837 protein-coding genes, 18 tRNA genes, 3 rRNA genes, 2 other RNA genes, 8 pseudogenes and 1 riboswitch (2 of these 869 running past the window's edge) are annotated in these 922,746 nt (G+C 68.7%); of the genes and pseudogenes, 385 read left to right on the top strand and 483 right to left on the bottom strand.

Annotated elements, in window-relative coordinates; genetic code table 11:
* The 3 genes from JS278_RS10880 to dapC form a co-directional block, all read left to right on the top strand.
* Positions 1-621, top strand: partial view of a VanW family protein gene (locus JS278_RS10880; protein ID WP_114045210.1) — the 3' portion only. Its footprint begins 1,113 nt before the window's first position; the window shows 621 of its 1,734 coding nt (coding positions 1,114-1,734); its start codon lies off the left edge, out of view; its stop codon occupies positions 619-621.
* 115 nt (positions 622-736) lie between these two features.
* Positions 737-1,057 carry a ferredoxin gene (gene fdxA / locus JS278_RS10875; protein ID WP_114045209.1) on the top strand — a complete coding sequence of 107 codons (321 nt, stop codon included), beginning with the start codon at positions 737-739 and terminating at the stop codon, positions 1,055-1,057.
* Positions 1,058-1,059: 2 nt separating this feature from the next.
* Positions 1,060-2,181 carry a succinyldiaminopimelate transaminase gene (gene dapC / locus JS278_RS10870; RefSeq protein WP_114045208.1) on the top strand — a complete coding sequence of 374 codons (1,122 nt, stop codon included), beginning with the start codon at positions 1,060-1,062 and terminating at the stop codon, positions 2,179-2,181.
* Positions 2,182-2,209: 28 nt separating this feature from the next.
* On the opposite strand, the gene JS278_RS10865 is transcribed toward dapC, so the two are convergent.
* The 3 genes from JS278_RS10865 to dapD are packed head-to-tail and all read right to left on the bottom strand — an operon-like array spanning position 2,210 to position 4,986.
* Positions 2,210-3,067 carry a serine hydrolase gene (locus JS278_RS10865; RefSeq protein WP_147243192.1) on the bottom strand — a complete coding sequence of 286 codons (858 nt, stop codon included), beginning with the start codon at positions 3,065-3,067 and terminating at the stop codon, positions 2,210-2,212.
* A gap of 45 nt (positions 3,068-3,112) precedes the next feature.
* Entirely contained in the window at positions 3,113-4,024 is a 912-nt protein-coding gene (locus JS278_RS10860; protein WP_245935088.1) for a hypothetical protein, read from the bottom strand.
* A 5-nt stretch (positions 4,025-4,029) separates the two neighbouring features.
* Positions 4,030-4,986, bottom strand: coding sequence for a 2,3,4,5-tetrahydropyridine-2,6-dicarboxylate N-succinyltransferase (gene dapD, locus JS278_RS10855; RefSeq protein WP_114045206.1), 957 nt, complete (start codon positions 4,984-4,986; stop codon positions 4,030-4,032).
* A 65-nt stretch (positions 4,987-5,051) separates the two neighbouring features.
* On the opposite strand from dapD, the gene dapE reads away from it, so the two are divergent.
* The 4 genes from dapE to JS278_RS10840 all read left to right on the top strand — a co-directional run bounded on the left by dapE (position 5,052) and on the right by JS278_RS10840 (position 6,869).
* Positions 5,052-6,137, top strand: coding sequence for a succinyl-diaminopimelate desuccinylase (dapE, locus tag JS278_RS10850; RefSeq protein ID WP_114045205.1), 1,086 nt, complete (start codon positions 5,052-5,054; stop codon positions 6,135-6,137).
* On the top strand, positions 6,134-6,298 hold the full coding sequence (locus tag JS278_RS16045) for a hypothetical protein (RefSeq protein ID WP_181833707.1): 165 nt from the start codon (positions 6,134-6,136) through the stop codon (positions 6,296-6,298). Before dapE ends, JS278_RS16045 begins: the two co-directional genes overlap by 4 nt.
* Complete coding sequence (locus JS278_RS10845) at positions 6,298-6,609, top strand: DivIVA domain-containing protein (protein WP_114046277.1); 312 nt, start codon at positions 6,298-6,300, stop codon at positions 6,607-6,609. The genes JS278_RS16045 and JS278_RS10845 overlap by 1 nt, the downstream gene beginning before the upstream one ends.
* A gap of 92 nt (positions 6,610-6,701) precedes the next feature.
* On the top strand, positions 6,702-6,869 hold the full coding sequence (locus JS278_RS10840) for a DUF3117 domain-containing protein (protein WP_114045204.1): 168 nt from the start codon (positions 6,702-6,704) through the stop codon (positions 6,867-6,869).
* A 122-nt stretch (positions 6,870-6,991) separates the two neighbouring features.
* Here JS278_RS10840 and glgA read toward each other — a convergent pair whose 3' ends face one another.
* Positions 6,992-8,182 carry a glycogen synthase gene (glgA, locus tag JS278_RS10835; protein ID WP_114046276.1) on the bottom strand — a complete coding sequence of 397 codons (1,191 nt, stop codon included), beginning with the start codon at positions 8,180-8,182 and terminating at the stop codon, positions 6,992-6,994.
* A 119-nt stretch (positions 8,183-8,301) separates the two neighbouring features.
* Here glgA and glgC point away from each other — a divergent pair, with 119 nt between their 5' ends.
* Positions 8,302-9,528, top strand: a complete 1,227-nt coding sequence (gene glgC, locus JS278_RS10830) for a glucose-1-phosphate adenylyltransferase (RefSeq protein ID WP_114045203.1) — start codon at positions 8,302-8,304, stop codon at positions 9,526-9,528.
* 163 nt (positions 9,529-9,691) lie between these two features.
* Here glgC and JS278_RS10825 read toward each other — a convergent pair whose 3' ends face one another.
* The gene (locus tag JS278_RS10825; protein ID WP_114045202.1) at positions 9,692-10,291 is read right to left on the bottom strand and encodes a vitamin K epoxide reductase family protein; all 600 of its coding nucleotides are present in this window, start codon (positions 10,289-10,291) and stop codon (positions 9,692-9,694) included.
* 147 nt (positions 10,292-10,438) lie between these two features.
* Positions 10,439-11,092, bottom strand: coding sequence for an O-methyltransferase (locus JS278_RS10820; protein ID WP_245935087.1), 654 nt, complete (start codon positions 11,090-11,092; stop codon positions 10,439-10,441).
* A gap of 100 nt (positions 11,093-11,192) precedes the next feature.
* Here JS278_RS10820 and dapA point away from each other — a divergent pair, with 100 nt between their 5' ends.
* Both dapA and JS278_RS10810 read left to right on the top strand, forming a co-directional pair.
* Positions 11,193-12,074 (top strand): 4-hydroxy-tetrahydrodipicolinate synthase, encoded by an 882-nt coding sequence (gene dapA, locus JS278_RS10815; RefSeq protein WP_114045200.1) that lies wholly within the window; start codon positions 11,193-11,195, stop codon positions 12,072-12,074.
* 21 nt (positions 12,075-12,095) lie between these two features.
* Entirely contained in the window at positions 12,096-12,542 is a 447-nt protein-coding gene (locus tag JS278_RS10810) for a sec-independent translocase (RefSeq protein ID WP_114045199.1), read from the top strand.
* Positions 12,543-12,691: 149 nt separating this feature from the next.
* On the opposite strand, the gene JS278_RS10805 is transcribed toward JS278_RS10810, so the two are convergent.
* The 3 genes from JS278_RS10805 to JS278_RS10795 form a co-directional block, all read right to left on the bottom strand.
* Positions 12,692-13,852, bottom strand: coding sequence for an Mrp/NBP35 family ATP-binding protein (locus JS278_RS10805; RefSeq protein WP_114045198.1), 1,161 nt, complete (start codon positions 13,850-13,852; stop codon positions 12,692-12,694).
* A 122-nt stretch (positions 13,853-13,974) separates the two neighbouring features.
* The gene (locus tag JS278_RS10800; RefSeq protein ID WP_114045197.1) at positions 13,975-14,508 is read right to left on the bottom strand and encodes a DUF1003 domain-containing protein; all 534 of its coding nucleotides are present in this window, start codon (positions 14,506-14,508) and stop codon (positions 13,975-13,977) included.
* Positions 14,501-15,769 (bottom strand): magnesium transporter MgtE N-terminal domain-containing protein, encoded by a 1,269-nt coding sequence (locus tag JS278_RS10795; protein WP_114045196.1) that lies wholly within the window; start codon positions 15,767-15,769, stop codon positions 14,501-14,503. The genes JS278_RS10800 and JS278_RS10795 overlap by 8 nt, the downstream gene beginning before the upstream one ends.
* Before the next feature lie 69 nt (positions 15,770-15,838).
* Here JS278_RS10795 and JS278_RS10790 point away from each other — a divergent pair, with 69 nt between their 5' ends.
* The 3 genes from JS278_RS10790 to JS278_RS10780 all read left to right on the top strand — a co-directional run bounded on the left by JS278_RS10790 (position 15,839) and on the right by JS278_RS10780 (position 17,969).
* A complete protein-coding gene (locus tag JS278_RS10790; RefSeq protein ID WP_114045195.1) occupies positions 15,839-16,342 on the top strand; it encodes a YflT domain-containing protein in 504 nt (167 codons plus the stop codon).
* Complete coding sequence (locus tag JS278_RS10785; RefSeq protein ID WP_114045194.1) at positions 16,339-16,986, top strand: class I SAM-dependent methyltransferase; 648 nt, start codon at positions 16,339-16,341, stop codon at positions 16,984-16,986. The genes JS278_RS10790 and JS278_RS10785 overlap by 4 nt, the downstream gene beginning before the upstream one ends.
* A gap of 95 nt (positions 16,987-17,081) precedes the next feature.
* The gene (locus tag JS278_RS10780; RefSeq protein ID WP_114045193.1) at positions 17,082-17,969 is read left to right on the top strand and encodes a COX15/CtaA family protein; all 888 of its coding nucleotides are present in this window, start codon (positions 17,082-17,084) and stop codon (positions 17,967-17,969) included.
* A 4-nt stretch (positions 17,970-17,973) separates the two neighbouring features.
* Here the strand turns inward: JS278_RS10780 and JS278_RS10775 are convergent, their stop codons facing one another.
* Entirely contained in the window at positions 17,974-19,476 is a 1,503-nt protein-coding gene (locus JS278_RS10775) for an aminopeptidase P family protein (RefSeq protein WP_114045192.1), read from the bottom strand.
* 99 nt (positions 19,477-19,575) lie between these two features.
* Here JS278_RS10775 and JS278_RS10770 point away from each other — a divergent pair, with 99 nt between their 5' ends.
* Positions 19,576-20,412 carry a uroporphyrinogen-III synthase gene (locus tag JS278_RS10770; RefSeq protein ID WP_181833706.1) on the top strand — a complete coding sequence of 279 codons (837 nt, stop codon included), beginning with the start codon at positions 19,576-19,578 and terminating at the stop codon, positions 20,410-20,412.
* A gap of 94 nt (positions 20,413-20,506) precedes the next feature.
* Entirely contained in the window at positions 20,507-21,838 is a 1,332-nt protein-coding gene (gabT, locus tag JS278_RS10765; RefSeq protein WP_114045190.1) for a 4-aminobutyrate--2-oxoglutarate transaminase, read from the top strand.
* Between the two features lie 70 nt (positions 21,839-21,908).
* Here the strand turns inward: gabT and JS278_RS10760 are convergent, their stop codons facing one another.
* Both JS278_RS10760 and JS278_RS10755 read right to left on the bottom strand, forming a co-directional pair.
* The gene (locus JS278_RS10760; RefSeq protein WP_114045189.1) at positions 21,909-22,781 is read right to left on the bottom strand and encodes a carbon-nitrogen hydrolase family protein; all 873 of its coding nucleotides are present in this window, start codon (positions 22,779-22,781) and stop codon (positions 21,909-21,911) included.
* Positions 22,778-24,088: an APC family permease gene (locus JS278_RS10755; RefSeq protein WP_114045188.1), complete on the bottom strand. Its 1,311-nt coding sequence runs from the start codon at positions 24,086-24,088 to the stop codon at positions 22,778-22,780. Before JS278_RS10755 ends, JS278_RS10760 begins: the two co-directional genes overlap by 4 nt.
* A 313-nt stretch (positions 24,089-24,401) precedes the next feature.
* Here JS278_RS10755 and JS278_RS10750 point away from each other — a divergent pair, with 313 nt between their 5' ends.
* The 4 genes from JS278_RS10750 to JS278_RS10740 all read left to right on the top strand — a co-directional run bounded on the left by JS278_RS10750 (position 24,402) and on the right by JS278_RS10740 (position 26,815).
* Complete coding sequence (locus JS278_RS10750) at positions 24,402-25,142, top strand: zinc ribbon domain-containing protein (protein ID WP_114045187.1); 741 nt, start codon at positions 24,402-24,404, stop codon at positions 25,140-25,142.
* A 14-nt stretch (positions 25,143-25,156) separates the two neighbouring features.
* Positions 25,157-25,536: RNase P RNA component class A (gene rnpB / locus JS278_RS10745), an RNA gene on the top strand.
* A gap of 171 nt (positions 25,537-25,707) precedes the next feature.
* A complete protein-coding gene (locus tag JS278_RS15850; protein ID WP_147243191.1) occupies positions 25,708-25,911 on the top strand; it encodes a hypothetical protein in 204 nt (67 codons plus the stop codon).
* A complete protein-coding gene (locus JS278_RS10740) occupies positions 25,904-26,815 on the top strand; it encodes a hypothetical protein (protein ID WP_114045186.1) in 912 nt (303 codons plus the stop codon). Before JS278_RS15850 ends, JS278_RS10740 begins: the two co-directional genes overlap by 8 nt.
* Before the next feature lie 298 nt (positions 26,816-27,113).
* On the opposite strand, the gene JS278_RS10735 is transcribed toward JS278_RS10740, so the two are convergent.
* From JS278_RS10735 to JS278_RS10715, 5 genes are all read right to left on the bottom strand, one after another.
* Positions 27,114-28,208 carry a magnesium and cobalt transport protein CorA gene (locus tag JS278_RS10735; RefSeq protein ID WP_114045185.1) on the bottom strand — a complete coding sequence of 365 codons (1,095 nt, stop codon included), beginning with the start codon at positions 28,206-28,208 and terminating at the stop codon, positions 27,114-27,116.
* 124 nt (positions 28,209-28,332) lie between these two features.
* Entirely contained in the window at positions 28,333-29,046 is a 714-nt protein-coding gene (gene map, locus JS278_RS10730; RefSeq protein WP_245935313.1) for a type I methionyl aminopeptidase, read from the bottom strand.
* 194 nt (positions 29,047-29,240) lie between these two features.
* Complete coding sequence (locus JS278_RS10725) at positions 29,241-29,903, bottom strand: response regulator transcription factor (RefSeq protein WP_114045184.1); 663 nt, start codon at positions 29,901-29,903, stop codon at positions 29,241-29,243.
* Positions 29,896-31,053, bottom strand: a complete 1,158-nt coding sequence (locus JS278_RS10720) for a sensor histidine kinase (RefSeq protein ID WP_114045183.1) — start codon at positions 31,051-31,053, stop codon at positions 29,896-29,898. Before JS278_RS10720 ends, JS278_RS10725 begins: the two co-directional genes overlap by 8 nt.
* A gap of 828 nt (positions 31,054-31,881) precedes the next feature.
* Positions 31,882-32,916, bottom strand: coding sequence for an IS630 family transposase (locus JS278_RS10715; protein WP_060539089.1), 1,035 nt, complete (start codon positions 32,914-32,916; stop codon positions 31,882-31,884).
* Positions 32,917-33,055: 139 nt separating this feature from the next.
* On the opposite strand from JS278_RS10715, the gene JS278_RS10710 reads away from it, so the two are divergent.
* Genes JS278_RS10710 through JS278_RS10695 form a run of 4 tightly spaced genes read left to right on the top strand, consistent with a single transcriptional unit; the run spans position 33,056 to position 37,131 of the window.
* Positions 33,056-33,715: a hypothetical protein gene (locus JS278_RS10710; RefSeq protein ID WP_147243190.1), complete on the top strand. Its 660-nt coding sequence runs from the start codon at positions 33,056-33,058 to the stop codon at positions 33,713-33,715.
* Between the two features lie 5 nt (positions 33,716-33,720).
* Positions 33,721-35,196, top strand: a complete 1,476-nt coding sequence (locus tag JS278_RS10705) for a hypothetical protein (RefSeq protein ID WP_114045181.1) — start codon at positions 33,721-33,723, stop codon at positions 35,194-35,196.
* Positions 35,193-35,882 (top strand): ABC transporter ATP-binding protein, encoded by a 690-nt coding sequence (locus tag JS278_RS10700; RefSeq protein ID WP_114045180.1) that lies wholly within the window; start codon positions 35,193-35,195, stop codon positions 35,880-35,882. Before JS278_RS10705 ends, JS278_RS10700 begins: the two co-directional genes overlap by 4 nt.
* Complete coding sequence (locus JS278_RS10695) at positions 35,869-37,131, top strand: ABC transporter permease (protein WP_114045179.1); 1,263 nt, start codon at positions 35,869-35,871, stop codon at positions 37,129-37,131. The genes JS278_RS10700 and JS278_RS10695 overlap by 14 nt, the downstream gene beginning before the upstream one ends.
* Here JS278_RS10695 and JS278_RS16670 read toward each other — a convergent pair whose 3' ends face one another.
* The gene (locus JS278_RS16670; RefSeq protein ID WP_114045178.1) at positions 37,132-37,995 is read right to left on the bottom strand and encodes a DUF2510 domain-containing protein; all 864 of its coding nucleotides are present in this window, start codon (positions 37,993-37,995) and stop codon (positions 37,132-37,134) included. It abuts the gene before it with no gap.
* A 143-nt stretch (positions 37,996-38,138) separates the two neighbouring features.
* Here JS278_RS16670 and glnA (JS278_RS10685) point away from each other — a divergent pair, with 143 nt between their 5' ends.
* Entirely contained in the window at positions 38,139-39,440 is a 1,302-nt protein-coding gene (glnA, locus tag JS278_RS10685) for a type I glutamate--ammonia ligase (protein ID WP_114046274.1), read from the top strand.
* On the opposite strand, the gene JS278_RS10680 is transcribed toward glnA (JS278_RS10685), so the two are convergent.
* Positions 39,441-40,160, bottom strand: a complete 720-nt coding sequence (locus tag JS278_RS10680) for a sterol carrier family protein (protein ID WP_114045177.1) — start codon at positions 40,158-40,160, stop codon at positions 39,441-39,443.
* 86 nt (positions 40,161-40,246) lie between these two features.
* Between JS278_RS10680 and JS278_RS10675 the strand changes: the two genes are divergently transcribed.
* The gene (locus JS278_RS10675; RefSeq protein ID WP_114045176.1) at positions 40,247-43,207 is read left to right on the top strand and encodes a bifunctional [glutamine synthetase] adenylyltransferase/[glutamine synthetase]-adenylyl-L-tyrosine phosphorylase; all 2,961 of its coding nucleotides are present in this window, start codon (positions 40,247-40,249) and stop codon (positions 43,205-43,207) included.
* Positions 43,208-43,210: 3 nt separating this feature from the next.
* Here the strand turns inward: JS278_RS10675 and JS278_RS10670 are convergent, their stop codons facing one another.
* Together JS278_RS10670 and JS278_RS10665 are read right to left on the bottom strand one after the other, a co-directional pair.
* On the bottom strand, positions 43,211-44,434 hold the full coding sequence (locus JS278_RS10670) for a threonine/serine exporter family protein (RefSeq protein ID WP_245935311.1): 1,224 nt from the start codon (positions 44,432-44,434) through the stop codon (positions 43,211-43,213).
* 78 nt (positions 44,435-44,512) lie between these two features.
* Positions 44,513-45,331, bottom strand: a complete 819-nt coding sequence (locus tag JS278_RS10665) for a Nif3-like dinuclear metal center hexameric protein (protein WP_181833704.1) — start codon at positions 45,329-45,331, stop codon at positions 44,513-44,515.
* Positions 45,332-45,467: 136 nt separating this feature from the next.
* Between JS278_RS10665 and JS278_RS10660 the strand changes: the two genes are divergently transcribed.
* Positions 45,468-46,472: a YdcF family protein gene (locus JS278_RS10660; RefSeq protein WP_114046273.1), complete on the top strand. Its 1,005-nt coding sequence runs from the start codon at positions 45,468-45,470 to the stop codon at positions 46,470-46,472.
* A gap of 27 nt (positions 46,473-46,499) precedes the next feature.
* Here JS278_RS10660 and JS278_RS10655 read toward each other — a convergent pair whose 3' ends face one another.
* Together JS278_RS10655 and glnA (JS278_RS10650) are read right to left on the bottom strand one after the other, a co-directional pair.
* Positions 46,500-46,658, bottom strand: a complete 159-nt coding sequence (locus JS278_RS10655) for a helix-turn-helix transcriptional regulator (RefSeq protein WP_181833703.1) — start codon at positions 46,656-46,658, stop codon at positions 46,500-46,502.
* A 190-nt stretch (positions 46,659-46,848) separates the two neighbouring features.
* The gene (glnA, locus tag JS278_RS10650; protein WP_114045173.1) at positions 46,849-48,270 is read right to left on the bottom strand and encodes a type I glutamate--ammonia ligase; all 1,422 of its coding nucleotides are present in this window, start codon (positions 48,268-48,270) and stop codon (positions 46,849-46,851) included.
* 211 nt (positions 48,271-48,481) lie between these two features.
* Here glnA (JS278_RS10650) and JS278_RS10645 point away from each other — a divergent pair, with 211 nt between their 5' ends.
* From JS278_RS10645 to JS278_RS10625, 5 genes are all read left to right on the top strand, one after another.
* A complete protein-coding gene (locus JS278_RS10645; protein WP_114045172.1) occupies positions 48,482-49,780 on the top strand; it encodes a hypothetical protein in 1,299 nt (432 codons plus the stop codon).
* 23 nt (positions 49,781-49,803) lie between these two features.
* On the top strand, positions 49,804-50,244 hold the full coding sequence (locus tag JS278_RS10640) for an RDD family protein (protein WP_114045171.1): 441 nt from the start codon (positions 49,804-49,806) through the stop codon (positions 50,242-50,244).
* 4 nt (positions 50,245-50,248) lie between these two features.
* The gene (locus JS278_RS10635; RefSeq protein ID WP_114045170.1) at positions 50,249-51,382 is read left to right on the top strand and encodes a glycosyltransferase; all 1,134 of its coding nucleotides are present in this window, start codon (positions 50,249-50,251) and stop codon (positions 51,380-51,382) included.
* Between the two features lie 53 nt (positions 51,383-51,435).
* Positions 51,436-52,107: a DedA family protein gene (locus JS278_RS10630; protein WP_114045169.1), complete on the top strand. Its 672-nt coding sequence runs from the start codon at positions 51,436-51,438 to the stop codon at positions 52,105-52,107.
* Between the two features lie 76 nt (positions 52,108-52,183).
* Positions 52,184-52,633 carry a CBS domain-containing protein gene (locus JS278_RS10625; protein ID WP_114045168.1) on the top strand — a complete coding sequence of 150 codons (450 nt, stop codon included), beginning with the start codon at positions 52,184-52,186 and terminating at the stop codon, positions 52,631-52,633.
* Here the strand turns inward: JS278_RS10625 and JS278_RS10620 are convergent.
* The 3 genes from JS278_RS10620 to lipA are packed head-to-tail and all read right to left on the bottom strand — an operon-like array spanning position 52,617 to position 56,241.
* Complete coding sequence (locus JS278_RS10620; protein WP_114045167.1) at positions 52,617-54,431, bottom strand: ABC-F family ATP-binding cassette domain-containing protein; 1,815 nt, start codon at positions 54,429-54,431, stop codon at positions 52,617-52,619. The genes JS278_RS10625 and JS278_RS10620 overlap by 17 nt on opposite strands.
* 3 nt (positions 54,432-54,434) lie before the next feature.
* Positions 54,435-55,202, bottom strand: a complete 768-nt coding sequence (locus JS278_RS10615) for a DUF4191 domain-containing protein (protein ID WP_114045166.1) — start codon at positions 55,200-55,202, stop codon at positions 54,435-54,437.
* Between the two features lie 49 nt (positions 55,203-55,251).
* The gene (lipA, locus tag JS278_RS10610) at positions 55,252-56,241 is read right to left on the bottom strand and encodes a lipoyl synthase (RefSeq protein ID WP_114046272.1); all 990 of its coding nucleotides are present in this window, start codon (positions 56,239-56,241) and stop codon (positions 55,252-55,254) included.
* Between the two features lie 368 nt (positions 56,242-56,609).
* Here lipA and JS278_RS10605 point away from each other — a divergent pair, with 368 nt between their 5' ends.
* Positions 56,610-57,851 carry an IS110 family RNA-guided transposase gene (locus JS278_RS10605; protein WP_114045165.1) on the top strand — a complete coding sequence of 414 codons (1,242 nt, stop codon included), beginning with the start codon at positions 56,610-56,612 and terminating at the stop codon, positions 57,849-57,851.
* 116 nt (positions 57,852-57,967) lie between these two features.
* On the opposite strand, the gene JS278_RS10600 is transcribed toward JS278_RS10605, so the two are convergent.
* From JS278_RS10600 to sucB, 4 genes are all read right to left on the bottom strand, one after another.
* A complete protein-coding gene (locus JS278_RS10600; RefSeq protein WP_114045164.1) occupies positions 57,968-60,175 on the bottom strand; it encodes a heavy metal translocating P-type ATPase in 2,208 nt (735 codons plus the stop codon).
* Positions 60,172-62,094, bottom strand: coding sequence for a cytochrome c oxidase assembly protein (locus tag JS278_RS10595; RefSeq protein WP_114046271.1), 1,923 nt, complete (start codon positions 62,092-62,094; stop codon positions 60,172-60,174). Before JS278_RS10595 ends, JS278_RS10600 begins: the two co-directional genes overlap by 4 nt.
* 88 nt (positions 62,095-62,182) lie before the next feature.
* Complete coding sequence (gene lipB, locus JS278_RS10590) at positions 62,183-63,043, bottom strand: lipoyl(octanoyl) transferase LipB (protein WP_114045163.1); 861 nt, start codon at positions 63,041-63,043, stop codon at positions 62,183-62,185.
* A gap of 91 nt (positions 63,044-63,134) precedes the next feature.
* The gene (gene sucB, locus JS278_RS10585; protein ID WP_114045162.1) at positions 63,135-64,859 is read right to left on the bottom strand and encodes a 2-oxoglutarate dehydrogenase, E2 component, dihydrolipoamide succinyltransferase; all 1,725 of its coding nucleotides are present in this window, start codon (positions 64,857-64,859) and stop codon (positions 63,135-63,137) included.
* Between the two features lie 248 nt (positions 64,860-65,107).
* On the opposite strand from sucB, the gene JS278_RS16795 reads away from it, so the two are divergent.
* Complete coding sequence (locus JS278_RS16795) at positions 65,108-65,455, top strand: hypothetical protein (RefSeq protein WP_425451438.1); 348 nt, start codon at positions 65,108-65,110, stop codon at positions 65,453-65,455.
* Positions 65,456-65,480: 25 nt separating this feature from the next.
* Here the strand turns inward: JS278_RS16795 and JS278_RS10575 are convergent, their stop codons facing one another.
* Together JS278_RS10575 and JS278_RS10570 are read right to left on the bottom strand one after the other, a co-directional pair.
* Complete coding sequence (locus tag JS278_RS10575; protein ID WP_114045160.1) at positions 65,481-65,699, bottom strand: hypothetical protein; 219 nt, start codon at positions 65,697-65,699, stop codon at positions 65,481-65,483.
* Between the two features lie 65 nt (positions 65,700-65,764).
* The gene (locus JS278_RS10570) at positions 65,765-66,436 is read right to left on the bottom strand and encodes a DUF3043 domain-containing protein (protein ID WP_114045159.1); all 672 of its coding nucleotides are present in this window, start codon (positions 66,434-66,436) and stop codon (positions 65,765-65,767) included.
* A gap of 269 nt (positions 66,437-66,705) precedes the next feature.
* On the opposite strand from JS278_RS10570, the gene JS278_RS10565 reads away from it, so the two are divergent.
* The 7 genes from JS278_RS10565 to JS278_RS10535 all read left to right on the top strand — a co-directional run bounded on the left by JS278_RS10565 (position 66,706) and on the right by JS278_RS10535 (position 72,414).
* The gene (locus JS278_RS10565) at positions 66,706-67,515 is read left to right on the top strand and encodes a PspA/IM30 family protein (protein ID WP_114045158.1); all 810 of its coding nucleotides are present in this window, start codon (positions 66,706-66,708) and stop codon (positions 67,513-67,515) included.
* The gene (pspAA, locus tag JS278_RS10560) at positions 67,512-67,802 is read left to right on the top strand and encodes a PspA-associated protein PspAA (RefSeq protein WP_114045157.1); all 291 of its coding nucleotides are present in this window, start codon (positions 67,512-67,514) and stop codon (positions 67,800-67,802) included. The genes JS278_RS10565 and pspAA overlap by 4 nt, the downstream gene beginning before the upstream one ends.
* A gap of 11 nt (positions 67,803-67,813) precedes the next feature.
* Positions 67,814-68,743 (top strand): glycerate kinase, encoded by a 930-nt coding sequence (locus tag JS278_RS10555; RefSeq protein ID WP_147243189.1) that lies wholly within the window; start codon positions 67,814-67,816, stop codon positions 68,741-68,743.
* A 146-nt stretch (positions 68,744-68,889) separates the two neighbouring features.
* A complete protein-coding gene (locus JS278_RS10550; protein WP_114045155.1) occupies positions 68,890-69,246 on the top strand; it encodes a HesB/IscA family protein in 357 nt (118 codons plus the stop codon).
* Between the two features lie 164 nt (positions 69,247-69,410).
* The gene (ctaC, locus tag JS278_RS10545) at positions 69,411-70,292 is read left to right on the top strand and encodes a cytochrome c oxidase subunit II (protein WP_483894256.1); all 882 of its coding nucleotides are present in this window, start codon (positions 69,411-69,413) and stop codon (positions 70,290-70,292) included.
* Positions 70,289-72,022: an aa3-type cytochrome oxidase subunit I gene (gene ctaD, locus JS278_RS10540; RefSeq protein ID WP_114045154.1), complete on the top strand. Its 1,734-nt coding sequence runs from the start codon at positions 70,289-70,291 to the stop codon at positions 72,020-72,022. Before ctaC ends, ctaD begins: the two co-directional genes overlap by 4 nt.
* On the top strand, positions 72,019-72,414 hold the full coding sequence (locus JS278_RS10535) for a cytochrome c oxidase subunit 4 (protein WP_114045153.1): 396 nt from the start codon (positions 72,019-72,021) through the stop codon (positions 72,412-72,414). Before ctaD ends, JS278_RS10535 begins: the two co-directional genes overlap by 4 nt.
* Before the next feature lie 18 nt (positions 72,415-72,432).
* On the opposite strand, the gene JS278_RS10530 is transcribed toward JS278_RS10535, so the two are convergent.
* Positions 72,433-73,902 (bottom strand): GuaB1 family IMP dehydrogenase-related protein, encoded by a 1,470-nt coding sequence (locus JS278_RS10530; RefSeq protein ID WP_181833702.1) that lies wholly within the window; start codon positions 73,900-73,902, stop codon positions 72,433-72,435.
* 66 nt (positions 73,903-73,968) lie between these two features.
* Here JS278_RS10530 and JS278_RS10525 point away from each other — a divergent pair, with 66 nt between their 5' ends.
* Positions 73,969-74,346 carry an MGMT family protein gene (locus tag JS278_RS10525; protein WP_114046268.1) on the top strand — a complete coding sequence of 126 codons (378 nt, stop codon included), beginning with the start codon at positions 73,969-73,971 and terminating at the stop codon, positions 74,344-74,346.
* Positions 74,347-74,383: 37 nt separating this feature from the next.
* Here JS278_RS10525 and qcrB read toward each other — a convergent pair whose 3' ends face one another.
* Genes qcrB through ctaE form a run of 4 tightly spaced genes read right to left on the bottom strand, consistent with a single transcriptional unit; the run spans position 74,384 to position 78,725 of the window.
* The gene (gene qcrB, locus JS278_RS10520; protein ID WP_114045152.1) at positions 74,384-76,120 is read right to left on the bottom strand and encodes a cytochrome bc1 complex cytochrome b subunit; all 1,737 of its coding nucleotides are present in this window, start codon (positions 76,118-76,120) and stop codon (positions 74,384-74,386) included.
* Complete coding sequence (qcrA, locus tag JS278_RS10515) at positions 76,120-77,199, bottom strand: cytochrome bc1 complex Rieske iron-sulfur subunit (RefSeq protein ID WP_425451436.1); 1,080 nt, start codon at positions 77,197-77,199, stop codon at positions 76,120-76,122. The genes qcrB and qcrA overlap by 1 nt, the downstream gene beginning before the upstream one ends.
* A complete protein-coding gene (gene qcrC / locus JS278_RS10510; RefSeq protein WP_114045150.1) occupies positions 77,166-77,969 on the bottom strand; it encodes a cytochrome bc1 complex diheme cytochrome c subunit in 804 nt (267 codons plus the stop codon). Before qcrC ends, qcrA begins: the two co-directional genes overlap by 34 nt.
* A gap of 60 nt (positions 77,970-78,029) precedes the next feature.
* Complete coding sequence (ctaE, locus tag JS278_RS10505) at positions 78,030-78,725, bottom strand: aa3-type cytochrome oxidase subunit III (protein WP_483894255.1); 696 nt, start codon at positions 78,723-78,725, stop codon at positions 78,030-78,032.
* A gap of 207 nt (positions 78,726-78,932) precedes the next feature.
* On the opposite strand from ctaE, the gene JS278_RS10500 reads away from it, so the two are divergent.
* A complete protein-coding gene (locus JS278_RS10500; protein WP_114045148.1) occupies positions 78,933-79,349 on the top strand; it encodes a response regulator transcription factor in 417 nt (138 codons plus the stop codon).
* A gap of 1 nt (position 79,350) precedes the next feature.
* Positions 79,351-80,397 (top strand): anthranilate phosphoribosyltransferase, encoded by a 1,047-nt coding sequence (gene trpD / locus JS278_RS10495; RefSeq protein ID WP_245935086.1) that lies wholly within the window; start codon positions 79,351-79,353, stop codon positions 80,395-80,397.
* A 69-nt stretch (positions 80,398-80,466) separates the two neighbouring features.
* Here the strand turns inward: trpD and JS278_RS10490 are convergent, their stop codons facing one another.
* The 3 genes from JS278_RS10490 to JS278_RS10480 form a co-directional block, all read right to left on the bottom strand.
* Positions 80,467-81,150 carry a prepilin peptidase gene (locus JS278_RS10490; protein WP_114045146.1) on the bottom strand — a complete coding sequence of 228 codons (684 nt, stop codon included), beginning with the start codon at positions 81,148-81,150 and terminating at the stop codon, positions 80,467-80,469.
* 1 nt (position 81,151) lies between these two features.
* Complete coding sequence (locus JS278_RS10485; protein WP_147243188.1) at positions 81,152-81,667, bottom strand: hypothetical protein; 516 nt, start codon at positions 81,665-81,667, stop codon at positions 81,152-81,154.
* A gap of 258 nt (positions 81,668-81,925) precedes the next feature.
* Positions 81,926-82,993, bottom strand: coding sequence for a sunset domain-containing protein (locus JS278_RS10480; RefSeq protein WP_114045144.1), 1,068 nt, complete (start codon positions 82,991-82,993; stop codon positions 81,926-81,928).
* Between the two features lie 190 nt (positions 82,994-83,183).
* On the opposite strand from JS278_RS10480, the gene JS278_RS10475 reads away from it, so the two are divergent.
* Together JS278_RS10475 and JS278_RS10470 are read left to right on the top strand one after the other, a co-directional pair.
* Positions 83,184-83,696 (top strand): peptidylprolyl isomerase, encoded by a 513-nt coding sequence (locus tag JS278_RS10475; protein ID WP_114045143.1) that lies wholly within the window; start codon positions 83,184-83,186, stop codon positions 83,694-83,696.
* A 156-nt stretch (positions 83,697-83,852) separates the two neighbouring features.
* Positions 83,853-84,431, top strand: coding sequence for a rhomboid family intramembrane serine protease (locus tag JS278_RS10470; RefSeq protein WP_114046267.1), 579 nt, complete (start codon positions 83,853-83,855; stop codon positions 84,429-84,431).
* Between the two features lie 4 nt (positions 84,432-84,435).
* Here the strand turns inward: JS278_RS10470 and JS278_RS10465 are convergent, their stop codons facing one another.
* Both JS278_RS10465 and JS278_RS10460 read right to left on the bottom strand, forming a co-directional pair.
* Positions 84,436-84,711 (bottom strand): Lrp/AsnC family transcriptional regulator, encoded by a 276-nt coding sequence (locus tag JS278_RS10465; protein WP_114045142.1) that lies wholly within the window; start codon positions 84,709-84,711, stop codon positions 84,436-84,438.
* Positions 84,662-86,602: a DEDD exonuclease domain-containing protein gene (locus JS278_RS10460; RefSeq protein ID WP_114045141.1), complete on the bottom strand. Its 1,941-nt coding sequence runs from the start codon at positions 86,600-86,602 to the stop codon at positions 84,662-84,664. Before JS278_RS10460 ends, JS278_RS10465 begins: the two co-directional genes overlap by 50 nt.
* 261 nt (positions 86,603-86,863) lie before the next feature.
* Between JS278_RS10460 and JS278_RS10455 the strand changes: the two genes are divergently transcribed.
* From JS278_RS10455 to JS278_RS10420, 8 genes are all read left to right on the top strand, one after another.
* Entirely contained in the window at positions 86,864-88,003 is a 1,140-nt protein-coding gene (locus tag JS278_RS10455) for a C40 family peptidase (protein ID WP_245935084.1), read from the top strand.
* A gap of 4 nt (positions 88,004-88,007) precedes the next feature.
* Positions 88,008-89,093, top strand: coding sequence for an ROK family glucokinase (locus JS278_RS10450; RefSeq protein WP_114045140.1), 1,086 nt, complete (start codon positions 88,008-88,010; stop codon positions 89,091-89,093).
* Positions 89,094-89,198: 105 nt separating this feature from the next.
* The gene (locus JS278_RS10445; RefSeq protein ID WP_114045139.1) at positions 89,199-89,969 is read left to right on the top strand and encodes a lysophospholipid acyltransferase family protein; all 771 of its coding nucleotides are present in this window, start codon (positions 89,199-89,201) and stop codon (positions 89,967-89,969) included.
* Positions 89,966-90,808: a lysophospholipid acyltransferase family protein gene (locus JS278_RS10440; RefSeq protein WP_114045138.1), complete on the top strand. Its 843-nt coding sequence runs from the start codon at positions 89,966-89,968 to the stop codon at positions 90,806-90,808. Before JS278_RS10445 ends, JS278_RS10440 begins: the two co-directional genes overlap by 4 nt.
* Positions 90,792-92,030 (top strand): sensor histidine kinase, encoded by a 1,239-nt coding sequence (locus tag JS278_RS10435; RefSeq protein WP_114045137.1) that lies wholly within the window; start codon positions 90,792-90,794, stop codon positions 92,028-92,030. Before JS278_RS10440 ends, JS278_RS10435 begins: the two co-directional genes overlap by 17 nt.
* A 74-nt stretch (positions 92,031-92,104) precedes the next feature.
* Positions 92,105-92,779 carry a response regulator gene (locus JS278_RS10430; protein ID WP_114045136.1) on the top strand — a complete coding sequence of 225 codons (675 nt, stop codon included), beginning with the start codon at positions 92,105-92,107 and terminating at the stop codon, positions 92,777-92,779.
* A 67-nt stretch (positions 92,780-92,846) separates the two neighbouring features.
* Positions 92,847-94,241 (top strand): class II 3-deoxy-7-phosphoheptulonate synthase, encoded by a 1,395-nt coding sequence (locus JS278_RS10425; protein ID WP_114045135.1) that lies wholly within the window; start codon positions 92,847-92,849, stop codon positions 94,239-94,241.
* A 73-nt stretch (positions 94,242-94,314) separates the two neighbouring features.
* The gene (locus JS278_RS10420) at positions 94,315-94,962 is read left to right on the top strand and encodes an MBL fold metallo-hydrolase (protein ID WP_114045134.1); all 648 of its coding nucleotides are present in this window, start codon (positions 94,315-94,317) and stop codon (positions 94,960-94,962) included.
* A gap of 12 nt (positions 94,963-94,974) precedes the next feature.
* Here JS278_RS10420 and JS278_RS10415 read toward each other — a convergent pair whose 3' ends face one another.
* From JS278_RS10415 to JS278_RS10405, 3 genes are all read right to left on the bottom strand, one after another.
* Positions 94,975-95,889, bottom strand: coding sequence for a DMT family transporter (locus JS278_RS10415; RefSeq protein ID WP_114046265.1), 915 nt, complete (start codon positions 95,887-95,889; stop codon positions 94,975-94,977).
* A gap of 144 nt (positions 95,890-96,033) precedes the next feature.
* Positions 96,034-97,440 carry a protein kinase domain-containing protein gene (locus JS278_RS10410; protein ID WP_425451435.1) on the bottom strand — a complete coding sequence of 469 codons (1,407 nt, stop codon included), beginning with the start codon at positions 97,438-97,440 and terminating at the stop codon, positions 96,034-96,036.
* A 153-nt stretch (positions 97,441-97,593) separates the two neighbouring features.
* Positions 97,594-98,004, bottom strand: a complete 411-nt coding sequence (locus tag JS278_RS10405) for a hypothetical protein (protein ID WP_114045132.1) — start codon at positions 98,002-98,004, stop codon at positions 97,594-97,596.
* 118 nt (positions 98,005-98,122) lie between these two features.
* Between JS278_RS10405 and JS278_RS10400 the strand changes: the two genes are divergently transcribed.
* Positions 98,123-98,815, top strand: a complete 693-nt coding sequence (locus tag JS278_RS10400) for a thiamine phosphate synthase (protein WP_114045131.1) — start codon at positions 98,123-98,125, stop codon at positions 98,813-98,815.
* A 9-nt stretch (positions 98,816-98,824) separates the two neighbouring features.
* On the opposite strand, the gene JS278_RS10395 is transcribed toward JS278_RS10400, so the two are convergent.
* Positions 98,825-99,925, bottom strand: coding sequence for a polyprenyl synthetase family protein (locus tag JS278_RS10395; RefSeq protein ID WP_114045130.1), 1,101 nt, complete (start codon positions 99,923-99,925; stop codon positions 98,825-98,827).
* A 61-nt stretch (positions 99,926-99,986) separates the two neighbouring features.
* On the opposite strand from JS278_RS10395, the gene JS278_RS10390 reads away from it, so the two are divergent.
* Complete coding sequence (locus JS278_RS10390) at positions 99,987-100,904, top strand: methylenetetrahydrofolate reductase (protein ID WP_181833701.1); 918 nt, start codon at positions 99,987-99,989, stop codon at positions 100,902-100,904.
* Here JS278_RS10390 and JS278_RS10385 read toward each other — a convergent pair.
* The gene (locus JS278_RS10385) at positions 100,831-103,050 is read right to left on the bottom strand and encodes a HelD family protein (RefSeq protein ID WP_181833902.1); all 2,220 of its coding nucleotides are present in this window, start codon (positions 103,048-103,050) and stop codon (positions 100,831-100,833) included. The two genes, JS278_RS10390 and JS278_RS10385, sit on opposite strands and share 74 nt — an antisense overlap.
* 1,708 nt (positions 103,051-104,758) lie before the next feature.
* Between JS278_RS10385 and JS278_RS10380 the strand changes: the two genes are divergently transcribed.
* The 5 genes from JS278_RS10380 to JS278_RS10360 all read left to right on the top strand — a co-directional run bounded on the left by JS278_RS10380 (position 104,759) and on the right by JS278_RS10360 (position 109,079).
* Positions 104,759-105,907, top strand: coding sequence for an ABC transporter substrate-binding protein (locus tag JS278_RS10380; protein ID WP_114045129.1), 1,149 nt, complete (start codon positions 104,759-104,761; stop codon positions 105,905-105,907).
* A gap of 4 nt (positions 105,908-105,911) precedes the next feature.
* A complete protein-coding gene (locus tag JS278_RS10375; RefSeq protein ID WP_114045128.1) occupies positions 105,912-107,000 on the top strand; it encodes an ABC transporter permease in 1,089 nt (362 codons plus the stop codon).
* Entirely contained in the window at positions 106,994-107,803 is an 810-nt protein-coding gene (locus JS278_RS10370; protein ID WP_114045127.1) for an ABC transporter ATP-binding protein, read from the top strand. The genes JS278_RS10375 and JS278_RS10370 overlap by 7 nt, the downstream gene beginning before the upstream one ends.
* A 35-nt stretch (positions 107,804-107,838) precedes the next feature.
* Entirely contained in the window at positions 107,839-108,522 is a 684-nt protein-coding gene (locus JS278_RS10365; protein WP_114045126.1) for an alpha/beta fold hydrolase, read from the top strand.
* A 131-nt stretch (positions 108,523-108,653) separates the two neighbouring features.
* Positions 108,654-109,079 (top strand): Hsp20/alpha crystallin family protein, encoded by a 426-nt coding sequence (locus JS278_RS10360; RefSeq protein WP_114045125.1) that lies wholly within the window; start codon positions 108,654-108,656, stop codon positions 109,077-109,079.
* Positions 109,080-109,092: 13 nt separating this feature from the next.
* On the opposite strand, the gene gnd is transcribed toward JS278_RS10360, so the two are convergent.
* The 3 genes from gnd to JS278_RS10345 are packed head-to-tail and all read right to left on the bottom strand — an operon-like array spanning position 109,093 to position 111,969.
* Positions 109,093-109,971: a phosphogluconate dehydrogenase (NAD(+)-dependent, decarboxylating) gene (gene gnd, locus JS278_RS10355; protein WP_114046262.1), complete on the bottom strand. Its 879-nt coding sequence runs from the start codon at positions 109,969-109,971 to the stop codon at positions 109,093-109,095.
* Between the two features lie 54 nt (positions 109,972-110,025).
* Positions 110,026-111,405 carry a GntT/GntP/DsdX family permease gene (locus JS278_RS10350; protein ID WP_114045124.1) on the bottom strand — a complete coding sequence of 460 codons (1,380 nt, stop codon included), beginning with the start codon at positions 111,403-111,405 and terminating at the stop codon, positions 110,026-110,028.
* Between the two features lie 30 nt (positions 111,406-111,435).
* Entirely contained in the window at positions 111,436-111,969 is a 534-nt protein-coding gene (locus JS278_RS10345) for a gluconokinase (protein ID WP_114045123.1), read from the bottom strand.
* Positions 111,970-112,102: 133 nt separating this feature from the next.
* Between JS278_RS10345 and JS278_RS10340 the strand changes: the two genes are divergently transcribed.
* Positions 112,103-112,783, top strand: a complete 681-nt coding sequence (locus JS278_RS10340) for a FadR/GntR family transcriptional regulator (protein ID WP_114045122.1) — start codon at positions 112,103-112,105, stop codon at positions 112,781-112,783.
* Positions 112,784-112,876: 93 nt separating this feature from the next.
* Here JS278_RS10340 and gcvP read toward each other — a convergent pair whose 3' ends face one another.
* The 3 genes from gcvP to gcvT all read right to left on the bottom strand — a co-directional run bounded on the left by gcvP (position 112,877) and on the right by gcvT (position 117,442).
* A complete protein-coding gene (gene gcvP / locus JS278_RS10335) occupies positions 112,877-115,843 on the bottom strand; it encodes an aminomethyl-transferring glycine dehydrogenase (RefSeq protein ID WP_114045121.1) in 2,967 nt (988 codons plus the stop codon).
* A gap of 38 nt (positions 115,844-115,881) precedes the next feature.
* Positions 115,882-116,259 (bottom strand): glycine cleavage system protein GcvH, encoded by a 378-nt coding sequence (gene gcvH / locus JS278_RS10330; protein WP_114045120.1) that lies wholly within the window; start codon positions 116,257-116,259, stop codon positions 115,882-115,884.
* A 61-nt stretch (positions 116,260-116,320) separates the two neighbouring features.
* The gene (gene gcvT, locus JS278_RS10325) at positions 116,321-117,442 is read right to left on the bottom strand and encodes a glycine cleavage system aminomethyltransferase GcvT (protein ID WP_114045119.1); all 1,122 of its coding nucleotides are present in this window, start codon (positions 117,440-117,442) and stop codon (positions 116,321-116,323) included.
* A gap of 270 nt (positions 117,443-117,712) precedes the next feature.
* Between gcvT and JS278_RS10320 the strand changes: the two genes are divergently transcribed.
* Positions 117,713-118,123 carry a DUF3040 domain-containing protein gene (locus JS278_RS10320; protein WP_114045118.1) on the top strand — a complete coding sequence of 137 codons (411 nt, stop codon included), beginning with the start codon at positions 117,713-117,715 and terminating at the stop codon, positions 118,121-118,123.
* Between the two features lie 48 nt (positions 118,124-118,171).
* Here the strand turns inward: JS278_RS10320 and JS278_RS10315 are convergent, their stop codons facing one another.
* Genes JS278_RS10315 through JS278_RS10305 form a run of 3 tightly spaced genes read right to left on the bottom strand, consistent with a single transcriptional unit; the run spans position 118,172 to position 122,608 of the window.
* Complete coding sequence (locus tag JS278_RS10315; RefSeq protein ID WP_114045117.1) at positions 118,172-120,427, bottom strand: transglutaminase TgpA family protein; 2,256 nt, start codon at positions 120,425-120,427, stop codon at positions 118,172-118,174.
* Positions 120,424-121,683: a DUF58 domain-containing protein gene (locus JS278_RS10310; protein WP_114045116.1), complete on the bottom strand. Its 1,260-nt coding sequence runs from the start codon at positions 121,681-121,683 to the stop codon at positions 120,424-120,426. The genes JS278_RS10315 and JS278_RS10310 overlap by 4 nt, the downstream gene beginning before the upstream one ends.
* Before the next feature lie 4 nt (positions 121,684-121,687).
* Positions 121,688-122,608 carry an AAA family ATPase gene (locus JS278_RS10305; RefSeq protein WP_245935310.1) on the bottom strand — a complete coding sequence of 307 codons (921 nt, stop codon included), beginning with the start codon at positions 122,606-122,608 and terminating at the stop codon, positions 121,688-121,690.
* 345 nt (positions 122,609-122,953) lie between these two features.
* Here JS278_RS10305 and mraZ point away from each other — a divergent pair, with 345 nt between their 5' ends.
* From mraZ to pyk, 21 genes are all read left to right on the top strand, one after another.
* The gene (mraZ, locus tag JS278_RS10300) at positions 122,954-123,382 is read left to right on the top strand and encodes a division/cell wall cluster transcriptional repressor MraZ (protein WP_114045115.1); all 429 of its coding nucleotides are present in this window, start codon (positions 122,954-122,956) and stop codon (positions 123,380-123,382) included.
* A 125-nt stretch (positions 123,383-123,507) separates the two neighbouring features.
* Entirely contained in the window at positions 123,508-124,497 is a 990-nt protein-coding gene (gene rsmH / locus JS278_RS10295) for a 16S rRNA (cytosine(1402)-N(4))-methyltransferase RsmH (protein WP_114045114.1), read from the top strand.
* Entirely contained in the window at positions 124,494-124,928 is a 435-nt protein-coding gene (gene ftsL, locus JS278_RS10290; RefSeq protein ID WP_114045113.1) for a cell division protein FtsL, read from the top strand. The genes rsmH and ftsL overlap by 4 nt, the downstream gene beginning before the upstream one ends.
* A gap of 104 nt (positions 124,929-125,032) precedes the next feature.
* Positions 125,033-126,820: a peptidoglycan D,D-transpeptidase FtsI family protein gene (locus tag JS278_RS10285; RefSeq protein WP_114046260.1), complete on the top strand. Its 1,788-nt coding sequence runs from the start codon at positions 125,033-125,035 to the stop codon at positions 126,818-126,820.
* The gene (locus JS278_RS10280; protein WP_114045112.1) at positions 126,817-128,397 is read left to right on the top strand and encodes a UDP-N-acetylmuramoyl-L-alanyl-D-glutamate--2,6-diaminopimelate ligase; all 1,581 of its coding nucleotides are present in this window, start codon (positions 126,817-126,819) and stop codon (positions 128,395-128,397) included. The genes JS278_RS10285 and JS278_RS10280 overlap by 4 nt, the downstream gene beginning before the upstream one ends.
* On the top strand, positions 128,394-129,857 hold the full coding sequence (locus JS278_RS10275; protein ID WP_114045111.1) for a UDP-N-acetylmuramoyl-tripeptide--D-alanyl-D-alanine ligase: 1,464 nt from the start codon (positions 128,394-128,396) through the stop codon (positions 129,855-129,857). Before JS278_RS10280 ends, JS278_RS10275 begins: the two co-directional genes overlap by 4 nt.
* The gene (gene mraY, locus JS278_RS10270; protein ID WP_114045110.1) at positions 129,854-130,918 is read left to right on the top strand and encodes a phospho-N-acetylmuramoyl-pentapeptide-transferase; all 1,065 of its coding nucleotides are present in this window, start codon (positions 129,854-129,856) and stop codon (positions 130,916-130,918) included. Before JS278_RS10275 ends, mraY begins: the two co-directional genes overlap by 4 nt.
* A complete protein-coding gene (gene murD, locus JS278_RS10265; protein ID WP_114045109.1) occupies positions 130,900-132,387 on the top strand; it encodes a UDP-N-acetylmuramoyl-L-alanine--D-glutamate ligase in 1,488 nt (495 codons plus the stop codon). The genes mraY and murD overlap by 19 nt, the downstream gene beginning before the upstream one ends.
* A 130-nt stretch (positions 132,388-132,517) precedes the next feature.
* Positions 132,518-133,714 carry a putative lipid II flippase FtsW gene (ftsW, locus tag JS278_RS10260; RefSeq protein ID WP_245935308.1) on the top strand — a complete coding sequence of 399 codons (1,197 nt, stop codon included), beginning with the start codon at positions 132,518-132,520 and terminating at the stop codon, positions 133,712-133,714.
* 75 nt (positions 133,715-133,789) lie between these two features.
* Positions 133,790-134,944 carry an undecaprenyldiphospho-muramoylpentapeptide beta-N-acetylglucosaminyltransferase gene (murG, locus tag JS278_RS10255; protein WP_114045108.1) on the top strand — a complete coding sequence of 385 codons (1,155 nt, stop codon included), beginning with the start codon at positions 133,790-133,792 and terminating at the stop codon, positions 134,942-134,944.
* The gene (gene murC / locus JS278_RS10250; RefSeq protein ID WP_114045107.1) at positions 134,931-136,373 is read left to right on the top strand and encodes a UDP-N-acetylmuramate--L-alanine ligase; all 1,443 of its coding nucleotides are present in this window, start codon (positions 134,931-134,933) and stop codon (positions 136,371-136,373) included. Before murG ends, murC begins: the two co-directional genes overlap by 14 nt.
* Positions 136,373-137,092, top strand: coding sequence for a cell division protein FtsQ/DivIB (locus tag JS278_RS10245; RefSeq protein ID WP_114045106.1), 720 nt, complete (start codon positions 136,373-136,375; stop codon positions 137,090-137,092). Before murC ends, JS278_RS10245 begins: the two co-directional genes overlap by 1 nt.
* 168 nt (positions 137,093-137,260) lie before the next feature.
* Positions 137,261-138,451 (top strand): cell division protein FtsZ, encoded by a 1,191-nt coding sequence (gene ftsZ, locus JS278_RS10240; RefSeq protein WP_114045105.1) that lies wholly within the window; start codon positions 137,261-137,263, stop codon positions 138,449-138,451.
* Positions 138,452-138,456: 5 nt separating this feature from the next.
* Positions 138,457-139,242 (top strand): purine nucleoside phosphorylase YfiH/LACC1 family protein, encoded by a 786-nt coding sequence (locus tag JS278_RS10235; RefSeq protein WP_114045104.1) that lies wholly within the window; start codon positions 138,457-138,459, stop codon positions 139,240-139,242.
* A 91-nt stretch (positions 139,243-139,333) separates the two neighbouring features.
* Positions 139,334-139,900 (top strand): cell division protein SepF, encoded by a 567-nt coding sequence (locus tag JS278_RS10230; RefSeq protein ID WP_114045103.1) that lies wholly within the window; start codon positions 139,334-139,336, stop codon positions 139,898-139,900.
* Between the two features lie 29 nt (positions 139,901-139,929).
* Positions 139,930-140,220 (top strand): YggT family protein, encoded by a 291-nt coding sequence (locus JS278_RS10225; protein WP_114045102.1) that lies wholly within the window; start codon positions 139,930-139,932, stop codon positions 140,218-140,220.
* A gap of 191 nt (positions 140,221-140,411) precedes the next feature.
* A complete protein-coding gene (locus tag JS278_RS10220; protein WP_114045101.1) occupies positions 140,412-141,506 on the top strand; it encodes a DivIVA domain-containing protein in 1,095 nt (364 codons plus the stop codon).
* A gap of 311 nt (positions 141,507-141,817) precedes the next feature.
* Positions 141,818-142,252 carry a TraR/DksA family transcriptional regulator gene (locus JS278_RS10215; RefSeq protein ID WP_114045100.1) on the top strand — a complete coding sequence of 145 codons (435 nt, stop codon included), beginning with the start codon at positions 141,818-141,820 and terminating at the stop codon, positions 142,250-142,252.
* Positions 142,249-142,836: a signal peptidase II gene (locus JS278_RS10210; protein WP_245935083.1), complete on the top strand. Its 588-nt coding sequence runs from the start codon at positions 142,249-142,251 to the stop codon at positions 142,834-142,836. Before JS278_RS10215 ends, JS278_RS10210 begins: the two co-directional genes overlap by 4 nt.
* On the top strand, positions 142,833-143,780 hold the full coding sequence (locus tag JS278_RS10205; RefSeq protein ID WP_114045098.1) for an RluA family pseudouridine synthase: 948 nt from the start codon (positions 142,833-142,835) through the stop codon (positions 143,778-143,780). Before JS278_RS10210 ends, JS278_RS10205 begins: the two co-directional genes overlap by 4 nt.
* 114 nt (positions 143,781-143,894) lie before the next feature.
* On the top strand, positions 143,895-145,325 hold the full coding sequence (gene pyk / locus JS278_RS10200; RefSeq protein ID WP_114046258.1) for a pyruvate kinase: 1,431 nt from the start codon (positions 143,895-143,897) through the stop codon (positions 145,323-145,325).
* An 86-nt stretch (positions 145,326-145,411) separates the two neighbouring features.
* On the opposite strand, the gene JS278_RS10195 is transcribed toward pyk, so the two are convergent.
* Positions 145,412-145,494, bottom strand: a tRNA-Leu gene (locus JS278_RS10195).
* Positions 145,495-145,821: 327 nt separating this feature from the next.
* On the opposite strand from JS278_RS10195, the gene JS278_RS10190 reads away from it, so the two are divergent.
* The gene (locus JS278_RS10190; RefSeq protein ID WP_425451433.1) at positions 145,822-146,508 is read left to right on the top strand and encodes an ANTAR domain-containing response regulator; all 687 of its coding nucleotides are present in this window, start codon (positions 145,822-145,824) and stop codon (positions 146,506-146,508) included.
* Between the two features lie 25 nt (positions 146,509-146,533).
* On the opposite strand, the gene JS278_RS10185 is transcribed toward JS278_RS10190, so the two are convergent.
* Positions 146,534-146,974, bottom strand: a complete 441-nt coding sequence (locus tag JS278_RS10185) for a PaaI family thioesterase (protein ID WP_114045096.1) — start codon at positions 146,972-146,974, stop codon at positions 146,534-146,536.
* A gap of 114 nt (positions 146,975-147,088) precedes the next feature.
* Here JS278_RS10185 and cobF point away from each other — a divergent pair, with 114 nt between their 5' ends.
* Together cobF and polA are read left to right on the top strand one after the other, a co-directional pair.
* Positions 147,089-147,850: a precorrin-6A synthase (deacetylating) gene (gene cobF / locus JS278_RS10180; RefSeq protein WP_114045094.1), complete on the top strand. Its 762-nt coding sequence runs from the start codon at positions 147,089-147,091 to the stop codon at positions 147,848-147,850.
* 103 nt (positions 147,851-147,953) lie between these two features.
* Positions 147,954-150,632: a DNA polymerase I gene (gene polA / locus JS278_RS10175; RefSeq protein WP_114045092.1), complete on the top strand. Its 2,679-nt coding sequence runs from the start codon at positions 147,954-147,956 to the stop codon at positions 150,630-150,632.
* 184 nt (positions 150,633-150,816) lie between these two features.
* On the opposite strand, the gene JS278_RS10170 is transcribed toward polA, so the two are convergent.
* The gene (locus tag JS278_RS10170) at positions 150,817-153,660 is read right to left on the bottom strand and encodes an FAD-binding and (Fe-S)-binding domain-containing protein (RefSeq protein ID WP_114045090.1); all 2,844 of its coding nucleotides are present in this window, start codon (positions 153,658-153,660) and stop codon (positions 150,817-150,819) included.
* A gap of 121 nt (positions 153,661-153,781) precedes the next feature.
* A complete protein-coding gene (locus tag JS278_RS10165; RefSeq protein WP_114045088.1) occupies positions 153,782-154,513 on the bottom strand; it encodes a class F sortase in 732 nt (243 codons plus the stop codon).
* Between the two features lie 321 nt (positions 154,514-154,834).
* Between JS278_RS10165 and rpsA the strand changes: the two genes are divergently transcribed.
* The 4 genes from rpsA (at position 154,835) to JS278_RS10145 (ending at position 160,428) form a co-directional block, all read left to right on the top strand.
* The gene (gene rpsA / locus JS278_RS10160; RefSeq protein ID WP_114046257.1) at positions 154,835-156,346 is read left to right on the top strand and encodes a 30S ribosomal protein S1; all 1,512 of its coding nucleotides are present in this window, start codon (positions 154,835-154,837) and stop codon (positions 156,344-156,346) included.
* Positions 156,347-156,430: 84 nt separating this feature from the next.
* Positions 156,431-157,069 (top strand): dephospho-CoA kinase, encoded by a 639-nt coding sequence (coaE, locus tag JS278_RS10155; protein WP_245935082.1) that lies wholly within the window; start codon positions 156,431-156,433, stop codon positions 157,067-157,069.
* A 60-nt stretch (positions 157,070-157,129) separates the two neighbouring features.
* Positions 157,130-159,214 (top strand): excinuclease ABC subunit UvrB, encoded by a 2,085-nt coding sequence (gene uvrB, locus JS278_RS10150; RefSeq protein ID WP_114045086.1) that lies wholly within the window; start codon positions 157,130-157,132, stop codon positions 159,212-159,214.
* A 221-nt stretch (positions 159,215-159,435) separates the two neighbouring features.
* Positions 159,436-160,428, top strand: a complete 993-nt coding sequence (locus JS278_RS10145; RefSeq protein WP_114045084.1) for a TerC/Alx family metal homeostasis membrane protein — start codon at positions 159,436-159,438, stop codon at positions 160,426-160,428.
* A gap of 37 nt (positions 160,429-160,465) precedes the next feature.
* Here JS278_RS10145 and JS278_RS10140 read toward each other — a convergent pair whose 3' ends face one another.
* Positions 160,466-161,104, bottom strand: coding sequence for a maleylpyruvate isomerase family mycothiol-dependent enzyme (locus tag JS278_RS10140; RefSeq protein ID WP_245935307.1), 639 nt, complete (start codon positions 161,102-161,104; stop codon positions 160,466-160,468).
* A 211-nt stretch (positions 161,105-161,315) separates the two neighbouring features.
* Here JS278_RS10140 and uvrA point away from each other — a divergent pair, with 211 nt between their 5' ends.
* Positions 161,316-164,330, top strand: coding sequence for an excinuclease ABC subunit UvrA (gene uvrA / locus JS278_RS10135; protein WP_114045082.1), 3,015 nt, complete (start codon positions 161,316-161,318; stop codon positions 164,328-164,330).
* An 80-nt stretch (positions 164,331-164,410) separates the two neighbouring features.
* On the opposite strand, the gene JS278_RS10130 is transcribed toward uvrA, so the two are convergent.
* Both JS278_RS10130 and JS278_RS10125 read right to left on the bottom strand, forming a co-directional pair.
* Positions 164,411-164,836 carry a Rieske (2Fe-2S) protein gene (locus JS278_RS10130; RefSeq protein WP_114045080.1) on the bottom strand — a complete coding sequence of 142 codons (426 nt, stop codon included), beginning with the start codon at positions 164,834-164,836 and terminating at the stop codon, positions 164,411-164,413.
* A gap of 57 nt (positions 164,837-164,893) precedes the next feature.
* On the bottom strand, positions 164,894-165,652 hold the full coding sequence (locus JS278_RS10125; RefSeq protein ID WP_114045078.1) for a histidine phosphatase family protein: 759 nt from the start codon (positions 165,650-165,652) through the stop codon (positions 164,894-164,896).
* A gap of 116 nt (positions 165,653-165,768) precedes the next feature.
* On the opposite strand from JS278_RS10125, the gene uvrC reads away from it, so the two are divergent.
* The 28 genes from uvrC (at position 165,769) to JS278_RS09985 (ending at position 192,960) form a co-directional block, all read left to right on the top strand.
* A complete protein-coding gene (uvrC, locus tag JS278_RS10120) occupies positions 165,769-167,796 on the top strand; it encodes an excinuclease ABC subunit UvrC (RefSeq protein ID WP_114045076.1) in 2,028 nt (675 codons plus the stop codon).
* Positions 167,793-168,668 carry an RNase adapter RapZ gene (rapZ, locus tag JS278_RS10115; RefSeq protein WP_114045073.1) on the top strand — a complete coding sequence of 292 codons (876 nt, stop codon included), beginning with the start codon at positions 167,793-167,795 and terminating at the stop codon, positions 168,666-168,668. Before uvrC ends, rapZ begins: the two co-directional genes overlap by 4 nt.
* A 95-nt stretch (positions 168,669-168,763) precedes the next feature.
* Positions 168,764-169,699 carry a gluconeogenesis factor YvcK family protein gene (locus JS278_RS10110; RefSeq protein ID WP_114046254.1) on the top strand — a complete coding sequence of 312 codons (936 nt, stop codon included), beginning with the start codon at positions 168,764-168,766 and terminating at the stop codon, positions 169,697-169,699.
* Positions 169,700-169,760: 61 nt separating this feature from the next.
* Positions 169,761-170,747: a DNA-binding protein WhiA gene (gene whiA, locus JS278_RS10105; protein WP_114045072.1), complete on the top strand. Its 987-nt coding sequence runs from the start codon at positions 169,761-169,763 to the stop codon at positions 170,745-170,747.
* Positions 170,748-170,935: 188 nt separating this feature from the next.
* Positions 170,936-171,943 carry a type I glyceraldehyde-3-phosphate dehydrogenase gene (gap, locus tag JS278_RS10100; protein WP_114045070.1) on the top strand — a complete coding sequence of 336 codons (1,008 nt, stop codon included), beginning with the start codon at positions 170,936-170,938 and terminating at the stop codon, positions 171,941-171,943.
* A gap of 126 nt (positions 171,944-172,069) precedes the next feature.
* A complete protein-coding gene (locus JS278_RS10095) occupies positions 172,070-173,278 on the top strand; it encodes a phosphoglycerate kinase (RefSeq protein ID WP_114045068.1) in 1,209 nt (402 codons plus the stop codon).
* Positions 173,278-174,057, top strand: a complete 780-nt coding sequence (tpiA, locus tag JS278_RS10090; protein ID WP_114045066.1) for a triose-phosphate isomerase — start codon at positions 173,278-173,280, stop codon at positions 174,055-174,057. Before JS278_RS10095 ends, tpiA begins: the two co-directional genes overlap by 1 nt.
* Positions 174,058-174,317: 260 nt before the next feature.
* On the top strand, positions 174,318-174,563 hold the full coding sequence (gene secG / locus JS278_RS10085) for a preprotein translocase subunit SecG (protein ID WP_114045064.1): 246 nt from the start codon (positions 174,318-174,320) through the stop codon (positions 174,561-174,563).
* Between the two features lie 172 nt (positions 174,564-174,735).
* The gene (locus JS278_RS10080; RefSeq protein WP_245935081.1) at positions 174,736-175,044 is read left to right on the top strand and encodes an RNA polymerase-binding protein RbpA; all 309 of its coding nucleotides are present in this window, start codon (positions 174,736-174,738) and stop codon (positions 175,042-175,044) included.
* A 5-nt stretch (positions 175,045-175,049) separates the two neighbouring features.
* A complete protein-coding gene (locus JS278_RS10075) occupies positions 175,050-176,522 on the top strand; it encodes a bifunctional folylpolyglutamate synthase/dihydrofolate synthase (protein WP_425451506.1) in 1,473 nt (490 codons plus the stop codon).
* A 4-nt stretch (positions 176,523-176,526) separates the two neighbouring features.
* On the top strand, positions 176,527-176,877 hold the full coding sequence (locus tag JS278_RS10070; RefSeq protein ID WP_114045057.1) for a DUF4233 domain-containing protein: 351 nt from the start codon (positions 176,527-176,529) through the stop codon (positions 176,875-176,877).
* Positions 176,878-176,952: 75 nt separating this feature from the next.
* Positions 176,953-177,390, top strand: a complete 438-nt coding sequence (gene ndk / locus JS278_RS10065; RefSeq protein ID WP_114045055.1) for a nucleoside-diphosphate kinase — start codon at positions 176,953-176,955, stop codon at positions 177,388-177,390.
* Positions 177,391-177,469: 79 nt separating this feature from the next.
* A complete protein-coding gene (locus JS278_RS10060) occupies positions 177,470-179,422 on the top strand; it encodes a TIGR03960 family B12-binding radical SAM protein (RefSeq protein WP_245935080.1) in 1,953 nt (650 codons plus the stop codon).
* A complete protein-coding gene (locus JS278_RS10055) occupies positions 179,419-181,050 on the top strand; it encodes a glycoside hydrolase family 3 protein (RefSeq protein ID WP_114045051.1) in 1,632 nt (543 codons plus the stop codon). The genes JS278_RS10060 and JS278_RS10055 overlap by 4 nt, the downstream gene beginning before the upstream one ends.
* A gap of 16 nt (positions 181,051-181,066) precedes the next feature.
* Complete coding sequence (locus JS278_RS10050) at positions 181,067-181,813, top strand: TIGR03936 family radical SAM-associated protein (RefSeq protein WP_114045050.1); 747 nt, start codon at positions 181,067-181,069, stop codon at positions 181,811-181,813.
* Positions 181,814-182,154: 341 nt separating this feature from the next.
* The gene (locus JS278_RS10045) at positions 182,155-184,854 is read left to right on the top strand and encodes an Rne/Rng family ribonuclease (RefSeq protein WP_114045048.1); all 2,700 of its coding nucleotides are present in this window, start codon (positions 182,155-182,157) and stop codon (positions 184,852-184,854) included.
* A gap of 158 nt (positions 184,855-185,012) precedes the next feature.
* Positions 185,013-185,321 carry a 50S ribosomal protein L21 gene (gene rplU, locus JS278_RS10040; RefSeq protein WP_114045047.1) on the top strand — a complete coding sequence of 103 codons (309 nt, stop codon included), beginning with the start codon at positions 185,013-185,015 and terminating at the stop codon, positions 185,319-185,321.
* A gap of 12 nt (positions 185,322-185,333) precedes the next feature.
* Entirely contained in the window at positions 185,334-185,603 is a 270-nt protein-coding gene (gene rpmA, locus JS278_RS10035) for a 50S ribosomal protein L27 (RefSeq protein ID WP_114045046.1), read from the top strand.
* 566 nt (positions 185,604-186,169) lie between these two features.
* On the top strand, positions 186,170-186,685 hold the full coding sequence (locus tag JS278_RS16035; RefSeq protein ID WP_181833699.1) for a hypothetical protein: 516 nt from the start codon (positions 186,170-186,172) through the stop codon (positions 186,683-186,685).
* Between the two features lie 67 nt (positions 186,686-186,752).
* Positions 186,753-188,273, top strand: coding sequence for a GTPase ObgE (gene obgE / locus JS278_RS10020; RefSeq protein WP_114045043.1), 1,521 nt, complete (start codon positions 186,753-186,755; stop codon positions 188,271-188,273).
* Positions 188,260-189,468, top strand: a complete 1,209-nt coding sequence (proB, locus tag JS278_RS10015; RefSeq protein WP_114045042.1) for a glutamate 5-kinase — start codon at positions 188,260-188,262, stop codon at positions 189,466-189,468. Before obgE ends, proB begins: the two co-directional genes overlap by 14 nt.
* Entirely contained in the window at positions 189,465-190,709 is a 1,245-nt protein-coding gene (locus tag JS278_RS10010; protein ID WP_114045041.1) for a glutamate-5-semialdehyde dehydrogenase, read from the top strand. Before proB ends, JS278_RS10010 begins: the two co-directional genes overlap by 4 nt.
* A gap of 9 nt (positions 190,710-190,718) precedes the next feature.
* The gene (locus JS278_RS16595; RefSeq protein WP_281269166.1) at positions 190,719-190,841 is read left to right on the top strand and encodes a hypothetical protein; all 123 of its coding nucleotides are present in this window, start codon (positions 190,719-190,721) and stop codon (positions 190,839-190,841) included.
* A 43-nt stretch (positions 190,842-190,884) separates the two neighbouring features.
* Complete coding sequence (nadD, locus tag JS278_RS10005) at positions 190,885-191,574, top strand: nicotinate-nucleotide adenylyltransferase (RefSeq protein ID WP_114045040.1); 690 nt, start codon at positions 190,885-190,887, stop codon at positions 191,572-191,574.
* The gene (gene rsfS / locus JS278_RS10000) at positions 191,571-191,972 is read left to right on the top strand and encodes a ribosome silencing factor (RefSeq protein ID WP_114045039.1); all 402 of its coding nucleotides are present in this window, start codon (positions 191,571-191,573) and stop codon (positions 191,970-191,972) included. Before nadD ends, rsfS begins: the two co-directional genes overlap by 4 nt.
* Positions 191,969-192,670 (top strand): histidine phosphatase family protein, encoded by a 702-nt coding sequence (locus JS278_RS09995; RefSeq protein ID WP_114045038.1) that lies wholly within the window; start codon positions 191,969-191,971, stop codon positions 192,668-192,670. Before rsfS ends, JS278_RS09995 begins: the two co-directional genes overlap by 4 nt.
* Positions 192,671-192,769: 99 nt before the next feature.
* Positions 192,770-192,842 (top strand) — tRNA-Ala (locus JS278_RS09990).
* A gap of 42 nt (positions 192,843-192,884) precedes the next feature.
* Positions 192,885-192,960, top strand: a tRNA-Ala gene (locus tag JS278_RS09985).
* 607 nt (positions 192,961-193,567) lie between these two features.
* Here the strand turns inward: JS278_RS09985 and JS278_RS16790 are convergent.
* The 3 genes and pseudogenes from JS278_RS16790 to JS278_RS09970 form a co-directional block, all read right to left on the bottom strand.
* A pseudogene (locus tag JS278_RS16790) lies at positions 193,568-194,593 on the bottom strand (recombinase family protein); the annotation flags it as partial.
* Between the two features lie 20 nt (positions 194,594-194,613).
* On the bottom strand, positions 194,614-194,865 hold the full coding sequence (locus JS278_RS09975; protein ID WP_147243187.1) for a hypothetical protein: 252 nt from the start codon (positions 194,863-194,865) through the stop codon (positions 194,614-194,616).
* Positions 194,866-195,025: 160 nt separating this feature from the next.
* Positions 195,026-195,508 carry a TetR/AcrR family transcriptional regulator gene (locus JS278_RS09970; protein ID WP_231860630.1) on the bottom strand — a complete coding sequence of 161 codons (483 nt, stop codon included), beginning with the start codon at positions 195,506-195,508 and terminating at the stop codon, positions 195,026-195,028.
* A 323-nt stretch (positions 195,509-195,831) separates the two neighbouring features.
* Here JS278_RS09970 and JS278_RS09965 point away from each other — a divergent pair, with 323 nt between their 5' ends.
* The 4 genes from JS278_RS09965 (at position 195,832) to JS278_RS09950 (ending at position 203,666) form a co-directional block, all read left to right on the top strand.
* On the top strand, positions 195,832-197,826 hold the full coding sequence (locus tag JS278_RS09965) for a site-specific DNA-methyltransferase (RefSeq protein WP_114045036.1): 1,995 nt from the start codon (positions 195,832-195,834) through the stop codon (positions 197,824-197,826).
* Positions 197,823-200,396 (top strand): DEAD/DEAH box helicase, encoded by a 2,574-nt coding sequence (locus tag JS278_RS09960; protein WP_114045035.1) that lies wholly within the window; start codon positions 197,823-197,825, stop codon positions 200,394-200,396. Before JS278_RS09965 ends, JS278_RS09960 begins: the two co-directional genes overlap by 4 nt.
* A 65-nt stretch (positions 200,397-200,461) precedes the next feature.
* Positions 200,462-202,225: an ATP-dependent nuclease gene (locus JS278_RS09955; protein WP_181833698.1), complete on the top strand. Its 1,764-nt coding sequence runs from the start codon at positions 200,462-200,464 to the stop codon at positions 202,223-202,225.
* The gene (locus JS278_RS09950; RefSeq protein ID WP_114045033.1) at positions 202,212-203,666 is read left to right on the top strand and encodes a UvrD-helicase domain-containing protein; all 1,455 of its coding nucleotides are present in this window, start codon (positions 202,212-202,214) and stop codon (positions 203,664-203,666) included. Before JS278_RS09955 ends, JS278_RS09950 begins: the two co-directional genes overlap by 14 nt.
* A 79-nt stretch (positions 203,667-203,745) precedes the next feature.
* Here JS278_RS09950 and JS278_RS15845 read toward each other — a convergent pair whose 3' ends face one another.
* The gene (locus tag JS278_RS15845; RefSeq protein WP_147243186.1) at positions 203,746-204,039 is read right to left on the bottom strand and encodes a hypothetical protein; all 294 of its coding nucleotides are present in this window, start codon (positions 204,037-204,039) and stop codon (positions 203,746-203,748) included.
* A gap of 177 nt (positions 204,040-204,216) precedes the next feature.
* Between JS278_RS15845 and JS278_RS09945 the strand changes: the two genes are divergently transcribed.
* Positions 204,217-204,579, top strand: coding sequence for a DUF2200 domain-containing protein (locus tag JS278_RS09945; RefSeq protein ID WP_245935079.1), 363 nt, complete (start codon positions 204,217-204,219; stop codon positions 204,577-204,579).
* Between the two features lie 166 nt (positions 204,580-204,745).
* Here JS278_RS09945 and JS278_RS09940 read toward each other — a convergent pair whose 3' ends face one another.
* The 8 genes from JS278_RS09940 to JS278_RS09910 form a co-directional block, all read right to left on the bottom strand.
* Positions 204,746-205,387, bottom strand: coding sequence for an N-acyl homoserine lactonase family protein (locus JS278_RS09940; RefSeq protein ID WP_114045032.1), 642 nt, complete (start codon positions 205,385-205,387; stop codon positions 204,746-204,748).
* 101 nt (positions 205,388-205,488) lie between these two features.
* Positions 205,489-206,229 (bottom strand): ABC transporter permease, encoded by a 741-nt coding sequence (locus tag JS278_RS09935; protein WP_114045031.1) that lies wholly within the window; start codon positions 206,227-206,229, stop codon positions 205,489-205,491.
* A 1-nt stretch (position 206,230) separates the two neighbouring features.
* Positions 206,231-206,995: an ABC transporter ATP-binding protein gene (locus JS278_RS09930; protein ID WP_114045030.1), complete on the bottom strand. Its 765-nt coding sequence runs from the start codon at positions 206,993-206,995 to the stop codon at positions 206,231-206,233.
* Between the two features lie 114 nt (positions 206,996-207,109).
* Positions 207,110-207,832, bottom strand: a complete 723-nt coding sequence (locus JS278_RS09925) for a hypothetical protein (RefSeq protein ID WP_114045029.1) — start codon at positions 207,830-207,832, stop codon at positions 207,110-207,112.
* A gap of 6 nt (positions 207,833-207,838) precedes the next feature.
* A complete protein-coding gene (locus JS278_RS16030) occupies positions 207,839-208,135 on the bottom strand; it encodes a hypothetical protein (RefSeq protein WP_181833921.1) in 297 nt (98 codons plus the stop codon).
* 181 nt (positions 208,136-208,316) lie between these two features.
* Positions 208,317-208,529, bottom strand: a complete 213-nt coding sequence (locus JS278_RS09920) for a hypothetical protein (protein WP_220149958.1) — start codon at positions 208,527-208,529, stop codon at positions 208,317-208,319.
* Positions 208,530-208,556: 27 nt separating this feature from the next.
* Positions 208,557-209,135 carry a dihydrofolate reductase family protein gene (locus tag JS278_RS09915; RefSeq protein WP_114045028.1) on the bottom strand — a complete coding sequence of 193 codons (579 nt, stop codon included), beginning with the start codon at positions 209,133-209,135 and terminating at the stop codon, positions 208,557-208,559.
* Between the two features lie 142 nt (positions 209,136-209,277).
* A complete protein-coding gene (locus JS278_RS09910; protein ID WP_114045027.1) occupies positions 209,278-209,790 on the bottom strand; it encodes a DUF1453 domain-containing protein in 513 nt (170 codons plus the stop codon).
* A 38-nt stretch (positions 209,791-209,828) separates the two neighbouring features.
* Here JS278_RS09910 and JS278_RS09905 point away from each other — a divergent pair, with 38 nt between their 5' ends.
* Positions 209,829-210,530, top strand: coding sequence for a TetR/AcrR family transcriptional regulator (locus JS278_RS09905; RefSeq protein ID WP_114045026.1), 702 nt, complete (start codon positions 209,829-209,831; stop codon positions 210,528-210,530).
* Here JS278_RS09905 and JS278_RS09900 read toward each other — a convergent pair.
* From JS278_RS09900 to JS278_RS09890, 3 genes are all read right to left on the bottom strand, one after another.
* Entirely contained in the window at positions 210,523-212,130 is a 1,608-nt protein-coding gene (locus tag JS278_RS09900) for an ABC-F family ATP-binding cassette domain-containing protein (protein ID WP_114045025.1), read from the bottom strand. The genes JS278_RS09905 and JS278_RS09900 overlap by 8 nt on opposite strands.
* A 253-nt stretch (positions 212,131-212,383) precedes the next feature.
* Positions 212,384-212,941 (bottom strand): type II toxin-antitoxin system PemK/MazF family toxin, encoded by a 558-nt coding sequence (locus JS278_RS09895; RefSeq protein WP_114045024.1) that lies wholly within the window; start codon positions 212,939-212,941, stop codon positions 212,384-212,386.
* 64 nt (positions 212,942-213,005) lie between these two features.
* Positions 213,006-213,887: a helix-turn-helix domain-containing protein gene (locus tag JS278_RS09890; RefSeq protein ID WP_181833697.1), complete on the bottom strand. Its 882-nt coding sequence runs from the start codon at positions 213,885-213,887 to the stop codon at positions 213,006-213,008.
* A 110-nt stretch (positions 213,888-213,997) separates the two neighbouring features.
* On the opposite strand from JS278_RS09890, the gene JS278_RS09885 reads away from it, so the two are divergent.
* Both JS278_RS09885 and JS278_RS09880 read left to right on the top strand, forming a co-directional pair.
* Positions 213,998-214,453 carry a hypothetical protein gene (locus JS278_RS09885; protein WP_114045022.1) on the top strand — a complete coding sequence of 152 codons (456 nt, stop codon included), beginning with the start codon at positions 213,998-214,000 and terminating at the stop codon, positions 214,451-214,453.
* Positions 214,454-214,650: 197 nt separating this feature from the next.
* A complete protein-coding gene (locus JS278_RS09880) occupies positions 214,651-214,962 on the top strand; it encodes a hypothetical protein (protein ID WP_147243185.1) in 312 nt (103 codons plus the stop codon).
* Positions 214,963-215,239: 277 nt separating this feature from the next.
* Here JS278_RS09880 and JS278_RS09875 read toward each other — a convergent pair whose 3' ends face one another.
* Both JS278_RS09875 and JS278_RS09870 read right to left on the bottom strand, forming a co-directional pair.
* A complete protein-coding gene (locus JS278_RS09875) occupies positions 215,240-216,466 on the bottom strand; it encodes a hypothetical protein (protein ID WP_114045020.1) in 1,227 nt (408 codons plus the stop codon).
* A 139-nt stretch (positions 216,467-216,605) separates the two neighbouring features.
* Positions 216,606-217,190, bottom strand: a complete 585-nt coding sequence (locus JS278_RS09870) for a TetR/AcrR family transcriptional regulator (protein WP_114045019.1) — start codon at positions 217,188-217,190, stop codon at positions 216,606-216,608.
* An 84-nt stretch (positions 217,191-217,274) separates the two neighbouring features.
* Between JS278_RS09870 and JS278_RS09865 the strand changes: the two genes are divergently transcribed.
* Positions 217,275-217,724 (top strand): DUF6069 family protein, encoded by a 450-nt coding sequence (locus JS278_RS09865; protein ID WP_114046252.1) that lies wholly within the window; start codon positions 217,275-217,277, stop codon positions 217,722-217,724.
* A 95-nt stretch (positions 217,725-217,819) separates the two neighbouring features.
* Here JS278_RS09865 and JS278_RS09860 read toward each other — a convergent pair whose 3' ends face one another.
* Positions 217,820-218,437 (bottom strand): TetR/AcrR family transcriptional regulator C-terminal domain-containing protein, encoded by a 618-nt coding sequence (locus JS278_RS09860; protein WP_220149957.1) that lies wholly within the window; start codon positions 218,435-218,437, stop codon positions 217,820-217,822.
* 63 nt (positions 218,438-218,500) lie between these two features.
* Here JS278_RS09860 and JS278_RS09855 point away from each other — a divergent pair, with 63 nt between their 5' ends.
* On the top strand, positions 218,501-219,448 hold the full coding sequence (locus JS278_RS09855) for a zinc-binding alcohol dehydrogenase family protein (protein ID WP_245935078.1): 948 nt from the start codon (positions 218,501-218,503) through the stop codon (positions 219,446-219,448).
* 18 nt (positions 219,449-219,466) lie between these two features.
* Here the strand turns inward: JS278_RS09855 and arr are convergent, their stop codons facing one another.
* From arr to JS278_RS09845, 3 genes and pseudogenes are all read right to left on the bottom strand, one after another.
* On the bottom strand, positions 219,467-219,907 hold the full coding sequence (gene arr, locus JS278_RS16590; RefSeq protein ID WP_281269221.1) for an NAD(+)--rifampin ADP-ribosyltransferase: 441 nt from the start codon (positions 219,905-219,907) through the stop codon (positions 219,467-219,469).
* A gap of 141 nt (positions 219,908-220,048) precedes the next feature.
* Positions 220,049-220,459 (bottom strand): annotated as a pseudogene (locus tag JS278_RS16585) (metallophosphoesterase family protein); the annotation flags it as partial.
* Between the two features lie 37 nt (positions 220,460-220,496).
* Positions 220,497-220,691 (bottom strand): hypothetical protein, encoded by a 195-nt coding sequence (locus JS278_RS09845; protein ID WP_114045017.1) that lies wholly within the window; start codon positions 220,689-220,691, stop codon positions 220,497-220,499.
* Between the two features lie 75 nt (positions 220,692-220,766).
* On the opposite strand from JS278_RS09845, the gene JS278_RS09840 reads away from it, so the two are divergent.
* Positions 220,767-221,468: a DsbA family oxidoreductase gene (locus tag JS278_RS09840; protein ID WP_114045016.1), complete on the top strand. Its 702-nt coding sequence runs from the start codon at positions 220,767-220,769 to the stop codon at positions 221,466-221,468.
* A gap of 26 nt (positions 221,469-221,494) precedes the next feature.
* On the opposite strand, the gene JS278_RS16025 is transcribed toward JS278_RS09840, so the two are convergent.
* Positions 221,495-221,737: a ribosomal L7/L12 family protein gene (locus tag JS278_RS16025; protein WP_181833696.1), complete on the bottom strand. Its 243-nt coding sequence runs from the start codon at positions 221,735-221,737 to the stop codon at positions 221,495-221,497.
* Between the two features lie 84 nt (positions 221,738-221,821).
* A complete protein-coding gene (locus JS278_RS16020; protein WP_181833695.1) occupies positions 221,822-222,406 on the bottom strand; it encodes a hypothetical protein in 585 nt (194 codons plus the stop codon).
* A gap of 135 nt (positions 222,407-222,541) precedes the next feature.
* On the opposite strand from JS278_RS16020, the gene JS278_RS09820 reads away from it, so the two are divergent.
* The 6 genes from JS278_RS09820 to holA all read left to right on the top strand — a co-directional run bounded on the left by JS278_RS09820 (position 222,542) and on the right by holA (position 232,551).
* Positions 222,542-223,636: a DUF4192 domain-containing protein gene (locus tag JS278_RS09820; protein WP_181833694.1), complete on the top strand. Its 1,095-nt coding sequence runs from the start codon at positions 222,542-222,544 to the stop codon at positions 223,634-223,636.
* Positions 223,637-223,753: 117 nt separating this feature from the next.
* A complete protein-coding gene (leuS, locus tag JS278_RS09815) occupies positions 223,754-226,225 on the top strand; it encodes a leucine--tRNA ligase (RefSeq protein WP_425451505.1) in 2,472 nt (823 codons plus the stop codon).
* Between the two features lie 124 nt (positions 226,226-226,349).
* Entirely contained in the window at positions 226,350-227,192 is an 843-nt protein-coding gene (locus JS278_RS09810; protein WP_114045012.1) for a ComEA family DNA-binding protein, read from the top strand.
* The gene (locus JS278_RS09805) at positions 227,179-229,542 is read left to right on the top strand and encodes a ComEC/Rec2 family competence protein (protein ID WP_114045011.1); all 2,364 of its coding nucleotides are present in this window, start codon (positions 227,179-227,181) and stop codon (positions 229,540-229,542) included. The genes JS278_RS09810 and JS278_RS09805 overlap by 14 nt, the downstream gene beginning before the upstream one ends.
* A 115-nt stretch (positions 229,543-229,657) precedes the next feature.
* On the top strand, positions 229,658-231,403 hold the full coding sequence (locus JS278_RS09800) for a DEAD/DEAH box helicase (protein ID WP_483894254.1): 1,746 nt from the start codon (positions 229,658-229,660) through the stop codon (positions 231,401-231,403).
* A gap of 119 nt (positions 231,404-231,522) precedes the next feature.
* Positions 231,523-232,551, top strand: a complete 1,029-nt coding sequence (gene holA / locus JS278_RS09795) for a DNA polymerase III subunit delta (RefSeq protein ID WP_245935077.1) — start codon at positions 231,523-231,525, stop codon at positions 232,549-232,551.
* A 100-nt stretch (positions 232,552-232,651) separates the two neighbouring features.
* On the opposite strand, the gene rpsT is transcribed toward holA, so the two are convergent.
* On the bottom strand, positions 232,652-232,918 hold the full coding sequence (gene rpsT / locus JS278_RS09790; protein WP_114045008.1) for a 30S ribosomal protein S20: 267 nt from the start codon (positions 232,916-232,918) through the stop codon (positions 232,652-232,654).
* A 163-nt stretch (positions 232,919-233,081) separates the two neighbouring features.
* Here rpsT and lepA point away from each other — a divergent pair, with 163 nt between their 5' ends.
* The gene (gene lepA, locus JS278_RS09785; RefSeq protein WP_114045007.1) at positions 233,082-234,935 is read left to right on the top strand and encodes a translation elongation factor 4; all 1,854 of its coding nucleotides are present in this window, start codon (positions 233,082-233,084) and stop codon (positions 234,933-234,935) included.
* 23 nt (positions 234,936-234,958) lie between these two features.
* On the opposite strand, the gene JS278_RS09780 is transcribed toward lepA, so the two are convergent.
* From JS278_RS09780 to JS278_RS09765, 3 genes are all read right to left on the bottom strand, one after another.
* Positions 234,959-235,273, bottom strand: coding sequence for a type II toxin-antitoxin system PemK/MazF family toxin (locus JS278_RS09780; protein WP_114045006.1), 315 nt, complete (start codon positions 235,271-235,273; stop codon positions 234,959-234,961).
* Positions 235,270-235,512, bottom strand: coding sequence for a hypothetical protein (locus tag JS278_RS09775; RefSeq protein WP_114045005.1), 243 nt, complete (start codon positions 235,510-235,512; stop codon positions 235,270-235,272). The genes JS278_RS09780 and JS278_RS09775 overlap by 4 nt, the downstream gene beginning before the upstream one ends.
* A 166-nt stretch (positions 235,513-235,678) precedes the next feature.
* Complete coding sequence (locus JS278_RS09765) at positions 235,679-236,263, bottom strand: DinB family protein (RefSeq protein ID WP_114045004.1); 585 nt, start codon at positions 236,261-236,263, stop codon at positions 235,679-235,681.
* 75 nt (positions 236,264-236,338) lie between these two features.
* Here JS278_RS09765 and JS278_RS09760 point away from each other — a divergent pair, with 75 nt between their 5' ends.
* Positions 236,339-237,337: an o-succinylbenzoate synthase gene (locus JS278_RS09760; RefSeq protein ID WP_114045003.1), complete on the top strand. Its 999-nt coding sequence runs from the start codon at positions 236,339-236,341 to the stop codon at positions 237,335-237,337.
* The gene (menD, locus tag JS278_RS09755) at positions 237,330-238,922 is read left to right on the top strand and encodes a 2-succinyl-5-enolpyruvyl-6-hydroxy-3-cyclohexene-1-carboxylic-acid synthase (protein WP_114045002.1); all 1,593 of its coding nucleotides are present in this window, start codon (positions 237,330-237,332) and stop codon (positions 238,920-238,922) included. Before JS278_RS09760 ends, menD begins: the two co-directional genes overlap by 8 nt.
* A 132-nt stretch (positions 238,923-239,054) precedes the next feature.
* Here the strand turns inward: menD and JS278_RS09750 are convergent, their stop codons facing one another.
* The 4 genes from JS278_RS09750 to JS278_RS09735 all read right to left on the bottom strand — a co-directional run bounded on the left by JS278_RS09750 (position 239,055) and on the right by JS278_RS09735 (position 243,170).
* On the bottom strand, positions 239,055-240,266 hold the full coding sequence (locus JS278_RS09750; RefSeq protein ID WP_181833900.1) for an isochorismate synthase: 1,212 nt from the start codon (positions 240,264-240,266) through the stop codon (positions 239,055-239,057).
* A 91-nt stretch (positions 240,267-240,357) separates the two neighbouring features.
* On the bottom strand, positions 240,358-241,578 hold the full coding sequence (locus JS278_RS09745) for an AMP-binding protein (protein WP_114045001.1): 1,221 nt from the start codon (positions 241,576-241,578) through the stop codon (positions 240,358-240,360).
* Between the two features lie 10 nt (positions 241,579-241,588).
* Entirely contained in the window at positions 241,589-242,518 is a 930-nt protein-coding gene (locus JS278_RS09740) for a 1,4-dihydroxy-2-naphthoyl-CoA synthase (protein WP_245935306.1), read from the bottom strand.
* Positions 242,519-242,591: 73 nt separating this feature from the next.
* Entirely contained in the window at positions 242,592-243,170 is a 579-nt protein-coding gene (locus JS278_RS09735) for a rhomboid family intramembrane serine protease (RefSeq protein ID WP_114046246.1), read from the bottom strand.
* Positions 243,171-243,439: 269 nt separating this feature from the next.
* Here JS278_RS09735 and acs (JS278_RS09730) point away from each other — a divergent pair, with 269 nt between their 5' ends.
* Positions 243,440-245,332 (top strand): acetate--CoA ligase, encoded by a 1,893-nt coding sequence (gene acs, locus JS278_RS09730; RefSeq protein WP_114044999.1) that lies wholly within the window; start codon positions 243,440-243,442, stop codon positions 245,330-245,332.
* 72 nt (positions 245,333-245,404) lie between these two features.
* Entirely contained in the window at positions 245,405-247,294 is a 1,890-nt protein-coding gene (gene acs, locus JS278_RS09725; protein ID WP_114044998.1) for an acetate--CoA ligase, read from the top strand.
* 68 nt (positions 247,295-247,362) lie between these two features.
* Here acs (JS278_RS09725) and JS278_RS09720 read toward each other — a convergent pair whose 3' ends face one another.
* Genes JS278_RS09720 through JS278_RS09710 form a run of 3 tightly spaced genes read right to left on the bottom strand, consistent with a single transcriptional unit; the run spans position 247,363 to position 250,579 of the window.
* Positions 247,363-248,964 carry an ABC transporter permease gene (locus JS278_RS09720; protein WP_114044997.1) on the bottom strand — a complete coding sequence of 534 codons (1,602 nt, stop codon included), beginning with the start codon at positions 248,962-248,964 and terminating at the stop codon, positions 247,363-247,365.
* Positions 248,961-249,926, bottom strand: a complete 966-nt coding sequence (locus JS278_RS09715; protein ID WP_114044996.1) for an ABC transporter ATP-binding protein — start codon at positions 249,924-249,926, stop codon at positions 248,961-248,963. Before JS278_RS09715 ends, JS278_RS09720 begins: the two co-directional genes overlap by 4 nt.
* Before the next feature lie 17 nt (positions 249,927-249,943).
* A complete protein-coding gene (locus JS278_RS09710) occupies positions 249,944-250,579 on the bottom strand; it encodes a TetR/AcrR family transcriptional regulator (RefSeq protein ID WP_181833693.1) in 636 nt (211 codons plus the stop codon).
* A gap of 179 nt (positions 250,580-250,758) precedes the next feature.
* Here JS278_RS09710 and JS278_RS09705 point away from each other — a divergent pair, with 179 nt between their 5' ends.
* Complete coding sequence (locus JS278_RS09705) at positions 250,759-252,096, top strand: MFS transporter (protein ID WP_114044994.1); 1,338 nt, start codon at positions 250,759-250,761, stop codon at positions 252,094-252,096.
* On the opposite strand, the gene JS278_RS16785 is transcribed toward JS278_RS09705, so the two are convergent.
* Genes JS278_RS16785 through JS278_RS09685 form a run of 4 tightly spaced genes read right to left on the bottom strand, consistent with a single transcriptional unit; the run spans position 251,991 to position 255,495 of the window.
* A complete protein-coding gene (locus JS278_RS16785; protein ID WP_425451504.1) occupies positions 251,991-252,347 on the bottom strand; it encodes a hypothetical protein in 357 nt (118 codons plus the stop codon). The genes JS278_RS09705 and JS278_RS16785 overlap by 106 nt on opposite strands.
* 39 nt (positions 252,348-252,386) lie before the next feature.
* Positions 252,387-253,247: a carbohydrate ABC transporter permease gene (locus JS278_RS09695; protein WP_114046245.1), complete on the bottom strand. Its 861-nt coding sequence runs from the start codon at positions 253,245-253,247 to the stop codon at positions 252,387-252,389.
* Entirely contained in the window at positions 253,244-254,203 is a 960-nt protein-coding gene (locus JS278_RS09690) for a carbohydrate ABC transporter permease (protein WP_114044992.1), read from the bottom strand. The genes JS278_RS09695 and JS278_RS09690 overlap by 4 nt, the downstream gene beginning before the upstream one ends.
* Entirely contained in the window at positions 254,200-255,495 is a 1,296-nt protein-coding gene (locus tag JS278_RS09685) for an ABC transporter substrate-binding protein (protein ID WP_114044991.1), read from the bottom strand. Before JS278_RS09685 ends, JS278_RS09690 begins: the two co-directional genes overlap by 4 nt.
* 24 nt (positions 255,496-255,519) lie before the next feature.
* Between JS278_RS09685 and hemW the strand changes: the two genes are divergently transcribed.
* From hemW to JS278_RS09670, 3 genes are read left to right on the top strand one after another with little or no spacing between them, the layout of a single operon-like run.
* The gene (hemW, locus tag JS278_RS09680; protein WP_245935075.1) at positions 255,520-256,713 is read left to right on the top strand and encodes a radical SAM family heme chaperone HemW; all 1,194 of its coding nucleotides are present in this window, start codon (positions 255,520-255,522) and stop codon (positions 256,711-256,713) included.
* A gap of 22 nt (positions 256,714-256,735) precedes the next feature.
* Complete coding sequence (locus JS278_RS09675; RefSeq protein WP_181833692.1) at positions 256,736-257,593, top strand: DUF3097 domain-containing protein; 858 nt, start codon at positions 256,736-256,738, stop codon at positions 257,591-257,593.
* Positions 257,590-258,381 carry an inositol monophosphatase family protein gene (locus JS278_RS09670; protein ID WP_114044988.1) on the top strand — a complete coding sequence of 264 codons (792 nt, stop codon included), beginning with the start codon at positions 257,590-257,592 and terminating at the stop codon, positions 258,379-258,381. Before JS278_RS09675 ends, JS278_RS09670 begins: the two co-directional genes overlap by 4 nt.
* Positions 258,382-258,573: 192 nt before the next feature.
* Here the strand turns inward: JS278_RS09670 and JS278_RS09665 are convergent.
* Positions 258,574-259,191, bottom strand: a pseudogene (locus JS278_RS09665) (MBL fold metallo-hydrolase); the annotation flags it as partial.
* A 128-nt stretch (positions 259,192-259,319) separates the two neighbouring features.
* Here JS278_RS09665 and hrcA point away from each other — a divergent pair.
* Genes hrcA through JS278_RS09650 form a run of 3 tightly spaced genes read left to right on the top strand, consistent with a single transcriptional unit; the run spans position 259,320 to position 262,246 of the window.
* Entirely contained in the window at positions 259,320-260,339 is a 1,020-nt protein-coding gene (gene hrcA, locus JS278_RS09660; protein ID WP_114044986.1) for a heat-inducible transcriptional repressor HrcA, read from the top strand.
* Positions 260,340-260,348: 9 nt separating this feature from the next.
* Positions 260,349-261,521: a molecular chaperone DnaJ gene (dnaJ, locus tag JS278_RS09655; RefSeq protein ID WP_114044985.1), complete on the top strand. Its 1,173-nt coding sequence runs from the start codon at positions 260,349-260,351 to the stop codon at positions 261,519-261,521.
* Positions 261,518-262,246 (top strand): 16S rRNA (uracil(1498)-N(3))-methyltransferase, encoded by a 729-nt coding sequence (locus tag JS278_RS09650; RefSeq protein WP_114044984.1) that lies wholly within the window; start codon positions 261,518-261,520, stop codon positions 262,244-262,246. The genes dnaJ and JS278_RS09650 overlap by 4 nt, the downstream gene beginning before the upstream one ends.
* Before the next feature lie 34 nt (positions 262,247-262,280).
* On the opposite strand, the gene JS278_RS09645 is transcribed toward JS278_RS09650, so the two are convergent.
* A complete protein-coding gene (locus tag JS278_RS09645; protein WP_114044983.1) occupies positions 262,281-263,411 on the bottom strand; it encodes a mannitol-1-phosphate 5-dehydrogenase in 1,131 nt (376 codons plus the stop codon).
* A 315-nt stretch (positions 263,412-263,726) separates the two neighbouring features.
* Between JS278_RS09645 and JS278_RS09640 the strand changes: the two genes are divergently transcribed.
* A complete protein-coding gene (locus JS278_RS09640) occupies positions 263,727-265,658 on the top strand; it encodes a PTS mannitol transporter subunit IICBA (RefSeq protein WP_181833691.1) in 1,932 nt (643 codons plus the stop codon).
* A 62-nt stretch (positions 265,659-265,720) separates the two neighbouring features.
* Here the strand turns inward: JS278_RS09640 and JS278_RS09635 are convergent, their stop codons facing one another.
* From JS278_RS09635 to JS278_RS09620, 4 genes are all read right to left on the bottom strand, one after another.
* Positions 265,721-266,134 (bottom strand): DoxX family protein, encoded by a 414-nt coding sequence (locus JS278_RS09635; protein ID WP_114044982.1) that lies wholly within the window; start codon positions 266,132-266,134, stop codon positions 265,721-265,723.
* Between the two features lie 111 nt (positions 266,135-266,245).
* Positions 266,246-268,390, bottom strand: a complete 2,145-nt coding sequence (locus tag JS278_RS09630; RefSeq protein WP_114044981.1) for a RecQ family ATP-dependent DNA helicase — start codon at positions 268,388-268,390, stop codon at positions 266,246-266,248.
* A gap of 29 nt (positions 268,391-268,419) precedes the next feature.
* Positions 268,420-269,622, bottom strand: coding sequence for a UDP-N-acetylglucosamine pyrophosphorylase (locus JS278_RS09625; protein WP_114044980.1), 1,203 nt, complete (start codon positions 269,620-269,622; stop codon positions 268,420-268,422).
* Between the two features lie 67 nt (positions 269,623-269,689).
* Positions 269,690-270,580, bottom strand: a complete 891-nt coding sequence (locus JS278_RS09620; protein WP_114044979.1) for an EamA family transporter — start codon at positions 270,578-270,580, stop codon at positions 269,690-269,692.
* A 100-nt stretch (positions 270,581-270,680) separates the two neighbouring features.
* On the opposite strand from JS278_RS09620, the gene tgt reads away from it, so the two are divergent.
* From tgt to JS278_RS09595, 5 genes are read left to right on the top strand one after another with little or no spacing between them, the layout of a single operon-like run.
* On the top strand, positions 270,681-271,934 hold the full coding sequence (gene tgt, locus JS278_RS09615; protein WP_114044978.1) for a tRNA guanosine(34) transglycosylase Tgt: 1,254 nt from the start codon (positions 270,681-270,683) through the stop codon (positions 271,932-271,934).
* A gap of 59 nt (positions 271,935-271,993) precedes the next feature.
* Positions 271,994-273,403: a sensor histidine kinase gene (locus JS278_RS09610; RefSeq protein WP_114044977.1), complete on the top strand. Its 1,410-nt coding sequence runs from the start codon at positions 271,994-271,996 to the stop codon at positions 273,401-273,403.
* Positions 273,400-274,050, top strand: coding sequence for a response regulator transcription factor (locus tag JS278_RS09605; RefSeq protein WP_114044976.1), 651 nt, complete (start codon positions 273,400-273,402; stop codon positions 274,048-274,050). Before JS278_RS09610 ends, JS278_RS09605 begins: the two co-directional genes overlap by 4 nt.
* A 52-nt stretch (positions 274,051-274,102) precedes the next feature.
* A complete protein-coding gene (locus JS278_RS09600) occupies positions 274,103-275,023 on the top strand; it encodes an ABC transporter ATP-binding protein (RefSeq protein ID WP_114044975.1) in 921 nt (306 codons plus the stop codon).
* Complete coding sequence (locus JS278_RS09595) at positions 275,020-276,243, top strand: ABC transporter permease (RefSeq protein WP_114044974.1); 1,224 nt, start codon at positions 275,020-275,022, stop codon at positions 276,241-276,243. The genes JS278_RS09600 and JS278_RS09595 overlap by 4 nt, the downstream gene beginning before the upstream one ends.
* 2 nt (positions 276,244-276,245) lie before the next feature.
* Here JS278_RS09595 and JS278_RS09590 read toward each other — a convergent pair whose 3' ends face one another.
* The 3 genes from JS278_RS09590 to JS278_RS09580 are packed head-to-tail and all read right to left on the bottom strand — an operon-like array spanning position 276,246 to position 277,669.
* Entirely contained in the window at positions 276,246-276,635 is a 390-nt protein-coding gene (locus tag JS278_RS09590) for a type II toxin-antitoxin system VapC family toxin (protein ID WP_114044973.1), read from the bottom strand.
* Positions 276,622-276,900 (bottom strand): AbrB/MazE/SpoVT family DNA-binding domain-containing protein, encoded by a 279-nt coding sequence (locus JS278_RS09585; protein WP_245935074.1) that lies wholly within the window; start codon positions 276,898-276,900, stop codon positions 276,622-276,624. Before JS278_RS09585 ends, JS278_RS09590 begins: the two co-directional genes overlap by 14 nt.
* Positions 276,901-276,949: 49 nt before the next feature.
* Positions 276,950-277,669 (bottom strand): queuosine precursor transporter, encoded by a 720-nt coding sequence (locus tag JS278_RS09580; RefSeq protein WP_114044972.1) that lies wholly within the window; start codon positions 277,667-277,669, stop codon positions 276,950-276,952.
* A gap of 53 nt (positions 277,670-277,722) precedes the next feature.
* Between JS278_RS09580 and pip the strand changes: the two genes are divergently transcribed.
* Positions 277,723-278,727 carry a prolyl aminopeptidase gene (gene pip, locus JS278_RS09575; protein WP_114046243.1) on the top strand — a complete coding sequence of 335 codons (1,005 nt, stop codon included), beginning with the start codon at positions 277,723-277,725 and terminating at the stop codon, positions 278,725-278,727.
* A gap of 32 nt (positions 278,728-278,759) precedes the next feature.
* Positions 278,760-279,179 carry a class I SAM-dependent methyltransferase gene (locus tag JS278_RS09570; protein WP_114044971.1) on the top strand — a complete coding sequence of 140 codons (420 nt, stop codon included), beginning with the start codon at positions 278,760-278,762 and terminating at the stop codon, positions 279,177-279,179.
* 12 nt (positions 279,180-279,191) lie between these two features.
* Here JS278_RS09570 and JS278_RS09565 read toward each other — a convergent pair whose 3' ends face one another.
* Positions 279,192-279,512, bottom strand: coding sequence for an Imm51 family immunity protein (locus JS278_RS09565; protein WP_114044970.1), 321 nt, complete (start codon positions 279,510-279,512; stop codon positions 279,192-279,194).
* A gap of 160 nt (positions 279,513-279,672) precedes the next feature.
* On the opposite strand from JS278_RS09565, the gene JS278_RS09560 reads away from it, so the two are divergent.
* A complete protein-coding gene (locus JS278_RS09560; RefSeq protein ID WP_114044969.1) occupies positions 279,673-279,903 on the top strand; it encodes a type II toxin-antitoxin system Phd/YefM family antitoxin in 231 nt (76 codons plus the stop codon).
* Positions 279,900-280,289, top strand: a complete 390-nt coding sequence (locus tag JS278_RS09555; protein ID WP_220149955.1) for a type II toxin-antitoxin system VapC family toxin — start codon at positions 279,900-279,902, stop codon at positions 280,287-280,289. The genes JS278_RS09560 and JS278_RS09555 overlap by 4 nt, the downstream gene beginning before the upstream one ends.
* A 21-nt stretch (positions 280,290-280,310) precedes the next feature.
* Here JS278_RS09555 and JS278_RS09550 read toward each other — a convergent pair whose 3' ends face one another.
* Positions 280,311-281,438 (bottom strand): aminoglycoside phosphotransferase family protein, encoded by a 1,128-nt coding sequence (locus tag JS278_RS09550; RefSeq protein ID WP_114044967.1) that lies wholly within the window; start codon positions 281,436-281,438, stop codon positions 280,311-280,313.
* Positions 281,439-281,571: 133 nt separating this feature from the next.
* Here JS278_RS09550 and JS278_RS09545 point away from each other — a divergent pair, with 133 nt between their 5' ends.
* From JS278_RS09545 to era, 4 genes are read left to right on the top strand one after another with little or no spacing between them, the layout of a single operon-like run.
* Positions 281,572-282,576, top strand: a complete 1,005-nt coding sequence (locus JS278_RS09545; RefSeq protein ID WP_114046242.1) for a PhoH family protein — start codon at positions 281,572-281,574, stop codon at positions 282,574-282,576.
* Positions 282,573-283,040 (top strand): rRNA maturation RNase YbeY, encoded by a 468-nt coding sequence (ybeY, locus tag JS278_RS09540; protein ID WP_114044966.1) that lies wholly within the window; start codon positions 282,573-282,575, stop codon positions 283,038-283,040. The genes JS278_RS09545 and ybeY overlap by 4 nt, the downstream gene beginning before the upstream one ends.
* Entirely contained in the window at positions 283,037-284,335 is a 1,299-nt protein-coding gene (locus tag JS278_RS09535; RefSeq protein ID WP_114044965.1) for a hemolysin family protein, read from the top strand. Before ybeY ends, JS278_RS09535 begins: the two co-directional genes overlap by 4 nt.
* Entirely contained in the window at positions 284,328-285,389 is a 1,062-nt protein-coding gene (gene era, locus JS278_RS09530; RefSeq protein WP_114044964.1) for a GTPase Era, read from the top strand. Before JS278_RS09535 ends, era begins: the two co-directional genes overlap by 8 nt.
* A gap of 18 nt (positions 285,390-285,407) precedes the next feature.
* On the opposite strand, the gene JS278_RS09525 is transcribed toward era, so the two are convergent.
* Entirely contained in the window at positions 285,408-286,799 is a 1,392-nt protein-coding gene (locus JS278_RS09525) for an amidohydrolase family protein (protein ID WP_114046241.1), read from the bottom strand.
* Between the two features lie 340 nt (positions 286,800-287,139).
* Between JS278_RS09525 and leuA the strand changes: the two genes are divergently transcribed.
* The 5 genes from leuA to JS278_RS09500 all read left to right on the top strand — a co-directional run bounded on the left by leuA (position 287,140) and on the right by JS278_RS09500 (position 292,403).
* Positions 287,140-288,897, top strand: coding sequence for a 2-isopropylmalate synthase (gene leuA, locus JS278_RS09520; protein ID WP_114044963.1), 1,758 nt, complete (start codon positions 287,140-287,142; stop codon positions 288,895-288,897).
* Between the two features lie 165 nt (positions 288,898-289,062).
* Positions 289,063-290,019, top strand: a complete 957-nt coding sequence (locus tag JS278_RS09515; protein ID WP_114044962.1) for a glutamate ABC transporter substrate-binding protein — start codon at positions 289,063-289,065, stop codon at positions 290,017-290,019.
* 16 nt (positions 290,020-290,035) lie between these two features.
* On the top strand, positions 290,036-290,698 hold the full coding sequence (locus JS278_RS09510) for an amino acid ABC transporter permease (RefSeq protein WP_114044961.1): 663 nt from the start codon (positions 290,036-290,038) through the stop codon (positions 290,696-290,698).
* Positions 290,695-291,588, top strand: coding sequence for an amino acid ABC transporter permease (locus tag JS278_RS09505; RefSeq protein ID WP_114044960.1), 894 nt, complete (start codon positions 290,695-290,697; stop codon positions 291,586-291,588). Before JS278_RS09510 ends, JS278_RS09505 begins: the two co-directional genes overlap by 4 nt.
* 23 nt (positions 291,589-291,611) lie before the next feature.
* Positions 291,612-292,403, top strand: coding sequence for a class II glutamine amidotransferase (locus tag JS278_RS09500; RefSeq protein ID WP_181833690.1), 792 nt, complete (start codon positions 291,612-291,614; stop codon positions 292,401-292,403).
* Between the two features lies 1 nt (position 292,404).
* Here the strand turns inward: JS278_RS09500 and JS278_RS09495 are convergent, their stop codons facing one another.
* From JS278_RS09495 to JS278_RS09485, 3 genes are all read right to left on the bottom strand, one after another.
* The gene (locus JS278_RS09495; protein ID WP_245935305.1) at positions 292,405-293,136 is read right to left on the bottom strand and encodes an isoprenyl transferase; all 732 of its coding nucleotides are present in this window, start codon (positions 293,134-293,136) and stop codon (positions 292,405-292,407) included.
* Positions 293,137-293,259: 123 nt separating this feature from the next.
* Complete coding sequence (locus tag JS278_RS09490; RefSeq protein WP_147243184.1) at positions 293,260-293,862, bottom strand: GNAT family N-acetyltransferase; 603 nt, start codon at positions 293,860-293,862, stop codon at positions 293,260-293,262.
* Positions 293,863-293,930: 68 nt separating this feature from the next.
* Complete coding sequence (locus JS278_RS09485) at positions 293,931-296,615, bottom strand: S8 family peptidase (protein WP_114044956.1); 2,685 nt, start codon at positions 296,613-296,615, stop codon at positions 293,931-293,933.
* Positions 296,616-296,818: 203 nt separating this feature from the next.
* Between JS278_RS09485 and recO the strand changes: the two genes are divergently transcribed.
* Positions 296,819-297,565, top strand: coding sequence for a DNA repair protein RecO (gene recO / locus JS278_RS09480; RefSeq protein ID WP_114044955.1), 747 nt, complete (start codon positions 296,819-296,821; stop codon positions 297,563-297,565).
* Positions 297,566-297,614: 49 nt separating this feature from the next.
* On the opposite strand, the gene JS278_RS09475 is transcribed toward recO, so the two are convergent.
* Positions 297,615-298,025: a Fur family transcriptional regulator gene (locus JS278_RS09475; protein ID WP_114044954.1), complete on the bottom strand. Its 411-nt coding sequence runs from the start codon at positions 298,023-298,025 to the stop codon at positions 297,615-297,617.
* A gap of 123 nt (positions 298,026-298,148) precedes the next feature.
* Between JS278_RS09475 and JS278_RS16015 the strand changes: the two genes are divergently transcribed.
* Complete coding sequence (locus JS278_RS16015; protein WP_181833689.1) at positions 298,149-298,457, top strand: antibiotic biosynthesis monooxygenase family protein; 309 nt, start codon at positions 298,149-298,151, stop codon at positions 298,455-298,457.
* An 87-nt stretch (positions 298,458-298,544) separates the two neighbouring features.
* Positions 298,545-299,936 carry a glycine--tRNA ligase gene (locus tag JS278_RS09465; protein WP_342767021.1) on the top strand — a complete coding sequence of 464 codons (1,392 nt, stop codon included), beginning with the start codon at positions 298,545-298,547 and terminating at the stop codon, positions 299,934-299,936.
* 108 nt (positions 299,937-300,044) lie between these two features.
* Here JS278_RS09465 and nadC read toward each other — a convergent pair whose 3' ends face one another.
* From nadC to nadA, 3 genes are read right to left on the bottom strand one after another with little or no spacing between them, the layout of a single operon-like run.
* A complete protein-coding gene (nadC, locus tag JS278_RS09460; protein WP_114044952.1) occupies positions 300,045-300,977 on the bottom strand; it encodes a carboxylating nicotinate-nucleotide diphosphorylase in 933 nt (310 codons plus the stop codon).
* On the bottom strand, positions 300,974-302,608 hold the full coding sequence (gene nadB / locus JS278_RS09455) for an L-aspartate oxidase (RefSeq protein WP_114044951.1): 1,635 nt from the start codon (positions 302,606-302,608) through the stop codon (positions 300,974-300,976). The genes nadC and nadB overlap by 4 nt, the downstream gene beginning before the upstream one ends.
* On the bottom strand, positions 302,608-303,642 hold the full coding sequence (gene nadA / locus JS278_RS09450; RefSeq protein WP_181833688.1) for a quinolinate synthase NadA: 1,035 nt from the start codon (positions 303,640-303,642) through the stop codon (positions 302,608-302,610). The genes nadB and nadA overlap by 1 nt, the downstream gene beginning before the upstream one ends.
* 91 nt (positions 303,643-303,733) lie before the next feature.
* Here nadA and JS278_RS09445 point away from each other — a divergent pair, with 91 nt between their 5' ends.
* The 5 genes from JS278_RS09445 to JS278_RS09425 all read left to right on the top strand — a co-directional run bounded on the left by JS278_RS09445 (position 303,734) and on the right by JS278_RS09425 (position 309,620).
* Entirely contained in the window at positions 303,734-304,450 is a 717-nt protein-coding gene (locus JS278_RS09445) for an NUDIX hydrolase (protein WP_181833897.1), read from the top strand.
* A 42-nt stretch (positions 304,451-304,492) separates the two neighbouring features.
* The gene (gene gad, locus JS278_RS09440) at positions 304,493-305,899 is read left to right on the top strand and encodes a glutamate decarboxylase (protein WP_114044949.1); all 1,407 of its coding nucleotides are present in this window, start codon (positions 304,493-304,495) and stop codon (positions 305,897-305,899) included.
* Positions 305,900-306,148: 249 nt separating this feature from the next.
* A complete protein-coding gene (locus JS278_RS09435; protein WP_245935304.1) occupies positions 306,149-306,808 on the top strand; it encodes a succinate dehydrogenase cytochrome b subunit in 660 nt (219 codons plus the stop codon).
* Positions 306,805-308,868 carry a fumarate reductase/succinate dehydrogenase flavoprotein subunit gene (locus tag JS278_RS09430; protein ID WP_220149954.1) on the top strand — a complete coding sequence of 688 codons (2,064 nt, stop codon included), beginning with the start codon at positions 306,805-306,807 and terminating at the stop codon, positions 308,866-308,868. The genes JS278_RS09435 and JS278_RS09430 overlap by 4 nt, the downstream gene beginning before the upstream one ends.
* Positions 308,865-309,620, top strand: a complete 756-nt coding sequence (locus JS278_RS09425; protein WP_114044947.1) for a succinate dehydrogenase/fumarate reductase iron-sulfur subunit — start codon at positions 308,865-308,867, stop codon at positions 309,618-309,620. Before JS278_RS09430 ends, JS278_RS09425 begins: the two co-directional genes overlap by 4 nt.
* Positions 309,621-309,846: 226 nt before the next feature.
* Here the strand turns inward: JS278_RS09425 and JS278_RS09420 are convergent, their stop codons facing one another.
* Positions 309,847-310,404, bottom strand: a complete 558-nt coding sequence (locus JS278_RS09420; RefSeq protein WP_147243183.1) for a hypothetical protein — start codon at positions 310,402-310,404, stop codon at positions 309,847-309,849.
* Positions 310,405-310,673: 269 nt separating this feature from the next.
* Positions 310,674-311,060 (bottom strand): hypothetical protein, encoded by a 387-nt coding sequence (locus JS278_RS15840; protein ID WP_147243182.1) that lies wholly within the window; start codon positions 311,058-311,060, stop codon positions 310,674-310,676.
* A 13-nt stretch (positions 311,061-311,073) separates the two neighbouring features.
* On the opposite strand from JS278_RS15840, the gene JS278_RS15835 reads away from it, so the two are divergent.
* Together JS278_RS15835 and dusB are read left to right on the top strand one after the other, a co-directional pair.
* Positions 311,074-311,355, top strand: a complete 282-nt coding sequence (locus JS278_RS15835) for a hypothetical protein (protein WP_147243181.1) — start codon at positions 311,074-311,076, stop codon at positions 311,353-311,355.
* A gap of 220 nt (positions 311,356-311,575) precedes the next feature.
* Positions 311,576-312,643 carry a tRNA dihydrouridine synthase DusB gene (dusB, locus tag JS278_RS09415; RefSeq protein ID WP_245935303.1) on the top strand — a complete coding sequence of 356 codons (1,068 nt, stop codon included), beginning with the start codon at positions 311,576-311,578 and terminating at the stop codon, positions 312,641-312,643.
* Between the two features lie 11 nt (positions 312,644-312,654).
* On the opposite strand, the gene JS278_RS15830 is transcribed toward dusB, so the two are convergent.
* The gene (locus JS278_RS15830) at positions 312,655-313,272 is read right to left on the bottom strand and encodes a hypothetical protein (RefSeq protein ID WP_147243180.1); all 618 of its coding nucleotides are present in this window, start codon (positions 313,270-313,272) and stop codon (positions 312,655-312,657) included.
* Positions 313,273-313,276: 4 nt separating this feature from the next.
* A complete protein-coding gene (locus JS278_RS09405; RefSeq protein ID WP_114044945.1) occupies positions 313,277-313,861 on the bottom strand; it encodes a hypothetical protein in 585 nt (194 codons plus the stop codon).
* A 128-nt stretch (positions 313,862-313,989) separates the two neighbouring features.
* Between JS278_RS09405 and JS278_RS09400 the strand changes: the two genes are divergently transcribed.
* From JS278_RS09400 to JS278_RS09370, 7 genes are all read left to right on the top strand, one after another.
* Positions 313,990-315,066 (top strand): HD domain-containing protein, encoded by a 1,077-nt coding sequence (locus JS278_RS09400; protein WP_425451503.1) that lies wholly within the window; start codon positions 313,990-313,992, stop codon positions 315,064-315,066.
* A gap of 17 nt (positions 315,067-315,083) precedes the next feature.
* Positions 315,084-316,964: a DNA primase gene (gene dnaG, locus JS278_RS09395; RefSeq protein ID WP_114044943.1), complete on the top strand. Its 1,881-nt coding sequence runs from the start codon at positions 315,084-315,086 to the stop codon at positions 316,962-316,964.
* 126 nt (positions 316,965-317,090) lie between these two features.
* Positions 317,091-317,924 (top strand): sigma-70 family RNA polymerase sigma factor, encoded by an 834-nt coding sequence (locus JS278_RS09390; RefSeq protein WP_114044942.1) that lies wholly within the window; start codon positions 317,091-317,093, stop codon positions 317,922-317,924.
* 60 nt (positions 317,925-317,984) lie between these two features.
* Complete coding sequence (locus JS278_RS09385; RefSeq protein WP_114044941.1) at positions 317,985-318,533, top strand: hypothetical protein; 549 nt, start codon at positions 317,985-317,987, stop codon at positions 318,531-318,533.
* 63 nt (positions 318,534-318,596) lie between these two features.
* A tRNA-Asn gene (locus tag JS278_RS09380) sits at positions 318,597-318,672 on the top strand.
* A 65-nt stretch (positions 318,673-318,737) separates the two neighbouring features.
* Positions 318,738-318,813 (top strand) — tRNA-Asn (locus JS278_RS09375).
* A gap of 103 nt (positions 318,814-318,916) precedes the next feature.
* Positions 318,917-320,569 carry an ABC-F family ATP-binding cassette domain-containing protein gene (locus JS278_RS09370; RefSeq protein WP_114044940.1) on the top strand — a complete coding sequence of 551 codons (1,653 nt, stop codon included), beginning with the start codon at positions 318,917-318,919 and terminating at the stop codon, positions 320,567-320,569.
* A gap of 6 nt (positions 320,570-320,575) precedes the next feature.
* Here the strand turns inward: JS278_RS09370 and JS278_RS09365 are convergent, their stop codons facing one another.
* The gene (locus JS278_RS09365) at positions 320,576-321,979 is read right to left on the bottom strand and encodes an alpha,alpha-trehalose-phosphate synthase (UDP-forming) (protein ID WP_114044939.1); all 1,404 of its coding nucleotides are present in this window, start codon (positions 321,977-321,979) and stop codon (positions 320,576-320,578) included.
* A gap of 177 nt (positions 321,980-322,156) precedes the next feature.
* Between JS278_RS09365 and otsB the strand changes: the two genes are divergently transcribed.
* The 3 genes from otsB to JS278_RS09350 all read left to right on the top strand — a co-directional run bounded on the left by otsB (position 322,157) and on the right by JS278_RS09350 (position 325,230).
* A complete protein-coding gene (gene otsB, locus JS278_RS09360) occupies positions 322,157-323,062 on the top strand; it encodes a trehalose-phosphatase (protein ID WP_181833687.1) in 906 nt (301 codons plus the stop codon).
* A gap of 414 nt (positions 323,063-323,476) precedes the next feature.
* A complete protein-coding gene (cysK, locus tag JS278_RS09355; RefSeq protein WP_114044937.1) occupies positions 323,477-324,412 on the top strand; it encodes a cysteine synthase A in 936 nt (311 codons plus the stop codon).
* A 188-nt stretch (positions 324,413-324,600) separates the two neighbouring features.
* The gene (locus JS278_RS09350; protein ID WP_147243178.1) at positions 324,601-325,230 is read left to right on the top strand and encodes a hypothetical protein; all 630 of its coding nucleotides are present in this window, start codon (positions 324,601-324,603) and stop codon (positions 325,228-325,230) included.
* Here JS278_RS09350 and pdxR read toward each other — a convergent pair.
* Positions 325,202-326,626: a MocR-like pyridoxine biosynthesis transcription factor PdxR gene (gene pdxR, locus JS278_RS09345; protein ID WP_181833686.1), complete on the bottom strand. Its 1,425-nt coding sequence runs from the start codon at positions 326,624-326,626 to the stop codon at positions 325,202-325,204. The genes JS278_RS09350 and pdxR overlap by 29 nt on opposite strands.
* Positions 326,627-326,712: 86 nt before the next feature.
* Between pdxR and pdxS the strand changes: the two genes are divergently transcribed.
* Both pdxS and pdxT read left to right on the top strand, forming a co-directional pair.
* On the top strand, positions 326,713-327,651 hold the full coding sequence (pdxS, locus tag JS278_RS09340; protein WP_220149952.1) for a pyridoxal 5'-phosphate synthase lyase subunit PdxS: 939 nt from the start codon (positions 326,713-326,715) through the stop codon (positions 327,649-327,651).
* The gene (gene pdxT, locus JS278_RS09335; RefSeq protein WP_114044934.1) at positions 327,645-328,283 is read left to right on the top strand and encodes a pyridoxal 5'-phosphate synthase glutaminase subunit PdxT; all 639 of its coding nucleotides are present in this window, start codon (positions 327,645-327,647) and stop codon (positions 328,281-328,283) included. The genes pdxS and pdxT overlap by 7 nt, the downstream gene beginning before the upstream one ends.
* On the opposite strand, the gene JS278_RS09330 is transcribed toward pdxT, so the two are convergent.
* Positions 328,284-328,886 carry a LysE/ArgO family amino acid transporter gene (locus tag JS278_RS09330; protein ID WP_114044933.1) on the bottom strand — a complete coding sequence of 201 codons (603 nt, stop codon included), beginning with the start codon at positions 328,884-328,886 and terminating at the stop codon, positions 328,284-328,286.
* Positions 328,887-328,957: 71 nt separating this feature from the next.
* On the opposite strand from JS278_RS09330, the gene JS278_RS09325 reads away from it, so the two are divergent.
* Entirely contained in the window at positions 328,958-329,812 is an 855-nt protein-coding gene (locus tag JS278_RS09325) for an ArgP/LysG family DNA-binding transcriptional regulator (RefSeq protein WP_114044932.1), read from the top strand.
* Positions 329,813-329,843: 31 nt separating this feature from the next.
* Here JS278_RS09325 and JS278_RS16580 read toward each other — a convergent pair whose 3' ends face one another.
* Both JS278_RS16580 and JS278_RS09315 read right to left on the bottom strand, forming a co-directional pair.
* On the bottom strand, positions 329,844-331,613 hold the full coding sequence (locus JS278_RS16580; RefSeq protein WP_114044931.1) for a serine/threonine-protein kinase: 1,770 nt from the start codon (positions 331,611-331,613) through the stop codon (positions 329,844-329,846).
* 60 nt (positions 331,614-331,673) lie between these two features.
* Entirely contained in the window at positions 331,674-332,312 is a 639-nt protein-coding gene (locus JS278_RS09315) for a TetR/AcrR family transcriptional regulator (RefSeq protein ID WP_114044930.1), read from the bottom strand.
* Between the two features lie 121 nt (positions 332,313-332,433).
* Here JS278_RS09315 and JS278_RS09310 point away from each other — a divergent pair, with 121 nt between their 5' ends.
* The 6 genes from JS278_RS09310 (at position 332,434) to JS278_RS09280 (ending at position 338,288) form a co-directional block, all read left to right on the top strand.
* A complete protein-coding gene (locus JS278_RS09310; RefSeq protein WP_245935071.1) occupies positions 332,434-334,194 on the top strand; it encodes an MDR family MFS transporter in 1,761 nt (586 codons plus the stop codon).
* 181 nt (positions 334,195-334,375) lie between these two features.
* A complete protein-coding gene (locus tag JS278_RS09305; RefSeq protein ID WP_114044929.1) occupies positions 334,376-334,912 on the top strand; it encodes a GNAT family N-acetyltransferase in 537 nt (178 codons plus the stop codon).
* Between the two features lie 24 nt (positions 334,913-334,936).
* Positions 334,937-335,788 (top strand): GNAT family N-acetyltransferase, encoded by an 852-nt coding sequence (locus JS278_RS09300; RefSeq protein ID WP_114044928.1) that lies wholly within the window; start codon positions 334,937-334,939, stop codon positions 335,786-335,788.
* Between the two features lie 578 nt (positions 335,789-336,366).
* Complete coding sequence (locus JS278_RS15825) at positions 336,367-337,197, top strand: DUF6037 family protein (RefSeq protein ID WP_147243177.1); 831 nt, start codon at positions 336,367-336,369, stop codon at positions 337,195-337,197.
* 163 nt (positions 337,198-337,360) lie between these two features.
* The gene (locus tag JS278_RS09285) at positions 337,361-337,792 is read left to right on the top strand and encodes a helix-turn-helix domain-containing protein (protein ID WP_220149951.1); all 432 of its coding nucleotides are present in this window, start codon (positions 337,361-337,363) and stop codon (positions 337,790-337,792) included.
* Between the two features lie 4 nt (positions 337,793-337,796).
* Positions 337,797-338,288, top strand: coding sequence for a hypothetical protein (locus tag JS278_RS09280; RefSeq protein ID WP_114044924.1), 492 nt, complete (start codon positions 337,797-337,799; stop codon positions 338,286-338,288).
* Positions 338,289-338,435: 147 nt separating this feature from the next.
* Here JS278_RS09280 and JS278_RS09275 read toward each other — a convergent pair.
* The 3 genes from JS278_RS09275 to JS278_RS09265 all read right to left on the bottom strand — a co-directional run bounded on the left by JS278_RS09275 (position 338,436) and on the right by JS278_RS09265 (position 340,343).
* Positions 338,436-338,512 (bottom strand) — tRNA-Ile (locus tag JS278_RS09275).
* Between the two features lie 27 nt (positions 338,513-338,539).
* Complete coding sequence (locus tag JS278_RS09270; RefSeq protein WP_114044923.1) at positions 338,540-339,391, bottom strand: HAD hydrolase family protein; 852 nt, start codon at positions 339,389-339,391, stop codon at positions 338,540-338,542.
* A 1-nt stretch (position 339,392) separates the two neighbouring features.
* Complete coding sequence (locus JS278_RS09265) at positions 339,393-340,343, bottom strand: hypothetical protein (protein WP_425451432.1); 951 nt, start codon at positions 340,341-340,343, stop codon at positions 339,393-339,395.
* Positions 340,344-340,723: 380 nt separating this feature from the next.
* On the opposite strand from JS278_RS09265, the gene JS278_RS09260 reads away from it, so the two are divergent.
* The 6 genes from JS278_RS09260 (at position 340,724) to JS278_RS09235 (ending at position 346,152) form a co-directional block, all read left to right on the top strand.
* Positions 340,724-341,755 (top strand): AAA family ATPase, encoded by a 1,032-nt coding sequence (locus JS278_RS09260; RefSeq protein WP_114046234.1) that lies wholly within the window; start codon positions 340,724-340,726, stop codon positions 341,753-341,755.
* 8 nt (positions 341,756-341,763) lie between these two features.
* The gene (locus JS278_RS09255; RefSeq protein WP_114044922.1) at positions 341,764-342,822 is read left to right on the top strand and encodes a DUF58 domain-containing protein; all 1,059 of its coding nucleotides are present in this window, start codon (positions 341,764-341,766) and stop codon (positions 342,820-342,822) included.
* A 5-nt stretch (positions 342,823-342,827) separates the two neighbouring features.
* On the top strand, positions 342,828-343,799 hold the full coding sequence (locus JS278_RS09250) for a VWA domain-containing protein (RefSeq protein ID WP_114044921.1): 972 nt from the start codon (positions 342,828-342,830) through the stop codon (positions 343,797-343,799).
* Positions 343,799-344,773 carry a VWA domain-containing protein gene (locus JS278_RS09245; RefSeq protein ID WP_425451502.1) on the top strand — a complete coding sequence of 325 codons (975 nt, stop codon included), beginning with the start codon at positions 343,799-343,801 and terminating at the stop codon, positions 344,771-344,773. The genes JS278_RS09250 and JS278_RS09245 overlap by 1 nt, the downstream gene beginning before the upstream one ends.
* 16 nt (positions 344,774-344,789) lie before the next feature.
* Positions 344,790-345,500, top strand: a complete 711-nt coding sequence (locus JS278_RS09240) for a YggS family pyridoxal phosphate-dependent enzyme (protein ID WP_114046232.1) — start codon at positions 344,790-344,792, stop codon at positions 345,498-345,500.
* Positions 345,501-345,639: 139 nt separating this feature from the next.
* Complete coding sequence (locus JS278_RS09235; protein WP_114044920.1) at positions 345,640-346,152, top strand: DUF3145 family protein; 513 nt, start codon at positions 345,640-345,642, stop codon at positions 346,150-346,152.
* Positions 346,153-346,260: 108 nt separating this feature from the next.
* Here the strand turns inward: JS278_RS09235 and JS278_RS09230 are convergent, their stop codons facing one another.
* The 7 genes from JS278_RS09230 to JS278_RS09200 form a co-directional block, all read right to left on the bottom strand.
* Positions 346,261-347,535 carry a beta-ketoacyl-[acyl-carrier-protein] synthase family protein gene (locus JS278_RS09230; RefSeq protein ID WP_114044919.1) on the bottom strand — a complete coding sequence of 425 codons (1,275 nt, stop codon included), beginning with the start codon at positions 347,533-347,535 and terminating at the stop codon, positions 346,261-346,263.
* Between the two features lie 49 nt (positions 347,536-347,584).
* The gene (locus tag JS278_RS09225) at positions 347,585-347,830 is read right to left on the bottom strand and encodes an acyl carrier protein (protein WP_114044918.1); all 246 of its coding nucleotides are present in this window, start codon (positions 347,828-347,830) and stop codon (positions 347,585-347,587) included.
* A 49-nt stretch (positions 347,831-347,879) separates the two neighbouring features.
* Positions 347,880-348,893, bottom strand: coding sequence for a beta-ketoacyl-ACP synthase III (locus JS278_RS09220; RefSeq protein ID WP_114044917.1), 1,014 nt, complete (start codon positions 348,891-348,893; stop codon positions 347,880-347,882).
* Complete coding sequence (locus JS278_RS09215) at positions 348,893-349,768, bottom strand: ACP S-malonyltransferase (protein ID WP_245935300.1); 876 nt, start codon at positions 349,766-349,768, stop codon at positions 348,893-348,895. Before JS278_RS09215 ends, JS278_RS09220 begins: the two co-directional genes overlap by 1 nt.
* Positions 349,769-349,927: 159 nt before the next feature.
* Entirely contained in the window at positions 349,928-350,845 is a 918-nt protein-coding gene (locus tag JS278_RS09210) for a 2-dehydropantoate 2-reductase (protein ID WP_114044915.1), read from the bottom strand.
* Positions 350,845-351,189: a NifB/NifX family molybdenum-iron cluster-binding protein gene (locus JS278_RS09205; RefSeq protein WP_114044914.1), complete on the bottom strand. Its 345-nt coding sequence runs from the start codon at positions 351,187-351,189 to the stop codon at positions 350,845-350,847. The genes JS278_RS09210 and JS278_RS09205 overlap by 1 nt, the downstream gene beginning before the upstream one ends.
* Before the next feature lie 68 nt (positions 351,190-351,257).
* Complete coding sequence (locus JS278_RS09200; protein ID WP_181833895.1) at positions 351,258-352,394, bottom strand: PucR family transcriptional regulator; 1,137 nt, start codon at positions 352,392-352,394, stop codon at positions 351,258-351,260.
* A 239-nt stretch (positions 352,395-352,633) separates the two neighbouring features.
* Here JS278_RS09200 and aceE point away from each other — a divergent pair, with 239 nt between their 5' ends.
* The 4 genes from aceE (at position 352,634) to JS278_RS09180 (ending at position 357,485) form a co-directional block, all read left to right on the top strand.
* Positions 352,634-355,387, top strand: coding sequence for a pyruvate dehydrogenase (acetyl-transferring), homodimeric type (gene aceE / locus JS278_RS09195; RefSeq protein WP_114046231.1), 2,754 nt, complete (start codon positions 352,634-352,636; stop codon positions 355,385-355,387).
* Positions 355,388-355,534: 147 nt separating this feature from the next.
* Complete coding sequence (locus JS278_RS09190; RefSeq protein ID WP_114044912.1) at positions 355,535-355,939, top strand: DUF3052 domain-containing protein; 405 nt, start codon at positions 355,535-355,537, stop codon at positions 355,937-355,939.
* Positions 355,940-355,978: 39 nt separating this feature from the next.
* On the top strand, positions 355,979-356,989 hold the full coding sequence (gene mgrA / locus JS278_RS09185; RefSeq protein ID WP_114044911.1) for an L-glyceraldehyde 3-phosphate reductase: 1,011 nt from the start codon (positions 355,979-355,981) through the stop codon (positions 356,987-356,989).
* Between the two features lie 34 nt (positions 356,990-357,023).
* Positions 357,024-357,485, top strand: coding sequence for a GatB/YqeY domain-containing protein (locus tag JS278_RS09180; protein WP_114044910.1), 462 nt, complete (start codon positions 357,024-357,026; stop codon positions 357,483-357,485).
* A gap of 13 nt (positions 357,486-357,498) precedes the next feature.
* On the opposite strand, the gene JS278_RS09175 is transcribed toward JS278_RS09180, so the two are convergent.
* Positions 357,499-358,374, bottom strand: coding sequence for a hypothetical protein (locus JS278_RS09175; RefSeq protein ID WP_114044909.1), 876 nt, complete (start codon positions 358,372-358,374; stop codon positions 357,499-357,501).
* A gap of 432 nt (positions 358,375-358,806) precedes the next feature.
* On the opposite strand from JS278_RS09175, the gene pyrR reads away from it, so the two are divergent.
* The 8 genes from pyrR to pyrE are packed head-to-tail and all read left to right on the top strand — an operon-like array spanning position 358,807 to position 368,171.
* Complete coding sequence (gene pyrR, locus JS278_RS09170) at positions 358,807-359,331, top strand: bifunctional pyr operon transcriptional regulator/uracil phosphoribosyltransferase PyrR (protein WP_114046230.1); 525 nt, start codon at positions 358,807-358,809, stop codon at positions 359,329-359,331.
* 13 nt (positions 359,332-359,344) lie between these two features.
* Positions 359,345-360,664, top strand: coding sequence for a dihydroorotase (locus JS278_RS09165; RefSeq protein ID WP_114044908.1), 1,320 nt, complete (start codon positions 359,345-359,347; stop codon positions 360,662-360,664).
* Complete coding sequence (locus tag JS278_RS09160; protein ID WP_114044907.1) at positions 360,661-361,827, top strand: carbamoyl phosphate synthase small subunit; 1,167 nt, start codon at positions 360,661-360,663, stop codon at positions 361,825-361,827. Before JS278_RS09165 ends, JS278_RS09160 begins: the two co-directional genes overlap by 4 nt.
* Positions 361,827-365,015, top strand: a complete 3,189-nt coding sequence (gene carB, locus JS278_RS09155; RefSeq protein WP_114044906.1) for a carbamoyl-phosphate synthase large subunit — start codon at positions 361,827-361,829, stop codon at positions 365,013-365,015. The genes JS278_RS09160 and carB overlap by 1 nt, the downstream gene beginning before the upstream one ends.
* Before the next feature lie 5 nt (positions 365,016-365,020).
* Positions 365,021-365,842 carry a dihydroorotate dehydrogenase electron transfer subunit gene (locus JS278_RS09150; protein ID WP_114044905.1) on the top strand — a complete coding sequence of 274 codons (822 nt, stop codon included), beginning with the start codon at positions 365,021-365,023 and terminating at the stop codon, positions 365,840-365,842.
* A complete protein-coding gene (locus JS278_RS09145; RefSeq protein WP_114044904.1) occupies positions 365,839-366,792 on the top strand; it encodes a dihydroorotate dehydrogenase in 954 nt (317 codons plus the stop codon). Before JS278_RS09150 ends, JS278_RS09145 begins: the two co-directional genes overlap by 4 nt.
* Before the next feature lie 9 nt (positions 366,793-366,801).
* On the top strand, positions 366,802-367,512 hold the full coding sequence (gene pyrF, locus JS278_RS09140; protein ID WP_114044903.1) for an orotidine-5'-phosphate decarboxylase: 711 nt from the start codon (positions 366,802-366,804) through the stop codon (positions 367,510-367,512).
* Between the two features lie 8 nt (positions 367,513-367,520).
* Positions 367,521-368,171, top strand: coding sequence for an orotate phosphoribosyltransferase (pyrE, locus tag JS278_RS09135; RefSeq protein ID WP_114044902.1), 651 nt, complete (start codon positions 367,521-367,523; stop codon positions 368,169-368,171).
* 19 nt (positions 368,172-368,190) lie between these two features.
* Here pyrE and JS278_RS09130 read toward each other — a convergent pair whose 3' ends face one another.
* Positions 368,191-368,772: a LysE family translocator gene (locus JS278_RS09130; protein ID WP_114044901.1), complete on the bottom strand. Its 582-nt coding sequence runs from the start codon at positions 368,770-368,772 to the stop codon at positions 368,191-368,193.
* Between the two features lie 71 nt (positions 368,773-368,843).
* Between JS278_RS09130 and JS278_RS09125 the strand changes: the two genes are divergently transcribed.
* On the top strand, positions 368,844-369,770 hold the full coding sequence (locus JS278_RS09125) for a LysR family transcriptional regulator (RefSeq protein WP_114044900.1): 927 nt from the start codon (positions 368,844-368,846) through the stop codon (positions 369,768-369,770).
* Between the two features lie 114 nt (positions 369,771-369,884).
* Positions 369,885-370,037 (top strand): Txe/YoeB family addiction module toxin, encoded by a 153-nt coding sequence (locus tag JS278_RS09120; RefSeq protein WP_114044899.1) that lies wholly within the window; start codon positions 369,885-369,887, stop codon positions 370,035-370,037.
* Positions 370,038-370,067: 30 nt separating this feature from the next.
* Here JS278_RS09120 and JS278_RS09115 read toward each other — a convergent pair whose 3' ends face one another.
* The gene (locus JS278_RS09115; protein ID WP_114046229.1) at positions 370,068-370,865 is read right to left on the bottom strand and encodes a fructosamine kinase family protein; all 798 of its coding nucleotides are present in this window, start codon (positions 370,863-370,865) and stop codon (positions 370,068-370,070) included.
* A gap of 60 nt (positions 370,866-370,925) precedes the next feature.
* On the opposite strand from JS278_RS09115, the gene rimO reads away from it, so the two are divergent.
* From rimO to JS278_RS09095, 4 genes are all read left to right on the top strand, one after another.
* Entirely contained in the window at positions 370,926-372,350 is a 1,425-nt protein-coding gene (rimO, locus tag JS278_RS09110; protein ID WP_114046228.1) for a 30S ribosomal protein S12 methylthiotransferase RimO, read from the top strand.
* A 60-nt stretch (positions 372,351-372,410) separates the two neighbouring features.
* A complete protein-coding gene (pgsA, locus tag JS278_RS09105) occupies positions 372,411-373,010 on the top strand; it encodes a CDP-diacylglycerol--glycerol-3-phosphate 3-phosphatidyltransferase (RefSeq protein WP_114044898.1) in 600 nt (199 codons plus the stop codon).
* Complete coding sequence (locus JS278_RS09100; RefSeq protein ID WP_114044897.1) at positions 373,000-373,479, top strand: CinA family protein; 480 nt, start codon at positions 373,000-373,002, stop codon at positions 373,477-373,479. The genes pgsA (JS278_RS09105) and JS278_RS09100 overlap by 11 nt, the downstream gene beginning before the upstream one ends.
* 85 nt (positions 373,480-373,564) lie before the next feature.
* Positions 373,565-373,840: a helix-turn-helix domain-containing protein gene (locus JS278_RS09095; protein ID WP_114044896.1), complete on the top strand. Its 276-nt coding sequence runs from the start codon at positions 373,565-373,567 to the stop codon at positions 373,838-373,840.
* A 46-nt stretch (positions 373,841-373,886) separates the two neighbouring features.
* Here the strand turns inward: JS278_RS09095 and JS278_RS09090 are convergent, their stop codons facing one another.
* Positions 373,887-374,645, bottom strand: a complete 759-nt coding sequence (locus tag JS278_RS09090; RefSeq protein WP_114044895.1) for a DeoR/GlpR family DNA-binding transcription regulator — start codon at positions 374,643-374,645, stop codon at positions 373,887-373,889.
* A 211-nt stretch (positions 374,646-374,856) separates the two neighbouring features.
* Here JS278_RS09090 and JS278_RS09085 point away from each other — a divergent pair, with 211 nt between their 5' ends.
* From JS278_RS09085 to rny, 4 genes are all read left to right on the top strand, one after another.
* Positions 374,857-375,051, top strand: a complete 195-nt coding sequence (locus JS278_RS09085) for a DUF3046 domain-containing protein (protein ID WP_114044894.1) — start codon at positions 374,857-374,859, stop codon at positions 375,049-375,051.
* Between the two features lie 169 nt (positions 375,052-375,220).
* Positions 375,221-376,270 carry a recombinase RecA gene (gene recA, locus JS278_RS09080; protein ID WP_114044893.1) on the top strand — a complete coding sequence of 350 codons (1,050 nt, stop codon included), beginning with the start codon at positions 375,221-375,223 and terminating at the stop codon, positions 376,268-376,270.
* Positions 376,271-376,353: 83 nt separating this feature from the next.
* On the top strand, positions 376,354-376,818 hold the full coding sequence (locus tag JS278_RS09075) for a regulatory protein RecX (RefSeq protein WP_245935070.1): 465 nt from the start codon (positions 376,354-376,356) through the stop codon (positions 376,816-376,818).
* A 121-nt stretch (positions 376,819-376,939) separates the two neighbouring features.
* Positions 376,940-378,433, top strand: coding sequence for a ribonuclease Y (rny, locus tag JS278_RS09070; RefSeq protein WP_425451431.1), 1,494 nt, complete (start codon positions 376,940-376,942; stop codon positions 378,431-378,433).
* 15 nt (positions 378,434-378,448) lie between these two features.
* On the opposite strand, the gene JS278_RS09065 is transcribed toward rny, so the two are convergent.
* Positions 378,449-379,366, bottom strand: coding sequence for an aldose 1-epimerase family protein (locus JS278_RS09065; protein ID WP_114044891.1), 918 nt, complete (start codon positions 379,364-379,366; stop codon positions 378,449-378,451).
* 44 nt (positions 379,367-379,410) lie between these two features.
* Between JS278_RS09065 and miaB the strand changes: the two genes are divergently transcribed.
* Positions 379,411-380,889, top strand: a complete 1,479-nt coding sequence (gene miaB / locus JS278_RS09060) for a tRNA (N6-isopentenyl adenosine(37)-C2)-methylthiotransferase MiaB (protein WP_114046226.1) — start codon at positions 379,411-379,413, stop codon at positions 380,887-380,889.
* Positions 380,890-381,047: 158 nt separating this feature from the next.
* Here the strand turns inward: miaB and JS278_RS09055 are convergent, their stop codons facing one another.
* Entirely contained in the window at positions 381,048-381,248 is a 201-nt protein-coding gene (locus JS278_RS09055) for an antitoxin (protein ID WP_114044890.1), read from the bottom strand.
* A gap of 103 nt (positions 381,249-381,351) precedes the next feature.
* On the opposite strand from JS278_RS09055, the gene miaA reads away from it, so the two are divergent.
* The 12 genes from miaA (at position 381,352) to hrpA (ending at position 398,355) form a co-directional block, all read left to right on the top strand.
* Positions 381,352-382,284, top strand: coding sequence for a tRNA (adenosine(37)-N6)-dimethylallyltransferase MiaA (gene miaA, locus JS278_RS09050; RefSeq protein WP_114044889.1), 933 nt, complete (start codon positions 381,352-381,354; stop codon positions 382,282-382,284).
* A 27-nt stretch (positions 382,285-382,311) separates the two neighbouring features.
* Positions 382,312-383,139, top strand: a complete 828-nt coding sequence (dapF, locus tag JS278_RS09045; protein ID WP_114044888.1) for a diaminopimelate epimerase — start codon at positions 382,312-382,314, stop codon at positions 383,137-383,139.
* 36 nt (positions 383,140-383,175) lie between these two features.
* Positions 383,176-384,597: a GTPase HflX gene (hflX, locus tag JS278_RS09040; RefSeq protein ID WP_114044887.1), complete on the top strand. Its 1,422-nt coding sequence runs from the start codon at positions 383,176-383,178 to the stop codon at positions 384,595-384,597.
* A complete protein-coding gene (locus JS278_RS09035; protein WP_425451430.1) occupies positions 384,590-386,647 on the top strand; it encodes an ATP-dependent DNA helicase in 2,058 nt (685 codons plus the stop codon). The genes hflX and JS278_RS09035 overlap by 8 nt, the downstream gene beginning before the upstream one ends.
* Positions 386,648-386,841: 194 nt before the next feature.
* A complete protein-coding gene (locus tag JS278_RS09030) occupies positions 386,842-387,192 on the top strand; it encodes a hypothetical protein (RefSeq protein ID WP_114044886.1) in 351 nt (116 codons plus the stop codon).
* Positions 387,193-387,397: 205 nt separating this feature from the next.
* Positions 387,398-387,913: a transcriptional regulator NrdR gene (gene nrdR, locus JS278_RS09025; RefSeq protein WP_114046224.1), complete on the top strand. Its 516-nt coding sequence runs from the start codon at positions 387,398-387,400 to the stop codon at positions 387,911-387,913.
* 124 nt (positions 387,914-388,037) lie between these two features.
* The gene (locus JS278_RS09020; protein ID WP_114044885.1) at positions 388,038-390,902 is read left to right on the top strand and encodes a vitamin B12-dependent ribonucleotide reductase; all 2,865 of its coding nucleotides are present in this window, start codon (positions 388,038-388,040) and stop codon (positions 390,900-390,902) included.
* An 85-nt stretch (positions 390,903-390,987) separates the two neighbouring features.
* The gene (gene dcd / locus JS278_RS09015; protein ID WP_114044884.1) at positions 390,988-391,569 is read left to right on the top strand and encodes a dCTP deaminase; all 582 of its coding nucleotides are present in this window, start codon (positions 390,988-390,990) and stop codon (positions 391,567-391,569) included.
* Between the two features lie 73 nt (positions 391,570-391,642).
* The gene (locus JS278_RS09010; RefSeq protein ID WP_114044883.1) at positions 391,643-392,581 is read left to right on the top strand and encodes a T3SS (YopN, CesT) and YbjN peptide-binding chaperone 1; all 939 of its coding nucleotides are present in this window, start codon (positions 391,643-391,645) and stop codon (positions 392,579-392,581) included.
* A gap of 222 nt (positions 392,582-392,803) precedes the next feature.
* On the top strand, positions 392,804-393,688 hold the full coding sequence (locus JS278_RS09005) for a universal stress protein (RefSeq protein ID WP_114044882.1): 885 nt from the start codon (positions 392,804-392,806) through the stop codon (positions 393,686-393,688).
* A gap of 65 nt (positions 393,689-393,753) precedes the next feature.
* Positions 393,754-394,413 carry a DUF1707 SHOCT-like domain-containing protein gene (locus JS278_RS09000; RefSeq protein WP_181833685.1) on the top strand — a complete coding sequence of 220 codons (660 nt, stop codon included), beginning with the start codon at positions 393,754-393,756 and terminating at the stop codon, positions 394,411-394,413.
* Positions 394,414-394,425: 12 nt separating this feature from the next.
* On the top strand, positions 394,426-398,355 hold the full coding sequence (gene hrpA, locus JS278_RS08995; RefSeq protein WP_114044880.1) for an ATP-dependent RNA helicase HrpA: 3,930 nt from the start codon (positions 394,426-394,428) through the stop codon (positions 398,353-398,355).
* A gap of 54 nt (positions 398,356-398,409) precedes the next feature.
* Here hrpA and JS278_RS08990 read toward each other — a convergent pair whose 3' ends face one another.
* Positions 398,410-399,348: a sigma-70 family RNA polymerase sigma factor gene (locus JS278_RS08990; RefSeq protein ID WP_114044879.1), complete on the bottom strand. Its 939-nt coding sequence runs from the start codon at positions 399,346-399,348 to the stop codon at positions 398,410-398,412.
* A gap of 319 nt (positions 399,349-399,667) precedes the next feature.
* Between JS278_RS08990 and JS278_RS08985 the strand changes: the two genes are divergently transcribed.
* A complete protein-coding gene (locus JS278_RS08985; protein ID WP_245935299.1) occupies positions 399,668-401,041 on the top strand; it encodes an RNA polymerase sigma factor in 1,374 nt (457 codons plus the stop codon).
* Positions 401,042-401,081: 40 nt separating this feature from the next.
* Entirely contained in the window at positions 401,082-401,633 is a 552-nt protein-coding gene (locus JS278_RS08980; RefSeq protein ID WP_114044877.1) for a GNAT family N-acetyltransferase, read from the top strand.
* 54 nt (positions 401,634-401,687) lie between these two features.
* On the opposite strand, the gene JS278_RS08975 is transcribed toward JS278_RS08980, so the two are convergent.
* Positions 401,688-401,885: a DUF7455 domain-containing protein gene (locus tag JS278_RS08975; protein WP_114044876.1), complete on the bottom strand. Its 198-nt coding sequence runs from the start codon at positions 401,883-401,885 to the stop codon at positions 401,688-401,690.
* Between the two features lie 205 nt (positions 401,886-402,090).
* Here JS278_RS08975 and JS278_RS08970 point away from each other — a divergent pair, with 205 nt between their 5' ends.
* Positions 402,091-404,211, top strand: a complete 2,121-nt coding sequence (locus JS278_RS08970) for a DNA gyrase/topoisomerase IV subunit B (RefSeq protein WP_114044875.1) — start codon at positions 402,091-402,093, stop codon at positions 404,209-404,211.
* Entirely contained in the window at positions 404,204-405,529 is a 1,326-nt protein-coding gene (locus JS278_RS08965; protein ID WP_114044874.1) for an MFS transporter, read from the top strand. Before JS278_RS08970 ends, JS278_RS08965 begins: the two co-directional genes overlap by 8 nt.
* Positions 405,530-405,617: 88 nt before the next feature.
* Here the strand turns inward: JS278_RS08965 and JS278_RS08960 are convergent, their stop codons facing one another.
* The 4 genes from JS278_RS08960 to JS278_RS08945 all read right to left on the bottom strand — a co-directional run bounded on the left by JS278_RS08960 (position 405,618) and on the right by JS278_RS08945 (position 411,119).
* A complete protein-coding gene (locus JS278_RS08960) occupies positions 405,618-407,018 on the bottom strand; it encodes a hypothetical protein (RefSeq protein ID WP_114044873.1) in 1,401 nt (466 codons plus the stop codon).
* A gap of 25 nt (positions 407,019-407,043) precedes the next feature.
* Positions 407,044-407,529, bottom strand: coding sequence for a carbonic anhydrase (locus JS278_RS08955; protein WP_114044872.1), 486 nt, complete (start codon positions 407,527-407,529; stop codon positions 407,044-407,046).
* A 68-nt stretch (positions 407,530-407,597) separates the two neighbouring features.
* On the bottom strand, positions 407,598-410,132 hold the full coding sequence (locus JS278_RS08950) for a DNA gyrase/topoisomerase IV subunit A (protein WP_114044871.1): 2,535 nt from the start codon (positions 410,130-410,132) through the stop codon (positions 407,598-407,600).
* 117 nt (positions 410,133-410,249) lie between these two features.
* Positions 410,250-411,119, bottom strand: a complete 870-nt coding sequence (locus JS278_RS08945; RefSeq protein ID WP_114046223.1) for an App1 family protein phosphatidate phosphatase — start codon at positions 411,117-411,119, stop codon at positions 410,250-410,252.
* Positions 411,120-411,451: 332 nt separating this feature from the next.
* Between JS278_RS08945 and JS278_RS08940 the strand changes: the two genes are divergently transcribed.
* Genes JS278_RS08940 through JS278_RS08930 form a run of 3 tightly spaced genes read left to right on the top strand, consistent with a single transcriptional unit; the run spans position 411,452 to position 415,225 of the window.
* Positions 411,452-413,443: an OPT family oligopeptide transporter gene (locus JS278_RS08940; RefSeq protein WP_114044870.1), complete on the top strand. Its 1,992-nt coding sequence runs from the start codon at positions 411,452-411,454 to the stop codon at positions 413,441-413,443.
* 7 nt (positions 413,444-413,450) lie between these two features.
* The gene (locus JS278_RS08935) at positions 413,451-414,080 is read left to right on the top strand and encodes a DUF5998 family protein (protein ID WP_220149950.1); all 630 of its coding nucleotides are present in this window, start codon (positions 413,451-413,453) and stop codon (positions 414,078-414,080) included.
* 5 nt (positions 414,081-414,085) lie between these two features.
* A complete protein-coding gene (locus tag JS278_RS08930) occupies positions 414,086-415,225 on the top strand; it encodes an alkaline phosphatase family protein (protein WP_425451428.1) in 1,140 nt (379 codons plus the stop codon).
* 30 nt (positions 415,226-415,255) lie between these two features.
* Here JS278_RS08930 and sepH read toward each other — a convergent pair whose 3' ends face one another.
* Positions 415,256-416,350, bottom strand: coding sequence for a septation protein SepH (sepH, locus tag JS278_RS08925; RefSeq protein ID WP_245935069.1), 1,095 nt, complete (start codon positions 416,348-416,350; stop codon positions 415,256-415,258).
* Between the two features lie 207 nt (positions 416,351-416,557).
* On the opposite strand from sepH, the gene JS278_RS08920 reads away from it, so the two are divergent.
* Positions 416,558-416,854: a DUF4193 domain-containing protein gene (locus JS278_RS08920; protein WP_015070340.1), complete on the top strand. Its 297-nt coding sequence runs from the start codon at positions 416,558-416,560 to the stop codon at positions 416,852-416,854.
* On the opposite strand, the gene JS278_RS08915 is transcribed toward JS278_RS08920, so the two are convergent.
* On the bottom strand, positions 416,833-417,099 hold the full coding sequence (locus JS278_RS08915) for a DUF4235 domain-containing protein (protein WP_114046221.1): 267 nt from the start codon (positions 417,097-417,099) through the stop codon (positions 416,833-416,835). The genes JS278_RS08920 and JS278_RS08915 overlap by 22 nt on opposite strands.
* A gap of 92 nt (positions 417,100-417,191) precedes the next feature.
* Between JS278_RS08915 and JS278_RS08910 the strand changes: the two genes are divergently transcribed.
* The 4 genes from JS278_RS08910 to JS278_RS08895 all read left to right on the top strand — a co-directional run bounded on the left by JS278_RS08910 (position 417,192) and on the right by JS278_RS08895 (position 419,386).
* Positions 417,192-417,713 (top strand): DUF3093 domain-containing protein, encoded by a 522-nt coding sequence (locus tag JS278_RS08910; RefSeq protein ID WP_114044867.1) that lies wholly within the window; start codon positions 417,192-417,194, stop codon positions 417,711-417,713.
* On the top strand, positions 417,710-418,150 hold the full coding sequence (gene dut / locus JS278_RS08905; RefSeq protein WP_114044866.1) for a dUTP diphosphatase: 441 nt from the start codon (positions 417,710-417,712) through the stop codon (positions 418,148-418,150). The genes JS278_RS08910 and dut overlap by 4 nt, the downstream gene beginning before the upstream one ends.
* A gap of 124 nt (positions 418,151-418,274) precedes the next feature.
* The gene (locus JS278_RS08900; RefSeq protein ID WP_114046220.1) at positions 418,275-418,994 is read left to right on the top strand and encodes a DUF3710 domain-containing protein; all 720 of its coding nucleotides are present in this window, start codon (positions 418,275-418,277) and stop codon (positions 418,992-418,994) included.
* Positions 418,994-419,386, top strand: coding sequence for an OB-fold nucleic acid binding domain-containing protein (locus JS278_RS08895; protein WP_114044865.1), 393 nt, complete (start codon positions 418,994-418,996; stop codon positions 419,384-419,386). Before JS278_RS08900 ends, JS278_RS08895 begins: the two co-directional genes overlap by 1 nt.
* Before the next feature lie 106 nt (positions 419,387-419,492).
* Here JS278_RS08895 and JS278_RS08890 read toward each other — a convergent pair whose 3' ends face one another.
* Complete coding sequence (locus JS278_RS08890) at positions 419,493-420,152, bottom strand: potassium channel family protein (RefSeq protein ID WP_114044864.1); 660 nt, start codon at positions 420,150-420,152, stop codon at positions 419,493-419,495.
* 19 nt (positions 420,153-420,171) lie between these two features.
* The gene (locus tag JS278_RS08885) at positions 420,172-420,819 is read right to left on the bottom strand and encodes a potassium channel family protein (protein WP_114046219.1); all 648 of its coding nucleotides are present in this window, start codon (positions 420,817-420,819) and stop codon (positions 420,172-420,174) included.
* 113 nt (positions 420,820-420,932) lie between these two features.
* Between JS278_RS08885 and JS278_RS08880 the strand changes: the two genes are divergently transcribed.
* The 4 genes from JS278_RS08880 (at position 420,933) to dxs (ending at position 428,968) form a co-directional block, all read left to right on the top strand.
* Positions 420,933-422,963 carry an APC family permease gene (locus JS278_RS08880; protein WP_114044863.1) on the top strand — a complete coding sequence of 677 codons (2,031 nt, stop codon included), beginning with the start codon at positions 420,933-420,935 and terminating at the stop codon, positions 422,961-422,963.
* An 11-nt stretch (positions 422,964-422,974) separates the two neighbouring features.
* Positions 422,975-424,207: a class I SAM-dependent RNA methyltransferase gene (locus tag JS278_RS08875; protein ID WP_114044862.1), complete on the top strand. Its 1,233-nt coding sequence runs from the start codon at positions 422,975-422,977 to the stop codon at positions 424,205-424,207.
* Positions 424,208-424,310: 103 nt separating this feature from the next.
* Positions 424,311-426,986: an aconitate hydratase AcnA gene (acnA, locus tag JS278_RS08870; RefSeq protein ID WP_114044861.1), complete on the top strand. Its 2,676-nt coding sequence runs from the start codon at positions 424,311-424,313 to the stop codon at positions 426,984-426,986.
* Positions 426,987-427,072: 86 nt separating this feature from the next.
* On the top strand, positions 427,073-428,968 hold the full coding sequence (gene dxs, locus JS278_RS08865) for a 1-deoxy-D-xylulose-5-phosphate synthase (protein ID WP_114044860.1): 1,896 nt from the start codon (positions 427,073-427,075) through the stop codon (positions 428,966-428,968).
* On the opposite strand, the gene JS278_RS08860 is transcribed toward dxs, so the two are convergent.
* The 7 genes from JS278_RS08860 to JS278_RS08830 form a co-directional block, all read right to left on the bottom strand.
* Entirely contained in the window at positions 428,942-430,198 is a 1,257-nt protein-coding gene (locus JS278_RS08860) for a ribonuclease D (protein ID WP_114044859.1), read from the bottom strand. The genes dxs and JS278_RS08860 overlap by 27 nt on opposite strands.
* Positions 430,195-430,773, bottom strand: coding sequence for a DUF3000 domain-containing protein (locus JS278_RS08855; protein WP_425451501.1), 579 nt, complete (start codon positions 430,771-430,773; stop codon positions 430,195-430,197). Before JS278_RS08855 ends, JS278_RS08860 begins: the two co-directional genes overlap by 4 nt.
* Positions 430,774-430,855: 82 nt before the next feature.
* Complete coding sequence (gene msrB, locus JS278_RS08850) at positions 430,856-431,287, bottom strand: peptide-methionine (R)-S-oxide reductase MsrB (protein WP_114044857.1); 432 nt, start codon at positions 431,285-431,287, stop codon at positions 430,856-430,858.
* A 198-nt stretch (positions 431,288-431,485) separates the two neighbouring features.
* Positions 431,486-432,238, bottom strand: coding sequence for a sirohydrochlorin chelatase (locus tag JS278_RS08845; protein WP_114044856.1), 753 nt, complete (start codon positions 432,236-432,238; stop codon positions 431,486-431,488).
* 68 nt (positions 432,239-432,306) lie between these two features.
* Positions 432,307-432,381: transfer RNA gene (locus JS278_RS08840), tRNA-Val, on the bottom strand.
* 1 nt (position 432,382) lies between these two features.
* Positions 432,383-432,453 (bottom strand) — tRNA-Cys (locus JS278_RS08835).
* 39 nt (positions 432,454-432,492) lie between these two features.
* Positions 432,493-432,565, bottom strand: a tRNA-Gly gene (locus JS278_RS08830).
* A gap of 144 nt (positions 432,566-432,709) precedes the next feature.
* On the opposite strand from JS278_RS08830, the gene JS278_RS08825 reads away from it, so the two are divergent.
* The 17 genes from JS278_RS08825 (at position 432,710) to JS278_RS08745 (ending at position 446,511) form a co-directional block, all read left to right on the top strand.
* Positions 432,710-432,784 (top strand) — tRNA-Val (locus JS278_RS08825).
* 183 nt (positions 432,785-432,967) lie between these two features.
* Positions 432,968-434,029, top strand: a complete 1,062-nt coding sequence (locus JS278_RS08820; protein ID WP_114044855.1) for an NAD(P)-dependent alcohol dehydrogenase — start codon at positions 432,968-432,970, stop codon at positions 434,027-434,029.
* A gap of 183 nt (positions 434,030-434,212) precedes the next feature.
* Complete coding sequence (gene thrS, locus JS278_RS08815; RefSeq protein WP_114046218.1) at positions 434,213-436,279, top strand: threonine--tRNA ligase; 2,067 nt, start codon at positions 434,213-434,215, stop codon at positions 436,277-436,279.
* A 3-nt stretch (positions 436,280-436,282) separates the two neighbouring features.
* The gene (locus JS278_RS08810) at positions 436,283-436,870 is read left to right on the top strand and encodes an HIT family protein (protein ID WP_114044854.1); all 588 of its coding nucleotides are present in this window, start codon (positions 436,283-436,285) and stop codon (positions 436,868-436,870) included.
* Complete coding sequence (gene pgsA, locus JS278_RS08805) at positions 436,863-437,486, top strand: phosphatidylinositol phosphate synthase (protein WP_114044853.1); 624 nt, start codon at positions 436,863-436,865, stop codon at positions 437,484-437,486. Before JS278_RS08810 ends, pgsA (JS278_RS08805) begins: the two co-directional genes overlap by 8 nt.
* Before the next feature lie 11 nt (positions 437,487-437,497).
* Positions 437,498-438,385, top strand: a complete 888-nt coding sequence (locus JS278_RS08800; RefSeq protein WP_114044852.1) for an LpxL/LpxP family acyltransferase — start codon at positions 437,498-437,500, stop codon at positions 438,383-438,385.
* Positions 438,382-439,653, top strand: coding sequence for a glycosyltransferase family 4 protein (locus JS278_RS08795; protein ID WP_114044851.1), 1,272 nt, complete (start codon positions 438,382-438,384; stop codon positions 439,651-439,653). Before JS278_RS08800 ends, JS278_RS08795 begins: the two co-directional genes overlap by 4 nt.
* Before the next feature lie 47 nt (positions 439,654-439,700).
* Complete coding sequence (clsA, locus tag JS278_RS08790; RefSeq protein ID WP_114044850.1) at positions 439,701-440,306, top strand: cardiolipin synthase ClsA; 606 nt, start codon at positions 439,701-439,703, stop codon at positions 440,304-440,306.
* The gene (locus tag JS278_RS16575; RefSeq protein WP_114044849.1) at positions 440,303-441,130 is read left to right on the top strand and encodes a DUF881 domain-containing protein; all 828 of its coding nucleotides are present in this window, start codon (positions 440,303-440,305) and stop codon (positions 441,128-441,130) included. Before clsA ends, JS278_RS16575 begins: the two co-directional genes overlap by 4 nt.
* Before the next feature lie 97 nt (positions 441,131-441,227).
* A complete protein-coding gene (locus JS278_RS08780; RefSeq protein ID WP_114044848.1) occupies positions 441,228-441,560 on the top strand; it encodes a small basic family protein in 333 nt (110 codons plus the stop codon).
* Entirely contained in the window at positions 441,553-442,311 is a 759-nt protein-coding gene (locus tag JS278_RS08775) for a DUF881 domain-containing protein (protein WP_245935068.1), read from the top strand. Before JS278_RS08780 ends, JS278_RS08775 begins: the two co-directional genes overlap by 8 nt.
* Positions 442,312-442,431: 120 nt before the next feature.
* Positions 442,432-442,821 (top strand): glycine cleavage system protein H, encoded by a 390-nt coding sequence (locus JS278_RS08770; RefSeq protein ID WP_114044847.1) that lies wholly within the window; start codon positions 442,432-442,434, stop codon positions 442,819-442,821.
* A 59-nt stretch (positions 442,822-442,880) separates the two neighbouring features.
* The gene (locus JS278_RS08765; protein ID WP_114044846.1) at positions 442,881-443,387 is read left to right on the top strand and encodes a double zinc ribbon and FHA domain-containing protein; all 507 of its coding nucleotides are present in this window, start codon (positions 442,881-442,883) and stop codon (positions 443,385-443,387) included.
* Positions 443,387-444,076 (top strand): transcriptional regulator FtsR, encoded by a 690-nt coding sequence (gene ftsR / locus JS278_RS08760; RefSeq protein ID WP_114044845.1) that lies wholly within the window; start codon positions 443,387-443,389, stop codon positions 444,074-444,076. Before JS278_RS08765 ends, ftsR begins: the two co-directional genes overlap by 1 nt.
* 67 nt (positions 444,077-444,143) lie before the next feature.
* A complete protein-coding gene (locus JS278_RS08755) occupies positions 444,144-444,605 on the top strand; it encodes a bifunctional nuclease family protein (RefSeq protein ID WP_114046216.1) in 462 nt (153 codons plus the stop codon).
* Positions 444,606-444,796: 191 nt separating this feature from the next.
* Complete coding sequence (locus tag JS278_RS08750; RefSeq protein WP_114044844.1) at positions 444,797-445,372, top strand: MerR family transcriptional regulator; 576 nt, start codon at positions 444,797-444,799, stop codon at positions 445,370-445,372.
* Between the two features lie 47 nt (positions 445,373-445,419).
* On the top strand, positions 445,420-446,511 hold the full coding sequence (locus JS278_RS08745) for a YihY/virulence factor BrkB family protein (protein WP_114044843.1): 1,092 nt from the start codon (positions 445,420-445,422) through the stop codon (positions 446,509-446,511).
* 28 nt (positions 446,512-446,539) lie between these two features.
* Here the strand turns inward: JS278_RS08745 and JS278_RS08740 are convergent, their stop codons facing one another.
* The gene (locus JS278_RS08740) at positions 446,540-447,763 is read right to left on the bottom strand and encodes a pyrophosphate--fructose-6-phosphate 1-phosphotransferase (protein ID WP_425451427.1); all 1,224 of its coding nucleotides are present in this window, start codon (positions 447,761-447,763) and stop codon (positions 446,540-446,542) included.
* Between the two features lie 165 nt (positions 447,764-447,928).
* Here JS278_RS08740 and JS278_RS08735 point away from each other — a divergent pair, with 165 nt between their 5' ends.
* From JS278_RS08735 to JS278_RS08725, 3 genes are read left to right on the top strand one after another with little or no spacing between them, the layout of a single operon-like run.
* A complete protein-coding gene (locus JS278_RS08735) occupies positions 447,929-448,363 on the top strand; it encodes a pilus assembly protein TadG-related protein (RefSeq protein ID WP_114044841.1) in 435 nt (144 codons plus the stop codon).
* 21 nt (positions 448,364-448,384) lie between these two features.
* Positions 448,385-449,005 (top strand): L-threonylcarbamoyladenylate synthase, encoded by a 621-nt coding sequence (locus JS278_RS08730; RefSeq protein WP_114044840.1) that lies wholly within the window; start codon positions 448,385-448,387, stop codon positions 449,003-449,005.
* A 10-nt stretch (positions 449,006-449,015) separates the two neighbouring features.
* A complete protein-coding gene (locus tag JS278_RS08725) occupies positions 449,016-449,756 on the top strand; it encodes a 5'-methylthioadenosine/adenosylhomocysteine nucleosidase (protein ID WP_483894253.1) in 741 nt (246 codons plus the stop codon).
* Here JS278_RS08725 and JS278_RS08720 read toward each other — a convergent pair.
* From JS278_RS08720 to JS278_RS08710, 3 genes are read right to left on the bottom strand one after another with little or no spacing between them, the layout of a single operon-like run.
* Positions 449,746-450,648 carry a diacylglycerol/lipid kinase family protein gene (locus JS278_RS08720; RefSeq protein WP_114044839.1) on the bottom strand — a complete coding sequence of 301 codons (903 nt, stop codon included), beginning with the start codon at positions 450,646-450,648 and terminating at the stop codon, positions 449,746-449,748. The genes JS278_RS08725 and JS278_RS08720 overlap by 11 nt on opposite strands.
* Positions 450,645-451,820, bottom strand: a complete 1,176-nt coding sequence (locus tag JS278_RS08715; protein WP_114044838.1) for a glycoside hydrolase family 3 N-terminal domain-containing protein — start codon at positions 451,818-451,820, stop codon at positions 450,645-450,647. The genes JS278_RS08720 and JS278_RS08715 overlap by 4 nt, the downstream gene beginning before the upstream one ends.
* Positions 451,821-451,872: 52 nt before the next feature.
* Positions 451,873-452,526 carry an IMPACT family protein gene (locus JS278_RS08710; protein ID WP_245935067.1) on the bottom strand — a complete coding sequence of 218 codons (654 nt, stop codon included), beginning with the start codon at positions 452,524-452,526 and terminating at the stop codon, positions 451,873-451,875.
* Positions 452,527-452,666: 140 nt separating this feature from the next.
* Here JS278_RS08710 and JS278_RS08705 point away from each other — a divergent pair, with 140 nt between their 5' ends.
* Complete coding sequence (locus JS278_RS08705; protein WP_425451426.1) at positions 452,667-456,068, top strand: PPi-type phosphoenolpyruvate carboxykinase family protein; 3,402 nt, start codon at positions 452,667-452,669, stop codon at positions 456,066-456,068.
* Between the two features lie 141 nt (positions 456,069-456,209).
* Here the strand turns inward: JS278_RS08705 and JS278_RS08700 are convergent, their stop codons facing one another.
* The 3 genes from JS278_RS08700 to JS278_RS08690 form a co-directional block, all read right to left on the bottom strand.
* Positions 456,210-457,715, bottom strand: a complete 1,506-nt coding sequence (locus tag JS278_RS08700) for an Hsp70 family protein (protein WP_114044836.1) — start codon at positions 457,713-457,715, stop codon at positions 456,210-456,212.
* Between the two features lie 85 nt (positions 457,716-457,800).
* A complete protein-coding gene (locus JS278_RS08695) occupies positions 457,801-458,868 on the bottom strand; it encodes a PAC2 family protein (protein ID WP_114044835.1) in 1,068 nt (355 codons plus the stop codon).
* A gap of 101 nt (positions 458,869-458,969) precedes the next feature.
* Positions 458,970-459,806: a uracil-DNA glycosylase gene (locus JS278_RS08690; RefSeq protein WP_114044834.1), complete on the bottom strand. Its 837-nt coding sequence runs from the start codon at positions 459,804-459,806 to the stop codon at positions 458,970-458,972.
* A 40-nt stretch (positions 459,807-459,846) separates the two neighbouring features.
* Between JS278_RS08690 and arfB the strand changes: the two genes are divergently transcribed.
* Positions 459,847-460,284: an alternative ribosome rescue aminoacyl-tRNA hydrolase ArfB gene (gene arfB, locus JS278_RS08685; protein WP_114044833.1), complete on the top strand. Its 438-nt coding sequence runs from the start codon at positions 459,847-459,849 to the stop codon at positions 460,282-460,284.
* A gap of 94 nt (positions 460,285-460,378) precedes the next feature.
* Here the strand turns inward: arfB and JS278_RS08680 are convergent, their stop codons facing one another.
* From JS278_RS08680 to lpdA, 5 genes are all read right to left on the bottom strand, one after another.
* The gene (locus JS278_RS08680; RefSeq protein ID WP_114044832.1) at positions 460,379-461,974 is read right to left on the bottom strand and encodes an amino acid permease; all 1,596 of its coding nucleotides are present in this window, start codon (positions 461,972-461,974) and stop codon (positions 460,379-460,381) included.
* Between the two features lie 547 nt (positions 461,975-462,521).
* Positions 462,522-463,001, bottom strand: a complete 480-nt coding sequence (locus JS278_RS08675; protein ID WP_147243176.1) for a hypothetical protein — start codon at positions 462,999-463,001, stop codon at positions 462,522-462,524.
* Between the two features lie 68 nt (positions 463,002-463,069).
* On the bottom strand, positions 463,070-463,258 hold the full coding sequence (locus JS278_RS08670) for a YbdD/YjiX family protein (protein ID WP_114044830.1): 189 nt from the start codon (positions 463,256-463,258) through the stop codon (positions 463,070-463,072).
* Complete coding sequence (locus JS278_RS08665; RefSeq protein ID WP_114044829.1) at positions 463,255-465,648, bottom strand: carbon starvation CstA family protein; 2,394 nt, start codon at positions 465,646-465,648, stop codon at positions 463,255-463,257. Before JS278_RS08665 ends, JS278_RS08670 begins: the two co-directional genes overlap by 4 nt.
* Positions 465,649-465,853: 205 nt before the next feature.
* Positions 465,854-467,257, bottom strand: a complete 1,404-nt coding sequence (gene lpdA, locus JS278_RS08660) for a dihydrolipoyl dehydrogenase (RefSeq protein ID WP_114046213.1) — start codon at positions 467,255-467,257, stop codon at positions 465,854-465,856.
* Between the two features lie 198 nt (positions 467,258-467,455).
* Between lpdA and JS278_RS08655 the strand changes: the two genes are divergently transcribed.
* Positions 467,456-468,982, top strand: coding sequence for a helix-turn-helix domain-containing protein (locus JS278_RS08655; RefSeq protein WP_114044828.1), 1,527 nt, complete (start codon positions 467,456-467,458; stop codon positions 468,980-468,982).
* An 11-nt stretch (positions 468,983-468,993) separates the two neighbouring features.
* Here JS278_RS08655 and pdxY read toward each other — a convergent pair whose 3' ends face one another.
* Positions 468,994-469,872 carry a pyridoxal kinase gene (gene pdxY / locus JS278_RS08650; protein WP_245935066.1) on the bottom strand — a complete coding sequence of 293 codons (879 nt, stop codon included), beginning with the start codon at positions 469,870-469,872 and terminating at the stop codon, positions 468,994-468,996.
* A gap of 76 nt (positions 469,873-469,948) precedes the next feature.
* Here pdxY and JS278_RS08645 point away from each other — a divergent pair, with 76 nt between their 5' ends.
* Entirely contained in the window at positions 469,949-470,722 is a 774-nt protein-coding gene (locus tag JS278_RS08645; protein WP_181833684.1) for a glycerophosphodiester phosphodiesterase family protein, read from the top strand.
* 85 nt (positions 470,723-470,807) lie between these two features.
* Positions 470,808-471,137, top strand: a complete 330-nt coding sequence (locus JS278_RS08640; RefSeq protein ID WP_114044826.1) for an RNA polymerase-binding protein RbpA — start codon at positions 470,808-470,810, stop codon at positions 471,135-471,137.
* A gap of 76 nt (positions 471,138-471,213) precedes the next feature.
* Here JS278_RS08640 and JS278_RS08635 read toward each other — a convergent pair whose 3' ends face one another.
* The 6 genes from JS278_RS08635 to JS278_RS08610 are packed head-to-tail and all read right to left on the bottom strand — an operon-like array spanning position 471,214 to position 477,281.
* The gene (locus JS278_RS08635) at positions 471,214-471,987 is read right to left on the bottom strand and encodes a polyprenol monophosphomannose synthase (RefSeq protein WP_114044825.1); all 774 of its coding nucleotides are present in this window, start codon (positions 471,985-471,987) and stop codon (positions 471,214-471,216) included.
* A gap of 45 nt (positions 471,988-472,032) precedes the next feature.
* On the bottom strand, positions 472,033-473,637 hold the full coding sequence (lnt, locus tag JS278_RS08630; RefSeq protein ID WP_114044824.1) for an apolipoprotein N-acyltransferase: 1,605 nt from the start codon (positions 473,635-473,637) through the stop codon (positions 472,033-472,035).
* A complete protein-coding gene (locus tag JS278_RS08625) occupies positions 473,634-474,089 on the bottom strand; it encodes an Lrp/AsnC family transcriptional regulator (protein WP_114044823.1) in 456 nt (151 codons plus the stop codon). Before JS278_RS08625 ends, lnt begins: the two co-directional genes overlap by 4 nt.
* A gap of 31 nt (positions 474,090-474,120) precedes the next feature.
* Positions 474,121-474,738 (bottom strand): methionine biosynthesis protein MetW, encoded by a 618-nt coding sequence (metW, locus tag JS278_RS08620; RefSeq protein WP_114044822.1) that lies wholly within the window; start codon positions 474,736-474,738, stop codon positions 474,121-474,123.
* Complete coding sequence (gene metX / locus JS278_RS08615) at positions 474,735-475,961, bottom strand: homoserine O-acetyltransferase MetX (RefSeq protein WP_181833683.1); 1,227 nt, start codon at positions 475,959-475,961, stop codon at positions 474,735-474,737. Before metX ends, metW begins: the two co-directional genes overlap by 4 nt.
* Before the next feature lie 33 nt (positions 475,962-475,994).
* A complete protein-coding gene (locus JS278_RS08610; RefSeq protein ID WP_114044820.1) occupies positions 475,995-477,281 on the bottom strand; it encodes an O-acetylhomoserine aminocarboxypropyltransferase/cysteine synthase family protein in 1,287 nt (428 codons plus the stop codon).
* 90 nt (positions 477,282-477,371) lie between these two features.
* Between JS278_RS08610 and JS278_RS08605 the strand changes: the two genes are divergently transcribed.
* Entirely contained in the window at positions 477,372-478,592 is a 1,221-nt protein-coding gene (locus tag JS278_RS08605; protein WP_114044819.1) for an acetyl-CoA hydrolase/transferase family protein, read from the top strand.
* Position 478,593: 1 nt separating this feature from the next.
* Here the strand turns inward: JS278_RS08605 and JS278_RS08600 are convergent, their stop codons facing one another.
* Entirely contained in the window at positions 478,594-479,430 is an 837-nt protein-coding gene (locus JS278_RS08600) for an aldo/keto reductase (protein WP_114044818.1), read from the bottom strand.
* A gap of 31 nt (positions 479,431-479,461) precedes the next feature.
* On the bottom strand, positions 479,462-480,259 hold the full coding sequence (locus JS278_RS16010; RefSeq protein WP_181833894.1) for an HAD-IIB family hydrolase: 798 nt from the start codon (positions 480,257-480,259) through the stop codon (positions 479,462-479,464).
* A gap of 754 nt (positions 480,260-481,013) precedes the next feature.
* Between JS278_RS16010 and JS278_RS08590 the strand changes: the two genes are divergently transcribed.
* Positions 481,014-482,210, top strand: a complete 1,197-nt coding sequence (locus tag JS278_RS08590) for an MFS transporter (RefSeq protein WP_220149949.1) — start codon at positions 481,014-481,016, stop codon at positions 482,208-482,210.
* Between the two features lie 8 nt (positions 482,211-482,218).
* On the opposite strand, the gene JS278_RS16390 is transcribed toward JS278_RS08590, so the two are convergent.
* Positions 482,219-482,311, bottom strand: a complete 93-nt coding sequence (locus JS278_RS16390; RefSeq protein WP_342767020.1) for a hypothetical protein — start codon at positions 482,309-482,311, stop codon at positions 482,219-482,221.
* A gap of 59 nt (positions 482,312-482,370) precedes the next feature.
* Positions 482,371-482,529 carry a helix-turn-helix transcriptional regulator gene (locus JS278_RS16665; RefSeq protein WP_342767019.1) on the bottom strand — a complete coding sequence of 53 codons (159 nt, stop codon included), beginning with the start codon at positions 482,527-482,529 and terminating at the stop codon, positions 482,371-482,373.
* Between the two features lie 539 nt (positions 482,530-483,068).
* Between JS278_RS16665 and JS278_RS08575 the strand changes: the two genes are divergently transcribed.
* Complete coding sequence (locus JS278_RS08575; protein ID WP_114044815.1) at positions 483,069-483,500, top strand: helix-turn-helix domain-containing protein; 432 nt, start codon at positions 483,069-483,071, stop codon at positions 483,498-483,500.
* Here the strand turns inward: JS278_RS08575 and JS278_RS08570 are convergent.
* Positions 483,433-484,380: a hypothetical protein gene (locus JS278_RS08570; RefSeq protein ID WP_147243175.1), complete on the bottom strand. Its 948-nt coding sequence runs from the start codon at positions 484,378-484,380 to the stop codon at positions 483,433-483,435. The genes JS278_RS08575 and JS278_RS08570 overlap by 68 nt on opposite strands.
* Positions 484,381-484,684: 304 nt before the next feature.
* On the opposite strand from JS278_RS08570, the gene JS278_RS08565 reads away from it, so the two are divergent.
* From JS278_RS08565 to JS278_RS08555, 3 genes are all read left to right on the top strand, one after another.
* A complete protein-coding gene (locus JS278_RS08565; protein WP_114044813.1) occupies positions 484,685-484,951 on the top strand; it encodes a helix-turn-helix transcriptional regulator in 267 nt (88 codons plus the stop codon).
* A complete protein-coding gene (locus JS278_RS08560) occupies positions 484,948-486,297 on the top strand; it encodes a type II toxin-antitoxin system HipA family toxin (protein WP_114044812.1) in 1,350 nt (449 codons plus the stop codon). The genes JS278_RS08565 and JS278_RS08560 overlap by 4 nt, the downstream gene beginning before the upstream one ends.
* A 143-nt stretch (positions 486,298-486,440) precedes the next feature.
* Positions 486,441-487,382 carry a 2-dehydropantoate 2-reductase gene (locus JS278_RS08555; RefSeq protein ID WP_114044811.1) on the top strand — a complete coding sequence of 314 codons (942 nt, stop codon included), beginning with the start codon at positions 486,441-486,443 and terminating at the stop codon, positions 487,380-487,382.
* Here the strand turns inward: JS278_RS08555 and JS278_RS08550 are convergent.
* A complete protein-coding gene (locus JS278_RS08550) occupies positions 487,337-488,122 on the bottom strand; it encodes an alpha/beta hydrolase family protein (RefSeq protein WP_114044810.1) in 786 nt (261 codons plus the stop codon). The genes JS278_RS08555 and JS278_RS08550 overlap by 46 nt on opposite strands.
* A gap of 1 nt (position 488,123) precedes the next feature.
* Complete coding sequence (gene ligD, locus JS278_RS08545) at positions 488,124-488,993, bottom strand: non-homologous end-joining DNA ligase (RefSeq protein WP_114044809.1); 870 nt, start codon at positions 488,991-488,993, stop codon at positions 488,124-488,126.
* Positions 488,994-489,138: 145 nt separating this feature from the next.
* Between ligD and JS278_RS08540 the strand changes: the two genes are divergently transcribed.
* Complete coding sequence (locus JS278_RS08540; RefSeq protein WP_114044808.1) at positions 489,139-489,768, top strand: ClpP family protease; 630 nt, start codon at positions 489,139-489,141, stop codon at positions 489,766-489,768.
* Entirely contained in the window at positions 489,765-490,352 is a 588-nt protein-coding gene (locus JS278_RS08535) for a ClpP family protease (RefSeq protein ID WP_114044807.1), read from the top strand. The genes JS278_RS08540 and JS278_RS08535 overlap by 4 nt, the downstream gene beginning before the upstream one ends.
* Before the next feature lies 1 nt (position 490,353).
* Here the strand turns inward: JS278_RS08535 and JS278_RS08530 are convergent, their stop codons facing one another.
* Entirely contained in the window at positions 490,354-490,692 is a 339-nt protein-coding gene (locus JS278_RS08530) for a helix-turn-helix domain-containing protein (RefSeq protein WP_114044806.1), read from the bottom strand.
* An 81-nt stretch (positions 490,693-490,773) separates the two neighbouring features.
* Here JS278_RS08530 and JS278_RS08525 point away from each other — a divergent pair, with 81 nt between their 5' ends.
* Together JS278_RS08525 and JS278_RS08520 are read left to right on the top strand one after the other, a co-directional pair.
* On the top strand, positions 490,774-491,862 hold the full coding sequence (locus tag JS278_RS08525) for a threonine aldolase family protein (RefSeq protein WP_245935065.1): 1,089 nt from the start codon (positions 490,774-490,776) through the stop codon (positions 491,860-491,862).
* 56 nt (positions 491,863-491,918) lie between these two features.
* Complete coding sequence (locus JS278_RS08520) at positions 491,919-492,548, top strand: TetR/AcrR family transcriptional regulator (protein ID WP_181833682.1); 630 nt, start codon at positions 491,919-491,921, stop codon at positions 492,546-492,548.
* A gap of 5 nt (positions 492,549-492,553) precedes the next feature.
* Here JS278_RS08520 and JS278_RS08515 read toward each other — a convergent pair whose 3' ends face one another.
* The 3 genes from JS278_RS08515 to JS278_RS08505 form a co-directional block, all read right to left on the bottom strand.
* Positions 492,554-493,048: a GNAT family N-acetyltransferase gene (locus tag JS278_RS08515; protein WP_114044803.1), complete on the bottom strand. Its 495-nt coding sequence runs from the start codon at positions 493,046-493,048 to the stop codon at positions 492,554-492,556.
* On the bottom strand, positions 493,045-493,545 hold the full coding sequence (locus JS278_RS08510; RefSeq protein ID WP_114044802.1) for a MarR family winged helix-turn-helix transcriptional regulator: 501 nt from the start codon (positions 493,543-493,545) through the stop codon (positions 493,045-493,047). The genes JS278_RS08515 and JS278_RS08510 overlap by 4 nt, the downstream gene beginning before the upstream one ends.
* A 157-nt stretch (positions 493,546-493,702) precedes the next feature.
* Entirely contained in the window at positions 493,703-495,082 is a 1,380-nt protein-coding gene (locus tag JS278_RS08505; protein ID WP_181833681.1) for an FAD-binding oxidoreductase, read from the bottom strand.
* Between the two features lie 269 nt (positions 495,083-495,351).
* On the opposite strand from JS278_RS08505, the gene JS278_RS08500 reads away from it, so the two are divergent.
* From JS278_RS08500 to JS278_RS08475, 6 genes are all read left to right on the top strand, one after another.
* A complete protein-coding gene (locus JS278_RS08500; RefSeq protein WP_114044800.1) occupies positions 495,352-495,975 on the top strand; it encodes a TetR/AcrR family transcriptional regulator in 624 nt (207 codons plus the stop codon).
* A gap of 152 nt (positions 495,976-496,127) precedes the next feature.
* The gene (locus JS278_RS08495) at positions 496,128-496,373 is read left to right on the top strand and encodes a hypothetical protein (RefSeq protein ID WP_114044799.1); all 246 of its coding nucleotides are present in this window, start codon (positions 496,128-496,130) and stop codon (positions 496,371-496,373) included.
* A 38-nt stretch (positions 496,374-496,411) separates the two neighbouring features.
* The gene (rocD, locus tag JS278_RS08490) at positions 496,412-497,635 is read left to right on the top strand and encodes an ornithine--oxo-acid transaminase (protein ID WP_114044798.1); all 1,224 of its coding nucleotides are present in this window, start codon (positions 496,412-496,414) and stop codon (positions 497,633-497,635) included.
* A gap of 75 nt (positions 497,636-497,710) precedes the next feature.
* On the top strand, positions 497,711-498,634 hold the full coding sequence (locus JS278_RS08485; RefSeq protein ID WP_114044797.1) for a hypothetical protein: 924 nt from the start codon (positions 497,711-497,713) through the stop codon (positions 498,632-498,634).
* Positions 498,631-498,993, top strand: coding sequence for a GntR family transcriptional regulator (locus JS278_RS08480; protein WP_114044796.1), 363 nt, complete (start codon positions 498,631-498,633; stop codon positions 498,991-498,993). The genes JS278_RS08485 and JS278_RS08480 overlap by 4 nt, the downstream gene beginning before the upstream one ends.
* 83 nt (positions 498,994-499,076) lie before the next feature.
* A complete protein-coding gene (locus JS278_RS08475) occupies positions 499,077-499,604 on the top strand; it encodes a dihydrofolate reductase family protein (protein WP_114044795.1) in 528 nt (175 codons plus the stop codon).
* On the opposite strand, the gene JS278_RS08470 is transcribed toward JS278_RS08475, so the two are convergent.
* Positions 499,591-500,358 carry an IclR family transcriptional regulator gene (locus JS278_RS08470; RefSeq protein WP_181833680.1) on the bottom strand — a complete coding sequence of 256 codons (768 nt, stop codon included), beginning with the start codon at positions 500,356-500,358 and terminating at the stop codon, positions 499,591-499,593. The genes JS278_RS08475 and JS278_RS08470 overlap by 14 nt on opposite strands.
* 164 nt (positions 500,359-500,522) lie before the next feature.
* Between JS278_RS08470 and JS278_RS16195 the strand changes: the two genes are divergently transcribed.
* The 5 genes from JS278_RS16195 (at position 500,523) to JS278_RS08445 (ending at position 506,693) form a co-directional block, all read left to right on the top strand.
* Positions 500,523-502,322, top strand: coding sequence for an LGFP repeat-containing protein (locus JS278_RS16195; RefSeq protein ID WP_220149948.1), 1,800 nt, complete (start codon positions 500,523-500,525; stop codon positions 502,320-502,322).
* Positions 502,323-502,399: 77 nt separating this feature from the next.
* Positions 502,400-503,200, top strand: coding sequence for a polyphosphate kinase 2 (ppk2, locus tag JS278_RS08460; protein WP_181833679.1), 801 nt, complete (start codon positions 502,400-502,402; stop codon positions 503,198-503,200).
* 276 nt (positions 503,201-503,476) lie between these two features.
* Complete coding sequence (locus tag JS278_RS08455) at positions 503,477-503,845, top strand: VOC family protein (protein WP_114044793.1); 369 nt, start codon at positions 503,477-503,479, stop codon at positions 503,843-503,845.
* A 244-nt stretch (positions 503,846-504,089) separates the two neighbouring features.
* Positions 504,090-505,217 carry a threonine/serine exporter family protein gene (locus JS278_RS08450; RefSeq protein WP_114044792.1) on the top strand — a complete coding sequence of 376 codons (1,128 nt, stop codon included), beginning with the start codon at positions 504,090-504,092 and terminating at the stop codon, positions 505,215-505,217.
* A 123-nt stretch (positions 505,218-505,340) separates the two neighbouring features.
* Positions 505,341-506,693 carry an HNH endonuclease signature motif containing protein gene (locus JS278_RS08445; protein ID WP_114044791.1) on the top strand — a complete coding sequence of 451 codons (1,353 nt, stop codon included), beginning with the start codon at positions 505,341-505,343 and terminating at the stop codon, positions 506,691-506,693.
* 25 nt (positions 506,694-506,718) lie between these two features.
* Here the strand turns inward: JS278_RS08445 and JS278_RS08440 are convergent, their stop codons facing one another.
* Complete coding sequence (locus JS278_RS08440; protein WP_114044790.1) at positions 506,719-506,934, bottom strand: hypothetical protein; 216 nt, start codon at positions 506,932-506,934, stop codon at positions 506,719-506,721.
* Between the two features lie 64 nt (positions 506,935-506,998).
* On the opposite strand from JS278_RS08440, the gene JS278_RS08435 reads away from it, so the two are divergent.
* The 6 genes and pseudogenes from JS278_RS08435 to JS278_RS08410 all read left to right on the top strand — a co-directional run bounded on the left by JS278_RS08435 (position 506,999) and on the right by JS278_RS08410 (position 511,464).
* The gene (locus tag JS278_RS08435; RefSeq protein WP_114044789.1) at positions 506,999-507,376 is read left to right on the top strand and encodes a VOC family protein; all 378 of its coding nucleotides are present in this window, start codon (positions 506,999-507,001) and stop codon (positions 507,374-507,376) included.
* Positions 507,373-507,573, top strand: a complete 201-nt coding sequence (locus JS278_RS08430) for a helix-hairpin-helix domain-containing protein (protein ID WP_114044788.1) — start codon at positions 507,373-507,375, stop codon at positions 507,571-507,573. Before JS278_RS08435 ends, JS278_RS08430 begins: the two co-directional genes overlap by 4 nt.
* Before the next feature lie 407 nt (positions 507,574-507,980).
* Positions 507,981-508,794, top strand: a pseudogene (gene istA, locus JS278_RS08425) (IS21 family transposase); the annotation flags it as partial.
* 40 nt (positions 508,795-508,834) lie between these two features.
* Positions 508,835-509,869 (top strand): IS630 family transposase, encoded by a 1,035-nt coding sequence (locus tag JS278_RS08420; protein WP_114044787.1) that lies wholly within the window; start codon positions 508,835-508,837, stop codon positions 509,867-509,869.
* Between the two features lie 75 nt (positions 509,870-509,944).
* Complete coding sequence (locus tag JS278_RS08415) at positions 509,945-510,700, top strand: Mu transposase domain-containing protein (RefSeq protein ID WP_114044786.1); 756 nt, start codon at positions 509,945-509,947, stop codon at positions 510,698-510,700.
* On the top strand, positions 510,697-511,464 hold the full coding sequence (locus tag JS278_RS08410; protein ID WP_114044785.1) for an ATP-binding protein: 768 nt from the start codon (positions 510,697-510,699) through the stop codon (positions 511,462-511,464). Before JS278_RS08415 ends, JS278_RS08410 begins: the two co-directional genes overlap by 4 nt.
* 139 nt (positions 511,465-511,603) lie before the next feature.
* Here JS278_RS08410 and drmC read toward each other — a convergent pair whose 3' ends face one another.
* From drmC to JS278_RS08375, 7 genes and pseudogenes are all read right to left on the bottom strand, one after another.
* The gene (drmC, locus tag JS278_RS08405) at positions 511,604-512,308 is read right to left on the bottom strand and encodes a DISARM system phospholipase D-like protein DrmC (RefSeq protein WP_114044784.1); all 705 of its coding nucleotides are present in this window, start codon (positions 512,306-512,308) and stop codon (positions 511,604-511,606) included.
* The gene (gene drmB / locus JS278_RS08400) at positions 512,298-514,334 is read right to left on the bottom strand and encodes a DUF1998 domain-containing protein (RefSeq protein WP_114044783.1); all 2,037 of its coding nucleotides are present in this window, start codon (positions 514,332-514,334) and stop codon (positions 512,298-512,300) included. Before drmB ends, drmC begins: the two co-directional genes overlap by 11 nt.
* Complete coding sequence (locus JS278_RS08395) at positions 514,327-515,802, bottom strand: helicase-related protein (RefSeq protein ID WP_245935064.1); 1,476 nt, start codon at positions 515,800-515,802, stop codon at positions 514,327-514,329. Before JS278_RS08395 ends, drmB begins: the two co-directional genes overlap by 8 nt.
* 114 nt (positions 515,803-515,916) lie before the next feature.
* A pseudogene (locus JS278_RS08390) lies at positions 515,917-516,129 on the bottom strand (transposase); the annotation flags it as partial.
* A gap of 48 nt (positions 516,130-516,177) precedes the next feature.
* The gene (locus tag JS278_RS16385; RefSeq protein ID WP_245935063.1) at positions 516,178-517,314 is read right to left on the bottom strand and encodes an ISAs1 family transposase; all 1,137 of its coding nucleotides are present in this window, start codon (positions 517,312-517,314) and stop codon (positions 516,178-516,180) included.
* A gap of 94 nt (positions 517,315-517,408) precedes the next feature.
* A complete protein-coding gene (locus JS278_RS08380; RefSeq protein WP_220149946.1) occupies positions 517,409-519,643 on the bottom strand; it encodes a hypothetical protein in 2,235 nt (744 codons plus the stop codon).
* Between the two features lie 33 nt (positions 519,644-519,676).
* A complete protein-coding gene (locus JS278_RS08375) occupies positions 519,677-520,957 on the bottom strand; it encodes a recombinase family protein (RefSeq protein WP_114044781.1) in 1,281 nt (426 codons plus the stop codon).
* Between the two features lie 83 nt (positions 520,958-521,040).
* Between JS278_RS08375 and JS278_RS08370 the strand changes: the two genes are divergently transcribed.
* The gene (locus tag JS278_RS08370) at positions 521,041-522,207 is read left to right on the top strand and encodes a type IIL restriction-modification enzyme MmeI (protein WP_114044780.1); all 1,167 of its coding nucleotides are present in this window, start codon (positions 521,041-521,043) and stop codon (positions 522,205-522,207) included.
* A 35-nt stretch (positions 522,208-522,242) separates the two neighbouring features.
* Here the strand turns inward: JS278_RS08370 and JS278_RS08365 are convergent, their stop codons facing one another.
* The 11 genes from JS278_RS08365 to prcB form a co-directional block, all read right to left on the bottom strand.
* Positions 522,243-526,313 (bottom strand): DNA methyltransferase, encoded by a 4,071-nt coding sequence (locus JS278_RS08365; RefSeq protein ID WP_114044779.1) that lies wholly within the window; start codon positions 526,311-526,313, stop codon positions 522,243-522,245.
* Positions 526,313-529,498: a DISARM system SNF2-like helicase DrmD gene (gene drmD / locus JS278_RS08360; RefSeq protein ID WP_220149945.1), complete on the bottom strand. Its 3,186-nt coding sequence runs from the start codon at positions 529,496-529,498 to the stop codon at positions 526,313-526,315. The genes JS278_RS08365 and drmD overlap by 1 nt, the downstream gene beginning before the upstream one ends.
* 159 nt (positions 529,499-529,657) lie before the next feature.
* Positions 529,658-529,731, bottom strand: a tRNA-Pro gene (locus JS278_RS08355).
* A gap of 72 nt (positions 529,732-529,803) precedes the next feature.
* The gene (locus JS278_RS08350; RefSeq protein ID WP_114044778.1) at positions 529,804-530,586 is read right to left on the bottom strand and encodes an NUDIX domain-containing protein; all 783 of its coding nucleotides are present in this window, start codon (positions 530,584-530,586) and stop codon (positions 529,804-529,806) included.
* Between the two features lie 52 nt (positions 530,587-530,638).
* Entirely contained in the window at positions 530,639-531,064 is a 426-nt protein-coding gene (locus JS278_RS08345) for an OsmC family peroxiredoxin (protein WP_114044777.1), read from the bottom strand.
* A 51-nt stretch (positions 531,065-531,115) separates the two neighbouring features.
* On the bottom strand, positions 531,116-533,260 hold the full coding sequence (gene helR / locus JS278_RS08340; protein WP_114044776.1) for an RNA polymerase recycling motor ATPase HelR: 2,145 nt from the start codon (positions 533,258-533,260) through the stop codon (positions 531,116-531,118).
* Positions 533,261-533,383: 123 nt separating this feature from the next.
* Positions 533,384-534,739, bottom strand: a complete 1,356-nt coding sequence (der, locus tag JS278_RS08335) for a ribosome biogenesis GTPase Der (protein ID WP_114044775.1) — start codon at positions 534,737-534,739, stop codon at positions 533,384-533,386.
* On the bottom strand, positions 534,736-535,452 hold the full coding sequence (cmk, locus tag JS278_RS08330) for a (d)CMP kinase (RefSeq protein ID WP_114044774.1): 717 nt from the start codon (positions 535,450-535,452) through the stop codon (positions 534,736-534,738). The genes der and cmk overlap by 4 nt, the downstream gene beginning before the upstream one ends.
* Before the next feature lie 47 nt (positions 535,453-535,499).
* A complete protein-coding gene (locus JS278_RS08325; protein ID WP_114044773.1) occupies positions 535,500-536,594 on the bottom strand; it encodes a prephenate dehydrogenase in 1,095 nt (364 codons plus the stop codon).
* Positions 536,591-537,280: a proteasome subunit alpha gene (gene prcA, locus JS278_RS08320; RefSeq protein ID WP_114044772.1), complete on the bottom strand. Its 690-nt coding sequence runs from the start codon at positions 537,278-537,280 to the stop codon at positions 536,591-536,593. Before prcA ends, JS278_RS08325 begins: the two co-directional genes overlap by 4 nt.
* A 69-nt stretch (positions 537,281-537,349) precedes the next feature.
* Positions 537,350-538,165 (bottom strand): proteasome subunit beta, encoded by an 816-nt coding sequence (gene prcB / locus JS278_RS08315; protein WP_114044771.1) that lies wholly within the window; start codon positions 538,163-538,165, stop codon positions 537,350-537,352.
* Between the two features lie 115 nt (positions 538,166-538,280).
* Between prcB and JS278_RS08310 the strand changes: the two genes are divergently transcribed.
* A complete protein-coding gene (locus JS278_RS08310) occupies positions 538,281-538,691 on the top strand; it encodes a DUF3054 domain-containing protein (RefSeq protein WP_425451423.1) in 411 nt (136 codons plus the stop codon).
* A gap of 17 nt (positions 538,692-538,708) precedes the next feature.
* Here JS278_RS08310 and JS278_RS08305 read toward each other — a convergent pair whose 3' ends face one another.
* Both JS278_RS08305 and metH read right to left on the bottom strand, forming a co-directional pair.
* Positions 538,709-540,313, bottom strand: coding sequence for an HAD-IA family hydrolase (locus tag JS278_RS08305; RefSeq protein WP_114044770.1), 1,605 nt, complete (start codon positions 540,311-540,313; stop codon positions 538,709-538,711).
* Positions 540,303-543,821 carry a methionine synthase gene (gene metH, locus JS278_RS08300; RefSeq protein WP_114044769.1) on the bottom strand — a complete coding sequence of 1,173 codons (3,519 nt, stop codon included), beginning with the start codon at positions 543,819-543,821 and terminating at the stop codon, positions 540,303-540,305. The genes JS278_RS08305 and metH overlap by 11 nt, the downstream gene beginning before the upstream one ends.
* A 113-nt stretch (positions 543,822-543,934) precedes the next feature.
* Between metH and JS278_RS08295 the strand changes: the two genes are divergently transcribed.
* Positions 543,935-544,753: a proteasome assembly chaperone family protein gene (locus JS278_RS08295; protein WP_245935062.1), complete on the top strand. Its 819-nt coding sequence runs from the start codon at positions 543,935-543,937 to the stop codon at positions 544,751-544,753.
* A gap of 13 nt (positions 544,754-544,766) precedes the next feature.
* On the opposite strand, the gene rpe is transcribed toward JS278_RS08295, so the two are convergent.
* From rpe to efp, 15 genes and pseudogenes are all read right to left on the bottom strand, one after another.
* Positions 544,767-545,429, bottom strand: a complete 663-nt coding sequence (rpe, locus tag JS278_RS08290; RefSeq protein ID WP_114044768.1) for a ribulose-phosphate 3-epimerase — start codon at positions 545,427-545,429, stop codon at positions 544,767-544,769.
* Positions 545,430-545,481: 52 nt separating this feature from the next.
* Positions 545,482-546,840: an RsmB/NOP family class I SAM-dependent RNA methyltransferase gene (locus tag JS278_RS08285; protein ID WP_114044767.1), complete on the bottom strand. Its 1,359-nt coding sequence runs from the start codon at positions 546,838-546,840 to the stop codon at positions 545,482-545,484.
* Between the two features lies 1 nt (position 546,841).
* Positions 546,842-547,768, bottom strand: coding sequence for a methionyl-tRNA formyltransferase (gene fmt / locus JS278_RS08280; RefSeq protein WP_114044766.1), 927 nt, complete (start codon positions 547,766-547,768; stop codon positions 546,842-546,844).
* A gap of 30 nt (positions 547,769-547,798) precedes the next feature.
* On the bottom strand, positions 547,799-549,829 hold the full coding sequence (locus JS278_RS08275; protein ID WP_114044765.1) for a primosomal protein N' family DNA-binding protein: 2,031 nt from the start codon (positions 549,827-549,829) through the stop codon (positions 547,799-547,801).
* A gap of 55 nt (positions 549,830-549,884) precedes the next feature.
* Positions 549,885-550,244: a PIN domain-containing protein gene (locus JS278_RS08270; RefSeq protein WP_114044764.1), complete on the bottom strand. Its 360-nt coding sequence runs from the start codon at positions 550,242-550,244 to the stop codon at positions 549,885-549,887.
* On the bottom strand, positions 550,234-550,446 hold the full coding sequence (locus JS278_RS08265) for a prevent-host-death protein (RefSeq protein ID WP_114044763.1): 213 nt from the start codon (positions 550,444-550,446) through the stop codon (positions 550,234-550,236). The genes JS278_RS08270 and JS278_RS08265 overlap by 11 nt, the downstream gene beginning before the upstream one ends.
* Positions 550,447-550,491: 45 nt before the next feature.
* Entirely contained in the window at positions 550,492-551,343 is an 852-nt protein-coding gene (locus JS278_RS08260) for a DNA-formamidopyrimidine glycosylase family protein (RefSeq protein ID WP_114044762.1), read from the bottom strand.
* The gene (locus JS278_RS08255; RefSeq protein ID WP_114044761.1) at positions 551,330-555,925 is read right to left on the bottom strand and encodes a DEAD/DEAH box helicase; all 4,596 of its coding nucleotides are present in this window, start codon (positions 555,923-555,925) and stop codon (positions 551,330-551,332) included. The genes JS278_RS08260 and JS278_RS08255 overlap by 14 nt, the downstream gene beginning before the upstream one ends.
* A 65-nt stretch (positions 555,926-555,990) precedes the next feature.
* On the bottom strand, positions 555,991-557,205 hold the full coding sequence (gene metK, locus JS278_RS08250) for a methionine adenosyltransferase (protein ID WP_114044760.1): 1,215 nt from the start codon (positions 557,203-557,205) through the stop codon (positions 555,991-555,993).
* 70 nt (positions 557,206-557,275) lie between these two features.
* Positions 557,276-558,508, bottom strand: coding sequence for a bifunctional phosphopantothenoylcysteine decarboxylase/phosphopantothenate--cysteine ligase CoaBC (gene coaBC / locus JS278_RS08245; RefSeq protein WP_114044759.1), 1,233 nt, complete (start codon positions 558,506-558,508; stop codon positions 557,276-557,278).
* 7 nt (positions 558,509-558,515) lie between these two features.
* Positions 558,516-558,860: a DNA-directed RNA polymerase subunit omega gene (gene rpoZ / locus JS278_RS08240; RefSeq protein ID WP_114044758.1), complete on the bottom strand. Its 345-nt coding sequence runs from the start codon at positions 558,858-558,860 to the stop codon at positions 558,516-558,518.
* 47 nt (positions 558,861-558,907) lie between these two features.
* Positions 558,908-559,519: a guanylate kinase gene (gene gmk / locus JS278_RS08235; RefSeq protein WP_181833678.1), complete on the bottom strand. Its 612-nt coding sequence runs from the start codon at positions 559,517-559,519 to the stop codon at positions 558,908-558,910.
* A gap of 42 nt (positions 559,520-559,561) precedes the next feature.
* Complete coding sequence (mihF, locus tag JS278_RS08230) at positions 559,562-559,885, bottom strand: integration host factor, actinobacterial type (RefSeq protein WP_114044757.1); 324 nt, start codon at positions 559,883-559,885, stop codon at positions 559,562-559,564.
* A gap of 270 nt (positions 559,886-560,155) precedes the next feature.
* A pseudogene (gene nusB / locus JS278_RS08225) lies at positions 560,156-560,638 on the bottom strand (transcription antitermination factor NusB); the annotation flags it as partial.
* Positions 560,639-560,652: 14 nt separating this feature from the next.
* The gene (gene efp / locus JS278_RS08220) at positions 560,653-561,222 is read right to left on the bottom strand and encodes an elongation factor P (protein WP_114044756.1); all 570 of its coding nucleotides are present in this window, start codon (positions 561,220-561,222) and stop codon (positions 560,653-560,655) included.
* A gap of 139 nt (positions 561,223-561,361) precedes the next feature.
* Between efp and JS278_RS08215 the strand changes: the two genes are divergently transcribed.
* Positions 561,362-562,069: a pentapeptide repeat-containing protein gene (locus JS278_RS08215; protein ID WP_181833677.1), complete on the top strand. Its 708-nt coding sequence runs from the start codon at positions 561,362-561,364 to the stop codon at positions 562,067-562,069.
* Positions 562,070-562,081: 12 nt separating this feature from the next.
* Here the strand turns inward: JS278_RS08215 and aroB are convergent, their stop codons facing one another.
* The 9 genes from aroB to JS278_RS08170 form a co-directional block, all read right to left on the bottom strand.
* A complete protein-coding gene (gene aroB, locus JS278_RS08210) occupies positions 562,082-563,167 on the bottom strand; it encodes a 3-dehydroquinate synthase (RefSeq protein ID WP_114044754.1) in 1,086 nt (361 codons plus the stop codon).
* 13 nt (positions 563,168-563,180) lie between these two features.
* A complete protein-coding gene (locus JS278_RS08205; protein WP_114044753.1) occupies positions 563,181-563,753 on the bottom strand; it encodes a shikimate kinase in 573 nt (190 codons plus the stop codon).
* The gene (aroC, locus tag JS278_RS08200) at positions 563,746-564,948 is read right to left on the bottom strand and encodes a chorismate synthase (protein ID WP_114044752.1); all 1,203 of its coding nucleotides are present in this window, start codon (positions 564,946-564,948) and stop codon (positions 563,746-563,748) included. The genes JS278_RS08205 and aroC overlap by 8 nt, the downstream gene beginning before the upstream one ends.
* A gap of 12 nt (positions 564,949-564,960) precedes the next feature.
* A complete protein-coding gene (locus tag JS278_RS08195) occupies positions 564,961-565,791 on the bottom strand; it encodes a shikimate dehydrogenase (RefSeq protein ID WP_114046205.1) in 831 nt (276 codons plus the stop codon).
* A 2-nt stretch (positions 565,792-565,793) separates the two neighbouring features.
* Complete coding sequence (mltG, locus tag JS278_RS08190; RefSeq protein ID WP_114044751.1) at positions 565,794-566,903, bottom strand: endolytic transglycosylase MltG; 1,110 nt, start codon at positions 566,901-566,903, stop codon at positions 565,794-565,796.
* Positions 566,900-567,346, bottom strand: coding sequence for a Holliday junction resolvase RuvX (gene ruvX, locus JS278_RS08185; protein ID WP_114044750.1), 447 nt, complete (start codon positions 567,344-567,346; stop codon positions 566,900-566,902). The genes mltG and ruvX overlap by 4 nt, the downstream gene beginning before the upstream one ends.
* A 15-nt stretch (positions 567,347-567,361) precedes the next feature.
* The gene (gene alaS / locus JS278_RS08180) at positions 567,362-570,043 is read right to left on the bottom strand and encodes an alanine--tRNA ligase (RefSeq protein ID WP_114044749.1); all 2,682 of its coding nucleotides are present in this window, start codon (positions 570,041-570,043) and stop codon (positions 567,362-567,364) included.
* Between the two features lie 148 nt (positions 570,044-570,191).
* On the bottom strand, positions 570,192-570,467 hold the full coding sequence (locus JS278_RS08175; RefSeq protein WP_114044748.1) for a hypothetical protein: 276 nt from the start codon (positions 570,465-570,467) through the stop codon (positions 570,192-570,194).
* Entirely contained in the window at positions 570,464-570,868 is a 405-nt protein-coding gene (locus tag JS278_RS08170) for a DUF948 domain-containing protein (RefSeq protein ID WP_114044747.1), read from the bottom strand. Before JS278_RS08170 ends, JS278_RS08175 begins: the two co-directional genes overlap by 4 nt.
* Before the next feature lie 78 nt (positions 570,869-570,946).
* Here JS278_RS08170 and JS278_RS08165 point away from each other — a divergent pair, with 78 nt between their 5' ends.
* Positions 570,947-572,713 carry a hypothetical protein gene (locus JS278_RS08165; protein ID WP_114044746.1) on the top strand — a complete coding sequence of 589 codons (1,767 nt, stop codon included), beginning with the start codon at positions 570,947-570,949 and terminating at the stop codon, positions 572,711-572,713.
* On the opposite strand, the gene JS278_RS08160 is transcribed toward JS278_RS08165, so the two are convergent.
* The 8 genes from JS278_RS08160 to JS278_RS08125 form a co-directional block, all read right to left on the bottom strand.
* A complete protein-coding gene (locus JS278_RS08160) occupies positions 572,682-574,058 on the bottom strand; it encodes a replication-associated recombination protein A (RefSeq protein WP_114044745.1) in 1,377 nt (458 codons plus the stop codon). The two genes, JS278_RS08165 and JS278_RS08160, sit on opposite strands and share 32 nt — an antisense overlap.
* A complete protein-coding gene (locus JS278_RS08155; RefSeq protein WP_114044744.1) occupies positions 574,051-574,854 on the bottom strand; it encodes a tyrosine-protein phosphatase in 804 nt (267 codons plus the stop codon). The genes JS278_RS08160 and JS278_RS08155 overlap by 8 nt, the downstream gene beginning before the upstream one ends.
* A gap of 41 nt (positions 574,855-574,895) precedes the next feature.
* On the bottom strand, positions 574,896-575,258 hold the full coding sequence (locus JS278_RS08150) for a metallopeptidase family protein (RefSeq protein ID WP_245935061.1): 363 nt from the start codon (positions 575,256-575,258) through the stop codon (positions 574,896-574,898).
* Between the two features lie 9 nt (positions 575,259-575,267).
* Positions 575,268-576,032, bottom strand: a complete 765-nt coding sequence (locus tag JS278_RS08145) for a hypothetical protein (RefSeq protein WP_147243173.1) — start codon at positions 576,030-576,032, stop codon at positions 575,268-575,270.
* A complete protein-coding gene (locus JS278_RS08140; protein WP_114044741.1) occupies positions 576,001-576,270 on the bottom strand; it encodes a type II toxin-antitoxin system prevent-host-death family antitoxin in 270 nt (89 codons plus the stop codon). The genes JS278_RS08145 and JS278_RS08140 overlap by 32 nt, the downstream gene beginning before the upstream one ends.
* Before the next feature lie 136 nt (positions 576,271-576,406).
* On the bottom strand, positions 576,407-578,206 hold the full coding sequence (aspS, locus tag JS278_RS08135; RefSeq protein ID WP_114044740.1) for an aspartate--tRNA ligase: 1,800 nt from the start codon (positions 578,204-578,206) through the stop codon (positions 576,407-576,409).
* Between the two features lie 58 nt (positions 578,207-578,264).
* Complete coding sequence (locus tag JS278_RS08130) at positions 578,265-579,332, bottom strand: glycosyltransferase family protein (protein ID WP_114044739.1); 1,068 nt, start codon at positions 579,330-579,332, stop codon at positions 578,265-578,267.
* 111 nt (positions 579,333-579,443) lie between these two features.
* Positions 579,444-580,115: a TetR/AcrR family transcriptional regulator gene (locus JS278_RS08125; RefSeq protein WP_114044738.1), complete on the bottom strand. Its 672-nt coding sequence runs from the start codon at positions 580,113-580,115 to the stop codon at positions 579,444-579,446.
* A gap of 83 nt (positions 580,116-580,198) precedes the next feature.
* On the opposite strand from JS278_RS08125, the gene JS278_RS08120 reads away from it, so the two are divergent.
* On the top strand, positions 580,199-584,557 hold the full coding sequence (locus JS278_RS08120; protein ID WP_245935060.1) for an acyl-CoA dehydratase activase-related protein: 4,359 nt from the start codon (positions 580,199-580,201) through the stop codon (positions 584,555-584,557).
* Between the two features lie 8 nt (positions 584,558-584,565).
* Here the strand turns inward: JS278_RS08120 and hisS are convergent, their stop codons facing one another.
* Together hisS and JS278_RS08110 are read right to left on the bottom strand one after the other, a co-directional pair.
* On the bottom strand, positions 584,566-585,924 hold the full coding sequence (hisS, locus tag JS278_RS08115) for a histidine--tRNA ligase (protein ID WP_114044736.1): 1,359 nt from the start codon (positions 585,922-585,924) through the stop codon (positions 584,566-584,568).
* Positions 585,925-585,964: 40 nt separating this feature from the next.
* Positions 585,965-586,642: an MBL fold metallo-hydrolase gene (locus JS278_RS08110; RefSeq protein ID WP_114046204.1), complete on the bottom strand. Its 678-nt coding sequence runs from the start codon at positions 586,640-586,642 to the stop codon at positions 585,965-585,967.
* Positions 586,643-586,672: 30 nt separating this feature from the next.
* Here JS278_RS08110 and JS278_RS08105 point away from each other — a divergent pair, with 30 nt between their 5' ends.
* Positions 586,673-587,917, top strand: a complete 1,245-nt coding sequence (locus tag JS278_RS08105) for a DUF349 domain-containing protein (protein WP_114044735.1) — start codon at positions 586,673-586,675, stop codon at positions 587,915-587,917.
* 28 nt (positions 587,918-587,945) lie between these two features.
* Here JS278_RS08105 and thrC read toward each other — a convergent pair whose 3' ends face one another.
* From thrC to dnaE, 18 genes are all read right to left on the bottom strand, one after another.
* Positions 587,946-589,376, bottom strand: coding sequence for a threonine synthase (gene thrC / locus JS278_RS08100; RefSeq protein ID WP_114044734.1), 1,431 nt, complete (start codon positions 589,374-589,376; stop codon positions 587,946-587,948).
* Positions 589,377-589,536: 160 nt separating this feature from the next.
* Positions 589,537-591,861 carry a RelA/SpoT family protein gene (locus JS278_RS08095; protein ID WP_114044733.1) on the bottom strand — a complete coding sequence of 775 codons (2,325 nt, stop codon included), beginning with the start codon at positions 591,859-591,861 and terminating at the stop codon, positions 589,537-589,539.
* Between the two features lie 60 nt (positions 591,862-591,921).
* Entirely contained in the window at positions 591,922-593,013 is a 1,092-nt protein-coding gene (locus JS278_RS08090; RefSeq protein WP_114044732.1) for a potassium channel family protein, read from the bottom strand.
* 11 nt (positions 593,014-593,024) lie between these two features.
* Positions 593,025-593,573 carry an adenine phosphoribosyltransferase gene (locus tag JS278_RS08085; RefSeq protein WP_114044731.1) on the bottom strand — a complete coding sequence of 183 codons (549 nt, stop codon included), beginning with the start codon at positions 593,571-593,573 and terminating at the stop codon, positions 593,025-593,027.
* Entirely contained in the window at positions 593,570-594,697 is a 1,128-nt protein-coding gene (gene secF, locus JS278_RS08080) for a protein translocase subunit SecF (protein WP_114044730.1), read from the bottom strand. The genes JS278_RS08085 and secF overlap by 4 nt, the downstream gene beginning before the upstream one ends.
* A gap of 1 nt (position 594,698) precedes the next feature.
* Entirely contained in the window at positions 594,699-596,387 is a 1,689-nt protein-coding gene (gene secD / locus JS278_RS08075; protein ID WP_114046203.1) for a protein translocase subunit SecD, read from the bottom strand.
* 119 nt (positions 596,388-596,506) lie between these two features.
* Positions 596,507-596,941 (bottom strand): preprotein translocase subunit YajC, encoded by a 435-nt coding sequence (gene yajC / locus JS278_RS08070; protein ID WP_181833676.1) that lies wholly within the window; start codon positions 596,939-596,941, stop codon positions 596,507-596,509.
* 131 nt (positions 596,942-597,072) lie between these two features.
* Positions 597,073-598,101: a Holliday junction branch migration DNA helicase RuvB gene (gene ruvB / locus JS278_RS08065; RefSeq protein WP_114044728.1), complete on the bottom strand. Its 1,029-nt coding sequence runs from the start codon at positions 598,099-598,101 to the stop codon at positions 597,073-597,075.
* Positions 598,102-598,193: 92 nt separating this feature from the next.
* Positions 598,194-598,799 carry a Holliday junction branch migration protein RuvA gene (gene ruvA, locus JS278_RS08060; RefSeq protein ID WP_114044727.1) on the bottom strand — a complete coding sequence of 202 codons (606 nt, stop codon included), beginning with the start codon at positions 598,797-598,799 and terminating at the stop codon, positions 598,194-598,196.
* Positions 598,796-599,347 (bottom strand): crossover junction endodeoxyribonuclease RuvC, encoded by a 552-nt coding sequence (gene ruvC, locus JS278_RS08055; protein ID WP_114044726.1) that lies wholly within the window; start codon positions 599,345-599,347, stop codon positions 598,796-598,798. The genes ruvA and ruvC overlap by 4 nt, the downstream gene beginning before the upstream one ends.
* An 83-nt stretch (positions 599,348-599,430) precedes the next feature.
* Positions 599,431-600,225 (bottom strand): YebC/PmpR family DNA-binding transcriptional regulator, encoded by a 795-nt coding sequence (locus tag JS278_RS08050; RefSeq protein ID WP_114044725.1) that lies wholly within the window; start codon positions 600,223-600,225, stop codon positions 599,431-599,433.
* Between the two features lie 99 nt (positions 600,226-600,324).
* Positions 600,325-601,083, bottom strand: a complete 759-nt coding sequence (priA, locus tag JS278_RS08045) for a bifunctional 1-(5-phosphoribosyl)-5-((5-phosphoribosylamino)methylideneamino)imidazole-4-carboxamide isomerase/phosphoribosylanthranilate isomerase PriA (protein WP_114044724.1) — start codon at positions 601,081-601,083, stop codon at positions 600,325-600,327.
* A gap of 16 nt (positions 601,084-601,099) precedes the next feature.
* Complete coding sequence (gene hisH, locus JS278_RS08040) at positions 601,100-601,726, bottom strand: imidazole glycerol phosphate synthase subunit HisH (protein ID WP_114044723.1); 627 nt, start codon at positions 601,724-601,726, stop codon at positions 601,100-601,102.
* Positions 601,719-602,336 (bottom strand): imidazoleglycerol-phosphate dehydratase HisB, encoded by a 618-nt coding sequence (gene hisB / locus JS278_RS08035; RefSeq protein WP_114044722.1) that lies wholly within the window; start codon positions 602,334-602,336, stop codon positions 601,719-601,721. Before hisB ends, hisH begins: the two co-directional genes overlap by 8 nt.
* Positions 602,333-603,523, bottom strand: a complete 1,191-nt coding sequence (locus tag JS278_RS08030; RefSeq protein ID WP_114044721.1) for a histidinol-phosphate transaminase — start codon at positions 603,521-603,523, stop codon at positions 602,333-602,335. The genes hisB and JS278_RS08030 overlap by 4 nt, the downstream gene beginning before the upstream one ends.
* Positions 603,520-604,824: a histidinol dehydrogenase gene (gene hisD, locus JS278_RS08025; protein WP_114044720.1), complete on the bottom strand. Its 1,305-nt coding sequence runs from the start codon at positions 604,822-604,824 to the stop codon at positions 603,520-603,522. Before hisD ends, JS278_RS08030 begins: the two co-directional genes overlap by 4 nt.
* A 57-nt stretch (positions 604,825-604,881) precedes the next feature.
* The gene (locus tag JS278_RS08020) at positions 604,882-605,367 is read right to left on the bottom strand and encodes a hypothetical protein (protein WP_245935058.1); all 486 of its coding nucleotides are present in this window, start codon (positions 605,365-605,367) and stop codon (positions 604,882-604,884) included.
* An 81-nt stretch (positions 605,368-605,448) separates the two neighbouring features.
* Positions 605,449-609,015, bottom strand: a complete 3,567-nt coding sequence (gene dnaE / locus JS278_RS08015) for a DNA polymerase III subunit alpha (protein ID WP_114044718.1) — start codon at positions 609,013-609,015, stop codon at positions 605,449-605,451.
* 104 nt (positions 609,016-609,119) lie between these two features.
* Between dnaE and JS278_RS08010 the strand changes: the two genes are divergently transcribed.
* The gene (locus JS278_RS08010; RefSeq protein WP_114044717.1) at positions 609,120-609,809 is read left to right on the top strand and encodes an HdeD family acid-resistance protein; all 690 of its coding nucleotides are present in this window, start codon (positions 609,120-609,122) and stop codon (positions 609,807-609,809) included.
* A gap of 7 nt (positions 609,810-609,816) precedes the next feature.
* Here the strand turns inward: JS278_RS08010 and JS278_RS08005 are convergent, their stop codons facing one another.
* The 12 genes from JS278_RS08005 to JS278_RS07950 all read right to left on the bottom strand — a co-directional run bounded on the left by JS278_RS08005 (position 609,817) and on the right by JS278_RS07950 (position 625,210).
* The gene (locus tag JS278_RS08005) at positions 609,817-610,101 is read right to left on the bottom strand and encodes a hypothetical protein (RefSeq protein WP_114044716.1); all 285 of its coding nucleotides are present in this window, start codon (positions 610,099-610,101) and stop codon (positions 609,817-609,819) included.
* A 75-nt stretch (positions 610,102-610,176) separates the two neighbouring features.
* Entirely contained in the window at positions 610,177-611,646 is a 1,470-nt protein-coding gene (locus tag JS278_RS08000; protein WP_114044715.1) for a glutamate synthase subunit beta, read from the bottom strand.
* Positions 611,639-616,162, bottom strand: coding sequence for a glutamate synthase large subunit (gene gltB / locus JS278_RS07995; RefSeq protein ID WP_114044714.1), 4,524 nt, complete (start codon positions 616,160-616,162; stop codon positions 611,639-611,641). Before gltB ends, JS278_RS08000 begins: the two co-directional genes overlap by 8 nt.
* A gap of 186 nt (positions 616,163-616,348) precedes the next feature.
* Entirely contained in the window at positions 616,349-617,323 is a 975-nt protein-coding gene (gene lgt / locus JS278_RS07990) for a prolipoprotein diacylglyceryl transferase (RefSeq protein WP_425451422.1), read from the bottom strand.
* Positions 617,320-618,165 carry a tryptophan synthase subunit alpha gene (trpA, locus tag JS278_RS07985; RefSeq protein ID WP_114044713.1) on the bottom strand — a complete coding sequence of 282 codons (846 nt, stop codon included), beginning with the start codon at positions 618,163-618,165 and terminating at the stop codon, positions 617,320-617,322. The genes lgt and trpA overlap by 4 nt, the downstream gene beginning before the upstream one ends.
* A complete protein-coding gene (gene trpB / locus JS278_RS07980) occupies positions 618,162-619,448 on the bottom strand; it encodes a tryptophan synthase subunit beta (RefSeq protein ID WP_181833675.1) in 1,287 nt (428 codons plus the stop codon). Before trpB ends, trpA begins: the two co-directional genes overlap by 4 nt.
* 48 nt (positions 619,449-619,496) lie before the next feature.
* Positions 619,497-620,306, bottom strand: coding sequence for an indole-3-glycerol phosphate synthase TrpC (gene trpC / locus JS278_RS07975; protein ID WP_114044711.1), 810 nt, complete (start codon positions 620,304-620,306; stop codon positions 619,497-619,499).
* 8 nt (positions 620,307-620,314) lie between these two features.
* Positions 620,315-620,554 (bottom strand): HGxxPAAW family protein, encoded by a 240-nt coding sequence (locus JS278_RS07970; RefSeq protein WP_114044710.1) that lies wholly within the window; start codon positions 620,552-620,554, stop codon positions 620,315-620,317.
* A gap of 172 nt (positions 620,555-620,726) precedes the next feature.
* A complete protein-coding gene (locus JS278_RS07965) occupies positions 620,727-621,326 on the bottom strand; it encodes a Trp biosynthesis-associated membrane protein (protein ID WP_114044709.1) in 600 nt (199 codons plus the stop codon).
* Positions 621,319-622,872: a chorismate-binding protein gene (locus JS278_RS07960; RefSeq protein ID WP_114044708.1), complete on the bottom strand. Its 1,554-nt coding sequence runs from the start codon at positions 622,870-622,872 to the stop codon at positions 621,319-621,321. Before JS278_RS07960 ends, JS278_RS07965 begins: the two co-directional genes overlap by 8 nt.
* Positions 622,869-623,213 (bottom strand): phosphoribosyl-AMP cyclohydrolase, encoded by a 345-nt coding sequence (gene hisI / locus JS278_RS07955; RefSeq protein WP_114044707.1) that lies wholly within the window; start codon positions 623,211-623,213, stop codon positions 622,869-622,871. The genes JS278_RS07960 and hisI overlap by 4 nt, the downstream gene beginning before the upstream one ends.
* 350 nt (positions 623,214-623,563) lie before the next feature.
* Positions 623,564-625,210, bottom strand: coding sequence for an HNH endonuclease signature motif containing protein (locus JS278_RS07950; RefSeq protein WP_114044706.1), 1,647 nt, complete (start codon positions 625,208-625,210; stop codon positions 623,564-623,566).
* Between the two features lie 393 nt (positions 625,211-625,603).
* Between JS278_RS07950 and JS278_RS07945 the strand changes: the two genes are divergently transcribed.
* On the top strand, positions 625,604-626,248 hold the full coding sequence (locus tag JS278_RS07945; RefSeq protein WP_114044705.1) for a TIGR03085 family metal-binding protein: 645 nt from the start codon (positions 625,604-625,606) through the stop codon (positions 626,246-626,248).
* Between the two features lie 26 nt (positions 626,249-626,274).
* Here JS278_RS07945 and JS278_RS07940 read toward each other — a convergent pair whose 3' ends face one another.
* From JS278_RS07940 to gatC, 4 genes are all read right to left on the bottom strand, one after another.
* A complete protein-coding gene (locus JS278_RS07940; RefSeq protein WP_114044704.1) occupies positions 626,275-627,621 on the bottom strand; it encodes a nucleobase:cation symporter-2 family protein in 1,347 nt (448 codons plus the stop codon).
* A gap of 137 nt (positions 627,622-627,758) precedes the next feature.
* A complete protein-coding gene (gene gatB / locus JS278_RS07935) occupies positions 627,759-629,267 on the bottom strand; it encodes an Asp-tRNA(Asn)/Glu-tRNA(Gln) amidotransferase subunit GatB (RefSeq protein ID WP_114044703.1) in 1,509 nt (502 codons plus the stop codon).
* Entirely contained in the window at positions 629,264-630,796 is a 1,533-nt protein-coding gene (gatA, locus tag JS278_RS07930) for an Asp-tRNA(Asn)/Glu-tRNA(Gln) amidotransferase subunit GatA (RefSeq protein ID WP_114044702.1), read from the bottom strand. Before gatA ends, gatB begins: the two co-directional genes overlap by 4 nt.
* The gene (gatC, locus tag JS278_RS07925; RefSeq protein WP_114046201.1) at positions 630,796-631,119 is read right to left on the bottom strand and encodes an Asp-tRNA(Asn)/Glu-tRNA(Gln) amidotransferase subunit GatC; all 324 of its coding nucleotides are present in this window, start codon (positions 631,117-631,119) and stop codon (positions 630,796-630,798) included. The genes gatA and gatC overlap by 1 nt, the downstream gene beginning before the upstream one ends.
* A gap of 140 nt (positions 631,120-631,259) precedes the next feature.
* Between gatC and JS278_RS07920 the strand changes: the two genes are divergently transcribed.
* Together JS278_RS07920 and JS278_RS07915 are read left to right on the top strand one after the other, a co-directional pair.
* Entirely contained in the window at positions 631,260-631,871 is a 612-nt protein-coding gene (locus JS278_RS07920; protein WP_114046200.1) for an ACT domain-containing protein, read from the top strand.
* A gap of 8 nt (positions 631,872-631,879) precedes the next feature.
* Entirely contained in the window at positions 631,880-632,410 is a 531-nt protein-coding gene (locus tag JS278_RS07915; protein ID WP_114044701.1) for a hypothetical protein, read from the top strand.
* Here the strand turns inward: JS278_RS07915 and JS278_RS07910 are convergent.
* From JS278_RS07910 to JS278_RS07900, 3 genes are read right to left on the bottom strand one after another with little or no spacing between them, the layout of a single operon-like run.
* Positions 632,403-633,422, bottom strand: a complete 1,020-nt coding sequence (locus JS278_RS07910; protein WP_114044700.1) for an ABC transporter substrate-binding protein — start codon at positions 633,420-633,422, stop codon at positions 632,403-632,405. The two genes, JS278_RS07915 and JS278_RS07910, sit on opposite strands and share 8 nt — an antisense overlap.
* On the bottom strand, positions 633,419-634,186 hold the full coding sequence (locus tag JS278_RS07905; protein WP_114044699.1) for an ABC transporter permease: 768 nt from the start codon (positions 634,184-634,186) through the stop codon (positions 633,419-633,421). The genes JS278_RS07910 and JS278_RS07905 overlap by 4 nt, the downstream gene beginning before the upstream one ends.
* Positions 634,183-634,962 (bottom strand): ABC transporter ATP-binding protein, encoded by a 780-nt coding sequence (locus JS278_RS07900; protein WP_114044698.1) that lies wholly within the window; start codon positions 634,960-634,962, stop codon positions 634,183-634,185. The genes JS278_RS07905 and JS278_RS07900 overlap by 4 nt, the downstream gene beginning before the upstream one ends.
* A 7-nt stretch (positions 634,963-634,969) precedes the next feature.
* Positions 634,970-635,063, bottom strand: a riboswitch (TPP riboswitch).
* Positions 635,064-635,168: 105 nt separating this feature from the next.
* On the opposite strand from JS278_RS07900, the gene JS278_RS07895 reads away from it, so the two are divergent.
* Genes JS278_RS07895 through JS278_RS07885 form a run of 3 tightly spaced genes read left to right on the top strand, consistent with a single transcriptional unit; the run spans position 635,169 to position 637,787 of the window.
* Positions 635,169-636,173 (top strand): ABC transporter ATP-binding protein, encoded by a 1,005-nt coding sequence (locus JS278_RS07895; protein ID WP_114044697.1) that lies wholly within the window; start codon positions 635,169-635,171, stop codon positions 636,171-636,173.
* Complete coding sequence (locus JS278_RS07890) at positions 636,170-636,982, top strand: ABC transporter permease (protein WP_114044696.1); 813 nt, start codon at positions 636,170-636,172, stop codon at positions 636,980-636,982. The genes JS278_RS07895 and JS278_RS07890 overlap by 4 nt, the downstream gene beginning before the upstream one ends.
* On the top strand, positions 636,975-637,787 hold the full coding sequence (locus JS278_RS07885) for an ABC transporter permease (RefSeq protein WP_114044695.1): 813 nt from the start codon (positions 636,975-636,977) through the stop codon (positions 637,785-637,787). Before JS278_RS07890 ends, JS278_RS07885 begins: the two co-directional genes overlap by 8 nt.
* A 40-nt stretch (positions 637,788-637,827) precedes the next feature.
* Here JS278_RS07885 and JS278_RS07880 read toward each other — a convergent pair whose 3' ends face one another.
* From JS278_RS07880 to JS278_RS07865, 4 genes are all read right to left on the bottom strand, one after another.
* Positions 637,828-638,034, bottom strand: coding sequence for a hypothetical protein (locus JS278_RS07880; protein ID WP_114046199.1), 207 nt, complete (start codon positions 638,032-638,034; stop codon positions 637,828-637,830).
* Between the two features lie 33 nt (positions 638,035-638,067).
* Positions 638,068-639,063 (bottom strand): uroporphyrinogen decarboxylase/cobalamine-independent methonine synthase family protein, encoded by a 996-nt coding sequence (locus JS278_RS07875; RefSeq protein ID WP_114044694.1) that lies wholly within the window; start codon positions 639,061-639,063, stop codon positions 638,068-638,070.
* The gene (mnmA, locus tag JS278_RS07870; RefSeq protein ID WP_114044693.1) at positions 639,063-640,187 is read right to left on the bottom strand and encodes a tRNA 2-thiouridine(34) synthase MnmA; all 1,125 of its coding nucleotides are present in this window, start codon (positions 640,185-640,187) and stop codon (positions 639,063-639,065) included. The genes JS278_RS07875 and mnmA overlap by 1 nt, the downstream gene beginning before the upstream one ends.
* 68 nt (positions 640,188-640,255) lie before the next feature.
* Complete coding sequence (locus JS278_RS07865) at positions 640,256-641,392, bottom strand: cysteine desulfurase family protein (protein ID WP_114044692.1); 1,137 nt, start codon at positions 641,390-641,392, stop codon at positions 640,256-640,258.
* A 191-nt stretch (positions 641,393-641,583) separates the two neighbouring features.
* On the opposite strand from JS278_RS07865, the gene glgX reads away from it, so the two are divergent.
* Positions 641,584-643,791, top strand: a complete 2,208-nt coding sequence (gene glgX, locus JS278_RS07860) for a glycogen debranching protein GlgX (RefSeq protein WP_114044691.1) — start codon at positions 641,584-641,586, stop codon at positions 643,789-643,791.
* Between the two features lie 47 nt (positions 643,792-643,838).
* Here glgX and JS278_RS16005 read toward each other — a convergent pair whose 3' ends face one another.
* Both JS278_RS16005 and glgP read right to left on the bottom strand, forming a co-directional pair.
* Positions 643,839-643,985 (bottom strand): hypothetical protein, encoded by a 147-nt coding sequence (locus JS278_RS16005; RefSeq protein WP_181833857.1) that lies wholly within the window; start codon positions 643,983-643,985, stop codon positions 643,839-643,841.
* A 363-nt stretch (positions 643,986-644,348) separates the two neighbouring features.
* Complete coding sequence (glgP, locus tag JS278_RS07850) at positions 644,349-646,901, bottom strand: alpha-glucan family phosphorylase (RefSeq protein WP_114044689.1); 2,553 nt, start codon at positions 646,899-646,901, stop codon at positions 644,349-644,351.
* 364 nt (positions 646,902-647,265) lie between these two features.
* Between glgP and JS278_RS07845 the strand changes: the two genes are divergently transcribed.
* The 4 genes from JS278_RS07845 to JS278_RS07830 all read left to right on the top strand — a co-directional run bounded on the left by JS278_RS07845 (position 647,266) and on the right by JS278_RS07830 (position 654,890).
* Positions 647,266-649,287, top strand: coding sequence for an alpha-1,4-glucan--maltose-1-phosphate maltosyltransferase (locus tag JS278_RS07845; protein ID WP_181833891.1), 2,022 nt, complete (start codon positions 647,266-647,268; stop codon positions 649,285-649,287).
* 5 nt (positions 649,288-649,292) lie between these two features.
* Complete coding sequence (locus JS278_RS07840; RefSeq protein ID WP_114046197.1) at positions 649,293-650,645, top strand: maltokinase N-terminal cap-like domain-containing protein; 1,353 nt, start codon at positions 649,293-649,295, stop codon at positions 650,643-650,645.
* A gap of 1 nt (position 650,646) precedes the next feature.
* Positions 650,647-652,599: a 1,4-alpha-glucan branching protein GlgB gene (glgB, locus tag JS278_RS07835; protein WP_114044688.1), complete on the top strand. Its 1,953-nt coding sequence runs from the start codon at positions 650,647-650,649 to the stop codon at positions 652,597-652,599.
* Positions 652,600-652,817: 218 nt separating this feature from the next.
* The gene (locus JS278_RS07830) at positions 652,818-654,890 is read left to right on the top strand and encodes a glucose PTS transporter subunit IIA (RefSeq protein WP_114044687.1); all 2,073 of its coding nucleotides are present in this window, start codon (positions 652,818-652,820) and stop codon (positions 654,888-654,890) included.
* A gap of 92 nt (positions 654,891-654,982) precedes the next feature.
* Here the strand turns inward: JS278_RS07830 and JS278_RS07825 are convergent, their stop codons facing one another.
* The 3 genes from JS278_RS07825 to JS278_RS07815 all read right to left on the bottom strand — a co-directional run bounded on the left by JS278_RS07825 (position 654,983) and on the right by JS278_RS07815 (position 659,308).
* Positions 654,983-657,484 carry a glycoside hydrolase family 65 protein gene (locus tag JS278_RS07825; protein ID WP_114046196.1) on the bottom strand — a complete coding sequence of 834 codons (2,502 nt, stop codon included), beginning with the start codon at positions 657,482-657,484 and terminating at the stop codon, positions 654,983-654,985.
* A 17-nt stretch (positions 657,485-657,501) separates the two neighbouring features.
* Positions 657,502-658,215: an HAD family hydrolase gene (locus JS278_RS07820; protein ID WP_114044686.1), complete on the bottom strand. Its 714-nt coding sequence runs from the start codon at positions 658,213-658,215 to the stop codon at positions 657,502-657,504.
* Between the two features lie 145 nt (positions 658,216-658,360).
* Entirely contained in the window at positions 658,361-659,308 is a 948-nt protein-coding gene (locus JS278_RS07815) for a tetratricopeptide repeat protein (protein WP_114044685.1), read from the bottom strand.
* A gap of 104 nt (positions 659,309-659,412) precedes the next feature.
* On the opposite strand from JS278_RS07815, the gene pgm reads away from it, so the two are divergent.
* Positions 659,413-661,041, top strand: a complete 1,629-nt coding sequence (gene pgm / locus JS278_RS07810) for a phosphoglucomutase (alpha-D-glucose-1,6-bisphosphate-dependent) (RefSeq protein WP_114044684.1) — start codon at positions 659,413-659,415, stop codon at positions 661,039-661,041.
* Between the two features lie 129 nt (positions 661,042-661,170).
* Here pgm and JS278_RS07805 read toward each other — a convergent pair whose 3' ends face one another.
* Both JS278_RS07805 and JS278_RS16000 read right to left on the bottom strand, forming a co-directional pair.
* Positions 661,171-661,689: a PH domain-containing protein gene (locus tag JS278_RS07805; RefSeq protein ID WP_425451500.1), complete on the bottom strand. Its 519-nt coding sequence runs from the start codon at positions 661,687-661,689 to the stop codon at positions 661,171-661,173.
* 17 nt (positions 661,690-661,706) lie between these two features.
* The gene (locus JS278_RS16000; protein ID WP_181833856.1) at positions 661,707-661,853 is read right to left on the bottom strand and encodes a hypothetical protein; all 147 of its coding nucleotides are present in this window, start codon (positions 661,851-661,853) and stop codon (positions 661,707-661,709) included.
* Positions 661,854-662,055: 202 nt separating this feature from the next.
* Here JS278_RS16000 and mce point away from each other — a divergent pair, with 202 nt between their 5' ends.
* Positions 662,056-662,517, top strand: a complete 462-nt coding sequence (gene mce / locus JS278_RS07800) for a methylmalonyl-CoA epimerase (RefSeq protein ID WP_114044682.1) — start codon at positions 662,056-662,058, stop codon at positions 662,515-662,517.
* A gap of 183 nt (positions 662,518-662,700) precedes the next feature.
* On the top strand, positions 662,701-663,987 hold the full coding sequence (locus JS278_RS07795) for a DivIVA domain-containing protein (RefSeq protein WP_114044681.1): 1,287 nt from the start codon (positions 662,701-662,703) through the stop codon (positions 663,985-663,987).
* A 69-nt stretch (positions 663,988-664,056) separates the two neighbouring features.
* Here JS278_RS07795 and nucS read toward each other — a convergent pair whose 3' ends face one another.
* Positions 664,057-664,815, bottom strand: coding sequence for an endonuclease NucS (nucS, locus tag JS278_RS07790; protein WP_114044680.1), 759 nt, complete (start codon positions 664,813-664,815; stop codon positions 664,057-664,059).
* Here nucS and JS278_RS16380 point away from each other — a divergent pair, their 5' ends adjacent.
* Positions 664,816-665,100 carry a hypothetical protein gene (locus JS278_RS16380; RefSeq protein ID WP_245935244.1) on the top strand — a complete coding sequence of 95 codons (285 nt, stop codon included), beginning with the start codon at positions 664,816-664,818 and terminating at the stop codon, positions 665,098-665,100. It begins immediately after the preceding gene.
* Positions 665,097-665,921: an alpha/beta fold hydrolase gene (locus JS278_RS07780; RefSeq protein WP_114044679.1), complete on the top strand. Its 825-nt coding sequence runs from the start codon at positions 665,097-665,099 to the stop codon at positions 665,919-665,921. The genes JS278_RS16380 and JS278_RS07780 overlap by 4 nt, the downstream gene beginning before the upstream one ends.
* A gap of 12 nt (positions 665,922-665,933) precedes the next feature.
* On the opposite strand, the gene JS278_RS07775 is transcribed toward JS278_RS07780, so the two are convergent.
* On the bottom strand, positions 665,934-666,584 hold the full coding sequence (locus JS278_RS07775; protein ID WP_181833854.1) for a peptidylprolyl isomerase: 651 nt from the start codon (positions 666,582-666,584) through the stop codon (positions 665,934-665,936).
* A gap of 38 nt (positions 666,585-666,622) precedes the next feature.
* Between JS278_RS07775 and JS278_RS07770 the strand changes: the two genes are divergently transcribed.
* Positions 666,623-667,282: a cob(I)yrinic acid a,c-diamide adenosyltransferase gene (locus JS278_RS07770; protein WP_114044677.1), complete on the top strand. Its 660-nt coding sequence runs from the start codon at positions 666,623-666,625 to the stop codon at positions 667,280-667,282.
* An 88-nt stretch (positions 667,283-667,370) separates the two neighbouring features.
* Here the strand turns inward: JS278_RS07770 and JS278_RS07765 are convergent, their stop codons facing one another.
* The 13 genes from JS278_RS07765 to JS278_RS07705 all read right to left on the bottom strand — a co-directional run bounded on the left by JS278_RS07765 (position 667,371) and on the right by JS278_RS07705 (position 676,725).
* The gene (locus tag JS278_RS07765) at positions 667,371-667,874 is read right to left on the bottom strand and encodes a DUF2550 domain-containing protein (RefSeq protein WP_114044676.1); all 504 of its coding nucleotides are present in this window, start codon (positions 667,872-667,874) and stop codon (positions 667,371-667,373) included.
* A gap of 86 nt (positions 667,875-667,960) precedes the next feature.
* Complete coding sequence (locus JS278_RS07760) at positions 667,961-668,377, bottom strand: F0F1 ATP synthase subunit epsilon (RefSeq protein WP_114044675.1); 417 nt, start codon at positions 668,375-668,377, stop codon at positions 667,961-667,963.
* Positions 668,377-669,834 (bottom strand): F0F1 ATP synthase subunit beta, encoded by a 1,458-nt coding sequence (gene atpD, locus JS278_RS07755; RefSeq protein WP_114044674.1) that lies wholly within the window; start codon positions 669,832-669,834, stop codon positions 668,377-668,379. Before atpD ends, JS278_RS07760 begins: the two co-directional genes overlap by 1 nt.
* Before the next feature lie 11 nt (positions 669,835-669,845).
* On the bottom strand, positions 669,846-670,757 hold the full coding sequence (locus JS278_RS07750) for a F0F1 ATP synthase subunit gamma (RefSeq protein WP_114044673.1): 912 nt from the start codon (positions 670,755-670,757) through the stop codon (positions 669,846-669,848).
* Between the two features lie 3 nt (positions 670,758-670,760).
* Positions 670,761-672,398 carry a F0F1 ATP synthase subunit alpha gene (gene atpA / locus JS278_RS07745; RefSeq protein WP_114044672.1) on the bottom strand — a complete coding sequence of 546 codons (1,638 nt, stop codon included), beginning with the start codon at positions 672,396-672,398 and terminating at the stop codon, positions 670,761-670,763.
* An 80-nt stretch (positions 672,399-672,478) separates the two neighbouring features.
* A complete protein-coding gene (locus JS278_RS07740; protein WP_114044671.1) occupies positions 672,479-673,291 on the bottom strand; it encodes a F0F1 ATP synthase subunit delta in 813 nt (270 codons plus the stop codon).
* On the bottom strand, positions 673,288-673,854 hold the full coding sequence (locus JS278_RS07735; protein WP_114046194.1) for a F0F1 ATP synthase subunit B: 567 nt from the start codon (positions 673,852-673,854) through the stop codon (positions 673,288-673,290). Before JS278_RS07735 ends, JS278_RS07740 begins: the two co-directional genes overlap by 4 nt.
* Positions 673,855-673,877: 23 nt before the next feature.
* On the bottom strand, positions 673,878-674,099 hold the full coding sequence (gene atpE / locus JS278_RS07730) for an ATP synthase F0 subunit C (protein ID WP_015070640.1): 222 nt from the start codon (positions 674,097-674,099) through the stop codon (positions 673,878-673,880).
* Between the two features lie 77 nt (positions 674,100-674,176).
* On the bottom strand, positions 674,177-674,959 hold the full coding sequence (gene atpB / locus JS278_RS07725; protein WP_114044670.1) for a F0F1 ATP synthase subunit A: 783 nt from the start codon (positions 674,957-674,959) through the stop codon (positions 674,177-674,179).
* Positions 674,956-675,219 carry an AtpZ/AtpI family protein gene (locus tag JS278_RS07720; protein ID WP_114044669.1) on the bottom strand — a complete coding sequence of 88 codons (264 nt, stop codon included), beginning with the start codon at positions 675,217-675,219 and terminating at the stop codon, positions 674,956-674,958. Before JS278_RS07720 ends, atpB begins: the two co-directional genes overlap by 4 nt.
* Positions 675,220-675,302: 83 nt before the next feature.
* Positions 675,303-675,737, bottom strand: coding sequence for a cyanate permease (locus JS278_RS07715; RefSeq protein ID WP_147243172.1), 435 nt, complete (start codon positions 675,735-675,737; stop codon positions 675,303-675,305).
* A gap of 126 nt (positions 675,738-675,863) precedes the next feature.
* Positions 675,864-676,454: a serine O-acetyltransferase gene (locus tag JS278_RS07710; protein WP_114044667.1), complete on the bottom strand. Its 591-nt coding sequence runs from the start codon at positions 676,452-676,454 to the stop codon at positions 675,864-675,866.
* A 10-nt stretch (positions 676,455-676,464) separates the two neighbouring features.
* The gene (locus tag JS278_RS07705) at positions 676,465-676,725 is read right to left on the bottom strand and encodes an acyl carrier protein (RefSeq protein ID WP_114044666.1); all 261 of its coding nucleotides are present in this window, start codon (positions 676,723-676,725) and stop codon (positions 676,465-676,467) included.
* 198 nt (positions 676,726-676,923) lie between these two features.
* Here JS278_RS07705 and asnB (JS278_RS07700) point away from each other — a divergent pair, with 198 nt between their 5' ends.
* Together asnB (JS278_RS07700) and nadE are read left to right on the top strand one after the other, a co-directional pair.
* On the top strand, positions 676,924-678,834 hold the full coding sequence (gene asnB / locus JS278_RS07700; protein WP_245935243.1) for an asparagine synthase (glutamine-hydrolyzing): 1,911 nt from the start codon (positions 676,924-676,926) through the stop codon (positions 678,832-678,834).
* Positions 678,831-679,808, top strand: coding sequence for an NAD(+) synthase (gene nadE, locus JS278_RS07695; RefSeq protein ID WP_114044665.1), 978 nt, complete (start codon positions 678,831-678,833; stop codon positions 679,806-679,808). The genes asnB (JS278_RS07700) and nadE overlap by 4 nt, the downstream gene beginning before the upstream one ends.
* Here nadE and JS278_RS07690 read toward each other — a convergent pair.
* Both JS278_RS07690 and JS278_RS07685 read right to left on the bottom strand, forming a co-directional pair.
* Positions 679,805-680,641, bottom strand: a complete 837-nt coding sequence (locus tag JS278_RS07690; RefSeq protein WP_114044664.1) for a hypothetical protein — start codon at positions 680,639-680,641, stop codon at positions 679,805-679,807. The genes nadE and JS278_RS07690 overlap by 4 nt on opposite strands.
* Positions 680,638-682,152 carry a class I adenylate-forming enzyme family protein gene (locus tag JS278_RS07685; protein WP_114044663.1) on the bottom strand — a complete coding sequence of 505 codons (1,515 nt, stop codon included), beginning with the start codon at positions 682,150-682,152 and terminating at the stop codon, positions 680,638-680,640. Before JS278_RS07685 ends, JS278_RS07690 begins: the two co-directional genes overlap by 4 nt.
* Before the next feature lie 150 nt (positions 682,153-682,302).
* Between JS278_RS07685 and JS278_RS07680 the strand changes: the two genes are divergently transcribed.
* Positions 682,303-683,748 (top strand): PIG-L family deacetylase, encoded by a 1,446-nt coding sequence (locus JS278_RS07680; RefSeq protein ID WP_181833853.1) that lies wholly within the window; start codon positions 682,303-682,305, stop codon positions 683,746-683,748.
* Positions 683,749-683,771: 23 nt separating this feature from the next.
* Here JS278_RS07680 and JS278_RS07675 read toward each other — a convergent pair whose 3' ends face one another.
* From JS278_RS07675 to JS278_RS07635, 9 genes are all read right to left on the bottom strand, one after another.
* Complete coding sequence (locus tag JS278_RS07675) at positions 683,772-685,115, bottom strand: glycosyltransferase (RefSeq protein WP_114044661.1); 1,344 nt, start codon at positions 685,113-685,115, stop codon at positions 683,772-683,774.
* On the bottom strand, positions 685,112-686,968 hold the full coding sequence (gene asnB, locus JS278_RS07670; RefSeq protein ID WP_114044660.1) for an asparagine synthase (glutamine-hydrolyzing): 1,857 nt from the start codon (positions 686,966-686,968) through the stop codon (positions 685,112-685,114). Before asnB (JS278_RS07670) ends, JS278_RS07675 begins: the two co-directional genes overlap by 4 nt.
* Entirely contained in the window at positions 686,968-688,170 is a 1,203-nt protein-coding gene (locus JS278_RS07665; protein ID WP_181833852.1) for a glycosyltransferase, read from the bottom strand. Before JS278_RS07665 ends, asnB (JS278_RS07670) begins: the two co-directional genes overlap by 1 nt.
* Positions 688,167-689,456, bottom strand: coding sequence for a glycosyltransferase family 4 protein (locus JS278_RS07660; protein ID WP_245935242.1), 1,290 nt, complete (start codon positions 689,454-689,456; stop codon positions 688,167-688,169). Before JS278_RS07660 ends, JS278_RS07665 begins: the two co-directional genes overlap by 4 nt.
* Positions 689,457-689,556: 100 nt before the next feature.
* Entirely contained in the window at positions 689,557-690,897 is a 1,341-nt protein-coding gene (locus JS278_RS07655) for an O-antigen ligase family protein (RefSeq protein WP_181833851.1), read from the bottom strand.
* Between the two features lie 31 nt (positions 690,898-690,928).
* A complete protein-coding gene (locus JS278_RS07650; protein WP_114044656.1) occupies positions 690,929-691,762 on the bottom strand; it encodes a hypothetical protein in 834 nt (277 codons plus the stop codon).
* Positions 691,759-692,472: a hypothetical protein gene (locus JS278_RS07645; protein ID WP_114044655.1), complete on the bottom strand. Its 714-nt coding sequence runs from the start codon at positions 692,470-692,472 to the stop codon at positions 691,759-691,761. Before JS278_RS07645 ends, JS278_RS07650 begins: the two co-directional genes overlap by 4 nt.
* Positions 692,473-692,536: 64 nt before the next feature.
* Positions 692,537-693,562, bottom strand: a complete 1,026-nt coding sequence (locus JS278_RS07640; RefSeq protein WP_147243171.1) for a hypothetical protein — start codon at positions 693,560-693,562, stop codon at positions 692,537-692,539.
* Positions 693,549-695,366, bottom strand: coding sequence for a glycosyltransferase (locus tag JS278_RS07635; RefSeq protein ID WP_114044653.1), 1,818 nt, complete (start codon positions 695,364-695,366; stop codon positions 693,549-693,551). The genes JS278_RS07640 and JS278_RS07635 overlap by 14 nt, the downstream gene beginning before the upstream one ends.
* A gap of 257 nt (positions 695,367-695,623) precedes the next feature.
* Here JS278_RS07635 and JS278_RS07630 point away from each other — a divergent pair, with 257 nt between their 5' ends.
* A complete protein-coding gene (locus JS278_RS07630; RefSeq protein WP_114044652.1) occupies positions 695,624-697,195 on the top strand; it encodes a DUF4082 domain-containing protein in 1,572 nt (523 codons plus the stop codon).
* A gap of 88 nt (positions 697,196-697,283) precedes the next feature.
* Entirely contained in the window at positions 697,284-698,756 is a 1,473-nt protein-coding gene (locus JS278_RS07625; RefSeq protein ID WP_181833850.1) for a lipopolysaccharide biosynthesis protein, read from the top strand.
* On the opposite strand, the gene JS278_RS07620 is transcribed toward JS278_RS07625, so the two are convergent.
* The 10 genes from JS278_RS07620 to lysA form a co-directional block, all read right to left on the bottom strand.
* Complete coding sequence (locus JS278_RS07620) at positions 698,744-699,979, bottom strand: rhamnosyltransferase WsaF family glycosyltransferase (protein ID WP_114044650.1); 1,236 nt, start codon at positions 699,977-699,979, stop codon at positions 698,744-698,746. The two genes, JS278_RS07625 and JS278_RS07620, sit on opposite strands and share 13 nt — an antisense overlap.
* A 91-nt stretch (positions 699,980-700,070) precedes the next feature.
* Positions 700,071-701,189: an MraY family glycosyltransferase gene (locus JS278_RS07615; RefSeq protein ID WP_114044649.1), complete on the bottom strand. Its 1,119-nt coding sequence runs from the start codon at positions 701,187-701,189 to the stop codon at positions 700,071-700,073.
* Between the two features lie 4 nt (positions 701,190-701,193).
* Positions 701,194-701,970 (bottom strand): L-threonylcarbamoyladenylate synthase, encoded by a 777-nt coding sequence (locus tag JS278_RS07610; protein WP_114044648.1) that lies wholly within the window; start codon positions 701,968-701,970, stop codon positions 701,194-701,196.
* 97 nt (positions 701,971-702,067) lie between these two features.
* Positions 702,068-702,943 carry a peptide chain release factor N(5)-glutamine methyltransferase gene (gene prmC / locus JS278_RS07605; protein ID WP_245935241.1) on the bottom strand — a complete coding sequence of 292 codons (876 nt, stop codon included), beginning with the start codon at positions 702,941-702,943 and terminating at the stop codon, positions 702,068-702,070.
* Positions 702,940-703,992 (bottom strand): peptide chain release factor 1, encoded by a 1,053-nt coding sequence (gene prfA, locus JS278_RS07600; RefSeq protein WP_245935295.1) that lies wholly within the window; start codon positions 703,990-703,992, stop codon positions 702,940-702,942. Before prfA ends, prmC begins: the two co-directional genes overlap by 4 nt.
* Before the next feature lie 177 nt (positions 703,993-704,169).
* Positions 704,170-704,388: a 50S ribosomal protein L31 gene (gene rpmE, locus JS278_RS07595; RefSeq protein ID WP_114046191.1), complete on the bottom strand. Its 219-nt coding sequence runs from the start codon at positions 704,386-704,388 to the stop codon at positions 704,170-704,172.
* Positions 704,389-704,533: 145 nt separating this feature from the next.
* Entirely contained in the window at positions 704,534-706,381 is a 1,848-nt protein-coding gene (gene rho, locus JS278_RS07590; RefSeq protein WP_114044646.1) for a transcription termination factor Rho, read from the bottom strand.
* A 252-nt stretch (positions 706,382-706,633) separates the two neighbouring features.
* Positions 706,634-707,542: a homoserine kinase gene (thrB, locus tag JS278_RS07585; protein ID WP_114044645.1), complete on the bottom strand. Its 909-nt coding sequence runs from the start codon at positions 707,540-707,542 to the stop codon at positions 706,634-706,636.
* Between the two features lies 1 nt (position 707,543).
* Positions 707,544-708,890 carry a homoserine dehydrogenase gene (locus tag JS278_RS07580; RefSeq protein ID WP_114046190.1) on the bottom strand — a complete coding sequence of 449 codons (1,347 nt, stop codon included), beginning with the start codon at positions 708,888-708,890 and terminating at the stop codon, positions 707,544-707,546.
* A 59-nt stretch (positions 708,891-708,949) separates the two neighbouring features.
* Entirely contained in the window at positions 708,950-710,371 is a 1,422-nt protein-coding gene (lysA, locus tag JS278_RS07575) for a diaminopimelate decarboxylase (RefSeq protein WP_114044644.1), read from the bottom strand.
* Between the two features lie 149 nt (positions 710,372-710,520).
* Here lysA and JS278_RS07570 point away from each other — a divergent pair.
* The 5 genes from JS278_RS07570 to JS278_RS15995 all read left to right on the top strand — a co-directional run bounded on the left by JS278_RS07570 (position 710,521) and on the right by JS278_RS15995 (position 717,200).
* Positions 710,521-710,592, top strand: a tRNA-Arg gene (locus JS278_RS07570).
* Between the two features lie 86 nt (positions 710,593-710,678).
* Positions 710,679-711,746: an LOG family protein gene (locus JS278_RS07565; RefSeq protein WP_114046189.1), complete on the top strand. Its 1,068-nt coding sequence runs from the start codon at positions 710,679-710,681 to the stop codon at positions 711,744-711,746.
* A gap of 53 nt (positions 711,747-711,799) precedes the next feature.
* Entirely contained in the window at positions 711,800-713,131 is a 1,332-nt protein-coding gene (locus tag JS278_RS07560; protein WP_114044643.1) for a hypothetical protein, read from the top strand.
* A gap of 118 nt (positions 713,132-713,249) precedes the next feature.
* On the top strand, positions 713,250-716,987 hold the full coding sequence (locus tag JS278_RS07555; RefSeq protein ID WP_114044642.1) for a multifunctional oxoglutarate decarboxylase/oxoglutarate dehydrogenase thiamine pyrophosphate-binding subunit/dihydrolipoyllysine-residue succinyltransferase subunit: 3,738 nt from the start codon (positions 713,250-713,252) through the stop codon (positions 716,985-716,987).
* Between the two features lie 36 nt (positions 716,988-717,023).
* On the top strand, positions 717,024-717,200 hold the full coding sequence (locus tag JS278_RS15995; protein WP_181833849.1) for a DUF6104 family protein: 177 nt from the start codon (positions 717,024-717,026) through the stop codon (positions 717,198-717,200).
* 13 nt (positions 717,201-717,213) lie between these two features.
* On the opposite strand, the gene JS278_RS07550 is transcribed toward JS278_RS15995, so the two are convergent.
* The gene (locus JS278_RS07550; RefSeq protein WP_245935240.1) at positions 717,214-717,600 is read right to left on the bottom strand and encodes a hypothetical protein; all 387 of its coding nucleotides are present in this window, start codon (positions 717,598-717,600) and stop codon (positions 717,214-717,216) included.
* A gap of 286 nt (positions 717,601-717,886) precedes the next feature.
* Here JS278_RS07550 and JS278_RS07545 point away from each other — a divergent pair, with 286 nt between their 5' ends.
* Complete coding sequence (locus tag JS278_RS07545; protein WP_114044641.1) at positions 717,887-718,138, top strand: WhiB family transcriptional regulator; 252 nt, start codon at positions 717,887-717,889, stop codon at positions 718,136-718,138.
* A gap of 45 nt (positions 718,139-718,183) precedes the next feature.
* On the opposite strand, the gene JS278_RS07540 is transcribed toward JS278_RS07545, so the two are convergent.
* Entirely contained in the window at positions 718,184-719,656 is a 1,473-nt protein-coding gene (locus JS278_RS07540) for a sensor histidine kinase (protein WP_114046187.1), read from the bottom strand.
* Positions 719,657-719,840: 184 nt separating this feature from the next.
* Here JS278_RS07540 and JS278_RS16780 point away from each other — a divergent pair, with 184 nt between their 5' ends.
* Positions 719,841-719,915 (top strand): 50S ribosomal protein bL37, encoded by a 75-nt coding sequence (locus JS278_RS16780; RefSeq protein ID WP_373887156.1) that lies wholly within the window; start codon positions 719,841-719,843, stop codon positions 719,913-719,915.
* A gap of 96 nt (positions 719,916-720,011) precedes the next feature.
* Here the strand turns inward: JS278_RS16780 and JS278_RS07535 are convergent, their stop codons facing one another.
* Together JS278_RS07535 and JS278_RS07530 are read right to left on the bottom strand one after the other, a co-directional pair.
* Positions 720,012-720,269 (bottom strand): zf-HC2 domain-containing protein, encoded by a 258-nt coding sequence (locus tag JS278_RS07535; RefSeq protein WP_114044640.1) that lies wholly within the window; start codon positions 720,267-720,269, stop codon positions 720,012-720,014.
* Entirely contained in the window at positions 720,266-720,931 is a 666-nt protein-coding gene (locus JS278_RS07530) for a sigma-70 family RNA polymerase sigma factor (protein ID WP_114044639.1), read from the bottom strand. The genes JS278_RS07535 and JS278_RS07530 overlap by 4 nt, the downstream gene beginning before the upstream one ends.
* A gap of 199 nt (positions 720,932-721,130) precedes the next feature.
* Between JS278_RS07530 and JS278_RS07525 the strand changes: the two genes are divergently transcribed.
* The 4 genes from JS278_RS07525 (at position 721,131) to JS278_RS07510 (ending at position 725,022) form a co-directional block, all read left to right on the top strand.
* A complete protein-coding gene (locus JS278_RS07525; protein ID WP_114044638.1) occupies positions 721,131-721,715 on the top strand; it encodes a DoxX family protein in 585 nt (194 codons plus the stop codon).
* Positions 721,708-723,012, top strand: a complete 1,305-nt coding sequence (gene aroA, locus JS278_RS07520; RefSeq protein WP_425451480.1) for a 3-phosphoshikimate 1-carboxyvinyltransferase — start codon at positions 721,708-721,710, stop codon at positions 723,010-723,012. Before JS278_RS07525 ends, aroA begins: the two co-directional genes overlap by 8 nt.
* Positions 723,009-724,004 carry a ribosome small subunit-dependent GTPase A gene (gene rsgA / locus JS278_RS07515; protein ID WP_114044637.1) on the top strand — a complete coding sequence of 332 codons (996 nt, stop codon included), beginning with the start codon at positions 723,009-723,011 and terminating at the stop codon, positions 724,002-724,004. The genes aroA and rsgA overlap by 4 nt, the downstream gene beginning before the upstream one ends.
* 232 nt (positions 724,005-724,236) lie before the next feature.
* Positions 724,237-725,022, top strand: coding sequence for an inositol monophosphatase family protein (locus JS278_RS07510; protein ID WP_114044636.1), 786 nt, complete (start codon positions 724,237-724,239; stop codon positions 725,020-725,022).
* 38 nt (positions 725,023-725,060) lie between these two features.
* Here JS278_RS07510 and serA read toward each other — a convergent pair whose 3' ends face one another.
* The 7 genes from serA to JS278_RS07475 form a co-directional block, all read right to left on the bottom strand.
* Complete coding sequence (gene serA / locus JS278_RS07505; protein ID WP_114044635.1) at positions 725,061-726,251, bottom strand: phosphoglycerate dehydrogenase; 1,191 nt, start codon at positions 726,249-726,251, stop codon at positions 725,061-725,063.
* Positions 726,252-726,376: 125 nt separating this feature from the next.
* Complete coding sequence (locus tag JS278_RS07500) at positions 726,377-727,189, bottom strand: ABC transporter ATP-binding protein (protein WP_114044634.1); 813 nt, start codon at positions 727,187-727,189, stop codon at positions 726,377-726,379.
* Positions 727,186-728,001 (bottom strand): ABC transporter ATP-binding protein, encoded by an 816-nt coding sequence (locus tag JS278_RS07495; RefSeq protein ID WP_114044633.1) that lies wholly within the window; start codon positions 727,999-728,001, stop codon positions 727,186-727,188. The genes JS278_RS07500 and JS278_RS07495 overlap by 4 nt, the downstream gene beginning before the upstream one ends.
* Positions 727,998-728,810, bottom strand: coding sequence for an ABC transporter permease (locus JS278_RS07490; protein WP_114044632.1), 813 nt, complete (start codon positions 728,808-728,810; stop codon positions 727,998-728,000). The genes JS278_RS07495 and JS278_RS07490 overlap by 4 nt, the downstream gene beginning before the upstream one ends.
* Positions 728,810-729,781 (bottom strand): ABC transporter permease, encoded by a 972-nt coding sequence (locus JS278_RS07485; RefSeq protein ID WP_114044631.1) that lies wholly within the window; start codon positions 729,779-729,781, stop codon positions 728,810-728,812. Before JS278_RS07485 ends, JS278_RS07490 begins: the two co-directional genes overlap by 1 nt.
* Complete coding sequence (locus tag JS278_RS07480; RefSeq protein WP_114044630.1) at positions 729,778-731,277, bottom strand: ABC transporter substrate-binding protein; 1,500 nt, start codon at positions 731,275-731,277, stop codon at positions 729,778-729,780. Before JS278_RS07480 ends, JS278_RS07485 begins: the two co-directional genes overlap by 4 nt.
* 141 nt (positions 731,278-731,418) lie before the next feature.
* A complete protein-coding gene (locus JS278_RS07475; RefSeq protein WP_114044629.1) occupies positions 731,419-732,168 on the bottom strand; it encodes a M50 family metallopeptidase in 750 nt (249 codons plus the stop codon).
* A 102-nt stretch (positions 732,169-732,270) separates the two neighbouring features.
* Here JS278_RS07475 and JS278_RS07470 point away from each other — a divergent pair.
* Together JS278_RS07470 and JS278_RS07465 are read left to right on the top strand one after the other, a co-directional pair.
* Positions 732,271-732,347 (top strand) — tRNA-Met (locus JS278_RS07470).
* A 118-nt stretch (positions 732,348-732,465) separates the two neighbouring features.
* A tRNA-Met gene (locus JS278_RS07465) sits at positions 732,466-732,542 on the top strand.
* Between the two features lie 50 nt (positions 732,543-732,592).
* Here JS278_RS07465 and JS278_RS07460 read toward each other — a convergent pair.
* From JS278_RS07460 to JS278_RS07440, 5 genes are all read right to left on the bottom strand, one after another.
* Complete coding sequence (locus JS278_RS07460; RefSeq protein WP_114044628.1) at positions 732,593-735,007, bottom strand: glycoside hydrolase family 3 C-terminal domain-containing protein; 2,415 nt, start codon at positions 735,005-735,007, stop codon at positions 732,593-732,595.
* A gap of 18 nt (positions 735,008-735,025) precedes the next feature.
* Positions 735,026-735,604, bottom strand: coding sequence for a universal stress protein (locus JS278_RS07455; protein ID WP_114044627.1), 579 nt, complete (start codon positions 735,602-735,604; stop codon positions 735,026-735,028).
* Entirely contained in the window at positions 735,601-738,417 is a 2,817-nt protein-coding gene (locus tag JS278_RS07450; RefSeq protein ID WP_114044626.1) for a UPF0182 family membrane protein, read from the bottom strand. The genes JS278_RS07455 and JS278_RS07450 overlap by 4 nt, the downstream gene beginning before the upstream one ends.
* 68 nt (positions 738,418-738,485) lie before the next feature.
* Entirely contained in the window at positions 738,486-739,040 is a 555-nt protein-coding gene (locus JS278_RS07445) for a PPA1309 family protein (protein ID WP_245935239.1), read from the bottom strand.
* A complete protein-coding gene (locus tag JS278_RS07440) occupies positions 739,034-740,164 on the bottom strand; it encodes a YlbL family protein (RefSeq protein ID WP_181833848.1) in 1,131 nt (376 codons plus the stop codon). The genes JS278_RS07445 and JS278_RS07440 overlap by 7 nt, the downstream gene beginning before the upstream one ends.
* A gap of 107 nt (positions 740,165-740,271) precedes the next feature.
* Here JS278_RS07440 and JS278_RS07435 point away from each other — a divergent pair, with 107 nt between their 5' ends.
* Positions 740,272-741,666: a zinc-dependent metalloprotease gene (locus JS278_RS07435; protein WP_114044624.1), complete on the top strand. Its 1,395-nt coding sequence runs from the start codon at positions 740,272-740,274 to the stop codon at positions 741,664-741,666.
* 10 nt (positions 741,667-741,676) lie between these two features.
* Here the strand turns inward: JS278_RS07435 and JS278_RS07430 are convergent, their stop codons facing one another.
* Entirely contained in the window at positions 741,677-742,213 is a 537-nt protein-coding gene (locus tag JS278_RS07430) for a M48 metallopeptidase family protein (protein ID WP_245935238.1), read from the bottom strand.
* A gap of 330 nt (positions 742,214-742,543) precedes the next feature.
* On the opposite strand from JS278_RS07430, the gene JS278_RS07425 reads away from it, so the two are divergent.
* The gene (locus tag JS278_RS07425) at positions 742,544-743,362 is read left to right on the top strand and encodes a hypothetical protein (protein ID WP_147243170.1); all 819 of its coding nucleotides are present in this window, start codon (positions 742,544-742,546) and stop codon (positions 743,360-743,362) included.
* Here the strand turns inward: JS278_RS07425 and JS278_RS07420 are convergent.
* The gene (locus JS278_RS07420; protein ID WP_425451479.1) at positions 743,296-745,404 is read right to left on the bottom strand and encodes an ATP-dependent DNA helicase UvrD2; all 2,109 of its coding nucleotides are present in this window, start codon (positions 745,402-745,404) and stop codon (positions 743,296-743,298) included. The two genes, JS278_RS07425 and JS278_RS07420, sit on opposite strands and share 67 nt — an antisense overlap.
* A gap of 129 nt (positions 745,405-745,533) precedes the next feature.
* On the opposite strand from JS278_RS07420, the gene JS278_RS07415 reads away from it, so the two are divergent.
* The 3 genes from JS278_RS07415 to recD are packed head-to-tail and all read left to right on the top strand — an operon-like array spanning position 745,534 to position 754,029.
* Positions 745,534-748,809, top strand: a complete 3,276-nt coding sequence (locus JS278_RS07415) for an exodeoxyribonuclease V subunit gamma (protein ID WP_114044620.1) — start codon at positions 745,534-745,536, stop codon at positions 748,807-748,809.
* Complete coding sequence (locus JS278_RS07410) at positions 748,806-752,174, top strand: UvrD-helicase domain-containing protein (RefSeq protein ID WP_181833922.1); 3,369 nt, start codon at positions 748,806-748,808, stop codon at positions 752,172-752,174. The genes JS278_RS07415 and JS278_RS07410 overlap by 4 nt, the downstream gene beginning before the upstream one ends.
* Positions 752,167-754,029, top strand: coding sequence for an exodeoxyribonuclease V subunit alpha (gene recD, locus JS278_RS07405; protein WP_114044618.1), 1,863 nt, complete (start codon positions 752,167-752,169; stop codon positions 754,027-754,029). The genes JS278_RS07410 and recD overlap by 8 nt, the downstream gene beginning before the upstream one ends.
* On the opposite strand, the gene nudC is transcribed toward recD, so the two are convergent.
* From nudC to JS278_RS07390, 3 genes are read right to left on the bottom strand one after another with little or no spacing between them, the layout of a single operon-like run.
* Positions 753,970-754,860 carry an NAD(+) diphosphatase gene (gene nudC, locus JS278_RS07400; RefSeq protein WP_114046184.1) on the bottom strand — a complete coding sequence of 297 codons (891 nt, stop codon included), beginning with the start codon at positions 754,858-754,860 and terminating at the stop codon, positions 753,970-753,972. The two genes, recD and nudC, sit on opposite strands and share 60 nt — an antisense overlap.
* A 50-nt stretch (positions 754,861-754,910) precedes the next feature.
* The gene (locus JS278_RS07395; RefSeq protein WP_114044617.1) at positions 754,911-758,135 is read right to left on the bottom strand and encodes an ATP-dependent helicase; all 3,225 of its coding nucleotides are present in this window, start codon (positions 758,133-758,135) and stop codon (positions 754,911-754,913) included.
* The gene (locus JS278_RS07390; RefSeq protein WP_114044616.1) at positions 758,132-761,323 is read right to left on the bottom strand and encodes an ATP-dependent DNA helicase; all 3,192 of its coding nucleotides are present in this window, start codon (positions 761,321-761,323) and stop codon (positions 758,132-758,134) included. The genes JS278_RS07395 and JS278_RS07390 overlap by 4 nt, the downstream gene beginning before the upstream one ends.
* A 258-nt stretch (positions 761,324-761,581) precedes the next feature.
* Between JS278_RS07390 and JS278_RS07385 the strand changes: the two genes are divergently transcribed.
* The 3 genes from JS278_RS07385 (at position 761,582) to JS278_RS07375 (ending at position 763,009) form a co-directional block, all read left to right on the top strand.
* The gene (locus tag JS278_RS07385) at positions 761,582-761,788 is read left to right on the top strand and encodes a cold-shock protein (protein WP_114044615.1); all 207 of its coding nucleotides are present in this window, start codon (positions 761,582-761,584) and stop codon (positions 761,786-761,788) included.
* A 77-nt stretch (positions 761,789-761,865) separates the two neighbouring features.
* The gene (locus JS278_RS07380; RefSeq protein ID WP_114044614.1) at positions 761,866-762,771 is read left to right on the top strand and encodes a PP2C family protein-serine/threonine phosphatase; all 906 of its coding nucleotides are present in this window, start codon (positions 761,866-761,868) and stop codon (positions 762,769-762,771) included.
* A gap of 10 nt (positions 762,772-762,781) precedes the next feature.
* Complete coding sequence (locus JS278_RS07375; protein WP_114044613.1) at positions 762,782-763,009, top strand: DUF3107 domain-containing protein; 228 nt, start codon at positions 762,782-762,784, stop codon at positions 763,007-763,009.
* A gap of 13 nt (positions 763,010-763,022) precedes the next feature.
* Here the strand turns inward: JS278_RS07375 and JS278_RS07370 are convergent, their stop codons facing one another.
* A complete protein-coding gene (locus JS278_RS07370; protein WP_181833890.1) occupies positions 763,023-763,592 on the bottom strand; it encodes a ferritin family protein in 570 nt (189 codons plus the stop codon).
* 310 nt (positions 763,593-763,902) lie between these two features.
* Here JS278_RS07370 and JS278_RS07365 point away from each other — a divergent pair, with 310 nt between their 5' ends.
* A complete protein-coding gene (locus JS278_RS07365) occupies positions 763,903-765,756 on the top strand; it encodes a DEAD/DEAH box helicase (RefSeq protein ID WP_245935237.1) in 1,854 nt (617 codons plus the stop codon).
* 88 nt (positions 765,757-765,844) lie between these two features.
* Here the strand turns inward: JS278_RS07365 and trpS are convergent, their stop codons facing one another.
* The 3 genes from trpS to JS278_RS07350 form a co-directional block, all read right to left on the bottom strand.
* Entirely contained in the window at positions 765,845-766,942 is a 1,098-nt protein-coding gene (gene trpS / locus JS278_RS07360) for a tryptophan--tRNA ligase (protein ID WP_114044611.1), read from the bottom strand.
* A 181-nt stretch (positions 766,943-767,123) separates the two neighbouring features.
* Positions 767,124-768,068, bottom strand: coding sequence for an ImmA/IrrE family metallo-endopeptidase (locus tag JS278_RS07355; RefSeq protein ID WP_114044610.1), 945 nt, complete (start codon positions 768,066-768,068; stop codon positions 767,124-767,126).
* Between the two features lie 11 nt (positions 768,069-768,079).
* Positions 768,080-768,877: a PHP domain-containing protein gene (locus JS278_RS07350; protein WP_245935293.1), complete on the bottom strand. Its 798-nt coding sequence runs from the start codon at positions 768,875-768,877 to the stop codon at positions 768,080-768,082.
* 246 nt (positions 768,878-769,123) lie between these two features.
* On the opposite strand from JS278_RS07350, the gene JS278_RS07345 reads away from it, so the two are divergent.
* Positions 769,124-769,594, top strand: coding sequence for a DUF2505 domain-containing protein (locus JS278_RS07345; protein WP_114044608.1), 471 nt, complete (start codon positions 769,124-769,126; stop codon positions 769,592-769,594).
* Positions 769,595-769,673: 79 nt separating this feature from the next.
* Here JS278_RS07345 and JS278_RS07340 read toward each other — a convergent pair whose 3' ends face one another.
* Positions 769,674-770,189 carry a DUF6912 family protein gene (locus JS278_RS07340; RefSeq protein ID WP_114044607.1) on the bottom strand — a complete coding sequence of 172 codons (516 nt, stop codon included), beginning with the start codon at positions 770,187-770,189 and terminating at the stop codon, positions 769,674-769,676.
* Between the two features lie 177 nt (positions 770,190-770,366).
* Here JS278_RS07340 and JS278_RS07335 point away from each other — a divergent pair, with 177 nt between their 5' ends.
* Positions 770,367-770,969 (top strand): Rv3235 family protein, encoded by a 603-nt coding sequence (locus JS278_RS07335; protein ID WP_114044606.1) that lies wholly within the window; start codon positions 770,367-770,369, stop codon positions 770,967-770,969.
* Here the strand turns inward: JS278_RS07335 and secA are convergent.
* The 20 genes and pseudogenes from secA to prfB all read right to left on the bottom strand — a co-directional run bounded on the left by secA (position 770,938) and on the right by prfB (position 793,224).
* Positions 770,938-773,724 (bottom strand): preprotein translocase subunit SecA, encoded by a 2,787-nt coding sequence (gene secA / locus JS278_RS07330; protein ID WP_483894259.1) that lies wholly within the window; start codon positions 773,722-773,724, stop codon positions 770,938-770,940. The genes JS278_RS07335 and secA overlap by 32 nt on opposite strands.
* 149 nt (positions 773,725-773,873) lie before the next feature.
* Positions 773,874-774,926 carry a winged helix-turn-helix domain-containing protein gene (locus JS278_RS07325; RefSeq protein WP_245935236.1) on the bottom strand — a complete coding sequence of 351 codons (1,053 nt, stop codon included), beginning with the start codon at positions 774,924-774,926 and terminating at the stop codon, positions 773,874-773,876.
* Between the two features lie 173 nt (positions 774,927-775,099).
* Positions 775,100-775,717: a ribosome hibernation-promoting factor, HPF/YfiA family gene (gene hpf, locus JS278_RS07320; protein ID WP_114044604.1), complete on the bottom strand. Its 618-nt coding sequence runs from the start codon at positions 775,715-775,717 to the stop codon at positions 775,100-775,102.
* Positions 775,718-775,882: 165 nt separating this feature from the next.
* Positions 775,883-776,386: a ComF family protein gene (locus tag JS278_RS07315; RefSeq protein WP_220150070.1), complete on the bottom strand. Its 504-nt coding sequence runs from the start codon at positions 776,384-776,386 to the stop codon at positions 775,883-775,885.
* Between the two features lie 206 nt (positions 776,387-776,592).
* On the bottom strand, positions 776,593-778,347 hold the full coding sequence (locus JS278_RS07310; protein ID WP_181833847.1) for an LpqB family beta-propeller domain-containing protein: 1,755 nt from the start codon (positions 778,345-778,347) through the stop codon (positions 776,593-776,595).
* A gap of 8 nt (positions 778,348-778,355) precedes the next feature.
* A complete protein-coding gene (mtrB, locus tag JS278_RS07305; RefSeq protein WP_114046182.1) occupies positions 778,356-779,882 on the bottom strand; it encodes an MtrAB system histidine kinase MtrB in 1,527 nt (508 codons plus the stop codon).
* 96 nt (positions 779,883-779,978) lie between these two features.
* Positions 779,979-780,701: an MtrAB system response regulator MtrA gene (mtrA, locus tag JS278_RS07300; protein ID WP_114044601.1), complete on the bottom strand. Its 723-nt coding sequence runs from the start codon at positions 780,699-780,701 to the stop codon at positions 779,979-779,981.
* A gap of 76 nt (positions 780,702-780,777) precedes the next feature.
* The gene (locus tag JS278_RS07295) at positions 780,778-781,344 is read right to left on the bottom strand and encodes a YqgE/AlgH family protein (RefSeq protein ID WP_114044600.1); all 567 of its coding nucleotides are present in this window, start codon (positions 781,342-781,344) and stop codon (positions 780,778-780,780) included.
* Between the two features lie 140 nt (positions 781,345-781,484).
* Positions 781,485-781,853: a transfer-messenger RNA gene (ssrA, locus tag JS278_RS07290) on the bottom strand.
* Positions 781,854-781,998: 145 nt separating this feature from the next.
* Entirely contained in the window at positions 781,999-782,550 is a 552-nt protein-coding gene (locus JS278_RS07285) for a DUF1707 domain-containing protein (protein ID WP_181833846.1), read from the bottom strand.
* Between the two features lie 176 nt (positions 782,551-782,726).
* Positions 782,727-784,156 (bottom strand): annotated as a pseudogene (gene argH, locus JS278_RS07280) (argininosuccinate lyase).
* A 31-nt stretch (positions 784,157-784,187) separates the two neighbouring features.
* Positions 784,188-785,123 (bottom strand): ornithine carbamoyltransferase, encoded by a 936-nt coding sequence (gene argF / locus JS278_RS07275; RefSeq protein WP_114044597.1) that lies wholly within the window; start codon positions 785,121-785,123, stop codon positions 784,188-784,190.
* A gap of 1 nt (position 785,124) precedes the next feature.
* A complete protein-coding gene (locus JS278_RS07270; protein WP_114044596.1) occupies positions 785,125-786,375 on the bottom strand; it encodes an acetylornithine transaminase in 1,251 nt (416 codons plus the stop codon).
* Positions 786,368-787,318: an acetylglutamate kinase gene (gene argB, locus JS278_RS07265; protein WP_114044595.1), complete on the bottom strand. Its 951-nt coding sequence runs from the start codon at positions 787,316-787,318 to the stop codon at positions 786,368-786,370. Before argB ends, JS278_RS07270 begins: the two co-directional genes overlap by 8 nt.
* Entirely contained in the window at positions 787,315-788,481 is a 1,167-nt protein-coding gene (argJ, locus tag JS278_RS07260; RefSeq protein ID WP_114044594.1) for a bifunctional glutamate N-acetyltransferase/amino-acid acetyltransferase ArgJ, read from the bottom strand. Before argJ ends, argB begins: the two co-directional genes overlap by 4 nt.
* A gap of 47 nt (positions 788,482-788,528) precedes the next feature.
* Complete coding sequence (gene argC, locus JS278_RS07255) at positions 788,529-789,608, bottom strand: N-acetyl-gamma-glutamyl-phosphate reductase (protein ID WP_114044593.1); 1,080 nt, start codon at positions 789,606-789,608, stop codon at positions 788,529-788,531.
* Positions 789,609-789,739: 131 nt separating this feature from the next.
* Complete coding sequence (gene smpB / locus JS278_RS07250) at positions 789,740-790,222, bottom strand: SsrA-binding protein SmpB (protein ID WP_114044592.1); 483 nt, start codon at positions 790,220-790,222, stop codon at positions 789,740-789,742.
* A 77-nt stretch (positions 790,223-790,299) separates the two neighbouring features.
* The gene (ftsX, locus tag JS278_RS07245) at positions 790,300-791,202 is read right to left on the bottom strand and encodes a permease-like cell division protein FtsX (protein WP_220150047.1); all 903 of its coding nucleotides are present in this window, start codon (positions 791,200-791,202) and stop codon (positions 790,300-790,302) included.
* A 51-nt stretch (positions 791,203-791,253) separates the two neighbouring features.
* Positions 791,254-791,940 carry a cell division ATP-binding protein FtsE gene (gene ftsE / locus JS278_RS07240; RefSeq protein ID WP_114044591.1) on the bottom strand — a complete coding sequence of 229 codons (687 nt, stop codon included), beginning with the start codon at positions 791,938-791,940 and terminating at the stop codon, positions 791,254-791,256.
* Positions 791,941-792,117: 177 nt separating this feature from the next.
* Positions 792,118-793,224 (bottom strand): peptide chain release factor 2, encoded by a 1,107-nt coding sequence (gene prfB, locus JS278_RS07235; protein ID WP_114044590.1) that lies wholly within the window; start codon positions 793,222-793,224, stop codon positions 792,118-792,120.
* Between the two features lie 79 nt (positions 793,225-793,303).
* Between prfB and JS278_RS07230 the strand changes: the two genes are divergently transcribed.
* Positions 793,304-793,377: transfer RNA gene (locus JS278_RS07230), tRNA-Val, on the top strand.
* Positions 793,378-793,424: 47 nt separating this feature from the next.
* Here JS278_RS07230 and JS278_RS07225 read toward each other — a convergent pair.
* Positions 793,425-794,144 carry an aldo/keto reductase gene (locus JS278_RS07225; RefSeq protein ID WP_114044589.1) on the bottom strand — a complete coding sequence of 240 codons (720 nt, stop codon included), beginning with the start codon at positions 794,142-794,144 and terminating at the stop codon, positions 793,425-793,427.
* A 245-nt stretch (positions 794,145-794,389) separates the two neighbouring features.
* Here JS278_RS07225 and JS278_RS07220 point away from each other — a divergent pair, with 245 nt between their 5' ends.
* From JS278_RS07220 to JS278_RS07210, 3 genes are all read left to right on the top strand, one after another.
* Complete coding sequence (locus tag JS278_RS07220) at positions 794,390-794,878, top strand: DUF805 domain-containing protein (protein WP_114044588.1); 489 nt, start codon at positions 794,390-794,392, stop codon at positions 794,876-794,878.
* 134 nt (positions 794,879-795,012) lie between these two features.
* Entirely contained in the window at positions 795,013-795,690 is a 678-nt protein-coding gene (locus JS278_RS07215; protein ID WP_114044587.1) for a DUF805 domain-containing protein, read from the top strand.
* A gap of 120 nt (positions 795,691-795,810) precedes the next feature.
* Positions 795,811-796,014: a DUF805 domain-containing protein gene (locus JS278_RS07210; RefSeq protein ID WP_147243169.1), complete on the top strand. Its 204-nt coding sequence runs from the start codon at positions 795,811-795,813 to the stop codon at positions 796,012-796,014.
* An 8-nt stretch (positions 796,015-796,022) separates the two neighbouring features.
* On the opposite strand, the gene JS278_RS07205 is transcribed toward JS278_RS07210, so the two are convergent.
* Together JS278_RS07205 and JS278_RS07200 are read right to left on the bottom strand one after the other, a co-directional pair.
* Positions 796,023-798,551, bottom strand: coding sequence for an FtsK/SpoIIIE family DNA translocase (locus JS278_RS07205; RefSeq protein ID WP_245935235.1), 2,529 nt, complete (start codon positions 798,549-798,551; stop codon positions 796,023-796,025).
* A gap of 144 nt (positions 798,552-798,695) precedes the next feature.
* A complete protein-coding gene (locus JS278_RS07200; RefSeq protein WP_114044585.1) occupies positions 798,696-799,655 on the bottom strand; it encodes a thiamine-phosphate kinase in 960 nt (319 codons plus the stop codon).
* A gap of 69 nt (positions 799,656-799,724) precedes the next feature.
* Here JS278_RS07200 and JS278_RS07195 point away from each other — a divergent pair, with 69 nt between their 5' ends.
* On the top strand, positions 799,725-800,192 hold the full coding sequence (locus tag JS278_RS07195; RefSeq protein ID WP_114044584.1) for a DUF3515 domain-containing protein: 468 nt from the start codon (positions 799,725-799,727) through the stop codon (positions 800,190-800,192).
* Positions 800,193-800,196: 4 nt separating this feature from the next.
* Here JS278_RS07195 and JS278_RS07190 read toward each other — a convergent pair whose 3' ends face one another.
* The 4 genes from JS278_RS07190 to leuC form a co-directional block, all read right to left on the bottom strand.
* Entirely contained in the window at positions 800,197-801,348 is a 1,152-nt protein-coding gene (locus JS278_RS07190; protein ID WP_114044583.1) for a D-alanine--D-alanine ligase family protein, read from the bottom strand.
* A 54-nt stretch (positions 801,349-801,402) separates the two neighbouring features.
* Positions 801,403-802,155: a lysophospholipid acyltransferase family protein gene (locus JS278_RS07185; RefSeq protein ID WP_114044582.1), complete on the bottom strand. Its 753-nt coding sequence runs from the start codon at positions 802,153-802,155 to the stop codon at positions 801,403-801,405.
* A gap of 190 nt (positions 802,156-802,345) precedes the next feature.
* A complete protein-coding gene (gene leuD / locus JS278_RS07180; protein WP_114044581.1) occupies positions 802,346-802,936 on the bottom strand; it encodes a 3-isopropylmalate dehydratase small subunit in 591 nt (196 codons plus the stop codon).
* A 3-nt stretch (positions 802,937-802,939) separates the two neighbouring features.
* A complete protein-coding gene (gene leuC / locus JS278_RS07175; protein WP_114044580.1) occupies positions 802,940-804,355 on the bottom strand; it encodes a 3-isopropylmalate dehydratase large subunit in 1,416 nt (471 codons plus the stop codon).
* Between the two features lie 95 nt (positions 804,356-804,450).
* Here leuC and JS278_RS07170 point away from each other — a divergent pair, with 95 nt between their 5' ends.
* Positions 804,451-805,170 carry an IclR family transcriptional regulator gene (locus JS278_RS07170; RefSeq protein WP_114044579.1) on the top strand — a complete coding sequence of 240 codons (720 nt, stop codon included), beginning with the start codon at positions 804,451-804,453 and terminating at the stop codon, positions 805,168-805,170.
* A gap of 82 nt (positions 805,171-805,252) precedes the next feature.
* On the opposite strand, the gene JS278_RS07165 is transcribed toward JS278_RS07170, so the two are convergent.
* The 4 genes from JS278_RS07165 to JS278_RS07150 form a co-directional block, all read right to left on the bottom strand.
* A tRNA-Glu gene (locus JS278_RS07165) sits at positions 805,253-805,328 on the bottom strand.
* A gap of 132 nt (positions 805,329-805,460) precedes the next feature.
* Positions 805,461-805,532: transfer RNA gene (locus JS278_RS07160), tRNA-Gln, on the bottom strand.
* A 103-nt stretch (positions 805,533-805,635) separates the two neighbouring features.
* Positions 805,636-806,580 (bottom strand): CPBP family intramembrane glutamic endopeptidase, encoded by a 945-nt coding sequence (locus JS278_RS07155; RefSeq protein WP_114044578.1) that lies wholly within the window; start codon positions 806,578-806,580, stop codon positions 805,636-805,638.
* 5 nt (positions 806,581-806,585) lie between these two features.
* Complete coding sequence (locus JS278_RS07150; protein ID WP_114044577.1) at positions 806,586-807,386, bottom strand: fumarylacetoacetate hydrolase family protein; 801 nt, start codon at positions 807,384-807,386, stop codon at positions 806,586-806,588.
* Positions 807,387-807,422: 36 nt separating this feature from the next.
* On the opposite strand from JS278_RS07150, the gene JS278_RS07145 reads away from it, so the two are divergent.
* Positions 807,423-808,697 carry a thymidine phosphorylase gene (locus tag JS278_RS07145; protein ID WP_114044576.1) on the top strand — a complete coding sequence of 425 codons (1,275 nt, stop codon included), beginning with the start codon at positions 807,423-807,425 and terminating at the stop codon, positions 808,695-808,697.
* Here the strand turns inward: JS278_RS07145 and cimA are convergent, their stop codons facing one another.
* Both cimA and JS278_RS07135 read right to left on the bottom strand, forming a co-directional pair.
* Positions 808,698-810,302 carry a citramalate synthase gene (cimA, locus tag JS278_RS07140; RefSeq protein WP_114044575.1) on the bottom strand — a complete coding sequence of 535 codons (1,605 nt, stop codon included), beginning with the start codon at positions 810,300-810,302 and terminating at the stop codon, positions 808,698-808,700.
* Between the two features lie 9 nt (positions 810,303-810,311).
* Positions 810,312-811,403: a branched-chain amino acid aminotransferase gene (locus tag JS278_RS07135; RefSeq protein ID WP_114044574.1), complete on the bottom strand. Its 1,092-nt coding sequence runs from the start codon at positions 811,401-811,403 to the stop codon at positions 810,312-810,314.
* A gap of 88 nt (positions 811,404-811,491) precedes the next feature.
* On the opposite strand from JS278_RS07135, the gene JS278_RS07130 reads away from it, so the two are divergent.
* Positions 811,492-812,565 (top strand): 3-isopropylmalate dehydrogenase, encoded by a 1,074-nt coding sequence (locus tag JS278_RS07130; RefSeq protein ID WP_114044573.1) that lies wholly within the window; start codon positions 811,492-811,494, stop codon positions 812,563-812,565.
* Between the two features lie 130 nt (positions 812,566-812,695).
* Here the strand turns inward: JS278_RS07130 and JS278_RS07125 are convergent, their stop codons facing one another.
* Both JS278_RS07125 and JS278_RS07120 read right to left on the bottom strand, forming a co-directional pair.
* Positions 812,696-814,204 carry a flotillin family protein gene (locus tag JS278_RS07125; RefSeq protein WP_114044572.1) on the bottom strand — a complete coding sequence of 503 codons (1,509 nt, stop codon included), beginning with the start codon at positions 814,202-814,204 and terminating at the stop codon, positions 812,696-812,698.
* 55 nt (positions 814,205-814,259) lie between these two features.
* The gene (locus JS278_RS07120) at positions 814,260-814,766 is read right to left on the bottom strand and encodes an NfeD family protein (protein WP_114044571.1); all 507 of its coding nucleotides are present in this window, start codon (positions 814,764-814,766) and stop codon (positions 814,260-814,262) included.
* A gap of 183 nt (positions 814,767-814,949) precedes the next feature.
* Between JS278_RS07120 and JS278_RS07115 the strand changes: the two genes are divergently transcribed.
* Positions 814,950-815,516 carry an O-methyltransferase gene (locus JS278_RS07115; protein WP_114046179.1) on the top strand — a complete coding sequence of 189 codons (567 nt, stop codon included), beginning with the start codon at positions 814,950-814,952 and terminating at the stop codon, positions 815,514-815,516.
* Positions 815,517-815,607: 91 nt separating this feature from the next.
* Here JS278_RS07115 and ilvC read toward each other — a convergent pair whose 3' ends face one another.
* The 12 genes from ilvC to JS278_RS07055 form a co-directional block, all read right to left on the bottom strand.
* Entirely contained in the window at positions 815,608-816,636 is a 1,029-nt protein-coding gene (gene ilvC, locus JS278_RS07110) for a ketol-acid reductoisomerase (RefSeq protein WP_114044570.1), read from the bottom strand.
* Positions 816,637-816,706: 70 nt separating this feature from the next.
* Positions 816,707-817,225, bottom strand: coding sequence for an acetolactate synthase small subunit (gene ilvN, locus JS278_RS07105; protein WP_114044569.1), 519 nt, complete (start codon positions 817,223-817,225; stop codon positions 816,707-816,709).
* A gap of 3 nt (positions 817,226-817,228) precedes the next feature.
* On the bottom strand, positions 817,229-819,019 hold the full coding sequence (locus JS278_RS07100) for an acetolactate synthase large subunit (RefSeq protein ID WP_245935234.1): 1,791 nt from the start codon (positions 819,017-819,019) through the stop codon (positions 817,229-817,231).
* A 267-nt stretch (positions 819,020-819,286) separates the two neighbouring features.
* Positions 819,287-819,679: an HIT family protein gene (locus tag JS278_RS07095; protein WP_114044567.1), complete on the bottom strand. Its 393-nt coding sequence runs from the start codon at positions 819,677-819,679 to the stop codon at positions 819,287-819,289.
* 35 nt (positions 819,680-819,714) lie between these two features.
* Positions 819,715-820,476, bottom strand: a complete 762-nt coding sequence (gene hisF, locus JS278_RS07090; protein WP_114044566.1) for an imidazole glycerol phosphate synthase subunit HisF — start codon at positions 820,474-820,476, stop codon at positions 819,715-819,717.
* A 21-nt stretch (positions 820,477-820,497) separates the two neighbouring features.
* Positions 820,498-823,248: a DEAD/DEAH box helicase gene (locus tag JS278_RS07085; RefSeq protein WP_114044565.1), complete on the bottom strand. Its 2,751-nt coding sequence runs from the start codon at positions 823,246-823,248 to the stop codon at positions 820,498-820,500.
* A gap of 10 nt (positions 823,249-823,258) precedes the next feature.
* Positions 823,259-824,245: a diacylglycerol/lipid kinase family protein gene (locus JS278_RS07080; protein ID WP_114044564.1), complete on the bottom strand. Its 987-nt coding sequence runs from the start codon at positions 824,243-824,245 to the stop codon at positions 823,259-823,261.
* On the bottom strand, positions 824,242-825,135 hold the full coding sequence (gene tatC, locus JS278_RS07075) for a twin-arginine translocase subunit TatC (protein ID WP_114044563.1): 894 nt from the start codon (positions 825,133-825,135) through the stop codon (positions 824,242-824,244). The genes JS278_RS07080 and tatC overlap by 4 nt, the downstream gene beginning before the upstream one ends.
* 41 nt (positions 825,136-825,176) lie before the next feature.
* A complete protein-coding gene (locus tag JS278_RS07070; protein ID WP_114046178.1) occupies positions 825,177-825,404 on the bottom strand; it encodes a twin-arginine translocase TatA/TatE family subunit in 228 nt (75 codons plus the stop codon).
* Between the two features lie 124 nt (positions 825,405-825,528).
* Positions 825,529-825,744, bottom strand: coding sequence for a hypothetical protein (locus tag JS278_RS07065; RefSeq protein WP_114044562.1), 216 nt, complete (start codon positions 825,742-825,744; stop codon positions 825,529-825,531).
* Positions 825,744-826,703 carry a helix-turn-helix transcriptional regulator gene (locus JS278_RS07060; protein WP_114044561.1) on the bottom strand — a complete coding sequence of 320 codons (960 nt, stop codon included), beginning with the start codon at positions 826,701-826,703 and terminating at the stop codon, positions 825,744-825,746. Before JS278_RS07060 ends, JS278_RS07065 begins: the two co-directional genes overlap by 1 nt.
* Positions 826,700-827,701, bottom strand: coding sequence for a helix-turn-helix transcriptional regulator (locus JS278_RS07055; RefSeq protein ID WP_114044560.1), 1,002 nt, complete (start codon positions 827,699-827,701; stop codon positions 826,700-826,702). Before JS278_RS07055 ends, JS278_RS07060 begins: the two co-directional genes overlap by 4 nt.
* Before the next feature lie 132 nt (positions 827,702-827,833).
* On the opposite strand from JS278_RS07055, the gene gluQRS reads away from it, so the two are divergent.
* Entirely contained in the window at positions 827,834-828,892 is a 1,059-nt protein-coding gene (gene gluQRS, locus JS278_RS07050; protein ID WP_114044559.1) for a tRNA glutamyl-Q(34) synthetase GluQRS, read from the top strand.
* Here the strand turns inward: gluQRS and JS278_RS07045 are convergent.
* From JS278_RS07045 to JS278_RS06955, 19 genes are all read right to left on the bottom strand, one after another.
* Positions 828,855-829,916, bottom strand: a complete 1,062-nt coding sequence (locus JS278_RS07045; protein ID WP_245935233.1) for an FKBP-type peptidyl-prolyl cis-trans isomerase — start codon at positions 829,914-829,916, stop codon at positions 828,855-828,857. The genes gluQRS and JS278_RS07045 overlap by 38 nt on opposite strands.
* A 79-nt stretch (positions 829,917-829,995) precedes the next feature.
* Positions 829,996-830,739 carry a pseudouridine synthase gene (locus tag JS278_RS07040; RefSeq protein ID WP_114044558.1) on the bottom strand — a complete coding sequence of 248 codons (744 nt, stop codon included), beginning with the start codon at positions 830,737-830,739 and terminating at the stop codon, positions 829,996-829,998.
* 28 nt (positions 830,740-830,767) lie between these two features.
* Positions 830,768-831,124 (bottom strand): hypothetical protein, encoded by a 357-nt coding sequence (locus JS278_RS07035; protein ID WP_114044557.1) that lies wholly within the window; start codon positions 831,122-831,124, stop codon positions 830,768-830,770.
* Positions 831,109-832,032, bottom strand: a complete 924-nt coding sequence (locus JS278_RS07030; RefSeq protein ID WP_114044556.1) for a ParA family protein — start codon at positions 832,030-832,032, stop codon at positions 831,109-831,111. Before JS278_RS07030 ends, JS278_RS07035 begins: the two co-directional genes overlap by 16 nt.
* An 84-nt stretch (positions 832,033-832,116) precedes the next feature.
* Positions 832,117-833,046, bottom strand: a complete 930-nt coding sequence (locus JS278_RS07025) for a site-specific tyrosine recombinase XerD (protein WP_114044555.1) — start codon at positions 833,044-833,046, stop codon at positions 832,117-832,119.
* 5 nt (positions 833,047-833,051) lie between these two features.
* Positions 833,052-833,768: an NUDIX domain-containing protein gene (locus JS278_RS07020; RefSeq protein WP_114044554.1), complete on the bottom strand. Its 717-nt coding sequence runs from the start codon at positions 833,766-833,768 to the stop codon at positions 833,052-833,054.
* Positions 833,765-835,465 carry a CTP synthase gene (locus JS278_RS07015; protein WP_114044553.1) on the bottom strand — a complete coding sequence of 567 codons (1,701 nt, stop codon included), beginning with the start codon at positions 835,463-835,465 and terminating at the stop codon, positions 833,765-833,767. Before JS278_RS07015 ends, JS278_RS07020 begins: the two co-directional genes overlap by 4 nt.
* 49 nt (positions 835,466-835,514) lie before the next feature.
* The gene (recN, locus tag JS278_RS07010) at positions 835,515-837,197 is read right to left on the bottom strand and encodes a DNA repair protein RecN (RefSeq protein ID WP_114044552.1); all 1,683 of its coding nucleotides are present in this window, start codon (positions 837,195-837,197) and stop codon (positions 835,515-835,517) included.
* On the bottom strand, positions 837,194-838,126 hold the full coding sequence (locus JS278_RS07005; RefSeq protein WP_114044551.1) for an NAD kinase: 933 nt from the start codon (positions 838,124-838,126) through the stop codon (positions 837,194-837,196). Before JS278_RS07005 ends, recN begins: the two co-directional genes overlap by 4 nt.
* Positions 838,127-838,203: 77 nt before the next feature.
* Entirely contained in the window at positions 838,204-838,938 is a 735-nt protein-coding gene (locus tag JS278_RS07000; protein WP_114044550.1) for a TlyA family RNA methyltransferase, read from the bottom strand.
* The gene (locus JS278_RS06995) at positions 838,935-839,612 is read right to left on the bottom strand and encodes an energy-coupling factor transporter transmembrane component T family protein (protein ID WP_181833845.1); all 678 of its coding nucleotides are present in this window, start codon (positions 839,610-839,612) and stop codon (positions 838,935-838,937) included. The genes JS278_RS07000 and JS278_RS06995 overlap by 4 nt, the downstream gene beginning before the upstream one ends.
* Entirely contained in the window at positions 839,609-840,325 is a 717-nt protein-coding gene (locus tag JS278_RS06990; RefSeq protein ID WP_114044549.1) for an energy-coupling factor ABC transporter ATP-binding protein, read from the bottom strand. The genes JS278_RS06995 and JS278_RS06990 overlap by 4 nt, the downstream gene beginning before the upstream one ends.
* The gene (locus tag JS278_RS06985; RefSeq protein WP_114044548.1) at positions 840,322-840,942 is read right to left on the bottom strand and encodes a biotin transporter BioY; all 621 of its coding nucleotides are present in this window, start codon (positions 840,940-840,942) and stop codon (positions 840,322-840,324) included. Before JS278_RS06985 ends, JS278_RS06990 begins: the two co-directional genes overlap by 4 nt.
* Before the next feature lie 140 nt (positions 840,943-841,082).
* Positions 841,083-842,081, bottom strand: a complete 999-nt coding sequence (locus tag JS278_RS06980; protein WP_114044547.1) for an HAD-IIA family hydrolase — start codon at positions 842,079-842,081, stop codon at positions 841,083-841,085.
* Entirely contained in the window at positions 842,074-842,778 is a 705-nt protein-coding gene (locus JS278_RS06975) for a tetratricopeptide repeat protein (RefSeq protein WP_114044546.1), read from the bottom strand. Before JS278_RS06975 ends, JS278_RS06980 begins: the two co-directional genes overlap by 8 nt.
* A 465-nt stretch (positions 842,779-843,243) precedes the next feature.
* A 5S ribosomal RNA gene (rrf, locus tag JS278_RS06970) occupies positions 843,244-843,361 on the bottom strand.
* Between the two features lie 166 nt (positions 843,362-843,527).
* Positions 843,528-846,620: ribosomal RNA gene (locus JS278_RS06965) — 23S ribosomal RNA — on the bottom strand.
* 322 nt (positions 846,621-846,942) lie between these two features.
* Positions 846,943-848,472: ribosomal RNA gene (locus tag JS278_RS06960) — 16S ribosomal RNA — on the bottom strand.
* The 16S, 23S and 5S rRNA genes sit together here, the layout of an rRNA operon.
* Positions 848,473-849,094: 622 nt before the next feature.
* Positions 849,095-849,631 carry an SseB family protein gene (locus JS278_RS06955; protein ID WP_114044545.1) on the bottom strand — a complete coding sequence of 179 codons (537 nt, stop codon included), beginning with the start codon at positions 849,629-849,631 and terminating at the stop codon, positions 849,095-849,097.
* 36 nt (positions 849,632-849,667) lie between these two features.
* Between JS278_RS06955 and JS278_RS06950 the strand changes: the two genes are divergently transcribed.
* Positions 849,668-850,201 carry a hypothetical protein gene (locus tag JS278_RS06950; RefSeq protein ID WP_114044544.1) on the top strand — a complete coding sequence of 178 codons (534 nt, stop codon included), beginning with the start codon at positions 849,668-849,670 and terminating at the stop codon, positions 850,199-850,201.
* A gap of 24 nt (positions 850,202-850,225) precedes the next feature.
* Here the strand turns inward: JS278_RS06950 and hisG are convergent, their stop codons facing one another.
* The 4 genes from hisG to JS278_RS06930 all read right to left on the bottom strand — a co-directional run bounded on the left by hisG (position 850,226) and on the right by JS278_RS06930 (position 852,824).
* On the bottom strand, positions 850,226-851,086 hold the full coding sequence (gene hisG, locus JS278_RS06945) for an ATP phosphoribosyltransferase (RefSeq protein ID WP_114044543.1): 861 nt from the start codon (positions 851,084-851,086) through the stop codon (positions 850,226-850,228).
* A 10-nt stretch (positions 851,087-851,096) separates the two neighbouring features.
* A complete protein-coding gene (locus tag JS278_RS06940; RefSeq protein WP_114046175.1) occupies positions 851,097-851,363 on the bottom strand; it encodes a phosphoribosyl-ATP diphosphatase in 267 nt (88 codons plus the stop codon).
* A gap of 57 nt (positions 851,364-851,420) precedes the next feature.
* A complete protein-coding gene (gene pnuC / locus JS278_RS06935) occupies positions 851,421-852,107 on the bottom strand; it encodes a nicotinamide riboside transporter PnuC (protein WP_114044542.1) in 687 nt (228 codons plus the stop codon).
* Between the two features lie 135 nt (positions 852,108-852,242).
* On the bottom strand, positions 852,243-852,824 hold the full coding sequence (locus tag JS278_RS06930) for a DUF3090 domain-containing protein (protein WP_114044541.1): 582 nt from the start codon (positions 852,822-852,824) through the stop codon (positions 852,243-852,245).
* Between the two features lie 98 nt (positions 852,825-852,922).
* Here JS278_RS06930 and JS278_RS06925 point away from each other — a divergent pair, with 98 nt between their 5' ends.
* Positions 852,923-853,909, top strand: a complete 987-nt coding sequence (locus JS278_RS06925; protein ID WP_114044540.1) for an aldo/keto reductase — start codon at positions 852,923-852,925, stop codon at positions 853,907-853,909.
* A gap of 26 nt (positions 853,910-853,935) precedes the next feature.
* Here the strand turns inward: JS278_RS06925 and JS278_RS06920 are convergent, their stop codons facing one another.
* Both JS278_RS06920 and JS278_RS06915 read right to left on the bottom strand, forming a co-directional pair.
* Positions 853,936-855,231, bottom strand: coding sequence for a citrate synthase (locus JS278_RS06920; RefSeq protein ID WP_114044539.1), 1,296 nt, complete (start codon positions 855,229-855,231; stop codon positions 853,936-853,938).
* Positions 855,232-855,235: 4 nt separating this feature from the next.
* Positions 855,236-856,588: a M20/M25/M40 family metallo-hydrolase gene (locus JS278_RS06915; RefSeq protein ID WP_114044538.1), complete on the bottom strand. Its 1,353-nt coding sequence runs from the start codon at positions 856,586-856,588 to the stop codon at positions 855,236-855,238.
* A 135-nt stretch (positions 856,589-856,723) separates the two neighbouring features.
* Here JS278_RS06915 and JS278_RS06910 point away from each other — a divergent pair.
* Positions 856,724-856,809, top strand: a tRNA-Leu gene (locus JS278_RS06910).
* Positions 856,810-856,931: 122 nt separating this feature from the next.
* Here JS278_RS06910 and JS278_RS06905 read toward each other — a convergent pair.
* The 8 genes from JS278_RS06905 to JS278_RS16570 form a co-directional block, all read right to left on the bottom strand.
* Complete coding sequence (locus tag JS278_RS06905) at positions 856,932-857,921, bottom strand: LacI family DNA-binding transcriptional regulator (RefSeq protein ID WP_181833844.1); 990 nt, start codon at positions 857,919-857,921, stop codon at positions 856,932-856,934.
* Positions 857,922-858,078: 157 nt separating this feature from the next.
* The gene (locus tag JS278_RS06900; protein ID WP_114044536.1) at positions 858,079-859,725 is read right to left on the bottom strand and encodes an MFS transporter; all 1,647 of its coding nucleotides are present in this window, start codon (positions 859,723-859,725) and stop codon (positions 858,079-858,081) included.
* A 92-nt stretch (positions 859,726-859,817) separates the two neighbouring features.
* On the bottom strand, positions 859,818-860,618 hold the full coding sequence (locus JS278_RS06895) for a TIM barrel protein (protein WP_114044535.1): 801 nt from the start codon (positions 860,616-860,618) through the stop codon (positions 859,818-859,820).
* A 34-nt stretch (positions 860,619-860,652) separates the two neighbouring features.
* Entirely contained in the window at positions 860,653-861,666 is a 1,014-nt protein-coding gene (locus JS278_RS06890; RefSeq protein WP_114044534.1) for a Gfo/Idh/MocA family protein, read from the bottom strand.
* A 168-nt stretch (positions 861,667-861,834) separates the two neighbouring features.
* Positions 861,835-862,848, bottom strand: coding sequence for a LacI family DNA-binding transcriptional regulator (locus JS278_RS06885; protein WP_114044533.1), 1,014 nt, complete (start codon positions 862,846-862,848; stop codon positions 861,835-861,837).
* 97 nt (positions 862,849-862,945) lie between these two features.
* On the bottom strand, positions 862,946-864,457 hold the full coding sequence (gene araA / locus JS278_RS06880) for an L-arabinose isomerase (protein WP_114044532.1): 1,512 nt from the start codon (positions 864,455-864,457) through the stop codon (positions 862,946-862,948).
* Between the two features lie 30 nt (positions 864,458-864,487).
* Positions 864,488-865,204, bottom strand: coding sequence for an L-ribulose-5-phosphate 4-epimerase (locus JS278_RS06875; protein ID WP_114044531.1), 717 nt, complete (start codon positions 865,202-865,204; stop codon positions 864,488-864,490).
* Positions 865,201-865,329 carry a hypothetical protein gene (locus tag JS278_RS16570; RefSeq protein WP_281269215.1) on the bottom strand — a complete coding sequence of 43 codons (129 nt, stop codon included), beginning with the start codon at positions 865,327-865,329 and terminating at the stop codon, positions 865,201-865,203. Before JS278_RS16570 ends, JS278_RS06875 begins: the two co-directional genes overlap by 4 nt.
* Positions 865,330-865,543: 214 nt before the next feature.
* Here JS278_RS16570 and JS278_RS06870 point away from each other — a divergent pair, with 214 nt between their 5' ends.
* Both JS278_RS06870 and JS278_RS06865 read left to right on the top strand, forming a co-directional pair.
* The gene (locus JS278_RS06870; protein WP_114044530.1) at positions 865,544-866,932 is read left to right on the top strand and encodes a sugar porter family MFS transporter; all 1,389 of its coding nucleotides are present in this window, start codon (positions 865,544-865,546) and stop codon (positions 866,930-866,932) included.
* A gap of 131 nt (positions 866,933-867,063) precedes the next feature.
* A complete protein-coding gene (locus tag JS278_RS06865; RefSeq protein WP_114044529.1) occupies positions 867,064-868,122 on the top strand; it encodes a LacI family DNA-binding transcriptional regulator in 1,059 nt (352 codons plus the stop codon).
* Between the two features lie 25 nt (positions 868,123-868,147).
* Here the strand turns inward: JS278_RS06865 and JS278_RS06860 are convergent, their stop codons facing one another.
* The 3 genes from JS278_RS06860 to JS278_RS06850 form a co-directional block, all read right to left on the bottom strand.
* A complete protein-coding gene (locus JS278_RS06860) occupies positions 868,148-869,035 on the bottom strand; it encodes a carbohydrate ABC transporter permease (RefSeq protein WP_245935232.1) in 888 nt (295 codons plus the stop codon).
* Between the two features lie 16 nt (positions 869,036-869,051).
* Positions 869,052-869,957, bottom strand: a complete 906-nt coding sequence (locus tag JS278_RS06855; protein WP_114044527.1) for a carbohydrate ABC transporter permease — start codon at positions 869,955-869,957, stop codon at positions 869,052-869,054.
* Positions 869,958-870,026: 69 nt separating this feature from the next.
* Positions 870,027-871,364, bottom strand: a complete 1,338-nt coding sequence (locus tag JS278_RS06850) for an extracellular solute-binding protein (RefSeq protein WP_114044526.1) — start codon at positions 871,362-871,364, stop codon at positions 870,027-870,029.
* 330 nt (positions 871,365-871,694) lie between these two features.
* Between JS278_RS06850 and arfA the strand changes: the two genes are divergently transcribed.
* Positions 871,695-873,233: an arabinosylfuranosidase ArfA gene (gene arfA, locus JS278_RS06845; protein WP_114044525.1), complete on the top strand. Its 1,539-nt coding sequence runs from the start codon at positions 871,695-871,697 to the stop codon at positions 873,231-873,233.
* Between the two features lie 94 nt (positions 873,234-873,327).
* On the opposite strand, the gene JS278_RS16375 is transcribed toward arfA, so the two are convergent.
* The 28 genes and pseudogenes from JS278_RS16375 to JS278_RS06710 form a co-directional block, all read right to left on the bottom strand.
* A complete protein-coding gene (locus JS278_RS16375) occupies positions 873,328-874,140 on the bottom strand; it encodes an FGGY-family carbohydrate kinase (protein ID WP_245935231.1) in 813 nt (270 codons plus the stop codon).
* Positions 874,141-874,271: 131 nt separating this feature from the next.
* Positions 874,272-874,955, bottom strand: a pseudogene (locus JS278_RS16370) (FGGY family carbohydrate kinase); the annotation flags it as partial.
* A 96-nt stretch (positions 874,956-875,051) separates the two neighbouring features.
* Positions 875,052-876,203 carry a DNA-processing protein DprA gene (dprA, locus tag JS278_RS06835; protein WP_114044524.1) on the bottom strand — a complete coding sequence of 384 codons (1,152 nt, stop codon included), beginning with the start codon at positions 876,201-876,203 and terminating at the stop codon, positions 875,052-875,054.
* Complete coding sequence (locus JS278_RS06830) at positions 876,200-877,726, bottom strand: YifB family Mg chelatase-like AAA ATPase (protein WP_114044523.1); 1,527 nt, start codon at positions 877,724-877,726, stop codon at positions 876,200-876,202. The genes dprA and JS278_RS06830 overlap by 4 nt, the downstream gene beginning before the upstream one ends.
* Positions 877,723-878,157 carry a YraN family protein gene (locus tag JS278_RS06825; RefSeq protein ID WP_114044522.1) on the bottom strand — a complete coding sequence of 145 codons (435 nt, stop codon included), beginning with the start codon at positions 878,155-878,157 and terminating at the stop codon, positions 877,723-877,725. Before JS278_RS06825 ends, JS278_RS06830 begins: the two co-directional genes overlap by 4 nt.
* A 114-nt stretch (positions 878,158-878,271) precedes the next feature.
* On the bottom strand, positions 878,272-878,580 hold the full coding sequence (locus JS278_RS06820) for a DUF2469 domain-containing protein (RefSeq protein WP_114044521.1): 309 nt from the start codon (positions 878,578-878,580) through the stop codon (positions 878,272-878,274).
* A complete protein-coding gene (locus JS278_RS06815) occupies positions 878,577-879,212 on the bottom strand; it encodes a ribonuclease HII (RefSeq protein ID WP_114044520.1) in 636 nt (211 codons plus the stop codon). Before JS278_RS06815 ends, JS278_RS06820 begins: the two co-directional genes overlap by 4 nt.
* 32 nt (positions 879,213-879,244) lie before the next feature.
* Positions 879,245-880,042, bottom strand: a complete 798-nt coding sequence (lepB, locus tag JS278_RS06810) for a signal peptidase I (RefSeq protein WP_114044519.1) — start codon at positions 880,040-880,042, stop codon at positions 879,245-879,247.
* A 129-nt stretch (positions 880,043-880,171) separates the two neighbouring features.
* The gene (gene rplS / locus JS278_RS06805; RefSeq protein WP_114044518.1) at positions 880,172-880,525 is read right to left on the bottom strand and encodes a 50S ribosomal protein L19; all 354 of its coding nucleotides are present in this window, start codon (positions 880,523-880,525) and stop codon (positions 880,172-880,174) included.
* A 216-nt stretch (positions 880,526-880,741) separates the two neighbouring features.
* A complete protein-coding gene (locus JS278_RS06800; RefSeq protein WP_114044517.1) occupies positions 880,742-881,515 on the bottom strand; it encodes a succinate dehydrogenase/fumarate reductase iron-sulfur subunit in 774 nt (257 codons plus the stop codon).
* Complete coding sequence (locus JS278_RS06795) at positions 881,512-883,536, bottom strand: fumarate reductase/succinate dehydrogenase flavoprotein subunit (RefSeq protein WP_114044516.1); 2,025 nt, start codon at positions 883,534-883,536, stop codon at positions 881,512-881,514. The genes JS278_RS06800 and JS278_RS06795 overlap by 4 nt, the downstream gene beginning before the upstream one ends.
* A complete protein-coding gene (locus JS278_RS06790; protein ID WP_245935289.1) occupies positions 883,536-884,186 on the bottom strand; it encodes a succinate dehydrogenase cytochrome b subunit in 651 nt (216 codons plus the stop codon). The genes JS278_RS06795 and JS278_RS06790 overlap by 1 nt, the downstream gene beginning before the upstream one ends.
* A 161-nt stretch (positions 884,187-884,347) precedes the next feature.
* Entirely contained in the window at positions 884,348-885,049 is a 702-nt protein-coding gene (gene trmD, locus JS278_RS06785) for a tRNA (guanosine(37)-N1)-methyltransferase TrmD (RefSeq protein WP_114046174.1), read from the bottom strand.
* A gap of 14 nt (positions 885,050-885,063) precedes the next feature.
* Positions 885,064-885,534 carry a ribosome maturation factor RimM gene (rimM, locus tag JS278_RS06780; protein WP_245935288.1) on the bottom strand — a complete coding sequence of 157 codons (471 nt, stop codon included), beginning with the start codon at positions 885,532-885,534 and terminating at the stop codon, positions 885,064-885,066.
* Positions 885,535-885,677: 143 nt separating this feature from the next.
* Positions 885,678-885,932, bottom strand: a complete 255-nt coding sequence (locus JS278_RS06775; protein ID WP_114044513.1) for an RNA-binding protein — start codon at positions 885,930-885,932, stop codon at positions 885,678-885,680.
* Between the two features lies 1 nt (position 885,933).
* Entirely contained in the window at positions 885,934-886,335 is a 402-nt protein-coding gene (rpsP, locus tag JS278_RS06770) for a 30S ribosomal protein S16 (RefSeq protein WP_114044512.1), read from the bottom strand.
* Between the two features lie 176 nt (positions 886,336-886,511).
* Entirely contained in the window at positions 886,512-887,693 is a 1,182-nt protein-coding gene (locus tag JS278_RS06765) for an amidohydrolase family protein (RefSeq protein WP_114044511.1), read from the bottom strand.
* Between the two features lies 1 nt (position 887,694).
* A complete protein-coding gene (ffh, locus tag JS278_RS06760; protein WP_114044510.1) occupies positions 887,695-889,275 on the bottom strand; it encodes a signal recognition particle protein in 1,581 nt (526 codons plus the stop codon).
* Between the two features lie 67 nt (positions 889,276-889,342).
* Entirely contained in the window at positions 889,343-890,470 is a 1,128-nt protein-coding gene (locus tag JS278_RS06755) for an alpha/beta hydrolase (protein WP_114044509.1), read from the bottom strand.
* Positions 890,471-890,477: 7 nt separating this feature from the next.
* Positions 890,478-891,671 carry a signal recognition particle-docking protein FtsY gene (ftsY, locus tag JS278_RS06750; RefSeq protein ID WP_114044508.1) on the bottom strand — a complete coding sequence of 398 codons (1,194 nt, stop codon included), beginning with the start codon at positions 891,669-891,671 and terminating at the stop codon, positions 890,478-890,480.
* Positions 891,672-891,703: 32 nt separating this feature from the next.
* Positions 891,704-891,925 (bottom strand): hypothetical protein, encoded by a 222-nt coding sequence (locus tag JS278_RS06745; protein WP_147243167.1) that lies wholly within the window; start codon positions 891,923-891,925, stop codon positions 891,704-891,706.
* A 126-nt stretch (positions 891,926-892,051) separates the two neighbouring features.
* Positions 892,052-892,615: a GtrA family protein gene (locus tag JS278_RS06740; protein WP_342767033.1), complete on the bottom strand. Its 564-nt coding sequence runs from the start codon at positions 892,613-892,615 to the stop codon at positions 892,052-892,054.
* A gap of 32 nt (positions 892,616-892,647) precedes the next feature.
* Complete coding sequence (gene mutM / locus JS278_RS06735; RefSeq protein WP_114044506.1) at positions 892,648-893,523, bottom strand: bifunctional DNA-formamidopyrimidine glycosylase/DNA-(apurinic or apyrimidinic site) lyase; 876 nt, start codon at positions 893,521-893,523, stop codon at positions 892,648-892,650.
* Positions 893,516-894,295, bottom strand: coding sequence for a ribonuclease III (gene rnc, locus JS278_RS06730; protein ID WP_245935230.1), 780 nt, complete (start codon positions 894,293-894,295; stop codon positions 893,516-893,518). The genes mutM and rnc overlap by 8 nt, the downstream gene beginning before the upstream one ends.
* Positions 894,295-894,486 carry a 50S ribosomal protein L32 gene (gene rpmF, locus JS278_RS06725; protein ID WP_114044505.1) on the bottom strand — a complete coding sequence of 64 codons (192 nt, stop codon included), beginning with the start codon at positions 894,484-894,486 and terminating at the stop codon, positions 894,295-894,297. The genes rnc and rpmF overlap by 1 nt, the downstream gene beginning before the upstream one ends.
* Positions 894,487-894,589: 103 nt before the next feature.
* Positions 894,590-895,138, bottom strand: a complete 549-nt coding sequence (locus tag JS278_RS06720; protein ID WP_114044504.1) for a YceD family protein — start codon at positions 895,136-895,138, stop codon at positions 894,590-894,592.
* A 94-nt stretch (positions 895,139-895,232) separates the two neighbouring features.
* Entirely contained in the window at positions 895,233-895,715 is a 483-nt protein-coding gene (gene coaD / locus JS278_RS06715; RefSeq protein ID WP_114044503.1) for a pantetheine-phosphate adenylyltransferase, read from the bottom strand.
* Positions 895,712-896,326, bottom strand: coding sequence for an RsmD family RNA methyltransferase (locus JS278_RS06710; RefSeq protein ID WP_245935229.1), 615 nt, complete (start codon positions 896,324-896,326; stop codon positions 895,712-895,714). Before JS278_RS06710 ends, coaD begins: the two co-directional genes overlap by 4 nt.
* A gap of 61 nt (positions 896,327-896,387) precedes the next feature.
* Here JS278_RS06710 and JS278_RS06705 point away from each other — a divergent pair, with 61 nt between their 5' ends.
* The gene (locus tag JS278_RS06705) at positions 896,388-896,807 is read left to right on the top strand and encodes a pyridoxamine 5'-phosphate oxidase family protein (protein ID WP_114044501.1); all 420 of its coding nucleotides are present in this window, start codon (positions 896,388-896,390) and stop codon (positions 896,805-896,807) included.
* A 6-nt stretch (positions 896,808-896,813) separates the two neighbouring features.
* Here JS278_RS06705 and JS278_RS06700 read toward each other — a convergent pair whose 3' ends face one another.
* The 3 genes from JS278_RS06700 to JS278_RS06690 form a co-directional block, all read right to left on the bottom strand.
* Positions 896,814-899,033, bottom strand: coding sequence for an ATP-dependent DNA helicase RecG (locus tag JS278_RS06700; RefSeq protein WP_114044500.1), 2,220 nt, complete (start codon positions 899,031-899,033; stop codon positions 896,814-896,816).
* Positions 899,034-899,157: 124 nt separating this feature from the next.
* On the bottom strand, positions 899,158-899,343 hold the full coding sequence (gene rpmB / locus JS278_RS06695; protein ID WP_114044499.1) for a 50S ribosomal protein L28: 186 nt from the start codon (positions 899,341-899,343) through the stop codon (positions 899,158-899,160).
* Positions 899,344-899,479: 136 nt separating this feature from the next.
* Positions 899,480-901,168, bottom strand: a complete 1,689-nt coding sequence (locus JS278_RS06690; protein ID WP_114044498.1) for a ribonuclease J — start codon at positions 901,166-901,168, stop codon at positions 899,480-899,482.
* A gap of 53 nt (positions 901,169-901,221) precedes the next feature.
* On the opposite strand from JS278_RS06690, the gene JS278_RS06685 reads away from it, so the two are divergent.
* Complete coding sequence (locus JS278_RS06685; protein WP_114044497.1) at positions 901,222-901,779, top strand: GNAT family N-acetyltransferase; 558 nt, start codon at positions 901,222-901,224, stop codon at positions 901,777-901,779.
* Between the two features lie 11 nt (positions 901,780-901,790).
* Here JS278_RS06685 and JS278_RS06680 read toward each other — a convergent pair whose 3' ends face one another.
* From JS278_RS06680 to JS278_RS06640, 9 genes are all read right to left on the bottom strand, one after another.
* Complete coding sequence (locus tag JS278_RS06680; RefSeq protein WP_114044496.1) at positions 901,791-903,530, bottom strand: pyruvate dehydrogenase; 1,740 nt, start codon at positions 903,528-903,530, stop codon at positions 901,791-901,793.
* Positions 903,531-903,667: 137 nt separating this feature from the next.
* Positions 903,668-904,507: an LmeA family phospholipid-binding protein gene (locus JS278_RS06675; RefSeq protein WP_114044495.1), complete on the bottom strand. Its 840-nt coding sequence runs from the start codon at positions 904,505-904,507 to the stop codon at positions 903,668-903,670.
* Positions 904,500-905,240: a 4-hydroxy-tetrahydrodipicolinate reductase gene (gene dapB / locus JS278_RS06670; RefSeq protein ID WP_114044494.1), complete on the bottom strand. Its 741-nt coding sequence runs from the start codon at positions 905,238-905,240 to the stop codon at positions 904,500-904,502. Before dapB ends, JS278_RS06675 begins: the two co-directional genes overlap by 8 nt.
* A 90-nt stretch (positions 905,241-905,330) precedes the next feature.
* Positions 905,331-907,526: a polyribonucleotide nucleotidyltransferase gene (locus JS278_RS06665; RefSeq protein WP_114044493.1), complete on the bottom strand. Its 2,196-nt coding sequence runs from the start codon at positions 907,524-907,526 to the stop codon at positions 905,331-905,333.
* Positions 907,527-907,890: 364 nt separating this feature from the next.
* Positions 907,891-908,154: a 30S ribosomal protein S15 gene (rpsO, locus tag JS278_RS06660; RefSeq protein ID WP_114044492.1), complete on the bottom strand. Its 264-nt coding sequence runs from the start codon at positions 908,152-908,154 to the stop codon at positions 907,891-907,893.
* A 101-nt stretch (positions 908,155-908,255) separates the two neighbouring features.
* Entirely contained in the window at positions 908,256-909,203 is a 948-nt protein-coding gene (locus tag JS278_RS06655; RefSeq protein WP_114044491.1) for a bifunctional riboflavin kinase/FAD synthetase, read from the bottom strand.
* 107 nt (positions 909,204-909,310) lie between these two features.
* Positions 909,311-910,189: a tRNA pseudouridine(55) synthase TruB gene (truB, locus tag JS278_RS06650; RefSeq protein WP_114044490.1), complete on the bottom strand. Its 879-nt coding sequence runs from the start codon at positions 910,187-910,189 to the stop codon at positions 909,311-909,313.
* A gap of 55 nt (positions 910,190-910,244) precedes the next feature.
* Positions 910,245-910,934, bottom strand: a complete 690-nt coding sequence (locus JS278_RS06645; RefSeq protein ID WP_181833843.1) for a transaldolase family protein — start codon at positions 910,932-910,934, stop codon at positions 910,245-910,247.
* A 40-nt stretch (positions 910,935-910,974) separates the two neighbouring features.
* Positions 910,975-912,105, bottom strand: a complete 1,131-nt coding sequence (locus JS278_RS06640; RefSeq protein ID WP_114044488.1) for an SDR family NAD(P)-dependent oxidoreductase — start codon at positions 912,103-912,105, stop codon at positions 910,975-910,977.
* A 206-nt stretch (positions 912,106-912,311) separates the two neighbouring features.
* On the opposite strand from JS278_RS06640, the gene JS278_RS06635 reads away from it, so the two are divergent.
* The 7 genes from JS278_RS06635 (at position 912,312) to JS278_RS06605 (ending at position 918,550) form a co-directional block, all read left to right on the top strand.
* Positions 912,312-914,228, top strand: coding sequence for a BglG family transcription antiterminator (locus JS278_RS06635; RefSeq protein WP_114044487.1), 1,917 nt, complete (start codon positions 912,312-912,314; stop codon positions 914,226-914,228).
* Positions 914,229-914,236: 8 nt separating this feature from the next.
* Entirely contained in the window at positions 914,237-914,755 is a 519-nt protein-coding gene (locus JS278_RS06630) for a transcriptional regulator GutM (protein WP_114044486.1), read from the top strand.
* 90 nt (positions 914,756-914,845) lie between these two features.
* A complete protein-coding gene (gene srlA / locus JS278_RS06625; RefSeq protein ID WP_114044485.1) occupies positions 914,846-915,424 on the top strand; it encodes a PTS glucitol/sorbitol transporter subunit IIC in 579 nt (192 codons plus the stop codon).
* 5 nt (positions 915,425-915,429) lie between these two features.
* Positions 915,430-916,497, top strand: a complete 1,068-nt coding sequence (gene srlE, locus JS278_RS06620) for a PTS glucitol/sorbitol transporter subunit IIB (RefSeq protein ID WP_114044484.1) — start codon at positions 915,430-915,432, stop codon at positions 916,495-916,497.
* A gap of 34 nt (positions 916,498-916,531) precedes the next feature.
* Positions 916,532-916,900 (top strand): PTS glucitol/sorbitol transporter subunit IIA, encoded by a 369-nt coding sequence (locus JS278_RS06615; protein ID WP_114044483.1) that lies wholly within the window; start codon positions 916,532-916,534, stop codon positions 916,898-916,900.
* Positions 916,897-917,181 (top strand): HPr family phosphocarrier protein, encoded by a 285-nt coding sequence (locus tag JS278_RS06610; protein WP_114044482.1) that lies wholly within the window; start codon positions 916,897-916,899, stop codon positions 917,179-917,181. The genes JS278_RS06615 and JS278_RS06610 overlap by 4 nt, the downstream gene beginning before the upstream one ends.
* Positions 917,174-918,550 carry a sn-glycerol-1-phosphate dehydrogenase gene (locus JS278_RS06605; protein ID WP_114044481.1) on the top strand — a complete coding sequence of 459 codons (1,377 nt, stop codon included), beginning with the start codon at positions 917,174-917,176 and terminating at the stop codon, positions 918,548-918,550. Before JS278_RS06610 ends, JS278_RS06605 begins: the two co-directional genes overlap by 8 nt.
* Here JS278_RS06605 and rbfA read toward each other — a convergent pair whose 3' ends face one another.
* Positions 918,551-918,994 (bottom strand): 30S ribosome-binding factor RbfA, encoded by a 444-nt coding sequence (gene rbfA / locus JS278_RS06600; protein ID WP_425451477.1) that lies wholly within the window; start codon positions 918,992-918,994, stop codon positions 918,551-918,553. It lies immediately after the preceding gene.
* Positions 918,995-919,123: 129 nt separating this feature from the next.
* Here rbfA and JS278_RS06595 point away from each other — a divergent pair, with 129 nt between their 5' ends.
* Complete coding sequence (locus JS278_RS06595; protein WP_181833842.1) at positions 919,124-921,148, top strand: ABC1 kinase family protein; 2,025 nt, start codon at positions 919,124-919,126, stop codon at positions 921,146-921,148.
* A 95-nt stretch (positions 921,149-921,243) separates the two neighbouring features.
* Here the strand turns inward: JS278_RS06595 and infB are convergent, their stop codons facing one another.
* Positions 921,244-922,746, bottom strand: partial view of a translation initiation factor IF-2 gene (gene infB, locus JS278_RS06590; RefSeq protein ID WP_114044478.1) — the 3' portion only. 1,485 nt of this gene lie beyond the right edge of the window; 1,503 of the gene's 2,988 nt are visible here — the last part of the coding sequence; its start codon lies off the right edge, out of view; its stop codon occupies positions 921,244-921,246.

Here is a 922,746-nt window from a genome sequence, read left to right as displayed (position 1 = left end):
ACCAACCTCACCCTCGCCGCCAACGCCATCAACGGCACCTTCCTCAAGCCCGGGGAGACCTTCAGCATGGACAAGGTGCTGGGGCCGCGCACCGAGGCCAAGGGATATGTGCCGGGCTGGGTGATCTCGGGAGACGTGATGAAGGAGGAACCGGCCGGCGGTATCTCCCAGTCGGGCACCACCACCTTCAACGCGGCCTTCTTCGCCGGTATGACAGATGTCGAGCATCACCCCCACACCATGTACTTCGATCGCTACCCGGCCGGCCGCGAGGCGACGCTGTACTACGGGAACCTCGACCTGAAATTCCGCAATGACACCAGGTACGGAGTGCTGGTGCAGGCCTACACGAAGAAGGCCCAGCCCGACGGTAGGGGATCGATCACCGTCAAGATGTGGTCCACCCCGACCTGGGACAAGGTCACCTCCAGCGCGCTGGTGAAGTCCAACTACGAGTACGGGCGGACCGTCACCTCCACCGACGCCGACTGCCACCCGCAGTCGCCCTCACCGGGATTCGACGTCAACTACTCCCGGATGTTCTGGAAGAACGGGGCGGTCGCCAGAACCGAGAAGTTCTTCTGGCGCTACGACCCCACCGATGAGGTGACCTGCAAGTAGCGTGCTCCGCCGGCCTCGGCGCCGATGGACGCCCACGACAGTGTGTAGTGCCGGGAGATAGAGTGAATTGAGCAAGGCCCCTGAGGGGGGCCACCGGATACTCAAGGAGAGCGACGTGACATACGTCATCGGTCTGCCCTGCGTGGACGTCAAGGATCGTGCGTGCGTCGAGGAATGCCCCGTCGACTGCATCTACGAGGGCGAGCGCAGCCTCTACATCCATCCCGAGGAGTGCGTGGACTGCGGCGCGTGCGAACCCGTCTGCCCGGTGGAGGCCATCTACTACGAGGACGACCTGCCAGACGATCAGGCCGGCTTCCTCCAGATCAACACCGAGTTCTTCGACGATCTGGGTTCCCCCGGTGGCGCCGCCCGCCTGGGGCCGGTCGCCAAGGACCACCCGAAGGTCGCGGCACTGCCTCCTCAGGGGGAGTGAGCGTGAATCCTGTCGGCGGTGGTCGCAGGGTCGTCTCGGCGACCCTGCCGGCCTTTCCCTGGGACACCATCGAACCGGCCAAGAGGCGGGCGGCCGCCCACCCCGACGGATTGGTCGATCTGTCAGTGGGTACGCCTGTCGACCCGACTCCCGACATCGTGAGGCGCGCCCTGTCGGACGCCTCGAACGCCCACGGATACCCGCAGGTGTGGGGCACTCCGGAGCTGCGACGAGCGATCCTCGACCACATGTCCGCGCGCTGGGGCGCACCGGAACTCGATGAGCGTTCGGTGCTGCCGGTGATCGGGTCCAAGGAACTGGTCGCCTGGTTGCCGACCCAGCTCGGGCTCGGCCCCGATTGCCTGGTCGTCATCCCCGCGTGCGCATATCCGACCTACCGGGTGGGCGCGTTGCTGGCTGGTGCCAGGATCCAGGAGGCTGACAGCCCTGCGGACGTGGAGGAGGTGCCGAGCCTCATCTGGATCAACTCGCCGGCCAATCCGACCGGGAGGATCCTCTCGGTGTCGCAGATGCGCGAATGGGTTGATTTCGCCCGTCGCTGCGGAGCCGTACTGGCCTCCGACGAGTGCTACGGGGAGTTCGGCTGGGACGCCGAGCCGGTCTCAGTGCTGGACACCCGGGTGTGCGACGGTGACGTCACCGGGCTGCTGGCCTGCCTGTCGATGTCGAAGCGCTCGAATATGGCCGGCTACCGGGCCGGGTTCGTGGTCGGCGACCCCCTGATCGCCTCCGAGCTGCTGACGGTGCGCAAGCACTCCGGCATGATGCTCCCGGCCCCAGTGGCCGAGGCGATGCGGGTGGCGCTGGAGGATCCCTCCCATGTCGCCGAGCAGCGCGACCGCTACCTGAATCGGCGCCGGGTGCTCAAACCCGCCCTGGAGCGCGCCGGATTCCGGATCGATCACTCCGAGGGATCCCTCTATCTGTGGGCCACTCGCGGCGAGGACTGTCGCGTGACTCTTGATGCGCTGGCCGAACTCGGCATCCTGTGCTCACCGGGGGACTTCTACGTCACCGGTTCCAGCGAGCACGTGCGCATCGGACTGACGGCCTCCGACGAGCGGATCCGGGTGGCCGCCGACCGTCTCGACGCCACTGGCTGAGCGGCGGACTCCAGTCCTCCGAGCAGCGTCAGCAGTGTCTCAGGGGCAGCTGGGAGGAGTGCGCCGAGATCCATGTGCCGACTGCGTCCACGGTGCGGTCGACCGACGACTCGGAATCGCCCTGGGCGATGAAGGTCACCACTGAGTAGCCGTCGTCGTGGGGGAGGACCGCCATCTGGCGGACGGTGTACTGACCGGAGTCCTCATCTCCCCAGCCGGCCTTGACCATCGACGGGTGGATGCTCGACAGGCCGAACTGCTGCGAGGAGTCGATCTGCCCCATGTAGGAGCGCACCGTCCTCGCCGAGGAGTCGTCTGTGCAGGCCAGCCACTCCATGAAACGAGCCTGGTCGTCGGCCTGCCAGCGTGTCATGCCGAACGGTTCGTCGGGATCCACCCGGTCGGGAAGCACGGTGGTGTCCTTGTCGCCGTGGGCGCTGAGCACGGCCTGCACGGTGTCGGCGGCCCTCTCTCCGGCACCCAGGCTGTTCCACAGCCGGATTGCGGCGTCGTTGTCGGAGACTGTGATGGCCTCCTTGACGTCGTCGGTGTCGGCGGTGCCCCTGCTCAGGGCGGCGATGGCGATGGGGACCTTGAGGGTGGACCACGCTGTCGGGGTGCGGATCGATCCGGCTGTGATCAGGTTGCTCCCCTGGGCGGAGACGACGATCTGCATGGAGGTAGGAACCTCACGGGTCAGGGCGGTGAGGTCGGCGGCGTCCACCGGGGTGGGGGACGGACTGGAGGAGGGACTCGACGGGTCCGCCGGACTCGAGGCCGTTGCCGGGGAGCCTGCACCGGCGCAGCCGCCCAGCAGAATCGCCGAGGAGAGGCAGCCGACCAGGGCTGCCGCCAGAGCGCGCATCGTCCGCCGACCAGCCACCATGAGACCTCCGACTCCCGGGAACCCCGGATGCCGGGGTCCCACCCCCTACTGGATGAGTGTGACGCTACCCGTCGTTGCTGTGCCGGTCCCCGACGGACTTGACGAAGGACCTGTGACTCCGGACCAGGACGCGTACTTCTTGGTGTCGAGGTTCCAGCTCGCGGTGCCGACGCCGGCGGCCGAGATGGGCGCCGAGTCGTTGCTGGCCATGGTGATGGCCACCGCCGCCCACACCGTCCGGTTCGAGGTGGCCTGGACCCTCACGGCGGAGGTCGAGGTGCTGATCGTCGCCTTCCCCGCCAGGCCCTTCGTCGCGGTCTGTGCCAGCGCGGTGGAGCTGCCCCTGGTGGTGGAGCGGTTGACGCAGCTCAGGGACTGTGGAGAACTGCCCGACAGGGCACTGGCCCATGCCTTGGCGGCGTCGATGTGCTTGCGGTAGCCGTCGGGCACGCCGGACTTCTGAATCGACTGGGCGACGTCGTTGATGTCCTCGGTCTGCCAGTTGTCCACCTTCACCAGCTCGTCGTAGAACTTCCCGGCGGAGTACCAGGGGTCGAGGATCTGCGCCCTGGTGCCCCATCCCTGGGAGGGGCGCTGCTGGAACAGCCCCACCGAGTCGCGGTCGCCGTAGTCGATATTGCGCAGGCCCGATTCCTGCATGGCGGTGGCCAGGGCGATGGAGGCCGCCCGGGGCGACAGGCCCCGCCTGATCGACTCCGCGGTGATGAGGGCCGCATTCCCCGACTGCTCCAGATCGAGGGTGTAGCTCTGTCCGCTGATGGTCACCTGGCAGCCCTCGTCCACCGGTGTGCTGAACGGGTCCACGGACTTCCACACTTTCCATCCCCCGTATCCCAGCGCACCGAGCAGGAGCACGGCCACCAGGAAGGCGGCCAGCGAGGCGACCCAGCGGTGCGGGTTGCGCTGGGCGTGACGCGGACGGGATCGCCTCGCCATGCTGATCAGTTCCGGTGCAGGGCCGAGTTGAGCTCCACCCTCGATCCACTGCGGCCAAGGGCTTTCACCACTCCGGTGGTGGAGTCGCGGATGAACAGGACGTTGTCATGGCCTGAGAGCTCGCTGGCCTTGACGACGTCGCCCCCGCGCAGGGTCACCTTGGTGCCGGCGGTGATGTAGAGGCCGGCCTCCACGACGCAGTTGTCGCCCAGGGAGATTCCCAGCCCGGACTCCGCCCCCAGCAGGCACCCTCTCCCGATGGTGACCTGCTCCTTGCCGCCGCCCGACAGCGTGCCCATGATCGAGGCGCCGCCGCCGACGTCCGAGCCGTCGCCGACGATCACCCCCTGGGAGATCCGGCCCTCCACCATGGAGGCGCCCAAGGTTCCCGCGTTGTAGTTGACGAAGCCCTCGTGCATGACGGTGGTGCCCTCGGCCAGGTGGGCACCCAACCGGATACGGTCGGCATTGCCGATCCTCACCCCCGAGGGGACGACGAAGTCGACCATCCGGGGGAACTTGTCGATGAGCAGCACCGTCATCCGGGTACCGGTCGCCCGTGCCGCCAGCTCCACCTCGGCGAAGTCCTCGACCCGGCAGGGCCCGTGGGTGGTCCACACGTTGTTGGGCAGGACGGCGAAAATGCCGTCCAGATTGACGGTGCGGGGCCGGGCCAGGCGGTGGGAAAGCACGTGCAGGCGCAGGTAGCCGTCGCTGACGCCGGAGGGAGCCGCATCCAGATCGACAACGGTGCGCACCACCTCATGATGGACCTGCCGGATGCTGTCCAGCCCGGTCTCGGCGGCCTTGACCAGTTCGGCGGGCGCATCGGTGGCGTCCGGATCCCCGAGCGCAGGTGCGGGGAACCAGGTGTCCAGGACGTCGCCCGAGTCATGGACAGTGGCCAGACCCCACCCCCATGCGGTGCGATCGGGAGAGGGGGTGTCGGTGGTGCTCGTCATGCCGCGAGTCTAGCGGGCGTCACTCGAACGGCCCGGGTCCACGCGAGCCGGTTAGGGTGGCACCCATGATGCTCGACCCGCTCACCGACCTGCACGCACTGTTCGCCCGGATCGTCGACTGCGAGTCGGTGAGCGGCCAGGAGGAGGCCCTCGCGGGACTGGTCGAGTCGGCACTGGGCGGCCTCCCGCATCTGGAGACCGTGCGGATCGGGAACAACGTGGTCGCCAGGACCCGGCTGGGCCGCCCGGATCGGGTACTGGTGGCCGGTCATCTGGACACCGTTCCGGTGGCGGACAACCTGCCGAGTGTCCGCGAAGTGCGCGAGGACGGGGAGTACCTGGTCGGGCGGGGATCCTGCGACATGAAGGGCGGGGTGGCGGTGGCTCTGGCCCTGGCGGCCCAGCTGGAGCGCCCCGCCAAGGACGTCACCTGGGTGTTCTACGACTGCGAGGAGATCGCGGCCCGCTATAACGGCCTCGGGCGGATCGCTTCCGAGCGGCCCGATCTGCTGGACGCCGACCTGGCGATTCTCATGGAACCGACCGACGGCGTCGTGGAGGGGGGCTGCCAGGGAACGATGAGATTCACCCTCACCGTGCCCGGGGCGGCGGCCCACTCGGCACGGTCGTGGACCGGCCACAATGCCATTCACGACCTCGCCCCGATCCTGGAGATCCTGCGACGATGGCAGGACCGTGATCCGCTGGTCGAGGTCGACGGCCTCACCTACCATGAGGGCCTCAACGCGACGATGGTCTCCGCGGGTCTGGCCGGAAACGTCATCCCCCCCGAGGCGACCATCCAGATCAACTACCGGTATGCGCCCGACAAGAGCGCGGCGCAGGCTCAGGAGGCGATGCGCCGGCTCTTCGACGGATGGGAGATGGAGGTACTGGATCTCTCCTCCCCGGCGCGGCCGGGCCTGGATCGGCCGCTGGCACAGTCCTTCGTGGCGCGAGTCGGCACAGAACCGCGGCCCAAGTACGGCTGGACCGATGTGGCGCGCTTCTCCGAGCTGGGGACGCCGGCCCTGAACTTCGGCCCCGGTGACCCGCTGTGCGCCCACAAGGCCGACGAGTGCTGCCGGCTGGCATCCCTCGACGAGTGCCGCGACGCGCTGGGCGGTTGGCTGAGCGGGGAGAGCGCATGAGCCTGGATTTCGCCAGCGACTGGGACCGCCCGGACTCCGATGACGTGCGGGTGCAGGGCGCCATCGAGGCCGGGTACGTCAATGCCGAGGATCTGTCCTTGTTCATCACCAGCGCCGATCTGACGCAGATCGTCGCTCACGTCACAGGAGGTTCATGCTGATGGTCTGGGTGCTCAGCGCCGTCGTCATCGTCATCATCGGGGCGGCCGTCATGGCGGCGTCCGGGCGTTTCGGGGCGGTGCCGCCGGTCGTCGACGACCGTCCCGCCCCGGACCTGCCACCGGGACCGCTCGGACCCGAGGATCTGCGCGGCGCCAGCTTCGCGGTGGTCGCCAGGGGATACTCGATGGCGCAGGTGGACTCGCTGCTGGAGCGGCTGGCCGGACAGCTCGGGCAGGCATCGGGCAGGGCGGAGGAGGAGCCGACCACAGCGTCGGAGGAGCCCTCGCAGGATCCCGGGATGACGACCTGAACACACGCGACGGTGGTCCCGCGCGCCCCGTATCCGGCCGGATACGGAATAATAGGGGTGATACCACTGCCCAGTGAGCGAGGATGAGTGACATGGCAGCTATGAAGCCACGTACCGGCGACGGTCCTATGGAGGTCACGAAGGAGGGGCGCGGCATCGTGATGCGCGTTCCTGTTGACGGCGGTGGTCGCCTGGTCGTGGAGCTGAATGCCGAGGAGGCGACCGCCCTCCTCAACTGCCTCCGGGAGACTGTTGGTTGAGAGTCGTCTGAATGGATGTGGGCCCCGGTCACCATGGTGACCGGGGCCCACATCATTGTCGTTCGGACCTGACCCGTTCGAGGAGGCAGGAGCGCAGCGACGTGGAGGAGTCGTCTCCTCCTTTATCTAGAACTGTGCCGACTGATCGCGGCCTTGTAGACGTCGACGGTCTGCTCGGCGATCCGTGCCCAGTCGAACTTGTCGATGCAGCGCTGACGGCCCGCGGCACCGAACTGCGCAGCCTTCTGCGGATCGGAGGTCAGCTCATTGAGCCGGGTCGCGAAGAGATGCTCGAACTCGGCGATCTCCTCAGGGGTCGAGGTGTCGGTGGGGACCCCGGGGACCAGGTAGCCGGTCTCCCCATCCACGACGACCTCCGGAATTCCGCCGACCTCCGAGGCCACCACGGGCTTGGCGCAGGCCATCGCCTCGAGGTTGACGATGCCCAGCGGCTCGTAGACCGAGGGGCAGGCGAAGACGGTGGCGGCCGACAGCACCTGGCGGACGGAGGCGCGGGGCAGCATCTCCTGAATCCAGATGACCGGGGCCCGGCGCGACTTCTGCACCTTCTCGAAGGCCTCATGGAACTCGGCGGCGATCTCCGGGGTGTCGGGGGCGCCGGCCAGAAGGATGAGCTGCGTGTCGGGGTCCAGATCGGCCGCGGCGCGCACCAGATGGATCAGGCCCTTCTGGCGGGTGATGCGGCCCACGAAGACCACCGAGGGAGCGTCGAGATCCATTCCGATCTGCTCGGGCACCTCGGTCTCGGTGACCGGGTGGAACTCGTCGGTGTCGACTCCGTTGCGCACCACGTGGACCTTGTCCGGATCCAGCTCCGGGTAGGCGGCCAGCACGTCCCGGCGCATGCCGGAGCTCACCGCGATGATGGCGTCGGCGGCGTCGTACGCAGTGCGCTCGGCCCAGGAGGAGAGCCGGTAGCCGCCACCGAGCTGCTCAGCCTTCCAAGGGCGGTCGGGCTCCAGGGAATGGGCACTGATGACATGCGGGATGTCGTGGTAGACCCCCGACAGCAGGCCGGCCAGATTGGCGTACCAGGTGTGGGAATGGACGAGATCGGTGTTCTCGGGGACGGCCGCGGTCATCGAGAGGTCGGCGCCGAAGACCCTCAGCGCCGGATTCGCCCCGGCCGGGAAGTCTTCGGCATGTGCGGTGGCGCCCTCTCGGGGATCTCCCATGCACTGGACGTCGACGTCGACGAGCCTGCGCAGTTGGGGGACGAGCTGAGCGACATGAACCCCGGCACCGCCGTAGATGGCCGGTGGGTACTCACGGGTCAGGATGGAGACGTGCATGTGCTGATGCTCCCACATCGCCGTAAGTTGTGGGGTGCCCGATGCGAAATCAGGTTCAGCGGCGTGCAGTTTTCATTGATCTGTTGTCGTGGGGCGCGCGGGGGGCATAGGTTCGTGGCATGGCAATGACGCGACCCAAGGTGCTATCCATCGTCCTCGCGGGGGGTGAGGGCAAGCGCCTCATGCCCCTCACCATGGACCGCGCCAAGCCCGCCGTACCGTTCGGCGGGACCTACCGGCTGATCGATTTCGTGCTGAGCAATCTGGCGAACTCCGATCTCACCAAGACAGCAGTGCTCACCCAGTACAAGTCCCACTCCCTCGACCGTCACGTGTCGGTCGCCTGGCGGATGAGCACCATGCTCGGCAACTACGTCACCCCGGTTCCCGCCCAGCAGCGCCTGGGACCGCGCTGGTTCCAGGGCAGTGCCGACGCCATCTTCCAGTCCATGAACCTCATCAACGACGAGGATCCCGACTATGTCGTGGTCTTCGGGGCCGACAACATCTACCGGATGGACGTCAGCCAGATGCTCGAGTCCCACATCGACTCGGGGAAGGGCTGCACCGTCGCCGGGATCCGGGTGCCGCGCAAGGACGCGTCGGCCTTCGGCATCATCGACGCCGGGGCCGACCACGCCATCAACGAGTTCCTCGAGAAGCCGGCGGACCCGCCCGGCCTGCCGGATTCGCCCGAGGAATCCTTCGCCTCGATGGGCAACTACATCTTCAGCAGGGACTCCCTGGTTCAGGCGCTGTTCGACGACTCCCAGGACCCCGAGGCCCGCCACGACATGGGCGGGGACATCATCCCCCGGTTCGTCAGGGCCGGGGACGCCCAGGTCTACGACTTCAAGGACAACGTGGTTCCCGGTTCCACCGACAAGGATGTCGACTACTGGCGTGACGTCGGCACCATCGACGCCTACCACGAGGCTCACATGGACCTCGTCTCGGTCGAGCCCGAGTTCAACCTGTACAACACCGAGTGGCCCATCTGGACCAGCCAGGAGCAGGCCCCGGGCGCCAAGTTCGTGATGCGCGGGTCCTGCGACGACACGCTGGTGTCCTCGGGCTGCATCATCTCGGGCACCGACATCTACCGGACGGTGCTGGGGCCCCGGGTGCGCATCGAGCGCTGGGCGCGGGTCGACGAGTCGATCCTGATGAACAACGTCACCATCGGCTCGAACGCCACCGTCCACCGGGCGATCCTGGACAAGAACGTCGTGGTCCCCGACGGGGCCCAGGTCGGGGTCGACCACGAGCACGACAGGGCCCGCGGATTCACGGTCTCTCCGACCGGTATCACCGTGGTCGGCAAGGGCATCACAGTGCCGTACTGAGTTGGACGGAGGGGGCGGACGACCGCCCCCCACGCCCCCCACGCTCGCCAGGGCTCGCCGACTCCCCACGGGTGGGGTCTGCGGGTCCTGGCTCCAGTTCTGGGTCGTGATTGAGCGGGAGATCCGGGAACTCATCTGCCGCGGGTGCCCCTTCGGGCCCGCGCTAGAGCAAGCTGGGGATGAGTTCGATCGCGATCATGGCGAAGATGATCAGGATGATGAGCCCGGTGACGTACCAGTCTGTATTGTAGTTGACGAAGTCCTGGATCCCTTTGCGCCGGGTGAGGACGCCGTCATGGATGTTGATCCGCGTCAGGCCCGCCCAGACCAGGGTGGTCGTGATGGTGATGAGCAGGCACCAGGGGCACAGTGCCCTGATGACGAAGAAGGACTGGATGAACAGCCACCATGCGAACAGGATCGCGATGGAGTAGAGAGCCTGTGTGGCGAGCATGTACCAGCGCGGGAACCGTACCCCGGCCAGAGTGGCGATCGAGATGGAGAGCACCACGGCCTCGAACAGGATGCCGAGGAAGGCGTTGGGGAATCCGAGCACCCGGGCCTGCCAGGTGGACGCCACGGTGGAGCAGGACAGCACCGTGTTGACATCGCAGCTGAACGTGGCCTTCGAGTCGGCCGCGAGTCTCCAGGCCTCGATCGACAGGACGAAGGACGCGAGGAGCCCGATCGCCCCTGAGACGATCATCTCGATGGAGGTGGTGCGCCGCCACCTGGACGGCTTGTCGACCCCGTTTGCTGCCATGAGTCCCGAATTCCTTCTGCCGACGGATTGGAGCCGGCAGACCAGGACTGAAGATCCGGCCTGCACGGCGGAGCCAAGACTAGGCCCGCCCGGAAATATTGGGCGAGTCCCCCGTGAGCAGCCGTGCTGCGTCGGGCGGGGGAGAGATCACTCCTTGATGGCCAGCAGGAGCCCTGATCCCACCGGCAGCAGAACGGGCCTGAACTCCTCGGTCTCCTGGATCGAGTCCAGGGCCTCGCGGATGATGAGGGTCTCGTCGGCGTCGTTGTCGGGGTCGGCGATCGTGTTGTCGGCCAGGGCGCCGTTGACCACGACGACGCCGCCATGGCGCAGCAGCCGCAGAGCCTGGGCGACGTATTCCACGTACTCCAGCCGGTCGCCGTTGACCAGCACGAGGTCGTATGCGCCGTCGCGCAGCTTCGGAAGGACGTCCAACGGCATTCCGGTGATCAGCCGGAACTGGTTGGAACGCATGCCGGCCCGTTCGAAGGCGACCCGTGCCGCGGCCTGGCGGTCGGACTCGGCGTCGATACTGGTGAGTACGCCCTTACGGTCCATGCCTTGCATCAATGACAGGCCTGTGACCCCGGCGTCGGTGCCGATCTCCACCACGGTGTGCGCGTCGATCGCGCGCGACATGAAGGTGAGGAGGGAGGCGGTGCCGGTGCCGACAGGGGACCATTCGGCGGCCAGCGCTGTCTCGCGGGCGGCCGAGACCTCCGGAGATGTCGCGACGAACTCGTCGGCGTACTCCCACGACCTGGGGTCGGGTGCGGTTGGGGTCAGCTGATCAGGGCTCACGGGCCCAGCGTAGTCCGTGCGGTCCTCGTTACGATGGGGTTGACCACAGGTGCCTCCGGTGAGCTGAGACCGAGGCCACCGGCAGCGAGGAGGATCCGCCATGCCCGAACCCGTTTTCGGCCGTCTGCTGACGGCCATGGTGACACCGATGACCCCTGACGGGGAGGTGGACCTTGAGCGTGCGGCCCAGCTGGCCGCCCGCCTCGTCGACGACCAGCGCAACGACTCCGTGCTCGTCAACGGCACCACGGGCGAGTCGCCGACCACCAGCGACGAGGAGAAGTCGGCCCTGGTGCGCGCGGTCGTCGGCGCCGTCGGAGACCGGGCCCAGGTGATCACCGGAGTCGGGACGAATGACACCCGTCACACCCTGGAGCTCGCCCGTCAGGCCGCTGACGCCGGGGCCGACGGTCTCCTGGTCGTGACCCCTTACTACTCCAAGCCTCCCCAGGCCGGTCTGGTCGATCACTTCACACGGATCGCGGATGCCACCGACCTGCCGGTGATGCTCTACGACATACCGGGCCGCACCGGCACTGCCATCGCGCCTGAGACCCTGATCGCACTGTCCGAGCATCCGCGCATCGTGGCGGTCAAGGACGCCAAGGGCAGGGTCGTCGAGTCGGCGACCGTGATGGCCTCCTGCGATCTGGCCTATTACTCCGGCGATGACGCCATCACCCCGGCTCTGATGGCGGTCGGCGGGGTCGGCGTGATCGGCACGTCGACGCATTTCACCGGACGTCGGATGCGCGAGTTCATCGACCTCTTCGTGGCCGGGCACCAGGATGAGGCGCTGACGGTCTACCGGGAGATCCTTCCCGTGCTCACCGGTGTCTTCGCGGCCCAGGGGGTCGTGATGGTCAAGGCTGGGCTCGCACACCAGGGATTCCCGGTCGGTTCCGTGCGCTCGCCGCTCGTGGCTGCCACCGGTTCCCAGGCCGCCACCTTCGGGGCCCTCCTCGATGGCGCCCGTCTGTGACGCCGGCGGTAATCTGGGGCCATGTCCATCGCCAGTCCGACCGAGATCGCGGTCCTCATCATCATCGCCGTGGTGATGTTCGGTCCGGAGAAGGTGCCCGAGTACGCCCGGAAGGCGGCCCGGGTGGTGCATTACATCCGCAACATCGCGAACAACACCCGTGATCAGCTTCGTGAGGACCTCGGCCCCAAGTATGCGGATCTCGAGATCCAGGATCTCAACCCGAAGACCTTCGTGCGCAAGTACGTGATGGACGAGTTTCGCGAGGACATCGACGGCATCAAGTCGGACCTTTCAGAGGTGCGCGACGACCTCACCGATGTGCGGTCGGACCTCCAGTCGGCCACCGGGGATGCCCTCGACGCGGTACAGGACGCCAGTAGCAGCGCGTCCGGTGCCCAGACCTCGCCGGCTGTCGCCGGGGGACCGGCCATGATCCCCACCCCTTACGACCTCGAGGCCACCTGAGCCGCTCGGTTGGAAGGCGGCAGCGGGCCTGCGAGCGCCTGCGCCCGGTCGCAGATCGGACCCGAAGCGCGAGGCCGGCACCGCAGACCCGACCCCCTCGCAGATCCCCGCTCGGGGGTTGCCAGGGGGTCGCCCCCGGTCTTGGGAAATCAGTTCGCGACCGGGGTGAGTCCGAGATTCATCCCGGCCAGCCCGCGGGGGCGGGAGTCCAGCGTGTCGGCCAGATCGGTGAGAGCCCGGGCGGCGGCGGACTCGGGGTGGGCGACGACGATGGGGTCGCCCTCGTCCCCGCCGGAGCGAAGGTCGATGTCGATCGGGATCTGCCCGAGCAGCGGCACCTCGGTGCCGAGCTGTGCGGACAACGCCTCGGCTGCCGCCTGGCCGCCGCCCGAGCCGTAGAGCTCGACCCGGTGGGTCCTGCCGCAGTGCGGGCAGGGAGTTTCCAGCCAGGACATGTTCTCGATGACCCCGATGACCTGCTGCTGCATGATCCCGGCCATCGTGCCGGCCCGCACCGCGACCTCGGAGGCGGCCTGCTGCGGTGTGGTGACGACGAGCACCTCGGAGTTGGGGATCTTCTGGCCCAGGCTCATGGCGATGTCGCCGGTGCCCGGGGGAAGGTCGATGAGCAGGTAATCGAGATCGCCCCAGTGCACATCGGCCAGCAGCTGGGTGAGCGCGCGATCCAGGATCGGGCCTCGCCAGGCGATGACGTCGGAACGGTTCGGTTTGAGCATCCCGACGCTGATCGTCTTGATGTCGAGCACCGGAACGGGGAGCAGCAGGTCGTCGAGGGGGGTGGGCCGGGCCTCGCCGACGCCGAGCATGTCGGGCACCGAGTGTCCGTAGATGTCGGCGTCCAGCAGTCCGACGTTGCGTCCTCGAGCTGCCAGCGCCAGCGCCAGGTTGACCGTCACCGAGGACTTGCCGACCCCGCCCTTGCCCGAGGCGACCGCGATGACCTTCGTGGTGGAGCCGGGTTGTGCGAAGGGGATCACCCGTTCGGGCACGCCCCCGCGCAACTGGGTCTTGACCGCGTCGCGCTGCTCGTCGGACATCACTCCGAGCTCGACGTGGACCCCGCTCACCCCGTCGACCGTCTGGACGGCCTCGGTCACGTTCTGACGCAGGGTCGTCTTGAGGGGGCATCCGGCCACGGTGAGGAGGACCTTGACGGTGACCCGGTTCGAGTCGTCGACGTCAATCTCGTCCACCATGCCCAGGTCGGTGATGGGTCGTCGGATCTCGGGGTCATCCACATGCGACAACGCTTCGTGGATGAGCGGGACCAGCGGATTCTCGGTGCTCATGGTTTCTGTCTACACACTCCTCAAAGTGACGGGCAAGTCAGTCTCACACCTGTGCACGACATGATGTCGTCGCCTGGGCGGTCCACCGCTTCGGGTTACGCCGTCGGCTCAATCGTCCGGGTTCACGCATCATCGGGTCCCTGGTCGTGACGGACCGGGTCGTCGAACTCGGCGAGCAGGGATCGGAGCTCGTCACGCAGCTCGGAGCGGATGTAGTCGCGGGTGGCCAGATCCCCCATCTGCATCCGGATGGCCGCAACCTCACGGGCTAGGTAGTCCATATCGGCCCGGCTCTGCGCGGTCAGCCTGCGATCCTCGGCCATCGACACCCGGTCGCGGTCCTCCTGGCGGTTCTGGGCAAGCAGGATCAACGGGGCGGAGTAGGAGGCCTGGGTCGAGAAGAACAGGTTGAGCAGGATGAACGGGTAGGGGTCCCAGCGCAGCTTCACCAGGGCGATGAGATTCCAGGCCACCCACACGATGACGATGATCGTCATGTAGACGAGGAACTTGCCGGTGCCCATGAACCGGGCCACTGATTCGGCGAACTGGCCGAAGCGCTCGGAGTCGAGCTGCACCCGAGGTCCCCGCGAGCCCCGCCGCGGGCCTGGCAGATCGAGACGGTCGTCGTCCTTGCGGCGCTCGTGATCAGCCACGTGCGACCTCCATCAGGTGACCGTCCATCTGATCGCCGCGCCAGTCGGCCGGCAACAGGTGATCGAGCAGATCGTCGACCGTGACAGCACCCACCAGTTCATTCTCCACGTTGACCACCGGGGCGACGACGAGGTTGTAGATGGCGAAATAGCGGCTCACCGCCCCGACCGGGGTGTCGGTGGCCAGCGGCTCAAGATCCGTGTCGAGCATGCTGGAGACCATCGACGAGGGAGGTTCGCGCAGCAGGCGCTGGACGTGCGCGATCCCCAGGAATCGGCCCGACGGGGTGTCAAGCGGTGGCCGACACACGAAGACCATCGATGCCAGGGCCGGCGTGATGTCCTCATTGCGGACCTTCGCCAGGGCGTCTGCGACCGTCGCGTCGGGTCCCACCACCACCGGCTCGGGGGTCATCATCGCCCCGGCCGTGAAATCCTCGTAGACCAGCAGATTCCGGACGTCCTCGGCATCCTCGGGGCGCATCCGGGCCAGCAGTCTCTCGGCGAGGGGCTCGGGGAGGTCCTGGACGAGGTCGGCGGCGTCGTCCGGATCCATCTCCTCGAGGATGTCGGCGGCGCGCTCGGGATCGAGGATCGATATCAGCGAGACCTGCTCGTCCTCGGGAAGCTCCTCGATGGCGTCGGCCAGCTGGTCGTCGTCCAGGGCCTTGGCCACCGCGGCCCGCCGCGACGGTGCCATGTCGTGAAGTTCCCGGGCGACGTCGGCGGGTTTCATGTCCTGCATCTCGGCGACTGTGCGCTCGGTCGACTGCTGCCGCATCATCACCAGGCCCGGCACCTCGTTCCAGTCGACCACCACCGAACCCGCGGCCTTCTTGCGCAACGAGCTGAAACGGCTTCCTCCGGGCACCAGAGCCACCTCGGAGATCTCCCAGTCGTGACTGCGGACCGGGCTCATCGCGACGTCGAAGATGCTGACCTGGGCGCCCTCGCGGGGGAAGGTCCGGTCGAAGAGGTCATCGACGACGAGGGTCTCGGCGTCCCGTCGGGAGAAGACCCGGGTGTCGACGGTGCCCGAGATCATCACCTGTTGGGCGTCGATGGCATGGACGCGGGGCATCGGCACGAAGATCCGCCTGCGGGCGAAGAGCTCGACCACCAGCCCGCGGACCCGTGGCGCCCTGCCCTGGGTGCGCATCTGGATGACGACGTCGCGGACCTTCCCGACCTGATCCCCGGCGGCGTCGAGCACGGGCAGACCGCGCAATCGCGAGATGAATACCGAGGACGACCTGTTCACGGCTGCAAATCTACCTGTAGGTCCCCGGTCACGATCTCTAGACTGGGAGGATCACACAGGAGGGCACACATGGCCGGCAGCACACCGTCGTCACTGTTCGAACTCGACTACCCGCAGTCGGTGATCGTCGTCGACGACTACGAGGCCGCCCAGCGGGTGGTCGACCATCTCTCCGACGAGAAGTTCCCCGTCCAGAATCTCTGCATCGTCGGAACGGACCTGCGTACCGTCGAGCGGGTCACCGGACGTAAGACCTGGGGCACCGTCCTGGGCCAGGGGGCGATCTCGGGGCTCGGCACGGGGCTTCTGGTGGGGCTCATGCTGTCCTTCTTCGTGAGGTCCTCGCAGGGCCTGGTCGTGATGCTGGTGACCGGGCTGCTGATCGGCGTGGTCATCGGCCTCATCACATCCTCCCTGGGATATGCGATGAGCCGGGGACGGCGCGATTTCGACTCGGTGCGCCAGGTGGTCGCCACGCACTACGAGGTGCTGGCCGAGCACAAGGTGGCCGCGAAGGCCCGTGAGATCGTCGACGGCATGCCGGAGATCCGGGCCAGGGCGTTCGGGGCATGACCGGGACGGGCGAGGCGGCCGACTGGGACGAGCGGTACCGCCGGTTCCCCGAGCTCTACGGCTCCCGCCCCAATGACTTCCTGGTGACCACGGAGATCCTTCTGCCGCGCGGCGCGCGGGTTCTGGTGGTCGGAGACGGCCAGGGGCGCAACGGCGTGTGGCTGGCGGGCCGGGGGCACGAGGTGACCAGTGTCGAGCAGTCCCCGGTGGCCGTCCGGCAGGCGCAGGGCCTGGCGCGCGCCAGGGGAGTCGCCCTGACCTGCGTGGTGGCCGATCTCGCCCAGTGGATCACGACCCCGGAGGCGACAGGTCCCTGGGACGCCGTGGTGTGGATCTTCGTGCATCTTCCGCGTGCCGCCCGCGCCCGGATCGGCGCTGGGCTGGGTCCGGCCCTGCAGCCCGAGGGGCGGCTCATCATGGAGACCTATTCCACCGCGCAGCCTCAGTTGCGGTCGGGGGGCCCGACCGATCCCGAGGTGCTGAGCCACCGCGACGACGCCGCCGCGCACTGGCCCGATCTCATCGTCGAGTCCCGGATCCTTGAGCGCAGGATCTTCGAGGGGAGGGCTCATCAGGGCCTGGGATCGGTGGTGCAGGTGCTGGGCAGGGGAAGGGGACGCCGGCCGCGTCGCGGGGCCGAGTAGCGGCACCGGAGCGCTGGGCGCACCCCGGTGCCGGGACGCCCGGAGGTGGGTGCAAGGATGCTGGCGAGTTCTGCCCCGTCCGCCAGGAAGAATCCATGACCCCTTCTCACAGTGATGCAGCCGCAGATTCGACCCCGGTTCCGGGGTGGGTGGCCTGGCTCTTCGCGATCACCGGCATTCTCATCACCGTCACCCTGGCCCTGGGGTCGACGGTGTGCGCCACAGACGCCAGCGCCTCGTGCCCCAACTGGCCCGGCTGCTATGTGGGCAGGCTCAGCCCACAGGCCCACACCCAACCGGTCGTCGAGTTCGTCCACAGGGTGATCTCCAGCAGTATCGGCCTGTTCGGCCTGGCCTCGGTGGTCGCCGGCTGGCTCCACCGCCGCCGCAACCGGATGCTCGTGGTGCTGCCCCTGGTGGCGTTGCTAGGAGCCCTGGCGTCTGGCGTGTTCGGCATGATGACCATCAGGTGGGGGATCAACAAGTTCGAGGCGGCGCTGGACCTGCTGGCCGCACTCATCTCCATGGGGGCGATCTGGCGCGCCTGGTTCGTGGCACGCCGCCCCGACTCGCGCTGGCACTGGAACGCCCGGAGCAGGCTCGGAGCCGCGGCGGTGGGCACGCTGGTGGCCGGTCACTTCCTGGCCGTGCTCGTCTCCGGCTCCGGGTCGCTGAGCCGCTGCATGGGATGGGCCCTGTTCGTCCGCGGGGCCGGTGACGGGCCGCTCGTCGCCTGGGGGCTGCAGCAGGCGGTGATGGTGGTCGGCGAGTTGCTGACCGTCGCGGTGCTCGTCGCCCGCCTCCGTCACCGGGTGAGCGCCTGGGACCTCCTGCTCGCGATTCTGGTGGTCGTGGTGCTGGCCACCGGAATCCTCATCTCGGCGGCCGGTGCCCAGGAGGGCCTGGACGTCGCCCATGCCGTCGGCACGGTGCTGATCCTGGCCCTCGTGATGACCGGGACGATGCGGGATTCCGTGAACTGAGGCCTCAGGAGTTCCAGATCTCGGCCATCCAGGCCTCCACATCGTCGATCTGGCGGGGGGTGTCCTTCGACAACCACTCGCACTCGCCGTCGGTGATCCGGATGTCGTCCTCGATCCGCACCCCGATGCCGCGGAACTCCTCGGGCACCAGCAGATCGGTCGACCTGAAGTAGATGCCGGGCTCGTCGGAGACCGTCATGCCGGGGCGCAGCGGGCCCGAGTAGTCGTGACGGCTGGCCTCTGCGCAGTCGTGGACGTCCAGGCCCAGATGGTGGCTGGTGCCGTGCACCATCCAGCGGCGGAACTGGCCGCCCTCGGGCGACAGCGCGTCCTCCACACTGACCGGCAGGATTCCCCACTCGGCCAGGTACTCGGCTATCACCCGGATGGCCGCCTGGTGGATGTCGCGGTGGTCGTGGCCGACGGTGGCGACCGCCGCCGCGGCGTTCTGGGCCTCGTAGACGGCCTGATAGACCCTCCGCTGGGCCGGGGTGAACCTCCCCGAGATCGGGAAGGTGCGGGTGATGTCGGCGGTGTAGAGGGAGTCCACCTCGATGCCGGCGTCGATGAGGATGAGCTCTCCGGGGCGCAGCTCCCCGTCATTGCGCACCCAGTGGAGGGTATTGGCGTGGTCCCCGGCGGCGCAGATCGATCCGTAGCCGACGTTGTTGCCCAGGTGGCGGGCGTGCAGCCCGAAGGTGCCCTCGATCCAGCGCTCCCCGCGGCCCTTCTCGACGGCTGCGGGGATCTCCGCGATCACCGCGTCGAAGGCCTGCCTGGACTTGCGGCAGGCGTCGCGCAGCTGCCCGGTCTCCCACTCGTCCTTGCAGAACCGGGCCTCGGAGCTCACCTCGTAGAGCTCCTGGTCAGCCTCCTCGGAACCGCTGGAACGCAGCGCGTCGATCCTCTCGGTGACCGCGGAGTCGGCGTCGCGGATCACCCGGACCTGCGGGTCGCCCGCGGAGACGGCCTCCTGGAAACGGGAGATGTCGCGGCACTCCAGGCCGGTCATCGCCGACATCTCCGCCAGGGACTCGCGCTTGCCCACCCACATCTCGCCGTAGGTGGAATCTGCGTAGAACTCGCGATCGGTGCGCGGGGCGCGCGGCTTGAAGTAGAGCACGTCGCGGTGCTCGGGCGAGCCCGCGTCGATGACGAGCACCGCGTCGGGTTCGCGGTCGGTGCCCAGTCCTGAGTAGTAGACGAAGGCCGTGTTCGGGCGGAACGGATAGTCGCAGTCATTGTTGCGGCGCACCAGGGTGCCGGCCGGGATGACGAGCCGCTCCCCGGGGAAGCGGGAGGCCAGGGCGTCGCGATGGGCGGTGGCCGACGGAACCGAGCCGAGGGGCTCGGGGAGGGTTGAGTCGTACGGCGCCCAGTCGGTGGGGATGAACTGTCTGAAGGCCTGCGAGAAGGGGGTCTGCCGCTTGGGCAGTTTCTGCTCCTCGGCCGCAGAGAGTTGTGCGTCCTCGCTGTGCGAGGTGCGTGCCGACTGGACGTCTGTCATATGGACCTTGCCTTCCAGGGATTGTGCGGTGCGCCGCCGATCCGGCGCGCCGCCAATTCTAGGCGCGGGCGATTCGGGCCTCCGGGTAGTGTCCGGGCCATGGCAGAAGCTCGCGAGGAGGGCCTTCCCCTGGCCGGTCGGCGGATCCTGGTGACCGCCCAGCGACGGGCCGACGATCTGGCCGCACCGCTGGTGCGGCGCGGGGCCGAGGTGACCGTCGTACCGACTCTGGCCGTCGAGAAGCACATCGATGAGGAGACCCTGCTGGACCAGACCCGGGCATTGATCGCCGCGCCGCCGCGGATCGTCGTGATCACCACCGGATTCGGGCTGCGTGCCTGGAACGAGTCGGCGATCGGCAACGGCCTGGGCGGCCGGCTCGTCGAGATGCTCAACGGCGCCCGGGTGCTGGCACGCGGGCCGAAGGCCGCCGGGGCTCTGCAGCAGATCGGTTCCCGGGCCGACTGGGTGGCCGCCTCGGAACTGTCCGACGAGATCCTGGCGACCCTGCGGACCGAGGGCGTCGACGGCGTCGAGATCGCCGTCCAGCTCGACGGCGGCGGGGACGCGGGTCTGCTCGCGGGACTTCGCCAGGCGGGTGCCCGGGTGATCGAGCTGCCCGTCTACCGATGGGGGCCGCCGGTGGATCCCGACGCGGTGGCCGGGGCCGCCGTCGATGCCGGCGTGGGGCGGTACGACGCGGTCGCGTTCACGGCCGCGCCGGGAGCCGCTGCCTGGGTGGACTCGCTGAGGAAGGCGGGCACCCTCGATGCGGTGAGAGCACTCGTGGACCGGGGCGAACTGCGCCTCGTCGCGGTCGGCGCGCGCTGCGCCGAGCCGCTCGGCGCAGCGGGGCTGAGGGCCGTCTGGCCCGAGCGCAGCAGGCTCGGACCGCTGACGAGGCTGATCGCTGAGGGCGTATCACAGGCTGACTAGGCGGCCGGCGGCGGGAGCCGGAGTGCCACCATGCGAGGTAGGAGGTGCCCCGCTCCGGCCCATCTCCGCTGTCCACAGCAGAGGAAGTCAGCACATGTCTGAACCTATCTACCACCTGCCACAGGAGCGCCGGCTCGTCACCGAGCTGCCCGGCCCCCGGTCCCGGGAACTGGCGGCCCGGAGGGACGCCGTCGTGGCCGCGGGAGTCTCCTCGTCCTCCCCGTTCTATGCGACGGCGGCCGACGGGGGAGTACTGATCGACGCCGACGGCAACTCGATGATCGATCTCGGAGCCGGAATCGCGGTGACCAGCGTTGGTGCCTCGGCCCCCAAGGTCGTCGCCAACGTCCAGGATGCCGTGGCGAATTTCACCCACACGAGTTTCGCCACCACCCCGTACGAGAGCTATATCGAGGTCTGCGAGAAGCTGGCGGAACTCACCCCCGGAGACTTCGAGAAGAAGTCGGTGCTGGTGAGCTCCGGGGCCGAGGCCGTCGAGAACGCCGTCAAGATCGCCCGTCACCACACCGGACGGGCCGCGGTGGCCGTCGCCGAGAACGCCTTCCACGGGCGCACGAACCTCACCATGGCGCTCACCAGCAAGGCGATGCCCTACAAGGCCGGATTCGGGCCCTTCGCCCCGGAGATCTATCACTTCCCGAGCAGCTATCCCTACCGCGAGCCCGCCCCGATCAGCGGCGAGGAGGCGGCTCGTCGCGCCATCGACCACCTGGAGACCACCGTCGGCGCTGAGCGGATCGCCTGTCTGCTCCAGGAGCCCATCCAGGGCGAGGGCGGCTTCATCGTCCCGGCCCCCGGATACCTGGAGTCCCTGCAGGCCTGGTGCCGAGCTCATGGAATCGTCTTCATCCTCGACGAGATCCAGTGCGGCTTCTGCCGCTCCGGCCGCTGGTTCGCCAGTGAGTACGACGGCGTCGAGCCCGATCTCATCACGACCGCCAAGGCGCTCGGCGGTGGCCTGCCGCTGGCCGCGGTCACCGGTCGGGCCGAGATCGTCGACAGTGCCCAAGCCGGTGGTCTGGGCGGTACCTACGGCGGCAACCCGGTGTCCTGCGCGGCCAGTCTGGGAGCAATCGAGACCATGGAGGACTGGGATCTGCCGGCCCGGGCGCGGGCCATCGAGGCGGTCATCCGGGCCAAGGTGGAACCTCTCGTGGGTGAGGGCGGCGTCGGCGACCTGCGCGGTCGCGGCGCCATGATGGCCGTCGAGTTCGTGGAGCCCGGCACCGTGAGGCCGGACGCCGCCAGGGCCGGGCGGATAGCCCGGACGCTCCTGGCCCAGGGCGTCGTCGTGCTGACCTGCGGCATCCACGGCAACTGCATCCGCTTCCTGCCGCCGCTCACCATCCCGGGGTCGCTGCTTGACGAGGCCCTGGACCTGTTCGTCGGGGCCGTCGCGGCATAGCCCCTCAGGATCGAGTGCGCGCAGGATCGATTGTGCGCCGCTGGCCCGTTCCGGAGTGATCCGGGGCGGGTCAGTCGCGGTTCCAGGCCGTCGGGTCGATGGAGCCGCGGTAGGCCGGCAGGTCGACCGGCCGGTCCCCTGGCCGGAAGAACGCCCAGGGCCGGGTGACGCCCGCGGTGCCCTGCCGGCGGACGCGATGCACCTCGTCGCCCGACAGCACGGCCTTGAGGATCCCCGGCCGGCGGGCGTCGATATGCCCGAGGTCCTCGCCCTGCGGTCCGAATGCCGCCGAGTACCCCGTCCCGATCGGCGCCGCCGCGTTGACCGTGAGGAAATTCACCTGCTGGGTGATGGCGTTGGCGCGGGCGATCACCAGCTCCTGCGGCCGGTCGGCCGTGGTGGTCTTCACGACGTTGAGAATCGTCTCGGCGCCCAGCCATGCGAGATTGCGCGAGACCTCCGGGAACCACGAGTCGAAGCAGATGCACAGTCCGAACCGGCCGACCCCGTCGATGTCGAAAACGCACAGCCTGTCACCGGGGGTCCAGGGCTCGCTGGGCCGCCACGGGAAGATCTTGCGGTAGCTGGCGGTCAGGCCTCCGTCGGGGGAGAGCACGACCGCTGTGTTGAACAGCTCGCCGGCGGGTCCGAGCTCGCAGACACTGCCCGGTACCAGCCAGACGCCGAGTTCGGCGGCGATCCGGGCCAGGGTCGCCACCCGGGGCCCGTCCAAGGGCTCGGCGACCGCTCGGAGAGCCCGCGTCCGGGCTCTGTCCGGGGCGCCGTCGGCGAACAGGTGCATCTCGGGCCAGATGAGCATCCCCGCGTCCGGATTCTGGCGAAGGATCTCGCGGCAGGAATCACGGAAGAGGCCCAGAGGCGCACCGATGGCGGTCGGCGTCGCCTGGACTCCGACCGCCGTCAACTCATGGCAGGCACTCATGCGGCGTCAGTCATGTCCGGCGGGGGACGGTGGAAGCCGCGGGTCAGAGCGGTGAGCACGCCGATGCCGATGATCAGCCAGGAGCCGCCGACCACCAGGGCCGGCAGGTCGAGCTGGGTGAGCAGGTAGAAGACCACCAGCACGCCCAGGCCGGGAAGCAGATAGCCGAGCACGGGGTTGGTCCGGGTGCCGGCGGCCGCATGGCGGCGGGTCAGGAAGATCGCGGAGACGTTGACCATCCCGAAGGCGATGAAGGCCCCGAAGTTGATGAAGGAGGTGGAGGTGCTGACGTCGAGGAAGCAGCCGATGAGGCCGACGACGGCCACCACCAGGATGGCATTGCGCGGCGTGCCTGTGCGCGGCGCCAGGACCCCGAAGAAGCGCCGCGGTAGGACACCGTCGCGGCCCATGGCGTACATCAGGCGGGAGGCCGACGCCTGGGCTGCGATGCCGGAGGCGAACTGCCCGACGATCAGCCCGGTCAGGAAGACCGCCGAGAGGAAGGCCCCGCCGATCCCCTTGGCGATCTCGAAGGCCGCCGAGTCGACGTCGACCACCGTGATCAGCGGGTGCACCAGCTCGGTGACGTAGGTGGAGGCGATGAAGATGCCGCCGCCCACCAGCGCGGTGAGCATGATGGCGCGGGGGATGGTGCGCTTCGCGTCGACCGTCTCCTCGGTCAGTGTGGTGACTGCGTCGAAGCCCAGGAAGGAATAGGCGGCGGTGGCGGCGCCGGCCGACAGGGCCAGGACGCTGAACGGCTTGCCCGTCAGCGGCGCCGAGCTGAGCAGGGAGTGGCCGTGGTGAGTCACCGCGTAGATCGCGAAGATGGTGAACAGGGCGATGACCAGCACCTCGATGGCGAGCAGCACGAGATTGGCCTTGTCGGCGACCTTGATCCCGAGAATGTTCAGCGCCGTCGTGGAGACGATGAAGATGAGGATCCACGCCCAGTCGGGCACGGCCGGGAACTGCGCGTTGAGGTAGGAGGCGCCGATCAGCCAGATGACCATGGGGATGAAGACGTAGTCGAGCATCGATCCCCAGCCGACCAGGAATCCGAGGTGATCGCTGACCGTCCGTCGCACATAGGTGTAGGCGGAACCGGCCATCGGGATCTCGCGGGCCAGCCTGCCGTAGCTGGCGGCGGTGAGCAGCATCGCGACCAGGGCGATGAGATAGGAGCCCGCGGTGCCGCCGTGTGACTTCTCCGAGATGACGCCGAACGTGCCGAGCACGATGATCGGGGCCAGGTAGGCCAGTCCGAAGGCCAGCACCGAGTGCAGGTGCAGCTGCCGATGGAGCACCGATCGACTCCGAGGAGCGGGCTCGGCGCCCTGATGTGCTGTGTCGGTTCGCGTGAGTGACACCTTCGCCGTCCTTCCGCCGATCGTCCCGGAATCTCCTGGGACGGGCAGGGGCCGTGGCCTGGTCGCGGTCCGTTGCTGGCACGATACGAACCTCGGCGGGGGACGGGCCGCACCGTCCACCGCCGTCACATCTCCGTAACACGGTGCCGGGCACCGGGTGCGATCCGGGCCGGTGCCAGCGGCTAGTGTTGGCCGCACAAGTCCATCGCAGAGACCGGTGCGAGTCCGGTCGCAAGGAGGGTCGGACCCTGTGAAAGCCGCACCGCAGGAGCAGTGGCGACTGCTCGATGTCGCCGAGACCGACCGGCTGCTCGCCCAGGCGAAGCATCGGCGGGCCAGTCTGCCCGAACTCGCCGAACTGAAGGATCTCGCCGTCCAGCGCCGCGACCTCGCCGAGGAGGTCGTCAGGCTCGCCACCGAGGCCTCCGATGTCGCCGAGGAGGAGGCCCGGATCGAGCACGACCTGGAGCCGGCCCGGGCGCGTCTGGCGCGTAACGAGGCCACCGTCGAGGCCGGGACGATCTCCGACCACAAGGCCCTCAAGAGCCTCACCGAGGAGATCGACCACCTCAGGGGCCGCATCTCCGACCTGGAGGACGCCCAGCTCGAGGTGATGCAGAGGCGCGAGGATGCCGACAAGGCCCACGCCGAGGCCGACCGGCACCGTCTCGAGCTCGACGACCACATCCGTACCGTGCTGGCCTCCCGCGACGCCGGGTTGGCCGAGGCCGACCGCACCATCGCCCGGCTCACCGAGCAGCGCCGCGCCCAGGCCGCCGGGGTGCCGGCCGACCTGCTGAAGCTCTACGACATGCTGCGCGAGAAGACCGGCATCGGTGCCGGCAGGCTCATGCGCGGGGTGTGCGAGGCCTGCGGACTCACCGTGAACGCCGCTCAGATGCGCCAGATCGTGGTCGCGGCCGAGGATGAGGTGCTGCGGTGCGAGGAGTGCGACCGGATCCTGGTGCGCACGCCCGAATCCGGGCTGTAGACTGGTCGGTCGGACGAGCCACCCGGGTGATCGCGGCAGCTTCGGCTGTCGAGGAAAGTCCGGGCTCCACAGGGCAGGGTGGTGGGTAACACCCACCCGGGGCGACCCGCGGGACAGTGCCACAGAGAACAGACCGCCGGTCCTCGGACCGGTAAGGGTGAAACGGCGGTGCAAGAGACCACCGCGTCACCGGTGACGGTGACGGCACGGCAAACCCCACCCGGAGCAAGGCCAAGAAGACCGAGAGGTCGCGGATGCGTTCGAGGGCTGCCCGCCCGAGCATCCGGGTAGGCCGCGCAGCCATTCGGCTGGAGGGCGTCGGCGACGGCGCTCACAGATGGATGATCACCGCCTCCACGAGGTACAGAACCCGGCTCACAGGGTGGCTCGTCCCCTCAAATTGCCCCTGACTAGGTGTGGGGCCTAGCCGGGCGTCGTTCCTGTCGCTCTCGTGACGTCCGGTTATGTCGCGTCACGTCGTGCCGCGTCAGGCGTTGGAGCGACACCAGAGCGACAAGAGAACGGGCCCCGAACGAGCAGGTGACACCTGGGAGATCATCATCGCGTGGAACTCAAGGATGAGCCTGGCGACCAGCCACTTGACCCCATGTCACGGATCCTGAACGCGGCACTCGACCTCGCGCGCGAGGAAGCCGCCGGGCAGGTGCTGGCCGAGGACGAGAAGGCAGCCGTTGACCTCTGCGATGAGATCGGAGGCGTCGGAGATACCGCCGCATTCGAACGACAGAAAGAAGGATTGAGTGACTGAGGATGCATGGCGACCGCTCGGTATCAATGACGACGACGCAGTTGCAAAATACGACGCGCTCCACGAGGATGTCCCGAAGTGGATGTATTACGCTTACTGGGCTTGGGTAAATTCCACCCTAACAAGGCGAGTTTTAAAGCCAGGGACCATGCAGCGGACCTACGTCAAGTTGCTGAATACCGAGTTGGCGGAGCAGATGTGCCAGATGCTCCGAATCTCTATACCCAGCATGGACGCCAATGAATATCGGTACGAAAAGCAAATGCTTACCGCGATAGACTGCTTGAAACGCCACCCGAGACCTCTAGAGATAGCCGACTATCTTCTTGCATTCGATGAAGCCGCCAAAGCTGATGACCTCGAAGCGATTCTGGCTAGAAGCAAGTCAGCATGGACCGTTGGCGAGAGATTGGGGAAGCGCGGACTTATCCGTCGCGTGCCCAGCGGCGTGCAGGATGCGCTCGATTCAGTCATGGCCAAGTCTCAGCACGCTGGAGTTCATTTGGCGAAAGCTTGGGAGAAACTGTACGGCCTCACGCCGGAGCCCAGCTCCGCTTATGGCCTGGCAGTGAAGGCGATCGAGGACGCGACAGTTCCGCTGGTCTGTCCCAAGAATCCGAGAAGGAGCCTGGGAACGGTTGTCAGCACCATGGAGTCCCAGAGGGACTGGTCGTTGCCCATTGACCGTACAGACAATAGGGCCGACCCTGCAACCACCCTGATAGCGATGATGCGGATGGTGTGGGTCGGCCAGCATGACCGGCACGGTGGGAACGGCGACGAAGAGGAAGAGCGGTTCTCTCCCGGTGACGTTTCTTTCGATGAGGCGGTGGCCGCGGTTTCGCTCGCGGTCACGATCGTGAACCTGTTCGATGCTGGGCTGGTGAAGCGTTCCGGAAAGTAGTGGGTCTATCACCGGCGCAGGGGGCCCCGGCCGGATCACTCCCGCCGGGGCCCGCCCTGTTCCAGTCCGTCACCCTTGGTCAGCCAGGGCGGCGGCTATCCTCCTGTCGATCTCATCCGCGAGCACCTTCGCGGAGATGCTGGTGGTGCCAGCCTCCGCCTCGGCGGCGCTCAGGGCGCTGAGGCTGCTGCTCGCGTCGGTGCCCCACGAGGGGATGCCGTCGCCACCTTCAGAACCTTGCCGTTCTCCGTCGCGGTCGCCGCGGGCACCAGACGGGGCTCGATGGACGCCTGAGGCGTCACATCCACTTCTTGCGTTTGAAGAACAGCCAGATCACCGCGGCGACGACGACCATCAGCACCAGCGCGTAGGCGTAGCCGAGCCGCCAGTGGAGTTCGGGCATGACGTCGAAATTCATGCCGTAGATGGAGCCGATGAGGGTGGGACCGACCACCACCGCGGCCCACCCGGAGATCTTCTTCATGTCCTCGTTCTGCTGCTGGGTCACCAGGATCGAGTTGACGTCGAGGATCTGGTTCATCCCGGACCGCAGGTCGTCGATCCGGGTGATGACCCGTGCCAGGTGGTCGTCGACGTCCTGAAGATAGGTCTGCAACTCCTCCTGGGTCCGGTACTTGCTGAATCCCCCGTGGAGATCGGAGAGGACCTCGCGCAGCGGCCCGGCGGCCTGCTGGAGGTCGATGATCTCCCGGTTGAGGCGGTAGATGCGCTCGGTGACGCTCGGGTCGCCGTCGAAGACCTGGCGTTCGATCTGCTCACGGTCCACCTCGACGCCTCGCAGCACCCGCATGTAGCCGTCGACCACCAGGTCGAGGAAGGAGTACAGGATGCCTTCGGAGCCGAACCGCAGCAGTTTGGGGGAGTGGGTGATCTCGCCGAACGACTCGATCGGCTCCCTGGTGCGCCCCTGACGGATGACGACGACCGCATTGTGCCGGGCCAGCACGTGGAACTCGGTCACCTCGACGTCCTCCTGCTCGTCGAGGTAGGTGGCCATCCGGGTCACCACGAAGAGGACCTCCCGGTATCTCTCCAGCTTGGGGCGCTGCCCGGCCTTGAGGAGGTCCTCGACGAGCAGCGGATGGAGTTCCCAGGTGCTGGCCAGGTGGAGAATCTGGTCGGGGGTGGGGTGGTCGTACTCGATGACGGCCAGACGCTGCGAGTCCCGTTCGGCGAAAGCCAGCGCCTCGTCCACCTCGTTCTGGCACATGTCGGGCCCGGGGGCGTGCGAGGTCTGGATCTGGTCGCCGTCGATCGTGGTGGTGTTGACCGAGGGTTGCGGTGCCGGTGCGCTCTCCGGTACCCGGTCGCGCCGGCCGATCCGTTCCATGAGCCGACGGGATCGGTCCTTGCCGTTCAGGTGCTCGGTCATGGCCTGTCTCCTCGGATCGGGGTCTTGTGTTCGACTCCGGCAGTGAGTTTTCACTTCGGCAGTGGAATACCGCTGCCGAAGTGCAAATTCACTGCCGAAGTGGATTCTGGATGGGCTGGAGGAATCAGTCCAGGGTCGTGAGGATCTCGGCGCCGTCGGAGCGGATCACCATGGACTGCTCGAACTGGGCGCACCGCGAGCGATCGTTGGTGACGACGGTCCAGCCGTCGTCCCACTGGTGGGAGTGGTAGTCGCCCAGGGTGAGCATCGGCTCGATGGTCAGCGTCATCCCCTCCTCCATCGTGACGTCGTAACGGGGCTCGTCGTAGTGGAAGACGATCAGGCCGGAGTGGAAGGCGGTGTGGACGCCGTGGCCGGTGTAGTCGTGGACCACCCCGTAGCCGAACCGCTTGGCGTAGTTCTCGATGATCCGCCCGATGATGGAGATGGAGCGTCCGGGCTTCACGGCCTTGATGGCCCGGTTCATGGACTCCTGGGTGTGGGCGACCAGATCTCGCGAGGCCTGGTCGACGTCGCCGCACCCGAAGGTGTAGCAGTTGTCGCCGTGGACGCCGTTCTTGTAGGCGGTGACGTCGATCTTGACGATGTCGCCGTCCTCCAGGGGGCGGGCGTCGGGGATGCCGTGGCAGATCACCTCGTTGACAGAGGTGCAGATGGACTTGGGGTAGTCCCGGTAGTCCAGGGTCGACGGGTAGGCGCCGTGATCGCACATGTACTCGTGGGCGATCCGGTCGAGCTGGTCGGTGGTGACGCCGGGGGCCACGGCCTTGCCGGCCTCGTGCATCGCCCCGCAGGCGATCCGTCCCGCCTCCTTCATGGCCTCGATGACCTCGGGGGTCTGGACATGCGATCCCTGGTAGTCCTCGGCGACGTCGCCGAGCCCCACGTAGGGCGGTCGGGCGATGTGCTGGGGGACGGACAGGCGGGGGCTCACGGGATATGGTTCGATGGCAGTCACGGTCTGCAAGTGTACGAGGGCGACGGCGCCGCCACGGAGTTGCGACCTGTTTCCTAGTATTCCGTGGTGTCAAAAAGCCGATCGGAATTAAGTCTATTAAGACTGACCATCCCCAGTTCTACCGCTGTAATCACGATTTCGAGACGCGACCGGGCTTCAAGCTTGACGAGAAGTGAAGTAATGTGCTTTTTGACCGCTGAGTTGCTGATGAACAGATTGTCTGCGATCTCTTGATTCGAAAGCCCTTGGCGGAGGCCGTCAAGGACCTCCATCTCGCGTTCGGTCAGTTCCGGTGCTTTTGGAAGGGTGACTGGCTGTGTGCGAAGCGTATCGGCATCGAATGTCCCCTCATGCACAGCGCGGATGGTTGAAGTGATGGTGGACGGGCTGGCGGTCTTCCGGAGGAATGCTGCGGCGCCAATACTCTTGGCAGTGTCCTCGATCATGGGCGCAGTGATGCTGGTGAGGATGATCACCTTCGACGTGGAAGATGTGCTGCGGAGTTGCGTTGTTGTCGTGTATCCGTCTGACGCAGTCATATTCACGTCGACGAGGTAGACGTCGACGTGATGTTCCAAACTGTAGGCGATCGCCGGCGTGCCGTCGTCGAAAGATGCGATCGGCCGGATTCCAGGGGTTGCGTGGAGCATCGCCCAGAGTGAACGCCGGACGATCGGATCGTCGTCGACGATGGCGATGGTGATGGGGTCAGTCATGAGTTCTTCCTCTCAGCGGAAGCGTCAGTGACGTCAGCCAGATCTCCTGGTCATGGGAGCTCCGCTCACTGGTGAAGGTACCGTGAAGGATCGTGGCGCGTTCCTTGACCCCAATGAGTCCGTGGCCTCCGGTGGCCGGAGCTCTGCGGTGTTCGGCGATCCGGTTCGTGGCCGTGAAGGTAACGTTGTCACGGCGCTCATCGATAGACAGGTGCAGGGTGCAGGTACCGGGTGCTCCATGCTTGGCGATGTTGCGCGACACTTCTCTGATTCCCGCCACCAGACAGTCGTGGTACGCTGGGGGAATTGTCATCTGCCCGAGGGCGTTCAGGACCAGGGGGGTGAATCCCTCATGCTTGAGGTTCGCAGCGCCACTCAGAAAGGCTTCCTCGAGGCTGATGGCCTCCTCGAACGCGGTATCGAGGGATGTGTTGCTGTGCCGGAGGGCTTCGAGCATGGCATCAAGGTCTTCCGAGGCAGTACGGGCGAGGATTCCGATTTCGTGGAGCGCGTCCCGGATGGTGGGGTTCAGGTTCTCAGCCGCTCCAGTTGATTCGGAGATGAGCGAGATGCGGCCCAGCGACTGTGCAGCTGTGTCGTGCAGCTGACGGGCGATAGTCCGGCGCTGATCGTCGAGCGCGGTTGCGTATTTCCTATTGAGCCATGCGTTGAGCTGGTGGACCCCGAAGGCCGTGGCCCACACGAGTCCGACAATGGAGAGCCAACCGCAGGTGGAGAGAATGACCTGCGTCAGTATCGGTGGGGGGCCGCCCTGGGTTTCTGAAACTGCGCTGGAGACCATGAACATTGACGAGAACACGACCCCGGCGCGCCACCGTCCCAGGGTGCTGGCGCTGGCGATGGGCAGGAGCGCGGAGAGGTAGGCGAACGAAGAGTCGAGATCGGGAAAGAGCAGGAGTGACGCCTGGAGTGTCATGGTCAGGGTGCCGGCTTGAACGAGCCAACTACCCGTGAACCCGGCAGCTGCGCACATCGCGAGTTCGAGGATGAAGCCGGGCACGCTCTCGCCGTCTCGAGGCGGATTCGCCAGATATGTGACGACGAAGAGTGCCGAGATGGCGCCCACCACCATCGTGACGATGTCTTCGAAGGAGCGAGGCCAACGGTGGCGCTCCCGGTTGTTGTGCACATGCAGATCATAGGGTAAAAGGAGTTGGTGGTCCGCCGCGATCCCGTTCTCAGCGGCCAGGTGGACAAAAGTACAGCTTTGGCGAGGCTGGAGGTGCCCGCATGAGGACGCGGAACCCGGAGCCGGAGAGCTGCCTGGGGCGCGTCCTGACGGCCTTTCGCGGGTATGGGTCCGTCGGCGAGTGACGGCGTGGGGCAGGGACAATGGGCGCCGGAGGGTCCTGAAGGGTGTACGAAAGTACCGATTTTGCTCCGAAGGTGGACGCCGTGAGCAGACCAGCCGTAACGTTCCCCTTGTCCATCAAAGGTGAGGGGATGAGGATCATGAAGAAGAAGCTCGCAGCAGCTGTGATGTCAGGGGTGGCACTGTGATGGCCTCGATGGGGACTCGGGGTTGGAATGATGTCGTCAGTGCTGCTCAGGATTATAATTCATGCGACGTCAATCTCTTCAAGAACGACAACTATGGTGGAGGGTCGACTGGTTACAAGAACTATGGAGACGGTGCCAGGAAGTATGTCGGCGCTTCTTGGAATGATCAGGCGAGTTCGTTCAAAATCTCATGACGGTCCGTTCTCGGAGACTAATGGCGCTGGCCGGGGTTGCAGCCCTGGCCAGCGGCCTTGTGGCTGCATGCTCGGGTGGTGGGGATCGAGACACGGCTCCGGCCGCGAGTATTGCTGCCACGCCACCTCCGCTGACGTCACTTGGTGAGATTAAAGTGCCTCTCGAGTCGTATATTCTGACGCCTGAGGAAGCGGCAACTACTAAGGCGAGCGTTAGTAAGTAGACTTTTGGGAATCCGGATCGGGCGGTACTCCGGACCCGGTCAGGCCGCGGCATTGATGTAGGCGAGGTCCGGGTCGGCGAAGAAGCCCCTCACGATCTGTGGCAGGCGCTGGAGACGTCGCAGGCCGGCGACCGCCAGGGCCTTGAACTGGTCGGGCCCGGTGATGGCATGGCGGCCGACCCGGTCGGCCTTGACGTTTTTCCATACCCATTCGTCGGGGTTGAGGAACGGGGAGTAGGCCGGCAGGTGCACCAGGGTGAACCGGCCCTCGGTCGAGTCCACCCACTTGCGGACCTTCTTGGCCTTGTGGGCGGCATGTCCGTCGACGATCAGCACCACCGGCCTGCCCTCGTCGCGCAGCAGCCGACGGCAGAAGTCCAGGAACCGGGTGGCATTCATGGTGCCGTCCACGATGGAGAACCGCAGCTTGCCCTGGGCCGAGACCGCCGAGATCATATTCACACTGAACCGGGCCCCGGTGGTCTTGACGACCGGGGTGCGTCCGATCACCCCCCAGGTGGTGCCGGAGTGGTAGTCGGAGCGGACCGAGGCCTCGTCACCGAAGAAGATGACCGCCCCCTTCTTCTTTGCCTCGGCGGCGATCGGCGGATACACCTGCTCGCGCCATTCGGCCACCGCCTGCGGGTCGGACTGCCAGGCCCGGTGCAGGGGCCGTTGCGGGGACATGCCCAGCTTGTGGAGCAGGCGGCCCACCGACGGAAGCGACAGTTCAACACCGAACCGTGTGGCGATGATCTGGCGGACCAGGTCACGGGTCCACAACCCGAAGTCCAGTTGATGCTGGTCCGGGTTCGTCCCCGCGACGATCTGGTAGATCTCCTCGGTCTGGACACCCGACAGTTTCGGAGGCCGGCCCGGCACCGGACGTGCCCTCAGGGCCTTCTTCCCGCCCGCATGGTATGCCGCCACCCACTTGAACACACTCGAACGGTTCAGCCCCAGAGCCGCCGCGACGTCCTCGACCCGGGCCCCCTTCTCGACCTGGCCCACAGCCCTCACCCGCAGGGCCTCCAGGGTCTTGTGGTCCAGCTTCCGCCCGTCATCCTCGCGCATGCTCCATTCTCCCAGAACAAACCCCGAAAGTCTACATACTTATGAACTTCTTAGTATGCAGAATGCCATAGTCATCAAAGCAAACAAATGTCTGTCGAGATTCGGAATTTCGGGAAGTCAGAAGCCTGACAATGTTCGGATGGCGAGTGATGCGACTATGCTCGAAGGACGATATAGCAACACGGTATCCATTGACAGTGCCAAGCGCTTCGGGTATCGAGATGATCCACGCTTCGCTCTGAAGTTCGACAAGGAGGAGAAGAAGGATCCGAACGCTCCCCTCCCAGATCCGCGTGAGCGGGAAGTCTGGGAGGGAACCAAGGACGGCGGCGACAAGTCGACGCTCAAGGACAAGGACGGCAAGCCGGTTCCTTCAGGTGGATGTTATGGCGAGGGCAACGCCGAGGTGCAGGGACATGATCAGGACGACTGGTCAAATCTTATCCACATGACCTCGAACGGGCTGGACAATGCCACCAGGCGATTGGAGAACGACGCTCGGCTGCTCGCGGCTGATAAGAAGTGGGCGTCCTGCATGAAGACGAAGGGCTACTCCTTCGCCCATAAGCTCGACGCCGCCGACTTGGTGGCCGACAAGCCCCAGAAGCAGCAGATCAAGGTGGCGGTCGATGATGCCACCTGTGCTCAGCAGTCCAATTACTACGGCGTCATGTACGCGCTGGATGTGGCCTACCAGAACCAGTACATTGCCCAGCACCAGGCGGAGCTGACCGCGTCGTACAACGAGGTGCGCAAGTCTCTCGTGACTGCGCGCGCCATCGTCGCCAAAGGAGAATAGTTGCTGTGGTGGACAGTGACGACGAGGTGACGACACCGCTGGAAGCCGTGCCCGAGGACAGGCGGCGCCGCCTGAGGCCGGTGGCCCTCATGACGGTGATCGCGGTGGCGTTCCTTGCCGTCGGCCTGCTGGCCGGTCACTTCCTCAGGTCGCCGGCCCAGCGTCAGGCCGATACCGCGCCGCCACCGGTCACTCCTCTCACCGACACGGTTGCCAACTCCGTGGTTGCCGAGTCGGTGCCGCTGGGGGCCAGCCTGGAACGCGGCACCCGCACCGACGTCACCCTCGACGGAGCCAGTGGCGAGGACGCCGAGCGCAGTGTCGTCAGCGGGGTACGGGTCAAGGAGGGGCAGCGGGTAAGCGGCGGAGCAGTGCTGCTGGAGATCAGCGGACGGCCGGTGATCCTGCTGCCCGGCGCCATGCCCGCCTACCGCACTCTCAACCCCGGGGACACCGGCCCCGACGTCACGCAGCTCCAGGATGCGCTCCGATCCATGAAATACCTTTCCGACCGGGAAACCGGCTTCGGGCCCGACACCCAGGACGCCGTGTCCAGGCTCTATCGGCGACTCGGTTACACACTCACGACGGTCGGCGCGGATGAGGTGAAGGAGGCCCGCGCAGCCGTCAGTTCCGCCCAGCAGGACGTCACCTCCCGCACCGATGAGGTGGAGACTGCCAGGATCGCCCTGGCGCGGGCGCAGCGCCCGGGCTCGGAACCGGCTGCGAGTTCGTCGGCATCGGCGGGCCCGGACACATCGAGGGCTGACGGCATCGCCGACGCCAGGCGTGCCCTGCGCTCGGCCCAGCGGTCTCTCGCCCAGGCTGATCAAGCGCTGACCCAGGCCTCGTCGACTCTGGCCGCAGCCAGATCCAAGGCCGGGGTAGTGCTGCCCCGCTCCGAGGTGACCTACGTGCCCTCGGTGCCCGCCACCGTCACGGCCCTGTCCACCGCGATCGGAAAGGACGCCACCGGAACCGCCCTCACCCTTGTCAGCGGCGCCCTGGTGGCCACCTCCGAGGCGCTCGATCCGACCAGCGCCACCGGTATCAGAGTCGGCCAGACCGCCGAGATCGTCACCGACGACGGCACCCGTCACCCGGCGGCCGTCACCTCGGTCACCACCACCGCGGCATCGAGCGACGACCAGCAGAACCAGTCCGGCTCCGACAAGCAGGTCACCGTCGTCGTGGCGCCCGGCTCACCGGTCTCTGGTGACGAGGGCACCCAGGTGCGCGTCGTCGTCCACACCGCCAGCTCACGGACGCCCGTGCTCAACGTGCCCGTCAGCGCCGTGGCCACCGGTCCCCAGGGCGACACCGTCGTGACCGTCGTCAAGAACGGCACCAGACGCTTCGTGCCCGTGGTCACCGGCCTGACCGGCGACGGCCGGGTCCAGATCACCGGGGACGTCGCCGAGGGAGACACCGTGCTCATCGGCGATGCCGCCCAGACCTCCCCGACCCCGAGCCCGAGATGAGCACCCCGCTGGACGGGCCGGTGCTGGAGTTCCGGGCTGCCGGGCGGACGTATGCAGGGCCCCCGGAGGTCACCGCGCTGCGCCCCTGCGACCTGACGATCGAGCGCGGAGACCTCATGACCGTCTGCGGGCCCTCCGGTTCGGGCAAATCCACCTGGCTCAACATGGCCGGGTTGCTCGATCGCCCCACCAGCGGCACGATCGTCGTCAACGGCGTCGACACCGGACCATTGACCGCCGACCAGCGCACCGCGATCCGCGGCGGCTGGCTCGGCTTCGTCTTCCAGTCCTTCCATCTCATGGCGCACCGCACCGTCCTGGACAATGTGAGCCTGTCGGGGGTCTACCGGGCGATGCCCGTGGCAGAGCGCCGGGAGCGGGCGGCCGAGGTGGCGCGCAGCGTGGGCCTGGGCGCACGGCTGGACGCCGAGGCGCGGAACCTGTCGGGAGGGGAGATGCAGCGCACCGCCATCGCCCGGGCCATGATGAACCGGCCGCACCTCATGCTGTGCGACGAGCCGACGGGCAACCTGGACTCCCGTAACGGCGCCCAGGTGATCGAGCTGTTGGACGACCTGCATGCCAGGGGCACCACTGTCGTCATCATCACCCACGACCCGGGGATCGCCCGTCATGGCGCCCGCCAGATCCTGATTCAGGACGGGCGGGTCGATGAGGTGGCGTAGACGGGGGACCGACGGGGGAGACGACATCCCGGCGCTGCCGCACTCGACGATGCGGGCCGCCGACCTGTTCGGCGAGGCTCTGGCCGGTATCACGCAGCGTCCCGGCAGATCGATGATGACCGCTTTCGGCACCGTGCTCGGCGTCGCGGTGCTGGTCTGCGTCCTCGGCCTCACCAGCTCTGCGGCGGCCCAGATCGGCAGCCGGTTCGACCCGTTGACCGCCAACGAGGTCTCCCTGGCCGATCCCGGAGACGGAGTGGCGGTGGCCTCATATACCTTCCGGCCCGACGCCGAGGAGCGGGTGCGATCGATCGCGGGCGTCGAGCAGGCGGGGATCGGATGGCCCATGACCGGTGTCAAGGGCCAGGTGTCGCTGCTGCCCCCTCCCGCGCGGACCCAGGCCGATTCGAAACTGCCCTACATGGCGGCATCCCCGGGGCTGCTCGCGGAGGCCGGCGTCACGCTGGCATCCGGTGCCCTGTACAACGACTGGCATGAGCGCACCGACCAGCCGGTCGCGGTGCTCGGCCCCGGGGCCGCCCGGCAGCTGTCGATCACCCGTGTCTCGCCCGGCCAGACCATCTGGCTCGACGGCCGGCGGTTCTATCTGCTCGGGGTGCTCGCCGACACCGTCCGCCACGCCGAACTCCTCAACGCCGTCATCATCCCCGCCGGCACCGCCCGTGCCCAGTTCGGCGATCCGACCGGATCCGGATCCTTCACGATGTGGGCCCAGGTGCGCTCCGGGGCGGCGAATGTGGTGGCCTCTCAGCTGGCCGACGCCGTCAACCCCGATCACGCGGACGACTACAAGGTGACGAAGCCGCCCGACGTCTCCTCCCTGAAGGATCAGGTGAACACCGACATGGAGGGGCTGTTCCTCCTGCTGGCCGCCGTGTCCCTGGTCATCGGGATGGTGGGGATCGCCAACACCACCTTCGTCTCGGTGATCGAGCGAACCCCCGAGATCGGACTGCGACGGGCACTGGGAGCCCGGTCGCGCCACATCCTGGCCCAGTTCCTCATCGAGGCCGTGACGCTGGGCACCCTTGGCGGGCTGATCGGGGCCAGCCTGGGCGTCGTCATCGTCGTGGCGACCTGCTGGGCCAAGCAGTGGACCGCCGTGCTGGATTGGCGGCTGGCCGTCCTCGGCCCGGTCGCCGGTCTGCTGGTCGGCGGTCTGGCCGGGCTGTATCCGGCCCGGCGGGCATCGCGGATCGAACCGGTCGATGCGCTGAGACAGAGCTGATCAACCGACCTGGACCGACTCCCGGGCCTGGTCGACCAGCTTCTGACGGGCGGAGTCGCCGATCGTGGCGGAGTTGAAGTAGACCCCGAAGAAGTCGCTGCGGCCGGTGTTCATCACCACGACGTCGACCACATCCCCCTTCACCTGGGGCAGATTGCTCATCGACACGTAGATCTCCGAGCGGATCCACCATCCGGCGTGCCCGTTGCGGTCGAACTCCTTCTGCGAGATCACCTTCGAACCGGTGTATCCGGAGTAGTACTGGGAGCTGGCGAAGCACTCGGTCATCATTCGGGCGGCGTCCCTGGTGTTGGAGAAGCCGTCGGCGGCGGCGAGTTGACCGACCCCCGAGACGCTCATCCAGCCCGGATTGCCGGTGTAGACGGTGTCGGTCTGCGAGTTGATCTGGCGCACCCACGGCATGATGAGGTTCTGATCGTCCCAGCTCGCGATCCGGGCCACCGAGATATCCCCGGAGTGGAGGCGTCCGTCGGCCGTCGAGCCGGCCTGCGACGTGGTGCCCTGGGGACACTTCACCGTCGACGAGCCGGCGCTGGGGCTGTGGGACTTCTCATTCCAGGCCGAGACCGTGGGCGTCGAGGAGTTGTTGTCGGGCTGGGCGTAGGAGCCGTTGTCGCCGCCCTGCCGCAGCACCAGCCAGACGACCAGCGCGCCGAGCAGCACGACGACCACCCCGCCGAGGATGATCCTGCCGGGTCCCCGGCCACCGCCTCCCGATCCGGCGCCGGAGCCGCCCGATTCACCGGGGGATCCGGTGGTCCGGTCGGTCCAGTCGTTGCCGTCGAACCACCGGTAGACGCCGGGCGCACCGGCGGGATCGGGATACCAGCCTGCTGCCGCCATGCCGGGAAGTCTACGTACCGTGCGGGCCCGAGCCCCGGCATGGCCGACCGGCCACCAGGGGATCGGCGAGTTTTTATGGGTTTGAAACACCGAGGCGGCAGACTGGGGGCATGAGCAGGCAGACCGAATTCGTGCTGCGTTCCATGGAGGAGCGCAATATCCGTTTCGTCCGGCTATGGTTCGCCGACGTCCTGGGATCCCTGAAGTCGGTGGCCATCCCACCCACCGAGGTGGAGGGGGCCTTCGCCGAGGGCGTCGGCTTCGACGGGTCGGCCGTGGAGGGCTATACGCGCGTCTTCGAGTCGGACATGGTGGCCCACCCGGACCCGTCCTCCTTCCAGGTCCTTCCGTGGCGGCAGGGCACCGGTACCGCGCGAATGTTCTGCGACATCAAGAACCCCGACGGGACGCCGAGTTTCGCCGACCCGCGGCATGTCCTCAAGCGCACCCTGGACAAGGCCTCGGAGATGGGCTTCACCTTCTACTGCCATCCCGAGATCGAGTTCTACCTGCTGCGCGAGGCCCACCGGCCCGGTACCGTGCCCGAACCCCTGGACCACGGCGGCTACTTCGACCACACGACGCTGGGGGCCGGTACCGATTTCCGCCGCGACTCCATCAGCATGCTGGAGCAGATGGGCATCTCGGTGGAGTTCTCCCACCATGAGGCCGGCCCCGGCCAGCACGAGATCGACCTGCGCTACGCCGACGCGCTCACCATGGCCGACAACATCATGACCTTCCGGGTGGTGATCCGGGAGGTCGCGGCGCTGCGCGGGATCAACGCCACCTTCATGCCCAAGCCCTTCGGGGAGCATCCCGGATCGGGCATGCACACCCACGTGTCGCTCTTCGAGGGTGACACGAACGCCTTCTACGACGCCGCCGACGAGACCCACCTGTCGAAGATCGGCAAGCAGTTCGTCGCCGGCCTGCTGCACCACGCACCGGGAATCACCGCGGTCACCAACCAGTGGGTCAACTCCTACCGGCGTCTGAGCGGGGGCGGCGAGGCCCCCAACTACATCTGCTGGGGCCGCAACAATCGCTCGGCCCTGGTGCGGGTGCCTCTCTACAAGCCGGACAAGGCCGCGTCGGCGCGCATCGAGCTGCGTTCGATCGATTCGGCGGCCAACCCCTATCTGTCCTACGCCCTCATTCTGGCGGCCGGACTGGACGGCATCGAGCATGAGATGGAACTGCCCGAGGAGGCCTCCGACGACGTCTGGGGCCTGAGTGCTCGGGAGCGCGCCGCGATGGGGATCAAGCCGCTGCCGACCAGCCTGGACGCCGCCATCCGGTGCATGGAGGAGTCCGAGCTGGTCGCCGAGACCCTCGGTGAGCACGTCTACGACTACTTCCTGCGCAACAAGAGGGCGGAGTACGACGAGTTCCGGTCCAATGTGACGCAGTTCGAGCTGGACCGGTACCTGCCGAACCTGTGATCAGGGGGTGACCGGCAGCATCCTCGCCATCGCGTCCACATGGGATCCGGAGGCCTGGATGAGGCCGGCCCGGCGCGCGTCCGCCCAGCGGAGAATCCCGGTGGCCAGCCGCACGAAGGTCGCCGGATCGGTCTCGGCCACATTGGGAGGCGTGCCGCGATGGTGATTCGGGCCCTGTCCGAAGGCCTCCAGCTGGACGGCGGTGGCCGGAGGCACCCGCATCTCGATGGTGCGCCCTCCGTGGCGCTCACCGAGGATGGCGGCCAGCACCCGGCTGGCGGCGATGAGCACCGGACGGGACGGCTCGGCCCCGGCGCTCAGGGCCTCGGTACAGGCCCGTACCGTCAGCAGCCGGACCAGATCCGCAGAGGCGAGCGGGCCGTGCGCCGTCCTCACCACCGCCGGAGGGGCCGACATCGCCGCCTCCAGATCGCGACGCACCAGATCTGTCTGCGGTCCGGGCTCCCCGGCGGCCCCGGCGGCCGCCGCGATCTCCGCCGCCGCCCCGGCGCCGGGCTCCCCGGCGGCCATCGCAGCGCCGATGGTCATCGGGCGGCGGCGATCGGTGGTGCGCAACGTCTGCAAAGCGTCGATGAGCACCACCAGGAAGGACGCCGGCGGGTCATCGGCGAGCACCTGGTCGACGGCCCGGAGGCAGGACGCCACCTCCTTGCGCCAGCCCCGTCCCGGCGTCCCGGCTCCCTGCGATGCTGCGGCCATCCGACGCCCTTCCCATACTCCACGCCCGCGGGTCCGCGGGCACCCGATAGTCTCTCACCAGGATTCTGCAGCCAGGGAGGACGCCGATGAAGCGCGTGACCACCATCGATGCGGAGCTGGCCAGACGCGGTGCCGAGGACGGCGAGCGGGCCGCCCAGCTTCACCATCAGATCGCCGTCCTGATCGGCACCGACCCGGCCGCGCTGGCCCCCTGGGAGACCCACCTGGAGCACTGCGCCGACGTCGACCTCGCCATGGCCGCGGTCGCGGACCTGGCGGCGGTGGCGCCCGCCGACACCGCCGCGGCGCTGGATGACGACGTCGTGGCCCGTCGGCTGGTGCGCCTCCTCGGGGTCTCCTCGGAGCTCGGCCGGCACCTGGCGGCCCACCCCGCCGACCTCGCCCAGGTGGTGCGCGAGCCGGCCAGGATGCCGGCAGCAGAGATCACCGCAGACCTGTGCGCCGACGTCGGGGCGAGCGTCGACGGGACGGGCTTCCTGGTCGCCGACGGCGATCCGTCGATCGGGGCCGACCGGTTGAGGCTGGCCAACGACCGCCACCTGGTGCGGATCGCCGCCCGCGACGTCGGCGCCATCGAGTCCATCGACATCGTCGATGACATCGCCGCCGAACTGGCCGATCTGGCCGACGCCATCGTCACCGTCGCCCTGGCCCTTGCCCGGGCGGAGAACCCGGACCATGCCGACGCCCGGCTGGCGATCATCGCGATGGGCAAGTGCGGGGCCCAGGAGCTCAACTACATCTCCGACGTCGACGTCATCCACGTCGCCGAACCCGCCCGCGACGACGTCACCGGGCAGCAGGCCGTGATGGTGGCGTCTCGGCTGGCCGGGGCGGTGGCCAGGATCTGCTCGACCCACTCGGCAGCCGGATCCATCTGGCAGGTGGACGCCGCGCTGCGGCCCGAGGGCAATGCCGGCCCGCTGGTGCGCACCATGGACTCGATGACCATCTACTACCGGAAATGGGCGAAGAACTGGGAGTTCCAGGCGCTGCTCAAGGCCCGCCCGATGGCCGGCGATCTGGAACTCGGACAGAGGTTCTGCGATTTCGTGGCGCCGATGGTGTGGCAGGTGGGGGAGAGGGAGCACTTCGTCGCCGAGGTGCGGGCGATGCGCGCCCGGGTGGTCGATCTCATCCCGGCGAAGGAGAAGGACCGCCAGATCAAACTCGGCTCCGGGGGGCTGCGCGATGTCGAGTTCACCGTCCAGCTGCTGCAGCTGGTGCACGGGCGCCACGACGAATCGCTGCGCGGCCGCTCCACGCTCGGGGCTCTGAAGGCCCTGGCCGCCGGTGGCTACATCTCCCGCGGAGACGCGAAGAGGCTCGACAACGCCTATCGGCTGGAACGGCTCATGGAGCACCGCGTCCAGATGTTCCGGATGCGGCGCACCCACCTGCTGCCCGCCGACGACCGGGGACTGCGCCGGATCGGACGCTCGATCGGGGTGCGCAGCGCCGAGCAGACCCGGGAGGTGTGGGGGGCCACCACCCGGGCCGTGCTGCGGACCCACAACAAGGTCTTCTACTCGCCCCTGGTCGAGGCGGTCGCCCGGATCCCCTCCGACGAGTTCCAGCTGGCCCCGACCGCCGTCGAGGACCGGATGCGAGCACTGGGTTTCAAGGATCCGAGGGCTGCGCTCGGGCATATCAAGGCCCTCACCCAGGGCACCTCCCGGGCGGTGCGCATCCAGGCCCAGCTCATGCCGGTGATGCTGGAGTGGCTGGCGGACGCCCCCAGCCCGGACCGTGGCCTGCTGGCCTTCCGGACGGTCTCGGAGGCTCTGGGGGATTCTCACTGGTACCTGCGGGCGCTGCGCGACGAGGGCGCCATGGCTCAGCGCCTGGCGACCGTGCTGGCCAGCAGCAGGTATGCCGTCGACATGCTGTACCGGGCCCCCGAGACGGTGCAGATCCTGGCGGAGGAGGACCTCCGGCCCCGGGCGGCCGCCGATGTGGGCCGGGAGATGGCCGCGGTGGCGGCTCGCCATGAGACCGTGGAGGACGCCGTCGCGGCGGTGCGGGCGGTGCGCCGTCGCGAATTGTTCCGGATCGTGGTGGCCAGCATCCTTGGCAAGACCAACTGTCTGGAGACCGGTCGTGGACTGGCCGATCTCGCCGGGGCGACGGTCGACGCCGGCCTGACTGTGGTGGCCCGGGAGGTCGAGGACCCGCCCCGGATCGGGGTGGTGGCGATGGGCCGATGGGGCGGTGCCGAGATGTCCTACGCCTCGGACGCCGACGCGCTGTTCATCGTCGAGGACTCGAAGGACCCCGAGGTGACGGCGAGGGCCACCGCGATGGTGAGCCGGCTGCGGAACCTGTTGGCGCTGCCGGGGCCCGATCCGAAGCTGGACCTTGACGCCGGCCTGCGGCCCGAGGGGAAGTCCGGTCCGCTGGTGCGCACACTGTCCAGCTATCTTGCGTACTACCGGTCCTGGTCGAGCACCTGGGAGTCGCAGGCCCTGGTGAGGGCCGCCCACGGCGCCGGGGACCGCGATCTCACCGGCCGGCTGCTGGAGCGGATCGACCGGCTCCGTTGGCCCGAGGGGGGGCTGACGAGGTCTCAGTTCGCCGAGATCCGCAGGCTCAAGGCGCGGATGGAGTCCGAGCGGATCCCCCGCGGGGTGGATCGTCAACGTCATCTGAAGCTGGGCCCCGGCGGCCTGTCCGATGTGGAGTGGACCGCGCAGGTCCTGCAGATGCAGCACGCGGCGGAGCTGCCGGCGCTGCGCACCACCTCGACCGTGGAGGCCCTGGACGCCGCCCTGGCCGGCGGGCTGATGAGCGAGGCCCAGCATGAAGCGCTGCGGGAGGCCTGGATCCATGCCTCGCGGATGCGCAACGCCATCGTGGTGTCGCGGGGGAAGGCCTCCGACGTCATCCCCACCGGCATCGAGGACCTGGACGGCGTCGCCCGCGTCATGGGGCTGGGGGTGGGGTCCTCCGAACAGCTGATCGAGGAGCATCTGAGGTTGTCACGGCTGGCCTCGAAGGCGGTGGAGGAACTCTTCTGGAGCGCATGAGCGCTACGACCTGAAGGCGTGGGGGCTCGGGACGGGCCGGGCGAAGGTCCAGGCCGGGTCGGTGAGCATCCGGGCCACCGCCAGCCCGATGGCGATGGCCAGCACCGCCAGCACGGCGTCCACCCCGAATCCGAGGGCCCGCACCGTGTTCTCGGCGTTGAACCAGTACATCATCCGGTACATCGCGGTTCCCGGGATCATGATGAGGCAGGCCGGCACGGTCACCGTGATGCGGGGGATGTCCAGCCTGTGGGTCAGTGGGGAGGCCAGCAGCCCGACGATGAGGCCGCCCAGCCCGGCCGAGAGCTGGGCCGGCACGGAGGCGGTCACCAGGCCGAGCCGGGCGAGGTTTCCGATGGTTCCCAGCGCGGCGGCGATGAGAACCATCCGGCCGGTGGAGTTGAACAGGACGGCGAATCCGGCGACGCCGAGGAAGGTCGCGACGGCATATGCGACCCATTGCCACGCCCCCGGCAGGGTGGATTCGGTGACCAGCGGGGTGAGTCCGGTGATGAAGGAGATGACCCAGGCGCTCATGGTTGCCGAGATCACCAGTCCGAGGGAATATCCGGCTCGCGCAAGCCCGGCCGTGAAATCGATCCGGGCCATGTCGAGGATCGAGGTGATCATCGGGAAGCCGGGCACCAGGAAGAGCAGGGCCGCGATATACCCGGGATCGCTGATGCCCGTCAGACCGGGCAGCCCGGTGAGACTCAGCAGCGCTGCCACCGCGAGGTAGACGAGACTGGAGGCCGCGGCGGCCATCGCGGTTGTGCCGAACTGGTTGAGCCAGCGTCTGGTCGCGATACGGCGGACCAGCTGGCCGCAGCAGGCCGCGACCAGCACGACGAGGGCGTCGGCCAGCGGGAACCGGTTGAGCACGGAGAATCCCGCGCAGGCGATGCCGGCGGCCAGAATGTTCTGCCAGGGCTTCCAGCGGGCGGTGACGGTGCGGGAGATGCGATCCAGTTCGGCCTCCAGGGTCGCGGCGGTGCACGGATGGGGCAGGTGTCGGGACAGGGATTCCAGGGACTGGATCCGCGAGGAGTCGACCCGCACCCGGTAGACCTCGCGCACCACGGTGCGGAAGTTGTCGCCCCGGTGCGCGGTGACACTGATCTCGGTGAGGCCCACGGAGGCATCGTGGCGCTCCATCCCCAGGGCCGTGGCCGCGCGCTCCATGGCCCGCTTGACCCGGTAGGAACCCGTCCCGGCCGACAGCAGCATCGAGCCGAGCCGCACCACCGCCTCGGTATCGTCGATGAATTCGCGATCATTGCGCGCAGTGTCCACTGGTGCCGCCCCTCAGACTTCCTCGCGGCGGATACCGATGGTCCAGGGGTCCGTGCGTACCTCGAGCACTGTGGTGGTGACGTCGTGGGCCTCGGCCAGCCGGTCGGCGACCGATCGGCACCACGGAGACTCGGAGGCCCAGTGGGCGGTGTCGATGAGGGCCGGGCCCCCGGCACGCAGCTGCTCGTCGGCGGGGTGGTGGCGCAGGTCGCTGGTGAGGTAGACGTCGGCGCCGCTGCTGGCGGCATCGGCGAGGAGGGCATCCCCGGCGCCCGAGCACAGTGCCACGGTGCGCACCGTCTGATCCGGATCTCCGGCGGCGCGGACCCCCCACACCGTGACGGGGAGACGTTCGGCCGCCCTGGCGGTGAATTCGCGCAGGGTGAGGGGCTCGTCGAGTTCTCCGACCCGCCCGATCCCCTCCAGGGGGTTGTCCCCGACGGCGGCCCGCTCCAGGGGCGCGGTCACCCTGATCCCGAGGATCTCGGCGAGGACGTCGTTGACGCCGCCGACCGCGGCGTCGGCATTCGTGTGGGCGCTCATCAGGGCGATGCCCGAGCGGATCAGACGGTGGACGATGCGCCCCTTCGGGGTGTCGGCCGCCACCGAGGACACCCCTCGCAGCAGCAGGGGGTGATGTACCACGAGCATCTGCGCCCCGGCCGCGATCGCGGCGTCCACAACGGCGTCGGTGGCCTCAAGGGCGCAGGCCACGGTGCCGACCGGATCGGCGGGGTCACCGCACACCAGGCCCGGCCGGTCCCAGGTCTCGGCGAGTTCGGGCGGATACCAGCGGTCCAGGCTGGCACGGATGTCTGCAACGGTGGTCATGGGACACACGCTACCGGCGTGGCTCCTGCCGGCGGAGGAGCCGCGGGTCGCACCGGAGGAGGATTCCTCTCCGGGTCGGGAGGACCCGGCGGCCCGTGGCTGGAACCGGGGCGGCAGTGTTGACATGCTGGCAGACATGACCGGTGTCCTGATCACTCTCGTCCTGCTCGTGGGCTATGCGCTGCTGGCACGGTGGCGTCCCGGTGCGTGGACCAACGGGCTCGTGCTGCTGTGCGCGGTGCTGGCCGGGGCCTGGGTGGTGTTCCGCCAGCTCGTCGGCATTCCGGTGCTCGGGTCGGTGGTGGTGCTGGTAGTGGCCGTCGCCGCCGCCCTCGGGATGCTGGCGCTGCCGGTGCTGCTGATCGCCAACGGCATCACGATGGCCCGCAAGGAGGGGTTGCGCCCGGCCAATATGCTCTCGGGACTCCTCGGCGTGGCGATCGTGGTGCTGATGACCTGGCTGGCCGTCTCGCTGGGGCAGCAGCTCACCGGGCCCCTCTACCTGGGATTCGGGGCGCTGCTGGCGGTGGGCTGGTTGTCCTTCGGATTCCTCGGCTTCCTCGCCTCGGGTGTGGCCCTGGGACGGCGGCGCTGCGCTCCTGGGCCGCACCACCTGGTGGTGCTGGGCGCCGGGCTGATCAACGGCCGGGTGCCCCGGCTGCTCGGCGGAAGGCTGGACCGGGCCGTCGACCAGTGGCGGGCCGACCGGGCCGCCGGGTACGAGTCCCTCATCATCCCCTCAGGCGGCCAGGGGTCCGACGAGTCGCGCGCCGAGGGGGACGCGATGGCGGAGTACCTGAGCGAGCACGGCGTCCCGGCGGGGGCGATCCGGATCGAGGACAGTGCTTCCACCACCGCCGAGAACCTGCGATTCAGCACCGAACTGGTGACGGCCGAGGAGCCGGCCGGTCTGGTGGTGGTGACCAGCTCCTACCATGCGGTGCGCGCCGCCGATCTGTGCCGGCGCCAGAGGTTGCAGGCCCAGGTGCTGGGTGCGGGCACCGCCAGGTATTTCATGCCCAGCGCCCTGCTGCGCGAGTACGTCGCCCTGCTGGCGGTCCATCCGTGGCTCAACGCCGTCATGGTGATCCTGATCCTCGCCTCCGGCCCGTTGGCCTGGTGGCTGAGCACGATGGTGTGAGCCGTCTCACCGGGATGGTGGCCGACTTCAGCTCGCGACCAGGGCGGTGACCTTGGCCAGTTCGTCGGCGTGCAGGTCGCGCTCGACCTCGAGGTCGTAGTCGGTCTGGATGTTGATCCAGAAGCGGTCGTCGACCCCGAGGGCCCTGGACAGTCGCAAGGCGGTGTCGATGGTGATGGCGCTCACGCCCGGTTCAGATGATCTGTAACAGGCATGATTCGCCCACCACGACGTTGCACACCTGTGGCCGGAAGCGGACGAGTCCGCCCGTGCTGCCATTGGCGATGTGCTGGCAGCACGGGCGGAGGATCTCAGATCAACGTCGGACAAATCCCGGACAAATCCGGTCCCGAAAGGCTCTGACTAGGGGTTGAACTCAGATATCGTAGTACAGATCGAACTCGTAGGGGTGCGGGCGCTGCTGCAGCTCCGACAGGTCCTCGCGCTTCAGTTCGATCCAGGTGTCGATGAGATCGGGGGTGAAGACGTCACCGGCCTCCAGGAACTCGTGGTCATCCTCCAGGGAGTTGAGCACTGAGCCGAGATCGGCGGGCACGTGGTCCATCAGGGCGTGCTCCTCGGGGGGCAGCTCGTAGATGTCCTTGTCGACCGGGGCCGGCGGCTCGATCTTGTTCTGGATGCCGTCCAGGCCGGCCAGCAGCAGAGCGGCGAAGGCCATGTACGGGTTGGCGGACGGGTCGGGGCAGCGGAACTCGACGCGCTTGGCCTTCGGGGAGGGGCCGGTGATCGGGATGCGCATGCAGGCCGAGCGGTTGCGCTGGGAGTACACCAGGTTCACCGGGGCCTCGAAGCCCGGCACCAGACGGTGATAGGAGTTCGCGCTCGGGTTGGTGAAGGCCAGCAGCGAGGGGGCGTGCTTGAGGATGCCGCCGATGTAGTAGCGCGCCATGTCGGAGAGCTGCGCATACCCGGACTCGTCGAAGAACAGCGGATCGCCGCCCTTCCAGAGCGAGGAGTGCACATGCATGCCCGAGCCGTTGTCGCCGAAGATCGGCTTGGGCATGAAGGTGGCCGTCTTGCCGTGGTTCCAGGCCACGTTCTTGACGATGTACTTGAACATCATGACGCTGTCGGCACTCTTGGTGAGAGTGTCGAAGCGCCAGTTGATCTCAGCCTGGCCGGCGGTGCCGACCTCGTGGTGGGCGCGCTCGACCTTGAGGCCGAGACCCTCCATGATGGTGACCATCTCATCGCGCAGGTCGCCGAAGTGGTCGGTCGGGGCCACCGGGAAGTACCCGCCCTTGTACTTCACCTTGTAACCGCGGTTGCCGCCATCCTCCTGCCGGCCGGTGTTCCAGGCCGCGGCCTCGGAGTCGATCGAGTAGTAGGAGGTGTTCTGGCGGGTGTCGTAGCGCACGTCGTCGAAGACGTAGAACTCGGCCTCGGAGGCGAAGAAGGCGGTGTCGCCGATGCCGGTTGAGGCGAGGTAGGCCTCGGCCTTGCGGGCGATGTTGCGGGGATCGCGGCTGTAGAGCTCCCCGGTGATCGGATCGGTGACGAAGAAGTTGATGATAAGTGTCTTGTGCTCGCGGAACGGGTCCAGCCAGGCACTACTGGGATCCGGCTTCAGGGCCATGTCGGACTCGTTGATCTTCTGGAAGCCGCGGATCGAGGAGCCGTCGAAGGCCAGCCCCTTCTCGTAGGTGTCCTTGTCGAACTCGCGGGCCGGGACCGTGAAGTGCTGCATGATCCCGATCAGGTCGCAGAAGCGGACGTCAATCATCTCGACGCCCTCCTTCTTCACGAATTCAAGCAGGTCGTCTGCACCTTCGAACATCTTTCCTCCATCGACTGCGTGGTGATTCTCCGACGCTATCCGGGACGGGTTGCTCGGGCGTCACCATCGTGTTTCGGGGTTGTAACAGGCCCCACCCTAGAGCCTGTCACGGGAGCGAGCCGCCCGGGCGGCCACCGGGCCGATGCTCGGGGAACCCGGGCCGACGTAGGTGGCAGGCTGGGCACCAGCCCTCGACCCGAAGGAGACGACCATGACATCGACGTGGAGTGTGGACGGGCCGGAGGTCGGACATCTCGTCACCAGGATCTTCGACGTCACCCGCACAGAACCGCTGGTGGTGGTCTCGCCCGTCTCGGAGACGGGCAGTCCGCGGATCGACGTGGCTCGGCTGGTCGAGCTGCTGCCGGCCGGCACGGAGGTGGCCGTGCTGGCGACGATGAAGGCCTCCCGGGTCCTCTCGGACGCCGTCGACACCCAGTTCCAGTGCTACGGCGGATCGGTACGGGCGATCCTGCCCGGTGCGGCCCGTACCGACTACTGGCGCCGCCACCGCCTGTTCACGATCTACCCCGAGGACGACGTGGAGGCCGCCTGCCGGCTCATCGCCCGCCATGTTGCCGATTCCCAGGGCACGGGTCCGGCCCGCCACGTCTCTGGAACGGCTCCCCACGGGGTCCTGGATCTGAGGCAGGCCGCCCAGCTGGCGGAGTACCGGCGCAGGCTCATTGCCGGGGGCGCCGGCGACCAGGCGCCGCGGCCCGCCGTGCCGCAGGCCGGCCCGGGAGTTGTGGGGTCCGGCCCGGGGCCCAAGCCGGGGCCCGGGCTGCGCAAGGCCTTCTCGAGGACGGCGCCGCGGCCGACCGCCGAGGAGGCGCCCGAGCCCGAGGCCGCAGCGCCCGAGGCGGCGCCCGGGCCGGGCCCGGCGGCCCGGAGCATCACCGTGGACGCCGCAGTCCTTGAGGAGCTGCTGGACGAGAAGGTGGACTCCATCGTCCGAAGGGTGAGCGCCGGCGTCGAGGAGGGCCTCCTGGCGCTCCTGAACGAGGAGCTTCAGGCCCAGGATCGCGAGCGGTCGCGCGCGGACTCGTTGGCCGAGCAGAACGCCGACCTGCAGCTGCGCCTGGAGGTGATGCAGGGCAGGGGCGGCGCGGTCCCCAGGGTTTTCGCGGACCCCGGGCGGCAGCTGCGCTGGGAGATCGAGCAGGAGTGGCTCACCGGCACCCCCGAGAGCGAGAGGGCCGACGGCCTGAGGACGTTCACCCTCGGACCGCGATTCCTGGACTCGATGGAGGCCGAGATCGTGCCTCGGGCCAAGACCGTGCGGGTGATGGTCGACGTCCTGGCAGGTCACGCCTGGGACCGCCACGAGACCCATCAGTTCACAGACGCTCCCCGGGGCGGCAAGCAGCGGGTGCGCGACGACGGGGCCACGGCCTGGCGAACCTATGTGAAGGCGGAGTCGCACGGCGCCCCGAGGCTCACCTGGTGGCAGTGCGCCGACGGCTCGGTGGAGTTCGGCCATGTCGGGCACCATGACGAACTGATCTGAGAGCCGGAGGATAGGGTGAGCGGGTGGAGACCACCGAGCCTGACAGCGTCGAGGAACAGCGGCCGGGCGCCAGTCTCGGCCTGCCTGCCGGCGGTCGCGGATCCCTGGCTCGCTGGGGTTCGCGGATCGGTGCCCTGATCGTGGACTGGGCGGCTTCGATCGTTGTCGCGATGGCACTGTTCGGCGTGGGTGTCATGCGTGATCCCGGCTGGCGCGCCTGGATGCCGATGACTGTCTTCTTCGTCGAGAAGACTGTCCTCACCGCCCTCACCTCGGGATCGTTCGGCCAACTGCTGGCCAGGATCGCGGTGGTGCGCCTCGACTCCGCCGGGCCGGTCGGCTGGTGGCGCGCGGCGGTCCGGGCGGCCATGAAGTGCCTGGTGCTGCCGGCGGTGGTGATCGGCGCGGAGCGGCGAGGATTGGACGACATGGTGCTCGGCACCGTCGTGGTGAACCGGAGGTGAGCCGATGTACGTGGTGATCGTGAGTCGTGGGGTCCCCGGCCCCTCCGACCCGTTGCGGGGAGTGTTCGAGCTCGACCAGGCCAAGGCTCTTCAGGACGCGGGCCATCGCGTCGTGATCGCGGCGCTGGATGCTCGCTCAGCCAGACGCCGACGCCCGATGGGCGTCCACGTCACCGCTGTCGACGGGATCGACGTCGTCCGCCTTGACGTGCCGCTGGGCCGGGTCCCGGTGCGCCTGGATCACGCCGTTCACGCCCGTGCGATGAGAAGCCTGTGGGGAGCGGTCGTCGATCGATTCGGGACTCCCGAGATCGCGCACGCGCATTTCAGCCATTACGCGGCCGCGCTGGTGCGCTCCGGCGTCCTGGATTCCGGGAGCCGGAGGGTGCCTCTGGTGGTCACCGAGCACGACTCCCATCTGCGTCCGGACCGGGTCGACAGGTTGCGCGACGAGAACTGCCGGGTGGGGCTGGGCGCTGCCGACCGGGTGCTCGCCGTCTCGGGAGCGCTGGCCCGCATCCTGGTGGAGCGCTACGGGGTCGATGTGGCGGTGGTGCCGAATGTCGTCGATGTCGACCTGTTCGACCGCCCCTCGCACCGTCGTCCCGGGATCAACCTGCTGAGCGTCGGCAACCTCATCGAGCGCAAGGGCATGGCGCAGCTGTGCCGTGCGTTCCTGACCGTGGCCGAGGGCGAACCGTCGATGAGCCTGAGAATCGTGGGGGAGGGGCCGGCCAGATCCGATCTCGAGGGGCTGCTGGCCGAGCGGGATCCTCACTGCAGGATCACGCTGCTGGGCCGGCTGGGCCGCGAACAGGTCGCCGAGGAGATGGCCGGGGCCGACGGGTTCGCGCTGTTCTCCCGATGGGAGACCTTCGGCGTCGTCTACGCCGAGGCGATGGCCGCCGGGCTGCCGGTACTGGCCTCTCCGTGCGGGGGTCCGGAGGGATTCCTCTCCCCGGGCACCGCGGTGGTCTCCCGCGGATTCGAGGAGCGCGATCTGAGGGCCGCCCTCACCGATTTCGTCGAGCGGCTGGGGAGCTTCGACCGGGACCTCATCCGCGCCACCGCCCGACAGAAGTTCTCCCCGGGGGCGCTCGCGAAGAGCCTCACCGGGGTGTACCGCGGTCTGAGGTGAGAATCAGACTCTGAGCCGACGGTTTGCCCGCGCCTGCGTGGAAGACTTGGGCCATGACCCTGGCAGCCTGGATGGACTCGATCAATCAGTTGATCGCGGCGCATGCGGGCGAGCCGTGGGTCCTCGTCGCACTGGCCGCACTGTGCACCATTGACGGCTTCTTCCCGCCGGTTCCCAGCGAGTCCCTGGTGGTGGGGCTGGCCGCCGTCGGCCGCCCCCCGTGGTGGCTGCTGGTCCCGGTCGCGACGCTGGGCGCGATCCTCGGCGACAATATCGCCTTCCTCATCGGGCGAAGGCTCGGCCACACGCGGCTGTTCACCGGTGGTCGGCGCCGGATCAGGACGGTCACCTGGGCCAGGCGCCAGCTGCGGCGCCGCGGCCCGCTGTGCATTCTTGTGGCCCGCTACATTCCTGGCGGCAGGGTGATCGTCAACGCGATAGCGGGGGCCACCGGGTTCAGCTACCGGGTCTTCCTGGCCGTCGACGTCATCGCGGGGATCCTGTGGTCCGGGTACTCGGTGGCGATCGGGACCGGGGCGGCGAGCATCATCGGCGACAATCACATGCTGGCGATGGTGCTGGGGATCGTCCTGGCGGTCGCGATCGGCGCCGTGCTCGACCAGATCCTTCGTCGCCTCATGCCGGTGCACGCGGACGCCGAGGGGGACGCGGCCCCGAAGAGTCAGGGCGTCGACGAGAAAGATGCCCACATGCACGTCGGCTGACAGCCCAGGGGCTCGGCCGGAGGGTTGTGAAAACTGTCATAGTTGTGAGGTTCGTCACACTATGTGACAATTGCACATGATCATCTCCGAGGTCCTCCGCAAGCGCGGTACCAACGTCGTCACCGTCGCCACCACCATCACCGTCGGCGACCTTCTCAACACCCTCGCCGATCTCAACATCGGCTGCGCCGTGGTCAGCGACTCCGCCGGCCGTATCGACGGCATCGTCTCGGAACGCGACGTCGTGCGCCATCTCGCCACCGACCCGGCCCTGCTCGAACAGGCAGTGGCCACGATCATGGTGACCGAGGTCACCACCTGCTCCCCGGGCGCCGATCTCGAGGACGTCGCACGGGTCATGACAGAGCAGAGGATCCGGCACATCCCCGTCGTCGAGGCCGGCAGGCTGATCAACATCGTGAGCATCGGCGACGTCGTCAAGAACAGGCTCGACCAGCTCCAGGACGAGCGCGACCACCTGATGAACTACGTGTCCACAGCCGAGGGCCTCACGCCTCCTCGATGAGCTCCCCGGCCTCCAGCCAGGCGTTCTCCAGATCATCGATCCGCGTCTCCAGGCGGGAGGCGTCCTGCTGGAGCTCGTTGAGCTTCACGAAGTCGGTGGCCACCCTGGCCATCTCCTCGTGGATGCCGTCGAGATCATGGCGGGCCCGGGAGATCTGGCCCTCCAGGCGGGCCATGTCCTTGCGGGCCCGGCGCAGTCGGGCCGAGGACGGCCCGGGGGCCGACGGGTCGGCGGAGCTGCCAACCTGCTGGGATTTCGACGGGCCCGCCTCGCGGTGCTCCCGGGCCTCGAGATACTGGTCGATGCCGCCCGGCAGCAGGACGCAGGACCCGTCCCCCATCAGTGCGTAGGTGACGTCGCAGACCCGTTCCAGGAAGTACCGGTCGTGGGTGACCACGATGAGGGTGCCGGGCCAGGTGTCCAGATAGTCCTCCACGACCCGCAGGGTGTCGATGTCCAGATCATTGGTGGGCTCGTCCAGCAGCAGCACATTGGGCTCCTCGATGAGCAGCCGCAGCAGCTGGAGACGGCGCTTCTCACCGCCCGACAGGTCGCCGACCCGGGTCACCAGGCGCTGACCGGTGAAGCCGAAATCCTCCAGCAGGTTGCCTGCACCGGTCTCGCGCCCGGTGGCGAGCGTGGTCTCCTGGCGCAGTCGCTGGACGGAATCGAGCACCGTCTCGCGTCCCTCAGGACGGTCGGCGTCCAGCTCGTGGACCTCCTGGGTGAGGTGGGCGATGTGCAGCGTCTTCCCCTGCTTGACCCGTCCTGAGGTCGGTTCGATCAGCTGATCGAGGAGATTGAGGAGGGTGGACTTGCCGGCCCCGTTGACGCCGACCAGGCCGATCCGGTCTCCGGGGCCGATCGACCAGGTGAGATGCTTCAGCAGGCTTCGCCCGTCGGGCAGTGTGAGGGTGACGTCGTCGAGATCGAAGACGTCCTTGCCGAGCCGGCTGGCGGAGAACCGGGCGAGCTCGAGCTTGTCGCGAGGATCGGGGACGTCGGCGATCAGGGCGTTCGCGGCGTCGATGCGGAACCGGGGCTTGGAGGTGCGGGCCGGAGCTCCGCGGCGCAGCCAGGCCAGCTCCTTGCGCACCAGATTCCGGCGCCGTGCCTCATTGGCGGCGGCCTGCCGGGACCTCTCGGCACGGGCCAGGGTGTAGGCGGCGTATCCGCCGTCATAGGCGTCCACGGTGGCGTCGTGAACCTCCCAGACCCGATTGCACACCTCGTCGAGGAACCAGCGGTCGTGGGAGACGATGAGCATCGCGACGCCGTGGGCCCGCAGGGCGCGCAGGTGCCCGGCGAGCCAGGCCACCGCCTCGACGTCCAGATGATTCGTGGGCTCGTCGAGAACCAGCAGATCGTGGTCGCCGAGCATCAGGGCCACCAGGGCCGCGCGCCGCCGCTCACCGCCGGACAGCTCGGAGGTGGCCGAGTCCAGATCGATGTCGGCGAGCATCTGCTCGACGATCGGCCGGGCCGCCGGGTCGGAGGCCCAGACATGATCGGGGCGGCCCTGCACGACGAGATCGCGGACGGTCTGGCCGGGGACCGGGGTCTCGGCCTGAGCCAGCAGGCCGATCGACACCGATCCGGTCCGGGTCACCGATCCCGCATCGGGCTCCACGGTTCCGGTCAGGATCCCGAGCAGGGTGGACTTGCCGTCCCCGTTGCGTCCCACCACACCGATGACCTCCCCGCTGGACAGTCCCAGAGAGAGGTCATCGAGGACCACTCGGGTGCCGAACGTCTTGGTGACGTGCTCGGCGTTGAGGATATTGATCGAGGCGGCCACCGATCAGCGACCCCGCATCGAATTGCGGGCGCCCTTCGTCGAGGTGGGCATCGGGCCCTTGGGGACCGGGATCCTCGGGCGCATCGCGTCGAGGGCCTTCAGGCGCGAGCGGACCTCGTTGATCCTGGCGTCGTCAAGGGTCTTCGGCAGCTTCTTGATCTTCTTGTCCAGCTGCTCCAGGGGGATCTGGTCCTTGCCCTCGCCCATGGTGATGGTGATGACGGCGACGCCGTAGGCGACCTGCTCGTGGCGGTGCTTCTCCTCGGCCATCAGCTTGCGGAGCCCGTTCCCGTGACCCTCGCCCACCAGGACGAGCCCGCCGGGGCCGAGAGCACGGTGGATGACGTCCTGCTGGCGGGAGACCGCGATGGCCGGGGTGGTGGTCCACTTCTTCTTGTCGAGCTGGGACAGCGCCACCTCGGCGGATCCGGGCTGGCCCTTGAAACGGGTGTACATGGACCTGCGGGCCCGCCGGCTGAAGATCCACATGCCGCAGGCCGCACCGGCGAAGATACCGACGACCAGCCACATCCACCAGGGCGTGATGATGATCCCGAGCACCACGAAGACCACGATCGGAACCAGCACGGCCCCCAGCACCCACCAAGTGACCGAGGGGTCGGCCTTGCGGGTCATCTTGAAGGTCTCTACGAGCTGCTTCCAGGTGCCCCAGTCCTTGGGGTTGTCGGAATTCTTGCGACGCTCCTTGGCAGCCTTGGCCTCGGCCTTCTGCTTAGCTGCAAGCTCCTTGGCGGCCTGGCTCTTGGGCATGGACGACTCCAGTGATGTATCAGGGTTCGGATGTGGGCGACCCCTTATACTACCGTGCCGCGAAGGGGGCCGGCCGTCGGCCGTCCCGGTAGCCGGTGACGATGGTCACCGGAGTCTGCCCGCGGGCCTCCATCGCCTGACGGTAGAGCCGCCCGGCCCGGTAGGAGGAGCGCACCAGCGGACCGCTCATGACCCCGACGAAACCGATCTCCTCGGCCTCCTCGGCCAGCTCGTCGAACTCCTGGGGGGTGACCCAGCGGTCGATCGGGTGCAGGTGCGCGTTGGGGCGCAGGTACTGGGTGATGGTGAGCAGATCCGTGTCGGCGTCGTGCAGGGCCTGCATCGCCTCGGAGACCTCCTCACGGGTCTCGCCCATCCCGAGGATGAGATTGGACTTGGTGACCATGCCGTGGTCATGGGCGCGCTGAAGCACCTCCAGGGAGCGGTCGTAGCGGAACCCGGGCCGGATCCGCTTGAAGATGCGCGGCACCGTCTCCAGGTTGTGACCGAAGACCTCGGGGCCGGCCTCGAAGACCTGATCGAGCAGTTCGGGGCGCCCGGAGAAGTCCTGGGCGAGCATCTCGACGCCTACGCCGGGGTTGGCGCCGTGGATCTGCCGGATCGTCTCGGCGCACAGCCAGGCTCCCTCATCGGGCAGGTCATCGCGGCAGACGCTGGTGACCGTGGCGTAGCGCAGCCCCATCTGATGCACGGACGCCGCCACCCGGTGAGGCTCGTCGGTGTCGTAGCCGTCAGGCTTGGCCGAGGCGATCTGACAGAAGTCGCAGCGCCTGGTGCACTTGTCGCCACCGATGAGGAAGGTGGCCTCCCGATCCTCCCAGCACTCGAAGATGTTGGGGCACCCCGCCTCCTGGCAGACGGTGTGCAGATCGGTGTCCTTCATGCGCCGGCGCATGTCGCGGTACTCCGGGCCCATCGTCGCCGTGGTGCGGATCCACTTCGGCTTGTTCTCGATCGGGGTCTGGGCGTTCTTCACCTCGACGCGCAGCAGGCGCCTTCCGTCAGCTTCGACACTCACAACGCCCACCATAGCGGGGGAGGCGACTCCCCCAGCGCCCCCTCGTAGCGGCGGCAGCCGCAGACATCTGGTTGGTGTCGCTGGCCTCGCCTTGCGGCACCAGTCTGTGTCCGCACTCGGCTGAAGGGCTCGCTGCCTCCCCACCGAGAATGTAAGTGGCCTGTTGCCGGGTGTGACTCTTGACTCCCCTGACGGCCCCTTGGGGCCTGTCCTTCGAACGATGTGTCCACCCGGCGGCGGGTATGAAGCGTGGGCCGGCCGGGCATGACTTGATAGGAGCATGACCGACACCAAGGTCTCCTCGGTGTGCTGTCTGCCTGCCCGGCCGACGCTTCCCATTGTGACATCTCACAGGGAGGCTGCCAGCCATGAGCGCCGACGTTCCAGTCCAACCACTACCGGTCGTCGCCGGGGTCGACACCCATTCCGAGACCCACTACGCCGCAGTCATCAGCGTCACGGGTCAGGAACTGGGCGCGGTCGAGTTCCAGACCACCGAGTCCGGCTACCGGGCCCTGGAGGCCTGGATCACCAGTCTCGGGCCCCTTCTACGAGTCGGGGTCGAGGGCACCGGCTCCTACGGGGCCGGGCTGACCCGCCACCTCCAGAAGGACGGGATCACCGTCCAGGAGGTCCTGCGCCCCGCCAGGCGACTGCGACGGATGAAAGGCAAGTCCGACAAGATCGATGCCTATGCCGCCGCCCGCACCGCCCTGTCCCAGGTCGCTCCGGTCGTCCCCAAGGCCGGCGACGGGCCGGTGGAGGCCCTGAGGGTCACCATGATGGCCTACCGCTCGGCGGTCAAGGCCCACACCGCCGCCGGCGCCCAGATCGGCTCCGTGCTGGTCACCGCCCCCGAGGAGATGCGGGCCCGCTACCGCGGCATGTCCGGCGAGCCGCTGGTGCGAGCCCTGGCGGCGGCACGCCAGCGTGCCGGCGAGGACGAGGTCGCCCGGGCCACCCGGACCACCCTGACCCGCCTGGCGCGCCGGTCCCAGTTCCTGGCCGACCAGAGCCAGGCCGCCGAGGACGACCTGAAACGCCTGGTGACCCAGATCAACCCGGGGCTGCTCCAGGCCCGGGGAGTGGGTCCCGTCACCGCCGCGCAACTGCTGATCACCGCCGGGGACAACCCCGAACGCATCACCACCGAGGCCGGGTTCGCCGCCCTGTGCGGCACCAACCCGGTCCCGGCGTCCTCAGGCAGGACCACCCGTCACCGACTCAACAAGTCCGGGGACCGTCAGGCCAACTGGGCCCTCCAGATGATCGTGGAGAACCGGTTGTCCAACGACCACCGGACCATCGGCTACCAGACCCGCCGCATCAGGGAGGGCAAGACCAAGACCGAGATCAACCGGTGTCTCAAACGAGCCGTCGCCCGCGAGATGCACCACCTGATCGTCCACCCCCGACCACCGGTCGACGTCACAGACCTGGGTCCCCGGCGCAAGGCCCTGAACATCACCCAGCTCCAGGCCGCCGACCACATGCGAGTGTCGAACGCGACACTCTCCCGGCTCGAACGTGGCAAGACCTTCGCCCCCGACCTCTACCACCAGTACACGCACTGGCTCACAGAACTTGAAAACCCCCAACAAACCTCTTGACACCCATAGGAGCATCGCGCGGGGAGGGTCGGGGGTCGGGCACGGCGTCGCCGGCCTCGCGTTGCGGCACCGGTCTGTGTCCGCGCTCGGCTGAACACCTCGCCCCTTCTATCTGACTATCTGAAATTTCTGAGCCTCAGCGAGTTGGTGACGACCAGGAGGCTCGACAGGCTCATGGCCAGGCCGGAGATCAGGGGGTTGAGCAGCCCGGCCGCGGCGATCGGGATCGCGGCGATGTTGTAGGCGAAGGCCCACACGAGATTGCCGAGGATGGTCCGTCTGGTGCGGCGCGACAGCCGGATGGCGTCAGGCACCACCCCCAGATGGTGGCGGACGCAGATGATGTCGGCGCTGCGCATCGCGATATCGGTCCCGGTCACCAGAGCCAGCCCCAGATCTGCCGCCGCCAGCGCGGCGGCGTCGTTGATCCCGTCGCCCACCATGGCCACCCGGTGCCCCTCGGCCCGCAGCCGGTCGATGACCTCGGCCTTGCGGGAGGGCGTCACCTGGGACATCACCTCGTCGCAGCCCAACCGGTCGCCCACCAGCTGTGCGGCGGCACGGGAGTCGCCGGTCAGCAGGACCGTGCGCAGTCCCATCCGGGAGAGCTCGCCCACCACCTCGGTCGCCTCGGGACGGACGGTGTCGGCCAGGACGAGGACGCCGGCGGCCCGACCGTCGACGCCGACCAGCACCGGCGTCTCCGCCTGCGATCGGGCCGCCTCGACCGCGGCTGCCAGTTCGAGGCCCGGAGCCTGGCCCTGTGCGGACAGGAATTCCGGGCTGCCGACGATGACCCGGTGGCCCTCCACGGTGCCGTGCAGACCACCACCGGCGACCGTCCGATGGTCGGTGCAGGCCGGAACCGGCCCGGGACACGACTTCACCACCGCAGCCGCGATCGGGTGGGTGGACGCCGCCTCCAGAGAGGCCGCCCATCTGTGGACGCGATCCATATCGGCGCCCTCGGCGCAGACCCGGGAGATCAGCGTCATCGTGCCGGTGGTGACGGTGCCGGTCTTGTCCAGGACGACGGTGTCGATGCGGCCGGCGGCCTCGAGGGCATCGGGACCCTTGATGAGGATGCCGAGCCGGCCCCCGCGTCCGACGCCGACCATCATCGCCGTCGGAGTGGCCAGGCCCAGGGCGCAGGGGCAGGCGATCACCAGCACCGACAGTCCTGCCGACAGGGCATGGCGCAGGCCGGCGCCGCTGATCCACCAGCCGGCGACGGTGATGGCGACGATCCCCAGGACCACCGGAACGAAGACCCCGACGACCTTGTCGACGAGCCGGGAGACATTGGCCTTGCGCGCCTGGGCCTGTTCAGCCATGGCGGCCATCTGCGCCAGCTGGGACTCCTCGCCGACGGCGGTGGCGCGCAGCACGACCCGACCTGTGAGGTTCACAGTGCCGCCGAGAACCCTGTCCCCGACGGTGACGTCGACCGGTACCGGCTCCCCGGTCATCATCGACGAGTCCACACTCGTCTCACCCTCGGTGACGACGCCGTCGGCCGGTACGGTCTCGGAGGCCAGCACCACGACGAGATCGCCCTGGCGCAGCCGGGACACCGGGACGGTCCTCTCGGCGCCGCCGACCAGCAGCCGGGCACGGGTGGCGGCCAGCTGGCCCAGGGCGTCGAGGACCGACCGGGCGGTGCGTTTCGCCCGGGCCTCGAAATAGCGCCCGGCGAGCAGGAAGCAGGTGACACCGGCGGCCACGTCCAGGTAGAGGGTGTCTGCTCCGGCGGGGGTGATGCCGTAGCCCAGCCAGTAGCCCTCGGTGTCGGGGGCGGTGACCAGCATCGAGATGACGGTCCAGACGAAGGAGGAGAGCACCCCCAGGGAGACCAGCGTGTCCATCGAGGTGATGCCGTGACGCAGATTCGCCCACATCGCCCGGTGGAACGGCCAGGCGCACCAGCCGACGACCGGCAGCGCCAGCACCACCAGCATCCGGTCCCAGCCGGGGAAGCGCAGCTGCGGGGCCAGCGCCAGAACCAGGCCGACGTCCATCAGAGGCAGGGTGAGCAGGGTGGCGACGATGAGGCGCCTGCGCAGCCCGTTGATCCGCGCCGCGGCCAGGGCGGCCGGGTCGACGTCACCGGTCCGGGCGGCCGTGTAGCCGGTCCGTCTGACGGCCTCGATCGCCTCTGCGCCGGTCATCCCGGTCACCGTGGCGCGCTCGGTGGCGTAGTTGACGACGGCGCTGACCCCGTCGAGGCTCGACAGTCTCTTCTCGATCTGGGTGGCGCAGGCCGAGCAGGTCATACCGCCGATCTGCAGGGAGACGGGGCCGGGGGCGTCGGTGTCCTGGGTCATGCCTGGGAGGCCCCTTCATCGTCCCGGTTGACGGGCCGGTCGCGGTGGGTGTGGGCGGTCTCCTCGGCCTCGGCGACGGCGTCCTGGCCCGCCATCCGGGCAAGCATCTCGTTGTACGCGCCCAAGGAGTCCTCCAGCCCCTCGTCCTCGGCCTTGTCGAGTCGGCGCTGGTCGCGCCGGTCCGACAGGAACCACTGCACACACAGTGCCAGGAGCACCACGGCCATCGGTGGCTCGCCGGTGGCCCAGGTGACCTGCCCGCCGAGGTTCTGGTTGGCTGCCAGATCCCTGACCCACGGCACGGACAGGGTGAGGTAGTAGTCGCGACCGATGATCTGATGGGCGCTCATGGTGATGACGGCGAAGAAGGAGTGGAAGGGCATCGCCGTGATGATGAAGCCGAGACGCCCGATATGGGGCAGCGAGGTGGGCAGCTCGTCGAGACCGATGACGTACTCGAAGAGCAGCAGGCCGGCCGCCATGAAGTGCAGCAGCATCCACTGGTGACCCCAGTGGTAGCGCATCAGGAAGCCGAATATCGGGGTGAAGTAGACCACGTAGAAGCTGGCGACGAAGACCGCCCAGCCGGTGAACGGGCCGAACAGCAGCTTGGCGGGGCGCCAGTTCAGCAGGCTGTCCAGGCAGGAGCGAGGATTCATCAGACCGTCGCGCCCCGAATCGATCGCCTGGCGCAGCAGGGTGACCGGGGCGCCCATCACCAGCAGCGCCGGCACCAGCATGTTGAACAGCATGTGGACGAGCATGTGCCAGCTGAACATGATCGAGGACGCCGTCCACAACCCCGTCGAGGCGAGGTAGGCCACGATGAACCATCCGAGGATCCACGCGATCACACGCCCGCCCTGCCACGGCCGGCCGCCGAGGCGCACCCTCCGTACGGCCAGCAGGTATCCCGCGATCCCGGCGAAGGCCAGGAAGTCCATGAGCAGGTTGGGCCTGCCCGGCAGCATCAGGGAGGCGACAGTGGGTCTGGCGGGCAACGGATACCCGAGGTAGTTGATGACGGGGGTCTGCGAAACGAGGTAGCGCGGAGGGATGAGCTGCCCGGAGGCGCCGGTGACGGTGAGGGCCACGGCGATGCAGGTCAGCTCGAGCGCCACCAGGGACCGGCGGCCCGCAAGCACCGCCGCCAGCCAGACCGCCAGTGCCACGATCAGCACCAGCCGGGCGAGGCCCCAACGGGTGGTCAGCGGGTCGACCCCGGCCAACCCCTGCCACCACACCACCAGCTGGCCGACGAGGGCGACCGCCAGGCAGACCGTCACCGGCGTCCGCGTCCTGCCCGCCAGCGCGGTCGCGGTATCCGGGGTGCCGACGGTCCGTGAGGCGGTGGCCGCCGCGGCGATGATCAGGGCGATCATCGAGACGGCTCCGGCGTCGGTGGAGAAGTCGTGGTTCAACCCCACCGAGACCGAGCCGGTGACGACGACAGGCACCGCCGAACCCGCGACCGCGACGGCGAGGATCAGCAGGGCGCCGAGGGTGCGGGTGAGCAGGCTCACCAGGGAGGTGACCAGGCCGATGACCGCCATCACGAACCAGGCGGTCACCGACGGGGTGGTGGCCAGGTGGGTCGGTATGTCGGCGATCACCTCGGCCAGCGGCAGGCCCGAGGAGTCCGCGGCCTCCAGAGGCACCATGAGCAGGGCCGCGAGAGTCCACGCCTGGCTCATCCTCCAGACGGGCCTTCCGACGGTCCTGGTGGGATCGTGGGTGTCGCGGTCGGGTCCCAGGAGGGTCGCCCGAAGCAGCCGAGTGAGCGTCATCACGAGGCACAGCCAGGCGGCGGTGCTGATCAGCGCGTGGAGCACACCGGTCAACGGGTCAGGGGTCCCGCGCCCCAGCAGCTTCGGCTCGGACTGGCGAAGCCACCCGATGAACCCGGCGCACAGGGCCATCGCCAGCACTGCCAGCCAGCTGAGTGCGGCGGCCGACGTGCGAGCGGGCTGGCGTGGTGCCACGGTGTCTCCTTGATGTTCGATTCAGTCACTCGCCGAGCGGGTGCAGGAAGGCGGGGTGCGAGCGGCGGGGGATGTCCGGACTCATCGTGTAGGGCCCGAACGCCAGCAGCTCGGCGAGGACGGGCTCGAGGCGATGCGCCACCTCGACCAGGGAGGGAACCGGTGTGGCGGGCCCGTGCACCCGTCGCAGCTCCCGCGCCACGGTGGTGACGTCGGCGTCGGCGATGCCGCAGGGGATGATGTTGTCGAATCCGGCGGTGTCCGGATCGATGTTGAGGGCGAAGCCGTGCAGCGCGGTCTGGCGTGAGACGCGGATCCCGATGGCGCAGATCTTGCGTTCGGGCCCGTGTCCGTCGGAGGGGAACCAGACGCCGGTGCGCCCAGGGACCCGCCCGCATCTCAGGCCGTAGCCGGCCAGCAGCCGGATGATCGCCTCCTCGACGCGCCGGACGTAATCGACCACCCCGATGCCGCGCTGAAGGAAGACGATCGGGTAGCCGACCAGCTGGCCGGGACCGTGCCAGGTGATCTCCCCGCCGCGGTCCACCGGAACCACCGGGGTGCCGTCGAACGGATAGGCCTCGCGTGGGGTGCGGCGCCCGGCGGTGTACACCGGGTCGTGCTCGACGTAGATGACGGTGTCGGGGATCTCGTGAGCGGCCACCAGAGCGTGGATCCGGCGCTGGTGCTCCCAGCACCAGCGGTACTCGGTGCGGATCGGCGGCGTTCCGGCGATGCCCAGGTACTCGAACTCCAGGCCCTGGGGATGGTCCACCCACCCCTGCGGGCGATGCCCGTCTGCGTCCGTCGGGGTGACGGGCTGAGGGGTCGGCGACTGCTTCGGGCCGAGATCGGCCCCGGATTCCTGCACGCTCACGGCTCTCACGATAGGTCCTCCGCCGAGGCAGGGGGAGACGGCGAGGGCCCCGCCGGCGACCGGCGGGGCCCTCGAACGGTTGGTCGATCACAGGCGGGGATCAGAACTCGCCTGCGAAATCGCCCTCCTCCAGCCTGTTCTTGACGCCGCTGAGGAAGCGGGCCGCCACCGCCCCGTCGATGAGACGGTGATCGTAGCTCAGTGAGAGGTACATCATGTCGCGGATCGCGATCGTGTCCTCGCCGAACTCGTTGGTGACCACGACGGGGCGCTTCACCAGCGCGCCGGTGCCCAGGATGGCGACCTCGGGCTGGTTGACGATCGGGGTGTCGAACAGGGCCCCTGCCGAACCGTAGTTGGTGATGGTGAAGGTGCCACCGGACAGCTCATCGGGGGTCACCTTGTTGTCGCGGGTGCGGGCTGCCAGGTCGCCGATCTGGTGGGCGAGGCCGGCGATGTTGAGGTCTCCGGCGTTCTTGATCACCGGGACCACCAGGCCGCGCGGGGTGTCGACCGCGATCCCGACGTTCTCCGTGGCGCCGTAGGTGATCTTCCCGGCCTCGGTGTCGATCCGGGCGTTGAACTTCGGGTTCTGCTTGAGTGCCTCGACCAGAGCCTTGGTGATGAAGGGCAGGTAGGACAGCCCGACCCCCTCCCTGGCCTTGAAGGCAGCCTTCTCGGCCTTGCGGATCCGCGAGATCGCGGTCATGTCGACCTCGACCGTCGCCGTGAGCTGGGCCGAGACGCGCAGCGACTCGACCATCCGGGAGGCGATCACCTTGCGCAGTCGGCTCATCTTCTCGGTGGTCCCGCGCAGTGCGACGGCCTCCGGGGAGACCGCCTGGGCCGCCGCCTTGGCGGATCCGGCGGCCGGCGCGGGTGCGCTCGGCGCGGGTGCAGCCGCTGCGGCCGGTGCGGGTGCCTTGGCCTTCTCGGCTGCAGCCAGGACGTCCTGCTTCCGGATCCGACCGCCGACGCCCGTTCCGGTCAGGGTGGACAGGTCGATGCCGTTCTCCTTGGCGAGCTTGCGCACCAGAGGGGTGACGTAGACGTCGGCCGAGGGGCTGGTGGCACGGGGGGCCACCTCATTGGCGCCGGCCGAGGGCGGCGTGGCAGGAGTCGGGGTGGCGGATTCAGGCTCGTCCGGTGCCGGTGCCGGTGCCGGTGCCGGTGCGGGCTCGGGTGCGGCCGGTTCGGGCTCGGGTGCGGCCGGTTCGGGTTCGGGTGCGGCCGGTTCGGGGGCGTCGGAGGCATCGCCGATGACGGCCAGGACGGAGCCGACCTCGGCCTCGTCGTCCTCGTTGACCCGGATCTCCAGGAGGGTGCCGGAGACGGGGGAGGGGACCTCGGTGTCGACCTTGTCGGTGGACACCTCGAGAAGTGGCTCGTCGGCCTCGACGGTGTCTCCGACGGACTTGAGCCAGCGGGACACGGTGCCCTCGGTGACTGATTCGCCGAGGGCCGGGAGAGTCACCTCAGTGCCCTTCGCGCCCGTGGGTGCGGCCGGTGCGGCAGCGGGTTCGGGTTCGGGGGCGGGCTCTGGTGCGGCCGGTGCGGGTTCGGGTGCGGCCGGTTCGGGGGCGTCGGAGGGATCGCCGATGACGGCCAGGACGGAGCCGACCTCGGCCTCGTCGTCCTCGTTGACCCGGATCTCCAGGAGGGTGCCGGAGACGGGGGAGGGGACCTCGGTGTCGACCTTGTCGGTGGACACCTCGAGAAGTGGCTCGTCGGCCTCGACGGTGTCTCCGACGGACTTGAGCCAGCGGGACACGGTGCCCTCGGTGACTGATTCGCCGAGTGCTGGGAGGGTGACTTCGGTCGACATGAGGTGGAGCTCCTTTGCAAGCCGCAACGTGTGGTTTTCAGACTAGCCCGAGTGCCGGAGAATGTGCATTCTGTAACAAATCCGGAGGGTTCCGGTGGGGATCGGGATCGCGCAGGGCGAAGACCGGTGGTGACGACGAGGGGGCGGTGGGCGCCGTCCGCCCGATAGCGTCGGACCGTCGGACCGATCGCGGAGGGCAGATGGAGCAGCACGCACGACCACGCCGGACAAGGTCGCGGGACGCAACTGTGCGGTACGGAACCGCCTGGTCCTGGCGGTCGGCACTCGACTGGGTCATAGTGGCCGTCGGCCTGGTACTGCTGTGGTGGGGGATCATCGGTATGGCCAGCCCCACGGTGAGCTGTCGCGGTGCGGTGATGGCGCCCGGTGACGTCTGCCACAAGTCGAGCTACACCTCGGTACGCACCGGCACTGTGCAGACCTATGACCAGCGACGCCGTGCGGTCGCCCAGTCCAGGCCGACGGTCATCGTCCTGGGTGGAGTCACCTTCGCCTTCGGCCTCGGCATGACGGTGTCGCGGTCGCGCGCCCGGCAGAAGCGGGCCGGCGCCGCCACGGGCCCCCGCAGCGCCTGAAGTCGGCCTCCGACGGCCTCGGAGGTCATGCCTCTGACAGGCTCATCCTCTCCCGCACCGGAGTGCCGTCCTCGGCGAGGGTGACGGCGTCGACCCCCTCGAAGGAGAGTTCGTCGAAGTGCTCCCCGAGCCATGCATCGGCCTCCTCGGCGCTGTCGAAGCTCTGGGAGGCGCCGAGTTCGGCCAGCGCATCGGTGCCGGCCGGGGACGGGTGGGGGACGGTGAGAATCCAGGCGAAGCTCATGTCACCAGACAAGCAGACCCGGGCGCGGACCACCAGCCCGGGATGTGCCGGCCCCCTGGATGCGCTCAGCCCTTGGGAGTGCGCGCGGCGCCACCGCGCTCCACGGCCGGGGCGGGGTTGCGCCAGCGGCGTGGGGTCATGACCCGGTTGTTGAGGTAGCTCAGCAGACCCTTGCGGGGTACCTGTGGGAACCTCGCGGCGAGTTCCTTCCTGACTCCTCGCCACAGCCGCCAGGTGTCGATCCCCCACCCGATCATCGTGAGGAGCATCACCAGGGAGAGGAGATTGACCAGGACGATCTGCTCGGGCAGGAACATGATGATCGCCAGCCACGCGGCCATGATGATCAGGAAGATCGGCATGATGTACTCGCCGAAGGTGCGGCGCGAGTCGACGTAGTCGCGGATCATGGCACGCTCCGGGCGCTTCTCCAGCGACTCGAGGCTGGAGAGCCGACGCTGCTCACGGGCCCGGCGGTCCCGCCGTCGGACCTCCTTGCGGCTCAGGTTCGGATGGAGCCTGGCCATCCGGGCGGCCTCGGCCTGCGCACGGGTGGGCGTCGGCCCGGTCTTGGCGCTCCTGCCGTGCGGCTGAGCCGTCTCCTCGGCGGGGGCTTCTGCCTGTTCGGGCCTGCGGTCATCGGCCTGGGCGCCGGTGCTTCCGGACTCCTGCTGTCCGGAGCCCTTGACGGTCTCGGTCTCGGTCTGGCCCTGCTTGTACGGGCGGAAGAGTCCCACGCTGAATCCTTGTTCCGATGTTCGCCCCGCTGATGCCGGGCGCCCCCGCACGGGAGCCGTGGGTAAGTGTAGAAGATCGTGTCACCCGGTAGGGGACTGCCTCCCTCCGGCCCCGGATTCCTCCCTGGGAGAATCACTGCCGACGGGCGAAAGGTTCGGCTTTGGCCCCGGACCCGTACTCTTGTACCCGTCACCGAGGCCGGCCCTGGCCGCGGGATGCTCGCGCCCGCAGCGCAGGGCTCACAGATACGGAAGGATCCGACTCGCCCATGGCAGGAATTTTCGAGCGATTCTCGACGATCTTCCGCTCCAAGGCCAACAAGGCCATGGACAAGATGGAAGATCCTCGCGAGACGCTGGACTACTCATATCAGAAGCAGCTGGACATGCTGCAGAAGGTTCGTCGCGGGGTCGCCGATGTGGCGACCAGCCGTAAGAGGATCGAGCTGCAGGCCAACCAGCTCAATGGTGAGATCGACAAGATGCAGCGCTCCGCCCAGCGCGCCCTCGAACAGGGCCGCGAGGATCTTGCCCGCGAGGCCCTGACCCGCAAGGCCGGGCTCCAGAGCCAGCTCAACGACCTCCAGACCCAGCACGCGACCCTGCAGGCCGAGGAGGAGAAACTCATCCGGGGTTCTCAGCGTCTCCAGGCCCGGGTCGACGCCTTCCGCACCAAGAAGGAGACCATCAAGGCCAGCTACTCGGCCGCCGAGGCCCAGACCCGCATCAACGAGGCCTTCACCGGTCTCAGCGAGGAGATGGGCGACGTCGGCATGGCCATCCAGCGGGCCGAGGACAAGACGATGGAGCTCCAGGCCCGGGCCGGCGCCGTCGACGAGCTGATCGCCTCCGGAGCCATCGAGGACCCGACGCAGACCCGCCAGGACGACATCACGGCCGAACTCGACGCCCTGGCCTCCGACTCCTCGGTCGAGTCGGAGCTCTCGGCGCTCAAGGCTCAGATCGGTGCGGGTGGCGATGAGGCCCGTCCCGAGCTGGAACCCGGCCAGCAGCCGGGCGCCACGCAGCAATCAGGCACCGCACGACAGGTCGGCGGCTCACAGGAGGACCAGAAATGATCATCCGAATCATGGGCGAGGGACAGTGGGACGTCCCCGATTCCGCCCTCTCCGAGCTGAACACGATCGACGGGCACGTGGAGCACGCCGTGGCCGGCGGCGTCCAGGCCGAACTCACCGAGGCCCTCACGCGCCTTGCCGCCACCGTCCGCGAGCACGGTCGGCAGGTTCCCGACGACGAGATCATCGACTCCGACCTCATCGTTCCCGACGTCAACGCCACCGTCGAGGAGGTCTCCGTCCTCCTCGCCGACAGCAACTCGGGGGAGGGCCTGATCCCCGGGTGAGAGTCCTGGTCGTGACCGACGCCTGGAGCTGCCTCAGCTCCAGGCAGGTCGGTACCGCACTGGGGAGGGCATGGGCCGGCCTCGGCGATGAGGTCGCCGTCATCCCCATGGGGAAGGCGGGCGACGGGTTCCAGCGCGCCCTGGCCGATCTTCCGGAGGCCGGCCGCGTCGACCTGATCGCCCCGGAGTTCCCGGCTGCCGGGGAGGATCAGTGGTCCGCCGATTCCGCTCCTCTGGGGCATCGTCTCGCCGAGCTGCCGGTCGAACCCGGACGGCACCAGGTGATCGAACTCGCGGAGGCGCCCTGGCGCGACGGGGGCCGAGGGATGATCGCGTACCTCCGCGGCCATGGCCACCTTCTCGGGGCAGGACGCTGGCCCGGCCCACTCACCCTCGTCACCACCTCGGACCAGGCATGTCTAGAACTCACCGGGCTGCGTGGAGTCGTCTCCGTGGAGGGGCGTGCCGAGGGGATGGATCCCGCGCGGATGCTGTCGTTGGATCAGGACCTGTGCGACTGGGCCCGTGAACTGACCGGTGATGCGGATGCGGGCGCGGCCCCCGGAACCGGCGCAGCCGGAGGCATCGGGCTGGCGATTTCAGCTCTTGGCGGACGGATCACGACCGGGCCCCGGCTGCTGCTGGATCTCGCGGGTGCCCGACGCAGTGCCGCCGAGGCGGATCTGGTGGTCACCGGCTGCGAGGAACTGAATTTCGGAACACTCGGCGGCGAGGTCGTCGCCGAGGTCCTGGAGCTTGCTGAACCGCTGGGCGTACCGGTCATCGCAGTCCCCCTGGCCAGCGAGGTCTCGGCCCGCGAGCTGCGCCAGGCCGGCCTGGAGGCGGCCACGCCGCTGGACTGCGGCCCGGTGACCGGGCCCCAAGGGCTGCCGGCCATCACGGCGGCGGCCGGACCGGTCGCACGGACCTGGCACTGGTAGTCGGTGCGACATCCTTCAGGTGGCCTCTTACACTAGGGGCTGACGAGACGGGATCTCGACCCGCCCCGACCCGGCCCCCTTCAGGGGCGGGCACCTTCCCCGAGGTGAGCCCCGGGGCCGTTCGACCACCGATGGAGTAGACCGATATGACCGACACTCTCAATGAGGCCCCCGCAGCGGAGGGCATCATCCTCACCGACACCGCGGCCGCCAAGGTCAAGGCCCTGCTCGACCAGGAGGGGCGCGACGATCTCGCGCTGCGCCTGGCCGTCCAGCCCGGAGGATGCTCCGGACTGCGATACCAGCTCTTCTTCGACGAGCGTCATCTCGAGGGCGATGTGGTGCGCAACTGGGGCGACGTTCAGGTCGTCACCGATCGGATGAGCGCCCCCTACCTCACCGGCGCCACCATCGACTTCATGGACACGATCGAGAAGCAGGGGTTCACCATCGACAACCCCAACGCGACCGGCACCTGCGCCTGCGGCGACTCCTTCCACTGACGTCGATCGGGCAGATCCGCTGAAAGCGGATGCGCCACCGTCGACGGCACCCCGTCCGATTCGCGAACCGGACGGGGTGCCGCTTTTTCGCTATTGTTCGCTGTGACGGACACAACAATCGGACGTCCTTGTCGGACGCCCGGATGTGGCGGGAAGGGTGAGTCGTGAGATCTGAAGTCGACCGGCGGCGCAGGCCGAGGTTGCGTCTCCTCGCAGCCGCGGGAGCCGTGCTGGCACTGACGGCACTGGCAGGGTGCAGTTCCAGCACCAAGGAGCAGGCGGCCCGATTCGGAATGGTCGCCCCGGCGTCCGACAGAGCCCCCCACATGGAGAACCTGTGGACCGGAGCATGGATCGCGGCGCTGGCCGTGGGCGTGCTGGTCTGGGGCCTCATCATCTTCGCGCTCATCAGGTTCCGGCGCCGCTCGGGGGATCCCGAGATCCCCCGCCAGACCCGCTACCACCTCCCGATGGAGGTGCTGTACACGATGGTGCCGTTCCTCATCATCGGGGTGCTGTTCTTCTACACGGTGCGCACCCAGAACTCGGTGATGGCCAAAGATGCCACACCCGACCACACCATCAACGTCGTCGGTCAGAAGTGGTCATGGACCTTCAACTACATGGAGGCCGGCAACCCCGACGCGGGCGCCGTCACCACCCATGAGAGCGGTACGATCGAGAGCATTCCCGATCTGTACCTGCCGCTGAACAAGTCGGTCCGGTTCCACCTCGACTCCGCCGACGTCATCCATTCCTTCTGGGTGCCCGCCTTCTACTTCAAGATGGACGTCATTCCCGGCCATCCGAACCAGTTCGATATCACCCCGACGAAGGCCGGCGTATTCGATGGGAAGTGCGCCGAGTTCTGCGGTACCTACCACGCCAACATGCTGTTCAAGGTGCATGTGGTGCCGGAGGCCGAGTACAACGCGCACCTCAAGAAGCTCAAGGCCGAGGGGAAGACCGGCGAAGTGAAGGCGGCGAAGTCGGTTGCGGCCCTGTCCACTCCCTCCGCGGCTGAGAAAGGAAGTGAGCCGAAGTGAGCACCTCAGTCGCGAACAGGACCTCGACGGTCGCACGCCCCGACGCGTCAACCGGAGAGCGGCGCCAGATCGGCAAACTCGTCTGGGACTACATGACCACCACCGATCACAAGAAGATCGGCAGGCTCTACTTCCTCACCACATTCTTCTTCTTCTGCTTCGGCGGCATCCTCGCCCTCATCATCCGGGCTGAGCTGGCATTCCCCGGAATGCAGTTCGTCCACTACGAGACGTTCAACCAGCTCTTCACGATGCACGGCACGATCATGCTGCTGATGTTCGCGACGCCGCTGTTCTCAGGTTTCGCGAACTACATCATGCCGCTGCAGATCGGTGCCCCCGACGTCGCCTTCCCGCGGCTCAACATGTTCGCCTACTGGATCTACCTGTTCGGCTCCCTGATCGCCTGCTCGGGATTCCTCACCCCCGGCGGAGCGGCAAGCTTCGGCTGGTTCGCCTACGCCCCGCTGTCGAACGCCATCAACACCCCCGGGGTCGGCGGGGATCTGTGGATCATGGGCCTCTACCTGCTCGGCCTGTCGTCGATCCTCGGCTCGGTGAACTTCATCACGACCATCATCACGCTGCGCACCCCCGGCATGACGATGTTCCGGATGCCCATCTTCTGCTGGAACATCCTGGTCACCTCGATCATGGTGATCATGGTGTTCCCGGTGCTGTCCGCCGGGCTGCTTGTCCTCGAGTCCGACCGGTTGCTGGGCACCCATATCTTCGACGCCGCGAACGGCGGGCCGATCCTGTGGCAGCACCTCTTCTGGTTCTTCGGTCACCCCGAGGTGTACATCATCGCCATCCCCTTCTTCGGCATCGTCACCGAGGTGCTGCCGGTGTTCAGCCGCAAGCCGGTGTTCGGCTATGTCGGCCTCGTCTTCGCGACACTGGCCATCGGCGGCCTGTCGATGTCGGTGTGGGCCCATCACATGTTCGTGACCGGGGCCGTGTCGTTGCCCTTCTTCTCGTTCATGACCTTCACCATCGCAGTGCCGACCGGCGTGAAATTCTTCAACTGGATCGGAACGATGTGGGGCGGGTCGATCAGCTTCGACACGCCGATGCTCTTCGCCATCGGGTTCCTCGTCACCTTCCTGTTCGGCGGCCTCACCGGCGTGATCCTGGCCAGCCCTCCGATGGACTTCAACGTCTCCGACACCTACTTCGTGGTGGCCCACTTCCACTACGTGCTGTTCGGCACCGTGGTCTTCGCGATGTTCGCCGGCTACTACTACTGGTGGCCCAAGATCACCGGGCACATGCTCGACGAGACCTGGGGCAAGATCCATTTCTGGACCCTCTTCGTGGGCTTCCACACCACCTTCCTCGTCCAGCACTGGCTGGGCGTCGAGGGCATGCAGCGGCGCATCGCCGACTACGGCGCATGGGAGGGATTCACCACGCTCAACCAGGTGTCGACCTTCGGGGCCTTCCTGCTGGGGATCTCCATGCTGCCCTTCATGTGGAACGTGTGGATCACCCATAAGAAGCCCAGGATCGAGGTGGACGACCCGTGGGGCTGGGGACGCAGCCTGGAATGGATCACCACCTGCCCGCCGCCGCCCCACAACTTCGACCACATGATCCGGGTCCGCTCGGCATCCCCGGCCTTCGATGCCGCTCACCCGGAGCTGCTCGAGGATTCGGGCGCCATCACAGATGAGTCGGACGAGCCGCGTGAACTCATTCACTCCGGCAGGCGGGAGGAGGACCGATGAAGGTCGAACGATGGGTCTTCGGCGGCAGCGCCATCTTTCTGATCGGAATGGCGGTCATCTACTGGTTCACCGCTCATGAGATCGTCGGCGTATGGGTGCTCGGCCTTTCCGGCGTCATGGCCTTGATGGTCTTCGGCTACGTCCTCGCGGTCGCGCGGAGGATCGCCGCTCGTCCTGAGGACGACGAGGAGGCCGAGGTCGTCGACGGGGCGGGGGCCATCGGGTTCTTCCCGCCGAAGAGCATCTGGCCGTTCTGGACGGCGGTCACGCTGACCGTCATCTGCCTCGGACCGCCCTTCGGCTGGTGGCTGTCGATCCTCGGCGCCGCCATCGGGATCTGGTCGGTCTCCGGATGGGCCTACGAGTACTACCGCGGAGAGTACGCGCACTGATCCCTGCTGCCTGCGGCTTCAGCTCCAGGAGCTGGAGAGGGGACGTCCCTCCTCGTAACCGGAGGGGGACTGAATGCCCACCACGGCCTTCTCGCGGAACTCCGATAGGGTGCGCGCCCCGGCGTAGGTGCATGAGGAGCGCACCCCCGAGGTGATGAAGTCGAGCAGATCCTCGACCCCGGGACGATCCGGATCCAGGTACATCCGCGAGTGCGAGATGCCCTCCTCGAAGAGGGCCGCCCGGGCCCGCTCGAAGGCGCTGCGACGACGGGTACGGTGACGGACCGCGCGGGCCGAGGCCATCCCGAAGGACTCCTTGTAGCGTTGACCGTCGTGGTCGGTGAGCATCTCACCGGTGGACTCGTGGGTGCCCGCGAACCAGGAGCCGATCATCACCGATCCGGCCCCTGCGGCCAGCGCCAGAGCGACGTCGCGGGGATACCGGACGCCACCGTCGGCCCAGATCGAACCACCGGCCTCGGTGGCCGCCTCGGCGCATTCCAGTACTGCGCTGAACTGCGGACGACCGACCCCGGTCTGCATCCGCGTGGTGCACATCGCTCCGGGGCCCACACCGACCTTGACGATGTCGGCGCCGGCGTCGAGCAGGTCCAGGGTGCCGCGGCGGGTGACGACATTGCCGGCCACGATGGGGACCCGGCGGCCTGTGGCGGCCTCGAACTGGATGCGGGACCGGTCCGCGATCCGCAGGGCTGTGACCATCTGATCCTGGTGACCATGGGCGGTGTCCATCACCAGCACATCCGATCCGGCCGCCAGGGCGCTCTCCGCGCGGCCGGCGACGTCCCCGTTGATGCCGATCGCGGTACCCACCATGAGCCGACCGGAGGGATCGACCGCGGGACGGTAGATCTCGGTGCGGACGGCACCGCGGGAGGTCATGATGCCCACCAGGCGGCCGTCGGCATCGACCGCCACCGCGACCTTCTGATGGTGGTCGGCCAATGTGTTGAAGACCTCATCGGCGCTCTGGTCGGGGCTCACCAGGGTGAGATCGGTGGACATCACCTCATGAACCTGGGCGAAACGGTCGACGCCGTCGGCCTCGCTGGGGGAGACCAGCCCGACAGGCCGGTCCTCCTCCAGCACCAGCACGACGCCGTGGGCGCGCTTCTGAAGCAGCCCCATGGCCTCCCCGACAGTTGTCGTCGGTACCACCTTGACAGGGGTGTCGAATCGGGTGTCAGCGGCCTTGACCCGAGAGATCGCCCTGGTGACGAAGGGCCCCGGAATGTCCTGGGGGAGGACGGCGATTCCCCCGCGCCTGGCGATCGTCTCGGCCATCCGCCGCCCGGAGACGGCCGTCATATTCGCCACCACGATGGGAGTGGGGATGCGAAGGGCATCGGTGGAGGTCAGATCCACATTCATGCGGGATCCCACGGAAGACCTGTTGGGTGCCATGAAGACGTCGTTGTAGGTCAGCTCGTAGGTCGGCTGCTCATTGAGGAAACGCACGTACCTCATGATCTCATGTCCCGCCAAGATCACCGGCATCCCGGGACGACCGTCGCCCCGGGGCAGAATGACAGGGTGGACAGCGAGGAACTCATCGATCGGGTGCTGCTGGTGGTGGATCTGATCCCGGCCGGCCGGGTGACCAGCTACGGGGACATCGCCGGGATCGTCGGCACCTCGGCGAGGATCGTGGGCCGGGTGATGTCGCACCACGGACATGACGTGAGCTGGTGGAGGGTCGTCAACGCCTCCGGCCGCCTTCCCTCGGAGCTGACCACCAGGGCAAGGGCTCACTGGATACAGGAGGGCATCCGACTGAACGCCGATGGCACCGCTGTGCGGATGGCCGTCTCCCGGGCCGACCTGGTGGTCCTGGACGGGCGGTACCGCGAGGAACTGGACAGGGCGGGGACGACGGTCCACGAGACGACGGAGGAGGGGCCCGGCCAGTAGCGGCCGGGCCCCTCCCTCCGATCCATCAGATGGCGCGTCAGCGTCCGGCTGGTGCCTGCACCTCGGATCCGGTCTCCTCGGCGTTCGCCGGTCCGACCTCCGGGCGGTCCTCGCCGGGCCCGGCCGACGGATGCTCCTGGGCGCCCTTGATCTTCTCGGCCGTCGGCTTGGCGACGTTGGAGCCCACGAACCAACGCAGCAGCCGGGCACGGCGACGAGACACCCCGCCGCGCACCGGAATCCCCTCGTCGCCGGTGATCGTGGCCTCCAGCACGGGGTACTCCTTGTGCTGGGTGAGGGCCCAGGCCTCGTCATGGCTGAGCGGCTCGTGCTTCTCCACGAAACCGCCGTCGGGGCCTCGCACGATCTCACCGGAGGGGGATCCATGCTCCAGGCGCTCCAGGTCGGCCCGCTGGAGGCTCACGCAGACGCGCTTGGTGATGTGATAGGCGATCACCGGGGCCACGAAGACGGCGGCCCTCAGGAAGTATGTGATGGCGTTGAGGCTCAGATGGAAGTGGGTGGCGATGATGTCGTTGCCGCCGGCCAGCCAGAACATCGCGTAGCAGGTGATCGCGGCCACACCCAGCGCGGTGCGGGTCGGCACATTGCGGGGACGGTCCAGGATGTGGTGCTCCGCGGTGTCGCCGGTGATCCAACGTTCCACGAAGGGCCATGCCACCATGGCGACCGCCAGGATCCCCATCAGGCCGACACCGGCCAGGAAGATGTTCCAGCTCCAGGTGGTGTGACCGATATGCCACTCCCAGTTCGGCATGATCCGCACCGCACCCTCGAGCCAGCCCATGTACCAGTCGGGCTGGGAGCCCGCCGTCACCTGGGCCGGATTGTAGGGGCCGTACTTCCACACCGGGTTGATCTGCATGAAGGTGGCCATCAGCGTGATGATGCCGAATACCACGAAGAAGAAGCCGCCGGCCTTGGCCATGTAGACCGGGAACATGGGGTAGCCCACCACATTCTTCTCGGTGCGTCCGGGGCCCGGGTACTGGGTGTGCTTGTGGTAGACCACCAGCGAGATGTGCGCCGCGATGAGACCCAGCAGGATCGCGGGAACCAGCAGAATGTGCACCATGTAGAGCCGCGGCACGATGGCGGTGCCCGGGAACTCGCCGTTGAACACGAAGAACTCGACCCAGGTGCCGACCAGCGGGATGGAGCGCATCAGACCGTCGGCGAACCTCAGGCCGGTGCCCGACAGCAGGTCGTCCGGCAGCGAGTAGCCGGCGAATCCCTCGATCATGGCCAGCATGAACAGGCCGACGCCGATGAGCCAGTTGACCTCGCGAGGCTTGCGGAAGGCACCGGTGAAGAAGACCCGCAACATGTGGAACATGGCCGCGGCCACGAAGAGCAGGGCCGCCCAGTGGTGGATCTGGCGGACCAGCAGGCCGCCCCGCACGTCGAAGGAGATGTCGAGGGTGGAGGCGAAGGCCTCCGACATCGGCACCCCGCGCAGCAGCTGGTAGGAGCCCTGGTAGTCGATCTCGGCCATCGACGGCTTGAACCAGATGGTCAGGAAGACGCCGGTGATGAGCAGCACGATGAAGGAGTAGAGGGCGATCTCGCCGAGCAGGAAGGACCAGTGGTCCGGGAAGACCTTCCGCATGGCCACCTTGCCCACCTTGGCGAGCCCCAGGCGGTCATCGGCCCAGATGAGCGGGCCGGACGAGGACTTCTTCGGCGCGGCGTCGTCGGGCACCTCGGCCTCGACGGCGGGTGAGGTGTCGGCGGTACCGGTAGGGCGGGCCATCAGTTGTCACCCTTCTTGAAATCGTGGCGCGAGTCGCGCTCGAAGTAACTGGGCCCCACCGGAACGGTGAAGTCGCTGCGGGCCACCAGATAGCCGTCCTTGTCGACCGTGATGGGCAGCTGCGGCAGGGACCGGGCGGCGGGCCCGAAGACCACGACCCCGGCGTCCCCCAGATCGAAGGTCGACTGGTGGCAGGGGCACAGCAGGTGATGGGTCTGCTGCTCCCACAGGCTGATCGGGCACCCGACATGGGTGCAGATCTTCGAGTAGGAGAGGATCCCCCCGACCTGCCAGTCCTTCCGGGAGTCGGGGATCTTGATGGAGTCCGGATCCATCCGGACGATGATGATCGCGGCCTTGGCCTTCTGCCGCTGGAAGTCCTCGCTCTGCAGGTCCTTGAGATTCTCCGGCTCGGCATTGACCAGCTGGCCGATCTCCATCTCGGAGGCCTTGATCGGCGTGTAGGTGACGTCGTTGACCAGCCTGGTCCCCTCGGTCCAGATGGTGCGTTCGATAGTGGCCCTGCGCATCCCCTTGCCGGGCTTGGGTCCCAGGTCGGCGAGGCTCACGACGGCTGGCAGGGCGAGGGCGCCGATGGCTCCGGCGGCCGCGAACCCGATGAGCTTGCGACGGCCGAGACCGGATTCCTCTGCGCCCTGCTTCCAGACCTTCGCCAGCTCCTGGCGGTCCTCATCGCTGGAGTTGGCCGGGTGGCGCTCCTCGGCGATCTCGTGGTCGCCCATGATCTGCTTGGCCCAGTGGATGGAGCCCAGGCCGATGAACAGGATCGCGAATCCCGCGGTGGCGCCCAGTGCGATGTGGAGGGCGCTGGCGTGCAACGGGCCGAACTTCACGGCGTCGTCGTGGGGAACCGCGAAGTACAGCACGACGAAGGCCACCGCCAGCAGCGGGACAAGCCCGAACAGCGTCAGGATCTGCCGGTAGGCCCGTCTGCCGACCGCCGGATCAGAATCGGTGTACCGCTCGACGTAGGGTTCCAGACCCGGATCCTGGACGGGTTCCTGCTTGTTGATCTGATCGGTGCTCATCGCGCCCGGGCTCCCTTCTTCGCCAGCCACACGGCCACCACCACACAGGCGCCGATACCGATGATCCATGCCCACAGGCCCTCGGAGATCGGCCCGAGGCCGCCCAGGGCGAAGCCACCGTCATTCGGCTCGGAGTGGATCGTGCTGAGGTAGGCGATGATCTCCTTGACGTCCTGGTCGGTCATGGCTCCCTTGGAGAAGACCGGCATCTGCTGGGGGCCGGTGCGCATGGCCTCGTAGATGTGCTTGTCCGAGGTCTTCAGGAGGGACGGGGCGTAGGACCCGTTGGGCAGTGCGCCGCCTCGGCCGTCGATGGCGTGGCATGCCGAGCAGTTGGTCCGGAAGAGTTCGCCTCCACGGGCGATCTCCTCGGCGCTCAGCCCGGTGGCCGTGTACTGCTCGGAGTCCGGGATCGAGGGGCCGGGGGCCAGCGAGGCGATATAGGCCGCCACCTGGGCGATCTCCTCGTCGGTGAAGGCGGTGCGCTTGGACGGCGCCTGAGCCTCCGGGCGGGCCATCGGCATCCGGCCGGTTCCCATCTGGAAGTCGACAGAGGCCGAGCCCACCCCGGCCAGGGAGGGCCCCTGGGTGGTGCCCTCGCCGTTCATGCCGTGGCAGGACGAGCAGTTGGTCTCGAAGATGGCCTTGCCGGCAGCGGCCTGGCTTGAGACATTCGTGTCCGCGGTGCTCGACGTCGCGGGGCTGACGAGGGCGTAGACACAACCCACCAGAACGAGGGCCAACAGCAGCATCAGCGGCTTCGCCGCCGGATGTCGCCGTCGCGTCGAGAGGAACCTCACTGGACCGACCTTTCTTCTGGTTGTTGCTTCACTGCAGCTTCGCCCTCTTCCGGCAGCCGGTCACTGGATGATGTAGATGACCGAGAACAGGATGATCCAGACCACGTCGACGAAGTGCCAGTAGTAGGACACCACCATCGCCGTCACCGCCTGCTCGTGGGTGAATCGACGCGCCAGGTAGGTGCGGCCCAGCGTGAACAGGAAGGCGACGAGACCGCCCGTGACGTGGAGGCCGTGGAACCCGGTGGCGATGAAGAACAGCGAGTAGAAGACGCTCGACTGCATCGTATGGCCCTCGGAGACCAGGTTGGCGTACTCGAGCGCCTGTCCGGCGATGAAGACCGTGCCCATCACGAATGTGAGCGTGTACCACTCCCGCATACCCCAGGAGGTGACTGCAGCCAGGCCCTTGGTGCGCCGCACCCGTCCGTGCTCGGCGGCGTGCACGCCCATCTGGCAGGTCACCGACGACAGCACCAGGATGAGCGTGTTGACCGCCGCGTAGACGACGTTGAGGTGACTCGACTCGGACTGCCACAGGGTCTGGGCCCCGGCCGCAGCCTTGTCGCTGGTCACCTGACGGATCATGAAGTATGCGGCGAAGAGGGCCGCGAAGAACATGAGTTCGCTGGCCAGCCAGATCCACACGCCCATGGGGAGAAGATCAGGGCGCCCGGAGGGGGCCTTGAGTCGGGAGGGGGCGATCGGGTGGATGGCGCCCGACGGTCGCTGTGAAGTCTGCGCTGAAGTGGCCACGGCCTCATTATGTCGGCAAATGTGCGATTGGTCATGTTCTTCGGCATTCGAATGTCGATCCTGTCTTCGGAGCCGGTGACGCCGATGAGATAATGCGGGCCGGGCCGTACGTCGGTGCGCCGCGATACCATGCGGTCGAAGAGGCTCGCGAGAGGGGTTCTGGACGGATCTCCTCAGCACAGTGACGACGACCCACGAGGATGAGGGATGACTGAAGACCAGAGGGGCGGACAGCCCACTCTCAAGGTGCTGGTGTACTCCGACGACCGTCAGGTGCGCGAACAGATCAGGCTGGCCCTGGGAAGACGAATCTCCGCTGACCTGCCCGAGGTCGAGGCGGTGGACGTCGCCACCCAGCCTGCTGCGATCCACGCCGTGGATTCGGGGAACTACGACGTCGTGATCGCTGATGGCGAAGCCGTGCCCTCGGGGGGCATGGGCCTGTGCCACCAGCTCAAGGATGAGGTCTCCGACTGCCCGCCCGTGGTGCTGCTGGTGGCCCGGGTCGCCGATGCCTGGCTGGCGAGCTGGTCGCGGGCCGACGCGATCAGCACCCATCCGGTCGATCCGGTCGAACTGCCCCGGGTCGTCGCCGGTGTCCTCCGCACCGCTGCGGGGGTGTGACGTGGCGGAGACCTTCCCCAGGACATGGCCCGACCTGCTCACCGATCTGGTCAACGGATGCGATCTGGACCGCCGGAGCTCTGTCTGGGCCATGGACCGGGTGCTCTCGGGCGACCTCACCGCCGTACAGGTGGCGGGCTTCGCGGTGGCGCTGCGCGCCAAGGGGGAGACCGTCGAGGAACTGTCCGGCCTCGCCGAGGGGATGCTCGGCCGGGCCACGAAACTCGAACTGGACCGGGAGACCGTCGATATCGTCGGCACCGGGGGGGACCGCGCCAACACCGTCAATGTCTCCACGATGGCGGCCATCGTCGCCTCGGCGGCGGGCGCGAAGGTCGTCAAGCACGGCAACCGGGCGGCCAGCTCGGCGTGCGGTACGGCGGACTGCCTCGAGGCCCTCGGGGTCAACCTGAACCTGGCCCCGGCCGATCAGGCCGGAGTCCTGGACGCTGCGCACATCGTCTTCCTGTTCGCCCCGCTGTACCACGCCTCCCTCAGGTTCGCCGGTCCCGCCCGCAAGGAGCTCGGCATCCAGACGACCTTCAACCTGCTGGGTCCCCTCACGAATCCGGCGCGGCCCCACGCCGATGCGATCGGGATCGCCGACGCCAGGATGGCCCCGTTGGTCGCCGGAGTGCTCACCGACCGCGGATCGCGCGGACTGGTGTTCCACGGCGGGGACGGGCTCGACGAGCTCACCACCACGACTGACTCCCAGATCTGGCTGTTCCGTGAGGGCCGATGCGTCCGCGCCCGTCTCGACCCGGCCGATCTCGGCCTGCCCCGGGCGCAGCCGAAGGATCTCGTCGGCGGGGGCCCCGAGCACAATGCCCAGGTGGTCAGGGATCTGCTCGACGGCGCCACCGGACCGGTGCGCGACATCGTCCTGCTCAATGCCGCCGCAGCACTGCTCGCCTACGACGGGCCGGATCTGGACGCCCCCCTGACCGATCAGTTCGCCGAGCGGATCGATCGGGCCGCCACCGCCGTCGACTCCGGTCAGGCCCGAGAACAGCTCGCGCGCTGGATCGAGATCACGAGTACTTGAGCGGAGAGGGCGACCCCTCCACGTCGCTGCGCTCCTGCCTCCCCGGGCGGGTGAGGTCCGCGACCGCGCTCACAGGCTGAAGATCGCCAGGGCCGCCCACGGCCCCACCCACAGGGCGGGCCCATAGGCGAAGACCGGGCCCCAGGGCGAGGGTCTGAACCTCCGCACGATCGTGATGCCAATGGCAAGGAGGGCACCCGCCACGGCTGCGGCGAACAGGGCGAGGGCCCAGCCCGTGGTGCCGAGGGCGGCGCCGGTCAGGCCCATGGTCCCGGCCAGGCGCACATCGCCGAACCCGAGTCCCCCTCCCAGCCGCCACATCAACCAGAACGGGACGGTGGCGGCGACGGCGAGCGCGGCGGTCGCGGCCAGCACGGACGCCGGCAGGCCGACGACCGCGGCTCCGCCAGCCAGCGCCAGCAGCGATTCGATCAGGCACCAGGCCCACAGGCGGCGGGGAAGGAAGGTCGTCGCCTGGTCGACGGCGATCAGGGTCAGAGCCGAACCTGCCCAGACCCACCACAGGCCGCGTCCCCATGCGGGCGACATGGCAGACATCCCTCCGCAGAGGGCGGCGATCAGGGCAAGGGTCGCCGTCCTCCGGGCAGTCACCAGGCTCCGGTATCTCGGCTTGAGGGCCAGGACCTCAGATCCCACCTCCTCCTCATCGGGCTCGGGCAGCATCGGGACGATCACGAGAAGATGCGAGAGGGCGAGCGCGGTGGATGCCGCCGCACCGATCAGCACCCACACCTCAGGCCGCGCATTCGGGCACCAGCACCCGGTCCTCGGCGATGACCTCGTCGGGCTGGTCGGCCCACAACAGATGGTGAGCCTCGCAGGCGGCCCTCGCCCGCACCCGCATCATGGCCGTGCATCTCGGATCCCGGGCGGTCAGTAGTTGTGCGAGGTCTTGCGCGGAGACGTCGAGGTATGTGCTGACCTCTGTGAGCGTGTGCCGGTTCTCCAGCAGGATGTGCACTCTGCGCAGGGTGCTCGTGGGGTCGACCAGCTGGTGCTCGGCGGCGCTGATGGCGAGCGGTGTCAGCATCAGCAGTCGTTCGGCGTCGACCGCTCGGATGCGGCGCATCGGCCTGCCAAGGCCCATCAGCCGCACGACGGTTCTGCTGGGGACCCCGGCCAGGATCGCCAGGACTCGCCACGGGATTCCGGAGGCACTGGACATGTGACGTACGTGGGCGGCGAAATCCCGTGAGCAGACCCATCCCAGGGGTGCTCCGGACGGCGGCAGGCTCATTGAAGTTGTCATCGAAGGTCCTCCTCGACCTGGTGCGAAGGGCCACATCCCGTGATGTGGTCACTATCAACCATCAGAAGTGCTTTTGGAAGACCTGTTTGTGACAGGAGTGAGAAATTTCTCAGGAAAATCTCGGGTAGTCCTGTGATGTGAGATGTCGGGGACGCCGAACGGGCCCGGTCGAGGACCGGGCCCGTTCGGGGGTGTGAACGCCGGCAAGGGCGGGCAGCGAGCCCTGCCGAGCGCGGAGGGATCGCCCCCGCCGTTGAACTACCTTGACGCCTTGGTGAAACCGGCGGCCTGAGCGTCCTCCTCGGAGGAGAACCAGATGTCGGCGATGGTGCGGTCGTAACCGCCGGAGCCGGGCAGGTGGTACTTCTTGGAGCGGTCGTTGCCCTTGATGACGAACCCCTCCGGGGGGTTGTCCCCGACGTAGGAGGGGACCGTGGCGGTCGTCTCGGCTCCCTCGGGGGCCGGCCCGCCCTCCTCGGTCATGGTGGCCTCCGCGGCGGCGGAATCGGGGGACTCCGGCGGCTTCGGGGTCTTGTGCTCAGGCTCGGGTGCGGGCTCGGACTCGGGAGACTTCTCGGGTGCGGGTTCAGGGGCCTTGGGCGTCCAGGAGTAGGTCTCGCTCGGCTCGCGGGTGGTCCAGCCGTCGTCGGCGGATCCGAGGAACTTCTTGGCCGCGACAGCTCCGGCCGCGGCGAGTCCGCTCAGGATCAGGATGGTCTTGAGCACCTTGTGCTTCTTCTTGGGCGCGACGAGATCCTTGGACGTCGAGGCGGACTTCTTCACGTCCTTGGCGGCGGCCTTAGCGGCCTTCCTCGCCTTCTTGGTCGCCTTCCGGGACTTCTTGGCGGCCCCTTCCAGAGCCACCTGGGCGGACTCGGCGGTATCTGCAGCCTGACCCTTGAGAGCGCTCAGGGCGGCCTGACCGCGCCGCGTGGCCTCCTCCACGGCGGGGGATGAGGCGACCTGGGCGGCCCTCTCCTCGATCTCCGGCAGGACGTCCTTCTGGAAGGTGTCATAGGCCTGCTGGATCGCCGGGGCGACCTTCTTCTCGGCGATGTCCTTGGCGTTGCTGAGAGCGGGGGCGATCTTGTCGCCGGCCTCGGCGACCGCCTTGCTCCCGCGCTTCCAGGCCTGCTCGCCCGCCTTGCGGGCCTCTTCGCTGAGCGGACCGATCCTCTCGGCCGCCTGGGCGGCCAGAGGAGCGGCCTTGGCCTGGGCGGCGCTCAGGTAGGCGGCTGCGTTCTCCAGGGCCTGGGCCCTCTGCTCCTTCACCGAGGCGGCCGTGTGCTCGGCGGCCTCGTGGAGCGACTTCTTGGTGCGGGACACGAGTTCCTCCTGCTGTGGTGTGGCTTGTGATCAAGCACCCTCCACGTTAGCCGCGACCTGGGAGCTTCGACAGGTCAGCGCGATGATCGGGTGAGCCGCGGCCTGACGGGAGGTGCGCCGGTCGGTACTGTGGGGGCAGGTCCGGCCGTCGGTCGGCTGGACGCCATCATCGGATCAGGAAGGCAGCCACGTGGCATCAACCGCGACCTTGCACACCAATCATGGGGACATCCTCCTCAATCTCTTCGAGGCACAGGCCCCCAAGACGGTGAAGAACTTCGCCGGGCTTGCCGACGGCACCCAGGAGTACGTCGATCCGCTCACCGGGCAGAAGACGACCGGGCGGTTCTACGACGGCCTGACCTTCCATCGGGTCATCGACGGATTCATGATCCAGGGCGGCTGTCCGCTGGGTACCGGGACCGGTGGCCCCGGCTACCAGTTCGCTGACGAGTTCCACCCCGACCTGCACTTCGGCAAGCCCTATCTGCTCGCGATGGCCAACGCGGGCCCGGGCACCAACGGGTCCCAGTTCTTCATCACCGTGGCTCCGACCCCGCACCTGAACCGGCGACACACCATCTTCGGAGAGGTCGCCGATGAGGCGTCGCGAAAGGTCGTCGACGAGATCGCGAAGGTGCCGACGGACCGGATGGACCGCCCGGCCGAGGCGGTCGTGATCGAGTCGGTGGAGATCGCCTGATCCGAGTCGGGTCAGGTCGTGGGGACGTCGATGGCGCCGTCCCCACGGCTCCCCGGGAATCCCCGGCCGGGCGACGAGGAGGAGAGCATCGTGGGTGACCGATGGGTCGAGCATCCGATACATCCGAGGGGCAGTGACAGCCCGGCCTCGATCGTGCTGGCAGTCGGCACCCTCGTGGTGGCCGTGTTGTCGAACCTCCTGCCGATGGCCGCCTGGCTCGCCGCGGGGGCGAGCCCCCTCTTCGACTACCAGGTGTGGCGGCCGGTGCTGTACGGACTCACCACGGGCTCGATCCTGCAGGGGGTCATCAACGGCGTCTTCCTGTTGCTGGTGGGACGCAGCCTGGAACCGCTGCTGGGATCGTGGGACTTCGCGGCGGTCTATCTTCTTGCCGGGCTGGGCGGCGCCACCGCCCTGTCGCTGACCGGAGTGCCGGCATCCTTCTCAGGGTCCATCTGCGGCATCTTCGGCATCCTGGCCGCGACCGCGGTCATCAAGCACCTGGAGCATCAGGACATCCGGGGCGACATCATCCTGATCACCCTGTTCGTGATCTGGGGGATCCTCGCCGGTTCGAGGGACTGGACGGCCGACATCGGAGCGATCGTGGTCGGCGCGGCCGTCGGATGGGTGTGGGGAAGGAACCGGTGGGCCTCCAGAGGACGCAACCGTATCGCCTACGCGGTCATCGCGGGCGTGTGCCTGGGGGCTCTCGTGGTCACCTGGCTCTGGTGACTGTCTAGTCGCCGATCGAGAACATCGCCTCCAGATCGTGCTCCGAGTAGGTGCGAAGGGCGATGTGGGTGTCGGTGTCGACGACGCCCTCCACCTTGTTGATGCGGTCCGCGATGATCTCGGCGACCTCCTCCATCGAGGAGGCGCGGACCATCGCGATGAGATCGACATGGCCGGCGGTGGAGTAGACCTCGCTGACCCCCGGCAGCGCGAGAACCTCTTGGGCGACCTCAGGGATCCTGCTCGAGCTGGCCTGAATGAGCACAATGGCATTGAACATGGCAACAGATTAGGTGCTCAGGCAGGCGGCCGCACTCATGCGGAGCAGCGATGGCGCCGTTGGCCAGCTCCACGGCCCGAGCCAGGGTCCGCTCGTCGGCGCCGCAGTGCAGGGGCCAGTCCCAGCAGCCGTCGATATCGACGAGACGGACGCCGGGCGACTCCAGCCAGTCGGCGACCAGCTCGGCCTCCTCCACGGTGCAGGCGGGGATGCCCGGTGAAGCGGCGGTGACCGTCTCGGCAGTGGTGCGGGCGGCGTCGATGGTGGGCACCGGGTTCTCCCCGGCCGGACTGAGGGCAGCGGCCGCCAGCCGGCCGTGACGCACGATGTGCACCTCCCAGGTGCGGTCGACCGGACGTGCCGCGACGATCTCCGCGCAGTCGGCCAGGGAGGCGAGCCTGGCCCGCCGACGGCTGGCCCGCAGGCAGGAGCGTGCCCGCGAGGTGAGTGAGGAGGCGTCCTCGAAACGCTCCTGGCGCGACAGCGAGGCGATTCGGGCGGCGATGGAGTCGATGAGCGGCCGGACGTCGAGGGTCATCGCCTCGCGGGCCCGCTCAACGGCGGCGTGGTAGACGTCGTCGGAGGCGAACGCTGTCCCGACCTGTTCGGGGAGGAAGCGAGCCCTGGCGAGCGTGGAGGGGTCGTGGGCCGCGGACGCTGTCCCGACCTGTTCGGGGAGGAAGCGAGCCCTGGCGAGCGTGGAGGGGTCGTCCCCTCCGCCATTTATCAGACACGGTGCTGCGCAACGTCCCATCTCGGCCAGCGGGCAGCCGTGGGGATGGCTGGCAGGGGTGCCGGTGCACTGGCGGATCCCGGCGAACTCGCAGATGAGCTCGCCGGCCTCCGCCGCCTCCTTCCGGGTGGAGAAGGGACCCCAGTAGGTGCGGTCGGCCCGGCTGGTGGATCTCACGACCGACAGTCGTGGGTACCGGTCGTCGGAGAGGCAGATCCAGTTCACCGAGGTCTGACGCCTCGACCGGCGGTTGTAGCGGGGGGAGTGGGCGTCGATCATCCGCAGCTCGCGGACTCCGGCCTCCAGGGTCGTCGCACATGCGAGCGCATCGACGCCGGTGGCCACCCGCACCATCTCGTCCATCCGGCGTCGGGTCTCCGAGGCCGTGAAGTACTGCCTGACACGGCGTCGCACATTGACCGAGGTGCCGACGTAGAGGACTTCGGGAGGTTCGTCGGAGGTCGCCCGGTGCGCACGGAACCAGTAGATTCCAGGCCCCTCGGGCAGCGCGTCGGCCCAGGTGCGCCTGGCACGGCGCCCCGGGGCCACCTTGTGGGTGACCTCCAGGAGGTCCTCGAGGGTCGTGACGCCCAGGCCGCTGACCCGCTCGATGATCCCGTGCATGACGTCGACGGTGGCCCGTGCGTCGTCCAGGGCTCGATGGGTCGGTGGGGTGGCGGCGGAGAAGTACCGGGCCAGGGTGCCGAGTCTGTGGTCGCGCACCTCGTCGTGGCCGATGCAGGAGCGGGCCAGCGCCAGGGTGTCGAGGACGGTGTTTCCGGGCCAGGGACGGTCATGGGCGTCGCATGCGCGCCTCAGGAATCCCATGTCGAACCTGGCGTTGTGGGCGACCAGCACACAGCCGCGGCTGAACTCGAGCCAGCTGGGGAGCACCGCGCCGATGGAGGGGGAGTCGATGACCATCTCGTCGGTGATCCCGGTGAGCATCTGGACCGATCCCCTGATGTGGCCGCTGGGGCGCACCAGAGTCGCGAGCTCGCCCAGCACCTCGCCGCCGCGCACCTTGACAGCGCCGATCTCGGTGATGTCGTCCTCGGTGGACCCGCCGGTCGTCTCGAGATCGACCACGCAGAAGGTGACCTCGAAGAGGGGAGTGCCCAGATCGTCGAAGGAGGGCTGCAGATCCGGCGCGGTCATGGGCGAAACGGTAGGCAACGGGACTGACAGTTATGAGCAGTCTGAGGAGTCGTGGCGGGTCGGGGAGTGGGACGGTTCATGTCGGTAACCAGGAGAATGCGCTCTGACAAGGAGCGACGGGAGAACCGACGAAGGTTTGCCTTTCGTCTGAGCATCATCTAAGATTTTCTCAGCTAATGGGGCAGGTCCCCGGAGGCGCGATGACCGTGACGACTGGTCGGTCCCCCAGGGGGAGTGGCCCGAGGACGCGAAGGACACAACGTGGCACAGGATCGACTGATCAGCTCGAACGCTCGCGGCGCCGGGAGGGGCCGCCGACTCGGACGAGGACTGGCAGCGACCGCGCTCAGCAGTGTGATCGTCGTCTCCGGGCTCGTCGCAGGCCAGCCGAAGGCCGCCGCCGAGCCGGACACCGTCTCCGAGGCCAAGAGTCAGCTGGCCGCCATCGAGGCGCAGAGCCATGCCCTGGATGCCAAGTACACCGGTGCGCAGGCCGATCTCGACCAGGCCGAGAAGAGTCTGAAGACGGCCGAGAAGGATCTGGTGACCCAGCGCTCGAAGGTTGCGTCGATGCGCAAGACTCTCAGCGCCCTGGCCGCCAACGACTACCAGAGCGGCAACATCAGCCTCACCGCGCAGATGGTGAGCAGCGGGAACTCCGGTCAGTTCCTGTCCCAGCTCGCCACGATGCAGAACGTCAGCGACCGGACCAAGGGAAAGTTCCAGTCCTTCCAGTCCGAGCAGGCCCGGCTTCAGACCCTTGAGAAGCAGGCCGCCAGCGACCGGACCACCATCAAGGCGAGCCGCGACTCGCAGGCCGTCCTGCTCAAGAAGTCGAAGGCCAAGGAGGCCGACGCCAAGAAGGTGCTCGCCTCCCTCACCGCCGAGCAGCAGGCGAAACTGGCAGCAGAGCAGGCGGCCGCCGCACAGGCCCGCACCACCGCGGCCTCCCAGACGTCGCGGTCGGATGCGCGCAGCGACGCCACGGCGTCCTCCCCGAGCTCCTCGTCAAGCAGCACCAGCACCAGCAATACCAGCACCTCGGCCTCCGGACGCGCCTCCACCGCCATCGCCTTCGCCAAGTCCAAGATCGGCGGCCCCTACGTCTACGGCGGCACCGGCCCCACCGGTTACGACTGCTCCGGCCTCATGCAGGCCGCCTGGGCGGCTGCCGGGGTGAGCCTGCCGCGGACCTCCGGGGAGCAGTTCAGCGCCGGGACCTCGGTCTCGCAGAGCGACCTCCAGCCCGGCGACCTGGTCTTCTACTACGGCAATCCGCCAAGCCACGTGGGCATGTACATCGGCGGCGGCCAGATCGTCCACGCCTCCAACCCGACCTCGGGCATCAAGATCTCTCCGATCGGCGAGATGCCGATCAGCGGCGCGCGTCGCGTCGGCTGACCCTGTGCTCAGTGTCGGCGTCGACATCGGCGGCACGAAGGTCGCCGCCGGCATCGTCGACGAGCAGGGGGCGATCCTCCGCAGTCTGAAGCGCCCCACCCCCTCGCACAGCCCCGAGGCGGTGGAGAACGCCATCGTCGAGTCGGTCCGCGAACTGTCCGCCGGTCTGCCGGTCGGAGCAGTGGGGATCGGCGCTGCCGGGTGGGTCGACACCGAACAGGCTCTGGTCCGTTTCTCCCCGCACCTGGCCTGGCGCAACGAGCCCCTGCGCGACCGGCTCGCCACACGCATCACCGTTCCCGTGCTTGTCGACAACGATGCGAATGCGGCGGCCTGGGCCGAGTACCGGTTCGGAGCCGGCCAGGGCTCACGAGTCATGGTGTGCCTCACTCTCGGTACCGGGATCGGCGGAGCCCTGGTGATCAACGGCCGGATGTTCCGAGGCCGCTTCGGCATGGCCGGCGAGTTCGGTCATATGACCGTGGTTCCCGACGGGCACTGGTGCCCCTGCGGCAATCGCGGCTGCTGGGAGCAGTACGCCTCGGGAAACTCCCTGGTCCGTGACGCCAAGGCCCTCCTCGCCGAGGGATCGCCGCGCGCACAGGGACTGCTCGATCACGTCGCCGATCACGATGCTGACAAGCTCATCGGGCCCGACGTCACCGCTGCCGCCGTCGAGGGCGACGCGACTGCGATCGAACTGATAGCAGACGTCGGTACCTGGCTCGGGAAGGGCATGGCCGGGCTCGGCGCGGCGTTGGATCCCGATCTCTTCGTCGTCGGCGGCGGAGTCAGCGCCGCCGGTGAGCTTCTGCTGGGGCCCGCCCGGTCGGCCTTCGCGAGGAACCTCACGGGCCGTGGCTTCCGGCCGCTCGCCGAGATCGAGCACGCCCGCTTCGGTCCCGACGCCGGGCTGATCGGCGCCGCCGACCTGGCCCGTCACTCGATCACCGAACCGCCCGGGCCCGCGCGCGGATTCTGGCCGCGTCGGCGCCACCCGAGGCGGAGCGCCCGGCGCCGACCCATTCTGCAGACCCTTGCCGGTGGATTCGGCGGCCCGGTCGTGCCCGGGGCCGAGCCACGCGCCTGAGCACCCGTCTGGTGCGACGGCACTGATCCGCTGAGGGCCGATACAGTGCCGTTGAGGGCCGATACAGTGGTCCGCGCGGATGTCAGCGGTCCGAAAGGGGGCCCCATGTGGTACCAGGTGTTCAAGGTCGCACTGTTCGGCCCCGGGGTCCGGGCGCTGTGGAAACCATGGGTGGTCGGTCAGGAGAATCTTCCTCGCGGGGGCGGCGCGGTCGTGGCCTGCAACCACATCTCGGTACTGGATCCCATCATCGTCGCCGCGGTGCTCGACCGGCAGATGACCTACCCGGCGAAGAAGGAGCTCTTCCAGGGTGATCACGGGCTGTGGTCCAAGGTCGTCGCCTGGTTCCTCAAGGCGGTCGACCAGGTGCCGCTGGACCGCTCCGGGGGGAAGCGCAGTGTCGAGGGCATGGGCCCGGTCCTGAACCGTCTCGGCGAGGGCGGCCTGGTCGGGATCTTTCCCGAGGGCACCCGCTCTCCCGACGGCGAGCTGTACAAGGGCAAGACGGGGGTGGCCCGACTGGCGCTGCGCGCCGATGTCCCCGTCGTCCCGGTGGCACTCGTCGGCACCGAGCCCGTCAGGGGCAGGTTCGGCATTCCGACCGTCAACAGTCCCGGTGTCATCATCGGTGAGCCGCTGCACTTCTCGGAACTCGCCGGACGCGAGGACGAGGTCGCGGTCCTGAGATGGGTCACCAACGAGGTGATGGACGCCATTCAGCAGCTGGGCGGCCAGGAGTACGTCGATGTCTACGGATTCCGCGTGAAGTACGGCAACCTCAAGGGCAAGGACACCTCCCGCTGGCGACTCCCGCGCCCCGGCGGCACCGTTGCCCCGGCAGCCCACCAGGGTGACGGGACCGGTGAGTCGCGATGAGCCGACTGCCACGATGGACCGGTGGCCGGGTCGATCTCACCGGAGCACCGCCGCCGGACGGCGCCGTCGTGGTCGCCGTCCATCACACCCGCCACGATGACGCCGTGGTCGTTCGCGCCGCACTGCACCCGATCCGCAGTCCGTGGCTCGGACTGGTCACCCCGACCAGGGCCGTCCCGTGGGGCACCTCGGCCAGATCCAGGGCCCTGGCGGCACTGCGCGCCGGTCGTCTGGTCGTCGTCTTCCCGGAAGGAGGCACCGCACCGGGGGAGGCGGTCTACAAGGGCGACGTCGAGGTCGCCCATCTCGCTCTGGAGGCCGGTGCTCCCGTCGTGCCCGCAGTTCTCTCGGCCGACCGCACCCGCCTCGAGCTCGGTGCCCCCCTCGACTTCAGTCGCCACGCGACGACCCCGCACAGTCGTGCCGTCCTCAGAGCGGTCACCGATGAAGTGATGGAGGCCCTCAGCCGGCTCTGCGGCCTGCCGTATCACGATCTGCCCGCCGCTGCCGCCAGGCAGGAGGAGTCCGAATCGAGACGGGAACGGGCCCGTGCCGCCCGGGCTGGTCGCGTGGCGGCCCGGCGGAAGGCGGCGCTTCAGCGTCAGGAGGCCAAGGCCGAAGCCGCCGAGGAGGCCGCGGATCTGGCCGAGGCGGCCATCGCGGCGAGAGAGGCCGCCCGCCTCCAGGCACGCGAGGCCGCCCTCTCCGATCGGCTGCGCGCCGCCGGCATCCGCCCCGGCGAACCCGGCCGGGGAGCTTCCGCCGACGGTGCTGCCGGCGCGGACGGCACCGATGAGAACCGCACCGATGAGGACGGCACCGATGAGGATCGGGGCTGAGGCGGCCGACCCTGCGGCGGGGCACGTCAGCCCGGCCCGCGGCCACCGTCCGAAGTCGTTGAGCACCTCCAGAGTGCAGCATGTCGTGGTGGTGCTCAGGTGGGTCTTCCTGGCTCATGCCGTGCTGATGGCGGCGGCCCGATGGGATGCCACCACGCGGCGCGGGCTGCTGCTCGTGCTGCTCGGACTCATGCTGGCGTGGACGGTGGTGATCACCGCCCAGTCCCGTTGGCGATGGTGGCGCTGGCGTGCCGTGGCCGTGGTCGATGTGGCCGTCTCGGTCGTCGTGACCCTGGCGAGCCGGGCCGTTCTGAGACCGGGAGCTCCCACGGCCGGATTCGAGGGGGTGGGCTACTACTGGGTGACCTGCGCGCCCCTGGCAGTGTCCCTGGCCTACGGAAGCATCGTGGGCGTCCTCGGAGCGCTGCTCGTCATCCTGTCGGGAGCGTTCGAGGCGGGGCACGGCCATCTGTGGGCATGGAGCGCCGACCTGCTGATGCTCGCCGCATGCTGGTCCGCGGGCCGGCTCATGGGTCAGATGCGCGAACTGCTGGCCGAGAACCAGCGCAACCATGCGATCACGGCTCGGATGGCCGAGCGCGAGAGACTGGGCCGGATCGTTCACGACGGCGTGCTCCAGGTGCTGTCCATGGTCGAACGGGAGGGGCCCGAACTGGGATCCCGGGGAGTGGTTCTGGCGGGTCTGGCACGCGAGCAGGGGGCCCAGCTGCGCAGGATGCTCCAGGCCTCGGCTGGCGAGTCCGTCCCGGAGGACTGCTCCGATGCGGGTGCCGCGGACCTCGTCGCCACCGTCGAGGCCCATGAGAGCGATTCAGTGACGGTCTCGGCCATGGCGGGGGAGCTGCTGCTGGCCGCCGAGATGGTCCACGAGATCGACGCCGCGCTGCAACAGGTGCTGCTGAACGTCACCCAGCACGCCGGGTCCGGCGCGCACTGCTGGATCCTCATCGAGCAGGAGGACGACCAGATCGTCATCTCGGCGCGCGACAACGGCGTCGGGATGTCTCCCGAGGCGACCGACCGGTTCTCGAAAGAGGGCAGGATGGGGATCAGCCGGTCAATCATCGGCCGCATCCACGATCTGGGCGGATCCAGCGAGATGACCTCGGCTCCGGGCCACGGCGTCGAGTGGGAATTCAGGATTCCCATTCATCCCGAGGGGGGCGACGACTCCCCCTTCGCTCGCGCAGGCGCTCGCTGACCCCCGGGCGGTGACCGGGATGATGCTTGGCCCGGGAGAGACCGTGGTGAGAGGCTGGGAGAGGAGGAGGGACGATGATGACCTCAGAATCGGGCACGGCGGGAACCCGGGTGATGCTCGTCGACGACCACCCGATGTGGATCGACGCCCTCGGCCAGGATCTGACGGCCGACGGCTTCGACATCGTCGCGGTCGCACACAGCGGGGCCGAGTGCGTGCGTCGTGCCAGGGCCGCGCGACCCGACGTCCTCGTCATCGATCTCAAGATCCCCGAGCCCGACGGGGCCACCTGCACCCAACTCCTCACCACCGAGTTCCCACGGATGCACGTCCTGGTGATCTCGGCCTCCGGGGAGCGCGAGGACGTGCTGCGCGCCGCCAAGGCCGGTGCCTGCGGCTACATGGTGAAGTCCGCGACTCGCGCGGAACTGCTCGACGGAGTCCGGCGCACCGCACAGGGCGACGCGGTGTTCACCCCGGGGCTGGCCGGCCTGGTGCTCGGCGAGTTCCGCAGGATGGCCATCCAGCCCGGCGCCGAGAAGGACAGCCGCCCCCGTCTCACCGACCGCGAGGTCGAGGTGCTGCGCCGGGTCGCCAAGGGCATGGCCTACCGCGAAATCGCGGAGGAGCTGGTGGTCTCCCACCGCACCGTGCAGAACCACGTCCAGAACGTGCTGCGCAAGCTCCAGCTCCACAACCGGGTCGAACTCACCCTCTACGCTCTGGAGAACGGCATGGGGCCGGAGTAGAGCGCTTCGTCTCACGGCAGATGGTCGGGATGCGGCCCTGCCATGAACTCACACTAGACTTCGTCGCATGCTGAATGGTGTTCCGAGTCTGGCTGAACTGCACGCAATGCCCCAGATGCAGCAGCCGAGCTATCCGGACCCGGCCGCAGTGGCCGATGTCGTCTCCCGGTTGCGGGGTCTGCCCCCACTGGTCTTCGCCGGGGAGTGCGACGGGCTGCGCGACAAGCTCGCCGCAGTGGCCGACGGTCGCGGCTTCCTGCTCCAGGGAGGCGACTGCGCCGAGACCTTCGCGGGGGTCAATGCCGACAACATCAAGGGCAAGCTGCGGGTGCTGCTGTCCATGGCGGTCGTCATGACCTACGCCGCCCAGGTCCCGGTGGTGAAGGTGGGACGGATCGCCGGCCAGTACGCGAAGCCCCGCTCCAAGGACACCGAGACCCGCGGCGGCGTCACTCTTCCGAGCTACCGCGGCGACGCCGTCAACGGCTTCGAGTTCACGCCCGAGTCGCGAACCCACGACCCCGGGCGCCTCCTGCAGATCTACAACAGCTCCGCGTCCACGCTCAACCTGGTGCGTGCCTTCGTCAAGGGTGGTTTCGCGGACCTGCGCGGCATCAATGCGTGGAATGCCGATTTCGTGCGCAACTCCAACGTCGAAGCCCGGTACGAGGCCCTGGCTCACGAGATCGAGAGCGCCCTGGCGTTCATGATCGCCTGCGGGGTCGATGACGAGCAGCTGAGCACGGTGGACTTCTTCGCGAGTCACGAGGCGCTGCTGCTGGACTACGAGCACGCCATGACGAGGATCGACTCCCGCTCCCAGCTGCCCTACGACACATCCGGCCACCTGCTGTGGATCGGGGAACGGACCAGGCAGGCCGAGGGGGCGCACGTGGCCTTCCTGCGCCATGTCAGCAACCCTCTCGGGATCAAGCTCGGCCCCTCCACGACCGGTGAGGACGCCGTGCGCACGGCTGAACTTCTGGACCCCGACCGGATCCCCGGACGGATCACCTTCATCACCCGGATGGGCGCCAGGGATGTCCGCTCCAAGCTCCCCCCGATCATCGACGCCGTGGAATCGACCGGCCGCAAGGTGGTGTGGAGCTGCGACCCGATGCACGGCAACACCTTCGAATCCGCCAATGGCTTCAAGACGCGGTCCTTCGTCGATGTGTGCGCCGAGGTCAACGCCTTCTTCGACGTCCACGAGGAGCTGGGGACCTGGCCCGGCGGCGTACACATCGAACTGACCGGCGACGACGTCACGGAGTGCCTGGGCGGGGTCGACGCCCTGGCCGAGACCGACCTCGCCAACCGGTACGAGACCGCATGCGACCCGAGACTGAACCGCAACCAGTCTCTGGAACTGGCCTTCATGATCGCCGAGCGACTCTCCGACGGCAGGCTCAAGCGCCAGACCGTCAGCCCCCTGGAGCCGTTCCGCGGCATGGACCTGTGAACCCGGGGGCCCGGCGGCGTCGGATCGGCCCGAATCGGTTGTCGCCGCGTGCGGGTTCGGCCAGACTGGGGGCATGAGGATCACCCATCTCGGACACTCCTGCGTACTTGTCGAGGCCGCCGACGCCCGGATCCTCATCGATCCGGGCAACTTCTCGGACGACTGGCACGGCCTGAGCGATCTCACCGCCATCCTGGTCACCCACGCTCATCCCGACCATGTCGATCCCGAGCACATCGAGGAACTGGTCAACGCCAACTCCGGTGCGATCTGCCGGGCCGAGAAGGGGGCGGCGGCCGCGGTGCCGCAGCTGGATGCCGATCCCATCCTGCCCGGCGACGTCATCGAGGTCGGCGGAGCCAGGATCGAGGCGGTCGGCGGCCAGCACGCCGTCATCCATCGTGACATCCCACGGATCGGCAACGTCGGGTACCTCATCGGTGAGGGGCTCGGCACCATCCTCTTCCATCCCGGCGACGAGCTCGACGAGACCCCCCACGGGGTCGATGTGCTGGCCTGCCCGGCCTACGGGCCCTGGGCCGCGATGAAGGAGACGATCGACTTCGCCCGTGCGGTGGGAGCCCGGGACGGCTTCCTCATCCATGACCGGCTGCTCAGCGAGAGGGGCTGGCGCACCGCTTTCGACCGGCATGACGAGATGACCGAGACCACCTTCCACGATCTGCGCGACGCGACGCCGTGGGAGGCCCCCGCGCGCTGATCCGCCGCCGGACTATTCCGAGCCGGAGGTCAGCGCGGGATCACCCGCCGGATGCGCGCCGCGCGAGCACCGGACGGGCCGGTCCGGGCGCAGTGCCGCCGTGCCGCGGCGGCGCCTGGGCGGGCGGACCACGAGGATCATCGCAGCGAGGATCGACGCGCCTCCCAGGATGACCTGCAAGGTGACCGGGTCGCCCGCCAGCCAGATTGCGAAGGCCGCACCCCACAGGGGCTCGGTACACATGATCACCGAGGCGCGGGTGGCCTCGACGCGGGCCTGGGCCCAGCTCTGCAGGAAGGCGATCATGGCTCCGCACAGCACCCCCAGGTAGATCACCGCGAACCACTCCTGGCCCGACGAGGCGATCCGGATACCGCCGGGGGCCGCGCAGACCATGCACACCAGGGCGGCCCCGATCGTCTGGTAGAGGGCCAGCGAGGCCACATTGCTGGCCGTGGCGAAGCGTCCCAGGGCCACGATCTGGCCGGCGAAGCAGACCGACGCAGCGAAGGTCAGCAGCTCGCCGATGCCGATCCCGGCGCCCAGATCGGCCGGATTGAGGGCCAGGGATCCCAGCCCCACGGTCGCCAGTGCCACGGCCGTCCAGATCTGGCGGGGCACCCTCCTGCCGAACAGCATCGCCCCCAGCAGTGGCGTCACCACCACATACAGGCCGCCGATGAAGCCGTTGACAGACGCCGACGTGGACCTGAGCCCCAGCGCCTGGAGCACCTGCCCGGCTCCGAAGAGCATCCCCAGGGACAGCCCCCGGGCGATCGTGCGAGGGTTCGCGCGCCACGCCCGGGGCATCAGGACACCGAGGGCCAGGGCGCCGACCACGAAGCGGTTCGCCAGCAGGTCGGTGGGAGACAGATGGGCGTAGGCGCTCTTCATGACGACAAGGGTGGAACCCCACAGAAGAGCCATGACCATGAGCGCCAGGGGCGCCAACCGGGACGAACGAAAACCCACCATGGGGGCCATGTTATACGAGAAGATCTTCGCAGTTTCACCCAGGATGCGATGAAAAACAGTGTGCAGTCGATGATGGACGAGATGAACAACCGTTCATCAACGGATATGCGGTGAATCCTCCAGATGTTGAACGGTGACAGATGACGTGGCCGGGGGCATGACGTCGACCTGCCCGGCCGCCGGTCCTGAGGAGGTTCGCAGGGAGACGCCGAAGCGATATGCCGTCAGCCCGACAGCCACCGCCAGCACCGTGATGAGCAGCATCGCGATGAGGTTGCGCCGCCCGCGGTACGGGGCGGGGCGTCGGCCCCGCGGGGCAGACCTCGTGACCCGGCCCGGGCCGGTCGGCCGCGTGTGAGGGGCCCGGGCGACGCCGGGGTTGCGGGGCCGGGGAGTATCCCTGGGGGTCTGGGGGGAGGCCGCCCGGTGGGAGATGTCGGTCCGGATGGCGACGCCGGGGCGCGCAGGGGTGACCCGGGACACAGCGGGACGATCGATCGGGGAGACCGGGGTGCGGGTGTGGGCCGGTGACGCTCCAGGGACGGGAACCGGGCTGGCGGGCTGCGCGCTCCCGGCACGGTGCATCAGCGAGGTGATGGCGGGGTCCTCGGCGCGTCCCTGGGCCAGGGAGACCCGGGCCGACCGGATGAGGCCGAGAAGCACCCGGCCGTCGACCGGGCGGTCGGCGGGTTCGCGAGCCGTGCAGCTGCGTACCAGGGCGTCGAGATACGCCGGGATGTGCTCGGCCAGCTCGCGGCCCCTCCGCCCGAGCCCGGCGAGGTAGGCCGAGGGGGCCGGTACGTCCTCATGGACGTGGGCCCAGGCCACCTGGATGGGAGTCTCCCCGGTGTGCGGTTTGTGTCCGGTGAGCATCTCGAAGAGCACGATCCCGGTCGAGTACACGTCCGAACGCTCATCGGCACGATTGCTCACCACGAGCTCGGGCGGCAGATAGGAGACGGTGCCGACCAGCAGCCCGGTGGCCGTGACGCTCTGGGCGGTCACCGCACGGGCCAGACCGAAGTCGGCGACCTTGATCTGGCCCCGATCGGAGATGAGCACATTCTCGGGCTTGACGTCGCGATGCACCACGCCGTCGTCATGGGCGCTCGCCAGTGCCGAGACCACCGGCTCGAGCAGGGCGAGCGCCCGGCGGGGCGTCAACGGGGCATCCTGGACGATCACATGCCGCAGGGTGCATCCCGGCACGTACTCCATGACGATGTAGGGCCGAAGGTCGTCGACCCCCTGGTCGAAGACGCTGACGACATGGGGATTGACCAGACGGGCCGCCGCCTTGGCCTCAAGATCGAATCGGCGGGCGAACTCCGGGTCCTCATAGAGCCCCTCGTGCATCACCTTCACCGCCACGCCCCGGTGGAGGTGGACGTCCTGCGCCCGGTAGACGGTGGCCATGCCTCCCCGGGCGATGCGCGAGGTGATCTCGTAGCGACCGCCGAGGACGCGGCCCACGAGGGGGTCGGTACTCACAGTCATGCTCACGTGTGCCTCACAGCGCGATCGGGGGAAGGGCGCAGGCCGTGCTCGCCTGTCACAGCGAGTCTAGGTGCTGGGAGGCGGCGGACCCGGGCACCGGACGCGGCGAGTCCCCCCGACGCGGTACGGTTCGAGGAAACCTTCGGGGAAACCTCAGGGTCAGCGCATGCCCTGCTGGTACAGCCGATAGCCCGCATCCGTGTGGCGGAAGCACAGTGTCCAGGGCCTGGTGCCCTCGGCGATGCCGCGCCCCGCACCGGCAGTGGTGACGGTCATCGGGTAGCACTCGAGAGCCACCCCGGCATCGGCGGCGCTGAGTCTCACCACCGTGCCCACGCCCTTGTAGGCGGTCATCCGGGGAGTGTCGCACCACGCCCAGGTGCTCGCGGCGGTGAGTCGGCGGGTCACCTGGCAGTCGTGTGCGACGGCGGCCTTGAGGTAGGCCGTCATCACCTGGTGGGAGTCGGCGCCGGGGGAGGGGACCGAGGGTGCGATCTGCTGCTGACCTGAGCAGGCCGTCAGCACGGCGACGGCTGCTGTCACGGCCACGATCGGTCGCCTGATGGACATCTCGGGCTGTCCTTTCCGCTGTTCGCGATAGATCTTCGCCCTTATGGGCCGAGGTCGATTCTAGGGACGCGGCCACAGGCTCGCCTCATCGGTGCCCGGGGCTCTCTAGGCTGGACCCATGACTGCGCTGCTGGGGCTGACCGCCCGACTTCAGATGGCGACCCTCTGTCTGGTCACCGATCTGCATCCCGCGGCCGGTGACGTCCTCGACGTGGTGGTCGCGGCGGTCGCCGGCGGGGTCGACATGGTCCAGATCCGCGATTCCGGCGTCGGTCACGAGGCACTGGTCGAGGCGGTTGCCGGGATCGCCGACGCCCTGGCCGGCAGCCAGGCCCTCCTCGGCGTCCACGGAGAGGCCGGCACCGTGTCGGGGTCACGGGCCGACGTCCTCCATCTGAGCGCCGACGGATATGCCGGACCGGCCCGCACGGCCCTGGGCCCCCACGGGCTGCTCGGACGCTCGGCCCACGATCCCGCGCAGCTGGCACGGGTCACCTCGGACTGCGACTACGTCTTCATCGGGCCGGTGTGGTCGGGGCCGGTCCGCGGGCGAGGCGGCGGGCTGGAAATGGTGCGCCGGGCCTCGGTGGACTGCCGCGACGCCGACGACCGGCCGATCCCGTGGTTCGCCGCCGGGGGGATCACGGCGCGCAATGTGGGTCAGGTCCTCGAGGCCGGCGCCCGCAGGATCGCGGTGGGACGCGCCGTCACCGCTGCGAGCGACCCCGGCGAGGTGTCGCGACAGATCGCCCGGACGGTGGGCCGGGCATGGCTCGACGACCCGCTGAAGGGCCCCGTCCAGCCCGGCTGAGCACGGGTATCACGCGGATCGCTGCACGCACTGGCGGGCCAGCTCGGTGAGCGCGATACGTCCCTCGTGGGTCATCTCGGCGGAGCCGAGGACGTCCAGGGCCTGCCGGTAGCCCTTCTCGATGTCGGCCTCGACACCGGCCCTGGCCCCGCTGGACTCGATGATCCGGCGCGCGGTGGCGATGTCGGAGTCATCGAGATCGGGGCGCCCCAGCAGTGAATCGAGGGTCCGCGCGTCGTCCGGGGTGGAGGCCGACATGGCGTGGGCCACGAGCATCGTGCGCTTGCCCTCGCGGATGTCGTCGCCGGCGGGCTTTCCGGTGATCCCGGCATCGCCGAAGACTCCGAGCAGATCGTCGCGGAACTGGAAGGCCCGGCCCAGCGGCGAGCCGAAGTCCAGCATCGCCTGTTGCAGCCCGGCTGTGCCTCCGGCCAGGCTGACGCCGATCTGGGCCGGCCTGGCCACGGTGTACCGGGCGGTCTTGAACTCCACCACGCGATGGGCCAGGTCCAGATCGGACTCACGGCCGCCACCGGTCATCCTGGCCTGGGCGGTGACGTCCAGCACCTGTCCGCAGGTCACCTCGGTGCGCACCGCCTCCAGCAGCGGGCCGGCCGCGGCCAGCCGCAGCGGCTCGATCCCCGAGCCGCTGAACATCTCCATGCTCCACACCAGCAGCAGGTCTCCCAGCAGGATCGCCATGTCGGAGCCGAAATCCTGCGCCGGTCCGGCGCCACCGGCATGCTGATGGGCCTCGGAGAAGCGCCGGTGGGCCGACGGCAGGCCCCTGCGGGTGTCCGAATGGTCCATCAGGTCGTCGTGCATCAGCGCCGAGACGTGGAGCAGCTCCAGCGAGGAGACGGCGCGCATCAGAGGTGCCGCGTCCACCGGCTGGCCGGACGCCGCCACCCGGCCCCAGTAGCAGAACGCCGGCCGCAGCCGCTTGCCGCCTCCGGTGTACTCGCCGGCCGCGATCCGCAGCGGGTCGAGTTCCTCCCCGATGGTGGCCAGCACGGCCCGCTGGTCGGTGAGGAAACCGGTGATCGCGGTCTGCACGGCCTGGCGGAAGGGTTCGCCGGCCGGATCGGCCGGGTCGAAGGGGGCGCTCATACGGCCCACCCTATGAGATCGGCGCGGCGGCGGGCTCCGGCGGCTGCTCTACTGTGGGCCCATGCTGTCCTCAACCCGTCCCGCCGAGACCATTGCTGATCTGCTGACGCGGGCCGAGCGTCCCCTCACCTCCTTCGAGTTCATGCCGCCGCGCAGCGAGGAGGACGTGTACCGGCTGTGGCGTGCCACCGACGCCCTGGTACCGCTGAGCCCGGACTTCATCTCGGTGACCTACGGGGCCAACGGGTCCAGCCGCGACCGCACTCTGCGCTGCACCCGGCACATGGTCGCCAGCGGGCTGCGGACCGTCGGCCACCTCACAGCCGTCTCCCAGAGCGTCGCCGAGCTGGAACAGGCCGTCCGCGACTACCACGACGCCGGGGTCGACCACATCCTGGCGATCCGCGGAGACATGCCGGGAGGAGCCACGGAGCCCTGGCTCGCCCGGCCCGACGGGCTGGCCAACGCCACCGACCTGGTCCGTCTGGTCCATCGGGTCAACCCGGACGCCTGCGTGGGGGTGGGCGCCTTCCCGGACTGCCATCCGGCCTCGGGAGACCTCGACCTGGACGCCCGGATCCTCGCCGACAAGGCGGAGGCCGGGGCCTCCTACGCCATCACCCAGCTCTTCTTCATCCCCGAGCACTACACCGATCTGGTGGCCCGCGTCCGGGCGCTGGGCTGCGACATCCCGATCATCCCCGGCATCATGCCGATCACCTCATTCGGGCAGATCAGGCGCTTCGGCGAGCTGTCGGGCACCGACGTCCCCGCCGACCTGGTCGCCCGGCTCTCCGAGGTCGCCGAGGACCGTGCCGCGGTGCGGGCGATCGGCCTGGAGGCGGCGGCCCGGCTGTGCTGCCGACTCCTCGACCAGGGGGCGCCGGGACTGCACTACTACACCCTCAATCGGTCCCGTGCGACCACAGAGCTGCACGCCATGGTGCGTGATCGCCGGCCGGGGATGTGGGATCGCTGAGACCCAGCACCATCAGCCGCTGGGTTGGCCGGGTGAGCGCCACGTAGAGCACCCGCACGCCGCCCGGTGCCTCGGCGACGATGTCATCGGGATCCACCACCACGACCGCGTCGTACTCCAGGCCCTTGGCCTGCATCGCGGTCAACGGGATGACGCGGCCCGCCAGGTCCGCCAGCTCGGCTCCGTCGGCCACCAGGTCGCGGGCCTGCTGTGCCAGAGACGGCGGGCAGATGATGCCGATGGTGCCCTCGACCTGGCCGGCCAGCGTGCGCGCGGTGGCAGCGAGATCCTCGCCCAGGCTCGCCCGGGAACTCGTCTCGAAGCGGGGGTCGATGCCGGTCGAGCGCACCGCCTCGGGCAGATCGGCGTCGGGATGGACGGTGGTGATCACCCCGGCGGCCAGGTCGAACACCTCGGCGGGGGAGCGGTAGTTCTTCGAGAGCCGGAAGGTCCTGCTGGGGGCGTGCCCGGTGAGCTCGGCCACCGCGGCCGCGGTCTCCTCGGGGAGGGGGTAGGCCGACTGGGCCGGATCCCCGACGATGGTCCACGAGGCCTGCGGGCCGCGGCGGCGCAGCATCCGCCACTGCATCGGCGTGATGTCCTGGGCCTCGTCGACGAGCACGTGGGCGAAGGTGTCCTGGGGGTCGTCCTCGGGATCGACGGTGCGGGAGTCGGTGAGGGTGTCGGCCACCGTCACCAGTTCACTGACGTCGCCCCCCTCGATGAAGACCGGCTGCTCGGCGGTCGGGTCGACGGGCGGTGCCCCGAGGATCGCGATCAGCTCGTCGAGCAGCGCGATATCGGCGATACTCCAGGCCCGGTGCCCACGGGTGTCGGGTGCGGGGATCGAGTCGGCGAGGATGGTCTGATCCTCGGCGGACAGGCCGGAGGCGACCTGGGAGACGACCCGCGGGTCGGCCAGCCTGGCCAGGGCGCGCTCGGCGGTCATCGGCGGCCACCAGGCGTTCATGAACATCCGGTAGGAGGCCTGTGATGTGATCGCCTCGTCGAAGTCCTCCCGGGTGAGTTCGTAGGAGCCGAGGGTCTCGGACGGCACTTTCGACCAGAGCTGGTCGAGCAGGGAGGTCTCGACGATCCGGCGGGAGGCGTTGTACCGGTAGCGCCTCAGGATTCGCGCACGGGTGCGTGCCAGCGCCTTGGCGCCCAGGGTGAGCACCTCGCCCTTGATGGTGACCCGCAGACTGAGGGCCTCGGGGTCAGGGGTCAGCGGCAGGGCGGCCAGCGCCGCGACGACGTCGATCATCCGCAGGCTGCCCTTGAGGGTGGCGGCGGCGGACTCGTCGAGCCGGTCGGACTCCAGCCCGAGGACGTCGGCGGCCACCTCGCCCATCGCGCGCAACGTGACGGAGTCCTCGCCGAGACTGGGCAGCACCCTCTCGATGTAGTTCATGAAGACCGAACTGGGGCCCACCACGAGCACCCCGCCGTTCTCCAGGCGGGCGCGGTGGGAGTAGAGCAGGAAGGCGGCCCGGTGCAGGGCCACCACCGTCTTACCGGTCCCCGGCCCACCGGAGATCGTGGTGACCCCCTGGTAGGGGGCGCGGATGGCTTCGTCCTGCTCGGCCTGAATGGTGGCGACGATGGAGTGCATCCGGGTGTCGCGGGCCCGGGACAGGGCGGCCATCAGGGCGCCCTCGCCGACGATCGGCAGATCTGTCCGGTTGTTCGTCGAGTCCAGCAGGTCGTCCTCGATGCCGATCACCCTGTCGTCGCGACAGCGCAGCACCCGTCGGCGGACCACCCCCATGGGGGAGGTGGAGGTGGCCCGGTAGAAGGGTTCGGCGGCCGGCGCCCGCCAGTCGATCACCAGCGGCTCGTACTCGGAGTCCCGGACCCCGATCCGGCCGATGTGGCGCACCTCGGCGTCCTCGCTCAGATCGATCCGCCCGAACACGAGGCCCTCGTGCTCGGAGTCCAGGGCCGCCAGACGCCGTGCCGCGTTGAAGGCGAAGGCGTCGCGCTCGTACATCGCGGTGCGATCCTCCTCGCGCACCCAGGTCGTCCGGTCGGAGTGGTATATCTCCTGGCTGGCCCGGGCCAGCTTCTTGGCGGCCTCGGTGTCGGATCGCAACTGGTCGTACACCCGGTCCACGTGGGCCTGCTCGGCGGCCATCTCGTGGGCGATCGTGGTCTCAGCGGGAACACTGGAGGAAGAACCAGAGGTCAACGAAATCGTCCTCACTTCGGGAAACTCGGTTCGGCCCTCGACTGGCGAGGGCCGAGGAGCAAGCTTACGCGGTCGCGGGCGCCCATCGGCCCCGATCTCGCGGTTGTGGGGGGAGACGTCCTCGCCGGTGAGCCTCGTGTGGGCCAGGTAGGCGGCCTGTGCGCCGGTCATCAGTTGTGCCCAGGGCTCCGGGCCGCCGTGGGCTCCCGATTCCGCCAGCAGCACAGGGACGCCGTCGTCCAGGATCCACCGCAGGGGACGGCGACGTCTCCAGGCCGCGGTGCTGTCGATGGCGGTGCCCAGATCCGGGCGAGGGACCGGGCGGGTGTGGTCGTGGGTGAGGGTGAGTCGCTCGCCCTTCTCGGACCACGACCAGCGCAGCACAGGGCCGGCCGAGGTGTGATCGATGGCGTGATCGACCGCCGCGTCGACGCCTGAGGACGGTGAGCGGGTGAGCGAGACGGTCGGGGCCAGAAAGGGTCTGGTGCGGCCGGGCCCACGGCGGGGTCGAGGGCCGGTGTCGATGACGATGTCGGGGTGTCCCAGGGGCTGGGCGGTGACGTCGACGCCCCGGACCACAAGTCGTCTGTCCAGCGCGTCGAGCAGGGGCTGGAGGGTGGTCGGTCGGCCGTCGTCGAGCCGCGTCAGCTGCCAGCGGCCGAAGACGCGGGGGACCGCCAGATCGGCGAGCAGCGGTAGGCCGCCGCGGCCGGTGCGGGTGCCGCCGTGGACGGGCCCGAGACCTCTGACGATCGCCCGCAGCAGCGCTGGCAGGCCGTCACAGGCCTCAACGAGGTGGCGTCCGGCCAGCGCCTCGGGGAGGTCGCCGCTGCGCAGTGGCCCGGTGACCGGGTACTCCAGCCCCAGGGCGCGCCTCGCCTGCCAGATCTCGTCGGCGCGGTCCAGGACCTGCGACCAGCGCCGGGCGAGGGCGGGCGACCAGTGGTTGCGGACCGCGGCGAGCTGGCCGGCGCGCTCGGTCGGCAGCGTGAGGGTCTCGCCGCCGAGGCGATGGCGGGCCGGCGGCGCATCGGTCAGCGCGAACCCGGCACGGGCGAGTTCGGCGTCCATATTGCGCCCCGACTTGCCGAAGAGGTCTCGCCATGCGGCCGGCACCTCCAGGACCGGTGGCAGGACGACGACCGGAGAAGGCCCCGTCGATGCGCGCCAGCGGGGTTCGGCGGCGACCAGTCTCACCCGGTGACCGAGGCGTGCCAGCCGCAGGCTCGCGGCCAGGGCGATGAGGCCCTCGCCGCGCACCTCGATGGAGAAGTCGGATGTCACCTGGACATTCTCGCCCCGGAATCCCGAGGACTCACTCCCGACCGTGCTGCCGAGGCCGGCCGCAGGATGTGGGGAACCTCTCAGCTCAGTGCTCAAATGTTCGCCATATGATATTCAGTCTTGACAACTAAGATGGCTTTTGCCTTCTTCGGCCATCGGCCTACCGTGATCTCCGGCTCCGACGCAGGCCGGAGACCTTCGGGTCGAGAGGAATCCCAGGACATGGTTGAGCGCATCGTTGCCGCACGTCGCCCCGACCGGGCTCGCGTGATGTGCATGTGCTCCTGTCCTCGCTGAATCCCATCCCCCCGCAGCACTCCCGCGCCGTGTGAACCCGGCGCGCATCCCTTGGCGCACAGCGCCCATTTTCTGGAGACCATTCATGTCAGATGACGAGAACACCGGTACCGGCCCGCGCCCGGACGCCGCCGATCCGAGAACCGACCCGATCGTGCTGCCGTCGGGAGCCGTTCTGGTCGATGACGACGCCGTGGAACGACCTGGCGGCGTGTCGCGGCGCAGGTTTATCGGGGGTGTGACGGCCGCCGCCGTCGGCGGGCTGCTGGTGGGCGGTGGTGTCGGCAGCCTCATCGGCCGTGCCACCGGCGGCCCGAAGGCTGGGGCGAAGGTGGCGAACCGGCCCCTGTCGGTGATCTACGGGGGCGACGTCTGCGACGCCCCCGCGATCGTCGCCAAGGAGAAGGGATTCTTCGCCGAGGCCGGCCTGGATGTCGCCCTCCACCGCACCGTCGGCGACGAGGACATCAAGGCCGCGGTCGGATCCGGCCAGTTCGATGCCTCGTCGGGCATCTTCTACTCCTGGCTCAAGCCGGTCTCAGAGGGCCAGAACGTCAAATTCGTCGCCGGCCTGCACGCCGGTTGCCTGCGCCTGGTGGTCCCCAAGGACTTCAAGGGGAGGGTGGCCGATCTCAAGGGAGCCACCATCGGCATCCCCAGCCTCTCGTCGAGCGCCACCATGTTCTTCTCGATGGATCTGCTGGACGCCGGCATCAACCCGCTGCCCGAGGCCAAGCAGGTCAGCTGGAAAGTGCTCGACCCGTCCACTCTCGCCGACGCCCTGAGGCGCGGCCAGGTGGACGCCATCGCCACCTCCGACCCGATCGCCTACCGCCCGATCCTTGACGACTACGGCGTAGAGCTGTCCAGCAATATGAGCGGGATGAATGCGCAGGCCTACTGCTGCTGCACAGCCCTCAACGGAGACCTCGTCGCGAACGAGGCCCCGCTGGCCCGCAAGCTCATCGAGGCCTGGTGCCGCGGTTCACGGTATGTCGCCAGGCACGAGGCCGAGGTGGCCCGTATCGAGGTCGACAAGAAGTACATCGCCGGAGATGTCGCCACCATCGAGAAGCTCCTCAAGGGCTACGGGTGGAAGCCGTCGGTCGCCAAGCTCAAGGCCTCCCTGCTCCCCGGGATCCGCAAGTTCCAGAGCACCGGCTACCTGGAGGCCTCCGCCGACCCGCAGAAGCTCGCCGACAAGGCCTTCACGACGCTGGGGATCGGGTGGTGATCCGATGACCGCCACCATCTCCTCTCCCGAGCACCTCTCGCGCTCCCGTCTCACCCGCGAGCGCGACGAGGAGCTCACCAGCGATCCCGTCATCCGGGCCGGCCTCACCCGGCGTCATCGAGAACGCACCGCCAGACCCGCGCGAGTGGCCGTGGTGGTGGCCGTCTGGCTGGTCGGGACCCTCGTGATCGCCCTGACGCCCGACACCGACTCCTTCATCGTCCACGGGCAGATCCCCCTGGCGGTGATCTCCGCGGTGATCACCGCCGGTCTGGCCGTCGCCTGGCTGTTCGTCCTGCGACCCGTCGGTCCCCGCCGGTTGGCGGTCTCCCGATGGCTCGGCCACTGGTCCAGCTGGTGGATCGCCGGCGCGGTGGTGATCGCCGGCTGGGATGTCGCCACCGCCAAGACCGGATGGGCAAGGCCGCCCTACGTGCCCCCGCCGGGCCAACTGTTCACCGAGGCCTGGGCCGACAGGACGCTGCTGGGATCATCGATCGGCCACTCCGCCGGACTGCTGGGCCTGGGGCTGCTCATCGGCGGGGCGGCGGGACTGGCGACGGGTCTGTGGATGGGGTGGTCGAAACAGGCCGGCTACTGGTTCAGTCCGATCGTCAAGTACATCGGTCCGGTGCCCACCCTGGCCTGGATCCCGATCGTCTTCATCGCCTTCCCCAACACCTTCTGGGCGGCCGTCTTCCTGGTCTCGTTGACCGTCTGGTTCCCGATGACGGTGCTGACCAACGCCGGCATCCGGTCGGTGCCCAAGGAGTACTTCGACGTCTGCCAGACCCTCGGAGCCTCCAACCGCTTCCTCATCTTCAAGGTGTCGCTGCCGGCGGCCCTGCCCAACATCTTCACCGGCATCTTCATGGCCCTGCCCACCGCCTTCGTCACGCTGACCATCGCCGAGACGCTCGGCGTCAACTCCGGTCTGGGCTGGTACATCAACTGGAAGAAGGGCTGGAGCGCCTATCCCGCGATGTATGCGGCGATCGCGGTCATGGTGATCCTCTGTGGCACCCTGCTCACACTCGAACTGGCCATCCGGAACCGCGTCCTGGCATGGCAGAAGGACCTCACACGATGGTGACCGAACCCCACTCCGCACGTCCTGACGACACGGTGCCCGACCACTCCGGCAGGCAGGCCGGGGGAGCCATCGACATGCTGGACATCTGCCAGGGCTTCCTCAACCACGGTGAGCCGCTGCCGGTCCTCGACCACGTCAACCTCTCGGCCTCTCCCGGCAGCTTCGTCAGCCTCGTCGGGCCCTCGGGCTCGGGCAAGTCGACCCTGCTGCGGCTGGCCGCCGGCCTGGACAGGCCGCTCACCGGCCGGGTCTACGTCGACGGGCGACGGGTGCGGCGCCCGGACCCCTCCCGCGGTCTGGTCTTCCAGGACCCGACCCTGCTGCCGTGGCTCACGGTCGCCCAGAACATCGGCCTGGGGCCCCAGCTCCAGGGCCGCGCCGATGACCCGGAGCAGCGGCGCCGCGTCGACGAGATGATCGACCTGGTGGGTCTCCAGGAGTTCCGCGACGCCCTGCCCTCGGAACTGTCCGGAGGGATGGCCCAGCGCGCCTCCCTGGCCAGGGCGCTGGTCACCCGGCCCGAGATCCTGCTCCTCGACGAACCCCTCGGAAAACTCGACGCCCTCACCCGCTCCTCGCTCCAGACCGAGATGGCCCGGCTGTGGGAGCACCAGGGATTCACCGCCCTCATGGTGACCCACGACGTCGAGGAGGCCCTGATGCTCTCCGACCGGGTCGTCGTCTTCTCGTCCCGGCCCGCCCGGGTACTCGAGGAGGTGGCCGTCGACCTGCCTCGGCCCCGGGCCCAGGACGACCCCCGGTTCCGCGAGCTTCGCCGCCACATCCTGGACCTGCTGAGCTGACTGGCACTGGACGCAGGTCGTGGTATCTGTCTGTCATGACTGCCGACCCGATCGTCTGCCTGCACGGCATCACGAGTTCCCGCACCACGTGGGGCGGACTGGTGCTGGCCACCAAGCCGCACGGCATCGACCCGCACTGCCTCACCCTGCTCGGCCACGGGCCGGTCGGCGCCAGGCGACGGGTCGACGGCTACAGCCTGGAGGCCTTCGTCGGCGACGCGATGGCCCAGATCAACCGGCTCGGTCTGGAGCGGTTCCAACTGATCGGGCACTCGCTGGGCGCCCACCTGGCCAGCATCATCGCCTCCAGCTTTCCGCGCCGCATCAGCCGTCTGGTGCTGGAGGAGCTTCCGGTGCCCGCGCGCTCCCGGACGGACTCCGGACCGGTACGTCACCGCTGGTCGGGCCTGGCGGTCAAGATCGGCGCGTTGTCGGGATACCGGCACTTCGATCCGGTGATGGTCTCGCGCGTGCTCGACCAGCTCGACGCACCCAGACCGGGATGGTGGCAGGGCCTGGCCCGGATCACCATGCCGGTCCTCATGATCGGCGGCGGGACGAGCTCCTACCTGGATCAGGAGCGGTTGCCGCTGGTCGCCGCCGAACTGCCCGACGTCCGCCTGGTCGGGATCGACGGCGGACATCGGGTTCACATCACCCGGGAGGCGGAGTTCCTGGCCCAGGTGGTGCCCTTCCTCCTCGAACCGGATCAGCCATGAGCGTGGTCGACTCAACCCTGTTTGGGGTTTCCGGCTGACGTGTCTAAAATTGAGTGCATAAGGCTCAAGTAGCCACGGGGTGAGTGATCACCCCGTCACAGACACAGATCACGAGCACAGAGGACTGACCGATGGCACGCACTTTCGACCCCTTCAACGAGATGGACCGACTCTTCTCCGGCGTCTCCCGCACCCCGGCCTCCGTCGCGATGCCGATGGACCTGTACCGCGACGGCGACTCCTACGTCGCCGAGATCGACCTGCCCGGTGTGGACCCGGCCAGCATCGACATCGATATCGACGGCCAGACCCTCACGGTGCGCGCCGAGCGGAACTCCCACGCCGGTGAGAGCACCCAGTGGCTGACCCGTGAGCGCGCCGAGGGCACCTTCGCCCGCCAGCTCACCCTGGGCAACGGCCTGGCCGCCGACCGGATCAGCGCCGACTACTCCGACGGCGTGCTGCGGCTCACCATCCCGGTCGCCGAGACCGCCAGGCCGCGCAAGATCGAGGTGCGTCACTCCGACACCGCGGTCCACGGCAGCGTCGAGGGCTGATCCGACCGACCGATCAGCCGGCGTCGTGGACGGGATGGCCGCCGAACTCGTGGCGCATCGCCGCCACCAGCTTCATCGCCGGGGAGTCCTCCTGGCGCGAGGCGTACCGGGCGAACAGGGACGCCGAGATGGCCGGGACCGGGACGGCGGCGTCCAGAGCGGCCTCGACCGTCCAGCGCCCCTCGCCGGAATCGTCCACCCAGCCGGTGATCCGCGCCAACCCCGGATCGGCCCGCAGCGCCTCGGTGCACAGGTCGAGCAGCCAGGAGCGGATCACGGTGCCGGAGCGCCAGGCGTCGAAGACCTCGGTGATGTTGTTCACCGGGGAGCCCGCGGCGAGCAGCTCATAGCCCTCCGCATAGGCCTCCATCAGCGCGTACTCGATGCCGTTGTGCACCATCTTCGCGTAGTGACCGGCGCCGACGTCTCCGGCATGCACCAGGCCTGAGCCGTCCTCGGGGACCAGGGCCTCCAGAACCGGCCAGATGGCCGAGACATCGGCCTGCGCCCCGCCGACCATCAGGCCGTAACCGCCCTCGGCCCCCCAGACGCCGCCGGAGACGCCGCAGTCGGCGTAGCCGATATCGCGGGCGGCCAGCCGGCCGGCGCGCGGGGCGTCGTCGGTCCACCGCGAGTTCCCGCCGTCCACGACGACGTCGCCGCCGCGCAGCAGTGGGCTGAGCCGCGCCAGGGTGTCATCGACCACCCCCGCCGGCAGCATGATCCACACGATCCTGGGGCCAGGCCCGAGCCGGTCCACCATCGACTCCAGGGAGTCGACGTCGCGGACGGACGGGTCCCGGTCGTAACCGACGACGTCGATTTCCCGGGCCCTCAGCCGGGTGCGCATATTGGCCCCCATCCTGCCCAGGCCCACCATTGCGATTCTCATCTTCATTCCTTGTCCTCGAGAGATGTGCGACGCGTGAGATGGTGCGGAGCGCACTCAGACGGCCACGGAGACGAGCAGCACCAGAACCAGCCCGGTGACTGACAGGATCGACTCCATGACCGACCAGGTCTTGATGTTCTGGCCGACCGAGACGCCGAAGTACTCCTTGATGAGCCAGAATCCGGCGTCATTGACGTGGGAGAAGAAGACGGAGCCGGAGCCGACGGCCAGCACCATGAGCGCCGCCTGGGCGGGCGGCAGGCTGGCCGCGACGGGTTCCAGGATGCCCGCCGTCGTGACGGTGGCGACCGTCGCCGATCCGGTGGCCAGCCGGATCGCGACCGCCACGAGCCAGGCCATCAACAGCGGGGACAGGTGGGAGCTGTTGATGCCGCGGGCCAGCATGTCGGCGATGCCGGTGTCGATGAGCACCTGCTTGAAGCCTCCGCCCGCCGCGACGATGAGCAGGATTCCGGCGATGGGAGGCAGGGCGTTGCCGATCGAGTCCGAGATGGCGTCCTTGTCCAGTCCCGATGCCCGTCCCAGGGTGAAGATCGCCAGCAGTGCGGTGATGAGCAGGGCGAACATGGGCTGGCCGATGAAGTCGAGGATGTCGCGGACGGTGCTTCCCTCGGCGGTGAAGATGTCGGCGACCGCCTTGCCCATCATGAGCACCACGGGCAGCAGGACGGTGATCAGGGTGATGGCGAAGCTCGGCCGGCGGGGGGCGATGCCGGATCGTCCCTCCGCGTCGGTGTCCATGAACAGGTCCGGGGCGTCGACCGGTACCCAGCGTGCGGCCAGCTTGGCGAACAGCGGCCCGGAGATGATGACGGTCGGGACGGCGATGAGGATGCCGATCCCGAGGGTGGTGCCCAGGTCGGCCTTGAGCAGGCCGATGGCGGCGAGCGGGCCGGGGTGGGGAGGCACCATCGCATGCATCGTCGACAGGCCCGCCAGGGCGGGGATGGCCACCCGCATCAGGGGGAGCTTCGCGCGGCGGCTGACCAGAAGGATCACCGGGACCAGCAGCACCAGGCCGATCTCGAAGAACATCGGCAGCCCGATGATCGCTCCCACCAGCGCCATCGCCCACGGCAGTGCGCGCGGTGAGGCCTTGCCGACCAGGGTGTCGACGATCCTGTCGGCGCCTCCGGAGTCGGCCAGAAGCTTTCCGATGATCGCGCCCAGGGCGATGAGGACGCCGACGCTGGCGACGGTGGCGCCGACTCCCGACGAGTAGCTGTCCAGCATCTCGGCCAGATCCATCCGCCCGATCGCGCCCACCAGCAGGGAGCCGATGGTCAGGGCCAGGAAGGGATGCAGCTTGAACCTGGTGATGAGCAGGACGATGACGGCGATGCCGACGACGGCTGCGAGTATGAGCTGGCCGCCGGGGGCCGTCGGGGTGGTCGCCTCGAGCGCGGTGAACATGTGACTCCTCCTCGAGTCCGGATGAACGATTCAGTTGCGGGTGGTGGTGGGCCTGTGACCGGCCAGCCAGGAGGCGGCCTGGTCGGCCAGGCCGTCGACGGGCCCGGTGACGTCCAGGGTGATGCCGGGCTCGTCCAGGCCGAGCGGCTCCAGGGTGTCGAACTGGGAGTCGACGAGGCTGGTGGGCATGAAGTGGCCCTCGCGTCCCGAGACCCGCGCGACGATGAGATCGGGCGAGCCCGCCAGATGGATGAACGGGACGCCGGGGCAGGCATCGCGCAGCAGGTCGCGGTAGGAGCGCTTGAGTGCCGAGCAGGTGGCGATGGCCCCGGTCTCCCGGTGGTCGTGCAGCCACTTGCCGATGATGATGAGCCAGGGCTCGCGGTCCTCGTCATCGAGCGGGTGACCGGCCGACATCTTGTCGATATTCGCCTGGGGGTGCAGGTCGTCCCCGTCGATGTACGGGACGTCGAGGCGGTCGGCGAGTCTGCCTCCCACCGCGGACTTCCCGGAACCTGCGACGCCCATGACCACCGCGATCGGTGGGATGGTGAGTGCTGTCATGTCTCCTCCGCGAGATCGTCTCCATTGACGCGAGAATCATAGCGTCAAACATCTTACTTATGCAAGAGCCCAGCATGAATAGTCGTATGTTATGGCCCGAGGGCGCCTTCAAGGGCTCCGATAGCATGGTCGAATGACACGACAGTTCCTGGCCACCAGCGTGTCCGAGACGATCGGGCGACGGATCGTCGACGGCGAACTGCCCCCGGGCCGGGGAATGACACTGGAGGGGATCGAGGCCGAGTTCGAGATCTCCCGCAGCGTCGCCCGGGAGGCGGTCAAGATCCTGGAGTCGCTGCACCTGGTGCACTCCCGCCGCCGGGTCGGGGTGGAGGTACTGGCCGAGACCGACTGGGACGTGCTGGCCCCCCGCGTCATCGAATGGCGGCTGGCCGGGCCCGGCCGGAGCCGGCAGCTCACCTGGATCAGCGAGCTCCGCTCGGGGGTCGAGCCGGTGGCGGCCCGGCTCGCCTCGGCCCGGGCCCGTGGCCGGGACTGCGGCGACCTCACGGCGGCGGTGGTGGGCATGACGTCGGCGGCCGCGGATCTGGACATGGAGCGCTACCTGGCCCATGACATCGACTTCCACCGAATCCTGCTGACAGCCTCCGGCAACCCGCTCATCGCGGCCCACGAGCAGGTGGTGGAGGCGGTCCTGACCGGTCGCACCCGACTGCTGCCCTTCGTCCCCAACCCGCAGGCCATCGCCCTGCACCGCAACGTGGTGGACGCCGTCGTCTCCCACGATCCGCAGGCCGCCGAGACCGCCATGCGCGCCATCGTGGCCGAGGCGCAGCAGGCCATGGGAGCCTGATCAGCGCAGGAAGAGGGCCCTCAGCCGTGTGGGCGTCAGCCACATGCCCGGTCCCGTCATCGCCACCATGTACACAGCAGCGGGTCGCCGCCCTCAGTGCTCCTCGAAGGCCTCCGGCGGAGGGCAGGAGCACATCAGGTGGCGGTCCCCGAAAGCATTGTCGATGCGCCCCACCGGGGGCCAGTACTTCGCCTGGATCCGGGTCACCGGGTTGACGTGCAGCCCGGCCTCGGCGTCCCGGGCCGCCGAGGCGGCCGTGCCCGGGTAGGCGGCCAGCTTGCGGGAGTAGGGGTGGGACCACTCGTCGTCCAGCAACCGGGGGGCCGGATGGGGCGCATTGACGAGCGGATTGTCCTCGGCCGGCCAGTCCCCGGCGGCCACCTTGCGGGCCTCGTCGACGATCGCCAGCATCGCGTCGCAGAACCGGTCGAGCTCGGCGACGTCCTCGGACTCGGTGGGCTCGACCATCAGCGTCCCGGCCACCGGGAAGGACATGGTCGGGGCGTGGAAGCCGTAGTCGATGAGCCGTTTGGCGACATCGTCGACGGTGATGCCGGTGTCGTGGGTGAGCGGGCGGATGTCGAGGATGCACTCGTGGGCCACCAGGCCGTTGGCGCCGGTGTAGAGCACCGGGATGGTGGACTGCAGGCGTCGGGCCACGTAGTTGGCGCTGAGCACCGCCTGCCCGGTCGCCTCGCGCAGCCCGTCGAGGCCCATCAGGCGCAGGTAGGCCCATGAGATCGGCAGCACCCCCGCCGATCCGTAGGTCGCGGCGGCCACCGGGTGGCCCGTGTGCCGCACGGTGCCGCCGTCGGCGAGCGGATGCTCCACCGTCGTCCCCACCGGGCTCCCCGGCATGAAGGGGGCCAGATGGGCCTTGGCCGCCAGCGGCCCGACCCCGGGCCCGCCACCGCCGTGGGGGATGGCGAAGGTCTTGTGCAGGTTCAGGTGGGAGACGTCCCCACCGATCTCGCCGGGCCGGGCCACCCCCAGCAGTGCGTTGAGATTGGCGCCGTCGATGTAGACCTGCCCGCCGGCGTCGTGGACCATCCGGCAGATCTTCCGCACATGCGCCTCATAGACGCCGTGGGTCGACGGGTAGGTGATCATGATGGCGGCCAGCTCGTCGGCATGGGTCGCGATCTTCGCTGCCAGATCGGCCGGGTCGATGTTGCCTCCGTCGTCCGAGGCCACCACGACGACCCGCATTCCGGCCAGGGCGGCGGATGCGGCGTTGGTGCCGTGGGCCGAGGAGGGCACCAGGCAGACCCGGCGCCCGTCATCCCCGCGGGAGCGGTGGTAGCCGCGGATGGCCAGCAGGCCGGCGTACTCGCCCTGGGAGCCGGCGTTGGGCTGGAGACTGACGGTGTCATAGCCGGTGAGCTGGGCCAGCCAGGTCTCCAGGTCGGCGATCATCGCCAGGCTGCCCTCGGCGTCGACGGCCGGGGCGTAGGGATGCAGGTCCGCGAAGGCCGGCCAGCTGATCGGCTCCATCTCGATGGCGGCGTTGAGCTTCATGGTGCACGAGCCCAGCGGGATCATGCCGCGGTCCAGGCCGAAGTCCCGGTCGGCGAGGCGCTTGAGGTAGCGCATCATCGCCGTCTCGGATCCGAAGCTGGTGAAGACCGGATGGGTGAGGTAGTCGCTGGTGCGGATCAGGGCGGTGGGCCATTCCCATCCGGCGTCGGCGCCGCGAGGGGCGCAGACGCCGGTCGGGCCGTCGCCGCAGAGCCCGATGATCTGGTCGATCTCCTCATCGGTGACCGTCTCGTCGAGGCTGATGCCGATGGTGTCGCCGTCGATGAGGTCGAGGGTGAATCCGGCCCGGCGGGCGGTCTGCCAGAGTTCTTCGGCCCCGCCCGGAACGGGGATCCGGACAGTGTCGAAGAACGGTTCCTCGCCGATCCCGAAGCCGGCGGCCCGCAGGCCCTCGGCGAGCCGCACCGTGCGACGGTGCACCTGGGAGGCGATCGCGCGGATGCCCTGCGGTCCGTGCCATACGGCGTACATGGCGGCCATCACCGCCAGCAGCACCTGGGCGGTGCAGATGTTGGAGGTCGCCCGGTCCCGGCGGATGTGCTGCTCACGGGTCTGGAGAGCCAGCCGGTATGCCGGGATGCCGTCGGCGTCGCGAGAGGTCCCGACCAGTCTTCCGGGCAGCTGGCGCTCCAGGCCCTTTCGCACCGCCATGTATCCGGCGTGAGGGCCGCCGAAACCGAGCGGGACGCCGAACCGTTGAGTGGATCCGACGGCGACATCGGCGCCCAGCTCGCCCGGAGGGACGATCAGCGCCAGGGCGAGGATGTCGCACTCGGCGACGCAGATGCCCCTGCCGGTGTGGACCGCGTCGAACAGGGCTGCCGGATTCCAGACCCGGCCGTGCCCGTCGGGACAGTCGGCCAGCACCCCGAAGCAGCCCCGCTCGACCTGGGGTCCCCAGGAGTTGCGGTCGGTGAGGTCGGCGGTCACCAGCTCGATGCCGAGCGCCTCCGCGCGTCCCGCCAGTACCGTGCGGACCTGCTCGAGGAGCGCCTGCCCGACGAGGAATCGGGAACTCGTCGCCCGGCTCGCCCGCCGCGCCAGGAGCATCGCCTCGGCGGCGGCGGTCGCCTCGTCGAGCAACGACGAGTTGGCCACGTCCAGGGCGGTGAGATCCTCCACCATCTGCTGGAAGGTGATGAGGGCCTCCAGCCGACCTTGGGAGATCTCCGGCTGGTAGGGGGTGTAGGCGGTGTACCAGGAGGGGTTCTCCAGGACGTTGCGCCGGATCACCGCGGGGGTGATGGTGCCGTGGTACCCGCGGCCGATGAGCGGCCTGCCCGGACGGTTGCGCGAGGCCAGCTCGGCCAACTCGTGCCGTACCCCGGCCTCATCTGTGGCCGGCGGCATGCCCGGGGCCTCCACGGAAGCCAGGATGTCGGCCGGGGCGGCCAGCCCGATCAGCTCGGTGAGGCTCTCGACCTGGAGCGTGGCCAGCATCCTGCCCCTGTCGCCGGTGATGGCGCCCACATGGCGCGACGAGAAGGTCTCACCCTGGCGAGAGGGTCGGATGCCGGTCATAGGGTCCTCGCGATCGGGGTCGAAGGGGTCGGGGGCGGTCAGTCAGCGGTGAGTTCGAGGTAGGCGGAACGATCGAGAAGGTCGTCGGGCAGCTGGGCGTCGGCCACCGTGAACAGCCATCCCTCGCCGAACGGGTCGGAGTTGACCAGCTCGGGGGAGCCCTCGATCTCCGGATTGATCCCGCTCACCGTCCCCGAGACGGGGGAGAAGAGGTCGGAGACGGACTTGGTGGACTCCACCTCGCCGATCGGCTGCCCGGAGGTCACCTCGTCCCCCTCCTCGGGCAGCTGCACGAACACGACGTCGCCGAGCTGCTCGCCGGCGAAGTCGGTGATGCCGATGGTCGCGACACCGGTGGCGGGATCCAGGGCCACCCACTCGTGATCCTTGGTGTACTTGAGATCGATCAGTTCCATGGGAACCCTCCTGGGATCGGGGCAGATTCGGACAGTGCAGATTCGGACAGCGCAGCGGGACTCAGGCCCGACGGTAGAAGGGCAGCGGGACGACGGTGTAGGGCTGGGCGGCACCGCGGACGTCGACGCTCAGCACGGTTCCCGCGGTCGCGGAGCCGGGGTCGAGGTAGGCCATCGCCACCGGATGTCCGAGGGTCGGGGAGAGGACCCCGGAGGTCACCTCGCCGATCGTGCGGCCCTCGGCGTCGAGCACCGGGTATCCCGCCCGTGCGGCGCGCCGCCCCTCTCCGGCCAGCCCCACCAGAACGCGGTCGGCGGAACCGTCGCGGCCCTCGAGAGCGGAGCGGCCGACGAAGTCGCAGTCCTTCTTGAACGAGACCACCCGCCCCAGGCCGGCCTGGGACGGTCTGATATCGGCGGACAGCTCATGGCCGTACAGCGGCATCCCGGCCTCCAGCCGCAGGGTGTCACGGCTGGCCAGACCGCACGGGGCCAGTGTCATCTCCGTGGCCTGACGGAGCCTGCGCCACAGCCGCTCGGCCGCGGCCCAGGGCACGTAGAGCTCGTAGCCGTCCTCGCCGGTGTACCCGGTGCGGGCCAGCAGGAAGGCATCGCCCTGGAACTTGCCGAAGCGGCACCAGTAGTAGGGCAGGTCGTCGATCTCCTCGGGATCCAGGTTCGAGGCGGACAGGGCGTTGCCCATGATGTCGGCGGCCCGCGGGCCCTGAACGGCGATGAGGGCGGTGTTGTCGGTCTCGTCGAGGACCTCGGCGTCGAACCCCCTCGTCCGCTCGGTGATCTCGGCGAGATCGACGGCGGTGTTGGCGGCATTGGCCACGACCAGGTAGTCGCCGCCGGGGATGTGGTAGACGACGAGATCGTCGAGGATCCCGCCATCGGCGTTGAGCAGCAGGGTGTACCTGGCGCGGCCCTCGGGCACCGCCGACAGGTGGCCGGCGAGTGCGTGATCCAGGGCGGCTCCCGCCTGCGGACCGCGGACCCTGATCTCGCCCATGTGGGAGAGGTCGAAGATCCCGGCGGCGGTGCGCACGGCACGGTGCTCGTCGAGATCGGACGTGTATCGCAGCGGCATCCGCCAGCCGCCGAAATCAGTGAGTCGGGCACCCAGCACCTCAGTGTGCAGCTGCTCCAGCGGTGAATGTTTCAGTTCTGAGCCGGACATGACTCCTCCAAGCGTCGTCCTGACCAGTGCGAGGGGCCCTGGGAAGCCTCTCACAACGAAGTATGGCACGTGGCCACTGGACGCGCCCTCGCTCAGTCAAATGGTCGCAGGCGGCCCGGCGAGTCCCGTCCGAACCTTGTACACCCGGGGCCTCCGCAGCAGCGCACCGGGGGTCCGGTTCCGGTTTCGCGGGGTGCCGCCACCGCCTACACTTGGCCTTATCAGGGGACCGCCTGCACGGGCCGGGACCATTTTCCGAGGAGGTGCGCAATGCCGCTGTCAGCCGAGGAACAGAGGCGTCTGGCTGAACTCGAGGAGTCGTTGTCCGCCGACGATCCCGGTTTCGCGCGGACCTTCACCCGCAACGCTCCCCGGTCGAAGAAGCCGTCCGTCGTCAGGGGAGTATCCCGTGGGCGCACAGTGGCCTGTGGTCTGGGTATCGCGGCCGGTGTCGTGATCCTGCTGGCCGGCATCGAGATGAGCTGGATGATCAGCGTCGCCGGATTCGTCGTGATGCTGGTGGCGAGCCTGGCGCTCTACAGCGGCCGGCGCGATCGTCGGTCCGGTCCGGTCTCGCCCCGTGACAACGCGCGCTCGGATCATCCCGCGGGCAGCGGGCGCCAGTCCTTCACCGAGAGGATGGAGGAGCGCTGGCGCCGTCGTTCCGACGGACAGCGCTGACCGTCCCAGTAACTGAACCTTCCCGGTGCTGAACGTTGTACTGAACGTTCAGTGCCACAGCGAGGCGGGCAGCCAGCGGGCCAGCAGGTTGGTCCGCGGGGTCTCCCGGGATCTCAGCGCCCGCCGTACCACATCCACATCGGTGGCGACCTCGCCCAGATCTCCCAGCGAGCGGGCGTAGCGGGCCCGTTCCTCGGCCATCGCCAGGCGGTGCAGGGCCTCGGATCCGGGCTCGCCGAGCTGATGCGAGGCCGCATCGAACTGCTGTCGTGGGCTGCCGGGGGGCCAGACCAGGCCGTGATCGGTCCACGAGTCGTGCACCTCCCGCCAGGCTCCCGCCACCAGCGACGACGGATCGCCAGCAGCCAGGCGCCTGTGACGTCTGAGGGCCCGGACGCTCATGGGCGTCACGGCGATCGCGACCACCACCAGGGCCGCCAGCGCGATCCTCCAGACGATGTTCCAGGGGATCCCCGAACCGGTCGAGCTGTCCGCCGTGTTCGCAGGGGCACTCGTCGAGGCCGACGGGCTCGGGGTGCTCGAGGCCTGGGTGCTGGGAACGGAGGTCCCGGCGGAGGCCGAGCTGCTGGGCACCGAATCGGGATTCTCGACGCTCCAGGCGGGAGCGCTGGCCACGGCTGCGGTCGGCTCGAACCTCACCCATCCGTAGCCCTGGAAGTACAGCTCGGGCCAGGCGTGCATGTTGCTGGCCTTGACGCTCCACCTCCCGCCCTGCTGGGTGCCGGGCAGGAAGCCCACCGAGACCCGTGAGGGGATGCCCTCGATCCGGGCCATCAGGGCCATCGCGGATGCGAAGTGGATGCAGTACCCGGAATGCGTCCTGGTGAGGAAGTTCGTGAGCACCTGATAGCCGTCACCGGGCGGGGCGGTGGTGCTGTACTGGAATCTCCGGGGGTCGCGCAACCAGGTCTGGATCGCCACCGCCCGGGCCACCGGGGTGTTCTCGGTGGCCGTGATGCTGTGGGTCAGCTTGAGGATCGCCTCGGGGACGTCCTGGGGGACGGTCGTGGCGCCCTTGTCGGCGGGGGTCCCGGCGGCGGCCTGGGAGAAGGTGCCCAGGTCCGGGTCCGGAACCATCGAGGTCACCGAGTAGGCCAGCCCGCGGGTGGCGTCCGTGCGGTCATTCGCGGTGCTGATGACCATCAGGTTCGTGGGGTCCCAGGCCCAGTCCCCCGTGGGGGCGGTCAACGGGGCGTAGGGGGCCGGCAGGTATTCCGAGCCGAAATCGCCGATCTGGACGCTGACGGTCCTCCGGGTGCTGGCCGCGTTGAGGCCGGGCACCGAGGTGGGGGCGTCCTGGGAGAGGTTCACCGCGTTCATGTGCCAGCCCGAGGAGTCGACCCTGGTCAGTGAGGCCAGTCTCAGGTACTCGCCGGTGCGGCTCGTGGTCGAGTAGCGCAGCACCACGGAGTTCGACTGCTGGGTGAGATTCTTCTGCAGGTCGATGGTGGGATCGGTCAGTTGCAGCGGACCGGACCCCCGTGGCCTGGCGGAGTCGATGTCGAGGCTGCCGAAGGTGGGCAGCGCCGAGCCCAGCAGCAGCGACAGGGCGAGGGCCGGGATCGCGACACCCGCTCCCAGACCGCCCAGGGCGGTGCCGGCCGCGCCGCGCCGACGCGATGACGCGGAGTCGGCCGACAGGTTGCGCGTCCATCTGCGGCTCAGCGCGAGCTGCTCGGCCAGCAGCACCCCGAGGTATCCGACGGCCATCAGGACGAAGGTCCACCAAGGGGTGTTGTGGTCGATGGTGAGGGCCGGGATGATGTAGATGGTGAGCAGTGGTGCGATCGCCCACACCGGGCTCTCGAGGGTGATGACGAGGATGTCGGCCAGAATCGTCACCATGCCGATGAGCAGCACGATGAGCCAGCGGACGCCCACATCGGCCGGCAATGGGGCAGCCTCGGTCTGGACCGTCACCGAGGACTGCAGATAGAGCCGCCACAGCTGCTGGATCCAGGATCCGCCGACGCGAAGGTCATGGGAGGCCGACAGGCCCAGGCCGATGGCGATGCCGAGCAGCACGAGAACCTGCAGCACGTGGACCACCCAGGCGGTCAGCCGTATCCAGCGTCCAGTCATGGACAGGGCCTCGATGATGATGATGGTCAGGCCGGCCAGCAGGATGTAACCGCGATCGGCGGTGAGCGGTATCAGGGTCAGCGAACCGAGCACCATGGCGAGGGTGATGGCGATCCCTGTGGACAGGACGGTGCGGTCGAGGCCGAAGACGGGCCGGGTGCGCGCCCGGGTGGCGCCGGAGGATGCTTCCAGGTTCGTCACAGTGCGGCTCCCATCCGCTCGAATCGCGACCATGCTCGCGGGACGGCGTCATCCCTGCGGGCGGTGACCACCTGCCAGCCGTGGGCGGCGAGCTGCTCGACGGCCCTGTCGTGCTCGTCGACCTGCTCCGGGGTGCTACGGAACCGCCTTGCGGTGAAGGTGTCGGTGTCCAGTACCAGGGCCAGGCTCAGCGGGCGGCCCTTGCGGGAGTCGTCGAGAGCTCTCACGTCACCTTCGGTGAGTCTGCCGAGCACGGCGACGACAGTCTCGCCGCCGTGGCCGGTCGCGCAGGCCCGGGCCGCGGCCAGCAGATCCTGCTGGTCGCCCATCCGCTCATCGGTGAGAGTCACCAGCGCATGTTCCCGTGCGGTCGGGACGTCGACGTCGTCAGAGGCCATGATCTGTCCACCGGCATCGGCCAGCCGGACCCGGTAGCCCCTGTCCAGCATGTGGGTGCAGATCGACGCGGCGGCCGAGACCGCCCATTCGAAGGAGCTCTCGGCACCCGCCCCGGCGTGCCGGTCGCCACGGGAGTCCAGCAGGACGCTGACAGCGGGATCCCAGGACTGCTCCTCCCGGCGGACCATGAGATCGCCGAGGTGCGCGGTGGACCGCCAGTGGACCCTGCGCAGGTCGTCGCCTTGGCGGTACTCGCGGATCAGCACGTCGTCCTGCCCCTGGGAGCCCACCTGCTCAGGGGTCGCCTCACCGCTTCGGGTGGGTCCCGAGGTGGAGCCGATCGCTCCCAGCGCGTAGACCTTCGGGGTCACCATCACCTGGGAGGAGGATGAGAACCGGTGGTCGGCGCGGGCTGTCCCGAAGGGGTCGCAGGCCCGCACCAGCATCGGGCCCACCTCGTAGCGTCCGCGGGCATTGCCGGTGAGGGTGTAGCGGACAGTACGGATCCACGAACCCGAGAGGGTGTGGACCGCGAACCGGGGCCGCTCCCCGAGAGCCCGTGGAACCGACTCCTCGAAGCGGAGGATGCCCACCGGGAGACCGGCCGAGCGTTCAAGGGTGGTGACGACCTCCAGCTCCTCGCCCAGGGTGCAGCGCGAGGGGCGGACGGTCCGCGCGCACCCCATCTGCATGCGGGTGGACATCACCAGCAGCAGCCCGAGCACGGGGAGCAGGACGAGGATCAGGCCGACCCAGGCGAGGTCCTGCTGGCCCACCCCGAGCGCGATGACGGTGAGCACGATCCCGCAGGCGAGCAGGACCCGTCCGCGAATGCTGAGGTGTTGCCAGAACCGCACCCGGTCAGCCCCGTTCCGGAAGCGGGGTCGCCTCCACGATGGAGGAGACGATCTCCTCCAGCCCGAGGCCGTCCAGCTGGGCGCGCGACGACGGCATGAGCCGGTGGGTGAGCACCGGTACCGCGAGGGCCTGGACGTCGTCGGGGATCACGTAGTCCCGTCCGCTCATGGCGGCCCGGGCCCGGGAGGCGCGCAGCAGATGGAGGCTGGCGCGCGGGGAGGCGCCCAGGCGCAGGTCCTCGTGCGTCCTGGTGGCCTCGATGATGTCGACGATGTAGTCCTTGACGGCCGGGGCCGCGTAGACCGTGCCGACGGTGGTGATGAGACTCCTGATCTGCTCCCCGGAGGTGACCGGTTGCAATGAGTCCAGCGGATTCGCGGCGCCGTGATGATCGAGCATGTCGAGTTCGGAGCCGCGCGACGGATAACCCATGGTGATCCGCGCCATGAACCGGTCCCGCTGGGCCTCGGGAAGGTGGTAGGTGCCCTCCATCTCGATGGGGTTCTGGGTGGCGACGACCATGAAGGGGGCGTCGAGCTGGTGGGTCACGCCGTCGGATGAGACCTGTCGCTCGGCCATCGCCTCCAGCAGGGCCGACTGCGTCTTCGGGGAGGCGCGATTGATCTCGTCGCCGACGACGATGTTGGCGAAGATGCCGCCGGGCTTGAACTCGAACTGGCGGGTCTGCTGGTTGAACACGCTCACGCCGGTGATGTCGGAGGGCAGCAGATCCGGGGTGAACTGGATCCGTCGGGAGGTGCAGTCGATCGACCGGGCGACGGCCCGCGCGAGCATCGTCTTGCCCACCCCCGGCACGTCCTCCAGCAGCAGATGGCCTTGGGCCAGCAGCACCACCAGGGCCGTGTCGATGCGATCGGACTTCCCCTCGATGACGCTGGAGACGGCCGCGCGGACGCGGTCCATCACCTCGACGACGTCCTGGACTGGGTCGCTCACGATGTCCTCTCCTCCTGTGCTGTGGGTCGGGGTCCGGCCGTCGGTCAACAGGGGCCGGGGGAAGATCGCCCCGGCCGATCCTACCCGGGCCCGGGAGGCCGGCGGGGCGGACGGTCGGCGTCGACGACGCTCCACCCGGCTCCACCCCGTCTCCCGCCACCGATGCGACACGCCGGTCGCGGTGCTCCGGAGGGTGTCCTCGCACGGGGCACAACCCGTGGCGCCCTGATCCTCCCGGTCGGTGGAGCGTTGTGGAGTATGGTGGGGCCAGGTGGAGCGAAGCGGCCTTCGGGTCGAGTCAGGAGGTGCCCGGTGTTCCTGGGTACACACACTCCTCGGCTCGATGACAAGGGGCGTTTCTTCCTCCCGGCGAAGTTCCGCGACGGGTTGGACGGGGGCCTGGTGATCACCAGGGGCCAGGACAGGTGCCTGGCGATCTATCCGACGACGACTTTTGTGGAGATGACCCAGGAGATCGCCAAGGGGGCGGTGAGCGTGAAGAAGGTGCGGGACTACCAGCGGATGCTGGCGGCCGGAGCCAGCGACACGGCCCCGGACAAGCAGGGCAGGGTGATGATCCCGCCGATGCTCCGGCGCTATGCCGGGCTCGACAGGGACATCGTCGTGGTCGGCGCGATCACCAGGGTCGAGGTGTGGGACGCCGCCGAGTGGGAGAGCTACTCCGCCGAGCAGGAATCGGTCTTCGCCGAGATGAATGAGGAGGTCTTCACCGACGACTGAGCGGTGAGGTCGCGCGGGGCGTGGCTTCGTCCCGACAACGATTCCCTGACGCAACTTCCCCTGTGTCAGGTCGTCGCAGTCGGGCCGGAACCTCGCCCCACGGGAACATGTCAGGGAGGAAGCCGATGGAGCAGAACGCCGCCCGCAGGCCATCTGCGGGAAGCGACGCCGTGCATCTTCCCGTGATGCGATCCAGAGTCGTCGAACTCCTCGCACCCGCACTCGAGCGTCCCGGTGCCGTCCACGTCGACGGCACCATCGGGATGGGTGGGCACGCCCAGGCCGTCCTCGAGGCCTGTCCCCGGGCGCTCCTGGTGGGGATCGACCGGGACACCGAGGCCCTGGAGCTGGCCCGGCGCCGGCTGGAGCGGTTCGACGACCGGGTCAGACTGGTCCACGCCGTCCACGACGAGCTTCCCGAGGTGCTCGACGACCTCGGCATCGACAGGGTCGACTCGATCCTGCTCGACCTGGGACTGTCCTCCCTCCAGATCGACCGGGCGGACCGGGGATTCGCCTACTCGGTCGACTCCCCGCTCGACATGCGGATGGATCAGAGCACCGGCCCCACAGCCGCACAACTGATCAACACCGCCGACCAGGCCGAACTCGCCCGGATCATCTTCCGCTACGGGGAGGACCGTAACGCCAGGCGGATCGCCCGCGCCATCGTCGAGGAACGGACCCGTCGGCCCTTCGACGGCTCGGCACAGCTGGTTCGCGTCATCGAGGACGCGATACCCGCCGCGGTGCGGCACCGCAGCCACGGCCACCCGGCCAAGAAGACCTTCCAGGCCCTTCGCATCGCGGTCAACGGGGAGATGGACACGCTCTCAACGGTCCTGCCCGAAGCCCTCGACAGACTGGCCGTCGGAGGCCGGATGGCGGTCCTCGCCTACCACTCCCTGGAGGACCGCCCCGTCAAGGACGCCTTCAGGGCGGTCTGCAGCGACTCCGCCCCGGCCGGCCTGCCCGTCGTGCCCGAGTCGATGTCCGCCAGGTTCGTCGCGGTGACGCACGGGGCGGAGCGCCCCGACGCCGAGGAGATCGCCGTCAATCCCAGAAGCGCATCGGCCCGGCTGCGGGTCATCCGGAGAATCAAGGAGGCAGCATGAGCGCCGAACCCGCGGCCCCGGTCAGGGGCCTGTCACGGGCCCGGAGCCGACTGAGGGCGTTGCCGGTGGGTCGCACCAGGATGAGCAATCTGGTCTTCTCCGTCGTCATCTCGCTGATCCTGGCCTTCGGTCTGGTGGCCGCCCTGATCCTCAACACCACCCTGCAGAGCCAGTCCGTGGAACTGAGCTCCCGGAAGGCGACGGTGGAGACGCTCTCCCATCAGGAGGCGGCGCTGGCCAGCCAGGTCGACACGCGACGCTCCGCCACACACCTCCAGACATCGGCGAGACAGCTGGGCATGGTGCCCGATCCGAGGCCGGCCTTCATCGACCTGCGCACCGGGAAGGTCGTCGGCACCCCGTACCGGGTCACCGGCAAGGAACTTCCCGGGCTGGCCGGTGACGCCCCTGTCTCGGCGGGGAACCGATGAGCCAGGGCCGGCCGGGCACAGCCGGATCGGGGAGGCCCGGGCCGTCGGGAGCCCGGACCCGCAACCGTCGCCCGGACCAGGGCGGCGGTCAGCGCCGGGCCGGGCTGGCCAGCCAGCGCGGCCGACTCACCCTGACCCTGGTGATCCTCATGATCGGGATGGTGGCACTGGCCGGCCGGGCTCTCCAGCTCCAGGCCATCGAGGCCCCCGCCTATGCGGCCTCCGCGGCCGCCAACATCCAGCGCGGCTACAACCTGCTGCCCGCCCGCGGCCAGATCGCCGACCGCAACGGCGTCGTGATGGCGGCCAGCGAGCCCGCCGTGAGGATCATCGTGGATCCGCGGATGATCAGCCGCAACGGCGTCGACGAGAGGGTCTCGATGGGCCCCAAGGAGACGCAGAAGGCGGCCGCTGCTCCCAAGGCCGTCGCCAAGATCCTCGCGAAGCGCCTGGGAGGCGTGCCCGAGGACTACCGCGACGAGGTCACCCAGAAGGGATCCGACGGCAAGCTGTCGCGCTACGTGGTGGTCAAGCGTCACGTCTCCAGCTACATCTTCGACCTCATCACCAAGGACATGGACGCCGGGAACTGGTACGGCGTGTTCTCCTCCTCCGACCCGGTGCGCACCTATCCCTCGGGCACCGTGGCCTCCAACGTCATCGGCTTCGTGAACGGCGACGGCGTCGGCGCCGGCGGCCTGGAGTACACGCTCAACTCCCAGCTCAAGGGCACCGAGGGCAAGGAGTCCTACGAGGCATCGACCTACGGACGGATCCCGCTGGGCCGCAACACCCTGGTTCCGGCCGTCGACGGCGTCAGCTACAACCTCACCCTCGACTCCCAGATGCAGCTCACCACCCAGAACGCCCTGGCCACGGCGGTCCGGAACACCAAGGCCGAGTCCGGGGAGGCGATCGTCATGAACGTCAGGACCGGCGAGATCCTGGCGATGGCCTCGATGCCCACCTTCGACTCCTCGAAGCTGGAGCGCACCACATCCAACGAGATCACCAACCGCGCCGTCGAGACGTCCTACGAGCCGGGTTCGGTGGAGAAGGTCCTCACCATGGCCGCGCTGGCCGACAAGGGCCTGGTCGCCCCCGACACCCGTGTCAGGGTGCCGGCCTCGGTCACATCGGGGGACGGGAAGATCACCGACTCCTTCGACCATGACGGGCTCTACCTCACAGCCCGCGGGGTCATCGCCTACTCCTCGAACATCGGGACGACGCTGCTGGCCAGGAAGCTCTCCAAGTCGGACTTCTCCTCCTACCTCAAGGCCTTCGGGCTGGGGAGGAGCACCGGTCTGCCGCTCCCCGGTGAGGCCGACGGGACCATCCCGGGACCCTCGATGCCCGACTTCACCCGCGATCAGATCTCCTTCGGGCAGGGGATGTCGGTCACCGCCGTCCAGGAGGCCGCCGCGGTGGCGGCCGTGGCCAACGGCGGCGTCTACCACGCCCCCACGATCATCGCCTCGGCCCGCGACGGGGACGGCAACCCGGTCTCCGTGACCCGGGCCCCCGGGCGCCGGGTCGTCTCGGCGAAGGCCGCCGCCGAGGTGCGCGACATGATGGAGGCAGTGGTCACCCTGAAGTCGGACCGTGCGGTCCCCGGGTACCGCACGATCGGCAAGACGGGAACGGCACAGCGGATCGATCCGACGTGTCACTGCTACCGTGGCTACACAGCTTCCTATGCGGGAATCGGTCCGTCCGAGGATCCGAGCATCCTCACATATGTAGTTCTGAACAATCCCACAAAGGGCCATCAGGGGAGTGAGGTCGCCCTGCCCGTGGCGCGGCAGATCCTCTCGGTCGCGCTGCCGCGCTACGGCATCGAACCCTCCACCACGAAGGCCCCCAAGGCACCCCTGGAGTACAAGCCGTGAGCCCTGACACCTCCCATCTGCTGCGTCCTGCCTCCGTGGGCATCACCTCGTGGGAGCGGCTGGAGACGGTTCTGGGGCAACCGAGCCTCAGGGGCGCCCTCTCCGGGCCGGGGGTCAGCGGCATCACCCTGGACTCGCGCCAGGTCGTCCCCGGCGATCTCTACGTGGGCCTTCCCGGAACCCGGTTCCACGGTGCCTCGTTCGCAGCCGGCGCCGTTGCGCAGGGAGCGGCGGCGGTGCTCACCGACGCCCACGGCGAGGAACTCGTCGACGACCCGCGGATCCCGGTCCTGGTGGTGGCCGATCCCAGGGTGGCCATGGCAAGGGCCTCGGCCCTGATCTTCGGGAATCCGACCGGACGGATGACGATGTACGGCATCACCGGTACCAACGGCAAGACCACGACCGCCTTCCTGGTCGAGGCGGGTCTGCGGGCCGCCGGCCTGCGCACAGGAACCATCGGCACCATCGGCTACCGGCTGGACGGCCGCCCGCTTCCCAGCGCCCGCACCACCATCACCACCCCGGAGTCCCCGGACCTTCAGGCCCTCTTCGCGACCATGGCCGAGGCGGGGGCGAGCGACACCGTCATGGAGGTCTCCTCGCACGCCCTGGCCATGCATAGGGTGGACGGCACCCGCTTCGACGTGGCCGCATTCACCAATCTGGGTCGCGACCACCTCGACTTCCACAAGACCATGGAGGCCTACTTCCAGGCCAAGGCCAGGCTGTTCACCGCCGATCTCGCTCGCGCCGCAGTCATCAACGTCGATGACGAGCACGGCCGCAGGCTCGCCGGCCAGGTGGCCGCCGAGCACGGCGTCGACCTCATCACCACCTCCATCGACGCCGGCTCCGACTACCGGGTCGCGTCCTGGCACCCGGAGGGAGGGCTGGGCAGCCGGATCCTGGTCGACACCCCGACCGGACGCCGCGATCTGAGCCTGAGCCTGCCCGGCGAGTTCAATGTGCGCAACGCGGTGATGGCGCTGGCCATGCTGGAGCGCGCCGGACACGGTTTCGCCGATGTCGTCGCGGGGCTGGAGCGGGCGCAGGTGCCGGGGCGGATGGAACGGGTCGAGATCGGTGCCGGGGCACCCGAGGTGCTGGTCGATTTCGCCCACACCCCCCAGGCCATCGGATCGGCCCTGGCGGCCGCCCGCACCGCGACCGGCGGCCGACTCATCGCGGTCCTCGGCGCCGGGGGGGATCGCGACTCGGCCAAGCGGGGGCCGATGGGAAGCGTCGCCGCACAGCTCGCCGACGTCGTCGTGGTCACCGATGACAATCCGCGCACCGAGGACCCGGCGGCCATTCGCACCGCCGTCCTGGCCGGGGCCAGGCGGACCGGCGGTGCCGTGGTCGTGGACGGCGGGGACCGCCGGTCCGCGATCCGCGAGGCCCTGGCGATGGCCGACGACAACGACCTGGTGGCCGTCCTCGGCAAGGGCCATGAGACCGGCCAGTCGGTCGGCGACCGGCTGCTCGACTTCGACGACAGGGTCGTCACCGGACAGGAGTGGGCGCGTCTGCACGGGCTCGACGGGTCGCACCAGGAGGAGGACATCACCGCATGAGGATCTCGACCACGCAGGCGCTGGCCGCAGCGATCGGAGCCGGGCTGGAGGGAGAGCCGCAGACGGAGGTCGGCCCGGACGTCGTCATCGACACCCGCAAGGCCGGGCCGGGCAGCCTCTTCGTGGCCATGCCGGGGGAGAGGGTGGACGGCCACGATTTCACCCCGGCCGCGGAACGGGCCGGCGCGAGCGCGGTGCTGGCGACCAGGACCACCGAGGCCAGGATCCCTCACCTCATCGTCGCCGACACCCGGCAGGGACTCACCGACCTGGCACGCCGGGCGGTCGCCCGCGAGCGCTCCCGCGGCATGCGCGCGATCGCCCTCACCGGGTCCTCCGGCAAGACCAGCACGAAGGACATCCTCGCCCAGCTCCTGGAGCCCGCCGGGCCGACGATCTCCCCGGTCGGCAGCTTCAACAACGAGATCGGAGTGCCGTTGACCGCCTGCGGGGTGGACGCCGGCACCGACTTCCTCATCTCCGAGATGGGTGCCCGCGGCAAGGGGCACATCTCCTGGCTGACGTCGATCGTGCCGCCCGATGTGGCGATGGTGCTCAACGTCGGTACCGCTCACCTGGGCGAGTTCGGCTCCCGGGAGGCGATCGCCGAGGCGAAGGGGGAGATCGTCGAGGGGCTGGGGGCCGGAGGCTGGGCGGTGCTCAACGCCGAGGATCACCGGGTGGCCGCGATGGCGTCGCGCACCCGCGGCCAGATCGCCTGGTTCAGCGCCGACGGGGCGCACTCCCATCCTGGGGCCGGAATCGAGGTGTCCGCCCGCGACATCACCGCCGACAGCCTCCAGCGTCACTCGTTCACGCTGCGCGTGCGGGCGGCCGGGCGGACCACCGAGCACCCGGTGGCGCTGCGCACCATGGGTGCCCATCAGGTGGCCAATGCGGTCGCCGCCGCGGCTGCCGCGACCTGTTGCGGGGTCGAGCCGGAGTCGGTGGCGGCCTCGCTGTCGGCGGCGACCAGCCGATCGCCCTGGCGGATGGAACTGGACGAGCGCGACGACGGGCTGGTCGTCGTCAATGACTGCTACAACGCCAATCCCGACTCCATGGCCGCGGCCCTCACAGCCCTGGAAGGGGTGCTGAGAGCCAGGCGCGAGGCGGACCCGGCGACCCGCGGGGTCGCCCTCCTGGGAGACATGCTCGAGCTGGGCGACAGTTCGGCCGGGTTGCACCGGCAGGCCGGCCTCCAGGCCGCCCGCGCCGGATTCGACCTGGTGCTGTGCGTCGGCGCCCATGCCGGCGATCTGGCGGCAGGGGCGGGCGAGGGCGGGGCCGCGACCCGCATCGTGGAACCCGGCGACGCAGTGGCGGCCACGACGTGGACCGGACATGATGTGGTACTTGTCAAGGCGTCCCGGGCTCTGGCACTGGAGACCGTGGCGCAAGAACTTCTCAACGATGCCGGGCACGGGTCCGGCACCGTCGGCGAGGGAGGCCGCGCATGAAGAACATCCTGCTGGCTGGAGGACTGTCCATGCTCGGCACCCTGGTGGGGACGCGATGGTTCATCGTCTTCCTCGCCAAGCGCGGCTACGGGCAGTTCATCCGCGACGACGGGCCGAAGACCCACGCCGCCAAGAAGGGCACGCCGACGATGGGCGGCGCCGTCATCATCGTGTCGGTGGTGCTCGCCTACTTCCTGGCCCATCTCATCACCTGGACCCACGTCACCCTCTCGGCGCTCCTGGTGCTGTGGCTCTTCGCCGGTCTGGGGCTCATCGGCTTCCTGGACGACTGGACCAAGATCTCCAAGCAGAGATCACTGGGCCTGCGTCCGAAGGGCAAACTCATCGGCCAGGCCTTCGTGGCGATCAGCTTCGCGGTCTGTTCGATGTTCTTCCACGACTCCCACGGGGTCGCCCCGGCCTCCCCGGCGATCTCCTTCCTCCGGGACATCTCCTGGCTGCACCTGCCCCTGTGGCTGGGCATCATCTGGGTCATCCTCCTCATCGCCGGCGCCTCCAACGCCGTCAACCTCACCGACGGGCTCGACGGCCTGGCGCCGGGCGCCGCGACCATGGTGTTCGCGGCCTACACACTGCTCAGCCTCTGGCAGTTCAACCAGTGGTGCTCGGCCGGGGCGACGTCCCGCTGCTACACCGTGCGGGATCCCCACGACCTGTCAGTGGTCGCGCTGGCTCTCACCGGAGCCTGCTTCGGCTTCCTGTGGTGGAACGCCAAACCGGCCAAGATCTTCCTCGGCGACACGGGTTCACTGGCGATCGGAGGTGCGGTCGCCGGCCTCGCCGTGCTCAGCCGGACCGAGATGCTGCTCGTCATCATCGGCGGACTCTTCGTCATCGAGACCCTCTCGGTGATGATCCAGGTGAGCGTGTTCAAGCTCACCCATGGCAGGCGCGTGTTCAAGATGGCGCCGCTGCACCATCACTTCGAACTCAAGGGGTGGGCCGAGATCACCGTGGTGATCCGCTTCTGGATCATCTGCGGCCTGATGGTCGGCATCGGCCTGGGAACCTTCTACACGGAATGGGTGGTGGGACAGTGAGTTCCGGAGTCGATCTGAGCCGGGCCGACAGGACCTTCGAGTGGAGCCGGGTCCACGCGGTGATCGCGGGACTGGGTACCTCCGGGTACGCCTCGGCCGACGCCCTGCTCGAACTCGGCGCCCGGGTGACGATCCTCGACGACTCCACCGACGACCGGCACCGGGACGAGGGCGGACTGATGGAGACCCTCGGCGCCCGGGTGCGGCTCGGGCCCGGTAGCACCGCCGAGCTTCCCAACGGCACCGACCTGGTGATCGTCTCCCCGGGCTGGAGACCGGTTCAGCCACTGGTGGCCAGCGCCCTGGCCACCGGCGTCCCGGTGTGGGGGGAGCCAGAACTCGCCTGGCGGCTCATGCACCCGGACGGGGTGGTTCCCTGGCTGGCGGTCACCGGCACCAACGGCAAGACCACCACCACCCAGATGACCGAGGCCATCCTCAAGGCCGACGGCCTGAAGGCCGCGGCGGTCGGCAATATCGGCCGCCCCATTCTGGAGGCCATGGCCGACGAGGTGGACTACGACGTCTTCGCCGTGGAGCTCTCCAGCTTCCAGCTGCACTGGTCCCCCTCCCTGTCGTTGCACTCCGCGGCAGTGCTCAATCTGCACCAGGACCACCTGGAGTGGTACGCCGACGCCGCGGACCCCTTCGCCGCCTACGGCGCTGACAAGGCCCGGATCTACCACCGGGTGCAGCACAGCGCGGTGTACAACGTCGCCGATCCGGCCACCGAGCAGATGGTCGAGAGGGCCGACGTCGTGGAGGGGGCGCGAGCCATCGGCTTCACCCTGGGCATCCCCGGTCGCTCGATGATGGGAGTGGTCGACGACATGATCGTGGACCGGGCATTCGTCGAGCAGCGGGCCACCTCCGCCCTGGAACTGGCCAGTCTCTGCGACGTCCACCCCTTCGCCCCCCACAACGTCGAGAACGCCCTGGCCGCGGCGGCCCTCACCCGCTCCTTCGGGGTGCATCCCCGGGCCGTGGCGCAGGGGCTACGGGATCTGCATCTTGGCGGGCACCGGATCGAGACCGTTCACGAGTCGGGCGGGATCACCTGGGTCGACGACTCCAAGGCCACCAACCCGCATGCCGCGAACTCCTCCATGCGCGCCTTCGAGCACATCGTGTGGATCGCCGGAGGGCAGGCCAAGGGCACCGACTTCGACCATCTGGTGAGCAATCATGCCGCCAAGTTGCGCGGCGTCGTGATCATCGGGGTGGACCGTGCCATGATCGCCGCGACGATGGCACGGCTGGCGCCCGACGTTCCGGTCGTGGTGCTCGACTCGCCCGAGCGCGCAGTGATGGCGCAGGCCGTCCGCGTCGCGGCCACCATGGCCCGGCGAGGAGACACCGTCCTGATGGCCCCCGGATGCGCCAGTCTCGACATCTGGCCGGGATACGCGGCACGCGGCGACGACTTCGCCGAGGCCGCCCGCACGATCGACGGTCCGCTCCAGCAGTGAGGAACCCCGCGCGGCCGAAGAGCGCCCGGTCGAGGAGGCGACTGTGAGCAGAACCCGGTCCAGAACCCCCTACGACCGTCTCATGACCCGGCTCGGCCGGATCCTGCGCCTCGACGGCGGTCGCCGCACAATGGGCGATTCCCAGGAACCTCTTCTGGCGGCCCCCATGCTCGACCAGTACGTCATCCTGGTGACCACTGTTCTGCTGGCGGGGATCGGCGCGCTGATGAGCCTGTCCTCGTCGTCGGTGTACGCCCAGTCGCTGGACCTCGGTCCCTACTACTTCGCCCTGCGCCAGCTGGGCTTCCTGGCCATCGGCGGAATCGCCGCCTTCATCGCCTCCCGGATGGGGGAGCGGCTGCTGCGCGGCTTCGGATGGGTCGCCTACTGCGGTGCCGTGCTGATGCTCATCCTGGTGTTCACGCCCCTGGGAAGCGACGCCGGCAAGGGCAACCGGTCCTGGCTGGTGCTGGGCCCGATCACCCTTCAACCCTCCGAGTTCGCCAAGCTGGCGGTGATCATGGTCGGATCCGTCTACCTGGCCGCCCGCCGTGAGGATCTGGGTCAGTTCCGGCATCTGGCGATCTATCTGGGACTCTACGGCGTGGTCGCCGTCCTGGTCATCGCCCAGGGAGACCTGGGCACGGCTCTCATCATCGGTGCCGTCCTCATCGCCCAGATGTGGGCCTTCGGCATTCAGAAGCGATACATCCTGGGACTGTTGGCCGCTGCCGGGCTCGTTGTCGCGGCCGCGGTCGTGACGACCCCGTACCGGATGCGGCGGATCACCCTGTTCCTGCACCCCGGGGCCGATCCCGACGCCTCCCAGCAGCCGCTCAGCGCCATCTTCGCGCTGGCCACCGGCGGCTGGTGGGGGGTGGGGATCGGGGGCTCCCGGCAGAAGTGGGGAGGGCTCTACGACGGCGCCCAGAACGACTTCGTCTTCGCGGTGCTCGGCGAGGAGATGGGCCTGGTGGGCACCCTGGCGGTGCTTCTCCTGTTCAGCCTGCTGGTGTGGGCCGGCATCCGGGTGGCGATGCGATCGCGATCCCAGTTCCGCCGGACCCTGGCGGCCACCGTCACCGCATGGACGGCCGTCCAGGCGATGATGAACATCGGCGTCGCCATGAAACTGCTCCCGGTGGTGGGGGTGCCGCTGCCCTTCATCTCGATCGGCGGATCCGCCCTCATCGCCAATCTCGTCGCCTCTGGCATCCTGTTGTCCTGTGCCCGCCACGAACCGGCCGCGGAGGCGTACCGGGAGGCGTCGAGGCGCAGCGGGCCGCCGCGGGTGACTACCGTGGTGGACGGCAGTCATCGAGACTGAGCCTGACTCCGGCCGATCCGGGGTGCGCCGGGATGAGACCCGGTGACGAGATCCGAGACAGAAGGGTGATCACAGATGGTGAATGTCGTGCTGGCCGGAGGAGGTACCGCCGGTCATACCTCGCCGTTGATCGCGACGGCACAGGCTCTGGCGCGCCATCCCGACCTGGGACACCTGTCCTGCATCGGCACGCCGAAGGGGCTGGAGGGCAGGGTCATACCGGAGGCCGGCCTGGTGCTCGACATGATCGATCCGGTCCCGCTGCCCAGGAGTCTGTCAGTGGACCTGCTGAAGGTGCCGGGCCATCTGCGCCGAGCCGTCCAACAGGCGGCGGACGTGCTGCGCCGTCGCCAGGCCGACGTCCTGGTCGGCTTCGGCGGGTACGTCTCGATGCCCGCCTACCTCGCCGCCCGCAAGGCCCAGGTGCCCGTGGTGATCCATGAGCAGAACGCGGTGCCCGGGCTGGCGAACAAGGTGGCGGCACGCTTCGCGACCCAGGTCGCCGCGGCCTTCCCCGACACCCCCCTGCCGGGGGCCCGGTTCATCGGGATGCCGCTGCGCGAGGGCATCACCCGACTGGCCACCATGACCCTGCCGGAGCGTGCCGAGGCGACCCGTGCGGCGCGCCTGCGGTTCGGGCTCGATGCCGACCGTCCGACACTGCTGGTGAGCGGCGGATCCCAGGGGGCGGTCGCCATCAACGAGGCGGTCGTCGCCGCCCGCGACCGGCTGCTCGCCGAGGGCGTGCAGATCCTGCACATCCTGGGTCCGCGGAACATCGGCGCCGCCACCGCCATCGCCGACCCGACCACCGGTGCCTCGTGGAAACCGCTGGACTACGTCGACGACATGCCGGCCGCCTACCTGACCGCCGACCTGATGGTCGCCCGGTCCGGGGCCGGGACTGTGGTGGAGACCGCGGTCGCAGGCGTGCCGGCGATCTACGTGCCGCTGCCCCATGGCAACGGCGAGCAGGCCCGCAACGCCCGCTCGGTGGTCGAGGCCGGGGGAGGGGTGCTGGTCCCCAACGCCGAGCTCGACGCCGCCCGCCTGCTGAGGGAGACCGAGCGGATCCACCGCCCGGAAGAACTTGCCGCGATGGCCGCCGCCGGCCGTGGCCTGATGCCGGCCGACTCGGCCGAGCGGCTCGCCGCACTCGTGCTGGGCGCGGCAGACCGCTCCCGGACACCGCGTCCCGTCCCCAAGGAGGATCCCGATGGCACTGCGTGAACCGGTCGAACTGGCCGACCCGCACTCGATCGGGCCGGTACACTTCATCGCCATCGGCGGAGCCGGGATGAGCGGCGTCGCCAGGATCTACCAGGAGCTGGGGGTGGAGGTCTCCGGCTCCGACCAGGTCGACTCGGCCAACCTCCGGGCGCTGGCAGACGCCGGGGTGCGCACCTGGGTGGGCCATGATCCCTCCCATGTGGACGGGGCACGCACCGTCGTGGTGTCCTCGGCGATCCGCCCGGACAACCCCGAACTCGTCGAGGCGAATCGCCGGGGCCTGCGGATCTGGCACCGTAGCGCCGCCCTGGCCGCCCTCATGCTGGGCCGCGAGGGGATCTCGGTGGCCGGAACCCACGGGAAGACCACCACCACCGGCATGACCGCCGTGATGCTCGCCCACGCCGGCGCCGACCCGTCCTATGTCATCGGGTCGCCGCTGGCCAGCACGGGCCGCAGCGCCCACCTGGGCGGCGGCAGCGCCTTCGTGGTCGAGGCCGACGAGTCCGACGGATCCTTCCTCCAGTACCCCAGCCGGATCGTCGTGGTCACCAATGTGGAGGCCGATCACTTGGACAACTGGGGAACGCCCGACGCCTATTTCGACGGCTTCGTGCGGATGGCCACCCGGCCCGAGGTGAGATACGTCGTCGCCAACCTCGATGATCCCGGCGCGGCACATCTGGTCGGCAGGCTGGCCAGCACCGGAACCGTGCAGGTGGTGACCTACGGCGAGTCCGCCGAGGCGGATGTGCGTCTCAGCGATCTCGATCTGGAGGGTGCCACCGCCTCGGCGACCCTCACCCGCGGCCGTCAGAGCGGGCGGCTGGAGCTCCAGGTGCCCGGCCGGTACAACCTCGCCAATGCGGCCGCCGCGTACTGCGCCGCAAGCCTCCTCGGCATCGATCACGACGAGCTGCTGGCCGCTGCGGCCTCATTCACCGGCACCCTGAGGCGCTTCCAGCTGGTCGGGAGTCGCGGCGGGGTGAGGATCTACGACGACTACGCCCACCATCCCACCGAGATCCGAGCGACCCTCGGGGCCGCTCGCCGGGCGGCCGGTGACGGCCGCGTGATCGCCTGCTTCCAGCCGCATCTGTACAGCAGGACCCAGGAGTTCGCCCACGAGTTCGGGGCCGCCCTGGCGCTGGCCGACCGGGTCCTGGTCACCGACATCTACGGTTCGCGCGAGGATCCGGTCCCCGGGGTGACCGGCGCCCTGGTGGAGGACGCCGTGGAGGCGGCCGGCGGATCCTCCCGATATGTTCCCGACAAGGGCGACCTTCCGGCGGCGCTGGCCGAGGAGGCGCGTCCCGGAGACCTGGTGATCACCCTGGGCGCCGGCGACGTGACTCTCGTCGGCCCTCTGCTGCTCCCCCTGCTGCCCGACACCGGAGCCACCGGCGACCGGTCGGCCCGATCCCTCTGATGGCCTCCTCGGTCTCAGACATCACCGGGCCGCTCGATCTGCGGGCCAGATCGCGTCGCCGGCGCATCCGGATCGTCACCGTGGTGGCCGTCCTGGTGGCGGTGCTGCTGGCCGTCGGCGTCTACGTGGTGCGCTGGTCCGGCCTGATGGCTGCGGATCAGGTCGTCGTGGACGGTGCGCGGCTGGTGACCGCCGACCAGGTCCGCGACGCCGCCCGGGTGCCGATCGGCGCCCCGTTGGCCACCATCGATCTTGGCGCGGTCGGATCCCGGGTGGCCGCGCTGGAGCCGGTCCACCGGGTCTCCGTCCACCGCGCCTGGCCCGATACGGTGCGCATCCGGATCACCGAGCGCCGGCCCGTCTACCAACTGCGCGACCAGCAGGGCTACCACTGGATCGATGCCTCCGGTACGGCCTTCCACACCACGACGGCCTCCCGGCGCGGTACTCCGTGGGCCCTGACCGCCACCAGGAGTACCCGTCTGCTGCGCGACGTCGCGACGGTGGCCGCGAGCCTGGACCCCGCCCTGCTCAAGCAGCTCGATCATCTGGAGGCGGGCGGACCGGACTCGATCACGCTGGTGCTCAGCAAGGGGCGCACGGTGATGTGGGGCAGCGCCGACGAGTCCGACGTGAAATCCCAGGTGGCCACCGCGATGGTGGCCACGAAGGCCACCCACTACGACGTATCCTCCCCGCAGAACCCCACCGCACGGTGATCTCGCCGTGCCGGCGGGGTGGTCCGGCACGGCGCGGGGATATGTTCGGGGCATCTCTCAACCCCCGCTTGAGGGTCAGTGCCGAACCGGACGCGTCGGTGGACACTCAGGGTAGGGACTCATAGCCTGTCAGGTGACCGGCACTCGACGTAAGTGAGGCAGACTCCCGTGGCAACTCCATCCCAGAATTACCTCGCGGTCATCAAGGTCGTGGGCGTCGGCGGCGGCGGCTGCAATGCTGTGAACCGGATGATCGAGGCAGGTCTCAAGGGAGTCGAGTTCCTGGCCATCAACACCGATGCGCAGGCCCTGCTCATGAGCGACGCGGACGTCAAGCTGGACGTCGGCCGCGATCTCACCCGGGGCCTCGGCGCGGGCGCCGACCCCGACAAGGGGCGGCAGGCCTGCGAGGACCACTCCGATGAGATCGAGGAGTGCCTCAAGGGGGCCGACATGGTCTTCGTGACGGCCGGTGAGGGCGGCGGCACCGGGACGGGCGGAGCCCCCGTGGTCGCCAAGATCGCCCGATCTCTCGGAGCGCTGACCATCGGCGTGGTGACCAGGCCCTTCACCTTCGAGGGAAGACGGCGGACCAATCAGGCTGAGGAGGGGATCGACAGGCTCCGCGAGGAGGTCGACACCCTCATCGTCATCCCCAACGACAAACTGTTGTCGATGGCCGATCAGCAGATCGCCATCATCGACGCCTTCAAACAGGCCGACCAGGTGCTGATGCAGGGCGTCTCGGGGATCACCGATCTCATCACCACGCCCGGCCAGATCAACCTGGACTTCGCCGACGTCAAGTCGATCATGTCGAACGCCGGGTCGGCGCTGATGGGCATCGGTCACGCCTCGGGCGAGGACCGGGCGCGCGCCGCCGCCGAGATGGCGATCTCCTCGCCCCTCCTGGAGGTGTCCATCGACGGTGCCCACGGCGTGCTGCTGTCGATCGCAGGCGGTTCCGATCTGGGCCTCTTCGAGGTCGCCAGCGCCGCCAACCTCATCGAGGAGGCGGCCCATGACGAGGCCAACATCATCTTCGGTACGGTGATCGACGACGCCCTGGGCGACGAGGTCCGGGTGACCGTGATCGCGGCCGGGTTCGACGGAGGCCAGCCACCGCGCAAGCAGCCAGGGGTGAGCGCCCGCCCGGTGAGCCGCGCGGGAACGACGGCCGGTCGGCCGTCCCAGCTGCGCCCGGGACGCCCGGCCCAGCCCGGTGGCCGCCCGGTCCCCCAGCGGAACGAGCAGCAGGACCAGGAGCACGAGGAGAGCACCAACCCGCTTCGGGTGGCCAGGCCCACCCCACCGCCCGACGACGATGACGACATCGACATCCCCGACTTCATGAAGTAGGTCCGGTGCTGCGAATGCGTATCGACCCCGGCGCCAATCACGGCGTCGGGGTCGCCTTCACCGACAGGCGCGGCGGAAGTTCGCTGGGCCCTCTCGGCGGATTCAATCTGGGGCGCGCCGACGCCGACGACCCGGCCAGCCTGGTGGCCAACGTCGGTGCCCTGCGGGTCGCCCTGGGAGTGCGGGGCATAGCCCTGGTGCACCAGGTGCACGGTGCGGAGGTGATGCGCCTCGGAGCCCCGGAGGCTCAGGCGATCCGCGACGACGACGTGCTGCGGGAGGCTCCGGGCCGCCCGGACCCGCTGCCGTCCGCCGATGCCATGGTGACCACCGTCGCCGGGGTGGCGCTGGCCATCCGGGTGGCCGACTGCCTGCCGGTGATGCTCGCCGATCCGGGCGCCGGGGTGATCGCAGCGGCCCACGCCGGGCGGGCCGGGCTGCTGGCCGGCGTGCTGGGCCGGACCGTCGGCCGGATGCGCGACGCCGGTGCCCGCGACATCCTGGGCTGGATCGGCCCGCACATCTGCGGACGCTGCTACGAGGTGCCCCGGGAGATGGCCGATCGGGTCTGGCGCGATCACCCCGCCACCCGCTCGCAGACCTCCTGGGGAACGCCGGCCCTCGATCTGGCGGCCGAGGCCCACAGTCAGTTGGAGGGGCTGGGCGTCACCGCGGTGGGGCTGGACCCCTGCACCCGGGAGCACGAGGAGCTGTTCTCCCATCGCCGCGATCCCGGGTCGGGAAGGCTGGCGGGGCTGGTCTGGATCCGCGAGGATCCGGCCCAGCGGTAGCGTGTCGTCCACGACGAAGGGCCCGGTCGTGGCAGTCTGGGACCACGCCGGGGCTGTTGGTGCCGGCGCCGATGTGAGTTAGGAGAACCCGATGGCTGGTTTCGGTAGGAAGATCGCCTCGTACGTCGGTCTGGTCGACGACCGTCGCTACGACGAGGATCTGTCCGACGAGGAACTCACCACCGAGGTGTACTCCGACGACGGCTACGAGCCGTCCACCGTCACCCCGCTGCCCGACCGGCGCCCCAGGTCCAGTGCGGCGCAGGGCAGGTCGCATGAGCCGCAGGGCAAGGACAAGGATGACGCCGGTGGGCGCCAGCCCAGGGCCTTGGCCCCTCGCGAGCCCGTTGCCGAGGAGCCCGAGCCGAGCATTGCCGACGTCAACCGGATCCTCACTGTGCATCCGCGCAACTTCAACGAGGCCCGGGTCATCGGCGAGCACATCCGTGACGGGGTCCCGGTGATCATGAACCTCACCGAGATGGAGGAGCGCGACGCCAAGCGTCTGGTCGATTTCGCGGCGGGACTGATCTTCGGTGTGCGTGGCAGTATCGACAAGGTGACGAGCAGGGTGTTCCTGCTGTGCCCCCATAACGTCAATGTCACCCCTGAGGACAAGGCGCGGATCGCCGGTGAAGGATTCTTCAACCAGTCCTGAGCGGGTGCCCGTCTGCTGAGGAGAACGCCGTGGCGCTGGCCGGCATCATCATCTGGTACGCGATTCAGATCTACATGGCCCTGCTGGTCGTGCGGATGATTCTGTCGTGGATACCCCTGCTGTTCCGAGGGTTCGAGCCCAGAGGCGTGGTGGCCGTGCTCTTCGAGGTGGTCTACACGCTCACCGACCCGCCGGTGAAGTTCTTCGACCGGGTTCTGCCGCCGGTGAACCTGGGGGGCATCGGATTCAGCCTGGGATTCATCCTGCTGTTCGTGGTGCTCTACGCCGCTCAACGGCTGACGATCTGGGTCTTCTTCTAGCCCCGCGCGGCGCCTGTGCAGGGGGCCAAGCCCGAACCTCGGGTGGAGGGTTTTGCCGTGTTGCCGGGGGCGTTGATGACGCATCCTGGTTGTCTGGAGTAGCCTTGACCCAGTCTCATGGCGTAGCCCGCCGACTCAGGGAGGCGGTCAAACCGGAGGCGAAGACTGTATCCGAACTGTTGGAGTGCACAATGACGCTGACCCTCGACGAGGTGCGCAGGATTCGTTTCCCGATGGCACGACGCCCAGGCGAGGGGTACCGTGCGGGCGAGGTAGACGATTTCGTGGACAAGGTCGACGCCACCTTTGCCGCGATTGTCGATGAGAATGACCGCCTCAAAGCCCAGCTGGATGCCCTCAAGAAAGCCGATGGCGCTGCCGGAGGGCAGCCCGATGCGAAGCTGAATGAGGAGAACACCCACCTCAAGGCTCAGCTCGAGGAGCTGCGCGCACACCAGCAGGAGGCCGGAAGCGCCGAGCTGGAGCGTTCGCGCATTGCCGCTTCCGAGGCCGAGAACAAGGTGCGTGCGGCCCAGCAGGAGGCCGCGACTCTTCGCAGCCAGCTGGAGGAGGCGCGCCGCAGCGCGACCCAGCAGACCTCGGTCCAGGGGGCCGGGGCTGCCGAGGTCAACAGGCTGCGCACCGAGAACGAGCGCCTGAACTCCCAGCTCAAGCAGGCCCGGAACGAGACCGAGGCGGCCCGCCGCGCCGCGGCGGCGTCCCCGGCCAAGGTCGCCTCGACCTCGGGTGCGCCTGACCGCATCCAGGTGTCGACCAGCGCGGAGGCCGCTCCGGCGGTCGTCCGGATGGTGGAACTCGCGATCGCCGACGCCGAGCGCGTCGTCCATGAGGCTCATGAGGAGGCCGATCGCAAGATGGCCGACGCCGAGAAGAAGGCCCATGAGCACATCGTCGACGCCCAGACCCGCGCTGAGCGGATCGAGTCGGCGGCCCGGGTCAACTCCGAACGGGTCACCTCCGAGGCGCGGGCGACTGCGGAGAAGGTCACCACCGATGCCCAGGCCCGTCGCAATGAACTCTTCGGCGAGCTCGAGTCCGAGCGCGACGACCTCACCGGGAAGGTCGACCAGCTGAGAGCCTTCGAGAACAATTACCGAGACAGCATCATCTCCCACCTGCGCAGCCAGGCCGAGAATATTGAGAAGGGGGTCTTCGAGCCCACGGCGACCGCCGACCTCGTCCGTTCCGAGAACCGGGTCGCCCCCGGGAGTTCGGCCACCCCCAGGCTGGATGCGCTGATCACCGGTCGCAGCCAGCAGAACTGAGCCGGGCTGTCCGGGCCCCGTGGACCCGGACCGCAGATCCGTTGACGAGCCCCCTCCGGACATCCGGAGGGGGCTCGTCCGCGCCCTGGACCGGTACCCGGGGGCGACCTGCGGCCACCGGGCCGGCATAGCTCATTCGGTGAATGGGACGCGGGTGTATTGTCTGCGGACAGTCCGCGTCGATCCGCGGTGCGGGCTCGGTCGCGTGGCGGGGATGCCCCGGTCCCGTGGCCGGCTGATTCCAGCGGGACGGTCCTGCCGCACGAGGCCGGTCTGTCCTGGTACGTCATTGAAGATGGAGAGACGAGGACATGTCGCAGCAGGATGCTGAGTCCCGGGTCGCTGAGCTTGCGGCCGCGCTTCCGGTCCGCGAGGGCGATGATCCCTGGACGGCCGAGGAGGTCACGGAGGTCGTCACCACCCTGCGTGCCGACGTCGAACGGATGGGTGCCAATCTCGCCAAGGCGCAGACGAATCTGGCAGATCTCATGACAGAGGGCTCCGACGGGGCCGGCAAGGATCCCGCAGACGTCGGCTCCTCCCAGTTCGAGCGCGATCAGGAGATCTCTCTGACGCGCAACGCCCAGTTGGTCTACGACCAGTCGCGGCTGGCCCTCAGGCTCATCGAGGAGGGCACCTACGGGACCTGCGAGAACTGCGGCAGGCCGATCGGCAAGGCGCGTCTCCAGGCCTTTCCCCGAGCCACCATGTGCGTGACCTGCAAGCAGCGCGAAGAGCGCCGGTGAGCTCGACGGCCACCGGAGCCGCAGAGGGGCGGGCCACGGGCAGGGCCGACGGGACCGCACTCAGTGGACCGAGGCTGCGGACCTGGCGCGGGATCGCCATCGCGATCGCTCTCCTCGGCCTGTTCCTCGACCAGATCGCCAAAGATCTGGCGGTGGCCCGGTTGGATCCGGCGGACCCGCCGAGCTATTTCGGTGGGCTGTTGCATCTGCAGTTGCTGAGGAACTCCGGGGCCGCCTTCTCGATGGGTTCCGGCGCGACCGTGGTGATCAGCCTGTTCGCCATCGTGGCACTGGTGACGGTGGCTCTGCTGGTGCTCCCCAGAGCCCGTCATCGCTGGTCACTGGTGTCCTGCGGAATGATTCTGGCCGGGATCAGCGGCAATCTCGCCGACCGGCTGTTCCGGGCACCGGGGGCGCTGCGCGGCCACGTCGTGGACTTCTTCGCGCTGCCGCACTTCGCGGTCTTCAACGTCGCGGACATGTTCATCACGGCCACCGCGGTGCTCGTCGTCGCGATGAGCATCTTCGGTGGCTCCGCGGACGAGGACGGCGGTTCGGGCAGGTCCGGCGGGGCACGGCGATGAGCGTCCTGCTGGTTCCCGACGGGCTGGACGGAGCCCGGGTGGACGCCGCCGCGGCGCGCATGACGGGCGTGTCCCGGTCCCGGATCTCCGATCTCGTGGATGAGGGCAAGGTCCTCCTCCAGGGAGAAGCGGTGCGCAGGGCGTCGACACGGGTGCGTCACGGGCAGATGCTGGAGGTCGATCTCTCTGATCCGGTACGGACGGCCTCGGTCACCCCCCGGCTCGTCGAGGGGATGGGCATCGTCCATGACGACGCCGACATCGTCGTCGTGGACAAGCCTGCCGGGGTGGCCGCCCACCCCTCCCTGGGGTGGGACGGTCCCAGTGTGGTCGAGCATCTGGCGGCGGCCGGATTCTCGATCTCGACCAGCGGCGCGGCCGAGCGCCGGGGGATCGTCCAGAGGCTCGACGTCGGCACCTCGGGCCTCATGGTGGTGGCAAAGAGCGAGCTCGCCTACACACTGCTCAAGCGGGCCTTCCGCGAACGGACGGTCGACAAGATCTATCTGGCGCTGGTGCAAGGCCATCCCGATCCCTTCGACGGGACCATCGACGCCCCCATCGGAAGGCATCCCGGCCATGACTGGAAGATGGCGGTCGTCGACGGCGGTCGGCACTCGGTGACCCACTACGAGACGATCGAGGCGTTCCGCTCGACCACCCTGCTGCGCATCCATCTGGAGACCGGGCGGACTCACCAGATCCGGGTGCACATGTCGGCGGTGCGCCACCCGTGCTGCGGTGATCCGCTGTACGGCTGCGATCCGTTGATGGCCCGTGATCTGGGCCTGGACCGCCAGTGGTTGCACGCCAGCCGCCTGTCCTTCGATCATCCGGGGACCGGAGAGCGGGTGAGCTTCACCAGTCCGCTGCCACCCGATCTCTCCCACGCCCTGGATGTCGCATCGGGCCCGGACGGCTTCGACGCCACGGAGCTGCTCTGAGGCCGGCGCGAGTACCCGGGCGTTCTTGCACGCGGTGCGGCGCCCGGATGCACAGAAGGTGACATCGGGTCGCCCGGGCCCGTCGTGACGACTGCGCACGATAGAGTGGAGGACGTGCGTAGAGCGAAGATTGTGAATACACTAGGGCCCGCTGTTGAGAGCCACGACGGAATCAAGGAACTTATCGAGGCGGGCATGAATGTCGCCCGCCTCAACATGAGCCACGGGGACTACTCCGAACACCAGAATCGTCTCGACCTCGTGCGTTCGGTGAGCGCAGAGCTCGGAGCCAATGTGGCCGCCCTGGCCGACCTCCAGGGACCGAAGATCCGCACCGGGGTCTTCGCCAAGGCCGAGGGAGAGTCCAACGGCAGGATCGTCCTCAAGAAGGGCGACAGGTTCACCATCACCACCGACGACATCATCGGTGACCAGGAGCGCGTCTCCACGACCTTCAAGGGTCTGCCCGGTGACTGCCATGCCGGCGACATCATTCTGATCGACGACGGCAACATTCAGCTCGAGGTCGAGTCGGTGACCGCCACCGACGTCAACTGCGTCTGCACGGTGCCCGGCCCGGTCTCCGACCACAAGGGCATCAACCTTCCCGGCGTCCCCGTCTCCCTGCCGGCGATGACCGAGAAGGATGAGGAGAACCTCCGCTGGGCGCTGGGCGTCGGCATCGACCTGATCGCCCTGTCCTTCGTCCGCCACGGCAATGACATCGACCGCGTCCACCAGATCATGGACGAGGAGGGCCGCCGGGTCCCGGTCATCGCCAAGCTGGAGAAGCCGCAGGCGATTGAGAATCTCGACTCCATCGTCAACAACTTCGACGCCGTGATGGTCGCCCGCGGCGACATGGCCGTCGAGTGCCCGCTGGAGGAGGTCCCCCTCATCCAGAAGACCATCATCGAGAAGGCCCGCCTGCAGGCCAAGCCCGTGATCGTCGCCACCCAGATGCTCGAGTCGATGATCCACGCCCCGCGCCCGACGCGCGCCGAGGCGGCCGACGTCGCCAACGCGATCCTGGACGGCGCCGACGGCGTCATGACCTCGGCGGAGACCTCCGTGGGTGACTACCCGGGCGAGACTGTCCGCACGATGGCCAAGATCGTCGAGTCCACCGAGGCCCACGGCCTCGACAAGATCGCCTCGATCGCCTGGGACCCCCATACCACCGGCGGCATCATCTCGAAGGCCGCGACCGAGGTCGCCGAGCGCGCACAGGCCAGGTACCTGGTGTCCTTCACCAAGTCCGGCGACACGGCTCGCCGCCTGTCGCGGCTGCGCCCCGCGACCCCGATGCTCGTCTTCACCCCCGACGAGACGACCACCAAGACCCTCGCCTGGACCTGGGGCGCCCAGGCCGTCGTGACCCCTGTGTTCAAGAGCTCCGAGGAGCTCTACAGGTGGGTCAACGCCTACCTGCGCGACAACAGCCTGGTCGCCGTCGGCGAGCGCATCGTGGTGGTCTCCGGATCCCCGATGGATGTTCCCGGCAAGACCAATGACCTCAGGGTGCTGAGGATCAAGGAGGACTGATTCGCCCGGTCCTCGGGACCAGCGGTGAATTCGGGGGCCACGACTGGGTGTCGTGGCCCCCGAGCCATGATGCGGCGCATGCACGGTGCCCGAGAGGGGAGTCGAACCCCTACGCCCTTGCGGACAGCGCATTTTGAGTGCGCCGCGTCTACCATTCCGCCACTCGGGCCGCAGCGGCCATTGTGGCACAAACCGGGCGGAGAGTCAGTCCGGGTGAAAGTCCCGCCGGGATCGGCGGGTCCGGCTCCGGCGGCCGACCCGCAACCGCTCGTGCGGTGGGCAGGTGGGCGCCCAGAGTCAAGATCTGAGATGATTCCCCTGTCGAACCACTTCGACAGGGGCGGTCGTGACGAGGACCGATGCCGGGGAACCGGGGCCGGACACCGAGTGTCGGCCGTGTCGATGCATGCAATCGAGAAGGAACAGTGGCCCGGATTCGTGGCGCACATCTCATATTGTGCGGGTGATCCGCCATTCACTGTAGGATGAGGGGAAATTGTCAGCGTCAGAGATGCAAGGAAGCACCGCCGTGGGTAACACAGTGAATTCCGACCGATCTGCAACCGGGAATGGCTCGGCAGGTGAATCAGGCGACCGCCCCAGGGTGGTCGTGGCTGAGGATGAGGCGCTGATCCGTCTCGACCTGGTCGAACTCCTCGAGGAGCAGGGCTACGAGGTCGTCGGGCAGGCAGGGGACGGTGAGGAAGCCGTCGCACTGGCCACCGAACTCGAGCCCGACCTCGTGGTGATGGACGTCAAGATGCCCAAGATGGACGGCATCACGGCGGCCGACAAGATCGCGGAGGACCGCATCTGCGCGGTCGTCATGCTCACGGCCTTCAGCCAGCGCGACCTCATCGAGCGGGCGCGTGAGGCGGGCGCGATGGCTTATGTCGTCAAGCCCTTCGACGCCTCCGACGTCGTGCCGGCCATCGAGATCGCGATGGCCAGGTTCGCCGAGATCAGGGCCGTCGAGGACGAGGTGAGCGATCTTGAGGAGCGACTCGAGTCGCGCAAGGTCGTCGACCAGGCCAAGGGGATTCTGCAGACCACTCTCGGCCTGTCCGAGCCCGAGGCCTTCCGCTGGATCCAGAAGACGGCGATGGACCTGCGCAAGTCGATGCGCGACGTGGCCCAGGGCGTCATCGCCCACGACGGGGGCCGGGACCGCTCCAAGCGCTGATGCAGGCCGTCCCCTGGGTATCAGGTCAGTGATAGTCGGTGTGGTCAAGGGGGATCACCTGACAGCTGACCCGGCCGACGGCGCACAGTCGGTGGAGATCGTCGCGGATCTCCACCGAGTGGGTGGTCGCGTGTCGGCCCAGGTGGAGCGCGGTCGAGACCGCGGTCATCTGGTCTCCTCTCGGTGCTCTCAGATGGGAGACACTCAACTCGACACCCACCGCACCCATGCCCATCTGGCGCGCATGGCACATCGCCGCCAGTGACCCGGCGGTCTCGACCAGCACTCCTGAGGCACCTCCGTGCCACAGGCCTGTCGGCTGCGTGTTGCCGTGCAGCGGAGCCGAGACGGTACAACTGGCGGCAGTGAGCTCAAGGATCGCCACCCCCAACTTGTCGTCCAGGGGGCTGACCAGGCCCTGCAGCCAGTCCGGAAGTACCACGCCGTCTGACGTTGTGTAACCCATGAGTACAGCCTCCCACCGTCCGGGGAGAGGGGTACAACCAGCAGGGCTCGGGGCCGTGCCGAGGAGGCTCCGGTTGGTAGCATTCCTGCGGTCGTATCGCGAAAGGGCGGGCAGATGGCCTCTCAACTGAAACTCATCGGTATCGGTGCCGGGAACCCCGAATGGGTGACCGGGGCCGCTGCCCGCGCCGTCCGCGAGCTGGACGTGCTCTTCGTGGTGATCAAGGAGAAGGAGCTCGACGAGTTCGTCGAGGTCCGCCGGCAGATCGTCGAGGAGCACCGTAGCGCCCCGTTGCGCACCGTGGAGCTGCACGACCCGCCCCGGCCGTGGCGCAGCACCCCGGACTACCCGGCGGCCGTGCGCACCTGGCGGCAGCAGAGGCTGCAGCAGTGGTCGGACGCCGTGGCCGCCGAGATCGGCGAGGGCCAGGCGGGCGGATTCCTGGTCTGGGGGGACCCCTCCCTCTACGAGAGCACCCTGGCGATCGTCAAGGAGCTCGTGCGGGTCAGCGACCGTGAGATCGGGGTGCAGGTGATCCCCGGCATCAGCAGTGTGCTGGCACTGGCGGCCGCACATCAGATCCCCCTGAACCGGCAGGGGCGTGCCGTCGTCATCGAACCCGCCCGACTGCTGGCCGACGGTATGCCGGAGGGGACCGACGACGTCGTGGCCATGCTCGACGGCCACCAGACCTTCGCGAACATCGACCCGGCGGGACTGGACATCTACTGGGGCGCCTACCTGGGCACCGCCGACGAGATCCTCATCAGCGGGGACCTGGCGGCCGTGCGCGAGGAGATCCTGGAGGTACGCGCCGCGGCGGTGGCCCGCAAGGGCTGGATCTTCGACACATACCTGATCAGGCGGCGCATCTGAAAGAAGGGGGGCAACCCCCCTTGAACCCCCTGGCGGGGGATCCTGCCCGGGTCGGGGCGGCGTCGCAGGCCGGCTGTCGGGGTGGGCCGCTAGAGTCTCCCCCATGAGCGAATCCCGGCCGACCCTGTTGATTCTCGACGGTCATTCGATGGCCTTCCGGGCGTTCTTCGCCCTGCCGGTGGAGAATTTCACCACCAGTACCGGCCAGCACACCAACGCCGTGTACGGATTCGTCTCGATGCTGGTCAACCTGCTTCGCGACGAGCAACCCAGCCACGTCGCGGTCGCCTTCGACCTGGCCGGCGGCACCTTCCGCACCGAGCAGTACTCCGACTACAAGGGAGGCCGGGCGGCGATCCCGCCGGAGTTCCCGGGACAGATCGACCTCATCAAAGAGGTCCTGGACACCCTCAACATCCCCCACATCGAGAAGCCCGACTACGAGGCCGACGACATCCTCGCCACCATGGCGACCCGGGCCACTCGCAAGGGCATGCGCACCCTCATCGTCTCGGGAGACCGCGACGCCATCCAGCTCGTCGACGAAGACGTCACCCTGCTGTACCCCCGGAAGGGGGTCTCGGACCTCCTCCGGCTGACCCCCGATGCGGTGGAGGAGAAGTACCTGGTGCGCCCCGAGCGGTACCCGGAGCTCGCGGCGCTGGTGGGGGAGAGCGCCGACAACCTGCCCGGTGTGCCCGGCGTCGGCCCCAAGACGGCGGCCAAGTGGTTGGCCGCCCACGACGGCCTGGAGAACCTCATCCGTCAGGCCGACTCGGTCAAGGGCAAGGCGGGTCAGTCCTTCCGCGAGCACCTGGACGACGTGAGGCGCAACCGCCGTCTCAACGCCCTGATCCGCGACCTGGATCTCGACGCCACGGTCGACGACCTCGGGCACCGGTCGTGGAATCGCGAGGGCACCAGGGCGCTCTTCGAGGCCCTGGAATTCCGAGGGCTGTGGGACCGCGTCCAGGCGCTGGAGTCGACCGGCGACGAGCCCGCCCAGGCGGCGACCATCCACGTCGACGGCCGAGTGCTGACCGGGGGCGAGCTCGGCGACTGGCTCAAGGAGCATCGCCGCAGCCGGATCGGCATCGACGTCACCGGCAGCTGGGCAGCCGGCTCGGGGGAGGTGACGGGGATCGCGCTGGGGACCCAGGACGGTGCCGCGCGCTGGTTCGACCCGGTGGAGGTGGGCGTTGACGATGACCGGGCGCTGGCGGTCTGGCTCGCCGATCCCACCGCCGCCAAAGCCATGCACGCCGCCAAGGGACCGATCGAGGCGCTGGCGGCGCGCGGTTGGGAGATCGCAGGACTGACCTGTGACACCGAGCTGGCCGCCTATCTGCTGCGCCCGGACCGGCGCTCCTACCCGCTGGACGAGCTTGTCGGTCTGCATCTGGAGGCCGAGCTGAGCTCGCCGGCGGAGGCCTCCGGGCAGGCCATGCTCGACTTCGACGAGGACGGCTCCGCCCAGTCGGCCGAGTCCATGGCCCGGGCCGTGGCGGTCGCCCGGCTGGCCACCGTCATGGAGACCGAACTGGATCAGTACGGCGAGCTCGATCTGCTTCACGACCTCGAGGTGCCCGTCCAGACCTCGCTGGTGGCCATGGAGCGCGCCGGGATCGCCATCGATGCGGACGTGCTGGACGCACTGCGCTCCGAATTCGACGGGCGGGTGAGCGGCGCCCAGCAGCAGGCCTGGGAGGTGATCGGCCAGGAGGTGAACCTCGGATCCCCCAAGCAGCTCCAGAAGGTGCTTTTCGACGAGCTCGACATGCCGAAGACCCGCCGCACCAAGTCCGGCTACACCACCGACGCCGACGCACTGGCCGGGCTCTTCGAGAAGACCCAGCACCCCTTCCTGGCCCACCTGCTGGAGCACCGGGACGCCATTCGCCTGCGCCAGACCGTCGACGGGCTGCTCAAGAGCGTCTCGGACGACGGGCGCATCCACACCACCTACCAGCAGACCGTCGCCGCCACCGGTCGGCTGTCGAGCACAGAGCCGAACCTCCAGAACATCCCGATGCGGACCGAGGAGGGAAGACGGATCCGCGAGGGATTCGTCGTCGGAGACGGCTACGAGGCGCTGATGAGCGCCGACTACTCCCAGATCGAGATGCGGATCATGGCCCATGTCTCCGGGGACGACTCCCTCATCGAGGCGTTCCGATCCGGACTCGACGTGCACACGGTGACCGCCTCCCACGTCTTCGGCGTCGATCCGGCCGCCGTCAGCGTCGCCCAGCGCTCGAAGATCAAGGCGATGAACTACGGGCTGGCCTACGGCCTGAGCGCCTTCGGCCTGTCCCAGCAGCTCAAGGTGCCGGTGCCTGAGGCGCGAGCCCTCATGGACGACTACTTCGACCGCTTCGGGAAGGTGCGCGACTACCTCACAGGTGTGGTGGCGACGGCCCGGAAGGACGGCTTCACCTCCACCCTGATGGGACGCCGACGTTACCTTCCCGATCTCAACTCCTCGAACCGACAGCGCCGGGAGATGGCCGAGCGGGCCGCTCTCAACGCCCCGATCCAGGGCACCGCGGCGGATCTCATCAAGGCGGCGATGCTGGCCACCGACGCCGGCCTGGCAGCCAAGGGGCTGTCGTCGCGAGTGCTGCTCCAGGTCCATGACGAACTCATCCTGGAACTGGCCGCAGGGGAGGAGGCCGCGGTGCGCGAGGTCGTCACCGAGGCCATGGGGCACGCCATGGACCTGTCGGTCCCGCTGACGGTCTCGATCGGCGTCGGCCGGTCCTGGTTCGGGGCTGCCCACTGAGCTTCAAGGGCGGGGGAGTCGACTCCCCCTGCACCCCCTCGTAGCGGTGGATCGGAATGGGTCCGGTCGGCGTCGCTGGCCTCGCGCTGCGTAGCGGGTCGGTGACCGCGGTCGACGACTGGTGTCGCGCAGGCGCTCGACAGCCCCCTCAGCCGGTGGCTGAGGGGGCTGTCGAGGTGGGTGATCAGGCGGGCGCGAACTCGACCATCCGCTCGGCCAGCACATTCAGCACATGACGCCACGGCTTGCCGGTGGCCCGCTGCATTCCGATCTCGCAGGTGCGGTTGGCCGACAGGTAGAGGTCGAAGTGCCGGCGCTGCAGCTCGGCGGCCTCCCGGGAGGTGGCCGAGGCGGTCAACTCCGGATGGAGCATCCCACGGTCACCGGCGAATCCGCAGCAGCCCCAGGCGTCTGCGATGACGACCTCCTCGGCGATCGCCTCGGCGCATCTGCGGATCGCATCGTTCCAGCCCATCCGGGTGGACGAGCAGGTCGGATGGAGGGCCGCGGAGTGCACCTTCGGCAGCGGCGGCATCGCGGGCAGCAGTTCGTCGGCGATGTACTGGACGGCGTCGACCACGCGGATGTTGGTGACCCCCTCGTACTCGAGCTCATGGACGAAGCCCTCGGAGCAGCTGACGGCGTCCGACAGCACGACCAGCTCGCCGTCGCGGGTGGCCCGCCGCATGATGTCGACGACGCGCTTGCGCATATTCGCGTAGCCCTTCGTCATGCCCTTGGACTTCCACGGTGTACCGCAGCAGATCGTGTTGATCCCCTCGGGGACGGTCACCCCGACGCCCGCGGCGGTGAGCAGTTCGATCACCGCGAACTGCATCGTCTCCTCCTGCGGCACCGCCGACCCGAACATCGTGTTGACGCAGGCCGGCATGTAGACCACCTCCGGGCGTCCCGCCTGGCCGCCACGATGACCGGGCACCCGGCGCTTGCCGCCCGCCGGAAGCTCATCGGAGACCATCGGGATGCGGTCCTTGCCGAGCACTGCCCGCGCCGCCCCGGTGACCACATTGGTGGCCTTCGCCGGGATCGGCCTGATGGCGCTCATCGCACCGCTGGCCACGGTGACGAAGGGGCTCCACGCCTTGCCGACGACATCCCATCCGAGCTGCCAGACCTCCGGGTTCTCCTCGGCCCGCAGCCTGCGGACAAGGTCGCCGGTGTTGATCTGGAGGGGGCAGTTCGTCTCGCACATGCCGTCGACGGCGCAGGTCTGGATGACCTTGTACTCCTCCTTCTCGCGGAGTTCGGCCACCAGCTTCTCGTCCCCGTCGGCCTGCGCCTGAGCGATCGCACGCTGGACGACGATCCGCTGGCGCGGGGTGAGGGTGAGGTCGCGGCTGGGGCAGACCGGCTCGCAGTACCCGCACTCGACGCAGCGGTCCACCTCCTCCTGGACGGTGGGGGTGAGCTTGATGTCCTTGAGGTGGAGCTTCTCGTCGTCGGTGATGATGGTGCCCTGGTTGAGCGTGCCGGCGGGATCGAGAGTCTCTTTGACCTTCTTCATGACGCCGTAGAGCTCCGGCCCGTACTGCCTCTCGACGAAGGGGGCCATGATCCGCCCGGTCCCGTGCTCGGCCTTGAGGGTCCCGTGCGAACCGAGAACCAGCTCCGCCATGTCGGAGGTGAAGGTCTCGTAGCGGTCCAGGCCCTTGCTGCTGCGGAAGTCCTCCAGGACCAGGAAATGGATGTTGCCGTCCTTGGCATGGCCGAAGATGATCGACTCCGGGTACCCGTGCTCGCCGAACAGCCCCTGCAGGTCGCCGCAGACCCCGGCGAGGCTCTCGACCGGAACGGCGATGTCCTCGAGCAGCGCCGTCTGGCCGGAGGGTCGGGTGCCGGCCACCTTGGCGTAGAGGCCGTTGCGGATGTTCCAGATCGGGCCACGGACCGCCGGATCATCGGTGAACACGGGCTTGTTGACCAGCTCGAGGCCGGAGATCACGGCGTTGCCGCGCTCCTCGGCCTCACGTCGCGAGTCGGCGTCGGGGCAGTGGTACTCCACGAGCAGGGCGGCGTCGTGGCCGCCGGGGCTCGGTGGGATGACGTGACCGTCACGGGGGTCGTTGCGGCCCAGTTCCAGTGAGGCCGAATCCATCAGCTCGGTGACGGAGACGCCGGAGGCGACCAGATCCGGCAGCGCCCTGGCGGCGTCATCGAGGGTGGGGAAGTGCAGCAGGGCCGTGGAGATCTGCGGCATGATCGGCAGCGTCCGGAGGACCGCCGAGGCGATGAACCCCAAGGTCCCCTCGGAGCCGATCATGAGGTGCTGGAGGATCTGCGCCGGGGTGTCGTGGTCGAGGAACGAGTTGATCCCGTAACCCATGGTGTTCTTCATGGAGAACTGGTGGCGGATCTCGGTGGCCAGATCCTCGCGGCGGCACTGGTCGCGCAGCGCCAGAAGGGTCTCGACGAGCTGGGGCTCGGCGGCGGCGAGGGTGTCCTCGCAGTCGGGGTCACCGGTGTCGACGACGGTGCCGCTGGTGAGCACGATGACCATCGACTCGAGGGTCTTGTAGGTGTTGGCCACGGTTCCGCAGCTCATACCCGATGAGTTGTCGGCGATGACACCACCCAGGGTGCAGGCCACCGAGGAGGCCGGATCGGGGCCGAGTTTGCGGCCGAGCCGGCCCAGGACGGTGTTGACCGCCTGGACGGTCGCCCCGGGCTGGACCCGCACCCGCTTGCCGGCGTCGAGCACCTGGATGCCGCGGAAGGCCCGCCGGGTGTCGACCATGAGGCCGCTGGTGAGGCCCTGACCGGACAGGCTGGTGCCGCCGGAACGGAAATTGAGGGAGACCTTGTGCCGCTTCGCGGCAGCCATCGCCGCGGCCACATCAGAGACCGAACGGGCGCGCACCAGGGCCCCGGGGGTCAGGAGGTAGTGGGAGGCGTCGACCGAGGCCGCCGCCAGGTCGAGGGTGTCCTGGGTGACTGCGGGCTGGCCGAGGGACTGCCGCAGCTCTGCGACGAGGGCCCCGGGCATCGATGAGTGATCACTGCGAAGCATGGCCCAACCCTAGACCGTCCTGGTCTGACCATGACGCAGGGCCCCCAATTACCCTATCGGAAGGAAATGAGGTGAGGCAAACCTTACCGCGAAGGGGGTTCCTGTCGCGAGCCCCTCGGCGTCACGCCGTCACGGGTGTCGCGTAGAAGACGAAACGCGAGTCCCAGTCGCTGCGCGAGGCGTCGTAGTCCCAGCAGATGACGATGGCGAGCATCGGGGCCCCGGAGTCGGCATAGATGATGTCGGACTCAGGATCGTAGTCCGTGACCTTGACCTTGATGCGGTGGTCGTAGCGGTAGCACGCCTGGTGGCCGGAGGAGTCCGCCATGCGGATCAGGTCACCCTTGGTGAGCCCGCTGTCGGCCTGGGCGAGCTCATTCCCCAGAGCCCCGCCGGTGTGGTACGTGTGGATCGACAGCACGACCTTGCCCTTGGCGCTGCCGGGCCGGGGGCCGCGGTTGTACCAGGCGACGGTGCGCGGCTCATTCTTGGGCGGTGCGGCCGCGGCGTTGTCGGCGTCCAGCCCGAGTGAGAGCACCGGGCTCGACACCTTCATACGATCGATCTTCATGGTGGACGGGGTGATGGGCCGCTGGGACGCCATGCAACCTGCCGGGACGGCCGCCGTCGGGCTGGGCGTGGCGGCACGGCTCGGCGTGGGAGATGCGGTGGTGGCCGCCGTCGCAGGTGCTGACCGGCTGGTGGTGGCCTGCCGGGGGACGTCGCGAGTCTGCGTCTGCTGCCAGGCCATGACCCCGACCGCGGCGATGAGCACGATCGCCAGGATGATGCCGATGACCCGTGCCGCCGCTGAACGACCGGTGTGCTGCTCGGGGCGGGGGTTCTGGCTCATATCGCGTGATCCTCCGATCAATGGGCCGGTCAGTGGGCCGGCTCTGGACGCTCGCGTGCGGTGCGGCGCCGGACTCCGGCTCGCGGGCACACAGGCTAGACCAAGAAGGTGGCGGCGAGGTGGACAGCAGGTGACCGGGCATCGTTTGCCGGTCTGTTGCGCACCGGGGTAGTGTGTACTCTGCATTATGGCCTGCGTGGCTTCAGACGGAGTAGGTCACGTTCGCTGATCCGCACCTCGGGCCGCCAGTCCGGTCGGCGTGGACCGGTGGGGGACATGGTGCGGAGCTTGCACATCACACACCAATCGGAGCCCTACTACATGACCTCCTCCACTGAGGCCTCCACCTCGAACACGGTCGCCGCCAGCGACCAGCAGACTGCCGCCACCGCGACCGCGAAAGACTCGGTCACCGTTGACGACCTGGGCAGCCCTGAGGCCTTCATGGCCGCGGTGGACGCCACCATCAAGTATTTCAATGACGGCGACATAGTCACCGGCACCGTCGTCAAGGTCGACCGGGACGAGGTTCTCCTCGATATCGGCTACAAGACCGAGGGCGTCATCCCCTCCAAGGAACTCTCCATCAAGCACGACGTCGACCCCTTCGAGGTCGTTCAGGTCGGCGATGAGATCGAGGCTCTTGTCCAGCAGAAGGAGGACAAGGAGGGTCGTCTGATCCTGTCCAAGAAGCGCGCCCAGTACGAGCGCGCCTGGGGCACGATCGAGAAGATCAAGGACGATGACGGGGTCGTCAACGGCACCGTCATCGAGGTCGTCAAGGGCGGCCTGATCGTCGACATCGGCCTGCGTGGCTTCCTGCCGGCGTCCCTGGTCGAGATGCGTCGCGTCCGCGACCTCCAGCCCTACGTGGGCCAGGAGATCGAGGCCAAGATCATCGAGCTCGACAAGAACCGCAACAATGTGGTCCTGTCGCGCCGCGCCTGGCTGGAGCAGACCCAGTCCGAGGTGCGTCACAACTTCCTGCAGCAGCTGCAGAAGGGCCAGATCCGCAAGGGCGTCGTCTCCTCCATCGTCAACTTCGGCGCTTTCGTCGATCTGGGCGGGGTGGACGGTCTGGTGCACGTCTCCGAGCTGTCCTGGAAGCACATCGATCACCCGAGCGAGGTCGTCGAGGTCGGTCAGCCGGTCACCGTCGAGGTGCTGGACGTCGACATGGATCGCGAGCGCGTCTCGCTGTCACTCAAGGCCACCCAGGAGGATCCGTGGCAGGCCTTCGCCCGCCTGCACCAGATCGGTCAGATCGTGCCCGGCAAGGTCACCAAGCTCGTTCCCTTCGGCGCCTTCGTGCGTGTCGAGGACGGCATCGAGGGCCTGGTGCACGTCTCCGAACTGGCTGAGCGTCACGTCGACCTGCCCGAGCAGATCGTCTCGGTCGGCCAGGAGGTCATGGTCAAGATCATCGACATCGACCTGGACCGTCGTCGCATCTCGCTGTCCCTCAAGCAGGCCAACGAGGGCATCGACGTCGACTCCGACGAGTTCGACCCGTCGCTGTACGGCATGACCGCCTCCTACGACGAGGACGGCAACTACATCTACCCCGAGGGCTTCGATCCGGAGACCAACGAGTGGAAGCCGGGCTACGACGAGCAGCGGATCGCCTGGGAGCAGCAGTACGCCGAGGCCCAGGCCCGTTGGGAGGCTCACAAGAAGCAGGTCGTCGCTGCCGAGGAGGCCGAGCACGACGCCACGGTCTCGAGCTCCAGCAGCTCTTCCGCGGGCTACGCCTCGCAGCCCGCCGAGGGCGAGGGTTCGCTGGCCTCCGACGAGGCCCTGCAGGCTCTGCGCGACAAGCTGACCGGCGCCTGAGCGGAACGCTGAGAGATCACATCGGTGTGGGCCTCGTCCGGGCTTCCGGACGGGGCCCACACCCGTCTTCTGGGAGGAGCATCCGTGAGCCCGGACCACGCGGTCCCCGCGGCAGTGGGACGACGCCGCCGGATCGCCCTGACAGGGGGGATCGCCAGCGGGAAGTCGACCGTCGGGAGGCTGCTGGCCGGCCACGGGGCCATGCTGGTCGACTACGACGGGCTCTCCCACGAGGTGGTGGAGCCGGGTACAGAGGGGCTGAGACTGGTCGCGGAGACCTTCGGGTCGGAGGTGGTGGCCGAGGACGGCGGGCTTGACCGGGCGGCGCTGGCCGGGCTGGTGTTCGCCGATCCGTCGGGGCGCGCGCGGCTGGAGGGGATCATCCACCCGCTGGTGCTGGCCGAGGCGGATCGCCGCGAGGCCTCGGCGCCTCCGCAGCAGGTCGTCGTCCACGACGTCCCGCTGCTCATCGAGGCCGATCTGGTGGGCGGCTTCGACGTCGTGATCGTCACCGATATCGATCCCGACGAGCAGGTCCGCAGAGCGATGGAGCGCGACGGGATGAGCGAGGACCAGGCGCGGTCCAGGCTCTCGGCCCAGGCCACCCGGGAGCAGAGACTGGCCGTGGCCGATATCGTCATCGACACATCGGGGCCGTTGAGCGCCCTGCCCGGCGTCGTCGATGGGTTGTGGGAAAGGCTCCAGGAGGTGTCGTGGTCCTGATTGCCCGATCCGGTCTCTCCTGTCAGAGAACTGTCCGTGAAGGCGCCTAGTCTGGTGTCCATGCGTCCGGTCACTGATCTCACTCGTCGTGTCGCCCCCTTCCACGTCGTCAGCGATTTCGAGCCCTCCGGCGACCAGCCGAAGGCCATCGACGAACTGGAGGAGCGCCTGACGAACGGGGAGCAGGACGTCGTGCTGCTCGGCGCCACCGGCACCGGTAAGACCGCCACGGTGGCCTGGCTGGCCGAACGCGTGCAGCGTCCGATTCTGGTGATGCAGCCGAACAAGACCCTGGCGGCGCAGTTCGCCCAGGAGCTGCGCACCTTCTTCCCCGACAACGCCGTCGAGTACTTCGTCTCGTACTACGACTACTACCAGCCCGAGGCGTACATCCCCCAGAGCGACACCTACATCGAGAAGGACTCCAGCCTCAACGAGGAGGTCGAGAGGCTGCGCCATTCGGCCACCAACTCGCTGCTCACCCGCCGCGACGTCATCGTGGTGGCCACCGTCTCGGCCATCTACGGCCTGGGCACGCCCCAGGAGTACGTCGACCGGATGGTGACCCTGCGCGTCGGCCAGGAGTGGGACCGCAATGAGCTGCTGCGCTCCCTGGTCACCGAGCAGTACGTGCGCAACGACCTGGCCGGGGAGCGCGGCACCTTCCGGGTCCGGGGCGACACCCTGGAGATCTTCCCGATGTACGAGGAGAACGCCCTGCGGGTCGAGTTCTTCGGTGACGAGATCGAGGCTCTCACCACGCTGCATCCGCTCACCGGCGAGGTGATCAGCGAGGACCAGGAGGTCTACGTCTTCCCGGCCACCCACTACGTCGCCGGCCCGGAGCGGATGGAGCGGGCCATCAGGGGCATCGAGGCCGAGCTGGCCGACCGTCTGGCGGTCCTCGAACGCGACGGCAAGCTGCTGGAGGCCCAGCGGCTCAAGATGCGCACGAACTACGACGTCGAGATGATGCGGCAGGTGGGAAGCTGTGCCGGTATCGAGAACTACTCCCGTCATATCGACGGGCGCGAGCCCGGATCGGCCCCGAACTGCCTCCTCGACTACTTTCCCGAGGACTTCCTGCTGGTGGTCGACGAGTCCCATGTGACGATCCCGCAGATCGGCGGGATGTACGAGGGCGACATGAGCCGCAAGCGCACCCTGGTGGAGCACGGCTTCCGGCTGCCCAGCGCGATGGACAACCGACCGCTCAAGTTCGACGAGTTCGTGCGCCGGATCGGCCAGACGGTGTATCTCTCGGCCACCCCCGGATCGTACGAGCAGGAACGGTCCGACGGCGTCGTCGAGCAGATCATCCGTCCCACCGGGCTGATCGACCCGGAGATCATCGTGAAATCCACCAAGGGCCAGATCGACGACCTGATGGGGGAGATCCGCACCCGGGTGGACAAGCAGGAGCGGATCCTGGTGACGACACTCACCAAGAAGATGGCCGAGGATCTCACCGACTACCTCATGGAGCACGGCATCAGGACCCGCTACCTGCACTCCGAGATCGACACCCTCAAACGCATCGAACTGCTCAAGCAGCTGCGGACGGGCGAGTTCGACGTCCTTGTCGGCATCAACCTGTTGCGCGAGGGACTCGATCTTCCCGAGGTCTCCCTGGTCGCCATCCTCGACGCCGACAAGGAGGGTTTCCTCCGGTCGGAGCGGTCCCTGATCCAGACTGTCGGCCGCGCGGCGCGGAATGTGAACGGGCAGGTCCACATGTACGCCGACGCCATCACCGACTCGATGCGGGTGGCGATCGACGAGACGAACAGGCGCCGCGAGATCCAGATGGCGTACAACACCGAGCACGGGATAGACCCGCAGCCGCTGCGCAAGAAGATCGGCGACATCACCGAGATGCTGGCCCGCGAGGAGGCCGACACCAGCGCTCTGGTGTCCTCGGTGACCGGGGGCAGGTCGTCCTCGGACGCCGCCGGAATGGAGGGCCGCCGCAGTCTCGACACGTCGAAGATGGCCGCATCCCAGCTCGGCGATCTCATCGTCGAGCTGAGCGCCGAGATGCGCGAGGCCGCGGGGGACCTCAAGTTCGAGGTCGCGGCTCGGCTGCGCGACGAGATCGCCGATCTGAAACAGGAGTTGCGGCAGATGGTGGAGGCCGCCAGATGAGGCGTTCCGGGGCCTGAGGCGCCAAGAGCCCCGCCGCCCGGTTTTCGGAACGGCCGTCGCAGTGCCAGACTTACTCACTTGGAGGGGAGTACTCCTGAGAACGCTGTGGTCGTCACCACGGTCGCGCCATCGCGCCCCGGCCACGCAGTCCCGGCACACCGGCCACCCAGGCCGGCGGGGCGGACGAGACCTCCGGACCTTGAACCACCCCTGGAGGCCCGGTGCACGTTCACCCCTATATCTGGATAGTCACGATCGTCATCATGGTGGCACTGCTGCTGGCCGATGCGCTGATCCTCGGACGTCGGCCGCACATGCCGACGATGAAGGAATGCGTGTCATTCATCGGTCTGTACGTCGTGCTGGCGGTGCTGTTCGGACTGGGAGTGATCGGAGCCTCCGGCGGGGAGTTCGGCAAACAGTTCTTCGCGGTCTGGTTGACCGAGTACAGCCTGTCGCTGGACAACCTGTTCATATTCATCATCCTCATGACGAAGTTCAAGGTCCCCGGTTACCTCCAGCAGTTCACCCTGCTGGTGGGCATCATGGTGGCACTGCTGTTCCGGGGAGTCTTCATCGGACTCGGGCAGGCCGTCCTCAACGCCTGGGCCTGGGTGTTCTTCCTGTTCGGGGCCTTCCTGCTGTACTCGGCGATCGGCCTGGTGCGCGACTACCTGCGCAAGACTCCGGAGGACGAGGACGCGGGCGACAACGCCGTGATGCGATGGGTCCGTAAGCACCTGCCGGCCACCGGCGACTACCGCGGCGCAGCGATGTTCGTACGCGAGGACGGCAAGATCCTCGCGACCTCGCTCTTCATCGTGGTGCTGGCGCTGAGCACCGCCGACCTGCTCTTCGCGCTGGACTCCATTCCGGCGAGCTACGGGCTGACCGGGGAGGCCTACCTCATCTTCACCGCCAATGTGTTCGCGCTGATGGGGCTGCGGCAGCTGTACTTCCTGCTCGGCAACCTGCTCCACAAGCTCGTCTACCTGCCGCTGGGGCTGTCGGTGATCCTCGGTTTCATCTCGGTCAAACTCATCCTGCACGCCCTCCATCACTACGGTCTGGACCAGAGATGGTTCGGAGTCCGCACCGAGATCTCGGTGGAGGTGTCGCTGGCAGTCATCGTGGTGACCCTGCTCGTCACAGCCGTGACAAGCATCATCCATTCCCGACGGGTGGGACGCGGGGCCGACGCGGCCGGCAGCTGATCGCCGATCCGACGAGGCGGGGCCCGCGGCTTCAGGTTCAGCCCAGGATGGGCAGGGCGATGGCCTCGGCGCCGTTGAGGCCATCGGTGCCATCACGGCCCGAGAGCCAGCCGGCCAGCTCGGCGTCCCCGCCGCGGATGGTGGTCGCGAATCCCGATCCGCCGACCCGTTCCGAGAGCCCGGATGAACTGAGCACCCGCATCGCCGGTGTGCCGGGCCGGTGCTTCAGCCGGAAGCACACCCATTCGAGGAGCCAACGGGCGGCGCGACCGGAAATGTCGCGCATACCGAATCCGACGTCGAGATCGACGTGATGGAGCAGCACCTCGGCCAGGCGCACCGCCGGGAGCTGGGTCGCGTCGACCACCACCCCTGCGGCCAGTTCCACCGGTGTGGGGCCCTTCAGCGAGATGAGCTGGTCGAATGCCTCGTGGAGGCGACCGGCGCTGGTGTCCAGGTCGATCTGGAGTTCCAGGCCGCCACGCTCCGACCCCCGCTCGATCTCCCGGTCGCGGTCGGAGATCGACGGGTAGAGAGGCGGGTGCTCCCCCCGGGAGACGGCTTTGACCAGACCTGCCAGCGCATCGGCGTTGCGGGCCAGATGGGTGGCCACGTGGGCGCGGGTCCAGCCGGGGAGGTGACTGGGAGACTGCCACTGCTCGTCCGAGACCCCCATGGCGGATCCGAGCAGGCGCTGGGTCGCCTCGAGCTTGACGGCGCGGACCTCGGCCATCTCCCCGCTGATGGTCAGCGAGTCGGTCCGCGTCGGTGAAGTCATGCGATCCACGGTAGTGGGCGAAGCCGGAAGCCGATACCCGGGGGGTGGTGGAACTGTGAGGTTCGCCACTCGCGGACCGGCGGCGGAAGTGTCGGAGGGTGCCCCTACCATGAAGCCCGTGAGTGATCGCATCATCGTCCGGGGCGCCCGGGAGCACAACCTTCGCAACGTCAGCCTCTCGCTGCCGCGCGACGCCATGATCGTGTTCACCGGTCTGTCGGGATCGGGCAAGTCGTCGTTGGCCTTCGACACCATCTTCGCGGAGGGGCAGCGCCGTTATGTCGAGTCCCTGTCCTCCTACGCCCGCCAGTTCCTGGGGCAGATGGACAAGCCCGACGTCGACTTCATCGAGGGGCTCTCGCCGGCGGTGTCGATCGATCAGAAGTCCACCTCACGCAACCCGCGGTCGACGGTGGGCACGATCACCGAGATCCACGACTATCTGCGGCTGCTGTGGGCGCGTATCGGCAGGCCCCACTGCCCGGTGTGCGGGGAACCTGTCTCCCGGCAGACCCCGCAGCAGATCGTCGACCGTCTGATGGCACTCGACGACGGCACCCGCTTCCAGGTGCTCGCCCCGGTCATTCAGGGCCGCAAGGGGGAGTACGTCGACCTGTTCCGCCAGCTCGTCACCGACGGCTACACGCGGGTCCGGGTGGACGGCCAGGTCCATCGACTCGACGATCCGCCCGCCCTCGACAAGAAGCGCAAGCACAACATCGAGGTGGTGGTCGACCGGATCGCGGTCAAGGAATCTGCCAAGCAGCGACTCACCGAGTCTGTGGAGGCGGCGCTGGGCCTGGCCCACGGCGTCGTGGAGATCGACTTCGTGGACCGCGAGCAGCAGGCACGCGACCGTACCCGCAGATTCAGCGAGAAGATGGCCTGCCCGAACCAGCACGACATCGACATGGACGAGCTGGAGCCCCGGCAGTTCTCATTCAACGGTCCATGGGGCGCCTGCCCCCAGTGCTCCGGGCTGGGCACCACGCTCGAGGTCGATGCCGACCTGGTGGTCCCCGATCGTGGCGTCAGCCTGGTCGACGGGGCGGTGGCTCCGTGGTCCACCCCGCAGGTCGCCAATCATTTCCGGCACGTCTTCGAGTCCCTGGGCCGTGATCACGGCTTCGACCCCGAGCTGGCCTGGCAGGATCTTCCGGAACAGGCCCGGGCGCTGGTGCTGCACGGCGACGGGGATCCGGTGATGATCAGCTACCGGAACAGGTTCGGCCGGGTGCGCAGCTACTCGCAGAACTACGAGGGGGCGCTTCACTACGTGCGACGCCGGTTCGACGAGGCCGAGACCGACTCGGCCCGGGCGAGGTGGGGGGCCTACCTGCGTGAGAGCCCCTGCTCGGCCTGCCACGGGCGACGTCTCAAGCCCTCCAGCCTGGCGGTGACGGTCGGCGGGCGCTCGATCGCGGAGGTCTCGGACATGTCGATCGGTGAGGCCTCGGTCTTCCTCGACGGGCTGGAGATGACGCCGCGCGAGCTCAAGATCTCCGAGAGGGTCATCAAGGAGGTCCGGGCCCGGCTGCGATTCCTGGTCGACGTCGGCCTGGACTATCTCACCCTCTCCCGCTCGGCGGGATCGCTGTCCGGCGGAGAGGCGCAGCGGATCAGACTCGCCACCCAGATCGGATCCGGCCTGGTCGGGGTGCTCTACGTGCTCGACGAGCCCTCCATCGGCCTTCACCAGCGCGACAACCGCCGATTGATCGAGACCCTGCTGAGACTGCGCGATCTCGGCAACACCCTGATCGTCGTCGAGCACGACGAGGACACCATCCGGGTTGCCGACTGGGTGGTCGACGTCGGTCCCGGGGCCGGGGAGCACGGTGGCCGGGTCGTGGTGTCCGGGCCGGTGAAGGAGCTCCTGGAGAGCGCTGACTCGGTCACGGGCGCCTATCTGGCCGGGCGCAGATCCATTCCGCTGCCCGAGCACCGTCGTCCCCGCAGCGGCCGCGAGGTCGTGGTCCGCGGAGCCCGGGCGAACAACCTGCGGGGGATCGACGTCTCCTTCCCGCTCGGCCAGCTGGTGGTCGTGACCGGGGTCAGCGGATCGGGCAAGTCGACGCTGGTGAACCAGATCCTCTACCGATCACTGGCCCACCGGATCCAGGGGGCCCGGGCGGTGGCCGGAAAGCATGACACGATCAACGGGGTGTCGAATGTGGACAAGGTGATCCACGTCGACCAGAGCCCGATCGGACGCACCCCGAGATCCAACCCGGCGACCTACACCGGCGTCTTCGACAAGATCCGAGGGCTCTTCGCCCAGACCCCCGAGGCGAAGGTGCGCGGGTATCAGCAGGGCCGGTTCTCCTTCAACATCAAGGGCGGCCGGTGCGAGAACTGCATGGGCGACGGCACCATCAAGATCGAGATGAACTTCCTGCCGGACGTCTACGTGCCCTGCGAGGTGTGCCACGGGGCCCGGTACAACCGTGAGACCCTCGAGGTCCACTACAAGGGGAGGACGATCGCCGAGGTGCTCGACATGCCCATCGAGGAGGCCTGCGAGTTCTTCGAGCCGATCAGCGCGATCCATCGCCATCTCAAGACCCTGGTGGAGGTGGGGCTCGGCTACGTCCGGCTCGGACAGCCGGCCACCACCCTGTCCGGGGGAGAGGCGCAGCGGGTCAAGCTGGCCTCCGAGCTGCAGCGCCGGTCCACCGGCAACACCATGTATGTGCTCGACGAACCCACCACCGGCCTGCACTTCGAGGACATCCGCAAGCTTCTGGGGGTGCTCGGCCGACTGGTCGACCAGGGCAACTCGGTGGTCGTCATCGAACACAATCTCGACGTCATCAAGACGGCGGACTGGCTCATCGACATGGGTCCGGAAGGAGGTTCGGGCGGAGGCACGGTCGTCGTCGAGGGAACCCCTGAGGAGGTGGCTGCCGATCCTGGCTCCTACACCGGACAGTTCCTCAAGGAGGCGCTGGAGGGTAGGGAGGTGCCGGTGGGGGAGCAGCCGGCCCTCGTCGCGGCCCCGGAGGACGCGAAGTCACCGGGCAGGGCGAAGGGCAGGGCGGCGAAGGGGAGCCGTAAGAAGAAGGCGGTCGCAGCGGACAGGAAGCCCGGGGCGGCTGAAGCCAGGTCGCGGAGGGCCTCCTGATCTCACTGGTCAAGGCGGCGTGATGCCGAGGCCGTCTGTTCCGAAGAACCCTGAGATCAACCGGCAGATGGCGCTGGGGTTCAGGCGCTGACCTTCAGATCGGACCCGTCGACCGACACGGTCGCCGCGGTGAGGCCCTTGGTGGCCGGCCCCTGGGCCACCGAGCCGTCAGCGATCTTGAAGTGGGAGTCATGGCAGGGGCAGACGATGAGGCCGTCGCGCACCGCCGAGACGTTGCAGCCGGCGTGCGGGCACACTGAGCTGAAGGCCCGGTACGTTCCCTTGGACGGCTGGGTGACGACGTATCTCTTGCCCTCGAGGACGATCCCGCCGCCGATCGGAACCTTGGACGCGGCGACGGAGGCGGGGCCGGCGGTCGATGAGACTCCTTGGCCGGCCTCGTCCCCGGAACACGCGGCGAGGCCGGCTCCGGTGGCGAGTGCGGCCAGGCCCAGAGTGGTTCTGAGTAATTCGCGTCTGGGCAACTCGCGTCTGGTGGGTGACATGGGAGGGCCCCCGTTCGGTGCTGACAGATCAGGTGAGGCCAATTGTGGACCCCGGCATCAACGGGTGCCCGGATTTCCCGTGGCATGAGCGCTGGCGCCCGCAACGAGGCCTGCGACGATCAGGTGGTCGACACGGTTGATCCAGTGCACCTCGGTGATGCCTCGGGGCCCCATCTCGATCATGGAGGTGGAGGTGTTCGCCAGATTGAACCACCACGGCTCCGTGCCGGCCGCGTATCCGCCGAGGCTCTCCTGTCGCTGCGGGGACAGGATCGCCGAGAGGATCAGCGCTCCGATCGCGCCGTGCGCCACGATCGCCACGACGTCGTCCGGTTCGTGCGCCTCGAGCACCCAGTCGCGGATGCGGGCCGCGCGGGCGGCCGCCTGCTGGGTGGTCTCCACATCGCCGGAGTACCAGCCCTGCTCGGTGACGGTGTCGGGAAACACCACGTGGCCGGTGATGGAGGCCAGTTCGCTGCGCGCGGTGCCGGGAACCGCGCTGAACCCGTGGCCGTTCCAGTCGGTGGGCCCCGGGCGCTCGTAGAGGAAGTCCTCGACGACCAGCGGGAGGTCCAGAGCCGTGGCGACCGGTGCGGCGGTCTCGATGGTGCGCCTCATCGGCGAGCAGTAGAGACGGGTGGGATGCGGGTCGACACCGCCGATCCAGGCACCCAGTGCCTCGGCCTGTCTGATCCCCAGCTGGGTGATCGGCGGGTCGGCGACCCTCGTGCTCAGGTAGTTCTCGGGATGGTCGGCGTCCTCGGTGACCAGGGCGTTGTTGGCGGACTGGGCATGACGGATCAACAGCAGATGCACGTCGACAGCGTATCGGGACGGGCTTGCCGGACGCGGTTGCGGACCTGACCCGCTCGGGGAGGAGCGAGCGCTTGCGCGAGCGAGGAAGGGTCGTCCCTTCCTCTTAGGATGTGTATATGCCTGATCCGTCCACCTACCGTCCTGCGCCGGGCACCATCCCCACCGAGCCGGGGGTCTACCGGTTCAGCGACGAGCACGGCCAGGTGATCTACGTCGGTAAGGCCAAGAACCTGCGCAATCGGTTGAACTCCTATTTCCAGGACATCTCGGCACTCCACCCGCGCACCCAGCGGATGGTCACCACCGCCGCCCATGTGCAGTGGACGGTGGTGCAGAACGAATTGGAGTCGCTGCAGCTCGAATACACCTGGATCAAGGAGTACGACCCGCGGTTCAACGTCATGTACCGCGACGACAAGACCTACCCGTGGTTGTGCGTCACCTGGTCCGATGAGATTCCCAGGGTCTTCGTGGGGCGCGGCGCCCATCGCAAGGACTGGCGCTATTTCGGCCCCTTCGGCCAGGCCTGGGCGATCCGCGACACCATGGAGACCCTGCTGAGGGTCTTCCCGATGAGGTCCTGCTCGACGGGCGTCTTCAATCGTGCGAGGACACAGGGCAGGCCGTGCCTGCTCGGCTACATCGGCAAGTGCTCGGCGCCCTGCGTGGGCCGTATCAGCCCGGAGGCGCACCGGGCGATCGCCGATGATTTCTGCGCCTTCATGGCCGGTCGCTCGACCGGGCTGGTGCATCGTATCGAGAGGCAGATGGAGCAGGCCGCCGAGAATCTGGAGTTCGAGCGGGCCGCCGTGCTGCGCGATTCCCTGGGGGCCCTCGACAAGGCCACCCAGCGCAACGCCATCGTCCTGGGCGACGGTACCGATGCCGACGTCATCGCCCTGGCGCTGGACCCTCTCGAGGTGGCCGTCAAGATCTTCCACGTCCGCGCCGGCAGGGTGCGGGGGGAGCGAGGATGGGTGGCCGATCGCGCCGATGCTGCAGAGGACGCCGACCTCATGGAGCACTTCCTGCTCCAGCTCTACGGCGCCGGTGACGTGACCCGCGGGGAGGTACGCGAGTCGGGGGAGGGGCCCGCGGTCCCTCGCCAGGTTCTGGTCTCGCACGAGCCGGCATCCCTTGACGCGCTGACCGACCTGCTCAGCGAGGCCCGCGGATCCCGGGTCGAGATCCGTGTCCCCCGAAGAGGGGACAAGCGCACCCTGATGGACACCGTCACCCGCAACGCCGAGGAGACACTGGCCCAGCACAAGCTGAAGCGCGCCTCAGACCTGGCCACCCGCACCCGGGCTCTGGAGGAGATCCAGGAGGCGCTGGGCCTGGATCGCGCCCCGCTGCGGATGGAGTCCTACGACATCTCTCACATCCAGGGCCGCCAGGTGGTCGGCTCGATGGTGGTCTTCGAGGACGGTATGCCCCGCAAGTCGGAGTACCGGCGATTCATCATCAAGAGCTTCGAGGGTTCCGACGACTTCGCTGCGATGCACGAGGTGCTGTCCCGGCGTCTGAGGCGCCTGGTGGAGGATCGCGAGGCGATGGCCGAGGAGGTGGGCGACGGGGAGACCGGATCGTTGGTCGACCCGACCACCGGCGCCCCCCGCAGGTTCGCCTACGCCCCCCACCTCATCGTGGTGGACGGCGGCGCACCCCAGGTGCATGCCGCCCAGGAGGTGCTCGAGGAGTTCGGGCTGAGCGAGGAGATCGCGCTGTGCGGACTGGCGAAACGACTTGAGGAGGTCTGGATGCCGGACGAGGAGTGGCCGGTGATCCTGCCGCGCACCTCGGAGGGCCTGTACCTTCTCCAGCGGCTGCGCGACGAGGCCCACAGATTCGCCATCACCTTCCACCGGTCGAGGCGGTCCAAGGCGATGGTCGAGTCACTGCTCGACGACGTCCCGGGACTGGGCGAGACGAGACGCAAGGCCCTCCTCAGCCATTTCGGATCGCTGAAGGCCCTGCGGCGCGCCGATGCCGGCGAGATCGCGCAGGTGCCCGGATTCGGGCCGGTTCTGGCATCCGCGGTTGTCGCCGCGCTCGCGGCGGACAAGCCGGAACCGGCCGTCAACACCGCGACCGGGGAGATCCTGGAGGATGATCCTCCCGGCGGCCATACGATGGGATCGTGAGCAGTCAAGACACCAGCCCCGTCCCGCCGCGCGTGGTCATCATCACCGGGGTCTCCGGTGCCGGACGCCGGACCGCCGCTCATGCGATGGAGGATCTCGGCTGGTACGTCGTCGACAATCTGCCTCCTGCGATGCTCGGGCTGCTTGTCGACGAGGTCTCCTCGAACGGCATCGACCGTCTGGCGGTCGTGCTCGACGTGCGCACCCGGGGCATGTTCGAACAGGTCGGCAGGTCCTTGCGCGATGTCGCACTGCGCGGCATCAACCCTGAGACGGTCTTCCTGGAGGCCTCGGACGAGACCATCGTCAAGCGCCAGGAGTCGAGTCGTCGCCCGCTGCCGCTGCAGCACGGCGGACACCTTCTGGAGGCGGTGGCGCTGGAGCGGCGCATGCTCTCGGTGCTGCGGGCCGCCGCGGACCTGGTGATCGACACCACCGGTATCACCACCCGCCAGCTCGCCCAGCGCATCGACCACGCCTATGGGGACGGTGAGACCGGTCTCACCTTCCAGCTGATGTCCTTCGGGTTCAAACGTGGCGTGCCGATCGACGCCGATCTGGTCTTCGACGTCCGCTTCCTGCCGAATCCCTACTGGGTCCCGGAGCTGAGGCCCAAGACCGGTCTGTCCTCCGACGTCTCCTCCTACGTGCTGGCCCAGCCCGGGGCCCGGGAGTTCATCGCCCGGGTCGACGAGCTGCTGGAAGGTATGGAATCGGGATATCTTCGGGAGGGGAAGAAGCAGGTCACAGTTGCCATCGGCTGCACCGGCGGAAAGCATCGGAGCACCGCCACGGCGGAGGAACTGGCTCGGCGGCTGCGCTCAAGGGGGCGCCGGGCGACAGTCCTGCATCGCGATCTTGGGAGGGAGTGAGCGTGGCAGGGATCATCGGGTCGCCGGGGCCGACGGGGACCGGGGAGCATCCGGGTGGGTATCCCGCGGACGGCCATGACTACACGGGAGGCCCCGTGGTGACCGCTTTCGGCGGCGGTCATGGGCTGGCCGCATCGCTGCGGGCCCTCAGAAGGGTCACCTCCCGGATCAATGCGATTGTGACGGTGGCCGACAACGGGGGGTCGTCGGGCCGGTTGCGCGACGAGTTCGCATGCCTGCCGCCGGGCGACCTGCGTCGTGCACTCGCGGCGCTGTGCGCCGACGACCGGGTCGGGCGAACCTGGGCGGAGGTCCTCCAGGCACGGTTCGGTGGCGAGGGGGAGCTGGCCGGGCATGCGATCGGCAATCTGCTCATAGCGGGCCTCTGGCAGGAGCTCGGGGACCCGGTCGCCGGTCTCGACATGGTCGGAGAGCTGCTGGGTACCCGCGGCCGGGTGCTGCCGATGTGCCTCGTCCCGCTGGACATCTCGGCGGAGGTCATCGGTCTGGATCCGCTGCGTCCCGACGAGACGTACACGCTGACCGGGCAGTCCACCGTGGCGAAGACCCGTGCCGAGGTGCTCACCGTCCATCTGGAGCCGGAGAACCCGGCCGCGTGCCCGCAGGCGATCGAGGCGATCCGCGACGCCGACTACCTCGTCCTGGGGCCGGGGTCCTGGTTCACCTCGGTGATACCCCATCTGCTGGTGCCCGAGATCGCCGACGCGATCATCGAGTCGCGGGCGCACAAGATCCTCACTCTCAACATCGCTCCGGCCGATGAGACGGACGGGTTCAGCCCCGCCCGCCACATCGAGGTGCTCGCCGAGCATGAGCCCAGGATCCGGTTCGACACGATCCTCGCCGACCGGGTGTTCGCCGGAAGTGACACCCACCTGGTCTCCTATGCCCGTAATCTCGGCGCGGAACTGATTGAGGCGGACATGGCCGCCAGGGACGGGTCAGCCCGTCATGACACGCTACGGTTGGCCTCCGCCTATGCCGAGATCATGGGATCGGTGCCACACTGAGCGACGATCCGGTGCGGATCAGGCCCACGGCATCACTGCTATTGAAAGAGGTACACATCAGATGGCTCTCACCACCCGAGTGAAGTCGGAGCTCTCGATCGTGATGGCGCCGAAGCTGTGCTGCCGACGTTCGGAGATCGCGACGACGCTGCGGTTCGCCGGGGGGATCCATCTGGTTCAGGGTCATGTGGTCATCGAGGCCGAACTCGACACGGGCGGTGCGGCCAGACGTCTGCGCCAGGCCATCTCGGAGATCTACAATCTGGATGCCGAGGTGGTCGTGGTACACGGCTCCGGCCTGCACAGGAACACCCGGTATGTGCTTCGGCTGGTGCGTGGGGGCGGCGATCTCGCCCGCCTCACCGGACTCCTCGACCGGCGGGGGATGCCGGTGCGCGGTCTTCCGGTTCCGGTGGTCGGCGGCGGTCAGTGCTGCCAGGCGGCGGCCTGGCGGGGAGCCTTCCTGGCGCGGGGCTCCCTGACCGAGCCCGGGCGGTCGATGGCGATGGAGGTCACGGCCCCCGGGGCGGAGGCGTCGCTGGCCCTGGTCGGCGCGGCCCGGCGGCTCGATATCTCGGCGAAGTCGCGGCAGGTCCGTCAGCTCAACCGGGTGGTGATCCGGGATGGTGACGCCATCGCGGCGATGCTCACCCAGATGGGGGCTCACGAGTCTCTGCTGGCCTGGGAGGATCGGAGGCTGCGCCGCGAGGTGCGGGCCTCGGCCAATCGGCTGGCCAATTTCGATGATGCGAACCTGCGCCGGTCCGCGCGGGCCGCGGTGACGGCCAGCGCCCGGGTGGAGCGCGCCCTGGAGATCCTGGGCGTCGACGTCCCGGACCACCTCATGGCGGCCGGGAAGCTGCGCCTGGAGAATCGCAACGCCAGCCTCGAGGAACTCGGCCGACTGCACCAGCCGCCGTTGACGAAGGATGCCATCGCCGGACGGATCCGTCGGCTTCTGGCGATGGCGGACAAGGCCGCGGACGTCCGGGGGGTGCCGACCACCGTGGAGTCCCTGCCCCCGGAGGCGCGCGAGGACCGGGGCTGATATCCGGGCCGGGTGACCGCTGCACGTGGGTCCGCCACGACGGCAGGGCCTCTGCACGTTCGGGGCCGACGGAGCATGTGGTCGTGGGAAAAACCACCCTGATCTCCCGCCCGGGGGTGGATTTGGTTATTCTTGGTGGCGTCCGCGTGCCCCTCGGGGCACTCACCCCATCTGTAGGAGATCCCTGTATGACCGTCAAGGTTGGTATCAACGGGTTCGGCCGCATCGGCCGCAACTTCTTCCGTGCTCTGCTCGAGCAGAAGGCGGACCTGGATGTCGTGGCCGTCAACGACCTGACCGACAACAAGACCCTGGCCCACCTGCTCAAGTACGACTCGCTGCTGGGTCGTTTCCCCGGTGAGGTGACCTACGACGACGAGGGCATCGTCGTCGACGGCAAGCACATCAAGGTGCTCGCCGAGCGCAACCCGGGTGATCTGCCCTGGGGTGATCTCGGTGTCGAGGTCGTCGTGGAGTCCACCGGCTTCTTCACCGACGGGACCAAGGCCAAGGCCCACATCGACGGCGGCGCCAAGAAGGTCGTCATCTCGGCCCCCGGCAAGAATGTCGACGGCACCTTCGTGATCGGTGTCAACGACGGCGACTACGACAACGCCACGCACAACATCATCTCGAACGCGTCCTGCACCACCAACTGCCTGGCTCCGCTGGCGAAGGTGCTCAACGACGAGTTCGGCATCGAGCGCGGCATCATGACCACCATCCACTCCTACACCGGCGATCAGCGCCTGCTCGACGCCCCGCACAGCGATCTTCGTCGCGCCCGCGCCGCTGCTCTGAACATGATCCCCACCAAGACCGGCGCTGCACAGGCCGTCGCCCTGGTGATCCCGGAGCTCAAGGGCAAGTTCGACGGTCTGGCCGTGCGCGTCCCGACCCCGACCGGCTCCCTGACCGACCTCACCTTCGAGGCCTCCAAGGAGGTCACCGTCGACGCCGTCAAGGCCGCCGTCAAGAAGGCCGCCGAGGGCGAGCTCAAGGGCATCCTGGCGTACACCGAGGATCCGATCGTCTCGACCGACATCCAGGGCGATGCGCACTCCAGCGTCTTCGACGCCACCGAGACCAAGGTCATCGGAAACCTGGTCAAGGTGCTCTCCTGGTACGACAACGAGTGGGGCTACTCGAACCGTCTCGTCGACCTCACCGAGCTCGTCGCCGAGAAGCTGGCCTGAGTCCGCTGAACGCCACGGCGTGATCGCAACGACGGCCCCGTGCCCCCTGCGGGGCACGGGGCCGTCGCTCGTGCCCGGCCGGCCCTCCTGTCGGCCATCTCAGAACCTCCACAGAAAGGATCGTCCATGAAGTCAGTTGAGGACCTCGGCGACCTGTCAGGCAAGCGGGTTGTCATCCGCTGCGATTTCAATGTCCCGCTGGACGGCGAGACCATCACCGACGACGGCCGCATCAAGGCCGCCCTGCCGACCCTGGAGCAGCTCCACCGGGCCGGCGCCCGGACCACCATCCTGGCCCACCTCGGCCGCCCGAAGGGCGAGGTGAATCCCACGTACTCGCTGGCCCCGGTGGCCAAGCGGCTCGGCGAGCTGATGGGGCTCGACGTCAAGCTGGCCGCCGACGTGGTGGGCCCCTCGGCCCAGGAGACCTCCGCCTCCCTGGGTGACGGGGACATCGCCCTGGTCGAGAACGTCCGATTCGAGAAGGCCGAGACCTCCAAGGACGAGGCCGAACGCGTCGAGCTGGCCAAGAAGTACGCCGCCTTCGGCGACTACTTCGTGTCCAATGGTTTCGGCGTGGTGCATCGCAAGCAGGCCTCGGTCTACGACCTGGCCAAGCTGCTGCCGAATGCCGCCGGATCCCTGGTGGCCAAGGAGGTCGAGGTCCTCGAAGGCCTCACCGCCGATCCGAAGCGCCCCTTCGCAGTGGTGCTGGGCGGCGCCAAGGTCGCCGACAAGCTGGCCGTCATCGACAACCTCCTGAAGATCGCCGACACCCTGGTGATCGGCGGTGGCATGGCCTTCACCTTCATCAAGGCCCAGGGCCACGAGGTCGGCACCTCGCTGGTCGACGACGACTCGATCGATGCCGTCAAGGGCTACCTGGCCCAGGCTGAGGCGGCCGGCAAGAAGATCCTGCTGCCGGTCGACGTGCGGGTCTCCGATGACGTCGATTTCGGCGCTCACACCGTCGGCCAGGTCGACGTCGTGTCTGCCGACGCGATGCCCGCCGGCAAGATGGGTCTGGATATCGGCCCCGACACCGAGAAGCTGTACGCCGACGCCGTCAGGAGCGCCTCCAGCGTCTTCTGGAACGGCCCGATGGGCGTCTTCGAGATCAAGGGCCTGGAGGAGGGCACCCGCGCGGTGGCGCAGGCCCTCACCGAGGTCAAGGGCCTGTCAGTGGTCGGCGGCGGCGACTCCGCCTCGGCCGTCCGCTCGCTGGGCTTCGCCGATGACCAGTTCGGTCACATCTCCACGGGCGGTGGCGCCTCGCTGGAGCTCATGGAGGGCAAGGAACTGCCCGGAATCGCTGTGCTGAAGGAGAACAACTGATGTCGCGTACCCCGATCATGGCCGGGAACTGGAAGATGAACAAGGACCACCTCGCGGCGGTCCAGCTCGTCCAGGACCTGGGTTCGGCACTGGTGGACAAGGATTACGATCCCGCCTCCACCGAGGCCGTCGTCATCCCCCCGTTCACCGACATCCGCTCCGTCCAGGTGCTGGTGGAGGGTGACAAGCTCCCGCTGGTCTGGGGAGCACAGGACATCTCCGCGAACGAGGACGGTGCCTACACCGGCGAGGTGTCGGGTGCGATGCTGGCCGCGCTGGGCTGCAGCTACGTGGTGGTCGGCCACTCCGAGCGCCGTGAGTACCATGCCGAGTCCGACGAGCTGGTCAACGCCAAGGCGAAGAAGACCATCGAGCACGGCATGACCCCGATCATCTGCTGCGGCGAGGCCCTTGACGTCCGCAAGGCCGGCAAGCACGTCGAGCACACCGTCGGCCAGATCAAGGCCGACCTGGCCGGGATCGATTCCGCCGACGTCGCCAAGCTGGTCATCGCCTACGAGCCCATCTGGGCCATCGGTACGGGCGAGACCGCCACGGCCGACGACGCCCAGGAGGTCTGCGGGGCCATCCGCAAGGCCGTCGAGGAGCTCTACGACGCCCCGACCGCCGAGGCCGTGCGGATTCAGTACGGCGGCTCGGTCAAGGCCGGCAATGTCGTCGAGATCATGGGCAAGCCCGATATCGACGGCGCGCTGGTGGGCGGTGCCTCGCTCAAGCCCGGCGACTTCACCGAGATCGTGACCTTCTACCAGAAGTGATCGATCCCTGAGATCATTTCTCAGAGGTCGAGATTCGCGGGTGCCCCGGGCCGCAAGGCCCGGGGCGCCCTGCTGTCCTGACCCGTTCGGGGAGGAGCGAGCGCCTTCTGGTCGAGCGCGGAAACAGATCCGGGATGCAGTGCGTGGCCGGCGATACAGACTCGACCGATGTGGATGCCATCGCCCGAGGGGTGCAGGGGGGTCGTCCCTCCGCCTGAAATATGTGAGTTAGGGTGTACCACGTGATTTCCGCGCCGCTCATGACATGGCCTGTGATGACTCTGTCGATCGTCCTGTGTGTGATCAGTGTGATCCTCACTCTCTTCGTGCTTCTCCACAAGAGCAAGGGCGGCGGACTGTCCGACCTGTTCGGCGGGGGAGTCTCCACATCGATGGGCGGTCATTCGGTCGCTGAGCGCAATCTCGATCGCCTCACAGTGATCGTCGGCGTGGTCTGGGTCGCCTGCATCATCGCCCTGCTGGCGGTGTATCGCTACGGCGTGTGAGTCGCGGGCGGGCGCCACCGAGAGCGCCCGCAACGTCGGTACCGGGGCACAGTGGTTCCGGGATGACGATCGGACGGCCGACTGACGGCCGCCCTCCATCTCATGACGAGGAGAGTGCAAGGACGTGGCCGGTGGTAACGCCATTCGAGGAAGTCGGGTCGGTGCGGGCCCGATGGGAGAGGCCGAGCGGGGGGAGTCCGCGCCCCGGGAGGTCGTGACCTACTACTGCGCGAATCACCACGTGATCCGGCCGGTCTTCTCGGTCGACGCGCAGATCCCTGACACCTGGGACTGCCCCAAGTGCGGGTATCCGGCCAATCGGGACTCCAAGAATCCGCCGCCTCCGCCGAAGATCACGCCGTACAAGACCCATCTGGCCTACGTCAAGGAGCGCCGCAGCGATGAGGAGGCGGCAGCCATCCTCGCGGAGGCTCTGGAGAGCCTGCGGGAGCGTCGCCGCAGCGGAGAGGTCATCTATTGAGCGACATCGACTCCGACCGGTCCGCCCACGACCGGCTGGCGGCCGCGCTGCAGGTCCGTTGGCCCGAGAACCGGATCGGACCGGGTCTGGGGCGCGAGAAGGCTCTCCTCGATCTGCTGGGCAGTCCCGAGAGCGCCTGTCCGGTGATCCAGATCGCCGGCACCAATGGCAAGGGTTCGACGGCGATCATGATCGAGGCGCTGCTGCGCGCCGCCGGGCTTCGGGTGGGCCGGTACTCGTCGCCCCATCTTGTTGATGTGCGCGAGCGGATCTGCATCGACGGCGAGCCGATCAGCGTCGAGACCTTCGACAGCGTCTGGGAGCAGGTCTCCCCGATGGTGCAGATGGTTGATGCGCAACGGATCGACGGTATCGAGATGACCTTCTTCGAGGTCATCACGGCCATGGCGTTCGCGGCCTTCGCCGATGCTCCGGTGGATGTCGCAGTGATCGAGGTGGGCCTGGGGGGGCGCTGGGATGCCACGAATGTGGCCGATGCCCAGGTCGCTGTCATCACCCCGGTGGCGATGGACCACATGCACATCCTCGGCGACACCCTCGACAAGATCGCCGCCGAGAAGGCGGGGATCATCAAGGCCGGGTCGCGTGCCGTCATCGCCGGGCAGAAGCCGGAGGCCGCTGCTGTGCTGCTGGCTCAGTGCACCGACGTCGGGGTGCAGCCGGTCCTCGAAGGGCCCGACTACGCCCTGCTCGAGCGGCGCCCCGCGCTGGGCGGTCAGGTGATCAGGATCGAGGAGGCCGCCGGGCCCCTCGGCGAGCTGTATCTGCCGCTGTTCGGCGAGCACATGGCTCACAACGCCGCGCAGGCTGTGGCCGCCGTGGAGGCCTTCCTGGGTGGCAAGCCTCTGAGCCCGGCGATCATCGAGCAGGGTCTGTCGCAGGTTCATGCCGAGGCCCGTCTCGAGGTGGTGCGCCGTTCTCCGACGATCATCCTCGACACCTTCCACAATCCGCACGGCGCCGGCTCGGCGATGGCGGGCCTGCGCGAGTCCTTCGACCTTCATCCCCTCATCGCGGTGGTCGCGGCGATGCGGGACAAGGACATCGACGGCGTGCTGTCGGAGATGGCCGAGGACGTGGACCACGTGGTCGTCACCACGATGCCGGAGCTGTCCAGGGCGCTGCCGGTCGACGAGCTGGCCGACAAGGCGTCGGCCCACTGGGATGCCGAGCATCTGGACGTCGAACCGACCGTCTCCGAGGCGATCGAGCGGGCGATCCGGATCGCCGATGCCAGCGGTCCGGGGGCCGGCATCCTCATCGCGGGTTCGGTGATCCTGGCCGGGCAGGCCCGGGCGATCCTGCTGCCCGACGGCGTCAACCATGCGAGGTCGCTGCCTCAGGCCGTGGTGGAGACGCCCGACCTCTCGGATGAGGACGTCGCGGCGATGGAGGGCCGTCGGCTTGAGCCGGTGGACGACGATCCGGACATCGCCGACGACCACGAGGACTGGTGACGCGATGCGCACGGGGCTCGAGAACGAGAACCCGATGGTCAGTCCGCTCGCCGCGACCCTGACCTTCGAGGCGGTGGTCTTCGTGCTGGCCGTGCCGGGGATGATCTTCATCTCGGAGCTGCCGGCCGGCCCGGCGATCGGCGCGGGAGCCCTGGGCATCGTGCTCTGCCTGGCCGCGCTCGCGGGACTGCGCCACGGCTGGGGATACCCGGTGGGCTGGCTCACCCAGGCCGTGGCTGTCGCGATGGGACTGCTCACCCCGATGATGTACCTGGTCGGGGCGATCTTCGCGGTGATCTGGGTCTCCACCTTCGTGCTGGGAAGACGTCTTCAGAGTCGTCGGCCCGCACGCTGACCGGGGCCCCGGGGCGAAGCCGCACACACCCGAGGGTGGGGTCCGGGCGCCGATCGGGTGCGATATGGTCGGGCCATGACTGACAAGCAACGTACCCTCGTGCTTCTCAAGCCGGACGCAGTGAAGCGTCATCTCATCGGAGAGATCATCGGCAGATACGAGGCGCGAGGACTGAAGGTGCTCGCGATGCAGATGCGCACCATCGATGGCGACCTGGCGAAGGCGCATTACGCCGAGCACATCGGTCGGGAGTACTACCAGGGGCTTGAGGACTTCATCACCTCGGGCCCGTTGGTCGCGATGGTGCTGGAGGGCCGCAAAGCGATCCAGGTGGTGCGCGCCACGAACGGCAGGACCGACTGCGCGGATGCCGCGCCGGGCACGATCCGTGGCGACTTCGGCACCCAGCAGCGGCGCAATCTGGTACACGCCTCCGACTCCCCCGAGTCGGCGGCACGGGAGATCGGGTTGTGGTTCCCGCATCTTCTCGTGGTTGACGCCGCGGCGGCCTGACCCCCATCCATGACCGACGCCCGGCACGTCCGGGCGTCGGTCTCGTGCCCTGCGCCGCTGTGCTCATAGCATGGCGGTCGTGAATGCCGATACCGAGGCCGAGGATCTGTTCCCGCGTCTGGAGCCGCTGCTCAACCGTGTGAGCAGACCCATCCAGTACGTGGGCGGAGAAGTCAACAGTGTGGTGAAGCCCTGGGACGGCGCCCGGGTGCGGTGGGCCCTGATGTACCCGGACGCCTATGAGGTGGGCCAGCCCAACCAGGGCGTCGCGATCCTCTACGAGGTGCTCAACGAGCAGGACTGGATCCTCGCGGAGCGCAGCTACGCGGTGTGGCCGGACATGGAGAGGCTCATGCGCAGCTCCGGAGTGCCCCAGTTCACCCTGGACGGCCATCGTCGGATCGGTGCGTTCGACATCGTCGGTGTGTCCCTGTCGACCGAGCTCGGCTACACGAACCTTCTCAACGCGCTGGATCTCGGTGATATCCCCGTCCACCAGTGCGATCGCCGCGACTGCGATCCGCTGGTCATCGTCGGCGGTCACGCCTCCTTCAATCCCGAACCGATCGCCGACTTCATCGATGCCGCCATCCTCGGAGACGGAGAGGAGGCGGTGCTCGAGGTGAGCAGGATCCTCGACCGCTGGAAGGAGGACGGCCGACCTGGCGGGCGCGAGGAGCTGCTGCAGCGGCTTGCGGAGACCGGTGGGGTCTATGTGCCCTCCTTCTACGACGTCGGCTACCTGCCCGACGGGCAGATCGGGCAGGTGGCCCCCAATCGGGTCCGGGCGCCGTTCTCGGTCGCCAAGCACACCGTCATGGATCTCGACCGGTGGCCCTACCCGGCCCGTCCGGTGGTGCCGATCGCAGAGACCGTCCACGAGCGGTACTCGGTGGAGATCTTCCGCGGCTGCACCAGGGGCTGCCGGTTCTGCCAGGCCGGCATGATCACCCGACCGGTCCGCGAGCGATCCATCGACACCATCGGGGCGATGGTGGAACAGGGCCTCAATGCAACCGGTCTGGAGGAGGTGGGGCTGCTCTCCCTGTCGAGCGCCGACCATTCCGAGATCGGTGAGATCACCCGTCAGCTGGCCGATCGCTACGAGGGCACCAACACCTCCCTGTCCTTGCCGAGTACCCGGGTCGACGCCTTCAACATCGATCTGGCCAATGAGCTGTCCCGCAACGGCCGGCGGTCGGGGCTCACCTTCGCCCCGGAGGGCGGTTCGGAGCGGATGCGCCGGGTGATCAACAAGCAGGTGACCGAGGAGGATCTCATCTCGACCGTCGCCACCGCCTTCGGCAACGGCTGGCGGCAGGTGAAGCTGTACTTCATGTGCGGCCTGCCCACCGAGACCGACGAGGACGTCCTGGGAATCCACGACATGGCGGCCCACGTCATCGAGGCGGGCAGGGCCGCCGCCGGAAGCCGGGACGTGCGCTGCACGATCTCGATCGGCGGTTTCGTGCCCAAGCCCCACACCCCGTTCCAGTGGGCCGGGCAGGCATCGGCCGAGACGATCGACGACCGGTTGGGGAAGCTGCGCGACGCCATCAGGGCCGATCGGCGGTTCGGACGGGCCATCGGGATGCGTTACCACGACGGCCGCCCCGGGATCATCGAGGGCCTGCTCTCGCGCGGTGACCGGCGGGTCGGCCGGGTGATCGAGGCCGTCTGGCGGGACGGGGGAGTCTTCGACGGATGGAACGAGCACTTCTCCTACGACCGCTGGGTGGCCTGCTGCGAGCAGGAACTCGAGCCGCTGGGGGTGAGCCTGGACTGGTACACCACCCGTGAGCGCGACTACTCCGAGGTGCTGCCGTGGGATCATCTCGATGCGGGGCTCGACCGCGACTGGCTGTGGGACGACTGGCAGGACTCCCTGGGAGGGGAACCCGTCGACGACTGCCGCTGGAATCCGTGTTACGACTGCGGCGTGTGCCCGCAGATGGGCACCGAGATCCAGATCGGGCCGTCCGGACGTGCACTGATCCCGCTGCGGGTGAGCCCGGCCGGTGACGCCTCGTGAGCATCGCGGAGACGCCGGAGGAGATCCTGGCGAGGATGAGCCTGGCGGAGAAGATCGGCCAGCTGATGATGTGCGAGGTCTACGGAACCGATCCGGACCGGCCCCACGAGGGCAATGGGCGCCGCTTCGGCGTGCCGACCGCGGCAGAGGCGGTCCGGGCGCTTCACCTGGGATCGGCGATCTACTTCCGGTGGACGGACTCCTTCGCCGAGGGTCCGGGTGCTCTGGCCGGGCTGTCGAGGCGTCTCCAGGAGATCGCGCGGCAGGATTCGGGAACGGGGATGCTCATCGCCACCGACCAGGAGCAGGGCCCCTCGAGCCGTTTCGGCCCGCCGGCCACTCTGTTCCCCGGGGCGATGGCCTTGGCGGCGGCGGGGGATCCCGGGCTGGCGCGGCGCAGCGCGGCCATCACCGGGGCGGAACTGATGGCGGTCGGCATCAATGTGGATCTGGCCCCCGACGCCGACGTCAACGTCAACCCGGCCAACCCGGTGATCGGGGTGCGCTCCTTCGGCTCCGATCCGGGCCTGGTGGCGCGGATGGTGGCCGCCCAGGTGAGCGGGTATCAGGACGACGCCGGAGTCTCGGCGTGCGCCAAGCACTTCCCGGGGCACGGGGACACCTCCACGGACTCGCACACCGGCCTGCCGGTGATCGAGCACGACCGGTCCCTCTGGGAGCGGGTCGACGCCCCGCCGTTCAGGTCGGCGATCGAGGCCGGCGTCGACATGGTGATGACCGCCCACATCCGCCTCCCCGAACTGGAGCCCGACGGGCAGCCCGCCACATTGAGCCGCCGCGTGCTCGACGGCATGCTGCGCACCGGCCTGGGATTCGACGGGGTGATCATCACCGACTCGCTGCAGATGAGCGGGGTGCGCCAGGACCATGACGATCCCGAGATCGCGGTACGGGCCCTGTTGGCGGGGGCCGACCTGATCCTGATGCCTCCCGATCCCCTCGGAGCCCGGGACGCCGTGACGGCGGCGGTGACCGGGGGTCGGTTGCCGCCGGCCGAACTCGACGCCAAGGTGCTGCGGGTGCTGCGTCTCAAGGCCCGGCGCGGGCTCCTTCGGGGCGGTTCGCCGATCGCGGCGCCCGACCTGTCGGTGGTGGGTTCACCGGCTCATCGGGAGGTGGCCGATCAGGTCGCCGCGGCAGCCGTCACGAGGGTCAACGAGGGGGCGCCGCTGCCCGGGTCTCTGGCAGGTCTGAGGGTGCTGGTCTGCGGGTGGGGCGAGGCCCAGGACGGGGACCTGGTCGCTCTGCTGGCCGGGCGGCTGCGCGGCTTCGGCGCCGTCGTCCGGGGCGAGCAGACCGGTCGGGAGCCGTCGGCCGCCGCCGCGGCGGGGCTGGCCGTGGCCGCTCGCGATCAGGATCTGGTGGTGTGCCTCACCCATGACGTCGCGGCAGGATCGGCCCAGGCGGAGCTGGTCGGCCGGCTGGCTGAATCGGGGACGACGACGGTGGCGGTCTCGGTCGGTGTGCCCTATGACGCGGCGTACCTGCCCGCTGCCGTGACCCAGTTGGCCGTCTACTCCTTGGCCCCACCGGCGGTCGACGCGGTCGCCCGGGTGTTGGCCGGGCAGAGCCGGGCCGAGGGCGCGCTACCGGTGGAGATGGCGTGAGCTAGCCTTTCGAGCTGTGGCGAGACGGACGGCGGGGCAGCCCGAGCAGCAGGAGCCCCCGGTACAGCGGCTGCGGGTGCACTACGCCAAGCGCGGAACTGCGAGGTTCACCAGTCACCGGGATGTCGCGCGGGCGATCGAGCGGGCGCTGAACAGGGCCCGGGTCCCGATGTCGTACTCATCGGGATTCCATCCCCACCCGCGGATCTCCTATGCCAGCGCCTCGGCCACCGGTGCGGCCAGCGAGGCGGAGTACCTGGAGATCGGACTCGCCTCGCGTCGCGATCCGTCCTGGGTCGCCCGGGAACTGGATGACTCGCTGCCCTCCGGGCTGGCGGTACTGCGGGTGGTGGAGACCGATCGGACGCCGTTCACGGAGCTTCTCACGGCCTCGGCCTGGCTGATGGACCCCGGGCCCGTGGTCGGGCTGGGGCCGGCCGTCGCGGAGCTGCTGGCCGCAGAGTCCCATCTCGTGACACGGATGACGAAATCGGGCCGGCGCGAGTTCGATGTCCGCTCGGCACTGATCGGGCTGGACCTCCACGAGGGAAGCCTGCGGCTCATGCTGTGGCACCGGACGCCGCTGGTGCGTCCCGATGACGTCCTGACCGCTCTGGCCCAGCAGGCCGGGGCTCTGGATCCGGCCGGCTGCCTGTCGGTGAGGCTGGCTCAGGGGCGGCCGGTCGATCCCGCTCGGGGGATTCTCACCGAGTTGCTGGATCCGCTGGACGGCGGTCCCAGACGCGTCTGGAGCGACGCCTGAGTGGCGTGTTGAGGGGGGCGGGGGGTCATCGCCAAGCCTTGCGAGAGGCCCGCGGGAGAAACCCGGACCACAGCGCGACCGGCGCATCGAGGGGTGTAGGGGGAGTCGCCTCCACCGCCGGCGGCAAAGTTTGTGGCATAATCGGCATCAGGTGACGGGGCACCGCCCCAATCTCCAGAGTCGGGATCCATACCGCGACGCCACGGCGACCGCGGGGGATCAGGGCCTCGGAGCTCACCGCCAGCTTTTGTCTCGCTCCCTCGAAGGGCGCCGCGCCGAACGGTCGCGGAACTTCGGGAGGCTGCGGGCATCTGATTGTGCCGCAAGGCCTAGGAGACCATATGGTCCAGGACACTTCTGAGAATTCCATCTTCAACGACGACGGGAAAGAACCGGAGGCGCCCGTGACGAGGCGGCGCCATCGGGCGGCCTCCCGTCCCGCCGGAGCGCCGGCCGCCACTACCGCGTCGACCCCGGTGACGAAGGTCGTCACCACGGCCGCCGGATCGGGCGGCAGCGTCATCACCGCCGACACCGACGCCTCCGATCTGCCCCGTCCGCCCGTCGGACGGCGGAGGTCCACCCGTACGGCCGCATCGTCGGCGAAGGAGAGCGGCGCGACGAAGGCGCCGACGGCGTCGGGGAAGGCCGCACCGGTCGCCGAGCCGAAGACGACCGCAGAGCCGGAGGCGGCCGCGGAGGGCGCCGAGGAGCCGGCTCGCACCACGAGGCGCCGCTCTGCGAGGGCCACCACAGGGACATCCTCGCGTCGGACCACCGGCCGCGGACGGGCGAAGGCGGCTGCCCCCGAGGGCGGAGAGGGTGCCGACACCCCGAAGTTCTCCGACGCCGACACGATCGAGGCCGCTCTCGACAGGGCCGCCAGAGAGGCGGCCGAGAAGGGGCGCGGAGTCGAGGGCACCCTGGCCAATCCGTTCGACGCCGCCGAGGCCGGATCGGCCACCGACATCCTGGACTCCCTCGCCGCTGAGATCGGCGGCGAGGAGACCCCGGTGAAGCGCCGTCGCCGCCGGACCACCGGTTCGAGCACTCGGACTGACAAGGCGGAGCGGGTGGACTCCGATGAGAAGCACCCCGCGGCCGCCGAGGGCGACCACGCGGACGAGGGTCGCAAGGAGGAGCCCGCCGATGAGACGGCCGCCGCCTCCACCGACGACTCCGAGGATCAGGAGCCCGAGGAGGACTCCCATGCCGCCCGTCGGCGTCGTCGTCGCGGCGGGCGTCGTCGCCGTCGCGGGGACGCCGCCGAGAACGGTGAGGAGGACTCCTCCTCGGAGTCCGAGGACTCGGAGGAGGCCGGTGACAGGAGGTCGCAGGACAGGGACTCCGACGAGAAGGAGTCCGGCGAGAAGAACTCCGATGACGGTCACGGGACTGATGGAGAGGGGGCTGAGGACGGCGGTGCGACCCGTCGTCGTCGCCGCCGTCGCCGTCGTCGCGGGGAGGACACCTCGGGGTCCGAGGACGATCCCAGCGACGTCGTCGTCAAGGTCCGCGAACCGCGCCCGCGCCACTCGGTGACCGATGAGGTGACCGGGATCGAGGGTTCGACCCGGATGGAGGCCAAGAAGCAGCGCCGTCGCGAGGGCCGTGCCGCAGGCCGCCGTCGCAGCGCCGTCCTCACCGAGGCGGAGTTCCTGGCACGTCGGGAGTCGGTGGAGCGCCGCATGGTGGTGCGCCAGTCCGACGAGTACTCCCAGTTGGCGGTGCTGGAGGACGGGGTCCTCGTCGAGCACTACGTCGACCGCAGCTCGGCCGCCTCCTCGATCGGCAACGTCTACCTCGGCAAGGTGCAGAACGTGCTCCCGTCGATGGAGGCCGCGTTCATCGACATCGGACGGGGGCGCAACGCCGTCCTCTACGCGGGCGAGGTGGACTGGAACCACTTCGGCAAGGAGGGGGAGCACAAGCGCATCGAGCAGGTGCTGAAGTCCGGCGACCAGGTGCTGGTCCAGGTCTCCAAGGATCCCGTCGGAGCCAAGGGCGCGCGTCTGACCAGCCACATCTCGATCCCGGGACGCTACATCGTCTACTCGCCGGGCGGCCACCTGTCGGGGATCTCCCGCAAGCTCGCCGACACGGAGCGCAAGCGGCTCAAGAGGGTCATCGACGAGAACATCCCGTCGGATGCATCGGTCATCGTGCGGACTGCGGCCGAGGGGACGTCCGAGGAGGATCTGGTCCGCGACATCAGCCGACTGAAGGCGCAGTGGGAGGGCATCGAGAGGAAGGCCGGATCGGCCCATGCCCCGGTGCTGCTGTACGCCGAGCCCGATCTGACGGTGAGGATCATCCGGGATCTGTTCACCGCTGATTTCACCGAACTCGTGGTGGCCGGCAACGGCGGCCCCGATGACGCGTACGAGACCATCAAGGACTACATCGATCACGTCGCTCCCGATCTGGGCGACCGGCTGACCCGGTGGGACACGGAGTCCCAGGGCGACCCGTTCGCGGAGTACCGCGTCGATGAGGCGATCGCCAAGGCGTTGGAGCGGAAGGTCTTCCTGCCCTCGGGCGGATCCCTGGTCATCGACCGGACCGAAGCGATGACGGTCATCGATGTCAACACCGGAAAGTTCACCGGAACCGCCGGCAACCTGGAGGCCACGGTCACCGCCAACAACCTGGAGGCGGCCGAGGAGATCGTCCGGCAGCTCAGGCTGCGCGATATCGGCGGCATCATCGTCGTCGACTTCATCGACATGGTGCTGCCCGCCAACCGGGAGCTGCTCGTGCGCCGGCTGGTGGAATGCCTGGGCCGGGACCGGACCCGTCACCAGGTCTCCGAGGTGACGTCTCTGGGCCTGGTCCAGATGACGCGCAAGAAGATCGGCACAGGTTTGGCCGAGGCCTTCACCGAGGAGTGCCAGGAGTGCGGTGGCCGTGGTTACCACCGTCACACCGAACCGGTGGACTCCCAGGCTCCAGCCGATGGCGGGGACCGGTCCTCCCACAAGGGGCGCCCGAACCGGTCGCATTCAGGCAAGCATCCGAATCACAATTCCAAGAAGAATTGACTGAATCCGGCCCGGTTTGACCACGAATCGGGCCGGAGGTAAAGTTGGCGGCCGGTCCGACCTGTACGGTGCGTTCCCGCCCCAGCGTCGGTCAACTTCGCCCGGGGTCCCCGTGACTCCGGTCCTGTGAGAAGACATCGAACGAGAGTAGGTCAGGCGTGTACGCGATTGTGCGTAGTGGCGGCCGCCAGCACAAGGTGGCAGTGGGTGACGTCGTCGAGATCGACAAGGTCACCGATGAGGTGGGCAGCAGCATCGAGCTGACTCCCCTTCTGCTGGTGGACGGCGAGTCTGTCACCTCCCAGAGGGATGCGCTCGCCAAGGTCTCGGTGACCGCCGAGGTGCTGGGCGAGGCCAAGGGTCCGAAGATCCACATCCTCAAATTCAAGAACAAGACCGGATACCGCAAGCGCCAGGGGCACCGTCAGAAGTACACCCAGGTGAAGGTCACCGGAATCAAAGGCTGAAGGTAGCTAGATATGGCACACAAGAAGGGCGCATCCTCGTCCCGCAACGGCCGCGACTCGAATGCCCAGCGCCTGGGCGTCAAGCGTTTCGGTGGCCAGCTCGTCAACGCCGGCGAGATCATCGTCCGGCAGCGCGGCACCCACTTCCATCCCGGCAAGGGAGTCGGCCGCGGCAAGGACGACACGCTGTTCGCGCTGCGCGCCGGCAACGTGAAGTTCGGCAGCCGTCGTGGCCGCCGCGTCGTCGACATCGTTCCCGCTGAGGAGACCGTGGAGGTCTGAGCGACCGGAATGATCGCTCTCAGCGCCGAGGGCCCCGTCCACCATGGGCGGGGCCCTCGCTGCGACTCCGGTGGCAGATCCACCTCTGCCCCAGGTACCAGATCCGGAAGCCGGGTTGAGATGCGGAGTCCGCACGCCTAGCGTCGGTGGCGGGATTGGTAGGACATTTTATGTGAACAGGAGCGGCTGAACTGATGGCTCAGGTGACCAGGCCGGCACCAGACGAGACCTCCGGTGGAGGTTCCGGTGCCCACATCGACAGCACTCACTCTGGCGGGCGGGTCACAGTGCCCGCGGGGTGGGGGTCCCACTACCGGCACCCCGGGATGGACCATCGCCAGGCAGATCCGGAGGCCACCACGATCAGGCCGTTGACCGCCGATGATGATCCGCTGGGCATCTACCGCCCGGCTCGGACAGGCACCACCGCCGGGAGAACGGCCGCGGGCCACCGTCCGGCGGCTGGACGGCCCTCCCGTCCGGTCCCGTCGTCACCACTCGTCACGCCGTCGGTCGCCGCCGTCTCCCCCTCTCCTGCCCAGGCAACGGTGGATCCTCCCGCGTCCGTGTCCTCGCCTGCGGCTTCTCCCTCCGAGGCCGGTACTGCGGCCACGTCGCCGGTGGAGTCGGGGGTACAGGCGGCCAGGAAGGCCGCCGACACCGCCAAGGAGAAGTCCCGGGGTCTGGGGCTGCACGGCAGCGAGCTCATCGCCGGTGCCTGCGCATCCGCTCTGGCCACCGGCGTCACCTCCGGTCTGGGAGTGGGCGGCACCGTGTTCGGCAGCGCCATGACGAGCATCGTCATCGCGATCGCCGGTGCGGTCTTCGTCAAGATGTTCTCCAAGGGGCGCAGGCGGGCCGACCGCGGCAAGCAGCGCGGCATCTGGGCCCGCACGGCCGGTATCGGGCTGCTGTTGACGATTCTCACCGGGGTCATCGGTGCGGTGATCCTCAGCAAGGAGGCCGGCGGATCCCTGTCGCAGGAGCTGGTGAACGTCACCAGCTCCGGGTATCAGGTCCGGGAGATGTGGGACCAGGCCTGGCCCTACCTCAAGGAGGCCTGGAAGGCGGCGGTGAGGTAAACCCTCCAAGTAGGGTTGGCCTCACCGGTGGGCCCGTCCCGCCACACCACCTATCAGGAGGATCCGGATGGCCATCCCGTCTTTCGTCGACCGAGCGAGCCTTCTCGCCGTAGCCGGCAAGGGAGGCGATGGCTGCGCCTCGGTGCGTCGGGAGAAGTTCAAGCCGCTCGGCGGCCCCGACGGTGGCAATGGCGGACGGGGCGGATCCGTGGTGCTGAGGGTCGATCCGCAGCTGACCACACTCGTCGACTACCACCGCCTGTCGGTGCGCAAGGCCAGTCGTGGGGAGGCCGGCCGCGGTGACGACCAGAACGGTGCCAACGGCGAGGATGTGGTCCTGGCGGTGCCCGACGGCACCGTCGTCTCCGACGCTCAGACCGGCGAGGTGCTCGCCGATCTCACCGGGGCGGGCGCGGAGCTGGTCGTGGCCGCCGGGGGCCGTGGCGGTCTGGGCAACACCGCGCTGGCCACCAAGGCGCGCAAGGCCCCGGGTTTCGCCCTGCTCGGGGAGGCCGGCGAGGAGCGCAAGGTCACTCTCGAGCTCAAGGTCGTCGCCGATATCGGGCTGGTCGGATTCCCCTCGGCCGGCAAGTCCAGCCTCATCGCATCGATCTCTCGCGCCCGGCCGAAGATCGCCGACTACCCGTTCACCACCCTGGTCCCGAATCTCGGGGTGGTGGTCGCCGGGGAGACCACCTACACCGTCGCCGACGTGCCCGGTCTTATTCCGGGCGCCAGCCAGGGCAAGGGACTGGGCTTCGACTTCCTGCGCCATATCGAGCGCTGTCGGGCGCTGGTCCATGTCATCGACTGCGCCACCTACGAGCCGGGGCGCGATCCGGTCACCGACCTGGACGTCCTCGAGGGGGAGTTGACGGCGCACGGTGGCCTGGAGGACAGGCCCCGGATGGTGGTCCTCAACAAGGTCGACATCCCCGACGCCGCCGAACTCGCCGAGATGGTCAGGCCGGACATCGAGGCGCGCGGACTGCGGGTCTTCGAGGTGTCGACGAAGTCCGGGCAGGGTCTCAACGAACTGCGATTCGCGATGGCCGAGATCGTGGCCCGGACCAGGGAGAACGAACCCGAGGCTCCCGCCGCCCGGATCGTACTGCGGCCCGTCCCGGTCGGCGGCGGCAAGGAGTTCACGATCCGCAAGCAGGGCGACGGCGAGGGCGGCTTCCTGTGGAAGGTGAGCGGCGCCAAGCCCGAGCGGTGGGTCGCCCAGACCAATTTCTCCAACCCGGAGGCCGTGGGATACCTCTCCGACCGGCTGAACGGGCTGGGGGTTGAGGACGAACTGCTGGCCCTCGGGGCCCAGGCCGGCGACGCGGTCGCCGTCGGCGGGGAGGACGCCGTCATCTTCGACTTCGCTCCCCAGGTCGAGTCCGGGGCCGAGATCCTCTCGCGCCGCGGCAAGGACCAGCGGCTGGAGGGGGAGCGCCCCTCGGCGTCCCGGCGCCGCCAGGAGGACAAGGAGTACCACGAGGCCCGCGACGAGTTCGGCGTCGAGGGGCGCGATCCCAGGGGCAGGTCCTGGCGGGCCCGGTTGGCGGAGGAGAGAGACCGTTCCGATGGCGACGACTGATCGGGTCACCGGTACACCCGTCTCCGGGCGGGCCGACATCGCCGGGGCCGACCGGATCGTCGTCAAGGTCGGGTCCTCCTCCCTCACCCAGCCCGGGGGAGGCATCGACGTCACCAAGGTGGACGCCCTGGTGGAGACCCTGGCCGCCGCACGCACCGGCGGGCGTCAGGTGGTCCTGGTGAGCTCGGGGGCGATCGCCGCCGGGTTCCCGGCGCTGGGGATGTCCCGGCCGCCGCGCGATCTCGCCGGCCGGCAGGCTGCCGCATCGGTCGGCCAGGGCATTCTTCTGCACCGTTATGAGGAGGACTTCGCCCGACACCACGTGACGACCGGGCAGGTGCTCCTGACGGTGGAGGATCTGGTGCGCCCCAAGAGCTACCGCAATGCCTGGTCGACGCTGGGCAAGCTGCTGGCCCTGGGCGTGGTGCCGGTGGTCAATGAGAACGACACAGTCGCCACCGGAGAGATCCATTTCGGCGACAATGACCGGCTGGCGGCCCTGGTGGCCGAGCTCGTCCGCGCCCAGGCCCTGGTGCTGCTCTCCGACGTCGACTCCCTCTACACCGCTCACCCCTCCGAACCCGGCGCGGAGAGGATCTCCCGGGTCGATGACGTCGACTCCCTGTCGGTCGACACCTCCCGGTCGGGCTCGGGGGTCGGGACCGGCGGGATGGCCACCAAGCTGGAGGCCGCCCGGATCGCCACCGCCTCCGGCATACCGGTGGTGCTGGCCGAGGCGGCGGACGCCATCCAGGCGATCGGGGGGGACGATGTCGGCACCTATTTCGCGCCGGGCACCCGGCGGCGTCCCCGCAAGCTGCTGTGGCTGGCCCATGCCGCCTCGCCGCAGGGCGAGATCCATGTCGACGCCGGGGCCGTGAAGGCCTTGCGGGACCGCAAGGCATCCCTGCTGGCGGTGGGCGTCACCGAGGTGCACGGCGATTTCCAGGCCGGGGACCCGGTTCTGATGATCGGACCGGACGGGCGCACCGAGGGCCGTGGCCTCGTCTCCTACTCCCATGACGAGGTGCGCGAGATGCGAGGCCGCTCCAGCGCCTGGCTGGCCCGGGAGATGGGGGACGGAGCGTCCCGGGAGGTGGTGCACCGCGACGCGATGGTGCTGACCCGCCGGCGTCGCCGCCCCGATGAGCACAGGGAGGCCTCGGCGCGGCCGGCACGTACGATTGCGCCATGACTTTCCAGGATCAGGCACGCGCCGCGAAGGCCGCGTCGACCGTGCTGCGCCGGCTCTCCCGGGCCGCCAAGGACGACGCCCTGTCCGCGATGGCCGCGCGGCTGCGCGAGGCCGCCCGGGGTGTGCTGGCCGCCAATGCCGCCGATCTCGAGCGCGGCCGGGCCGCCGGGATGGCCGAGGGACTCCAGGACCGGCTGCGTCTCACCGAGGACAGGATCGAGGGCATGGCCGCCGGGCTGGAGTCCCTGGCCGCACTGCCGGATCCGGTGGGCGAGGTGGTGCGCGGATGGAACACTGCACAGGGGGTGCGGATCGAGCAGGTGAGAGTTCCCGTCGGGGTGATCGGGATCATCTACGAGGCCCGGCCCAATGTGACCGCCGACGCGGCGGGGATCTGCCTCAAGTCCGGCAACGCCTCGCTGCTGCGCGGCTCCTCCTCGGCTCTGGAGTCCAACCGCGCGGTGATCTCCGCGCTGCGCGCCGGCCTGGTCGACGCCGGGGTGCCGGCCGACGCTGTGAACCTCGTCGAGGGCGGGCACGAGACCACCCAGGAGATGATGGGTGCCCGCGGTCTGGTGGATCTGCTCATCCCGCGCGGCGGCGCAGGGCTCATCAACGCGGTGGTCGGGGGATCCACCGTCCCGGTGATCGAGACCGGGACCGGCAACTGCCACCTGGTCGTCGACACGTCGGCGGATCTCGGCATGGCCGAGAGCATCGTGGTCAACGCCAAGACCCAGCGTCCCAGCGTCTGCAACGCCCTGGAGACGGTCCTCGTGCTCCAGGGCATCGCCGAGGAGGCCGTGCCGCGGCTGGTCGGGGCACTCACCGGGGCGGGCGTCGCCGTTCACGGGGATCCGGCCAGCGTGGCGCTGGACGCCCGGGTGGTGCCGGCCGGTCCCGATGAGTACGACGCCGAGTACCTGTCGATGGACCTGGCGATGAAAGTGGTCGACGATCTGCCGGCCGCACTGGAACACATCGCCGAGCACAGTTCAGGCCATTCGGAGACGATCGTCACCGAGAACCTGGAATCGGCCCGGGCCTTCCAGCAGAGCGTGGATGCGGCCGCCGTGCTGGTGAACTGCTCCAGCAGGTTCGTCGACGGCGGGGAGTTCGGTTTCGGGGCCGAGATCGGCATCTCGACCCAGAAGATGCATGCCCGGGGGCCCATGGGGCTGAGGGAGATGACGTCGACCAGCTACCGGCTGGTGGGTACCGGTCAGGTGCGACTCGGCTAATCTGTGCCCATGAGCATGCTTCCCCTCCTCGCAGGCCTGCCCACCTGGGTCGTCGCCGTCGTCGTGCTGGTGGTCCTGCTGGGCGCCCTGATGGTCGTGCGGGCCATCGGCAACGGCAGGCCGCACAGCTGACGGGCAGCGCGGGGGCGTGCCACGACGGTGGGTCCCGGCGTCCATGACATTGGTACACGACACGCAGTTTGGACATCAGACAGTGGAACTCGGACTGGCTCGCGCCCACGACGGACGCCGATACCGCCTGGGAGTGATGGGCGGAACCTTCGACCCGATCCACCACGGCCACCTGGTCGCCGCCTCCGAGGTGGCTGCACGGTTCGGCCTCGACGAGGTCGTCTTCGTACCCACCGGGGTGCCCTGGCAGAAGAAGGACAGGAACGTCTCCCAGGCCGAGGACCGGTATCTGATGACCGTCATCGCCACGGCGTCGAACCCGTCGTTCTCGGTCTCCAGGGTCGACATCGACCGGGCGGGCGACACCTACACCGTCGACACTCTCAAGGATCTGCGCCGGGAGCGCGGCAACGACGTCGACCTGTTCTTCATCACCGGCGCCGACGCCCTCACCCAGATCCTCACCTGGCGGGGGGCCGGCGAGTTGTTCGACCTGGCTCACTTCATCGGCGTCTCGCGGCCCGGGGTGCCGCTGGGAGCCAGGGACATCTCTCACCTGCCTGCGGGTAAAGTGACCCTGCTCGAGGTGCCCGCGATGGCGATCTCCTCGACCGACTGCCGGCGGCGCGTCCACCATGGCATGCCCATCTGGTATCTGGTGCCCGACGGCATTGTGCAGTACATCAACAAGCGCGGGCTCTACAGCGAGCCCGATTATCCGGAGGACCATTGAGCGCGACCGATCACGCGATAGAACTCTCCCGCATCGCGGCGCATGCCGCGGCGGGAAAGTCAGGAACCGACATTGTCGCTCTCGACGTGTCCGAGAAACTCGCGATCACCGATATCTTTCTCATCATCTCGGCGGCCAATGAGCGCCAGGTCGGTGCCGTCGTCGACGCCGTCGACGAGGCCCTGATCACCGCCGGCACCAGACGGACGCGGCGCGAGGGGGAGCAGGCGAACCGCTGGGTGCTGCTGGACTACCTCGACGTGGTGGTGCATGTGCAGCACGCGGAGGCGCGAGAGATGTACTCCCTGGAGAGGCTCTGGGGCGACTGCCCGCGGATCGACCTGGAGCTGCCGCAGGCTCCCCAGGAGGACGCCGAGGACGAGGAGCGGGCCGAGTGAGAGAAGGCGTCACCCAGCTCATCCTGGTGCGGCACGGCCGCACCGACTTCAACGCCGAGAACCGGCTCCAGGGCCAGCTCGACGTGCCGCTGTCGTCGGAGGGGGAGGCCCAGGCGGCCAGGGTGGCCCCGGTGATCTCCTGGCTCAGGCCGCGGGTGATCGTGTGTTCGCCGCTCCAGCGAGCCCACCAGACGGCGGCGGCGATCGGCGAGGCCTGTGGCGTCGAGCCGGTGGATGATCCGCGTCTCATGGAGATCGACGTCGGCGAGTGGAGCGGGCTGCGCGCCGAGGACCTGCTCCGCGATGATCCGCGCTACGAGGCCGGTATGGTCAGCGGATCGGACTTCCGGAGGCCGGGCGGGGAGACCGGCACCGAGGTGATGGAGCGAATCGCCGGCGCGATCGACGCCATCGCGGCCGAGCACCAGGGTGGGCGCCTGGTGGTGGTCAGTCACGGCTTCGCGCTGCGCACCGGCATGTGCCGGCTGCTGGGTGGCGACTACACCGAGTCGCGGCTGTGGGGAGGACTGTTGAACTGCTCCTGGAGCCTGATGGACCGGTTCAGCGACGAGGAGGCCTCCCGGCGCGGTCTGGACGGGAGGTGGCGTCTTCGGGCCTACAACTGCACCGTTCCCGAGAAGCCCGGCGACCCGGCAGGTGAAGGGCGGGTCGGGAGGCCGCCGATCGTCGGGGTGTGAGGGGTCCTGATTTGTCGTCGAGGCGGGCGATCCTCTATAGTTCATCGGGTCGCCGGACGCGTTCCGGGGATGCGCGGACGGCCAGGAATGGTCGTTTGCGGGGCATTGGCGCAGTTGGTAGCGCGCTTCCATGGCATGGAAGAGGTCAGGGGTTCGAATCCCCTATGCTCCACTCTGACAGGAAATGCCAGAAAAGGCCGCGAGGCCGCATTCTGGGGCATTGGCGCAGTTGGTAGCGCGCTTCCATGGCATGGAAGAGGTCAGGGGTTCGAATCCCCTATGCTCCACCAAAAGTTCCTTACGGGAACACTTGACATCGGTAGATGTGGGGTGTTCCCGTTCGGCGTTTCCGGGGTCTTCTGATGCGCCGGTGCTGGTGTCGTTGCCGATGAGGGTGGCGAACGGTTCGGCCAGGTGCGGGCGGAGGTGTTCGTCGTCGGTGATCTCGAGACGCTCGTATAAGGCCTGGCATGCGAGTCGCCGGTTGGCGTCATCGGAGTGGGCGTACATGTGGTGGGCGTCGGTGAGCAGGCTGAGGGAGTCGTGCAGGAACGCGCGGCCTCCCGTGTACTGCTCTGTGTGGGCGGCGAGGCGCTGGTCGATGTCGGCGAGCCCGGCACGGATGCGATCCTGATGACGTTTCAAGGTGGTTAGGTCAATGGCGTCGGCGAAGTGCGCGGCCAGCAGCTTGTCGCTTTCTGATTCGAGACGCCCACGGTTCGCGGTGAGGTCGGCGAGTTCTTGGTCCCGCGCGGCGGAGCGCTGGTCGAAGGCGGTGTCGATGTCGGCGGCGAGATGTTGGTAGTCGGCTTCGCTGATGGTGATGCTGGCGTAGGAGTCTTCGACGAGGCGTTCGGCCACCTGGACGGGCACGGCACGCCGCGTGCAGGCGGTCTTCTTGGCGGCACGCCCGGAGCAGACGAAGTAGGCGTAGGTCGTGCCGCGCGGGTTCGTCGCATAGTCCAACAGCATCCGTGACCCACAGTTCCCGCAGAAGAGCAGGCCTTTGAGGTGGTGGGCGTGCTGCACGTGCCGCGTCGCATGGGCGTTGCGGGCCTTCAAAAGCGATTGGACTTGGTCGAACAGGGCCGGTTCGATGAGGGGCTCGTGGGCTCCGGGGTGAAGGGCGCCCTTGTAGCGGATGATCCCGGCGTAGTACGGGTTGGACAGCAGCTTGTACAGCGTGTTCCGCCCGAGTGGTTTGGAGGGGCGCTTCGGCGACGGCACGGTGACCAGGCCGCGGGCGGTGATGTCCAGCAGCAACTGGACGACGGAGGTTTCACCGCGCGCGTAGGTCTCGAATGCCCACCGGATCAGCGGGGCACGCTCCGGGTCGATCTCGACTGTCCTGACTTCCCGGCCTTGCTCGTCGGTGCGGCGGACGTTGAGGTAACCGATGGGGGCTCGCATGGGGGTGCCGCCCTGGGCGACCTTCTGCGTCATGCCCTTGGTGACTTCGGTGGCGAGGTTGCGGCTGTAGAACTCTGCGATGGACGACATGATGCCGTGGACCAGCATCCCTGAGGGGGTCTCGTCGATGGACTCGGTCGCGGAGACAAGGGTGACGCCTGCTTCCATGAGTGCTTGTTGGATGTGGACGTCGTCGAGGCGGTTGCGGGCCAGCCGGTCGACCTTGTGCACCAGGCACACCTGGACCCGCGTTGCGGCGATGAACGCGAGCATCTCCTGGAGTGCTGGCCGGTCGGCGGAGCGTGCGGACTCGCCCGCATCCACGAACTCGCGGACGATCCGGGCACCGAGGTCGGCGGCCTTCCTTGCGTTGGCTTCGCGTTGGGCGGGGATGGAGAAGCCTTCCTCGGTGCCGCCGCGCTCGGCCTGCTCACGTGTGGACACCCGTAGGTAGGACACCGCCAGTAGCTGCGGTTCCTGCGTGGCCGATGCTTCGTCGGATGTGGGTTCCATGGCGGGTGCTCCTCTCGCCGTCAGGTTGTGGACTCAGGATGGTCCTCCGGTGTCGGTGACGGTGCCGCAAACTTTGCGGAACCGTCGATAACGCACGAGACCGGCCGCTCGATGCCGTAGGGAATCGGGAGCCCGTAGGGGTCCGGCTCCCCGGCCAGCCAGGCCCGGTGCCGCGCCTGGGCGATGTTCAGCACCAGCTTGACCAGCCGGTGCCGGTCCGGGCTGTCTCGCCGCCAGACCCTCAAGCGCAGATTCGACGCATCACGGTTCATGCCAGGTAGGTGCGCACGGTCTCCCACGCCGCAAAATCGGTGCCGCAAAATCCGTCGGCGCCGCGACGAACGAAGTGCGTGAAGACCCCGTCAGGATGTGGCACGCCTCTGGCAGATCCAGGAACGTACCTATCGGTATGGAATTGTCGGTACGGTCAGACTACCTGGGATCGTCCGGATGCAACAGGTCCACCGTGCGCGGCAGTGCGAGCAATCCGCGCCCCAACGCGGCAGCCAAGTGCGGGTCGGCAACCTCGTGGACTCTGGTCAGTTTTGAGTCGTCGGCCGAGCCCTCAGCGTTCTCTCCGGTGACGGCCACATGAATAGCTGATCGCAGTTCGTCGCACCACGCCCGAACCTGACGCGAGAGCGCATCACTGTCGCTGACGCCGGGATCGGTGAGCAGGTGCAGCAGCGCGCGACCCTCGGTCTGAGTGAAGTAGTGGTCGAAGACCGCGTCGCGGTCCATCAACTCGTTGTCCGCGGCGTCGGATTCGCCACCTCGGTCCTCGCTCGTCTCAAGCCCGAGCTTGTCCATCACGTCGGCGCGCATCTGCTCGATCGCCGCCAGTGCCAAGGCTTCCTTGCCGTCGAAGTGGTGGTAGAGGCTTCCATGGCCCACGCCGGAGCGATCGAGCACCATGGTGGGACTGGTCGCTGTGAACCCCCGCTCCGCAAATAGCTCGCACGTGGCGGCCACGAGCCTCTCGCGCGAGCCGTGCGCGGGCCTACCGGGCTTGCGTCGCTGCGACGTCACCAGTGCCTCCGATCCACCGTCTCGAGTTCCATACAGGGTAGTATGGTCCTCGATCTGCAAGAGGCGTGGTGACTCGCGAGTGGGCGGTATCGGCGCTGGATGCGGGGCGCGTCTCGGGGGGAGCGTGTCGGTGGTCCCCGATACGATGAGGTGTAGTTCAACGGGTCCCAGAAGGGCCGGTCCGATCGGCTGAAGGAGGGACCAAGTAGATGGCGCAGCAGCGGCTCCAGCTCACGTGGTTCAATAAAGACAAGGCGCTCATCCCCACCGAGACCGGCAAGTACGGATACACGTGGGTCGACCCGTCTGATCCCCGCTACTGCGAGACCCACGCGCTGGTCATGGACGACTACGTCCACGGCGTCCAGACCCCGAAGAGCGACGAGTTCGCATACTCGGAGAGAGCCGACCTGGCACCGCAGGACGACAACCTCATGATCCTCGGCGAATCCGGGGACGTCCTGGAGGCCCTGACCCGCGTTCCCGAGTTGGCCGAGAAGTACGTGGGCAAGGTGAAGCTGATCTACATCGACCCGCCCTTCAACACCGCTCAGACCTTCGCTTCCTACGAGGACAACCTGGAGCACTCGATCTGGCTCACGATGATGCGCGACCGGCTCCTGAACATGAAGAGGCTGCTCGCCGCGGATGGTTCAATCTGGGTGCACCTAGACCAAGTAGAAGTCCATCGGATGAGGCTCCTGCTTGATGAAACATTTGGTGCTGACTGTTTTGTGACGGAAGTAATTTGGGGAAAAGCTGATACGAGTCGCAATGACGCAAAGCAATTTTCGGTGGACCAAGACTACCTTTGCGTATACTCCAAACGCCCTGAATGGGGAGTGAACCGGTTACTGCGAACAGCGGCGCAAGACAGTATCTACAAGAACCCAGATGGAGACAGGGTGCCTTGGATCGCGAAGCCGGGGCACGCCCCTGGAGCTGCGACGCATCAGGGCATGGTGTACGCCATCCAGTCCCCGTTCACGGGAGAGTTGCTATATCCGCCCAAAGGCGGCTGTTGGAGACTTGGCCAAGATGCGATGCTGGACGGCCTCAATGGATGGGCCAGATATGAACGAAGGATTCTTGACGACGCCCAAGAACGAGCATTCGTTTGCGGAGTCTCAGCGGAAGATGTTCGTCCAGACGTGTCAGCGCTTGTTCTCTCTGACGATATTCATGTAGCGAGGAGGCATGCTGAGCGGGCGCTCGAGTCCCCATGGCCGTCAGTTTTCTTTATCAACCGTGGGAAGCGAATCCAAGTCAAAGGCTATTTGCCTGAAGGGGGCACAACTCCCCGCACAATATGGAGCTTCTCAGATGTTGGTAGCAATCGAAACAGCAAAGCGGAGATAAAACGACTATTTCCAGACTCGGATGCATTTTCCACACCAAAGCCTGAACGGCTTCTGGAGCGGATCATTCACATCGGCTCGAATCCGGGTGACATCGTGTTGGACGTCTTTGCGGGTTCGGGGACGACGGCTGCTGTGGCGCAGAAGATGGGGCGCAGGTGGGTGACGTGTGAGCTGCTGGAATCGACGTTCACGACGTTCACCAGGCCGCGGCTGGAGAAGGTGGTCAATGATGAGGACCCCGGCGGGATCACACGGACGAAGGGCGAACGCATCCCGGCGGACGATGTGGATCTGCCCGAGGGCGTCTCGGCGGAGGACGCAGCCATATTCACGAGCGTGCTGAACAAGTTGATCGCCGACGATCCGGCCCTCAAGAAGAGCGCTGACGTGAAGACGTTGAAGGCTGCGGCGAAGACGCGGCGCACAAAGGACGTGGTGAACTGGCGTGGGGGCGGCGGCTTCCAGGTCGCCCACTTGTCGCCTGCCTGTTTCGACTACGACCCGGATCTGGACCGGGTGATGCTGACTGCGGAGGCGACCGGCGAGACGCTCGTGGAGTCAGTGGCCGCGAACCTAGGATTCCGGCTCCTGCATCCTGATGATGACTACATTTTCGACGCCCAGCGCGGCAACTCCCTGTTGAAGGTCATCGACGGGGTGGCGACCATCGAGATTGTCGACTCGCTGGTCAGCCACGTGACGCCCGGAGAGACGATCGTGCTGGCCGCGACGAGCGTCATGGATGGGGTCCGTGAGCACTTGCGCAGGTCGTGCAGGGGGTCGCGGGTGGTTGCCCTGCCTGATGACGTGTTCCACTACACAGAGGACGGTGAAACGCGATGACCCGGAGACTGAACATCAGTTTCGACTCGGACATGCTGGAGGCGATCAGTTCCGAGTTCGACCTGCGGGCCCCGAACAAGGAAGCGCTGCGCAAGCTCGTGTTCACCCTGGACGGGGACTATGACCCGGCCGTGATGCAGGTGCTGAACCTGGCCACGGGTGTGGGCAAGACCTATTTGATGGCGGCGTTCGTGGAGTACCTGCGCCGTCAGGGCGTGGGCAACGTGATGATCGTGACCCCGGGCAAAACAGTCCAGCACAAGACCGTGCAGAACTTCACGCACGGCTCTAGTCGCTACATTGCGGGTTCGCCGGTGCCGCCCGAAGTGGTGACCCCGCAGGACTACTCGCAGTGGGTCGTCCGCCAGAACGGGCCCGCCCGCCTGGCGTTCGGCCGCGAGGTGCCGGTCTTGGCGTTCATCTTCAACATCCAGCAGCTCATCGCCCCGAAGTCGGAGGAGGGCGACACGCACGGCGCCACGCAGGACGCGATGCGCCGCAAGCCGCGCCGGTTCGACGAGAACGCTGGGGTCCTGTTCGACTACCTCAAAGGCCTGGACGATCTGGTCGTGATCGCCGACGAGTCACACCTGTACGGCTCCAGCGCGGTGGCGTTCAACGCGGCTCTGCGGGAGCTTGAGCCCGCCGCCGCAGTGGGGCTGACGGCATCGGTGGACAAGAACACGGATCATGTGATCTTTGAGTACCCGCTGTACCTGGCGATCCGAGACAGGTATGTCAAGGCCCCGGTGCTGGCATTCCGCAAAGGCGGATACGGGACCGACCAGAACTCTGAGGAGCAGCAATTGCGCGATGCGGTGCAGCTGCGGGCCCTCAAGCAGACCTACTACGACACCTACGCCGAGGCGGAGCGCCGTCGTCACGTCAACGCCGTGATGTTCGTGGTGTGCTCCGACGTCGACCACGCCACCCAGGTCGCCGACTTGCTGCGGACGCCGGAGTACTTCGGCAACGATAAAGCCGTCTTGCAAGTCGATTCCAAGCACGAGGACGATCTCACGCAGCGCCGCCTTGAGGAACTCGACCAGCCTCACTCGCCCGTGCTGGCGGTGGTGAGCGTGAACAAGTTGAAGGAGGGCTGGGACGTCAAGAACATCGCCGTGGTGGTCACGCTGCGGGCGATGGCCTCCGAGGTGCTGACCCAGCAGACAATGGGCCGGGGCCTGCGCCTTCCGTTCGGGAGGTACACGGGTGTGGGGCAGATCGACCAGCTCGACATCATCGCCCACCAGTCCTTCACCGAGCTGCTCGCGGCGGAGAACGTGCTGGCCCAGTTCGGCCTGGAGGACGCGGTCAACCAGCCGGACAAGGCGACGGTTGAGGATGCGATCCGTCGGGCAGCAGAGCACTCCGAGCGGACAGGCACCGCGTCTGCGACCACTGGCGGTGACACGGCGGGGCTGGGCGTCGGCCAGACGTCCACACCGGAAGGTTCGGGTTCGGGTGTTGTTCCGGTCGCGACGCCGGTGGAGGGGACCACCAGCGGCGGGCCCGGAGTTGGTGTGCGCGCGATTGACGAAACGGACACGACCGAGGACCAGGCCTGGGAGCCGGTCTTCATCGAGCGCAACAAGCGGTTCGCGGACGTGTCGTATCTGTTCCCGGTGACCTCGATGACGGTGCAGCAGCCGCCGATCGACCTGTCGGAGATCGGGGACACCGAGGTGGAGCAGGCAGCCCGCAAGGTCACCTCGACCGGTGACGTCCTGTTGCGCAAGGAGGTTATCGCTGCGCTGGGCAAAAAGCTGCGTGCCGAGGACCGGGAGAGCGCGGAGGTCGACTCGGTCCACATCAACGATGCCCACGCCAAGGATGCACTGGTCAAGCTGGTCATCAACATGCCGCTCGTGCCCAAGCAGGCCGGGACAGCCCGGTACGTCGAGAGTTTCCTTGTGCCGCGGTTTATGCAGAACGTGACCTTTACTGGGTGGACCGTCAAGTCCTTGGTGTCCGCGCGAACCCAGCTCCAGCAGCTCGTCCACACCTACGCTGTCGAGACCCTGCGGGCGATCCGCCAGGTCCCCAGCATCCACCCGAAACCCATGCCCGGCGACGGCTACACCCTGGCCCTGGGAGACAGGGTGCACGACCAGATCGAATCCCGCGCTGAGTTCGTGCGGGGCCGAGTCTATGGCGGCTGGTTCAAATCCCTGTTCGCCGAAGAGTCCTTCGACTCCTACACCGGCGAATACCAGCTGGCCCGGTTGTTGAACACGTCGCCGCACATCGTGTGGTGGCACCGCCTGCACCCACAGGATGGGGCGTACGTGTACTACACCGCGAAGGACCGCTACTTACCCGACTTCGTCGCCCTCGACACCGACGGCGTGCACTGGATCATCGAAGGCAAAGACGAACGCGGCCGTGATGACGCTCGCGTCCAAGCCAAACGCCAGGCCGCCGAATCCCTCGTGCGCCGCCTGGTCGCCGAAGACGCCTACGCTGGCGAGAAATGGGGTTACCTCGTCGCCTACGAACAAGACACCGCCCGAGCCGACTCCTGGGACGACCTCAAAGCCCTCGCCCAACCCGTCAACAACGCGCTGTAGCGAAATGGGCCGGACAACCGGGAGTATTCGAATCGATTATTGCAAAGGGTGGGAAGGAGAATGCCATGAGAATCCGTAGGCTCAAAATCGAGAATTTCCGCGGTATCAAGCGACTTGACTGGACTTTGCCCCCAGATCAACGTCTGATCACGTTGATTGGTCCTGGTGACAGCGGTAAATCAACGATCCTTGAAGCTATTCATCTTTTGCTCGGCGACCGGTGGAGCGTCTCCTTTTCAGATGTCGATTTCTATCACGTCGACCTATCGGCGTCTATTCAAATCAAGGCCATCTTGACGGACGTCCCTACATCGTTACTCAAAGACAACACGTTCGGCTTCTGGCAAAGAGGATTGGATGATGGTGGAGGTCTCAGACAGGAGCCTGAGGACGGTCTCGAGCCGTGCTTAGTTGTTCGTCTTACCGTCGATGAGTCGCTTGAGCCTCAGTGGGAGGTCGTGCGAGGCGACGGTGAGACGCGCAGTATTACATCGAGCCAACGGCGCGCCTTCTCTACCTTCCGAGTCGACGACAGAACCGACGCCCAGCTTCGATGGAGTCGCACATCTGCTCTTGGGCGAATGTCAGCCAAAGATGGTACTGAACGCGAAGCCCTAGCAGAAGCCGAGCGAGCTGCTCGTGCCGCACTGAATGGACACAAGAGCTCGGCCATGAACGACTTGGCCAAAGCCATTCAGAACCATGCCAATGAAGTTGGTGGCAGCAGCTTCAACGCGATCCATGCTGGTCTGGATTCCTCACGCTCCGGCATGGGTGCCAACCTTGCACTATACGAGGACACAGTACCGCTGATGGCTTACGGTCTTGGAAGTCGCCGTCTCGTGAGTCTTGCCGTCCAGCAGATGGCAGCTGGCGATCGGGCTATTGCAGTCATCGATGAGCTTGAGAACGGACTCGAACCTCATCGGGCTGTCCGCTTGCTTAGCTACCTAGACAGCGACCCATACTCTCAGGTGTTTGTGACCACACACTCTCCGGTTGTCGTTGAACAGGCGCCAATCGAGAGTCTGTCGGTTGTCCAGTCTGCTAGCGGCGAGGTCAATATCACGTCACTTAGGGGTGCGGGCGACGTAATGAATGCACTGCGGCGAGCCGCTCCTTCGTCATTGTTGGCTCGTAAGGTAATTATCGGAGAAGGAAAGACGGAGCATGGTGTCTTGATCTCTTGCTTCGAGGCTTGGGACCGGCAGCGAAGTTCGGTAGGGCTCACCACAGCGGCTGGGGAAGGCCTCGCAATTCAGGATGGCAATGGTGGCGAAAAGGCAGTGAACCGGGCTGAGGCGATGGCCCCGCTCGGTTGCTCCGTTTTAGCTCTGATTGACAACGACGTTCGCACAGCAGACCCGCACGTGATCAAAGCTGAGCAAGCAGGCGCAACAGTCGTTCGCTGGGAGCATGGCCTTTGTATCGAGGCCCAGGTCTGCTCCCGGCTTGACGCCGACGAACTTCAGGACTTTATCTCATTGGGTATTGAATGCCGCGGCGCAGAGAGCACTGTAATTGATGACCTCAGGGCCGTTTGTCAAGCTGAGGTGTCAAGTCTGAACGTGCAGGATTGGCTTCGCACCAACGATATCGATATGGCTGAAGCACGCAACATCGTCGCGACTGCGGCGTCTCACGGTAAGCGCGGATGGTTCAAGAGTGTTGACAGTGGTCGTGCACTTGGCGGGTGGCTGTTAGCACGGTGCGGTTCCCCGAGCCTCAAAGCGATAGTCTCCAGACTCGACCAGATCCGTACATTCGCCTACGGGGAGTCTTTAGCCACAGAGGCCGTGTGGGCAGGAACCGTTGATGAGCAGAGATGAGCTGACCAACCTCGCTGCTGAAGTAGTTGCTGAAGCGCCGTGCTCGCTGGAGATGCCCGCTGGCACCGGGAAGACCGAGCTCTTGTCTGCGTGCGTGGACACCGTGGCAACTCAGGGTGGCAGGTCGCTCGTTCTCACCCACACCAACGCTGGCGTGGATGCTATCCGCAAGCGCCTAAGACGCTTCGGTGTCCCACCGAGTATGGTGCGAGTCGAGACGATCACAAGCTGGGCCTTCACACTCTCACGGGCATACCCCGGGATCGCGGAGATCATGGTCCCGGAAGTTCCGAACTGGAATGACTCTCGTACTTATGTCGAAGCTGCTGCCATGGTTGCGGCCAGCTCGGTGGTTCACGGTGTCCATGCGGCAAGCTTTGAATGCCTATTCGTCGATGAGTACCAAGACTGCACAATTGATCAACATAACTTTATACTGGAGATCTCCAAGGCAATATGCCGAACGGTCATTTTGGGAGACCGGTTACAAGCGATTTTCGGATTCGAACGGGACCGGCCAATAGTGGACTGGGATACCGATGTCGTTCCAAATTACCCACCGAAGGGTGTGATATTTGCTCCGCATCGCTGGAGAGATCACAACCTCCTCTATGGGCAATGGCTGCTTGATATTCGTCCCGAATTGGTCGACGGGGGAACATTTGATTTCACGCGCTACTCGATCCCTGGTCTTTCCTGGAGAGGATGTGACCCCAAGAATCCCGCGAGAATCGTCAGTTCCGCAGCGTATGAACTGTCGAGGGCTGGGGGGTCGGTAGTTCTACTCGACAAGTGGCCACACGATGTTGCCAAGCATGCCATGTATCTTCGGGGCTCTTACTCGGTCATGGAAGATGTGGGCGGCCGTTTCATGATCGACCAACTCAATACGCTCCCTGCTGAAAACGATACGTCGCTTGCGACGTGGCTCGTTCAAGCAGCAAAGAATTGTTTTGTCGGGCTTAGTGGGCTTGACAGAACTGTTCAGCGACGTCTTGAAAGTGGTCGGACAGTTTCGGACCTCAAACGCGCGGGTATAGAGCCAGTGCTTGCGGCGCTAGACAATCTTGTGAAACTGCCCGTCTACGCGCAGCTGCTGACATCCGCTAGGGAGATTCGCGCTACGCCGGGGCTGGCACTCTATCGGCAGGAGGCGTGGGACGACATGTTTCGCGCAGTTGCCAGGAGCATCGAAGACCGTACATCTGTGCAAGAAGCTCTCGCAGTCGTCCGCGACCGCCTACGTCGGGCCGGGAGGAGTGACCGCCTGCGTATAGCTTCGCGGACTCTGCTGGTGAAAGGGTTGGAGTTTGACCACGTGATCATCGCGAATGTCCAGAACTTTACCGATCCCCGTCAATTGTATGTGGCGTTAAGCCGTGCGAGATCTTCTGTAACTGTGATTGGTAGTAGCCCGCGCCTCCAGCTCAGCTACAAGTAGTGCGTTAAGTGTCGAAAACGAGCGTGGTCGCTTGAGAGATAGTTGACCATTGATCAGGAAAGTCAAGAGGCCACGATATTTACGTTCCTTTGATCTTCTCCCATACCGTGCCGCGGTGGACGCCGAACTGCCGTGCGATCGTTGAGACGCTCATCCCGTTGGCGCGGGCTGTTCGCATGGCGTCCACTTCGTTGTCTGTCAGCGGTGTTCGAGACCGTATCCTTGGCTCGGTTACTACCTCGTCTTCGGTGGAGGATACCGGGTCGACTGGACTGTGGATCTCGCGAACACCGCGATTCCATGCCGTGACCAGCCTCTTGACCACCTGTCGCTTGTTCCCGCAGCGCTCACTCAGGCCCACCAGAAGTGACATTTTCGAAAAGTAGCACGAACTACTACCTCCGACGGATCGACGAAGGCAGCGTAGATGCGTTCGGGCGAGGCCTCGATCAGCCGAGATGCCGGAGCGGTGCGTGACATCACGATGTCGTATGCGCAGACGGCGCCATCGTGACGTCCGGCAGCCCGGGTCCCGGGTAGAGTCCTGCGGGTGAAGACCGACGAGAAGACGCTCAAGCGCGTTTCCGCGATGAAGTTCTCCAGCGTGTACCCACTCCTGGTGAACAAGGTTGAGCGGAAGGGCCGCACCAGGGAGGAACTCGATCAGGTCATCAGCTGGCTTACCGGCTTCGACGAGCATCAGATCCAGTTTCATGCGACGAGCGGAACCACCTATGAGGAGTTCTTCGCTGGCGCCCGGCTGAATCCGAACACTTCACTCATCAAGGGCGTCGTCTGCGGTGTGCGGGTCGAGGAGATCGAGGATCCGTTGATGCAGAAGGTCCGGTATCTCGACAAACTGGTCGACGAGCTGGCCCGGGGCAAGGCGATGGAGAAGATCCTGCGATCCTGAACCTGCTGGGCGCCCGCTCAACGGTGGGGTGGAAGGCAAGGTCGGTGTCAGGCGCAGGGCCCCGGGCCGCCACCGTCGAAATCAGCCCCACGTCGGCCATCACGCCACAGTGAACGATTGAGTGAGGACACCCATGACGTCCGGCGCCGTGGCTCACAGCGCGAAGTCAGGTCAGGTTCGCTCCGGTCTCTTCGCTCCACGGCCCGCTCTCGTGAGACAGCCAGACGCGAGCGGGATTCAGCGCCCGTATGAGCCGTTGGCCCTCGGTCCGAGGGACGTCGAGTTCGCCGGACCAGACGGCGGTGTCCCCGGCGATGATGGTCGGCCCGTCGGCATCATCGATGAGGACGATCTGGGAGCCGCGGGTGTGGCCCGGCGCCGGGATGAGTCGTATCCCCGGCAGCAGTTCGTATTCGCCGTCGAGTGGCATGTACCGCAGCGGGACGTCCGGCGGGTCGACCCAGTCCTTGACGGTGTAGTCGTTCTGACTCCGGGCATCGTGGAGTTCTTGGCGTTGGACGTAGATCGGTGTGCTCGGAAACAGGTGGTTTCCGCCGCAGTGGTCGAAGTGCAGGTGGGTGTTGATGACGATGTCGATGCTGGCCAGATCGATGTCCTGCTTGTCGAGGGGATGAATACGAGGGTCGAGGTCCGCCACCGCGGGGTGGAGTTGCGTCATGCCGGTGTCGACGAGGACACGGGCGTCGGGATGATCGATGAGGTGGACGTAGACGGGCATCTTCTCGCCTTCGGCGAGCAGGTCCGCGACGTGGACTGGTGTGATCGTGATGGCGGATGGTGTGGTCATCAGGGATCCTTCATCGAGTGGGTGATGCGGACAATCGGTGGCCCAGGGTCGCGATGATGATCGGAGAAGTTCGGAGTCTGGTCTGTGAAGGCAACATCCCGTCATCTCCACCTGAATATGCGGGCGGACAGTCCGCCCGACAGCACGGTCCAGACCATCAGGATCAGCAGCGGCGTGATGGACGCGTGCCCGCCGTACCAGGCGGCCTGGAGGGATTGGGCCATGGCACCCGGCGGGGTGAAGGCCGCAATGGTCCTCAACGATTCGGACATGAGGGGGCCCGGCGTCCAGATTCCGGCCAGGAAGAGACACAGCATGAAGACCAGGACGCCGGAGCCGTAGGCGATCTGAGACGTAGCCGCGGTGGCGGCGATCACGGACCCGATCGCCGTCATGGCGATCGCTCCGAGGACGAGGACGAGTGCGACCATCAGAACGTCGCTCGGTGGCGCCATCCCGAACGTGAGGGCCGCGACGATGAGCGTTATCAGCGTTGCGCCGAGAAGGGAGGCCAGAGTGATCAGCCATTGCGCAAGTAGAAGCCGTACGGCCCCGGCGGGAGTCGCGTCCAGGCGACGGAGCACGCCCAGCTCGCGATGCCCGGCGACCGATGCGGGATAGTTGGTGATGGTCACGCTCGTGGTGGCCACGACCAGCGCGACGACGACGAAGTAGTCCATCGCCGTCATCCCGGTCAGGGCGATCGGCTGGCGCGTGCCGGGAATGAGGTAGGCCTGCATGAGGAGCAGGCCGGACGGCAGGATCAGAGCCATGAACAATGCCGTGGGGTTGCGGATGAGTTGAAGCCATTCCGCCTTGACGAGGGCACGTAGGGCACGCATGTCAGACCCTCTCCTCGTCAAACGCGGTCGAGTAGTCGTCGAGCAGCCGCAGATAGGCGTCCTCCAACGACAGTGCGTGACCGGTCTCGCTCGCGACGCGATCACGCAACTCGGAGGGGGTGCCCGTGAAGCGAGTCCGCCCCTGGTCGATGACGACGAGGCGATCGCAGAGCTGGTCTACTTCGTCGAGTGCATGGGTCACCAGCACGATCGTTACTCCACGGCCCCGGATGTCGGCGATGAGCCCCCACGTGTCACGACGGGCCTGCGGGTCCAGGCCGGTGGTCAGCTCGTCGAGGACCGCGATGCGCGGATTACCGACCAGTGCCACGGCGATCGACAGGCGCTGACGCTGGCCGCCTGACAGGGCGCGGACCTTTCTGCGGGCAAGATCGTCAAGGCCGATCAGATTCATGAGTCCGGACGCGTCGGCCGGGTTCGCATAGAGTGCGGCGAACATCGCGATGACCTCTGCCACGGTCAGCAGCGGTGGCAGCACGGCCGACTGGAGCTGGTAGCCCACGCTCTGTCGAATGACCTTGCGGTCAGCGCAGGGATCGACGCCGAGGACCGAGACCTTCCCTGCGTCTCGGCTGATCGCACCGACCAGACACTCGACCGTGGTGGTCTTGCCTGCCCCGTTGGGGCCGAGGACACCGAATACCTCGCCCTGGGAAACGTGGAATGTCACATCCTCGACCGCTCGCACAGCACCGAACTGCTTGCGCAGTGCTTTGACGTCGATGGCAGGTTCGGCGGGTTGCATGGTGCCCCCTCACTAGAGAGTCACCCCGGGGGTGACAGTCGCTTGACATGAGGGTAGGCGACATCCGGACACGGTGTCAACCCCGGGGTGACAATTGGGCGAGGGTCACTGCCCCTATGGCAGGAGGAGCGATTCCGGCAGGCAGCGTACGTGCTCGGGAATCCTACGGAGCATCCACCAGGCGACGACCGCCAGAACCGGTATCAGGGCCCCGGCTCCGACCACCCACGTGTCCTCGCTCTGCCACGGCGCCAGCCGGGCAGCCCCGAGGCCTGCGATCACGATGATGGCAACCGTCTGGATCGCGCGAGACGCCATCGACGAACCGGGCATGCCACGGCGCCCCGGCCGGTATCCCATCTCTACGAGCCCGGCGACCTCCACCAGGATCAACCCGCCGAGCACACCGGTGGCGAGCACCCGGGCGGCCGACAGCGGGTCGCCGCCGGAATGGGCGACGAATACCCAGATCGCTGCGCCCAGGAGCAGGGCCTGGGCAAGGAGGGCCAGTCGTGTCCATGGTGCGGGATCGGGTCTGGTGAGGTCCTGCTCGCGTCGGGCGATGTAGGCCCATGCGTCTGCTCGGAACCGCTGTTCCGTGTAGCAGACCAGTGAAAGTGCCACCACGGGGCCGATGATCGGCGTCCAGACGTTGTTGCTGATCGTCAGCAGAAGAAGGACCGCCGCCGTCAGCACGGCTGGTGAGGCCAGCATCCGCATCGCCATGGCGGTGAGGTAGTAGACGCGGGCCGGAGCGATCTCGCGAGGAATGTCGAGCGGATGAAGTAGCCGATCAGCGGTCTCGCGTCCCCGTTTCGCATCGAGATTCTCCGACATCGTGGTTCACCGCCGTCCCCTGCGGGTTGTGGACGCCGTCCGGCCGATCTCGTAGACCTTCTGCCGTGAGATCCCGAGCTGGGACGCCACGAACACCGCGCTGAAATCCTCCAGCAGGGCATTGACCGCAGCACTGCGCACCTTCGAGGCCTGCGACACCCGGAAGGCGGCCTGTGCTGACACCTCCCCGGCGAGCAGAGCGACCCCGAGCATGCCCCCGAAGTCCTGTTCCCAGCCCGGACCGCCCGACTCCATCCTGCGCGCAAGCATCTCACCCGAGTCGGCCAGTGCCATGGCTGCCATCTCGGGGGTGACTCCTGCGCTTGCCAAGCGGCTCGCGATCTCAGGCACCTGGTCCGGCTCCCGATGACCGAGCACATCAGACCACGCACGAGTCACGGGCTCCGATGCATTCCTTGTTGCCATGTCGCCCACCGTTCCGTCCTGCGATGTCAATAGGGAGTTTACAACGATGGTGCTCCCCTCAGAATCGTCGTCGCTCGCCGCCTTCATGTGCGCGAAGGCGCGGTATGTGTGTGCCGAGCACCAGGCGCAGGTCCGCGCTGTACTGGGCGAGCCGGTGTTCCAGGAACTCGGGCGTCTGCTTGCCCCAGTAACCGCCCCAGTCACCGGGCGGCCCATAGGATCCGTAGCCGTCGAGGTTGCAGAAGACGTCCCAGGTGTAGGTGGCGGTCATGATGAGCCTCCTTGGTCGTGAGGACGGTTATGCGCTGCCAGGCCCCGGGGGGAGCGGGGCGTCGAGGACATGCGGCCGGTAGTCGAGGAGCAGCGTGCCGCCGTCGAACGTGCGCGTCTCGATCAGATCGAGGGCGATATCGGGGTAGCCGTCATAGATCCGATCCTGTCCCGTCTTCCCGGTGATCACCGGGAAGACGACGACCCGGAAGCGGTCGACGAGGCCCGCGGACAACAGAGAACGGGCCAGCGAGAGGCTGCCGATGGTCGACAACGGATGATCGCTGGTCTCCCTCAGCTCCCGGACCGCTTCGACCGCGTCGCCGCGGATGAGCCGGCTGTTCTCCCACTCCAGCGGCTCGTCGAGGGTGCTCGAGAAGACGATCTTCTGCACCGCTCCGAGTTCGTCGACACCTTCGGTCTGCGACGCCGCGAAGCCGTGGAAGAGGCGATAGGTGTTCGCGCCCATCAGGAGGGTGCGGTGCGCGGCGGAATCCTCACCGAGCCAGCCGAGGTATTCAGGACCTTCCAGGCCCCACCAGCCGGGCCAGCCCTCGGCGGCGCCGTAGCCGTCGAGCGAGGCGATGTAGTCGACCATGAGTTCCATGAGCTCGGCTCCTTGTCCTTCGGTGACGCAGGGGCATTGATCACTTGTACTCTATGGCGCTCCGGGTCGCTGGGGGAGGCAGAATTGAAGGGGTCGTCGGCGAGCATCAGGTGCTCCGCCCGATGAGGCGGACGAGCCCGGTTCAGCCGCGGTCGGCGAGACGCTGTTGGAGCTGCTGGCCGAGATCCTTCCACGGCATCTCGATGCCGCGCCTGGCCGCTCGGACGAGTGTGACGGCGCCCTCTCCGGCCAGCCCGATGCCGATGGTGAAGGTCAGTGGCCTGGCGGCCTCGTGCATGCCGAAGTGCTGGGCCACCGGGCCGAGTGCCGCGCCCACCACCAGCGAGGCGACGAGCAGGGCGAAGGTCGTCCATCGGTAGCGCTGCACGAACTGGTCGGCGCGCCGCTCGATGACGATGGTGGCCGAGCGTGCCGCTCCGAACGCCAGGCTGACCGCGGAGAGTCCCGCCAGCCATGCCAGGTCGATCGAGGTCGGCCCGATGCCGATGATCATGTTCGTCCCGATCGCGAGGAGCACCAACGGTGTGACCGCGGCGTCCTTGAGATCGAGTGGTTCGCCTCGGACGCGACGCACCACGACGACGGTCAGGAGGGCGATGACGAGTAGGGGCCAGAATCTAAGTAGCATGTCCATGCCAAAATAGTTTAGCACGAACATGCTATAAAAGCAGCATGCCGAAAATTGTGGATCCCCAGCAGCGCCGCGCAGAGATCGCCGACGCGCTGTTCGCGGTGCTGCGCGAAGGGGGCGTCTCGAAGATCACCCTGGCGGGTGTCGCGGAGCGGGCCGGTCTGGCGATCGGCTCGGTGCGCCACTTCCTCGGCACCCACGAGGAGATGATGGTCTTCGCATTCGACACCATCTCCGAGCGGTTCCGGGACCGCGTCCTGTCCCGTGCCCGGGCGCTTCGTGCCGATCTGGACGGCGGGGGACTGGGACCGGAGGCCAGACTGGGGGCGACGGCCGACCTGCTGTGCGAGTTCCTCCCGATGGATGGGGCCCGGCGCGACGAGGCCGTGGTGTGGGTCGAGTTCGAGGTCGCCGCCCGCACCGACCCGCGGCTGGCGGAGACGTCGACCCGGGCGGCCGCGCGGACGGCACATCTGATCGGGACGATTCTCGAGTCGATCCGAGCACGGGGTGACCTCGGCCTCGACCTCGCGCTCGAGGCTGCACGCCTGTCCGCGCTGCTCGACGGACTGACCCTTCGATCCGTGCTGCATCCCGACCTCCTCGGCCCCGATGTCATGCGCCGGGTGGTCGTCGAGCACCTTGAGGCGCTGCGCGGCATGCGTCCAGCCCGCGCCCGCGATGATCGAGACTCCGCAGACGGTTCCTCGGTGCGAGGGGAGCACTCGGCGTCGGCTACCTGACGGGGGCGTCCTGGTGCAGGCCGTCGTCGTCCATGGCGATCCAGGTGCCGATCCCCAGACGGCTCAGGAAGGCGTCGTCGTGGCTGACGACGATCAGGCCGCCGTGGTAGGCGGACAGGGCGTCGACGAGTTCATCGACGCTGTGCAGGTCCAGATTGTTGGTCGGCTCGTCCAGGATGAGCAGCTGGTTGGGCGGGTCGGTCAGCAGCAGTTCGGCCAGGGCGACGCGGAAGCGCTCCCCACCGGACAGGTCCCCGACGCGACGGTCGACGACGTCGCCGCGGAACAGGAAGTGCGCGAGCCCGGCCCGCAGCTCGCCCTCGGTGGCCGAGGGTGTCGCGCCGCGGAGCATCTGGAGGATCGTGGCGTCGTCGTCGAGATCGAGACGCTGGGGGAGATACCCGATCCGGTCGGTGAAGGCCTCCGCCCGGCCTCCCGTCCCCGGGGCGCCGGCGCAGTGGATGAGGGTCTCCAGGAGCCGCGTCTTGCCGATCCCGTTGCGACCGGTCAGTGCGACGCGTTCGGGCCCCTGGACGAAGATCCGGTGGCCTTGGTCGTCGCTCAGTTCGGCGAGGCGGCGGGCGGCGGGCACGTCAGGATCGGGCAGGGAGATAGAGATCGTGGCATCGCGGCGGATCCGCCGCCCCTGCTCGTCCACCGCCTGTTTCGCGGCGTCGACGGAGGCGTCGAGCTGCCCGCGGAGCTTGCCGGCCGAGACCTGGGCCTCCTGCTTGCGGTTGTTCATGATGATCTTCGGCTTGCGCTTGTTCTCGAAGTCGGTGCGGGCGTAGCGCCGGCGTCGCGCAAGCTTCGTCTGGGCCTCGATACGCTGGCGCTGCTCGGTCCGCAGCTGCTGCTCGGCCGAGCGCAGGGCCTGTTCCGCGGCGGCCTGCTCGGTGGCCAGATGGTCCTGATAGGCGTCGTAGGGTCCACCGAAGACGGTCAGTGAACCGTCGCGCAGCTCCGCGGTGGCGTCCATGAGGTTGAGCAGGGCGACGTCGTGGCTGACCACGACGACGGAGCCTGTCCACGATCCGAGAGCCTCGTACAGGAGGTGTCGGGAGTCGCGGTCGAGATTGTTGGTGGGTTCGTCGAGGAGCACGACGTCGTCCCTCGACAGGCGCAGACCGGTCAGGGCGGCCAGGACGGTCTCGCCTCCCGACAGGGTGGCGACCGGGCGGTCCAGGCCGATGCCGGGAAGACCGATCCGGTGGAGTTCGGCGAGACTGCGTGCCTCGACGTCCCAGTCATCGGCCAGTGCTTCGAAGTGCGCGGGATCGGCGTCTCCCGATTCGATGGCGCGCAGTGCCGTCAGGTGCTGGTCGACGCCGAGCAGTTCGGCGACCGTCGCACCGGTGCGCAGGGTCAGGTGCTGGGGCAGGTATCCGACGCGCCCGGTGACGCTCACGGTCCCGGCTGTCGGGGCCAGGTCGCCGGCGATGAGGCGCAGCAGGGTGGTCTTGCCCGTGCCGTTGTCCCCGATCAGGCCGGTGCGCCCGACGGTGAAGGTGGCCGACAGATGACTGATCGCGGGTGCGCCGTCGGGCCAGGTGAAGGAGAGATCCGCCAGCGTCACGGCCGGCTTCTGGGTGATGGACATGATTGCTCCTGGGCTGTCAGTGGACGCACTGACACCGGAGCCCTGGGCAGGGCGAACTACGAGGTCAGCGCGTGATGGACGCGGCCAGACGCTCGAAGATCAGCATGGTGATCACTCCCGCTTGTCGATTCCCAGTGCCACTGAGGCTACCAGCCGCCTCCACCGCCGACCAGGGCGCAGATCATCCGGTCCTACCGCGACCGGTGGGGGTGGTGATGGGTCGTCGTCTCCCGACGATCCGACGACGTCCGGATCAGCCGCGCGCCCAGCCGTAACGGTCGATGAGGGCCCGCGCGACGCGGTCGTAGCGACCGCGATCCAGGACGGCCGCCTCCCGGCGCATGCCCTTGGTGTGGACACTGTAGAGCTGCTCGACGTCCACCCAGGAGTCCCGGGCCTGGGGGTCCCAGGCACCTGAGCCGATCGGAAGGAAGTCCCGGTCGCCGGCATGAGCCTTGCTCGTCATCCGCACGGCGTAGACACGATCGGGCGACAGTCGCCCGATCACCAGCACGGGCCGGTCCTTGCCGCGCCCGTCACCCTCCTCGTAGGGCACCCACGTCCAGATCACCTCACCGGCGTCGGGGTTCCCGTCAGGCTGGGGAGCGTAACTCACTCTCAGATCGTTGATCCGGTCCGGATCGACGCGCAGCGTCTCGCGCCCGGCCTGGCGCCCCGCCGTCGGTTCCTGGACGGCACCGGTCTGACGTGCGGTCGCCGCTGGGGTCTTCTGGGCCCGACGCCTCGGGGAGGAGTTGCTGGTCAGGGCGTTCAGAAGGCCGTGGGCGATGGTCGAGAGGAGCGAACTCACCTCGGCACTCTATCGGAGGGGCCGTGACATCGGGCTTCGGGCATCGCGGCTCCCGGACGCCCGGTCAGGCCTGCCCCAACGACTTGCGGTACTGGGACGGGGAGAGGCCGGTCCGCTCCTTGAAGACCCTCGCAGAATGACCGTGATATTGCACTCCGCAGGCGGAAAACGCCTGGGACACGGAGAGATTCGGATCGGCTAGGAAGGCTTTGATCCGCTTGATCTTGATATCGACGTAGTATCGATGCGGAGTCATGCCGGCGTTCTTCTTGAAGAGACGCGAGAAATGAGTCCTGCTGAGACCGGAAACCTGAGCTGTCCGAAGCAGACTGAAATCATCTCTCCAGTGCTCCTCGATATATCTCTTCGCGCGCTCGATCTCGAGCCGTCCGCGATAGACCTTCTTGACGACTTGGACTCCTACCACGTAGATCACCTGTCCCTCACTGTCGGTGAGAGGAAAATTCATGATGTCCTGGTAGATGGCCTCCATGTCATCGTCGAGTTCGCGATAGCGGGTCGCGAGGACCTCCGGCGGGATCTTGACATCGGTGCAGTGAACCGTCTCGCCCTGGAAGGCACGTTGAAGATCCCTGGCAGGCTCGATCAACAGGATGGACTCATCCTCGAGCACGTTATATTTGCCGATGGCCTCATCATCGATCTGGTCCCTCGTGATTCCATACTGGGAGCAGACGGCATCATTGGCGTATACGAGAGTGCCGTCATGGGAGAATATGTTGATAAGCAGGGGGGACTGCTTGATCGCCCTCACGAGCAGGGCGTCCTGGTCGGCGGCATCGGGCGAGCCGGATGACCCCGGACCGGTCCAGGGGGTCTGCTCGGCCGTACCGGCGGCATGCGATGAGGGCATGGTCCCATCCTTCACCACGGGAGTGGCGGCGGGCGTGATGACGCGGTGAGTCCCGGGGATGGGAATGGTCATATCCGCACTGAACATGGTCGGATGACGTCTGTCCGGCCGACACCGGGTGCGCCCGGGCGCTGAGATGATTTCAGGACGGTGTCGTTGTTGATCACAGGAGGCGTTGAGGCATGCGTGGAGACAAACAGGCGGTGCTGGCTGGGGCGCCCGCCGCGTTGAACCGCCCCGATCAGCCGTGGGAGGTCATGGTCGATGGAGACTCGATCGTGGCCCGATGGAAGTGGATGGACGCGAGATTCTTCTCGCCCCAGCAGGTGAACGACGAGGTCCGGCAGTACACGTTCACGGCCACCTTGACCGACAGGGGAACGTGGAAGGAATCGGACAAGAAGAAGAGCGCGAGTGCGAATGTCCGATTCGAAGGCGGAAAGGTGAGCTTCGGCAAGTCGACGAGCGGCTTCCGAGGAAAGACCACGGAGAAGTCATTCGAATTCGGCGTCGGAAAGAATCGACAGACGGGTGAGGTCGGCGCGATGGGGTTCGCCTTCGACACCTCAGCGGTCAAGCGCCCGGTCCGCGACTACCTGAGCGCCTGCGGATGGAAGAAGGCCGGGCTGTTCGGCTGACCACGGATTGTTCTGACGATTATCAGCAGTGGTACGGTCACGATGAAAGGAATAGAGTCGTGAAATCACGAGAGTCACGCAGGACGGTATCCACCGTTCTTGCGATCATCCTGACATGTGGGGCTCTCCTCATGACGGGTTGCGGAAACGCGGAGAAGCTGGAAGCGTATGAAATCGGGAATGACAGCGTCGCCTCGGTGAACTCTGTGGTCGGCACACGTACGGTGAGCGGGGTCTCGAGCGGTAAGAACAACGGGTCGTCCTACAAGCAGTACAGCTATGAGAGCCAGACCGTGACGAAGGATCTGGTCGACTACCTCCTCAAGACACTGGTCAAGGATGGATGGACCCCCACTGTGGACTTCAACCTCGAGGAGATTCCGGGCAAGGCCCAGCTCGCGACGAAGTCGACCGAGGCGGGAAAGGTCATCCTGATGGACGTCTCCTACAAGCAGGCCGATTACACGATCAAGATCACCCAGATGAAGGGGACGCTCAAGTCCAAGTAGCTGGCCCGGGCCGGGGGCCCTCGGATCCCCGGCCCGGAATCTTCGCCAGCTCTCGGTTGACGTTCGCCCCATGAACCGGTGCGCTGCTCGGCTAGCGTTGATCGCATGACGAGTGACCCTGATCGGGGCGTCAGGCAAGGCCCGAGAACGATACTTGCGAGCAGGTGTCGTGACCGCTGAATATGCGGCTTGAGCGTGGCCGCGCAACCGGTGATCGGCTATCGGCGAGTCGTGCGAGTGAGGCGATCCGGCACTGATCCAGGTCGTGGTGTTGCGATTAGTCGGACTCGTCCTTGACGGCCTCACGGAACGCGCGGACTCCGCTGGAGAGCCTCCGTCCGACACTCTTGGCCTGATCCACGCCATTGGCCCCAGTTTCGACCGCCTTGTCTTTCACCTCGGCGACGGCCTGCATCCACCCTTTGCTGTCCATCGAGCTTCGATCCTGTTCGATGCCGAGCGGATGGCAGAAGCTGAGGATATTGTCAGCAATGCGATTGCTCGCCGTCACCACGAATCCGGAGTCCTTGGGGTGCTGGAGGACATTCCAGGTCGATCGGCCCGCTGTCGCGGCGGCATCGATCCTGTCGAGAAGGCGCCCGGTGTCCCGGGTGATCTGTTCCAGGCGATTGCGGCGAGTGGTCTTCAGACCGATCCTGTGCTGCTCAAGATCTTCTGGTGAGTCTTCAAGGACCCTGTCAAGCTCCAGCACCGCCACGGCGTCCTGAAGCTGGACGCACCGGGCAAGCACCGCGAGCCACTCCTTGGTCGCCTCCTCGACCTCCGGAGCCATCTCTCTGAGATCGCTGATGCCCTGCTCCTTCTCCAACTTCTCGGCCTGCGCCTCGAGCTGGAGAAGGGCGTAGGCCTGGGTCTTCGCGACAGCCAGGGTGGTGCCCTGGACCTTCGACCAGGTGACATCGCCGACGCTTCCCACCTCGGCGCGGATCGTCATGGCCTCCTCGATGACGTCACCGACCCCGATCATGCCTGCGAGTACGGAGTCCTTCTGGGCACGGAGGATGTCGTCGACCTTCTGGTCGATGGCGACCAGGTAGTCGGTGATCTCATCCATCGTCTGCTGCATCGCGACCTGGTTCATCACGCTCGCCGCCAGAGCCAGGTCGGCCGGTCCGGCCAGGACACTTCCGATGCCGGTTCCCGCCCTGGAACTGAACTCCACGATGCTCTTGATCCCTTGGGGCTGGCCCTTCGCGTAGACGACGGCCCGGCTGACACCGGATGTGGAACCCTTCATCAGTCCGTACTTCCTGATGGCTTCGGCGGACTCCCTCGTGAGTTTCACCCAGCGCCCGGAGTTGGCTGCAAGTTCGGAACCCACCTTCATGGCGCCGGATGTCGCCTGGAGCGTGGTTCCGAGGCGGTGGAGACCGAGGTCCCTTGACGACAGGCCCTCGGCGTCGAGGAACTGATCGACGGCGGACAGCTTGCCGATCACAGCCAGTCCGTCACCGTCGTTGATCAGCTCGATCTCGTCATTCATCGGAATCTCCTGCCTGCGTCCGGACAGGGAAGAGCCCTGCGGAAACGTGTTCACAAGGATCATACGGCGTCCACACGGATGGATCCTGCCGAGCAGAGGACAGCGCATACCGCTGGTGATGTGGGGGCACGAATTGCTGTTAGTGGCTCAGCAGTGCGGGCAGCATGACCTGATCCACCAGCTCTTCGGCCGTCGCCATGTCGAAGGTCTCGCGGCGCAGTACCACATTGGTGAATGCGATCGATGGCAGCACTGCGGCCACCAGGTCGGTTGGCGCCCGGTGGGGGATGACGCCTGCCGTCGTCCAGCGTCTGAGTACAGCTTCGAGCATCCGGGCGGGCGGTGAGCCGACCGCCTCATAGGCGGCCTTCGCCAGTTCGGCGTCGGTGCCCAGCTGGCTGAGCACGCTGCCCAGGATCAGGAGCGCCCGGTGGTCGTCATTGGCGTAGTGCCGGGCGCAGGCGATGAGGTCGCTGCGCAGAGAGCCGGTGTCCGGCGTCTCGGGGGGGTCGTAGAGGGCGCGCACCGCGGCTACGACGAGGGCGTTCTTGCTGCCCCAGCGCCGGTACACCGCCGCCTTGCCCGAGCCGGCCGCCCGGGCGACGGCGTCCACCGTCATCCTGGAGACGCCGCGCTCGATGAGGAGATCCTGGGCCGCTCTCAGGATCGCCTCGTCGATGGCGGGATCCTGAGGGCGCCCCGGCGTCGGCTCCTGTTCGCTCACAGCATCACCCTAGCGCGTTTCGAAACTGACCGGTCTCGTTTTAATATGGAACTCATCAGTTCCGAATCTCGGGAGGTGGTCATCATGACAACTCAGACCGACGCACTCGATCGCAATGTCCCCAGGGTCTCGGCGGGTCGTACGAGTCTCGTGCTGACGGCGGCCGTGATCGTCGCGGCAGCCGTCAACGCCGTGGTTGCACGACTGGCGACGGCCGGGGGAGCGACGCCCGGCTTCTCGCCGCTCACGCTGCCTGTCTTCGGCGCCTTCACGCTCGTCGGCATCCTGGCAGGTTGGGCCGGCTGGCGGATCATCCAGCACCGCTCCCGGCGCCCCGAACGCCTCCTCCGCTGGCTGGTGCCCGTGGTCGGCGTGCTGTCGTTCATCCCCGACGTCGCGCTGGGAACCCTGGGCTTCATCCCCGGCGCCAACTGGTCCGGGGTCCTCGGCCTTATGGCCATGCATGTCGTCGTGATCCTCGTGGCCGTGCCGGCGTACCTGATCGCGGGCCGTTCACGAACGAACGCCGCGTAGGTGTCGAGGGCATCCGGTCGATCGCCGAGGCGGCCGTTCCGAAGGCCTGAGTCGCGGTCGCATCCCGCGGTCCGGCGTCCCCGTCAGGGGTTCTCCTACGAGGTGATGCCGATCAGCAGCAGGTCGAGCTGGCGTGCGAAGCGCGCGTCATGATCGGATCGTCCGTGTCCTGACGCGATGACCAGGGGAACGTCAGGGCCGAGTGCGGCATCCCGCCCCTCGACGGAGTAGCGCAGGGTGCCGCCGGACTGACGGCGCTCCTGCTCCTCGATCACGAAGCCCACCACGAATGCGGTGATCGCCTCGGCGGCGTCGATCAGGCGATCCAGTTCGGCTCCACCGGCGACTGCGCGTTCGAGCCAGGGCTCCTGCGCGCGCAGCACCTCGGGATCGGTGAGCCGGGTCCCACTGAAGATCCGGGCGCCGTCGCGGTGTCGCAGGTACTCGGCGCGCAGCGCTCTCGCGTAGGCCGCAAGCGCCTGAGGCCATGGCAGATCGGCTCCCGAGGCCTGGAATGCGGCATTGACGCGCCGCTGCATCACGGTGCCCATCTCGTCCAGCAGATCCTGTTTGCTGCGCACGTGGTGGTACAGCGCCGGTGCCTTGATGCCGAGGCGCGTGGCGACCGCTCGCACCGTCACCGCGTCGATGCCGCCGTCGTCGAGCACCTCGAGCGCGGCCTCGACGATCCCTTCCCGGGTGATGCCCTTCACTCTTGGCAGCTTAACAACGTTAGGTACACTGATGCCAGGTTAACAATGTTAAGGAGTTGCATCATGCATGCTGCAGTCATCCCGGCGCCCGGTACCGGCCCCGCCGCAGGCGACTTTCCCGAACCTTCTCCGGCTCCCGGCCTTGAGCCGCTCACCCTGGTGGCCGCGGGCATCCACCAGGTCGTGCGCTCGTTGGCCGCGGGTACGCACTACGGCAGCGAGGGCGTTTACCCCCTGGTGCCGGGGATCGACGCGGTGGCCCGCACGGAGGAGGGTCGGCTCGTCTACACCGCGGGTGCCCGGGCGCCGTGGGGCACCTTCGCCGAGCGGCTCGCGATGCCGATGACCATCGACCTGCCGCCCGACGCCGATCCCCTCGCGATCGCGGCCGGCGTCAATCCGGGGATGTCGGGGTGGATGCCGCTCGTCGCGCATCGGGACCGGCCGGGCGGCCTCGGCACGGTCGTCGTCGTGGGTGCGACCGGCATGTCGGGCGGGATGGCCGTCCAGTCGGCGATCACGATGGGCGCCGACCGGGTGGTGGCCGCGGGTCGCAATCCCGAGGCCCTCGCCCGTCTCGCCGGGTTCGGCGCGGTCACGGTCCCCCTCAGCGACGGCGCGGATGCGCTGGCGCGGGAGATCGGCGATCCGGAGAGACTGCTCGTGCTCGACTACGTCTGGGGTGCGGCTGCCGAGTCGGCCTTCGCGGCGCTCGGTCGGCACGGGATGGACGACGACCGGACCGACATCTCCTACGTGCAGATCGGCGCGCTCGCCGGACAGGGGGCGACGGTCCCCGCGGACCTGCTGCGCAGCCGCCGGATACGCATCAGCGGCAGCGGGGCCGGAGGCACGTCCTTCGAGACCGTCCGCGGGCAGATACCGCACATCATCGCGTCGATCGCCGACGGCACCCTCGATGCGCCGTATGTCGGCTTCCCACTGTCCCGCGTCGACCGCGCCTGGGCGTACAGCGGGCCGGGCCGGGCGGTCGTCACGCCCGATGCCTGATCGGTTCGGCGCATGTCGTCAGTCGATGATGACGGCCTCCCCGCGGCGACGGAGCTCGGCCAGCCCGTCGCGCATGGCCGAGATCTGGGCGGGGGAGTGACCGGTCCAGCTCTCCAGCTCGCCGACCACGCGCACCGGTTCGCGGCTGCGGAAGGAGAGGGTCGGATTGCCAGGAAAGCGCTTGTCGGTGACGTTCGGGTCGTCCTCGACGTCGCCGGTGGGTTCGACGATGTAGATGCGTCCCGGGCCGTCGCCGACAGCCAGCTCGGCGCCCCATTCCGCCGCGTCCAGGGTCTGGGAGATGTACACGTGGTTGCTGACGCGCCCGTCCTCGAAATTGGAGCGGTGTCCGGCGGCGACCCCGTCACCGGGAGCCAGCGTGGCCTTCGTGCCGTGCAGGTACACACCGGGCCGGAACACCTCGAAGGGGACAGGAGGACGGGCCAGCGGGTCGCCGATGATCTTCTCGATCTCGTGCCAGGCCACCGGCCGGTGCCAGGCGTCCCAGCCGACGTGGATCTGCCGCGGGCCGGAGATGCGCTCGGGCTGGTGGGTGTGGCCGTGGCACAGCCACGCGCCCTCATCGGGCAGCCGCCACTGGGTGTAGCGCGCCCGGTCGGTGTGGTCGGCGTCCCCGTAGGGATAGTGGGACAGCAGCACCTGAACCCCGTCGGGGCCGCGGCGCCGGGCGAACTCGGAGACCGAGGTGAACACCTCCATGAACCGGCGCTGGTGCTTCCAGCCGTCGCGGTGGATGGCCGAGACACGGTCGTGATTGCCGCACACCAGGTGCAGCCGGCAGGGAAGTTCGGCCAGCAGCGCCAGCGCTTCCGCCTCGCCGTCGGTGCTGGCCGACAGGTCGCCCAGGATCCACAGGTCGTCCTCGGCTCTCAACTTCTTGTGCAGGCTCGACATGACGGTCCGGTCATGTGCGGCCAGATCGTCGAAGCCGCGGATGCCCGCGACCTTGCGGTGACTGATGTGGAGATCGCTGGTCAGGTAGACGGACATTGCGGTTCTCCCTTCCAAGACCGGTGGGGACAGGATCTCATCCCTGATCGAGTGAACTCGTGAATGCCAGCAGGTCCTCGGCCAGGAGGTCCGGCGCCTCCAGCGCGGCGAAGTGTCCGCCGTGCGGCATCTCCATGTGGCGGACCAGGTGGAACATGCGTTCCAGCCAGGTGCGGGGCGGATCCTCCACGAAGTCCTGCATCCTGGCGAACCGGGGGACCGCGGTCGGCACCTGGACGCATCTGCCGGCCGGGCACCGCTGAACGGGGGTCGGGAATCTCACGCCGTTGAGCAGCGTTGCGCAGAGGTGAGAATCGACATCTGGTCCGACATCGTCTGCCCCTTCTGCTACATCGGAGGACGCCATCTCCAGCTCGCACTCGAGCGCTTCGATCACGCCGACCAGGTCGAGGTCGTCTGGCGGAGCTTCGAACTCGACCCGGGGGCCGTCAATGATCCTCAGGCCGACCTCACCGATCAGCTCGCCGCCAAGTACCAGATGACCCGGGATGAGGCCGAGGCCAACCAGCAGCAGGTCGCCGAGGCGATGGGGGCCGTCGGTCTCGAGTTCAACTGGCGCGACGCCCACCCGGCCAACACCTTCGACGCACACCGCCTCGCCCACCTCGCGGCCGCACGAGGCCTGTCGGAAGAGGCTCAGACCGCCTTCGAGAAGGCCTACTTCACTGACGGACAGGCCGTCGGTGACCACCGGGTGCTGCGGGATCTGGCCGTGGGCATCGGCCTGGACACCGACGAGGTGGACACCGTCCTGACCTCCGACAGATATGCGGACGAGGTGCGCGCCGACGAGGACCGGGCCCGGGACCACGGGATCTCCGCAGTGCCGACCTTCGTGCTCGCCGGCCAGTACTCCGTCTCGGGCGCCCAGCCCGTCGACACCCTCGTCGACGTTCTCGAGCAGGTGTGGAATCTCACCGAGAAGTCCCCGCTGGTGCCGGTGAGCGGTCCCGCCGGGGAGTCCTGCGGGGTCGAGGGCTGCGACTGAGAGTCCGCCCGCCCCGATCATCCGGATCAGAGGGCCTCGACGTACAGCTTGGCCTCCTTGAGGCCCCAGCCGGTCATCTCCCGGCACCGCTTGATCGCCTGGATCGGACCCTCCTGCATCCGGATGCTGCGCAGGTCCTGATCCATTGTCGAGGGCTGGGGGGCGGGAGGCAGGTCGACCGGGATGGCGAGAGCGGCGATGATCGCATCGAGCTTGGACTCGATGCGGTCGAGCTGTGACGGGTCGAGAGGCTGCTGGAAGGACGGCATGGTGCGGACTCCTCGTCGAGAAAAGGGGACGTCGTTCGGTGCGGACGGTCAGCAGATCCTACCGGCGTGCGGGTTCCAGGGCGCTCAGGTCGGAAGGATCAGAGCCGTGATCGGGCTCAACCCGTTCTCATGGGCCAGCACGATGGTGGACTCCTCCTTGGGCATCTCGAAGAAGACTCGTCCTGTCTCCGTCCGCCCGGACTCGATGGTGCCCCCGGAGATGTCATCGGGCCACCCCTGCGGTTCAGTCTCGTGAATCCGGGTGGACTCGTTCTCCATGACGTAGAAGGAATAGCCGCTGAGCGTCCCCCGGGTGACCTTGATGCGCATCGAGACCTCGACGCCGACATCGCTCCACGTCACCTTCGTGATGGTCCACGTGCCCTCGGCCCCGTCGCTGCTGGACACGAAGGGTATCGAGCTGGCGTCGGCACCCGGCGTGGGGACCGCAACGGTCCTGGCCGGGGTGGCCGACGACGCCGAGGACGAGGAGGTCGCCGTGGGCTGCGACGGGCGGTTGAGCTGTGTGGCCGCGAGCACCAGGCCGACTGTGGCCACCACGACGATGGCGGCGACGAGAAGCCACCTGCCGCGTCGGCGAGGCGGTGCGTACTGGTCGATACTGGCCGGGCGTCCATGATCCGGGCCGGGCCACTGCGGCGAAGTCATAGGGCTCACACGATACGTCGTCCACAGGCCGGGCCGTTCATGACGAATCCGAGAAGTTATCCACAGATCTGCGCCGGAGCGACAGATCGGCTCCGCGGCCACGATAACTGGGGTGTGAGAACAGACACAGATTCCATGCCCCCCGTCCGGATCCGATCCGTCGACCAGGCCATCAGCATCGTCCCCCACCTGCTGGGTTACCGGCCCGAGGAGGACCTGATCGTCCTGGTGGTCGGCCCCACTCTCGAGGTGACGGTGCGCGCCTCCCTCGACCAGGTGGACAGTCCCGCTGGATTCGCCCATCAGCTGGGCCCGGTCGCCCTGAGATTCCCCGATGCAGAGTTCCTGGTGATCGCCTACTCCCGCGACATCGATCACGCGCGCAGCGTGCTCCTGCTCGCCCAGGCCGGCCTCGGCCCCGATCGCATCTGCGATGCCATCGCCACCGACGGCGACCGCTGGTGGAGCCTCTACTGCGAGGACCGGCCCGAGTGCGTCGACGGTCATCAGATCCAGACCGACGCCGCGATCCAGGCGGAGGCGGTGTACCGGGGCCTGGGCGTGCTCACCGACCGCAAGACCCTCGCCGCCACCGTCTCCGGCCCCGATGCCGAGCTGCTCGCCTCGGAGTCGCAGCTCCTGGAACAGGCCCGTGCCTTCGCCGCCGGCCTCACCAACGACGAGGCGACCGAGGCCCTCACCGAGATCGTCGGGCAGGCCTTCGGGACACAGACCCCGCCCGGCCCCGAGGCGGCGCTGCGGATCGCCTGCCTGCTGGCCGACGACCGCCTCGCCACGACGGTGTGGGTCTCCACCTGCCAGAGCGCTGCCCGCCCGCTGCTGGAGGTGTGGACTGCGGTGCTCGCCCACACCCCCGAAGAACTGGCCACCCGGCCCCTGATGCTGTGCGGGCTGGCGGCATGGTTGGCCGGCGACGGAGCCCTGGAGAGCTGCTGCCTGGAGAGGGCGGCCAGGCTGGACCCGAAGGACAACCTCTTCGGAGCCCTGGACTTCCTCCAGCGCAGCGTCCTCCACCCCGCCGACTGGCTCGACATCAACCCGGACCCCAACCTGCTCGCCGCGGGGATCCTGGCGGATCTCACCGGCGTCCAGGAGCCGCCCGACAGGCCCGGTCCCCGGCAGAGGCCCGGCAGATCGGGGCCACAGCGCCGACGCCGGGCCGGTGGAGGGCCCGGACGCCGCTCAGACCGGAGGCGCCGTCGCGGGTGAGACGGTCAGGCGGCGGGCGGATCTCCGCCCGCCACGGCGTCTTCGCTAGGATTCGTCGGGTATGTGGCTGCCGGACCTGGCAGCCATTCGACGAGAGGTGTGACGGTGAGCGACGGCGTGGAGACGAGCCGAGCGGGATATGACGCCGCGGCGGCCCAGGAGAAGTGGTCCCGCTACTGGTCAGAGCACGGGACCTTCGCCGCGCTCGACGACGGGTCGAAAGAACGTCGATACATGCTCGACATGTTCGCCTACCCCTCGGGCGACCTGCACATGGGCCATGCGGAGGCCTTCGCCATCGGCGACGTGGTGGCCCGCTACTGGCGGCTGAAGGGCTACGACGTCATGCACCCGGTCGGCTGGGACTCCTTCGGGCTGCCCGCCGAGAACGCCGCCATCAACCACGGCACCCACCCCGCCGAGTGGACCTACGCCAATATCGACACCCAGGCGGCGTCCTTCCGCCGCTACGGCATCTCCTTCGACTGGAGCAAGCGGCTGCACACCTCCGACGAGGAGTACTACCGCTGGACCCAGTGGCTGTTCCTGCGCTTCAAGGAGCGCGGCCTGGCTTACCGCAAGGACTCCTGGGCCAACTGGTGCCCCCACGACCAGACCGTGCTGGCCAACGAGCAGGTCAAGGAGGGACGCTGCGAGCGCTGCGGCGCCGTCGTCACCAAGCGCCAGCTGAACCAGTGGTACTTCCGTATCACCGACTACGCCCAGCGGCTGCTGGACGACATGGGCGAGATCGAGGGCCACTGGCCCGAGCGCGTCCTGGCGATGCAGCGCAACTGGATCGGCCGCTCCGAGGGTGCCTACGTCGACTTCCGCATCGACGGCCACGACGAGCCGGTGCGGGTCTTCACCACCCGCCCCGACACCCTCTACGGCGCCACCTTCATGGTGGTCGCCCCTGATTCGGCCCTGGCCGACGAGGTGGTCTCCGATGAACGGCGTCCCGCCTTCGAGGAGTATCTGGAGGCGGTCAAGAAGAAGACTGAGATCGAACGGCAGTCCACCGAGCACGTCAAGACCGGCGTCGACCTGGGCGTCATGGCGACCAACCCCGTCAACGGCGCGAAGATCCCGGTGTGGGCCGCCGACTACGTGCTGTCCGACTACGGCACCGGCGCCATCATGGCGGTGCCGGCCCATGACCAGCGCGATCTCGACTTCGCCAACAAGTACGGCATCGAGGTGATCCCGGTCATCGACACCGGGGAGGCCGACCCCCGCGAGTCCGGGATCGCCACCACCGGCGACGGCGCCTACCAGAACTCCGGCGACCTGGACGGGCTGGCCAACAAGGCCGAGGGCATCTCCCGGATCTGCCGCTTCCTCGACGACAACCACATCGGCGAGGCCACCATCACCTACCGGCTGCGCGACTGGCTGCTCAGCCGCCAGCGGTTCTGGGGATGCCCGATCCCCGTCATCCACTGCGCGGCCTGCGGCGACGTGCCGGTGCCCGACGACCAGCTGCCGGTCAGACTCCCCGACCTGCGCGGCGCCGACCTGGCTCCCAAGGGCGTCTCCCCGCTGGCCGGCGAGGAGGCCCGCGCCTGGCGCGAGGTCTCCTGCCCGAAGTGCGGCGGCCCCGCCGAACGCGACACCGACACGATGGACACCTTCGTGGACTCCTCGTGGTACTTCATCCGCTACTGCTCCCCGCACTACTCCGACGGGCCCTTCGACCCCGAGGCCGTGAGGCGCTGGATGCCGGTGGCTCAGTATGTCGGCGGCGTCGAGCACGCCACCATGCACCTGCTGTACTCCCGGTTCTTCACCAAGGTGCTGCACGACATGGGCATGATCGACTTCGACGAGCCCTTCTCGGCCCTCATGAACCAGGGCCAGGTGATCAACCAGGGCCGGGCGATGTCGAAGTCCCTGGGCAACGGGGTGGATCTCGGCAAGCAGATCGACGCCTTCGGGGTCGACGCCGTGCGCACCACGGTGATCTTCGCAGGGCCGCCGGAGGAGGACATCGACTGGGCCGACGTGTCCCCGGCCTCGATCCTGAAATTCCTCCAGCGGGCCTACCGGGTGGCCGCCGATGTCACCGCCCCCTCCGACGCCGATCCCGCCGCCGGGGACCTCACTCTGAGGCGCGCCACCCACCACGCTGTCGCCGAGATCACCGATCTGCTGGAGTCCGGCCGGTTCAATGTGGTGGTCGCCAGGATCATGGAACTCGTCAACGCCACCCGCAAGGCCATCGACTCGGGCTGCGGACCCGCCGACCCGGCCGTGCGCGAGGCGGTGTCCTTCACCGCCCAGGCGCTGTCGATGTTCGCGCCGTACGTCGCCGAGGAGATGTGGGCCGCCATCGGCAACGAGCCGTCGGTGGCCAATTCCTCCTGGCCCACTGCGGACCCCGCACTGCTGGTCGCCGACGAGGTGACGATGGTGGTGCAGGTCGCCGGGAAGGTGCGCGGCAAGATCCAGGTGCCCCCCGACATCGCCGAGGCCGACGCCGTGGCCGCCGCCACCGCCGATCCCAACGTCAAGCGGCACATCGGCGACAAGCAGATCGTCAAGGTCATCGCCCGTCTCCCGAAGATGATCTCCATCGTCGTGAAGTGACTCCGTCGTGAAGTGACGACAGCGGGCGCCGATCCTGTGGAAAACTCCCGGGACCGGCGCCCGCTGTTTCCACAGATTCCCGGCGATCGAGCAAATCGGGGTGTCCGGCAGCGATAACTGGGGTGTGAAGAACACTCACGACAGTTACCGCGACAGACTCGAGGACCTGCTCGCCGGGCTGCCCGCCCGCGATGTGGGGCCCCGCCATGGCACCGGACGGGACGGGCCGGACACACAACCCGAACCGGATGTCGGTGCTGCCGAGGACGGCGCCGGCCCCGCACCGCGGGCCAGACCCCCGCTTGTCCTCGGCCGCACCCACCTGTCGGCCCTGGGGATCGTGCTCGTCCTGGTGCTCACCGTGGTGGCCGTGATGCTGATGCGCTCCCGGGCCACCGTCGTGCCGCTCGTCGCATCGGTGTCCCCGGCCGCCGCCCCGGTCTCGTCGCCCAGCAGTTCGTCGTCCCTGTCCCCGGCCAGTCCCGCGGCGACCATCCGGGTGCATGTCACCGGGAAGGTCGCCCGCCCCGACGTCTACGCCCTGACCGCCGGCGCCCGGGTCGTCGATGCCCTGCGGGCGGCGGGCGGCCTGACGCGGGGAGCCCATCCGGGCGATCTGAACCTCGCCGCACCCGTGTGCGACGGGTGTCAGGTGCAGATCCCGGCATCGGGAAACGGACGGATCGTCGGGCCCGACGCCCAGGCGGCCGGGACATCGCCCGCGGCAGCGAGCTCCTCGACCACCATGCCGGGATCTTCCGCGAATCCTGCGGACCAGCGCATCGATCTCAACTCCGCCACCTCCGACCAGCTCCAGACGCTCGATGGTGTCGGCCCGGCCACCGCCGCGAAGATCCTGGCCTGGCGAACGACCCACGGCCGGTTCACCGACGTCTCCGAGCTCCAGGAGATCGACGGCATCGGCCCCAAGACCTACGCCCGGATCAAGGACCATGTCCGAGTCTGATCCGCCTCCGGCGCCCCGCCCGGATCTGAGAACCCTTCCGCTGGCGGTGTCGGCGGTGATCGCGGCGGTGGTGGCCACCACCGCGGCGGATCGTGTCATGACCGGGCTGGCCACCGCGGCCGTGGTCGCCTGCCTGATCGCAGCCTGGCGACGCCGCTGGCCGGTGTGCGCCGCTGCGGCGGTACTCGCCGTGGTGGCCCTCGCCTCGTGGATGCGCGTCGATCGACTGGACGACTCGGCCATCGCCTCACTGGCCCGGGACCGGGCCGCTGTCACCGTGACCGGACGGATCGCCTCGGACCCGCGGGCCCTCAGCGCTCACGGCTCCCTCCCCGAGGCGGTACTGATCAGCCTCACCGCCGAGCAGGTGCGCGCCCGGGGCGCCCGGGTCACCCAGACGGCGCCCGTCCTGGTCTCAGCCTCCGGGGCCACCCGCGCCGCCGCGGCACGACTGCCGGTGGGAGCCCGGGTGGAACTCGCCGGGGTGCTGGCGCCCTCCGAGCGTCGCGATCCCACGGCGGCCGTTCTGAGGCTGCGCTCGCCACCGCGGACCCTGGCCTCCCCCGGGGCGCTGGACCGTGGGGTCAACCGGATCCGGGGGGCTCTGGTCGCCTCCGTCCGGTTCAACAGCGCCGACCAGCGGGCCCTGGTGCCGTCCCTGGTGGTGGGCGACACCTCGGCGGTCAGCGACGAGATCGACCAGGAGTTCCGGGCCACCGCCCTGACTCACCTGATGGCCGTCTCGGGGGCGAACCTGGCCTCCACCACCGCGCTGCTGTGGTGGGCCGGATCCTGGCTGGGTCTGCGACGACGCCCGCTGAGGGCGCTGTCGGTGGTCGGGGTGGCGGGCTTCGTCATCGTCTGCAGGTCGGAGCCCTCGGTGGTGCGGGCCGCGGCCATGGGAGTGGTGACGCTGGCGGCCGCCGGGCTGTCCTTCGACCGCGCCGCCGGCCTCCGGGCCCTGTGCGTGGCCGTGATGTCGTTGATGCTGGTCGACCCGTGGCTGAGCCGATCGGTGGGATTCTGGCTGTCAGTCTGCGCCACTGCCGGCATCCTGTGGTGGACCACCGGATGGGCCCGCGCCATGTCGGCCTGGATGCCGGAGAACCTGGCTCGGGCGGTCGTGGTGCCCTGGGCCGCCCAGCTGGCCACCCAGCCGGCGATCACGTGGCTGTCGGGACAGGTGAGCACCACGGGACTGATCGCCAACCTCACGGCCGCCCCGTTCGTGGCCCCGGCGACCGCTCTCGGCATGGCCGCGGCCCTGCTCGGGGCCCTGTGGGCGCCATTGGGCATCGTCCCCGGATGGCTCGCGGGCTGGTGCGTCCAGCCGATCCTCATGATCGCCGCGGCGGGCGCCCGGGCTCCGGCCGCGGCGTTGAGCTGGCCGGCCCGTCCTGTGACGCTGGCGGTCCTGGCCGGCCTGTGCCTGGGCCTGGCGCTACTGACGCCGTGGCTGCTGAGTTCGCCGCTGCGGGCCGTCCTCGCCGGCGTCCTGGTGCTGGCCGCATCTGTGATCCGCCCGCCGGTACCCGGCTGGCCCGGCCCCTGGCAGGTGGCGATCTGCGACGTCGGACAGGGCAGCGCCGCCCTGGTGCGCGCCGACCGGTACTCCGCGGTGCTCATCGACGCCGGGCCGGAGCCGGAGCCGCTGGCCGACTGCCTCGCGGGGCTGGGGATCCGCAGCCTGCCGGTGATCATCGCCAGCCATTACCACGCCGACCACGTCGGCGGACTGTCGGCCGCATTCGATCGCCATCCCGATCTGGTGCTCGTCTCCCCGCTGGCCTCCCCGGCAGCAGACGCGTCCCGGGTCGCCGCTGCGGCCCGTGGAGCCGGGGCAGCCGTCCGCACGGCCCGTGCCGGGGACGCCCTGACTCTGGGACAGGCCCGGATCCAGGTGGTGAGTTCCGGGGCTCCCGGCGTCCCGCAGCAGGCAAGCGACGAGAAGAACGTGGAGTCCTCGGCCGAGAACGACTCCTCGGTGATCATCCGCGCCGAGTCCGGCGGGCTGACGGCCCTGCTGCCTGGAGACGCCGAGCCGGAAGGCCAGGCCAGGGCCAGGCGCACCGGATCGCCGCTACGGGCGGATGTGCTCGTGATGCCCCATCACGGTTCATCGAGACAGGACGAACTGTTTTGGCGCCTCACCGGGGCCCGCGCCGTCGTGGCCTCGGCAGGGGTCGACAACGGCTACGGACACCCGTCGCGCGCCGCTCTCGCCCTGGCGGCCCGACTCGGCATGACGATCTCGCGGACGGACCAGCAGGGCACCGTCCTGCTGTCGCGCGCGGGGGGCTCTGGGATGACGGGCTCAGGAGATGCGCTCTCGGTGCGCACCCGACGTTGAAGGTCGCGACGTTGCGGAGATGTCGGGCGGGTGGGCTACGGTTGTCCGCTGGCACCACACCCGTGCGGGTCGGGTGCCGGATCAACGGATGTGCCCATGACGGGGAAGGGGACAGGTGGTTTCACGCTTCACGGCCAAAGGCCCGAGGATGCCGGTCCGGCTGCGCACATGGCAGCGGGAGGCTCTGGACAAGTACATCGCCGCCGATCCCAGGGACTGGCTCGAGTGCGCCACCCCCGGTGCCGGCAAGACGACATTCACCCTGGCCGTCGCCGCGCACCTGTGGCAGACACATGTCATCAACCGGGTCATCGTCGTGTGCCCGACCGACCATCTGCGCACCCAGTGGATCGGGGCCGCCGGCGCCCTCGGCTTCGACCTGCGCGACACCCCCAACTCGGAGAAGCTTCCACCCGATGCCCACGGATGCGTCGTCACCTACGCCCAGGTGGCCCAGAAGCCCGCGGTGCATGCGGCCAGGGCCACCAGCCACCGCACCCTGGTGATCTTCGACGAGATCCATCACGCCGGCGATCAGATGAGCTGGGGGTCGGCCGTCATCGACGCGTTCTCCGGTGCCAACCGGCGGATCGGCGTCACCGGTACCCCGTTCCGCTCCGATGAGGCGAAGATCGCCCACGTCCGCTACGAGGACGTCGGCGAAGGAATCCTCGAATCGGTCTCCGACCACAGCTACGGCTACGCCGACGCTCTGCGAGACGGCGTGGTGCGCCCGGTGACCTTCGCCACCTATTCGGGCCGCTCCACCTGGAACGACTCCGCGGGGGAGGAGCACACCGCCATCCTGGGCGACACTGAGCTCACCAGGACCTCCGAGGAGATGGCCTGGCGCACTGCCCTGGACTCCGACGGGGAATGGATCGCCCATGTCATGGCGGCCGCCTGGGCCAGGGTCGGCAGGCTGCGGGACTCGGGCCGCATTCCCCACGCGAAGGTGCTCATCCCGGCCTCGAACCAGGAGATCGCCAAGGAGTACGCCGAGGTGTGGGCCCAGGTCACCGGGGACGAGCCGAGCGTCATCCTGTCCGAGGACGCCGCATCGGCCCGCAAGCTCGCCGAGTACCGCGACGACCCCGACAGGATCTGCGCGGTCTGCGTACGGCTCATCACCGAGGGCGTCGACGTGCCCGACGCGGCCGTCCTCATCTACTCCACCACCGCCTCCACCCCGCTCTTCTTCGCCCAGATGGTCGGCCGGGTGGTGCGCGCCCGCAACCGGCGGGAGAGGGCCACCGTCTTCCTGCCCACCGTCACCCGACTGCTGGCGCTGGCCTCCGAGATGGAGGAGGAGCGCGATCACGTCATCGGCCCGCCCCAGGAGGGCGATCTGCTGGAGGAGGCGGCCAGGGAGCGCAGCGAGCCCGGCCCCGAGGGACAGGGATGGCGTGCCGTGGCCTCCGACGCGATCCTCGGCGAGGTCATCGACACCTACTCCGAACCCGTCGACGACGGGGGTCTGTTCGCCCTCGACGGGCTGCTCACACCCGATCAGGAACGGGCCCTGTTCGCCCGCGACGAGAAGGCCCGTGCCGAGAAGGCCAAGGCTGTGGCCTCCGCCCGCCGCGCATCCCGGGCCGCACGCGAGGCCGATGAGCGCCAGGAGAGACGAGAGGATCTGGTCGCCCTGCAGCGTTCCGGAGGATCGGTCTACGACGAGATCAGCGACCCCCACGAGATGCGCCGGGAGATCTCCACCGCCGTCCTGGATTACGCCCGTGATCATGCGTTGTCCCCGCAGGCCGCGTGGGGCCAGCTCTACCGGGAGATCCCCGGCGAGAAGAACGACGCCGCCCCGATGGCGCTGCTCCAGAAGAGGCTCACCTGGTTGCATAAGCACTAGTTGCAAAGGGACGACCCCTTGCGACCTCGGGCGGGTGGGGTCTGCGTCCGGATACGGGGTGAACGGTGTCGGTGCGAGCTGGCATGCTGGTGGCCGTGACTGGTCGAGGTGGCAGAGGTGTGTCCGGGACGGCGCCGGCGGCGCAGCAGGGGCGCGCATTCGAGGAATCCGTATTCGGGAGCACGCTTCTGGTGCATGGGCCGGAGACCCTGCTCTCCGACCGGGCCGTCGCCCGCCGAATCCGTGCCGCGCGGGCGCAGGACCCGGCCGCCGAGGTCGTGAGACTGTCCGGAACCGGGATGGACGGCGCAGCCTTCCTCGAGGCCAGCGGCGGGTCCCTGTTCAGCGAGGCCACCGTCCTGGTTGTCACCGAGCTCTGCGACGTCGACAAGGACCTGTTCGAGATGGTCGCAGCCACCGCCGCGAATCCGCCTGCCGAACTCTGCCTGGTGCTCGTCCATCCGGGCGGGACCAAGGGCAGGGGACTGGTGGACAGGCTTCGCAAGGCCGGCGTCGAGAGGGTCGACGCCGGGGCCCCGAAGCCGTGGAAGATCCCCGACTTCATCCGCGACGAGGCCCGCGCCAACGGTCTCCAGATGGACGGGCAGGCCGCTGAGGCGCTCCACCGTGCCCTGGGCAACGATCTGAGAACACTGTCATCGGCGCTCGCCCAGCTCGAGTCCGACTGCGAGAGCCCCCGGATAGACGCCCAGGCCGTGACCACCTACTTCGGCGGGCGTGCCGAGGTGAAGGGCTATGCGGTCAGCGACGCGCTGCTGGCCGGCGACGTCGCCCGTGCCCTGGAGCAGCTGAGATGGGCCCTGTCCACCGGTACGGCCCCGGTCCAGGTCACCAGCGCGCTGTCCTTCGGGCTGCGCGGCCTCGGCCTGTACCTGGACCTGCGCACCGCACGGATGAGCGACATGGACATCGCCAAGGCCATCGGCACCTATCCCGGCAAGATCAAGGAGTACTCGAGGATCGCCAGGGCATGGAACAAGGCCGGCCTGGCGCACGCGATCACGGCGGTCGCCCGCGCCGATGCCGGCGTCAAGGGAGCATCGGTCGACGCCGAGTACGCCCTCGAGGCAGTACTCCTGGAGGTTGACGCCGCCCGGCGGGGCGCTCTGCCGACGCGCTCGCGCTGAGAATCAATGCGGAACGGGAGGCGCGACGGCATCAGACGACGGGAACACAACAAGCGCCTCGACCACCCAGTGGGTCGAGGCGCTGTATGCGCGGGTGCGCTCAGGCGGCCAGCGAGTCCAGCTTCTTGGAGATTGCGGACTTGCGGTTGGCGGCCTGGTTCTTGTGGATGACGCCCTTCGAGGCAGCCTTGTCGAGCTGCCGGTTGGCGATCCTGGCGTACTCGGCAGCCTTGTCCTGGTCGCCGGCCTCGGCGGCGCGACGGAAGTTGCGCACGTAGGTGCGCAGGGCCGACTTGACGGCCCTGTTGCGCTGACGGGCCTTCTCGTTGGTCCTGACGCGCTTGACCTGGGACTTGATGTTGGGCACTGGGCAGCCTCGTGTTTCCTGTAGATGTACGTGGGTATACGCCGTGGCACGACGCGACAGGAAACGCTACCAGTCGGGGCAGGACGCTCCAAATCCACGGCGTCTCCGTGGTCGTGAGAGACTGGGCGGCGTCCATCACCGACCGACCAGACCGAGGGAGCAGATGCCCGCGCCCACCGTTGCGAACGTCCCACAGCCGGGGGCGACCGAGCCCCCGCTGATCCGGAATTTCTGCATCATCGCCCATATCGACCACGGCAAGTCCACGCTGGCCGACCGGATGCTGCAACTCACCGGGGTGCTGGACGAGCGTAGTGCCCGGGCACAGTACCTCGACCGGATGGACATCGAGCGGGAACGCGGCATCACCATCAAGTCCCAGGCGGTGCGGATGCCCTGGGCGGTGGACGGGAGCGTCCACATCCTCAACATGATCGACACCCCCGGCCACGTCGACTTCACCTACGAGGTGGAACGCTCCCTGCAGGCCTGCGAGGGGGCGGTGCTGCTTGTCGACGCCGCCCAGGGCATCGAGGCCCAGACGCTGGCCAATCTGTACCTGGCCCTGGAGGCCGATCTGGAGATCATCCCGGTCCTCAACAAGATCGACCTGCCCGGAGCCGAACCTGAGAAGCACGCCGCGGAGATCGCCGGCATCATCGGATGCGACCCCGCCGACATCCTCAAGGTCTCCGCCAAGACCGGCGACGGGGTGCCCGAACTGCTCGACACGATCGTCTCCCGGGTCCCCGGCCCCCGGGGCGTTGACGGCGGCCCGGCCAGGGCGCTGATCTTCGACTCGGTCTACGACACCTACCGCGGCGTCGTCACCTATGTGCGGGTGGTCGACGGGGAGCTGCGCACCCGGGAGAAGGTGCTCATGATGAGCACCCGTGCCACCCACGAGGTACTCGAGATGGGCGTCATCTCCCCGGAGATGGTGCCCGCCGAGGGCCTGGGCGCCGGCGAGGTGGGTTACATCATCACCGGGGTCAAGGATGTCCGCCAGTCCCGGGTCGGCGACACGGTCACGCGGGCCGCCGACCCTTCGCCCGAGGATCTCGGTGGATACGCCCCGCCCCGTCCGATGGTCTACTCCGGGCTCTTCCCCATCGATGCCAAGGACTTCCCAGAGCTTCGCGACGCCCTGGACAAGCTCCAGCTCAACGACGCATCCCTGGTCTACGAGCCGGAATCCTCCACCGCCCTGGGGTTCGGCTTCCGGGTCGGGTTCCTGGGCCTGCTGCACATGGAGATCGTGCGCGAGCGCCTGGAACGCGAGTTCGATCTGGATCTCATCTCCACCGCTCCGTCGGTGATCTACCGGGTGGTGATGGAGGACGGATCGCAGGTTCATGTCACGAACCCCTCGGAGTACCCGACCGAGGGGCGCATCGCCGAGGTGTACGAACCCGTGGTCGACGCCACGATCCTCACTCCCAGCGAGTTCATCGGCCCGATTCTGGAGATGTGCCAGCAGCGCCGCGGCGTCCAGAAGGGGATGGACTACCTGTCAGAGAGCAGGGTGGAGATCCGCTACACGATGCCCCTGTCGGAGATCGTCTTCGACTTCTTCGATGTGCTGAAGTCCAGGACCAAGGGCTACGCCTCGCTGGACTACCACGACGCCGGCGAGCAGGCCTCCGACCTGGTGAAGGTCGACATCCTGCTCAACAGCGAACCGGTCGACGCCTTCTCCTCGATCGTCCACCGCGACAAGGCCTACGCCTACGGGGTGGCGATGGCGGGCAAGCTCAAGGAGCTCATCCCGCGCCAGCAGTTCGAGGTGCCGATCCAGGCGGCCATCGGCTCGCGGGTGATCGCCCGCGAGACGATCCGCGCGGTCCGCAAGGACGTCCTGGCCAAGTGCTACGGCGGCGACATCTCCCGCAAGCGCAAGCTCCTGGAGAAGCAGAAGGCCGGCAAGAAGCGGATGAAGGTCGTCGGCTCGGTGGAGGTGCCTCAGGAGGCCTTCGTCGCGGCGCTGAGGACAGGAGAGACCTCCGAGAAGAAGTAGGGCCTCTCGTTGCTCATCATTGATCAGCTGATGAGAGGGAGGTCCAGGTCGAAGGCGACGACGAGCGCCGCGGCCAGCGCCCTTTCCTGCTGATCGGTGAACCATCCGATCTGGCGGCCAAGATTCGTCGTGGAGATCGTGGCGATGTTGTCACAGCTCACGACGCAGTCGTGGTCCAGGCCGTTCGCCGGACCCACCGGCACCTCGGTCGACAGTCCTTTGACAGTCGATGTGATGGGTGCCACGGTCACCTTCGACATGGCCGGGCGCGCGAGGTCCCGGGTGAGGACGAGGACCGGGCGTGTCTTCTCGATGCGGGCGAGATGGATCGGCCTCATGACTCCGGATCCTCGTCCATGGTGAAATGCTCCGCAGTCCAGGACACGAAACCGTCCAGGTCGTCGTTCGGATTCTCCCGGAGGATCTGTGCATCGCGTTCGGCCGCGGCGCGGCGAAACTCTCGTTCGAGGGCGTGGGAGACGACGGCGGCACGACTGGGCGCCGCGCCGCCGCTCACCTGGGAATCGACCCATGAGACGACGTCGTCGGGAAGGCGGACCGCGATCTGAGTAGTCATACCAAAATGGTACCAATACCGGATTCAGTCGAGGCAGAGCTCGTTGCCCTCGGGGACCTTCTGGACGTACAGCCGCGGCCCGGGAGGATATAGCCGAGCACCTCGGCCCAGAATCTGGACACGGCGATCGGGTCGTGGGTGTCGAAGGTCACCTGGAACGCTCTGCTCATGACGCGCTCTGCGTGCCGATGGTGTGGAGGTGGAGGTCGCGCAGCAGGCAGACCTCGGAGAGATGGTGAATGACCTCCCGGTTGATGTGGAGCACCAGCTCGGCCATCGGATGATCGGCCCATGCCCCCTCACCGGGGCCGCAGGGAGCCCAGAGCTCGTCCTCGCCCATCGCCGCGACGCCGTCCGTCCAGCGCTGGTACTCCCGCTCCAGCTGCGCCAGCGCCTCGTCGGCGGTCGGCGCGTACTCGAACGAGTCGTAGGTGACCTGCTCGTGGCCGAAGTGCAGGCCGTTGCGCGCCCCGAGCACCCCGACGATCACATGGCCCAGCCGCCAGGCGATGGTGGTGAACGGGGCGGGGGAGGGTTCGGGGAACGCGAAGTCGATCGTCATCTCCCCCGACCCGGCCTGCATCTGGGCGGTGCCGGTGCCGCGCGGGCGCACGCTCCAGCAGTCGGCGACGGGCTCCCAGAAGTACTCCTCGTCGGTCAGGCCGGTCAGCCGTGCGTGCAGCTGATTGTCCCAGTGCCATCGCAGCTGTGCGGCGAGCTGTTCGGGCCAGGATCTCGATGCGGTGGTCATGTTGGTGCCTTCCTCTCGTCGTGGGGACCACTGTGCCAGTGATTGCGGCACGGTGATCCGTCCTACGATGGCGCCGTGACACTGATCCTCCACCGGCTCCCCGTACCCGCACGTCTGGTCGACAGGGGGATCGACGACCTGCTGGTCTACCGCGTGCCGCTCACCGTCCGGTTCCGTCGCATCGACGTCCGCGACGGTCTGCTGCTCCACGGCCCGGCCGGCTGGGGGGAGACCTCGCCGTTCTGGGACTACGACGCCGCCGAGTCCTCGGCCTGGCTGCGGGCCGGCCTCGAGGGGGCGACGTCGTCGCTTCCGGACCCGCTGCGCGACCGCATCCCGGTCAACGCCACCGTCCCCGTCGTCGATCCCGGGCAGGCGCACCGCATCGTCGCCTCCTCGGGGTGCGCCACGGCCAAGGTGAAGGTCGCCGATCCGCGCTCCCGGCTGTCGGCGGACTGCGCGCGCCTCGAGGCGGTCCGCGACGCCCTCGGCCCGGACGGCCGCATCAGGATCGACGCCAACGCGGCCTGGACGGTCGATGAGGCCGTCGCGGCGATCGGTGAGCTCCGCCGCGCCGCCGGGGAGCTGGAGTACGCCGAGCAGCCCTGCCCGAGCGTCGCCGACCTGGCCGCGGTGAGGCGCCGCGTCGACGTGCCCATCGCCGCCGACGAGTCGGTGCGCCGCGCCGAGGACCCCCTGGCGGTGGCCCGTGCCGGGGCCGCAGATCTCATCATCGTCAAGGCCCAGCCCCTGGGCGGGGTGCGGCGGGCCCTGCGCGTCGTCGAGGAGGCCGGGCTGCCCGCCATCGTCTCCTCGGCCCTGGACACCGGCGTCGGCATCGGCCTGGCGGCCCACCTGGCGGCAGCCCTGCCACGGCTCGACCACGCCTGCGGACTGGCCACCACCCGGCTGTTCACCGGCGACGTCACCGAGGCCTCGATCACACCCGAGAACGGCTCCATCCCGGTGCGACGGGCCGAGGTTGACACGTCCGGTGTGCAGACCGGCGACGAGGAGCTGTGCGCCCGCTGGGCCGCCCGACTGGCGGAGATGATGGAGGCCCTCGATGCCTGAGGCAGAATCCGCCCAGCGATCCCGCCGCCTGGTGAGGGCACTGGTGGCCCAAGGGCTGCGCGAGGTCGTGTACTGCCCCGGCTCCCGCGACGCCCCCCTGGGCTACGCGCTCGCCGCGGCCGAAAAGGCCGGCTGGCTGCGCGTCCATGTGCGCATCGACGAGCGTTCGGCCGCCTTCACAGCCCTGGGACTGTCACGAGCCTCGGTGCTGGCCGACGACCGGGCCCCTGCCGCCGTCGTCACCACATCGGGTACCGCGGTCGCGAACCTCCATCCTGCCGTTCTGGAGGCCGATGCCAGTGGCATCCCGTTGCTGGTGCTCACCGCGGACAGACCCCACGAGATGTGGCACACCGGCGCCAACCAGACCACCCTGCAGTCCAACATCTACGGCCGGGCCGCGCGGTTCTCGGCGACGATCCCCGCCGAGTACCCATCCGATTCCCGGCTGACGGGGCTCATCAGCCGTGCCTTCGCCACAGCATCGGGAACCCTCACCCAGGATCCCGGGCCGGTGCATCTCGACGTGTGCTTCCGGGACCCCCTCGTCCCGGTCGATCACCCGGCCCCGGGCCCGTTGCCGGAACCGACCGGCATCCACGTGTCGGGTAGCACGGCGGGCGGAGGGCGTTTGACGCTGCCGGCCCGCGGCGTCGTGGTCGCCGGAGACGGCGCCGGCCTGCTGGCCGCCCGGCTGGCGGAGCGGGCCGGATGGCCGCTGCTGGCCGAGCCCACCTCCGGGGCCCGGCTGGGCCCCAACGCCGTCACCGATTACCAGCGTCTTCTCGGTACCGGCCTGACTGATGAGATCCGAGCCGTTCTGGTGCTCGGACACCCCACCCTCTCCCGGCCGGTCTCCCGGCTGCTGACCGGTGCCACCGCCGAGATCACCGTCATCACCGACTCGCCGCGGTGGGCCGATGTGGCCGGCCGCGCGACGATCATGACGCCCCCCGAGGAGGTGGCCTGTCCAGAGCCGCGGGACCCCTCCTGGCTGGAGCGATGGAAGGACGCGGATCGGGACGGCGAAGAACCCACCGCCAAGGACCGCGCCTGCGCTCTGATCTGGGACGAGGGCTGCCGGCAGGGCGTCGACCCGCAGACCCCGGCGCTGATGATCGGGGCCTCGGCGGTCATCCGCTCCTTCGACCGTCATGCCGTCCCCCGCGCGCGGACCCCCATCGCCGTCGCCAACCGCGGCCTGGCGGGCATCGACGGCACCGTGTCGACGGCCGTCGGGCTGGCCGCAGGACTCCGACGACCGGTGCGCGTCGTGGTGGGGGACCTCACCGCGGCCCATGACGCCACCGGCCTGATGACCGGAAGACTCGAGGACGAGCCCGACCTCCAGGTGATCGTCCTCAACGATTCCGGCGGTGCGATCTTCGGCGGCCTGGAGCACGGCAGCGCGCCCAGACCCGTTCTGGAACGGTTCTTCCTCACCCCTCAGGTGCTGGACGTGGGGCACCTTGCCGCGGCTCTCGGGGCCGGCTTCAGCAAGGTCGACGTCGATGACCTTCCGGAACTGCTGGCCCGTCCGATCCGCGGGCGCAGCATCATCGAGGTGCCCCTGCCGACGCTGTGACCGGATGACCTGCGACGCATACCCGACCGGTGGGGGGTGCCGCCCGGTGGTGCAGGGGTGTCTCCCGGCCTGCGGCGCAGACGGGATTCGATGCGGACCTACCGCCCGGGGGATTGAAGGGGGTCGTCCCCCTCATAGCGAATGAAGGAACGCCTCCATCTTGGCGCCCGTCTCCAGCCACTCCTTGGCCGGATCCGAGGACGGCATGATGCCCGCCCCGGCGAACACCTTCACGTTGCGCGAGCCGGGTGCGAACTGGCCGCAGCGCAGCGCGATGCCCCATTGCCCCGAGCCGTCGGCCGTCATCCAGCCGACAGGGCCGGAGAACCGTCCACGGTCGAGTTCCTCGACCCGGTCGATGACCCGGTAGGCCTCCTCGCGGGGAGTGCCGCAGACGGCGGCGGTGGGGTGAAGAGCGTCCACTATGCGCGCCGCGGAGAAGTGTGCCGCACCGGTGCCGCCGGCCTGGGCGGTGATGTCGGTGGCCAGGTGGGTGACATTGGGGAGTCTCAGCAGGAACGGCCCGTCGACCCGGGGGAGGACGCCGTCGGACTCCAGCACCTGCGTCACCGAGGCGACCGCGAGCTCGTGCTCGCGCTGCTCCTTGGGATCGCTGAGAAGCTCCTCGGACCAGGCCGGCTTTCGGGTGCCGGCCAGCACCCGGCTGCGTAACCGGCCGGCCCGCAGGTCGACCAGCAGTTCGGGTGTGGCCCCGACCAGTCCGTCGTGGGCGTAGGTCCAGCAGCCGGTGAATCTGGACGCCAGTGCCGTGGCCACCGCCATCTGGTCCATCGGGTGCGAGGCTGACAGCTCCAGAGCGCGGGCCAGCACCACTTTCTGCATCCGGGGGTCGGCGTCCAGAGCGGCAACCGCTGACTCCACGGCGGTGCGCCAGGCATCCTCGGCCCCGGGCTGTGGGATTTCAGTGAGCACGGCCGGCAGGGCCTCGCGACCGGCGGCGGGGTGAGGCATCGGCGCGTCGGGGCTCGACAGCACCTCGGTCGGCCGGCCCTTGGCCCTGCGGATGAGGGTCACCGCGGGTACCACCAGGTCCCCGGTCTGCTCGCGGGCGAACGGGAAGGAGCCGAGTGCGACGGGATCTGCGTCCGTGTGCCGAGCCCACTGTCGGAAGGCCTCCCATGAGGTGAGGACGCCGCCGGCGCTCGATCCGGTGAACCGGGCGGCCGCCCCCCAGCCCAGGATGCAAGGGGCGTCGTCGGCATCGGGGGCCACCCACACCCGGGGGCGCTCGATCCCGGCGGGCAGGAGGCCCGCCACCCGGACGAGCCAGGCGGACCCGTCGAGATCCGCCAGGCCGGTTGAGCCGGACAGGTCCCTGCTGATGAGGGGCGGGAGGTCAGGAACGGGCACGATCCCCGATTCTATGGCGGTCGCGCGGGAGGTCCGTGCCGGGAGGGCCGGAGCGGGCGTCGGTTCAGTCACGGCACCAGGCCGAGCCCGTGTCTCGCGCCTGCCGGGCGGCTCGAACGGCGGCGACCCGGTCCACCTTGCCGGAGGCGAGCATCGGCACCGCACCAACCGTGACGACGACGCGCGGCGCATGGGTGCGCGGCAGCTGTTCGGCCACCGCCTCGCGAAGGGCCGAAGCGTCGCTCCAGGAGGCCGAGGGCACGACGACCGCCGTGACCACCCGGCCCCAGCGCGAATCCTCCAGCCCGACCACGGTGGCCTGCTCGACCATTTCGGTGGCGCGCACCGCGGCAGCCACCTGCGAGGCGTTGACCTTGAGCCCGCCGGTGATGATGACGTCGTCGATCCGCCCGTCGACGACCAGCCGGTCTCCCTCCCGGTGACCGAGGTCGCTGGTGGCCAGCCAGCGGATCCCGTCCTCGACGGTGATCCCGAGGTCGCCGTCCAGATAGCCGCTCATGACCATCGGCCCGCCGAGCCACACCCTGCCCGACGTCTCCGTCGAACCCGGTCCTTCCCCGACGGCGATCCGCGTCCCCGCCAGGGGAACACCGTCGTAGACGCAGCCCCCGCAGGTCTCGCTCATCCCGTAGGTGAGCAGCACCGGGACCGACGCGGCCCGGGCGCGGTCGATCAGTGCCGGGTCGGCGGCGGCACCTCCGACCAGAACCGATGTGCAGCCGGTCAGGGCCTCAGCGGCGCGAGGATCGGCCAGGGCGTCGACCAGCTGGGTGGGCACCACAGACACATGCACCCGATCGTCGCGGGTGAGCGCCGACTCGATGCCGTCGGCGAGGTCACCGGCGGAGAATGAGCCGGCGAGGACCTGCGGGGTGGTGCCGGCCAGGACGGAGCGGGCCACCACCTGGAGTCCCGCGATGTGATGGGGAGGCAGCGCCAGCACCCAGGTTCCCGGCCCTCCGGTCCGCTCGTCGGTGGCGTGGATCGAGGCCCGCAGCTGGTCGGCCGACAGGCCGACCATCCGGCCGTGGCCGGTGGTCGAGCCGGAGGTCCGCACAATGAGCCGGACGTCGTCCAGGTCGCGGACCGCCCTCTTCTCGACGTCGGTCACCACGGCAGGGGGCATCTCGTCGCCTCCGACCGGTACCAGAACCGAGGTCGTGGAGCCCGAGAACAGGACGTCGAGGCGTCCCATCAGCCAGGCGACGTCCTCGTCGGAGCGCTCCACCCGCACCACGCGGGCGTTGGACAGTGGATTCACCATCTCAGGCCGATCAGTAGTAGTAGGGGAAGGACGACCAGTCGGGGGACCGGTGCTCCAGGAAGGCGTCGCGCCCCTCCTGGGCCTCCTCGGTCATATAGGCCAGCCGGGTGGCCTCCCCGGCGAAGGCCTGCTGGCCCGCGATGCCGTCGTCGACCATGTTGAAGGCGTACTTGAGCATCCGGATCGCCTGGGGGGAGCGTCGGGCCACCGACAGGCCCATCTCGATCGCGGTGGTCTCCAGGTCGGCGTGGCCGACCGCCCGGTTGACCACCCCCCAGCGCTCGGCCTGCTCGGCGTCGTAGGTGTCTGCCAGGAAGAAGACCTCGCGGGCCCTCTTGTCGCCGATCTGGCGGGCCAGCAGCGCCGATCCGTAACCGGCGTCGAAGGAGCCGACGTTGGCGTCGACCTGTTTGAACCGGGCGTGCTCGCGGCTGGCGACGGCCAGGTCGGCGACCACCATGAGGGAATGGCCGCCACCGGTGGTCCAGCCGGGGATCGCCGCGATGATCGGCTTGGGGGTGGCGCGCATCAGCCTCTGCACCTCCAGGATGTGGAGGCGTCCCAGCCGTCCCGCGGCGAGTCGCTTGTGGCGGGCGTCGGTGGGCAGCGCCTCGTCGCCGGCGGCCTCGTCGGTCTCGTACTGGTACCCCGCCGCTCCCCGGATCCGCTGGTCCCCCCCGGAGCAGAAGGAGTACCCGCCGTCACGGGGCGAGGGACCGTTGCCGGTGAGGATGACCGCAGCCACATCGGCCGAGCACCGAGCGTGGTCCAGGGTCCGGTAGAGCTCGTCGACGGTGTGGGGCCGGAATGCGTTACGGATCGCGGGCCGGTCGAAGGCGATGCGCACCACCGGAAGTTCCTCATCGGCGGGGACGCCGTCGTCGGCTCCCCGGGAGATGAGCCGGTGGTAGGTCATGTCGGTCAGGGGGCTGCCGGGCAGATCGGCGTCGCGCCAGCGATCCGGATCGAAGGTGTCTGAGACGAAGGGCAGGCTGCTCACGCCCGCGAAGCTATCACCAGCTCGCCCCGGCCGGCCGTTCGGCGAGGGCCTGTCTGCGGGACCTGCGCTGCTCGCGTTCGCGGCGGGTCAGCAGCCATGCGGCCAGCACGCCGCCGATCGCGCCTCCGAGGTGTCCCTGCCAGGAGATGCCGGTGGCGCCGGGCAGGATGCCCCACAGCACTCCTCCGTAGACGAGAAAGACGATGACTGCGAGCACGACGTCGCCGATGCTGCGGGTGAACACTCCCTTGACCAGCAGGAAGGTCAGCCAGCCGAAGATGATTCCCGAGGCGCCGAGGGTGACTGTCCCGGGCCCGGACCCCAGCCAGGCGGCAAGACCGGAGCACACCGTGATGACCAGTCCGGACGCCACCCAGGTGCGGGTCGAGTCGACAAGCACCAGCCAGCCCAGGACCAGCAGCGGAATCGTGTTGCCGGCCAGGTGGGCCCAGCCGTGATGGAGCCACGGGGCGGTGAAGATCTGCCAGAGGCCCTGCAGACTCCAGGAGTGGATGCCGAGACTGTCCAGAGCACCGCCGGCAATGGTGTCGATCACCTCCAGCAGCCACATCAGGCCGACCACGCCGGCCATCACCAGGGCCGAACGTCCGGCCGGGTTCGTGGTCGTGGGAAGTCCGCGACGACGCGGTTGCAGCTCGCTCATACTGTCCAGTGTGCGCGATCACTCGGAGCACCGGCCCCTGAGCGGGCCCTGAATCTCTGCGTCACTCCGACACGCGGCGACGATGTCACGCTGTCGGCGAACTTCTTTTGTGAATTACTTCACATCCACCTGTCGACTGTGCTTTCCTCGATGACATCACATGATGCGAAGTCCACGTGGCCGGTCAAGGAGGACCCATGACGAGTGAGCAGCAGGAAGTGTTCGAACCGCCCGCCGAGATCATCGACGACGCCTGGGTGAAGGACTGGAAGGCCATCGAGGCCGAGGCCACCGCCGATCCCCGAGCCTACTGGGAGGCCCGGGCCAACGAGCTCGAGTGGTCGGCACCCTGGGAGAAGGTGCTCGACGAGTCCGGTGCACCGTTCTACAAGTGGTTCACCGGGGCCAGGACCAATATCGTCACCAACGCCGTAGACCGGCACCTGCGCACGGCCCGGCGCAACAAGCTGGCGCTCATCTGGGTGGGGGAGGACACCTCGAGGGTGCGGACCTTCTCCTATTTCGCGCTCAACCGCGAGATCGACCGGTGGGCCAACATCCTGCTGGCCATGGGCGTGGAGAAGGGCGACATCGTCACGATCTACCTGCCCCGCATACCCGAGATCGTCTTCGCGATGCTGGCCTGCGCCAAGATCGGCGCGATCCACTCGGTGATCTTCGCCGGATACTCCGCCGAGGCCCTCAACGCCCGCATCGACGATTCGGAGTCGAAGCTGGTGATCACCGCCGACGGCTCCTGGGTGAACGGGAAGGTCTTCCCGCTCAAGGACATCGTCGACGACGCGGTGAAGTTCTCCCCGAGCGTCGAGAACGTCGTGGTGGTGCGCAACACCCGCAGCGACGTCTCGATGGACACGGTGCGCGACCACTGGTTCGAGGACCTGATCAAGCTGCCCATCGCCAAGGGCCACTGCGAGACCGTCCAGGTGGACTCCGAGGATCCCCTCTTCATCCTCTACACATCCGGTTCCACCGGGAAGCCGAAGGCCATCCTGCACACCCACGGCGGGTATCAGGTCGGCACCTACACGACCCTGAAGTACTCCTTCGACATCAAGGAGTCCGACCGGTGGTGGTGCACCGCCGATCCGGGCTGGGTCACCGGCCACTCCTACCTGGTCTACGGCCCACTGCTCAACGGTGCCACCGTCTTCATGTCCGAGGGCAGCCCGACCTATCCCTACCCCGACGTCTTCTGGCAGCTCGTCGAGTACTACGGGATCAGCGCCCTCTACACCGCTCCGACGGCCATCCGCACCCTGATGCGCTTCGGTGACGCCTGGGTGAACCGGCACGACCTGTCGAGCCTGCGGCTGCTCGGCTCGGTCGGCGAGCCGATCAATCCCGAGGCCTGGCGCTGGTTCCACCACGTGGTGGGCAAGGACCGCTGCCCGATCATCGACACCTGGTGGCAGACCGAGACCGGGATGTTCCAGATCACCACCGTGCCGACCATGCCCCAGAAACCCGGATCGGCGGGCCGGCCGGTCTTCGGTCAGGAGGCCGCCATCCTCGACGAGGCGGGCCACGAGGTGCCGGACGGCACCGAGGGCTTCCTGGTGCTGAAGAACCCCTGGCCGGCCATGATGCGCACGCTCTACAAGGACCCCGACCGCTATGTCAGCACCTACTGGGAGAAGTACCCGGGGGTCTACCTCACCGGGGACGCCGCCAAACGCGACGAGGACGGCTACATCTGGGTGATCGGGCGCACCGATGACGTCATCAAGGTGTCCGGGCACCGGCTCGGCACCGCGGAGGTGGAGTCGGCCCTGGCCTCCCACCCGGCTGTCGCGGAGGCCGCCGCGATCGGCCTGCCCCACGAGGTGAAGGGCAATGCGATCCACTGCGCGGTGATCCTCAACCAGGGCTACGAGCCCAGCAAGGAGCTCGAGGAGTCGCTGCGACAGCACGTCGCCGAGACCCTTTCGCCGATCGCAAAGCCCGACGGCTTCGACTTCCCCGAGAAGCTGCCCAAGACCCGGTCGGGCAAGATCATGCGCCGCGTCCTGAGGGCCCGGGCGCTGGGCCAGGACGAGGGCGACCTGTCGACTCTGGAGAACGAGTGACCACCGGTTCCCGGCCGGCTCGTCCGGCCGATCCGCTCATCAGCTATCACGCATTCGCAACGAGGAGGACGCATGACCGATGACAACGCCCTGATCCGCCCGCCCCAGGAGGTGCTGGACGAGGCCAATGTCCAGGACTGGGAGGGACTGCTGGCCACCGCGGGTGCCGACCCGGTCGCCTTCTGGGAGCAGGAGGCCGCCGAACTCGAATGGTCGAAGCCCTGGGAGAAGGTGCTCGACGACTCACAGGCCCCCTTCTACCACTGGTTCACCGGGGCCAGGACCAATATCGTCACCAACGCCGTCGACCGTCATCTGACCACCGCTCGGCGCAACAAGCTGGCGCTCATCTGGGTGGGGGAGGACACCTCGAAGGTGCGGACCTTCTCCTACTTCTCGCTCAACCGCGAGGTCGAGCAGATGGCCAACATCCTGCGCTCGATGGGTGTGGAGAAGGGCGACGTCGTCACCATCTACCTGCCGCGAATCCCGGAGATCTACTTCGCGATGCTGGCCTGTGCCAAGATCGGTGCGATCCACTCGGTGGTCTTCGCCGGATATTCCTCGGAGGCCCTCAACGCCCGCATCGACGACTCGGAGTCGAAGTTGGTGATCACCGTCGACGGGTCGTGGATCAACGGTTCGGTGTTCCCGATGAAGCAGATCGTCGACGACGCGGTGAAGTTCTCCCCGAGCGTCGAGAACGTCATCGTGGTGCGCAACACCGGCACCGAGGTGACGATGGATCCCACCCGTGACCACTGGTACCACGAACTCGCCCGGCTGCCGATCGCCCAGGGCCACTGCGAGACGGTGCAGGTCGACGCCGAGGATCCGCTGTTCATCCTCTACACCTCGGGATCGACCGGCAAGCCGAAGGCGGCCGTGCACACCCACGGCGGCTATCAGGTGCACCTGTCCTCGACGATGAAGAACTGTCTGGACATCCACGAGGCGGACCGGTGGTGGTGTACCGCCGATCCGGGCTGGATCACCGGCACCTCCTACGTCATCTACGCACCGCTGATCCGGGGCGCCACCGCCTTCATGGCGGAGGGCAGCCCGGTCTACCCGTATCCGGACGTCTGGTGGCAGTTGGTGGAGCGCTACGGCATCAACGGCATGTTCACCGCTCCCACGGCGATCCGTACCCTGATGCGCTTCGGGGACGCCTGGGTCACCAAGCATGACACCTCGAGCCTACGAATCCTGGTGAGCGCCGGGGAGCCGCTCAACCCGGAGGCCTGGCGCTGGTTCCATGACGTCGTCGGGCAACGGCGGTGCGCGGTCATCGACAACTGGTGGCAGACCGAGACCGGCGCGATGCAGGTGACGAGCCTGCCCGCGATGCCCAAGAAACCCGGCTCGGCCGGCAAGCCGATCCCCGGTCAGGCGGTGGCCGTACTCGACGAGGAGGGCCATGAGGTGCCGCCGGGCACCGACGGCTTCCTGGTGCTGAAGAATCCGTGGCCCTCGATGCTGCGGACCCTGTTCAAGGAGCCGGAGCGCTATGTGGAGACCTACTGGTCGAAGTACCCGGGGTACTACCTCACCGGGGACTCGGCGCGCGTCGACGAGGACGGCTATGTGTGGATCATCGGTCGCACCGACGACGTCATCAAGGTCTCGGGCCATCGCATCGGCACCGCCGAGGTGGAGGCCGCGGTGAACTCGCACCCGGCGGTCGCAGAGTGCGCGGCGATCGGCCTGCCGCACGAGGTCAAGGGCAATGCGATCCACGTCGTGGCGGTGCTGGCCAACGGCTATGAGGGATCCAGGGAGCTGGTCGGCGACATCCGCTCCCACGTCTCGGAGCATCTGTCGCCGATCGCCAAGCCCGAGGCCGTCGAGTTCGTCGACAAGTTGCCCAAGACCCGCTCGGGCAAGATCATGCGCCGGGTGCTGAGGGCCCGGGCGCTGGGCCAGGACGAGGGGGACCTGTCCACCCTGGAGAACGACTGAGAGTCGACGGTGCCCGGTCACCTCCAGGTGACCGGGCGCCGCTGCGTCCTCAGGCGGGAATGCTGTCCTCAGGCGGGAATGTCGCGCCGCCGGTATCCGGCCAGGCCGAGGGCGACAAGAGCTGCCGCGATCCCCGTCTCGACGAGGAACGGCGTCCAGCTCATGGTGTCGCGGGGCAGATGGGACAGATACCCCCAGGGCTGGAGTTTCACCATCCAGCCGGGCAGGCTGATGATCGCCGAGAACCAGGTGGTGAACAGGGTCCAGCCGATGACCGCCCAGGCCAGCCCGAACAGCCGCGGCCACCATCCCACCAGCAGCAGCGCGACTCCGCAGACGAGCAGCAGACCGGGGGACAGTGCCGTTGCAGAGCGGACGTACTGACCGACCAGAGCCCAGTCCGAGGCGGATCGGGCGCGCGGCACGGCCAGCAGGGCGCCGACTCCGGTCATCACGGCGAGCGGTGCGAGCACCGCCCACAGCAGATGGGAGCCGACCACCCGCCAGCGAGTCGTCGAGGCGGCGAGAAGTGGTTCGATCCGGCCGCGCGCCTCCTCGGAGTGGAGGCGTCCGATGACGGATACCACCATGACGGCGGCCACACCGGAGAGGATGCCGAGCATGGTGACGAAGAAGGACACCATGAAGTCGTCGGATCCTCCGATGTGCTCCAGATAGCTCGACAGGTCGGCGTTGCCGGCCAGCGAGGTGCCCGTCTGGGCGATGATCGACCCGGTTCCCGCGGCCGCCACCAGCAGGCCGACGGCCCAGCCTGCCAACCCATTGCGCTGAAGCCGCCAGGACAGACCGAGGGGGCCGCCGAGATAGCCGGCGGCACGGGCCGGACCCGGCCGTGCCGATCGCAGTCCGGCGCCGTGGTCGCGGACCGACTCCAGTCTCAGTGCCAGCCCGGCAAGCATGACGAACAGCCCGACGGGCAGCAGCGCCGCCCACCAGCGCTCGCCGGCCCACGGCCGGATGAGCAGCCCCCACTCCAGCGGTACCGCCCATCGCAGTCCGGCATGGGCCTCGCCGGCCCCGTCGATCATCATGCGCAGCAGGAACATGCCGCCGAAGACGACACCGAGAGTCCAGGCGCGGGCGCTGCGGGCGGTCTCGAAGACCTGCGACAGCACGGCTCCGAAGCCGGCCATCACCAGCCCGCAGGCCGCCACGGCGAGCCCTCCGGCCCACGAACCGCGCAGCCCCAGCCCGGTGGCGATGCACACCAGGGCGGTGGCGAGTCCGGCGGCCAGGGAGCCGAGTGCCGATTCCAGCAGTCCGGACATCAGCGGCGCATGGCGGCCGATGGCCCCGGCCCGCACCAGTTCGAGCCGTCCGTTCTCCTCCTCGGCGCGGGTGGCGCGGACGATGGCGAAGCCGGTCATCATCCCGGCGAACATCGCCGTGAACCCGCCGACCCGCCAGAAGGTGAACCCGCCCTTCGTCCACGGGTTGAAGGCGGGGCCGAGCAGGGCCTGCATCGACGGGTTGGCGACCAGCGGCCCCAGCGCCGTACGGGGATCGGTGCCGGCCGGCACCAGATCGTCGTACTTGACGGCGTTGAGCGGTGGCAAGGAGGCCAGCAGGACGACCCAGCAGATCCAGAAGACGCGGTCGCGTCGCAGGCCGGCGCGCAGCGAGGTGCCGGTGCCGATGAGGGTGCTCATCGTGTCGCCTTCTCGGGCAGTGCGTGGCGCGCGCCGCGGCGTCGTGCAGAATCCTGCTGCTCTGCGGAGTCCTGCCCCGTGCCGCCGTAGTGGCGCAGGAAGAGCTCCTCGAGGCTGGGCGGGGTCGAGGTGAGCGAGCGCACCCCGCACCGGGTGAGCTCGGCCAGCAGTGCGGGCAGGCCGGTGGTCTCGACGTGGGCGCGCACGGTCGTCCGGTCGATGACGACGTCGTGGACCCCGTCGATGTTCTCCAGTCCGATCGGCGCCCGGTCCACCTCCGCGGCGACATCGAGCCGGTGGAGGCGCTGCAGCTGCGCCATGGTGCCGGTCTCGACGATTCGTCCGGTCTTGATGATGGAGACCGAGTCGCACAGCTCCTCGACCTCCGACAGGATGTGGCTGGACAGCAGCACCGTGCGACCGCGCCGGACCTGCTCGCGGATCACCTCGGTGAAGACGTGCTCCATGAGCGGGTCCAGGCCGGAGGTCGGTTCGTCGAGGAGCAGCAGTTCCGCGTCGCCGGACAGGGCGGCGATGAGGGCGACCTTCTGACGGTTGCCCTTGGAGTAGGCACGGGCCTTGCGGCGCGGATCGAGTTCGAATCGCTCGATGAGCTCGTCGCGACGGGCCCGGTCCAGGCCTCCCCGGGAGCGTCCGAGCAGATCGATGGTCTGCCCGCCGGTGAGGTTGGGCCACAGGTCCACCTCGCCGGGCACGTAGGCCAGCCGGCGGTGAAGCCGGGCGGCCTGCGACCACGGGTCGCCGCCCAGCAGCCGGACGGAGCCGGAGTCGGCCCGCAGCAGCCCGAGCAGCACCCTGATGGTGGTGGACTTTCCGGCCCCGTTGGGTCCGAGGAAGCCTCTCACGCCGCCCTGGGGCACCGTGAGTTCGAGCCCGTCGAGGGCCCGGACCTTTCCGAATGTCTTGACGAGATCGTGGATCTCGATGACGTTGTCGTTCATTCCGACTCCTTAGCCGGTCATCCTGTCGTGGGGTGGATGACACTTCGCAGCAGGGAGGCGTAGGACTCGGTGAAGACGCCGGTGCTCAGGAGTTCGATGACCACCGAGCTGTACCGCCGCATCACCTCCGGGTCGTCGAGGCGCTCGCCGCCGAGGCGGCGGGCGAACAGGTCGCCGAGCACCAGGACGCCGATGCTCCAGGTCGTCATCAGTGCGATGGCGGCCTGTCTGTCCTCGGGCAGGACGAGCATCCCGGCGTCCGCGGCGCGGGTGACCATCTCCTCGCTGTAGGAGCAGAACAGGTCGTAGGCCTGCTGGGCCGTCTCGCCGCCTGCCCGCAGTTCCTGCACGAGGTAGTTGGCCACCGTCCAGAGCTCCGGGTTGTCATCCAGGAAGGACTGCAGGCTGGGCATCGGCCCGGACTCCTGCAGGTAGACGCTCTTCTGCCTGAAGACCTCCAGCGCGTGGGCGTCGCAGGCCTCCTTGAGCTCCTTCTTGCTGCCGAAGTGGTGAATGACAAGTCCGGGGGAGACGCCGGCGCGTGAGGCGATCTGGCGGATCGTCGTCCTGTCGAAGCCCTGCTGACCGAACAATTCCAGAGCCGCCAGGCGGATGCGCGCCCGGGGCAGGAGATCAGCAGTGTTTGAACTCACGTTCAATATGTTGAACGTGAGTTCAGTCAATGTCAAGAGCAGGGGTTCAGGCAGTGATCGCAGCCGCTCCGCATCTGCTCCGAGGGCGGTGAGCAGAGGATTGGGATGTGAGACGCGAATCCACACTGTGACGGCGATCCGGCACACTGTGGCGGTCGGACCCATCAAGGAGAACCCACATGACCACACTGGCGTCGGAGCAGGTCTCACAGTCGAGGCCGACTCCTCCGCGCGAGATGCGCAGGATCGCACTGGCCGGGGCCTTCGGCACCGGTATCGAGCTCTACGACTTCCTCATCTTCGGACTGGCCTCCGGCCTCGTCTTCCCCCATCTGTTCTTTCCGCAGTCGGATCCGCTGATGGGTTCCCTGCAGTCCTTCATGGCCTTCGGCGCCGGGTTCGTCTCCCGGCCTCTGGGCGGCATCATCTTCGGCCACTTCGGCGACCGGGTCTCACGCAAGACCATGCTCGTCATCACGTTGCTGGCCACCGGTTCCTGCACCGTCTGCATGGGCCTGTTGCCGACCTACGGCACCGTCGGCGCATGGGCTCCGGTGCTGCTGGTGAGCCTGCGGGTCCTCCAGGGCGTCTTCATGGGCGGCGAGCAGAGCGGGGCCTTCATCATGGTCACCGAGCACGCCCCGGCCGGTCGCAAGGCGGTTCTCGGGGCCGCGGTGACGGCGGGTTCGCCGATCGGCAGCCTGCTGGGCATCGGCGCCTTCCAGATCGTCGCCCTGACCACCGGCGACGCCTTCGCCCAGTGGGGCTGGAGGATCCCCTTCCTGGCCTCGGCCGTCCTCATCGGCATCGGCCTGTGGGTGCGGATCGGGATGAGCGAGAGCCCGGAATTCCAGACGATGCAGGCGGAGTCGCGGACGAAGAAGGTCCCGCTGGCCGGGGTCTTCGCCCACTCCCTGCCCTTCCTGATCGCCGGCATCCTGGTGAATCTGGGCTTCAACCAGTTCATCTTCATCGTCAACTCCTTCACCACCTCCTACGCCGCCAAGACCATCGGCTTCGCCCAGGGCGACGTCCTGCTGTCGGGCCTGGCGGGTTCGGGAGGCATGCTCATCGCCGTCTTCGTGGCCGGCCGGCTCGCCGACAGGTTCGGGCTGGTGCGGATCATGGGTATCGGCGCCCTGTTCCAGGTGATCTGGGCCTTTCCCTACTTCTGGCTCGTCAACACCGGTTCGGTGCCCGCCCTCTACCTGGCCGTCATTGGCGCCTATGTGGGGCTCAGCTTCGTCTTCGGGCCGATGGCCGCCTACTACGTGAACCTGTTCAGGCCCGAGCACCGGTACTCGGGGGTCGCCTTCTCCTACAACCTGGGAGCGGTGCTCGGAGGCGGCCTGTCGCCCTCCATCGCCACCGCCCTGCTGCGATACTTCGGCGACTCGTCGGGGGTCTCGGTCTACGTGGCGGTCGGCGGTCTGCTCACCCTCGCGGGGCTGCTCACCAGCGCCCGGCATGTCCGGGCCCGGGAGCGCAGCCAGAGGCTGGACGCCGGGCTGGACTGAGCCGGAAGCGGGTTTCGGGGGCCGGCGAACCGAGGCGATGAGGGAATCCCGCTGGCCATCGCCTCCATCACCACCGGACTCGCCGCCCCGGCCCGCCGATGCAGTGCTCCGGAGACGCTCCCGTAGAACCGCGTCGCCGAGGTCAGACGGAGTTCCGAGGCCATCCGCTTCAGCAGCGGTTTGTCGGGTCCGGTGCCGACAACATGAAGAGTGGCGTCCGGATCTGTCTGATGGAACTGCGCGAAGGCCAGCAGCGCCGTGTCGGCGCCCTTCTCCGGGGACAGGGACCGTCAGTCCAGACCCGAGGTCGTCATCCCCTGGACGAGGTAGCGCTGCAGGAACAGGAAGACCAGGACCACCGGGATGATCGCCACCAGTGCCCCGGCGAACAGCTGGGCGTAGTCGACCCCCTGGCTGGTCATGAATCGGCTCAGCGTCAGCTGGACGGTGCGGGTGCTGTCGCGGGCGACCAGCAGCGGCCACAGGAAGGCGTTCCAGGCGCCGATGAAGGTGATGGTGGAGACCGCCGCCACGATTCCCATGGAGTTCGGCAGCACCACCCGCCACATCACCGTCCACGGATTGGCCCCGTCGAGCTCGGCCGCCTCCTCCAGCTCACGGGGGAAGCTGAGCAGGGACTGGCGGAACAGGTAGGTGGCGAAGGCCGAGAACATCACGGGGATGATGAGGCCGCGGTAGGAGTCGATCCAACCGAACTGGCTGGTCATGATGAAGCTCGGCACGAAGGTCACCGCGGTGGGCACCATCAGGGTCAGCACGGTGAGCTTGAGGATCACCCCGGCAGCCCTGTTGCTGAACCGTGCGAGACCGTAGCCGGCCATGAAGCTCACGATCACCGTGAGCGCCGTCTGGCCGATCGACTGGATCGCCGAATGGCCCATGGCCGATAGCAGCCCCAGGTCGGAGTCGGTGAACAGCGCGCTGATGACGTCGGGGCTCAGATTGTCGGGCAGCCACTTCCACCGGGGCGACACGAATCCCTGGTCGGAGGTGAACGCGTTGCGGAAGATGACGTAGAAGGGCAGCAGGCAGATCGCCGCAAGGAGTGCCAGCAGCACCAGTTTCAGGGTGTGGGCGGCGCGCCCTCCGCGACCGCGCACCATCCGTGCCGAGGCGTTCTGCTCGCTCATGACCTGCTCCGATCCGCCCGGGTGACCCACCAGTTCTGCAGCACCCCGAAGAGGACGATGACGGCGGTGAGGATCATGGTGCCCGCACCGCCCAGCCCCAGGTCCTGCTGGGAGCCGCCGACGCTGATCATGTAGAGGTGGACCAGTGGCGGCCGGGCGTAGGGCGGGTAGGACCCGGCCGTCGACATCATGTTGTAGAACTCGTCGAAGGCCTGGAAGGCGCCGATGAGCAGCAGCATGAGCACCGCCGCGCTGGTGGCGCGCAACTGCGGCAGGGTGACGTACCGCAGCCGGCGCCAGCCCGAGGCGCCGTCGATGGCGGCCGCCTCATAGGTGTCGGTGGGGATCTGATTGAGGCCGGCGATGAGCAGGATCATGTAGTAGCCCACCTGGAGCCACAGCCTCAGCGTGACCAGAGCCACCCAGTACCAGTTGTTCGTCCCGCCCAACCAGTCGACGTCGTCGAATCCGAGCCTGCGCAGCAGCGAGTTGATGAACCCGAACCGGGCCCCGTTGAAGAAGGACAGCCGCCAGACCATGGCCGCCACCACGTACGAACAGGCGGTGGGAATGAAGAAGACCGAACGGAAGAAGGCCCGGAACCGGCCCACATTGTCCAGCATCAGGGCCAGCGCCAGCGAGCAGGCGTAGGTCAGCGGCACGATGACGGCCGCGAAGACGATGAATGTGAGCATCGAGTCGCGGAACAGCTGATCGCCCAGCAGGTACTCATAATTGGCCAGGCCGACGAATCTCGTCGGCCTGATGGTCGCCCGGGCGTCGAAGAACGACAGGTAGGCGCTCCAGACGATCGGGATGTAGACGAAGACCAGCAGCCCCACCAGGAACGGCGTGACGAACACCGCGAACCACAGATTGCGCCCCTGACGGCCGCGGATCCGTTGCCAGACAGAGCGCCCGTCACCGCTCCCGGTGAGGTCTGCCGGCGTACTCACTTCTTGATGCGCTTCAGCTCGCTCCGGGCGGTCTTCTGCACCGAGGCGAACTCCTTCTTGGCATCGGCCTTCTTCTTGACGACGTTGGTGACCGCCGCGTTGAAGGCGTCGCCGATGGTGGAGGTCCACAGCAGCTCGGAGGCGTGACCCATCTTGTCGACGAATTCGGCAGCCTCCTTACCGGCTCCCGAGGAGATCTGCGAGGCCTTGGAGACCAGGTCGGTGCGCGAGGGGATGTGGGTGCCGTAGGAGTTGGCGAAGTCGACCTGCTTGTCGGTCTGGTCGACCCACAGCCACTTGTTGAACTTCTTGGCCCCCTCCACATTGGAGCCGGCCCCCTTGGCGGCCACGCAGGAACCGTAGGCGCCGAAGACCACGGCCTGGCGGCCCTTGTCGCCGAAGGCGGGGAAGGGCAGGACGCCGAAGTCGTCGCCCCACTTCTTCTTGACGTCGTTCAGGGCCCACAGGCCGGTCCACTGCATCGCGGTCTCCCCGTTGACGAACGGGGATCCGTCGAACCAGTCCTTCGAGGCACTGGTGAGCAGGCCCCCGGAGGTGGAGAAGTCCCGGTACGCGTTGACCGCGTCGAAGAAGTTGGACTCCATGAAGCCCAGGTCGGTGCCCTCGTCGTTGAGCTGCTCGAAGCCCGCGCTCCAGATGAGGAAGTTGCCCAGCACGCCCAGGCCGCCGTCATTTCCGGCGAAGAAGCCGCCCATGTCGGAGGTCTTGACGGCCTTGGCCGCCTTCACCAGATCGGCGAAGGTCTTCGGCGGATCCACCTTGGCCTTCTCCAGCACGGACTTGCGGTAGTAGAGCAGCTGCATGTCGAGGACCTGCGGGATGGCCCAGATCTTGCCGTTGTAGGTCATCCTGTCCAGCACGGGCTTGGAGAACTTGTCCTTGTCGTCGCCGATGACCTCGGTGAGATCGACAACCTGGCCCTGCTGGATCATGTCGAGGGTGGCGCCGTTCTCGGACTCGAAGACGTCGGGGATGCCGTTGCCCGACAGGAGGGTGGTGGCCAGCAGCTTCATGTAGTCGGTGCCCGGATTCCACTTCACCGTGACCGAGGCGTCCTTGTAGGCCTTGGCATAGCGGTTCACCGCCTCCTGGACGCCCTTCTCGCCGTACTCGTGGTACCACTGGATGAGCTTTCCGGATCCTCCGGAGGCGGCCGCGCTCGAGCTGGATCCGGTGCTCACGCCACCGGAGTTGGAGCCGCAGGCTGAAAGGACGGCGGCCGCGGCAAGACCCGTGGCGGCCCCGAAGAAATGACGTCGGGAGAGGTTCATGAGGATGAGCTTAGGGCTGGCGCTGTGAGATTTCACCCATCGGACGCCGCCGGTCAGCCGCTGGCGGAACAGCCGTTCAGCGTGTACATCCACGTGCCGTTCTGCGCGGCCCGGTGCGGGTACTGCGACTTCAACACCTATGTGCTGGGCTCCATGGGGGCCGGCGCCGTCCAGACCTATCTGGACGCGGCCCATACCGAGATCGAGACGGCCTCCGCACAGTTCCCGGCACTCGGTCCGGCGCGCACCGTGTTCTTCGGGGGAGGGACGCCGACCATGCTGACCCCCGCCCAGCTCGGGGGGCTCATCGAGCATGTCCGGAACAGCTGGGGGATGACCGGCGACGCCGAGGTGACCACCGAGGCCAACCCGGAGACCCTGTCGACGCCGGTACTCGACGGCCTGCTGGAGGCCGGCGTCAACCGCCTGTCGATGGGCATGCAGTCCGCCGACCGGGGAGTGCTGAAGCTCCTGGACCGGGTCCACACCCCGGGCCGTGCCGTCGACATGGCCCGGCTGGCCCGCGAGCGGGGATTCGACGACATCTCCCTGGATCTCATCTTCGGCACCCCGGGGGAGAGCCTAGAGTCCTGGCGTCGCAGCCTGGAGACCGCCCTGGAGGCCGAGCCCGACCACATCTCCGCCTACTCCCTCATCGTGGAGGAGGGCACCCGGCTGGCAGCCCGGATTCGTCGCGGGGAGGTACCGATGACCGACGAGGACGACCTGGCCGACAAGTACCTGGCGGCCGAGGAGACCCTCACCGGCGCCGGCTTCGTCAACTACGAGGTGTCCAACTGGGCCCGGCCGGGCACCGGCCCGGACGGCGTCGTGGACCTGCACCGGGCCGAGCACAACATGGCCTACTGGCTGGGCGACGACTGGTGGGGGATCGGGCCGGGCGCCCACTCACATGTCGGCCAGGCCCGCTGGTGGAACGTCAAGCACCCGGCCCGGTACGCGGCTCTGTGCTCCGCCGGCGAGCTGCCGGTCGACGACGGGGAGGTGCTCGGACCCGAGGAGCGCCACGAGGAGACGGTGCTGCTGAGGCTGCGGCTGGCCGACGGGCTTCCTGTGGCGGAATTGCGGGAGGAGGAGGTTCCCCGTGCCGCCAAGGTCGTCACCGACGGGCTCGGTACCGAGACAGACGGTGTGCTCCGGCTGAATCTGGAAGGCCGGCTGCTGGCCGACCGGATCATCACCGAGCTGCTTGTCTGATCGTCCTAATAGGCTTGCGGGTATGACCGATCGTTACAGCAAGGACGTTCTGAGCCCCGGCTGGCAGCAGAAGGGGAAGAAGAAGAGCGTCGATGTGCCACTGCAGATCGACATGGTGGTGGAGGATCCCTCCACCGGCTACGTCGGCGCCGTGGTGGCCTGGGAGAACGGGGTGGTGATCCTGGAGGACCGGCGCGGCGCCAGGCGGGCCTTCCCGGTGGGTCCGGGATTCTGGATCGACGGCGAGCCGGTCAACCTGTGCATCCCGCCGCGCCAGGGCACCGCACAGCGCGCCCACACCGCGTCGGGATCCCTCAGCAGCCCCGAGCACGAGGCCGCCCGGGTGGCGCTGCCCAGCCGCATCTATGTGGAGGGCCGCCACGACGCCGAGCTGGTCGAGAAGATCTGGGGCGACGACCTGCGCCACGTCGGCGTCGTCGTGGAGTACATGGGCGGCATGGACGATCTGGTCGGGATCGTCGCAGAGTTCAGGCCCGGTCCCGGGCACCGGCTCGGCGTGCTCGTCGATCATCTGGTGGCCGGGACCAAGGAGTCACGGGTCGCCGCCCAGGTCGCCAAGGGCGGTTACGGGGAATACGTCATGATCACCGGCCACCGCTTCATCGATGTGTGGCAGGCCATCAGGCCCGAGCGGATCGGCCGCAAGGCCTGGCCGGAGGTGCCGATGGACGAGGACTTCAAGCTCGGAACCCTGAAGAGGCTCGGACTGCCCCACGAGGACCAGTCCGATGTCGGGAAGGCCTGGCAGGCGATGCTGGCGAGGGTCCGCGACTGGCACGATCTGGACCCCCGGTTCAACACCGAGATGGAGCGGCTCATCGACTTCGTCACCACGGATCACCTTGAGGACGCCGGATGAGCCGATTGAGCGGCGAGGCCGTCTCACAGATCATCCGCGACGTCGCCGAACGCATCATCGACCCCGCGTTCGGCACGCTGAGCACTGCCCAGATCCACCAGAAGACTCATCCGGGAGACCTCGTCACCGACATCGACCGGCGGGCGGAACGGGCTCTGAGTGCCGAGCTGGTAGCACGTGGAGGCGGTGTCGCGGTGGGGGAGGAGGCGGTCTTCGCCGATCCCGCGATCCTGTCGGGCCTGCCCGAGGCACCCCTGGCCTGGGTGATCGATCCCATCGACGGCACCGGCAATTTCATCAAGGCATCCGACGACCACGCCGTGATGGTCGCGGAAGTGCGCGCCGGCAGGGCGGTGCGCGGCTGGATCTTCCAGCCCAGGCGCGGTCACATGTACTTCGCCGAAGCCGGAGCCGGGACCTGGTGCGACGGCGAGCGCCTCTCCCGTGGCCCCTCCGGCGATCCGGTGGTGGCCGTCACAACCCACAAGGCCTTCCACCAGGCCCCGCAGCCCGCGTCGGGGCCGCGGCTGGAGTGGGGATGGTCGCGCTGGTGCTGCGGGGTGGATTATCCGCGGCTGTGTGCAGGTGAGGTCGACGCCACTGTCTACCTGCATTCCCATCCCTGGGACCACTTGGCCGGCGCATTGATGGTGCGTGAACTCGGTGGGGTGGTGCGGACCGCGTCGGGACGGGATTTCGGTGTCACGGAGATCCCGGGCGACCCGTTGATCGTGGCATCCGACGAGCGGGCCCATTCGGCAGTCGCGGGGGCCCTGAGGCGTCTGTGACCTCTGGCGGTCTCACCGCCTGCTGAGCGGCAACAGACCTTTTCGGGTAATTCCCCGGGCGGCCAGTTGGTCGGCGATCCGGGGAATCCAGTCGGTGATCGTGGCCTGGGCGAAGGGCCACTCGTGAGCACCCTGGATCTTGTCGACCGGCGTCCCGGCCTCCATCGACTGCTTCACCTGGTCGACGCACCGGGAGATCCGCCCGTTCTGGGCCATCACGGCGTCGGCGTCGACCGGATCGCCGTGGCCGGGGATGTACCGCCCCTTCCCGTCGGTGGCGGTGATCATCGATCCGATCGCGGCAGGCCAGTTCCAGAAGTCGGTGGACTCGTCGGCCTGCGGGTCGCCCGAGGTCTCCACGAGGTCGCCGGTGAAGGTGATCTGCTCCCCGGGCACCCGCACGATCAGGTCGCCGTCGGTGTGACCGGCGCCGGGGTGCAGCACCTCGGCCCCCAGCCCTCCCAGATCCAGGTATGCCATGAGTGAGATGGGGTGGGCCACCGCCGGCGGCTCGGTCAGGTGCGCCAGTGCTCCACGGTGCATCCAGGCCTGTGCGCCGGGCACGCCGGCCAGCCCACCGGCATGGTCGTCATGATGATGGGTCACCACGATCCGGTCCACCGGGCGACCCAGCGCCCGGGCCGCGCCCCAGGCCAGTGCGCGGCCCTGATCCGGCGTCGACCCCGTGTCGACCAGCAGCAGATGCTCATCGCCGATGACCAGTCCGCAGGTCACCGCGCAGGGCTCCAGGCGCGTCGTCCACACCCTCCCCGTCAGCGGTGACCACTCGACCTCGGCTGTGATGTCCATGGCGACAGCATGGCACGCGATCGGCAGAGGGCGAACACGGCCGGGCGAACACGGCTGGGCAGAGCGGTAGACTGGCACTCCCGATCCATGAGTGCCAGAATCTACGGGATCCCAGGTGAGGAGGGACAGTGCTCGACGACCGCAAGCTCGACGTACTGAAGGCCATCGTCACCGATTACGTCTCGAGCAAGGAGCCGGTCGGCTCCAAAGCCCTGGTCGAGAGACACGGCCTGAGAGTCTCGCCGGCCACGGTGCGCAATGACATGGCGGCTCTGGAGGAGGAGGGGTACATCACCCATCCCCACACCAGTGCCGGCCGTATCCCCACCGACAAGGGGTACCGCCTCTTCGTCGACCGGATCGCCACCGTCAAGCCCCTGTCGGCCCCCGAGAGGCGGGCCATCATGAGTTTCATGAACGGCGCCGCCGACCTGGACGACATCGTGACCCGCACAGTCCGGCTGCTCGCCCAGATCACCCACCAGGTGGCGATCATGCAGTACCCGGTGGCCTCCTCGGCGACCGTCCTGCATCTGGAGCTGGTGAGCCTGTCGACCGATCGGGTGCTCGTGGTGCTCATCACCTCCTCGGGCACCGTCGAGCAGCGCATCATCGATATGCCCGGGCACACCGAACGGTTCATCGTGGGGCTCCGGTCCCGGCTCAACGACCTGCTGGTGGGCTGCACCATTGCCGAGGCCGCTGAGGCCCTGGCCGGGTTCATCGACGAGTTCGGTCCCGACAGCTCCGCGGCGGTGTCCGGCGTCGCCGCCGCGGTACTGGAGATCCTCGCCACCGACCCGTCGGCCCGGGTGGTGGTCGCCGGGGTGCCCAACCTGGCCGGCTTCGGGATGGCCTTCGAGACCTCGGTCCGGCCTGTGCTGGAGGCCCTGGAGGAGCAGGTCGTCCTGCTGAGGCTGCTCGGGGAGGCCACCTCCTCCGGGGCCGAGGGTCTGACGGTGCGCATCGGCACTGAGAACCCCGATGAGAACTTCCGGTCGACGTCACTGGTCGCCAGCACCTATGGTGACGACGGTGGCCGGGCGGGCCTGGGTGTCGTCGGCCCGACGAGAATGGACTACCCCTCGACCATGGCCGCGGTGCGGGCGATCGCCCGGTACGTGGGCCGGTTCCTGTCAGAAGGATGACCGCAGCAGATGAGCGATGACTACTACGAGGTGCTCGGCGTCTCCCGCGACGCCAGCGCGGACCAGATCAAGAAGGCCTACCGCAAGAAGGCCATGAAGCTCCACCCCGACGTCGCCGGGCCGGGCTCCGAGGACGCCTTCAAGAAGGTCCAGGAGGCCTACGAGGTGCTCCAGGATCCGCAGAAGCGCGCCGTCTTCGACCGCGGAGGCGATCCCAACGCCGCCGCCGGCGGATTCGGGGACAGCGGATTCGGCGGCGGTTTCGACTTCACCAATCTGGTCGACGCCATGTTCGGCGGAGGCAGTCCCTTCGGCGGCTCCTCCCGAGGCCCCAGATCGAGGGTGCGCCGCGGCCAGGACGCCTTGGTGCGGATGCGCCTCACGCTGGCAGAGGCGGCCTTCGGGATCACCAAGCCCCTGGACATCGACACGGCCGTGGTGTGCCCCAAGTGCCACGGCAAGGGGGCGGAGAAGGATTCCGAGCCGGTCACCTGCACCACCTGCGACGGCCGCGGCGAGGTGACCACCGTCGAGCGCTCCTTCCTCGGCAATATCCGCACCACCCAGCCCTGCCCCACCTGCCGCGGATACGGCACCGTCATTCCCAACCCCTGCCCGGAATGCTCCGGGGAGGGCCGGGTGCGCACCTCCCGCACCATCAACGTCAAGATCCCCGCCGGGGTGGCCGACGGCAACCGGATCCACCTGGACTCCCAGGGTGAGGTGGGTCCCGGAGGCGGACCCGCCGGCGATCTCTACGTCGAACTGGTGGTCGCCCCCCACGAGGTCTTCCGCCGCGAGGGCACCGATCTGGAGATGGCCATCTCGGTGCCGATGACCGCGGCGGCGCTGGGCACCACGGTCGCCGTGCGCACCCTGGAGGCCGACCGCGAGGACATCGACGCCGATCAGGGCAGCGTCGACGTCGAGATCCCCGCCGGCACCCAGTCGGGCACCCGCATCGTGGTGCACGGCCGTGGCGTGCCGAAGCTGCGCAGTCAGGGCCGCGGCGATCTGGGGGTCACGCTGCTCGTCGACACCCCCACCAGGCTCAACAGCAGGCAGCGCGACCTGCTGCGCGCCCTGGCCGAGGCCCGCGATGAGACCGAGACCAGCGCCTCGGTACACACCACCGGCTCCAAGGGCGTCTTCTCCCGCATCAAGGAGGCCTTCGGCGGATGACCGAACCCTGCTTCATCGCCGCGATCGGTGACGCCGGGCCCGGCTCGGTCGTCGAGATATCCGGGGCGGAGGGGCACCACGCGGCGGCGGTGAGGAGGATCGGGGCCGGGGAGTCGGTCCTGGTGACCGACGGTGCCGGGTCCGCGGTCCGCGGGCCCGCGGTCGAGATCGGGAAGAACGTGGTGCGGGTCCGGGTCGTCGACCGCCTGAGCAGTCCTGCCAGGACCCACCGGTGGATCGCCGTTCAGGCACTCACCAAAGGCCCTCGCGCCGACCTGGCCGTCGAGACACTCACCGAGCTCGGCGTCGACGAGATCATCGCCTGGCAGGCGTCCCGGTCCATCTCCCGTTGGAGTCCGGACAAGCGGGACAAGGGGCTCGCCAAATGGCGGGCCACCGCCCGGGAGGCGACCAAGCAGTCCCGCCGGTTCACCGTGCCCCAGATCACCTTCGCGACGTCCATCCAGGTCGCCGGGAGGATCGGCGCCGCCGACGCGGCCTTCGTGCTCCACGAGTCCGCCACCGCCCCGATCAGACGGGCCGACCTGCCCGCATCCGGTGACGTGATCCTGATCGTCGGGCCCGAGGGCGGTATCAGCCCCGACGAACTGCAGACCTTCACCGACGCCGGCGGCCATCCGGTCCGGGTGGCCGACGCCGTGCTGCGGGCCTCGACCGCACCGGTGGTCGGTCTGGCCCAGCTCCAGGCGCTGGCGAGCATCTGACCCGTCGGGCGTCAGACGCGCCGATTCCGCAGTGTCAGTCCTGGACCGACTTCACCAGGTCCAGTACCGCGGGGTACAGCGGATGCTCGGGCTCGAGCCCGGTGACGGTCTCGACGACCTTCTCGGCCGGCTCGTCGGCCAGCAGCCGCTGAAGTTCCACAGCCTCCTTGTCGTCGGCGTAGTCGAAGCGCAGGGCCGCGCCGATCGCCGTCAGCAGGGCGTCCGCGGAAAGGCCCCGCTCGGCCAGCTGCGAGGCGGGACCGACGAAGCGATCGTTGCGCGACAGCTTGCGCAGCGGCGAACGTCCCACCCGCTCGACCGTGTCGGGCAGATAGGGATTGGCGAACCGCCGCATGATCTTGGCCGCGTAGGACTCGAGCTCCGTCCTGTCGAATCCGTACTTCGCGACGAGCAGCGACCGGGTCTCGGCGAGCACGGCGGAGACCGCGTCCTCGATGTCGCCCTCATTGAGCGCGTCCGAGATCTTCTCCACCCCTCTGGCGTACCCGAGATAGGCCGTCGTCGCATGGCCGGTGTTGACGGTGAACAGCTTGCGCTCAATATAGGGCGCGAGATCGGGCACCCAGGTGACGCCGGGGATCTCCGGACGTCGGTCGCCGAACGGCCCGGTCTCGATGGCCCACTCGAAGTAGTTCTCCACCGTCACGTCGAGCCCCGGATCCTGGGCGGGAACGATGCGGTCAACCGCGGTGTTGGCGAAGACCGCGCGCTCGTCGAGATCGTCGCCCTCGTAGCGCGAGCGGATCTCGGCCTCCAGAATGCTGGTGGCGCCGATCGCGTTCTCGCAGGCCATCACCGCGACCGGCGGGGCCGAGGCCGGGCGAGCGGCGATACCCGCGGCAATGCCCGGAGCCACGAACTTGAGGATCGAGACCCCCACGGCGGTGGTGACCACGTCGGCGGCGGCAATGGCACCGGTGAGCGTCTCGGAGTCCTTCGCTGAATTGATCGCGGAGAACCCGCTCACCACATGCGTGCGCAGCTCGTCACCGACCTCGTGGACCTCATAGGAATCGGCCCCCTGGAGCTGCTCGATCAGCTGATCGGCCACATCCGCGAAGGTGAGTTCGTAGCCCGCCTCCGCCAGCAGCAGGCCGACAAAGCCTCGTCCGATGTTTCCTGCGCCGAAGTGCACTGCACGCATGCCCACGCCTTTCCTGAGATTGCGACGGACCCATCGCTGGTACATCCGGTGCGACGGCGTCGCCGCCCGGGCCTCGTCTCCGGTCAGGCTAGCAGGCGGCCCGCCGGTCCTGTGGACCACTCCACCGGATGTCCGGTTGTGTGGGGAATGGCCTGAACCTTGGGCAGACCTGATGAACTCTCACATCATCCAACAACTTGACAACCTATACCGCCCCAGCGAGACTACGGCCCAGATCGATGCTGATCGTCACTGCCGACATTGGCCTCGTTGGTGACCCTCGGCCTAAGATCGACCCAACATTCTGGAGATCACATGTCCTTACCTGACGCGAGCGTCAACAAGAATCTCGAAGGCCGAGGTGTCAGGGCCTCGGTCCAGCGCTTCGGCGGGTTCCTGGCCGGCATGATCATGCCGAATATCGGCGCGTTCATCGCATGGGGCCTCATCACAGCCTTCTTCATCCCCGCGGGCTGGTTCCCCAACTCCGAACTCGCCAAGCTCGGCGATCCGATGCTCACCTACCTGCTGCCCCTGCTCATCGCATACACCGGCGGCACGACCGTCAACGGTCGGCGCGGCGGCGTCATCGGCGCGATCGCCGTGATGGGCGTGATCGTCGGTGCCGACATCCCGATGCTGCTGGGCGCCATGATCATGGGCCCGCTGGCGGCCTGGCTGCTAAAGCAGCTGGACAAGCTGCTGGAGGGGCACATCCCCTCGGGCTTCGAGATGCTCATCGACACCTTCTCGATCGGCATCCTCGGCATGCTGCTGGCCCTGCTGGGCCATGTCGGCATCGGGCCCATCGTCACCACTCTGATGGGCTGGCTGGCCTCGGGCGTGGCCTTCCTGATCCGCCACAGCCTGCTGCCACTGGCCTCGATCTTCGTCGAGCCGGCGAAGGTGCTGTTCCTCAACAACGCCATCAACCACGGCATCCTCACCCCGTTGGGCATCGAGCAGTCCAAGGCCGCCGGCAAGTCCATCCTGTTCATGGTCGAGTCGAACCCCGGCCCCGGCCTCGGGCTTCTGCTGGCCTACCTGGTGTTCGGCGCCCGCAAGATCAAGGAGTCGGTGCCCGGCGCGCTCATCATCCACCTGTTCGGCGGCATCCACGAGATCTTCTTCCCCTACGTGCTGATGAAGCCGAAGGTCATCCTGGCCACCATCGCCGGTGCCATGAGCGGTCTCCTGGTCGCCACCTGGACCGGTGCGGGTCTGGTCGGACCGCCCGCCCCGGGATCGATCATCGCCTGGTTCCTGATGACCCCCAGGGGCGCGTACCTTCCGATGATCCTCGACTTCCTCACCGCCACGGTGGTGTCCTTCGTCATCGCGGCCCTGCTCATCAGACCCGACCGCAAGAAGGACGAGGCGGCCGACCTGGGCGGCGTCTCCACGACGACCGCCACCGCCGGTGCGGCCTCGGCGCCCGCGACCGCGGTCTCCGCCGGCGGTGCCCTGGACGGCAACCTCATCACCAAGGTCATCGTGGCCTGCGACGCCGGGATGGGCTCCTCGGTGATGGTGGCCTCGTCCATGAAGAAGAAGCTGGCTCCCTACGGGGTCGAGGTGGGTCACACCCCGGTCAACGACATCCCGCCCGACACCACCCTGGTGCTCACCCAGGACGGCCTGGTTGACCGCGTCCAGAAGATGGTGCCCAACGCCCAGGTAGTGCCTTTCACCAACTACATGGGCGACCCGGCCTTCGAGCGGGTGGAGCAGGCCGTCAAGGCCGCCCACAGTGGCGCCGCGGCTCCCGCTGCCGCTCCTGAGGCCGCGCCGGCCCCCAGAACGGCCAGCTTCGGCGGCGGTGTGCTGACTGCCGAGGGAATCCGGCTGGGGCTGCACGCCGCGGACAAGGATGACGCGATCCGTCAGGCCGGTCAGGTGCTCGTCGACGTGGGCGCTGCCGATCCGGCCTACATCGACGGCATGCTCGCCCGGGAGGAGCAGATCTCCACCTACATGGGCGAGGGCGTCTCGATCCCGCACGGGGTCAATGAGGCTCGCGTCCACATCAAGAAGGCCGGTCTGGGATTCCTTCAGTTCCCCGAGGGCGTCGACTGGAACGGCAACATCTGCTACGTGGCGATCCCGATCGCCTCCACGTCCGACGAGCATCTGGAGATCATGGCCTCCCTGGCCCGGGTCCTCGCCGACACGGCGACCGCCGAGCAGCTGCGCAACGCCTCCACTCCGGAGGAGGTGCTGGAGCTCCTGGCACCCGAACAGGGCTGACAGACCGCGACGAAGGAGGGGCCCGATCATCGGATCGGGCCCCTCCTTCTGCCGTACCCGGCCTACTGGTTCTTCTTGCCGGCGCCGCCCAGGGCGATGCACAGAAGGCCCCCGGCCAGGCTCAGGTTCTTGAAGAAGTGGATCTGCTGCCCCTGTCTGGCCTCTGGCTCGGCCTCCCAGAAGGGATGGCCGACGATCGTGACCGGAATCATCTGGGCCGCCAGGACAGCGGCTGCGCAGCGGGGCTTGATGCCGAGCGCCAGGGCCGCGCCGGCGGCGGTCATCACGGCTCCGTCGAGCTTGACCAGTGACGCGGAGTCCGCGGAGTCGGCCAGGCTCCGGACCGACGCGGGCAGCTTCTCCTTGGCGCCGTCGACGGCGGGTGCCATGTGTTCGGCATTCCTGAACTCGCCGATGCCGCCGTTGATGAATGTGGCGGCCAGTGCGGACCGGGCGATGAACTTCAGCACAGACATGTGTCTCCTTCTCGGGGTGGCTCTCTCTTCTGATCTGGTATCAGATCTGTGATGCACCCTCGACCATATCCGCGTCGCATGACGAGGAGGTGCCGGTCACCTCGCGAGACGCTAGCCGGACAGCCCCAGGGCGAACGGCAGGACGGTTCCTGCACCGCTTCGGCGCAGCAGCCGTGCGGCGACGGCCATCGTCCACCGGCTGGTGACCAGATCGTCGACCAGGAGCACGGGAGCGCCGTCCAGGCGGGTCAGCCCGGCCGCGAGATCCTCGCCGACCCGGAACCGGTCGCACACATCGCGGACCCGGAAGGCCGAGTTCACCCGGGGATCCAGCCGGCCCGATCCGGGCGCCAGGTCCAGGGCTCCCAGGTATTCCAGCCTGCCGGCCCTGGCGATGCCCCGGGCCAGGGATCCCACGAGACCGGGACGGCCGACCGACGGGATGGCGACCACCCCGGCCGGCCGCAGGTCCCAGTCCCAGTCCGACAGGACCCGCAGGCATGCGCCGGCCAGCGGGCCCGGCACCTCGGCGTCGAGAGGGATTCCCTGGTCGTCGGTGCGGAACAGGTCGCGCAGCGGTCCGCCCCAGCCCAGATCCGAGAGGCGGGCGATGACCCGCCCTTCGGCCGCCTGCTCCGCGGGTGGGATCCTCCCCTTCAGGGCCACGCCGAGACGGTCCAGGCCGCTGGGCCAGCTGCGCCTGGGCTCCACCGGCACCCCGACCCGGTCCAGGGTGACCTGTGCGCGGGCTCGCTGGTCCGGGTCCACGTCGGTGGGGTACCACGGTCCCGCGCAGGCGTCGCACCGTCCGCAGGCCGCCGAGCCCGGATCGTCGAGCTGGGAGGTGAGGAAGGCCATCCGGCACGAGTCCAGGCGCTCGTAATGCTCCATGGCGTCCTGCTCGGATCTCCTGGCCGCTGCGATCCGCCCGTAGCGCTCGGCGTCGTAGACCCAGGGCCGTCCGGTGGCCCGCCAGCCCCCGCTCACCCGCTCCACGGCGCCGTCGACCGCCAGGACCTTGAGCAGCAGCTCCAGGGGGTTGCGCCGGATGTCCACCCGGGCCTCCAGGGCCGGGGTGGACAGCGTCGCGCCCTCGGCCAGGGCCGCCAGCACGGCGTCGGCACGTTCCTGGGAGGGCATCGAGGAGGTGGCGAAGTACCGCCAGATGTCGCGATCCTCGGGCCCGGGCAGCAGCAGGACGTCCGCGGAGTCGGTGGCCCGCCCCGCGCGACCCACCTGCTGGTAGTAGGCGACCGGGGAGCTCGGCGCTCCCAGGTGGACCACGAAGCCGAGATCGGGCTTGTCGAAGCCCATGCCCAGGGCGCTGGTGGCCACCAGCGCCTTCACCCGGTTGTCCTTGAGGGCGGCCTCCAGCTCGGTGCGCTCCTCGGCGTCGGTCCGCCCGGTGTAGGCCCGCACCTGGTGGCCCGCCTCGACCAGCGCGCGGGCCGTGTCCTCGGCCGCGGAGATGGTGAGGCAGTAGATGATCCCCGAGCCCTGGAGCCCGGCCAGGTGCTCGCACAACCACGCCAGCCTCAACTCCGGGCGGGCCAGGGTGAGCACCCCGAGCCGCAGCGAGTCCCGCGCCAGGGGGCCGCGCAGCACGAAGACGTCGTCATCGGCGCTGCCGTCGCGGTGCGCGGAGGCCGGGGCGATCTGCTCGGCGACGTCGGTCACCACCCGGGAATTGGCGGTGGCGGTGGTCGCCAGCACCGGCACCCCCGGTGGCAGCGCTGCGACCAGATCGCGGATCCGGCGGTAGTCGGGCCGGAAGTCATGGCCCCAGTCCGAGATGCAGTGGGCCTCATCGATGACGAGCATGCCCATCCGCTCCACCAGCTCGGGCAGCTGCTCGGCGGCGAACCGGGGATTGACCAGCCGCTCGGGGGAGACCAGCAGCACATCGACCGAGTCGGCGGCCAGCCGCCCGCGGATCTCGTCCCACTCGGTGACGTTGGCGCTGGAGATCGCCGCGGCCCTCACCCCCGCGCGTTCGGCGGCGGCCACCTGATCGCGCATCAGGGCCAGCAGTGGGGAGACGATGAGCGTCGGCCCGAAGCCGGCCCGCCGTTGGAGCAGGGAGGCGACGAAATAGACCGCCGACTTGCCCCAGCCGGTGCGCTCGACCACCAGTGCGCGGCGATGCCCGGCGACCAGGGCCTCGATCGCCTCCCACTGGCCGGGATGGAAATCGGCGTCCTGGCGGCCGGTGAGACGGCGCAGGATCTCCAGTCCCTGGCTCCTCAGATCACTCATGGGGTCAGCCTGCCAGCCGGTACCGACACTCAGAAGTCCAGGTCCACCGCGGGCAGGGTCTCGGCCACACTCTGCTGCTGGGCCTCCACGATGCCGCTGAGCCATTCCGTGACGGCGGTGCGCTGATCGCCGGTGAGGCCCTGAACGGCGTCCAGGTAGTCGACGCCCTCATCGGCCGCCGCGCCCATGGTGCGCACCACCGCGGCGGGGGCGGGGCCGTCGACCGCCGCGAGGGCCTCCACGACGTCGTCGATCCGCTCGATGAGCTGGGCCCGTCCCTCGTCGGTGGGTCGCAGCCGGCGCACCAGGGCCCGCAGCCGCTTGATCCGCTCGGCGCGGACGTCCTCCAGGTTCACCAGGGCGCCTGCGAGGATCTGCGGGCCGAACTCCTCGCGGGAGAAGAAGAGCCGGCGGATCTGGCGGTACCAGGACTCCAGGGCCGACAGGTTGGCCACGTAGGCGACGTTGTGCGCGAGGATGCGGGTCAGGCGCCGGTACGACGCCGGAGTCACCGGCCGGTGCACCTCGTGGGGGGCGGGGGGCAGTACGAGCTGGCCGTCCTCGACGACGTCGTCACGCAGCACCGAGCCGGCTCCCACCACGGTGCCGAAACCCGTGGAGACCGGTCCCACGGTGCCGCCCTGACCACCGAGGAAGATCGGTGGGCGGTCCAGCAGCACACCGCGGGGGACATCGCCGAACATGGAGGCGGTGGTCTTGTCGCCGTCGGGGGTGAAGTTGAAGTGGATGTAGGAGGAGCCCACCTCGGAATGATCACGGCGGGAGGTGCCGCCGGCCATCAGCAGGTCGCAGAAGTTGATGAGGCTGCCCAGGGTGACGAAGGGGAAGAGGATGGTCTGCTTGAGGCCGACGGTATGGGCTCCGCCGGCCTGCTCCTCCAGGAGAGTGCCGGCGCGCACGTGGGCGCCCGAGGCCATCGAGGCCCCGGCCAGGAAGACGGCCCCCTGGGCGTACCCGCCCGCCAGATCCACCCCGCGTCCGAGATGGCAGTTGTCGATGGTCATGGGGGTCTCCGCGCCGAGCCGGCAGCCGGCGGAGATCACCGTCCTGGATCCACGGATCCGGCATCCGGGGTGGATGATGACGCCGTCGCCGCTGATCCGGTCGACGTTGACCTCCTCGTCGAGATCGACCGTCCACGGGTTGGGGATCGTGACCCCTTTGGCGATGAGGGCCTCGACCTTGTCGAGGCCACGGGGCCTGAGTTCCATCGGGAGCCTTCCTCGAGATGCGTCGCGGTACCGGGACACCGCGTGTGACTCCGGAAGCCTAGTCGGCTCAGGTGGCGGCGGCCCGGGTGGGATGGTGGTGGCTGTCCCGCCCCAGGATGAGGACGGAGGCGGAGATGACGCAGATCATCCCGGCGATCTGGAGCGGGTGAAGCCCTTGGCCCAGCACCAGCAGCCCCGCGAGGGCGGCCACGGCCGGCTCCCCTCCGGTGAGGATGCCGTAGGCCTTCGTCGACAGTCGGCGCAGCGCGTACATCTCCAGGCTGTAGGGCAGCGCCGAGGACATCAGCGCCACTACCGCCCCGACCAGCAGGTGGCGGGGCCGGATGAGCTGTGTACCGGCTTCGGCGATGCCGAAGGGCAGGATCACCACCGAGCAGATCATCATCGCCCAGGTGAGACCCCGCAGTGACTCCCATCGGGCGCCCACCGCCTGGGAGGCCTTGGCGTAGAGGGCCCAGGCGGCACCCGCTCCCAGTGCGAAGCCGATCCCCGGAAGGCTCACCTGCGACCAGTCGGCGTCCAGGGCCCCGGAGACCCCGACCACTCCGGCGCCGGCCAGCAGCACCGCCAGCCCGTCGCGCCAGGAACGTGATCCCAGTGCCGCCATCGTCATCGGCCCGATGAACTCGATGGTCACCGCGACCCCGATGGGCAGGGTGCGCAGGCTGAAGTAGAAGCTGGTGTTCATCACCCCGAGGGTGGCGGCGAAAGCGACCACGCGCAGCCAGTCCGATCTGGTGTGCAGGCGCCCGGTGCGCCGGTCGTGGAGGCCGGGCCGGGCGAAGGGCACAAGGATGATCGTGGCGATCGTCAGCCGCAGCGCCACCGTGCCCACCGGCCCGATCTCGGGAATGAGGGTGGCCGCGAAGGCGCCGCCGAACTGGACTGAGAGCATTGCGGCGAGCATGTAGACGACACCTGGCACGGCACAGACCATATGCCCATACGCCCCGGAGGCCGACGGGCCCCTTCGGGCCGGGCCCCGGCGTCTCGTGCCGATGCCGCGGGGAGGATGCCGTGATGCCACAATGACGCCCATGCCCTTCGGATTCGACGTCACCTCCACCCTCGGCAACGGTCTCGGAAGGACGGGCGTCATCCGCACCCCCCACGGCGACATCGAGACCCCCGCCTTCATCGTGGTGGGCACCAAGGCCAGCGTGAAGGCCGTGCTGCCCGAGTCCGTCGCCCAGCTCGGCGCCCAGGCGGTGCTGGCCAACGCCTACCACCTCTTCCTCCAGCCCGGTCCCGACCTCGTCGACGAGGCCGGCGGCCTGGGCCGGTTCATGAACTGGCCCGGCCCCACCTTCACCGACTCCGGCGGCTTCCAGGTGCTCAGCCTGGGCGCCGGGTTCAAGAAGACCCTCGCCATGGACGTCTCGCAGCTGACGCCCGCCGACGTCATCGCCGCCGACGCCGACCGCAAGGCGATGGTCGACGACGACGGGGTGACCTTCCGCAGCCCGCTCAACGGTGACCTGCACCGCTTCACACCCGAGGTCTCGATGGGCATCCAGCATCGCCTGGGTGCCGACGTCATGTTCGCCTTCGACGAGCTGACCACCCTGATGAACACCCGCCCCTACCAGGAGGAGGCCCTGGAGCGCACCCGGCGCTGGGCGGCCCGCTGCCTGGCCGAGCACCGCCGTCTCACCGAGGCCCGTCCCGGCAGGCCCTACCAGGCCCTGTTCGGGGTGATCCAGGGAGCCCAGTTCGAGGACCTGCGGCGCACGGCCTGCCGGGACCTGGCGCGGATGGAGGCCGGGGGCCGGGGCTTCGACGGGTTCGGGATCGGCGGGGCCATCGAGAAGAAGAACCTCGGACGGATCGTCGGCTGGTGCGCCTCGGAGCTGCCCGACGACCGGCCCCGCCACCTGCTGGGCATCTCCGAACCCGACGACCTGTTCGCCGCCTGCCGGGCCGGTGCCGACACCTTCGACTGCGTCAATCCCTCGCGGGTGGCCCGCAATGCCGCGATCTACACCGCCGAGGGGCGCTACAACGTCAACACCGCGCCCTTCCGCCGCGACTTCGGACCGCTGGAGGACGGCTGCGACTGCTACACCTGTACCCACTACTCCCGGGCCTATCTGCACCACCTGTTCAAGGCGAAGGAGCTGCTCGCCAACACCCTGGCCACCATCCACAACGAGCGCTGGACCGTGCGCCTGGTCGACGACATCCGCGCCGCCATGCGCGCCGGGGAGTTGGACGGTTTCGAGGCCGAGTTCATGGGCCGCTGGAACGCCAACGGGGGAAGACTGGTGAGGCGCGCTCCTGCACAGAATTGAGACGCACCTCATCCCTGCGGCCGAGGCCGCCTCGCCCATGGGGCCGATAGCCTCGGGCCATGGCCTCCCTCACCGATCTGCTGGATCTGGACGACCCGTGGGAGCGACCCGCGCCCGTCCGGTCGATCATCCGGACGCCACTGATCGGCTGGGTGAACGGGGCCGACCTGATGGTCGGCCTGATCTCGATCCCCCTCCAGCTCGGCATGCTGTGGGTGATGGACGGCCTGACTCCCTATGACCGCTCCACCTGGGCATGGCGATGGGCGGCGATCCTCACGCTGGCCCTCGTCCTGTGCCTGCGAAGGCGCTTCCCGATGACCATGGGATGCCTGGCCACCGCCCACCTGCTCATCGGTGGCGTGACGGCCCCCGAGATCGTCACGAACTACGTGTCGCAGATCTTCTACTTCATCTGCTTCCACACCACGGTCGCCTGGGGGAGGAGCCGGCGGGCCGCATGGGGAGTGATCGCCGGGGTTGTCGTGATCCTCCTCGGCTGGGTCGCGGTGGTCTTCTCCAGGGCCAATGCCCTGGCGGGCATTCTCAAGAACCTCAACCCGACTGCGACTGCGGACGTCGAGGCCTATGCCCGGGTCGTCATTCTGGAGGTGGTGGTCAACATCGCCTTCGCGCTCGGGGCCGGGGCCATGGGTCAGATCGCCTGGCGCGGGGCCCGCGACCTGGACCGTAGCCGCGAGCAGGCCGGGACCATCGCCGACCAGGAGTCGCAACTCGCCGATCGCGCCGTGGTGGCCGAGCGGCTGCGGATCGCACGGGAGATCCACGACTCGGTGGCACATCACGTATCGGTGATCGGCATCCAGGCCGCCGGTGCCAGACGGGCTCTGGAGGCCGCGCCCGATCTGGCCCGCGAGGCCCTGGGCACGGTCGAGGACGAATCGCGGCTCGCGGTGAGCGAGATGCACTCGCTGCTCGGATCGCTGCGCTCCGCCGGAGAGCCCGATCCCTCCGTCCAGCCGGGACTGGAGAGTCTGGAGGAGCTGTGCGCCCAGCATCGCCGGACCGCCGTCACGCTGACTGTGGTGGGGGACCGGCGCCGGGTGCCCGCACCGGTGGCGCTGAGCACCTACCGGATCGTCCAGGAGGCCCTCAACAACGTCGACAAGCACTCCCTGGCGGCCCACGCGCATGCGGCGGTGCGGATCGCCGCCGACGTCATCGAGATCGAGGTGACCGACGACGGACGGGGAGCCGCCGGGCCGCGGGCCCGCGGCACGGATTCGATTGGCGGGCCGCGGGCCCGCGGCACCGGGGTGGGACTGATCGGCATGCGGGAGAGGACCGCCGCCCACGGCGGCACCCTGGCCTCGGGGCCGCGCGCCACCGTGGGATGGCGGGTACTGGCCAGACTGCCGTTGAGCCGGGCGCGGGCGGGCACGGATTCGTCTGGCACTGTGACATCGGGCACTGTGTCATCGGATGCGGGGAGGAAGGATCGGCCATGAGAGTGCTGCTGGCCGACGACCAGAAACTGGTGCGCACCGGCTTTCGTCTCATTCTGTCGGTGGAACCCGACATCGAGGTCGTGGGGGAGGCCGCCGACGGGCGCCAGGCCGTTGACGCCGTGGCACGGCTGAAACCCGACCTGGTGCTCATGGACGTCCAGATGCCGATCCTTGACGGGATCGCCGCGACACGTGAGATCACCGCCTCCGGCGCCGCCAAGGTCGTCGTGCTCACCACCTTCGACCGCGACGACTACCTCTTCGACGCGCTGGCCGCCGGGGCGAGCGGATTCATGCTCAAGAATGCCGACGCCGACTCCCTGGTCGCCGGTCTGCGGCAGGTTCATGAGGGCTACGCCCTTCTGGCGCCCGAGGTCACCCGGCGGGTCATCGAGTCACGGATGGGCAGGGCCGGGGCCACGGCGTCCGATCCCCGCCTCGAACTGCTCACTCCCCGTGAACGCGAGGTGGTGGAGCAGGTGGCCCACGGGCAGTCCAACGCCGAGATCGCCGCCGCGCTGTTCGTCTCCGAGGCCACCGTCAAGACCCACATCTCCAACACCCTCACCAAACTCGACCTGCGCGATCGCGTGCAGCTGGTCGCCTTCGCCTACGAGACGGGCCTCATCCGTGTGGGGGAGACCTGATCTGGACCCTGCGGCCGATGCGGATCCGGGCCGGTAAGGCTGGAATGGATGCATGAATCACAACAGCGATCAACCGGACACCAGCCGGGGCATCGGGGTGATCGAGCTCACCCGGCGCTACGGCGATCTGGTCGCCGCCGACGCCGTGAGCTTCACGGTCGCCCCGGGCGCCATGACCGGCTTCGTCGGAGCCAACGGAGCCGGCAAGACCACCACGATGCGGATGATCGTGGGAGTCCTGGCGGTCACTTCGGGCTCGGTGACCTACAACGGCCACCCCATCACCGCCGCAGACCGCCGACGGATCGGCTACATGCCCGAGGAGCGCGGCCTCTATCCGAAGCAGCCGGTCCTCGACCAGCTGGTCTACCTCGCCCGGATCCACGGCGTCTCGACCCAGGTGGCACGACGCCAGGCGATGGGATATCTCGAAAGGTTCGGCCTGGCCGAACGCGCCAAGGACGTCGTTGAGAAACTCTCCCTCGGTAATCAGCAGAGGGTCCAGGTGACCGCCTCCCTGCTCGGCAGCCCGGCGGCCCTCATCCTCGACGAACCCTTCTCCGGGCTGGACCCGGTGGCCGTCGACGCGATGGCCGAGGTGCTGCGCGAGCAGAGCGCGGCCGGTGTGCCCGTCCTGTTCAGCTCCCACCAGCTCGACCTGGTTGAGCGCCTCTGCGACAACCTGGTCATCCTCGACCACGGCAGGGTGGTGGCCAACGGCTCCACCGACCAGCTGCGCAGCGGCGGACCGGTGCGCTACCGACTGTCGTCCGGAGCCGATCTCGGCTGGCTGCGCGGGACCGCAGGGGTCGAGGTCGTCGATCTGGACGGCACCAGTGCGGTCCTCGAGTTCAACCGCGACGGCGTCGATCAGGAGGTTCTGGCGCGAGCAATGAGCCAGGGCCCGGTGACCGAGTTCGCCCGGATCCTCCCCAGCCTGTCCGAAATCTACCGAGAGGCGGCCTCATCATGACCGGACACGACATCACCCCCGACGACCGGACCGGATCCCTGTGGCAGATCGTCTCCGGTCGCGAGATCTCGGCGAAGCTCCATGACAAGGCCTTCATCGTCTCGACCGTGACCACCCTGCTGCTGGTGGTGCTGGGCTTCGCGGCCTCCTTCCTGTTCACGGGGCGCTCCCAGACCACCACGGTGGCCGTCCTGGACGATCAGGGAGCCCGGATCGTCTCCACGGCCCAGCAGATCAACAGGTCGTCGGGCTCCGACGACACCATCAAGGCGCTCAAGGTGTCCTCGCAGGCCCAGGCCGAGCAGAAGATGGACGCCGAAGAGGCCGACGTGCTGCTGGAGCGCACGGGCGGCTCGTGGCGGCTGTCGGGGCTGAAGTCGGCCCCCTCCCAGACCTCCTCGTCCACCCAGGCCCTCGCCCGGGCGGTCTCCGCTGCGGGACTGGCGCAGACCGCCCAGCAGCTCGGCGTCTCCTCGGAGAGGCTGACGGCCGGCACCACGATGGCCCTGGATTCGCTGGGCACCAGTCAGGACTCCGAGCAGCAGACTGCCGGGACCGCGCTCGGCGTGGTCTTCGCGATCCTGTTCTACCTGTCGATGATCATCTTCGGCTATGCCATCGCGAACTCCGTGGTGGAGGAGAAGCAGTCGCGGATCGCCGAGATCCTGCTCACCGCGATCCCCTCGCGCCAGCTGCTGCTCGGCAAGATCCTCGGCAACACGGTGCTGGCCCTGGGCCAGATGGTGCTCATCGTCGGCGTGGCGCTGGCGGGGCTTTCCTTCTCGCCGTGGAAGGAGTACCTGAGTCTGGTGACCGCACCGGCGATCTGGTTCCTGGTCTACTTCGTCGTCGGATTCATGGCACTGGCGTGCCTGTGGGCCGCGGCCGGAGCCCTGGCAGGGCGCTCGGAGGACGTGAGCTCCACCTCGATGCCACTGCTGATGGTCGTGATGGCGGTCTACTTCTACGGCCTGTTCGCCTCCGGCTCCTCCCAGGTGATCGCCTCCTACATTCCGGTGGCCTCGGCCATCGCGATGCCTACCAGGCTGGTGAGCGGAGGAGCCGCCTGGTGGGAACCGATCCTCTCGATCGCGATCTCACTGGTCTTCTCGGCGATCACCATCTGGGCCGGCGAGCGGATCTACCGGCGGGCGATCCTCCAGACCGGTGGGAAGGTCTCGGTCACCAGGGCCTGGCGCAGCGCCGACGTCGTGCGATAGCTCTAACGGACGAGGGCGGCGTCATCGACCTGGCCGGCCAACTTCTGGTCGAAGGTCAGCAATGGCGCCGCCCCGCCGTCACGGGCCCCCAATGCCAGGAAGATATCGGCGACGGACACCTTCGGGTGGGCGACATAGGATTCGGCGATCTCATTCCACAGCCGCCGATCGAAATCCAGGCAGGCGGTCGAGATGAGAACCTCCAGCGAGTCGCCGACCGTACGGCGGCTCAGCTTCATGACGCGTTCGAGGACGAAGACGGTCTCGATGATGGCGACGTCGTCAACCCGGAACCGCCCGCCCCGGGCGAGGAGTTCGTCAACCAGTGCGGTCTGCTCGGGAACATCCTGGATGAGCCAGCGCAGCAGGACATTGGTGTCAAGACTGGGCATCGTCGTCCCGGACCGGGTGGTCCTGAGCGCGCGCCGCCCATCCGTCTCCCGAGTGCGGCACTGTGCCCCAGGTCCCGCGCCTCTCGGCCTCGGAGCGGATTCGCGCGCGGAGCGTGGAGATGTCGTCGGGGCGGTCGATGACAAGGCGGTCGTCCTCGATGTGGACGGCGACCTTCTGACCCGCATGCAGCCCCAGGGCGCGACGAGCCTCTGCGGGCAGTGTGATCTGCCCCTTCGATGTGATGGTCGAGTACATCATCGTCATGTAAGGAGTTTACCCGACTCCTTACATGACGACGGCGATGCGGTGCCTCTCAACTGCTCGAGGCCGCCAGACGTTCCTGATAGCTCGGCTCGCGCTTCTTGATCCAGGCGATCACCCGAGTGGTGACGGGGATGAGGGCGTACTCGACCAGCGTCTTCCAGAGGAAGCCGAAGAAGGCGTAATTGACCCACTGGCCGAAGCCGGTGATGCCCACCACGGGTGCGGCGATGGCGCAGAAGATGACGGTGTCGACGAATTCGCCGACACCCGTTGATCCCATCAGTCGGCCCACCAGGCCGCGCTCCTGATAGCGGGCCTTGAGCCGGACCATGATGAGCGAGTTCGTCATCTGACCGGCCAGGAATCCGCACAGCCCGGCGGCCACGATCTGCCACACCGGCCCCAGGGCCGCGGCGATCGCCGCGTCGTGGGAGGCCGAGTAGGAGTCCCCGAGACCGGGCAGCTCGATGATCACCCAGAAGCACAGCACCGCGAGGATGGCCATGAGGAATCCCATCAGAATGCCGCGCCGGGCGGCCTTCAGGCCGTACACCTCGGTCGTGATGTCGCCCAGCACGTAGGCCAGCGGGAAGAGGAAGAACCCGCCGTCGGTGGTGATGGGGCCCAGCTGGACGCCCTTGGACCCCCCGATATTGGAGATGATCACGACCACGCACATCAGGGTGAGGATGATGTCGTAATGGCTGGAGCCTCGATCGGCGTAGACGGCCCGGTGGGAGTTCTCGGCTGCATCTGTCACGGGGCGCATGGTAGCGGCCTAGGATCATGGAGCAGCCCTCCGTCCACCGCAAGGAGATCGTGATGACCGTTGCCACGGCCGAATTCGGAATCACCGCCGATCGGGAGTTGTACCCGCCGATCGAGCCCTACGACACCCGGATGGTCGACGTCGGCGAGGGCCAGCAGATCTACGTCGAGCAGTGCGGCAACTCCGAGGGGAAGCCCGTGGTCTTCCTGCACGGCGGCCCCGGGGGAGGCGGCGGCACCACCCGGCGGCAGTTCTTCGACCCGGACCGGTACCGCATCGTGGTGCTGGACCAGCGCGGATGCGGCCTGTCGACCCCGCATGTGGCACGGGCCAGGACCCCCGAGGAGATGGCCACCAACACCACCGGGAACCTGGTTGCTGACCTGGAGCAGGTGCGCGTCGAACTGGGCATAGAGGCTTGGCAGGTCTTCGGCGGATCCTGGGGATCCTGCCTGGCCCTGGCCTACGCCGAGGCCCATCCCGAGCATGTCTCCGAACTCGTGCTGCGCGGCATCTTCACCCTGCGGCAGTCCGAACTGGACTGGTACTACAACGGCGGTGCCGCCAATGTCTTCCCGGAGTTGTGGGAGCGCTTCTCCGAGCCGTTGCGCCGCGCCGGCCACGACTTCTCCCGTGACAACATCCCGGCCTACTTCGACCTGCTCTGGGACCCGGATCCGGAGGTCCACGGACCGGCGGCGGTGGCATGGTCCACCTGGGAGGCCGCGACCACCACGCTGGCCTTCGACGAGGAGCACATCACCGAGTTCGCCGCCCCGGACTACGCCCTGGCCTTCGCCCGGATCGAGAACCACTACTTCGTCAACCACGGATTCATGACCGAGGGACAGCTCATCCGCGACGCCGGACTGCTGGCCGGCATCCCCACCGTCATCGTCCAGGGCCGCTACGACATGTGCTGCCCGGCCACCACCGCCCACGACCTGGCGAGGGCGCTGCCCGGCGCCGACCTGCGGATCGTCATGGCCGGCCACTCGGCCTTCGAGCCGCTCATCACCTCCGAACTGGTCAAGGCCTGCGACGAGTTCGCGAAGTGACCTGAAGGTCGGACGAGTGGATTCATCGGGGGATGACGGCTGACTCCACGGCGAACGACCTGGCGCCGCGCATGCTCGACGTCGCCCGGCGCCATCTGCCCGATGCGGCCCTGAGGGGCGGGGACGCCACGAGCCTGCCCTTCGACGACCGCTCCTTCGACCTGGTCATCTGCGCGGCGGCACTGCACCTGATGCCCGACACCGAGGCCGTCGTGGGGGAGTGGGCGCGAGTGCTGCGCCCGGGCGGCCGGGCGGTCACCGCCGCCTTCATGGCCTCCGATGCCGCCGCCCACGGCGGCCCGAACCCTGATCGTGAACGCTTCGACAGCCTGGAGAAAGTGGCGGCCGTGCTGTCCGCCTCCGGATTCCGGTCCGGGCGTCACAAGGTCTTCCGCCATGGCGGCGACGCCGTCCTCATCGCCGAGTGGCTCGACGGCAGAGACGGTGGTTGATCGGTGCGGCCGTCAGTCGTCGAACTCCACGCCGTCGGAGTCCGCCTGGGAGATCAGGGCGGAGACGCGGTCCGGATCGGCGAGCAGGGCGTCCAGCCACGGTGCGAGCTTCTCGAGGACGGCCCGGTCCCCGGTGGCCGAGAACATGTCGGCCTCGGAATCCATCTCCAGCGCTTCGGCCCCGGGAAACGCGTACTGCACGAGGCCCTCCCAGAAGTAGCCGTTGGGTTCATGCCCGGCGGCCCTGACGGCGGTATCGGCCGGGTGGGTGCCGGCGTCGAAGTTGACGGACGAGCCGCCGTCGAAGTCGATGACAGTGATGGGTTCGGTCATGGGTCATCGATACCAGAACGGGCGGTCAGGATCGCTGCGGATCGCTGAGACATGGCTGGAACGGCAGTTGCACGGTTGCGGAGATGGGTTCTCGCCCGCAGGCGCCTTCATCGGACCAGGGTTGACCAACCGGGGTTGACCAGACGGCTATTCTTGGGCCATGAGCACAGTGAAGGTGCAGTACGCGAAAACTCACCTGTCCGCCCTCCTCTCATCTGTTGAGGACGGCAAGGAGGTGACGATCGCGCGCGGGGACAGGCCGGTGGCCAGGCTCGTGCCGATCGAGCCGCCATCCGAGAGAGAACTCGGTTTCGTGCCGTACCAGGTGCCCGAGGAGTTCTTCGAGCCTCTCGACGAGGAGGAGTTGGACCTCTGGGAGGGGCGGGCGTGACGTACCTTCTCGACACCCACGCTCTCCTGTGGGCTCTCACCGATCCGTCGAGGCTCGGCCCCCACGCTCATGAGGTGTTGGTGAACAGGTCGTCGTCCATCGTGGTGTCGGCAGTCACGGCCTGGGAGATCGCGACGAAGCATCGGCTCGGGAAACTGCCTCAGGCCGACGCCCTGCTCGGCGCCTACGGCAGACACCTCGACCGGCTCGGTGCCGAGAGGCTGCCCGTGTCCGAGGAGCACGCCCTGCTGGCCGGTCGGCTCGACTGGGCCCACCGCGATCCCTTCGACCGGATGCTCGCCGCACAGGCGATCCTGGAATCCCTCACCCTGGTCACCGCCGACGAGGCGTTCACGAGCCTGCCCGGCATCACCCTCCTGTGGTGAGTCCGGGAACCAACCGGAGCATCACTCGCGGCTGAAGCAGGGGTAGAACGGCAGCTGCGCCGGCCATCCCCAGTCGCGCACCGCCTTCTCGGCGGCCCGGGCGCACAGGCCCGCCAGCACCGGGGCCGCCACCGCCTGCTCGCCGGCTCTGCGCCACAGGCTCACCAGCCGGGTCCGCCCTCCTGAGAACCGGCCCAGATCCTCGCGGCGCCGCAGCGGCTCCAGGGTGAGTTCGGTCATCTGCAGGGCTGCCGACAGCACCGCCAGGCCCACCATCCGGTCCATGGCCGGATCGTCGAGCAGATCGACCAGGCCCTCAAGGCCCGTGCCGAAACCGGTCATCACGGCCGCCTGGAACTCGTCGGGCACCCGCGCCAGCAGCCCGCTGGCCGGCCATGGGGAGACCAGCCCGGCCAGATCCACCGCAATGTGGTGATAGGAGGCCGCCTCCAGATCCAGTGCCCGCACCACCACATCCGAGCCCTCACCCGGACCAGTCATCACCAGGTTGTCGGGGGCCGGATCGGCCTGGCTCACCACCCGAAGCCCCTCGACGCCGGCCAGGGAGTCGAGGCGGTCGACCTCCTGGGCGACCTCCTCCTCGACGCCGGCGTCGACTCCCAGCACCTCGGCCAGCCGCGCCGCACCCCGGCGCGGCAGCCGGGGAGAGGCCGGGCCCCCGGCGCTGCCAGTACCCGGATCGGCCCGGCGCACCAGATCCTGGAAGTCGTCGACCACCCTCAGGGAGGCGGTCAGGGAGGCGGCCGTGTCGCGGCCCCACACATAGCCGGCCTCCAGGGCTGCATCCGGATCAGGGCCTCCGAGCAGGCCGGCCAGGGTGGGGGCCGTGCCCAGATCCTCCATGACCACCACGCCCAGGTCCAGATCGGCCGCCAGAAGCCGCGGCGCCCCCGGCACGCAGCTCAACCCGGCCCATTCGCGCACCAGACCGAATCCTCCGGAGTTGTGGGACATGGCGCGCGACCGGAAGCATTTGGCCACCACGGTCCGGGCGCCCCCGCTGGCAGTCGTCGGGCCGTCCACCCAGCACCGGGCCACCGTGGTGCGTATGCCTTCCCGCAGCACCCGGTCCACCGACAGCTCGGTGCCCAGCGCGAACGCGGCGTCATCGATCCAGCCAAGACCCATGGTCACATTCCACCACGACTACAGTTGGGCGGGTACACCCGCAACTCATCTGGAGAGCACCCTGACCACCAGCACCCGAACTCTTCCCGCCAGTCCCGGCACCCGCACCTTCACGGTGCCCGCATCGGTGTCGATGGTGTCCCTGGTGGGCCCCAATGACGAATACCTGCGCCGTCTGGAGGACGCTCTCGAGGCCGGGATCCTGGTACGTGGCGACGAGGTCCATCTGACCGGGACCGCCGCCCAGATCAGCGAGGCCACCGAGGTCCTCACCGAACTGGTGACGATCATCCGGACCGGTCACGGACTGTCCGCCGACGATGTCGAGAGGGTCGTGGCGATGAGCCGCGACGGCGAGGAGCCCGCGGCCGTGATGACGGCCGACATCCTCTCCAACCGCGGCAGGACCATCCGCCCCAAGACTCTCAACCAGAAGCGCTACGTCGACGCCATCGACGCCCACACCGTCGTCTTCGGCATCGGCCCGGCCGGCACCGGCAAGACCTACCTGGCGATGGCCAAGGCCGTCCAGGCGCTCCAGAACAAGTCGGTCAGCCGGATCATCCTGACCCGCCCCGCCATCGAGGCCGGCGAGCGGATCGGTTTCCTGCCCGGCACCCTCTCGGAGAAGATCGACCCCTACCTGAGGCCCCTCTACGACGCCCTGCGCGACATGGTCGATCCCGACGCCGTGCCCCGGCTGCTCGCCGCCGGAACCGTCGAGGTGGCCCCGCTGGCCTATATGCGCGGACGCACCCTCAACGACGCCTTCATCATCCTCGACGAGGCCCAGAACACCTCCCCGGAGCAGATGAAGATGTTCCTCACCCGCCTCGGCTTCGGCTCGAAGGTCGTGGTGACCGGCGACGTCACGCAGGTCGACCTGCCAGGCGGGGTCACCAGCGGGCTGCGCATCGTGCAGAACATCCTCGACGGCATCGACGACATCGCCTTCTGCAACCTCACCAGCCGCGACGTCGTCCGCCACCAGCTCGTCGGGCGGATCGTCGCCGCCTACGACCAGTACGACGCCGTGATCGAGGGGCGCGCCGAACAGGCCGGGAACCGGGAGCAACGACGCAGCACCAGGAGCAGGGACCGGCGCCCGGGCCCCCAGGAGTCCAGGAGACAACGATGATCGACATCAACAACGAGTCCGGCGTCGAGGCCGACGAGCAGGGCCTGGTGGGGCTCGCCCGCTTCGCGATGGACCGGCTGCGGATCCACACCGAGGCCGAGCTGTCGATCCTGCTGGTCGACGAGACGACCATGGCGTCCTACCACGAGAAGTTCATGGGTCTGCCCGGCCCCACCGACGTGCTCAGCTTCCCGATGGACGAGCTGCGCGCCCCCGACGACGGCGAGGAGCCGCCCAACGGCGTCCTCGGCGACATCGTGCTGTGCCCCACCGTCACCGCCCGCCAGGCCGCCGAGAACGGCCGGACCCCCGACGGCGAGGCCGAGTACCTGCTGATCCACGGCATGCTCCACCTGCTCGGTCACGACCACGCCGAGCCCGAGGAGAAGCGCGTCATGTTCGGCCTCAACGACGAGATCATCAGCGCCTGGGATCTGGCGCGGGGGCAGGCCGCCGCCCGATGACCCATCACCAATGGATCGAGCTGGCCGTCGCAGCCGCGCTGGCCCTGGCCGCGGCCGTCGTCGCGGCCGCCGAGACGTCGCTGCAGCACCTCTCACGCAGCCGGGCCGAGGATCTGGCGGCCGACGGGAGGGCCGGCACCGCGCGGGTGCTGCGGATGGTCGAGGAGCCCGCCCGCTACATCAACACCGCGATGCTGGTGCGGATCGGCTGCGAGACCTCGGTCATCGTGCTCGCCTGCCAGGCCCTCTTCCCCCACCTGGGCGGTCCCTGGCAGCGGGTGCTCGTGGTGGTCGCCGCCATGGTGCTGGTGAGCTTCCTGCTGTGGGGCGTCGCCCCGCGCACCCTCGGCAAGCAGCACGACGCCGCCGTGTGCCGGGTCCTGTCGCGGCCCTGGTCGGCGGTCACCCGGGTGCTCGGGCCGATCACACGGGGGCTCATCATGATCGGCAACGCGCTGACCCCGGGGAAGGGATTCATCGACGGCCCCTTCACCACCGAGGCCGAGCTCCGCGACATGGTGGACTACGCCGAGGCATCCGACCTCATCGAGGCCGGCGAGCGGGAGATGATCCATTCGGTCTTCGAGCTGGGCGACACCTACCTCAAGGAGGTGATGGTGCCGCGCACCGACGTGGTCTACATCGAGGCGGGCAAGACCCTGAGACAGGCCATGTCGCTGGCACTGCGCTCCGGATTCTCCCGGCTGCCGGTGGTCGGGCGCAGCCTCGACGACATCCAGGGAGTGGTCTACCTCAAGGATCTGGCCCGCAGGGTCCAGGACAACCCCGGCGGCCAGCGCCACGAGATGGTGTCCTCGGTGATGCGCGAGGCGGTGTTCTACCCCGACTCCAAACCGGTCGACGACGTGCTGCGCGACATGCAGCGCGACCGCAATCACATCGTCATCGTCATCGACGAGTTCGGCGGCACCGCCGGGCTGGCGACCATCGAGGACATCGTCGAGGAGATCGTCGGCGAGATCGTCGACGAGTACGATGCAGAGCCGACGTCGACCGAGGAGATCGAGCCCGGCGTCTTCCGGGTCTCATCCCGGATGCCCGTCGACGATCTCGGGGAGCTGTTCGACCGCAAGGTCGACGACGAGGACGTCGAGACCGTCGGGGGGCTGCTCGCCAAGGAGCTGTCGGTGGTGCCGCTCCCGGGCTCTCGGATCGTCTGGGAGGGCATCGAGATCACCGCGGAGAAGGCCGGTGGCAGGCGCCACCAGGTCGACACATGCCTGGTGCGGCTGGCACCCGAGGAACCCAGTGAGGACGAGGAAGACGATGACTGACCCCACCACCCCCCAGCACGCCGAGCCCGGCGAGGAGGCGGAGACCACGCCCAGCCTGGCCGATCTGATGGACGGCGAGGACGAGGACATCTCCGACGTCGATTACGTGGCCGGGCGGGTCGCCCAGGCCACGAGGCCTGGATTCCGCTCCGGCTTCGCCTGCTTCGTCGGCCGACCCAACGCCGGCAAGTCCACCCTCACCAACGCCCTGGTCGGTTCGAAGATCGCGATCGCCTCCGACAAGCCCCAGACCACCCGGCACGCGGTCCGCGGCGTGGTGGCCACCGAGGACGCCCAGCTCGTCCTCATCGACACCCCCGGGCTCCACAGGCCCCGCACCCTGCTGGGGGAGAGGCTCAACGACCTGGTCCGCGAGACCTGGTCCCAGGTCGACGTCATCGGGGTCTGTCTGCCCTGCAACCAGCGGATCGGGCCGGGCGACACCTATCTTGTGGGCGAGATCGCCAAGCTCGGCTCCAGGGTGAAGATCGTCGCCCTGGCCACCAAGGCCGACCTCGTCTCGCACTCGCGACTGGCTCAGCACCTGACCGCGATCGCTGCTCTGGAGGACGACCTCGGGGTGCACTTCGAAGAGATCGTGCCCTGCTCGGCGGTCTCCGGGGAGCAGGTCGCCGAGGCCCGGGACGCCATCATCGGACTGCTGCCCGAAGGCCCGGCCTACTATCCCGACGGCGAGATCACCGACGAGCCGACCGAGACGCTGGTCGCCGAGCTGATCCGCGAGGCGGCCCTGGAGGGGGTCCGCGAGGAGCTGCCGCACTCGATCGCCGTGGAGATCGAGGAGATGGGACAGCGCGAGGGCCGGTCCGCCGACAAGCCGCTGCTCGACGTGGTCGCCTCCCTCATCGTGGAGCGCGACTCCCAGAAGGGCATCATGATCGGACGCGGCGGCACCCACATCAAGGAGGTCGGCACCCGGGCCCGTGCCCAGATCTCCGCGCTGCTCGGCACCCCGGTGCACCTGAACCTCCAGGTGAAGGTCTTCAAGGACTGGCAGTCCGACCCGAAATACCTCAACCGGCTCGGTTTCTGAAGCCGTCGGCGGCCGCGCTCAGAGCCTGGTGTGGCTGATCCGCCCGCCGGCCATGGTGAGTGCGGAGACCGGGGACGCCAGTTCGTCGCCGTGGAGTTCGAAGGGGTTGGCGTCCAGGGCCACCAGATCGGCGGGCCCGCCGACGCGCACCGCGTCGATCCCGTGGGTGGAGGCGCGCAGCGCCTGCGACATCGTGATCGCCTGCTCCGGGTGCCAGGCCGGACGGTCGTCGCCGGTGCGCTCGACCGCCACCCTGATGGCCAGCCAGGGGTCCACCGGTGAGACGGGGGCGTCGGATCCCAGGATGAGCCGGGCCCCGGCCTCCAGCAGATCCCGGAACCGGAAGCTCCGCGCCGCCCGATCCGTCCAGATCGCATCGGTGGTCTCGCGGTCGTCGATCAGATGGGCGGGCTGGACGCTGGCGGTCACGCCGAGCTGGGCGAAACGCCGCAGGTCGGCGTCGGCCACCAGTTGGGCGTGCTCGAGGAAGCCGTGGGCCCCGGAGCGTTCGAAGGCGTCCAGGACGACGCCGACCGCGAGGTCCCCGATGGCATGCGCGGCCGGTGTCAACCCGGCGGCCCGCGCCCGCCGCATGAGCTCGACCAGTTCGTCGGGGGCCACCGAGTCCACTCCGGTGCGATCGGGGCCGACGGCACCGGGATAGGGGCGGTGGCACCAGGCCGACCGGGTCGACATCGACCCGTCGACGATGATCTTGAGCGGCCCCATCGTCACCAAGGAGCCGGGCGTGGCGGGCCGTCCGGTCCTCAGGCCCCGGTCCACGGCTTCGTCGAGACGGTCGGGGTAGACGGAGACCTCGACGCGCATCGGGCAGCCGCCGGCACTGCGGCGCGCCGTCCACACGTCGACACTGCTGGAGAATTCCATGTCGCGGATGCCCACCACGCCGCAGGCGGCGGCCCGCCGGCAGCACTGGTCCAGCCAGCCGTTGAGAATCCTGCGGGGCACCCGGGCCAGCCGGGTCTGGGCAGCGAAGGAGTCGGCCTCGGTGAGGAAGCCGGCCTTGCCGTTCATCCCCAGTTTTCTCAGCGCCGCGGTGCTGCACCAGGTCGAGTGCAGGTCCGCCGAGACGATCGCCACCGGCCAGGGGCCGCAGACCGCGTCCAGGTCGGCCGCGCTCGGATCGGCCCGCCACCGGGAGGCGCGCAGCCCGAACCCCTGGATGATGATGTCCTGCCCGTCGCCGGGAAGTCGTTCCAGATGGTCGTGCACCGTCTGGAGGACCTCTGCCGGCGATGCCGTCTGGGAGACCTCGAAGCGCCGGGAGGCCAGTGCCCACTGCTCGGCGTGGACATGCTCGTCCCACAGCCCGGGAATCACCGTCCGCCCGTCCAGGTCGGCCACCGTGACGTCGTCGGTGTCCCGGGGGCGGCCCGTCGTCGGCCGCATCGACGCCACCCGGCCCTCGCGCACCAGGATGTCGCAGGGATCATCGAGAGTGCCGGTCACCAGATCGAGGAGCCGGGCGCGGTGCAGAAGTGTGGCCACAGCGCCGATCCTGCAACGCGCCGGCCGGGTCCGCAACGCGACTCTCCGACGCCCGCGAACCGGCCCGGTGCTTCTCCAGTGCTCCCGAACGCTTCCCAATGCCGGCCGTGGGGTGCTAGCGTGCCATTCGTGGCGCGCGTTCTCCTGCTTCCGTGCCGCAGCGGGGCCCGTTGACGGGTAGCCCCCTCGCTGCGGGTACTTCGGCTGCCCATGAACAACCGGAGCAATTCAGGAGACCATCATGACCCGCTACCAGCCCAGCCCCTGCCAGCTGACCTCCCCGATGCCGATCGGGCGGTACAAGCCCTTCGTCCCCCAGTCGCTGCCCGACCGCACGTGGCCCGACAAGAAACTGGACAAGGCCCCGCGCTGGCTGTCCACCGATCTGCGCGACGGCAACCAGGCGCTCATCGACCCGATGACCACCTCCCGCAAGCTGAGGATGTTCAAGCTGCTGGTCGAGATGGGCTACAAGGAGATCGAGGTCGGCTTCCCCTCGGCCTCTCAGACGGATTTCGACTTCGTCCGGCAGCTGATCGAGGAGGATCTGGTACCCGACGACGTCACCATCTCGGTGCTGACCCAGGCCCGCGAGGACCTCATCGACCGCACGGCCCAGAGCCTGATCGGCGCCCACCGCGGCACCATCCACATGTACAACGCGGTCGCCGAACTGTTCCGCCGGGTGGTCTTCCACGTCGATGAGAAGCAGTGCATCGACCTGGCCCATCAGGGCACCGAGTGGGTCGTCAAGTACGCCGACAAGTACCTGAGCGACGTCCAGTTCGGCTACGAGTACTCCCCGGAGATCTTCACCCAGACCCCGACCGATTTCGCCATCGAGGTGTGTCACTCGGTGATGGACGTCTGGCAGCCCGAGGCCGGTCGCGAGATCATCCTCAACCTGCCGGCGACCGTGGAGATGAGCACCCCCAACACCTACGCCGACCAGATCGAGTACTTCAGCCGCACCATCCGCGACCGGCAGAACGTCTGCGTCTCGCTGCACCCGCACAACGACCGCGGCACCGCGGTGGCCGCGGCGGAACTGGCCCAGATGGCTGGCGCCGACCGCGTCGAGGGCTGCCTGTTCGGCCACGGCGAGCGCACCGGCAATGTCGATCTCGTCACCCTGGGCATGAACCTGTTCAGCCAGGGAGTCGACCCGAAGATCGACTTCTCCGACATGCCGAAGATCCGGCGCACCGTCGAGTACTGCACCGGCCTGCCGGTCCCGGCCCGCCAGCCCTACGCCGGCGATCTGGTCTTCACCGCCTTCTCCGGCTCCCACCAGGACGCCATCAAGAAGGGCCTGGAAGATCTGGAGCACCGGGCGCAGGACCAGGGCGTCGGCCTGCACGAGGTGGACTGGGAGGCTCCCTACCTGCCGGTCGACCCGCACGACGTGGGCCGCACCTATGAGGCCGTCATCCGCGTCAACAGCCAGTCCGGCAAGGGCGGCATGGCCTACCTGATGAAGACCGAGCACCAGGTCGACCTGCCCCGGCGCCTGCAGATCGAGTTCGCGAAGACGGTGCAGAGGTTCACCGATGAGGAGTCCCGCGAGGTCGCCCACGATGAGATCTGGGACCTGTTCAGCAAGGAGTACCTGCACACCACCGGCCTGGAACTGGTCTCGCGCACGACGACATCGGGGGAAGCCGGTCATCAAGTCTCCGCGGTGGTCCGGATCGACGGCCAGGAGGCCTCGATCAGCGGCGAGGGGAACGGCGCGGTCTCGGCCTTCGTCGACGCGCTGGACTCCCTGGGCGTGGTCGTCCACGTGCTGGACTACTCCGAGCACGCGATGACCTCGGGCGGGACGGCGAAGGCCGCCGCCTACGTCGAGTGCGAGATCGGCGACGGGGACTCCACCCAGATCCTGTGGGGGGTCGGCATCGATCCCGACATTACCCAGGCCTCGCTGAAGGCGGTCACCAGTGCGGTGAACCGCTCCCAGGTGACGGTGCGTCCCGCGGAGGTCGCCGCTGCCCGCTGAGGCATCGGTCACACGAATTCACCAGCGCCGGGTGGTTCACCATTGACGGTGAACCGCCCGGATCTAATGTGAGACGAAATATCAGCAAATGGGACAGATTCGGTCGTACTCGCGTTCGTGGCCATGATGTTCCAGCACCAGCCACCACGGATCTCAGGAGCAGTCATGACATCGATCCAGTTCAACCGGCGACGCCTTCTGAGTCTCGGCCTCGCAGCCGGGGCGACGGCGGCCCTGGCCGCGTGCTCGAGCGGGAGCGACGCCCCGGCGTTGCCGGGGGAGGGTTCCTCGTCAGCCTCGGGCCCCAGCTTCGACTCCATCGTCAAGGCCGGACCGAAGGCCTCCGACTCCGAGATCTCCGGCAATGCCTGGGCCAAGAAGATCAAGGATTCCGGTGCGCTGCGCTGGGGTGGCACCCTGACCTCCTCGCTGTTCAGCCTCAAGGACCCGTCCACCGGGAAGGTCACCGGATTCGACGCAGGCATCGTGCAGCTGCTGTCGCGCTACATCTTCGGCTCCGACGACCCGATGTCCACGGTCAAGAACACCGAGGTGAGCGTCGACACCCGTGAGACCCTGCTCATCAACAAGAGCGTCGACGTCGTCGTGGCCACCTACTCGATCACCGATGAGCGCAAGAAGAAGATCTCCTTCGCCGGCCCCTACTACACCTCGGGCGTGGGGATCGCGGTCAAGAAGGGCGACACCTCGATCAAGACTGTCGCCGACCTCACCGGCAAGGTGCTGGTGACCCAGTCGAACTCGACCGGTCTGGCGGCCATCAAGGACAAGGTGACCAAGCCCAAGCAGGTGCTCACCTTCTCCGGCAACGCCGAGTGCCAGGCCGCCGTGGTCCAGGGACGTGCGGCCGCCTACGTCAACGACCAGTCCCTGCTGCTGGCCGCCGCGGCGCAGAAGAAGCAGATCCAGGTGGTGGGCGAGCCCTTCACCAGCGAGCCCTACGGCATCGGGATCGTCAAGGGTGACGCCGACGCCCTGACCTTCGTCAACGGCTTCCTCAAGAAGATCGAGGGGGACGGCACCTGGAAGAAGCTGTGGACCTACAGCTTCGGCTCGCTGATCTCCGGTGGGGCCCCGACCCCGCCGGCCATCGCGGCCTGACCATCAGCGCCCGGACATGAATTTCGCAGTCGTCGGCCAGTACTGGGGACTCATCGCGCAGGGCATCGGCATCACCGTCGGGCTCGGTGTGCTGGGCTTCCTGGGCGCCATGGTGCTGGGCACTGTGATGGCGGTGTTCCGGATCTCCCCGATACCACCGTTGAGGATCTTCGGTGCGATCTACGTCGAGGTGTTCCGCAACATCCCGCTGCTGAGCCTGCTCATCCTCATCGTCTTCGGGCTTCCGGACGCCGGGCTGCGGCTCTCCCTGTTCTGGAGCGCGGTCGCGGCGATCGTGCTGGCCAGCGGCGCCTTCGTCTGCGAGACGGTGCGCTCCGGGATCAACGCGGTGGGGCTCGGCCAGATCGAGGCGAGCCGGGCCATCGGGATGTCCTTCGGCCAGGTGCTGCGCCATGTCGTCCTGCCCCAGGCCCTGGCGACCATGGTGCAGCCGCTGACCAATGTCTTCATCGGCACGGTGCTGGGCTCCTCCCTGGCCGCGGCGGTGGGGGTGGCCGAACTCACCAACGTGACCCAGCAGATCAACCTGCTGACTGCAGAGGCCGTGGTGACCTTCCTCCTCACGGGGCTGGTGTACCTGGCGATCTGCCTGCTCATCGGGGCGGGCGGGGGCTGGCTCGACCGACGGCTGAGACGAGTGACGGGAGTCATGGCATGAGCGCTCCCAGCGATGCCGCGCTGCTCTTCGACGCCCCGGGTCCCCGGGGCCGGCGACGCATCCTCGTGTGGTCGGTGATCAGCACCCTGGCGATCCTCGGCGTCATCACCGCAGGACTGACGGTCTTCGCCCAGCACGGCCAGCTCGCCCCCGACAAATGGACGCCGTTCACCAGCGCCGGATACATCAACTTCCTCTGGAAGGGTCTGGAGGGCACGATCGCGGCCACCGCGGTGGCCATGGTGGTGGCCTTCCCGCTGGCTCTCGGCCTGGCCCTGGCGAGGGTCTCGCGGAACCGGGCGGTGTCGGCGATCGCGACGGGCTGGATCGAGTTCTTCCGCGCCATCCCGATGCTTCTGATCGTCTACGCCTTCCTGCTGTTCCTGCCCCGCGAGCCCATCGGACTGGATCTCCCACTGTTCTGGAAGCTCGTCATCCCGATGATCATCACCTCCTCGGCCACCACCGCCGAGACTTTCCGCTCGGGCATCCTGGCCGTCGACGGCGGCCAGTGGGAGGCCGGCCGGTCGATCGGGCTCACCGAGGGCCAGTCGATGCGGCTGGTGATCCTGCCCCAGGCGATCCGCCTGGTGGTGCCGTCGCTCATCAACGCGCTCATCAGCCTGCTGAAGGACTCGACCCTGGGCTATGTGGTGTCCTATCCGGAGCTCACCCAGCAGGGCAAGGTCATCACCACCTACACCGGGCTGATGATCCAGACCTATATCGTGGTCGCGGTGATCTACGTCGTCATCAACATGATTCTGTCGCGGGTCGCGGGCCGCCTGGACCGGCGCATGCACCGGCGGGCCGCAGCTGCGACCGGTGCCGAAGGGGCCGAGGTCATTGACGAGTTGGAGGCCGGGGACGTGGCGGGAAGGCTGTCCTGAGGATGTGCAGACTGTTCGGATTCATGACGGATCGGCCCAGGGCGGTGGCCGCGGCCGCGGGTGAGGATCTGCGGACCTTCCACGACCTGGGCCGCATCCACCGCGACGGCTGGGGGATCGCCGCCTGGCAGGGCGATGAGCCGACGGTCGTGCGCGATCCCGGACCGGTGATGCAGTCGACGAGATTCTGGCCGATGGTCGACGCCCTGGTCACCGACCAGGCGATGTTCCATCTGCGACTGGCCTCCGAGGGCCTGGCCGTCACCACCGAGAACTGCCATCCCTTCCGCGCCGGGAATGTCTGCTTCGCCCACAACGGGCAGTTCGACAAGAGCCCGGCGATCGTGGCGGAGGCCTCGGCCACCTCCAGCTACCGGCCCCGGGGCACCACCGATTCGGAGCTGTACTTCGCCCTGATCCTGGGCCACCATGAGCGCGGCGCCGACTGGCCCGAGGCCATCATGGCCGCGGCGCGCACCATCATCGATCTCGTCCCTCAGGGCCGGGTGTGGGCGCTGGACTGCCTGCTGGGCACCCCCGAGGCGCTCTACGCGTTCAGCCTGGCCTTCCCCGAGCAGGTGCCGGACAAGCCGGAGGGGTACTTCGACCTCCACTTCCTCAGCACCGAGGACGAGGGCGGCCGCTCGCTACGGATCTCCTCCCAGGGACCCGAGTCCCCCGAATGGACGCTGCTCACCCAGCGCACGGTGCTGAGGATCGAGCGGAGCACCCTCACCCTGTCGACGACGCCGTGGCAGCGACCCCGCCGGGCCCGCAGCCGCCTCGAGTTCGCCTCGCAGCGCTCCTACCCGTGATTCAGCTGCCGGACGCGTCGTCCTCGGGCACCTCGTCGGACACGCTGTCGGGCACGATGTCGGGTACCGCGCCGCCGAAGCGGCGGTCCCGCGCGGCGTACTCGAGGACCGCCGCCCACAGGTCACGGCGATCGACGTCGGGCCACAGCACGTCGGAGAACACCATCTCGGCGTAGGCCGACTGCCACAGCAGGAAGTTCGAGGTGCGCTGTTCCCCCGAGGAGCGCCAGAACAGGTCGACGTCGGGGATCTCGGGCTCGTCGAGGTGGGTGCGGAAGGTCTTCTCACTGATGTGCTCCGGGTCGAGCCTGCCGTCGGCGGCCTGGCGGGCGATCTCGCGCACGGCGTCGACGATCTCGGCGCGCCCGCCGTAGTTGACGCAGAACTGCAGGGTCAGGACGGTGTTGTCGGCGCTCTGGTCCTCGGCCTCCTCCAGCTCCCTGATCACCGAACGCCACAGTCTGGGGCGCCGGCCCGCCCAACGGATCCGCACCCCCATGGCGTCGAGCTGGTCGCGGCGCCGGTGGATGACGTCGCGATTGAATCCCATCAGCCATCGCACCTCGTCGGGGGAGCGCTTCCAGTTCTCGGTGGAGAAGGCGTAGGCCGACAGGTACGGGATTCCCAGCTCGATGGCTCCCTCGATGACGTCGAAGAGGGCGTCCTCGCCGCGAGCATGACCCTCGGTGCGCCGCATACCGCGCTGCTTGGCCCAGCGCCCGTTGCCGTCCATGACGATCGCGACGTGGCGGGGGATCAGGTCCTTCGGCAGCTGTGGGGGCCTGGCCCCCGAAGGGTGGGGGATCGGCCCGCGCTTGGGCGGACGGGGTCGGGTGCTGGCAGCCATGACGCCAGACTAGCGAGCCCGCGATCCCGTCCCGGGCTCCCGCAGCGTCTTCTCGACGAGGACCGCGCGGCGGGCCCGCCCGATCTCGGCGAAGCCGGCCGCCAGGAAGGTGCTGAGGATGCCGGTGTACAGGTCGGAGCCGGGCCGCTTCCCATCGGAGGTGTCGACGGGCCGGGCGAAGAGGCGGCGAGCCCCGTGCGTCCAAGCCTCCTCGATCGCGGCGTCGAGCAGGCGGGTGGCGATCCCGCGGCGCCGGAATCCGACCCGGATGACGAAGCAGGTCACTGCCCAGAGGTCCGGATCCTCGGGGGTCTGGTCGGCGGGGGAGCGCCACAGCCGCGGATAGGCCGAACGGGGGCCCAGTGCCACCCAGCCGACCGGTTCGCCGTCCAGATAGCCGATGAGCCCGGGCGGCGTCGCATCGGTGCGGATGTGGTCGACGAGCCCACGACGGTTGGTCTCGACCTGGTTGAATTCCCAGTCGGGTCTGGTGAAGTACTGGCACCAGCAGTGCGCGGCGCCGCCCCGGGTGCCGTAGACGGCGGCGATGTCGTCGATCCGTCCCGGATCGGCCGGATGGATCTCAAGGTCTGTGACGGGTGAGGTGGGCATGGTCCGATCCTGCTCCCCGATCGGGTCGGCGGACCCGGGCGCCGGCGCGGCCGGGCCCACCGACCCGATCAGGAGACCGGCAGGAGCGCGGCCTGGGTGCTTCCGGACCTGTTGTCGGGGGTCACCACCATCAGCCCCAGGGGTTTCTGCCGGGCGATCTCGACCGCCGATGCGGCGACGGTCACGCCGACCGACCGGTTGATCGGCACGCCGATGTCAGTCGCGGCGTCCAGCGCCGGGGACCACGGGTTGTATCGCGCCCACCTGGAGTCGAAGGAGTCCTCGCCTCCGTTGCCCCCGTATCCGGAGACCGTGTAGGAGAACGTCCCTGCCGAGGATCCGATCCCCAGATCGGCGGCGGTGACCGGCATCTGGATGGTGCTCGCATCGGTCGGGGAGATCGCGAGGAAACCGGACGCGGAGATCGCCCCGGTGTCGGTGTTCTGGATGAAGACCTCGGTCGTCCCGTCCGGTGCCCCCCTGCGCACCAGGCCTGAATCTGTGGCGAAGACGATGCGGTCGGCGGTGCCGTCGCCGTCGGTGTCGACCGCCACGTCGAACTCGTCGGCCGCCGGACTGGACCAGCGGTCCCAGGTGTTGACGGCGAAGACGACCACGGGCTGCGAACCGACCCGCATCGTCTGGACCCCCGCTGCCCGAAGGTCGTGGCCGGAGCCGCCGGACAGGGTGGGATCCTTGCTGCGGTCGGCCAGGCCCCAGGTGTACACGCTGGAGGCGGCCGCCAGGGCGCCGCCACGGTTGGTGAGGGTGAGGCTGGTCGGACGGCCGGCCCTGATGCCACCGGCCGCGGCCCGGGGGGTGGATCGTGCCGAGGCCGTCACGGCGGTCTGGGCCCGGGGCACCATCAGGTAGGGCAGCTGCAGCGTGTCGCGGCCCGAGGCGATCACCACCGTGCCCGATATCTCATGAAAGCCGGTCGCGTCGTTCAGCGAACTGCCGACGGTTGATGCCCGGGCCCTCAGGCTCACCTGGATCCGTGCGCTGGAGTGCGGCCTGACCGTCACCCGCCGGGCGCCGAGGGAGAGGGTCGCGGGACGGGAGTTCGTGGCCGCCCGACTGCTCAGCGTGTAGGTCACCGGTCGGGACCCGGTGTTGGTGATGGTGAGGCTGCGGCGCCCGCCGAGCATGGAGGTCGACTCCTGGAGACCGAAGCTCAGGCCGGCGGTGATGACCCGTCCGGCGGGCACCCGGTACGAGTCGCCCTCGACGGCGGTAGTCGTGCTCACCGCCCGTGCGGGATCGATCAGGCCGCCGCCCAGCACGGGGCTGTATCCGGGCACATCGGTGGACGCCGTGGACACCAGTGCTGCCGAGATCCGGGAGGCCTTCCAGCCGGGGTGGGCCTGGACCGCCAGGGCGGCCACCCCGGCCACCTGAGGGGTGGCCGACGAGGTGCCCGACATCTCGACGGCACCGGTCCCCGTGCCGATCGCGGCCGAGGGCACCAGGACCCCAGGCGCCGCGACGCCGGAGGTCAGGCTCGAGTCCCCGCCGGCCGGGCCCGCCGAGCTGAAGGGGGCGTATCCGCGGTATCCGGGCAGAGAGGCCGCGTTGTTGACGGCGGCGACCGGGACGACGCCGCGCCCGGTGCCCGGCGCCCCGGCCAGGTACGGACTCTGTCCGGCATTGCCGGCGGCCGCGATGACCACGGTGCCGGCGGCCACGGCATTGCCGGCGGCGACCGCGTCGGGGTCATCGGGGCGGCCGTAGACTCCGCCCAGCGACATGTTGATGACATCCATGTGGTGGGCGACGGCCCAGTCGATGGCCTCGGTGGTGAGGTCGCTGGTGCCCGTGCAGCCGAAGATCTTCAGCGGGTACAGGTCGGCCTGTGGGGCGACCCCCGGCGCGACCGGCAGGCCCGCGACGCCGGAGACGCTGTACGAGCCCCGGTAGGTCTTCCCGGTCGACGTCACCCCGGATCCGGCGAGCACTCCGGAGACGTGGGTGCCGTGGCCGATGCAGTCCATCGGGTTGGAGTCGGGCGCGGGGGTGAGTGCCGCCCCGGTGCCCGAGGAGTTGTATGCGTCTCCGGCGAAGTCGTAGCCGCCCTTGATCCGGGCGGCCCGGGGCCCGATCAGGGAGGGGTCGGGGGAGGCCGCCGATGCGGATCTGGCCGTGTCGTAGGCGGCCGTGGTGCCCGGGCCGCCGAAGTCGGCATGGGTGTGGTCGAGGCCGGTGTCGATCACCGCCACCTTGATGTTCCTGCCGGTGTGGCCGGTGCTCTGCCACACCTGCGGCACGCCCAGATAGGTGTTCGGCGCGGTGGCGGAGGAGTCCGAGGAATCCGCGGAGTCCGAGGCGGTCCTGGGGGTCACGACATGCACGGACTCGACGCCGGGCAGGGCGGTGAGCGCCTCGATCTGCCCGCGGGCGATCCTGACATGGACGCCGTTGTAGGCCGACTGCATCAGGGAGACGACGCGTCCTCCGCGCGCCCGGATGCGCCCGGTGACGGAGTCCTGTCGGGTGCGCAGGGTGGTGCGGATCCGGTCGGTCTCGGCGGTCGGCAGATCTTTGCCGGCCTTCGCCTCCACGGTGGCGACCGGGTCGCCGGTCATCTGCACGATGACGTTGACCTCGGCGTCGGGAGCGGCCATTCGCGCCGTGGCACTGGTGCTGATCGGCCCGGCGGACCGGGCCCTGCGGAGCTGGTCGCCGCCGGTGGCCGGGGCGGCGAGGGCCGGCTGCGGCGACATGGACAGGACGGTCGCGACGGAGACTGCGGTCACGACGAGGTGAAGAACTCGTCGCCGGCGGTGGGCTGATGGCGCTGGAGCACTGGACACGATCCTGACCCTATTGTGCAGGGGCCTTGTTGTGCAGATGCCTGATTGCGCAGGGGCCGTCGCGGGGCGACATCGCGCGTGTCGGCCCTCGGCCCGTCGGCCCTGTGGGAGTCGTGCATGTCACCGTGGCGAGAGAGGATGGGGACATGCCTACCTACCGGGACCGAGCCGTCGTGCTGCGGACCCACAAGCTCGGGGAGGCCGACCGGATCATCACCATGCTCACCTGCGATCACGGCAAGGTGAGGGCGGTGGCACGAGGAGTCCGTCGCACCTCCAGCAAGTACGGGGGACGGCTCGACCCGTTCAACCTCGTCGACATCCAGCTGGTCATCGGCCGCAACCTCGACGTCGTCGCCCAGGTGGAGAGCCTCCACGCCTACTCGGCGCCACTGCGGCTGGATTACCCGCTGTTCACCGCCGCCGAGGTGATGGTCGAGGCAGCCGACCACCTGGTGCCCGTGGAGAAGGAGCCGGCACCGGCCCAGTACCGGCTGCTGGCCGGCGCCCTGCGGGTGCTGGGGGCAGGCACCACCGACGGCCCCAGGCCGGCGGCCATGGTGCTGGACTCCTACCTGCTGCGCGCCCTGTCGGCCGCCGGGTACGCCCCCGACCTGGTCGACTGCGTCCGTTGCGGGGCCTCAGGCCCTCACCCCGGGTTCTCCCCGAGCATGGGCGGGATGGTGTGCGTCAACTGCCAGCCCCCCGGCACCCCCCACCCCAATCCCGAGACCATCGGCTACCTACGGGCCCTGCTCACCGGCGACTGGGCGGCGACCCGGTCGATCGCGCCGGTGCGGGTACGGGAGGGTTCGGGACTGGTGGCCGCCTTCGTCTCCTGGCACATGGAGCGCGGGCTGCGCTCCTTGCCGCTGATGGACCGCACCCGTTAAGTCGGGGGCGGGCCCGGTGGGCTCCACCGGGATGTCTGCGCGGTGTCGGTCAGGTCGAGCACTGCGAGCACAGCCCGAACAGCTCCAGCTCGTGACCGGTGTCGCTGAAGCCGTGGCGGGCGGCCACATCGGCGGCCCACTGCTGGATCGTGTCGTCCTGTCCGATCTCGACCACCTTGCCGCACTGGCGGCACACCAGATGGTGGTGGTGCGAGGTCGAGCAGCGCCGGAAGGTCATCTCGCCGTCCTCGGCACGGATGACGTCGAGCTCACCGTCCTCGCCCATCGCCTGCAGGTTGCGGTAGACGGTGGCCAGCCCCACCTTCACGCCCCGCTCGCGCAGCTCGTCGTGGACCTGCTGGGCGGTGAGGAAGGTCTCCTCGTCGTCGAACAGATCGTTGATGGCGGTGCGCTGTCTGGTGATGCGCTTGGCCGGCCTGGCGGTCTCGCCGGTGTACACGGATCCTCACCTCGATCGGGGCTGACGGAGGGGGACCGTGCCCGGCCCCCGGGCACCCAATCTACCCCTGACCAGCCGCCGAGTAAGGGTCACCTCACCAGGGGGGCCGCTAACCTTGCGCACGTGATCGTCATCCTCAGGTTCAGCGCCCCGGACGGCCAGTGGCCCGCGCTACGGTCCGCCCTCGGCGCCCTGATCGGCCATCTCGAGGAGTGCCCCGGCCTGGAGGGCCTGGACGCCGGGCGCAACGTCGATGACGAGGAGCTGGCCGCCGTCGTCACCCGGTGGCAGAGCCCCAGAGCATGGCGCTCGGCCTTCGGTGGCGCGGCCGGCCGCGCCGCATTCATGGGCGTCGCGCCGTGGATGCTCGATGAGCCCAGTGCCTACCTCGGCCTGGACGATGACCAGATCAACCTGCCGCGCCGGTCCTGACCGCGGCCCGCGAACGGTAGTGTGGATCATCGCGTGGACGCCATCCTGGCGCCCACTCCAATGAGGACTTGGAAGAAAGGGACGGCCTTGGCCCCCACCAGCACACTCGACAGCGTCACCAATCTCTGCAAGCGCCGGGGATTCGTGTTCCCCTGCGGCGAGATCTACGGCGGCTCCCGGGCCGCCTGGGACTACGGTCCCTACGGCGTCGAGCTCAAGGAGAACATCAAGCGTCAGTGGTGGCGGTCCATGGTGACCAGCCGCGACGACATCGTCGGACTCGACTCCTCGGTGATCCTGCCGAAGGAGGTCTGGATCGCCTCCGGTCACGTCGGGGTCTTCAACGACCCGCTGACCGAGTGCCTGTCCTGCCACAAGCGGATGCGCGCCGATCACCTTCAGGAGATGCACGCCGCCAAGCACGGCATCGCCGATCCGGACTCGGTCAAGCTCGACGACGTCAACTGCCCCAACTGCGGCACCAAGGGCCAGTGGACCGAACCCCGCGATTTCAACATGATGCTTCGGACCTACCTGGGCCCCGTCCAGGACGAGTCCGGACTGCACTACCTGCGTCCCGAGACCGCTCAGGGCATCTTCATCAACTTCCAGAACGTGGTGACCAGCGCCCGCAAGAAGCCGCCCTTCGGAATCGCCCAGACCGGCAAGTCCTTCCGCAACGAGATCACCCCCGGAAACTTCATCTTCCGCACCCGCGAGTTCGAGCAGATGGAGATGGAGTACTTCGTCGTGCCCGGCACCGACGAGGAGTGGCACCAGTACTGGATCGACACCCGCACCGACTGGTACGTCGACCTGGGCATCGAGAGATCCAACCTGCGCCACTTCGAGCATCCCAAGGAGAAGCTCTCCCACTACTCGAAGCGCACCGTCGACATCGAGTACAAATTCGGCTTCGTGGGTTCCGACTGGGGCGAGCTGGAGGGCATCGCCAACCGCACCGACTTCGACCTGGGCACCCACTCGAAGCACTCCGGCAAGGACCTGTCCTACTTCGACCAGAAGGAGAACAAGCGCTACCTGCCCTACGTCATCGAGCCGGCGGCCGGACTCACCCGGTCGCTGATGGCCTTCATGGTCGACGCCTACACCGAGGACGAGGCGCCCAACACCAAGGGCGGGGTGGACAAGCGCACCGTCCTCAAGCTCGACAAGCGCCTCTCGCCGGTCAAGGCCGCGGTGCTGCCGCTGAGCCGCAACTCCGATCTGTCGCCCAAGGCCCGCGATCTGGCCGCCACGCTGCGCAAGCACTGGAACGTGGACTTCGACGACGCCCAGGCGATCGGCAAGCGCTACCGTCGCCAGGACGAGATCGGCACCCCGTACTGCATCACCGTCGACTTCGACACCCTCGAGGACAATGCGGTGACGGTGCGCGATCGCGACACCATGGATCAGGAGAGGGTCTCGATCGATCAGATCGAGAGCTATCTCGGATCACGCCTCATCGGCTGCTGAACAGGTCCGAGGCCGATCAGGCCCGCATGACGCGAGGAGCTCCGGGAACCTGCACGGTTCCCGGGGCTCCTCGCAGCCGCGCAGATCATGGACGTCCGCGAAGATGGATCAGTCCATGTCCAGGCCCAGATCCAGCACCGGTGCCGAATGGGTCAGCGCGCCCACCGCGACATAGTCGACGCCGGTGGCGCCCACCGCGGGCGCGTCGGGCAGCGCGAGGCCCCCGGACGCCTCGGTGGCCACCCCGGCCGGGCGGCAGATCGCCACTGCCCGGGTCATGACGTCGGGAGCCATGTTGTCCAGCAGCACCAGCCGGGCCCCGGCGGCGACCGCCTCGCGCACCTGGTCGAGGGTGTCGGCCTCCACCTCGCAGCTCACGCCCGGGGCGTGGGCCCGCACCGCCTCCAGGGCCGCGGCGACCGATCCGGCCGCGGCGATGTGATTGTCCTTGATGAGGGCGGCGTCTCCCAGCCCCATCCGGTGATTGACGCCACCGCCGCAGCGCACCGCGTACTTCTGGAGAACTCTCAGCCCCGGCACCGTCTTGCGGGTGTCGCGGACCCGGGTCGCCGAACCCTCCAGCGCGTCGGCCCAGGCGGCGGTGGCGGTCGCGACGCCCGACAGCTGGCCCAGCAGGTTCAGCATGGTGCGCTCGGCGGTCAGCAGGTCGCGCAGCGGCGCCTCGACCACCAGCACGGCGTCGCCGGGGATCACCCGTGACCCGTCATGGAGGAGGACCGACGTCGTCGCCTCGTTGCCGTTGCGCCACGCCAGCAGGTGCAGCGCGGCCGCGGCCACCGGTACGCCGGCCAGGCAACCCTCGGCCCGGGACACCACCCGGGCCCGGCCGCGCCGGGACTCGTCGAAGATCGCTCCGGTGGTGACGTCCGGGCCCCAGGACAGATCCTCATCAAGGGTCCGCGCCACCGTGTCGAGGACGTCCTGGGGGGAGAGGCGGGCCGCCTCCAGATCCGCGAGGATCCGGTACGGCAGAACGGCCCCGGGACGGGCGGTCGGGGAGCGGTGAGCTGTGGTGGTCATGCGGCCTCCTGGTGGTCACGGACCGGATCGCTGAAGGCCGGCGCCGGCCGGCCGTCGTCGTCCAGCCACTGGTCGATGTGGAGACGCCACTCGTGCCTGCGGACGGTGACGTCGCTGCGGCGATGGCAACCGCGGGACTCGGTGCGCCGCGCGGCGGAAGAGGCCACCAGAGCGGCGGCCGTGGCCGCATTCGTGGCACTGAGCACGGAATCGTCGAGGTGACCGGCCTCGGGCAGTTCCGAGATGACGGTGAGGGCCTCGAGCAGACCGGACGCCTCGCGGAGCACCGACACATGCTGCCCCATCACCCGGCGGATCCCATCGAGACCGGAGCCGGCGATCAGGACCGCCGCCCGGCGATCCACCGGTTCCCCGGGCCGGTGAGGGGCACGAAGCTCGTCGACCAGCTCCCGGGCCGCACGCTCTCCCATCACCAGGGCCTCGGTCAACGAGTTGGAGGCCAGCCGGTTGGCGCCCTGGACGCCGGTGCAGGCCACCTCGCCGACAGCCCGCAGCCCGGGCACCGCCGTGAGACCCGACATCGTGGCGGCGACTCCTCCGCAGTGGTAGTGCGCTCCCGGGCGGACCGGGATCGGCTCGGTGACGGGATCGACGCCGCGGGCCCGGCACATCGCCAGGATCGACGGGAAGGAGTTCTCCCAGCGCGCGGACCCGAAGAAGGTGGCGTCGAGGAAGAGGTGGTCTTGGCCGGTGGCGGCCATATGAGCCTGCTCGGCCGCCGAGACCACATCTCGAGGAGCCAGGTCGGCCAGCGGATGGACGCCGGCCATCACCCGGCGTCCGTCGCGGTCGATGAGGACGGCGCCCTCACCGCGGACCGCCTCGGAGATGAGCACGCCCCGGTCGCCGGGGGTCCGGTACTGCGGGGGCACCACCAGGATCGTCGGATGGAACTGCATGAACTCGGCGTCGCGCACGGTCGCGCCGGCCCGCAGCGCGGCCGCCAGACCGTCTCCGGTGGAGACCTCCGGGTTGGTGGTGGTGGGCCACAGCTGGCCGATCCCTCCGGTGGCCAGCAGCACCGCGCGTGCGCGGATGCGCCCGGTGACGCCGTGCTCGTCGAGCACCGAGACTCCGCATGCGGTTCCGTCGGCGTCGGTGAGGACGTCGATCAGGCGGGTGCCGGCAAGCATCTGGAGGCGCTCGCGCAGGGACTCGGTGAGGGTGCGCTCGACCTCGTGGCCGGACTGGTCCCCGCCGGCGTGCAGGATGCGACGGGCGTGGTGGCCGCCCTCCAGATGAAGGTCGATCCGCCCCTCGGCGTCGGTGTCGAAACGGGCGCCGAGCCCGATGAGCCGGCGCAGCGCCCCGGGGGCGTGGGAGACGAGATCGGCCACGGCCTCCTCATCGCACAGCCCGGCACCGGCGGTCAGCGTGTCCGACAGGTGGAGGTCGACCGAATCGGCGGGAGACCAGACCGCCGCCAGGCCGCCCTGGGCCCAGTCGGTGCTGGAGTCGGCGATCTTGCCGCGGGTCACCACGGCGACGTCGATCCCGGCGGCGACGAGACTGACGACGGCCGACAGACCGGCGGCACCGGTGCCCACCACCACGACGTCGCAGCTGCGGGTCCACGATGCCGGTCGGACCGGCAGCTGGGTTCCGCGCATCACTCCCCGCCTCCCGGATTGCCGATCGCGATCATGCGTTCGACGGCCCTGCGGGCCCTCACCGCGATCGCCGGATCGACGACGACCTCGTCGTGACCCTCCGTGATGCAGCTCAGCAACTTGTCGCGTGTGGTCATCTTCATGAAGGGGCAGATCGCGCCGGGATTGACCGGCTGGAAATCGGTGGTGGCGTTGGCATGGCGCAGCTGGTGCAGCATGCCCACCTCGGTGGCCACCAGAACCTTCGCCGAGGAGGTCGCACGGGCGGCGGTGAGCATGCCGCCTGTCGACAGGATGTGGGTCCGCTCGGGAGGCAGATCGCCCTGCCCGGCCAGCCACAGGGCGCTGGTGGTGCAGCCGCACTCGGGGTGGACGAAGAGCTCGGCATCCGGGTTGGCGTGCACCTGATCGATGAGATCGGTGGGGGAGATGTCGGCGTGCACGTGGCACTCGCCCATCCAGGTGTGGATGTTGTCGCGGCCCAGGGTGCGGCGCACATGCGCGCCGAGGAACTGATCGGGGCAGAACAGCACGTCGGTGCCGGCGGGGATGGAGCGGACCACCTCCAGGGCGTTGGAGGAGGTGCAGCAGATGTCGGTCTCGGCCTTGACCGCCGCGGTGGTGTTGACATAGCTCACCACGACGGCACCGGGGTACTGGGCCTTCCACTCGCGCAGCTGGTCGGCGGTGATGCAGTCGGCCAGGGAGCAGCCGGCCCGGGCGTCGGGGATGAGGACGCGCTTGTCGGGGGAGAGGATCTTGGCGGTCTCGGCCATGAAGTGCACACCGGCGAAGACGATGGTGGAGGCGTCGCAGTCGGCGGCGATGCGCGAGAGTGCCAATGAGTCACCGACGTGGTCGGCGACATCTTGGATGGCCGGGTCCTGGTAGTTGTGGGCCAGGATCACGGCGTCCTGCTCGCGGGCCGCGCGCCTGACCTGTTCGGCCCAGGTTGAGACGGCGGCGTCCTGCGCGGTGGCCCGAGGCGGTGCTGTGGGCCGCGGGGCGACGGGCTGCGGGGTGATGGTGCTCATCGGGACTCCTGTCCTCAACCTGTAAGCGACTATGAAGCGATAAGTTATCGACGATGAGTCGAAAACATGGGAACTGTAGCATGCCGGTGTGATGAGAGCACCGTTCCGGGACCAGCGAGGGGTGGCGAAGTACCGGCACGAGGTGCTCGCCGTGGTGCTGCGGGCGGGCGAGGCCTCCCGGCTGCAGGTGCTGGCACGACGCCGTGACCACGAGCCCTTCGCCGGCCGGCTCGCACTGCCGAGCGGCCCCGTCGAGGTCTCCGAATCGATGGAGGAGGCGATGGATCGCCACCTGGCGGATCAGCTGGGCCTGGCCGGCCTGGCCCATCGCGAGCAGTTGGCCACCTACTCCGATCCCGGACGCGATCCCTTCGAGAGGACCATCGCCACCGCCTACCTCGGCCTGGTGCCGTGCGACCGTCAGGAGGACCTGGCGATCGGGGCCGTATGGGTCGACGCCGTCGACCTTCCCGAGCTGGCCTTCGACCATCACCTCGTCGTCGAGACGGCCCTGGAGCGGTTGAGGGGCAAGATCTCCTACACCAACATCGCCTTCGCCCTGGCCCCGGCCGAGTTCACCATGGCGACCCTGCGGGCCATCTACGGGGCGGTGCTGGGCCACGACGTCGATGTCACCAACCTGTCCCGGGTGCTGCGCCGGCGCAGACAGATCGAGCGGGTCGGCATCCTGGCGGAGCCGGGAGCGCGCGGCGGACGCCCACCGAGCACCTGGCGATTCACCGAGGACTCGTACCGGGTCACCGATCCCTTCGCCGCGCTGGGGCCCGGAAGGGGACATGAGGTGTGAGGATGAGGGGACAGGCGTCACGACGTAGGAAGGGATCCGCCCATGTCACTGCACCGCATCTCAGGTCAGCAGCACCACGAGAACCCGTCGCCCGTCGAGCTGAATCCGGTGTTCGTCAGGCCGGGTGAGGCGTCCGCGCTGCCGAGAATGCGGATCCCCCACGACGAGAGCCTGCCGGAGACCGCCTACCAGATCGTCCACGACGAGGCGATGCTGGACGGCAACGCCCGGCTCAACCTCGCCACCTTCGTCGGCACCTGGATGGAGGACGATGCCAACCGCCTCTATCTGGAGGCCGCCGACAAGAACATGATCGACAAGGACGAGTACCCGCGCACCGCCGAGATCGAGAACCGGTGTGTCACGATGCTCGCCGATCTGTGGCACGCCCCGGATCCCGAGCACACCGCCGGCACCTCGACGATCGGCTCCTCGGAGGCCTGCATGCTGGCCGGGCTGGCCCTCAAGCGACGGTGGTCCCATGCCCGGCGGGCCGCCGGGAAGCCCACCGACCGGCCCAACCTGGTGATGTCGAGCGCGGTGCAGGTCTGCTGGGAGAAGTTCTGCAACTACTGGGAGGTCGAGATGCGCCAGGTGCCCGTCTCGATGGAGCACAAGGTGCTCGACGGCCACGACCTGGCCGACTACGTCGACGAGAACACCATCGGTGTGGTGGCGATCATGGGTGTCACCTACACCGGAATGTACGAGCCGGTCGCCCGGATCGCGGAGGCCCTCGATCGGATCCAGGCCGAGACCGGCCTGGACGTCAGGATCCACGTCGACGGCGCCTCCGGTGCGATGATCGCCCCGTTCATCCAGCCGGATCTGGAATGGGACTTCCGGATCGAACGGGTGGTCTCGATCAACACCTCCGGACACAAGTACGGACTGGTCTACCCGGGCCTGGGGTGGATCGTGTGGCGCACCGCCGAGTGCCTGCCCGAGGACCTGGTCTTCCGGGTGAGCTACCTGGGCGGGGACATGCCGACCTTCGCCCTGAACTTCTCCCGGCCGGGCGCCCAGGTGCTGCTGCAGTACTACCTCTTCATGAGGTTGGGATTCGCGGGATATCGGCGCGTCCAGCAGACCTGCAGCGACGTCGCCACCCACCTGGCCACCGAGATCGGCGCGGTGCCGGCCTTCGAGCTGTGGAACGACGGCTCCGACATCCCGGTCTTCGCCTGGCGGATGCGCGAGGGCCACACCGAGAACTGGGACCTGCACCACCTGGGAGACCGGCTCAGGATGAAGGGGTGGCTGGTGCCCGCTTACCCGATGCCCGCCGATCTGGAGGATCTCACGGTGCAGCGGGTGGTGGTGCGCAACGGCTTCAGTCGCGATCTGGCCGATGCCTTCCTGGCCGACCTTCGCGAGGAGGTCGACTTCCTGGACTCGTTGGATGCCCCGATGCCCCGGACCGGACACTCCAAGGCCTTCCACCACTGAGCCGGATCCGCGCTGTGCAGGATTACCGTGGGGCCCCATTTCGGACCCCGGGTCGGCTCGCCCCGCAACCCTTCACTACACTCTGTCGTACCGGAGACGGTGTCGTACCCGAGTTCTGAACGGAGTGTGGGCATGAGCGTCCCGCAATGGATCACTGGAGAACGGGAAGGGCTCGCACCGGTCGGGGACGTGGTGGTCCCCGCCGGCGGGCGTCGGACCAGGCCCTCCAACGTCGCCCTCAAGGTGACGATGGCGGTCACGGGCACGATCTTCGCGCTGTTCGTCCTGGTGCACATGATCGGGAACCTCAAGGCCTTCATGGGGCCCGAGGAGTACAACTCCTACGCGGCCTTCCTGAGGACCCTGCTGCATCCACTGATCCCCTATGAGGGGGTGTTGTGGATCCTGCGGATCGTGCTGCTGGTGTGTCTGGTGGCCCATATCCTGTCGGGGGTCACGATCTGGGTGCGCGGACGCCGCGGCCGCGGCGCGCATCGCCGCCGCCGGATGGGTGCCCTCACCTGGGGCGCTCGCACCATGCTGGTGTCGGGGATCCTGCTGCTGGTCTTCATCGTGGTGCACATCCTCGATCTGACGATCGGCGCCGGTGTGGCGTCGGCCGGATACCAGGCTCCGGTGCGGACCGGCTCGGCCGAGGTGAACGTCTACGCCTATCAGAACCTGGTCGCGAGCCTGTCGCGGCCTGCGATGGCGATCTTCTACAGCGCTCTCATGCTGGTGATCGGCGTCCACCTGGTTCAGGGGGCCTGGAGCGTCATCAACGATTTCGGCGGCACCGGCGCCAGGCTGCGCAGAATCTGGATGCTCGTCGGAATTCTCATCGCACTGGCCATCGTCGTCGGAAACGGCGTGCTGCCGATGCTCGTCCTCGCAGGGGTGATCTCATGACCGGGCCCTCATCCGTCAACAGGTTCATGGAGAGGATCCGGCCTCGTCCTGCCGACCACCGGTCGGGGGGTGAGCGTTCGCCCCGGCACACGCCGGCCCGCGACCACCTGGGTGCTGCGCAGCAGCAGGCCGGCTACCGGATCGGCGACGAGCTGGACGCGAAGGTTCCCGAGGGTGATCCGCTGACCGCCTGGGAGCGCCGCCAGAACGAGTACCGTCTGGTGAACCCGGCCAACCGGCGAAAGATGTCGGTGATCGTGGTGGGCACCGGGTTGGCGGGGGCCGGGGTGGCGGCCAGCCTCGGTCAGCTCGGGTACCACGTCGACTGCTTCAGCTTCCACGACTCGCCGCGACGGGCCCACTCGGTGGCCGCTCAGGGAGGCATCAATGCCGCGCGGGCCAGGAAGGTCGATGGGGACACCCTCGCCCGGTTCGTCAAGGACACCGTCAAGGGCGGCGACTACCGGGGCAGGGAGGCCGACGCGGTGCGTCTGGGCACCGAGTCGGTGAAGGTCATCGACCACATGTACGCCATCGGAGCCCCCTTCGCCCGCGAGTACGGCGGCCAGCTGGCCACCCGATCCTTCGGCGGGGTGCAGGTCTCGCGCACCTACTACACCCGCGGCGAGACCGGCCAGCAGCTGGAGGTGGCCTGCTCCCAGGCCCTCCAGGAGCAGATCGACGCCGGCACCGTGACGATGCACAACCGCACCGAGATGCTGGATCTCGTCGTGGCCGACGGCCGGGCGCAGGGGATCGTCACCCGCGACCTGCTGAGCGGGGAGGTCCGGCCCTGGACGGCCCATGTGGTGATCCTGTGCACAGGCGGGTACGGATCGGTGTACCAGTGGTCGACGCTGGCCAAGGGCTCCAATGCCACCGCCACCTGGCGGGCTCACCGGCAGGGCGCCTATTTCGCCAGCCCGTGCTTCGTCCAGTTCCATCCCACCGCCCTGCCGGTGAGCTCCCACTGGCAGTCCAAGACGACGCTGATGAGCGAGTCGCTGCGCAACGACGGGCGGATCTGGGTGCCGAGGAAGCCCGGAGACGACCGTCCGGCCGACGAGATTCCCGAGGATGAGCGGGACTACTACCTGGAGCGCAAGTACCCGGCCTTCGGCAACCTCACCCCGCGCGACGTGGCATCGCGCAACGCTCGTACCCAGATCGACTCCGGGCACGGCGTCGGACCGCTGCACAACTCGGTGTTCCTGGACTTCCGCGACGCCATCGCCCGGCTCGGCCGCGACACCATCGCCGAGCGCTACGGCAACCTGTTCAAGATGTATCTCGACGCCACCGGGGAGGACCCCTACCGGGTGCCGATGCGCATCGCTCCCGGAGCCCACTTCACGATGGGCGGGCTATGGGTCGACTACAACCAGATGAGCACCATTCCGGGGCTGTTCGTCGGCGGCGAGGCCTCGAACAACTACCACGGCGCCAACCGCCTGGGCGCGAACTCCCTGCTGTCGGCTTCGGTCGACGGCTGGTTCACGCTGCCCAGGGCCGTGCCGGACTATCTGGCCGGATTCGTCGGCGAGAAACCTCTGAGCATCGGCGCGCCCGAGGTGGGCAGCGCGGTCCGGAGGGTTCACGACCGGATCGACGCGCTGCTGGGCAACAAGGGCACCCGCCGACCCGAGTGGTTCCACCGCAGGCTCGGCGACATCCTCTACGAGCACTGCGGGGTGAGCCGCGACGAGGCCGGACTGGTCGAAGGGCTGGGGAAGGTGCGTGCGCTGCGCGACGAGTTCTGGCGCGACGTCCTGGTGGTCGGCTCCGGAGGACGGCTCAACCAGGAGCTGGAGAAGGCCGGCCGGGTGGCCGACTTCATCGAACTCGGCGAGACGATGATCCTCGACGCCCTGGACCGGCGGGAATCGGCCGGCGCCCACTTCCGCACCGAGTACGCCACCCCGGAGGGTGAGGCGAAACGCGACGACGCCGACTGGGCTGCGGTCTCGGCATGGGAGACCACACCCGAGGGGGAGCATGTCCGTCACAGCGAGCCGTTGGCATTCTCGCTGATCAAGCTGCAGGTGAGGGATTACCGATGAAGGTCACACTGGACATCTGGCGTCAGGACGGCCCGCGGGCCAAGGGCCGTTTCGAGACCCACGTCGTCGAGGACGCCGAACCCGAGATGAGCCTGCTGGAGTTGCTCGACCGGCTCAATGACCAGATCATCGAACAGGGCGGGGAGCCGATCGTCTTCGAGTCCGACTGCCGCGAGGGGGTGTGCGGCTCCTGCGGATTCATGGTCAACGGGGTGCCGCACGGGCCGGTGCCCAACACCCCGGCATGCCGACAGCATCTGCGGGCCTTCCCGCAGATCCGGCGATTCAGGCTGGAGCCGCTCCGATCGGCCGCCTTCCCGGTGATCCGCGACCTGGCGGTCGACCGCACCAGCCTCGACGCCCTGGTGAGGGCCGGTGGCACCGTCGATGTGCTCACCGGCACCGCCCCGGACGCCGACACCGTGCCTCAGCCACACGAGGAGGCCGAGCGGGCACTCGACTTCGCCTCATGCATCGGCTGCGGGGCCTGTGTGGCCGCCTGCCCCAACGGTGCGGCGATGCTCTTCGCCGGCGCCAAGCTGGCCCACCTCGCCCGGATGCCGCAGGGCAGGCAGGAGCGCGGGCGGAGGGCCCGGCGGATGGTCGACTCCCTGGACGAGTTCTTCGGGCCGTGCTCGATGTACGGGGAGTGTGCGAAGGCCTGCCCGGTCGGCATCCCGCTGACCGCGATCGCCACCGTCAACAAGGAGCGGCTGCGTGCCGGATTCAGGGGCCGCGGCAGGGACGACTGACTTTGTAGGGATCTGGACGCCCGGGTGACGGAAAAGCCGAAGTCAGCCACTCCGGTGGTGTTTTTTCATTACCGACCTCAGGCGATGAGCGGCGTTCTGAGCCGCTGCGGCGGCCAGATCGGTGCCGTCTTGCCCGTCCCTTTTCCTGATCCACTTCGGCAGTGGAATAACGCTGCCGAAGTGGAGGGGAGGAGGGGTGTCGGGGGTGGGGCGGAGGATGGCAGGCTCAGGAGGGTCTGACGTTGACCGACAGGAGTTCGCGCACCGGGAGGGTCCGTGACGCCGTGCGGGTCATCGGGATCGTGCCCGACTGACCCAACGCGCTCCACGACACCGTCCACGACGCCGTGGCCCGCACCTGGCGATCGCCGCGCTTCTGATACCGGTACCCGCAGTCAGGAGACTCCGCCCGCGGCTCAGCCGACACCGGACGCCGGGTCATCGACGTGCACCGGACCACCGCCTCCCCCATATCGAAACTGACACCGGTGCGCACCGCCGTGATCGAGACCGTGACCCCCTGATTCGACGCGGTCGACGCCACCCGGGCCGACGACCCGTCATAGAGCCACAACGGCTGGCCCACCGCCACGATGTGCCACCGGTTGACCGACGGGTCGGGATCGATACCGACACTCGGCGCGGGGAGCCTCACCGAGGCCGCCGCCGAGATCGCCCAGGCCCGCACCTGCGCCGCAGACGGGCCCGAGGCTGCTCCCGCCGGTGCTGCTGCCGGGTCCGGCTCGTACAGGACGCCTTCCCGCCCACCATTGCCATTGGTCACCGCAGCCCCACCCCCACCCGAGGATCCCGAACCACCACCAGCACCGCTCGAGGAACTGCCACCTCCACCGCCACTCGGAGCAGGACCAGAACCCGACGACCCCGACCCACCTGAACCCGAGGAACCCCCACCACCAGAAGAGCCCGACTGAGTCGCTGAGACTCCCAAGCCGTCTGGACCGCCGATGATGCTGACTTCGGCGAGTGCGGAAGGCGTGCCCATGCACAGAGTCAGAACGACCGAGATTCCTAGACCCGATAACGGGAAGCCTATTTTTCGCATGTCTCCACCCGGACAGAATCGCCCTCTGCAATAGCCAGACGCGTACCAATTCTGACGAAATACAGATCATCCTGCCGCAATGTTCCACGTCCAGATCTCTTTCCGTTCCGATCTAGGAGTATGACTTCTCTCGCGTCCACGCAGGCCCGAATCGCGATCTCTGCGTCTTTGCTCCTAGCGGATTTTCTGAGGCTGATGATTCGGTATCGGGACCCTGCCTCGGCCTTTGTTCCTAGTTTTGCAAGCTTTGAATAGGCTTCCTGAACGTCTTTCTCGTATTGTCCGGTCACCAAGACCTGCATCTCTGCTGGCAGTGTCGAGGCGCCACCGGCTTTCTCAAGACGCAACACTTGATCCAAGTACTTCGCGTACACCGCCTTCGCCTCCGTGAACAGCGGATCCTCCGACGGTGTCGGACTCGGCGTCCCTGGCGAACCACTGGGCGTCACCGTCGACGCACCAGAACCGGACCCCGACGCCCCGGCCCCGGCGTCACCCCCACCGCACCCCGCCGCGCCGGACGCCATCACCACAGCCAGCCCGACAGCCACCCACCGCCGCGCACCGACAACGCGCACCCGCCCCATCGATCGCGCACTTCCCGCCCACCCCTCAGCCCGCACCATGGCCGAACAATGGCAGATCGCCGCCACGAATGCCAGACCCTGACGGCCGATCTGTGGAAAACACCGGACTGTGGAAAACTCCTGAGTTCGCGCTCGTGCTCCGATGCGGGAGCTCAGCAGCGTGTGGCAGGGATGTGGCAGGGAGTCGTGCTCCCCGACCGGTCCGCAGGTAGCATGTCCCGGTGCCTGAGATCCCACCCCTCGTCCTCACCGCTCCGTCGGGCGGCCGGGTCGTCTCGGCGACCCCGGTGGTGCTGGCCCCGATGGCCGGCGTCACCAATGCCGCGTTCCGCCAGCTGTGCGCCGAACAGGGTGCGGGTCTGTACGTCTGCGAGATGATCACCTCGCGCGGGCTGGTGTACGGCGATCACAAGACCCACGACATGCTGGCCTTCGCCGACATCGAGAAGACCCGCTCCGTACAGCTCTACGGGGTCGATCCGGGCATGATCGCCGAGGCCACCGCCATCCTGTGCGAGAAGTACGCGGTGAATCACGTCGACCTCAACTTCGGCTGCCCGGTGCCCAAGGTCACCCGCAAGGGCGGCGGGGGAGTGCTGCCCTGGAAGTCGGACCGCTTCGCCGCGGTGGTACGGGCTGCCGTGGAGGCCGCCGACCGGCACGGCGTCCCGGTGACCGTCAAGACCCGGATCGGCATCGACGACGACCACACGACCTACGTCGATTCCGCCAGGCAGGCCGCCGAGGCCGGCGCCGCAGCCGTCTGCCTGCACGCCCGCACCGTCGCAGAAGCCTATGCGGGCCACTCGCACTGGGAGGCGATCGGCCGGCTGGTGCAGGCGGTCGACATCCCAGTGCTCGGCAACGGCGATATCTGGGAGGCCTCCGACGCCATGGAGATGGTCAGCCGCACAGGCTGCGCCGGAGTCGAGGTGGGACGCGGCTGCCTGGGGCGGCCCTGGCTGTTCCGTGATCTGGCGGACGCCTTCGCCGGACGCGACCGGCGCACCCTGCCGAGCCTGGGGGAGGTGGCGGCGATGATCCGCCGGCACGCCGAACTGCTTGTGAAGTACGAGGGGCCGCACGGGTTGATCGACATGCGCAAACACATGGCCTGGTACCTCAAGGGCTTCCCGGTGGGAGGCGAGACCCGGCACGCACTGGGCAAGATCTCCAGCTTCGAGGAACTTGACGCCCTGCTGGCGACCCTCGATGCCGGCGCCCCCTTCCCCGCCAAGGAGCTGGGCCGTCCCCGGGGCCGGCAGGGCACCCCTCGGCGAAAGGTCGTCATGCCGATGGGCTGGCTGGACGGTCGGGTCCTGGACGACACCGACCTGTCGGAGGCCGAGCTGGGCGTCTCGGGCGGCTGAGTTCCAGGAGGTCAGCCGACCGGCAGCATGCCGGTGAGAATCACCGAGGAGATCATCGGCGCAGCGAGCGCCAGCGCCAGTCCGAAGGCGCCGACCAGCCTGCTGGTGCGGTTGGCCAGCGAGACCGCCCCGGTGATGAGGCCCGCCAACCCCAGCATGGTCGCCACGATCTGGGCGATGAGCCCTCCGATGCTGATCTTCAGCAGGGACTCGATCACCGCTTCATCCGCGACCGCGGTCTCAAGGTCGGTACTGGTCCAGCTGTCGATGGTGACGACGCCGGCGACCACCGACAGCACCAGGGCGACGACCGACAGCCCCAGTGACACCCATCCCAGGCTCGATTGTCTCTCAGGAGGCTGGGCGATCGGGTAGTACTGCGGCGGCTGTGCCGCAGGCTCGTAGTACGGCGGCTGGGCGACCGGGTAGTACTGGCCCGGCTGATACTGCGGGGTCTGAGGCGCCGGTCCAGGAGCCGCATACTGAGACCAGGAGTACGGCGGAGTGGGCTCTGAAGCGGGGTACCCGCTCTGCCAGGGCTGGGAGATCTGTTGGGTGGGCTCATTCCAGCCGGTCGTCGAAGGAAGCGGGCGAGTGGGCTCGGGGCCCGATCGGGGATCGTCGCTCATGCGATCACAGGGCCGGGGCAGCGGCGAGCATCATGGCGCTGACAGACAGGAAGGGTGCGAGCACGGCCAGGACGATCGCGCTGATGCCCAGCGCCCTGGCATTGCGGAACCTGATGGCCATCGCGCCCACGATGATCGCCGCGATGCCCAGCCCGGTGGGGATCAGCTGGCCGAGCATCGCCATGCCGAGATGCACGTACGCGGAATCGGTGGCCGAGGTGTCGGGAAAGTCGCCCTCGCTGCTCAGGGTGACGCCGGTGATGTTGTACAGATCGACGATCGCCAGCCCGGAGACCCAGCTGAGGATGAACGACACCACCAGTGCGGCTCCGACCAGGCAGATGGCCACGATCCCCTTGATGGAGCGCTCCTCGGCGGATCCGGAACCCGGCGAGGAGATCCCCCAGGTGTCGCCGCCCCCCGACTGTGCCGCGTACGGGGCCGCATACGGGTTCGGGTCGTAGGGACTGGAACCGTAGGGGCCGCCGGCCGACCCTGCGGTACTGCCAGGACCGCTCCACCCCGCATTGCCGTCAGGCGACCAGGAGTCCTGGCTCGGGGGGTTCCAGCCGTTCGGATCCTGGCTCATCGTCACTCCATCGGATGTCTCGTGTGCGGTACCTCCGATGCTATCGGCGGGCGAGTCGCCCGGTCCGGGTTTGGCATGCTGGGGACATGGCAGAACTGTCGCAGCGATCGAGGGCCTGGGCACGCACCATGTCTGGTCATGACACCGACGGGGGAATCGTGACCTGCCACGCCACCAGCTCCGCGATCCTGGAACCCGGGCCGGTGATCGGCAGGACGGTCCGCGAGGAGCGAGAGGCGGCGATGCTGCGGCCGGGAGCCGCCATGGCCCGCGGCGCCGGCGATCGGGCGATCCCCGAGGAGCCCGATGCCGAACGGACCTGCTTCGAGCGGGACCGCGACCGGATCGTCCATTCCACGGCCTTCCGCCGGCTCGCCGGCAAGACCCAGGTCGTCGTCCACCCCACCGATCACCAGCGCACCCGGCTGACCCATGCGCTGGAGGTGGCCCAGGTGGCGCGGTCCATCGCTGCCGGCATCGGCGCCAACGTCACCCTGGCCGACGCCATGGCGATGGGCCACGACTGCGGCCACGGGCCGGGCGGGCACGCCTCCGAGGAGGCCTTCGACCTCTTCCTTCCGGAGGGCTTCGATCACGCAGTCTGGGGGGCCGACGTCGCCCTGATCTCGCTCAACCTGTGTGCGGAGACCCTCGACGGCATCCGCAACCACTCCTGGTCACGTCCGGCACCGGCCACCGTGGAGGGGGAGGTGGTCTCCTTCGCCGATCGCATCGCCTACTGCGCCCACGACCTGGAGGATGCCCAGCGGGCCGGCATCGTCTCGATCTCCGACCTGCCCGATGAGGTGCGAGAGGTCGCCGGATCGGACCGGCGGACCCAGTTGTCGGTGTTCATCCGTTCGGTGATCGACACCACCTGCGCCACCGGCCGGGTATCGATGGAGGCCGCCAGAGCAGCGGCGCTGGCAGAGCTGCGTCGGTTCAACTATGAGCGCATCTACACCCGCCCGGAGTCGGTGGGCCAGTCCGAGGCCGTCGTCGAGGTGCTGCGGGGGCTGGTCACCTACTATCTGGCGCATCCGCGGCTGGTGCCGTCGGAGTTCCTGGCCTCTGATGCCGACCGGTCCCATCAGGTGGTGGCCTATGTCGCCGGGATGACCGATCACTTCGCCTTCTCGAGGGCCGAGGAGCTGTTGGGCTGGGACGCAGCCCGCCTGCCGGTGGGAATGGGCCGCGGCTTCTAGGACGTAGGATCGAGGCCATGGCCGGGCGGATCAACGAAGAGGATATTGCGCTGGTCCGGGAACGGGCACGGATCGACGAGGTGGTGGGGGAGTACGTCGCCCTCAAGAACGCCGGAAGCGGTTCCCTCAAGGGACTGTGCCCCTTCCACGACGAGAAGACCCCCAGCTTTCAGGTGACGCCTTCCCGCGGCCTGTTCTACTGCTTCGGGTGCGGCGAGGGCGGTGACACCATCACCTTCGTCGAGAAGATCGACAACCTCTCCTTCGTCGAGGCCGTCCAGAGGCTGGCCGACAAGGTCGGGGTCCAGCTGCGAATCGTCGATGACGGCCGGCCGGGCATCGAGCCCGGTCTGAGGATGCAGATCCTGGAGGCCAACGAGGAGGCCGCGAGGTTCTACCAGGCCCAGATGACGTCGGCCGAGGGGCTCATCGCCCGCCAGTTCCTCGACGGGCGGGGATTCGGGCGCGACGCCGCCGAGCAGTTCGGCATCGGCTACGCGCCCCGCGGCGGGCACGTGCTGCGCGACCACCTCCTGGCCAAGGGATTCGCCCCCAAGGCGCTGGTGAGCTCGGGACTGGTCCGCGACAAGGGCTGGGACTTCTTCCAGGGCCGGGTACTGTGGCCCATCAGAGACTCCGGGCGCTCGGTGCTGGGCTTCGGGGCCCGGCGCGTCCACGACGACGACCGGATCCCGGCGAAGTACGTCAACACCCCCGAGACCGTCGTCTACAAGAAGTCCCACGTCCTCTACGGCCTCGACCTGGCCCGTTCGGCCATCGGGAAGAAGCGCCAAGCGGTGGTCGTGGAGGGATACACCGACGTCATGGCCGCCCACCTGTCAGGCGTCGAGACCGCGGTGGCAGCCTGCGGCACCGCCTTCGGCAACGACCACGCGCGGCTGCTGCAACGCCTGATGGGCAACAACGGGGCGCTGTCGGGGGAGGTCGTGTTCACCTTCGACGGCGACGCCGCCGGCCAGAAGGCGGCCCTCAAGGTGTACCAGGGCGACAGCGAGTTCATCTCCCAGACCTATGTCGCCGTCGAACCCACCGGCCTGGACCCCTGCGACCTGCGGATGCAGAAGGGAGAGGAGGCCGTGCGCGAACTGGTGGCCCGCCGTATCCCGCTCTACCGCTACGTGATGAACAACGTCGTCGCCGGTTTCGATCTCGACCGTGCCGACGGCCGGCTCGCCGCGGTGCGTGCCGCCGCACCGCTGGTCTCCAGCATTCGGGACTCCTCCCTGGTGAGCGGATACCTGCGCGAGCTCTCCCAGGTCGTGGGGATGGACGTCGACGAGGTGCGGCGCGAGGTCGCCCGGGCCCGGCGGAGCCCGGCACCGATGCCGGTGCGCGAGATGGCGCCGGACCCGCAGCCCGCACCGGCGGCCGAGGCTCCTGCGGGCCTTCCCTGGCCCGACCCCTCCGACCGGCGCCTGGATGCCGAGCGGGGATTCCTCAAGCTGGCCCTTCAGCACCCCGACCTCTTCGACGGCCAGTGGGATCAGGTGGAGGTCGAGGATCTCCGCCACCCCGCCTACCGCGCGCTGTTCGGGGCGCTGAGCCGGCTTCCGGCCTTCCAGGGGTCCCCCCAGGCCTGGCAGCAGGCCGTCGCGGATGCGATCACCGATCCGACGGTCAGGCAGCTCGAGGTCGCGCTGCTGGTCGAACCGGTGCTCGCCGCCGAACCGGACCGGCGGTACGCCGCCGCCTATGCCGCCCAGGTGAGGCTGAGGTCGCTGACCGACGACATCGCCAACCTGAAGTCCCGTCTGCAGCGGACCAGTCCCACCGCCGACAGGTCGGCCTACAACGCGATGTTCACCGACCTGGTCGAGCTCGAGGCGATGCGCAATGAGCTGCTCCAGAGCGGCCCGGCAGCCGTCGACGTCCCGTGAGCCGCCTGCGAACCGGCCCCGGAAGCCGGAACCCCGTTCTGTGACGCCTGTGGACGGGAATATCTCCGTCCACAGATCCGGCGCAGTCCCTGGACCGCCGTCACCTCCCGGGGTCACGGTGGCGTCATGGAGTTCAAGGAATTCGTCTCGGCAGGGAGGTCGCGGCTCGCGGCCCAGGAGGAGTGGGAGCTGTTCGGGCGGCTGGAGGCGGGGGTGCTGGCCGCAGAGCTGCTGGACGGCCTCGGTGGCGTCCGGCATGACGCCACCGATGAGGAGCTGAGGGTCCTGGTGGCCGAGGGCCGCCTGGCCGCCGTGCAACTGTGGAGGGCGACGCTGGGCATGGCCGTCAAGGTCGCCGCCAACCTGGCCCAGTTCTCCGGCGGTCCGGGCGAGGACATGGAGCAGGCGGGATGCGTGGGACTGGGCGAGGCCATGCAGCGCTTCGACCGCGCCAAAGGGGTGAGGTTCATCACCTTCGCCTGGGTCTGGGTGCGCAGACGCGTCTCCGAGGAGCTGCTGTCCAGCGACGCCGCCCGCACCGTGTGGCGCCGCCGCACCGAACGCGCGGTCGACAGGCGCGCCCTCAGCCTGGCCATGACGCTGGGACGCGAGCCCAGCGATGACGAGCTGGCAGCCTCGATGGGGGTCGACGAGCACTGGATCCGCCAGCGCCGCGACCCGGGTGGGGATGTCCTGGTGGGGGATCCGACGTCGATCGCCGAGGCGGAGCACCACCCGAGCGACCGCTGGGCCGCCGAATGGCTCGGCGAGGCGATCGCCGAGCTGCCGCGCCTGCAGCGCAGGATCATCGAGCTGCGCTTCGGCCTGGGCGGCCCGTCCCTGCCGCGCCATGTGGTGGCCGCCGATCTGCGGGTCACTCTCGGCGTCGTGCGAAGACTGGAGAGCCAGGCCCTGGCGATCCTGCGCGAGGCCAGGACCTCGTCGCGCGACGCCGCCTGAACCTCCTCGGCCACGGGGCCGTGTGCCGGATCCTCCTCAGAATCTGGGAGAATCGGCGCCATGGGTCAGCGGTGGGGTCGGATCATGCACGCGTTCTCGGGGGACCGGGGCCCTGGGCCGCAGGCCCTGGCCGGGGTCGTGGCCGTCATAGGCGTCCGGCACCCCCACGTGCTGGCGTGGGGCACCGGCAGTGACGAGGACCGCCCGGTCACCGTGGTCGCCGTGGACGAGGGTCTGGTGATCGTCGACGCCGGGGGCACCTCCAGGGCCGTGGCCTGGCACGAGGTGGTCCGCGGCGGGTGGCGGTCCAAGACGTCGGCCCTGCACTGGACCTTCCTCGATCGCGCAGAGGACTCGGTGAAGCTGGACCGGCCCGGAGACCTGCCGGCGGTCTTCAATGACCGGGTCACGGCCTCAATCGTGGTGCGAGAACCCCTCGATGTCGACGGAGGACGGGTCACCGTGGCAGGACGGCGCCGGCTCGGAAGCCTCGACGACGGCGCCATCCAGTGGACCGCGGTGGCCGACGGCGAGGCCGACCTCACCGATCCGGTCACGGAGAGCCGGGTTCTGGAGGCCACCGCGAGGCTGCGCGAGGCGTGGCGCTGACGCTCTCCCGATTTCGCCTTGCCGTGCGACACTGCTAGAGTCTCTTCTCGCGTTGAGGGTCGATCCCCTGTAGCTCAATTGGCAGAGCATCTGACTGTTAATCAGAGGGTTACTGGTTCGAGTCCAGTCGGGGGAGCCATCAACGAGGCGGTGCCGAGGGCCGGAGCGATCCGGTACGCGGGCAACGCAGGCGTCCTGCGCCGATCCCCTGTAGCTCAATTGGCAGAGCATCTGACTGTTAATCAGAGGGTTACTGGTTCGAGTCCAGTCGGGGGAGCCACGATCATCCGTCGACAAGGAGAGTCCGTTGAAGCTCTGAGGACCGGCATCCGCACTCGCGGCTGCCACACAGCCCCGCATCCCGCGAGCCCAAGGATCCTCACATGTCTTCGCACTCCTCGGTCGTCATCGACCATCTCACCTTCGCCTGGCCTGACGGCACCGCGGCGATCACCGACCTCAGCTGCACCTTTCCTCCCGGCCGCACCGGCCTCATCGGTGACAACGGTGTCGGCAAGACCACCCTCCTGCGCCTCATCGCCGCAGACCTGACACCCGTCTCCGGAACGATCACCCGCGCCGGCACCCTGACGCTGCTGCGCCAGGACGTGGCGTCCGCTCCCGGCTCCACGGTCTCGGACCTGCTCGGGATCGCCGAGGTGCGCTCGGCACTGAGGGCGGTGGAGGCGGGTTCCGTCGACACCCGCGACTACGACGTCATCGCAGACCGATGGGATGTCGAGGCCAGAGCAGTCGCCCGGCTCGACGAACTCGGGCTGGGCGACGACGAATCCCTCCTCGACCGGCCCGCGCTGAGTCTGTCGGGCGGCGAGGCGACTGCCGTGGGACTCGCCGGAGCCGAACTCGCCGGCGCCGACGTCACACTGCTCGACGAACCGACGAACAACCTCGACGAGGAGGCCCGGCTACGCCTCTACGACACGCTCGACCGCTGGCCGGGAAGCCTCATCGTGGTCTCGCACGACCGGCGGCTCCTGGACCGGCTCGAGACGATCGTCGACCTGGATCCCCGCGGCGCACGTGTGTTCACCGGTTCTTTCGGCGAGTACGAGCAGGTGCGCGAAGCCGAGCAGGCCGCGGCCGAGAGGTCCCTGGCCCAGGCCGAGGCCGACGTCCGACGGATCCGCCGCGCGGCGTCGGCCGACCAGCAGCACAAGGCCCAGCGAGACCGGGCCGGGCGCCGGGACGCTGCACGGTCAGGGATGGGGAAGGGAGCCCAGCACTATTACCAGAACCGGTCGGAGAAGGACGGCGCATCCAAGGCGAGGGCACGCGCCGACCAGGCCGTTCGGGCCGGAGCCGTCCGGGCGGCCGCGGACGCCGCGGCCCGGCTGCCCGACCGGATCCGCATCGACCTGCCCGACACCGGGGTCGCCGAAGGCAAGCGTGTGCTCGCCGTGGCCGTCGGTGACCGTTCGCTGCGCATCGACGGCCCCGAGCGCATCCGCATCACCGGGGCCAACGGCGTCGGCAAGAGCACCCTCCTGCGGATCGCCCTGGGCGAGGAAGACGAGGATCTCCTCCGGCGTGCCGGGACGCTCTTCGCCGGGCCGTTGCACAGCCTCATCGCGCCGGCGGTGCCGGTGGGCCTGCTGGGCCAGCGTGACGACCTGGACGCCTTCGCCACACCTCTGGAGGCCGTCCGGGCGTCAGCCCCCGACCGGCTGCCACAGCAGGCTCGCGGCCTGCTGGCGAGGGTTCTGGTGACCGGCGAGATGGTCAACCGGCCGATCGCCGGGCTCTCGGGAGGGGAACGCTTCCGGGTCGCCCTGGCTCGGATGCTCTTCGCCGACCCGGCTCCGCGGCTGCTGGTGCTCGACGAGCCCACCAACAACCTGGACATGGCCTCGGTGGACCATCTCGTCGAGGCTCTCGAGGACTACCGTGGGGCGGTCCTCCTCATCACCCACGACAGCTGGCTGGCCGACCGGCTGAGCATCGACAGGCAGTGGGAGCTGGAGGCCGGCGAGGACGGAACCGGGATCACCGACCGCGACATCCGCGAGGCCCGCTGACCCTGGTCATTCCCCCTCGAGCTGATTGAGGAAGGAGTCGGCCCACAGGTCGATGTCGTGCTCGAAGACCTGCCGGCGCATCGCGCGCATCTTGCGAGCCTTGACCCGCGGCGAGTCGTGGACCGCGCGCAGGATGGTCGCCTTCATCCCGTCGATGTCATAGGGATTGACCATGTAGGCCTGCTTGAGTTCCAGCGCGGCTCCGGCGAACTCGGAGAGCACCAGCGCGGAGTCGCTGCGCGACCGGCAGGCCAGGTACTCCTTCGCGACCAGATTCATCCCGTCCAGCAGCGGCGTGACGAGCATCACGTCGGCGATCTGGTACATCCCGGTGAGAGTCTCGCGGGGCACCGAGGTGTACCGGTAATTGACGGCGCTGCGGGCCAGGGAGGCGCTCTTGGAGTTGATCCGGCCCACCAGCAGGTCGATGTCGTCGCGCAGGATCCGGTACTCCTCGACCCGTTCTCGCGACGGAGTGGCCAGTTGGAGGTAGACCACCTCCTCCGGGTTCAGCTCGCCGCTGTCGAAGAGCTCGCCGACTGCTCGCACCCGGTTGCGCAGCCCCTTGCTGTAGTCGAGGCGGTCGACCCCGAAGAGGATGGTGGACGGATCGCCGAGGTCGGCGCGCAGCTTGCGGGCCTCCGCCTGCACCTTCGGGGAGTTCGCCAGTTCGGCCATTCCGGCGGCGTCGATCGAGATCGGGAAGGCCTTGGCGGTCACCATGCGCCCGTCGGAGAGGTGGACCCGGCCCCTGGCGCCCTCGATGCCGGGCTGCCGGCGCGCCAGGCGCAGGAAGTTGGAGCCGTGTCCGGGAGTCTGGAATCCGACCAGGTCGGCGCCGAGCAGGCCGTTGATGATGCCGTTGCGCCAGGGCAACCGATTGAACAGCTCGATCGGCGGGAAGGGGATGTGGAGGAAGAACCCGATCCGCAGGTCCGGTCGCATCTCACGCAGCAGCTGGGGGACGAGTTGGAGCTGGTAGTCCTGCACCCAGACCGTCGCGCCGTGTTCGGCGCGGTCGGCGGCCGCCTGGGCGAAGCGCCTGTTCACCCGGCGGTAGGCGTCCCACCACTCGCGGTGGAAGACGGGTTCGGCGATGCAGTTGTGGTAGAGCGGCCACAGCGTCGCGTTGGAGAAGCCCTCGTAGTAGCGCTCCACCTCGAGCTCCGAGAGGGCGACCGGGATGACGTCGTAGCCGTCATGGTGGAAGGGCTCCACCTGCTCGTCGGCCGCGCCGTGCCAGCCGATCCATGCCCCCCCGCGAGCCTGCATGACGGGTTCCAGGGCCGTCACCAGACCGCCCGGGGAGGATCTCCAGTCCACCGTCGAGTCATCGTTGACGATCCTGTCAACGGGCAGCCGATTGGCGACGACGATGAATTTCGCGGTCTCCTGGACAGATTCGGACATGTGGCCCCCTTCGGTCGATGCGCCCGGGATCGGGACGGACGGGTCCGGGCAATCCCGTTCGGACGCGCCGACACCACCGTACCAACGAGGTCACGCGCGGCCCCGGGCGTGACCTCGAGGGTGGCCGGGTCCGCAATGCCGGACACCCGGACCGTCACGATGTGTGACGATGGTGAGGTGCCTGCCACCGCGACCTCGCCCGAGCCACCTGCACCGCCGACCGGCGGGTGGATCGCCACCTCCTCGGCCGGTCGCGCCGTCCTTGACGCGGCGGCCGCGGACCCCGACGGCACCCTTCTCGCCATGGATCTCGACGGCACCCTGGCCCCCATCGTCGAGGACCCCGATGACGCGGAGGTCCTGCCGCAGGCCCGGGCGGCGCTGGAACTGCTCAACAACCGGGTCGCCACCCTGGCGGTGATCACCGGGCGCCCGGTGCGGCGGGCCCGGCAGATGCTGGATCTGGACCGGCCCGGCCTCGACCGGATCGTCATCCTGGGCCAGTACGGGGTTGAGAGCTACGACGCCGCCACCGGCCGGATGCACATCCCCGAGGCGCCGCCCGTGGTGGAGCAGGCGAGACGTCGGTTGGAGCATGCCGTGGTCGTCGCCGCCTCCTCGGATCCCGGAACCGTCGGCACGATGGTCGAGGTCAAGGAGGGAGCGGTGGCCCTGCACACCCGCCGGGCCGCCGACCGTGAGCTGGCCTGGAGCGTCCTGGCTCCGACCGCCAGGAGGTTGGGTCGGGAACTGGGGCTCTTCATCGAGGAGGGCCGCGAGGTGGTCGAGCTCACCGCCTGGCACACCACCAAGGCGGATGCCCTGACCGGTCTTGTCGAACGGACCCGCCCCTCGACAGTGCTCATGTGCGGCGATGATCTCGGCGACCTTCCGGCTCTGGATGTGGTGGCCGGACTGATCGAGAAGGGCGGTCACGGCGCCAGGGTGGTGTCCTGGTCGGCCGAGCAGCCCACGGTGGCCGGTCGTGCCGACGTGCTGTGCGACGCGCCGCCCGGAGTGGCCCGGTTCTTGGAGGAGCTGGCGCGAAGGATCGGAGCGGAACACCTGGGTATCGGAGAGTGAGACTGGATCTCACACTATGGAAGAATGTGAGAGGTGTCTTGGAATTGCCGACGGCCTGTGCTTACATTGTCAACGGCGCCACGGAAAGTGGCACAGGGGAAAGGTTTCGAGGTGGACGACATTCGCTCCGCAGGCTTGCAGAACGCTCAGTGCGCGGCCGCGATGTCGATGTCCATGTGCTCGCGCCCCTGTTGTCGAAGCTGACCCATCGGGCTCGTCGCTGAGTCCCTCGCAGTCGCCGGCAGCCTGAATCCGGCTCCCCGCCCCCGAGTCGGGCGAATGAGCCGTACCCGGACCCCACCGGTTTGTCATCCGGTGTCTCGACACCTTTTCGGTGCGAGAGCAACACGATTCGCAGCAAGGAATCCGCGCCCGTTGACGGATTCATCACACACAGGTAAGGACAACGCAGACATGGCCAAGATCGCCAAGGACATCACCGAGACCATCGGCGGCACCCCGCTGGTTCGCATCAACCGGCTGTTCCCGGACTCGAAGGCCACCATCCTGGCCAAGCTCGAGTTCTTCAACCCGGCCTCCAGCGTCAAGGACCGCATCGCCAGGTCCATCGTCGACGCAGCCGAGGAGTCCGGCGCTCTCAAGCCGGGCGGCACCATCGTGGAGGCCACCTCGGGCAACACCGGCATCGGGCTGGCCCTGGTCGGCGCCGCCCGCGGCTACCGGGTCATCATCACGATGCCCGAGACCATGTCGAAGGAGCGCCGCTCGCTGGTGCGACTGCTCGGCGCCGAACTCGTCCTCACCCCCGGTGCCGACGGTGTGCCCGGCGCCAACGTCAAGGCCGGCGAGATCGTCAAGGAGACTCCGGGATCGATTCTGGCCAGCCAGTTCGACAACCCCGCCAATCCCGAGATCCACTACGCGAGGACCGGCGAGGAGATCTGGGAGGACACGGACGGCAGCGTCGACATCCTGCTCGCGGGAATCGGCACCGGCGGCACCGTCTCGGGCGCGGGCCACTATCTCAAGGAGAAGAACCCGCAGATCAAGGTCATCGGCGCTGAGCCCGCCGAGTCCCCGGTGATCACCAAGGGCCAGAAGGCACCCCACAAGATCCAGGGCTGGGGCCCGGGATTCGTGCCGGAGAATCTGGACAGGTCCGTCGTTGACGAGATCCTGCTGGTGCCCGGCGACGAGGCCGTCGCTCTGGCCCGGCGCGCCGCCTCCGAGGAGGGCATCATCACCGGTATCTCCGGCGGCGGTGCCCTGCAGGCCGCCGGCCAGCTGGCCGCCCGGCCCGAGAACGCCGGCAAGACCATCGTCGCGATCATCGCCGACACGGCCGAGCGCTACCAGTCCACCGCCCTGTACGAGGGACTGCTCGACTGATACGGATCGGCGGCCGCCGGGCCGCTCGACGAGGGGGCGGCCGCCGGAGCGGCGGGCGCCCCCTCGTCTGTACACGTCGCCCGCACAACTCGTCCGGGAAGGTCGTCAGGCTGCGGACTGACCTCTGATGAGGCAAGATACCCATGGACAAGCACGGGCCGGGGTCCGACGGCGGAAGGGAATCGAAGATGAGTCAGAATCCTTACGGGAGCGCCAACGGGGCCGGTCCCCAGGACCCGTACTCCCAGGCGTCGGCGGGCCAGGGGCCGTACAGTGCTCAGCCGTACAGTGCTCAGCCGAACGGCGCTCAGCAGCCGATCGTCGATCCCTACGCCGGGGACCCGAGCAGCACCCCGGGCTCCTACGCCCAGCAGCCGACCGTCGACCCCTACGCCGCGAGCCAGCCCTACCCCCAGGGCCCGTACGGACAGGATCCCTATGGCCAGAACCCGTACGGGCAGGTCCCGGTTCCGGTACAGCAGCCGTACGCCCAGGGCTACGGGCCGAACATGCCCGCCGACGGCGGCATGAGCAATGTCGCCCCGAACCTGTGGTTGTCGGCATTCTTCGGGTGGATCCCGGCTCTCATCTACTTCCTGTCCTGCAAGGACAACTGTGCGCCGACCGTGCGCAAGGCCCATGCCGACAATCTCAGCTTCCAGCTGATCCGGCTCATCGTGCTCTGCGTGCCCTACGTCGGCGTGCTCGCCGCACTGGTCCTGTTCATCATCGCGATCATCCACGCCACCCAGGTGCCCGGCCAGGTCCGCTCCGGCCAGCAGGCGAGGTTCACCCTGACTCCGGACTGGATCCACTGAGCCCGACCCTGCTGAGTTCTCGTACCACCGCCGCCACCTGCTCCAGACAGGTCACCAGAGTGGCGTCGTCATGGGCGCCGAACCCGACCACCAGGCCGGATCCGGCGCCCTGCCCGCCCCAGTAGGCCGACAGCGGAACGACGCCGACGCCGGCTGCCGTGCAGCCGTCCACCAGCGCATCCTCGTCGGCGGAGCACACCAGCACGGCCTGCAGGCCGCCGTTGATGGGCTGGAGGCGGCTTCCCGGCAACCCGCCCAGGACCTCCATCACCAGACCGCGCCGACGCCGGTAGATCTGGCGCAGTCGCTGGGTCCGGCGGCGCAGCGCGCCGGTGGCCATGTACCGCGCCAGGGCTCCCTGGACGAGCCCGCCGACCGGCTGGCCCAGGGCCTCGCGAAGTCTCCGCACGGGTGCCACCAGAGTGGTGGGCAGCACCACATAGCCGCAGGCCAGTGACGGCGTCAGGACTGAGGAGAAGGTGCCGAGGAGCACTGTGCTGTCGGGCGCCAGGGCCGCCAGCGCGGGCAGCGGCTGGCCGACATGGCGCAGCTCGGAGTCGAAGTCGTCCTCGATCAGCCAGACGCCGTGGTCCCGAGCCCAGGCCACCAGCTCCAGACGCCGGGGGGCCGCCAGAGACCCGCCGTAGGGATACTGGTGGCTCGGGGTCACCAGCACCGCGTCGAGCCCTGATTCCGGCAGATCGGCAGTACGCAGGCCGCCGGCGTCGGTGGGCAGGTCGACGGTGCGGTGGCCCAGCGCGGTCGGTACCCGTCGCAGGCTCGGGTAGCCGGGGGACTCCACGCCGATCCCCAGGGGTCGGTCCCGGTCCCAGACCCTGAGCAGCGCGGCGAGGCCCTCGCGGGACCCGGCCGTCACCGCGATCCGGTCCGGCGACGTGACCAGGCCCCGCATCCTCCTCAGGTGATCGCAGATCTCGAGGCGCAGGCCGGGATCGCCCAGCGGATCGGCGGGCACGACGCCGGGGCGTGAGACCTGTTCCCGCCAGGCGCCCCGCCAGGCCGGGTCGGCCAGAGTGGAGGTGTCGGGGATTCCGGGGCGCAGGTCCACCACGGCCGGGGGCTGTGCCACCGGTGGGGCCGGGCGGGGCCGGTGCTCGGCGTGGAGCTTCTCCAGGTCGGGATTCACCCTGGTGCCCGAGCCGTGGGCCGCGACCAGATACCCCTCGGCCTGGAGCTGATCGAAGGCCGCGGTCACGGTGCCCCGCGACACGCTCAGGCGTCGGGCGGTCGACCGGGTGCTCGGCAGGGCGTCCCCGGGGCCGAGCACGCCCGAGGCGATGAGATCCCGGACGCCGTCGGCCAGCTGGACCGGCAGGCGTCTCTCGTCGGAGCGGTCGACCCGGACGGGGATGTTGACCACGAGCTCTCTGCGCACAGGGTCATTCTGGCTCAATGTGGACCATTGGAAGTAGGAAGGTTTGGATCTTGGAATGGTCCACTTGAGGGGAGTGTGATTGCCACATGGCATCTGAGACCACTGCGGCACGGGCCGCATCCACGATCACGTCCGGCGCAGCTGCGGAATCCGGCACCACCAGGGTCAAGCGCGGCCTGGCCGACATGCTCAAGGGCGGGGTGATCATGGATGTCGTGACGCCCGATCAGGCCAGGATCGCCGAGGACGCCGGGGCCAGCGCGGTGATGGCCCTGGAACGGGTCCCCGCCGACATCCGCGCCCAGGGCGGGGTGGCGCGGATGAGCGATCCCGACCTCATCTCGGGGATCGTCGAGGCGGTGTCCATCCCGGTGATGGCCAAGGCGAGGATCGGCCATTTCGTCGAGGCGCAGGTGCTGCAGTCGCTCACGGTGGACTACATCGACGAGTCCGAGGTGCTCAGCCCCGCCGACTACGCCAACCACATCGACAAGTGGGCCTTCGACGTGCCCTTCGTGTGCGGGGCCACCAACCTCGGCGAGGCGCTGCGCCGCATCACCGAGGGGGCCGCGATGATCCGCTCGAAGGGAGAGGCCGGGACCGGTGACGTCTCCGAGGCCGTGAGGCACCTTCGTACGATCCGCGGCCAGATTCACAGACTGGCCGGCATGGACGCCGACGAACTCTACGTGGCCGCCAAGGAGCTCGGCGCCCCCTATGACCTGGTACGGGAGGTCGCCGTGACCGGCAGCCTGCCGGTGGTGCTCTTCGTGGCCGGGGGAGTGGCCACCCCGGCCGATGCCGCTCTGGTGATGCAGCTGGGGGCGGAGGGGGTGTTCGTCGGTTCGGGGATCTTCAAGTCGGGCAACCCTGCGGCCCGCGCCGCGGCGATCGTCAAGGCCACGACCTTCCACGACGATCCGGCCACCGTCGCCGAGGTGTCCCGGGGCCTGGGGGAGGCGATGGTGGGCATCAACGTCGCCGACGTGCCCGCTCCGCACAGGCTGGCGGAACGAGGATGGTGAGGATCGGCGTCCTGGCCCTCCAGGGCGGGATCTCCGAGCACGTTGCCGCCCTGACCCGGCTCGGTGCCGTCACGGTCCCGGTGCGCCGGCCCGTCGACCTGGCAGGGCTGGACGCCATCGTGCTGCCCGGCGGCGAGTCGACGGTCTTCGACAAACTGGCGCGGGCCTTCGGGCTGGCCGGGCCGCTGGCTGGGGCGATCGCCGACGGCCTGCCGGTCCTGGCCACCTGTGCCGGGCTCATCTACCTGGCGGCACGGGTGGAGGACGCCGCGGAGGGTCAGCAGACCCTCGGAGCCCTCGACGTCACCGTCCGTCGCAATGCCTTCGGCACTCAGCTCGACTCCTTCGAGACCTCGGTGAGAGTGCGCGGTCTCGACGCTCCGGTGCCAGCGACCTTCATTCGCGCGCCTCTGGTGACGTGGGCCGGCCCGCAGATCGAGGTCATCTCGCGTCTGGAGGACGGGAGGATCATCGGAGTCCGGCAGGGTGCGGTCACCGGCTACTCCTTCCATCCCGAGGAGACCGGCGATGACCGGCTGCATCGGGTGTGGTTGGAGTCCGTCACGGATCCGGAGGCAGCGACTCCCGCCGATCTGGATGCGAGTCCCTGGGCCCGCAGAGCCGCCTGCTGATCAGCCGGGTCGCGACATCAGCAGGCGTGCGGCCAGGATCAGCATCGTCACGCCGATCACCAGGTCGAGGGCCCGCCATACGCTGGCCCTCGACAGCGGACCGGCCATCGCCCGCGCCCCGAATCCCAGCCCGGAGAACCACACCGCGCTGCCGGTGACCGCGCCGGCGGCGAAGACCCAGCGGTGGTCGGGCCCGTGCTGGTTGGCCAGCGACCCGAGCAGGATCACCGTGTCCAGATACACGTGCGGATTGAGCCAGGTCAGTGCCAGCGCGGTGAGATACACCCGGTGGTTGCGAGTCGGCCCGGCCGCCAGCAGAGCCGCGGGTCGGGACGCTGATCGCAGGCTGGCGATCGCGAACCACACGAGATAGCCGGCGCCGGCCCAGCGAAGTATCTGCAGAAGCCAGCCGGCACGCGCCACCAGCACGCCGATCCCGGCCGTGCCGGCGAGGATGAGGACGACGTCACTGAGGATGCAGATGAGCACGATCCCGCCGATCCCGGCGCGGCGGACCCCCTGCCGGATGATGTAGGCGTTCTGCGCGCCGATGGCCACGATGAGGCCGAGGCCCGTCAGAAGGCCCGTGAAGTAGGTTGTCACGAATGGGGACGCTAGGACAGTGAACCGATGAAGTACAGTCACACTTTCTTCACTGTGTTTAGCATTGCTTCATGAACCGGGAGCATCTTCGCACGCTGGCCGTCCTTCTCGACGAGGGCAGCTTCGGCGCCGCCGCCGACCGGATGCAACTCACCCCGTCGGCAGTCAGCCAGCGGATCAAGGCTCTGGAGGCCGAGGCCGGGCAGATCCTCGTCGTGCGCGGCCGTCCATGCTCGGCGACCGAGGCGGGCGTCGTGGCGGCCCGGCTGGCCCGTCAACTCGACGAGGTGGAGACAGAGGCGTCCAGCGCTCTGGCCGGGCTCGCCTCGCGCCCTCTCGGCCTGGTCGTCAATGCCGACTCGCTGGCCACCTGGTTCCGCGATGTCCTGGCCGAGGCCGCCACGTGGGCAGACAACCAGCTCCAGGTGCAGATCGAGGATGAGGAGTACTCCCGCGAGGTGCTCCAGAGGGGCGAGGCGATGGCTGCGGTGACCACCTCCGCGAGAGCCGCCGCGGGATGCCGGTCCAGACGTCTCGGGGTGCTGCGATACATCCCCGTGGCGGCTCCGCAGTTGCTGGAAGGAGGCGATCCTCCCGAGGATCTGGGCACCCTGCCGGTGGTGGAGTTCAACGCCAAGGACGCCATGCAGCGCACATTCCTGGCGTCTGTGGGAGCGGGACGACCGGCTCGGGCACACCGGTTCCCCTCCTCGGAGGCATTCCTGGCGGCCGTGCGAGCCGGTCTGGGGTGGGGCCTGATTCCTCAGCCGCAGCTGGGGGCGTCCTTGACGGACGGGTCGCTGGTGCGGCTGAGGCCGGAGCACTGGGATGTGGAACTCTTCTGGCAGTGCTGGTCGGTGCGAAGTCTCAGGCTCGCCAGACTGACCGATGCGGTTCTCAAGGCGGCGAGAACGGGACTGCAATGAGCTGGCCGGCGCCCGCGACGGGTCACGCGACTCAGTGGGTGACGTCCAGGTTTCCCGCCTTGAAGCTGGACGAGGCCGCGTTGGCGGCCGCGCCGACCTGTTTGCTCCCGGCCGTTTCGGCGACCAGGACATTGCTCGAGGCCTTCCCGATGACGCGCCGCTCATAGTAGGCCGTGCCGTTCGAGCGCACTCCCGAGACGATGTACCAGTTCCCGTCCTGGGCTCCCCACTGCCAGTACGTGACGGTGGCGCCGGAGGCCTTGTAGGCCGCCTTGGCCTTCTCCAGGCAGGCGTCGGCGCGACCACCGCAGGAGGACAGGGTGTCACGGGTGCCGTAACCGCGGATCGTGGATTTCTTGTCGGCCGAGGTGATGGTGACGCTTCCGTCGGCGTTGTCGGTGCGTGTCCATCCGACCGGGGCGGTGAAGCTGAATCCGTACCGAGCATTCCTGTAGGCCGATGTGGACGCGTCGATGACGCTCGGCCGGGGCGTCGTGGGCGATGTCGCGGTGGGAGTGGGCGTCCTGCTCGGCGTCGGGGTCTGGGAGGGGGAGGCCGGACCCGTGGTGGCTGTGGGCACCGGATCGGCTCCGTCGGAGGAGTGTTGCGAGAGCAGGTATCCGCCACCGGCCCCGGCGATCACCAGGGCGGAGATACCGGCGGCCAGGACGGTGCGGCGCAGTCCCTTGCCGGGTTTCCGGCTGCGCGGAGCGCTAGGCTCCGCCGGCAGCTGCGCCGGCTCGGCCGGTGAGACGGGGGAGGGCTGGGAGACCGGGCTCTGCAGCGCCGGCGGGCTCGACTGGGAGACCGGGCTCGGACGGAGCACGGTGTCGGCCGCATCGGGGACGACGGGGGCCGCGGCGGCGGCCGACGAGAAAGAGGTCGGTTGCCAGGCCTGGGCGCCCAGCGGCAGCGGGACGGCGCGGGGCGGCGTGGTCAGACGTGGCAGCGGGGCGACGCCCACCAGGCCCGGAATCATCTGCTCGAGGGAGACGGCGATCTGGCGGGCGCTCTCGGGTCGCTGGTCAGGGTCTTTGGACAGCAGCCAGGCGACGACGCGCCACAGCGGTTCGGGGAATCCGTCGGGACGGCCGGGGGTGAGTTCGCAGTGGCCGCGCAGCACCGTCATGGTCGAGCCCGTCGCGAAGGGCGTGATGCCGCACACCAGCTCGTAGAGCATGATGCCCAGGGAGTAGAGATCGGAGGCCGGGACCGGTCGCTTGCCGAGGACGATCTCCGGGGCGACGTAGTTCGGGGTGCCCACCACCGCGGTGATGTGCGAGAGATGAGAGGCGTCCTGGAGGAAGGAGACGCCGAAGTCGGTGAGCCGGGCGGTCTCGGGAGGACCGGGTGTCAGCAGCACATTCGCCGGCTTGACGTCCCGGTGGACGATTCCCTTGGCGTGGACCGCGGCCAGCCCGCCGGCGATCTGGGCGCCGAGGTATGCGACCTCGGCCGGAGGGAGCGGGCCGTTGGTCGCCAGCTTCGTCTTGAGGTCGGTGCCGTTGACCAGATCCATCACGATCGCCAGGGTCTGGCCCTCGACCACCATGTCACGCACCCGCACCACGTGAGGATCGTTGATCTGGAGGGTGATGGAACGCTCGGTGACGAACCTGCGGACGATCTCCGGATCATTGGCCAGGACCGGCAGCAGCATCTTGACGGCGTAGGGCCGTCCCGCCCGATCCTTGGCACGCCACACCTGACCCATGGCCCCCGATCCGATGAGGCTGTGGAGCAGGTAATTGCTGCCGAGAGCCCGGGGGCCGTCCTGCGGCTGATTGTCACTGGCTGGCACGATGCGACAGTCTATCGAGCCAATCTATGAGTGCCTCGCACCGGGCGGTCGTCACAGACCTCAGCCGGTCATCGCGATGATGGTGAGGACTCTGTCAAGGGCCTCGTCGGAGCTGGTGTGCTCCTCGTGGGAGAGCTGGGCGGCGCTCATCAGCAGCGTGCTGGAAAGATTGATATAGACGATCGCCAGCCGCCGCGCCTCCTGGGGATCTATGCCCTGGGCCTCCATCCTGGCCGCCAGGGCCTCGGCCCCGGCGTCGCGGAGCTCGTGGAAGATTGTGAGCAGGCCCCGCATGAGTTCCGGATGCCTGAAGAGCACGGCCCGGCGCATCCGGTGCTGTTCCGGATCGCGGTTGAGCGCCTCGCGGACCGACTGCACGACGGAATCCCAGGCATGCTCGTCGGCGGGCCTGGCGAGAAAGGTCCGGGCATACTGCTCGGCCGCGTCCGGTCGCAGGCCGATGATCGCGGCCTCCTTGTTCGGGAAGTAGTTGAAGAAGGTGCGCTGGGAGATGCCCACCCGTTCGGCGATCTGATCGACCGTCACGTTCTCAAGACCGTCGTCAAGCACCATCTCGAGAGCCGCGCGGTGAATCTCCTCCCGGGTCCTGCGCTTCTTCTGCTCCCTGAGACCTTCGGGCTGTCGGGCCGTTCGCCCGGAGCCCTCGGGCCGGACCTCGGTCACGGAACCGTCGGTCATCTGTGGCACACCTCCGAAAATTCAGAATCTGCAATCTTGCATGCACTGCAAGTCGGAGTATAGTCGTCCCGGTCGCCGCGGACGAATGTCCGCGGCCGTCTATGTTCTGGAGGAGACACACGTGAGTAGTAGTGCAGTGAGCGCCCAGGGGGCGCGCAATGATGCTGCCGGGCCGGGTGACGCTGCGGGCGGGTTCAGGATGAGTTCCGCCCAGCGCAACGTCTTCCTGGGGCTGATCCTGGGCATGCTGGTGAGCTCCATCAGCCAGACGATCGTCGGGCCCGCGATGCCGAGGATCGTCGCACAGCTGGGGGGCATGGCGCACTACTCCTGGATCGCGACGGCGGCCATGCTGGCCTCGGCCATCGTTGTGCCGATCGTCGGCAAGTTGTCGGACATGTACGGCCGCCGGGGCTTCTACATCGCCGGACTGGTGGTCTTCATGTGCGGATCCTTGCTGTCGGGATTCGCGCAGAGCTTCTGGTTCCTGGTCGGTGCCCGCGCCGTGCAGGGCATCGGGATGGGCTGCCTGCAGCCGCTGTCCCAGACCATCATCGGTGACATCATCCCGGCGCGGAACCGCGGCAAGTACCAGGGCATCATGGGCGCCGTCTTCGGTGTGACCTCGGTGCTCGGCCCGCTCGCCGGCGGCTGGATCACCGACAACATGAACTGGCGATGGCTGTTCTTCCTGCCGATCCCGATCGGCCTGGTCGCGCTGTACTTCATCATCCGGTTCCTCCACCTGCCGCGCACCGCGTCGAGGACCACGTTCGACCTGTGGGGCTCGCTGGCTCTGGTTCCGGCCCTCGTCCTGATCCTGCTGGCCACCACCTGGGGCGGCAACCAGTACGCCTGGGGCTCGGCCACGATCATCGGCATGTACGCCGCAGGTGCCGTCCTCCTGGGCCTGTTCGTGTGGGCCGAGTTCAAGGCGGTCAACCCGCTGCTGCCGCTGCGCCTGTTCAGCCAGAACATCTTCACCCTGTCGGTGCTGGCCTCCTTCCTGCTGTCGGTGGCCATGTTCGGGGCGATCATCTACATCCCGGTCTTCGCCCAGGTGGTGCTCAGCGCGTCGGCGACGAACTCCGGCGTCATCCTCATGCCGCTGTCGATCGCCATGATCATCGTGTCGATCTGCGTCGGCATGCTCATCACGAAGACCGGCCGGTACAAGGGATTCATGATCGGCGGCCTGGTGGTCATGCTGCTGGGCTACCTGGGGCTCACCACGCTGAGCGCTGAGTCCTCGAAGCTGACCCTGTCGGGCCTGCTGGTGGTCATCGGCATCGGTCTGGGCCTGTCCATGCAGGTCTTCACCCTGGTGGTGCAGAACAACGCCAAGCGGGCCGAGATGGGCATCGCGACCTCTGCGGTGCAGTTCTTCCGCAACCTCGGCTCGACCGTGGGCACAGCAGTCCTCGGAACCGTGATGAGTTCGGGGCTCCAGGCGAACATCATGAGCCACCTACCCGCCGCCGCGCGGGCGAAGCTCGTCGCTTCAGGCGGATCCATCGACGCGGGTTCGGCGCTGGACACCTCCAAGATCGGCAAGCTGCCGCCCATGATGCTGACCGCCGTGCGCGACGGAATGGCCGACTCGATGCACTCGGTGTTCTGGACCGCCGTGCCATTCATCGTGATCGCCGTGCTGCTGACCCTCTTCATCACGAACAAGCCGCTGCGCACCACCGTCTACGACACCGAGGAGCAGCGGATCGCTGAGGCCGCCAGGCTCGACGCCACCCGTCGAGCCAAGGAGATCTCCGCCGCGGAGTCCGAGGCCGTCGAGTCCGGCGCATCCGGGAGGCCCGAAGAGACCGGCGTCCTTGTGTCCGAGGGATCGGGCGAATCGTCGACGGAGTCGTCATCCAGGCAGTGATCCCAACCCTCCAGGATCACTGAGCCGCCTGCGGGGCGGGGCCTTCGGGCCCCGCCCCGCAGCGCGTTCAGGTCCCGGGGGTCGGCCAGCATGTGGCGCTCGGTCGTGCGACAGGCCCCCGATGACGGGCTGACAGGGTCGACTGAACACTACGGGAAGCCTCGGCGCCTATTGTCGAGCCATGAGCGATGGACCATCCATGACGTTGCGCCCCCTGACGGCGGCCGACCGGGCCGAGGCGCTGGCCGCCGAGCAGGAGCTGGCCCCGGAGCACTTCCAGTTCCTGCCCGACCGGCGCGAGAACGAGCCGTGGCCCGACTTCGTGGCGCGCATCCGCTCCCAGGAGCACGGCGAGGGTCTGACGCCCGGATACGTCCCCGCCACCTTCCTCGTCGCCGAGGTGGATGGTCGGCTCATCGGACGGGTGAGCATCCGTCACGAGCTCAACGACGTCCTGCGCCGGTTCGGCGGCCACATCGGATACGGGGTGCGCCCGGAGTGGCGGCGTCACGGATACGCCACGGATCTGCTCCGGCGGGCGCTGGCCGCCTGCGCCCGGATGGGCATCGATCCGGCCCTGGTCACCTGCGACGATGACAACACCGCCTCGATCGGGGTCATCGAGAACTGCGCAGGGGTGCTGCACGATCGCGGAGCCGGCCCCGACGGCGGGATCGTGCGCCGCTACTGGATGCCCACCACCATCTGGCCCGCCTGACCGGAGGGTGGGAACACTATTCCCATGCATGCATCGGAAAAGCTGACTGGTATCCAAGAACTGACACGTGAGGCGCTCCATGATGCTCTGGACCTGGCGAGGAGTCGAGGCTGGACCATCCACGAGCCTGAATGGAAGGCTCTGCTCCATCAAGGAGCCTGCTTCGCCCTGTACGTAGACGACGAGCTTGTCTCCACGATCACCACCATCCGTCAAGGAGACGTGTGCGTTCTGGGAATGCTGCTGGTCAAAGACACCTACCAGAGGAGGGGCATCGGCACTTCCATGATGCGCCACGCGATGGCCAGACTGCCGGTACGGTCCTTCGCCCTCGCCGCCACGTCGATGGGGGCTCCCGTGTACCGCCGTATCGGATTCATCCCGCGTGGGCGCATCATCCAACTCCACGCAGACCATTTCGACGGCCCGTCCGCCGATATCAATCTCCCATCTGTCAGGCCGGGCTGCAGCCACGACCTCGCGGCCATGGCGTCACTGGACACAACCGCCTATGGCTGGCCACGAGGCGAAGCCATGGCCATAGCGATGCAGATATCGCGGCGCATGGTCGTCGACACATCGCAGGACGGCCAGATCCTCGGCTTCGGAGGGATCCGTGACCACGGTGCCGGGTCCCTGGTTGGTCCGCTGACAGCTCGCAGCCCGTCGGCAGCCTCACGGGTCCTGGCGGCACTGTGCCAGGGTGCCCAGGAACCGATCACCTTGCAGATCTGGGCCAACCATCACGAGCTACTGGCTTGGGCTCGCGCCCATGGGTTCCAGGAGACGGCCAGCCTGACATACATGGTCCATGGTCCGGTTCCCGTCGGCACCGGGGGATATCAGTTCGCGCCATTGAGCGGGGCCCTTTGTTAGCAGCCCGTCCAGCCGGATCTGCCGGGCTCAGTCGCGGGCGCCCGGTGCAACCTCCTGCCCAGCCCGCACATGGAGCCCCCCGGACCTGTCCGCTGAACGGGTCGGCCAGCACATCGAAGGCGTTCTGGGCGTGTGCGGACGCCGAGATCGTAGCGGAGCAGAGACGGGCCACCAGGACCTTCCCCGGGCCCGCAGGCCGACACCTCACTGCGCAGGAAGAATCGGTACGCCTGAGCACTGGTACCCGGCTCAGTCTCCGTCCTTCTACGCCGAGGCTGACAGGCAGTCGCCGCCGGCATTCCGGCGCCGTGGCGTCTTCATCAGCGCGAATGCGCTCAACCGCGCATGAGTGACGGCGAGGGGCCCGACTTCAGCGCAGACCAGTTGCACGACTTGTTCGATGAGCTGTCGGCCGAACTGGACCAGCGCAAACTGAATCAACGACGCCGAGGCGCGGATCGTCTACGAATCCGACTCTCTGCTGGTCCAAGTGGCTTCACCGGAGTATCTGCTGGCCATGAAGCTCCATTCCGGACGGGGCCACACGTGACATCGACGACGCAGCGACGCTGTTCGACGTGGCTGGCTACACCAGCGCCGACAAGGCCCTCGACCTGTTGGAACGGACTTATGGTCCCCAGAAGCTCCTGACACGCCACTGTTACCTCACCGAGGACCTTCTGAAATCCGCCCCCCGCCCCCACCTCAACGGCGCACAATCACGCAAGAAGGAGTACCACTCACACCCGGGGGAACCAGCAATGACAGACCTTCCACAAATCACAGACGCTCTGAACCGCACCAGAGCCGCCGGAGGCCAACGAGTCCTCTACCGCTTCACCCTCACTGTCGGAGCAACCCGCCACGAGTTCGACAGCCTCCTCACCGCCGAGAACGACCCGCCTCATGACCTTCTCATCGCCCACGTCGGCACCTCCGGCTGGTCTGCCATCTACCAGGTTGACCAGGGCCCTCGTGGAATGCTCTGGGCCTCCGCGCTGCTCGACCGCTCCACCTACAAAGCCCTGCTGGCCGTGCTCGGTATCGGCCACTCGGGCAACCGTCCCTGGCCCACCAGCGAACTCCTTCAAGCCGCTGACGCTGGCGCCATCCACGCCAAAGTACGTGCCTGGGTCCCGCCCCACGAGATCCCCAGGACCATGCGCAACGAGGTCGAGGAAGCCGACAAGACGGCCTTCATAGGCTGGATCGACTGGCAGGATGATCGCCTTCACCGGCGCCCCACAGCCTCGAACCTCCAAAAGACCAGCCGTCTGCTCGGTTCCGACATCGCAGCATTCTGCAAGGAACGCGGGATCAGCTCCCGCTGGGCAGATCCCGCGTCCCTCACCAGGGACCGGCGCTCCGGCCGCCGTCCGACGCCGCCCGGATTCCAGAGGCGCCCCTAACTGGCCTGCCCAAGACCTAGTAGAGTGTCGCCGCTAACTGGCGGGTTTGGTCGTGTATGACGAGTGGTGACGGTCCCCTTCCCCTCTTCGGGCCGTCAGGATCGAGGCAGTGATGTCACGGGCGAAAGCGCACCCGGTCCGGCTCGATGAGGCTGACAGGGCCATGTTGAGACGTTTGGTTCGTACCGGATCGCATCCGGCCCAGCAGGTCCGGCGGGCCCGGATCCTGCTGGAACTCGATGAGAACGATCCCGACCGTCGGGGGCCGGTGGCCACCCAGTCCCAGATCGCCGATCGGGTCGGGGTGGCCCTCGACACGATCCGTAAGGTGGCGCTGGTCCATGCCGGCCTCGGCCAGGACGTGGAGGCCACGATCCGCCGCAGACGGCGCGAGCGCCCGCCGGTCGACCCGAAGGTCACCGGCGAGGTGGAGGCCAGGATCATCGCGATGGCCTGCACCGATCCTCCCGACGGGTACGACCGCTGGAGCCTGCGGCTGCTGGAGAAGCACGTCGGGCTGGCCGACGACATTCCCGACCTGGACCACTCGACCATCGGCCGGGTCTTGAAAAAACGGCACTTCGTCCTCATCTGAAAAAGTGCCGACGATCCCCCCGAAGGCCAACGGGCAGTTCGTGGCCCGCATGGAGGACGTCCTGGATGTCTACGCCCGCCCCTACGATCCGGCCCGCCCGGTGATCTGCCTCGATGAGAAGCCCTACCAGCTGCTCGGGGAGGTCCGCGAGCCCCTGCCCGCCCGCCCGGGATCCGATCTCAGGGAGGACTGTGAGTACGTGCGGGCCGGCACCTGCTCGATCTTCATGTGCACCGAACCGTTGGCGGGCTGGCGCCACGCCGATGCCCGGGCGCGGCGGACCCGCCTGGACTGGGCCGAAGAGATCGACCGGCTGCTGAACGTGGACTACCCCGACGCCGAGGTCTCCGACATCGATGGAGCCTCGGTCATCGGCGATGACGTCGCCACCTTCCACTCGACCTATGCCCAGCCGACCGACGCGGGCACCGAGCACGCTGCCGAGCGGTTCGGGTCCACCCTCAGGGCGGTGATGGGCACGGGCACAGGTGCGTGACCACTCTGGGCCGCGATGGAGCGATACCCACCGCGACCGGTACCGACTCCGGTACATCGGTGGCCAGGCCGTGGCCAGGTACAGGATCGGCCCCTCCCGGCGATACTCGGGAGGGGGCCGAACTCTGCCCTGACTAGGTATGTCAGGTGGTGGGGCGTGTGGGGCTCGAACCCACGACCCGGGGATTATGAGTCCCCTGCTCTGACCGGCTGAGCTAACGCCCCCAGCGGCACGCACACTCTAGCGGGAAGTCAGTGGGCGCCGCTCAGAGGCGAGCGCATCGGGCTTGGATGCCCGTCGACTGCGAGCAGCTGCTGGATGGTCCGGCCCACCGCACTGTCGTCGTGATGGCCCACCACCGTGTACCCGCGGGTCAGCAGATCGGGGTGGCCGTTGGACACCACGAAGGGGTGGCCCACCAGGTCGAGCATGGACACGTCATTGGGCATGTCGCCGAATGCCGCGGCCCGGGCCGGATCGACGTCCAGATCCTGGCACACCTGGGCCAGCGCAGCACCCTTGGTGACGCCGGGTGCCGAGATCTCCAGGATCCCGTCGGGGCCCTGGAAGGAATAGGTCGTCACCGCCCGGTCGCCGACCACCGCAGCGACCATCCCGTACAGCTCATCCGAGGGCACGCCGTAGGCCTTGACCAGGAACTTCACCACCTGAGGCCCGGCCGCCAACAGATCCTCGATCGGCGCCTCGGCGTCGGGCAGGCCCTTGTCGAACGACCGGTCGAAGCCGGGCTCGACACCCCAGGTGCGCGCCTCCTCGGTGCAGAACAGGGCCCCGGGCACCACCCGCCGCACATCGTCGACGATCCCGCGCAGCACGTCGAGGTCGAAACCGCGCTGGTGCAGCACCTCCCCGGTGGCGACGTCGACACTCACCGCGCCGTTCGCGGAGATGACCGTGGGATGAACAGGTGCCAGGATCTCCAGCACGTCGAGCCAGCGGTACGGCCGGCCGGTGGCGAAGACCATCTTCACACCGGCGTCGGTCGCGTCGCGGACGGCCTGGAGGTTCTCGGCCGAGGGCAGCTTGTCGGCGCCCAGGAAGGTGCGGTCGAGGTCGGAGGCGATGAGGTCAACAGCAGGCATCTCAGAGTTTCTGGTTGCGGGTGGGCGTGGGGGTGGCTGAACCGGAGCTGCCGGAGCCGCCCGGGGAGTTCATGGTCGGAGGAGTGCTGGGCGTCTTCTGATCCGGGCTCCCCGAAGACGGGGACCCGGAGGAGCCGGAGGGCGATGGTGACCCCGAGGATGGGGAGCCCGACGACGGCGAGCCCGATGACGGCGATCCGGGGCTCGGAGACCCGGACTGGGGGGAGCCCGATCCGCCGCCCGAACCGGACGCCGAGGTGGGCACCGGAGGCGGGGGAGGGCTCGGCGGGATGTTCTGGAACAACAGGACCGCGATGAGCAGGCCCAGCGCGGCGATCGTGATGATGATGAGCCAGGAGATGCCCACCGTCGACCAGCCGGCCCTGTCCTGGCGGCCCGGCCATGGCAACGGCCACGTCCGCGAGGTGCCCGGACGGTCCCGATCGATCCAGTGCAGCCGGAAATCGGGGCCGCTGGGATCGCCGAGCTGGCCGGTCATGGTGAGATCCACGGCCCGGAGGATGCGCAGTCCCTCGGCCGAGGCCGCCGGCGTGCCGTCGTTGAGCAGTGCCACCCAGGGTGCCAGCGGCGCCTGCCCGGCCACCTGCGGGTCGTCGTCCTCGCTGCGGAACAGGTGCCCGAGCCGGCCCTCATCCTGGCCCTCTCCGCCGCGGGCGACCACTGTCTCGGCATGGAGGTGGTTCACCTCGCCGCTCAACCGGGAGCGGGCGGCCGCATCGGCGGCGGCTCCCTCCGACAGGAGGAGCAGAAGGACCGGGGTGTCGGCGTCGTCGTGGCCGATGAATGCGACGCCGGCGGGGGTGGCGAGCATCCGGGCGTCGAGCCAGAAGTCCCCGACCCTGGGCGGATCGGTGACGAGCAGGGGAGAAGGCGCAGGAGTGCCCCCGGTACCGCCGCCCGGAGGATTTCCTGGCCCAGAAGTTGTCGACATCAACCCCCATCTCACCACACCGCCGTGCATTGCCGTCGTGCCGGAGCCACCGGACAGTCCCGGGAGGGGCCTCGCACCGGGCGCGGTATCGTGGCGGGGACCGTACCCGTACGGCGGCATCAGGGGCTGCCGAGGCAGGAGCAACGCGAGTGAGCACACCAGGCGCGCAGCCGGGAGGTCCCCAGCAGGCACAACCCCAACCGGGGGCATGGCCGCCGCCCGCTCGCCAGCAGCCGGCTCAGCAGCCGGTGCCCCAGCAGCCGGCTCCTCCGCAGCCGGGCCCCCAGCACTCCGCGAAGCCCCAGGCGGTCCCGCAGGAGAGCCGTCGGCCGCCCCTCTCCTCGGGCCAGAACATCGGCACCGGCAATGCTGACGCCACCATGAGCAATGAGGAGGCGGCCACCCTCATCGGCAAGGCGATCGGGGAGGTGCAGCAGGTCATCGTCGGCCAGGAGCACATGGTCGAGCAGCTCATGGTCGGCGTGCTGGCCCGCGGCCATATCCTTCTCGAAGGCGTGCCCGGGGTCGCCAAGACCCTGGCCGTGCGCTCCTTCGCCACCGTGCTCGGCGGTGACTTCGCCAGGGTCCAGTTCACCCCGGACCTGGTGCCCTCCGACATCGTCGGCACCCGCATCTACTCGGCCTCCAAGGAGACCTTCGACATCGAACTCGGGCCCGTCTTCGTGAATTTCGTGCTCGCCGATGAGATCAACCGCGCCCCCGCCAAGGTGCAGGCGGCGATGCTTGAGCTGATGGCCGAGCAGCAGGTCTCCATCGCCGGCCAGACCTTCCCGGCCCACAAGCCTTTCAGCGTCATCGCCACCCAGAACCCGGTCGAGTCGGAGGGTGTGTACCCGCTTCCCGAGGCCCAGCGCGACCGCTTCCTGCTCAAGATCGACGTGCCGTATCCGCGTGGCAACGAGGAGTTCGAGATCCTGCGACGGATGAGTGTGCGCGCCCCGAGGCCCCGCCCGGTGCTCACTCCGGACAAGGTCATCGAGCTGCAGGACATGGCCTCTGATGTCTTCGTGCACAACCTGGTGGCCGAGTACATCGTCCGCCTGGTGCTGGCCACCCGGACTCCCGCCGAGTTCGGCATGCCCGATCTCGAGTCGGTGATCCAGATCGGCTGCTCGCCGCGCGCCACCCTCGGCCTGGTGTCGGCGGCCCGGGCCCTGGCCCTGGTGCACGGGCGCGACTACGTGCTGCCCACCGACGTGCAGGCCGTTGCCAAGGATGTGATGCCCCACCGGCTGGTGCTCGGGTTCGACGCCATCGCCGACAACATCGAACCGCCCCAGGTGATCGAGCGGATCCTGGCCATGGTGCCCCCGCCCACCCCCGTGTGGAACGCCGAGCAGCGCAAAGAGGCCAGGACCCAGCACCGCTACCAGCCCGAGTACCGCAGCTGAGGCCGGTCATGCCACCCCTACCCGCCTTCCATCAGCCGGAGCCGGGCCGCCCCGACGTGGGAGTGGCCCGGACCGTCCTGCAACCCCCCACCGGGGCGACGGTGCCGCTCAGCCAACTGGCCCCCGAGGCGGCGCTGCGCCGTCTCGAGCTGACCATCGTGCGCCGCCTGGAGGGATTCCTGCACGGCGACCACGCCGGCCTGCTGCCCGGCCCCGGATCCGACGTCAACGACACCCGCCCCTACCAGCCCGGCCAGGACGACGTCCGCAGGATGGACTGGGCCGTCACTGCTCGCACCACCGAGCCCCACGTCCGTGACACGATCGCCGACCGCGAACTCGAGGTGTGGGCGCTGCTCGACGTCACGGCCTCGATGAACTGGGGCACCCAGGGCATGACCAAGCGAGATCTGGGCATCGCCGGCGTCGCCACCCTCGGATTCCTCTCCCAGCGGATGGGCGACCGGTTCGGCGGAGTCATCATGCGCGCCGACGGAGTGCGTCGGATGCCGGCGCGCAGCGGCCGGACGGCCCTGTACGGGCTACTGCGGGCGATGCTCAATGAACCCATCGTGCCGGACAACGCCCCCGGGGACATGACTCTGGCCAAGGGCATTGAACAACTCAACCGCACCGAACGGCGCCGCGGCATGAGGGTGGTGGCGTCGGACTTCCTCACCCCCGCCGATCATGAGCTCGACCCGTCGGTGCCCCCCGACTGGGAACGCTCGCTGCGCCGCCTGGCGGTGCGCAACCAGGTGCTGTGCATCGAGGTGGTCGACGCCGCCGAACTCGACTTCCCCGACGTCGGGGAGATCCTCATCCGCGATCCCGAGTCCGATTTCGCCCGCTACATCAACACCGCCGATCCGGCCGCCAAGCAACGGATGGACGCCGCCTCATCGGCGCAGCGGGAGAGGGTCGCCGCCGCGATCCGGCGGGCCGGGGCGGGTCATATCCAGCTGCGGACCGACTCCGACTGGGTCACCGACATCGCCCGCTTCGTGCTGGGCTACCGCAGGACCGCCTCGATGCTCCACCAGCCCCCGCAGGGGGTGGCGAGATGACTCTCATGGAGCTGATGGTGCTGGGGCTGCCGCAGGTCCGCCAGCCGGGCAGGCTCTGGGCGCTGCTGGCGATCCCGGTCCTGCTGGCCCTCTACCTGGTGGTGCTGGGACGCCGCAACCGGACCGGCATGAGATTCACCAACACCGGCATCCTGGCGGCGGTGGTGCGCCCCCAGTCCCAGTGGAAGAGGCACGTCGCGGTCGCCATGGCACTCTGTTCGCTGGCTTCGGTCACCTTCGCCTGGGCCCGCCCGATGGGCACCGAGAAGGTGCCCCGGGAACGGGCGACCATCGTCGTGGGCATCGACAACTCGCTGTCGATGACCGCCAGCGACGTCGATCCGACCCGGCTGGCGGCCGCCAAGGAGCAGGCCGTGACATTCATCAACTCACTGCCCGCCGGGTTCAACGTCGCGGTGGTCACCGTCTCGGGGCACCCACGGGTGGTGATGCCCCCCAGCACCGACCGGGCCACCGCCGAGCGTGCCATCTCCGCCCTGGGCACCGAGGAGGGCACCGCGATCGGCGACGCCCTCAAGGAGTCCCTGGCCGCGATCAAGCAGGCGCCGGGAGCCAAGGACGCCGATCCGGTACCGGCGGCCGTCGTGCTGCTGTCCGACGGCGGCAACACCGATGGGAGCGATCCGATGACCCAGGCGAATGCTGCGGTGTCGGCCAAGGTTCCCGTCTACACCATCGCCTTCGGCACCTCGACCGGATACGTCGACGTCGACGGTCAGCGCGAGCGGGTGGCCCCCGACACCAGCCTTCTGTCGAAGATCGCCCAGCGCACCAAGGCCCGCACCTGGACCGCCGAATCCGCGGGCGACCTCAAGCAGGTCTACCAGGACGTCCACAGCTCGGTGGGTTATGAGCAGGTCAAGAAGGAGATCACCGCGACGTGGGCGTTCTACGCCCTCGGATTCGCGATCATCGCAGCCCTCGGCGTGGTCTCGATGGCGACGAGGTGGCCATGATGAACGTCCTGCTGGCGATCCAGCTCATCCACTTCATGAGGCCGGGTCGGTTGTGGTGGCTGCTCGTCCCTGCGGCCGTGGTGATCGGATACCTGGCCCTGTCGGTCAGGACGACCCCCCGCGGGCCCGTCACCCGGATCAACCTGCGTGCCGTGCTGCCCAAGGACAAGGCCTGGAAGAGACACCTGGCGGTCGGCTGCTCGGTGGCCTCGATCGCCTCCCTCGTGGTGGCCTTCGCCCAGCCGCAGGACTACCGGGAGGTGCCGCGGGACCGTGCCACCATCGTCCTCACCATCGACGTGTCCCGCTCGATGATCGCCACCGATGTGGAACCCTCGCGTCTGGACGCCGCCCAGTCGGCCGCCAAATCCTTCCTCTCCGACCTTCCCGACCGGTTCAACGTGGCCCTGGTGCAGTTCGCCGCCAGTGCGCAGCTGGTGGTCCCGCCGACCACCGACCGGGCCGTGGTGAGCACCGCCATCGACAACCTCGAGGTGAAGCCCTCCACCGCCATCGGGGAGGGCATCTACTCCTCGCTGGACGCCCTCAAGCTCGCCCCCGACGACCCGAAGCATCCGGGCACCAAGCCCCCCGCCGCCATCGTCCTGCTGTCCGACGGCGCCACCAATGTCGGCAGACCGTCACTGGGGGCGGCCCAGGACTCCGGCCGCCAGGGGGTGCCGATCTACAGCATCGCCTACGGCACCCCGGGCGGATATGTGATGGAGGACGGTCAGCGTCAACCGGTCCCCGTCAACCACCACGAGCTCGCCGCCGTCGCCAAGGCCTCGGGCGGCGAGAAGTTCTCCGCCGAGTCGCTGGGTCAGCTCAAGGACGTCTACAGATCCATCGCGCGATCCGTGGGCTATGAGAAGGTCTATGCCGAGGTGACCGACCGCTTCGTCGGGTACGCCCTGCTGCTGGCGGTCCTCGCCGGCCTCGGGGTGATCTCATTGGCGGCCCGCTGGCCGTAGTGGTTAGGTCGTGGTCATGACCATCGCCGACAACATCTCCGCGGTCCGCGCCCGGATCGAGGACGCCGCCCGCGCGGCCGGACGCGACGCCCGGGACATCAGGCTGCTGCCCGTCAGCAAGACCCGCCCCGCCGCCGACGTCCTGGAGGCCGAAAAGTGCGGCTGCACCCGCTTCGGGGAGAACCGGGTGCAGGAGGCCATCGGCAAGTGGGAGGAACTGAACCCGGGCCACCCGGAGATCAGCTGGGCCGTCATCGGCCACCTGCAGACCAACAAGGCCCGCCAGGTGGCCCGCTTCGCCTCGGAGTTCCAGGCCCTGGACTCGATCAAGCTGGCCCGCGAACTCGATCGCCGTCTCCAGCAGGAGGGTCGCGCCCTCGACGTGCTCGTGGAGATCAACAGCTCCGGGGAGCCCCAGAAGTCGGGCATCGGACCCGAGGAGGCCGTCGCCTTCTGCCACCGGCTCGACGCCTTCGCCAGCCTCAGGGTGCGCGGCCTGATGACGGTGGCGCTGAACTCCCCGGATCCCGAGCAGGTGGGGGCCTGCTTCCAGCGGGTCGTCGACCTCCGGGAGCGGCTGCGCAGCGAGGCCGGGCAGGTCAGTGACTGGGACGAGCTCTCGATGGGAATGTCCGGTGATTTCGAACTGGCGATCGCCCACGGTGCCACGACGGTGCGTCTCGGACAGGCCGTCTTCGGGCCCCGTGACTACTCCCGGACCGCCTGAGAAGTCGCACCGGGTCAAGGCCGACACGCCGGGGGGGCTTGTCGAGGTCCGCTGCCGCGGGGCAGACTGGGCCACGTTCCGGTCATCCGCGTGGCACCGCTGCAGGGGAAGGCACGTTGGTACCGAGGGAGGACGGAACATGAAGCAGTACGCACATCAGTCGGGTGGCATGCTCTACATCCACTCTGCTCCGACGGCGTTGCGCACCCATATCGAATGGGCCGCCGACGCCGCTGTTGTTCTGCCCGCGGGGATCAGATGGCAGCGGCAGCCGGTCGAGTACGGATGCTGGCGCGCCGAGACGCCGTGGCACGGGGAGCCAGAGGGGGCCGCAGGGCTGGTCTCCACGCTGGCGACCTGGGGTCGGCTGCGCATCGAGGTCACTGTCGACCCGCCGGCCGCCGGTGCCGGCCACCGATGGAGCGTCACCCCTGATCTGGGAATCTTCTCCGCCGAGACCAACGAGATCGGCGATGTCGTCGTCGATGAGAACCGGCTGCGCCAGGCGATGATCCGCGCCCGGTCCCAGGGCGAGCCGCTGGAGGCCGAGATCTCCGACCTGCTGGGGGAGCCCTGGGATGTCGAGCTGGAGCCCTTCCGCGCCTGCGACCCCGACCTGGACGTGTCCTGGCTCGGCAGCGAGGTGGGCTGATCCCAGTACCCGGATCCCGTCCGGCCCTGATCCTGGCCCCCCGACCGTGACGAAGCGGCGCCTCCCGAGCCCGGGGGACGCCGCTTCACGGTCTGAGACGGCCGCCGGTCAGCGCGTGGCATTGGCGTTGGTGAACGCCAGGGTCACGTTGTGGCCGCCGAATCCGAACGAGTTGTTGAGGGCCGCCAGGTCGCCCGTCGGCAGCTCGGTGGTCTGCTGGGCGATGTTGACCGGAAGTCCGGCCTCCAGATGCTCGATATTGATGGTGCCGGGCACCTTGCGCTCCTGCAGGGCCATCACCGTCGCGTAGGACTCCAGAGCCCCGGCCCCGCCGAGCAGGTGGCCGGTCATCGACTTGGTGCCGGTGACCAGGGCGTCGTCGGCGGCCTCGCCCAGGGTCGATCGGATCGAATGGGCCTCCGCCTCGTCGCCCTGCGGGGTCGAGGTGGCGTGCGCGTTGACGTGGACGACATCGCGGGGCTCCAGCGCTGCGGAGGCCAGCGCCTTGCGCATCGCCGAGGCCTGGCCGGCCCCGGTGGGGTCGGGCTGGACGATGTCGTGGGAGTCGGCGGAGATGCCGGCCCCGGCCAGCGTCCCGTAGATCCTCGCCCCGCGGGCCTGCGCGTGCTCGATGGTCTCGATGATCATCACGGCCGCACCCTCGCCCAGCACGAAGCCGTCGCGCCCGGTGTCCCAGGGACGTGAGGCGTGCTCGGGATCGTCGTTGCGCTTGGAGAGGGCCTGCATCTGGGCGAAGGCCGCCAGCGGCAGCGGATGGATGACCGCCTCGGTGCCGCCGACCACCGCGATCTCGGCCCGGCCCAGACGGATCTGGTCCAGCCCCAGGGAGATGGCCTCAGAGGAGGAGGCGCAGGCGGAAACCGGGGTGTGGACCCCGGCCTTGGCGTTGACCATCAGGCCGATATTGGCCGCCGGAGCGTTGGCCATCAGCATCGGGATGGTGAAGGGGCTGACGCGGCGGAAACCGCGGTCCTTCTGAATGTCCCACTGGCCCAGCAGGGAGTGCAGGCCGCCGATGCCGGTGGCGCAGCACACCACCAGCCGCTCCGGATCGATGCCGTTGTCGACCGGTTCGCCGTCCTCGTCGTGGGGCAGCAGCAGTCCGGCGTCGCTCCATGCCTCGCGGGCGGCCACGATCGCCAGCTGGGAGCTGCGGTCCATCCTGCGCGCCTGGGGCCGGGCGATGTGATTGGTGGGCTCGTCGACCACGCAGGCCGCGAAGCGCACCGGCACATCGGCCGCCCAGTCGGCGGTCAGGGTGTGGACGCCGTTGCGCCCGGCCAACAGGCCCTCCCAGGTGCTCGGGGCGTCGCCCCCGAGCGGGGTGGTCGCGCCGAAGCCGGTGATGACGACGTCACTCATATGAACTCCTGATGGTCGGGGTGGGGGTGGGGCCTGTGATGGGGAGCGGTCAGCCCTGGTTGGCGGTGACGAAGTCGATGGCGTCCTGGACGGTCTTGAGGTCCTTGGACTTGTCGTCGGGGATCTCCACGCCGAACTTCTCCTCGCAGGCGTAGACGATCTCGACCATCGAGAGGGAGTCGACGTCCAGGTCGTCGGTGAAGGACTTCTCGGCGGTCACCTCGGCCTGGTCGACGCCGGTGATGTCGTTGACGATGTCGGCGATGTCGGAGAGGACCTGTGCGTTGTCAGCCATGATTTTCTTCCTTTTGTTGGGTGAGACTTGTGCGGTGACGGGTGTGCGATCAGGGCAGCACGACGACCTGGCCGGCGAAGACCAGCCCGGCGCCGAAGCCGATGATCAGTGCCAGGTCGCCGCTGTGGACCTGGCCCCTCTCCAGCATCCGGTCGATCGCGATCGGGATGGATGCCGCCGAGGTGTTGCCCATGTCGGCGATGTCGTGACAGACCTCCACCGACTCGGGCAGTTTGAGGTGACGCAGCATGGCGTCGGTGATGCGGTCGTTGGCCTGGTGGGGGATGAAGGCGTCCAGGTCGGTGGGGGTGATGCCGGCCTCGGCGATGGCCTCTCCGGCCTTGCGGACCACCGACGTCATGGCCCACTTGAACACATTCCGGCCGTCCATCGCGATGAGCGGATGGCTGACCCGCGGGTGGTCGGCGACCTGGGTCCAGTCCTCGATCTCAATGGTCTCGACCTTGTCGGCGGCCGAGCCCCAGACGGCCGGACCCACGGCGGAGGTCTGCGAGGGCCCGAAGAGCACCGCGCCGGCCCCGTCGGAGAAGAGGAAGGCGGTGCCGCGATCGGCGATATTGGTCATCTCCGAGAGCTTCTCCACACCGATCACCAGGATGTGGGTGGCCGAACCGCTGCGGATCATCGAGTCGGCCAGCGAGGTGCAGTAGCAGAACCCGGCGCAGGCGGCGTTGATGTCGAAGGCCGCGGCCCCGATACTGCCCAGGTCGTGGGCCACATAGGTGGCCAGCGAGGGGGAGGGACGGTGGTGGGAGACGGTGGCGATGACGATGGCGTCGACCTGGGAGGGCTCCAGACCGGCCTTGGCCAGGGCCTTGCGGGCGGCCTCGACGGCCATCGAACGCGGTGTCTCCTCGGCGGTGGCCCAACGTCTCTCGGTGATACCGGTGCGCTGCTGGATCCACTCCGGGGTGGAGTCGATCATGGTGCACATCTCCTCATTGGAGACGACACGCGAGCCGCGCACCGAACCGGTGGCCAGCATCCGGGAGGAGGGCGCCCCCTGCGCCTGGGTGAGGGTGGGACGGGGTGTGTCGGGCATCAGGCCTCCGCGGTCTGGGGGGAGTGTGCCTCGACGAAGGCGCGGGCCTCGTCGAGCTGATCGGGCGTGTCGAGGTTGAACAGCTCGACGCCCTTGAGATTGCGCTTGGCGATCCCGGTCAAGGTACCAGCCGGAGCGAGTTCCATGATGCCGGTGACGCCGCGGGCGGCCATCGTCTCCATGCACAGGTCCCAGCGGACCGGGTGGGCCACCTGGGCCACCAGGCGGTCGGCGAAGGCCCGCCCGTCCCCGACGATCGCGCCGTCGCGGTTGGACAGCAGGGCCACCGAGGGCCTCGAGGTCGGCATGGCCGCGGCGACCTCGCGCAGATGGTCGACGGCCGGCTCCATGTGCACGGTGTGGAAGGCGCCGGCGACGGTCAGTGGGAAGAGCCGGGTGCGTGCGGGCGGGTTCTCGGCGAAGGCGGCGAGCTGGGCGACGGTGCCGGCCGCCACGATCTGGCCCTTGCCGTTGTAGTTGGCGGGGGTGAGCCCGGCGGCCCCGATGGCGGCGACGACCTCCTCGGGCTTTCCGCCGATCACGGCGGTCATCGAGGTCTCGGTGACCGCGGCGGCCTGCGCCATCGCCCGGCCGCGCTCGCGGACCAGCACCATGGCGGCCTCGGGGGAGAAGGCTCCGGCGCCCGCCCCGGCGGCGATCTCGCCGACCGAGTGGCCGGCCAGCACGTCGGCGCGGGAGAAGAGATCGGGGGCGACTGACCATCCGGTGGCCAGAGCGGAGGCGACCAGCAGGGGCTGGGCGATCGAGGTGTCCTTGATGGTCGCCTCGTCGGAGACGGTGCCGTGGGCCACCAGATCGATATCGGCGACGGCGGACAGCCACTGCAGGTGTGCGGCGAAGGTCGAGTCCTCCATCCACGCGGAGAGGAATCCGGGCTTCTGGGCGCCCTGTCCGGGCGCAACAATGGCTAGCACAGGCTCCACTCTGGTCCATCGACGGCGCCGATGCGACGGTTCAGGTCACGAAAAGGATGACAGGGAAGTTGTGAGAACCCCACAACGAGATATCGCGTATCAGGCCGCCCGGTTGCGCTCCTCGGCCAGCCCCAGCACCTCGGCGATGACGTCGTTGACCGGGGTGTCGACGCCCACCTCGTCGCCCAGCGCCGGAATCGCACCCACCTGGGCGGCGAACTCGCTGCGACGCCCGGAGGTGATGTCGCGCTGGAAGGAGGTCGTCGAGGACGGATCCTGGCCGGCCAGGAAGCCCAGGGTGGCCTCCACGACGTCGTCGGGCAGCTTCGCTCCGTGTGCCCGGGCCACCTCGGCGGTCTCGGCCATGGTCCGGCGGTACAGCGCCCGGTGACGGTCCAGCAGCTCGCCCAGCGGGGCGTCGAGCAGCGCCCCGACCGCCCCCTGGGGTACGACGTGGATCACCTTGGTCCACAGCTCGGTCCAGATGTCGGTGGACTCGGAGGTGGCCACGCCGGCCTGGTGCAGCGCCGCCCGGAAGGCCGAGAGCACCGGGGTGACGGCGTCATCCCAGGTGCCCACCACCAGGCTCTTCGGGCCTCCCATCAGGTCGATGACGCCGGGCTCGGCGATCTTGGACCACACCCGGCACACCCCCGGCCCCACATGCTCGCGGCCCACCGTTCTCTCCAGCAAGAACGGGGCCTGGACGCCGTTCTGGGTGCTGACGACCAGGGTGTCCGGCCCCATCAGGGCGGGCAGGTAGCTGCGTGCGGCGTCGGCGACCTGGAAGGTCTTGGTGCACATCAGCACCACCTCGACCGGGCCGATCTCGGCGGCGTCGTCGGTGGCGGCCACGTCGAGGGTCAGGGTCTGCTCCCCGATGATGCGCAGGCCATGCGTGCGCAGGGCCTCGAGGGTGGCGCCCCGGGCGATGAAGGAGACGTCCTGGCCGGCCGCAGACAGCGCGGCGCCGTAGAAGCCGCCGATGGCCCCGGCCCCGATCACCGCGATGCGCATCAGTGCTCTCCCGCAGCCGCGACGGCGGCCTCCACCGAGGTCCTGGCGTCAGGATGGGCGGCCAGCAGCATCGGCAGCCCCATCGAGTTCAGCGTGCGCTGCATGCCCGGCCCGACGTGGGTGGCCACCACAGCCGCCACCTCGTGCTCGCGCAGGAAGGTGACGATGCGGGCATGGTGGGAACCCTCCGTGCCGGCATCGTGCAGGGCGTCCCAGCCCACCTGGAAGGTCTGCCAGGAGGTGATCGCGCCGGCCTCGTCGACGCCGGCCACCGCGACCATCGGTGCCTTTCCGAATCGTGGTTCCACCGAGCCGTCCGGGCGCACCGGGATCATGAGATTCATGGCGCCACTGTAATCATCAGTCCAGGAGCGAACCATCGGTCCAGGAGCGGCCGGCAGGGATCCGCTCCTCAGCCCCGCAGCCTCCCCAGGGTGACGGCCAGCCGTAGCAGGTAGGCCTCCCGCGGATCCGTGGGCGAGTAGCCGGTCACGTCCTGGATCTTCTTGAGGCGGTAGCGCACGGTGTTCGGGTGGATGTACATGGCTCGCCCGGTGCCCTCCACCGAGCCGCCGTGGTCCAGGAAGGACACGCAGGTGTCCATCAGGTCGCCGGTGGCCTCATTGAGAGGGGTGAAGACCTCGGCGACCAGCCACTCGACGGCCTGCCGGTCGCCGGCCAGCACCCGCTCGGGGATGACGTCGGCCGAGGCGATGAGCCGCGGGCCCTCGGGCCAGGCCACCGCTGCACGGGCCGCCGACAGGGCGGACCGGGCCGAACCGGGAGCGCCGGTGAGATCGCCCACGACCGGCCCCACCACGACCGGCCCTTCTCCGAAGTGCTCGGCCAGGGGCTCGGCGGCGCCCACCGCGGAGGCGTCGTCGGAGAGCGCCGCACCTGAGATCACCGCGACCATCCGGTCACTCTGCACCGCGGCCAGGACCGAGAGGTGGGCGTGCTCCGCGGCCCGCCGCAGCCCGTGGAGGGCGCGCGAGGACCCCACCGCGCCGACCACGACGCAGAGCTTCGAGCCGGGCTTCCAGCCCAGCGTCGAGGCCCGGGATGTCAGCTGCTCATCGTCGACATCGTCGCGCACGATGGCGTCGACCACCAGGGCCTCCAGCCGCTCGTCCCAGGTGCCGCGCTGCTCGGCCGCGCGGGCGTAGACCTCGGCGGCGGCGAAGGCCACCTCCCGGGAGTAGTGGGCGATCGCATTGGACAGCACGGAACGGTCGCCCCGCGGCATCTTCTCCTCGATCTGCTCCTCGACGACCTCGATGGTCGTGCGCACCAGATCGACTGTCTGGTGCAGGGAGATCTTGCGGGTCATCGAGCGCGGCGCCACGTCGAAGACGTCGGTGGGGGAGTAGGGCTCGGCCTCGTCGTCGGCGAACCAGCGGACGAACCCGTCGATGCCGTTGCGGGCGACGATGGAGATCCACGACCGGTCGTCGGCGGACAACGCCCGGAACCACGAGTGGCGCTGCGTCATCTGGGCCAGGGTGGCCGTCGTCATGGCCGAGGTGCGCGCCGCCAACCGCTTGGCCATCGCCTTGCGGGTGCGATCCGAGGGGACGACGGTGCGTCCCGTGCTCGACATGCCGGCGCGACGCGCCGACTCCGAGGAACTCCTTGATGCCACGGCCACTCCTGTCTGCAGGTGCGATCGAGCCTAGCGAGAACATCGGCACCACAGCTTGTGATTTTTCTTGCATCCGGGTCCACAATGGGGTCACATGCCGACCGGTGATCCGGCTCAGCGTCATCGTCGATGAGAAAGGACCCGGCGTGATCCCACGCGAAGAACCCGGCCCCGTCCTGAACGGACTCCCGACAACCCTTCCCGACACCGACCCTGAGGAGACGCAGGAGTGGCTCGAATCCCTCGACAGGATGGTCGAGGCGGACGGGGAGAACCGGGCCCGTGTGGTGCTGCTGAAACTGCTGGAGCACGCCCGCAGCCACGGCAAGCTCGACGTCTCGGCGCTCACCTCGACCGACTACATCAACACCATATCGGCCGTCGACGAGGCGCCGTACCCCGGTGATGAGGCGATGGAGCGGGGAATCCGCAGGATGCTGCGCTGGAACGCCGCGATGACCGTGCAGCGCGCCCAGCGGCCCGGGATCGGGGTCGGCGGCCACATCTCGACCTACGCCTCCGCGGTCACCCTGTACGAGGTGGGCATGAACCACTTCTGGCGCGGTCCCGACGCTCCCGGCGGAGGCGATCAGATCTTCTACCAGGGCCATGCCTCCCCGGGCATGTACGCCCGGGCCTTCCTGGAGGGTCGGCTGTCGGCGACCGAGCTCGACGGCTTCCGCCAGGAGAAGTCCGCAGCCCCCGACGGGCTGCCCTCCTACCCCCACCCCCGGATGCTGCCGAAGTTCTGGCAGTTCCCCACCGTGTCGATGGGCATCGGCCCGATGAACGCGGTCTACCAGGCCTCCTTCAACAAGTACCTCACCAACCGCGGCGTCAAGGACTGCTCCGACCAGCACGTCTGGGCCTTCCTGGGCGACGGCGAGATGGACGAGCCCGAGTCCCGCGGCTTCCTCCAGGTGGCCGCCAACGAGGAGCTCGACAACCTCACCTTCGTCATCAACTGCAACCTCCAGCGCCTCGACGGCCCGGTGCGCGGCAACGGCAAGATCGTCCAGGAGCTCGAGTCCACGTTCCGCGGTGCGGGCTGGAACGTCATCAAGGTGATCTGGGGATCGGGCTGGGATCCGCTGCTGGACGCCGACAAGGACGGCGCCCTGGTCGACCTCATGAACAACACCCGCGACGGCGACTACCAGACCTTCAAGGCCAATGACGGCGGCTATGTGCGCCGCGAGTTCTTCGGCCGGGACCCGCGCACCCTGGGGATGGTCGAGAACTGGACCGACGACCAGATCTGGGCGCTGCGACGCGGCGGCCACGACTACCGCAAGATGTACACGGCCTACAAGGCCGCCACCGAGACCAAGGGCGCCCCGACGGTGGTGCTCGCCTGCACCATCAAGGGCTACGACCTGGGCTCCCACTTCGCCGGGCGGAACGCCACCCACCAGATGAAGAAGATGACGGTCGACGACCTCAAGGCCTTCCGCGACCGTCTCGACATCCCGGTCACCGACGCCCAGCTCGAGGAGAACCCCTACCTGGCGCCGTACTACAACCCCGGTCCCGAGGACGAGCGGATCCAGTACCTGCTGGAGCGCCGCCGCTCCCTGGGCGGCTTCACCCCCGAGCGCCGCACCACTCACAAGCCCCTGCCCAAGCCCTCGGCCAAGCACTTCGACGGCGTCAAGCGAGGATCGGGCAAGCAGGAGGTGGCCACCACGATGGCCTTCGTCCGGCTGCTCAAGGACCTCATGCGGGACAAGGACTTCGCCCCGCACGTGGTGCCGATCATCCCCGACGAGGCGCGCACCTTCGGGATGGACTCCTTCTTCCCGACCATCAAGATCTACAACCCGCACGGCCAGAACTACACCCCGGTCGATCACGAGCTGATGCTCAGCTACCGGGAGGCGAAGAACGGGCAGATCCTGCACACCGGCATCAACGAGGCCGGATCGGTGGCCGCCTTCACCGCCGCCGGCACCGCCTACGCCACCCACGGCGTGCCCCTGGTGCCGATCTACATCTTCTACTCGATGTTCGGCTTCCAGCGCACCGGAGACGGGTTCTGGGCGGCCGGCGACCAGATGGCCAAGGGATTCGTGCTCGGAGGCACCGCGGGACGCACCACCCTGACCGGCGAGGGCACCCAGCACATGGACGGTCACTCGCCGGTGCTGGCCGCCACCAATCCGGCCGTGGTGAGCTACGACCCGGCCTACTCGTACGAGATCTCCCATATCGTCGAATCCGGCCTGGACCGCATGTACGGGCCGGCCGACGAGAACGTGATGTTCTACCTCACGGTCTACAACGAGCCGATCGTCCAGCCCAAGGAACCTGAGGGGGTCGACGCCGAGGGCATCGTCAAAGGCATGTATCTGCTGGCCCCCGGATCCTTCGAAGGGGTCAACCAGGACGCCCGTCGCGCCCAGATCCTGGCCTCCGGGGTGGCCGTTCCCTGGGCTCTGGAGGCCCAGGGACTCCTCAAGCGCGATTTCGGCGTGGTGGCCGACGTGTGGAGTGTCACCTCCTGGAACGAGCTGCGCCGCGACGCCATGGACGCCGATGAGCAGGCCTTCCTGCACCCCGATCAGGGACACCGCACCCCCTACGTGACGGCCCGCCTGGCCGATGCCCCCGGCCCGGTGGTCGCGGTCACCGACTACATGCGCCAGGTGCCCGACCAGATCGCCCAGTGGGTGCCCGGCGACTACGCCTCGCTCGGGGCCGACGGGTTCGGCTTCTCCGACACCCGCCCGGCCGCCCGCCGCTTCTTCCACATCGACGGCCCGTCGATCGCGGTGCGGACCCTCCAGCAGCTGGCCGACAACGGCGAGATCCCTGAGGACTGGCCGCTGAGAGCCGCCCAGCAGTACGACCTGCTCAATGTGAATGCCGGCACCTCGGGCAACGCGGGCGGGGAGTCCTGAGCCGGATTCGGGCAGCGCATCCGCTCCAGTGCGCCGGGCTCGCGGCCCGGCGCACTGGCCGGGCGGGCCAGGATCTGGCAGGCTTGGTCCCAGTCGTCAGGTGTGACCGATGCCGGGGGACAACACAGGACAAGGAGCAGGGGATTCGTGGAAAGCGGGACTGATTTCGACAGGCTCGGGCTGCAGTCCGGCCAGGTTGTCCAGGAGCTCGGATGGGATGACGACGTCGACGAGGATCTGCGCCAGCAGGTGATGGACGCCATCGAGGGGGATCTCATCGAGGACGCCCTGGGCGGCGTCGACGTGGTGTGGCTCTGGTGGCGCTCCGATGACGGGGACGTCGCCGACGGTCTGGTCGATGCGATGCGCGATCTGGACAAGGACGGCATCATCCTCCTGGTGACCCCGAAGGTGGGCCGGGCGGGAACCGTCGACACCTCCGATCTGTCAGAGGGCGCCGAGACGGCCGGGATGATCCTCACGTCGACCTTCAACGTCTCCGACGACTGGCAGGCCCACAAGGTCGTCCGGCCCAGGACAGGCCGCCACTGACGCGGACCCGACCCGCCCGGTGGCGGTAGAGTTCAGCCCATGGCTGTCAGCACCTATCTCGCCGCGTCGGACCGCTATGACCGGATGAACTACCGGCGTTGCGGGCGCTCGGGCCTCATGCTGCCCGAGGTGTCCCTGGGCCTGTGGCAGAACTTCGGGGACCTGCATCCCGGCGGGACCCAGCGCGCAGTGCTGCGCAGAGCCTTCGACCGCGGCGTCACCCACTTCGACCTGGCCAACAACTACGGGCCCCCGTACGGGCAGGCCGAACTGAACTTCGGGCGGATCTTCGCCGCCGATTTCCGGCCCTACCGCGACGAGCTCATCATCTCGTCCAAGGCCGGCTACGACATGTGGCCGGGCCCCTACGGCCAGGGCGGCGGCTCCCGCAAGTACCTCATCGCCTCCTGCGACCAGTCGCTGAAGCGGATGGGCCTGGACTACGTCGACATCTTCTACTCCCACCGCTTCGACCCCGACACCCCGCTCGAGGAGACGATGGGGGCCCTGGACCGGATCGTGCGCTCGGGCCGGGCGCTGTATGCCGGGATCTCCTCCTACGACCCCGATCAGACCGCGAGGGCCACCGCCATCGCCCGCGATCTGGGTACCCCGCTGCTCATCCACCAGCCCCGCTACAACATGTTCGACCGGTGGATCGAGGACGGCCTGGTCGACACCTGCGAGCAGGAGGGGCTCGGCATCATCTGCTTCTCCCCGCTGGCCCAGGGGCTGCTCACCACCAAGTACCTCCACGGCATCCCCGAGAGTTCACGGGCCGGAATGGGATCGCGCTCGCTGAAGCCCGATCAGATCGACGCCTCCACCCTCGCCACCGTCACCGCTCTCACCGAGATCGCCAAGGATCGCGACCAGACACTGGCGCAGATGGCGCTGTCGTGGAATCTTCGCGACGAGAGGGTCACCAGCGTGCTGGTCGGCGCCTCCTCGGTGTCCCAGATCGATTCCGACATCGACGCACTGAGCGCCTCTCCCTTCACCGAGGAGGAGCTCGTGCGCATCGAGACTGTTCTGGCCGAGCGCCGCTGAATTCCTATCCGCTATTCCCAGGAGGTGTCCCGTCATGGGAGCCGTGAAGATCCAGCTCAAGTCCGACCTCGTCGCCGCCATGAAGGCCCACGACGAGGTGGCCAAGTCCACCATCCGGATGGCCCTGGCCGCGATCCAGTCCGCCGAGGTCGCCGGCGACGAGGCCCGCGAGCTGTCCGACGCCGAGGAGACCGACGTCCTGGCCAAGCAGGTGAGCTCCCGTCGCGACTCGGCCGCCGCCTACCGCGAGGGCGGCCGGGAGGAGCTGGCCGCCGACGAGGAGGCCGAGATCGCCGTCCTCGAGAAGTACCTGCCCGCCCAGCTCAGCGCCGAGGAGGTCAGGGCCATCGTCGACGAGGAGGTCGCCGCGGCCGCCGGTGATCAGAAACCCTCGATGAAGCTCATGGGGCCGGTGATGAAGGCCGTCCAGGCACGCACCAAGGGCCGCTTCGACGGCAAGCAGGCCTCGAATCTGGTCCGGGCCGCACTGAGCTGACGGAGCCTGGGGATCACCCGGACCAGTCCGTCATGGCCCGGGCGAGGCGTTGCGGGTCGGTGAGCCAGGCCAGTGATCGCCACGGCTGCGTGACGAGGGGACGGTCCGGTCCGCGGCGGGCCAGCGGGCGGGCGAGGAAGCCGGCTTCCTGTGACAGCCAGATCGTGATGTCGAGGTCGGGATCGGTCCAGGCGCTCAGCCAGTTGAGATCTCGTGTGGACGACTCATCGGGCTGGGACGGGAGGGCGTCGTCGTAGGGCTGACGCGCCTCCTCGGCCTCCTGACAGATCGTGGTGACCCGGTCCCACAGCCCGGGATCGTCGGTGACCTGCGTGCCGTAGGCCATGGCCGCGTAGGCGGCGTACCCCTCGCGCGGATACGGCCCGGTCGTACTGAGGTCCCTTGGTGGCGGTTGAAAGAGAATCCGCACCGCCTCGAATGGCGGTGCCGTACGGGCGACCCACCTCTCCGCCTCATGGATGTCGTCCAGGACCACGTCTCGGGGGTCCTGGAACTCGTCTTCACCGAGGGCCTCGATGATCTTGTCGTAGGGCCTCCGGGGGCCGTCGGGGTGGAACATCGGCACTGCCCAGACCAGTTCGAGGCCGGAATCGTTCGCCTGGAAGGCGGCCGGGTCGATGAGGACCGCCCGGCGGGCGCGGCCCGACCGCACCAAGGATGCGGCCGGGCCGCAGCCGAACCCCAGCCCGACCGCCCCGTCCCAGTCCTCGTCGTCGTCCTGCAGGTCGCTGAGGGTCTGGGCCGCCTGGACGGGAGGCACCATGGTCGCCAGCGTGCTGGCCGGCCAGGCCACGGCGTCGGGCATGCGCCGTGCGACGTATCCGGTGATCCGTGCGCCCAGCTGGGGATCGATGAGAACCAGCGTCATACATACTCCAGTGGTCTGATGACGTTCTGTTCCTACCAATGTGTGTAGGGGATGTCAATGGTCTGTGGCATCCTGCGAGGCAGGGCTCCGCAAATGTCGTGCCTTACTTCCTGCGGTGCCGTTGCGGTCAGCAGGTGAGGAGCACAGTGCAGGTGCGAGCCTATGGGTCCTGTCAGTGGGTCTGCGCGCCGAGGAGGTCATGACCGTCTCATCGCCGAGCAAGCGGGGTCGAGGCGTGCTAGGTTTACGCCAACGTCCTTTAAGGTCGATCCCGTGAGGTCGGCAAGGTCGTCCAGCAGGCGGTGAGCCGTACCCGATCACCAGCCTCCGGGCTCATGCCTTCCCCCCGCGGTGGGAGGCCTTTTTCATGTCCGGAGGAGGCGACACGTGCCCGCACATACTGCACCCGACCCGTCTGACGGCGTGGTGGTGATGGACGCCGATGCCATGCGCCGTGCCCTGACCCGGATCTGCTATGAGATCGTCGAGCGCAATCACGGCGCCCAGAACCTCCTGCTGGCCGGGGTGCGCACCCGCGGCGCCCACCTGGCACGCCGGATGGCCGAACGGCTCGCCGAGGTGGAGTCCAGACCGGTCCAGGCGGTCGACCTTGACGTCCGGGCCTACCGCGATGACCGCGACTCCGCGGGATACCGCGCCAGCTTCGCCGACCCCAACCCGGGACTGCCCTCCGACCTCACCGGCCTCACCGTCGTCCTGGTCGACGACGTGCTCTACACCGGGCGCACCACCCGGGCCGCCATCGACGCGATCCTGGCGGTCGGGCGCCCGGCCGCCGTGCAGCTGGCCGTGCTGGTGGACCGCGGACACCGCGAGCTGCCCATCCGTGCGGACTTCGTCGGAAAGAACCTGCCCACCTCCGCCGAGGAGGTGGTCGCCGTCCGCGTCCAGGAGGCCGACGGCGGCGACCGGGTGACCATCAGGAAGGCGGGCTGAAGTGCCCAGAACAGTGATGCCCAGAACACTGCTGACACACCTCACCATGCTCGAGGGCGGAGTGCCGGTACCCTCCCAGGTGCTGGTGGCCGACGGCCGGATCGAGGCCGTCTCGCGAGGCCGGTCCGCCGCCCTCGACGGTGCCGACGCCGTCCGCGTTGATCTCGGCGGGGCGCTGCTGACTCCCGGTCTGGTCGACCTCCACGACCACCTGCGCGAACCCGGCCAGGAGGACAAGGAGACCATCGCCAGCGGCACCGCGGCCGCCGCCAGGGGAGGCTGGACCACCGTCTGCGCGATGCCCAACACCGTCCCCGACCCCTACAATCCCGGACTGATGGCCGAACTGAAGGCCCTCATCGAGGCGTCTGCGGTGGTCAAGGTGCTGCCCTACGCACCGATCACCGTCGGGCTGACCAGCGAGGAACTGGTCGACGCCGACGCCCTCGTCGACGCCGGCGCGGTCGCCTTCTCCAACGACGGCAAGGGAGTGCAGCGCGCTGGGGTGATGTACGACGCCATGCGGGCCGCAGCCCGCCACGGCCGCCCGATCGCCACCCACGCCGAGGATGAATCCCTGATGCGCGGGGGAGTGATCAACGACGGGCACCGGGCCGGCGAACTGGATCTGCCGGGCATCACCCGGCTGGCCGAGACCGTCCAGGTGGTCCGCGACCTGGCCATCGCCGAGCAGACCGGGGCCCATTACCACCTGTGTCACGCCTCCGCCCGCGAATCAGTCCGGGCGCTGCGCCGGGCTCGGGCCGACGGCGTCCACGCCACCGCCGAGGCCGCCCCGCACCATCTGCTGCTGGCCGACGAGGACATCCCCGGCGACGACGGCTTCTACAAGATGAACCCGCCGCTGCGCACCCGCGCCGATATCGACGCGGTCATCGACGGCCTGTGCGACGGCACCATCGACGCCATCGCCACCGACAACGCCCCGCACACCGCCGCCGAGAAGGACTGCTCCTTCCGCGACGCCGCCTTCGGCGTCATCACCAACGAGCACACCTTCGCCCTGCTCTACACGGTCTTCGTGCTGAACGGCCGGTTCCGCCTCGACCAGCTCGTCGACTGGCTCACCGCCGCCCCGGCCCGCGCCTACGGCCTGGACGCCGGACGGATCAGAGTCGGCGGGCCGGCCGACCTGGCCGCCTTCGACCTGGCCCACGAGGCCGTCATCGAACCCTCCCGGTTCGTCGGCAAGGGCCGCAACAGCCCCTTCGCGGGACGTCGTGTCCTCGGTGACTGCGTGCTCACCATGGTCGACGGCCGTACCGTCCACAGCTCACTCGACAACACCACCGACCGGAAGGACCAGGCATGACGACTCGGACACTGCTGCTCGCCGACGGGACCAGCTACACCGGGGAGGCCTTCGGAGCCGACCGACAGGTGCGCGCCGAGGTGGTCTTCACGACCGGGATGACCGGCTACCAGGAGACGCTGACCGACCAGTCCTACAACGGTCAGATCGTCACCTTCTCCTACCCGCTGATCGGCAACACCGGGATCAACCGCGACGACATGGAGTCCCTCTTCCCCACCACCGCCGGGGTGGTCTGCCGGGAGTACCCGCGGCTGGCATCCAACTGGCGCAACCGGGTGAGCCTGGATCAGTTCCTCAAAGTCCACGACATTCCCGGGCTGGCCGGCATCGACACCCGGGCGCTGGTGCGCCGGCTGCGCACCGAGGGCGTCATGAAGGGGGTCCTGGTGGGCCCCGACGCCGACCTGGAGAACGAGCTCGAGTCGCTGCGGTCCGCCGAACTGCCCACCGACCAGGTGGCCCGGGTGTCGACCCGCACCGCCTATCCGAGCCCGCTCGGCGGCCACTCGGTGGTGCTCTTCGACTTCGGGCTCAAGCACTCGATCCTGCGCGAGCTCGCCAGGCGCGGATGCGCGGTCACCGTGGTGCCGCACACCATCAGCGCCGAGCGGGTCCGGGCCCTGGCCCCCGACGGCATCATGCTGTCCAACGGCCCCGGTGACCCCAAGAGCCTGGACGGCGTGGAGCAGGTGATCCGCGACCTGCAGGAGGACTACCCGATCTTCGGCATCTGCCTGGGTCATCAGCTGCTGTGCCTGGCCAACGGCGCCGACACCTACAAGCTGCCCTTCGGCCACCGCGGCTTCAACCATCCGGTCAAGGACCTGCGCAGCGGCCGGATCGACTTCACCAGCCAGAACCACGGATTCGCCGTCGACCCCGAGTCGATCCCCGGCACCGAACTGGAGATCACCCAGATCGAGATCAACGACGGCACCGTCGAGGGGGTGCGCCACAGCAGGCTGCCCGCCATCTCGGTCCAGTACCATCCCGACGCCGCCGCCGGACCGCACGATGCCGAGCACATCTTCGACGACTTCATCGACCTCATGGACGCCCACCGCCAGGCCGGCCCGGCACCCCGCGACATGTCGGCCCCCGTCCTGCAGCGGGGAGCCGTGCCGCGTTCACTCATGCCCGCCACCGAAGGGAACAACTGATGCCCCGTCGCACAGACCTCCACCGGATCCTGGTCATCGGCTCCGGGCCGATCGTCATCGGCCAGGCCGCCGAGTTCGACTACGCCGGCACCCAGGCCTGCCTGGCGCTGAAGGAGGAGGGCTACGAGGTCGTCCTCGTCAACTCCAACCCGGCCACCATCATGACCGACCGCGAGATCGCCGACCGGGTCTACATCGAACCGATCACTCTCGAGTTCGTCTCCCAGATCCTGCGCCGGGAGCGCCCCGACGCCATCGTGCCCACACTCGGCGGTCAGACCGGCCTCAACATGGCCACCGAACTGGCCGGATCCGGGATCCTCGACGAACTGGGCATCGAACTGCTGGGCACCGATCTCGACGCCATCTCCAAGGCCGAGGACCGCGACCTGTTCAAGCAGCTGATGGATGAGCTCGGCCAGCCGGTGCCCGCCTCCGAGATCTGCCACACCGTCGTCGAGGCCGTCGAGGTGGGCGCCCGTATCGGATACCCGCTGATCGTCCGTCCCGCCTACACGCTGGGCGGCACCGGCGGCGGGATCTGCGACGACGAGGCCGAGCTGGTGCGCATCGTCGGCAAGGGGCTGGACCTGTCCCCGGTCACCGAGTGCCTGGTCGAGCAGTCGATCGCCGGGTTCAAGGAGATCGAGTACGAGATGATGCGCGACGGCGCCGACAACACCATGGTCGTGTGCAATATGGAGAACTTCGACCCGGTGGGCGTCCACACCGGCGACTCCATCGTCTTCGCCCCCACCCAGACGCTGACCGACCGCGAGCACGAGATGCTGCGCGACGCGTCGATCGAGATCGTGCGGGCGCTGGGCATCGAGGGAGGCTGCAACGTGCAGCTCGCCCTGGACCCGGACTCCTTCCAGTACTACGTCATCGAGGTGAACCCGCGGGTGTCGCGGTCCTCGGCCCTGGCCTCCAAGGCCACCGGCTACCCGATCGCCAAGATCGCCGCGAAGATCGCCGTCGGGCTGACCCTCGACGAGATCCGCAACCCCGTCACCGGCACCACCTGGTCGATGTTCGAGCCGATGCTCGATTACGTCGTCGCGAAGATCCCGCGCTGGCCCTTCGACAAGTTCGCCCGGGCCGACCGTCGGTTGGGCACCCAGATGAAGGCCACCGGCGAGGTGATGTCGATCGGGCGGACCATCGAGGAGTCCCTGCTCAAGGCCGTCCGGTCCCTGGAGATCGGGCTGGACCACATCAGCGACCCGGCGGTCACCAATCTGCCCGACGACGTCCTGGAGGAGCATCTGCTGCACGCCCGCGACGACCGACTGTTCTGCCTGGCCGAGGCGATCCGGCGGGGGCGCACCATCGGCGAGCTGCACGAGCAGACCCGCATCGACCTGTTCTTCCTCGACAAGCTCGCCCACATCCTGGAGATCGAGGACCGGCTGCGGGTGACCCCCGGCCAGACCGAATCGCTGTGGATCGCCAAACGCAACGGATTCTCCGACTCGGCGATCGCCCGTCTCTGGGGCAGGGCCCCCGACCAGGTGCGCCGGACCCGCCTCGACGCGGGATTCCGGCCGGTCTACAAGATGGTCGACACCTGCGCCGGGGAATTCGCATCCGAGACCCCGTACTTCTACTCGACCTACGAGACCGAGAACGAGTCGGTGCGCTCCGGACGGCCCTCCATCCTGGTGCTGGGCTCCGGTCCCATCCGGATCGGTCAGGGCATCGAGTTCGACTACGCCACCGTGCACTCGGTCAAGGCCATCCAGGCCGCCGGCCACGAGGCGATCATCATGAACTCCAACCCGGAGACGGTCTCCACCGACTTCTCCGTCTCCGACAAGCTGTACTTCCAGCCGCTGACCGTCGAGGACGTCCTGGACGTCATCGAGCTGGAGCAGCCCGAGGGGGTCATCGTCCAGTTCGGCGGCCAGACCGCCATCAACCTGGCAGGCCCGCTGGCCGCCCACGGGGTGCCGATCCTCGGCACCCAGCTGGAGGATCTCGACCGTGCCGAGGATCGCGAGGGATTCGAGAAGCTGCTCAAGGAACTGGACATCCCGCAGGCCCCGGGCGGTATGGCCCACAATCCCGCGGAGGCCCTCGACGTCGCCGAGCAGCTCGGATATCCGGTGCTGGTGCGCCCCTCCTACGTCATCGGCGGACGGGCGATGGCCATCGTCAACAGCGCCCACGAGCTCGAGCGGTACATGCACGAGGCGGTACACGTCAGCCCCGACCGCCCGATCCTCATCGATCGCTACCTCCAGGGTGCCGAGTGCGAGGTCGACGCGATCTGCGACGGCCGCGACGTCGTCATCCCCGGCATCATGGAGCACATCGAACGCGCCGGGGTGCATTCCGGCGACTCGATGGCGGTCTGCCCGCCCCAGCGGATGAGCCGCCAGGTCAAGGACCGCATCACCGAGGTGACCACCCGGCTGGCGCTCGGCCTCAATACCCGCGGCATCCTCAACATCCAGTTCGTCGTCATGGATGGCGTGGTCTACGTCATCGAGGCCAATCCGAGGGCCTCGCGCACCGTGCCCTTCCTCTCCAAGGTCACCGGCACCTCGATGGCCCAGGTGGCCACCAGAGTCATTCTTGGCCAGACCCTGGCCGATCAGGGACTGAGACCCGGCCTGATGCCCGAGTCCCACCGGATTCACGTGAAGTCGCCGGTGTTCAGCTTCTCCAAGCTCGACCTGGTCGACTCCCATCTGGGGCCCGAGATGAAGTCCACCGGCGAGGTGATGGGCTCCGACGACACCGTCGAGAAGGCCCTCTACAAGGTCTTCGAAGGCGCCGGGCTGCACGTGCCCGAGTTCGGCAAGGTGCTCATCACGGTCGCCGACAACGCCAAGCCCGAGGCCCTGGAACTGGCCCGTCGCTTCGACCGGATCGGCTTCCAGCTGGTGGGTACCAAGGGCACCGCCGCCTACTTCCGCCAGGCCGGGCTCAATATCGACGTCGCCCACAAGATCGGCTCCACGGAGGCCGGCTCCACCGAGTCGGTGCTGGACCTCATCGCCCGCGCCGGCTGCGACGCCGTCATCAATGTGATGAGCAACGGCCAGGACACCATCATCGACGGCAAGCAGATCCGCCGGGCCGCGATCGCCCGCGGCATCCCGCTGTTCACCTCCCTGGACACGGCATCGGCGATCTGCCGGGTGATGGAGTCGCGGGCCTTCTCCACCGAGGTGATCTGAGGACGATGACGACCAGATCAACGCCCCTGCCGGGCACGCGGCTGCTGGAGGTCGTGGCCAATGACGAGGTCGCCCGCGGCGTGCATGCCCTGGTACTGCGGCGTCCCGATGCCGTCCCGGCGGCCCCGGATTCGGGCACCTTCCTCAACCTGCTGCCGGTACTGCCGGCAGCCAGGGGAGGGGCATCGGTCCTGCGGCGGCCCATCTCCATCGCCGACAGCTCCGACGACGGCCGCGACCTCACCGTCATCCTGCGGATCGTGGGCCAGGGCACCGCGGCACTGTGCGGGCTGCCGGTCGGATCGCAGGTCGACAGCCTGGGCCCCCTCGGGAGGGGCTTCGACCTGGATGTCGTCGCTCCCGGCGGCTCGGCACTGCTGATCGGAGGGGGAGTGGGCGTCCCGCCGCTGTACCTGCTCGCCCGACGGCTCGTCGAACGCGGCGTCACCGTCCAGCTGCGACTGGGCTTCCGCGATGCCGCCGACGTCTTCTGGGCCGACAGGTTCGCCGCACTGGGCCAGGTGCTCATCTCCACCGACGACGGCTCGGCGGGTTCCCGTGGCACGGTCGCCGACCTGGAATCGGTGCCCGGTGCCGCGGAATTCGCCCCCGATGCGGTCTACTCCTGCGGCCCGCTGCCGATGCTGCGGTACGTGCAGTCGGCCTTCTCGCCGATCGCCGCCACCCAGCTGTCCCTGGAGGAGCGGATGGCCTGCGGGGTCGGCGCCTGCTACGCCTGCGTGGTACCCGACGCCGCCGATCCCGCCCACCAGCACCGGATCTGTTGGGACGGGCCCGTCTTCACCGCCGAGGAGGTCGTGCTGTGAACCGTCTGGCCGTGTCCCTGCCCGGACTGGACCTGCGCAACCCGATCATGCCCGCCTCGGGCTGCTTCGGCTTCGGCGCCGAGTACGCCGACTACTTCGACCTCGGCCTGCTCGGTTCGATCATGGTCAAGGCCACCACCCTGGAGCCGCGGCGCGGCAACCCGGTGCCCCGGGTCGCCGAGACCCCCTCGGGGATGCTCAACGCCATCGGCCTGCAGAACCCCGGACTGGACGCCGTGATGGCCCAGAGACTGCCATGGCTGGCCGAGCACTTCCCTGACCTGCCCATCATCGCCAACGTCGCCGGCACCACCACCGAGGACTACGTCGAGGTGTCGCGGGCGATCTCGGCCGCCCCCAACGTCGCCGCCCTGGAGATCAACATCTCGTGTCCCAATGTGCGTCACGGGGGGATCACCTTCGGTACCGATCCGGCGGTGGCCGCCGAGCTCACCGAGCAGATCGTGGCCGTCTCCCAGGTGCCGGTGTACATGAAACTGTCGCCCAACGTCACCGACGTCGCCGAGATCGCCCGGGCGATCGCCGGAGCCGGGGCGCACGGGCTCACCCTCATCAACACCCTCACCGGGATGCGGCTGGACCTGCGGCGCCGTCGCCCGATCATCGCCAACCGCACCGGCGGGCTCTCGGGCCCGGCCGTGCTGCCGATCGCGCTGCGGATGGTCGACGCCGTCACCCGGGCCGTCGACATCCCCGTCATCGGCATGGGCGGGGTCACCACCGCCCGCGACGCCCTGGAGATGATGCTGGCCGGGGCCTCGGCGGTCGCGGTGGGCACCGCGAACTTCACCGATCCGCTGGCCTGCCCGACGATCATCGACGGCCTGGAGCCGTTGATGGACGAGCTGGGAATCGCCACCCTCGAGGATCTGCGGGCCGATGTGCGGTCCGACCGTGATCCCACCACCACAGCCCCGAATCACCACTGAGGAGAACCGATGGACACCTCCCGCCCGATCATCGCCCTCGACGTGCCGAGCGCCGACGAGGCTCTGGCCCTGGTCGCCCGGTTCGGCGACGAACCGCTGTTTCTCAAGGTCGGGATGGAGCTGTTCTACTCCTCCGGACCTGGTATCGTCACCAGGCTCAAGGAGGCCGGGCACGACGTCTTCTGCGACCTCAAGCTCCACGACATCCCCAACACCGTGAAACGGGCCGCCGCCAGCCTCGCCGGCCTGGGAGCCGACCTGCTCACCGTCCACGCCGCCGGCGGGCAGGCGATGATGGAGGCTGCGCTGGAAGGCCTGTCAGGCGCCTCCAACGATCCGGCCGTGGTCGCCATCACCCAGCTCACCTCCACCTCCGAGGCTGCCATGCACGACGAGCAGCTGATCGCGGTGCCGCTGGCCGAGTCGGTGCTCCACTACGCCCGGCTGGCCCGCCAGGCCGGGCTGGCCGGAGTGGTCTGCTCGGCCCAGGAGGCCGGCCGGATCGCCGCCGCTACCGGAGACGGGTTCCTGCGGGTGACGCCGGGCATCCGCCCCGCCGGGTCGGCGGTCGGCGACCAGTCGCGGGTCGCCACCCCCGAGAACGCCGCCGGGCTGGGATCCAGCGCCATCGTCGTCGGACGCCCCATCACCCGGGCCGAGGACCCCGTGGCCGCCTACCACGCCATCAAGGCGGCCTGGAACACCGGCCGGAACAACTGAGGAGAAGAATGACCATCTCGAATCCCGCCCTGGCCCGACAGGTCGCCGAGGGGCTGCTGAGTGTCGGCGCCGTCTCGCTGTCCCCGGAGGCTCCGTTCACCTGGGCGTCGGGCCTCCACTCGCCGATCTACTGCGACAACCGCGTCACCCTGTCCGATCCGGACACGCGGTCCTTGATCGCCTCGGGGCTGGCCACCCTGGTGAGCGAGAACTTCCCCGACGTCCGGGCGGTCGCCGGCACCGCCACCGCCGGTATCGCCCACGCCGCCCTGGCCGCCGACCGGCTGTCGAAGCCCATGGTCTACGTGCGCTCCAAGCCCAAGGACCATGGGAAGGGCAACCAGATCGAGGGCCGGCTGGCCGAGGGGGCCTCGGTGGTGATGGTCGAGGACCTCATCTCCACCGGCGGATCGGTGCTCGACGCCGCGGCCGCCGTGCAGCGCGAGGGCGGCCACGTGCTCGGGGTGCTGGCGATCTTCTCCTACGAGCTCGAGAAGGGCCACCAGGCCTTCGAGGAGGCCGGGCTGCCGCTGTTCACCCTGTCCAACTACCCGACTCTGGTCGAGGTGGCGGCCGCCTCGGGCCGGATCACACCCGACCAGCAGGAGACCCTGGCCACCTGGTCGTCCGACCCCCAGGCCTGGTCGGACGCCCACTGAGCCCGGTCCGCCGGGAGTCTCACAGCCACAGAGTGACGGCGCATCCCGCCAGCAGGATCGCGATGACCAGGTCGGCATCTCGACGGTGACGGGCCAGCCAGGAACAGAGCAGCGATCCCGCCTGCGCCCACACCAGGTTCGAGACGCAGCAGGTGAGCGGCATCACCAGACTCACAGCTGCGGCTCCGGTGATCGATCCGGTTTCTGGGACGAGGTAGCCGGTCAGGCCCACCAGGAAGAACAGCAGCACCTTGACGTTGGTGAGGTTGACCAGCAGCCCGCGGGCGAACAGTCCGTTCATCCCCGAGGCGTCGGCACTGTGGTGCGCACCGGGGTGGACCGTGGCCCATGCCAGGTACAGCAGGTAGGCGGTGCCGAGCATTTTCAGCCAGGGCTCGATCTGATCGAGTCGGTTGTCGAGCACTGAGGCCGCGACGACGACTACCGCATCGATCACCAGGAATCCCGCCGCCAGTCCCTGGAGCAGTCTGCGGGCGGAGCGCATCCCCGTCCGCCGGGCGACATCGAAGGCGACCAGATTGTTCGGCCCGGGCGTGAAGGCCATCACCGCCGTGTAGATCAGGAATGCCCACCAGTTCACGGGGCCATCCTCGCTGCCGAATTCTTGAAGGACAACTGAAAGTTTCTACAGAAAGAGATTAGGCTGGCTTCATGGATGTGAGGCATCTCGAACTGCTCCGGGAACTCGAGGCGCGGGGCTCGGTGAGCGCCGTCGCGCGGGCCACCCATCGCACCGTCTCGGCGGTCTCCCAGCAACTGAGGACCGCCCACCGGGCCTTCGGCATTCAACTGGTGGAGCCCGACGGCCGGGGCATCCGGCTCACCGACGCGGGCCGGCTGCTGGCAGCCGGCGGAGCCCACGTGCAGACCGCGATGGCGCAGGTGCAGGCGGACTGGGACGCCTACCGCCACGATCCCGGCGGACCGGTGTCGGTGCTGGCCTTCCCCAGTGCCGCGGGACTGCTGTTCCCCGCTCTGGCGGCCGGGGCTCGCGGACGAGGCATCGAGTTGAGCCTGTCCGACGTCGATCCGGCCGAGAAGGATTTCGCCAGCCTGTCCAATGACGTCGACATCGCGATCGCCCACAGCCTGGCCGGCCCGCGCCCGGTCGGCACCGGAGCGATGGAGGTCGTCGAACTGATGGCCGAGCCGCTGGATATCGCCATGGCCGCCGACCATCCGCTGGCGAACCGGCGGCGACTGCGCGCCGACGACGTCAAGGACGCGGCGTGGATCGGCGTGCCGCGCGGCTACCCCTTCGACACCGTGATGACGTCCATCGCCCAGAAGGCCGGGGAGCCACTGGCCATCGAGCAGCGCCTCCACGACAACCGCGTCATCGAGGCGCTCGTGGCCTCCAGCGACCGGCTCGCAGTCCTGCCCCGACTCACCACGCCGTCGGGTACCGGGGTGGTGCTCCGGGAGATCACCGATGTCCCCGCCCGACGATTCCTCTCGGCGGTGATGAGGCCGGATCGGGCACGGCGTCTGGCTGTGCGCAACGTCCTCGATCTCGTCATCGAGTGTGTCCGCGGCGTCCAGTCCGCTTCGGATGCTCGGGCAGCCTCGGAACGGTGACGGGGCGGTGCAGACTTGTACAATGCCATGTACAAGACGTCGACGAGGGTGCCATGCAGGCCATCGCGTACAGCACATTCCGCAACAGCCTCAAGACCTGCATGAGACAGGTCAATGAGGACGCCGTTCGAGGGCATCGGAAAGCCGGAGCCGTTGCGGTTCGGGTTGCAGGGGGCCTGGTCGCGCCGGATCGACCATGCGAACAGGCTGGTGTACGTGGTGACTGACGATGCGATCGCCATCGTGTCGGTGCGAGATCATTACTGAATCCGGATCGCGCGTGGGAGGGGTCGCGGATCAGGCCCAGCGCCTGGCGATGGCGATGGTCTCGGGGACGTAACTGCGCCCGAACAACTGGCAGTGGACCATGAGCATGTGCAGCTGGTGCAGCTCGATCCGGTCGCGCCAGCCGTCGGCCAGCGGCGACTCCTCGTCATAGGCCGCCCGGATCGTCTCGGTGTGCGGGGAGCCGAAGACCCCCAGCGACGCCAGATCCTCCTCGGCGTGACCGCCCTGGGCCGCCGGGTCGATGAGCACCGCGCCGGTGGGCGTCCAGAAGACGTTGCCGCTCCACATGTCCCCGTGGGTGCGCGCCGCCCAGTACGTGTCGTCGGGGCCGGACTGGCGCACCAGCCGCGGCTGGTCATGGTCGTGGACACCCGAGGAGAGCTTGGTGCATAGACGGTCGAGGATCCTGCGGTCCGAGGAGGTGAATGCCGGGGCATCGAGATAGGGCGCCAGACGGTAGCGTGCGTAGAACTCGCCCCAGGAGGGCGTCGACTCCTGAGGGGTGGACGGCAGGGGGAGCCTCGCCATCCCCATCCAGCCCTGCCCGAAGTCCCCGGGCGGGGGCGCTCCAAGATGAGTCGCCCCGGCGGCGTGGGTGTGGGCCAGCCGTCGGCCGAACTCCTCGGCGGCCGCCCGCGTCGCCCGCCCCTGGGGCAGCCGGGGCTCCTCGAGCCAGTCATCGCCGTGCGCGCTGACGGTCACCACCGGAGCCGCGTCATCGGCAACATCGGCCAACCAGGCCAGCCCGGCCACCTCGTACTGGATGCGTCCGGGGCGGTCGTCCGACTTCCTGAAGACATCAGCCATGCCCCCCACCGTAGACTTGCCCGGTCGCCGAGCAACAGGAGATCCATGACCGACCACCTCATGACCGTGCATCTGGTATCGATGGGCTGCGCCCGCAACGAGGTCGATTCCGAGGAGCTGGCGGCCCGCCTGGAGGCCGGCGGGTTCCGCCTGGTCGACGATCCGGGGCAGGCGGAGACGGTGATGGTCAACACCTGCGGATTCATCGAGCAGGCCAAGAAGGACTCGGTCGACACCCTGCTGGAGGCCGCCGATCTCAAATCGGGCGGCACCACGAAGTCTGTGGTGGCGGTCGGCTGCATGGCCGAACGCTACGGCGCCGAACTCGCCGAGGCACTGCCGGAGGCCGATGCCGTCCTCGGCTTCGACGACTACCAGGACATCTCGGCGAGGCTGCAGACGATCCTCGCCGGGGGATCGGTGGAGGCCCACATTCCGCATGACCGGCGGACCCTGCTGCCCCTGTCGCCGATCGACCGTCCCGACGCCGCAGCGGGAGTCGCGGTGCCCGGCATTCGCACCGCACCCGACCTGCCGGCCTCCGTGACACCGGGCTCCGGGCCGCGCGCCGCCACCCGGCGACGCCTCGGGTCGGGGCCCAGCGCACCGCTGAAGATCGCCTCGGGCTGCGACCGCCGATGCGCCTTCTGCGCCATCCCGAGTTTCCGCGGCTCCTACCTGTCACGCCCGGTCGACGAGATCGTCGAGGAGGCCCGCTGGCTGGTCGGCCACGGCGTCAAGGAGGCCTTCCTGGTCTCGGAGAACTCCAGCTCCTACGGCAAGGATCTGGGCGATCTGCGCCACATGGAGAAGCTGGTGCGCGAGCTCGACCGGGTCGACGGCCTGGAGTGGATCCGGATCTCCTACCTTCAGCCCGCCGAGCTGCGACCCTCCCTGATCGACGCGATGCTGGGCACCGAGAAGGTCGTGCCCTACTTCGACCTGTCCTTCCAGCACGCCTCCGGCCCACTGCTGCGCCGGATGAGACGGTTCGGGGACGCCGAGTCCTTCCTGGCTCTCATCGACGGCATCCGCGCCCGCTGCCCGGAGGCCGGATTCCGCTCCAACTTCATCACCGGCTTCCCCGGCGAGACCGAGAAGGACCTCGACATCCTCGTCGACTTCCTGTCGGCGGCCCGTCTGGACGTCGCCGGGATCTTCGCCTACTCCGACGAGGAGGGTACCGAGGGGGCCCGGCTCGACGGCCATCTGGATGACGACGTCATTGCCGAGCGCCGTGACCGGCTCGCCGATATCGTCGACGAGGTGGTCGCCCAGCGCGCCGAGGACCGCATCGGCGAGTGCGCCCCGATACTGGTCGAACAGGTCGATGCCGACGGGGCCGTCGGGCGCGCACCGCATCAGGGCCCGGAGGTCGATGGCACCGTCACGGTGCCCGATGCGACCGGGATCGGGATCGGCGAGCTGATGCCTGTCCGGTTCACCGGCTCCGACGGCGCCGACCTGATCGGGGAGTCCGTATGACGTATCGCCCGTCCGGCGGGATACTGGACAGACCATCGCAATCGTCAGGGGAGCCGCAGAATGAGTGAGCGTCCGAGCAATTTCAATGTGCCGAATGCTCTCACGGTGCTCCGGCTGGTCGCCGTCCCGGTCTTCGGTTGGATGCTGCTGGCCCACGCCCACGAGGGCACCTGGCGCACGTGGACGACCGTCGTCTTCGTGGTGGCCATCCTCACCGACTTCGTCGACGGGAGGATCGCCCGCAAGTACGACCTCGTCACCGATTTCGGCAAGATCTGGGACTCGGTGGCCGACAAGGCGATCACGGGGATGGCTTTCATCGGCCTGTCGATCGTCGGCGAGCTGCCCTGGTGGATGACGATCCTCATCCTGGCCCGGGAGTGGGGGATCACCGTGATGCGGGTCTTCATGCTCAAGTACGAGGTGATGGCGGCCAACAAGGGCGGAAAGCTCAAGACCGCGACGCAGTCGCTGGCCATCACCCTGTTCTGCATCGGCCTGTGGCGCACTCCGACGGTGGTCGATGTCGTCTCCTGGGCGGTGATGATCGTGGCCTTCGGGCTCACGGTGGTCACCGGGGCGATGTACATCCTCGACGCCGTGCGGATCCGGCGCGAGGGCCTGGCCGAGGCGGCAGGCAAGTCCTCCGATGAGTCCTGACCCCGAGGCGGCTCGGCTGGTCTCCGCCCTGGCCGGGCGGGGGATGACGGTGGCCACCTGCGAGTCGTTGACCGGAGGGCTGGTCGGAGCCACCATCACGCAGGTTCCCGGAGCCTCCGCGGTGTATCGGGGCGGGCTCATCACCTACGCCTCCGATCTCAAGACGTCATTGGCAGGGGTCGATCCCGCCTGGATCGCCGAGCACGGTGTCATCAACCCCGAGACGGCCCTGGCGATGGCCCGCGGCTGCGCGAGGACCTGCGGGGCACTGATGGGACTGGCCTGCACCGGGGTGGCCGGGCCCGACCCTCAGGACGGCGCACCGGTCGGCACGGTGTTCGGATGCGCATGGACGCCGCAGCGCTGCGTCCCGGTCGCCCTGCATCTGGACGGGGACCGCCAGGAGATCCGACGAGTGACGGTCGAGGCCCTGCTGGCGGCCGGTGTGACCTGCGTCACAGATTTTTGAACACGGTGTGAGATTTTTCGCGTTCAGCGGGAATGAACCTCGTGGGACGGGTGTTGTCCTGTCCGAACGACGACGAGGAGACATGATGAAGGCTGCCCTGCTTCGGGAAATGCTCGGGGAATCACTTCGCGAGCAGCGATTCGCCCTGGGACGCACTCTGAGGGAGGTGTCCTCGGGTGCCCGGGTCTCGCTCGGCTACCTGTCCGAGGTGGAGAGGGGCCAGAAGGAGGCTTCGAGCGAACTGATCCTGGCGATCTGCACCGCGCTCGAGCTGCCCCAGTCCGAACTGATGCGAATGGTGAGCGAGAAGCTGCTCAAGGCCGAGACCCGCACCCAGAATCAGGTGACGGTCGCCGCCTGACCTTACGACGGCAGCCGCCCACAGGCGGGTCTCAGGCTCCCCGGGATCACTCCCGGGGAGCCTGAACCGTCTTCACCTGGACGCCGCGGGCCCGGATCCCCTCGATCTGCTCGGGATCGGCCGTGTCGTCGGTGACCAGCAGGTCGATATCGCCCACATCGGCCAGTCGGGCCAGGGTGACCCGCCCGATCTTGGAGCCGTCCGCCACCGCGATGATCCTGGGTGCGCGTTCGATCATGGTGTGGTTGGTCGCCGCCTCGACGTCGTCGTGGGTGGTGAGCCCGCCCTCGATCGACAGGCCGTCGCATCCGACTATCGCGGTGCCGACATTGATCTGCTTGAAGGTGGATTCGGCCAGCGATCCCACCAGCTCCAGTGAACTGGGCCGCAGGATCCCACCGGCGATGAGGACGCGCTGCTGGCCCTGGTTGGCCGCCTCCAGCGCGATCCCCACGGAGTTCGTGACGATGGTGAGGTCCCGGCGGTGATGCAGGGCCCGGAGCACCTCGGCGGTGGTCGTACCACCGGTGAGCGCGATCGCATGCTTGCCGACCGGCAGTTCGCTCACCGCGGCGCGGGCGATGGCCTCTTTCGCGCGCCGGTGGCGCCCGTCGCGCAGGTTGACCGGCAGCTCGGCTCCCACCCCGGCGCTGCGGGCCCCGCCGTGGGTGCGGATCAGCAGGCCCTGATCGGCCAGGGCTGCGACGTCGCGCCGGATGGTCGCGGCACTGGCCCCCAGCAGATCGGCGAGCTCCCTCAGCTGAACCTCCTGACGGTCCCGAAGGATCGCCAGGAGCGCGACCATCCGGTCGCTGCGTCGTGACGAGGTCGCCGTCTCCGCGGGGGGAAAAGACATGGCCCGGGCTCCCTTCATGCATCCGTGCATCGAGTGCGCGGTCACTCACTGGCGTTGATCATAGTTGAGCAGTCTCTGAGCAGACCAGCGCTCGGGGGCACGAATTCGCTCATTGTCCGTCGCGTTGTCCGGCCCCGTGGCCACCGCCTAGTCTTGAGCGGTGCGCGAGTCAGAGCTGTGGAGGCGCCTGGAGATCGTCCTGGGTCCCGATTACGTCCGGTCCTGGGCCGGTTCCCAGGTGATGGCCGAGTTGGGCGGACGCACCGTGATCGAGGCGCTGGCCGACGGAATCGAGGCCAAGACCGTGTGGAGGGCCTGCTGGGCCGTCCTCGAGCTGCCCGAGTCGCAGCGCTGACGGCGAAGTTTTCCACAGGGCGGGGCGGGCTGGACGGAACCCTGTCCACAGGGTCGACGCGGCGCCAGAATTTGTCGGTGGCCGCCCCTACAGTTCACGGTGACAGGTCCCGCCCTCCGGGTCGGGCTCAGCCGGCTCCCAATGAGCCAGTTCTAAGGAGACCACGGGAATGGTAGTTGCAGACAGGGAGAAGGCCCTCAAGGATGCGATGGAGCACATTGACAAGCAGTACGGCAATGGCTCGATCATGCGTCTGGGCGATCGCGAGACAGTGAGGATTCCGGCCATCCCGACCGGATCGGTGGCACTCGATGTGGCGCTGGGCGTGGGAGGGCTGCCCCGAGGGCGGGTCGTGGAGATCTACGGCCCCGAGTCCGGCGGCAAGACGACACTCGCGCTTCACGCGATCGCCAATGCTCAGGCCGAGGGAGGCATCTGCGCCTTCATCGATGCCGAGCACGCCCTGGATCCCGAATACGCCAAGAATCTCGGCGTCGACACCGACAATCTGCTGATCAGCCAGCCGGACAACGGCGAGCAGGCGCTGGAGATCGCTGACACCCTCGTGCGCTCGGGGGCCCTGGAGCTGATCGTCATCGACTCAGTCGCGGCGCTCACCCCGAAGGCCGAGATCGAAGGAGACATGGGGGACTCCCATGTCGGGCTGCAGGCCAGGCTGATGAGCCAGGCCCTGCGCAAGATGACCGGGGCGCTGAGCGGGGCCGGCACCACCGCCATCTTCATCAATCAGCTGCGCGAGAAGATCGGCGTGATGTTCGGCAGTCCGGAGACGACCACGGGTGGCCGGGCGCTGAAGTTCTACTCCTCGGTGCGTCTGGACGTGCGTCGCATCCAGACTCTCAAGGACGGCGACGAGATGGTCGGCAACCGCACCCGGGTCAAGGTCGTCAAGAACAAGGTCGCCCCGCCGTTCAAGCAGGCCGAGTTCGACATCCTCTACGGCCAGGGCATCTCGCGCGAGGGCAGCCTCATCGACATGGGGGTGGACTGCAACATCATTCGCAAGTCCGGCTCCTGGTACACCTACAACGAGACCGAGCAGCTCGGCCAGGGCAAGGAGAACGTCCGCAAGTTCCTCAAGGAGAACTCCGGGATCGCGGCGGAGATCGAGTCGAAGATCCGTGTCCAGATGGGTCTGGACGGCGATGACGAGGTGCCCGCCGACATCGACCCGAAGACCGGGGAGGTGATGTTCTGAGAGGCCGGCAGGGCGGGCGCCGCGGCGCCCCGGCAGAACCCGTCGAGCGGACCTCGCAGCAGTGGTACGAGTACGCCCGGGAGGTGGCCCTGACCCGCCTCGACGCCAGGGCGAGGACCCGCGCGGAACTCGCCGGGACGCTCGCCGGCAAGCAGGTCCCCGAGGAGGTCGCAGGCCGGGTGCTGGACCGCCTCGAGGAACTCGGTCTGGTCGATGACACCGATTTCGCCGAACGCTGGACGACCCGGCGGCACGAGTCCAAGGGGCTGTCGAGACGCGCCCTGGCCGAGGAGCTGCGGCGCAAGGGCGTCGACCAGCAGATCGTGGCGGACGCGGTTGCCGCAGTCAGCGACGATGACGAGGTGTCGGCGGCCACCCGGCTGGCGGTGGCCAGGCTGCGGGCGGGTGAAGGGGTCGAGGAGCAGCGGCTGACCCGCCGGGTGCTGGGTGCGCTGGCTCGCAAGGGCTACGGCTCGGAGGTGGCCTGGACGGCGCTGCGCCGCGCCCGCGAGGTGCTCGGCGAGGAAGCCGAGGGCCCCTGGTCGTGACGAGCTGCGCCCGCGGTGAGGCGGGGATGAGCCCGTTGTGGCAGGCTGTCAGCACGCCGTGACATCGGGTCGCGGCCCGCGTCACAGTGAAAAGGGGGGCGTTCCAGTGCGTGAATCCCTCGTGAGGGTCTCACCGCAGCTGGTGATGATCTCGGCCTGGTCGGTCATCGCCGTCGTCCTCGCCGTGGCCCTGGTGCTCGTGGTGGTCGGGGACATCCTGGCCCGACGCCGGTCGGGGGCGATGCTCAACGCGTCGCGCCGCGACATCGCCGATGAGCGCGAGCGCCTCGAGCAGGAACTCGAGCGTCGCCGCAGCGATCTTGAGACCGGTCTGGAGGACCGTCGTCACACCTTGGAGGAGGACTTCGAGAGACGCCGCAGTGCACTGGAGGAATCCGGCCGGCGGCGCGACGAGAGTCTCGAACGCCGGGAGGCGCAGGTCGATCGGGACCGTACCCAGGCTGCCGATGACCTGTCGCGGATCGCCGGGTTGACCGTCGAGCAGGCCCACCTGGAACTCGTCGAGAGGGCTGAGGCCGATGCCCGCGTCGAGGCCGAGGCACTGTCGCGCCGGATCGAGGAGGAGGCTCGTACCGGGGCCGAGGAACGCGCCAGGGTGGTCCTGGCGACCGCCATTCAGAGATACTCCGCCGACCTCACCGCCGACTCCGTGGTGGCCTCGGTCGATCTTCCCTCCAACGACATGAAGGGCCGGATCATCGGTCGGGAGGGTCGCAACATCCGCTGTCTGGAGCAGGTCACCGGAACCACCGTGATCGTCGACGACACCCCGGGCATCGTGCTGGTGAGCTGCTTCGACCCGATCCGCCGCGAGATCGCCAGGCTCACACTCAAGGATCTGCTCGGCGACGGACGGATCCACCCGGCGAGGATCGAGCAGGCCCATCAGCGGGCCGTCAAGAGGATCGAGGGGCTGTGCCTGGAGGCCGGTGAGGACGCCCTCCACGAGCTCGGCATCATCGACATGGCCGAGGGCCTGAGACCGATCCTCGGCTCACTGCGCTTCCGCACCTCGTACGGACAGGACGTGCTGGCCCACAGCATCGAGTGCGCCAGGCTGGCCGGCCTGATGGCCGCCGAGATCGGTGCGGACGAGTCGCTGTGCCGCCGGGCCGCGCTGCTTCACGATCTCGGCAAGTCGCTGACTCCCGGTATCGAGGGGTCTCACGCCCTGGTCGGGGCCGAGCTCGCCCGCAGATACGGGGAATCGGCGGATGTCGTGCACGCCATCGCCGCCCACCACAACGAGGTGGAGGCCCGCTCAGTGGTCGACGTGCTCACCCAGGCCGCCGACGCCGTCTCGGCCTCCAGGCCCGGGGCCCGCAGGGAATCCCTCGAGAGCCATGTGCGCCGGCTGGAGGAGATGGAGTCCCTGGCCACCGCTCACGAAGGTGTGGCCAGGGCCTTCGCGGTACAGGCCGGACGCGATCTGCGCGTGATGGTGGTACCCGATGAGGTCGACGACGACTCGGCCCGGCACCTCGCCCGTGAGATCGCCCACGAGGTGGGCGACAGGGTGATGGTGCCGGGCCAGGTGAAGGTCACCGTGATCCGCGAGACCCGGGCGGTGGAGGTCACCGGAGGCGGGGACTGAGCCCCAGGATCCGGCTCAGGCGTGGATGCCCCAGCGCAGGTGGATCTCGTCGCCCGGGGCCAGTCGCAGCATCGAGTCGTGGGTCGGGCCCTCGTTGAAGGCGTCGGGCCCGCAGGTCATCGGCTCCACGGCCAGCGATCGCCGGTCGCCGGGGGTGTAGACCTGCGCCCAGCCGAGTTCGGGGTCGGCCCACAGCACGCGGGTGGCGTCACCGTTGCGGATCTCGACCTGCCAGCGGCCGGTCTCCGTGGCGCCGGTGTAGGCGGTGTCGAGCACCCGGTCGCCGAAGCGGTTCCCGGCCCGCAGGTCTTCGGGACGCCGCGCCACCGAGGCGAGCTGGATCGGCAGCAGCCGGTCGTCGGTCACCAGATATGTGCCGAAGGGGGCGCTGACCCGCCAGTCGTCGATGACTCCGGGGCCGGCCACCAGATACGGGTGAGGGGCGTAGCCGAAGGGGATCGGGGTGGAGCCGGTGTTCCTGGCACCCACCTCGACGGTGAGTCCGTCGGCTCCCACCCGATGCATGATGGTGATCTCGACGCGGCCGGGCCATCCGGGCTGGGCCACCACCCCCACCTTCTGGGTGATCGACTCCTCGGTGTGCTCGACCACATCGAAGAGCATCCACCGCACGAGACCGTGGATGGCGTTGTTGCGGTCGATCTCGTTGATGGGGAGCTGCTGATCGGTCCCGTCGAAGACGTAGTGGCCGTCCCTGATCCGGTTGGGCCACGGCGTCAGGTGCTGGCCCCGGGAACCGGTGGGCAGGGTCCCGGGATCCGACGGCAGCACCAGGTCGGTGCCCTCACGGGTCAGACTGCGCAGGGTCGCTCCCTGCTCGCAGACGGTGGCGCGGTAGCCCGCGGCTGAGATCTCGTAATCGCGTCCGGTCAACGACTGTGCTGAGGACGGGGAATCGGGCGTTGAGTCCATGGGCGACACTGTAGACCGGGCCGATCTGTAGAGTGTGGCCCGCCATGACCGAGACATATCAGCCCACGTACCGCGTCGTCACCTACGGGTGCCAGATGAATGTCCACGACTCCGAGCGGATCGCAGGCCTGCTGGAATCAGCAGGCTACGTACCCGATCCGAGGGACAACAGCCTGGATCCGGCCGACGTCGTCGTCTTCAACACCTGTGCGGTCCGGGAGAACGCCGACAACCGGCTCTACGGAACGCTGGGCCACATGGCCTCGGTCAAGGCCGCCAATCCCGGTATGCAGCTGGCCGTCGGCGGCTGCATGGCCCAGAAGGACAAGGAGACCGTCGTCGCGCGCGCCCCCTGGGTCGACGTCGTCTTCGGCACTCACAACCTGGCCGCACTCCCGGTGCTCCTGGAACGCTCCCGGGTCAACCGCGAGGCCTCGGTCGAGATCGAGGAGTCCCTTCAGACCTTCCCCAGCAACCTGCCCACCCACCGCGAGTCCGCGTACTCGGCGTGGGTGTCGATCTCGGTGGGCTGCAACAACACCTGCACCTTCTGCATCGTGCCTCAGCTGCGAGGCCGGGAGACCGACCGCAGACCCGGCGACATTCTCGCCGAGATCCGCACGCTGGTCGACGAGGGGGTTCAGGAGATCACCCTGCTCGGTCAGAACGTCAACTCCTACGGCGTCCAGTTCGGCGACCGCGGGGCCTTCGCCAAGCTGCTGCGGGCCTGCGGACAGGTCGACGGCCTGGAGCGGGTGCGATTCACCTCCCCCCATCCCGCCGCGTTCACCGACGACGTCATCGAGGCGATGGCCCAGACCCCCAATGTGATGCCCAGTCTGCACATGCCTCTCCAGTCGGGCTCCGACCGTGTCCTGCGCGAGATGCGCCGCTCCTACCGCAGCAGGAAGTTCCTCGGGATCCTGGACCGGGTCCGCTCGGCGATGCCCGAGGCCGCCATCACCACCGATATCATCGTCGGCTTCCCCGGCGAGACCGACGAGGACTTCGAACAGACCATGCGGGTGGTCGAGCAGGCGCGCTTCTCGGCCGCCTTCACCTTCCAGTACTCGATCCGGCCCGGCACCCCGGCCGGCGCGATGGCCGACCAGATACCCAAGTCGGTCGTCCAGGAACGTTACGAGCGCCTGGTGGCACTGGTCGACGACATCGCCTGGGCCGAGAACCGGCGCCTGGAGGGGCATACCGTCGAGGTGATGTTCTCTGCCGGGGAGGGCCGCAAGGACGAGGCCACCCATCGCGTCACGGGACGGGCGCGCGACAACCGCCTGGTGCATGTCGCCCTGGACCCCGCCGGGGAGCGGCCTCGCCCCGGAGATGTCGGCGAGGTCGAGATCACCCGGGCCGCGCCTCACCACCTGATGGCCGACGGCGGGCTGAGACGTCTGCGACGCACCCGTGGCGGAGATGCCTGGCAGGCCCGCCAGCAGGCCGCCGAACCCGCTGTGGCGCCCGTCGGGGTGTCATTGGGAATGCCGGGGATCGGCGGCCCGGCCAGCTGAGGGACGCCATCGTCCGGCCGGGGACATGACACCCGGGACATGACAAGGGGATGACAACCATGAGTTGTCATCCCCTTGTCGCATCACCGGGCGGGCTTCCTCGACGGAACCGCCGGATGATGCCTCGAAGATCAGTGTCGCCGATGGACGACCGGAATTCAGAGGTTCCCGGTGCGGTCCTTCACAGCGTCCTGGGCCTTGTCAACCTGATCAGCGAACCTACTGCCGGTCGCGGAATCCACCGCATCCCCGATCTTGTCCACTGCCTGGTCGATCTGGTCCTCGTGGCTGTTGACGGCGTCCTTGATCTTGTCCTGATTGTTGGTCACGGCGTCTTTGGCCTTGTCAAAGAGTCCCATAGGCCCTCCTTTTCCCGGAGGCGTCTCCTCCGGCAGGTTGGGTACAGTGTTGCACCCGTGGGATGGGACGCCAGCCCACTTCGTCGAATTCTCAGGATGTGAGATGTCCCAGGTCGCGGTGCCGCCGGTCGTGGCGCTGCTCGGGCCCACCGCCAGCGGGAAGTCCTCGCTGGCGCTCGGTCTCGCCGAGCTGCTCGCCGGGAGAGGCACGCCGGTCGAGATCGTCAACGCCGACTCGATGCTCGTCTACCGCGGCATGGACATCGGGACCGCCAAGCCGGGACCAGACGAACTCGCCCGGGTACCCCACCACCTCGTCGACGTGCTGGACGTCACGCAGAACTCCTCGATCGCGCTCGTCCAGACGATGGCCCGCCAGGCGATCGCCGACTGCCGCGCCCGCCGGGTGCTGCCCCTGGTCGTCGGCGGCTCGGCGCTCTACACCAGAGCCGTGCTCGACGAGCTCGAGATCCCGCCCACCGACCCGGTCGTGCGAGCCCGGCTGGAGGAGGAGCTGGCCGAGCAGGGCTCCCCGGCACTGCACCGCAGGCTCGCCGAACGCGATCCGCGCGCGGCCGACGCGATCCTGCCGGGCAACGGCCGCCGCATCGTCCGTGCCCTGGAGGTCGTCGAACTCACCGGCTCCTTCTCGGCCACCATGCCCGACGGGCGCTTCCACATCCCGGGAACAGTGGAGATCGGGCTCAGCCTCTCGCGCGAGGACCTGGATCGCAGGATCGCCGAGCGGGTCGACCGGATGTGGCACGACGGCCTGGTCGAGGAGGTGCGCAGCCTCGCCGGCCACGGCCTGCGCCAAGGACGCACGGCATCCAGGGCGCTCGGCTACCGGCAGGTGCTCCAGTATCTCGACGGCCTCATCGACGAGGATCGTGCCAGGACCGACACCGTGGTGCGCACCAGGCGGTTCGCCCGCAAGCAGCTCATGTGGTATCGGCGCGACCCCCGGATTCGGTGGTTCGGTGCGCTGGCGCCACAGCTGGCCGGTCAGGTTGCGGAGTCCCTCCGGTTGACCTGATGCGTATCACGGCGCCAACATGGACCGATGCGGACCACACAGTTCTCGAAAGGCCAGGGGACTGGCAACGACTTCGTGATCCTCCGGGACCGGTCCGGCATGCTGAATCTCAGTGACGCCCAGGTGCGATGGCTGTGCGACCGTCGGCTGGGAGTCGGGGGCGACGGTCTGCTGCGCGCCACCCGCGCCGGCCTCATCCCCGAGTGGGAGGGCGACCCAGATCTGTGGTTCATGGATTATCGTAACGCCGACGCCAGTATCGCCGAGATGTGCGGCAACGGGCTGCGGGTCTTCGCAAAATTCCTCGTGGACGAGGGACTGCTCAGCAGGTATGACGCCGTGATCGCGACCCGTGCCGGGCTCAAGCACGTCATCGTCCACGGCGATGGGACGGTCGACGCCGACATCGGTCCGGCCTCAGTCTCCGGCGATCCCGTCACGGTGCGGCTGGGGGAGCGCAGCTGGCCGGCGACCCCGGTGGACGTCGGCAATCCCCACGCGGTGGTCCGCCTGGACTCCGAGGAGGAGCTGTTCGGGCTCGATCTCACGGTCTCCCCCGTGTGGGGCCCCCCTGAGGCGTTCCCCCAGGGCGTCAACGTCGAGTTCGTCGCACTGACCGGGCCCGACAGGATCCGCATGCGGGTCCACGAGCGGGGTGTGGGGGAGACCCTGTCCTGCGGCACCGGGACCGTGGCGGCCGCGGCCGCGATGAGCCGCGCCACCGGATACGAGGGGCCGTGGACGGTCGACGTCCCCGGAGGGACCCTTGCCGTGGCGCTCAGTGCGGAGGACAGCCGGCTCACCGGGCCCGCCGTCATCCAGGCGCGGGGAGAGGTGTTCGTGCCGGAGTTCTGATTGGCGGCGGCCACCAGTCGTGGGAAGCTTGGACCGATGACACCCTCTGACGACGACTATCCCGACGATCCGGTTCCCGACTATGACGGCGACCAGTTCGACCTCGACGCACGGCTGTCCCTCACCCGGGTGCCCGGCATGTCCACCGACCTGACTGACATCACCGAGGTGGAGTACCGAGAGCTCAGGCTGGAACGGGTCGTCCTCATCTCGGTGTGGACCGAGGGCACCGCCCGTGATGCCGAGAACGCCATGACGGAACTGAAATTGCTCGCCGAGACGGCCGGTTCCCAGGTCCTCGACGCTCTCATCCAGCGCCGCCCCAGCCCGGATCCCGCCACCTACATCGGGTCGGGAAAGGTCAAGGAGCTGCGGGAGGTCGTCGTGGCCACCGGCGCCGACACCGTCGTCTGCGACGGCGAACTCGACGCCGCCCAGCTGCGCAACCTCGAGGACAGGGTCGGCGTCAAGGTGGTGGACCGCACCATCCTCATCCTCGACATCTTCGCCCAGCACGCCCGCAGCGTCGAGGGCCGCACCCAGGTGGAGCTGGCCCAGTTGCAGTACATGAAGCAGCGGCTGCGCGGCTGGGGTACCAGCCTGTCGCGCCAGACCGGCGGCCGGGCCGCCGGCGGAGTCGGTATCGGTGGGCGCGGCCCCGGCGAGACGAAGATCGAGACCGACCGGCGTCGCATCAACACCAGGATCTCCCGGCTGCGCCGCAAGCTGCGGGCGATGGAGGGCACCCGGGCCGAGAAGCGGGCCGACCGCACACGCAACCGGATCCCCTCGGTCTCCATCGTCGGGTACACCAACGCCGGGAAGTCCTCCCTCCTCAACCGCATGACCCACGCCGGGGTGCTGGTGGAGGACGCCCTGTTCGCGACTCTCGACCCGACCACCCGGCGCGCCACCACCGATGACGGGCGCGTCTACACCCTCACCGACACCGTCGGATTCGTGCGCCACCTGCCGCATCACCTCGTCGAGGCCTTCGCCTCCACACTCGAGGAGACCGCGCAGGCCGACCTCCTGGTCCACGTCGTCGACGCCGCCGACCCGGACCCGCAGGGCCAGGTGAGTGCGGTGCGCGAGGTGCTCACCGGTATCGGAGCCGGTGATCTCGACGAGATCCTGGTGCTCAACAAGGCCGACCTCATCGGCGCCGAGACCGAGCTCACGCTGCGCACCGCCTTCCCGGCCGCATTCATCGTCTCCGCCCATAACGGTCTGGGCATCGAGGATCTGGTCGCCGAGATCGAGCGGCGACTGCCGGTGCCCACCGAGCTCGTCGACGCCGTGGTGCCCTACGAGCGCGGGGACCTGATGGACCGCATTCATCGGCTCGGCACCATCACCTCCATCGAGCACACCGCCACCGGCACCCATGTCGTGGCCCACCTCCATCCGGGGCTGGCCGCCGAGGTGCGTTCGGTCGGCGAGGGCGTCCGTGAGTGAGGAGTCCGAGGACACCGCAACCCGCACCGGCTCCGCTGATCACCGGCGTCCCGAGGATCATCTCGAGGTGCTGCGACGGGCCGTGGAGGGGATCGGCGGGAGCCCCAGGCCCGGCCAGATCGAGATGGCCGACGCGGTGGCCGGCGCCCTGGCCGACGGAGTACACCTGCTCGTCCAGGCCGGCACCGGGACCGGCAAGTCCCTGGGCTACCTGGCTCCGGCCCTCGCCCACGCGGTGGCCCAGGAGAACCGAGTGGTGGTGGCCACCGCCACCCTGGCCCTTCAGGCGCAGCTGGCCCACAAGGACATTCCGGCGGTCCTGTCGGCCGCCGAGAAGGTCCTGCCGCGACGGCCCCGGACCGCTGTCCTCAAGGGCCGCTCCAACCACGCCTGCCTGTACCGGGTGCGCGACGGTGCCCGACCCGATCAGGACGCTCTGCTGACCGGTGAGCAGCTCACCGAGCAGTCCCGCTCGGGCACCGACTCCGAACTCGGCGCCGAGGTCGTGATGCTGCGCGAGTGGGCCGAGGACCAGGCCGCCCATCACGAGCTCGGGGACCGCGACGACGCCCCCGACCACTCCCCGCGGGCCTGGGCGCAGGTCTCGGTGCCGATGCGCGAGTGCCTGGGCGCCCGATGCGTCTTCCATGACGAGTGCCTCTTCGAGGCCGCACGCGAGAGGGCCCGGCAGGCGGACCTGGTGGTCACCAACCACGCCCTGCTGGCCATCGACGCCCTGAACGGCGGCACCGTGCTGCCCGAGCACGACGTCGTCATCGTCGACGAGGCCCATGAGGTCGTCGACCGGTTCACCGGCGCGGCCAGCGCCACTCTCGCGCCGTCCCTGGTGAACACGGTGGCCCGGCGCGCCGCCTCCTGGCTCGACGACAACCTGGCGGCGGACCTGCTCGATCAGTCCGATGTGCTCGGCGAGGCCCTCGAGGCCACCGAACCCGGCCGGGTCACCGATCCCGAATGCTCACTGATCCATGCCGCCCAGACCCTGCGCGATCTGTCCCGCCAGGCCCTGTCCGTCCTGGGGCGGGGCGATGACGGGGAGTCCGAAACAGCCGGCGCGGAACGGGTCCAGGCGCAGGGGGCCGTCCGTGAGATCTTCGAGACCGCCGAGCGGATCGCGAACCTGGCCGCCGCCGACGTCGTGTGGATCAGCGAGTCCGAGTACGCCGGGCGGGCCGCCCAGGTGGCCCCGCTCAAGGTCGCCGGCCTGATGCGGGCCAGCGTGCTCACCGAGACCACGACCGTGTTCACCTCCGCTACCCTGAGGATCGGCGGGGATTTCACCGCAGTGGCCCGCGACGTCGGGCTCCAACCGGCAGAGCGCGTGCAGGGGACCCCCGAGGTGCTCGAGACCGAGATGGCCTGGCGGGGGGTCGACGTCGGCTCCCCGTTCGACTACCGCAGCCAGGGCATCCTCTACGTCGGACGCGAGCTTCCTCGCCCGGGCCGCGACGGCATCTCCCGGCCTGCCCTCGACGACCTGGCCGAACTCATCTGGGCGGCCGGTGGCCGGACTCTCGGACTGTTCGCCTCCCAGCGCAGCGCAGTGGCGGCCGCCGGGCACGTCCGCAAGGCTCTGCCCTCCCTGCCGGTGCTCTGCCAGGGGGAGGGGCACCTGGCCGGCCTCACGCGGCAGTTCATCGCCGATCCGAAGGCCTGCCTGTTCGGGACTCTCTCCCTGTGGCAGGGTGTCGACGTCCCCGGCGACACCTGTCGCCTGGTCGTCATCGACAAGATCCCCTTCCCAAGGCCCGACGATCCGCTCATGCAGGCCCGCTCCCAGGCCGTCACATCCGCCGGAGGCAACGGCTTCATGACGGTCTCGGCGGGTCACGCCGCGCTGCTGCTGGCCCAGGGCTCGGGGCGCCTGATCCGGCGCGGTGACGACCGGGGCGTGGTCGCGGTGCTGGATCCTCGCCTGTTCACCGCCCGGTACGGATCCTTCCTGCTGGCCTCGATGCCCGGATTCTGGACGACCACCGACCGGGAGACCGCGATCGGCGCCCTGCGCAGGCTGAACGAGGCCACCTGACCCGTTCGAGGAGGCAGGAGCGAAGCGACGTGGAGGAGTAGCCGCACGCGACCGCAGACCTGACCCGTTCGAGGAGGCAGGAGCGAAGCGACGTGGAGGAGTTGTCTCCTCCATTGAAAAACTTGTCAGTGCTCCCCTGTTCGATGTCTGGTGTGCCGGGCGGATGGCCCGGAGCAGACCGAGGAGGGCGTCCGATGAGCGCGCAGGCGTACACGTGGGGCGAGGACGGGCCGGGCAGAGCCCGGAACCGGCCCCCGGGAACAACGGTGGGAACAGTGGTGGTGGGGCCATGGCCCGCCATCGAGGAGATCAGACAGGAGTATGAGCACGCGGTCGTCATCGATCGGGCTCGGCTCGAGGCGGCCGCGCCGGTCCTGGCGGTGCCGGACCGCCAGGTCTTCGGGGGGAGTTGGAGATTCAGCCGAGGGCCGATCCCGGAGTGGATCTGGAGCACGGCCGCAGCAGCCGTGATGACACTGCTTGCCACGGGGGTCGTCGTGGCGCTGTGGAGATTGGCGATGGTGTGGCAGGGCCAGATCCCGTGAGGGTGTCCACTTGACGCGGAGACACCGACACGCTAGGACCGAAATCCCGACAAACACCATATCTAGTGCCAGAGGCGGAGTCATTCCCTAGCGGTAGTGGTGAAGTGGGCTCCACCGCGCTAAAGTGGGCGCCGCGTCCGGGGATGCCGGGCGTGGTCCGCGGATGACCGGCGGACAGGTCGGGGAGATCACGGGAGGAGTCGGGATGCGGTGTCCTTTCTGTCAGCACGACGACTCCCGGGTGCTCGACTCGCGGGTCTGCGAGGACGGGCTGGCGATCCGCAGGAGGCGTCAGTGCCCGATGTGCGAGCGTCGCTTCACCACCATCGAGCGGATGCAGATGACGGTCCGCAAGCGCAATGGCAGTGAGGAGCCGTTCAATCGGGACAAGGTCGTGGCCGGGGTCAGAAAGGCCTGCAAGGGAAGGCCTGTCAGCGACTCGGACCTGGCGCTGCTGGGTCAGCGGGTCGAGGACAGCCTGAGGGCCGGCGGGATGGCCGAGATCCCGACCGATCAGGTGGGACTGGCGATCCTCGGGCCGCTGCGGGAACTGGATCCGATCGCCTATTTGCGGTTCGCATCCGTGTATCGCAATTACGACACCATCGACGACTTCGCCGTTGAGATCGACCGGCTGCGGACCGACGTGGACGCTCCACCGGCGTCCGTGACGCAGACCACGAGACCGGGCAAGGACTCACCGAACCAGCCCCTGTTCTGACCAGGTCGCGGTGGTCCGGCTCAGGCGTGGCCCGGGATCCTGTCCGCCGTCGATACAGCGTAAAAATGTGAGATTCCTCACTGAACAACTGAAGACCACACCTCGAAGAGACCGAAGGACAGCCATGACCGAGACCAAGGCGACACCACGCAGGACGACACGCCCTCCCAAGGGCATGCACGTCCGCAGGGTCTTCAGCACGGAGGGGGTGCATCCCTATGACGAGGTGACCTGGGAGCGCCGCGACGTCATCCAGAAGAACTGGCGGACCGGCGAGACCGTGTTCGAGCAGCGCGGCGTCGAGTTCCCCGACTTCTGGAGCGCCAATGCCTCCACCATCGTCACCAACAAGTACTTCCGCGGGGCCATGGGCTCCCCGAACCGCGAGGACAGCCTCAAGACCCTGGTCGACCGGGTCGTCAGGACCTATGTCGACTCCGGCCTGGGGAACGGCTACTTCGCCTCCAAGGACGACGCCCAGGTCTACGCCGAGGAGCTGACCTGGCTGCTGATCCATCAGTACTTCAGTTTCAACTCGCCGGTCTGGTTCAACGTCGGGACCAGCAGCAAGCAGCAGGTCAGCGCCTGCTTCATCCTCTCGGTCGATGACTCGATGGAGTCGATCCTGAACTGGTACACCGAGGAGGGATTCATCTTCAAGGGAGGCTCCGGCGCCGGGGTCAACATCTCGCGAATCCGCTCCTCCAAGGAACTGCTGTCCTCGGGAGGCACCGCCTCGGGCCCGGTCTCCTTCATGCGCGGGGCCGACGCCTCCGCCGGAACCATCAAGTCCGGCGGCGCCACCCGCCGGGCCGCCAAGATGGTCGTCCTGGATGTGGACCACCCCGATATCGAGGAGTTCGTCGCGACCAAGGCGCGCGAGGAGAACAAGATCCGGGCGCTGCGCGACGCCGGTTTCGACATGGAGATCGGCGGACGGGACATGGCCTCTGTCCAGTACCAGAACGCCAACAACTCCGTCCGGGTCTCCGACGCCTTCATGAAGGCTGTGGAGGGAGGCGAGAAGTTCGGCCTGACCTCGCGCACCCACCGGGGCCAGGTCGTCGAGACGGTCGACGCCCGCGGCCTGTTCAACAAGATCGCCAAGGCGGCCTGGGAGTGCGCCGACCCGGGCCTCCAGTACGACGACACCATCAATGCCTGGCACACCGATCCGAACTCGGGCCGGATCAACGCGTCCAACCCGTGCTCGGAGTACATGAGCCTGGACAACTCGTCGTGCAACCTTGCGAGCCTCAATCTGCTGAAGTTCGTCGGTGAGGATGAGTCCTTCGACGTCGCCCGGTTCACCCGGGCCGTCGAGATCGTCATCACCGCGATGGACATCTCGATCTGCTTCGCCGACTTCCCGACAGAGTCCATCGGCGCCACCACCCGCGACTACCGTCAGCTGGGCATCGGCTACGCCAACCTCGGCGCCCTGCTGATGGCCATGGGCCTGGGCTACGACTCTCAGGGAGGACGCAACCTGGCCGCCGCCATCACCTCGCTGATGACCGGAGTGGCCTACCGCCGCAGCGCCGAGCTGGCCGGGCTGGTCGGCCCCTACAAGGGCTACGCGCTCAATGCCGAACCCCATCAGGTCGTGATGCGCAAGCACCGCGACGCCAACAACGACGTCCACCCGCTGCACCGCAACGACACCGCCGTGCTGGAGGCCGCGAAGGCCGAGTGGGACAAGGTCGTGGAGCTCGGCGCCGAGAACGGCTTCCGCAACGCGCAGGCCTCGGTGCTGGCGCCGACCGGAACCATCGGCTTCATGATGGACTGCGACACCACCGGCATCGAGCCCGACTTCTCCCTGGTGAAGTTCAAGAAGATGGTCGACGGCTCCTCGATGCAGATCGTCAACCAGACGGTGCCCCGGGCACTGGCCAATCTCGGCTACTCCAAGGACGACGCCGACCAGATCGTCGCCTACATCGCCGAGCACGGATCGGTGATCGACGCCCCCCATCTCGACAAGGCCCATTACGAGGTCTTCGACTGCGCGATGGGCGAGCGGTTCATCCGCCCGATGGGCCACGTGCGGATGATGGCCGCCGTCCAGCCCTTCCTGTCCGGGGCCATCTCCAAGACCGTGAACCTGCCCGAGACCGCCACCGTCGAGGACATCGCCGAGGTCTACATGCAGGGATGGAAGCTGGGACTGAAGGCCCTGGCCGTCTACCGCGACAACTGCAAGGTGGGCCAGCCGCTCTCTGTGGAGAAGACCGACAACAAGTCCGAGGAGGCCGCACCCGAGCCCGAGGTGCGCGTCGAGTACCGGCCGCGCCGCCAGCGGCTGCCGAAGTCCCGCAGCGCCCGCACCACGAGCTTCCAGGTCGGGGGTGCCGGCGGATACCTCACCACCGGCGCCTACGAGGACGGGAGGCTGGGGGAGATCTTCCTCAAGCTCGGCAAGCAGGGCTCGACCCTCGCCGGGGCGATGGACGCCTTCTCAATCGCCATCTCGATCGGCCTGCAGTACGGGGTGCCGCTGGAGAGCTTCGTCCAGAAGTTCGCCAATATGAAGTTCGAGCCCGCCGGGATGACCGACGACTCCGACATCAGGATCGCCCAGTCGATCATCGACTACATCTTCCGCCGTCTGGCGCTGGATCACCTGTCCTTCGACGAGCGCGCCGAACTCGGCATCCACACCTCCGCCGAACGGGCCCGCTACGTGGAGACCGGCTCCTACCTCTCGGAGGAGGACGAGGCCGAGCTCATCGACTCCGAGACCCTCAAGGAGACCGCCGGAGACAGGATCCGGGTGCATGAGGACGGGGCCGCCCAGCCCGGGCTCTTCGATCCCGCTCCGGCTCCCGAGCACGTCGGCGGGGCGCACACCAGCGCCGAGCTGCTCGAGGAGAAGATGGGCCGGGCGGTGGACGCGCCGCTGTGCCTGACCTGCGGGACGAAGATGCGCCCCTCGGGCTCCTGCTACGTGTGCGAGGGCTGCGGCTCGACCAGCGGCTGCAGCTGATCGTCGCCCTGGCACAACGGCCCCGCGGACTCGGCAGAGTCCGCGGGGCCGTTCCCGTCTGACTATCTGCCGTAGGGTCGGGGTCGTGAGCCTTCTGTCAGACCGCGAGATCCGCAGTGAGATCGATGCCGGGCGCATCGTCCTGGAACCCTACGACCCGGCCCTGGTGCAGCCCTCCAGCGTCGACGTCTGCCTGGACCGCTACTTCCGGCTCTTCGACAACCACAAGTACCCGATGATCGACCCGTCCCAGGATCAGCCGGAGCTCACCCATCTGGTGGAGGAGTCCCCCGAGGAGCCCTTCGTGCTGCACCCCGGTGAGTTCGTGCTGGCCTCCACCCGCGAGCAGGTCACCGTCCCCGATCACCTGGCCGCCCGCCTGGAGGGCAAGTCGTCGCTCGGCCGGCTGGGCCTGCTCACCCACTCCACCGCCGGGTTCATCGACCCCGGTTTCACCGGCCACGTGACCCTGGAGCTGTCCAACGTCGCCACCCTGCCCATCGCCCTGTGGCCCGGCATGAAGATCGGCCAGCTGTGCTTCTTCGCCCTGTCCAGCCCGGCCGAGCATCCCTACGGCTCGGACCCGTCGACGAGCAACCGGTACCAGGGCCAGCGCGGCCCGACCGCCAGCCGATCCTGGCAGAACTTCTACAGGGCGAGTTTCTGAACGCCCGGCAACCGTCGTCGGTCGGTCTCGATCGCCCCGGCGCCCGGGGCGGCGATGTTGCTAGGTTGGCCCCATGGAGGAGCCACTGGATTTCGAGTTCGACCTGGATCGCAGCACCACGGAGGCCTGGTCGCAGTTCACCAGCCGATTGGCCGAGGTGATCTCGGTCATCGACGACAACGGGGAGCTGACCATAGGGACGCTGTCGACCAGCGCCGATCCGGCGCCCTTCGTCCGCTTCACCCAGGACGATCCGGCCGACTCCTCCCAGGATCCGATGATCATGGCCCAGGCGTCCAGCAACGCGAGCCTCGGCGAGGCCTTCCGGCTCTCGCCCGCCCAGGCCGAGGATCTCGCCGATCTCGGCTGGCAGGCTCCCGATGTCGACGGGGAGCACCCGTGCAGGGACTTCTGGGTGTACCGGTCCCAGGAGGCCAGCGAGGATCTGGCCCGGTTGGGGGTGAGCACCCTGCGCGACGTCTTCGGCGTTCAGCATCCCGTCTTCCTGGCTCCCGATCAGCTCGCCGAGATACTCCAGCCGGACTCGCAACCCGTCCACGAGACACCTTCGGAGCGGACCGTCGAGGCGATCATCCCCGCCGACCAGGCCCATCTGGAACGCCTGGTGACAGCCGAGCTCACCGCGATGTTCGGGCACCAGCCGATCCGGGACACCGAGGGGGATTTCGCGATCCGGGTCGGTTCCACGATGGTCTTCGTGCGCACCACCCCCGACGCCGAGGAGCTGCTGCTGTTCGCGGTGCTGGTTCACGACGTCGAGGGCCGGTCCCGGGCCGTGGAGGTGCTCAACGACATCAATGTGGCGTCGCGCTACGGGCGTTTCGCCCTGCACCAGGACCGGGTCTTCGTCACCATGTCGCTGATGGCCCGGCCGTTCGTGGCCGATCACCTCCATCAGGGGGTGCGCACCATGTCGCGGCTGGCCGACGGCATCGATGATGAGCTGGCCCGCAAGCTGCGCGGGCGCACCACCTTCGAGTCCGATGTCTGATCCTCCTCCACGCCGGCCAGAGGGTGTGAGATCGATCACATCCGGGCTGTTCCGGCATCCGGCCGGTCCGTCGCTCCAGCGCGGAGCCGGTCAACAGTGAGAGAATCGGAGTACGCGACGACAGGGGGATGGCAATGGACGCCAGAGCCATCGCCGTGTTGAGCGGGCGGTCCCTCAGAACCGACGGGGCCGCCGGAATCGATCGGAACGAGGAGGACGGACATGTCCACTGAAACCAATCGCCCGCATCTGGTCATATCGGGAGTAGACGGATCCGAGGACGGGCTGCGCGCCGCCAGATATGCCGCGGGCCACGCCGTCACACTCGACGCCGACCTGCTCCTGCTGCACGCCGTCGACGACGCGGCGGTGGCCGGTGCCTGGGGAGTGGTCTACGATCCCAGCGCCCTCCAGGAGGCCGGCCAGGTCGTCGTCGAGGACGCCCGCAAGGAGGCCATCGACGCCGGCTGCCCCGCGGACCGGGTCCGTGGACAGGTGGTGCTCGGCAACCCGGCCGCCGTTCTGGCCGACCGCAGCCGCCAGGCCGATCTCATCGTCGTCGGCAGGCGCGCCGCCAGCGGCCTGGAGCGGATGTTCGTCGGCTCCACCTCGGTCGCGGTCTCGGGCATGTCGGCCTGCCCGGTGGTCGTCATCTCCAGGGCATCAACCCCTCAGCCTGTCGGGGACAAGAAGAGGATCGCGGTCGCCGTGGGGCCCCAGAGCACCGGCACCGCGGCTCTGCGCTTCGGTTTCGAGGAGGCGACCCGCCACGGTGCCGGCCTGGAGGTGATCACCGTCGCCCCGCCGCTGCCGCCGGGCGCCGCCGGCGGGTATCAGCTCACCGATGACGCGATGGAGCACTTCCTGTCCGAGAATGCGCGCCACCTCAAGGGAGTCGTCGACCCGGTGGCCGCCGACTTCCCCGACGTCGCCCTGGAGACCAAGGTGCTGTGCGGCCAGGCCGTCGACGAGCTGGTCGGCCTCTCGGAGGACGTGGACCTGCTCATCGTCGGCATGAAGCGCCATCCCATCCTGGGCTGGACCGCCGGGGGAGTGATCCGCGGCATCATGGCGCATTCGCGCTCCCCGCTGGCCGTGGTCCACTGACCCTCGCCCGTCCTGGCTGCAGGCGAGGTTGTCGCCGCAAGGCGCGCAGGCCGTAGGCTGTGGGAGTGACCGCCGATCTGCCCAGGGTCCGCGCCGGCTTCGCCGACCGGGACGCCACAGTGTCCCGGCTCGGCGACGCCTACGCCGCCGGATATCTCCAGGACGCCGAGTACCAGGAACGCAGCGACCGAGCCGTCTCCGCGAAGTTCCGCGACGAACTCGACCCCCTGGTGACAGACCTGCCCGAGCAGCTGCGCGACCATCCCCTCGAGTCGGCGCCGCCGGCTGTGCGAGTCTCGGACTCCGGCGTCGGACGCCGGGAGAACATGATCGCCGTCTTCAGCGGTGCGAGCCGCCAGGGGGACTGGATCGCCCCCTCCAGGGTCGGGGCCTACGCCCTGTGCGGCGGCCTCGAACTCGACCTGCGGGACAGCATCTGGCCGGCCGAGGGCACGGTGCGGGTCAGCTGCGCCCTGGTGATGGGGGGAGCCGCCATCAAGGTGCCCGAAGGCGTCCGCGTCGTCAACCATCTGGTGCCCGTCATGGGAGGGGTCGACACCAAGGGGCTGCGGGCCTCGCGCACCGGGCCGGTCCTGGAGCTGAACGGCATAGTGCTGATGGGCGGCCTGGGGATCTACGGGCCCGACGCCGAGGAATGGTACAGCGACCAGGAACGGCGGCATCAGCGTCACGAGGAGCGCAGGCAGCGACGACTCGGCAGGTAAGCTGGGCCGGTCATGCCAGCACACGCGTCACATCTGGAGGGTGAACTGCCCCAGGGCGGCACCGTCCGATTCGATCCCGACCTGCCCATCGCCGCCCACGCCGACGAGATCGCCGGCCTCATCGCCGACCACCAGGTGATCGTGGTGGCAGGGGAGACCGGTTCGGGCAAGACCACCCAGCTGCCCAAGATCTGCCTGGCCCTGGGGCGCAGGCACATCGCGCACACCCAGCCCCGACGCATCGCTGCGCGCAGTGTCGCCGACCGCATCGCCGAGGAGATGGGCGTGGAGGTCGGCGATCAGGTCGGGTTCCAGGTTCGCTTCACCCGGCGTGCCGGCCGCGAGACGGCGCTGACCGTGATGACCGACGGCGTCCTGCTCGCCGAGATCTCCCACGACCGGGACCTGCGCGCCCACGACACGATCATCATCGACGAGGCCCACGAGCGCAGCCTCAACATCGACTTCCTGCTCGGCTACCTCAAGCAGCTGCTGCCGAGGCGTCCCGATCTCAAGGTCATCATCACCTCGGCGACCATCGACACCGCGCGCTTCTCGGCCCATTTCGACGACGCCCCGATCATCGAGGTCTCCGGGCGCACCTTCCCCGTCGAGGTCCGCTACCGGCCCCTGGACCCCGCCGCCGACCTCGATCCGGACGACGACAGCATCGCGGTGTCAGCCGATCCGGTCGACCAGACCACCGGCATCTGCCGGGCCGTCCAGGAACTGGCCCGCGAGGGGCTGGGCGACATTCTCGTCTTCCTCGCCGGGGAGCGGGAGATCCGCGACACCGCCGACGCCCTGGCAGACCTGAGGCTGCGCGACACCGAGGTAAGACCGCTGTTCGCCCGGTTGTCGGCAGCCGAGCAGCACCGCGTCTTCACCCGGCACACCGGCCGGCGCATCGTGCTGGCCACCAACGTCGCCGAGACCTCGCTGACCGTCCCCGGCATCCGCTACGTCATCGACCCCGGCACCGCGCGGATCTCCCGGTACTCGGTGCGCACCAAGGTGCAGCGGCTGCCCATCGAACCGGTCTCCCGGGCCTCCGCCGACCAGCGGGCCGGACGCTGCGGCCGCGTCGCCCCGGGCATCTGCATCAGGCTGTACTCGCAGGCCGACTTCGAGGCCCGCCCCGAGTTCACCGAACCCGAGATCCTGCGCACCAATCTCGCCGCCGTCATCCTCCAGATGGCCCAGGCCCGGCTGGGCGCCATCACCAGCTTCCCCTTCGTCGAACCCCCCGACCACTCCCAGATCTCCGACGGCATCCGGCTGCTCGACGAACTCGGGGCACTGAAGCCCGGCCACCGCGATGCGCCGCGCCTGACCCGCACCGGCCACCAGCTGGCCGCGATGCCGATCGATCCCAGAATGGGCCGGATGATTCTGGAGGGCGCCCGTCAGCACAGCCTGCGGGAGGTGCTGGTGATCGTCGCAGCCCTGTCCATCCCCGACGTGCGCGAACGGCCCGCCGAGAAGCGGGCCGAGGCCGACTCCTTCCACGCCCGATTCCGCACCGACGGTGCGCTGCGCACCGCCCTGGGCGAGGCAGAAGGCCAGGACGACGACGTGCACGGCGGGCGGCGCGACGGCATCGACGAGGGCGGCGACGTCCTCGCCGCCCTCCGGCTCTGGATCTACCTGCGGCACCGTCGCAAGGAGCTCAGCGGGTCGGCCCTGCGCAGGATGTGCCGCCGCGAGTACATCAACTTCATACGCGTCCGCGAATGGCAGGACCTGCACACCCAGCTCAAACAGGTCTGCCGGGATCTGAAACTCGAGCGCAACACCGATGACGCGCCTCCCGACCGCATCCTGATCGCGCTGCTGTCGGGCCTGCTCTCCCACATCGGACTGGCCGAGGTGCGTGAGCGGGCCGATCACCGCAGCGGTCGCCGACGCCGTCCCGGGCCCCGCGAGTACCTGGGCGCCCGAGGGGCGAGGTTCGCCATCAACCCCGGATCCGTCCTGGCCTCTCACCCGCCCGACCTGGTGATGGCCGTCGAACTGGTGGAGACCAGCAGGCTGTGGGCCCGCACCGTCGCCGCGATCCGGCCCGAATGGGTCGAGGAGGTCGGGGCCCACCTGCTCAAGCGCCAGTACTCCGAGCCGCACTGGGCCACCTCCACCGCCTCGGTCGTGGCCACCGAGAGGGCCACCCTCTACGGGGTGCCGATCTGGGCCGACCACCAGGTCAACTACGCCCGCATCGATCCGGTCACCGCGCGCGAGATCTTCATCCGGTCGGCGCTGGTGGAGCGCGACTGGCGATCCCGCCATGGCTTCCTCACCCACAACGACCGCACCCGGGCCGAGGCCGAGGAGCTCGAGGAGCGCACCCGCCGGCGCGGCCTGGTGGCCGATGACGACGCCCTCTACGAGTTCTACGATCGACGCATCCCCGCCGACATCGTCTCGGCGAACCACTTCGACGCCTGGTGGCGACGGGTCGACGACCGCCACCAGCTGGATCTGTCGGTCGACGACCTCGTCGATCCGGACGCGGTGCGCCGCGACGACTTCCCCGACACCTGGACGGTGGCCGGGCTCGAACTCCCGGTGCGCTACGTCTTCGATCCGGGCTCCGGCCATGACGGCGTCACCGTGACGATCCCGCTGGCCCTGCTCAACCAGGTCCCCGCCGAGCCGTTCAGCTGGCAGGTCCCCGGGCTGCGCACCGAACTGGCCACCGAGCTCATACGCAACCTGCCCAAGCGGCTGCGCACCCGGCTGGTGCCCGCCCCCGACAGGGCCCGGGAGGCCCTCACCTGGCTCGAGAGTCACGACGCCGACCTGTCAGCCGACTTCTGCGTCGAGCTCGGACGGGCCCTGCGGTCCCTGACCGGGGTGGTCGTGGAGCCGGGGGAGTGGCGTCCCGACGCGGTGCCCGCCCACCTGAGGGTCGGCTTCGACATCGTCGATGCCGAGGGCCGCAGCCGCCCCGCCGGCCCGAAGAAACCGCCCCGTCCCGACTCCGCCCCGCTGGCCCACTCCGAGGACCTCGCCGGACTGCGCACCGGTCTGGCCCCGAAGGTGTCGGCGTCGCTGACCCGCGCCGCCGGGGAGGAGCAGATCCATGGCGCCACCAGCTGGGTCTTCGGGACGATTCCTCGCGAGGTGTCGTTGCGGCGCAGCGGGGCTGACGCCGTCGGCCACCCCAGCCTGGTCGACGAGGGCGACGCCGTGGGCACCGCGGTGCGCGACTCGGTGACCGCCCAGACCCGCAGCCACGCCGGCGGCGTGGTGCGGCTGCTCCTGATCAACCTGCCCGATCCCACCAACTGGACGGTCGCCCACCTGTCCAACCGCACCAAACTGGCGTTGTCGTCCTCCCCCTATCCGAGCGTTCCGGCCCTGCTGGCCGACTCGAGGCGCAAGGCGGTCGCCTCCGTGGCCGGACGGATCGCCGGCGACCTGTCGGGAGTGCGCGATGAGAACGCCTTCGATGCGCTGGCCCTGGGGGTCCGCCAGGAGGCTGCGGAGACCATGGCACGGGTGGTGGCCGCGGCAGGGGAGATCCTCACCGCCGCCGGCACCGCCCGGGCGAGTCTGGCCCGACTGCCGCAGGGACCGGCCCGGACCGACATGACCCGCCAGATCGAGGACCTGGTCTTCCTCAACTTCATCTCCGCCACCCCCGACCCCTGGTACTTCCGGATGGTGCGATGGCTCCAGGGGATCAGCGTGAGGGTCGAGGGGCTGCGCACCAGTCCGGGCCGCGACGACCGGGGCGCCGCAGAGCTCGATCCACTCCTGGACGCCTACGACGAACTGTGCGGGGACCAGCCCGAGGGCCCCCTGCCCCCGGCCGTCGAGGAGATCGGCTTCCTCATCGAGGAGTTCCGCATCCAGCTGTTCGCCCAGCGGCTCGGCACCCATGTTCCGGTCTCGGCCAAGCGCATCAGGACCGCCATGGCCCGACTGTCACGGCCCTGAACACAAGATCGCCCCCGGCCGCAGGGCCGGGGGCGATCTGTTCGGGACCAGGTGTCAGGCGGCCATGACCGCCTGATTCGCCTCGCGCATCGTCGCCAGTGCGGCGCGCTCGATCTGGCGCACCCGCTCGGCGGTGATGCCCCAGACCTTGCCGATATCGGCGAGCTTGGCCTGACGGCCGTCGACAAGACCGTAGCGGCGGCGCACCACATCCGCGGAGCGCTCGTCGAGGTCCTCGAGAAGGCCCTCCAGACGGCCGCGGTCCTCGGCGTCCAGGACGATGTCGTCGGGTCCGGGGGAGGTCTCGCGGGCGATGAGGTCGCCCAGGCTGGTGTCGCCGTCATCCTCGACCGGGGCGTCCAGGCTGACATGGTCGCGGCCGAAGCGGATGAGTTCGATCACCCTCTCCTCGGGAAGCCCCAGCTCGTCGGCGATCTCGAAGGTCTCGGGCTCGCGGCCCAGATGACGCTCCAGATTGCGGCGTGCCGCCGAGACCTGGTTGACCTGCTCGGCGACATGCACCGGCAGACGGACGATACGGCCCTGCTGGGCGATGCCACGGCTGATGGCCTGGCGGACCCACCAGGTGGCGTAGGTGGAGAACTTGTATCCCTTGGCGTAGTCGAACTTCTCGACAGCGCGGATGAGCCCGGTGTTGCCCTCCTGCACCAGGTCGAGCAGCGGCATCTGGGAGCGTCCGTACTTGCGTGCGACCGAGACGACCAGACGCAGGTTGGCGCGCACGAAGTGGGCCATCGCCTCGTCCCCGTCGTCGGCGACCTCCTCCAGCTCGGCTCGCGTGGCTCCGCTGCCGGACTCGGCGTCGCCGTTGAGAACCGCCCGGGCGAAGACCCCGGCTTCGATCCGCTGAGACAGGGCGACTTCCTGGGCGGCGTTCAGGAGGGGGGTCTTGGCGATGCCCTCCAGATACAGACCAACCGCGTCCTTGCCATCGATCCCGTCGGTGGTACGAACTCGTGACTTGGTGTCCATGTGTTCCCGCCTTTCAACGTAGGACACCATCACAACGTCAAACGGGCCTGTTGTCATTCCCGAACGGGCCATCGACGCCTCTGGTGGCGCTGCCGGGAACCATCATCAGACCGTGGTCGTACCCCGGGGTGGTGGGCTTGGTCCCGGCGGAGCAGCGGAATCTCAGGGGCCGGGTGGGGTGACGGTTTGTGCCGGAGGCAGGCGGGTGTCACAATGGGACGCGGCTCTTGACGGCTCCCGGCTGTCGTCTGCCATTGCACAGGTTTTCTGCCCTGTTGAGAGGATCCCCGTGACGACTCGTTCCACGTCAAGCACGAAGATGACTGCTGCCGACGAGGAGGCGAAGCCCACCACCACGAAGTCCACAAGTTCCCGTGTCACGACGACTGCACGATCACAGTCCTCGACCGGGAGTGCCCCGACGACATCGTCGGGCTCCCGGAAGACAACGGCCGCCAAGAAGACCACGGCGCGCAGATCGACTGCGAAGAAGTCGACCGCACGCAAGTCCTCGGCCAAGGCCAAGAGCGGTTCTCGCCGCACCGCGACCGTCGCCGAGGCCGCCAGCGGCCAGGTGGACGTGCATGTGGAGCGCGACGGGGATGATGTCGTGCTGACCCTCGGCGGCAAGAAGCGGTCGCTCGACGACGTCGACGACAAGGACTACGACCCCAAGCAGGCCGCCAAGGACGAGGCCGAGATCAACAAGGACTCCCAGGGGTACTCGCTCAACGACAACGACGACACCGACGAGCCCGAGCAGCAGGTCATGGTGGCCGGAGCCACCGCCGACCCGGTGAAGGACTACCTCAAGCAGATCGGCAAGGTGGCGCTGCTCAACGCCGCCCAGGAGGTCGACCTGGCCAAGCGGATCGAGGCGGGCCTGTTCGCCGGCGAGCAGCTGGCCGATCCCGGCGCCAAGGTTCCCGCCAGGAACCGCGACGACTACGAGTGGATCGCCGAGGACGGCAGGGCCGCCAAGAATCACCTGTTGGAGGCCAACCTGCGTCTGGTGGTGAGCCTCGCGAAGCGCTACACCGGGCGGGGCATGCTCTTCCTCGATCTCATCCAGGAGGGCAACCTGGGGCTCATCCGCGCGGTCGAGAAGTTCGACTACACGAAGGGCTACAAGTTCTCCACCTACGCCACCTGGTGGATCAAGCAGGCCATCACCCGTGCGATGGCCGATCAGGCGCGCACCATCCGCATCCCGGTGCACATGGTCGAGGTCATCAACAAGCTGGCGCGCGTGCAGCGCCAGATGCTCCAGGATCTCGGTCGCGAGCCCACCCCCGAGGAGCTCGCCAAGGAACTCGACATGACCCCCGAGAAGGTCATCGAGGTGCAGAAGTACGGTCGTGAGCCGATCTCCCTGCACACCCCCCTCGGCGAGGACGGCGACTCCGAGTTCGGTGACCTCATCGAGGACTCCGAGGCCATCGTCCCTGCCGATGCGGTGAACTTCACCCTCCTTCAGGAACAGCTCCACGACGTCCTGGACACCCTCTCGGAACGCGAGGCCGGAGTCGTGTCGATGCGGTTCGGGCTGACCGACGGCCAGCCGAAGACCCTCGACGAGATCGGCAAGGTCTACGGCGTGACCCGCGAACGGATCCGCCAGATCGAGTCCAAGACCATGTCGAAGCTGCGCCACCCGAGTCGCTCCCAGGTGCTTCGCGATTACTTGGACTGAGCGGGGGACAGGGCGGACTCCCGCCCGCTAGGCTCGCCCCATGGGAACGTCGAGCAGAGCAGGTGAGTCGAGCGCAACGGTGGAGCAGGGGCCGGGCCGGTTCGTCGTCAAGCCGGCGCGCCGGCAGGATCTTCCTCAGGCGGCGGCCGTGCAGGCCGTCTGCCTGCGCGAGATCGGCAGGGGGGTGATCCCCGATGATGCTCTCGAGGCTCTCACCGGGCCGGACACCGTGCACACCACGATCGAGCAGTGGAATGAACTCATGGACGCCGGAGGGCAGTTCTGGGTCCTGTCGGACCGTCTCGACATGAAGATCGTCGGTGTGGCACTGACCCAGATCAGCAATGCCAGCGACGCTCCGACCCCCCTGGAGCTGTCGACCCTCCATGTCCTGCCGGAGGCCCGCACCTGCGGGGCCTCCGACGCCCTCATCGACGAGGCCCTGGGCAGTTCGGCGGCCTACGTGTGGGTCTTCCAGGACAACCGGCGGGCGATCTCCTTCTTCCGCAGACACGGCTTCGAGGTCGACAACGACTCCACCGACAACTCGCTGGGCGGCATCATCATGCAACGGATGGTCAGGCTGACATGACGACGCGGGCACCGGAAGGATCCGGTGCCCGCGCTCGGGTGATGCGATATCAGTTCAGCTCAGTCGTCCGCTCTCATCCTGGATCGACAGTGCGACCTGTCTCAGCTTGTCCTCGTGGGCCTTGGCGTGGTGGGCGCAGAACAGCAGCTCCCCGCCGTTGTGGAGGGTCACACGGAAGTACGCCTGCGCGCCGCAACGGTCGCAACGATCGGAAGCGGTGAGTGCGCGGTCCTCGATCATCGTGGTACTCATGGCAACCTCCTCAGTAGGATCTGGTACTCCCGTCCGGCAGTACCGGTGCCAGGACCGCGATCTGCGGTCCCGCGAACCGCCAGTGGAACGCACCGTCGGCCCGATATGTTCCCCATCGTAACGGGCCGCACCAGCGGGCCCCCGCCGCCCCGCCCACCGGCGGCCGTGCCCCGGCGATGTCGGAGCGGCCCGGTAGTCTCATCCCGTGACCACGACGCAGCAATCCCGGACAGTCAGGACCGACCAGCCCAAGGAGTACGGGGCGCGGAGCATCCTCGTCCTCGAGGGCCTGGAGGCGGTCCGCAAGAGGCCGGCGATGTACATCGGCTCGACCGACACCCGGGGCCTGATGCACTGCCTGTGGGAGATCTTCGACAACGGGGTCGATGAGGCCCTCGCCGGATACGGCGACCGGATCACCGTGGCCCTGGAGGCCGACGGGTCGATCCTCGTCACCGACCAGGGCCGGGGCATCCCGGTCGACACCGAACCCAGGACCGGCCTCAGCGGCGTCGAGGTGGTCTACACCAGGCTGCATGCCGGCGGGAAATTCGGCGGAGGAGCCTACAAGGCCTCCGGCGGCCTGCACGGCGTCGGCGCCTCGGTGGTCAACGCACTGTCCACCCGGCTCGACGTGGAGGTCGACCGAAAGGGCAGCACCTGGGGCATGAGCTTCCGGCGCGGCGTCCCGGGCCGCTTCGACGGCGACGGTCCCGATGCTCCGTTCACCCCCGGATCGGGGATCAACAAGCTCCGACGGGCTGCACGGGGGGTCACGGCCACCCGGGTCCGGTACTGGCCCGACCGCCAGATCTTCCTGCCCGACGCCCAGCTCTCCTGGCGCAAACTCCTCGACAGGGCCCGACAGACCGCATTCCTGGTGCCCGGGATCGAGATCGAGGTCGCCGATCGGCGAGGCATCCAGACCGACCCGGAGACCGGGGAGACCCGACCGGAGATCATCGAGACGCTGCGTTTCGACGGTGGGATCTCGGAATTCGCCGAATCCCTCGCCCCGGATCAGCCGATCTGCGAGGTGCTCCGACTCCAGGGCTCGGACTCCTTCACCGAGACCGTCCCCGAACTGGACGCCACCGGCGCCATGACACCCACCGATGTACACCGCAATCTCGAGGTGGATGTGGCGTTGAGGTGGGGGACCGGATACGAGACCGTCGAGAAGTCCTTCGTCAACATCATCGCCACGCCGAAGGGCGGAACCCACCTCCAGGGATTCGAGCAGGGCCTGCTGAAGGCCTACAGCGCAGCGCTGGACGGCACCCGGCTCCTCAAGAGCTCTGAGGAGGTCGTCAAGGACGACGTCCTGGAGGGGCTCACCGCAGTGGTCACCGTACGGCTGGCCGAACCGCAGTTCGAGGGGCAGACCAAGGAGGTGCTCGGCACCCCTCCGGTACGACGGCTGGTGGCGAGGATCGTGGAGAAGGAACTCACCGCCTACCTCACCTCCTCCAGGTCGGCGGTCAAGCCGGTGGCCCGGGCGCTGCTGGAGAAGGCCGTCAACGCATCGCGGACGCGAGTGGCGGCCCGCGCGCACAAGGAGAACCAGCGGCGAAAGAACGCCCTGGAGTCCTCGCACCTGCCCCCCAAGCTCAAGGACTGCCGCTCCTCGGACCCCGACTCCACCGAGCTGTTCATCGTCGAGGGGGACTCGGCCCTGGGCACCGCCAATGTGGCCCGCAACTCCGAGCACCAGGCCCTGCTCCCGATCCGCGGCAAGATCCTCAACGTCCAGAAGGCCGATCTGGGCGCCATGCTGCGCAACCTGGAATGCGCCTCGATCATCCAGGTCGTCGGCGCCGGATCCGGCAAGACCTTCGACATCGACCAGGCGCGCTACGGCAAGGTGATCTTCATGGCCGACGCCGACTCCGACGGGGCCCACATCCGGACCCTGCTGGCGACCCTCTTCTTCAAGTACATGCGCCCGATGATCGAGGCCGGGAGAGTCTACTCAGCCGTCCCGCCGCTGCACCGCTTCGAACTCATCAATCCCAAGCGCGGCATGGACAAATACCTCTACACCTACTCCGACGCCGAGTACCAGCGCACCCTGGCCTCCCTCACCAAGAAGGGGGTCCGCTTCAAGGAGCCGCAGCGATACAAGGGCCTGGGTGAGATGGACGCCTCCCAGCTCAAGGAGACCACCATGGATCCGAGGCACCGGATGCTGCGCCGCATCACGATCGACGACGCCGAGGAGGCCGAGGAGACCTTCAAGATCCTGATGGGCAATGACGTCGCCCCGCGCAAGGAGTTCATCGTCCAGGGTGCCTATCGGCTCGACCAGGAGCAGATCGATGCCTGATGCCGCCCCGCCCGCAGACCGACGGGCCCGGCGTCGCCGGATCCTCGGTTGGGCGATGTGGGACCCGGGCACCCAGCCCTTCAATTCGGTCATCACGACCTTCGTGTTCAGTGTCTACATCGTCAGCGACTCCTTCGGCTCCAACGACCACACCAGCACCTCGCTGTCCTGGACGATGGCTCTGGCCGGCCTGTGCATCGCCCTGCTGGCCCCCGTGGTGGGGCAGTGGGCCGACCGCAGCGGCCGGCGCCTCGGCACCCTGAAATGGCTCACCTGGGCCCTCGCCCTGATGTCGGGATGCCTCTTCTTCATCCAGGCCCGCGCCTCCTACCTCCTCCTCGGCCTGGTGCTGCTGGGAATCGGGACGGTCATCAGCGATGTCGCAAGCGCCCTGTACAACGGCCTGCTCGACGAGGTGGCCGGCGGCGGCAAGGTGGGCCGGATCTCCGGCTTCGGCTGGGGGCTGGGCTACATGGGCGGCATCATCGCCCTTCTGGTGATCTACGTCGCCTGGATTCAGCCCGACGTCGGATGGTTCGGCGTCACCGCCACCAATGGCATGAATATCCGGGTCTCCATGCTCTTCTGCGCAGCATGGATCGTGCTGCTCACTCTGCCCACCTTCATCATCCTGCGCGACCGTCCCCGTACCGGCATCACCGCGGGGACCGGTCTGGTGGGCGCCTACCGCCGGCTGGGGCGCTCCGTCGCCGGGCTGTGGCGCACCCACCGCGGCATCGTGGTCTTCCTGATTGCCTCCGCACTGTTCCGCGACGGGCTCAACGGCGTCTTCCAGTTCGGCGGGCCGATCGCCAAGCAGACCTTCGGATTCACCTCGGCCCAGGTCCTCGTCTTCGGGATCGCGGCGAATCTGGTCGCGGGGGTGTCGACCATCGGCTTCGGGCTGCTCGACGACAGGATCGGCCCGCGCCGCGTCATCATCGGATCCCTGGTGATCCTCATCGCCGTCGCCGTCGCCGTCTTCGTCCTGCACAACGGCGGGCCGATCGTGTTCTGGGTGCTCGGCATGGCGATGTGCGCCTTCGTCGGTCCCGCCCAGTCGGCCTCCCGCTCCTATCTGGCACGAGCCTGCCCCAAGCAGATGCAGGGCGAGGTGTTCGGGCTCTACGCCACGACCGGCAAGGCCGTCTCCTTCCTGGCTCCGCTGCTGTTCGGCCTGTTCATCACGGCAGGGCGGATGATCGGAGGCGGCGACAACAACCAGTACTGGGGGATTCTCGGCATCGCAGTGGTCCTGCTGGCCGGCCTGCTGGCCATGATCCCGGTCAAGGACGTCGCCGCTCCGGCGCTGCACTGAGGCCGCGACAGCCGGATCGCGACGATGCCCCGGAACCAGAGGTTCCGGGGCATCGTCGTGTCAACCGGTCCGGGCCGGCCGGCTCAGCTCACCAGGTGAGGGTCGGCTTGGCGGTGCCGAAGTCCACGACCGGGTAGTTTCCGGTGGTGGTCGCGTAGCCCGAGACGCTGACCGCCTCCCCGCTGGAGTTGACGGCCTTGCCGGTCACCTGGACGCTGAGGTACAGATAGGACTTGGCCTTCGTGGTCCCCGAGTCCAGCCTCGGCGTCATCGAGTCGATGCTGTTCAGGCTGGTGGAGGAGTAGTTCAGGGAGTCCTCGGTGATCTTCGACCCCTGGTTGGTGGTGGTCGGGGAGTAGAAGGGGCACCCGTCGGGGCGGATCTTGTGAGAGGCCAGGCAGCTGGTCAGCTTGGCCCGGACCAGATCCTTGTAGGTCGAGACGCCCTTGGCGGTGAGCTGGGGGCTCAGGTCGTAGGAGGACACGTAGGTGGACGGGTCCTTGACGTACATCGTCGAGTCGTCGTCGTTCCCGTACTTGATGTACTCATTGCCCGAATCGAAGGTGTAGCCGCCCGGGAACAGGGAGATCTTCTCGGCCTTGACGCTGATGCCGTTGATCTTCAACGTGTCGCTGCCCATCGAGGAGAGGTCGACATCGGAAGCGGCCCTGGTCATCTGCCAGCGGCTTCCCTTCCCGGAGCGGTACATCCGGTAGGTGGCGGACACCTCCTCCTCGCCGATGGAGTAGGAGGCCGACAGAGAGGCCGAGGACTGCGAGCTGGTGTCCCCGGAGACCTCGACCCCCGAGATCGGATTGGCCTTCTGGGAGGCCTTCAGCATTTCATCGGTGAGGTATTTCGAGGAGCCCGTGTTGGTGCTGCTGCCGTACTTGAGGGCGCGCTTGGAGTCTCCCTTGATGAGCGCGTCGAAGTAGTCCTTGAGGGCCGCGTCCGGCTTCTCGATGATGGCGTTGGCATTCGCCGATGTCGAACCCGAACCGCTCGCCGAGCTGTTCTTGTTGCGGTTGACCAGGAAGAACGCCAGGCCGATGGCTGCGACCAGCACCACCGCGACGACGGCGATGCCGATACCCAGTCCCTTGTGGGAGCCTCCCTGGCCGCCAGGGGCCCCGGGTCCGCCGGCCCCGCCGTTGGGCGGCTGTGCGGCCCACTGGGCCTGCTGGCCGGTGTTCCAGTCCGGGGATCCCTGACCGGGTTGCTGCTGGCCCGCCCACTGGCCCTGGTTCGGATCGTTGGCCGATCCCCAGGTGTTCTGCTCGGCGGCCGGCCAGGTCTGAGTGGCGCCGTCGTAGGGGCCGGGCTGTCCCGGTTGCTGGCCCTGGTTGGACCAGGACTGCTGCGATGGGGACTGCCAGGTCTGCGGCTGCTGATTCGCAGACCCCCAGCTCTGGGGATCCGAGCCGCTGTCAGGTTGCCACTGGCCCTGATTGTTGGGTCCCCAGGGCTGATTGCCCGAGTTGTCGTTCATCCTGTTTCTCCTGGATCGTCGGGTGTCAGTGGACTTGGGTGAGGATGCCGGTGTCGACGTCGTACATGAAGCCGCCGATCTCGGCGGAGACGAGTGGATCGGCCCGGAGCAGGGAGACGTCGAAGTCGAGGGCTGCGGCCTGGTCCGTCGAGGCCCCGATCGCCATTCCGTGTACCCGGGTACCGTCGGCCGCTGCGATCGCGTCGGCGATCTGCGCGTCGTCGCCCGAGGCCATGGCGCATCTCGTGTGGGCGATCACCAAGATGCGGTCGACGCCGAGCAGGTGGACGCCGACCACCAGGCCGGTGACCACCTCCGGGGTGACCCGGCCTCCCGGGGTCCGCAGGATCTTGGCGTCGCCGACCGTCAGGTCGAGCATCGCCAGCGGATCGAGGCGGGAGTCCATGCAGGTGATCACAGCCACCCCGCGGGCCGCCACGCCCGGTGTTCCGGCCCATTGGAAGCCGGAGGCGTATCGGGCATTCCCGGCGAGGAGGTCGTTGAATCCCATGGGCGTCAGATTACTCATATTCGGACCACAGGAGCGACCGCCGGGGCGTCACAGCGGGGTGTGCATGGCTAGCTCTCATCGAACAGGCCGGGCTGATCGCCCCGCTCGGGCGGATCGATGAGGGGCCGTGCGTCGGTCGGCAGAGCCGCCGGTGAGGTCTCGGGTTCCGGGATCGCACCGGCCAGGCGCGAGGCGACGCCGGTGATCGGGGTCGGGATCTGGTCACCGGATCCGTCGCGCCGGTCGTTCTCGGCGGGCAGTTCCACGGGCCTTCCGGTCGCGGTGCCGGCGACGGCGGGCCGTGGTCCCGCCCAGGCCAGGGCCAGCCCGGACTCGGACCGCAGGAAGCGGTGGCAGCGGACACCTCCGGTGGCCCGGCCCTTGGCGGGGAAGAGGTCGAGGCCGGTGACCTTGACCGATCCGGACCCCTGAGCGCCGGGGGCGTCGTCGGCTCCGGTCACCACGACGGCGTCGTCCCCCGTCACCACCCCGAAGAAGATCACCGGGGAGGCCGACCTGATGCCGGCGACACCCGAGCCCTTGCGGCCCTGGGGACGCACCAGGGAGGCGCTGAAATGCAGCAGACTGGCCGATTCGGTGATGAAGCACAACTGGGCCCGTTCGCCGTCATCGACGTCCAGCTCGGCCGCCCCGACCACCTCGTCATCGCCCTTGAGGGTGATGACCTCCCACCAGTCCTGGCCCGAGATCTCCGGGTTGACCCTCTTGACGATGCCGTCACGAGTGCCCAGGGCCAGGGCCGGACCCTGGTCGGGAAGGCCGGAGACCGCGATCGCCCGCTCGCCCTTGTTCAGCATGACGAGTTCGGCGACCGGGGTGCCGCCGGTCAGCGAGGGCGCGGTCGCGGTGGCCGGCAGGTTCACCAGATCGATGGCCCTGGCTCTGATGAGGCGGCCGGCCGAGGTGAGGACGGCGAACTCCCCGCGGGCCGTCGTCCGTGCCGTCGAGACGATGACGTCGTGCCTGGCTCGCGGGCCGGTCGCGGGCAGCCCGTCGGGGGTGTCGATCCGGGCGATCCGTCCGGTCGCCGACAGCAGCACCCAGGTGGGGTCGTCGGGTACCTCCAGGGGCCCCGCGGCCGACTCTGCGGCTCCCGAGGAACCCATCAGAACGGTGCGACGAGGAGTGCCGTAACTCTTGGCGATCGCGGCCAGCTCCTGGGAGACGACCTTGCGGAGGCGACGGTCGTCGGTGACGATCAGGGTGAGCCGGTCGATCTCGGCCTTCAGGTCGTCGCGCTCGGACTCCAGCTCGATCCGCGACAGTCTCGTGAGTCGGCGCAGCTGCATGTCGAGGATGTAGTTGGTCTGGATCTCGTCCAGCTCGAAGGCCTCCATGAGACGGGTACGGGCCTCTGCGACATCCTCGGAGGACCGGATGATCGCGATGACGTCATCGATGTCGAGGATCGCGATGAGCAGCCCCTCGACCAGGTGCAGCCGGTCGGTGGCCTTGCGCAGCTGGAACCGGGTGCGACGCAGCGTGACGTCGAGGCGGTGCTCCAGGTAGACCTGCAGCAGCTCCATCAGGCCGAGGGTGCGCGGCTGGCCGTCGACCAGGGCCACGTTGTTGATGCCGAAGGTGTCCTCGAGCTTGGTGAGCTTGTAGAGCCGCTGGAGCATCGCCTCGGCATTGATGCCGTTCTTGACCTCGATCACCAGCCGGGTGCCGTTCGCCAGATCGGTGAGGTCCTTGACGTCGGCGATCCCCGAGATCTTCTTGGACTGCACCAGCGTCTTGAGCTGATCGATGATCTTCTCCGGACCCACCATGTACGGAAGTGCGGTGACGACGATCCCCTGACGGCGCGGGGAGACGCGTTCGATGGTGCTGGTGGCCCGGATGCGGAAGGTGCCGCGCCCGGTGCGATAGGCGTCCCGGATGCCCTCCAGACCGATGATCCTGCCACCGGTCGGCAGGTCGGGCCCGGGGATGAAACGCATGATGGTGGCGAGATCGGCGTCAGGATGGTCGAGCATGTGCCGCAGCGCCGCGATCACCTCCACCAGGTTGTGCGGCGGCATATTCGTGGCCATGCCCACCGCGATCCCCGAGGCTCCGTTGACCAGCAGATTCGGGAAGGCGGCCGGCAGCACGGCCGGTTCGGTCTCCTTGCCGTCGTAGTTCGGCACGAAGTCGACGGTGTCCTCGTCCAGGCCGGCGATCATCGCCCCCGCCGCCGGGGACATCCGGCACTCGGTGTACCGCATGGCGGCCGGGCCGGCGTCCAGGGCGCCGAAGTTGCCGTGGCCGTCGATCAACGGCAGGCGCATCGCCCAGGGCTGGGCCATCCTCACCAGCGCGTCGTAGATGGCGGAGTCGCCGTGGGGATGGAGCTGGCCCATCACCTGACCCACCACGCGGGCCGACTTCACGTGGGGACGATCGGGGCGGACCCCCATATCGCCCATGGTGTAGAGGATCCTCCGCTGGACGGGTTTGAGCCCGTCGCGCGCATCGGGCAGCGCCCGGGAGTAGATCACCGAGTACGCGTACTCCAGGTAGCTGTTCTCCATCTCGCTGGAGACGTCCACATCGATGATGTTCTCGGTGAACTCGTCATCGGCGGTCGATCGTGCCATCGAACTGTCCTGCTCCTCCCGTGGACCACGGCCTCAGCGACCGCGGCGCCCCTCATTGTGACCGATGACACCGACATGCGGCGATCCGGGCCCGTGTGCCGCCCGCCTCCGGGACCTTCAACCGCCGTCCCTGTCGGTCTGGGCCAGCACGCTCCGCAGTGGAGGGTACAGAAGATCCCCGTCGGGGGCCCGGACCAGCGGGGCCGGGCCGGCCTTCCGCCTCCTGCGCGAGACGGGATCCAGACCGGCGGCCGTGCCGTGGGCCAGGACCTGCTCGGTGGGGGTCAGCTCGCGGATCGCGATGGCGCGCACCCTGGCCGGGTGCTCCCGGTCGAACTCGTTGTACAGGGCGACATCGTGCTGGCCGTCGTCGCCCACCAGGACCCACCGGACTCCGGGCAGGGCGCGGGCGAGTTCGCGCATCGCCTCCCGCTTGTGATCGGTGCCCGACCTGAACCAGCCGGTGTTGGTCGGCCCCCAGTCCGTCAGCAGCAGCGGGCCGGCGGGATAGCCGTGGCGGGCCAGGAAGCGGGTGAGGAAGGGGTAGGTGTTCCACGCCCCGGTCGACACGTACATCACCGGGGCGTCGGGCTGGTCGGCCAGCAGCCGTTGGTACATCCGGGCCATCCCCGGGATCGGTTGGCGCGCCTGCTCGGTCCGTACGAAGGAGTTCCATGCGGCGATCAGCAGCCGGGGCAGAGAGGTGGAGATGACGGTGTCGTCGATGTCGGAGATGATCCCGAAGTCCTGGTCGGGTCCCACCACCAGGACACTGGCCGAGGAGTGGGAGCCTCCAGGCCCGTGCAGCGCCACATCGTGCCATCCCGGGGCGAGACCGGGGTTCGGGAAGCGCAGGTCGACATACCCTTCCCGGTCGGAGCGGACCTGCACCCGGTCGCCCGGCAGATCGATGCCGACCTCGGCGCACGGGCTGGGCAGGCCCACGAAGTTGCGCCAGCCCCGCTGGGTGAGGAAGTCATCGGCCACCCGGCCCAGGACGGTGCGGCCCAGCGGGGGGGCCAGAACCACCCGCGCCAGCACCCGGATCTGAGTCTGCGAGCCGTATCCGTAGAAGGGGATGATGGAGTTCACCCAGCCGCGCCGGGCCAGGATCCGATTGAGGCGGCGCACCAGCGCCTCCTCGATCCGAGCGCCGATGAAGGGCCGGTTGGTCATGGCCACGACCCTAGAGCATCGCGACGCCCCGTTCGGTGGTCTCCGGCTGCGCAGGGGAGCAATCGGTCATCCTGAGGGTGGCTGCGACGACGATGAGTGGCATAGTGAGTCGGGCTTGTTTCTGACACGAGGAGAGTCCACCCATGTCCCAACTGGACCGGTCATCGTCGCAGGTCCGTGAACTCACAGTGCGCTCCGTCATCATCGGTGCGCTCATCACGCTCGTCTTCACGGCCGCCAACGTCTATCTCGGTCTCAAGGTGGGCCTGACCTTCGCCACCTCGATTCCGGCCGCGGTCATCTCGATGGCGATCCTTCACAAATTCTCCAGTCACACCGTGGTGGAGAACAACATCGTCCAGACCATCGCCTCGGCCGCCGGCACCCTGTCGGCCATCATCTTCGTGCTTCCCGGCCTGGTGATGGTCGGATGGTGGCAGGGCTTCCCCTACTGGACCACCGCCGCGGTCTGCGCCGTCGGGGGCCTGCTCGGCGTCATGTACTCCATCCCGCTGCGCCGCGCCCTGGTCACCGGTTCCGACCTGCCCTACCCCGAGGGCGTCGCCGGAGCCGAGGTGCTCAAGGTCGGCGACACCCACGAGGGGGCCGCCGCCAACAAGGTCGGCATCAAGGTGATCCTCGCGGGCGCCCTCAGCTCCGCCGGATACGTGCTGGCCTCCGACTTCGGCCTGGTCAGGTCCGAGGTCTCGAAGACCTTCCGCACCGGTAACGGCGGCACCATGGTCGGTGCCAGCCTGTCGATGGCGCTGATGGGGGTCGGTCACCTCGTCGGCCTCACCGTCGGCGTCGCCATGTTCGTCGGCATGCTGATCTCCTACGGGGTGCTGCTGCCCATCCGGAGCTCCGGCAAGCTCGGTGGGGGAGGGCTCGAGGACGTCGTCTCCACGATCTTCAGTACCGACGTCCGCTTCGTGGGCGCCGGGTGCATCGCCATCGCCGCGATCTGGACCCTGGCCAAGATCATCGGACCCATCGCCAGGGGCATCAAGGAGGCCATCGCCTCGGCACGCACCCGCCGCGGCGGCGGCCAGGTGCCGATCACCGAGCGCGACATCCCCATCAACATCGTCGCCATCGTCACCCTGGTCTGCATGATCCCGATCGCCTTCCTGCTGTGGGACTTCGCCTCCGGCACCGTGCTGCACGGCGGCATCGCCGGCATCGTCACCGTCAGCGTCGTGTTCACCCTGCTCATCGGCCTGGTGGTCGCCTCGGTCTGCGGCTACATGGCCGGTCTCATCGGCGCCTCCAACAGCCCGATCTCGGGCGTCGGCATCCTCGTCGTCCTCATCGCCGCCGTCATCATCAAGGGCGTCTACGGCCAGGCCGACGCCCAGCACAATGCCGCGCTGATCGCCTACACCCTGTTCACCGCCGCGATCGTCTTCGGCATCGGCACCATCTCCAACGACAACCTGCAGGATCTCAAGACCGGCCAACTGGTCGGATCGACCCCGTGGAAGCAGCAGGTGGCGCTGATCATCGGTGTGGTCTTCGGATCGGCGATCATCCCGCCGGTGATGGATCTCATGCAGAAGGCCTTCGGCTTCCTCGGCGCTCCCGGTGCGGGCGACAACGCCCTGGCGGCCCCCCAGGCCGCGCTCATCTCCTCGCTGGCCAAGGGCGTCTTCGGCGGCGACCTCGACTGGGGTCTCATCGGCCTGGGCGCCGGGATCGGCGCCGTCATCATCGTCATCGACGAGGTGATCAAGAAGACCAGCAAGGCCCGCTTCGGCCTGCCGCCGCTGGCCGTCGGCATGGGCATGTACCTGCCGATCACCCTCTCCCTGACCATCCCGATCGGCGCCACCGTCGGAGCCCTCTACAACCGGTGGGCCTCCCACACCAATGGCGACGTGGACGAGAAGAAGCGCACCGGCATCCTGCTGGCCACCGGCCTCATCGTCGGCGAGAGCATCTTCGGGGTCATCTACGCGGGCATCGTCGCGGCCACCGGATCCGACTCCCCGCTGGTCCTGCCGTTCCTCACCGGCGGGTACGAGAGCTTCTCCGGGATCGTCGGCGTGGTGATCTTCGTCGCGACCCTGGCGGTGCTCTACCGCTGGACCACCCGCAAGGCGGAGGCCAGGGCGGCCGCCGAGCACCAGGGCTGAGGGCGAGGTGACACCCTCCGACCATCGTGACCGAGCGGCCCGCCTCCAGGCGGGCCGCCCGGCCCTGCCGCCGGCGCTCGCCGCCGAGATCGAGTCCTGCGGGTACTTCCCCGAGGTCGTCATCGACGCGGCGGCCCTCGCCTGCGGCGTCGAAGAGGTTCTCGACCACCTCATCCACCACGAGGCGACCTTCGAGATGGACGAGATCCACCGCCATCTGACGGTGATCCTGCGCACCCCGACCAGACTGATCATCTGCCACACCGACGACCGCACCGAGAACGGCCAGCTCCAGGCGATCACCTCGAGCGAATCCATCCCCTTCGGACGGGTCTCCTCGGTGGTCCTCACCCGGGTCATCGCCCACCCCGAATCCTTCGGGCATGCGGTCCAACCGGCCGGCAGCACCGTGGAGACCTGGCTCCAGATCGCCTGGGGAGCGGTCTCCAGGATCGACCTGGCCCCCGCCGACTGCGGCGACCCGACCTGCGAGGCCGACCACGGTTACACCGGGAACCTGTCGGGCGACGACATCACCATCCGGATGAGCCCTGCGGCCGACGGCTCGGACCAGGTCGCGCGTCTGGTGGCCTTCGCCACCCGGCTCCAGCAGGTGGCGACCGGCGGCGACCGATGAGCGCCATGACACTTCCCCCGGAGTTTCTCCTTCCGGTCCACGGCCGGTCCACCCTCGCCGAGCTGGTGCCGGCCATCGCCTCCCATCTCACGGGGGAGGGGGAGGATCCCTTCGGGCTGCCCGAGGCGCAACGCTACGTGCTGCTGCTGGTCGACGGCATGGGCGCCGAGCTGCTGGAGTCCCATGCCGGCCTGGCTCCGCATCTCACCTCGATGGACGGGCTGGGCGGCGTCACCTGCGCAGTGCCCTCGACCACCGCGACCTCGCTGAGCTGCCTGGGCACCGGCGCTCAGCCGGGACGCCACGGCATCCTGGGATACACCTTCCGGTCCCCGCTGGGGGGAGTCGTGATGAATGCGCTCACCTGGCGCGGTGGGGACGCCCCGTCGGTTCTCCAGCCCCACCCCACCGCCTTCGAGCAGCTGGCGGCCCATCGGGTGGCGGTGACCTCCGTGGGACCCGAGCGGTTCAAGAGGTCCGGGCTGACGATGGCGTCGCTGCGCGGCCCCGAATTCGTACCGGTCGCCGACGAGGACGACATCGACCTGAGGGCCGACCTGGCACGGTCGGCCACGGGGCGCGGCGACCGCTCCCTCACCTACGTCTACGAGCGGTCCCTGGACCATGTGGGCCACGGCGAGGGCTGCGAGTCCCCGGCCTGGCGACGGCGCCTGGGATGGGTCGATGAACTGGTGGAGGCCCTGTCGGAGGGCCTGGACCCCGGCACGGTGCTCATCGTCACCGCCGATCACGGCATGGTCGATATTCCCCGCGACCGTCGCGTCCTGGTGGAGGACGACCCGTCCCTGCTGGCCGACGTCGACGACATCGGCGGGGAGCCCCGGTTCCGTCAGATCTACACGGACCGGCCCGAGCAGGTGGCCGAGCGGTGGTCCCGGGTGCTCGGCGACCGGGCCGCGGTGCTGACCGCCGACCAGGCGATCGGGGCGGGCCTGTTCGGCGACTGGGATCCGGGCCTTCGCCGCCGTCTGGGAGACGTTGTGGTGCCGATGCGCCGGGACTGGGCCGTGATGACCGAACGGGAGCCCAACGAGATGGGCCTGGTGGGAATGCACGGATCCCTCACATCGGTGGAGATGGCGGTGCCGCTGCGCTGGGAGACGGTGGGACAGCCCCGATGGTGAACCCGGCCGGCGCCCCGGCTCAGGTGGGCCTCAGCTCTGCGAGCCGGGCCCGCCGAACATGATCTCGTCCCAGCTGGGGATCGACGCCCGCTTGTGACCGCGCTTCTTCCTGCGTCCTCCGGGCCGGGGCCGGCCCCCGGCGGAGGGTTCTGCTGAAGCGGATTCCGGGGAGGCGGGTTCGGCAGGGGTGGCGGGGGAGGCCGCGGCACTCCTGGGGACCGTCCCGGGTGTGGAGCCGGTCTCCCCGGAATCGTCCGTGCGCTCCTCCCGGGAATCACCGGGACCGGGTTCGGGTGACGGGTGCGATGCGTGCGCCGGAGGGGTCGGGGGGATCGGGGTGGCGACCGGCTCGGAGAAGCCCTCGTAGATGTTGACCGAGTCCTCCTGGAACCCCGCCAGCATCTCGTAGAGCATGTCCATCTGGCCCTGGGAGCTGGGCACGAAGTCGTAGACCCCGTCGGTCGACGTCATTCCCGGCACATGGGGGGAGCCCTCCGGCTCCGGACCGGCCTGCCGGGAGTCCTGCTGTCCGTCCCCGGCGCCCCGGGCCGCCTCCTGGGACGACGGTCTGCCCGAGGCGCGGGGCCGACGCCGGGCGCGGTCGCTCACGGCGCGCACGATCGCCAGGTCGTCGTGCAGGTCGATGGTCGGCTCCTTGTCGGGATCCCTGGTCTCCTCCTCCTCGGTCTGAGCCAGCGGGACCCGGTCGTCGACCAGCCAGCGCGCCCCGACGTCCTGAGGCAGGGAGTAGCGGCCTCTCAGATCGAAACGGAAGGTCGCCTGGCCCTGTCCCGGACCCGGATCGCCCTCCCAGCCGGCCACCACCGCCCAGCTGCGGTCCTGATGGCGCCAGCACCGCCAGGTGATGGCGTCGACGTCCATGTCATGGGCACGGCAGACCTGCGCCACGATCGAGCTGAGCCCCCGGTGCGAGCCCGGATCCCCGTGCCTGCGCACCGGGCAGTCCATGGCCACCTCGACGACATGGTCAAGCTCAGCGAGAACGGGGACGGCGAAGGGCTCGACCTGTTCCACCGAGACCCCGGCCTCGGCGGCGACGTCATCCACACTGGCGCCGGAACGGATACGGGCCTGAATCTCCCGCGGACTCAGTGCGCTGTCCATCTCCAACCTTTCTCTCCCAGGGGGCCTGGCGTCCTGGGTGTGGTCTCGCCGTATCGCCCGGTCTCCCAATCTAGCTTGGCGGAGGCCCCGGTCGCAGTGCTTGATCGGTGTGATACACATAGGGCCGAACATTGACCGGCAGGCGGAGCGGCGGAATGACCGTCGAGAGCCTGCGAGCACGGCAGACAGCCGCTACGGGAGGGCAACATGGCGACCGATTACGACGCCCCGCGAAAGACCGACGAGGATGCCAACGAGGATTCCATCGAGGAGCTCAAGAACCGCCGGAATGACAAGAATTCCGGAAAGGTCGACGAGGACGAGGTCGAGGCGGCGGAGTCATTCGAGCTGCCCGGTGCCGACCTGTCCCACGAGGAGCTGACGGTCCGGGTCCTGCCCCGCCAGTCCGGCGAGTTCACCTGCGCCTCCTGCTTCCTGGTCAAGGGCCGCTCCCAGCTGGCCGAGGAGCGCGACGGCAAGTTCTACTGCGTCGACTGCGTGTGAGCCCGCAGCTGGTGGCTGCGGACGGCACGGTTGATGAGCAGCTGGCTGCCGGCGATACCGATACCACTGGCCAGCGCCCAGCTGAACGCCTTGAACGCCGGCACGTCGGGGTCAGAGGATTCGGGCGGCGTCTCGTCGCCGGTCACGATGGTCCACACGCCGGTGACCACTTTCTGCGCGACGAAGGTCGTCAGGGCGCCGGCTGCGGCCGCGTAGACCTTCCACAAGAGCTTGTCAGAGATCATGACGACCATCGTATTCGGGTCCGTGGGGTTCCCGTCCACCGCGACCTGCGCCCAGGGACGGGAATGACGTCGGGACGGGGGGTCCGCGGGCGGTGAGCACGAAGCGACGATCCGGGTCCGGAGCGCCCGAATACACCGAGCGGATGTGGATGCCGTGGTGGTGGTGGCTGGTGGGGGGCTTCTTCGTCTTATCGATGATCCTGGCCGTGGCGGCCTGGGTCTCCTCCGTCGCGGGGATCCTGGCCTGTCTGGCCATCGCGGGGCTGAGCCTGTGGGCGGGGCTCGCCGTCGGGCTGACCCGGATCAGCGTGGACGCCGAGGGGTTCAGCGTGGGGCCCAACCGGATCGAGTGGCAGTGGGTCGACCGGGCCCGGGGCTGCGACTCCCGAACCATGTCGACGATCCTGCACAGTGGGAATCAGGTCGGATCCTTCATCTGCACGCGGCCGTGGATCGGCTCCGGAGTGGTGCTGAGACTCGCGGACCGGGCCGATCCCCATCCGGCCTGGATCGTGTCCTCGCGTCGGCCCGACGAACTCACGGACGCGATCAGGCGGCACCTGGGCGCCGTTGAGGAGCGGCCCACCGACATCACCTCCGAGGAGACCCGATGAGACCCCTGGACGTTCCCGTGGTGCTGGGTGCCCAGGCCGGCATCCCTCGCTACGCCATGCCCGGTGACGCGGGCGCCGACCTCACCACGACGGTCGAGGTGCACCTTGAGCCCGGCTGCCGGGCCCTGGTGCCCACCGGCGTGCGGGTTGCGATCCCCGAGGGATTCGTCGGTCTGATCAACCCGAGATCCGGCCTCGCCGCCCGGACCGGGCTCAGCATCGTCAACACCCCGGGCACCATCGACTCGGGGTACCGGGGGGAGCTGAAGGTGCTTCTCATCAACACCGATGCCGACCGGGCGGTCGACATCTCGGCCGGGGACCGGATCGCCCAGTTGGTGATCGTGCCGGTGATGACCGCCCGATTCGTCCCGGTCGACGAGCTGCCCGAGACGACTCGCGGGGAGTCGGGATACGGCTCGACCGGCGTCGCCTGACGGTCGGACAGGCCGGTGCCGGCTCGCAGATAGACTGCCATGAGTTCGAGGGCCGAGGACCGGTCCGGAGGATGAGCATGCCCCGCCCGGCATGTCCGCACGATGAACGGAGGAGGCCCCAGTGATCTTCGGTCGCAGGAAGAACAAGGACGTGGACGTCGAGGAGACCGACGAGGAGGCCCTTGACAGCACCGACGAGACCGAGGCCGCCGAGGATCCGGATGAGGTCGAGGACGATGATGCCCGGGAGGACGAGACCTACCGGATCAATCTGGAGCGTGAGGACGGTCCCTTCGACATCGACGAGGTGGACCTGGACGCCGACGACATCGCACGGATCGACTTCGGCTCGCTGATCGTCACCCCCTTCGAGAACATGGAGATGCAGATCCAGGTCGACCAGGAGACCGGCCAGGTCCAGAGCCTTCTGGTCGTCCAGGACGGCTCGGCCATCGAGGTCGCCCTTTTCGCCGCTCCTGCCAACGGACAGATGATCGGCCAGGTTCATGAGGAGATGATCGAGGGCACCGAGAGTCAGGGCGGGGATGCCAGTGTGACCCAGGGAATTCTCGGCGCCGAACTGCGCCGGGTGGTGCCGATGGAGGGCCCGGACGGCGAGCAGGGCTATCACGTGTCTCGCAGCTGGCTCGCCCAGGGGCCGCGCTGGCTGCTCAGGGGCGTTCTCATGGGCTCCAGCGCCATGGAGGAGGAGCTCGATCCCACCGGGAGGCTGCTGCTGGAGTTCTTCTGCAACCTGGTGGTCCGTCGTGACGACCGGCCGCGGGTCCCCGGCGACATCATCACTCTGCAGATGCCTGCGGACCTGGCACCCGAGGAGTCCTGATGGCCCCCAGGGCGAACCCCTCCGGGGCGCGCGCAGGCGTCCTCCGCCGAGTCCTGCAAAGAGTCACGGCCACCAACGAGGATCTCGAGGACGACGAGCTTCGCCAGAGCTCCGTCGACGCCGGAGCCGTCACGATCGCCGACTCCGCGCTGCGAACCCGGGTGAATCTGCAGGGGCGCATCGAAGTGCTCACACTCAACCCCAAGGGCACGAACCGATGGCTCGAGGCCGAGCTGAGTGACGGCACGGGCACCGTCCACCTGATCTGGATGGGCCGGCGTCGCATCCCGGGCCTGAGGGCCGGCCGGAGGTTGTCGGTCGAGGGACTCATCTCCGCCGACGACGGCCGCCGGGTCATCTACAACCCCCGCTACCAGTTGTTGGCCGAGTAACAAGTGGACAACCCCTCCACGTCGCTACGCTCCCGCCTCTCCGAGCGGGTCGGGTCCGCGGAGCACGGACGGGATTCCTCCTGTGCTGGCGGGGTCACAGGTGACCTCACTTCGGGGCGAGGAGCTCCACCAGGTCCGACTCGTAGTTCGGCGAGACGATGAACAGCAGCTCATCGCCGGCCTCCAGGGCCGCCTCCCGCTCCGGAGTGCGGCCCTGACCGTCGCGGATGACGGCCACCAGCGTCGCATCCCCGGGAAGCGGGATGTCGCGGACGCGTTCGCCGACCCGGGGACTGGCATCGGGAAGGGTGAGTTCCACCAGGTTGGCCCGGCCCTTCTGGAAGGTGAAGAGTCGCACCAGGTCTCCGACCGTCACGGCCTCCTCGACCAGGGCCGCCATGAGCCTGGGGGTGGACACCGCGACGTCGACCCCCCACACCTCGTCGAACATCCACTCATTGCCCGGGTGATTGACCCGGGCCACCGTTCTGGGCACCCCGAACTCCGTCTTGGCCAGCAGCGAGTGCACCAGATTGGCCTTGTCGTCGCCGGTCGCCGCGATCGCGACGTCGCAGCGGTCCAACCTGGCCTCCTCCAGGGAGGCCAGTTCGCAGGCGTCGGCGCACAGCCACTCGGCCTCCGGCACGGAGTCGGGTTTCATGGCGTGCGGGTTGCGGTCGATGAGCAGGATCTGGTGTCCGTGTGCGATGAGTTCGCGGGCGATGGAGCGGCCGACATTGCCGGCGCCGACGATGGCGATGCGCATGGAGTCTCTTTCTGTGGGATCAGCGGCGGGCCGGAGGCGCGGCGAGGAGGCGCTCGACCTCGGGCACCCTCTCCACCTCCACCGCCGCGTAGACGACGTCGCCGTCCTGAAGCAGGGTGGAACCGTCGGGCACCATGCCGGTGCCGAAGCGTTGCAGGAATGGCAGCGGGGTGTGGATCTGGGCCTGGATCGCGCTGATCCTCATCCCCACCCAGCCCGCGTGCGTGTTGACCCGGATGAGACGGGCCTGACCGGAGGGATCGCGCCAGGCGGGCTCCGAGCCCTCGGGCATCAGGCTGCGCAGCACCTGGTCGGCCGCCCAGCGCACCGTGGCCACGGTCGGGATCCCGAGCCTCTCGTAGACCTCGGCGCGCCCCTGGTCGTAGATCCGGGCCACCACATTGTCGATGCCGAACTCTTCACGGACCACCCGGGCGGCGAGCACATTGGAGTTGTCGCCGCTGGACACGGCTGCGAACCCGTCGGCGTTACGGATCTCGGCCTTCTCCAGGACGGTGCGGTCGAAGCCCACCCCCCTGACCGTCGAGCCCTTGAACTCCGGGCCCAGACGCCGGAAGGAGTCGGCGTCGGTGTCGATGACGACCACGCTGTGGCCCCGCTTCTCCAACGACCTGGCCAGGCTGGATCCGACCCTGCCGCATCCCATGATGACGATATGCACGTCCTCTCCCGTCAATAGTCCGATCACATTCTGCACCCTGGCGGGCTGGTCGTTCCCTACTGCCCCAAACTGCCCCAACAGAAGTAGAGTTGCCGCCCGTGAAACTATCGCAGGCCGTCAAGCGGGTGCTCATCGGTCGCAAGCTTGAGAGCTCCTCGCTCGGGCAGACCCTGCTGCCCAAACGGATCGCCCTCCCGGTGTTCGCCTCCGACGCCCTTTCGAGCGTCGCCTACGCGCCCGATGAGATCCTCATCACGCTGTCGCTGGCCGGAGCCGCAGGGTTCGCGTTCTCCTGGAAGATCGGTGTCGCGGTGGCCTGCGTCATGCTGGTGGTGGTGATGTCCTACCGCCAGACCGTCCACGCCTACCCCTCCGGTGGCGGGGACTACGAGGTGGCCACCGCGAACCTCGGGCCCAGCGCGGGGCTGATCGTGGCCAGCTCCCTGCTGGTCGATTATGTGCTCACCGTGGCCGTGTCGGTGTCCTCGGGGGTCCAGAACGCGGAGGCCATGATTCCGGCGATCCACGGTCATGAGGGCGTCATCGCAGCCGGCGTCATCCTCGTGCTCACCGGACTGAACCTGAGAGGCACCAAGGAGTCCGGCAGCGTCTTCGCGGTCCCGGTCTACGCCTTCATGGTGAGCGTGGGCGCCCTGGTGATCTGGGGGCTCACCCAGATCTTCGTGCTGGGACACCATCTGCAGGCGCCGACCGCCGCCGCCACCATCCAGGGCTCCCCGAAATACGCCTCACTGGCCGGCCTGGCCATGGTGGCGCTGCTTGCACGGACCTTCTCGTCGGGCTGTGCGGCGCTGACCGGAGTCGAGGCGATCTCGAACGGGGTGCCCTCGTTCCGCGAGCCGAAGTCCCGCAATGCGGCCGCCACCCTGGCCCTCCTCGGCGGGATCGCAGTGTCCATGCTCATCGGCATCATCGTGCTGGCCCGGGTGACCGGGGTGAAGATGTTCGACGAGCAGGGCGGCGCCTCACGGCTGATCGGGGCCGACGGACGGCCGATCGAGTCCCAGACGACGGTGGTCGGTCAGCTCGCCCAGGCCGTCTTCTACGACTCCTTCCGGCCCGGCTTCTACATCATGATCATCTGCACGATGGTGATCCTCTTCCTGGCGGCCAACACCGCCTTCAACGGATTCCCGGTGCTCAGCTCCATTCTGGCCAAGGACGGTTACCTGCCCCGCCAGCTGCACACTCGCGGGGACCGGCTGGCCTTCTCGAACGGCATCGTCACCCTGGCGGTGGGGGCCGCGGTACTGGTGCTGGTGTTCAACGCCTCGGTGACAGCGCTCATCCAGTTGTACGTGGTCGGGGTGTTCATCTCCTTCACCGTCAGCCAGACGGGGATGTTGCGGCACTGGACCCGGCGGTTGCGCACCGAGACCCGGGCGACACGAAAGGAGAGGCGGCAGTGGCAGCGCTCCCGGGTCATCAATGCCGTCGGCCTGGTGATGACCGGCGTGGTGCTGGTGATCATCCTCGTCTCCAAGTTCGTCCACGGCGCCTACCTGGCACTGCTGGCGATGGCGGTGGTCTTCATCGGGATGAAGGCGATCCGACGCCACTACGACGCCGTGCGACGCGAGCTGGCCCTGTCCAGCGCATCCGACCGGGCACTGCCCTCCCGGGTCCATGCCGTGGTGCTGGTCTCCGATCTCAACAAGCCCACGATGCGCGCCCTGCAGTTCGCCAAGGCCACGGTGCCGACCTTCCTCGAGGCGGCCACTGTGGACGTCGACCCGGAGGCGACCGAACGGGTCCTCGAGCGCTGGGACGAGGAGGACGTCGACGTCCCTCTCAAGGTGATCGCCTCACCGTACCGGGAGGTCACCAACCCCTTCATCGAGCACATCCGCAGGATTCGCAGCGAGAATCCCCGCGACATGGTCGAGGTGTTCATCCCCGAATACGTGGTGGGCCACTGGTGGGAGCAGGTCCTGCACAACCAGACCGGTCTGGTGATCCGCACCAGGCTGCACTTCATGCCCGGGGTGCTGATCTCCACGGTGCCCTACCAGCTGCGATCCTCCGAGGCGATCGAGCAGCGCTGGCGCCGGGACGATCCGCGCTCCTGGCGCGACTCGGCACGTACTGTGGATGCTCCGAAGAACTGAGAGGGGTGCCGATGTCCGAGAGCCCTGCGGTCCTGGACCTGGAGCTGGGTCCGATCGCGCACGGTGGATTCTGCGTGGCCCGTCTTCAGGGCCGCGTCGTCTTCGTGCGCGGCGGCCTGCCGGGAGAGCGCGTCCGCGCCCGGGTGATCGACGACTCGAAGGCCTCCCACTGGTTCGCCACGGCGACCGAGGTGCTCCGCGCCGACGACCACCGGGTCGCACCGCCGTGCCCGGTGTCGCAGCGCTGCGGGGGATGCGACTTCCAGCACGTGGAGCCCGCCTTCCAGCGCCAGCTCAAGCGACGGGTCGTCTCGGAGCAGTTGAGCCGGGGCGCCGGGATCGAGTGGGACGGCGCGGTGGAGCCGGCCGGCGATGATGAGGACGGCCTGGGCTGGCGCACCCGGATGCGCTACGGAGTCCAGCACGGCCGGCCCGCGCTGAGGGCGTTCCGCTCCCACGACCTGGTGACGGTGCCCGAGGGCGGCTGCCCGATCTCCCATCCGGCCGGTCGGCCGGCTGCCGAGAAGGCGGCCGCCGGAGCCGCACAGGTCGCCGTGGCGGTGGCCGGAGCCCTGACCGACGACCCCACCGTGGGGGTGGTCGCCGACGGCCACCGGGTCGAGGGGCCCTCGCTGCTCGTTGAGGGACTGGATCCCCGGGTGCCGCTGGCCAGAGCCGGGAATCGGTCCTGGAAGGTGGGTGCGGACGGCTTCTGGCAGGTGCATCCCCGTGCCGCCACGGTCCTGGCCGAGGCCGTCATCGATGGTCTGAAGCCGCGACCGGGGGAGCGGGCCCTGGACCTGTACTGCGGGGTGGGGCTGTTCGCCGGGCTGCTGGCCGACGCCGGGGTGCGGGTGGAAGGCGTGGAGGTCTCCCGGGCAGCCGTGGGGCTGGCCCGACGCAACGTCCCCGGAGCGCGGTTCTGGGCCGGTCGCACCGATCGGATCATGCCCAGGATGTCGCACCGCGCCGACCTGGTCGTGCTGGATCCTCCCCGCAAGGGAGCGGGGCGCAAGGTCGCGGGTCAGGTGGCTTCGGTGCGCCCGCGCGCGATCGCCCATGTGGCCTGCGACCCCGCCGCCCTGGCCCGTGATCTGTCGCTCTTCGCCGAGAACGGCTACCGTCCGGTGTCGATCAGGGCCTTCGACCTCTTCCCGATGACCCACCACGTCGAGTGCGTCGCGATCCTTCGCGCATCCGATGATGAGGCGATCCTTCGCGCGCAGGACGGCGATGGCCACTGACATGGTATCTTGACGTCAAGATAGTTTGGTTCCGGCTAGGCCGGCACCCGCGGGGCCATGATGGGTCCCATAGATTTCCAGCCCGCTACAGCTTGGAGTTCTGATGAGCATCAACAGTTTCGGCGCCAGGAGGTCCCTGGACGTCGCCGGAGAGTCCTACGAGATCTACGGCGTCGACGCCGTGGAGGGATCGGACAGCCTGCCGTACAGCCTCAAGGTGCTTCTGGAGAACCTCCTGCGCACCGAGGACGGGGCCAATATCACCGCTGAGCAGATCGCCGCCCTGGGCCACTGGGACCCCGAGGCCCAGCCCTCCCACGAGATCCAGTTCACCCCGGCGCGGGTGATCATGCAGGACTTCACCGGAGTGCCCTGCATCGTGGACCTGGCCACCATGCGCGAGGCCATCGCCGATCTGGGCGGGGATCCTCAGCGCGTCAATCCGCTGTCGCCCGCGGAGATGGTGATCGACCACTCCGTCATCGTCGAGAGCTTCGGCACCCCGAAGGCCTTCGAACTCAACCAGGAGATCGAGTACCAGCGCAACCGGGAGCGCTACCAGTTCCTGCGCTGGGGCCAGACGGCCTTCGAGAACTTCCGCGTCGTCCCGCCGGGCACCGGGATCGTCCACCAGGTCAACATCGAGCACCTGGCCCGCGTCACCTTCGTCCACGACCAGGACGGACACAAGGTGGCCTATCCCGACACGTGTGTGGGCACCGACTCCCATACCACCATGGTGAACGGCCTCGGAGTGGTGGGCTGGGGGGTCGGCGGCATCGAGGCCGAGGCCGCCATGCTGGGCCAGCCGGTCTCGATGCTGGTGCCCCGGGTGGTCGGTTTCAAACTCTACGGGGCGCTGCGCGACGGGGTCACGGCCACCGACCTGGTGCTCACCATCACCCAGATGCTGCGCGAGCACAAGGTGGTCGGCAAGTTCGTCGAGTTCTACGGCCCCGGGGTGGCCGCCGTGCCACTGGCGAACCGCGCCACCCTGGGCAATATGAGCCCCGAGTACGGCTCCACCATCGCGGTCTTCCCGATCGACGACGTCACCCTGGACTACCTGCGCCTCACCGGGCGCCCCGAGCACCAGATCACGCTCGTGGAGTCCTATGCCCGGGCCCAGGGAATGTGGCACGACCCCGACCATGAGGCGCGGTACTCCGAGTACCTGGAGCTGGACCTGTCGGCCGTCGAGCCCTCCCTGGCCGGCCCCAAGCGTCCTCAGGACCGGATCCCGCTGGCCTCCTCGAAGCAGTTCTTCGAGAGGACGGTGCCTGATTACACATCCAGTCCCGACGTGTCGGTGCCGGTGACCCTGACCGACGACCGCTCCTTCGATCTGCGCAACGGTGCGGTGAGCGTGGCGGCCATCACCTCCTGCACCAACACCTCGAACCCGAGCGTGATGATCTCGGCGGGACTGGTGGCGCGCAAGGCCCACGAGTTCGGCCTGACCCCCAAGCCCTGGGTGAAGACCTCGTTGGCCCCCGGTTCGCAGGTGGTCACCGACTATCTGGAGCGCTCCGGGCTCACCGGGGACCTCGACGCCCTGGGATTCGACCTGGTCGGCTACGGATGCACCACCTGCATCGGCAACACCGGGCCGCTCATCCCCGAGATCTCCGCGGCCGTCAACGACAACGACATGGCCGTCACCGCAGTGCTGTCGGGCAATCGCAATTTCGAGGGCCGCATCAGCCCCGACGTCAAGATGAACTACCTGGCCTCCCCGCCGCTGGTGGTGGTCTACGCGCTCGCCGGGACGATGGACATCGACCTGGCCACTGAGCCCATCGGCACCGCCTCCGACGGCACCGACGTCTACATGAAGGACGTGTGGCCCTCGACCGAGGAGATCGAGAGCATCGTCGGCTCGGCGATCTCGGCCGACATGTACACCCGCCGCTACGCCGACGTCTTCGAGGGCGGTTCCCGCTGGAAGTCCCTGGAGACGCCCGAGGGCAAGACCTTCGCCTGGGACGTCGAGTCCACCTATGTGCGCAAGCTGCCGATCTTCGACGGGATGCCCGCCGAGCCGCAGCCCGCCGCCGACATCAGCGACGCCCGCGTCCTGCTGAAGCTCGGGGACTCGGTGACCACCGACCACATCTCTCCGGCCGGGGCCATCAAGACCGACTCCCCGGCCGGCCGCTGGCTCTCGGAGCAGGGTGTGGCCCGCAAGGACTTCAACTCTTACGGATCCCGGCGCGGCAACCACGAGGTGATGATGCGCGGCACCTTCGCCAACATCCGGCTGCGCAACCAGCTGGCCCCGGGCACCGAGGGCGGCTTCACCCGCGACTTCACCGTCGACGGGGCGCCGGTGACGACGGTCTTCGACGCCTCGATGCACTACCAGGACGCCGGGGTGCCGCTGGTGGTGCTGGGCGGCAAGGAGTACGGCTCGGGGTCCTCGCGCGACTGGGCCGCCAAGGGCACCATGCTGCTGGGGGTCAAGGTCGTCATCACCGAGTCCTACGAGCGGATCCACCGCTCGAACCTGATCGGGATGGGCGTCCTTCCGCTGCAGTTCCCCGATGGATTCAGCGCGGAGTCGCTGGGCCTGACCGGTGAGGAGGTGTTCTCCTTCACCGGTATCGACGCCCTCAACGAGTCCATTCCGAGCACGGTGCACGTGAACGCCGCCCGGCCCGACGGATCGGACGTCGAGTTCGACGCCACCGTGCGCATCGACACCCCGGGGGAGCGCGAGTACTACCTCAACGGCGGGATCCTGCAGTACGTGCTGCGGTCCATGGCGGCCTCCGCCTGATCGGACGCTGCGGCGCCCACGCCCACGGCCCTGCGGCCTGGGCCGTGGGCGCCGCCACGTTTCCGCGCTGGCAATAGGATCGGATCATGGCACTGCTCGACCGCATCTCCTGTCCCGACGATCTGCGCGATCTGTCGGACAGCGAGACTGAGAAATTGGCCACTGAGATCCGGCGGTTCCTCATCGAGCACGTCTCCCGCACCGGCGGCCACCTGGGGCCCAATCTCGGCGTGGTGGAACTCACCCTGGCCATCCATCGGGTCTTCGACTCGCCGAACGATCCGATCGTCTTCGACACCGGCCACCAGAGCTACGTCCACAAGATCGTCACCGGCCGCGCCGGCCGCTTCGACACCCTGCGCCAGGAGGGCGGGCTGTCGGGCTACCCCTCACGTGGCGAGTCGCCCCACGACTGGGTGGAGAACTCCCACGCCTCCACCTCGCTGTCCTGGGCCGAAGGACTCGCCGAGGGGATTCGGCTGCGTGGCGAGGACCGCACCGTGGTCGCGGTCATCGGTGACGGCGCACTGACCGGTGGGATGGCCTGGGAGGCCCTCGACTCGATCGCCGCCCGTCAGGACCTGCGGCTGGTGATCGTCGTCAATGACAACGGCCGCTCCTACTATCCGACGGTCGGCGGGCTGGCCAACCGGTTCTCGGCGATCCGCACCGATCCCCGCTACGAGGAGACCCTGGACCGGATCAAGCAGCACGTCTCTGACAAGCCCCTCGGGCGTCAGGTCTACGGCCTCATGCACGGTGTCAAGGCCGGCATGAAGGACGCCCTGATCGGCCAGCAGGGCATCTTCCCCGACCTGGGCATCAAGTATCTGGGACCCGTCGACGGCCACGACCTGGGCACCCTCGAGCGGGCCCTGGAGATGGCCAGACGCTACCGGCAGCCGGTCATCGTCCACGCCATCACCTCCAAGGGGAAGGGATACCCGGCCGCCGAGCGCGATGAGGAGGACCACTTCCACACCGTGGGAGCGATGGACCCGGTCACCTGCGAGCCGGTCACGGTCTCCGGTGGCGCCACCTGGACGTCCACCTTCGCCGAGACCATCGCAGATATCGGCGCGAGGCGCGAGGACGTCGTGGCGATCACCGCGGCCATGCTCCATCCGGTGGGGCTGGCCCCTTTCGCCGAGCGCTTCCCGGAACGGGTACTGGATGTCGGGATCGCCGAGCAGCACGCCCTCACCACCGCGGCGGGCCTGTCGGCCGCAGGGTTGCATCCCGTCATCGCCCTCTACGCCACCTTCCTCAACCGGGCCTTCGATCAGTTGCTGATGGACGTCGGGATGCACCACCAGGGTGTCACCGTGGTACTCGACCGGGCCGGGATCACCGGCTCCGACGGAGCCAGTCACAACGGCATGTGGGACATCTCCATGGCCGGGCTGGTGCCCGGGCTGAGACTGGCCTCCCCGCGCGACCGCGGCCACCTCGTCGAGCTGCTAGAGGAGGCCGTCGACATCGATGACGGACCGAGCGTGATCAGGTACTCCAAGGACCGCATGCCCGAGGAGATCGCGGTGCGCGAGACCCGCGACGGGCTGGACGTCCTCCAGGAGGGCGACCCCGAGGGGCTTCTGCTGGTGGCGCACGGGCAGTTGTGCGGCCAGACCCTGTCGGCTGCACGGCTGATGGGCGGGCCCACTCCCACGGTCGTCAGCCCCCGGTGGGACCTGCCGGTCTGCGACTCCCTGCTGGACGCCGCTGCCGGGGCCAGGGCGGTGCTGAGCGTCGAGGACGGCCTGGTGGTCGGCGGACTGGGATCCCGGCTGTCCCAGGAACTGCGGCTGCGCGGGGTGTGGACGCCGGTGCGGGAACTGGGCATCCCCCAGACCTATCTGCCGCACTCCTCCCGCGCCTCCCTGCTGCACCGGATCGGGCTGGACGCCGAGGGGATCGCGGCCTCGGCCGCCCGGCTGTCCGAGGCGGTCGAGGCCTCAGCGCAGGCCGCCCAGCAGGCGTGAGAGTTCTCCGCACACCAGATTGCGCTGCCATGTTCTGGCGCCCAGATCGGCCAGGAAGGCGTCGATCCCGACTGGGGAACGGTCGACGGGCGGCTGCCAGGCCAGCCGGCGCAGCCAGTCCGGGGAGATGAGATTCTCAGGAGGCAGGTCCAGCTCCTCGGCCCGGCGGTTCACGGCCGGGCGAATCGCCTTCCAACGAGCCGCCTCATCAGGATGGTGGCGGTCCCAGGAGCGGGGCGGCGGAGGGCCCTCCTGGGGGGCCTGACGGGGCGGATAGTCCGCCTCGGCGGTCCCGCGGGCCCGTTCCAGGGCACGCTCCCAGTCCGCGGTGTGGCGCCGGGCCCGGCCGCGCCGGAATCCCGAGGAGCCCAGCAGCTCGTCGCGCTCGAGGGTGACCCGTTCACCGCATCGCACTCCCAGGGCGGAGAGCGCGCGGTCGTTGACTATCCGGCCCGGGGCGATGTCGATGCGTCGGGCGACGCCTTCGCGCGCCCACCACAGGTCCTTCACGAGTTCCAGCCCGGCACGGGTCCGCACGTCGTGCAGGCCGCTGGTGCGCCGCCACCGCGAGGGGTCGGGCTCGGGCAGGTGGTCCGGCAGCTCGGCGCCGAGGCGGGTCAGATGCTCGAACTCCTCCAGGGCCCAGCCGGCCTTGCCGGCCGCGGCGAGGTCGTCGGCGAGGCGGTCGCGCAGCGGGATGAGCAGTTCCACGTCCAGGGCGGCGTAGACCAGCCAGTCGGCGGGCAGCGGGCGGGTGGACCAGTCGGCGGCCGAGTGCTCCTTGAGAAGGTGGACGCCGAAGTACTCCTCGACCATGGGTCCCAGACCCACTCTGGGCAGCCCGAGGAGCCGTCCTGCCAGCTCGGTGTCGAAGATGCGGGAGGGACGTAGTCCCTCCCGGACCAGGCACGGCATGTCCTGGGTGGCGGCGTGCAGGATCCACTCGGTGCCCGCCAGTGCCTCGGCGAGCGGGGACAGCCCCGAGCCTGGGCCGTCGGAATCCAGCGCTGCGGGATCCACCAGGTGGCTGCCGGCCCCCTCGCGGCGCAGCTGGATGAGGTAGGCGCGGGTGTCGTAGCGGTAGCCGTGGGCCCGCTCGGTGTCGATGGCCACCGGGCCGGTGCCCGAGGCCAGGCGCGCGGCGGTCCGCCGCAGCGCGGAGGCGGTGGTGATGAGTGGTGGAACTCCCTCGGCGGGGGCGCTCAGGACGGGCAGGTCGGACTCGGTCACGCCTGGTCCTCATCCGAGTGCCGGGGCTTCAACCGGGTCACTCCCTCGGGCAGCGGGGGCAGGCCGCAGGCATGGCACAACAGGTCCTGCCAGCCCGCCAGATGCAGGCCGATGTCCTCGGGGCGGGCGAGCTGAGGAGTCCACGAGGCGCGCAGCTCGACCCGGTTCTCGTCGGGCTCGTCGCCGAGCTGGCCGAAGGGCCGGCTGACCACCGAGGTCGCTGTGCCGGCCAGCGCGACGTACTCGGCCCCGCTGCTGTCCAGGGAGTCGGTCAGCCAGGACCGGGCGACCGGGGCCAGTAGGGGATCGGTGGCCATTTCGGGATCGACCTCGGCGCGGGCCATCGTCACCAGCCTGAAGTTGCCCTGCCAGGACTCGCTCCCGGCCGGGTCGTGAAGAATGATCAGCCGGCCCGATCCCAGCTGGGCACCGTCATCGAGGACGGAGGCCTCCAGGGCCAGGGCCTCGGGTGCGATCCGGGTGGGGGCCGGGATCTCGGAGACCGACAGCTCCGCACGCCAGGGATGCTCTGAGACGCGCTCGCGCACCGAGGCGAAGTCGGTGACGGGGTCGATGTGGGGATCAGGGGTCACACCCGAAGGCTAGCTGTGCCGGAGACGATGCCGCCCCCGGCGCGCCGTGGCCCGGCTGCGAGTATCAGTCCCCGTCCGTGGCGAGGGTGAGGCTGATCGAGTTGATGCAGTACCTCAGATCGGTCGGGGTGTCGTAACCCTCCCCGGCGAAGACATGGCCCAGGTGGGAGCCGCAGGAGGCGCACCGCACCTCGGTGCGGGGCATCCCCGGTACCGAGGTGTCGGTCACATAGCGCACCCGGTCCTCGGCCAGGGGGGAGAAGAAGCTGGGCCACCCGCAGTGGGATGAGAACTTCTCGGTGCTGCGGAACAGCTCCGCGCCGCACGCCCGGCACCGGTAGACGCCCTCGGTGGTGGTGTCGGTGTACTCCCCGGTGAAAGGGGCCTCGGTGGCCGCGCGGCGCAGCACCTGGAACTCGGCATCGGTGAGACGCTCGCGCCACTGGTCATCGGTGAGCGCCACCTCGGGAGTGGGTCCGTCCTCGTCGGTGCTCATCGCCGCCTCCTGTCCTCCGGTATCGGCTCGCCCATGCGGGAGATCCGACACAGGAACGTCCGGGCCGGTCGGATTGTTCCAGGGGCGGACCGGCACGGTGCGGGATGTGGGCCGGAATACGAGCCATGGACGGCAACAAGGAGGTCACCCTCGTCAGCGATCTGCTGCGCTGCCCGCAGGGGCCTGAGGACGGGGGCGTCAGGCCTCGGTTCCGGGATCATCGGCGACCAGCCCCATGGCGGCCGAGCAGTACCGCTCGAAGGCCCATTCGGCCAGCAGCGGGTCGTCTCCGATGGGGCTCGAGACCACCTCGGTCCCGGCGCCCATGGCGCAGCGCACATGCTCGTGCCAGGCGGTGTTCTCGCAGACCCACATGCTTCCTACCGCGACATGGCGGCGTCCCTCCAGGCGCAGTGTGTGGACCACCTCGTCGACATGACCCGCACCGCCCGCGTCATTGGCCAGGCGGACCGGCAGCCGGTGGTGCTGGGACCACATCCTCGACAGCCTGGAGAGCATCGCGGCGCCGCGCTTGTCGCCGGCGTCTGGGGTGGAAAGCACCAAGGCGTCGATCTCCTGGGTGTGGGCCCGGTGGGTGGCCAGCCGCAGTCTCGTGTCGACCAGGCCCAGCAGTGCCGGGGCGGGGCCCAGCGGCCGGCCCAGCCGGATCGACAGATCCGGCCGGGCGCCCGCCAGGCGGTCGGACAGCTCGTGGACCGGTTCGGGAAGATCGTGCAGGTGGGTGAGATCCATCGGAACGAGCACGAGTTCCGTCCACTCCTGCTTCGCGGCGAGCCGGGCCGCCCCCTCATCGGCGTTGCCGCTGAACGCGATGGCCGTCTCGATGTGGGGATGGATCTTGGCCAGGCGCTGGCGGATCCGGTGGGCGGTGATGGTCGCAGGGCCCTCGGGGGTCGACGGCATGACGAGAACGAGGACGGGCGCAGTCATGCCTCTCCTCTCAACGGGACGACGGAGAAGGGGCCGACCGGCGTGCGCCGACCGGCCCCTTCGTCCGATGGTGGGCGATGCCAGGTTTGAACTGGCGACCTCTTCCGTGTCAGGGAAGCGCGCTACCGCTGCGCCAACCGCCCGAGGTGGAGACGGGATTTGAACCCGTGTAGACGGATTTGCAGTCCGTTGCCTCGCCTCTCGGCCACTCCACCAAGGTTGTCTCCTGGATGGGGTCCGAGGGACCCTCTCCGAGCGGACGACGGGACTCGAACCCGCGACCCTCACCTTGGCAAGGTGATGCTCTACCAACTGAGCCACGTCCGCGTGCCTGCTCCGATGGGTGACCCGCCGGGCGACGAGAAAGAACAGTAGACCACGGCGGGCTGGGGGCGCAAATCACACAGATCAGGTGAGAGCCGATGCGTGGTTGGACATGCCCGGGAAGGTCTGGCATAGTTCTTCCTCGCTGGGCGGTTGGCGCAGTGGTAGCGCGCTTCGTTCACACCGAAGAGGTCGCGGGTTCGAAACCCGCATCGCCCACCAGATGGCTCTTGTTGGAACAAAGGGCAAATAGAAGATGTTCGGAGCGTGTAGCTCCAGCAAGAGGAGCGTCCCGGATGGGGCGCTCTTTCTCGCGTCTCGAGCCTGTGAGCGCGACGGTGCCGATAGGCTGGGCGCCGTCGGCCCCGGTCGGCACGTCTCCGTTCCCCGTTCAAGGAGTCATCGATGCCCTTCACCGTCAAGGCGCTGCAGAAGACCGGCCCGGACAAGCCCTTCCAGGTGGTGGAGATCTCCCGGCGCGATCCACGACCCGACGACGTCGTCATCGGCATCAGGGCCGCCGGGATCTGCCACTCCGACATCCACACCGTCCGCAACGAGTGGGGGAGGGCCCACTTCCCGCTGACCGTCGGCCACGAGATCGCCGGCGTCGTGGAGTCGGTCGGATCGGCGGTGAGGCGCTGGAAGGTCGGCGACCGGGTCGGGGTCGGCTGCATGGTGAACTCCTGCGGAACCTGCCAGGAGTGCCTGGCGGGCAACGAGCAGTGCTGCACCGGAACCCATGGGCAGTCGCGCGGCATGGTCGGCACCTATGACTCCACCGATGTCGACGGCACCATCACCCAGGGCGGCTACGCCCAGAAGATCGTCGTCAACGAGCGCTTCGTGTGCCGCATCCCTGACGCCCTGGGCTTCGAGGAGGCCGCCCCGCTGCTGTGCGCCGGCATCACCACCTACTCCCCGCTGGCGGCCTGGAACGCACGGCCGGGCTCCCAGGTGGCCGTCGTCGGCCTGGGCGGGCTGGGACACATGGGGGTCCAGATCGCCGCCGCCCGCGGCGCCGAGGTCACCGTGTTCACCCGCACCCTGCGCAAGCAGGACATCGCCCGCGAACTCGGCGCCTCCCACGTCCTGGCGACATCGGAGGACGGATTCTTCAAGGCACACCGGGCCTCCTTCGACCTCATCCTCAACACCATCAGCGCCCAGATCCCGCTGCGCTCCTACCTGGGGCTGCTGCGCCCGCGCGGCGTCATGGTCAACGTCGGCCTGCCGCCCGAGCCCCTCGAGCTGCCGATGGGCAACCTCATCAACGGCAACAAGGTGCTGGCCGGCTCCAACATCGGAGGGATCGCCCAGACCCAGGAGATGCTCGACTTCTGCGCCGCCCACGGCTTCGGGGCCAGGGTCGAGACGATCGGCGTCGACCAGGTCGACGCCGCCTACGACCGCGTGGTGGCCGGCGACGTGAGGTTCCGTTTCGTCATCGACACCTCCACCTTCTGAGAAGGCGGCCTGCCGGGGAGGCCGGACCGACCGCCATCCGTACCGATGGCGACCCCGGTGGCGACATCGGGCATGATGGGATCGGTCGGTCCGACACGCAGAGCCCCCGAGGCTCGCGCCCACGACCGCCAGAACACTCGCCCCGGCACTGTCCCGGGCCACGTCGAGAGAAAGAATGTCATCGTGTCCATCTCATTCACCGTTCAGCGATCCGGTAGCTCCGAGGAACGCCAGGTGGACACCACGACTACCGGGCTGGAGCTCTTCGGCGCCGATCGCGGCGTCGTGGCCATGCGGGTCGACGGCCAGCTGCTGGACCTGCAGCGCCAGGTCCCCGACGGCGCCCTCGTCGAGGCCGTGGAGGCCTCCAGTGACGACGGGCTGAACATCATCCGGCACTCGGCCACCCACGTGATGGCCCAGGCCGTCCAGGAGGTCTTCCCGCAGGTCAACCTCGGCATCGGCCCGTTCATCACCGACGGCTTCTACTACGACTTCGGCAACATCGACGCCGTGACCCCCGAGCTCATCAAGGACCTCGAGAAGCGGATGAAGAGGATCGTCAAGGAGAACCAGCGCTTCGTGCGCCGGGTGGTCTCCGAGGACCAGGCCCGAGCCGAGCTGGCCGACCAGCCCTACAAGCTGGAGCTCATCGGTTCCAAGGGAGGGCATGAGGCCGAGGGGGCGTCGGTGGAGGTCGGCGGGGCCGAGCTGACCGTCTACGACAACGTGCGCCGCGACGGCCGGACCGCCTGGAAGGACCTGTGCCGCGGCCCCCACGTGCCCTCCACCAAGTACCTCGGCAACGGCTTCGCCCTCACGAAGTCCTCGGCCGCCTACTGGAAGGGCGACCAGGCCAACGACCAGCTGCAGCGCATCTACGGCACCGCCTGGGCGTCCAAGGACGACCTGCTCGCCTACCAGACCCGGATGGCCGAGGCCGCCAGGCGCGACCACCGCAAGTTGGGCGCCGAACTCGACCTGTTCAGCTTCCCCGAGGAGATCGGACCCGGGCTGGCGGTGTTCCACCCCAAGGGCGGGATCCTGCGCCACATCATCGAGGACTTCATCACCACCGAGCACCTGCGTCGCGGCTTCGACATCGTCTACACCCCCGAGATCACCAAGAGCGGGGTCTTCCACACCTCCGGTCACCTGCCGCACTACGCCGAGACCATGTTCCCGCCGATGAACGTCGACGAGGAGCGCGACGAGCAGGGCGAGGTCACCAGGGCGGGCCAGGAGTACTACCTCAAGGCCATGAACTGCCCGATGCAGAACCTCATCTACAGTTCGCGCGGCCGCTCCTACCGCGACCTGCCGCTCAAGCTGTTCGAGATGGGCCACGACTACCGGTATGAGAAGTCCGGAGTGGTCCAGGGACTCACCCGGATGCGCGGCTTCACCCAGGACGACTCCCACATCTACTGCACCCCCGAGCAGGCCCCAGGCGTCATCCGCGATCTGCTGAGCTTCTTCGATGACGTGCTGAAGGCCTTCGGGCTGGGGGAGTTCTACCTGGAACTGTCGACCCGCGACGCGGACGGGAAGAACCAGGACAAGTTCATCGGCTCGGCGCAGGACTGGGCCGAGGCGACCCGGATCCTCGACGAGACCTGCCGCTCCACCGGCCTGGACCTGGTGCCGGATCCGGGCGGCGCCGCCTTCTACGGCCCGAAGGTCTCGGTCCAGGCCAAGGACGCCATCGGGCGGACCTGGCAGATGTCGACGGTCCAGTACGACTTCAACCAGCCCGAGCGGTTCAAGCTCGAGTACACCGCCCCCGACGGCACCCGGCGGCGCCCGGTGATGATCCACTCGGCCAAGCTCGGCTCGGTGGAGAGGTTCATCGGGGTACTCACCGAGCACTACGCCGGCGCCTTCCCCGTCTGGCTCTCGCCCGTCCAGGTGCACGGGGTGCCGGTGGCCGAGGAGTTCGACTCGTACCTGGACTCCTTCGCGGCACGGCTGCGCGCCGCCGACCTGCGCATCGAGGTCGACCGGTCGACCGACCGATTCGGCAAGAAGATCCGCAACGCCACCCAGACCAAGGCCCCGTTCATCGTCATCGCAGGCGCTCAGGACGCCGAGGCCGGGGCGGTCTCCTTCCGGTTCCGTGACGGCTCCCAGCTCAACGGGATTCCCCTCGAACAGGCCGTGGCACTCGTCTCCGGATGGTCGGCGGCCCGCCGCAACGAGGATCCCACAGCCGAGAACGCGAAGGACGTCCTCGACGGGGGAGCGGCCTGAGCGATGGGCGCTGATCGCGACTGCGAGACTGAGGCGGAATCGATCCGCGTCGAGTTCGCCGACGACCATGTCGGCGTCCCCGACCCCTTCCGGCGACTGTGGACCCCCTACCGGATGGCCTACATCGGCGGCGAGAACAAGCCGGTCGACGACCACGAGGGGGACGGCTGCCCGTTCTGCCGGGCACCGGGGCGCTCCGACGAGGAGTCCTTGATCGTCCACCGCGGTCGGTACTGCTACGTCATCATGAACCTGTACCCCTACTCTCCGGGTCACCTCCTGGTGTGCCCCTACCGTCACGTCGCCGGATATGTCGACGCCACCGGTGAGGAGACCCGGGAGATGGCCGAACTGTCGCAGTCGGCGATCCGGGTGCTGACCGCCACCTCCCATCCCCAGGGATTCAACCTGGGGATGAACCAGGGCGCCGCGGGCGGGGCTGGGGTGGCCGCCCACCTGCACCAGCACGTGGTGCCCCGATGGGTCGGCGACACCAACTTCCTGCCCATCACCGGGGGCACCCGGGCCGTTCCCCAGCTGCTGGGCGACGGCCGGAGCCTGCTCGCCGAGGCCTGGGGGAGCAATGCTTGAGCACTTCAGGGCCGGCTGGTCCAAGGCGATGCACCCGCTGGCCGCCGCCCTCATCCGGATGCACGTCACCCCCGACATGGTCACCTGGGCCGGCACCATCGGCACCGTGGCGATGTCGCTGATCTGCTTCCCGCGGGGCTGGCTGTGGCAGGGGGCCTGGCTCGTAGCGCTGTTCATCTTCTCCGACTCCCTGGACGGCAATATGGCCCGCCAGCTGGGCCGGCACTCCGAATGGGGGTCCTTCCTGGACTCCACCCTCGACCGGTTCGGCGACGGCGCCATCTTCGCCGGCGTCGCCCTCTACTACGCCGGCCACGGCCATTCCGTGCTGTGGGCCGGGATCGCGATGGCGGCCATGACCTTCGGCCAGATCACCTCCTATGTGCGCGCCAAGGCCGAGTCCCTGGGCAAGGAGGCGAAGATGGGCCTGGCCACCCGCTCCGACCGGCTGCTCATCGTGCTGGTCGGCGTCGAGCTCACCGGCCTGGCCGAGGCGGGCATTTTCGGCCACCTGTTCGTCTGGGGGCTGCCGGTGGCGCTGTGCTACCTCGCCTTCGCCGGTCTGTTCACGGTGGGCCAGCGGATGGCGGCGGTGAGCCGGCAGGTGCTGTCCTGAGGCGCCCGGCCATGGCATCCGGACACCTGCGCCACGGTCTGGAGACCGCCGTCACAGCCGGCCTGGCGTACTGCCCGAAGGCTGTGTGGAGACCCGTCTCGGTGGCCGGCGGCACCCTGATGGGCGCTCGGCCCGCCCGGCCGGTGCGTCAGTGGATGCTCAACGCAGAGGTGATGAGCGGCTCCCGACCCTCGCCCCGACAGGTCCGCGAGGCCGTGGAGTCGTGGGCCCGCACCCAGGTGACCTCCATGCAGCTGCCCCGCTGGACCCCCGACCGCATCGCCTCCTCGGTCACCTGCGACCCGGTGGCGCTGAAACGGCTCCGGGCCGCCTTCGAGGGTCGCGGCGCCGTCGTGGCCCTGCCCCACATGGGATCCTGGGATCTGGCCGGGGCCTGGGTCGCCCGTCAGGGGATGCCCGTCACCACGGTGGCCGAACGCCTCCCCGACCCGGAGTTCGACCTCTTCGTGCGCACCCGCAACCGGCTCGGCATGCGGGTTCAGGGCCACCGCGACCCCGCAGTGATGAGAAGCCTTGTCGACGACGTCACGTCAGGTCGGCTGGTCTGCCTGGTCGCCGATCGCGACCTCTCCGGTTCGGGGATCCCGATCCGGTGGCGATCGGCGCGCGGCCCGGTGCCCGGACGGATCCCACCGGGACCCGCCCATCTGGCGGTGATGACCGGGGCCGTGCTGATCGGGGCCGCCTGCCACTACAGCGATCCCGGCCACATGAGGATCGACTTCTCACCGGTCCTGGAACCCCCGACGTCCGGGACCGCCCGCAGCCGGGCCGGCGTCCTCACCGGACGGCTGGCGGAGTGGTTCTCGATGCGGATACGCGACCATGTGGAGGACTGGCACATGTTCCAGCCGATCTTCGACGGGGTAAGACCATGACGGGGCGTCGCCCGCATATCGACCGGAACCGGCTCGCCGCCCTGCGCGACCTGAAATCGCTGCTGCGCCGCATGACACCCGCCCGGCCTGAGCCCTCCACGGCGCTCGGCCGGCGGGGGGAGTGGTTGAGTATCGGGCTGGTCTGCCCGTACTCCTTCAGTCAGCCGGGAGGGGTGCAGAACCATGTGCTGGGCCTGGCCTCCTGGCTGCGCTCCCAGGGGCACGTCGTGCACGTCCTTGGTCCCGGCCATCCGGGGCTCCGCACCCTGGAGGGCCTCGGGCTGCCCCGGGAGTGCTTCACCAGCACGGGGATGACGGTGCCAGTGCGCGCGAACGGGTCGGTCGCCCGGCTCGGCTTCGGACTGGGTGCGGCCACCCGGGTCCGGGCCTGGCTGGAATCCCAGTACTTCGACGTCATCCACCTCCACGAGCCGCTGACCCCCTCCAGCTCCCTGCTGGCGCTGTGGAACGCCGACCGCCCGCTGGTGGCCACCTTCCACACGTCCTTCGAGGACTCGGCCTTCGCCGACTCGGCGGTGCTGCGCGCCGCCAGGCGGCTCGCCCCCGGCTCGGTGGCGCGCATCGACGAGGCGGTGGCCGTCTCGGGTGCGGCGGCCGAGGCCGCCCGCCGCTACTGGAGAGTCGACCCGATGATCATCGGGAACGGCGTGGACACCGGCCCGCTCGCCTCGGCCTGGGCCCCGCCGGGCCGCTGGCGCGGCGGCGACCATCCGCGGATCTGCTTCCTGGGGCGCTTCGAGGAGCCACGGAAGGGATTCGCCGTGTTCGAGGACGTCGTCGAGCGGGTCCGTCTGGCCCACCCGGATCTGGAGGCGGTGGTCGTGGGCCCCGGCGATCCGCCCGACGACGCCGAGGCACACCAGCAGATCCGCTTCCTGGGGCCGTTGCCCGACCCGCAGCGCGACGCGGTTCTGGGCGCCTCCGACGTGTATCTGGCCCCCAACACCGGGGGCGAGTCCTTCGGCATCGTCCTGGTGGAGGCGATGGCCGCCGGGGCGGCCGTGGTGGCCAGCGACCTGTCAGGATTCCGGGAGGTGGTCACCGACTCCCGCGGGGTGATCGGATGGCTCGCACCGGTCGGCGACGTCACCGCGCTGTGCCGCGGGGTCAACCAGGCTCTGGCAGGTCATGGGCACGACCTGCGGCAGCGGGGCCTGAGCCGCGCCCGCCAGTTCGACTGGAACTGTGTGGGACCCCGGCTGGTGGGCCGCTACCGGGCCGCGATGCGCGACCGATCGCTGCGCTGAGCCCGCCGGGCCGGGATCGCTTCTGTCCATCCTCTAGTGTTGGTGGCGTGACGACGAGCTACGACACCGATCGGTTCTGCACCGTGCCGAACGGTCTGTCGATCCTGAGGCTGCTCGGCGTTCCGGTGTTCCTGTGGCTCGTCCTGGGGCCCCGTGCCGACGGCTGGGCGGTGCTCGTGCTGGCAGCCGCGGGCCTGTCGGACTGGCTCGACGGCAAGATCGCCCGCAGGTGGCACCAGGTCTCCCGGGCCGGCCAGATCCTCGATCCGGCCGCCGACCGGCTGTACATCCTGTCGACCATCGTGGCGCTCATGGTCCGTGACGTCGTCCCGGCCTGGCTGGTGGTCGTCCTGGTGGCCCGGGACCTGGTCCTCCTGGCTCAGGTCCCTGTGCTGCGCACCCGGGGATTCACCTCCCTGCCGGTGCACTTCGTCGGCAAGGCCGCCACCTTCTGCCTGCTGTACTCCTTCCCGCTGGTCCTGCTGGGCCAGCTGGGTGCGGGGATATGGACGGTCGCCCGGGTCATCGGCTGGGCCTTCGCGATCTGGGGCACGGTGCTGTACTGGTGGGCCGGTCTGCTGTACGCCCGCCAGACCTGGCACATCCGCACGACCCTGCCCCGGGTCACCCGGCGCGGACAGGTCGGGCGGTGACCGCGGGCGCCGGCGATCAGGCGGGACCGGGGCACACCCCCCGGGCCCGCCCCGACGCCAGCATGGACCTGCTGCGGCAGATCCGCGAGGAGGCGATGGAGCCCGAATACCTCACCGCGACCGACCGCCGAGGCTCGCACACCCCGGCCGGTCGCGGAATCATCGGCACCGTCCTGATCCTCGTGCTGGCCGGGATCATGCTCGGCGGTGCCTGGCGGGCCACCTCCACGGACCGGCCCGCCACCACCCAGGAGCGCGAGGACCTCATCAACCGGATCGAGTCGGCCGGGGCACACCAGTCCACACAGCAGAGCCGGGTGAACCAGGTGCGCCGACAGGTGAGCGCCATGCGCTCCTCGGCCGCCGCCGGCCAGGCGCTGTCCGCCCGGGTGCGCGAGGCCGAGCGGGCCACCGGGATCACCCCGGTGGCCGGGCAGGGCATCGAGGTGCGCCTGGACGACTCCGCGGACGGGTCCGAGGACGGGCGGATCGTCGACAAGGACCTCCGCATGCTGGTCAACGGGTTGTGGCAGGCCGGAGCTGAGGCCGTGTCGGTCAACGGGCACCGCGTCACCACCACCACCTCGATCCGCGGCGCGGGATCGGCGATCACCGTCGACTACGCCTCGATCACCAGGCCCTACCGGGTGCTCGCCCTCGGCGACTCGCGCAGTCTTCCGGCCGACCTGTCCCAGAACAGCGGCGGGGAGTGGATGAGCTACCTCCAGAACAACTTCTCGGTGGCCTACTCGGTGGTTCCGCGCGCCAGCGTGCGGCTGCCGGGCGGCGACCGGTCCACCGTCACCGCTGCCACCCCGAGGTGAGCCCCGTGGATGACCGGAGTGCCCCGGAGGTGACAGGATCGAATGCAGGACGGACGGATTCACGACCGACCGCGGTGGTCGGTGGAAGGGGACCCAGGTGCTAGCAGTCATCGGCCTGATCGTCGGTATCGTGCTCGGGGTGGTGCTCAACCCGAGCATCCCGGTCTGGTTGCAGCCCTATCTGCCGATCATGATCGTCGCCGCCCTCGATGCCCTGTTCGGGGCCTGCCGCTCCTACCTGAGCCACACCTTCTCCGACCGGGTCTTCGTCGTGTCCTTCCTGTCCAATGTCGCGATCGCGGCCCTCATCGTGTGGATGGGAGACCAGATCGGGGTCGGCTCCCAGCTGTCGACGGCCGTGGTCGTGGTGCTCGGCATCCGCATCTTCACCAACGCCGCCGCGATCCGCAGGGCGGTGCTGCATGCCTGAGCGCCGGAAGACCGACCCTCGGCCGAGCGAGGAGCCCGAGACCGGCGGCAGGCGCCGCGACCTGCTGCGGCCCTCGAAGGCTCAGGGACTGGTCGCGGTCATCCTGTGCCTGTGCGCTTTCGCGGTCGTCGCCCAGATGCGTTCCCGGGACCACCAGGATCCCTTCGCCACGATGCGGCGCGCCGATCTGGTGTCGATGCTCGACTCCCTGTCGACGTCGTCGCGACAGCTCGACTCAGAACTTGCCGACCTGCGCGAGACCCAGCGGCAGCTCGAGTCGGGGGCCGACTCGCGGCGGGCCGCCCAGGCTCAGGCCGCCCGCCGGCTGTCCCAGCTGAAGGTGCTGGAGGGCACCGTGCCGGTGGCCGGCCCCGGGGTGACGATCCGCATCGAGGATCCCCGGTCCAAGGTCTCCTCCGACATGATTCTCGACGCCGTGGAGGAGCTGCGCGACGCAGGTGCCGAGGCGCTGGCCATCAACGGTTCGGTGCGCGTCGTCGCCAGCACCTGGTTCGCCTCCGGGGCCGACGGCCTGACCGTCTCCGGAAGAGCCGTGACGCGTCCGATCACCATCACCGCGATCGGCGACCCGCACTCCCTGGAGGAGGGGGCCAAGTTCCGCGGCGGCATGGTCTCCCAGATGCAGGCCGCCCAGGTCGGAGCGACCGTCACGATCACCCCGTCCCAGCAGGTGCGCATCGACGCCGTGGCGACCCCGCGACCGCTGTCCCATGCGACACCTGTGAGGTGATGCGGCCGTCACCTGGTCCCCACCGCACCGCGGGACGGCTAATGTTGGACACGACGCGGCGCCAGCCGCGCACCCACCCCCGGTCCCCGCGGACCCACGGCACTCCAGGAGGCTCCCGCCATGGCAGATCTGCCCGAGGATCTCCAGTACACAGAGGACCATCTGTGGGTCCGTCCGGGTAACGGTGATCGGGTCCGCATCGGACTCACCGAGACCGCCGTGGCGCGGTTCGGCGGAATCCAGGGGATCAGTCTTCCGGAGGTCGGCGCAGAGCTCGTCCGCGGCGATGTGCTCGCGGAGATCGAGACCGACGAGGACTCGGTGGATATCGAGGCCCCGATCGGCGGCGAGCTCGTCGAGGTGAACGCGGTGGCCGCTGACAGTCCCACGGAGATCGCCGCCGATCCGTTCGGCGACGGCTGGCTGGTGGCCGTGGAGATCGAGGATCCCACAGAGCTGGACGATCTGCTCGACGCCGACTCCTACGGTGCGCTGATCGAGCAGAGGTGAGTTCCTTGGCGGGGCGGGCATGATGGATTTCCATACGTATTGAGAGCGAGGACGGCGAGATGAACGAGTGCCAGAGGTGTGGGCAGGCCAATGCCGGCGACGCCAATTTCTGCTCGCGCTGCGGCGCGAGGCTGGGGGCTGCCGCCGACATCCCCGGTGACAACACCGGCGTGATCCCGGTGATGACCGAGGAGGTCGTCGCCGATGCCCCCGCGCTGTCCGGTGACGCGCTGTCGGCGATCGAGGAGCTGCCGGAGGGCACTGCCCTGCTGGTGGTGCAGCGTGGCCCCAACGTGGGCTCCCGGTTCCTGCTGGACCAGGAGGTCACCACGGCGGGCCGGAGCACCCACTCCGACATCTTCCTCGACGACATCACCGTCTCCAGGCATCATGTGAAGTTCATCCTCAAGGACGGCCACGTCTACGTGGAGGATCAGGGCAGTCTCAACGGCACCTACGTCAACCGCACCCTGGTCGACGGCTCGGCGTTGCTGCGCGACGGGGACGAGGTGCAGATCGGCAAGTTCCGGATGACCTTCCACACCGGCGGGCGCGGACTGCACTGATGCCAGGGCCGGTGCGGAGCATCGGTCAGGTGATGAAGCTCCTCAAGCCGGACTTCCCCGACCTCTCCATCTCGAAGATCCGATTCCTTGAGTCGGAGGGTCTGCTGAGCCCGGAGCGGGCTCCTTCGGGATATCGCAAGTACTCCAGATCCGATGTCGACCGGTTGCGCTACATCCTCACCTGCCAGAGGGACAACTTCCAGCCGCTGAAGGTGATCCGCGAGCACCTGGCGATGATCGACCGTGGCGAGGAGCCTCCCGCGGTCGACCAGCCGGCACCCCCGGGGGGCGTGGGATCCGATGTCGATGAGGAGCATGTCGATCTGAACCGGCCGCGCGGGCCGATCAAGCTGAAACGACGCGAGCTGATCCGCGCCAGTGGCATCACCGAGGCCCAGCTGGTCGAGCTGGAGCGCCACCAGCTGGTGCGCACCAAGAGGGGCCAGGACTGGTACGGCCAGGAGGCGCTTATGGTCTGCGTGGCGTCACGACGGCTGCGCGCCTTCGGCATGGACACCCGCCATCTGCGGGCCCTGAGACAGGCCGCCGAACGGGAGGCCGGGATGATCGAGCAGACCGTTCTGCCGCATATCCGCCACCAGCAGGAGGCCGGAGAGATCGCCTCGCAGGTCACCCAGCTGGTGCTGCACGCCCATGCGGCGATGGTCTACGACCTGCTGGAGCACTGACCGATCCGGTACCGGCCGGCCGGTGACGAACTCCGGGGCCCGGCCGTGGCGACGGTAGGCTGTGGCCATGGTCGAACTTGAGGTCGTGGGTATCCGGCTGGACCAGATCTCGCAGTCCCCGATCCTCCTCATGAAGGAGGCCGGAGGCGCCCGCCACCTGGCACTGTGGATCGGTGCCGCCGAGGCCGCGTCGATCGCCCAGGCCCGTGACGGCCTGGTCCCGGCACGTCCGTTGACCCATGACCTGCTGGCGTCGCTGCTGGTCGAGCTGGGGCATCCTCGTCCCGAGCTGGTCATCACCGCGGTCGTCGACGGCGTGTGGCACGGCGAGATGCGACTCGCAGGACGCACCATCACCGCCAGGCCGTCTGATCTGGTGGCGGTCGCGGTCAGATTGGGTGCGGCGGTGACCTGCCCCGAGGAGCTGCTGGAGGAGTCCGGTATCCTTCTGGATGAGTCCCCGCAGGACGAGGTGGAGAGGTTCAAGGAGTTCCTCGACCACGTCAGTCCCGACGACTTCGAGGACTGACCCCAACCCTCCACCTTCACTTGACCCCTCAAATGCAGCGGATTACCTTGTCATCGTCATGTTGACAGAATTTCTGAGGGTTCTGCCGCAGGGGCGCGGCGTGGCTCTGGGGTCTGGTCCTGCGATGGTCGTAGCGTCTGTGGGCACAAGGGGCCGCCACCGGGGCGGTGCCAGAGCATGAGGATGAGGCCATGGTCGAAGGCGCGTCGGCGCAGGTGCAGGTCCCGCGGCATGCCCAGGAGGCGCTGTTCGAGGGGGACTTCTCACCGCTGCCCGGCAATATCGGGTTCCGGGGTCCGGTGGCCTCGGGCGCCGCCGGCATCACCTACCGTCAGCTGGACTACTGGGCCCGCACCGGGCTGGTCCGCCCGTCGATCCGAGGGGCCAGCGGCTCGGGCAGCCAACGCCTCTACTCATTCCGCGACATCCTCATGCTCAAGGTCGTCAAGCGGCTGCTGGACGCCGGTGTGGCGCTCGCCCAGATCCGTACTGCGATCGATCATCTCCGCGACAACGGGGACCAGGAGCTGACCGGGGTCACACTGATGAGCGACGGTGTGGCGGTCTACGAGTGCACCAGCGACGACGAGGTCATCGATCTGCTGCACCGCGGACAGGGCATGTTCGCCATCGCGCTGGGGGCGGTGTGGCGCGATGTCCAGGGCTGCCTGGCCCAGCTTCCCCGCGAGCACGCGCATGCCGAGGAGCAGGCATCCGTCGGCGAGGATGAGCTGGCGGCCCGCCGCGCCACGCGCCGGATCCACTAGTACGGCTCGCCGCCCTGACATGATGTGCCGGGGGAAGGGAGCCGGATGTGAGGACACGAGTCTCTGACCTGTTGGCCAGGCCCGCCGTCGCGCATCTGGCCCGTGCCCAGATCCGCTTCTCCCGCCGGCTCGGCAGCCATTTCGCGGCGTCGATCGCCTACTTCACGGTGCTGGCGATGGTGCCGCTGCTGGCCTTCGCCTTCGCGGTCCTCAGCCTCATCCTCACCCGGCTGCTGCCCGACGTCTTCGCAGGCCTCAAGGATCTGGTGGTCGCGGCGCTGGGGGTCGCCGGGGCAGGGGTCCGGGTGGCCGGGATCATCGACTCCTCCTTGAGATCATCCGGGTCCGGGTGGACGGTGCTCATCACGGTGCTCACCGCCCTGTGGACCGGGGTCTCCTGGGTCGGGCACCTGCGCTCGGGGATCCGCGCCCAGTGGGAGCCGGCCTTCGCCCGGGTCAAGGACGACGATGACGGACTGCTGCTGCGCAAGGGGTTCGACGCGGTGACCTTCCTGGCCCTGCTCGTGGTGCTGCTCGTGGCCTTCGGCACCGCGCAGCTGGGCAATGCCCTCACCAGCGCGCTGGGACGCCGGATCGGCATCAATCTGCTGCCCGGACACGCCGTCATCATCAGGATCGGGGCGCTGCTGGTCTCCAGCCTCGCCAGTTCGATCTTCTTCCTCTTCCTCTACACCGCGCTGCCGCGGGGCCGGCGCAACTGGCGTGCGATCTCCATCGGGTCGGCGGTGGCGGGGATATGCCTGCCCGTGGTGCAGACCCTCGCGGGTCTGGTGGTGAGCGCCCTCAACGCGAACCGCACGGTCCAGGCTTTCGGATCGATCATCGTCGTGATGCTGGTGTTCAACGTGCTGGCCCGGATCGCGCTCTTCGTGGCCGCCTGGATCGCCACCGCCGATCAGCCCGCGGTGGCCCTGCGCTGGCATGACGCCGACGCCCCGCTGCTGGAACGCGGCGACGCCTGGACGGTCAAGGGGCACTGGGACCAGGCCCTTGCCGAGCGGGCCGCCCTGGAGTCCGCAGACGCGGACGGGGAGTCCGGTCCGGGGAAGGCCGCCGATGACGGGCCGGAGTCCGGCGCTCCCCGGACGGTGAGCCGGGCCCGTCATCGCAGAGGATGACGGGCCCGGTGGTGAAGACGGCCGGGAATCAGGCCTTGACGGGGGCGGCCGCGGGCTGCCCGACGGATTCCAGCAGGCCGGTGAACCAGTCCTGGGTGAGATCGAAGGGCTTGCCGCCCTTGATCCTGGTGAAGTCGATGTTGGTCAGCACGTCGCCGGCCTCCTCGTCCTGACCGATGACACCCGAGCGGCCCGACAGGGCGCACTCGACGGCCAGATCGGTGCAGCGGCCGATGAGTTCCAGGTCGGCCTCGTTGGAGGCGGCCGAACGGGAGAAGTAGCCCGACTTCTGCACCATGACCTTCTCCGCCTTCAGGCGTTCGGCGAACTGCTGGCCGAACCAGGCCCCCGGGTTGATCTTGTCGAGCTTGACGTGGCCGAAGGGATCGCGCGGCACCTCCTCGCCGGACTTCTCCAGCTCGGCGATGATGGCGTCCAGACCGGCACCCTCGGACAGGAAGATGGTGACATTGCCGACGGTATCCATCACCTTGCCCAGGCGCTCGGCCTCGGCGTCCAGATCGATGGCGGCCTCGGGCACGTACACCGCGTGGACGTCCCAGGCCTCGCTGCTCAGCCCGATCTCGGGCACCCACTCCTGAGCCTCGACCCACTCGTGGTACTTGGCGGCGGTGGCGGCGGTCAGCCAGCCGCAGTTGCGGCCCATGACCTCGTGGATGATGAGCATCCGGGAGCCCGAGTTGTGCTCGGCGACGATGTTCTGGGCGAACCTGGAACCCTGATCGGCGGCGGTCCAGGCGCCCAGCGACTGACGGATCGGGATCACGTCGTTGTCGATGGTCTTGGGCAGGCCGACGACCGTCAGACCGTAGTCGTGCTCGCCGAGGTAGGCGGCGAGATCGGCGGCGGTGGTGTTGGTGTCGTCGCCTCCGATGGTGTGCAGCACGTCGACCCCGTCGGCGACCAGGCGGTCGGCCGCGACCTTGAGGGGATCGTCGTCGGCCCCCACCAGACCCCGCTCCACCAGGTCGTCCTTGTTGGTCAGCTTGACGCGGGAGTTGCCGATCGGGGACCCGCCGAAGCGGTGCAGCACATCGGCCTTCGCCCGGACCTCATCGGTGATCTCGAGGTAGTCGCCCTTGAGAAGACCCTCGTAGCCGTGCCGGTAGGCGATGATCTCGATCTCGGGGGCCACTTCGGTGTAGCGCTTGATGAGTCCGCCGATCGCCGTGGAGAGGCAGGGGGCGAACCCGCCCGCGGTGAGGAGGGCGACCTTCTTGACCTGGGCCATGGTGTGATGACCTTTCATACAGGGAACTGAGACATGGACAAGCCTAGGCCACGCCCTCGCCCGGCACCCGCCGGAACCCCGTTCCACCCGCTCCGGCGGCAGCCGGGGACCCGGATTCCGCACAGACCCTTCCCTCCCGGCGCCGACGCATGCTGAGCTTGTCCCATGAGCCCATCCGATCCCCGTGCGGGGCGACCGGCGTCCATCGGCGAGCGGGGTGCGAGCCTGTCGGTCGCGGCCGTGGTGCTGCTGCCCTGCCTGATCCTGGCAGGGGGGCTCGCGGTCGACGGGGCCCAACAGGCCAGGGCGCGGCGCCAGGCACATGCGGTGGCGGCCTCCGCGGCCAGGACCGGATGCGAGGAGGCCTCGGCCGCCGAGCTGGTCGGGCGCCCCGATCCGGTCTCCGCTCGCAGAGCGGCTCTGGGGGCGGCCACCGCCGCCCGCACGGAGGGGGCCACGATGCGGGCCCGGGCGGATCTGGACGCACAGCGGCTCACCGTCACCGTCGACGCCACCCGGGCCACCGTCATCCTGTCCGCGGTGGGCCTGGACACCGTCACCGGCAGCGCCACGGTGAGCTGCCTCCTGATGGCCCGGTGAGGGCGCCGCTACGATGGGGAGATGGCCAACTACTACCCCGTGCATCCGGTGAATCCGCAGCAGCGCTCGCTGAACCAGGTGGTGACCCTGCTGCGCGACGGCGGGCTGATCGCCTACCCGACCGACTCGGGCTACGCCTTCGGGGCCCGGCTCGGCAACCGTGAGGCCATCGATCGGATCCGTCGTATCCGCCAGCTCAATGAGAAGCACCACTTCACGCTGGTGCTCAGCGAGTTCGCCCAGGTGGGCCGCTACGTCCAGATGGACAACTGGATGTTCCGCGCCATCAAGGGCGCGGTGCCCGGCCGCTACACCTTCATCCTGAAGGCCACCCGCGACGTCCCCAGGGTGATGCTCCACCAGAAGAAGCACACGGTCGGGATCCGGATCCCCGATCACGTCACCGCGCTGGCCCTGATGGACGCCCTGGGCGAGCCCATCGTCTCATCCACGCTGATCCTTCCGGACGAGGAGCTGCCGATGACCGACGGCTGGCAGGTCAAGGAGGCCCTCGACACCGAGCTGGACGCCGTACTCGACTCGGGGGACTGCGGCCTCGATCCGACCACCGTGGTCGATTTCACCTCCGGTGAGCCCGTCGTCACCAGGCTCGGGGCCGGCGACCCGACCCCCTTCCAGTGAGGCCAGGACGATGATGCTCCAAGGAGGAGTGGCGGCCTTCGGCATCATGGGGGCGATGGCCGACGAGATCCGGCTGATCCGCGACGATCTCACCGATCCCCGGCCGGTACCCGGGGCCCTCGACATCACCTTCGGATGGCTCGACGGCATCCCCGTGCTGGTCTCCCGGTGCGGGATCGGAAAGGTCAACGCGGCCCTGGCGGCATCGGCGATGGCCGCCGCCGGAGCCGCCTCGATCGTCTTCACCGGGGTGGCGGGCGCAGTCGCACCCGGACTGGGGATCGGAGACGTCGTGGTGGGGGACCGTTTCATCCAGCACGACGCCGACGGCACCGCCTTCGGCGACCCGATCGGCCAGGTGCCGGGGGAACCCGCCTGCTGGCGTCCCGACCCGGGTCTCACCGACAGGGTGCTCACCGCCGCCCGGAGGGTCGATCCGGGCGGCCGGAGGGTGGTCGCCGGGACCATCGCGAGCGGGGACCAGTTCATCGCCGATCCGGCCAGGGTCACCTGGCTGCGGGCGCAGTTCGACGCCTCCGCGGTGGAGATGGAGGGGGCGGCGCTGGCCCAGGCCGCCAGCCGCCTCGGCGTCCCCTTCGCGGTCGCGCGCATCCTCTCCGACTCCGCCGACGGGGCGGCCGCCTCCGACTTCCCGGCCTTCCTGGCCCGCGCTGCCGAACGCGACCGGGAACTGGCCCACGAACTGGTGTCCGGCCTCCGGGAGACCCGCGACCGCCGCCTCACGCCCTGACCATCAGGGCACCCTGGTCGACCCGGATCCGCATGGTGGTCGCCGACCCCACCGGATCCCCGTCCACCTCGGCGGGCACCGGGAAGCTGGTGGTCACCAGACCGGTATGGCAGCCGCTGTGCCGGATGATCCGATGCCCCCGCCGATGAAGGGTGACGGCGCGCAGTGTCGCCGCCGCCCATCCGGCCACCCCGCGCGGGGAGAAGGCCATCATGTCGAGTTCCCCGTCGTCGACCCGGGCCTCCGGCACCAGATCGATCCCGCCGGGCAGCAGGCCGCAGTTGCACACCAGCACCATCCGGCTGCGCCCCGAGAACGGACGTCGCCCGTCCACCACGACCCTGGTGCCGAAACCGCGCTGGGCCAGCGCCCGGGTCGCCCCCAGCAGGTAGGCGGGCCAGCCGAGCCGGGCCTTGAGCCGGGGCTCGGCGCCGGCCATCAGCTCGGCGTCCAGCCCCATCCCGGTGATGACGGTGAAGCAGTACTCGGGACCGTCGTCGAAACGCACCCGGCCCAGATCGATGGGGCGGGCCGAGCCGTTCAGCACGGCCGCCAGCGAGGCATCGAAGTCGTTGTGCGGCAGCCCCAGATTGCGAGCCAGCAGATTGCCGGTGCCCAGACCCAGCACACCCAGCGGGATCCCGGTGCGGGCCAGCGCACCGGCCACCTCCCGGACGGTGCCGTCCCCGCCCAGCGCGCAGACCAGATCGGCACCGTCGGACACCGCGCGCGCCGTCATGCCCGCCCCGTGGTCCTCGGAGGTCGTCGGCGACCACACCGGACCGCCCCACCCCGCCTCTCGGCAGATCTCGGCGCCCCGCCGCGCCAGCTTCGCCGGATCGGAGACCTTCAACGGGTTGTAGACGATCACCGGGTTCCGCGGCCCACTCATCGGGCCGCCCCGGAGACAAGCCGGTCCACCCGTCGCGCGGAGGCCGCCAGAGTCCGCGCGAAGGAGGAGTCGCCGGCGGCGTCAACGAGACCGGAGACCATGGACGGGACCAGCGAGGGATCGGCGCACAGCACCAGGTCCCCGCCGGCCCGCAGGAAACGGGTGGCGCGGCGGCCCGCCGGGGTGGCCGCCACCGCCTTCGCGGCCCCCAGGTCGTCGGAGACCACCACCCCGGAGAATCCCAGCCGGCTCCTCAGCAGATCCGTGACGACCGCCCGCGAGAACACCGCGGGCGAGTCCGGGTCGATCCGGGAGTAGACCGCCGAGGAGATCATGACGGTCTGCGAACCGGCCGCGATACCGGCCCGGAAGGACGCCAGGGTGGCGGAATCCGCCCCGGTGGTCCGGTCGGTGGCCGCTCCAAGATCCGTATTGGTGCGCACCGCTCCCAGTCCTGGGAAGTGCTTGATGCTGGTGACAATCCCGGCACCGGTGAAACCCTTGACGGCGGCGGTGACGAAGCGACCCACCTTCTGCGGGTCGGTGCCGTAGCCGCGGTGGAGGGCTCCGACCGGCGCATTGTCGGCGCCCACCTCGGGGTCGACGACATCGGCCACCGGCGCCAGCACCATGTTGAGACCGGCCTTCCTCATCTCGGCCCCCGTGGTCGCGGCCAGGCGTTGGCAGGTGGCGGGGTCCCCCTGGCCCAGCCTCTCGGCGGAGGGCACCGTCGTGAAGGCCTCGGACTGAAGGTTGTGGACCAGACCGCCCTCCTGGTCGGCGGCCACCAGAGCGCCCGGAAGGCCCGTGGAACGGGCCGCGCGGTGCAGGGCCGCCACGGCCTCGGTGATCTGCGAGGTCGAGGTCCAGCTGCCCAGCAGGAAGGCCCCGGCGAGTCGGTGCCCGCTGACCAGATCGGCGATCTCGTCGATATCGGCGTCGGGCGTCATGCCGACCATGAGGCAGCGTCCCGCCAGCATCTTCGGGCCGGTGGACGACGGTGTGGCCGACGCCGCTGTGGTGGATTCCGAGGGCGTCGGGGCGGTTCCGGTGGCCTCGGAGCTGTCGGTCCCCGAGGCCCCGGGGGAGGAGCCGGACTCCGAGGATCCGCAGGCTGCCAGGAGGGGCAGCAGTGCGCCGGCGGTCAGAAGCTCACGGCGGTGCAGGGTCATGGGGCGAGTGTATGGGCTTGTCGGTCGGTCTGCTCCGATGCTCTCCGCGGATTCAGCGGTCCAGCCATGAGATCCCCTCGCCGACCAGCTGCACGGGGCGGCTCAGCAGGCCGGCGAGGTGCTGGGACAGCCTCTGCTCGGCGTCGGGGCCGGATTCGACCGCGAGATGGATCTCGGCGCGGTCGGGGTGGTAGTCGATCCCCTCGACGGCGATCCCGGCAGCCCTCAGGATTCCCTCGTCGCGACCGGCCCGGGACAGCGGCAGCTCGGTGCTGAAGAGGCTGCGCATCGTCCGGCGCAGCAGGGGGGCGCCGGACAGGGCCGCTGAGGCGGACTCGCCGTAGGCGCGCAGCAGGCCGGAGGCCCCCAGTTTGATGCCGCCGAACCAGCGGGTGGTGACGGCCAGCACATCCGAGAGCGGGGTGTCCGCGGGGCCCCTGTGACCCACCAGCACCTCGAGAGTGGGGATGCCGGCGGTGCCGGAGGGCTCGCCGTCGTCGCTGGAGCGGCGGATGTCCCGGTCGGCGCCCAGGACGAAGGCGCTGACGTGATGCCTGGCCTCATGGTGGAGACGTCGTTGTCCGGCGATGACGTCACGGGCCTGCTTCTCGGTCTCGACGCGGACCAGCAGGGTGCTGAAGACCGATCGCCTGACCTCGATGCTGTGCTGATGGCGGGCGCCGGGGGGCAGTACGCAGTAGTCCACCGGCCCAGCTTCGTCCCCGGCTCCCGGACCTGGCAACCGGTCGGGGTCGAAGTGTACAAACATGTCCGGCGGGCGCGTGACCGGTTCAAATCGGGGCCCCCGGGGTTCACAGCCCGGACCGGATCGTTGAAGATGGGGGTATGGCCCACCCGCAGATGATCAATCAAGCCAACCTGAGACTTGCTCTCAACGGTCTTCCTCTTCCCGCCACGGGAGCTGCCACCGACATCGAGGTGATCGCCCCGGTGCTGGCGCGTCAGCGGGAGTTGCGTCGTGAGGTGCCTGAGCTGCTGTGCCCGGCTGACCGTCGGATCCAGGGGTTCCTGGACCGGTATCTGGAAGCGGCCGGCGTCGCGCTGCGTCCCAGGATTCCCGATACGACGCTGGTCCTGGATGAGGCGGGCCTGGCACGGACTCTGTCGTTGCCGGTGGATGCCGATGAGTTCTCCTCGGATCTGGTGGCCAGTTTCCGGGTGGCCAACGGGGTGCTGCACAACCCGCGCAACGATCGGCGCACCACGGCGGGGGTGTTCCACATCGTCGAGGGGGGTCTGGCGATCCCCGATGACAAGAAGGCGGTGCCGGCGGCGGTCTTCGCCCGGCTGCTGGAGTCGGCCTTCCAGGCCCCCGCGGGTGACACCCTGCTGCCCTACACCGCGACCCAGGACGCCGAGCATCAGGCGCACACCTACGTGTCGTTGCTGATGCGCCCGGTAGTGGTGCCCCAGGTGCCCGAGCTGGTGTCCGAGCGGCGGATGGAGACCCGGTTCTTCGCTCCTGGCGGGCTGGTGTCGAATCTGGACTTCGTGGAGGGGATCTTCGGTAACGCGGGGGACCCGCTGCTGCCGGGCAATGACGCCGCTCTGGCGCCCACAGGCTGGACGGGTCACACGGGCTGTGTGATCCTGGCCCCGCATCTGAACCGGGTGACCAAGAAGGAACTGGGCCTGCCCCATGCCGATCAGGCCAGTGAGCGTCAGCGCCGCGACGGCATGTGCTGGTCCGATGAGGCCGAGTGCTACAACGACGGCAAGCCGTTCAAACTGTGCGCCCGCGACGAGTCGGGTGTGATCGTGACGATCATCGCCGACAACTACTTCGGCTACTGCAAGAAGGAGGTCAAGACCCAGATCGGCTACTCGGCCAACCTGTTCGGTCTGGCGGAGGAGGAGCACTCGGGCGGGGCGAGGGCCTACACCTCCTACAACGAAGGGCTGGAGTACACGATCGAGTCGGCTCCCGGCGATCCCACGGTGGCCGAGGTGGTGGCGGCCAATCCCGGTCATTTCGAGGTGGGTGCGTCCGGTTGTGCGGTCAGCCTGGACGTCGACGATGTGCTGCTGGTCCCGACTCCGGCCCGGTTCAGCCTGCGCGAGGGCACGGTGTCCTGGGAGGATGATCAGGGTGCCGGGCAGTCGGTGCGGTTGCGGGTGGGTCATGAGTACCTCACCCCGACCGGGACCCGGATGCGCATCGAGCACAGCGAGATCGACAATCAGTGGGCGCTGATCTGTACTGACGGGGCCTCGACGACGCTGCACAAGCAGTGCACGGTCTCGGGCGGCGGTAAGTCGGAGATCTCCAAGGCGATCTCGGACGCCTTCATCCCGGGCAACGCCTATGTGCCTGATTTCGAGGCCGATGTGGCCGCGGTCGATGACATCCTGCACCGTGACTTCTCGATGCGGTTCGCCGATCCCGGCCTGGCCGGATCCGATCATCGTGCGATCCTGTCGCGGGAACGCTCGGTGGGCTCGGTGATCAAGTTGCTGACGGTCTCCGCGGATTTCACCGCCGACTACAACGCGTGGATCGAGTCGATCCCCCAGTTCCGCAAGGAACTGGTGTTCACCATCAAGCGGTACTACAAGCCAGAGTGGGGTTCTGACTGGAAGTCGCATTTCACGGTGGCCCCCACCAACGGCCGTCACGGCACGATGGTGCGTCTGGACGGTGAGAAGATCCGGGTCGACATGCTGCGGGTGGGTTTCGACGAGACCGGCGCCTGGCGGCTGTTCACCCTGCGCCACGACTACGCTCCTGACGTCAAGGTGCAGACCGAGGACGACATGACGGCCTCGGCGGTGGTGCCCGCCGGGTTGACCGTGGGTCCCGGCGATCTGTCGAGCAAGGTGGTGGCCAACTGCGAGGCGTTGTTGTTCCAGCGTCCCGATGACGCCATCTACCGGGGCTACGATCGCCAGACCGAGCGCGACATGTCAGGTGAGGGACTGTTCATCTCGAACTATCAGCCCCTGACCCGCGCCGACGTGGCGGCGATGCGCGAGGACATTGTGGAGTTCTCGAAGTTCACCGCCCCGATGCGCACCTTCCTGTCGGACTTCGCCGACTCGGATCCTGCTGCCGGTCCGAAGTACGTGGTGTCGTCGGCCGATCCGAGGTTGGTCGACGGGGCCCGATCGAAGAATCCGCGCTACCTGCAGGTGCGTCCCGATATCGCTCATCCTCGCGCCACCGCGATCGCCGGTCTGGCTTCCCACCTCTACCACCGCAAACCCCTTGACCAGAAGCTGGTACTGCCGGTCGACGTGGTGGCGGCCGGGCGGCGCAACAATCCCCCCGAGGCCCGGGTTCCGGCATTGTGCTCCTACAATCCGTTGCACTACATGGAGCTGCCGGAGTTGTTCATGGAGTTCATCTCCTCGATGACCGGCAAGAGTCCCTCGACGACCGGAGCGGGTTCGGAGGGGGCGCTGACCAAGGCGCCGTTCAACGCGATGCCGGCGGTCTTCGATCTGAATTCGGCGTTCCTGTCGTTCGTGCTCTCGGGCTATGACGGCTGGTTGTCCTCGGCCGGCTGCATCGGTCCGAAGGTCCAGGTGGCCCATGACATCTCCCTGCTGGTGCCCGAACTGTTCAGTCGGATGAGTCCCGAGGAACGGGACGCCGGCACGTTGATCGCCGGGGGGTATCTGGAGAGGGTGGAGGACTACGACCACCAGGGCGAGACGATCCTGGCCTCGCGGCTGGGCTACCGGATGACCGAGAAGTTCATGAAGATCTACTTCGGGCGCATCTTCATGCACCCCGACACGATCTTCACCCCCGAGATGCTGCGCCCCGAGTTGCAGGATCCCCAGGTCTTCGCCGACTCGGTGCGCACCATCTCGGCGACCCACGCCCGGGTCGCGAGAGCCTACTTCGACGACGGCACAGTGGCGATGGCGGTGCCCCCGATCCGGGCCCTGTTGGAGATCATGGCCGAGGGGCGGACCGCGGAGGGCTGGAGTCTGGACGATCCGGCGCTGCGGCAGATGTTCACCCGCGAGTCGGTGCTGGCCTCCGACTGGTACGCCGCCCGCCTGGACGCCAAGCAGGCCGAGGACGTCCGGCGTTCGGAGGCCGGGCTGGCCCATCTCCAGGAGTTCATCGCCGATCCCCGCAACGAGATCGCCTGCACCGAGATCGACGCCCAGACCCGCCTGGAGGAGGTGCGGTCCTACCACGACACGGTGACCTCGGACGGCTACCGGCAACTGCTGGTCGGCACCCTCGGCCGACAGGCCGACTTCCGGTTCTGAGAGCAGGCCGGCTTCCGCTGGTCGACCCGGTCGGGGAGCACGTCATGATCTCCTCGAGGAGATCGGACCGTTGCCGCGGGTCCAGTGCCAGGACGCTGCGGCGTGGACCAGGTCGAAGGCCGTCCCGGCACCGGAGCCGGCCTACGACCGGACGACGGGCCGGTCCAGACCCATCGTGGTGGACGCCGACCAGCCCGTGTCCAGATCGGAGATCTCGGCGCTGACCATGCCCGACGGGTCGATGGTGTACGTCTCCTCGGCCCAGTGGCCGTTGTCGACGGGGTGGACGTCCTCGGGGCCGATGGCCGCCCCAGAACGCTGCAGGCTCTCGTCGAAGGGCACCACGATCTGAGCGAAGGGGGTGAGATCGCCGCGCGGGGTGCCGTCGGCATCGGTGCGGGAGAACTCGACGAACCGGTAGATGCCGATGTTGTGGCCGCTGCGGTAGCGCCTGGTGATGGTGGTGGGGGAGTCCAGCCGGAGGGTCTGGTCCGCCAGCACGTCGAAGGCGACCTGCTGGCCCCAGTTGGTCTCCCGGAACACGCCGAATCCTCGTGACAGCCTGTCGCGGATGCTGTAGGGGGAGGTCGGGTCCGCCGCAATGGCCAGGCCGATGGCCGTGGAACCGGTGGGGTTGGGGGAGCGGTGGACGCGGCGTCCGAAGAGGTCGCGGATCCGGCGGGGGACCAGTGGCAGGGAGGTGGCTCCGCCGACCATGTCGATCCCGGCGACGTCGGAACGGGCCGGATCGGACTGCAGCAGGTTGCTCAACGGCGTCATCACGTCGATGCTGCGGTCCACCAGGGGCTGGCAGGCGTCCTCGTACTCTGCCACCGGGATCCGCACCGTCTCCTCGGGCAGATCGACCAGCACGTTGCGCGACTGCGGCCGCAGCCCCTCCTTGGCGATCCGGCAGGCCTCGCGCAGGGCGTCCTCGGAGACAGCGTCGGCCAACCGGGGCCGCGCCATGCCGGCCAGCACCTGGTCGAAGTCCTCCCCGCCCAGGTCGTTGAGGCCCACCGAGTCGATCACCTCGCCGACAGTCCCCGACATGTCGACCAGCGAGGCGTCGAAGGTGCCTCCTCCCAGGTCGTAGATGATGATCCGGGTCCGTCTCGAGTTGAGGGTCCTCGACTGCCTCATGGCGTACTCCAGGCCCGCCGCCGACGGCTCGTTGAGCATTCCCAGGACCTCGAACCCGGCGGCCTTGAAGGCCTCGATCGTGACGAACCGCTGCCCGGTGTGGGCGTGCGCAGGCACTCCGACCACTGCGCGCAACGCGTCGGTACCGGTGGCCCGGGAGATCTGGTCGTGCAGATGCCTCAGGTAGGAGGTGAGCAGCTCGCCGATCCCCAGGACACGGGCCCCTTCCCGGCCGGCGCCCAGGGTCACCGGGGTGGAGGAGGTGACAGCCGGGTTCGACAGGAACCTCTTGACCGATCGGATGCCGGGCAGCCCCTGGGCCATCGCCCGTGCCGCCTCGAAGCCGTGGATCAGCTCACCGTCTCCCGGCCCCAGTGCGGAGATGCTGGGCAGATGGTCGTGGGAGTCGCCGAACTCGTCGGAGAAGGACAGCAGCGGGAAGTTGCCGCGGTCAACCACCGCGACCACGGTGTGGGTGGTTCCAAGGTCAATGCCGAGATCCATGCCCGAAGCCTATCGGTGTCGGCCACGGGCTCCATGGGTCGTCCGGGCAGCGGCACCGCCCACCGGTTCACGGGCCTCCGGTTCCTCAGTCGGTGAGTCCCCAGGAGTCGTCGCCGTGACGGGGCCGGTAGGGGTCGGTCCCGACGTTCTCATCGCCGGCTCCGCCGGCATCATCAGCCTCACCGTCATCGCCGCGCCGGCCCTGCTGATCCTCGTCGCGGGCCTGCCCGTCATCCTCCCCGGAGGAGCCGTCGTCCGGGTCGTCCATCGAGCGCAGGAAGGCCTCGGCCTCGGCGCCGATGTCATCGGCGCTGGGAAGGGTCACGTGCTGGGACTCGATCTCGCGCCGCCCGGACTGGTCGTCGTACTGCTCCTCGAGGGCCGAGACCATCGCGCTGAGCTCCTCGGAGTCCTCGACCTGGCTGGAGATCTGGGCACGGACCACGCCGGCGGCCATCGCCAGGGCATGGCTGGGCAGGGCCAGCCCGGTGATCTGGCGGATCGCCTCGACCAGCGCACGGGCGGCGTCGGGGTAGTCGAGATCGGTGAGGTAGTGCGGCACGTGGGCCGCCAGCCCGACCACGTCGTGACGCGACTCGCCCAGCCGCTGGCTGAGCACCGCCGGGAAGGAGGCCGGCATCTGGATGCGGCCGAACGGGGAGGAGTGCCCGATGATCAGTTCGGGCCTGCTCGCCCACCTGGTCACCTGGACCGGTCGGGTGTGGGGGGCCGCCATCGGGATCGACTGGGTGATGATGGTCAGGCGCACCCCGAGTTCGTCGATGATCTCGCGGATCTCGTCGGTCATCTGGTTCCAGCGCAACGCCGGCTCCGGACCGTCGAGCAGCAGGAAGCTCTGACCGAGCTCATCGGTCACCTCGTGCAGCACCATCCGGGGGGACTCGTATCCCTCGAAGTGGTCGGAGTCGAAGATGATCGGGGGCCGGGAGTCGCGGTGATCCAGGATCTCGTCGAGCCTGAACTCGCCGAGCTCACGATGGGCGAGCTCGGCCAGCATGCTCTGGCGCAGGTGCTGCTGAGCATGGCCGATGTCGGCGAATGAGCCGACGGTGAGGATGAGGGTCGACACGTCGATCCCGTCGGGATCGACATCCGAGCTCCAGCCGAACAGTCGATTCTCCTTGTCGTTCATCTGGGCCTCCCCTTCCGAGGCGACGGGGACATATCCGTCGCGCCTCCAAGAACAGCACGACAACGGCCGTTATTCCAGTACCGACGTCGTACCGGGCCCGGTCACCCGCGTGACAGGCGATCGGCGGCCGCGATCGCCTCGTCGAGCATACCGACGGTCAGACGGCCGGTGAATGTGTTGCGCTGGCTCACGTGGTAGCACCCGACGACCTCGAGGCCCGCCCCGCCGGGGCGTAGCAGGCGGGCCCGCGCTCCATGGCCGAAGCGCGGCGCCGGGCGCGGCACCGTCCACCCCAGCCGGCGCGCGGCCCCCAGAAGGGATGTCCAGGCCATCGACCCCAGGCACAGGGCGGCGCGCGCCCCGGTCAGCAGCACCAGTTCCCGGTCGAACCAGGCGGAGCATGTCCGCCGCTCCTCGACCGAGGGCCGGTTGGCCGGCGGGGCGCAGTGGACCGGGGACAGGATCCGGCATCCCCGCAGCTCCATTCCGTCGCGGGCGTCGACGGCGGTCGGCGCGCTCGCCAGTCCGGCCCGGTGAAGCGCGGCGTAGAGCCAGTCTCCCGACCAGTCACCGGTGAACATCCGCCCGGTCCGGTTGGCGCCGTTGGCGGCCGGGGCCAGCCCCACCACGAGCAGCCGGGCCCGGGGGTCCCCGAAGGAGGGCACCGGACGGCCCCAGTAGGGCTGATCGGCGAAGGAGGCGCGCTTCTCGACCGCGACCCGCTCCCGCCAGGACACCAGCCTCGGGCAGGCCCGGCACACCGACACCACGGCGTCCAGATGCCGCAGGTCATCAGCGGACCGCGCAAGGTCCGAGGCGTCGGCCGCCGAATCCGCCACCGGCGTCCTGGAGTCGGCGGGGTCGCCCGGCCATCCGGTGCCGGGCGGCACCGGGGAGTCGAAGAATTCACCGGTGCTCGGGTGGGGAAGAGCAGGCACCCTCCGAGTCTGTCACCCCGTTCGCCTAGGCTTGGTCCCCATGGACGGCCTGCAGGTGACCACGGGGGAGTCCGGCGGCGAATTCGTGATCGGTGAGGCTCACCTCCACGAGCGCTTCTCCCACAGCTCGGGGCCCGGCGGTCAGGGTGTCAACACCTCCTCCTCCCGGGTCGAGCTCAGCCTCGACGTGGCAGGCTGCCCCGACATCCCCGAACGGCTGCGTTCCCGCCTGCTCGCCGGTCTGGAGAGCAGGCTCGTCGGCGGCATCCTCACGGTGGCGGCCTCCCAGTACCGCGAGCAGCTGGCCAACAGGCGCGCCGCACGAATTCGGATGGCCGCGCTGCTCGGTGCCGCCGGGCGGCCCGTGCGCTCCCGCAGGCGTACCCGGCCCACCCGCGGATCGAAGCGTCGGCGTCTGGAGGCCAAGAAGCGGCGGTCCCGGACGAAGGCCGAACGGCGTCCTCCCACTGACTGGTGATCCTACTCATCCCAATAACAGGCCCACGCATATTGATGAATGTGGCCCCGTCCATGGACGGGGCCACATTCATCAATGATGGTGGGACGTGCGCTCAGGATTCATGGGGAGAATCGGAGGGTGCCGTGCTCGTGGCTCCCTCCGACTCGGAACCGGCCGCGCGGCGGGTCTTCCGGCGGGTGTCGTACTGATGGTCCATCACGTTGACGATCTGCTCGTTGATGTCGGCGGTGAGATCACTGCCGTGTGCCAGCCGTGAATGGCCCTTCGAGTAGCTGAAGTACACGATGAAACCGATCACCATCCAGATCAGGAATCGCATCCAGGTCTCGATCGAGAGGTTGAGCATGAGGTAGAGGCAGATGATCGCGGAGATGATCGGGATCACCGGTACCCACGGCACCCGGAAGGCGCGGGGAAGATCGGGGCGCTTGCGGCGCAGCACGATGATGCCGATCGAGACCATCACGAAGGCGAGCAGGGTGCCGATGTTGACCATCTCGTCGAGGATGCCGGGAGGCACCAGGGCGGCCAGCAGTCCGTCGGCCAGCATGATGATGATGGTGATGCGGTAGGGGGTGCGGGTCTTCGGATGCACGTGGGAGAGGCCCTCGGGCAGCAGCCCGTCGCGCGACATCGCGAAGATCACGCGGGTGGCGCCGATCATCATCGTCAGCACCACGGTGGTGAGTCCGGCCACCGCGCCCGCCGAGATGACGATGGCCATCCAGGGTTTGCCGACGGTGGTGAAGGCCTTGGCCAGGGAGGCGCTCGGGTCGAGCTGGTCATAGGGGACCATGCCGATCAGTACCAGCGAGATCGCGATGTAGAGGATGGTGCACACGACCAGCGAGCCGAGGATGCCCAGGGGAACGTCGCGCTCGGGGTTCCTGGCCTCCTCGGCGGTGGTGGCGACGACGTCGAAACCGATGTAGGCGAAGAACACCAGGGCGGCGCCGGCGACGATACCGGAGACGCCGAATGCCGTCTGCTGGGAGCCGGTGAACCACTGGAGCAGCGGCTGGGTGAGACCTCCAGAGCTCTCCACGGGCTGCTTGTCCGGGACGAAGGGGGTGAAGTTCGACGCCTTGACGTAGCCGATGCCCGCGACGATCACGAACATCACGATGAACAGCTTGATGGCGACCAGAGCCGTGTTGACGCGCACCGACTCCTTGATGCCGCCGATGAGCAGCAGGCCCAGGACGATGATGAGGCCGAAGGCCAGCAGGTCGAACCGGCCTCCCGAGACGATCTGCGGCGGCAGGTCGATGCCGAGCTGGGAGAGGAAGACCGTGAGGTAGGCGCTCCAGCCCTGAGCGACCACCGAGGAGGCCAGGAAGAGTTCCAGGAACAGATCCCAACCGATGATCCAGGCGAAGATCTCGCCCATGGAGGCGTAGGAGAAGGTGTAGGCGGAGCCGGCGACCGGGACGGTCGAGGCGAACTCGGCGTAGCACATGGCCGCCAGTCCGCAGGCGATGGCGGCGATGATGAAGCTGACGATGATCGAGGGGCCGCTCATGGAATGGGCGACCCGCCCGGTCATGGTGAAGATGCCGGCGCCGATGACGACGCCGATGCCGAACATCGTGAGTTCGACCCATGACAGGCTCTTGTTGAGCTGATGTTCCGGATCCTCGGTGTCGCGAAGTGACTGCTCGACAGATTTGGTTCTGAGGATGCTCACTGGGCTTCCCCCCGTTCGGTGATGGGTGTGTTCAGTGATGGCTGCCCGGTGCATTTGCTGAACGGGCATTGATGAACGGGGATGCTACGCCCGGTCGCCGTCGATCAGTGGGAGACTTCCTCATATTCCCGCGCAGGGATTCCCCCGGTCGTCACGAGGCGAGCCGTTCCGGGCCCGACGCAGGGATGGGGAGTGAGGTTCATCACAGCCGGCGCGGGGAAACTGTCACCGTTCTGTAACAGGGCGTCGTCTCAGTATTCGGCACGGGAACAGCGTCGGGCGAGTATCTGGGAATAACAGGCCCATGCACTCTAACCATCGAACCGCTGATCCCACGCCCGGAACTCAACTCCCGAACTCCCTCACACTCGCCACCACGACCGAGAGCCCGGCGTCTCTGTTTGAGGCGTTCGAGGCCTGGCCGTACGAGGAGTGAGGTGAAGAGGGCCCGGGGGAGGCCGGCTTCAGATCCCCATCTCCCGAATAAATGACATAATGTCGCTTATCGGACAATCAGGATCGGCAGGATCGGGGCGTGGGCTGGCACTCAGAACATCTCCACGAAGGCCTGCACGTCGGCCCCGGTGCCCATGCTCTTCTCCGCGAAGGCCCCGGCCTTCTGGCGGGTGGGACGCAGCACGAGCCACACCACAGCGGCCGTGAGCACCAGGCCCAGCGCGACCTGCATCCAGCTCAGCCTCATGATGATCCCGGCGACGTACATCAGCAGGCCCGGAGCCTCTGCCAGGCTCATGGTGATGAAGAACCTCGACGCGTAGGCCTGGTACAGCTGGGACGGCTCCTGAACGGCCGTGCCGACCACCGACGCGACCCGCGACGCCAGGAAGGACACCACCGGTGCGGCGACGGCCAGGATCCAGCCCAGCATCGGATCCGCCTGAGGCTCGGGTTCCAGGATGAAGAACGAGACGAGCGCGACCATCACCAGGGCCATCGCCATCGCCGCGGCGATCATCCTGAGAACGGTCACCTGCTGAGGGCTTCCCGCCGCATTCTGCAGTGTCATGGCGCGCAGACTATCGGGTCGGCGTCCACCCACTCAGTCTGTGAATTGTCTGTGTTTTAGCCTCAGGGTCAGCAGCACCCGCCGGCGACATCGTTCTCGGCCAGGCGCGCCCTCTCCCGCCAGAACTGCCTCTCCCCCATGGGTTCGTGGTCGGGATGCTCGAGCCGGTGGCGCACCAGGTAGTGCTCGTAGGCCGACTCGCCGGTGAGGTCGCGCCACAGCCCGCGCAGCCGGCGCAGCCGCTCCCCCGCCGTCACGGCTCTTCCTTGGTCGTGGCGTTCTCGCGGGGCGCTCGGTGCAGGAGGGTGAGGTCGCCCACCTTCTCGTACTCGGCGACCAGTTTCTTCTCCAGCTTCGTGGCGACCAGGCTGGCGGGTGCGAAGAAGTTCGACTCGGCGAACTCGTCCTCGGAGCTGGTGAACTGACGGCTGCGCAGTGTCCTCACCACGCGGATCACTCCGCAGACGATGACGAAGGCCACCGTCACGAGGAAGACGATGGACAGCGTTCCCTGGATGAAGGTGTTGCGGATGATGGCCTTCTGGATCTCGATCTGGGCGGGGTCGTCGATGCCGGGCAGTGCTGCCCTGGCGTCGCGCCACTGCTGCCAGTAGCCGATGTTCTTGTCGGTGGAGAAGATCTTCTGCCAGGAGGCGGTGAAGGTCACCGCGGTGTCGAGGATGAACGGTATCGCGGGCACCCACAGCCATTTCGCATACCCCTTGCGCACCACCATCACGCAGATCAGCAGCAGCGCGACCGCCGCGATGAGCTGGTTGGCGATGCCGAACAGCGGGTAGAGGGTCTGGATGCCGCCTCTCGGGTCGGTGACTCCCATCAGGAGCAGGGAGCCCCAGGCGGCTACCACCACGGCGGTGGTCATCCAGGCGCCTGGCCGCCATGACGGGTCCTTGAACTTCTTGATGCCGTTGCCCAGAGCGTCGGAGAGCTGGAATCGCGCCACTCTGGTCACGGCGTCGACCGCCGAGAGGATGAACAGGGCCTCGAACATGATGGCGAAGTGGTACCAGAAGCCCATCATGGTGCGGCCGCCGCCCACCTGGTGGAGGATGTGGGCGATGCCGACCGCCAGGGTCGGGGCGCCGCCGGTCCGCGAGGTCACCGAGGGTTCGCCGACGTCCTTGGCCAGCTGGGAGAAGGCCTCGGCGCCGACGTAGGTCTTGTCGCGGCCCTGGTCGTCCCAGGATTCCCAGCGCGCCTGGATCGAGTTGCCGCGGGCGTCGGTGACGCCGAGATTCTTGACCGCCTCGGCGGTGATCTCGTTGCGGTCGTCGGTGGTCCGGACGACGGCGGGCCCGGCCAGGCCGTCGACCGAGGCCTCGGAGGTGTTCATCCCGAAGTAGATTCCCTGGTTGAGAGAGACCGCGGCGGCCAGCGCCATGATCGCCACGAAGGACTCCATGAGCATCCCCCCGTAGCCGATCATCCGGGCCTGGCTCTCCTTCTGGATCATCTTCGGGGTGGTCCCCGAGGAGACCTGGGCGTGCATCCCCGACAGGGCTCCGCAGGCGATGGTGATGAACAGGAAGGGGAACAGGGTGCCGGCGAAGACCGGGCCGTCGGTGTTGGAGGCGAATTCGGTGACCGCGGGCATCTCGGCGATGGGCCGTACGATCACGATGCCCACGGCGAGCACGACGATGGTGCCCACCTTCATGAAGGTCGACAGGTAGTCGCGCGGGGTGAGCAGCAGCCAGACGGGCAGCACCGCGGCGAAGAAGCCGTAGATGATCATCGCCCACACCAGCGTCGTCGGCGACAGGTGGAGGTAGTGCTGGCCGAAGGCGCTCTGGGAGACCCAGCGCCCCGAGATGATCACCAGGATCAGTACCGCGAAACCGGCCACCGAGACCTGGGTGATCCTGCCCGGCTGCACGTAGCGCAGCCACAGGCCCATGCAGAGTGCGATGGGGATGGTGCAGCCCACCGAGAAGACTCCCCAGGGGGAGGATGCCAGGGCGTTGACGCAGACCATCGCCAGGACCGCCAGGACGATCATGAGCATCACCAGCACGATGACTGTGGCGACCACCCCGCCGATCCTGCCGATCTCGTCGGTGGCCATCTGGCCCAGCGAGCGGCCGCCGCGGCGCATCGAGAAGAAGAGCACCAGCATGTCCTGGACGCCGCCGGCCAGGCAGACTCCGATGATGATCCACAGGGTGCCCGGCAGGTAGCCCATCTGGGCGGCCAGGACGGGGCCGACCAGTGGTCCGGCACCGGCGATGGCGGCGAAGTGATGGCCGTAGAGGACGACCCGGTGGGTCGGGTCGAAGTCCTTGCCGTTGTTGATCCGTTCGGACGGAGTGGCGTTGCGGTCATCGGGGCGCATGATCCTGCGCTGGATGTACAGGCCGTAGAAGCGGTAGGCGATCGCGTAGGTGCACACCGCCGTGATGACGAACCAGAGGGTGTTGACCTGCTCGCCGCGCACCACCGCGAGCATCGTCCAGCCCAGCACCCCGGCCGCGGTGACCAGGACCCAGATGGCCACCTTCCACGGCGTCCACCGGGTGTGGGGTCTCACTCCGACCGGCACTCCCCTGCCGTTGCGGAGGATGTACTTCTCCTCCTCCGGGCTGTAGGTGGGCGACGCGGCCTGCTGCTGTGCGGTTGTCCCGGCCATTGCTGCACTCCCCTGTGCGAATTCGACCTTGAACTCCGGGGCAGCCGAATCCGGTCCTCGGCCCGCCCCCATGACGCACTGTATGGCTGATCGGCGCTCCGGGTGCGCGTTCGGCACCGATTCGTCCACATCGGCACCGAAGTCCTGGCAGGCCGGCACGCAGTCGGGGCGCGTCCCGAAGGACGCGCCCCGATGCGATGACCGATCAGAAGTTGATCATGTGGCCGCCGATGCCCTCGGCGGCGTCCTTGAGCGCCTCCGAGAGGGACGGGTGGGCATGGATGTTGCGGCCCACCTCGTCGGCGGTGATATCCCACAGCTGGGCCAGGGTCAGCTCGGGCAGCAGCTCGGAGACGTCGTGGCCGATCAGCGAGGCGCCCAGCAGCTCGTCATGGCGGGCGTCGGCGACGATCTTGACGAACCCCGTGCCGTCGCCCAGTCCCCAGGCCTTGCCGTTGGCGGCGAAGGGGAACTTGCTGACCTTCACCTCGTAGCCCTTCTCGCGGGCCTGCTCCTCGGTGTATCCGAAGGAGCCGACCTGGGGCTGGCAGTAGGTGGCCCGCGGGATCATGTCGTAGTTGATCGGCATCGTCTCGGCGCCGGCGATGGTCTCGGCGGCCACCACCCCCTGGGCCTCGGCGGTGTGGGCCAGCATGAGCTTGGCGGTGCAGTCGCCGATGGCGTAGATGCCGGGCACGTTGGTGCGCATGTAGTCGTCGATGGCGACGGCTCCGCGGTCGGTGAGCTGGACGCCGGCCTTCTCCAGCCCGTACCCCTCGACCCGGGGCGCGAATCCGACGGCCTGGAGGACCCGGTCGGCCTCCAGCACCCGGGCGTCCCCTCCGGCGGCCGGGGACACGGTGACCTTGACCTTCTCCCCGGAGTCGTCGATGGCGTCGACCTTCGTGGAGGTGAGCACGGTGATGCCGAGCTTCTTGTAGGCCTTGGTGAGTTCGGCGGACACCTCCTTGTCCTCATTGGGGACCATCCGGTCGAGGAACTCGACGATGGTCACCTGGGATCCGTAGGCCGCCAGGACGTAGGCGAACTCGGTGCCGATGGCGCCCGATCCGGCGATGATGATCGATCCGGGGACGGTGTCGGAGAGGATCTGCTCCTTGTAGGTGACCACGCGCTCCGACAGCTGGGTTCCGCGCAGGGTCTTGACCTGGGACCCGGCGGCGATGATGCAGTTGTCGAAGGTCAGTTCGTCGGTGACCTGGCCGTTCTCATCCTTGACGGCGATCCCCTTGGGGCCGGTGAACTCACCCCAGCCGTTGAACTCGGTGATCTTGTTCTTCTTCATGAGGAAGTGGATGCCGTTGACCATCCGCTTCGAGACGGCGCGCGAGCGGCTGAAGGCCTTGCCGTAATCGACCGAGATGTCTCCGGAGATGCCGAAGGTCCCGGCCTCCTTGGTGACGATGTTGGCGAGTTCGGCGTTGCGCAGGAGCGATTTGGTCGGGATGCAGCCGATGTTGAGGCACACCCCTCCCCAGTACTCCTTCTCGATGATGGCGGTCTTCTTGCCGAGCTGGGCTGCGCGGATCGCTGCCACATAGCCGCCGGGGCCGGCTCCTAGGACAACGACGTCGAAGTGTGAGGTCATGGTCACACTCTAACGACCTGCCCGGCATCGGGGGCCAGTTGAATCCCGGGCTTCCGCCGAGGCCGAACGGCGGGAACCCGCCTCATATGGCGGTCATCTCCAATATGATATATTTCTCGTGTGCGCCGTCGTGCGTCTCCGGGGATTCCGGGGGCCCGAGGCGCCGCCCAGTGCCGCCGACGTGAAAGGACAAGCCGCGTGGACACCATCAGCCCGGCCTCCGTGGGACGCCTCATCCGGGACGCCCGCAAGCAGCGTGGTCTGACCCAGAATCAACTCGCAGACCTTCTCAAGACCTCGCAGAGCGCGATCCACCGGATCGAGGTCGGAAACCAGAACCTCTCCCTGGACTACATCAACCGGATCGCCGACGCCCTCGAGTCCCCGCTCATCGCGACACCCGGCACGGCCTCCATGAACTACCTCATCGAGGGCGGCCGGACGCTGTCGGGCAGCATCGAGGTGCGCTCCTCCAAGAACGCCGCCGTCGCCCTGCTGTGCGCCAGTCTCATCAACCGCGGCCACACCGTGCTGCGCGGTCTGGCTCACATCGAGGAGGTCAACCGGATCCTCGAGGTGCTGGCCAGCATCGGCATGGAGGCCACCTGGTCCGACGACGACAAGGACCTCACCCTCACCCGGCCAGACGAGCTGGATCTGGGTGCCATGGACCTGGCCGCGGCCCGCAGGACGCGCAGCATCCTCATGTTCCTGGGCCCCCTGATGCACTTCTACGACGAGTTCAAGCTCCCCTACGCCGGCGGCTGCAACCTGGGCGCCCGTACCGTCGAGCCGCATCTCCAGGCGCTGCGGGTGATGGGCCTGGACGTCGTGGCCACCGAGGGCTACTACCAGTGCGAGGTCCACGACCGGGCCCTGACGGAACGTCACATCGTGCTCACCGAGCGCGGCGACACCGTCACCGAGAACGCCCTGCTGGCCGCCGCCCAGATGCCCAGCCTCACCGTGCTGCGCAACGCCAGCCCCAACTACATGGTGCAGGATCTGTGCTTCTTCCTCACCAAGCTCGGCGTCCAGATCGACGGGATCGGCACCACCACCCTGCGGATCCGCGGCGTGGCCGACATCAACACCGACGTCGAGTACTACCCCTCTGAGGACCCGATCGAGGCCATGAGCCTCATCACCGCCGCCGTGGTGACGAAGTCCGAGCTCACCGTCACCCGATGCCCGATCGAATTCCTGGAGATCGAACTGGCGATCCTGGCGGAGATGGGCCTGGACTTCTCGGTGACCGACGAGTACCCGTCGCGCAACGACAACACCCGGCTGGTCGACATCACCGTGCGCCCCAGCCACCTGGTGGCTGTCGCCGACAAGATCGCCCCGATGCCCTTCCCGGGACTCAACATCGACAATCTGCCGTTCTTCGCCGTGATCGCCGCCGAGGCGGAGGGCCGGACCCTCATCCACGACTGGTGCTACGAGAACCGGGCGATCCACCTGGTGGATCTGGGTAAGCTGGGCGCCAACGTGCAGCTGCTCGATCCGCACCGGCTCATCGTGGCCGGGCCGACGAGGTGGCGGGGCCGCGAACTCATCTGCCCGCCCGCGCTGCGACCGGCCGTCTGCCTGCTGCTGGCGGCGCTGGCCGCCCAGGGGGAGACCACCCTGCGCGACGTCTACATGATCAACCGGGGTTACGAGGACCTTCCCACCCGGCTGGGCAGGCTCGGTGCCAGCATCCAGGTCTTCTCGGGTTAGTCAACGGAGGGTCAGACTTCCCAGGTGCGCGCGGCGGGGGCGTTGACGAGCAGGTCCTGGGCCGCCACCAGGGCCGGCTCCTGACGTCCCAGCCGTGCTGTTGCCGACAGCACGGCGTGCACCGATCCGGCGGTGCGGCCCAGGGCCTCGGCCAGGTCGCGACCGCGCAACAGATTGGCCAGGAAGACCGCCGTGGTGAGATCTCCGGAACCGTCGAAGACGGCGTCCAGCAGCGGCGTGGAGACCAGCAGAGTCCGCCGCGCCCGGACCGCCACCATGTGCATCCGGTCGCCTGGCAGGTCGCGGCACGCCACTGAGGTGACCAGCACCGTGGCCGGGCCGCGCCCGACCAGGGACCGGGCGGCGTCCACGATCTCGCCGAGGGTGACGGGCCGGCTGCCGGTCAGCGCTCCCAGCTCGAAGAGATTCGGGGTGAGCACGTCACAGGCCTTCACAGCCTGCTCGCAGAAGAACCGGCGCACCTCGGGCGGCACGTAGAAGCCCTTGTCGGCGTCCCCCATCACCGGGTCGCAGCAGTACATGAGGGCGGGGCTCTCCTCGCGCAGTCGTGCGGCCGTCTCCAGGATCACCGGACCGGTGTCACCGGTGAGGTATCCGCTGAGCAGGGCATCCACCCTCCCGAGCACGTCGTTGCCGGCCATCGCGTCGACGATCGAGCGCAGCTCGGCGGGGCTCAGCGACGGCCCGGCGACATGGGGCCGGGCGTTGTCGTTGGACAGCACGACGGTCGGCAGCGCCCAGGTCTCCACCCCCATCCGCTGCAGGGCGAACACGGCCGCCGAGTTGCCGACCGCCCCGACGGTGACGTGGGACTGGATCGACAGGACGGTGGGGGCCGGCGACGGGTCGTGGGCGGGAGGGGTGGTCACGCGGCGATCATCGCAGAGCCCGGGCCGATGAGGCACATCGAGCGATGGGCACCGGCGATGGACCACAATGAGGCCTGTGCGCGCCGATGACTATCCGTACTTCTCCCGGCCATTCACCGCCCTGGCCCATCGCGGCGGTTCTCTGCTGCCCGACAACATCGGCCATGAGAACACCCTGCGCGCCTTCGGGAACGCGGTGGCGATGGGCTACAGCCACATCGAGACCGACGTCCACGCCACCGCCGACGGCGCTCTGGTGGCGTTCCACGACGACCGTCTCGACCGGGTCACCGAGAGTCACGGGCTGATCCGTGATCTCACCCTGGCCCAGGTGCGCCGGGCGAGCGTGGGCGGGGAGCCGATCCCGACCCTCGACGAGGTGCTCGACGCCTTCCCCGGCACCTTCGTCAACATCGACATCAAGGAGGCCGGAGCCATCGATCCGCTCGCCGCGGCGCTGGATCGCCATCGTGCGACCGGCAGGGTCTGCGTCGCCTCATTCGCCACCTCCCGCCTGACTCGGTTCCGGCGGCTGACGGGCCGGGCGGTGGCGACCGCGGTCGGCCCGCTGGGGGTGGCCTGGTCGGCCCTGGGACGGGTGGTCGCCCGGGCGCTGCCGCCGTGGGGGGTCGCCCTCCAGATGCCGGCCTCGATCCGGGTGGCAGGGCGGAGGGTACCGCTGGTGACCCCGGCCATGGTGCGCGCCGTACACGCCCGGGGCCGGGTGGTGCACGTGTGGACCATCAATGACCGCGCGGAGATGGAGCGGCTCATCGATCTGGGGGTCGACGGCATCGTCACCGATGCCATCGATGTGATGTCCGATGTCATGGTGGAACGCGGTTTGTGAGCGAGGAGGGCACACGGGCTTGTCCGGGCCTGCCATGATGGTCACCAGAACTGTGGGCTGAACGGGAGGCCCGGAAGGAGGAGTCATGGCAGATCGCGCACTGCGTGGCATGGGCCTGGGTTCCAAGAGCTTCGAGGACGAGGAAGGCGTCGAGATGGCCGAGAGGCAGGAGATCGGTTTCGACTGCCCCAACGGTCATCACTTCGAGATCACCTTCTCGGTCGAGGCGGACCTGCCCGGCGTCTGGGAGTGTCCCCGCTGCGGGGCGGAGTCGCGTCGCAGCGACGGCACCGAGCCCGAGAAGAAGAAGCAGAAGCCCCAGCGCACCCACTGGGACATGCTCACCGAGCGTCGTTCGATCCCCGAGCTCGAGGAGCTGCTGGCCGAGCGCCTCGACGAGATCCGCAAGAAGTAGCACCGACGCACCAGAACGGAGCCGAGGGCCCGGACCAGCTGGTCCGGGCCCTCGGCTCCGTTCTGGTGCGGTGATCTCAGCGGATCCTCCTGCGGGCCTTCCTGGCCAATTGCCGCAGCTGGGAGGCACGATGGTCGACCCCCCACAGGGTGGTGCGGATGAGGGCCTCCACGACGATGGCCCGGCTCATCTTGGAGTTGCCGTACTCCCGTTCCACGAACTCGATCGGCACCTCGGCCACTCTCATCCCGGCCTTGAGGACCCGCCAGGTGAGATCGAGCTGGAAGCAGTATCCGGCCGAGGCCACCTCGTCGAGGTCGATGGTGCGCAGGGTGGTTGCGCGGAAGGCGTTGAAACCGCCGGTGGGGTCCTTGACCCTGATGCCCAGCATGAGCCGGGTCCAGACGCCGCCGCCCCGCGAGATGAGTTCGCGGGACTTCGGCCAGTTGACCACCCGGCCGCCCGGCACGTAGCGCGATCCCTTGACCATGTCGGCGTGCTCCAGGGCGTCCAGCAGCAGGGGGAGCTGCTCGGGCTGATGGGAGCCGTCGGCGTCCATCTCGACCAGCACGTCGTATCCCTCGTCGAGGCCCTGGTGGAAGCCGGCGAGGTAGGCGGCGCCGAGGCCCTCCTTGCCGCGACGGTGCATCACGTGGATCTGCGGGTCTGCCTCGGCCAAGGAGTCGGCGATGCCGCCGGTCCCGTCGGGAGAGTTGTCGTCGGCGACCAGAACGTCGACCCCGGGGTCGGCGCGACGCAGCCTCGAGACGATGGCCTCGATGTTCTCGGCCTCGTTGTAGGTGGGAATGATGACAAGGACCCGCGAAAGGGTGCCGTCGCCGGTGGTCATGCTGCTCCGTTTCTGCTGTTCCCGCCCCGCTGAGGGGCCATCGACTCACACATTATCCGTCGCCCCCGGGGGCCGTGCGGATGACGGGGCACGGCGACGTCGCCGCAGCGCCATGACGGCTCCGGCGAGCACCGCCAGCCCCGCCAGCGCAGTGCTCGACCAGCCGATCACCGGTGCGGCCCTCACCCCCGCAGACACCCCGTCGCCCAGAGAGAGTTCGTAGGTCCGGTAGTCGTGGGTGGACTCCCGGGTGCGGTCAACCACCCGGCCGCTGGGCTGGATGAGTCCCGACAGCGAGGAGGTGGTGGCGACCGTGATCTGACGGCCCGACTCGATGGCCCTGGCCCGGGTGATCTGCCACTGCTGGTCGGGCTGGGCAGTACCGGTGTAGGTGGCGTTGTTGGACTGCACCATGAGCAGCTGGGCGCCGTGGCGCACGGTGTCGTGGACGGTGCCGTCATAGGCCAGCTCGAAGCAGATGACGTCGCCGATGCGCACGGTGCTGTTGCTGTCCGTCCTGTCCGTCCGGGCGGTCAGCACCCCGGGTGCGGTGCCCGGCACGGACTGGCGGCCGACGTGCTGGAGGATCGGCAGCACCTTCAGCAGGGCGTCGCGCCAGGGCACCCACTCCCCGAAAGGCACCAGGTTGCGCTTGTGGTAGACGCCGTCGGGGCCCTGGCTGTCGACCGGCCACCACATCGCCGTGGTCTGCCTCTCATCGGCCCCGGGTCCCTCGGTGACCGCCCCGACCAGGATCGGCCGCCCGGCGACCGCGATGGCGGTGGTCACCAGCTCGTGGGTCTGGGCGTCGAGGACCGGGTCGATGTCGGTGGAGTTCTCCGGCCACAGGATCATGTCGGGGGCCGGGGCCCCGGTGGCGCGCTGATGGGCGACGGCGGCGATGGTCTCCGAGAGGTGGTTGTCGGTCACCGACCGGGCGTATCCCATCGCGTAGGAGCCGGCGGTGCCGTCGACCCCTCCCTGGACGACGGTGACTCTCACATCGCCGCCGGCCGGATCGGGCCGGCGGGTGGTCCACTCCCCCACCCCCGAGGCGATCGACAGCACCCCGACCAGGGTCGCGACGGCGGCGATCCGGGCGCGGCGCGGGGCTCTGGGCGCCGCCCCGAGACTGATGGCGGCGGCCAGCAGCTGGCCCGCCAGGGCGATGAGAAGGCTGGTGCCGGTGGCGCCGATCCAGCGCAGGGTGCCGGCCAGCGGGGTGTCGACGGCGGTCCAGGCCAGCCGCACCCAGCCGAACCCGCCCAGCGGGATGTGGGCCGCCGCCACCTCGGCCGCGGACCACACGCACGCCGCCCACAGCGGAGCAAGCGGCAGCCGGGCGACCATGCGGATGCCCCATCCGGTGAGCATCGCCCAGCAGGCCATGAAGGCGATGAGCACGGGGGCGGCCGGCCAGGCGACCACGTACACCCACCAGATCGTCGTGGTGAACAGGCCCAGACCGTACAGGTACCCGAGTCCGGCGGCGGTCCGTGGGCGCCGGTCGCGTACCAGCACGGTCAGCGCCGCCACCCCGGGGATCACCAGGGGCCACCAGCCGGCCGGGGCCTGTCCCAGCCCGGTGGCCACCCCGGCGGCCACCGCGACCGCGGCCCGTGCCAGGTCCGGGGTCGGGATCCGCCTCACCTGCGGCCCACCAGCGGCAGGCCGTCGAAGAGGGTGTCGAGGACGACGGTGGTCTCGGTGGAGCACTGGCACTCCTTGCGGATCCGGCTGAGCAGCCGGTCGAGGTCGGTCGGCGAGGCCGCCTGCACCCGGGCCAGGTAGGAGGCGCTGCCGGCCACGGAGTGACAGCTGCGGACCTGGGGCATGGCGCGCAGCAGCCCGGGGATCTCCTCGTCGGTCTGCGGATCGGCCGGCGCGATGAAGATGAAGGCCGTCACCGAGGCGTCGACGGCCTCCAGATCCAGGTCCGCGTGATAGCCCTTGATGACCCCCCTGGTCTCCAGCCGGCGGACCCGCTGCTGGGCGGCCGAGGTCGACAGGCCCGTCTCACGGCCCAACTCGGTCCAGGACATCCGTCCGTTGGCCTCCAACAGGGCCAGGATCTGCCTGTCGGTGCTCTCCAGGTCTGTCATCGTTCTCCTGCCGTCATCTCCGATTGCCGTCTCATCCGGTCCAGTTGGAGCCCAGCACGTGGACCGTCGAGCCGGCCAGGAGGTTAGGTGCCAGACCGGCCGCCCGGGTGGGCCGGCCCCGCCCTCCCAGGCTGATGCGCTGCAGCACGTCGACGCCGGCCTCGGCGAACCAGGACTCCAGGTCCGCGACGGTCGAGTAGCGGACGTTGGGGGTGTCGTGCCATTCGAAGGGCAGGTCCTTCGACACCGGCATGTGACCGCTGAGAAGCCTCAGACGGTTGCGCCAGTACCCGAAGTTCGGCATCGAGACGATGAGCAGCCTGCCGATCCTGGCCATGTCGGCCAGCACCCTTCCCGGCCGGGGGACGGCCTGCAGGGTCCTCGACAGCACCACGACGTCGTAGGAGTCGTCGTGGAACTCCCCCAGGTCGGCGTCCAGATCCATCTCCAGGACCGGGACGCCCAGGGCGGCGGCGCGCAGCAGCTCGGAGGTGTCGGAGTCCACCCCGGTGCCCAGGCAGTAGCGCTCGTCCATCAGGCGCCGCAGCAGGACGCCGTCGCCGCAGCCCAGATCCAGGACGCGGGATCCGGTGGGCACCAGGTCCGAGATGATCACCTGGTCGGGGCGCAGCCCTGTCTGACCGCTCACCGGTCGACCTCCCTGGTGCAGATGTGGCCGTCGTGGTGGGGGGCCCGCCTCGAGGCCCTCCCGGTGCGCCGCCCGGCGGGCACCTCGAGGAAGGCGCGCACCAGGTCGTGGTAGGGGTCCAGCTTCATGAGGAAGGAGTCGTGGCCCCAGGAGGAGGCGATGGTGAAGAAGCTCACCGGCAGCCCGGCCCCCTCCAGGTGGCGGACGATCCGGCGGGAGTGGGCCGGGGAGAAGCGCCAGTCGGTGTCGAAGCACACGACCAGGTAGTTCACCGGGTCGGCGACCACCAGGTCCGTGGCGCCGGTGGTGCCGAAGGGGTCGAAGTAGTCCATCACGCGGGTGAGATAGATGTAGCTGAGCGGGTCGAAGCGGGTGAGGAAGGTCTCCCCCTGGTGGTCCAGGTAGCTCTCCACCGCGAAGTCGACGCCGAATCCGCGGCGCGGCTCGCCGAACTGGTGGGTGCGGCCGAACTTCTCGGCGAAGGCGTCCTCCGACAGGTAGGTGATGTGGGCCAGCATCCGGGCGATCGACAACCCCGTGTCGGGACGGCGATCGGCGTCCAGGTAGTGCCCGTCGTCGAAGTCGCGATCGCGCACGATGGCCTCGCGGCCCACCGCCGAGAACGCGATGTTCTGGGCGGTGAGTCTGCTGGAGGCGGCGACGATCACCGCGTTGTCGAGGGTGTCGGGGTGGGTCAGCGACCAGTCGAGGGCCTGCATCCCGCCCATCGACCCGCCCACCACGGCATGGAACTTCTCGATGCCCAGATGGGCGGCCAGCCGCAGATGCACCTCCACGAAGTCGTGCATGTCGATCTGCGGGAAGGCGGTGCCCCACACCTGCCCGGTGGCCGGGTTCATCGACGTGGGCCCGGTGGTCCCCGAACAGCCGCCCAGCAGGTTGGAGGACACCACGAACCACTGGTCGGTGTCGATGGCGCGCCCGGGCCCGATGATGTTGTCCCACCAGCCCGGCTTCGTCTCCCCGTCGTGGATGCCGGCGGCATGGGCGTCCCCGGTGAGGGCGTGGCAGATGTACACGGCATTGTCGCGCTCGGGCGACAGGGATCCGTAGGTCTCGTAGGCCACCTCGACATGGTCGAGGTGGTCCCCGGAGACGAGCTGGAGGGGATGGTCGGGATCGGCGACGGTGGCGAGACGGGTCTCGACCCGGCCGACACCGGGCCCGAGGGGTTCGGTTCGTGAAGCTGACTGGCGTGTCATCGGGACTGATTCTGCCACCAGTGCCGTTGAGCCTCAGCCGCGCGAGACCGCCAGGGCCTGCTCCAGGTCGGCGATGAGATCGGAGACGTCCTCGATGCCCACCGACAGGCGCACCATCTCGGGCCGCACGCCGGCCGCCTCCAGTTCCGGCTCGGTGAGCTGGGAATGGGTGGTCGAGGCGTTGTGGATCGCCAGCGACTTGGCGTCACCGATATTGGCCAGGTGGCTGAACAGCTTCAGCGACTCGATGAACCGGGTGCCGGCCTCCCTGCCGGCCCGCAGGCCGAAGGTGAGGATGCCGGAGCAGCCGCGGGGCAGGATCCGGGCGGACACCTCCCGGTAAGGGCTGGACTCCAGCCCGGGGTACTGCACCCAGGCGACATCGGGGTGGGCCTCCAGGTACCGGGCGATCTCCAGGGCGTTGCCGCTGTGGCGCTCCATCCGCAGGTGGAGGGTCTCCAGGCCCTGGAGGAAGAGCCAGGAGTTGAACGGGGAGATCGATGCGCCGATATTGCGCAGCAGCACGGTGCGGGCGCGGGTGATGTAGGCGGCGGCCCCGGCGGCCTCGGTCCACACCACCTCGTGGTAGGCGTGGTCGGGGCCGGTGAGTGCGGGGAACCGCTCGGCGTGGGCGGCCCAGTCGAAGCGGCCTCCGTCCACGATGACCCCGCCGATCGCGGTGCCGTGGCCGCCGATGTACTTGGTCGCGGAGTGGACGACGATGTCGGCGCCGTGCTCGAAGGGCCGGCACAGGTAGGGGCTGGGGATGGTGTTGTCGATGATCAGCGGCAGTCCCAGAGCGTGGGAGGCCTCGGCCCAGGCGTCCAGATCGACGACATTGACGCCCGGGTTGCCGATCGTCTCCCCGTAGACCAGCCGGGTCCGGTCGGTGACCGCGGCGGCCAGGGCGCCCGGGTCGTCGGGATCGACGAAGGTGACGTGGATGTCGTACTGGGACAGGGTGTGGGCGAACAGCGCGAAGGAGCCGCCGTAGAGGGTGGACAGGGCCACGATGTGATCGCCGGCGAAGCACAGGTTGAGCACGGCGTAGGTGATGGCCGACATCCCCGAGGCCACCGCCAGCGATCCGACGCCTCCCTCGAGGGCCGTGATCCGGGCCTCGAAGGCGTCCTCGGTGGGATTCATCATGCGGGCGTAGATGTTGCCGGGCTTGCGCAGGGCGAACAGATCGGCGGCCTCCTCGGTCGAGTCGAAGGTGTAGGCCGCGGTCTGGTAGATCGGCACCGCGCGGGCATGGGTGGTGGGATCCGAGGTCTCCTGGCCGGCGTGGACCGCGAGGGTGTCGAAATGCTGAGGCATCGTGAGGCTCTTCCGTGGGGGCTGGGTGCGGGAGCAACGGTAGTGGCCTCCCGGCCCGCTGAACAGGCCCAGGACCGCTAGCGTTGGGCCATGCGTCTCATCAGCATCGACGAGCTGGACCGGGCCGTCTCCACCCTGCCCGAGGCCCCCCGGATCGTCTCCCCCGGCGGCGGCGCCTCCCCACTGGAGCTGCTGGGGGCCCTGGACGCCCGGCTGGAGCGGTGGAGCCTGTTCTGCGTCAACGCTCCGGAGGGGGTCCCGGCCCGCGACGGGGTGACCCACGAGACGGTCTTCCTCGGGCCGGGTTCCCGGGCCGCCGGGCAGGTGCGGTACTTCCCGGTGCCGTTGAGCACCGCAGCCCTGCTGTTCGCCACCAGCTGCCCGCCCGACATGGTGGTGCTGCACACCACCACTCCGCGCAACCACGTGGTCTCGATGGGCGTCGAGGTGCAGCTGCTGGTCTCGGCCGTCGAGTACGCCAAGCGGCGGGGGGTGCCGATCATCGCCCAGATCAATCCCCGGATGCCCTTCACCCGTGGCGACGCTGTTCTGGCCGACGACGTCATCGACTACGCCGTGGAGGTGGACGCACCGCTCATCCCGGTGCCCCCGGTCGATCTGGACGAGGAGGTGATGAGCATCGGCGAACTCGTCGCCTCCCGGGTCGCCGACGGCTCCACCATCCAGATCGGCATCGGCAAGATCCCCGACGCCGCCGCCCACAGCCTGCACGCGCGGCGCAACCTGAGAATCTGGACCGGCATGATCACCGACGCCGCGATGCACCTGGACCGTGCCGGGGCGCTGGTGGCCCGCCGGCAGATGACCGGATCCGCGGTGCTGGGCAGCGAGGAACTCTACGCCTGGGCCGACGACAACCCGCGGGTCAGACTGCTGCGCTGCGAGAAGACCAACAACCCGGCCTCCATCTCGGCGCTGCCGGCCTTCGTGAGCATCCACAGCGCACTGCAGGTCGACCTTTTCGGCCAGGTGAACGCGTCGCGGTTCGGCGACCGGATCTACTCGGGAACGGCCGGGTCCACCGACTTCCAGGCCGGGGCGATGCACTCGAGCGGAGGCCAGTCCCTGGTGGCGCTGCGCAGCCGCCACCGCGAGACGTCGACGATCATCGGCCAGCTGGCGGGTCCGGCAACCTATTCGCAGCCCACCGCGGTGATCACCGAGAACGGCGTCGCCGAGCTGCTGTACCACCACGAGGCCGAGCAGGCCGAACGGCTCATCGAGCGCGCGGCCCACCCCGATGCCCGCGAGGAGCTGCGCGCCCAGGCCCGCCGGCACGGCCTGCTGTGACTCAGAACTCCTCGTAGACCGCCGGATCCTGATCCGCCAGACGTCCGTCGGGGCGGCCCAGGGCGGTGACGGCGTCGATCTCCGCGCTCGTCAGCACCAGCTCGGTCGCCGCCAGATTCTCGACCTGCCGGGACGGGGTCGCCGCCTTCGGCAGCGGCAGGGCCCCTCGGCCCATGTGCCAGGCCAGCACCACCTGCGCCGCGGTGGCGTCGTGGGCGGCCGCGATCTCGGCGATCACAGGCTGTGACAACACGTCATTGCCCCGCCCGAGGGGGCTCCACGCCTCGGTGATGATGCCGTGCTCGGCGTCGTAGGTCAGGGCCTCGGCCTGCGGGAAATACGGGTGCAGCTCGATCTGGTTGACGTCGGGCAGCACACCGGTCTCGGCCTCCAGTCTCTCCAGGTGCTCGGGCAGGAAGTTGCACACCCCGATCGCCGTGAGCAGACCGCGCTCCCGGGCCTCGATGAGGGCCTGCCAGGCCTCGACGTAGAGGCCGACCTTCGGGTTGGGCCAGTGGATGAGGTAGAGGTCGATGGCATCCAGCCCGGTGCGGTAGACGCTCTCCTCGACGGTACGCAGGGCCTCGTCGTGGCGGTGGTGGCGTCCGGGCAGCTTCGAGGTGACGATGATGTCCCCGCGATCGTGGCCGCTGGTGCGCACCGCGTGCCCCACGGTGCCCTCGTTCTCGTAGTTGAAGGCCGAGTCGAGCAGCGTGTAGCCGTTGTCGATGGCGGCGTGGAGGGCCTGGACGCCGGCCGAGCCGTTGAGCTTGTAGGTGCCGAACCCGATGGCGGGCAGCACGAGGCCGGAGTGGGAGGTGAGGGTGGTACGTGACATATCGGATCCTTCTGGTGATGTGGATGCGCGGTCAGGATCCATCCTCGTCGCCGGTGCCGTTGGTGTCGAGCAGCCGGGTGACGGTGGTGATGACGCCGTGCTCGGTGTTGGCGGGGGCGAGGAAGCGGGCGCGCGCAATGAGGTCGGGGTGGGCGTTGGCCATCGCGAAGGACAGGCCGGCGTGGTCGAACATGTCCAGGTCGTTGAGGTAGTCGCCGAAGACCGCCGTCTGGCAGGCCCCGATGCCCAGCTCGTGCTGGATGGCAGCCAGGGCCCGGCCCTTGGTGGCGTCGGCATTGCTGACGTCGAGCCAGTGGGCGGTGGAGAGGACGATCCTGTGGCCCTCGGCCGCCGCGACCAGGGCGGGGTAGGTTCCGGCCTCGGCCTGGTCGAAGTCGTAGACCGCGATCTTGATGATGTCCTCGTCGACCCCCAGGAGGTCGTCGACCACCTCGTTGCTGCGGTAGTACGGCGCGACGATCTCGCGGAAGGGCTCGTCGGGCCGCTCGATGTAGGCGGTCCGGGTGCCGCACAGCACGGTGCCGATGTCGCGCCCGGCCCGGGCCAGACCGCGGAGCAGCGCCACCGTTCGGGCGACGTAGCCGGGGTCGATCACCGAGGCGCTGAGGGCCTCGCCGTCGCGCACCACGAAGGTCCCGTTCTCGGCGATGAACGGCATGCCGGGTCGGGCGCCGAACATCTGTGCGAGGGTGGCGTACTGGCGTCCGCTGGCCGGGGCGAAGAGGATTCCGCGGCGCTCCATCCGCTCCAGCAGAGGCCACAGGGTCTCCGGGATCGCGCCCCGCCCGTCCAGCAGGGTGCCGTCCATGTCGGTCACCACCAGCCGCAGGTCTGCGGCCTCCGGGGACGCGAGATCCTGGCATGTCGCGGTCTGCTGCGGTTGTGCGGTCACGGTGCCGTACGCTCCTCGTCTCCTGCGGCCGGGACGGTCCCGGCCCTCAGTCCCCCGCCGACGCGCCGACCTTCCGGTGCGCCCGGGGGCCGACACTACCGCCGCCTGCCCGGCGCCGATCACCGCGGGCATCGCCCCCGTGGTGCCGACGATCATGACGGCCGTGCTCTCCCGCAGCAGGTTGTCCTCCATGATGACGTCGGCGGACTCGACGGCGACCGCCGAACCCTTGGCGCCCATCGCGATGCCGAGCCGCGAGCCGACCTGCTCGGCAGTGGCCCGTCCGTCCCCGGTCAGCATCATGATGCGGCCGATCCCCAGCTGCCCGAGCCGTTCCAGCGAATCGGAGTCGCGCACGATGATGCCGACCTTCGCGGCCCGGTTCATGCACGCCATGAAGGCCACCGAGGCGGCGATGATGAGGGGGCAGGGGGTCGTCACCACCAGGACCTCCGCGAACCGACCGGGGTCGCCGGAGAGGATCCAGGCGATGGCGACGATGGCCAGCAGGTCGACCTCGTAGCTGCCGCGTCGCAGTTCGGCGATCATCCCGACGACCAGACGGGCGGCCAGGACCAGGCAGACCGCCGAGATCAGCCACCGGGCGGCCCCGGGGGTCCGGCCCTCGAATCACCTTGTGGTAGTCGTGGGAGCCGTGCCGAAGACCCGTATGCCCTCCCGTGTCCGACGTCGCCTCCCCAGCCTGTCCCGGGGGCCGGTGACGGCGGCGCTGGTCTTCCTGGTGGCGCTCAATCTGCGGCCGGCCCTCACGGCGGTCGGCCCGGTGCTGCCGCGCATCGGCGCAGAACTGCGGCTCGGCGAGGGTGCTCAGGGACTCATCGGTTCGCTTCCCCTGCTGGCCTTCGCCGCCGTCTCCCCGCTCGTCCATCGGATCGCCGCGCGGCTGGGCGCCGATCGTACCGTGCTGATCGCGCTGGTGCTGCTGGCGGCCGGGATCGTGGTGCGATCGGCCACGGGCACCCCCGGGCTGTGGGCCGGGACGGTCGTGGTGGGCTCTGCGATAGCGATCGGCAACGTCCTGGTGCCGGTCCTCGTGCGCCGCGACTATTCCGGCCGCGTGTCGGCGGCCACCGGCGTCTACTCGGCCTGTATCACCCTGGCCGCAGCCCTCGCCTCTGCGGCGGCGGTGCCCCTGGCCGACGCGCTCGGGTGGCGTGCCGCGCTGGGGATCTGGGCCCTGCCGGCCGGGGCCGTCGCAGTGGTGTGGATCTCGCGGTGTTCCGGTGCGCCGGTCGACAGGAGCCGCGAGGCGGGCGACGGGACTGCGGGCGACGCGCCGGCGGTGGTCGGATCATTGTGGAGACGCCGCCAGACCTGGCTGGTGACGGCATTCATGGGGCTTCAGTCGACCTCCTTCTACACCACCGTCACCTGGCTGCCGACCATTGAGGCTGCCTCGGGGCAGACGCCGGCCGCGGCGGGGATGCACCTCTTCGTGTTCCAGTGCGTGGGGATCGCCTCGGGGCTGGCGATCCCCAGTCTCATGAGGAACCCGTCCTCCCAGGTCGGGGCGGCGCTGGCCGCCAGCCTGCCCCTGTTCATCGGTCTCCTAGGGCTTCTGACGGCACCCGGGGCGGCAGTGGTGTGGGTCGCGGTCGCGGGCCTGGGCAGCGGCGCGTCCCTGGTCGTCGCACTGTCGTTGATCGGTATGCGCGGGCGCAGCACGGCCGAGACCGCGCGGCTGTCGGGGGCGGCCCAGTCGGCGGGCTACCTGATGGCCGCCCTCGGGCCCGTGCTGATCGGCCGACTGGCCGGGGAGACGGGTGGATGGACAGTCCCGCTGGCCGTGATGGCGGCCCTCGCCCTGGCCCAGTCGGTGGTGGCGGTGCCGGCCGGGCGCCCGTGAGGCCGGTGTCAGAGCGCCTGGATCCCCACCAGGTTCCCGGCCGGATCCCTGAAGGCGCAGTCCCGGGGGCCCCGGGGCTGGTCGGCCGGTTCCTGGACCACCTCCGCCCCGGCCCGGCGCGCCCTGTCGGAGTGTCCAGAACCGTTTGGGGGCCGCCTCGTCAGTGCAGCGGCATCGGGCGTCCCAGGATCTGGGCGATGCAGGGCGGCAGCGCCTCGACCGCGTCGTGGCGGCGCCCGCGGTATGAGCTGGGGGTCTGGCCCACCAGACGCGTGAAGGAGGCGCTGAAGGAGCCCAGCGAGGCGCAGCCCACGGCCATGCACGCGTCGGTGACACTCGCCCGGCGCGCAGCAGGGACATCGCCCGTTCGATCCGACGGGTCATGAGATATGCGTGCGGGGTCTCGCCGTAGACCGCCCGGAACTGTCGGGAGTAGTGCGCCTCCGACATCAGGGCCTGCCGGGCCAGGGTGGCGACGTCCAGGGGCTCGGCATAGTGGTGGTCCATGTGGTCGCGGGCCCGTCTCAGCAGGACGAGGGTCTCCAGCGCCATCGATGTTTCCCTTCTAGGTTTCGTCTCTGTCCCATCGTTATGTTTCGTTTTTGAGTTTCGCATTTCGCGCTCCTCATGGGATCCGGGCTCCCTCCCCTGCTGCTCCGGACGCGGCACCGCCGCTACTACGTCTACGCGCGGTGCCGTATTCGGGCCGATGATATGCGTGCATGCGCCATGCGGAGGAGCCTAGCTCGCCCGGAAACAGGATTTCGTACGGTTTCGCGTTAGTTTCGAATAGTGTTTCCCATAGGTCCGAACGTTCGGAAACTTGACGTTTCGCGCCAACAGTGGGAAAGTTTCGGTATGGATGTGACGGGTGAGTTCGTGAGCACCGAGGAGGCGGCGCGGCTGCTGGGGGTCTCCGCCCAACGGGTGCGCACCCTGCTGCGGGACGGCACGGTGGCCGGTACGCGCGAGGGTCGGGGCTGGCTGGTCGAGGCCGGCGACCTGGAGCGCTACAGGAGGGAGCGGGAGACGTCGGGACGTCGTCGTTCCGGCAGGGTCCCCGTGAGCCCGGCAGACATACCAGGGGTGCCCGCGCAGGTCGTGGCGGGTGGGGCCCCGGTGGCCGGCGCCCTTTCCCCCACTCAGATGACGGTCAGGCTCCAGGAGCTCCAGGAGCGCGTCGAGGAGCTGTCGCGGCGCAACGCGGAACTGGAGGAGCAGCTCAGGCGGGTACGGCTGCTGGCTGAGCTGCTGAGGACCGAGACGCCGGCAGCGGAGGCTCAGGGGTGAGGACGAGGGCCCGGACGGCCCGGCATGCGGCCTCGAGGGTGAAGGGCATCGCCAGGCCCGGTACCGCGGTCTCGGCGACGTAGCGGGATCTGGCCCAGGAGCGTCCCAGGCCGCGGGGCTGCAGGGGCATGCCCGGGGGCCTCGGGCCGGCGTTGGCGCGTCCGGAGACCAGCAGGGTGCGGGGGTCTGATCCCTGCAGGCAGGCCACGGTCCCGGCGCGCAGCACCAGCCAGTCGTCGAGTGCGGCGGTGCCCCAGGCCGGTACCGGTGCCAGGGCGGTGTCGTCGCCGGGTTCCCAGCGGTGAGGGGCGGGGTCCTGGGCGGGCATCCGGATGAGCCGGCGCCCGTGCTCGGAGACGATCTGCTCGGTGCGCAGGGTGCACAGGCCGTAGCCGGAGGCACCGGTGGCGTAGAGCACGGCGATGGTGGCGGCGGTGCGGGTGGCGTAGAAGTTGTTCATCGTGGTGAGGGCCTGGCAGGCGGTGCGCAGCGCCGCGGGGGCGTCGTCGGGGATGGGTGCCAGGGGCGTCCAGTCGGCGAAGGGCGGAGGCTGGCGGGTGCCGGTGGCCCGTGCCAGCCAGCGCAGTGCCGAGACCCTGGCGGCGGTGCTGCGGGGCGACTCCGAGGCCTTTCCCGTGGGGCGGCGGACGCGCAGGGTGCCGGACTGGGAGGCGCGGACATAGGCGTCGACGGCGTCGGGATCCATCAGGTCGGCGACGCTGATCCTGGCCATGGCACGCATCGTCGAGCTGCCGGCCAGGAATTCCAGGGCTCCCATGACGGCCCATTCGCGCTGCCTGCGGGTGGCCTCGGACATGCGCGACTCCCCTGCCAGCAGGTCCGGCAGGACGGACAGGACGCGGGACTCTGAACCATTCACGAAACCATAATAACAGGCCCCGAAATCTCTGCCGTTGTTGCCGGGTTTCGGGGTTGTTCTGTGTGTACGTGGGAGCACTGAGGATGGGGTGCCTGGGCCTGTTATTTTCCCTTGTGAGAGAGGCTCGTCGGGGCCGGGAATGCCTGGTCGCAAGGCGCACCGGACGGGGCCGGGACATTCGCAGCAGCGTTTCGGCTCGCCGTCCCGGGGTTCGCACCGCTCGGCCCCATCCGCAGTGCTGTAGATCATTCTTGACTTCTCCCCTGGTGTCGAGGATCATCGACACCAGGAAGGGAGATCCCCCATGGACCGCTACCTCACCGCCTGGACCGATCTCGGCCCCGCCGTGCGCGACTACCGCACCCGTGCCGGACTCACCCAGAACGACCTCGCCCGGCGGGCCGGAGTCTCCCGGGCCAGCGTCAACGCGATGGAGAACGGCACCGCCAACCCCTCGGGAGCCCTCGTCGACAAGGTGCTGCGCGCTCTGGAACTCGGCATCGTACTGAGCCCCAGGCCGTCCGCCGATGCCGGGATGCTGGCCGAGATCCTCGGCGAGGACGATTCGTGAGCTCCCCCGACGACCATCTCGTGGTGTGGCTCGCGGGCCGCCCGGCCGCCGACCTGCACCGCGGGGACGCGAGGGGACCGGTCCTGGCCTACCGGGAGTCCTACCTCGACGGTCCCCACATCCCGCTGTCCCCGGTCTTCGCCACGACCACCGGCGTCCAGTCCCGCCGCCGGGCGGCGGCCTTCCTGGACCACCTGCTTCCAGACAACCCCGACACCCGGCAGCTCTGGGCCCGCCACTTCCAGGTTCCGCCGGACACCTTCGACCTGCTGGCGGTGATGGGCGAGGAGACCGCCGGGGCGCTGCAGTTCCTGCCCGCCGGGGCCACCGACCGTCGCGACGCCCGGTACGAACCGGTCTCCGACGCGAAGATCGGCCGTCGGCTGCGGGAACTGCGCACCGATCAGGCCGGCTGGACGCTGCCCGACGAGCGGTGGAGCCTGGCCGGGGCCCAGGCCAAGTTCACCCTGGCCGAGCTGGACGGCCGGTGGCACCGGCCCGTCGGATCGGCCGCCAGCACCCACATCCTCAAGCCCGGCATCTTCCGGCTCCACCACCAGGGCCTCGTCGAGCACGTCACGATGCGCGCCGCCCGGCTGCTGGGCATGACCACCGCCGGCACCCGTTGGTGCGAGTTCGACGGCGAGCCGGCACTGGTCATCACCCGCTTCGACCGCCGCGGCACCGATCCGGTGCACCGGATCCACCAGGTCGACATGTGCCAGGCCCTGGGCCGGGGGCCCAAGTACGAGACCGACGGCGGCCCCGGCGCGGCCGACGTCGCCGGCGTCCTCCGGTCGGTGTCCTCGGATCCGCAGACCGACCTGTACCGCTTCGCCGACGCCCTGATGTTCGCCCTCCTCACCGAGTCCCCCGACGCCCATGCGAAGAACTACGCCCTGCTGCTCACCGAGACCGCGGCCAGACTCGCGCCCCTCTACGACATGGCCACCGCCCTGCCCTATGAGCACTCCGGCCTGGACCTGTCGGTCGCGATGACGGTCGGCGGCCAGCGCCACCGGCCCCGGGTGCTCCCCCGCCACCTCATCACGATGGCCGAACGGGATCTCGGCATCGACGCCGCCCGGGTCCTCGACCGCTACCGGACGATGGCCGGCCGGCTCCCCGGCGCCTTCGAGGCGGCCCTGGATGAGCTGCCGGGGGCAGTGGCCGCCGATGAGCTGCGCGACCGGATACTCCCCCGCCTGCGCGAACTCACCGACAGCGCCCTCCACCAGCTCGATACCAGCAGATATCAGGTGCCCCCACCCGATCCGGGCCGGATCTGGGTTCACCCCCACACCAGGTCGGGCCGGCGCGTCGAGGGGTACTGGCGGGCGCGATAGGCCGAGCAGTATGTAGCTCATTCTCGACATCACCACCAGTGTCAAGAATCCTTGATACATCTCTCCAGCTGTGCGCCCGATGCCGCGACGGCAGTAGCCTCACAGCGGATGCCGGGCGCAGCCCGGCCGGGAAGGGAGTCGGAATGCAGCAGGAGGCGTCCAGAGGACCCGTTGCGGTGATCGGGGCCGGGGCTATCGGCCTGTCGATCGCATCGGCGCTGGCCCGGGCGGGCCACCCGATCACGGTCTGCGGAGGCAGGCCGTTCGACCAGATGGTGGTCACCGACCGGGGTGCGACGAGCTCCTGGCCGGTCCGTCACACCGTGAATCCGGATGACGTCGCCGGGTACGACACCGTCGTCCTGGCTGTCAAGGCCCACCAGACCGACGCTGTCGGGGACTGGCTGAGGGCGGTCGACGGTCCCGGCGTCGACGTCCTGGTGGCCCAGAACGGCGTCGAGCAGCGCGAACGGGTGGCCCCCTACCTCGCCGGTGCCCACGTGGTGCCGACCGTGGTCTACCTCAATGCGGAGCGTTCGGAGCCCGGGCGGGTCACCGTGCGCAGAGTGGTCCACGGGGATCTCGCCGTTCCCGACGATCCGGGAAGCCGGATCCTGGCGGCACGCATCGAGGCCGGCGGGATGCATGTGGAGCTGGACGCCGACTTCACCACGACACTGTGGAACAAACTGCTGATGAACATCACCGCCAATCCACTGACGGCGCTCACCCGCCGGCGCACCGCGGTGCTGCGCGATGAGGGGGTCGGGCAGGTGGCCTTGCAGATCATGATCGAGGCGGTGGCCGTGGCCCGGGCCGAGGGAGCCCGGCTCACCGACGAGGACGCCCTCGCGGATCTGAAAGCCCTGCGGAAGGTCCCCGACGGGGCGCCGACCTCGATGCTCCAGGACTGCTGGGCGGGCCGGCCCCTGGAGTACGACGCGCTGACCGGCGCGGTGCTGCGGGCCGCGGAACGTCACGGGATCGACGCCCCGATCAACCGGCTCATCTACTCACTGGTGGCGGCCGTCCGCCCCGATCATGAGGGACCGGTCAGCCAGGACAGCGCACCGCCCAGGACCTGAGGATCCCGGCACAGGTCCGGATGATCCAGCCCCGGGTGATCCACGACGGCGATCTGAGGAGCCGGCGGACCGTCGGCCAGCAGCGCGGCGAAACGGTGCGCGGCCTCGGCGGGCACGTGAGTGTCGGCGGCCCCGACGTCCAGGCGGATCGCCAGTTCGCGCCGAAACCGGTCCGGGTGCGCGAGGGGGTCGAGGTGATCGCGCAGCCACCGCCCACCCGACGTCGCCTCCCCCTGATCGATGACCTGGCCGGGTCGGCCGATGAGCGTCATGCCGGGCCGGGTCCAGTCAGGCGTCGAGGCGATGGCGGCCACCCGAGTCACCCTGGGATCGATGCCGGCCAGGGCGATGGCGATGTCCCCGCCCATCGAGACCCCTCCGGCCAGAACGGGGCCGTCGATCCGGTGGGCGGAGAGCTCCTCGTCGATCACCGCCATGGCGTCCAGGACGGTGCCGCCGAGGATCGGCCACATGGTGGCCCGGAACCGGTTCATCACCAGCTCGAACAACCGGTCGGGCGGAAGGTCCGCGCGCTCGCCGTGGCGCCGGGGGTCGATGCCGACGGCCAGGAATCCCCGCTGTGCCAGCCCGTTCAGCTGGTCGGTGTAGCGCTCCTTGTCCCCGCCCAGCGGCGGGATCCAGAGCACCGGCCCGCGGGGGTCTCTCCCGGCCGGGGCCACCTCCATGACAGGGATGCCGACGATACGGCGCGTCGTGGAGACGGTCCGTGCGATGCCCATATCAGTCCAGTCTGTCCAGGACGTCGGCCGGGCCCAGCTGGGCCAGGCCCGGGCCGATCTCGTCCCAGTCGCGGGGCGCGGCGGCGCTCGGGGATCCGCCCTTGGCGCGCAGGCTGTAAGGGGTCACGGTGGTCTTCGCCGGATGGTTCTGGCTCCAGTCGATGAACACCCGTCCGACGCGATCCTGCTTGGAGGCGTGGGCGATCACGGTGCCGGGATGCTCGGCGGCGAGGCCCTCGGCCAGCCGGCGGGCATAGCCGTGGACGGCGCGCGCGGTGGTCGGTATCGGGGCCTGCGCGGTCAACCGGGCGTAGAGGTGCAGGCCCTTCCCTCCGCTGGTCACAGGCCTCGGGTGCAGCCCGTCGTGCTCGAGCCGGTCGCGGATCATCAATGCCACCCGGGCGCACTCCTCCAGACCGGTGCCCTCCCCCGGATCCAGATCGATCACCAGGCGGTCGGGGCGGCGCACCCCGCCGCGAGGGCCGAGCCTCCACTGCGGGGTGTGGAACTCGACAGTGGCCTGACCGGCCATCCAGGCCAGACCGTCGGCGTCGTCGACGACCGGATAGGTCACCGTCCTCGCCCTGTCCTGCGGAGTGCCCATCGCCCCGGGACTGGCCGAGACCTCGAACCGGCGGATCCATCCCGGCATGCCCCGTGAGATGTTGCGCTGGAAGATCCGCTGCCCCTCGATCCCGTCAGGATATCGCACCCGGCTGATCGGGCGGTCGCGCAGTTGTTCCAGGAACACCGGCGAGACGCGCCGGTAGTAGTCGGCGAGATCACGCTTGGTGAATCCCGTCTCGGGGAACAGGACCTTGTCGGGGGAACCGAGGCGAACCCGGGCCCCGTCTCCGCTGTGTCGAGGCATGCCTCCAGGGTAGGGGCCGCAGCCGGGCAGCACAGGGGTGCGCGGGATTCTCCCGGTCCTCTGCCGCCGGCAGCTCTGCCGCCGGCAGCTCTGCCGTGGGCAGGCGGGGCTGTTGTCGCACGGCCGACGGCGCCACCGTGGGGTCATGACCGAGTCATCCACACCTCCTGCATTCGACGAACGGGCCCGGCAGGGCTGGTTCGAGCGCCGCGTCCTGATCCTGGACGGCGAGCTCGACGACGACAACGGAACCCTCCTGGCCACCCAGCTGATCCGGCTGGCCGACGAGGACCCCGGCGCCACGATCTCGCTGTGGATCCATTCCCCCGGCGGATCGGTGCCCGCGATGCTCGCCATCCGCGACCTCATGCGCACCATTCCGGCCCCGGTCGCCACCCTGGCGGTCGGACTGGCCTGCAGCGCCGGCCAGTTCCTGCTGTCGGCGGGCACCCCGGGGCTGCGGGCGGCGCTTCCGCACGCCCGGATCCTCATGCACCAGGGGTCGGCCGGGATCGGAGGCACCGCGGTCGACGTCGAGCTCCAGGCCGACGAGCTGCGCCACACCCGCGACACGGTGCTGGGGCTCATCGCCGCCGACACCGGCCAGCCTCGCGAGAGGGTCTTCGAGGACTCCCTGCACGACCACTGGTACAGCGCCGCCCAGGCCGTGGACTACGGATTCATCGACCGGGTCGTCAGCACCTTCGACCAGATCCGTCCCGTCGCCCGGCCCGGTGCCGGATTCGCCGCCGATCACGACCAGGAGATGACATGAGCACCTACACGATTCCCCAGGTCATCGCCGAGAACCCGCGCGGGGACCGGGTGATGGACGTCTACTCCCACCTGCTCGGCGAGCGGATCATCTACCTCGGCACCGCCCTGGACGCCGGGGTGGCCAACGCCCTGGTCGCCCAGATGCTCTATCTGGAGTCGGTGAGTGCGGAGTCCGAGATCTCGCTGTACATCAACTGCGAGGGAGGGGATCCCAGCGCCATGCTGGCGATCTACGACACGATGCGGTTCGTGAGGCCCCGGGTCGCGACCACATGCGTGGGCCAGGCGGTCGACGTCGGCGCGGTGCTGCTGGCCGCCGGAGCACCGGGTGCCAGATCGGCGCTGCCGCACGCCCGGGTGGTGCTGCACCAGCCGGGCGCCCAGGGCCGTGGGGCGATCCCGGATCTCATCCTCCAGGCCGACGAACTGGTGCGGATCCGCTCCGACATCGAACGGGTCCTGGCCCGCCACACCGGCCAGGACGTCACCACGCTGCGCGCCGACACAGACCGGGACAGGGTGTTCACCGCTGCCGAGGCCCGCGACTACGGCCTGCTGGACCAGGTGATCGACGAGAGATGAGTCAGGCGGCCAGGGCGAGCATCGTCCGCGTGGTGGAGCGGTGCAGCGTGTCGTGGTGCGCTGTCTCGCGGTGCAGGGTGCGGGCGACCGCGACGGTGAGATCGAGCAGAGTGAGATCAAGGGCGCCGTTGACAGCGGCCAGCACCTCGCTCGAAGGCTCCTTGCGTCCGCGTTCGATCTCGGAGAGGTACTGCGGGGAGACGCCGGCCCGGGTCGCGACGTCATCGAGGGTCTCGCCGCGCCGGTTGCGGGTGCGACGCAGGAAGCCGCCCACGGCGTCGCGCCACAGGGGTTCGCCCGTGGAAGCGCGGGGCACCGGGGCTGTCTGATGCTCGGTCATGACCCGAGGCTAGACGCACCGGGATCGCCGGACCCGGTCTGTCTGCCCACGGCAGAGGGGTGGTGACTACGATCGGGGCGCGTGATATCTCATGTGATGCCTCTCCATGATCCCGGGCGCCGTTCCTTCTTCTCCGACAACCTCTCCGGGGTGCACCCCGAGGTACTGGCGGCGATCGTCGCAGCCAACGGCGGGGCCGTCGACTCCTATGGGGAGGACCCGTACACGACCCGCCTCCAGGAGGTGATGGCCGACCACTTCGGCGCCGGAACGGCCACCTTCCCGGTGCTCAACGGCACCGGTGCCAATGTGCTGAGCCTGCGCGCCGCGACGCCCCGCTGGGCAGCGGTGCTCACGCCGGCGCCCTCCCACACCACCACCGACGAGGCCGGAGCGCCGGAGCAGGCCGGCATCAAACTCATCACCGCGCCCGCCTCCGACGGCAAGCTGCATCCCGACCAGATCCACGAGGCGGCCCGTGCTCTGGGGGATCCTCACCACGCCCAGCCCCTCGCCGTCTCGATCGCCGATGCCACCGAGACCGGCACCGCGTACACCCCCGACGAGGTGGTGTCGCTGACCCGCGCCGCCCACCAGCACGGCATGGCGGTCCACCTGGACGGCGCCCGGCTGGCTGTGGCCGCGGCGCATCTGGGCACCGGCCTGAGCGAACTCACCTCCGACGCAGGCGTCGACATCATCAGCCTGGGAGCCACCAAGAACGGCGCGATGCTGGCCGAGGCGGTTGTCGTCCCGCCCGGTCCGCGCGCCGCCGCTCTCGCACAGGCGGTCCGGATGGCGCGCAAGAGCACCCTCCAGCTCGTCTCGAAGATGCGCTTCGTCTCGGCCCAGCTCATCGCGATGTACGAGGGCGACCTGTGGCTGCGCAACGCCTCGGCCGCCAATGAGATGGCCGAGCGGCTGGCCGCGGGCCTCGGCGGGCTACCCGGGGTCCGGATCGCGCAGAGGGTCCAGTCCAACGCCGTCTTCGCGGTCCTTCCGGACGCGGCCGTGGCACCTCTGCGCACCCGGTTCGGCTTCCACGGTGAGGGGACGCTCGGCTCCCCCGCCCGTCTCATGTGTGGCTTCGAGACCGCCGCCGCAGACGTCGACGCCCTGGTGGATGCCATTCGCCATGCCTGCGAGGACCCGAAAAGCACGCCCGTATGAAATTACACAACCCGGCCGTGCGAAATAAAACAGCACACCCGTGTTATTCTCTGTCCGTGCCAAGAGTCGTGGATCATGATGAGCGCCGTTCCGAGATCGCCGAGACCGCCCTGGGGGTGGTGCTGCGTCAGGGACTGGACGGAGTCACGCTGCGCGGGGTGGCCTCTGCGGCCGGCTGCTCGACGGGAGCCCTGCGGCACTACTTCCCCACTCAGCAGGAGCTGCAGGAGTACGTCATGGCGGCGGCCTCCTCAAGACTGCGCGAGGGGGTCCTGGCCCGGCTGCAGGGTCCGCACCCGGGGGCGACGATGGTGGAGCAGATCGCGTCGGTCGTCGAGGAGATGCTGCCCTTGGACCAGACCCGCCGTCGCGAGCTCGAGCTCTGGTCGGCCCTGGCCGAGTGGGAGCGCCGCAACCCGCCGGAGGGAGGATCTGTGATCTGGTCGGACCGTCGGGCGCTCTACCGCCGGTGCCTCGCCTCGCTGTACGGATACCCGTCGGCCGGCGGTCTCCAGGACGCCACCCAGCCCCACCCGGATGATCAGGTCGAGATGTGGGCGGCGGTACTCCACACCTTCGTCGACGGGCTGGCCTCCCAGCTCACCGACACCCCTGGACAGGTCAGTCCCGAGGAGGCCCGGTCGCTGCTGCGCCGGCTGCTCGCCTCCGCGGCGCCCCGGACCTGAGGCCGTCAGGCCAGGGCGGCCAGCGCCTCGCCGGTGAGGCGCTGGGTGGTCCACTCGTCCATGGGCTCGGTACCGATGCTGCGGTAGAAGGCGATCGACGGCGCATTCCAGTCCAGCACCGTCCATTCCAGGCGGGGGTAGCCGCGCTCGGCGCACACCGCGGCCAGGTGCGAGACCATGGCCTTCCCGTAGCCCCGGCCCCGGAACTCGTCGCGAACGTAGAGATCCTCCAGCCAGATGCCGTGCCGACCGGTCCAGGTGGAGTAGGTGAGGAACCAGACGGCGATGCCGATGACCCGAGCGTCGCGCTCCACGACATGGGCGAAGACCCGCGGCCGCTCGCCGAAGAGATTCTCGGTCAGCGCCCCGACGGTGTTCTCCACCGCGTCGGGTTCCCGCTCGTAGGCCGCCAGGGCCCGGATGCAGGCCAGGATCCCGGGCTCGTCTCCGGGGCGGGCCTCGCGCAGTACGGCGCCATCGTTCAAAGTTGTCTGGTTCACGGGGAGACGCTATCGGACGGGACGGGCCCGGCCGCCTCCTCGGACAGCGCGTTGAGATTCTCCAGGACCTTCTCGAGCAGTCCGGCCATCTCGTCGAGCTCGTCGGGGCCCAGCCCCTTCAGCACCGATCCGAAGACGAAATCGGTGTACTCGGGCACTGCGACCTCGTGGGTCCGGCGGCCCTGGTCCGTGAGACTCACCCGGGTGGCGCGGCGGTCGGAATCCACCGAGCTGCGCCGGACGAGGTTGCGCCGCTCGAGCCTGGCGACCGTCTTGGACACCCGGGGTGCCGGGCAGTCCAGGGCCGCAGCCAGCTCACCGGTCCTCAGTGAAGTTCCCGAGGAGCGCAGCGCACCCAGCAGCATGTACTCGAAGCTGGTCAGCCCCGCTCCTGCGGTGGCGCCGGTGCCGACGACCTGAGGCAGCAGCTCTGCGACCGCGGCGAGCGCGATCCAGGCACGCCTCTGGTCTCTGCCCGGTTCCTCACGACGCCCCATGCCCGCACCCTATCAGAAATAGTTTCCTGGGAAATGACCTTTCGGACATGTTCCCTCGAACGATCACCCCCAGACCCCCGGCCCGATGCTCGGTGCAGCCCCTGCGAAATAGTTTCGCAGGAAATTGTTTCCCTATGTGATCGGCTCCGGCCGGACGTCACCCACGCACTGCTCCCAACGGGTGGCCGGCGCGGATCAGGCCATCCGGATCCCAGCTCGCGATGACGCCGCGGAGCCTGTCCGTCGCCGTGCCGTACAGCGCGGTCGGATCGGCCGGACGCTCGGCGAAGTTCTTCACGATCCGCGGCGCGGCGAAGGGGGCCAGTGCCGTGGAGACGGCGGCTGCGGCCGTGCTGACCGCCCCGGCCATCGGGGGTGCGGCGATCATCCCGACGCAGTAGACCAGTCCTTCCCCGCCGATATCGCTGACCGCTCCGCCACCGGCCCGACCCGGTGCCAGAGCCCCACCGAGATGGCGCAGCTCGATCGACAGGAGAGCGCCCGAGGGCTCGGCCAGAGCCGCGGCGATGAAGGCATCAAGGGCCTTCGGCGAGATCTCGCCCAGGAGCACCGAGGAGCCGGCCGCCGGTACCGGATCCGGCGGGTCTCCGTGCACCGCAGCGAGCTCGACGGGCGCCATCGGATGCACCGTGTCGATCATCGGATTCATGGCCCGCAGCGGAGCCAGAAGCTCGGCCGTCGCCGGAGGGCCGGCCTGGAGTGCGGCCTCCACCGCGACGAAGTCGCGTCCTCGCAGCGGCTCGGGGATCTCAGGGATCGGCGGGTAGCGCAGCACCCTCACCAGGGAGGTGACGGTCTCGGGCAGGTCGGCGATCCAGGCACCCCAGGCGCGCACCACCTGGTCGGTGGCCTCGATCGGCCACACGAGGGCCCCAGCCTGCAGGTCGCCGGTGCGATGCAGGGACAGCTCCAGGGCGGTGACGATGATCGGAGCCTCTCCCCCGCGGGCGGCCCAGAACAGGTCGGGTTGACGGGTCGCGTCGGCGCGCACGGTGGCGCCGGTGGCATCGACCCCCTCGATCGCGGTGACGCTGTTGGCCGCCAGGCCGTGGGACCGGGCGAACCAGCCGAGGCCTCCGCCGAGGATCATGCCGACCACCCCGACGGTGGGCGCCATCCCGAGGACGGCCGTCAGTCCGTGGTCCTGAGCCGCCGCGGCCAGCGCTCCGGCAGTGGCGCCGGCTCCTGCACGAGCGGTGGCCGAGTCCGGGTCGACGGTGATCCCGGTGAGCCCGCGGGTCCTGAGGAGAATGGCTCCCGAGGCGTCCAGAGTCCCTGCGCCATGGCCGGTCGACTGCGGGGCCACCGCGAGTCCGAGGCGCCGCGCCTCACGCACGGTGAGGGCGACATCCTCGATGTCGGCGGCCTCCACCACGGCGGCCGGACGCTGGTCGACGACGAGCTGCCAGGGCGTGCGGGCGGCGTCCCACCCCTCCTCGAAGGGCAGCCGGATGCGGCCGTGCAGCCGGGAGCGCAGGGCTGCGAACTCCTCGCCGGGCAGAACGGCGGGCGACACAGTGCTGGTTGGCGCAGAACTGGTTGATACAGGGTCGACGGTGCGGGCGGATGATCTTCTGAAAAGGCGCATGGTTCTTCCTCGTCATGGACGGACGGAGTCATCGGGAAGGCGGAGCTGTGGAGTCATCGGCCCGGGAGCCGGCCCATGAGGCGACGTCGGTGGGACGCTCGAAAGGCGAGGACAGCGGCAAACTGCGCTGATAGCATGTTGAGTACCTACATGGAGTATTCACTACACCGTGAGGAAAGTCAACAGTCAGGATCATCATGCCCCCTTACGTCTCACCCCTGCGCGATGCGCAGGCCGCCGCGACCCGTCAGCGCATCCTCACCGCGGCGGGCGAGGCCTTCTCCGGGTCGGGGTACTCGGGCACCTCGCTGGCGTCGATCGCGAGGCGGGCCGACGTCTCCACCGAGACGGTCAAGCAGAACGGACCCAAGGCCGCGTTGCTGCTGGACGCCTTCGATCTGGCCTTCGCAGGCACCATGGGTGAGGGGCCGCTGCATCACCGGGAGCTCGGCGAGCAGGCGGCACCGTTGCAGGGAGAGGAGTTCCTCGCCTTCCATCTCGGCTGGATCGCCCGGGCGAACTCGTCGATCTCGCGCCTGTGGTCCCGGCTTCTGGAGGCCGCGGCATCCGATCCCGCCGTGGCGAAGCGGTACGCCGCCCAGCAGGAGAACCGGCGCTACGACATGCTGCGCTCGATCGAGGCCTACCGCGACAAGGGGCTGTGCCGCAGCTCGCGGCCGGATGAGGAACTGGCCGCCGAGTTCTCCTTCCTCATCTCACCCGAGGGGTACATCCAGCTCGTCATCGAGTCGGGGTGGAGCCATGACGCCTATCTGGCCTGGTTGACGAGGGCCGTGCGACGGCTCGTCCTGGAAGGATGATCTGAGCCTCGCGAGACAAGGGAAGCCCATGAACATGTGCATCTGATGAATGCATCATTGCAGCACGCCCACCGCCCGGTCCGTGCAGCCGTACAACGGTGAGACCGCGGCGGAAGCGGTCCGCGCCGAGCGCGACGCACGATGAAACGCGGATGATCGTCATTGACGCGTCGGCCGCTCTGGAACTCCTGCTGGCGCTTCTCCTCGGCGGCTCGGTGGAGAATCGCGTCGCCCAGGACGGCCGACGTCTGCTCAACAGCCTTGACATCCACTACTTCAACCACCAGATCCTGTCCGATCGGATCTGGGAGCACCGCAGATGCCCGACTGGCCGCCTCGCCAGGGCACCATGCGCGCGTCACCGTCGTCAGCTGAGTCCAGCTGAGCCGTTACGCTGAATTCATCCCCGCCCATCGGGACCGAGAGGGGCACGATCATGGACAGCACCGGGGCATTCATCGATCAGACCGAGCGGTTCAGCGCCCACAACTACGCACCCCTGCCGGTGGTGATCTCCTCAGGAGAGGGTGCCTGGGTCACCGACGTGGAGGGACGCCGTTATCTGGACTGCCTGGCCGCCTATTCGGCGCTGAACTTCGGCCACCGGCATCCGGCCATGGTGGCCGCCGCCCACGCCCAGCTGGACCGGCTGACCCTCACCAGCCGCGCCTTCGGCAACGACCGGCTCGGCGAGTTCTGCCAGCGGCTGGCCGAACTTGCCGGCAAGCAGATGGTGCTGCCGATGAACACCGGGGCCGAGGCGGTGGAGTCGGGCATCAAGGTGGCCCGCGCCTGGGGCTACCGGGTCAAAGGGGTGCCCGACGGCCGGGCGCGCATCATCGTCGCCTCCGGTAACTTCCACGGTCGCACGACGACGATCGTCGGCTTCTCCAGCGATCCGGACGCCCGGAACGGATTCGGGCCCTTCGCGTCCGGCTTCGACGTCGTGCCCTACGGTGACGCCGATGCGCTGGCGGCGGCGATCACCGACGAGACGGTCGCGGTGCTCATCGAGCCGATCCAGGGCGAGGCCGGCGTCATCCTGCCTCCCGACGGGTATCTGGCCCGGGTGCGGCGCATCACCGCCGAGCACGACGTCCTGTTCATCGCCGACGAGATCCAGTCGGGGCTGGGGCGCACCGGAGCCACCTTCGAGTGCGAGAACGCCGGCGTCGTGCCCGACCTGTACCTGCTCGGCAAGGCGCTCGGCGCAGGCATCGTACCGGTTAGCGCCGTGGTCGGCGACGCGGAGGTGCTCGGGGTGCTGCGCCCCGGGGAGCACGGGTCGACCTTCGGCGGCAATCCCCTGGCCGCCGCCGTTGGGATCGCGGTGATCGGGCTGCTGTCCACCGGGGAGTTCCAGGCTCGGGCCCGCGAGCTGGGAGCGCATCTGGCACGACGCCTGCAGGGCCTGCTCGGTCACGGCGTGGCGCAGGTGCGGGTGCGAGGGCTGTGGGCCGGGGTCGACGTCGATCCCGGTCTGGCCACCGGCCGGCGGGTCTGCGAGTTGCTGGCCGGGCGCGGCATTCTGGCCAAGGAGACCCACGGGTCGACGATCCGGCTGGCCCCGCCACTGGTGATCACCGAGGAGGAACTGGATCTGGCTGCCGATCAGTTCGCCGCGGTGCTGGCCGATCTCCGCGGCGCCACTCGGCGGTGACTGTCCGCGAGGGGGTGTTGACTCCTCGCGTTTGTGTCAGTACATTATTTGTATTGATACGAATGGAGGCCCGAGATGAACATCACGATCTGGATCGTCATCGCGCTGGTGTGTTTCGTGCTGCCGGCCGCTCCCCTCACCAACGGGGGCAGGCGGGCACCGGGACGGCGCGCTCTTGAGCGGCACGCCAGGACCATCGGACTTCCCCTGCCGGCGGAGGTCGCCGGCCCTGTCATCACCCGCATCCGCCGCCGCGAACGAGGGATGCTGACCGGCGGCATCATCGCGATCATTCTGGGTGGTGCGGCAGCCATCCTCCTCGACGGCGCGGAGACCTGGGGAGCCTTGCTGATCGCCCTCGCCGGAACGGGCACCGCATTCGGCGGGGCGCTGGCGATGGCCGCGCACCGGCCCCCGCCCACCACAGACCAGCCCGTGGTGGCCCGGCTCCGCTCGGCACAGCTGTCGGACTACCTCACCAGCGGGGAACGATTCGGCCTGCTCGCAGGCCCGGCCGCGCTGGTCATCGGCGTCGCCCCCGGCGTTCTGCTCCTGAGCCGGCTGCCCGGATGGGCGAGGGGAACCAGCGTGACGGTCGGGCTGATCGGCACCGGCCTGGCACTGCTGGCCTGGGCGCTGTCGTACCTCGTGCTGAAACGGGTCCTCTCGGCCCCGGCACGAAGCGGATCCGATCTCGAACTGGCCTGGGATGACGCCGAACGTGCTCTCGGGCTGCGCCAGCTGGCCAATCTGGCCGTCGCGGTGACCTGCGTCGCGCTCGGCCTCTGGCTGGTGCTGATGGCACAGTGCCTCACCTCCAACGGGTTCTACCGCCAACCCGAGACGACTTCGCTCACCTGGAATCTGACTCTCGTCTCGCTCCTCGTGTTCGGCGCACTCATCGTGACGGTGGCCGCCGGACCGGTCCTGGCCTGGATCACCGGGGAGCGCAAGGGCTATGAGCAGCGCCGCCTGTGGCCAAACAGCGTGACCTCATGACCACGCTGCGAATCGATCCGGACTCGTCCCGCCCCCCGTTCGAGCAACTGCGACGTCAACTCACCGACCAGATCCTCAGCCGGCGTCTCCCCGCAGGGACGAAGCTGCCCGCGGTGCGCAGGCTGGCCGCCGACCTGGCGCTGGCACCGAACACGGTCGCCCGCGCCTACCGCGAGCTGGAGGCCGAGGGTCTGCTCATCACCCGGGGACGCAACGGCACCACCGTCGCCCCGGTCGCCGCCCCCACCGAGGAGAATCGGCATCGCGCCGAGGAGCTCACCGCCGGCTACGTCGCCGGGATGCGCGAGCTCGGCTTCGGCGACGACGCGATCCTGATGACCCTCCGGCAGGCTCTGTGAGCACGGACGGGGCCGGACCCGGGTGGCATGAGCGTACCGGCCGGCCAGGGTGAGGGTGACCATGCGGTGCGTAGGGTCTGCGGATGACCACGCACTTCTACACGGCATCCAGTCTCGACGGCTTCATCGCCACCCCCGAGCACTCGCTGGAGTGGCTTCTGAGTCAGGACTTCGACCTAGAGGGGCCGATGGCCTATCCGGCCTTCATCACGCGCATCGGGGCGCTTGTGATGGGCGCCTCGACCTACGAGTGGCTGCTGCGCGAGCAGCAGGCCTGGGAGTACACGCAGCCGGCCTGGGTGTTCACCCATCGCGACCTGCCGGTCGTCGACGGCGCCGATCTGCGCTTCGCCCAGGGATCGGTGACCGAGGTCTTCGGTGACATCGCCGAGGCGGCCGGCGACAAGGACATCTGGGTCGTCGGAGGCGGGGATCTGGCCGGTCAGTTCGCCGATGCCGGTCTGCTCGACGAGATCTGGGTGCAGTTCGCGCCCGTCACCCTGGGCGACGGGCATCCTCTGCTGCCCCGGGACCTGAGGCTCGAGCTGCTCGAGGTGGCCCGCAACCGCGGCTTCGTGTGCGCCCATCACCGCGTCATCAAGGACGAGTAGCCGTGGGCCACTCGCCGCGAAGACGATCGGCGGTCAGGTGGGCGGCGCGCAGGAATCGCGTCGTGGCGAAGCGCGGAGTGCGATCGACGACGCCGAGCGCCGCGACGATCCGGCCGGCCGAGTCGCAGACCGGTACCGCGATGCACGACCACCCGAGCCGGAACCCGCCGTGCTCGACGGCCTCCTGATCCTCGCCCGCCCTCCGCAGCGCGGCAACGACCCGGTGCGAATCGGTCTGCGTGTCACGGGTGAGCCTCGGCACGCCCCGGTGCAGCAGCGGATCGACCAGCTCCGGGCGCCCGGCCAGCGAGATCCGGCCCAGCGCGGACGCCAGGATGGCCGGCTCGCCGGGATCGTGCCCCCAGTCGTCGCGATAACGATTGCCGACCGCGGTGGCGTCGTAGAGAGAGCCCATGATCACCCATTCCCGGTCGTCACGGACATCCACGGCCCACACCGACGCGCCGGTGAGGCGATGAAGCTCCACCAGCTCGGGGGTGACGAGCGACCGGACGGCGAGCTGGCGTGCCGCCCTGTCGCCCCGCTCAACCAGCCCGGCGCCGCCGATGTATCCGCCGGGGGTCTTGGCGAGAAGGCCCGCGGCGACGAGATCCCTGGCGATCCGCCATGCCGTCGCCTTGGGCAGCCCGGTCGCATCCGACAGCTCGCCCAACGATACGGGCGAGGCCCCGGTGAGGCACTGGTCGAGCACCGCGACCGTGCGCAGCCACAGAGATCGTTGCTGGTCTGTCATCGCCCCCTCCTCGGCCCGCATCCCCAGTTCCTATCATCCGCCAGTCCGGGGCAAGGAGTACAGATTCCGATCAGCAGCGGACGGACCGTTTCATCCCATGAAATGACGCCCTGTTCCGCGGTGCGAAGTCCCGTTAGGTTACCCGGAATCCGACGAAGGAGCCGATGGTGAACCAGCAGTGCGACGGTGGGGTGTTCAACGGGAACGATCTCACCACTGATCGGGACATACAGCTGTGCGTCGAGGGAGGGGGAAGACCCGACGGCGTCGAACCGCAGCAACCCGCCGCGACCTGCGGCGTGCCATTCATCGTGGCATTCGGCCAGGAGACGGGGCGCGACGTGCCGGTGGGATCCCTGAGCAATGTGAGCCGGCTGTTCCGGGAGGCGTCCGAGGTCGCAGTACTGCGCTGCCTGAGTTCGGCGGCGGCGCCGAATATCGCCGGAATCCTTCCGGAGAATCCCGAGCTGGGCGCCCGGATGGTCGACGCCGTCGACCGGCTGAACGCCCTGGCCGAGCCGCTGCTGAGCGACCGGGAATTCTCCTACTCCGCCGAGGACCACGAGTTCTTCTCGGGTCTGGCCAGGGAGGTCGTCGAAGGATCACGCGATGAGGAGTTCTCCGCACTGGCCGAACAGGCGATCGAACTGTCCGCTGGACTGGTCGGGATGAGCGGACCGGAGACCATCGAGAGACTCGGGGGTCTCCCGCACCTCGATGTCACCGGCGACCAGACCTCACTGGACGTCGTCCTGCCCGACTGGGTCACCGAGACCCTGGATGCCGACCGTCCGCCGCTGCTGCCCGTCACCGACGTCCCCGCGGCCGCACGGCGGGCCATCGACGAGAAGGCGAAGAGCCTGGGAGCGGTCGCCTTCATAGCCCTGGGCCGGATGCGACGTGTCGCCGGAGGGTACGTCCGCAGGTACCACGGCTGCGACATCTACTGGTCAGAATCGACCGGGGCTCATGAGGTCCATGGCGAGATCCGGCGGAAGTACGACGCGCTGGAGGGGCCGCGAGCACTGGGCCTGCCCACCACCGACGAGACCGGCACTCCGGACGGCCGCGGCCGGTTCAACCATTTCCACAAGAACGCATCCATCTACTGGACGCCGACGACCGGCCCGTTCTCCGTCGCCGGGGCGGTGCGCTTCAGGTGGGCCTCCGAGGGATGGGAGACGGGACCGGTGGGATATCCGGTGACAGATGAGAGGTCGGTCGGTACCAGCACCTCCGACGCGGACAGGGGCGTCCGATGGAGGCGCTTCGAGAACGGCATCATCTGCGGAAAGGGCGGCGCCGCGCAGCAGGCACTCGCAGCGACCGTCGGCCGTGACCGGATCGTCGCGGAGTTCAGCCGGCGCCTCAATGCGCAGATGCGCGAGCGCGACATCGATCTGGGACCGTTCTCGATCACGGTCCGTCCCGGGCTCAACAACGTCTTCCCCCTCGGGGTCGACGACTGGCGCCCGGACTTCTGGTCCGCCAGACCCCGGATACTCCGGATCGGGATCAACGGCTTCGTCGGTATACCTGCCGCCCTCCTGGTCCCCGATCCGACCTTCCATATCCGGATGGGCCTGTCATTCTCCTGCCGCTGGCCCACCGACCTGTTCAGCCACCCGCAGACGGTGACCCTGGTGGCGACACTCGAGGATCTGCGGATCGTGGCGGAGGGAGTCTCCTCGGGCAACGTCTTCGAAGCCGTCAACGGCGCCATCGCCGCGGCCTTCCGGCCGCCGTCGGACAGGCCCTACCTCACTGACGCCTCCATGGTGCTGGCCGACATTCCCACCGGTGCGGTGGACGGACCCGATGACGCCGACATCGATTTCCTGGACGTCATGCTGATGGCCGACGGGTCGTTGTCGGTCTTCGTCAATCCCCTCCCCCCGGTGGCGGGACGACTGCGCCGCTACTTCGCCCAGAAGAAGATCGACACCATGTTCGCAGACTCGTGAGCCGGCCGACCGGCCAGCACAACTGGTTCCCGATCACAGTGCCTGACACGCGGCCTCGGGTCTCGTAGGCTCCCGGCATGGCGAAGACCGAGCGAATCCCGAAGAGGCTCTACGAGAAGGAGCTGAAGAAGCTGCAGGCCGGGCTGGTCGACATGCAGGCCTGGGTACAGGAGACCGGCGCACGCGTCGTCGTCATCTTCGAGGGCCGCGATGCCGCCGGCAAGGGGTCGACGATCAAGCGCGTCACCGAGTACCTGAATCCCCGGGTCGCCCGGATCGTGGCACTGCCGACCCCCACCGAGCGCGAGAAGACGCAGTGGTACTTCCAGCGCTACGTGGCCCACCTGCCGGCGGCCGGCGAGATCGTGCTGATGGACCGCTCCTGGTACAACCGGGCCGGGGTGGAGAAGGTGATGGGCTACTGCACCAATGACGAGTACCAGCGGTTCCTGCAGCAGGCCCCGATCTTCGAGCGGATGCTCGTGGGCGACGGCATCATTCTGCTCAAGTACTGGTTCAGCGTCTCCGACATCGAGCAGGAGGCCCGGTTCAAGTCGCGCGCCGACGACCCGATGCGGCGCTGGAAGCTCAGCCCCAACGACATGCTCTCCATCACCAGGTGGGAGGACTACTCCCGCGCCAAGGACGCCATGCTGATCCACACCGACATCCCCGAGGCGCCGTGGTTCGACGTCGACAATGACGACAAGCGACGCGGACGGCTCAACATGATCCATCACCTGCTGGGCCAGTTGCCCTACACCGCGATCGAGCGGGCCAGAATCGAGATCCCCAGGCGCCCGCCGTCGAAGGGTTACGAGCGCCCGCCGCTCTCGTCGACCCGCCAGGTCCCCGACCATGCCGCGACCCTCCTGTGATCCCGGGCGGCGCCATCACGCTGTGGTGTTGATGGTCGGTATTCCGAGAAGCGAGCTGGCCTCAAGGACTCTGCTGTCGACCGACACCATGACCGCGTGACCGCGGGGTCGAGCGGCACCGGCGACGTGGACGGCGTCGAACCCTCTCAGCGGGAAACGTCGGGGGTGGAATCACCGGGCACCGGTGCTGACCGATCTGTGCCGCGATGACGTCGGGTGACCCTATGGCGGGGCAGGATCGGTGGCCATCTGTAGGCACTTCTGCAGGAGGACATCATGGCCCACGGTGACATCACGCACATCGACATCCCGGTCAGTGACATGGACCGGGCCAAGAGCTTCTACTCCCAGCTGTTCGGCTGGCAGATCGCCGCGCCGCCCGGGTTCGAGGAATATCCCATGTGGCAGGCTCCCAACAAGATCTCGGGCGGGGGCCTGGCTCCCCGCGACGAGACCTTCACCCAGCCTCGTTCCTACGTCGAGGTCGACTCCATCGACGCGGTGCTCGAGCAGGTGGCCGCTGCCGGAGGCGCTGTGGCCGTACCCAAACAGCCCATCACCGACACGAGCTGGTGGGCCGCGGTCACTGATCCCGACGGCAACAACATCGGCCTGTACGAGGGAGTCACCGATATGTCGTCCTGAACCGGGGGACATCCGAGCAGGCGTACCCGATGTGACGGGACGGCTGCGAGAGCAGAGACGATAGGCTCCGGCGCATGGTCCGGGCCGTTGATCGCAATCTCTCCCACGCCGAGGTGCGCGACCGCCTCGACCTGCTCTCCACACTGTCCTACGGGCTCCTCGAGTCCGGCGAGACCGCCGGGGAGGCCGAGACCATCGTGCGGCGCACCAGCGGCGCACCAGCGGCGCGCTCGGCGTGGAGAACATGGGGTTCAACTCGCTGGGCCGGATCGTGCTCATCGACACCACCCTGGGTGATGGGTCCACCATCTCCACATCCGGGTCGGCGCGATCGCTGGACCTCATCGACTGCAGCCGGTCGCGTCGTCTCGTCGACTGCGCGCACCAGCTCTCGCAGACCGTCGAGGATCGTCCGACCGACGTCGGCGAGGTTGTCGACCGCGCCCGGGAGCGCATCCAGCAGTTGCGCGAGACCGGAACGCCCTGGTGGGTCGTGACGGCGGGCACCACGATGCTGGCGTTCTGCGTCTGCATGCAGGTGGGCGTGGAGTGGAGAGGATGGGTGAGCGCGGCACTGGTCCAGGCGGCGTCCTGTCTGGTGGGGGTCGTCACCGGGAAATGGCAGATGCCCAAGCTCTTCGCGATCACGGCCCAGGGGTGCGTGGCGGGGGCCCTGGCCACGGCCCTGGTGCAGCTCGGCCTGGTCTCCCCGGTGGCCGCAGCGGCGGCGATCGCCGTCGCCTGGCTGATCCTGGTGCCGCTGCCCCAGGTGATCGGCGCCGTCTCCGACGCCATCAATGCGGACTACCTGTCGGCGAACTCGCGGATCGCCTCGGTGGCCGTGGCCGCACTCGGCATCGTCATTGCCGGCGCCTTCACCTTCATGCTGGGCGAGGTGCTCGGCATGGAGCATCCCCGGCTCGACACCCTGCCCTCCCTCCCCTGGTACCTGGTGATCGTGTTCTCGGCGCTGGGGGCGATCGCCAACGCCCTGGCCAATGGCGGACGGTGGCCACTGGTCGGCCCGGCCGCCGGGCTCGGCGTGATCACCGCGTCGGTCAACCTGATGCTGCTGGACTGGGCCGGGCTGCAGACGCTGTGGGCGAGCTCCTTCTCCGGGGTGGTGCTCGGCGCGATGGCCGCTTTCCTGGCCAGTCGGACCGGCTATCCGCGGCAGGTGCTGGCCCTGATGGGCATCACCGGAGCGCTGATGCCGGGCATTCCGGTGTTCTACGGCATCCTGCAGCAGATGGGCGGCGGGCAGGGCGGCGCGTCCTTCGGTTCGGCCGCCGCCATCAGCGTGGGCATCTCCACCGGGGTGGCTCTGGGCGGTTACCTGATGGACCTGGTGAGACGTCGCGACCCGATCTGAGGGGCGGCACCCTCATCCGGGTTTCCCCTTGTCGGCTGATCTTTCAGAAAAGATCGTCCACATTCTGAGATGTGGCGGGTGCTGGCGGCAAGAATTGTCAGACCTGCCTGGTTGGCTTGATCCATGGAGGCGATGACGCGGTTCAGGACGGCCGGCGAACGGCTGGTCGAGGCCGATACCGCAGTGCGTCGCGCCCAGGCCGACCGCCTGCTGGCGGTGGCCGGGATGATCGACACCTACCCCGCACCTGAGCCTTTGGTGAACGGCCCCGCTGCCGAGCGGACTGTTTCTGCTGGGGCCGACGGCGCTGGATCGGTTGGGGAGTTCGTGGCCCTGGAGGTCGGTGCACTGCTGGGCCTGAGCGAGCCGACGGCCTGGAGCCTGGTCCACGACGTCGCCAACCTCCGCTCCCGTCACCCAAAGTTGTGGACGGCGGTGGCGGACCTGCGCGTGGAGGCGTGGCAGGCCCGCAAGGTCGCCCAGGCCTGCGACGAACTGTCCGCCGAGGCCGCCCGGTGGGTCGATCAGAAACTCGAATCGGTGTGGGGTACGGCGCCGTGGCCGCGGATCCGGCGGCGCCTGGCGGGCCTGATCGTGCGTGCCGACGCTGACCTGGCCAGACGGCGGGCCGAGATCGCCCGGCGCGACCGGTTCCTGTCGATCCGTCATCTGGGAGACTCCACCTCGGTACTCACCGCCCGGATCGACACCGGCGCCGCCCTGGCCCTGGGTGCCTCGCTCGACATGATCGTCGACCAGATGGTCCTCGAGGGCGCCCAGGATCCGCTGCCGGTGCTGCGGGCACGGGCGCTGGAGATGCTGGCCACACCCCAACACCCCGACGGCGCCCCTGGACCCGCCGTCAATCCCCCGTTGCCGCTGGCCGATGTGGTGGTCCATATCGCCGCCGAGGACCTGGAAACCGGTACCGGTGTGGCCCGGGTGACAGCGCGAGGTGGGGACGTCGGCCCGGTGCTGGTCGACCAACTGGCCCACCTTCTCGGCCACCACCGCATCCGGGTACTGCCCATACTCGACCTCAACGGTGATCCGGCGGTGGACGCCTACGAGATTCCCGACAGGATCCGCCGCCAACTGATCCTCAGGGACGACAGCTCCGTCTTCCCCTACTCCACAGCCCGATCCCGCACCGCCGACCTGGACCACACCATCCCCTACCGCAGATCCACACCCGGCTCACCGGCCCCGCCAGGCCAGACCCGCATCTCCAACCTCGGGCCGCTGGCCCGGAGGGAGCACCGGGCCAAGACCGCCGGACTCTGGAAACTCAACCAGCCGGCACCCGGGGTCTACGAGTGGACCAACCGCACCGGACGACGCTGGCGCGTGGCCCGAGGCCGCACCACCAGGCCTACCGATCTGGGAGCGGACGCTGCCCGGGGGCGCCTCGGCGATCGTCTCGACCTCGTCTATGGTCAGGTCGTCGTTGACCGACCCCTGAGGATCGCCCACTGAGGGCGTCAGGCGGGTCATGCGCTGATCACCGGTTACGGGGGTGCTGACGGGCCTCGCGCTCGTTACCGTGCTTGTAGTTTCCGGTCCAGCGCGCCATCGCTCGTTGCGGGTCATCCTCGGCGTCCCGGAGGAACTGCGCGGCACGCGCGCCCCGGAGCACGGCAGCTTGGCGGCCCAGGTGGGTGATCACCACCGCACCATCCTGGCGCTCGGTGTACTCGAATCCTCGCGGGCTGCCCACCGCGCCACCATAGCCTCACCCCTGTCGGCCCGTTTCCCGGGCCGTGGACGGATACCCTCGAGGAATGAGAGTGACCGGTATAGGTGGAGTCTTCTTCCGCAGTCGTGACCCGCAGGGGCGGGCAGCGTGGTACCGCGAATACCTCGGCATCGATGCCGGCGCCGAGGGGCAGGACGCGATATGGCAGCAGGACGCCGGGATGACCGTGTTCGCCCCGTTCCCCGCCGACAGCGACTACTTTCCCGCAGATCAGCCGTTCATGCTTAACCTGCGTGTCACCGGGCTCGATGGCCTGGTCGCACGATTCGAGGCGGCGGGAATCTCGGTCGAACGCCGTCCGGAGTGGGAGACTGACTACGGCCGGTTCGTCCGCGTGCTCGATCCGGAAGGTCTCCCGCTCGAACTGAGGGAGCTGCCATCGGAGGACCCGGTGCTGTCATGACGGCGGATCCGCAGTTTCCTCGCAGCCTGGGAAAGGTCGCCCTGCGAGCCCTGGCGGAGCAGGGGATCACCGGCTACGCGCAGCTGGCCGAGTGGTCTGAGCGCGAGCTGTCTGCGATCCATGGCGTGGGGCCGAAAGCGATCCGCATCCTGCGCGACGAGCTGGCGGCGCGCGGGATGAAGCTGCACGATGACTGATAGCGCGGCCCGTGATGCCTTGGGAAGGCCAGACCACCGATGGTTGTTCCTGACCCCATCACGATCGACGACGTGGCTGAGGACATGAGAGCGGCTTCATCGAGCGCTTCGCAGACGGCTCGACTCCCCGACCTCGTCAGGAAGCTGGGGCTGATCAAGCTGCACATTCGACTTCCCGAACATGCATATGGTCCGGGTTCCCTTACAAAGATGCCCCTGCATACTCGGCCATCCGGGCGGGGAACTCACTCTGGATGAATATTTGCTCTGATGAGGTCCGGTGATGGTGCTAGTGGGGGCCAGCCAGTGATGAGTAGGTTGGCGCGGATGGGGACCATTCGTGGTGGTGATGGGGACCGGCCTGCCTAGGCTCCTCCCGTCATGTGAGAGGCACGTGACGAAAGGAGTTGTCACCGACGGTAAGTCGAATTCCGGCGAAGCGAGTGCTCCGCCTCCATGCTCAAGGCCTGTCAGGCCGGGCGATCGCCACCTCCCAGGGCGTGGCCCGCAAGAGTGTCGCCGCGGTCCTTCAGGTCGCCGATCAGCAGGGTATCGACTGGGATGATGTCGCCGACCTCGATGACGCCGAGGTCTATCGGCGGCTGTTCCCCGGCCGGGGCGAGCACGTCAGCGTGTTCACCCAGCCTGACTGGGCCGAGATCCACCGGCAGCTGGCCCGGGTCGGAGTCACCCTGAAACTGCTCCACGGCGAGTACACCGACACGGTCGCCGCTGCGGGCGGGGTCGCGATGAGCTACGACCGGTTCTGCCGGGGATACGAGCACCACGTCGCGCTCAGCGGGATCGATTCGCGGGTCGGCCACAAGGCGGGGCGCACTGTGGAGGTCGACTGGTGCGCCGCCCACGATGGAGCTGATCGATCCTGTCTCCGGCGAGGTCGCCACTGTGTACCTGTTCGTGGCCTGCCTGCCGTTCTCCCGGTACGCGTTCGTCGAGCCGACCCTGGACATGCGCCAGGACACCTGGTTGCGGGCCCATGTGGCGATGTTCGAGTTCTTCGGCGGCTCGGTGCCCCGGATCGTGTGCGACAACCTGAAGACCGGGGTGATCTCCCATCCCCGCGACGGCGAGATCGTCCTCAACGACTCCTACCGCGAGCTGGCGACTCACTACTCGGCGGCCGTGCTGCCCGGGCGGGTCCGCCGACCCAAGGACAAGGCGAGTGTGGAGAACACCGTCGGCCATACTAAGAAGTTCATAAGTATGTAGACTTTCGGGGTTTGTTCTGGGAGAATGGAGCATGCGCGAGGATGACGGGCGGAAGCTGGACCACAAGACCCTGGAGGCCCTGCGGGTGAGGGCTGTGGGCCAGGTCGAGAAGGGGGCCCGGGTCGAGGACGTCGCGGCGGCTCTGGGGCTGAACCGTTCGAGTGTGTTCAAGTGGGTGGCGGCATACCATGCGGGCGGGAAGAAGGCCCTGAGGGCACGTCCGGTGCCGGGCCGGCCTCCGAAACTGTCGGGTGTCCAGACCGAGGAGATCTACCAGATCGTCGCGGGGACGAACCCGGACCAGCATCAACTGGACTTCGGGTTGTGGACCCGTGACCTGGTCCGCCAGATCATCGCCACACGGTTCGGTGTTGAACTGTCGCTTCCGTCGGTGGGCCGCCTGCTCCACAAGCTGGGCATGTCCCCGCAACGGCCCCTGCACCGGGCCTGGCAGTCCGACCCGCAGGCGGTGGCCGAATGGCGCGAGCAGGTGTATCCGCCGATCGCCGCCGAGGCAAAGAAGAAGGGGGCGGTCATCTTCTTCGGTGACGAGGCCTCGGTCCGCTCCGACTACCACTCCGGCACCACCTGGGGGGTGATCGGACGCACCCCGGTCGTCAAGACCACCGGGGCCCGGTTCAGTGTGAGTATGATCTCGGCGGTCTCGGCCCAGGGCAAGCTGCGGTTCTCCATCGTGGACGGCACCATGAATGCCACCCGGTTCCTGGACTTCTGCCGTCGGCTGCTGCGCGACGAGGGCAGGCCGGTGGTGCTGATCGTCGACGGACATGCCGCCCACAAGGCCAAGAAGGTCCGCAAGTGGGTGGACTCGACCGAGGGCCGGTTCACCCTGGTGCACCTGCCGGCCTACTCCCCGTTCCTCAACCCCGACGAATGGGTATGGAAAAACGTCAAGGCCGACCGGGTCGGCCGCCATGCCATCACCGGGCCCGACCAGTTCAAGGCCCTGGCGGTCGCCGGCCTGCGACGTCTCCAGCGCCTGCCACAGATCGTGAGGGGCTTCTTCGCCGACCCGGACCTCGCCTACATCAATGCCGCGGCCTGACCGGGTCCGGAGTACCGCCCGATCCGGATTCCCAAAAGTCTACTTACTAACGCTCGCCTTAGTATCGCCACGGTCGTGATCGCCGCGCTGCGCCAGACCACGTTCACCAGTCTGGAGACCCTGCGCCAGGCCATCGGTGAGCGCATCAGTGCCTACAACGCCGCACCGTTCCAGAAACGCCCCGGGTCGCGGGCCGGTGTGTTCACCACTGAGGAGCAGCCCCTGCTGCACCGACTGCCGGCGGTGCGGTTCGAGGTCTCCACCTGGGTGCGGGGCCGCCGGGTGGCTCGTGACGGGCACGTGACCTGGGCCCGCAACCACTACTCGGTGCCCTGGACCCACGCCGGAGAGCACGTGGACCTGAGACTGACCGCTACCACCCTGGAGGTCTGGTCGGCCGACAGCCGGCTGGCCAGTCACCAGCTTCTGGCGGCCACCGCGGTCAACCGGTACTCCACCCGCGAGGCCGACCTGCCGGCCGGCGGCGCCTGGCGGGCCTGGGACCCCGGAAGGGTCCGCGCATGGGCGAATCGGATCGGGGAGGCCACGGCCACCGTGGTCGAGCGGATCTTCGCCTCGGTACCGGTGGCCGAGCAGGGCATCGACCCCGCCCTGGCCGTGCTGAGGCTCTCACGGCGCTACTCGGCGACCCGCCTTGAGGCCGCCGCGCGGATCGGCCTGGACTCGGTCGGCTCGCCCCGCTACGCCCATCTCCAGCCGATCCTGGCCACCGGTCGCGATCGGGCCGGCGACCGGAGCGTCGCAAGTGCCGAGGACCCGGGAACCGGGTTCGTGCGGGGCGCCTCCTACTACGGGGGAGACCAGCTGTGAGCATCATCGATATCGAGACCACCCGCAAGCTCCGCGAGATGGGCGCCGGCGATCTGCTCAGTGCCCTGGAGGCCCAGGACGATGTGCTGGCCGGTGGTCTGGCGTTCGGCGAGCGGATCCGCCTGATCGTCGATGACGCCTACACCGCGTTCACCGACACCAAGGTCACCGGGCTGATCCGGCGGGCCGGGCTGCGTTACCCGAATGCCGACCTGAGGTCGGTGGACCTGGTCGACCAGCGGGGCCTGGATCGGTCGGTCCTGGCCGAGCTGGCCACCTGCGGGTTCGTGGCCGCTCATCGCAATGTGGTGTTGCAGGGTTTCACGGGATCGGGGAAGTCCTATCTGGCCTCGGCGATCGCCAAGGCCGCGTGTGCTCATCGGTACCGGGCTCATGTGATTCGGATGCCGGACCTGGCCGAGGCGTGGAGGGTGGCCGGGGACCGCCCCGGGGGCACATCGAAGTTCATCAAGAAGTATGCGGCGTTCACCGTGCTAGTCCTTGATGAGTGGCTCCTGGACCCACCTGATGAGCCGATGCGGGCGATGCTGCTGGAGTTGATGGAGCACCGTCACGATACGGGGTCGACGATCTTCGCGACCCAATACGCGAAGAAGGACTGGCATGCCCGGTTGGGTGGCGGGGTTCATGCTGACGCGATCCTGGACCGCATCGTACATACCGCTGTATGGATCAACACCGGCCAGGTCAACATGAGGGAGAAGGCGGCCCAAGACGGTCACGCCAGTCAGGGCATGGGCTGACCTACCCGCATGGGGGTCGGAGCGGGTGGTCCCGATGCATGCCAGCCCCGGCCCCCACACGCACCAGGACTGGTTCCCAAAGGCACGAACCACCGGCCTTCAAGTACGCGAATATTCACTCTGGACGCTAGCCCCGGTGTCATAGACGCTTGTACAGAGTCTCCTGCTTTCCAGCCATCGTCGTCTCGATGGACTGCGCCAGCCCTTGATCCTGGACGATCAGCCCGAACTCCACATTGAGGTTCTCAGCGCTGAAAGAGAAGTTCGCACTCGTCAAGAGCAGTAATTCATGGTCAACGATAATAAACTTCGCGTGGCTCTTTACTGGCTTGCCGTTGGGGAGCCTGACGGACTGAAACACGGTTGCGCGCGGTATCTGTGCTTTGACAGCGGCGGCATTTCCAGCGATCCGGTCAACATAGATTGTGACAACGACACTGGGCTCTTCGGAAGCTTGTTTCAGGGCGGTCCACATATCTGAGGTGTCCTGGAAATTGTAGGTCGCACACGTTACAGCTTGACGTGCACCACGCACTCGCTGATCAAAAGCTCCGGTCAGATGGCCGACTCCGGCCTCGTGGCCTGGCATGGTCCAGACTTGCTGGAGATCGCGACGGGCGGACTTAGCGCCGGCGATTGCCTGCAGGACCTCGACCGACCGCTGGCTGTCTCGGTGAGAGATGTCAGCGCGGGACAGCAGGTGCTTCACCTGCTCGCGACGGGCCGCATCAATCGGAGCGGTCGCGGTGTTGATGTGCTGGCCCTCCTGGAGACGGGCAGCCAGCCCTTCGGCTTCACCGATCGCGAGGAATCGGCCGAGTTCGAATAGTGGGTCAGAGGGCATCGATGCCTCCAAAGAACCCGTGGACGCTGTGCCCTGTCGAGGTCGGCAGTGTCATGAGGAAACGTCGGTCGAGGAACCGATTGGCCCGTTCGCAGGACGTCTCGGACACGAACGAGCAGGCGTGACACGCGGCACCGTGGAGGAAGTCCTCCGGTTCGCTGGGAGTCCGCATGGCACACACCGGGTCGGAGGAGCAGCGCGCCGCCCGGCGAAGGGCCGAAGCGACACGGGCCTGCAGGAGATCCTTCTGCGACTGCGCCACCAGTCCGCCCAGTGTTCCCTCGCTGTCTGACGCTGTCGTGCAGATGAGCAGGCCTGCCGCGGCGTCCCGGTCGGGCGACGCCGGCCAGGCGTAGATCCGTTCCGTGAGTGAGGCGGCACCGTACCCGCAGTACATCGCGAGTTCTCGTATCAGGACATGCGAGAACGTGTGGAGCAACCAGTACCTCGGCGAGGGGAGCCGGTCGCTGGCCTTGACTCGTTTAGCCGTCTCGGAGAAGCGCCGATTGAAGTTGCGCTCGTGAGCGGCCTTATGAGCGGCCCACAAGTCACTGGTAAGGATGCCCTGCTCCCAAGCATCGACTGTGGTGAGATCGAGCTGAAGAAAGATCCCTTCGCCACGGTCCTCGGTTGCCGGCACCCAGGTCGGCTTGCCCCGACGCGTGAGTCTGACAAGCCGACTCACCACATCGTTGACACGATCCATCTCGTCGAGGCGAGTGAATCCGAGCACAGCATTGATGCGCTTCATCTTGTTCACGGCGACAACACGGTTGATGCCCGGACTCAGATCGGGACTGCAATCCATCTCGGTGACCATGAGGCCGCTGGTGTTCTGCTGTTGGGGGAACAAGGCAGGCTTCTGCAGGTAGCGCCACTCCGGTACGAGCAGCTCCACCGGGTCCCAATTCGCGAGCCTCTCCTGACGGTCGGCCTCGGATTCGGACGGTTCGAGCGCCTTGGCCACCGCCGCGAGAAGTTCATCGTCGGTCACGTCAGTGACATCAACGTGAGCCACTGCGGCCATTCCTCGAATCACGGCGGCTTGGTTGGCAAACTCTGCGAGTTGATCCCCAAGCCCGACCCTCAGGGAGTCGGCGAGAGCATCGACGTCCTCGGCTTCGGTTCTTGGCATCACGATCACTGTTTGGGTAGCGGCGAACCAGAGGTTGGAAGCGCCCATCATGATCAGTGCAGGACGCGCATCACAGTCGGGGTAGAACGCGTTCAGATGAGGGTGCCGCCCACGGCACACCTGCGGCAGCTTCTCCCTTCCCACTTCGCCTTGGGCCTCGGCCATGCCGCGGGTCGCTCCGCATGCGACGCACTTGATGATCGAGCCGACGCTCTTGCCGAGGTTGGCGTCGAACATCTTCAGGTCGGGATTCTCCGCACTCGGGCACTGTCTGCCGCGGTGAACCCACAGCAGGTAGGGGAACTCGTCCAGGTGCCCGTTGGCGCAGGCCAACAGATGCTGCGCCGGGACTGCGGGCGCTTCGCGTCTCTTCTTGGTCCTTCCGCCACGTCCCGGACAGTTCTTGTGGGTGAACTGGGCGAGATCCGGACGGAATGGATGAGTGTTCTTGTAGGCGAATCGGGGCAGCGGGCCAAGGTAGTCACAGCCGGTGCAGCGGAACCATTGCGGAAAGACTCGGGCCGGGATGCCCAGGTCATTTCCTTCATTCGACTGTGCGCCCCGCTTCGGTTGCCACGGGAATGGCCGCAGCTCCTTGACCTGGTCTCCCAGATGCATCTGCACCACACCGAGCAGGCGAGGTTCCATAATCGGTCGTAGGTGTTCGCGGCGCGCCCAGATCGGTTCCCAGTCATCCAGACCGGCCGGCATCACTGAGAAGCCCGGCAGATCCATGATCGAACCCGGCCCGTATGTGTAGAGCAGAGAGGACGGGCGCGCAGACCCGACCTTGGCCCTGTTCTTGTCCATCCCCTGCTCAAGGTCGGCGAGCGGGTCGAGGACCTCTTCGTCGTCATGAAGGACCGCGGTCTCATCTGTTGCGTCAGTCATTGCTGTCTCCCTCCGACGGCAGTACCCACACCGGTGCACCCTCCGGTGGGCGTGTGAACAAACGGTCCGCAACCGGACTGACCAGGATGTTGATCTCCGGCTGGACCTCTCGCATTGAGTTCGCGATCTTGAAGGGCGCCTCGTCAGTACTCGCCACCTTCGATTGGGCGTTCTCCGGGCTGACGATCAGCGGCACGAACTTCGGATCATCGCCAGTCTTCTCATAGACCAAGGTCTGGTTCGTCTGTGTCGCACGACGGGCCCGCTCGGTCCATCTGTCGACGCGATTGGCCAGCAAGTCTCTCGCTCGCTGGGCGGAGGCCTGATCTGGTGCCGCTGCCTCGATGCGTTTCTTCATACGCTCGACCAGCGCCTCAATGACATCTCGCCGAGGGCCGATGCCTCCTGCGCTTCGCTCAGAGGAGAGCCCGTCGCTGACGGCCGCTTCCCGCACCCTGGCTGCGCTCACCAACAGCCCGTCGATACCTCGGTCGAGCGCCGTCGGAGAGTACGGCGTGACCGACAAGGCCTCTACCTGGGCGTAGAACGTCTCGTGGTAGTGCTGAAATTGCTCGAAGTGTGCGAGGTCACGTGGTCTGGCCCAATTCCCCATCGCCACGACCAGGCCGGGACGGCTACCATCCCGGCCGACGCGTGAGGATGCCTGGATGTACTCCGCAGTGTTCTTCGGCTGGCCGACCACGAGCATCAGTCCGAGCCGCTGGACATCCACACCGACCTGCAGCATCGACGTCGCCAGCACCACATCGAAAGGCGATTCCTTCTCCAGCCGGCCCGGGACCTTCTGACCGTCTCGTTGTGCCTTGAGCCGTTGGTGGAGCGCGTCGGAGGTGTCGTACGCATCGAACTCGAGTGCCAGCTGATCCAGCGTCCGGCCAATTTGCGCCGAAGCGATACGCGATGTCAGTTCTCCGACATTGAGGAATCCGAACGCAGTACCGTTCCGCGACGGGAAGCCCGAGCCTTTGCGCGGCCGCTTCACCCTTGTCTGGACGTCATCGGACATGTAGCGCGACATGCCAGCCAGTTCCCGGGTGGCGCTGAAGTACCCCACTAGCGTCATGTAGGGGTCAGCCGCAGCACCGGCCCGGTCAAGAAGCAACTGACCGGAGGAGAGCAGTACTTCAGAGACTCGAATCTCGGCGCTCGACAAGCGCACACCCTGCGCGCACACTCCCACATATCGGCGTCCGGGGCTCTCAGGACTGATCGGCACCTCTTGAGAGAAATAAGTGTCGGCCACATCAAGCACCTGCGGCGGGAACATGGCGACCTGACGGCCATACAGACCCTTCACCTGGCCCTGCGCGTTGCGCACCGTCGCTGTCGAGGCGACGATCATCGGCCGAACGGGCGTGCCATCGGGCCGCTCCCACGACGCGAGCGTCTCCACTGCCGTTTCGAACAGTCCGACTGACGTCCCCAGTGCACCGGTGATCAGGTGCAACTCGTCCTGAATGATCAGGTCGGGCGGGCGAAGCCGGGGGACGTCCTGGATGGTGACCGCCGGGTAGGCAGGGCCCCGGAAAAGTCGCGTCTCCTCCCTGTGGTGTTGTTGTGTTCAGAGTGTGAGGAGCATGTTGCAAGTGGCGAGTGGGTCCCAGGCGGCCTGACGGGTGGCTTGGGCCATGTTGGTGGCCCCGGTCAGCCGGTGGATGCTGATGGCCAGGTTGCGCAGGCTGGCCATCACGTGCGGGCCCTGGCCGGTACGGATCTGGCTGCGGTCCTCGTCGAACGTGACGTCGCGGACCCAATGGAGCCGGTTCTCCACGCCCCCAGGGCCCCGGAAAAGTCGCGTCTCCTCCCTGTGGTGTTGTTGTGTTCAGAGTGTGAGGAGCATGTTGCAAGTGGCGAGTGGGTCCCAGGCGGCCTGACGGGTGGCTTGGGCCATGTTGGTGGCCCCGGTCAGCCGGTGGATGCTGATGGCCAGGTTGCGCAGGCTGGCCATCACGTGCGGGCCCTGGCCGGTACGGATCTGGCTGCGGTCCTCGTCGAACGTGACGTCGCGGACCCAATGGAGCCGGTTCTCCACGCCCCAGTGACCCCGGATCCAGGTCGTGATCCGGGCCGGGGAGGCGGCCGGCAGCCTTGCGGAGGTGATCAGGTAGACCACCTCGACGGTCTTCTTGCCGCCCCTGGTGGAGATCCGGCGCAGCTGGGCGATCTGGGAGGCGCCGGGGAACCCCAGATCGCGGGGGGCCTGGATCACCTTCAAGCTCCGCCGTGTGCGGCGACCGTGGAGCTTCTCCACGCTCACGTGGCCGACGGGAACGTGCTTCCAGGGCTGGCCGGCCAGTCTCCTCAACAGGGTGGGCTGGTTGGACTTGACGGTGAACACGTAGTCCGCCCCGGCGGCCAGGATCGCGGTCGCGGAGGCGGTCTGGGTGTGCAGCGCGTCGGCGGTGATCACCGCCCCGGCGGCCCGAGAGCCCAGGGCGGCGATCATGGCGGGCAGGGCGGGGATCTCGTTGGACTTGGCCTGGACCTCCTCCTGGGCCACGACCGTGCCGGAGGCGTGGTCGAGGCCGGCGACCAGATGGCGGGCCCGCTGGGTGGTTGAGCGGGAGCCCCGCAGTGTCTTGCCGTCGACCGCGATGACCCGGCGCCCCTCGACGGTGGTGGTGCGGGTCCAGGCGTACAGGCACAACTCGGCGTCCAGCATCGCGGCGTCGATGCGCGCGAAGAGTTTGCGCAGGGTGGATTCGCCGGGGGCCGATCTCAGCCCGAACTCCTCCAGCGCCGCGGCGGTCAGTCTGGCGGCCCATTCGCCGGTGGCGGTGAATCCCCGGCAGCCGGCCATCGCCGCTGAGACCGCGACCAGAAGCAGTCCTGGCAAGGGGTATCGCTTGCCGCGGGGTTTGCGGGGGTCGGGGATACGGGCCAGGTGATCGGCCAGCCGGGCATCGGGTGGGGGCGTGTCAAGGGTGCGTGCAGACACTGCGCTGGGAGAGGATGGCATCGCGGGCGGGGTCCTTATGGCTGGACGGGTTGTAGGAGTACTTCCATCCAATCCATGGCGGCCTCGCCCGCCCACCAGACACGCCGAACCTGGCTCAACCCCTAGTCACAGCACACACGACCGACTTTTCCGGAGCCCTGGCCGGGTAGGGGTTGGCCGCATTGTGGTTGTGCCTGGTACCGTCGCACGCCTTGTAGTCCGGGTGGACGTAACCGTGTCTGCCGCAGCGCCGTCGGACATACCCGAAAAGCGACCCGGCCTCTCCCTCGCGAGCGAGACGTGCGAACTTGTCGACGGTGGCGATCACGAATGCCGGAGTCAGACGGTAGATCTCCTCGTCCACCGTCAGGATCGGCAGGCCTTCCGGCACTCCCCCGCCCTTGGCGAACTCACACCGCCCCAACTCATCGCCGCAATACACGAAGACCCTTCGCACAGTGGGGTCCGCTCGCACCTGCGCCGCACTGATCGGAGTGCCGCACCAGGGGCAGCGCTGCACCTGCAGCACCGTGAGGTTGTGCGCCTTCCCGTACTCGTTCGCCTTGGCCAGCTGTTCACTGGCCTCCTCGAAGCGTTTGGGACTCACGCCGGTTCCCACCCACAAGCCGATCCGGAACGGCTCGGACCCCCACGTCGCCTCATCCGCCCGCCTCGCCAACTCTGCAGCGCACATCAGCGCTGTCGCGCGCTGGAACTGCTGGGATGTCAGCAGCCGCAGTGTGTACCTCATCAGTACCGCGACCCCGTCACGACCGTCCAGCGGCCCGTCTGTCGACTCGACGACCCCTTGTCGACGCCGGATCGCGAACGCATAGGCCGCCAGCCCTAGATAGGCCTCAGTCTTGCCGCCGCCGGTCGGGAAGAACAGCAGTTCCACCCGCGCCAGATGGTCCGCGCTACGAACTGCCAGTGTCGGATCAGTAAGCGCCGGGAGCTGCATCAGAATGAAAGCCAGCTGGAACGGACGCCACGACGCAGCGGCCGGACCGCGGCCTGCCACCTCGGCTCGAGCGGCCTCGATCGACATCGACGGATCCGAAGCGCGCAAGGTCGCCACCTGGGACGCCACGCGCTGGTCCCGCATCACCTGATTCATGAACTGGAAGCATCTCAAGGCCTCGGGGTCGGATGCGATATGCTCCACGCCCCCGGCGAGACGCTTGTGCGCGGCGCGCGCCTCCCACACCACCCCGTCGGCTGTCTCCCGCAGGTGCTTCGGTAGCCTCTGAGAGACAGCGTCCTGCTCATCGAGCCACGCACCGTAGCCCGTGACCAGCGGCTTGAGTGCATTCCGCAGGTCATTGGGAGACATCGTCGCTAGAGCCGCCATCGACAGTTGCGCGCCCTCCACGGGGCGAGCCCTTGTCTGCGGAGTTTCAGCCACGGGAAGCCACGTCGTCCACAACGCCGAAGCTCTCCGAGCGCCTGGCTCCGCATCCCATCCGACGGAGCAGGTCCGTCCGATCGCGAACTCAAGCCGGTTCATGTACTGCAGATCAAGCCGCCGCACCTCGAGGTCATGCTCGGGCCAGTGCTGTTTCAGCACATCCCGCACCGGCAGAAAAACCGCAGCCCCGTTCGCTTCGACGTGGAGTTTCGTCTGGAACATCCACATCGACAATGGGATCGGCATCGGTGTCTCCCGGTCATTGCACAACGCGATCTCCACCAGACACCGGCTGAACTGTGGGTCGTCATAGCGGTCGATCCTCAGGCATACCGCATCCACCAATGGGACGGTCAACGTGACGCCGGGCTCAAGTTCAGCGAGCCGGATCTCTCGGGTCAGCTCCACCGGCGTGCGCCGGAAGTGCCGAACTCTCCGCCCGGCCTTTGTCACCTCGTCGGTCTCGACCGAGGCGTAGGTACCCCAGGACGCCGTCACCCTGAAGGAATCGAGATCCGTCGGCACCTGAAACCGAAGGCCCATGGAGGCCGGCACCATCAGGCCAACCTTCGGCGCCCGATCCTCCGCGTCATCATCCTCCGCGTCGGCTAAGTCCTCATCAGCGCTGGGTGCCGGCACACCAGGCGTGTCCGACGTGGCCATCTCGTCGGTACGCACCTCCAAGACATCCTCACGCTCGTTGGGCTCACCCTCCCCAGCGGCCGACACCCCAGTCAGTTTCACTGGCGCGATCAGCCCCACCAAGTAATGCGCACGGGGGCTAAACGAAAGTACCTCTTCGGGCCCGTGGATCGGGCCAAGAAGCTCACGCTCCAAGATATCGACGAGGTTCTCCCGAACTGCGACCGATGATCCGTCAAGGTCAAAATCGAGATCATATGACGCTTGAACCCCACCCGAACTCATCGTTCTCCCAGTCATAGCGCCCAGTCTGCCGCACCTGACCGACAAAGATCAGGTGGACTGGCTCTCCCCGTGCCAGGAGAGTAGGACCCGATCCTCATCGAAGTATCGACCGACCACCCCGCGCCGGATTCGAAGGCTTGCCAGCTGCGACACCAGGACGGTGCGCCGCGCGGTGTCGTCGTGTCCGGCTCTCGCCCATGCCTCCTCCACCGTCAGGCCATCGACTTCCTCAGTCCCGCGCTCCGCCAGGAGCCGATCGATGAGGTATGCGTCGAGAGCTGTCCGCCCAATCGTCTGGCGACACTTCGGGCAGTACAGCATCGAGCGCTTCTGGTTCGTGCCTCGGCACAGGAACACGTCACACTCGACGCAACGAGCCACTCGAGAGAGGAAGGGGCTGGTGGACTGTCGCTCAGCCCGCTTCCGAGCCTGAGGCACTGTACGGGAGTCCAGCATGTCTTGAAGAGCCGCGAACTCATCGACGTGCAGGATCGCGAGCGCCTCATTGACCACGGGCTCCCCGTGCTCGTCACGCAGGACCGAGAATGGGTCGACGCGCTTGGCGCTTTTCGGACGACCAGGATTGCGCGGGGTCATCCCGGCAAGTACTGGGTTCCTCAGGAGCCCATCAACGGTCTGCCGGTTCCAGTCGATGCTCCCGGACACCCGCTCGGTCTTCCGGGCAGGGAGTGGCGCGCCGCTCTTGGTCAACCAGGTCGCGATGGCGTTCACGGTCTGTCCAGTCAATGCCCGACTGACCACCTGAGCGAGCCATTCGACCCGTTCGGGATCCTTCTCAAGGACTCGTCCCGGGCCGTTGGGGTTGGCGACTGATCGATACCCATACGGAATCCCACCGCCGGGCCAACGGCCATCCTTGAGGATCTGCGCCCTGGCGGCACGGACGCGAGCCCGGATCGCCTCTGCCTCCATCTCGCCAAAGACGGCAAGCATGACTGCGAATGCACGACCCTGCGGACTCGTCATGTCAATGGGGTCGTCCACTGCGACAAGGCCAGCGCCGCGACTCTGAAGGGTTTCATCAGCATGGAGGAAGTCGAGCACGCGCCGGGCGAGCCGATCGACCTTCCAGATGATCACCGCGTCGAACTCCCCTGCTGCGAGCAGCGCTCTCCAGCCGTGGCGGTCCTCGGGTCGACTGGCGGTGGCGGACACCCCGTCGTCGACGAACTCACCGACGACTGCCCAGCCACGGGCCTCCGCATGGCGACGACAGGACTGGAGCTGCCGAGCGATCGAGACTGACTCTTCTTTGGTGACACTGAGCCGGGCGTACAGGACACAGCGACCAGATTGATTGAGCTTCATGGTGTAATCACATCTGATTGCCCGGAAGAGCGACCTCACTCTTGCAGAGGAATGGCACCCTCGGTCTGATCGCGACCAACACCGTGGCTCAGGGCGACACCCGGGAGGTCGGGCTGGACGCGATGGTCGCCGACGGGTTCACGATCACGAGGGCGATCCAGAGCCGGTCGTGGCCGGCAGCAAGCGCCAACCTCGAGTACGCGGCAGTGTGGGGAGCTCTCGGTCTTGTGGCCGAGGAGGTATCGCGCGTTGCCGACGATGCTCCAGTCCGTCGCATCAGTACGTTGCTTGAAGCGCAAGGTCGCACCGAAGGTAACCCCATGCGGCTGACTGATAACACTGGCATCGCCTTCCAAGGCTGCATCGTCTTGGGGATGGGGTTCGTGGTGGAGCCGGAGGAGGCGGAAGACTGGATTGTCGCCGATGCCCGCAACGCTGAAGTACTGTTCCCATACCTCAACGGCGAGGACCTCAACCAACGGCCCGATGCCTCGCCGTCGCGATGGGTGATCGACTTCAACAACCGTTCCGAGGCGGAGGCCGCGAGCTATGCCCTGCCCTTCATGCGAGTCTCCGAACAAGTGAAGCCTGAGCGAGTACATAACAAGCGAAAGCCCCGGCGTGACTACTGGTGGCAATTCGCCGAACGAGCCGCTGGCATGCGCAAGGCGATCGCCCATTTGCCGGAGATGTTGGTCCTCGCTCAAGTCAGCAATACTGCGCAACCAGTGTTCATCCCGACGGGAATCGTTCCGAGTCACAAGATCGTGGTTTTTGCCTCCGATAGCAGAACCCTATTTGCCTTACTATCCTCGTCTGTACACTATTTCTGGGCTCGCAAGTATTCAGGAGCAATGAAGAATGACCTGAGCTACTCTCCTTCGGACGTATTCCTCACATTCCCACGACCCGCATCAACCGATCGGCTGCGACTGGCTGGATGCGCTCTGGATAACGAGCGCCGCGAGATAATGACTCGCAGAAACCTTGGGCTCACTGCCCTGTATCACCTTGTCCATGATTCGAATGTAACTGGTGATGCCGACGTTTCCCGAATCCGCGATCTCCATTTAGAGATCGATGAGGCATCGATTGAGGCGTACGGATGGGACGCGCCCCTTCATTATGGTTTTCACACATACCGGCAGGTTCGTCGGTGGAGCCCTGATGCCAATAGTCGTGTCAATCTGCTCGACATGCTGCTGGAAGAGAACCACGCGCGGGCGAAGTCAGTACAGAAGGGCGAGTGACATGCCAGAGGGGACTTCCCCGAGTGATGAGGCCATCAGTCCTGTGTCCGGCTCGCGTCGACGACACTCGAGCGAGACAGCATCGCTTCAGGATGTACCGCACGCATGAGGTTCTCATCAAGAAGCCGCTCGAGAAGCTCGACGCGCGCTGCTGGAGCCACAGTCCAGCGCCTCATCTTTCGGAAAGTGTGGAAGCCATGGCCGAGTTGGATGTCCACCCATCCATATGCATCTGTTACGGCGCGGTCAAGTTCGGCATGCAGCTCACGCATGCACGTGACGTCGGGGTCGTCGAAATCGCTCAATCTCGGGTCATTTACCATATTATAGAGCTTTGTTGAACCGAGTCCTCGTCTCCACATAATCTCGCGTCGTTGGAAATCGAGCTTCCGGCCGAACTCCGTGAGAGACTGCATGTTTCCAGGACGGGGGAACGTCTCAAATACGTCCGACGGTGTATAGCGTGGGTCGTTGCGCATGCCAGAACCATACGTTATTGCCCACAACTGGTGGAGACTCGACGATAGGACTGCCTGAAAAGCATAGCTGCTCGATGCAAAGACAACACAGGCTTCGCTAGGGATCAGGCCTGTCGATACTCGAAGGGGCATGACGGTCTTGCTGACGCGCGCGATGACCAACATCTCCGGCAAATGGGCGATCGCCTTGCGCATCGCTGGACTACGCCGGCCAAACTTCCACCAGTTTCGCGCCCTGTCATCGGCAGTCGAGTTCCGACCTCGCAGCTTCTCTCGTTCTGGTCGTACCAGCTCTCTGACTCGCGCGAAGGGCAGGGCATAGCTCGCAGCCTCCGCCTCGGAATGGTTGTTGAAGTCGATCACCCATCGCGACGGCGAGGCATCGGGCCGTTGGTTGAGGTCCTCGCCGTTGAGGTATGGGAACAGTACTTCAGCGTTGCGGGCATCGGCGGCAATCCAGTCTTCCGCCTCCTCCGGCTCCACCACGAACCCCATCCCCAAGACGATGCAGCCTTGGAAGGCGATGCCAGTGTTATCAGTCAGCCGCATGGGGTTACCTTCGGTGCGACCTTGCGCTTCAAGCAACGTACTGATGCGACGGACTGGAGCATCGTCGGCAACGCGCGATACCTCCTCGGCCACAAGACCGAGAGCTCCCCACACTGCCGCGTACTCGAGGTTGGCGCTTGCTGCCGGCCACGACCGGCTCTGGATCGCCCTCGTGATCGTGAACCCGTCGGCGACCATCGCGTCCAGCCCGACCTCCCGGGTGTCGCCCTGAGCCACGGTGTTGGTCGCGATCAGACCGAGGGTGCCATTCCTCTGCAAGAGTGAGGTCGCACGCAAGAAGAAGTAGGCGACGAGATCCGCACTCCCGCGACGTCCATCCGCCAACACATTCACAAACCAGTCCCGCACCGACGTCCCCATAGCGCCCGTGAGCTTCTGACCACCGAGGAAAGGCGGGTTGCCGATGATGGCGTCGAACCCACCATGGCCCACCATCACATCGGCCGCTTCGATCACCCAGTGCAGGGGTTGCCAGCGTCGGTAGTCCGTGTCGACGCTGGGCGTCAGGCCGTTGTCGATCGTGGTGTCCAGCCAGCTCGAATCAGCCGTCTCTCCATGAGGTCCGGGGTAGGCCCGTTTGGCGGCGACGCGAAGGTCCTGGTAGGCGGCGTCGAGCGCGCGCCCCGGCTTTCCACCAAGCGGGAGACCTACTGCGATGACACCGTCTGCGAGCTTACGCAGATCAGCCGTGACATCGCGCAACTGCTTGAGTTGACGTCGTTTGGCGGAGTTCGAACGGACCGGGTCGGCGTCGTCGACCGGCGAGGCGAGATTCTCGCGCAAGGTGACTGCGCGGTTGATGATCGAGTCCACGTCCACGTCGAACATGTCGAACATGTGTTGGCTGGGTGCCTTCAATGGGTCGATGTGAAGCGACCGCAGCTGTTTGAAGTCTGTGAGTCCGAGGAGGGAGTTGCCGAGAAACACCTTGTCATCAACGAAGGAGAACGGCAGGTTGGGGTCCAGGGACACCAGCCAGAGCGACAGCTTGCACATCTCGACGGCCATGTCATTGATGTCGGCGCCGTACAGGCAACTCGAGACCACCTGTCGGATGGCGCGCGTTCGGAGGTTTTTCCGCTGAGTGTTGGCCGGGTCCTCGCTGATCCACGCCTCGACGACCCGGTCGGCGAGGTAGCGGGCTGCCGCCACCAAGAAGGCTCCGGAGCCGCATGCGATGTCGGCCACCTTCAGCTCGAGCAACTCGTCCGAAGACTTCAGCTTCCAGGCCGACTCGTCTGCGGTCTGATGCGGGCCAGGTGCGTAGCACAGGGGCTGGAGAGCATGGAGCACCACTTCTTCGGCGAGTGAGCGCGGCGTGTAGTGGGCACCGGAGTTCTTTCGGGACGGGGTCTCCTTCACCAGCAGACCGCCTGCCGGGACCACGAACGGGTACTGTCGGAGGTCTCTCCGTATCAGTCCAAGCCATGGTTTGATGCGGTCTCGCAGCTCGTAGTCGTCCCCCACCACCTGGGTGAGCGCACTGACGGCAGTGGCATCAGGTTCAGCTTTGATGGCCTTCGCAATGGCTGAGCTCGACGATGGTGTCGCCGATGGTTGATCAGTCTTCACCCACTCCCGGATAGCAGCTGCGAGCTTCTTGGGATCCGGGTTGGCACCTGCCAGTGCTTCAAGCTCGGCGAGCGGGATCTCAGGTTCTGAGCCACTCTTGCCGAGCAGCCCAAGGTAGGTCTCGTCGACGGTCGTGCATGTGTAACCGAGGAGGCCCTCGTAGATGTAGCCGATCTGCTCCACGTCGATGTCTCGAAAAGAGATCCGGCGGGCTTCACCTTTGACGTGTGCAATCTGGACCGACCGCAGGATATGCAGCATCACCCGATCGGGAACCGTGACAGCCAGGCTGCCCTGCTCAGTCGTCGCAGTGAGAAACGGGAACCGGTCGGGGTCGAACAGCGAGCCACCATAGGCCGGCATGCGCAGGTTCTCGAAGGAGGCACCGGCGAAAAGCGCGCGGCTGGTGGAGAGCAGGCGGTGCCAGGCGCGGGAGGTGGCGTCGAGCGACTCCTCCCCTTCGTTGATCTCTCGGGAGGCGAGCTTGTCGAGGACGCCGGCCATACCGTAGCCCTGCTCAAACAGTTCTCCGGCGGGCAGCAGGCCGCGTTCCTCGGCGAACAGCAGGAACACCGTACGCATCATCACGGTGACTGCTGCCTCATATATGTCATGGGTTCGACCCGGTAGCGGACTGGGCATGCCACGGCGTTTCGCATCGGCTGCTGATTCGGAGAAGGACTGGATCAGCAGTTCAACGGCCCGTCGCACCTGGGCGCCCAGAGCCTCGGTGATCTCTTCGGACTCGGCAACTGAGTCAGCGAAAAGCTTCGGAAGCCGTTCGTCCGGCTCGCCTCCGATGAGGTACTGACGCCCCAGGAGCGCGAGGAATGCGTCTCTGGTTCGCGGTTCCTCAACCCAGGTGAGGGCATCGACGATCCCGGAGGCGGCCATACGTCCTGCAGCCGCACAGACCAGACCCCACCAGCGGCCGTCGGTGACAATGCCGATCTCGACCTGGTTCTCTCGCAGGAGCGCTTCGCATCGGTCGATCGGGGTGGCAGCCCACAGATCATTGGGGGTCTGACGCAGAGAGTCTGTCGGGTCGACGACGAGGACCACGGCCGCCATCCCGTCTGCTCCAGATAGTGATGCCTGCGCCGTCACAGTCACGCTCCGGTTCGGCGACTTCACCTGGATCGCTGGTGTCGGTTGCAAGACGAGCGAGTCGTCCCACCTGATGACATCACGCAGGAGCGTCTCGATCCATTCGTCGCGGGTCACACGGTATGCGTCGAGGCGGCCATCGCCTTCCGGATCGCGGTCGAAGCTATCCCACGCCCGGACGAATTCCTTGTGGGCGGAAGTGAGCGCCTCGAAGCGGTCAGGGTGCGTGCTCCGAAAGTCAGGAATGCCGGTCGGCCAGACACGCTTCAGCGGCGGGATGGCAAGAAATGGTCCTTCGGTGTCAACCAGCTCGAGCCACTGACGGTGCATCTGCACTGCGCTTGGCGCGCGGAGATTCCTGTGTGCTGCCCGTACCATCAGTCGCTCAATCCTTTCGCATCTTCGGGGGTGAGTGCGAACACGACCGCGGCCGCCGTCGTGTGCGGCTTCACATCGATGTACCGTTCTGCAATCGCGGACAACTCGCGCGCCTCCTCGTCGTCCAATTCGTCGAGCCGTCGCTCCATCGAATCGATGTCTCGCCGACGCTGGCGTTGCTGATCATCCGGCAGCAGCATCGCGGCCTGCTCGTCCTCTACCTGGCGCAATTGCGCCAGAGACTCATGCAGGTTGGTGCGGAATGCCGCGAAGATGTCCCGAGCCCGCTGGGAATCAGCTTCCAGCCGCCGCTCCAGCTGTTCCCGGACCGCCTCGTAGCGGCGATCCGCCCGGGCCCGCATGGACTCCTCCAACCGTGCGCGCAAGGGCGCGTCCTCGCCGTTCCACAAGTTGCACAACTGGTCACGGACACCCTCACTGGCCAGCAAGAGGTTCTCCTTGTCGAGCGCTTGGTCGAGAGCGTTCTCGGCCTTCTCCTCCGCCATGGCGCGACGACCGTGCAAGCGCACACCTGCGAGGAAGACATCCTCATGGAGCCGGACACCGCCTCGACCGACGAGCACCATGCGGGTGACCGCGGCGACGAATGACTCGGCAAGATCGTTCACAACGACAGCTGTCACCCGGTTGAGTGGAGAGTCCACACTCCACAGCGACTGACGCAACAGTCGCTGAGCCTTCTGGACGATGGGGTGTCCGAGGTGGACATAGACAAGGTCGTTGCGTCCTTCGACAGCCTCCGGGGCAAAGGTGATCGGTCGAACGACTCCCGGGTTGAGGCGCGTGTCGAGTCCCTTCAATGTCGCGTACCAGCCCGGTGACAGTGTCGGGACGTCGAACACCTCCGCACCGGTGTCCTGCGCGAACTCGTAGTTCGGAATCAGGGTCGCTTGGTGGTTGATGCGCAAGGCGGTGTCGACCACGCGACGCAAGTTCGTCGGCTCCAGATGCATCTCGACCCGCGACTGGGAGTGCCCCTGTTCAAGCCGGGTCAGGCTGGCATTGAGCTCCATCCCTCCGGCGAGGGCGGAGTTGATCGCCTGGTTCGCGTCCACGCCCTTGGCCTTTGTCCGAACCGGAGCACGTCTGGCGAAGTGCTGCTGGATCTCGTCCCCGATGACCTGGTTCACCGAACCGAGGTCCTGCTCGACGTTGGCGACCTTCCGAGCTATCTGTGCCATGAATGACGAATCTGCGGCGTACGTCGACGACCCGGCATCCGGGGTGAAGTGGAAGACCTGCGGCTCGTGCCCTTGGCCGTAACGGTCAATTCGGCCGATGCGCTGCTCGAGCCGGGACGGGTTGAACGGCACGTCGAAGTTCACCAGACGATGGCAATAGTTCTGCAGATCGATACCCTCGCCAGCTGCATCGGTGGCCAGCAGGACGCGAACGCACTCCTTGGCCGGGTCTTCTGTGAACCGGGCGCGGATGAGCTCCCGATCCTCCGGGGAGGTGGAACCTTGGATGACGGCGAGAACGTGGTCGTAACCGCGTTGCCGCAGCACACGCTCGAGCCAGTCGACGGTGTGCGCATACTCCGTGAACACCACCACTCGCTCATTGCTCCAGTGCTTGCCATCAGGGCGGCACATTCCATCAAGGAACGTGAGGAGTTGCTCGAGCTTCGAGTCGGGACGGCTCTCGTAGCCGAGGGCCCAAGACGTCAACGTCTCCAACTGGCCCGGCTGAGCGGCGCTCAGTGGGTCCAAGCCCTTCGACTCCCGAAGTCGTTCAGCCTCGTCCTGCTCCCACAGACCCTCTTCCTCGTCAGCCTGTCCTTCCCCGAAGATGTCGTCGTAGTCGTCGTCGCCCAAGCCACGTCCGCCTCTGGAGCTGACGTAGCGGCTGAGGGTCTGACCGAACGCGTACGGACTGGATAGAAAGCGCTTCTTCAGCAGCATCGTCACGATGTCACCACTTGGCCGGGTCCCATTCAGTTTGGCGCTCTTCACCACGATGTCGTCAAGCAGTGCGAACATCTCCTGCTCCTCCGACGAAGGGGTGAATGGCAGTGCCGACACCACCCGCTCCTTGAAGCCCTTGTCGGCAAGATCGCTCTTGAGGCGGCGGACAGTGACATCCTTCAGCGCTCGCGAGTCGAGCAGGGCACCGCGAGAGAACCGCCGAGAGTCGATCATCTCCAGCAGCGCCGTGAACGACTCTGGGTGACCGTTGTGCGGTGTCGCCGAGAGGAACAGGCGGTGTTCGCATTTGTCAGCCAGCTGCCGCACCGCGACCGTCCGCTGGGTATCGACCGCGTATCCCCGACCACCGGCGACTGCCGACGGACTTGCCGGCGCCACGTGATGCGCCTCGTCCACCACGAGGATGTCGAACGCGAACCGCTTGGCCACTTTCGGGTTGCTCGCCTGGGCATAGACATCGCGGAGCATGCGCTGTGCACGGGCCTGCGGGAGCCAGGCCATGCTGACGATCACTCGCGGGAACATCTGGAACGGGTTGGCATGAAGCCCGTGGGTGCGACGGATCTGGGCCATCAGCTCGCTGTTCACGATCGTGAAGCCGAGACCGAATTTGTCGCGCATCTCGTCCTGCCACTTCAGGGCCAGGCTTGGTGGGCACACGATGATCGCCGTACGGGCTCGATGTCTCAGAAGCAGCTCCTGGATCACCAGGCCGGCCTCGATGGTCTTGCCCAGGCCGACGTCATCAGCCAACAGCAGGTTCGTACGTGGGGCGCTCAGCGCCCGGCGAAGTGGTTCGAGCTGATACGCCTCGACATTGGCACCCGACCAGAACGGAGCCTGGTACTTATTCGGGTCGGCGCTGGTCACAGCACCCCACCGCATCGCGTCGACGAAGCCGACAAGGGCCGTCGGGTCATCGAACTGACCCGGGTGAATGGTCTGGGGCAGGCCCTGGGCCGGGCTGACCGACTGCCCTACCTCAAGCTCCCAGACCACCGACAGCTGCTCGCCCAGTCGGTCCTCGTCCAGCGATTGAAGATCAACGACGTGGGAGAGTTCCGCGGTAGCCTCATCGGCTGGACTGCGCGGAAGACCCTGTGCCTGCACATTCGTGACCGCCCACGTAGAGCCACGAACCTCAACAACCTGGCCCGGCTCCGGAAGCGGCGGGATCTCGTTCACTCCGATGCGATCCTTGACCTCGGAATCCGCGACGGTCTCAATATCTGTCACAGGCTGACCATATCGTGACGATCACAGCTGGACCCGCAACGATTCGAAATTGCGGCAGCTGGGTCCAAAGCAGATTCAACTGGTCTCAATCGACCCGCATTGACAGGCGCTCAACCACAAACGGAGCCTCCCGCATTTCTGCGAAAGGCTCCGTATCTGTCGGGCTGACAGGATTTGAACCTGCGACCCCCTGACCCCCAGTCAGGTGCGCTACCAAGCTGCGCTACAGCCCGATGGGCCGCGCTGCGACCCGAGAAAGAACACTAGCGTAACCCGCCGTCAGGGTACAAACCGGAGGCGGCGTCTCACAGCCAGCTGCCGAACCACTCTCCAGGATTGACCCGTGCACCGGCCTCGACCAGCTGGGCACCGGCCGCCTCGTCGTCGCCGACCACCGTCAGATACGGGTTGCGCGCCGCCTCGACGAGCCCCCGGGCGAGGGCCTCCTGCGGATCGGCCACTCGCACGATCTCGGGGAACCACCGCTCCTCCTGGAGCCCCAGCTCGCCAGCCGGCACGCCCGCCCGTTCGACGGCCTCAATGAGATCCTTGTCGGTGACGCTGGAGACATCGACCATCAGCACCGGCCTCACCTCCAGCAGTGCCCTCAGTCTGGGCCAGGAGCCGGCGAAGCCCGGGTGCAGCTCGTAGCCGTCCACCTCGTCGAGCGGCACCCATCGCAGCCCCAGGCTCTCCCGGTCCGAGATCACCGGTTCGAAGGGTTCGATGACGTCTGCCACCAGCGTTGAATAGGTCCACACCTGCTTGTCGAGGACGCTCATCAGCCTCGGGCGCACCGCGTCGCGCGGCACGCCAGCCTCCTCCCCCGACTCCCGCAGCGCCCCCGCGAAGGCCGATTCGCCCTGGTGGCGCGCCCCGCCTGGAATTCCCCAGGTGCCGCCGTAGTGGCTCCATCCGACCCGGTGCTGGAGCAGCACGCCGCGCCGCGGATCGACGGCCAGCAGGCCGGCGGCCCCGAATCTGCCCCAGTACTTCTGCCCCGAGTCGGCGACGACCCAGGCGTCCCCCGGATCTCTGGGACCGAAGGGACGTCTGGGTTCGCCGTGGCCGGGAGACAGGATTCGCACTCTCCCAGCCTTCCACGCCGCGATCACCTGGCGATGGCCGCGGCGTCTGCTCTCAGCCGATCACCAGGATCTTGGGCACCGCCTTGAGGGCCTGGGAGATGGGGCAGTTGTCCTTCGCCCACTCGGCCTTCTCCTTGAACCCGGCCGCGTCCAGGCCCGGGACGTCGCCGGTCACGTGCAGTGCGATCCCGGTGATGCCCTTCCCGGCGACGAAGGTCACCTCGGCGGTCGTGTCGATCGAGGAGGGCTCGTGGCCGTCCTCGCTCAGCGCATTGCTCAGCGCCATCGAGTAGCAGGTCGCCAGGGACGCGCCCAGCAGCTCCTCCGGGTTCGTGGTGCCCTTCCCGGCCTCTTCCCTCTTCGCCCATTTCATATCGAAGGTGGCGACCCCGGAGGTCGCCAGTTCGGTGCTTCCCGATCCTTCGAAAAGGCTTCCGCTCCAGTGGGTCCTCGCGGCGCTCGTGGTGGGTTTCGGCATGATTGCTCCTTCTCGTTGTTGGAGACTCTCTGCTGACTCACAGGCTACCTGTCAGGCCAGGATCACAAGCTGGGACGTCGTCCGGGTCATCGCGACGTAGCGGTCCACGGCTCCGGTGATCCCGGCGCCGAACTGCTCGGGATCCACCAGCACCACCAGGTCGAACTCGAGGCCCTTGGCCTTGACCGGGCTCAACGACCGCACCCTCGGCGCCGCCTCGTACCCCGGATCGAAGCCGGGAGCGCCGATCACCGCGGCGATGCCCTCGGGGTGGGCCGCCAGCCAGTCCGCGACGATCCGGTCGAGGTCGTCAATCCTGCCGTGCCGGACGGGCAGCCCCGAGGAGCGCACTGAGGTGGGCACGGCGGCGTCGGGCAGCCCGGCGTGGATCACGGGTTCGGCGGCCTCCATCACCTCGGCCGGGGTGCGGTAGTTCACCGACAGGCTCACCCGCGACATGTCGTGGAATCCCAGCCTCGACAGGCGCTCCTCCCAACTCTCGGGGAAGCCCTCGCGGGCCTGGGCGCGATCGCCGACGATGGTGAAGGACAGCGAGGGGCAGCGTCGGATGAGCATCTGCCAGTGCGCGTCGGCGAGTTCCTGGGCCTCGTCGACGATGATGTGGGCGAAGGGGCCCGCCAAGGGGTCGCGGTCCGCATCCGCGACGGCGTCGATGTCCAGGAGCACCTGTCGCAGGTCGGCGCCGCGCAGCATGGCGAGGCTGGAGTCGGGGTCGTCGTCGGCGTCGAGGATGCCGGTGACGACGTCGTCCATGTAGCGGCGCTGCTCGGCGAGTGCGCCGGCCCGGCGTCTGGCGGCGGCCCCGGCGCGGGGGTCTCCCAGACGCCGTCGCGCGGCGTCCAGCAGTGGCAGGTCGGCGGTGGTCGGCGGGTGCGAGGGGTCCCGGCGCAGCATGGCCGCCTGGTCGGGGGTCAGCCAGGGGGCGCAGCGGTGCAGGTAGGCGGGCACCTCCCACAGGTCGGCCACCAGCTCCTCGGGTTTGAGGATCGGCCAGGCCCGGGAGAAGACCGAGCGCAGCTCCTCGTCGCTGTACAGCACCCGGCGCAGCTGATCCTCCGGTGCCTCGAGGTCCTCGGCACGGTCCGCGAGGATGTCGATGAGTTCGTGCCAGATCGGGTCTCGGGACTCGTTGTGCGGTGTTCCCGGTTCGGCCGAGGCGAAGGCCTCGGCCCATGCCGCTGCGCTCACCTCCAGCCGGCCCCAGGCGGTGTCAAGAGACAACTCCTGCGTCGGGGGTTCCTCGTAGAGGCCGACGGCCGGTTCGATCGCCCCGGCCATCCGGGCGTCGAGCTTGAGGCGGGCCACGGCGGGATTCTCCTCGGTCACGACGTCGGCGACCGGCACCAGATCGGCCAGGGTCGCGATGCGGGCCCCGTCCTCGCCCAGGTCGGGCAGCACGTCGGCGGTGTAGGCCAGGTATCCGGGGTGCGGGCCGATGAGCAGCACTCCCCCGCCCCGCCCGTCCAGGCGGGGATCGGCATGCACCAGGTAGGCGGCGCGGTGCAGGGCCACCACCGTCTTGCCGGTGCCGGGACCTCCCTCGACGATCAGGGGCCGGCGCGCGTCGGCGCGCACCGCGGCGTCCTGGTCGGCGCGGATGGTGGCCAGGACGTCGGGCATGCGGGGTGAGCGGCTGGCGGCCAGGGAGGCGATGAAGGCCGACTCGGCGTCCAGCGTCGCCGGACCGGTCGCGGCGCCGGGCACAAGGGCCTCGTCCCAGTAGTCGATGACGCGGCCGTCGCGCCAGCGGAACCGGCGCCGTCCGGACAGGCCCATCGGGTCGGCGGCGGTGGCGGCGAAGAAGGGCCTGGCGGCCGGGGTGCGCCAGTCGACCAGCAGGCGCCGGTCGGCGTCGTCGCTCAGGCCGATCCGGCCGATGTAGACGGGTTCACCGGCTCCGGCCGGATCCATCCGTCCCAGGCAGATCTGCGGGCCGACGGCGCGCAGCATCCGGATCCGGGAGTTGAGGCGGCGCACCTCCTGATCGCGGTCCGAGGCGGACCGACCGGTCCGGGAGGTGTCGGACAGAGCCGCCTCGCGCTGGGCGGCCAGGGTGCGCAGCTGGGCGTCGATGGCGGTGGCGATGGCCTCGAAGCGGGCGAGGTCGGCGTCGATGAGAGCGGGATCGGCCTTGGCGGAATGTGGAGGCAGGTTGAAGTGGTCGGCTGGGTGCATGGGCGCTGGTCTCCCGTCCAGGAAAGGGCATCTGCCTGCGGGCAGGCGGCAATTGTGCGCCCCGACCGGGGCCTTGCGGCAAGCCCCCCGATGGCCTATAACCTGAAGTGGGAGGGGGCGATGTCAGCCCTTCCTGCCCCGCTTCTCGCGCGGACGCACCTCCACCTGCACCGGCGTCCCGGTGAAGCCGAAGTCCTCGCGCAGCCGCCGCTCGATGAACCGGACGTAGCCCTGATCCATCATCCCGGAGGTGAACAGCGCGAAGGTCGGCGGGCAGTTGTGGGCCTGGGTGCCGAACAGGATGCGGGGCTGCTTGCCGCCGCGCACCGGATGCGGGTGGGCCGCCGCCAGCCGTCCCAGGAAGGCGTTGAGCTTGCCGGTGGAGATGCGGGTCTCCCAGCCCTCCAGGGCCGTCTCGATGGCCTTGGCGAGGCGGTCGACGTTGCGCCCCGACAGTGCCGAGATGTTGACCCGCGGCGCCCAGGTGAAGGCCTGCACGTCGCGGTCGACCTCACGCTCCAGGTAGTAGCGGCGCTCCTCGTCGGTGAGATCCCACTTGTTGTAGGCCACCACCATGGCCCGCCCCGCCTCGCGCACCATGGTGAGGATCCGCAGGTCCTGGTCGCTGACCGGCTCGGAGGCGTCGATGATGACCACGCACACCTCGGCCCGCTCGATCGCCGACTGGGTGCGCAGCGAGGCGTAGTACTCGTGGCCCGAGGCCTCCTTGACGCGCTTGCGCAGCCCGGCGGTGTCGATGAACTGGTAGACGGTCCGCCCGACGGTCACCAGCTCGTCGACCGGATCGACGGTGGTGCCCGAGATGTCGGAGACCACCGAGCGGTCGGTCCGGGCCAGCCGGTTGAGCAGGGAGGACTTGCCGACATTGGGCTTGCCGACGATCGCGACCCGGCGCGGACCGCCGACCTGCGACTCGGCGGCCGGGCGGTCCGGAAGGGCCTCGACCACGGCGTCGAGCAGGTCGCCGGACCCGCGGCCGTGGATCGCCGAGACGGGGAAGGGCTCCCCCAGCCCCAGGTTCCACATCGTCGCCGCCTCGACCTCGCCGCGGGCGTCGTCGACCTTGTTGGCCGCCAGCACCACCGGCTTGTTCGAACGGCGCAGCACCTTCACCACGGCCTCGTCCTCGTCGGTGGTGCCCACGGTGGCGTCGACCACCAGCAGCACGACATCGGCGGTGGAGATCGCCAGTTCGGCCTGCTCGGCGATCCGAGCGGCCATGCCGGTGGCGTCGGAGGCCCAGCCTCCGGTGTCGACGAGCACGAAGTCGTGGCCCGTCCACTCGGCGTCGTAGGAGACGCGGTCGCGGGTCACCCCGGGCACGTCCTGGACGACGGCCTCGCGGCGCCCCAGGATCCTGTTCACCAGGGTGGACTTGCCGACGTTGGGCCGTCCGACCACCGCCACCACGGGCCTGGGCAGCGCCTCCTCGGTCATCGGGGAATCCTGCTGCGTCATGATCGGCTCCTCGTCTCGCCTCCGCCGGCCGGCACCAGATCGATGACGGCCGCGACCACCTGCTCAGGGGTGAGGTGGGTCGAGTCGATCACCGTCACGCCGGGGGCGGGCGCCTCGAATGATGCCACGACGGAGTCGTCGCGGTCTCGTCGGATCACCTGATCGGCCACCTGCCCCCGGCTCACCGCCCCCTTGAGCTCGGCGCTGCGCCGGGCCACCCGCACCGACGGGTCGGCGACCAGCAGCACCCGCACCTCGGCGTCGGGGCAGACCACCGTGGTGATGTCGCGGCCCTCCACCACGATCCTGCGGCCGCACTGCTCCACCACCTGCCGCATCCGCTCGATGAGCAGATCGCGCACCGGCTGGATGGTCGAGACCTTCGAGACCATCGCGCTGATCCGCGGTTCGCGGATCCTCGCGGTGACGTCGGCCCCGTCGATGACCACCCGGTCGCGGCCCGGCACCGTGGAGACCTCCAGGCGGGCCCGGCGCACCAGCTCGATGACGGCCTGCGGATCGGCGACCGGATCGACCCCGCACCCGTCCACCGCCGCCGCTGCCGCCCGGTACATGGCGCCGGTGTCCAGGTGGGCCAGCCCGAGCCGCTCGGCCAGCGCCCGGGATGTGGTGGACTTGCCCACCCCGCTCGGCCCGTCTATGGCGATCACCAGCTCGGACGGGAAGGCGTGTGTGGACGGTGAGGCGGACATGGCGGCTCCAATCTGGACGGACGGCATCAGGGTGGCGGGCGGGAGGTTCAGGAGCGCAGACCCCAGCCGTGGCCCTTCATCCAGGCCCGCAAGTCCGCCGCCCGGCCGGGATCGACGTCGATGGACAGGAAACCGGTCTCGCGGGACCGGTCGTGCTCCACCGACAGGTCCTCGACGTTGACGCCGGCCTTCTCGACGTCGGCGAACAGCCGGGCCAGGGCGCCGGGCGAGTCGGGGATCTCGACGATCACCGAGACGGTGTCGACGGCCTCGCGGCCGTGCTTCCCGCCCACCGACCGGGCCCCGGTGCGGCCCACCTCGAGGAACCCCTCGAGCTCGTCAGGATCGTCGAGGACGTCCAGCAGCGTCTCCAGGTCGTCGCGGACCCCTTCGAGCTGGTGGCGCACCGCCGTCCGGTTCGCGGTGAGGATCTGGCGCCACATCCCGGTCTGGGAGCGCGCGATCCGGGTGACGTCGCGGATGCCGCCGCCGGCCAGGTCCAGGTGGCCCGGTTCGGCGTGGCGCAGGCTCGCCCCGGTGAGGATGCTCATGAGGTGGGGCAGGTGGGAGACCTCGGCGACCGCCGTGTCATGCTCGTGGGGGGCCAGGCTGACCACCCGGGCCCCGCACACCCGGGCCAGTCGGCGCACCCTCTCGACGCCGGCCGGGGAGTTGCCCGGCCTCGGGGTGACCACCCAGGTGCGATCGACGAAGAGCTCCGGGGCGGCGGTGATGGGGCCGGTGAACTGGGTGCCCGACATCGGGTGGGAGCCGACGTAGCGCGACAGGTCGGCCCCGGAGCCCTCGAGATCCGCCAGGACGGACTCCTTGACCGACGCCACGTCGGTGACTATCGCGTTGGGATGGCGGCGCAGCCGCTCCAGCACGATCGGCGCGACGGCGGCGGGCGGGGTGGCGACGATCACCAGGCGGTAGGTGTCCGGGGCCAGCTGCTCCAGGGCACCGGCCCCGCGGCTGGAGGCCACGATGGCGTTGGCCGGGGACAGATCGCTGAGATGCACCTCGACGCCCTGACTGGTCAGGGCGCAGCCGATCGAGGCGCCGATGAGGCCGGTGCCGACGATGAGCACCGGGCCGAGACGGTCCAGATCGCGCGGATCCGCGGGCGGTGGGGGGGTCACGCCGGATCCTTCCAGAAGGCCTGGATCTGGGTCTGGCTCAGGCGGCGGAAGGTACGCCGGCCGCCGGTGCGGCGGTCCAGCAGGGAGACCTCGAGATCCTCGGGGTCGGGCTCGGAGGAGGCGCTGAGCGCCGCCGCGGCGCAGCGGACGGCCTCGTCGAGGGGGGAGGTCTCGGTGAGGAACTCGTTGAGGGTGTCGATCCGGTCGGCACTCAGTGCACCGAGCACCGTCGGGGAGGTGCCGTCGGTCACCGAGCCGTCGAAGGAGATCTTGTAGATGCGGTCGCCGGAGGGTTTGAGGCCGAGCTCGGCGATGGCGATGTCCACCTCGTAGGGCTTCTCGGCGGGGTTGGAGTAGATGGCGCCAAGCACCTGGGAATAGGTGCCGACCAGTCCCAGGCCGGTGACGTCGAGGTGATCGTAGGCGTAGGCGCGCAGGTCCGCCTCGCGGATGCCGGCGACCCGCAGCCGCTCGAACTCGTGGTACCGGCCCACCGCGGCGAAACCGATCCGGTCGTGGATCTCGGAGGTCTTGCGCAGCGTCCGGGAGGGGTTCTGGGCGACCATGATGACGGCATCGGCGCAGCGCGCCACCACGACCGCACGGCCCCGGGTCACGCCCCGGCGGGCATACTCGGCCCGGTCCCTCATCCACTGGTCCGGGGGGACGTATGCCGGCATGCTCATGATTCGTGTTCCTCCCGGCCCGCGCCGGATACGCGGGCCTGCTGCTTCAGGCTGATTCTGATCTTCGGATCAGGACTGGTTCTCGGCGGTGATCTCGTCGACGATCCGCTTGGCCACCAGGGCCACATTGTCGGTCGAGATGCGGGCCACACCGTCCTGATCGGCCACCATGACCACCGGATAGATGCCGCGGGCCAGATCCGGCCCGGCGGTGGCGATGTCGTCGTCGGCGGCGTCGTAGATGGAGCGCACCGCGATGCGCACGGCCTCGTTGCGATCCATGTCGGTGCGGTGCAGCTTCTTCAGCGAGGCCTTGGCGAAGATGGCCCCCGACCCGGTGGAGCAGAAGGCGTGCTCCTCGTAACGCCCGCCGGTGCCGTCGTAGGAGAAGATCCGTCCGGCGTGGCGCACCGCGTCCCAGCCGGCGAAGATCGGGTTCACGGCGATCCCCTGGACCGCCATCCCGATGTTGCTGCGCACCAGGGTGGCCAGCCGGGCCGCCCTGCCGTCCAGGCTCAGGGGACGCCCCTCGATCTTCTCGTAGTGCTCCAGCTCGGTCTGGAACAGCCGCACCATCTCCACAGCCAGACCGGCCGCCCCGGCCACCCCGATCACCGAGGTGTCGTCGGCGCCGAAGACCTTCTCGATGTCTCGCTGGGCGATGACGGTGCCCATGGTGGCGCGCCGGTCGCCGGCGACCACCACCCCCGAGGAGTACTTGAGGGCCACGATCGTGGTGCCGTGGCGCAACAGCTCGGGCAGCGTCGCATCGAGGTTGGAGGGGGGCAGCAGATCGGGGGCCACCTGGCGGGCGAACTCGGTGAATGAGTCCGACGCGGCGCTCAGATAGGGCTCGCTCAGCCCGATTCCCCACGACTGCGACATGCTCCTCCTCCTGATGATCGCCCGGCGCCCTGATTCCCGCCGGACATGCCGCGACCAAGGGTAGCCGACGCCGCCGTGGCTGCCACCCACGGCGGTCGGCCCTAAGATCGGGAGGGTGGCAGATCAACCCCCGTTCCGGTCCAGCCTGTCCCGCACCGCCTCGGGCCAGGTGCGCCTGGCAGTGGTGATGGACGTGCTCTTCGTCGCCCTGTTCGTGTTCATCGGACGGGCCAGCCATCATGAGTCCCTGACTCCCGGCGGGCTGGTGCGCACCGCGATCCCCTTCCTGGTGGGCCTGGTGGCCGGCTGGATGGTCGTGGTGCTGGTCCGGCTGCCGGCCGCCCGGTGGCGGGCCGGACTGTTGGTGTGGGGCTGCACAGTGTTGATCGGGATGGTGATGCGCCGGTTCACCGATCAGGGGGTCGCGCCGTCCTTCGTCGTCGTGGCGGGCGTGTCCCTGGCGGTCTTCCTCATCGGCTGGCGGCTGGTGGCCGGGATCCGGCGCCGGCATCGCCGGCGCGCCTGAGGTTCAACTCCCGGCGATCAACGCTCCTCCTTGGCGGGACGCCACTGGTCGTGCTCGGTGATGTTGCGCGGCCTGGGACCGTGGTAGTCGGGCCCGTAGGCGCCCGGAGCAGGACGCCGCTTGCGCATCGGGGCCTGGACCCCGGGAGCCAGCCGCCGCGAGATGACCAGGAACCCGGTGTGGCCGGTGGCGCCGTGCGAGGGGCGGATCGCCAGCCCCTCGGCGTGCCAGTCGCGCATCGTCGTCTCGGTGGCCTGCGGCTCGGTCCACCCGCCGGCGGCCCGCAGCGAGTCCATCACACGACCCATCTGGGTGGTGGTGGCCACATAGCAGCACAGCACCCCGCCGGGCACCAGCACGTCGCCGACGACGTCGATGCACTCCCAGGGGGCCAGCATGTCGAGCACGGCCCGGTCGACCGGCTCCGGTGAGATGTCGGTGGCCAGATCGGCCAGCTCCACCCGCCAGTTCTGCGGAAGCCGGCCGTAGAAGGTCTCCACATTGGCCCGGGCCACCTCGGCGAACTCGGGGCGGCGCTCGTAGGAGGTGAGCCGGCCGTGCGGGCCGACGGCCCGCAGCAGCGGGATACTCAGCCCGCCCGATCCCACCCCGGCCTCCAGCACCCGGGCGCCGGGGAAGACGTCGGCCCACATCACGATCTGGGCGGCCTCCTTCGGATAGACCACAGCGGCCTCGCGCGGCATCGTCACGGTGAACTCGGAGAGGATCGGGCGCATCGCCAGGAAGTCCATCCCTCCGGCCGAGGTCACCACCACCCCCTGCGGCCCCCCGATGAGGTCGTCGTGGCGCACCGCCCCCTTGGTGGTGTGGAACACGGCGCCGTCGGCCAGCACGATGGAGTGACGCCGGCCCTTGGGGTCCGACAGGGTGATCCGCTCCCCGGCGCGCAGCACTCCCCCGCCGCCCTGGGCGGGGGCGGCGGCCGGCTGGTGGGCCAGATGCCACAGCTTCACCAGATCGGGCAGGTGCAGCCCCGCCAGATCGGGCACATGGACCCGGTCGGGGGCCGGCGGCGGGGTGGCCGGGCCGTCGAGGGCCAGCACGGTGGCTCCTGCGCCGTTCCCGGCCCGGGCACCTGAGGCGGAGTCCTCGATCACCAGGCAGTCCGCGGCATCGACGCCCAGCCTGGAGGCGGCCAGCAGATAGGGCTGGGGGGCGGGCTTGCTCTGCTCGGGAGGCAGATCGTCGTAGGTGACGACGGTGGCGAACAGGCCCTCGGAGAAATGCGCCAGCAGTGGTTCGATCGCCGAACGGGTCGAACCGGTGACCAGAGCGCAGGGGACCCCGGCGGCCCGCACCTCCTCCAGCAGTTCCCGGGAGCCCGGACACCACGGCACCGGGCGCTCCCGGTGGTAGGCGATCACCCGGTCCAGCAGCAGGGCCTCGGCCTGGGCAGGGCTGATCGCCCCGTCCAGGGCCTCGCTCATCGCGGTGGTCACCTCGACCAGCGGGGTGCCGATGAATCTCACACCCGTCTCGTCGTCCCATTGGCCTCCGCGGGAGGTGATGATGGCGGTCTCGGCCTCGATCCAGCGCGGCTCGGTGTCGACGAGGGTCCCGTCGAAATCCCACAGGACGGCGGACGGGGTGTCATTTGGCATTGAAGTACTTGGCCTCCGGGTGATGGACGACGAACGCATCGGTCGACTGCTCTGGATGCAGCTGGTACTCCTCCGACAGCTCGACGCCGATGCGCGAGGAGTCCAGCAGCGCCGCCACCTTGGCCCGGTCCTCCAGGTTCGGGCAGGCGGCGTAGCCGAAACTGTACCGGGAACCGCGGTAGGCCTGGTGGTCGATGGCCCCGCCGACGTCCTCGTGATCGTCGAGGATGCCCAGTTCATCGCGCACCCGGTGGTGCCACATCTCGGCCAGCGCCTCGGTGAGCTGCACCGACAGCCCGTGCAGCTCCAGGTACTCGCGGTAGGCGTCGGCCTCGAAGAGCTCCTGGGTGGCGGCGGAGACGGCGTCGCCCATCGTCACCATCTGGAAGGCGATGACGTCGGGGCCCAGCTCGGCGGCCTCGGCGGCGTCGCGGAAGAAGTCGGCGACGCACAGGTGCCGGCCGCCCACCTGACGGGGGAACTCGAAGCGGGTGAGCTCCCGGGAGGTGTCGTCGGGATCGAGGACGAGCAGTTCGCGGCCCTGGGAGACCACCGGCCAGTAGCCGTGCACCACCGCGAAGCGGCCCAGGTTCTCCGAGCGGATCCGGTCGAGCAGCATCCGCAGCCTGGGCCTGGCGACCTCGTCGACCATCCGGTCGTAGGAGCCGTCGGAGCGGCTGCCCTTCAGGCCCCAGCGACCCACATAGGTGGCCCGCTCGTCGAGCCATCCGGTGATCTCGGCCAGCTGGATGCCGCGGGTGACCCGGGACCCCCAGAAGGGCGGGACGGGTACCTGCACCCCGCCTGCCGGGGTGGGGCGCGCCACCTCGGAGCGCACGTCGGGGGCCTCCTCCTCGACCGGGTCGGGGCGCGGTCGCGCCTGGACCCGTCGCGGCCTGACGGCCGGAAGCCGGGCGCCGGGCTCGCCGTGCTTGACCGCCATCACGGCGTCCATCAGGTGAAGCCCTTCGAAGGCGTCCTTGGCGTAGCGCACCTCGCCGTCGAACATCTCGTTGAGATCGTGCTCGACGAAGGAGCGGGTCAGGGCGGCGCCGCCGAGCATCACCGGATACCGGCGGGCCAGGCCCTTGTCGTTGAGCTCCAGCAGGTTGTCGCGCATCACCATGGTGGATTTGACCAGCAGTCCCGACATGCCGATGGCATCGGCACGGTGATTCTCGGCGGCCTCGATGATGGCCTGGACGGGCTGCTTGATGCCCAGGTTGACCACCGAGTAGCCGTTGTTGGAGACGATGATGTCGACCAGGTTCTTGCCGATGTCGTGGACGTCGCCCTTGACGGTGGCCAGCACCAGGGTGCCCTTGCCGGCCGCGTCGGCCTTCTCCATGTGCGGCTCCAGGTGGGCCACGGCGGTCTTCATCACCTCCGCCGACTGCAGCACGAAGGGCAGCTGCATGCGCCCGGATCCGAACAGGTCGCCGACCACCTGCATCCCGGCCAGCAGATCCTCGTTGACGATGTCCAGGGCCGGCTTGTCCTTCAGTGCTTCGTCCAGATCGTCGACGAGCCCCTTGGCGTTGCCGTCGATGATGCGCTGCTTGAGGCGTTCCAGCAGCGGCAGGGCGGCCAGCTCCGCCTCCCGCTCGGCCTTCATCGAGGCCGCCGTCACCCCCTCGAAGAGTTCCAGGAAGCGGGTCAGCGGATCGTAGTCCTCGGCTCCGCGGGGCGCCGGCGCGTCGAGCCCGCGACGGTCCCACACCAGATCCAGGGCCACCTCGCGCTGCTCGGCGGGGATCCGGTCGATCGGCACGATCTTGGCGGCGTGGACGATGGCCGAGTCCAGCCCGGCGGACACCGCCTCGTGGAGGAAGACCGAGTTGAGGACGATCCGGGCGGCCGGGTTGAGGCCGAAGGAGATGTTGGAGACGCCCAGGGTGGTGCGCACCCCCGGGTAGCGGGCCTTGAGCTCCCGGATCGCCGCGATGGTCTCGATGCCGTCGCGGCGGGTCTCCTGCTGGCCGGTGGCGATGGGGAAGGTGAGGCAGTCCACCAGGATGTCGCCGACGTCCATCCCCCAGTTGCCGGTCAGATCCTCGATGAGCCGCGAGGCCACCCGCACCTTCCAGGCGGCGGTGCGGGCCTGGCCCTCCTCGTCGATGGTCAGCGCGACCACCCCGGCGCCGTGCTCGCGCACCAGCGGCATCACCTTGCGGAACCGCGAGTCCGGCCCGTCGCCGTCCTCGTAGTTCACCGAGTTGATGATGCAGCGACCGGCCAGGTGCTCCAGCCCGGCGCGCAGCACCCGGGGCTCGGTGGAGTCCAGGACGATCGGCAGAGTGACGGCGGTGGCCATCCGCGAGGACAGCTCGGCCATGTCGGCGGCCCCGTCGCGTCCGACGTAGTCCACGCACAGATCCAGCAGGTGGGCGCCGTCGCGGGTCTGGGCCTTGGCGATGTCGAGGCACTCGTCCCAGTTCTCGGCCAGCATCGCCTCCCGGAAGGCCTTCGAGCCGTTGGCGTTGGTGCGCTCCCCGATCGAGAGATAGGCGGTGTCCTGGGAGAGCGGCACCTCGTTGTAGAGGCTGGCCACGGCGTCGGTGTGGCGGGCCTGCCGCTCGGCGACCGGGTGGCCGGCCAGTGCGTCGGCGAGCATCCGGATGTGCTCGGGGGTGGTGCCGCAGCAACCTCCGACCACCGCCAGCCCGAACCGCTCCGCGTAGTCGCACAGCGCCCCGGTGAGGTCGGCCGGTCCCAGCGGGTAGCGGGCCCCCTGGCCGGTGATCTCGGGAAGACCGGCATTGGGCATGCACATCACCGGCACCGAGGCCCCCTGGGACAGGGTGCGCAGATGCTCGGCCATCTCGGCCGGCCCGGTGGCGCAGTTCATCCCGATGGCGTCGATGCCCAGGGACTCCAGGACGGTGAGCGCCGCACCGGTCTCAGAGCCCATCAGCATCGTGCCGGTGGTCTCCACGGTGATGTCGACCAGCACCGGAAGATCCACCCCGCGGGCCTCGGCGGCCCGGTGGGATCCGATCACGGCGGCCCTGGCCTGGAGCAGGTCCTGGCAGGTCTCCAGCTGGACGGCGTCGACCCCCTCGTCGATCATCGCCTCGACGGCCCGCTGGTAGCCGTCACGGATGTCGGCGAAGCCGATCTGGCCCAGGGTGGGGAGCTTGGTGCCCGGCCCCAGGCTGCCCAGCACGAACCTGGGCCGGTCAGGGGTCGATGCCTGGTCGGCGGCCGACCGGGCCAGCCGGGTGGCCGCGGCGGCCAGCTCGGCGATCCGGTCGACGATGTCGTACTCGCCCAGTGCCGCCAGGTTGACGCCGAAGGTGTTGGTCTCGATGAGATCGGCCCCGGCCTCCAGGTAGGCCTCGTGGATGCCGGAGACGACGTCGGGGCGGGTGACGTTGAGGATCTCATTGCAGCCCTCCAGCCCGGCGAAGTCCTCCATCGACAGATCCACGCTCTGCAGCATGGTGCCCATCGCCCCGTCCACGATGAGGAGACGGGACCCGAGAAGCGTGCGAAGAGCCGAAGTCATGGCGCCAAGACTAGGGGGAGCTGCGGCGCGCGACCGCCGTGTTTCGCGGGCCGGGAAGCGCGGCGCCGGCGCCCGGGCGGGAACCGGGGGTGGGGCGGGTTACCCTAGGCGTCATGGCAGGGCAGAATATCGAGCGTCCCTGGGTGGTTATCGGCTACTCGGGATGGAATGACGCGGGAGGCGCCGCCAGCGAGGCGACGTCCAGGCTGATCCGCCACGCCGACGCCACCGAGTGGCGGGTCATCGACCGCGAGGACTACTACGACTTCCAGAACACCCGGCCGGTGGTCTCGGCGATGGCGGGGGTGGAGCTGCTGACCTGGCCCCGGACCACCGTGTGGCGGGGCCGCGCCGACGGTCACCGGGTGGTCGCGGTGACCGGTCCCGAACCCAACCTGCGCTGGCGCAGCTACAGCCGCGAGCTGCTCGACATCCTGGAGCCCTTGAATCCGGCCGGGATCGTGGTGCTGGGCGGGATGGTGGCCGACGTCCCCCACACCCGGGAACTGCCGGTCTCCGGATCCACCGCCGATCCCTCCACCGCGATCCGGCTGGGCATCGAGGATCTGGAGTACTCCGGGCCCACCGGGATCTCCGGGGTCCTGGCCACCCTGGCCCGCGAACGCGGCTTCAACGCCGTGGGACTGTGGGCCAGCGTCCCCGAGTACGCCTTCGAGCCTCCCTGCCCGCCGGCCGTCAAGGCGCTGCTGGTGCGGGTGGAGGAGCTCACCGGGCTGTCGGTGCCCCAGGGCGATCTCGACGAGGGCCGTCAGGAGTGGCTGGCCCAGGCCGATCAGCTGCTGGCCGACAATGACGGCCTGTCGGAGTACGTGCACTCCCTGGAGGAGCAGCAGGACGCCGCCCTTCCCGAGGGTGTCACCGGCGACGTGCTGGCGATGGAGTTCCAGTCGTACCTGCGCCACCGCCGCTGAGGCCCTGCTGGAATCAGCGGGTGTGCTCGTCCGCGATCCGGCGCAGCTCGTTGACCATCTCGTCGGGATCGGGGGCCTTGTAGACCGCGGATCCGGCGACGAAGGTGTCGGCCCCGGCCTCGGCGGCCCGCCCGATGGTCTCGGCCGACACGCCGCCGTCGACCTGGAGCCAGATCTCGGCGCCGGTGCCGTCGATGAGTTCGCGGGTGCGCCGCAACTTGGGCATCACGATGTCGAGGAATGACTGCCCGCCGAATCCGGGCTCGACGGTCATGATGAGGATCTGGTCGAACTCGGTGAGGATGTCGGCCAGCGGTTCGATCGGGGTGGCGGGCTTGAGGGCCACCGAGGCGCGCGCCCCCATCGCGCGCAGTTCGCGGGCCAGCCGCACCGGCGCCTTGGCGGCCTCCAGGTGGAAGGTCACCGACTCGGCCCCGGCCTCCACATAGCTGGGAGCGTAGGAGTCGGGGTCGTCGATCATGAGGTGGATGTCGAAGGGGGTCCCGGTCACCTTGCGCAGGGATTCCACCATCGGCACGCCCATCGTGAGGTTGGGCACGAAGTGGTAGTCCATCACGTCGATGTGGATGGCGTCGGCGGAGGGCACCGAGTTCACCTCCTGGCCCATCCTCGCGAAATCGGCGTTGAGAATGCTGGGGGTGATACGCGTGGTCATGGCCGAGATCCTACCGGCGACGCCTGCGTGGCAGGGCGCAGAACATGGCACTTCAGCGTCTGCGGAGCAGGGCGCAGAACATGGCATCAGTGCCGTGCCGGTGGGGCCACAGCTGGAGGCAGCGGTCCTGCGGGCCGGTGGCGGCGTCGGGGACCTCGGGCAGGGCGGCGGGGGCGTCGAGCAGGTCGGCCTGCAGGTTCTCCAGCGCCCATCCGATGACGTCGCGGGTCTCGGCGGCGGCCGGTGAGCAGGTGACGTATCCGATCACCGCTCCCGGGGCGGCCGATGCGACGGCCGAGGAGAGCAGCTCCCGCTGGAGTCCTCGGAGGTCTTCCAGGTCGCGGGGCTTCCGTCGCCATCTGGACTCGGGGCGCCGGCGCAGCGATCCGAGGCCCGAGCACGGCACGTCGGCGAGCACCGCGCCGAAGGTGCCCGGTCTCCAGGGGGTGCTGCGCCCGTCGGCGACGACCACCTGGTGGTCACCGGGAAGCGCGGCCAGGGCCTTGGCGACCATGGCGGCGCGGTGCGGGTGGATCTCGCAGGCCACCAGGCCGCGGTGCTGCGAGGCGGCCAGTCCGGCGAGCAGGGCCGCCTTGCCGCCGGGCCCAGAGCACAGGTCGAGCCACGGTCCGGGGTGCTGCCCGGCGGCGCGGGCGATGGCCAGGGCGACGAGTTGGCTGCCCTCGTCCTGGACGCCGGCGCGGCCCTGGGCGACGGCCGGCACCTCGGCGGGGTTCCCGGGGCGCGTGGCCCCGTAGGGCGAGTAGCGGCAGGTGGTGGCTCCGGCGTCGAGGAGTTCGGAGACCTCGGCCAGGCCGGGCCGCACCACCAGGGTGGGCGTCGGGGGCGCATTGTCGGCGGCCAGGGCCTTCTCGGCCTCCTCGGCGCCCAGCAGACCGGTGAACTCCGACACGATCCAGCGGGGGTGAAGGGTGCGCAGCGCCGTCTCGTCGAGGGGACCGCCGGCCAGTTCGGCGGCCCAACCCTCCAGATCGTGCCGTGAGATCCTGCGGGCCACGGCGTTGACCAGCCCGGTGACCCGTTCCCCGATCTGGGTGCGGGCGAGATTGACCGAGGTGTCGACGGCGGCGCGCACCGGCACCCTGGTGGCCAGAATCTGGTGGCAGGTCATCCTCAGCACGGTACGCACGGCGGGCTGCCAGTCGGAGGGCTTGTGGCCGGATGCGGCGTGGAGCACACGGTCCCAGGTGCCCAGCCCGCGGGCGGTGCCGTCGACCAGTTCGGTGACGAAGGCGGCGTCGCGTCCGGTCAGGCGGGCCATGGAGATGGCCTCGGAGACGGCGAGGTTGGCGTAGGCGCCCTCGCTCTCGGTGGCCATCAGGGCGCGGAAGGCCGCGATACGGGCGGGATCGGAGGCTGCCGGTCGGCGGCGTCTCTGCTGATGGGGCATGTCAGTCGAGGCGGGTTCCGGGGGCCGGGTTGGCGCCGCGGGCCCAGTCGGCGCCGGGCATCGCCCTGCGCCCGAAGGGCTGGACCATCAGCAGCTCCACCGCCCCTCCCCCGGCGCCCATCAGCAGGTGCTTCTTGTCGGCACGCAGCTCCCCGGGTTCAAGGTCGACCGGCTGGGCCCACACCCGGGTGAGCAGTACCTTGAACCGGTCTCCGTCGAGCTCGGCCCAGGCTCCGGGGGCCGGGGAGGTGCCGCGCACCAGCCGATCGATGTCCACGGCGTGCCAGGACGGATCGATGCGGGCGTCATCGGTGCTGAGTTTTGGGGCGGTGGTGATGCCCTCCTCGGGCTGGGCCTGGGGCTTCTCCCCGTTGTCGATCTCGACCAGGGCGTCGGTCACCAGGACGGTGGCGTCGCGCGACAGCCGCTTGAGGACGGTACCGGCCGTGTCGTCGGTGCGCAGCGGGTAGGAGGCGCTGGTGTAGACCGGGCCGGCGTCGAGCTCCTCGACGAGCTGGAAGACGGTGGCCCCCAGGCTGCGGTCTCCCGCCATGATGGCCCGCTGCACGGGTGCGGCCCCGCGCCAGCGGGGAAGCACCGAGAAGTGCAGGTTGATCCAGCCGTGCCGGGGGGAATCGAGCAGGTCGGCGGGGATGAGGCCGCCGTAGGCGACCACGACTGCGATGTCGACGTCCAGGGCTGCGATGAGGTCGTGGGCCTGGCCGCTGCGCACCGAGGCGGCTCTGATCACCGGGATCTTCCGGTTGCCGGCCTCCACGGCCACCGGTGAGGGACGCGGGGTGCGGTGCCGTCCCTGGGCCGCATCGGGGCGGGTGAGCACGGCCACCACCTCGTGTCGCGGATCGTCATCGAGCGCGGCGAGGGTGGGGCATGCGGTGGCGGGGGTGCCGGCGAACAGGATTCTCACGGTTTCCACCCTATCGAGCCCGCGTGAGTTCTAGAGCTGGCCGGTGGGGTTGATCCGGACCCGCAGCGGCCCGGACTCACGCCTCATGCTGTGGGCGGTGCGCAACTGCTTGAGCAGGGGCGTCACCCGGGAGGCCAGTGCTGTCGCGCAGCGCACGACGATCCTGGACGCGGGGGCGCCGGGACGGGTGACGTCCTCGGTGACCGGGCCCAGGATCGTGACCTCCTCGGACAGCTCGGCCTCGGTCAGGGCGGCGGCGAGCCGTTCGGCCGCCAGGGCGACGGCCTCCTCGGCGCCGTCGATCAGGGCGGCGAAGGCGGCCGGCGGGAAGCCGGCCTCGGCCCGCTCGGCCAGTTCAGCGGTGGCCCAGCCGACCGGGTCGCTGCGGATCAGCGCCTGAACGGCCCGGTCCTCCGGTGGGCCGACGATCACGACCCGGCCGTCCTCGGAGCCGGAGCGGACCCCGGCGGCGACGTGGAACCAGTGGTCGAGGGCCTGGGCGACGGCATCCAGACCGGGGCGCGCCAGGGCCTGGACGGCGTCAAGGATGACCGCTGCCGCGTATCCGGAGGCCGCCGCCGGTTCGGCGCCGGGGGTGGCGACCACCAGCGCGGGTTCGTCGCCGACGGAGTCGTGGATGTGGTCTCCCGAGGAGTCGATGACGGTGACGTCGGGGAAGGAGCGTCCCAGTTCGGCGGCGGTGGTGGCCGCACCGACCACCCCGGAGCGCACAGTGGTCGATCCGCAGTGGGCGCAGTGCCAGTTCTCCAGCTCGTGGCCGCACCAGGTGCAGGTGAGCCGCGTCTGCCCACCGGCTTCACGTCGTCCTCTCACCGGGCCGTGGCACACCGGGCAGGCGATGGGTGTGCGGCAGGAGCCGCAACTGGGCCGGATGAGGTCTCCGGCGCGCGGCACCGCCACCAGCACCGGGCCCGAGAGCAGGCCGTGGGCGATGGTGGACATGGCCAGATCGGGCAGCCGGACACGCCGGGCCAGCGGGTCGCGCTGCAGCGCGGTGTCGGAGTCGCCGGGAGCCCGGACCCGCGCCGTGGCGGCGCGCAGCCGTGGCAGCGGGGTGGAGATCCCGACCAGCCATCCGTGCTCCAGCCAGTCGGCCGCCCGCGTCGAGCAGGAGTAGCCGGCCAGCAACAGGGCGCAGTGCTGGCTCTGGGCGCGCATCGCCGCGACGTCACGGGTGTTGGGGTAGGGGGCGCGCGGCTCGTCGTGCAGGTCGGAGCCCTCGTCCCACACGACGATCAGGCCCGGATCGGCCAGCGGGGCGAGGACGGCCGAGCGGGTGCCGACCACGACGCGGGCCTGTCCGCGGATCACCGCGAGATAGTTGCGCCAGCGGGCGGCCGCCGGCTGGTCGGCGTGCAGCACGGCGACGGTCCCGGCGCCCAACGAGTCGGTGAGCAGCCCGGTGAGTTCCTCGACCTGCTCGACGGTGGGCAGGCAGCACAGCGCGCCGCGCCCGGAGGCCAGGGCGGCTCCGACGGCCTGGACGATGCCGGCCCGCCAGTCCCCCAGCCGGTCGGCGTCACCGGGGCCGGCGACCGGGGCGACCCGCCAGTGGGCGCGGGGACGTCCTCCCTCGGTGACCAGCTCGAGGAAGCGGTTACCGTCGTCGAGGGCCCGCAGCGCCCCGGAGATGTGGGTGGCCGGCCCGGTGTCGACGCGCGGCCACGCTCTGGGTTCGGCCTTCTCGGTGGCGGCGTGGCGGGCCGGGACGCACCAGCGCAGCACCTCGTCGAGGGTGCCGGCCCACCGCTCGGCGACCAGCCGGGCCAGTTCCAGCTGGTTCTCGGTGACGACGGGCTGTTCGGAGACCAGGCGCTGCAGGGGCTGGAGCGTGACGCCGGGTGAGCGTTCGTGGTCGACCGTCAGGACGATGCCGTCCAGCAGCCGGCCGGCCAGCCGCACCCGCACCCGCACGCCCGGCGTGACGCCGTCCATGTCGTCGGGCACCAGATAGTCGAAGGGCCGGTCCAGGTGGGCCAGTCCCGAGGAGACGCAGACGTGGGCCACCCACTCGGTGGGTTCCAGCAGCGCCTCGGTCATACCCCTGATCGTAGGGGCCGGGACCGACAGCCGTCGTCGGGAGGCCGGGTGCTCATCAGCGGTCGGGTCGTTTCACGGGAATCGTCTGGAGGATGCCGTCCAGCCCGGTGAAGTCCCCGACATTCGTGGTGAACAGTGGCAGACCGTTGGCCGCGGCGATCCGGCCGTACATGCGAGCTGCCCTGGTGTCGAAGGGCAGGGGCTCGAAGACGCTTTCAGCGCGCTCGAGCAGGTCCACCCGCGCAGCCCGTTCGGATGGCCCCACGTCAGCGTGGATCGCTGCGGCGAGTTCAGCAAGGGTGACCGCCGAGATCGAGGCCTCGACGGGGAGTTGGGCGGGTGCCAGCCGTGGCCAGTGGATGAGAATGTTGGTGTCAAGCAGGCGTCGAGGTGCCCGAACCGCATCACCGGTCATACGGGTCGTCCTCATAGGGTTGCGAGAGTTCGTCCAGGCTCTCGCGGAACGCCGCCTCATCGATATGCGACAGGCCTGCCCCCAGCCGGAGGAATTCATCGGCCGGTACGAAGCGACGCCGCGACCCGATCGGGACGAGCACGGCGATCTCGCGCGAGCGCATCCGCAGATCTCGTTGGCTGATCTCGGCGTGCGCAGCCATGGATCGATGGTAGCAACGCGTGCCACACCCGATGCGGACGTCCGGTCAGTGCTGGCAGGTGGGGCACCACCAGATGATCCGCTCCTGGTCGGGGTGGTCCTGCGGGCCGAGGGTTCCGCTGCGGATGGGGCTGCCGCAGCGCCTGCAGGGCTGGTGGTTGCGACCGAAGACGAAGGTGCGGCGACCCGGGCGGTTGTCGCCGGTGGTGACCCGGTAGGGGCCGCGACGGTTGGCCCGCATCACGGCCGCCGCCCGGTCGATGACATGGGCGACGTCCACCTCCCCGGTGGGCCGGGAAGGATGGATGCCGCACAGGAAGCAGATCTCGGCCCGGTACTCGTTGCCGATTCCGGCGAGCACCGACTGGTCGAGCAGCGTCACCCCGATCGGCCTGCGGGGATCCGACGCCGCTCTGCGGGCCGTCTCGTCGCGTCCGCCTCCGTCCCACTCGGCCTCCTCCAGCGGGTCGGGTCCCAACCAGCCCAGATGCTGCTCGTAGTCACCGGCCGGCCACAGCTCCACCAGTCCCAGCTCGTGGCCGACCAGCTCGACCTGAGGTCCGTCCGGAACTCCCGACAGTCTCAGCACCACCCGTGCGGTGTGGCCGGGCAGGTGCCAGCGCTGCCCGGCCGGATGCACCCGCCAGGTGCCCTCCATCCTCAGATGGGTGTGAAGGGTCCACGCACCGGGCCGCGGAAGCTCGGCGATCCGGGCGCCGTCGACGGGCGCGACGTCCATGAGCAGATGCTTGCCCCGGGCCCGCACCCCCGTCAGCCGTGACCCGGTGAGATCGGCACAGGCCAGGGACGGCACCCGCAACTGACATCCGGTGACGATACGTCCCACAGCCGATGCCAGGCGATCGGCCAGCCGGTGGACCGTGTCACCCTCCGGCATGGATCCCCTCGATCCGCATCCCCTTCGGGGTGATGCCCGCCCGGTGGGCCCGCATCACCCCGGCCAGTGGCGAGGCGTGGACCGGGGAGCCGTTGATCTTCTCGATGGTCACGGGGCGGGAGCCGGTGCGTCCCAGCCAGCCGGCCAGAGCGTCGACGACCATGCCTACCGCCGACTCGGCGTCGGTCCCCTCGGGCAGGGCGTCGACGAACAGGCCGAGGTGACGTCCTCCCCTCGACAGGTGGGCCAGCAGCAGGCCGTCGGCGATCACCACCAGCGCCCCTGCGCTGCGCGACGGCGCGGCGCCCTCCTGCACCGGCCAGTCCAGTGCCGCACCGTAGGGACTGGCCGGATCGACGGCCGACAGCACGCTCGCCGACGGATCCCCGGCCCCCGAGGGCCAGCCGGTGGCATCGGGGCCGTCGGCGAAGGTGCGCAGCCGGTCGATCACCGCCGGTGCGGCGAACTGGGCGCCGCCGAGCCCCTCGACCAGGTATCCGCGCATGACCTTCCCGGCCTCCTCCATCCGGGCCAGCACCTGGTACAGCGCCGCGAATCCGCCCTCGACGTCGTCGGGCACCGATCCGCGGGTGAGGATCCCATGGCGATCCAGCAGCAGACCGGCGGCGGTCGCCAGCCGCTGCTCGGGTGCGCTGTCAGCCGGTTCCACCCGGTGCCATCGGCCGACCAGGTTGGGGGGCACTGTGCCGGGGCCCGTTGTCGCCGAGGTGATGGCGTAGCGGGCCATTCTGGGACGTGATCGGGAGAAGGAGCGGCGTCGCGCGGCGGTGCGGCGGCCACCGGCCAGGTGGGCGCGCAGCGGAGCGAACCCGTCGGGTGCCAGCAGTCCGGCGGCCACCAGCCCCCACACGAGTTCGGAGAGCCGGGAGGCCCCCAGCTCGCCGGCCAACGGCCCCAGCAGCACCGATCCGGAGCCGATCCGTTCCAGCACGGTCGCCGACTGCTCGTCGGGGCCGGCGGCGCCGGTCGGCCCCGGGAACAGGTCGACGTCCTCGGGGCGCACCAGACGCAGCACGGGATCCGCCGCCGTCCCCGCACCGGTCGGCAGGACGAGTATGTCGCCCGAGGAGGTGAGTTCGTCCAGCATCGCCGGGGCGAAGTCGCGGACGCGGGCGGGCAGCACCGCCGATTCCCACACCGAGGCCGGCAGCGCCGCGCCCGACAGGGCGTCGAGGGCCTCCACGACGCCGTCGGCGCCGCGCAGGCCACCGGAGACCCGGTGCCAGTCCAGGCTGAACCGGGCCAGCGCGCTGGGCGAGGCCGGCGCCACCTGATCGCGGGCCCGGGCCAGCGCCCGGCCCCGGATCCGCGCCAGGACTCTGGCGTGGCAGTACTCAGAAGCCTCCTGGCCGTCCCGGAAACGTCCGCGGACCAGTTCACCGGCGCCGGCCGAGCGCTCCAGCACTCCGGCGGCGGTGGCGACGCCGAGTCCGAAGGCGCGCGCCGCCTCATCGGCGGTGAAGGGCCCGTGGCACCGGGCCCAGCGGCCCATCAGCTGGGTCAGGGGGTCCCTGTCTCCCGTCGTCGTGGCGCGATGGCCGGCCGGAACCGGGATCCCGAGCCCGTCGCGCAGCAGACCGAGGTCCTGAGCCACCGCCAGGTGGGCCACCCCGCCGATGCGCACCTGTGCGACCCGCTCCCCCAGCCGCTCGGCGGCGGCGCCGGCGTCCAGGTCGTCGACCGTCCGGGCGTCCAGCCCGTCCAGTGGCACCGGTCCCAGGCGGGACAGCAGATCCACCAGGCCCTCGTCGTCGCGGGCCCGCCGGTCGGCCCGGGTGTGCTGGAGCTCGGCGACCACCTCGTCGATGATCCCGGGGTCCAGCAGTTCGCGCAGGTCCAGGGTGCCCATCAGCCGGGCCAGCAGGTCGGGATCCAGGGACAGCGCCGCGGCCCGCCGTTCGGCCAGCGGGGTGTCGCCGGAGTACATGAAGGCGCCGGTGTAGGTGAACAGCAGGGCGCTGGCCAGCGGGCTGGGGGCGTCGGTGGTCACCTCGGCCACCGTGACGCGGTGCGAGGCCAGGTCGGACATCAGGGTGCGCAGTGCGGGCAGGTCGTAGACGTCGGCCAGACATTCGCGGACCGTCTCGACGATGATCGGGAAGTCGCGGTGGGATCGCACCGCCTCGAGCAGCTGTCCGGCGCGCAGCCGCTGCTGCCACAGGGGGGCGCGGCGTCCCGGGTCGGTGCGCGGCAGCAGCAGGGCGCGGGCGGCGCACTCGCGGAACCGTCCGGCGAACAGGGCGGTGTCGCCGACCTGGGAGGTGACGATGTCCGCGATCTCCTCGGGGTCGAAGACCACCAGGTCGGCGCCCGGCGGGGTGTCGGTGTCGGGCAGCCTCAGCACCAGGCCGTCGTCGCCGGCGACGGCCTGCGCGTCGATACCGAGGCGTTCGACCAGCCGAGTGCCGATGGCCAGCGCCCAGGCGGCGTTGACGGGCCGGCCCCACGGGCTGTGGACGACGATCCGCCAGTCGCCGACCTCGTCGTGGAAGCGCTCCAGGACGATATGGCGGTCGTCGGGCAGGATGCCGGTGGCCTCGGCCTGGGCGTCGAGGAAGCCTCTGATGTTGTCGGCGGCGTGGCCGTCGAGGAAGCCGAGGGAGGAGATCAGATCGGGGTCGGAGCGCGCCCGGCGGGTGAAGGCGCCGATGGCCCGGCCCAGTTCGGCGGGGCGCCCCTGGTCGTCTCCGTGCCAGAAGGGCAGCCGTCCGGTGTGGCCCGGTGCGGGGGTGACGCGCACCTGGTCGCGGGTGATCTCGGCGATCCGCCACGACGAGGCGCCCAGGGTGAAGACGTCGCCGACCCGCGACTCGTGGACCATCTCCTCGTCGAGCTCCCCGACCCGGCGCCCGTCCCCCTCCCCGGCCAGGAAGACGCCGTACATGCCGCGGTCGGGGATGGTGCCGCCCGAGGTGGTGGCCAGTCGCAGCGCGCCGGGCCGGGCCGTGAGCACCCCGTCGGCCAGGACCAGGCGGGCCCGCAGGTCCGACAGGTCGGCCGAGGCGTAGGAGCCGGTGAGCATGGCGATCACCCGGTCCATGGCCTGTTCGGGCAGCTCGGCGAAGGGCCTGGCGCGGCGCACGATGGCGTACCAGTCGGCCAACGGCAGGCCGTCGGGTGCGGCGACGGTGGCGGCCACGGTCTGCTGGGCCAGCACGTCGAGGGGGTTGCGGGGGATGTGGAGGGCCTCGATGCGCCCGTCGAGCATCCGGGAGGTGACCACTGCGGCGTGCAGCAGGTCGAGGCGGGTCTTCGGGTAGACCGAGCCGCGGGAGACCGCGCCGACGCTGTGGCCGGCGCGCCCGATGCGCTGCAGGGCGCTGGAGACGCTGGGCGGGGCCTCGATCTGGATGACCCTGTCGACCAGGCCCATGTCGATGCCCAGTTCCAGCGAGGAGGTGGCCACCACGCAGCGCAGGGAGCCCGACCGCAGGTCCTCCTCGGTGCGTCTGCGCTCGTCCTTGGACACCGAGCCGTGGTGGGCGCGGGCTATCACCGCCGGGGCGTGGCCCACCTCCTCGGAGGCGGCCATGATGTCGGCGGGCGGCCGCCGGCCGCCAGGGTTCAGAGAGGCGGGTTCGTGCTCGGCGGCCCACAGCTCGTTGAGTCGGCTGGTGAGGCGCTCGGCGGTGCGCCGGGCGTTGACGAAGACCAGGGTGGAGCGACCGGCGAGGACCTCCGCGTAGACCTCGCGTTCGATCCAGGGCCAGATGGAGGCCCGGGTGGGCAGCGCCGAGTCGGAGACGTCGACGGCGAGGGTGTCGGTGTTCCCACCCGTCAGCAGCGGGTCGGCTAGCGGCTCGTCGTCGGAGGCCGGTGAGTCGGGAAGATCCGACATGTCGGCGACCGGCACCCTCACCCCGACGTCCCATTGCTTGGCGGCCCGCGGGGAGACGACGGACACCGGCCGGTCTCCGGCCAGGAAGGCGGCGACGTCGGCGGGCGGGCGGACGGTGGCCGACAGGCCGATGCGCTGGACGTCGTGGCCCACCAGGGCGTCGAGGCGCTCCAGGGACAGGGCAAGGTGGGAGCCGCGCTTGGATCCGGCGACGGCGTGCACCTCGTCGACGATGACGGTCTCGACGCCCGCCAGCACCCGTCGGGCCTGTGAGGTGAGCATCAGGTACAGCGTCTCGGGGGTGGTGATGAGGATGTCGGGCGGGTGACGGGCGATGCGATTGCGCTCGGCCGGCGGGGTGTCGCCGGTGCGCACCGCCACCTTGACCGGGCGGCACTCCTGCCCCAGCCGCTCGGCGGTGTTGCGGATGCCGGTCAGCGGGGCGCGGAGGTTCTTCTCGATGTCGGTGCCCAGGGCCTTGAGCGGGGAGATGTAGAGCACCCCGACCCCGTTCGACGGCTTCCGGGCGGGATCGGTGAGCCGGTCCAGGGCCCACAGGAAGGCGGCCAGGGTCTTACCGGATCCGGTGGGGGCGATCACCAGGGCGTGGCCGCCGGTGGCGACCGCCGACCAGGTGGCCGACTGAACGGGGGTGGGGGCGGCGAAGACGTCGCGGAACCAGGTGGCCACCGGTTCCCGGAACATCGTCAACGCCTCGCTCACGGGCCCCACGCTAGCCGCGCTCCCCGACAGGTCGGGGAGCGCGGAGTGGGATCAGGTTCCGAGGATCAGTGTTCGACGGCCCGCGCCAGGTCCTCGGCGCGATCGGTGAGCTCCCAGTTGACTCCGGGCAGGGCGCGTCCGAAGTGGCCGCCGGCCACCAGCTGGGAGTAGATCGGGTGGAGCAGATCCAGATCGCGCACTATTGCTGCCGGACGCAGGTCGAAGATCTCGGCCACGGCGCGCTCGATGGCGGTCTCATCGGCCTTGTTGGTGCCGAAGGTCTCGACCCGCAGGCTCACCGGGCGGGCCCGACCGATGGCGTAGGCCACCTGGCACTCGCAGCGCTCGGCCAGGCCGGCGGCCACCACGTTCTTGGCCACCCAGCGCATCGCGTAGGAGGCGGAGCGGTCCACCTTGGAGGGGTCCTTGCCGGAGAAGGCGCCGCCGCCGTGGCGGGCCATGCCGCCGTAGGTGTCGACGATGATCTTGCGTCCGGTCAGCCCCGCGTCGCCCATCGGGCCGCCGATGACGAACTTGCCGGTGGGATTGACCAGGACCTCCATGGCGTCGGTCGGCAGCCCGTAGCGCTCGAGCACCGGATCGATGACGTGGCGGCGCAGGTCGGATGCCAGGGTGCCGTCGATGCTCACCCCCTCGGCGTGCTGGGTGGAGACGACGACGGTGTCCACCCCGACGGGCCGGCCGGACCCGTCGTAGCGGATGGTGACCTGAGTCTTGCCGTCGGGGCCCAGGTAGTCCAGGGTGCCGTCCTTGCGGACCCTGGTCAGCCGCAGGGACAGGGCGTGGGCCAGATCGATGGGCAGCGGCATCAGCGACTCGGTGTCGGTGCAGGCGTACCCGAACATCAGCCCCTGGTCGCCGGCCCCCTGGGCGTCGATCGAGTCGGTGGACCCGTGCCGGGCCTCGTAGGCGGTGTTCACGCCCTGGGCGATGTCGGGGCTCTGGGCGTCGATGGCCACCGAGACTCCGCAGGAGGCGCCGTCGAAACCCTTGGCCGACGAGTCGTAGCCGATCTCGAGGATCTTGTCGCGGGCGATCCCGGCGATGTCGACGTAGGCCTCGGTCGTCACCTCCCCGCAGACCATCACCTGGCCGGTGGTGACGAGGGTCTCGACGGCCACATGGGACTGGGGGTCCTCGGCGATCATCGCATCGAGGACGGAGTCGGAGATGGCGTCGGCGATCTTGTCGGGGTGTCCTTCGGTGACCGACTCCGAGCTGAACAGCCGGGCAGCGGGTGCGGGGAAGCTGGTGAGCATGCGTCAATCCTGACCGCGCGGCGAAGAGCCGCGCATCGTGGCCCTTGCCGGGCCGTGCGGGGGTTTCCCCTCAGGGGGCCAGCAGCGAACGGGCCTCGTCGAGGATGGCCTGTGCGGCCATCATCTTGGAGCCCATGACACGTCTTCCGGGTCCCTGCTGGCGGACCACGGTGACGTCTGTGCCGACCTTACCGAACACCCGTCCAGAGCTCACATCGTTGACCGCCAGCAGGTCGCAGCCCTTGCGCGCCAGCTTGGCCCGGGCCAGGGCCAGCAGCTCGTCGCGGTCGGGGGCGGTCTCGGCGGCGAAGCCGACGACCACCTGGCCGGGTGTGCGGGCGGCCGCCAGGCCGGCCAGCACATCGGGAGTCTGGATCAGGTCGAGGCTCATCCGGTCCCCGACGCGCCGGTCCCCCTCGTGCTTCTTGATCTTGAGATCGGAGACCGATGAGGGGGCGAAGTCGGCGGCGGCCACCGCCATCACGACGATGTCGGCGCCGGTGGCCTCGCGCCGCATCGCCTCGTCGAGGTCCTCGGTACTGGAGACGGGGACCTGTCGCACGCAGGAGGGCACGGGCACCTCGATGTGGGCCGTCACCATGGTGACGCGGGCGCCGCGTGCCGCCGCGTCGGCGGCCAGGGCCGCACCCATCCGTCCCGATGACGAGTTGCCCAGGTAGCGCACCGGGTCCAGGGCCTCGCGGGTGCCTCCCGCGCTGATCACCACGCGGCGTCCGGCCAGGTCCTGGCCGGCCATCGTCGGCGCGGCGGCGGGCTCGTCGAGCAGGAGGGCGGCCATGTCGGCCAGCTCGTCGGGTTCGGGGAAACGGCCCGGGCCCGAGTCGGGACCGGTGAGACGGCCGGTGGCGGGATCCTTGACGACCAGTCCGCGACGGCGAAGGGTGGCGACGTTGTCGACGGTGGCGGCGTTCTCCCACATGCCGGTGTGCATCGCAGGCGCCACCAGCACCGGCGCCCGGGTGGCCAGGACGGTGGTGGTGAGCAGGTCGTCTCCGGCACCGGCGGCGATCCGGGAGATGAGGTCGGCGGTGGCCGGGGCCACGATCACCAGGTCGGCCTGGTCGGCCAGCCGGACGTGCTCGACCCCGGGGACGTCCTCGAAGACCCCGGTGTGCACCTGCTCGCCGGACAGCGCCTCCCAGGTCGGACGGCCGACGAACTCCAGTGCGGAGCGGGTGGGGATGACATGCACCCGGTGACCCGCCTCCTTGAGGCGGCGCACCAGGTGACAGCACTTGTAGGCGGCGATACCGCCGCCCACGCCGAGGACGACGGTGGCCACGGCCGGATCAGGCCGGAGGGGTGAGATCGGAGAAGGGATCGTCCAGCTCGACGGCGGGGGCCTGCTGCGCGGCGGCGGCCTCGGCGGCGATCTCCTCGGCGTTCAGCTCATGGGTCTCGATGACGCCCGCCTGGATCTCGCGCATCGCGATGGACAGCGGCTTCTCGTTGTTGTTCGTCTCGACCAGCGGGCCCACGTTCTCCAGCAGGCCCTCGGCCAGCTGGGAGTAGTAGGCGTTGATCTGACGGGCGCGCTTGGCCGCGAAGAGCACCAGACGGTATTTGGAGTCGACGTGCTCAAGAAGCTGATCGATCGGGGGGTTGACGATGCCCTCTGCAGTGGTCTCGCTCAAGGAATGTCCTCACATGTGGATGGAGAATGCGCCAAGTGATGGCCTGGTCACAGACTCAGTAACTCTACCAATGATTCGACGGCATGTTCAACGGTGTCATTGACCACCACCGCGTCGAACTCATCGGCGCTGGCCAGCTCGGTCCGCGCGGTGCGCAACCTGCGCTCCTGCTGCTCGGGGGTCTCGGTGCCCCGGCCGATCAGCCGCCGGACCAGCTCGGCCCAGGACGGCGGGGCCAGGAAGACGTGCTCGGCCTGCGGGTAGGACTGGCGCACCTGCCGGGCCCCCTGCAGATCGATCTCCAGGACGACGGTGCAGCCACGTTCCACGGACTCCTCCACCAACCGGCGAGGAGTGCCGTAGCGATGGCTGTTGTGGACCACCGCCCACTCCAGCAGGCCGCCGGAGGCGACGAGCCGGTCGAACTGATCGTCGGTGACGAAGTCGTACTCCACCCCGTCGCGCTCCCCCGGCCGCGCCGGGCGGGTGGTCGCCGACCGTGACACGACGATCTCGGGACGGGCGCGCTGGAGGGCGGCGACGACAGTGCCCTTGCCCACGGCGGTGGGACCCGAGACCACCACGACCTGCGGCCGGCCCGTTCGGCGTCGACCTCTGGCGGCGGGGATGGCGGGCTCGGGTCCGGAGGCGATGAGCATGGCAGCCAGCCTAGAGCGTCGACAGTCTCCGGTGCAGGCCGGCTACTTGTCTGTGGGCGGGAACTCGGCCCGCAGACCGGCGGCCTGGTGACGCCCCAGCCCCCGAAGTCTCCTGTTGGGGGCGATGTCGAGGCGCTCCATGATCTCGCCTGCGCGCTTCTCCCCCACCCTGGGGAGCGACTTCAACAGGTCGACGACCTTGACATGGGCGAGGACGTCGTCCGCGGCCGCCTCGTCGAGGGCCTGTCCGAGACTGATCTGGCCGTTGCGCAGCCTCGCCTTGAGATCGGCCCGTGCCCGTCGCGCACGGGTGGCGGCCTCTCGGGCCGCGCTGAGCTGTTCCGGGGAGAGAGTGGGAATGGACACGTCTCTGCTCCAATCTGCGATCGGTTGACCTCCCGTGGAGTCCCGGGTGATGCCCGGTGATCGCAGAGTAGCGGCAGATACCACGGCTTCGCCGCTGGTCAGGCGCAATTGGCCGGTAATTGGATGTTTTGCCAGCCCTGCTGCCGCGGTGTTCAGCACGGCAGCAGGGCCCGGCGACGTTCAGCGCCCGGCGTCGGCAGGGGCCTCGGGGAGCCCCGGATCGCCGTCCTCCTGCCCGTTCCCGGCAGCGGCATGACGCCGGCCCTCGGACACGCCGGTCAGCAGGCCGTTGAGGAACGATGCGGAGTTGTCGGTCGAGAACTCCCCGCCCAGTTCCAGGGCCTCGGCGATGGCACTGGGGCCGGGCACATCGCTGAACAGGATCTCGTAGCCGCCGATGCGCGCCAGCACCCGGTCGACCCTGGGCATCCGGTCCAGCGTCCACCCCGCGGCCAGACGGGCGATGAGGGCCTCGTCGATATCGGCGAGGTGCTCCGAGACGCCCCGGACCAGGTCGGCGGCGAAGTCGCGCACCGGATTGTCGACCACCGTGGGGCGCAGTGCCAGCACGTCGATCGGGTCAGTGCCCATCAGATCGGCCTCGAAGAGGATGTCGAGGGCCTGCTTGCGGGCCTTCGAGCGGGTCGACAGGTCGGCGTGGACCTGGATGTCCCCGGAGATCCTCTCGGCCTCGATCTCGCCGATCCGCTCGATCTTCCGCGACGGGTCGGCGTCGTCCGTGTTCTCGTTCACGCGGTGCTGCTGGCTCACTTGTCGGACACGCGACCGAGGTAGTCACCGTTGCGGGTGTCCACCTTGACGGTCTCGCCCTCGCTGATGAACAGCGGGACCTGGATCTCGCGGCCGGTCTCCAGGGTGGCGGGCTTCGTGCCACCGGTGGAGCGGTCGCCCTGCAGGCCGGGCTCGGTGTAGGTGATCTTCAGCTCCACCGAGGCCGGCAGGTCGATGTAGAGGGCATTGCCCTGGTGCAGGGCGATGGTGGCCGTCTGGTTCTCCAGCATGAAGTCCTTGGCGTCGCCGACGGTCTCGGCGGGCACCGGGATCTGCTCGTAGCTGGACTCGTCCATGAAGACGTATGAATCGGCGTCCTGGTACAGGTACTGCATGTCGCGGCGGTCCACCTCGGCCGACTCCACCTTGGTGTCGGAGTTGAAGGTCCGGTCGACGACCTTGCCGGTCAGGACGTGCTTGAGCTTGGTGCGCACCACGGTGTTGCCCTTGCCCGGCTTGTGGTGCTGGAACCAGATGACCGTCCAGAGCTGACCGTCGAGGTCGAGCACGGTGCCGTTCTTGATGTCATTGGTGGAGATGACCACAGGTCGCTGCCTTTCGATGGAGCACGGGCTGCCAACGCAGCCCAGACCGGCCGATCCTACCTCACGGGTCATCCCCGCCGCACACCAGCGCGCTCCCCGGCCCCGACGAGCTGGTGGAGGCGGCCGTAGAGTGCCCTCCATGGCCTCCGGCACCGCACCCTCGATCCCCAGATCCCCTGCTCCCCCGCGGCTCGAGGAGCCCTCTGCGCCACGGACCGGGCTGCCCGGCCCCGACGAGCTGGTGGAGGCGGCCGACCTGTCGGGGGCGGACTGGTCGGCCGCGGTGCTCGAGGGGGTCGACCTGTCCGCGGTCGGAGCCCGGTCGATGAGCACCCAGCAGTGCTCCTGGGATCACAGCCAGTGGGCCGACGTCGCCCTGGACTCCTGCGACCTGGCAGCCTCCTCCTGGCGGGACTCGGGATGGCAGCGGACCCAGATGTCCGAGTGCCGGCTCACCGGGGCGGTGCTGTCGGGATGCAGCCTGGAGGATGTGTGGCTGCGCGGCTGCCTCCTCGACATGGCGCAGTTCCGGTTCGCCTCGCTGCGCCGCGTCCGGTTCAGCGGCTGCCGGATGAGCGGCGTCGACTTCACCTCGGCGCATCTGGAGGAGGTCGTCCTGACGGACTGCCGGCTCGACCGCGCGGAGTTCCACCAGGTGCGGATCACCGGCCGCAGGTCCTCGCGCGGTTCGCGTCCAGGGCCGGGCCTGATCATCGAGGGCGGCTCCATGGACGGCCTGGCCGGGGCCGACCAGCTTCGCGGCGCCGCCGTCGACCCGGTTCACCTCGACACCCTGGGGACACTGCTCGCCGGGGCCGCCGGGATCCGTCTGGAGCTGCCGGGCTGAGGCGGCCTACGGTCAGGAGTTCTGGCGCGCCGGTCGCAGGGTCGCGAAGCACTCCTGCAGCACGTCCTCGTCGGGTCCCTCGATCATCTGGACGTGGCCGGGGGCCCTCAGGCCCACGAAGCGCAGCACCCCACGACGGACCTTCTTGTCGAGATTCATGGTGGCGCGCAGCTCGGGCCACGGTGTCGCGTCGAAGGTGGTGGGCAGGCCCAGCGCCGCCATCACCGAGCGGGTCCGCTGCACCGTGTCGCCGGACCGCCCGATCTCACGGGCCGACAGCTCGGCGGCGAAGACCATCCCCACCGCGTCGGCCTCGCCGTGACGCCAGGTGAAGTGCTGGTGCGCCTCGATGGCATGGGCCAGGGTGTGGCCGTAGTTGAGCCGCTCCCGGCCCACCTCCGAGCCCCTCGAGGTCGACTCGGTGGGGTCTGCGGAGACCACCGAGGCCTTGACCCGCACCGCACGGGTGAGGACGTCGAAGAACTCGTCGGAGGCCGTGTCGAGCGCCCGGACAGGATCCTTCTCGATGACGTTGAGGATGACCGGGTCGTTGATGAACCCGCACTTGACGATCTCAGCCATCCCGGAGCGCACCTCCCGGACCGGCAGGCCGTCGAGAGAATCGGTGTCGCACAGCACCGCGGCGGGCTCATGGAAGGCGCCGACGAGGTTCTTGCCGGCGTCGATGTTGATACCGGTCTTGCCGCCGACGGCGGCGTCGGCCATTCCCAGCACGGTGGTGGGCACCTGGATGAGCCGCACCCCCCGCATCCAGGTCGCGGCCACGAACCCCGTCAGATCGGTGGTCGCTCCCCCGCCCAGGCCGACCACGACGTCGCCGCGGCCGAGCCCGGCCTCGGCCAGCCGGTCCCAGCATCCGGCCAGCACTTCCGGGGTCTTGGCGGCCTCGGCGTCGGGCACCTCGATGTCGACGACCTCGCCGACCAGCTCGGTGACCCTGGCGGCGAGATGGCTGACGGAGGCCGGGTGGATGAGCGCGACCCTGCTGCCCACGGCGAGCTGCTCGAGACCGGCCATCACCCCCGATCCGATGCGGACCTCGTAAGGTGCCGGGCCGTTGACCTCGACGACGCTCATGGACGTTCCTCTCTCAGACGGCGGGCGAGGGACCGGACAGTTCTGCGAGCCGGGTGCAGATCTCCTCGACGATCTGATCCGGGCGCAGCCGGTCGGTGACGATATGGATGTCGGCGGGAGCGGCGTAGACAGGGCGGCGTTCGGCCATCAGCCGGACCATCCGGGAATGCACATTGCCCATCAGAAGCGGCCGGGTGGCGTCGTTGAGCCCCACCCGCCCCGATGCGGTACGGGCGCTGACCTCCAGCCAGACGACGCACACCCGGGTGAGGGCCTCGCCGACAACCGGTGTCGCGGGCGCCCCGCCCCCCAGCGAGACCACCCCGCCGGCCGCCAGTTCTGCCAGGGTGTGCCGGGTCTCGAGTTCGCGGAAGCAGGGCTCCCCGTCGGTGACGAAGATGTCGGAGATCGGGCGCCCCTCGGCCTCCTCGATGACGGTGTCGACGTCGACGAAGCGGCGACCGAGCCGGGCGGCCAGCAACGGCCCGACGGTCGACTTGCCCGATCCCGGGGCACCGATGACGGCGACGACGGACGGCGCGCCGGTCCCACTCGTCACGGCATCGCTCAACTCGGTCTCACTCATGGGGCGCGATCCCCAGGTGCCGCTCGTCGATCCGCGCCAGGTAGGCGTCGCGGTTACGGCGGGTCTCGTCGAGCGAGTCCCCGCCGAACTTCTCGAGGGCGCACTCGGCCAGCACCAGGGCGACCATGGCCTCGGCCACCACGCCGGCCGCGGGTACCGCGGTGATGTCGGAGCGCTGGTGGTGGGCCCTGGCGGCCTCCCCGGTGAGGGTGTCGATGGTGCGCAGCGCCCTGGGCACGGTGGCGATGGGCTTCATCGCGGCGCGCACCCGCAGAGTCTCCCCGGTGCTCATGCCTCCCTCGGTGCCACCGGCGTGGTCGGTGATCCGGTGCACGCCCTGCCCGGTGGGCACGATCTCGTCGTGGGCGGCCGATCCGCGGCGCCCGGCCAGGGCGAAGCCGTCTCCGATCTCCACCCCCTTGATGGCCTGGATGCCCATCAGGGCCCCGGCCAGCCGGGCGTCCAGTCGCCGGTCCCCCTGGGAGTGGGAGCCCAGGCCCGGCGGCAGGCCCTCGGCCAGCACCTCGACGACGCCGCCCATGGTGTCCCCGTCGCGCCGGCAGGCCTCCACCTCCTCGATCATCCTGGCGGAGGTCCCGGGATCGGCGCAGCGCACCGGGTCGGCGTCGATGCGGGCCAGGTCGCCGGGGCGGGGGCGCAGCCCCTCGGGTGCGGCGACCGGGCCCAGCCGGACCACATGGGAGAGGATCTCGATGCCGAGGCCCTGGCGCAGGAAGGCCTTGGCGACGGCGCCCAGCGCCACCCGCGAGGCGGTCTCGCGGGCCGAGGCGCGCTCCAGGAGCGGGCGGGCCTCGTCGAAGTCGTACTTCTGCATGCCGGCCAGGTCGGCATGACCGGGACGCGGTCTGGTGAGGGCGGCGGCCCGCGCCCGGCCCTCCAGGTCGGCGGGGTCGACGGGATCCGGACTCATCACCTCGCGCCATTTCGGCCACTCGCTGTTGCCGATCCGGATCGCGATCGGCGAACCCAGCGTCTCCCCGTGCCGGAACCCGCACAGCAGGTCGAGCTCGTCGGCCTCGAAGGACATCCGGGCACCGCGCCCGACCCCGAGGCGACGGCGTCTCAGTTCCTCGGAGATCTCGGCGGCACCGACCCGGACGTGGCCGGGGATGCCCTCCATGGTGGCGACCAGAGCCTGGCCGTGGGACTCCCCCGCCGTCATGTAACGCAGCATGGCTCTACCCTCTCAGAATCTCAGGCGGGCGTTGAGGCCGTCTTGCGCAGCAGACCTCAGCAGCTCCAGCGGCACCTGCCGACCCGTCATCAGCCGCACCTGGTCGACGGCCTGGCCGGCCAGCAGGTCCAGCCCGTCCAGCACCGGGATCCCGGCAGCTGCCGCGGCGGCGGCCAGTGGGGTGGGCCACGGATCGTAGACGACGTCGAAGACGGCCCCGACACCGGCCACCAGACCCTCGGCGAGCGTCCTCAGGCTGTCGGCCGGAACCGTGGAGACCAGCAGATCGGAGCCCGACAGGCAGCCCGGCACGGCGTCGGCCAGCGGCACCCACTGAGCCTCCAGGCCGAGATCGGCCGCCAGCATCAGAGCCTGCGAGGAGCGCTCCAGAGATCGGGAGACGACGGTGAGGTCGCGGGCTCCCAGCTGCGCGGCCCCGGCGATCACCGATCGCGCGGTGGCCCCGGCACCCAGTACGGCGACCGAACCGGGCGCCGCCAGGTCGCGGGTGCGGCAGGCCAGCACGAATCCGGTGACGTCGGTGTTGGCCACCACCGGCGCGCCATCGGTGCGCACCCAGGTGTTGGCGACGCCGAGCCGACCGACCATCTCATCGGGTTCGCCCAGGGCCACCAGGTCGATCTTGTGGGGGGCCGTCACCGACAGTCCGCGCCAGGCTTCGTCGAGCCCGTCGACGAAGGCGGCCAGGTCTCCCGGCTCCACGTCGACGGCCTCGTAGCTCCAGTCAAGCCCGAGGCTGCGGTAGGCGGCGCGGTGGATCGCCGGCGACAGCGAGTGGGCCACCGGGTGACCCACCACCGCGCAGCGCCAGTAACCGGGCACGCTCAGCACTTCCCCTTGTGGGCCTGGCACCAGGTCTGGAACTTCTTGACATTCTTGTTGTGCTCGGCCAGTGTCTTGGCGAAGGCCGTGGTGCCCTTCTCGGGGTCCGTCACCACCCAGTACAGGTTGTCGGACTTGGTGGGAGACACCGAGGCCTCCATCGACTCGGCACCCGGATTGTTGATCGGGGTGGGCGGCAGCCCGGCCGTCACATAGGTGTTGTAGGGGGACTGCTTGCGCCTCTGCTCGTCGGTCGTGGTGAGCTTGCTGGTCGCGTTGTTGGCGTAGAGGACGGTGGCGTCGGACTCCAGCTTCATGCCCTTGGCGAGCCGGTTGTAGATGATCCCGGCGATCATCTTCTTGTCCTTGGCGTTGTTCCCCTCCTTCTCCAGGATGGAGGCGACCACAAGAGCCTGGTAGGGGGTGCGCTTGATGGTGCCGGCCTGACCGGTGAAGTTGATCGAGTTGCTCACCGTGACGAACTGCTTGGTCTGCTGCTGCAGGATCCCCAGGGCGGTCGGCTCGTCGGCCACCTCGTAGGTGTCGGGGAACATGAATCCCTCGGGATTCCCGTTGGCCCAGCTGGGCAGCCCGAGCTGCTTGACGTCGGCACGAGCCTTGGTGAACTGGGCCGCCGGCAGCTTGGTGCCCTTGGCGAGCACGGTGGTCTGCTCGGCCACCGTCAGGCCCTCGGTGAGGGTGACCCGGGTGTGCTGGATGTTGTTGGGATTCGCCAGGATCGCCAGCGCGTTGGCGGCGGCCATGTGGGTCTTGAGCTTGTACTGGCCGGCCTGGATCGTGGGATTCGTGCTGGCCTCGCGGACGGCCTTCTTGAACGCCTTCATCGACTTGACGACGTCGTTGTCCAGGAGGATGTCGCCCACCTCGGTGACCGATGCGCCGTCGGGCACCCGCACCATGACGGCCTTCTCCCCGTCGCCGAGGTAGTCGTCGGCGGTCCGGTAGGAGATGTAGGCGCCATGGGCCTTGTCGATGACGAACCAACCCCCTCCGACCAGCACGGTCAGGGACAGGATGACCGCGAAGGCCGACCTGAACCTGTACCAGAACTCCTTGCGCGGGTCCGGCTCCTCGTTGAACGATCCGCTCACCGGCGGTCTCCTTCCGCGCCCGAGGTGCGGGCTTGCTCCAACACGTGTTCCAGGATGGCCACGGCGGCGGCCTGGTCGATCACCGAGCGCTGGTGGCGTGCATCGCGCCCGGCCTCGTGCAGGGCACGCGCCGCGGTCCTGGTGGTCATTCTCTCATCCACGTAGCGGACCGGGATCGGCGCCACCGCCTCGGCGAGTCTGTCCCCGGCCCGGCGCACGTCGCGCGCGGCGATCCTCTCGGTGCCGTCCAGGGCCACCGGCAGGCCCATGACGATCTCCACCGGCTCGTACTCCGCGACGATCTCGCACAGCCTGGAGATGGGCCTGTCCCTGGTGGCCACCGTCTCCACCGGGTAGGCGAGGATCCCGCGAGGGTCGCAGGCGGCCACCCCGATCCTCGCCTTGCCCCAGTCGATGGCGATCCGTGTGCCGATCAGCTCCATGAACCGGCCGCCGACTCAGTGCAGCGCCGACAGCTCGGCGGCGACCAGTCTGAGGGTCTTCTCGGCTCCCGACAGGTCGGTGCCCGCCCCCTGGGCCATGTCGTCCTTGCCGCCGCCGCGGCCGTGGATCGGTGCGACGGCGGCGCGCAGCAGCGCCCCGGCCCTCGCACCCTTGGAGCGGGCGGTGCCGGTGGTGGCGACCACGATGGCGGGTCTGGTGGCCTCGCCGCCGATCAGGGCGATGACGGCGGGACGCTCGGCGATGCGGGCACGCACCTCGGTGGCCAGCCTGCGCAGATCGGCTCCGTCCACCCCGGCCACGGTGGCGGCGACCAGGTCGAAGCCGCCGGCCGGAGCCATTGAGGAGACCAGTCCGTCGACCCGTCCCAGAAGCTCCTTGGAGCGGGCCGCGGCCAGCTTGCGGTCGGCCTCCTTGAGATCGGCGACGAGCTTGGAGACACGGTCGGTGAGCTGGTCGGGCTGCACCTTGAGGATTCCGGTGAGCTCATTGACCAGCGTCCGTTCGGCCGCCATCTGGTGGAAGGCGTCGGTGGAGACCAGGGCTTCGACGCGCCGGGTGCCCGAACCGATGGACTGCTCCCCCAGCAGGTTGAGGATGCCGATCCGCCCGGTGGTGGGCACGTGGGTGCCGCCGCACAGCTCCCGGGACCACGGGCCGTTGAGCTCGACCATCCGCACGATCGGCGGGTACTTCTCGCCGAACATGGCCATCGCGCCCAGCGCCTTGGCCTGTTCCAGGGGCATCTGGGTGTCGGTGACCTCGAAATCGTCGTGGATCGCCTCGTTGCAGCGCTCCTCGATCTCGCGGCGCAGCTCGTCGGACAGCCCCTGGCGGGCGGAGAAGTCGAAGCGCAGGTAGCCGGGCTTGTTGTAGGAGCCGGCCTGGGTGGCCGAGGGGCCCACCAGTTCGCGCAGCGCGGCGTGGATGACGTGGGTGGCGGTGTGGGCCTGGCAGGCGCCGAACCGGTTGGCGGCGTCGACGTCGGCCTCCACCCGGTCGCCGACGGCCAGGTCGCCGTCCAGACGCACCTTGTGCACCACCAGCCCGGGGACCGGGCGCTGGACGTCGAGGACGTCCAGATCGAATCCGGAGGCGCGGATGACGCCGGTGTCGGAATCCTGCCCGCCCATCTCGGCGTAGAACGGGGTCTCGGCGAGTACGACCTCGACCACCGATCCGCTGGGAGCGCTGGTCACCGCGCGGCCCTCGGAGATGATGCCGGTGACGCTGGTGGGTACCGACAGGTCGGTGAAGCCGAGGAAGGGGGTCTCGCCCTGGGCCCGCAGCTGCGTGTAGGCCTCGGTGCTGGTGGTCAGCCCCTTCTTGGCGCGGGCGTCGGCCTTGGCGCGATCCTTCTGCTCGGCCATCAGCGAGTCGAAGGTCGCGCGGTCGACGTCCAGGCCCTGCTCGGCGGCCATCTCGAGGGTGAGGTCGATCGGGAAGCCGTAGGTGTCGTGGAGCTGGAACGCCTTCTGGCCCGACAGCGTGCCCGAACCGGCGGCGCGGGTCTGGGAGACCGCCGTGTCCAGCATCGTGGTGCCGGAGCTCAGGGTGCGCCGGAAGGTCTCCTCCTCGGCGGTGGCCGCCCCGATGACCCGCTCCCACTGGGTGAGCACGTCGGGGTAGGTGTCGGCCATCAGGTCCCGGGAGATCGGCAGCAGCTGCGGCAGCACGGGCTCCTCGACGCCGAGCAGCCGCATGGCGCGCACCACGCGGCGCAGCAGGCGGCGCAGCACGTAGCCGCGCGCCTCATTGCCGGGGGTGACGCCGTCGGTCATCAGCATGAGCGAGGAGCGGACGTGGTCGGCGACCACCCGCATCCGCACGTCGTCGTCATGATCGGCGCCGTAGGTCCTGCCGGACAGCTCGGCGGCCTTGGCGATGACGGGATACACCTGGTCGGTCTCGTACATGTTGCCCACGCCCTGCAGCAGCAGCGCGATGCGCTCCAGGCCGGCACCGGTGTCGATGTTGAGGCTCGCCAGTGGCCCGGAGATGTCGAAGTCGTCCTTGGCGCGCACCGTCGAGAGGTCCTCGGTCTCGAAGACGAGGTTCCAGATCTCCAGGTAACGGTCCTCATCGGCCTCGGGGCCGCCCTCGGCGCCGTAGCGGGGCCCGCGGTCGATGTAGATCTCCGAGCAGGGGCCGCCCGGGCCGGGGACGCCCATGTGCCAGTAGTTGTCCTTGAGGCTGCGGCCCTGGATGTGATCGGCGGGCACGCCGACCTCCAGCCAGGTCCGGCGGGCCTCGACGTCGCCGTCGGGGTAGTCGGGGTGGAAGCCGGGGCCGAGCACCGTCACCCAGATATCGGCGGGGTCGAAGCCGAAGCCGCCCTGGTCCTGAGGAGTGGTGACCAGCTCCCAGGCCCAGGTGATGGCCTCGTGCTTGAAGTAGTCGCCGAAGGAGAAGTTGCCCAGCATCTGGAAGAAGGTGCCGTGGCGGGTGGTCTTGCCGACCTCGTCGATGTCGAGGGTGCGCACGCACTTCTGGATGCTGGTGGCGCGCTTCCAGGGGGAGGGCTCCACGCCCATCAGGTAGTGCTTGAAGGGCACCATTCCGGCGTTGACGAACAGCAGGGTCGGATCGTTGTAGAGCAGTGAGGCGCTGGGCACCACGGCATGGCCCTTGCTCTCGAAGAAGTCGAGGAATCGCTGGCCGATCTCCGCTGTTCTCATGCCCGTCCTTGTAGGTAGTGCCCTTGCAGGTGCTCTCCGCGCGATGCGGTGGGACCGATCGACAACCCTACCGCGCCCCGTGGCCGGCGGTGAGGGCCGCACCACCGGCAGTGCCGCCGCCTGGGTTCGAAGGGGTTGGCCTCTCGCTCTAGTCGTCGAGCCCGAGCCGGGCACGGAGCTCAGCCTCCTTGGCGGCGGATTCCTGGGATGCCACCGAGATGAAGGCTCCGGCCTGGCCGACCAGATCGGCGACCCGCTCCGCGGCGCGCCCGGCAGCCGCGCGGACGTCCAGGCCGCTGTTGCGGACTGCGGGCAGCCGGGGGCCGGTGAGTTCCCCACGCCGCGCCGACCGCACCACCAGGACGGTGGCCGTCGCCGCTCCGGCGGCGGCCAGCGCACCGATCACCCAGCCGCGCCCGCTCATCGCGAATTCCTGACGCTCTTGCGCAGCTTGCCCGCGCGGCCGGCTGCGGTGGCCTTGCGCACGCCGTGGGCGAATCCGGCCACCTTCACCATCGGCGTCCCGACGGTCTCGGTGAAGACCTTCGACAGCTCGTTGGCCCGCCCCGACACCTCGGTGACGTGCTCGGAGACGGTGTGGACGTCGGAGGTGACCAGGCCGATCCTGCTGATCTCCTCGTTGGTGGCGGTGACGGTGCCCTTGAGCTCCTCGAGGATCGGGACGGTGGAGTCGTCGAGATCCTTCACCGCGGTGCGCAGCTGATCGAGCACGCCGCCGAACTTGATGAGCGGTACCGCGCACAGCGCCACCAGGGCGACGACTGCCAGGGCTGCGATGAGCCCGGCGATCTGACCAAGGGTCATGTTCTCTCCGTAGGTCGGGGTGTCGCGCCTCACTCTAGTGGCGCGGCCCGGCGCGGATGTCGGCTAGTGTGCCCTGGCATGGGACGGATGCGGACCACCACCACCGCAGTGGCGCTCGTGGTGCGCCGCATCGTCCGCGAGGTCGTCGCCGACCAGGTGCGCGAGGGACGTCTGCACACCCGGAGCCTGCCACGCGGCGTGAGGGTCATGTCGAGGCTGGGAATGGCGCTGTTCTGGCTGGTCGCCTTCCTGGCACTGGCGAGTTCGCTGCTGGGACTGCGCCACGACAAGGAGCTGGCCTCGGGTCTGGTGGACCTTCTGCTGTCGGTGTGCCTGGGGCTGCTCAACGTGTGCGCCCAGTCGATGGCGCGGGGCTGGAGGATCGCGGGCCTGCTGCTCTCGGCGACGTCGATGATCCCGCAGATGATCCTGCTGGCCATCATGGTGGGCACCGGTGGGCTCACCATCATCTCCCTGCTGGGCTGGATCGGGATCGCCGCGCTGGGGGGCTCCTTGGCGGTCCTCACCGTGTTCATCGTGATGCGCCCGGGCCTGCAGCCCTGGCGGCTGTGGCTGGCCGGGGCGGTGGGCGGCCTGGGCCATCTCACGGCCATGGTGATCGCCTGGGGGTTCCCGTTCGCGCGCTCGGTCAACGAGTTGTCGATGATGATCACCGACGTCGCCCTGCTGTTCGTCGCGGTGCCGCTGGCGGCGGCCTCGGGGATCTCCTTCGCCCAGGTGGCCACGGACACCGCCACCTGGACGGTACTGAGCGTGCGGGAGCTGCTGTCGCCGGCCGCCTGGGTGGTGGTGACGGCACTGTCCTGCCTGGGAGCCCTGACCGTCGCGGTGCTCCTGGGTCCGGGCCGCTGGGCCGTCGTCGCCACACTGGCCCACACCCTGGCCAGCGTCGGCCTGTGCGCCCTGGGGCTGCGGCTGGTCGGCCGCCCGGTCGATCTGCCGCGCCCCACCGCGCTGACCGCCGACCTGTCGGCCCGGGGCATGGCGTTCGGCGCCCTGATGTGCAGCTGGCTGCTGGTGCTCCCTCTCACGGTGATCCCAGGAGCCCCGCTGGCGCACATGCCGATGGGCATCATCGGAACTCTGGTGACCGCCGTGGCCCTGTCGGTGATGTGGCTGAGGGCGATCCGGCGACGCCGCGCGGTGATGGTGGTGCTGGCCCCGCCCATCTTCTGCGCCTGCATCTATTCGGCGGCGCAGCAGCTGCTGAGGTATCTGGGGGTCGGGACGCTGCCGGGGCTCCGAGGCTCGCTGACCGGGGCCGTGCTGGTGGTGCTGGCACTGTGCCAGGCGGCGATCTGGGCGCGGGCCGGCCAGTTCTCCCCGGATCGCGACCGTGGCCGGTGGGCGATCGTGACGATGGTGGCGGTCGAGGCCCTCATCTTCCCGCAGCGCGAATCGGTGGCCCAGCCCCTCGAGGCGATCGCCCAGGGCTCGGCGGTGGCGGTGCTGCTGGCGGGCCTGGTGTGGCGGGTGCTCACCGAGGCCGAGTACACCCACCGCGACTCCCCCCGGTTCCCGGCCCCTGCCAGGGCCCTGTTCTTCGTGAGCCAGGCGCTGCTGGCAGCGGTGTTCGTGCTGCAGAGCGTCGTCCTTCCCGATGCCATGGCCGGTGTGCTCGACCTCAACATGTGGGCCTCGGTGGTCGACTCGGTCGTCGGCCAGGGGGTGCAGATCGGCGTGGCGATGGGACTGCTGGCACTGGGCCGCTGGAGGGTGGATCCGATGGATCCCGCCGACGCCGTCGAGGAGGCCTCCATCGCCGCGATGCGCCGTCAGCGGCGCAGGCGCCTCAGCCGTCCCGCCTCCCCAGCAGGGCCCTGAGCTGCTCCCAGCGGGCGCCGATGCCGGCCTCGTTGCCGTGATCGGTGGGCCGGTAGTAGCGGGCCTCGGCCAGGTCGTCGGGCAGGTACTGCTGGGCGGCGACGCCGTGCGGGAAGTCGTGGGCGTACTTGTACTCGACGCCGTGGCCGAGGTCCGCGGCCCCCGAGTAGTGGGCGTCGCGCAGGTGGGCCGGCACCTCGCCGCCCCTGCCGGCGCGCACATCGGCCAGGGCGGCGTCGATGGCGGTGATCACCGCATTCGATTTCGGTGCGGTGGCGGCGGCGATGGTGGCCTGGGCCAGGTTGATCCGCGCCTCCGGCATGCCGATGAGCTGGACCGCCTGGGCGGCGGCCACGCAGGTCTGCAGCACGGACGGGGCGGCCATGCCGATGTCCTCGGAGGCCGAGATGATGAGACGCCGGGCGATGAAGCGGGGGTCCTCGCCGGCCTCGATCATCCGGGCCAGCCAGTGCAGAGCGGCGTCGGCGTCCGATCCCCGGATGGACTTGATGAAGGCGCTGATGACGTCGTAGTGCTGGTCCCCGCCCTTGTCGTAGCGCACCGCGGCGCGGTCGGCGGCGGTGGCGATGATCCCCGTGGTGATGGTGCCGGTGCCCGAGGAGGTGGCCCCGGCAGCGGCCTCCTCGAGGTAGGTGAGCACCCGCCGGGCGTCCCCGCCGGACAGTCTCAGCAGGTCGGCCCGGGCGTCGTCGTCGAGGGTGTACAGGCTGCCTTCGGGGGTGCGCAGGCCGCGCTCATCGGTCAGGGCGCGGTCGACCAGGGTGGAGACGTCGGCCTCGGTGAGGGGTTTCAGCGTCAGCAGCAGGGAGCGCGAGAGCAGCGGGGAGATCACCGAGAAGGACGGGTTCTCGGTGGTGGCGGCCACCAGCGTGACGATGCGATTCTCCACGGCGGGCAGCAGGACGTCCTGCTGGGCCTTGGAGAAGCGGTGCACCTCGTCGACGAAGAGCACGGTGGGCCGGCCCGTGGCCAGTTCCCGGCGGGCGGTGTCCAGTTCACGGCGGACGTCCTTGACGCCGGCGGTGACCGCGGAGATCTCCACGAAGCGGCGGTTTGAGGCCTGCGAGATGACGCTGGCGATGGTGGTCTTGCCAACCCCTGGCGGGCCCCACAGGAAGACGCTCATGGCAGCCCGGCCCTCGGCCAGCCGGCGCAGCGGGGAGCCGGGCGCCAGCAGGTGCTGCTGGCCGACGATCTCGTCGATGCTTCGGGGGCGCATCCGCACCGCCAGCGGAGCCGAGGGGTTGACGGCGTCGCCCAGGGAGCCGACGGCCGGCGACGGCTCGGGGGTGCCGATCGGGTTGCCGAAGAGATCCTCACTCATCGAGAAGGTGGGCCTCCAGCCTGGCCTGGTCGGTGGTGGTCCAGCCGATGCCGTGGAGGTAGCGGGGCACTCCACCCAGGCGGGAGTCGATGAGGTCCAGAGTGCGCTCCATGATCTCGGGCGGGGTGGACTGCTGCTCGTCCGAGTAGGCGCCCTGGGTGGCGGCTCCGGCCGCGGCGGCCCGGCCGAGGCTGGCGAGGATGCGGCCCAGCCGCTGGCTGGTGGCGGCGTAGTCGGCGACGATGTCCTCCCGCCCGGCGCCCAGCGTCGAGAGGACCAGGGCGATGATGGTGCCGGTGCGGTCCTTGCCGGCGGCGCAGTGGACGACGGTGGCGCCGCGGGCCCCGGCGATGACGCGCAGATCCTTCAGGACGGTGTCGGGCCGGCCCTCCAGGTAGTCCAGGTAGTGCTGCGAGGTGGCCTCGACGTGACTGATGACGGCGCTGGGATCCGGTGCTGCCTGCCACGGCGGCACGGCGCAGGCGGGATCGTCATCGGGGTACAGCGAGCCGGTGGTGACGCGTACTCTCGGGTCCTGCCGCAGCGGGCCCGAACCGATGCGGGTCAGCTCGAAGCTCGTCCGGAGGTCGATGATGTCGCTGACCTCCAGGTGGTTGACGAGGGTCTCGATGGACGCCGGGGGCAGCCTGTCCAGGTTGTCGGAGCGGATCAGCCGGTGCGGGGCGATGCGCCCTCCGTCGGCGGTGGGAGTCCCGACCAGATCCCTCATGTTGTTGACGCCGTCCAGATCGATCCAGCCGATCTCCCGAGGAGGGGTGGCCCGCATGGTGCTCATGGGCCCACCCTATCGGCGCCGGCCGACACCGCCCGCTCCCCTCAGCCCCAGCCGAGCTCGTGGAGACGGGCGTCGCCGATGCCGAAGTGGTGGGCCACCTCGTGAATGACGGTGACGGCGATCTGCTCGACGAGTTCCTCGCGGTTCCGGCAGAATCTGGTGAGCGGCCCGGAGAAGATGGTGATGACGTCGGGCGGCACGAACCCCCAGTTCGAATCGCGGGCGGTCAGCGGCACCCCCTCGTAGAGCCCGAGCAGACCGGGTGGCTGATCGGGGCCCGGCTCGTCGGCGATCTCGATGACGACGTTGTCGATCGCTGTTGCGAGCCGTTCGGGGATCCGCGCCAGGGCGTCGTCGATGCAGGCCTCGAAATCGGCCTCGGTCATCCCCATGTCACCGTTCATGAATCGTCGTCACCGAGACCGATGGGCGCCCGGGTGCCCACGGCGCCGGATGCAGAGACGGTCGGCGCGTGGCATCTGCGCTCCGCATCGGGGCTCGCCCCGGGAAGCGAAAATGTGCTCCGGGTCGGCACTTCCACCCACCCTCGCCAGTGCAGCGCCAAGTGCACCCCCCGGATCGGCCTGGCCGGTGTTCTCATCCCATCCGTGCGCCATGGCCTCAGTGATCTCATCGGCGGACATCAGACGGGCAAGATCCTCGGGAAGCACTCCCGACGCGACCGCCGCCTTCACCAACCCCTCCGCAGCCACCGGGGGAAGGTAGTCCCACGGCTCGAGGCCGTACCTGTCGACCGTGTCCTCCAGGAGAGCGAGGAGATCCCAGATCTGCTGGGTGATGGAGTCGTCCAGTTTCCCACTTGCCACCAAGGCGTTGACCGCGTCATAGATCCGATTGCTGGTACGCGGTCCGATGGCGATCACTTCGATCAGCCCGGTGCCCTGGGCGGACACGGTTGACCGGAAGACGATGCGGTGGTCGCCCGAGAGCGTGCTCGCGGTGTTCAATCCAGCAAGGTGATCGGCCGCGCTCCGGTTCGACAGTGGATGTTTTCCCCACGGTCGACGGAACAGCGTCGTCAGATCGTCGAGGAACTCATCCTGCTCCGACGCAGTGAGGTTGTCGGCGATCCACTCAATCGCCTCGTCCGAGATGACCAGTTCAGCCTGGTCGTCCGGAAAACGCTCACCGGAGCGCATGGAGACGGGCCCGGGCATCGTCGATGCTGCGGAACTCCGACCGATCAGCGACCAGATCGGCCACCCCTGACACGAGACGGTCGGCCGCAGTCCTCAGTGCACGGACCAGTTCGTCGTAGTGCTCGGGGCTCATCACCACCGCTGTCTCTCTGCCATGGTTGGTGAGGATGACAGTGCGCTCGCCTGCCTGATCGGCAAGGTATCCCGCGCCCTTCTTGGTCGCCAGCGTGGCCGGCATGCGGAGCGGTTCAGTCATGACGCAAGTCTAGCAGGGGATGCCTGAAAACTTCGAACTTTTGTCGCGTGTCACAGGGCGCTCCAAGCGTGCCGACGCCCCGCGGTCGTCCCAGATTGCAGGAACGACGACGGGGCGCTGCCACAGGACCCTCGGATCAGGCTTTGGAATCCTGGTCCTCGCCCTTCTTGACGGGCTTGGCGTCGACCCCTGCCTCGCGGCGCTGGGCTGCGGTGATGGGCGCCGGGGCCTGGGTCAGCGGGTCGTAGCCGTTGCCGGTCTTCGGGAAGGCGATGACGTCGCGGATCGTCTCGAAACCGCCCAGCAGCATCACCAGGCGGTCCAGGCCGAAGGCGATACCGCCGTGCGGCGGGGCGCCGAACTTGAAGGCGTCGAGCAGAAAGCCGAACTTCTGCTGAGCCTCCTCGGCGCCGATCCCCATCACCTGGAAGACCCGCTCCTGGACGTCACGGCGGTGGATACGGATCGATCCGCCGCCCACCTCGTTGCCGTTGCACACGAAGTCGTAGCCGTAGCTCAGGGCCGATCCCGGATCGGTGTCGAAGGTGTCGAGGCACTCGGGCTTCGGGCTGGTGAAGGCGTGGTGGACGGCGGTCCACTCCCCCGCCCCGACGGCCACGTCACCCTCGGCCTCGGCCTGCCTGGTGGACTTGAACATGGGGGCGTCGACCACCCAGCAGAAGGCCCAGTCGGCGGGATCGTAGAGGTTGCAGCGCTGCCCGATCTCCAGACGGGCGGCACCCAACAGCTCCTGGGAGGAGGTGCGGGGGCCGGCGGCGAAGAAGATCGCGTCGCCGGGCTGCGCGCCGACCTTGCCTGCGATCCCGGCCTTCTCGTCCTCCGAGATGTTCTTGGCCACCGGGCCGGCCAGGGTGCCGTCGTCGCCGACGGTGATGTAGGCCAGTCCCTTGGCGCCGCGGGTGCGCGCCCACTCCTGCCAGGCATCGAACTGGCGGCGCGGCAGCGAGGCCCCGCCGGGCATCACGACGGCGCCCACGTAGGGCGCCTGGAAGACCCGGAAGGGGGTCTCGGCGAAGAAGCCGGTGACCTCGGTGATCTCATTGCCGAAGCGCAGGTCGGGCTTGTCGGAGCCGTACCGGTCCATGGCGTCGCGCCAGGTCAGGCGCGGCATCGGCCGGGGCATCTCGACGCCGATGAGTTTCCAGCACTCGGCCATCACCTCCTCGGCCAGGGCGATGACGTCGTCCTGGTCGACGAAGCTCATCTCGATGTCGAGCTGGGTGAACTCGGGCTGGCGGTCGGCACGGAAGTCCTCGTCGCGATAGCAGCGGGCGATCTGGTAGTAGCGCTCCATGCCGGCGACCATCAGCAGCTGCTTGAACAGCTGGGGGCTCTGCGGCAGGGCGTACCAGGAGCCGGGTGCCAGGCGGGCGGGCACCAGGAAGTCGCGGGCCCCCTCGGGGGTCGAGCGGGTCAGCGTAGGGGTCTCGATGTCGTAGAAGGCGTGGCGGTCCAGCACCTCGCGGATCTTGTGGGTCACCTGGGAGCGCAGCACCAGGGCGTCGTGCTGGCGGGGACGGCGCAGGTCCAGGTAGCGGTAGCGCAGCCGGGCGTCCTCGCCGACGGTGACGTGCTCGTCGATCTGGAAGGGCAGCGGGGCGGCCACGTTGAGCACCTCGAGCTGCGAGATGGCCACCTCGATCTCGCCCGACGGCAGGTTCGGGTTGGCGTTGCCCTCGGGTCGTGGCTCGACGACGCCGGTGACCTTGATGCAGTACTCGTTGCGCAGGTCGTGGGCCCCCGAGGAGGCCAGGATCTCGTCGCGGATCACCACCTGGGCCAGTCCGGAGGCGTCGCGCAGATCGATGAAGGCCACGCCGCCGTGATCGCGCCGGTGGCCGACCCAGCCGGCCAGGGTCACCTCCTCGCCGATGTCGCTGGCTCGCAGGGTGCCTGCCTCGTGGGTTCGCAGCACGGACGTGATCCTTCCTTTGTCGGGGCCACGCATAGACGGTGCGGGCCTTCGCCCGAGCCTATCCCACCTCGGGGAACCACTCGGAGATCTGGGTTCGGATCGCGTCATTGCCGACCGCCCGGGTGTGGTGCTCGACGATCCAGTCGCTCAGCGATCCCCCGGCGGACTCGTCGGCTGCCCGGCGCGCCGCATCGGGATCCGAGAGCACCTCCGTCAGCATCTCGGCGGCCTGGTCCTCGGTGGCGTACAGGTAGGGGTAGAAGGCCGGCACCAGGCCGGCCGCCCAGGGAAGGTGCGGGAAGATGCCGACCGCCCCGGCCAACAAGGCCTCCAGGTACTCCAGGCCGTAGGCCTCCTCCCGGGCGGTGGCCACGAAGGCGGTGGTCCGCGCCAGCGACTCCCAGTACTCCTCCCGGTCGCCGAACAGGGGCGAGAGCTTGGCCCAGCGCGGGGCCGACATCTTCATCGCCAGGACGCTGGCCAGGTCGCGCTGCACCAACCGTCCCTCCATCCGCAGGGGCACCTTGTCGGCGACCTGCTTGACGATCCGCAGGAAGGTCTTGGGCTGCTTGGCGTCCGAGAGCCGGATCGCCGGGTACAGCACCACCGGCACCTCGGGATCGCGATGGGCCTTGAGCAGGTCGGAGCGGATACCGGGCTGGAACCACGCCACCCGGGCCTGGTGGGCCAGCGGGGAGATGGTCCAGCGGCGCACGATCTCGCTCACCTCGCCGGCGGTCCGCTCCCCGGAGCACAGCGTCGGGAAGAGTGCGAAGGACAGGCCCATCGCGGCGAAATTCACCTTGTGGTGGTAGTGGGAGGGGGGCAGCCACTGAAGGTTGAGGATCCGGGGCTCGGCGCCGTGGCGGTGGAGGATCTGGAAGACGCCGACGGAGTCGAGCACGTCCAGGTTGACGACGAGATCCCGCCGGGCGTCGAGGCTGCCCAGGCGTCGCATCTCGAAGCCTTGGCACTGGCGGTCCCGGTCCCCGACCATCACCGCCCCCGGGTAGATCTTGAACAGTCTCTCGACCAGCGCGGCACCGCCACCGCCGCCGATGAAGCGTCCCTGTTCATCGACCACCGGCTCGTCGTCGAGGTATCCGTACTTGATGGCAATCGTCATGGAGAACCCCTGGGTTTCAGGCGCATCGTTGCGCGTTGTCCCAGACTCTAGCCGTGGTCAGGCACCGGTCGCAGCAGACCTGGCGGGTTCAGCCAGGATTGCTGCGCGAGGTCATCGCCGACCGGGGTCCGCGGGCCTGTCGGGGACGGGGCCGGTGAGCACCCGCTGCAGCTCGGGGGCCTCGCGGGCCACCAGCCTCTCCCCGTCGATACGGGCCAGGGCGTCCAGGCCGACGACATAACGGGTGGTGAACAGGCCGAGCAGCCGCGACAGTGCGATGGTGGCCCGCAGCCGGGCCTCCTCTGCGTCGTAACGCTCCTCAAGGATCTCGACCACCGGGTCGATGAGCAGGTGCTGGTAGAACCCGCGGACCTGTTCGAAGGCGTTGGGCTGGGTGATCATGGCCTGGATGAGGCCCTGAAGGGTGGCTGAGCCGCGCTCGGTGAACTCGCCCACGTGACCGTCCCAGGCGCTCACGAAGGCCCTGATCAGGGCTTCGCCGAGATGGTCGGGGTCGCAGTCGGCGCAGACCCGCTGGATGAGGCGGTGCGGACCGCTGGGCAGCGCCATCACCTCGTTGTAGAGGTCCTGCTTGGTACCGAAGTAGTAGCTGATGAGGGAGGTGTCGACACCGGCCTCACGCGCGATCTGGCGCAGGCTCACCGCGCTGAAGTCCGAGTCCAGGAAGAGCCTGCGGGCCGCCGCGAGAATCGCCGAGCGGGCCTCCCCGGACTCACTGCGCGGGCCGCGGCGCGTCCTGCCGGGTCGCGCTGTGGTGGTCATGTCCGAAGGGTACGTCCACCCCCTTCACAGGAAATAAGGGGGGTGCCTGCAGGTCCGGATTTCCATGGTGTTGAAATAGACCCATGGACGCAGTGCGCGCGGAGTTTCGGATGGGCCTGGACATCGGTTCCACAACGATCAAGGCGGCCGTCTTCGACGGCGATCCCCTCAACGGGGCGTCGATCGTCTTCGAGGACTACCGAAGACACCATGCCGATATCACGGCAGCCATCGCCTCCCTGCTGGCAGACGCCTCGGCGGCACTGCCCGACGCCATGGTGCGCGTCTCGGTCACCGGATCGGCCGGCCTGGGCACCGCCGACGCCCTCGACGTCCCCTTCATCCAGGAGGTGATGGCCGAGACGGCCGCGGTCCAGCACTGGAACCCCGACGCCGACGTGCTGCTGGAGCTGGGCGGCGAGGACGCCAAGATCACCTACCTCAAGCCCGTCCCCGAACAGCGCATGAACGGGTCCTGCGCCGGCGGCACCGGAGCCTTCATCGACCAGATGGCCACCCTGCTGCACACCGACGCGCCCGGACTCAACGACCTGGCCCTGCACGCCACCACCACCCACCCCATCGCCTCGCGCTGCGGCGTCTTCGCCAAGTCCGACCTGCAACCACTGATCAACGAGGGGGCCCGCCACGAGGACCTGGCCGCCTCGGTGATGCAGGCCGTGGCCACCCAGTGCATCGCCGGGCTGGCCTGCGGCCGTCCGATCCGCGGCCAGGTGATCTTCCTGGGCGGGCCGCTGCACTTCATGCCCAGCCTGCGCAAGGCCTTCGGCAAGGTGCTCGACGGCAAGGTCCGGGAGTTCGTCACCCCCGATCGCGCACAGCTGTACGTCGCCATGGGTGCGGCTCTCAAGGCCGAGTCGGCGCCTCAGAGCCTGGCCGATCTGGCCCGCCGGGCGAGGACGGCGCGCACCGAGACCGGCCTGAGCCAGTCGATGCCGCCACTGTTCCACGACCAGGCCGAGCTCGACGCCTTCGGTGCCCGCCACGCCCGCACCAAGCTGCCCACCCTTCCGCTCTCTGCGGCCCGGGGAGACCTCTTCCTGGGCATCGACGCCGGCTCCACCACCATCAAGTCGGTGCTGCTGGACGAGTCCCTGACCATCGTGGCCTCCCACTACGCCTCCAACGAGGGCGATCCGGTCAACGCCGCGGTCTCGATCCTCGCCGACCTCTACGACACCCTGCCCGACGGGGCCCGGATCGCCCGCACCTGCACCACCGGCTACGGCGAGGGGCTGGTCAAGGCGGCGCTGGGAGCCGAGGACGGCGAGGTGGAGACGATGGCCCACTACCGGGCCGCCGAGCACCTGTGCCCCGGCGTCACGTCGATCATCGACATCGGCGGCCAGGACATGAAGTACCTCAAGGTCTTCGACGACTGCATCGATTCGATCAGCGTCAACGAGGCCTGCTCCTCGGGCTGCGGATCCTTCCTGCAGACCTTCGCCGCCGGCATGGACACCGACATCCGGAGCTTCGCGCAGATGAGCCTGCTGGCGGCCCACCCGGTGGACCTGGGCAGCCGGTGCACCGTCTTCATGAACTCCTCGGTCAAGCAGGCCCAGAAGGAGGGCGCGACCCCCAACGATATCGCCGCAGGGCTGTCCTACTCGGTGGTGCGCAACGCCCTCTACAAGGTCATCAAGCTCACCGATCCCGCCCAGCTGGGCGAGCGGGTCGTCGTCCAGGGCGGCACCTTCCTCAACGACGCCGTGCTGAGGGCCTTCGAACTGCTCACCGGCCGCGAGGTCGTCCGCCCGAACGAGGCGGGACTGATGGGCGCCTACGGTGCGGCGCTGACCGCCCGCGCCCGGTTCCACGACGGCGAGCAGTCCACCGGCCTGGGGCTGCGCGACCGCTCCGAGCTCGACGGCTTCGCCGTGGAGACCCACCGCGACGACTGCACGCTGTGCCAGAACCACTGCCAGCGCACCATCTCCACCTTCTCCGACGGCCGGATCTTCGTCTCCGGAAACCGCTGCGACCGCGGCGCCGAGGTGGACAACCGGGCCGCCGCCCGGCGTCCCAAGTCCGAACTGCCCAATGTCTTCGAGGAGAAGTACAAGAGGCTGTTCTCCTACCGCCGTCTCACCGCCAAGAAGGCCTTCCGCGGCGACCTGGGCCTGGCCCGGGCGCTCAACATGTACGAGAACTACCCGTTCTGGTTCACCACCCTCTCGGCCCTGGGCTACCGGGTGATGATCTCGGGCCGCTCCTCCCACGCGCTGTTCGACAAGGGCATGGAGTCCATCGCCTCCGAGAACATCTGCTACCCCGCCAAGCTCAACAACGGCCACATCCAGGACCTCATCGATCGTGGCGTCAAGAGGATCTTCGACCCCTGCATCCGCTTCGAGCAGGCCGAGGTGGGAGACGCCGACAACCACTTCAACTGCCCGGTGGTGGCCTCCTACCCCGAGGTGATCCGCGCCAACGTGGAGGACCTGCGGGAGAAGGATGTGGAGCTCATCTCCCCCTTCCTGTCGCTGTCCGACCGCGACAAGCTGGCCGAGCGGCTGGCCGAGGTCTTCGCCTCGGACGGGGTCGGCGTCGAGGAGGCCCGTGACGCACTGGACAAGGGATTCGCAGAGGACGAGGCGTTCCGCGCCGACGTGCGAAAGATGGGCGAGGACGCCCTGGCCTATATGGCCGAGCACCACGTCCCCGGCATCGTGCTGGCCGGACGCCCCTATCACGTCGACCCCGAGATCCACCACGGCATCCCCGAGATGGCCAACTCGCTGGGGCTGGCGGTGCTCACCGAGGACTCGGTCGCCCACCTGGGCGCCGATCTGCTGGAGCGCCCGCTGCGGGTGCGCGACCAGTGGATGTTCCACTCCCGGCTCTACCAGGCCGCCGCCTTCGTGGCCTCCCGCAAGGACCTGGAGATCGTCCAGCTCAACTCCTTCGGCTGCGGGCTGGACGCCATCACCACCGACCAGGTGCGCGAGATCATGGCCGCCCGCGACCGGATCTACACCACTCTCAAGATCGATGAGGTCTCCAACCTCGGTGCCGCCCGGATCCGGCTGCGCTCCCTGCAGGCCGCCTCGAAGGACCGCACCAGCCATGAGCGGCCGGAGATCAACCATCACCTGTCGGACGAACGGGTGCCCTTCACCAAGGAGATGCGCACCACCCACACGATCCTGGTGCCCCAGCTGGCCCCTTACCAGACCTCCCTCATCGAGGCGGCTCTGCGGGCCTGCGGCTACAACGTCGAGGTGCTGGAGACCGCACCGAAGTCCGACATCGAGTACGGCCTCTCGCTGGTCAACAACGACGCCTGCTTCCCCGCCATCGTGGTCATCGGCCAGCTGGTGAGCGCCCTGAAGTCCGGTAAGTACGATCTGGACCGCACCACCCTGTTCCTCACCCAGACCGGTGGCATGTGCCGGGCCACCAACTACATCGCGCTGCTGCGCAAGGGACTCAAGGACGCCGGTTTCGGCCGCATTCCGGTGATCGCCGCCAGCCTGCAGGGCATCGAGGACAACCCCGGCTTCTCGCTCACCGCGCCGCTCGTGCACAAGGGCGTCCAGGCCATCTCGCTCGGCGACCTGCTGCAGAAGGTACACCTTCGCACCCGCCCATACGAGGCCGTCGAGGGGTCCTCCACCGCGCTCATGAAGCGCTGGACCACGATCTGCCGGGAGCACTTCCTGGAGGGCGGGCGCTCGAAGACCCTGGGAGCGCGGACCTCCTACAAGAAGCTCATCCGCGGCATCGTCGACGACTTCGAGGCTCTGGAGCTGCGCGACCTGCCCCGCAGACCGCGGGTCGGTGTGCTCGGCGAGATCCTCGTGCAGTTCCATCCCGACGCCAACAACCACATCGTCGACACCATCGAGTCCGAGGACTGCGAGGCGGTGCTTCCGGGCCTGATGTGGTTCGTCTACAACTGCCTGTCCTCGGGCGACTACAACTACCAGACCTTCGGCACCGACAAGTGGGGCCGCCACATCAAGAAGGCCTTCCGGTCCCTGCTGCTGCAGTACCAGAAGCCCATCGACGCCGCGCTTGCCGCCAGCACCCGGTTCGAGGTCTCCACCCCCATCACCACCTTGATGGACGAGGCACAGAAGGTGGTGCAGCTGGGCAACCAGTCCGGCGAGGGCTGGTACCTGGTGGGCGAGATGGTCGACATGATCCGCGAGGGGGTGCCCAACATCGCCTGCGTGCAGCCCTTCGCCTGCCTGCCGAACCACGTCACCGGTCGCGGCATCTTCCGCGAGATCCGCCGCCAGTACCCGCAGGCCAATGTGGTGTCCATCGACTATGATCCGGGCGCCTCCCAGGTCAACCAGCTCAATCGCATCAAGCTGATGGCCGCCACCGCCCGGGACCGCAACGCCGCCGAGCAGGAGATGCCCACCTCCCCGGCGACCGCCCCCGCGGCGATGGAGACCGCGGGGGTCTGAGGCTCAGCTCACCACTGGCCGATGACGCCGGGGCGAAGATCCTCGGCGGGCGGGTTCCAGGTCTGCGCGTCGGCGGAGATCTGGTCTCCCGAGCGGATGTCCTTGACCTCGTCTCCACCCTGCTGGTCTCGCCCGCCGGGGAACCACACGAAGGGGATGCCGCGCCGGTCGGCATGCTTGATCTGCTTGCCGTACTTGTCGGCACCGGGCGCCACCTCGCAGGCGATGCCGCGGGCGCGCAGGGATGCGGCGACGCCCTCGGAGACGTCGCGCTCGTCCTCGGTGTTGACGGCCACCAGCACGGCGCTGGGCACGGTGCGGGTGGAACCGAGCCGGCCGCGGGCGATCATCGGGGCCAGTAGCCGGGTGAGCCCCAGCGAGATGCCGACGCCGGGGTAGGTGTGCTTCTCGTCACTGGCCAGGGCGTCGTAGCGGCCGCCCGAGGACACCGACCCCATGGACTCGTGGCCCACCAGCTCGGTCTCGTAGACGGTGCCGGTGTAGTAGTCCAGGCCGCGGGCGATCTTGAGGTCGGCGACCATCCGGCCGGGCACGGCCCGGTTGACGGCGGTGACCACCCGGTCCAGGGCGTCCAGGCCCTCCTCCAGCAGGTCGTTGGTCACGCCCAGTTCGCGGACAGCGGCGATGAAGGAGTGGTCGGCCGAGGAGATTCCTGCCAGGGCGACGCACCTGTCGGCCTGGGTCTCACTGAGCCCGAGCTCCTCGGTGAGCAGCTCGTGGACGGCCGCCGGGCCGATCTTGTCGTACTTGTCGACCCGCTGGAGGACGCCGGCCGGCTCCTCGATGCCCAGCCCGCGGTAGAAGCCCTCCGAGAGCTTGCGGTTGTTGACGTGCATGAGCACCGGCGGGAAGCCCAGCTCGGTGTGGAGGCGCTCCAGGGCCTCCAGCATCACCAGCGGGGCCTCGACGTCGTGGTGGGCGGCCAGGGTCTGCGAGCCGACGATGTCGATGTCGGCCTGGGTGAACTCGCGATAGCGGCCCTCCTGGGGACGCTCGCCGCGCCACACCTTCTGGATCTGGTAGCGCCGGAAGGGGAACTGCAGATGCCCGGCGTTCTCCAGCACATAGCGGGCGAAGGGCACCGTGAGGTCGAAGTGCAGGCCGAGTCGGTCCTTGTCCTGGCGGGCCTCGTGCTCGTCGGCCTGGAGCCGGCTGACGACGTAGACCTCCTTGTCGATCTCGCCCTTGCGGGTCAGCGACTGCATCGTCTCGACGGCGCGCGTGTTGACCGGTGCGAAGCCGTGGAGCTCGAAGGTCTCCTCAAGGATCCGAATGACGTGGTTCTCCACCATCTGTCCCTGGGGCAGGAACTCGGGGAAACCGGACAGTGGCTTGAGGCGGGCCATGAATCTTCCTTCGGTGTCGGAATGTGTCGAGGATCGGGGGTCAGCGGGTCGGGGCGTGCAGGTACGGGTTGGCGGCCCGCTCGGCGGCCATGGTGGTGGGTCCGCCGTGGCCGGGCAACAGGTGGGTGGCGTCGTCCAGGGGCCACACGACCTCCTCGAGGCTGGTGGCCATCACCGCCGGATCGCCGCCCGGCATATCGGTGCGCCCGACCGATCCGGCGAAGACGACGTCTCCGGACAGTACGACGGGCCCGTGCTCGGCGTCGACCAGCCGGATCATCGAGGAGCCCGGGGTGTGGCCGGGGGCGTGCAGGAATTCCAGGTCGAAGCCGGCCAGCCGGTGGTGGGAGTCGGGGGCGACGTCGATCACCTCGTCGGGCTCAGCCAGACTGGTCGAGCCGTAGAACTCCATCAGCAGGGGTGCGGCGAAGTCGGCCAGGCCCTCCATCGGCTCGGACAGCAGGTTGCGGTCGTCGACCGGGCAGAACACCGGGACGTCATATCTGCGACCCGCCTCGCGGGCGGATCCGACGTGGTCGATGTGGCCGTGGGTGAGGGCCACCGCGACGGGGCTCAGGTGATGGGCCGCCAGCCCGGACGGCAGGGTCTCCATGGCCCCCATGCCCGGGTCCACGATGACGCAGTCGGACCCCTCGGCGGCTGCCAGGAGGTAGCAGTTCGCCTGGAAGGGACCCGTTACGAAGGAGGCGATGAGCACAACCGCCACCATATCGGGCAAGATGGGCCTATGAGTCATGCAGCGGGTCCGCAGTCATTCGGTCGGGTCGACGACGACGGGACCGTCTATGTCCGTACCTCCGAGGGGGAACGGGCTGTGGGACAGGTCCCCGACGTCTCCGGCGAGGAGGCATTGGAGTTCTTCGTCCAACGGTTCAGGTCACTGGAGACGGAGGTGGACCTGCTGGAATCCAGACTGACGTCGGGGACGTTGACCCCCGAGAACGCCCGGAAGACGGCGGTCAAGCTCCGTTCCTCGATCTCCTCGGCCAACGCGGTCGGCGATCTCGCCGGCCTGGTCTCCAGAGTGGACGCTCTGGCCCCCGACATCGAGGCCAAGGCCGAGCACAAGCGGGAGCAGAAGGCCGAGGCCCAGGCCGCGGCCAGGGCCGCGAAGGAGGAGATGGTCGCCAGGGCCGAGGCCATCGCCGCAGGAAACGACTGGCGCGGCGGGGTGAACAAGTTCCGCAACCTGCTCGAGGAGTGGAAGAAGCTGCCGCGGATCGACCATGCCACCGATGACGCCCTGTGGCACCGCTTCTCCAGCGCCCGGACCACCTACACGCGGCGTCGCAAGGCCCAGTTCGCCGAGCAGAACGCCCAGCGGGACCAGGCCCGTCGGGCCAAGGAGGCCATCATCGAGGAGTCCCGCCCGTTGGCGAACTCCACCGACTGGGGCCCCACCGCCCGCGATTTCCGCGATCTGATGGCCCGTTGGAAGGCCGCCGGTCCCGCCCCCCGCGAGGTCGACGACAAGCTGTGGAAAGAGTTCCGGGCCATCCAGGACACCTTCTTCAACGCCCGCACGGCGGCCATGAACGAGCAGGACGAGGAGTTCCGCGGCAACCAGACCGCCAAGGAGGAGCTTCTGGACGCCGCCGAGCACCAGATCCTCCCGGTCTCCGACATCGCCGCCGCCAAGGACCAGTTCCGCGCCTTCCTGGAGAAGTTCAACGAGATCGGCAAGGTGCCCCGCGATGCGATGCGCCGCATCGACGCCCGGGTCCGCGACCTGGAGCAGAAGGTCCACTCGGCCGAGCAGGCCGAGTGGAAGCGCACCGATCCGCAGGCCCGCGACCGGGCCGCCGACACGGTGAACATGCTCAGCGTCCAGATCGAGAAGCTGGAGGCCGATGCCGCCAGGGCGGAGGCCGCGGGCAAGGAGAAGGACGCCCGGAAGACCCGGGAGTCGATCGAGACCTACCAGACCTGGCTCGCCCAGGCGAAGAAGGCCCTGGACGAGTTCAGCGGCTGATCGTCAGCCGGCTGTCCTGATCCGGACGTCACGACCGCCCGACGATGAGGGCCCGCAGGGCCCCTGCGTCGTCGGGCAGGTCGACGACGTGGCGCGGGAGCTCCTCCAAACCCTCGAAGCGGGCCGGGCACTCGGGGACCCGCCCGGTGGCCTCGGCGATAGTGTCGGTGAACTTCACCGGCAGGGCGGTCTCCAGCACGATCATCGGGATTCCCGGTTCGAGGTGGCGGCGCGCCACGGTGACGGCGTCGGCGGTGTGCGGGTCGATGAGCACCTGGTCGCGATCGAGCACCTGCGCGATGGTGGCCAGCCGGTCGGCATGACGAGAGGATCCCGACACGAATCCGAATCTGGCCCTGATCGACTCGAACTCTCCGGTGCCGGCCAGGGAGAAGCTCCCCCGCTGCGCCAGCTGATCGCCGAACAGGTCGCGGATCCGCTCGGCGTCGCGGCCCAGCAGGTCGAAGATGAAGCGCTCGAAGTTCGAGGCCTTGGAGATGTCCATCGAGGGCGAGGAGGTCGCCAGGGTCTCTGCGGCCCCGCGCACCCGGTAGATGCCGGTGCGGAAGAACTCGTCGAGGACGTTGTTCTCATTGGTGGCCAGCACCAGCGTCCTGATCGGCACTCCCATCATCCGGGCGACGTGGCCCGCCATGATGTCGCCGAAGTTGCCGGTCGGCACCGCGAAGGACACCTCCTGGTCGTCGGCCGTGGTGGCCCGCAGCCAGGAGGAGATGTAGTAGACGACCTGGGCGGCCAGCCTCGCCCAGTTGATCGAATTCACGGCACCGAGCTGGTAGCGACGCCGGAAGTCCAGGTCGCAGAAGAGCGCCTTGACCAGATCCTGGCAGTCGTCGAACACCCCGTCGACGGCGATGTTGACGATCGACGGGTCGTCGAGGCTGAACATCTGGGCCTGCTGGAACGGGGTCATCCGCCCGGCCGGGGTGAGCATGAAGACCCGGATGCCGCGGCGTCCCCGCATCGCGTACTCGGCCGCCGACCCTGTGTCGCCGCTGGTGGCTCCCAGAATGGTGAGTTCCCGGCCGCGCCTGGCCAGCTCGAACTCGAAGAGCCGGCCGAGCAGCTGCATGGCCATGTCCTTGAAGGCGGCAGTGGGGCCGCCCGACAGGTGTGCCAGCCACAGGCCGCCGTCCAGCTCGTCGACCGGGGCGATCAGGGGGCTGGAGAAGATCTCGTCGCTGTAGGCCTCGGCGCACAGCCGTCGCAGGTCCGCGGCGTCGATGTCGTCGATGAACAGCGACAGCACCGCGGCCGCCAGGCCGGCGTATCCCTCGTCGGCCAGGATCGACCGCCACGTCGCCAGCACGGCGGCGTCGACCTGCGGATAGGTCTCGGGCAGGTACAGACCGCCGTCTGGGGCCAGGCCCTCGAGCAGGATCTCGCTGAATCCGGGCCGGGGGTCGTCGGGCAGTCCGCGGGTGGAGAGGTAGCGCACGCAATGAACCCTACCCACCCTTCAGGCTGTCATCTCCATCGCAAAGCTGCCGCCACCAGAGCTCGGTCGCAGACCCCACCCGCAACGCGAGGCCGGCGACGCCCACCCCATCCCCACAGAGCCACCGCCACGGGGTTCCAAGGGGTCGTCCCTTTGGCTCTTAAGATTTGACGCGGTAGACGTCGTAGACGCCGGAGATGCGGCGGATCGACTCCACCAGGTGCTTGAGGTGGGTGGGATCGGGAGACTCGAAGGTCAGGCGCAGCCGCGCCAGATGGTTCTTGGAGGCGCTCATATTGGCCGACAGCACCGAGACTCCCTGCTCGGCGAGGATCTTCGAGGTGTCGAAGAGCAGCCCGGAGCGGTCCAGACCCTCCACCTGCACGGTGACGACATAACCCTCCTGTGCCCCGCCGGCCCAGGACACCGGGACGATGCGCTCGGGGTACTGCAGCAGGTGCTTGGCGTTGGAGCAGTCGGTGCGGTGCACCGAGACCCCGTCGGAACGGGTGACGAAGCCCATGATCTCGTCGCCCGGCAGCGGGGTGCAGCAACGGGCGAGCTTGACCAGCATGTCGGGATTCCCGTCGACGATGACGCCGGTCTCGGAATGCCGGCGCACCGCGGGGGCGACGACCCCCACCGGGGCGTCCTCGTCGCGGTCGGCCCGCGCCTCCTCGGCCCCGCCGCCCAGCGACACCAGCTTCTCGACCACCGACTGGGGGCTGATGTTGTGCTCCCCCACCGCGGCGTAGAGGCCGTTGACATCGGCCACCTTGAGGTCGTTGGCGACCGCGGTGAGGTATTCCACCGTCAGGAGGTTCTGCAGGTGAAGGCCGCCGTGGCGGATCTCCTTGGCGATGGCCTCCTTGCCGTTCTCGATGGACTCCTCGCGCCGCTCGCGGGTGAAATGGGCCTTGATCTTGGAGCGGGCCCGAGGGCTGGCCACGAACTGCAGCCAGTCGCGGCTCGGCCCGGCGTCGGGGGCGTTGGAGGTGAGGACGTCGACGACGTCGCCGTTGGCCAGCTGGGTCTCCAGGGGCACCAGCTTCCCGTTGACCCGCGCACCGATGCAGCGGTGACCCACCTCGGTGTGCACCGAGTAGGCGAAGTCCACCGGGGTCGATCCCTGCGGCAGCGACACCACGTCGCCCTTGGGGGTGAAGACGTAGACCTCGGTCGAGTTGATCTCGAAGCGCAGCGAGTCGAGGAACTCACTGGGGTCGTCCTCCTCCTTGGACCACTGGTTGAGGCTGCGCACCCACGACAGCTCGGATCCGTCGGAGTGGATGCCCTTGCCGGCGGCGTTGGGATCCTCCTTGTACTTCCAGTGCGCCGCGACGCCGTACTCGGCGCGGCGATGCATGTCGTGGGTGCGGATCTGCAGTTCCACGGGCCTGCCCCCGGGTCCCAGCACGGTGGTGTGCAGAGACTGGTACATGTTGTACTTCGGCATCGCGATGTAGTCCTTGAACCGGCCCGGCAGCGGGTTCCATCGCACATGCATCACCCCCAGGGCCGCGTAACAGTCGCGAGGGGTGTCGACCAGGATCCGCAACCCGACCAGGTCGTAGATGTCGGAGAAGTCCCGGCCGCGCACCACCATCTTCTGGTAGATGGAGTAGTAGTGCTTCGGCCGACCGTAGACGGTGGCGTTGATGCCGGCCTCGGCCAGGTCGGCCCGGACGATCTCGATGACCTCCTTGAGCTGCTTCTCCCGCTGCGGGGCCTGCTCGGCCACCAGATGGACGATCTCGTCGTAGAGCTTCGGCTGAGTGGTGGAGAAGGCCAGATCCTCCAGCTCCCATTTGACGGCGTTCATGCCCAGGCGGTGGGCCAGCGGGGCGAAGATCTCCAGTGTCTCCTTGGCGATCCGGTTCTGCTTGTCCGGGCGCAGGAAGCCCAGGGTGCGCATGTTGTGCAGCCGGTCGGCCAGCTTGATCACCAGCACCCGGATGTCGCGGCTCATCGCGATGACCATCTTGCGGATCGTCTCGGCCTTGGCCGAGGAGCCGTACTGCACCTTGTCGAGCTTGGTGACGCCGTCGACGAGCAGCGCGACCTCCTCGCCGAAATCGGCGGTGAGCTGCTCCATGGTGTACGAGGTGTCCTCGACGGTGTCGTGCAGCAGGCCCGCGCACAGCGTCTGATCGTCCATGCCGAGCTCGGCCAGGATCATCGCCACGGCCAGTGGATGGGTGATGTAGGGGTCCCCGGATTTTCGGGTCTGGCCGCGGTGATAGTGGTCGGCGGTCTCGTAGGCCCGTTCCAGCAGCGCGACGTCGGAACTCGGATGGGCGGCGAGCACGGTGGAGATGAGCGGGTCGAGGACTGCCTGGGTGGCCTGCTTGGGGGCGCGCCAGCGCACGAAGCGCTCCCTCATCCGCATCCGCGGCTGAGGTGCCCGGGCGACCTCCTGGGAACGCGGTCGTCCGGGCGCGCCACGACCGGTCCCGTAGGGCCCGTACACGCTCTCCTCGGCCACGATCAACCTCCTGTCCGCGGATCGGGCGCCGCGTAGGGCCGTCAGTCTAGTTCGGCCGTATCAGCTCTGCGGCGCAGCAGGGAAGCGTGGACGGCGGGTCAGCGCTCGGCGTACCACCACCACCGAGTCCCCGGTGGTCAGCTTCTCGAGGTTCGGGTCGTAGAAGTTCAGCAGGGTGTCGTTGCGGATCACGGCCAATACCCGCTCATTGACGATGTCATCGGGACGGGCACCCACCTCGTCGGCGCTGACCTTGCGCTGGATCACCTCCATGCCATGGGCGCTGGAGAGCAGGTCGTCGATGACCTCGCCGACGTGCGGATTCACCGAGGACAGGCCGAGCAGCCGACCGACCGCGTCGGCGGAGGTGACCACGGAGTCGGCCCCGGACTCGCGCAGCAGCGGCAGATTCTCCTCCTCGCGGCCGGCTACCACGATGTGGCAGCGCGCGTTGAGCTGACGCACGGTCAGCGTGGTGAGGATCGCCGTGTCGTCGCGTGGCAGCGTGATGACGACTTCGCGGGCCTTGCCGATCTCGGCGCGACGCAGCAGCTCGCGCCGGGTCGCGTCCCCCTCGAATGCGGCCAGCCCGTTGCGGTTGGCCTCGGCCACCGCCGCGGCCTTGGCATCGATGACGACGATCCTGTCGGAGGGGACGTCATGGCTGCGCAGCGTGGTGATGGCGCTGCGGCCCTTCGTCCCGTAACCGATGACCACTGTGTGATTGCGCATATTTCTCCTCCAGCCGGCGTCGCGCATGCTGCGCCGGCCCTCGGTGGCCAGGACCTCCAGGGTGGCACCGACCAGCAGGACCAGGAAGGCGATCCTCAACGGGGTGATCACGACGGCGCTCAACAGCCGGGCGTGGGGGGTCAGAGGCGTGATGTCGCCGTAGCCGGTGGTGGTGACCGTCACGGTCGAGTAGTACAGGGCGTCGATGAAGGAGACCCCGTCGTGAGCGACGTTGTCGATGTAGGAGCCCCGGTCGATGTAGACGATGATCGTGCTGATGATCATCAGCAGCAGCGCGAGTCCGGCGCGCCGGGCCAGCTCCGCCAGCGGGCTGTGGGTCTTGAAGGGCAGATGCACCAGGGTGGTGCGCTTGATATTCCTGGTGCTCTCCTTGGCCGCCTGGGTCTCCTGGTCGGACATCGGGACCCGGCTCAGCCCGCGATGACGGCGTCGAAGGAGTCGATTCCCGCCTTCGCCAGGGTGGCACGCCCACCCAGCGCCGGCAGCTCCATGAGCACCGAGACCTGGGCCAGGGTGACGTCGAGGTGCTTCAACAGCCCGGCCGTGGCGGCGATGGTGCCGCCGGTGGCCAGGATGTCGTCGACGATCATCACCCGGGCTCCCCGCGGGACGGCGTCGCGGTGCACGGTGAGGGTCTCGGCGCCGTACTCCAGGTCGAAGCTCTGGGAGAAGACCTCTCCGGGCAGCTTGCCTGGCTTGCGGACGGGCACGAATCCGATCCCCAGGGACAGGGCCACCGGGGCAGCGAAGACGAATCCCCTGGCCTCGATGCCCACCACCACGTCGATGTCCCGGGGTGCGGTGGCCACCAGTTCGTCGATGGCGGCCGAGAATCCGTTGGGATTGCCCAGCAGCGGGGTGATGTCCTTGAAATCGACCCCCGGCTCCGGAAAGTCGGGCACCGAACGGATCAGCCCGGAGATGAGCCGGCTCCTGCCGGTCGCTGTGGTTGCGGTCATTTCTTCCTCTGCGATCTGGTGGTCCTGGAGCCCTGTTTGCGGGCAGGCCGCTCGGCCGGGGCCTCGGGCAGATCGGCCGCGCTCACCGCGGCCCCCGACGTCACGGTCTGCGCCTTGACCCGGGGAGCGTCCTCGGCGGCCCTGGAGCGACGCTTCGCCACGGCCCGGTCGTGCTTGCGGATCTCCTCCTCGCGGCCCTTGAACTGGCTGAAGATCGGGGCGGCGATGAAGATCGAGGAGTAGGCGCCGGCGATCATGCCGACGAACAGGGCGAGACCGAGATCCTCCAGGGGTCCCGAACCGAGCACGAAGGCTCCGGCGAACAGCAGCGCGGCCACCGGCAGCACCCCGATGAGGGTCGTGTTGACCGAGCGGACCAGGACCTGATTGATGGCCAGGTTGACCGCCTCGGGGAAGGTCCGGTCGGGTTGCTGCTCCAGGTGGGAGGTGTTCTCGCGCACCTTGTCGAAGACCACCACCGTGTCGTAGAGCGAGTACCCGAGGATGGTGAGCACGCCGATGAGGGTGGAGGGGGTGACGCTGAACCCGACGATGGCGTAGACGCCGACGGTGATGACGACGTCGTGGACCAGCGCGATGATCGCGGCGACGGCCATCTTCCAGTTCCGGAAGTACGCCCAGATCTGGATCATCACCAGGACCAGGAAGACCAGCAGCGCCTGGAGGGCCTTGTTGGTGATCTCCGAGCCCCACTGGCTTCCGACGTTGGAGTAGGTGACCGAGGTCTGCGAGCCGCCGGTGACACTGGCGATCGCGGCGCGCACCGTGGTGTTCTCCGAGGCGCTCAGCGGTCGCGTCTGGACCCGCACCGCGTCATCGCCCATCGAGACCACCTCGGTGCCGTCCAGATCGGAGGGGCCCGAGGAGACCACCGCGTCGCGGATCTTGTCGGTGGTGCCGCCCGCCACGTGCACCGATGCCTTGAACTCCACGCCGCCCTGGAAGTCGATACCCAGGTTCAGGCCGCGCAGCGCCAGCCCGAGCACCGAGATGACGATGAGGGTCAGGGAGACCAGGTACCAGACCTTCTTGCGGTCGATGAAGGGGTAGGAGACCTTGCCGGTGTAGAGGGCGTGGGCCAGACCGGTCTTGTGTTGCGCCATCTCAGGCCTCCTCTCCGTCGTCCGTCACTGATGTGTCCGCAGCAGTGCTGTTGCGCGCCCGTGCCCGTGCCGCCCTGCGCCCCAGCAGCGACAGCTCCGAGACGCCCATGTGGCGGGCCTCCAGGCCGGAGAACCGGCGTCCCTCGCCCCAGAACCTCGTCCGCCCGAGCAGCACGACGACCGGATGGGTGAAGAAGAAGCAGATCAGCAGGTCGATGACCGTGGTGAGGCCGAGGGTGAAGGCGAATCCCTTCACCTGGTCGACCGACAGGATGAACAGGATGACCGCCGAGAGCAGGGAGACGCCGTCGGCCATGGCGATCGTGCCGCGGGCCTTGAGCCATCCGGTCTGCAGCGCGGTGCGCAGCGTGCGTCCCTCCCGGATCTCGTCGCGTATTCGTTCGAAGTAGACGATGAAGGAGTCGGCGGTGATGCCGATCGCCACGATGGCGCCGGCCACCCCGGCCAGCGAGAGGGTGAATCCCATCGACTCGCCGAGCAGCACCATGGCCGCGTAGGTCCCGGCGCCGGCGATCAGCAGGGAGCTGATCACCACGATGCCCAGGCCGCGGTAGTAGAGGATGCAGTACCCGGCGACCAGGATGAGCCCGATGAGTCCGGCGATGAGACCGGCCTTGAGCTGTTCGCCGCCCAGGGTCGGAGAGACGTTGTCGACGCTGGAGGCCGTGAAGGCCAGCGGCAGGGCGCCGTACTTGAGAATGTTGGACAGTTCGTCGGCCGACTCCTGGGTGAAGTTGCCCGAGATCTGGGCCTCGCCGCTGGTGATCGGGCAGGCCCCCTGGGAGGTCTGCGGATTGAGCTCCGGGTTGGAGACGACCTTGCCGTCCAGCACGATGGCGAACTGGTTCTGCGGGGCCTGCTGGGAGCACAGCGCGGTCGTCGCGGTGGAGAAGCTCTTGGTGCCGATCGCGTTGAACTGCAGGTTGACCACATAGCTGACGCCCTGGTCGGGGATCCCCGCGGTCGACTTGGTGACCAGGGTACCGGGGATGCCCACCGGTGAGAGCAGGAACTTCATGGTGCCCTCGCGGTTGCAGGTGACCAGCGGATCGTTCTCCTCCTGGGTGCTGGGATCCCCGCAGGTGTAGTCCTGGAACTTCTGCTGGTCCTCCTCGGAGGGCTGCCAGGACTGCGCGGCCTTCATCCTGCCGGCCTCCGAGGAGGCGCTCTTGTCGTTGTACTTCTGGGCACCGGTGCCCGAACCGGCCGGGGCACTGGGCAGCCCGCTGGCCTTCGGGATCTCGGTCGACGGAGCGCTGGGCAGCCCCTGGGGGGCGGCCGCCCCCGAGGATGCGGTCGCCGAGGCCGAGGGGCCGGCCTGCGACTTGTCGACCTGCTCCTCGGTGTAGACGAATCTGAATCCCAGCTTGGCGGTCTGACCCACCATGTTGAGCAGCTTCTCGGAGTCGACGTTGGGGGCCGAGACGACGATGTTGCGGTCTCCGGCGGTCTTGACCGAGGACTCCCCCACACCCAGCGAGTTGACGCGCTGCTGGATGATGTTGCGCGCCTGCTCAAGGCTCGTCTTGGACGGCGCCTTGCCGTCATTGGCTCCGGCGGTCAGGGTGATCGTGGTTCCGCCCCTCAGATCCAGGCCGAGCCGTGGCGACCACGAGTGGGTGGCGGCCATGACGCCGTACAGGGCGGCGATCACCACCAGGAAGATGATGAGAGTCCTGCCGGGATGGAGCTTTCTGCGCTGGGTAGTGGCCACGTGGCGGAATCCTTGATCGGGGTGCGGGGTGAGGGATCAGGCCTCCGGCGCCGCGGGGGCGCCGGTCACCGGACTTACTTCTCCCCCGCCGAAGGGTACTCCGCGGACTCCTCGGCCTGCGCCGCCCCGGTCTCCTCGGCGATCTCGGCGGGATCGTCGGCGCCCGGTGCGGGCTGCTCGAGAGCGGGCTCGGCGGAGGACTGCTCGAGGACGGGCTCGGTCTCGGTGACCGACTGGTCATCGGCGAAGGAGAACTCCTCCTCATCGGGGTTGACGACCTTGCTGATGGCCTGCTTGACCACGACCACCTCGGCCCCGGGGGCCAGCTCGACGATGGCCTGCTTCTCACCGACGTGGGTGAGGGTGCCGTACAGACCGCTGGTGAGCATCACCCGGCTGCCCTCGGTCATGGAGTTCTCAAGCTCCTGACGCTGGTTCTGCTGCTTCTTCATGCTCCTGCGCGTCGTCCAGGACATGAGTCCCAGGAAGACGACCAGGATCAGAATCATTGGGAGCAAGCTCTGCATGAACAATTCCTATGTCAGACGTGGTGATGGACGCCGACATGCTACCTGTCGGGCCAACCGGCAGGCGATTCCGGGCCGCCCGTCATGGATCGGGGCCCCGGCCGGCGGGCGAGTCAGAACAAGCCGTCGGCGCCCTGCGGGGCGGGCGGGGTGAGCCCCAGGTGGTTCCAGGCGCGGTCGGTGGCGATGCGTCCCCTGGGGGTGCGCATCAGGAAGCCGAGCCGCACCAGGAAGGGTTCGGCGACCTCCTCGACCGTCTGGGGCTCCTCGCCGACGCTGATCGCCAGCGTGGACAGCCCCACCGGTCCCCCGCCGAACTTGACGCACACGGCGTCCAGCACCGCCCGGTCGAGGCGGTCCAGCCCGAGTGGATCCACTTCATAGAGATCCAGGGCCGCGGCAGCGGTGCGCGGGCTCACCGGTTTCCCGTCGCCATGATGGACCTGGGCGTAGTCGCGGACCCGGCGCAGCAGCCGGTTGGCGATGCGCGGGGTGCCCCGGGAGCGCCCGGCGATGGTCGTCGCGGTGCCCCGGGCCAGGGTGACGCCGATCACACCGGCGGAACGGGTGATGATCGACTCCAGGTCGGCGGGATCGTAGAACTCCAGCTGGGCGGTGAAGCCGAAGCGGTCGCGCAGTGGCCCGGGCAGCAGGCCGGCCCGGGTGGTCGCCCCGACGAGGGTGAAGGGGGGGATGTCGATCGGGATGGCGGTGGCGCCGGGCCCCTTGCCGACCACCACGTCGACCCGGAAGTCCTCCATCGCCAGGTAGAGCATCTCCTCGGCGGGCTTGGACATCCGATGGATCTCGTCGAGGAAGAAGACCTCGCCGGGCACCAGGGAGGACAGGATGGCCGCCAGATCGCCGGCGTGCTGGATCGCCGGGCCCGAGGAGATCCGGATCGGCGAGCCCATCTCCGCGGCGATGATCATCGCCAGGGTGGTCTTGCCCAGCCCGGGCGGGCCCGACAGCAGCACGTGATCCGGTGTGGTCTGACGGGCCCGGGCGGCCTCCAGCACCAGGCCGAGCTGGTCCGAGACTCTGGGCTGACCGCGGAACTCCGCCAGGGCTCCGGGCCGCAGTGCGGCCTCCTCTGCCTTCTCCGGCGGTTCGGCCCACGGGTCGACCGGCGAGTTCTCCATAGCCTGGTTCCAGCCCCCTCAGATAGATTCGGACCCACCCTACTCAGGGGCGCCGACAGGCCCGCCACGCCGGCGCTCCGTCTGCCGCCGTGCTATTTCGCGAGGCTGCGAAGCGCTGCGCGCATCAGCACGCCGATCGTCACGTCCGGATCGTCCTGACGCATGCCGGCCACCGAGTCCACCGCCTTCTCGGCGTCGCGGGCCGACCACCCGAGCCCGATCAGGCCCTCGCCGACCTGTTCCCGCCACGGTTCGCCGGAGGCGGCGACGGGGGTGGTACCGGCCCCGCCCGCCGAGATGAGCGGAGCCTTGTCCTTGAGTTCCAGAATGAGTTTGGCGGCGCCCTTCTTCCCGATCCCCGGCACCCGGCACAGCGCCGCGGAGTCCTCGCCGGCGATCGCGGCGCCGAGCTGGTCGGCGTCGAGCACCGACAGCATCGCCATCGCGAGTTTGGGCCCGACCCCCGATGCGGTCTGCACCAGTTCGAAGGCGTCGCGATCGGCCGCCGAGCCGAAGCCGTGCAGAGTGAGCGAGTCCTCGCGCACCACCAGGGAGGTCTCCAGCTCCAGCTGCGAGCCGATCCGGGCCGTGGCCGCAGTGGCCGGTGGGCAGGTCACCCGCAGCCCGAAGCCCGACAGGTCCAGCACCACCCAGGTGGGTCCGGCCGCGCTCACCGCGCCGCGAAGATGGGAGATCACCTCGTCACGTCCTTCCACGATCTCGGAATGCGACCGCCGCGCGCGGCCCGCTGGGCCGCCGCGGCCTCCTGCAGGCGGCGGTCGGCACCGCCGCGCCATATCTGGCAGATCGCCAGGGCCACCGCGTCGGCGGCGTCGGCCGGCCTGGGAGCCTCCTGGAGGCGCAGGATGCGGGCCACCATCAGGCCGACCTGCGCCTTGTCGGCGCGCCCCGACCCGGAGATGGCGGCCTTGACCTCGCTGGGGGTGTGCAGGTCCACCGGCAGCCCGTGGCGTGCTCCGATCACCATCGCCAGACCGGCCGCCTGGGCGGTCCCGGTGAAGGTGTTGCGCTGATGCTGGGCGAAGACCCGCTCGATGGCGACCTGATCGGGCCGATAGGTGGTGCACCACTCCTCCAGCCCGTCATGGATCCGCAGCAGTCGCTGCGAGGCCTCCATGTCGGCCGGGGTGCGGATGACGCCGGCCGCGACGAGCTCCAGCGGGCGGCCCACCCCGCCCTCGACCAGCGCCACGCCGCACCGGGTGAGGCCCGGATCGACCCCCATCACCCGGACCAGTCGCCGGTCGGAGGCGGTGACCCGGTTCAGCCTCTGGACGGGTTTCCGTGCCCCCTCGGCCGCCGGGATGGTCAGTCCTCGTCCTCGAGCGCAGCCATGACCTCGACGCTGATGTCGGCGTTGGAGTACACGTTCTGCACGTCGTCGAGGTCGTCGAGGGCGTCGAGGATCTTGAACAGCTTGCGGGCGTCCTCCAGTTCGACGGGCTGGTTGAAGTCGGCCTTGAAGGCGACCTCGGCGGACTCGTAGTCGATGCCTGCCGCCTGGACGGCCTTGCGGACGTCGACCAGGGCGTTGGGGTCGGAGATCACCTCGAAGGAGTCTCCGCCGTCGACGATGTCCTCGGGCTCGGCGTCGATGGTGGCCTCCATCAGCTCGTCCTCCGAGACCTCCTTCGTGACGGTCTTGCGCCCTTCCTCGACCTCGAAGGTCTTGGAGACCTCGACGACCCCCTTGCGCTCGAAGAGGCGCTGCACCGAGCCGCCGTCGGCCATCGTGCCGCCGTTGCGGGTGACCGCGATGCGCACATCGGAGACGGCGCGGTTGCGGTTGTCGGTGAGGCACTCGATGAGGATGGCGATACCGGCCGGGCCGTAGGCCTCGTACATGATCGTCTCATAGGAGACGGCGTCGGAACCCTCGCCCGAACCGCGCTTCACGGCGCGGTTGATGTTGTCATTGGGGACCGAGTTCTTCTTGGCCTTCTGGATCGCGTCGTAGAGGGTCGGGTTGCCCGACGGATCACCGCCGCCCACCCTGGCGGAGACCTCAATGGTCTTGATGAGTTTGGCGAACAGTTTGCCGCGCTTGGCGTCGATGGCCGCCTTCTTGTGCTTGGTGGTGGCCCACTTGGAGTGACCGCTCATGGACGCTCCTCCTCTATTCTCTCGGCAGGGATGACGTACCCGGCGCGGAGCAGCCCGCGCAGACAGCCCGACATTCTACACTCGGGCGCGATGGTGGCCTCAGAGGTCGGCGGAGATCGCGGGGACCACGGACTCGTGACAGATCTCGAGGGCGTCGGGCAGGGTGAAGCTGCCCACGTACAGGGCTGTGCCCACGATGGCTCCCTCGACCCCGATCGGCACCAGGCCGCGCAGCCGGCGGAGGTCCTCCAGGGTGGAGATGCCGCCCGAGGCGACGACGTGCCCCTGAGTGCGGGCGCACACCTGCCCGAGCAGCTCGTAGTTGGGGCCGGTCAGCATGCCGTCGCTGGCCACATCGGTGACCACGTAACGCCGGCATCCGGCCTCCTCCAGACGGGCCAGGACGTCGAGCAGCATGCCGCCCTCCCGCGTCCAGCCGCGGGCGGCCAGCCGGTCCCCGCGCACGTCCAGGCCGATCGCGACGCGATCGCCGTACTCGCCGACCACCTCATCGCACCAGGTGGGATTCTCCAGGGCCGCGGTGCCGATGTTGACCCGCCGGGCCCCGGCGGCCAGCGCGGCGTCCAGACTGGCCGAGTCCCGGATCCCGCCGGAGACCTCGACATCGACGTCGAGCTCGCCGACGATGCGACGCAGGAGGTCCGTGTTGGAGCCGCGGCCGAATGCGGCGTCGAGATCGACCAGGTGGATCCATCTGGCGCCCTGCTCCTGCCATCGGCGGGCCGCCTCCAGGGGATCTCCGAAGACCTTCTCGGAGCCGGCCACCCCCTGCTGGAGCTGGACGGCGCGGCCGTTCTGGATATCGACCGCCGGCAGCAGGACAAGTTCCTCAGTCACAGGGTGAGCCTACCGCTCAATCCTCCCAGACGGCGTCGAGCCAGTTGCGCAGCAGCATCCGACCCGCCCGGCCGGACTTCTCGGGGTGGAACTGGGTCGAACTCACCGCCCCCAGCTCGCAGGCCGCCACGAAGACGGCGTCCTCGTGGGTGCAGGTGGTGATGCCGCTGTGCTGGCCCGGATCCACCACTCCGTAGCTGTGCACGAAGTAGAAGCGCTCCTGCTCGATCCCGCGGAACAGCCTGCTGCCCTCGCACGGGGACACCGTGTTCCAGCCCATGTGCGGCAACCGCTCGGCCGGCAGCATCGTCACCATTCCGGGCAGCACGCCCAGCCCGGCGACCGGTTCGCCGCGCTCCTCGCCGTCCTCGAAGAGCATCTGGTGGCCCACGCAGATCCCCAGCAGTGGGCGGCCGCGCTCCACCTGGTCGGCGACCAGTTCATCGCCGCCCATCGCCCGCAGCCCCGCCATGCAGGAGGCCAGCGCCCCGACTCCGGGCAGGACCAGGGCGTCGGTGCGGGCCAGTTCGTCCAGGTCGCGCGACATCACGACCTCCGCGCCGGCCTGGGCCAGCGCCCGGCACGCCGAGTGCAGGTTTCCCGAACCGTGGTCGATGACGCCGACCCGTGTGGTCTCAGGCATTGAGCGTCCCCTTCGTGCTCGGCACCCGTCCGGCCATCCTCGGATCGGGGGCCACCGCGATCCGCAGCGCCCTGGCCAGTGCCTTGTACTGCGCCTCGCAGATGTGGTGCGGATCCCGGCCGGCCAGCAGCCGCAGGTGCACGCACAGGCCCGCGTTGGTCGCCAGGGACTCCACCACGTGGTAGGTCATCGACCCCTGGTAGGCCACCCCAGAGCCGCTGATCCGTGCGGTGACCTGGGAATCGGGCTCCCCGCCGCACACCGCATAGGGGCGCCCGGCCACGTCAACGACGCACTGCGCCAGGGCCTCGTCGAGAGGCACCATGGCGTCCCCGAAGCGGGTGATGCCGGCCTTGTCGCCGAGTGCCTCGGCGAGTCCCTGGCCGATCGCGATGGCGGTGTCCTCGACGCTGTGGTGACCGTCGATCTCGACATCCCCGGTGGTGGTGATCGCCATGTCGATGCCCGAGTGCTTCGACAGAGCGGTGAGCATGTGGTCGTAGAAGCCCACCCCGGTCGAGATGGTCGACTCCCCGGTGCCGTCCAGGTCGATGGCGACATCGACCTGGGACTCGGAGGTGCGACGGACGATGTGTGCGGTACGGCTCATCGGGACTCCTCACGGACGCGGCGCTTGGTGCCGACCTGGTCACGGGCGTCGCTGGGGGCCAGGCTGATGCGCGGCAGGATGGTCAGTATCGCCTTGCGGAAGGCATCGGTCTCGGCGGGCGTGCCGGCGCAGACCCGCAGGAACCCGTCGGGCCCCACCTCGCGCACCAGAACTCCCTGGTCGAGCAGCCTGCTGAACACCTCGTGGCGGTCGGTGAACCTCCCGAAGAGCAGGAAGTTGGACTGGCTGGGCACCACGTCGAAACCGTGCAGCCTCAGCCACTCCTCCAGCCCGGCGCGGGTCTCGCGCAGCTCGTCGACCCGTTCCAGCATCTCCGGTGCGTTGGCCAGGGCCACCCTGGCCACCGCCTGGGTGGTGGCCGAGAGGTGGTAGGGCAGCCGGACGATCCGCAGCGCGTCGATCACGGCCGGGGCCGCCACCGCGTAGCCGACCCGCCCCCCGGCCAGGGCGAAGGCCTTGGAGAGGGTGCGCACCACGATGAGCCGCCCGAATTTCGGCAGCAGGGCGATGGCCGAGTCCTCCGGGGTGTCGGTGAACTCCTGGTAGGCCTCGTCGACCACCACGATGGCGTCGGTGGCCCGGCACACCTCCTCGATGACGGCCACCGGGACCGTCGTACCGGTCGGATTGTTCGGCGTGGTGATGAGGACGACGTCGGCCCGGTGGGCCGCGATGGCGGCCAGAATCCGGGCGGCGTCGAGACCGAACCAGGCATCCCGGGGGGCGGTGACGTAGTCGGTGTGGGTGTTTCTGGCGTACTCGGGGTACATCGAGTAGGTGGGGGTGAAGGTGAGCAGCCTGCGTCCGGGCCCGCCGAAGGCCTGGAGGATCTGCGTCATCACCTCGTTGGAGCCGTTGGCCGGCCACACCTGATCGGATCCGACGCCGAAACCGACATACTCGGCCAGCGCCCGGCGCAGCTCGGTGGCCTCGCGGTCCGGGTACCGGTTGAGTCCCGAGGCCGAGCGCGACACCGCGTGCGCCATCTGGCGTCTCACCGATTCCGAGGGCGGGTACGGGTTCTCGTTGACGTTCAGACACACCGGCACGTCGAGCTGCGGCGCCCCGTACGGCTCCTCGCCCACCAGTTCGGGGCGCAGCGGCAGCTGTGACAGGCTGATCGGGTTGACGCGGGGAATGGCCTCCCCCGGTTCGCGCGACCTCATCGGTTCCTCCTGACAGTGATGGCGTTGGCGTGTCCCGGCAGATTCTCGGCCAGGGCGAAGTGCTCCACCGATGCCGACAGCGAGTCCAGGGCCTCTCGGCTGTAGTCGATGACGTGGACGGCGCGCATGAAGCTGCGCACCGACAGGCCCGAGGAGTACCGGGCCGAGCCTCCGGTCGGAAGCACGTGGGTGGATCCGGCCGAGTAGTCGCCGAGCGAGACCGGCGACCAGGGTCCCACGAAGACCGCCCCGGCGTTGTGGACCCGGCCGGCGACCGTGGCGGCCCGATCGGTCTGGATCTCCAGATGCTCGGCGCCGTAGCCGTTGACCACGGCCAGGCCCTGCTCGATGTCACGCACCATGACGACGGCCGACTGACGGGATCCCAGCGAGGTGCGGATCCGGTCGGCGTGAAGGGTCTTAGAGACCATCTCCTCGAGCTCGACGGGCACCCGGGCCGCCAGCTCGGGGGAGTCGGTGACCAGCACGGCGGCGGCCATCGGGTCGTGCTCGGCCTGGCTCATGAGGTCGGCCGCGACGAGCCGGGGGTCGGCGGTGGCGTCCGCCAGGACCGCGATCTCGGTGGGGCCGGCCTCCGAGTCGATGCCGACGACCCCGCGCAGGTGGCGCTTGGCCGCGACGACGTAGATGTTGCCGGGTCCGGTGACCATGTCCACCCTCGGGCAGAGGCCCTCCACCCCGTAGGCGAACATGGCGACCGCCTGCGCCCCTCCGACCGCGTACACCTCGTCGATGCCGAGGATCTCGCACAGCGCCAGGATGCTGGGGTGCGGTCTGCCGCCGGAATCCGCCCGGGGCGGGGAGGCCACCGCGATCGATTCCACCCCCGCCACCTGGGCGGGCACCACATTCATGATGACGCTGGACGCCAGCGGGGCCAGTCCGCCCGGCACGTAGAGCCCGACCCGGCCCACCGGGATGTGCCGCTGGCCCACCGAGGCCCCCGGGGCCACCTCGACGGGATCGGCGTCGTACTCGCGCTCGACGGACTCGCAGACCTCGCGGCGCCGCCTGATGGACTCGGTGATGGCGCTGCGCAGCTTCGGGTCGAGCTGCTCGGCAGCCCGGGTCAGCTCCTCGGCGGGCACCCGCAGTTGCTGCGGCTCGACATGATCGAACTTCCTGCTGAACTCCCGCAGGGCCTCCTCGCCGCGCTGCTGCACAGCGGTGCAGACGGGGATGATCGTCTCCATCGCGGAGTCGACGTCGAAGTCCGCCCGCGGCACCACATCGCGGTAGTCGGACGGTTCGGTAGAGGTGAGATCCACGGTTCGCATCACGAGCGCAAGTCTAGTGACCGCGCTCCCGGCCGCCCGGACGGTCCGCGCCCCGGAACCTCAGTCCCCGTCGGCGGGGGCGTCCCAGCGGATCAGCGAGATGACCAGTACCGGCAGCAGGGCCGCGAGGACCCACACCATCACCGGGGTCCAGGTGTGCAGCGCCAAGTCGATCTGCACCGTGTCGCCGGCCTTCGCGCTGGAGACCCGGGTCGGGAACGAGTCGGGGCCCAGCAGGAGCCCGATCCACCAGCAGCACAGCGACGCCATCAGCGGGCCCGCCATCGCCAGCGCCACCACCACGGCTCCCCTGCCGCAGAACCATCGCCATGCCAACAGGCCCAGGCCGGCCCCCAGGACCAGACCGATGAGCGAGTAGACGGCGTCGGCGGAGAACACCGAGGTGAGGCCGCGCTCGCTGATGCTCGCCGATCCGTCGGTACCGATGGTGTAGCTCGGCAGGTCGGTGGCCAGGCTCCACAGCATCCCCGCCAGGGCGCCGGCGACCGCCGCGATGAACAGGTACAGCGCGGTGACGCGCAGCACGGGAGCCTCCGTGACGCCCCGGCGACTCCTCGTCGGCCGGTGGGCGCCCCGGGTACGGGGTTCCACAGATGAGGCCATCGCTCAGCGCCCCGGGATGCAGGAAGGTCCCAGCAGGGCCTTGAGATCGGCCATCAGCGGCTGGTCGGTGGTCACCTTGAGCTCGTCGGCGAGCCGGAAGGTGGTGGACAGCTGGCCGTCCAGCAGCCGCAGCCGCACCTCCGAGGCCCCCGGATGGGAGCGCAGCACCCCGCGCAGATCCGAGACGACCGCGGGAGTGCACCTTCCGCTGCGCAGTGCGATGGTGATCGGGGCGTGGCCGGCCTCGGCCAGATCCAGCACCCAGATGTCGGAGGCCGACATCTCGGCGCTCTCGTCGCGTTCGCGCACCCGTCCGCGGATCTTGAGGATGGTGTCCAGACCCAGCAGCGGCTCGACCCGCTGGTAGACCTTCGGGAAGCAGGCCACAGTGATCGCGGCGTCCAGATCCTCGATGGTGATCGAGGCCCACACATCGCCGTTCTTGGTGGTGCGCCGGGTGATCTGGGTGACCATTCCGGCGATGGTGAACTGGCCCTCGCGAGGCCCATCCGGGGAGATCAGCGAGGCGATCGAGATGTCCCGTTCGGCCTCCAGGGCCGTCTCCAGGCCGTGCAGTGGATGGTCGGAGACGTAGAGGCCGAGCATGTCGCGTTCGAAGGCGAGTTTGGTGCGCCGGTCCCAGTCCTCCTCGGGCACCACACGTTCGACCCCCAGCTGGGCGGGCTCCTCCCCGCCGCCCATCCCGAACAGGTCGTCCTGGCCGTTGGCCTCATTGCGCTTGAGGTCGATGACGGCGTCGACGGCCTGCTCGAAGATGTTCATCAGCCCGCGGCGGGAATGGCCCATCGAGTCGAAGGCACCGGCCTTGATGAGGGACTCGATGGCCCTCTTGTTGCACACCTCCAGAGGCATGTGGTCGAGGAACTCGAAGAAGTCGCGGGCCGGCCCGCACTCGTCGCGGGCCTCGATCATCTTGTCGACCAGGTGCTCGCCGACATTGCGGATCGCGCCCAGCCCGAAGCGGATGTCGGTGCCGACGGCGGTGAAGGCCAGGGACGAGGCGTTGACGTCGGGGGGCAGCACCTTGATGTGCTGGGCCCGCATGTCGGACAGGTAGAGGGCCATCTTGTCCTTGTCGTCGCCGACGCTGGTGAGCAGCGCGGCGCCGTACTCGGCCGGATAGTTGGCCTTGAGGTAGGCGGTCCAGTAGGAGACCAGCCCGTAGCCGGCGGCGTGGGACTTGTTGAAGGCGTATCCGGCGAAGGGCACCATGACGTCCCACAGCGCCTGGATGGCCTTGTCGGAGTAGCCGTTCTTGCGCATCCCGGCCTGGAAGGGTCCGAAGTTCTGGTCCAGGATGTACTTCTTCTTCTTGCCCATGGCGCGACGCAGCAGGTCTGCGCCGCCCAGGGTGTAGCCCGCCAGCTTGCGGGCGATCGACATGATCTGCTCCTGGTACACGATGAGGTGGTACGTCGGGGCGAGGATCTCGTCGAGGTCCTCCTTGAGCTCGGGATGGATCGGGATGATCTCCTGGCGGCCGTTCTTGCGCTCGGCGTAGTTGATGTGGGCGTTGGCGCCCATCGGGCCGGGCCGGTACAGGGCGATGACGGCGATGATGTCGTCGAAGTTGGTGGGCCCCATGAGGCGCAGCAGGGACCTCATGGCCGTGCCGTCGAGCTGGAAGACGCCCAGGGTGTCGCCGCGGGCCAGCAGTTCGTAGGTGTTCCGGTCGTCGAGCGGCAGCGTCTGCAGGTCGACGTCCTCGTCTCGGTTGGCCTTGATGATCTTGAGGCAGTGGTCCATGATGCCGAGGTTGCGCAGGCCCAGGAAGTCCATCTTCATGAGCCCCATCTCCTCGAGCTGGGGATAGGCGAAGCCGGCGATGATCATGCCGTCCTTGTCCCGCCTGTGCATCGGGACGAGATCGAGCAGTTTGGCGCTGGACAGGATGAAGGCGCAGGCGTGCACGCCGGTGCCCCGGATCAGTCCCTCAAGGCCCTTGGCGGTGTCGACCACCTTGTGGACGTCGGCGTTCTCGTCGTAGAGGGCGCGGAACTCCCCGCCCTCGGCGTAGCGGGCGTCGTCGGGGTCGAAGATCTTCGACAGCGGTACTCCTTTGCCCATCACATCGGGGGGCATCGCCTTGGTGATCTTGTCGCCCAGGGCGAAGGGGTAGCCGAGGATCCGGTTGGCGTCCTTGACGGCGTTCTTGGCCTTGATCTTGCCGAAGGTGTTGACCTGGCTGGTGTACTCGTCGCCGTACTTGCGGGTGACGTAGTCGATGACCTTGTCGCGCTGCCGGTCGTCGAAGTCCAGATCGATGTCGGGCGGGTTGACCCGCTCGGGGTTGAGGAAGCGCTCGAACAGCAGGCCGTGCTCCAGCGGGTCGATCTGGATGATGCCGGTGAGGTAGGCCACCATCGATCCGGCGGCCGACCCTCGTCCCGGGCCGACCGGCACCCCCATTCCCCGGGCGGCGTCGCAGATGTCGGAGACCACCAGGAAGTAGGAGGAGAATCCCAGCGGCTCGATGGTCGCCAGCTCGGTCTCGACGCGTTCGATGACCTCGGCGGGCGGATTGGATCCGTACTTCTCCTCGAGGCCCTTCGCCAGCTTCTTGCGCAGCCAGGACTCCTGGGTCTCGCCCTCGGGGACGTCGAACTGCGGCATCCGGTCGACGTAGTCGAAGACGTCGTCATAGGGCTCGATCATCTCGGTGAGCCTCAGGGTGTTGTCGCAGGCCTCGGGATGGTCGCCGAACAGCGCCCGCATCTCCTGCGAGGTCTTGATGTAGTAGCCCGAGCCGTTGAACCGGAAGCGGTTCGGGTCGTCCTTGTTGCGACCCACCCCCACGCACAGCAGGGAGTCGTGGGCGTCTGCCTGGTCCTCGGTGACGTAGTGGGAGTCGTTGGTGACCAGCAGGGGGATCTTCAGCCGGTCGGCCAGGCGCAGCAGGTCGGCGCGGACCTCGCGCTCGATGGGGACGCCGTGATCCATCAGCTCGCAGAAGTAGTTCTCGGCGCCGAAGATCTCCTGGTAGGCCGCCGCGGCCTCGCAGGCCTCGTCGAACTGGCCGAGCCGCAGCCGGGTCTGCACCTCGCCGGACGGGCATCCGGTGGAGCCGATGACCCCCTCGGCGTACCGGCTGATGAGCTCTCGGTCCATCCTGGGCTTCATGTAGTAGCCCTCGTAGGAGGCCAGGGAGGACAGCCGATAGAGGTTGTGCAGGCCGCTGGAGTTGCGCGCCCACATCGTCATGTGGGTGTAGCGCCCGCCGCCCGACACGTCCTTGCCCCCCTCGGCGTCCGGATCGCCGTTGTCACGGCGCCCGCCCCAGTACTCCTGGACCTTGGAGAACCGGCTGCTGGGGGCCACATAGGCCTCGATCCCGATGATGGGCTTGACCAGCGGATTCTCGTTGCCGTCGTACTGCTTGGAGAGCTGGAAGAACTCGTAGGCCCCGAACATGTTGCCGTGATCGGTCATCGCCACCGCGGGCATGCCCTGGCGGGCCACCTCGGCGAAGAGTTTGTCGTTGCTGGCAGCACCGTCGAGCATCGAGTACTCGGTATGGGTGTGCAGGTGGACGAAGTCGGACCGTGCCACGGAGAAGACCTTTCAGCTCGAGCATCAGCTAGACGCCGACGATAGTCCACCGGGGAGGGACGCGGCACCCTTGGACGTCCCTGCGGTCCCCGTACCCTGGAGGCATGTCCAACACCCGTCAGCCCGGCGAGAAGCTTGCCCGCACCGTCAACTCCCTGTGGTGGTTGCCACTGGCCAAAGGGGTGCTCGCCGTGGCGGCGGGGATCACCCCGCTGGTCTGGGCGGGCCCGTCGCTGACCGTCCTGGTGCTGCTGCTGGGCGGCTACGTGGCGGTCGACGCCGTGCTCACCCTGATCAATGCGGGCCGGATGCGCGGTCTTCCGGGAAGCCGGGCGATGACCGGCTGGGGAGTCATCGGGATCGTCGCGGCCGTCATCATGCTCTGGCACCCCGGCCCCGTGCTCCATCTGGCCGTGGTGCTCATCGGGGCCTGGGTGGTGCTCACCGGGCTGCTCCTGATCGGCGTGTCGATCACCATCATGCCGATCGCCCGGCGGGCCTGGATCTGGCCGATGGTGGGCGGTGTCGTCTGCCTGGGACTGGGCCTGGCGGCGCTGGTCCACCGCTCCTTCGGGATGACGGCCCTCAGCTGGCTCATCGGGCTGGGGCTGATCGCATACGGACTGGTGCACATCGGCCTGTCGGTGGTGCTGCGCAAGGTCACCTCGAAGGTCTCGCGCGAGGTCTCCGAGCATCTGCCGACCACCATCGAGGGGGAGGTCGTCGACGACGGGCCCGGCCGCCCCGAGGACGGTGACGGTCCGCAGGTCATCGAGGGCCGCGTCGAGAGCTGAGTTCCCGTCAGCCCTGTTCCTGCTCGGCGGCGTCGAGTTCGGCATCGACCTGCGCCTCGTGGAGACGGGAGCGCAGGTAGCCCCATCGCACCAGGGCCGACAGCAGCACCAGGAAGAACAGCATCGCGGCGATGCTGGCGCCCAGCGCCAGGGAGCCCATCTCCAGAGAGGTGGCCAGCACGATGTCGCAGGCCACGAAGAGCACGAGCGAGGCCAGGGCCACGATCCTCAGCATCCTGATGCGTGCCATGATCCGTGCGGTGTCGCGGGTCTCCTCGGTGGCTGCGGGCATGGACCGCATTCTGCCACGGACATGAGGATGCTCCCCGGGCCGTGGGGCCCGGGGAGCACCCTGGGAGCCCGCGGTTCAGACCATCAGCTGCCTGGTCGAGGGATCGATCGGCCTGGGCAGCACCGAGCGGCTGCCGGACAGGTAGGCGTCCACCCCGTTGGCCGCCGAGCGGCCCTCGGCGATCGCCCACACGATGAGCGACTGGCCGCGACCGGCGTCCCCGCAGGCGAAGACCCCGGGCACCGAGGTGGCGTAGTCGTTCTTGCGGGAGATATTGCCGCGGGCGTCCAGTTCCAGGCCGAGCTCGTTCACCAGGCCCTCCTGCTGGGGGCCGGTGAAGCCCATCGCCAGGACCACCAGCTGGGCCGGCAGCTCGCGCTCGGTCCCGGGGACCGGGGCGAAGCCGCGGCCCTCACGACGCACCTCGGTGACCTTGAGCGCCCGGACCTGGCCGTTCTCATCGGCGAGGAACTCCACCGTGTTGGTGGAGTAGACGCGTTCGCCGCCCTCCTCGTTGGCGCTGGCCACCCGGTAGATCATCGGGTAGGTGGGCCAGGGCTGCCCGGCCGGCCGCTCGGCCGGCGGGTGCGGCATGATCTCCAGCTGGGTCACCGATCGCGCGCCCTGGCGCAGCGCGGTGCCCAGGCAGTCGTTGGAGGTGTCGCCGCCGCCGATGACGATGACGTCCTTGCCCCCGGCGACGATCTGAGCGCCGATCGTCTGGCCGTGGACCACCTTCGTGGACTGAGTGAGGTACTCCACGGCCTGGTGGATGCCGCCGAACTCGCGGCCCGGGGCGTTCAGCTCGCGACCGAGGGTGGATCCGATGGCCAGCACCACGGCGTCGAACCGCTCGCGCAGCTCCTCGCCGGTGATGTCGACGCCGATCTCGGTGCTGGTCCGAAAGACCGTGCCCTCCAACGTCATCTGCTTGATCCGCCGGTCCAGGACCGCCTTCTCCATCTTGAACTCGGGGATGCCGTAGCGCATCAGGCCGCCGACGGCGTCGGCGCGCTCGTAGACGACCACGGTGTGACCGGCCCGGGTGAGCTGCTGGGCGGCGGCCATCCCGGCCGGCCCCGAGCCGACCACCGCAACGGTCTTGAGGGAGTGCCAGTCGGGCACCTCGGGGATCACGCGGCGATCCTCCCAGGCCTTGTCGATGATGGCCACCTCGACGTTCTTGATGGTCACCGGATCGCGGTTGATCCCCTCCACGCACGAGGTCTCGCAGGGGGCGGGGCACAGTCTGCCGGTGAACTCGGGGAAGTTGTTGGTGGCGTGGAGGCGTTCCAGGGCCTCGCGCCACTCGTCGCGCCAGATGAGATCGTTCCACTCGGGAATGAGGTTCCCCAGCGGGCACCCGGTGTGGCAGAACGGGATGCCGCAGTCCATGCACCGGCCGGCCTGCTCGGTGATGATCGGCAGCAGGGCGTGCCCGGGGGTAACCGGGTACACCTCCTGCCAGTCCTGGAGCCGGTCGTCGACGGGGCGGCGCTCGGCCACCTCGCGGGGGAACTTGATGAATCCACGTGGATCAGCCATGGGAGACCTCCATCAGCAGTTCGGTCGTGGCGTTGTCGTCCAGGTCCTGCTCATCGGCATCGGCCAGGGCCGAGAGGATCCGCGCGTAGTCGCGCGGCAGGACCTTGGTGAACCGGGATGCCAGGTCCGCGTCGCCCAGGGCGTTCAGCCCGGCGGCGACCGTCGACCCGGTGGCCTGCTGGTGCTGTTCCAGCAGTTCCCGGATGCGGACGAGGTCACCGGCCTCGATAGGCAGGGCGTCGACCATCTCGGGGTTCAGCCGCCTGGGGTCCAGGTCGATCACCCAGGCCACTCCACCGGACATGCCGGCGGCGAAGTTGCGCCCGGTCGGGCCGAGCACCAGCACCTCTCCCCCGGTCATGTACTCGCAGCCGTGATCGCCGACCCCCTCGACCACCGCGGTGGCCCCGGAGTTGCGGACGCAGAACCGTTCTCCGACCAGCCCCCGAAGGAAGATCTGGCCGCTGGTGGCGCCGTATCCGATGACGTTGCCGGCGATGATCTGCTCCTCGGGCCGGAACGCGACGTCTGAGGGCGGCGTGACGATGACCCTCCCGCCCGACAGCCCCTTGGCGACGTAGTCGTTGGCGTCGCCGACCAGCCGCAGGGTGATCCCGCGCGGCAGGAAGGCGCCGAAGCTCTGCCCGGCGGTGCCGTCGAGAATGATCTCGATGGTGCCGTCGGGAAGCCCCTTGCCATCGGTGGCCAGGGTGACGCGGTTGCCGAGCATGGTGCCGACGGTGCGGTCGACGTTGTGCACGGCGATCCTCTCGCTCACCTTCTCGCCGCGCTCCAGGGCCGGTTCCGCCATCCGGATGAGGGTGACGTCCAGGGAGTGCTCCAGGTCGTGATCCTGGTTCCTCGAGTGGTGCAGGGTCTGGCCGAAGGGCACCTCGACCTGCTTCAGGATCGGGGACAGGTCCAGTCCGCGGGCCTTCCAGTGGGTGATGGCCTTGCGGGTGTCGAGGGCCTCGGAGTGGCCGACGGCCTCCTCGACGGAACGGAAGCCGAGTTCGGCGAGGATCTCGCGCACCTGGCGGGCCATGAACATGAAGAAGGTCACCACGTGGTCCGGGTCGCCGGCGAACTTCTTGCGCAGCTCGGGGTTCTGGGTGGCGATGCCCACCGGGCAGGTGTCCATGTGGCACTTGCGCATCATGATGCAGCCCTCGACGACCAGGGCGGTGGTGGCGCAGCCGAACTCCTCGGCGCCCAGCAGGGCGGCGATGACGACGTCGCGGCCGGTCTTGAGCTGGCCGTCGCACTGGACGACGATGCGGTCGCGCAGACCGTTGATGAGCAGGGTCTGCTGGGTCTCGGCCAGGCCGAGCTCCCAGGGTCCGCCGGCGTGCTTGATCGAGGTGAGCGGGGCCGCCCCGGTGCCTCCGTCGTGGCCCGAGATGAGCACCACGTCGGCCTTGGCCTTGGAGACCCCGGCGGCCACCGTGCCCACCCCGGCCTCGGCGACCAGCTTGACGTGGACGCGGGCCCGCGGGTTGGCGCACTTGAGGTCGTGGATGAGCTGCTTGATGTCCTCGATCGAGTAGATGTCGTGATGCGGCGGCGGGGAGATCAGCCCCACGCCGGGGGTGGAGTGGCGGGTCCGCGCCACCCAGGGGTAGACCTTCGGGCCGGGCAGCTGTCCGCCCTCACCGGGCTTGGCCCCCTGGGCCATCTTGATCTGGAGGTCGTCGGCGTTGACCAGGTAGTCGCTGGTCACCCCGAAGCGTCCCGAGGCCACCTGCTTGATCGCCGAGCGGCGGGCCGGGTCGTGGAGCCGCTCGGGATCCTCGCCGCCCTCGCCGGTGTTCGACTTGCCGCCGATCCGGTTCATGGCGATCGCCAGGGTCTGGTGGGCCTCCATCGAGATCGACCCGTAGCTCATCGCACCGGTGGCGAAGCGCTTGACGATCTCGGTCTCCGGCTCCACCTCCTCGATCGGGATCGACGGGCGGTCGTGCCGGAACTCCAGCAGGGAGCGCAGCGTCATGAGGCGCTGGGAGTTCGCGTTGACCAGGTCGGTGTACCTGGTGAACTGGTCGTAGTCCTCGGTGCTGGTGGCCTGCTGGAGCCGGAACACCGTCTCGGGATCGAACAGATGGTCCTCGCCCTCGCGGCGCCACTGGTAGTGGCCGCCCACGGGCAGGGTGCGGTGCGGCAGCCGGACGCCGGTCTCGGGGTAGGCGCGCAGGTGCCGGGCCTTGATCTCGGCGGCGAGCTCCTCGATGCCGATGCCCTCCAGCCGGGAGTTGGTGCCGGTGAAGTACTCGTCGACGAAATCCTGGGACAGTCCGGTGGCCTCGAAGATCTGGGCGCCGGTGTAGGAGGAGATGGTCGAGACGCCCATCTTGCTCATCACCTTGAGCACGCCCTTGCCCAGCGCCTTGTAGACGTTGTGGATGGCGCTCTCGGGATCCACCTTGACGAAGGTCTCGTGACGGGCCATGTCCTCGGCGCTCTCGAAGGCCAGATAGGGGTTGACGGCGGTGGCGCCGTAGCCGATGAGCAGCGCGACATGATGCACCTCGCGGACGTCACCGGTCTCGACGACCAGGCCGGCCTGGGTGCGGGTCTTCTGGCGCACCAGATGGTGATGCACCGCCGAGGTGAGCAGCAGGGAGGGGATCGGGGCCAGCTCCTTGGTGGCGTGGCGGTCCGACAGCACGATGATCCGTGCCCCGTCCTCGATGGCCTGCGACACCTCGGCGCGGATCTCCTCGATCCGGTCGTGGAGGCCCTGCCCGCCCTGCTCGACCGGGAACAGGCCCCGCACCACATGGGTCTGATGGCCCGGATGGGTGCCGTCGGCGTTGATGTGGACGATCTTGGCGAGCTGGTCGGAGTCGAGGATCGGGAAGTTGAGCACCAGCTGGCGGCAGGAGTCGGGGCCGGGATCCAGCAGATTGTCCTCGGGCCCGATGGAGCCGGTCAGCGACGTGACCAGTTCCTCGCGGATGGAGTCCAGCGGCGGATTGGTGACCTGGGCGAAGAGCTGGGAGAAGTAGTCCCACAGCATCCGCGACCGGTTGGACAGCACCGCCAGCGGGGTGTCGGTGCCCATCGATCCGATCGCCTCGGCCCCGTTGTTGGCCATCGGGGCGATGAGCACCCGCTGGTCCTCGGTGGTGTATCCGAAGAGCTGCTGGCGTCGGGTCACCGAGGAATGGGAGTGGACGATGTGAGGCCGCTCGGGCATCTCGTCGAGGTTGATGGTGCCCTGCTTCAGCCAGTCCCCGTAGGGGGCCGCGTCGGCCAGGGTCTCCTTGATCTCGGCGTCGTCGACGATGCGGTGCTGTGCCAGATCGACGAGGAACATCCTGCCGGGCTGGAGCCGGCCCTTCTGGACGACGTGGTCTGCGGGGATGTCGAGCACCCCGGCCTCGGAGGCGAAGACCACCAGCCCGTCGGAGGTGACCCAGTAGCGGGCCGGACGCAGGCCGTTGCGGTCGAGCACCGCACCGATCTGGTTGCCGTCGGTGAAGGTGACGCAGGCCGGGCCGTCCCAGGGTTCCATGAGGAAGGAGTGGAAGGAGTAGAAGTCGCGCAGCTTCTGATCCATGTGCTCGCTCTTCTGCCACGCCTCGGGGATCATCATGAGCACGGCGTGGGGCAGCGAGCGGCCGCCCAGGTGGAGGAGCTCCAGGACCTCGTCGAATGAGGCCGAGTCCGACCCCCCGGGGGTGCAGATCGGGTAGAGCCGCGACAGCTCGCCGGGGATCAGATCCGAGGAGAGCAGGGCCTCGCGGGCGCGCATCCAGTTGCGGTTGCCGGCCACGGTGTTGATCTCGCCGTTGTGGGCGATCATCCGGAAGGGATGGGCCAGCTCCCAGGCGGGGAAGGTGTTGGTGGAGAAGCGCGAGTGCACCAGGGCAAGGGCGCTGGTGAGATCCTCGTCGTGCAGTTCGGGGAAGACCTCCTCGAGCTGGTTGGTGGTGAGCATGCCCTTGTAGACCAGGGTGCGTGCGGACAGCGAGGCGAAGTAGACGCCGGCCTCGTTCTGGGCACGGCGGCGCAGCACGAAGGCCAGCCGTTCCAGATCCAGGCCGAGGCGCCCGTCGCGGGCCCGGATGATTATGTGCTCGAAGTGCGGCATCGTCGACAGGGAGATCGGCGAGAGGGTCTCGGTGCTGACCGGCACCTCGCGCCAGCCGAGCACCTGGACGCCCTCGTCGGCGGCAATGAGTTCGATCGCGGCCCGCGACCGGGCCCTCTTGGCCTCGTCGGTCGGCATGAAGGCCAGGCCGACGGCGTAGGAGCCGGGGGCGGGCAGTCGTAGGCCGGTGGATTTGCGCAGGAAGACGTCGGGGACCTGGATGAGTATTCCGGCGCCGTCTCCGGCTGCCGGGTCGGCACCGGTCGCGCCACGGTGATCGAGATTCCGCAGCACCTCGAGGGCCTGCTCCACGATCCTGTGGCTGGCCACACCGGTCATGGTGGCGACGAATGCGACGCCACAGGCATCGTGCTCAAGGGAGGGATCGTACAACCCCTGCTTGGGATGATGGCCAAAAATCATCCGGGTCTCCTTTCAGGTACGCCCTGCGGCGCGGACCGCGCACTTCGGCACAGCCAAGCATGCAGACCGTTTGTAAACGCCGTGTTACGGCGAGAAATCACGGCAGCGAGAGCCGAGGGCAGGGCAAGATTCGCACACCCTGCCCGATGGGCGAAACATCTGTCCAGAATGAGAGACGAAGGTGTGTTACTCCGCGGACTCCTCGCCCTTCGTCTCCTCCGATGCGCCATCGGGTTCGTCCCCTCCGGACAGCTCGCTGCCGTCACCATCAGCAGCCTCACTGCCGACGGGTCCAGCGTCGTTCCCCGAGGCGGGGACGCCCGTCTCGGGGGCCGTGGCACCCGGCTTGTTGCGCAGCAGCCAGATGAACAGCACGAGCCCGGCCAGGAAGACCAGCAGGGAGGTGTAGGAGTTGATCCGCCAGCCGTTGACGTGGTTGGCGGGGTCGATGCGCAGCCTCTCCACCCAGAAGCGGCCGAAGGTGTAGGTCACGACGTAGAGGCAGAAGAGCTTGCCGCGTCCCAGCTTCCAACGGCGGTCGGCCCACAGCAGGAAACAGGCCCCGGCGACGTTCCAGATCAGTTCGTAGAGGAAGGTCGGGTGGAAGGTCGAGTACTGCAGGTAGCCCAGGGGCCGGTGCTCCAGATCGATCCGCAGGCCCCAGGGCAGGCTCGTCGGCCCCCCGAAGAGCTCCTGGTTGAACCAGTTCCCCAGCCTTCCGATGCCCTGTGCGAGCAGGATGCCGGGGGCCAGCGCATCGGCCAGATCGCAGAACCGCAGGCCCTTGGACCGGCACACGAGCCACACCGCCAGCGCCCCGCCGGCGATCGAGCCCCAGATCCCCAGTCCGCCCTGCCAGATGAAGAAGGCGTGGTACCAGGTCCGGCCCGGGCCGAAGTAGAGCTCGTGATCGGTGATGACGTGGTAGATCCGGGCCCCGACGATGCCGGCGATCACCGCCCAGATGGTGACGGTCTCGAAGTCCTCCTGGCGCCCGCCCCCGGCGCGGTAGCGCCGTCCGCCGATGAGGTAGGCGACGACGATCCCGGCCAGGATGCACAGGGCGTAGAAGTGGATCCTCACCGGCCCGATGCTGAAGCCGCTGATCGACGGGCTGGGGATCGACAGGGCGATCTCCAGGGCCGGGAGCCCGGGGATCACTGCGCCTGCCTCACCGGCCGGGCCCGGCGCACCCCGTCGACCAGATCGTCGACGATGCCGCGCATCCGCTCGATACCGGCCGCGGCGCCGGCCCCGGACTCGTCGGCCTCCACCAGCGCCCGGACCAGCGCGGATCCGACGATGACACCGTCGGCGAAGGCCCCGAGTTCGGCGGCCTGGTCCCCGTCGGAGACGCCCAGGCCGACACCCACCGGGATCCCGGGATCGGCGGCCTTGACCCTGGCCACCAGCTCGGGAGCGGCGGTGGAAGTGTGCGCCCTGGCTCCGGTGACACCCATCACGCTGGTGGCGTACACCCATCCGCGGCTGGCATGCACGGTGCGGGCCAGCCGCTCATCGGTCGAGGAGGGGGCCACCAGGAAGATCCGGTCCAGGCCGTGCTCATCGGAGGCCTCGAACCATTCATCGGCCTCGTCGGGAGTCAGGTCCGGCGTGATGATCCCGGAGCCGCCGGCCGCGGCGAGGTCGCGGGCGAAGGCGTCGACCCCGTAGTGCTCGATGAGGTTCCAGTAGGTCATCACCACGCAGTGGGTGCCGGTGGCGGCGACGGTCTCGGCGGCGCGCAGCGCGTCGCGGGTGCGCACCCCCAGTTCCAGCGCCCTGGTGGTGGCGTGCTGGATGACGGTGCCGTCCATCATGGGGTCGGAGTAGGGCAGGCCGATCTCCACCAGATCGACGCCCGTTCCGGTGGTGCCCTCGGTGAGGGCCCGCATCGCGGCCAACGAGTCGTCGACACTGGGGTGGCCCACCGGCAGGTAGCCGACCAGGGCGGGCCGGCCCTGTTCGCGGGCCTTCTGGTACGCCTCGCCGCTGCTGCTCACTTCATGCCTCCTGTGGTGGCGTCGACGCTGCCGTCCAGGCCGAACCACCGAAGCGCGGTGTCGACGTCCTTGTCCCCGCGACCCGAGACGGTGATGAGGATCACCGGTTTCTCGCCGTCCTCGCGTCTCAGGTCGCCGGCGATTCTCATCGCTCCGGCGACCGCATGGGCCGACTCGATGGCCGGCATGATGCCCTCAGTGCGGGTGAGGAGGCGCAGCGCCTCCATGGCCTCGTCGTCGTCGATCGGCAGGTAAGTCGCCCGTCCGGTCTCGGCGAGCCATGAGTGCTCGGGGCCGACCCCGGGGTAGTCCAGGCCGGCGGAGATGGAGTGGGACTCGACGGTCTGGCCGTCGGAGTCCTGGAGGATGAAGGTGCGGGTGCCGTGCAGCACGCCGACCGATCCCCCGGTGATCGACGCGGCGTGGCGCCCGGTGGCCACTCCCTCTCCCCCGGCCTCGAAGCCGTAGAGAGCGACCTCGGGGTCGCGGATGTACTCGGCGAAGGAGCCGATCGCGTTCGAGCCGCCGCCCACGCAGGCGCACACGGCGTCGGGCAGTCTGCCGGTCGCGGCCAGGATCTGGCTGCGGGACTCGGTGGAGATGATCCGCTGGAACTCGCGAACCACCTTGGGGAAGGGTGCCGGGCCCGAAGCGGTGCCGATCAGGTAGTGGGTGTCGGCGACATGGGCCACCCAGTCGCGCATGGCCTCGTTCATGGCGTCCTTGAGCGTCTGGGAGCCGGCCTCCACTGCCACCACCTCGGCGCCCAGCAGCTGCATCCGGGCCACATTGAGGGCCTGCCGGTCGGTGTCGACCTTGCCCATGTAGACCCGGCACTCCATGCCCAGCATGGCGGCGACGGTGGCGGTGGCGACCCCGTGCTGTCCGGCTCCGGTCTCGGCGATGAGCCGGTGCTTGCCCATCCGTCGGGCCAGCAGGGCCTGGCCGAGCACGTTGTTGATCTTGTGGGAGCCGGTGTGGTTGAGGTCCTCGCGCTTGAGGAGGACGCGGGCGCCCCGACAGTGTTCGGCGAAGCGGTGGGCCTCGGTGAGCGGGCTGGGGCGTCCGGCGTAGTCGCGGCGCAGCGCGTCGAGCTCGTCGAGGAAGGCCTGGTCGGCCATCGCCTCGGTGAAGACCTCATCGAGCTGATTGAGCGCGGCCTGGAGGGCCTCGGGCACGAATCGTCCCCCGAACCGGTCGAAGTGGCCGCGCTCATCGGGCAGGGTCTGCTCCCTCACAGCCGCCTCCTGAGCGGCATGAGGTGACACAGGTGTGGGTGACATGAATACTCACGTTCTTTCTTGGGGTTCAGGAGGGGGCCGCTGCGGCACTCAGGAGGAGGTCGCCTCGCGGATCGAGGCGATGAACGCCGCCGGGTCTCCCGAGCGCACCAGGGCCTCGCCGACGAGTATCGCGTCGGCTCCGGCCCGGTGGGCGGCGAGGGCGTCGTCGAGGGTGAGGATCCCCGACTCGGCGATCTTGACCGTCTGTTCGGGCAGCTGGGGAAGCAGCTCGGCGAAGATGCCGGTGTCGACATCGAGGGTCTTGAGGTTGCGGGCGTTGACGCCGATCACCGAGGCTCCGAGGTGAGCGGCGCGCCGGGCCTCCTCAGCGTTGTGGACCTCCACCAGGGCGGTCATGCCCAGCCGACGGATCAGCCGGTAGAGGGTCTCCAGCTCGGCGTCGTCGAGGGCCGCGACGATGAGCAGCACCAGATCGGCCCCGTGGGCGCGGGCCTCCAGCACCTGGTACTCGGTGACGATGAAGTCTTTGCGCAGCACCGGGATGCCGACGCCTGCGCGCACGGCGTCGAGATCGGCCAGGGAGCCGTTGAACCGGCGGGCCTCGGTGAGCACGCTGATGGCGGTGGCACCGCCGGCCTGGTAGTTCCCGGCCAGCACGGAGGGATCGCGGATCTCGGCGAGGTGACCCTTGGAGGGGCTCGCGCGCTTGACCTCGGCGATCACCGACAGGCCGTCGGCCCGCAGCGCCCGCTGAGGGTCCAGGGGCGGGTCGATGAGTTCGGCGGCCTCGCGCAGGCCTGCCTCCTCGACCAGCTCCTGGCGCCCCCGCAGGTCGGTCAGCACCCCGGCGATGATCTCGTCCAGCACGGTACCGGTCTGTCTGGGTGTGACGGACATGACCCTCCTCAGTGGCTCTGGCCGAGTCCGGCGGCCTTCATGATCCCGGCCACGATGAGAGCGACCACGATCAATGAGGCCCCGACGATGATGATCGGCCAGTTCGGGCCGGCCAGGGATCCGACAGTGGCCACGATGAAGCCGACGGCCGCGATGATGACGCCGGTCCATGCGGCGGGGCTCTTGCCGTCCTCGTACTCGCGGACCTGCCGGGCCCGGCTGGGGGCGGGCTCTGCCGGACTGCTCATGGCTCCTCCTGGATTGCCTTCTCGTGCGTTGATTGGCTTGTACGGCGCTCATCGGCGCAGATGGGTGGGACCCTGGGCCGCAACCGGTCCATGAGGCGCACCTTACCGCGCCGGACAGGCCTGTCCGGGCCCTCTCAGGCAGTGATCAGGGCGTCCGGGATAGCCCAGAGCCTCAGTTCGCCGGAGGCTCGCCGTCGGGGTCGACGGTGGGATCCTCGCCACGATCCATCGCCGCCCAGATGTCGCGGGTCTCCCGTGGATTCTCGGGTTCGGTGCGACTCCGGGTGAATCGGGAGCCCCGCGGCGGCCACCGGCGGGCCAGGACGGCCAGCGTCGCACCGCCGAGGACCAGCAGGATCGCGGCCGCCAGGGCCAGCCAGCCAGCTGAGTGGAGGGGGGCCGAGGCCAGCGCGGCCTCCGTGACTCCGCGGTCCTGGAGACCCGTCGGCAGGGAGTCCGAAGTGGCGACCACTGCCACCAGCCCGGCACCGATCAGGGCCTCCAGGACGCCGACGACGCGGCGGCCGGTGCCGCCCACCACCAGGAGCAGGGCCCAGGCGGCCAGCGACAGCAGTCCGAGCCCCCGGGCGAGATCACTGGTGAGCTGGTCACCGGTCACCGCGACCGTGCCCACCTGGCGCCAGGTGCGGCCCGCCACCGCGACTGCGACGACTGCGGACAGCAGGGGCAGGGCCGTCAGGGCCGCGCGCAGGCCGGCAGGCAGCACACTGGCCTGTTCCACCTCGGCCTGTTCCACCTCAGGATCAGGCATCGACGACGTGGGTTCCGGTGGCGTGGGCCCTTGACCAGGCCTCGGCGCCGCGCACGGCGTCGAGGACGGCGGCGGCCTTGTTCTCGCACTCCCGGTTCTCAGACAGCCCGATCGAGTCGAGCACGATGCCGGCTCCGGCCTGGACGTGGGCGACGCCGTCCTTGAGGACGGCGGTGCGGATCGCGATGGCGACATCGGAGTTGCCGGCCAGGTCGAAGTAGCCGACGACTCCCCCGTAGACGCCGCGGCGGGTGGCCTCCATGTCCTCGATGATGCGCATGGCGCTGATCTTGGGAGCACCTGACAGGGTGCCGGCCGGGAAGCAGGAGAGGGTGACGTCCAGGGCGCTCACATCCGGCCGCGGCGTGCCGGTGACCGAGGCCTCCAGATGCATCACATGGGAGTAGCGGCCCACGTGCATGAACTGGGTGACGTTGACGGTGCCGGGTTCGCAGACCCGGCCGAGATCGTTGCGTCCCAGGTCGACGAGCATGGTGTGCTCGGAGCGCTCCTTCTCATCGGCCAGCAGCTCGGCCTCCAGGGCGCTGTCCGCGGCCGCGGTGGCCCCGCGGGGACGGGTGCCGGCGATGGGATGGGTGGTGGCCACACCGTCTGTCAGGGTCACCAGTGCCTCCGGGGAGGAGCCGACGACGGCGAATCCGGGCAGCCTCAGCAGGTACAGGTAGGGGCTGGGGTTGCGACGACGCAGCTGCCGGTAGAGGTCCAGTGCCTCGGCGCCGGTCTCGATGTCGAAGCGCTGGCTGGGGACCACCTGGAAGACCTCGCCGTCGCGGATCTTCTCGATGGCGGCGTCGACCATCCCGGCGAACTGTTCGGGGGTGCGCTGGCGCACGACCGTGACGTCGGCCAGACCGTGGTCGATCTCGGTGAGGCTGGCCCTGGGTTCGGCGAGGCGCTCGGCCATCTGCTCGATTCGGTTCACGGCGCGGCGCCAGGCGGCGTCGATCTGTGCTGAGTCGATCTGTGCTGAGTCGGCGGCGGGCCGGTACTCGTTGGAGATGAGCCACAGCTCGCCGCGATGGTGGTCGACGACGGCCATCTCGCCGACGAGCATGAAGCACAGTTCGGGCAGCTGGAGGTCGTCGAGCGTGCTCTCGCCGATCTGCTCCAGGCGGCGGACGACATCGTAGCCGAGGTAGCCGATGAATCCCGACGTCAGTGGAGGCATGCCGTCCTCGCGTGGGGACCGCAGGGCTTTCAGAGAGGAACCGAGGGCGTCGAGCGGATCGGTGTGCCCGTCGACGCCGGCGGGCCGTTCCCCGATCCACTCGGCATGTCCGTCGACGCTGGTGAGTGCGGTCTCGCAGCGCACGCCGATGAAGGACCAGCGCGACCAGATGCCGGCCTCGGCCGATTCCAGCAGGAAGGTGAGATCGCGGGTTCCGCACAGATGGTTGTAGACGCCGACGGGGGTGACGTCGTCGGCGGTGAGTCTGGCGCGCACGCTGATGACACCGCGGCCGGGCTCGGCGGCCAGTGCGCGGAACTGATCGAGGGTGGGTTCGATGGTGAGGTTCTGGGTCACTGGTCCCCCAGCAGCTGGTCGGCGTCGAAGCAGGTGTGGTCGCCGGTGTGGCAGGCTCCGCCTGTCTGGTCGACCCTCAAGAGGATGGTGTCGCCGTCGCAGTCCAGACGGACCTCGCGGACGTGCTGGGTGTGGCCGGAGGTCTCCCCCTTGACCCAGTACTCGGAACGCGACCGCGACCAGTAGGTGGCCTTGCGGGTGGCCAGGGTGCGGGCCAGGGCCTCGTCGTCCATCCAGGCCATCATGAGGACGGCCCCGGTGGAGTCCTCCTGGACGACGGCGGGGACCAGTCCGTCGGGATTGCGCTTGAGTCGCGCTGCGATCGCTGGGTCGAGTGACATGGGGTTCATTATGACCACCGACGGTCGACGGGGGCGAGGGCGTTCATCTCTCGGCTTGCCGGTCGCCCGGCGCCTGGAGATATATGCTGCCGCTGATCGGCGAGGTGCCCCGGGAAATGCCGGTATCCGGTCCCAGACGATGGCCAGAGCTGGGGACGCAATGCGTTCCGCTTCATGGCCTTTCGAACCTCCCGTTCGGGGGCACAGATTCTGCCGGGTCTTGACCCTACGCCAGAACCATTCAGCCTGTCCCCGCTCAGCCTTACCCGGATCAGGATTTTCAATGACATCCATTTCCACGACCGCCCTTCCCACCACCTCTTTTCCCATTCAGGCCCTCGACCCGAGCGTCACGCGATGAGTGGCTCCTGATCGTCGGGTCGTTCAGCGCATCGATGTGCCCCGTCACCATCGCCATCCCGGCGATCCGCGCTCTTCTCCGGCCCGAGGGCGGAGTTCTCCTGCTGGTACTCGCCGTGGCCTCCGGACGAGACGACTTCGGGCGTCGCGGTCGCCCTGTCTCGGCCGTGGGCGGAGTCCTCCCCGGCATCCGGGCCGGGTGGGAGGTCGTGGCGGAGGCGTCGGGGCGGGTGGACCTGGGGTTTCCCGGTGTCGGGGTCGAAGGTGATGCGCCATTGGTCGGCGGCGGGGTCGTAGCGGTGGGGTTCGATGACCCCGTGGTGATGCCGGCAGATCAGGGCGAGGTTGTTCAGGGATGTGGGTCCGCCGGCCCACCAGGGGATGACGTGGTGGGCCTGACAGGCCGGTGCGGGAACGGTGCAGCCGGGGATGACGCACCCGGAGTCCCGCAAGGTCAGGGCCTTGCGGATCTGGGGTGCCACCAGCCGGTGCTCCCGTCCCACATCCAGGATCTCGGAGGCCTGGCCGAGAACGGTCGGCAGGATCCCGGCGTCGCAGCAGGCCAGACGCACCTGGGAGGCCGGGATGTCCTGCCCGGACTTGGTGGTGCCGGTCACCGCGGTCCGCAACCGGGCGACCGACACCTCATCCAAAGGGCTGCCGTCGGGGCGGAGGCCGGTGGCCGCCGCCTCCACGGCCAGCTGCAGGAGCTTTGTGTAGTCGAGGGTGACCACGACCCGCGGTGTCTCACCGCCGGCGACCGGGATCTGTCCGGCGCTCTGGAGGGCGGTGACCATGTCAGTGATCGCGTCGGCCTGCCGTTGGGCGGTGGTGCGGGACTCCCGCTCCCCCAGGACGGTCCGCGCCGCGAAGTACTGGCCGGCACTCAACTCCCCCGTGGCCCTCTGCGCCTTGAGGGTCTCGAGTTCGCGGCGTTCGTCACCTCGGTCGCGTTCCACGCACGCCCCGACGACTGTGCGCAGCAGGTCGCCCTCCATCTGGGGCAACTGCCCGAAGATCCGCGCCGAGCCCCTCCCCGTGTCGGCGAACGTGAGGTGGCGTTCCCGGACGGCCCGGCGGCGGCGCCGTTCGGCCTCGGCGGCTCGCCCGTCGGGGGTGGGGGCCAGGTCGGGGGCCACCTGCTCCAGCACTCGATCGGCGGAGCGGGCTATCTGGCCGGTGGTGACCCCACCGGCGGCCTGATCGATCAGCGTCTCGGCGGCGGCCCGTCGTTGCGCCTCACTCATGTCGTGGCGCGGAAGGTCACGCAGCACGGCCCCGGCCGCGGCGGCCTTGCCCGGAGACACGGTCCCGGCCAGGGCGGCGTCACGCACCCGGGGGTCGGCGGTGATCCGGCCCGCCTGATGCACCAGCCCGTTGGCCTCCGAGGAGCTGCGGCCCTCGGTGACCGCCAGATAGTCGCTCAGGGGTGTCCCGGTGGTCCTCTCGGTGGCGGAGGACCTGGCCACCAGGTCGGTATAGACGGCGGCCAGGGCCACCATCTGGTCGGCGAGGGCTCGGGCCCGTCTCATCGCGGCGACCTTCTGGGTGTCGGGCATCCGGGAGTCGCCGGTGTGGTCGATGGCGTCCAGCGCCTGTTCGATCACCCCGCTGAGTTCCCAGAAGTCCCGTCCCATAGAAGAACTCTAAACGATGTGAACGCCATATACCAGATCGTGAACCTAAAAATTCCGGTTCAGATTCTCGGTGTTTTCTTAACGATTCCCACCTCACATCCCTGAATCGGTCGGGTCCGGGGCGCGACGAATTCAGGGCCGGCGAGAGATTCTCCACGTTGCGCCTGAAATACCACCGCCACCGTGGAGATTCTCTCGTCGATCCCGCCTGACCCCAGACGATCCACGTCTACCAGACCCCACTGACACCACACATCCCGCGTCACACGCCGTCGTCGGGGCCATACTTGATCCCCTGTACTGAGCGCCTCGTCGGCTGCGCCTCGACAGCCGGGGATGGCAGGATGAACGGTGCCGGGCCGAGCGCCGGACCGGCGCGAGAGGGGAACAGCGATGTCACTGGCCAGCACCGAGAGGGCCGCACTTGCCGACGATCTGGACCGGTTCGGCCCGGCCGCTCCGACCCTCTGCCAGGGATGGCTGGCGTCCGACCTCCTCACCCATCTGCTGCTGCGGGAGAACGACCCGCTCGCTGCCCCGGGCATGGCCGTGTCGACCTTCGACGAGATCACCGCCCGGCGGGCCGAGCGGCTGGAGTCCCGGCACTCATTCGCCGAGCGGGTGGAGCGGTTCCGCAAGGGCCCGGCCGCCTGGTCCGTGTTCCGCGTCCCTGCCCTGGACCGGGCGGCCAACGGGATGGAGTTCTTCATCCACCACGAGGATCTGCTGCGAGCCGAGCCCGACTGGAAACCGCGCGATCTGGGCCACCAGACCCAGACCCATCTGGCGAAGGTCCTGTCCCGTTCGGGACGGCTGCTGACCCGGCGCTCCCCCGTGGGGGTGCGTGCCGAACTCACCGACCAGAGTGGCGACCTGCACGATATGTGGCTGCGGCCGGGAGACCGGATCGTGACTCTGGTGGGTCGTCCGGCGGAGGTGCTGCTGTACTGCGCGGGCCGCAAGGAGGCGGCCAGGGTGGAGGTCCTCGGGGAGCCCGAGGCCGTGGACGTCTTCTCGCGGGCCGATCTGGAGATCTGACCCCGGAGATCCGGATCCTGACCGGCCTACTTCTCCAGGCCCTTGCGGCCGTTGAGGAGCAGGTTGAGCAGCACGGCGGCCAGTGCGGCCGAGGAGATCCCCGAGCCCAGGATCATCGACAGCCAGGTCGGCAGGTGGTCATAGAGGTGTGGCGCGCCGATCGGGAACATCACCATGGCCAGGGCCACCGCGATGACGACCAGGTTGTGCGGATTCTCGAAGTCGGCCTTGGCGAGGATCTTGACCCCCGAGGAGGCCACGGTCCCGAACAGGACCACGCCCACCCCGCCGAGCACGGGTCCGGGGATCGCGGCGACGACGCGGCCCAGCCACGGGAACAGGCCCAGCACGATGAGCAGGCCGGCACCGGCGGCCACCGTGAACCGGGACTTGATGCCGGTGACGGCCACCAGGCCGACATTCTGGGCGAAGGCGGTGGGGGCGAAGGAGTTGAAGGCCGGGGCGACGACGGCACCGAGCATGTCGGCGCGCAGCCCGTCGGCGACCCGCTTGTCGTCGATCTCGGTGCCGATGGTCTCCCCAACGGCGAACAGGTCGGCCATCACCTCCATCAGGGTGACGATGATGACGATGACCATCGAGAGGATGGCGCCGATCTCGAAGACTGGGGCGCCGAAGCGGAAGGGCCTGGGGAAGGCGATCACCGAACCGTGATTCACAGCCGAGAAGTCGGCGTGGCCCAGCGCCGCGGCGAAGAGCGTGCCGGCGACGATGCCCACCAGGATGGAGACTTGGGAGAGCACCTTGATCCGGTTGCAGACCAGCACAACCGCCAGGGAGAACAGGGCGATGCCCAGGCTGGTGAGCGAGCCGTAGTCAGGCGACTTCGGGTCGGAGCCCATCACCCATCCGGCGGCGACCGGCAGCAGGGAGATGCCCATCGCGGCGATGATGGTGCCAGTGACCACGGGCGGGAAGAAGCGGCGGATCCGGGCGAAGAGTCCGGCCAGGCAGAAGCCGACGACGCCGGCGACGATCACCGCGCCGAAGATCACCCGCATCGCGCGGTGGGGGTCGCTCTGGTTGGCGGCGATGATCGCCAGCATGGTGGACGCCGCGCCGATCGTCGTGCCGTTGACCAGGGGCAGCCTGGCGCCCAGGTGGGGAAGCCCGAGGGACTGCAGCAGGGTGGCCAGGCCGGAGACGAAGAGGGCGGCGGCGACGATGAGCCCCATCTCGTCGGCGGGCAGCCCGGCGGCGCTGCCGACGACCAGCGGGACGGCGACCACTCCGCCGTAGGCCGACAGGATGTGCTGGATGCCGTAGAGGAGCGCCCTGCCGGGCGAGACCTTCTCGTCCTCGGGTCTGATCGGCGTGATGACAGTGGGTTCTTTGAGATCTGCTGACGACATCCTGCTCCTGGCGAGTTCGGAGAGTGCGAGAAAACCAGCAGGACGCTATCAGAGGCTCATTGCGGCTCTTCGGGATGTCCCAGAGATGGACGACGCCCGATACCGGCGGAACCGGCACCGGGCGCCCGGACGTCAGCTCAGGACAGCTTGTCCAGGATGATCTCGCGAACCCTCTTGGCGTCGGCCTGGCCGCGCATCGCCTTCATCACCTGCCCGATGAGGGCTCCGGCGGCCTGCACCTTCCCGCCGCGGATCTTCTCGGCCACACCGGGATTGGCGGCGATGGCGTCATCGACAGCCTGCCCGAGGGCGCCATCGTCGGAGACGACCGCCAGGCCGCGCGCTGCAACCACCTGGTCGGGCTCGCCCTCCCCGGCGATCACCCCGTCGATGACACTGCGCGCCAGCTTGTCAGTGAGCGTCCCGGCGTCGACCATCTTCTGCACCGCGGCCACCTGGACCGGGCTCATGCCGACCTCTGCCAGTTCGCAGCCGGCCTCGTTGGCCCGCCGCGACAGCTCAGTGAGCCACCACTTGCGCGCCGACGCCGCACCAGCACCGGCCCTCACGGTCTCCTCGATGAGGTCCAGCGCACCGGCGTTCACCACGGCGTCCATCTCCAGCTGCGAGAAGGACCACTCGGCACTCAGCCGGGCCCGCTTGGCCGCCGGCAGCTCCGGCAGGGTGGCGCGCAGCTCCTCCACCCACTCGGCCGACGCCTCGATCGGCACCAGATCGGGCTCGGGGAAGTAGCGGTAGTCCTCGGCGTCGGACTTGTCGCGCCCGGCGATGGTGTACTCGCCGTCCTCCTGCCACATCCGGGTCTGCTGGCGCACCGCCCGCCCCGAGGCCAGCACCGCGGCCTGGCGCCGGATCTCGTAGGTGAGTGCCCCCTCCACCGAGCGCAGCGAGTTGACGTTCTTGGTCTCGGTGCGGGTGCCCAGCTTCGTGGCGCCCTTCGGCATCAGCGACACGTTGGCGTCACAGCGCAGGTTGCCCCTCTCCATCCGGGCGTGCGACACCCCCAGGGCGATCATGATGTCGCGCAGATGGGCCATGTAGGCCCGCGCCACCTGCGGTGCGGCGGCCCCCAGGCCGCGCACCGGCTTGGTGACGATCTCGATGAGCGGCACGCCGGCCCGGTTGTAGTCCATCAGGGAGTACGCGGCGCCCTGGATGCGTCCGTCCGAACCGCCGACATGCAGCGACTTGCCGGCGTCCTCCTCCATATGGGCCCGCTCGATCTCTACCCGGTAGGTCTTCCCGTCGACCTCCAGGTCGACGTGGCCGTCGTGGCAGATCGGCTCGTCGTACTGGGAGGTCTGGTAGTCCTTGGTCATGTCCGGGTAGAAGTAGTTCTTCCGGGCCATTCGGCACCAGGGCGCGATCCGGCAGTTGAGGGCCAGGCCGATCCGGATCGCTGATTCCACCGCGTGTCCGTTGATCGCCGGCATCGAGCCGGGCAGCCCCAGGCACACCGGGCAGACATGCGTGTTGGGTTCGGCACCGTCGGAATCGGCCGGGCAGCCGCAGAACATCTTCGAGGCGGTCGACAGCTCGACGTGCACCTCCAGTCCCAGCACCGGGTCGAAGCGCTCCATGGCCTCGTCGTAGCCGAGGAGGTCGTCAGTGGTCCACACGCTCATCGCGCACCCTCCTTCTCAGACTCGTCCAGGGCCGGGATCCGCGCCAGCAGCGGGGCTCCCCAGTCCTTCTCCAGTTCGCGCTCCAACGCCGCACCCACCTGGTAGACGCGGTCGTCGCGCATCACCGGTGCCATCACCTGGAAGCCGACCGGCAGGCCGTCCGACAGCCCGGCCGGGAAGGATCCCGACGCGATGCCCCCCATATTGGCGGGGATCGTGCACAGGTCGGCGGCGTACATGGACAGCGGATCATCGGCCCGCTCGCCGATCCGGAACGCGGTGGTCGGTGTGGTGGGAGACACGAGCACGTCGCAGGTCTTCCACGCCTCGCCGAGATCGCGCGAGATGAGGGTGCGGACCTTCTGCGCCGAGCCGTAGTAGGCGTCGTAGTAGCCGCTGGACAGCGCGTAGGTGCCGATGATGATGCGCCGCTTCGCCTCGGCGCCGAATCCGGCCCCCCGGCTCGCAGTCATCACCTGCTCGGCCGAATGATGACCGTCGTCGTCGACCCGCAGCCCGTAGCGCATGGCGTCGTAGCGGGCCAGGTTGCTGGACACCTCGGAGGGCTGGATGAGGTAGTAGGCGGCCAGCGCATGCTCGAATGACGGGCAGGAGACCTCCACCACCTCGGCGCCGACGGCGGTCAGCGCCGCGACCGCCTCGTTGAAGCGCTCGAGGACTCCGGCCGAGTAGCCGGGCCCGGACAGCTCCTTCACGACACCGATCCGCAGCCCCGCCACATCGCCGCGCCGGGCGGCCTCGACGACCGGGGGCACATCGGCAGGCACCGAGGTCTGGTCCATCGGGTCGTGGCCGGCGATCACCTGGTGCAGCAGCGCGGTGTCCAGGACGCTGCGCCCGCACGGGCCGGGCTGGTCCAGGGACGAGGCCATGGCGATGACGCCGTAGCGCGACGTCCCGCCGTAGGTCGGCTTGACGCCGACGGTTCCGGTGACCGCCGCCGGCATCCGGATCGAGCCGCCGGTGTCGGTGCCCAGACCCAGTGGGGCCTCGAAGGCCGCCAGGGCCGCGGCCGAGCCGCCTCCCGAACCGCCCGGGATCCGGTCGGTGGCCCACGGGTTGCGGGTCGCACCGAAGGCCGAGGTCTCGGTGGAGGATCCCATCGCGAATTCGTCGAGGTTGGTCTTGCCGAGGATCACCATTCCGGCGTCGATGCAGCGCTGCACCACCGTCGAGGTGTACGGGGAGATCCAGTGCTCCAGCATTCTCGAGGCCGCTGTGGTGCGCATGCCCTTGTAGCAGAACATGTCCTTGACGGCCAGCGGCGCCCCGGCCAGCGGGCCGAGCCTCTCGCCGGCCGCCCGGCGGGCGTCGATGCCGCGGGCCTGGGCCAGGGCCCGGTCGCGGTCGACAGTGATGAAGGCGTTGACCCGGTCGTCGACGGCGTCGATCCGGTCCAGGCAGGCCGCAGTGATCTGCTCGGACGACAGGTCGCCGGACTCCATCGCGGCGACCAGCTCGGTGGCGTCGGCTCGCAGCAGGCTCTCTGTGGTGGACAGGTCCGCCATCACATGGCCTCCTCATCGAGAATGCGAGGCACCCTGAACCGGTTCTGCTCGGCCCGCGGCGCCATCGCCAGTGCCTCCTCGGTGGGCATCGAGGGCCTCACCTCATCGGCCCGGAAGACATTGATCAGGGGCACGGCGTGCGAGGTGGGCGGCACATCGTCGCCGGCCACCCTGGACACGCTGGCCACCGCGTCGAGGATGCCGTCGAGCTGGAGTGCCAGCCTCGCCGTCTCCTCCTCGGTGAGCTCGATGCGCGCCAGGCCGGCCAGACGGGCGACGTCATCTGGCGACAGAGCCACGATGATCCTCCTGAGAGACGGCAGCAGATCGGGCCGGTCCACCGGACACGGCCATCGAACATCCTAGGCCCGCCGGTCCCCGGCCCCCAGTCGGCGGGCGGCGGACGCGATTCCGCCGGCCTATTTGGGACCGGCCGATCGGGGGGTGACAATGAAGTGTGCTGATGCTCCGAGTTCAGGTGCCCGACATCCCAGGAACCCTGGGACTGGTGGCCACCGCCATGGGAACCGTGAATGCCGATATCGCCGCGGTCGAGATCGTGGAGAAGGGCCCTGGCTACGCCATCGACGATTTCATCCTCACCCTGCCTCCCAGCACTCTGCCCGACACCCTGGTGTCGACCTGCGACATGCTCGACGGTGTGAAGGTGCTGTGGCTCTCGCGGTACCCGGAGAACTGGGGCATCGAGTCCGACATCGCCACCCTCAACCGGATGGCCGACGATCCGGAGCACGGCGCCGAGATCCTCACCGAGGCCACGCCGGTGGTCTTCCACTGCCAGTGGGCTGCGCTGTTCAGCGCCGACCGCGAGGTGCTCACCTCCACCGCCCTGGCACCGGAATTCACTGTGGAGTCCACCAGACAGCTGGAGCCCTTCGACCAGCCGCACTCGATCGACCTCACCGACGGCTGGATGGACGGCTGGGGGGACACGGTCGTGGCGGTCGCCCCCCTGGCCGGTGGGCGGGGGCTGGCGCTGGGACGCCAGGGCGGCCCGACCTTCCTCGGCTCCGAGCTGAACCGGCTCAAGCATCTGGCTGCGCTGGCGAACTGACACCAGCGTTGAGCGTCCTGCTGCTGGCCCACGTCTGGCTGACCGGGCGTTTCTGGTACGAGATCGCGTCGGCCTTCGGCTTCGGGATCGTCTCCAGCCTGGTGCCGATCCTCAACTCCGAGATCTTCATCGTGGGCTCCCTGGCCAGTGGCCTGCTGGGGCCACTCGAAGTGTCCATCGGACTGGCCCTGGGCCACGGCGTCGGCAAGCAGGTGATGTTCCTGACGGTGCGCCACGGCAGGAAACTGAAATGGTTCGCGCCCCGGGAGAAGAAGCCGGTGCCCGAAGGATCCTGGCGAGCGCGATGGCGCCGCTGGAACGCCAAGGCCGCCCATCTGGTGGAGAGCCCCCGCTGGGGCCTGCCGATCCTCATCTTCTCGGCGGTCTCGGGCATCCCTCCGGTCTACCTGGTGGTGATCTACGCGGCCACCACGAGAATGAAGTTCGGGTGGTTCTCGCTGTGTGTCACCGTCGGTTTCTTCATCCGCTGTTACGCGTTGGCGCTGGCCACCCACTGGGGCGTGCATCTGGTCATTTGACCAGCCACTCGTTGGTGGTGGCCTTCGCCCCGTCGACCGCAGTGTCGAGCAGTCCGTTGCGGTGCATCCAGGTGGCGTAAGAAGCCCAGTCCGATCCCTTCTGCACCCCGAATTCCGCGCCCAGAAGGGAGACCGTGGCCTTGACCATCCGGGCGAGGGTCGCCCGGTCATAGGACCCCTTGGCCGGCACCTGCATCGCGGTCACCGCCTCGTCCGGGTGGGCCAGTGCGATGGCCTGACCGGCGGCCAGCCCCTTGAGGAAGGCCTTCACCCGGCCCGCGTAGCCGGCGTCGGAGGTCAGCCGCTCCGGGTTCGCGATGATCACCAGTTCGGAGTAGCCGGGCAGCCCCAGCTCGGTGGCGGGAAGCACGGTCACAGGGATCTTCCCGGCCAGTTCGATTCCCTCGATGTTGCGGAATGCGCCGTATACGGCGTGGGCCTTGCCGGTGAGCAGCGCCTGATCAAGGCTCTGCTGAACATTCGGCATGGTGATCGTGGCAGGGTCGACGTGGGCCTTGCGGGCGATGTACTCGACACTCGGCTTCTGAGAGGCGAGACCGGAGAGGGCCACCGTCTTCCCCGCCAGATCTGCAGCACTGGTGATGCCGGAGTCCTTCCGGGCGATGAGCGAGGTGAGGCAGGTGGGGATCAGGGCCGCCACCGAGACCACCCGCAGGCCCTGCGCGACAGCGATGAGGGTGTCGGGCTCGTAGGAGACCGCGAGGTCGGCCCGGCCCAGGGAGACCTGCTTCGCGGCGTCGGCGGTGTTGGCCGGATTGTGGATCGCGACGTCGACCCCGGCCTTGCTGAAAGCGCCGGTGTGCTGGGCGGTGTAGATGGTGACGTGGTCGGGATTCGGATTCCAGTCCAGCAGGAGGTTCACCGCGCGACTCCGGGTGCTGGTCCGCGCGTCGGCCTTCCGGCCGCAGCCCGCCAGGGCCAGGGCGGCGCCGACCGCGGCCAGGCCGAGCCGACGTCGGCTGATGGCTGTGTGCTGAGGGGAGCGGGTCATGAGTGTCCTTCCGTGACATTCCAGGGGCAGGCGAGTCGCTCGATCAGGGTCACGGCGCCCAGCAGCAGGCCGGACATGGCGGTGAGGACGATCACCTGGGCGAAGACGAGGTCGGTGGCCAGGCGCGGGATGGCCTGGAGCATGAGATAGCCGATGCCGTTGGTGGATCCGGTGTACTCGGCGAAGACCGCGGCCACCGGGGCGAATGTCACCGCGACCCTCAGGCCGGCGAATCCGCGGGGTGCGGCCGCGGGGATCCGCACCCGCCACAGCAGCGCCGAACGCCCGGCGTGGAGGGTCCGCATGGTGTCGATCAGGCGATGGTCGACGTCGTGGATCCCTGCCATCAGGTTCAGTGCCACCGGGAAGAAGCACAGCAGGGCGACGACGATCACCTTCGGTGACATCCCGTACCCCAGGGCGATGGTGAGCAGCGGTCCGATGACGACGGTCGGGATCGCCTGGGAGGCGATCAGCAGTGGGGTGAGCGCCCGTCCGATGACGGCGAGGTATCCCGAGGCGACGGCCATCCCCACCGCCACCGCAGTTCCCAGGCCGATGCCTGCCAGAGTCTCGGCCCCGGTGAGCCAGGTCGCCGAGGCCAGGACGTCTCCCCAGTTGTCCACCAGGGCCGTCACCACCGCCTGCGGCGAGGGGATCACATAGGCCGGGACGGCACCACCGGCGGTCACGGCGATCCAGCCGGCCAGCAGCAGCGCCACGGTCGCTGCCGGAGGCAGGACGCGGGCCGCGACCCTGCTCATGCCGCCTGCCTGACCCGGCCCAGCGCCCCGAGGATCGCCGTGCGCGATGCGCCGAACTCCGGGTCGGCCAGGATCTCCTCGTGAGGGCGGTCGTCGTCGAACCAGCCGGGCCACGACCCGGTGCAGCAGCCCGGCCGCCCGGCCAGCAGCACCACCCGCCGCGACAGCAGCAGGGCCTCCTCGACGTCGTGGGTGACCATCACAAGGGTCGTACTGGCACCGGTGACGGCGTCGCGCAGCCATTTCTGTCCCTCGGCGCGGGTGATGGCGTCCAGGGCGCCCAGCGGCTCGTCGGCCAGCAGCACCGGCTTGCCGGCCAGCAGTGCCCGGGCCAGGGAGGCGCGCTGGCGCATCCCTCCCGACAGGGCGTCCGGCCGCGCGCCGGCCCACTCGGACAGGCCGAGCTGGGACAGTGCGCCCAGCGCCCGGGAGCGCGCCCGCCGGCGCGGCACCCCCTGGTTGCGCAGGCCGATGGCGACATTGCCGGCCAGGTCGAACCAGGGCAGCAGGAGGTCGTTCTGGGGCATCAGGGCGCAGGCCGCCAGGCGCCCTGCCTCATCAGTGGCGCCGAGCACCTGGACCGTGCCGGTCTGCGGGCAGGCGAGGCCGCCGATGAGTCTCAGCAGGGTCGACTTGCCGCACCCGGAGCGCCCGATGAGGGCGAGATGCTCGAAAGCGGGCACGTCCAGCGTCACGTGCTCGAGGACCGGTGCCGTCGAGCGCCGGTAGCGGTAGCCGGCGTCGCGGATCGAGATCGCCGGGGATTCTGGGTTCATCGGGCGCGCCGGCGCATCATGACATCCCTCCGCTCATACGAATGAGTTCAGGTTCGACGGGTCTCATCTCAGCCCCGTGCGGGGCACCCCGTGTCTTCAGCAGGGACTCTATCCGCACGCGCCGCGGTCACCGCACGAGGGTCGCGCTACGAACCTGCGGGCAGTCGCAGAACGTCCGCTGTGGGCAGGTCTAGGCTCGCAGGGTGATGCCGTCGTCGGGTGCCGAGCCCCTGATCCATGTTCGAGACCTGGAGAAGGTGTTCACCCGCCCGGTGGAGCCGATGGGCCGGTTCAGGTCGCTGCGGCGGCTGTTCTCGAGGGAGAAGACGTCGACGGTCGCGGTCCACGACGTGTCCTTCGACATCGCCGCCGGGGAGTTGGTGGGCTACCTGGGCGCCAACGGGGCGGGCAAGTCCACCACCATCAAGATGCTCACCGGCATCCTGGTGCCGACTTCCGGGACCGTCCGGGTGGCCGGCCGGGTGCCCTGGCGCGACCGCCGCGCCAACGCGGCCCGCATCGGCGCGGTCTTCGGCCAGCGCAGCCAGCTGTGGTACGACCTGCCGCTGCGCGACTCCTTCGAGCTGGTCCGCGACCTCTACGGCGTCACTCAGCCCGAATACGACCAGCGCCTGGCGATGTTCACCGAACTGCTCGACATGGCCGGATTCCTCGACACCCCGGTGCGGTTCCTGTCCCTGGGTCAGCGGATGCGAGGAGATCTCACCGCCGCCCTGCTGCACTCCCCCGACGTCGTCTACCTCGACGAACCCACCGTCGGCCTGGATGTCGTGGCCAAACGCCGCATCCGCGAATTCATCGCCGAGATCAACACCCGCCTGGGCACCACCGTCATCCTCACCACCCACGACATGGACGACGTCGAGGCCCTGTGCCGGCGCATCATCATGATCGACGCCGGCACCGTCCTGTTCGACGGCACCCCCGAGGCGCTGCGGCACCGCTACGTCCACCAGCGCACCCTCACCGTCACCCCGGCCGCGGGCACCGATCCCGCCGCCATCCGGGTCGACGGGGCCACCAGCACCGTGACCGAGGGCAAGACCGTCCTGACCCACGACCCGGCGGTGATCAGCACTCCCGATCTCATCGCCGCGGTCACCGCTAGCTGGCCGGTCACCGACCTGACCGTCACCGAGGCCAGCCTCACCGATGTCGTCGCCCGCATGTACGCTGAGGCCCCACGATGAGCCCTTACCACCCGATGAGCCCCCGCGCTGTTCTCGGCAGCGCCCGGATGGCGGTCAGGACGTCATGGGCCTACCGCATCGATCTGGCCAGCGGCATCGCCGGGCTCCTGATCCAGGTCTGGCTGCTCAAGGTGGTGTGGACCACGGTCTACGGCAACTCCACCACGGTGCGCGGCATCGACCGAACCCAGGCCGTCTCCTACGCCGTGCTGGCCGCCTGCATCCAGACCGCCCTGATGCCCTGGCAGTTCTCCGGCCTCAACGCCCGGGTGCGCACCGGCCAGATCGGCATCGACATGACCCGGCCGCTGGGGCTGATCGGCCAGGTCCTGGCCCAGAACGCCGGCACCCTGGCCGGACGCCTTCCGATCACCGCGATCGGCATCGCCTGGGCCGTCGTGATCGGCGCGCTGGCCCTGCCACCGCAGGTGGGCACACTCGGACTGTGGATCCTCTCGACCCTGCTGGGGGTCGCCATCAGCCTGATCCTCAACCTGCTGGTCTCGATGGCCAGCTTCTGGTCATTGGAGATCGGCGGCTACATGATGGTCTACCGGCTCGGCTCCGGGCTGGCCTCCGGCGCCCTCATCCCACTGTGGTTCATGCCCGGACCGCTGGCCACGATCCTGGACTGGCTGCCCTTCCGGGCCCAGATGTTCACCCCCCTGTCGATCTACTTCGGCACCGCCACCGGTGCCGACGCATGGGCCGCGATCGGCGTCCAGGCCGCCTGGATCCTCATCCTGGCCGGGCTTCTGGCCCTGGTGTGGCACCGCGCCGAGCACAAGGTGGTGGTCCTCGGTGGCTGAGACCACGCTCCCCGGCACCCTGCGCGCCTGGTGGATCCTCGAGAAGGCCTCCCTGCGCGCCCAGGGGCAGTACCGCTCCAATCTGTTCGTCGGATTCCTCGGCGGGCTGACCTACCAGGGCATCCAGGTCGCCTTCATGGCCCTGCTGCTGGCCGGCTTCGGGGTCATCGACGGCTGGGGAATCGACCGGATCGGACTGATGGTCGGCATCCGGCTGGCCGCCCACGCCGTCTACGTGATGCCCTTCGGCAGCCTGCTCAACACCTCCCAGCTGGTCCACGACGGCGAGTTCGACCTGCTGCTGCTCAAGCCCGTCAACCAGTTCACCCAGATCATCACCCGCCGCTTCAACATCCTCACCCTCGGCGACGCCCTCCTCGGCCTGGCCGCGGTGATCGCCTTCGCCCCACAGGCCCCCGTGGACTGGACCTGGTGGCGACTGCTCTACCTGCTCGCCGCGATCCTCGGCGGAGGACTGGTCGAGACATCCATCCAGATCGCCATCGCCTCCCTGGCCTTCCGCGCCACCGTCGTCAACTCCCTGCAGACCCTGGCCGACACCGTCGTCACCACCTTCGGCATCTACCCGCTGTCGATCTTCGGGCCGGCGGGCCTGATCGGCCTGTGCTTCATCTTCCCCCTCGGACTGATCGCCTACCTGCCCGCCGCCGCCCTCATGAACGCCGCCGTCCCCCTGCCCGGATGGCTCGTCTGGGCCTCCCCGGCCGGGGGCTGGATCCTCTTCCCCGCCGCCCTGGCCCTGTTCACCCGCATGTCCCGCCGCTACGTCAGCCCCGGAGCCTGAGCACCCGCATCCACCGGCCGTCGGACACGGCATCCACCTCTCAGCCCTGGGGAATGAGAACCGTGTAGAAGAAGTAGAACAGCCCGCACAGCCCGGCCAGCACCACCACGAAGGCGATCGGGGCGACGATCCGCTGGATCTTCTTGGCCCGGGTCGACGGCACCCCTGCCGGCCCCCATTCGCCGACCTTGGGCTGGACGCGCACCGGGGTGCGCCCGTTGAGGTTCAGGTCGGTGAAGATGCCCACGTCGGCCATGGTAGCCGCCGAAGTCCCGGAGGCTCAGTCGGACAGCTGCTCGTCGGCCAGTTCGGCGGCCCGGGCCACCTGGGAGCACTGGCGGGAGGCTGCCGACTGCGACCATCCGGCCAGCCCGCAGGCCGGTGTGAGGATGCCCTGGTCGGCGACCAGGGCCGGGTCGACGCCCAGGGTCCGGACCAGGCCCAGCAGCCGGTCGAGCATCTCGTCGGCGCTGGAGACAGCGTTGCGGGTGCCGGTGGGTGCCAGGCCGAGCCCCAGACCCCTTCCGGCCTCCAACCATTCGGCGCACCGGTCGAGATCGGCGGTCCGCAGAGTCGCGACGTCGATCATCGCGTCGTCGACGCCGGCGTCGGCCATCATCGTCCAGGGAATACCGGGCGCGCAGCAGTGCCAGGCGATCTCGCCGACCCCGGCTTCACGCAGCCCGGCCACCAGGATTGCGGCGTCCCGCCCCGCGATGTGGACGTCGAGGGCCGGGTAGCGGTGCAGGCCCGACTGGGTGGGGATGGTCCCGCCCAGGACGGCCGGTGCGGCGGGTTCGTCGATCTGCCACACCCAGGTGACGGCGGGCATCCGGTGGTGCAGTTCGGCGGCCAGCTCCCCCTGCCCGGCGGCCAGGGAGGCGGCGACGTCACGGCGGGCCGAGGGATCGTCCAGAACGGCCTCGCCGCGCTTCAGGTGCAGGCTCGCGGCCAGGGTGAGCGGCCCGCACAGGCCGATCTTGAGGGTGGCGGGCTCCCCGGCCAGGGGCTCCTCGATGTCGTCGAGGTCGTGGCGCAGCAGGGATCGGGAGGACCGCGCGGCGCGGTCGGGGGCGTCGGAGACCCGCCACCCGGCGGCGTCCAGCTCGACGGGCAGCTCCACCAGGGTGGCGACGGCCCGGCCGATGATGCCGGCCTGCGGGCCGCGGGCGGGCAGTTCGGGTACCGGAACCAGTTCGGGGAAGCACTCGCCCATCGCCGCCAGCGCCCCGCGGAAGTCGTCGCCGGGCAGCGATCCGATGCCGGTGGCGCGCATCAGGCCGCGCCCTTCTCGGAGCCCCTAAGCGCCGCCGCAACATCGAGACCGGCACGGTCCGTGCCGCAGATGGTCGCCGAGCCGACCACCAGGTTGTCGTCGTAGAGGACGGCGGCCTGGCCGGGGGCCACACCGCTCAGGGCGGCGTCCAGGTCGATGCGCACACCGCCGTCGACGAGTTCGACCCGGGCGTCCACGGGCGTGCCGTGGGCGCGCACCTGAGCCTTGCCTCGCCAGGCGTCATCGGGGGTCCCGGAGCACCAGACCGGCCGGATGGCCTCCAGGCGGTGCACCTCGAGATCCTCCGACGGCCCGACGACGACGGTGTTTGAGACCGGCTGGATGTCCAGCACGTAGCGGGGCTTCCCGTCGGGGGCGGGGGTGCCCAGGTGCAGGCCGCGGCGCTGGCCGATGGTGAAGTGGTGGTAGCCGTCGTGGTGTCCCACCACGGCTCCGGACTCGTCGCGGAACTGTCCGGTCTCCTCCCCCAGCTGGTCCGACAGCCAGCCGGGGGTGTCGCCGTCGGGGATGAAGCAGATGTCGTAGGAGTCGGGCTTGTCGGCCACCGACAGGCCGAGGTCTGCGGCCTCGGCGCGCACCTCGGTCTTGAGGGAGTCGCCGAGGGGGAACAGGCAGTGGGACAGCTGGTCCTGGTTGAGCACCCCGAGCACATAGGACTGGTCCTTGCCCGGATCGACGGCCCGGCGCATCCGGGTGACGCCATCGGTTCGCTCCAGGCGGGCGTAGTGGCCGGTGGCCACGGCGTCGTAGCCGAGATCCAGGCCGCGCTCCAGCACAGCGGCGAACTTGATCCGCTCGTTGCAGCGCAGGCACGGGTTGGGGGTGCGTCCGGCCCGGTACTCGTCGACGAAGGGGTGGATCACCTCGGCCGCGAAGCGCTGCGAGAAGTCCCAGACGTAGAAGGGGATGCCGATCCTGTCGGCGGCCCGGCGGGCGTCGAAGGAGTCCTCCAGCGAACAGCAGCCGCGCGAGCCCTCCCGGTAGGCCAGTGGGGTCCGCGACAGGGCCAGGTGCACACCGGTCACGTCATGCCCGGCGGCCACCAGGCGGGCTGCGGCCACCGCCGAGTCGACTCCTCCCGACATCGCTGCCAGAACCCTCATACCCGTTGCCTCCTTCGTGCCGTCCAACGGCGGCCCATCGTACCTGCGAGACGGCACGTACCTGTGCCTCAGCGGGCCCGGCGGGCCCGCGCCACCACCTCGGGCAGCAGAGCAGCCACCCGCTCGATCTCGGCGGTGGTGGTCGCCGGCCCGAAGGAGAACCTCAGACAGGAGGAGGCCTGCTCGGGCGTGCGTCCCATCGCCAGCATCACCTGGCTGGGCGCCGAGACGCCTGCGTGGCAGGCAGATCCGGTGGAGCAGTCGACGCCGTCCTGATCGAGCAGTAGTTGCAGATCGTCGCCTCGGGCCCCTTCTACGCTGAGGTGAACGATCGAGGGGCTGACGTCCCGGCCGCCGTCGACGGCCACTCCGTCGATCGCGACCGCGGCGGACGCCAACCGGTCGCGCAGCCGTTCCCATCGGCGCCGCGCCTCGTCCAGCTCTGCCAGCGACTCGGCCAGGGCGGCCGCGAAGCCCCGGGCCAGGGCCACCATCTGGGTGCCCGACCGGACGCCGGCCTCCTGGCCCCCGCCGGCCCCGACGGCCGCGACGTCGACCCCGCGCCGCCGCCACAGCGCGCCGATGCCCACCGGCCCGCCGATCTTGTGGGCCGAGAAGGATGCCAGGTCCACGTCCCAGGCGGCCAGGTCGAACGGAAGATGACCCAGGGCCTGGACGGCGTCGGTGTGGAAGAGGGCGCCGGCCCGGTGGGAGACCTCGGCGCACTGCGCCACCGGCTGCACCGTCCCCGTCTCATTGTTGACGGCCATCACGCTCACCACGCTCGCCGGCCCTCGGGTACCGATCGTCGCGGGGTCCACGCACCCCTCGGCATCGACCGGCAGCACCCGGACGCGATCACCGAGCAGCCCCGGGGCGGCCAGCCCCGAGATCGCCGCGTGCTCCACCGCCGAGATCTCCACCGGATCCGCACCGGCTCCGGCCGCGCCGAGCACGGCCAGATTGTCGGCCTCGGTGCCCCCTGACGTGAACACCAGCTCCAGGGGGCGCACGCCCAGCAGCGTGGCGATCTGCTCGCGGGCGTCGTCGAGCATCGCCCTGGCCCGGCGTCCCGCGGTGTGGACCGCCGCGGGATTGCCCACCGCTCCTGTCGAGACCATCGCCGACGCGGCCACCGGACGCAGTGGTCCGGTGGCCGCGTGGTCCAGGTAGAGGCGCTCCGGGTCCGTGCCGCCATCTCTCATCGTGACAGGCTATCCCGGGTCTGCCGTGGTTCCGGCGACCCGGCTGAGACGAGTTGACATGGCATCTGTCCGACATCCGGACGGGGCTTCAGCTCTTCGCGCGAGGTTGGCCGCATCGCCTGCCGTGACGGCGTCGAGGGCCTATCATTCCTGGTTGTTGTATTTCCCGTCCATCTTGAGAGAGATCACACATGGTTCCGCCCGCCGGTCAGAGTCCCGCCGTGACCGCCCCAACCGACTCCAGCGTCCTGGGCGCCACGTTGATGGACGGTGGATGCCGCTTCGGACTGTGGGCACCTCGTGCCACAGCTGTGGAACTCGCCCTGGTCAACACCGACCGCTCCCAGATGAACGTCGACATGGCCAAGGCACCCGACGGGGTATGGATGGTCTTCGTGCCCGGCATCACCGCGGGCCAGCTGTACGGCTACCGGGTACACGGCAAGTGGGATCCCGACCACGGCATGCGGTTCAACCCCGCCAAACTGCTCATCGACCCCTACGCCCGAGCCATCACCGCCGGCGTCGACTACTCCGGGCCGATCCTCGACCACACCGATCGGTCCAACTACGCCGCCGACACCCGCGACTCCGCCCGCTCGGTGCCCCTGTCGGTGGTGGTGGCCGACAGCGCACCGCCCGAGCCGATCGCCCGGCGCCGCCCGATCGACGAGTGCGTCATCTACGAGACCCATGTGAAGGGGTACACCCGGCAGCACCCCTCGGTCCCCGAGCACCTGAGGGGCACCTATGCCGGCCTGGCCTACCCGGCGGTCATCGAGCACCTCACCGAGGTCGGGGTCAACACGATCGAACTGCTGCCGATCCAGCAGTTCGTCTCCGAACCCTTCGTGGTGGGCAAGGGGTTGAAGAACTACTGGGGCTACAACACCCTCGGCTTCTTCGCACCGCACGCCGCCTACTGCTCGGTGGGCACTCTCGGCGACCAGGTCCGCGAGTTCAAGGAGATGGTCACCGCCTTCCACCGGGCCGGCATCGAGGTGCTTCTGGACGTCGTCTACAACCACACCGGCGAGGGCGGCCACGAGGGCCCCACCCTGAGTTTCCGGGGCATCGACCACAGCGGCTACTACCGACTCACCAATGACCTGCGCAACGACTACGACGTCACCGGCTGCGGCAACTCGGTCAACACCGCCAACCCCGGCGTGCTGCAGATGGTGCTGGACTCACTGCGCTACTGGGTCACCGAGATGGGCGTCGACGGCTTCCGCTACGACCTGGCCACCACCCTGATCCGCGACGCCGACCACTCCGTCGACCAGCACCACCCCTTCAAGCAGGCACTGCGCGCCGACCCGGTGCTCAGCCAGGTCAAGCACATCGCCGAACCCTGGGACCTGGGTCCCTACGGCTACCAGGTCGGACGCTGGGGAGAGGACTGGAGCGCCTGGAACGACCACTACCGCGACTACATGCGCGACTTCTGGAGGGGCGCGGTGGGCGGCGTCCAGGAACTCGCGACGCGGCTCTCCGGCTCGGCCGATCTTCATGTCAAGCCCGGAAACTGTGTGAACTTCATCGACGCCCACGACGGCTTCACACTGCGCGATCTGGTGACCTACGACATGAAGCACAACAAGGACAACGGCGAGGGCAATCACGACGGCTCCAATGAGAACCGCTCGTGGAACTGCGGCTGGGAGGGCGAGACCGACGACCCGGCGATCAACGCACTGAGGCACCGCCAGGTCCGCAACTTCCTGGCCACCCTGATCACCTCCGCGGGGGTGCCGATGATCGCCGCCGGGGACGAGATCGGACGCACCCAGCAGGGCAACAACAACGCCTACTGCCAGGACTCCCCGATCTCCTGGGTGGACTGGGAGGAGGCCGGGAACTGGTCCGACGTCACCGAGCTTACCGCCACCCTCACCAGACTTCGGGCAGCCCATCCGACACTGCGCCCGGCGAACTTCCGGCATCACAACGAGATCGTCTCCGCCGACGGGACCCGCACGGGTCGGGCCGACCTCGCCTGGTTGTCGGGCTCCGGCGCCCAGATGGTGACCGACGACTGGCACGACGGCTCGCGAGCCGTACTGGGCCGCTACACCAGCGACCGCGACGAGGCCGTACTGACCTGGTACAACCGCGGCGCCGATCCCGTCGAGGTCACCCTCCCGCAGGCCCGGTGGAGCCGTACCTGGACGGTCGCCGCACACACCGGCGAGCCCGGCGAGATGCCCGACGGCCCGCTGGACGCCGAGACCACGATCACGCTGCCCCAGCGCTGCGTCGTCATCATGGAGGGAGACCTGATCCCGGAGCCCGAGAATCCCGTTGCCCCAGGCCCCGAGGAGGAGATCGAGGAGCCTCTCACCTCGGCCGAGCTCGGACCTGACTGGGCGCAGGTCTCCCCGGTCACCGCCGAGTAGGCGCAGGGGCGGGACGGCCGCGGATATGCCCCGCCTCGCCCCATGCTCTACCGCCGATGGTCATCCTTGAACCGGAACTGCGGAGCCTCCTGTTTCAGAAGTGAGACGAGGGTGTCGCCCTCGTTGTCGGACCATTCCTGGTCCTCCTCGCTGTCCCATCCCTGATAGCTCTCGTGGTGCCGTTGCCAGTGCATCACCCATCGTTCCAGACGGTCGGCGAGTTCTTGGCTGAGGCCGAGCTCATCCGGATATACCGTACCCTCTGAACACCAGAGGGGCCATGAGAACCCCCAGTCAGCGAAAAATTGGATCGTCTCGCCCTCCTCGAGCCTCATGACACCCTGCTTCCCACCAGAGTCGGTGTGACACCGTCGACCGCCGGACCGGCGACAGCTTTCTTATCACAGTGGCCTCTCCTGTCCAGGAGGGTCGTGAGAACTGTTCCCGAATTTCCGCCATTCTGGAGCAACATCGCCGCCTCCGCACCCGGAGAAAACAGTCCGGCCGGGCCGCGGATTCCCGCGGCCCGGCCGGACTGTTGTGTGCTGGGTCTCAGCTCACTCCCCGGGGGCGACAGCCGCCAGACCCATCTCGACGTCACCGGCCAGCAGTTCATTCCTCGGCACGGCGCGCACCGTCCATCCCCAGGATCCCGGATCCTTGGCGGGGATCGAGACCGAGAAGTGCGAGATGCCCCGCTCGTTGACCCCGTCCAGGGTCATCGAGTGGTTCTGAAGATCGTGCATCCAGTCGTCGGCGTCGACCGGGCCCATCACGAGCTGGACCTCGACGTCGTCGGCGCTCAGCCCGTCCAGGTCCACCCAGGCGGCCACCACGATCTCGGCGCCCACGGCGACCCGGCCGGTGATGCCCGACTCCACACGGCGCACCTCGACCTGCGGCCAGGCCTCGCGGACCCGCCGCTTCCAGCCGGCCAGTTCCACGGCGGCCTCGCCCTGCACCTTGCGCGAGGAGACCGCCGCCGGGGTGTACAGCTCCTCGACGTAGTCGTTGACCATCCGGGAGGCCAGCACCTTCGGCCCCAGGATCTGGATCGTGTCGCGCATCATCCGCAGCCATCCGGTCGGCAGCCCGTGGGCGTCGCGGGTGTAGAACTTCGGGATGATCTCGGTCTCGATGATGTCGTAGAGGAACTCGGCCTCCTGGGCGTTGCGTGCTCCCGAATCGGTGATCCCCTCCGCCGAGGGGATCTCCCAGCCGAACCGGGGGTCGTACCACTCGTCCCACCAGCCGTCTCGCACAGACAGGTTCGCGGCCCCGTTGAGAGCGGCCTTCATTCCCGAGGTGCCGCAGGCCTCCAGAGGACGCAGCGGATTGTTCATCCACACGTCGCAGCCCGGGTAGAGCGGGCGCGCAAGGGAGATGTCGTAGTCGGGCAGGAAGACGATCTTGCCGCGGACATCCTCCTGGTCGGCGAACTGCACCATCTGCTGGATGAGGCCCTTGCCGATGTCGTCGGCGGGGTGGGCCTTGCCGGCGATGACGATCTGGATCGGGGTCGCCGGATCGTTGAGCAGCCTCTTGAGCCTCTCGGGATCGGTGAGCATCAGGGTGAGGCGCTTGTAGGAGGCGCCGCGCCGTGCGAACCCGAAGGTGAGCACGTTGGGGTCCAGAGCGTCCGAGACCCAGTCCGAGGACAGCCCGCGGCTGCGGCAGGAGGCCTCCAGACGGGTCCTGGCCATCTCGATCATGGCCGTGCGCATATGCCGCTTGGCGCTCCACAGGGTCTGGTCGTCGACCCGGTCCAGGGCCGACCAGTCGCAGCCGTCGTGGATCTGGGGGCCGCTCTCCCCGACCCGGGGCTGCATCAACCGCAGCAGCTCGGGGTGGATCCAGGTGCGGTGGTGGACACCGTTGGTGACCGATCCGATCGGCACCTCGGCGGTGGCGAATCCCGGCCACAGGCCGCGGAACATCTCCCGGGAGACCTCCCCGTGCAGCTGCGAGACGCCGTTGGCCCGCTGCCCGGCACGGAACCCGAGCACAGCCATGTTGTAGACGCCCGGGTCTCCCCCGTCGTAGGTCTCGCGGCCCAGATCCAGCACCCGGTCGATCGGCAGGTCGCCGAAGCCGTTGAACTGCTCGCGGACCCGGTCCAGCCCGAACCGGTCGATGCCGGCCGGCACCGGGGTGTGGGTGGTGAAGACGTTCCCGGCGCGGGTGCGCTCCAGAGCGGTGTCGAAGCTGTCGCCGGCGGCCATGTACTCGCGGATCCGCTCCAGGCCGAGGAACCCGGCATGGCCCTCATTGGCGTGGTACACGTCGGGGGCCGGGCGGCCGGTCACCCGGCAGAACTCGCGCAGCGCCCGCACGCCGCCGACTCCCAGCAGCACCTCCTGGGCCAGACGGTGGTCCTGGTCGCCGCCGTAGAGCTGGTCGGTGGTCCCGCGCAGATGGCCCGGATTGGCGTCGATGTCGGTGTCGAGCATCAGCAGCGGCACCCGGCCGACCTGCACCACCCAGATCTGGGCCTTGACCTCATTGCCGAAGATGTTGACCGAGATGAGCAGCGGGTCCTCGCCGTCGCGCAGCGGGCGCACCGGCATCTCATTGGCGTCCAGCACCGGGTACCGCTCCTGCTGCCAGCCCTGCGCGTTGAGGGACTGGCGGAAATAGCCGTGCCGGTAGAACAGGCCCACCCCGATGATCGGCACGCCGTTGTCGGAGGCCGCCTTGAGGTGGTCGCCGGCGAGGATGCCCAGGCCGCCGGAGTACTGGGGCAGCACCTTGGTGATGCCGAACTCGGCGGAGAAGTAGCCGATGGCGCTCGGCGCCTCGGGATGCTCCTTCGCCCAGTCCTGGAACCAGAGGTCGCCGGTCATGTACTCATCAAGATCGGCGACGGTCAGCTCGAGACGCCGGACGAAGCGCTTGTCCTGGGCGAGGATGTCGAGCCGGTCGCTCGGCACCCGGGCCAGGAGCTTGAACGGGTCATGACCGACCTCGTCCCACAGCGCAGGATCGATGTCGGCGAACAGGTCCCGGGTGTCCAGGTTCCAGCTCCAACGAAGGTTGGTCGCAAGCTCACCCAGCGGCTTCAGCGGCTCGGGCAGCACAGGTTGGACGATGAATCGTCTGATAGCACGCACGGGAGGCAGCCTATCGGACGGACTCCGGTCAGGATGTCACGTTCCATCCCGGGAGGCCGACGCGCAACCCGCCTGCCGGGACCGATGCGCCCGATGGCCACGATCGGGCATCGCACCCGGTAGCGTGGCCCACATGCAGAGGATTCCCAGGGTCATCCGGCAGGCTGTCGCCGACGAGGACGTCGACGACGGGACCCGAGGTTCCACTGCAGACCCGAACGAGCCCGAACCCGTCCAGGAGGGTGACATGGCAAAGAAGCGTCCGCCCCGTCGCATCGCAGTGACCAGCGCACCGAAGGCCGACACCGGCGTCGTCGATGCCGAGGCCGGTGTCGCCGCCACCGAGGCCGAGATCGCCGATCTCATGCGCCGTTCGACCAGGGCCGACCGGCCGTACCCGACCGAGGCCATGGACACGCCCGGTGAGCTGCCACTGCGCGGGTTCGGCCGCATCCCGGTGCACAACGTCACCCCCGAGGTGGAGTGCGGACGGTTGCCCGTCAAGGCGGTGGTCGACGAGGAGTTCATCGTCACCGCGAACGTCTTCCGGGAGGGCCATGACGCCGTGGGGGCGTCGGCGGTCCTGGTCAGCCCGCGCGGCAGGCGCCACGTCACCGACATGGTGCAGGTGGAGCCGATGGGCCTGGACATCTGGCAGGCCAGGGTGCACGCCTGGTCCCCCGGCGACTGGACCATGCACGTCGAGGCCTGGTCGGACACCTGGGGCACCTGGCACCACAACGCGGAGGCGAAGCTGGAGGCCGGCATCGACATCGATCTGGTCTGCGCCGAGGGCCGGGTGCTCCTGGACGACGCGGCCGACCGTGCCGCGGCGGCCTCCCGCCCCGACGAGGTCGAGGTCATCGGCCGGGCCGCCGAGGCGCTGGATCCCGCCCGGTCGCCCGCAGACCTTCTGGCCGACGTCGTCCGGGACCGGGCCGTCAACAAGGCCATGAAGGTCTACGCCGACCGTCCGCTGACCACCGCCACCCTGGCCAGTCCCCTGAAGGTCGAGCGCCGCAGGGCCCTCTACGGATCCTGGTACGAGTTCTTCCCCCGCTCCCAGGGCGCCCACCGCACGGAGTCGGGCTGGGTCTCGGGCACCTTCGAGTCCTCCCACGAGCGGCTCGAGGCCGCCGCGGCGATGGGCTTCGACGTCGTCTACCTGCCGCCGATCCACCCGGTGGGCCGGGCCTTCCGCAAGGGGCCCAACAACACCCCGGACGCCGGGCCCGATGATCCGGGATCGCCGTGGGCGATCGGCTCTCCGGACGGCGGGCACGACGCCGTCAATCCCGAGCTGGGCACTCTCGCCGACTTCGACCGGTTCGTCGGCAAGGCGCACTCGCTGGGCCTGGAGGTGGCCCTGGACTTCGCCCTGCAGGCCTCCCCCGACCATCCCTGGGTGCACAGCCATCCCGAATGGTTCACCACCCGGGTCGACGGCACCATCGCCTTCGCCGAGAACCCGCCGAAGAAGTACCAGGACATCTATCCGATCAACTTCGACAACGACCCGTCCGGCATCTACCACGAGGTGATCCGCCTGCTGGAGTTCTGGATCGGCCACGGGGTGACGATCTTCCGGGTCGACAATCCCCACACCAAGCCGCTGAACTTCTGGGCGTGGGTGATGGAGCAGATGCACCGCGACCACCCCGAGATCATCTTCCTGGCCGAGGCCTTCACCCGTCCCGAGATGATGCAGGCCCTGGCGAAGGCGGGCTTCCAGCAGGGCTACTCGTACTTCGTGTGGCGCACCGAGAAGTGGGAGCTCGAGGAGTACCTGCACGAGATCTCCCACGACACCGGCCACTACTTCCACCCGAACTTCTTCACCAACACCCCTGACATCAATCCCGTCTACCTCAACGACGGCAACCCTGCCGGATTCGCCATCCGGGCCATCCTGGCCGCGACCATGAGCCCGTCCTGGGGCATGTACTCGGGATTCGAGATCTGCGAGCACACCCCGCTGCCGGGCCGCGAGGAGTATCTGGACTCCGAGAAGTTCCAGTACCGTCCCCGCGACTGGTCCTCCCAGCCCAACATCATCGAGCTGGTGACCCGGCTGAACCAGATCCGGCGGGATCACCCCGCGTTTCAGCAGCTGCGCGACGCCACGATCCACCGGACCGATCATGACAAGGTCTTCGCCTTCTCCAAGCGGGCCGGGGACGATGTCGTGATCGTCGTCGTCTCCCTGGATCCCGACTGGGGTGCCGGTGCCCATGTCACCTTCGACATGGCCGCCCTGGGCCTGGCGGACGACCAGCTCTTCGACGTCCACGACGAGTTCACCGGCGCCGACGCCACCTGGGCGCGCGAGGACTGGGTCGAGCTCTATCCCGCCCAGCCCGCCCGCATCATGACGCTGCGCCGGTGACCGACGTGACCGCGCTGCCCGCCGAGGCCCTGCCGGACCTGTGGGAGCACATCAGCGGGGCGCGCTGGTTCGCCGGGAAAGGACGTGGCGGCCGGGTCGCCGCCGCACTGCTGTTCGGCGCCGTCGACCCGGGCGCCGCCCATCCGGTGCATCACGGCCTGGCTCAGGTCCGCCATGACGACGGGGGCGGGGACACCTACCAGCTGCTGCTGAGCCGGCGCCGGGGCACCGACGGCCCTCCGGCGATCTGCCCCGCGCCGGGCGGCGGCCGGCTGTGCGACGCCGCCGAGGACTCGCCGGCACTCGCCGCCTGGGCGCGGGCCCTGCTCGGCCAGGGCGAGGAGACCGCCGCAGGTCCGGGCGAGGGGTGGCGGATCGAGCGGTTCCGGCGCGCACCCTCTCCGGTGCGCGCCGCCCACCGGCTGTCCGCAGAGCAGTCCAACACCACCGTCGTCGCCGAGTGCGACGGCGAGGACGCCGTGATGATCAAGCTCTTCAGGCGCCTGGAGCCCGGGGAGAACCTCGACATCACCACGTGTGCCGAGCTCAACCGGGCCGGCGTCGCGGCGATCCCCACCCTGTACGCGGCGGTCCACGCCGACATCACTGTCTCCTGGTCGACGCTCGGACCCACCGATCTCGTGATGGCGACCGGCCGCTTCCCCGACGCCTCGGACGGTTGGCGGCTCGTCCGCTCCCGGGCCGCCGAGGGCCGGGACGTGAGTTCCGAAATGGCCGAACTGGGCCGCGCGCTGGCCGTCGTCCACGCCGCGATGGCCGACCGGTTCGGGACCAGCATCCTGGACGGCGACCAGGTCGCCGCGCGGATGACCGGGGAGCTGGACGACGCCGTGGCCGCCGCTCCCGCGCTGGCCACCCACCGCGAGGCTCTGGCCGCGGTCTTCGACCGGCTCCGGGGCCGCTCGCTGGTCGCCCACCGGGTGCACGGCGACTTCCACCTGGGCCAGACCCTCAGCACTCCCGCCGGTTGGCGGATCATCGACTTCGAGGGCGAGCCCCTCCGCTCCGCGGCCGAGCGCCGCTCCCCAGACTCCCCGTGGCGCGACGTCGCCGGAATGACACGATCGCTGTCCTACGCCGCATCGGACGCTCCCGGCCCCGCCGACGCGGGGCGCCGGGAGTGGCTGGAGCGGGCCAGGGCGGCCTTCCTGGCCGGATACGGGCACCGTGATGACGCGGTGCTGCGCGCCTACGAGGCGAACAAGGCCGTCTACGAGACGGTCTACGAAACTCTCAACAGACCCGGCTGGGTCGGCATACCGTTGGGGGCAATCACCGCGATGTGTTCCGGAGCGGCAGCGTTGCTTCCGGACACCGCTGAACGGAAGGACCGATGACATGGCTCATGATCTCGCCGGTGGCTTGACCGGATGGGACCTCGAGGGATTCCACTCAGGCGGTGACACGGAGGCCTGGCGCCGGCTGGGCGCTCACGTCATCACCGTCGACGACGACGAGCGCGGGCCGGTCACCGGCACCCGGTTCACCGTGTGGGCCCCCAACGCCCAGGCGGTCGAGGTGATCGCCGACTTCAACTGGTGGAACGGCGACCCGATGCGCATCATCCCCGGCTCGGGTGTGTGGGGCACCTTCATCGAGGGCGTCGGGGCCGGCACCAAGTACAAGTTCCGCATCCTCGACCAGTGGGGCAACTGGCACGAGAAGGTGGACCCGATGGCCCGGTTCTCCGAACAGGCCCCCGGCAACGCCTCCATCGTCTACGAGTCCGACTACCAGTGGCACGACGACGACTGGGTGGCCGGGCGTGCCGAGTCGAAGGCGTACCAGGAGCCGATGAGCGTCTACGAAGTGCATCTGGGCGGCTGGCGCAAGGGCCTCAGCTACCGGGAGCTCGCCGACGAACTCGTCTCCTACGTGCAGTGGCAGGGCTACACCCATGTGGAGTTCATGCCGCTGTCGGAGCACCCCTTCGCCCCGTCGTGGGGCTACCAGGTGACCGGCTACTTCTCCCCCACCAGCCGCTACGGCACTCCCGACGATCTGCGCTACCTCATCGACACCCTGCACGAGGCCGGCATCGGCGTCATCATGGACTGGGTGCCCGGCCACTTCCCCAAGGACGAGTGGGCCCTGGGCCGCTTCGACGGCACCGCGCTCTACGAGCACGCCGACCCCCGTCAGGGCGAGCATCTCGACTGGGGCACCTACATCTTCAACTACGGCCGCAATGAGGTGAAGTCCTTCCTCATCTCCAACGCCCTGTACTGGATCAGCGAGTTCCACGTGGACGGGCTGAGGGTCGATGCCGTGGCCTCGATGCTGTACCTGGACTACTCACGCCCCGAGGGGCAGTGGGTCCCCAACAAGTACGGCGGCCGGGAGAACCTGGAGGCCATCGATTTCCTGCGCTATGTGAACTCCCACCTGTACCGGCGCCATCCCGGAATCCTCATGATCGCCGAGGAGTCGACGAGTTTCGCGGGTGTCACCAAGCCCTCCGACGCCGGGGGCCTGGGATTCGGGTTCAAGTGGAATATGGGCTGGATGAACGACTCCCTGGGTTATCTGGGACTCAATCCGATCCATCGCCAGTACCACCACGACGACATGACCTTCGCCATGGTCTATCAGTACTCGGAGAACTTCATCCTCCCGATCAGCCATGACGAGGTGGTGCACGGCAAGGGGTCGATGATCGCCAAGGTCCAGGGCGACGACTGGCAGCAGTTCGCCACGTTGCGCGCCTTCTACTCCTACATGTGGGCCTTCCCCGGCAAGCAGCTGGTCTTCATGGGCCAGGAGTTCGGCCAGCGCCACGAGTTCGACGAGTCGGTGAGTCTGGAGTGGTTCGTCGCCGACCTGTGGGGCCATGGCGGCCTCAAGAGACTGTTCCGCGACCTCAACCACATCTATCGCGACCACGCCGAGTTCTGGGAGCTGGACTCCGATCCGGGCGGCTTCGAGTGGATCGACGCCAATGACGCCGGCAACAATCTGTTCTCCTGGCTGCGCAAGGACTCCGACGGTCATGTGGTGGCCTGCCTGACCAATTTCTCCCCGAACCCGCAGTCCCGCTATCAGATCGGGCTGCCGTACGCAGGGGTGTGGAAGGAGCTGCTCAACACCGACGCCGAGGTCTACGACGGCACCGGTCAGTTCGGCAACCTGGGCCAGGTGGTGGCCTCGGCCGAGCCGCTCAATGACCGGTTCCCGGCCTCGGCCCAGGTGTGCGTGCCGCCGCTGGGCTCGGTGTGGCTGGAGTACGATCCGTCCGCCGAGGACCTGTCGCAGATCGATGACACCGAGGAGGAGCCGGTCGTCGAGGCCTGATGGGCCACAGGGATCGGGGGCGCGTCCGCAATCGGGCACGCCCCCGATTCGTCAGAACATATATCGGAATCCCGGGCCTGATCGCGCTCGCGGGAGGCAGGCTCGCGGATCGGCGAGGAATCGCCCGGGCGGGCCGAGACAATCCGTCCCCGCCCACATATGCTTCGCGATGAGAGTTCCACCCGGGACGTCCGAGCAGCAACAGTGGAAGGACGACGATGTCAACAACAGCAGCCGATATTGTGAAGGCGGTAGGGGGGGCCGAGAACATCTCGAGCATGACCCATTGCGCCACACGGCTGAGATTCCAGCTCAAGGACGGTTCGGCGGTCAGCACTCCGACCGTCGAGGCCATTCCAGGAGTGATGGGCGCGGTGCCGCAGAGCGGCGACCGCTACCAGGTGGTGATAGGCGGTGCGGTGACGACCGTCTACAACGAGATCATGGCGCTGCCCGATATGGCCGCAGAAGGCCAGGCGTCAGCCTCCGAGCAGCAGTCCGACGCCGACGTCAAGGCTGCCGCCCGATCGGGCGGTCCCCGGGGCAAGTTCTCCTGGCTGGACAACTTCTTCGAGTTCCTCTCGGACTCCTTCCGACCCCTCATCGGCGCCCTGCTGGGCGCCTCCCTGTTCATCACCTTCATGTCGCTGATGGCGACGACCGGGGTGATCGGCAACTGGGCAGACCCGACGGTCACCCTGCCGGTCTCGTGGCAGTTCGTGAACCTGGCCTGGAAGACCGTCTTCTACTTCCTGCCCCTCATGGTGGCCTACAACGCCTCCAAGAAGGTCGGCGCCGACCCGTGGGTGGGCTTCGCCGTCATGGCGATCGTCATGCTGCCCGGATTCTCCGATCTGGGCAAGGCCGCCCACACAGCCTCCATCGCCGGCTCCGACGTCAGCATCGTTCACATCTTCGGGCTGCCGCTGACCATCTTCGACTACGGTCAGCAGGTCTTCCCACCGCTGCTGATGGCCGCGGTCCTCGGGCCGCTGTGGCGGGGGCTGAAGAAGATCATCGCGGAGAACGTCCAGCTGATCTTCGTGCCCTTCCTGGCGATGCTCGTCATGCTGCCGCTGACCGCCTTCATCATCGGCCCGATCGGCGTCTACGTCGGCGCCTACCTGGCTCAGGGCCTCAGCGCGGTGAACAACTTCTCGCCCTTCATCTTCGCCATCGTCATCCCACTGATCTACCCCTTCATGGTGCCGCTGGGCCTGCACTGGCCGATCAACGCGATCATGCTGCTCAACATCCAGACCCTGGGCTACGACTTCATCCAGGGCCCGATGGGCGCCTGGAACTTCGCCTGCTTCGGCGCCACCGCCGGCGTCATGGTGATCGCCATGAGGGACAAGGACAAGCAGATGCGCGTGACGGCCACCGGCGCCCTGGTGGCCGGCCTGGTCGGCGGCATCTCCGAACCCTCCCTGTATGGCATCCATCTGCGATTCAAGCGGATCTACCCGTCCATCCTCGCCGGCTGTCTGCTGGGCGGCCTCATCATCGGTATCGGTGGCGGGCTGCACACCAGCGCCTTCGTGTTCACCTCCCTGCTGACCATCCCGGCCTTCAACAAGATCCCGCTGTACTGCATCGCGATCGCCGCAGCCTTCTTCACCGCGATGGCGCTGGTGATCATCCGGGATTACCGCACCCCTGAGGAGAGGGCCGAGGTCAAGGCCGCGAAGGCGGCGCAAGAGGCGCAGGAGGCCGAGGAGTCGCGCCCGGAGGCGGTCTCGCCGACCAGCCCCGACGTCGCCGTGGCACCGGCGCCGAGCACCCATCCCGGCACCACGGCGACCGCCGTCGCCGAGAGGACCACCACCGAGACGGCCACGATCACCGTGACCTCCCCGCTGGAGGGCCGGTCACTGCCGATCACCGAGATCCCCGATCCGGTGTTCTCCACCGGGGTGGTGGGTCAGGGCATCGCCATCGACCCGACCAACGACACGGTCGTGTCGCCTGCTGACGGCACGATCGTGACGGCCCCCGATTCCGGACACGCCTTCGGCCTGAAGCTCGACGACGGGGTGGAGCTGCTGATCCACGTCGGCATCGACACCGTCGAGCTCGGCGGCAAGGGATTCGACGTCAAGGTGGCGGCCGGTGACAGGGTCACCGCCGGACAGCCGCTGGTGGTCTTCGACCGTCAGATCATCGCCGATGCCGGGTACTCGAACATCACCCCGGTGCTGGTCACCAACGGGTACGAGTTCTCCGAGGTGGCCGGCATCCCGGCCGACGCGGTGTCCGCGGGCACCCCGGTGATCACCGTGACCAGGTGATCGGCTGACCTGTCGACCGAGCAGACGAAGGGGCCGCCTCCAGCTGGAGGCGGCCCCTTCGTCGTGCCAGGCCGTGGCCGGTGCCGGCCCGATCAGCTACCGATGACGGTGTCGGGGGTCACCGGGGACACCGACCCGGGGACCTCGGCGGTCACCAGGGATCCGTCGGCCCGGCGCAGACCGGCAACCGGGTGGGTGCCTCTCAGACTGGGCCGCAGCGGCCCCTGGTCGGTGAGCGGCACGCGGACGGTCTCGGCGCCGACGTGGACCTTCTCACCACGTACCGAGACCTCCAGGTCATGGCCGGAGACCACCTCGAAGGCGATCTCGTCGCGGCTCAGGTCCACCTGGAGGGTGCTGCCCCCCACCACGACCCGGTAGCGGATCCGCTCCCAGGCACTGGGCAGTCGCGGATCGAAGCTCAGCCGGCCCTTCAGATGCCGCATCCCGGAGAAGCCGTGCACCAGGCAGCCCCAGATCCCACCGGCCGAGGCGACGTGGACGCCGTCGGCGCTGTTGCGGTGGGTGTCGGCCAGATCGCAGTACAGGGCGTCGAGGAAATAGTCCATGGCCATCTCCTGATGGCCCACCTCGGCGGCGATGATCGACTGCGCCACCGCCGAAAGGCTGGAATCCCCGGTCGTGATCGGGTCGTAGTACTCGAAGTCGGCAAGCTTCACCGCATGGGTGAAATCCTCTCCCTGCAGGAACATCGCCAGCACGACGTCGGCCTGCTTGAGCACCTGGAAACGGTAGATCACCAGCGGGTGGTAGTGCAGCAGCAGGGGGCGCTTGGAGGCCGGGGTGTTGGCCAGGTCCCACAGCTCGCGTTCCAGGAACTGGTCGTCCTGGGGATGGATGCCGAAGGTCTCGTCGAAGGGGATCACCATCCCCTCGGCGCACTCCTCCCAGGTGGTGATCTCCTCGGCGCTCAGACCGAGCTCGTCGAGCAGATGCTCATACCACAGTGGGTCGTCGGCGGCCATCCGGCGCATCAGCCAGGCGGCGTCGAAGAGGTTCGCCCGGGCCATCACGTTGGTGTAGAAGTTGTTGTTCACCACCGTGGTGTACTCGTCGGGGCCCGTGACCCCGTGGATGTGGAACTGGTGGCCGCCGTTGTCCCGCCAGAACCCCAGGTCGGCCCACAGCCTCGCGGTCTCCACCATCACCGGTGCGGCATCCCGGTACAGGAAATTCTTGTCATGGGTGGCCAGGGCGTAGGTCATCAGGGAATGCGCGATGTCGGCGTTGATGTGGTACTGGGCGGTGCCGGCGGCGTAGTAGGCCGAGGCCTCCTCGCCGTTGATCGTCCGCCAGGGGAACAGCGCCCCGCGCTCCGACAGCTCCTTGGCCCGCTCCTTGGCCTGGGGCAGGGTGTTCACCCGGAATCGCAGCGCATTCTCGGCGAGTCTGGGATGGGTGAAGGTCAGCATCGGGATCATGTAGACCTCGGAGTCCCAGAAGAAGTGCCCCTCGTACCCGGATCCGGTGACCCCCTTGGCGGGAATACCCATCTGGTCGGCGCGTGCCGAGGCCTGCGCGATCTGGAAGAGGTTCCAGCGGATCGCCTGCTCGACGCCCGGGGGCGCCCCCTCGACCTCGACGTCGGCGGTGGCCCAGTAGTCCTCGAGCCATCGGCGCTGGGCCTTGTGATAGGGCTCGTGGCCCTGCTCGCGGACCCGGTCAAGGGTGCGGCGCACCCGGTCGAAGAGCTCATGGACCGGCACCCCGCGGGAGGTGTGGTAGGCCACCGCCTTCTCGACGCGCACCGGCACGCCCTGCCTGGCCTCGACCCGGTAGACCCGCTTGCCGATGTCGGGACTGGTGTCAATGATCTCGTCGACGTGGTTGTCGGTCTCGATGGCGTGATCGGCGCCGACGGCCAGCGTCATCCCGGAACGGACGGTGCGGAAGCCGAAGATCATCCGGCGGTCGGAGTGCCAGTTGATCTCGGGATTGAGCACCCGCTGGCCGGTGAGCTGGGAGCGCCTCGGGTCGTCGACCCCGCCCAGCGAGTCCTCCTTGACGTGGTACTCGTCCAGACCGTCCTGGCGGTTGAGGACCTGGGAGCTGATGACGATCGGGGCGTCCCCCTCCAGCATCGTCACCTCGATACTGATGAGGGCGAGGTGGCGCTGGGTGAAGGACACCATCCGGGAGGTGGCGACCCGGACGAGTTTGCCGGCCGGGGTGCGCCACACCAGTTCGCGGCGCAGCACCCCCTCCCGGAAGTCGATCCAGCGCTTGTAGGACTGCAGCTCGTTGACGCTGAGCAGCAGCGGCTCGTCATCGACGTAGAGCTTGATGAGTTTGGAGTCGGGGACATTGACGATGGTCTGGCCGGTGCGGGCGAAGCCGTAGGCGTTCTCGGCGTGGTGGATGTCCCACACGTCGTGGAAGCCGTTGATGAAGGTGCCGTGGAAGTGGGAGTCGCGGCCCTCCGAGGGGTTCCCGCGCATCCCGAGGTACCCGTTGCCCACCGAGAACAGCGTCTCGGTCTTGCCGAGGTCCTTGGTGCTGGGCGCGGTCTCGACGATCGCCCAGGGATCGTCGGGGAAACGGTAGCGGTCCATCGGGTCGTGGAACCCCGACATGTCGTTGATGTGCGTCGTCACCGGATAGCCTCCTCGAGATCGTCGATCACGATGTCCGCGCCCGCGGCGAGCAGTTTGTCGTGCCCCACCCCGCGGTCCACCCCGATGACCAGCCCGAAGGCTCCGGCAGAACCCGCCGCCACGCCCGAGACGGCATCCTCGAAGACGACGCACCGGCCCGGATCCAGGCCGAGCAGCTGAGCGCCCCGAAGATAGGTGTCGGGAGCCGGCTTGCCCTTCAGCCCCTCTCGGGCCGCCACGTCCCCGTCGACCAGCACGGAGAATCTGTCCCGCAGGCCCGACGCCCTCAGGACCGGATCCGCATTGCGGGAGGAGGAGACCACCCCCATCGCCACACGGCGCGAGATGAGCACGTCGACCAGATGCTGGGAGCCGGGGTAGGGTCCGATGCCGTCGCGCGAGAGCACCTGCACGAAGACGTCGTTCTTACGGTTGCCCAGACCGCAGACGGTCTCGGCGGAGGCGGCGTCGGAGGGGCTCCCCTGGGGCAGCGTGATCCCCCGGTCCACCAGCACGTCACGCACCCCGTCGTAACGGGGTTTGCCGTCGACGAAGGCGAAGTAGTCATCATCGGTGTACGGCCGAGCCTCGGGATATCGGGCGAGGAAACCGTTGAACATCTCGGCCCAGGCCCGGCGGTGGATGATAGCGGTCGGGGTCAGGACGCCATCCAGATCGAAGAGCGCTCCCGAGTATGCGGTCCAGTCCATGCGGCCATGCTAGGGGCAACTCCCAGAAGCGCGTTAAGCGTGGGCCCTCGCCCTGCGCGGAAACCCGCCGCCCCCGGACGCGGACCCGACCCGCCCGAGGCAGCGAGCGGAGCGACGTGGAGGGGTCGCCCTCTCCATGGACAGTTCAGAACAGTGCGGCCGCCAGGGCTCGACGGGCCGGGGCGACGGCGGGGTCGGCGCTCCCGACCATCTCGAAGAGTTCGAGAAGGCGGGTGCGGGCCCGCTCGCGCTCCTCCTCGCGGGTGACGCGGATGGCGCCGATGATCCGGTCGAAGGCCTTGGCGGGGTCGCCTCCCATGAGCTCGACGTCGGCCGCGGCCAGCTGAGCGTCGACGTCGCCGGGAGCCGCCGCCTCGCCGGCCTCCAGCAGCGCGTGAGGGTCCTGCCCGTCCAGGCGCTGCAGGGTGGCCGCGCCGGCCCGGCCGGCGAGCAGCACGGGATCTCCGGGAGTCTTGGCGAGCAGCTCGTCGTAGCCGAGGACGGCGTCGGCGTAGCGGCCCTGATGGAGCAGTTTCTCCACCGCGGCGGTGCGCGGGTCGGTCGCGGGGGCCTGCTCGCCGTCCTGCCCCTCGACCGGTGCCGGCGCGGTGGCGACGGGCGCCGCACGCCCGGTGATGCCATTCGCCACGGCGAGCTCGGAGATCTGATCGGTGAGGTCCTTGAGCTGATCGGCGCCGAGAGTGCCCTGAATGGGCTGGGAGACGGGTTGCCCGGCGAGGATCGGCAGCAGGGTGGGCACGGCCTGGACGCGCAGCGCCTGGGCGATCTGGGGGGTGGCGTCGACGTCGACCCTCACCAGCAGCCACCGCCCGGCGGCCTCATTGGTGAGCCGTTCGAGCTCGTCGGACATCGCCTGGGCGTTGGCATGGGCGGAGGTGAGTTCCAGCAGCACCGGGTGCTGCATGGACTTTCCGATCAGCTCGTTGAAGTGCTCCTCATCGGCGGTGACCACCCAGCTGGAGCCACCTGGACCGGGGGCCTGGGGGCCGGATGTGGACTGGGCAGCCGCTGCCAGACCTGACAGGTCGACTGCTCCGGGACGATTGAACGACTCAGCTGACATGGTTCCAATTCAAGCAGAGCCTCCAAAGGCCGCGAACAGGGAGCCGCCGCCGCCTTCGCAGAGATCGGTGCAGGTCCTCCCCCGGGCGGGCGACGGGGTGGCAGGATGAGCCCATGGCTCATCCACGCGCTGGGCAGCCCGCCCAGGAACAAGATCTCATCAACGTCGACGCGGTCCTCTCGGCCTACTACGACATCACGCCGGACCCGACGAACCCCGACCAGCAGGTGGTGTTCGGCACCTCCGGGCATCGTGGCTCCTCGCTGGACGGAGCGTTCAACGACGCCCACATCGCAGCGACGACACAGGCGATCGTCGAGTACCGCACCGGTCAGGGCATCAGCGGCCCGCTGTTCATCGGCAAGGACACCCATGCCCTGTCGGACCCGGCATGGCGGACCGCCATTGAGGTGCTGGGCGCCAACGACGTCGATGTCGTCGCGGAGCGCGAGGACGAGTGGACTCCCACGCCGGCCGTCAGCCGGGCGATCATCGTCCACAACCGCGATCACGAGGGCCCGCGGGCCGACGGCATCGTCGTCACGCCGTCCCACAACCCGCCGCGCGACGGCGGGTTCAAGTACAACCCGCCGCACGGCGGCCCGGCGGACACCGATGCCACCAGCTGGATCGCGGCGCGGGCCAACGAGCTGCTGGCCGACCCGTCGGGGATCCGCCGCAGGCCCTACGACCAGGTGGCCGGTGACGTCACCCGTCATGATTACCGCACCGCATACTGCGAGGACCTCCGCCACGCGATCAACATCGATGCGATCGTCTCGGCCGGGGTGCATATCGGCGCCGACCCGCTGGGCGGGGCCTCCGTGCAGTACTGGCAGTACATCTCCGAGCATCTGGGCATGGACCTGTCAGTGGTCAATCCGAAGGTCGATCCCGCCTGGTCGTTCATGACGCTGGACACCGACGGCAAGATCCGGATGGACTGCTCCTCCCCCGACGCGATGGCCTCGCTGATCGCCAGCAAGGACTCCTACGACATCGCCACCGGCAATGACGCCGACTCCGACCGGCACGGCATCGTCACCCCCGACGCCGGCCTGATGAACCCGAACGCCTACCTGGCGGTGGCCATCCAGTATCTGTACGCGCACCGCCCCGGCTGGTCCCCCGATGCCGGGGTGGGCAAGACGCTGGTCTCCTCCTCCCTCATCGACCGGGTGGTCGGCGAGCTGGGACGCCGGCTGGTCGAGGTGCCGGTGGGCTTCAAGTGGTTCGTGCCCGGCCTGATGACCGGTGAGATCGGCTTCGGCGGCGAGGAATCGGCCGGAGCCTCCTTCCTGGATCTGGAGGGCCACACCTGGACCACCGACAAGGACGGCCTGCTGCTGGCCCTGCTGGCCAGCGAGATCCAGGCGGTCACGGGGAAGTCGCCGTCCCAGCACTACGCCGAGATCGAGGAGAAGTTCGGGAAGTCGTACTACGCCCGCATCGACTCCGACGCCACCCGCGAGCAGAAGGCCCGGCTCAAGGAGCTGTCGCCCTCCGATGTCACCGCGGACACGGTGGCCGGCGAGAAGGTCGAGAAGGTGCTCACCGAGGCCCCCGGCAACGGTGCTGCTATCGGCGGCATCAAGGTGATCACCGAACACGCCTGGTTCGCCGCACGGCCCTCGGGCACCGAGAACAAGTACAAGATCTACGCCGAGTCGCTGATCGGCGCCGACCACCTGGCCGAGGTGCAGGGCCAGGCCAAGGAGGTCGTCGACGCAGCCCTGGCGTGACCAGCCGTCGACCGGGCCCGGCATCCCTGCACGTGGTGGGGTGCCGGGCCCGGTCGCGGACCTGACGCACCCCAAGCCCCCGCCACGAGGGGTGCGGGGGAGCCGACTCCCCCTCCCCGCCTGGTCGGTTCAGCGCGGATGGGCGAGGTTGGTGCGCAGGCCGGCCATCTGGATCACCCGCTGGATGGTGAGGTCCCGCCTCTCGGGGTCGCCCACGAACTTGATCACCCGCAGGCCCTGGTCCTGGGCGGCGGACTCGAAGATGAAATGCCCGTAGCCGCACAGTTGTCCCAGCAGGGGCTGCTCGACGGAGACGTCGAGGATCCGGGTCATCGGCATGGTGGCCAGGTGCTGGTTGACGGCCCCGTGCACCCGGAAGACCCGCATATTGGTGACCACGAAGCGGTCCATGTGCATCTGGTGAATCCGCACCGCGGCCCAGACGTCCAGCACCAGCCCGATCACCAGCAGCAGCGCCCATACCCGGGGCAGTGCGATCATCGCGACGAAGAAGGCCATGCTGGCCGCCAGCGCGAGAACCGGCAGCACAAGGGTGATCCAGTGCTTGGCCACCTCGTCGATGATGAACTCGCCCTCGTCGGTGAGCAGGTGCCGGTCCACCTCAGGGTCGAAGAAGCGCCTCAGCATCTCGGGCACGGCTCGGGTCAGCCCCCCAGCGCCCTGATGAAGCCGAAGATCCCGGAGAAGAAGCCGCGCACGACGCCGGCGGTGCCCTCCGGGTCGGTGAAGACGTAGTAGAGCGCGAAGGCGACCAGGAAGACTCCGATGATGGTCGTGACGGTTTTCTTCACGTCGTCTCCTCGTACTGGATTGGCCGGTGTGAACGGCTGGGATGGGTGGCCGGGGCCCGGGCTGAAGGCACTCAACGGTGCCATGTTGGTGCAACCGGGGCCCCTCGCACCAGCCGCAACGCCGCGTGCCGCGGTATCTGTGCTCGGGCTGTATGGGCACCCCGGCTCCCGCTCGACGGGCTGAGGTGAAACAATATGGGCCATGGAGAACTTCAACAACGACCCTTTCGCGTGCATCGATCACGTCGGCTACGCGGTCAAGGACATGGACGAGGCCATCAAGTACCACACCGAGGTGCTGGGATTCCACGTGCTGCTGCGTGAGAAGAACGAGGGCCACGGCGTCGAGGAGGCGATGATCGCCACCGGCAAGCGCGGCGAGGAGAGCACCGTCGTCCAGCTGCTCGCCCCCCTCGGCGAGGACACCACCATCGGCAAGTACCTGGCCAAGAACAGGAACATGATTCAGCAGGTGTGCTACCGCACCTACGACATCGACAAGACCATTGCGACCCTCAAGGAGCGCGGGGCAAAGTTCACCTCCGAGGAGCCCTCCTCCGGCACGGCCGGTTCGCGGGTCATCTTCCTGCACCCGAAGTACACCGGCGGCCTGCTCATCGAGATCACCGAGCCCCCGGCCGGTGGCATGCCCTACAAGGACTGACCGTCGCCGACGACGAAGCAGTGAATCTCCACCGGCGGTGGAGGGTGCCCCGGCACCCTCCACCGCCGGTGTCATCCCGGGACCCTCGGACGGTGGGTGGACGTTGGTAGCGTGGACGGTGGCATCGGAAACCGGAAGGAGCCTGTGGTGAGCGACGCAGTCACATCTCGTAATGAGGAGTCCATGGACGAGGAGACGGGGCTGAACCTGTTCGACGACAGCGCCAGCGCTGCAGGAAGCTTCGCCCACGCGATGTGGGGTTACGAACGCACCAGCGTCGACAACTACGTCCGTGAGATCGAGCAGCAGGTCAGCACCCTCAAGCAGCTCACCCGTCACATGCGCCATCAGGTCGCCGAAGCCGAGAAGGAGGCGGAGAAGACCGATTTCGCTCGCCTCGGCGCTCACGCCACCAGCATCCTCACGGCAGCCGAGACTCAGGCCAAGGATCTGGTGGCCAAGGCCGGCACGGAGGCCGAACGGATCAAGGAGGAAGGACGCCGGGTCGCCGCCGACCTGCGCGCCGCAGCCCAGACCGAGGCCGACGACATCCGGGTCGCCGGGCTGGCCAACCAGCGCGAACTGCGGGAACAGGCCACCAAGGACGCCCGTTCCTCGGTGGATCAGGCGCGGCAGCAGGCCACGAACATCGTCAGCCAGTCCCAGACCCATGCCCAGGCCGTGGCCGCCGAGGCGAACACCCGGGCCGAGGCCACCCGTCAGAGCGCTGAGGCCCAGGCCCGGCAGATGATCGAGAGCGCCCAGAAGGAGACCGGGGCCCAGCAGGCGAAGGGCCAGGAGCAGGCCTCGGCCGCCATCGCCTCCGCACAGAAGGAGGCCGACACCCTGGTGAGCCGTGCCAAGAAGGAGGCCGCGGGGGTGCGGACCAAGGCCCAGCAGGAAGCCGCAGCCATCGTCGCCAAGGCCCGTGAGGAGTCCGAGCGCATCGCGACCGCCGCGAAGACCAACCACGACCAGGCGATCGCCAGGATCAACGAGATCCAGGCCAAGGCGTCACAGGATATGGACCAGGCCTCCAAGAATCTTCAGGAATCCACCGTCAAGGCTGAGAAGATCCGCGAGGACGCCCTGACCGAGGGCGACAAGGTGCGCACCGAGGCGGCCCGCGAGGCCGAGAACAGGATCAGCGTCGCCCACCGTCAAGCTGCCATGATGAAGGAGCGTCTGGAGGAGCAGTACGCCTGGCGCAAGGAGCAGCTGGAGCGCGAGGTGGCTGCGCTGCTGCAGCGCAAGGCGTCGGTGCAGGCTCAGCTCGGGAATCTGCGGGATCTGGCCGAGGAGGCCAAGCAGGACTTCCCGGACGCCGATCCCTTCGCCGAGGAGCACAAGGAGCAGAAGAAGGCTCCCGCCGCCAAGGAGAAGGCCGCGGATCCCGACGCGGACAGGACGAGGGTCCGTCCCGCCAATCAGCCGGCCGGACCCGAGGAGAAGACCACCGTCATCGAGTGACCCCGGGCGCGAACACACATCGGCGCGGCGGACTACCTGCGGATCGGAGAGATACACGTGGCCGCCCGCCTAGAACAGCCTCTCCTCGGGGTGATCCATGCCCCTCAGCGCGTCGTAGTCGACGGTGAGGCAGTCGATGCCGCGATCTTCGGCCAGGGTACGTGCCTGGGGCTTGATCTGCTGGGCGGCGAACACCCCCTGGACGTGGCCGCCCAGCAGATGGTCGCGGTTCATGAGATCCAGGTACCGGGTGAGCTGCTCGACCCCGTCGATCTCTCCCCTGCGCTTGACCTCGACAGCGACGTAGGTGCCTTCGGCGTCGCGACAGAGGATGTCGACCGGACCGATCGGCGTCATGTACTCCCGCTGGACCACCGACCATCCGTCGCCGAAAGCCTCGGGATTCTCGGCCAGCAGCTCCTGGAGATGGGCCTCGACGCCGTCCTTCTGCAGTCCTGGATCGACTCCCAGGTCCTCGGTGACGTCCAGGTCGACGTCTCCCAGCAGAATCTGCAGGTGGTCCCCGGTGACCGCGTCCACCTCCCACACCTGCTGGACCCGGGCGCCGAGGGCAGGCACCGCACAGGCCTCATCGGCGTCCGGCTCGCGAATGGTCAGCGAGCAGGGCGGGCTCATCCAGTTCAGCGGCTTGTAGGCCCGGTCGTCGGCGTGGACGCTCACCGATCCGTCGGCCTTGACGACGATCAGGCGCTTGGCCCACGGGAGGTGGGCGCTCAGGCGTCCGGTGTAGTCAACCTGGCACTGGGCAATGACGAGTCGCACGGACGCAGACTCTACCGGACGCGGACCTTCCTCTAAGATGAGCATGTGGGTCGTCACAAGCGCAGCAGTAAATACACCCGGCCGTTCCACCCGCTGAATCCCGCCTCCCACGCGCACAGCGAGATGAAGGCCGACGGCCGGCAGGTGGTGCGCACCGTACCCGGCGAGCGCGCTGTGAAGACCTACACCTGCCCGGGCTGCCTGCACCCGATCCTGCCCGGCACCCCCCATGTCGTCGCCTGGCCCCACGACCCGACCGGGTTCACCGCCGAATCCCCGGTCTCGGCGCGTCGACACTGGCACACCGGCTGCTGGAAGGCGCGCCCATGAGTGATCTCTCCCCCGTCGAGCTGTACTCGACGACCATCGGTTCGGGGCCGCAGGCCGTGGTGTGGTGCCACGGCGTCTTCGGGCAGGGGAAGAATTTCACCCGCGTCGCCAAGGATCTGGTCGCCGGCGACCCCGACCGCTGGCGATGCATCCTCCTCGACCTCCCGGACCACGGCCGTTCGCCGTGGACCGATGAGATCTCCTATCCCCGGATGGCGGCCAGTGTGGCCGCCATGATCGAGCGGCTCTCCCCCGACCGCCCGGTGCATCTGCTCGGCCACTCGATGGGCGGCAAGGTCGCGATGCGCACAGCGCTCGACCGCCCCGAACTCCTGTCGAGCCTGGTCGTGGTCGACATGGCCCCGGTGGTGTCTCCTCTGAACCTGCGGTTCGACCCCCTCACCCGCGCGATGCGCTCCTTGGACCTGTCACGACTGCGGACCCGCGCCGAGGCGGAGGCGCAGCTGTCGGTGGGCGTCCCCGATCGCGCCGTCCGCCAGTTCCTGCTGCAGAACCTGCGTCACGACGTCCACGCCGCGCCCGGGCATCAGTGGCACTGGCAGATGAACCTGGAACTGCTGGACGCCCAGATCTCGCGGATCGCCGACTGGCCCGATACCGGGAGACGCAGCTGGGGCGGTCCGACGCTGTGGATCAGCGGGGAGGACTCCGACTACGTCCACGACTCCTACCAGCCGGCGATGAGCGCCCTCTTCCCGCTGGTCAGGAGGGTACGGGTGAAGCACTCGGGGCACTGGGTGCACTCCGACCAGCCGGAGACCTTCGTCCGGGTGCTGCGGAGCTTCCTGCAGCAGATCTGAGCACTGTTCGGTTCAGCCCATCGTCGCCGAGCCGAGTTCGGCCCGGTCCCGCGGCCTCCCGTCGGCGCCGGCCCCTTTGTCCGCGACCGTGCGGACGGCGGTCAGGCCGGCCTGGTCGACGGTCCCGATGACGGTGTATCTCGGGGGCATGTCCGAGTCCTCGGTGACGATGAAGAACTGCGAGCCGTTGCGCCCCTGGGAGGTGGCCATCGCCACGGTGCCCGCCGGGTACGTCGCATCGCCGTCGAGCTCGGCGGCGAACCGGTAGCCGGGCCCCCCGGTCCCGGTGCCGGTGGGATCCCCGCACTCCAGGTAGAAAGCGGTCGTCACAGAGAGCCGGTGGCAGCGTGTGCCGTTGAAGTACCCCTGCTCGGCCAGATGGATGAAGCTGTTGACCGCGCACGGGGCGCCGGACCGGTCGAGGCGCAGCACGATGGTGGACGAGTCCAGGCTCATGGTGACGGTGGCGGTCCCGGCCGCCGAGATGTCGGCCGCCTGGGGCGGGTCGGCGGCCCTGGCGGGGGTGCCCTCGGCCGGATAGGAGCAGCTGGTGGTCCGCGCCGGACTGACCTGCGTCGCAGCGGTCCCGGGTTCCCGGGCGCAACCGGCGACCGCCAGCAGGGCGGCGACCGTCACGACCACCGGAGCGTGAACTCTCGCCATGGCACTCCTTCGTCGGACCGACCCCATATGGTGGGTGCATGGTCACTCTCTCACGCATCTACACCCGTACCGGGGACCACGGCACCACCCGGCTGGTCGACAACTCGGTCGCCGCGAAATCGGACGTTCGCGTCGAGGCCTACGGGCTCACCGACGCCGCCAATGCCGCGATCGGCCTGGCGCTCGCCCTGGACCACGGCGAGTACCTCGCCCCGGCGGTCCGCGAGGCCCTTGCCGTCGTCCAGAACGAGCTCTTCGACGTCGGCGCCGACCTGGCCAATCCGCTGGTCTCGAACCCGAAGTGGGAGCCGTTGCGCACCGTGCAGTCCAGCATCGACCGCCTCGAGCACTGGTGCGACGAGTTCGGCGACCCGCTGCCGACGTTGCGCTCCTTCATCCTGCCGGGAGGCAATCCGGTGGGTGCCCAGCTCCATGTCTGCCGCACCGCGGTGCGCACCGCCGAGCGTGCGGCGTGGCGGGCCGTGGAGGCCTACGGGACCGAGATCTCCGATGATCCCGATACGACTCCTGGCGGGGTCAACGAACTGGCCATCACCTATCTCAACCGTCTCTCGGACCTGCTGTTCATCCTGTCGCGCGCCGCCAACCGGGCCGAGGGCGATACCAGCGACGAGGTGCTGTGGGTGCCGGGCGGGGAGCGCAATGCCGAGCACCAGAGGCCTCACACGAAGTCCTGACGGTCCGCTGGCCATCCGGCGCCGGACATGAGAAGGGCCCCGCTCACGGGGCCGCATGAAGGACTGCGATGTTCTGTGGATCCGGGTCTCAGTGGTGGGCGGCCGAGACGTAATCGAGGCCGCCCGGCGGGCCGGCCTCCAACCAGCTCATGAGGCCTGTGAGAACTCCGGGATCCACTGCCAGCTGACATCGTGAGATCCGGCCGGGAAGCGGGGTTCTCAGGGTGACCACGACCTGGCTGGCGATGAACGGGACTCCGTCGGATCCGGTGGGCCGGTGGTGCTCGATCATCTCCATCCCGCCACGGCGAAGGATGATGCTCGGGGACATCAGAGGTTTGATCGGCCGGTACCAGCGGAAGGTTCCGGAGGCGTACTGGGCCACCCCCAGCATCCAGCGCCCGGCCCTGGCGCCGCCGAGAGTCCGGAAGGCGCAGACGAAGACCCCACGGCGTCTCAGAAGCAGCTGGTGGCGGACCACCAGCCAGAGCATTGCGAGCGCGACGACGACCACGACGGCCGCGGCGAGGACAAGTTCCACCTCGAGGGTCGAGAGAAGGGGCACCTGCCCTGCGAACTCGATCGGACCCATGGAGACACGCTAGACCCGAATGCCGGTGGCGTCCAAACGGAAGTGATCCCGTCCGGAGGCCACCGGCATCCTGGTACTGGCTTGTTCTACCTGTGCTCCTCGAGCCTCCTGGCGGCCATCAGCTGAGCCTGGGCCAGATGGAGACGGTGGACGTCGTCCTCGCTGTAGTCATTGCGGTCCAGCTGACGGGAGATCGTGTCGACGTCGTGCTGGGCACCGTCCTGGGAGATCTCCTCGGCACGTGTGGCGTACTGGGCCAGGATGGAGACCCGCCCGGTGTTGTCGACCGAGACGAAGCCGCCGTCGACCGCGATCACCTCCTGACGGCCGTCGACGGTGATGATGGAGGCCGCGCAGGGAACGAGGCTCGCGAAGATCGCCTCGTGGCCGGGCAGGATTCCGATGTCGCCCTCGGTGGTGCGGATGATGATGTTGACCGCGTCGCCCTCCCAGACCTGGCGGTCCGCCGCCACGACGTCGACGTGAAGCGGGTCGCGAGCCATCAGGCGTCCTTCTTCTGCATCTGGTCCCAGCGCTTCTGGACGTCCTCGATGCTGCCCACATTGAAGAAGGCCTGCTCGGGGATGTCGTCGACGTCGCCCCGGCAGATCATCTGGAAGGACTCGATGGTCTCGGCGATCGGCACCGTGGAGCCGGGAACGCCGGTGAACTTCGCGCCGGTGTAGGTGTTCTGGGAGAGGAACTGCTGGAGGCGACGGGCACGCCCGACGATGATCTTGTCCTCCTCGGAGAGCTCCTCGACACCCAGGATGGCAATGATGTCCTGCAGCTCCTTGTTGCGCTGGAGGATCTGCTTGACCTGGGTGGCGGTGTCGTAGTGCGCCTGACCGACGTACTGCGGATCCAGGATCCGCGAGGTCGAGGTGAGCGGATCCACCGCCGGGTAGAGACCGCGGGAGGCGATGTCGCGGGAGAGTTCCGTGGTGGCGTCCAGGTGGGCGAAGGTCGTGGCCGGGGCGGGATCGGTGTAGTCATCGGCGGGCACGTAGATGGCCTGCATCGAGGTGATCGAATGACCCCTGGTGGAGGTGATCCGCTCCTGCAGCTGGCCCATCTCGTCGGCCAGGTTCGGCTGGTAGCCCACCGCCGAGGGCATCCGGCCCAGCAGCGTGGAGACCTCCGAGCCGGCCTGCGTGAACCGGAAGATGTTGTCGATGAACAGCAGCACGTCCTGGTTCTGGACGTCACGGAAGTACTCCGCCATCGTCAGTCCGGTCAGCGCGATCCTCAGCCGGGTGCCCGGCGGCTCGTCCATCTGGCCGAACACCAGCGCGGTGTCCTTGAGGACTCCGGCCTCGCCCATCTCGTTGATGAGGTCGTTGCCCTCACGGGTCCGCTCCCCCACGCCTGCGAACACCGAGGTGCCGCCGAAGTTGTGGGCGATGCGGTAGATCATCTCCTGGATGAGCACGGTCTTTCCGACGCCGGCGCCGCCGAACAGGCCGATCTTGCCGCCCTTGACGTAGGGGGTGAGCAGATCGAGGACCTTGATGCCGGTCTCCAGCATCTCGGTCTCGGGCTCCAGGTCGTCGAAGGCCGGGGCGTCGCGGTGGATGGGCCAGCGCTCCTCCACCGTGATGCTGTCGGGATCGGCGTTGAGGACGTCACCGGTGACATTCCACACGTGACCCTTGGTGATGTCGCCGACCGGCACGGTGATCGGCGAGCCGGTGTCGACGACCTCGGCGCCTCGCTTCATGCCGTCGGTGGGCTTCAGCGAGATGGCGCGGACGATGTTGTCGCCGATGTGCAGCTCCACCTCGAGGGTGATGGTCTGCTTCTTGTCCATCACCTCGGTCTCGACATGGAGCGCGTTGAGGATCTCGGGCAGCTGGCCGGCCGGGAACTCGACGTCGACGACAGGGCCGATGACCCGGACAACCCGGCCGATCCCGCCTGAGCGGGGCTGGGCCTCGGTACTGGTTGCAGTGGCAGTCATGGCTTCTCTCTTCACTCCTCGGAGGTGGAATCGGACAGGGCGGCCGAACCGCCCACGATCTCGGTGATTTCCTGCGTGATCGCGGCCTGGCGGGCCTGATTGGCCTGACGCGACAGGGTCCCGATCAACTGTTCGGCGTTGTCGGTGGCCGACTTCATGGCGCGCTGACGGCTGGCCAGCTCGGAGGCCGCCGACTGCAGGAGCACGTACTGGATGCGGTTGGCCACGTAGAGCGGCAGGAGATTGTTCAGCACCGACTCCGGGTCCGGCTCGAAGCGGTACTCGTGGAAGATCTCCTGGCCGTTCTCGTCGGTGTCCTCGGGCGCATCGACCACCTCCAGCGGAAGCAGCCTCACCACCCTCGGCGTCTGGACGAGCATCGAGCGGAACTGGGTGTAGACGATATGGATCTCGTCGAGGCCCCCCTCATCACTCGGGGTGAGGAAGTCCTTGATGAGCCGGTCGGCGATCGCCCGGGCGTTCTCGTAGCTCGGCGCGTCGGAGAATCCACTCCAGGTCTCGGCGATCGGGCGACCGCGGAACTCGTAGTAGCCGATCGCCTTGCGGCCGCACAGGTAGGTGCTCACCTCCTGCTCGGCCGACAGGGTGGCGGTGAGCTCCTCGGCGGCCTTGATGGCGTTGGAGGAGTAGGCCCCGGCCAGTCCGCGGTCCGAGCTGATCACCAGCACTCCGGAGCGCACCGGATCGGTCACCGGGGTGGTGAGCGGATGGTGCTCATGGGTGTGGGTGGCCACCGCCGAGACGGCGCGACTCAACTCCTCGGCGTAGGGCGAGGCCGAGCGCACCTTGCGCTGGGCCTTGGGGACCCGCGAGGAGGCGATCAGCTCCATCGCCCGGGTGATCTTCTGCGTCGTGGCGACGGAATTGCGCCTTTCTCGCAGCTCGCGCAGATTCGAGGCCATCGCTCAGCCCCGCTTCGCCCGGACGATCTTCGCCTGATCGATCTCCTCGCGGTCCATCGGCTGGAACTCCTCGTGCCCGGCGAGGAATCTGCCGTCGGTGGTCCTGAAGGACTCCTTGACCTCCTCGATCGCGTTGGCCGCAGCCTCCTGGGCGTCGTCGGGGAATTTCCCGGTCTCGCGGATGCCCTCGAGCACATCGGTATGGGTACCGAGGTGCTCCAGCATGTCCGCCTCGAATCGGGGCACGTCGGCGACCGGCACGTCGTCGAGCTTTCCGGTGGTCCCGGCCCACACGCTGATCACCTGATTCTCAACCGGGTAGGGCGAGTACTGGCCCTGCTTGAGCAGCTCCATGAGGCGGGCGCCGCGCTCCAGCTGGGACCGGGAGGTCTCGTCCAGATCGGAGGCGAACATCGCGAAGGCCTGCATGTCGCGGTACTGGGCCAGGTCGATCTTGAGGGTGCCGGAGACCTGCTTCATGGCCTTGACCTGGGCCGCACCGCCGACTCGCGACACCGAGATGCCGACGTCGACAGCGGGACGCTGGTTGGCGTTGAAGAGATCCGACTGCAGGAAGATCTGCCCGTCGGTGATCGAGATGACGTTGGTGGGGATGAAGGCCGAGACGTCGTTGGCCTTGGTCTCGATGATCGGCAGGCCGGTCATCGAGCCGCCGCCCAGCTCGTCGGAGAGCTTGGCGCAGCGCTCCAGCAGACGGGAGTGGAGGTAGAACACGTCACCGGGATAGGCCTCGCGGCCCGGCGGGCGACGCAGCAGAAGCGACATCGCACGGTAGGCCTCGGCCTGCTTGGTGAGGTCGTCGAAGACGATCAGGACGTGCTTGCCCTGATACATCCAGTGCTGGCCGATCGCCGAGCCCGCGTAGGGGGCGATGTACTTGAACCCGGCCGGATCGGAGGCGGGCGAATGGACGATGGTGGTGTAGTCCATCGCCCCGGCCTTCTCCAGGGAGCCCTTGACCTCGGCAACCGTGGAGCCCTTCTGGCCGATCGCCACGTAGATGCAGCGCACCTGCTTGGAGGGATCTCCGGACTCCCAGTTGTCCTTCTGGTTGATGATGGTGTCGATCGCGATGGCGGTCTTGCCGGTCTTGCGGTCGCCGATGATCAGCTGGCGCTGACCGCGGCCGATCGGGATCATCGAGTCGATGGCCTTCAGCCCGGTCTGGAGGGGCTCGCGCACCTCCTGGCGATCCATCACGCCGGCGGCCTGAAGCTCGAGTGCGCGTCGCCCCTCGATGTTCTTGATCTCGCCGAGCCCGTCTATCGGCCGGCCCATGGCGTCGACCACCCGGCCGAGGTAACCCTCGCCCACCGGCACCGACAGCACCTCGCCGGTGCCCCGGACGGTCGACCCCTCGTCGATCCCCTCGGAATCACCGAGGACGACGACGCCGATCTCCCTCTCCTCGAGGTTCTGGGCGATGCCCATCCGGCCGTCCTCGAACTGGAGCAGCTCGTTGGCCATCGCGGACGGCAGCCCGGCCACCCGGGCGATGCCGTCACCGGAGGTGATGACGGTCCCGATCTCCTCCCGGGTCGCCGCCTCCGGGCTGTAGTTCTGGACGAAATTGTCCAGTGCGTCGCGGATCTCCTCCGGACGAATCGTCAGTTCCGCCATTGCTTCTCCTTCACCGATTCCCTCATCGGATTCCCTGGTCGGGCCGGCCGCCCGGCTGCGGGTAAGAACATTGTGTGCGCTCAGCCCAAGGTCCGTCGGGCCTGGTCGAGACGGCGCGCGACCGTCCCGTCGATGACCTCGTCGCCGAAGCTGATCCGGGCGCCGCCGAGCACCGTCGGATCGACAGCCTCTTTCAGATCGACCCGGCGACCGGTGATCCGATCCAGCTGTCGCAGGATCTCAGTACGCTGCTCGGCAGACAGCCCCCGGGCGGTGGTCACCACCGCGACCTGCTCGTCGCGCATCCTCGCCGACAGTCGCACGTAACCGTCGAGGACGTCGGTGTAGCTCGCCTTGGTGGCCCGAACGGCACGCGCCGCCAGAACCACCGACTCGGGCCGGCACCGGCCCTCGAGCAGACCCGAGACCAGGCCTCTTCGGGCTGTCACCGACTGGTCGGCGTCGCTCAGCGCCAGTGACAGCGCGGGATCGGCCCGAACCGTCTGCCCGAACCGGAAGAGCTCGTCCTCGACGTCGACCCCGGCCCCGGCGCCCTGCGCGGTCCGCAGCTCCGATCGCACCCCGGCCTGCTCCAGGCCGCGGGTCATCTGCGCCGGACCGGCCCACCCGATCTCGAGTGCGCGATCCACCAGGCGCAGCGCTTCCGGACCGATCCGGTCCTCGAGGAGCCGATGGGTCAGCCGCGTGCGGGCCGCAGGATTCACCGCGGGATCGCTGATCGCGCGACGCAGCCCCGAATTGCCGTCGAGCAGGTCGACGACCCCGAAGAGATCGTCGCTGAGCTGCTGGGAGGACGGGACCGAGTCGAGCTCGGAATCGAGGGCCGCCAACCGTGCGCTCAGGGCACCCGACCCGCCGGTGGAGGAACTCATCGCGGATCCACCGCCCGCGGCGTCGCGGCCCGCTCGGCCACCGAGGGCTCCTTCGCCAGATCGGCGATGAAACGGTCGACGGTGGCACTGACCCGGGCATCGTCATCGAGGGACTCACCCACGATGCGTCCCGCCAGGTCGGTGGCCAGGCCGCCGATCTGGGTGCGCAGCTCGGTGACGGCCTGCTCCCGCTCCGCACTGATCTGCAGTCGGGCCCTGGCGGAGATGCGATCCGCCTCGGCCGCGGCCTGCTCCCTCATGTCCGTGAGGATCTGCGCACCCTGGGACTTGGCGTCCTCCCGGATCTTCGCAGCCTCCTCACGGGCACCGGCGAGCTGGGCACGGTACTGCTCCAGCGCGGCCCTGGCCTCGGCCTGGGCCTTCTCGGCGCGCTCGATGCCGCCCTGAACGGCCTCGGAGCGTTCGTGGTACATGTCCTCGAAGCGGGGCACGATGAACTTCGCGCAGCCCCAGGTCAGCAGCAGCACCAGGACGATGCCGACGACGATCTCGACGGGATGCTCGGGTGCCAGCGGCCCCAGATTCAGTTCGAGGAGTGCGATGAGCGGCGCAGCCATGGCGCCACTCACTGTGCGACGAAGGCCAGCACGAAGCCGAACAGCGCGAGGGCCTCGACCACGGCGAAGCCGATGAACGCGGTGCTCATCATCGCCGGCTTGGCCTCGGGCTGGCGGGCCGTGCCGTTGATGACGGACGCGAAGATCCACGCCACGCCGAGGGCCGGGCCGAGGGTGGCCAGGCCGTAGCCGAGCACGTTGAGCGAACCGCCGATGAGCATGGGAACCATGGGGTGTGTCCTTTCGGATCGTGCCCCTTGTGGGGCGTTTTCTTCATTCCGCCAGGCGGCGGGACGAGGTCTGGGAATCAGTGGTCGGCGTCGAGCGACGAGGCCACGTACTGGGCGGAGAGGACGGTGAAGACGTATGCCTGCAGGAAACCGACGAACAGCTCGAGGGCGAAGAGCGCGAAACTGAACACGATCGACAGACCGCCCGTGACGTTGAACAGAGGATTTCCGGAATAGGTGAGCAGGAATCCTCCACCGACCACGAAGATCATGATGATGAGGTGGCCGGCGAACATATTGGCGAACAGTCGCAGGGACAGGGTCAACGGCCGGGTGATGAAGTTCGACAGGAATTCCAGCGGAATGATGAGGATCCACAGCCCGACGGGCACGCCCTTGGGGAGCACCGAGCTTCTGAAGTACTTCAGTGGCCCCTGGGCCCGGATGCCGGCACCGATGTAGACCACCCAGGAGACGAGCGCCAGGCCGTAGACGTAACCGACCCGCGAGAACGTCGGGAACATGAAGAAGAAGAGTTCGCCGAACCAGTTATTGATGAGCACGAAGCTGAACAGCGCGACCAGGTACGGCAGCCACTTGCGGAAATCATGGCCGATGGTGTCGCGCACCAGGGTGTTGCGGATGAAGTCGTAGCAGTACTCGGCGAGCACCTGCCGCTTTCCGGGCACCACCTTCATCGAATGACTGAGCCACAGCCAGAGCGCCATCACCACGACAGCGGCGATGACGGCCTGCCAGAAACTCTTGTCCATCCAGTCGACGCCGAATGTGCCGGGGAACTTGAAGTCGTCAAGACCCGGGGGATGGTACTCCAGTGGCACGAACAGCCCGTGGCTCACTTGTCCTCCTCGTTACTGCTGGAGACCGGATCCCCAGACCCGTATCTCTTGACGATGAGATAGACGCTGGCGGCCAGACCCACGACCATCCCGACCGGGATCATCCAGGTCTGGTGGAGCCACCGGCTCAACAACCAGCCGATACCCCCGTAGAAGATGAGGCCTGCCAGGACGTAGCTGAGTACGCCCATTCCGTCCTCTGATCCCGTGTTCTCGGTGCGGGCTGCGGACGGCGTCCGCTGCCCTGCGTTTCTGTCCATGACGGGTGAGACTCTATCAGCCCCGACAGGGGTGCTGGCGCCGTTTGCGCCGCCCGATGAACGACCCTCGACGAGCCCTGCGATCACTCCTGCGACCTCCGCTCGTAGATGGGCTGGTTCCGCCGGCGTCCGGCGATCACCACGCCCACCGTCCACCCGAGGGCGACGGCCACCACGCCGGTGGCGGCAGGCAGGCCCCACCGACCCGCCCCCGGGCCGATGTGCCGGACGATCAGCCCGCCGACGACCCCGAGAACGAGCAGCTGGGTGAGGAAGAGCGTCATCGCCGCGCCGAGATTGCGGGTCCTCGACAGCACCTGGACGGAGCGTCCTCCGGCCAGGAAGACCAGGGCGAGGGCGGTCCCTGCGGCGGCGGCGATCTGGGCCGGACGGCCCGCCAGGGTCCATCCGGCCACCGCGCCCGCTCCGGAGCCGATCGCCCACAGCAGGGCGGTGCGCAGCATCCGGGACAGCACCGACGATGTGGTGTCGCGATGTCGGGACGGTTCAGCGAGCACGGCCATCTCCATGGTCATCCTCAGCCGCCCTCCCGGTCTTCTGTGCAGCTCCACCGGCCGCCTGTGAAAAATAGCACAAATTGGTGCGCAGGCGCGAAATCCTGCACCGCCGGCAGGGCGGCACACTCACGGCGACCCGACTTCCCCGATCATCGCCGAGTTGTCGTAGTCCCTGGCGATCACCCGGGCGGGATTGCCCGCCACAAGTGACCTGCCGGGGACATCCTTGGACAGCACCGAACCTGCGGAGATGGTGACCCCGTCGCCCACTGCGATGTCGCCCGTGATCACCGCGCCCGGGCCGATCCACACGTTGTCGCCGATCCTCGGAACTCCGTGGTCTCCGCCGGCCACCCGCTGGCCGATGGTGACATTCTGATGGATGACGCAGTTGCGGCCGATGACCGCCGGTCCGATGATGATCCCGTGGCGGTGCATCAGCAGCAGCCCCGGGCCGATGTCCGCATGTGAGGAGATCTCCAGGTGGTCCAGATGGGTGATCCCGTAGTTGAGAATCCGATAGGTCGCCATCAGCGCCCGCCCCAAGGCTGGTCCGCGACCACCGGCGGCTCTGGCCAGCCTGCCGAACCGGTAGATCGCCACGCAGTGGAACTCGGAGTTGGTGACCATGAACTGCAGCCGGGCCCGCTCCGAGGGATGGCCGGGCAGCATCGCCGCCATCTGGTGAGACAGGTCCTCGGCGAACGCGGTCATCATCGGCCTCGGGTCACGACTGCTTGCGGGCGACATAGGCGACGACCCGGTTGATCCCGTCGAGATTCCCGGGGACCGTCTCGTCGTCGGCGACATGGACGCCGAAGGCCTCCTCGAGAAACTCGATGAGCTCGAGGATCCCTGTCGAGTCGATCACTCCTGACTCCAGCAGGGAGTCGTCGTCGGCCGGCATCCGATCGGCATCCCCCAGCAGAAGACTGTCCAGCACGAACTCTCGCACCCGGTCATGCACCGCGGCAGCACTCATCGACATGCGGTGACTTTAACATCCTCGGGACAGGCCCGGATCCGGGTCCCGAAGCAGAAGAGATGTCCCTGCCACCGGGCACTCCGGCCGATACTCTTGGGCCATGCGAACCCCCGTTTCCGGCTCACCCGGGCACTGACCGTGTGCGGCATCTGCGGAATCCACTCGGTGAACCGTCCTCCTGTCCCCGAACAGGTCACAACGATGATGGCCACGCTCGCCCACCGCGGACCGGACAGCAGCGGCTACTACATCGACGACCGGGTGGCGCTCGGTCACACCAGGCTCGCCATCGTCGACACGGGCAACGGCCTTCAGCCGATGGGCAATGAGGACTCCCGGGTCTGGGTCACGTTCAACGGCGAGATCTTCAACCACGTGGAGCTGCGCGAACAGCTGCGCGACCGGGGACACGCCTTCCGCACCCGGTGCGACACCGAGGTCATCGTGCACGCCTGGGAGGAGTGGGGCCCAGAATGCTTCGGCCGATTCAACGGGCAGTGGGCGCTGGCGCTGTGGGACCGCCGGACCGGCGAACTGGTGCTGTGCCGCGACCGGTACGGGGTCCGTCCGCTCTACTACACCCACGAGGACGACCAGCTGCGCTTCGCCTCCGAGATCAAGGCCCTCCTCGCGGTGGCCGGGGGAAGCGCCGAACTGGATCCGGCCGGGCTGGACCAGACCCTCACCTTCTGGGCGCCGGTGGCCCCCCGCAGCCCCTTCGAGGGCATCAGCCAGGTGCCGCCCGGCAGCTACCTGAGTCTGGTCGACGGCCACCAGAAGACATCCCGGTACTGGTTCCCGGACTTCCCAGAGCCGGGCCGGACGAGCAGGGCGAGCGAGGAGGACAACGCCCAGGAACTGCGCGAGATGCTGATCGACGCGGTCCGGCTGCGATTCGAACGCAGCGACGTCCCGGTGGGGGCCTACCTGTCGGGCGGTATCGACTCCTCGGTGACCGCCTCCCTCATCGCCTCCTTCACCGACGTGGACGTCGACACCTTCTCATTGCGCTTCGACACCTCCGAGCACGACGAGGGCCGTTACCAGCATCTCCTCACCGACAGGCTGGGGACCCGCCACCATGAGATCGCGGTGACCGGGCGCGACATCGCCGAGGTCTTCCCCGAGGTGGTCTGGCATGCCGAGCATCCTCTGCTGCGCACGGCACCGGCCCCGATGTTCCTGCTCTCGCGGCTGGTGCGCGACTGCGGGTACAAGGTGGTGGTCACCGGTGAGGGGGCCGACGAGGTGCTCGCGGGATACGACATCTTCCTGGAGGCCAAGATCCGCCGGATGTGGGGGACCGATCCGGACCCCGCCGCCCGGCAGCGCGCCGTCGCGGGTCTCTACCCCTGGATGGAGCGGTCCCCCGCCCGGGCGCCCGCCTTCGCCGCCGCCTTCTTCGGCCGGAATCTCGATCTCGCCGATCCCGCGATGTCCCACCGCCCTCGCTGGGACACCACCTCGATGATCAAGCCCATGCTCACCGCCGGCCTGCGCGTCGACTCGACCTCCGCCGGGGACCTGGTGGCACGGATGCCGCCCGGCAGCGACCGGTGGGAGATGCTCGCCCGCGCCCAGTGGCTGGAGATGGCCACCCTGCTGCCGGGGTACATCCTGGCCTCCCAGGGCGACCGGATGCTGATGGCCAACTCGGTCGAGGGCCGCTTCCCCTTCCTCGACGCCGATGTGGGCCGGTTCGTCGCCTCCCTGCCGGCCGAGCAGAAGATCTCCGGTCTCGACGAGAAGCACCTGCTCAAGAAGGCCTTCGCCGATCTGCTCCCCGACGAGATCCTGCACCGCCCCAAGCAGCCCTACCGGGCCCCCGACGCCGAGAGCTTCTTCGCCGACGGCGCGCCGGACTGGGTCGGCGACGTCACCTCCCCCGCCGCGCTGGCCCGGACCGGGGTCTTCCGCCCCGAGATGGTGACCGCCCTGATGTCCAAGGCGCGCCGCCGATCCGGCAGGGGACTGAGCAACACCGACAACATGCGCATCGTGCTGGTGCTGTCCACCCAGCTGCTGCTCCATCGGGCGCGAACGGCCCGCGATCCCCTGCAATCCCCCACCGACCCAGCAGTTCTCGACTTCCGGACAAGGAGCACACCGTGACCGAATTCAGCACAGCGAGCCTCGGCATCGATGCCGAGGCGGAGACCGCGCGGATCAGCGAGGGGATCCGCGGCTATCTGCGCCAGAACCGGCGCAGGGGAACCGTCGTCGCCGTATCCGGGGGGATCGATTCCAGCGTGGTGGCGGCGCTGTGCGTGCGGGCCCTGGGACCCGAGCGCGTCCTCGCCCTCCAGATGCCCGAGTCGGAGTCCTCCGACGAGACCCTGCCCCTCAGCGCGGAACTCATCTCCGCCCTCGGCGTCGATTCCCGCCATGAGGACATCTCCCCGGCGCTGGAGGCCTTCGGCTGCTATCGGCGTCGCGATGACGCCATCCGCCGGGTCTTCCCCGAGTACGGCCCGGGATACCGATCAAAGATCGTCCTGCCGAGTGTGGTGGACTCCGACCGCTACCGCATCTACTCCATCGTCATCCAGGCCCCCGACGGCACGACCCGGACCCATCGCCTCACCACCGCGGCCTACCTGGAGATCGTGGCGGCCACCAATTTCAAGCAGCGCACCCGCAAGACGCTGGAGTACTTCCACGCCGACCGGCTGAACTACGCGGTCGCCGGCACGCCGAACCGGCTCGAGTACGATCAGGGCTTCTTCGTCAAGCTCGGTGACGGGGCGGCCGATCTCAAGCCGATCGCCCATCTGTACAAGACACAGGTCTACGCCCTGGCCGAGTACCTCGGGGTGCCCGAGTCGATCCGCACCAGGCCCCCGACCACCGACACCTACTCGATGCCCCAGTCCCAGGAGGAGTTCTACTTCAGCCTCCCCTACGACCTCATGGATCTGTGCCTCTACGGGCACAACAACGGGGTTCCGGCGGCAGAGATCGCGGCTGCCGCCGGGTTGACCGCCGAGCAGGTGGAACGCGTGATCCGCGACATCGAGCAGAAGCGGCGCACCACGTCATACCTGCACCGTGGACCGGTGCTCATGAGCCCGGTCGCCGAGGTCTAGCGCTGCGCCGCGACCAGCGTCACGAGACGGGCCGCGGCGACCCGTGAACCCAGCCCGTTCAGGTGTCCAGGATCGGCGGCCAGGCCGCGGTGCAGCACGTAATAGGTCCTGCCGTCCCGGGTCCGGCTGGTCGGGGAGCTGTCCATCGTGGCCTCGATCGCGGCGATGTCGAAGAGCCTGCCGGTGGCGCCGTAGCGCTGACGGATCAGTTCGTTGTAGCGCTGTCTCGCCAGGTTGTCGGCCGGCCCCGCCTCATCGCCGCGTCCGATCCACGACTTGACGGTCTGCTTCCATCCGCGTTCCGTGGTGAGCGGGACGGTGGTGTAGATGAAGGTCACCCCGGGATGGGCGGCCTCCAGCCGGGCCATCGTCTCCGTGTACTTCTTGAACAGCGCCTCGACGTCGGTGTCGGCGGTCACGTCGATGTAGCACAGCTTCAGGATCGCGACATCGATCGCCCCGCCCATCGACCCGTTGAGCACCGACTCGAAATCGGCGAGCTTGCCGATCGGGTCCCCGTTGGTCCCCATCTGCGCGTGGGCGAGGTACCCGCCCTTCCTCCCGGGATCCGTTCGGGTCTCGATCACGGCCGGCGCCACAGTCGCGCGGGAGGGATACACCGAGCCCAGCCCGTCGATGATGTTCGCCCCCACCGACTGGTGGCCGAAGAAGATCCGCCGTCCGGCGAAGGATGTCAGGTCGCCGGGCTTCGAGGAGATCTTCCCGACCGCCGCAGGCAGCCGGTCCTGGCGCCCGAGCAGCACCCATGACCCGCTCGCGGCGAGGACCACGAGCACGCCGGCGAGCAGGATGACGAGTGGTTTGCGCTTCATGACGGCCCTCCCGGGGACTGGTCGGCACTGGCCGGATCGATGCCCAGATCGATACAGAATTCACGCACGGTGTTCTTCGAGACCTTACCGTTGCTGCTCAAGGGGATCGAGGCCACGAGATGCACCACCGAGGGCACCATGTGCCTGGCCAGCCCGGCCCGGCAGTGGTCGATGACATCGCTCGCGGTGAGGCTGGAACCGTCCCGCAGCGCCGCCACCATCTCGACCCGCTCCCCGGCCGCCTCGTCGGGGACTCCGACCACGGCCACCGAGACGAGGTCGGTCAGTTGGAGCGCCACGGCCTCGATCTCCTGACTGGAGATCCTCACCCCCCAGGACTTGATGAAATCCTCCCTGCGGTCGACGACGTAGAGGTACCCGTCCTCGTCGACCGTGGCCAGGTCACCGGTCCGGAGCTCCCCGCCGGGCATCCGCCTGGCGGTCTCCTCGGCGTCATTGAGGTACCCGGGCGAGATATTGGCCCCACGGGCCCTGATCTCCCCCACCTGTCCGGGAGCGACGTCCCTGCCGTCCTCGCCGACCACACGAAGGCTCACCCCGGGTATCCCCCGGCCGATGGAGCCCGGACGCCGGTCGAGATCCTCGGGCGGCAGGCAGGACAGTCGCGCAGTCGCCTCGGTCTGGCCGTACATCAGGAACAGCCGCGCCTGGGGCTGCGCCCTGCGCAGCTCCTCCACCATCGCCGGTGCGAGTCTTCCACCGGCCTGCTGGATGAGGCGCAGCCGCGGCAGCGGCCGGTCCGCGAAGGTGCTGTTGCGTAGCAGGACGGAGAAGGTGGACGGCACCCCGGCGAAACCCGTGCAGTGCTCGGCCGCCAGCGTCTCGACGATCTGCTGGGGGAACGCGGCGTTCGGCTGCACCACCATGGCGGCACCGGTCCTCAGGTGGGTGTGCAGCAGGGACGCCCCGAAGACATAGCTGAAGGGCAGCACCACGAGGACCCGATCAGTGCTGCTCAGCCCCAGGTATCCCAGGATCGACTCCGTGTTGGCCTGAAGATTCCCATGGGTCAGCCGGACCACCCGCGGGCTGCCGGTGGTCCCCGAGGTGAACTCCAGGACAGCGTCCTGGCCCGATGACACGTCGACGAAGGGGATCGCGGCCTCGGCGGCGGGCACTCCGTCCCACCTCAGGGGAAGGGTTCCGGGCAGCCGGCCTGCCAGCCGGCGGGTCTCCAGGGGACCGGCGAACGCCGCCTTCACACCGAGCCACTGCACCCGGGAGACCGCCTCGGCGGGCAGCAGGGTGTGCGGGATCGGCACGGCGACCATCCCTGCTGCGAGCACCGCCAGGTACGAGGCCACCCATCCGAAACCGTTGGGGCCGACCAGCGCGACCCGGTCGCCGGGACGAAGACCGAGGCCGTCGAGGGCCGTGATCCGGCGCCCCACCTCACCACGCAGACCGGCGTAGCTGTGTGCCCCGTCGGAGTCCAGGACTGCGACCGATCCGGCCGCACCGCCGACGACCAGGTACTCGGCCGTGTTCATGGCGCAATGTTAACGGGCGTCTGGGTCAACGAGCGCAGCGCCGATGGGTCCCTCATCCCGGCGAGGCATCTCCGGGAAGCCCGCAGGTCGCTAGCATGTGGATCAGTTTCCGCACACCCGGTTCGGACGACCCTGAGTGGAGTGGTGGACATGCGGGCACGAACGTTGTGCACATTCATGCTTCCCCTGGTGCTGGCCATCGCCGTCACCGGCTGTACATCGCGCGATTCCTCCGCCGACCAGGCCGAGCCCGCGACGGTCGTCGCACCCGAGGTTCCCATGAACGGGGAACGGTTCGAGTTCCATTCCGCCCAGCCCACCCGCTTCGCCCGTGGGGTGATCCTCCAGAAGCTGGACAACCGCACCTGGGTGACCGTCGGCGAAGGACGTACCGGCGCCGACGGCAGGTTCCGCTTCACTCTCAGGGCCGACGGAATTCTCACGTTGCGCGCACTGTCCCCCGCCACGACCCACCAGGGAAGGTCATACGCACAGACCATCACCACGCCGGTGACCGTGCGCTCGGTGGACCAGAGCGTCCGCCTGACCGCCGCCTCCTCCTCGGCTCTCTCGCTGAGCGCCGTCTCCTATCCGGTTCGGCCCGGCCGCACAGTGACCCTCCAGCAGCGCGAGGGCGCCATCTGGGCCGACGCCGGGACCGGTCGCGTCGACACCGACGGGCATCTCACCCTGCGACTTCCCCGACCGAGAGCCTCCATCGACTACCGGGTCCGGATGAGTGCCTGGAACGGAGCACCGGCGCTCACCTCGGCGGGGGTCAGCGTCACGGGCACGGATCCGCGCGCCGATCACTGCACCAGGACCGTGCTCTCCATCGTCGCCCACCAGGACGACGAAATCCTCTTCATGAATCCCGACATCCAGAAGGACCTCGACGCGGGAGCCTGCGCCACGACGGTGTACCTGACCGCCGGTGATTCCGGCGATGGCGACCAGTACTGGAGGAACCGCGAGATCGGCCCCGAGATGGCCTACTCCACGATGACGGGGATGGACGCCGGACCCGGGTGGACCGATGGAGAGCGGACCTTCGCCGGTCATCGGGTACACGTCTCCACCAGCCCCGGCTCCGGCCGGATCACCCTCTACAGCCTTCGCCTGCCTGATGGCGCTCTCGACGGGACGGGCACCCGGACCACCGGGAACCAGTCCGTGATCAAACTGCTCGACAACCGCATCCGCTCGATCACGCCGCTGGACGGGTCCCGGAGCTATGACCGGGCCGGTCTCATCGCCACGGTGCGTGCCATCGCAGAGTCCAGCGGCGCCACCACCGTGCGAATCCTGGATCCCCGCTCCGGCCAGGGGGACCACGCCGATCACATGGCGAGCGCCAGAGTCGCGCTGGAGGCCCTCGGGGGAGTCCGAGCACCGGTGCTGGCGTACCGGGGATACGGCATCACCTCCGCACCCGCCAATGTCACGGGGAAGGCCCTCGCCCGCAAGACAGCGGCCCTGCTGAGCTACGCGGCCTACGATCCGGAACTGTGCGGCCCGGCGGCCACCTGTCCCTCGGGCGACACGGCGAGGTGGGTCCAGCGGCAGTACCGGGCTCCCCGGGTCTCCCCCGGCTGATCGGTCACCCGGGGCACGCCGGTTCAGGGCAGGGCCGCCCGCAGCACGGCGGCGTGGCCGGCGACCATCTCCTCCTCGGTGAAGGGGGACGGAATCCGGCCGGCCCGGCCCCTGCCACAGGTGGCGGCGCGCACCAGGGCGGCGGCGAACGGATCCCTGTTGGACTGGTGGAGGCGCCGTCTGGCCCGTGCCAGGTCGATCTGGGCCTGGCCCGCCCCAGGACGCTCGACGACCTCCCCCACGACGCCGGGGCTCCCGGCCAGATCCCGGCCGAATCCCACATCGGAGAGCACCAGCGGTAATCCGTGCAGCGCCGCCTCCACCGCGCTCAACGGTCCTCCCTCGGCGAATGAGTCGAGGGCGTAGACGTCGCCGGCCGCCAGGATGGTCCCGGCGTCGGAGTCTCCGAGCAGGTGTACCCGGTGGCCGCGTGGCGAGCCTCGCCGCAGCAGGTCTGCGCGGCGGTACTCCAGCCAGTTGTCGGGCGAGCCGGCGATCACCAGCCTCAACCTCGGATCCTGCCCGGCGGCCGCCAGAAAGGCATCCACCAGACCGGCGGCATTCTTCTGGTCGCTGTAGCGCTGGAGTGCGACCACCAGGATGTCCCCGTCGTCGATCCTGGTGCCGATCGCCTCCGAGACGGCCCTGCGTGCCGCCGTTCGCCCGGGAGCCCGGTCGGCGCCCGCCGTCGCCACCCCGTTGACCACCACCGTGATCCTCGCACCGCCGGTCAGCCCGGCGAAGAATCTGCCGACCCCGCTGCTGACGGCGATGCACGACGGGGCAGCCCGCGCGAGTTCCCCCAGGCCGACCACGGCCGCCCGGTCCAGGTAGGACTCGACGGCGTGGAAGACGGGGATGACGGGTGAGGCCGCGGCGGCGACCGCCCGAACCAGGCCCGGATCGGGCCGGTGCAGCTCGATGACGTCGGGGCGGTGCTCCGCGATGAGACCGGCCAGGCCGTCGGAAGGGCAGACGCTCACCCTCGCACCGGCCTCCTGCAACTCGCGACCGACCCGACCCGACCGGTCTGTGACCACCTCCACCTCGAATCCCTGAGCGGGCAGCCCCAGAGCCAGGGCGGAGATCACCTGCTCGACTCCCCCGCCGTCCAGTGCCCCCGCCACCAGCATGCAGCTGAGCGTCGCACCACCGGCCGGGCGCGGCGCAACCCCCTTCGGCGCCTCCGGTGGAGCAGCGTGCCGAGGCACGCTCGCAAGCTCGGCCGGTGGGCGCATGAGGGCCAGCGCCGACTGCCAGTGCCCGAACCGCAGGCGCGAGGGCAGCGCGTCGGTGAGGGCGGTGAGGCCGAGCAGGCCCCGGTATCCCAGGGCTGCCAGCCGACGTCGTCCCTCTGAGCCGCTCACGGCGCGCGCCGAGGGCTCGCCCAGCCCGCCACGCAGACCTCGTGCCAGACCTCAAGTGACAGCAGCGTCCAGATGCGGATCTCCTCGTCGTGGCGTCCGCTCTCGTGACGGTCCAGCAGCCTGGAGACGGTTCGACGGTCGAGCACCGAGCCGACGAAGGAGTCCTGGCCGGTCAGACGGTCACGGGTGGTCTCGCGCAGTCCGGCCCGGAACCACCGGTCCAGCGGGACCCGGAACCCGACCTTGGGCCGGAAGACGATCTCCTCGGGAAGGTAGCGCCTGGCGACCTGTTTGAGCAGCCATTTCGGTACCCGGTCGCGGACCTTCAGGTCCGAGGGCAGGCCGAACGCGAACTCGACCAACCGATGATCCAGCAGGGGCGGGCGCAGCTCGAGCGAGGCCGCCATCGTCATCCTGTCGCCGCGCTCCAGCAGGTTGTCGGGCAGCCAGCTCGCCAGGTCGTGGCGCAGCATCCGGTCGATGTCGTCGGCCCCCTCGGGCGGCCGGCGCCTCCGCTCCGGGGCGGGGGTGTGCCCGATCAGGGCCCGCCGCTCCTCGCTGGTGAAGGGGGCGAACCAGGTGGCGAGCTGGTCCGCCTCGGAACCGGCGACCAGGGCTCGCAGCGCGGTGCGATGACGGCTCATCCGGGCCGGCAGGCGGGCGTCGAGGATCCGCCCGGCGCCGCGTCGCGGTCCCGGCGGCACCCGTCGGGCCGCCCGGGCCCAGGAGGCGTACCGGTACTTGGGATATCCGCCGAACAGTTCGTCACCGCCCTCCCCGCTCAGCACCACCTTGACGTGCTCCCGAGCGCTCTCGGCCAGCCGGAAGACGGCGATGTCGGCCGGTTCGGAGATCGGCGCGTCACGGTGCCAGGTGAGGGCCGGCCACAGGTCGAGGAAGTCCTCGGCCCGCACCTGAACCGTGTGGTGCCGGGTGCCGACCCGGTCGGCGACCCGCCGGGCCTGCTCCAGCTCGTCGAAGCGGGGGTCGCCGAAACCGGCGGCGAAGGTGTCGACCGGCGCGCCGCCGCGCAACTGCTTCATGATCGCGACGATGAGGCTGCTGTCCACCCCGCCGCTCAGGTAGGAGCCGACCGGCACGTCGGCCACGAGCGCGGACCCCACCGCGTCACGGATCCTCAGGTCCGCCATCTCGATCGCCTCGGCCGGGCCGGCGATCGTGTGGTCGGCAGGAGGCGGCGCCCAGTACCGATGCACCTCCGGGCTCCCGGTCTCCCCGATCTCCGCACGATGGCCGGGCGGGAGCTTCGCCACACCCGCGTAGAGGGTGAAGGGCGCCGGCACCGAGCGGCCCGCCAGGTACGCGTCGAGGCTGTCGAGGTCGACGGTCGGTGCAGCTCCGGTGTAGGCGTTGATCGCCTTGATCTCGGAGCCGAACACGATCCCGTCGGCATCGTGGCGGTAGTACAGGGGCAGCACGCCGAGCCGGTCGCGCACCAGGTGGAGGGTCGAGCCCGGGTGGTGATATGCGGCGAAGGCGAACTGACCGCGAAGCCGGTCCACGAATCCGATGCCGTGGCGGACGAGCCCGGCGAGCAGCACCTCGGTGTCGCCCTCGGTCGCGAAGGGGTAGTCGAGATCCTTGCGCAGATCCCGGTAGTTGAAGATCTCCCCGTTGAACACGATGCTCCATGTGCCGTCGACCGAGTGCATCGGCTGGTGGGAGCCGGCGATGTCGATGATGGACAGCCGGGTGTGGGCCAGGCCGAGTCGGCCGTCGGCCCAGACCGAGGTCTCGTCCGGGCCCCGGTGCCGCAGGGATGCGGCCATCCTCTCCAGCCCCGCCCGGCAGGCCGCGTCACGAAGGCCCAGCACTCCTGCGATCCCGCACATCAGCGCTCGCCCCCCGCAACCGGTGCCGCTGCGGCCAGTAGGACGTCGGCCCTCCCCGCCCAGGAGTACGGCGCCACGGCCCGAAGCCGCGGCCCGGGATCGCCCGGATCGGCCAGCGCCCCGGCCACCTCGTCGACGAAGGCCCCCGGCGTCGGCGCCACCCGGGCAAGATGGCGCCAGTCCTCGACCTCGGGGTACTCGGTGGTCACCACCGGAAGGCCGAGCGCCAGGTACTCCTTGAGCTTGACCGGATTGGCGAAGCGGATCCACTCGTTGCCGAGCCACGGCATGATCGCGACATCGAAGCCGCGTCCCAGCGCGGGGATCTCCTGGTAGTCCTGGAACCCGAGCCAGTGGACGTTCGGCAGAGCCGTGAGCCCGTCCATCGGGCAGGTGGCGTCGCCGATCAGCACGACGCTGGCCTCCGGCAGCCCACGGGCGGTCCGCGCGATGAGATCCAGATCGACGACGTAGTCGTCGATCCCGCCGAAGAAGCCGATCCGTGGCCCGGGGATCTGCCGGATGAGGGGATGAACCGGGCCGGTGGGGCTGAAATGGTCCAGATCCACCCCGTGGTCGATGAACAGGGTCCTGTCGCCCACCACCGGACGGTCCCGTCTCATCAACTCGTGGCTCACGTAGAGCACCCGGTCGCTGTGGGTCAGCAACTCCCCTTCGAGGCCGGCGACCCAGCCTCCGTCGGCCTCGGGAAAGGCCGACTGGAGGTCCGAACGGTTGAAGATGAGAGTCGAACGGGGTATCGGCTCCACCACCGGCCAGGCGGTCGGTATCGTCGCCCCGATCACCGGTGCGCCACCGATGCCCGACAGCCGGGCCGCGGCACGTACCTGGAGTCGGATGAGCCACGCATTGAGGCGCAGAAGCGCGCCGCTGCGGCCGTAGACCGGGAGCATCAGAGGCGTGTACACGTGGAAGCGGGGCAGATCGGGCACCGGACGCCGCAGGAATCTGGTCATGCTGCGCAGCTTGCGCAGGATGCGTCTGCCGGGTCTCGTGCTGTTCCGAGGCCCGGGGGCGCGCAGCCCCAGGCTGTTGACCACCAGCACCGGGCGGCTCCGGGCGACCTGGCGCATCAGCTGGAAGTCCGAGTGCGCCCGGTTGTGGTACCACCAGTCCTGGGCCGCGAACCAGATGAATCCCTCGCCGCCGCCCCGCGGGCCGCGCGGGGCTTTCCCCCTCATCGGCGCTCCAGGATGAACCGGTCGAGCTCGTCCTCGTCGTCCAGCGGGACCAGAGGGTTTCCCCATTCGTCCTCGGTGCGGGGAGGCAGGTGCCGCTGGACCACTCCTTCCGGACGGTCGATCCCCAGCAGGGAGTCGTACACCCCGACGTAGGCGGCGGCTTGGGGACGCCAGTCGAGCTCCTCGACGACCCGGGAACGGGCCTTCCGGGCCAGGCTCAGCCTGAGATCCCGGTCGACGACGAGTTTCTCGACCGCCTCGACGAAGGCCGACAGGTCCCCCGACGGCACCACCAGGATGGCGTCCCCGCCGCTCACCATGGTCTCGGTGAGATCGAATGAGACCGATGGCAGTGCGAAGGCCATGTACTCCATCGTCTTGTTCATCGTCGACAGGTCGTTGAGGGGGGTCTTCAGGTCGGGACACAGGCCGATATCGGCGCGGCTCAACTGCTCGGCGATCATCGGGCGGTCGGCGCGGCCGGTGAAGGTGACCCAGTCGTCCAGATCGAGCCGATGGGCCATCTTCTTCAACTTCTCCAGGGAGTCGCCGAATCCCATGAGGGTGGCGTGGACGTCGGTGCGCCCCCTCCGGTGCACGAGCTCGACCATGACGTGGAGCACGTTCTCGACGCAGTCCTGGGGCCCCATGATGCCCAAATAGACCAGTTCGACGGCGTCGGCCGGCCGTGGTCGCCGTGGATACCTCGGTCTCATCCCCCGGGTGTCCGGGCCGCTGCGCACCACCGTGACGTGCCCGGGATCCACCCGCCCGCGGCGGATGGCGATCTGCCGGTAGGACTCGTTGGTCGAGATGACACGGTCCGCCGTCCGATGGGTGAGTTTCTCCAACAGCGACAGAAGGACGAACTCCGCCCGCTGGACGGCCGAGGTGGGGGTTCCGAACCGGGAGATGAACAGCTCGGGATTCAGGTCGTGGTGGTCGAAGACGAATGCCACGCCGGCCGGGCGCCACAGGAGGGCGAGCAGCCAGTAGGTGTCCGGCGGATTGCAGGCCTGGATGACCCGGAAGGGCAGCGATCTGGCGACCCTCACCGAGAGGAAGGCGGTGCACAGCCATGAGTAGGCGAACTCGAGTGCGAAGCCGGCCAGGCCCCGGGCCTCGCGGGCCGGACGGTATTTGTGGATGTGGACGCCGTCAATGACCTCATGGGCAGGATCTCCCGGGCCTTTCGGGCAGATGACACTGACGTTGTAACCGTTGGACCGCAGCGCCTGGCACTCCAGCCACACTCTGCGGTCCAAGGGTACGGGCAGGTTCTGCACAATGATCAGAATGTGCCTGTCACGGTCTGTGTTCGGTCGTCGCTGACGCTTTCGCATGGCTCCCTCGGTCTTTCTTCGGGTGAGCGGGGCTCATCATCGATCACTCCATGCCGTGAGGATCCGGGGCAGGCCGTCTCCTCTGCTCCAAGTCTCCCATGAGGTGGTTCCTGTTCACATTGACCTCGGAGGACTGCACGGATGTCTTCGAGCGGGTACTCATCCGGTACAGCGCAGCGCACAGGCCGGCCACCAGGAAGAGCAGGCCGGCCGACATCGGGAACCCGAGCGCGTCGAAGAAGGCGTACAGCACGGCGAGGGTGAGGACGGATGCCGCCGATGCGCGGGCGACGGCGGCCGCGGCGGGATCCAGGCGCCTGGCCGCGAGGACCGCGCTCCACCCGGAGGCCAGGAAGACCGCGGCCAGCGCGGCGGCCCCCGCGATGCCCAGCTCGACCAGGGTGAGGACCCACTGGTCATCGAAGATGTAGTAGCGCGGCAGGAAAGTCCCGAATCCGGCCCCCAGCAGCGGGGAGGCCGACAGGAACTCGGGAACGCGGGAGAGCGCGGCGGCGCGTGACCGGGTGCTGGGGTCATCCTCGGCGCCGGTGAACAGCGTGATCACGGTCGTGGCCATTCCCGGCACGGCCACCGCCACGACCGCGACCGCCAGCACACCGAGGATCGCCAGGATCCGCCGCGCCCTGGGCGCCATGCCGGGCATCGAGGCCAGGATCGCCACCACGAGCCCGATGATCGCCGAACGGGAGACAGAGACCAGGGCCACGAGGACCGCGATCCCTGCCGGGAGCCACCAGCCGATCCGCATCCTCCGGCCGCTCCTGAACCCGTTCCCCATGGCGGCCGCGATGGCCAGCGGCAGCATCCCGACCACCACCGCCCCGAACTCCAGGGGATGAGTCGCGGTGCCGACGGCGCGCGCGAACACGCCCCGCGACGCGACGTCGTCGGTTCCGAAGGCCATCCCCGGTATCCCCTCGGCCCAGGCCAGGAAGGTCCTGTGGGTGGCGAACTGCGCCAGGCCGAGGGCGGCCACGATCCCGGTGAGGACGACCAGCCGACGCACCAGTCGCACGACATCGTCGGAATCGATCAGGCCGTCCATCGCGACCAGGAATACCCCGCACCAGGACGCGGTCCGCATCAGGGCCGAGATCGCCGGACTGATCTGATCGGCCGGCTGGCCCCGCAGCAGCGCGTGGGCGAAGCTCATCAGGATGACCAGGACCAGCAGGAGCACCGCGATCCTCGCCGGTCCGATGCCTCGTCCGGCAGGGGGGACGCCGCCCTCCAGTCTCCACAGCACCCACCATCCCAGGAGCACGAGCCCCCAGAGCATCGCCGGCCGGCCGTAGGTGCCCATGCCCGCCACGGTGAGGTTGGACGGGACGGCCAGGAGCAGGGTGATGTGGACCGTCAGCATGCCGACCGCCCCGAACCCCCTGGGGCCGGGCTCAGCCGATGGAGGCCCGGTCGGCACGGTTGCTCCTCGAGTCGGGAAGGCTCTCCTCCGCGGCGGGGTCCGGCGGTACTGGGGGGTCCGGCGGTGCTGGGGCCGACTCCACGGGATCGACTGAGGCACTCCGAGGATCCTCCTCGGCCCGGGCCTCCTCAGCCTGATCCTCCCCGCCCTGGGTCTCCTCGCCGTCCTCCTCGGCCCGCCCCTCGGATTCAGGCATCCGGTTCTTTCCGCGTGAGCCCGGGCCGATCCCTTCGACGAAGGAGGCGATCAGGACGGCCAGCGCGAGCACCCCCGCCCCGGCGGCCCCGGTGGCCAGGAGCCGGGTCCGCTGGCCGATGATCCCGCGCTTGTCGACGGAGACGGTCACGACGGAGATGCGCTGCCGCTGGGGAATGCTCTCCTCGGCCTGCAGGGTGTCCAGAATCGTTGCGGTGCGCTGGTTCATGGCGGACAGCGCGGCGGCCGCGTCGGCATCGCTGCGCGACTCCACGGTGATGAGGATCACCGGTCCCGAGGTCGTCGGATCGCGGGTCACCTGGACGCTGGTGGTGGGCCTGCCCCTGACCACCTCGTCGATCACATTGCTCGACCCCAGGCCGCGCACGACGATATCGGCTGCGGGCACCAGCCCGCCGACATACATGTAGGGGTTGCTCCCGGTGGGCACCATTCCGGCACCCGGAAGGAGGATCTGGGTCGAGGTCCGCGTATAGGTCGCGGGCACGACGCTCCAGACCACCGCCGCCGCGGCGGCGGCGATCACCAGGCCCGCGACGAGGATGTACCAGCGTCGCAGGAGTCCGCGCAGAGTCTGGATGACGGTCATGCGGAGGGCCTTCCGTCGTCAGATCGGTTCTGGGCTGTTCGGTACTGGGCTGGTCGGCGCTGGGCTGTTCGGTACCGGGCCCACGCCCGGTCCAACATCACGGCACCCGAGGTGCCCACCAGCATTCCGGCGCTCACCAGCGCGCAGAACGCCAGGAGCTGTTCCGTCCGGGAGACGGTCACGTGCTGAATGCCGCTGGTGAGGGGCATGACGGTGGGGACGATGAATCTCTGCGGGTCCGAGTAGGCCGAGACCTGGCGTTCCCTGGACACCGCGAGAACCTTCTGGATGGTGGCGCGGCGGGTCATCTCCACCCACTCGCGGCTGCGCCCCACGACCTGGATCTCGATGTCGGCCCTGGCGTACATGGATGACCACTGCCCGCCGGAGTTCGGCATCGCTACCAGCACCCCCTGCCGCACACCCACCCCGTAGAGGGGAGCGTCGTCGGAGGCGTAGGTCGCGGGCTCCCTGCCCTGGTTGATCTCTCCCGCCACGGCCCCTGCGAAGGCGATGACGCTCCCGTCCTCCCGGCCGCTCTCGGGCAGCAGGGCCGAACGGGCCGGCAGAGTGAAGCTCACCGTCGTCGCGGCGCTGTAGCAGCCGCCGTCCCGCATCCACATGTACCCGACTCCAAGAGCGCACAGCACGGCCGCCACGACGACGTACCACCGTCGCGCCGCTGTGCCCATCACCGCCTGGAAACTCATCTCGTGCCCTTCGCACCGGACCCTTGCGAGGCCCTCGTCATCGTCGCCGCCGACCTGTCCGGCCTCATGGTCGGGCCACCGCTGCGCCCTGAACCCCCACGCCGCCGGCGCCGTGGAGATGATTGCCCTCCCATCGGGTCCAGCCGGCTCCGCCCTGGACGTAGGCCGGTCCCCAACCGGTTCCGCTGAACCGATTGTTGACGGCACGCACATTACTGTAGGGGTGGTTCGCCTGATTGAGACCCAGTTGATATCCGCCCCCCTCGAGGAGATTCCCCTCCACGAGCACATTGCCGATCGACCCGGCGTAGGTCTGGATGAACAGTGCGCCGGTGTCCGCGCCGGAGTCGCAGTCGAACCGGTTGTGGCGCACGATCAGCGTCCGGCCGGGCTTCTTGGCGATATCGAAGTCGCGCACGGTGAAGGCGTCCGAATGGGTGCCGTCCTTGGCCGGGTCCCCCACCGCGACGAGCCCGGTGACGTAATTGTGCTCGACCAGTGAGTCGAGTCCGGATCCGGCGTTCATGACGGCGATGCCGCTGCCGAACCGGTGGATGTAGTTCCTCTCCAGGTCCGCCACCCCGATGAATCCGGTGGCCCGTGCCGCGGACCCGGTATCCAGCCTGGAGCCGTCGATATCGGTGTCCCGGATGATCACCTTCGCGGGTGGCGGACGCATCCTGTCGTAGTCCGTGGTGCCGAGGATCGGCATGCCGGGGGCCGCCGTGGTCGGCCGGACGCAGGACCTCTCGATGGTGATCCGGCCGGCGGACAGATCCAGGCCGGTGCTGATGAGCCGGCCCGAGATCGTCGTGCCGGCGGGTACCTTGGTGGGCCCCCGGTAGGCCGGGAGCCCATCGCAGCGCAGGCCCAGGCGCCGCAGGCCGACGTTGGCCGCGGTGATCGTCCACCCCTCGGTGGGCGCCCGACCCCCCGACGAGGCCGCCGGACTCGACGGCGCCGGCGACCCTGAGACCGCACTGCCCGGGGCGGGTCCGCCACAGCCGGCCATGGCCAGGCAGAGGGCGGCCGTCAAGCCCGCCGGGGCGAGCCACGGCATTCGCCCACCACTCCGGTCAGCGCGCCGCATGGAAACGTTCCTTCAACTGCTCCAGCCCGTTCTTGCCCATGGCTCCCAGCAGTATCCGCTTGCCGGCGCCGCGGACGATCTCGCGAGTCTCCCGCGCCGGGCGGGCGACCAGGGCGTCGATCAGGAGATCGTGTCGACCAGGGGACTCGACGTCGTCCAGGGAGCCCGGGAAGAGCGTGCGGCAGGACGCCGGGTCGGCCAGCCGGCCGCGGATACGGTTGCTGACGTTCCTGCCGTGAACGATCTGGAGCCATCCCGGAGGGCCTTCCAGAGACGTCACGGCCATGTGCCGGCGCAGCAGGATGTGCCAGTCCCGCCAGGCCGTCTGCGGCGCCTCCCAGGTCTCGATGACACTGCAGAAGGCGTTGACCGGATCCCGCCACCGGTAGAGGCGGCCGTCCACCCGGATCAGCCCGTCGGCCAGGTAGACCGCCCCGCGGCGACCGTCGAGCGCCGCCTCGCGGAGCCGATCCACGAAATCGACGGCCAGGGCGTCGTCATTGTCCAGGTTGGTGGTGATGAGCATCCCGCCCCGCCCACCCGTCACCTCGCCGGCGTCTGCGGCGACGTCCTGCCATCCCACCTCCTCCCGGTATCGCGCCACGAGAAGTCCCTCGTCGACCAGCGGGGCGAGCCGGTCCAGGAGCCACTGAGGGCTCAGCGGATCCAGATACACCAGCCACGAGAAATCCTGGTTCGTCTGGGAGCGCACCGACGGTACGGTGTAGCGCTCGAAGAGCTCGATGCGGTTCTGGAGCCAGCCCTCCCGGGCACGGATGAGGCTCTCCGGCCCGTGGGAGGGCAGATTGAACCGGGTCACGAGGAGATGGTCGACGCTCTGGCGGCCGGTACCGGTCGCGTGCGGAAGTCCCGCCCAACGGCGTCGCGACAGCAGCGCCTGCAGGGCCACCCGGTGGTCGGGATCACGCCATCTGCGCAGCTCGTGAAGGGCCAGAATGCCCTGCAGTGGACGGGCGGTGCGAGGATGATGCTTCTGTGCGTAGCGGACGGCGTTGACGATGGTGAGGGCCACCAGTTCGGGGGGCCTGCCCGAGCCGGCCTCGGCGTGGACGACCTGCGCCTCGGGCTCGAACCACGCCTGGCGGCCCGACGCGCGCAGACGGTGGAAGAAGTCGGTCTCCTCGGAGTAGAGGAAGAAGCGCTCATCCCACCGCCCCAGCTCTTCGGCGGCTCGGCGATCGATGAGAAGAGCGGCCCCGGTGGCCCAGTCGATCGGATGAGCGCCGCGATAGGCCTCCGACGAGCGGACCGTCTGGGACAGGGCTCCGGGGCGGGTGGGCCACCGGCTGCCCAGCAGGGCGTCCCCGGCCGCGGCGAGGAGGGTCGGCTCGCGCCGCAGCGACTGCGTGAGCTCGCCGCGGGAGTCCAGGATGGCCGGGACCGCGCACGACGCCCCGGCCCGCAGCCGGGTGCGCAGGGCGGCCAGGCAGCCCGACAGAATCCGGACGTCGGGGTTGAGGATGAGCACATCGTCGGCAGCGCCGACCGCCGTCATCCCGATGTTGATGCCCGCGGCGTAGCCGAGGTTCCCGCCGGCGGGAATCACGGTGACGTCGGCGATCCGGGCGACCACGTCTGGGGTGCCGTCGGTCGATGCGTTGTCGACCGCGATGACCCGCAGGGACAGATCCCCGGCATCCTCGCGCAGGGAGCGGACCAGGCCCTCGATCACTCCGGCGCTGTTGTAGGTGACGACGATGACGGCGACGTCGACCGTTGCGTCCGGACCCGCGAACCGGGGCTCCTGGGATCGATCGACCGACTCGGCCGCATTCGTGTCCATTGCTCGTCCTGACTGTGTACATCCTGAACGGGAATCCACTCATCGGTGTGCGAGATCCACGGGCGGCCCACGGCGCTCCGCCAGTATATCCGGGCGCCGAGGCCATTTTGTGAGCATGGCAGTAGGTTCCTGAGAATTCAGCGCCCAAGACTTCCAAAATTCTCAGGTTTTTGTTATCTTAATCTCAGCTGTCTGAGTGGACAGCATCCACTCCTACGTCACGGACCACCGCCCCCACCAGGAGAGGTCCCACGCTCATGACACGCACGACCACCACCCCCCGCCGCCGGACAGCGCGGACCGCGATCACCGTCCTCGCGGCCGCCGCCGCGCTGGGCACAGTCCTGGCGGCCGCCCCCGACCTGGCCCACGCCACCGCATCCACCACCTTCGGCACATCCGCCCCCGGGCATCTCGAGCATGTCGACGAGGGCATCCCCGTCGAGCTCGGCATGACGTTCACGCCGTCGACCGACGGGACGGTGAGCACGCTGCGCTTCTACAAGGCGCGATCCCATCCCCGGACCACGCCCAGCAGTGTCTCGCTGTGGAATGACGCCGGAACCCGGCTGGCCCGGGTCGCGGTCTCCAGGACCTCGGCAACCGGCTGGATCAACGTCAAACTCGACTCACCGGTGAGACTGTCGGCCGGCAAGGGCTACGTCGTCTCGGCATTCGCGGGCTCAGGGTCCTACTCGACGACCCGCCGGTACTTCTCCGCAGCCCGGACGACCCGGACCATGACCATGCCGCGCAACGCCGGCGTCTACACCAACAGCCGCTCCTCCGCCTTCCCCCGCAGCACCTACGGCGGCAGCAACTACTGGGTTGACACGGTCTTCTCACCGACCCGGGCGGCGCCGGCCACCCCGACGCCGACCCCCTCCCCGACGACGGGCCCCGGCACGACCACCCCGACGGCGAACTCGTCGACCTCGTCGGCGGCCAGCTCGGCCACGGGCCTGATGGGCTGGCAGCTCAATGCCAGGAATGTCGGCCTGGCGCCCTTCGGCCTGAGCTGCTCCAGCCTGCCGCTCTACACCGGTTCACTGACCCCCGCCGCAGGTACCCGGATCTCCGGGGTGCGCATCGTGGGCGGTCTCGATCTGCGCAACGGCGACATCGTCGTCGAACGCTCCTGCATCCAGCCCCGCAGTGGCGCCACCGCCGCATCCGGCACCGCCGCCATCGTCTCGAATTTCGTCTGCGGCGCCGACTCCTGCCCGGTGATCTCGCAGAAGAGCATCATCATCCGTGACTCCGAGATCGATGCCTCCGGGGTGCCCGCCTCGCAGATAGCCGCGGCCTGCGCCTTCCGCGGCGCCGGGACCCTGCAGCGCAACTACATGCACGGCATGGGCAGCGGCATCTGCTTCTACGGCACCGGTATGAAGCACGATGCGATCGCCGAGCAGAACTACGTCACCGGTCTGCGATCCTACGGGCAGTCCCACAACGAGGCCGCCACCCTGCGCGACTTCATGCGCGACGAGAACCCCGACCGCGTGGCGCGGTTCACCCGCAACCGCTTCGACATCGCCGACGGCAATGTCACAGCGGGCCTGTTCATCCAGTCCACCGGGGAGGACATCGACACGGTGCTCGTCGACGGCAACCTCATCGAGGGGGGCGGCTACAACCTCTTCCTCAATCAGCCCTCCTCGGGCGGCACCTACCGTGACGCCCGGGCCGTCAACAACCGCTTCCTCAGCACCGGCTGGGGACCCTCCTCCGTCCAGGGCGGTCCGGGCTGGGCCGAGTGGCGCGACAACTACCGCTACTCCCCCGCCGCCACCGCTGCCAGGGGCGCGGCGGTGACCGCCGGCTGATGGGCTCCTGCGAGTTCCGGGCAGCCGGCAGCACCACCCGGGCTAGACTCCCCTCACCGTGACGCGGGGGACGACGAGAGGCTCGATGATGGGACTGCTTCCTCAGACCTCCGCCGAGGATTCCTCCGAGCCCGGCTCCGCAGGCCTGGGGGCCACGGCGGCCAGAGGAGCCGCCTGGAGCGGGGTGAGCACGGTCGTGCTGCGGCTGGGCAGCGTGGTCGTCGGCGTGGTCCTGGCCCGCATCCTCACCCCAGGCCAGTTCGGCGTCTACGCCGTCGCCCTCACGGTCCAGGGCATCCTCATGACGGTCGCGGATCTGGGCCTGTCCTCCGAGATCATCCGCTCCGAGGAGCCCGACCGGATCGCGCCCACCGTGGCCACCTTCGGGCTCATCAGCGGGACGAGCCTCACCGTCGCCGCCGTCGCGCTGAGCGGCCGGCTCGCGACCCTGCTCGGCGACCATGAGGCGGCCGGTGCCATCGCCGTGCTGTCTCTGACCCTGCTGCTCGCCGGGGTGTCCCTCGTGCCGTACGGCCTGATGCTGCGGCGTTTCCAGCAGCGCGAGCTGTTCATCATCAGCCTGGTCGACCTCATCGTCTCCACCGTGGTGACCTTCGCCCTCATCGCCGCGGGGCTGGGAGTGCTCTCCCTGGCCATCGGCAGGGTCGCCGCCCAGGCGGTCTCCAGCACCCTCCAGTTCGTCGCCACCCGGATGCGTCCCAGGCTGGGTCTGGACCGGGCCCGATGGCGGGCCGTCCTGGCGTTCAGCCTGCCCGTCGCGGGAGCGAACCTCTTCACCTGGATCCTGCTCAACGTCGACAATGTCGTCATCGCCCGCCTGGCGGGAGCCACCGCTCTCGGCTTCTACGTCCTGGGTTTCAATATCGCCAACTGGCCGATGAGCGCCCTGTCGCAGATGGTGCGTTCAATCGCCCTGCCCTACACCTCCCGGGTCGCCGACAGCGCTCGGGCCCTCCCCATGCTCACCGCGGTGATCTGGTCGATGGCCCTTCCCGCCGGCGTCACGCTGGCGGCCCTCGCAGGCCCCCTGGTCCACGTCATCTACGGAGCCAGGTGGGCTCCGTCGGTTCCCGTCCTCGCGGCGCTGGGGATGTACGGGTCGCTGAGGGTCCTCTTCGACCTGTTCTCGGGCTATCTCTACGCCCTGGGGCGCAGCCGCCCGGTCCTGTGGCTCCAGATCCTCACCATCGTCGTGCTCACCGCCGGGATGATCGTCATGACGAGCCGCCACGGGATCGTGGGAGCCGCATGGGTACACGTGGGGGCCTCGGCCGTGTGCATCCTGCCCGGTTACCTGGCCATCATCCGCTCCACCGGGGTGAGCCTGGTGGCGCTGCTGCGAGCCTGCCTGCGCCCGACACTGGCCACCGTCCCGGCCTGCCTGGTCGCTCTGACGGCATCGCACCTCATCACCCGGCCGCTCCTCGCCCTGCTGGTGGGCGGAGTCGGCGCGGTGGCCGTCTACCTGGTGGGAATGGGCAGGTGGCTGCTGGCCAGGACGGCTCAGATCCGCGGCCCCGGGCCGTCTCAGGCGCCGTAGACCTCCTCCTCGAGGATGCGCACGACGTCGGCCTGGGCCCGCGTCCAGCCCACCTGCCTCACCGAGGAGGCGATGGCGGCCTGATCCACGGTCGGCCTGTCGTAGGCCCTTCCGAGGGCCTCGGCGAGCGCCACCGGGGAGGGTGCGGCCCAGGCGACGTGCTCATTGACCAGATCGGCCCGCGCGTCGGCGTGGTCATTGGCGACCACGCGAACCCCGGCAGCCAGCATCTCCTCGGTCACCAGCGAGATATTCGTGAAGGACATCGCCAGGCCCGCCCGGCACGAGTTGTAGAGCTCGTTGAGCTGTGGGGGGGTCATCCGCCCGTGCTGGATCGTGGGGAAGGGCAGATCGCCCACCTTGTCCCCGTACACATGGATGTCGGCCTCTGGATGGCTCAGGTGGAATCTCTCCAGCGCCATCGTGGCCAGCCAGTAGCCGCGGCGCGGCACATCGGGTCTGGCGTAGAGGACGACGCCGGCACGGGGCCGCTCCTCGAGAAGCCGGTAGACCGCGGTGTCGCACCCGAACTCGGTGACGTCAGGATCGATGCCGATCTCGCGACGCAGCGCCCGCGCCACCATCTCGCCCAGGGCGATGCACCGGAAGCCGAACCGGTAGGTGTCCTCGGCCAGTGCGTAGAGCGATCCCCTGGGATAGAAGTAGGGCTCGAAGTCCTGGATGAAGTACAGCCTGCGCATCGGCCCGGTGCCCCGCGTCGCCAGGACGTGGGCGCACTCCCACGACGAGGCCACGCAGGCGTCGACCCCGCGGATGCCGTCCTCGACGCCGCGCACCCGGGCCCGGACGTCGGGCCACCACTGCCGGATCACGGCCTCCTGCCGCGCGATGTCACCGCCGTAGCGGTCATGGAGGAAGAGGGTGCAACGATGCCCGGCGCGCTCGGTCGCCTCGACCATCCGCAGCAGCGTGGTGTGGCCGCCCGATCCGGCGGCCGGCGGCGTGAGTACCCAGCCCACCTCGACGGGACGGCCCCGGAACGGCCGGTCGGCGGGCAGCGACAGGTCCAGGACGGTGGAGTCGGCGATGTCGGCGTCGCGCAGCGGGAGATCCAGGCTCGCCGCCCCCACAGACCGGTAGACGGCGCGGACGCCGCGCCGGGCCAGCCCGGCCGGGCCCTCTCCGCGCAGCACCCGCACGGCCCGCCCGGCCGCTCCGAGCACTTTCTCACCGGCTGCACCGAGATCGCGGATGACGCTCATGTCTGGCTCCGTCGCTGGACGTCCCGGGCATCTGGAGAACCCGGGTGGACGACGTCCATTCTTCCCGATGATCAGGACGGCCGTGAGGCGATCAGGCCGTTCGCCGATCGGGTCCGGACCTGGACGGGTGGTTGTTCGCGACTGTGAGAAGGATCGCCACCAGCACGGCCACCGCGGTGAGCACCACCGACCACCACGTCCGCGCCAGGCCCATCACGACGGGGCCGAAGGACAGCACCGTCGTCCACAGATACATCAGCAGGACCGCCCGGACGTGCGAGTGACCGTGCTGCAGCAGGCGGTGATGCAGATGCTTGCGATCGGCGACGAAGAACCACGTGCCGTGCCAGGTGCGTCGGATGTATCCCATCACCAGATCCAGCACCGGGATGAGGAGGATCACCAGCGGCAGCACGATCGGCAGGTAGCTCGGAACCAGCCCGCCGTCCCGGGCGCTCAGTGCCGAGGAGTCCACCTGGCCGGTCAGCGAGATGGTCGACGAGGCCAGCAGCAGGCCCAGCAGCAACGCCCCGGAGTCTCCCATGAACATGCGGGCGGGGTGCCAGTTGTGCGGCAGGAATCCCATGCAGGCGCCGGCGGTGACCGCGGTGATGAGGGAGGCGGTGGTGGCCACCACGAAATCCTGCTCGTGGGCGAGCAGGTAGGTGTAGGAGAAGAAGGCCAGGGAACCGATCGCCACCACTCCGGCGGCCAGCCCGTCGAGCCCGTCGACGAAATTCACCGCATTGGCGCACAGCACGATGATGAGGACCGTCACGAGGATCGAGGTGGGGGTCCCGAGCGCGAATATCGAGTTGGGCAGGGGGATCCAGAACAGCCTCACACCCCCGGTGACCACGATGCCCGCCGCCAGGACCTGGCCGGCGGCCTTGGCCAGCGCCGGCAGATCCAGCAGATCGTCGATGACGCCGACACCGCAGATCACGGCCCCCGCCAGGCAGATCGTCAGGGCGTCGTCGGCCACCAGCAGGTGCCGGCCCAGGAAGGGAAGGTTACGGGCGAGCAGGCACGCCAGGACCACTCCGCCGAGCATCGCCACGCCTCCGAAGTAGGGCACCGGGACCGTGTGAACGTCCCGCGCCCGCACCGGGGCCACCGCGCCGAACCGCAGCGCCAGCTGACGGCACAGACCGGCCAGCAGATATGTGGTCAGGCCCGAGACGAGCATGACGAGGAGGTACTCGCGCATCGGCTCAGCCGGCCTCCCCGTTCTCGGGATCCTCGGCGGCCGGCTCCTCCGTCGGCTCCTCCTGCTCCTGAGCCGGCTCGGGGGCGAGCGGTAGGACGTCGGGGGCCACCCGGTGGATGTCCTCGATCGACAGCGCCCCCTGGCGCAGCACCCTGCCGGCCTCCTCGGAGGCGAAGTCGATGATGGTCGACGACTCCCCGATCCTCGACGGCCCGCCGTCGAGATAGACCGCCACGGAGGTGCCGAGCTGGCTCAGGGCCTCGCCGACCTTCAGCGCGGCCGGGTGGCCCGACTTGTTCGCGCTGCTGACCGCCAGCGGGCCGGTGATCCTCAGAAGGTCGCGTGCCGCGTCCTGGTCCGGGACCCGCACCGCGATCGTGCCGTTGGTCTCCCCCAGATCCATCGTGAGATCCTCCTGGGCACGGAAGATGAGAGTCAGCCCGCCCGGCCAGAAGGCCTCCGCCAGGTCCCGGGCCGCCCCGGGCACCCGGTCGCACAGAGCCGGCAGCACGGCGGCATCGCCGATGAGCACCGGAGGGGGCATGTCGCGGCCGCGCTCCTTGGCCATCAGCAACCTCTGGACCGCCAGCGGGTCGAGGGCGTCCGCCGCTATCCCGTAGACCGTGTCGGTGGGGAGCACGACGCACTCCCCCTCCTTGAGGGCCGCTGCGGCGCGGCTCAGGGAATCCGCCCTGGTCTGCGGGTCGGTGACGTCGAGGACCTCCGGTGCCCCGGGACGCTCGCCCGGATCGGACTCCTCGGTGATTGTCGTCTCTTCCATGCCTCTCATCCTTCCACCCCTGCTCCTTCCACCACCACGGCCGGCGCCCCGCCCCGGTTCAGGTCCACAGCTCAGATACACAGTCGAGGACCGTGGTTCAGGTCCTGCGCGCCGTGACGTAGCGGGAGCGTCCGGCCAGGTCCCGATGGTCCTCGATCTGCTCCCAGCGCCCGTCATCGGCCAGCAGCGCGGGGGCGGAGTCCTCCTGGGCCGGGTCGTGCTCGAAACCGAGGAGGCCGCCGTGGCGGAGCAGCGCGGCCGCACGCGGCACCAGGTCGCGCAGCAGGTCCAGCCCGTCAAGCCCCGAGAACAGGGCAGGCTCCGGCTCGGTGTCGATCACCTGCCGGCTGATCTGCTCCCGGCCCGCCAGCGGAAGGTAGGGGGGGTTGGTCACGACGATGTCGGCCAGACCCTCCATACCTTCAGGCACCCGGAGGGCGTCTCCCTCGTGGAGGGTGACGCCGCGGGGAGTGAGATTGCGCCGGGCCCACGCGAGGGCACCGGGATCGAGTTCCACGGCATGCACCCTGGCTCCCGCGACCTCGCCCGCCAACGAGGCGGCCATCGCCCCCGAACCGGTGCACAGGTCGATGATCGTCGGCGTCTCACCGGCCCTCACCAGGGCGGCGGCCTCGGCGACCGCCTCGCCGACCAGCAGTTCTGTCTCGGGCCGCGGGATGAAGACGCCCGGCCCCACCTCGATGCGTTCGGAACGGAACCAGGCCTCGCCGGTGAGGTACTGCACAGGGGTCCCGGCGGCACGCGCGGCGATGAGTTCGCGGAACCGCCCGACCTGGTCGACGCCGGGAGGTGGTGCGAGGATCAGCCGGGAGGGTTCGATGTCCAGGGCGTGGCACAGCAGCACCCGGGCGTCGGCGGCGGGGCTGGCCGAGCCGGTGCCCGCCAGACGGCGCGATCCGAGGTCGAGCAGGCCGCCCAGCCCGGCAGGTCGACCCGAGGAGTCGGCGTTCACCGATCCTCCTCGCTCCGGGCGGCGGCCATCCTGCGCGCCACCTCGTCGGAGTGCAGGGCCGTCTCCAGCTCGTCGAGGTCGCCGTCGAGGATCGCGTCCAGACGGTGGCTCTTGTATCCGATGCGATGATCCGTGAGGCGGTTCTCCGGATAGTTGTAGGTCCGGATCCGGGCCGACCGGTCGACCGACCGGACCTGCTCGCGCCTCATCCTCGTCGCCTCGTCGGCGGCCTCCTCGGCCGCCAGTGCGGCCAGGTTGGCGCGCAGCATGCGCATCGCCTGCTCCTTGTTCTGGAGCTGCGAGCGCTCGTTCTGGCAACTCACCACGATGCCGGTGGGCAGGTGGGTGAGGCGGACCGCGGAGTCGGTGGTGTTCACTCCCTGGCCGCCCGGCCCTGAGGAGCGGAAGACGTCGACGCGCACGTCGGCGGGATCCAGATCCACCTGCTCGGCGTCCACATCGGGCATCACCAGAACACCTACTGCGGAGGTGTGGACCCGGCCCTGGGACTCGGTCACCGGAATCCGCTGGACGCGATGCACGCCCGCCTCGAATTTCAGGGTCCCGTAGGCGGGCCGCTCGGCACTGCCGCGCACCGCGACGGTCACCGACCGGAAGCCGCCCAGATCGGTGGGCTGGGAGTCCAGCTCCTCGATCCGCCAGCCGACGGACTCGGCGTACCGTTCGTACATCCGAAGCAGGTCGGCCGCGAAGAGGGCCGACTCATCACCGCCCTCCCCGGAGTGGATCTCCACCATCGCATCCTCCTCATCGAGAGGGTCGGAGGGGGCGAGGAGCTCGGTGAGTTCGGCCCTGGCCCGGTCCAGCTCGCCGGCCAGGGCGCGGTACTCGGCGGCGAAGGCCTCGTCCTCGGCGGCCAGTTCCGCGGCGGCGGCCTCGTCATCGGCCAGCGCCTCCGCCCGGTCGGCTGCTGCCAGGACGTGACCGAGCCGGGCGCGCTCCCTCGACAGCCTTCTCATGGCGGCGGGATCGCTCAGCACCTCGACGGTGGACAGCTCGCGGTCGATCTCGTCGCGGCGCAGCCTCATCGAGGCCACCGCCGGATCCTGCTCGGTGGCCGTTCCGGCGCTGTGCTCCTCTGGTTGCGACGACGCCACTGAAGATCTCCTTGATGACATGGCACGACGCCGGGCCGAATGCCCGGCGTCGTGCCTGCTGCTGTGGATCCCCGGCGTCGCGCTTCGCGGCGCCCGGGGGCGGCGGTGTCAGTTCTTGCCGGCCGCCTTGCCGTAGCGGCGCTCGAAGCGGGCGACCCGGCCGCCGGTGTCGAGGATCTTCTGCTTGCCGGTGTAGAAGGGGTGGCACTTGGCGCACACATCGGCACTCAGCGTCCCGGAGGGGGCGGTGCTGCGGGTGGTGAAGGTGCTGCCACAGGTGCACGTGACGGTGGTCACGTGGTACTCGGGGTGGATGCCCTGCTTCATGAAGGTGTTCTCCTTGATCTGTTTCGATGCCGGGTCGCCAGGACGGCGTGAACCGGCAGCGTCGAGCAATTCTTCCCCACAATCGACTCAGGATCAAACCGGTCCTGAACGGGGAGACCCTGCCCGGCTGGTAGGGGCCGTCAGGTCAGTCGGCCGACGGCGTGGTCTTCGAGATGGTGAAGAGGAACTCCGTGTTGGTCTGGGTCTTGCGCAGCTTCGACAGCATCATCTCGAGAGCCTGGGATCCGTCGAGACCCGAGAGCACCCGGCGCAGTTTCCACATGATCGCGGTCTCCTCGCGCGAGAGCAGCAGCTCCTCGCGGCGGGTGCCGGAGGCGTCGACGTCGATGGCCGGGAAGAGCCGCTTGTTGGCGAACTCGCGTCGCAGCCGCAGCTCGGAGTTGCCGGTGCCCTTGAACTCCTCGAAGATCACCTCGTCCATCTTCGAACCGGTCTCCACCAGGGCGGTGGCCAGGATGGTCAGGGATCCGCCGTTCTCGATGTTGCGGGCGGCCCCGAAGAACTTCTTCGGCGGGTAGAGGGCCGCGGAGTCGACGCCGCCCGACAGGATCCGGCCCGAGGCCGGTGCCGCAAGGTTGTAGGCGCGACCCAGCCGGGTGATCCCGTCCAGCAGGATCACGACGTCATGGCCGAGTTCGACGAGTCTCTTGGCCCGTTCGATGGCCAGTTCGGAGAGCTGGGTGTGATCGTCGGCGGGACGGTCGAAGGTGGAGGCGATGACCTCCCCGGAGACGGTCCGTTGGAAGTCGGTGACCTCCTCGGGCCGCTCGTCGACCAGGACCACCATGAGGTGGACCTCCGGATTGTTCTGGGTGATCGAGTTGGCGATGGACTGCATGATCATCGTCTTGCCCGCCTTGGGCGGCGAGACGATGAGGCCGCGCTGGCCCTTGCCGATCGGGCTGACCAGATCGATGATCCGCCCGGTCATGTTCTTCGCGTCGGTCTCCAGGCGCAGCCTCTCCTGCGGATACAGCGGGGTGAGTCTGGAGAACTCGGCCCGGGTGCGCATCTGCTCGGGATCGGCGCCGTTGACGGTGTCCAGGCGCACCAGCGGGGCGAACTTCTCCCGCCGCTCCCCCTCCCGCTTGGCACGCAGCGCCCCGGTGACGACGTCCCCCCTGCGCAGCCCGTGCTTGCGCACCATGTTCATCGAGACATAGGCGTCATTGGGGCCTGGAAGGTAGCCGCTGGTACGCACGAAAGCGTACTGGTCGCGGATGTCAAGAATCCCCGAGCAGGGCACCAGAACGTCGTCCTCGCGCACATTCGGGTCGGACTCATTGCCGGAGACCCGCTCTGAACCGCGCTTGTTGCGGCGGTTCTGACGGTCGCGCTGACGACGCCGACGGGACCGCCGGCCGTTGCCGTAGTCGTCATCGGATCCCGACTCCGGCAGATCCTCCTGACGAGTGTCGGTACGGGCATCGGTGCGACGGTTCTCGCCCCCGCCCTGATGGCCGGCCTGATGCGACAGCGCCTCCAGACGGGCCCCCACCTCGTCATTGACCTGCCCCGAGGGCCTTTCTGCACCGCCATCGTCGCCGTTGTGGCGGGGCTGGTTGCGACGGCGCCGGTTGCGGTTCGGATCCTGGCGACGCGCGGACTCGTGGTCCTGGTCACCGGGCTGCTCATCGCTCGCCTTGGCGGGCTCGGCGCGGTCCTGGCGCGCCTCGGCGGGCAGCTCCTCCTGACGCCGGGTCCTCGGTGCCTCGGCGGACGCCGGAGCCTCCTGCGAGGCGGGAGCACCGCCGGTCTGGTGAGCCCGCCGCCTGGGGCGCGACTCTCCGCGCTCGGCGGTGCGGGCGGAGGCCTGGACGAAACCGCCGGCCCTGATGGCCGCGACGAGATCGGCCTTTCGCATCGTCCTTGCACCCTTGATGCCCATCTGGGTCCCGATGGACCTCAGCTCGGGCAGAAGCTTGCTCGACAGATCCCCGGTGGATCCGCCGTTCTGGGTGGAACTGGTCACGTAAATCCCTTCGACTGCCTCATCTCGGGCACGGCGGCCCGGAGGCGGGAATATTGCTGGCAGGTCGCCGCTCCGCGGAATCTCGCTCGGAGATCCATCTGGGAGGCGGTACCGCCGGAAGAGCCCCGAATATGCCATGAGCAAACTGCGCCGGGCGGCATATGGGGAGGATGCGCGTTGAACATGCGCTGAGGTGACTATAGCAGAGCGCGGCAGAGCGACAAAACAGGTCGAAGAATTCCGGGAGCCGGTTCAGCCGACGTCCAGGAGCCGGGTGGCGGCCCCCAGAGCCAGGTCGTCGACCATGAACCCCGCATCGCCGACGCGGCGGGCGGCGTCGAGCATCTCGGCGGTTCCCATCGCCAGCACCGTGGGGCCGGCGCCCGAGATGACGGCCGGCACGCCGGCCTCCCGGAGCCTGTCCATGAGATCGGCGGACTCGGGCATCAGGGGCCTGCGGTAGGGCTGGTGGATCCAGTCCCTGGTGGCCGCCAGAAGATGCTCGGGAGCCGATGTCAGCGCCGTCACCAGCAGGGTCGAGGCCAGCACCTGATGGACGGCGTCGGCACGCGGCACATCGGCGGGCAGCACGTGACGGGCCAGCGCGGTGGGCACGTGACGGTCGGGGACGTAGGCCCTGAAGGTCACCTGGGGCAGCACGTCGAGGCGGATATGACGCACCTGGCCGTCCTCCAGCCAGGCCACCTGGGCCCCGCCCAGGATCGCCGGGGCGGCATTGTCGGGATGCCCCTCGATCCCGGTGGCCATCGCCAGCAGCAGGTCGCGGTCCGGAGGCTCGCCCGGGCGGGCGAGTCCCCAGGCCAGGAACAGTCCGGAGGCGATGGCCGCCGCCGAGGAGCCCAGCCCCCGGCTGTGCGGTATGCGATTGCGGGCGGCCAGATCCAGCCCGATGTCGGGACGGTCGTGGCCCAGATCCACCAGTCCCTGGCGCAGTGTCGTCACCACCAGGTGGGACTCGTCGTGAGGAACGGTGTCGTGACCCTCGCCGGTGACGGAGATGGTCACACCGGGAGCCTCCCGGGTGGTCACCGAGACCTCGTCCCACAGGTCCAGGGAGAGCCCCATGCAGTCGTATCCGGGGCCCAGGTTCGCCGATGTGGCGGGCACCCGGACAGTGACCGTCCTGTTACCGGCGCTCATCTCACATGCCCTCCACCCGGATGAACCGGGGATCGCCGTTGACGATCGGGGACCGGCTCAGCTCCGCCAGGCAGAGCTCGAAGTCGGACTCGCGGGTCTCGTGGACCACCATCCGCAGCGTGGCCGACCAGCCGTCCTCCTTGCCGGCGCCCTCCAGGGCGGACTGCTGGACGGTCTGGAGGGAGACGCCGTGCTGGGCGAAGACGGCGGCCACCTGCTGCAGGATGCCCGGCTCGTCGCGGACCTGGATGCTCAGCTGGAAGCGCGTGTGCACCGAGCCCATGTCGGCCACCGGAACGTCGCCGAAGATCGCCTGGGACGGCCCGGCCACCCCGCGGGCCCGGTTGCGGGCCACGGTGACCAGGTCTCCCATCACGGCGGAGGCGGTCGGAGAGCCGCCGGCGCCCGGGCCCATGAACATGAGATGGCCGGCCTCCCGGGCCTCCACGAAGATGGCGTTGTTGGCCCCTCGGATGCCGCCGAGCGGGTGGTCCTCCGGGACCAGGGCGGGATGCACCCTGGCGGAGACCCCCTCGGGCCCCATCTCGCAGATGGCCAGCAGTTTGATGACGCACCCCATGCCGCGGGCGGCCTCGATGTCCTCGGGGGTGATGCCGGTGATCCCCTCGCGGTGCACCTGGCTGCCGCGGATCCGGGTGTGGAATGCCAGCGAGGCCAGGATCGCGGCCTTGGCGGCCGCGTCATAGCCCTCGACATCGGCGGTCGGATCGGACTCGGCGTAACCCAGCCGCTGGGCCTCGGCCAGGGCCGCCTCGAAATCGACCCCCTCGGCGGTCATCTTGTCCAGGATGTAGTTCGTGGTTCCGTTGACGATCCCCATCACTCGCCGGATCTCGTCACCCACCAGGGACTCCCGCAGCGGCCGCACGATCGGAATGGCGCCGGCGACCGCCGCCTCGTAGTAGACGTCGACGCCGTGCGCATCGGCAGCGGCGTAGATCTCATGACCGTGAGCGGCCAGCAGCGCCTTGTTGGCGGTGACCACCGAGGAGCCGTGCTCGATGGCACTCATGATCAGGGGGAACGCGGGCTCGATGCCACCGATCACCTCCACCACGATGTCAACGTCGTCGCGAGCCACCAGGTCCTCGGCGTCGGAGGTGAAGAGGTCCTGTGGCAGGCGCGCCCGGGGACGGTCGGGGTGGGCCACGGCGATCCCGGCCAGCTCGACCGGTCGGCCGACCCTGGCGGCCACGTCATCGGCGCGGGCGAGGATCATCCGCGCCACCTGGGACCCGACCACTCCGCACCCCAGCAGTGCGACCCGCAGCGGGGTCGTCGTGGTACCCCGGGTCCCGGGGGTGAGCAGGGCCTGGGCCTCATCCATCGTGCGCTCCTCGCGGTCGTCCATGTCGTCGGGTCTGCTGCCGGGTTCCCTCGTCGCCGTCACGGCAGATCACCGACGACCGGCCCGAGATCCAGGGCGAGAAGATCGTCCAGGGTCTCCCGACGCAGCAGCGTGGTCCATTCTGCCCCATCCACCGCGACCACCGGTGGCCGCGGCACGTGGTTGTAGTTGCTGGCCATCGACCGGGAGTAGGCACCGGAGGCGGGGACCGCCAGCAGGTCGCCGGGGCGCACATCGGCGGGCAGGTACTCGTCGCGGACCAGGATGTCCCCGCCCTCGCAGTGCTTGCCGACCACCCGGCACAGCGCCGGCGCCTGATCCGAGACCCTGTTGGCCAGAGTCGCCGAGTACTCGGCCGCGTACAGGGCCGGCCGGATGTTGTCGCTCATGCCGCCGTCCACCGAGACGTAGACCCGCTGGGCCCCGCCGTCAAGATCGACCGGCTTGACGGTCCCGACGGTATAGACGGCCATTCCGGCGGGCCCGACGATGGCCCGGCCGGGCTCGATCGAGGTGTGCGGAACGGGCATCCGATGGGCCCGTGCCTCCGTCTCGACGATCTCTCGGAGTTCCGCGGCCAGCGCCTCGGGAGCCGAGGGCGAGTCCTGGGAGGTGTAGGCGATCCCGAATCCACCGCCCAGGTCGAGTTCGGGCAGTACCGTCCCGGTGGCCTGGCGGAACTGGCTGAGCAGCTTCATGGTGCGTCTCGCCGCCACCTCGAAGCCGCCGGTGTCGAAGATCTGGGAGCCGATGTGGGAGTGGATGCCGAGCAGGTCGATGACCGGGCTGGCATGGCAGCGCACCATGGCGACCATCGCGGCGCCGTTGGCGATCGAGAAGCCGAACTTCTGGTCCTCGTGAGCGGTGGCGATGTACTCGTGGGTATGGGCCTCCACCCCCGGGGTGACGCGCACCATCACCCTGGCCCGGGTGCCCTGCTCGCGGCACAGCTCCTCGATCCGATCGATCTCGTCGAGGGAGTCGACGATGATCCGGCCCACCCCTGCCCGCAGCGCCATCTCCAGTTCGCGCACCGACTTGTTGTTGCCGTGCATCCCGATCCTGGCCGGGTCGAACCCGCCCTCCAGGGCCGTGCGCAGCTCCCCCTCGGTGCACACGTCCAGATGGAGCCCCTCCTGATGGACCCATCCGGCCACCGTGCGGGTGATGAAGGCCTTGCCGGCGTAGTACACGTCCCAACCGGCGAAGGCGTCGCGGAAGGCGCGCGCCCGGGCCCGGAAATCGGCCTCGTCGAGGATGTAGAGCGGCGTGCCGAGCCGCCCGGCCAGATCCACCACGTCGACCCCGCCCACCTCCAGGGAACCCGTCGTCTCCCGCCGCACCGTGGAACTCCACAGCCTGCGGTCGAGTTCATTGACGTCGGTGGGAACGGCCAGCCACTGGGGGCCGGCGGAGGCGACATCGGCATGAACAGATCCCGCCACATGCATATGGGTCATGGCCCAAGCCTGCCAGACCTCGCGGGACAGGCCGCAGCTGTCCGTCTGGCGAGGCGGGACGAGCCGTTTCATGCCGGCCGGGGCCCGAATGGCAGTGCGTGGGCCGATGCGCTACAGTCAATGACTGGTTCGACCGTCGGTCGGGCCCGGCCCCCGTAGCTCAGGGGATAGAGCACCGCCCTCCGGAGGCGGGAGCGCGCGTTCGAATCGCGCCGGGGGCGCAGATTGAACGCCTTGTCAGGGCCGGTTCCAGGAGATCTGGATCCGGCCCTTCGTGATGGCCGTGGCCGTGTGCGAGGCTTGGACCATGACCGATTCAGAGGTGGTGGCGCCCGGGATCTCCGAGGAGATCGCCGCGATCCTCGCAGAGGCGGGAATCACCGAGAACAAGGGACTTGTGAAGCGGATCCTCGCGACCGGGATCGGGCTGGGCGCAGATCGCGCCAGCCGCCTCGATCTCAAGATCGCCAGCTCCGCCCTCACCGAGATGAGGGCGGCCTTCAGCCTCTTCGCCCCCTTCGCACGGACACCGAAGGTCACCATCTTCGGTTCCGCTCGCGCCCGGCCGGGCAGCGCCGCCTACGAGCAGGCCAGGAAGATCTCCGGTGCTCTGGCGGAGCGCGGCTGGATGGTCGTCACGGGAGCAGGCCCCGGCATCATGCAGGCCGCCGCCGAGGGCGCGGGCCCGGACAGCTCACTGGGAGTCTCCATCCGCCTGCCCTTCGAGGAGAAGCCGAACTCCTCCATCGAGTTGGGCCGCAATGTCGCGATGAAGTACTTCTTCACGCGAAAACTCATGCTCGTCAAGGAGTCCCACGGATTCGTCTACGTGCCGGGGGGGTTCGGGACTCTGGATGAACTCTTCGAGCTGCTGACCCTTCAGCAGACGGGCAAGTCCGAGCCGACGCCCATCGTGCTTCTGGACGAGCCCGGCGGCAGACTGTGGGAGGGGCTGCGCACCTTCGCCGACGAGCAGCTGCTGGCGGCCGGCGTGATCTCCCCCGAGGACTTCGACCGCGTACTTCTCACTGATTCGGTGAGGGTCGCTGCCGACGAGATCACCGGCTTCTGGCGGAACTACGACTCCCTGCGGTGGGTGGGAGACCGCCTGGTGCTCCGGTTGAGGGCCGAACCCACCGATGCCGAGATCGCCGACCTCGATGCCCGATTCGGTGATCTCCTGGCTTCCGGCGGGTTCCGCTCCCGCGGGCCGCTGCGTCGCGAGATCGATGACGACGACCGCCTCGATCTCCCGCGTCTCGTCTGCCGTTACGACCCGTTCCAGGTCGGCTCCCTGTACCGGCTGATCCGGGCTCTCAACGCCCTGGACAGCGCCCCGCCGGCGAGCGGTCCGCAGCAGCTGCGCCGACCCTGAGGCGGCCCGCGCGCCGGGAAGGCCGTTGCGGGCCCCCGGTATGGTTGTCACCCGTGCCAGACCCCCAGGTGATCACACCCTCCCGCCATGCCCGCGCCGACTTCCTGGCGGCCTCCGGGGTCGTCGCACTGTGGGTGATCACCCGGATGCTGATGCTGCGGATCTTCACCCTGCCCAACAGCAGGTACATCGTCGGCGACGTCAACTACTACAGGTGGTGGCTGACCTCGGCCCGGCTGCCGGTCTCCCAGATCCTCCAGGAGTACCCGGTCCCGGTGATCTGGGGCATGAAGCTGCTGGTGTGGGCCTCCGGCGGTGACGGCTCCTACTTCCTGCCGCTCTTCGCGGTGACCATGATGGCCCTGGACGCCCTCATGACCCTGGCCCTGTGGAGGGCCGGGCACCGGTTCGGAACGGTCTGGTGGATCCTCTTCGTCTTCGCCCTGGGACCCATCATGTGGTTCCGCTTCGACATGGTGCCGGCGGTCTGCATGGGGATGGCCTCGCTGTGGTACCGGCGCCACCCCGCCGCATGCGGAGCCGCGATCGCGGTCGGGGCCTCGATCAAGCTGTGGCCCGCACTGCTCATCCTCCCGATGCTCGGACAGACTCGCTCAGCGATGCGCAGGCTCATATCCTTCGTGATCACCGGCGGAACGCTGGCCCTGCTGTCGCTGGTGACCACCTCCTGGCCCCGGCTCATCTCCCCACTGACCTGGCAGTCCGACCGGGGCCTCCAGATCGAGTCGGTGCCGGCCTCGGTCCCGATGCTGCAGCGGCTGCTGGAGGGAGGCGGCGATCACCCGGTGGCGATGAGCCGGTTCAACGCCTATGAGATCAGCGGCTCCGGGGTCGGGATATGGACCGCGCTGTCGAGTCTGCTGATGGCCGTGGCCGTCGGCGTGGCCGTCATCCTGGGAGTGACCGCCTGGCAGCGCGACGGGTTGAGCCATCGCACCGCCGCGCTGGGATCCACCGTGATCGTCGGCGCCCTCATCATCGCCAACAAGACCCTCTCCCCCCAGTACTTCGTCTGGTGGGGCGCCACCATGTCGGTCCTGGTCGACGGATTCTCCGGGGAACCCGACCGGCCCGACGCCGCTCAGCTGTGGATCCGCCGGACCGGGGCGGCCGCCGCAGGGTGCCTGTTCCTCACCGGGGCCCTCACCCAGTGCGTCTATCCGCTGAGCTACGGCCACATCATCGGCACCCCTCCCCAGGGCTGGGCGGTCGGCCTGCTGATGGCCCGCAATCTGATGGCCGTCCTCACCCTCGCGGTCTCGGCGATCGCCCTGGGGCGGTCGCTGGCCGTCTCCCGCCCGGCTCCCCGGCCCGCCGTCGACACGCTTCCAGAGAAAATCGGGGACGCCGCCCGATCCCTATAGCATCATGGGCTAGGAGCGGCCCCAGTACCCCCGGGACCACGGGCAATGACGCTCGGCCGGGTCGTTCGCGCCCGGTGTGCGAGCGGATGAATGCAGATGAATACGGAAGAAGGCACAGGTGGCATCCCCCGCCGGACACAGCAGTTCCATCAACGCAGGCAGCAGCTTCGGAGCCAATGACTGGCTGATCGAGGAGATGCGGGAACGATTCGAGGCCGATCCGGGATCCGTGGACCCGGTCTGGTCCGATTTCTTCCAGACCGACCCTCAGGCCCCTGCCTCTCCCGAGGAGCCGGCCGTCGAGTCCCCCGCGGCCCCGGTGGAGCCTGCCGCATCCCCGCAGCCCGCCCCGGCCACTGCGTCGACGACACCGGAACCACGGGAGACCGCCCCGGGGCGCGCCGAGCCGTCCGGCACCGCCGAACGCCGCCAGCCGGTGGCCAATGAGGCCCCCAAGGTGGTGCTGCCGTCGGCCCCCTCGAGCGAGCCTGAGAAGGTCCGGCTGCGCGGCGCGCCGATGCGCACCGCCCGGAACATGGAGGACTCGCTGTCGATGCCGACAGCGACCTCGGTCCGCGAGATCCCCATGAAGCTGGTGATCGAGAACCGCACGATGATCAACAAGTTCCTGAGCCAGAGCAAGGGCGGCAAGGTCTCCTTCACCCACCTTCTGGGCTACGCCATGGTGCAGGCTCTCAAGGACGTCCCGGCGATGAACAACGCCTACGCCGAGATCGACGGGAAGCCCCACCTCGTCGAGAACCACTCAGTCAATCTCGGCCTGGCGATCGACGTCGTGGGCTCCGACGGCACCCGCAAGCTCGTGGTGCCGGCGATCACCTCCGCCGACACCCTCGATTTCGCAGGCTTCTGGGCCGCCTACGAGGAGATCGTGCGGAAGGGACGCACCAACTCGCTGACCGTCGAGGACTTCCGCGGGGTGACCGCGTCACTCACCAATCCGGGAGGGATCGGCACCAACCACTCGGTGCCACGCCTGATGCCCGGCCAGGGAGTCATCCTCGGCATGGGGTCGATCGACTACCCGGCCGAGTGGCAGGGCGGCAGCCCGAGCAGGCTGGCCGAGCTGGGGATCTCCAAGGTCACGACGCTGACCTCCACCTATGACCACCGGATCATCCAGGGCGCGCAGTCCGGGGAGTTCCTCCGGCGGATCCACCAGCTGCTGCTCGGCGAGGACCGCTTCTACGAGAACATCTTCGAGTCCCTGCGCATCCCCTACGCCCCCGTGCAGTGGGCCCCCGACCGGATGGCGAACCGGCCCGACCAGGTGAGCAAGCAGGTGCGGGTCATCACCCTCATCGAGGCATGGCGCAAATTCGGCCACCTCTCGGCCGACCTGGATCCCCTCGAGTACAAGCCGCGATACCACCATGACCTGATGCTCAACAGCCACGGGCTGACCCTGTGGGATCTGGACCGCCGCTACCCCGTGAACAACTTCGGCGGAATGAAGCGGGCCAGCCTCACCCTGCGCGAGATCCTCGACATTCTCCGCGACTCCTACGCCTCGACGCTGGGCATCGAATACATGCACATCACCGATCACGTGCAGCGAAGCTGGTTCCAGGAGCGCTTCGAACGCGCCCACACCTCGCTGTCTCGCGAGATGCACCTGCAGATCCTCGATCAGCTCAACGAGGCCGAGGTCTTCGAGACCTTCCTGCAGACCAAGTACGTCGGCCAGAAGAGGTTCAGTCTCGAGGGCGGCGAGTCGGCCATCGTGCTGCTGTCGGCGCTGTGCTCCCAGGCGGCGAACCAGGGTCTCGACGAGGTCTGTATCGGAATGCCCCACCGCGGCCGGCTCAACGTCCTGGCCAATATCGTCGGCAAGTCCTATGGGCAGGTCTTCCGCGAGTTCGAGGGCAATGCCGAACCGTCGAACGCCCAGGGATCCGGCGACGTCAAGTACCACCTGGGAGACGAGGGCCGCTTCACGGCCCCCTCGGGTGCCACGATCAAGGCCTCGGTCGCCGCCAACCCCAGCCATCTCGAAGCCGTCGACCCGGTGCTCGAGGGCATCTGCCGGGCGAAGCTGGACGTCCTCGGCAATCCCGACGACTACCCGGTCCTTCCCCTCCTCATGCACGGCGACGCCGCTTTCGCCGGTCAGGGGGTGGTCTTCGAGACCCTCCAGATGAGCCAGCTGGAGGGATACTCCACCGGCGGGACCATCCATGTCGTGGTCAACAACCAGATCGGTTACACCACCTCCCCCTCCGACGGGCGCACCTCCCAGTACTCCACCGGCGTCGCCAAATCCATCGCGGCCCCGGTGATCCATGTCAACGGCGATGAGCCGAGCTCGGTGGTGAGGGCCGCCCAGATCGCCTTCGAGTACCGCCAGACCTTCCATCGCGACGTCGTCATCGATCTGGTCTGCTACCGACGCAGAGGCCACAACGAGGGCGACGATCCCAGCTTCACCCAGCCCCACATGTACGATCTCATCGCCCAGAAGAGATCGACCCGCACCATCTACACCGAGAACCTCATCGGCCGTGGCGACATTACCGTCGAGGACGCCGAGGCGGTGATGTCGAGATTCCGGGACCGCCTGGAGAACGTCTTCAAGGAGGTCCGCAAGGCCACCTCGGCACCGACCCCCTACGATTCGGTGCCGGACTACCCCTCGAAGCGCACCCATCACCGTCCCACCGCGGTCAGTGCCGATCTGATGGATCAGGTCGCCAGGGCCCAGGAACAGCTGCCGGCCTCCTTCGCGCCGCATCCGAAGGTGGCTCCTCAGCTGGCCCGCCGCGCAAGGGCGCTGCGCGAGGGAGGGGTCGACTGGGCCTCGGCCGAGATGCTCGCCCTGGGAGCGCTGCTCACCGAGGGCCTGCACGTCCGGCTGGCGGGTCAGGACACCCGCCGCGGCACCTTCTCGCAGCGCTTCGGCGCCGTCGTCGACCGGGTCACCAGCGAGAAGTACGTCCCGGTCAACCACATCATCGACGAGCAGGGGCGCCTCGACATCTACGACTCTCCGCTCAACGAGTTCGCCTCGCTCGGCTTCGAGTACGGCTACTCGGTGGCCCGGCCGGACTCCCTCGTCCTGTGGGAGGCCCAGTTCGGGGACTTCGCCAACGGCGCCCAGACGATCATCGACGAGTTCATCGCCTCCGCCGGCGCCAAGTGGGGCCAGAAGTCCGGTGTCGTACTGCTCCTCCCCCACGGCTACGAGGGCCAGGGCCCCGACCACTCCTCAGCCCGCATCGAACGCTTCCTGTCGCTGTGCAGCGAGGAGGCGATGTCGGTCTGTCAGCCCTCCAGTCCGTCCAGCTATTTCCACCTGCTCCGCTACCACGCCTATGTGAACCTGCACCGCCCTGTGGTGATCGCCACCCCCAAGTCGATGCTGCGGAACAAGATCGCGGTCTCCGCGGTCGAGGAGTTCACCGAGGGCCACTGGGAGCAGGTGCTGGCGGACCGGTCGATCACCGACCCCTCCCGGGTGCGCGAGGTGATCCTGTGCTCCGGCAAGGTGAAGTGGGAGCTCATCAGGAGGCGCGCCCAGCAGGGCCTGGACGGCGAGGTGGCCATCGTCAGCATGGAGCGCCTCTATCCGATGCCGGTGAAGTCCCTGACCCGTGCACTGAGCCCCTACGCCCATGTCACCGATATCCGGTGGGTGCAGGAGGAGCCGATGAACCAGGGACCCTGGCCCTACATCCAGGCCAGCCTGGGCCCGGAGACCGCCGACCCGCTGCCGTGGCTGGGGGCCGGCCTGAGCGTGGTGTCCAGGCCCGCCCTGGCCGCCTCCTCGGTGGGCCAGCACAGCGCCCACATGGCTGAGCAGGAGGCTCTGCTCACCGCCGCCTTCGCCGCACGATGAGATGGGGAAGTCCGAGCCGGGAAGGGACTGAGCCGCGTGTACTTCACTGATCGTGGCATCGAGGAGTTGGAGCGCCGCCGCGGGGACGAGGAGGTGACGCTGACCTGGGTGGCCGATGAGATGCGTCACTTCGTGGATCTCAACCCGGAGTTCGAGGTAGCGGTGGAGCGGCTGGCCACCTTCCTGGCGCGGCTGGACGACGAGGAGGAATGATCCTGCGACCCTGCTAGCCAGTCACCGACTCTCCCGCCAGCCAGCGTCTGCTGACCGGCAGCAGGGCGGTGACGACCGCCACCCCGGCCAGGACCGCCAGCACCAGGACCCACCGCGGCGCTCCGGAGGCCATCAGCGAGATGACGACGACCAGGTGCAGGGTCCCGCTGGCGACCAGCGGCCCGTCGGCCCAGGCGACCCGTCTCACGACCCACCAGGCGATGAGGGCGACGATCATCGCATAGCCGATCAGCATGGCACCGACACCGATGGAGAACCGGCCGTGACCGGCCACGACACTGCCCACCCCGACCCCGGCCAGGGCCAAGGCCGACAGCCACGTCGACCATGCCGCGAGAAGCACCGGCAGTGGTGACCGGGGGAAGCTGCGTCGAGTCACTCGAATACCCTTTCCGAACGGCGTCGCCGTGCATATCATAGGTGAGGCGTTCCGCCCCGGGCGGTCCTCGTCGCGGTGGTCGACGACGCGGGAACCGCAGCCAGATTGTCCGCAATCAGAGGAAGGGTCTTTACAAAGGCCGTCCCGATTGGCACACTTCTCTGGTCCGACCAAATGTTGGTCGGGGTTCCACGCTGTCAACCGCAGCTCCGAGCCCGGCCCGTGGATGCGGACCCCAGTCATGATTTGGTGGCCCCGTCACGGGGTCTGAAGGAGTGAATTGCGCATGGATTGGCGCCACAAGGCCGCCTGCCTCGACGAGGACCCGGAACTGTTCTTCCCCATCGGGAACACCGGGCCCGCCCTGGCACAGATCGCGGAGGCCAAGAAGGTCTGCGCACGCTGCGATGTCCGTGCCGAGTGCCTGGCGTGGGCCCTGGAGGCCGGCCAGGACCACGGCGTGTGGGGCGGCATGAGCGAGGACGAGCGCCGTGCCATCAAGCGGCGTCAGTCGCGCTCCAGGGTCCGCAAGTCCTGAGAAGGCGGGGACTGCACATTCCCAGCCGGGGATCCACCGTGGGCCTCAGTCCTGCCTCGCGACCGAGATCCGGGCACAGGTCCCCCTGTTGTCCGGATTGTTCTCCAGGGTGAAGGTGCCGCCGAGATCCTCGACCAGGGTTGTCACGATGGACAGGCCCAGGGACGTGCGGTGATCCGACAGGGAGAATCCCTCGGGCAACGGCTTCCCGTTGTTGACGATGTCGACGACGAGGAAGCCGTTCTCCTTGTGCGGACGCACCACGACCTCGCCGGAGGAGGACCCCAGGCTGTGCTCGATGGCGTTCTGGCACAGCTCGGTGGTGGCCAGGGACAGAGCCGTGGCGGCATCGGCGTGGACCTTCCCGAAGCTGCCCTCCCGTCTGGCGATCACCCGGCCCGAGGAGGCCGCGACGTCGCCGACCATCTTGAGGATCCGGTCGGCGACCTCGTCGAAATCGACCTCCTCCTCGAAGTTCTGGGACAGGATCTCATGCACCACGGCGATGGCCGAGACCCTGCCCATGGCCTGCTTGAGGGCCAACCTGGCATCCTCGCTCGTCATCCGCCTCGACTGGAGTCGCAGCAGTGCGGCCACCGTCTGCAGGTTGTTCTTCACCCGGTGATGGATCTCCCTGATGGTGGCGTCCTTGGTCACCAGCTGCCGATCCCGGCTGCGCAGCTCGGTGAGATCGCGCACCAGAATGAGCGTGCCGGCCGGCACCTCGAAGTCATCGAGCCAGGTGCGCAGCGGGATGACCCTGGCCCGCAGAGTGGCCTCGGCGTTCTCGATGTCGGTCTCCCGCAGCGATTTGCCGTCCAGGTCCATGCCGACGGTCTGGCCGACGTCACGCAGATTGGGACACAGCTCCCGCACCACCGGGATGAGGTACTCCCCGTCCAGGTCGCCGGACAGGCCGAGCTTCCGGAAGGCCGACAGGCCGTTGGGGCTGGCGTACGTCACCATGCCCGTGGTGGCCACCCTGATCACCCCGTCGGTCACCCGGGGGGCCAGCGCCCGGTCATGGTTGGGGAAGATCGGGAAGGAGCCGTGGTGCAGCATCTCCGAGATGATGCCCGCGATCTCCAGATAGTTGTCCTCGGTCGATCCCGGGGCCCGGACCCCCATCTGATTCGTGTGCCTCTCCACCACCGCGATGACCTCGTCATGGCGGATCACCGGGATGGCCCACACGTCGACGGGAATTCCCGCCGACAGCTTGTTGTTGCTGGTCTCGCACATCTCGGCGCTCATGAAGGCCTCGGTCACGAGGTTCTCGTCGTCGTAGCTCACCGACTCGCCGACGACGTCCTCCTCCAGCGCCGTCGGCCCGGTGTCGGGACGGATCTGCGCGGCCGCCCAGAAGATATTGGGATCCTCGTCGGGGATCCACAGGATGAGGTCCGAGAAGGACATGTCGGCCAGGATCTGCCAGTCCTCGACGAGCTGACCGAGCCAGCCGACATCGTTCTTGCTGAGTCGGCTTCGAGACACCATGAACCTGTCGAGAGCGGGCATGACCACACTCTATGGCCTGCGCGGTGAACCGCTGAACCTCCGCACCCGCCGTTCCGCCGACCACCGGGGCGAAGGGCCCCATTTGGATGTCAGGACCAGTTGCGGCAAAATGTATGGTCGTTGCCGTGCTCCGCGCGGCCCCTCCCATGCCGGAGGGTTGTATCACACCTGAGGAGGCCCTCCAATGGGAAAGACCGGCCGTAAGCGTCGCGCACGTCGTAAGAAGAACGCCAATCACGGCAAGCGTCCCAATGCCTGAGTGATCGCGCATCCGAGAGTCCCCGGAGTACGCTCCGGGACGCGAGAAGGGCTCCTCCCGATCGGGAGGAGCCCTTCTTCGTGCTCCGTGTCCGGCTCAGCCGTCGAGGTGCAGGCCCACGATCCTCATCCGCAGCTCGACCGAGGCGTGCACCGGCTGCTGACAGCGCTTCAGGGCGCGACTCACGGCGGCCTCCATGTCGGCCTCGTCCATGCATGACTCGCAGGCGGTCAGGTGATGGCGGAAGGCGTCTGCGGCCTCCTCCGAGAGCTCGCCGTGCAGGAACTCCTGCAGATGGTCCAGAGCCCATCCGCACGCCTGCTCCGCGCATCCGGGTCTCTCGTCGCCGATCATGAGTGCACCTCCTGGCCGAGGGTCTCCTCATCGACCTCTCCCGCCTTGGGCCCGATGCCCCTGGCCCCGGCGACATCGACCAGCTGACCGCGCAACTGCTTGCGCGCGCGATTGAGCCGTGACATCACGGTGCCGATCGGGGTACCCATGATCTGAGCGATCTCCTTGTACGAGAAACCCTCGACGTCGGCAAGCGTCACGACCTCGCGGAAGTCATCGGACAGGCTGTCCAGCGCCCGGAGCACCTGGGTGTCCGGCATCGTGTCAAGGGCCTCGACCTCGGCCGACCGCAGCCCGGTGGCCTGATGTGACGCCGCCCGGGCGATCTGCCAGTCCTCGACGTTCTCGTCATCGGAGGTCTGCGGGCGCCGCTGGGCCTTCCGATAGGTGTTGATATAGGTGTTCGTGAGGATCCGGAACAACCACGCCTTGAGGTTGGTGCCGGGCTTGAACTGCTTGAACGAGGCGAACGCCTTGGCGTAGGTCTCCTGGACGACGTCCTCCGCATCCGCGGCGTTGCGGGTCATGCGCAGGGCCGACCCGTAGAGCTGGTCCAAGAACTCCATGGCGTCGCGTTCGAAGCGCTCGGCGCGCTGCTGGTCGGTCTCCTCGACCTCGTCGCGCCCCCGCGCCTCGCCGGACCCGGTGGAAGGAATAGTCATCGGGTACAAGGGTAGCCCACACTTCTGCGCACAAGCAGCCGCGCCCCTGGCCCGCATCCTGGTGAGTGTTCCCGTCGCCATAATTGCCTCAACGTCCACCGGGCGCAGATATTCCCGGCCGGCGGCCGTAGGGACCCGACTGCGCCGCGAATCCGCGAATCGGCTTCCCCGCCGGGGTTCCAGACGGTAGGAATGGGGCATGAGCATCATTCGTGGTCTGGGTCGTACCCTGTTCGCCAGCTACTTCGTCGTCAAGGGGACCAATTCGGCGCTCAAGCCCGACGCCTTCGTGGAGGACGCCGAGCCTGTCGCCGACAAGCTGCTCCCCCTGGTCAGGCGATCCCTTCCGGCCTCCGTCGGATCCCACATCCCCGAGGACACCCGCTCCCTGGTCCGCCTCGCCGGCGCCGTCCAGGCTGTCGGCGGACTGGCGATGGGCACCGGCCTGGGCCGGCGCCCGGGCGCCGCTCTGGTGGCGGCCAGCATGGTTCCTCATGTCATCGCGTCGATTCCCGAGAAGACCCTGCCCAAGGAGGACCGCGTCGCCGCGCGCTCCGTGCTGCTGCGCAACGTCGCACTTCTCGGAGGCGCCCTGATGGCCTCCCGCGACACCGCCGGGCGGCCCGGTCTCGGCTGGCGCCTGGCGCAGCGCCGCAAGGCTCTGGGCGAGTCCGCGGAGGAGGCCGGGAACCAGATCCGTCGCAAGGCCGGGAAGGGCCGCCGCAGCGTCGCCAAGGCGCAGAAGAAGGTCGAGAAGAAGGTGCGGGACCAGATCGGTGACTGATCCTCGCCACACCTCCTCCCCGGTCCCCTGGCCCGCACCGGAGGCCACCGCCGGCATCGGCGGCCGAACCGTCGTGCCCGGCTCCAAGTCCCAGACCAACCGGGCCCTGCTGCTGGCCGGACTGTCCGACCGGCCCAGCGTCCTGGACGGAGTGCTCGCGAGCCGTGACACCATGCTCATGAGGGACGGTCTGGCCGCGCTGGGGGTCGGGCTGCAGGAACTGGCCCCGGGGCGGGTGAGGATCGATCCACCGTCGGCACTGCACGCCGCACATGACCCGATCGACTGCGGTCTGGCCGGCACCGTGATGAGATTCCTCCCGGCGGCCGCCGCGCTCGCCGCGGGCCGCACCCGGTTCATCGGCGACCCCGCCGCAACGGTGCGCCCGGTCGCCCCGGTGCTCGACGGGCTGCGACAGCTGGGGGTTGTGGTCGACGATCGGCGGCTTCCGTTCACCCTTGATGTCCCCGCGCGGCTGGCCGGACGCGAGGTGACCATCGATTCGTCGGGCTCCAGCCAGTTCATCTCGGCCCTGCTGCTGTCGGCCGCCCACTACCCCCGCGGCATCGACCTGCGTCACCGCGGCGGATCGGTGCCCTCGGCCCCCCACATCGCGATGACCGTCGGGATGCTGGTCGAGCGCGGCGTCGTCGTCGAACAGCCCGGAGAGGACCGCTGGATCGTCGGGCCCGGCCCGATCCGTGGGATGGATGTCGTGGTGGAACCCGATCTCACCAATGCCGCCGTCTTCCTGGCAGCGGCGATGGCGGCCGGAGGCACGGTGCGGGTCCCGGGCTGGCCGTCGGACACCACCCAGCCGGGCCGCCTCTTCCTCGACGTGGCACAGATGATGGGAGCCGAGGCCTCGGTCCAGGACGGTACGGCCACCGTCACCGGCACCGGCGCCCTGCACGGAGCCGGGATCGATCTGCACGCCGCCTCCGAGCTCACCCCGGTCGTCGCCGCCCTGGCCGCTCTGGCCGAGGGGCGCACGGTCATCACAGGCGTCGCCCATATCCGCGGTCACGAGACCGACCGGCTGGCGGCCCTGGAGACCGAGCTGTCGCGGGTCGGCGCGAAGGTCCGGCAGACCGCCGACGGGCTGGAGATCCTCGGTCGCGGGCCCGCGGCACTGCATCCCGCCCGGATGCGCACCTATGCCGACCACCGGATGGCCCACGCCGCCGCCCTCGTCGGCCTGGAGGTGCCCGGGGTGACCCTCGACGACGTCACCTGCACCTCCAAGACGATGCCGGACTTCCCCGCCATGTGGGCCGATCTGGTGAACCACCGGTGAGCCCCCGCAGGCTGGCCTCCTCCGGTGTCGACACCTTCGACGAGGACGGCTACGAGAGGCCCCGGCGCCGCACCCGCCCCCGAACCAAGAACCGGCCGGACTACTCGCAGCTGCCGGAGGGCACGGTGCTGTCCATCGACCGGGGACGGTACCGCTGCCGGGTCGAGGGCCAGGACGTCACCGCCACGAAGGCCCGCGGCCTGGGTCGCAAGGGTGTCATCGTCGGCGACCGGGTCCGCCTCGACGGGGACATCTCCGGAGAGGAGGGCACCCTCGCCCGGATCGCCGAGACACTGCGACGCCGGACCGTACTGCGTCGCACCGCCGACGACACCGATCCCTTCGAGCGCCCCGTCGTCGCCAACGCCGATCAGATCCTCATCGTCACCGCCCTGGCCGACCCACCGCCGAGGATCGGCATGATCGACCGGATCCTGGTGGCCTCCTACGAGGCGGGAACCGAACCGGTCCTGTGTCTCACCAAGGCCGACCTGGCCTCGCCACGGGACCTCTCCGAGCTCTACTCGCCGCTCGGGGTTCCGGTGGTCACCAGCAGCCCCGAGGCCGACCTCGGGCCGATCCGCGACCGCCTGGCGGACCGCACGACCGTCCTGGTCGGGCACTCGGGGGTCGGCAAGTCGACCCTCATCAACGCCCTGGTCCCCGGCGTCGACCGGCGCATCGGGGAGGTGAATGAGGTGACGGGACGCGGCCGGCACACCTCCACCTCGGCGCAGGCCCTGGAGCTGCCCGGCGGCGGCTGGGTGATCGACACACCCGGGGTGCGTTCCTTCGGACTGTCCCATGTCAGCTCCGAGCAGGTGCTTGCGGCCTTCCCCGATCTGGAGCCGTTCACCGCCGGCTGCCCGCGTGGCTGCCGGCACACCGCCGCGGATCCGCAGTGCGGCCTCGACGCGGCTCTGAGGGCCGGCCGGATTCCTGCGCTGCGACTGAACTCCTTCCGTCGGCTCGACGCCGCGCGGACCCGTTGAGCGGCGCGGGTCACCCCCTGCGCAGGAAGGCCACGATCTCACGGGAAGTGGATGCACGCCTCGTCCCGGCGCAGGTTGTCGGAATCCTGGGAGCCGAGGTCCAGGACGCTGGAGACCAGGATGATGCCGGACAGGTAGATATCTGTAGGCGCTCGGCGGCGGTCGGTGTCGGGGGGCGGGCATCGTCGGACTGATCGGGCATGTCCCCACACTATTCACTACGGTTGGGGGCATGACCGACTTCACCGATGATCTGCGCCTGGCTCATGTGATGGCCGACGACGCCGACTCCATCACCATGGCCCGATTCCAGGCCGGCGACCTGAAGGTGTCCGCCAAGCCGGACCACACCGAGGTCACCGACGCCGACCTGGCTGTGGAGGATTCGGTGCGCCGCACCCTGAGCCACAGCCGTTCCCGCGACGCGGTGCACGGCGAGGAGCGGGCCGACACCGGCCAGGGCCCCCGGAGGTGGATCATCGACCCGATCGACGGGACCGCGAACTATTTGCGCGGGGCGCCGGTGTGGGCCACTCTCATCGCTCTGAGCATCGAGGACCGGGTGGTGGCCTCGGTGGTCTCGGCACCGGCCCTGCAGCGGCGCTGGTGGGCCGCCGAGGGAATCGGCGCCTGGACCGGGAAGTCCCTGGTCAAGGCCAGGCCGATCCACGTCTCGGCGGTCGGCGATCTGGGGGATGCCTTCATGTCCTACTCCTCCCTGCACGGTTGGGTGGAGAAGGGCCGGGGACGGGGCTTCGGCGAGCTGATGCGCAGTGTGTGGCGCACCCGGGCGTTCGGGGACTTCTGGTCCTACATGATGGTCGCCGAGGGGACGGTCGACCTGGCCTGCGAGCCCGAGCTCAGCCTGCACGACATGGCGGCCCTGGACGTCATCGTCCGGGAGGCCGGCGGCAGGTTCAGCTCGCTGGACGGCGCGGACGGCCCCTGGGGTCCCGATGCGATGGCCAGCAACGGGCTGCTCCACGAGGAGTCCCTGGAGATGCTGGCCGAGGACTGATCCCGGCCAGCACGGGGTGTGGCTCTGACGGCTGGGGCTCAGAGCACCCGTGCGCGGATGGTGGCGTCCAGGTCCGCGACCTCTGCGAGCAGTCCGCGATCGGTCTCGGCGATGTCGAGTACGGCGTAGCCGAGATCGTCACGGGTGGCCAGAGCCTGATAGGTGACGTTGCCGCCGTAGTCGGCGATGAGCCTGTTGAGAGTGGCCATCACGCCGGGCACGTTGTGGTGCAGGTGGCCGATCCGGGTGCCACGTGTGGTGGCCGGAGCGATATCGGGCAGGTTCACGCTCATACTGGTCGAGGCGTTCTCGGCGTAGTCGATGAGCTTGTTGGCCACGTACCGCCCGATGTCGACCTGCGCCTCCTGGGTGGATCCGCCCACATGGGGGGTGAGCACCACATTGTCGAGCTGGGTGAGCGGGGAGATGAAGGGCTCGTCCCCGGATTTCGGCTCGGTGGGGAAGACGTCGACCGCCGCCCCTGCGATATGGCCGGTGCGCAGGTTCTCGGCCAGGGCGTCGACGTCGACCACTCCGCCCCGGGAGAGGTTGAGGAAGAGGGTGCGCGGACGCATCGTCTCGAACTCGGCCGCTCCGATGATCCCGCGGTTCTCCGGGCGTCCGTCGACGTGGATGCTGACGGTCTCGACAGTCTGCAGCAGCTCCTCGAGACTGTCGCACTTGCGGGCATTGCCCAGCGGCAGCTTGTCGGCGACGTCGTAGAACCAGACCCTCATCCCCATCGCCTCCGCCAGCACCGAGAGCTGTGAGCCGATGTTGCCGTAGCCGACGATGCCGAGCTTGCGGCCGCGGATCTCGTGGGATCCGGACGCGCTCTTGCGCCACACCCCGTGGTGCATCTGGGTGTTGCGGTCCCCGAGCCGACGTGCCAGCGCGATGATCTCCGCGAGGACCAGCTCGACCACCGACCTGGTGTTGGAGTAGGGGGCGTTGAAGGCTGCGACGCCGGCCTCCGACAGGGAGCCCAGATCGAGTTGGTTCGTGCCGATGCAGAAGGCCCCCACCGCGGTGAGGGTGTCCCCACGAGCCTCCACCACGCGCCGGGTGACGTTGGTGCGCGAGCGCACCCCCAGCAGGTCGACCCCGTCGAGCGCCTCGATCAGCTCATCCTCGCCCAAGGCCTTGCTCAGCCTCTCCACCTGGTAGCCCTCGGATCGCAGGGTCCGAACGGCTTCGTCGTGAATATTCTCGAGCAGGAGTGCCTTCATGAGGCCCCAGTCTAGGGAGGAGACGGGCGTCGTCTCACACGCTGGGAACGGGCCTGTGACGTGCTTGAATGCCCCTCGGGGTGCGGGGACGCAGGGGGGTCGCCCCCCCGCCTTTCAGATACGGTTCAGACCTTGATCCTGGGTATCGCCGCGAGCAGGTCGCGGGTGACGGCGTGCTGCGGCTCCGCGTAGACGTCCGCCAGGTGGCCGGACTCGACGATCCGGCCGTCCTTCATCACCGCCACCTCGTCGCACAGGTGGCGCACCACGGCCAGATCGTGGGAGACGAAGACCATGGTGAGACCGCGGGCGTTCACCAGTTCCAGAAGCAGATTGAGGATCTGGGCGCGCACCGACACGTCCAGGGCGGAGACCGGCTCGTCGGCCAGCAGCACCGCCGGGCGGGTGACCAGGGCGCGGGCGATGGCGATGCGTTGGCGCTGCCCACCGGAGAACTCGTGGGGGAACCGGTTCGCCGCCTCGGGATCCAGCCCGACCTCGGTCATCACCCTGGCCAGCTGGGCAGCCGCGTCCTGGCGGCTCCGGTCCCGGCGCAGCAGCGGCGATCGCAGCGGCTCGGCGATGGTCCGTCCCACATTCATTCTCGGATCGAGGGAGGATCGCGGGTCCTGGAGCACCAGGGCGACATTGGCGCGCAGCTCGGCCAGCTCGCGGGGGCGTCGCCGGACGATCGAGGATCCGCGGAACAGCACATCCCCGGTGTCGGGCCGGTGCAGCCCGGCGAGCACCCTCAGCAGGGTCGACTTCCCGGATCCGGACTCCCCCACGAGCCCGAGCCTGGTTCCCGGCCGCACCTCGAGAGAGACGTCATCGAGGGCCTGGACGCCGCCGCGCCGGTCGCCCAGATGCAGGCTGACCGACTCGGTCCGCAGCTCCGCCGGCCGGGCGTCCGCACGGATGCGTTCGGGTGCGTTCATGCGTCCTCCAGCTCGATCATCCGCCCCGGCTCCACCAGATCGAGCCGTGCGGCACTGAGCAGCCGCCGGGTGTAGGGGTGCCGGGGGGCGCGCAGCACCTCGGCGGTGGCGCCCCTCTCGACCAGCTCGCCGTGGCGCATCACCATGATCCGGTCGCACACCTGGGAGACGACCCCCAGGTCGTGGGAGATGAACAGGCAGGCCGCGCCCACGGCGTCGAGCACCTCGTCGAGGGTGGCCAGCACCCTGGCCTGGACGGTCACGTCCAGTGCGGTGGTGGGCTCGTCGCAGATGAGCAGATCCGGATTGTTCACCAGGGCCATCGCCATCAGGGCGCGCTGACGCTGACCGCCCGACAGCTGGTGCGGGTAGGAGTCGGCGACGCGGCGGGGTTCGGGCAGTCCCACCTGGCCGAGCATCTCGAGGACGGCGTGACGGGCGGAGGCCGCCGAGGAGTCGTGCAGGCGCAGGGACTCTGCGACCTGCCGGCCGACCTTCATGGTGGGGTCCAGGGCCGTCATGGGTTCCTGGAAGACCATTCCGATCTGGGCCCCGCGCAGCCTCGACATCTCCTTGTCGGAGAGGCCCAGCAGATCCTGGCCGCGCCAGGCGACCGAACCCGACACGTGGGCGTTGTCGGGAAGCAGCCCCATCACCGCCAGCGCGGTGACGGACTTGCCGGACCCCGATTCGCCGATCAGTCCGAGGCGCTCCCCCGGTCCGACGCCGAAGCTGATGGAGTCGACGGCCACCCGGCGTCGCCGTCCGAAGTCGACCCGAAGACCGTCGACCTGAAGCAGTTCCTCACTCATCGCAGCTCCCGCAGTCGGGGGTCCAGGAAATCGCGCAGACCGTCGCCCAGCAGGGTGAAGCCCATCACGGCCGCGGCGATCGCCAGCCCGGGCCACAGGGTCTGGGCCGGGCTGTTGAACAGGTAGGTCTGCGCATCGCGAAGCATCCTGCCCCAGGTGGGCACGGTCGCCGGGGTGGCCAGGCCGAGGTAGCTCAGCGCGGCCTCGGCCAGGATCGCCATCCCGTAGGCCACTGACGCCTGCACACCGATGAGAGGGGCGATGTTGGGCAGCACGTGGGTCCGGGCGATGGCCGGCCAGCCGATCCCCGATGACCGTGCGGCCAGCACGTAGTCCTGGCTGAGCACCTGCCAGCTGGCGGTCCGGGTGATGCGTGCGAAGACCGGGACGGTGGAGATGCCGATGGCGATCATCCCGGTGACCGTCGAGCCTCCGACCGCGGCCGCCAGGATGATGGCCAGCAGCAGGGCGGGGAAGGCGTAGAGCAGGTCGGAGGCCCGGGCGCCGATCCGCGACCAGGGACGCCGCAGCATCGCCGAGGCCATCCCCCACGGCACGCCGATGCCGGCCGCGATGACCACCGAGACGATCCCCACCAGCAGACAGGTCCGGGCACCGACCAGCAACCGGGAGGCGATGTCGGAGCCGAATCCGTCGGTGCCCAGCAGGTGCCTGACCGAGGGCCCCTGGAGGCGCTCCGCGGGCACGACCAGGTTCGGATCGTAGGGGGTCCACAGCAGGGACACCAGCGCGGCGAGGACGATGAGGCCCACCAGGGTGCTTCCGATGACCAGGCCGGCACGTCTCATCACTGCTCCTCCTGCACGTCCGCGGTGACTCTCAGGCGGGGGTCGATGAGCACCACCAGCAGATCGACCAGGAAGGTGATCAGCAGCACCATGGCGACCAGCACCATCACCACGTCGGCCACCACGACCAGATCGCGCATCGAGACCGCGTCCAGCAGGTAGGAACCGAGCCCGGGGATGACGAAGACCTGTTCGATGACGATGGCGCCGACCAGCAGTGTCGAGAGCTGCAGCCCCAGGACGGTGACCAGGCTGATCGAGGCATTGCGGAGGCCGTGGCGCAGCAGCGCCGGCCACAGCCTCCAGCCGACCGCCCGGGCGGTGCGCAGATGGTCGTCGGCGAGCACGTCGATGAAGGCACTGCGGACGTAGCGCGCCAGGACGGCGGCCTGGACCAGGGCCAGGGCGCAGACCGGAAGGACGATGTGCCGCAGCCAGTCCGGAGGGGACTGGGTCAACGGCACGTAGGATCCGGCCGGCAGCCAGCCCAGGGTGACCGAGAAGACCAGGATCAGCAGGATCCCGGCCAGGAAGGCGGGCAGGCTCATGAGGATCTGGGAGGCCGCCGAGACGGCGAACCCGCGGGCACGACGCCGGTGCACGGCGGCGTAGATGCCGGCCGGCAGGCAGGCCAGCACCGCCAGCGCCATGGCCAGCCCGACGAGCCATCCGGTGACCGCCAGCCTGGAGGCGATCTCAGGGGCGATCGGCTCCCCGCTGACCACCGAGGAGCCCAGATTCCCGGTGAGCAGGCCGCCCATCCAGTCGGCGTAGCGCACCGGGAAGGGCCGGTTCAGGCCGAGCTCGGCCCGCAGTTTCGCGGCGGCGGTCGGGTCGGCGTTGGTGCCCAGCATCACCTGGGCGACGTCTCCGGGCAGCAGGTTGAGCAGCCCGTAGACGATGAGCGAGGCCACCAGCAGGCTGAGGATCAGCTCGGCCAGGGAGCGGGCCAGACGCCGCAGCGGTGTCATCTGGAGCTCCTCCGCAGTGACGTGAGGTCGAAGCTCAACGAGGCCGCGTTGCGCTGGAGTCCGGTGATCCCGGCCTTCGCGACAGTGATCTTCGGCATCAGGTAGAGGAAGTCCCCGGCGGCGTCATCGGACAGGATGGTGGCCGCCTGACGCATCTTCGCGGTGGACTGGCCGGCCGGCCCGGAGGCGGCCTCGGCGATGAGCCTGGTGAAGGTGGGGTTGCGATATCGCCAGTAGTAGTCGGGGTTGGCCCAGTTGACGATGTCGTGCGGCTCCACATGGGCGATGACGGTCATGTCGTAGTCGGCACGGGTGTACACGACGTCGAGCCAGCGGGCGGGGAACTCCAGCTCGTCGGTGACCACCGTGATGCCGACGCGCCCGAGCATGTCGGTGATGACGCGGGTGGATGCGGTCGCGTACGGCAGCGTGGGGACCCGGAGCCGCAGCGTCAGCCCGTGCGCGTGTCCCGCCTGCGCCAGCAGGCTGCGGGCCCGCGCCGGGTCATAGGGCCAGCGCTTCGACAGGTCGGTGTACCAGGGGTCGGTGGGTGGCACCATCGATCCGATGAGGGTGCCCTGCCCGTTCCACACGACGTCCAGGAGGCCCTTCCGGTCGATGGCCATGTTGATCGCCTCCCGGACCCGTCGGTCCGACAGCGCCTTCGTGAAGTTGTTGAGGCCGAGCACGACCTCGCCGTTGGTGGTGCCCCGGGTGACGGTGAACCGCTTCGGGTCGGAGAATCGGGAGACGGCCTGCGGCGTGGTGAGGTCGGTGATGACGTCGAGGTCCCCCGACAGCAGTGCGGCGGTCTGGGAGGTGGCATCGGCGTAGTAGCTGAACCTCACCCTGGGCACCTGCGGGCGCTCATGCCAGGCGGTGGCCGAGGCCTCCAGATCGACCGACTCACCGGGCGAGAAGCCGGTCACCCGGTACGGCCCGGAGCCGGCGGGGTGACGGGCCAGGTCGCTGCGACGGGCCGGGTCGATGATGATGCCTGCGACTCCGGAGAGGTTGTAGAGCAGAAAGTTGTCGCGCTGCTTGAGAGTGATCACGACCGTGTCCTCGCCCTGGGCGCTGACCGCCGCCACGGCTGCCAGCTGGGTGCGGACCACCTCGATCGTCGGTCGGGAGCGCATCCGGTTCAACGAGTCGGCCACCGCGGCGGCGTCGACCCGGGCGCCGGACGCGAACCGGGCACGGTCGTCGAGGCGGAAGGCGTAGCGCAGGCCGTCGGCCGACTGAGACCACGATCTGGCCAGCAGAGGCCTCAGCTCGCCGCCGTCGTCGACCCGCAGCAGGGTCTCGTAGACGTTGTAGAGCAGCGTCTGGGGGATCGCGGCAGCGTTGTTGGTGGTGAGGTCGAGGGTCGGTGGGGCGGCTGTGGCGCCGAGGACCACGGTGTCCGAGGCCCCCTCCTGGGAGCATCCCGCCAGCCCGCTCAGCGCCAGCACCAGGGCGCAGGCGGCAGCCGCCGCCCGCAGGCCTGCTCTCATGGCGATCTCCTCCCCGTTCCGGGGCACTGTGCCCTGATCACGGCCGAACTGCGACCGAGTCTAGTGATCGCCCGTCACAGCTCCGCATTCTCAGGTTCCGGAGAAATCGGCATCATTCTGGCGCATTCCCACAAGGGTGCCTCACGCCCGGCCCAGCACGGCGTCGACGGCCAGGCTCACCGGGACCTCCAGGATCCGCCAGGCCCACCAGGAGCAGGCCACCAGGACCGTGGCGAAAGCGAGATTCCAGACCGCGGCAGGCACCCTCGTCGCGGCTGCCAGGAGGCCGGGGTCCTGGCTGCGGTCGCCGTGCAGGGCGACCGCTGCCAGGTGTCGCCAGCCGCCCAGCAGCAGGACGGCGCCGAGCCACACCACCGCCGCGGCGGCCCAGGGCCTGTCGCCGGCCCACCACAGGTACCCGTCGATCAGGATGAGCAGTACCAGGGATCCGACGGTGAACAGCGACCGGGCGTGGAAAAGGGCCACCAGCAGGGCGATGAGGACCAGCAGGAGAACCACCCCGGCCCGCCCGGCCAGGGCGGATCCGATGGCGGCCGCCCCGATGAGGGCCGGCATCGGATAACCGGCGGCCGCCGTGAGCACCATGCCCGGCCCGGAGGGCCGGCCGACGGTGGTGGTGTGGCCCGACATGTCGGCGCTGATGACGAATCCGGTGAATCGCCGTCCGCTCAGCACCCCCACCACGGCATGACCCAGTTCGTGGACCAGGGTGACGGCGGGTCGGACCAGGCGCCACAGCGGGCCGACGAGGATGCAGGCCAGGGCGACCGCGATCCCCGCCAGCAGCCAGCGTCCGGCCACCGGGTCTCCGACCGCGAAGTTGGCATTGAGGCGGGACGCGACGGCGTCGAGTATCTGAGACCACTGCACCCGCCCATCATGACTCGCCCGCCTCTCCACGACCTTTGCCCCGGGCCCGGTGGCCCCCGATTTGTGGTGACGGCCGCCGACGACTAGTGTTTCCTCACGCGACGCGGGGTGGAGCAGTTCGGTAGCTCGCTGGGCTCATAACCCAGAGGTCACAGGTTCAAATCCTGTCCCCGCTACCAACCGGAGGCTCCCGGATCTTCATCGGAGGATGGAGATCCGGGAGCCTTTGTCATGTCCGGGACGATGTCTCCTCGATTTGGGCGGGACGCGCATCGCTGGTAGTGTTCAGCAGGTCGACGCGGGGTGGAGCAGTTCGGTAGCTCGCTGGGCTCATAACCCAGAGGTCACAGGTTCAAATCCTGTCCCCGCTACCACCGGAAGATCCCGGCCCCCCAGGGGGCCGGGATCTTCTCATGTCCGGAAGCTACTTCCCGAGGCGCCCGATCCGGGAACTGAGCTCTCCCCACAGTCCCCTGCCGACCTCTGCCACTCCCCTGCCCAGACCGAGCACCTCGCCGAAGGACCGCCGCAGGAACTCGTCGGGGGCCCCGTTGAGCACGTCGACGATCAGAGCCACCGCATCGACGGGAACCAGGCCCTTCGACATGGAGGGCAGGTTGCGCAGGGGCAGTTCGTCGACGGTGTGCTCCATCATCCGCCGGAACCGGGGATCCTTGACGCCGGCCGCCAGCCGCCGCATCGCGGCTGCGTGAAGCGCACCGCCCAGCGGGGTGTGACGCACCTGCCCCAGGGTCGAGATCGCGGTGAACGGAGTCGCCGGCGCCGGATCGGGGATGGCGTGGCCCAGCCGGGCTGCGAAGGCCTCGTCCTCCTCGGCGATCAGGGGCGTCCAGGCCCGCTCCGGAGCGTGATCGACCCCTTCGGTGACGGCCAGGTCCAGGGTCGCCACGATGTCATGGGCGGAGCGGCCCAGCTCGACGTCGAAGTGGCCCGAGGGCACCGCCCAGTCGTGTCTCCCGACGTCCCAGAAGGCCAGCTCACGCGCATCGACGGGGATCTGCACCCGCCTGCTGCCGCCCGGTTCCAGCCGCACCTTGGCGAATCCGGCCAGCCATCGCCGGGGTCGCGAGACCACCCCGGTGCGATCGGACAGGTACACCTGCACCACATCGGAGCCGGCCCGCTCCCCCACATTCGCGACCTCGATGTCGACGGTGAAGCCGTCGCCGGCGGTGATCCACGGCTCGGTGAGCACGGCGTCGCGCCAGTCGAATCGGGTGTAGGACAGGCCGTGCCCGAAGCAGAAGGCCGGTTCGATCCCGTTGGTGGCGGTGTGCCGGTAGCCGATCGCCGGTCCCTCCCGGTACTGCACCGTCGAGCCGGTTCCCGGGAACCACGGGTCACAGGCCACCTCGGCCAGGTCGTGGGGCCAGGTCTCCGCCAGCCGTCCTCCCGGTTCCGCCTCGCCGACCAGCACGTCGGCCAGGGCTCCTCCGCCGGCCTGGCCGCCCAGCCCGGCCAGCACGACCGCGGCGGCGCGGTCGGCCCATGGCAGCGCCACCGGGGAACCGGTGCACACCACGATGACGGTGCGCCGGTTGGCCGCCAGCACTGCCCGCACCAGAGCGTCATGCTGGGCGGGCAGCTGCAGGCCCGTCCGGTCGAAGCCCTCCGACTCCAGTTCCCCGGGCAGCCCGACCACCACGACGGCGACGTCGGCCCCCGCAGCAAGTTCGGCTGCCTCGGCGACCAGGACGGCGTCGGTGCGCTGCTCGCCGGGATCGTAGCCCCGGGCGTACCCCACCTCGACGTTCTTCTCCGCCAGGGCCTCGAGCAGCCCCGTCACCCGGGTGGGATTCACCTGGGAGGACCCCGCCCCCTGATACCTCGGGCGGGCGGCGAAGGCTCCGATCAGGGCCACCCTGGATCCCGGTGCCAGGGGCAGGACGCCGGTATTGGCGGCCAGCACCGTTCCCGCCGCCGCGGCCCGCCGCGCCAGAGCGTCGTGCTCGGCCGCCGGCAGCCCGGCCACCCGGGGAGGACTGATCCGGTCCCTGAGCCGGACCAGCCGGCCGACCGCTCCGGTGACAGCCTCGAGGCTCGACCGCCCGCCGTGCACCGTCGACGCGACCGAACGGTCGAAGGCCCCCGAGCTCGAGGGCATCTCCAGGTCGAGTCCGGCCTCCAGCGCGCCGACCCGGTCCCAGACCGCGCCCCAGTCGCTCATCACCAGCCCCTCGAAACCCCAGCGGTCCCGCAGCACCTCGGTGAGGAGCCACCGGTTCGTGGTGGCCGCCGTGCCGTTGACCCGGTTGTAGGAGGCCATCACCGCGGCCGGGCGGGCTGTCCGCACGACGGTCTCGAACCCGGCCAGGTAGATCTCGTGGAGGGTCCGCTCGTCGACCACGGCGTCGACGCACAGCCTCATCGTCTCCTGGTTGTTCACGGCGAAGTGCTTGATGCAGGCCGCCACCCCCCTGCCCTGGAGGCCGCGCACCATGGCGGCGGCCAGTTCCCCGGCGACGACGGGATCCTCCGAGAGGTACTCGAAGTTGCGTCCCCCCAGCGGGTGGCGCTTGATATTGAGGCCGGGGCCGAGCACGACGTCGACCCCCTGGACGCCCGCCTCCACCGCCAGCGCGCCCCCGACCTCGGCGACCAGCTCCCGGTCCCAGCTGGCACCCAGGGTCACGGCGGTGGGAAAGCAGGTGGCCGGCAGGGAGCCTCCCTTCCGATCGGGCACCCGCAGCCCGTGGGGGCCGTCGGACAGGCGCAGGGACCGCAGTCCGATCTCGTCGGCGGCAGCGGTGTTCCAGTCATCGGCTCCCGAGAGCATCCGGATGAGAAGCGGCAGGGGCAGATCGCTCAGCTCGGTCATGCCCTTCAGGGTATGTGCTCAATCCTCGTCAGCGGGCCCGGGACCCCCCGGTCCGGCGTCCTCCTCCGGCTCGGCCGCCGGGTGAACCGCCACCGGGTGCTCCCAGGCCCCGGCGTCCAGGGGCACCAGGATGACAGGCCGGCTCTGGCGCCGCGACAGCTGCAGCGCCACGGACCCGTCGAACCATTCCTTGGCGGTCCAGCGGAAGCCGGGGGCACGGGTGCCCACGACGATCGCGGCGGCCCCCAGGGCGTGCGCCAGGTGAGTCAACTCCCGGTCGGGATTCCCGGCCCTGAAGCGGAACTGCCATTCGACGTCCGGATGAGCGGCCATCACCGAGGCCAGCGCCTCGCGCAGCTGCGAGTCGCGGGCCCGCCACGGGGTGCGCTCGTCATCGGGGATGAGTGCGGTGTGGCGCACCGTCCCGTCCTCGTATCCCTCGATGGTGACCCGCGACTCGTCGACGTAGGCCATGCACAGCGACGAGCCGAATGCCCTGGCCCACCCGACGGCGGTCTCGATCAGCAGCTCGGGCACGCCGGGATGCACCGAGACGACCAGCGGCCGGTCGGAGGATGGAATGTGGATCTGGTTCATTTCACCTGCCCCAGGGCTTGGGAGACGAGCTTGCGGGCCTGGTCTACCTTCTTCTGATAGGTCGCCAGGTCACCGGACTTGAGGGCCTTGTCGGCCTCTGTGAAGGCGGTCTGGGCCTGGGCCAGCAGGTCCTTGGCCTTCTGCGAGGTGCCTGAGGAGCCCGAGGAGCCCGAGGAGGATCCCGACTGCTTCTCATTCGTGTCGGCCCCGGCGTCACCCTCGAAGACCTGGTCGAGTGCGTCCTGGAGGGTGTCGCCGATGCCCACATGGGTGCCGAATCGCACCGCCACGAATCTGAGGATCGGATACCCGCCGCTGCCGGTCTGCCGCTGGGCGTAGATGGGCTGGACGTAGAGCAGCCCACCGCCGACCGGCAGGGTGAGCAGATTGCCCAGGGTCGCGGTGGCCGACCCCCGGTTCTGATAGGGCAGCAGCTTCGAGGACACATTCGTGTCGGCGATGATCGCGCTGGCGGTCTGGTTGGGACCGTCGATCTGGGTGCTGCTGGACATCCTCAGCACCCTGATCTTCCCGTAGTCCGGCCGGGTGGCGTCGGATCCCACCGCGGTGTAGGCACCAAGATTCTGGCGCTTGTTGGGCACCATCACCGCGGTCGAGCTGAACACCGGAGTGGTCTCTCCCGGCCAGCGGATCGTGAGGTAGTAGGGCGGCTCAAGACCCTGTCCGGTGCGCACCGGGTCATCGGGGGCCTCCCAGACGTCGTTGCGCTGGTACCAGGTGTCGGGGCTGGTGGTGTGGTAGCGGCCCAGGATCTGGCGCTGCACCTTGAACAGGTCCTGGGGGTAGCGGACGTGGCTGAGCAGGTCCGCCGACATCTCGGAGCGCGGATGCACCGACCCGGGGAAGGCCTTCTCCCAGGTCTTGAGGATCGGATCGGCGGTGTCCCAGGCGTAGAGGGTCACGGTGCCGTCATAGGCGTCCACCACGGCCTTCACCGAGTTGCGGATGTAGTTGATCGGCTCGCTGGGCTGGGCCTGGCGGGTGCCCGAGGTGGAGTCGGCGGAGGCGTCTCGCAGGTCCACCCGGTTCGAGTTCGGGTAGTAGGCCGAGGTGGTGTACCCGTCGACGATCCACACCAGGCGACCATTGACCAGGCTGGGCAGTGCGTCGCTGTCGACCTGGAGCCATGGAGCCACCTTGGCCACTCGGTCCAGCGGGGTCCGGTCGTAGAGGATTCGGGAGTTCGAGTGGACCCGGTCGGACAGCAGCAGGTTGATGTCGGCGAATTTGGTGGCGTACATGGCTCTCACCAGCAGGCTGGAGACCGAGACCCCGCCCTTCCCGTCATATGTGTTCTTGCGCTCGGCGCCCTGGGCGCCCTGACCGCCGCCGGGGGTGTCGAGTTCCACCGGCGAGGCCCCCTTCCCGGCGCCCACCACGACATACTGCGAGGATCGCTCCCCGTAGTAGATCCGCGACTGCTTCTCCGCGAGCTTGCCGGTGGTGGGGATGTCGCGCGCCAGCCATTCGGGCTCCCCCGAGGTCTGCCTCTTGTTGCCGTAGGCGGCCACCAGCCCGTTTCCATGCGTGTAGACGGTGTGGACGTTGTTCCAGCTCTTGTCGGTGATGCCGTCCAGGTCGATCTCCCGGGCGGCCACCACGGTGTCGGTCATCGTGCCGTCGACCTTGTAGCGATCGACATCGAGGGTCTTCGGGAAGGAGTAGAAGCCGCGGACCTGCTGCAGCTGCTCGAAGGTGGGTCCGACGACGGCCGGATCCATCAGCCGGATCGACGGCACGGCCTCGGCATCGGCCTTGAGCTGGCCGGAACTGGCGCTGGTGACCGCCGAGTAGTCCGCGATCGTCGTCCCGGCGATCCCGTATGCGGCACGGGTGGCCGCAATGTTGTTGGCGATGTAGGGCCGCTCCTTGTCGGGAGCGTCGGGACTCACGGCGAACCGCTGCATGAGGGCCGGGTAGATGCCCTGGACCAGCAGCGTCGCGACCAGCATGAGGATGATGCCGATCCCGGGCACCCCCCAGCGGCGCAACTTCGCATTGACCGCGAAGAGCACCGCGACGACCAGGGAGATCGCGGCGACCACCAGTTTGGCGGTGCCCCGGTAGTGGTCCTCGGTGTAGCCGATGCCGGTGAACAGGGTGCTCTGGGAGACCTCCAGGCCGTAGCGTCCCAGCAGGCTGGAGCCGGCGAAGACGACCAGGCCGATCGCGGCCAGCACCGAGAGATGGGCCTGTGCCCTGGCGGTGAGGAGATGGGTCCGCTGGCGCTTGCGGCGGGCCGGTCCGCCCGGAGTGAGGATGCCGGGGGCCAGGACCGTGACCGCCCCCATCGACAGGTGGACGACGAAGGCGCCGAGCAGGGACAGGACCACCGCGGCCAGACCGAGATTCACCAGCGTCCTGAGCCACGGATAGGTGAACATGTAGAACGACACGTCGAGGCCGTGATAGGGATCCTTGACTCCGAAAGGCGTGCGGTTCCACCAGGCGAGCAGGGTCGAGGTCTGGCTGGCGGTCGAGGTCCCGGCGAGCAGTCCCACGAGGAGCGAGGGCACCAGGATCGCCAGCGTCTTCCTGCGCAGCAGCAGCTCCTGGTAGTGCCAGGGGCCCTGGTTGCCGGTGGGGCGGAGCCGGGTGGCGATCGCCATGTTGAGGGCGGTGGCGCCGCCCACCACGACCAGCCCGAGCAGGAACAGGCCCAGCCCGCTCAACAGGCGGGTGAGGTAGACACGGCGGTATCCCACCGCCGAGTACCACATGAGATCGGTGACGACGTGGGAGGCCAGCAGCCAGGCGATGAGCACCGCGGCGAGCACGATCAGCACGGTCATCCAGATCCGACGGCGCCTTCCCGGCCTCGGTCCTGGGATCTTCCTCGGCGCCGATGCGCTGTGGGAACTCACGCTCTCTCCATCTGATCGTTGAAGGTGTCCAGCAGGGCGGCCTCCAGTGAGGGCACCAGGTTCTCGGCGCCGAGGAGGTCCTCGGGATGGTCGAGAACCCTGGCCACCGCGAAATGGGCGCCCTGGCGGGTGGCCCCGGCGATCACCCGGAGGTCCTGCCGGCGCGGGTGGGAGGCGACGTACTCGGCCGCGGCCCGGGGATCGTCGGGCACCCCGGCCTCCTCATCGGCGGGCAGGAAGACCCGTTCGATGCTCGCTGCGGCCCCGGTGACCGCCTCGGGCCACACGATCCGCGCCAGAGCATGCTCGATGTGGTCCCCGGCGTGGAAGTCCTCCTGCTCGATGCTCGACAGCGAGTCCGGGGATCCTGCGCTCAACTGGCCGGCCAGGGAGGGTTCGGCGGCCATCAGCTCGACGGTCGGAACCAGCGCGAAGAGCCGTGCCGGCATGCCCCAACCGGCACGGCCAAGGAATCGGTCGATCTCGGTGAGGGCGGCCGTCAGGGCGTCGGTCGCCCGCGGACCGTCGGGCCACTGCGATGCGTTCAGCAATGTGGGATCTCCTTGGTGGCGGAGCCGGAGCGGACCTTCTGGAGAGCCGAGATCGCGTCCTTGAGGGTGGCGACCTTCACCAGGGTCATGGAACCCGGTGCCGACCTGATGTCGCGGCAGTTGGCAGCAGGGACCAGGAAGATCTTCGCGCCGTCGCGCCGCGCCCCTGCGATCTTCTCGTTGATCCCGCCGATGGCTCCCACAGTGCCGTCCGGGGAGATCTCACCGGTGCCCGCCACCTTCAGATCCCCGAGAAGATCCGCCGAGGAGATGGTCTGGTAGACCCCCAGCGAGAGCACCAGTCCGGCACTCGGCCCGGTGATGTTGCCGGGCACCCCGAAGGTCACTGTCGGCGCGTACCGGTACCCGGTGTTCAGGGTGATTCCCACCAGCGGGGCACGCGGATCGCTTCTGGAGGATGCCGCCACCACGGTGACAGTACGCGTCGTGCCCCCGCGAAGCACGCTGATCGAGATGCTGTCGCCCACCGACCGCTTGCGGATCGCACGCTGGACATCGGCGACCGACTGAACGGCGGTGCCGTCCACCTTCTGCACCAGGTCGCCGGGGGCCAGCACGTTGTAGGAGGGCCCGGAGACCGTCACGGCACTGATCATCGGCATCTCGGTGACCGGCTGACCGGCGGCACGCAGCGCCGCCACCACGGCGTCGCGCTGAGAGGTGTCCATCATCGCCACCTCGTCGGCGCGCACATCCTGGGCCGACTTGCCCGACGGGTAGACGGCGTCCCGCTGGAGCACATCGCGGTGCGGCAGCAGGTGGGCCGAAAGGGCCTCGACGAGGCTGAGTCGACCGTCGGCGGTGGTCACCGAGACGGTCGTCATCCGGAGCTGGGCGTTGCTGCGACGGGCGCTCAGCCCCGACACCGAGATCAACGGCTTGCCCTGGTCGGTATTCGCCAGGACGTTGACCGTGCGTCCCGGCGACCAGCTGACGAAGGGCACCGGGATGAAGGCCAGTCCCACCACGAGCATCAGCACGAGCAGGCCCGAGAGCACCGCCGTCGGTCGAAAGGACCGGGTGGGCGGGTCCTCGCTGGCAGCCGGATCTGCGCCTCGGGCCGTGGAAATGGGGGCACGATCGGGTCCGGACATGGCCGTCATGCTACCCGTGACCGCCTCCGGGCCTCGGATGGCCCGTCGGGGCCCGGGTCGGTTGGTGCGGTCTCTAGACTGGAGGGACACCAGGAACCGAGCTCGAGGAGACGGGCATGAACGACGGTCCACACGATTCGGCATCGGATTCGGGACAGCCCGATCCCGAGGAGATGGCCGAGCAGTTCCGCCGGATGATGCAGCAGCTCGGCCTTCCGGTGGAGGGGAATGTCAACGATTTCATGGCGCAGCTCTCCCAGATGTTCCAGGGCATGGGTGATGTGGCGGGCCCGGGCGCACCGCTGGGATTCCAGGCCCCCGGCCAGCAGCCCGGTCAGGGTGCCGTCGACTGGAGCCGTATCAAGGACATGGCCCGGCACATGGCGGCTTCCAAAGGCCCCGACCCGACCCCGGGCCAGGGCGACCGGACCGCGCTGCTGGACGCTTCGAGGCTCGCGGAGAACTGGCTGGATCAGGCCTGCGAATTCGCCCAGGTGGGCGCCCAGCCCGCCTGCTGGAGCCGTGCCGAATGGATCGAGCACACCTTCGGCGCATGGCAGAAGATCGTGGAGCCGGTCCTCACCTCGCTCACCAGCGCGATGACGGCGCTGTTCGAGCCCGAGGAGGGCGACGATCCGATGGCCGCCCTGGGCGCGATGATGGCGCCGGTCCTCCAGCGCATGTCAGCCATGCTGTACGGCTCCCAACTCGCCGAGAAGCTGGCCGACCTGGCGGTGACGACCGTCACCGGTACCGAGATCGGGCTCCAGGTGCTGGACTCGACGCAGGTGGTGCTGCTGCCCAGCAACGCCGGCCCGGCCTGGAACGACCTGGATCTGGATCCCCGCGACGTCGAGATCTACCTGGTACTGCGCGAGGCCGCCCGCCAGCGTCTGTTCAACGCCGTCGGCTGGCTGGCTCCCCAGCTCCTGGCCCTGGTGGAGCACTACGCACGCGAGATCCGCATCGACGCCTCGGCCATCGAGGACGCCGTCGACGTGGACGACCTGTCGCAGCTGACCCCCGAGAAGATGCAGGAGCTCTCCCAGCGGCTCCAGGGCCGGCTCTTCGAACCGACCCGGACCCCCGAGCAGGACGGCATCCTGGCACGCCTGGAAACCCTTCTGGCCCTCATCGAGGGTTGGGTCGACGAGGTCACCGGCCAGGTCGCCGCCACCTGGATGCCCCAGCACGCTCAACTGGCCGAGGCCGTGCGCCGCCGACGCGCCACGACCGGACCGGCCGAGGTCTTCTTCTCCTCGCTGCTCGGCCTGGAACTGCGGCCGCGCCGGGTCCGCGATGCCACCAATCTGTGGGCGGCGCTGCGCGATGCCCGGGGAACCGTCGGCCGGGACGCCGTGTGGCACCACCCCGATCTGATGCCGGTGACCTCCGATCTGGACGACCCGCTCGGCTATGTGGCGGGCGAGTCCGCGGACCCCGACCAGTCCGGGAACGATCTGGACGCCGAGTTGGAGGAGCTGCTCCGCTCTCAGGGTCGCGACGAGTGAGCGGCCGGTCCTAGTCGAGATCTTCGGCGAAGCCGTCGTCGGCCTGTTCGTCGCGCCGGTTCGCCCATGACCATCCGGTGAGGAATCCCTCGGCCTCCATCGCACGCGGGTGGGATCTCGCCAGGGCTGCGAACCGGGCCCCGTGATTCGGCTCGACGAGATGCGCGAGCTCATGGAGCAGGACGTGATCGACCACCCAGGACGGGAAGCCCCGCATGCTGTCCGACAGCCGGATCCGTCCGGTGGAGGGTGTGCAGGACCCCCACCGGTGATGCTGGTTCGAGACCCATCTCACCGAACTCGGGCGCACCTGCCTGCCCACCACGGGATCCAGGTGGGTCCGTGCCAGGTCGGCGGCGCGCCGCTCCAGTTCCGCCGGATCCTGCGGCAGGTCGCGGACCTGCTCGCGTCGCAACAGCCGGGCGACCAGGGCGTCGACCTGCCGGGACTCCGTATCGGGGTCCATCCCCTCGGGAACCATCACCAGAATCGCATCCCCGTCGCGCCGTGCGGCCAGAGTGCGCCGCCGACGGGCACTGCGGCGCACGATCACCTTCGGCTGTTCGAATTCTGGCGGTTCGTTTCCGGCCGATGGGGATTCGGGGGGCGAGGAGACGGGCATGCTCCCCATCATGACCGGCCGATCAGACACTTCACCAGCCTCTGAGCCCCTGCGGACGCGCATCGACCCGGGATGTGCAGCCGTCACATCCGGGATCCGTGTCACAGTTCTTCTATTCGATACTCACAGTAACCTCCTGAGGTGTTGCCCGAGGTGTTGTCCGGACGGCTCCAGGTGTTGCCCGGACCGGCCGATGTGTTGTCCGTGTCCCCCAGAGCCTGGCGGCAGGGCCACGACGACGTCCACCATCGGACCATGACGATCATTCGATGCCCCGGCCCACTGGACTGCGACGTGGTCGAGGTGCCCCAGGGGCTCCGCCTGCTGGCCGCCGACGGCCGATCCTTCCTGCTACGGGGCCTCACTCTGGATCGCCTCGCCGAGGCGCCGCTGCCGGCACCACTGATCCACACCCTGGGGCGGATCGGGCTGCTCCGCACGGCGCCGGTCCGCACGGTGGCGGTGGTCGGCTCGGGACGGCTGGCCACCGACGCCGCCGAGGCCGTCCGCGGAGTGGCCCGCACCGTCGTCGTCGAACTGTCAGACAGCGATGAGGTCGAGCGTCCCGGCGGCGGCTGGCAGATCATGGAGGAGCACAGCCCGACCCGGCTCACCCCCGATCTGGTGGTGATCTGCCCGAACGAACCGCTCGGACTGAGGCCGGTTCTCCAGCTCTGCCGGGAGCGAGGGGTACCGGCCATGATGGCGTGGTGCGGACCGATGTCGGCCTGGGCGGGACCGGTTCTCACCAGTGCGAGAGCGGGCTGCCAGAACTGCCTCGACATGGCCATGGCCCGCCGCGATCCGCTGTGGCTGGTCACCGCCGCCGCCATGACCTCGGGTGACAGCTGCTGGGCCGGCAGAAGCTGGATCGCCGGGCAGGTGGCCGATCTGATCGCCGCGGGCTGCGACGAGACCGCCTGGGCCCAGCCCACCTGGAGTTCGTGGACGCCACGTGCCCACGCGCGGCTGTCCCTGGACCCCCATCCGGAGTGCTGGTGGTGCGCTCACACCGCGGACCTGCCGGCTCCGAAGGACTCGGGATGCAGCACAGCCAGCAGCTCCGCGGCATAACGCTCGATCTTACGGGCCCCGATCCCCGAGACGGCGCCGAGCTCCTGGGCGCTGCCCGGCATCCTCTCGGCCACGGCCAGCAGGGTGGCGTCGGTGAGCACCACGAAGGCCGGCACCTTGTCGCGGCCGGCCCGATCACTGCGCCAGGCCCTGAGACGGTCGACCACCGCGGGGTCCACGTCCACCTCGCAGGCCAGATGGTGACCGAGTTTGCGATCGGCTCCGGCGGTGAGTGCCGCCCCGCACACCGTGCAGGTCGAGACTCTCGCCCCACGGCGCCGTCCGCGCGCCCGGGAGGGGCCGGTCTGGTCGGGTGTGCCGGGCAATCCGCGCAGGAACCTCGAGAGGCCGTATCTCCCCTTCGCCGTGCTGGATCTGGCGTAGGTGATGAGGAGGCGCTCGCGGGCCCTGGTGATCGCCACGTGCAGCAGTCGGCGCTCCTCGGCGATCTCCTGGGGGCCCTCGGCCATCATGAACGGAATCATCGCGTCGCTGGCTCCGAGCACCGCCACGCCCTGCCACTCGAGCCCCTTGGCGGCGTGCATCGTCGAGACGGTGACGCCGTCGATCGTCGGAGCCTGCTGGAGCCGGGCTCGCCGTGTGAAGGCGTCGGAGACGTCGAGCAGGGTGGCGCCGGGATGATCGGCGACCACCTTCACGGCCAGATCGTGCAGGGCCTGAAGAGACTCCCAGCGCTGCCGGACACTGCCCTGGCCCTCGGGCGCCCGAGGGGTCCATCCCAGTCCCGACAGCTTCTCGTCGGTGAGGGCGAGGGCCTGGCCCGGCTCCGGGTCGCGGCTCCTGGCGGCCGCGGTCACCGAGGTGATGGCCCGGCGGACCTCGGGCCGGTCGTAGAACCTCTCGGCCCCCTTGATCAGGTAGGGGATACCGGCCTCGGCCAGCGCCGATTCCATCGCCGGAGCCTGGGAGTTCACCCGATGCAGCACCGCCAGATCCGACCAGCCGATGCCGTCGTCATGCAGTGCCGACAGCCAGCCGGCCACCGACGAGGCCTCGGCGGCCTCATCCTGGTACGCGGCGAACTGAGGAGCCGGCCCGTGGGCGCCGCGGGCCACCAGATGCACCCCTGTCCCGGTGGAATCCTCGCCCTCGCTCAGGTGATGCACCAGCACCTCATTGGCCAGTCCGACCACCTCCGGGGTCGACCGGTAGTTGCGCACCAGCTCGATCCGGGCCGCGCCCGGATGCTCCTCGACGAATCCGGTGAGATAGTCGGAACGGGCGCCCGCGAAGGCGTGGATCGACTGGTGCGGGTCGCCGACCACGCAGACGTCGTCCCGCCCGTTGAACCACGTCTCGAGCAGCGTGTGCTGCACCGGGGAGACGTCCTGATACTCGTCGACGACGAAGTGGCGGTACTGGTCGTGCACCTCGGCGGCGATCTCGGGATGATCACTGAGCAGTCCCACCGCGCACAGCAGGATGTCGTCGAGGTCGATCACGCAGGCCTCCTGCTTGACGGCCTCATAGCCGGCCAGCACACGTCCGACGGTCGCCGCCGAGACCCCTGCGACCACCCGCCCCTGGGCCCGGGCCAGAGGGGGGTACTCATCGGAGGAGACATTGGTGACCTTCGCCCAGGAGATCTCGGCGGACAGGTCGCGCAGGAGCGCCGTGTCGACGCTCAGGCCGGCCCGACGGGCGGACTCGGCGAGCATCCTGAACCGCGCGTCGCTGACCGGCGGGAGTTCGCAGCCGTAGGCGCGCGGCCAGAAGTAGCGCACCTGTCTCAGGGCCGCCGAATGAATCGTCCGGGCCTGGACCCCCGGCACCCCCAGCCCGGCCAGTCTGGCGCGCATGGTGCCCGCCGCCCGGGTGGTGAAGGTCACCGCCAGGGTGCGGCGCGGATCCGCACGGCCGGTGGCCGCGGCGTAGGCGATGCGATGGGTGATCGCCCTGGTCTTGCCGGTGCCCGCCCCGGCGACCACGCAGACCGGCACCCCGAAGGTGGAGGCCACCTCGCGCTGCTCGGGGTCGAGGGCCTCAAGAATCTGGTCTGCGGGTCGTGCTGTCACGTCCACAGACTCTAGGTGCCCCGGCCGACGCCCCGCCCCGGCTGTCGGTCACGGACGCTATCGTCCTTCATGGACCACGCGTCGTCGGGTGCCGCACGACGACCGTCCCCACCCGGAATCCTGTGAGGAGGCACGATGAGTACCACCGCAGCTCGACTGCAGGCCACCGGCGAGGGAGCGCCCGCCGGCGGGGCGGGAGCGCGGCTCGTCGTGGCCTCCGACTGGGAGCAGGTCGTCTCGACGGCGGTCGAGGTGCTGTCCGGACCGACCGAGGATCCGTTCTCGTTGCCGCTGCTGGTGGTCCCCTCGCGGGCCCACTCGTTGGCCCTGTCCCAGCAGGTGGCCCTCCGGCACGGCGTGGCCGTCGGCATGGCCGGCTGCACCCCGTCGCAGTTGCGCCACGATCTAGAGGGCAGGCTTCTCGGCCTGCCGGAGCACGGCGATCCGTGGCGGGCCGACTCCCTGGCGCTGAGGATCGCCGGGGTGATCGAGAGCGGCCCGGAGCCCTGGCTCGATGCGGTGCATGCCCACCTGACCCGACTGGGCGAGTCCGGGGTCGCCTCCCCCGGCTGGGACCTGGCCCGCCAGACCGCCACCTCCCTGCTGAGGATCGCAGGGCGGTGGCCGGACATGCTCGCGGGCTGGTCGCGCGGGCGCGACACCCTCCCGGACGGAACTGCCCTGGATCCGGGCCATCTCTGGTGGGCGCCCCTGTGGCGGCACCTTGCCCAGCAGGATGTCGGCCGGACCGATCCGCTGGAGCGACACCGGATGCTTCTCGACGCCGTCTCGACCTGCGCTCCGCCCTGGCGGAGCTGTCTGTGGCTCGCCGCGGCGTCGACCAGCCCGACAGATCGCGAACTCGCGGCCGCGCTGAGCGCGAGGATCACCACCACCGTGATCCATCTCGACCACTCCGCCGCCTCGGAGGAGGGCCCCACCGCGCGCCCCTGGGCCGCCTTCGACCGGGTGCGCCCGGCCGGGGCGGCCGGATGGACCCGCGTCCTGGCGACACGCCCCTGCCGGGCCGTCGACGCTGAAGGACGACGGGCCTCGCGCGACACCCTGCTCGACCGGCTCCGGGACGGCGTCGCCGGCAGACCCGGCCGCGACTGCGCACCCGACGGCCCCGCACCCGATCGCACCGTCGTCGTCCACGACTGCCATGGCCCGGACCGGCAGGCCGAGGTGATCCGCGATGTGCTGTGCGACGCACTCGCCGACATGACGGACCTGGAACCACGCGATCTGCTGGTGATCTGTGCTCCGGGCAGCGGGCTCCCGGGCCTGCTGACCGGGCTCACCGCGGCAGGAGATCCCGGTGCGGGCGCCTCCCAGCATCCCGGACGACGGATCCGGGTCGCCGCCACGGCGCCCGAGCGTCCCAATCCTGCGGCCGAGGCGGTGCTGACCGTGCTGCGACTGGGCCGGGCCCGGGCCACCAGTGCCGACCTGATCGATCTGTGCGCGCTGCCGGCGGTCTCCCGGAGGTTCCGGTTCTCCTCCGAGGATCTGATGACCATCGCCCGGCTGGTGGAGGACTCCGGGATCCGCTGGGGGGTCGACGCCGGTTCACGAGCCTCCGCCGGACTGCCCAGGGTCCGGCAGTCGACCTGGCTCGCCGGGATCGAGCGCATGCTGCTGGGGGCGGCCATGGCCTCCACCCCGCCGGGATGGCTGGCTACGGTGACTCCCATGGAGGGCATCGGCTCGGCCGACATCGACCTGGTGGGACGCCTCGCCGAACTCGTCTCGCGAATCCGCAGGGCACTTCTGGACACCGCCGAGCCGACCTCCCTGGACCAGTGGTCAGGGCGGGTGTCCCGGATCGTCGAGGAGATCACCGACTCCCCCGACGAGCCCTGGGCCGGTCCCGCGACCGTCGGCTGCCTGTCGGAGCTCGCGACGGCGTGCCCGGGCGCGGTCGTCGGCCGGGAGAGGATCGCCGACATTCTGGAGAGCCGCGCCACCAGCCGCACCCGGCCCGCCTGGTTCAGCGGGGCCGTTCAGGTCTGCGCGCCGGCCGATCTGGACGGCATCGGGCATGCCGTCGTGGTGCTCGCCGATCCCGACACCGCCCCCCTGCCCACCGGCGAGTTCCCCGGACTGAACCTCGCCGACGACCCCGAACAGGACCCCGCGGCACTGGGCCGCCAACTCCTCCTGGACGCCCTCGCCTCAGCGCGACGACGCCTCGTCGTGGTGCGCCAGACCCTCGACCCGGTGACCAACGCCGTCATGCTGCCCGGCCCCTTCTCGACCACTCTGGACTCGGCCCTGTGCGACGCGGGAGTCTGCCCCGCCGACGTCACCGTCAGACATGGTCTCCAACCCTTCTCCCCGGCCGAGCATCCCGCGGGCGCTGCGCCGGCGGGACCGTCATGGCGCAGTTTCGACCCGGTCATGATGCCCGACCCTGTCGCATCCGTCCCGGAACAAGTCTCCCGCCGCACCCTTCTGCCGCCTCCTCACGATCTGTCCACGGGGATCTACTCGCCGGCCGACCTCGCGGCGATCCTGGGGCATCCGGCCCGGGCACTGCTGCGTACCCGCCTCGGCACTGACACCCGGTCCTGGCGCCAGGAGGCGACCGGGGAGCTCCCCCTGGAACTCAATGCGCTGGACGGCTACGGGGTCCGGGCCCGGCTGCTGGCAGATCTGGAGTCGGGCGCCTCCCAGGCCGAGGCCCTCACCGCGGAGCGCCTCAGGGGATCCACCCCTCCGGGCGAGCTGGGGCTGTCTCCGCTGCGCAGTCAGGCCGAGCGGGCCGCCGCCGTCCTCTCCGAGGCGCAGCGGGCGCGCGGCCGCTCGACCCCCGACCTGGTGCGCGTGGATCTGGAGCTGCGCGGCGGCGCCGTGGCGCCACTGAGCTTCCCTGACGGAGCCCTCGCCGATCCCGACCGGCCGTTGCGCCTCGAGGATCTGGTCCAGGTCTGGGACCGTGCGGTCGTGCGCACCACGGCGTCGAGGGCCTCGGCCCGTGACCTGCTGGCGCTGTGGATCGAGCTTCTCGCCGTGAGTGCCTGCGCCACCGGTCCCTGGCACGGGGTACTGGCGTCCAACTCGCCGGCGAGGGTGCTGACCGCGCCCGGCGCCGAACGCGCGACCGAGCTGCTGGCCGGCCTGGCCCGGCTCGCCTGGTGGTCGGGCCAGCAGCTCGTCCCTCTCCCGCTTCGTACCGCCGCGGTGGTGGCGGGCCTGGTCCGCGGCCCCTCCTCCGACTGGGCCACCGGGCGCAGCGGGGTGGGCGTGCAATGGGGACGGGATCACGATGCCGACTGGGCGGTCTTCCTCGACGACTCCGAACAGAGCTGGCGCGACGCCTGCATCGGCCTGGGCACCAGCGCCGAGGACCTCTCCTGCTGGCTCCTCGAACCGCTGATGGCGGCCTCATCGGGGGGCTCCCGGTGAGCCCGCAGGCACGACCGGGGGACGACGTCACATCCTCGTCGGACACCGTCGTCTTCGACATCGCCGCCGACCTGCCCCGCGGTACCACCCTGCTCGAGGCCAGTGCGGGGACGGGCAAGACGTGGACCATCGCCGCCATCGTCGCCAGGGCGATCGCCAGCGGTCAGGTGAGGATCGGCCAGGTTCTGCTGGTGACCTTCAACCGATCGGCCGCCCGCGAGCTGCGGGCGAGGGTGCATGCCCGCCTGGTCGGCTGCCGCTCCCTGCTCGCCGGCGATCGCGAGCCCACCGATGAGCTGGATGGTCTGCTGGGCAGCGCCGACGACCGGCAGCGGGCCGAGATGACCCGGCGCCTCGATCGCGCGGTCGCCGGCTTCGAGGACGCCACGATCACCACCACCCATGAATTCTCGGCCCGGATGCTGGCGGAGCTCGGCGTGCTGGCCGATCACGACCCCACCTCGCAGCTGCTGCCCGACCCCTCGGCCCTGGCCGACCAGGTCGGGCGCGACCTGTTCCTGCGCATCCACCTGGACGACGCCGCTCCCCCCGCACCCGCCCCCTGGCTGCGTCTGGGCCAGCAGGCGGCGGTGACCCACCCGGATGTCTCGCTGAGCCAGGCCGAGGCCTCCGCCGCATCGGCGGCCCGCCTGGCCTGGGCCCAGGCCGTCCGCCGGGAGTCGATCCGGCGCCGCCGCGCCGCGGGACGCCACACCTTCGACGACCTCATCGCCGACCTGGCGGCGGCCCTCGACGATCCCGGGCGGGGCGCCGACGCGGCGAGGGCACTGGCGTCACGATTCCGCCTGGTGCTGGTCGACGAGTTCCAGGACACCGACCCTCTCCAGTGGCGGGTTCTGGACCGGGCATTCCGCGGCCGGGTGGACCTGTGGCTCATCGGCGATCCGAAACAGTCGATCTATGCTTTCCGAGGAGCCGACATCCACGCCTACCTGGACGCCGTGGGGGCGGTCGACCGGGTGCTGGCACTCACCGTCAACCGGCGTGCCGACGCGCCGGTGGTCGAGGGGATCTCGCGGCTCTTCGGCCCGGCCCTGCTGGGCGGCCCGCGCATCCATCTGGGACCGGTCACCGCCTGGCATCGGCGGTCACGGATCCGCGGTCCGGTCTCCGGCGCCCGCCGCTACGACTGGTCGCGACCGGTCCAGCTGCGCTGCATCGAGCAGGAGGGGCCGTCCGCGCTGAAGCCCGATGAGGCCGACCGCCTGGTGGAGCAGGATCTCGTCAACCAGGTCGTGATGATGCTGGAGGGGGGCTCGACGTGGACCGATTCGGGCGGTGACCGGCCCTTGGAACCCCGTGACATCGCGGTGCTGGTGCGCACCCGGCGACGCGGGGCGCAGATCCAGCAGGCCCTGGCAGGGGCCGGCGTCCCGACCGTGTTCACCGGGGCGGGCTCGGTCTGGCGGTCCCCCGCGGCCGCCGACCTGGCCGACCTGCTCGACGGCCTCGAACGGCCGGACCCGCCAGTGGTGGCCCGGCTGGCCCTATCACCGCTCGGCGGGGGCACGCCGGCCGGACTCATGGCCCCCAGCTCGCCGGTGCGTCCCGAACTGGCGGTCCGGCTCGGTTCCTGGGCGCGGCGTTGGCCCGATCTCGGCGTCCGGGGAGTGATCGACGAGGCGCTGCACCGGCCGGGCATACTCGCCGCCATCCTGCGCGATCGTGGCGGGGAGCGCTATGTGACCGATCTGCGGCAGGTCGCCGAGATCGCCGACGAGGCGATGAGCACCGGAGCCGCATCGATCCGGCGCATCGCGACCATCCGGACTCCCGGACGGGTGGCCGACTGGATCCGCGACCAGGAGGCCGCGGGCTCGGACGAGGCGCCCCGTCGCCTGGAGACCGACCGTCGTGCGATCGCGATCATGACGATCCACCAGGCGAAGGGGCTCGGCTTCCCGGTGGTGCTGCTGCCCGACGCGGCACGGAGCTGGATACCCAAGGACCGTGGCGACCCGCTGCTGTGGCACGACGGCGATCACCGGCTGCTGGATCTGGGCGGTCAGGGGCCGGCCCGGGAGAGGGTCTGGAGCGCGCACCGCGCCGACGAGATGGCCGAGGACCTGCGCACCCTCTATGTGGCGATGACCCGTGCCCGTTCGGCGCTGCGCCTGTGGTGGACGCCGGTGAGGCGTCAGCACGGGGGGTCGGCCCTGCACCGCCTCCTCGCATTCGACCACTCGGCCCCCGCGACCCCCGGGCCCGGCACCGGCCGGATCGACCCTTACCGGCTCGGCTGGCTCGATGAGTCCGTCGAGGTCGTACCGGTGCGCCGCCAGCGTCGGCTGCATCTGAGCGCCGATGACCAGACCGTGACCGCCGGCGCACCGCGGACTCTGGCCCGTGACGTGGACCGGGACTGGGTCAGGACCTCCTACTCCGGACTCACCGCCGGGATGCACACCGCGCCGGGCGGCGTCGTGACCACCGGTGGGTTCGATGAACCCGACGACGACCCTGCCTTCCCCGGCCCCTCCGGCCCCAGTCCCTCCGGTTCCGAGTCCGGAGCCTCTCCGGAGGGGCTGTGCGCCATGCCTGGTGGGACGGCCTTCGGCACCCTGGTGCATGCCGTCCTGGAACGGGTCCGGCCGGTATCCCGAGGGCTCGACGACGACGTCGCCGAACAGACCCGGCTGGTGATGGCCTCGGCACCGCTTCCCGGAGTGGACGTCTCGCAGCTGAGCGAGGGGCTGGCCGCGGTGATGCGGACCGATCTGGGCACCCTCGCCTCCGGGCGCCGGCTGTGCGACATCGGCCCGGGGAACCGGCTCGCCGAGCTCGGATTCGAACTGTCGATGGCCGACCGGTCGAGTGGAGCCGCGACCCTGGCGGATCTGGCCGGCGCCTTCAGCGACCCCGCCCTGGTGCCGCACGACGACCCGCTGGCGGGATACGGCCAGGTGCTGGCGGAGTCCCCGGCCGCGCCACGGATGCTCTGCGGATTCCTCACCGGGTCGATCGACGCGGTACTGCGGCTGCCCGACGGCCGGCACATCGTCGTCGACTACAAGACCAATCGGGTGCCCCTGCCCGCGGGCCGGCCGCTGCGTCCCGACCATTACGACCAGGAGGCGATGACGCAGCTCATGATCGATTCGCACTACCCCCTCCAGGCGGTCCTCTACAGCGCCGCCCTCCACCGGATGCTGAAGTCCCGGCTGCGCGGATACGACCCCTCCCGTCACCTCGGCGGGGTCGGCTACCTGTTCGTGCGCGGTATGACCGGCAGCCCGGCGCCCGAGCAGGGGATGCCCGCCGGGGTGTTCAGCTGGTACCCCTCGGCGGCGCTGGTGGTGCGGGTCAGCGACCTCCTCTCGGCCTCCGGGAGGATCGATGCCTGATCTGATCCCGGTGGCCGCGGGCGTCCTGGTCCCGTTCTGCCGGGCCGGGGTGCTGGAGGCCGCCGACGTCCACCTGGCCAGGCTTGTCTGCCGGGCCGGCGGGGAATCCTCCCCCGATGTCGAGCTGGCCGCGGCCCTGACGGTCCGGGAGCTGCGCCTGGGATCGGTCCAGATGGATCCCGCGACCATCCGCGAACAGGTCACCCAGCAGATCCTCGACCCGGCCGTGATGGCCAGCGCCGGGCCCGCCGAACTCGCGGCCGCCACCGAGTTCGGCGAACTGGAATGGCCCGATCCCGATCGGTGGCTCGCCGAGCTGGACGCCAGCCCGGCGGTCGCGGGCCCGATGACACCGCCCAACCGGCGCGCCCTGAGACTCGATGACGGCCTGCTGCACCCTGAGCGGTACTGGCAGGACGAGCAGCAGGTCGCCGCCCTGACGGCCGCGCTGGCCGAGGATCCGCCCGCGGGTCTCGACGGCAGCGCCGTCGAGGCAGCGGTGAGGGCGGTGGATCTGGCCCTGGCCGAGACGGGGACGGTCCTGGATCCGGCCCAGATCCGGGCTTCGGAACAGGCCTGCAGACGTCGCCTCAGCATCCTGGCCGGAGGCCCAGGAACGGGTAAGACGACCACCGTCTGCGCGATCCTGGCGGTTCTGCGACGTGCCCTGGGGGATCCGGGGCCGGTCCGCCTGGCCGCCCCCAGCGGCAAGGCGGCGGCCCGGCTTCGCGACGCTGTCGCCGAGGTCTCCGTCGGTCTGCCCGCGGCCATCCGTCCACCGGCGGTCGAGGCCACCACTGTCCACTCGCTGCTCGGGTCCAGAGGGCCGGGCCGGGGGTTCAGCCACGGACGCCACGATCCCCTGGCCGCCGGTGTGGTGATCGTCGACGAGGCGTCGATGCTGTCCCTGCCGATGGCCGCCCGGCTGCTCGAGGCGATCGGCCCGTCGACGAGGCTGGTACTGGTCGGCGATCCGGGCCAGCTGGTATCGGTCGACGCCGGCAGCGTCCTGACCGATGTCGTGGCCTCGGCGGCCGATCTGGGCCCGGATCGGCTCCCGGTCACCACCCTCACCAGCAATCACCGCTCCGGCGGGGCGATCGCCCGGCTCGCCGAGGCGGTGCGTCGCGGCGACCATGAGGCGGCGCTGGACGTGCTGGAGGCCGAGGATCCGTCGGTGCGGTTCGTCGGCGTCGACGCGGCCACCGTCGCGCTGGAGAGCCTGCCAGGGGTGGCTGGTCAGGTGCGCTCCGTCGCCTCCAGGATGGTGGAGGCGGTCGACCTGTCCGACGACGTCACCGCGCTGGGGTTGGTTGACGAGCACCGGTTGCTGTGCGCCCACCGCCAGGGGCCCTACGGCGTGGAGGCCTGGTCCCGGCAGCTGGACGCGGCCCTGTCGGATGTGCTGCCCGGTCTGGGCCGGGGCCGGTGGGTGCTCGGAGAGCCGGTGATCGTCAACCGGAACATGCGCCAGCTCGAGATCAACAACGGGGACTGCGGTGTCGTGGTCTCCCAGGACCCGGTGCCCACGGTGGTGCTGCCCAGTGGTTCCGGGGCGGCGCGCCGGCTGCCCTGCGCCCTGGTGGCGTCGCTGCGCCCCCTCCAGGCGATGACTGTCCACAAGGCGCAGGGATCCCAGTTCAACCGGGTGACGGTGGTGCTCCCGCCTCCCGAGTCGCCGCTGCTCACCCGTGAACTGATCTACACCGCCATCACCCGCGCCCGCGCGGGCCTCATGGTGGTCGGATCCCGGGAATCGGTGGTCAGAGCGGTCGCCCAGCCGTCGCTGCGCCGCTCAGGGCTGGGACGGATCTGGAATCTCCGGACCCAGCGGGGTGGACAGATCGGCCCCTGATTCCGGGGCGGGAAGACGATCGGCCAGCCAGCCGTCGACGAGGCTGCGGGCGATGGACATCGGCGCGGGCAGGATGAGGGTGCCGGCCGTCGTGAGATCGCGCACCTGGTCCCTGCTGTAGTGGGCGGCCTCGGCCAGCTCGTGGTCCGACAGCGCGATGTCCCCCTCGGCCCGGGCCACGTATCCCAGCATCAGCGACCTGGGGAAGGGCCAGGGCTGGGAGGAGATGTAGCGAGCGGCGGTGACCCGCAGCGACGTCTCCTCACCGACCTCCCTCACCAGGGCGTGTTCGGCGGCCTCCCCGGCCTCCACGAATCCGGCGAGCACCGAGACCCTGCCGGGCTCCCAGGAGGGCTGTCGGGCGAGCACTATCCGGTCGCGGTCGTCGAGGACCGCCGAGATCACCGCCGGGTCCGTGCGCGGGAAGACCACCGCCGCGCAGGCCGTGCAGATCCTGCTCAGACCGCCCTGCGAGGCCTCGGTGACGCCGTGGCAGCGCGGGCACAGTGGCGCCGACTCGTGCCAGTTCAGAGCCGCCAGGCCCGCCCAGACGATCTCCCGTTCGGCCGGCGGGAGATCCGACTGCCGCAGCGGCGCGACCCGTCTCCCCGGGCCGGGGACGGGATCGGCGCGGGTGACGAACCAGGGTCGGCCGGCCACCTCCCCGATGAGGAGCTGACGCTGGGGATCCCTCCGTCCGGCAGGGCTCTCGGTGGCAAGCCGGGACAGGTCACCGGCCAGCGCCGCCTCCCCGTGCCGGCCGATCCGCAGCAGGCGCGCTCCGGGATCGGTCCACCGGGCCGCGTTGGCCGAGGGATCGTCGCGGTCCATATGGCATCGGTCGATGACCGGCTCACCGATGAGGGTGGATGTGTCCTGTCTCACCCCTCCGAGCTTAGAGACCGGTCGGCCCCCGGGCCGGCGGAGTCCACCGACGGCTGAGGAGCCTCCAGCACCCGGGCCAGCTCCGCCAGGCTCAGGAGGGGTTCGGCCGCCACCGTCCGGTTCGCCCCGACATGGTGGAAGGCGGCACGGACCCGCTCCAGCGGCACTCCGGTCGAGCCCGCCCAGGCGAGCCGGTAGACCGAGAGCTGGACCGGATCGGCAGTGTTCGGGGCCGACGTCTTCCAGTCCACGACGACCTGGATCCCGGGGTCGTCGGGGTCCTCCAGGACGGCGTCCAGACGGCCACGGATCACAGTGCCGGCCACCGTGAGGGTGAAGGGCTCCTCGACGGCCAGCACCTTCGCCCCGTACCATCTGCTCGTCCGGAACGCCTCCTTGAGCCTCTCCAGCACCGGATCGGAGGTCCCCGCCGGTCGCGCCGGTTCCTCGTCCATGAGCTGCAGCTGCTCCTGACCACCGGGACGCAGCTGCTCGGCCACCCACTCGTGGAAGCGGGTTCCGATGTCGGCGCCGCGCATCACCGGGCGGGGCATGGGGCGGCGCAGCTGGTCCATGAAACGCCGGCGGTCGGCGTGCAGGGCGACCACCTGGGAGGCCGTCAACCCGCGGGGCAGGGCCGGGCCGCCAGCCTGGTGACGGCGCCTCTCGGCGGCGAGCAGGATCTCGGCGTCCTCCCGCCACCGGGCCACTGTCTGCGCCTCGGCGGGGTCATCGGGAAGACGGGAGTCGGCGTTGCGGCCGGACCGGATCCTCGCCACCAGATCGGCCAGCCGGTCGGCCCGTTCCGGATCGGCGCTCTGCGGCCATCGGGTCCCCGTCGGACCGGCCGAGATCTCTGCCGGCGGGTCGTCATCGTCCGGCGGCTCGACGACCGCCAGTCCCCATCCGCGCAGCCTCTCGGCCACCGCCTCCGCGTAGGCGCCCGGAGTACGCGCCCGGCTTGCCGAGGGCCGCCAGCGGTGCCAGGACACGATCAGCAGATCGCGAGCCCTGGTCGCCGCCACATAGCCCAGCCGGTCCTCGGCCCCGCGGGCCTCCAGGGCCAGCTCCTTCTTGTAGCCGGCCAGGTCGGACCGGGATCCGGACCTCGGCTGCGGGACGGTGCCGGCGTCACCGCGGACCGCCGCCGGCAGGACGGCGGCCCGGGTGATGTGGTTGTCGGGAGCCATCGCCGAGGGGAAGACCCCGGCATCCATGTCCGGCAGCATCACCATCGGCCATTCCAGTCCCTTGGCGCCGTGGACGGTGCTGATGACCACCGCGTCGTCGCCGACGGGCGCACTGCGGGCCAGGCTGTCGCCGAACTCCTCCTCGGCCGCCAGCCAGGCCAGCACCCCGGTAAGGGTGAGGTCGGGATCCTCGGTGAGGGCGCCGTGGATCTCCGTCCACAGGGCGTCGAGGTGGCTCTGCCTGCTGCGTGCCCGCCCGGGGTCGTCGGCGGCCAGCTCGTCGACCAGCCCGACGATCTGCTGGGTCCTCAGCACCAGATCATCGGGCCCGTCGACGGCGTGCTCGGCCAGGATCCGCCTCTCCCCCGCCAGCCGCGACACGGCGGCTCGCAACCCGGGTCTGTCGGCGAGGTCTCCAGGGTCGGCGATCGCGTCGGCCAGGTGGGCGTCGGGATGGGCGTCCCCGGTGCCCCGCGGATCGTCTCCCGCGGTGTCCTCGGCGAGACGTCTGCGGGCCAGCTCGCGGGCTCTGGCACTCAGCGCGGCCAGGTCTGCCGGTGCCAGACCGAACCGGGGAGCGGCGAGCAGCGTCGCCCACGCCTGGTCGTCGCGACGGTCTGCGAGCACTCTGAGATGGGCGACCACCAGGGCGATGTCGGGCAGTTGCAGCAGTCCGGAGAGGTTGGCGATGAGCACCGGTATCTGGCGCCCGGCCAGGGCGGCGTGAAGGTCGGCGACGTCGGAGTTGCGGCGGACCAGAACCGCAGCCTGTGACCATGAGCCGATCCGGCCCCGCTCGTGGGCCTCAACCAGGGTGTCGGCCACCCAGGCGCACTCACGGGGCCAGCTGAGGTGCCCCTGGCAGGCCACCAGGCCCGCGCGGGTGTCCTGCGGGGCCCGCAACGCCCCGACCAGGCCGCTCACCGCCGCCGAGCCGCGAAGCTGCGCGGAGATGTCATTGGCGCAGTCGAGGATGCGGGTTCCCGAGCGGCGGTTGGTGAGCAGGGTGCGGGTGATCGCGGGTTCGGGCGACCCGTCGGCGCCGGCACGTGGGAACTGGCGGGAGAAGCTCAGGATGTTGCTGGCGGCCGCTCCCCGCCAGCCGTAGATCGCCTGCAGAGGATCCCCGACCGCCGTGACCGGATGGCCGAGTCCCCGCCGGGGATCCGGCCCGGTGAACAGGCCGATGAGCAGGCTGGCCTGCGCCGAGGAGGTGTCCTGGTACTCGTCGAGAAGCACCACTGCGAAGCGCTCCCGCAGGTCTCGGCCCACCTCCCGGCGGTGCGCGGCCAGGTGCGCGGCCTGGGCCATCCGGTCAGCGTACTCGACCAGCCGGTGGCTCTCCTTGAGCTGCTGGTAGCGCTCGACCAGTCCGAGCAGCTCCTCCCGCTCGTCGACGGTGCCCAGGGCGGCCAGGACGTCGGCGTAGGGTCCGCCGTTCTTCCTGGGCGGGGCCGCGTCAAGCTGGGAGCGCCAGCGGCTGTCGGCCTCGCGGACCCGGTCGGCGTCGACCAGATGGGCGCCCATCTGGTCGGACAGTCCCACGATCGCCCCCGCGATCGAGACCGGGGTGAGGCGCTCGGCCATCACCGGCGGGTCCGCGAGTTCGCGCACCACCTCCAGGGCGAGCTGGTGGCAGCGGGCCCGGGTGATGAGCCGGGCGCCGGGATCGATGCCGTCCCAGGCCCCGTACTCGTCGACCAGCGAGGCGGCGAATCCGTCGTAGGTGGCGACGGTCGCCCCGGCCCGCCCCTCGTCCAGCGCACCCGCGGTGCGCAGCGCCGAATCGATGCGATCGGCAAGCTCGGCGGTCGCCTTGCGGGTGAATGTCAGTCCCAGCACCTGATCGGCGCGGACCTGGCCGGAGGTCACCAGCCACACCACCCGGGCCGCCATGACGGTGGTCTTGCCGGTCCCGGCTCCGGCTATCACGACCTCGGGCTCCAGGGGGGCTCCGATGACTTCCAGCTGCTCATCGGAGAAGGGAATGCCGAGAAGGTCGCGCACCTGCTCGGGTCCGGTGATGGTCATCGCGACTCCTTCCCGGTCGGCCCGGCCGGCTCCACCGCGTCATCGGGGGGCGTGAGTGCCGGGCAGCCGGAGCGCACCGGGCAGAACCCGCAGCCGGGATTGGGGATCGCGCGCAGATCTCCGGAGACGGCGATGGCGGCGGCCTCGTCGATCCGGGCGCCGATCCAGTCGCGGACCCGGGGATCGTCGTTCCGCTCCTCGCCCTCGGGCCACGGGACGTCGGTCAAGGAGGGTTGGCGCACCACCCTGGGATCCGCTCCGCCACGGCCCGCCCCGCGACGCAGGTGGACCAGTTCGGCGCCTCCCACGGCCACCGGCGCCTGGTCGGTCAGGCCGTCCACGCCGCCCGCCGCGACCACCGCCTGGTAGACGCCGACCTGGAGGAGGTGGGAGCGGGCCACCTGGGCCGAGGTGCTGGTGCCGGCCTTGAGATCGATCACCAGCAGCCGTCCGTCCTCATCGCGTTCGAGCCGGTCGATGCTGCCGCGGAAGCGGACGCGCGCCGAGGGCAGATCGAAGGTGTGGTCGAAGGCCACCTCGGTGCCGATGAGCCGGCCGGGGCGCCCGTCGAGCCACCGGTCGAGCCGGGTGAGCGCGTCACGGGCGCCTTTCAGCTCCGTCTGCGACTGCCAGGCGATCTCGAAGTCGATCCGGCCCCAGCCCTCTTCCAGGCCCGCCAGGGCCCTGTCCAGATCCCATCCCGCGGTCATCGTGTCGGAGGCCACCTGATGCACCAGGGTGCCGACCCCGGCCCGTGAGCTGCGCACTCCGGAGGCCCCGCCGCGCCGGGTGAGGAACCACTGTCTGGGGCAGGTGAGCAGTTCGCCGACGTGGGAGGCCGACAGGTTGACGGTCCGGGTGGCCGCCGGTGCATCGGCGGGTTCGCTGAGGGAGGGGACGAGGCCGGGCCGCCACCAGCGTCCCGGGTCCGCCTGGGGCACCCCCTCCTCGGTCAGCCGGGCCAGCAGCCCGGCGGCCTGATCGCGGAGCTGCGGCGAGGATCCCGGATCGCAGGCCGCCCTGCGCAGAGATCCGACCAGGTCGGTCATCCTGGTCGCGCGATGGTGTTCGGTGGGTGACTCGAGGACGTCACCGGCCAGCTCGGTGAAGAATGCCGAGGGCATCAGCCCGGCATTCTGATCGCGCACCGCCGAGAGGATGAGGGTGTCGCCGGCCCGGGAACAGGCCAGCAGGAACAGTCGCCGTTCGGCCCGCACCGTCTCGGACCATCCCGGCGGACTCACCGGACCCTCGGGGGACCAGCGGTCGGCCCCGACCAGAGACCCGGTGTGGTTGGGAGCCGGCCATCCGCCCTCCTCCAGGCCGGTGACGGCGACCACCGCGAACTGCCGGCCCTTGGCGCGGTGGGCGGTGATGAGGCTCACGCCGAGCCGCTCCCGGTCCGACTCACGGCTGCGGTCGGCAGGGATCTCCTCCTGCCGGACGGTCCGCACGAACCGGCGGGCGCCGATCGCCCCGATGAGGGAACTGCTGCGCTCGGCGAGATCGAACAGGGAGCAGAGCCCGTCGAGCTCACGGTCGGCGGTGGCGTCCCCGCCCAGGGCACGGTCGCGCAGGGTGTCGGACCAGGGGCTGCGCCCCCAGATCGCCCACAGCGCCTCGTGCACCTCCCCGGAGCGGGCCAGAACGCGGGCGGCCTTCCCGATCCGGTCCACCAGGTCGCGGGCCGGCGCCGCGGCGCGCGCCAGCCCGGGCGGTACTGATACTGGTCCGGATGGGTCGCCCTGCCGGGCTCCGGTGGCCGAGGAGTCGCCCAGCAGGGCTCCGAGCAGATCCCAGTCGAGGGGCGCGACGCCGGCGCGGCGGACCCAGTCCCCGATCCGGTCGCAGACAGCCCGGTCGAGCCCGGAGAGCGGGCCCTCCATCATCGCGGAGATCGAGGCCGCTCCCGGCTGCGCGTCCCCGGCGAGATCTGCAGCCGCATCCAGGGCGGTCAGCACCACCTGCACGGCATGCACCCCCGACAGTGCCGACTCGTCCCGGCTGCGGTGCACCGGTACGCCCTCCGAGGACAGCACAGCGGCCAGCGGGGCGATGTCGGAGCCGTGCCGGGTGATGACGGCCATCTCGTCCCAACCCACCCCGTCCCGCAGGTGCGCCCGCCGCAGCTCGTCGGCCACCGCGCGCGAGGCCCGTGCCGGGGAACCCGAGACCAGGCGCGTGAACCGGCCCCCCTCGCGCACCGACCGGCTGGGACGACGTCGCAGCAACCGGTCGGGAGGAACCATCGGCATGCCCATGCGGATCTGCTCCACAGCACGGTGTACCGGTGCCGCGCACCGGTGATCGGTCGTGAGGTGATGGACCGACAGGTCCGGAAAGAGCCCGGCCAGCTCGGCGAGCCGGTCGGGCACCGAACCACGGAACTCGAACGCGGTCTGGTCCGGATCCAGGGCCAGCACCGTCGGCACCCCCGCCCGGGCGATCGCGGCCAGCAGTGCCGCCTGGGAGGGGTCGCACTCCCCGAACTCATCGGCCACGAGGAGTTCCAGACCGTCGGTGACCGCATCCAGGACCCGGGGATCGGCGACCAGAATGCGAGCCCGGTGGACAGCCTCCGCATAGTCGAGGGTCTGCTCCAGATCCAGGACGTCGAGGTAGGTGGACAGAAAGGGCCCCAGGACCTGCCACGACTCCACCCCGAATCGCCGCCCGGCCTCCGCCAGATCGGCCGGATCCCTGCCCTCCTGGCGGATCGTGGCCGCCAGCACTCTCAGGTCCGAGGCGAATCTCGCCGTCGAGGCTCCGGCCCGCAGGCGCTCGGGCCAGCCGTCGAGATCCGATCCGGTAAGCAGCTCCCTGATCCGGAACTCCTGCTCCGGGGCGGTGAGCAGCCGTGGCGGCTGATCGCTGTAGCGCGAGACGATCGAGGCCGCGAGGGCATGGACGGTCGTGACCCTGGGAGCCAGATGAGCCCCGCCGACTCTCGTCAGCAACGCATTGCGCAGGTCCTGGGCCGCACCCCGGCTGTGGCCGGTCATCAGGACCGAGCCGAGCTCGCCGCCGTCGCGCAGGTGCGCCGCGACCCGCTCCAGGCAGACGCTGGTGCGACCCGTGCCCGGCCCTCCGAGCACCATGACGGTGCCGTGACGGTCGGTCAGGGCCGCCGACTGGTCGGCATCCGGTAGCGGTTCGCGGGTTCCTTCGCAGATCCCTGAGGGCAACATGACACCATCCCATCACGGCCCTGCGACACCGCCCCAACAGGCCGGCCGGGGCGCCGCGCGCCGTGCCCGGAGGAACTTCTTGACACCCCGATGGGCGAAACCGCCCCACTTTGTGAGAGGCTGGTCCTGCTGTCTGGCAAGACGCAGCGTCCGTGAGGACGGGCCTGCGTGCTTTGCTGCTCATCACTGGCGTCGCCGGGGTTGGGACCGGCAGTTCGGGATACGAGGTGTGTCCCGTAGCGCTGAGAAGGAGTGCACATGGCACAGGGAACCGTCAAGTGGTTCAGCCCCGAGAAGGGGTACGGCTTCATCGCCGTTGACGGAAATGCTTCCGAGGACGTCTTCGTCCACTGGAAGTCGATTGAGATCGAGGGCTTCAAGACCCTCGATGAGGGCCAGCGGGTCGAGTTCGACATCACCGAGGGCCGCAAGGGCCAGCAGGCCGAGAACGTCCGTCTCGCCTGACCGGAGAACTTCAGGTGAAGCCGTCCCGCACCTCAACGGGTGCGGGACGGCTTTTGTCCAGCAGCGAAAGGCAGCTGATGACCACATCCGACATCGGATCAGCAACCCCGCCCGTCCCCGCCCGGATACGGATCTCCCAGATCGCCGGCGCCCGCCCCGATATCGGTGTCGCCACTGACGTCGGTCTGCGCCACCCCACCAATCAGGATTTCGCCGCCGTCGACGTCGACCGTGACGGATGCCATGTCGTGCTCGTGGTCGCCGACGGGGTGTCCTCCACCGACGGCGCCGAGGAGGCGGCGCAGACGGCCGCCTCCACGGCATGCGACTACCTCACCGCTGCGCTGACCCAAGGGCTCCCGGTGAGCGACGACGCCGTCATCTCGCTGTTCGGCCGGGCCGTCCAGCGGGCCCATCAGGCCGTCCTGGACGCCCCCGGTCCGGAAGGCACCGGAGCCTGCACCCTGGTGACGGCGATCTGCTCGGTCGACCGCATTCTCGTCGCCAATGTCGGCGACACCAGGGCCTACTGGTTCCCCACCGAGGGTCCCGCCCGGCGCCTGACCGTCGACGACTCGGTCGCCCAGGCCCAGATCGACATGGGGATGTCGCGCGAGGAGGCCGAGGCCGGTGCCGGCGCCCACGCCATCACGAAATGGATCGGCGCCAGGGCCACCGACCTCGACCCCCGGGTGCTGTCGATCCGGCCACGCACACCTGGCTGGGTGATGGTCTGCAGCGACGGGCTGTGGAACCACGTCCCCGATCCGACGGCCCTCGGCGAGGTGGTGGGCAGGTTCACCGCCGATGCCGCGCCCGGAGCCGACGGGCGGCCCGACCCCCAGGCCGTCGCGGCGGCTCTCGCCGAATTCGCGAATTCCCAGGGAGGATTCGACAACGTCACTGTCGCTCTGTGGCGCGCCGATGCGGTGCCCGTTCGCCGTGAGGACAGCCCGGCGTCCCCCGATGCCCCGGTCGAGTAGGTTTGACGGCATGGAGATCAAGATCGGAATCACCGACGTCCCCCGCGAGGTGACCCTCGAGTCTGACGAGTCGCCCGAGGACATCGCGTCGAAGCTGCGGGAGACGTTGAGTCAGCCCGACGGCGTGCTCACCCTCACCGATCCGAAGGGACGCACGATCCTTGTTCCGACCCGGACCATCGCCTACCTCGACCTGGGCCAGCCGAACGCCAGGCCGGTCGGATTCGGGACTGTGTGATCAGAGGGGCGGGTCAGGGCTCCAGGCCGAGACCCGCCACCCGGTCGTCGTGCTTCGACAGGACCGCCGCGAGCACCTCGTTGATGGCCGCAAGATCGTCCAGCTCCCCGCCGTCGGCGCCGGTCAGCGCCGAGGTGAGGTCCGCGTGCACCGCGGCCAGCCGCTGGACGACACTGAGCATCTCCCCCACCAGCTTCCGGGCGAACACCGAGTTCGCCGAGCGGGCATCCTGATCGGCCTCGAGACGCGACCGCAGCTCCTCGTCCCACCGCACCCTGGTGCCGGTGCCCCGACCCAGCCATGGGCCGTAGGTGCCGCTCGGAGGCGTGAACGCCTTGCCCAGATGAGGCTCCACCTCATCGAGGAAATCGGCACACAGACCGACAACGATGTGATCGCGCAGCAGCACCTGGGTCCACGAACTGCTCGGGACATAGGTCGAGATGCTGGCGATGAGGGGCTCCACGTCGTCGAGCTGGACCAGACTGTCCAGGTGGTTGCGAGCCTCGTTGAGGATGTCCGAGAGTTCGCGCGAACGGTCCGCCAGGAGAAGGCGCCGCGCCACGTCGGGGGCCAACGGCATACCGCCGACCACTGCGCCGAGTCCGTTCAGCGCAGAGGCGCTGACGATCGCCCAGAAGGTCGCCACCGCCGAGGAATCCGGCGTACCAGGGGTTCGGGTGGTGTCATCGCTGCTCACACCGCCAAGCCTAGGTCCAGACCCGCCCCATCGCGCATCCAACACGCTCCCCGGCCCCGACGCGATATGATGTATGACGGTGTGTCGATCCTGAATCCACACCGGGCCCGGCCGCGGCGCGCCACGCGCGATCCGCACCAGGGCCGAAGTACACGACATCGGGCCTTTGCCGGGCCCCGTTCACGAAGAGGCCATGATCCTGTCAACTGAAACTTCAGAACCTGAGACATTCGCCGATCTCGGCGTCCGCGACGACATCTGCCAGGCCCTCGCCGGCGTCGGCATCGTCTCCCCCTTCCCCATCCAGTCGATGTGCATCCCGATCGCGGTGGAGGGGAACGACCTCATCGGGCAGGCCCGCACCGGAACCGGGAAGACCCTCGCCTTCGGCGTGACGATCCTGCAGCGCATCATCCTTCCCGGGGACGAGGGATGGGACGACCACGCCGAGCGCAGACCCCAGGCACTGGTGACCTGTCCCACCCGCGAACTCGCCCTGCAGGTCTCCCGGGACATCGCCACCGCCGCCAGCGTGCGCGGCGCGAGGGTCCTCACCATCTACGGCGGCGTCGGTTACGAACCTCAGATCGAGGCACTGCAGAACGGTGTGGACGTTGTCGTCGGCACCCCGGGCCGCCTCCTCGACCTGGCCCACCGCAAGGACCTCGACCTGTCCGCTGCGCGTATCACGGTGCTCGACGAGGCCGATGAGATGCTCGACCTGGGCTTCCTGCCCGACGTCGAGAAGCTGCTCGCCATGACGCCGAGCAACCGCCAGTCGATGCTCTTCTCGGCCACCATGCCGTCCGCGATCATGAGCCTGGCCAGGGCCCACCTCAACAAGCCGATGCACATCCGCGCCGAGGGCGCCGACGCCCAGGCCACCGTGCCCGACACGACCCAGTTCGTGTATCAGGCGCACCCGATGGACAAGATCGAGGTGATCGCTCGGATCCTGCAGTCCCGCGACGTCGAGAAGGTCATGATCTTCTGCCGCACCAAGCGCGCCTGCCAGCGGCTGGCCGACGACCTCGACGACCGTGGCTTCAAGGCCCGCGCGATCCACGGCGACCTCACCCAGGTCGCCCGTGAGAAGGCGCTCAAGAAGTTCCGGTCCGGCGAGGCCACCATCCTGGTCGCCACCGACGTCGCGGCACGCGGCATCGACGTCACCGGCGTCTCCCATGTCATCAACCACGAGTGCCCCGATGACGAGAAGACCTATGTGCACCGGATCGGGCGCACCGGTCGGGCGGGCGCCAAGGGTGTGGCGGTGACCCTCGTCGACTGGGCCGACGTCACCCGCTGGAAGATGATCAACAAGGCCCTGGATCTGGGCATCGAGGAGCCGGTGGAGACCTATTCCACCTCGGCCCATCTCTTCACCGACCTCGACATTCCCGAGGGAACGAAGGGTCATCTTCCGGGAAGCAAGCCCTCCGAGCGCCGCCCCGCCGAACACCGCAAGGACCGCGAGAAGCACGATCGCGGCCACCGCTCGGACCGCGAGCGCGGGCGCTCGCGCCGCGACGGCGGCGAGCGCGAGGAGGCCAGGCAGGATCACCCGAAGCGCAAGCGCACCCGGCGTCGCAACGGCGAGGTGATCGAGCACAAGCCCCAGGCCGACGGCACTCAGCAGCCCGACAGCACGGCACCGGTCGAGGCGGTTCAGGAGGCCCCGGCAGCCTCTGTTCAGGGCTCACCGGTGTCGACCGAGCAGGCCGTCGCAGAGAGGCTGGAGCAGGCCGGCGCAGTGGCCGCGGTGGATGGTCGCACATCCAGAAGGCCCGCCTCGGCGAAGAAGGCCACGACGGCTCGGAAGACGTCGACGGCCAGGAAGGACGGAGCCAAGGACCGCTCCGGCAAGGCCGAGGCGAAGAAGGCGCGGGTGGTCAAGACCGGGACCCGCAAGGCGAAGAGGACCACGGCCGATGACGTCGCCCCCACCGTCGTCGTCCAGCAGCCCGCCGAGATCACCGAGCAGCGGGGCACGACGGCCTCCCAGCGACGCCGCCGCAGGGCCCGTGGTCACGACGAGGCCAGCTGAGCCGCTCCCCGACCAGCCGCATGAACGACGCCCCGGAACCTCGTGGTTCCGGGGCGTCGTGGTCTCCCAGCTCAATACACCATCCAGCTCAGTAGACCATCTTCATGGCGCGCCGGACCTCGTCGAGAGTCCGGTCGGCCACCGCCCCGGCGCGCCCGTTGCCTTCGCGCAGCACGGAACGCAGGTACCCTTCGTCGGCGGCCAGCTCCGCCCGCTTCGCCCGGATCGGGGCGAAGTAGTCGTTCATCGACGCGGTGAGTCTCTTCTTGAGAGTCCCCGACCCGCCGTCGCCGATCTCCTCGGCGACCGTCTCCGGATCCGAGCCCTCGCACAGCCCCGTGAGCAGTAGCAGGTTCGACACCTCGGGGCGTGCGTCCGGGTCGTAACTGATGTGACGCTCGGCGTCGGTCTTGGCCTTCTTGATGAGTTTGGCGGTCTGGTCGGCGGTCATCCCGATCTCGATGGTGTTGCCGCGCGACTTGCTCATCTTGGTGCCGTCCAGCCCGAGGACGTGCGGGGTGGCCGACAGCAGGGCCTCGGGCTCGGGGAAGACGGGGTGATCGGGGTCCACCCTTCCGTACCGCTCGTCGAAGCGACGAGCGATCACCCGGGTCTGCTCGATATGAGGGAGCTGGTCCTTGCCGACCGGCACCAGGTTGGCCTTGCAGAACAGGATGTCGGCGGCCTGATGCACCGGGAAGGTGAGCATCAGCCCGGACATGGGCCGTTCCGAGGTGGACAGCTCGTCCTTGACGGTCGGGTTGCGGCGCAGCTCGGCGTCGGTGACCAGCGACAGGAAGGGCAGCAACAGCTGGTTGAGGCCCGGCAGGGCGGAATGGGTGAAGATCGTGCTCCGGGCTGGATCGATGCCGATCGCCAGATAGTCGGCCACCCCCGACAGGACGTTCTCCTGGATATCGCCCACCCCGTCGCGGTCGTAGATCACCTGGTAGTCGGCGATCACCAGGAAGGACTCCACGCCACGGTCCTGCAGCCTCACCCGGTTGGCCAGGGAACCGAAGTAGTGACCGATGTGGAGCTTGCCGGTGGGGCGGTCACCGGTGAGGATCCGCCAGTTCTCCGGATGCACGGCCAGATCGGCCTCAACCTTGTCGCTTCGCGCCTGGGAGCGAGCCAGAGTGGCCTCGTTGGAGCCCTCACCGGCCTCGGGAGAGTTGTCAGTCATGGTGTCCTTTCAGGCCCCCGCGGCGCACGACGCACGAACGGCCGCCACAGGGCGGCCGTTGACGGGAAGGGGTGGTTCAGGGCCGCACGCAACGGCGCCACCAGATCAGCTGGGGCGGGCGCACGACGGTCATGGGGCACAGCTTAGCAAGCCTGACGCCGGTGGCCGCCGCGCCCGGCGGTCACGGCTCCCACGCGCCGAAATCGAGCATCTCCTGGGCGGAGGGCTCCTCCTCGTCGCGCGCCGGCGGCCCCGACACCATGGCTGCCAGCGACCTCATCCCGCCCGCGATCGCCTCCACCTTGCCCAGGGCGTGAACGACCGCCTGCACCGAAACAGGTGGCATCGTCCCGTCCGGCTGCAGGTGGCCGTGCAGGTAGCGCCCGGACGGGGAGTCGATGCGGAGGCGTCCGCAGGCCAGCCAGGAGACGATCTCGGCCTCGAACTCCTGGCTCTCGGGGCTGAGGGCACGGCGCTGATGACGCTGTGCACCGGCCCCCGCCAGGTGCCCGCAGTAGATGTGCCCCAACTCGTGGAAGAGGGTTGCCAGGCGGGTCGCCGGGTCCGTCGAATCGTTGACCGTGATCGCGTATCGGATCTCGCCCTTGCGCGGCGCCCGCCCCGGATCCCAGGACCCGACGGTCTGCGTCCGGCCGGCCTGGGCCGAACCGAAGGGTGTCTCCCGGTAGCTGATCGCCTCGTCGGGCAGCCTGCCCGTGAATGCCGACAGCCCCTCCTCGGTGACCGGCCCGCTGGCACGGAAGGGATCCATAACGCCCTGCGGCAGCGGCCTTCCGTCGGTCTCGCTGACGTCGTAGACGAATTCCACCGGCATGAAGGGTTTGAGGATGACCAGCGGCCGGGCTCCCGGGCGCGGATGCCGTCCGAACTCGTGACGCCAGGTCCAGGCGGTGGCGACGTACAGGGCTCCTGGACGCTGCACCTCGACCAGCATGGCGTTGTAGGGGCCGAGCATCGGCAGTCGGCACAGCACGGCCCGCAGATCCTCCAGCTCGTCGGAGGGCCGGCCCGCCGCGGCGGCCGCATAGAGGCTGTCCAGGCCGGGCAGCTCCGGCGTGTCGCGGGTCTGACCGCCGATGGCGCCGACCGCATCGTGCAGATCCATCGAAGCCCTCCTCAGACCCGGTACAGCTCGCCGCCCCGGATCTGGATCCGGATGCACAGCTCGCGATAGGCGGTCTCGCGGGTGGTGTTGCAGCCCAGTGCGTGATCCTTCTTCCCGGTGCCGTGGTAGTCGCTGGATCCTGTCCGGATCAGACCGAGCCGCCCTCCCAGGTCGAACAGCAGGGAGCGCTGCTCGGCGGTGTGGTTCTGGTGATCCACCTCGATGCCGTCAAGACCGTGCCGGCGCGCCAGTGCGGTGATGACGTCGGTGGTGAGCACGGATTCGGCCCCCCGGCCCCACGGGTGGGCCAGGACCGCCGCGCCGCCGGCCCCGTGGATGAGATCGACCGCCCTTGGCAGGTCGCAGGAGTAACGGCGGACGAACCCGGGCCGGCCCTCGTCGAGCCAGTCGCGGAAGGCCTCGTCGCGATCGGCGACGTAGCCCTTCGCGATCATGACGTCTGCGACGTGGGGGCGTCCGATGCTCGGGGCCGATCCGGCCCTGGCCAGCACCTCGTCGACGGTGATGTCGAGACCGGCTTCCCGCAGGGCGGCGACCATCCTGGCCAGCCGTCCGCCGCGGCCCTTGCGAATGAGCTCCAGCTCGGCGCCCAGCGCCTCGTCGGAGACTCTGCAGCCGTAGCCGAGCAGGTGCACCTCGGTGCCCCCCTGATTGCATGAGACCTCGACGCCCGGAAGCACCCGCACCCCGAACCGCTGCCCCGCCGCGATCGCTTCTGGCAGCCCGTCGAAGGTGTCGTGATCGGTCAGGGCGATGACCTGCAGGCGGGCCTCGGCGGCAGCCATCACCAGGCCCGTCGGCGAGTCTGTCCCGTCGGACACGGCGGAATGGGTGTGCAGGTCGATCCGCACGATTCACCTCCACGTGAAGCGTCACGTCGGCGGGCGATTCCTGATCGGCCGACGGCCCCAGCGTACGCACATGCGCGGCGAGCCGCGGATGGACCCCCTGGCGGCCCGCAGAACCACCGTGGAGCCGCGATGGGTAGGAGGGGATTGGAGGCGTCATCGCCGAGAGTGCAAGACTGTGTCGTCATGGACATCAACACGACCGCCCAGTTCGCAGCCACCCCCGACAAGGTGACTGCCATGATGACCGACCCCGAATGGTGGGTCGACGTCTACCGCCGCATCGGCGCCACGACCAGCAACATCACTCCGACCGAGAACGGGATCTCCTTGGATCTGGCTCTCCCCGCCCCTCACCAGGTTCAGAAGATCGTGGGTGAGACCCTGTCGGCGCACCAAGACCTCACCTGGCAGGCACCCGCCGAGGACGGCTCCCGGCAGGGCGAGCTCGTCATCAACCCGAAGGGGATGCCCGCCAAGGCCGTGGGTCATGCGAGCCTGGCCGCCGGTGGTCCCGGCAGCGTCGTCACCTACACCGGCGAGTTCACCATCTCGCTGCCGGTGGTCGGCAAGAAGCTCGAGAAGGTCGCAGGGCCCTATCTCACCCGCGCCTTCGATGTGCAGCAGGAGGCCGGGGACGACTACCTGTCCAGGTGATCCGCGCCCCCCACGGATGTGCGAGGGCCCCGCATCATGGCGATGCGGGGCCCTCGTCGGCCGCGGATCCGGGGACGGATCAGCTGCGGACGGGATCGGTGCCGGGAGCCGGCAACTGCTCGGTGATGTCGTGCCAGGACATCTCGTGCTCGGCGAGCAGGCTCTGAACCGAGACGTCGTTCCACGCGTCATCGATGACCATTCCGGCGATCTGGCCGGCGGCCGGTTCCGAGACCCGGTCGTCCTCGTCGGCGAACCATGCGGTGATTCTGGAGGGCTGGAGACGGGCGATGGACACCCCGCCGTTGTCGACCTCGTAGTTCTCCCCGAGCTCCGCCTCGGGCAGGTGGGCCACCAGCACCAGACGCCGGCCGAATCGCGCCAGGCCCCAGATGGATCCGATCACCATGGCGGCGCGCTCGGCCTCCTCCTCGCCGCCCGCGCCCAGATCGAGAATCGAGCGCAGCTCGGGGGTGACGGCGAAGCCCTGGACATCCGAACCGCCGTCCTCCACCAGCTTCCGGGCACCGCTCGCATCGGCAGGGATGAATACGAGTCGATCGGCGCCCGTGCTGTGTGATGTACGTGCTGGCATCTGGTGTCCTCCTGTGACGGCTGTCATGCCACCGTATCCGTACGGCGGTGCCTGTCTCGACCTCCGGACGGTACCGTCCCACCCGATGGGCCGTCGCCGACTCTCCGCTGGGAGATTGTCCACATTCGTCGTCACAGACTCTGGCCATATCGTGTGGGTCTCTAGTGGACTTGGACCATGAGCCCGACAGATCCGATCCGCGATGACATCAGCCGCGTCCTCCTGGCCGTCGACGGGATCGTCCTGGAGCAGGTGGCCGACTGGGTGCCCAGGGCCCTCGACGGCCCTCCACCCCGGGTCACCGGACAGCAGCCTCTGCCGCTGCTGTCCCTCGACACGGGCAGCACGGGGCCCCCGGCCAGTGCCATCTCCGACGGTCGGGTGTCTTCCGACAGGGTGGCCGCACGGATGACCACCACCGTCGCGGCTATCATCCTCGAGTGCGTTTCGGGCCGCCGCGCCATGCCGCACCTGCGAATGCTGTGCACCGAGGAGGCCTTCGAACAGCTCCACGAATGGCCGCGCGGGCCCGCCTGGGCCCGTGCCGCACTGGTGTCCAGCCCGCACGCAGGGGCCGTCGACGGGGTGATCGACGCTGTTGTGACGCTGGATGTCGCGGGCCATCGCCTGGCGATGGGCCTGCGACTGGAACGGCGCCGCCAGGGCTGGCTGGTGAGCGAGGCCGGCCTGGTCGCCAGCCCCGGCGTCACCGCGCTGCTGGGAGGAGCCAGATCCGTCGCCTCCCCCCTCAGCCGGCCGTCCGGCCGTGGCAGTGCTTGAACTTCTTGCCCGACCCGCACGGGCACTTCTGATTGCGTCCGACGTTCTTGAATCCCTCGGGTTTCTCGACCCGTTCCTTGTCGGGATCCGCAGCGCCCGGATCACCGACGGCACCGGCTCCGGACCGCTCCTGGATCTCACCGGACTCATCGGCGGCGCTGTAGCTGAGTTCCGCCTGTGTTCCCGAGGAGGTTCCCGCCGCGACTGATGCCGCACCGACCAGCGAGTCGGCGGTGACGGCCGCTCCGGACTCGGTGGTGACCAGCCCCACGTCCGGCGTGGCGGAGGCCTGCACGTCGAGGTTGAACAGGAATCCGACGACCTCTTCCTTGAAGGCGTCCATCATCGCGTTGAACATCTGGCCGCCCTCGCGCTGATACTCCACCAGGGGGTCGCGCTGGGCCATCGCCCGCAGCCCGATGCCCTCGCGCAGGTAGTCCATCTCGTAGAGATGCTCCCGCCACTTGCGGTCCAGCACCGTGAGCAGCACCTGTCGCTCCAGCTCGCGCATGGTGTCCTCGCCGAGGGCCTCCTGCCGGGAGTCGTAGGCGGACTCCGCATCGGCGACGAAGGCCTCCACCAGCTCGTCCTGCTCCTGACAGTCCTCGTACTCGTCCTTGTCGAGCCCGACCGGATAGATCTTGCCCATCTCCGACCACAGCTCGTCGAGGTCCCAGTCCTCGGAGAACCCGTCGGTGTACTGGCGGACCCCCTCCTCGACCACCCGATCGGTGGTGGCCCGCAGCTCCTTCTCGACGTCGGCGCCCTCCAGCACCTTGCGGCGGTCGGAGTAGATGGCGTGGCGCTGGCGGTTCATCACATCGTCGTACTTGAGGACATTCTTGCGCATCTCGAAGTTCTGGGCCTCGACCTGCTTCTGGGCGCTCTCGATCTGGCGGGACACCCACTTGGACTCGATCGGCACATCCTCGGGCATCTTGAGGGTCACCATCGCCCGGTCGATCACCTCGGGCTTGAACAGCCGCATCAGCTCGTCCTGCAGGGACAGGTAGAACCGGGACTCGCCGGGATCGCCCTGGCGTCCCGAGCGTCCGCGCAGCTGATTGTCGATACGCCGCGACTCGTGACGCTCGGAGCCGATGACGTAGAGCCCGCCGAGCTCCTCGACCTCGTCGTGCTCCTTGGCCGACTGCTTCTCGAGCTTGGTCAGAGTGTTCTTGTAAGCCAGCCGGTAGGCCTCCTCGTCCTTGACCGGATCGAGCCCCTTCTCCCGCAGCTCCAGCTCGGTGAGGAACTCCGGGTTCCCGCCGAGCATGATGTCGGTGCCCCGGCCGGCCATGTTGGTGGAGACCGTCACGGCCCCCTTGCGCCCGGCCAGGGCCACGATCGCGGCCTCGGACTCATGATGCTTGGCGTTGAGGACCTTGTGCGGGACTCCCGCCTTCTTGAGCTGGGCGCTGAGCACCTCGGACTTGGCCACCGAGGCGGTGCCGATGAGGATCGGCTGGCCCTCCTCATGGCGCTCTACCACGTCGGCGACGACGGCGTCGAACTTCGCGCTCTCGGTGCGGTAGATGAGGTCCTTCTGATCGAGGCGGATCATCGGTTCGTTCGTGGGGATCGGGATGACGCCCAGACCGTAGATCTTCTGGAACTCGCTCTCCTCGGTCTTGGCGGTTCCCGTCATGCCGGCGAGCTTGTCGTACATCCTGAAGTAGTTCTGCAGGGTGATGGTCGCCAGCGTCTGGTACTCGTCCTTGATCTCGACGTGCTCCTTGGCCTCCAGGGCCTGGTGGAGACCCTCGTTGTAGCGGCGTCCGGCCAGGGTGCGGCCGGTGTGCTCGTCGACGATGAGGACCTCGCCGTCGCTGATGACGTAGTCCTTGTCGAGGTGGAAGAGTTCCTTGGCCTTGATGGCGTTGTTGAGGTAGCCGATCAGCGGGGTGTTCTCGGACTCGTAGAGGTTGTCGATCCCGAGCCTCTGCTCGACCATCTCGATGCCGTGGCCGAGCACCGAGACGGTGCGCTTCTTCTCATCGACCTCGTAGTCCCGGTCGCGCACCAGCTTCTTGACGATGCGCGCGAACTCGGGATACCACTGCTTGTTCTCCTCGGCGGGGCCCGAGATGATGAGCGGCGTCCGGGCCTCGTCGATGAGGATCGAGTCCACCTCGTCGACGATCGCGAAGTGGTGACCGCGCTGCACGCAGTCCTCGAGGGTGGACGCCATGTTGTCGCGAAGATAGTCGAAGCCGAACTCGTTGTTCGTGCCGTAGGTGATGTCGGCGCCGTAGGCCACCTTGCGCTCGGCCGGGGACATCTCGGTGAGGATCGCCGAGGTCTCCAGACCCAGGAAGCGGTGCACCCGGCCCATCTGCTCGGACTGGATCCGGGCCAGGTAGTCGTTGACCGTGACGACGTGGACGCCCAGACCGGAGAGCCCGTTGAGGTAGGCGGGCAGCAGGCCGACCATGGTCTTGCCCTCGCCGGTCTTCATCTCGGCGATGTTGCATTCGTGGAGGGCGGCTCCGCCCATGATCTGGACGTCGAAGAGGCGCTTGTTGAGCACCCTGTTGCCGGCCTCCCGGACCGTCGCGAAGGCCTCCGGCAGCAGCCGGTCGAGGTCCTCGCCGTTGTCGAGCCGCTTCTTGAAGTCTGCGGTCTGCCCCGACAGCTCCTCGTCAGACATCTCGACGTAGTCGTCCTCGATGCTGTTGACCTGGCCGACGATCCGGTTGAGGTGCCGCAGCACCTTCCCCTCACCGGCATGCAGCACGCGATCCAAGGGGTTCAAGGGATGGTCCTCCTAGGTGGACGGTTGGGCCGCCCGGGTCGATGACCCGACAGGCACGGCCGTGGCAACCTGGACAGGCTGCGGGCCGGAATCCATCCTAAGCGGTCGGCCCGGCACAACCCAGAGCGGACGTCACAAAAGCGGCCCGATCAGTCCGTCGAGCGGGCGAGCCCTTCAGCCAGATCCCCGACGTCGAGCACCCGGATCCGCCCGAGACCCCGCCACCGGGCAACCTCCTCCAGGTGGCCGGCCAGCGCCGCGGCGACCGTCGACCATCCGGGGAAGGCGGGAGCGGACTCAGCACCGGGTTCGCGCCAGGCAGAGGCGATCTCGAGCTCGCCTGCCGCGCGATCGGCACGCAGATCGACCCGGGCCACGAAGTCCTGGCCCAGCAGGAAGGGCAGGCAGTAGTAGCCGAACCTCCGCCTGGCTCGGGGGACGTAGATCTCGATCCGGTAGTCCAGGTCGTGGAGCCGCAGGGCGCGCTCGCGGCGGAAGATCACCGGGTCGAACGGGGAGACGAGGGTGCAGGCCGCCATCCTCCGGGGGAGGGCAGAACCGGCGCACATCCACCAGCCCGGATCCCCGCCGACGCGCACCGGCTCGACGAACCCCTCGTCGGCCAGCGACGCCAAGGCGGCATCGGTCGGTCTCCTGCGGGTGCGGAAGTAGTCCGCCAGGTCTGCGGGGGTGAAGACTCCCAGGGCCTTGGCCGCGCGGGCGGCCAGCTCCCGGTGTCCCTGCGAGGCGGTGAGCTCGGGCCTTGCCCGGATCCGGGCCGGCAGCACCTGTTCGGGGAGCGCGTAGATCTTCTCGAATGAGGCCGTACGACCTGCCACCGCCACCCGCCCGCAGCGCCACGCCCATTCCAGGGCGGTCTTGGAGGCCGACCAGTTCCATCCCCAGCTCTCGGGCGAGTTGCCGCGCTGTCCGCCCGAGATCTGGCGGGCGGTGGCCGGGCTGTCGGCCAGCCGTGCGACGACCTCGTCGACCAGCCGCGGGTTCTCGTCCAGCAGATCCACCATCGACCGCCACGCCTCCCTGGCGGCGTCCCGCCGACGGAAGCGCAGGGCCGGTTCAAGGTCGATGTCGACCAGGCTGGCAACATGGGCCCAGGTCTCGTGAAGCAGCGGGCTGCGACCCTCGACGGCACCGGTCAGCAGCGCGGGCTCGTAGGGCCCGCACCGACTGAACAGAGGCATCTCATGGGCTCGGGCGAAGACGTTGACCGAGTCCACCTGGAACAGACCGATGCGCCCGACGGTGCGCCGCAGCGCGGCCCGGTCCGTGGAGACCGGGCGCCGACGACCCAGGCCCTGGGCGGCCAGGGCGAGCCTGGCCGCCTGCCGCCGGGTCAGACGGCGTCCGGTCCGGATCAGGACTCGGACCCGTCGACGTTGAGGTGGATGACGCCGAAGTTGTAGCCCTTGCGCCTGCGGTAGACGACGCTCGGAGACTTCGTCTCGGAGTCGAGGTAGAGGAAGAAGTCGTGGCCGACCAGCTCCATCTCGTCGAGGGCCTGGGCCAGCGTCAGCGGCGCGGCCGGGAAAACCTTCTCCTTGACGTAGAGCGGTCCGTCGCCGGTGACCTCGACGTCGCCGGCGATCTTCCGGGTGGCGATGATATCGGGGGCCTCGCCGGTCACATCGGCGGCCGGGACGTCGAGCACCTGGGAGACGCGCAGCCCGCGGCGGCTGCGACGCCGGTCCGCGGCCTTGGTGAGCTGGGCGCGGAGCCGCTCGGCGGCCTTGTCGAAGGCGACCATCTTGTCGGCCGCCTGACCGACCGCCCTGACCACCGGGCCCCGCGAGCGGAGCGTGATCTCGCAGGTGATGGCCTGATCCCTGGAACCCTTGGTGTCCTGAACGGTGAAGACCACCTCCACCCGCTGGACGCGGTCCCGCCACTTCTCGACGCTGGAGATTCTGTCCTCGACCTGGGCCCGAATGTCATCACTGATCTTGCAATGACGGCCGGAAACGATGACGTCCATGACGACCTCCTGTGCTGGTGTGAACCGGACTGATCATCCGGTCATGACAAAGGCACGACTCCGCGAGAATCCCTGTCCCTGTCGGGCTCGGGATCATCATCGGTCGTGCCATGCATCCACGCTACCGGATGGCGCCTCACATCGGCAGGGACCGACTCTCACCGATCACGCCCAACGCCTCGGATGTTCGGCGTCGGCCAGAACGAGCGCCGCCAGCACCCGGTATCCGGAGGCCGTCAGGGCCCGCACCGCCTCGTCGAGGCTGGCGCCGGTGGTGCGGATGTCGTCGACGACCACCACCTCCCCCGCTCCCGGAAGCGCCCTCATCGAACCGGCCTGGTTTCCCGATCGCGCCTCGTGGGAGACCTCCACCTGGTCGTGCACGCGGCGGGTGCGCCGCAGCAGAGGGCTCACTGCCCCGGCCGGCAACTCGCATCGGGCCGATGCCGCACGGAGCAGGTCCAGCACGTGATCGGCGCCGCGACGACGGACAGCGGGCGGGCTGGAGGGCACCGGTACCAGCCTCGGGCATCGGGTCGCGGCCTCGACCACCGCGGACAGGCCCGGGGCGAGCCAGCCCCCGAGCAGCCCGCACAGCCAGCCGGCGCCGCGATCCTTGTGGGCGGTCACAAGGCTGGTGAGCGGGGCCCGGTACGGAAGGCAGGCCACCACCGGCGGTGGGCCGTCGAGGATGACCCGGGGAGCCGGACGGACCGCTGCCAGGCATTCGGCGCACACCCCGAGACCCGGGCTCCCGCACCCGGGACAGCAGGCTCCCAGCAGCAGATCGGCCAGAGGCTCGAAGACCACCATGTCCGCAATGGTGGCGCATCGGGCCCGGCGCGCGGAAGGGTTCGTGCGCCCGGAGCCCGCGTCTAGAAGCTGATGGCGGCCTGACGCGCCCCGCTGAGCACCTGCCGCCAGCGGTACCGGTCCTCATAGCTCAGCAGGTCCCCGTCGGCGGTGAGGACCATCGCATTGATGCCGTCGGCTCGGGGAAGAGTGGTCAGGGCCACCATGTCGGTGCCGCTCATCGGGCCGATCGTGGTGCCCCCCGAACCGTCGAGGAAGAGCTGGAAGGGCGATCCGGGCCCGTCCGCAGTCGCTCGTGCAAGGATGATGAGCGAGTCGGTGGTGATCCAGCCCACGTCCGCGACCCGGGTGAGGCCCCGGTCCACGATCCCCAGCGACAGCTCGGTCAGACCGTCGACGATGATCTGCTGCGGATCGGTCGCACCGGGACGCGCCCTCGCCATGGCGAGCCGTGGACCGCCGTCGGCGTCGACCACGAGCGCCATTCTGGTGAGGTCGGGTGACAGCGAGAAGGCCAGCACCCGCCTGGTGGCCAGCTCGGGCGACTGCACCTTGAGCTGGACACCCGACTCGCTGAACGCGTAGATCCTCGAGCCCGCGCCACGACTCCCGATCGTCCAGATCGATCCGTCCGTGGCGATCTGGGGACGGATCAGACCGGCCGCGTGCATCAGGATGTCGGCACTGTCGGCGCCGACCGTCCACAGGAGCAGCGAGGCGGCGTCGGCGTCGACCAGGGCCCAGCGCCTGCCCGCCCTCTCGACGGCCATGGAGGAGATCCGCGGGGCCTCGGCCGAACCCATCAGCCCCGCGACCGGAGTGGGGGATCCGGAGTCGGGAACGGTCACCAGCCGCCCGTCACGGGTTGCCATCATGGCCGGCACCTCGGAGGAGATCAGCGGCGACATGGAGGTGAACAGGCTGGTCGAGACCGTGTCGTCCTCCGCGGCTCCCGGGATCGACAGATTCGAACCGCCGGTCGTCAGCCGCACCCGCGCGACCTCGCCGAAAGAGGACAGGGTCCAGGCCATCTGGCCAGCCATCTGGCGTCGCTGGGCATCGGTGAGCGGGGTGACCTCCCCGGTGAGACTGACCACCGCGATCCCACCGTGGTCGATCGGCACGGAGTTGGCCGACAGCTTGGTGCCGGTCGGCATGACGCTCTCGACGGCTCCTGCGAGCCAGCTGTTGGGGCCCGACAGGAGCGAGGTGACGGCACTGGTCGGGGTGGCAGCCGCCTGGGGCAGGTGGATGAGGTCCGGCACCAGGTAGGCGCTCCTGCGCCCGGGGAAGTAGAGCGAGACCGTCCGATAGCTGCGTGAGAAGGTCAGTTGGGAGACCACCAGCCCGCGAGGAGGCCGGGAGATCCGCCACTGCCCGTTGACCTGCACCACGCCGAAGTCGTGGTCGAAGACCGCTCCCCCGGCCGCCCGGTATCTGCCGCCCCGGTCCAGCCTGGCGATGATCGGAGCCCTCAGCCCGGCCGTCCGGTCAGTGGTGACCGGCTTGTTCTGGGTGGCGTCGTAGATCACGGCCTCCGACTCCGGATCCCAGTCTCGGGCCGCGCTGGTCGTGAGGTACTGGCGGGCGAGTCGGTAACCGTCGGTCGAGCTGGTCATCGCCTGGAGGAACCCCGCCAGGATGAGTTCCGGTGAGGCTCCACGGGCAGGCGGCTGGGGGGCGACGTCGATGCCCGGGCGCCGCGGCGCCTCTGTGCTGCTCTGAACCCGCACCACCGGTCCGCTGGTGGGCACCTCGGCGCACCCCACCAGCAGACCCAGGCCGCCCAGCAGGCCCAGGAACCCGCGCCTCGGCATCTCGCCTCTCATACGGCATCTCCCGGCGAGCTGGCGCCCGGCCCGGGCGGCAGGGCGGGCAGGTTCGCGTCGGCCGGAATCGCGGGCAGCGGGGACCCGTTGAGCGCATCGCCGGTGCGCCGGGGCACGGTGAGGCGGAACTGCGCCCCCTGACGGGGCATTCCCCAGGCCTGCAACCAGCCGTGATGGAGGTGGGCGTCCTCCAGAGAGATCGCCAGCCCCAGGCCGGTGCCTCCGACTGTGCGCACCCGAGCCGGATCGGCGCGCCAGAACCGCGCGAAGACCTGTTCTGCCTGCCAGGGCTCGAATCCGATGCCGTGATCGCGCACGGTGACCGCGACGGCTCGCGCGTCCGAGGCCACCGCGACCTCCACTGCCCGCCCCTCCCCGTGCTCCAGGGCGTTGGCCACCAGGTTGCGGATGATCCGGCGGATCCTCCTGGCATCGATCTCGGCGGTCACATCACCGCCTCGCCGGACCACGAGCGGGGTCTCCATCCGCCGCGCCAGCGGTCTGGCGGCCTCCACCTCGTCGATGACCAGATCCCCGACATCGGTCTCGTCGAGGGCCAGCACCGCCGCCCCGGCGTCGAACCGGGATATCTCCAGGAGGTCGGCGAGCAGCGACTCGAATCTCTCGAGTTCGTCGTGGAGCAGCTCGGTGGCCCGGACCATCGCCGGGTCGGTCTCGTCGCGGGCCTCGCGCAGCATGTCGGCCGCCATCCGCACGGTCGTCAGCGGGGTGCGCAGCTCGTGGGAGACGTCGGAGACGAACTGGCGTTGGAAGGAGGACAGCTCCTCGAGTTCGCGGATCTGGCGTTGCAGCTCGGTGGCCATCGCGTTCATGGAGACCGCGAGACGTGCGAGATCGTCGGTCCCGCGCACCGGAAGGCGCTCGTCGAGCTGCCCGGCGGCCACCCGCTGCGCCGAGATGCTGGCCTGCCGGATAGGCGCCGAGATGGCCCTGGTGCCGAGGAAGGTGACGATGCCCATCGCCAGAACGATGAGTCCCCCGGTGGCGGCCACGACCCGCTGCACCAGGGCGATGGTCTCGGCCTCCTGGGTCTCGGGGAAGATGAAGTAGATCGGGAACCCCCGGGACTCCCCCGGCGCCCACAGGGTCGACGCCACTGCCAGGCCCGGCTGGGAGGTCTGGTCAGCAGTCGTGTAGCGCACGGTGGTGGGCTGGGCCCACATCCCCTCGCGGGTGGTCGCGGTGTCCTCGAGCGCCTTGGGGATGGACGAGACCGAGATGCCCTCGGAGACGAGGTTCGAGACCGGCCCCTGAATGATGACGTGGTACTGGCCGGACTGGCCGGCGGCCTCGTCGGCGAGCTGGTTGAGCCTCTCGTAGAGGGAGGCGGTGCGCAGGTCCGTGCTGCGCAGCTGATCCTGGATGCGCGACAGGGAGGTGGTGGCCTCGGCCACCGCCGCGTTCTGCTTGGCCTGGAGGATTCCGGTGGTGACCTGTCGGATCAGGAACAGACCCGCCAGAAGGAGCACGATGATCGTGGCACCGAGGGTGGTGGTGACCATCCGAAGCGCCAGGGAGGACCACCACAGCCGGGCGGGGGCCCCGAGTACCTTCCTGTCGCGCAGCTTCATCGTGGTGCCGCGAAGCCGCCCGGCGGCTCAGCGATCCTCCTCGCCGCCGTCGCCGGCCCGGTAGCCGACGCCGCGGACGGTGATGACGATCCCGGGATGCTCGGGGTCCCGCTCGATCTTCGAGCGGAGTCTCTGGACGTGGACGTTGACCAGCCGGTTGTCGGCGGCGTGGCGGTATCCCCAGACCTCCTGGAGCAGCAGGTCCCGGCTGAACACCTCGTGGGGGCGGCGCGCCAGGGCGACGAGCAGGTCGAACTCCAGCGGGGTGAGGGAGATCTCCTGACCGTCCCGAGTCACCTGGTGAGCGCGCACGTCGATGGTGACGTCCCCGATGGTTATGACGTCGACCTCGGGGGCTGCGTCGAGGGGCTGTCGCAGTCTGGCGCGGATGCGGGCGACCAGCTCCTTGGACTTGAAGGGTTTGGACACGTAGTCATCCGCGCCGGCCTCCAGGCCGGCGACGACGTCGTTGGTGTCGGAGCGGGCCGTCAGCATGATGATCGGGGTGCCGGAGACCCTCCTGATCTCGCGGCACACCTCGATGCCGCTGAGGCCCGGAAGCATGAGATCCAGGAGGACCAGGTCGGGCCGGAACTTCTCGAAGGCCGGGAGGGCGACCGTACCGCTGGAGCACCACTCGGTGATGAACCGTTCCTTGCGCAGCACGAGCTGGAGCATCTCTGCCAGAGCAGGATCGTCATCGACGACGAGGATCCGCTGGCCGGACGGCTCGGTACCGGGCAGGGACACGTTCGACCTCCTCACGGGTCGGAGCGGACCGGTGAAAGACTCACCAGCTTCACAAGATACTAGTAGCGCGTCGCCGTCAGTTGAGATCGCGGTCATCCGGCATGGTCGCCATCATGGCCGTAGAGCCGTTCTGGCGGCGCAGCACACGGCGCCACAGGGTGTGCGGGTCCGTGCCGAAGAGATCCTCCTCATGGGCACGGGCGCGCACCCAGTCCCCGCGGATGATCTCGGCCTCCAACTGCCCGGGCTCCCACCCCGAGTAGCCGGCGAAGATCCGCAGGTCGGAATAGGCGCCCTCGACGAGCTCGACGGGTGTGTCGAGGTGGAGCAGCCCGACGGCCCCGGAGACCCGTCGCCAGCCCGGGGGCTCCTCAGAGGGGTGCTGGAGGCGGGCCAGGCAGACCGCTCCGTTGGGCGAGACCGGACCTCCCTGGAAGAGCCGCTGGGGAGGGGTGGTGAGCGGCACCCATTCCGGCAGCACGCCGTCCAGAGCCATCGTGGAGGGGATGTTGAGCACGACGCCGAGGGTTCCCTGACCGTCGGCGTCGAGCAGATAGATCACCGAGTGGGAAAAGATCCCGGAGGTGACCGCAGACGTGGCGACGAGCAGCTCGCCGGCGCGGGGTGGATCAGCCAGGATCATGTGGCCATCCTTCCACGATCGTCCGGGCGCCGGTCCTGGCCGGCTCGGTAGATGCGGACTATCGCCTCCGTCCACATGCCTCATCCTGCTCCCAGGGACGCACAAGACCCCCACCTGCCGAGCAGGTGGGGGTCTTCATGGGGTGGAGATGGCGGGAATTGAACCCGCGTCCTTGAAAGGCGAACCAGACATTCTCCGGGCGCAGTCGATGCTGTCGTTCTACTCGGCTCTCACACTCCCACCGACACGGTGCGAACAAGCCCAGTCACAGTAAAGTCCCGCGTGGTTCCCGTGACCATCACCACGCAGCAAGCCTTCAAATTAGGCCAGATTCCGGACGGAAGGCTACGTCCGGGCTGACCCTTCGATCACTGATCAGGCAGCGAGAGCGAAGTCAGTGCGCTTGTTATCGGCACTTATTGGTTCCCAGGGGTCGTTAACGAGATAACCCTGGATTCTCGGCCCGCTTCTCCTGGAAACACCGTCCCAAGTCGAAACCAGTCATCCCCATGTTGAGTTGTCATCGCGCGCCTTGGACGCCATCCCCTGAGGACGGGCCCCGGCTCACGCCGACCCTGTGTGCAACCGCCTGTGCGATCGACACCGTGTGCAACGGACAAGCCGCGTCACATATTCCAGTGTAGCGGGTCGGCCTCAACGGCGCCCGCGCCCCAGGCTCTTGGGCTCCGCCGGCCCCTCGTTGACGATCTGGAAGGGAATCACCCGCGTGATGGGATTGCGCCACGAGTCCCCCTGGAAGGACTTGATGGCCTGGACCAGGGTGAGGCCCGCCCAGGCGAACCAGGCGAGACCGCTGATGAGGCTGCTTCCGATCACCGCGCTGAGCACGATGGCGATCGCGATCATGTAGATCTGAGCGTTGGCCTGGTTGGCCACCTGCCTGCGGGTCCACGACCCCTTCTCGGTGGCCGCCACTCCGATCAACGGACCCACCGGCCCGGACATGAACGGGGAGAGACCGATCAGTCCGGCCGCCACCGAACCGCCCGGTGAGGGCTCGGTCTTCGCAAGCTGAGAGCGCGCGGGCCTGATGGCGCTGGAGACCAGCGGGACGGTGGCCAGACCGGACAGGCTCTGGTTCAGGTCCCGGCGGGTCTTGGACGCAATGGCATCGTCGGAGCGCTTCTCAAACTCGCTCATGGTGATGCGGCCGTCAGCCAGCGCGTCCCCCAGATAGTCGAGCACCCGCTGCCGCTGCTCGTTGGTGACCCGCAGATCCAGGGTCGCGTCCTGGTTGCTCGGCCGCTGCTGAAACGGGTTTGCCTGGAACGGGTTGGGGAACGGACTGCTCATTCCTCCAATACTGACTCATGATGGTGCATGAACCCAGCTCGCCTGTCCCTGAACCCTCCCGGACCGGGCTACTCCGCGAACTCTCGCAGTGCGGCGATCCGGCTGCGCACCTCGCCGAGCTGCTCGCGGACACGCTCGGGGGCCGTCCCCCCCTGCCGTTGCGGGCCCGTACCGAACCGGCGACCGTCATCACCTCGCGCACCTGCGGGGTGAGCCGCGGGTCGATGGCGGCCAGTTCGGCGTCGGTGAGATCGGCCAGCTCCTTGCCCTGTGTCTCGCACTCGCGCACGCAGGCGCCGCTGAGCTCGTGGGCGACTCGGAAGGGCACCCCGTCGCGCACCAGCCATTCGGCGATGTCGGTGGCCAGGGAGAATCCCTGGGGAGCCATCTCGGCCATCCGGTCGGTGTGGAAGACGGCGGTGCCCATCATGCCGGTGACCGCCGGCAGCAGCAGGTGGAGCTGGTCGATCTGGTCGAAGACCGGTTCCTTGTCCTCCTGGAGGTCCCGGGCGTAGGCCAGCGGCAGGGCCTTGAGCGAGGACATCAGCCCGGCCAGATCCCCGATCAGGCGACCGGCCTTGCCCCGGGCGAGTTCGGCGATGTCGGGGTTCTTCTTCTGAGGCATGATCGACGACCCGGTGGAGTAGGAGTCGTCGAGGGTGATGTAGCCGAACTCGCGGGTGTTCCAGATGATGACCTCCTCGCTCAGCCGGGAGAGGTCGACGCCGATCTGGGCGGCGACGAAGGCGAACTCGGCGACGACATCGCGGGCCGCGGTGCCGTCGATGGAGTTGGGCACCGACTCGGAGAAGCCCAGATCCTCCGCCACCGCCTGGGGGTCCAGCCCGAGGGTCGATCCGGCCAGCGCCCCGGACCCGTACGGGCTGGCGTCCAGCCGGCGGTCGAGATCCCGCAGCCGGTCGACGTCGCGCAACAGCGGCCAGGCGTGGGCCAGCAGGTGATGGGCCAGCAGCACCGGCTGGGCGTGCTGCATGTGGGTGCGTCCGGCGATGACGGCGTCCCCCGCCTCCCCGGCCCGGCGGGCCAGCACCTCGGCGAGGTCCAGGACGTCGGCGGCCAGGGCGCGGGCCTCGTCGCGCAGGTACATCCGCAGCAGGGTGATGATCTGGTCGTTGCGGGAGCGCCCGGCCCGGATCCGTCCGCCCAGGTCGGCCCCGGCACGCTCCAGAAGCCCGCGCTCCAGCGCAGTGTGCACGTCCTCGTCATCGGGATCCGGACGGAAGGCACCGGAGGCGACGTCGGCGTCGAGCCGCTCGAGAGCCGCCTCCATGTCGGTGAACTGCTGGTCGTCCAGCAGCCCCGCACGGTGCAGCACTCTGGCGTGGGCCTTGGAGCCGGCGATGTCGTGGCGGGCCAGCCGCCAGTCGAACTGGGTGGAGACCGACAGTGCGGCCAGGGCCTGGGAGGGTCCGCCGGCGAACCGGCCTCCCCACAGGGCGACCGGATCGTGGGCGGGGGTGTTGCTGGAGGAGGTCACATCGGTCCTTTCACGCTGATGGTTGACGACACTACCGGTCCATCAGCCACCCCATCAGGCCCTTCTGGGCATGGAGCCGGTTCTCGGCCTCCCGCCAGACCACCGACGCCGGTCCGTCGATGACGTCGGCCGTCACCTCATGCTCCCGGTAGGCGGGCAGACAGTGCAGGAACACGGCGTCATCCCCCTCGGCCATCAGGGAGGCGTTGATCTGGTAGGGGGCGAGGACTCCTTCGGCGGCGTGCCCGGCCTCCTCGTTGCCCATCGAAGCCCAGGTGTCGGTGGCGATGACGTCGACCCCGGCGACCGCCTCGTGGGGATCCGCAGTCACGGTCACCGCTCCCCCGGTGGTCGCGGCGATCTCTCTCGCTCTGGCGACGACAGCGGGATCCGGAATGTGGGAGTCCGGGCATCCGATCCTGACGTCCAGGCCGGCCAGCGCACCGCCGATCAGGTAGGAGGCGGCCATATTGTTGGCTCCGTCGCCCAGATAGGCGAAGCTGCGCCCGGCCAGCGCCGGCCCTTCGGCGGCCAGGCCGCCCTTGACCTCCGCGATGGTGATGAGGTCCGCGAGGATCTGACAGGGATGGAACTGGTCGGTGAGCGCGTTGACCACCGGTACCGACGAGTAGGCGGCCATCTCATCGATGCGCTCCTGCCCGAATGTGCGCCACACGATCATGGCGCACATCGAGGAAAAGACCCGGGCGGTGTCGGCGATCGGCTCGCCCCGGCCCATCTGCGAGCCGGCGGCGTCGATCACCAGAGGGCTTCCGCCCAGGTCGGCGATGCCGGTGGCGAAGGAGACCCTGGTACGGGTCGAGGACTTGTCGAAGACCACGGCCACCGTCTGCGGGCCGGCGAACGGCTTCTCGCTGAACCGGTCGGCCTTGAGCGCCAGTCCCCTGGCCAGCACCTCGCGCTGCTCGGCGCTGGTGAGGTCGTCGTCGCGAAGGAAGTGGCGCATCTCAGTTCTCCTTGTCCTGGGTGTCCTGTGATTTCCGGGCGGCGTCCAGCAGACCGGGCAGGGCGTCGACGAAGAGGTCGGCGTCGGCCTCGTCGAGGATCAGTGGCGGGGCCAGCCTCACGGTGGTGGGGGTGGCGGCGTTGAGGATGAGACCCTGGTCGAGGCCGGCCCGCACCACCGCAGGAGCGATCTCCGAGGCCAGCTGGATACCCAGCAGAAGTCCCTGGCCCCGGACCTCCAGCACCTGGGAGTGACTGATCCCGGTGATCGCTGTGACGAGGCGCTCCCCCACCGTGCGGGCGTGCTCCAGAAGACCGTCGGACTCGATGGTGGAGATGACGGCCAGTCCGGCGGCACAGGCCAGCGGGTTGCCGCCGAAGGTGGTGCCGTGCTGGCCGGGGGTGAGGATCCCCGAGTTGTCCGCCCCGAAGGTGACGGTGGCCCCGATCGGGAAGCCGCCGCCGAGAGCCTTGGCCAGGGTCATGACGTCGGGGGTGATGCCGGAGGCCTGGTGGGCGAACCAGCGTCCGGTGCGACCCATGCCGCACTGGACCTCGTCGACGACCAGCAGGACGTCGTGCTCGGCGGTCAGCCGGCGGGCCTCGCGCAGGTACTCGGGGGCCAGCGGCCACACCCCGGCCTCCCCCTGCACCGGTTCGATGAAGAGCCCGGCGACGTCCCCCTTGTCGAGTTCGTCGGCCAGTGCCCGGACGTCCCCTGCGGGGATGAAGGTGACGTCGGCGCCCAGGGACCCGAAGGGCGCCCGGTAGGCCTCCTTGTAGGTGAGCGCCAGAGCGCCCAGGGTGCGGCCGTGGAAGGCGTGCTCCAGGGCGAGCACCCGGCCGCCGCGCCGGTGGGCCTTGACCATCTTGAGGGCGGCCTCGTTGGCCTCCGTGCCGGAGTTCGAGAAGAACACGGCCGAGCCCTGCGGCGCCTGCGCGATCTCCAGGACCTTCTCGGCCAGCTCCACCTGGGTGGGGGTGGTGAAGAAGTTCGAGACGTGGGACAGAGTGGCGGCCTGCTCGCTGACGGCCTTCACCCAGGCGGGGTGCGCGTATCCCAGAGCATTGACGGCGATGCCGCCGAGCAGATCCAGGTACTCCTTCCCATCGGCATCGGTGACCCGGCAGCCGTGCCCGGAGACCAGGCACAGCTGGGGCGCTCCGAAGACCCCGAGAAGGGAGCGCGAGTAGCGGTCCCCCCAGGCCTGTCCGTACTGTTCGGTCTGCTGTTCGGTCTGCTGATCAGTCATCGGTGACCCCCGAGTCGTAGTCGTCCGGCCGGGCCATGGTGCCCACGCCCTTGGTGGTGAAGATCTCCAGCAGCAGGGCGTGCTCGATCCGCCCGTCTACGATGGCCGAGCTGGTGACGCCGCCGTCGATGGCCTCGAGCAGGGCCTGGGCCTTGGGCCGCATCCCCTCGCCCAGTCGCGGGATCATCCGGCGCAGGTCGGAGACCGAGATGTCGGGAATCAGTGTGCGCGGGTCGGGCCAGGTGCGGTAGATCCCGGCCACATTGGTGAGCATCACCAGTTTCTCGGCGCGCAGCGCCTGGGCGATGGCGGTGGCCGCCGCATCGGCGTTGACGTTGAGCACCTGTCCGGTGGTGCCGCCGTGCTCGTCGACCTCCGGGGAGACGGGGGCGATGACGGGGATCTGGCCACGGTCGAGCATGTCGTTGAGGAGGCCGACGTTGACGTCGACGATCTCTCCCACCAAGCCCATGTCGACCGGCTCCCCGTCCACCTCGACGTGGGTGCGCCGGGCGGACAGCAGGCCGGAATCCTCCCCCGACATGCCGGCGGCCAGCGGTGCGAAGGTGTTGATGCGCCCGACGAGCTGGCGTCCGACCTGGCCCACCAGGACCATCCGGACCACCTCCATGACCTCGGGACTGGTGATCCGCAGCCCGTTGCGGAACTCCACGGCGGTTCCCGAATTGGCGAGCATGGCGTTGATCTGCGGGCCACCGCCGTGGACGACGATCGGCCGGATGCCCACCGAGGCCATGAAGACGATGTCATCGGCGAAGGCCTGCTGGAGGACCGGGTCGACCATGGCGTTGCCGCCGTACTTGACGACGACGGTGCAGCCCTGGAACCGGCGGATCCAGGGAAGGGCCTCGACGAGCACCTCGGACTTGCGCTGCGCGGTGGCCTGGGAGGCGTTCAGGGGAACGTCAAGTGTGGTGCTCATGATGTGTAGGCGCTGTTCTCTTCGACGTATTCGTGGGTGAGGTCGTTGGTCCAGATGTGGCCTGTGGCATCTCCGGCATGCAGGTCGATATCGATGCGGACCTCGCGGGGGGTCATGTCGACCAGGTCGCGGTCCTCGCCGATGCGCCCGCCTCGGCAGATGACGATGCCGTTGAGTGAGACGTCGACCTGATCGGGATCGAAGGGAGCCACCTCGACGGGCACGCAGCCGACCGAGGAGAGGATCCGGCCCCAGTTGGGATCATTGCCGGCGATCGCCGTCTTGACGAGGTTCGAGCGGGAGACCTCCCGGGCGACGGCCACGGCGGCCTTCTCGGTGGTGGCCCCGGTGACGGTGACCAGGACGTCGTGGTGGGAGCCCTCGGCGTCGGCGACCAGTTGGCGGGCCAGCCCGGAACACACCTCGGTGAGACCGGCGCGCATCTCCTCGGGGCTCAGCGCCACCCCGGACGCCCCGGAGGCCAGCACGATGACGGTGTCGTTGGTCGACATGCAGGCGTCGGAGTCGACCCGGGAGAAGGTGACGTCGGCGGCCGGCGCCAGTGCCGCCTGAAGCTCCTCGTGGGTGGCCACCGCATCGGTGGTGATGAACACGAGCATGGTCGCCAGCTGAGGGGCGAGCATCCCGGCTCCCTTGGCGATACCGCCGAAGCGCGCCCCGGCGACCTGGGTCTCGATGGTCTTGGGAACGGTGTCGGTGGTCATGATGGCCCGCGCAGTCGCCTCATCGACGACCCCGCCGGTTCCCAGGGCGGCGTGGGCGGTGTGGATGCCCTCGGTGATCTTCACCATGTCGAGCCGCTGGCCGATCACGCCGGTGGAGGCCACCAGCACCTGCTCGGGGGCGCAGCCCATGAGCCCGCCGACGAGTTCGGCCTCGGCACGGCTGTCGGCCAGTCCCTCGGGACCGGTGCAGGCATTGGCGCAGGCCGAGTTGACGACGACGGCGTGGGCGGTGCCGGCCTCCAGTACCGGGCGGCACCATGCGACGGGCGCGGCGAAGACGCGGTTGCTGGTGAGCACTCCGGCGGTCGCCCGGACAGGTCCGTCGTTGACGATCAGACCGAGATCGGGACTGCCGTTGCGGCGCAGGCCCGCGCTGACTCCCCCGGCCCGGAATCCTCTGGGGTAAGTGATGGACATCTGGGTTCTCCCTGGTGGTTCTCGTCGTTCGTGGAGCGGGATGGCTGTCAGGGGGCCAGCCCGATTCGCGGCAGCCCCTGGGTCTCGGGCAGTCCGAGTGCCAGGTTGAGGCACTGGACCACGGCCCCCGCGGTGCCCTTGACGAGGTTGTCGATGGCGACCAGCACGGTGGAGACCCCGGAGTCGGGATCGGCCTCGGCCGAGATCTGCACCATGTTCGATCCGACGATCGGGTGGGTGGAGGCCATCTGCCCGGCCGGAAGCACGGTGATGAACGGCTCGTCGCTGTAGGCGTCGTTGAACGCCTCGAGCAGCCGGCCGGTGGTGGTGCCCGGGAGCGTCCGTCCGGTGCACACCGCCAGGATTCCCCGGCTCATCGGGACCAGGATCGCCGTCAGGGACAGGCTGGTGGTCTCCGGAGCTCCGGCGGTGCGCAGGGACTGCAGGATCTCGGGCACGTGGCGGTGCCGGCCGCCGGTGGAGTACGGCCGGGCCCCGCCGCTGATCTCCGAGAAGATCATGTCGGCCTTCGCCTTCCGGCCGGCCCCGGAGGTGCCGACCGGCAGCGCTGCGGACAGGGCCACCGGATCGACGAGCCCGCCCGCCAGCACGGGCGCCAGTCCGAGAGCGACGGCCGAGGCATTGCATCCGGGGCCGGCGATGTGACGCCGCCCGGCCAGCCGATCGCGCTGGCGACCGCCACCGGCCAGGGGCAGCTCGGGCAGCCCGTATGCCCAGGTGCCGGCGTGTTCGGAGCCGTACCAGCGTCGCCAGTCGGCGGCCGAGGCGAGCCGGAAATCGGCTCCGGCGTCGACGATGACGATGTCGGGGTTGGTCTCGGCCAGCCGTCCGGCGAGTTCGGCCGAGGCCCCGTGGGGCAGGCCCAGGACGACGGCGTCGTGGCCAGCCAGATGGTCGGGATCCAGGTCGGTGAACTTTGTCGCCAGCCCGGGGGCTCCGGCCAGCTGCGGCATGAGTGCCGCGACCGGTTGCCCGGCGTTGCTGTGCGCCGCGAGTTCGCCGAGACGCAGGCCCGGGTGTCCTGCGATGATCCGGGCGGCCTCCGAGCCCGCGTAGCCGGATGCCCCGGCCACCGCAACAGTGAATGCCTTTGCAGTCATACGAATATTTATACATCACTGGGGGAAGTGCTCACAACCTGACAGCAGACGGTGACCGGGCCGGCGAGGGGACGAACGACGACCGGACCACCCTGGATATTCAGGATGGTCCGGTCGATCTGAGGCAGGCGGCGCTCTCAGCGCCTCCCCCGCTTCAGGCGGGTCCCGATGGCCCGCTGGGCCTCGCGTTTCGCATCGCGCTCCTTGATGGACTGGCGCTTGTCCCAGTCGCGCTTGCCGGTACCCACGGCGATCTCAACCTTCGCGTAGCCGTCCTTGAAGTACAGCTGGAGCGGAACGATCGTCTTCCCGGAGTCGGTGGACTCCCTGGCCAGCTTGGCGATCTCCCGTTTCGACAGGAGCAGCTTGCGCTTGCGCATGACGTCGTGATTGCGCCATGTGCCGAAGGCGTACTCGGGGATATGAAGGTTGTACAACCACACCTCGCCCCGATCGTCCACCTGGGCGAAGGCGTCCCCCAGGGATGCCTTGCCCGCCCTCAGCGACTTCACCTCGGTGCCCTGGAGGACCATTCCGGCCTCCCAGGTCTCCCCGATCGTGTAGTCGTGGAAGGCCTTCCGGTTGCGGGCGACGACCTTCTGACCCTTCTCCCTGGGCATAGCGGACCTCCTTGCGTGCACAGACCCGCCATTCTAGCGACTCCCGCAGAGCCGCGGACGCGGTCGCGCCTCCGGATTCAGACCTTCAGATATCGCGTGGTGGCGACGAGCGCCGGTATCACCGAGAGCAGCACCGAGACGACCAGTACCGCACCCATCGCGAGGAATGTCTGATGCCACCCGACCCATACGATCGTGGTGATCGTCTTGGCGGCCTTCTCCATGATGATGGCGTAGACCCCCAGGGCCACCGTCCCGCAGGCCAGAACCCCGCCGATGAGACCGGCCACCAGGGACTCCAGCAGGAAGGGGGTCAGGATGTACGCGTTCGATGCGCCCACCAGTCTCATGATGCCCAGTTCCCGGCGTCTGGCGAAGGCCGCCATCCGGATCGTGTTGCCGATCTGCAGCGCCGCGGCGACCAGCAGCAGGGCCGACATGCCGAGGGTCCCCCACTTCAGGGCGTTGAGCCACATGAAGAGTGGATCCAGCACCGGATGGAGATCCAGCACCGCCTGCACCCCTGGCAGCCCCTGAGCCTGGGAGACGACTCCCTGGTACTGCTCGGGATTCTTCAGTTTGACCCGGAAGGAGTCCTGGATGGTGTCCTCGGTGAGGACGTCCTTGACCGGGGAGTCCTTGTAGACCCGCTGGTACTCCTCATAGGCCTGGTGCTTGGACTCGTAGTAGACCGTGGAGACCTGAGGATTGGCCTCGAGCGTCTTCTTGATGGCGTCCTTCTGGGACTGGCTCGCGGCCTGGTTGCCCGTGCACTGCCCGCCGTCGACGTTGGGTACGCACAGGAAGACCGACACCTCGATCTTGTCGTACCACTTGCCCTTGACCAGATCGACCTGCTGGGTCGCCAGCAGGGCGGCCCCGAACAGGGACAACGAGACCCACATGGTGACGATCACGGCAACCGTCATGGTGAGGTTGCGGCGAAGGCCCGTCCAGGTCTCTCTCAACGTGTGACGCATGAATGTGTGTTCCTCTGGAGGTAGTCGGGATGGATCGGGGCGACGCCGGGGTCAGGCGGTCCCGTACACCCCTTCGGTCTGGTCGCGGACGACTCGCCCGGTGTCGAGTTCGATCACCCGGCGGCGCATCTGGTCGACGATCGTCGAGTCGTGGGTGGCCATGATGACAGTGGTTCCGGTGCGGTTGATACGGTCGAGGAGCTTCATGATGCCGACGCTGGTGGCCGGGTCGAGGTTGCCGGTCGGCTCGTCGGCGATGAGGATCTTGGGGCGGTTGACGAATGCGCGGGCCACCGCCACGCGCTGCTGCTCGCCGCCGGACAGTTCGTCGGGCAGGCGCTTCTCCTTGCCCGCCAGGCCCACCAGGTCGAGAGTCTCGGGGACGACCTTCCGGATCTCGCGGGTGGACCGGCCGATCACCTGCAGGGCGAAGGCCACGTTCTCATACACCGTCTTGCCCGGAAGCAGCCGGAAATCCTGGAAGACGGTTCCGATCTGACGCCGCAGAGCGGGCACCTTCCAGGTGTGCAGGGTGTTGAGGTCTTTGCCGGCGACGTAGACGGTGCCCCTGGTGGGTCGGTACTCGCGCAGGATGAGCCGGATGAAGGTCGACTTGCCCGAACCGGACTGGCCGACCAGGAAGACGAACTCCCCCTTGTCGATGTCGACGTTGACACCCTTGAGGGCGGGTCTTGCCTGACCCTCGTAGACCTTGGTGACATTGTCGAAGGTGATCAACGGACCGTCCTTGTGTCTGAGAGCTGCCCGATCGCCGGGAGGCCGATCAGGCGGCCGCTTCCTGAGAATTTCTCAGCACGGCCGTTCCCGAGTCTATTGGACCAGCCCGTGGGGGCAAGCGGCGACTCGCCCACTGTGCCTGTCCCCGCCTCTCCGACTCGGTTCAGCGGGCGTCGCTCACTCGGTCTCCTGGCTGCGCCGCCAGCGGATTCCCGCGTCGATGAAGGCGTCGATGTCGCCGTCGAAGACGGCGTCGGTGTTTCCGACCTCGTGGTTGGTCCGCAGGTCCTTGACCATCTGGTAGGGGTGCAGCACGTAGGAACGCATCTGCGCCCCCCAGGAGTTGCCCTCGGACTTCAGCGAGTTCATCTCGGCCTCCTGATCGGCGCGGGCCTTCTCGAGGAGCTTGGCCTGCAGGACGCGCAGCGCGGCGGCCTTGTTCTGGATCTGGGAGCGCTCGTTCTGGCAGCTCACCACGATGCCGGTGGGCAGGTGGGTCAGGCGGACGGCGGAGTCCGTGGTGTTGACCCCCTGGCCTCCGGGGCCCGAGGCGTGGAAGACGTCGACGCGCAGGTCGGACTCGGGGATGTCGACATGATCGGTCTCCTCGACCACCGGCAGCACCTCGACCCCGGCGAAGGAGGTCTGACGGCGTCCCTGATTGTCGAAGGGGCTGATCCGTACCAGCCGATGGGTGCCCTGCTCGACCGAGAGAGTGCCGTAGGCGAAGGGGGCGTGGACGATGAAGGTGGCCGACTTGATGCCGGCCTCCTCGGCGTAGGAGGTGTCGAGCACCTCGATCCTGTACTGGTGCCGCTCGGCCCAGCGCAGGTACATCCGCATGAGCATCTCGGCGAAGTCGGCGGCATCCACCCCGCCGGCCTCCGAACGGATGGTGACCAGGGCTTCGCGCTCGTCGTACTTGCCCGACAGCAGGGTGCGCACCTCGAGGGCGTCGATCTCGGTGCGCAGCGAGGCGACCTCCGCCTCGGCCTCGGCGGCCGACTCGGCGTCACCGCCCTCGCCGGCGAACTCCAGCAGGACGCCGGCGTCCTCGATCCGGGAGCGCAGCTGCTCGAGTCTGTCCACCTGCGACTGCAGGGCCGACAGCCGCGACGTCACCTGCTGGGCGTGCTCCTGGTCGTCCCAGAGGTCGGGGGCCGCGACCTCCTTCTCGAGTTCCTCGATCTCCCGACGCTTGGCCTCGGGGTCGAGAACCGACTCGATCTCGGAGAGTGAATGATCGAGTTCGTCAACGGTCTGCTGAAGGTCTGCCAGTGCCACGGGCGCCCACTCTACAGGGTGGGCCACAGCCCCGCACCGAGCCGATCTTGCGCCGGACCGGTAGGGTGTGCGCGTCGCGGGGCATATAGCTCAGTTGGTCAGAGCGCCTGCCTTACACGCTGGAGGTCGCCGGTTCGAGCCCGGCTGTGCCCACTGACCTGATGACGCTTCCGGGGCCGATGCACCGCAACACGGGTTCGTCAGTCGGGTTGTTCGGTCCTGACCGGGCCCGCGGATGCCAGACGCTCCTTGTAATCACCGATCTTGCCGTCGATGACGTCCAGCCCCGTCGCCCTGGCCGTCCGGGTGAGTGCCGCCAGTTGCCTGGCGGTCGCGGAATGTCGATAGGCGTCGGGCAGCGGGCGGTCCGCACGGGTGTAGGAGCCGTTGAGCAGCGGTGAGTACCCGACCAGACGCAGGCCGGATTCGGTGGCCTCCCGGGCGAGAACCTCGTCCAGGAGGACGTGTGGCGACAGGTCGGCGCCGGGCGTCGGATTCAAGTAGGTGAATCGCTGTTGAACGGCGACGTACCGGGGTCCGCTCCCGGCCGCCCGCAGAGCCTCCCGCAGGCGGGACGCCGTGATGTTGGAACAGACGATCGCACGCACCGTGCCCCGCCGGATCCCGTCCTGAAGGGCGCCCACGGTGTCTTCGGGCGGGACGCGAGTGTCATCGATGTGCGCGTAGAGGACGTCGATATGATCCGTGCGCAGCCGTCGGAGGCTCTCCCCGGTCTGCGCGCGAACATCGGGCGCCGACAGTCCGAGGGTGGCGTCCAGGAACGTCGCCCCCACATCCAACGCGGCGTCGAGGATATCCACAGCGGTGCCCAGGGCGACTCGGGTTCCGAAGTACATCGTGCCGATCGCCAATGGCGGCACGATCGGCCCGTCGTCGCCGAGTCTCATCATCTGCTCCATGAAGACCAGCGTGCTCCCTGGAGCGAACTCCAGGTCAAGTCCGGTCCCCGGAATGACGTTGTCTGATCAGGCGTCGGATGATCGCGGCGATGGCACGGCTCGACACGTCGTGATTCTCAGCCCGTGACGTCGGCGGGACGGTTCAGTGACTCAGCTTGAGGCTGAGCCGGCCTCATGGGCTGGCGACCGGACCCGGTGGCCCCATAGTCTCGTGCTGTCCCCAGTCCCACATCGGAAGGACAGATATGAGCACTCCTCAGCCTCCGGCCGGAGATCCCTACGGCCAGGTTCCCGGAGATCCCTACGGCCAGAACAGCTTCGGTCAGACGCAGGGCGGACGCCCGCGCCCCTCAGTGAATTTCAGCCAGGCGATCCAGCTCTTCTTCAAGAACTACGCCGTGTTCAACGGCCGGGCCTCCCGCTCGGAGTTCTGGTGGGTGATGCTGTTCACCTGGCTCGTCAACGTGGTCCTCAACGGCATCGGCAGGGCCGCGGGCGATTCGGGCAGCACGGCCCTGATGTCGCTGAGCGGGCTGTGGAGCCTGGCGATTCTGGTACCCAGCCTTGCCATCGCCTGGCGTCGACTGCATGACACCGGACGCTCCGGCGGATGGTTCTTCATCAACTTCATCCCGTTCGTGGGGACGATCATCTTCATCGTCCTCACCGCCAGCCCTTCGAATCCCGCCGCCTGGCAGCAGTACGACAACGGCAAGCTCCCTGCCGAGAGCTGATCAGAAGACCTGCTCTGCAGAGGGCCGCGGCCAATCGCCGTGGCCCTCTCGCCGTCTCATCAAGGTCCTCTGACGCCGCGCCCCGCTACCATCATCGCAGCGGTACCACAGGTAACTCCGACGAAAGACTGAGGATGTCCAATCAACAGTGGGGACCGGCTCCCCAGAACCCCGATCCGTACCAGCAGCCCTACCAGCAGGCGCAGGGCCAGCCCGGTCCTTACGGTCAGCAGGGACAGCCAGGTCCTTACAGTCAGCAGAGCCCCTACGGACAGCAGAATCCGTACGGGCAGAGCCCCTACGCTCCCGCCCCCTACGGCGCGATGCCCGGTCCGGGCGGCGGTCGCCCCAGGCCCTCGGTGGGATTCGGCCGAGCCGTCCAGCTCTTCTTCAAGAACTACGCCGTGTTCAACGGCCGCGCCTCCAGATCGGAGTACTGGTGGGTGGTGCTCTTCAACGGCCTGATCGGCCTGGTCTTCGGCATCTTCGCCGCAGTCATGGCCGCCTCCGCCGTCGCATCCATCCCCACAGATCCGTATGACCCGAATTATGATCCGAATGCCGCGGTCGCGGGCATCAGCGGCGGCCTCATCTTCATGTACATCATCCTGGGCATCTGGAGCCTGGCCATCCTGGTCCCCTCGATCGCCATCGCGGTCCGCAGGTTCCACGACACCGACAAGTCCGGCTGGTTCTACCTGCTGAGCCTCATCCCCGGGGGCTCCATCGTCGTGCTCATCCTGCTGGCGATGCCCTCGGTGCCGCAGGCCTGGCAGCGCTACGACACGGGGAAGCTGCCGGTCGAGAGCTGACTCCGACCTGCAGGGGCCGCATGGGAACCGAGTACGGTCCCCATGCGGCCCCTGCATCTCCCGGCCAAGGCCTGATCATCTTCCAACAGCATGCGGCTACCCGCCGACAAGAGAGCCGCGATGACACAGCGATGTGAGCCCCACAGCACCGAGGATCTGTTCTGGGCCCCTCCGCGGCCGGACGACGCCGACATGTCCGGATGGTTCGACCTGGTGTCCTTCATGCCGTACATCGGCTGGATCGTGCTGACCGTGGTGCTCGCCTTCCCGCCGAAGCCGTCGGCCTGGCGCTATGACACCGGTCGTCCACCGGCCTCCGACTGAGCGGCGGCTCAGCCCTCGGCCTGGAGATTGGCCAGGACGTCGTCGAGATCGTCGGGCTTGACGAGGACGTCGCGCGGCTTGGATCCCTCGGAGGGGCCGACCACCTGCCGGGTCTCCAGGATGTCCATGAGCCGGCCGGCCTTGGCGAATCCGACCCGCAGCTTGCGCTGCAGCATCGAGGTGGAGCCGAGTTGCAGCTCCACCACCAGCTTGGCGGCCTCCAGGACCAGTTCGAGGTCGTCGCCGATGTCCTCGGCCACCTTCTTCTCGGCGACCGGGGCGGCGACGTCGTCGCGGTAGTGGGCCTCCATCTGGGCCTTGACATGCTCGGCGACGGCGTGGATCTCCTTGTCGGAGACCCAGGATCCCTGCACCCGGACGGGTTTGGAGGCGCCCATCGGCAGGAACAGCCCGTCACCCTGGCCGACCAGCTTCTCTGCCCCGGGCTGATCCAGGATGACCCGGGAATCGGTCATCGAGGAGGTCGCGAAGGCGAGCCTGGAGGGCACATTGGCCTTGATGAGGCCGGTGACGACGTCGGTGGACGGGCGCTGGGTGGCCAGCACCAGGTGGATTCCGGCCGCCCGGGCCAGCTGGGTGATGCGGACGATGGAGTCCTCGACGTCGCGGGGGGCCACCAGCATGAGGTCGGCGAGCTCGTCGACCACCACGAGCAGGTATGGGTAGGGGGCCAGGACCCGCTGGGAGCCCTCGGGCAGGACCACCTGGCCGGCCCGGACGGCCTTGTTGAAGTCCTTGACGTGGCGGAATCCGAAGGCGGCCAGGTCGTCGTAGCGCTGGTCCATCTCGCGGACCACCCACTGGAGGGCCTCGGCGGCCTTCTTGGCGTTGGTGATGATCGGAGTCACCAGATGAGGGATCCCCTCGTACTGGTTGAGCTCGACCCGCTTGGGGTCTACGAGCATCATCCGCACGTCGTCGGGGGTGGCCCGCATCATCACCGACGTGATGAGCGAATTGACGAAGCTCGACTTGCCGGAACCGGTGGCGCCGGCCACGAGCAGGTGCGGCATCTTGGCGACGTTGGCGATGACGAAGCCGCCCTCGACGTCCTTACCCAGGCCCACGACCAGCGGGTTGTGGTCGTTGCGGGCCTTGCCCGAGCGCAGCACGTCGCCCAGGGAGACGATCTCCTTGTCGAGGTTGGGGATCTCCACCCCGATGGCCGACTTGCCGGGGATCGGGGAAAGGATGCGCACATCGGGCGAGGCGACCGCGTAGGCGATGTTGCGGCTCAGCGCGGTGACCTTCTCCACCTTCACACCGGAGCCGAGCTCCACCTCGTACCGGGTGACGGTGGGCCCACGGGAGTAGCCGGTGACCTGGGCGTCGATGCCGAACTCGTCGAAGACCCCGCTCAGTTTCGACACCACCGCGTCGGAGGCCTCGGTGCGTGCCTGGGGCACGGATCCGGGGACCAGCAGATCGGGAGCGGGCAGGGTGTAGGCGATGTCGCCGGACAGCTGCAGCTGTTCGACGCGGGCGGGCATCGGCTCGTGCTGAGGAGGTTCCAGATCGGTGTGCTCGTGGACCGTGAATCCCTTGGGCAGGCCGGCGGTGGTGCGCTCCCGGTCGTCCTGGGCGGCTCCGGACGCCTTCGCGGGTGTGTCCTCCGCCTCGATGTCGAAGATCTCCCGGGAGCCCCCGGGATCTCCCGTGCGACGGCGCCTGCGGCCGGACCGGGGCCGGTCCACCACGGTCGGAGGGTCGAGTTCCTGGGTGGGCGTGTCGTCCTCGCTCACCAGCGGGGTCTCGTAGGCCTCGCGGGACTCGATCGCGGTCTCGTCGCGACGCCCCCGACCGGTCCTGCGCAGCCGCCCGAGGGCCTCGATGAGGGGCCGGCCGATGATGATGAACACTCCCAGCACGGCCATCGCCACCAGAAGCGGCACGGCCACCCACCTGGTGAGCAGGTCGGCGATGAAGCTGGAGGAGATGAATCCGAGCATCCCTCCGGCAGCACGCAGCTGCTCCATGTGATCGGGGCGCGGCAGCCCGTCGGAGATGTTGACGACCCCCTGGGTGCCGAGCATGAGCAGGCCCCAGCCGATGAGCTGGCGACCGGCCGGCCCGTTGCGGTCGGGGTGGCGGAAGGTGCGCCAGGTCATGATCAGCCCGAACAGCGGCAGGGCGTAGGACATCGATCCGAAGACTGTGACGACGCCGGTGCGCAGTCCGCCCGAGACCTGGCCGGGCAGCTGGAACCAGAACAGGGCCGCGACCAGGAGGGAGCACAGCAGCAGCATGAGGCCGGCCCCGTCGCGGCGGTTCGCCGGGTCCACCAGCCGTGAGCCGATGCGGCGAACGGCCCGCCCGGCGAGTCCGGCCAGACCGAACCAGATGGCCGACAGGGCCCTGGCGACCGGGTTCTCAGGGCTCGACGAGGTGGCCGGCCGCTTCTTCGAGCCGGTCGTCGTCTTCTTCCTGCTTCCACTCGTGCGCGTGTTCCCGCGGCTCGACGACTTCTTGGCCGAGGTACTGCGGGACCGCGCCGGGGAAGACGCACGGGTCGCCATGGCACCGAGGCTAGCAACCACCCGCCCCAGAACCGCGGAGCAACGCCGCAAGTCCCGCAATGCCAGGCCCGCGACGCCGACTCGGCCCCTGCTCGGGCCGCCGCCACGAGGGTTGCAAGGGGGTCGCCCCCCTGCCTCGATGAATCAGAAGTGCGTCCAGCCTCCGGCGTGCTCCCAGGGTCGTCCGTCGACGAGCACGGTGGGTTCGGTCTGCTCGGTGCTGTCCAGGACCCTGCCGATGACCTGCCAGTCGTCGGGCACCTCCCCGACTGCGAAGGTGGCGGCCAGCGCGTGGTCCTCCCCTCCTCCCAGCACCCAGGTGATCGGGTCGAGGCCGGTGGCCATGCCGACCGTGCGCAGCGGGTCGGGGATGTCGAGGCGAGCCTGATCGATGTCGATGGCGACTCCCGAGGCCTCCGCGATGTGGCCCAGGTCGGCGACGAGCCCGTCGGAGACGTCGATCATGGCGTGGGCTCCGGCCAGTGCGGCCTGGCGTCCCGCACCATAGGCCACCTCCGGGCATCTCTGGGCCTCGACGACGACCCTCGGGGAGCGGAATCCGCGTCCCAGCACCACGAGTCCCGCTGCCGCCCAGCCCAGCCGGCCCTTGATGGCGACGATGTCCGCGGGGGCCGCGCCGTCGCGGCGCACCGGCGCGATGCCGGCCGTCTGCCCGATGACGGTCACCGAGACGGTGACGACCGGGCCCGCGGTGGTGTCTCCTCCGACGATGGCAACGCGGGCCCGGGCGGCCTCCTCGCGAAGCCCGGTCATGAACTCCCGGGCCCAGCTGACGGGCAGGTCGGCGGGTGCGCTGAAGCCGATCACCATCGCTACCGGGGCCGCGCCCATCGCCTCGATGTCGGCGACGTTGACCGCCACCGATTTGCGGCCGATGTCCTGGGCGCCCGACCAGCTGCGGCGGAAGTGCACCCCCTCGACGAGGACGTCGGTGGAGATCACCGCGGAACCGTCGACCAGGAAGACGGCTCCGTCATCGCCGGGCCCCAGTGACACTGCCGGGTCTGACGGCAGGTCGCGCACCAGGGATCTGATGAGCGGGAACTCGCCGATCTCCGCGATGGTCGGACCGTTCTTGGCCATTTTCGTCTCCTGGGTTCTCCTGGTCGGGACGCGCTGCATGATCCCTGGGAGCAACGCTAGCGTGACACCATGTTCCGCACCCATCCCCGGGCGGCCACCGCGCTCCTGTCCTCGGTCCTCTGGGCCCTGCTGCTCTCCGGTTGCGGCGCCGTATCGGGGGCGCCTGTCCCCGAGCCCTCCCCGTCGGGTTCGGCGGCCGTGGGCTGCCGGGCGGTGATGGCCCGTCTGCCGGGGACCGTTGACGGGCTGTCGCGCACCGCCACGGGGACGTTCACCGCCTCCTGGGGCGATCCCGCGGTGACCCTGCGCTGCGGGGTGCCCCGTCCCGCGGGCCTGACCTCCACCTCGCGCTGCGACGAGGTGGACGGCGTGGGCTGGTACTCCGAGGAGTTCACCGAGATCTGGCGGTTCACGACGATCGGGCGGTCCGGATATGTGGAGGTGACGGTGCCGGCCGTGCACTCCCCCGCCGCCGACGCCCTGGTCGATCTGGCCGCGGCGGTCTCGGCGATGCCGGAGGTGAGCGCCTGCCGGTAGCCGGTCAGCGCAGTCCGAGGGGCCTCTCCATGGCCAGTTCCAGCAGGTCGGTGATGAGGGCCCGGTAGTCCATCCCGCTGGCCTGCCACATCAGGGGGAATCCCGAGCTGCGGGTGAATCCGGGCATGGTGTTGGGCTCATTGATGATGACCCGGCCGTCGTCGGTGACGAAGGTATCGATGCGCGCCAGGCCTTCGCAACCGAGCACCTGGAAGGCCCGGACGGCCGTCTCACGGATCCTGGCGGTGGTGGCCTCGTCGAGATCGGCGGGCACCGCCACGGTGGCCAGGGCGTCGTCGGTGAGGTATTTGGCGTCGAAGTCGTAGAACCCCTCGGGGTCGTGGACGATGATCTCGCCGGGCAGGGACGCCCGGGGCGGCTGTCCGTCGTGGCCGCCGAGCACCGAGCACTCGATCTCACGGCCGACCAGGCCCTGCTCGACGATGACCTTCGGGTCGTGGCGCCTGGCCTGATCGACCGCCGTCTCAAGCTCCTCGGGCCGGCTGACGCGGGTGATACCGACTGAGGAGCCGCCTCGGGCGGGTTTGACGAAGAGCGGGTAGCTCAGGGCGGAGAGCCGGTCGAGGCAGCCGGCGCGATCCGCGGACCATTCGTGGGGTCGGATCACGGCGTAGGGGCCGACGGCCAGGCCGGCGTCGTCGAGGAGCGCCTTGGTGAGGTGCTTGTCCATGCAGTTGGCGCTGGCGGCGACTCCGCATCCGACGTAGCGGACGCCGGTCATCTCGAAGAGCCCCTGGATGGTGCCGTCCTCTCCGAACGGGCCGTGCATCAGGGGGAAGACGACGTCGACCGGTTCCAGATCGCAGGTGCCGTCGTTGTCGATCAGGAAGGTGCCCCGGTCGAGTTTCTTGAGGCCGGTCCCGCGGTGTCCGGCGGTCACCTCGGGAAGCGGTCCCTGGTTCGGCAGGGCCAGGATCTCCTCGGCACTCCAGCGGGTCCAGATGCCGTCGCGGGTGATGCCGATACCAATAGCGCTGTAGAGATCGGGGTCCATCGCGGCGATCACGTTGGCGGCCGTCAGGCAGGAGATCGAGTGCTCGGAGCTGACTCCGCCGAAGACCACGGCGACCCGGGTGGGCCCGTCGTCACGGGCATGGTCGACCTGCACAGTGGGATCTACGGTGGCATCAGTCATGGGGTTCCTTCCGCTGCGAATGCCCCCACACGATACCCGTGGGACGACCCGGGTCTAACTCAGGGATGCTTTGGCGACCCGCTGCCCGGTGCGGATGTCGTAGCGGGTGTCGGGTGCGCTCTCGCCGCGAGCCAGCTCCGTCTGGGCGTCGATGGCCTCCATGATCTTCTCGGTGGCCCGGCGCACGGACTGCTGGTCATGGATGCCGCCGCGGAACTCGGTGAGGTCGACCGCCGGGCCGCAGTGCAGGTGCATCGTCCGGCGCGGGAAGACCCTGGGGAAGGTCATCGTCTTGAAGCCCATCACCTCGTGGGGACCCCACTGCCCGACGGGGATCACCGGCGCGCCGGTCTCCAGGGCCAGCCGGGCGGCGCCGGTGTGGCCCACCATGGGCCAGTGCAGTGGGTCACCGGTGATGGTGCCCTCCGGGTACATCACCAGGGTCATGCCCCGGGCCAGCGCCCGGCGGGCGTGGGCGAGGATCTCGGGGCCGGGGGCCTTCCGGTTGACCGGGATCTGGTCGGCGTGCCGGGCGACCCACCCGATCACCGGCACGTCGAAGATCTCCTTCTTGGCCAGCCAGTGCGGCCAGCGCCCGTTCATCACCAGGAAGGACCCCAGCACGACCGGGTCGAAGTTGGAGATGTGGTTGGCGACGATGAGGGCGCCGCCGGGTGCGGGCAGATTCTCCGCACCGTGATGGTCGAACCGCGTCAGCAGTCTGGCGGTCGGGAGGAGAGTGCCGACGCCGAGCTTGAAGACCGGCCCGGGACTGTCCCCGGGGTTGGTCAGGGGCAGCAGGGGCACGGATTCCTCCTCGATCGACGACGCGCCACAACTTACCGTCTCAGTGGCAAGTCCCGGACGCGAAGGGCCCCCTGAGCGCGGGCACCGTCCCGACCCGCAGCGCGAGGCCACTGCCGCCTGCCCGACCGCCTCGGACCCGACGGCAGGGGTCAGCGAGCGCCCGCGCGAGCGAAGGGGGGTCGCCCCCTTCCTACAGCACAGTGACGGGCTTGAAGGGGAGTCGGGCCGCCTCGTACTCGTCGATCTGGTCGGCGTGCTTCAGGGTCGAGCCGATCTCGTCGAGTCCCTCGAGGAGACGGTGGCGGGTGAACTCGTCGATCTCGAAGGGGTAGCTCTGGTCACCGGCGACGATGACGCGTTCGGTGAGGTCGACGGAGATGGGTTCTCCGGCGTTGGCCTCGGTCCAGTCCCAGAGCTTCTGGACTATCTGCTGGTCGACGGTGGCGATGAGCAGCCCGGCCTTGCCGGAGTTGTTGCGGAAGATGTCTCCGAAGCGCGACCCGATGACCACCTTGAAGCCGTAGTTCTGGAGGGCCCAGACGGCGTGCTCGCGGGAGGACCCTGTTCCGAAGTCGGGGCCGGGGATGAGGATCGAGCCGTTCTTCCATGCGGGCTGGTTGAGGACGAACTCGGGATCCTTGCGCCAGGCGGAGAACAGGCCGTCCTCGAAGCCGGTCCGGGTGATCCGCTTGAGGTAGACCGCGGGGATGATCTGGTCGGTGTCGACGTTGCTGCGGCGCAGCGGGACGGGGACGCCGGTGTGGCTGGTGAACTTCTCCATGACTCAGGCCTCCACGGCAACGAGATCGGCGGGTGAGGACAGGTGGCCGGTGATGGCAGTGGCGGCGGCGACCGGCGGGGAGACCAGGTGGGTCCGGCCCCCTCGACCCTGGCGTCCCTCGAAGTTGCGGTTCGAGGTGGACGCCGAGCGCTCGCCCGGTGACAGCTGGTCGGGGTTCATGCCCAGGCACATCGAGCAGCCGGCTCCCCGCCACTCGGCCCCGGCTTCGGTGAAGATCGTGTCCAGACCCTCCTCCATCGCCTGGAGCCTGACCCGGGCGGAGCCGGGGACGACGAGCATCCGGGTGCCCTCGGCCACCTTGTGTCCCTTGATGATCCCGGCGGCCAGGCGCAGGTCCTCGATGCGTCCGTTGGTGCAGGATCCGAGGAAGACGGTGTCGATGCCGATGTCGCGCATCGGGGTGCCGGGAGTCAGGTCCATGTACTGCAGGGCCCGCTCGGCCGAGCTGCGCGCCACCTCGTCGGTGAACTCCTCGGCCGATGGCACGGAGCCGGCGAGGGGGACGCCCTGTCCCGGGTTGGTGCCCCAGGTGACGAAGGGCGAGATGGTGGAGGCGTCGAGGACGACCTCGCGGTCGAAGACGGCGTCCTCGTCGGTGCGCAGCGTCCGCCAGTAGGCGACTGCCTCGTCCCACTGGTCGCCCTGCGGGGCGTGCGGGCGGCCCTTGACGTAGGCGAAGGTGGTCTCGTCGGGGGCCACCATGCCTGCCTTGGCGCCCCATTCGATGGACATGTTGCAGACCGTCATCCGGCCTTCCATCGACATCGTCTCGAAGGCCTCGCCGCGGTACTCGACCACGTAGCCCTGACCGCCGCCGGTTCCGACCTCGGAGATCAGGGTGAGGACCAGATCCTTGGGGGTGACTCCCTCGGGCAGCTGCCCGTTGACGGTCACGGCCATGGTCTTCGGCCGCGCCTGCGGCAGGGTCTGGGTCGCCAGGACGTGCTCGACCTCGGATGTGCCGATGCCGAAGGCCAGGGCGCCGAAGGCGCCGTGGGTGGAGGTGTGCGAGTCGCCGCACACGATGGTCATGCCGGGCTGGGTGAGTCCGAGCTGGGGACCGATGATGTGTACGACGCCCTGGTCGGCGTCACCCAGGGAGTGGATCGGCACACCGAAGTCGGCGGCGTTCCTGCGCAGGGTGTCGACCTGTGCCCGTGACACCGGGTCTGCGATCGGCAGGTCGATGTTGATGGTCGGGATGTTGTGGTCCTCTGTGGCCATCGTGAGATCGGGACGGCGCACGGGGCGCCCCGCCAGCCTCAGGCCCTCGAAGGCCTGGGGACTGGTCACCTCGTGGACCAGGTGAAGGTCGATGTAGAGGAGGTCCGGCTCCCCCGCCTCTCCCTTGTGGACGACGTGGGCATCCCACAGCTTCTCGCTGAGTGTGCGGCCCATCTCACTCCCTTTCTGCGCTGCGATCCCCGCTCACCGGGAACCCATATCGGCCATTGTGGCTGGCCGATCAAGAACTGAGACGCTAATCTTGCCATATGGACAATTCAAGTGGGGTCGGAGTCCTCGACAAGGCGGCGCTGGTGATGGCGGCGCTGGAGACGGGTCCGGCCAGCCTGGCGGGGCTGGTCCAGGCGACCGGGCTGGCGCGACCGACCGCCCACCGACTGGCCCGGGCTCTTGAGCACCATCGCTTCGTGGGACGCGACCTCCAGGGCCGTTTCATCCTCGGGCCCCGGCTTGCCGAACTGGCCGCCGCAGCCGGCGAGGACCGTCTCCTGGCTGCCTCCGGGCCGATCCTCGCGAGGCTGCGCGACATCACCGGCGAGTCCGCCCAGCTCTACCGGCGCCAGGGCGAGAGCCGGGTCTGCGTGGCGGCCGCGGAGCGCCCCACCGGGCTGCGCGACACCATCCCGGTCGGCACCGTGATGTCGATGGACGCCGGTTCGGCCGCCCAGATCCTGCTCGGCTGGGAGGATTCGGACCGCATCCAGCGCAGCCTCGCCCATTCGGCCTTCTCGGCGGTCACCCTGGCGGCCGTGCGCAAGCGGGGATGGTCCCAGTCGGTCGGTGAGCGCGAGTCCGGGGTGGCGTCGGTCTCGGCGCCCGTGCGCTCCCCCTCGGGCAAGGTGATCGCCGCCGTCTCGGTCTCGGGCCCGATCGAGAGACTCACCCGCCAGCCGGGCCGGATCCATGCTCCTGCCGTGATGGCTGCGGCGGACCGGCTCTCGGAGGTTCTGCGCCGCTCAGCAGAATGATGTGCCGACTGGAATCGACGCATCCGGAGCACTGTACCGGAACAGCAAGAAGGCCCGGACCGTGAGGTCCGGGCCTTTCGTGTGGTAGCCCCGAGCGGATTCGAACCGCCGTTTCAGCCTTGAGAGGGCCGCGTGCTAGGCCGCTGCACTACGGGGCCAAGTTCACCGAACGGCCAAGAAATGACCTTCGATCACGTTGGTGCATTCAGTTTTCAGCTGAGATTGTCCCAGCCCCGAAAGGGTAGCAGTTCGACCGGTTCATCCGCCAATCGTCCAGCATTCCTTCGGAGCTGGGGTACCAGGACTCGAACCTGGACTAACTGAACCAGAATCAGTCGGGCTGCCAATTACCCCATACCCCACCGTCGTACCGCCCCGGAGAACCGGAGTGGCGCAACGACGTAGAACGTTAGCAAGCTTTGCCCGAACTCGGCAAATCGGGGGCCGGGGCGGCCACAGTGGTGGTCACGAGGGCTCCGGCCCGACCCGCTCCGGGGTGCGCCGGGCAACTTTCATGCCACGTCCGACCGACCACGCGGCCACGGCGACGCAGACGAATCCGCCGACGTCCCAGAAGGCGTCGGTCATGCCCATCGAGGTGACTCCTCGCGCCTGTGAGGCGCCTCCCTGGAAGACGGCATAGCCGAAGGCGAAGAGGTTGTTGACGGTGTGCGCGGCGATACCGGCCTCCAGGCCACCGGTGAGGATCACCAGGACGCCGGCCGCCAGGCCGAAGGCGAACCTGTCGATGAACAGCCACAGGTTCTGGGTGCCGTGGAAGAGGGCGAAGACCAGCGCCGAGCCGATCACTGCAAGCCACTTGTTGAGACCCAGGCAGCCCAGCGTTCCCATCAGGTAGCCCCGGAAGAAGAACTCCTCGGCGGCCGCCTGGAGGGGGGAGGTGACGAGGATGGCCAGGATCCACAGCCACCACAGGTGGGGCACCGAGAAGTGATACGGCTCCCCGCCTCGGGCGATCACCTGGGTCAGATTCAGCACCACGACGGCCACCACGACCACCAGCAGGAGGAACCGCCAGCGCATTCCCGGCTGAACCGAGCACACCCAGCGCGGCGCACGCCGGTGGAGGTGGCGGGCCAGTAGCAGCACGATCGGGATGAGGCAGGCCAGCGCCAGGTGGGTCGACACCAGGCCCCAGATCGTCTCGTATCCGGCGGCCCGGGTCTGGTAGGCCGAGTAGCTCCCGTCCCGCCCGCCGGCGAACCATCCGGCTCCCAGCAGCAGCTGCAGCACCACCGGGACGACGACCGCATAGCCCAGCAGCGCCCCGGCGATGCCCACCACCCCGGCGACCGGCCCCTGGCCGGGGGTTCGCAGCACCTGGGAGTAGTCGACCCGCGACTCGGGATCGGTGAGCGGCGCGCCAGTGGCGTCGTGGCTGTTGAGCATCTGCCTCAGCTCTCGACCACGGTGTTGGAGAGGGTGCCCACGCCGTCGATCTCGACCTCGACGCGCTGGCCGGGGTTCATCGGTCCGACTCCTGCCGGCGTGCCGGTGAGGATGACGTCACCGGGCAGCAGGGTCATGAAGGAGCTCGTGTAACTGATGAGTTCGGGGATCGGGTGCACCATCTGCCTCGTGGTGCCGCGCTGGACGACCTGGCCGTCCAGCCGGGTGGTGATGGCGAGGTTCTGGGCCTCGGCCACCGACAGGTGGGTGACCATCCAGGGACCGAGGGGGCAGAAGGTGTCGCATCCCTTGGCCCTGGTCCACTGCCCGTCACGGGACTGCAGGTCGCGGGCGGTGACGTCATTGGCCACGGTGAAGCCGAAGATCGCCTCCTGGGCCCTCTCGGGCGGCACGTCCTTGCAGATCCGCCCGATCACCACCGCGAGCTCCCCCTCGTAGTGCAGGTCGTGGGTGAAGGCCGGCTTGATGACGGCCTCATCCTGTCCGATGACCGAGGTGTTGGGTTTGAGGAAGATCAGCGGCTCCGCCGGGGTCTCATTGCCGAGTTCGGCGGCGTGCTCGGCGTAATTGCGTCCGACCCCGACCACCTTGCTCCGGGGGATGACCGGTGCCAGCAGTCTCACATCGGCCAGGTCGTGGCGGGCGCCGGTGTACTGGACCGGTCCGGCCACCGGATCTCCGGTGATGACCGCGACGGTGTCGGGATGGTCGCCCTGATCGGCGGCCAGTTCGACGATTCCGAAGGCGGGATCGCCTCCGGTGGGGACGAAACGAGCGATACGCATGGGCCCCAGCGTATCGAGGCTGGAATACTGACGCCCATGACTGCCCAATTCGATGTGGTGGACCTCATCAGATCCAAGCGATCCGGCCGCAGGCTCGACGACGAGCAGATCGACTGGCTCCTGGACGCCTACACCCGAGGGTCTGTGGCCGATGAGCAGATGTCGGCGATGGCGATGGCGATCTACTTCCAGGGCCTCGACGGTCCCGAGCTGTCGCGCTGGACGGCCGCGATGATCGCCTCCGGGGAGCGCCTCGACTTCTCCGGGCTCTCCCGTCCGACTGTCGACAAGCACTCCACCGGAGGGGTGGGCGACAAGATCACCCTGCCTCTGGCTCCCCTGGTGGCGGCCTGCGGGGCGGCGGTCCCCCAGCTGTCCGGACGCGGTCTGGGCCACACCGGCGGCACCCTGGACAAGATGGAGGCGATCCCCGGGTGGCATGCGGACCTGTCCACCGGGCAGATGATGCGCCAGCTGGAGGAGGTCGGAGCGGTCATCTGCGCGGCCGGGCCGGGCCTGGCCCCGGCCGACAAGAAGCTCTACGCGCTGCGCGACGTCACCGGCACCGTCGAGTCCGTTCCGCTGATCGCCTCCTCGATCATGAGCAAGAAGATCGCCGAGGGCACCTCGGCCCTGGTGCTCGACGTCAAGACCGGCTCGGGAGCCTTCATGAAGACCGAGTCCGACGCCCGGGAGCTGGCCGGTCGCCTGGTCGAGCTGGGCCGGGCCGCGGGAGTGACGACCACGGCCCTGCTCACCCGGATGGACTCCCCGCTGGGCCGGGCCGCCGGGAACGGCGTCGAGGTGGCCGAAGCCGTCGAGGTGCTCCAGGGCGGCGGACCCGCCGACGTCGTGGAACTCACCCTGGCCCTGGCCCGCAGGATGGTCGAGGCCGTCGGGATCGATGCCGACCCGGAGCAGGCCCTGCGGTCCGGGGCCGCGATGGACGTGTGGCGCCGGATGGTGCAGGCCCAGGGCGGCGACCCGGACGCCCGGCTGCCGGTGGCCCGCCATTCCCAGGACGTGGTGGCCACCGAGGCCGGCACTCTCACCGGCATCGACGCCATGGATGTCGGGCTGGCCGCCTGGCGACTGGGAGCCGGCCGGGCACGCAAGGAGGATCCGGTGCAGGCTGCCGCCGGGGTCTATCTCACCGCCCAGATCGGCGACGAGGTGGTGGCCGGCCAGCCGCTGGCGACCCTGCTCACCGATACCGCCGAGGCCATCCCACGGGCGGAGCAGGCGCTGGCAGGGGCCTTCAGCATCGGAGCGGCCGGGCCCCGGCCCGGCGTGCTGATCGACGTCCTGTGATCAGGATCGGATGCCGCTCACCAGGGCGTGCCGGTAGGCGTCGACCAGAGCCTCCCAGCTGGCCTCGATGATGTCGGTACCGACCCCCACCGTCGTGGTGATCCGCTGATCGATCTCGGTGTCGATGAGCACCCGGACGGTGGCATCCGTGCCGTGCCCATCGTCGAGGATCCGCACCCGGTAGTCGGTGAGGCGACAGCCGGCGATCTGGGGGAAGTGATCCAGCAGGGCGCCGCGAAGAGCCTGGTCCAGGGCATGCACCGGACCGTCGCCGACGGCTTCGACGGTGGTGGCCCCGGCCTGCCGGGACGCGTCGCCGGTCGGGTGCACGGAGACCACCGCCGTGGTGGTGACGGGCCCCTGCCCGGTCTGGTGGGAACTCGCCTGCCAGAACAGCACCTCGAAGAGCGAGGTGGGCAGTCCGAGATGTTCGCGCATCAGCAGCTCGAAACTGGCGTCGGCGGCCTCGTAGGAGTAGCCGTCGACCTCTCGTTCCTTGACCACGTCGACGAGTTCGGACGCCTGCTCGCGGGTGAGCTCCCCGAACCCCAGCTCGCTGGCCTTGAGCAGCACATTCGCCCGGCCGGACATCCCCGAGATGAGCATCCTCATGTCGTTGCCGACCAGGGCCGGATCGATGTGCTGGTAGAGATCGGGGTCGATGCGGATGGCAGAGGCGTGCAGACCGGCCTTGTGGGCGAAGCTCGACCGCCCGGCGTAGGGCTGACGGGCCTGGGGGAGCTGGTTGGCGATCTCACCGACCGCATGGGCCACTCCGGACAGCTCGGCGAGGCGCCCGGCGGGCAGCACACGGCAGCCGTACTTGGTCTCCAGGTTGCCGATGACGGTGACCAGATCGGCGTTGCCGGTGCGTTCCCCGTAGCCGTTGAGTGTCCCCTGGATCTGGATCACCCCCGCCTCCGCGGCGGCCATCGAGTTGGCCACCGCACAGCCGGTGTCGTTGTGACAGTGGATGCCCAACGGGACGCCGAGCCGGGCGGCATCGGCCACGATCTCGGTGATCATCGAGGGGATCATGCCGCCGTTGGTGTCGCACAGCACCGCCACCGACGCCCCGGACTCGCCGGCGGCGCGCACCACCTCGAGGGCGTAGCCCGGGTCGTGACGGTAGCCGTCGAAGAAGTGCTCGCAGTCGACCATCACCTCGAACCCCTCGGCGACCAGGTGGGTGACCGTGTCGCGCACCATCTCGAGATTCTCCGCCGCGGTGGTGCGCAGGGCCTTCTCGACGTGCCGGGAGTCGCTCTTGGCGACCAGGCAGATCACCGGTGCCCCGGCCTCCTTCAGTGCGGCGACCAGCGGGTCGTCGGCGGCCCTGCCTCCCGGGCGGCGGGTGGCACCGAACGCCACCAGCCGGGAGCTGGTCAGCTCGAGCTCTGTGCGGGCGCGGGCGAAGAAGGAGGTGTCGTTGGGATTGGCGCCGGGCCACCCGCCCTCGATCAGCCCCAGTCCGAGGCCGTCGAGGAGGCGGGCGATCCGCAGCTTGTCCTCGACGCTGAAGCGCAGGCCCTCCTGCTGGGCCCCGTCGCGAAGCGTGGTGTCGAACAGCGTGATACCGGACGGATTGCTCAGAGACTCGGTCATGGGCGGGCCTCAGCAGACCTGACGGAGCCAGCCGCGGCTGTCCTCGGCGCGGCCGAACTGGATGTCGAGCAGGCGGTTGCGGATCGCCATCGTGATCTCCCCGGTCTGCTCCTTGACCGTGGTCTCCCCGGACTCGTCGACCAGGGACCCGATCGGGGTGACGACGGCGGCCGTGCCGCAGGCGAAGACCTCGGGGAACCGGCCTGAACGGATGCCGTCGAGCAGTTCGGAGACGCCGAGCCTGCGCTCGACCGGCGTCAGCCCCAGGTCGGGGGCCATGTCGAGGATCGAGCGGCGCGTGACGCCGTGCAGGATCGTGCCCGACAACTCGGGTGTGATGAGTTCGTGATCGGCGCTGACGGCCATGATGTTCATGCCGCCGAGCTCCTCGATCCAGGCGTGCTCCACGGCATCGGCGAAGAGCACCTGGGAGCAGCCCTTGGCGTAGGCCTCCTCCTGGGCCAGCAGGGAGGTGGCGTAGTTGCCGCCGCACTTGGCCTCGCCGGTACCGCCGGGGGCGGTCCGCGAGCTCTTGGTCTCCAACCAGATCCGCACCGGCTTGACGCCGCCGGCGAAGTAGGCGCCGACCGGCGAGGTGATCACGGAGTACAGCACCTTCTTGGCGGGCGCGACGCCGAGGAAGTCCTCGTAGGCGATCATGAAGGGACGAAGGTAGAGGGTCTTCTCCCCCGACTCCCCGGCGTCGGGCACCCAGCGGGCGTCGGTGGCCGCGATCTGCAGGACGCTGGCGACGAAGTCCTCCTCGGGCAGCACCGGCAGGGCCAGGCGTCGTGCCGAGTTCGCGAACCGGGCCGCGTTGGCCTCGGGACGGAACAACCAGACCGAGCCGTCCGCGTGACGGTAGGCCTTCAGACCCTCGAAGATCTCCTGGGCGTAGTGCAGCACTGCGCTGGCCGGGTTGACGTCCAGCGGCCCGTAGTCGACGACCTTGTCGTCGTGCCACCCGTCATCCGGCGTCCAGGTCGCAATGGCCATGTGGTCGGCGAACTTCTCGCCGAATCTCGGATCGGCGTGGAGCGCCGAGATGGTCTCATCAGCGGACCAGGCGAGGTCTTTCTGTGCTGCGAAGGTCAGGCTCATGGGCGACACGCTACACCGACGACACCGTTCAGCTTCCACGTTCTGGTACGAGGATGTCACATTCTGGACGGCCCGCTAGCGTGGAGTCATGACTGCTGACGCAACCCCCGCCTCCGCCGTCCCCGAGCTCGCTGTCATCGGCGGCGACGGGATCGGCCCCGAGGTCACCCGAGAGGCGCTCAAGGTGCTGGCCGCCACCATCGGTAACGCCTTCACCACCCGGAACTACCAGCTCGGCGCCGAGCACTGGAAGGCCACCGGGGAGGTGCTCTCCGACGACACCCTGGCCGAGATCTCCACCGCCGACGCGATCGTGCTCGGCGCGGTGGGTGCGGCTCCGGGCTCGGCCGAGGTGCCCTCGGGACTCCTGGAGCGCGGTCTCCTGCTCAAACTGCGCTTCGCCCTGGACCAGGGAGTCAACCTGCGCCCCTCGACCTGGTACCCGGGCACCCCCACTCCGCTGTCCGAGGAGGTCACCGGGGCCGGCCCGATCGATTTCCTGGTGTGCCGCGAGGGCACCGAGGGCCTCTACTGCGGCAACGGCGGGGTGGTGCGCACCGGGACGCCCCAGGAGATCGCCACCGAGGTGAGCATCAACACGGCCTTCGGGGTGGAGCGGGTGGTCCGCGACGCCTTCACCCGGGCCGCTGCGCGCCGCAAGCACCTCACGCTCGTCCACAAGCACAACGTGCTGGTCAACGCCGGCTCCCTGTGGCGCCGGGTGGTCGACGAGGTGGCCGCGGACTTCCCCGACGTCGAGCACGACTACCTGCACGTCGACGCCGTCACCATCGCGATGGTCCGCGAGCCGCAGCGCTTCGACGTCACCGTCACCGACAATCTCTTCGGCGACATCATCACCGACCTGGCGGGGGCGGTCACCGGTGGGATAGGCCTGGCGCCCAGTGCCAACATCAACACCAGCGGCGAGTTCCCGTCGATGTTCGAGCCGGTGCACGGCTCGGCGCCGGATATCGCCGGCACCGGGAAGGCGGATCCGACGGCGGCCATCTCCTCGATGGCACTGCTGCTGGATCACCTGGGTCGCCCGGCCGACGCGGAGCGGATCCGCGCGGCCGTCAGCGCCGATATCGCCTCCCGACTGGGCGCACCGGCGCGCACCACCGGGGAGATCGGGGACGCCATCGCCGCCCTGGTCTGATCTGCCCGCCTGATCAGTCCCGCCCGCGCAGCGACGGCAGGGGCCCGGCACCATCTGGTGCCGGGCCCCTGTCCTCGTCATGGAAACACGGCCTTGTCCGGAACCGATGCGGCCACCCGGTCGCTGAGGCTCAGGAGTCGACGACCTCCGTCGTCCCGGCGGTCAGACCGCCACCGGCCAGACCGGCCAGCTTCTCCGTGAGATCCACACCGGTGGTGGTCCGGATGAGGTCCAGGGTCTGCACCAGGTTGTTGGTGACGGACTTGGTGATCTGGGAGGCACCGTCGGTGGAGACCACCGTCAGCTTGTCGATGGCGCCCATCGGGGCCGAGATCTTCTCGGCGATCTGGGGAAGGGCCTCCACGAGCATCTGGAGGACGGCCGCCTCGTTGTAGCGGGCGAAGGCGTCGGCCTTCTTGTTCATCGCCTCGGCCTCGGCCTGGCCGGTGGCCAGGATGGCGGCGGCCTTCGCCTCGCCCTCGGCGCGGGTGGCCTCGGCCTCGGCGGTCCGCCGCGCCTTCTCGGCCTCTCCCTTCTTCGCGCCCTCGATGGCCTCGGCCTCCGCCAGCGCCGCCCGGCGGGACTTGTCCCCCTCACCGGTCAGTCGGGACTTCTCGGCGTCGGCCTCTGCTGCTGCGATAGAGGCGGCCTTGTCGGCCTCGGCCCGCAGGATCTCGGCGGTACGGCGGGCCTGGGCCTCGGTCTCCTGGCGGTAGCGCTCGGCGTCGGCGGGCTTGCGGACCTCGGTGTCGAGCTGGCGGTCCTTCAGTGCCGCCTGCTTGACGGCGACCTTCTCCTGCTCCTCCAGGATGGCCTGGTCGCGGTCGGCCTGGGCCAGCGGCCCGGAGGCGGCGGCCTTGGCGGCCGCGGCGTCGGTCTCCGACTTGATCTCGGACTCCTTGAGCTGGAGTTCCCGGTTGCGCACCGCGATGAGCTGCTCGGCATCCAGCCGGGCCTGCTCGGCCTCCTGCTTGGCCTTGGCCTCGGCGATGGAGGCGATCTGCCCGATCCGGGCGGCCTCGGGGCGTCCCAGGTCGGCCAGGTAGGTGCCGTCATCGGTGATGTCCTGGATCTGGAAGGTGTCGAGCACCAGCCCCTGGCCGGTCAGCGAGTTCTCCGACTCGTCGGCGACGCGCTGGGCGAATGCGGCGCGGTCGCGGATGATCTGCTCGACGGTCAGCCCGCCGACGATGGAGCGCAGGGAGCCGGCGAGGGTCTCCTGGGTGAAGGTCTCGACCTCGCCCTGCTGGCTGAGGAAGCGCTGGGCAGCGGCCCGGATCGAGTCCTCGTTGCCACCCACCTTGACCAGGGCCACGCCCTCCAGGTTGATCTTGATGCCCTGGCCGGAAACGGCCCCCCGGATCTGCACCGAGATGCGGCGGCTGGACAGGTCGAGGATGTGCAGGCGCTGGACGAAGGGGATGACGAAGATGCCTCCGCCCATCACGACCTTCTGGCCCGACAGGTCGGTGGAGATCTCTCCGGTCTCGGGGTTGCGGACCTCCTTGCCCTTGCGTCCGGTGACGATGAAGGCCTCGTTGGGCCCGGCCACCTTGTAGCGGCTGACGATGAACCAGGCGATGAGGATGACCAGCACCACCAGTCCGGCGATGGCGATGGTCACGGGTGTGAACGGCATGAGCGCTCCTGCGAGTTGACGACGTGGCAGTGGAGATTGGAGGGGTGTGGACGGCTCATTCGCCGGCGGAGACCGGGGAGACCTCCACGGCCGTCGGGGACAGCCTTCCGCTGATCCAGACCCTCTCCCCGGCCGAGACCGGGATCTGGCTACGGGCGTTGAGGGTGAGCAGGTGCCCGTGCGTGCTGAGGCGGATCTGGCCCATCCCGTCGGCGGGTATCGGGGAGATGACGTGGGCCTCGGCTCCGACGAGTTCGGATCCGCTCGGGGTGTAGGAGGACCCGGAACGCGTGAGTGCCCGGGTGAGCCATGAGGCTCCGGCACCGAAGAGGATGCCGGCTCCGCAGCCGGCGCCGATCGCCCAGACGGTCGAGCCGGTGACGGCCAGTGCCAGGGCTCCGGCGAATCCCAGGGCTCCGATGAAGGCGGCGATGACGGCGGTCGAGATGTACTCCCCGCCGATCGCGTCGAAATGGGAGAAGGCGCCGGCCAGATCGCCGAGGATCAGCGAGACCAGAAGGATGACGATCCCCACCGCACCGATGATGAGGAATGTGATCATGGCCCCTCCCTGCTCCCACTGCGCAGCTCCTGCTGCTCGGACCGCGATCAACGCTATCGGAGAGCCGAGTCATCCGGCACATCGGTACGGGCGGGACGGCCGGGGATCACGAGGGCCGATGACCACGGGCCGCGGGGGCGATGTGCTGTGGGGCCGTGCTGTGTGCTGTGGGACAATGCCCGGGTGATACCCCTTCCTGGCACTCCCCCCCTGGTGACGGCCGCCCTCCACAACGCGCTGGAACTCGGCTATCTCACCACCACCCGCAACGAGACCGGCCGGCTGCTGGCCACCCTGGCCGGATCGGTGCACGGGCCCATCGGGGAGTGCGAGGCCGGATGCGGGGCCGGGGCGGCCTGGCTGCGGCTGGGCGCGCACACCCGCACCCACGTCTTCACCGTCGATGACGACGAGAACCGCTGTCAGCGGGTCCGCGACATTCTGGACGGCCAGGATGTCGAGGTGATCCAGGGCGGCTGGGACGATCTGGTGGCCCACGGCCCCTTCGGCCTGCTGTCGATGCCGATCCGCATCGCCCGGGCCACCCCGATCCCCACCATCGTCAAGGCCGTGCGCCACGGCGGTCTCATCCTCATCGACGACATGCCGCCCAGCTTCGGCTTCCCTCCGCGCACCCTCGACGGAGGGGTCGATCAGACCCGGCTGTCCTGGCGCTCCGAGGAGTCCGTCAACTGCACCGAGATCCAGCTGGCCGAGGACCTGGCCGCCATCATCGCCGTCCGACACTGAGGCAGAGGAGCACCGAGACCCACAAGCATCGATCCATGATGCGGAAGGTCCCCGTCGCCTTCCCGGCGACGGGGACCTTCCGGAACTGCGATCAACGAGCGGCAGTGCCCTCGGTGTAGTCGTCGTCGGTGTTCTCCAGCCAGGAGAACATCTTGCGCAGCTCATGGCCGGTGGCCTCGATCGGATGACCCGCCTCGGCCTCGCGCATCTTCTTGAACTCCGGGGCGCCGGCGTCCTGATCGGCGATGAACCGCTCGGCGAAGGCGCCGGACTGGATGTCGTCGAGGACACCCTTCATGTTCTCCTTGACGTGGGCGTCGATGACGCGGGGCCCGGAGACGTAGTCCCCGTACTCGGCGGTGTCTGAGATGGACCAGCGCTGCTTGGAGATGCCTCCCTCGATCATCAGGTCGACGATCATCTTCATCTCGTGGAGACACTCGAAGTAGGCCATCTCGGGCTGGTATCCGGCCTCGGTGAGGGTCTCGAAACCGGCCTGGACCAGGTGGGACATGCCGCCGCACAGCACGGCCTGCTCGCCGAAGAGGTCAGTCTCGGTCTCCTCGCGGAAGCTGGTCTCGATGCCGCCGGCCCGCAGCCCGCCCAAGGCCTTCGCATAGGACTTGGTGAGATCCCATGCCTTGCCCGATTCGTCCTGCTCGACGCACACCAGCACCGGGACGCCACGGCCGTCCTCGTACTCGCGACGGACGATGTGGCCGGGACCCTTCGGGGCGACCATGCAGACGTCGACGCCGGCCGGGGCCTTGATGTAGCCGTAGCGGATGTTGAACCCGTGTGCGAAGAAGATCGCGTCGCCGTTCTTGAGGTGGGGGGCGATCTGCTCGGCGTAGAGCTGACGCTGATTCTGGTCGGGGGCCAGGATCATGATGACGTCGGCCTCCTCGCAGGCCTCCTCGATGCCGAGCACGCGGAGGCCCTGGGCCTCGGCCTTGGCGGCCGACTTCGACCCGGGGCGCAGTCCCACCCGGACGTCGACGCCGGAGTCGCGCAGGTTCAGCGCGTGGGCGTGGCCCTGGGAACCGTATCCGATGATGGCGACCTGGCGACCCTGGATGACCGACAGGTCGGCGTCGTCGTCGTAGTAGATCTTTGCCATGTGGATTCTCCTTATATTGGGAAACTCTGAGGTGCGGGCCTGTCGGCCCACGACAACATGAACCGTTGCGTCATGAACCGTTGCGAGAGCTCTTGGCCGCCAGCGCCGACGCACCGCGGTTGACCGCGACCCGCCCGGACTGGACGATCTCGAGGATGCCGAAAGACTCAAGCATCTTGATCAATGCCTCCAGCTTTTCACGTCCGCCGGTGGCCTCGATCGTGATGGACTCATGTGAGACGTCGACCGCCTTGCCCCGGAAGAGACCTACGGTGTCGACGATCTTGGAGCGGTTCTCCAGATCCGAGCGCACCTTGACGAGCACCAGTTCGCGGGTGACCGCGGAGTCCTCCAGCTCGATGATCTTGTGCACCTCGATGAGTTTGTTGAGCTGCTTGACGATCTGCTCCAGGGTCGACGGCGAGTCGACGTCGACGCCGATGGTCATCCGGGAGACCTGTGGGTCATTGGTGGGCGAGACAGTCAGCGACTCGATGTTGTAACCGCGACGGGCGAACAGGCCGGCCACCCTGGTCAGCACGCCCGGCCGGTTGACGACGAGCACGGAGAGAATGTGGGTCGAAGTCATGGGTCAGTCCTCCTCGCCGGAGCCGGCGGCCCCGACAGCCTCGTCCTCGGCCTGCTCGCCCCAGTCGGGGGCCATGCCGCGGGCGATCTGAATATCGTCGTTGCTGGCCCCGGCGGCGACCATCGGCCAGACCATCGCATCTTTGTGCACCACGAACTCGACCACCACCGGGCGGTCATTGATCTCATTGGCCCGCCGGATCGTGGCGTCGATCTCATCGGCCTGCGTGACGCGGAATGCGACGCATCCGAGGGCCTCCGACAGCTTGACGAAATCCGGGTACTGATCGGAATGAAGATCGGTGTGGGAGTACCGCTTGTCGAAGAACAGGTTCTGCCACTGCCTCACCATGCCGAGCACATTGTTGTTGATGATGGCGATCTTGATCGGAATGCCGTTGAGGGCGCAGGTCACCAACTCCTGATTGGTCATCTGGAAGCAGCCGTCCCCGTCGATCCCCCAGACCGTGGCCTCGGGCCTGCCGATCTGGGCGCCCATCGCGGCGGGCACGCAGTAGCCCATCGTTCCGGCCCCGCCCGAGGTGAGCCAGCTGCGGGGGTGACGATGGGGCAGGAAGTGGGAGGCCCACATCTGGTGCTGGCCCACCCCGGTCACGAAGACCGTGTCATCGGGGGCCAGCGCCCCGATCCGCGAGATGACGTACTGCGGGGAGAGCTCCCCGGCGGGCGGTTCCTCCCATCCTGGAGCGTAGGTCTTCCTCATCTCCTGGAGCTGCTCGACCCACACGGAGATATCGGGGAGCTTCTTGCCCTCCAGGGCGTCGGCGATCCTGGTCAGGGTGAGCCTGGCATCCCCGACGATCGGCACATCGGCGACCCGGTTCTTGCCGATCTCGGCCGGGTCGACGTCCGCATGGATGACCTTCGCCATCGGGGCGAAGGTGTCGAGGCGCCCGGTCACCCGGTCGTCGAAGCGGGCGCCGACGGCGAAGACGAGATCGGCGCGTTGCAGGGCGCCCACGGCGGCGACCGAACCGTGCATGCCCGGCATCCCCATCGCCAAGGGGTTGTCGTCGGGGAAGACGTCCCGGGCCATCAGTGTCGTCACCACCGGGATTCCGGTGATGTCGACCAGCCTGGCCAGCTCGCCGGCGGCCCCGGCCTTGGCGACCCCGCCGCCGACGTAGAGAACGGGGCGCTCCGCCTCGAGGATGAGGGTGGTGGCCTCCTTGATCTGGCGGGAGTGCGGCCGCAGCGTCGGCTTGTAACCGGGCAGGTCGTACTGCTTGGGCCAGCGGAACTCGGTGGTCTCCTGCTGGGCGTTCTTGGCAATGTCGACCAGAACGGGGCCGGGGCGCCCCGTAGAGGCGATGTGGAAGGCCTCGGCCAGGGCCAGCGGGATGTCGGCCGCCCTGGTGATGAGGAAGTTGTGCTTGGTGATCGGCATCGTGATGCCGCGGATGTCGGCCTCCTGGAACCCGTCGGTCCCGATGAGCGATGCCCCCACCTGTCCGGTGATGGCCACCATCGGCACGGAGTCCAGGTAGGCGTCGTAGAGGGCGGTGACGAGATTCGTCGCCCCGGGCCCGGAGGTGGCCATGCAGACTCCCACCCGGCCGGTGGCGACCGCATACCCCTCGGCGGCGTGGCCGGCCCCCTGCTCGTGCCGGACCAGGATGTGGCGCACCCCTTCCGAGTCCATCAGAGGGTCATAGGTCGGCATGATGGCTCCGCCGGGGAGCCCGAAGACGACATCGACGCCGAGCTTCTCCAGGCTGGCGACCACCATCTGGGCGCCGGTCATGAGCTTCGGTTGCCGGGGATTGTCAGCCATGTGCTGCTCCTCCATATCCATCGATGTCGAATGTGACGGCGATACCGCTGATCTCAGGTCCGGATTCGACGGATGAATCCGTGGGCCGAGGTCCCCGACAAGAAAAAACCCTCGCTGCCAGAGGCATACGAGGGAGCGTCCTGACCGAGGGCCGGGACGCTAGCTAAGGACAACGAGGCCGTTCACGTGGATAAGAATCCACCATGGGCGGCCCCGCGTCAAAACTCTGGGATGAAAATCTCAGGATACGGACATCCGGCAGGCGGGTCACCCGAGCAGGGCCAGGACCTCGTCGGGGTCCCGCCGGGGGCGCTGGGAGCGGATCGCGTCGAAGCCGGGCTCGACGTCGAAGCGAGGGATCAGATGGACGTGGAGGTGGAAGACCGACTGGCCGGCCACCTCGCCCACGTTGGAGACGACATTGATCCCCTGGGCTCCCAGGCGATCGACCAGCAGATTGGAGACGCTGGTCACCAGGGGCGCGATGCGCTCGAGCTCACCGTCGTGGTGGAGCAGGTCGGGGACGTGACGGCGCGGGACTACGAGGGTGTGGCCGTCCTGGAACGGGGCGACGTCGAGGAAGGCGACCGCGGCATCATCACTGGCCACGGTTCGCGACGGGATATCGCCGGCGATGATCGAGCAGAAAAGGCAGTCCATGGCCCATACCTACACCATCGGGACCGCAACCAGTCTCAGCGCACCTCGATTCCGGCCCGGCGCAGGCCGTCCTTGACGGCCTCGATGGTGAGCCGGCGGTAGTGGAACACCGATGCGGCCAGCACGGCGTCGGCGCCGGCCCGTGCGGCGTCGACGAAGTGCGCGACGGTGCCGGCTCCCCCGGACGCGATGAGCGGCACATCGATCTCGGCGCGGACCGCCTCGATCATCTCGATGTCGAAGCCGCCGGTCGTGCCATCGGCGTCCATCGAGTTGAGAAGCACCTCCCCGGCCCCCCTCTCGACGGCCTCGCGGCACCAGGCGATGGCGTCCAGGCCTGCCGGGCGGGTCCCGCCGTGGGTGGTGACGCCGTATCCCGACGGTCGGCCGGGCTCTCGGCGGGCGTCCAGGGAGAGCACCAGGACCTGGTTGCCGAACCGGTCGGCGATCTCATCGATGACGCCGGGGCGGGCTATCGCGCCGGTGTTGATGCCCACCTTGTCCGCTCCGCTCCGCAGCAGGGAGTCGACGTCGGCCACCTCGCGGACCCCGCCGCCCACGGTCAGCGGGATGAAGACGGTCTCGGCGCAGCGGGTCACCATCTCGCGGGTGGTGGCCCGGCCCTCGGTGGAGGCGGAGATGTCGAGGAAGGTGAGCTCGTCGGCCCCCAGCCGTCCGTACTCCTGGGCGAGTTCGACCGGATCCCCGGCGTCCCGCAGCCCGGTGAAGTTGACCCCTTTGACCACCCGGCCGTCCTTGACGTCGAGACATGGAATGACCCGCAGCGCAACACCCATGGACCACACCCTACTGAGAACTCACTCCTCCTCACTCATGGACACCACACCGCGCTGGATCGCGCCCAGCATCCGGCGACAGGTCCGCGCCAGCTCCTCGTCGACCCCGGCTCCGGCGATCTGGCCGGCCAGATCGGCCACCTGGCGCATCTGGCGGACGAAGTCCCCGGCGCTGGAGCCCTCGGCCAGGACGGTGTCCAGGGCCGCCCCCGAGGCCCACTGGTAAGCGGTCTCGGCGAAGCCGATGTCCAGGTCGCGGGGCCGTTCCAGCCGGTGGTCGCGTTCGAGGCGGCCGACCCGGGCCCGTACCGCGCGCAACCGGCTGACCGTCTCCTCGCAGATCGGGTCGGGCATCCAGGCGGGCCGGCGCCGGTCGGCCGGCCGGGACTCGAAGACCAGGGTGGACAGCACGGCAGCCAGCTGGGCGGGATCGAGGCGGTCGAGGACCCCCTCGGCGACGGCCTCGGCGGTGACCAGATCGAGCTCGGAGTAGATCCGCGACAGGACCCGCCCGGCCCCGCTCACCCGGTGCCCGCCCGGCTCGAGGTAGCCCAGGGACTCCAGCACGAGGCAGATCCGGTCGAACCGGTCGGAGATGGAGTCGGACCTGCGCCGGGCCTTCGCGGCCGCAGCGTCGGTCTCGCGGCGCAGCGCCATGGCCCGCTCGGCGAACCGGGCGTGTGTCTCACGGTCGGGGCAGGAGTGGCACGGGTGAGACCGCAGCTCGGCACGCAGCCGGGTGATCTGCTCGGTCAGTTCGGCGTCGACCCGGGGTTTCGGCGGGCGGGAGGGCGGTGCGTCCAGCCTGGCGGTCGCCTGGTCGAAGGCCTTGCCGAGGGTCTTGCGGGCGGCGGCGTCGCGGGGGTGGAAGTGGGGCGGAATACGTACCCCGGCGGCCTTGTGCACCGGGGCGTCGAGGTCGTGCTCGCCGAGCCGGACGACGCGGCGGTCGGCGACCATCGCGAGGGGGCTGGGACGGTCTCCGTGACGTCCGCGGGTGCCGGGATCCACGATCACCGCCCATCCGGCGTGGGGGCCCGAGGGCACCGCGATGACATCCCCGGGATCCAGCACCGACAAGGAGTCGAGCACCTCGTCGTCGCGCGAGCCGCGGCGCAGCCTCGCCTGCTCGGCCTCGAGCCTGGAGACCTTCTCCCGCATCGAGGCGTACTCGGTGAAATCGCCCAGATCGCAGCTCGCGGCCTTCAGGTAGTCGGCGATCGCCTTCTCGTTCTCGTTGCGCCGCGCTCCGGCCGGGCCGTTGCGCCGGTCGATCTGGAACTGCGCGAAGCTGTGCTCCAGCACCCTCGTGGCCCGTTCCCGGCCGACTGTGGCCACCAGGTTGACGGCCATGTTGTAGGTGGGGGTGAAGGCCGAGTTCAGCGGATAGGTGCGTCGCGAGGCGAGGCCGGCGACGGCGCGTGGATCCATCCCCGGCTGCCAGCAGACCACCGCGTGGCCCTCGACGTCGATTCCGCGGCGCCCGGCGCGACCGGTGAGCTGGGTGTACTCGCCCGGGGTGATATCGGCATGGGACTGCCCGTTGTACTTGACCAGCCTCTCGATGACGACTGTGCGCGCGGGCATGTTGATGCCCAGGGCCAGGGTCTCGGTGGCCACCACGACCTTGAGCAGGCCGGTGACGAATCCCTCCTCGACGACGGCCTTGATGACGGGGAGCAGGCCGGCGTGGTGGGCGGCGACCCCGCGTTCGAATGCCGAGACGAAGCGGTCCCAGCCCAGGGCCCGACGCTCGGCCCCGGTGAGTGCGGCTCCGTGGCGCTCCGCGATCTCCCGCAGCCGACGGGCTTCCGACTCGCTGGTGAGCACCAGGTCCGAGCTCATCAGCTGACTCACGGCGGCGTCGCAACCCTGCCGGGAGAACACGAAGATGATGGCCGGGAGCAGCTTCGACCGGCGCAGTGCCCGCACCACCTGGGCGCGGCTGGGGCTGTTGCGCGGGGCCCCCCGGTCGGAACTCTCGAGGCGCTGGGAGGAGGCTCCGCCGAACCGACCGGATCCGTAGGAGACGCTGCGCCGACCCTTGCCGTTGCGGCCCCTGGGCCGACGTCTGTCATCGCGGTGGGCCCGGGCCTCCTGGCGGGCGACCTGAAGCAGGTCGGGATTCACCGTGCCGGGCCGGTCGGGGGCGAAGAGGTCGACGATGCGCTTCGACAGCGCCACATGCTGGGTCAGCGGGACGGGCCGGCGCTCGGACACGACGACCCGGATATCGCCGCGGACCTCGTCGAGCCACTCGCCGAACTCCTCGGCGTTGGACACGGTGGCCGACAGGCAGACCAGCCGCACCGAGTCGGCCAGGCCCAGGATGACCTCCTCCCAGACCGGTCCGCGGAACCGGTCCGCGAGGTAGTGCACCTCATCCATCACGACCCAGCCGAGTCCTTCCAGGGTGCGCGAGCCGGCGTAGATCATGTTGCGGAGCACCTCGGTGGTCATCACGACGAGCGGGGCCTCGGAGTTCACCGACACGTCGCCGGTGAGCAGCCCCACCTCGTCGGGGCCGTAGCGATCCACCAGATCGTGGTACTTCTGGTTCGACAGGGCCTTGATCGGTGTGGTGTAGAAGCACTTGCGGCCCGACTCGAGGGCGAGGAAGGTGGCGTACTCCCCGACCACGGTCTTGCCGGCACCGGTGGGTGCCGCGACGAGCACCCCGGCGCCGTCGTCGAGATGACGGCAGGCCTCCGTCTGGTAGTCGTCGAGCCCGAAGGAGTACCCGGAGGCGAAGCGTTCGAGGGCGGAGTCCATATCGGCCAGACTAGTGCTTCGCCGCGCGGGGCCCGCGGCGAGCGCCGGCTCCCATCAGCCGCAGGGCGCCGGGACGGCACTCGATGCGCAGCGGCACCCGGCCCAGATCCTCCCCGTCGGCCATCGCCGCCAGGCCCTCGCCGTCCACGGTGACGGTACGGGCCCGCAACCGTTCCACGAACGGCAGCCGGACGAATCCGCCGGTGTAGACCGAGGACAGTGCCCTGACCAGGGTGGCCCTGCTGCACGGATGGATGATCGTCACGTCCAGCCGGCCGTCGGTGATGTCGGCGCCGGGGCAGATCTGCATTCCGCCACCGATCCATCCGCCGTTGCCCACCGCGATGAGCATGGCCTCCAGCTCACGGACCCGGCCGTCGACCTCGATGCGGTAGTCCAGGGGTGCGAAGCGCGACAGCTCGCGCAGCGCGACATAGGCGTAGGAGGGCGGGCCGAGCCGCAGCTTCAGCTCATTGACGCCGCGGTTGACCCGGGCGTCGTAGCCCGACGACACGACCGACCCGACCCAGCGGGAGCCCTCCCGAAGGCCGTCCCGGGTGCGGACCGTTCCGCTGACCCGTGCCAGGTCCACGGACCCGGAGCGCCCCGAGGCGATCGCCTCGAGAGCGGCGGGAATGCGACCGGGCAGCCCGGCGCCACGGCAGAAGTCATTGCCGGTGCCCGCCGGAATCACCCCGAGTGGCACAGGCGTGCCGGCGACCGCGTTGAGGCCCAGGTGGGCCATCCCGTCACCGCCCATCACCACCAGCGCGCGGGAGCCGGGGGCCGGGCTCTCGCGGGACCGGCCGACCTCCTCGCTCAGCAGCCTTTCGGCGTCGGCCCAGGATCGGCTGAGCAGAGTGCGGATCCGGGTGCCGGGCATCAGGACCGACAATCGCCGTGCGACCCGCTCTGCGAGCCGACGCCCGAGGCCGCCACCGGCTGCGGGATTGGCGACCAGCGCCAGGCAATCCGGCCGGTCGCCGGTCGAGGTCACTCGACGTCGATCTTGAACTCGTCCGAATCGATCCCCATCGAGTCGGTCGGGTGCTTCCTGTCGTGGGACCGGCAGATGAACTCGGCGACGATGTACATCACGGTCAGCGGGACGGCCAGGGCGCACATCGAGATGGGGTCCCCCGACGGGTTGGCGAAGGCGCCGAGGCAGAAGAACCCGAAGATGGACCATTTGCGGGCCGCCGCGAGCTGCTGGGCCTTGAGAACTCCGACCATGTTGAGGATGACGAGCACCACGGGCAGCAGGAAGCTGGCGCCGAACAGCAGGATTAGGCGCAGCTCCAGATCGAGGAAGGCGTTCATGTCCAGCAGGTTGGTGATGCCCATCCCGTTCGGGGTGAAGCTCAGCATCATCGAGATGCCCTTGGGCATCACCCAGTATCCGAGGGAGGCTCCGGCCAGGAAGAGCGGGATGGCGGCTCCCAGGAACCTCACCGCCCAGCGCTTCTCCTTGCCGACCAGACCGGGGACGATGAAGGCCCACAACTCGTACAGCCAGATGGGGCAGGCCGCGATGAGACCGACCACCATCGCGACCCGCAGGTTGAGCATGAAGGGTGCGACGACGCCGGTGTTGACCACCTGCAGGTGGGCCTGCGGATTCTTGGCGAGGATCGCCGCACTGGCCTGGTGGTAGGGCCACATCACCACCTCGACGAGGGGCCGGTAGAAGGCGAACGCCACCGAACTGGTGATGACGACGGCCACCAGGGAGACCACGACCCGGTAGCGGAGCTCCTTGAGATGATCGATCAGCGACATGGTGCCGCCCTCGCCACCCTTGGGCGGACGGAAGCCGGCCAGCCGCCGGTGGTCCTGGGTGGCCTCCGGCTCGCTGGCCTCGATGTCCTTACCGGTCCCGACAGTCATCTTCGATTCCTGACGCCGTTGTGGGTCTCCGCCTGCGCGGATCACTCCGAGGGCTTGGCCTCGGACTCGGTCCTGTCCTCAGCCGCGGCGGACTCCTCGGCGTTCTTCTTGTCGGCCGCCTTGAGGCCGGAGGTCTCCTCCTTGAACTCGCGGATGGCGCGACCGGCGCCCTTGCCGACTCCGGCGATCCGGGACCCACCGAAGAGCACGAGGGCCACGATGACCAGAATAAGGAGCCCCACCTCGGTGGGGATAAGCATGAGCTGCAGGGCCATGGCCGACAACCTTTCAGATCCGACTCGACCGGTCGCCTGCGGGACCTTCTCCGCAGTCCGGTGACGCCGATCAGGCTACCACGGTGCTCCACCGTCCCCCGTGGTGCACCGGCCCCGGTCAGGCCTTGTCAGAGGGCCCGCGCGAGGGGTCGCCGAGCCCCTGCGGCTCGAGTCCGTCGAGGATACCGGCGAGGTCATCGAGACGGCCCGCCAGGCCCTCGAACTGCTCCCCGAGCCCCTCCACCTTGTGCCACAGCCACCACAGCCCCCAGGCGGTCAGCGCAAGGCCACCCACCAGCGCCGCGATGAGGACCCACAGCCACAACAGCCCCATCAGTGTTCCCCGGCGTCCAGGCCGTTGGCCCGTGCCGCGGCCCGCAGCATCCTCACGGCCTCGCCGGCGGCCCGGGGCGGGTCGACGTCGAGGACGTCGGGTCCCAGGCCGATGAGCAGGTCGGCGAGCCAGGCCCGCGATGCCACGGCGAAGGTGACCCGCAGCCCCTTCTCAGTGCGCTCGACCCTTCTGGTCGGGTGGTACTCGGCCACCCATTCCGCACCCGGAGCCAGGGTGAGGGTGACCTCGTCGGAGGCCGGGACGGTGCCGAACCATTCGACCGACTGGGGGGGCTCGCCGTGATCGGCGGCCTCCCCGATGCGATCGGCGCGCTCGATCCGGTCGAGTCGCCAGGTTCGCCAGTCGGAACGCTCCAGCGACCATCCGAGCAGGTAGCTGCGCCCCTCGCGGACCTCCACCCTCACCGGGTCGACCACCGGGCTGGTGGTCTCCTCGGCATCCTGGCGCCGGTGGCGCAGCCGGACCCGCCACCCCTTGGCGGCGGCCCGGGCGAACCAGTCGCGTCTCGGGTCGGCGCCCGCGTCGGCCGTGGCCTCGACGGGGTCGGGGCCGATCTGCGGACCCACCTCGCGCAGCTTGCGGGCTGCCGACTGCACGGCCGGGCGCACCGAGGGGCCGGCGAGATCGGCCACCAGCTGCAGGGCGGCCAGCAGGGACCACGCCTCGTCGGGGGTCAGGCGCATCGGGCGGGGCAGGGCGTCGGCGTTGCCGATGGTGATCGTGCCCTCGTTGTCGACGGCGTCCATGTCGACGTCGATGAGGTCGTCGGGCAGCCCTCCCGGAAGCCCGCACATCCACAGGGTCTTGAGATCGCGGACGATGCGCGCCTCGGGCACCTGGAAGTCCTCGGCGGCCTTCGAGATCGCGACCCCGGGGTGGGCGCGCAGGTAGGGCACCAGGGAGAGCAGCCGGGCCACCTCGTCATGGGAACTGCTCATCGGGCGGCCTCCCGGGTCCAGGTGCGTGCGGTCATGGCGGAGAGCCGGCCCGCCAGCTCCTCGCGGGCCGGTGCCGGGCCCAGCAGGACGGCCCGTCCGCCGGCCCGCAGCACGGCTGTGACAAGGGCATCGGTGCCGGGGAACGTGTAGAGCCCGGTGACGTAGCCGTCGGGGACGTCCGGAACACCGGGTGAACCGTCCTGCTCGACGGGGACGGCGCCCAGACGGGGGGTCGCCGTCTGAAGGCGCAGTCGCGGGTCGTGGGCGATGGTCGCGGTGACCGGTTCGGCGGCGGGGGGCTCCAGACGGCTGAGATGATCCTGGACGGCGCCCGGACCGGGCCGGTGCACCGATCCGGCAGGACCGTCATCGGCCACCGGGGAGGTGATCCTGGAGAGCCGGAAGATCCGTGCGTCCTGGCGGTCCCGGTCATGACCCAGCAGGTACCAGTGCCCCCTGCGCAGCACCAGCCGCCAGGGCTCGACATGACGCCATGCCTGGTCGCGGTAGGAGAAGCTCACCGGGGTCGCCGACAGGGTGGCGCGCCACAGTTCGGGGAAACTCGGTTCTCCGGCCCCCGAGGACACCGTGGTGGATATCCCGGCCTCGGTGTCGGGCTCCACCCCGGCCGCGCGCAGCTTGACCAGGGCCGCCGAGGAGGACTCGTCGAGCACCTGGTCGCGCCAGACCCGGGCCGCCATCGCCAGCGCGTCGGCCTCGGCCTGATTGAACTGGACGGGCGGCAGTTCGAAGGCGGAGCGCGGGATCCGGTAACCGGTCTCGTCGCCGAAGTAGCTGTCGATCGTCACGGTCCGCACGTCGATACCCTGTGCGCGCAGCTCGTCCTTGTCACGTTCGAAGGTGCGCTCGAAGGCCTGGTCGGATCTCCCGCGGTAGTCCTCGATGGTGGCGCGCAGCTCGGCCCGGGTGAGCGGACGATCGGTCACCAGCAGGGCGATGACGAGATTGACCAGACGCTCTGAGCGACGTGACGACATGAGCACCTCCTGTGAGTCCCCGCGATCAGCAGCCTACTGCCCGGCGGACACGGCGTGTGGGACAGGGCGGGTGACGTCAGGCAGGAGGCTCCTGCGCACCGTACTCCGGCGCCGCCTTCTAGAGTGATCCCCATGGACGCACCGTCGCGGGCACCCGGCCTGGCTCGCCTCGGCCGCTTCGCCCCCTCCCCCACCTCGGCCCTGCACCTGGGCAATCTGCGCACCGCGCTGGCCGCCTGGCTGCTCGCCCGGCGCACCGGGCGTGGATTCGTGGTGCGGGTCGAGGATCTCGACCGGGCCAGGGTGCGGGCCGCCGGCGACATCGCCGGCCGGCAGTTGCGCGATCTGGAGGCGCTGGGCCTGGACTGGGACGGGCCGGTGCTGAGGCAGTCGCAACGGCCCGACGTCTACGCGCAGATGATCGACCGGCTCGACAGCTATCCCTGTTTCTGCAGCCGCCGGGAGATCGCCGAGGCCTCGACGGCCCCCAACAGTACGGACTGGCGGCCCTATCCGGGCACCTGCCGCGACCTGTCGGCGGCCGAGCGCCGGGTGCGGGCCTCGGGCCGCCGGCCGGCCACCAGGCTGCGCTCGAGGGTCTGCGCCTGGACCGTCACAGATCTGGCGCGCGGTCGGGAGACGAGGATGGTCGACGACACGGTGCTGCTCCGCAATGACGGCACCCCCGCCTACAACCTGGCGGTGGTGGTCGACGACGGCCTTCAGGGCGTCGATCAGGTGGTGCGCGCCCGCGACCTGTGGTCCTCGGCCCCACGGCAGGCGATGATCGCCTCCCTCCTGGGCCTGCGGCAGCCGGTCTACGCACACACCGGTCTGGTGAGCGGGCCCGACGGGCAGCGCCTTTCGAAGACCGCCGGTGCCGCCGGGCTGGGCGAGCTGATCGACCGCGGGGTGGAGTTGGGGCGGGTGCGCGGGATGCTGGCGGCGTCGCTGGGCCTGCCACCGGTCGATGACCTGTCGGAGCTGCTGACTCCCGACCAGCGGATCGACGCCGCCCTCACCCCGCCACCGGCTCCTGACGATGAGGCCCCGGACACGGGAACGGCCCCGCATCGCCTGGATGCGGGGCCGATCCTCGGTGACCGCCTCGGATGGTGGTCCGACGTCGAGATTCTCGTCGAGGGATCTGCAATCAGCTGGAGGCCTCGTCGGCGAACAGGATGTCGATGACGTAGACGAGGGTGTCCCCCTTGGCGATCGACGGCGTCGAGTTGCCCTTCGGGTAGGCGAGATCCGGAGGCACGATGAGCATCACCCGGGAGCCCACGGGCTGGCCCACCAGGCCCTTCTTCCAGCCCTCGATGACCCCCGACATCTGGCCGCTGACGCCATTGCCGTCATAGCCGTCCTCGATGAGATCGTCATCGGCCCAGCTCCAGGTGCGGTACTTCACCTGGATGACGTCCTTGGCGGTGACCTTGCGCCCCTCACCCTTGATGAGGGGCTGGACGACCAGGGAGGCCGGCTTCTTGGCGCTGCCGATCTTCACCTCGGGGATGTTCTTCTTGACGGTGACGCCCGGCAGCCCGGCAGCCGGGGTGACGGCGGTGCCCTCGGCGGTCTTGTAGGAGGTGCCCTTGATCTCGACCACGAAGATCAGCGAGTCGCCCTTGTTGATGCCGACCTGGGAGGCCCCGCCCTGGGAGTCGTAGGCATCGGTACCGGGCATCATGACGAGCACCCGGTCGCCGACCTTCTTGCCCTGCAGGCCCTTCTTGAAGCCCGTGACCACCTGGTCGAGGGAGAAGCTGGTGGCGGATCCGCGGGAGAAGCTGGAGTCGAAGGACTTGCCGGTGCGCGCATTGATGCCGACATAGTTGACGTTGATGGTGGCGCTGGCGTCGACGGTGCGCCCGGAGCCGGCGTTGAGGACCTTCGACGTCGTCTTCGCGATCTTGATGGGCCAGTCGGCCTTCACGGTCGGAGCCTTGCCGGGATTGCCGGTCACGGTGATCGGATCGAGACTGGTGATCATCTTCGCGGCCTTCGTCGGCGTGGCCGAGGCACTCGCCGAGGCGGCGGGCGATGTCGAGGCCGATCCGCCGATCGACGGACTGGCCGGCGATGACGCCGATGCGCTGGACTTCCCGGACGATGTGTCGTCGGATCCGCAGGCGGTCAGAGTCAGCGCAGCCACGCACAGGGCGGCGGCGAATCCCGCTGCCCGGCGGGTTCTGGAATGTCGAGAGATCACGTGGGCAGGTTACCCGAGAGTCCTGAGGCCCGGACCACGGCGGGTCGTCGACCTGTGCCGTGGCGGCCCGGCATCGCGCTCACAGGCCGACCAGGTCGTAGAGCTTGCCGAGCTCCTCGCCGGTGAGCCGGCGCATGTCGCCGACCCCCAGGCGCCCGACCCGCACCGGCCCGATGGCGGTGCGCGACAGGCGCCGGACCGGATGCGCGACAGAGTCCATCATCCGGCGGACGATCCGGTTGCGGCCCTCGTGAAGGCTCACTTCGACCAGGGAGTGCTCGTCGGTGGCCTGGACCAGGCGCACCTTGTCGGGGCGCACCGGCCCGTCGTCGAGGGTCAGGCCCTTCTCCAGGCGGCGCATCACCTTGGCGTCGACCCGGCCCTCGACGTCGGCCAGGTAGGTCTTCAGCACCTTGTAGGAGGGATGGGAGAGACGGTGGCCGAACTCCCCGTCATTGGTGAGCAGGATGAGTCCCTCCGTCTCGGTGTCCAGGCGTCCGACGTGGAACAGTCTCTCGTGACGGGGGACGCCCTCCAGATCCGCCAGGCAGGGACGGCCCTCGGGATCCTCCATCGTCGAGACGACGCCGCGGGGCTTGTTGAGGACGTAGTACACGTGTCGGCGGGCGGTGGGAATCCGGGATCCGTCGACCCGGATCTCGTCGTGCTCGGGGTCGACCCTTCGGCCCTGGTGGATCACCAGCTCGCCGTTCACCTCGACCCGGCCGCCGGCGATCATCTCCTCGGCGGCCCGACGGGATGCCACACCGGCCTGGGCCAGTACCTTCTGGAGCCTGATTCCCTCGTGGTCCTGGTCACTCATGATCTTCTCCTGTGCTGAATGGTCGGGGTCAGTCCGTGAGCCGGGCGAACAGTGCGGAATCCTGCTGACGGGCCTCCAGATCCGCCAGGGCGATGGCGACGGCCTCGCGGACAAGGCGCCCCCGGTCCGCCGAGATGCCGTGCGAGCGCAGTGCGAGCCGGGCCGTCTCCAGGGCCAGAAGCTCGTCGGTGCTGACGTAGACGGTGATCTTCTCGTCATGGCGCACCCGGCCGGTACTGCGTCGGCGAGCCTCGGCAGAGGCCGGCCCGGCCGTCCTCGTCCCCGTCGCGACGCCGTGCTCGGGGCGGGCCTCGTAGTGCTCGGTGGCGGCGGTGGTGGACCGGAACAGCTCGGCCGCCCCCGGCAGGCTCACCCGGCGTGGCATCGGTACAGCACCTCCTTGGCGAGGTCGCGGTAGGCCTGGGCGCCCGGAGAGGTGGGCGCATATGTCGTGATGGGCTCCCCCGCCACAGTCGTCTCGGGGAACTTGATGGTGCGCTTGATGACGGTGTGGAAGACGGTGTCGCCGAATGCCTGGACGACTCTCTCCATCACCTCGCGGGCATGCACGGTGCGGGGGTCGAACATCGTGCCGAGGATCCCCATCACCTCCAGACCGGGGTTGAGGCGGTCCTGGACCTTCTTGATGGTGTCGGTGAGCAGGGCGATGCCGCGCAGCGCGAAGAACTCGCACTCCAGCGGCATGATGACATAGTCCGAGGCCGTGAGCGCGTTGATGGTGAGCAGCCCCAGAGAGGGTGCGCAGTCGATGAGGATCACGTCGTACTCGTCGCGGACCGGATCGATCACCCGTTTGAGGCTCTGCTCCCGGGCGACCTCCGAGACCAGCTGCACCTCGGCGGCCGACAGGTCGATATTGGCCGGCAGCAGATCCAGGCCGTTGATGACCGTCTCGCAGATGACGTCATCGATCGGCTCGTCGGCGGCGAGCAGCAGGTTGTAGATGCTCGTCTCGAGGGTGTGGGGATTGATTCCCAGACCGACCGACAGCGATCCCTGCGGGTCGAAGTCGACCAGCAGGACCTTACGGCCGAGCTCGGCGAGGCTGGCACCGAGATTGATCGTGGTGGTGGTCTTGCCGACCCCGCCCTTCTGGTTGCACATCGAGATCACCACGGCACGGTGATCACCGGCCGGCACCGGACCGGGCTCGGGCAGATCGGGCAGTGGGCGTCCGGTGGGACCGATATCGTGCTCAGCCGCCTCGACGGTCTCCTTACCGGCGGCGGGCACGCGGAACATCGGGGATTCCTCATCCATCGTGTCGGACACCTGGGACCATCCTCTCGACTCGTCATCCCGGCTGTTGCGGGCCTGTGGACTGCGCCAACCCTAGTAGCTGCGGCCCAATCGTGCTCACAGGGCCCTCGGATGGGCCGATCGGTAGACCTCCCTGAGGTGCTCGGCGGTGACCAGGGTGTAGATCTGGGTGGTCGTCACCGAGGCGTGGCCCAGCAGCTCCTGGACGACACGCACATCCGCGCCGCCGTCCAGCAGATGGGTGGCATAGGAATGGCGCAGGCTGTGCGGGGACAGGTGTTCGCCGGTACCGGCCCGCCGACCTGCCCGCTGCAGCACCGCCCAGGCGCTCTGACGCGACAGCCGGCCTCCCCGCGAGTTCAGCAGCAGGGCCGCCCCCGCGGTCCCGCGCCCCGCCCAGCCGGGGCGGCCCCGCACCAGCCAGGCCTGCACCGCCTCGACGGCGTAGGCGCCGAGCGGCACGATGCGCTCCTTGTCGCCCTTGCCGACCAGGCGCAGGCCCGACCGCGGATCGGCGATGACCGCCGTCAGGTCATCGACGTCGAGGGCGCAGATCTCGCTGATCCGGGCCCCGGTGCCGTAGAGCAGTTCGAGCAGGGCACGGTCGCGCAGTCCCTCGACGGTGGTGGTGTCGCAGGACTCCAGCAGTGCCTCCACCGATTCGATGCTCAGCGCCTTGGGCAGGCGGCGGCCCTTGGTGCCCGGCGAGATGCCCGCCGACGCGTCGTCGGCCACCAGTCCCTCGGCCAGGGCGAAGCGGTGCAGGTTGCGCACCGCCACCACCGCCCGGCTGACGCTGGAGGCGGCCAGTCCCCGATCTCCCAGGTCGCGGGAGAACTCGGAGATGTCGATCGGCGTCACCCCGGTGAGGTCGTCGATCCCCCGGCCCTCGAGAAATCTCGCGTAGTGATCCAGATCGCGCCGGTAAGCCGCCACCGTATTGGCCGCCAGCCCCCGTTCGGCGACCAGGTGGTCGAGATAGCCGTCAATCGCCGCGTCCACCCGGGATCCGTGGCCGCCGGCCATCCGGCTCAGGCCTCCGTCCGGCGGCCGGCCTCCTGGTGCCCGTCCGAGGGACCGGTTCCGACCAGCGAGGCGGGCAGCCCGGTGAGTCCTCCGGGACGCTCGCGGACCGGCCACGGGGAGTGCGCGGGCCGTAGCGCGTCCAGGCTTCCACGGGACCGGGCCAGGGCGAGGGCCAGCACGCCGGCGACCATGGTCGGCGACTGGCACCGCCCGGCGTAGACGGCGTCGATGAGATCCTCGAGGGGCTCCCAGTCGTGACTCATGGTGACCTCCTCGCCCTCGAGGACGAACCCGTCCGGCAGCGGGGCGGGGCTCAGATCACGGGCCAGAAAGATCCTCAGGGACTCCTGGGCGCCGCCCGGGGAGGTGAAGACGTCGACGAGGATCCGCCAGTCGGCGGCCGCCAGCCGGGCCTCCTCTGCGAGTTCCCGCTGAGCGGCGTGGAGATAGTCCTCGCCGTCGACGTCGAGCAGCCCGGCCGGCGGCTCCACCAGCACCATCCGGACCGGCTGGCGGTACTGCCGGACCACCGCGATCCGGTCCCGGTCGTCCAGGGCGATGATGCCCACGGCCCCGGGATGGGTGATGTACTGCCGGTCGACCTGTTCACCCGCCGGTGTGGTGACGCGGTCACTGACGAAGTCGCAGACCCGGCCGGTCGCCAGCACATCGTGGGAGTCGATCTGCCAGGTCTCGTCGTGATCCCATCGAGGAGTGCTCATTCGGCCGATCCCTCGCCGGCGTTCTCATGGTCGTCGGGCAGCGGGAGGGCCCGGTCCTCGCCGTGGTGATGGGCCACCGCCGCCGCGATGAGACCGCGGAACAGCGGGTGGGCGTGGGTGGGCCGCGACTTCAGTTCGGGGTGGGCCTGGGTGGCCACGAAATAGGGGTGCAACCGGGAATCGAGTTCGACGAACTCGACCAGGCTGCCGTCGGGGGAGGTGCCGCTGATGTGCAGGCCGGCCTTCTCCAGGCGGTCGCGGTAGGCGTTGTTCACCTCGTAGCGGTGACGGTGCCGCTCGGAGACCGTCGTGGTGCCGTAGAGCCCGCCCACGATCGAGTCCTTGTCCAGCCTGGCCGGGTAGGCGCCCAGCCTCATCGTGCCGCCCAGATCGCCGTGACCGGCGACCACATCGACCTGCTCGGCCATGGTGGCGATCACCGGATCGGAGGTCTCGGGGTCGAACTCGCTGGAGGCCGCGCCCCCGATGGCGGCCAGATCCCTGGCCACCTCGATCACCGCGCACTGCAGGCCCAGGCACAGCCCGAGGAAGGGGACGCCGTTCTCGCGGGCGTAGCGGATGGCGCCGATCTTTCCCTCCACCCCGCGGATCCCGAATCCCCCGGGAACGCAGACGGCGTCGACGTCGCCGAGATTCCGCTCGGCCCCCTCCGGTGTCGCGCAGGTGTCGGAGGCCACCCACTTCACGTTGACCGTCACCCGGTTGGCATAGCCGCCGGCGTGCAGGGCCTCGGTCACCGACAGGTAGGCGTCGGGCAGATCGATGTACTTCCCGACCAGCGCGACGGTCATCTCCTCGCGCGGATTCTGCACCCGATCGAGAAGATCGTCCCAGACGCTCCAGTCGACGTCGCGGAAGAACATGCTCATCCGCTGGACGACGTAGGCGTCCAGGCCCTCGCGGTGCAGCACCTTCGGGATGAGATAGATGGAGGGGGCGTCGGGGCAGGACACCACGGCCTGCTCCTCGACGTCGCACATCAGGGCGATCTTGGACTTGATCCCCTTGACCAGGGGCCGCTCGGAGCGGCAGACGATGGCATCTGGCTGGATACCGACCTCGCGCAGCGCAGCCACCGAGTGCTGGGTGGGCTTGGTCTTCATCTCCCCGGACGGCTTGATGTAGGGCACCAGCGAGACGTGCAGGAAGAAGACGTTGTCGCGACCGATCTCGTGGCGCACCTGGCGGGCGGCCTCGAGGAAGGGCAGGGACTCGATGTCGCCGACCGTGCCGCCGATCTCATGGATGACGACATCGGGATCACCGACCTCCATGGCGAGCATCTGGGACTTGATCTCATTGGTGATGTGCGGGATCACCTGGACGGTGTCGCCCAGGAAGTCGCCGCGGCGCTCCTTGGCGATCACCGTGGAGTACACCTTGCCGGTGGTGACATTGGCCTCGCCGGACAGGCTCTCGTTGAGGAAGCGCTCGTAGTGGCCGATATCCAGATCGGTCTCGGCCCCGTCGTCGGTCACGAAGACCTCTCCGTGCTGGAACGGGTTCATGGTGCCCGGATCCACATTGAGGTAGGGATCGAGCTTCTGCATCGTGACCTTGAGGCCGCGTGCCTTCAGCAGGGAGCCGAGCGAAGAAGCGGTGAGCCCCTTGCCGAGCGAGGAGACGACTCCACCGGTGACGAATACGTGTTTGCTGCAGTGCTTCTCGGTGCTCACGGGCCTTCAGCCTATCTGTTGTTCGGTCATCCACTGCAATTGGAGCACATCATCGCGCTGCGCCCAGATCGAGCAGCTCCTGGGCATGTTCGATGCCGACCTCCGAATCGGCCAGGCCGCTCATCATCCGGGCGATCTCGACGAGCCGGTCCCCTCCGGCGGCCTCGCGGACGCCGGACCGGGTGATCCTGCCGTCGGAGGCCTTGCTGACCACCAGCTGCCGGTCGGCGAATGCGGCGACCTGGGCCAGATGGGTGACGACGATCACCTGATGGCGCCGCGCGAGCCTGGCCAGCCGGCGTCCGATCTCAATGCCGACCGCACCTCCGACCCCGGCGTCGATCTCGTCGAAGACAAGGGTCTGGGGAGTCTCGGTACTCGCCAGCACCACCTCGAGAGCCAGACGCACCCGTGACAGCTCACCGCCCGAGGCCGCCCGGGCCAGCGGCGCCGGATCCGAGCCCGGATTGGCGGCCAGCATGACGGCCACCTGGTCGGCTCCGGACGGGCCCATCGAGGCCTCGCTCAGCCGGAACTCCAGCCTGGCTCTGGGCATCGCCAGGGCCGACAGCTCCGGGAGCACCGCGGCACCAAGACGGTCGGCGGTGGCATGTCGCACCTCGCTGATCCGCGCCGCGCTGGAGGCCAGTTCCTCGGCGAGATCATCCACCCTGCGGCTCAGCGCATCGATCCCCTCCCCGGACCCCTCCAGCTCCGCCAGGCGCCGGCGGTCGTCCGCGGCATCGTCGAGCAGCCGGTCGAGGGTGGTGGCCCGGGAGCGCAGCAGCCGCTGGATCTGCGCCAGCCGGGAGTTGACCTCCTCCAGCCGCGCGGGATCGGCGGCGGCCTGCTCCGCATAGCCCGAGAGGTCGGCAGCCAGCTCGGCCAGGTCGTAGCCGATGGCCCGGGTGGTCTCGGCCAGCGCGGCCGAGTGCTCGTCGTCGGCCAGCGTCTCGAGCTGCCGTCGCGCCTCGTCCAGCAGCCCGATCGCGCCCGAGGCCGGACCGGACTCGGTCTCGACCCCGTTGACGAGCTGGTCGGCGCGGGCCAGGGTGGCCCGGATGTCGGCGGCCCCCTGAAGACGCCGTGCCTCCGCGGCCAGCTCATCGTCCTCCCCGGCACGCGGATCCACGGCGTCGACCTCGGCCAGCCGGCGCATCAGCACCTCGGTCTCCAGCTGCCGCTCCGCCACCCCGGACCGCCTGCTCTCCAGCTCGTCGCGATCCCTGCGATAGCGGGACCACAGCTGCTCGTGAGACTCGAGAAGGGTGCTCATCTGCTCCCCCGCGGCCCTGTCCAGTACCTCGAGCTGACGCTCCGGGGAGGCCAGCCGGAGCTGCTCCGACTGGCCGTGGACAGTGACCCGCGAGGACATGATCCGGCCGAGCTGGCCGGCTGTCACCTGGGCGCCCCCGACCATGGAGCGGGACCGGCGGGAGGCCAGTACCTGTCGGGAGCAGATCACCTCGCCCTCCTCCACCTCGCCACCGAGCTCACCGATCATGTCGGCAAGTCCCGGATCGACGTCGAGGCAGGCCTCGACGACCGCCCGGTCCGCGCCCCGGCGCACCAGGGAGGGATCGGCCCGCTGTCCCAGGAGCAGCCCCAGACCGCTGACGACCATCGTCTTGCCGGCCCCCGTCTCCCCGGTCACAGCCGTCAGTCCGGCTGCCGGTTCCAGGGTCGCCGACTCGATGACGCCGAGATCGCGGATGACGACACGACCGATCATGTGGCCGGGTTCCCCTGGCCCTGGCGCCACCCTGAGACGGGCAGCGCGAACTTCTTGACCAGCCGGGAGGTGAAGGGCTGCTCGGCCAGCCTGGCGATGCGCAGCCGCTGCGGATGCCGGGTGACCGTGATCCGCTGACCGGGGGACACGTCGAAGCTGCGGCGGCCGTCGCACCACATCACCCCCGCGTCCGAGCCGTCGGGCTGGATGTCCAGATCCACCCTCGCCTCGGGGCTGAGCACCATCGGCCGGGCGAACAGGGCGTGGGCGCACAGCGGCACCATGAGCATGGCGTCGAGATCGGGCCACATCACCGGTCCGCCGGCGGAGAAGGCATAGGCCGTCGACCCCGTCGGGGTGGACACCAGGATCCCGTCGCAGCTCCACCGCTGGACGGGCAGTCCGTCGACAGACGCCAGGACGTCGAGCATCCGGCGCCGGGCGGCCTTCTCGAGACTCAGTTCATTGACCGAGAAGGATCGCCACAACTCGTGGCCACGGTGGTCCTGCACCTGGACGTCCAGCACCAGCCGTTCCTCGACCGAGTAGTCGCGCGCACACACCTGACGCACCAGCGAGGCCATGTCCGAACGCTCGAGTTCTGCCAGGAACCCCACATGACCGAGGTTGACGCCCAGCATCGGCACCCGATGGGGAAGAGCCCACTCAGCCGCCCTGAGGATCGTGCCGTCGCCACCGAAGACCACCATGGCCTCAATGTCGTCACGGCCGGGGGCGATGCCCTCCAACCGGATCCCAGGCACCCGGGCGCCCAGTTCGGGCCGCTGCTCATCGAAGATGAGACAGCTGATGCCGCGCTCATCCATGGCCGCGATGAACTCCGCCGCCGCGTCGAAGGCATCCTGCCGGTAGGCATGGGACAGCACGACCACCGCCCGGCGCCCCGAACGTGCGGATCCGGTGGGCATCAGTGAAGTCACGCACCCACACTAGCTTTCCTGTTCGGGGGGACGACCCCCTGCGACCCCGCCACCCCCGTCGCGGGTCAGGATCCTGCCCGCTCCAGGCGGATGAAGTACTCCTGGTTGCCGTCCTGGCCGGTGATCCTGGAGGGGGCCCGTCCGGTCACGGTCCAGCCGAGTGATGCGGCATCGTCGACCACTCGGTCCACGGCACGATCGCGCAACCCCTGATCGGTCACCACCCCGTGCGCTCCCAGATCGGCGCGCCCCACCTCGAACTGGGGTTTGACCAGCAGAAGCATCCGGGCGCCCGCGGCGCAGACCGCCTCCAACGGCGCCAGCAGCATCCGCAGCGAGATGAAGGACACGTCGCCGACCACCAGATCCACCGGGGCCCCGTCCAGATCGCCGAGGGTGAGATCCCGCAGGTTCAGCCCCTCGCGCACCACCACCCGCCCGTCGGCGGCCACCGACGAATCCAGCTGGCCGTGCCCCACGTCGACGGCGTACACCCGATCGGCGCCCGACTCCAGCAGCACCTGAGTGAATCCTCCGGTGGAGGCACCGGCGTCCAGCACCCGGCCCGTGACCGGCACCGGCAGATCCTCCAGCGCACCGAGGAGCTTGTACGCCCCCCGCGAGACCCAGGGCTCGGCCTGGGCATCGATGCGCTGGCCCGGACGCACCGGGGATGACGGTCGCCTCGCCGGACGGCCGTCCACCAGAACCCGGCCCTCGCGCACCAGCCGCGCGGCCACGGTGCGCGATCTGGCCAGCCCGAGTTCGACCAGAGCGACGTCCAGACGCCGGGCTGTCACAGCGCCACCGGTTTCCTCGTACCGACAGCGGGGTCGTCGCCGAGTCCCCTGGCCACCAGCGCGTCTCCGAGCTCGAGGGCGTGGCCCACCATCCCGACCACGGTGGGCAGGACGAATCGCCACGAGGAGCGTTCCAGGCCCCTGGCCCGGGCGGCGTCGCGGATCGACAGGAAGGCCGACAGCATGTACGGGATGGTCGTCCACATCAGGGTGATCGCCAGGGCGAACTTCTCCGGCCTGGCACCGATCCTCGCGAACGGTCTCGCACAGGCGGCGATGGCGTCCATCAATGTGTCCGGGGATGTGGTCGAGGTCAGCATCCGGGCCACGTAGAGGCAGGCCATCAGCGAGGCCGCGTAGACGATTCCGCGACGCCAGTCCGTGAAGGCCGCGTGGTACGCGAACACCAGTCCGTTCATCACCCACAGCGCGGGCCCGAGCCTCAACGCGGTGCGCGCCGGCATGCGGGCCATCAGCAGGCACACCAGCACCGCGACCGCCAGGCAGCCCAGCGAGAACCACCACAGCCTCAGCACGAACGGGAGCACCCCGAGGGCCAGGATGAGAAGATACTTGGCCCAGACCGGCATCCGATGCACCATCGTGGCGCCGGGCCGGTAGAAACCCAGATAGGCCTGCGTGCGGCCGGCCTGCGTCCCCGAGCGGCGGGTCATCTGTGCACCATCCCGGTCATCCGCTCCCGGTAGGACGCGATGACCCGACCGGGGGCGCCGTCGTCGACGATGCGTCCGCCCTCCACGGCGATCACCCGGTCCATCGACCCGGCCAGTTCCAGGTCGTGGGTGGAGCACAGGATCTGCTGGTCCAGCGCGTCGAAGGCGCGCCGCAACTGCTCCCGGTTCCGCAGATCGAGCAGCGTGGTCGGTTCGTCGGCGAGGATGATCGAGGGCTCGACCGCCAGCACCGAGGCGAGCGAGACCAGCTGCCGCTCGCCGCCCGACAGGTCGTGGACGCTTCGCCCGGCCACCTCGGCCAGGCCGCGCTCGGCGAGCAGGTCCATCGCCCTGACTCTGCGATCGGCACGGCGCCGGACGGTTGAACGCAGGCTCAGCTCGACGTCGGCGACCGGGGTCGACATCACGAGCTGGGACATCGGATCGGTGAAGATGTATCCCGCCTGACGTCGCGCCCGGCGGGGATCCAGCGCCGGATCGACGCCGTCGGCCAGAACGGTTCCCGAGGTCGGCGAGATCAGTCCGTTGACCATCTTGAGCAGGGTCGACTTACCGGCCCCGTTGGGACCGATGATCGCCACCCGACGTTCGGGCAGGACCAGATCGATTCCGTCGAGGATCGTCACCTGACGATGGTTCCCCTCGACGTCGTACTCGTCGACGACCAGTCCGACCGACCGGAACTCGATCATCGGCGCTCCCTCGCAGCAGGCATCAGACGGGGGAAGGCGGTGAGCACCGCGACAGCGATCGCCACCGCCAGCAGGGCCTTGACGAGGTCCCCGATCATGAACAGACCGTTGGCCGCCACCGCGGCCGGAAACGACAGGGAGGCGTTGACCATCATCCCGACGATCCCGACGGTGTAGACCACCACCAGGTCGATGAGGGCCACCGCATAGAGCTGGACGGCCAGGACCGGCCTGCGCGGGCGGCGCCTCAGCACGGCGGTGGCCAGCGCACCTGCGACCAGGGCCGCGACGACATAGCCGATGAGGAACCCTCCGGTGGCCCCCAGCAGCACGCCCGGTCCGCTCGACTGGCCCGCGAAGACGGGCAGGCCCAGCAGACCGACGACCAGGTAGAGGGCCAGGGCGGAACCGCCGCGCACCGCCCCGAGGACCAGCGGGGCGAGCATCACCGCGACCATCTGGAGGGCGAAGGGCACTGCGGCGACCACGAACAGCGGCGGGATCACCGACAGCACCGCCACCAGGGCGGCGAAGACCGCGATGAGGGCCAGATCGGTGCCCTGAAAACCGCCGCCCCCGGCCTTGACGGACGCCTGACGACCGGTCGTGTCAGCCATTTCTGTTCTCCTGAGCGCAAGGCACCAGCGGTGCCGGGTCCGCCGCCCCGGTCGGGGTCGGCGGAAGCATCATAACCCAGGACTTGAACACCGTTCAGGCCGGGTCCCGCGGACCGCCGGCCCGCGGCGGACGGCTCCTCTCAGCTCACGAGGTCGAGGCGATCCAACTCGTCATGGTCGCCGCGCACCGCGCCCGTCCAGACCAGAGCGAGGACGGCCGCCAGGGCGTCCAGTTGCTCGTCCAGGGTCTCGCCGACGGCGGAGGCGATCCGCGCGACGCCCTCGATCGATTCGGCGACCGCACGGCCGCAGCGGGCGCGGCCCTCATCGAGGACCGCCCGCCGCTCGGGTTCGAGCAGCCCGGACAGATCGCGTGCGATCCGGGTGGGTCTGGCCTCCGGTCCGGCATCCAGCAGGTCATGGGCGCCGTGCGCCCCGGTCAGCACGAGCATCGAATCCATCCCGGCCCGGTTGGCGCCGAGGATGTCGGTGTCGAGACGATCACCCACGAAGACCGGCCGGTGGCAGCCGAGTCGCGCCACGGTCGCGTCCAGCAGCGGGCGATGGGGCTTGCCGGCCATCACCGGCTCGCCCGTGACGCTGGTGGCCACCACCTTCATCTGGGCGCCGGCGCCGGGAACCAGTCCACGGTCGGTGGGACGCGTACTGTCCGGGTTGGACACGTACCATCTGGCCCCACGCTGAATTGCAATGCAGCACTCGTCGAGTCGGGGCCAGGTCATCTGGGGGTCGTAGCCCTGGACGACGGCCACCGGATCGTCGTCCGCGCTGGAGACCGGGCGCAGGCCGTGGCCGGCGATCTCGTCGATGAGAGCCTGAGCCCCAGCCACCAGCACCGGCGATCCGGCCGGCAGCTGGGAGGCGACCAGTTCGGCAATGGCCTCGGCGGAGGAGACCACATCGGCCCGGGTGACGGGGATGCCCATGCCGTTCAGCTGCTGGGCCACGACGTCGGTGCTGCGGGCGGCGTTGTTGGTGACGAAGCCGACCTGGACGCCCCGCTGACGCAGGGCGTCGATGGTGGCCGGTGCGGCCGGTATCGGCTCGGGACCAAGGTAGATCACCCCGTCCAGATCGAACAGCGCGGCGTCATAGCGGTCGATCACGGCCTCAGTCATCCGACTCCTCCGAACCGGTGCCATCGATCTCTTCCACTCCCTCGACCTGGACCCCGTCGATCAGTGCAACCCGGTCCGCCGCATCGAGGAGCCCGGATGCGTCGAGTTCATCGCTTCTGGAGAACCATTCTCTGGCGGCACCGGTGTCACCCTTCGTCAACAGCGCCTCGGCGTAGGCGTAGTACAGCCTCGCCCGAGCCTCTTCGGAACTCTCCACACGCGACACCGCGCTGTGCAACAGCCTCAGCGCCTCGGCGTCCTGGCCCATGTCCTGCCTCGCCCCGGCCTTGACGAGCACGAGCTCGACCTGCTGGGAGGAGCTGAGGTCGTCGGCCTCCTCGGCCTCCTTCACCAGCCGCAGTGCGGCCTGAGGACGCCCCATGGCCCTCTCGCAGTCGGCCATCACCGGCAGATAGTTGTCATTGCCCGTCATCCGGCGGAGGGTCCGGTAATCGTTGAGCGCGGAGGCGTACTCCCCCGCGGCATAGGCCGTGTCAGCCGCGGCCTCCCGCAGCACCGGCAGGCGGGCCGCCCGACGTCGGGCCGCCTGGGCATGCTTGTTCGCCAGCTCCGGATCGCTGTCGATCAGCTCGGCGGCAGCAACCAGATGACCCTCGATGATGTGGGCGACGTCGGAGGGTACGCCCCGCAGCTCAGCCTTCACCGAAGGCGGCAACGCCTTCTCGTCGAAATCCATCGGCGCCTCGGGCTCGTCGACACGCGGGCCACGGGGACGGTCGCCCTCGGGCCTGTTGTAGGAACCGCGGCTCCTCGTCCCGTCATCGCGACGCTGCCCGTCTCGACGGTCCCTGCCGCCGAACCGGCCGCCGTCGCGCCCGCGCGGGTTCCTGTCGCCGTCCCGGGGTCGATCGTCCCTGCGCGGGCCACGCCGTGGGCCGTCCGAGCGTCCACGCTGGCCAGAACCCCCGCGACCCCCGTAGTGACGGTCCCCGGAGGGACCTCCGCCCGAGCGTCCGCGTCCGGAGCGGTCCCCGCGGTTTCCAGAATCAGCCATGCAGACATCCTCCCCCAGATGCGGCCCCCGGACCAAGCACGGCCCGTCCTACCATCTGTGTCGTGTGCGGCGACGCAAAAGAGGGGGGTCCTGCACCGGTTCGGTGCGGGACCCCCCTCTTCTTGTCTTGTGGGAGTGTGGGTGGTGTTCCGGCGGCGTCCTACTCTCCCACCCACTGGCGTGGGCAGTACCATCGGCGTGTGGAGGCTTAACTTCCGGGTTCGGAATGGGGTCCGGGTGTTTCCCTCCAGCCATGGCCACCGGAACACCAGAATCATGGTGTTCGGTTCATGGAACAATATCGAATTGTGACACAGTATCGAATTGTGACACACACACTCTCACTCTCGGTGCCGCACACCCCCAAGGGGGTGTGGTGGCCGGGAGCCGTACAGTGGATACAAGCGTTGCAGATCAGTGATGAACGTGTTGAGGGCAAGCCCTCGGCCTATTAGTACCGGTCAGCTCCACACCTTGCAGTGTGTCCACGTCCGGCCTATCAACCCGGTGGTCTACCGGGGGCCTTACCAGATTCATCTGTGGGAACCCTCATCTTGAAGCGTGCTTCCCGCTTAGATGCTTTCAGCGGTTATCACGACCCGACGTAGCCAACCAGCCATGCTCCTGGCGGAACAACTGGCACACCAGAGGTCAGTCCGTCTCGGTCCTCTCGTACTAGAGACAGCTCTTCTCAAGATTCCTGTGCGCGCAGCGGATAGGGACCGAACTGTCTCACGACGTTCTAAACCCAGCTCGCGTGCCGCTTTAATGGGCGAACAGCCCAACCCTTGGGACCGACTCCAGCCCCAGGATGCGACGAGCCGACATCGAGGTGCCAAACCATGCCGTCGCTGTGAGCGCTCGGGCAAGATCAGCCTGTTATCCCCGGGGTACCTTTTATCCGTTGAGTGACGGCACTTCCACAAGCCACCGTCAGATCACTAGTCCCGACTCTCGTCCCTGCTCGACATGCCTGTCTCACAGTCAAGCTCCCTTGTGCACTTGCACTCGACACCTGATTACCAACCAGGCTGAGGGAACCTTTGGGCGCCTCCGTTACCTTTTAGGAGGCGACCGCCCCAGTCAAACTACCCATCAGGCACTGTCCCTGAACCGGATCACGGTCCGAGGTGAGGTAACCAGAACGACCAGAGTGGTATTTCAACAATGACTCCACAACCACTGGCGTGGCCGCTTCACCGTCTCCCACCTATCCTACACAAGTCGCACCGATCACCAATACCAAACTATAGTAAAGGTCCCGGGGTCTTTCCGTCCTGCTGCGCGTAACGAGCATCTTTACTCGTAATGCAATTTCACCGAGTTCATGGTGGAGACAGTAGGGAAATCGTTACTCCATTCGTGCAGGTCGGAACTTACCCGACAAGGAATTTCGCTACCTTAGGATGGTTATAGTTACCACCGCCGTTTACTGGGGCTTAAGTTCACCGCTTCGAACCCGAAGGCCCTGACAGTTCCCCTTAACCTTCCAGCACCGGGCAGGAGTCAGTCCGTATACATCGTCTTACGACTTCGCACGGACCTGTGTTTTTAGTAAACAGTCGTTTCCCCCTGGACTCTGCGACCCTCACCGCCACCAGCCAGTACAGGCCGGACGGCTCGGGCACCCCTTATCCCGAAGTTACGGGGTCATTTTGCCGAGTTCCTTCACCATGATTCTCTCGATCGCCTCGGTATACTCTACCAATCCACCAGTGTCGGTTTAGGGTACGGGCGGCTCACACCTCGCTCACGAAGCTTTTCTCGGCAGTACAGGATCACTCACTCACCCACACAGTGGGCTCGCCATCACGCCTCAACCATCATGCCCGGCGGATTTACCTACCGGACGGTCCACACGTTTAGCCCCAGACAACCATCGCTGGGGTTGAGCTACCTCCCTGCGTCCCTCCGCAGCTTGCCTACTACATGATCGGTTCACACACTCACCACCCACCCCACAGACCAAAGGCCTGCAGAACAGGGACTCGCATGCTTAGCATCACACGCCTCGACACGGACGGTGCTACACCGGTACCAGAATATCAACTGGTCGTCCATCGACTACGCCTGTCGGCCTCGCCTTAGGTCCCGACTCACCCAGGGCAGATTAGCTTGACCCTGGAACCCTTGGATATTCGGCGGACGGGTTTCTCACCCGTCATTCGCTACTCATGCCTGCATTCTCACTCGCATCCCCTCCACGATCCGTCACCAGACCGCTTCACCGAGAACACGACGCTCCCCTACCCAACCAGGAAACCTGGTTGCCACAGCTTCGGCGGACGGCTTGAGCCCCGCTACATTGTCGGCGCGGAATCACTTGACCAGTGAGCTATTACGCACTCTTTCAAGGATGGCTGCTTCCAAGCCAACCTCCTGGTTGTCACCGCAACTCCACATCCTTTTCCACTTAGCCACCGCTTAGGGGCCTTAGCTGATGATCTGGGCTGTTTCCCTCTCGACGACGAAGCTTATCCCCCGCCGTCTCACTGCCACGCTACACTTGCCGGCATTCGGAGTTTGGCTGATTTCGGTAAGCTGATAGGCCCCCTAGATCATCCAGTGCTCTACCTCCAACAAGGACCACGCGACGCTGCACCTAAATGCATTTCGGGGAGAACCAGCTATCACAGTGTTTGATTGGCCTTTCACCCCTATCCACAGCTCATCCCCTCCATTTTCAACTGAAGTGGGTGCGGACCTCCACGACGTCTTACCGTCGCTTCATCCTGGCCATGGATAGATCACACCGCTTCGGGTCTAGAACACGCGACTCACGCCCTTATCGGACTCGCTTTCGCTACGACTCCCCCACACGGGTTAACCTCGCCACATGCCACTAACTCGCAGGCTCATTCTTCAATAGGCACGCCGTCACCCACCACACGGGCAGGCTCCGACGGATTGTATGCGGCCGGTTTCAGGAACTCTTTCACTCCCCTCCCGGGGTACTTTTCACCATTCCCTCACGGTACTATTCACTATCGGTCACCAAGGAGTATTCAGGCTTGACGGGTGGTCCCGCCGGATTCACGCGGAATTTCACGAGTTCCGCGCTACTTGGGGTATCGATCACCAGTGGCATGCTCACGTCTACGGGACTCTCACCCACTCCGGTACGCCTTCCCAGACGCTTCGACTTCACACACCATTTATCACTGGACCAGCCAACGGCAGTTGACCCGGACCGACCCCACAACCCCGCGCATGCAACGCCTGCCGGCTTGAACACACACACGGTTTGGCCTCATCCGCTTTCGCTCGCCACTACTCACGGAATCACTATTTGTTTTCTCTTCCTGTGGGTACTGAGATGTTTCACTTCCCCACGTTCCCTCCCACACCCCTATACATTCAGGGCAGGGTCACCGGACATGACTCCGGCAATTCAAGGTTTCCCTATTCGGAGACCCCCGGATCACAGTTCGTCTACCAACTCCCCGGGGCTTATCGCAGGTTACAACGTCCTTCATCGGCTCTTGGTGCCAAGGCATCCACCGACCGCACTTAGTAGCTTGCAACACAACACATTACAAAAAATCTACAAAGATGCTCATATCCACTGTACAGTTCTCAACCACCACACGAGACACCCACCACACCAACCCCGACAGGATCAATGCAACAGCGATGTCCGCCACACCAGGCCACCACCTACAGGTGATACCCCAGAACCCCAACAGCGTGCCCTCCCCACCCGCACCACCGTGCAGGACCACCCGGCGACACCGGGCAGGCAGTCAACATTCCACTCAGAAGCACCACCAACCCCGAAGGGCCGACAGCCTGAACCCCCACCCGACCCGCACGGGCCGACCTGGAGGCCTCCAGAAAGCTCCTTAGAAAGGAGGTGATCCAGCCGCACCTTCCGGTACGGCTACCTTGTTACGACTTAGTCCTAATTACCAGTCCCACCTTCGACGACTCCCCCACTCACGTGTTGGGCCACCGGCTTCGGGTGTTACCGACTTTCATGACTTGACGGGCGGTGTGTACAAGCCCCGGGAACGTATTCACCGCAGCGTTGCTGATCTGCGATTACTAGCGACTCCGACTTCATGGGGTCGAGTTGCAGACCCCAATCCGAACTGAGACCGGCTTTTTGAGATTCGCTCCACCTCACGATGTCGCCACTCTTTGTACCGGCCATTGTAGCATGCGTGAAGCCCTGGACATAAGGGGCATGATGACTTGACGTCATCCCCACCTTCCTCCGAGTTGACCCCGGCGGTCTCCACTGAGTCCCCAACCAAATGCTGGCAACAGTGGACGAGGGTTGCGCTCGTTGCGGGACTTAACCCAACATCTCACGACACGAGCTGACGACAGCCATGCACCACCTGTGAACCGGCCCACAAGGGGGGCGGCCATCTCTGACCGTTACCAATCCATGTCAAACCCAGGTAAGGTTCTTCGCGTTGCATCGAATTAATCCGCATGCTCCGCCGCTTGTGCGGGGCCCCGTCAATTCCTTTGAGTTTTAGCCTTGCGGCCGTACTCCCCAGGCGGGGTACTTAATGCGTTAGCTACGGCACGGAATCCGTGGAATGGACCCCACACCTAGTACCCACCGTTTACAGCGTGGACTACCAGGGTATCTAAGCCTGTTTGCTCCCCACGCTTTCGCTCCTCAGCGTCAGGAAAGGTCCAGAGAACCGCCTTCGCCACTGGTGTTCCTCCTGATATCTGCGCATTCCACCGCTCCACCAGGAATTCCATTCTCCCCTACCTTCCTCAAGTCAACCCGTATCGAAAGCACGCTCAGGGTTAAGCCCCAAGTTTTCACTTCCGACGTGATCAACCGCCTACGAGCCCTTTACGCCCAATAAATCCGGACAACGCTCGCACCCTACGTATCACCGCGGCTGCTGGCACGTAGTTAGCCGGTGCTTCTTCTCCAGGTACCGTCAACACCCCGAAAGGCACCTTCGTCCCTGGTGAAAGCGGTTTACAACCCGAAGGCCGTCATCCCGCACGCGGCGTTGCTGCATCAGGCTTCCGCCCATTGTGCAATATTCCCCACTGCTGCCTCCCGTAGGAGTCTGGGCCGTATCTCAGTCCCAATGTGGCCGGTCACCCTCTCAGGCCGGCTACCCGTCACCGCCTTGGTGAGCCACTACCTCACCAACAAGCTGATAGGCCGCGAGTCCATCCACCACCACCACAATTTTCCAACCCCCACCATGCGATGAGAGCTCATATCCGGTATTAGCACCAGTTTCCTAGCGTTATCCCGAAGTGAAGGGCAGGTTACTCACGTGTTACTCACCCGTTCGCCACTCGTGTACCCCCGAAGAGGCCTTACCGTTCGACTTGCATGTGTTAAGCACGCCGCCAGCGTTCGTCCTGAGCCAGGATCAAACTCTCCAATGAAAAAATATCACCACCACACCCCCCACCCGAAAGCAGAAGACACAGCACCAGTGACACACATCAAAGAATCCAAAACACTGACCCCAACAAACCTGACAAAAAAATCATCCGATCCATCAGAATCAAATCAAAGGAATCAATAAACAAATCCGACACACACAATCAAGCGTGCATCAAACAAAATCCTATTGACTACAAAAAAGACACACTGTTGAGTTCTCAAGCATCACACACACACCACAACCCCGACCAGAAACCCAGCCAACATCATGAGGCAACCCCACCACCATAGACCCCGAACCCCCGGAAACACAAACCCGGAAACCCGCCATCCACAACCCACCAGAACCCCGAAGAATCCCAGCAGTTCCGCCCGAAAGCGACCACACCAACCTACCCGATAAACAACCCGAACACAAACCCGGACCACCCACCAGACACAGAAACACCAGAAAACAATCCCAGCATCCCCAACCACCCTCAAGCGGCCCGTCCCACTTTACCGACCGGCATTCCGGAAGTCAATTCCGAAGTGACACCTGATCAGGCTCTGCCGGACCCGATCGGCTCAGCCGATCGACCCGCCATCGGGACCCACCGCCTTGCGGCAGCTCGGAGAACGTTACCTGCGCCGTGAGGCAGCGTCAACTCGGGCTCGCCTCCCCGCCCCGGGCCCCGGACCGGCGCCGTCGCCGCCCACTGCGAGCCATCCGTATCCATCCGTCAGACGCACCAGCCGGCGTCCTTGACTCAGGTGTGCGATGAGGTCCGGACCGATGACCATCGGGACCGGACCGGCGACGTCGATCAACAGGGACCGGGCTCCGGCCTCACCGACGGTGGCCGCAAGGTCATCGAGAGTCCCGGGAACCGGCCGTGCCCGGGCATCCCATGCCTGCAGCGCGTCGAGTCCGGTGAAGCACAGCAGTGCCGAGTCGCCCGAGTCATTGGTGAGAACCGCGGCTCCGAGCTCAGTGACCTGGGTGGCTCCCCGAGGGGCTGACGTCCCCGGCGACATCACGGGCATCAGGAGCCTGGACGAGCACAGGGCGACCACGGCGTCCAGATATCCGGCACGCGTGGTGGCTGCGGCCAGAGCCGCGCGGATCAGGGGATCGGCGTCGCCGAGATCGCCACCGGGCGCAAGAAGACTGACCACGTCGTCACGCTACCCGGATGTGGAAGAGTTGGTGGTATGGCTGATACCACTCTCACCATCGTCGTCTCCACCGTACTGATCGTCCTGCCCCTCATCTGGGGCGCACTGCGCTGGATGCGTCGTCGTTCCGCCAGGTCGCTGGTGCGCAGCATCGGCCTGGCGCTCGTTCCCGCCGGGTTGTGGCTCATCGGCGTCATGGGAATGGTGACCCAGTGGCTGCATCAGGCCGCCCACTGGGTGCGGATCACCCGCATGGACCAGACGAGGTGGATCGGCGTCGCGGCAGCAGGAGTCGGCATCATCGCCATCATCGCCGGGTCCTTCATCGCACCGGTCACCCGTCAGCAGGCCCGCGAGCGCCGTAAGGGATCCGCGCCCGAGGCGGCTGCCACCCGGCGGCGGGAGGTCGGCCAGAAGGCGTCCGGGGCCCCCGCCCCAGCCCCGGCCGGGAAGCCGCAGGCCGGAGGGAAACAGGCCGCGAAGAAGCCGACCGGCAATCCCGACAAGGCCGGTTTCACCGATGAGGACCGCGAACTCATGGAACTGCTCAAGGAGCGCGGCATCGACTGACCAGCCGCGCCAGGCACGGTCAGGTCAGATCCTGCAGGCCGCGATGTCGGTGCTGAGAATGGCGCGGGCCCCGGCGTCCCACAATTGATCCATCAGGGCCTGCACCTGTCCCCTGGGGACCATTGCGCGAACCGCGTACCAGCCCTGCCGCGACAGCGGCGACACTGTCGGAGCCTCGAGCCCCGGAGTGAGATCCGAGGCCGCGGCCAGGCTGGTCTCGGGGACGTCGTAGTCGAGCATCACGTAGGCCCGGGCGACCTGGACGCCCTCGATGCGCTTCATGAAGTGCTCATAGGCCGCTCCCCCGTCGAACCCGTGACGACGGATCAGCACCCCCTCGGACTCGAGGATCACCTCGCCGAACATCTCCAACCCGGCCTTGCGCAGCGTCGTCCCCGTCTCCACCACGTCCGCGATGGCGTCGGCGACACCGAGCCCGATCGAGGACTCGACGGCACCGTCCAGATGGATGAGGTGGGCGTCGATCCCTCGTTCGTCCAGATAGGTCGTCAGCAGACCCGGGTAGGAGGTGGCGATCCGGCGGCCGGACAACCCCTCCACCGTGTTCCGCCCATCGGCCGGCGCCGCGAAACGGAATCGTGACCGCCCGAATCCCAGGCCCCTCACCTCGACCGCATCGGCTCCCGAGTCGAGCAGCAGATCCCGGCCCGTGATGCCCAGGTCCAGTGTCCCCTCGCCGACGTAGATGGCGATGTCGCGGGGTCTCAGGTAGAAGAACTCGACCCCGTTGTCCTCATCGAGCAGGCGCAGGTCCTTGCGGTCGGTGCGTTGCCGGTAGCCGGCCTCCGACAGCAGTGAGGACGCGGCCTCCGACAGGGCGCCCTTGTTGGGCACAGCGATCCTCAGCAGGTTCTGATCACTCATCGTCGGTCCCTCAGAGGTGCTTGTAGACGTCTTCGAGGCTGATGCCCAGGCGGACCATCATCACCTGCAGGTGATAGAGCTCCTGGCTGATCTCCTCGGCGGTCCGCTCATTGCCCTCGTACTCGGCGGCGATCCAGACCTCGGAGGCCTCCTCGACGATCTTCTTGCCGATGGAATGGACGCCACGGTCCAGTTCGGCGACGGTGCCCGAGCCTTCCGGGCGTTCCTTGGCCTTCTCAGACAGCTCGGCGAAGAGTTCCTCGAATGTCTTGCTCACGTCGACCAGCCTAGCGGAGGACCCGCCCCTCACCGCGACCCGACCAGTTGACGGTCCTCACGACTCCGATGACGGTATCTCGACGCTGCGGTCCCGATCCCGCAGCCTCCACCAGGTGAGGAAGCCGTAGAGGCAGAACAGGGCGTAGAACATGTACATGAGGCCACTCGGGTAGTAGTGCGCGCTCAGGAGCAGAGGCACCCCGACCGCGTCCACGGCGATCCACACGAACCAGAACTCGTTCCATCCTCGGGCCATCCCGTAGGTGGCCAGGATCGATCCGGTGAGGATCCACGAGTCGGACGCCGGGCCCCAGGATCCCAGCGCCTTGAGGATGATGTAGAAGACGATCAACATCATGACGGCCGCCAGCCCCGTCAGCGCACGTTCCCTCGGGGTGGCCCAGCGAGGCGCGACGGCGACATTTCCCGAGGACCGGTGGCTACGACGGTAGGCGGCCCACTGCACCCATCCATAGACCGAGGTGATGAGGAAGAACACCTGCCGTCCCGCCTGGCCCCACAGGTCCAGATCCTGGGGGGTGTGGAAGACGCCTCCGAGGAAGACGGTGAAGAGCAGCACATTGCCCACGATGCCCACCGGCCATGCCCAGATTCGACGTCGCGCCCCTCCCAGCGCCGAGGCCAGGCCGAACAGATTGCCGACGATCTCCCGCCACAGAATGGGCCGCCCCAGTCCGATATCCAGCTGGGCGTTGAGAAGCCTCATGATGACCTCGCCCATCGCGATCCCCTCTCAGCGCTCACGGCCGGGCCCGGGACGAGCGGGGCCGCTCATATGGTCGCAGATCCTCGCCGGCGTCCCCACATCCACTCCACCGGGCACGCCCGGCCCTCCCCCGGTCGCGACCCGCCGACGTCACAGGAACAACGGCCGGCGGTACCCGTTGGCCCGTGGGCAGATGTGCCCGCGCCCGGAGATGGACTGACCGCAGAACGGGCACACCGGTCGGCCCGAGGTGATCACGAGCCGTCCACGGGCCACGAAATCGCGAGCCTGGGTCGGGGTGAGATGCACCTCCAGAGAGTCCGGGGCGTCCTCGGGGCTGGAGGCGAGCAGCAGCTGAGGATCGGCCTCCATCATCTCGTCGTCACTGACGGCGAAGATCTCGACCACGAGCCGCCCGGCCCCGCTGTCCCAGGCGATCGCGATCGCCCCTGCGGTGAACTCCTCCTCCAACGGCAGATCCAGGGGCTCGTCGTCCACCGGATCCTCGAGCGGCCCCGGCACCACGATTCCGCCGGCCGCCAACCTCGACAGTTCGTCGAGAATCCGCTCGAGGTGCGTGGTGAGCACCTGGATCTGCTCCTTGTCGCAGCGCACCGACGTGATCTGACCGTCCTGGCGGGTCTGGATGAAGAAGGTCCGCTCACCGGGGCGCCCCACGGTTCCACAGACGAACCGGTCCGGGCGCAGGTATCGATGAGTCAGGCGTGCCATGACGCTCACCCTAGAGCCTGGACCCGACCGGAGCGTCGGTCGAGATGAAGGCCCGGGTGCGCCGCATCCTCTAATGTGTCGATGTCGGGAGGAGCCAGATGCTGGCAAGGACAGTCGGGGCCAGCGGCCTCAGAGTCTCACGGATGGGGCTGGGAACCCTCACCTGGGGCGGGCAGACGGACACCCGCGACGCCCGCACCATGCTGCGCCGGTTCGTCGAGGCCGGTGGCAACCTTGTCGACACCGCCCCTGCCTACGGATCGGGGACGGCCGAGCGCCTCATCGGCCGGGTCATCCACTCCGATCTCGACCGCGACGACCTGGTCATCGCCACCAAGGCCGGCTTCACGGTCGACGGCGACAACCGGCTGGTCGACACCTCGCGCTCCGCGATGCTGCGCGATCTCGAGGGCTCCCTGCGTCGCCTTCACACCGACCATGTGGACCTGTGGCAGGTCCATGCCTGGGGAGACGCTCCGCTCGAGGAGACCTGCGAGGCCCTCGACCACGCCGTGCGCACGGGCATGGCCCGGTATGTGGGGGTCAGCAACTTCGTGGGATGGCAGTCGGCGACCGCCGCGACCTGGCAGCGGGCGTTGCGTTCGAGGATTCCCATCATCAGCAACCAGGTGGAGTACTCGTTGTTGGCCCGCCGGGCCGAGATCGAGGTGATGCCGGCCGCCCATCACCACGGCATGGGGGTGCTGGCGTGGTCCGCGCTCGGGCGCGGCGTGCTGACGGGGAGGTACCGGACCGGCACTCCGAAGGACTCGCGCGGCGCGAACGACCAGCTCTCCTGGTTCGTCGAGCCCTATCTGGGCGCGAAGTCCCGCGCCATCGTCGAGGCCGTCGCCAAGGCCGCCCACGGGCTGGGCGTCACCACCGCCCAGGTGGCGCTCTCCTGGGTGCGCGACGCCCCACAGGTCGCGTCCGCCCTGGTGGGCGCACGGACCCCCGAGCAGCTGGAGGACCTGCTGGCCACCGATGACCAGCGGCTGCCCGCCGAGATCGCCGCCGCACTGGACGACATCACCGGCGGGCGGAACATGATGAGGGGCGGGGACGATCCCCTCGCAGGCGGCTGATCCCGCACCCCTGGACTCAGCGCCATTCAGCCTCGCTGGGAGCGGGGCACCCAGGCCGTGTCCTCGGCACCGACATAGAGATCGCGGGGTCGTGCGATCTTGCCCTTCGGATCGGCCTTGGCCTCGCGCCAGTGGGCGATCCAGCCCGGCATCCGGCCGATGGCGAACATCACGGTGAACATGTTGAGCGGGATGTTGAGGGCCCGCAGCACGATGCCCGAGTAGAAGTCGACATTCGGGAAGAGCCTGCGCTCCACGAAGTAGTCGTCGCCCAGCACCGCCTCCTCCAGCTCACGGGCGATGTCCAGCAGCGGATCGGTCCGGTTCAGGCTGTCCAGGAGTTCGGTGCACGCCCCTCGCAGGATGCGCGCCCGGGGATCCCAGTTGCGATAGATGCGGTGCCCGAATCCCGATATCCGCTCGCCGTCGTCCTTGGCACGGGCCACGTACTGACGGGGCGTCAGACCGGAGTCCTTGATCTTCTGCAGGGCCAGCACCGCGTCCACATTGGCGCCGCCGTGGCGCGGTCCCCACAAGGCGCACACCCCGGCTGAACAGGAGGTGAACAGGTTGGCCCCCGAGGACGCGACCATCCGCACCGTCGACGTCGAGCAGTTCTGGCCGTGATCGGCATGCAGGACGAAGAAGAGATTCAGCGCACGGGCCACGATCGGATCGGCCTCGAAGGGCCTGTAGGGCAGCGAGAACATCATGTGCATGAAGTTCTCCACATACTTGAGGTCATAACGCGGGTAGATGGCCGGTTCGCCGATGGAGGCCTTGTAGGAGGCGGCTGCGATGGTGCGGACCTTGGAGAGCAGCTTCGCCGCCGACTCCGTGAAGGACAGATCGTCGGTGATCTTGGGTCGGTCGTGAGTGCTCATCGCGTTGATCATCGAGGACATGATCGCCATCGGATGGCCGTTGGGCGGGAAGGCGTTGAAGTGCAGGTCCATCGAACGGTGCAGCGGGGAGTGCTCGGTGAGCAGCTCGGTGAAGTGCTCCCGCTCGGCCCTGGTGGGCAGCGATCCGAAGATGAGCAGCCAGGCCGTCTCGACGAATGACACCTTCTCGGCGGCGAGGGTCTCGATCGGGATTCCCCGGTAGGTGAGCCGACCGTTCTCGCCGTCGATCCACGAGATCGATGATTCGCAGGCCGACGTGTTGGCGAAGGACGGATCGAAGGTCGTGACACCACCGGTTGCCGCTCTCAGGCCGGAGATGTCGATCACCCGATCGCCCATGCTGCCCGTCCGCACCGGAAGGGTGTACTCGTGCCCGTCGAGTGTCAGGGTGCAGGTCTCGTCGATGTGATGGTCCATAGCCTCATGCCTCCTGAAGAATGCGATCGACAACCCTGGCTCCGAACGCCAGAGTCTCGAGTGGAACCCTCTCATCCACCCCGTGGAACAGGGAGATGAAGTCGAAATCGGACGGAAGGCGCAGCGGCGTGCAGCCGTAGCAGTGGATGACCCGCCCGTCGGGCAGCCGCGCGAATCCCTTGGCATCGGTGCCCGCGCTGTTGAGATAGGGCAGCACGATCGCGCCGGGGTCCTCGCCCGCCAGGGCCGAGCGGATGGCTCCGACCGCCGGGCCCTCGAAGGGAGCCTCGGCCGACGGCTTGCGCGAGATGGTCTCGAACTCGACGCCCGGGCCCGCAAGGCCCTTGATGGTGTCGATCATCTCCTGCTCATGGCCGGGGATGAACCGCGCGTCCAGCTCGGCGCTGGCCCGGGTGGGGATCACGTTGACCTTGTAACCGGCCGTCAGCACAGTGGGTGTGACGGTGTTGGCCGAGCAGGCGGCCACCATTCGCGACAGCGGGCCGAGCGGTGCCAGGCTCTCCTCCAGGCGGTGGTGGTCCACCTCGGTGCTCCACAACTGCTCGAACTGCGACAGAAACTCTTCCTGCGCCGGATGGTGGAGATCCGGCCATGAGTGGTCGGAGATCCGACCGAGGGCCTGCGCCAACCGCGAGACCGCGTTGTCGGGATTGCGCATGGATCCGTGGCCGGCCGAGCCGGTGGTCGTCATCCTGAACCACCACAGGCCCTTCTCGGCGGTCTGGACGACGTAGACCCGTTGCCCACCGGGCGCGGTGACCGAGAATCCGCCGACCTCGCTGATCGCCTCGGTGACGCCGTCGAAGACCTCGGGGTGGTGCTCCGCCAGCCAGGTCGATCCCAGGGTGCCGGACCCCTCCTCGTCGGCGAAGAGGATGAACCGGACAGGCCGTGACGGCGTCTGCCCCCGGCGGTGGCGGGCACGGATCGCCGACAGCACCATCGCCAGGTAGCCCTTCATGTCGAGGGTGCCCCGCCCGCACAGGCAGCCGTCGCGCAGCTCGCCGGAGAACGGATCGACGGTCCAGTCTGCGGCCACCGCGGGCACGACGTCGGAGTGGCCGTGCAGCAGCAGGGCCGGCCGGGTCATGTCGGTGCCCTCCGGAGCCCACTCGGCGACCAGGGTCGGACGGCCCGGCTCGGATTCGTAGATCCTGCTCCGCACCCCGATCTCCGACAGCAGACCGCCGACCAGGCGGGCCACCTCGGTCTCGCCACGGGCCTCGCGTGGTCCGTAGTTCGAGGAGTCGATGCGGACCAGTTCCTGACAGATGGCGACCACCTCGGCGTCGGCTGCGTCGGCTGCTCTGGCTTCGGGATGTATCGGCTGGTCCATGGTCGGATTCTTCCACCGGCTCACCCGCCGGCCGGCATCCGACCACCTCGGACGGCTCAACTTGCGCGACGACGAGGATTCGGGCTAGAGTTCCGGACCGTCCGGAAGGGAGCGTCGAGCCCCTGAAGGAACCCGGTCCGGGTGGCGGAATAGGTAGACGCGCTAGCTTGAGGTGCTAGTGGCCGTTATAGGCTGTGGAGGTTCAAGTCCTCTCTCGGACACACCAGCGAAAGCCGCTCCCACAAGGCGAAATATCCTTGTGGGAGCGGCTTTTTCGTGTCCTGCCGGTGCGCTCCGCAGTCTCGGATACAACGGTTGTCGAGTTGATGTCCGACATCTCGCATCAACTCGACAGAGCCGAGCCACTACTCGAGCGCACCACCAGACGGGTCGCGACGATCTGTCCGTGATCGCCGGCCGCGGGCTCCTCCCCCATCATCCGTGCTGCGGCGCGCTCGATCGCGATACGGGCCAGTTCCCCGGTGTCCTGATGGACGGAGGTGATGTCGATGGTCGGTCTGGAGGCGATCGTCGAGTCATCGAATCCGACCAGCGAGATGTCCTGCGGGATCCGCACCCCCCGCCTGTGCAGGGCCTCCATCGCACCGAGGGCGCATCGGTCGTTGAAGGCCACCACGGCGGTGGCCCGCCGGTTCCCGGCAAGCATCTGCTCCACCCCGCGGGCACCGTCGTTCTCAGTGATCCCGGCCGTGTGGACCTGCACATGCTCACCCACCCCACGACCCTCGCAGGCCTGGATGAATGCGTCGATGCGGGCGGATCCGCTGGCATCGATCGACGAGGAGAGATATGCGATGTCGCGGTGCCCCAGCGACACGAGATGGTCAACCACCGCGTCCATCCCCTGCTGATCATCAGAGGTGACCCAGTCGATCTCCGGACGATCCGATCGACGGGCCACGATGATCAGCGGAATCCGGCCCGAGTAGACGGAGAGCTGCTCATCGGTGATCCGGGGGCCGAGGATGACGGCCGCTCCGCAGCGATGGGAGATGAGTTCCTCGATCGCGTCCTTCTCCTGGCGCGAGTCGGAGACGGCCGACAGCACAAGCTTGTGAGGGCCCGGCGACACGGCCCGGTAGAGGCCGTCCAGCAACTCGTCATGGAAGGGCTGGTGGGTGCGGAAGGTCACTCCAATGGCGGTGGGACGCTGGGACCGGAGCGCCCTGGCGCTCTCGTCGCGCACGTAGCCGAGGCGGTCGGCCGTCTCCAGCACCTTGCGGCGCATCTCGTCACTGGTGCCGGGCTTGTTGCGGAAGACCAGGGAGACCGTCGCCTGGGTGACCCCCAGCTCGTCTGCGATGTCACGCATCGTGGGACGTCTCGAGTAGTGCGGATTCCTCATCTGGACCTTCCGATGTCGCGGTTGCGGCCCCATTGTCCCAGTACGGCATGAGTGCCACCGCACCATCAGGTGCGGTGGCACTCGCTCCGTGAGCCACAGGGGAGGCTCGCGGACCGCCGGTATGTCAGGAGAAGCGCGCCTTCATGTCGACCTCGATCTGTTCCAGGGAACGCCCGGAGGTCTCCGGCATGATCTTGATGAGGATGCACGCGAAGACCAGATTGATGAGGGCGTAGATGCCGTATGTCCGCGCACCGCCGAGGCTCTCCATCATCGAGGGGAAGGTGAAGGTGATGATGGCGTTCGTCACCCACAGCACGAAGACCGCCGTCCCGTTGGCGATGCCGCGGACACTGGCCGGGAACATCTCACCGAGCATCGTCCAGACCACCGGCCCATTGCCGCCGTTGACGATGAGCATGAACACGCCCATCATCGCGAGGATGACGAACGGCGCCCAGCCCGGTGGGGTGCCGTGGCTGTCGAGGGCCGGCTGGATGGTGAAGTGGAACAGAGTGGCGATCACTCCCAGCGAGACGAAGGCGGCGAACAGGCAGGTGATGAGGATGGGACGCCGTGACAGGCGCGACATCAGCGAGAGACCGATGAGCCCTCCGAGGACCCCGGTGACACCGATCGCCACCTGAGCGGTGATGGAGGCCGAGGTGCCCAGCCCCGCGTACTGGAGGACCTTCGGGGCGTAGTACATCACCGTGTTGACGCCGGTGGTCTGGTTGGTGATCGCCAGGAAGCAGCCGACGAGGAACAACTTGCGCAGCCACGGTGTGGTGAAGATGTCCTTGAAGGTGCCTTTTCTGACGTTGACCTCGGTTTGATGGGCGATCACCATGTCGCGCAGCTCGTCGCCGATGTCGCCGTCCTTCTGCGGATCCCGGACCCGCTTGAGGGCGCCGACGGCCTCGTAGTAGCGCTTGTTGTTGGCGTACCAGCGGGGGGACTCCGGCATCAGCCGCATGCCCATCCACAGGGCGATGGCCGGGATTGAGGCGATGATGAGCATCAGGCGCCAGCCGGAGCCGTTACCGCCGGAGACCACCAGGTTCGCGATGTACTGGTACCAGTCGTGGACGGCCAGGGTGCCGCCGTGGTTCGCAGCCAGGGCGTTGACGTTGTCGAAGCTCTGGTTCCCGGGACGCAGCAGGCCACCCGGATCGGACTCGATGGTCAGGCGCGGGCCCTTGAGCGAGGTGTTGATCACGGCATTGAAGGTGTAGGCGAGCAGCTGGCCGGTGAGGATCATCACCTGGTCAACCGCGACGATGGTGCCGCGGATGCGCTTGGGCGCGGTCTCGGAGAGGTAGACCGGGACGGTGGCCGATGCGCCGCCCACCGCGAATCCGAGGATGGCCCGGAACGGGTACATGACCCAGACGCTGGGGGATGCCGCGGTGCCCACAGCACCGATGAAGAAGATCGCGGCCAGCATCAGGATGTTGTGACGCCGGCCGTAGCGATCCGAGAGCCGGCCGCCGATGAGAGCCCCGAGTGCGGCTCCGAGCAGCAGGGTACCGCCGACCCATCCCTCCTCGGCGGCCGTGAGGTTGAGGCCGCCGGCGGCGTGAGGCATGTACATGTAGGGCAGTGCGCCGGAGATAACGCCGGTGTCGTAGCCGAAGAGGAAGGATCCGAGGGTCGCCACGAAGGCGACGAATCCGATTTTGCGCTTAGTTCCGGAGGCCTTGGTCTTCTCGACGACGCCGTCGATCTCGTCCAGGCCGATGCGTTGGTTCGTGTTTGTTAGGTTCGTCATTGTGACTCCTAGCGGGAGCATGAGGATCCGGACTCCTCCGGATCTCGGCCGGTGGCACGCCTGGCAGGGCGCGCCACCGGTGGTAACCGTTCTCAGTCGAGGTCTGAGAAGGTGGTGATGAAGTCGTCGAGGGCGTCATCGGAATCGGCGGAGGCGAAGGCCTCCATGGCCACCACCCCGTCGTAGCCCATCTGGTCCAGCGCCCTGGCCACATTGCGGTAGCAGATCTCCCCGGTACCGGGCTGGCAACGTCCCGGAGCATCGGCGATCTGGATCTCCCCGATCCACGGCAGGGACTCACGACAGGTGTCGATCAACCGCCCGTCGCCCAGCTGGGCGTGGTACAGATCCAGATTCATCCGCACATGGGGCGAGTCCACCGCCGCCACCAGAGCCCGGGTATCACCCGGATGGGAGAACGGATCCCCGGGATGATCGGTCGGCAGATTCAGATTCTCCAGGGAGAAGACCACATCGGCCTCCTGGCCGATCGCCGCGAGCTTCTCGATGGTCAACGCGGCCCTGGCCCACATGGCCCCGGTCACGGTCTCCACCTTCGCCACCGGGATACCGCCCTCCCCCAGACCCGTGCCGTGGAAGTTCAGCCGCGGGCACCCGATGACCTTCGCGGCCTCCACCGACCTGCGCGCCGAGGACAGGAACGCCTCGATGCCCTGGTCATCGGTCAGCGTCCCCGAGATGTAGCCGGTCATCGACCCGATATCGGCGCCGACCGCCGCCAGCGCCTCCAGATCCTTGGTCGTCCAGTCCCACATCTCCACCTGCAGACCCCGCTCAGCGATCCGCTCCACCCGCTCGATGAACGGCCGATCAGTGAAGATCATCTCCGCGCACGCCGCCAGCGTGAACGGACTGTTGGTCACATGCTCCATCGCACTCTCTCCTCTGTCTGTTCCTGCTCGTGTCTCACTTGACCTCGTCGATACCCACCGGCCTGTGTTCTGCCGCCGAGCGGATCGACGCCGCCGCGATCCACTGCGCCCGCAACCCGTCGACCGCACCGGGCACCGCCACATCCGCCCCGCCGATCCGATCGGCGAAGGCCTGGAACTCCCCCCGATACGCGCCGTGGTACCGCGACTCATCAGTACCGGCCGTCTCGGCATGCATGCCGGTGGCGTCGAAGACCCGCGCCGCCGTGTTCGTCGGATCGCCCATCTGCACCATCCCGGCCGACCCGAACACCTCACCACGCAGGTCATAGCCGTACATCGCACAGAACGACGCCTCCGCAGTGGCGATCGCCCCATTGTCGAAGCGGATCACCACCACCGCCGAATCCTGGAACCCCCGATCCCTGAAGTCCGGACGCACCAGCGCATCAGCCACCGCATACACCTCGACCGGCTCCGAGCCGGCGTTGAGCCAGCAGATCGTGTCGAAATCATGGATCAGCGTCTCGTTGAACACCGTCCCCGCAGCGATCCTCGCCGGATCGGCGCCGAACGGACCCGGATCCCGGGTCAGCGAATGCACCCGCTGCACCGACCCCACCACACCGGCCTCCACCGCCTTCTTCGCATTCACCCACGACTCGGCGAACCGACGGTTGAACCCCACCTGGAACATGATGCCGGCCTTCTCGGCATCAGCGGCCGCCCGGGCGGCCGAGGCCACATCAACCCCCAACGGCTTCTCAGTGAAAATATGCTGACCCGCCCCGGCGAAGGCCTCGATCAACTCGGGGTGGAGCTTCGCCGGCGCCGTGATCACCACCGCATCCACCCCATCATCGCCGGCCAGCTCCAGAGGATCACGGACCGTCCGGGACACCCCCAACCCGGCGGCCAACTCGTCGAGATCCGGGGCGAACGGATCCGCCAGAGCCACCAGCTCGGCCCCGGCCACCTCCCCGGCCGCCAGCAGACGGGCATGATGCCGCCCGATCCGTCCCGCACCCACCACAGCAACTCTCGTCATCGTTCACCCCTTCGTGTCGTGCCCCAGGAGGTGGGCGGCGATGCCGTACCCCTGGGACCTTCTGTCCAGTCGACTATCAATGTCTTTACTTTTACGTACAAGTAACTGGATGAGACAAAGATACACACGTCCGTTCGGGAATGTCAACGGCCCACCCGACGGGCCGTATCAGTCCTGCCGGCGCCTGCTGGAGCGACGCACCAGCAGAGACGGGCGGATCCGCTGCGAGGCGGCTTCCTGCCCCTCGATCGCCCGCAGGAGCACTCCGACGCAGCTCTTGCCAAGTTCCTCGAAGGGCTGGCGCACCGTGGTCAGCGGTGGCTGGAAGTAGGCGGACCCGTCGATATCGTCGAATCCCACCAGGGAGATGTCCTCGGGCACCCGTATACCGAGGTCAGCGAGACTCGAGAGCAGCCCCAGGGCCATCAGGTCGTTGGAGCAGAACACGGCGTCGGGAAGGCCCTGGTCCACCAGCCGTCCCCCCATCGCATAACCCGACTCGGCGCTCCAGTCCCCCAGCAGGACCTCGGGAACCTCCAGACCGGTGTCTTCAAGGGCCGCCCGCCAACCGGCGACCCTCTCCCGGGCGTCGAACCAGTCGGAGGAACCGCTGATATGGACTATCCTGCGATGCCCCAGCCCGATGAGATGCTGAGTGGCGAGTCTGGCGCCGTGGCGCTGGTCCACCGAGACGGCATACATTCCGCGACTCACCTCGAAGCCGTCGGCGATCACCACGATGGGCACCGTGCGCGCCAGCGAACGCAACCCCTCCACGAACCCCAGCTGGGGAGCGATGGCCGTGATCCCCTCGACGCCGTGATCTATCAGCATGTCCACCACGGCGGCCAGTTCACCGGGGCTGCCGTCGCGCAGGGACGCCACGATGGTGGCATAGCCCCTGCCCCTTGCGGCGGTCTGGATCGCCGAGGACGTGCTGCCCGGCCCGTAGTAGCCGCCCTGGGCCACCACCACGCCGATCACCCTGGTCCGGTTGGTCACCAGTGCCCGTGCGGACAGATTGCGCCGATAGCCCAGTTCGGTGATCGCCCGGCGCACCTTCTCCCGGGTGGCCGGGCGCACCGACTCGGCATCGTTGAGGACCCGCGAGACGGTCTGGTGCGAGACGCCCGCGAGCCGGGCGACGTCCATCATGCCGGGGGGACGACTCGACTCTGACATCAGGCTCCTGGGAGTGGGGAAAGACGATGCGTGCCGGCGGGCCCCAGCCCGTCGGCACGCATATCCTAGCGGCGCACTACGCGACGTAGTGCATGGCTCAGCGTCCGCCCTCCAGACGGTGCACCGCCGACTCCAGCCGGCGCTCGCGGACGAAGTCGCGCACCGTGGTGGACTCGTCGATGAGGGCCAGCTCGATATCGGCGATGTCGGCCAGGTCCTCCCACATCTGACGGTCGGTGTTGGTGGTCATCACGGTGTGATGGGCTCCACCCGAGGTCAGCCAGCACTCCGTGGAGGTCTGGAAGGAGGGCTGAGGCTCCCACACGGCCCGGGCCACCGGCAGGTTCGGCAGCGGCTCATCGGGACCGACGATCGTCACGATGTTGGCGGTCAGGCGGAACCTCTCGCGCATGTCGGACAGGGCCACCACCAGACCGTCGGCCGGATCGGCGTCGAAGACCAGACGCACCGGGTCCTCACGACCCCCGATGTCGAGGGGATGGATCTCCAGGGAGGGCTTCTTCGCAGTCAGGGACGGGCAGATCTCCAGCATGTGGGCGCCCAGGATCTTCTCACGACCGGGGGTGAACTCGTAGCAGTAGTCCTCCATCAGGGAGGCGCCGCCGTCCAGCCCGTGGCCCATGATCTTGGCGATCCGCACCAGGACGGCGGTCTTCCAGTCGCCCTCGGCACCGAAACCGTAGCCGTCGGCCATGAGCCGCTGCACAGCCAGGCCGGGCAGCTGGCGCAGCCCACCGAGATCCTCGAAGTTCGTGGAGAAGGCCTCGAAGCCGCCGTCATCCAGGAACTTGCGCAGGCCGAGCTCGATCCGGGCCCCGTAACGCAGGGACTCGCGCTTCGCACCGCCGGGACGCAGCTCCTCGGCGACCTCGTACTCGGCGTCATAGGTCGCGACGAGTTCGTCGATCGCGGACTCCTCGACGGCGTCCACCACCTCCACCAGGTCATTGACAGACCAGGTGTTGACCGAGACCCCGAGCCGCAGCTCAGCCTCGGTCTTGTCGCCCTCGGTGACGGCCACGTTGCGCATGTTGTCGCCGAAACGGGCCAGCTTCATGTGATGCAGCGCGCTCCAGGCGGTCGCCGCACGCGCCCAGGTGCCGATCCGCGCACCAGTCTCGGGATGGGACGCGTGCCCCACCACGATCCTGCGACGCTTGCCGAGGCGGGTGAGCAGGTAGCCGAACTCGCGGTCGCCATGAGCCGACTGGTTGAGGTTCATGTAGTCCATGTCGAGAGTCGCGTAGGGCAGCTTCTCGGCATACTGGGTGTGCAGCTGCAGCAGCGGCTTGGTGAGGGCGTCCATGCCGAGGATCCACATCTTCGCCGGGGAAAATGTGTGCATCCAGGCGATGACGCCGACACACGCGTCGTCGACGTTGGCCTCCAGGGCCGCGGCGCGGATCGCCTCGCGGTCCTTGAGCACCGGCTTCCAGACGATCTTGACCGGCACCGATGCCGAGCCGTCGAGCTGGGCGGCGATCTCCTGGGACTGGGCGGCCACCTGGTCCAGCACCTCGGGGCCGTAGAGATCCTGCGATCCGGTGAAGAACCAGATCTCCTTGCCCTCGAACGGATTGTTGATCATGTCACTCCTTTGTTGTCATGTCTTGTGAAGTCAGGCGTTGTCGTCGTGCTGGCCGTAGACGTTCTGGTACCTGTCGAACAGTCGCGCGACGTCATCGGCCGGGATCGGAACCGGCTCACCGAGCTGGCGTGCGAAGTGCACGGTCTTGGCGACCTCCTCGCACATCACCGCGGCCTTGACGGCGTCGCGGCCGTCCTTGCCGATGGTGAAGGGGCCGTGATTGGCCATCAGGACGGCCCGCGAGTTCGAGCGGGAGAGGGTCTCGACGATCCCCCGCCCGATCGAGTCGTCCCCGATCAGGGCGAAGGGCCCCACCGGGATCTCTCCTCCGAACTCGTCACCCATCATGGTGAGCACGCACGGCACGGGTTCGCGGCGCGCGGCCCAGGCCGTCGCATAGGGCGAGTGGGTGTGCACGACCCCACCGACCTCGGACATGTGCCGGTACACATAGGCGTGCGCCGCGGTGTCCGAGGAGGGCTGCAGATGCTCCGGGGTGCCGTCGTCGATCTTGCGACCGTCGAGGGTGCACACGACCATGGCGTCGGCGGTGAGCTCGTCATACGAGACTCCCGACGGCTTGATGACGAAGAGTTCGGTGCCGGGGACCCGCTGCGAGACATTGCCGGCCGTCCACACGACGAGGTTGTTGCGGGGCAGTTCGGCGTGCAGGTCGCTGACGGTCTGGCGGGTCAGGGCGACGAGCGCCCGGGTTCCGGCATCGAGTTCGGACAGATGAATGGTCATACTTCCTCTTCCTGGGGAATCGTTACGGCAAGCTTCCCCACCGAGGTTACGGTGACGGACACCCTGGGCACGTTCACATGCATCGGATGTGTCGAGTCCATGGCCTGCATTGCCAGATCGCTCATCCTCGTTCAACTCCTCGCTCACGTCTTTGGGGCGGTTGCCTAAATCAAGTGTGAACGCTAACATTCAGGTTGTCAACCCCCGGACGAGGTTGACCCGGTCGAGGGCCACGACGATGTGGAAGCGGACGCGCTCGACCGGCACACCCGAGACGGTGGACCACATCAGCCCACTCGGTCACAACGACGTGCATAACCGACAGCCCCAGGAGTGTTCATGACTTCCCCATCCGACAAGAGGATCTCCAGCAAATTCATCTACTTCTTCGGGTCCTTCGGCGGGATCCTCTTCGGCTACGACATCGGCGTCATGACCGGAGCCCTCCCCTTCCTCCAGAGCGACTGGACACTGGACGGCGGCTTCGAGACCGGAGCGGTGACCTCGGCCGTCATGTTCGGCGCCATCTTCGGCGGGGCGCTGGCCGGCCAGCTGTCGGACCGTCTGGGCAGACGCCGAATGATCCTCATCTGCGCGCTGGTCTTCGTACTCGGATCGGTGCTGTCCGGCGTCTCCCCCCACAACGGCGTCGCCTTCCTGATCTGCTCGCGCACCATCCTCGGCCTGGCCGTGGGCGCCGCCTCGGCCCTGGTACCGGCCTACATGTCGGAGATGGCGCCGGCACGCCTGCGCGGCAGCCTCTCGGGCATCAACCAGACCATGATCGTCTCAGGGATGCTCATCTCCTACATCGTCGACTTCCTGCTCAAGGATCTTCCCGAGCAGTGGGCCTGGCGGCTGATGCTGGGTCTTGCCGCAGTACCAGCCCTCATCCTCTTCCTCGGTGTGCTGAACCTCCCCGAGTCGCCCCGCTACCTGGCCCACCGAGGACTCATCCCCCAGGCCCGCAAGGTGCTCAGCTACATCCGTAGGCCCGAGGACGTCGACGCCGAGCTCGCGGACATCCAGCAGACCGCGGAACTGGAGAGCAGGGCCAGCAAGATCGCCTGGTCGACGATGTTCTCCTCGAAGTACCGCTACCTGCTCATCGCCGGGGTCGGCGTGGCCGCCTTCCAGCAGTTCCAGGGTGCCAACGCCATCTTCTACTACATCCCGCTGATCGTGGAGAAGGCCAGCGGCACGGCAGCCAGTTCGGCTCTCATGTGGCCCATCATCCAGGGCGTCATTCTGGTGATCGGCTCCTTGGTCTACATCGCCATCGCCGAGAAGTTCAACCGCCGCGCCCTGCTGACCGTCGGCGGCACCGTGATGGGCCTGTCCTTCCTGCTCCCCTCGGTCATCAACATGCTGGCGCCCCACGCCAACCCGATGCTCATCGTGGTCTTCCTGTGCATCTACGTCGCCTTCTACTCCTTCACCTGGGCGCCGCTGACGTGGGTGCTGGTCGGCGAGATCTTCCCGCTGGCGATCCGCGGCCGGGCATCCGGTCTGGCCTCCTCCTTCAACTGGATCGGCTCCTTCCTGGTCGGCCTGCTCTTCCCGGTCATGACGGCCCAGATGCCCCAGCAGGCGGTCTTCGCCATCTTCGGCGTGATCTGCATCCTCGGCGTGCTCTTCGTGCGCACCCGGGTGCCCGAGACCCGAGGCCGCACCCTCGAGGAGATCGAGGCCGCGGGCACCGGGCGCACCGACAAGATCGACGTCTGACTCCCGGCCCCTGAACCGGCGCCCCCGAGTGCCCAGATCCCGAGAGGTCCGGGTCCACGGAGGCCGGGGGTTCCGCCGGGCCAGGCCGTAGGATGCCCACAGACCTCCAGACAAGGACGGGCCCTGCCGCGATGAATGAACGCCCCCACGCCACGGTCGGCACGACAGGCTCCACCAGAGCCACGGTGAGGGATGTCGCCGCCCGGGCCGGGGTGTCCCCCAAGACCGTCTCGAATGTCATCACCGGGAAGACCTTCGTACGGCCAGAGACACGTCGGAAGGTCGACGCCGCGCTCGCCGAGCTGGACTACGTGCCCAACCTCAGCGCCAGGGGTCTGCGCAACGGCAGGTCGGGCATCATCGCCCTGGCGCTACCGGATCTGGAGACCCCGTACTCGGCGGAGATGGCGCACTACTTCGTCGAGGCGGCCCGCGCCCGCAGCTGGGGGGTCCAGATCGAGGAGACGCGCGGGCGCCCTGACCGCGAGCAGCAGCTGCTCTCCCGCGCATTGTCCCGACTGGTCGACGGGCTCATCCTCAACCCGGTCTTCCCCGACGAGCTCACGCTCGGCGAGGACTCCCTCCTTCCCCCGACCGTGCTCATCGGTGAGGTTCTCGACCTCCCCTTCGACCAGGTGCGGGTCGATCCGGAGGCGGCGTCCTACGACATGACCAGCTACCTCATCGGTCTCGGCCATCGGCGCATCGCGCTCCTCGGATCCCAGGGAGCCTCGACGGCGTTCACCGCCGCCCTGAGGACGCAGGGATACCGCAGGGCCATGCTGGACGCCGGCCTCCAGACCGACCCGAGGCTCGAGATCGCCTGCGACGAGTGGAGTCCTCGCGGCGGGGCACGGGCCATCAGTGCGTTCATCGACAGCTTCCCACTGCCCGACGCCGTCTTCTGCCTCACAGATTCCCTGGCTCTGGGCGTCATCAGCGCCCTGTGGAGCCGAGGCATCCAGGTTCCCCGAGGGATCTCAGTGGCAGGTTTCGACGACATCGCCGACGGCGAGTTCGCCGCCCCGCCGCTGACCACCGTCAGCTTCAACAAGGAGAAGCTCGCATCCCGAGCGCTCGACCGTCTCGCCGAGAGGATCCTCAAGCCCTCCCTGTCCGTACGCTCCACCCGCATACCTCACAAGATCGTGGCGCGACAGAGCACTGTCTCGCGCGCCACGACCCGCTGAGGGCCTGTCGGCCCCGCCCCCGTCCTCAGCCCTTCAGGCCGCTTCCGGCCACACCTTCGACGATCTGGCGCTGGAAGATGAGGTAGATGACGATCAGCGGCAGGGCGGCCAGCAGCGCCCCGGCCTGGATGTCGGCGTACCTCAACCCGTAGCTGCCCTGGATGGTCGCCAGCCCGACCGGGATCGTCATGAGCCCGGGGTTGGAGAGCATGTAGAGCGGCAGCATGAGATTGTTCCAGACTCCCACGAAAGTCAGGACCGTGACGGCCGCGATGACCGGGCGCGAGAGCGGCATGATGACCTTGACGTAGACCATCCAGACGCTCGCCCCGTCCAGCCTGGCCGCGTGCTCGAAGTCTTTCGGAATCGCGTCGAAGAACTGCTTGAAGATGAACACCGCGATCACCGCGGGCACCTGCGGGAAGATGACGGACCAGTATGTGTTCAGCAGCCCGATGGCGTTGAGTTCCTGGAAGATCGGCACGATGAGCACCTGCGCGGGAATCATGATTCCCAGCAGGATCATCGCCAGGACGACCTTCGCTCCACGGAAGTTCAGTCTCGACAGCGCGAACGCCGCCATCGAGGCGAACACCACGGTGAGAACCGTCGAGATCACCGACGTGATCCCGCTCGCCAGGTACCAGTTCCAGATGTCCGAGCTGCCCAACAGCGTCGAGAACGAGTGCAGCGTCGGATTCCAGGTCTTCAGGATGTCCTTGGCTCCGAGTGCGGCCACACCATTGTCAGTCAGCGAGGTCTTGAGCGCGAAGAGACTGGGTATCAGCCAGATGACGGCGAAGGCGATGAGGACCACCAGAGCGACGACGTTGAAGGCCTTCGCGCTGATCGATGCACGCGCTGTGGTGGCCCGGGCCGGGGCCACAGCCGTCACCGGAGACTTCCTTGACATGACACCAGTGCTCATCTCATGCCTCTTTCCTGGCCGAGAACCGGCCTGCCAACTGCCGCACCAGTGCGACGATCATGATCAGGATGAAGACCAGGACGCTGGCCGCCGACGCGGCGCCCGTCCGATTGTCGGTGAACGCCACACCCGTGACGACCTGGAGTGCCACCTGGGTCGATGTACCCGGTCCCCCGTTCGTCATGAGGTAGACCTGATCGAAGATCTTCAGGCTGGCGATGATCTGGAGGAGCAGCACGAGCCCGGTGGTCCGCCCGAGCATCGGAATGGTGATCCGGCGGATCTGAGCCCACTCCCCGGCCCCGTCGACCGCCGCGGCCTCGTAGAGTTCACGCGGTATCTCCTGCAGCCCGGCCAGATACAGCACGAAGTTGAAGCCGAGGGTCCACCAGACGGTGGCGATCGCCACGCCGATCATCGCCGTGCGCTCCCCCGACAGGATCCCGGTACCGGGGGTGAGCCCGAACAGCTGCTGCACCGAGGCCCACAGCCCGGTGGCAGGGGTGAAGATGAACACCCAGATGAGAGAGATGGTCGCCGACGGCAGGATGTACGGCATGAAGAACGCCAGGCGGTAGAACCACTGACCGTGCCTGGTCCGATTGGACAGGACGGCGAAGAGGAAGGCCAGGATCACCAGCGGAGGCGTCGTGTATATCGTGAAGAGCACGGTATGCCACAGGGCTTCCCGGAAATCGGTTCTGGTGAACATCTCGGCGTAGTTCTTGAGACCGACGAACGTGCCTAGCCCGGATCTGACCGCGGATGTGTTGAAAAAACTCATGATGAACATGTAGATCGTCGGACCGAGGAGGAATGCCAGGTAGAAGATCCCGAACGGAAGCACGAACAGCCATGCGGTCTTTCCGTCATTCCTTTCAACGGGAGCGACGGAATTTCTCACCATCGTCGCCGAACCCGTCCGCGCTGACCTGATGGAAGCAGTAGACACAATATTGTCCCTTCAAATTCCTGCTCAGAGAGGGCTCTCGGTGTCGAGGTAGACCCGGAGCTGCTGCTTGATGACGTTCATGGCCGCCTGGGGGGTCGCCGACAGCTGCTGGGCCAGGCCGAGCTGCGCGCCGACGATGTTCTCGAAGGTCGAACCCGACCCGCCGTACCAGGTGGGATCGTCGTAGACCGCGGCATCGGCCGCCGAAGAGTAGTTCGCCTGCGGACGCAGGCTCCTGTACGCCTTGCTGGTTGCAATCGGCTGGTACGCGGGGATGTGTCCGCCTTCGGCCCAGGTCATGCTCTGCTCCAGCATCTTCTTGATGAAGAGCATCACCCGATGGCGCTGCTCGTCGGTCCGCTTCTTGCGCGGGATGATGAAGCAGTGCGAGTCGGCCTGAGCGGCCGGCCTGTCATAGACGGTCGGGATTCTCGCCATGCCGAACTTCAGGCCGTTGATGGACTGGGCGGTGGTGATCTCCCACTCCCCCTGAAGGTACATGCCGGCTTTTCCGGTGAACATGTAGTTCTGCGCCGTGGAGTAGTCCAGGCCCTTGTTCAGCCAGCCTTGCCTCACCCAGTTCTGCATTCGGGCGACCGTGTCGATGAAGAGGTCCTCATTGACTGTCAGTTCGGTGCCCCCGCCGGATATGAACGGAGTGGCTCCCTTACGCTGGTTGTAGAGCGTCCAGAACAGCCGCCACGGGGTCGCCACCTCCCCTCCGGCGTTGGCCACGGTGATCGCCGTTCCCCCGGTGACCTTGCTGATGGCTCGGAGCGCGGCCTCGAAGTCCGTGAGTCCCCTGATCTCCTTGAGGTTCCCGTCGGCGTCCAGGAGCCCGGCCTTTCCGCAGACCTCGGAGTTGAAGAACATCACGAACGGGTGCGTGTCCAGCGGGATCGCGATGGTGTGCCCACCGGTGATCTGGGCCTTCCACGGCTTCGTCGCGAAGTCGGAGGCCGAGAGCCCCACGGAGGCGAGATCGGCGTCGGTGATGTCCTCGATGATGCCACCGGCCCTCAGCGGCTTCGCCCGCGTGAGATGGGACACCGCGACATCTGGCGGTTTGTTCCCGACCGTGGCCAGCGTCACCTTGGTGTAGTAGGGATTTCCCCATGTGAAGGTCGTCGCCTGGAGGGAGCCCGGACCGTGCGCCTTCCGGTAGCCGGCCTCCATGGCCTGCATCCGCGTACCGTCACCGCCCCCGAACAGGTTCCAGTAGACCAGTGTTGACGGATCGAGTTCGGAGCCGAAGAGGCCGGCGGCCACCGGGCTGGAGCAGCCCGCGAGAGCCGTTGCCGCGACCGCCATCCCTCCCCCGAGGAACCCACGCCGAGTCATGGCTCGGCCTGTGTAGTGCATCTGGTACGACCTCCTCGTCGCTGACACGCCAGTGAGAGTCCAGGAGCCCGAGTGATTACATCGTGGTAATCATAGGGTCAGAACTCTGGCGTGTTCCCTGTGAGGCTGATCCTGACACACTGATTCAGCATCGGTCAAGAGCCAATAATGTGATGCAGAATCACATTATTGAGATGCCGTGGCGCCAGATCAGGTCCGGATCGGTCCGATGCCGCCAGCAACTGCTCTAACGATGTAATCGGTGCCATACTGGTGCGGGGCCCGGCCACGGGCTCCGCACCCGAGTCCAGTTGACGGCTGGGGCGCCACCAGTTCCACCAGAGGAGTTTCATGTCCAGGGCCACGATCACCGCCGACCGCGACTTCACGGTGGGGCCGGTGCCCCACCGCCTGTTCGGATCCTTCGTCGAGCACATGGGCCGGTGCGTCTACTCCGGCATCTACGAGCCAGGCCACCCGCAGGCCGAAGAGCACGGCTTCCGCCGCGACGTGCTGTCCCTGGTCAGGGAGCTCGGCGTCTCGGTTGTCCGCTACCCCGGCGGCAACTTCGTGTCGGGGTACCGCTGGGAGGACGGCGTCGGGCCCGTCTCGCAGCGCCCCCGTCGTATCGACGGAGCCTGGCACAGTATCGAGACCAACGCCTTCGGCCTGCACGAGTTCGCCGACTGGGCCCGGCAGGCCGACGTCGAGATCATGGAGGCTGTGAACCTCGGTACCCGCGGGGTCGACGCCGCCCGGTCCCTCGTCGAGTATGCGAACCACCCGGGAGGTACCTGTCTCTCGGACCTCCGGCGCCGCAACGGCTCCCCGGACCCCTTCGGCATCAAGCTGTGGTGCCTGGGCAACGAGATGGACGGCCCCTGGCAGATCGGCCACAAGAGCGCTGACGAGTACGGCCGACTCGCCACCGAGGCCGGCAAGGCCATGAAGCTCGTCGACCCGTCCATCGAACTCGTCGCATGCGGATCCTCCAACTCCGGCATGCCCACCTTCGGGACGTGGGAGCAGACCGTGCTCCGCCATGCCTACGACGTCGTCGACAACATCTCTCTGCACGCCTACTACGAGGAGCAGGACGGCGATGTCGCCAGCTTCCTCGCGACTGCCCTCGACATGGATCACTTCATCGAGTCGGTCGTCGCGACGGCGGATGCGGTGCGCGCGGCCGGCAAGCACGACAAGCGGATCAATCTGTCCTTCGACGAGTGGAACGTCTGGTACACGAGAAGGCCGGGCGAGGACCAGCCGGACGCCATCTCCGAGCGCGGCGGGTGGCATGAGCACCCCCGGATCATCGAGGACGCCTACTCCGTCACCGATGCCGTGGTGGTCGGGACACTTCTCAACTCCCTGCTGCGCCACGGGGACCGGGTCCGGATCGCCAACCTGGCCCAGCTGGTCAACGTCATCGCGCCGATCCTCACCGAGGAGGGCGGGCCCGCCTGGCGCCAGTCGATCTTCTGGCCGTTCTCACAGATGGCGAATCGTGCGAAGGGACAGGTCCTCCGACTGGCCGTGGACGGCGACCGCTACCGCACCGAGAAGTTCGGCGACGCGGATCTCGTCGATGCCAGTGCCACCTGGGACGATGAGAACGGATGCGTCTCCATGTTCCTTGCCAATCGCGGCCTCGAGGAGAGCGCCGAGGTCTCCGTGGCCCTCCGCGGCCTGGACACGGCGCGCATCGCACGTGCAGAGGTGCTGACCGTGCCGGCGGGCGCGGACCGATTCGCCACCAATGATGCCGGCCGGCCCGATCGGGTCCGCCCGGCGGCCCTTGACGGCGTCGTCCTCGACGGGGCCACCACCCGGTTGACCCTGCCGCCCTTGTCATGGGCCGTCGTGGAACTCGATGTGACCCGCTCCTGAAACTCGCTCAGGGATCTCCCAGCACACAGATCTCCCAGCACCGGAGGACGCAGATGCCCGGGCCCGATCGGGCCCGGGCATCTGCGACTGTGGGTCAGCGGTTGACCGCGGGCACCGCCTCCGGTGCCACCCGCTGAAGCTCCAGGGCCTTGCGGTACCGGTCGAGGTAGACCGAGAAGCCGATGACGTCGGCCCGGGCCGGCTCCATCACGCTGGTGCTCGCCGTGGCGAAGACCTTCTCATCGAGGAAGTGGGCCAGGCTCATGGTCCCGGCCTCGCCGAGGTAGGACGCCAGAAGCGCCATGCCCCAGGGCCCGCCCTCCCCGGCGGTCTCGCCGACGGCCACCGGTGCGCCCAGCGCCGCGGCCAGGATCCGCTGAGCCGGGCCCGCGGTGCGGAACAGCCCGCCGTGGGCCAGCAACCGGTCGACCTGCACGTCCTCAGCATCCAGGATGCGCATGCCGAGACTCAGGGTGGAGAACACCGCATAGACCTGGGTACGCATGAAGTTGGCCAGGGTGAAGGAGCTGTCGGGCGCCCGCACGACGAGGGGGCGCCCGTCGGGCAGGTCGGCCACCGGCTCACCGGAGAGGTTGTTGAAGGAGAGCAGGCCGCCTCCGTCCGCGTCTCCTTCCAGAGCCTCGTTGAGCAGGGCGGCGAAGACGCCGTCCTGGCCGACGTCGGCGCCGATGACTTGGGCGAAGCGACCGAACAGCCCTGCCCACTGCGACAGTTCGCTGGCGCCGTTGTTGCAGTGGACCATGGCCACGGCGTCACCGGACGGTGTGGTGACGACGTCGATCTCCTCGTGAACCCGACCCAGGGGCCGCTCGAGGACCACCATCGCGAAGGCGCTCGTCCCGACAGAGACATTGCCGGTGCGGCGGGCGACCGAGTTCGTGGCCACCATTCCGGTGCCGGCGTCGCCCTCGGGGGACAGAACGGGATCCCGGGACGCAGCGCCCCGGTCGGATCGAGAAGCCTAGCTCCCTCCTCGCTCAGCTCGCCCGCTTCGGCACCGGCCGGCAGCACCTCGGGCAGCAGCTTCGCCAGTTCCAGACCAGGCACCCGGGCGTCGATCAGGGAGGCGACGACGTTCAGCATCCGCTGGTCGTAGCCCCCGTTCTCAGGATCGATCGGGAACATGCCGGAGGCATCGCCGACACCGAGCACCGCCCTGCCGGTCAGCTTCTCGTGGACATAACCGGCAAGCGTGTTGAGTGCAGCGATCCGTCCGATGTGCGGTTCCTCATCCAGCACGGCCTGATAGAGGTGAGCGATCGACCATCGCTGCGGGATGTTGAAGCCCAGCGCCTCGGTGAGCCCGGCCGCGGCTGGTCCGGTCGAGGTGTTGCGCCATGTCCGGAACGGCACGAGCAGTTCTCCGGCGGCGTCGAAGGCCAGGTAGCCGTGCATCATCGCCGAGACCCCGACCGCCCGGAACGAGGTGGGGGTGACGTCGTAGTTGCGCTGGACGTCGGCCACCAGATCCGCGTAGCAGGCCTGCAGACCGGACCAGACGGCGTCGAGCGAATACGTCCACCGGCCGTCGGCCAGTTCATTCTCCCAGGCGTGACCTCCACTGGCCAGCGGCCTGAAATCCGGTCCGACGAGGCATGCCTTGATATTTGTGGATCCGAATTCGATTCCCAGACTGGCGCGTCCAGTCTCAATGATATCCCGGGCGCCTGAGCGTCCCGGCTCTGTGTCAGCTGCGGTCATGGGCTGCCTCCTTGCGGCTCGTTAACGTTCACATAAGAGGATATCATCCGATTCCCGTCCAATGCCCGCACAGCCCGTGACGAAGGCGATCCCGGGTCAACCGTGCAGCCTCACCGACCACCGGCCGTCGGCCCCGTACCTGGCCATCCCCCGATCCTCCAGCTCCTGGAGGGCCAGGAGGCAGTCGGTCAGACTCACCAGTGCCGCCCGGGACAGCTCCTCGACCCCCATGGCCCCGCGGGACGGCAGTGCCTCGTGGACCCTCAAGACCTCGGGATTCAGAGCATCGGTCCGGTGCTCGGGCACGGGTTCGCGAGGGAGCTCCGGCTGCATCGGCCCGAGCGCCTCCCGTACGTCGTCGGCGTCACGGACCAGATCGGCCCGGTGGTCCCGGATGAGGCTGTGGGGACCGACCGAACGGCTGGACGTCACGGGGCCGGGTACGGCCAGGACCTGCCGGTACATGTCCGAGGCCCAGTTCGCGGTGCTGAGCGCCCCCGACCTGGCGGCGGCCTCGACGATCACCGTTCCCCCTGCCAGAGCGGCGATGATCCGGTTGCGGGCCAGGAAACCGGGCCGCGTCGGGTGGCTCCCGGGAGCGGCCTCCGAGATCACCAGCCCCTCATCAACGATCCGTTCCAGCACCGCCCCGTTGCCACGGGGATAGAGTTCGTCCAGCCCGCCCGCCTGTACGCAGATCGTCCGGCCGCCGGCCGTCAGCGCACCACGGTGGGCGGCGATGTCGATGCCGTAGGCCCCTCCGGAGAGGATGGTCCAGGTCTGCTGGGAGCCCCTGCGCCCGCCCGGACGGGCCAGGTCGTGGGCCAGCTCGACGGCGACGTCCTGTCCGTAGGCGGTCGCAGCGCGTGCGCCGACCACTGCCACGGCGGTGTCGCAGGACTCGGCGAGATCGAGCGGTCCCCTGGCCCACAGTCCGAGCGGCACCCCGCCCAGTCCCTGGTGGTCGAGGCGGTCGCATCGTGTGAGCTCGGACAGACTCGAGGGCCACTCGACGTCTCCCGGCATGATGAACCGGACGCCCAGCCGCACCCACCCCTCCACCAGGCGCTCCGGGTCCAGTGCCCGGGCTCGTCGGCCCAGGGCGGTGTCCGCACTTCTCACCTCCTCCCATCGCCGCGCCGCCGCGCCGGGCTCCGGGGGCCGGTCGAGATCGAGGCTTCCCGGGTCGTGGACGGCAGCCAGCGCCGCCCGGTTGATCCGCTCCTCGTCCCAGGGTGTGGGGTTCATGAGACCTCTCCTCTTCTCAGTGCCATCGCGAGCCGCAGCTGCGCCGAGGCGATCCGATCGGTCCCGGCCAGATCGGCCAGGGTCCATGCGATTCGCAGCACCTTGTCGACGCCGCGGGCGCTCAGCCTGCCGTGGGACAGCGCGTCCTCGATGAGCCCCGCGTCCGCGCACATCGGCAGGCCGCGCCGCAGGTAGGCCCCGCTCACCTCGGCGTTCACCCGCCACGGAGTGCCCTCCAGACGGCGCGCCGCCCGGTCCCGGGCCTCGACGACCCGGGCCGCCACCACGGCACTGGACTCGGGAATCGGCATGACGTCGGCTCCGAGCAGGTGCGCGCTGGTCAGGGGGCGCATCCTCTGGTGGAGATCGACCCTGTCGAGCACCGGTCCCGAGAGACGCGCGGCATATCTCAGCACCTGCTGGGGACTGCATCGGCAGCGCCCCGACGGGTCGTCGGCACCGCCGCAGGGGCAGGGGTTGAGTGCCATCACGAGCTGGAACCGGGCAGGGTACCTGGTCTGGGCCAGGGATCGGCCGATCGTCACCCAGCCCGTCTCCAGCGGGCCGCGCAGGGCGTCGAGGATCCGCGGCGGGAACTCGGGAGCCTCGTCGAGGAAGAGAACCCCGCGGTGGGCGAGGGTGATCGCGCCGGGGCGCGCGACCCGGGCGCCACCGCCGACCATTGCGGCCATCGAGACGCTGTGATGGGGTTCCGACAGCGGCGGGAGGGTGATCAGGCTCCCGCCGGGGTTGGTCCCGGCCAGGGAGTGGACGGCGGTGACCTCGAGGGCCTCGCCGCGGTCCAGGGGCGGGAGAATGGTGGGCAGCCGGGCCGCCAGCATCGACTTGCCGCAGCCCGGGGCCCCGCGGAACAGGATGTGGTGACGGCCCGCCGCCGCGACCTCGAGGGCGAAGCGGGCCTCCTGCTGCCCGATGACCTCGTTGAGATCACCGGCCGACGAGGGCCCGGGCTCCTGCTCGCCGCGCTCGACCGGTCCGGTGAGGACGGGGCGCCCCGACAGCACCTCCACCAGATCGTTCAGGTCGCCGACCGGCCAGACGGTGAGCCCGTCGACGAGCCGGGCCTCCCGCAACTGCCCGGCGGGCACCACGGCCTGCTCGAAGCCGGCAGCACGCGCCGCGAGCAGTGCGGGAAGCACGCCGCGCACCGGCCGGACCCTGCTGTCGAGCCCGAGCTCTCCCAGCAGAACGGTGCTGTCGAGCAGAGTGGGCGGCACGACCTGGACGCAGGCCAGGGCCGCTGCGGCGATCGCGAGATCGAAGTGGGTGCCGGCCTTGGGCAGCGAGGCGGGGGTGAGGTTGATGGTGAGCAGTTGGGAGGGCCAGGCCAGCCCGGCCGCGGCCACCGCCGCCCGGCACCGGTCGCGTGCCTCGTACAGGGCGGTGTCCGGGAGCCCGACCAGTATGGTCCGGGGAAGTCCTCCCCCGGTGGCGGCCTCCACCTCGACCATGGTGCCCTCGATGCCCACCAGGGCCACCGACCATGCGCTGGCTCCGATCATCTGCCGATCCCCCGCACATGGTCTATCAGGGGCTCGGTTCCGGGACGCCTCACCACTCCCACGGCGTCGATCCGCACCCTCGGGACCGGAACCTGGTGGCTGGCGAGCCAGGCCAGTGCCAACTCGTGGAGTTTGCGCTGCTTGGCCGCGGTGATCGACTCCAGCGGACTTCCGTATCCCAGCCCGGACCGGCACTTCACCTCGACGAAGACCAGGGTGCGGGGCCTGCCGGGCTCCAGCGCGACGACATCGATCTCACCCCGGTCGCAGGCCCAGTTCCGGGCGACGATCTGCCAGCCCAGCCCGCGCAGGTGCTGGATCGCGACGTCCTCGCCCCAACTGCCCAGCTGCGACCTGAGCCCGCGCCGGGATCGCAGTGCGGCACCCCTGGCGGTGGTCGGAACGGGATCTGACTCTGATGTGGTGGACATTGAAGATCACCTCCACCCCAGTTATCGCGGCGGGGAGGCGCCAATCTTCAGTTGTCCACAGGGGAGTCTCGCGGATCGTGTTGTCCACAGGGGCTTTCGGGCCCGGAGCGGTCCCTACTTGTCGGGAACCTCGAGCTCGGAATGGACGATCTCCTCGATCGACACGTCGCGGAAGGTGAGGACCTTGGCGGTCTTGACGAAGCGGGCCGGCCGGTACATGTCCCACACCCAGGCGTCGCCCATGGACACCTCGTAGTAGACGTCACCGCCCTCGGTGCGGACCTTGAGGTCCACGGCGTTGCAGAGGTAGAACCGCCGTTCGGTCTCCACCGCGTAGGTGAAGATCCCCACGACGTCCTTGTACTCGCGGTAGAGCTCCAGCTCCATGCGGCTCTCGTACTCGTCAAGATCCTCGGTACTCATGATGTGTGAACTCTAGCCGAGGCGGCCACATTGGCATACGAGAGACGATGCTGGGGGCTCGGGCCCAGGAGGTTCAGGCACTCCTGGTGCATCGCGGTCCCGTAGCCCTTGTGGATCGCGAATCCGTAGCCGGGAAGCTCCGCGTCCATGGCGACCATGATCCGGTCACGGACCACCTTGGCGACCACGGAGGCGGCCGCCACGCAGGCGCAGGTGGCGTCCCCCTTCCACATGCCCAGACCGGGACAGTCGAGCCCGTCCACCGCGAATCCGTCGCTGATGACGTATCCGGGACGTATCGCGAGTCTGGCGACCGCCCGCCGAAGTGCCTGGATATCGGCCTCCTGGATGCCGAGGCGGTCGCACTCGCAGGCGGGAATCTGCACCCAGGCCACGGCCCGGGCGCGCTCAAGGATCCGGTCGAAGCAGCGGTCCCGGGCCCTGGCAGTCAGTCTCTTCGAGTCGTCGAGCTCCTCAATGCGACCGGCGGGGCCGTCCTGGAGGATCGCGGCGGCCGCCACCAGCGGACCGGCGCAGGCTCCTCTGCCGGCCTCGTCGCAACCGGCCACAGGCCCCAGACCGGCACGGCGCAGCAGCCTCTCGGGACCCCTCGGACCCGGCCCTATCCTCATAGCGACGACCTCATATCAGTACCCTGCTCCGTTCACGGGGAGCAACTGGTCCCGACGCAGATCTGAGCCTTCTTCGGACCGGCGGCGCTCGGTGCGGGGACCGACTCGAAGGTGGCGGGTATGTGAAGCACTTTGAATCTCGACAATGGCACGAAGATGGCCCTCGCCGGGCCGACCACGTCGTCCTGGGGAATGAACGCCGTCGACCCCTGGTACTGGCCGGTGGAGATGTCCTCGAGGTGGTATCGGGAGTCGCCGGACTCATTTCGGTGGTCTCCCATCACGAAGATCCGTCCCGCGGGCACCACCACCTTGAAGGACATGGTGGAGGGCGCGACGGTCTGGCCGTCGACCTGATAGAGGTAGGACGACTCGTCGAGAGCCTTGCCGTTGACGGTGACGCGCCCCTTCGGGTCGCAGCAGGCCACCGTGTCGCCGGGCATTCCGATGACCCGCTTGATGAGGTAGTTCGAGCTGGTGTTGGGCAGCAGGCCGACGAACTCGAAGAACTTGCCGCCGGCGGAGCGCTCAGCGGGCCCGGCCCCCAGCCAGTGCTGGGAGTCCTTGAAGACGACGATGTCTCCGCGTTTGAAATGGATCGCCTTCATCGCCACGACCCGGTCACCGATCTCCAGGGTCTGCTCCATGGAACCCGACGGAATCACGAAGAGCTGTCCGACGAATGCCCGGATGACCGAGGAGATGATCAGGGCACCGACCACGATGAGAACGATCTCGGTGAGTCCACTGCGGAACTTCTGCCACCCGGCGGGGTTGTCCTGCTGCGTCTCGGGGGCCGAACTGCCAGATTGTCGTCGCTGGTGTGCCACAGGTCTTCCTTGTCGGGCGCGCAGCCGTGGGACCCTCCCGCGCTCTCGACGCCAACCGCAGTTTAGTCACCCGCAGACGTGTTGAGGGCCCCCGCCGTAGCGGGGGCCCTCAACACGGGTTCACGTGAATCAGCGGTTCGCGTGCTTCTCCTTGATCTTGGCGGCCTTGCCGCGCAGCCCACGCAGGTAGTAGAGCTTGGCACGGCGGACCCGGCCCTCACGCTCGAGCTCGATGTGATCGATGATCGGGGAGTGCAACGGGAAGGTGCGCTCGACACCGGTTCCGAAGCTCTGCTTGCGGACGGTGAACGCCTCCTGGATGCCGCCGCCGGTGCGGGAGATGACGACGCCGGTGAACAGCTGGACGCGGGACCGGTTGCCCTCGACGACCTTGACGTACACCCGGATGGTGTCTCCGGGACGGAAGTCGGGGATGTCGTCGCGCAGGGAGGCCTTGTCGATCTCCTGGATGACGTTGTTCATGAGATGTCCTTCGCCGGTGCCACAGGTCACCTGGTTCGCTTGAAGTCTGAAAGCCCGCCCCGCTGGACGATCCCCCTGTGGCAGGAGCCGACGGTGACAGGCACAGTCCCCCATTCTGTCACATGCTCCTCCTGCGATCCCAATCGACCCCGGACGCACCAAGGGCCCGCCGCCTCCCGAAGGGGAAGGCGGCGAGCCCTGGCGATTCAGATGAACTCAATCATCCTTGCCGTCGTGCTTGAACAGCGAGGCGATCAGGTCGCGGTTGAGCTGGCTGATCGACTCCAGCGGAATGCCCTTGGGGCACACCGAGGCGCACTCGCCGATGTTCGTGCAGCCGCCGAATCCTTCGGCGTCCTGCTGGGCGACCATGGACTTCACCCGGCGCACCCGCTCGGGCTGGCCCTGCGGGAGCATGGCCAGGTGGGTGATCTTCGCCGAGGTGAAGAGCATCGAGGAGCCGTTGGGGCAGGCCGCCACGCAGGCGCCGCAGCCGATGCAGGTGGCGGCGTCGAAGGAGCGGTCGGAGCGCTTCTTGTTGACCTGGACGGCGTGGGCGTCGGGGGCCGCTCCGGTGTTCACCGAGATGTAGCCGCCGGCGGCGATCACGTTGTCCAGGGCGGTGCGGTCGACGACCAGATCGCGCAGCACCGGGAAGGCGGCCGCCTTCCATGGCTCGATGGTGATCGTCGAGCCGTCCGCGAAGGACCGCATGTGGAGCTGGCAGGTCGTGGTGCGGACCGGCTGGGCCACCCCCTGACCGCCGTGCGGCACGCCGTTGATGACGACGCCGCACTGGCCGCAGATGCCCTCGCGGCAGTCGGAGTCGAAGGCGACCGGGTCCTCGCCGCGCTCGGTGAGCTGCTCGTTGAGCAGGTCGAGCATCTCCAGGAAGGACATGTCGCCCGAGACGCCGTCGAGGTTGTACTCGACCAGGCGGCCCTGATCCTGGGTGTTGCGCTGGCGCCAGATGCGCAGATCGATTCTCACTTGTAGCTCCTCTGCTTGACCTGGATCGACTTGTAGATCAGCGGCTCCTTATGGAGCACCGGCTTGTGGCCCTCGCCGGTCCACTCCCAGGCTGCGACGTACTGGTAGGTGTCGTCGTGACGCAGCGCCTCGCCCTCCTCGGTCTGCGATTCGGCGCGGAAGTGACCGCCGCAGGACTCGCGACGGTGCAGGGCGTCGACGCACATGAGTTCGCCGAGCTCCAGGAAGTCGGCGAGTCGGCCGGCGCGCTCGAGGGTCTGGTTCAGCTCCTCGTTGACGCCGGTCACCTTGACGTTGGTCCAGAACTCGTTGCGCAGGTTGCGGATGAGTCCGATGGCCTTGGTGAGACCGGCCTCGTTGCGCTCCATGCCGCAGTACTCCCACATGATGTGGCCGAGTTCCTTGTGGATGGAGTCGACCGTCCGACTGCCATTGATCGACAGCAGCTTGTTGACGCGGCTCTCGACGGCCTGGCGGGCCTCGATGGCGGCCGGGTGCTTCTGATCGATCTTGGAGAACTTCGGGGAGTCCGCAAGATAGTCGGTGATGGTGTTCGGCAGTACGAAGTACCCGTCGGCCAGACCCTGCATGAGGGCGGAGGCGCCCAGACGGTTGGCCCCGTGGTCGGAGAAGTTGGCCTCTCCGGTGACGAACAGGCCGGGGATGGTCGACTGCAGGTCGTAATCCACCCACAGGCCGCCCATCGTGTAGTGCACGGCCGGGTAGATGCGCATCGGAACCTCGTAGGGGTTCTCGTCGGTGATGCGCTGGTACATGTCGAACAGGTTGCCGTACTTCTTCTCGACGGCATCCTTGCCCAGTCGCTGGATCGCCTCGGAGAAGTCGAGGTAGACCCCCCGGGAGCGCATGTGCTCGGTGCCGTCGGAGTCGACCTCCTTGACCTTCGGGCCCACGCCGAGTCCCTCGTCGCAGCGGTACTTGGCCTGACGGGAGGCGATGTCGCGGGGCACCAGGTTGCCGAAGGAGGGGTAGATCCGCTCCAGGTAGTAGTCGCGGTCCTCCTCGGGGATCTGGCGAGGATCCTTCTCGCAGTCCTCGGCCTTCTTGGGCACCCAGATGCGGCCGTCGTTGCGCAGCGACTCCGACATCAGGGTGAGCTTCGACTGGTTCTCACCGGCGACCGGGATGCAGGTCGGGTGGATCTGGGTGAAACAGGGGTTGCCGAAGAAGGCACCCTTGCGGTGGGCGCGCCAGTTGGCCGTGACATTGCAGCCCATGGCATTGGTCGACAGGAAGAAGACGTTGCCGTACCCGCCGGTGGCCAGGACGACTGCGTCGCCGAACCACTCCTCGATCTTCCCGGTGACCATGTCGCGGGTGATGATGCCGCGGGCCCGGCCGTCGGCGACGACGACCTCGACCATCTCGTGGCGGGTGTGCATGTGCACGGTGCCGGCGTTGACCTGACGCTCGAGAGCCTGGTAGGCCCCGATCAGCAGCTGCTGGCCGGTCTGCCCGCGGGCGTAGAAGGTGCGCTGCACCTGGACGCCGCCGAAGGATCGGTTGTCGAGCAGGCCGCCGTACTCGCGGGCGAAGGGGACGCCCTGGGCGACGCACTGATCGATGATGTTGGCGCTCACCGCGGCCAGGCGGTAGACGTTCGTCTCGCGGGCGCGGTAGTCGCCGCCCTTGACGGTGTCGTAGAACAGCCGGTAGACGGAGTCGCCGTCGTACTTGTAGTTCTTCGCGGCGTTGATGCCGCCCTGTGCGGCGATCGAGTGGGCGCGGCGCGGCGAGTCCTGGTAGCAGAAGTTCTCGACGCGGTATCCGGCCTCGCCCAGCGTGGCGGCTGCGGCACCGCCGGCCAGGCCGGTGCCGACGATGATGACGGTCATCTTGCGGCGGTTGGCCGGATTCACCAGGCGGGAGGTGAACTGGCGATCGGGCCAGATCTTCTCGATCGGAACGCCGTGGTCGGCCTTCGTGTCGTGGATCTCGTCCCCGACCTGCCAGTACTGGGCAGCCAGCTCAGGACTGGTCTCTTTGGATGTAACGGACATCAGTTGATCACTCCGAAGAAGACGAGGAACGGCGGCACCATGAAGCCGACGAAGATGACGAACCCGACCAGCCAGGAGCAGACCCGGATGATCTTGCGGGCGACTCCGGAGACGTTGACGCCGAGAGTGGCGAAGGCGCTCCAGAAGCCGTGGCTGACATGGGCACAGACAGCGGCGATGGCGATCAGGTAGACGACCAGGAAGATCCAGTTGCCGAAGGCGGTGTAGACCATCCCGGCGCGCCCGTCAGGGCCACTGTGCGGATTGTTGAAGAAATCAGGCGCGATGGTGAACTGCAGCAGGTGCATCACGACGAAGAGCACGACGATGATGCCGCTCCAGATCATGGTCCGTGCCGCGTAGGAGTTGTTCGGTGAGAGGGACTTCTTGATCGAGTACCGACCCACGCCACCACTGCCCTTGTGGTTCTGCTTGGTCACCCGGATCGCGGACCAGATGTGCAGCACGAGGGCCGCCAGCAGCACCAGGCGGAAGAGCCACAGGAAGGTGTCTCCGGGAAGGATCGGGTTCAGGATCTCGCGCAGGAAGGCCGCGTAGTGATTGAAGTGCTCGGCTCCGGTGAGAATCTTGAGGTTCCCGAACATATGGAAGAGCAGGAAGATGATCAGGAAGAGCCCGGTGACGGCCATGAGGGCCTTCGCCGCGACGCTCGACCGCACCGCTCTCTGATGAGTACTAAGTGTTGTAGTCGCCACGGCGACACCATAGCCAACAGCGAACGCGAACGGGTAACGACCCCCCGGATTAAGGCACAGAAGTTCGCCTGCCGGATGCCGGCCTGGTCGAATGGTCAGGGCTCGAGCAGGTCGGGGCGGCGCTCGGCGGTGATCTCGACCGACCTGTCATGACGCCACTGCGCGATCCGTCCGTGGTGGCCGCTCATCAGCACCTCGGGCACCTGATGCCCCCGCCAGCTCACCGGCCGGGTGTAGACGGGGTACTCGAGCAGCCCCTCCTGACCGGTGGAATAGGACTCCTCGGTGAGTGAGTCGGGATTGCCGATCACCCCGGGGATGAGACGCACGACCGCCTCGGTGATGGCCAGGGCGGCCACCTCGCCTCCGTTGAGGACGTAGTCCCCCAGGCTCAGCTCATGGACACTCCACCGCCGGGAGGCGTACTCGATGACGCGGTGATCGATGCCCTCGTAGCGCCCGCAGCAGAAGACGATGCGGTGGGCCTGTGACAGGCCGGCGGCGATCTGCTGGCGGAAGGGGCGGCCGGACGGGGTGGGGATGACGACGTGGACGTCGGGGTCCGGTTCGGTGCCAAGCAGCTCGTCGAAGGCCTCCCCCCACGGATCGGGTTTCATCACCATGCCGGCCCCTCCGCCGCACGGCGTGTCATCGACGGTGCGGTGGCGGTCGTGGGTCCAGGTGCGCAGGTCGTGGGAGTGGACCTCGACGATGCCGTGCTCGGCGGCCTTTCCGAGCAGAGAGATGTTCAGGACGTCGAAGTACTCGGGGAAGATGGAGACGTAATCGAGTCGGATCGTGCCCGGCATGCTCAACGGGCCTCCTCGGCATCGTCGTCGACCAGCCCGCCGACGTCGGCGACAGTGAGGGTCCCGGCGGCCAGATCGACCTGGGGCACGAGCTCCGCGACGAAGGGCACCAGGCGTTCGGTGCCGTCGACATCGATCGCCAGCAGGTCCTGGGCGGGCATGTGGATGACGGCCGTCACCCGACCGAGGGGCTGTCCGCGCGAGTCGCGGGCCTGCAGGCCGCGCAGCTGCCGGTCGTAGTACTCCTCGGGGGCCTCGGGCCGCTCGTCGGCGTCGACGCGGGCGCTGAGCTCCTCCCCCTGGATGGCCTCGGCCGCGGTGCGGTCCCCGACCTCGGTGAATCGCAGCAGGACGCTTCCGGAGGCCCTGCGCCAGGAGTCGACGGTGAGGACTCTCCCGGAGCCGCCGAGGACCAGCCGGGAGCCGGGGGTGAATCGCCTGTCCGGCTCGTCGGTGCTCAGCCGGACCGTCATCTCGCCGCGCAACCCGTGCGGGCGCCCGATCCGGGCGACGACCACCTCGACAGGTTCACTCACGCTTGTTCTCCTCTGTGACGACGTGCGAGCGGCCGTGGCCTCCTGGGCCACGGCCGCTCCGGGACCGGTTCGCGGGACGCTCAGCGCCGGCGCCCGCCACGGCGGTCGACGTCGACGAAATCGACCCGCACCTGCTCGTCGCCGGCCAGGGCGTCGACGACCGTCCGCAGCGAGGACGCGGTACGTCCCTGGCGGCCGATCACCTTGCCGATGTCCGACGGGTTGACGCGCACCTCGAGCATCCGCCCGCGGCGCAGGTCCTTCTCGCGGACGCGCACGTCGTCCGGATTGGCCACGATGCCGGAGACGAGGTGCTCAAGCGCGTCGACCAGCATGTCAGGCCTCGTCCTTCTCGGCGGGGGCCTCCTCGACCTTCTTGGGTGCAGCCTTGGGGGCGTCATCGGGCTCGGCCAGGGCGGCGTTGAAGAGCTCGTCCTTGTCAGCCTTGACGGGCTGCGGCTCCATCCCGGCCTTGGTCTTCTCGCCGGTGAACTTCTGCCAGTCTCCGGTGCGCCTCAGCAGGGCCACGACGGCCTCGGTGGGCTGGGCGCCGACACCGAGCCAGTACTGCGCGCGCTCGGAGTCGATCGTGATGACGGACGGGTCGTTCTTCGGGTGGTACTGGCCGATCTCCTCGATGGCGCGACCGTTGCGCTTGGTCCGCGAGTCCATGATGACGACACGGTAGTGAGGGGTGCGGATCTTGCCCAGACGCTTCAGACGAATCTTGGTAGCCACGTGTGTGGATTCTCCTATTGGGATCACCCGGGGGTTGGCCCCGGGAAGAACGGATGGCGTCGCCGGTCGGTGTGAGGCCCGTCGGCGACTCCGGGTGGACCGCCCGAACGGCATGAGAGGGTACCGGTCGGGCAGAAGCTCTCGTCATTCTGCCACAAGACCGCACCAGGACGTAATCAGCGGTCCACCAACACTCTCCCGCGCAGGACGATGTGGTCGGGGTGATGCAGCACCGAGACGTCGACCCGCGGATCGGAACCGAGCACCAGCAGGTCGGCAGAGTCCCCGACCGCCAGGCCCGCACCGCCGAGCCATTCCCGGGCCCGCCAGGAGGCCGCGCCCAGGGCGTGTTCGGGGCCCGTGATCCCGGAGAGCATGGCCACTTCATCGGCGACCAGGCCGTGGGCCACGGTGCCGCCGGCGTCGGTACCGGCGTAGACGGGCACACCGGCGTCGACGGCTCTGCCGATCGTCTCCCGGTTTCGGGCGTAGAGATGCCGCATATGGGCGGCGTAGACGGGGAACTTGCCGTCGGCGGAGGCGGCGATCGAGGGGAAGTTCTCGATGTTGACCAGGGTCGGGACCAGCGCCACGCCGCGAACCGCCATCTCGGAGATCGTCTCGTCGTTCAGTCCGGTGCCGTGCTCGATGCCGTCGATGCCTGCGGCCACGAGCTGTGCGGGAGCCTCCTCGGAGAAGCAGTGGGCGGTCACCCGGGCGCCGAGCTGGTGGGCCCGCTCGATGGCCCGGGCGGCGACGTCCTGAGGCCACAGGGGGGCCAGGTCGCCCTCGGCACGGTCGATCCAGTCGCCGACGAGTTTCACCCAGCCGTCGCCGGAGCGGGCCTGCCGGTCGACCTCGGCGACCAGATCGTCCGGGTCGACCTCGGCGGCGTAGTTGCGGATGTAGCGCCTGGGGCGGGCGATATGACGTCCTGCCCGGATGATCCGTGGCAGATCGTCGCGGTCATCGATCCAGTGCGTGTCGACCGGGGATCCGGCGTCGCGGATCAGCAGGGTCCCGGCGCGGCTCTCGGTGATCGCCTGCTGCTCGGCCTCCTCCTGGCTCACCGCCCCGGCGGCGTCCAGCCCGATGTGGTTGTGGGCGTCGACCAGCCCGGCCATCACCCAGCAGCCGGTGGCCAGCGTCCGCGCCCCGGCCAGCGGTCCCTCGACGATCACGCCGTCGTGGATCCACAGATCGCGTTCCTCGCCTTCGGGCAGCACGACGCCCTGGATCCTCAGGTCCTCGGCGGGCGCCAGGCGCTCGAGGGCCGCCTGGTCGACGTGGGTGTGGGTGGACCCGTCATGAGTGTGAGTGTGGAACAGCGGCGCCGTGCCGGAACGCTCCTCGCTCATCTCAGCGCGGGCCCTTGTCGCCCTGCTTGAACATCTTCTCCATCTCGGGAGGCATCCGGAAGTCGGCCATCGCCTTCTGCAGGTCCTCCTGGGACTGGGGAGCCCCGCCCGGCGTGCCGAACGGGTTGCCGGTCGGCTGCGCCGCCGGTTCGCGGGCCCCCTTCTCCTGGGCGGCCCGCTTGGCCGGGTTCCCGGAGGACCCCTTGCGGCGCTTCTGCTGCTTCTTCTTCTGCTGCTTGGCGCCGTGCCTGGCCATCGAGCCCATCATGCCGCCGCCCATGCCCTGGCTCATCTGGTTCATCATCTTGCGGGCGTCGACGAATCGGTTGACGAGGTTGTTGACGTCGCGCACCTCGACGCCGGTGCCCCTGGCGATCCTGGCTCTCCGGGAGCCGTTGAGGATCCCGACGTCGGCCCGTTCCGCCGGGGTCATGGCGCAGATGATCGCCTCGATACGGTCCACCTCGCGCTCGTCGATGTCACTGACCGATTTCATCTGCCCGACGCCGGGCAGCATTCCCATGATCTTCGACATCGGGCCCATCTGGCGCATCTGGCGCATCAGGCCCAGGAAGTCATCCAGGCCGAACTGGCCCTTGCCGGCCATCAGCTTCTCGGCGGCCGCCTGCGACTGCTCCTGGTCGAAGGCCTTCTCGGCCTGCTCGATGAGGGTGAGCATGTCGCCCATGTCGAGGATCCGCGAGGCCATCCGGTCGGGGTGGAAGACGTCGAAATCCTTGAGCCCTTCGCCGGAGGAGGCGAACATGATGGGCTTGCCCACCACCCGGGCGATCGACAGGGCGGCGCCGCCCCGCGCATCGCCGTCGAGTTTGGTGAGCACGACCCCGTCGAAGCCGACCCCCTCCTGGAAGGCGACCGCGGTGTTGACCGCGTCCTGGCCGATCATCGCGTCGACGACGAAGAGGGTCTCCGACGGGTCGGTGGCCGCCTTGATGTCCGCGGCCTGCTGCATCAGCTCGGCGTCGACGCCCAGCCGTCCGGCGGTGTCGATGATCAGGACGTCGTAGAGCTTGTGCCGGGCCTCCTCGACGGAGTCGCGGGCCACCTGGATCGGGTCGCCGACGCCGTTGCCGGGCTCGGGGGCGAAGACATGCACCCCGGCACGTTCCCCGACGACCTGGAGCTGGGTCACCGCATTGGGCCGCTGAAGGTCGCAGGCCGCCAGCAGCGGGGAGTGGCCCTCGTCCTTGAACCACCGGGCCAGCTTGCCGGCCAGCGTGGTCTTGCCGGCGCCCTGGAGGCCGGCGAGCATGATGACGGTGGGCGGGTTCTTGGCGAAGCGCACCGTGCGGGTCTGTCCGCCGAGGATCTCGACGAGTTCCTCGTTGACGATCTTGATGATCTGCTGGGTCGGATTGAGGGCCTTCGACAGCTCCTCGCCGCGGCAGCGCTGCTTGACGGCGGCGACGAAATCCTTGACGACGCCGAGGTTGACGTCAGCCTCCAGCAGCGCGATCCGGATCTGACGGGCTGTGGCGTCGATGTCGGCGTCGGTGAGACGCCCCTTGCCGCGCAACCCCTTGAAGGTCGCGGCGAGTCGGTCCTGGAGTGTGTCGAACACGGGCTGGTTCCTTCGGTGGACTCGAGGCGGGATTCACCGTCCACAGTACCGCCGCCGGCGCCTCACCTCACAGGCCGTACTGGCCCAGCCATTCCAGGGACTGGGGAACGTAGGGGGCGTAGGTGCCGGTGTTGTGGCCGCCCTGCTTGAGCAGGATGAACGAGTACTCGGGCGTCCTGCGGGCCTTCTGCCAGAACTCCTCGCCGTCGACCTCCCCCTTGCTGGCCGGATCGCTCCAGGCCTGCATGTCGGTCCTGCTGATCACCGAGAGGAATTTCACGTCCCGGCGCACATGGCCGTCCCGGACCCGGTTCAGCACCGAGTTCTCCGAGATCAGCAGAGGCGCGGCCTGGGAGGACTGCGGAGGATCGAAGAGGGGATGGAAGTAGGGCGCCAGGCCGAATCCGGCGTTGAACCGGTCGGGATACTTCGAGGTGAGGTTGGCGGCGCAGTACCCACCGGTGCTGTATCCGGCGATGAACCGCAGGCCGCGGAGATGCCCGACGCGCAAGTGCTTCTCCACCTTCGGCATCACGGTGTCGAGGATCCACGACTGGTGATCGATCCCCCCGATGTTGGTGCACTCGGTGTCCTGTCCCTCGCGGATGCGCCCGGGCAGGAAGACGATCGCGAAGGGGTTGACCTGCCTGTCCTTGATCAGCGTCTGGGCGGGGCCGGTGATCGGGACGGTGATGTTGGCGTGCTCGCCCGTGTCATTGAGGCCCCCGACCCAGTAGAGGACCGGGAAGGACACGTGCGCCTGGGACTTCTCGAAGTACTGCGGAGGCAGCCAGACCGGGAGGTGGGAGTACATCGGGTCGGTGCCGTCGACATTGATTCCGCTCCACTCCCCCTCGGGATGGGGGTTGTCCTTGGAGATCGGGATTCCGCGCACCGGCGAGTGCCGGATCCTCACCAGATCCCCATGCGGAGCCGGGGCCTGGCGCCCGAGGAGCTGGCTCCAGCTGGTGTACATACCGTAGGACCGGTCGACCTGCAGCAGCACCGCGACCAGAGCGATCCCCTGGCAGGCGACCACGGCCACCCCTCCGATCGCCCCTCGCAGGACTCGGCGCCACCACGTGCCTCCTGAGCGGATCGCGCAGACGGTGCCGACCCCCAGAGGCATCATGACGGCGAGGACCGTCATGGCATCGGCCAGACCCGGGCTGAGGATGCTCCCGTCCAGGCTCATCGCCGGTCTACTCCCCCATCAGGCCCGAGACGAACTGATCGGGCTCGAAGGGGGCCAGATCGTCGGCTCCCTCTCCCAGCCCGATGAGCTTGACCGGGACTCCGAGCTCGCGCTGCACCTGGACGACGATGCCGCCCTTCGCGGAACCGTCCAGCTTGCTCAGCACGATCCCGGACACGTCGACGACCTCGGAGAAGATCCGGGCCTGGATGAGGCCGTTCTGGCCCGTGGTGGCGTCGAGCACCAGCAGCACCTCGCTGACCGGGGCCAGCTTCTCGATGACCCGCTTGACCTTGCCGAGCTCGTCCATCAGGCCGGTCTTGGTGTGGAGCCTTCCGGCGGTGTCGACGAGCACCACGTCGACTCCCTCGTTGATGCCGGTCTCGACGGCCTGATAGGCCACCGAGGCGGGATCGGCACCCTCCTCCTTGCGGATGGTGCGCACGCCCACACGCTCCCCCCAGGTCTCCAGCTGCTCGCCCGCCGCCGCCCGGAAGGTGTCGGCGGCTCCTAGCAGTACCGTCCTGCCCTCTGCCACCAGTACCCGGGCGAGCTTGCCGCAGGTGGTGGTCTTCCCGGTCCCGTTGACGCCGACCATCAGGACGACGGCGGGCCTGCCCTCCGGATGGTCAAGATTGAGGGAGCGGTCCAGATCCGGGCCCACCAGGTTCGTGAGCTCGCGGGTGAGGACGGTCCGGGCCTTCTCCGGGTCCGAGACGCCGTCGACCGCCAGCTCGCCGCGCAGCTTCTCGACGAGTTCGGCGGTGGGGGCCACCCCCAGGTCCGATGTGATGAGGGTGGTCTCGAAATCGTCCCAGGTGTCCTCGTCGATCCGGTCGGCGCTCAGCAGCTGGGCCAGACCTCGGGCCAGGGCATTGTTGCTGCTGGCCAGCCTGCGGCGCAGCCGCGCCATGCGCGATGCCGGAGCCTCGGGCTCCTCGACGGCCGGGATCTCGGGTTCGGGCGCCGCCTCGGGCTCAGCGGTCCCGGCCGGGGGCTCGGGTGCGGGTTCGCCGACCTCGACCGGTCCGGGCTCGACCTCGGCCTGTGGAGCCTCGGCGGGTGGCGCCTCCACCTCACCGGTCGTCGGCTTCGGAGGGAGTTTGTTCTTGTGGCGGGAGTAAAGGGCTACCACCGTCGAAACCGCGATTGCCGCGGCCAGGACGATGAGGATCAGCAGGATCACCAAGTCAGCAGACACGGTCAGATCCTATGCGGTCGCCCGCCAGGGGATCAGTGGCGGCCCGTGGAGACGGGCACCCGGATGGCGCGCAGGGCACCCGCGACGTCATCGTCGTCCCCGTTGAGGACTCTGCCCCAGCGCGCTGCGGCGGCCGATGCCCCGGATCCCTGCACGGGCGTCTTCGGATCCCGCAGGCCCGTCCACACCACCGTGCCGATGCCGACGGCGACAAGAAGAATAAGAGCCATCGAGATGATGAGAGTCAGAGCCACCTGAGGTCTGCCTTCCGGGAACTGATGGTGCGAGCCCTGCGCCCGCACACAATCATCAATCCTGCGTTGCCTGAACCCTCAGATCCAACCGCAACACCCGCATCACAGCATGCTTTAAGCATATCTTCAGACGCTGTTCACATTCGACGGCTCCGGAGTCGATGCCCGCACCGCCCTGAAGGTCCACAGCTTGTTCACCAGGAAGTTGATGGGCATCGTCACGATGATGGTGATGATCTGCGACCAGTACTCCCGGGAGTGGAGCCCCGTCTGCCCGTGGAAGAACCCCGACGACAGGAAGACGGGCGAGGTCGGGTTGGTCAGCGCGATCTTGATGAACATGCCCACGAAGGCCGCGATCGCACCGATGGAGAAGAACGGCAGGAACTCCGCCCACCAGCCCCGGCGCCGATCCCTCTTGAAGGTCCAGCTGCGGTTGAGCTGGAAGTTGGCGATGTTGGCGACGATGAACGAGACGAGCCACACGAGACTCGTGAAGCGGAAGTTCCACGGCGTCCCCAGGAGGTTGAACAGGATCTCCTGGGAGTTCTCAGCTCCGCCGTTCGCCTTGTTCATGATGATCGCGACGATCATGTTGACCAGGACACCGGAGCCTCCGACCACCCCGAACTTGAGGAACTCCAGCAGGTGCCGGCGACGAAGGCGGGAGAACACGGGCGGGCGATTCACGGCTTCATGCTACGCGGCACGCCGCTGCACCATCAGAGCCGCGGCACGCCGCGGGGCCACCTCTGGCAGCGAGGGCACAGGTAGGACGAGCGATTCATGAAGGCCATCCGGACGATCCCGGCCCCGCATCGCCGGCAGGCAGCGCCCTCGCGTCCGTAGACGTCCAGGCTGCGACCGAAGTATCCGGTCTCCCCGTTGACCCTCACGTAGAGCCGGTCGAAGGACGTCCCGCCCTGGTCGATCGCCTCGGCCATCACCTCGCGGGCGGTCTCATAGATTCCCGCCGCCTCGACGGCCCGCAGCCTCGACGTCGGGGTTTCGGGGTGGCGCCGGGCCCTCCAGAGGGTCTCGTCGGCGTAGATGTTCCCGATCCCCGACACCAGGCTCTGGTCGAGCAGGGCCCTCTTGAGGGTGCTTCGCCTGGCCCGTAGGCGTCGGGACGCCACCACGGCGTCGAACCCGGCATCGAAGGGATCCGGGCCGATGTGGGAGATCTCGGCGGGCAGCAGGGCCCCGCCGCGGCTCACCTGCATGCCGCCGAACAGGCGCTGGTCGAGGAACCGCAGCTCCCGTCCGTCGTCGAGATCCAGCACCACCCTGGTGTGGCGCAGCAGCGGAGTTCCGGCGTCGTCGATGCGGAACTGCCCGCTCATCCCCAGATGGCAGAGCAGCGCGTCGCCAGCTGAACTCATCGGATCGACGCCGCCGAGGGGGACCCACAGGTACTTGCCCCGCCTTCGCGGGTTCCCCAACAGCCGGCCGGTCACCGCGCCGGTGAAATCCTGCGGGCCACCGTCATGGCGGCGGACCGCGCGCGGATCCAGAATCCGGACGCCGGTCACCACCTTCCCGGTGACCGACCGCTCAAGGCCGAGGCGGACGGTCTCGACCTCGGGCAGCTCAGGCATCGGGCACAGCGATCCGGTGGCGCGCGCTCAGCTCCTCGACGGCCAGGTGCGCGGCCCCCTGCTCGGCCTCCTTCTTGCTGTGGCCCACACAGGCCTCTCGCGCCCGGCCATCCACGACGGCACGCGCCTCGTAGCGCCTGTTGTGATCGGGGCCGGAGCCGTTCACCTGGTACTCGGGCACCTCGATGCCCAGCTCGGCGCACATCTCCTGAAGCGCGGTCTTCCAGTCCGTGCCGGCGCCCGAGCGCACCGCCTCGTCGACCAGCGGATCGAAGAGGTGATGCACCAGACGCAGTGCCTCTGGCAGCCCGGAGGACAGTTCAGTGGCGCCCAGCAGGGCCTCGGTGGTGTCGGCGAGGATGGAGGTCCGGTCATGGCCACCGGTCAGGGCCTCGCCCTTGCCGAGCATCACCCGCGGGCCGATCTCCAGCCCACGCGCCAACCGGCCCAGGGACACGGTGCTCACCACCGCCGCCCGCAGTTTGGCCATCCGGCCCTCGGGAAAGTCCGGGAAGGCGCGGTACAGGTAGTCGGTGACACCGATCTCCAGGACGGCGTCGCCGAGAAACTCCAGACGCTCGTTGGTGGGCAGGCCGCCCATCTCGAAGGCGTAGGAGCGATGGGTCAGGGCAAGACGAAGGAGCTGGGGATCGATATCGATACCCAGCTCCTCGAGCAGCGCCAGGAAGGGCCAACTCCCCTCGGGGGAGCCCTCCTCCTGCCCCTGATTCGGTCCGCCCCGCCCCTTCTTCGAGGGCGAGGATCCGCTCATCAGGCCTCGGTGACCTGACGACGGTCACCGCGGGGGCCGTACTCGCCGCAGGACGGGCAGGCGGTGTGCGGCAGATGCTTCTGGCGGCAGGCCGGGTTGGCGCAGGTCACCAGGGTGGGGGCAGACGTCTTCCACTGCGAACGACGGTGCCGGGTATTGCTGCGGGACATCTTCCGCTTCGGGACGGCCACGATCTTCTCCTCAGATGCAGGTGCCGTCCGACGGGGCGGCGCCACTGTTCAGGTTCTTCAGTTCAGGTGTGCGCGCTGATCGGCATGCGCGCCCGGGACACTCTCAGGACTCCTCCGTGCCGAGATCCCTCAGCGCGGCCCAGCGAGGATCGATCCGCTCCTCATGGTCATGGTCCGGATGGTCGTTGAGATTGACCCCGCACTCGGGGCACAGCCCCGCGCAGTCCGGCATGCACAGCGGCCTGAACGGAAGGCTCAGCACCACCGCCTCACGCAGGACCGGCTCGAGATCCACAGTCTCCTCGCCGCTCACCCGGTAGGCGTCCTCCCCGGCCTCACGATCGGGGTAGAAGTACAGCTCCTGAAGATCGAAGGAGGTGGTCTCCTCGATCGGGTTCAGGCAGCGTGAGCACTCCCCGGCCAGTGTGGTCGTGGCGGTCCCGGTCACGAGAATCCCCTCGATGACGGACTCAAGACGCAGGTCCAGTCCGATCGGGGAGCCCTCGGGAACGCCGATCATGTCCACGCCGAGCTTCTCAGGGGCGGGGAGGTCGCGGGCCACCTGGATCATCTGGCCCGCGCGGCGCTTCAGGTCGTGGGTCTCGATGAGGAGATCCCCTGAGGCGTCGGAGCGGCGATGGTGGGTGTTCATCGCGGCATTCCCTTCACTCGAGGAGCATGACGAGGTCATGACCGACCGCCAACTCTACAACTGCGACGACCACAGGCCAAAACAGCGGCCGCGCTCAGTGACCGCCGGTGCCGAACCTCCCCCGCAGGGCGCTGGCCACGGCGTCGGGAACGAACTCGCCGACGTCTCCGCCGTTGCTGGCGGCCGACCGGATGATGGATGAACTGATGGTGCCGAACTCGCGTCCGGCCGGCAGCAGAACCGTCTCGATGCCGCCCATCGACTTGTTGAGGTGGGCCATCTGGAGCTCGTAGTCGAAATCGCCGCCGAACCGCAGGCCGCGGACGATGACGTCGGCCCCCTGCTCCTGGCAGAAATCGACCAGCAGCCCGCTCACCGGCGCCACGCTGACATGGGGCATGTGCGCCACGGCCGCCACCACCAGCTCGACCCTCTCCTCCATCGAGAAGATCCCGTTCTTGGCGGAGTTGACGGCCACCCCCACCACCAGCTCGTCGAAGAGCCGGCCTGCCCGGCAGATGATGTCGACGTGACCACGTGTGATCGGGTCGAAAGATCCTGAGATGACGGCCTTCATGTGTGCTCCCTGTCGGCCTGGGCGAAGTGGACGACGGTCTCACCGTACCGGTTGGCCCAGCTGACCATCCCGTCGGGGAAGGCGGGGGCTGCGCTGCGCGAGGATCTCTCGACCGCGACCATGCCGTCATCGGCCAGGAAGCCGGAGACCGCCGAGGCGATGAGGGGGTCCAGTTCGGACCCGTCAAGCGCATAGGGCGGGTCGAACCAGATGACATCGAATCGCGACTCCCGGTCCCCGGCATCGTCGCCCTGTGGCGCGGACAGGTATCTCCCCACCGACTGCGCCACCGCACTCACCCGGCCGGCCAGCCCGGTGTCGCGGGCATTGGCGGAGATGAGTGCCGCCGTTCGCCGATCCTTCTCCACGCAGATGACCGGGGCCGCACCGCGACTGGCCGCCTCCAGGCCCACCGCCCCCGACCCGGCGAACAGGTCCAGGAAGGACTGGTCGGCCAGCTGTCCGTCGACCTTCCCCTCGGCCGTGCCGTTCCAGGCCGCCAGGGCTGAGAAGAGGGCTTCCCGGACCCGGTCCGAGGTGGGCCGGGTGGCACTGCCGCCGGGGGTCCGCAGACGACGTCCTCCGGCCCGGCCGGCGATGATTCTGCTCACTGTCACAGGGTATCGGGCATCAACCGCGCCGACGGGCGACGCGGGCTGGTAGGAATGTGCCATGAACAATGAGGACAGCCCGATCAACGCCGTCGAGGAAGATACCTGTTGGGGATATCTGGACACCGCCCCGGTGGGGCGTCTGGCGACCAGCGTCGACGACCAGCCGGAGATCTTTCCCGTCAACTACGTCGTCGACGGCCCGTCGGTGGTCTTCCGGACGGCCGAGGGCAGCAAGCTGGACGAGATCGTCCGCAACCACGCCGTCGCCTTCGAGGCCGACGGATGGAAAGAGGAGGGCGGCTGGAGTGTCGTGCTGAGGGGCACCGCCGAGGTGATCACCGGAACCGACGAGCTGGCGCGCTGCGAGAAGCTGCCGCTGCGCCCGTGGATCCCCACCGCCAAGAAGACCTGGGTGCGCATCGAGCCCGACACGATCACCGGGCGCACCTTCGCATTCGGTCCTGAGCCCACCTCCTGATCCCCGTCAGCCCTGCTCCATGAGGTCGCCCTCGGCAAGCATCTCGGTCGATCTCACCATGTCCTCCAGGCGGGGATCCTCGGGAGTCTCCTCGATCCACCGCTCTGCGAGGTCACGGGCCGCGGCGACGATGTCGGCGTGCTCGAGCACCTTGAGCAGCCGCAGCGGGCTTCGCCGCCCGGCCTGGGTGGATCCGAGAACGTTGCCCTCGCGGCGCTGGGCCAGGTCCAGCTCGGCGAGGGCGAACCCGTCCCGGGTGCCGGCCACCGCACTGATCCGTGCCATGGCCGGACTGTCGATCGGCGCCGACGTGACCAGCAGGCAGAGCCCCGGCAGGTCACTGCGCCCGATCCGCCCGCGCAGCTGGTGGAGCTGGGAGACGCCGAAGCGGTCGGCGTCCATGATCACCATCGCCGTCGCGTCGGGGACGTCGACGCCGACCTCGATCACCGTGGTGGAGACCAGCACCTGACTCTCCCCCGCCGTGAACCGGGCCATCACGGCGTCCTTGTCCGCGCTGTCCATCCTCGAATGCAGGGACTCGACGCGCAGTCCCTGCAGGGGCCCGGAGGCCAGCATGGGGGCCAGCTCCTCCACGGTGGCCGAGGGCGGCCGCCCCTCGCCGGTCTCCGCCTCGTCGGCCTCGTGGGCGTCGATCCTGGGGCATACGACGAAGGCCTGGTGTCCCTGATCCACCTCCTCGCGAATCCGTTGCCAGGCGCGGTCCAGCCAGCTGCGATGGCGCGGCAGATCGACGACGGTGGTCTGGACGTCCGCCCGCCCGGAGGGAAGCTCGGTGAGGCTCGAGACCTGGAGATCGCCGAAGACCGTCATCGCCACCGACCTGGGGATGGGGGTGGCGGTGAGCACCAGTTCGTGGGGGTGCAGGTCGGCCCGAGAGGTGAGGACGCCGCGCTGCTCGACGCCGAAGCGGTGCTGCTCGTCGACGACCACCAGGCCGAGACCGGCGTACTCGACCCGCCCGCCCAGCAGGGCGTGGGTGCCGATGACGATGCCTGCCGAGCCGTCGGCGATCCGCGTCAGGGCGTCGCGGGTGGGCGCTGCGGCCATCGAGCCGGTCAGCAGGGCGACGCCTGTGGCGTTCGCCGGGGCGCCCAGCACATGTCCCTGTCCCAGATCGCCCAGCAGGGTGGTGATGGTGCGATGGTGCTGCTGTGCGAGCACCTCGGTGGGGGCCATGAGCACCGCCTGGTAGCCGGCGTCGACCACCTGAAGCATGGCCCTCAGCGCCACCAGGGTCTTGCCGGAGCCGACCTCCCCCTGGAGCAGGCGCTGCATGGGCGTGGTGGCCCCCAGTTCGGCCGCGATCTGGCGGCCGACATGCACCTGGCCGTCGGTGGGGGTGAAGGGCAGCCGCGAGTCGAACTCCTCCAGCAGTCCGCCTCTGGTGGGCGGGCAGGCCGGGGCCTCGCGGACCGCGGCCTGGCGGCGTCGCCGGGCCATCGTGACCTGGGTGGCGACCGCCTCCTCCCACACCAGTCGTTCGGAGGCGGCCTGGGCCGAGGGCAGGTCGCGGGGATGGTGGACGGTCTCGAAGGCGTCCCACAGGCCCATGATCTCGGCCTCGCCGCGCAGCCAGTCCGGGAGGGTGTCGTCCTGGCGGCCGGTCTGGGCCAGCGCAAGGGTGGCGCACTCGGCGATCGTCCAGGTGGGCAGCTTCGAGGTGGCCGGGTAGAGGCCCACCAGGCCGTTGCGCATCACCTGGGTGGCCATGGTCTTCTTGTCGGCCTTACCGGTGATCCGTCCGTCGCGGTCGAACATCACGAAGTCCGGATGGGTCAACTGAGGACGGTCCCGGAAGGAGCCGACCTTGCCGACGAAGATCCCGTGGGTGCTGGCGGTGAACTGCTTCTGCCAGTAGCTCACGAGCCACTTCTTGCCGAAGAAGGTGACCGGGAGGGTGTCGCGTCCGTCGGTGAGGGTCACCTCGAGGCGCTCCTGGCCGGGCCGGTTCGCCATGTTGTGGACCTCGACCCGGGCCACGTCAGCGACCAGGGCCACCTCGCTGCCGGGCACCAGGCGCCCCAGCTCGGTGGTCTCCGTGCCGGACAGATAGCGCCTGGGAATGTGCGAGAGCAGATCCTTGAGGGTCGCGAGATGCAGGGCGCTGAAGGCCTTGGCCGTTCTGGTGCCCAGTACCTCTGCGATCGGACGGTGCAGTTCCTCCTGGGCCCGGGTCAACCACGGCGAGACGACGTCATCCACATTGACGACGTTACCGGAGGACGCTGACAATCTTGTCGACGGAGAGGCCGACCCCTCCGCGCCACGAAGGCCGACCCTCGCGAGGAGGATCGGCCTTCGTGGTGGCGGGCTCGCCCGCGCCGGTTCAGCGCGAGACGCGACCGGCCTTGATGCACGAGGTGCAGACGTTCATCCGCTTGTGGGTGCCGTTCTCCACGACACGGACACGCTGGATGTTCGGGTTCCACCGCCGGTTGGTCTTCTTCTTCGACCAGGGGACGTTGTGTCCGAAACCGGGGCGCTTGGCGCAGATATCACACACAGCTGCCACTGGGAGTTCTCCTGTTCAACCGTCGAAGCGCAGGGGCGCACCGACTCGCTCGTTCTTGGTGGTTCCATGAAGGAACTTGCTCAGATTACACGGAATGGCCCGGCAGCCCCAAATCCCGGCGGCTCCCGGGCTCCGATCACACCGCGACGACCACCGGGACGATCATCGGGCGGCGCCGGTAGGTCCGGGAGACCCAGCGCCCGACCGTGCGGCGCACCACCTGCTGGAGCCGGTGCGGATCGTCGACCCCCTGCCGCAGCGCCTTCTCCAGCTCCTCGACGACCTGATCGCGCACCTGGGAGTAGGAGTCCTCACCCTCGGCGACCCCGCGGGCCTGGATCGAGGGACCCGAGATGATCGAGCCCTCGCGGCTGTTGACCGCGACGACGACAGAGATGAAACCCTCTTCGCCGAGGATCTTACGATCGGTCAGAGCGTCCTCGGTGACCTCGCCGACGCCGGTACCGTCGACGAAGATGTAGGACGCGTCGACCTTGCCGACGATCCGCGGCACCCCGTCGTCGACGTCGACCACTCCGCCGTCCTCGGTGACGATGATGTTGTCCTCGGCGACGCCGGTGGCACGGGCGATCCCGCCGTTGGCGATGAGGTGGCGGATCTCGCCGTGGATCGGCATCACGGAGCGGGGCCGCACGATGTTGTAGGCGTAGAGCAGCTCGCCGGCGGCCGCGTGACCGGACACGTGCACCAGGGCGTTGCCCTTGTGCACCACCTTCGCGCCCAGCCGGGTGAGGCCGTTCATGACCCGGTAGACCGCATTCTCGTTGCCGGGGATCAGCGAGGAGGCCAGAAGGACCGTGTCGCCCTCCCCCACCTCGATGTCGCGGTGCTCGCGGTTCGCGATCCGGGCCAGCGCCGACAGCGGCTCGCCCTGGGATCCGGTGGAGACGATGACCACCTGGTCGTCGGCGTACTTGTCGAGATCGCGCAGTTCGATGAGGGTGTCGCCAGGGACCTTGAGATAGCCCAGGTCCCGGGCCACTGCCATATTGCGCACCATGGAGCGTCCGACGTAGCAGACCTTCCGATGGTGCTTGACGGCCATGTTGAGGACCTGCTGGACGCGGTGGACGTGGGAGGAGAAGCAGGCCACGATGAGCTTCTTCTGCGCCTGCTCGAAGACCCTCTCGATGGCCGGCTCGATCTCGGTCTCCGACCGCACGAAACCGGGCACCTCGGCATTGGTGGAGTCGACCATGAACAGGTCGATGCCCTCCTCGCCCAGCCGGGCGAAGCCGCGCAGGTCGGTGATCCGGTGGTCCAGGGGCAACTGGTCCATCTTGAAGTCGCCGGTGTTGAGCACGGTGCCGGCATCGGTGCGCACGCACACCGCCAGGGCGTCGGGGATCGAGTGGTTGACGGCCAGGAACTCCAGGTCGAACTGCTCGCCGATCTCGACGGAGTCGCCCTCCTTCACCACGTGGAGCTGGTAACCGCGGATCCTGTGCTCCTTGAGCTTGCCCTCCAGCAGCGCCAGGGTGAGCCGTGAGCCGTAGATCGGGATGTCGGCGCGGCGCTTGAGCAGATACGGGACCGCCCCGATGTGGTCCTCGTGACCGTGGGTGAGCACCAGGGCCTGCACCTGGTCGAGCTTGTCGTCGAGATAGTCGAGCCCGGGAAGCAGGAGGTCGACCCCGGGATGATCATCCTCGGGGAAGAGCACTCCGCAGTCGATGAGCAGCATCTCTGAGTTGATCTCGTAGCAGGACATGTTCCGTCCCACATCCCCGAGTCCTCCCAGTGGGATGACGCGCAGAACGTCCGGCTTGAGGGTGGGCGGTGTCTTCAGTCCAGTTTTTGCCACGTGCGCCAGCCTATCCGTTCAATGACCCGAATCCGGCACCTAGGCTGTCGAGCATGCCCGAACCCACCCCCGGATCCCCTTCCGTCCGACTCGCCCTGCCCGCTGAGGCGGGCGCCCTGGCGCAGGTGCAGCGACGCGCCTGGCTCGCCGATCCCTCGCTGGCAGGCGTGCTGGACGCCCTGTCCCTCGACGAGATGCGGGAGGCATGGTGGGCGGCCATCACCCGTCCGCCGCTGGCCGAGTTCCGGGTGCTGGTGGCCCTGGATCCCGGCAGCGAGGGACCCGTGGTGCGCGGCTTCGCGGCCATCGGGCCCAGCGAGGACGAGGACGCCGGCCCCACCGACGCGCTGGTGGCCGAGTTCGTCGTCGATCCTGAGCGCCGGGGTCAGGGGCACGGATCGAGGCTGCTCAACGCTGTCGCCGACACCCTTCGGGCGGACCGCTTCACCCGCGCGACGTGGTGGCTGCGCTCGACCGATGACGCCATGCGCACGTTTCTGACCGAGTCCGGCTGGGCACCCGACGGCGCCCACCGGGAGTCCGGCACCGAGGACGGCTCCGTACACATCAAGGAGATCCGCCTTCACAGCGACATCACGACTGCGCCCTGAGAAGACGTGGCTCAGGGCCTCGGGATGTTGCGCATATTCGAGGTGGCCATCGAGACGACCTCGCCGGCCCCGCGGTTGAGCACCACCTTGCTCATGGCGGTGGCGAAGCCGACGAGCATCTCGCCCTTGATCTCGGGCGGCAGCGACAGGGCGTTGGGATCGGTGAGCACCTCCACGAGCGCCGGCCCGTCGGCGCGCAGCGCGTCGGTGAGGGCCTGGTGGACGTCCTTGGGATCGTCGACCCGCTGGGCGTGGAATCCCATGGCCTGCGCCACCCCGGCATAGTTGACGTCGTGGACGTCGGTGCCGAAATCGGGCAGACCACCGACGAACTGCTCCAGCTTGACCATGCCGAGGGTGGAGTTGTTGAACACGATCACCTTGACGGGCAGGTTGTGCATCCTGGCGGTGACCAGCTCGCCGAGCATCATGGACAGGCCGCCGTCTCCGGATACCGAGATGACCTGACGGCCGGGATGGGACACCTGAGCCCCGACGGCCATCGGCAGCGCATTGGCCATCGAGCCGTGCTTGAAGGAGCCGATGAGACGGCGAGTACCCAACGGGTCGATGTAGCGGGCGGTCCACACATTGCACATTCCGGTGTCGGCGGTGAAGATCGCATCCTTGTCGGCCACCTCGTTGAGGGTGTGGGCCACGTACTCGGGATGGATGGGCTTCATGTGCTCAACATTGCGGGTGTAGGAGCCGACCGGGGCCTTCATGATCTTGGCATGGCGCTTGACGGTCGCCTTGAGGAACTTCTCATCATGCTGCCTGACCAGCGGAAGCAGGGCCTCGACCAGGGCCTTGACATCGGCCTGGACCGGGAAGGAGACATCGGTGCGACGGCCGAGCTTCTCGGCGTGGCTGTCCACCTGGACTGTCAGGGTGTCGGGGAGGAACTGGTTGTATGGGAAGTCGGTCCCCAGCAGGAGCAGCACGTCGGCGTCATTCATGCCCTCGGCGGCGGCGCCGTAGCCCAGCAGGCCGGTCATGCCGACGTCGAAGGGGTTGTCGTACTGGATGAAGTCCTTGCCGCGCAGGCTGTGGCCGATCGGCGCCTTGAGCTTGTCGGCCAGCGCGAGCACCTGGTCGTGGGCTCCCTCGACCCCAATACCGGCGAAGATCGCGACTTTCTTCGCGTCATTGAGGAGTTTGGCCAGCTGAGCGAGATCCTCCGCGTTCGGCTCCAGGACGGGCCGACGCGCCGGAACGTAGGCCGGGGCTGGGGCGGTCGCCTTCTTGTCCGACACATCCTGGGAGATCGTGATGACCGAGACGCTCTTGAGAGCGGCCGCGTGGCGGATCGCCGAATTGATGACGCGCGGCGCCTGCTCCGGCGACTGGATCAGCTCGCAGTAGTCCGAGCATCCCTCGAAGAGCCGGTCCGGGTGGGTCTCCTGGAAGAAGTCGGAACCGATCTGGACGCTGGGGATGTGGGAGGCGATGGCCAGCACCGGAGCACCGGAGCGGTAGGCGTCGTAGAGCCCGTTGATGAGGTGCATGTTGCCCGGCCCGCAGGATCCGGCGCAGACTGCCAGCTCTCCGGTGAGCTGAGCCTCGGCGGAGGCGGCGAAGGCGGCGGCCTCCTCGTGGCGGACGTGCACCCAGTCGATGCCCCCCTTCGCGGAACCACCCGTCTTGCGCACGGCGTCGACGATCGGATTGAGGGAGTCGCCCACAATGCCGTAGATCCGCCGTACGCCAGCGTCGATCAGTTGCTGGACGAGTTGTTCGGCGACGTTCATTGAGTACCTCCGGATCCGGGTGATGAGACCGGCCGCCGGGTATGAACACACACTCCCCTGTCGGCGACCGCGCTAACCGTAACTCCCGGCGCAGCCCTTACCATCCCGTCTTCGCGGTCGGCTTAGCACCCCCGGGGTCACTCGCCGGTAAGGTCCTTCATCGCCACGGCGTCACCCGACAGGGAGACGACGAGCCCTCGTGAGTCCGCCCTGAGGGACTGGTACTTCAGGTTTCCCAGATCCGGCAGATCGATCTTGTCGGAGATCGAGGCGACGGCGGGTTCCAGCAGCGTCGAGGGGACCGAGATCCCGTCGACGGCGGCCTGCGGTTTCGAGAAGATGATCCGCCGGTCCTCGGTCCTGATGCTGGGCACCGCGGAGATCTTCAGAGACACCGAGGCGCCCAGAACCGACACGGTGCGCACCAGCTGGACTCGTGAACCGCCGGCCGAGGTGATGGTGGAGCCGGACAGCCGCGACAGCTCCTTCCAGGTGATCCTGGCGGTGGCGTCCGCACGGTCCATGACGGTGCCCTGCAGGTCCCGGACGTTGCGCAGCCCGGAGGCGTGGACGGTCACGTCGGTGAAGGTGGCGCTCTGCTGATCCTTCTTCACGGTGGCGGTGGGGGCGGTGATGTCGACCGAGGAGAGCCGGTCGGTGACCAGGACGGTGAGGAAGGGCCACCCGCCGATGGAGACCCCGATATCGGAGGCCTCGCCTCCCACGGCGGTGGCGATCTGGTCGGCGACCTCGGTCTCCGTGCGGGTGCGGGCCACAGCGTCGCCCAGCAGGGCGCCCGCCACCAGCACGATGACGACGAGGGCTGCCACGATCCGACGTCCCCAGTGCCTCGGCTCATCGGGAGCAGCCGGGGCAGCCGGGGCGGCGGAGGACGCCGGGGCGGATGCGGGCCCGTCGTCGATCCGCAGCACCCTGGTGGGCTCCTCGGGGGTCGGCTGGTGGCGCGGTTCAGTCAAGACCCAGGAACCCTTCGATGCCGATGGTCAGGCCGGGATGGGTGGGCACCTGACGAACCCCCAGCAGCACCCCGGCCATGAAGGAGACCCGGTCCATGGAGTCGTGACGGATGGTGAGCACCTCGCCCAGGGCTCCGAACTGGACCTCCTGGTGGGCGACATAGCCCGGCAGCCGGACGGAGTGGACGTGGATCCCGTCGACGGTCGCCCCGCGGGCCCCGTCGAGCTCCTGGACGGTGGCATCGGGCACGTCGCCCAGACCGGCGGCCGACCGTGCCTCGGCGATCTTCCCGGCGGTGATGACGGCGGTGCCCGAGGGGGCGTCGGCCTTGTTCGCATGGTGCAGCTCGATGATCTCGGCCGATTCGTAGAATCGCGCCGCCTGCTGGGCGAAGTGCATCATCAGCACGGCGCCGATGCCGAAGTTGGGGGCCACCAGGCAGCCGGTGCCGGGGTGCTCGGAAAGTCGGGCGCGCAGCTCCTCGTAGCGCTCCTCGGTGAAGCCGGTGGTGCCGACGACGGTGTGGATGTCGTGGTCGATCGCCCAGGCGAGGTTGTCCATGACGGTGTCGGGACGGGTGAAGTCGACGATGACCTCGGCGGCCTCCAGAGGAGCGCGGTCCTCGCCCGCGTCGATGCCTGCGACGAGTTCGAGGTCCTCGGCCCCCTCGACGGCCCGGCACACCTCGCTGCCCATCCGACCCTTGGCGCCGAACACACCGACCTTGATCATGCTTCGTCCTTCCGTGATGACTGCTGCGTCCCAGGGTACAGAGAGCGGCCCCCGTCCGTTACCGGACGAGGGCCGCTGCCCTTGTGAGGATCAGTCCTCCTCATCATCTTTCGCGAGGACGAGGGAGAGCTTGCCGCGGTCGTCGATCTCGGCGATCTCGACCTGCAGCTTCTGGCCCACGTTGACGACGTCCTCGACGGCGTCAACCCGCTTGCCGTCGTTGAGATCGCGCATCTTGGAGATGTGCAGCAGGCCGTCCTTGCCGGGCAGCAGCGAGATGAAGGCCCCGAAGCTGGTCGTCTTGACGACGGTGCCCAGGTAGCGCTCGCCCACCTCGGGCATCTGCGGATTGGCAATGGCGTTGACCAGGCTGCGGGCGGCCTCGGCGGACTCGCCGTCGGCAGCACCGATGAAGATGGTGCCGTCGTCCTGGACCGAGATATTGGCCCCGGTGTCCTCCTGCATCTGGTTGATCATCTTGCCCTTGGGCCCGATGATCTCGCCGATCTTGTCGACCGGGATGTGCACGGTGAGGATGCGCGGCGCGGTAGGAGCCATCTCGTCGGGCTCGTCGATGGCGTCGTCCATCACCTCGAGGATCGCGGTGCGAGCCTCCTTGGCCTGGGTGAGAGCTCCGGCCAGCACGTCGGCCGGGATGCCGTCGAGCTTGGTGTCGAGCTGCAGCGCGGTGACGAAATCGCTGGTACCGGCGACCTTGAAGTCCATGTCGCCCAGGGCGTCCTCGGCCCCCAGGATGTCGGTGAGGGCCAGGTACTTGACGCTCCCGTCCTCGTTCTGCTCACTCATGAGACCCATGGCGATGCCGGCCACCGAGGCGCGCAGCGGCACACCGGCGTTGAGCAGGGCCATGGTCGAGGCGCACACCGAACCCATCGAGGTGGATCCGTTGGAGCCGACGGCCTCGGACACCTGGCGGATCGCGTAGGGGAACTCGTCGCGGTCGGGCAGCACCGGGATCAGCGCCCGCTCGGCGAGGTTGCCGTGGCCGACCTCGCGGCGCTTCGGGGAACCCACCCGGCCGGTCTCACCGGTGGAGTAGGGCGGCATGTTGTAGTTGTGCATGTAGCGGCGGGTCCTCTCCGGGGAGAGGGTGTCCAGCTTCTGCTCCATGTCGAGCATGTTGAGGGTGGTGACGCCCAGGATCTGGGTCTCGCCGCGCTGGAACAGCGCCGAGCCGTGGACCCTGGGGATGATCCCGACCTCGGCCGACAGGGTCCGGATGTCGCGGGGACCGCGCCCGTCGATGCGCACCCCCTCGTCGAGGACGCGCTTGCGCACGATCTTCTTCATCATGGCCTTGAACGCCCCGGAGACCTCGGTCTCACGACCGGGGAACTGCTCGGCGAGCTCGGACTTGATCCGTGTCTTGAGCTCGGACTCGGCATCCTGACGCTCCAGCTTCGCGGCGATCTGCTCGATCCGGGCCAGCTCGTCGTGACCCTTGGCCTCCACGGCCTGGTAGACGTCGTCCTGGTAGTCCTTGAAGACCGGGAAGTCGTAGGTCTCCTTGGGCAGCTTGGCGGCCAGCGCGGCCTGCGCGTCGCACAGCACCTTGATGAAGGGCTTGGCGGCCTCCAGTCCGGTGGCCACCACCTCCTCGGTGGGGGCGGTCCGCCCGGAACGCACGAGGTCCCAGGTGGCCGGGGTGGATTCAGCCTCGACCATCATGATGGCGACATCGCCGTCGGCCAGCACCCGGCCGGCCACGACCATGTCGAAGGTCGACTCCTTGCGCTGCTCGACGTCGGGGAAGCAGATCCACTGGTCCCCGATGAGAGCCATCCGCACGCCGCCGATGGGCCCGGAGAAGGGCAGACCGGCGATCTGGGTGGACATCGATGCGGCGTTGATGGCCACGACGTCGTAGTAGACGCTCGGGTTGAGGGCCAGCACCGTGACGACGACCTGGACCTCGTTGCGCAGACCCTTGACGAAGGAGGGGCGCAGCGGGCGGTCGATGAGACGGCAGGCCAGGATGGCGTTCTCCGAGGGACGTCCCTCGCGGCGGAAGAAGGAGCCGGGGATGCGCCCGGCTGCGTACATGCGCTCCTCGACGTCGACCGTCAGCGGGAAGAAGTCGATGGAGTCGCGGGGGGTCTTGGCGGCTGTGGTGGCCGACAGCAGCATGGTGTCGCCGTCGAGATAGACGGCCGACGAGCCGTCGGCCTGCTGGGCCAGAAGGCCTGCTTCAAAACGGACAACGTGCTTTCCGAATGAGCCGTTGTCGATGACTGCCTCGGTGAATTCGAGACCGGGTCCCTCCATGTGGGGATTCCTTTCATGTGGCGCCGCCGCCCCCGTGGCACACGGGTCCTGATCGCCCTGATGCGCAGAACCGGTACGTGTCCGATGCTGCGGGGAGATACTGACGCGTCGTCGTGCCGACCAGCACTCGCGCCGGTCTTCGATCGAAGCCATCGGGGATTGTGCACCCGGTGGCCACTACCGAGGACCGAGACGTGCGGTCAGTGCGAGCGGCGGCGGTCCGTTCATGTAGATGTTCGTAATAGTTGCGTCGCAATCCTACTCGATGGGCAGGACTTTCCCGAATTCCCGGGGCGGGCGAACGCAGTCAGGGCCGCCCCCCGAGGGGGACGGCCCTGCCGATCAGGTCGTGGAGGACGCGGCCTCAGCGGCGCAGTCCGAGCCTGGCGATCAGCGCGCGGTAGTGATCGATGTCGCTCTTGGAGACATAGTTCAGCAGGCGACGACGCTGGCCGATCATGAGCATCAGGCCGCGCTGGGAGTGGTGATCCCCCTTGTGGGCCTTGAGGTGCTCAGTCAGATCGGAGATCCGGCGGCTCAACAGCGCGATCTGGACATCGGGAGATCCGGTGTCACCAGGATGGGTCGCGTACTCCTCGACGATCTTCTTCTTCTCAGCAGCATCCATACGGTGCTCCTCCCTGTCCGTTGCGCGGCGTCCCCGATGCCCCTTGTGGCTGAGAACTCTTGCAAGGCCGCGGCCGATCTGACGGCAACCGGCACAGGGTATCAGGCCCCGGCTTTCCGGCGCGAATCCTCTTCGAGGACGCCCCGGCACGCCTCGACGTCCTGGGCCATCTGACGGATCAGCGGCTCCCGGCCCTCGTACCTCACCTGGCCGCGGAGCCGGTCCACGAACTCGACGCCGACCTCGACCCCGTACAGATCCAGGTCGGTGCGATCCAGGACATAGGACTCGATGCGCCGCTCCAGGCCGTCGAAGGTGGGATTGCTGCCCACCGAGACGGCGGCCGGCAGGCGGTTGCCGGCCTCGGGGCCGGACCCCGGGGTGAGCCATCCGGCGTAGACGCCGTCGGCGGGCACCGCATATTCGGCCCCCAGCACGAGGTTGGCGGTGGGGAAGCCGAGCTCCCGGCCCCGCTGGTCCCCCATCACCACAACCTGGTGGACGTCGAAGCTGCGGCCCAGGTGGGCGGCGGCCTGACGCACCTTCCCCTCGAAGATGGCCGCCCTGATGAGCGTCGACGAGGTGGAGCTGCCCTTGATGTGCACCAGATCCAGGGAATTGACGTCGAATCGTCCCTCACCCAGCCCGGCCAGTGTCTCCGGGGTGCCCAGGGCCCGGTGACCGAACCGGAAGTTGCGCCCCACGACGACATGAGCGGGATTGAGCGGGTTGACCACCCGCTCCACGAACATCTCGGGCGACCAGTTGGCCAGTTCGCGGGTGAAGCGCACCACACGGACCTGGCTGGCTCCGGCCTGTTCCAGCAGCTCGATGCGCCGCTCCAGACTGCACAGCAGCAGGGGCTCGCGACCCGGCGTCAGCACCGACGCCGGATGCGGCCAGAAGGTCACGACCACCAATGGCAGCTCGGGATCCATCGCCCCGGCCTGCTCGATGACGGCCCGGTGCCCCCGATGCACGCCGTCGAAGTTGCCGATGACGACGGTCGACCGGTCAGGGGCGGCTGGGGTGCTTGGCTTCGGAGACACGTTCGGATTGTAGGCACGATTTGATCGAACCGGACGACCCCCTGCGACCCCCGAGCGGGGACACCCCGCGATCCAGGTCCCCGTCGCAGGCCACCCCCCTGCTCTCGTCAGACCAGCACCGCGACCGCCCGGGACCAGCCGGGACGCTCAGGATCGGGCCGGTAGAGGGCCAGGAACTCCCCGGACGCGCCGGAGATCATCGCGGTCGGATCGGCGGGCACGACGATCTCCAGCCTCCTGCCGACCCGAAGGTCGGCCTCCTGGCCGGCGTCCAGCTCGACGGCCGGGAAGCTGAGCCGCGCGGCCTCGGCCATGGTCATCAGGCCGGGCCGAGGAGCGTCCTCGGACAGATCGACAGCCTCGGCCGGCAGTGTGTAGGGCCCGATCCGGGTGCGCCGCAGCGCGGTGAGATGGCCCCCCACCCCCAGCGAGCCCCCCAGGTCACGGGCCAGAGCGCGCACATAGGTGCCGGAGGAACAGGTCACCTCGACATCGACGTCGACCGCCTCCCCCTCGCGTCGCACCTCGACCGTCTGGAATCGCGACACCGTCACCGGTCTGGCGGCCAGCTCCACCGCCTCACCGGCGCGCACCCGGGCGTACGACCTCTTCCCGTTCACCTTGATGGCGCTCACCGCCGTGGGCACCTGCATGATCTCGCCGCGTAGAGGTGCCATCGCCTCGGCGATCCGCACCTCGCTCAGCGCGGAGGCGTCGGCCGTGGCCACGACATCCCCCTCGGCGTCGTCGGTGACGGTGGTGACCCCGAGCCGGATGGTGGCCGTGTAGTCCTTGTCGTGAAGGGCGAGATGGCCCAGCAGCCGGGTGGCCCGGCCCACTCCCACCACCAGCACACCGGTGGCCATCGGATCCAGGGTCCCGGCGTGTCCCACTTTGCGGGTACTCATCAGTCGGCGCACCCGGCCCACCACCTGGTGGGAGGTCCACCCCGAGGGTTTGTCGACGATCAGCAGGCCGGAGTCCATGCCCACAATCTAGGTCCGGGCCGGCCTCGCGCAGAACCGCGCGGCCGGCCCGAGCTCACAACGCGGCACGCATGTCCTGCTCGAAATCGGCGATCGCCCGGTCGGTGAGCTTGTCGGCGAACACGTCGGCGATCACCGCCGGAGGCAGTGTGAAGACCCGGACACCCACCTGGAGCAGCTCCACGACCTGGGCTCCGCTCTTGACGGAGGCGGCGAGAATCAACGGGCCACGGCCGTCCTGGGGGATCGCTGCAGCCATCCTGCCGATCTCCGCGGCACCGTCGAGACCCGCGACCCGCATCCGGTTGTAGTAGGGGGCGAAGTACCGGACGCCCAGGGCCGATGCGATGGCTGCATGCTTGGCCGCGTACACCGCCGTCATGAGGACCTGGATGCCCTGGCTGTGCAGACGCGAGATGACGGTGGCCCCGGCGGGAGTCACCGGGATCTTGATGAGGGCGGCCGGAGCCAGTTCGTGAATCCTCATCGCATTGGCGTACTGCTCCTCGGCCGTGTCCCCCCACAGCTGGAAGCAGACCTCGCGGTCGCCCTCGCCGACGGCCCATCTGGCCACCTCCGGGATGTCGCTCACCGTCAGCCCGGCGCGCTTGAGCAGGGTCGGGTTCGTCGTCACGCCGCTGAGTAGTCCGGTCTTCAGCCACGGCTCCACGTCTTCGCGCACAGCGCTGTCGGCGAATACCCTCACCGGGATCGGGCAACCGGGCGCTACATCCAGATTCTCCATGACACTTCTCCTTCTGTTCATATCGAGATGTTCAGCACATTCAGTTCAGCATCGTCTGCCCGCCGGTCACGGGGATCGCCTGACCGGTCTCGTACTGCTGCTCCACGGCGTAGCAGATGGCTTTGAGAAGATCTTCGGGGAGGCATCCTCGGCCGATCGGTACCTTGGCCTGATAATACTTCAGGACATCGTCAGTGGTCCGTGCTCCAGGCACTTTTCCGGCACGCAGATACTGGATCAGAAGTCCATTCTCCGGATCCTGCCACAAGGGCCCGTCCAAGAAATTTCCCGGGCAGACGGCATTCACCTTGATGCCGCTGTCGACCAGCTCGAGGGCGAATGACTGAGTGAGACCGATCCCCCCGAACTTGCTGCCCGAGTACGCGAAATTGCGTTTCGAGCCCTCCAGACCGGACTTGGAGTTGACTTCCACGATGTCGTACCACAGCTCGGGATTCGCAGCGTGCTGGGCCGCCATCACAGGGGCCACCGACTTGACGCCGATGAGGTATCCCCGGTAGTTGACCTGGGTCACCATGTCGAAGTCCCGCAGGTCCTGCTCCATCACTCCTCCGGCTCGTACCACGCCCGCGTTGCTGACATAGAGATCCAGGCCGCCGAAGGTGGCGACGACCTCGGCCACCGCACTCCTGGTCGACTCGAGATCGGCGACATTCATGGTCACGGCGATGATCCTGCTGGACGGACAGCCCTCCTGGATCCGGGCTGCGGCGGTGCCCGCGGCCTCACCGTTGATGTCGGCCACCACGACATGGGCGCCCATCTGCGCCATCCCCTGCGCGATGCCGAAGCCGAAACCCTGCGCCGCCCCTGTGACGACGACGACCTTGCCCGCCATCCGGCCGGCCGCGATGGCGAACTCAGGGATGAACTCCGCCCTTCCTGGAATGATGATGCGCTCGGGGACGCCCTGCGCCTCGAGGTACTCGCGGACCCTCCTGACGACTGCACCGGCGCAGTCCTGCGGATCCGGGGAGACGTCTTCGATCACCAGGATGCGTCCGGAACCGGCCGAGCCGGCCGAGCCGGGGACGCTGGTGATCGTGGGCGGCGTCCCGCCGACGGCCAGCGCTCCTCGCAGGGCCGGAGCCAGAGCAGCGATCAGTGTTCGGTCGCTATCACCCTGACGGTCGTGATCGGTGTCAGTCATCGGTCGGCTCCTTCGACGGTCCAGTACGACACGTCTTTCATTATCGTCCCGGGGCTCCGGGTGATGTCCGGAGCAATGATCCGGCGTCTTTCCAGCAGTCAGAAAACGACTGAACCGACTACGGTGCTGTTTCTACAGACGCCGCTGTTATCTTCTTCCGGTCGGCACCAACGAAGTACGACACGGATATCGGGAGGTGAGGGCGGATGAACCGCGAGACCATGATCCTGCGGCAGTTGGAGACCGCGCTCACGGCCACCCCGGAGGGACTCGCCGACCGGCTCGACCTCGGGCGGCGCAGCATCGCGAACTCTGTCGCGAAGCTCAACGACCTGCTCGCCAGTGCGGCGTCGATCCGGCTGGAGCACGGCCGCTACCGCCTGTATATCGTCGATGCGCACCGCTACGGGGAGATCCGCGATCACCTGATGGCCGCAGACGAATCGCTCAACGATCCCGCGCGCCGCCACGCACTCATCTACTGCGAGCTGCTGCGATCCCCCGGGCCGGTACGGATCGAGGATCTTGCCGGCACGCTGTCGGTCTCCCGCAGCACCGTTGCGGCGGACCTGGCATCGGTGCGCGAGACTCTGTCGGCCCACGACGTGACCATCACAGGCCGTCCGAACGAGGGCCTGCGCCTCAGCGGCGCCGAGCTGAACCTGAGGATGGCCGGGCTCACGCACTACGCCGACGTCGCGTGCGACGAGTACCCACTGGGCGATGAGATCACCGAGCTCATCAACACCATCAGCACCAGCAAGCACCTCAACACCATCTCCCGGCGCACGGTACGGCGCTGGCTCACGATCACCCTGGACAGGTATCTCTCGGGTCACCCGATCAACAGCCTGCCCCCGGAGTTCGCCCAGCTGAGCGGCACTGCCGCCCACGACTTCGCCATCACCCTGCTCGACGCCGTCTCCCCGCTGGTCCGTTCCGGCTTCCCCCGGGACGAGCAGCTCTTCATGACCATGGCGGTCGCCGGGATGCGGACCCCGGACGACCTCACCGGACGGCAACTCTTCCCGGCCGCCGAGGACATTCCCCAGCTGGCCGACGCCGTCTTCGAACGGATCGCGCAGGTGATGGGCATCCGGCTGGACACCGAACAGCTGGCCGACGAATTCTGCCACCATCTCAGTTTCATGCTCAACCGGATGCGTTTCCGCATCCGCATGGACGACACCGCCGTCGCCGACATCCGTGGCCAGTACCCAGTCGCCTACAGAATGGCCGAGATCAGTCGGGATGTGATCGAGGATCGCACCGGCCTTCAGATCAGCGATCCGGAGGTCAGTCTGATGGCCGGCTACCACCAGGTCTTCCTGGACACCTACCAGAGCAGGCTGCGCACCCACCTGCGGGTGGTCATCGTCACCGCAGCCGGACGCGTCTCCGGCCACCTGCTGCGGATCCAGCTCAGCAAAGCGCTGCCGGACGGCACCAAGTACGCAATGATGTCGGCCGATCAGCTCGATCCCGTTGCTCTGGAAGCCGCCGATCTGATCGTTGCCACCCCAGGCGCCATGGATGGCAGTGACATCGACGTCAGCGCACCGGCCATCGAGCTCGGCGCCGTGTTCGACCCGGACGAGCTGATGAGCCAGCTCTCCCTGATCCGGCTCTCCCGCCACGCGGACCTGCCTCTGCGAGGACTCGGATCCTCCTTTCTTGCCTCCATGCTCGACGCCGACCGGTTTCTCGCCCTGGCCCCGGGAACCAGTTACCGGCAGGCCACCGAGGCCCTGGTCGACCGGCTCGAGGAACTGGGACTGGTCGGGAGGGCCTTCCGCGAGGCGTTGCAGCTGCGGGAACGTGACGCCTCGATGCTGCTGGACGATCAAGTCGGCTTTCCCCACGCCACCCTCCCTGGCGCTGACCGGATCGTCTTCGCGATGGCCGTTGTCCCGCATGCGGACGGCGCGCCGGGAGTCAAGGCCGTCTTCCTGATGGGTGTCCCCGACAAGCAGGACTACGACGACACCATCCTCATCGACGTCTACGACGAGATCATCCGGCTCGCCTCAGATTCCGACCGGCTCACCTCGCTGAGCCGCATCACCAGCCACGAACAACTGTTCTGGTTCATGGCCAATCATCCCTCCCATCGGAACCACTGACAGGAGTCATCGTGTTCTGGACCGTCCTTGCCGCCGTGGCCGTCATCTACGCCGTCAACGCTTTCTTGTCCATGCGGCAGATGAAGAACTTCTCCAGCGTCTACTCTGCGCTGCGCCGCCGCGGCCGGGTGGTGATCGGCAAGCAGAAGAACGCACTGACCTCCGGGGCCATCGTGATGTTCCTCATCGACGCCGACGGGCTGGTCGTCACCGGCCGGGCCATGACCGGCATCACCGTGTGGACCCGGTTCAAGGATCTCGGCACCTTCGACGGTCAAGCCGTCAGCGAGCTCGACCCGGCCCCGATCCGGATGTCTGCCAGCATGCGCAAGGCCGTGGCCAACGCCCGGGACAACTACCTCACTGTCGAGGCCGGCGGCATCCCCGTCGAACCGCCGACCCCACTGATGAAGATCATCAACCGCGTCGACGCCAAGGTCGGGCGCCGCCAGGCACCCACTCCCGTCCCTGGCCGGGCCACGACCGTCCGCACAGTGCGGCGCCGCAAGCCCCTCGTCACGGACTGACCCCCATTCTCCTGCGGAAAAGCACCCCGGACCCGGGGGCGCGGTGGCGTCACGCCATTTCGCAGCAACCCACAAGAAAGGAAGCCGACCATGCATTATGTGGTCACGGCCGCTGAGTGGTTCATCGGCCTGTTCCAGGAAGGCTCGAAGACCTTCATCGGATGGATGGGCAGCATCGTGCCTCTGGTGCTCATGCTGCTCATCGCCATGAATTCACTCATCCAGCTCATCGGGGAGGAGCGGATCAACAGTTTCGCCCAGAAGGCGGGCAACAACGTCGTCAGCCGCTATCTGCTGCTGCCCTTCGTTGGCGCGTTCATGCTGTGCAATCCCGCGGTGTTCACCCTGGGGCGGTTCCTGCCGGAGCGGTACAAGCCCAGCTACTACGCCGCCACCGCACAGTTCTGTCACACCAGCAATGGCGTGTTCCCCCACATCAATCCGGCCGAGCTGTTCATCTGGCTGGGCATCGCCCAAGGCATCACCAAGCTGGGACTGCCGACCGGGCCACTGGCCATCCGGTACCTGCTGGTGGGCGCGCTGCTCAACTTCGTGGGCGGCTGGATCACGGAGCTGACAACCCGCTATGTCAGCAAGCAGCAAGGGATCATCCTGCCCAAGGCCATGGACGGCGAGATCATTCACGTCAACCAGATGGCGAAGGTCTGAGAACAATGAGCAATGAAGAAGTGACCTATCACGCCATCAAGGTCTCGCGTGGTTCGGGCGGCTATGGCGGGCCGCTGACCATCGTTCCCAGCGCGGAGAAGAACAAGCTGGTCTACATCGTCGGCGGCGGTATGCGCCCGGAGGTGGTCGACCGGATCGTCGAGCTCACTGGGGCCGAGGCCGTCAACGGGTTCCAGACCTCGGTGCCCGATGAGCAGATGATGGCCGTCGTCATCGACTGCGGGGGCACCTTGCGCTGCGGCATCTACCCGCGCAAGGGCATTCCCACCATCAACATCATGCCGACCGGCAAGACCGGCCCGATGGCCAAGTACATCAACGAGACCATCTATGTCTCGGCGGTCGGGCCCGATCAGGTCGAGCTGGCCGGCGACGCCGCGACCGTTACCGCCGCGGCACCGGAGGCCGCCGTTCAGGCCACCGACGACGGCGCCAAGGCCGGGACCGCCGGCACCGTCCAGGGCGAGTGGTCCACCGACAAGAAGATTTCCGAGACGGTGGCGGCCAAGAAGAACAAGTCGCTGATGGAGAAGATCGGCCTGGGTGCCGGTCACGTCATCTCTGTGTTCTTCCAGGCGGCCCGCGACGCCGTGCAGACCATGCTCACGACCATCATCCCGTTCATGGGTTTCGTGGCGATGCTCATCGGCGTCATCAACGCCTCGGGCTTCGGGAACTGGTTCTCCAAACTCCTGACGCCGCTTGCCGGCAATGGGATCGGCCTCATCGTGCTCGGTCTCATCTGCTCGATACCTTTCCTGTCCCCGCTGCTGGGGCCCGGCGCGGTGATCGGGCAGATCATCGGCACCCTCATCGGCGTGGAGATCGGCAAGGGCAATATCCATCCGAGCCTGGCGCTGCCGGCCCTGTTCGCCATCAACACCCAGAACGCCTGCGACTTCATCCCGGTCGGGATGGGCCTCAGCGAGGCCAAGCCCGAGACGATCGAGATCGGCGTGCCGTCGGTGCTGTACTCCAGATTCCTCAACGGGGCGCCGCGCGTGGCCATCGCCTGGCTCGCCAGTATCGGCCTGTACTCGACCGCATCCTGACATTATCTGACATACGTCGAGAATTGGAGCTTCCATGACCGTCATCTATGCCAACACTGTCCGCTCCGTGGGCCCCGAGGCCGCCTCATTCCTCTCCGAGCGCATGCTGGTGACCTTCGGGGACCAGGCCCCCGACGAGCTGAGGGATTTCTGCTACGCACTGCCGCCAGCCACCAGCACCGCCGCCATCGGTATCGGTGACGCCCTGGTGCTGGACGGGGCCCGCTTCCCGATCACTGCTATCGGCAACGTGGCGCAGAAGAACCTGGACGCACTGGGCCATGTGACCCTGGTCTTCGACGGGGCCGGCGAGCCCCGCCTGTCGGGGGCCATCCACGTGAGCGCCGACGGTGATCTGCCCTCCCTCGGGGAGGGCAGCACGATCGCGATCGAGTCGGCGTGATCCGCATCTCGCTACGGATCGGGCAGCCCGCCGGAATCCATGCCAGGATCGCCGCCCAGGCGGTCCTGCTGGCCTCCCGGTACTCCTCCAGCGTGTTCGTCCGCACCTCCGGCGGGACCGCCAGCCTCACCCGGCTGGCGGACCTGCTGGGTCTGGACATCGACTACGGCCAGACCGTTGAACTACTGGCCGACGGCCCCGATGAGGCCGCGGCCCTCGAGGAGATCGGGTCCTTCCTGCGATCCGGCTCCCACGACGAAAGGACACTCGGACATGAGTGACGACATCATCGCCAAGGCCCTGGCAGGAGCCGGGGACACCGACCACGTCGCGGTCGGACGCGGCGTCATCAATCGGACAGGGCAGATCCTCGCCGAGTCCCTGGCCCGCAGCCTGGACGGCACCCCCCTACCGGTCATGATCATCGCCGATCAGCGCACCTGGGACGCCGCCGGGCACCTCGCCCACACCAGCTTGCAGGACGCCGGGATACCGCTGGCCGATCCTCTGATCTTCCCGGCCCACCCCACCCTCTACGCCTCCCTGGACAACGCCCGCACCATCGCCACCACACTCCAGGACCGCGACCGCGCCGTCGGCGCACCGGTGGTCCCCCTGGCCGTCGGATCGGGCACCGTGAACGACCTGGTCAAACTCGCCGCCAAGGACCTGGGACGCCGCTACGCCGTCATCGGCACCGCCGCCTCCATGGACGGCTACACCGGCGCCGGCGCCCCCATCTCCGACAACGGCGTCAAGATCACCATGAACTGCGTCGCCCCCCAGGCGGTCATCTTCGACCTCGACATCGCCGCCGCCGCACCCGGCGCCATGACCGCCTCCGGCTACGGCGACCTCGCCGCCAAGATCCCCGGCGGCGCCGACTGGATCCTGGCCGACGCCGCCGGCGTCGAAGCCATGGACGATCACGTCTGGCAGCTCGTCCAGACCGGCGTCGGCGACGCCCTGGCCCGCCCGGCCGAGCTGGCCGCCGGGAACCCCGACGCCTACAGCGGCCTGGTCGAGGGGCTGATCCTCTCGGGCCTGGCCATGCAGGTCTACAACGGCACCCGCCCGGCCTCCGGCGCCGAACACTACTTCTCCCACATCTGGGAACTGGCCCACCTGGGCGCCGACCAGGACCCGCCCCTGTCCCACGGCTTCAAGGTCGCCATCGGCACCCTGGCGATGCTCGCCTTCTACCAGAAGTTCCTGGAACGCGACCTGTCCGGCCTGGACGTCGACGCCGCCGTGGCCGCCTGGCCCACCTGGGAGGCCGTGGAGGCCGACATCCGCACCCGCTTCGACGGGGCCCTGGCCGACCACGCCGTCGCCGAGACCCGCGTCAAATACGTCGACCCCGACCAGCTCGCCGCCCGACTCCAGCGCCTCGTCGACTCCTGGCCCCAGACCCTGCCCCGGCTGAGGTCCCAGCTGGTCGACGCCGGCGACTTCAAGCGCCAGCTCCAGCTGGCCGGCACCCCCAGCACGCCCGAGGACATCGGACTGACCGCGGCCGACGTCAAGGCCACCTTCCCCAAGGCCATGTACTACCGGTCCCGATACACCGTCCTGGACGTCGCCCGCGAGGCCGGCTGGTTCACCGACATCGTCGACGAGGTCTTCTCCCCCGGAGGTCTGTGGACCTGATCAGGACTCCGCGTCCTGGGACTCCTCGTCCTCGCGGTGGCGGTAAGGGTCGGCGTCGCCCGCATGGGTGGCGCCGACGGCCTGGCGGGCCACCTCGGCGTCCGAGGCCGCCGCACGGGCGAGCAGGTCCTCGAGGGACTTGGCGGTCTCGGCGGAGGCGTCGCGGACGAAGGCGAGGGTGGGCGCGTAGCGCAGCCCCAGCCGCTTGCCGACGGTGGAGCGCAGCATCCCCCTCGCGGATTCCAGGGCGGCCGCGGTCGAGGCCTGCTCGGCCTCGGATCCCATCGCCGTGTAGAAGAGGGTCGCCTCGCGGGAGTCCCCGGTGAGACGGACGTCGGTGATGGTGACGAATCCGAGGCGGGGATCCTTGACCCGGCGCTCGAGGGTGCCGGCCACGACGACCTTGATCTGATCGGCCAGTTTGGCCACGCGGGGGTTGGTCATGATGATCTCCTAGCTCCTCGACGTACAGGCTGTGGCGCCCGGGCATCGGCGCCCAAGATTACCCCGAACTTCTCCCCCCTTGGCGCCTGCGGACGGGAGTGGCCCGACGCGGCCCCTAGCATGCCTGCCATGAGTTCCTTCCTCATCGGCCTCGCATCCTTCATCTCCTGGATCCTGGTCGCGATACTCATCGCCACCATGACCCGCCGCACGCTGGCCGTGGCGGTGTCCTGGCCGCGCGCATTCGGGCTGGGCCTGATCTGGCTGCTCGTCACCTCCCCCATGCTGACCTGGCTCGGCCGCCGCTCCGGCGTCATCGACGAGCGCCACCTCGCCGTCGACGATCCGATGCTGGTCGGCGTCGTCGGCGCCCTAGGCCTGGCCTGGCTCTTCGTGGCGGGACTGGCCCTGGTGGTGCTGGCCGAGGTCCTGGTGCCCGCCGGATCGGTACCCGGTCCGGTGCGGGTCTCGCGCACCCTTCCGGCGGCATGGCGGAGGCTGCGCCGCTACTCCCGGATCACCGCCATCCTCACCAGACGCGGCCTGTCCGGATTCCTCGGCTCCAGCCGGGCCGGCCGGTCGGCCGGCGAGCGCACCCGGGTCGCGGTCGCGTTGCGCCGGGCCCTGGAGGACTGCGGAGCCACCTTCGTCAAGCTCGGCCAGAACCTCGCCACCCGACCCGACCTCATCGGGGAGGATTTCGCCTCCGAGCTGTCGGCCCTGCACACCGACGTCTCCCCGGTGCCCTGGCCCCAGACTGAGCGGGTCCTCGTACAGGAGTGGGGGTGCCCGCTGGCCGAGATCGTCTCCCGGATCGATCATGAACCGATCGCCGCGGCCTCCGTCGGCCAGGTGCACACCGCCCGGCTGGCCGACGCCCACGCCCCTCACGACGCCCACCATGGCCGCGAGGTCGTCGTCAAGGTGCAGCGGCCCAGGGCCGAGGCGCAGATCCGCACCGACCTCGACATCCTCTCGATCCTCAGCGCCAGGTTGATGCGTTCGGCCGGCTGGGCGCGCCGCATCGGTCTGGACGGCCTCGTTGACGGTTTCGCCGCCTCCCTGGAGGAGGAACTCGACTACCGCGTCGAGGCCGCCAACGCCAAGGCCGTGAGCGCCGGCGTGTCCGCCGCCGAGCCGATCAGCATCCCGTCGGTCATTTCCGAGGTCTCGACCCGACGGGTGCTGGTGATGGAGCGGGCCGGCGGCGTCCCGCTGGCCCGGGCGTCGGCCCAGCTGGCCCGGCTGGCACCCGAGCAGCGCCGCACGCTCGCCACGGCGCTGGTCCGCCAGGTGGTGAAGGAGGTCCTGGTGACCGGCATCTTCCACGCCGACCTCCACCCCGGGAACGTCCTGCTCGACGGCACCGACCGGCTGGTCATCCTCGATCTCGGCTCGGTGGGACGCCTCGACGACGTCTCCCGGGGATGTCTGGTGATGCTGCTGGCGGCGCTGTCGAACAACGACTCCCAAGGGGCCACGGACTGCCTCATGGAGTTGCTCGGCCGCCCCGACGGCCTGGCCGCAGACCGTGAGCGCGGCCTCGAGCGGGAGGTGGGGACGCTGCTCACCCGGCTCAGCGCCGGGCCCACCGATATGGCCCGGACCGTCAACGACCTGATGGCCCTGGTGATCGGCCACGGATTCAGTGTGCCCCCGCAACTGGCGGCCGCCTTCCGCTGCCTGGCGACCGTCGAGGCCACAGTGACCCTCCTCGATCCCGACGCCGATCTCATCGACCTGGCACGCCGCAGCGGCACGGAGCTGCTGACCCCCGACATGACGGTCGAGGGGATACGCGCCGCGATGGGCCGGAGCATGGCGTCGAACCTGCCGGTGCTGCGCCGGATGCCCCGCCAGCTGGGCCGCCTGGTCGATCAGGCGGAACAGGGACGGCTGACGGCGCGGGTCCGGATCCTCGACCATCCCGACGACCGCTCCTGGCTGTCCTCCCAGGTGCATCTGGCGATGATGACGATCCTGGCCTCGACCGCGACCGTCGCCTCGGTGGCGCTGATGATCGCCGACCGGTGGGGGCCGCGACTCTCCGAGCGGATCGGGGTGTTCGCTCTGCTGGGCACCGGGCTGCTGCTGGTCGGGGTGGTTCTGGCGCTGCGGGTGCTCATCCGCATCTTCGTGGCCTCCAGACGATGAACGGCCCGGACGTCAGCCGCCCCGCCCTCCGGATCGGAGGGCGGGGCGGCTGACGTTGAGCCGGCGATCACTCGCGGGTGCGGATTCCTACGCGATCACTCGCGGGGCTTCTCCACCATCTCGTAGCACTGCAGCTCGTCGCCGACGTGGATGTCGGAGTAGTTCGTGAGCGTCAGACCGCACTCGAACCCTTCGCGCACCTCGGTGACCGAGTCCTTCTCGCGCTGCAGAGTGTTGATCTCGGTCTCCGTGACCACCACCCCGTCGCGCACCAGGCGGGTCTTGGCATGCCGGCGGATGATGCCGTCGGTGACCATGCAGCCCGAGATGTTGCCGACCTTGGAGGACCGGAAGATCTGGCGGATCTCCGCGGTGCCCAGGGACTTCTCCTCGTAGATGGGCTTGAGCATGCCCTTCAGAGCGGCCTCGATCTCGTCGATCGCGTCGTAGATGACCGAGTAGTAGCGGATGTCGACATTCTCCTCGTCGGCCATCTTGGCCGCGTGAGCCGTGGGGCGCACGTTGAAGCCGATGATGACGGCCTTGGAGGCGGCGGCCAGGGAGACGTTGGTCTCGGTGATCGCACCGACTCCGCGGTCGATGACCCGCAGATCCACCTCGTCGCCGACGTCGATCTTGGCGAGAGCGTCCTCGAGGGCCTCCACCGAACCGGCGCCGTCGCCCTTGAGGATGAGCAGCAGCTCCTGCGTCTCGCCCTTCTCGAGCTGGTCGAAGAGCTCGTCGAGGGTCTTGCGACGCGACGACTTCGCCTGCTGGGCGGCGCGCATCCGCGCCTCCCGCTTCTCGGCGATCTGCCGGGCCATCCTGTCGTCCTCGACGACCAGGAAATTGTCACCGGCTCCGGGCACCGAGGTGAGGCCGAGCACCTGCACCGGATCGGACGGTGCCGCGTGATCGACGTTCTCGCCCTGGTCGTTGATGAGCGCACGGACGCGTCCGTATGCCGATCCCGCGACGATCGAGTCGCCGATGTGCAGCGTGCCGCGCTGGATGAGCGCGGTGGCCACCGGGCCGCGGCCCTTGTCGAGATGCGCCTCGATGGCGACACCCTGGGCGGCCATGTCCGGATTGGCGCGCAGGTCCAGAGCCGCGTCGGCGGTCAGCACGATCGCCTCCAGCAGCCGGTCCAGGCCCTCTCCGGTCTTCGCCGAGACGTTGACGAACATGGTGTCGCCGCCGTAGTCCTCAGGCACCAGGCCGTACTCGGTGAGCTGTCCGCGCACCTTGTCGGGATCGGCCCCCGGCTTGTCGATCTTGTTGACCGCGACCACGATCGGCACATCGGCCGCCTTGGCGTGGTTGAGGGCCTCCACCGTCTGCGGCATGACGCCGTCATCGGCCGCGACGACCAGCACCGCGATATCGGTGGACTGGGCGCCACGGGCACGCATGGCGGTGAAAGCCTCGTGGCCGGGGGTGTCGATGAAGGTGATCTTGCGCTCATCGCCATCGACATCGGTCTCGACCTGGTAGGCGCCGATCGCCTGGGTGATGCCACCGGCCTCGCGCTCCACCACATGGGCGTGACGCAGGGTGTCCAGCAACTTGGTCTTGCCGTGATCGACGTGGCCCATCAC

It is taken from the genome of Acidipropionibacterium virtanenii (assembly GCF_003325455.1).
In the GTDB taxonomy this organism is placed as follows: Bacteria; Actinomycetota; Actinomycetes; order Propionibacteriales; family Propionibacteriaceae; genus Acidipropionibacterium; species Acidipropionibacterium virtanenii.
Note: the sequence above shows the minus strand (reverse complement) of the source record. Positions and strands in the feature narration are given on the sequence as shown.

Bases quoted from the DNA above. Each gene is read 5' to 3' on its own strand.
- JS278_RS10865 (WP_147243192.1), bottom strand. From the start codon at position 3,067: ATGGTGGCTGGTCGGCGGACGATGCGCGCTCTGGCGGCAGCCCTGGTC.
- JS278_RS10860 (WP_245935088.1), bottom strand. From the start codon at position 4,024: ATGGCGAGGCGATCCCGTCCGCGTCACGCCCAGCGCAACCCGCACCGC.
- dapD (WP_114045206.1), bottom strand. From the start codon at position 4,986: ATGACGAGCACCACCGACACCCCCTCTCCCGATCGCACCGCATGGGGG.
- dapE (WP_114045205.1), top strand. From the start codon at position 5,052: ATGATGCTCGACCCGCTCACCGACCTGCACGCACTGTTCGCCCGGATC.
- JS278_RS16045 (WP_181833707.1), top strand. From the start codon at position 6,134: ATGAGCCTGGATTTCGCCAGCGACTGGGACCGCCCGGACTCCGATGAC.
- JS278_RS10845 (WP_114046277.1), top strand. From the start codon at position 6,298: ATGGTCTGGGTGCTCAGCGCCGTCGTCATCGTCATCATCGGGGCGGCC.
- JS278_RS10840 (WP_114045204.1), top strand. From the start codon at position 6,702: ATGGCAGCTATGAAGCCACGTACCGGCGACGGTCCTATGGAGGTCACG.
- glgA (WP_114046276.1), bottom strand. From the start codon at position 8,182: ATGCACGTCTCCATCCTGACCCGTGAGTACCCACCGGCCATCTACGGC.
- glgC (WP_114045203.1), top strand. From the start codon at position 8,302: ATGGCAATGACGCGACCCAAGGTGCTATCCATCGTCCTCGCGGGGGGT.
- JS278_RS10825 (WP_114045202.1), bottom strand. From the start codon at position 10,291: ATGGCAGCAAACGGGGTCGACAAGCCGTCCAGGTGGCGGCGCACCACC.
- dapA (WP_114045200.1), top strand. From the start codon at position 11,193: ATGCCCGAACCCGTTTTCGGCCGTCTGCTGACGGCCATGGTGACACCG.
- JS278_RS10810 (WP_114045199.1), top strand. From the start codon at position 12,096: ATGTCCATCGCCAGTCCGACCGAGATCGCGGTCCTCATCATCATCGCC.
- JS278_RS10805 (WP_114045198.1), bottom strand. From the start codon at position 13,852: ATGAGCACCGAGAATCCGCTGGTCCCGCTCATCCACGAAGCGTTGTCG.
- JS278_RS10790 (WP_114045195.1), top strand. From the start codon at position 15,839: ATGGCCGGCAGCACACCGTCGTCACTGTTCGAACTCGACTACCCGCAG.
- JS278_RS10785 (WP_114045194.1), top strand. From the start codon at position 16,339: ATGACCGGGACGGGCGAGGCGGCCGACTGGGACGAGCGGTACCGCCGG.
- JS278_RS10780 (WP_114045193.1), top strand. From the start codon at position 17,082: ATGACCCCTTCTCACAGTGATGCAGCCGCAGATTCGACCCCGGTTCCG.
- JS278_RS10775 (WP_114045192.1), bottom strand. From the start codon at position 19,476: ATGACAGACGTCCAGTCGGCACGCACCTCGCACAGCGAGGACGCACAA.
- JS278_RS10770 (WP_181833706.1), top strand. From the start codon at position 19,576: ATGGCAGAAGCTCGCGAGGAGGGCCTTCCCCTGGCCGGTCGGCGGATC.
- gabT (WP_114045190.1), top strand. From the start codon at position 20,507: ATGTCTGAACCTATCTACCACCTGCCACAGGAGCGCCGGCTCGTCACC.
- JS278_RS10760 (WP_114045189.1), bottom strand. From the start codon at position 22,781: ATGAGTGCCTGCCATGAGTTGACGGCGGTCGGAGTCCAGGCGACGCCG.
- JS278_RS10735 (WP_114045185.1), bottom strand. From the start codon at position 28,208: ATGACCGAGCACCTGAACGGCAAGGACCGATCCCGTCGGCTCATGGAA.
- map (WP_245935313.1), bottom strand. From the start codon at position 29,046: ATGAAGGAGGCGGGACGGATCGCCTGCGGGGCGATGCACGAGGCCGGC.
- JS278_RS10725 (WP_114045184.1), bottom strand. From the start codon at position 29,903: ATGACTGACCCCATCACCATCGCCATCGTCGACGACGATCCGATCGTC.
- JS278_RS10715 (WP_060539089.1), bottom strand. From the start codon at position 32,916: ATGCGCGAGGATGACGGGCGGAAGCTGGACCACAAGACCCTGGAGGCC.
- JS278_RS10710 (WP_147243190.1), top strand. From the start codon at position 33,056: ATGGCGAGTGATGCGACTATGCTCGAAGGACGATATAGCAACACGGTA.
- JS278_RS10700 (WP_114045180.1), top strand. From the start codon at position 35,193: ATGAGCACCCCGCTGGACGGGCCGGTGCTGGAGTTCCGGGCTGCCGGG.
- JS278_RS10695 (WP_114045179.1), top strand. From the start codon at position 35,869: ATGAGGTGGCGTAGACGGGGGACCGACGGGGGAGACGACATCCCGGCG.
- JS278_RS16670 (WP_114045178.1), bottom strand. From the start codon at position 37,995: ATGGCGGCAGCAGGCTGGTATCCCGATCCCGCCGGTGCGCCCGGCGTC.
- glnA (WP_114046274.1), top strand. From the start codon at position 38,139: ATGGAGGAGCGCAATATCCGTTTCGTCCGGCTATGGTTCGCCGACGTC.
- JS278_RS10680 (WP_114045177.1), bottom strand. From the start codon at position 40,160: ATGGCCGCAGCATCGCAGGGAGCCGGGACGCCGGGACGGGGCTGGCGC.
- JS278_RS10675 (WP_114045176.1), top strand. From the start codon at position 40,247: ATGAAGCGCGTGACCACCATCGATGCGGAGCTGGCCAGACGCGGTGCC.
- JS278_RS10670 (WP_245935311.1), bottom strand. From the start codon at position 44,434: ATGCTGCTGTCGGCCGGGACGGGTTCCTACCGGGTCAAGCGGGCCATG.
- JS278_RS10665 (WP_181833704.1), bottom strand. From the start codon at position 45,331: ATGACCACCGTTGCAGACATCCGTGCCAGCCTGGACCGCTGGTATCCG.
- JS278_RS10660 (WP_114046273.1), top strand. From the start codon at position 45,468: ATGACCGGTGTCCTGATCACTCTCGTCCTGCTCGTGGGCTATGCGCTG.
- glnA (WP_114045173.1), bottom strand. From the start codon at position 48,270: ATGTTCGAAGGTGCAGACGACCTGCTTGAATTCGTGAAGAAGGAGGGC.
- JS278_RS10645 (WP_114045172.1), top strand. From the start codon at position 48,482: ATGACATCGACGTGGAGTGTGGACGGGCCGGAGGTCGGACATCTCGTC.
- JS278_RS10635 (WP_114045170.1), top strand. From the start codon at position 50,249: ATGTACGTGGTGATCGTGAGTCGTGGGGTCCCCGGCCCCTCCGACCCG.
- JS278_RS10630 (WP_114045169.1), top strand. From the start codon at position 51,436: ATGACCCTGGCAGCCTGGATGGACTCGATCAATCAGTTGATCGCGGCG.
- JS278_RS10625 (WP_114045168.1), top strand. From the start codon at position 52,184: ATGATCATCTCCGAGGTCCTCCGCAAGCGCGGTACCAACGTCGTCACC.
- JS278_RS10615 (WP_114045166.1), bottom strand. From the start codon at position 55,202: ATGCCCAAGAGCCAGGCCGCCAAGGAGCTTGCAGCTAAGCAGAAGGCC.
- JS278_RS10605 (WP_114045165.1), top strand. From the start codon at position 56,610: ATGAGCGCCGACGTTCCAGTCCAACCACTACCGGTCGTCGCCGGGGTC.
- JS278_RS10600 (WP_114045164.1), bottom strand. From the start codon at position 60,175: ATGACCCAGGACACCGACGCCCCCGGCCCCGTCTCCCTGCAGATCGGC.
- JS278_RS10595 (WP_114046271.1), bottom strand. From the start codon at position 62,094: ATGGCCCTGTGCGCCGGGTTCATCGGGTGGCTTCGCCAGTCCGAGCCG.
- sucB (WP_114045162.1), bottom strand. From the start codon at position 64,859: ATGTCGACCGAAGTCACCCTCCCAGCACTCGGCGAATCAGTCACCGAG.
- JS278_RS10575 (WP_114045160.1), bottom strand. From the start codon at position 65,699: ATGAGCTTCGCCTGGATTCTCACCGTCCCCCACCCGTCCCCGGCCGGC.
- JS278_RS10565 (WP_114045158.1), top strand. From the start codon at position 66,706: ATGGCAGGAATTTTCGAGCGATTCTCGACGATCTTCCGCTCCAAGGCC.
- pspAA (WP_114045157.1), top strand. From the start codon at position 67,512: ATGATCATCCGAATCATGGGCGAGGGACAGTGGGACGTCCCCGATTCC.
- JS278_RS10550 (WP_114045155.1), top strand. From the start codon at position 68,890: ATGACCGACACTCTCAATGAGGCCCCCGCAGCGGAGGGCATCATCCTC.
- JS278_RS10535 (WP_114045153.1), top strand. From the start codon at position 72,019: ATGAAGGTCGAACGATGGGTCTTCGGCGGCAGCGCCATCTTTCTGATC.
- JS278_RS10530 (WP_181833702.1), bottom strand. From the start codon at position 73,902: ATGAGGTACGTGCGTTTCCTCAATGAGCAGCCGACCTACGAGCTGACC.
- qcrB (WP_114045152.1), bottom strand. From the start codon at position 76,120: ATGGCCCGCCCTACCGGTACCGCCGACACCTCACCCGCCGTCGAGGCC.
- JS278_RS10500 (WP_114045148.1), top strand. From the start codon at position 78,933: ATGACTGAAGACCAGAGGGGCGGACAGCCCACTCTCAAGGTGCTGGTG.
- JS278_RS10485 (WP_147243188.1), bottom strand. From the start codon at position 81,667: ATGACAACTTCAATGAGCCTGCCGCCGTCCGGAGCACCCCTGGGATGG.
- JS278_RS10465 (WP_114045142.1), bottom strand. From the start codon at position 84,711: ATGTTCAATGCCATTGTGCTCATTCAGGCCAGCTCGAGCAGGATCCCT.
- JS278_RS10460 (WP_114045141.1), bottom strand. From the start codon at position 86,602: ATGACCGCGCCGGATCTGCAGCCCTCCTTCGACGATCTGGGCACTCCC.
- JS278_RS10445 (WP_114045139.1), top strand. From the start codon at position 89,199: ATGTGGTACCAGGTGTTCAAGGTCGCACTGTTCGGCCCCGGGGTCCGG.
- JS278_RS10440 (WP_114045138.1), top strand. From the start codon at position 89,966: ATGAGCCGACTGCCACGATGGACCGGTGGCCGGGTCGATCTCACCGGA.
- JS278_RS10435 (WP_114045137.1), top strand. From the start codon at position 90,792: ATGAGGATCGGGGCTGAGGCGGCCGACCCTGCGGCGGGGCACGTCAGC.
- JS278_RS10430 (WP_114045136.1), top strand. From the start codon at position 92,105: ATGATGACCTCAGAATCGGGCACGGCGGGAACCCGGGTGATGCTCGTC.
- JS278_RS10425 (WP_114045135.1), top strand. From the start codon at position 92,847: ATGCTGAATGGTGTTCCGAGTCTGGCTGAACTGCACGCAATGCCCCAG.
- JS278_RS10420 (WP_114045134.1), top strand. From the start codon at position 94,315: ATGAGGATCACCCATCTCGGACACTCCTGCGTACTTGTCGAGGCCGCC.
- JS278_RS10415 (WP_114046265.1), bottom strand. From the start codon at position 95,889: ATGGCTCTTCTGTGGGGTTCCACCCTTGTCGTCATGAAGAGCGCCTAC.
- JS278_RS10405 (WP_114045132.1), bottom strand. From the start codon at position 98,004: ATGTCCATCAGGCGACCGATCGTGGCCGTGACAGCAGCCGTCGCCGTG.
- JS278_RS10400 (WP_114045131.1), top strand. From the start codon at position 98,123: ATGACTGCGCTGCTGGGGCTGACCGCCCGACTTCAGATGGCGACCCTC.
- JS278_RS10395 (WP_114045130.1), bottom strand. From the start codon at position 99,925: ATGAGCGCCCCCTTCGACCCGGCCGATCCGGCCGGCGAACCCTTCCGC.
- JS278_RS10390 (WP_181833701.1), top strand. From the start codon at position 99,987: ATGCTGTCCTCAACCCGTCCCGCCGAGACCATTGCTGATCTGCTGACG.
- JS278_RS10380 (WP_114045129.1), top strand. From the start codon at position 104,759: ATGTCAGATGACGAGAACACCGGTACCGGCCCGCGCCCGGACGCCGCC.
- JS278_RS10375 (WP_114045128.1), top strand. From the start codon at position 105,912: ATGACCGCCACCATCTCCTCTCCCGAGCACCTCTCGCGCTCCCGTCTC.
- JS278_RS10370 (WP_114045127.1), top strand. From the start codon at position 106,994: ATGGTGACCGAACCCCACTCCGCACGTCCTGACGACACGGTGCCCGAC.
- JS278_RS10365 (WP_114045126.1), top strand. From the start codon at position 107,839: ATGACTGCCGACCCGATCGTCTGCCTGCACGGCATCACGAGTTCCCGC.
- JS278_RS10360 (WP_114045125.1), top strand. From the start codon at position 108,654: ATGGCACGCACTTTCGACCCCTTCAACGAGATGGACCGACTCTTCTCC.
- gnd (WP_114046262.1), bottom strand. From the start codon at position 109,971: ATGAGAATCGCAATGGTGGGCCTGGGCAGGATGGGGGCCAATATGCGC.
- JS278_RS10350 (WP_114045124.1), bottom strand. From the start codon at position 111,405: ATGTTCACCGCGCTCGAGGCGACCACCCCGACGGCCCCCGGCGGCCAG.
- JS278_RS10345 (WP_114045123.1), bottom strand. From the start codon at position 111,969: ATGACAGCACTCACCATCCCACCGATCGCGGTGGTCATGGGCGTCGCA.
- JS278_RS10340 (WP_114045122.1), top strand. From the start codon at position 112,103: ATGACACGACAGTTCCTGGCCACCAGCGTGTCCGAGACGATCGGGCGA.
- gcvP (WP_114045121.1), bottom strand. From the start codon at position 115,843: ATGACCGGCATCCGACCCTCTCGCCAGGGTGAGACCTTCTCGTCGCGC.
- gcvH (WP_114045120.1), bottom strand. From the start codon at position 116,259: ATGGAACTGATCGATCTCAAGTACACCAAGGATCACGAGTGGGTGGCC.
- gcvT (WP_114045119.1), bottom strand. From the start codon at position 117,442: ATGTCCGGCTCAGAACTGAAACATTCACCGCTGGAGCAGCTGCACACT.
- JS278_RS10320 (WP_114045118.1), top strand. From the start codon at position 117,713: ATGCCGCTGTCAGCCGAGGAACAGAGGCGTCTGGCTGAACTCGAGGAG.
- JS278_RS10305 (WP_245935310.1), bottom strand. From the start codon at position 122,608: ATGGACCGCGTCCGCGCGGCCGTCTCCAGCGTCATCGAGGGGAAGTCC.
- rsmH (WP_114045114.1), top strand. From the start codon at position 123,508: ATGGAGCAGAACGCCGCCCGCAGGCCATCTGCGGGAAGCGACGCCGTG.
- ftsL (WP_114045113.1), top strand. From the start codon at position 124,494: ATGAGCGCCGAACCCGCGGCCCCGGTCAGGGGCCTGTCACGGGCCCGG.
- JS278_RS10275 (WP_114045111.1), top strand. From the start codon at position 128,394: ATGAGGATCTCGACCACGCAGGCGCTGGCCGCAGCGATCGGAGCCGGG.
- mraY (WP_114045110.1), top strand. From the start codon at position 129,854: ATGAAGAACATCCTGCTGGCTGGAGGACTGTCCATGCTCGGCACCCTG.
- murD (WP_114045109.1), top strand. From the start codon at position 130,900: ATGGGTGGTGGGACAGTGAGTTCCGGAGTCGATCTGAGCCGGGCCGAC.
- ftsW (WP_245935308.1), top strand. From the start codon at position 132,518: ATGGGCGATTCCCAGGAACCTCTTCTGGCGGCCCCCATGCTCGACCAG.
- murG (WP_114045108.1), top strand. From the start codon at position 133,790: ATGGTGAATGTCGTGCTGGCCGGAGGAGGTACCGCCGGTCATACCTCG.
- murC (WP_114045107.1), top strand. From the start codon at position 134,931: ATGGCACTGCGTGAACCGGTCGAACTGGCCGACCCGCACTCGATCGGG.
- JS278_RS10245 (WP_114045106.1), top strand. From the start codon at position 136,373: ATGGCCTCCTCGGTCTCAGACATCACCGGGCCGCTCGATCTGCGGGCC.
- JS278_RS10230 (WP_114045103.1), top strand. From the start codon at position 139,334: ATGGCTGGTTTCGGTAGGAAGATCGCCTCGTACGTCGGTCTGGTCGAC.
- JS278_RS10220 (WP_114045101.1), top strand. From the start codon at position 140,412: ATGACGCTGACCCTCGACGAGGTGCGCAGGATTCGTTTCCCGATGGCA.
- JS278_RS10215 (WP_114045100.1), top strand. From the start codon at position 141,818: ATGTCGCAGCAGGATGCTGAGTCCCGGGTCGCTGAGCTTGCGGCCGCG.
- JS278_RS10205 (WP_114045098.1), top strand. From the start codon at position 142,833: ATGAGCGTCCTGCTGGTTCCCGACGGGCTGGACGGAGCCCGGGTGGAC.
- JS278_RS10185 (WP_114045096.1), bottom strand. From the start codon at position 146,974: ATGGGTTACACAACGTCAGACGGCGTGGTACTTCCGGACTGGCTGCAG.
- cobF (WP_114045094.1), top strand. From the start codon at position 147,089: ATGGCCTCTCAACTGAAACTCATCGGTATCGGTGCCGGGAACCCCGAA.
- polA (WP_114045092.1), top strand. From the start codon at position 147,954: ATGAGCGAATCCCGGCCGACCCTGTTGATTCTCGACGGTCATTCGATG.
- JS278_RS10170 (WP_114045090.1), bottom strand. From the start codon at position 153,660: ATGCTTCGCAGTGATCACTCATCGATGCCCGGGGCCCTCGTCGCAGAG.
- JS278_RS10165 (WP_114045088.1), bottom strand. From the start codon at position 154,513: ATGAGCCAGAACCCCCGCCCCGAGCAGCACACCGGTCGTTCAGCGGCG.
- rpsA (WP_114046257.1), top strand. From the start codon at position 154,835: ATGACCTCCTCCACTGAGGCCTCCACCTCGAACACGGTCGCCGCCAGC.
- uvrB (WP_114045086.1), top strand. From the start codon at position 157,130: ATGCGTCCGGTCACTGATCTCACTCGTCGTGTCGCCCCCTTCCACGTC.
- JS278_RS10140 (WP_245935307.1), bottom strand. From the start codon at position 161,104: ATGGGGGTCTCGGACGAGCAGTGGCAGTCTCCCAGTCACCTCCCCGGC.
- uvrA (WP_114045082.1), top strand. From the start codon at position 161,316: ATGAAGCCCGTGAGTGATCGCATCATCGTCCGGGGCGCCCGGGAGCAC.
- JS278_RS10130 (WP_114045080.1), bottom strand. From the start codon at position 164,836: ATGTCACCCACCAGACGCGAGTTGCCCAGACGCGAATTACTCAGAACC.
- uvrC (WP_114045076.1), top strand. From the start codon at position 165,769: ATGCCTGATCCGTCCACCTACCGTCCTGCGCCGGGCACCATCCCCACC.
- whiA (WP_114045072.1), top strand. From the start codon at position 169,761: ATGGCTCTCACCACCCGAGTGAAGTCGGAGCTCTCGATCGTGATGGCG.
- gap (WP_114045070.1), top strand. From the start codon at position 170,936: ATGACCGTCAAGGTTGGTATCAACGGGTTCGGCCGCATCGGCCGCAAC.
- JS278_RS10095 (WP_114045068.1), top strand. From the start codon at position 172,070: ATGAAGTCAGTTGAGGACCTCGGCGACCTGTCAGGCAAGCGGGTTGTC.
- tpiA (WP_114045066.1), top strand. From the start codon at position 173,278: ATGTCGCGTACCCCGATCATGGCCGGGAACTGGAAGATGAACAAGGAC.
- secG (WP_114045064.1), top strand. From the start codon at position 174,318: ATGACATGGCCTGTGATGACTCTGTCGATCGTCCTGTGTGTGATCAGT.
- JS278_RS10080 (WP_245935081.1), top strand. From the start codon at position 174,736: ATGGGAGAGGCCGAGCGGGGGGAGTCCGCGCCCCGGGAGGTCGTGACC.
- JS278_RS10070 (WP_114045057.1), top strand. From the start codon at position 176,527: ATGCGCACGGGGCTCGAGAACGAGAACCCGATGGTCAGTCCGCTCGCC.
- ndk (WP_114045055.1), top strand. From the start codon at position 176,953: ATGACTGACAAGCAACGTACCCTCGTGCTTCTCAAGCCGGACGCAGTG.
- JS278_RS10045 (WP_114045048.1), top strand. From the start codon at position 182,155: ATGGTCCAGGACACTTCTGAGAATTCCATCTTCAACGACGACGGGAAA.
- rpmA (WP_114045046.1), top strand. From the start codon at position 185,334: ATGGCACACAAGAAGGGCGCATCCTCGTCCCGCAACGGCCGCGACTCG.
- obgE (WP_114045043.1), top strand. From the start codon at position 186,753: ATGGCCATCCCGTCTTTCGTCGACCGAGCGAGCCTTCTCGCCGTAGCC.
- proB (WP_114045042.1), top strand. From the start codon at position 188,260: ATGGCGACGACTGATCGGGTCACCGGTACACCCGTCTCCGGGCGGGCC.
- JS278_RS10010 (WP_114045041.1), top strand. From the start codon at position 189,465: ATGACTTTCCAGGATCAGGCACGCGCCGCGAAGGCCGCGTCGACCGTG.
- JS278_RS16595 (WP_281269166.1), top strand. From the start codon at position 190,719: ATGAGCATGCTTCCCCTCCTCGCAGGCCTGCCCACCTGGGTCGTCGCC.
- nadD (WP_114045040.1), top strand. From the start codon at position 190,885: ATGACATTGGTACACGACACGCAGTTTGGACATCAGACAGTGGAACTC.
- JS278_RS09975 (WP_147243187.1), bottom strand. From the start codon at position 194,865: ATGAACCGTGATGCGTCGAATCTGCGCTTGAGGGTCTGGCGGCGAGAC.
- JS278_RS09970 (WP_231860630.1), bottom strand. From the start codon at position 195,508: ATGGTGCTCGATCGCTCCGGCGTGGGCCATGGAAGCCTCTACCACCAC.
- JS278_RS09965 (WP_114045036.1), top strand. From the start codon at position 195,832: ATGGCGCAGCAGCGGCTCCAGCTCACGTGGTTCAATAAAGACAAGGCG.
- JS278_RS09960 (WP_114045035.1), top strand. From the start codon at position 197,823: ATGACCCGGAGACTGAACATCAGTTTCGACTCGGACATGCTGGAGGCG.
- JS278_RS09955 (WP_181833698.1), top strand. From the start codon at position 200,462: ATGAGAATCCGTAGGCTCAAAATCGAGAATTTCCGCGGTATCAAGCGA.
- JS278_RS09950 (WP_114045033.1), top strand. From the start codon at position 202,212: ATGAGCAGAGATGAGCTGACCAACCTCGCTGCTGAAGTAGTTGCTGAA.
- JS278_RS15845 (WP_147243186.1), bottom strand. From the start codon at position 204,039: ATGTCACTTCTGGTGGGCCTGAGTGAGCGCTGCGGGAACAAGCGACAG.
- JS278_RS09940 (WP_114045032.1), bottom strand. From the start codon at position 205,387: ATGACCACACCATCCGCCATCACGATCACACCAGTCCACGTCGCGGAC.
- JS278_RS09935 (WP_114045031.1), bottom strand. From the start codon at position 206,229: ATGCGTGCCCTACGTGCCCTCGTCAAGGCGGAATGGCTTCAACTCATC.
- JS278_RS09930 (WP_114045030.1), bottom strand. From the start codon at position 206,995: ATGCAACCCGCCGAACCTGCCATCGACGTCAAAGCACTGCGCAAGCAG.
- JS278_RS09925 (WP_114045029.1), bottom strand. From the start codon at position 207,832: ATGTCGGAGAATCTCGATGCGAAACGGGGACGCGAGACCGCTGATCGG.
- JS278_RS16030 (WP_181833921.1), bottom strand. From the start codon at position 208,135: ATGGCAGCCATGGCACTGGCCGACTCGGGTGAGATGCTTGCGCGCAGG.
- JS278_RS09920 (WP_220149958.1), bottom strand. From the start codon at position 208,529: ATGACCGCCACCTACACCTGGGACGTCTTCTGCAACCTCGACGGCTAC.
- JS278_RS09915 (WP_114045028.1), bottom strand. From the start codon at position 209,135: ATGGAACTCATGGTCGACTACATCGCCTCGCTCGACGGCTACGGCGCC.
- JS278_RS09910 (WP_114045027.1), bottom strand. From the start codon at position 209,790: ATGGACATGCTACTTAGATTCTGGCCCCTACTCGTCATCGCCCTCCTG.
- JS278_RS09905 (WP_114045026.1), top strand. From the start codon at position 209,829: ATGCCGAAAATTGTGGATCCCCAGCAGCGCCGCGCAGAGATCGCCGAC.
- JS278_RS09900 (WP_114045025.1), bottom strand. From the start codon at position 212,130: ATGTCCATCACCCAGAAGCCGGCCGTGACGCTGGCGGATCTCTCCTTC.
- JS278_RS09890 (WP_181833697.1), bottom strand. From the start codon at position 213,887: ATGACCATTCCCATCCCCGGGACTCACCGCGTCATCACGCCCGCCGCC.
- JS278_RS09885 (WP_114045022.1), top strand. From the start codon at position 213,998: ATGCGTGGAGACAAACAGGCGGTGCTGGCTGGGGCGCCCGCCGCGTTG.
- JS278_RS09875 (WP_114045020.1), bottom strand. From the start codon at position 216,466: ATGAATGACGAGATCGAGCTGATCAACGACGGTGACGGACTGGCTGTG.
- JS278_RS09865 (WP_114046252.1), top strand. From the start codon at position 217,275: ATGACAACTCAGACCGACGCACTCGATCGCAATGTCCCCAGGGTCTCG.
- JS278_RS09855 (WP_245935078.1), top strand. From the start codon at position 218,501: ATGCATGCTGCAGTCATCCCGGCGCCCGGTACCGGCCCCGCCGCAGGC.
- JS278_RS16025 (WP_181833696.1), bottom strand. From the start codon at position 221,737: ATGCCGTCCTTCCAGCAGCCTCTCGACCCGTCACAGCTCGACCGCATC.
- JS278_RS16020 (WP_181833695.1), bottom strand. From the start codon at position 222,406: ATGACTTCGCCGCAGTGGCCCGGCCCGGATCATGGACGCCCGGCCAGT.
- JS278_RS09820 (WP_181833694.1), top strand. From the start codon at position 222,542: ATGCCCCCCGTCCGGATCCGATCCGTCGACCAGGCCATCAGCATCGTC.
- JS278_RS09805 (WP_114045011.1), top strand. From the start codon at position 227,179: ATGTCCGAGTCTGATCCGCCTCCGGCGCCCCGCCCGGATCTGAGAACC.
- lepA (WP_114045007.1), top strand. From the start codon at position 233,082: ATGCCCGCGCCCACCGTTGCGAACGTCCCACAGCCGGGGGCGACCGAG.
- JS278_RS09780 (WP_114045006.1), bottom strand. From the start codon at position 235,273: ATGAGGCCGATCCATCTCGCCCGCATCGAGAAGACACGCCCGGTCCTC.
- JS278_RS09775 (WP_114045005.1), bottom strand. From the start codon at position 235,512: ATGACTACTCAGATCGCGGTCCGCCTTCCCGACGACGTCGTCTCATGG.
- JS278_RS09765 (WP_114045004.1), bottom strand. From the start codon at position 236,263: ATGACCACCGCATCGAGATCCTGGCCCGAACAGCTCGCCGCACAGCTG.
- menD (WP_114045002.1), top strand. From the start codon at position 237,330: ATGCCTGAGGCAGAATCCGCCCAGCGATCCCGCCGCCTGGTGAGGGCA.
- JS278_RS09745 (WP_114045001.1), bottom strand. From the start codon at position 241,578: ATGGTGAATCCACTGTCCAACGCCCGCGTGGTGCGGGTGGAGCGCTCC.
- JS278_RS09735 (WP_114046246.1), bottom strand. From the start codon at position 243,170: ATGGCCGGCGTGGTCGGCCTGATGTGGCTGCTGGAGGTGATCGACACC.
- acs (WP_114044999.1), top strand. From the start codon at position 243,440: ATGACGAGTGAGCAGCAGGAAGTGTTCGAACCGCCCGCCGAGATCATC.
- acs (WP_114044998.1), top strand. From the start codon at position 245,405: ATGACCGATGACAACGCCCTGATCCGCCCGCCCCAGGAGGTGCTGGAC.
- JS278_RS09720 (WP_114044997.1), bottom strand. From the start codon at position 248,964: ATGAGCACCCTCATCGGCACCGGCACCTCGCTGCGCGCCGGCCTGCGA.
- JS278_RS09715 (WP_114044996.1), bottom strand. From the start codon at position 249,926: ATGAACGACAACGTCATCGAGATCCACGATCTCGTCAAGACATTCGGA.
- JS278_RS09705 (WP_114044994.1), top strand. From the start codon at position 250,759: ATGACCACACTGGCGTCGGAGCAGGTCTCACAGTCGAGGCCGACTCCT.
- JS278_RS09695 (WP_114046245.1), bottom strand. From the start codon at position 253,247: ATGAGCGAGCAGAACGCCTCGGCACGGATGGTGCGCGGTCGCGGAGGG.
- JS278_RS09685 (WP_114044991.1), bottom strand. From the start codon at position 255,495: ATGAACCTCTCCCGACGTCATTTCTTCGGGGCCGCCACGGGTCTTGCC.
- JS278_RS09675 (WP_181833692.1), top strand. From the start codon at position 256,736: ATGACCGATCGTTACAGCAAGGACGTTCTGAGCCCCGGCTGGCAGCAG.
- JS278_RS09670 (WP_114044988.1), top strand. From the start codon at position 257,590: ATGAGCCGATTGAGCGGCGAGGCCGTCTCACAGATCATCCGCGACGTC.
- dnaJ (WP_114044985.1), top strand. From the start codon at position 260,349: ATGAGCGATGACTACTACGAGGTGCTCGGCGTCTCCCGCGACGCCAGC.
- JS278_RS09650 (WP_114044984.1), top strand. From the start codon at position 261,518: ATGACCGAACCCTGCTTCATCGCCGCGATCGGTGACGCCGGGCCCGGC.
- JS278_RS09645 (WP_114044983.1), bottom strand. From the start codon at position 263,411: ATGCGTGCAGTGCACTTCGGCGCAGGAAACATCGGACGAGGCTTTGTC.
- JS278_RS09640 (WP_181833691.1), top strand. From the start codon at position 263,727: ATGTCCTTACCTGACGCGAGCGTCAACAAGAATCTCGAAGGCCGAGGT.
- JS278_RS09635 (WP_114044982.1), bottom strand. From the start codon at position 266,134: ATGTCTGTGCTGAAGTTCATCGCCCGGTCCGCACTGGCCGCCACATTC.
- JS278_RS09630 (WP_114044981.1), bottom strand. From the start codon at position 268,390: ATGAGTGATCTGAGGAGCCAGGGACTGGAGATCCTGCGCCGTCTCACC.
- JS278_RS09625 (WP_114044980.1), bottom strand. From the start codon at position 269,622: ATGGAACTCAGGCCCCGTGGCCTCGACAAGGTCGAGGCCCTCATCGCC.
- JS278_RS09620 (WP_114044979.1), bottom strand. From the start codon at position 270,580: ATGGTCTGTGCCGTGCCAGGTGTCGTCTACATGCTCGCCGCAATGCTC.
- tgt (WP_114044978.1), top strand. From the start codon at position 270,681: ATGCCCTTCGGATTCGACGTCACCTCCACCCTCGGCAACGGTCTCGGA.
- JS278_RS09610 (WP_114044977.1), top strand. From the start codon at position 271,994: ATGGCCTCCCTCACCGATCTGCTGGATCTGGACGACCCGTGGGAGCGA.
- JS278_RS09605 (WP_114044976.1), top strand. From the start codon at position 273,400: ATGAGAGTGCTGCTGGCCGACGACCAGAAACTGGTGCGCACCGGCTTT.
- JS278_RS09600 (WP_114044975.1), top strand. From the start codon at position 274,103: ATGAATCACAACAGCGATCAACCGGACACCAGCCGGGGCATCGGGGTG.
- JS278_RS09595 (WP_114044974.1), top strand. From the start codon at position 275,020: ATGACCGGACACGACATCACCCCCGACGACCGGACCGGATCCCTGTGG.
- JS278_RS09590 (WP_114044973.1), bottom strand. From the start codon at position 276,635: ATGCCCAGTCTTGACACCAATGTCCTGCTGCGCTGGCTCATCCAGGAT.
- JS278_RS09585 (WP_245935074.1), bottom strand. From the start codon at position 276,900: ATGACGATGATGTACTCGACCATCACATCGAAGGGGCAGATCACACTG.
- JS278_RS09580 (WP_114044972.1), bottom strand. From the start codon at position 277,669: ATGCGCCCCGTGACAGATGCAGCCGAGAACTCCCACCGGGCCGTCTAC.
- pip (WP_114046243.1), top strand. From the start codon at position 277,723: ATGACCGTTGCCACGGCCGAATTCGGAATCACCGCCGATCGGGAGTTG.
- JS278_RS09570 (WP_114044971.1), top strand. From the start codon at position 278,760: ATGACGGCTGACTCCACGGCGAACGACCTGGCGCCGCGCATGCTCGAC.
- JS278_RS09565 (WP_114044970.1), bottom strand. From the start codon at position 279,512: ATGACCGAACCCATCACTGTCATCGACTTCGACGGCGGCTCGTCCGTC.
- JS278_RS09560 (WP_114044969.1), top strand. From the start codon at position 279,673: ATGAGCACAGTGAAGGTGCAGTACGCGAAAACTCACCTGTCCGCCCTC.
- JS278_RS09550 (WP_114044967.1), bottom strand. From the start codon at position 281,438: ATGGGTCTTGGCTGGATCGATGACGCCGCGTTCGCGCTGGGCACCGAG.
- JS278_RS09545 (WP_114046242.1), top strand. From the start codon at position 281,572: ATGGTGTCCCTGGTGGGCCCCAATGACGAATACCTGCGCCGTCTGGAG.
- ybeY (WP_114044966.1), top strand. From the start codon at position 282,573: ATGATCGACATCAACAACGAGTCCGGCGTCGAGGCCGACGAGCAGGGC.
- JS278_RS09535 (WP_114044965.1), top strand. From the start codon at position 283,037: ATGACCCATCACCAATGGATCGAGCTGGCCGTCGCAGCCGCGCTGGCC.
- era (WP_114044964.1), top strand. From the start codon at position 284,328: ATGACTGACCCCACCACCCCCCAGCACGCCGAGCCCGGCGAGGAGGCG.
- JS278_RS09525 (WP_114046241.1), bottom strand. From the start codon at position 286,799: ATGCGGCCGACGACGGGCCGCCCCCGGGACACCGACGACGTCACGGTG.
- leuA (WP_114044963.1), top strand. From the start codon at position 287,140: ATGACCCGCTACCAGCCCAGCCCCTGCCAGCTGACCTCCCCGATGCCG.
- JS278_RS09515 (WP_114044962.1), top strand. From the start codon at position 289,063: ATGACATCGATCCAGTTCAACCGGCGACGCCTTCTGAGTCTCGGCCTC.
- JS278_RS09510 (WP_114044961.1), top strand. From the start codon at position 290,036: ATGAATTTCGCAGTCGTCGGCCAGTACTGGGGACTCATCGCGCAGGGC.
- JS278_RS09505 (WP_114044960.1), top strand. From the start codon at position 290,695: ATGAGCGCTCCCAGCGATGCCGCGCTGCTCTTCGACGCCCCGGGTCCC.
- JS278_RS09500 (WP_181833690.1), top strand. From the start codon at position 291,612: ATGACGGATCGGCCCAGGGCGGTGGCCGCGGCCGCGGGTGAGGATCTG.
- JS278_RS09495 (WP_245935305.1), bottom strand. From the start codon at position 293,136: ATGGACGGCAACGGGCGCTGGGCCAAGCAGCGCGGTATGCGGCGCACC.
- JS278_RS09490 (WP_147243184.1), bottom strand. From the start codon at position 293,862: ATGCCCACCTCACCCGTCACAGACCTTGAGATCCATCCGGCCGATCCG.
- recO (WP_114044955.1), top strand. From the start codon at position 296,819: ATGCCTACCTACCGGGACCGAGCCGTCGTGCTGCGGACCCACAAGCTC.
- nadC (WP_114044952.1), bottom strand. From the start codon at position 300,977: ATGACCACCACAGCTCACCGCTCCCCGACCGCCCGTCCCGGGGCCGTT.
- nadB (WP_114044951.1), bottom strand. From the start codon at position 302,608: ATGCGCGGAACCCAGCTGCCGGTCCGACCGGCATCGTGGACCCGCAGC.
- nadA (WP_181833688.1), bottom strand. From the start codon at position 303,642: ATGAGCACCATCACCCCGCAGCCCGTCGCCCCGCGGCCCACAGCACCG.
- JS278_RS09445 (WP_181833897.1), top strand. From the start codon at position 303,734: ATGAGAGCACCGTTCCGGGACCAGCGAGGGGTGGCGAAGTACCGGCAC.
- gad (WP_114044949.1), top strand. From the start codon at position 304,493: ATGTCACTGCACCGCATCTCAGGTCAGCAGCACCACGAGAACCCGTCG.
- JS278_RS09435 (WP_245935304.1), top strand. From the start codon at position 306,149: ATGGCGGTCACGGGCACGATCTTCGCGCTGTTCGTCCTGGTGCACATG.
- JS278_RS09430 (WP_220149954.1), top strand. From the start codon at position 306,805: ATGACCGGGCCCTCATCCGTCAACAGGTTCATGGAGAGGATCCGGCCT.
- JS278_RS09425 (WP_114044947.1), top strand. From the start codon at position 308,865: ATGAAGGTCACACTGGACATCTGGCGTCAGGACGGCCCGCGGGCCAAG.
- dusB (WP_245935303.1), top strand. From the start codon at position 311,576: ATGGCCGGCGTCACCAATGCCGCGTTCCGCCAGCTGTGCGCCGAACAG.
- JS278_RS15830 (WP_147243180.1), bottom strand. From the start codon at position 313,272: ATGAGCGACGATCCCCGATCGGGCCCCGAGCCCACTCGCCCGCTTCCT.
- JS278_RS09405 (WP_114044945.1), bottom strand. From the start codon at position 313,861: ATGAGCCAGGATCCGAACGGCTGGAACCCCCCGAGCCAGGACTCCTGG.
- JS278_RS09400 (WP_425451503.1), top strand. From the start codon at position 313,990: ATGTCTGGTCATGACACCGACGGGGGAATCGTGACCTGCCACGCCACC.
- dnaG (WP_114044943.1), top strand. From the start codon at position 315,084: ATGGCCGGGCGGATCAACGAAGAGGATATTGCGCTGGTCCGGGAACGG.
- JS278_RS09390 (WP_114044942.1), top strand. From the start codon at position 317,091: ATGGAGTTCAAGGAATTCGTCTCGGCAGGGAGGTCGCGGCTCGCGGCC.
- JS278_RS09385 (WP_114044941.1), top strand. From the start codon at position 317,985: ATGGGTCAGCGGTGGGGTCGGATCATGCACGCGTTCTCGGGGGACCGG.
- JS278_RS09370 (WP_114044940.1), top strand. From the start codon at position 318,917: ATGTCTTCGCACTCCTCGGTCGTCATCGACCATCTCACCTTCGCCTGG.
- JS278_RS09365 (WP_114044939.1), bottom strand. From the start codon at position 321,979: ATGTCCGAATCTGTCCAGGAGACCGCGAAATTCATCGTCGTCGCCAAT.
- cysK (WP_114044937.1), top strand. From the start codon at position 323,477: ATGGCCAAGATCGCCAAGGACATCACCGAGACCATCGGCGGCACCCCG.
- JS278_RS09350 (WP_147243178.1), top strand. From the start codon at position 324,601: ATGAGTCAGAATCCTTACGGGAGCGCCAACGGGGCCGGTCCCCAGGAC.
- pdxS (WP_220149952.1), top strand. From the start codon at position 326,713: ATGGCATCTGAGACCACTGCGGCACGGGCCGCATCCACGATCACGTCC.
- pdxT (WP_114044934.1), top strand. From the start codon at position 327,645: ATGGTGAGGATCGGCGTCCTGGCCCTCCAGGGCGGGATCTCCGAGCAC.
- JS278_RS09325 (WP_114044932.1), top strand. From the start codon at position 328,958: ATGAACCGGGAGCATCTTCGCACGCTGGCCGTCCTTCTCGACGAGGGC.
- JS278_RS09315 (WP_114044930.1), bottom strand. From the start codon at position 332,312: ATGACCGACGGTTCCGTGACCGAGGTCCGGCCCGAGGGCTCCGGGCGA.
- JS278_RS09305 (WP_114044929.1), top strand. From the start codon at position 334,376: ATGAGCGATGGACCATCCATGACGTTGCGCCCCCTGACGGCGGCCGAC.
- JS278_RS09300 (WP_114044928.1), top strand. From the start codon at position 334,937: ATGCATGCATCGGAAAAGCTGACTGGTATCCAAGAACTGACACGTGAG.
- JS278_RS09285 (WP_220149951.1), top strand. From the start codon at position 337,361: ATGTTGAGACGTTTGGTTCGTACCGGATCGCATCCGGCCCAGCAGGTC.
- JS278_RS09270 (WP_114044923.1), bottom strand. From the start codon at position 339,391: ATGCCTGCTGTTGACCTCATCGCCTCCGACCTCGACCGCACCTTCCTG.
- JS278_RS09265 (WP_425451432.1), bottom strand. From the start codon at position 340,343: ATGTCGACAACTTCTGGGCCAGGAAATCCTCCGGGCGGCGGTACCGGG.
- JS278_RS09260 (WP_114046234.1), top strand. From the start codon at position 340,724: ATGAGCAATGAGGAGGCGGCCACCCTCATCGGCAAGGCGATCGGGGAG.
- JS278_RS09255 (WP_114044922.1), top strand. From the start codon at position 341,764: ATGCCACCCCTACCCGCCTTCCATCAGCCGGAGCCGGGCCGCCCCGAC.
- JS278_RS09250 (WP_114044921.1), top strand. From the start codon at position 342,828: ATGGAGCTGATGGTGCTGGGGCTGCCGCAGGTCCGCCAGCCGGGCAGG.
- JS278_RS09245 (WP_425451502.1), top strand. From the start codon at position 343,799: ATGAACGTCCTGCTGGCGATCCAGCTCATCCACTTCATGAGGCCGGGT.
- JS278_RS09240 (WP_114046232.1), top strand. From the start codon at position 344,790: ATGACCATCGCCGACAACATCTCCGCGGTCCGCGCCCGGATCGAGGAC.
- JS278_RS09235 (WP_114044920.1), top strand. From the start codon at position 345,640: ATGAAGCAGTACGCACATCAGTCGGGTGGCATGCTCTACATCCACTCT.
- JS278_RS09230 (WP_114044919.1), bottom strand. From the start codon at position 347,535: ATGAGTGACGTCGTCATCACCGGCTTCGGCGCGACCACCCCGCTCGGG.
- JS278_RS09225 (WP_114044918.1), bottom strand. From the start codon at position 347,830: ATGGCTGACAACGCACAGGTCCTCTCCGACATCGCCGACATCGTCAAC.
- JS278_RS09220 (WP_114044917.1), bottom strand. From the start codon at position 348,893: ATGCCCGACACACCCCGTCCCACCCTCACCCAGGCGCAGGGGGCGCCC.
- JS278_RS09215 (WP_245935300.1), bottom strand. From the start codon at position 349,768: ATGGAGGACTCGACCTTCGCCGCACACCTGCAGTGGCTGTCCGCCGTC.
- JS278_RS09210 (WP_114044915.1), bottom strand. From the start codon at position 350,845: ATGCGCATCGCGGTGATCGGGGCCGGGGCCATCGGCGGCTTCTACGGC.
- JS278_RS09205 (WP_114044914.1), bottom strand. From the start codon at position 351,189: ATGAATCTCATGATCCCGGTGCGCCCGGACGGCTCGGTGGAACCACGA.
- JS278_RS09200 (WP_181833895.1), bottom strand. From the start codon at position 352,394: ATGGCCAAGCGGTTGGCGGCGCGCACCTCGGCCATGACGACGGCCACC.
- mgrA (WP_114044911.1), top strand. From the start codon at position 355,979: ATGGCTGTCAGCACCTATCTCGCCGCGTCGGACCGCTATGACCGGATG.
- JS278_RS09180 (WP_114044910.1), top strand. From the start codon at position 357,024: ATGGGAGCCGTGAAGATCCAGCTCAAGTCCGACCTCGTCGCCGCCATG.
- JS278_RS09175 (WP_114044909.1), bottom strand. From the start codon at position 358,374: ATGACGCTGGTTCTCATCGATCCCCAGCTGGGCGCACGGATCACCGGA.
- pyrR (WP_114046230.1), top strand. From the start codon at position 358,807: ATGGACGCCGATGCCATGCGCCGTGCCCTGACCCGGATCTGCTATGAG.
- JS278_RS09160 (WP_114044907.1), top strand. From the start codon at position 360,661: ATGACGACTCGGACACTGCTGCTCGCCGACGGGACCAGCTACACCGGG.
- carB (WP_114044906.1), top strand. From the start codon at position 361,827: ATGCCCCGTCGCACAGACCTCCACCGGATCCTGGTCATCGGCTCCGGG.
- JS278_RS09150 (WP_114044905.1), top strand. From the start codon at position 365,021: ATGACGACCAGATCAACGCCCCTGCCGGGCACGCGGCTGCTGGAGGTC.
- pyrF (WP_114044903.1), top strand. From the start codon at position 366,802: ATGGACACCTCCCGCCCGATCATCGCCCTCGACGTGCCGAGCGCCGAC.
- pyrE (WP_114044902.1), top strand. From the start codon at position 367,521: ATGACCATCTCGAATCCCGCCCTGGCCCGACAGGTCGCCGAGGGGCTG.
- JS278_RS09125 (WP_114044900.1), top strand. From the start codon at position 368,844: ATGGATGTGAGGCATCTCGAACTGCTCCGGGAACTCGAGGCGCGGGGC.
- JS278_RS09120 (WP_114044899.1), top strand. From the start codon at position 369,885: ATGAGGACGCCGTTCGAGGGCATCGGAAAGCCGGAGCCGTTGCGGTTC.
- JS278_RS09115 (WP_114046229.1), bottom strand. From the start codon at position 370,865: ATGGCTGATGTCTTCAGGAAGTCGGACGACCGCCCCGGACGCATCCAG.
- rimO (WP_114046228.1), top strand. From the start codon at position 370,926: ATGACCGTGCATCTGGTATCGATGGGCTGCGCCCGCAACGAGGTCGAT.
- pgsA (WP_114044898.1), top strand. From the start codon at position 372,411: ATGAGTGAGCGTCCGAGCAATTTCAATGTGCCGAATGCTCTCACGGTG.
- JS278_RS09100 (WP_114044897.1), top strand. From the start codon at position 373,000: ATGAGTCCTGACCCCGAGGCGGCTCGGCTGGTCTCCGCCCTGGCCGGG.
- JS278_RS09095 (WP_114044896.1), top strand. From the start codon at position 373,565: ATGAAGGCTGCCCTGCTTCGGGAAATGCTCGGGGAATCACTTCGCGAG.
- JS278_RS09090 (WP_114044895.1), bottom strand. From the start codon at position 374,645: ATGGTCGCGCTCCTGGCGATCCTTCGGGACCGTCAGGAGGTTCAGCTG.
- recA (WP_114044893.1), top strand. From the start codon at position 375,221: ATGGTAGTTGCAGACAGGGAGAAGGCCCTCAAGGATGCGATGGAGCAC.
- JS278_RS09065 (WP_114044891.1), bottom strand. From the start codon at position 379,366: ATGGACTCAACGCCCGATTCCCCGTCCTCAGCACAGTCGTTGACCGGA.
- miaB (WP_114046226.1), top strand. From the start codon at position 379,411: ATGACCGAGACATATCAGCCCACGTACCGCGTCGTCACCTACGGGTGC.
- JS278_RS09055 (WP_114044890.1), bottom strand. From the start codon at position 381,248: ATGGGACTCTTTGACAAGGCCAAAGACGCCGTGACCAACAATCAGGAC.
- miaA (WP_114044889.1), top strand. From the start codon at position 381,352: ATGTCCCAGGTCGCGGTGCCGCCGGTCGTGGCGCTGCTCGGGCCCACC.
- dapF (WP_114044888.1), top strand. From the start codon at position 382,312: ATGCGGACCACACAGTTCTCGAAAGGCCAGGGGACTGGCAACGACTTC.
- hflX (WP_114044887.1), top strand. From the start codon at position 383,176: ATGACACCCTCTGACGACGACTATCCCGACGATCCGGTTCCCGACTAT.
- JS278_RS09030 (WP_114044886.1), top strand. From the start codon at position 386,842: ATGAGCGCGCAGGCGTACACGTGGGGCGAGGACGGGCCGGGCAGAGCC.
- nrdR (WP_114046224.1), top strand. From the start codon at position 387,398: ATGCGGTGTCCTTTCTGTCAGCACGACGACTCCCGGGTGCTCGACTCG.
- JS278_RS09020 (WP_114044885.1), top strand. From the start codon at position 388,038: ATGACCGAGACCAAGGCGACACCACGCAGGACGACACGCCCTCCCAAG.
- JS278_RS09010 (WP_114044883.1), top strand. From the start codon at position 391,643: ATGGAGGAGCCACTGGATTTCGAGTTCGACCTGGATCGCAGCACCACG.
- JS278_RS09005 (WP_114044882.1), top strand. From the start codon at position 392,804: ATGTCCACTGAAACCAATCGCCCGCATCTGGTCATATCGGGAGTAGAC.
- hrpA (WP_114044880.1), top strand. From the start codon at position 394,426: ATGCCAGCACACGCGTCACATCTGGAGGGTGAACTGCCCCAGGGCGGC.
- JS278_RS08990 (WP_114044879.1), bottom strand. From the start codon at position 399,348: ATGGACACCAAGTCACGAGTTCGTACCACCGACGGGATCGATGGCAAG.
- JS278_RS08985 (WP_245935299.1), top strand. From the start codon at position 399,668: ATGACTGCTGCCGACGAGGAGGCGAAGCCCACCACCACGAAGTCCACA.
- JS278_RS08980 (WP_114044877.1), top strand. From the start codon at position 401,082: ATGGGAACGTCGAGCAGAGCAGGTGAGTCGAGCGCAACGGTGGAGCAG.
- JS278_RS08975 (WP_114044876.1), bottom strand. From the start codon at position 401,885: ATGAGTACCACGATGATCGAGGACCGCGCACTCACCGCTTCCGATCGT.
- JS278_RS08965 (WP_114044874.1), top strand. From the start codon at position 404,204: ATGCCTGATGCCGCCCCGCCCGCAGACCGACGGGCCCGGCGTCGCCGG.
- JS278_RS08960 (WP_114044873.1), bottom strand. From the start codon at position 407,018: ATGAACGACAACTCGGGCAATCAGCCCTGGGGACCCAACAATCAGGGC.
- JS278_RS08955 (WP_114044872.1), bottom strand. From the start codon at position 407,529: ATGGGATTCAACGACCTCCTCGCCGGGAATGCCCGATACGCCTCCGGC.
- JS278_RS08950 (WP_114044871.1), bottom strand. From the start codon at position 410,132: ATGGCACGATCGACCGCCGATGACGAGTTCACCGAGAACATCATCGAT.
- JS278_RS08940 (WP_114044870.1), top strand. From the start codon at position 411,452: ATGTCCCAACTGGACCGGTCATCGTCGCAGGTCCGTGAACTCACAGTG.
- JS278_RS08930 (WP_425451428.1), top strand. From the start codon at position 414,086: ATGACACTTCCCCCGGAGTTTCTCCTTCCGGTCCACGGCCGGTCCACC.
- sepH (WP_245935069.1), bottom strand. From the start codon at position 416,350: ATGGACAGCGCACTGAGTCCGCGGGAGATTCAGGCCCGTATCCGTTCC.
- JS278_RS08920 (WP_015070340.1), top strand. From the start codon at position 416,558: ATGGCGACCGATTACGACGCCCCGCGAAAGACCGACGAGGATGCCAAC.
- JS278_RS08915 (WP_114046221.1), bottom strand. From the start codon at position 417,099: ATGATCTCTGACAAGCTCTTGTGGAAGGTCTACGCGGCCGCAGCCGGC.
- dut (WP_114044866.1), top strand. From the start codon at position 417,710: ATGAGACCCCTGGACGTTCCCGTGGTGCTGGGTGCCCAGGCCGGCATC.
- JS278_RS08895 (WP_114044865.1), top strand. From the start codon at position 418,994: ATGGCCCCCAGGGCGAACCCCTCCGGGGCGCGCGCAGGCGTCCTCCGC.
- JS278_RS08890 (WP_114044864.1), bottom strand. From the start codon at position 420,152: ATGCGCATCGCCATCGTCGGCGCCGGCAATGTCGGCCGCTCCATCGCC.
- JS278_RS08885 (WP_114046219.1), bottom strand. From the start codon at position 420,819: ATGGGATGCGGCAGGGTCGGATCCAGCCTGGCCAGGTCGTTGGAGAAG.
- JS278_RS08875 (WP_114044862.1), top strand. From the start codon at position 422,975: ATGTCCGAGAGCCCTGCGGTCCTGGACCTGGAGCTGGGTCCGATCGCG.
- acnA (WP_114044861.1), top strand. From the start codon at position 424,311: ATGAGCATCAACAGTTTCGGCGCCAGGAGGTCCCTGGACGTCGCCGGA.
- dxs (WP_114044860.1), top strand. From the start codon at position 427,073: ATGGCACTGCTCGACCGCATCTCCTGTCCCGACGATCTGCGCGATCTG.
- msrB (WP_114044857.1), bottom strand. From the start codon at position 431,287: ATGAGCACCGACGAGGACGGACCCACTCCCGAGGTGGCGCTCACCGAT.
- JS278_RS08845 (WP_114044856.1), bottom strand. From the start codon at position 432,238: ATGACTGCGCCCGTCCTCGTTCTCGTCATGCCGTCGACCCCCGAGGGC.
- JS278_RS08820 (WP_114044855.1), top strand. From the start codon at position 432,968: ATGCCCTTCACCGTCAAGGCGCTGCAGAAGACCGGCCCGGACAAGCCC.
- JS278_RS08810 (WP_114044854.1), top strand. From the start codon at position 436,283: ATGGGCGCTGATCGCGACTGCGAGACTGAGGCGGAATCGATCCGCGTC.
- pgsA (WP_114044853.1), top strand. From the start codon at position 436,863: ATGCTTGAGCACTTCAGGGCCGGCTGGTCCAAGGCGATGCACCCGCTG.
- JS278_RS08800 (WP_114044852.1), top strand. From the start codon at position 437,498: ATGGCATCCGGACACCTGCGCCACGGTCTGGAGACCGCCGTCACAGCC.
- JS278_RS08795 (WP_114044851.1), top strand. From the start codon at position 438,382: ATGACGGGGCGTCGCCCGCATATCGACCGGAACCGGCTCGCCGCCCTG.
- JS278_RS08775 (WP_245935068.1), top strand. From the start codon at position 441,553: ATGCCTGAGCGCCGGAAGACCGACCCTCGGCCGAGCGAGGAGCCCGAG.
- JS278_RS08770 (WP_114044847.1), top strand. From the start codon at position 442,432: ATGGCAGATCTGCCCGAGGATCTCCAGTACACAGAGGACCATCTGTGG.
- JS278_RS08765 (WP_114044846.1), top strand. From the start codon at position 442,881: ATGAACGAGTGCCAGAGGTGTGGGCAGGCCAATGCCGGCGACGCCAAT.
- ftsR (WP_114044845.1), top strand. From the start codon at position 443,387: ATGCCAGGGCCGGTGCGGAGCATCGGTCAGGTGATGAAGCTCCTCAAG.
- JS278_RS08755 (WP_114046216.1), top strand. From the start codon at position 444,144: ATGGTCGAACTTGAGGTCGTGGGTATCCGGCTGGACCAGATCTCGCAG.
- JS278_RS08750 (WP_114044844.1), top strand. From the start codon at position 444,797: ATGGTCGAAGGCGCGTCGGCGCAGGTGCAGGTCCCGCGGCATGCCCAG.
- JS278_RS08740 (WP_425451427.1), bottom strand. From the start codon at position 447,763: ATGGCCCAGGTCAAGAAGGTCGCCCTCCTCACCGCGGGCGGGTTCGCC.
- JS278_RS08735 (WP_114044841.1), top strand. From the start codon at position 447,929: ATGAGCCCATCCGATCCCCGTGCGGGGCGACCGGCGTCCATCGGCGAG.
- JS278_RS08730 (WP_114044840.1), top strand. From the start codon at position 448,385: ATGGCCAACTACTACCCCGTGCATCCGGTGAATCCGCAGCAGCGCTCG.
- JS278_RS08725 (WP_483894253.1), top strand. From the start codon at position 449,016: ATGATGCTCCAAGGAGGAGTGGCGGCCTTCGGCATCATGGGGGCGATG.
- JS278_RS08720 (WP_114044839.1), bottom strand. From the start codon at position 450,648: ATGAGTGGGCCGCGGAACCCGGTGATCGTCTACAACCCGTTGAAGGTC.
- JS278_RS08715 (WP_114044838.1), bottom strand. From the start codon at position 451,820: ATGACCCTGCACCGCCGTGAGCTTCTGACCGCCGGCGCACTGCTGCCC.
- JS278_RS08705 (WP_425451426.1), top strand. From the start codon at position 452,667: ATGGCCCACCCGCAGATGATCAATCAAGCCAACCTGAGACTTGCTCTC.
- JS278_RS08700 (WP_114044836.1), bottom strand. From the start codon at position 457,715: ATGGATCTCGGCATTGACCTTGGAACCACCCACACCGTGGTCGCGGTG.
- JS278_RS08695 (WP_114044835.1), bottom strand. From the start codon at position 458,868: ATGAACGACAAGGAGAATCGACTGTTCGGCTGGAGCTCGGATGTCGAT.
- arfB (WP_114044833.1), top strand. From the start codon at position 459,847: ATGGACGGCCTGCAGGTGACCACGGGGGAGTCCGGCGGCGAATTCGTG.
- JS278_RS08675 (WP_147243176.1), bottom strand. From the start codon at position 463,001: ATGACACTGCAGAATGCGGCGGGAAGCCCTCAGCAGGTGACCGTTCTC.
- JS278_RS08665 (WP_114044829.1), bottom strand. From the start codon at position 465,648: ATGGCCGGGACAACCGCACAGCAGCAGGCCGCGTCGCCCACCTACAGC.
- lpdA (WP_114046213.1), bottom strand. From the start codon at position 467,257: ATGACCTCACACTTCGACGTCGTTGTCCTAGGAGCCGGCCCCGGCGGC.
- JS278_RS08640 (WP_114044826.1), top strand. From the start codon at position 470,808: ATGGCAGATCGCGCACTGCGTGGCATGGGCCTGGGTTCCAAGAGCTTC.
- JS278_RS08635 (WP_114044825.1), bottom strand. From the start codon at position 471,987: ATGACCACCGGCGACGGCACCCTTTCGCGGGTCCTTGTCATCATTCCC.
- JS278_RS08625 (WP_114044823.1), bottom strand. From the start codon at position 474,089: ATGACAGACCTGGAGAGCACCGACAGGCAGATCCTGGCCCTGTTGGAG.
- metX (WP_181833683.1), bottom strand. From the start codon at position 475,961: ATGACACGCCAGTCAGCTTCACGAACCGAACCCCTCGGGCCCGGTGTC.
- JS278_RS08610 (WP_114044820.1), bottom strand. From the start codon at position 477,281: ATGCCTCAGCATTTCGACACCCTCGCGGTCCACGCCGGCCAGGAGACC.
- JS278_RS08605 (WP_114044819.1), top strand. From the start codon at position 477,372: ATGCGTCTCATCAGCATCGACGAGCTGGACCGGGCCGTCTCCACCCTG.
- JS278_RS08600 (WP_114044818.1), bottom strand. From the start codon at position 479,430: ATGTCACGTACCACCCTCACCTCCCACTCCGGCCTCGTGCTGCCCGCC.
- JS278_RS16010 (WP_181833894.1), bottom strand. From the start codon at position 480,259: ATGGACGGCACCCTGCTGGACGGGCGGGGCGCGATCCCGGAGACCCTG.
- JS278_RS08590 (WP_220149949.1), top strand. From the start codon at position 481,014: ATGCCCTCCCGTGTCCGACGTCGCCTCCCCAGCCTGTCCCGGGGGCCG.
- JS278_RS16665 (WP_342767019.1), bottom strand. From the start codon at position 482,529: ATGGCCGTGGGCTGCGCCTCGCTGGGCTCCTTCAGCGCCTCCTTCACG.
- JS278_RS08575 (WP_114044815.1), top strand. From the start codon at position 483,069: ATGGATGTGACGGGTGAGTTCGTGAGCACCGAGGAGGCGGCGCGGCTG.
- JS278_RS08565 (WP_114044813.1), top strand. From the start codon at position 484,685: ATGGACCGCTACCTCACCGCCTGGACCGATCTCGGCCCCGCCGTGCGC.
- JS278_RS08555 (WP_114044811.1), top strand. From the start codon at position 486,441: ATGCAGCAGGAGGCGTCCAGAGGACCCGTTGCGGTGATCGGGGCCGGG.
- JS278_RS08550 (WP_114044810.1), bottom strand. From the start codon at position 488,122: ATGGGCATCGCACGGACCGTCTCCACGACGCGCCGTATCGTCGGCATC.
- ligD (WP_114044809.1), bottom strand. From the start codon at position 488,993: ATGCCTCGACACAGCGGAGACGGGGCCCGGGTTCGCCTCGGTTCCCCC.
- JS278_RS08540 (WP_114044808.1), top strand. From the start codon at position 489,139: ATGACCGAGTCATCCACACCTCCTGCATTCGACGAACGGGCCCGGCAG.
- JS278_RS08535 (WP_114044807.1), top strand. From the start codon at position 489,765: ATGAGCACCTACACGATTCCCCAGGTCATCGCCGAGAACCCGCGCGGG.
- JS278_RS08530 (WP_114044806.1), bottom strand. From the start codon at position 490,692: ATGACCGAGCATCAGACAGCCCCGGTGCCCCGCGCTTCCACGGGCGAA.
- JS278_RS08510 (WP_114044802.1), bottom strand. From the start codon at position 493,545: ATGGGGCGTCGTGAGGAACCGGGCAGAGACCAGAGGCGTGCCTGGATC.
- JS278_RS08500 (WP_114044800.1), top strand. From the start codon at position 495,352: ATGCCCCCTTACGTCTCACCCCTGCGCGATGCGCAGGCCGCCGCGACC.
- JS278_RS08495 (WP_114044799.1), top strand. From the start codon at position 496,128: ATGATCGTCATTGACGCGTCGGCCGCTCTGGAACTCCTGCTGGCGCTT.
- rocD (WP_114044798.1), top strand. From the start codon at position 496,412: ATGGACAGCACCGGGGCATTCATCGATCAGACCGAGCGGTTCAGCGCC.
- JS278_RS08485 (WP_114044797.1), top strand. From the start codon at position 497,711: ATGAACATCACGATCTGGATCGTCATCGCGCTGGTGTGTTTCGTGCTG.
- JS278_RS08480 (WP_114044796.1), top strand. From the start codon at position 498,631: ATGACCACGCTGCGAATCGATCCGGACTCGTCCCGCCCCCCGTTCGAG.
- JS278_RS08475 (WP_114044795.1), top strand. From the start codon at position 499,077: ATGACCACGCACTTCTACACGGCATCCAGTCTCGACGGCTTCATCGCC.
- JS278_RS08470 (WP_181833680.1), bottom strand. From the start codon at position 500,358: ATGACAGACCAGCAACGATCTCTGTGGCTGCGCACGGTCGCGGTGCTC.
- JS278_RS16195 (WP_220149948.1), top strand. From the start codon at position 500,523: ATGGTGAACCAGCAGTGCGACGGTGGGGTGTTCAACGGGAACGATCTC.
- ppk2 (WP_181833679.1), top strand. From the start codon at position 502,400: ATGGCGAAGACCGAGCGAATCCCGAAGAGGCTCTACGAGAAGGAGCTG.
- JS278_RS08455 (WP_114044793.1), top strand. From the start codon at position 503,477: ATGGCCCACGGTGACATCACGCACATCGACATCCCGGTCAGTGACATG.
- JS278_RS08450 (WP_114044792.1), top strand. From the start codon at position 504,090: ATGGGGTTCAACTCGCTGGGCCGGATCGTGCTCATCGACACCACCCTG.
- JS278_RS08445 (WP_114044791.1), top strand. From the start codon at position 505,341: ATGGAGGCGATGACGCGGTTCAGGACGGCCGGCGAACGGCTGGTCGAG.
- JS278_RS08435 (WP_114044789.1), top strand. From the start codon at position 506,999: ATGAGAGTGACCGGTATAGGTGGAGTCTTCTTCCGCAGTCGTGACCCG.
- JS278_RS08430 (WP_114044788.1), top strand. From the start codon at position 507,373: ATGACGGCGGATCCGCAGTTTCCTCGCAGCCTGGGAAAGGTCGCCCTG.
- JS278_RS08420 (WP_114044787.1), top strand. From the start codon at position 508,835: ATGCGCGAGGATGACGGGCGGAAGCTGGACCACAAGACCCTGGAGGCC.
- drmC (WP_114044784.1), bottom strand. From the start codon at position 512,308: ATGCCCTCTGACCCACTATTCGAACTCGGCCGATTCCTCGCGATCGGT.
- drmB (WP_114044783.1), bottom strand. From the start codon at position 514,334: ATGACTGACGCAACAGATGAGACCGCGGTCCTTCATGACGACGAAGAG.
- JS278_RS16385 (WP_245935063.1), bottom strand. From the start codon at position 517,314: ATGCCATCCTCTCCCAGCGCAGTGTCTGCACGCACCCTTGACACGCCC.
- JS278_RS08380 (WP_220149946.1), bottom strand. From the start codon at position 519,643: ATGACTGGGAGAACGATGAGTTCGGGTGGGGTTCAAGCGTCATATGAT.
- JS278_RS08375 (WP_114044781.1), bottom strand. From the start codon at position 520,957: ATGAAGCTCAATCAATCTGGTCGCTGTGTCCTGTACGCCCGGCTCAGT.
- JS278_RS08365 (WP_114044779.1), bottom strand. From the start codon at position 526,313: ATGGTACGGGCAGCACACAGGAATCTCCGCGCGCCAAGCGCAGTGCAG.
- JS278_RS08345 (WP_114044777.1), bottom strand. From the start codon at position 531,064: ATGCCGAAACCCACCACGAGCGCCGCGAGGACCCACTGGAGCGGAAGC.
- helR (WP_114044776.1), bottom strand. From the start codon at position 533,260: ATGCACCCAGCCGACCACTTCAACCTGCCTCCACATTCCGCCAAGGCC.
- der (WP_114044775.1), bottom strand. From the start codon at position 534,739: ATGACGCAGCAGGATTCCCCGATGACCGAGGAGGCGCTGCCCAGGCCC.
- cmk (WP_114044774.1), bottom strand. From the start codon at position 535,452: ATGTCCGCCTCACCGTCCACACACGCCTTCCCGTCCGAGCTGGTGATC.
- prcA (WP_114044772.1), bottom strand. From the start codon at position 537,280: ATGAGCATGCCGGCATACGTCCCCCCGGACCAGTGGATGAGGGACCGG.
- prcB (WP_114044771.1), bottom strand. From the start codon at position 538,165: ATGTCGCAGTCGTGGGGAATCGGGCTGAGCGAGCCCTATCTGAGCGCC.
- JS278_RS08305 (WP_114044770.1), bottom strand. From the start codon at position 540,313: ATGCCAAATGACACCCCGTCCGCCGTCCTGTGGGATTTCGACGGGACC.
- metH (WP_114044769.1), bottom strand. From the start codon at position 543,821: ATGACTTCGGCTCTTCGCACGCTTCTCGGGTCCCGTCTCCTCATCGTG.
- JS278_RS08295 (WP_245935062.1), top strand. From the start codon at position 543,935: ATGGCAGGGCAGAATATCGAGCGTCCCTGGGTGGTTATCGGCTACTCG.
- rpe (WP_114044768.1), bottom strand. From the start codon at position 545,429: ATGACCACGCGTATCACCCCCAGCATTCTCAACGCCGATTTCGCGAGG.
- JS278_RS08285 (WP_114044767.1), bottom strand. From the start codon at position 546,840: ATGCCCCATCAGCAGAGACGCCGCCGACCGGCAGCCTCCGATCCCGCC.
- JS278_RS08275 (WP_114044765.1), bottom strand. From the start codon at position 549,829: ATGACCGAGGCGCTGCTGGAACCCACCGAGTGGGTGGCCCACGTCTGC.
- JS278_RS08270 (WP_114044764.1), bottom strand. From the start codon at position 550,244: ATGACCGGTGATGCGGTTCGGGCACCTCGACGCCTGCTTGACACCAAC.
- JS278_RS08265 (WP_114044763.1), bottom strand. From the start codon at position 550,446: ATGGCTGCGCACGCCGAGATCAGCCAACGAGATCTGCGGATGCGCTCG.
- JS278_RS08260 (WP_114044762.1), bottom strand. From the start codon at position 551,343: ATGCCGGAGGGTGACACGGTCCACCGGCTGGCCGATCGCCTGGCATCG.
- metK (WP_114044760.1), bottom strand. From the start codon at position 557,205: ATGCTCACCAGCTTCCCCGCACCCGCTGCCCGGCTGTTCAGCTCGGAG.
- gmk (WP_181833678.1), bottom strand. From the start codon at position 559,519: ATGCTCATCGCCTCCGGACCCGAGCCCGCCATCCCCGCCGCCAGAGGT.
- JS278_RS08215 (WP_181833677.1), top strand. From the start codon at position 561,362: ATGGCCTCCGGCACCGCACCCTCGATCCCCAGATCCCCTGCTCCCCCG.
- aroB (WP_114044754.1), bottom strand. From the start codon at position 563,167: ATGAGCGTCGTCGAGGTCAACGGCCCGGCACCTTACGAGGTCCGCATC.
- JS278_RS08205 (WP_114044753.1), bottom strand. From the start codon at position 563,753: ATGAGTGAGACCGAGTTGAGCGATGCCGTGACGAGTGGGACCGGCGCG.
- aroC (WP_114044752.1), bottom strand. From the start codon at position 564,948: ATGCTGCGTTACATGACGGCGGGGGAGTCCCACGGCCAGGCTCTGGTC.
- ruvX (WP_114044750.1), bottom strand. From the start codon at position 567,346: ATGGAGCTGATCGGCACACGGATCGCCATCGACTGGGGCAAGGCGAGG.
- alaS (WP_114044749.1), bottom strand. From the start codon at position 570,043: ATGAGAACAGCGGAGATCGGCCAGCGATTCCTCGACTTCTTCGAGAGC.
- JS278_RS08175 (WP_114044748.1), bottom strand. From the start codon at position 570,467: ATGAGCGGGCGCGGCTGGGTGATCGGTGCGCTGGCCGCCGCCGGAGCG.
- JS278_RS08170 (WP_114044747.1), bottom strand. From the start codon at position 570,868: ATGACCCTTGGTCAGATCGCCGGGCTCATCGCAGCCCTGGCAGTCGTC.
- JS278_RS08165 (WP_114044746.1), top strand. From the start codon at position 570,947: ATGGGACGGATGCGGACCACCACCACCGCAGTGGCGCTCGTGGTGCGC.
- JS278_RS08160 (WP_114044745.1), bottom strand. From the start codon at position 574,058: ATGAGTGAGGATCTCTTCGGCAACCCGATCGGCACCCCCGAGCCGTCG.
- JS278_RS08155 (WP_114044744.1), bottom strand. From the start codon at position 574,854: ATGAGCACCATGCGGGCCACCCCTCCTCGGGAGATCGGCTGGATCGAT.
- JS278_RS08150 (WP_245935061.1), bottom strand. From the start codon at position 575,258: ATGAACGGTGACATGGGGATGACCGAGGCCGATTTCGAGGCCTGCATC.
- JS278_RS08145 (WP_147243173.1), bottom strand. From the start codon at position 576,032: ATGCCCGGGCCCGTCTCCATGCGCTCCGGTGAGCGTTTTCCGGACGAC.
- JS278_RS08140 (WP_114044741.1), bottom strand. From the start codon at position 576,270: ATGACTGAACCGCTCCGCATGCCGGCCACGCTGGCGACCAAGAAGGGC.
- JS278_RS08130 (WP_114044739.1), bottom strand. From the start codon at position 579,332: ATGACGATTGCCATCAAGTACGGATACCTCGACGACGAGCCGGTGGTC.
- JS278_RS08125 (WP_114044738.1), bottom strand. From the start codon at position 580,115: ATGACCACCACAGCGCGACCCGGCAGGACGCGCCGCGGCCCGCGCAGT.
- JS278_RS08120 (WP_245935060.1), top strand. From the start codon at position 580,199: ATGGACGCAGTGCGCGCGGAGTTTCGGATGGGCCTGGACATCGGTTCC.
- hisS (WP_114044736.1), bottom strand. From the start codon at position 585,924: ATGGCCCGCCTCAAGCCACTGTCCGGTTTCCCCGAGTTCCTGCCCCAG.
- JS278_RS08105 (WP_114044735.1), top strand. From the start codon at position 586,673: ATGAGTCATGCAGCGGGTCCGCAGTCATTCGGTCGGGTCGACGACGAC.
- JS278_RS08090 (WP_114044732.1), bottom strand. From the start codon at position 593,013: ATGTCCGACCAGGAGACCCAGGCGGCCAAGGAGAGCACCAGGAATATC.
- JS278_RS08085 (WP_114044731.1), bottom strand. From the start codon at position 593,573: ATGACCGCAACCACAGCGACCGGCAGGAGCCGGCTCATCTCCGGGCTG.
- secF (WP_114044730.1), bottom strand. From the start codon at position 594,697: ATGGCGCAACACAAGACCGGTCTGGCCCACGCCCTCTACACCGGCAAG.
- yajC (WP_181833676.1), bottom strand. From the start codon at position 596,941: ATGATTCTGATCCTGGTCGTCTTCCTGGGACTCATGTCCTGGACGACG.
- ruvB (WP_114044728.1), bottom strand. From the start codon at position 598,101: ATGGAGAACTCGCCGGTCGACCCGTGGGCCGAACCGCCGGAGAAGGCA.
- ruvC (WP_114044726.1), bottom strand. From the start codon at position 599,347: ATGGGGGTCGATCCGGGCCTCACCCGGTGCGGCGTGGCGCTGGTCGAG.
- JS278_RS08050 (WP_114044725.1), bottom strand. From the start codon at position 600,225: ATGAGCGGTCACTCCAAGTGGGCCACCACCAAGCACAAGAAGGCGGCC.
- hisH (WP_114044723.1), bottom strand. From the start codon at position 601,726: ATGCCTGAGACCACACGGGTCGGCGTCATCGACCACGGTTCGGGAAAC.
- hisB (WP_114044722.1), bottom strand. From the start codon at position 602,336: ATGAGCCGTACCGCACACATCGTCCGTCGCACCTCCGAGTCCCAGGTC.
- JS278_RS08030 (WP_114044721.1), bottom strand. From the start codon at position 603,523: ATGAGGTCGCGCGAACCGGGGGAGGCCATTCCCCGCGTCAACCCGATC.
- JS278_RS08010 (WP_114044717.1), top strand. From the start codon at position 609,120: ATGTCCAACACCCGTCAGCCCGGCGAGAAGCTTGCCCGCACCGTCAAC.
- JS278_RS08005 (WP_114044716.1), bottom strand. From the start codon at position 610,101: ATGCCCGCAGCCACCGAGGAGACCCGCGACACCGCACGGATCATGGCA.
- JS278_RS08000 (WP_114044715.1), bottom strand. From the start codon at position 611,646: ATGGCTGATCCACGTGGATTCATCAAGTTCCCCCGCGAGGTGGCCGAG.
- gltB (WP_114044714.1), bottom strand. From the start codon at position 616,162: ATGATTTTTGGCCATCATCCCAAGCAGGGGTTGTACGATCCCTCCCTT.
- trpB (WP_181833675.1), bottom strand. From the start codon at position 619,448: ATGTCACCCACACCTGTGTCACCTCATGCCGCTCAGGAGGCGGCTGTG.
- trpC (WP_114044711.1), bottom strand. From the start codon at position 620,306: ATGTCCGTCACACCCAGACAGACCGGTACCGTGCTGGACGAGATCATC.
- JS278_RS07970 (WP_114044710.1), bottom strand. From the start codon at position 620,554: ATGAGCAGTCCGGCAGAGCCCGCCCCCAGCCGGGCCCGGCAGGTCCGC.
- JS278_RS07965 (WP_114044709.1), bottom strand. From the start codon at position 621,326: ATGCCTGATCCTGAGGTGGAACAGGCCGAGGTGGAACAGGCCAGTGTG.
- hisI (WP_114044707.1), bottom strand. From the start codon at position 623,213: ATGTCACTCGACCCAGCGATCGCAGCGCGACTCAAGCGCAATCCCGAC.
- JS278_RS07950 (WP_114044706.1), bottom strand. From the start codon at position 625,210: ATGGGACGGGACTTCTGGGAACTCAGCGGGGTGATCGAACAGGCGCTG.
- JS278_RS07945 (WP_114044705.1), top strand. From the start codon at position 625,604: ATGTCACTGGCCAGCACCGAGAGGGCCGCACTTGCCGACGATCTGGAC.
- JS278_RS07940 (WP_114044704.1), bottom strand. From the start codon at position 627,621: ATGTCGTCAGCAGATCTCAAAGAACCCACTGTCATCACGCCGATCAGA.
- gatB (WP_114044703.1), bottom strand. From the start codon at position 629,267: ATGAGCGTGTGGACCACTGACGACCTCCTCGGCTACGACGAGGCCATG.
- gatA (WP_114044702.1), bottom strand. From the start codon at position 630,796: ATGGCGGACCTGTCCACCACAGAGAGCCTGCTGCGAGCCGACGCCACC.
- JS278_RS07920 (WP_114046200.1), top strand. From the start codon at position 631,260: ATGCTCCGAGTTCAGGTGCCCGACATCCCAGGAACCCTGGGACTGGTG.
- JS278_RS07910 (WP_114044700.1), bottom strand. From the start codon at position 633,422: ATGACCCGCTCCCCTCAGCACACAGCCATCAGCCGACGTCGGCTCGGC.
- JS278_RS07905 (WP_114044699.1), bottom strand. From the start codon at position 634,186: ATGAGCAGGGTCGCGGCCCGCGTCCTGCCTCCGGCAGCGACCGTGGCG.
- JS278_RS07900 (WP_114044698.1), bottom strand. From the start codon at position 634,962: ATGAACCCAGAATCCCCGGCGATCTCGATCCGCGACGCCGGCTACCGC.
- JS278_RS07895 (WP_114044697.1), top strand. From the start codon at position 635,169: ATGCCGTCGTCGGGTGCCGAGCCCCTGATCCATGTTCGAGACCTGGAG.
- JS278_RS07890 (WP_114044696.1), top strand. From the start codon at position 636,170: ATGAGCCCTTACCACCCGATGAGCCCCCGCGCTGTTCTCGGCAGCGCC.
- JS278_RS07875 (WP_114044694.1), bottom strand. From the start codon at position 639,063: ATGCGCGCCACCGGCATCGGATCGCTGCCCGGCGACGACTTCCGCGGG.
- mnmA (WP_114044693.1), bottom strand. From the start codon at position 640,187: ATGAGGGTTCTGGCAGCGATGTCGGGAGGAGTCGACTCGGCGGTGGCC.
- JS278_RS07865 (WP_114044692.1), bottom strand. From the start codon at position 641,392: ATGAGAGATGGCGGCACGGACCCGGAGCGCCTCTACCTGGACCACGCG.
- glgX (WP_114044691.1), top strand. From the start codon at position 641,584: ATGGTTCCGCCCGCCGGTCAGAGTCCCGCCGTGACCGCCCCAACCGAC.
- JS278_RS16005 (WP_181833857.1), bottom strand. From the start codon at position 643,985: ATGCACTGGCAACGGCACCACGAGAGCTATCAGGGATGGGACAGCGAG.
- JS278_RS07845 (WP_181833891.1), top strand. From the start codon at position 647,266: ATGCGCCGTTCGACCAGGGCCGACCGGCCGTACCCGACCGAGGCCATG.
- glgB (WP_114044688.1), top strand. From the start codon at position 650,647: ATGGCTCATGATCTCGCCGGTGGCTTGACCGGATGGGACCTCGAGGGA.
- JS278_RS07830 (WP_114044687.1), top strand. From the start codon at position 652,818: ATGTCAACAACAGCAGCCGATATTGTGAAGGCGGTAGGGGGGGCCGAG.
- JS278_RS07825 (WP_114046196.1), bottom strand. From the start codon at position 657,484: ATGTCGGGGTTCCACGACCCGATGGACCGCTACCGTTTCCCCGACGAT.
- JS278_RS07820 (WP_114044686.1), bottom strand. From the start codon at position 658,215: ATGGACTGGACCGCATACTCGGGAGCGCTCTTCGATCTGGATGGCGTC.
- pgm (WP_114044684.1), top strand. From the start codon at position 659,413: ATGGCTCATCCACGCGCTGGGCAGCCCGCCCAGGAACAAGATCTCATC.
- JS278_RS07805 (WP_425451500.1), bottom strand. From the start codon at position 661,689: ATGCTGAGGCGCTTCTTCGACCCTGAGGTGGACCGGCACCTGCTCACC.
- mce (WP_114044682.1), top strand. From the start codon at position 662,056: ATGGAGAACTTCAACAACGACCCTTTCGCGTGCATCGATCACGTCGGC.
- JS278_RS07795 (WP_114044681.1), top strand. From the start codon at position 662,701: ATGGACGAGGAGACGGGGCTGAACCTGTTCGACGACAGCGCCAGCGCT.
- nucS (WP_114044680.1), bottom strand. From the start codon at position 664,815: ATGCTCATCTTAGAGGAAGGTCCGCGTCCGGTAGAGTCTGCGTCCGTG.
- JS278_RS07780 (WP_114044679.1), top strand. From the start codon at position 665,097: ATGAGTGATCTCTCCCCCGTCGAGCTGTACTCGACGACCATCGGTTCG.
- JS278_RS07775 (WP_181833854.1), bottom strand. From the start codon at position 666,584: ATGGCGAGAGTTCACGCTCCGGTGGTCGTGACGGTCGCCGCCCTGCTG.
- JS278_RS07770 (WP_114044677.1), top strand. From the start codon at position 666,623: ATGGTCACTCTCTCACGCATCTACACCCGTACCGGGGACCACGGCACC.
- JS278_RS07765 (WP_114044676.1), bottom strand. From the start codon at position 667,874: ATGGGTCCGATCGAGTTCGCAGGGCAGGTGCCCCTTCTCTCGACCCTC.
- JS278_RS07760 (WP_114044675.1), bottom strand. From the start codon at position 668,377: ATGGCTCGCGACCCGCTTCACGTCGACGTCGTGGCGGCGGACCGCCAG.
- atpD (WP_114044674.1), bottom strand. From the start codon at position 669,834: ATGACTGCCACTGCAACCAGTACCGAGGCCCAGCCCCGCTCAGGCGGG.
- JS278_RS07750 (WP_114044673.1), bottom strand. From the start codon at position 670,757: ATGGCCTCGAATCTGCGCGAGCTGCGAGAAAGGCGCAATTCCGTCGCC.
- atpA (WP_114044672.1), bottom strand. From the start codon at position 672,398: ATGGCGGAACTGACGATTCGTCCGGAGGAGATCCGCGACGCACTGGAC.
- JS278_RS07740 (WP_114044671.1), bottom strand. From the start codon at position 673,291: ATGAGTTCCTCCACCGGCGGGTCGGGTGCCCTGAGCGCACGGTTGGCG.
- atpE (WP_015070640.1), bottom strand. From the start codon at position 674,099: ATGGTTCCCATGCTCATCGGCGGTTCGCTCAACGTGCTCGGCTACGGC.
- JS278_RS07720 (WP_114044669.1), bottom strand. From the start codon at position 675,219: ATGGACAGAAACGCAGGGCAGCGGACGCCGTCCGCAGCCCGCACCGAG.
- JS278_RS07710 (WP_114044667.1), bottom strand. From the start codon at position 676,454: ATGATGACCGCGTTCGCCGAGGACCTGTCTCACCAGATGGCGGCGATG.
- JS278_RS07705 (WP_114044666.1), bottom strand. From the start codon at position 676,725: ATGTCGATGAGTGCTGCCGCGGTGCATGACCGGGTGCGAGAGTTCGTG.
- asnB (WP_245935243.1), top strand. From the start codon at position 676,924: ATGATGGCCACGCTCGCCCACCGCGGACCGGACAGCAGCGGCTACTAC.
- JS278_RS07690 (WP_114044664.1), bottom strand. From the start codon at position 680,641: ATGAAGCGCAAACCACTCGTCATCCTGCTCGCCGGCGTGCTCGTGGTC.
- JS278_RS07685 (WP_114044663.1), bottom strand. From the start codon at position 682,152: ATGAACACGGCCGAGTACCTGGTCGTCGGCGGTGCGGCCGGATCGGTC.
- JS278_RS07680 (WP_181833853.1), top strand. From the start codon at position 682,303: ATGCGGGCACGAACGTTGTGCACATTCATGCTTCCCCTGGTGCTGGCC.
- asnB (WP_114044660.1), bottom strand. From the start codon at position 686,968: ATGTGCGGGATCGCAGGAGTGCTGGGCCTTCGTGACGCGGCCTGCCGG.
- JS278_RS07665 (WP_181833852.1), bottom strand. From the start codon at position 688,170: ATGAGGGGGAAAGCCCCGCGCGGCCCGCGGGGCGGCGGCGAGGGATTC.
- JS278_RS07655 (WP_181833851.1), bottom strand. From the start codon at position 690,897: ATGCTGACGGTCCACATCACCCTGCTCCTGGCCGTCCCGTCCAACCTC.
- JS278_RS07650 (WP_114044656.1), bottom strand. From the start codon at position 691,762: ATGACCGTCATCCAGACTCTGCGCGGACTCCTGCGACGCTGGTACATC.
- JS278_RS07645 (WP_114044655.1), bottom strand. From the start codon at position 692,472: ATGAGTTTCCAGGCGGTGATGGGCACAGCGGCGCGACGGTGGTACGTC.
- JS278_RS07640 (WP_147243171.1), bottom strand. From the start codon at position 693,562: ATGCGGCGCGCTGACCGGAGTGGTGGGCGAATGCCGTGGCTCGCCCCG.
- JS278_RS07635 (WP_114044653.1), bottom strand. From the start codon at position 695,366: ATGGACACGAATGCGGCCGAGTCGGTCGATCGATCCCAGGAGCCCCGG.
- JS278_RS07630 (WP_114044652.1), top strand. From the start codon at position 695,624: ATGACACGCACGACCACCACCCCCCGCCGCCGGACAGCGCGGACCGCG.
- JS278_RS07625 (WP_181833850.1), top strand. From the start codon at position 697,284: ATGGGACTGCTTCCTCAGACCTCCGCCGAGGATTCCTCCGAGCCCGGC.
- JS278_RS07620 (WP_114044650.1), bottom strand. From the start codon at position 699,979: ATGAGCGTCATCCGCGATCTCGGTGCAGCCGGTGAGAAAGTGCTCGGA.
- JS278_RS07615 (WP_114044649.1), bottom strand. From the start codon at position 701,189: ATGCGCGAGTACCTCCTCGTCATGCTCGTCTCGGGCCTGACCACATAT.
- JS278_RS07610 (WP_114044648.1), bottom strand. From the start codon at position 701,970: ATGGAAGAGACGACAATCACCGAGGAGTCCGATCCGGGCGAGCGTCCC.
- prfA (WP_245935295.1), bottom strand. From the start codon at position 703,992: ATGAGGCTGCGCCGCGACGAGATCGACCGCGAGCTGTCCACCGTCGAG.
- rpmE (WP_114046191.1), bottom strand. From the start codon at position 704,388: ATGAAGCAGGGCATCCACCCCGAGTACCACGTGACCACCGTCACGTGC.
- thrB (WP_114044645.1), bottom strand. From the start codon at position 707,542: ATGAGCGCCGGTAACAGGACGGTCACTGTCCGGGTGCCCGCCACATCG.
- JS278_RS07580 (WP_114046190.1), bottom strand. From the start codon at position 708,890: ATGGATGAGGCCCAGGCCCTGCTCACCCCCGGGACCCGGGGTACCACG.
- lysA (WP_114044644.1), bottom strand. From the start codon at position 710,371: ATGACCCATATGCATGTGGCGGGATCTGTTCATGCCGATGTCGCCTCC.
- JS278_RS07565 (WP_114046189.1), top strand. From the start codon at position 710,679: ATGACCGATTCAGAGGTGGTGGCGCCCGGGATCTCCGAGGAGATCGCC.
- JS278_RS07545 (WP_114044641.1), top strand. From the start codon at position 717,887: ATGGATTGGCGCCACAAGGCCGCCTGCCTCGACGAGGACCCGGAACTG.
- JS278_RS07540 (WP_114046187.1), bottom strand. From the start codon at position 719,656: ATGCCCGCTCTCGACAGGTTCATGGTGTCTCGAAGCCGACTCAGCAAG.
- JS278_RS07535 (WP_114044640.1), bottom strand. From the start codon at position 720,269: ATGATCGGCGACGAGAGACCCGGATGCGCGGAGCAGGCGTGCGGATGG.
- JS278_RS07530 (WP_114044639.1), bottom strand. From the start codon at position 720,931: ATGACTATTCCTTCCACCGGGTCCGGCGAGGCGCGGGGGCGCGACGAG.
- JS278_RS07525 (WP_114044638.1), top strand. From the start codon at position 721,131: ATGAGCATCATTCGTGGTCTGGGTCGTACCCTGTTCGCCAGCTACTTC.
- JS278_RS07510 (WP_114044636.1), top strand. From the start codon at position 724,237: ATGACCGACTTCACCGATGATCTGCGCCTGGCTCATGTGATGGCCGAC.
- serA (WP_114044635.1), bottom strand. From the start codon at position 726,251: ATGAAGGCACTCCTGCTCGAGAATATTCACGACGAAGCCGTTCGGACC.
- JS278_RS07500 (WP_114044634.1), bottom strand. From the start codon at position 727,189: ATGAACGCACCCGAACGCATCCGTGCGGACGCCCGGCCGGCGGAGCTG.
- JS278_RS07495 (WP_114044633.1), bottom strand. From the start codon at position 728,001: ATGAGTGAGGAACTGCTTCAGGTCGACGGTCTTCGGGTCGACTTCGGA.
- JS278_RS07490 (WP_114044632.1), bottom strand. From the start codon at position 728,810: ATGAGACGTGCCGGCCTGGTCATCGGAAGCACCCTGGTGGGCCTCATC.
- JS278_RS07485 (WP_114044631.1), bottom strand. From the start codon at position 729,781: ATGACACCGCTGCGGCGTCTGGCCCGCTCCCTGGCCGAGCTGATCCTC.
- JS278_RS07480 (WP_114044630.1), bottom strand. From the start codon at position 731,277: ATGAGAGCAGGCCTGCGGGCGGCGGCTGCCGCCTGCGCCCTGGTGCTG.
- JS278_RS07460 (WP_114044628.1), bottom strand. From the start codon at position 735,007: ATGACCGAGCTGAGCGATCTGCCCCTGCCGCTTCTCATCCGGATGCTC.
- JS278_RS07455 (WP_114044627.1), bottom strand. From the start codon at position 735,604: ATGAACCAGATCCACATTCCATCCTCCGACCGGCCGCTGGTCGTCTCG.
- JS278_RS07450 (WP_114044626.1), bottom strand. From the start codon at position 738,417: ATGACCGTGCTGATCGTGCTCGCCGCGGTGCTCATCGCCTGGCTGCTG.
- JS278_RS07440 (WP_181833848.1), bottom strand. From the start codon at position 740,164: ATGACGGCCATGTCCGGACCCGATCGTGCCCCCATTTCCACGGCCCGA.
- JS278_RS07435 (WP_114044624.1), top strand. From the start codon at position 740,272: ATGAACGACGGTCCACACGATTCGGCATCGGATTCGGGACAGCCCGAT.
- JS278_RS07425 (WP_147243170.1), top strand. From the start codon at position 742,544: ATGACGATCATTCGATGCCCCGGCCCACTGGACTGCGACGTGGTCGAG.
- JS278_RS07415 (WP_114044620.1), top strand. From the start codon at position 745,534: ATGAGTACCACCGCAGCTCGACTGCAGGCCACCGGCGAGGGAGCGCCC.
- recD (WP_114044618.1), top strand. From the start codon at position 752,167: ATGCCTGATCTGATCCCGGTGGCCGCGGGCGTCCTGGTCCCGTTCTGC.
- nudC (WP_114046184.1), bottom strand. From the start codon at position 754,860: ATGGACCGCGACGATCCCTCGGCCAACGCGGCCCGGTGGACCGATCCC.
- JS278_RS07395 (WP_114044617.1), bottom strand. From the start codon at position 758,135: ATGACCATCACCGGACCCGAGCAGGTGCGCGACCTTCTCGGCATTCCC.
- JS278_RS07390 (WP_114044616.1), bottom strand. From the start codon at position 761,323: ATGTTGCCCTCAGGGATCTGCGAAGGAACCCGCGAACCGCTACCGGAT.
- JS278_RS07385 (WP_114044615.1), top strand. From the start codon at position 761,582: ATGGCACAGGGAACCGTCAAGTGGTTCAGCCCCGAGAAGGGGTACGGC.
- JS278_RS07380 (WP_114044614.1), top strand. From the start codon at position 761,866: ATGACCACATCCGACATCGGATCAGCAACCCCGCCCGTCCCCGCCCGG.
- JS278_RS07375 (WP_114044613.1), top strand. From the start codon at position 762,782: ATGGAGATCAAGATCGGAATCACCGACGTCCCCCGCGAGGTGACCCTC.
- JS278_RS07370 (WP_181833890.1), bottom strand. From the start codon at position 763,592: ATGCCGTTGGCCCCCGACGTGGCGCGGCGCCTTCTCCTGGCGGACCGT.
- JS278_RS07365 (WP_245935237.1), top strand. From the start codon at position 763,903: ATGATCCTGTCAACTGAAACTTCAGAACCTGAGACATTCGCCGATCTC.
- trpS (WP_114044611.1), bottom strand. From the start codon at position 766,942: ATGACTGACAACTCTCCCGAGGCCGGTGAGGGCTCCAACGAGGCCACT.
- JS278_RS07355 (WP_114044610.1), bottom strand. From the start codon at position 768,068: ATGGATCTGCACGATGCGGTCGGCGCCATCGGCGGTCAGACCCGCGAC.
- JS278_RS07345 (WP_114044608.1), top strand. From the start codon at position 769,124: ATGGACATCAACACGACCGCCCAGTTCGCAGCCACCCCCGACAAGGTG.
- JS278_RS07340 (WP_114044607.1), bottom strand. From the start codon at position 770,189: ATGCCAGCACGTACATCACACAGCACGGGCGCCGATCGACTCGTATTC.
- JS278_RS07335 (WP_114044606.1), top strand. From the start codon at position 770,367: ATGAGCCCGACAGATCCGATCCGCGATGACATCAGCCGCGTCCTCCTG.
- JS278_RS07325 (WP_245935236.1), bottom strand. From the start codon at position 774,926: ATGCCTCTGTTCAGTCGGTGCGGGCCCTACGAGCCCGCGCTGCTGACC.
- hpf (WP_114044604.1), bottom strand. From the start codon at position 775,717: ATGGACGTCATCGTTTCCGGCCGTCATTGCAAGATCAGTGATGACATT.
- JS278_RS07310 (WP_181833847.1), bottom strand. From the start codon at position 778,347: ATGCCGAGGCGCGGGTTCCTGGGCCTGCTGGGCGGCCTGGGTCTGCTG.
- mtrB (WP_114046182.1), bottom strand. From the start codon at position 779,882: ATGGTCACCACCACCCTCGGTGCCACGATCATCGTGCTCCTTCTGGCG.
- JS278_RS07295 (WP_114044600.1), bottom strand. From the start codon at position 781,344: ATGATCCTGGCTGATCCACCCCGCGCCGGCGAGCTGCTCGTCGCCACG.
- argF (WP_114044597.1), bottom strand. From the start codon at position 785,123: ATGCGCCACTTCCTTCGCGACGACGACCTCACCAGCGCCGAGCAGCGC.
- JS278_RS07270 (WP_114044596.1), bottom strand. From the start codon at position 786,375: ATGACTGATCAGCAGACCGAACAGCAGACCGAACAGTACGGACAGGCC.
- argB (WP_114044595.1), bottom strand. From the start codon at position 787,318: ATGAGCACCACACTTGACGTTCCCCTGAACGCCTCCCAGGCCACCGCG.
- argJ (WP_114044594.1), bottom strand. From the start codon at position 788,481: ATGTCCATCACTTACCCCAGAGGATTCCGGGCCGGGGGAGTCAGCGCG.
- smpB (WP_114044592.1), bottom strand. From the start codon at position 790,222: ATGCCCAGGGAGAAGGGTCAGAAGGTCGTCGCCCGCAACCGGAAGGCC.
- ftsX (WP_220150047.1), bottom strand. From the start codon at position 791,202: ATGCGTCACACGTTGAGAGAGACCTGGACGGGCCTTCGCCGCAACCTC.
- JS278_RS07225 (WP_114044589.1), bottom strand. From the start codon at position 794,144: ATGGAGCAGATGATGAGACTCGGCGACGACGGGCCGATCGTGCCGCCA.
- JS278_RS07220 (WP_114044588.1), top strand. From the start codon at position 794,390: ATGAGCACTCCTCAGCCTCCGGCCGGAGATCCCTACGGCCAGGTTCCC.
- JS278_RS07215 (WP_114044587.1), top strand. From the start codon at position 795,013: ATGTCCAATCAACAGTGGGGACCGGCTCCCCAGAACCCCGATCCGTAC.
- JS278_RS07210 (WP_147243169.1), top strand. From the start codon at position 795,811: ATGACACAGCGATGTGAGCCCCACAGCACCGAGGATCTGTTCTGGGCC.
- JS278_RS07205 (WP_245935235.1), bottom strand. From the start codon at position 798,551: ATGGCGACCCGTGCGTCTTCCCCGGCGCGGTCCCGCAGTACCTCGGCC.
- JS278_RS07200 (WP_114044585.1), bottom strand. From the start codon at position 799,655: ATGGCCAAGAACGGTCCGACCATCGCGGAGATCGGCGAGTTCCCGCTC.
- JS278_RS07195 (WP_114044584.1), top strand. From the start codon at position 799,725: ATGTTCCGCACCCATCCCCGGGCGGCCACCGCGCTCCTGTCCTCGGTC.
- JS278_RS07190 (WP_114044583.1), bottom strand. From the start codon at position 801,348: ATGACTGATGCCACCGTAGATCCCACTGTGCAGGTCGACCATGCCCGT.
- leuD (WP_114044581.1), bottom strand. From the start codon at position 802,936: ATGGAGAAGTTCACCAGCCACACCGGCGTCCCCGTCCCGCTGCGCCGC.
- leuC (WP_114044580.1), bottom strand. From the start codon at position 804,355: ATGGGCCGCACACTCAGCGAGAAGCTGTGGGATGCCCACGTCGTCCAC.
- JS278_RS07170 (WP_114044579.1), top strand. From the start codon at position 804,451: ATGGACAATTCAAGTGGGGTCGGAGTCCTCGACAAGGCGGCGCTGGTG.
- JS278_RS07155 (WP_114044578.1), bottom strand. From the start codon at position 806,580: ATGCTCAACAGCCACGACGCCACTGGCGCGCCGCTCACCGATCCCGAG.
- JS278_RS07150 (WP_114044577.1), bottom strand. From the start codon at position 807,386: ATGCGTATCGCTCGTTTCGTCCCCACCGGAGGCGATCCCGCCTTCGGA.
- JS278_RS07145 (WP_114044576.1), top strand. From the start codon at position 807,423: ATGACTGCCCAATTCGATGTGGTGGACCTCATCAGATCCAAGCGATCC.
- cimA (WP_114044575.1), bottom strand. From the start codon at position 810,302: ATGACCGAGTCTCTGAGCAATCCGTCCGGTATCACGCTGTTCGACACC.
- JS278_RS07135 (WP_114044574.1), bottom strand. From the start codon at position 811,403: ATGAGCCTGACCTTCGCAGCACAGAAAGACCTCGCCTGGTCCGCTGAT.
- JS278_RS07130 (WP_114044573.1), top strand. From the start codon at position 811,492: ATGACTGCTGACGCAACCCCCGCCTCCGCCGTCCCCGAGCTCGCTGTC.
- JS278_RS07125 (WP_114044572.1), bottom strand. From the start codon at position 814,204: ATGCCGTTCACACCCGTGACCATCGCCATCGCCGGACTGGTGGTGCTG.
- JS278_RS07120 (WP_114044571.1), bottom strand. From the start codon at position 814,766: ATGATCACATTCCTCATCATCGGTGCGGTGGGGATCGTCATCCTTCTG.
- ilvC (WP_114044570.1), bottom strand. From the start codon at position 816,636: ATGGCAAAGATCTACTACGACGACGACGCCGACCTGTCGGTCATCCAG.
- ilvN (WP_114044569.1), bottom strand. From the start codon at position 817,225: ATGACTTCGACCCACATTCTCTCCGTGCTCGTCGTCAACCGGCCGGGC.
- JS278_RS07100 (WP_245935234.1), bottom strand. From the start codon at position 819,019: ATGGCTGACAATCCCCGGCAACCGAAGCTCATGACCGGCGCCCAGATG.
- JS278_RS07095 (WP_114044567.1), bottom strand. From the start codon at position 819,679: ATGGACTGCCTTTTCTGCTCGATCATCGCCGGCGATATCCCGTCGCGA.
- hisF (WP_114044566.1), bottom strand. From the start codon at position 820,476: ATGGGTGTTGCGCTGCGGGTCATTCCATGTCTCGACGTCAAGGACGGC.
- JS278_RS07085 (WP_114044565.1), bottom strand. From the start codon at position 823,248: ATGGACTCCGCCCTCGAACGCTTCGCCTCCGGGTACTCCTTCGGGCTC.
- tatC (WP_114044563.1), bottom strand. From the start codon at position 825,135: ATGACTGTCGGGACCGGTAAGGACATCGAGGCCAGCGAGCCGGAGGCC.
- JS278_RS07065 (WP_114044562.1), bottom strand. From the start codon at position 825,744: ATGGGGCTGTTGTGGCTGTGGGTCCTCATCGCGGCGCTGGTGGGTGGC.
- JS278_RS07060 (WP_114044561.1), bottom strand. From the start codon at position 826,703: ATGAGCAGTTCCCATGACGAGGTGGCCCGGCTGCTCTCCCTGGTGCCC.
- JS278_RS07055 (WP_114044560.1), bottom strand. From the start codon at position 827,701: ATGTCGTCACGTCGCTCAGAGCGTCTGGTCAATCTCGTCATCGCCCTG.
- gluQRS (WP_114044559.1), top strand. From the start codon at position 827,834: ATGGACGCACCGTCGCGGGCACCCGGCCTGGCTCGCCTCGGCCGCTTC.
- JS278_RS07040 (WP_114044558.1), bottom strand. From the start codon at position 830,739: ATGAGTGACCAGGACCACGAGGGAATCAGGCTCCAGAAGGTACTGGCC.
- JS278_RS07035 (WP_114044557.1), bottom strand. From the start codon at position 831,124: ATGCCACGCCGGGTGAGCCTGCCGGGGGCGGCCGAGCTGTTCCGGTCC.
- JS278_RS07025 (WP_114044555.1), bottom strand. From the start codon at position 833,046: ATGGCCGGCGGCCACGGATCCCGGGTGGACGCGGCGATTGACGGCTAT.
- JS278_RS07020 (WP_114044554.1), bottom strand. From the start codon at position 833,768: ATGAGCACTCCTCGATGGGATCACGACGAGACCTGGCAGATCGACTCC.
- recN (WP_114044552.1), bottom strand. From the start codon at position 837,197: ATGATCGGTCGTGTCGTCATCCGCGATCTCGGCGTCATCGAGTCGGCG.
- JS278_RS07005 (WP_114044551.1), bottom strand. From the start codon at position 838,126: ATGCCCACCGGATCCGCACGTTCGGGGCGCCGGGCGGTGGTCGTGCTG.
- JS278_RS06995 (WP_181833845.1), bottom strand. From the start codon at position 839,612: ATGACCCGCCGCTCGGGGACGCAGGCCGGCCGCACGCAGGCCTATCTG.
- JS278_RS06990 (WP_114044549.1), bottom strand. From the start codon at position 840,325: ATGATCGAGTTCCGGTCGGTCGGACTGGTCGTCGACGAGTACGACGTC.
- JS278_RS06985 (WP_114044548.1), bottom strand. From the start codon at position 840,942: ATGGCTGACACGACCGGTCGTCAGGCGTCCGTCAAGGCCGGGGGCGGC.
- JS278_RS06980 (WP_114044547.1), bottom strand. From the start codon at position 842,081: ATGACTGAGGCCGTGATCGACCGCTATGACGCCGCGCTGTTCGATCTG.
- JS278_RS06975 (WP_114044546.1), bottom strand. From the start codon at position 842,778: ATGGATTTCGACGAGAAGGCGTTGCCGCCTTCGGTGAAGGCTGAGCTG.
- JS278_RS06950 (WP_114044544.1), top strand. From the start codon at position 849,668: ATGGCTGATACCACTCTCACCATCGTCGTCTCCACCGTACTGATCGTC.
- hisG (WP_114044543.1), bottom strand. From the start codon at position 851,086: ATGAGTGATCAGAACCTGCTGAGGATCGCTGTGCCCAACAAGGGCGCC.
- pnuC (WP_114044542.1), bottom strand. From the start codon at position 852,107: ATGGGCGAGGTCATCATGAGGCTTCTCAACGCCCAGCTGGATATCGGA.
- JS278_RS06930 (WP_114044541.1), bottom strand. From the start codon at position 852,824: ATGGCACGCCTGACTCATCGATACCTGCGCCCGGACCGGTTCGTCTGT.
- JS278_RS06925 (WP_114044540.1), top strand. From the start codon at position 852,923: ATGCTGGCAAGGACAGTCGGGGCCAGCGGCCTCAGAGTCTCACGGATG.
- JS278_RS06920 (WP_114044539.1), bottom strand. From the start codon at position 855,231: ATGGACCATCACATCGACGAGACCTGCACCCTGACACTCGACGGGCAC.
- JS278_RS06915 (WP_114044538.1), bottom strand. From the start codon at position 856,588: ATGGACCAGCCGATACATCCCGAAGCCAGAGCAGCCGACGCAGCCGAC.
- JS278_RS06905 (WP_181833844.1), bottom strand. From the start codon at position 857,921: ATGCGTGACATCGCAGACGAGCTGGGGGTCACCCAGGCGACGGTCTCC.
- JS278_RS06900 (WP_114044536.1), bottom strand. From the start codon at position 859,725: ATGACGAACCTAACAAACACGAACCAACGCATCGGCCTGGACGAGATC.
- JS278_RS06895 (WP_114044535.1), bottom strand. From the start codon at position 860,618: ATGGAGCATGTGACCAACAGTCCGTTCACGCTGGCGGCGTGCGCGGAG.
- JS278_RS06890 (WP_114044534.1), bottom strand. From the start codon at position 861,666: ATGACGAGAGTTGCTGTGGTGGGTGCGGGACGGATCGGGCGGCATCAT.
- JS278_RS06885 (WP_114044533.1), bottom strand. From the start codon at position 862,848: ATGTCAGAGTCGAGTCGTCCCCCCGGCATGATGGACGTCGCCCGGCTC.
- araA (WP_114044532.1), bottom strand. From the start codon at position 864,457: ATGATCAACAATCCGTTCGAGGGCAAGGAGATCTGGTTCTTCACCGGA.
- JS278_RS06875 (WP_114044531.1), bottom strand. From the start codon at position 865,204: ATGACCATTCATCTGTCCGAACTCGATGCCGGAACCCGGGCGCTCGTC.
- JS278_RS16570 (WP_281269215.1), bottom strand. From the start codon at position 865,329: ATGAGCGATCTGGCAATGCAGGCCATGGACTCGACACATCCGATGCAT.
- JS278_RS06870 (WP_114044530.1), top strand. From the start codon at position 865,544: ATGACTTCCCCATCCGACAAGAGGATCTCCAGCAAATTCATCTACTTC.
- JS278_RS06865 (WP_114044529.1), top strand. From the start codon at position 867,064: ATGAATGAACGCCCCCACGCCACGGTCGGCACGACAGGCTCCACCAGA.
- JS278_RS06860 (WP_245935232.1), bottom strand. From the start codon at position 869,035: ATGTCAAGGAAGTCTCCGGTGACGGCTGTGGCCCCGGCCCGGGCCACC.
- JS278_RS06855 (WP_114044527.1), bottom strand. From the start codon at position 869,957: ATGGTGAGAAATTCCGTCGCTCCCGTTGAAAGGAATGACGGAAAGACC.
- JS278_RS06850 (WP_114044526.1), bottom strand. From the start codon at position 871,364: ATGCACTACACAGGCCGAGCCATGACTCGGCGTGGGTTCCTCGGGGGA.
- arfA (WP_114044525.1), top strand. From the start codon at position 871,695: ATGTCCAGGGCCACGATCACCGCCGACCGCGACTTCACGGTGGGGCCG.
- dprA (WP_114044524.1), bottom strand. From the start codon at position 876,203: ATGAACCCCACACCCTGGGACGAGGAGCGGATCAACCGGGCGGCGCTG.
- JS278_RS06830 (WP_114044523.1), bottom strand. From the start codon at position 877,726: ATGATCGGAGCCAGCGCATGGTCGGTGGCCCTGGTGGGCATCGAGGGC.
- JS278_RS06825 (WP_114044522.1), bottom strand. From the start codon at position 878,157: ATGTCCACCACATCAGAGTCAGATCCCGTTCCGACCACCGCCAGGGGT.
- JS278_RS06820 (WP_114044521.1), bottom strand. From the start codon at position 878,580: ATGAGTACCGAGGATCTTGACGAGTACGAGAGCCGCATGGAGCTGGAG.
- JS278_RS06815 (WP_114044520.1), bottom strand. From the start codon at position 879,212: ATGAGGATAGGGCCGGGTCCGAGGGGTCCCGAGAGGCTGCTGCGCCGT.
- rplS (WP_114044518.1), bottom strand. From the start codon at position 880,525: ATGAACAACGTCATCCAGGAGATCGACAAGGCCTCCCTGCGCGACGAC.
- JS278_RS06795 (WP_114044516.1), bottom strand. From the start codon at position 883,536: ATGTCCGTTACATCCAAAGAGACCAGTCCTGAGCTGGCTGCCCAGTAC.
- JS278_RS06790 (WP_245935289.1), bottom strand. From the start codon at position 884,186: ATGGCCGTCACCGGGCTCTTCCTGATCATCTTCCTGCTCTTCCATATG.
- rimM (WP_245935288.1), bottom strand. From the start codon at position 885,534: ATGACGGTCCGGCTGAGCACCGACGAGCCGGACAGGCGATTCACCCCC.
- JS278_RS06775 (WP_114044513.1), bottom strand. From the start codon at position 885,932: ATGCTGGTCGACGCGCTTGAGCACCTCGTCTCCGGCATCGTGGCCAAT.
- JS278_RS06765 (WP_114044511.1), bottom strand. From the start codon at position 887,693: ATGAGCGAGGAGCGTTCCGGCACGGCGCCGCTGTTCCACACTCACACT.
- JS278_RS06755 (WP_114044509.1), bottom strand. From the start codon at position 890,470: ATGAGCCTGGACGGGAGCATCCTCAGCCCGGGTCTGGCCGATGCCATG.
- mutM (WP_114044506.1), bottom strand. From the start codon at position 893,523: ATGCCTGAGCTGCCCGAGGTCGAGACCGTCCGCCTCGGCCTTGAGCGG.
- rnc (WP_245935230.1), bottom strand. From the start codon at position 894,295: ATGAGCGGATCCTCGCCCTCGAAGAAGGGGCGGGGCGGACCGAATCAG.
- JS278_RS06720 (WP_114044504.1), bottom strand. From the start codon at position 895,138: ATGAACACCCACCATCGCCGCTCCGACGCCTCAGGGGATCTCCTCATC.
- coaD (WP_114044503.1), bottom strand. From the start codon at position 895,715: ATGAAGGCCGTCATCTCAGGATCTTTCGACCCGATCACACGTGGTCAC.
- JS278_RS06705 (WP_114044501.1), top strand. From the start codon at position 896,388: ATGAACAATGAGGACAGCCCGATCAACGCCGTCGAGGAAGATACCTGT.
- JS278_RS06685 (WP_114044497.1), top strand. From the start codon at position 901,222: ATGCCCGAACCCACCCCCGGATCCCCTTCCGTCCGACTCGCCCTGCCC.
- JS278_RS06680 (WP_114044496.1), bottom strand. From the start codon at position 903,530: ATGAACGTCGCCGAACAACTCGTCCAGCAACTGATCGACGCTGGCGTA.
- dapB (WP_114044494.1), bottom strand. From the start codon at position 905,240: ATGATCAAGGTCGGTGTGTTCGGCGCCAAGGGTCGGATGGGCAGCGAG.
- JS278_RS06665 (WP_114044493.1), bottom strand. From the start codon at position 907,526: ATGGAGGGACCCGGTCTCGAATTCACCGAGGCAGTCATCGACAACGGC.
- rpsO (WP_114044492.1), bottom strand. From the start codon at position 908,154: ATGGATGCTGCTGAGAAGAAGAAGATCGTCGAGGAGTACGCGACCCAT.
- truB (WP_114044490.1), bottom strand. From the start codon at position 910,189: ATGGACTCCGGCCTGCTGATCGTCGACAAACCCTCGGGGTGGACCTCC.
- JS278_RS06645 (WP_181833843.1), bottom strand. From the start codon at position 910,934: ATGGAGAATCTGGATGTAGCGCCCGGTTGCCCGATCCCGGTGAGGGTA.
- JS278_RS06640 (WP_114044488.1), bottom strand. From the start codon at position 912,105: ATGACTGACACCGATCACGACCGTCAGGGTGATAGCGACCGAACACTG.
- JS278_RS06635 (WP_114044487.1), top strand. From the start codon at position 912,312: ATGAACCGCGAGACCATGATCCTGCGGCAGTTGGAGACCGCGCTCACG.
- srlA (WP_114044485.1), top strand. From the start codon at position 914,846: ATGCATTATGTGGTCACGGCCGCTGAGTGGTTCATCGGCCTGTTCCAG.
- srlE (WP_114044484.1), top strand. From the start codon at position 915,430: ATGAGCAATGAAGAAGTGACCTATCACGCCATCAAGGTCTCGCGTGGT.
- JS278_RS06615 (WP_114044483.1), top strand. From the start codon at position 916,532: ATGACCGTCATCTATGCCAACACTGTCCGCTCCGTGGGCCCCGAGGCC.
- JS278_RS06605 (WP_114044481.1), top strand. From the start codon at position 917,174: ATGAGTGACGACATCATCGCCAAGGCCCTGGCAGGAGCCGGGGACACC.
- rbfA (WP_425451477.1), bottom strand. From the start codon at position 918,994: ATGACCAACCCCCGCGTGGCCAAACTGGCCGATCAGATCAAGGTCGTC.
- JS278_RS06595 (WP_181833842.1), top strand. From the start codon at position 919,124: ATGAGTTCCTTCCTCATCGGCCTCGCATCCTTCATCTCCTGGATCCTG.